Source organism: Streptomyces sp. 147326, assembly GCF_045000215.1.
Lineage (GTDB): Bacteria > Actinomycetota > Actinomycetes > Streptomycetales > Streptomycetaceae > Streptomyces.
The window spans coordinates 1,754,517-2,662,500 of record NZ_CP134201.1 but is presented as its reverse complement, the minus strand read 5'-3'; the positions used below and the strand labels follow the sequence as shown (position 1 = coordinate 2,662,500).

The 907,984-nt window shown below is 72.0% G+C and carries 692 protein-coding genes, 3 tRNA genes, 2 rRNA genes, 9 pseudogenes and 2 riboswitches (2 of these 708 only partly in view); of the genes and pseudogenes, 450 read left to right on the top strand and 256 right to left on the bottom strand.

Annotated features, from left to right (window positions below):
- The 4 genes from RIU97_RS11510 to RIU97_RS11495 form a co-directional block, all read left to right on the top strand.
- Positions 1-2,627 (top strand): 23S ribosomal RNA (locus RIU97_RS11510) (it extends 499 nt beyond the left edge of the window).
- A 76-nt stretch (positions 2,628-2,703) separates the two neighbouring features.
- A 5S ribosomal RNA gene (rrf, locus tag RIU97_RS11505) occupies positions 2,704-2,820 on the top strand.
- Positions 2,821-2,825: 5 nt separating this feature from the next.
- Positions 2,826-2,901: transfer RNA gene (locus RIU97_RS11500), tRNA-Thr, on the top strand.
- 146 nt (positions 2,902-3,047) lie between these two features.
- Entirely contained in the window at positions 3,048-3,479 is a 432-nt protein-coding gene (locus tag RIU97_RS11495; protein ID WP_404955870.1) for a hypothetical protein, read from the top strand.
- Positions 3,480-3,492: 13 nt separating this feature from the next.
- Here the strand turns inward: RIU97_RS11495 and RIU97_RS11490 are convergent, their stop codons facing one another.
- Positions 3,493-6,078, bottom strand: coding sequence for a SpoIIE family protein phosphatase (locus RIU97_RS11490; protein WP_404955868.1), 2,586 nt, complete (start codon positions 6,076-6,078; stop codon positions 3,493-3,495).
- A 166-nt stretch (positions 6,079-6,244) separates the two neighbouring features.
- Between RIU97_RS11490 and RIU97_RS11485 the strand changes: the two genes are divergently transcribed.
- From RIU97_RS11485 to RIU97_RS11445, 9 genes are all read left to right on the top strand, one after another.
- Positions 6,245-11,779, top strand: a complete 5,535-nt coding sequence (locus RIU97_RS11485; RefSeq protein WP_404955866.1) for a HAMP domain-containing protein — start codon at positions 6,245-6,247, stop codon at positions 11,777-11,779.
- 273 nt (positions 11,780-12,052) lie between these two features.
- A complete protein-coding gene (locus tag RIU97_RS11480) occupies positions 12,053-12,736 on the top strand; it encodes a response regulator (RefSeq protein ID WP_319729795.1) in 684 nt (227 codons plus the stop codon).
- A gap of 113 nt (positions 12,737-12,849) precedes the next feature.
- Positions 12,850-15,660 (top strand): DNA translocase FtsK, encoded by a 2,811-nt coding sequence (locus RIU97_RS11475; protein WP_404955863.1) that lies wholly within the window; start codon positions 12,850-12,852, stop codon positions 15,658-15,660.
- A 220-nt stretch (positions 15,661-15,880) separates the two neighbouring features.
- A complete protein-coding gene (locus tag RIU97_RS11470) occupies positions 15,881-16,777 on the top strand; it encodes a RodZ domain-containing protein (protein ID WP_404955861.1) in 897 nt (298 codons plus the stop codon).
- A 126-nt stretch (positions 16,778-16,903) separates the two neighbouring features.
- A complete protein-coding gene (gene rimO / locus RIU97_RS11465; protein WP_404955859.1) occupies positions 16,904-18,406 on the top strand; it encodes a 30S ribosomal protein S12 methylthiotransferase RimO in 1,503 nt (500 codons plus the stop codon).
- Complete coding sequence (pgsA, locus tag RIU97_RS11460; protein WP_404955857.1) at positions 18,403-19,059, top strand: CDP-diacylglycerol--glycerol-3-phosphate 3-phosphatidyltransferase; 657 nt, start codon at positions 18,403-18,405, stop codon at positions 19,057-19,059. The genes rimO and pgsA overlap by 4 nt, the downstream gene beginning before the upstream one ends.
- 85 nt (positions 19,060-19,144) lie before the next feature.
- Positions 19,145-19,654: a CinA family protein gene (locus RIU97_RS11455; RefSeq protein ID WP_404955855.1), complete on the top strand. Its 510-nt coding sequence runs from the start codon at positions 19,145-19,147 to the stop codon at positions 19,652-19,654.
- 109 nt (positions 19,655-19,763) lie between these two features.
- A complete protein-coding gene (locus tag RIU97_RS11450; protein ID WP_030012484.1) occupies positions 19,764-20,144 on the top strand; it encodes a helix-turn-helix domain-containing protein in 381 nt (126 codons plus the stop codon).
- 170 nt (positions 20,145-20,314) lie between these two features.
- Positions 20,315-20,629 (top strand): hypothetical protein, encoded by a 315-nt coding sequence (locus RIU97_RS11445; RefSeq protein ID WP_404955852.1) that lies wholly within the window; start codon positions 20,315-20,317, stop codon positions 20,627-20,629.
- Here RIU97_RS11445 and RIU97_RS11440 read toward each other — a convergent pair.
- From RIU97_RS11440 to RIU97_RS11425, 4 genes are all read right to left on the bottom strand, one after another.
- Positions 20,577-21,347 (bottom strand): SDR family NAD(P)-dependent oxidoreductase, encoded by a 771-nt coding sequence (locus tag RIU97_RS11440; RefSeq protein ID WP_404955850.1) that lies wholly within the window; start codon positions 21,345-21,347, stop codon positions 20,577-20,579. The two genes, RIU97_RS11445 and RIU97_RS11440, sit on opposite strands and share 53 nt — an antisense overlap.
- A 64-nt stretch (positions 21,348-21,411) precedes the next feature.
- Positions 21,412-22,206, bottom strand: coding sequence for an Fpg/Nei family DNA glycosylase (locus tag RIU97_RS11435; protein WP_404955848.1), 795 nt, complete (start codon positions 22,204-22,206; stop codon positions 21,412-21,414).
- A gap of 209 nt (positions 22,207-22,415) precedes the next feature.
- A complete protein-coding gene (locus RIU97_RS11430; protein WP_404955846.1) occupies positions 22,416-23,090 on the bottom strand; it encodes a hypothetical protein in 675 nt (224 codons plus the stop codon).
- 157 nt (positions 23,091-23,247) lie between these two features.
- Complete coding sequence (locus tag RIU97_RS11425) at positions 23,248-27,837, bottom strand: ATP-dependent helicase (protein WP_404955844.1); 4,590 nt, start codon at positions 27,835-27,837, stop codon at positions 23,248-23,250.
- Positions 27,838-27,917: 80 nt separating this feature from the next.
- Here RIU97_RS11425 and RIU97_RS11420 point away from each other — a divergent pair, with 80 nt between their 5' ends.
- The 3 genes from RIU97_RS11420 (at position 27,918) to RIU97_RS11410 (ending at position 29,875) form a co-directional block, all read left to right on the top strand.
- Positions 27,918-28,751, top strand: coding sequence for an AraC family transcriptional regulator (locus tag RIU97_RS11420; protein WP_404955842.1), 834 nt, complete (start codon positions 27,918-27,920; stop codon positions 28,749-28,751).
- A gap of 111 nt (positions 28,752-28,862) precedes the next feature.
- Positions 28,863-29,570: an AzlC family ABC transporter permease gene (locus RIU97_RS11415; protein ID WP_404962814.1), complete on the top strand. Its 708-nt coding sequence runs from the start codon at positions 28,863-28,865 to the stop codon at positions 29,568-29,570.
- Positions 29,567-29,875 (top strand): AzlD domain-containing protein, encoded by a 309-nt coding sequence (locus RIU97_RS11410; RefSeq protein ID WP_404955839.1) that lies wholly within the window; start codon positions 29,567-29,569, stop codon positions 29,873-29,875. Before RIU97_RS11415 ends, RIU97_RS11410 begins: the two co-directional genes overlap by 4 nt.
- Here RIU97_RS11410 and RIU97_RS11405 read toward each other — a convergent pair.
- Positions 29,844-30,845: a hypothetical protein gene (locus RIU97_RS11405; RefSeq protein ID WP_404955837.1), complete on the bottom strand. Its 1,002-nt coding sequence runs from the start codon at positions 30,843-30,845 to the stop codon at positions 29,844-29,846. The two genes, RIU97_RS11410 and RIU97_RS11405, sit on opposite strands and share 32 nt — an antisense overlap.
- A gap of 81 nt (positions 30,846-30,926) precedes the next feature.
- Between RIU97_RS11405 and RIU97_RS11400 the strand changes: the two genes are divergently transcribed.
- Both RIU97_RS11400 and RIU97_RS11395 read left to right on the top strand, forming a co-directional pair.
- Positions 30,927-31,121 carry a DUF3046 domain-containing protein gene (locus RIU97_RS11400; RefSeq protein ID WP_404955835.1) on the top strand — a complete coding sequence of 65 codons (195 nt, stop codon included), beginning with the start codon at positions 30,927-30,929 and terminating at the stop codon, positions 31,119-31,121.
- A 284-nt stretch (positions 31,122-31,405) separates the two neighbouring features.
- Positions 31,406-32,524, top strand: a complete 1,119-nt coding sequence (locus RIU97_RS11395) for an AI-2E family transporter (RefSeq protein WP_404962813.1) — start codon at positions 31,406-31,408, stop codon at positions 32,522-32,524.
- Here RIU97_RS11395 and RIU97_RS11390 read toward each other — a convergent pair.
- Entirely contained in the window at positions 32,475-33,233 is a 759-nt protein-coding gene (locus RIU97_RS11390; protein WP_404955833.1) for a Clp protease N-terminal domain-containing protein, read from the bottom strand. The two genes, RIU97_RS11395 and RIU97_RS11390, sit on opposite strands and share 50 nt — an antisense overlap.
- 161 nt (positions 33,234-33,394) lie before the next feature.
- On the opposite strand from RIU97_RS11390, the gene RIU97_RS11385 reads away from it, so the two are divergent.
- The 6 genes and pseudogenes from RIU97_RS11385 to RIU97_RS11360 form a co-directional block, all read left to right on the top strand.
- On the top strand, positions 33,395-33,853 hold the full coding sequence (locus RIU97_RS11385) for a hypothetical protein (RefSeq protein WP_404955831.1): 459 nt from the start codon (positions 33,395-33,397) through the stop codon (positions 33,851-33,853).
- Positions 33,854-34,041: 188 nt separating this feature from the next.
- A complete protein-coding gene (locus tag RIU97_RS11380; protein WP_404955828.1) occupies positions 34,042-34,494 on the top strand; it encodes an iron chaperone in 453 nt (150 codons plus the stop codon).
- An 81-nt stretch (positions 34,495-34,575) separates the two neighbouring features.
- Positions 34,576-34,968 (top strand): hypothetical protein, encoded by a 393-nt coding sequence (locus RIU97_RS11375; RefSeq protein WP_404955826.1) that lies wholly within the window; start codon positions 34,576-34,578, stop codon positions 34,966-34,968.
- A 183-nt stretch (positions 34,969-35,151) separates the two neighbouring features.
- Positions 35,152-36,261 (top strand): recombinase RecA, encoded by a 1,110-nt coding sequence (recA, locus tag RIU97_RS11370; protein WP_404955824.1) that lies wholly within the window; start codon positions 35,152-35,154, stop codon positions 36,259-36,261.
- 3 nt (positions 36,262-36,264) lie between these two features.
- Positions 36,265-36,831, top strand: coding sequence for a recombination regulator RecX (gene recX / locus RIU97_RS11365; protein WP_404955822.1), 567 nt, complete (start codon positions 36,265-36,267; stop codon positions 36,829-36,831).
- Between the two features lie 189 nt (positions 36,832-37,020).
- A pseudogene (locus RIU97_RS11360) lies at positions 37,021-37,920 on the top strand (ABC transporter permease); the annotation flags it as partial.
- Between the two features lie 189 nt (positions 37,921-38,109).
- On the opposite strand, the gene RIU97_RS11355 reads toward RIU97_RS11360, so the two are convergent.
- The 8 genes from RIU97_RS11355 to RIU97_RS11320 form a co-directional block, all read right to left on the bottom strand.
- Positions 38,110-38,499 carry a rhodanese-like domain-containing protein gene (locus RIU97_RS11355; protein ID WP_404955820.1) on the bottom strand — a complete coding sequence of 130 codons (390 nt, stop codon included), beginning with the start codon at positions 38,497-38,499 and terminating at the stop codon, positions 38,110-38,112.
- The gene (locus RIU97_RS11350; protein ID WP_404955817.1) at positions 38,496-39,044 is read right to left on the bottom strand and encodes a cysteine dioxygenase; all 549 of its coding nucleotides are present in this window, start codon (positions 39,042-39,044) and stop codon (positions 38,496-38,498) included. Before RIU97_RS11350 ends, RIU97_RS11355 begins: the two co-directional genes overlap by 4 nt.
- A gap of 78 nt (positions 39,045-39,122) precedes the next feature.
- Entirely contained in the window at positions 39,123-39,209 is an 87-nt protein-coding gene (locus RIU97_RS11345) for a putative leader peptide (protein WP_311318651.1), read from the bottom strand.
- Between the two features lie 32 nt (positions 39,210-39,241).
- Entirely contained in the window at positions 39,242-40,816 is a 1,575-nt protein-coding gene (locus RIU97_RS11340) for an FAD-dependent monooxygenase (protein ID WP_404955815.1), read from the bottom strand.
- 188 nt (positions 40,817-41,004) lie between these two features.
- Positions 41,005-41,898 (bottom strand): amino acid ABC transporter permease, encoded by an 894-nt coding sequence (locus RIU97_RS11335; protein WP_404955813.1) that lies wholly within the window; start codon positions 41,896-41,898, stop codon positions 41,005-41,007.
- The gene (locus RIU97_RS11330; protein WP_404955811.1) at positions 41,895-42,569 is read right to left on the bottom strand and encodes an amino acid ABC transporter permease; all 675 of its coding nucleotides are present in this window, start codon (positions 42,567-42,569) and stop codon (positions 41,895-41,897) included. The genes RIU97_RS11335 and RIU97_RS11330 overlap by 4 nt, the downstream gene beginning before the upstream one ends.
- A gap of 83 nt (positions 42,570-42,652) precedes the next feature.
- Positions 42,653-43,504, bottom strand: coding sequence for a glutamate ABC transporter substrate-binding protein (locus tag RIU97_RS11325; protein ID WP_404955809.1), 852 nt, complete (start codon positions 43,502-43,504; stop codon positions 42,653-42,655).
- Positions 43,505-43,621: 117 nt separating this feature from the next.
- Positions 43,622-44,407, bottom strand: coding sequence for an amino acid ABC transporter ATP-binding protein (locus RIU97_RS11320; protein WP_383568923.1), 786 nt, complete (start codon positions 44,405-44,407; stop codon positions 43,622-43,624).
- A gap of 297 nt (positions 44,408-44,704) precedes the next feature.
- On the opposite strand from RIU97_RS11320, the gene RIU97_RS11315 reads away from it, so the two are divergent.
- Together RIU97_RS11315 and RIU97_RS11310 are read left to right on the top strand one after the other, a co-directional pair.
- On the top strand, positions 44,705-45,439 hold the full coding sequence (locus RIU97_RS11315) for a response regulator transcription factor (protein ID WP_404955806.1): 735 nt from the start codon (positions 44,705-44,707) through the stop codon (positions 45,437-45,439).
- A 12-nt stretch (positions 45,440-45,451) separates the two neighbouring features.
- Entirely contained in the window at positions 45,452-46,864 is a 1,413-nt protein-coding gene (locus tag RIU97_RS11310; protein WP_404955804.1) for an ATP-binding protein, read from the top strand.
- A 4-nt stretch (positions 46,865-46,868) separates the two neighbouring features.
- Here RIU97_RS11310 and RIU97_RS11305 read toward each other — a convergent pair whose 3' ends face one another.
- Both RIU97_RS11305 and RIU97_RS11300 read right to left on the bottom strand, forming a co-directional pair.
- The gene (locus RIU97_RS11305; protein ID WP_404955801.1) at positions 46,869-49,136 is read right to left on the bottom strand and encodes an endo-beta-N-acetylglucosaminidase; all 2,268 of its coding nucleotides are present in this window, start codon (positions 49,134-49,136) and stop codon (positions 46,869-46,871) included.
- A 30-nt stretch (positions 49,137-49,166) separates the two neighbouring features.
- Positions 49,167-50,414, bottom strand: coding sequence for a glycosyl hydrolase (locus RIU97_RS11300; protein ID WP_404955799.1), 1,248 nt, complete (start codon positions 50,412-50,414; stop codon positions 49,167-49,169).
- 191 nt (positions 50,415-50,605) lie between these two features.
- On the opposite strand from RIU97_RS11300, the gene RIU97_RS11295 reads away from it, so the two are divergent.
- The 3 genes from RIU97_RS11295 to RIU97_RS11285 all read left to right on the top strand — a co-directional run bounded on the left by RIU97_RS11295 (position 50,606) and on the right by RIU97_RS11285 (position 57,015).
- Entirely contained in the window at positions 50,606-54,853 is a 4,248-nt protein-coding gene (locus RIU97_RS11295) for a glycoside hydrolase (RefSeq protein WP_404955797.1), read from the top strand.
- A gap of 8 nt (positions 54,854-54,861) precedes the next feature.
- A complete protein-coding gene (locus RIU97_RS11290) occupies positions 54,862-55,959 on the top strand; it encodes a LacI family DNA-binding transcriptional regulator (RefSeq protein WP_404955795.1) in 1,098 nt (365 codons plus the stop codon).
- An 84-nt stretch (positions 55,960-56,043) separates the two neighbouring features.
- Positions 56,044-57,015, top strand: coding sequence for an ROK family protein (locus RIU97_RS11285; RefSeq protein ID WP_404962812.1), 972 nt, complete (start codon positions 56,044-56,046; stop codon positions 57,013-57,015).
- A gap of 40 nt (positions 57,016-57,055) precedes the next feature.
- On the opposite strand, the gene RIU97_RS11280 is transcribed toward RIU97_RS11285, so the two are convergent.
- Positions 57,056-58,051: a TAXI family TRAP transporter solute-binding subunit gene (locus RIU97_RS11280; protein WP_404955792.1), complete on the bottom strand. Its 996-nt coding sequence runs from the start codon at positions 58,049-58,051 to the stop codon at positions 57,056-57,058.
- Positions 58,052-58,188: 137 nt separating this feature from the next.
- On the opposite strand from RIU97_RS11280, the gene miaB reads away from it, so the two are divergent.
- The gene (miaB, locus tag RIU97_RS11275; RefSeq protein ID WP_404955790.1) at positions 58,189-59,709 is read left to right on the top strand and encodes a tRNA (N6-isopentenyl adenosine(37)-C2)-methylthiotransferase MiaB; all 1,521 of its coding nucleotides are present in this window, start codon (positions 58,189-58,191) and stop codon (positions 59,707-59,709) included.
- Positions 59,710-59,867: 158 nt separating this feature from the next.
- Positions 59,868-60,575, top strand: coding sequence for a class III extradiol dioxygenase subunit B-like domain-containing protein (locus RIU97_RS11270; protein ID WP_404955788.1), 708 nt, complete (start codon positions 59,868-59,870; stop codon positions 60,573-60,575).
- A gap of 103 nt (positions 60,576-60,678) precedes the next feature.
- On the opposite strand, the gene RIU97_RS11265 is transcribed toward RIU97_RS11270, so the two are convergent.
- Positions 60,679-60,924, bottom strand: coding sequence for an antitoxin (locus RIU97_RS11265; protein ID WP_404955786.1), 246 nt, complete (start codon positions 60,922-60,924; stop codon positions 60,679-60,681).
- Positions 60,925-60,947: 23 nt separating this feature from the next.
- On the bottom strand, positions 60,948-61,163 hold the full coding sequence (locus RIU97_RS11260) for a gliding motility protein (RefSeq protein ID WP_404955784.1): 216 nt from the start codon (positions 61,161-61,163) through the stop codon (positions 60,948-60,950).
- 185 nt (positions 61,164-61,348) lie between these two features.
- On the opposite strand from RIU97_RS11260, the gene miaA reads away from it, so the two are divergent.
- The 6 genes from miaA (at position 61,349) to hflX (ending at position 69,283) form a co-directional block, all read left to right on the top strand.
- A complete protein-coding gene (gene miaA / locus RIU97_RS11255; protein ID WP_404955782.1) occupies positions 61,349-62,287 on the top strand; it encodes a tRNA (adenosine(37)-N6)-dimethylallyltransferase MiaA in 939 nt (312 codons plus the stop codon).
- 126 nt (positions 62,288-62,413) lie between these two features.
- Positions 62,414-62,932 carry a hypothetical protein gene (locus tag RIU97_RS11250; protein WP_404955780.1) on the top strand — a complete coding sequence of 173 codons (519 nt, stop codon included), beginning with the start codon at positions 62,414-62,416 and terminating at the stop codon, positions 62,930-62,932.
- Positions 62,933-63,004: 72 nt separating this feature from the next.
- Positions 63,005-63,880 carry a diaminopimelate epimerase gene (dapF, locus tag RIU97_RS11245; RefSeq protein ID WP_404955778.1) on the top strand — a complete coding sequence of 292 codons (876 nt, stop codon included), beginning with the start codon at positions 63,005-63,007 and terminating at the stop codon, positions 63,878-63,880.
- 140 nt (positions 63,881-64,020) lie between these two features.
- On the top strand, positions 64,021-66,102 hold the full coding sequence (locus tag RIU97_RS11240; protein ID WP_404955776.1) for a RelA/SpoT family protein: 2,082 nt from the start codon (positions 64,021-64,023) through the stop codon (positions 66,100-66,102).
- Between the two features lie 87 nt (positions 66,103-66,189).
- Entirely contained in the window at positions 66,190-67,638 is a 1,449-nt protein-coding gene (locus RIU97_RS11235; protein WP_404955774.1) for a M1 family metallopeptidase, read from the top strand.
- Positions 67,639-67,777: 139 nt separating this feature from the next.
- Positions 67,778-69,283, top strand: a complete 1,506-nt coding sequence (gene hflX, locus RIU97_RS11230) for a GTPase HflX (RefSeq protein ID WP_404955772.1) — start codon at positions 67,778-67,780, stop codon at positions 69,281-69,283.
- Between the two features lie 132 nt (positions 69,284-69,415).
- On the opposite strand, the gene RIU97_RS11225 is transcribed toward hflX, so the two are convergent.
- On the bottom strand, positions 69,416-70,585 hold the full coding sequence (locus RIU97_RS11225) for a trypsin-like serine peptidase (protein WP_404955769.1): 1,170 nt from the start codon (positions 70,583-70,585) through the stop codon (positions 69,416-69,418).
- A gap of 307 nt (positions 70,586-70,892) precedes the next feature.
- On the opposite strand from RIU97_RS11225, the gene RIU97_RS11220 reads away from it, so the two are divergent.
- Positions 70,893-72,236 carry a diaminobutyrate--2-oxoglutarate transaminase family protein gene (locus RIU97_RS11220; protein ID WP_404962811.1) on the top strand — a complete coding sequence of 448 codons (1,344 nt, stop codon included), beginning with the start codon at positions 70,893-70,895 and terminating at the stop codon, positions 72,234-72,236.
- A gap of 405 nt (positions 72,237-72,641) precedes the next feature.
- On the opposite strand, the gene RIU97_RS11215 is transcribed toward RIU97_RS11220, so the two are convergent.
- A complete protein-coding gene (locus RIU97_RS11215; protein ID WP_404963117.1) occupies positions 72,642-72,896 on the bottom strand; it encodes a hypothetical protein in 255 nt (84 codons plus the stop codon).
- On the opposite strand from RIU97_RS11215, the gene RIU97_RS11210 reads away from it, so the two are divergent.
- From RIU97_RS11210 to RIU97_RS11195, 4 genes are all read left to right on the top strand, one after another.
- Positions 72,826-74,970, top strand: coding sequence for an IucA/IucC family protein (locus RIU97_RS11210; protein ID WP_404962810.1), 2,145 nt, complete (start codon positions 72,826-72,828; stop codon positions 74,968-74,970). The two genes, RIU97_RS11215 and RIU97_RS11210, sit on opposite strands and share 71 nt — an antisense overlap.
- Before the next feature lie 32 nt (positions 74,971-75,002).
- Entirely contained in the window at positions 75,003-75,701 is a 699-nt protein-coding gene (locus RIU97_RS11205; RefSeq protein ID WP_404955767.1) for a GNAT family N-acetyltransferase, read from the top strand.
- Between the two features lie 98 nt (positions 75,702-75,799).
- Positions 75,800-77,728, top strand: a complete 1,929-nt coding sequence (locus tag RIU97_RS11200; RefSeq protein ID WP_404955765.1) for an IucA/IucC family protein — start codon at positions 75,800-75,802, stop codon at positions 77,726-77,728.
- Positions 77,729-77,780: 52 nt separating this feature from the next.
- Positions 77,781-79,751 carry an ATP-dependent DNA helicase gene (locus tag RIU97_RS11195; RefSeq protein WP_404955762.1) on the top strand — a complete coding sequence of 657 codons (1,971 nt, stop codon included), beginning with the start codon at positions 77,781-77,783 and terminating at the stop codon, positions 79,749-79,751.
- Between the two features lie 145 nt (positions 79,752-79,896).
- Here the strand turns inward: RIU97_RS11195 and lexA are convergent, their stop codons facing one another.
- Complete coding sequence (lexA, locus tag RIU97_RS11190; protein WP_030709636.1) at positions 79,897-80,691, bottom strand: transcriptional repressor LexA; 795 nt, start codon at positions 80,689-80,691, stop codon at positions 79,897-79,899.
- A 496-nt stretch (positions 80,692-81,187) separates the two neighbouring features.
- Between lexA and nrdR the strand changes: the two genes are divergently transcribed.
- The gene (gene nrdR / locus RIU97_RS11185; RefSeq protein WP_404955759.1) at positions 81,188-81,700 is read left to right on the top strand and encodes a transcriptional regulator NrdR; all 513 of its coding nucleotides are present in this window, start codon (positions 81,188-81,190) and stop codon (positions 81,698-81,700) included.
- A 171-nt stretch (positions 81,701-81,871) separates the two neighbouring features.
- Complete coding sequence (locus tag RIU97_RS11180) at positions 81,872-84,760, top strand: vitamin B12-dependent ribonucleotide reductase (RefSeq protein ID WP_404955757.1); 2,889 nt, start codon at positions 81,872-81,874, stop codon at positions 84,758-84,760.
- 149 nt (positions 84,761-84,909) lie between these two features.
- Here the strand turns inward: RIU97_RS11180 and RIU97_RS11175 are convergent, their stop codons facing one another.
- Positions 84,910-85,869, bottom strand: a complete 960-nt coding sequence (locus tag RIU97_RS11175) for a DUF1152 domain-containing protein (protein ID WP_404955754.1) — start codon at positions 85,867-85,869, stop codon at positions 84,910-84,912.
- Between the two features lie 93 nt (positions 85,870-85,962).
- Between RIU97_RS11175 and RIU97_RS11170 the strand changes: the two genes are divergently transcribed.
- From RIU97_RS11170 to RIU97_RS11150, 5 genes are all read left to right on the top strand, one after another.
- Positions 85,963-86,802: an arylamine N-acetyltransferase gene (locus tag RIU97_RS11170; RefSeq protein WP_404955752.1), complete on the top strand. Its 840-nt coding sequence runs from the start codon at positions 85,963-85,965 to the stop codon at positions 86,800-86,802.
- 32 nt (positions 86,803-86,834) lie between these two features.
- The gene (locus tag RIU97_RS11165) at positions 86,835-87,440 is read left to right on the top strand and encodes a YdbC family protein (RefSeq protein WP_404955750.1); all 606 of its coding nucleotides are present in this window, start codon (positions 86,835-86,837) and stop codon (positions 87,438-87,440) included.
- A gap of 72 nt (positions 87,441-87,512) precedes the next feature.
- The gene (locus RIU97_RS11160) at positions 87,513-88,172 is read left to right on the top strand and encodes a histidine phosphatase family protein (RefSeq protein ID WP_327416804.1); all 660 of its coding nucleotides are present in this window, start codon (positions 87,513-87,515) and stop codon (positions 88,170-88,172) included.
- 11 nt (positions 88,173-88,183) lie between these two features.
- A complete protein-coding gene (locus RIU97_RS11155; RefSeq protein ID WP_404955748.1) occupies positions 88,184-89,101 on the top strand; it encodes an ADP-ribosylglycohydrolase family protein in 918 nt (305 codons plus the stop codon).
- A 496-nt stretch (positions 89,102-89,597) separates the two neighbouring features.
- Positions 89,598-91,064 carry a DUF4153 domain-containing protein gene (locus RIU97_RS11150; RefSeq protein ID WP_404955746.1) on the top strand — a complete coding sequence of 489 codons (1,467 nt, stop codon included), beginning with the start codon at positions 89,598-89,600 and terminating at the stop codon, positions 91,062-91,064.
- 82 nt (positions 91,065-91,146) lie between these two features.
- Here RIU97_RS11150 and RIU97_RS11145 read toward each other — a convergent pair whose 3' ends face one another.
- Entirely contained in the window at positions 91,147-92,700 is a 1,554-nt protein-coding gene (locus RIU97_RS11145) for an MFS transporter (protein ID WP_404955744.1), read from the bottom strand.
- A gap of 141 nt (positions 92,701-92,841) precedes the next feature.
- Between RIU97_RS11145 and RIU97_RS11140 the strand changes: the two genes are divergently transcribed.
- The 3 genes from RIU97_RS11140 (at position 92,842) to RIU97_RS11130 (ending at position 95,006) form a co-directional block, all read left to right on the top strand.
- The gene (locus RIU97_RS11140; RefSeq protein ID WP_404962809.1) at positions 92,842-93,444 is read left to right on the top strand and encodes a TetR/AcrR family transcriptional regulator; all 603 of its coding nucleotides are present in this window, start codon (positions 92,842-92,844) and stop codon (positions 93,442-93,444) included.
- A gap of 114 nt (positions 93,445-93,558) precedes the next feature.
- Positions 93,559-94,269, top strand: coding sequence for a ribonuclease HII (locus RIU97_RS11135; RefSeq protein WP_404955742.1), 711 nt, complete (start codon positions 93,559-93,561; stop codon positions 94,267-94,269).
- Between the two features lie 59 nt (positions 94,270-94,328).
- Positions 94,329-95,006, top strand: a complete 678-nt coding sequence (locus RIU97_RS11130) for a hypothetical protein (RefSeq protein WP_361761104.1) — start codon at positions 94,329-94,331, stop codon at positions 95,004-95,006.
- A 298-nt stretch (positions 95,007-95,304) separates the two neighbouring features.
- Here RIU97_RS11130 and RIU97_RS11125 read toward each other — a convergent pair whose 3' ends face one another.
- Positions 95,305-95,934 carry a hypothetical protein gene (locus RIU97_RS11125; protein ID WP_404955739.1) on the bottom strand — a complete coding sequence of 210 codons (630 nt, stop codon included), beginning with the start codon at positions 95,932-95,934 and terminating at the stop codon, positions 95,305-95,307.
- 215 nt (positions 95,935-96,149) lie between these two features.
- Positions 96,150-98,309 carry a RecQ family ATP-dependent DNA helicase gene (locus RIU97_RS11120; protein ID WP_404955736.1) on the bottom strand — a complete coding sequence of 720 codons (2,160 nt, stop codon included), beginning with the start codon at positions 98,307-98,309 and terminating at the stop codon, positions 96,150-96,152.
- Positions 98,310-98,431: 122 nt separating this feature from the next.
- On the opposite strand from RIU97_RS11120, the gene RIU97_RS11115 reads away from it, so the two are divergent.
- From RIU97_RS11115 to RIU97_RS11085, 7 genes are all read left to right on the top strand, one after another.
- A complete protein-coding gene (locus RIU97_RS11115; RefSeq protein WP_404955734.1) occupies positions 98,432-99,697 on the top strand; it encodes a DUF4192 domain-containing protein in 1,266 nt (421 codons plus the stop codon).
- A 275-nt stretch (positions 99,698-99,972) separates the two neighbouring features.
- Entirely contained in the window at positions 99,973-101,961 is a 1,989-nt protein-coding gene (locus tag RIU97_RS11110) for a glycogen debranching N-terminal domain-containing protein (RefSeq protein WP_404955732.1), read from the top strand.
- A 117-nt stretch (positions 101,962-102,078) separates the two neighbouring features.
- Complete coding sequence (locus tag RIU97_RS11105) at positions 102,079-102,825, top strand: NUDIX domain-containing protein (RefSeq protein ID WP_327416817.1); 747 nt, start codon at positions 102,079-102,081, stop codon at positions 102,823-102,825.
- Positions 102,826-103,013: 188 nt separating this feature from the next.
- On the top strand, positions 103,014-104,798 hold the full coding sequence (locus tag RIU97_RS11100) for an ATP-binding cassette domain-containing protein (protein ID WP_404955730.1): 1,785 nt from the start codon (positions 103,014-103,016) through the stop codon (positions 104,796-104,798).
- A 137-nt stretch (positions 104,799-104,935) separates the two neighbouring features.
- Complete coding sequence (locus tag RIU97_RS11095; protein ID WP_404955728.1) at positions 104,936-105,877, top strand: FadR/GntR family transcriptional regulator; 942 nt, start codon at positions 104,936-104,938, stop codon at positions 105,875-105,877.
- 374 nt (positions 105,878-106,251) lie between these two features.
- On the top strand, positions 106,252-107,844 hold the full coding sequence (locus RIU97_RS11090; protein ID WP_404955726.1) for an RNA polymerase sigma factor: 1,593 nt from the start codon (positions 106,252-106,254) through the stop codon (positions 107,842-107,844).
- 112 nt (positions 107,845-107,956) lie between these two features.
- Positions 107,957-108,883, top strand: coding sequence for a S1 family peptidase (locus tag RIU97_RS11085; protein ID WP_404955724.1), 927 nt, complete (start codon positions 107,957-107,959; stop codon positions 108,881-108,883).
- Positions 108,884-109,021: 138 nt separating this feature from the next.
- On the opposite strand, the gene RIU97_RS11080 is transcribed toward RIU97_RS11085, so the two are convergent.
- Complete coding sequence (locus tag RIU97_RS11080) at positions 109,022-109,255, bottom strand: hypothetical protein (protein WP_030016583.1); 234 nt, start codon at positions 109,253-109,255, stop codon at positions 109,022-109,024.
- 448 nt (positions 109,256-109,703) lie between these two features.
- Between RIU97_RS11080 and RIU97_RS11075 the strand changes: the two genes are divergently transcribed.
- The 3 genes from RIU97_RS11075 (at position 109,704) to RIU97_RS11065 (ending at position 114,074) form a co-directional block, all read left to right on the top strand.
- Complete coding sequence (locus tag RIU97_RS11075) at positions 109,704-111,824, top strand: type IIA DNA topoisomerase subunit B (protein WP_404955721.1); 2,121 nt, start codon at positions 109,704-109,706, stop codon at positions 111,822-111,824.
- A gap of 175 nt (positions 111,825-111,999) precedes the next feature.
- Complete coding sequence (locus tag RIU97_RS11070) at positions 112,000-112,485, top strand: DUF485 domain-containing protein (protein ID WP_404955719.1); 486 nt, start codon at positions 112,000-112,002, stop codon at positions 112,483-112,485.
- Entirely contained in the window at positions 112,482-114,074 is a 1,593-nt protein-coding gene (locus tag RIU97_RS11065) for a cation acetate symporter (RefSeq protein ID WP_327416824.1), read from the top strand. Before RIU97_RS11070 ends, RIU97_RS11065 begins: the two co-directional genes overlap by 4 nt.
- Before the next feature lie 20 nt (positions 114,075-114,094).
- Here the strand turns inward: RIU97_RS11065 and RIU97_RS11060 are convergent, their stop codons facing one another.
- The 3 genes from RIU97_RS11060 to RIU97_RS11050 all read right to left on the bottom strand — a co-directional run bounded on the left by RIU97_RS11060 (position 114,095) and on the right by RIU97_RS11050 (position 117,791).
- Positions 114,095-114,796: a response regulator gene (locus RIU97_RS11060; protein ID WP_404955716.1), complete on the bottom strand. Its 702-nt coding sequence runs from the start codon at positions 114,794-114,796 to the stop codon at positions 114,095-114,097.
- Positions 114,793-116,394, bottom strand: a complete 1,602-nt coding sequence (locus RIU97_RS11055) for an ATP-binding protein (RefSeq protein WP_404955714.1) — start codon at positions 116,392-116,394, stop codon at positions 114,793-114,795. Before RIU97_RS11055 ends, RIU97_RS11060 begins: the two co-directional genes overlap by 4 nt.
- 161 nt (positions 116,395-116,555) lie before the next feature.
- Positions 116,556-117,791, bottom strand: coding sequence for a citrate/2-methylcitrate synthase (locus RIU97_RS11050; protein ID WP_404955712.1), 1,236 nt, complete (start codon positions 117,789-117,791; stop codon positions 116,556-116,558).
- A gap of 80 nt (positions 117,792-117,871) precedes the next feature.
- Between RIU97_RS11050 and RIU97_RS11045 the strand changes: the two genes are divergently transcribed.
- Both RIU97_RS11045 and RIU97_RS11040 read left to right on the top strand, forming a co-directional pair.
- Positions 117,872-119,032, top strand: coding sequence for a citrate synthase (locus RIU97_RS11045; protein WP_404955710.1), 1,161 nt, complete (start codon positions 117,872-117,874; stop codon positions 119,030-119,032).
- Between the two features lie 32 nt (positions 119,033-119,064).
- A complete protein-coding gene (locus tag RIU97_RS11040; RefSeq protein WP_404955708.1) occupies positions 119,065-120,183 on the top strand; it encodes a CobW family GTP-binding protein in 1,119 nt (372 codons plus the stop codon).
- A gap of 54 nt (positions 120,184-120,237) precedes the next feature.
- Here RIU97_RS11040 and RIU97_RS11035 read toward each other — a convergent pair whose 3' ends face one another.
- From RIU97_RS11035 to RIU97_RS11025, 3 genes are all read right to left on the bottom strand, one after another.
- Entirely contained in the window at positions 120,238-121,002 is a 765-nt protein-coding gene (locus RIU97_RS11035) for an alpha/beta fold hydrolase (protein WP_404955706.1), read from the bottom strand.
- A gap of 10 nt (positions 121,003-121,012) precedes the next feature.
- A complete protein-coding gene (locus RIU97_RS11030) occupies positions 121,013-123,055 on the bottom strand; it encodes a restriction endonuclease (RefSeq protein WP_404955704.1) in 2,043 nt (680 codons plus the stop codon).
- A gap of 107 nt (positions 123,056-123,162) precedes the next feature.
- Positions 123,163-125,619, bottom strand: a complete 2,457-nt coding sequence (locus RIU97_RS11025) for a DNA topoisomerase (ATP-hydrolyzing) subunit A (protein WP_404955702.1) — start codon at positions 125,617-125,619, stop codon at positions 123,163-123,165.
- A gap of 262 nt (positions 125,620-125,881) precedes the next feature.
- On the opposite strand from RIU97_RS11025, the gene RIU97_RS11020 reads away from it, so the two are divergent.
- From RIU97_RS11020 to RIU97_RS11005, 4 genes are all read left to right on the top strand, one after another.
- Entirely contained in the window at positions 125,882-127,231 is a 1,350-nt protein-coding gene (locus RIU97_RS11020; protein WP_361762468.1) for a pitrilysin family protein, read from the top strand.
- Between the two features lie 20 nt (positions 127,232-127,251).
- Complete coding sequence (locus RIU97_RS11015; RefSeq protein WP_404962808.1) at positions 127,252-128,619, top strand: M16 family metallopeptidase; 1,368 nt, start codon at positions 127,252-127,254, stop codon at positions 128,617-128,619.
- 217 nt (positions 128,620-128,836) lie between these two features.
- Positions 128,837-128,996: riboswitch (cyclic di-AMP (ydaO/yuaA leader) on the top strand.
- A 12-nt stretch (positions 128,997-129,008) separates the two neighbouring features.
- Positions 129,009-129,809 carry a M23 family metallopeptidase gene (locus RIU97_RS11010; protein WP_404955699.1) on the top strand — a complete coding sequence of 267 codons (801 nt, stop codon included), beginning with the start codon at positions 129,009-129,011 and terminating at the stop codon, positions 129,807-129,809.
- Between the two features lie 184 nt (positions 129,810-129,993).
- Entirely contained in the window at positions 129,994-130,671 is a 678-nt protein-coding gene (locus tag RIU97_RS11005; RefSeq protein WP_404955697.1) for a GntR family transcriptional regulator, read from the top strand.
- 311 nt (positions 130,672-130,982) lie between these two features.
- Here the strand turns inward: RIU97_RS11005 and RIU97_RS11000 are convergent, their stop codons facing one another.
- Positions 130,983-131,264, bottom strand: a complete 282-nt coding sequence (locus RIU97_RS11000; RefSeq protein WP_030026990.1) for an HPr family phosphocarrier protein — start codon at positions 131,262-131,264, stop codon at positions 130,983-130,985.
- A 184-nt stretch (positions 131,265-131,448) separates the two neighbouring features.
- On the opposite strand from RIU97_RS11000, the gene RIU97_RS10995 reads away from it, so the two are divergent.
- The 4 genes from RIU97_RS10995 to RIU97_RS10980 all read left to right on the top strand — a co-directional run bounded on the left by RIU97_RS10995 (position 131,449) and on the right by RIU97_RS10980 (position 136,869).
- The gene (locus RIU97_RS10995) at positions 131,449-134,301 is read left to right on the top strand and encodes a GNAT family N-acetyltransferase (RefSeq protein ID WP_404955694.1); all 2,853 of its coding nucleotides are present in this window, start codon (positions 131,449-131,451) and stop codon (positions 134,299-134,301) included.
- 50 nt (positions 134,302-134,351) lie between these two features.
- Positions 134,352-134,951, top strand: coding sequence for a DUF5998 family protein (locus RIU97_RS10990; RefSeq protein ID WP_030009684.1), 600 nt, complete (start codon positions 134,352-134,354; stop codon positions 134,949-134,951).
- Entirely contained in the window at positions 134,951-136,153 is a 1,203-nt protein-coding gene (locus tag RIU97_RS10985; protein WP_404955691.1) for an alkaline phosphatase family protein, read from the top strand. Before RIU97_RS10990 ends, RIU97_RS10985 begins: the two co-directional genes overlap by 1 nt.
- 65 nt (positions 136,154-136,218) lie before the next feature.
- Positions 136,219-136,869 (top strand): thymidine kinase, encoded by a 651-nt coding sequence (locus RIU97_RS10980; RefSeq protein WP_404955689.1) that lies wholly within the window; start codon positions 136,219-136,221, stop codon positions 136,867-136,869.
- 75 nt (positions 136,870-136,944) lie between these two features.
- Here the strand turns inward: RIU97_RS10980 and RIU97_RS10975 are convergent, their stop codons facing one another.
- The 3 genes from RIU97_RS10975 to RIU97_RS10965 all read right to left on the bottom strand — a co-directional run bounded on the left by RIU97_RS10975 (position 136,945) and on the right by RIU97_RS10965 (position 139,100).
- A complete protein-coding gene (locus tag RIU97_RS10975; RefSeq protein ID WP_404955687.1) occupies positions 136,945-137,379 on the bottom strand; it encodes a hypothetical protein in 435 nt (144 codons plus the stop codon).
- Positions 137,376-137,606: a hypothetical protein gene (locus RIU97_RS10970; protein ID WP_404955685.1), complete on the bottom strand. Its 231-nt coding sequence runs from the start codon at positions 137,604-137,606 to the stop codon at positions 137,376-137,378. The genes RIU97_RS10975 and RIU97_RS10970 overlap by 4 nt, the downstream gene beginning before the upstream one ends.
- A gap of 243 nt (positions 137,607-137,849) precedes the next feature.
- A complete protein-coding gene (locus RIU97_RS10965; protein WP_404962807.1) occupies positions 137,850-139,100 on the bottom strand; it encodes an MFS transporter in 1,251 nt (416 codons plus the stop codon).
- A 138-nt stretch (positions 139,101-139,238) separates the two neighbouring features.
- Here RIU97_RS10965 and RIU97_RS10960 point away from each other — a divergent pair, with 138 nt between their 5' ends.
- Complete coding sequence (locus RIU97_RS10960) at positions 139,239-140,171, top strand: LysR family transcriptional regulator (protein ID WP_404955683.1); 933 nt, start codon at positions 139,239-139,241, stop codon at positions 140,169-140,171.
- A gap of 88 nt (positions 140,172-140,259) precedes the next feature.
- Entirely contained in the window at positions 140,260-140,709 is a 450-nt protein-coding gene (locus RIU97_RS10955) for a hypothetical protein (RefSeq protein WP_404955680.1), read from the top strand.
- Positions 140,710-140,755: 46 nt separating this feature from the next.
- Here the strand turns inward: RIU97_RS10955 and RIU97_RS10950 are convergent, their stop codons facing one another.
- Positions 140,756-141,955 carry a serine hydrolase domain-containing protein gene (locus tag RIU97_RS10950; protein ID WP_404955678.1) on the bottom strand — a complete coding sequence of 400 codons (1,200 nt, stop codon included), beginning with the start codon at positions 141,953-141,955 and terminating at the stop codon, positions 140,756-140,758.
- Between the two features lie 188 nt (positions 141,956-142,143).
- On the bottom strand, positions 142,144-142,929 hold the full coding sequence (locus RIU97_RS10945; protein WP_404955676.1) for a VOC family protein: 786 nt from the start codon (positions 142,927-142,929) through the stop codon (positions 142,144-142,146).
- A 176-nt stretch (positions 142,930-143,105) separates the two neighbouring features.
- Here RIU97_RS10945 and RIU97_RS10940 point away from each other — a divergent pair, with 176 nt between their 5' ends.
- Complete coding sequence (locus RIU97_RS10940; protein WP_404955674.1) at positions 143,106-143,951, top strand: sulfurtransferase; 846 nt, start codon at positions 143,106-143,108, stop codon at positions 143,949-143,951.
- Positions 143,952-144,144: 193 nt separating this feature from the next.
- On the opposite strand, the gene sepH is transcribed toward RIU97_RS10940, so the two are convergent.
- The gene (gene sepH / locus RIU97_RS10935) at positions 144,145-145,203 is read right to left on the bottom strand and encodes a septation protein SepH (RefSeq protein WP_404955672.1); all 1,059 of its coding nucleotides are present in this window, start codon (positions 145,201-145,203) and stop codon (positions 144,145-144,147) included.
- A 488-nt stretch (positions 145,204-145,691) separates the two neighbouring features.
- Here sepH and RIU97_RS10930 point away from each other — a divergent pair, with 488 nt between their 5' ends.
- Positions 145,692-146,498 (top strand): hypothetical protein, encoded by an 807-nt coding sequence (locus tag RIU97_RS10930; protein ID WP_404955670.1) that lies wholly within the window; start codon positions 145,692-145,694, stop codon positions 146,496-146,498.
- A 23-nt stretch (positions 146,499-146,521) separates the two neighbouring features.
- Here the strand turns inward: RIU97_RS10930 and RIU97_RS10925 are convergent, their stop codons facing one another.
- Both RIU97_RS10925 and RIU97_RS10920 read right to left on the bottom strand, forming a co-directional pair.
- Positions 146,522-147,859, bottom strand: a complete 1,338-nt coding sequence (locus tag RIU97_RS10925) for a D-arabinono-1,4-lactone oxidase (RefSeq protein ID WP_404955667.1) — start codon at positions 147,857-147,859, stop codon at positions 146,522-146,524.
- Positions 147,801-149,066, bottom strand: coding sequence for an MFS transporter (locus RIU97_RS10920; RefSeq protein ID WP_404955665.1), 1,266 nt, complete (start codon positions 149,064-149,066; stop codon positions 147,801-147,803). The genes RIU97_RS10925 and RIU97_RS10920 overlap by 59 nt, the downstream gene beginning before the upstream one ends.
- Before the next feature lie 172 nt (positions 149,067-149,238).
- On the opposite strand from RIU97_RS10920, the gene RIU97_RS10915 reads away from it, so the two are divergent.
- Both RIU97_RS10915 and RIU97_RS10910 read left to right on the top strand, forming a co-directional pair.
- Positions 149,239-150,393 (top strand): ferrochelatase, encoded by a 1,155-nt coding sequence (locus RIU97_RS10915; protein WP_404955663.1) that lies wholly within the window; start codon positions 149,239-149,241, stop codon positions 150,391-150,393.
- A gap of 11 nt (positions 150,394-150,404) precedes the next feature.
- On the top strand, positions 150,405-151,208 hold the full coding sequence (locus RIU97_RS10910; RefSeq protein ID WP_404955660.1) for an inositol monophosphatase family protein: 804 nt from the start codon (positions 150,405-150,407) through the stop codon (positions 151,206-151,208).
- A gap of 165 nt (positions 151,209-151,373) precedes the next feature.
- Here the strand turns inward: RIU97_RS10910 and RIU97_RS10905 are convergent, their stop codons facing one another.
- Positions 151,374-151,553, bottom strand: coding sequence for a hypothetical protein (locus RIU97_RS10905; RefSeq protein WP_319728675.1), 180 nt, complete (start codon positions 151,551-151,553; stop codon positions 151,374-151,376).
- 245 nt (positions 151,554-151,798) lie between these two features.
- On the opposite strand from RIU97_RS10905, the gene RIU97_RS10900 reads away from it, so the two are divergent.
- The 4 genes from RIU97_RS10900 (at position 151,799) to RIU97_RS10885 (ending at position 155,323) form a co-directional block, all read left to right on the top strand.
- Positions 151,799-152,452: a response regulator transcription factor gene (locus RIU97_RS10900; RefSeq protein ID WP_030008767.1), complete on the top strand. Its 654-nt coding sequence runs from the start codon at positions 151,799-151,801 to the stop codon at positions 152,450-152,452.
- Between the two features lie 5 nt (positions 152,453-152,457).
- On the top strand, positions 152,458-153,699 hold the full coding sequence (locus tag RIU97_RS10895) for a sensor histidine kinase (RefSeq protein ID WP_404955657.1): 1,242 nt from the start codon (positions 152,458-152,460) through the stop codon (positions 153,697-153,699).
- Between the two features lie 382 nt (positions 153,700-154,081).
- Positions 154,082-154,378 carry a DUF4193 domain-containing protein gene (locus RIU97_RS10890; protein WP_030036261.1) on the top strand — a complete coding sequence of 99 codons (297 nt, stop codon included), beginning with the start codon at positions 154,082-154,084 and terminating at the stop codon, positions 154,376-154,378.
- Between the two features lie 12 nt (positions 154,379-154,390).
- The gene (locus RIU97_RS10885) at positions 154,391-155,323 is read left to right on the top strand and encodes a hypothetical protein (protein ID WP_404955654.1); all 933 of its coding nucleotides are present in this window, start codon (positions 154,391-154,393) and stop codon (positions 155,321-155,323) included.
- Between the two features lie 27 nt (positions 155,324-155,350).
- On the opposite strand, the gene RIU97_RS10880 is transcribed toward RIU97_RS10885, so the two are convergent.
- On the bottom strand, positions 155,351-155,824 hold the full coding sequence (locus RIU97_RS10880) for a DUF3093 domain-containing protein (protein ID WP_404955652.1): 474 nt from the start codon (positions 155,822-155,824) through the stop codon (positions 155,351-155,353).
- Between the two features lie 58 nt (positions 155,825-155,882).
- Between RIU97_RS10880 and RIU97_RS10875 the strand changes: the two genes are divergently transcribed.
- The 7 genes from RIU97_RS10875 (at position 155,883) to RIU97_RS10845 (ending at position 162,498) form a co-directional block, all read left to right on the top strand.
- Positions 155,883-156,467, top strand: coding sequence for a PaaI family thioesterase (locus tag RIU97_RS10875; RefSeq protein WP_327416855.1), 585 nt, complete (start codon positions 155,883-155,885; stop codon positions 156,465-156,467).
- Positions 156,467-157,012 carry a dUTP diphosphatase gene (dut, locus tag RIU97_RS10870; protein ID WP_030709520.1) on the top strand — a complete coding sequence of 182 codons (546 nt, stop codon included), beginning with the start codon at positions 156,467-156,469 and terminating at the stop codon, positions 157,010-157,012. The genes RIU97_RS10875 and dut overlap by 1 nt, the downstream gene beginning before the upstream one ends.
- Position 157,013: 1 nt before the next feature.
- Entirely contained in the window at positions 157,014-157,799 is a 786-nt protein-coding gene (locus RIU97_RS10865; RefSeq protein WP_361770640.1) for a DUF3710 domain-containing protein, read from the top strand.
- A 247-nt stretch (positions 157,800-158,046) separates the two neighbouring features.
- Positions 158,047-160,644, top strand: a complete 2,598-nt coding sequence (locus tag RIU97_RS10860) for an ATP-binding protein (RefSeq protein ID WP_404955649.1) — start codon at positions 158,047-158,049, stop codon at positions 160,642-160,644.
- Entirely contained in the window at positions 160,641-161,327 is a 687-nt protein-coding gene (locus RIU97_RS10855) for a response regulator (RefSeq protein WP_404955647.1), read from the top strand. The genes RIU97_RS10860 and RIU97_RS10855 overlap by 4 nt, the downstream gene beginning before the upstream one ends.
- A 25-nt stretch (positions 161,328-161,352) precedes the next feature.
- The gene (locus tag RIU97_RS10850; RefSeq protein ID WP_404955645.1) at positions 161,353-161,772 is read left to right on the top strand and encodes an OB-fold nucleic acid binding domain-containing protein; all 420 of its coding nucleotides are present in this window, start codon (positions 161,353-161,355) and stop codon (positions 161,770-161,772) included.
- A 3-nt stretch (positions 161,773-161,775) separates the two neighbouring features.
- Positions 161,776-162,498 carry a DUF3159 domain-containing protein gene (locus tag RIU97_RS10845; protein WP_404955643.1) on the top strand — a complete coding sequence of 241 codons (723 nt, stop codon included), beginning with the start codon at positions 161,776-161,778 and terminating at the stop codon, positions 162,496-162,498.
- A 367-nt stretch (positions 162,499-162,865) separates the two neighbouring features.
- Here RIU97_RS10845 and RIU97_RS10840 read toward each other — a convergent pair whose 3' ends face one another.
- Together RIU97_RS10840 and RIU97_RS10835 are read right to left on the bottom strand one after the other, a co-directional pair.
- Positions 162,866-163,528 (bottom strand): TrkA family potassium uptake protein, encoded by a 663-nt coding sequence (locus RIU97_RS10840; protein WP_030709508.1) that lies wholly within the window; start codon positions 163,526-163,528, stop codon positions 162,866-162,868.
- Positions 163,525-164,193 (bottom strand): TrkA family potassium uptake protein, encoded by a 669-nt coding sequence (locus RIU97_RS10835; protein WP_030385679.1) that lies wholly within the window; start codon positions 164,191-164,193, stop codon positions 163,525-163,527. The genes RIU97_RS10840 and RIU97_RS10835 overlap by 4 nt, the downstream gene beginning before the upstream one ends.
- Positions 164,194-164,412: 219 nt before the next feature.
- On the opposite strand from RIU97_RS10835, the gene RIU97_RS10830 reads away from it, so the two are divergent.
- Positions 164,413-166,467, top strand: coding sequence for an APC family permease (locus tag RIU97_RS10830; protein WP_404955641.1), 2,055 nt, complete (start codon positions 164,413-164,415; stop codon positions 166,465-166,467).
- 95 nt (positions 166,468-166,562) lie between these two features.
- Positions 166,563-167,900 (top strand): class I SAM-dependent RNA methyltransferase, encoded by a 1,338-nt coding sequence (locus RIU97_RS10825; protein ID WP_404955639.1) that lies wholly within the window; start codon positions 166,563-166,565, stop codon positions 167,898-167,900.
- 550 nt (positions 167,901-168,450) lie between these two features.
- Here the strand turns inward: RIU97_RS10825 and RIU97_RS10820 are convergent.
- A complete protein-coding gene (locus tag RIU97_RS10820) occupies positions 168,451-169,899 on the bottom strand; it encodes a nucleobase:cation symporter-2 family protein (RefSeq protein ID WP_404955637.1) in 1,449 nt (482 codons plus the stop codon).
- Positions 169,900-170,236: 337 nt separating this feature from the next.
- Positions 170,237-170,956 (bottom strand): helix-turn-helix domain-containing protein, encoded by a 720-nt coding sequence (locus tag RIU97_RS10815; protein ID WP_404955635.1) that lies wholly within the window; start codon positions 170,954-170,956, stop codon positions 170,237-170,239.
- A gap of 380 nt (positions 170,957-171,336) precedes the next feature.
- Between RIU97_RS10815 and RIU97_RS10810 the strand changes: the two genes are divergently transcribed.
- From RIU97_RS10810 to RIU97_RS10800, 3 genes are all read left to right on the top strand, one after another.
- A complete protein-coding gene (locus RIU97_RS10810) occupies positions 171,337-172,788 on the top strand; it encodes a nucleobase:cation symporter-2 family protein (protein ID WP_404955633.1) in 1,452 nt (483 codons plus the stop codon).
- Between the two features lie 562 nt (positions 172,789-173,350).
- Positions 173,351-173,827 carry an ATP-binding protein gene (locus RIU97_RS10805; RefSeq protein ID WP_404955631.1) on the top strand — a complete coding sequence of 159 codons (477 nt, stop codon included), beginning with the start codon at positions 173,351-173,353 and terminating at the stop codon, positions 173,825-173,827.
- 667 nt (positions 173,828-174,494) lie between these two features.
- Positions 174,495-174,568, top strand: a tRNA-Met gene (locus RIU97_RS10800).
- Positions 174,569-174,818: 250 nt separating this feature from the next.
- On the opposite strand, the gene RIU97_RS10795 is transcribed toward RIU97_RS10800, so the two are convergent.
- Both RIU97_RS10795 and RIU97_RS10790 read right to left on the bottom strand, forming a co-directional pair.
- Positions 174,819-176,117 carry an MFS transporter gene (locus RIU97_RS10795; protein ID WP_404955629.1) on the bottom strand — a complete coding sequence of 433 codons (1,299 nt, stop codon included), beginning with the start codon at positions 176,115-176,117 and terminating at the stop codon, positions 174,819-174,821.
- A 112-nt stretch (positions 176,118-176,229) separates the two neighbouring features.
- Positions 176,230-176,922, bottom strand: coding sequence for an HAD family hydrolase (locus RIU97_RS10790; protein ID WP_404955627.1), 693 nt, complete (start codon positions 176,920-176,922; stop codon positions 176,230-176,232).
- Between the two features lie 257 nt (positions 176,923-177,179).
- On the opposite strand from RIU97_RS10790, the gene RIU97_RS10785 reads away from it, so the two are divergent.
- The 12 genes from RIU97_RS10785 to RIU97_RS10730 all read left to right on the top strand — a co-directional run bounded on the left by RIU97_RS10785 (position 177,180) and on the right by RIU97_RS10730 (position 193,024).
- A complete protein-coding gene (locus RIU97_RS10785; RefSeq protein ID WP_404955625.1) occupies positions 177,180-179,081 on the top strand; it encodes an amino acid adenylation domain-containing protein in 1,902 nt (633 codons plus the stop codon).
- Between the two features lie 77 nt (positions 179,082-179,158).
- The gene (locus RIU97_RS10780; RefSeq protein WP_404955623.1) at positions 179,159-180,112 is read left to right on the top strand and encodes a radical SAM protein; all 954 of its coding nucleotides are present in this window, start codon (positions 179,159-179,161) and stop codon (positions 180,110-180,112) included.
- Positions 180,109-180,837 (top strand): deoxynucleoside kinase, encoded by a 729-nt coding sequence (locus RIU97_RS10775; protein ID WP_404955621.1) that lies wholly within the window; start codon positions 180,109-180,111, stop codon positions 180,835-180,837. Before RIU97_RS10780 ends, RIU97_RS10775 begins: the two co-directional genes overlap by 4 nt.
- Complete coding sequence (locus RIU97_RS10770; RefSeq protein WP_404955619.1) at positions 180,834-182,240, top strand: hypothetical protein; 1,407 nt, start codon at positions 180,834-180,836, stop codon at positions 182,238-182,240. The genes RIU97_RS10775 and RIU97_RS10770 overlap by 4 nt, the downstream gene beginning before the upstream one ends.
- Positions 182,237-183,934 carry a carbamoyltransferase gene (locus tag RIU97_RS10765; protein WP_404955617.1) on the top strand — a complete coding sequence of 566 codons (1,698 nt, stop codon included), beginning with the start codon at positions 182,237-182,239 and terminating at the stop codon, positions 183,932-183,934. Before RIU97_RS10770 ends, RIU97_RS10765 begins: the two co-directional genes overlap by 4 nt.
- A gap of 3 nt (positions 183,935-183,937) precedes the next feature.
- Complete coding sequence (locus tag RIU97_RS10760; protein ID WP_404955615.1) at positions 183,938-184,744, top strand: class I SAM-dependent methyltransferase; 807 nt, start codon at positions 183,938-183,940, stop codon at positions 184,742-184,744.
- Positions 184,741-185,934 carry a 1-aminocyclopropane-1-carboxylate deaminase/D-cysteine desulfhydrase gene (locus RIU97_RS10755; protein WP_404955613.1) on the top strand — a complete coding sequence of 398 codons (1,194 nt, stop codon included), beginning with the start codon at positions 184,741-184,743 and terminating at the stop codon, positions 185,932-185,934. Before RIU97_RS10760 ends, RIU97_RS10755 begins: the two co-directional genes overlap by 4 nt.
- A gap of 4 nt (positions 185,935-185,938) precedes the next feature.
- Entirely contained in the window at positions 185,939-186,958 is a 1,020-nt protein-coding gene (locus RIU97_RS10750) for a radical SAM protein (protein ID WP_404955611.1), read from the top strand.
- Positions 186,948-189,029 (top strand): hypothetical protein, encoded by a 2,082-nt coding sequence (locus RIU97_RS10745; RefSeq protein WP_404955609.1) that lies wholly within the window; start codon positions 186,948-186,950, stop codon positions 189,027-189,029. Before RIU97_RS10750 ends, RIU97_RS10745 begins: the two co-directional genes overlap by 11 nt.
- Before the next feature lie 85 nt (positions 189,030-189,114).
- On the top strand, positions 189,115-190,398 hold the full coding sequence (serS, locus tag RIU97_RS10740; RefSeq protein WP_404955607.1) for a serine--tRNA ligase: 1,284 nt from the start codon (positions 189,115-189,117) through the stop codon (positions 190,396-190,398).
- Between the two features lie 16 nt (positions 190,399-190,414).
- Positions 190,415-191,728 (top strand): hypothetical protein, encoded by a 1,314-nt coding sequence (locus RIU97_RS10735; protein ID WP_404955605.1) that lies wholly within the window; start codon positions 190,415-190,417, stop codon positions 191,726-191,728.
- 21 nt (positions 191,729-191,749) lie between these two features.
- A complete protein-coding gene (locus tag RIU97_RS10730; protein ID WP_404955603.1) occupies positions 191,750-193,024 on the top strand; it encodes an acetyl-CoA carboxylase biotin carboxylase subunit family protein in 1,275 nt (424 codons plus the stop codon).
- A 304-nt stretch (positions 193,025-193,328) separates the two neighbouring features.
- Here RIU97_RS10730 and RIU97_RS10725 read toward each other — a convergent pair whose 3' ends face one another.
- Complete coding sequence (locus RIU97_RS10725; protein WP_404955601.1) at positions 193,329-194,318, bottom strand: LysR family transcriptional regulator; 990 nt, start codon at positions 194,316-194,318, stop codon at positions 193,329-193,331.
- Between the two features lie 81 nt (positions 194,319-194,399).
- On the opposite strand from RIU97_RS10725, the gene RIU97_RS10720 reads away from it, so the two are divergent.
- Complete coding sequence (locus tag RIU97_RS10720) at positions 194,400-194,888, top strand: hypothetical protein (RefSeq protein ID WP_404955600.1); 489 nt, start codon at positions 194,400-194,402, stop codon at positions 194,886-194,888.
- Here RIU97_RS10720 and RIU97_RS10715 read toward each other — a convergent pair.
- Complete coding sequence (locus RIU97_RS10715) at positions 194,843-196,597, bottom strand: ABC transporter substrate-binding protein (RefSeq protein ID WP_404955598.1); 1,755 nt, start codon at positions 196,595-196,597, stop codon at positions 194,843-194,845. The genes RIU97_RS10720 and RIU97_RS10715 overlap by 46 nt on opposite strands.
- Positions 196,598-196,806: 209 nt before the next feature.
- Between RIU97_RS10715 and RIU97_RS10710 the strand changes: the two genes are divergently transcribed.
- The 5 genes from RIU97_RS10710 to RIU97_RS10690 all read left to right on the top strand — a co-directional run bounded on the left by RIU97_RS10710 (position 196,807) and on the right by RIU97_RS10690 (position 210,114).
- Entirely contained in the window at positions 196,807-198,072 is a 1,266-nt protein-coding gene (locus tag RIU97_RS10710) for an alpha/beta fold hydrolase (protein ID WP_404955596.1), read from the top strand.
- Positions 198,073-198,135: 63 nt separating this feature from the next.
- The gene (locus RIU97_RS10705) at positions 198,136-199,314 is read left to right on the top strand and encodes a M6 family metalloprotease domain-containing protein (RefSeq protein ID WP_404955594.1); all 1,179 of its coding nucleotides are present in this window, start codon (positions 198,136-198,138) and stop codon (positions 199,312-199,314) included.
- A gap of 852 nt (positions 199,315-200,166) precedes the next feature.
- On the top strand, positions 200,167-207,696 hold the full coding sequence (locus RIU97_RS10700; RefSeq protein WP_404955592.1) for an SDR family NAD(P)-dependent oxidoreductase: 7,530 nt from the start codon (positions 200,167-200,169) through the stop codon (positions 207,694-207,696).
- A 67-nt stretch (positions 207,697-207,763) separates the two neighbouring features.
- The gene (locus RIU97_RS10695; RefSeq protein ID WP_404955590.1) at positions 207,764-208,552 is read left to right on the top strand and encodes a thioesterase II family protein; all 789 of its coding nucleotides are present in this window, start codon (positions 207,764-207,766) and stop codon (positions 208,550-208,552) included.
- Between the two features lie 8 nt (positions 208,553-208,560).
- Positions 208,561-210,114, top strand: a complete 1,554-nt coding sequence (locus RIU97_RS10690; protein ID WP_404955588.1) for an MFS transporter — start codon at positions 208,561-208,563, stop codon at positions 210,112-210,114.
- A 387-nt stretch (positions 210,115-210,501) separates the two neighbouring features.
- Here RIU97_RS10690 and RIU97_RS10685 read toward each other — a convergent pair whose 3' ends face one another.
- Positions 210,502-211,749 (bottom strand): PP2C family protein-serine/threonine phosphatase, encoded by a 1,248-nt coding sequence (locus RIU97_RS10685; RefSeq protein WP_404955586.1) that lies wholly within the window; start codon positions 211,747-211,749, stop codon positions 210,502-210,504.
- A gap of 1,104 nt (positions 211,750-212,853) precedes the next feature.
- On the opposite strand from RIU97_RS10685, the gene RIU97_RS10680 reads away from it, so the two are divergent.
- From RIU97_RS10680 to RIU97_RS10645, 8 genes are all read left to right on the top strand, one after another.
- On the top strand, positions 212,854-213,039 hold the full coding sequence (locus RIU97_RS10680; RefSeq protein WP_404955584.1) for a hypothetical protein: 186 nt from the start codon (positions 212,854-212,856) through the stop codon (positions 213,037-213,039).
- A gap of 435 nt (positions 213,040-213,474) precedes the next feature.
- Entirely contained in the window at positions 213,475-213,888 is a 414-nt protein-coding gene (locus tag RIU97_RS10675; protein WP_404955582.1) for an ATP-binding protein, read from the top strand.
- Positions 213,889-214,210: 322 nt separating this feature from the next.
- On the top strand, positions 214,211-214,555 hold the full coding sequence (locus tag RIU97_RS10670; protein WP_404955580.1) for an STAS domain-containing protein: 345 nt from the start codon (positions 214,211-214,213) through the stop codon (positions 214,553-214,555).
- A gap of 239 nt (positions 214,556-214,794) precedes the next feature.
- On the top strand, positions 214,795-215,217 hold the full coding sequence (locus RIU97_RS10665) for a hypothetical protein (protein WP_404955579.1): 423 nt from the start codon (positions 214,795-214,797) through the stop codon (positions 215,215-215,217).
- 1,244 nt (positions 215,218-216,461) lie between these two features.
- Complete coding sequence (locus RIU97_RS10660; protein ID WP_404955577.1) at positions 216,462-216,755, top strand: hypothetical protein; 294 nt, start codon at positions 216,462-216,464, stop codon at positions 216,753-216,755.
- A gap of 221 nt (positions 216,756-216,976) precedes the next feature.
- Complete coding sequence (locus RIU97_RS10655) at positions 216,977-217,339, top strand: hypothetical protein (RefSeq protein WP_404955575.1); 363 nt, start codon at positions 216,977-216,979, stop codon at positions 217,337-217,339.
- 357 nt (positions 217,340-217,696) lie between these two features.
- Complete coding sequence (locus tag RIU97_RS10650) at positions 217,697-218,548, top strand: papain-like cysteine protease family protein (protein WP_404955573.1); 852 nt, start codon at positions 217,697-217,699, stop codon at positions 218,546-218,548.
- Between the two features lie 14 nt (positions 218,549-218,562).
- Positions 218,563-219,498 (top strand): hypothetical protein, encoded by a 936-nt coding sequence (locus RIU97_RS10645; protein WP_404955571.1) that lies wholly within the window; start codon positions 218,563-218,565, stop codon positions 219,496-219,498.
- A gap of 323 nt (positions 219,499-219,821) precedes the next feature.
- On the opposite strand, the gene RIU97_RS10640 is transcribed toward RIU97_RS10645, so the two are convergent.
- The 5 genes from RIU97_RS10640 to RIU97_RS10620 all read right to left on the bottom strand — a co-directional run bounded on the left by RIU97_RS10640 (position 219,822) and on the right by RIU97_RS10620 (position 224,558).
- On the bottom strand, positions 219,822-221,012 hold the full coding sequence (locus RIU97_RS10640) for a cytochrome P450 (RefSeq protein WP_404955569.1): 1,191 nt from the start codon (positions 221,010-221,012) through the stop codon (positions 219,822-219,824).
- A complete protein-coding gene (locus tag RIU97_RS10635; protein WP_404955567.1) occupies positions 221,009-222,199 on the bottom strand; it encodes an MAB_1171c family putative transporter in 1,191 nt (396 codons plus the stop codon). The genes RIU97_RS10640 and RIU97_RS10635 overlap by 4 nt, the downstream gene beginning before the upstream one ends.
- Entirely contained in the window at positions 222,196-222,717 is a 522-nt protein-coding gene (locus RIU97_RS10630; protein ID WP_404955565.1) for a regulator component, read from the bottom strand. The genes RIU97_RS10635 and RIU97_RS10630 overlap by 4 nt, the downstream gene beginning before the upstream one ends.
- A 250-nt stretch (positions 222,718-222,967) precedes the next feature.
- Entirely contained in the window at positions 222,968-223,423 is a 456-nt protein-coding gene (locus tag RIU97_RS10625) for a helix-turn-helix transcriptional regulator (protein ID WP_362458333.1), read from the bottom strand.
- 439 nt (positions 223,424-223,862) lie between these two features.
- Entirely contained in the window at positions 223,863-224,558 is a 696-nt protein-coding gene (locus tag RIU97_RS10620; protein ID WP_404962806.1) for a 4'-phosphopantetheinyl transferase family protein, read from the bottom strand.
- 6 nt (positions 224,559-224,564) lie between these two features.
- On the opposite strand from RIU97_RS10620, the gene RIU97_RS10615 reads away from it, so the two are divergent.
- Positions 224,565-224,690: a hypothetical protein gene (locus RIU97_RS10615; RefSeq protein WP_404955563.1), complete on the top strand. Its 126-nt coding sequence runs from the start codon at positions 224,565-224,567 to the stop codon at positions 224,688-224,690.
- A gap of 33 nt (positions 224,691-224,723) precedes the next feature.
- Here RIU97_RS10615 and RIU97_RS10610 read toward each other — a convergent pair whose 3' ends face one another.
- The 8 genes from RIU97_RS10610 to RIU97_RS10575 form a co-directional block, all read right to left on the bottom strand.
- A complete protein-coding gene (locus RIU97_RS10610; RefSeq protein WP_404955561.1) occupies positions 224,724-225,089 on the bottom strand; it encodes a hypothetical protein in 366 nt (121 codons plus the stop codon).
- 182 nt (positions 225,090-225,271) lie between these two features.
- The gene (locus tag RIU97_RS10605; protein WP_404955559.1) at positions 225,272-225,478 is read right to left on the bottom strand and encodes an MbtH family protein; all 207 of its coding nucleotides are present in this window, start codon (positions 225,476-225,478) and stop codon (positions 225,272-225,274) included.
- Positions 225,479-225,498: 20 nt separating this feature from the next.
- Positions 225,499-226,485 carry a 2,3-diaminopropionate biosynthesis protein SbnA gene (sbnA, locus tag RIU97_RS10600; protein ID WP_404955557.1) on the bottom strand — a complete coding sequence of 329 codons (987 nt, stop codon included), beginning with the start codon at positions 226,483-226,485 and terminating at the stop codon, positions 225,499-225,501.
- A gap of 4 nt (positions 226,486-226,489) precedes the next feature.
- Positions 226,490-226,744: a hypothetical protein gene (locus RIU97_RS10595; protein ID WP_404955555.1), complete on the bottom strand. Its 255-nt coding sequence runs from the start codon at positions 226,742-226,744 to the stop codon at positions 226,490-226,492.
- A 109-nt stretch (positions 226,745-226,853) separates the two neighbouring features.
- A complete protein-coding gene (locus RIU97_RS10590; protein WP_404955553.1) occupies positions 226,854-227,387 on the bottom strand; it encodes a hypothetical protein in 534 nt (177 codons plus the stop codon).
- Positions 227,388-227,473: 86 nt separating this feature from the next.
- The gene (locus tag RIU97_RS10585; RefSeq protein ID WP_404955551.1) at positions 227,474-227,746 is read right to left on the bottom strand and encodes an acyl-CoA carboxylase epsilon subunit; all 273 of its coding nucleotides are present in this window, start codon (positions 227,744-227,746) and stop codon (positions 227,474-227,476) included.
- Positions 227,743-229,299 carry an acyl-CoA carboxylase subunit beta gene (locus RIU97_RS10580; protein ID WP_404955549.1) on the bottom strand — a complete coding sequence of 519 codons (1,557 nt, stop codon included), beginning with the start codon at positions 229,297-229,299 and terminating at the stop codon, positions 227,743-227,745. The genes RIU97_RS10585 and RIU97_RS10580 overlap by 4 nt, the downstream gene beginning before the upstream one ends.
- A gap of 75 nt (positions 229,300-229,374) precedes the next feature.
- Complete coding sequence (locus RIU97_RS10575; protein WP_404955547.1) at positions 229,375-230,403, bottom strand: polyprenyl synthetase family protein; 1,029 nt, start codon at positions 230,401-230,403, stop codon at positions 229,375-229,377.
- Between the two features lie 403 nt (positions 230,404-230,806).
- Between RIU97_RS10575 and RIU97_RS10570 the strand changes: the two genes are divergently transcribed.
- From RIU97_RS10570 to RIU97_RS10555, 4 genes are all read left to right on the top strand, one after another.
- Entirely contained in the window at positions 230,807-232,975 is a 2,169-nt protein-coding gene (locus tag RIU97_RS10570) for an MMPL family transporter (RefSeq protein WP_404955545.1), read from the top strand.
- 246 nt (positions 232,976-233,221) lie between these two features.
- On the top strand, positions 233,222-234,055 hold the full coding sequence (locus RIU97_RS10565; protein WP_404955543.1) for a hypothetical protein: 834 nt from the start codon (positions 233,222-233,224) through the stop codon (positions 234,053-234,055).
- Positions 234,056-234,194: 139 nt separating this feature from the next.
- On the top strand, positions 234,195-234,971 hold the full coding sequence (locus RIU97_RS10560; RefSeq protein WP_404955541.1) for a LuxR family transcriptional regulator: 777 nt from the start codon (positions 234,195-234,197) through the stop codon (positions 234,969-234,971).
- 260 nt (positions 234,972-235,231) lie between these two features.
- Complete coding sequence (locus tag RIU97_RS10555; RefSeq protein WP_404955539.1) at positions 235,232-235,921, top strand: hypothetical protein; 690 nt, start codon at positions 235,232-235,234, stop codon at positions 235,919-235,921.
- Positions 235,922-235,928: 7 nt separating this feature from the next.
- Here RIU97_RS10555 and RIU97_RS10550 read toward each other — a convergent pair whose 3' ends face one another.
- Together RIU97_RS10550 and RIU97_RS10545 are read right to left on the bottom strand one after the other, a co-directional pair.
- Positions 235,929-236,732, bottom strand: coding sequence for a LuxR family transcriptional regulator (locus tag RIU97_RS10550; RefSeq protein WP_404955537.1), 804 nt, complete (start codon positions 236,730-236,732; stop codon positions 235,929-235,931).
- A gap of 81 nt (positions 236,733-236,813) precedes the next feature.
- Positions 236,814-237,566, bottom strand: coding sequence for a DNA-binding response regulator (locus RIU97_RS10545; protein ID WP_404955535.1), 753 nt, complete (start codon positions 237,564-237,566; stop codon positions 236,814-236,816).
- Between the two features lie 834 nt (positions 237,567-238,400).
- Between RIU97_RS10545 and RIU97_RS10540 the strand changes: the two genes are divergently transcribed.
- The 4 genes from RIU97_RS10540 to RIU97_RS10525 all read left to right on the top strand — a co-directional run bounded on the left by RIU97_RS10540 (position 238,401) and on the right by RIU97_RS10525 (position 243,195).
- Complete coding sequence (locus tag RIU97_RS10540; RefSeq protein WP_404955533.1) at positions 238,401-238,784, top strand: 4'-phosphopantetheinyl transferase family protein; 384 nt, start codon at positions 238,401-238,403, stop codon at positions 238,782-238,784.
- Between the two features lie 113 nt (positions 238,785-238,897).
- Positions 238,898-241,696, top strand: a complete 2,799-nt coding sequence (locus RIU97_RS10535; protein ID WP_404955531.1) for an AMP-binding protein — start codon at positions 238,898-238,900, stop codon at positions 241,694-241,696.
- Positions 241,697-241,781: 85 nt separating this feature from the next.
- Positions 241,782-242,717 carry an NAD-dependent epimerase/dehydratase family protein gene (locus RIU97_RS10530; RefSeq protein WP_404955529.1) on the top strand — a complete coding sequence of 312 codons (936 nt, stop codon included), beginning with the start codon at positions 241,782-241,784 and terminating at the stop codon, positions 242,715-242,717.
- A gap of 10 nt (positions 242,718-242,727) precedes the next feature.
- The gene (locus RIU97_RS10525; RefSeq protein ID WP_404955527.1) at positions 242,728-243,195 is read left to right on the top strand and encodes a nuclear transport factor 2 family protein; all 468 of its coding nucleotides are present in this window, start codon (positions 242,728-242,730) and stop codon (positions 243,193-243,195) included.
- A gap of 77 nt (positions 243,196-243,272) precedes the next feature.
- Here RIU97_RS10525 and RIU97_RS10520 read toward each other — a convergent pair whose 3' ends face one another.
- Genes RIU97_RS10520 through RIU97_RS10510 form a run of 3 tightly spaced genes read right to left on the bottom strand, consistent with a single transcriptional unit; the run spans position 243,273 to position 245,587 of the window.
- The gene (locus RIU97_RS10520; protein ID WP_404955525.1) at positions 243,273-243,818 is read right to left on the bottom strand and encodes a hypothetical protein; all 546 of its coding nucleotides are present in this window, start codon (positions 243,816-243,818) and stop codon (positions 243,273-243,275) included.
- Positions 243,819-244,607: an ABC transporter permease gene (locus RIU97_RS10515; protein WP_404955523.1), complete on the bottom strand. Its 789-nt coding sequence runs from the start codon at positions 244,605-244,607 to the stop codon at positions 243,819-243,821.
- A complete protein-coding gene (locus RIU97_RS10510) occupies positions 244,604-245,587 on the bottom strand; it encodes an ATP-binding cassette domain-containing protein (protein ID WP_404955521.1) in 984 nt (327 codons plus the stop codon). Before RIU97_RS10510 ends, RIU97_RS10515 begins: the two co-directional genes overlap by 4 nt.
- Before the next feature lie 437 nt (positions 245,588-246,024).
- Between RIU97_RS10510 and RIU97_RS10505 the strand changes: the two genes are divergently transcribed.
- From RIU97_RS10505 to RIU97_RS10340, 34 genes and pseudogenes are all read left to right on the top strand, one after another.
- Positions 246,025-246,279 carry a LysR family transcriptional regulator gene (locus RIU97_RS10505; RefSeq protein ID WP_404955519.1) on the top strand — a complete coding sequence of 85 codons (255 nt, stop codon included), beginning with the start codon at positions 246,025-246,027 and terminating at the stop codon, positions 246,277-246,279.
- Positions 246,280-246,834: 555 nt separating this feature from the next.
- Positions 246,835-247,602: a recombinase family protein gene (locus RIU97_RS10500; RefSeq protein WP_404955517.1), complete on the top strand. Its 768-nt coding sequence runs from the start codon at positions 246,835-246,837 to the stop codon at positions 247,600-247,602.
- Between the two features lie 223 nt (positions 247,603-247,825).
- Entirely contained in the window at positions 247,826-248,200 is a 375-nt protein-coding gene (locus RIU97_RS10495; protein ID WP_404955515.1) for a hypothetical protein, read from the top strand.
- Positions 248,201-248,247: 47 nt separating this feature from the next.
- Entirely contained in the window at positions 248,248-248,736 is a 489-nt protein-coding gene (locus RIU97_RS10490) for a 3-hydroxyacyl-ACP dehydratase FabZ family protein (protein WP_404955513.1), read from the top strand.
- A 227-nt stretch (positions 248,737-248,963) separates the two neighbouring features.
- Entirely contained in the window at positions 248,964-249,224 is a 261-nt protein-coding gene (locus tag RIU97_RS10485; protein WP_404955511.1) for an acyl carrier protein, read from the top strand.
- Positions 249,225-249,228: 4 nt separating this feature from the next.
- Positions 249,229-250,434 (top strand): beta-ketoacyl-[acyl-carrier-protein] synthase family protein, encoded by a 1,206-nt coding sequence (locus RIU97_RS10480; RefSeq protein WP_404955509.1) that lies wholly within the window; start codon positions 249,229-249,231, stop codon positions 250,432-250,434.
- Entirely contained in the window at positions 250,431-251,609 is a 1,179-nt protein-coding gene (locus tag RIU97_RS10475; RefSeq protein ID WP_404955507.1) for a beta-ketoacyl synthase N-terminal-like domain-containing protein, read from the top strand. The genes RIU97_RS10480 and RIU97_RS10475 overlap by 4 nt, the downstream gene beginning before the upstream one ends.
- Before the next feature lie 4 nt (positions 251,610-251,613).
- On the top strand, positions 251,614-252,726 hold the full coding sequence (locus tag RIU97_RS10470; RefSeq protein WP_404955505.1) for a beta-ketoacyl synthase N-terminal-like domain-containing protein: 1,113 nt from the start codon (positions 251,614-251,616) through the stop codon (positions 252,724-252,726).
- The gene (locus RIU97_RS10465) at positions 252,719-253,582 is read left to right on the top strand and encodes a beta-ketoacyl synthase N-terminal-like domain-containing protein (protein WP_404955502.1); all 864 of its coding nucleotides are present in this window, start codon (positions 252,719-252,721) and stop codon (positions 253,580-253,582) included. Before RIU97_RS10470 ends, RIU97_RS10465 begins: the two co-directional genes overlap by 8 nt.
- Positions 253,579-255,354 carry an alpha/beta fold hydrolase gene (locus RIU97_RS10460; protein WP_404955500.1) on the top strand — a complete coding sequence of 592 codons (1,776 nt, stop codon included), beginning with the start codon at positions 253,579-253,581 and terminating at the stop codon, positions 255,352-255,354. The genes RIU97_RS10465 and RIU97_RS10460 overlap by 4 nt, the downstream gene beginning before the upstream one ends.
- A complete protein-coding gene (locus RIU97_RS10455; protein ID WP_404955498.1) occupies positions 255,351-255,989 on the top strand; it encodes a 2-hydroxychromene-2-carboxylate isomerase in 639 nt (212 codons plus the stop codon). Before RIU97_RS10460 ends, RIU97_RS10455 begins: the two co-directional genes overlap by 4 nt.
- A gap of 3 nt (positions 255,990-255,992) precedes the next feature.
- The gene (locus tag RIU97_RS10450) at positions 255,993-256,154 is read left to right on the top strand and encodes a hypothetical protein (RefSeq protein WP_404955496.1); all 162 of its coding nucleotides are present in this window, start codon (positions 255,993-255,995) and stop codon (positions 256,152-256,154) included.
- 96 nt (positions 256,155-256,250) lie between these two features.
- Positions 256,251-256,991, top strand: coding sequence for a 3-oxoacyl-[acyl-carrier-protein] reductase (gene fabG, locus RIU97_RS10445; RefSeq protein WP_404955494.1), 741 nt, complete (start codon positions 256,251-256,253; stop codon positions 256,989-256,991).
- Positions 256,988-257,464 carry a hypothetical protein gene (locus RIU97_RS10440; protein ID WP_404955492.1) on the top strand — a complete coding sequence of 159 codons (477 nt, stop codon included), beginning with the start codon at positions 256,988-256,990 and terminating at the stop codon, positions 257,462-257,464. Before fabG ends, RIU97_RS10440 begins: the two co-directional genes overlap by 4 nt.
- Positions 257,457-257,924 (top strand): 3-hydroxyacyl-ACP dehydratase FabZ family protein, encoded by a 468-nt coding sequence (locus RIU97_RS10435; protein ID WP_404955490.1) that lies wholly within the window; start codon positions 257,457-257,459, stop codon positions 257,922-257,924. The genes RIU97_RS10440 and RIU97_RS10435 overlap by 8 nt, the downstream gene beginning before the upstream one ends.
- A 218-nt stretch (positions 257,925-258,142) precedes the next feature.
- On the top strand, positions 258,143-262,804 hold the full coding sequence (locus RIU97_RS10430; protein ID WP_404955488.1) for an amino acid adenylation domain-containing protein: 4,662 nt from the start codon (positions 258,143-258,145) through the stop codon (positions 262,802-262,804).
- A complete protein-coding gene (locus RIU97_RS10425; RefSeq protein ID WP_404955486.1) occupies positions 262,786-274,698 on the top strand; it encodes an amino acid adenylation domain-containing protein in 11,913 nt (3,970 codons plus the stop codon). Before RIU97_RS10430 ends, RIU97_RS10425 begins: the two co-directional genes overlap by 19 nt.
- Positions 274,699-274,992: 294 nt before the next feature.
- Positions 274,993-277,074: an ABC1 kinase family protein gene (locus RIU97_RS10420; protein WP_404955485.1), complete on the top strand. Its 2,082-nt coding sequence runs from the start codon at positions 274,993-274,995 to the stop codon at positions 277,072-277,074.
- Between the two features lie 487 nt (positions 277,075-277,561).
- Positions 277,562-281,005: a non-ribosomal peptide synthetase gene (locus RIU97_RS10415; RefSeq protein ID WP_404955484.1), complete on the top strand. Its 3,444-nt coding sequence runs from the start codon at positions 277,562-277,564 to the stop codon at positions 281,003-281,005.
- 144 nt (positions 281,006-281,149) lie between these two features.
- Complete coding sequence (gene sbnB / locus RIU97_RS10410; RefSeq protein WP_404955482.1) at positions 281,150-282,205, top strand: 2,3-diaminopropionate biosynthesis protein SbnB; 1,056 nt, start codon at positions 281,150-281,152, stop codon at positions 282,203-282,205.
- Positions 282,206-282,272: 67 nt separating this feature from the next.
- Entirely contained in the window at positions 282,273-283,856 is a 1,584-nt protein-coding gene (serA, locus tag RIU97_RS10405; RefSeq protein ID WP_404955480.1) for a phosphoglycerate dehydrogenase, read from the top strand.
- A 42-nt stretch (positions 283,857-283,898) separates the two neighbouring features.
- On the top strand, positions 283,899-284,654 hold the full coding sequence (locus tag RIU97_RS10400) for a thioesterase II family protein (protein WP_404955478.1): 756 nt from the start codon (positions 283,899-283,901) through the stop codon (positions 284,652-284,654).
- 109 nt (positions 284,655-284,763) lie between these two features.
- Positions 284,764-285,015, top strand: a complete 252-nt coding sequence (locus tag RIU97_RS10395) for a hypothetical protein (protein ID WP_404955476.1) — start codon at positions 284,764-284,766, stop codon at positions 285,013-285,015.
- Position 285,016: 1 nt separating this feature from the next.
- A complete protein-coding gene (locus RIU97_RS10390) occupies positions 285,017-286,069 on the top strand; it encodes a UbiA family prenyltransferase (protein WP_404955474.1) in 1,053 nt (350 codons plus the stop codon).
- A 7-nt stretch (positions 286,070-286,076) separates the two neighbouring features.
- Complete coding sequence (locus tag RIU97_RS10385) at positions 286,077-286,319, top strand: acyl carrier protein (protein WP_404955472.1); 243 nt, start codon at positions 286,077-286,079, stop codon at positions 286,317-286,319.
- Positions 286,309-287,526, top strand: a complete 1,218-nt coding sequence (locus RIU97_RS10380) for a beta-ketoacyl-[acyl-carrier-protein] synthase family protein (protein WP_404955470.1) — start codon at positions 286,309-286,311, stop codon at positions 287,524-287,526. The genes RIU97_RS10385 and RIU97_RS10380 overlap by 11 nt, the downstream gene beginning before the upstream one ends.
- 43 nt (positions 287,527-287,569) lie before the next feature.
- Complete coding sequence (locus tag RIU97_RS10375) at positions 287,570-288,784, top strand: beta-ketoacyl synthase N-terminal-like domain-containing protein (RefSeq protein ID WP_404955468.1); 1,215 nt, start codon at positions 287,570-287,572, stop codon at positions 288,782-288,784.
- An 11-nt stretch (positions 288,785-288,795) separates the two neighbouring features.
- On the top strand, positions 288,796-290,331 hold the full coding sequence (locus tag RIU97_RS10370) for a benzoate-CoA ligase family protein (protein WP_404955466.1): 1,536 nt from the start codon (positions 288,796-288,798) through the stop codon (positions 290,329-290,331).
- On the top strand, positions 290,328-291,065 hold the full coding sequence (locus RIU97_RS10365; protein WP_404955465.1) for a thioesterase II family protein: 738 nt from the start codon (positions 290,328-290,330) through the stop codon (positions 291,063-291,065). The genes RIU97_RS10370 and RIU97_RS10365 overlap by 4 nt, the downstream gene beginning before the upstream one ends.
- Before the next feature lie 70 nt (positions 291,066-291,135).
- A complete protein-coding gene (locus RIU97_RS10360; protein WP_404955463.1) occupies positions 291,136-292,140 on the top strand; it encodes a 4-hydroxy-3-methylbut-2-enyl diphosphate reductase in 1,005 nt (334 codons plus the stop codon).
- Positions 292,137-293,222 (top strand): polyprenyl synthetase family protein, encoded by a 1,086-nt coding sequence (locus RIU97_RS10355; protein WP_404955461.1) that lies wholly within the window; start codon positions 292,137-292,139, stop codon positions 293,220-293,222. The genes RIU97_RS10360 and RIU97_RS10355 overlap by 4 nt, the downstream gene beginning before the upstream one ends.
- A 52-nt stretch (positions 293,223-293,274) precedes the next feature.
- Positions 293,275-293,832, top strand: a pseudogene (locus RIU97_RS10350) (1-deoxy-D-xylulose-5-phosphate synthase N-terminal domain-containing protein); the annotation flags it as partial.
- A 94-nt stretch (positions 293,833-293,926) separates the two neighbouring features.
- Complete coding sequence (gene ispG, locus RIU97_RS10345; protein WP_404955459.1) at positions 293,927-295,075, top strand: flavodoxin-dependent (E)-4-hydroxy-3-methylbut-2-enyl-diphosphate synthase; 1,149 nt, start codon at positions 293,927-293,929, stop codon at positions 295,073-295,075.
- 138 nt (positions 295,076-295,213) lie between these two features.
- Positions 295,214-295,906: a VOC family protein gene (locus RIU97_RS10340; RefSeq protein WP_404955457.1), complete on the top strand. Its 693-nt coding sequence runs from the start codon at positions 295,214-295,216 to the stop codon at positions 295,904-295,906.
- A 66-nt stretch (positions 295,907-295,972) separates the two neighbouring features.
- On the opposite strand, the gene RIU97_RS10335 is transcribed toward RIU97_RS10340, so the two are convergent.
- The gene (locus RIU97_RS10335; RefSeq protein WP_404955455.1) at positions 295,973-296,449 is read right to left on the bottom strand and encodes a hypothetical protein; all 477 of its coding nucleotides are present in this window, start codon (positions 296,447-296,449) and stop codon (positions 295,973-295,975) included.
- A gap of 97 nt (positions 296,450-296,546) precedes the next feature.
- Here RIU97_RS10335 and RIU97_RS10330 point away from each other — a divergent pair.
- Positions 296,547-296,942 (top strand): annotated as a pseudogene (locus RIU97_RS10330) (ATP-dependent DNA helicase); the annotation flags it as partial.
- An 82-nt stretch (positions 296,943-297,024) separates the two neighbouring features.
- Here RIU97_RS10330 and RIU97_RS10325 read toward each other — a convergent pair.
- Positions 297,025-297,660 carry a hypothetical protein gene (locus RIU97_RS10325; RefSeq protein ID WP_404955453.1) on the bottom strand — a complete coding sequence of 212 codons (636 nt, stop codon included), beginning with the start codon at positions 297,658-297,660 and terminating at the stop codon, positions 297,025-297,027.
- Between the two features lie 143 nt (positions 297,661-297,803).
- Entirely contained in the window at positions 297,804-299,936 is a 2,133-nt protein-coding gene (locus RIU97_RS10320; RefSeq protein WP_404955451.1) for an N-6 DNA methylase, read from the bottom strand.
- A gap of 236 nt (positions 299,937-300,172) precedes the next feature.
- Between RIU97_RS10320 and RIU97_RS10315 the strand changes: the two genes are divergently transcribed.
- The 5 genes from RIU97_RS10315 to RIU97_RS10295 all read left to right on the top strand — a co-directional run bounded on the left by RIU97_RS10315 (position 300,173) and on the right by RIU97_RS10295 (position 311,043).
- Positions 300,173-301,801, top strand: coding sequence for a PD-(D/E)XK nuclease family protein (locus tag RIU97_RS10315; RefSeq protein ID WP_404955449.1), 1,629 nt, complete (start codon positions 300,173-300,175; stop codon positions 301,799-301,801).
- Positions 301,798-302,961, top strand: a complete 1,164-nt coding sequence (locus RIU97_RS10310) for a hypothetical protein (protein WP_404955447.1) — start codon at positions 301,798-301,800, stop codon at positions 302,959-302,961. The genes RIU97_RS10315 and RIU97_RS10310 overlap by 4 nt, the downstream gene beginning before the upstream one ends.
- Positions 302,954-306,382: a signal recognition particle gene (locus RIU97_RS10305; protein ID WP_404955445.1), complete on the top strand. Its 3,429-nt coding sequence runs from the start codon at positions 302,954-302,956 to the stop codon at positions 306,380-306,382. Before RIU97_RS10310 ends, RIU97_RS10305 begins: the two co-directional genes overlap by 8 nt.
- 56 nt (positions 306,383-306,438) lie before the next feature.
- Positions 306,439-309,285 (top strand): pPIWI_RE module domain-containing protein, encoded by a 2,847-nt coding sequence (locus tag RIU97_RS10300; protein WP_404955443.1) that lies wholly within the window; start codon positions 306,439-306,441, stop codon positions 309,283-309,285.
- A gap of 93 nt (positions 309,286-309,378) precedes the next feature.
- Entirely contained in the window at positions 309,379-311,043 is a 1,665-nt protein-coding gene (locus RIU97_RS10295) for an N-6 DNA methylase (protein ID WP_404955441.1), read from the top strand.
- Positions 311,044-311,078: 35 nt separating this feature from the next.
- Here RIU97_RS10295 and RIU97_RS10290 read toward each other — a convergent pair whose 3' ends face one another.
- The 5 genes from RIU97_RS10290 to RIU97_RS10270 all read right to left on the bottom strand — a co-directional run bounded on the left by RIU97_RS10290 (position 311,079) and on the right by RIU97_RS10270 (position 318,223).
- Positions 311,079-313,220 carry a UvrD-helicase domain-containing protein gene (locus RIU97_RS10290; protein ID WP_404955439.1) on the bottom strand — a complete coding sequence of 714 codons (2,142 nt, stop codon included), beginning with the start codon at positions 313,218-313,220 and terminating at the stop codon, positions 311,079-311,081.
- Positions 313,221-313,260: 40 nt separating this feature from the next.
- On the bottom strand, positions 313,261-314,475 hold the full coding sequence (locus RIU97_RS10285; protein WP_404955437.1) for an McrC family protein: 1,215 nt from the start codon (positions 314,473-314,475) through the stop codon (positions 313,261-313,263).
- Positions 314,472-316,316, bottom strand: a complete 1,845-nt coding sequence (locus tag RIU97_RS10280) for a DUF4357 domain-containing protein (protein WP_404955435.1) — start codon at positions 316,314-316,316, stop codon at positions 314,472-314,474. Before RIU97_RS10280 ends, RIU97_RS10285 begins: the two co-directional genes overlap by 4 nt.
- Before the next feature lie 85 nt (positions 316,317-316,401).
- Complete coding sequence (locus tag RIU97_RS10275; RefSeq protein WP_404955433.1) at positions 316,402-317,667, bottom strand: hypothetical protein; 1,266 nt, start codon at positions 317,665-317,667, stop codon at positions 316,402-316,404.
- 85 nt (positions 317,668-317,752) lie between these two features.
- Entirely contained in the window at positions 317,753-318,223 is a 471-nt protein-coding gene (locus RIU97_RS10270) for an ATP-binding protein (RefSeq protein WP_404955431.1), read from the bottom strand.
- 162 nt (positions 318,224-318,385) lie between these two features.
- On the opposite strand from RIU97_RS10270, the gene RIU97_RS10265 reads away from it, so the two are divergent.
- Complete coding sequence (locus tag RIU97_RS10265; protein ID WP_404955429.1) at positions 318,386-319,246, top strand: Scr1 family TA system antitoxin-like transcriptional regulator; 861 nt, start codon at positions 318,386-318,388, stop codon at positions 319,244-319,246.
- On the top strand, positions 319,243-319,431 hold the full coding sequence (locus RIU97_RS10260) for a DUF397 domain-containing protein (RefSeq protein WP_404955427.1): 189 nt from the start codon (positions 319,243-319,245) through the stop codon (positions 319,429-319,431). Before RIU97_RS10265 ends, RIU97_RS10260 begins: the two co-directional genes overlap by 4 nt.
- 35 nt (positions 319,432-319,466) lie before the next feature.
- Here the strand turns inward: RIU97_RS10260 and RIU97_RS10255 are convergent, their stop codons facing one another.
- From RIU97_RS10255 to RIU97_RS10245, 3 genes are read right to left on the bottom strand one after another with little or no spacing between them, the layout of a single operon-like run.
- Complete coding sequence (locus RIU97_RS10255) at positions 319,467-323,618, bottom strand: Eco57I restriction-modification methylase domain-containing protein (protein WP_404955425.1); 4,152 nt, start codon at positions 323,616-323,618, stop codon at positions 319,467-319,469.
- Positions 323,618-326,551: a helicase-related protein gene (locus RIU97_RS10250; protein ID WP_404955423.1), complete on the bottom strand. Its 2,934-nt coding sequence runs from the start codon at positions 326,549-326,551 to the stop codon at positions 323,618-323,620. Before RIU97_RS10250 ends, RIU97_RS10255 begins: the two co-directional genes overlap by 1 nt.
- 35 nt (positions 326,552-326,586) lie before the next feature.
- The gene (locus RIU97_RS10245) at positions 326,587-332,856 is read right to left on the bottom strand and encodes a protein kinase domain-containing protein (protein WP_404962805.1); all 6,270 of its coding nucleotides are present in this window, start codon (positions 332,854-332,856) and stop codon (positions 326,587-326,589) included.
- A 297-nt stretch (positions 332,857-333,153) separates the two neighbouring features.
- On the opposite strand from RIU97_RS10245, the gene RIU97_RS10240 reads away from it, so the two are divergent.
- The 18 genes from RIU97_RS10240 (at position 333,154) to RIU97_RS10155 (ending at position 382,954) form a co-directional block, all read left to right on the top strand.
- Positions 333,154-336,384 carry a sigma-70 family RNA polymerase sigma factor gene (locus RIU97_RS10240; protein WP_404955421.1) on the top strand — a complete coding sequence of 1,077 codons (3,231 nt, stop codon included), beginning with the start codon at positions 333,154-333,156 and terminating at the stop codon, positions 336,382-336,384.
- A gap of 48 nt (positions 336,385-336,432) precedes the next feature.
- Positions 336,433-339,552 carry a helicase-related protein gene (locus tag RIU97_RS10235; protein ID WP_404955419.1) on the top strand — a complete coding sequence of 1,040 codons (3,120 nt, stop codon included), beginning with the start codon at positions 336,433-336,435 and terminating at the stop codon, positions 339,550-339,552.
- On the top strand, positions 339,549-341,393 hold the full coding sequence (gene drmB / locus RIU97_RS10230; protein WP_404955417.1) for a DrmB family protein: 1,845 nt from the start codon (positions 339,549-339,551) through the stop codon (positions 341,391-341,393). Before RIU97_RS10235 ends, drmB begins: the two co-directional genes overlap by 4 nt.
- Positions 341,394-341,401: 8 nt before the next feature.
- Positions 341,402-342,490 (top strand): DNA helicase, encoded by a 1,089-nt coding sequence (locus RIU97_RS10225; protein WP_404955416.1) that lies wholly within the window; start codon positions 341,402-341,404, stop codon positions 342,488-342,490.
- Positions 342,491-342,823: 333 nt separating this feature from the next.
- Positions 342,824-344,824, top strand: a complete 2,001-nt coding sequence (locus RIU97_RS10220) for a UvrD-helicase domain-containing protein (protein WP_404955414.1) — start codon at positions 342,824-342,826, stop codon at positions 344,822-344,824.
- Positions 344,825-344,858: 34 nt separating this feature from the next.
- Positions 344,859-345,356 carry a hypothetical protein gene (locus RIU97_RS10215; protein WP_404955412.1) on the top strand — a complete coding sequence of 166 codons (498 nt, stop codon included), beginning with the start codon at positions 344,859-344,861 and terminating at the stop codon, positions 345,354-345,356.
- Between the two features lie 320 nt (positions 345,357-345,676).
- Positions 345,677-346,207 (top strand): toxin-antitoxin system HicB family antitoxin, encoded by a 531-nt coding sequence (locus tag RIU97_RS10210; protein ID WP_361754698.1) that lies wholly within the window; start codon positions 345,677-345,679, stop codon positions 346,205-346,207.
- Between the two features lie 106 nt (positions 346,208-346,313).
- A complete protein-coding gene (locus tag RIU97_RS10205) occupies positions 346,314-347,162 on the top strand; it encodes a DUF4097 family beta strand repeat-containing protein (RefSeq protein WP_404955410.1) in 849 nt (282 codons plus the stop codon).
- Between the two features lie 45 nt (positions 347,163-347,207).
- Positions 347,208-348,221, top strand: coding sequence for an ATP-binding cassette domain-containing protein (locus tag RIU97_RS10200; RefSeq protein WP_404955408.1), 1,014 nt, complete (start codon positions 347,208-347,210; stop codon positions 348,219-348,221).
- Positions 348,218-349,015: an ABC transporter permease gene (locus tag RIU97_RS10195; RefSeq protein WP_404955406.1), complete on the top strand. Its 798-nt coding sequence runs from the start codon at positions 348,218-348,220 to the stop codon at positions 349,013-349,015. Before RIU97_RS10200 ends, RIU97_RS10195 begins: the two co-directional genes overlap by 4 nt.
- Positions 349,016-349,361: 346 nt before the next feature.
- Positions 349,362-350,156, top strand: a complete 795-nt coding sequence (locus RIU97_RS10190; protein ID WP_404955404.1) for a thioesterase II family protein — start codon at positions 349,362-349,364, stop codon at positions 350,154-350,156.
- 208 nt (positions 350,157-350,364) lie between these two features.
- Positions 350,365-357,051, top strand: coding sequence for an amino acid adenylation domain-containing protein (locus tag RIU97_RS10185; protein WP_404955402.1), 6,687 nt, complete (start codon positions 350,365-350,367; stop codon positions 357,049-357,051).
- A gap of 10 nt (positions 357,052-357,061) precedes the next feature.
- Complete coding sequence (locus RIU97_RS10180) at positions 357,062-374,632, top strand: amino acid adenylation domain-containing protein (RefSeq protein WP_404955400.1); 17,571 nt, start codon at positions 357,062-357,064, stop codon at positions 374,630-374,632.
- Positions 374,633-374,634: 2 nt separating this feature from the next.
- On the top strand, positions 374,635-375,867 hold the full coding sequence (locus tag RIU97_RS10175; protein ID WP_404955398.1) for a cytochrome P450: 1,233 nt from the start codon (positions 374,635-374,637) through the stop codon (positions 375,865-375,867).
- A gap of 46 nt (positions 375,868-375,913) precedes the next feature.
- The gene (locus tag RIU97_RS10170) at positions 375,914-377,107 is read left to right on the top strand and encodes a cytochrome P450 (RefSeq protein ID WP_404955395.1); all 1,194 of its coding nucleotides are present in this window, start codon (positions 375,914-375,916) and stop codon (positions 377,105-377,107) included.
- Positions 377,108-377,238: 131 nt separating this feature from the next.
- Positions 377,239-378,447: an NAD(P)/FAD-dependent oxidoreductase gene (locus RIU97_RS10165; RefSeq protein ID WP_404955393.1), complete on the top strand. Its 1,209-nt coding sequence runs from the start codon at positions 377,239-377,241 to the stop codon at positions 378,445-378,447.
- Positions 378,444-381,605, top strand: coding sequence for a non-ribosomal peptide synthetase (locus RIU97_RS10160; RefSeq protein WP_404955391.1), 3,162 nt, complete (start codon positions 378,444-378,446; stop codon positions 381,603-381,605). The genes RIU97_RS10165 and RIU97_RS10160 overlap by 4 nt, the downstream gene beginning before the upstream one ends.
- Before the next feature lie 89 nt (positions 381,606-381,694).
- Positions 381,695-382,954, top strand: coding sequence for a cytochrome P450 (locus RIU97_RS10155; RefSeq protein WP_404955389.1), 1,260 nt, complete (start codon positions 381,695-381,697; stop codon positions 382,952-382,954).
- 159 nt (positions 382,955-383,113) lie between these two features.
- Here RIU97_RS10155 and RIU97_RS10150 read toward each other — a convergent pair whose 3' ends face one another.
- The 9 genes and pseudogenes from RIU97_RS10150 to RIU97_RS10110 all read right to left on the bottom strand — a co-directional run bounded on the left by RIU97_RS10150 (position 383,114) and on the right by RIU97_RS10110 (position 416,109).
- The gene (locus tag RIU97_RS10150) at positions 383,114-383,371 is read right to left on the bottom strand and encodes a hypothetical protein (protein ID WP_404955386.1); all 258 of its coding nucleotides are present in this window, start codon (positions 383,369-383,371) and stop codon (positions 383,114-383,116) included.
- A 494-nt stretch (positions 383,372-383,865) separates the two neighbouring features.
- On the bottom strand, positions 383,866-384,765 hold the full coding sequence (locus tag RIU97_RS10145) for a hypothetical protein (RefSeq protein WP_404955384.1): 900 nt from the start codon (positions 384,763-384,765) through the stop codon (positions 383,866-383,868).
- Positions 384,758-385,072 carry a hypothetical protein gene (locus RIU97_RS10140; RefSeq protein WP_404955382.1) on the bottom strand — a complete coding sequence of 105 codons (315 nt, stop codon included), beginning with the start codon at positions 385,070-385,072 and terminating at the stop codon, positions 384,758-384,760. Before RIU97_RS10140 ends, RIU97_RS10145 begins: the two co-directional genes overlap by 8 nt.
- 1,695 nt (positions 385,073-386,767) lie before the next feature.
- Positions 386,768-387,565: a thioesterase II family protein gene (locus RIU97_RS10135; RefSeq protein WP_404955379.1), complete on the bottom strand. Its 798-nt coding sequence runs from the start codon at positions 387,563-387,565 to the stop codon at positions 386,768-386,770.
- Positions 387,562-389,640 carry an alpha-hydroxy-acid oxidizing protein gene (locus RIU97_RS10130; protein ID WP_404962804.1) on the bottom strand — a complete coding sequence of 693 codons (2,079 nt, stop codon included), beginning with the start codon at positions 389,638-389,640 and terminating at the stop codon, positions 387,562-387,564. Before RIU97_RS10130 ends, RIU97_RS10135 begins: the two co-directional genes overlap by 4 nt.
- Positions 389,637-396,266: an SDR family NAD(P)-dependent oxidoreductase gene (locus tag RIU97_RS10125; protein WP_404955377.1), complete on the bottom strand. Its 6,630-nt coding sequence runs from the start codon at positions 396,264-396,266 to the stop codon at positions 389,637-389,639. The genes RIU97_RS10130 and RIU97_RS10125 overlap by 4 nt, the downstream gene beginning before the upstream one ends.
- A 109-nt stretch (positions 396,267-396,375) precedes the next feature.
- Positions 396,376-402,825: a type I polyketide synthase gene (locus RIU97_RS10120; protein ID WP_404962803.1), complete on the bottom strand. Its 6,450-nt coding sequence runs from the start codon at positions 402,823-402,825 to the stop codon at positions 396,376-396,378.
- Positions 402,826-402,925: 100 nt separating this feature from the next.
- Positions 402,926-414,808 (bottom strand): annotated as a pseudogene (locus RIU97_RS10115) (SDR family NAD(P)-dependent oxidoreductase); the annotation flags it as partial.
- A 110-nt stretch (positions 414,809-414,918) separates the two neighbouring features.
- Positions 414,919-416,109, bottom strand: a complete 1,191-nt coding sequence (locus RIU97_RS10110) for a cytochrome P450 (protein ID WP_404955374.1) — start codon at positions 416,107-416,109, stop codon at positions 414,919-414,921.
- Between the two features lie 464 nt (positions 416,110-416,573).
- Between RIU97_RS10110 and RIU97_RS10105 the strand changes: the two genes are divergently transcribed.
- Entirely contained in the window at positions 416,574-417,317 is a 744-nt protein-coding gene (locus RIU97_RS10105; protein WP_404955372.1) for an LmbU family transcriptional regulator, read from the top strand.
- A gap of 76 nt (positions 417,318-417,393) precedes the next feature.
- Here RIU97_RS10105 and RIU97_RS10100 read toward each other — a convergent pair whose 3' ends face one another.
- Positions 417,394-418,041, bottom strand: coding sequence for an FMN-binding negative transcriptional regulator (locus RIU97_RS10100; protein WP_404955369.1), 648 nt, complete (start codon positions 418,039-418,041; stop codon positions 417,394-417,396).
- Between the two features lie 235 nt (positions 418,042-418,276).
- On the opposite strand from RIU97_RS10100, the gene RIU97_RS10095 reads away from it, so the two are divergent.
- Positions 418,277-419,635 carry a lysine N(6)-hydroxylase/L-ornithine N(5)-oxygenase family protein gene (locus RIU97_RS10095; RefSeq protein ID WP_404955367.1) on the top strand — a complete coding sequence of 453 codons (1,359 nt, stop codon included), beginning with the start codon at positions 418,277-418,279 and terminating at the stop codon, positions 419,633-419,635.
- Between the two features lie 108 nt (positions 419,636-419,743).
- On the opposite strand, the gene RIU97_RS10090 is transcribed toward RIU97_RS10095, so the two are convergent.
- Positions 419,744-419,980, bottom strand: coding sequence for an MbtH family protein (locus tag RIU97_RS10090; RefSeq protein ID WP_404955365.1), 237 nt, complete (start codon positions 419,978-419,980; stop codon positions 419,744-419,746).
- A 421-nt stretch (positions 419,981-420,401) separates the two neighbouring features.
- Here RIU97_RS10090 and argB point away from each other — a divergent pair, with 421 nt between their 5' ends.
- From argB to RIU97_RS10075, 3 genes are all read left to right on the top strand, one after another.
- Positions 420,402-421,307: an acetylglutamate kinase gene (argB, locus tag RIU97_RS10085; protein WP_404955363.1), complete on the top strand. Its 906-nt coding sequence runs from the start codon at positions 420,402-420,404 to the stop codon at positions 421,305-421,307.
- 299 nt (positions 421,308-421,606) lie between these two features.
- Positions 421,607-421,735 (top strand): hypothetical protein, encoded by a 129-nt coding sequence (locus RIU97_RS10080; RefSeq protein ID WP_404955361.1) that lies wholly within the window; start codon positions 421,607-421,609, stop codon positions 421,733-421,735.
- 72 nt (positions 421,736-421,807) lie between these two features.
- The gene (locus tag RIU97_RS10075; RefSeq protein ID WP_404955359.1) at positions 421,808-424,057 is read left to right on the top strand and encodes an MMPL family transporter; all 2,250 of its coding nucleotides are present in this window, start codon (positions 421,808-421,810) and stop codon (positions 424,055-424,057) included.
- A gap of 74 nt (positions 424,058-424,131) precedes the next feature.
- On the opposite strand, the gene RIU97_RS10070 is transcribed toward RIU97_RS10075, so the two are convergent.
- From RIU97_RS10070 to RIU97_RS10055, 4 genes are all read right to left on the bottom strand, one after another.
- Positions 424,132-426,327 carry a protein kinase domain-containing protein gene (locus RIU97_RS10070; RefSeq protein WP_404955357.1) on the bottom strand — a complete coding sequence of 732 codons (2,196 nt, stop codon included), beginning with the start codon at positions 426,325-426,327 and terminating at the stop codon, positions 424,132-424,134.
- A gap of 4 nt (positions 426,328-426,331) precedes the next feature.
- Positions 426,332-427,267, bottom strand: coding sequence for a serine/threonine protein kinase (locus tag RIU97_RS10065; protein ID WP_404955355.1), 936 nt, complete (start codon positions 427,265-427,267; stop codon positions 426,332-426,334).
- A gap of 105 nt (positions 427,268-427,372) precedes the next feature.
- A complete protein-coding gene (locus RIU97_RS10060) occupies positions 427,373-429,502 on the bottom strand; it encodes a protein kinase domain-containing protein (RefSeq protein ID WP_404955353.1) in 2,130 nt (709 codons plus the stop codon).
- Between the two features lie 5 nt (positions 429,503-429,507).
- Entirely contained in the window at positions 429,508-429,966 is a 459-nt protein-coding gene (locus RIU97_RS10055) for an Lrp/AsnC family transcriptional regulator (RefSeq protein WP_404955351.1), read from the bottom strand.
- Between the two features lie 139 nt (positions 429,967-430,105).
- Between RIU97_RS10055 and RIU97_RS10050 the strand changes: the two genes are divergently transcribed.
- Positions 430,106-431,107 (top strand): asparaginase, encoded by a 1,002-nt coding sequence (locus RIU97_RS10050; protein WP_404955349.1) that lies wholly within the window; start codon positions 430,106-430,108, stop codon positions 431,105-431,107.
- A gap of 149 nt (positions 431,108-431,256) precedes the next feature.
- Here RIU97_RS10050 and meaB read toward each other — a convergent pair whose 3' ends face one another.
- The 4 genes from meaB to RIU97_RS10030 all read right to left on the bottom strand — a co-directional run bounded on the left by meaB (position 431,257) and on the right by RIU97_RS10030 (position 437,185).
- Positions 431,257-432,240 (bottom strand): methylmalonyl Co-A mutase-associated GTPase MeaB, encoded by a 984-nt coding sequence (meaB, locus tag RIU97_RS10045; RefSeq protein WP_404955346.1) that lies wholly within the window; start codon positions 432,238-432,240, stop codon positions 431,257-431,259.
- Between the two features lie 10 nt (positions 432,241-432,250).
- Positions 432,251-434,434 carry a methylmalonyl-CoA mutase gene (scpA, locus tag RIU97_RS10040; RefSeq protein ID WP_404955344.1) on the bottom strand — a complete coding sequence of 728 codons (2,184 nt, stop codon included), beginning with the start codon at positions 434,432-434,434 and terminating at the stop codon, positions 432,251-432,253.
- Entirely contained in the window at positions 434,431-436,296 is a 1,866-nt protein-coding gene (locus RIU97_RS10035; protein WP_404955341.1) for a methylmalonyl-CoA mutase family protein, read from the bottom strand. The genes scpA and RIU97_RS10035 overlap by 4 nt, the downstream gene beginning before the upstream one ends.
- Positions 436,297-436,597: 301 nt before the next feature.
- Positions 436,598-437,185, bottom strand: coding sequence for a hypothetical protein (locus RIU97_RS10030; RefSeq protein ID WP_404955338.1), 588 nt, complete (start codon positions 437,183-437,185; stop codon positions 436,598-436,600).
- Between the two features lie 226 nt (positions 437,186-437,411).
- On the opposite strand from RIU97_RS10030, the gene RIU97_RS10025 reads away from it, so the two are divergent.
- A complete protein-coding gene (locus RIU97_RS10025) occupies positions 437,412-437,909 on the top strand; it encodes a hypothetical protein (protein ID WP_404955336.1) in 498 nt (165 codons plus the stop codon).
- 14 nt (positions 437,910-437,923) lie between these two features.
- Here the strand turns inward: RIU97_RS10025 and RIU97_RS10020 are convergent, their stop codons facing one another.
- Positions 437,924-439,036, bottom strand: coding sequence for a MerR family transcriptional regulator (locus tag RIU97_RS10020; protein ID WP_404955333.1), 1,113 nt, complete (start codon positions 439,034-439,036; stop codon positions 437,924-437,926).
- Between the two features lie 1,159 nt (positions 439,037-440,195).
- Here RIU97_RS10020 and RIU97_RS10015 point away from each other — a divergent pair.
- From RIU97_RS10015 to RIU97_RS09980, 8 genes are all read left to right on the top strand, one after another.
- Positions 440,196-441,134 carry a TauD/TfdA dioxygenase family protein gene (locus RIU97_RS10015; protein WP_404955331.1) on the top strand — a complete coding sequence of 313 codons (939 nt, stop codon included), beginning with the start codon at positions 440,196-440,198 and terminating at the stop codon, positions 441,132-441,134.
- Between the two features lie 60 nt (positions 441,135-441,194).
- Positions 441,195-441,758 carry an NADPH-dependent FMN reductase gene (ssuE, locus tag RIU97_RS10010; protein WP_404955329.1) on the top strand — a complete coding sequence of 188 codons (564 nt, stop codon included), beginning with the start codon at positions 441,195-441,197 and terminating at the stop codon, positions 441,756-441,758.
- Between the two features lie 41 nt (positions 441,759-441,799).
- Positions 441,800-442,834 (top strand): ABC transporter substrate-binding protein, encoded by a 1,035-nt coding sequence (locus RIU97_RS10005; RefSeq protein ID WP_404955327.1) that lies wholly within the window; start codon positions 441,800-441,802, stop codon positions 442,832-442,834.
- An 8-nt stretch (positions 442,835-442,842) separates the two neighbouring features.
- On the top strand, positions 442,843-443,637 hold the full coding sequence (locus tag RIU97_RS10000; protein WP_404955325.1) for an ABC transporter ATP-binding protein: 795 nt from the start codon (positions 442,843-442,845) through the stop codon (positions 443,635-443,637).
- Entirely contained in the window at positions 443,634-444,638 is a 1,005-nt protein-coding gene (locus RIU97_RS09995; RefSeq protein WP_404955323.1) for an ABC transporter permease, read from the top strand. Before RIU97_RS10000 ends, RIU97_RS09995 begins: the two co-directional genes overlap by 4 nt.
- A gap of 73 nt (positions 444,639-444,711) precedes the next feature.
- Positions 444,712-446,046: an LLM class flavin-dependent oxidoreductase gene (locus tag RIU97_RS09990; RefSeq protein ID WP_404955320.1), complete on the top strand. Its 1,335-nt coding sequence runs from the start codon at positions 444,712-444,714 to the stop codon at positions 446,044-446,046.
- A complete protein-coding gene (locus RIU97_RS09985) occupies positions 446,043-447,632 on the top strand; it encodes an FAD-dependent oxidoreductase (RefSeq protein WP_404955318.1) in 1,590 nt (529 codons plus the stop codon). Before RIU97_RS09990 ends, RIU97_RS09985 begins: the two co-directional genes overlap by 4 nt.
- Complete coding sequence (locus RIU97_RS09980) at positions 447,629-447,982, top strand: 4Fe-4S binding protein (protein WP_404955316.1); 354 nt, start codon at positions 447,629-447,631, stop codon at positions 447,980-447,982. Before RIU97_RS09985 ends, RIU97_RS09980 begins: the two co-directional genes overlap by 4 nt.
- A gap of 56 nt (positions 447,983-448,038) precedes the next feature.
- Here the strand turns inward: RIU97_RS09980 and RIU97_RS09975 are convergent, their stop codons facing one another.
- On the bottom strand, positions 448,039-448,959 hold the full coding sequence (locus RIU97_RS09975; protein ID WP_404955314.1) for an NADP-dependent oxidoreductase: 921 nt from the start codon (positions 448,957-448,959) through the stop codon (positions 448,039-448,041).
- A 37-nt stretch (positions 448,960-448,996) separates the two neighbouring features.
- Positions 448,997-449,704, bottom strand: coding sequence for a DUF2470 domain-containing protein (locus RIU97_RS09970; RefSeq protein WP_404955312.1), 708 nt, complete (start codon positions 449,702-449,704; stop codon positions 448,997-448,999).
- Between the two features lie 157 nt (positions 449,705-449,861).
- Here RIU97_RS09970 and RIU97_RS09965 point away from each other — a divergent pair, with 157 nt between their 5' ends.
- From RIU97_RS09965 to RIU97_RS09950, 4 genes are all read left to right on the top strand, one after another.
- The gene (locus RIU97_RS09965) at positions 449,862-450,257 is read left to right on the top strand and encodes a cell division protein SepF (protein WP_030721444.1); all 396 of its coding nucleotides are present in this window, start codon (positions 449,862-449,864) and stop codon (positions 450,255-450,257) included.
- A gap of 67 nt (positions 450,258-450,324) precedes the next feature.
- Complete coding sequence (locus RIU97_RS09960; protein WP_404955309.1) at positions 450,325-451,785, top strand: AAA family ATPase; 1,461 nt, start codon at positions 450,325-450,327, stop codon at positions 451,783-451,785.
- Positions 451,782-452,219 (top strand): nucleotide pyrophosphohydrolase, encoded by a 438-nt coding sequence (locus tag RIU97_RS09955; RefSeq protein ID WP_404955307.1) that lies wholly within the window; start codon positions 451,782-451,784, stop codon positions 452,217-452,219. Before RIU97_RS09960 ends, RIU97_RS09955 begins: the two co-directional genes overlap by 4 nt.
- A gap of 123 nt (positions 452,220-452,342) precedes the next feature.
- Positions 452,343-452,828 carry a DUF6099 family protein gene (locus tag RIU97_RS09950; protein ID WP_404955306.1) on the top strand — a complete coding sequence of 162 codons (486 nt, stop codon included), beginning with the start codon at positions 452,343-452,345 and terminating at the stop codon, positions 452,826-452,828.
- A gap of 49 nt (positions 452,829-452,877) precedes the next feature.
- On the opposite strand, the gene RIU97_RS09945 is transcribed toward RIU97_RS09950, so the two are convergent.
- Complete coding sequence (locus RIU97_RS09945) at positions 452,878-453,117, bottom strand: hypothetical protein (protein ID WP_404962802.1); 240 nt, start codon at positions 453,115-453,117, stop codon at positions 452,878-452,880.
- A gap of 217 nt (positions 453,118-453,334) precedes the next feature.
- On the opposite strand from RIU97_RS09945, the gene RIU97_RS09940 reads away from it, so the two are divergent.
- The 9 genes from RIU97_RS09940 to RIU97_RS09900 all read left to right on the top strand — a co-directional run bounded on the left by RIU97_RS09940 (position 453,335) and on the right by RIU97_RS09900 (position 465,708).
- Entirely contained in the window at positions 453,335-454,261 is a 927-nt protein-coding gene (locus tag RIU97_RS09940; RefSeq protein ID WP_404955304.1) for an LLM class F420-dependent oxidoreductase, read from the top strand.
- A 10-nt stretch (positions 454,262-454,271) separates the two neighbouring features.
- Positions 454,272-455,213 carry a homocysteine S-methyltransferase gene (gene mmuM, locus RIU97_RS09935; protein WP_404955302.1) on the top strand — a complete coding sequence of 314 codons (942 nt, stop codon included), beginning with the start codon at positions 454,272-454,274 and terminating at the stop codon, positions 455,211-455,213.
- Between the two features lie 54 nt (positions 455,214-455,267).
- A complete protein-coding gene (locus RIU97_RS09930) occupies positions 455,268-456,770 on the top strand; it encodes a 3' terminal RNA ribose 2'-O-methyltransferase Hen1 (RefSeq protein ID WP_404955300.1) in 1,503 nt (500 codons plus the stop codon).
- Positions 456,767-459,331, top strand: a complete 2,565-nt coding sequence (locus tag RIU97_RS09925; protein ID WP_404955298.1) for a polynucleotide kinase-phosphatase — start codon at positions 456,767-456,769, stop codon at positions 459,329-459,331. The genes RIU97_RS09930 and RIU97_RS09925 overlap by 4 nt, the downstream gene beginning before the upstream one ends.
- A 207-nt stretch (positions 459,332-459,538) precedes the next feature.
- The gene (locus tag RIU97_RS09920) at positions 459,539-460,015 is read left to right on the top strand and encodes a hypothetical protein (protein WP_404955296.1); all 477 of its coding nucleotides are present in this window, start codon (positions 459,539-459,541) and stop codon (positions 460,013-460,015) included.
- Between the two features lie 46 nt (positions 460,016-460,061).
- Positions 460,062-461,288, top strand: a complete 1,227-nt coding sequence (locus RIU97_RS09915; protein ID WP_404955294.1) for an arginine deiminase — start codon at positions 460,062-460,064, stop codon at positions 461,286-461,288.
- Positions 461,289-461,428: 140 nt separating this feature from the next.
- Positions 461,429-462,448 (top strand): ornithine carbamoyltransferase, encoded by a 1,020-nt coding sequence (argF, locus tag RIU97_RS09910; protein ID WP_404955292.1) that lies wholly within the window; start codon positions 461,429-461,431, stop codon positions 462,446-462,448.
- A gap of 160 nt (positions 462,449-462,608) precedes the next feature.
- Positions 462,609-463,436 carry an enoyl-CoA hydratase family protein gene (locus tag RIU97_RS09905; protein ID WP_404955290.1) on the top strand — a complete coding sequence of 276 codons (828 nt, stop codon included), beginning with the start codon at positions 462,609-462,611 and terminating at the stop codon, positions 463,434-463,436.
- A 4-nt stretch (positions 463,437-463,440) separates the two neighbouring features.
- Positions 463,441-465,708, top strand: a complete 2,268-nt coding sequence (locus RIU97_RS09900; RefSeq protein ID WP_404955288.1) for a bifunctional salicylyl-CoA 5-hydroxylase/oxidoreductase — start codon at positions 463,441-463,443, stop codon at positions 465,706-465,708.
- Between the two features lie 31 nt (positions 465,709-465,739).
- On the opposite strand, the gene RIU97_RS09895 is transcribed toward RIU97_RS09900, so the two are convergent.
- From RIU97_RS09895 to RIU97_RS09880, 4 genes are all read right to left on the bottom strand, one after another.
- Positions 465,740-466,579, bottom strand: a complete 840-nt coding sequence (locus RIU97_RS09895) for a GNAT family N-acetyltransferase (protein ID WP_404955286.1) — start codon at positions 466,577-466,579, stop codon at positions 465,740-465,742.
- Between the two features lie 46 nt (positions 466,580-466,625).
- Positions 466,626-466,970, bottom strand: coding sequence for a hypothetical protein (locus RIU97_RS09890; RefSeq protein ID WP_404955284.1), 345 nt, complete (start codon positions 466,968-466,970; stop codon positions 466,626-466,628).
- 162 nt (positions 466,971-467,132) lie between these two features.
- Complete coding sequence (locus RIU97_RS09885) at positions 467,133-467,933, bottom strand: PaaX family transcriptional regulator C-terminal domain-containing protein (RefSeq protein WP_404955283.1); 801 nt, start codon at positions 467,931-467,933, stop codon at positions 467,133-467,135.
- Between the two features lie 4 nt (positions 467,934-467,937).
- Positions 467,938-469,605 carry an AMP-binding protein gene (locus RIU97_RS09880; protein WP_404955280.1) on the bottom strand — a complete coding sequence of 556 codons (1,668 nt, stop codon included), beginning with the start codon at positions 469,603-469,605 and terminating at the stop codon, positions 467,938-467,940.
- Positions 469,606-469,732: 127 nt separating this feature from the next.
- On the opposite strand from RIU97_RS09880, the gene RIU97_RS09875 reads away from it, so the two are divergent.
- Positions 469,733-470,878 carry an acyl-CoA dehydrogenase family protein gene (locus tag RIU97_RS09875; protein ID WP_404955279.1) on the top strand — a complete coding sequence of 382 codons (1,146 nt, stop codon included), beginning with the start codon at positions 469,733-469,735 and terminating at the stop codon, positions 470,876-470,878.
- On the top strand, positions 470,875-471,273 hold the full coding sequence (locus tag RIU97_RS09870; protein ID WP_404955277.1) for a RidA family protein: 399 nt from the start codon (positions 470,875-470,877) through the stop codon (positions 471,271-471,273). The genes RIU97_RS09875 and RIU97_RS09870 overlap by 4 nt, the downstream gene beginning before the upstream one ends.
- 35 nt (positions 471,274-471,308) lie before the next feature.
- Here the strand turns inward: RIU97_RS09870 and RIU97_RS09865 are convergent, their stop codons facing one another.
- Complete coding sequence (locus tag RIU97_RS09865) at positions 471,309-471,518, bottom strand: 4-oxalocrotonate tautomerase family protein (protein ID WP_401613793.1); 210 nt, start codon at positions 471,516-471,518, stop codon at positions 471,309-471,311.
- Positions 471,519-471,572: 54 nt separating this feature from the next.
- Positions 471,573-472,340: an SDR family NAD(P)-dependent oxidoreductase gene (locus tag RIU97_RS09860; protein WP_404955275.1), complete on the bottom strand. Its 768-nt coding sequence runs from the start codon at positions 472,338-472,340 to the stop codon at positions 471,573-471,575.
- 108 nt (positions 472,341-472,448) lie between these two features.
- Between RIU97_RS09860 and RIU97_RS09855 the strand changes: the two genes are divergently transcribed.
- Complete coding sequence (locus RIU97_RS09855) at positions 472,449-473,372, top strand: LysR family transcriptional regulator (RefSeq protein ID WP_404955273.1); 924 nt, start codon at positions 472,449-472,451, stop codon at positions 473,370-473,372.
- On the opposite strand, the gene RIU97_RS09850 is transcribed toward RIU97_RS09855, so the two are convergent.
- Positions 473,335-474,900, bottom strand: coding sequence for a flavin-containing monooxygenase (locus RIU97_RS09850; RefSeq protein WP_404955272.1), 1,566 nt, complete (start codon positions 474,898-474,900; stop codon positions 473,335-473,337). The genes RIU97_RS09855 and RIU97_RS09850 overlap by 38 nt on opposite strands.
- Positions 474,901-475,097: 197 nt before the next feature.
- Between RIU97_RS09850 and RIU97_RS09845 the strand changes: the two genes are divergently transcribed.
- The 3 genes from RIU97_RS09845 (at position 475,098) to RIU97_RS09835 (ending at position 477,111) form a co-directional block, all read left to right on the top strand.
- Entirely contained in the window at positions 475,098-476,123 is a 1,026-nt protein-coding gene (locus tag RIU97_RS09845) for an aromatic ring-hydroxylating dioxygenase subunit alpha (RefSeq protein WP_404955270.1), read from the top strand.
- A 137-nt stretch (positions 476,124-476,260) separates the two neighbouring features.
- The gene (locus tag RIU97_RS09840) at positions 476,261-476,896 is read left to right on the top strand and encodes a VOC family protein (RefSeq protein ID WP_404955269.1); all 636 of its coding nucleotides are present in this window, start codon (positions 476,261-476,263) and stop codon (positions 476,894-476,896) included.
- A 77-nt stretch (positions 476,897-476,973) separates the two neighbouring features.
- Positions 476,974-477,111, top strand: a complete 138-nt coding sequence (locus RIU97_RS09835; protein ID WP_404955268.1) for a hypothetical protein — start codon at positions 476,974-476,976, stop codon at positions 477,109-477,111.
- Positions 477,112-477,124: 13 nt separating this feature from the next.
- Here RIU97_RS09835 and RIU97_RS09830 read toward each other — a convergent pair.
- Positions 477,125-478,077, bottom strand: a pseudogene (locus tag RIU97_RS09830) (IS481 family transposase).
- Between the two features lie 123 nt (positions 478,078-478,200).
- Entirely contained in the window at positions 478,201-479,571 is a 1,371-nt protein-coding gene (locus tag RIU97_RS09825) for an aminopeptidase P family protein (protein WP_404955266.1), read from the bottom strand.
- Positions 479,572-479,773: 202 nt separating this feature from the next.
- Between RIU97_RS09825 and RIU97_RS09820 the strand changes: the two genes are divergently transcribed.
- The 14 genes from RIU97_RS09820 to RIU97_RS09755 all read left to right on the top strand — a co-directional run bounded on the left by RIU97_RS09820 (position 479,774) and on the right by RIU97_RS09755 (position 496,414).
- Positions 479,774-482,158 (top strand): collagenase, encoded by a 2,385-nt coding sequence (locus RIU97_RS09820; protein WP_404955265.1) that lies wholly within the window; start codon positions 479,774-479,776, stop codon positions 482,156-482,158.
- An 82-nt stretch (positions 482,159-482,240) separates the two neighbouring features.
- Positions 482,241-483,464, top strand: a complete 1,224-nt coding sequence (locus RIU97_RS09815) for an NAD(P)/FAD-dependent oxidoreductase (protein WP_404955264.1) — start codon at positions 482,241-482,243, stop codon at positions 483,462-483,464.
- Positions 483,464-483,775: a (2Fe-2S)-binding protein gene (locus RIU97_RS09810; RefSeq protein ID WP_404955262.1), complete on the top strand. Its 312-nt coding sequence runs from the start codon at positions 483,464-483,466 to the stop codon at positions 483,773-483,775. Before RIU97_RS09815 ends, RIU97_RS09810 begins: the two co-directional genes overlap by 1 nt.
- 373 nt (positions 483,776-484,148) lie before the next feature.
- Positions 484,149-485,582: an FAD-dependent oxidoreductase gene (locus RIU97_RS09805; protein WP_404962801.1), complete on the top strand. Its 1,434-nt coding sequence runs from the start codon at positions 484,149-484,151 to the stop codon at positions 485,580-485,582.
- A 74-nt stretch (positions 485,583-485,656) separates the two neighbouring features.
- Entirely contained in the window at positions 485,657-486,577 is a 921-nt protein-coding gene (locus RIU97_RS09800) for a dihydrodipicolinate synthase family protein (RefSeq protein WP_404955261.1), read from the top strand.
- 20 nt (positions 486,578-486,597) lie between these two features.
- A complete protein-coding gene (locus tag RIU97_RS09795; protein ID WP_404955259.1) occupies positions 486,598-487,602 on the top strand; it encodes a proline racemase family protein in 1,005 nt (334 codons plus the stop codon).
- Positions 487,599-488,615, top strand: coding sequence for a proline racemase family protein (locus RIU97_RS09790; protein ID WP_404955257.1), 1,017 nt, complete (start codon positions 487,599-487,601; stop codon positions 488,613-488,615). The genes RIU97_RS09795 and RIU97_RS09790 overlap by 4 nt, the downstream gene beginning before the upstream one ends.
- Before the next feature lie 44 nt (positions 488,616-488,659).
- Positions 488,660-489,568 carry an ornithine cyclodeaminase family protein gene (locus RIU97_RS09785; protein ID WP_404962800.1) on the top strand — a complete coding sequence of 303 codons (909 nt, stop codon included), beginning with the start codon at positions 488,660-488,662 and terminating at the stop codon, positions 489,566-489,568.
- Between the two features lie 66 nt (positions 489,569-489,634).
- Complete coding sequence (locus RIU97_RS09780; RefSeq protein ID WP_404955255.1) at positions 489,635-490,345, top strand: GntR family transcriptional regulator; 711 nt, start codon at positions 489,635-489,637, stop codon at positions 490,343-490,345.
- Positions 490,346-490,566: 221 nt separating this feature from the next.
- The gene (locus RIU97_RS09775) at positions 490,567-492,309 is read left to right on the top strand and encodes an ABC transporter substrate-binding protein (RefSeq protein WP_404955253.1); all 1,743 of its coding nucleotides are present in this window, start codon (positions 490,567-490,569) and stop codon (positions 492,307-492,309) included.
- A gap of 22 nt (positions 492,310-492,331) precedes the next feature.
- On the top strand, positions 492,332-493,405 hold the full coding sequence (locus RIU97_RS09770) for an ABC transporter permease (RefSeq protein ID WP_404955251.1): 1,074 nt from the start codon (positions 492,332-492,334) through the stop codon (positions 493,403-493,405).
- On the top strand, positions 493,402-494,388 hold the full coding sequence (locus RIU97_RS09765; protein ID WP_404955249.1) for an ABC transporter permease: 987 nt from the start codon (positions 493,402-493,404) through the stop codon (positions 494,386-494,388). The genes RIU97_RS09770 and RIU97_RS09765 overlap by 4 nt, the downstream gene beginning before the upstream one ends.
- On the top strand, positions 494,388-495,392 hold the full coding sequence (locus RIU97_RS09760) for an ABC transporter ATP-binding protein (RefSeq protein WP_404955247.1): 1,005 nt from the start codon (positions 494,388-494,390) through the stop codon (positions 495,390-495,392). The genes RIU97_RS09765 and RIU97_RS09760 overlap by 1 nt, the downstream gene beginning before the upstream one ends.
- Positions 495,389-496,414: an ABC transporter ATP-binding protein gene (locus RIU97_RS09755; protein ID WP_404955245.1), complete on the top strand. Its 1,026-nt coding sequence runs from the start codon at positions 495,389-495,391 to the stop codon at positions 496,412-496,414. Before RIU97_RS09760 ends, RIU97_RS09755 begins: the two co-directional genes overlap by 4 nt.
- Before the next feature lie 474 nt (positions 496,415-496,888).
- Here the strand turns inward: RIU97_RS09755 and RIU97_RS09750 are convergent, their stop codons facing one another.
- Positions 496,889-497,347, bottom strand: coding sequence for a winged helix-turn-helix transcriptional regulator (locus RIU97_RS09750; RefSeq protein WP_404955243.1), 459 nt, complete (start codon positions 497,345-497,347; stop codon positions 496,889-496,891).
- A gap of 92 nt (positions 497,348-497,439) precedes the next feature.
- Between RIU97_RS09750 and RIU97_RS09745 the strand changes: the two genes are divergently transcribed.
- A complete protein-coding gene (locus RIU97_RS09745; protein ID WP_404955241.1) occupies positions 497,440-498,279 on the top strand; it encodes an SDR family oxidoreductase in 840 nt (279 codons plus the stop codon).
- A gap of 438 nt (positions 498,280-498,717) precedes the next feature.
- A pseudogene (locus tag RIU97_RS09740) lies at positions 498,718-498,906 on the top strand (IS982 family transposase); the annotation flags it as partial.
- Between the two features lie 18 nt (positions 498,907-498,924).
- Here RIU97_RS09740 and RIU97_RS09735 read toward each other — a convergent pair.
- Positions 498,925-500,994, bottom strand: a complete 2,070-nt coding sequence (locus RIU97_RS09735) for a prolyl oligopeptidase family serine peptidase (RefSeq protein WP_404955238.1) — start codon at positions 500,992-500,994, stop codon at positions 498,925-498,927.
- Positions 500,995-501,077: 83 nt separating this feature from the next.
- Between RIU97_RS09735 and RIU97_RS09730 the strand changes: the two genes are divergently transcribed.
- Positions 501,078-502,631: an MFS transporter gene (locus RIU97_RS09730; RefSeq protein ID WP_404955236.1), complete on the top strand. Its 1,554-nt coding sequence runs from the start codon at positions 501,078-501,080 to the stop codon at positions 502,629-502,631.
- Positions 502,632-502,665: 34 nt separating this feature from the next.
- Here RIU97_RS09730 and RIU97_RS09725 read toward each other — a convergent pair whose 3' ends face one another.
- Genes RIU97_RS09725 through RIU97_RS09715 form a run of 3 tightly spaced genes read right to left on the bottom strand, consistent with a single transcriptional unit; the run spans position 502,666 to position 505,289 of the window.
- Positions 502,666-503,184, bottom strand: coding sequence for an FBP domain-containing protein (locus RIU97_RS09725; RefSeq protein WP_404955234.1), 519 nt, complete (start codon positions 503,182-503,184; stop codon positions 502,666-502,668).
- Positions 503,185-503,222: 38 nt separating this feature from the next.
- Positions 503,223-503,816 (bottom strand): hypothetical protein, encoded by a 594-nt coding sequence (locus RIU97_RS09720; protein WP_404955232.1) that lies wholly within the window; start codon positions 503,814-503,816, stop codon positions 503,223-503,225.
- Positions 503,817-503,840: 24 nt separating this feature from the next.
- The gene (locus RIU97_RS09715; RefSeq protein ID WP_404955231.1) at positions 503,841-505,289 is read right to left on the bottom strand and encodes a cytochrome P450; all 1,449 of its coding nucleotides are present in this window, start codon (positions 505,287-505,289) and stop codon (positions 503,841-503,843) included.
- 203 nt (positions 505,290-505,492) lie between these two features.
- On the opposite strand from RIU97_RS09715, the gene RIU97_RS09710 reads away from it, so the two are divergent.
- Both RIU97_RS09710 and RIU97_RS09705 read left to right on the top strand, forming a co-directional pair.
- Positions 505,493-505,798, top strand: a complete 306-nt coding sequence (locus tag RIU97_RS09710) for a putative quinol monooxygenase (protein WP_404955229.1) — start codon at positions 505,493-505,495, stop codon at positions 505,796-505,798.
- Positions 505,799-505,948: 150 nt separating this feature from the next.
- Positions 505,949-506,845, top strand: a complete 897-nt coding sequence (locus tag RIU97_RS09705) for an RNA polymerase sigma-70 factor (protein ID WP_404955227.1) — start codon at positions 505,949-505,951, stop codon at positions 506,843-506,845.
- 76 nt (positions 506,846-506,921) lie between these two features.
- Here RIU97_RS09705 and RIU97_RS09700 read toward each other — a convergent pair whose 3' ends face one another.
- Entirely contained in the window at positions 506,922-507,929 is a 1,008-nt protein-coding gene (locus tag RIU97_RS09700; protein WP_404955225.1) for an excalibur calcium-binding domain-containing protein, read from the bottom strand.
- A 159-nt stretch (positions 507,930-508,088) separates the two neighbouring features.
- Here RIU97_RS09700 and RIU97_RS09695 point away from each other — a divergent pair, with 159 nt between their 5' ends.
- Complete coding sequence (locus tag RIU97_RS09695; RefSeq protein WP_404955223.1) at positions 508,089-509,042, top strand: MerR family transcriptional regulator; 954 nt, start codon at positions 508,089-508,091, stop codon at positions 509,040-509,042.
- A gap of 96 nt (positions 509,043-509,138) precedes the next feature.
- Here RIU97_RS09695 and RIU97_RS09690 read toward each other — a convergent pair whose 3' ends face one another.
- The gene (locus RIU97_RS09690) at positions 509,139-510,017 is read right to left on the bottom strand and encodes a GNAT family N-acetyltransferase (RefSeq protein WP_404955221.1); all 879 of its coding nucleotides are present in this window, start codon (positions 510,015-510,017) and stop codon (positions 509,139-509,141) included.
- Positions 510,018-511,697: 1,680 nt separating this feature from the next.
- On the opposite strand from RIU97_RS09690, the gene RIU97_RS09685 reads away from it, so the two are divergent.
- Positions 511,698-512,123, top strand: a complete 426-nt coding sequence (locus tag RIU97_RS09685) for a hypothetical protein (RefSeq protein WP_404955219.1) — start codon at positions 511,698-511,700, stop codon at positions 512,121-512,123.
- Between the two features lie 72 nt (positions 512,124-512,195).
- On the opposite strand, the gene RIU97_RS09680 is transcribed toward RIU97_RS09685, so the two are convergent.
- The 9 genes from RIU97_RS09680 to RIU97_RS09640 all read right to left on the bottom strand — a co-directional run bounded on the left by RIU97_RS09680 (position 512,196) and on the right by RIU97_RS09640 (position 517,679).
- Positions 512,196-512,684, bottom strand: a complete 489-nt coding sequence (locus RIU97_RS09680; RefSeq protein WP_404955218.1) for a DUF6624 domain-containing protein — start codon at positions 512,682-512,684, stop codon at positions 512,196-512,198.
- A gap of 19 nt (positions 512,685-512,703) precedes the next feature.
- Complete coding sequence (locus RIU97_RS09675; protein ID WP_404955216.1) at positions 512,704-513,423, bottom strand: hypothetical protein; 720 nt, start codon at positions 513,421-513,423, stop codon at positions 512,704-512,706.
- Between the two features lie 16 nt (positions 513,424-513,439).
- On the bottom strand, positions 513,440-514,114 hold the full coding sequence (locus RIU97_RS09670) for a pentapeptide repeat-containing protein (protein ID WP_404955214.1): 675 nt from the start codon (positions 514,112-514,114) through the stop codon (positions 513,440-513,442).
- 73 nt (positions 514,115-514,187) lie between these two features.
- Positions 514,188-514,451 (bottom strand): multiple cyclophane-containing RiPP AmcA, encoded by a 264-nt coding sequence (gene amcA, locus RIU97_RS09665; RefSeq protein WP_404955212.1) that lies wholly within the window; start codon positions 514,449-514,451, stop codon positions 514,188-514,190.
- A complete protein-coding gene (locus tag RIU97_RS09660; RefSeq protein ID WP_404955210.1) occupies positions 514,429-515,352 on the bottom strand; it encodes a radical SAM protein in 924 nt (307 codons plus the stop codon). Before RIU97_RS09660 ends, amcA begins: the two co-directional genes overlap by 23 nt.
- Positions 515,353-515,637: 285 nt before the next feature.
- Entirely contained in the window at positions 515,638-515,805 is a 168-nt protein-coding gene (locus RIU97_RS09655; RefSeq protein WP_404955208.1) for a hypothetical protein, read from the bottom strand.
- On the bottom strand, positions 515,802-516,017 hold the full coding sequence (locus tag RIU97_RS09650) for a hypothetical protein (protein ID WP_404955206.1): 216 nt from the start codon (positions 516,015-516,017) through the stop codon (positions 515,802-515,804). Before RIU97_RS09650 ends, RIU97_RS09655 begins: the two co-directional genes overlap by 4 nt.
- Entirely contained in the window at positions 516,014-516,169 is a 156-nt protein-coding gene (locus tag RIU97_RS09645; RefSeq protein ID WP_404955204.1) for a hypothetical protein, read from the bottom strand. The genes RIU97_RS09650 and RIU97_RS09645 overlap by 4 nt, the downstream gene beginning before the upstream one ends.
- Before the next feature lie 274 nt (positions 516,170-516,443).
- Positions 516,444-517,679 carry a helix-turn-helix domain-containing protein gene (locus tag RIU97_RS09640; RefSeq protein ID WP_404955202.1) on the bottom strand — a complete coding sequence of 412 codons (1,236 nt, stop codon included), beginning with the start codon at positions 517,677-517,679 and terminating at the stop codon, positions 516,444-516,446.
- Positions 517,680-517,894: 215 nt separating this feature from the next.
- On the opposite strand from RIU97_RS09640, the gene RIU97_RS09635 reads away from it, so the two are divergent.
- Positions 517,895-518,443: a hypothetical protein gene (locus RIU97_RS09635; protein WP_404955200.1), complete on the top strand. Its 549-nt coding sequence runs from the start codon at positions 517,895-517,897 to the stop codon at positions 518,441-518,443.
- A 148-nt stretch (positions 518,444-518,591) separates the two neighbouring features.
- On the opposite strand, the gene RIU97_RS09630 is transcribed toward RIU97_RS09635, so the two are convergent.
- The 5 genes from RIU97_RS09630 to RIU97_RS09610 form a co-directional block, all read right to left on the bottom strand.
- Positions 518,592-518,837, bottom strand: coding sequence for a hypothetical protein (locus RIU97_RS09630; RefSeq protein ID WP_404955198.1), 246 nt, complete (start codon positions 518,835-518,837; stop codon positions 518,592-518,594).
- Between the two features lie 176 nt (positions 518,838-519,013).
- Positions 519,014-519,433 carry a hypothetical protein gene (locus RIU97_RS09625; protein WP_404955196.1) on the bottom strand — a complete coding sequence of 140 codons (420 nt, stop codon included), beginning with the start codon at positions 519,431-519,433 and terminating at the stop codon, positions 519,014-519,016.
- Between the two features lie 47 nt (positions 519,434-519,480).
- The gene (locus tag RIU97_RS09620; protein WP_404955194.1) at positions 519,481-519,933 is read right to left on the bottom strand and encodes a Panacea domain-containing protein; all 453 of its coding nucleotides are present in this window, start codon (positions 519,931-519,933) and stop codon (positions 519,481-519,483) included.
- 498 nt (positions 519,934-520,431) lie between these two features.
- The gene (locus RIU97_RS09615; protein ID WP_404955192.1) at positions 520,432-521,961 is read right to left on the bottom strand and encodes a helix-turn-helix domain-containing protein; all 1,530 of its coding nucleotides are present in this window, start codon (positions 521,959-521,961) and stop codon (positions 520,432-520,434) included.
- 282 nt (positions 521,962-522,243) lie between these two features.
- Positions 522,244-524,526 carry a DUF6585 family protein gene (locus RIU97_RS09610; protein ID WP_404955191.1) on the bottom strand — a complete coding sequence of 761 codons (2,283 nt, stop codon included), beginning with the start codon at positions 524,524-524,526 and terminating at the stop codon, positions 522,244-522,246.
- 473 nt (positions 524,527-524,999) lie between these two features.
- Here RIU97_RS09610 and acnA point away from each other — a divergent pair, with 473 nt between their 5' ends.
- From acnA to RIU97_RS09590, 4 genes are all read left to right on the top strand, one after another.
- Positions 525,000-527,717, top strand: coding sequence for an aconitate hydratase AcnA (acnA, locus tag RIU97_RS09605; RefSeq protein ID WP_404955189.1), 2,718 nt, complete (start codon positions 525,000-525,002; stop codon positions 527,715-527,717).
- 299 nt (positions 527,718-528,016) lie between these two features.
- Positions 528,017-529,444 carry an N-acetylglucosamine/diacetylchitobiose ABC transporter substrate-binding protein gene (ngcE, locus tag RIU97_RS09600; protein ID WP_404955187.1) on the top strand — a complete coding sequence of 476 codons (1,428 nt, stop codon included), beginning with the start codon at positions 528,017-528,019 and terminating at the stop codon, positions 529,442-529,444.
- 20 nt (positions 529,445-529,464) lie between these two features.
- Complete coding sequence (locus RIU97_RS09595; protein WP_030008674.1) at positions 529,465-530,409, top strand: carbohydrate ABC transporter permease; 945 nt, start codon at positions 529,465-529,467, stop codon at positions 530,407-530,409.
- Positions 530,410-530,422: 13 nt separating this feature from the next.
- Positions 530,423-531,358 carry a carbohydrate ABC transporter permease gene (locus RIU97_RS09590; RefSeq protein WP_404955185.1) on the top strand — a complete coding sequence of 312 codons (936 nt, stop codon included), beginning with the start codon at positions 530,423-530,425 and terminating at the stop codon, positions 531,356-531,358.
- A gap of 10 nt (positions 531,359-531,368) precedes the next feature.
- On the opposite strand, the gene RIU97_RS09585 is transcribed toward RIU97_RS09590, so the two are convergent.
- Together RIU97_RS09585 and mgtA are read right to left on the bottom strand one after the other, a co-directional pair.
- The gene (locus RIU97_RS09585; protein WP_404955182.1) at positions 531,369-532,262 is read right to left on the bottom strand and encodes a hypothetical protein; all 894 of its coding nucleotides are present in this window, start codon (positions 532,260-532,262) and stop codon (positions 531,369-531,371) included.
- Between the two features lie 176 nt (positions 532,263-532,438).
- Positions 532,439-535,165: a magnesium-translocating P-type ATPase gene (gene mgtA, locus RIU97_RS09580; RefSeq protein ID WP_404955180.1), complete on the bottom strand. Its 2,727-nt coding sequence runs from the start codon at positions 535,163-535,165 to the stop codon at positions 532,439-532,441.
- 624 nt (positions 535,166-535,789) lie between these two features.
- Between mgtA and RIU97_RS09575 the strand changes: the two genes are divergently transcribed.
- From RIU97_RS09575 to RIU97_RS09550, 6 genes are all read left to right on the top strand, one after another.
- The gene (locus RIU97_RS09575; RefSeq protein ID WP_404955178.1) at positions 535,790-537,004 is read left to right on the top strand and encodes an ROK family transcriptional regulator; all 1,215 of its coding nucleotides are present in this window, start codon (positions 535,790-535,792) and stop codon (positions 537,002-537,004) included.
- Positions 537,005-537,121: 117 nt separating this feature from the next.
- Positions 537,122-538,237, top strand: a complete 1,116-nt coding sequence (locus RIU97_RS09570; protein ID WP_404955176.1) for a sugar ABC transporter substrate-binding protein — start codon at positions 537,122-537,124, stop codon at positions 538,235-538,237.
- A 159-nt stretch (positions 538,238-538,396) separates the two neighbouring features.
- Positions 538,397-539,185: an ATP-binding cassette domain-containing protein gene (locus RIU97_RS09565; RefSeq protein WP_319730941.1), complete on the top strand. Its 789-nt coding sequence runs from the start codon at positions 538,397-538,399 to the stop codon at positions 539,183-539,185.
- A gap of 26 nt (positions 539,186-539,211) precedes the next feature.
- Positions 539,212-540,501: a sugar ABC transporter permease gene (locus RIU97_RS09560; RefSeq protein ID WP_404962799.1), complete on the top strand. Its 1,290-nt coding sequence runs from the start codon at positions 539,212-539,214 to the stop codon at positions 540,499-540,501.
- Positions 540,502-540,763: 262 nt separating this feature from the next.
- Positions 540,764-542,680, top strand: coding sequence for a 1-deoxy-D-xylulose-5-phosphate synthase (dxs, locus tag RIU97_RS09555; RefSeq protein ID WP_404955174.1), 1,917 nt, complete (start codon positions 540,764-540,766; stop codon positions 542,678-542,680).
- A gap of 132 nt (positions 542,681-542,812) precedes the next feature.
- A complete protein-coding gene (locus RIU97_RS09550) occupies positions 542,813-544,297 on the top strand; it encodes an amino acid permease (protein ID WP_404955171.1) in 1,485 nt (494 codons plus the stop codon).
- 66 nt (positions 544,298-544,363) lie between these two features.
- Here RIU97_RS09550 and RIU97_RS09545 read toward each other — a convergent pair whose 3' ends face one another.
- From RIU97_RS09545 to RIU97_RS09535, 3 genes are all read right to left on the bottom strand, one after another.
- Positions 544,364-545,404 (bottom strand): LCP family protein, encoded by a 1,041-nt coding sequence (locus RIU97_RS09545; RefSeq protein ID WP_404955169.1) that lies wholly within the window; start codon positions 545,402-545,404, stop codon positions 544,364-544,366.
- 91 nt (positions 545,405-545,495) lie between these two features.
- Positions 545,496-547,625, bottom strand: a complete 2,130-nt coding sequence (locus RIU97_RS09540) for a 3-hydroxyacyl-CoA dehydrogenase NAD-binding domain-containing protein (protein ID WP_404955167.1) — start codon at positions 547,623-547,625, stop codon at positions 545,496-545,498.
- Positions 547,622-548,848 (bottom strand): acetyl-CoA C-acyltransferase, encoded by a 1,227-nt coding sequence (locus tag RIU97_RS09535; protein ID WP_319730951.1) that lies wholly within the window; start codon positions 548,846-548,848, stop codon positions 547,622-547,624. Before RIU97_RS09535 ends, RIU97_RS09540 begins: the two co-directional genes overlap by 4 nt.
- 318 nt (positions 548,849-549,166) lie before the next feature.
- On the opposite strand from RIU97_RS09535, the gene RIU97_RS09530 reads away from it, so the two are divergent.
- On the top strand, positions 549,167-550,339 hold the full coding sequence (locus tag RIU97_RS09530) for an alpha/beta hydrolase (RefSeq protein ID WP_404955164.1): 1,173 nt from the start codon (positions 549,167-549,169) through the stop codon (positions 550,337-550,339).
- A 54-nt stretch (positions 550,340-550,393) separates the two neighbouring features.
- Here the strand turns inward: RIU97_RS09530 and RIU97_RS09525 are convergent, their stop codons facing one another.
- The 3 genes from RIU97_RS09525 to RIU97_RS09515 form a co-directional block, all read right to left on the bottom strand.
- Positions 550,394-551,677 (bottom strand): HRDC domain-containing protein, encoded by a 1,284-nt coding sequence (locus RIU97_RS09525; protein ID WP_404955162.1) that lies wholly within the window; start codon positions 551,675-551,677, stop codon positions 550,394-550,396.
- Between the two features lie 150 nt (positions 551,678-551,827).
- Entirely contained in the window at positions 551,828-552,490 is a 663-nt protein-coding gene (locus RIU97_RS09520) for a response regulator transcription factor (protein ID WP_007267191.1), read from the bottom strand.
- A gap of 251 nt (positions 552,491-552,741) precedes the next feature.
- On the bottom strand, positions 552,742-553,398 hold the full coding sequence (locus RIU97_RS09515) for a DUF3000 domain-containing protein (protein ID WP_404955158.1): 657 nt from the start codon (positions 553,396-553,398) through the stop codon (positions 552,742-552,744).
- Positions 553,399-553,489: 91 nt separating this feature from the next.
- Between RIU97_RS09515 and hemE the strand changes: the two genes are divergently transcribed.
- Positions 553,490-554,554 carry a uroporphyrinogen decarboxylase gene (hemE, locus tag RIU97_RS09510; protein ID WP_404955156.1) on the top strand — a complete coding sequence of 355 codons (1,065 nt, stop codon included), beginning with the start codon at positions 553,490-553,492 and terminating at the stop codon, positions 554,552-554,554.
- A gap of 36 nt (positions 554,555-554,590) precedes the next feature.
- On the top strand, positions 554,591-555,712 hold the full coding sequence (locus RIU97_RS09505) for an NADAR family protein (protein ID WP_404955154.1): 1,122 nt from the start codon (positions 554,591-554,593) through the stop codon (positions 555,710-555,712).
- On the opposite strand, the gene RIU97_RS09500 is transcribed toward RIU97_RS09505, so the two are convergent.
- Positions 555,709-557,100: an FAD-dependent oxidoreductase gene (locus tag RIU97_RS09500; protein WP_404955152.1), complete on the bottom strand. Its 1,392-nt coding sequence runs from the start codon at positions 557,098-557,100 to the stop codon at positions 555,709-555,711. The two genes, RIU97_RS09505 and RIU97_RS09500, sit on opposite strands and share 4 nt — an antisense overlap.
- A gap of 67 nt (positions 557,101-557,167) precedes the next feature.
- A complete protein-coding gene (locus tag RIU97_RS09495; RefSeq protein ID WP_404955150.1) occupies positions 557,168-558,196 on the bottom strand; it encodes a DUF4349 domain-containing protein in 1,029 nt (342 codons plus the stop codon).
- A gap of 138 nt (positions 558,197-558,334) precedes the next feature.
- On the opposite strand from RIU97_RS09495, the gene hemG reads away from it, so the two are divergent.
- Complete coding sequence (hemG, locus tag RIU97_RS09490; RefSeq protein WP_404955148.1) at positions 558,335-559,840, top strand: protoporphyrinogen oxidase; 1,506 nt, start codon at positions 558,335-558,337, stop codon at positions 559,838-559,840.
- A 4-nt stretch (positions 559,841-559,844) separates the two neighbouring features.
- Positions 559,845-560,558 (top strand): hydrogen peroxide-dependent heme synthase, encoded by a 714-nt coding sequence (hemQ, locus tag RIU97_RS09485; RefSeq protein WP_030713537.1) that lies wholly within the window; start codon positions 559,845-559,847, stop codon positions 560,556-560,558.
- Between the two features lie 113 nt (positions 560,559-560,671).
- Here hemQ and RIU97_RS09480 read toward each other — a convergent pair whose 3' ends face one another.
- From RIU97_RS09480 to RIU97_RS09465, 4 genes are all read right to left on the bottom strand, one after another.
- Positions 560,672-562,309 carry an alpha/beta fold hydrolase gene (locus RIU97_RS09480; protein ID WP_404955146.1) on the bottom strand — a complete coding sequence of 546 codons (1,638 nt, stop codon included), beginning with the start codon at positions 562,307-562,309 and terminating at the stop codon, positions 560,672-560,674.
- A 102-nt stretch (positions 562,310-562,411) separates the two neighbouring features.
- The gene (locus tag RIU97_RS09475) at positions 562,412-563,440 is read right to left on the bottom strand and encodes a TIGR04222 domain-containing membrane protein (RefSeq protein ID WP_404955143.1); all 1,029 of its coding nucleotides are present in this window, start codon (positions 563,438-563,440) and stop codon (positions 562,412-562,414) included.
- Positions 563,437-564,792 carry a DUF692 family multinuclear iron-containing protein gene (locus RIU97_RS09470; RefSeq protein WP_404955140.1) on the bottom strand — a complete coding sequence of 452 codons (1,356 nt, stop codon included), beginning with the start codon at positions 564,790-564,792 and terminating at the stop codon, positions 563,437-563,439. The genes RIU97_RS09475 and RIU97_RS09470 overlap by 4 nt, the downstream gene beginning before the upstream one ends.
- Before the next feature lie 132 nt (positions 564,793-564,924).
- On the bottom strand, positions 564,925-565,677 hold the full coding sequence (locus RIU97_RS09465) for an aminoacyl-tRNA hydrolase (protein ID WP_404955138.1): 753 nt from the start codon (positions 565,675-565,677) through the stop codon (positions 564,925-564,927).
- Positions 565,678-565,748: 71 nt separating this feature from the next.
- Here RIU97_RS09465 and RIU97_RS09460 point away from each other — a divergent pair, with 71 nt between their 5' ends.
- The 4 genes from RIU97_RS09460 to RIU97_RS09445 all read left to right on the top strand — a co-directional run bounded on the left by RIU97_RS09460 (position 565,749) and on the right by RIU97_RS09445 (position 568,621).
- Positions 565,749-566,423, top strand: coding sequence for an AIM24 family protein (locus RIU97_RS09460; protein ID WP_404955136.1), 675 nt, complete (start codon positions 565,749-565,751; stop codon positions 566,421-566,423).
- The gene (locus RIU97_RS09455; protein ID WP_404962798.1) at positions 566,420-567,235 is read left to right on the top strand and encodes an ATP-binding cassette domain-containing protein; all 816 of its coding nucleotides are present in this window, start codon (positions 566,420-566,422) and stop codon (positions 567,233-567,235) included. The genes RIU97_RS09460 and RIU97_RS09455 overlap by 4 nt, the downstream gene beginning before the upstream one ends.
- A complete protein-coding gene (locus tag RIU97_RS09450; protein ID WP_404955134.1) occupies positions 567,232-567,882 on the top strand; it encodes an ABC transporter in 651 nt (216 codons plus the stop codon). Before RIU97_RS09455 ends, RIU97_RS09450 begins: the two co-directional genes overlap by 4 nt.
- 241 nt (positions 567,883-568,123) lie before the next feature.
- Positions 568,124-568,621 (top strand): hypothetical protein, encoded by a 498-nt coding sequence (locus tag RIU97_RS09445; protein WP_404955132.1) that lies wholly within the window; start codon positions 568,124-568,126, stop codon positions 568,619-568,621.
- A 51-nt stretch (positions 568,622-568,672) separates the two neighbouring features.
- Here RIU97_RS09445 and RIU97_RS09440 read toward each other — a convergent pair whose 3' ends face one another.
- Genes RIU97_RS09440 through RIU97_RS09430 form a run of 3 tightly spaced genes read right to left on the bottom strand, consistent with a single transcriptional unit; the run spans position 568,673 to position 572,243 of the window.
- The gene (locus tag RIU97_RS09440; protein WP_404955130.1) at positions 568,673-569,659 is read right to left on the bottom strand and encodes a TolB family protein; all 987 of its coding nucleotides are present in this window, start codon (positions 569,657-569,659) and stop codon (positions 568,673-568,675) included.
- Positions 569,656-570,894: an MFS transporter gene (locus RIU97_RS09435; RefSeq protein WP_404955128.1), complete on the bottom strand. Its 1,239-nt coding sequence runs from the start codon at positions 570,892-570,894 to the stop codon at positions 569,656-569,658. Before RIU97_RS09435 ends, RIU97_RS09440 begins: the two co-directional genes overlap by 4 nt.
- The gene (locus tag RIU97_RS09430) at positions 570,894-572,243 is read right to left on the bottom strand and encodes a discoidin domain-containing protein (protein ID WP_404955126.1); all 1,350 of its coding nucleotides are present in this window, start codon (positions 572,241-572,243) and stop codon (positions 570,894-570,896) included. Before RIU97_RS09430 ends, RIU97_RS09435 begins: the two co-directional genes overlap by 1 nt.
- A 266-nt stretch (positions 572,244-572,509) precedes the next feature.
- Here RIU97_RS09430 and RIU97_RS09425 point away from each other — a divergent pair, with 266 nt between their 5' ends.
- Positions 572,510-572,701, top strand: coding sequence for a hypothetical protein (locus RIU97_RS09425; RefSeq protein ID WP_404955124.1), 192 nt, complete (start codon positions 572,510-572,512; stop codon positions 572,699-572,701).
- A 16-nt stretch (positions 572,702-572,717) separates the two neighbouring features.
- Here RIU97_RS09425 and RIU97_RS09420 read toward each other — a convergent pair whose 3' ends face one another.
- The 3 genes from RIU97_RS09420 to RIU97_RS09410 all read right to left on the bottom strand — a co-directional run bounded on the left by RIU97_RS09420 (position 572,718) and on the right by RIU97_RS09410 (position 575,710).
- On the bottom strand, positions 572,718-573,638 hold the full coding sequence (locus RIU97_RS09420) for a polysaccharide deacetylase family protein (RefSeq protein WP_404955122.1): 921 nt from the start codon (positions 573,636-573,638) through the stop codon (positions 572,718-572,720).
- A gap of 71 nt (positions 573,639-573,709) precedes the next feature.
- Entirely contained in the window at positions 573,710-575,068 is a 1,359-nt protein-coding gene (locus RIU97_RS09415; RefSeq protein WP_404955120.1) for an alkaline phosphatase PhoX, read from the bottom strand.
- Between the two features lie 66 nt (positions 575,069-575,134).
- Positions 575,135-575,710, bottom strand: a complete 576-nt coding sequence (locus tag RIU97_RS09410) for a hypothetical protein (RefSeq protein WP_404955118.1) — start codon at positions 575,708-575,710, stop codon at positions 575,135-575,137.
- Between the two features lie 255 nt (positions 575,711-575,965).
- Between RIU97_RS09410 and RIU97_RS09405 the strand changes: the two genes are divergently transcribed.
- Positions 575,966-577,279, top strand: a complete 1,314-nt coding sequence (locus tag RIU97_RS09405; protein ID WP_404955116.1) for a cytochrome P450 — start codon at positions 575,966-575,968, stop codon at positions 577,277-577,279.
- Between the two features lie 27 nt (positions 577,280-577,306).
- A complete protein-coding gene (locus tag RIU97_RS09400; RefSeq protein ID WP_404955114.1) occupies positions 577,307-578,401 on the top strand; it encodes an amidohydrolase family protein in 1,095 nt (364 codons plus the stop codon).
- Between the two features lie 65 nt (positions 578,402-578,466).
- Here the strand turns inward: RIU97_RS09400 and RIU97_RS09395 are convergent, their stop codons facing one another.
- Both RIU97_RS09395 and zapE read right to left on the bottom strand, forming a co-directional pair.
- Positions 578,467-578,895, bottom strand: a complete 429-nt coding sequence (locus tag RIU97_RS09395; protein WP_404955112.1) for an OsmC family protein — start codon at positions 578,893-578,895, stop codon at positions 578,467-578,469.
- A 62-nt stretch (positions 578,896-578,957) separates the two neighbouring features.
- Entirely contained in the window at positions 578,958-580,013 is a 1,056-nt protein-coding gene (gene zapE, locus RIU97_RS09390) for a cell division protein ZapE (protein ID WP_404962797.1), read from the bottom strand.
- 84 nt (positions 580,014-580,097) lie between these two features.
- On the opposite strand from zapE, the gene RIU97_RS09385 reads away from it, so the two are divergent.
- The 9 genes from RIU97_RS09385 (at position 580,098) to RIU97_RS09345 (ending at position 589,710) form a co-directional block, all read left to right on the top strand.
- Positions 580,098-580,880, top strand: a complete 783-nt coding sequence (locus RIU97_RS09385) for a pyrimidine reductase family protein (protein WP_404955110.1) — start codon at positions 580,098-580,100, stop codon at positions 580,878-580,880.
- Between the two features lie 148 nt (positions 580,881-581,028).
- Complete coding sequence (locus RIU97_RS09380) at positions 581,029-581,496, top strand: indole-3-glycerol phosphate synthase (protein WP_404955108.1); 468 nt, start codon at positions 581,029-581,031, stop codon at positions 581,494-581,496.
- Positions 581,497-581,548: 52 nt separating this feature from the next.
- A complete protein-coding gene (gene murC / locus RIU97_RS09375) occupies positions 581,549-582,943 on the top strand; it encodes a UDP-N-acetylmuramate--L-alanine ligase (protein WP_404955106.1) in 1,395 nt (464 codons plus the stop codon).
- 23 nt (positions 582,944-582,966) lie between these two features.
- Positions 582,967-583,380: a peptide-methionine (R)-S-oxide reductase MsrB gene (gene msrB / locus RIU97_RS09370; RefSeq protein WP_404955104.1), complete on the top strand. Its 414-nt coding sequence runs from the start codon at positions 582,967-582,969 to the stop codon at positions 583,378-583,380.
- A gap of 425 nt (positions 583,381-583,805) precedes the next feature.
- A complete protein-coding gene (locus tag RIU97_RS09365; protein WP_404955101.1) occupies positions 583,806-586,145 on the top strand; it encodes a nitrate- and nitrite sensing domain-containing protein in 2,340 nt (779 codons plus the stop codon).
- Positions 586,142-586,561, top strand: a complete 420-nt coding sequence (locus RIU97_RS09360) for a roadblock/LC7 domain-containing protein (RefSeq protein WP_361754152.1) — start codon at positions 586,142-586,144, stop codon at positions 586,559-586,561. Before RIU97_RS09365 ends, RIU97_RS09360 begins: the two co-directional genes overlap by 4 nt.
- Positions 586,561-586,929 (top strand): DUF742 domain-containing protein, encoded by a 369-nt coding sequence (locus RIU97_RS09355; protein ID WP_404955098.1) that lies wholly within the window; start codon positions 586,561-586,563, stop codon positions 586,927-586,929. Before RIU97_RS09360 ends, RIU97_RS09355 begins: the two co-directional genes overlap by 1 nt.
- Positions 586,916-587,515, top strand: a complete 600-nt coding sequence (locus RIU97_RS09350) for a GTP-binding protein (protein ID WP_404955096.1) — start codon at positions 586,916-586,918, stop codon at positions 587,513-587,515. The genes RIU97_RS09355 and RIU97_RS09350 overlap by 14 nt, the downstream gene beginning before the upstream one ends.
- A 134-nt stretch (positions 587,516-587,649) precedes the next feature.
- Complete coding sequence (locus RIU97_RS09345) at positions 587,650-589,710, top strand: phosphocholine-specific phospholipase C (RefSeq protein ID WP_404955093.1); 2,061 nt, start codon at positions 587,650-587,652, stop codon at positions 589,708-589,710.
- Here the strand turns inward: RIU97_RS09345 and RIU97_RS09340 are convergent.
- The gene (locus RIU97_RS09340; RefSeq protein WP_404955091.1) at positions 589,697-590,431 is read right to left on the bottom strand and encodes a hypothetical protein; all 735 of its coding nucleotides are present in this window, start codon (positions 590,429-590,431) and stop codon (positions 589,697-589,699) included. The genes RIU97_RS09345 and RIU97_RS09340 overlap by 14 nt on opposite strands.
- A gap of 72 nt (positions 590,432-590,503) precedes the next feature.
- Here RIU97_RS09340 and RIU97_RS09335 point away from each other — a divergent pair, with 72 nt between their 5' ends.
- On the top strand, positions 590,504-591,259 hold the full coding sequence (locus RIU97_RS09335; RefSeq protein ID WP_404955089.1) for an alpha/beta fold hydrolase: 756 nt from the start codon (positions 590,504-590,506) through the stop codon (positions 591,257-591,259).
- Here the strand turns inward: RIU97_RS09335 and RIU97_RS09330 are convergent.
- From RIU97_RS09330 to RIU97_RS09320, 3 genes are all read right to left on the bottom strand, one after another.
- Positions 591,256-592,209, bottom strand: coding sequence for an IS481 family transposase (locus RIU97_RS09330; protein ID WP_404954917.1), 954 nt, complete (start codon positions 592,207-592,209; stop codon positions 591,256-591,258). The genes RIU97_RS09335 and RIU97_RS09330 overlap by 4 nt on opposite strands.
- 362 nt (positions 592,210-592,571) lie before the next feature.
- Positions 592,572-592,644, bottom strand: a tRNA-His gene (locus RIU97_RS09325).
- A gap of 74 nt (positions 592,645-592,718) precedes the next feature.
- Positions 592,719-593,564 carry a glutamine amidotransferase-related protein gene (locus RIU97_RS09320; RefSeq protein WP_404955087.1) on the bottom strand — a complete coding sequence of 282 codons (846 nt, stop codon included), beginning with the start codon at positions 593,562-593,564 and terminating at the stop codon, positions 592,719-592,721.
- A gap of 77 nt (positions 593,565-593,641) precedes the next feature.
- Between RIU97_RS09320 and RIU97_RS09315 the strand changes: the two genes are divergently transcribed.
- Entirely contained in the window at positions 593,642-594,487 is an 846-nt protein-coding gene (locus RIU97_RS09315) for a LysR family transcriptional regulator (RefSeq protein WP_404962796.1), read from the top strand.
- Complete coding sequence (locus RIU97_RS09310) at positions 594,484-595,623, top strand: M24 family metallopeptidase (protein ID WP_404955085.1); 1,140 nt, start codon at positions 594,484-594,486, stop codon at positions 595,621-595,623. Before RIU97_RS09315 ends, RIU97_RS09310 begins: the two co-directional genes overlap by 4 nt.
- 31 nt (positions 595,624-595,654) lie before the next feature.
- Here the strand turns inward: RIU97_RS09310 and treZ are convergent, their stop codons facing one another.
- Entirely contained in the window at positions 595,655-597,412 is a 1,758-nt protein-coding gene (gene treZ, locus RIU97_RS09305; RefSeq protein WP_404955083.1) for a malto-oligosyltrehalose trehalohydrolase, read from the bottom strand.
- A gap of 111 nt (positions 597,413-597,523) precedes the next feature.
- On the opposite strand from treZ, the gene RIU97_RS09300 reads away from it, so the two are divergent.
- The gene (locus RIU97_RS09300; RefSeq protein ID WP_404955081.1) at positions 597,524-598,087 is read left to right on the top strand and encodes an FHA domain-containing protein; all 564 of its coding nucleotides are present in this window, start codon (positions 597,524-597,526) and stop codon (positions 598,085-598,087) included.
- Between the two features lie 136 nt (positions 598,088-598,223).
- On the opposite strand, the gene RIU97_RS09295 is transcribed toward RIU97_RS09300, so the two are convergent.
- Positions 598,224-598,475 carry a hypothetical protein gene (locus RIU97_RS09295; protein WP_404955079.1) on the bottom strand — a complete coding sequence of 84 codons (252 nt, stop codon included), beginning with the start codon at positions 598,473-598,475 and terminating at the stop codon, positions 598,224-598,226.
- A 154-nt stretch (positions 598,476-598,629) separates the two neighbouring features.
- Here RIU97_RS09295 and RIU97_RS09290 point away from each other — a divergent pair, with 154 nt between their 5' ends.
- Positions 598,630-600,045 carry a LuxR C-terminal-related transcriptional regulator gene (locus tag RIU97_RS09290; protein ID WP_404955078.1) on the top strand — a complete coding sequence of 472 codons (1,416 nt, stop codon included), beginning with the start codon at positions 598,630-598,632 and terminating at the stop codon, positions 600,043-600,045.
- Between the two features lie 80 nt (positions 600,046-600,125).
- On the opposite strand, the gene RIU97_RS09285 is transcribed toward RIU97_RS09290, so the two are convergent.
- The 3 genes from RIU97_RS09285 to RIU97_RS09275 all read right to left on the bottom strand — a co-directional run bounded on the left by RIU97_RS09285 (position 600,126) and on the right by RIU97_RS09275 (position 605,540).
- On the bottom strand, positions 600,126-603,083 hold the full coding sequence (locus RIU97_RS09285; RefSeq protein WP_404955076.1) for an AfsR/SARP family transcriptional regulator: 2,958 nt from the start codon (positions 603,081-603,083) through the stop codon (positions 600,126-600,128).
- A gap of 268 nt (positions 603,084-603,351) precedes the next feature.
- Positions 603,352-604,980 carry a BTAD domain-containing putative transcriptional regulator gene (locus tag RIU97_RS09280; protein WP_404955074.1) on the bottom strand — a complete coding sequence of 543 codons (1,629 nt, stop codon included), beginning with the start codon at positions 604,978-604,980 and terminating at the stop codon, positions 603,352-603,354.
- 95 nt (positions 604,981-605,075) lie between these two features.
- Positions 605,076-605,540 (bottom strand): hypothetical protein, encoded by a 465-nt coding sequence (locus RIU97_RS09275; RefSeq protein ID WP_404955072.1) that lies wholly within the window; start codon positions 605,538-605,540, stop codon positions 605,076-605,078.
- A 219-nt stretch (positions 605,541-605,759) separates the two neighbouring features.
- On the opposite strand from RIU97_RS09275, the gene lanKC reads away from it, so the two are divergent.
- Both lanKC and RIU97_RS09265 read left to right on the top strand, forming a co-directional pair.
- Positions 605,760-608,387: a class III lanthionine synthetase LanKC gene (gene lanKC, locus RIU97_RS09270; RefSeq protein ID WP_404955070.1), complete on the top strand. Its 2,628-nt coding sequence runs from the start codon at positions 605,760-605,762 to the stop codon at positions 608,385-608,387.
- A 584-nt stretch (positions 608,388-608,971) separates the two neighbouring features.
- A complete protein-coding gene (locus RIU97_RS09265; protein ID WP_404955068.1) occupies positions 608,972-609,442 on the top strand; it encodes a GNAT family N-acetyltransferase in 471 nt (156 codons plus the stop codon).
- A gap of 20 nt (positions 609,443-609,462) precedes the next feature.
- Here the strand turns inward: RIU97_RS09265 and RIU97_RS09260 are convergent, their stop codons facing one another.
- Both RIU97_RS09260 and lpdA read right to left on the bottom strand, forming a co-directional pair.
- On the bottom strand, positions 609,463-610,743 hold the full coding sequence (locus RIU97_RS09260; RefSeq protein WP_404955065.1) for a M14 family zinc carboxypeptidase: 1,281 nt from the start codon (positions 610,741-610,743) through the stop codon (positions 609,463-609,465).
- 160 nt (positions 610,744-610,903) lie between these two features.
- Positions 610,904-612,331: a dihydrolipoyl dehydrogenase gene (gene lpdA / locus RIU97_RS09255; protein ID WP_404955063.1), complete on the bottom strand. Its 1,428-nt coding sequence runs from the start codon at positions 612,329-612,331 to the stop codon at positions 610,904-610,906.
- Between the two features lie 83 nt (positions 612,332-612,414).
- On the opposite strand from lpdA, the gene RIU97_RS09250 reads away from it, so the two are divergent.
- On the top strand, positions 612,415-613,338 hold the full coding sequence (locus RIU97_RS09250) for a LysR family transcriptional regulator (protein WP_404955061.1): 924 nt from the start codon (positions 612,415-612,417) through the stop codon (positions 613,336-613,338).
- A gap of 72 nt (positions 613,339-613,410) precedes the next feature.
- Here RIU97_RS09250 and treY read toward each other — a convergent pair whose 3' ends face one another.
- Positions 613,411-615,681, bottom strand: a complete 2,271-nt coding sequence (treY, locus tag RIU97_RS09245) for a malto-oligosyltrehalose synthase (protein ID WP_404955059.1) — start codon at positions 615,679-615,681, stop codon at positions 613,411-613,413.
- 82 nt (positions 615,682-615,763) lie between these two features.
- On the opposite strand from treY, the gene RIU97_RS09240 reads away from it, so the two are divergent.
- Entirely contained in the window at positions 615,764-617,047 is a 1,284-nt protein-coding gene (locus RIU97_RS09240; RefSeq protein WP_404955057.1) for an MFS transporter, read from the top strand.
- On the opposite strand, the gene glgX is transcribed toward RIU97_RS09240, so the two are convergent.
- Positions 617,032-619,146: a glycogen debranching protein GlgX gene (gene glgX, locus RIU97_RS09235; RefSeq protein ID WP_404955055.1), complete on the bottom strand. Its 2,115-nt coding sequence runs from the start codon at positions 619,144-619,146 to the stop codon at positions 617,032-617,034. The two genes, RIU97_RS09240 and glgX, sit on opposite strands and share 16 nt — an antisense overlap.
- A gap of 284 nt (positions 619,147-619,430) precedes the next feature.
- On the opposite strand from glgX, the gene RIU97_RS09230 reads away from it, so the two are divergent.
- Positions 619,431-620,720 (top strand): SAV2148 family HEPN domain-containing protein, encoded by a 1,290-nt coding sequence (locus tag RIU97_RS09230; RefSeq protein WP_404955053.1) that lies wholly within the window; start codon positions 619,431-619,433, stop codon positions 620,718-620,720.
- A 162-nt stretch (positions 620,721-620,882) separates the two neighbouring features.
- On the top strand, positions 620,883-621,599 hold the full coding sequence (locus tag RIU97_RS09225; RefSeq protein ID WP_404955051.1) for an exonuclease domain-containing protein: 717 nt from the start codon (positions 620,883-620,885) through the stop codon (positions 621,597-621,599).
- 280 nt (positions 621,600-621,879) lie between these two features.
- On the opposite strand, the gene RIU97_RS09220 is transcribed toward RIU97_RS09225, so the two are convergent.
- Positions 621,880-622,752, bottom strand: a complete 873-nt coding sequence (locus RIU97_RS09220) for a phosphotransferase enzyme family protein (protein WP_404955049.1) — start codon at positions 622,750-622,752, stop codon at positions 621,880-621,882.
- A gap of 112 nt (positions 622,753-622,864) precedes the next feature.
- Between RIU97_RS09220 and RIU97_RS09215 the strand changes: the two genes are divergently transcribed.
- The 5 genes and pseudogenes from RIU97_RS09215 (at position 622,865) to RIU97_RS09195 (ending at position 628,256) form a co-directional block, all read left to right on the top strand.
- Positions 622,865-625,222 (top strand): FUSC family protein, encoded by a 2,358-nt coding sequence (locus tag RIU97_RS09215; RefSeq protein WP_404955047.1) that lies wholly within the window; start codon positions 622,865-622,867, stop codon positions 625,220-625,222.
- 6 nt (positions 625,223-625,228) lie between these two features.
- Positions 625,229-626,472: pseudogene (gene mgt / locus RIU97_RS09210) on the top strand (macrolide-inactivating glycosyltransferase).
- A gap of 121 nt (positions 626,473-626,593) precedes the next feature.
- The gene (locus tag RIU97_RS09205) at positions 626,594-627,223 is read left to right on the top strand and encodes a hypothetical protein (RefSeq protein WP_404955045.1); all 630 of its coding nucleotides are present in this window, start codon (positions 626,594-626,596) and stop codon (positions 627,221-627,223) included.
- Positions 627,220-627,633 carry a hypothetical protein gene (locus RIU97_RS09200; protein ID WP_404955043.1) on the top strand — a complete coding sequence of 138 codons (414 nt, stop codon included), beginning with the start codon at positions 627,220-627,222 and terminating at the stop codon, positions 627,631-627,633. Before RIU97_RS09205 ends, RIU97_RS09200 begins: the two co-directional genes overlap by 4 nt.
- A gap of 59 nt (positions 627,634-627,692) precedes the next feature.
- Complete coding sequence (locus RIU97_RS09195; protein ID WP_404955041.1) at positions 627,693-628,256, top strand: DUF1697 domain-containing protein; 564 nt, start codon at positions 627,693-627,695, stop codon at positions 628,254-628,256.
- Between the two features lie 65 nt (positions 628,257-628,321).
- Here RIU97_RS09195 and RIU97_RS09190 read toward each other — a convergent pair whose 3' ends face one another.
- On the bottom strand, positions 628,322-629,167 hold the full coding sequence (locus tag RIU97_RS09190; protein ID WP_404955039.1) for an aldo/keto reductase: 846 nt from the start codon (positions 629,165-629,167) through the stop codon (positions 628,322-628,324).
- Positions 629,168-629,211: 44 nt separating this feature from the next.
- Between RIU97_RS09190 and RIU97_RS09185 the strand changes: the two genes are divergently transcribed.
- Positions 629,212-630,213, top strand: a complete 1,002-nt coding sequence (locus tag RIU97_RS09185) for a ketopantoate reductase family protein (RefSeq protein ID WP_404955037.1) — start codon at positions 629,212-629,214, stop codon at positions 630,211-630,213.
- Positions 630,214-630,296: 83 nt separating this feature from the next.
- Here RIU97_RS09185 and RIU97_RS09180 read toward each other — a convergent pair whose 3' ends face one another.
- The 11 genes from RIU97_RS09180 to RIU97_RS09130 all read right to left on the bottom strand — a co-directional run bounded on the left by RIU97_RS09180 (position 630,297) and on the right by RIU97_RS09130 (position 639,962).
- Positions 630,297-631,073, bottom strand: a complete 777-nt coding sequence (locus RIU97_RS09180) for a sirohydrochlorin chelatase (protein WP_404955035.1) — start codon at positions 631,071-631,073, stop codon at positions 630,297-630,299.
- Between the two features lie 5 nt (positions 631,074-631,078).
- Positions 631,079-631,975, bottom strand: a complete 897-nt coding sequence (locus RIU97_RS09175; RefSeq protein ID WP_404955033.1) for an ABC transporter permease — start codon at positions 631,973-631,975, stop codon at positions 631,079-631,081.
- Positions 631,962-632,756 carry an ABC transporter ATP-binding protein gene (locus RIU97_RS09170; RefSeq protein WP_404955031.1) on the bottom strand — a complete coding sequence of 265 codons (795 nt, stop codon included), beginning with the start codon at positions 632,754-632,756 and terminating at the stop codon, positions 631,962-631,964. Before RIU97_RS09170 ends, RIU97_RS09175 begins: the two co-directional genes overlap by 14 nt.
- 34 nt (positions 632,757-632,790) lie before the next feature.
- On the bottom strand, positions 632,791-633,936 hold the full coding sequence (locus RIU97_RS09165) for an ABC transporter substrate-binding protein (protein ID WP_404955029.1): 1,146 nt from the start codon (positions 633,934-633,936) through the stop codon (positions 632,791-632,793).
- A 215-nt stretch (positions 633,937-634,151) separates the two neighbouring features.
- Positions 634,152-635,492: a sulfate adenylyltransferase subunit 1 gene (locus RIU97_RS09160; RefSeq protein ID WP_404955027.1), complete on the bottom strand. Its 1,341-nt coding sequence runs from the start codon at positions 635,490-635,492 to the stop codon at positions 634,152-634,154.
- Positions 635,493-635,494: 2 nt separating this feature from the next.
- Positions 635,495-636,433 (bottom strand): sulfate adenylyltransferase subunit CysD, encoded by a 939-nt coding sequence (gene cysD / locus RIU97_RS09155; protein WP_361770335.1) that lies wholly within the window; start codon positions 636,431-636,433, stop codon positions 635,495-635,497.
- Entirely contained in the window at positions 636,430-636,975 is a 546-nt protein-coding gene (gene cysC, locus RIU97_RS09150; protein WP_404955025.1) for an adenylyl-sulfate kinase, read from the bottom strand. The genes cysD and cysC overlap by 4 nt, the downstream gene beginning before the upstream one ends.
- Before the next feature lie 71 nt (positions 636,976-637,046).
- Complete coding sequence (locus RIU97_RS09145) at positions 637,047-637,775, bottom strand: phosphoadenylyl-sulfate reductase (RefSeq protein ID WP_404955023.1); 729 nt, start codon at positions 637,773-637,775, stop codon at positions 637,047-637,049.
- The gene (locus RIU97_RS09140; RefSeq protein WP_319724591.1) at positions 637,772-637,951 is read right to left on the bottom strand and encodes a hypothetical protein; all 180 of its coding nucleotides are present in this window, start codon (positions 637,949-637,951) and stop codon (positions 637,772-637,774) included. The genes RIU97_RS09145 and RIU97_RS09140 overlap by 4 nt, the downstream gene beginning before the upstream one ends.
- Entirely contained in the window at positions 637,948-639,654 is a 1,707-nt protein-coding gene (locus RIU97_RS09135) for a nitrite/sulfite reductase (RefSeq protein ID WP_404955020.1), read from the bottom strand. Before RIU97_RS09135 ends, RIU97_RS09140 begins: the two co-directional genes overlap by 4 nt.
- A gap of 224 nt (positions 639,655-639,878) precedes the next feature.
- Positions 639,879-639,962, bottom strand: a complete 84-nt coding sequence (locus tag RIU97_RS09130; protein ID WP_312847410.1) for a putative leader peptide — start codon at positions 639,960-639,962, stop codon at positions 639,879-639,881.
- Positions 639,963-640,168: 206 nt separating this feature from the next.
- On the opposite strand from RIU97_RS09130, the gene RIU97_RS09125 reads away from it, so the two are divergent.
- The gene (locus tag RIU97_RS09125) at positions 640,169-641,572 is read left to right on the top strand and encodes a hypothetical protein (RefSeq protein ID WP_404955018.1); all 1,404 of its coding nucleotides are present in this window, start codon (positions 640,169-640,171) and stop codon (positions 641,570-641,572) included.
- Positions 641,573-641,593: 21 nt separating this feature from the next.
- On the opposite strand, the gene RIU97_RS09120 is transcribed toward RIU97_RS09125, so the two are convergent.
- The 3 genes from RIU97_RS09120 to RIU97_RS09110 all read right to left on the bottom strand — a co-directional run bounded on the left by RIU97_RS09120 (position 641,594) and on the right by RIU97_RS09110 (position 645,444).
- Positions 641,594-642,157 carry a GNAT family N-acetyltransferase gene (locus RIU97_RS09120; protein WP_404955016.1) on the bottom strand — a complete coding sequence of 188 codons (564 nt, stop codon included), beginning with the start codon at positions 642,155-642,157 and terminating at the stop codon, positions 641,594-641,596.
- A 5-nt stretch (positions 642,158-642,162) separates the two neighbouring features.
- Complete coding sequence (locus RIU97_RS09115; RefSeq protein ID WP_404962795.1) at positions 642,163-643,425, bottom strand: GAF domain-containing protein; 1,263 nt, start codon at positions 643,423-643,425, stop codon at positions 642,163-642,165.
- Positions 643,426-643,800: 375 nt separating this feature from the next.
- Positions 643,801-645,444 (bottom strand): acyl-CoA dehydrogenase family protein, encoded by a 1,644-nt coding sequence (locus RIU97_RS09110; protein ID WP_404955014.1) that lies wholly within the window; start codon positions 645,442-645,444, stop codon positions 643,801-643,803.
- Between the two features lie 17 nt (positions 645,445-645,461).
- Here RIU97_RS09110 and RIU97_RS09105 point away from each other — a divergent pair, with 17 nt between their 5' ends.
- On the top strand, positions 645,462-646,586 hold the full coding sequence (locus tag RIU97_RS09105; protein ID WP_404955012.1) for a YihY/virulence factor BrkB family protein: 1,125 nt from the start codon (positions 645,462-645,464) through the stop codon (positions 646,584-646,586).
- A 44-nt stretch (positions 646,587-646,630) separates the two neighbouring features.
- On the top strand, positions 646,631-647,365 hold the full coding sequence (locus RIU97_RS09100) for a helix-turn-helix domain-containing protein (RefSeq protein WP_404955010.1): 735 nt from the start codon (positions 646,631-646,633) through the stop codon (positions 647,363-647,365).
- On the opposite strand, the gene RIU97_RS09095 is transcribed toward RIU97_RS09100, so the two are convergent.
- Together RIU97_RS09095 and RIU97_RS09090 are read right to left on the bottom strand one after the other, a co-directional pair.
- Positions 647,296-647,697 (bottom strand): VOC family protein, encoded by a 402-nt coding sequence (locus RIU97_RS09095; RefSeq protein WP_404955008.1) that lies wholly within the window; start codon positions 647,695-647,697, stop codon positions 647,296-647,298. The two genes, RIU97_RS09100 and RIU97_RS09095, sit on opposite strands and share 70 nt — an antisense overlap.
- Before the next feature lie 149 nt (positions 647,698-647,846).
- Positions 647,847-648,242 (bottom strand): hypothetical protein, encoded by a 396-nt coding sequence (locus RIU97_RS09090; RefSeq protein WP_404955006.1) that lies wholly within the window; start codon positions 648,240-648,242, stop codon positions 647,847-647,849.
- A gap of 177 nt (positions 648,243-648,419) precedes the next feature.
- On the opposite strand from RIU97_RS09090, the gene RIU97_RS09085 reads away from it, so the two are divergent.
- The 5 genes from RIU97_RS09085 (at position 648,420) to RIU97_RS09065 (ending at position 653,067) form a co-directional block, all read left to right on the top strand.
- Positions 648,420-649,694: a histidine kinase gene (locus tag RIU97_RS09085; protein WP_404955004.1), complete on the top strand. Its 1,275-nt coding sequence runs from the start codon at positions 648,420-648,422 to the stop codon at positions 649,692-649,694.
- Entirely contained in the window at positions 649,682-650,338 is a 657-nt protein-coding gene (locus RIU97_RS09080; RefSeq protein WP_404955002.1) for a response regulator, read from the top strand. Before RIU97_RS09085 ends, RIU97_RS09080 begins: the two co-directional genes overlap by 13 nt.
- Positions 650,335-651,213, top strand: a complete 879-nt coding sequence (locus RIU97_RS09075; protein WP_404955000.1) for a hypothetical protein — start codon at positions 650,335-650,337, stop codon at positions 651,211-651,213. The genes RIU97_RS09080 and RIU97_RS09075 overlap by 4 nt, the downstream gene beginning before the upstream one ends.
- Before the next feature lie 265 nt (positions 651,214-651,478).
- Positions 651,479-652,624, top strand: a complete 1,146-nt coding sequence (gene rsgA / locus RIU97_RS09070) for a ribosome small subunit-dependent GTPase A (protein WP_404954998.1) — start codon at positions 651,479-651,481, stop codon at positions 652,622-652,624.
- 104 nt (positions 652,625-652,728) lie between these two features.
- On the top strand, positions 652,729-653,067 hold the full coding sequence (locus tag RIU97_RS09065) for a nuclear transport factor 2 family protein (RefSeq protein WP_404954996.1): 339 nt from the start codon (positions 652,729-652,731) through the stop codon (positions 653,065-653,067).
- 202 nt (positions 653,068-653,269) lie between these two features.
- On the opposite strand, the gene RIU97_RS09060 is transcribed toward RIU97_RS09065, so the two are convergent.
- Both RIU97_RS09060 and RIU97_RS09055 read right to left on the bottom strand, forming a co-directional pair.
- Positions 653,270-653,755 (bottom strand): DUF456 domain-containing protein, encoded by a 486-nt coding sequence (locus tag RIU97_RS09060; RefSeq protein ID WP_404954994.1) that lies wholly within the window; start codon positions 653,753-653,755, stop codon positions 653,270-653,272.
- A gap of 24 nt (positions 653,756-653,779) precedes the next feature.
- On the bottom strand, positions 653,780-654,757 hold the full coding sequence (locus tag RIU97_RS09055) for a helix-turn-helix domain-containing protein (protein WP_404962794.1): 978 nt from the start codon (positions 654,755-654,757) through the stop codon (positions 653,780-653,782).
- Positions 654,758-654,955: 198 nt separating this feature from the next.
- Between RIU97_RS09055 and RIU97_RS09050 the strand changes: the two genes are divergently transcribed.
- The 4 genes from RIU97_RS09050 to RIU97_RS09035 all read left to right on the top strand — a co-directional run bounded on the left by RIU97_RS09050 (position 654,956) and on the right by RIU97_RS09035 (position 657,781).
- Positions 654,956-655,774 (top strand): hypothetical protein, encoded by an 819-nt coding sequence (locus RIU97_RS09050; RefSeq protein ID WP_404954992.1) that lies wholly within the window; start codon positions 654,956-654,958, stop codon positions 655,772-655,774.
- Between the two features lie 107 nt (positions 655,775-655,881).
- Positions 655,882-656,841, top strand: coding sequence for a hypothetical protein (locus tag RIU97_RS09045; RefSeq protein ID WP_404954990.1), 960 nt, complete (start codon positions 655,882-655,884; stop codon positions 656,839-656,841).
- Positions 656,842-657,014: 173 nt separating this feature from the next.
- A complete protein-coding gene (locus RIU97_RS09040; RefSeq protein WP_404954988.1) occupies positions 657,015-657,626 on the top strand; it encodes a hypothetical protein in 612 nt (203 codons plus the stop codon).
- Positions 657,627-657,652: 26 nt separating this feature from the next.
- A complete protein-coding gene (locus tag RIU97_RS09035; protein ID WP_404954986.1) occupies positions 657,653-657,781 on the top strand; it encodes a hypothetical protein in 129 nt (42 codons plus the stop codon).
- A gap of 100 nt (positions 657,782-657,881) precedes the next feature.
- On the opposite strand, the gene RIU97_RS09030 is transcribed toward RIU97_RS09035, so the two are convergent.
- Positions 657,882-658,826 (bottom strand): LysR family transcriptional regulator, encoded by a 945-nt coding sequence (locus RIU97_RS09030; protein ID WP_404954984.1) that lies wholly within the window; start codon positions 658,824-658,826, stop codon positions 657,882-657,884.
- An 88-nt stretch (positions 658,827-658,914) separates the two neighbouring features.
- Here RIU97_RS09030 and RIU97_RS09025 point away from each other — a divergent pair, with 88 nt between their 5' ends.
- From RIU97_RS09025 to RIU97_RS09000, 6 genes are all read left to right on the top strand, one after another.
- Complete coding sequence (locus RIU97_RS09025) at positions 658,915-659,835, top strand: zinc-binding dehydrogenase (protein ID WP_404954982.1); 921 nt, start codon at positions 658,915-658,917, stop codon at positions 659,833-659,835.
- A 5-nt stretch (positions 659,836-659,840) separates the two neighbouring features.
- A complete protein-coding gene (locus RIU97_RS09020; RefSeq protein WP_404962793.1) occupies positions 659,841-660,833 on the top strand; it encodes an alpha/beta hydrolase family protein in 993 nt (330 codons plus the stop codon).
- Entirely contained in the window at positions 660,830-661,084 is a 255-nt protein-coding gene (locus RIU97_RS09015) for a hypothetical protein (RefSeq protein WP_404954981.1), read from the top strand. The genes RIU97_RS09020 and RIU97_RS09015 overlap by 4 nt, the downstream gene beginning before the upstream one ends.
- A 1,181-nt stretch (positions 661,085-662,265) precedes the next feature.
- Entirely contained in the window at positions 662,266-663,264 is a 999-nt protein-coding gene (locus RIU97_RS09010; protein ID WP_404954979.1) for a protein phosphatase 2C domain-containing protein, read from the top strand.
- A gap of 94 nt (positions 663,265-663,358) precedes the next feature.
- Entirely contained in the window at positions 663,359-665,101 is a 1,743-nt protein-coding gene (locus RIU97_RS09005; RefSeq protein ID WP_404954977.1) for a pyruvate dehydrogenase, read from the top strand.
- Positions 665,102-665,298: 197 nt separating this feature from the next.
- Complete coding sequence (locus RIU97_RS09000) at positions 665,299-665,691, top strand: ATP-binding protein (RefSeq protein ID WP_404962792.1); 393 nt, start codon at positions 665,299-665,301, stop codon at positions 665,689-665,691.
- A gap of 39 nt (positions 665,692-665,730) precedes the next feature.
- Here RIU97_RS09000 and RIU97_RS08995 read toward each other — a convergent pair whose 3' ends face one another.
- Both RIU97_RS08995 and RIU97_RS08990 read right to left on the bottom strand, forming a co-directional pair.
- Complete coding sequence (locus RIU97_RS08995) at positions 665,731-666,789, bottom strand: DUF2637 domain-containing protein (RefSeq protein WP_404954975.1); 1,059 nt, start codon at positions 666,787-666,789, stop codon at positions 665,731-665,733.
- Positions 666,790-667,013: 224 nt separating this feature from the next.
- Positions 667,014-667,889, bottom strand: a complete 876-nt coding sequence (locus tag RIU97_RS08990; protein WP_404954973.1) for a (2Fe-2S)-binding protein — start codon at positions 667,887-667,889, stop codon at positions 667,014-667,016.
- Positions 667,890-667,993: 104 nt separating this feature from the next.
- Here RIU97_RS08990 and RIU97_RS08985 point away from each other — a divergent pair, with 104 nt between their 5' ends.
- Positions 667,994-668,656, top strand: a complete 663-nt coding sequence (locus RIU97_RS08985; RefSeq protein ID WP_404954971.1) for a GntR family transcriptional regulator — start codon at positions 667,994-667,996, stop codon at positions 668,654-668,656.
- A 178-nt stretch (positions 668,657-668,834) separates the two neighbouring features.
- On the opposite strand, the gene RIU97_RS08980 is transcribed toward RIU97_RS08985, so the two are convergent.
- Together RIU97_RS08980 and RIU97_RS08975 are read right to left on the bottom strand one after the other, a co-directional pair.
- Positions 668,835-669,623, bottom strand: coding sequence for a hypothetical protein (locus RIU97_RS08980; protein ID WP_404954969.1), 789 nt, complete (start codon positions 669,621-669,623; stop codon positions 668,835-668,837).
- A gap of 167 nt (positions 669,624-669,790) precedes the next feature.
- On the bottom strand, positions 669,791-671,470 hold the full coding sequence (locus RIU97_RS08975) for a PucR family transcriptional regulator (RefSeq protein WP_404954967.1): 1,680 nt from the start codon (positions 671,468-671,470) through the stop codon (positions 669,791-669,793).
- Between the two features lie 254 nt (positions 671,471-671,724).
- On the opposite strand from RIU97_RS08975, the gene RIU97_RS08970 reads away from it, so the two are divergent.
- The 6 genes from RIU97_RS08970 (at position 671,725) to RIU97_RS08945 (ending at position 680,059) form a co-directional block, all read left to right on the top strand.
- Positions 671,725-672,621 (top strand): FAD binding domain-containing protein, encoded by an 897-nt coding sequence (locus tag RIU97_RS08970; protein WP_404954965.1) that lies wholly within the window; start codon positions 671,725-671,727, stop codon positions 672,619-672,621.
- A 2-nt stretch (positions 672,622-672,623) separates the two neighbouring features.
- Positions 672,624-673,229 (top strand): (2Fe-2S)-binding protein, encoded by a 606-nt coding sequence (locus tag RIU97_RS08965; RefSeq protein WP_266573281.1) that lies wholly within the window; start codon positions 672,624-672,626, stop codon positions 673,227-673,229.
- 2 nt (positions 673,230-673,231) lie between these two features.
- Entirely contained in the window at positions 673,232-675,634 is a 2,403-nt protein-coding gene (gene pucD / locus RIU97_RS08960) for a xanthine dehydrogenase subunit D (RefSeq protein WP_404954962.1), read from the top strand.
- 324 nt (positions 675,635-675,958) lie between these two features.
- Positions 675,959-677,422: an NCS2 family permease gene (locus tag RIU97_RS08955; RefSeq protein ID WP_404954960.1), complete on the top strand. Its 1,464-nt coding sequence runs from the start codon at positions 675,959-675,961 to the stop codon at positions 677,420-677,422.
- A gap of 82 nt (positions 677,423-677,504) precedes the next feature.
- The gene (locus RIU97_RS08950; protein ID WP_404954958.1) at positions 677,505-678,656 is read left to right on the top strand and encodes an XdhC family protein; all 1,152 of its coding nucleotides are present in this window, start codon (positions 677,505-677,507) and stop codon (positions 678,654-678,656) included.
- 146 nt (positions 678,657-678,802) lie between these two features.
- A complete protein-coding gene (locus RIU97_RS08945) occupies positions 678,803-680,059 on the top strand; it encodes a YncE family protein (protein ID WP_404954956.1) in 1,257 nt (418 codons plus the stop codon).
- 43 nt (positions 680,060-680,102) lie between these two features.
- Here the strand turns inward: RIU97_RS08945 and RIU97_RS08940 are convergent, their stop codons facing one another.
- Positions 680,103-680,570 carry an OsmC family protein gene (locus tag RIU97_RS08940; RefSeq protein WP_404954954.1) on the bottom strand — a complete coding sequence of 156 codons (468 nt, stop codon included), beginning with the start codon at positions 680,568-680,570 and terminating at the stop codon, positions 680,103-680,105.
- A gap of 184 nt (positions 680,571-680,754) precedes the next feature.
- A complete protein-coding gene (locus RIU97_RS08935; RefSeq protein WP_404954952.1) occupies positions 680,755-681,297 on the bottom strand; it encodes a GNAT family N-acetyltransferase in 543 nt (180 codons plus the stop codon).
- Between the two features lie 207 nt (positions 681,298-681,504).
- Between RIU97_RS08935 and RIU97_RS08930 the strand changes: the two genes are divergently transcribed.
- A complete protein-coding gene (locus RIU97_RS08930) occupies positions 681,505-682,743 on the top strand; it encodes a GNAT family N-acetyltransferase (RefSeq protein WP_404954950.1) in 1,239 nt (412 codons plus the stop codon).
- Positions 682,744-682,786: 43 nt separating this feature from the next.
- Here RIU97_RS08930 and RIU97_RS08925 read toward each other — a convergent pair whose 3' ends face one another.
- The 3 genes from RIU97_RS08925 to RIU97_RS08915 all read right to left on the bottom strand — a co-directional run bounded on the left by RIU97_RS08925 (position 682,787) and on the right by RIU97_RS08915 (position 688,921).
- The gene (locus RIU97_RS08925) at positions 682,787-685,003 is read right to left on the bottom strand and encodes a germacradienol/geosmin synthase (RefSeq protein WP_404954948.1); all 2,217 of its coding nucleotides are present in this window, start codon (positions 685,001-685,003) and stop codon (positions 682,787-682,789) included.
- A 115-nt stretch (positions 685,004-685,118) separates the two neighbouring features.
- On the bottom strand, positions 685,119-687,224 hold the full coding sequence (locus RIU97_RS08920; RefSeq protein ID WP_404954946.1) for an ABC transporter ATP-binding protein: 2,106 nt from the start codon (positions 687,222-687,224) through the stop codon (positions 685,119-685,121).
- 308 nt (positions 687,225-687,532) lie between these two features.
- Positions 687,533-688,921 carry a ricin-type beta-trefoil lectin domain protein gene (locus RIU97_RS08915; RefSeq protein WP_404954944.1) on the bottom strand — a complete coding sequence of 463 codons (1,389 nt, stop codon included), beginning with the start codon at positions 688,919-688,921 and terminating at the stop codon, positions 687,533-687,535.
- On the opposite strand from RIU97_RS08915, the gene RIU97_RS08910 reads away from it, so the two are divergent.
- The 3 genes from RIU97_RS08910 to RIU97_RS08900 all read left to right on the top strand — a co-directional run bounded on the left by RIU97_RS08910 (position 688,839) and on the right by RIU97_RS08900 (position 695,438).
- Positions 688,839-693,935 (top strand): polymorphic toxin-type HINT domain-containing protein, encoded by a 5,097-nt coding sequence (locus RIU97_RS08910; RefSeq protein WP_404954942.1) that lies wholly within the window; start codon positions 688,839-688,841, stop codon positions 693,933-693,935. The genes RIU97_RS08915 and RIU97_RS08910 overlap by 83 nt on opposite strands.
- 40 nt (positions 693,936-693,975) lie before the next feature.
- Positions 693,976-694,374 (top strand): hypothetical protein, encoded by a 399-nt coding sequence (locus RIU97_RS08905; RefSeq protein ID WP_404954939.1) that lies wholly within the window; start codon positions 693,976-693,978, stop codon positions 694,372-694,374.
- Positions 694,375-695,156: 782 nt separating this feature from the next.
- On the top strand, positions 695,157-695,438 hold the full coding sequence (locus tag RIU97_RS08900; protein WP_051837378.1) for a hypothetical protein: 282 nt from the start codon (positions 695,157-695,159) through the stop codon (positions 695,436-695,438).
- A 67-nt stretch (positions 695,439-695,505) separates the two neighbouring features.
- Here the strand turns inward: RIU97_RS08900 and cobN are convergent, their stop codons facing one another.
- Positions 695,506-699,141 (bottom strand): cobaltochelatase subunit CobN, encoded by a 3,636-nt coding sequence (gene cobN, locus RIU97_RS08895; protein ID WP_404954937.1) that lies wholly within the window; start codon positions 699,139-699,141, stop codon positions 695,506-695,508.
- Between the two features lie 53 nt (positions 699,142-699,194).
- A riboswitch (cobalamin riboswitch) is annotated at positions 699,195-699,274 on the bottom strand.
- A gap of 530 nt (positions 699,275-699,804) precedes the next feature.
- Here cobN and cobG point away from each other — a divergent pair.
- The 3 genes from cobG to RIU97_RS08880 are packed head-to-tail and all read left to right on the top strand — an operon-like array spanning position 699,805 to position 703,285.
- A complete protein-coding gene (cobG, locus tag RIU97_RS08890) occupies positions 699,805-701,124 on the top strand; it encodes a precorrin-3B synthase (RefSeq protein ID WP_404954935.1) in 1,320 nt (439 codons plus the stop codon).
- Positions 701,121-701,768 (top strand): precorrin-8X methylmutase, encoded by a 648-nt coding sequence (locus RIU97_RS08885; RefSeq protein WP_078893060.1) that lies wholly within the window; start codon positions 701,121-701,123, stop codon positions 701,766-701,768. Before cobG ends, RIU97_RS08885 begins: the two co-directional genes overlap by 4 nt.
- The gene (locus tag RIU97_RS08880; protein WP_404954932.1) at positions 701,765-703,285 is read left to right on the top strand and encodes a precorrin-2 C(20)-methyltransferase; all 1,521 of its coding nucleotides are present in this window, start codon (positions 701,765-701,767) and stop codon (positions 703,283-703,285) included. The genes RIU97_RS08885 and RIU97_RS08880 overlap by 4 nt, the downstream gene beginning before the upstream one ends.
- A gap of 147 nt (positions 703,286-703,432) precedes the next feature.
- On the opposite strand, the gene RIU97_RS08875 is transcribed toward RIU97_RS08880, so the two are convergent.
- From RIU97_RS08875 to cbiE, 4 genes are all read right to left on the bottom strand, one after another.
- Positions 703,433-703,996 (bottom strand): GNAT family N-acetyltransferase, encoded by a 564-nt coding sequence (locus RIU97_RS08875; protein ID WP_404954930.1) that lies wholly within the window; start codon positions 703,994-703,996, stop codon positions 703,433-703,435.
- A gap of 117 nt (positions 703,997-704,113) precedes the next feature.
- Positions 704,114-704,881, bottom strand: coding sequence for a cobalt-precorrin-6A reductase (locus tag RIU97_RS08870; RefSeq protein ID WP_404954928.1), 768 nt, complete (start codon positions 704,879-704,881; stop codon positions 704,114-704,116).
- Entirely contained in the window at positions 704,871-705,620 is a 750-nt protein-coding gene (gene cobM, locus RIU97_RS08865; protein ID WP_362807590.1) for a precorrin-4 C(11)-methyltransferase, read from the bottom strand. The genes RIU97_RS08870 and cobM overlap by 11 nt, the downstream gene beginning before the upstream one ends.
- Positions 705,617-706,891 carry a precorrin-6y C5,15-methyltransferase (decarboxylating) subunit CbiE gene (gene cbiE / locus RIU97_RS08860; RefSeq protein WP_404954925.1) on the bottom strand — a complete coding sequence of 425 codons (1,275 nt, stop codon included), beginning with the start codon at positions 706,889-706,891 and terminating at the stop codon, positions 705,617-705,619. The genes cobM and cbiE overlap by 4 nt, the downstream gene beginning before the upstream one ends.
- A gap of 155 nt (positions 706,892-707,046) precedes the next feature.
- Here cbiE and RIU97_RS08855 point away from each other — a divergent pair, with 155 nt between their 5' ends.
- From RIU97_RS08855 to RIU97_RS08845, 3 genes are all read left to right on the top strand, one after another.
- Positions 707,047-707,994 carry an oxidoreductase gene (locus RIU97_RS08855; RefSeq protein WP_404954923.1) on the top strand — a complete coding sequence of 316 codons (948 nt, stop codon included), beginning with the start codon at positions 707,047-707,049 and terminating at the stop codon, positions 707,992-707,994.
- A 70-nt stretch (positions 707,995-708,064) separates the two neighbouring features.
- Positions 708,065-708,400 carry a hypothetical protein gene (locus RIU97_RS08850; RefSeq protein WP_404954921.1) on the top strand — a complete coding sequence of 112 codons (336 nt, stop codon included), beginning with the start codon at positions 708,065-708,067 and terminating at the stop codon, positions 708,398-708,400.
- 122 nt (positions 708,401-708,522) lie between these two features.
- The gene (locus RIU97_RS08845) at positions 708,523-709,938 is read left to right on the top strand and encodes an FAD-dependent oxidoreductase (RefSeq protein WP_404954919.1); all 1,416 of its coding nucleotides are present in this window, start codon (positions 708,523-708,525) and stop codon (positions 709,936-709,938) included.
- On the opposite strand, the gene RIU97_RS08840 is transcribed toward RIU97_RS08845, so the two are convergent.
- From RIU97_RS08840 to RIU97_RS08825, 4 genes are all read right to left on the bottom strand, one after another.
- On the bottom strand, positions 709,935-710,888 hold the full coding sequence (locus tag RIU97_RS08840; protein ID WP_404954917.1) for an IS481 family transposase: 954 nt from the start codon (positions 710,886-710,888) through the stop codon (positions 709,935-709,937). The two genes, RIU97_RS08845 and RIU97_RS08840, sit on opposite strands and share 4 nt — an antisense overlap.
- A gap of 121 nt (positions 710,889-711,009) precedes the next feature.
- Positions 711,010-711,270: a PQQ-binding-like beta-propeller repeat protein gene (locus tag RIU97_RS08835; RefSeq protein WP_404954915.1), complete on the bottom strand. Its 261-nt coding sequence runs from the start codon at positions 711,268-711,270 to the stop codon at positions 711,010-711,012.
- A 107-nt stretch (positions 711,271-711,377) separates the two neighbouring features.
- Positions 711,378-711,980, bottom strand: a complete 603-nt coding sequence (locus RIU97_RS08830) for a TetR/AcrR family transcriptional regulator (RefSeq protein ID WP_404954912.1) — start codon at positions 711,978-711,980, stop codon at positions 711,378-711,380.
- A 120-nt stretch (positions 711,981-712,100) separates the two neighbouring features.
- Complete coding sequence (locus tag RIU97_RS08825) at positions 712,101-713,078, bottom strand: trypsin-like serine peptidase (protein WP_404954910.1); 978 nt, start codon at positions 713,076-713,078, stop codon at positions 712,101-712,103.
- Positions 713,079-713,283: 205 nt separating this feature from the next.
- Here RIU97_RS08825 and RIU97_RS08820 point away from each other — a divergent pair, with 205 nt between their 5' ends.
- From RIU97_RS08820 to RIU97_RS08800, 5 genes are all read left to right on the top strand, one after another.
- Complete coding sequence (locus RIU97_RS08820) at positions 713,284-714,312, top strand: phosphatidylinositol-specific phospholipase C domain-containing protein (protein ID WP_404954908.1); 1,029 nt, start codon at positions 713,284-713,286, stop codon at positions 714,310-714,312.
- 111 nt (positions 714,313-714,423) lie between these two features.
- Positions 714,424-715,677, top strand: coding sequence for a hypothetical protein (locus RIU97_RS08815; protein WP_404954906.1), 1,254 nt, complete (start codon positions 714,424-714,426; stop codon positions 715,675-715,677).
- On the top strand, positions 715,674-717,782 hold the full coding sequence (locus RIU97_RS08810) for a hypothetical protein (protein WP_404954904.1): 2,109 nt from the start codon (positions 715,674-715,676) through the stop codon (positions 717,780-717,782). The genes RIU97_RS08815 and RIU97_RS08810 overlap by 4 nt, the downstream gene beginning before the upstream one ends.
- 32 nt (positions 717,783-717,814) lie before the next feature.
- The gene (locus RIU97_RS08805) at positions 717,815-718,939 is read left to right on the top strand and encodes an AAA family ATPase (RefSeq protein ID WP_404954902.1); all 1,125 of its coding nucleotides are present in this window, start codon (positions 717,815-717,817) and stop codon (positions 718,937-718,939) included.
- The gene (locus tag RIU97_RS08800; RefSeq protein WP_404954900.1) at positions 718,936-722,577 is read left to right on the top strand and encodes an SAV_2336 N-terminal domain-related protein; all 3,642 of its coding nucleotides are present in this window, start codon (positions 718,936-718,938) and stop codon (positions 722,575-722,577) included. Before RIU97_RS08805 ends, RIU97_RS08800 begins: the two co-directional genes overlap by 4 nt.
- A gap of 7 nt (positions 722,578-722,584) precedes the next feature.
- Here RIU97_RS08800 and RIU97_RS08795 read toward each other — a convergent pair whose 3' ends face one another.
- The 4 genes from RIU97_RS08795 to RIU97_RS08780 all read right to left on the bottom strand — a co-directional run bounded on the left by RIU97_RS08795 (position 722,585) and on the right by RIU97_RS08780 (position 726,297).
- Positions 722,585-723,484 (bottom strand): ion transporter, encoded by a 900-nt coding sequence (locus RIU97_RS08795; protein ID WP_404954898.1) that lies wholly within the window; start codon positions 723,482-723,484, stop codon positions 722,585-722,587.
- Positions 723,485-723,628: 144 nt separating this feature from the next.
- Positions 723,629-724,429, bottom strand: coding sequence for a thioesterase II family protein (locus RIU97_RS08790; protein ID WP_404954896.1), 801 nt, complete (start codon positions 724,427-724,429; stop codon positions 723,629-723,631).
- Complete coding sequence (locus tag RIU97_RS08785; RefSeq protein WP_404954894.1) at positions 724,426-724,665, bottom strand: acyl-CoA carboxylase epsilon subunit; 240 nt, start codon at positions 724,663-724,665, stop codon at positions 724,426-724,428. Before RIU97_RS08785 ends, RIU97_RS08790 begins: the two co-directional genes overlap by 4 nt.
- Before the next feature lie 72 nt (positions 724,666-724,737).
- On the bottom strand, positions 724,738-726,297 hold the full coding sequence (locus RIU97_RS08780) for an acyl-CoA carboxylase subunit beta (RefSeq protein ID WP_404954892.1): 1,560 nt from the start codon (positions 726,295-726,297) through the stop codon (positions 724,738-724,740).
- Between the two features lie 300 nt (positions 726,298-726,597).
- Between RIU97_RS08780 and RIU97_RS08775 the strand changes: the two genes are divergently transcribed.
- From RIU97_RS08775 to RIU97_RS08740, 8 genes are read left to right on the top strand one after another with little or no spacing between them, the layout of a single operon-like run.
- The gene (locus RIU97_RS08775) at positions 726,598-728,409 is read left to right on the top strand and encodes a fatty acyl-AMP ligase (RefSeq protein ID WP_404954890.1); all 1,812 of its coding nucleotides are present in this window, start codon (positions 726,598-726,600) and stop codon (positions 728,407-728,409) included.
- Positions 728,403-730,160, top strand: a complete 1,758-nt coding sequence (locus tag RIU97_RS08770) for an acyl-CoA dehydrogenase (protein WP_404954888.1) — start codon at positions 728,403-728,405, stop codon at positions 730,158-730,160. Before RIU97_RS08775 ends, RIU97_RS08770 begins: the two co-directional genes overlap by 7 nt.
- A 53-nt stretch (positions 730,161-730,213) precedes the next feature.
- On the top strand, positions 730,214-730,516 hold the full coding sequence (locus RIU97_RS08765) for an acyl carrier protein (protein ID WP_404954886.1): 303 nt from the start codon (positions 730,214-730,216) through the stop codon (positions 730,514-730,516).
- Positions 730,516-733,485: a type I polyketide synthase gene (locus RIU97_RS08760; RefSeq protein WP_404954883.1), complete on the top strand. Its 2,970-nt coding sequence runs from the start codon at positions 730,516-730,518 to the stop codon at positions 733,483-733,485. Before RIU97_RS08765 ends, RIU97_RS08760 begins: the two co-directional genes overlap by 1 nt.
- A complete protein-coding gene (locus RIU97_RS08755) occupies positions 733,482-734,522 on the top strand; it encodes a 3-oxoacyl-ACP synthase III family protein (protein ID WP_404954880.1) in 1,041 nt (346 codons plus the stop codon). Before RIU97_RS08760 ends, RIU97_RS08755 begins: the two co-directional genes overlap by 4 nt.
- A gap of 7 nt (positions 734,523-734,529) precedes the next feature.
- Positions 734,530-736,425, top strand: coding sequence for an HAD-IIIC family phosphatase (locus tag RIU97_RS08750; RefSeq protein ID WP_404954878.1), 1,896 nt, complete (start codon positions 734,530-734,532; stop codon positions 736,423-736,425).
- Positions 736,412-736,648, top strand: a complete 237-nt coding sequence (locus RIU97_RS08745) for a phosphopantetheine-binding protein (RefSeq protein ID WP_401253660.1) — start codon at positions 736,412-736,414, stop codon at positions 736,646-736,648. The genes RIU97_RS08750 and RIU97_RS08745 overlap by 14 nt, the downstream gene beginning before the upstream one ends.
- Entirely contained in the window at positions 736,645-737,514 is an 870-nt protein-coding gene (locus tag RIU97_RS08740; protein WP_404954875.1) for a 4'-phosphopantetheinyl transferase family protein, read from the top strand. Before RIU97_RS08745 ends, RIU97_RS08740 begins: the two co-directional genes overlap by 4 nt.
- A gap of 16 nt (positions 737,515-737,530) precedes the next feature.
- Here RIU97_RS08740 and RIU97_RS08735 read toward each other — a convergent pair whose 3' ends face one another.
- Together RIU97_RS08735 and RIU97_RS08730 are read right to left on the bottom strand one after the other, a co-directional pair.
- Entirely contained in the window at positions 737,531-738,568 is a 1,038-nt protein-coding gene (locus RIU97_RS08735; RefSeq protein ID WP_404954873.1) for a LuxR C-terminal-related transcriptional regulator, read from the bottom strand.
- A 399-nt stretch (positions 738,569-738,967) separates the two neighbouring features.
- A complete protein-coding gene (locus RIU97_RS08730) occupies positions 738,968-739,696 on the bottom strand; it encodes a 4'-phosphopantetheinyl transferase (protein WP_404954871.1) in 729 nt (242 codons plus the stop codon).
- A gap of 309 nt (positions 739,697-740,005) precedes the next feature.
- Between RIU97_RS08730 and RIU97_RS08725 the strand changes: the two genes are divergently transcribed.
- The 3 genes from RIU97_RS08725 to RIU97_RS08715 all read left to right on the top strand — a co-directional run bounded on the left by RIU97_RS08725 (position 740,006) and on the right by RIU97_RS08715 (position 744,797).
- Positions 740,006-740,833: a metallophosphoesterase family protein gene (locus tag RIU97_RS08725; RefSeq protein WP_404954869.1), complete on the top strand. Its 828-nt coding sequence runs from the start codon at positions 740,006-740,008 to the stop codon at positions 740,831-740,833.
- Positions 740,834-740,978: 145 nt separating this feature from the next.
- Complete coding sequence (locus RIU97_RS08720; RefSeq protein ID WP_404954867.1) at positions 740,979-743,681, top strand: AAA family ATPase; 2,703 nt, start codon at positions 740,979-740,981, stop codon at positions 743,679-743,681.
- Between the two features lie 165 nt (positions 743,682-743,846).
- Positions 743,847-744,797, top strand: a complete 951-nt coding sequence (locus tag RIU97_RS08715) for a polyprenyl synthetase family protein (protein WP_404954865.1) — start codon at positions 743,847-743,849, stop codon at positions 744,795-744,797.
- 690 nt (positions 744,798-745,487) lie between these two features.
- Here the strand turns inward: RIU97_RS08715 and RIU97_RS08710 are convergent.
- From RIU97_RS08710 to RIU97_RS08695, 4 genes are read right to left on the bottom strand one after another with little or no spacing between them, the layout of a single operon-like run.
- The gene (locus RIU97_RS08710; RefSeq protein WP_404954863.1) at positions 745,488-747,221 is read right to left on the bottom strand and encodes an AMP-binding protein; all 1,734 of its coding nucleotides are present in this window, start codon (positions 747,219-747,221) and stop codon (positions 745,488-745,490) included.
- Entirely contained in the window at positions 747,212-749,512 is a 2,301-nt protein-coding gene (locus RIU97_RS08705; protein WP_404954861.1) for an ATP-binding protein, read from the bottom strand. The genes RIU97_RS08710 and RIU97_RS08705 overlap by 10 nt, the downstream gene beginning before the upstream one ends.
- Positions 749,509-752,232 (bottom strand): BTAD domain-containing putative transcriptional regulator, encoded by a 2,724-nt coding sequence (locus tag RIU97_RS08700; RefSeq protein ID WP_404954859.1) that lies wholly within the window; start codon positions 752,230-752,232, stop codon positions 749,509-749,511. Before RIU97_RS08700 ends, RIU97_RS08705 begins: the two co-directional genes overlap by 4 nt.
- A 5-nt stretch (positions 752,233-752,237) precedes the next feature.
- Entirely contained in the window at positions 752,238-753,242 is a 1,005-nt protein-coding gene (locus tag RIU97_RS08695) for an AfsA-related hotdog domain-containing protein (RefSeq protein ID WP_404954857.1), read from the bottom strand.
- A gap of 248 nt (positions 753,243-753,490) precedes the next feature.
- Between RIU97_RS08695 and RIU97_RS08690 the strand changes: the two genes are divergently transcribed.
- From RIU97_RS08690 to RIU97_RS08615, 16 genes are all read left to right on the top strand, one after another.
- Positions 753,491-754,975, top strand: coding sequence for an MFS transporter (locus RIU97_RS08690; RefSeq protein WP_404954855.1), 1,485 nt, complete (start codon positions 753,491-753,493; stop codon positions 754,973-754,975).
- Between the two features lie 96 nt (positions 754,976-755,071).
- On the top strand, positions 755,072-756,022 hold the full coding sequence (locus RIU97_RS08685) for an AIR synthase-related protein (protein ID WP_404954853.1): 951 nt from the start codon (positions 755,072-755,074) through the stop codon (positions 756,020-756,022).
- Positions 756,023-756,198: 176 nt separating this feature from the next.
- On the top strand, positions 756,199-756,798 hold the full coding sequence (locus RIU97_RS08680) for an acyltransferase (protein WP_319722627.1): 600 nt from the start codon (positions 756,199-756,201) through the stop codon (positions 756,796-756,798).
- Between the two features lie 407 nt (positions 756,799-757,205).
- Positions 757,206-758,375: a hypothetical protein gene (locus RIU97_RS08675; protein ID WP_404954851.1), complete on the top strand. Its 1,170-nt coding sequence runs from the start codon at positions 757,206-757,208 to the stop codon at positions 758,373-758,375.
- Positions 758,372-759,142: a WecB/TagA/CpsF family glycosyltransferase gene (locus RIU97_RS08670; RefSeq protein ID WP_401612519.1), complete on the top strand. Its 771-nt coding sequence runs from the start codon at positions 758,372-758,374 to the stop codon at positions 759,140-759,142. The genes RIU97_RS08675 and RIU97_RS08670 overlap by 4 nt, the downstream gene beginning before the upstream one ends.
- Positions 759,142-760,398 (top strand): nucleotide sugar dehydrogenase, encoded by a 1,257-nt coding sequence (locus RIU97_RS08665; protein WP_404954848.1) that lies wholly within the window; start codon positions 759,142-759,144, stop codon positions 760,396-760,398. The genes RIU97_RS08670 and RIU97_RS08665 overlap by 1 nt, the downstream gene beginning before the upstream one ends.
- A gap of 4 nt (positions 760,399-760,402) precedes the next feature.
- The gene (wecB, locus tag RIU97_RS08660; protein ID WP_404954846.1) at positions 760,403-761,545 is read left to right on the top strand and encodes a non-hydrolyzing UDP-N-acetylglucosamine 2-epimerase; all 1,143 of its coding nucleotides are present in this window, start codon (positions 760,403-760,405) and stop codon (positions 761,543-761,545) included.
- 22 nt (positions 761,546-761,567) lie between these two features.
- Positions 761,568-762,326: a chain length determinant protein gene (locus RIU97_RS08655; RefSeq protein ID WP_404954844.1), complete on the top strand. Its 759-nt coding sequence runs from the start codon at positions 761,568-761,570 to the stop codon at positions 762,324-762,326.
- The gene (locus tag RIU97_RS08650) at positions 762,323-763,774 is read left to right on the top strand and encodes an oligosaccharide flippase family protein (protein WP_404954842.1); all 1,452 of its coding nucleotides are present in this window, start codon (positions 762,323-762,325) and stop codon (positions 763,772-763,774) included. Before RIU97_RS08655 ends, RIU97_RS08650 begins: the two co-directional genes overlap by 4 nt.
- 4 nt (positions 763,775-763,778) lie before the next feature.
- Positions 763,779-764,849 (top strand): hypothetical protein, encoded by a 1,071-nt coding sequence (locus RIU97_RS08645; RefSeq protein WP_404954840.1) that lies wholly within the window; start codon positions 763,779-763,781, stop codon positions 764,847-764,849.
- A gap of 13 nt (positions 764,850-764,862) precedes the next feature.
- Complete coding sequence (locus tag RIU97_RS08640; RefSeq protein ID WP_404954838.1) at positions 764,863-765,669, top strand: glycosyltransferase family 2 protein; 807 nt, start codon at positions 764,863-764,865, stop codon at positions 765,667-765,669.
- A 150-nt stretch (positions 765,670-765,819) separates the two neighbouring features.
- Positions 765,820-766,251: a hypothetical protein gene (locus RIU97_RS08635; RefSeq protein WP_404954835.1), complete on the top strand. Its 432-nt coding sequence runs from the start codon at positions 765,820-765,822 to the stop codon at positions 766,249-766,251.
- Positions 766,248-768,059, top strand: coding sequence for an alpha/beta hydrolase (locus RIU97_RS08630; protein ID WP_404954833.1), 1,812 nt, complete (start codon positions 766,248-766,250; stop codon positions 768,057-768,059). The genes RIU97_RS08635 and RIU97_RS08630 overlap by 4 nt, the downstream gene beginning before the upstream one ends.
- Positions 768,056-768,646: a hypothetical protein gene (locus RIU97_RS08625; protein WP_404954832.1), complete on the top strand. Its 591-nt coding sequence runs from the start codon at positions 768,056-768,058 to the stop codon at positions 768,644-768,646. Before RIU97_RS08630 ends, RIU97_RS08625 begins: the two co-directional genes overlap by 4 nt.
- A gap of 204 nt (positions 768,647-768,850) precedes the next feature.
- Positions 768,851-769,225: a hypothetical protein gene (locus RIU97_RS08620; protein WP_404954830.1), complete on the top strand. Its 375-nt coding sequence runs from the start codon at positions 768,851-768,853 to the stop codon at positions 769,223-769,225.
- Between the two features lie 127 nt (positions 769,226-769,352).
- Complete coding sequence (locus RIU97_RS08615) at positions 769,353-769,565, top strand: hypothetical protein (RefSeq protein WP_404954828.1); 213 nt, start codon at positions 769,353-769,355, stop codon at positions 769,563-769,565.
- 49 nt (positions 769,566-769,614) lie between these two features.
- Here RIU97_RS08615 and RIU97_RS08610 read toward each other — a convergent pair whose 3' ends face one another.
- Positions 769,615-770,598: a glycosyltransferase gene (locus RIU97_RS08610; protein WP_404954826.1), complete on the bottom strand. Its 984-nt coding sequence runs from the start codon at positions 770,596-770,598 to the stop codon at positions 769,615-769,617.
- On the bottom strand, positions 770,532-772,565 hold the full coding sequence (locus tag RIU97_RS08605) for an O-antigen ligase family protein (protein WP_404954824.1): 2,034 nt from the start codon (positions 772,563-772,565) through the stop codon (positions 770,532-770,534). Before RIU97_RS08605 ends, RIU97_RS08610 begins: the two co-directional genes overlap by 67 nt.
- 62 nt (positions 772,566-772,627) lie before the next feature.
- Between RIU97_RS08605 and RIU97_RS08600 the strand changes: the two genes are divergently transcribed.
- Positions 772,628-773,410, top strand: coding sequence for a hypothetical protein (locus RIU97_RS08600; protein WP_404954822.1), 783 nt, complete (start codon positions 772,628-772,630; stop codon positions 773,408-773,410).
- Here RIU97_RS08600 and RIU97_RS08595 read toward each other — a convergent pair.
- From RIU97_RS08595 to RIU97_RS08565, 7 genes are read right to left on the bottom strand one after another with little or no spacing between them, the layout of a single operon-like run.
- Positions 773,323-774,372 carry a glycosyltransferase family 2 protein gene (locus RIU97_RS08595; RefSeq protein ID WP_404954820.1) on the bottom strand — a complete coding sequence of 350 codons (1,050 nt, stop codon included), beginning with the start codon at positions 774,370-774,372 and terminating at the stop codon, positions 773,323-773,325. The two genes, RIU97_RS08600 and RIU97_RS08595, sit on opposite strands and share 88 nt — an antisense overlap.
- The gene (locus RIU97_RS08590; RefSeq protein WP_404954818.1) at positions 774,369-777,674 is read right to left on the bottom strand and encodes a DUF4082 domain-containing protein; all 3,306 of its coding nucleotides are present in this window, start codon (positions 777,672-777,674) and stop codon (positions 774,369-774,371) included. Before RIU97_RS08590 ends, RIU97_RS08595 begins: the two co-directional genes overlap by 4 nt.
- 34 nt (positions 777,675-777,708) lie before the next feature.
- A complete protein-coding gene (locus RIU97_RS08585) occupies positions 777,709-778,824 on the bottom strand; it encodes a DegT/DnrJ/EryC1/StrS family aminotransferase (RefSeq protein ID WP_404954816.1) in 1,116 nt (371 codons plus the stop codon).
- On the bottom strand, positions 778,821-779,588 hold the full coding sequence (locus RIU97_RS08580) for a NeuD/PglB/VioB family sugar acetyltransferase (RefSeq protein ID WP_404954814.1): 768 nt from the start codon (positions 779,586-779,588) through the stop codon (positions 778,821-778,823). The genes RIU97_RS08585 and RIU97_RS08580 overlap by 4 nt, the downstream gene beginning before the upstream one ends.
- Entirely contained in the window at positions 779,585-780,742 is a 1,158-nt protein-coding gene (locus RIU97_RS08575; protein ID WP_404954811.1) for a DegT/DnrJ/EryC1/StrS family aminotransferase, read from the bottom strand. Before RIU97_RS08575 ends, RIU97_RS08580 begins: the two co-directional genes overlap by 4 nt.
- Complete coding sequence (locus tag RIU97_RS08570) at positions 780,739-781,767, bottom strand: NAD-dependent epimerase/dehydratase family protein (RefSeq protein WP_404954809.1); 1,029 nt, start codon at positions 781,765-781,767, stop codon at positions 780,739-780,741. The genes RIU97_RS08575 and RIU97_RS08570 overlap by 4 nt, the downstream gene beginning before the upstream one ends.
- 55 nt (positions 781,768-781,822) lie before the next feature.
- Positions 781,823-782,914 (bottom strand): Gfo/Idh/MocA family protein, encoded by a 1,092-nt coding sequence (locus RIU97_RS08565; protein WP_404954807.1) that lies wholly within the window; start codon positions 782,912-782,914, stop codon positions 781,823-781,825.
- 328 nt (positions 782,915-783,242) lie between these two features.
- Here RIU97_RS08565 and RIU97_RS08560 point away from each other — a divergent pair, with 328 nt between their 5' ends.
- From RIU97_RS08560 to RIU97_RS08550, 3 genes are all read left to right on the top strand, one after another.
- A complete protein-coding gene (locus RIU97_RS08560; protein WP_404954805.1) occupies positions 783,243-784,121 on the top strand; it encodes a glycosyltransferase in 879 nt (292 codons plus the stop codon).
- Positions 784,122-784,243: 122 nt separating this feature from the next.
- On the top strand, positions 784,244-785,614 hold the full coding sequence (locus RIU97_RS08555) for an MFS transporter (protein ID WP_404954802.1): 1,371 nt from the start codon (positions 784,244-784,246) through the stop codon (positions 785,612-785,614).
- A gap of 16 nt (positions 785,615-785,630) precedes the next feature.
- The gene (locus RIU97_RS08550; protein WP_404962791.1) at positions 785,631-786,644 is read left to right on the top strand and encodes a TolB family protein; all 1,014 of its coding nucleotides are present in this window, start codon (positions 785,631-785,633) and stop codon (positions 786,642-786,644) included.
- Between the two features lie 34 nt (positions 786,645-786,678).
- On the opposite strand, the gene RIU97_RS08545 is transcribed toward RIU97_RS08550, so the two are convergent.
- Positions 786,679-787,539, bottom strand: coding sequence for an alpha/beta fold hydrolase (locus tag RIU97_RS08545; RefSeq protein WP_404954800.1), 861 nt, complete (start codon positions 787,537-787,539; stop codon positions 786,679-786,681).
- A 124-nt stretch (positions 787,540-787,663) separates the two neighbouring features.
- Between RIU97_RS08545 and RIU97_RS08540 the strand changes: the two genes are divergently transcribed.
- From RIU97_RS08540 to RIU97_RS08405, 28 genes and pseudogenes are all read left to right on the top strand, one after another.
- Positions 787,664-788,167, top strand: coding sequence for an SseB family protein (locus tag RIU97_RS08540; RefSeq protein ID WP_404954798.1), 504 nt, complete (start codon positions 787,664-787,666; stop codon positions 788,165-788,167).
- Positions 788,164-788,808 (top strand): hypothetical protein, encoded by a 645-nt coding sequence (locus tag RIU97_RS08535; protein WP_404954796.1) that lies wholly within the window; start codon positions 788,164-788,166, stop codon positions 788,806-788,808. The genes RIU97_RS08540 and RIU97_RS08535 overlap by 4 nt, the downstream gene beginning before the upstream one ends.
- Positions 788,809-793,539: a putative T7SS-secreted protein gene (locus RIU97_RS08530; RefSeq protein WP_404954794.1), complete on the top strand. Its 4,731-nt coding sequence runs from the start codon at positions 788,809-788,811 to the stop codon at positions 793,537-793,539.
- A 108-nt stretch (positions 793,540-793,647) separates the two neighbouring features.
- The gene (locus RIU97_RS08525; RefSeq protein WP_404954792.1) at positions 793,648-793,974 is read left to right on the top strand and encodes a hypothetical protein; all 327 of its coding nucleotides are present in this window, start codon (positions 793,648-793,650) and stop codon (positions 793,972-793,974) included.
- Positions 793,975-794,004: 30 nt separating this feature from the next.
- A complete protein-coding gene (locus RIU97_RS08520) occupies positions 794,005-794,508 on the top strand; it encodes a hypothetical protein (RefSeq protein ID WP_404954790.1) in 504 nt (167 codons plus the stop codon).
- A gap of 83 nt (positions 794,509-794,591) precedes the next feature.
- The gene (locus RIU97_RS08515) at positions 794,592-794,984 is read left to right on the top strand and encodes a hypothetical protein (RefSeq protein ID WP_404954789.1); all 393 of its coding nucleotides are present in this window, start codon (positions 794,592-794,594) and stop codon (positions 794,982-794,984) included.
- Positions 794,985-795,168: 184 nt separating this feature from the next.
- The gene (locus tag RIU97_RS08510) at positions 795,169-797,034 is read left to right on the top strand and encodes a hydrogenase maturation protein (protein ID WP_404954787.1); all 1,866 of its coding nucleotides are present in this window, start codon (positions 795,169-795,171) and stop codon (positions 797,032-797,034) included.
- Between the two features lie 73 nt (positions 797,035-797,107).
- On the top strand, positions 797,108-798,163 hold the full coding sequence (locus RIU97_RS08505; RefSeq protein ID WP_404954785.1) for a hydrogenase expression protein HypE: 1,056 nt from the start codon (positions 797,108-797,110) through the stop codon (positions 798,161-798,163).
- An 86-nt stretch (positions 798,164-798,249) separates the two neighbouring features.
- Positions 798,250-800,034, top strand: a complete 1,785-nt coding sequence (locus RIU97_RS08500; RefSeq protein WP_404962790.1) for a nickel-dependent hydrogenase large subunit — start codon at positions 798,250-798,252, stop codon at positions 800,032-800,034.
- Positions 800,031-800,552 (top strand): hypothetical protein, encoded by a 522-nt coding sequence (locus RIU97_RS08495; protein WP_404954783.1) that lies wholly within the window; start codon positions 800,031-800,033, stop codon positions 800,550-800,552. The genes RIU97_RS08500 and RIU97_RS08495 overlap by 4 nt, the downstream gene beginning before the upstream one ends.
- Positions 800,549-801,208, top strand: coding sequence for a DUF5947 family protein (locus RIU97_RS08490; RefSeq protein ID WP_404954781.1), 660 nt, complete (start codon positions 800,549-800,551; stop codon positions 801,206-801,208). The genes RIU97_RS08495 and RIU97_RS08490 overlap by 4 nt, the downstream gene beginning before the upstream one ends.
- Positions 801,205-801,909 carry a DUF6084 family protein gene (locus tag RIU97_RS08485; RefSeq protein ID WP_404954779.1) on the top strand — a complete coding sequence of 235 codons (705 nt, stop codon included), beginning with the start codon at positions 801,205-801,207 and terminating at the stop codon, positions 801,907-801,909. Before RIU97_RS08490 ends, RIU97_RS08485 begins: the two co-directional genes overlap by 4 nt.
- Positions 801,906-803,348 (top strand): hypothetical protein, encoded by a 1,443-nt coding sequence (locus RIU97_RS08480; RefSeq protein WP_404954777.1) that lies wholly within the window; start codon positions 801,906-801,908, stop codon positions 803,346-803,348. The genes RIU97_RS08485 and RIU97_RS08480 overlap by 4 nt, the downstream gene beginning before the upstream one ends.
- The gene (locus RIU97_RS08475) at positions 803,345-803,899 is read left to right on the top strand and encodes a hydrogenase maturation protease (protein ID WP_404954775.1); all 555 of its coding nucleotides are present in this window, start codon (positions 803,345-803,347) and stop codon (positions 803,897-803,899) included. The genes RIU97_RS08480 and RIU97_RS08475 overlap by 4 nt, the downstream gene beginning before the upstream one ends.
- Positions 803,896-804,000 carry a DUF6893 family small protein gene (locus RIU97_RS08470; RefSeq protein ID WP_404954773.1) on the top strand — a complete coding sequence of 35 codons (105 nt, stop codon included), beginning with the start codon at positions 803,896-803,898 and terminating at the stop codon, positions 803,998-804,000. Before RIU97_RS08475 ends, RIU97_RS08470 begins: the two co-directional genes overlap by 4 nt.
- A gap of 113 nt (positions 804,001-804,113) precedes the next feature.
- On the top strand, positions 804,114-804,509 hold the full coding sequence (locus RIU97_RS08465; protein WP_376613204.1) for a hydrogenase maturation nickel metallochaperone HypA: 396 nt from the start codon (positions 804,114-804,116) through the stop codon (positions 804,507-804,509).
- A gap of 3 nt (positions 804,510-804,512) precedes the next feature.
- A pseudogene (gene hypB / locus RIU97_RS08460) lies at positions 804,513-805,313 on the top strand (hydrogenase nickel incorporation protein HypB); the annotation flags it as partial.
- A gap of 206 nt (positions 805,314-805,519) precedes the next feature.
- Positions 805,520-807,931, top strand: coding sequence for a carbamoyltransferase HypF (hypF, locus tag RIU97_RS08455; RefSeq protein ID WP_404954771.1), 2,412 nt, complete (start codon positions 805,520-805,522; stop codon positions 807,929-807,931).
- A complete protein-coding gene (locus RIU97_RS08450; protein WP_404954769.1) occupies positions 807,900-808,250 on the top strand; it encodes a HypC/HybG/HupF family hydrogenase formation chaperone in 351 nt (116 codons plus the stop codon). The genes hypF and RIU97_RS08450 overlap by 32 nt, the downstream gene beginning before the upstream one ends.
- Complete coding sequence (gene hypD / locus RIU97_RS08445) at positions 808,247-809,389, top strand: hydrogenase formation protein HypD (protein ID WP_404954767.1); 1,143 nt, start codon at positions 808,247-808,249, stop codon at positions 809,387-809,389. Before RIU97_RS08450 ends, hypD begins: the two co-directional genes overlap by 4 nt.
- A complete protein-coding gene (hypE, locus tag RIU97_RS08440) occupies positions 809,382-810,443 on the top strand; it encodes a hydrogenase expression/formation protein HypE (RefSeq protein ID WP_404954765.1) in 1,062 nt (353 codons plus the stop codon). Before hypD ends, hypE begins: the two co-directional genes overlap by 8 nt.
- A 298-nt stretch (positions 810,444-810,741) precedes the next feature.
- The gene (locus RIU97_RS08435; protein WP_404954763.1) at positions 810,742-811,074 is read left to right on the top strand and encodes a hypothetical protein; all 333 of its coding nucleotides are present in this window, start codon (positions 810,742-810,744) and stop codon (positions 811,072-811,074) included.
- Between the two features lie 28 nt (positions 811,075-811,102).
- A complete protein-coding gene (locus RIU97_RS08430; protein WP_404954761.1) occupies positions 811,103-811,963 on the top strand; it encodes a helix-turn-helix domain-containing protein in 861 nt (286 codons plus the stop codon).
- An 81-nt stretch (positions 811,964-812,044) separates the two neighbouring features.
- The gene (locus RIU97_RS08425) at positions 812,045-812,251 is read left to right on the top strand and encodes a hypothetical protein (RefSeq protein WP_362809735.1); all 207 of its coding nucleotides are present in this window, start codon (positions 812,045-812,047) and stop codon (positions 812,249-812,251) included.
- An 80-nt stretch (positions 812,252-812,331) separates the two neighbouring features.
- Positions 812,332-812,901 (top strand): MauE/DoxX family redox-associated membrane protein, encoded by a 570-nt coding sequence (locus RIU97_RS08420; RefSeq protein WP_404954758.1) that lies wholly within the window; start codon positions 812,332-812,334, stop codon positions 812,899-812,901.
- A gap of 19 nt (positions 812,902-812,920) precedes the next feature.
- On the top strand, positions 812,921-813,454 hold the full coding sequence (locus tag RIU97_RS08415) for a TlpA family protein disulfide reductase (RefSeq protein WP_404954756.1): 534 nt from the start codon (positions 812,921-812,923) through the stop codon (positions 813,452-813,454).
- Positions 813,455-813,468: 14 nt separating this feature from the next.
- Positions 813,469-815,430 (top strand): ABC transporter ATP-binding protein, encoded by a 1,962-nt coding sequence (locus RIU97_RS08410; RefSeq protein WP_404954754.1) that lies wholly within the window; start codon positions 813,469-813,471, stop codon positions 815,428-815,430.
- Positions 815,427-815,978: a S26 family signal peptidase gene (locus RIU97_RS08405; protein ID WP_404954752.1), complete on the top strand. Its 552-nt coding sequence runs from the start codon at positions 815,427-815,429 to the stop codon at positions 815,976-815,978. The genes RIU97_RS08410 and RIU97_RS08405 overlap by 4 nt, the downstream gene beginning before the upstream one ends.
- A 255-nt stretch (positions 815,979-816,233) precedes the next feature.
- Here RIU97_RS08405 and RIU97_RS08400 read toward each other — a convergent pair whose 3' ends face one another.
- Positions 816,234-816,401, bottom strand: coding sequence for a hypothetical protein (locus RIU97_RS08400; RefSeq protein ID WP_327417293.1), 168 nt, complete (start codon positions 816,399-816,401; stop codon positions 816,234-816,236).
- A gap of 289 nt (positions 816,402-816,690) precedes the next feature.
- Here RIU97_RS08400 and RIU97_RS08395 point away from each other — a divergent pair, with 289 nt between their 5' ends.
- The 6 genes and pseudogenes from RIU97_RS08395 (at position 816,691) to RIU97_RS08370 (ending at position 826,556) form a co-directional block, all read left to right on the top strand.
- Positions 816,691-821,349 (top strand): HEAT repeat domain-containing protein, encoded by a 4,659-nt coding sequence (locus RIU97_RS08395; RefSeq protein WP_404954749.1) that lies wholly within the window; start codon positions 816,691-816,693, stop codon positions 821,347-821,349.
- Between the two features lie 24 nt (positions 821,350-821,373).
- A complete protein-coding gene (locus RIU97_RS08390; protein WP_404954746.1) occupies positions 821,374-821,556 on the top strand; it encodes a hypothetical protein in 183 nt (60 codons plus the stop codon).
- An 8-nt stretch (positions 821,557-821,564) separates the two neighbouring features.
- Positions 821,565-821,768: a hypothetical protein gene (locus RIU97_RS08385; RefSeq protein ID WP_404954744.1), complete on the top strand. Its 204-nt coding sequence runs from the start codon at positions 821,565-821,567 to the stop codon at positions 821,766-821,768.
- 522 nt (positions 821,769-822,290) lie between these two features.
- Positions 822,291-824,264: pseudogene (locus RIU97_RS08380) on the top strand (collagenase).
- A 216-nt stretch (positions 824,265-824,480) separates the two neighbouring features.
- Entirely contained in the window at positions 824,481-826,169 is a 1,689-nt protein-coding gene (locus tag RIU97_RS08375; RefSeq protein ID WP_404954742.1) for a serine/threonine-protein kinase, read from the top strand.
- Positions 826,170-826,196: 27 nt separating this feature from the next.
- Complete coding sequence (locus RIU97_RS08370; RefSeq protein WP_404954740.1) at positions 826,197-826,556, top strand: hypothetical protein; 360 nt, start codon at positions 826,197-826,199, stop codon at positions 826,554-826,556.
- A gap of 7 nt (positions 826,557-826,563) precedes the next feature.
- On the opposite strand, the gene RIU97_RS08365 is transcribed toward RIU97_RS08370, so the two are convergent.
- Positions 826,564-827,805, bottom strand: a complete 1,242-nt coding sequence (locus RIU97_RS08365; protein WP_404954738.1) for an erythromycin esterase family protein — start codon at positions 827,803-827,805, stop codon at positions 826,564-826,566.
- A gap of 193 nt (positions 827,806-827,998) precedes the next feature.
- Here RIU97_RS08365 and RIU97_RS08360 point away from each other — a divergent pair, with 193 nt between their 5' ends.
- Both RIU97_RS08360 and RIU97_RS08355 read left to right on the top strand, forming a co-directional pair.
- Positions 827,999-828,730, top strand: a complete 732-nt coding sequence (locus tag RIU97_RS08360; RefSeq protein ID WP_404962789.1) for an MAB_1171c family putative transporter — start codon at positions 827,999-828,001, stop codon at positions 828,728-828,730.
- Positions 828,731-828,743: 13 nt separating this feature from the next.
- Positions 828,744-829,925, top strand: coding sequence for an amidohydrolase family protein (locus RIU97_RS08355; protein WP_404954736.1), 1,182 nt, complete (start codon positions 828,744-828,746; stop codon positions 829,923-829,925).
- Positions 829,926-829,982: 57 nt separating this feature from the next.
- On the opposite strand, the gene RIU97_RS08350 is transcribed toward RIU97_RS08355, so the two are convergent.
- Positions 829,983-831,152 (bottom strand): magnesium and cobalt transport protein CorA, encoded by a 1,170-nt coding sequence (locus RIU97_RS08350; protein WP_404954734.1) that lies wholly within the window; start codon positions 831,150-831,152, stop codon positions 829,983-829,985.
- A 154-nt stretch (positions 831,153-831,306) separates the two neighbouring features.
- Between RIU97_RS08350 and RIU97_RS08345 the strand changes: the two genes are divergently transcribed.
- The 3 genes from RIU97_RS08345 (at position 831,307) to RIU97_RS08335 (ending at position 834,916) form a co-directional block, all read left to right on the top strand.
- Positions 831,307-832,440, top strand: a complete 1,134-nt coding sequence (locus tag RIU97_RS08345; RefSeq protein WP_404954732.1) for a winged helix DNA-binding domain-containing protein — start codon at positions 831,307-831,309, stop codon at positions 832,438-832,440.
- Between the two features lie 66 nt (positions 832,441-832,506).
- Positions 832,507-833,100 (top strand): O-methyltransferase, encoded by a 594-nt coding sequence (locus tag RIU97_RS08340; protein WP_404954730.1) that lies wholly within the window; start codon positions 832,507-832,509, stop codon positions 833,098-833,100.
- Positions 833,101-833,224: 124 nt separating this feature from the next.
- Positions 833,225-834,916: an AMP-binding protein gene (locus tag RIU97_RS08335; protein WP_404954728.1), complete on the top strand. Its 1,692-nt coding sequence runs from the start codon at positions 833,225-833,227 to the stop codon at positions 834,914-834,916.
- Positions 834,917-835,054: 138 nt separating this feature from the next.
- Here the strand turns inward: RIU97_RS08335 and RIU97_RS08330 are convergent, their stop codons facing one another.
- Both RIU97_RS08330 and RIU97_RS08325 read right to left on the bottom strand, forming a co-directional pair.
- A complete protein-coding gene (locus RIU97_RS08330) occupies positions 835,055-835,543 on the bottom strand; it encodes a glutathione peroxidase (RefSeq protein WP_404954726.1) in 489 nt (162 codons plus the stop codon).
- Between the two features lie 128 nt (positions 835,544-835,671).
- A complete protein-coding gene (locus tag RIU97_RS08325) occupies positions 835,672-836,667 on the bottom strand; it encodes a hypothetical protein (protein ID WP_404954724.1) in 996 nt (331 codons plus the stop codon).
- Positions 836,668-836,934: 267 nt separating this feature from the next.
- Between RIU97_RS08325 and gcl the strand changes: the two genes are divergently transcribed.
- From gcl to RIU97_RS08310, 3 genes are all read left to right on the top strand, one after another.
- Complete coding sequence (gcl, locus tag RIU97_RS08320) at positions 836,935-838,722, top strand: glyoxylate carboligase (RefSeq protein ID WP_404954722.1); 1,788 nt, start codon at positions 836,935-836,937, stop codon at positions 838,720-838,722.
- Between the two features lie 256 nt (positions 838,723-838,978).
- Positions 838,979-839,233, top strand: coding sequence for an agmatine deiminase family protein (locus RIU97_RS08315; RefSeq protein WP_404954719.1), 255 nt, complete (start codon positions 838,979-838,981; stop codon positions 839,231-839,233).
- Between the two features lie 31 nt (positions 839,234-839,264).
- The gene (locus RIU97_RS08310; protein ID WP_404954717.1) at positions 839,265-839,693 is read left to right on the top strand and encodes an agmatine deiminase family protein; all 429 of its coding nucleotides are present in this window, start codon (positions 839,265-839,267) and stop codon (positions 839,691-839,693) included.
- Between the two features lie 677 nt (positions 839,694-840,370).
- Here RIU97_RS08310 and RIU97_RS08305 read toward each other — a convergent pair.
- The 3 genes from RIU97_RS08305 to RIU97_RS08295 all read right to left on the bottom strand — a co-directional run bounded on the left by RIU97_RS08305 (position 840,371) and on the right by RIU97_RS08295 (position 843,855).
- Complete coding sequence (locus tag RIU97_RS08305; protein WP_404962788.1) at positions 840,371-841,828, bottom strand: catalase; 1,458 nt, start codon at positions 841,826-841,828, stop codon at positions 840,371-840,373.
- Between the two features lie 227 nt (positions 841,829-842,055).
- Complete coding sequence (locus RIU97_RS08300) at positions 842,056-842,946, bottom strand: 2-hydroxy-3-oxopropionate reductase (RefSeq protein ID WP_362813282.1); 891 nt, start codon at positions 842,944-842,946, stop codon at positions 842,056-842,058.
- A gap of 75 nt (positions 842,947-843,021) precedes the next feature.
- On the bottom strand, positions 843,022-843,855 hold the full coding sequence (locus tag RIU97_RS08295) for a TIM barrel protein (RefSeq protein WP_404954715.1): 834 nt from the start codon (positions 843,853-843,855) through the stop codon (positions 843,022-843,024).
- 125 nt (positions 843,856-843,980) lie between these two features.
- Here RIU97_RS08295 and RIU97_RS08290 point away from each other — a divergent pair, with 125 nt between their 5' ends.
- The 7 genes from RIU97_RS08290 to RIU97_RS08260 all read left to right on the top strand — a co-directional run bounded on the left by RIU97_RS08290 (position 843,981) and on the right by RIU97_RS08260 (position 850,003).
- Positions 843,981-844,232, top strand: a complete 252-nt coding sequence (locus tag RIU97_RS08290; RefSeq protein WP_326587156.1) for a thiamine-binding protein — start codon at positions 843,981-843,983, stop codon at positions 844,230-844,232.
- Positions 844,229-844,624 carry a helix-turn-helix domain-containing protein gene (locus tag RIU97_RS08285; RefSeq protein ID WP_030715200.1) on the top strand — a complete coding sequence of 132 codons (396 nt, stop codon included), beginning with the start codon at positions 844,229-844,231 and terminating at the stop codon, positions 844,622-844,624. Before RIU97_RS08290 ends, RIU97_RS08285 begins: the two co-directional genes overlap by 4 nt.
- 154 nt (positions 844,625-844,778) lie before the next feature.
- A complete protein-coding gene (gene uraD, locus RIU97_RS08280; protein WP_404954712.1) occupies positions 844,779-845,294 on the top strand; it encodes a 2-oxo-4-hydroxy-4-carboxy-5-ureidoimidazoline decarboxylase in 516 nt (171 codons plus the stop codon).
- Positions 845,295-845,302: 8 nt separating this feature from the next.
- Complete coding sequence (gene uraH / locus RIU97_RS08275) at positions 845,303-845,707, top strand: hydroxyisourate hydrolase (protein WP_404954710.1); 405 nt, start codon at positions 845,303-845,305, stop codon at positions 845,705-845,707.
- Position 845,708: 1 nt separating this feature from the next.
- Positions 845,709-846,632 carry a factor-independent urate hydroxylase gene (gene pucL / locus RIU97_RS08270; protein ID WP_254381168.1) on the top strand — a complete coding sequence of 308 codons (924 nt, stop codon included), beginning with the start codon at positions 845,709-845,711 and terminating at the stop codon, positions 846,630-846,632.
- 190 nt (positions 846,633-846,822) lie between these two features.
- The gene (locus RIU97_RS08265) at positions 846,823-848,226 is read left to right on the top strand and encodes an 8-oxoguanine deaminase (protein WP_404954707.1); all 1,404 of its coding nucleotides are present in this window, start codon (positions 846,823-846,825) and stop codon (positions 848,224-848,226) included.
- Between the two features lie 376 nt (positions 848,227-848,602).
- Positions 848,603-850,003 carry a nucleobase:cation symporter-2 family protein gene (locus tag RIU97_RS08260; protein ID WP_404954705.1) on the top strand — a complete coding sequence of 467 codons (1,401 nt, stop codon included), beginning with the start codon at positions 848,603-848,605 and terminating at the stop codon, positions 850,001-850,003.
- 79 nt (positions 850,004-850,082) lie between these two features.
- Here RIU97_RS08260 and RIU97_RS08255 read toward each other — a convergent pair whose 3' ends face one another.
- Complete coding sequence (locus tag RIU97_RS08255; protein ID WP_404954703.1) at positions 850,083-851,057, bottom strand: MTH938/NDUFAF3 family protein; 975 nt, start codon at positions 851,055-851,057, stop codon at positions 850,083-850,085.
- A gap of 162 nt (positions 851,058-851,219) precedes the next feature.
- Here RIU97_RS08255 and RIU97_RS08250 point away from each other — a divergent pair, with 162 nt between their 5' ends.
- Positions 851,220-851,606 carry a VOC family protein gene (locus tag RIU97_RS08250; protein WP_404954701.1) on the top strand — a complete coding sequence of 129 codons (387 nt, stop codon included), beginning with the start codon at positions 851,220-851,222 and terminating at the stop codon, positions 851,604-851,606.
- 14 nt (positions 851,607-851,620) lie between these two features.
- On the opposite strand, the gene RIU97_RS08245 is transcribed toward RIU97_RS08250, so the two are convergent.
- The 3 genes from RIU97_RS08245 to RIU97_RS08235 form a co-directional block, all read right to left on the bottom strand.
- Complete coding sequence (locus tag RIU97_RS08245) at positions 851,621-852,811, bottom strand: GDSL-type esterase/lipase family protein (RefSeq protein WP_404954699.1); 1,191 nt, start codon at positions 852,809-852,811, stop codon at positions 851,621-851,623.
- Positions 852,812-853,091: 280 nt separating this feature from the next.
- Positions 853,092-854,711 (bottom strand): malate synthase A, encoded by a 1,620-nt coding sequence (gene aceB / locus RIU97_RS08240; protein WP_404954697.1) that lies wholly within the window; start codon positions 854,709-854,711, stop codon positions 853,092-853,094.
- A 252-nt stretch (positions 854,712-854,963) separates the two neighbouring features.
- The gene (locus RIU97_RS08235; RefSeq protein ID WP_404954695.1) at positions 854,964-855,575 is read right to left on the bottom strand and encodes an NTP transferase domain-containing protein; all 612 of its coding nucleotides are present in this window, start codon (positions 855,573-855,575) and stop codon (positions 854,964-854,966) included.
- A 237-nt stretch (positions 855,576-855,812) separates the two neighbouring features.
- Here RIU97_RS08235 and RIU97_RS08230 point away from each other — a divergent pair, with 237 nt between their 5' ends.
- Positions 855,813-857,300 (top strand): PLP-dependent aminotransferase family protein, encoded by a 1,488-nt coding sequence (locus RIU97_RS08230; protein WP_404954693.1) that lies wholly within the window; start codon positions 855,813-855,815, stop codon positions 857,298-857,300.
- 37 nt (positions 857,301-857,337) lie between these two features.
- Here RIU97_RS08230 and RIU97_RS08225 read toward each other — a convergent pair whose 3' ends face one another.
- The 3 genes from RIU97_RS08225 to RIU97_RS08215 all read right to left on the bottom strand — a co-directional run bounded on the left by RIU97_RS08225 (position 857,338) and on the right by RIU97_RS08215 (position 859,635).
- Positions 857,338-857,709 carry a peptidoglycan-binding protein gene (locus RIU97_RS08225; protein WP_404954691.1) on the bottom strand — a complete coding sequence of 124 codons (372 nt, stop codon included), beginning with the start codon at positions 857,707-857,709 and terminating at the stop codon, positions 857,338-857,340.
- A gap of 85 nt (positions 857,710-857,794) precedes the next feature.
- Positions 857,795-858,430, bottom strand: a complete 636-nt coding sequence (locus RIU97_RS08220; protein WP_361762995.1) for a response regulator transcription factor — start codon at positions 858,428-858,430, stop codon at positions 857,795-857,797.
- A gap of 2 nt (positions 858,431-858,432) precedes the next feature.
- Entirely contained in the window at positions 858,433-859,635 is a 1,203-nt protein-coding gene (locus RIU97_RS08215) for a sensor histidine kinase (protein ID WP_404954688.1), read from the bottom strand.
- 134 nt (positions 859,636-859,769) lie between these two features.
- Here RIU97_RS08215 and RIU97_RS08210 point away from each other — a divergent pair, with 134 nt between their 5' ends.
- Together RIU97_RS08210 and RIU97_RS08205 are read left to right on the top strand one after the other, a co-directional pair.
- Entirely contained in the window at positions 859,770-860,855 is a 1,086-nt protein-coding gene (locus RIU97_RS08210; RefSeq protein WP_404954686.1) for an ABC transporter permease, read from the top strand.
- A complete protein-coding gene (locus RIU97_RS08205) occupies positions 860,852-861,571 on the top strand; it encodes an ABC transporter ATP-binding protein (protein ID WP_404954684.1) in 720 nt (239 codons plus the stop codon). Before RIU97_RS08210 ends, RIU97_RS08205 begins: the two co-directional genes overlap by 4 nt.
- Positions 861,572-861,667: 96 nt before the next feature.
- Here the strand turns inward: RIU97_RS08205 and RIU97_RS08200 are convergent, their stop codons facing one another.
- Positions 861,668-862,471, bottom strand: coding sequence for an IclR family transcriptional regulator (locus tag RIU97_RS08200; RefSeq protein ID WP_404954682.1), 804 nt, complete (start codon positions 862,469-862,471; stop codon positions 861,668-861,670).
- Between the two features lie 336 nt (positions 862,472-862,807).
- Between RIU97_RS08200 and allB the strand changes: the two genes are divergently transcribed.
- The 3 genes from allB (at position 862,808) to RIU97_RS08185 (ending at position 865,936) form a co-directional block, all read left to right on the top strand.
- The gene (allB, locus tag RIU97_RS08195) at positions 862,808-864,142 is read left to right on the top strand and encodes an allantoinase AllB (protein ID WP_404962787.1); all 1,335 of its coding nucleotides are present in this window, start codon (positions 862,808-862,810) and stop codon (positions 864,140-864,142) included.
- Between the two features lie 2 nt (positions 864,143-864,144).
- On the top strand, positions 864,145-865,272 hold the full coding sequence (gene alc / locus RIU97_RS08190) for an allantoicase (protein WP_404954680.1): 1,128 nt from the start codon (positions 864,145-864,147) through the stop codon (positions 865,270-865,272).
- A gap of 187 nt (positions 865,273-865,459) precedes the next feature.
- Positions 865,460-865,936, top strand: coding sequence for a pyridoxamine 5'-phosphate oxidase family protein (locus tag RIU97_RS08185; RefSeq protein ID WP_404954678.1), 477 nt, complete (start codon positions 865,460-865,462; stop codon positions 865,934-865,936).
- A 79-nt stretch (positions 865,937-866,015) separates the two neighbouring features.
- On the opposite strand, the gene RIU97_RS08180 is transcribed toward RIU97_RS08185, so the two are convergent.
- The gene (locus RIU97_RS08180; protein ID WP_404954676.1) at positions 866,016-866,747 is read right to left on the bottom strand and encodes an SDR family oxidoreductase; all 732 of its coding nucleotides are present in this window, start codon (positions 866,745-866,747) and stop codon (positions 866,016-866,018) included.
- 185 nt (positions 866,748-866,932) lie between these two features.
- Here RIU97_RS08180 and RIU97_RS08175 point away from each other — a divergent pair, with 185 nt between their 5' ends.
- Positions 866,933-867,547 carry a dihydrofolate reductase family protein gene (locus RIU97_RS08175; RefSeq protein WP_404954674.1) on the top strand — a complete coding sequence of 205 codons (615 nt, stop codon included), beginning with the start codon at positions 866,933-866,935 and terminating at the stop codon, positions 867,545-867,547.
- A gap of 13 nt (positions 867,548-867,560) precedes the next feature.
- Here RIU97_RS08175 and RIU97_RS08170 read toward each other — a convergent pair whose 3' ends face one another.
- Positions 867,561-867,932 carry a hypothetical protein gene (locus RIU97_RS08170; RefSeq protein WP_404954672.1) on the bottom strand — a complete coding sequence of 124 codons (372 nt, stop codon included), beginning with the start codon at positions 867,930-867,932 and terminating at the stop codon, positions 867,561-867,563.
- Between the two features lie 134 nt (positions 867,933-868,066).
- Here RIU97_RS08170 and RIU97_RS08165 point away from each other — a divergent pair, with 134 nt between their 5' ends.
- Entirely contained in the window at positions 868,067-868,987 is a 921-nt protein-coding gene (locus RIU97_RS08165) for a DMT family transporter (protein WP_404954670.1), read from the top strand.
- Positions 868,988-869,066: 79 nt separating this feature from the next.
- Here the strand turns inward: RIU97_RS08165 and RIU97_RS08160 are convergent, their stop codons facing one another.
- The gene (locus tag RIU97_RS08160; RefSeq protein ID WP_404954667.1) at positions 869,067-870,080 is read right to left on the bottom strand and encodes a Gfo/Idh/MocA family oxidoreductase; all 1,014 of its coding nucleotides are present in this window, start codon (positions 870,078-870,080) and stop codon (positions 869,067-869,069) included.
- Between the two features lie 225 nt (positions 870,081-870,305).
- On the opposite strand from RIU97_RS08160, the gene RIU97_RS08155 reads away from it, so the two are divergent.
- From RIU97_RS08155 to RIU97_RS08115, 9 genes are all read left to right on the top strand, one after another.
- The gene (locus RIU97_RS08155) at positions 870,306-871,286 is read left to right on the top strand and encodes a substrate-binding domain-containing protein (protein WP_404962786.1); all 981 of its coding nucleotides are present in this window, start codon (positions 870,306-870,308) and stop codon (positions 871,284-871,286) included.
- Complete coding sequence (locus tag RIU97_RS08150) at positions 871,283-872,317, top strand: ABC transporter permease (RefSeq protein WP_404954665.1); 1,035 nt, start codon at positions 871,283-871,285, stop codon at positions 872,315-872,317. Before RIU97_RS08155 ends, RIU97_RS08150 begins: the two co-directional genes overlap by 4 nt.
- Positions 872,284-873,174 (top strand): ATP-binding cassette domain-containing protein, encoded by an 891-nt coding sequence (locus tag RIU97_RS08145; RefSeq protein WP_404954661.1) that lies wholly within the window; start codon positions 872,284-872,286, stop codon positions 873,172-873,174. Before RIU97_RS08150 ends, RIU97_RS08145 begins: the two co-directional genes overlap by 34 nt.
- A complete protein-coding gene (locus tag RIU97_RS08140; protein ID WP_361763034.1) occupies positions 873,171-874,343 on the top strand; it encodes an ROK family glucokinase in 1,173 nt (390 codons plus the stop codon). The genes RIU97_RS08145 and RIU97_RS08140 overlap by 4 nt, the downstream gene beginning before the upstream one ends.
- Positions 874,340-874,933, top strand: coding sequence for a hypothetical protein (locus tag RIU97_RS08135; RefSeq protein ID WP_404954658.1), 594 nt, complete (start codon positions 874,340-874,342; stop codon positions 874,931-874,933). Before RIU97_RS08140 ends, RIU97_RS08135 begins: the two co-directional genes overlap by 4 nt.
- Positions 874,934-874,963: 30 nt before the next feature.
- Positions 874,964-875,596: an MBL fold metallo-hydrolase gene (locus RIU97_RS08130; RefSeq protein ID WP_404954656.1), complete on the top strand. Its 633-nt coding sequence runs from the start codon at positions 874,964-874,966 to the stop codon at positions 875,594-875,596.
- Between the two features lie 30 nt (positions 875,597-875,626).
- A complete protein-coding gene (locus RIU97_RS08125; RefSeq protein ID WP_404954653.1) occupies positions 875,627-876,412 on the top strand; it encodes an exodeoxyribonuclease III in 786 nt (261 codons plus the stop codon).
- Positions 876,413-876,507: 95 nt separating this feature from the next.
- The gene (locus tag RIU97_RS08120) at positions 876,508-876,948 is read left to right on the top strand and encodes a DUF6278 family protein (protein ID WP_383571740.1); all 441 of its coding nucleotides are present in this window, start codon (positions 876,508-876,510) and stop codon (positions 876,946-876,948) included.
- Positions 876,949-877,046: 98 nt separating this feature from the next.
- The gene (locus RIU97_RS08115; protein ID WP_404954651.1) at positions 877,047-877,790 is read left to right on the top strand and encodes an amino acid ABC transporter ATP-binding protein; all 744 of its coding nucleotides are present in this window, start codon (positions 877,047-877,049) and stop codon (positions 877,788-877,790) included.
- 21 nt (positions 877,791-877,811) lie between these two features.
- On the opposite strand, the gene RIU97_RS08110 is transcribed toward RIU97_RS08115, so the two are convergent.
- Together RIU97_RS08110 and RIU97_RS08105 are read right to left on the bottom strand one after the other, a co-directional pair.
- Positions 877,812-879,407, bottom strand: a complete 1,596-nt coding sequence (locus RIU97_RS08110; RefSeq protein WP_404954647.1) for a CocE/NonD family hydrolase — start codon at positions 879,405-879,407, stop codon at positions 877,812-877,814.
- Positions 879,408-879,540: 133 nt separating this feature from the next.
- Positions 879,541-880,710, bottom strand: coding sequence for an Ig-like domain-containing protein (locus tag RIU97_RS08105; protein ID WP_404962785.1), 1,170 nt, complete (start codon positions 880,708-880,710; stop codon positions 879,541-879,543).
- Between the two features lie 252 nt (positions 880,711-880,962).
- On the opposite strand from RIU97_RS08105, the gene RIU97_RS08100 reads away from it, so the two are divergent.
- From RIU97_RS08100 to RIU97_RS08075, 6 genes are all read left to right on the top strand, one after another.
- The gene (locus tag RIU97_RS08100; protein ID WP_404954644.1) at positions 880,963-882,129 is read left to right on the top strand and encodes a lipid II:glycine glycyltransferase FemX; all 1,167 of its coding nucleotides are present in this window, start codon (positions 880,963-880,965) and stop codon (positions 882,127-882,129) included.
- Positions 882,126-883,793 carry a murein biosynthesis integral membrane protein MurJ gene (gene murJ / locus RIU97_RS08095; RefSeq protein WP_404954642.1) on the top strand — a complete coding sequence of 556 codons (1,668 nt, stop codon included), beginning with the start codon at positions 882,126-882,128 and terminating at the stop codon, positions 883,791-883,793. The genes RIU97_RS08100 and murJ overlap by 4 nt, the downstream gene beginning before the upstream one ends.
- Before the next feature lie 40 nt (positions 883,794-883,833).
- On the top strand, positions 883,834-884,517 hold the full coding sequence (locus tag RIU97_RS08090; protein ID WP_404954640.1) for a response regulator: 684 nt from the start codon (positions 883,834-883,836) through the stop codon (positions 884,515-884,517).
- A gap of 6 nt (positions 884,518-884,523) precedes the next feature.
- Positions 884,524-885,969: an ATP-binding protein gene (locus tag RIU97_RS08085; protein WP_404954638.1), complete on the top strand. Its 1,446-nt coding sequence runs from the start codon at positions 884,524-884,526 to the stop codon at positions 885,967-885,969.
- Positions 885,966-886,499, top strand: coding sequence for a hypothetical protein (locus RIU97_RS08080; protein WP_404954635.1), 534 nt, complete (start codon positions 885,966-885,968; stop codon positions 886,497-886,499). The genes RIU97_RS08085 and RIU97_RS08080 overlap by 4 nt, the downstream gene beginning before the upstream one ends.
- Positions 886,500-886,567: 68 nt before the next feature.
- Complete coding sequence (locus RIU97_RS08075) at positions 886,568-887,860, top strand: cytochrome P450 (protein WP_404954633.1); 1,293 nt, start codon at positions 886,568-886,570, stop codon at positions 887,858-887,860.
- Here RIU97_RS08075 and RIU97_RS08070 read toward each other — a convergent pair.
- Positions 887,820-888,548, bottom strand: coding sequence for a hypothetical protein (locus tag RIU97_RS08070; protein ID WP_404954631.1), 729 nt, complete (start codon positions 888,546-888,548; stop codon positions 887,820-887,822). The genes RIU97_RS08075 and RIU97_RS08070 overlap by 41 nt on opposite strands.
- 165 nt (positions 888,549-888,713) lie before the next feature.
- Here RIU97_RS08070 and ggt point away from each other — a divergent pair, with 165 nt between their 5' ends.
- A complete protein-coding gene (ggt, locus tag RIU97_RS08065) occupies positions 888,714-890,519 on the top strand; it encodes a gamma-glutamyltransferase (protein ID WP_404954628.1) in 1,806 nt (601 codons plus the stop codon).
- A gap of 102 nt (positions 890,520-890,621) precedes the next feature.
- Here ggt and map read toward each other — a convergent pair whose 3' ends face one another.
- On the bottom strand, positions 890,622-891,389 hold the full coding sequence (gene map / locus RIU97_RS08060; protein WP_404954625.1) for a type I methionyl aminopeptidase: 768 nt from the start codon (positions 891,387-891,389) through the stop codon (positions 890,622-890,624).
- A 65-nt stretch (positions 891,390-891,454) separates the two neighbouring features.
- Between map and RIU97_RS08055 the strand changes: the two genes are divergently transcribed.
- The 9 genes from RIU97_RS08055 (at position 891,455) to RIU97_RS08015 (ending at position 900,812) form a co-directional block, all read left to right on the top strand.
- On the top strand, positions 891,455-891,706 hold the full coding sequence (locus RIU97_RS08055; protein WP_404954623.1) for a helix-turn-helix domain-containing protein: 252 nt from the start codon (positions 891,455-891,457) through the stop codon (positions 891,704-891,706).
- A gap of 112 nt (positions 891,707-891,818) precedes the next feature.
- Positions 891,819-892,025 carry a hypothetical protein gene (locus RIU97_RS08050; protein ID WP_404954621.1) on the top strand — a complete coding sequence of 69 codons (207 nt, stop codon included), beginning with the start codon at positions 891,819-891,821 and terminating at the stop codon, positions 892,023-892,025.
- A 9-nt stretch (positions 892,026-892,034) separates the two neighbouring features.
- Positions 892,035-892,415: a PPOX class F420-dependent oxidoreductase gene (locus RIU97_RS08045; protein ID WP_404954619.1), complete on the top strand. Its 381-nt coding sequence runs from the start codon at positions 892,035-892,037 to the stop codon at positions 892,413-892,415.
- Positions 892,416-892,514: 99 nt separating this feature from the next.
- The gene (locus tag RIU97_RS08040; RefSeq protein WP_404954616.1) at positions 892,515-894,485 is read left to right on the top strand and encodes a hypothetical protein; all 1,971 of its coding nucleotides are present in this window, start codon (positions 892,515-892,517) and stop codon (positions 894,483-894,485) included.
- A 751-nt stretch (positions 894,486-895,236) separates the two neighbouring features.
- Positions 895,237-896,079 (top strand): nitrilase-related carbon-nitrogen hydrolase, encoded by an 843-nt coding sequence (locus RIU97_RS08035; RefSeq protein WP_327417421.1) that lies wholly within the window; start codon positions 895,237-895,239, stop codon positions 896,077-896,079.
- Positions 896,076-897,371, top strand: coding sequence for an aspartate aminotransferase family protein (locus RIU97_RS08030; protein WP_404954611.1), 1,296 nt, complete (start codon positions 896,076-896,078; stop codon positions 897,369-897,371). Before RIU97_RS08035 ends, RIU97_RS08030 begins: the two co-directional genes overlap by 4 nt.
- 10 nt (positions 897,372-897,381) lie before the next feature.
- Positions 897,382-898,782 carry a dihydropyrimidinase gene (hydA, locus tag RIU97_RS08025; RefSeq protein WP_404954608.1) on the top strand — a complete coding sequence of 467 codons (1,401 nt, stop codon included), beginning with the start codon at positions 897,382-897,384 and terminating at the stop codon, positions 898,780-898,782.
- 18 nt (positions 898,783-898,800) lie between these two features.
- Positions 898,801-899,799, top strand: a complete 999-nt coding sequence (locus tag RIU97_RS08020) for a TIGR03842 family LLM class F420-dependent oxidoreductase (RefSeq protein WP_404954606.1) — start codon at positions 898,801-898,803, stop codon at positions 899,797-899,799.
- 239 nt (positions 899,800-900,038) lie between these two features.
- A complete protein-coding gene (locus tag RIU97_RS08015; protein WP_404954604.1) occupies positions 900,039-900,812 on the top strand; it encodes a phytanoyl-CoA dioxygenase family protein in 774 nt (257 codons plus the stop codon).
- 52 nt (positions 900,813-900,864) lie between these two features.
- On the opposite strand, the gene RIU97_RS08010 is transcribed toward RIU97_RS08015, so the two are convergent.
- Positions 900,865-902,115: an MFS transporter gene (locus RIU97_RS08010; protein WP_404954601.1), complete on the bottom strand. Its 1,251-nt coding sequence runs from the start codon at positions 902,113-902,115 to the stop codon at positions 900,865-900,867.
- A gap of 200 nt (positions 902,116-902,315) precedes the next feature.
- Here RIU97_RS08010 and lysS point away from each other — a divergent pair, with 200 nt between their 5' ends.
- Positions 902,316-903,734, top strand: coding sequence for a lysine--tRNA ligase (gene lysS / locus RIU97_RS08005; RefSeq protein ID WP_404954598.1), 1,419 nt, complete (start codon positions 902,316-902,318; stop codon positions 903,732-903,734).
- Positions 903,735-903,761: 27 nt separating this feature from the next.
- On the opposite strand, the gene RIU97_RS08000 is transcribed toward lysS, so the two are convergent.
- Together RIU97_RS08000 and RIU97_RS07995 are read right to left on the bottom strand one after the other, a co-directional pair.
- Positions 903,762-904,739, bottom strand: coding sequence for a hypothetical protein (locus RIU97_RS08000; RefSeq protein WP_404954596.1), 978 nt, complete (start codon positions 904,737-904,739; stop codon positions 903,762-903,764).
- A 43-nt stretch (positions 904,740-904,782) separates the two neighbouring features.
- The gene (locus RIU97_RS07995) at positions 904,783-906,138 is read right to left on the bottom strand and encodes an MFS transporter (protein WP_404954594.1); all 1,356 of its coding nucleotides are present in this window, start codon (positions 906,136-906,138) and stop codon (positions 904,783-904,785) included.
- A gap of 325 nt (positions 906,139-906,463) precedes the next feature.
- Between RIU97_RS07995 and RIU97_RS07990 the strand changes: the two genes are divergently transcribed.
- Together RIU97_RS07990 and RIU97_RS07985 are read left to right on the top strand one after the other, a co-directional pair.
- Positions 906,464-906,913, top strand: coding sequence for a DUF6027 family protein (locus RIU97_RS07990; protein WP_404954592.1), 450 nt, complete (start codon positions 906,464-906,466; stop codon positions 906,911-906,913).
- 293 nt (positions 906,914-907,206) lie between these two features.
- Positions 907,207-907,984: the 5' portion of a hypothetical protein gene (locus tag RIU97_RS07985; protein WP_404954590.1), read on the top strand. The gene runs 206 nt beyond the window's last position; only the first 778 of its 984 coding nucleotides appear in the window; its start codon is at positions 907,207-907,209; its stop codon lies beyond the right edge, outside the window.

Below are 907,984 nucleotides of genomic sequence, written 5' to 3'. Positions count from 1 at the left end.
ACCACCCGCTAAGCCTAAATATTCCCTGGTGACCGATAGCGGATAGTACCGTGAGGGAATGGTGAAAAGTACCGCGGGAGCGGAGTGAAATAGTACCTGAAACCGTGTGCCTACAAGCCGTGGGAGCGTCGCCGTTGTTCTTCGGAACAACGGTCGTGACTGCGTGCCTTTTGAAGAATGAGCCTGCGAGTTAGCGGTGTGTAGCGAGGTTAACCCGTGTGGGGAAGCCGTAGCGAAAGCGAGTCCGAATAGGGCGATTGAGTTGCACGCTCTAGACCCGAAGCGGAGTGATCTAGCCATGGGCAGGTTGAAGCGGAGGTAAGACTTCGTGGAGGACCGAACCCACCAGGGTTGAAAACCTGGGGGATGACCTGTGGTTAGGGGTGAAAGGCCAATCAAACTCCGTGATAGCTGGTTCTCCCCGAAATGCATTTAGGTGCAGCGTCGTGTGTTTCTTGCCGGAGGTAGAGCACTGGATAGGCGATGGGCCCTACCGGGTTACTGACCTTAGCCAAACTCCGAATGCCGGTAAGTGAGAGCACGGCAGTGAGACTGTGGGGGATAAGCTCCATGGTCGAGAGGGAAACAGCCCAGAGCATCGACTAAGGCCCCTAAGCGTACGCTAAGTGGGAAAGGATGTGGAGTCGCAGAGACAACCAGGAGGTTGGCTTAGAAGCAGCCACCCTTGAAAGAGTGCGTAATAGCTCACTGGTCAAGTGATTCCGCGCCGACAATGTAGCGGGGCTCAAGCGTACCGCCGAAGTCGTGTCATTGCAGCAATAGGGCCAACGCCCGCTGTGATGGGTAGGGGAGCGTCGTGTGCCGGGTGAAGCAGCAGCGGAAGCTAGTTGTGGACGGTTCACGAGTGAGAATGCAGGCATGAGTAGCGATACACACGTGAGAAACGTGTGCGCCGATTGACTAAGGGTTCCTGGGTCAAGCTGATCTGCCCAGGGTAAGTCGGGACCTAAGGCGAGGCCGACAGGCGTAGTCGATGGACAACCGGTTGATATTCCGGTACCCGCTTTGAAACGCCCAATATCGAATCAGGCGATGCTAAGTCCGTGAAGCCGTTCCGGACCCTTCGGGGAAAGGAAAGTGGTGGAGCCGACGAACCAGACTTGTAGTAGGTAAGCGATGGGGTGACGCAGGAAGGTAGTCCAGCCCGGGCGGTGGTTGTCCCGGGGTAAGGGTGTAGGCCGAGGGGTAGGCAAATCCGTCCCTCATTAAGGCTGAGACCTGATGCCGAGCCGATTGTGGTGAAGTGGATGATCCTATGCTGTCGAGAAAAGCCTCTAGCGAGTTTCATGGCGGCCCGTACCCTAAACCGACTCAGGTGGTCAGGTAGAGAATACCGAGGCGTTCGGGTGAACTATGGTTAAGGAACTCGGCAAAATGCCCCCGTAACTTCGGGAGAAGGGGGGCCATCACTGGTGATCGGATTTACTCCGTGAGCTGGGGGTGGCCGCAGAGACCAGCGAGAAGCGACTGTTTACTAAAAACACAGGTCCGTGCGAAGCCGTAAGGCGATGTATACGGACTGACGCCTGCCCGGTGCTGGAACGTTAAGGGGACCGGTTAGTGCGCTTTCGGGCGTGCGAAGCTGAGAACTTAAGCGCCAGTAAACGGCGGTGGTAACTATAACCATCCTAAGGTAGCGAAATTCCTTGTCCCGTGGTAAGTTCCGACCTGCACGAATGCGTAACGACTTCTCGACTGTCTCAACCATAGGCCCGGTGAAATTGCACTACGAGTAAAGATGCTCGTTTCGCGCAGCAGGACGGAAAGACCCCGGGACCTTTACTACAGTTTGATATTGGTGTTCGGTTCGGCTTGTGTAGGATAGGTGGGAGACTGTGAAACCTCAACGCCAGTTGGGGTGGAGTCATCGTTGAAATACCACTCTGGTCGTGCTGGATGTCTAACCTCGGTCCGTGATCCGGATCAGGGACAGTGTCTGATGGGTAGTTTAACTGGGGCGGTTGCCTCCCAAAGGGTAACGGAGGCGCCCAAAGGTTCCCTCAGCCTGGTTGGCAATCAGGTGTTGAGTGTAAGTGCACAAGGGAGCTTGACTGTGAGACCGACGGGTCGAGCAGGGACGAAAGTCGGGACTAGTGATCCGGCGGTGGCTTGTGGAAGCGCCGTCGCTCAACGGATAAAAGGTACCCCGGGGATAACAGGCTGATCTTCCCCAAGAGTCCATATCGACGGGATGGTTTGGCACCTCGATGTCGGCTCGTCGCATCCTGGGGCTGGAGTCGGTCCCAAGGGTTGGGCTGTTCGCCCATTAAAGCGGTACGCGAGCTGGGTTTAGAAACGTCGTGAGACAGTTCGGTCCCTATCCGCTGTGCGCGTAGGAATATTGAGAAGGGCTGTCCCTAGTACGAGAGGACCGGGACGGACGAACCTCTGGTGTGCCAGTTGTCCTGCCAAGGGCATGGCTGGTTGGCTACGTTCGGGAGGGATAACCGCTGAAAGCATCTAAGCGGGAAGCCTGCTTCAAGATGAGTATTCCCACCTCCTTGAGAGGGTAAGGCTCCCAGTAGACGACTGGGTTGATAGGCCAGATGTGGAAGCCCGGTAACGGGTGAAGCTGACTGGTACTAATAGGCCGAGGGCTTGTCCTCAGTTGCTCGCGTCCACTGTGTTAGTTCTGAAATAACGAACAGCTGTGTTCATGCCAGCGTTCAAATTTCATAGTGTTTCGGTGGTCATAGCGTTAGGGAAACGCCCGGTTACATTCCGAACCCGGAAGCTAAGCCTTTCAGCGCCGATGGTACTGCAGGGGGGACCCTGTGGGAGAGTAGGACGCCGCCGAACAACCCGCCCTTTTAGCTCAGTCGGTAGAGCGTCTCCATGGTAAGGAGAAGGTCAACGGTTCGATTCCGTTAAAGGGCTCCAACAAAGAAGGCCCCCGCTATTTGGCGGGGGCCTTTTTGCGTTTCCGGCCTTGTCAAGTCCCGACTTTCCGTGCCGTGACCCGGGAGGCCGTGCGGGGCGCAATGGAGTGGACAGCCGATCTCTCGAGTCGCTGAAGGACCTCTCTCATGACCATCGCAAGGATCCGACGCTTCGTTCTCGTCATCGTGATTGCTCTGGGCGCCGGCGGCGTCTCCCTGTGCTCCTCGGCGTCCGCCGCCCCGAGCACCGCGCCCGTGCGTGCCAGCGCAGACGCGGACGAACCCTTCGGCGGCTACAAGATCCTCAGGGGCATCAGCCGGGGCGGATTCGGCGGCGATACCGATTTCGGGGACGGGGGCAAGAACGGGGACGGAGGACGTGGTGGTTACACCGTTCCCCCGTCCGGTTCGGTCGGGGACGCGGCGCGCGGCGGTGACACCGTTCCCCCGTCCGGTTCGGTCGGGGACGCGGCGCGCGGCGGTGACACCGCTCCTCCGTCCTCAGGGAGCGTTCCGCCCAACGACATCGACTACGGCGGCTGGGTCGGCCCTCCCACCCGCGGTCCCGTCGTGAACTAGTGGACTCGCTGGACTAGTCGCCCGTGCGCTGTTCCGGGACGCGGAAGGCCAGGATGGCCATGTCGTCCGAGGCCGGCTCGGCCGCGAAGCGTTCCACGGCGCGCAGGACGCGGGAGGCGACCGCGCCCGCGGTGAGGCCCGTACAGGTGGTGAGGACCTCGGCGAGGCCGTCGTCGCCGAGCATGCGGGTTCCCTCGCGGCGCTCGGTCACGCCGTCGGTGACGCAGAGCAGGACATCGCCGGGGTCGAGGGTGAGGGTCTGCTCGTAGAGGTCCAGGTCCTCGATCACGCCCAGCAGGGGCTGCGGGTCCGCAGCCGCGTCGACCTGGCCGTTCGGGCGCAGGCGGAGCGGGAGCGGGTGGCCCGCGCAGACGACCTTCATGAGGGCGCCGCCGTCGGGCTGGGGGTGGAGCTCTCCGTAGAGGAGGGTGAGGAAGCGGCTGCGGGCGCCCTCGTCGAGGATGGCCGCGTTGAGACGTTCCAGGACGGCCGGGCCGCCGAGGCCCTCGCGGGCCAGCAGGCGCAGTGCGTGCCGGGCGAGGCCGGTGACGGCGGCCGCCTCAGGACCCGTGCCGCAGACGTCGCCGATGGCGAAGCCGTACGCGCCGTCGCGGATCGGGAAGACGTCGTAGAAGTCGCCGCCCACCTCGTTGCCCTCGCCGGCGGCGCGGTAGATGACCTCGACCTCCATGCCGGGGATGGCGGGCGAGCCGGGCGGCAGCAGGCTGCGCTGGAGGGAGCGGCTGATCGCGGTGCGCTCGGAGTAGAGGCGGGCGTTGTCCAGGGCGAGGGCGGCCCGGCGGGAGAGGTCCTCGGCGAGCTCGAGGATCTCCTGGCGGAAGTGCTCCTCGCGCGGCTTGCCGAGGGTGAGCATGCCGATCACGCGGTTGCGGGCCAGGAGGGGCAAGACCACCGTCTCCCCGCCGACCGCGAGGGTCGCCTCGGACCACGGGCGGGCGCCGGCCTCGCGGACCGGCTCGGGCGGGCTGACCCGGGACAGCAGGGCCTTGAGGCCGTCGATGCGCTCCTCGTCCTCGTGGAGGACGTAGGACAGGTACGGATCGGAGGACTGGTCGGCGATGGTGTAGACGGCGCACCAGGTAGCGAGGGTCGGGACGGTCATCTGGGCCATGAGCGCCAGGGTCTGGTCCCGGTCGAGGGTGCCGGCCAGCAGGTCGGAGGCCTCGACGAGGAAGGAGAGGGAGCCGCGGCGCAGCCGTTCCAGTTCGCCGAGGCGGGCCGATTCGACGGCGAGGGCGATGCGGTCGGCGGCGAACTGGAGGTGGAGCGCCTCTTCGTTGGAGTACCGGCCGGGGGTTTCGGCGGCGACGCCGAGGGAGCCGGTGAGCCGGCCCTCCACCTTGAGGGGCACGGTGACCGCGGAGCGCATGCCGGTGGCCTCCAGCAGCGGGACGGCTCCGGGGACCGCGGTGAGGTCGTCGTGGACGGCGGGCATGCGGGCGGAGCCGTAGCGGTTGGTGCCGGCCTCAACGGGGACCCGGGCGAAGCGCTGGCGGGTGGAGGGCAGGCCGGTGGTGGCGCGGACCTCCAGCTCGGTCTCGTCGTCGGTGGCGAGCAGCAGGAAGGCGGCGTCGGCGTCGAGGAGGTCGCGGGCGCGTTCGACGGTGCGCTGGAGGAGTCCGTCGAGGTCGTCGGGGGCGGGGGAGCCGATGAAGACCTCGAAGGGGTCCGCGGGGCGCGGCTCGGTGAAGTGGCCGCTGTCGGTGGCCGGGACCCGTACGGGGGTCTGCAGCAGGGCGCGCTCGTCGTCGTGGACGAGGAGGCAGACGATCGACGGCTCGCCGTGGGCGTCCCGGACGCGCAGGTGGGAGGCGTAGACGGGGATGACGCGGCCGTCCGAGCCGCGGACTCCGTAGCTGCCCTCCCAGCGGGACAGGCGCAGGGCCTCGGCGATGCCGGTACCGGTGCCCGGGGTCTGCGGCCAGGCGGCGAGCTCGGCGAGGGGGCGGCCAAGAGCTTTTTCGGCGGGGTAGCCGAAGATGTGCTCCGCGTCCTGGTTCCAGGCGGAGATGGCGTCGGATGCGTCGATCTGGAGCACGGCGACGCGGACCCGGCTGTCGGCGAGGGGGAGCATGCGGTCGGGGACGACCGGGCCGGCGGAGCGGGTACCGACCGGCCGGTCTGGCAGGTCGAGGCGGAACCACACGTGCTTGTGCGTGGCCGTGTACTCGACGCCCCAGCGGGTGGCGAGGGCGGCGCAGAGCATCAGGCCGCGGCCGTTCTCGCGGTCGGGGTCGGCGTACGGGCGCTCGTCGGGGTGCCGGAGCGGGAGCTCGCGCTCCGGATACCGGTCGGCGACCTCGACGCGTACGCCGCCCTCGGCGCGCAGGCACAGGACCTCGGCCCGGGTTCCGGCGTGGACCACGGCATTGGTGACGAGCTCGCTGGTGAGCACCACCGCATCGTCGACGATGTCCGCGAAACCCCAGCCCTGCAGGGTGTCGCGGACGAACGCGCGAGCGGCGGCGACCGAGCGCCCGAGGGGGTCGAAGCTGGCAGCCGCCCGTGCCGTGATCACGAATCTCCTTCGACGCGGTTGGACATCGGTTGCCAGGTTACTTACCTTCACGGTCGGCATGGTGCCGTCGTCCGGGAATCCACCCGCAGGGTACGGCGGGTGTGCGATGGTGCCGAAGTGTTATGGCCGGGTTCGGCCAGGGTGAAACACTGGGCAGGCTTGAAGAGCCGGGCAGCAGCACTCGAAGCCCGGCGGAACAGCGGTCGACCCTTTCGGGAGGGACACGGTGGAGTCTGGCGCAGCGGTGCGGCGTACGGGAACGCGCCCGAAGGGCGGACGTCCCCGGCGCAGTGGCACGACGGAGGTCGATACCGCCGCTCTGAACAGGCTGCTCACGGCCCTGGTGTCGATGCGGGACGGGAACTTCCGCAAGCGGCTGACGGTGTCCGGCGAGGGCGTGATGGCGGAGATCGCCGCCGTCTACAACGAGGTCGCCGACCGCAACCTCCACCTGACCGGTGAGCTGTCCCGGGTGCGGCGGATGGTGGGCCGCGAGGGCAAGCTGAGCGAACGGCTGGAAACGGGTGCCTGCGAGGGCTCCTGGGCGGCCGCGATCGACGCCTCGAACCAGTTGGTGGACGACCTGGCCCGGCCGGTGTCCGAAGTGGGCCGGGTGCTGTCGGCGGTGGCCGAGGGCGATCTGGACCAGCGGATGGACCTGCGGACGCAGGCCGCCGACGGGGTGGGGCATCCGCTGCGCGGGGAGTTCCTGAAGGTCGGGCGCACGGTCAACAACCTGGTCGACCAGCTGTCCGCGTTCACCGACGAGGTGACGCGCGTGGCGCTGGAGGTGGGCACCGAGGGCAAGCTCGGCGGTCAGGCCCAGGTGCGCGGAATGTCCGGTTCATGGAAGGACCTGACCGACTCCGTCAACACCATGGCGTACCGGCTCACCGCTCAGGTGCGTGATATCGCTCTCGTTACGACGGCGGTCGCGAAGGGCGATCTGTCGCGCAAGGTCACGGTGCACGTGGCCGGCGAGATGCTCCAGCTGAAGAACACCGTGAACACGATGGTGGACCAGCTGTCGTCCTTCTCCTCCGAGGTGACCCGCGTCGCCCGCGAGGTGGGTACGGAGGGCGAGCTGGGCGGCCAGGCGAAGGTGCCCGGGGTCGCGGGTGTGTGGAAGGACCTGACCGACTCGGTCAACACCATGGCCGGGAACCTGACGGCCCAGGTGCGCGGGATCGCGCAGGTGACGACGGCGGTCGCGAACGGTGACCTGTCGCAGAAGGTACGGGTGAGCGCGCGCGGCGAGGTGGCGCAGCTGGCCGAAACGATCAACCAGATGACGGAGACCCTGCGGACCTTCGCGGACGAGGTCACGCGCGTGGCCAGCGAGGTCGGGGCCAAGGGGACACTCGGCGGCCAGGCGCAGGTGCCGGGTGCCGCGGGGACGTGGAAGGACCTCACCGATTCGGTGAACACGGTCTTCCGCAACCTCACCACGCAGGTGCGGGACATCGCGACGGTGACGACGGCGGTGGCCAACGGCGACCTGTCGCAGAAGGTCACCGTCGATGTGGCCGGCGAGATGCTGGAGCTGAAGAACACCGTCAACACGATGGTGGACCAGCTCCAGTCCTTCGGTGCGGAAGTGACGCGAGTGGCCCGTGAGGTCGGCGTCGAGGGTGAGCTGGGCGGCCAGGCACAGGTGCCGGGTGCCGCGGGGACCTGGAAGGACCTCACCGATTCGGTGAACACCGCCTTCCGCAACCTCACGGGGCAGGTGCGCAACATCGCGCAGGTGACGACGGCGGTGGCCAACGGCGACCTGTCGCAGAAGGTCACGGTGGACGTCTCCGGCGAGATGCTCCAGCTGAAGAACACCGTGAACACCATGGTGGACCAGCTGTCCTCCTTCGCCGACCAGGTGACGCGGATGGCGCGGGACGTGGGTACGGAGGGCCGGCTCGGCGGTCAGGCCCGGGTGGAGGGGGTGTCCGGCACCTGGAAGGAGCTCACCGACTCCGTCAACTTCATGGCCGGGAACCTGACCTCGCAGGTGCGCCAGATCGCGCAGGTGACGACGGCGGTGGCGCGGGGCGACCTGTCGCAGAAGATCGACGTGGACGCCCGGGGCGAGATCCTGGAGCTGAAGAACACCATCAACACGATGGTCGACCAGCTCTCCGCCTTCGCGGAGCAGGTGACCCGGGTGGCCCGGGACGTGGGTACGGAGGGCCGGCTCGGCGGCCAGGCGCAGGTGCCCGGGGTGGCCGGCGTATGGCGTGACCTGACGGACTCGGTGAACGGCATGGCCGGGAACCTGACCTCGCAGGTGCGCAACATCGCGCAGGTGGCCACGGCGGTGGCGCGGGGCGACCTGTCGCAGAAGATCGACGTGGACGCCCGGGGCGAGATCCTGGAGCTGAAGAACACCCTCAACACGATGGTCGACCAGCTCTCGAACTTCGCCGAGCAGGTGACGCGGGTGGCCCGGGAGGTGGGCACCGAGGGCATCCTGGGCGGTCAGGCGGAGGTCAAGGGTGTCTCCGGCACCTGGAAGGACCTCACGCAGTCCGTCAACTTCATGGCGAACAACCTGACGTCGCAGGTGCGCAACATCGCCGAGGTGACCACGGCCGTGGCCATGGGCGACCTCTCCAAGAAGATCACCGTCGACGCCAAGGGCGAGATCCTCGAACTGGTCACCACCGTCAACACGATGGTGGACCAGCTGTCGTCGTTCGCGGAGCAGGTGACCCGGGTGGCCCGCGAGGTGGGCTCCGAGGGCATCCTGGGCGGTCAGGCCCGGGTGCGCGGGGTCACGGGCATCTGGAAGGACCTGACCGACAACGTCAACCTGATGGCCAACAACCTGACCTCGCAGGTGCGCAACATCTCCCAGGTCTCGGCGGCGGTCGCCAACGGCGACCTGACGAAGAAGGTCACGGTCGAGGCGCGCGGCGAGGTCGCGCAGCTCGCCGACACGGTCAACACGATGGTGAAGACCCTGTCCTCCTTCGCCGACGAGGTCACGCGCGTGGCCCGCGAGGTGGGTACGGAGGGACGCCTGGGCGGGCAGGCACACGTGCCCGGGGTCTCGGGGACGTGGAAGGACCTCACCGATTCGGTGAATTTCATGGCCTCCAACCTCACCGGCCAGGTGCGGCAGATCGCCATGGTCACGACCGCCATCGCCAAGGGCGACATGACCAAGAAGATCGACATCGATGCCCGGGGCGAGATCCTGGAGCTCAAGACCACCATCAACACGATGGTCGACCAGCTGTCCTCGTTCGCGGACCAGGTGACGCGGGTGGCCCGCGAGGTGGGCACCGAGGGCATCCTGGGCGGTCAGGCCCGGGTCCGGGACGTAGACGGCACCTGGCGGGACCTGACCGAGTCCGTGAACGAGATGGCCGGGAACCTCACCCGGCAGGTGCGCGCGATCGCGGCCGTCGCCACGGCGGTGACCCGCGGCGACCTGAGCCTGAAGGTCGACGTGGACGCGGCGGGCGAGATCCAGGTCCTCCAGGACAACATCAACACGATGATCGTCAACCTGCGCGACACCACCTTGGCCAACAAGGAGCAGGACTGGCTCAAGGGCAACCTCGCCCGGATCTCCGCCCTCATGCAGGGACGCCGGGAGCTCGACGACGTGGCCTCGCTGATCATGAGCGAGCTCACCCCGGTGGTCTCCGCGCAGCACGGCGCCTTCTTCCTGGCGCTGCCGACCGGCGGTAGCACGGAGATCGGGACGGACGGGGGCGCGGACGGTTCGTACGAGCTGCGGATGCGCGGGAGCTACGCGTACGCGGGCGGCCAGATGCCCATCGCCTTCCGGCCGGGGGAGGGGCTGATCGGGACCGTTGCCGAGGAGAAGCGGACGATCCTCGTCGAGAACACCCCGCCCGGCTACCTGAAGATCTCCTCGGGGCTGGGCGAGGCGCCGCCGGCGCACGTGATCGTGCTGCCGGTGCTCTTCGAGGGGAAGGTGCTCGGCGTCATCGAGCTGGCCTCCTTCACGCCGTTCACGCAGATCCAGAAGGACTTCCTCAGCCAGATCGCCGAGATGATCGGTACGAGCGTCAACACCATCAGCGTCAACTCCAAGACGGAGATGCTGCTGAAGCAGTCGCAGGAGATGACCGAGCAGCTGCGCGAGCGCTCGGACGAGCTGGAGAACCGGCAGAAGGCCCTGCAGGCCGCCAACGCGGAGCTGGAGGAGAAGGCCGAGCTGCTGGCCCAGCAGAACCGGGACATCGAGGTGAAGAACACCGAGATCGAGGAGGCCCGGCAGGTCCTGGAGGAGCGTGCCGAGCAGCTCGCGGTCTCGATGCGCTACAAGTCGGAGTTCCTGGCGAACATGTCGCACGAGCTGCGCACGCCGCTCAACTCGCTGCTGATCCTGGCCAAGCTGCTCGCCGACAACGCGGACGAGAACCTGTCGCCGAAGCAGGTGGAGTTCGCCGAGACCATCCACGGCGCGGGTTCGGACCTGCTGCAGCTGATCAACGACATCCTCGACCTGTCGAAGGTCGAGGCCGGGAAGATGGACGTCTCGCCGACCCGGATCGCGCTGGTCCAGCTCGTCGACTACGTGGAGGCCACCTTCCGGCCGCTGACGGCGGAGAAGGGCCTGGACTTCTCGGTGCGGGTCTCGCCGGAGCTGCCGGCCACTCTGCACACCGACGAGCAGCGGCTCCTCCAGGTGCTGCGCAACCTGCTGTCGAACGCGGTGAAGTTCACCGACACGGGGGCGGTGGAGCTGGTGATCCGGCCGGCCGGGGCCGATGTGCCGACGGCGATCCGCGAGCAGCTGCTGGAGGCCGGTTCGCTGCGGGAGGCGGACGCGGATCTCATCGCGTTCTCCGTCACCGACACGGGCATCGGGATCGCGGCGAGCAAGATGCTGGTGATCTTCGAGGCGTTCAAGCAGGCCGACGGGACGACGAGCCGCAAGTACGGCGGCACCGGACTGGGCCTGTCCATCAGCCGGGAGATCGCCCGGCTGCTGGGCGGAGAGATCCACGCGGCGAGCGAGCCCGGCCGCGGGTCCACCTTCACGCTGTACCTGCCCCTGCACCCGAGCGAGCTGCCTCCGCAGGGGTACGCGCCGCCCACGCCCGGCGGTGGCCGAGGCGAGCTGTACCGCAGGTCCCTGGACGGGGCGCGGCCGGTGCTGCCGGCGGCCCCGGCCGGGCCCGCGGCCGTGCCGGCGGCGCCGTCCCAGGCGGCGCGGCCGGCGCTGTCGGCCGCCGAGCGGGGCGGGCCGGGGCAGGGCGGCGGGGCCGCGCTGTTCCGGCGGCGGCGCAAGGCGCTGAGCGACCTGGAGCCGCGTACGGCGGTGCCGGGGCAGCCGAACGCGGTGGCGGCCGAGGACGGCTGGGGCAGCGCGGAGGACGAACTTCCGGTGGTGCCCCGGACGTACGACTTCCACGGCGAGAAGGTGCTCATCGTGGACGACGACGTACGCAACGTCTTCGCGCTCACCAGCGTGCTGGAGCAGCACGGGCTGGCCGTGCTGTACGCGGAGAACGGGCGGGAGGGCATCGAAGTCCTCGAACAGCACGACGATGTGACGGTCGTACTGATGGACATCATGATGCCCGAGATGGACGGATACGCCACGACCTCGGCGATCCGGCGGATGCCGCAGTTCGCGGGGCTGCCGATCATCGCGCTGACGGCGAAGGCGATGAAGGGCGACCGGGAGAAGGCGATCGACTCCGGAGCTTCCGACTATGTCACCAAGCCCGTCGACCCCGACTACCTTCTCTCGGTGATGGAGCAGTGGATGCGAGGAAAGTGATCGCCGGGAGAGCGCTGCATATCAATTGCTGACTCACTGTGGCCGGAGCGGTGTGGGACCCCGGTATACGGGGAACCTTCTGCTCTCCCACCACGTTTCTGCTTCGTGCACAGTGACATCCTGGTGACAGGGTGTGGCGATCTCGGGACTGGGGCTACGATGACCGGCACAAGGACGGACGGCGCAAGGATGCCGTCCTCTGGGGCGGGGCCCGGCGCACATGCCGGAGCCAGGAGCCGGGGAGGCCCCATGCCGGGGCGAGGAGGACAGGGCATGGTGCAGAAGGCCAAGATCCTCCTGGTCGACGACCGGCCGGAGAATCTGCTGGCGCTGGAGGCCATCCTCTCCGCGCTCGATCAGACACTGGTCCGGGCGTCGTCGGGGGAGGAAGCGCTCAAGGCGCTGCTGACGGACGATTTCGCGGTCATCCTGCTGGATGTCCAGATGCCAGGGATGGACGGATTCGAGACGGCCGCGCACATCAAGCGGCGCGAGCGGACCCGGGACATCCCGATCATCTTCCTCACCGCGATCAACCACGGTCCGCACCACACGTTCCGCGGTTACGCGGCGGGTGCGGTCGACTACATCTCGAAGCCGTTCGACCCGTGGGTGCTGCGGGCCAAGGTGTCGGTCTTCGTGGAGCTCTACACGAAGAACTGCCAACTGCGCGAGCAGGCGGCCCTGCTGCGGCTCCAGCTGGAGGGCGGCAGCTCGAACGGCGTGGACGCCAGCAAGGAGACGGCCGGACTGCTGGCCGAGCTCTCCGCGCGGCTCGCGGCGGTCGAGGAGCAGGCCGAGGCGCTGACCAAGCAGCTCGGCGAGGACTCGGCCGACGCGGGCGTGGTGGCGACCGCGGCCCACCTGGAGCGCAAGCTCACGGGGCTGCGGCGGGCGCTCGACGCGCTGGAGCCCGGCACCGCCGGAGGGGCTCCGGCCCTGCCCTCGCAGAACTGACCGCGGGCGTCGGCTCTGGCGGTGCGTCAAAGCACCTACGGAGCCGACGACACGAACGGGTGAAGGGGTGGGCACGCGTGTCCACCGGCGCGCGCACCGGTAACCTCGGGCGCATGGCCTCAAGTACGTCCGGCAAGGGTTCCCAGAGCACCGCGGGCACCGCGAAGGGCCGCACCGGCCGTACGACGGCGCCGGCCAAGAAGGCGGCCCCCGCGCGCAAGCCACCGGCGAAGAAGGCCGCGGCCGCCAAGCGCGCTCCGGCGAAGAAGGCCGCGGCCAAGCCCGCGCCTTCCCCGACGGGGGGCGTGGTGCGGCTGGTGCGCGCCGTGTGGCTCGGCTGCGCGCACGCCGTCGGCGCCGTCTTCCGCGGGATCGGCCAGGGGGCCAAGAACCTCGACCCCGCCCACCGCAAGGACGGCCTCGCGCTGCTGCTCCTCGCCCTCGCGCTGATCGTGGCCGCCGGTACCTGGTCGAACCTGAGCGGTCCGGTCGGGGATCTGGTGACCATGCTGGTCACCGGTGCCTTCGGACGACTGGATCTGCTCGTGCCGATCCTGCTCGGCGTCATGGCGGTACGTTTCATCCGCCATCCCGAGCAGACCGACGCCAACGGCCGCATCGGCATCGGGCTCTCGGCCCTCGTCATCGGGGTCCTGGGCCTGGTCCACATCGCCTGCGGGGCGCCCGGCCGGGACGAGGGCACCACGGCGATGCAGAACGCCGGCGGACTCGTCGGCTGGGGCGCCTCCAAGCCGCTGATCTTCACCATGGGCGCGCCGCTGGCCGTGCCCATGCTGGTGCTGCTCACGATCTTCGGGCTGCTGGTGGTCACCGCGACCCCGGTCAACGCGATCCCGCAGCGGCTGCGCCGGCTCGGCATCCGGCTCGGGATCATCGCCCCGAACGCGTACGACGAGGGCTACGGGGAGAGCGAGGGCGGCGCCGCCGAGCGGCGGGACCGGCACGACGCGGAGCAGTGGCGGGCCCGTACGGGCGCCGGCTCCGGCGACCCGGCGGACGCCGTCGAGGAGGAGGCGCTCGCCCGGCGTCGCCGGCCGCGCAGGAGCTCCGCCCGGCCGGCCATGGACCGGGAGATGGACGCCGTCGACGTGGCGGCGGCGGCCGCCGCCGCGCTGGACGGGGTGGTCTACGGCGGCCTGCCGCCCTCCCCGCTCGTCGCCGACCTCACGCACGGCATCACCGGCGAGCGGGAGGGCGCGGAGATCACCGCGCCCGTGCCGACCGCCCGCGGGGAGCGCACCGCGGCACCCGCCGCTCCCGAGACTCCGACCGCTCCCGAGCCCCCCACCGCTCCCGAAGCCCCCGCCGAGCGGCCGCACGCCACCACCGCCGCGGCCTCCGGGACGCTGTCGGTGCCCGACCTGACCAAGGCCCCGCCGCAGAGCCAGGCGCTGCCGCCGCGCGCCGAGCAGCTCCAGCTGCGCGGGGACATCACGTACGCCCTGCCCTCGCTGGACCTGCTGGAGAAGGGCGGGCCCGGCAAGACCCGCAGCGCCGCCAACGACGTGGTGGTGGCCTCGCTGCGCAACGTGTTCACCGAGTTCAAGGTCGACGCGGACGTCACCGGTTTCACCCGGGGGCCGACGGTCACCCGGTACGAGGTCACGCTGGGCGCCGCGGTCAAGGTCGAGCGGATCACCGCGCTGACCAAGAACATCGCCTACGCCGTGGCCTCGCCGGACGTGCGGATCATCAGCCCGATCCCGGGCAAGTCGGCGGTCGGCATCGAGATCCCGAACACCGACCGCGAAATGGTCAACCTGGGTGACGTCCTGCGCCTCGCGGACGCGGCCGAGGACGACCACCCGATGCTCGTCGCGCTCGGCAAGGACGTCGAGGGCGGCTACGTCATGGCCAACCTGGCCAAGATGCCGCACGTGCTCGTGGCCGGCGCCACCGGTTCCGGAAAGTCCTCCTGCATCAACTGCCTGATCACCTCCGTCATGGTCCGGGCGACCCCGGAGGACGTCCGGATGGTGCTCGTCGACCCCAAGCGGGTGGAGCTGACGGCGTACGAGGGCATCCCGCACCTGATCACGCCGATCATCACCAACCCCAAGCGGGCCGCCGAGGCCCTGCAGTGGGTCGTGCGCGAGATGGACCTGCGCTACGACGACCTGGCCGCCTTCGGCTACCGGCACATCGACGACTTCAACCAGGCCATCCGGGACGGCAAGATCAAACTGCCGCCGGGCAGCGAGCGGGAGCTCAGCCCCTACCCGTACCTGCTCGTGATCGTCGACGAGCTGGCCGACCTGATGATGGTGGCCCCGCGGGACGTCGAGGACTCGATCGTCCGGATCACCCAGCTGGCCCGCGCGGCCGGCATCCACCTGGTGCTCGCCACCCAGCGGCCCTCGGTGGACGTGGTCACCGGCCTGATCAAGGCGAACGTGCCCTCGCGCCTCGCCTTCGCCACCTCCTCGCTCGCCGACAGCCGGGTCATCCTCGACCAGCCGGGCGCCGAGAAGCTCATCGGCAAGGGTGACGGGCTGTTCCTGCCGATGGGGGCGAACAAGCCGGTCCGCCTCCAGGGGGCCTTCGTCACCGAGGACGAGATCGCCGGGATCGTCCAGCACTGCAAGGACCAGATGGCGCCCGTCTTCCGGGACGACGTCACCGTCGGGCAGAAGCAGAAGAAGGAGATCGACGAAGACATCGGCGACGACCTGGACCTGTTGTGCCAGGCGGCGGAGCTGGTGGTCACCACCCAGTTCGGCTCCACCTCGATGCTCCAGCGCAAGCTGCGGGTGGGCTTCGCCAAGGCCGGGCGGCTGATGGACCTCATGGAATCGCGGGGGATCGTCGGCCCGAGCGAGGGTTCGAAGGCGCGCGACGTCCTGCTGAAGGCCGACGAGCTGGACGACGTGCTCGCCGTCATCCGCGGCGAGGCCCATCCGTAACCAATTCGCGAGCAACCGTTTCCCTTGGGCCCACGTCCAGTTGAAGGGAGGTAGTGGCACCGCGCACGACCTCGCGTACGGCGTCGGTCCGCCACGCCGGAGCGGGCCTCCCTTCGCCATTCGTATGGCGTATGAAGTGCACCCTCCGGTTGCTCCACCCTTTCGTCACCCCCCTAGACTGGACATCCAGCAGGTGGCTACACGCTCGAAAGGCGCCCACGTGTCCATCGGCAACGCCAACTCCCCAGAAGAAGAGCGGCCTTCGACCGACGACCGGTCCGAGGACCGCATCGTCGAACGACCCGTCGAGACCCCGTCCATCGGGACCGCCCTCAAGAAGGCCCGCATCGCCGCCGGGCTCACCGTCGACGAGGTCAGTTCCATCACCCGCGTGCGCATTCCGATCGTGCACGCGATCGAAGAGGACGACTTCACGCGGTGCGGCGGCGACGTGTACGCCCGCGGTCACATCCGTACGCTCGCCCGCGCCGTCCACCTCGACCCGGTACCCCTGGTCGAGAGCTACGACGCGGCCCACGGCGGCCGGCCGGCTCCCACGCCCGCCGCGCCGATGTTCGATGCCGAGCGCATCCGCCCCGAACGGCAGCGGCCCAACTGGACCGCGGCCATGGTCGCCGCCATCGTCGCCGTGATCGGCTTCGTGGGCTTCACCGCCTTCAGCGGCGGCGACGAGAAGGACAAGCGGCCGGTGGCGGAAGGTTCCGCCACCCCGAAGCCCACAGCCACCAAGCAGACCGGGGGCAAGCCGGCCGCGCAGCCCCAGACCCCTGCCGCGCCCAAGCCGGAGCCCTCGGACAGTGCGATCGCCGCCGCGCCCAAGGACCTCGTCACCGTCGTCCTGACGGCCGACACGGGCGAGAGCTGGATCTCCGCCAAGGACTCCACCGGCCGGCTGCTCTTCGACGGCACCCTCACGCAGGGTGAGTCCAAGACCTTCACGGACAAGGAATCCGTCGACCTCGTGCTCGGCGACGCCGGGGCCGTGAAGCTCTTCGTGAACGGCAAGGAGATCAAGGACGACTTCCAGCCGGGTCAGGTGGAACGTCTCACATACACCAAGGCGGACCCTCTTGAGGATCAGCCCCAGGCGGGCTGAGCAGAGGCCGCCCCCGGGCGGAACAGGGAAATCCGGATCCCCGGGGTGCTGCGCCGCACCCCGGGGATCTTGCTGTACGGGGACTGGCGGCTGGGGCCGACGCCGGGACGAAGTAGTCTTGAGTCCATGCCCGAACGCCGTACCGTCGCCCTTGTCACTCTTGGCTGCGCCCGTAACGAGGTGGACTCGGAGGAGCTCGCAGGCCGCTTGGCGGCGGATGGCTGGGAGCTCGTCGAGGACGCCGCCGACGCGGACGTAGCCGTCGTCAACACCTGTGGCTTCGTCGAAGCCGCCAAGAAGGACTCCGTAGACGCCCTCCTGGAAGCCAACGATCTCAAGGATCACGGCAAGACCCAGGCGGTCGTCGCCGTCGGCTGCATGGCCGAGCGCTACGGCAAGGAGCTCGCCGAAGCCCTGCCGGAAGCCGACGGAGTCCTCGGTTTCGACGACTACGCCGACATCTCCAACCGCCTCCAGACCATCCTCAACGGTGGCAGCGTGGAGGCCCACACCCCGCGCGACCGGCGCAAGCTGCTGCCGATCAGCCCCGCGGAGCGCCAGAGCGCCGAGGTGGCCCTCCCCGGCCACGCCCAGGAGCCGGCCGAGGCCCCCGCCGACCTGCCCACCGGAGTCGCGCCCGCCTCCGGGCCGCGCGCGCCCCTGCGCCGCCGCCTGGACAAGAGCCCCGTGGCTTCGGTCAAGCTGGCCTCCGGCTGCGACCGGCGCTGCTCCTTCTGCGCCATCCCGTCCTTCCGCGGCTCCTTCATCTCCCGCCGCCCCAGCGACGTGCTGGGCGAGACCCGCTGGCTCGCCGAGCAGGGCGTCAAGGAGGTCATGCTGGTCTCCGAGAACAACACCTCGTACGGCAAGGACCTCGGTGACATCAGGCTGCTGGAGAGCCTGCTGCCGGAGCTGGCCGCGGTGGACGGCATCGAGCGCGTGCGCGTGAGCTATCTGCAGCCCGCCGAGATGCGGCCGGGCCTGATCGACGTACTCACCTCGACCCCCAAGGTCGTGCCGTACTTCGACCTGTCCTTCCAGCACTCGGCCCCCGACGTGCTGCGCGCCATGCGCCGCTTCGGTGACACCGACCGGTTCCTGGAACTGCTGGACACCATCCGCAGCAAGGCCCCGCAGGCCGGTGTGCGGTCCAACTTCATCGTCGGCTTCCCCGGCGAGAAGGAGTCGGACTTCGCCGAGCTGGAGCGTTTCCTCACCCACGCGCGCCTGGACGCCATCGGCGTCTTCGGCTACTCGGACGAGGACGGCACCGAGGCGGTCACCTACGACCACAAGCTGGACGAGGACACCATCGCCGAGCGGCTCGCGCACATGCAGCGGCTCGCCGAGGAGCTCACCTCGCAGCGCGCGGAGGAGCGGATCGGAGAGACCCTGGAGGTGCTCGTCGAGTCCGTGGAGGCGATCGGCGGAGCTGAAGACGAGGCGGACGGTGAGGGTGCCTACGGGCGCGCCGCCCACCAGGCCCCCGAGACCGACGGCCAGGTCGTCTTCACGGACAGCACGGGCCTGGTCCCCGGGCGTATCGTCACCGCCAAGGTGGTCGGCACCCTGGGCGTGGACCTGGTGGCGGAGCCCCTGGGCATGGATCTTGAGGAGGCGGCCGGATGACCGGAGTCCCGGCATCTGCGGCGGGCGGGACCGATCGCCGGCCCGTACCCGGCGCGAAGCTGGGGGCCGCGGCGGTCAATCAGGCCAGCCTGTGGAACATCGCCAACATCCTGACGATGATCCGGCTCCTCCTGGTGCCGGGATTCGTCTTCCTGCTGCTCGCCGAGGGCGGCTACGACCCGGCCTGGCGCGCCTGGGCATGGGCGGCGTTCGCCGTCGCCATGATCACGGACATCTTCGACGGGCACCTGGCCCGGACGTACAACCTGGTCACGGACTTCGGCAAGATCGCCGACCCCATCGCCGACAAGGCGATCATGGGGTCGGCGCTGATCTGTCTCTCCTGGCTCGGTGACCTCCCCTGGTGGGTGACCGGGGTGATCCTCGGGCGGGAGCTCGGGATCACGCTCCTGCGCTTCTGGGTCATCCGCTACGGAGTGATTCCGGCCAGCCGCGGCGGCAAGCTGAAGACCCTGGCCCAGGGCACGGCCGTGGGCATGTACGTACTCGCGCTGACCGGGGCGCTGGCGACCATGCGCTTCTGGGTGATGGCGATCGCCGTCGTGCTGACCGTCGTCACCGGTTTGGACTACATCCGGCAGGCGGTCGTGCTGCGCCGGCAGGGGATCGCGGCGGAGCGGGCCGCGCAGTGACCGACGGCGTGGGGGAATCCTTCCGGTGACCGGAGGCGGAGCGGCGGCCTCCGGCGGGGCCGGAGCGGGCGGAGCGATCGACCGTGTGTTCGATGCGGCCGCGGAGGTGCTGCGCCTGCTCACGGAAAGTGACCAGTCGCTCGCCGTCGCCGAATCGCTGACCGGTGGCATGGTGGCCGCCGAGCTCACGGCGGTTCCCGGCGCCTCGCAGTCCTTCCGCGGATCGGTCACGGCGTACGCCACGGAGATCAAACACCGGGTCCTCGGGGTGGACGCGGGACTGCTCGCGGCCGAAGGCGCGGTGAACGCGCAGGTCGCGGCCGAGATGGCGGCCGGTGTGCGGCGGGTGATGGGCGCTTCGTGGGGAATCGCGACCACCGGGGTGGCCGGTCCGCAGCCGCAGGACGGGCAGCCGGTGGGCACCGTTTTCGTCGCGGTGGACGGTCCGGGGAGCAGGAAAACGGTCCGGCTGAGGTTGAACGGCTCCCGTGCGGAAATTCGTAGGGAGAGTGCACGCACAGTGCTCGAGCTTCTCTCAGGCCAACTCCGTGAGAATGCGCGGAGGCAGGATACGGAACAGAACGGGGGGATTTGATGTTTGCAGCCCTGAGTGAACACGACATCGCTCCCCGCACGGCCGCGGCGCGAGGCGGTACGGTGGGGCGTGAAGGATGCGGCTACACGGTCAGAGGAGGGAGCCACCGATGATTCTGCTCCGTCGCCTGCTGGGTGACGTGCTGCGTCGGCAGCGCCAGCGCCAGGGCCGTACTCTGCGCGAAGTCTCCTCGTCGGCCCGAGTTTCGCTCGGCTATCTCTCCGAGGTGGAGCGGGGGCAGAAGGAGGCATCCTCCGAGCTGCTCTCCGCGATCTGCGACGCGTTGGACGTACGGATGTCCGAGCTGATGCGCGAAGTCAGTGACGAACTGTCGCTGGCCGAGCTGGCACAGTCGGCCGCGGCAAGCGAACCGGTGAGTGTGCCGGTCCGCCCGATGCTCAATTCGGTCTCCATGGCTTCGGTCACGGGTGGACCGGAGCGGGTGACCATCAAGGCGCCTGCGGAAGCGGTGAATGTCGTAGCCGCGTGAGCGAGCACGTGAGCGTTTGAGCGTGGCCGGAGCCCCGGCCGGTGCGTGAGCACCGGCCGGGGCTCCGAGCCGTTCTGGGTGCGGTGCCGGGGGTGGTGCGGGAGGATGGGGCAGTCCGGGTCCCGGCCCTCCCCCAGACTCCGTCTGGGGGGACCCCCAGGGAGGTAGCCGTGCGGCGGTTACTGCACATACCTGCGGCGTCGGCCCTCGCGCTGACGGTGGGGGTCCTGTGGTGGTGGGCCGTGCTGCGGCTGGTGCTGGTTCCCGAGGAGTCCGGGGCCGTGGAGGGCGCGGTGGCGGTGGGCGGCTGGGGGCTGGGGCTGCTGCCGGTGCACTGTGTGCCGGGCCCGGTGCGGAAGGCGCGGCGGTCGGTGGGTGCCGGCGTCGGCGGCGGGGGTGCGGACGGTGCCGGGACTGCCGGCGGTTCCGGGGTCACCAGGGCATCGACACTCCGCCGTTCGGGCGAAGGATCTGACCTGTCATGAACGACGAGGCGTCCGAGGCCAGGTAGAGCACCGCCTGGGCGATGTCCTCGGGCTCGCCGACCCGGCGCAGGGGGGACATGCGGACCATCGCCGCCTCGGTCTGTTCCTGGACCCCGGGGCTGTGGCGGCCGGTCATCGGGGTGCGGATCCAGCCGGGGGCGACGGCGTTGACCCGTATGCCGTGCGGGCCGGCCTCGGTGGCGAGGGTCTTGGTCAGCTGTACTACGGCGGCCTTGGCGGCGCTGTAGCAGAGCAGACCGGGCTGGGCGGCGTCCACGGCCCCGGAGGCCATGGTGACGATGGAGCCGGGCCGGCCCGCCGCGATCATGCTGCGGGCGGCTTCCTGGCAGGTGCGCAGCACCCCCTTGAAATTCACGTCCAGGACCCGGTCGAGGTCCTCGTCGGTCGTCTCCAGGACGCTGCTCGTGTGCATGACTCCGGCGATGGCGGCCGTGATGTCGAGCGGGCCCGCCGCGGCGACGGCCGCCCGGAGCGCCGCCCGGTCGGTGACGTCGAGGGGATGGGCGGTGGCGGCGCCGCCGGCCTTGGTGACGAGGGCGGCCGTCTCGGTGAGGCCCTGCTCGTCGCGGTCCGCGCAGTGGACGTGCGCGCCCGCTTCGGCGAGGAGGACGGCGGTGGCGCGGCCGATGCCGCTCGCGGCGCCGGTGACCAGGGCGGTGCGGCCGGTGAGGTCGTACGAGGCTGTGGGTGTGGGCATGCCGGGACGGTACGACCGGATCTGACGGAGCGTCAACCGGTGTGCCCTGTCGCCTGGACACCGCCTACGGCGTCGGCCCCGGCTGGCAGCGGGGGCACCAGTAGGTCGGGCGGTCGTCCTGGGGGGCCTCGCGGACGGGGGTGCCGCAGCGCAGGCACGGCCGGTGGGAGCGGCCGTAGACGAAGAGGTTCTGGCCCGGGCGGCGGCTGCCGGTGGTGTTGCGGGGGCCCGGCCGCTCGCCGGTGTTCGCGGACAGCAGCCGGTGGGCGGCGGCGGCCAGACGGGGCAGGGTCGCCTCGGGGAGCGCGCCGACCGGCGTCCACGGGGTGACCCCGGCCAGGAAGCAGAGCTCGGCCTTGTAGATGTTGCCGATACCGGCGAGGTTGCGCTGGTCGAGCAGGGCCTCGCCGAGGGGGCGCTCGGGGGCGGCGAGCAGATTGGCGGCGGCTCGTGCGGGATCCCAGTCCGGGCCGAGGAGATCGGGGCCGAGGTGGCCCACGGCCCGGTCCTCGTCGGCGGTGCGGAGCAGCTCCAGGATGGGGAGGCGGTAGCCGACGGCGGTGTGCTCGGCGGTGCCGAGGACGGCCCGGATCTCGTGGGCGGGGCCGCCGCGCCACTTCTCGCCGGTGGCGAAGACGTGCCAGGCGCCGTCCATGCGGAGGTGGCTGTGCAGGGTGAGGCCGCCCTCGATGCGGGTGAGGAGGTGCTTGCCGCGGGGGGTGACGTCGAGGGTGACGCGGCCGGTGAGGTCGGCGGTGGCGAAGCGGGGGACGCGGAGGTCGCTGCGGGTGAGTTCGCGGCCTGCGAGGGCGGCGTGGAGACGGGTCGCCGCGCGCCGGATGCTGTCGCCTTCGGGCATGGGGCCATTGTCGCCCGCAGCGGCCTGCGGGGCCCGGGTTCTGGGAGGTCCGGGGGCCCGGCGGGCCGGGCGAACGGCGCGAGCCCCTGCGGCGAGGTGCGGCCGCAGGGGCTCTTCGGGTCAGGAGGGGGCTGAGGGGCCGGAGGGGCTGGAGGTGCTGGAGTGGCCCGCGGGGCCGGAGGGGTCGACGGGGCCGGAGGGGCCGCTCATCACTTCCAGACGAGCCCCTTGTTCGGGTAGCTGTAGGGGTTGCCCCAGTACTCGGCCGCGCTGACCTTCGTCTGGGCCGACGGGGCGAGGGCCACCGCGCAGCTGGTCTGCGTCTGGCCGTTGACGAAGCCCTTCGGCAGCGACTCGTTCGGGCACTTCTCGAACTTGCCTATGACCGACACGCGCTGGGCCTCGGAGCCGTCTGCGAGCAGGCCCTTGACCTGGGTCACGGACGAGTGCGACAGGTCCGTGGTGCCGGTGTTCTTGACCGAGTAACGGATGTAGTACGGGATCATCCCCTTCACTTTGTCGCCGAGCTTGAGCGCGTCCAGGTCGGCGGGGTTGCCCTGCTCGATCGCGGTGACCGTGAGGGCGATCTGGCCGCCCTTGTTGCTCCCGTAGCTGAACGGGATCTCCGCGGCCTCGCCGATCTTGAAGGTCTGGCCGGACTTCGCCGTGCCGTTCGCCCCGGCGGGGGCCTCGCTGCCGCCCGTGGTGGGGTCGGCGGCGCTGGGGCTGGCCGATCCGGACGGGGTGGCGGCCGAGGCGGAACCGCTCGGCTGCGCGGGGGCCAGCTCCTCGTTGCCGTTCTTGCAGCCGGTCAGCGCCAGGGTGCCGGCGACCGCCAGAACGACCGTGCCGAGGGTGGTGGTACGCATGCTGATGGTGCTCACTCTTCTACTCCCCCATGACTGTGCATCGCCAATGCAATGCCTGTGATCATCTTGATAAAGGATGAGTAAGCGGCCGTGCCAGCCCAGGGGGCGGCCCACAACGGTTCTGTGACATGTCCAGGACGTAAGCGGAACAGTCGGTGACGATTTGCAGTCCTCAGGAACGCAAGCGCAAACCCCTCGGCGTGGCGTGGAATCCGGCCGCCTCCAGGGACCGGCCCAGGGCGGAGGTCAGGGCGGCGGCCGCGTTGATGCGTTCCACCGTGAGGGCCGGGAGGGTGCCCGAGCGCGAGGCCGCGGCCAGGGCGGCCGTGGCGGCCGCGAGACGGGGATCCTCCGGCGGCGGCCAGGCCAGCAGGGTCTTGCCGCCACGCTCCAGGTACAGGGTGAGCTCGCCGTCCACCAGGACCACCAGGGAGCCCGCCTTGCGGCCCGGTTTGTGGGTGGCCCCGGCCGGGGGCTCGGGCCACGGCAGGGCCGCGCCGTACGCGTTCGCCGGATCGGCGGCCGCCAGGACCACCGCCGCCAGCGGGGGCGGGGTCCGCTCCGCGGCCCGGAGGCGGTCCACCGCGCCGTCCATCGCGAACTGGGCCGCGCCCAGTCCCTCGACCACATAGCCCCGACGGGCCTGGCCGCTGTCCTCGAAGGCCGACAGGACGCGGTACACCGCGCTGAAGCCCCCTTCGACGCCCTCCGCCGCCACCGCGCCCCTGGTGACCACGCCGTGCCGGTCCAGCAGGGTGCGGGCCAGGGCGTGGGCCCGGTGGGTCGGGTCGGGGGCCTGGGACGGCAGCAGCGACCAGCGCCCGGAGACGGTGGGCGGGCCGGTGCGGGACACGGTCGCGCTGAGCGTGCCGTACCGGCCGCGGGGGACCGTGCGGCGGGCCCGGTGGGCGGTCGAGCCGGCCGTGCGGCCCGATCCCAGCAGCGAGCGCAGCGGGGCCAGGGTGTCGTTGGTGAGCCGGCCCGACCAGGCCAGGTCCCACACCGCCTCGGAGAGGGCGATGTCGGAGACCTCGGGGAACTCGGCGCGGATCGACTGCGCGATCTGGCGGAAGAACAGGCCGTACCCGCCGGTCAGGGCGGCCAGGACCGCCTGGTGCAGCGGGCTCGGATCCAGCGGGTGCGGCGGGGGCAGGAGCAGCGGGGCCGCGTCCGCCAGGTACAGGGAGATCCAGCCGTCCTTGCCCGGGAGGGCTCCCGCGCCCGCCCAGACCACCTCTCCGGCAGTGGTCAGCTCGTCCAGGAGGCCGGGGGAGTAGCCCGCCACCCGCGACGGGAGGATCAGCCGTTCCAGCGCCGAGGCCGGGACCGGGGCGCCCTGGAGCTGCTCGACCGCCCGGGCCAGTCCGTCGAGGCCGCGCAGGGCTCCGCCCAGGTGCTGCCACTGGGGCAGGAACGTGGCCAGCGAGGTCGGCGGCACGGGCTCCAGCTCCTGGCGGAGCGCGGCGAGGGAGCGGCGGCGGAGCCGGCGCAGCACCGTCGCGTCGCACCATTCCTGGCCGATGCCCGCCGGGTGGAACTCGCCCTGGACCACCCGGCCGGCCGCCGCGAGCCGGTGCAGCGCGCCCTCGGTCACCGCGGTGCCCAGGCCGAAGCGGGCGGCGACGGCGGCCGTGGTGAACGGCCCGTGGGTGCGGGCGTACCGGGCCAGCAGGTCCCCGAGCGGGTCCTTGACCGGCTCGGTGAAGGCCTCCGGAACGCCGACGGGCAGGGCCGTGCCCAGCGCGTCCCGCAGCCGGCCCGCGTCCTCGATCGCCGCCCAGTGGTCCTCGCCGCCGATCCGGACCCGGATGGCGCGGCGGGCCGCGGCGAGCTCCTGCGCCCACGCCGGCTCCGCCCCGCGCTCGGTCAGCTGGCCCTCCGTCAGCGGGCCCAGCATGCGCAGCAGGTCGGCCACCGACTCGGGATCCTTGGCCCGCCGGTCCTCGGTCAGCCACTGCAGCTCCCGCTCCAGCTCCTCCAGCACCTGTGCGTCGAGGAGCTCGCGCAGCTCCGCCTGGCCGAGCAGCTCGGCCAGCAGCCGGGAGTCCAGCGACAGCGCGGCCGCCCTGCGCTCGGCGAGCGGCGAGTCGCCCTCGTAGAGGAACTGGGCGACGTACCCGAAGAGGAGGGAACGGGCGAAGGGAGAGGGCTCCGGGGTGGTGACCTCGACCAGCCGCACACGGCGCGCCTCGATGTCCCCCATCAGCTCGGTCAGGCCGGGCACGTCGAAGACGTCCTGGAGACATTCGCGTACGGCCTCGAGCACGATCGGGAAGGAGCCGAACTCCGAGGCCACCTGGAGCAGCTGGGAGGCGCGCTGGCGCTGCTGCCACAGCGGGGTGCGCTTGCCCGGACTGCGCCGCGGCAGCAGCAGGGCGCGGGCCGCGCACTCGCGGAAGCGGGAGGCGAAGAGCGCGGAGCCGCCGACCTGGTCGGTGACGATCTGGTTGATGTCACCGTGGTCGAAGGCGACGTCGGCCGCGCCCAGCGGGGCCTGTTCGTCGTCGAACTCGAACGGCTGCGGAGCCGCGGGGTCGTGGTCCAGCAGGTCCATGGACAGCAGGTCCGCGTCCGGGAGGCGGAGCACGATGCCGTCGTCGGCGTGCATCACCTGCGCGTCCATGCCGTACTTCTCGGCGAGGCGGGCGCCCAGCGCGAGCGCCCACGGGGCGTGCACCTGGGCGCCGAAGGGGGAGTGGACCACGACACGCCAGTCGCCCAGCTCGTCGCGGAAGCGCTCCACCACGATGGTCCGGTCGTCCGGGACGTGACCGCAGGCCTCCCGCTGTTCCGCGAGGTAGGACAGCACGTTCTCCGCGGCCCAGGCGTCCAGGCCGGCGGCCAGCAGCCGCAGCCGGGCGTCCTCGTCGGTGAGGCCGCCGAGCTCGCGGAGGAACGCGCCGACCGCGCGGCCCAGTTCGAGCGGGCGGCCGAGCTGGTCGCCCTTCCAGAACGGCAGCCGGCCCGGCACCCCGGGGGCCGGGGTGACCAGGACGCGGTCGCGGGTGATGTCCTCGATCCGCCACGAGGTCGTGCCCAGCGTGAAGACGTCCCCGACGCGGGACTCGTAGACCATCTCCTCGTCGAGCTCGCCTACCCGGCCGCCGCCCTTCTTCGGGTCCGAGCCGGCCAGGAAGACGCCGAAGAGACCGCGGTCCGGGATGGTGCCGCCGGAGGTCACCGCGAGGCGCTGGGCCCCCGGCCGCCCGGTGATCGTCCCCGCCACCCGGTCCCAGACCACGCGCGGCCTCAGCTCGGCGAACGCGTCCGACGGATAGCGGCCCGCCAGCATGTCCAGCACCGCCGTGAACGCCGACTCCGGCAGCGCGGCGAAGGGCGCCGCCCGCCGCACCAGGGCGAGCAGGTCGTCCAGCTGCCAGGTGTCCATCGCGACCATCGCGACCAGCTGCTGAGCCAGTACGTCCAGGGGGTTGGAGGGGACGCGGAGGGACTCGATCGCCCCCGTGCGCATCCGCTCGGTGACCACGGCCGCCTGCACCAGGTCGCCGCGGTACTTCGGGAAGACCACCCCCGTGGAGACCGCGCCCACCTGGTGGCCGGCCCGGCCCACCCGCTGCAGCCCGGACGCCACCGAGGGCGGGGACTCCACCTGCACCACCAGGTCCACCGCGCCCATGTCGATGCCCAGCTCCAGGCTGGAGGTGGCGACCACGGCCGGCAGCCGGCCCGCCTTCAGGTCCTCCTCCACGATCGCCCGCTGCTCCTTGGACACCGAGCCGTGGTGCGCGCGGGCCAGCAGGGGCGGGGCGCCCAGGGCGGCGCCCGACTGGGCCATGATCTCGGCCGGGGGCGAACCCTCCGGCAGCCGCTCGCCCATCGCGCGCTCGTACGCGATCTCGTTGAGCCGGTTGCACAGACGCTCGGCGAGACGGCGGGAGTTGGCGAACACGATCGTCGAGCGGTGGGCCTGCACCAAGTCCGCGATCCGCTCCTCCACATGCGGCCAGATCGACGGCTTGTCCCCGCCCTCCCTGCCCTCGGTGGCCGGAGAGCCCCCCAACTCGCCCATGTCCTGCACCGGGACGACCACCGACAGGTCGAACTCCTTCGCGGAGGGCGGCTGGACGATCTCCACCTTGCCGCGCGGCGCGAGGTACCGGGCCACCTCGTCCACCGGCCGGACCGTCGCCGACAGCCCGATCCGGCGCGCCGGGCGCGGCAGCAGCTCGTCCAGCCGCTCCAGGGAGAGGGCGAGGTGGGCGCCGCGCTTGGTCCCGGCGACCGCGTGCACCTCGTCCAGGATCACGGTCTCGATCCCCGCGAGGGCGTCCCGGGCGGCCGAGGTCAGCATCAGGAACAGCGACTCGGGAGTGGTGATCAGGATGTCCGGCGGGCGGGTGGCCAGCGCCCGCCGCTCGGCGGGCGGGGTGTCTCCGGAGCGGATCCCGACCCGGATGTCCGGCTCGGGCAGGCCGAGGCGAACGGACTCCTGGCGGATCCCGGTCAGCGGGCTGCGGAGATTGCGCTCCACGTCGACGGCCAGGGCCTTCAGGGGCGACACGTACAGGACGCGGCAGCGCTTCTTCGACTCGGCGGGCGGCGGGGTCGAGGCGAGCCGGTCGAGGGCGGCGAGGAACGCGGCCAGCGTCTTGCCGGAGCCGGTCGGCGCCACGACCAGCACGTCCGAACCCTCCCCGATCGCCCGCCAGGCACCCTCCTGAGCGGTGGTGGGCGTACGGAAGGCCCCCGTGAACCACGAGCGGGTCGCGGGGGAGAACGAGTCGAGCGCAGCGCCTGCCATGCCCCCATCGTGCACCCGGCCACTGACAACGTCCCGGACCTGGGGAAACGTACGTCGCGGGGGCAGCGCAGAATGGGGGGATGGGGACGCAGGAGGGCGGGCGGGAGTGGGCACGGCACTGGCAGTACGCGGAACTGCCCGGGCTGGACCTGCTGCGCGCCCACTACGTACGCCACACCTTCCCGCGCCACGCGCACGACGGGTACGTCATCGCGGCCGTCACCGGCGGCGTCGAGGAGGTCGGCCTGCCCGGCCACGTGGTGCGCGCCGGACCGGGCAGCGTGGTCCTGATCAACCCCGAGGTGCCGCACACCGCGCGCGCCGGGGTCCCCGAGGGCTGGGCGTACGCCACCCTCTACCCGTCCCGCGAGCTGATCACCGAGGTCGCCGAAGAGATCGGCACCCTGCGCGGCACCCCCGGCTTCACGGCCGACGTGGTCACCGACCCGCACGGATCGCGGACCATCAGCGAGGTGCACCGGGCGGCCGAGGCCGGGAACGCGCTGGCCGCCGACACGCTGCTGCGGGGAGTCGTGGCACGGATGCTGACCCGTCACGCGGGCCCCCTGCCGGCCCGCGCGGTACGGCGCGCGGGCGCGGCCGACGCCGAACGGGCCCGGGCGGTGCTGGCGGAGCGGATGGCCGACCCGCCGTCGCTGGAGCAGCTGGCGGCCGACCTCGGAACCAGCCCCTTCGCGCTGCTGCGGGCCTTCCGCGAGCAGTACGGGATGCCGCCGCACACCTGGCTGACCGACGCCCGGGTCCGCCGGGCCCGCCGGCTGCTCGACGCGGGCACCCCGCCGGCGGAGGCGGCCGTCACCGTCGGCTTCACCGACCAGCCGCACCTGAACCGGCACTTCACCCGCATCGTGGGGGTCCCCCCGGGCGCGTACCGGCGCGGACGGGCCGTCTAGCCCCCTGATCCCGCCGCGCCGGGGCCGGCCAGGGCCCACGGGCGCGCGCAAGAACGTACAAGACCATCCGCACCGGCCCCGCGTAGTTTTCGGGGCGTGGGAGAGAAGCAGCTGGTCACAGAGCCAGAGATACGAGAGACCGCAGTGCCCGACGGGCGCCCGCGGGCCGCCGTCATCCGCGACGCGCTCGGCGTCGGGGTGGCCGTCGGGCTGTCCGGGTTCGCCTTCGGGGTGACCGCCGCCGGGGCCGGCATCAGCACCCTCCAGGCCTGCGTGCTGAGCCTGCTCGTCTTCACCGGCGCCTCGCAGTTCGCCCTGGTCGGAGCGCTCGCCGCGGGCGGCAATCCGTTCACCGCCGCCGCCGGGGCCTTCTTCCTCGGCACCCGCAACGCCTTCTACGGACTGCGCCTGTCGCAGCTGCTGGCGCTGCCCCGCGCCGTACGGCCCTTCGCCGCGCACTGGGTGATCGACGAGACCACCGCCGTCGCGCTGGCCCAGCCCGACCGGAAGTCGGCCCGGCTCGGCTTCACCGTCACCGGGCTCAGCCTCTACGCGCTGTGGAACCTGACCACCCTGCTCGGCGCGCTCGGCGCCGAGGCCATCGGGGACACGAAGGCGTGGGGGCTGGACGCCGCCGGGCCCGCCGTGTTCCTGGCCCTGCTCGCGCCGATGCTGAAGACCGGCACCGAGCGGGCCGTCGCCGCCCTCGCGCTCGTCCTCGGGCTCGGATTCCTGCCCGTGCTGCCCGCCGGGGTGCCCGTGCTGATCGCGGCCCTGGCCGCCCCCGTCGTGCTGTGGATGAAGGGACGCCGTCCGTGAACGTCTGGATCGCCATCGCACTGACCGTCGTCGGCTGCTACGCCGTCAAGCTCGCCGGGCTGCTCGTCCCCGCCGGGGCCCTGGAGCGGCCGCTGGTACGCCGGCTGGCCGCCCTGCTGCCGGTCGCGCTGCTCGCCGCGCTCACCGCCCAGCAGACCTTCAGCACCGGCTCCGCCCTCGTCGTCGACGCCCGCGCCGCCGGGCTCGCCGCCGCCGGCCTGGCGCTGCTGCTGCGGGCCCCGTTCCTCGTCGTGGTCGCGGCTGCCGTCGTCGTCACCGCGGGGGTACGGGCCCTGGGCGGCTGATCCCGGCAGGCAGGCGCCCGTACGCCCGCAGGGTCAGCAGGGCCTCCAGCGTCGCGATCGGCCGCCGCTCCAGCGAGCTCCCCGGCGCCCAGGCCTCGCGGCGGACCGGCCAGCCACCGTCCCCCTGCTGCGCGGCGGCCAGGTGGTCCAGCGAGCGGCGCATCTCGTCGTCCGTGAACCAGCCGCGGGCCAGCGATTCGGGCCGCCGCGCGAAGTCGTGCGGGAAGAGGAGCTCGCCCGGTGCGTAGCCCGGGGCGGGCGGATACTCCCCGCGCCGCCCCGGATCGAGCACCGCGAGCCTCTGCGCGCGCACCAGGCGGCCCAGCCGGTCCGCGGCCGCCGCCGCGCGCGCCCGGTCCGGGACGCCGTCGAGGAAGGCCACCGCGCTCTGGACCTCGTACGGATGCGAGTGACGCAGGCTCTCGACCCGGTCCCAGCAGAAGTCGGTGGCCCGGAAGAGCCAGGCGTGCCAGACCCGGTTGCGGTGCAGCAAGCCGACGACCGGGCCCGTGGTCAGCAGCTCGCCGGGCGGGGCGTCGTACATCGGGTGGTACGGGGCCGCCGGGTAGGCCCGCGGGGCCGGGGAGACCACCGGAAGGGCGCCGTCAGGGGTGGAGACCGAGGTCAGGTGGCGGCAGAGCCGCTCGATGCGCTGCCCGGCGCAGCGGCCCAGGCTGTCCAGCACGCGCAGCGCGTGGGCGGTGTGCAGGGGCTGGCTGAGCGGACCGCGCAGATCCGGATCGAGGGCGTGACCGTAGCCGCCGTCGCCGTTGAGGTACGAACCGAGGGCGGTGTCCACCGGGTCGGCGTCCCCGCCGAGGAAGTGGAACGCGAACCGCCGCTGCTCCAGCACACGGGCCGTGAGCCAGATGAACTGCTCGGCGCGGGCCAGCGGGGTCTGCGCGGGCTGTGAGGGCTGCGCGGCGTGCGGGGTCTGCGACGTCTGCGAGGAAGCTTCGTCTCCGGGCATGCGTGCAACCTAGGACGCGGCGGTGTGGCCAGGAGGGGCGAACGCGGCCGGTGCACTCTCCCGGGGCGGGATACTGGGGGCATGCGGTTGACGATTTTCTGGGAGCGGATGGCCGAGCACTTCGGCGCGGGCTACGCCGACTCCTTCGCACGGGACCACGTCATGACGGAGCTGGGCGGGCGGACCGTCCACCAGGCGCTGGACGCGGGCTGGGAGGCCAAGGACGTGTGGCGTGCGGTGTGTTCGGCGATGGACGTGCCGGCCTTCCTGCGCTGACACCGCCGGGCACCGCTTCGTGGTTCGGGCGGCCGTGGGACAGACTTGGCGGCGTGGCAGCCAGTGATGAGACGACGACCGACGACCAGACCGCCGACGTCCGGGGCGAGCGGCAGGGCAGCCGGTCGACGGACCCCGGTCCGGCCTCCGGTCCGGCCCGCGATCCGGCCTCCGATCGGGGCGCTGAAGGCCCCGGCGGCTCGCGGCGCCCGGTAGCCCCCGGCGGCCCCGTCCCCCAGGCCGGCTCCGGCGGCGCGGGGAGCCCCCCGGCCGGTGCGGCCCCCGTGCCCCCCGGCGGGGCAGAGGCGCGGATGCCGCGCTGGCTGCCGCGCGCCGTGATCCTCGTACTGGCGCTCGTCGCCTGCTTCCAGCTCGGCAGCTGGGCCTTCCACCAGCTCATCGGGCTGCTCGTCAACATCCTGATCGCGTTCTTCCTCGCGCTCGCGATCGAACCGGCGGTGTCCGGGATGGCGGCCCGCGGCATGCGCCGCGGGCTCGCCACCTTCGTGATGTTCCTTGCGGTGCTCGTCGTGACCGCCGGCTTCCTCGCGCTGCTCGGCTCGCTGCTCGCCGGGCAGATCGTCGCCATGGTCGAGGGTTTCCCGGGCTATCTCGACTCGGTGATCAAAGCGATCAACTCCACCTTCCACACCGAACTGTCCCGGCTGGAGATCCAGGAGAGCGTGCTGCGCTCCGACTGGCTGCGCAAGTACGTGCAGAACAGCGCGTCCGGCGTGCTCGACGTCTCCGCCACGGTGCTCGGCGGACTCTTCAAGCTGCTGACGATCGGGCTGTTCTCCTTCTACTTCGCCGCCGACGGACCGCGGCTGCGGCGCGCGCTGTGCTCCGTGCTGCCGCCCGCGAAGCAGGGCGAGGTGCTGCGCGCCTGGGAGATCGCCGTCGCCAAGACCGGCGGCTACCTCTACTCGCGCGGGCTGATGGCGCTGATCTCCGGTATCGCCACCTACATCATGCTGGCGATCCTCGGGGTGCCGTACGCGCCCGCTCTCGCGATGTGGGTGGGGCTGGTCTCGCAGTTCATCCCCACCATCGGCACCTACCTCGCGGGTGCGCTGCCGGTTCTGATCGCCTTCACCGTCGACCCCTGGTACGCGCTGTACGTCCTCGGCTTCGTGGTGGTCTACCAGCAGTTCGAGAACTACGTCCTGCAGCCCAAGCTGACCTCGAAGACCGTGGACATCCATCCGGCGGTCGCCTTCGGATCGGTCATCGCGGGCACCGCCCTGCTCGGCGCGGTCGGGGCGCTCGTCGCGATCCCGGCCATCGCCACGCTGCAGGCCTTCCTCGGCGCGTACGTGAAGCGCTACGCGCTGACGGAGGAGGCGGATTCCTCTACGGCGCGTCCCCGGCGCCGCCGAGTACGGCTGCCACGGCTTCGGTGACGGTCGCCTCGGCGGCGGCCTTGGTCACGCCGAGGCCGCTCAGCGGGCCCTCGCCGTTCTCCAGCTCCAGGAGCGCGAGCAGGACGTGCTCGGTGCCGACGTAGTCGTGCCCCAGGCGCAGGGCCTCGCGGAAGGTGAGCTCCAGGGCCTTCTTCGCGGACGCGTCGAAGGGGATGAGGTCGGGGACCTCCGCATGGGGCGGGGGCAGTACGGCGGTCACGGCGGCGCGCACGTCGTCCGCCGTGACCCCCTGGGCGCCCAGGGCGAGTCCGGCGAAACCCTCGGGCTCGGCCAGCAGGCCCAGGACCAGGTGGTCCGTGCGGATCTCGGTGCCGCCGGCGGCGCGGGCCTCGTTCTGCGCGGCGACGACGACGTTGCGGGCGCGGGGGGTGAACCGGCCGAAGCCCGCGTTCGGGTCGAGCGCGGCGGCACCCTCCTTGTCCGCCTTGGGGACGAAGCGCTTCTGGGCCGCCTGGCGGGTGACGCCCATGCTGCGGCCGATGTCGGTCCAGGAGGCGCCGGAGCGGCGGGCCTGGTCGACGAAGTGGCCGATGAGGTGGTCCGCGACGTCCCCGAGCGCCTCGGCGGCGACGACGGCGCCGCTGAGCTGCTCCAGGGGGTCGGTGTGAACCTTGTTGATGGCCTCGATCAGGTCGTCGAGGCGTACGGGATTGGTCATGCGAACGGGTTCCACGGATGGGTTCGTCATGAGTGCAACCGTAGGTTGACAGTCGCGGGAGCGTCAACCCTGGGTTGTCACTCGATGCGGAGGGGGGATGCCTTCGGTCGCGACCCGTCACGAAAGCGTCACGAGGCGTACGAGACCGGGCGGCCCCTGGCAGCATCGGCCGGACCGACTCAGGGGGTTCCATGTCGTTACGTGTGCGCGTCCTCGCGCCGGCCGCCGTCACCGTTGCCGTCGCGGCCGTTGCCGCGCTGCTCGCGGGCTGTTCCCGGACGCCGGCCGAGGAACTGGAGGACTGGTACTCCTCGGGGGGCGAGTCCCGGATCAAGAAGCTCAACGAGAGCGCGGGCCGCGTCAACGAGGTGAGCATGCGCACGATCGACGTCCAGGGGCCCGCCTGCCAGGACCTGCTGAAAGAGGTCGCCGCGGCCGAGAAGCTCGGCCCGATACCGCACGAAGCCGCCCAGGGCTACTGGAAGGAGTCCCTGGACGGATTCAGACGCGGCACGGACGAATGCGTCGCCGGCGCCGCGAAGGGGGACGAGCTCCAGACCTCCCGGGGCATCGTGGTGGTCCAGACCGAAGGCCTCCGCAAGCTGGTGAGCGCCGTGTCGATGATCAGGGCCGGCCTGTCGCAGAAGTGAGCGCCCCGTTCAGCGGGCCGAGCCGCTCGCGCCGTCGGCGAACGACCGCCGACAGGACACAACTAAGCCTTAGACAAACGCTGTTGAACGATCTCTACTTGTGACGCCTCGACAGGGGCCGTGTCGGTGGGCGGGGTTAGGTCCCTCTCAGGGCGCGCGCATCAAGAACCTCAAGGAGGAGATCCGGCATGAGCAAGACCGGTGGCAGCACGCACGAGGGATTCACGGCCGAGGAGCGGGCCGCGATGAAGGACCACGCCCAGGAGCTGAAGACGGCCGCGCGCCGCAGCTCGCGCGCGGACAAGGCGGCGGAGGCGGAGCGGGAGGTCCTCGCGAAGATCGCCGAGATGCAGGACTCGGACCGGATCATGGCCGAGCGCGTGCACGCCGTCATCACGGCCGCCGCCCCGGTCCTCGCGCCGAAGCTCTGGTACGGGATGCCCTCCTACGCCCTGGACGGCAAGGTCGTCTGTTTCTTCCAGAGCGCGGAGAAGTTCAAGGCGCGCTACGCGACCCTCGGCTTCAGTGACCTCGCCGCCCTGGACGAGGGCACGATGTGGGCGGCCGGCTTCGCCCTGACCGAGGTGACGGCCGAGGTGGAGGAGCGGATCGGCGCGCTCGTGAAGCAGGCCGTGAGCTGACCCCCTCGCCCCGACGGATCCCAGACCCGCGAAGCCCCCGCCCGCTCACCGGGCGGGGGCTTCGGCCTGCCCTCGCCGTGCATGGTCGCGTTGTGCTGCGGGGTGCACGTGGCCGTGTGGCTCGTCGCGTACCCGGCGGCCGGGCCGGTCCTGGGTGCTACGGCCCCTTCCTTCGTGGACTTCGCGGGATTCGCCTTGGTGGTGCTGGGCACGATCGGCGCCGTGACGGTGCTGCTGGCGGTCTGCGCGGGCCTGGCGCACGTACGGATGCCCGTGGACGAATTCCGGATCCGGCTGGGGCTGACGATGGCGGCGCTGACGCTGCCGCTGTGGGTCACGGTGATGCTCGGCCCGATCGCCTTCGTCGAGACCGCGGTCGCGGGCGCCTTCGCCGTGTTGATGCCGGCGCCGCTGATCCCCGAGAACGGGGAGGCCCCGCAGCGGCCGGCCCCCGTCCGCGAGGAGCCGGCGTAGGCGGGGCAACGGCGTCACGCCTGAGGATGGGGGGGGGGCGGGCGTGGCGCGCTTGACAGGGAAATCGAACATCCATTCTGATGAGTTATCCACAGCCGAACCGGTCGTGGAGGCGCATTGTCAGTGGCAGGCATTAGCGTCAATGGCGTGAAGCGATCGACTCAAGCAAACCGGGTGGAACCCATGGCAGGCACCGACCGCGAGAAGGCTCTCGACGCCGCTCTCGCACAGATTGAACGGCAATTCGGCAAGGGTGCGGTCATGCGCCTCGGCGACAAGCCGAACGACCCCATCGAGGTCATCCCCACCGGGTCGACCGCGCTGGACATCGCGCTCGGCGTCGGCGGGCTGCCCCGCGGCCGCGTGATCGAGGTGTACGGGCCGGAGTCCTCCGGTAAGACGACCCTGACCCTGCACGCCGTGGCCAACGCGCAGAAGGCCGGCGGCACCGTCGCCTTCGTGGACGCCGAGCACGCGCTCGACCCCGAGTACGCGAAGGCCCTCGGCGTGGACACCGACAACCTCATCCTGTCGCAGCCGGACACCGGCGAGCAGGCGCTGGAGATCGTGGACATGCTCGTCCGCTCCGGTGCCCTCGACCTGATCGTCATCGACTCCGTGGCGGCCCTCGTGCCGCGCGCGGAGATCGAGGGTGAGATGGGCGACTCTCACGTCGGTCTCCAGGCCCGTCTGATGAGCCAGGCGCTCCGGAAGATCACCGGTGCGCTCAACCAGTCCAAGACCACCGCGATCTTCATCAACCAGCTCCGCGAGAAGATCGGTGTGATGTTCGGCTCGCCGGAGACCACCACCGGTGGCCGCGCGCTGAAGTTCTACGCCTCCGTACGCCTCGACATCCGCCGCATCGAGACCCTGAAGGACGGCACGGACGCGGTCGGTAACCGCACCCGCGTCAAGGTGGTCAAGAACAAGGTCGCGCCCCCGTTCAAGCAGGCCGAGTTCGACATCCTCTACGGCCAGGGCATCAGCCGCGAGGGCGGACTGATCGACATGGGCGTGGAGCACGGCTTCGTGCGCAAGGCCGGTGCCTGGTACACGTACGAGGGCGACCAGCTCGGCCAGGGCAAGGAGAACGCCCGTAACTTCCTGAAGGACAACCCGGACCTCGCCAACGAGATCGAGCGGAAGATCAAGGAGAAGCTGGGCGTGGGTGTCCGCAAGGACGCCGCCGCCGATGACGCCGCCGCTGCCGCGCCCGCCGACGCCACGGCCGTGCCCGCGCCCGCGTCGAAGGCCAAGACGACGGCCAAGGCCGCCGTGGCCAAGAGCTGACCCGTGCAGGAGCAGGAAGGGGGCGGCAGGAGCAGGCGCGGTCGTGAGGACCGCCAGGAACTGCCGCCCCAGAGCCCCGAGGAGCAGGCGCGGGCGATCTGCCTGCGCCTGCTCACGGGGAGCCCGCGCACCCGGCGCCAGCTCGCGGACGCCCTGCACAAGCGGGGCATCCCCGAGGAGGTGTCGCAGCAGGTCCTCTCCCGGTACGAGGAGGTGGGCCTGATCGACGACGCCGCCTTCGCCGGAGCCTGGGTCGAGTCCCGGCACCGCGGCCGGGGCCTGGCCCGCCGGGCGCTCGCGCAGGAGCTCCGGACCAAGGGGGTGCACGCGACCCTCGTGGAAGAGGCCCTGGAGCTGCTCGACTCCGAGCAGGAGGAACAGACCGCCCGGGAGCTCGTCGAGCGCAAGCTCCGCGCCACCCGGGGCCTTGAGCGCGACAAGCGGATCCGGCGCCTCGCCGGGATGCTCGCCCGCAAGGGATACCCGGAGGGCATGGCCCTGCGGGTGGTCCGACGTGCGCTGGAGGCGGAGGGCGAGGAGGCCGACGGGCTCGGGTACCCGGGGGAGTGAGCCGCCGCCGGGCCCGGGGTGGGTTAGCCCCCGGGTACGGATGCAGGGGCACGCCAGTGCCAGGAGGCATGCCCGGCAGCAGAGTTGACGGCATGATGCTGCGCCACGCCCTTCAGACCCTCCGGGACCGCAAAGCCGGTTTCCTCGGCGCCTTCGTCGCGCTGCTGTGCGCGGCCGCCCTCGTCACCGGCCGCCGAGCGGATCCGGCGGACGCCGGGGGTCACGGCGGCCACCTAGATCGTGCACACGTCGGTACGGGTGGGGCTGGCGAAGTACGCCGCGCAGGGCGTGACCCCGGCCGGTCTGACCCGGACCTGGGACCCCGAGGTCACCGGCGGGAGCCTCGACGGGTTCGGGGAGGGCACGGCGGCGGTGAGCGAACTCGCGGCCGAACGGCTGGGGTTGAAGCCCGGGAGCCCGCTGAGCCTGGCGCTGGGGGGCGGGACGCCGGTCACGCTGACGGTCGCGGCCGTGTACGCGCGGGGGCTGGGCTTCGGGGATCTGACGCTGCCGCACGGGCTGGTTGCCGCGCACACGGACAATCCGCTGGCGAGCAGTGTGCTGGTGGCGGCGGAGCCGGGGCCTGGGCCGGCGGCCGGGCGGGAGCGGCTGACCGCGGCCGTACGGGGGTTCCCGGGGGTACGGGTGCTGTCCGCGGCACAAGCCGACGAGGCGCTGGCGCAGCGGCAGGACGCCGGGGCGGAGATCAACCTGCTGGCCATGGGGCTGGTCCTGGCCTTCGCTGCGATCGCCGTGGTGAACACGCTCGCGATGTCGACCGCGGAGCGGTTCCGGGAGTTCGCGATGCTGCGGCTGGCCGGGGCCAAGCGGCGGCAGGTGCTGCGGATGCTCCGGGCGGAGGCGCTGGCGGTGGTCCTGATCGGGGCGGTGCTCGGGTCGGGGATCGCGCTGGCCGTACTGACCGCGTTCAGCGTGGGCATGACGGGGGTGGCGGCGCCGGCGGTCCTGCCGGTCGCGTACGCGGTGGTGGTGGTGGTGGCCGGGCTGTTGGCTCTCGCGGCGACTTCCCTCCCGGGGAGGGTGGCGTTGAGGGTGGCTCCGGTGGAGGTGGCCACGGCCACGGCCTAGCCCCGCCCCGAAGCCCTGCCCGTGCGGCGCCGTTGCCGGGGGCGCTGCCCCCGGGCCCCCGCGCCTCAAACGCCGACGGGGGTGGATCCTTCAGCCTGTCCGGCGTTTGAGGACCGGGCCCGGGCGGAGCCCTGGGAACGGCGGGTAGGGGATCGGCTCCGCGCGGCGGCAGCACCCGCGCGGGGCGCGTCAGGCAGGCGTGAGGGGGAGGCCGGCCGACTTCCAGGCCTGGAAGCCGCCGGTCAGGTCCGTCGCGCGGTGGAGGCCCAAGGCGTGGAGGGAGGCCGCGGCGAGGCTGGAGGCGTAGCCCTCGTTGCAGATCACCACGACCTGGAGGTCGTGGCTCGTGGCCTCGGGCGCGCGGTGGCTCCCCGTGGGATCCAGGCGCCACTCCAGCTCGTTGCGCTCGACCACCAGCGCCCCCGGGATCAGGCCGTCGCGCTCGCGCAGGGCCTGGTAGCGGATGTCCACCAGCAGGGCGCCGGCGCGGGAGGCGGCGTACGCCTCCTCCGGGCCGACGCGGGTGTAGCCCGCGCGGACCTGCTCCAGCAGCTCGTCGATGCCGACCGGGGCGCTCACTGCCAGTCCGCCGGACGCTCGACGTGCTCGAGGTGGAGCACCGGGCCGCTGCGGCTGTAGCGGCGGATCAGCGGGAGCGGCGGGTAGTACGCGTGCACCGAGACCGCGTGCTCGGTGGGGGACTCGTTGAGGACCTCGTGCACGTGGTGCTCCAGGAAGGCCCGCCCGATGCCCGTGTCCAGCGTGCGGCGGCGGTCGACGTCGGGGGCCAGCTCCAGCGACCGCCAGCCCTCGGAGGGCAGCCGTACGGTCAGCGAGTGTTCGGTGAGCCGGCCGCGCGCGGTGGCGAACGCGCCCCGCGATTCGGCATGGTCGTGCCAGCCGGTGCCGGTGCCCGGAGGCCAGCCGATCAGCCAGGCCTCGCTGCCGCCCGGCCCGTCGAGGCGGACCCAGGTGCGGCCCTCGGGATCGAGCGGCAGCGAAGCCACGACCGCGGGGTCGGCGGCTGTGCGGAGGGCGAAGTCGAGGAGTTCGGCGGCCGTGGGGCCCCCGGCCGCCACGGGCTCAGGGGCGTACGGGCGTGCGGTGGACGCGGGTGCAGACATGAAGGGGGACCGTTCCTGGGTTCGCGGAGGTGCGCGCAGGCCGGTGGACGGCACGGGGCGCGCGGAGGGAAGGGCGAATCAACAGGAAGGGCGACACACGCAGCCCGCGTAGCGGAGCAGGTCCATATGGACCCTCCGCCACAGGCGTACGTCGTTGCCGGTCATTCGGCGAGTGAACCACGAGTCCGGGAGGACGGTCAATCGATCACCACGGTCGGTGTCGTCGAGGGCGCGGTCCGCCGGGGTGCGGGCGCGCCCGCCCGGACCGTGTCCGCCGCCTCGTACAGTTCCGCCGGGCGGACCCCCGCGAAGGTCGCCGCCAGGTGCCCGTCCGGCCGTACGAGCAGCACGGTGTGGGCCGGCGCCCCCGGGTAGGAGTCCGCGACGAGCAGGTCGGTGCGGACCGGCAGGGCGCTGACCGCTGCGGCGAGCCGGGGCATCAGCCCGGCACCGAGCCAGTGGCGCCGGTCCCAGACCCCGGTGCCCGGGGCGACCAGGACCACGAGCAGCCGGCCCTGCCCCAGCAGGTCCCGCAGCGGCACGGTCGCCCCGTCGGGCGCGGTCACCGGCACGTTCGCCACCGGACCGCCCGGTTCGGTCGCCGTCGGCACCTCGCGTACGGCGACCGGCGGGGCGTACGCCGGCTCCGCGCCCAGTGGTCCGCGCCCCAGGTGGCCGTCGGTGAGGAGGGATTCGGCGGAGCGCGAGGCCCCGGGCAGGTAGGTGCGCAGGGCGCCGCCGGCCCGCAGCGTCGGCATCGCCTGGTCGGCCGCGCGCAGCCGGGAGGCGACGGCGGTGCGCCGCTCGCCCTCGTAACTGTCGAGCAGCGCCTCGGACGCTCCCTGGTGCCAGGCCAGGGACAGCTTCCACGCGAGGTTCTCGGCGTCCCGGAGCCCCTCCTCGACCCCCTGGGTGCCGAGCGCGCCCAGCAGGTGTGCGGCCTCGCCGGCGAGGAAGGCGCGACCGTCGCGCCAGCGCCGGGCGAGGCGGTGGTGCAGGGTGTGGACCCCGGTGTCGATGAGGTCGTACGGGGGAGTGCTGCCCCCGCACCACACCGCGAGGGTGTCCCGGATCAGGGTCACCAACAGGTCGGGGGTCACCAGCTCCCCGCGGGCCGGGAGCAGCCAGTCCAGCCGCCACACCCCGTCGGGCAGCGGCCGGGAGGTGACCTCCTGCGGCGGACTGCGGTGCAGCAAGGCCTCGCCCGGCCAGGGGAGTTCGGTGCGCAGCGCGGCCACGGCGTGCCGTTCCACGGCGGTGCGGCCGGGGAAGCGGATGCCGAGCAGTTTGCGCACGGTGGAGCGGGCGCCGTCGCAGCCGACCAGGTAACTCCCGCGCCACCAAGTGGTCTCGGCGCCCCGGGTGTGGGCGGTGACCCCGTGGGCGTCCTGTTCTACGGAGTCCACACGGCTCTCGGTGACCAGCTGGACCAGCGGGTGGGCCGCGGCGGCGTCGCGCAGCCCGCGCGTCAGCGCGTGCTGTGGCACGTGCAGGGGGGCCGGGTGGTCCTCGAAGGCGATCCGCTGGGCGTCTCGGCCGCGCCGCATGGTGCGCCAGGCGGCGAAGTACGCCCCCTCGTCGCGCAGCGTCGTACAGCCCAGCCGGTGGGCCATGGCCGCGGTGTCGGCGTGCAGGACGACGGTACGGGCCGGCCGCGGTTCCTCCTTGCCGGGCCCTTCGTCGAGCACGACGGAGGGCACGCCCGCGCCCGCCAGGGCGAGGGACAGGGACAGTCCGACGGGCCCGGCGCCGACGACGATCACCGGGTCCATGATGTGGCTCCCGGTGTCCGGTATGTGATCACAGAACGTATGCAACCCACTGTAGGTGCCCGCGTCAAGTGACACCCGAGGGCGCAACGCAGTGTGGTGCGGCGGATGAGTTCCGCCGCACCACACTGGATACGCACTATGACTGACCGTATGTCAGACCCGGGGGCCGTCCGAAGGAGGCTCCGGCGTCAGGCTCCGGCCGCCGTGTTCGCGCCGGGGACCGCGTCGTCGATCTCTTCCGCACCGAGCACGGCGCCGGTGCTCTTCTTCGACTTCCGCAGCCGGCCTTCCAGCTGGGAGGCGAAGGTGGTGAGGGCGAAGTTCACCACGATGTAGATCAGGGCGATCACGAAGAGGGTGGCGATGGTGTTGCTGTAGTTGGCCGAGATCTGCCGGTTCATGGAGAGCAGTTCCGCGAAGCCGAGCAGGGCGCCACCGAGGGCGGTGTCCTTCAGGATCACCACGAGCTGGCTCACCAGGGCTGGCAGCATCGCGGTGACGGCCTGCGGGATCAGCACGTGGACCATGGTCTGGCCCTTGCGCATGCCGATGGCCTTGGCCGCGTCGGTCTGGCCGCGGGGCAGGGAGAGCACGCCGGCCCGGACGATCTCGGCGATGACGGCCGAGTTGTAGAGGACCAGGCCCGTGACGACGGCCCAGAACGGCCGGGTGTCGGAGGGGACGTCCATGAGCTGCGGTGCGTACAGCGCGTTGCTGAACAGCATCAGCATCAGTACCGGGATGGCGCGGAAGAACTCCACCCACGCACCGACCGCCGCCCGCACCCAGGCGTGGTCGGACAGCCGGCCGATGCCCAGCACCGCGCCGAGCGGGAGGGCGATCACCATGGCGAGCGCGCCGGCCTTGAGGGTCTCCATCAGGCCGGGGATCAGGTACGTGGTCCAGACCCGGCTGTCGGTGACGAAGGGGGACCACTTGTCGGCGTCGAGCTGGCCGTTCTCCGCCATGAGGGACAGAGCCCACCACATGAAGAGCCCGAACAGGACGATGAAGATCCCGCTGTAGATCCAGTTGCGCGCCTTGGCCTTGGGGCCGGGGACGTCGTACAGCACGGAGGTCATCGCTTCACCGCCACTCGCTTGGCGACCCAGCCCAGCAGAAGGCCGGTGGGCAGGGTCAGCAGGACGAAACCGAGGGCGAAGACCGCGAAGACCGCGAAGACCGCCTGCGCCTCGTTCTCGAGCATTTCCTTCATCAGCAGGGCCGCTTCGGCCACGCCGATGGTCGCCGCCACCGTGGTGTTCTTGGTGAGCGCGATCAGTACGTTGGCGAGCGGCGCCACGACCGCCCGGAAGGCCTGGGGGAGCACGATCAAGGTGAGCACCTGAAAGAAGCTCAGCCCCAGTGCGCGGGCCGCCTCGGCCTGCCCGACGGGCACGGTGTTGATACCGGAGCGCAGGGCCTCGCAGACGAAGGTGCCGGTGTAGGCGATCAGTCCGAGGACCGCGAGCCGGAAGCCGATCTCCTTGAAGCTGTCGCCGCCCAGGTTGATTTTGAGGGTCTGGCTGAGACCCAGTGAGCAGCCGATGACCAGCAAGGTCAACGGGGTGTTGCGCACCAGGTTGACGTACGCGGTACCGAAGCCCCGCAGCAGCGGGACCGGGCTGACCCGCATCCCGGCCAGGACGGTGCCCCAGATCAGGGATCCGGCCGCCGAGTAGAGGGTGAGCTGAACCGTCACCCAGAAGGCTCCGAGCACGTCGTACTGCCCGGAATCAAGAAAATCGAACACGATGCCCTGCGCTCTCCCCAGGATGGCCGGTGAGGTGCGCCGCCGCCCGCGGCAGGCGGGCGGCGACGCCCCTCACCGATGAATCAGCTGCCTTCGGTGATCTGCGGGGCAGGCTCGTTCTTGTAGTTGGCCGGGCCCAGGTTCTTGTCCACGGCCTTCTGCCAGCTGCCGTCCTCGACCATCTTCTTGAGCGCGGCGTTGATCTTGGTCTGGAGCTCCTTGTCGCCCTTCTTCAGACCGATGCCGTAGTTCTCGTTGCTCATGCTCAGGCCGACGAGCTTGAACTTGCCCTTGTTCTTCTCCTGCGCGGCGTAACCGGCCAGGATCGAGTTGTCCGTGGTCAGGGCGTCGACGGCCTTGCTCTCCAGGCCGGTCAGGCACTCGGAGTAGCCGCCCTGCTCCAGCAGGTCGGCCTCGGGGGCCAGGGTCTTCTTGATGTTCTGCGCCGACGTCGAGCCGGTGACCGAGCAGAGCTTCTTCTTGTTCAGGTCCTCGACCTTGGTGATGCTCGTGTCGTCGGCGCGGACCAGCAGGTCCTGGTGCGCGAGGAAGTACGGGCCGGCGAAGTCGACCTTCTCCTTGCGCTTGTCGTTGATCGAGTAGGTCGCGACGATGAACTTCACGTCGCCGTTGGCGAGCAGGTTCTCGCGCTCGGCGCTCACGGCCTGCTTGAACTCGATCTGGTTCGGCTCGTAGCCGAGCTCCTTGGCCACGTACGTGGCGACGTCGACGTCGAAGCCGGTGTACTTGCCGTCGGGGGTCTTCAGGCCGAGACCCGGCTGGTCGTACTTGATGCCGACGACGATCTTGTCCTTCGCGCCACCGGACGCACCGCCGTCACTGGCGGCGTCCTTCTCGCTGCCGCCACAGGCGGTCGCGGTCAGGGCAAGGGCGACGGCGACGGCCGCGGCCGCAGCGGCCTTGGAGATCTTCATGGTGAACTTCCCTCGGATGAGACGTTGTTGAACGACGAGCGACGCTTACGGCGTACGCGCGGCCGACAGGAACGATCCGGCGGCGATCCGCATACGGATGACTACCAGACGAGACCCTCAGTGGTGCAGGATCTTCGACAGGAAGTCCTTGGCGCGGTCACTGCGCGGGTTGCTGAAGAACTGCTCGGGGGTGGCCTCTTCGACGATCTTTCCGTCGGCCATGAAGACGACCCGGTTGGCGGCAGAGCGGGCGAAGCCCATCTCGTGCGTGACGACCACCATGGTCATCCCCTCACGGGCGAGCTGCTGCATGACCTCCAGCACCTCGTTGATCATCTCCGGGTCGAGAGCCGAGGTCGGCTCGTCGAACAGCATGACCTTCGGCTCCATGGCCAGCGCCCGGGCGATCGCCACGCGCTGCTGCTGGCCGCCGGAGAGCTGCGCCGGGTACTTGTCGGCCTGCGAGCCGACGCCCACCCGGTCCAGCAGGGCCACCGCCTTCTCGCGCGCCGCGGCCCCGTCGGTCTTGCGGACCTTGACCTGGCCCAGCATGACGTTCTCCAGCACCGTCTTGTGCGCGAAGAGATTGAACGACTGGAAGACCATGCCGACGTCGGCGCGCAGCCGGGCCAGTTCCTTGCCCTCCGAGGGCAGCTCCTTGCCGTCGAGCGTGATGGTGCCCGAGTCGATGGTCTCCAGACGGTTGATCGTCCGGCACAGCGTGGACTTGCCCGATCCCGAGGGACCGATCACGACGACTACCTCACCGCGGGCAATGCTCAGATCGATGTCCTGAAGCACGTGCAGCGCGCCGAAGTGCTTGTTGACGTTGCTCAGTACGACCAGGTCGTCCGCGGCACCGGCCGCGTCCTGCACGTCCTTGGTCACTGATACTCCGCTCATCGGCTTCTTGCTCCGTCCTCCTCGGTTGGGAGGACAGTAGTGACGTCACGTCCACAACGTCATCACATCTGAGGGAGAATTGAGCATAACGATCCGGCTTCCCCCGGATACGCTCCGTGCGCGGCACCGGCGTGGTCGAATGCGGCGCGTACCGGGTGCATAACGGAAGGCGCGCCGCGGCGGAACCCCCTTGACGTGGGACTCCGCATCGGCGTGTATGCATGATGGCCACCCTTTGGCCATCCGTGTGACCATCCCCGGGGAAGCCCGGGAGCGAGAAGAGGAGAGGGGGACGACATGAGACTGCTGCTCGTCGAGGACGACGATCACGTCGCCGCCGCCCTGTCCGCGATCCTCGCCCGGCACGGCTTCAAGGTCACCCACGCCCGCAGCGGCGAGGAAGCCCTGCAGGCGCTGCTGCCCGCCGGGGCCCTGCCCGGCGCGTCCCCCTACGGCGTGATCCTGCTCGACCTCGGCCTGCCCGACCAGGACGGCTACGAGGTGTGCGGCAAGATCCGCAAGCGCACCGCCACCCCCGTCATCATGGTGACCGCGCGCGCCGACGTACGCTCCCGCATCCACGGGCTGAACATGGGCGCCGACGACTACGTGGTCAAGCCCTACGACACCGGCGAGCTCCTCGCCCGCATCCACGCCGTCGCCCGGCGCACGGGTGCCTCCGAGGAGGCCGCGGCCACCGGGACCGGTACGCCCGCCACGGTCCGGCTCGGCCCCGTCAGCATCGAGCTGCCCAACCGCCGGGTCAGCGTGGACGGCGCCGACGTACCGCTCACCCGCAAGGAGTTCGACCTGCTGGCCCTGCTCGCGCAGCGGCCCGGCGTCGTCTTCCGCCGCGAGCAGATCATCAGTGAGGTGTGGCGCACCAGCTGGGAGGGGACCGGGCGCACCCTGGAGGTCCACGTCGCCTCCCTGCGCTCCAAGCTGCGCATGCCCGCCCTCATCGAAACCGTCCGCGGGGTGGGCTACCGGCTCGTCACGCCGTCCGCCCCGACCGCCCCGTCCGCCCCCTAGGGGTCCTCTGCCGTGCGCGCCCGATTGCTCCCGCTGCTCGTCATCCTGATGGCGGGCACGCTGCTCGCGCTGGGCTTCCCGCTCGCGGTGAGCCTGGCCGCCGGACAGCAGCAGCGGGTGGTGGTCGACCGCATCGACGACAGCGCCCGGTTCGCCGCCCTCGCCCAGCTCGTCATCGACGCCCAGGGCTCCGGATCCACCGGCGCCGACGAGCGCCACGAGACCCTCCAGCTCGAACTCGCCCGCTACCAGCAGCTGTACGGCATCCGCGTCGGCATCTTCTACCGCGACGACAACGACATGGCCCGCTCGCCCAGCTGGTGGCAGATCCCGGAGTCCGGCGAGGGCCGGGATGCCTTCGAGGAGGCCCTCGCCGGCCGGCGCAGCCACGATCCGCCGCAGGTGTGGCCCTGGCAGACCCACGGCCGACTGCTCGTCGTCTCCCCGGTCGTCCTCGACGGCGACGTGGTCGCGGTCGTCGCCACCGACTCGCCGACCGACCTGATGCGCGGCCGGATCCTGCAGGGCTGGCTGCTCATCGCGGGCGGCCTCGCCGCCGCCATGCTGGTCGCCTTCGGCGCCGCCCTGAGGCTCACCAGCTGGGTGCTCAAGCCCGTGCAGACCCTGGACGCGGCCGCCCACGGCATCGCCACCGGACGGATGAACTCGCGCGTCGCGGCCGCCGGCGGGCCTCCGGAACTCCAACGCCTGGCCCGTTCGTTCAACGAGATGGCCGACAACGTCGAAGAGGTACTCGAGCAGCAGCGGGCGTTCGTCGCCGACGCCTCCCACCAGCTGCGCAACCCCCTCGCGGCGCTGCTCCTGCGGATCGAGCTGCTCGCCCTCGAACTGCCCGAGGGGAACGAGGAGATCGCCTCCGTACGCACCGAGGGCAAACGCCTGACCCAGGTGCTGGACGACCTCCTGGACCTGGCGCTGGCCGAGCACGCCTCCGCCGAGATCAGCCTCACCGACATCGGGGCGCTGACGGCCGAGCGGGTCGCCGCGTGGCGCCCGTACGCGGAGGAGAAGGGGGTACGGCTCACCGAGACGGGCCGGACCGCGGTCACCGGCTGGGCCGACCCCATCGCCCTGTCCAGCGCGCTCGACGCCGTCATCGACAACGCCCTCAAGTTCACTCCTGAGGGTGAGGAGGTCGAGGTGTCGGTCGCCGCCGAGGGACGCGTCGCCCGCGTGGTCGTCGCCGACCGCGGACCCGGCCTCACCGAGGAGGAGCTGCTCCGCGTCGGCGACCGCTTCTGGCGCAGCGGCCGCCACCAGAACATCAAGGGCTCCGGGCTCGGCCTGTCGATCTCCCGCGCGCTGCTCGCCGCGGGCGGCGGGTCCCTCTCGTACGAGACGAACCCGCCGCACGGGCTGCGGGTGACCGTGTCCGTGCCGCGCACCGACCCCCACGGCGCCTGAGCCGCTACCAGGCCAGGGAGGTGCGGGCCGGGGCCGAGGCCCCGTACAGCTCGTCCACGGCCCGGACCTCGAAGGCGGCCGCCCGCTCCCGCCCGGCCCGCGGGACGGCCGGGAGGTAGAGGGCGGTGCCGCAGGTGCCGCCGAGGAAGCGGCGGGTCCCGTCGGGCAGGACGCGCGACACCTCGTAGAGGCGCGGCTGCGGGTGCCGGCCGGCCGCGCCGCGCCAGGAGAGGCGGAGCCAGGCCTTCCCGTCCCGCCGGGCCGAGGCGACGACGGCCGGCGCGGTGGGCGGGGCCGGGCGCCCGGGGCGGGGGGTGTCGTAGACCGACAGGGCGCCCAGCCGCCACACCACCGGCTCCCTCCCGAACGCGGTGATCCGTACGGCCAGCGCGTACGCGGTCCTCCCCGCCAGCGATCCGAGCCCGGCCCGCGCCGTGCGCCAGCCCCGCCCGCGGTCCGTTCTCCCGGCGGGCAGCCACGTGTACGGCACCGGCTCGCCGGGGGCGGCGGGCTCGCGGGTGGCCACGCCGACCTCCACCGCGACCGGCCCTGACCCCCCGGCGTGCACCAGCTCCAGGACGCTCCCGCGGGTCAGCGGCAGTCGCGTGGAGTGCAGCCCGATGACCGTCGGAGCGGTCAGGGCGCCCGCGACCAGCAGGCTGGAGCCGCCGCGCCAGGCGTCCGCGAAGTCCAGGGTGACGCAGGGGCGTTCGCCGGCCGTCTCCACCACCCAGCGGCGGCCCGGGAGCCGGTCCTGGAGCCCGAGGTGGTTCCACGGCGTGTCGGAGACGGCCTTGCCGTTCTCGTACCAGCGCAGCCCGTGCCCGGTGTTGAAGGAGCAGGCGAAGGGAAGCCCGGTGACCGTGGACCGGTCGGCGACCGCCGTGGCCGGGGCCCGCCAGCCGGACGCGGACCCGGACCCGGACGAGGACGAGGACCCGGACGAGGACCCGGACGAGGACCCGGACCCCGAGGCGGATTCGGGGGCGGGTCTCGCGGGGTCCAGGGACTCGCCCGTCCAGAACCGGTCGTCGGCGCGGTGGAACGCGCCGGGGGAGCGGTCGGCGAGGTGGTTGCGGGTCCACTCGGGCCGGTAGAAGCCGTAGCTGACCACGTGCTCGCGGTCGCGCGGGATGATCGCGTCCCAGGGGACGGCGGAGTCCCAGCCGCGGGACTCCGTGTCCACGGCCGCCCACAGCTCGTGGCGGGAACGCCCCAGCCGGTCGGCGAGCGCGCCCGACGCGGCCAGCGTCTGCGCGGTCCAGCGGAAGTCCACGAACATCGTGTCCGCGACCTTCCCGGCCCGGTCCTCGAAGAACTCCTGGTTGAGCTGGTTGAGGGCGCCCTGCCAGCCCACCCGGCCCGTGGCGTTCATGGCGTCGTACCAGGTGATGCGCAACCCGTGCGGCGCGCCCGCGGCCCGCAGCGCGCGCAGGAACTCCCGTATCCGGGCGGCCAGCGCACTGTCGCCGCCGTCCGTCTCGGCGTTCACGAACCAGCCGTCGAAGCCGTACGTCCGCGCCACCTGGACGAGCTTGTCCGCGAGCGGGAACCGGCCGAGGGCGTCCCGCTGCACCAGGTCGCGGGTCCACTGCAGGTCGCCGCCGTAGGCGACGGGCGGCAGGAACACGTTGCCCAGCACCCGGACCCCGTTGCGGTGGGCGGCGTCGACCACGGGCGCGTTCGGGGCGAGCACGATGCCCTCGCCGGCGGAGCCGCCCCAGAAGACCAGCTCGTCGATGTACGCCCAGTGCGTGAGCGCGTAGTAGTCGGCGGTCGGGGAGCCCTGGGAGGGGTTCCCGGCGGTGGGCCCGAAGGAGACGAGGGACGCGATGCGGGCCTGGCCGGCCCGGGCGTCCCGGTGCGCCGGGACCGGGGTGAATCGCTGCGCCAGGGGAACGGTCGCGGTGTTGTGGGCCAGGTCGGGGTCCCGCTCCGGGCTCCACCGGAGCAGCGAGCGCCACACGATCCCGGGGCCGGGGGTCCCCGCCGGGAGGGAGTCCGGGAACCAGTACGAGGCGTACGGGGCCAGGTCGGCCGGGGCCGGCGGGGCCGGCGGGGCCGGCGGGGCCGGCGGCATCGAGGCGGCGGGGGAGGCGTAGGCGTACGGGGCCTGGCCCGCCGCGCCCAGCAGTGCGGCGGCCCCGGCCCCGGCGGCCAGCACCGCGCGCCGGGACGGCCGTACGGGCCCGGCGGGCGGCGTACGCGGGTCGATGTGGCTGCCCGTCTCGCTGATCTTGCCGGTCTCGTCGCTCTCGTCGGTCTCGGCCATGCGGGGCTCCTCACGAGGGGATCGGTCAGGTCACGTCGTCACGCGCAGCACCTCGGTGATGCCGCGCGCCGCCAGGTGGGCCGGGTCCTCGGCCTGCTCCGCCAGGACCACCGCGGGGCGCACCCCCTGGGCCGTCAGCGCGGCCCACGCTTCGAAGAACGCGCCGCCCGGGGCGCACACCGACCGGCCCGGGGCCTCCTGCGCCCCGCCGGCGTCCACGGCGAGCGCGGTGGAGCGCACGGCCGGGCGGTGCGCACGGCCCCGCCACTCCTCGGCGATCCGGGCCACGGCGGCGCCGGCCGGCTTGGTCCGGCGGTCGTTGGTGAGCAGGCCGAGGCCGTACTCCAGCTCAGGGAAGTCCGCGAGCTCCCGGGACACATCGTGCGAGCACCACCAGGTCACGCCCCACAGGTCCGGGCAGTCCAGCGCGTTCGTGACGGTGGCTTCCGTGAACCGCGCCGCGTGCTCGGGCCGGATCAACGGCGCTGGGGCGCCGACCTCCTGGAGCCACACCGGGCGGTGCGGGTCGAGGGCCCAGGCCTTGGAGAGCTCGACGAGGTACGCGGCGTGGTGCTCGGTCGCGGTCCCGCGCCCGCCGTGGCGCTGCGCGGTGCCGTTGAACACCCAGGAGTGCACGGCGGTGGCCGCGCCCAGCCGGGCCGCCTGGGCCGGGGTGAAGGGGTGCCCGTCCTGGTACCAGGCGGCGTCGTACTCGGCGTGCAGGTGCATCCGCCCCGGCGCGCCCTGCTCGCAGGCGGCGAGCATCCGCTCCAGCCAGCGGGAGGCCTGGTCCCGGGTGATCCGGTCGGGGTCGGGGTGCGGGGCGTCGGAGAACTGGTTGATCTCGTTGCCGACGGTCATGCCCAGGAAGTTCGGCCGGTCGGCGAGCGCGGCGGCCAACGTGCGCAGGTACTCCTGCTGTCCGGCGACCACCTGCGGGTCGGTGAAGAGGTTGCGCCGGTGCCAGGTCCGGGTCCAGGCGGGCAGGAAGTCGAAGCTCGACAAGTGGCCCTGCAGCCCGTCCACGTTGACGTCGAGCCCGCGTTCGGCGGCCGCGTCCGCGAGCGCGACGAGCTGTTCGACGGCGCGCGGCCGGATCAGCGTCCGGTTCGGCTGGAAGACCGGCCACAGCGGGAACACGCGGACGTGGTCCAGGCCGAGCGCGGCGATCGAGTCGAGGTCGGCCCTGACCTCGTCGAGGTCGAAGTCCAGCCAGTGGTGGAACCAGCCGCGGGCCGGCGTGTAGTTGGCACCGAAGCGGAGCGCGTCATCGTGCACAGGGCGTCCTGGAGTTCTGGGGGAATTCGCCGGATGGGCCACAACCTGCCGGTGTGGATGAGGAAAGTCAACAGGGCCTCAGGTCGGGCTACTTATGCGCTTCAGTCCAGTTGACACAAGGGTTCTGTTCGCTGGAACCTGAGGGAACTAATGCGGTTTAGTCATGGCCGGCCACAGGGAAGCATGCGGAAATGGACAGCGGTATTTCGGTCACGGCGGTCGCCACTCAGGCCCTCTTTGCGGGGCCTCCGGAGACGCCGTCGCAGGTGGTCCGCGTGCGCATCCGCTGGGAGCGCCGGGCCGGCCCGCTGTACGTCACCGTGCACGGCGAGGGCCTCACCACCCCGCACCCGCGCATCCTGCGCGCGGACACGGACGCGGACGCGGACGCGGACACGGACACGGGCGAGACGGGCACGGGCGAGACGGGCACGGCCACCGTCGAGGTCGCCGTCCGCACCGGGACCGCCGCGCCCGGCGAGCTGCTGGCCGCCACCGCCCGGGTCGCCACCCCCGGCGGGCGCCCCCTCGCCGAGCTGCCGTTCGGGCTGACCGTCGCCGAGCCCGGCTGGACCGTCCGGCTCGTCCCGCACTTCCACTACGACCCGATGTGGTGGAACACCCAGGCCGCCTACACCGCCCTGTGGGACGCCCCGCCACGGCCCGGCGAGGCCGAGCGGGGCTGGGAGTACGCGGGCGTGCCCGCCTGCACCCTGGTCCCGCTCCACCTCCAACAGGCCCGCGAGGACCCGGCGTACCGCTTCGTGCTCTCCGAGGTCGACTACCTCAAGCCGTACTGGGACACCCACCCCGCCGACCGCGCCGAGCTGCGCGCGCTGATCGCCGAGGGGCGCGTCGAGATCGTCGGCGGCACCTACAACGAGCCGTCCACCACGCTCACTTCCGCCGAGACCACCGTCCGCGGCGCCCTCCACGGCCTCGCCCTGCACCGCGGCACCCTCGGCGCCGACCCCCGCACCGCCTGGCAGCTCGACGTCTTCAGCCACGACCCGTCCTTCCCCGCCCTGATGTCCGGCTGCGGACTCGACTCCGCCGTCCTCGCCCGCGGCCCGCACCACCAGTGGGGCCCGATGACGGACCGGTGGGGCGACCCGCTGCGGGCGCCCACCGCCATGCAGCTGCCCGCGGAGTTCGAGTGGATCGCGCCCGGGGACGACGGCGGGCAGGGGCTGCTGCTCCACTACCTGCCCGCCCACTACTCGGCCGGCTGGCCCTCCCACCGCGCGCCCGACGCCGGGAGCGCCGCCGAGCAGCTGCTGGACCTGTACGAACTGCTGCGCACCCGCGCCGCCACCCGCAACGTCCTGATCCCCATGGGCACGGACTTCTCCTGGCCCCACCGCTGGGGCCTGGACGTGCAGCACGCCTGGAACCGCCGCTACTGCTGGCCGCGCATGGAGCACTCCGGCCCGCGCGCCCACTTCGACGCCGTCCGGGCCGAGTTCGCCGCGCGCGGGGAGCGGCCGCTGCCGGTGACCCGGGAGATGGGACCCGTCTACACCGGCAAGGACGTCACCTACATCGACGTGAAGCAGGCCCACCGGGCCGCCGAGAACCTCCTCGAACAGGCCGAGACGTTCGCCGCACTGGCCTGTGCCGAGGGACTGCTCGACTATCCGGAGCGGACACTGGCCAAGGCCTGGCGCCACCTGCTCCACGCCGCCCACCACGACGCGGTGACCGGGACCTTCTCCGACCAGGTGTACCTGGACCTGCTCCCGGCCTGGCGGGAGGCGCGCGAACTGGCCGCCGCCGTACGGGAGGAGGCGCTCGCCGCGCTCACCGGCGCGGCCGATACCCGCGGGCCGTCGCCCCTCGCGGTGACCGTGCACAACCCGGTGTCCTGGACGCGGACCGACCTGGTCCGCACGCCGGTCGACCTGGCCGCGCTGGGGCTGACGGCCGCCGAGGCGCACCGGATCACCGTTCGCGACGCCGAGGGCCGGTACGCACCCGTCCACATCGAGGCGGCGGCCGGAGCCGTGGCCGAGGCGGTGTTCCTCGCCGTGGCGGTGCCCTCGCTCGGGCACCGCACCTGGTGGCTGGAGGCGGCCGGGCCGCCGCTCCCGCGGACGGCCGCCTCGGGCGGCTGGGAACCGGCGGACGGCCTCGTCGTGCAGAACGAGTTCTTCCGCGCCGAGGCCGATCCGGCGCGCGGCGGCGGCCTCGCCCGGCTGCTGGACCGGCGCACCGGGCAGGAACTCCTGCGCGCCGGGGAGGTGGACGAGCTGGTCGTGCAGGACGAGTACCCCCAGCACCCCTACTTCGAGGAGGGCCCCTGGCACCTGCTGCCGAAGGGGCCGGGCACCGGCTCGGGCTCCGCGCCCGCCGCCTCATGCCGGGTGGAGCGGGGGCCGCTCGGGGCGCGGATCGTGGCGACCGGGCGCACCGGGCCGGTCCGCTGGACCCGCACCACCACCCTGTGGGACGGCCTCGACCGGGTGGAACTGACGACGCGGATCGACGAGTTCGACGGCTCCGACCAGCTGGTGCGGCTGCGGATCCCGGCGGACGTGCCCGGGGCGGTCCCTGTCGCGGAGACGGCCGCCGCCGCCGTGGGGCGCGGCTTCGCCTTCCCGGAGGCGGATGCGGGAGCCGACCACGTCCGGGCCCCGTGGACCCTGGACAGTCCGTGCCTCAACTGGTTCGCGCTTTCGGCGCCGCTGGCCGGGCCGGACCGGGCGCTGGGCGCGGCCGAGATCGTGCTTCCGGACGCCGGAACTCCGGACGGCCTGCGGGAGTTGGTCACCGCCCTCGGCCGGTACGGGGTCACCGCCACCCCGACCCGGCCCGCCGGCCCGCGCTGGGGCGACCTGGCGGTGGACAGCAGCCTCCCGGACTTCCGGATCGCCCTCGGCGGCCCCGGGGCCAATGCCTTCACGGCGGCGGTGCTGGACGGGGCCGAGCCCGCGTACGCACAGGCCGTACGGGAACACGCCCGGACGTGGATCCCGGCCCGGGCCCCGCTCCGCGCCCTGTGGAGCCCCGGCTGCGCCCTGACCGGCATCCGGGACCTGCCGGTCCTGGTGGACACCGGGGCACCTGCGGAACTCGCCCGGACCGTCGCCGCCTCGGGCCGCCTGCCGGGCGCCGGGCGGCCGGCCGGGGAGGCGGCGCACGAAGTCCCGTACGCGAACCGGACCGTCGGGATCCTGGTCAGGGGCACGCCCGGCTTCGCCGTGGACACGGCGGGCCGGCTGCACAGCAGCCTGATGCGTTCGTGCACCGGCCGTCCCAGCGGCGCGTGGATGGACCCTCCCCGGCGCACCGCCCCGGACGGCAGCTCCTTCCAGCTCCAGCACTGGACGCACGTCTTCGAGCACGCGCTGGTGGCGGGGGAGGGGGACTGGCGGGAGGCGGACCTGGCGCGCCGGGGACGGGAGTTCAACAAGCCCCTCACCGCCGTGACGGGGGCGCCGACGGACGGCCCGCGCCCGCCTGCCCGTTCCCTCCTCGGCGTGGAACCGGCCGGCCGGGTGCTGATCGAGGCCGTGAAACGCGGCGAGGAGGGCGGCCTGGCGGTGCGGCTGCGCGAGACGCACGGCCGCCCGGCGGCGCCCGAGGTGCTCTGGCCCACCGGGGCGAGCGCCGAAGCGGACCTGCTGGACCGCCCGCTCGGCCCCTTCGGGGCGGGCATCGGCGGCGCGGCCACCACCACCGTGCTGCTGCGCACACCCTCCGGCATGCCGCTGCGGGAGGGCGAACGGGAGCCGCACCAGCCGGTGTTCAGCCGGTACTGGCTGCACAACACGGGGACGGCCCCGCTGGGGGACGCGGCGTACACGGTGACATGTGACGGCCCGGCGTCCGCCGCGACGGTGACGCTCGCCTCCCACGCCGGTGCGGGCGGCCCGGTCGCGCTGGAGGTCCGTGCCCCCGACGGCTGGCACGCCTCCTGGACCCGGCGGACCGTGGACCTCGAACCCGGCGGATACGAGCGGATCCCGCTGGGCGTGACGCCCACCGCCGCGGCCGGGCCCGGCGAACACCTGGTACGGATCCTCGCCGCCACCCCCGCGGGCGAGTTCGAGGACGTGCTGACCGTGACCGTCCCCGGCGGCCCCGTCCCCGCCGGGCTGTGGGTGGAGGCCCCCGACCGGGAGGTCGTCGTCGCCCCCGGCGCGCGGGGCCTCGTACGGGCCCGGATCGGCAGCACCGGCGTCCGCAGCGCGCTGACGGGCCGTGCCTACGCCGTCTCCCCGTACGGGACCTGGCAGTTGACGGGCCCCGCCGCCCTGCCCCTGCACGTGCCGGCGGACGGGCCGGCCGAGATGGAGTTCGAGGTGCGGCCACCGCTCGACACCCCTCCGGGGGAGTACTGGATCGCGGTCAAGGCCGCCTGCCAGGGCAGGATCGCGTACGGTCCGGCCATTGCCCTCCGTATTCCGCCACGCGTGACGCACCCGAAGGACGAATGAGACAGGTCATGGCCCGCAGACCCACGATCAAGGACATCGCCCGGCAGGCCGGGGTGTCGGAGAGCGCCGTGTCGTTCGCGCTCAACGACCGGCCCGGCGTCTCGCAGGACACCCGGGCCCGCATCCGCCGCGTCGCCGAGGAACTCGGCTGGCAGCCCAACAGCGCCGCCCGCGCCCTGTCCGGCGAACGGTCCGGAGCCGTCGGGCTGGTCCTCGCCCGGCCCGCGCACACGCTCGGCGTCGAGTCCTTCTTCCTCCAGCTCGTCTCCGGCATCCAGGAGGTCCTCTCCGCCGCCCGGACCGCGCTGCTGTTCCAGGTCGTCGAGGACATCGACGCCGAATGCGCGCTCTACCGGCGCTGGTGGGCCGAACGGCGGGTCGACGGGGTTCTCGTCGTCGACCCGCGCATGCGGGACCCGCGCCCGGCACTCCTCGGGGAGCTGGGTCTGCCCGCGGTCACCATCGGCGAGCCGGAGCCGGAGCCGGAGCCCGAGCCCGAGCCTGCCGGCGGATCCTCCCCGGCCCCGGAGGTCCCCGGGTCCGCGGTGGTCTCCTCGGTGCGGGCCGACGACGCCGGGGCCATGGCCCAGGTCCTGGACCACCTCCACGGGCTGGGCCACCGCCGGATCGTCCACATCGCCGGGCTCCCCGGCCTCGCCCACACCGTCCGCCGGATGGACTCCCTGCGGACCGAGGCCGCGCGGCGCGGACTCGGCCCGGACCAGGTGCGTTCGGTGGTCACCGACTACTCCGACGCCGAGGGGGCGGCCGCCACCCGCCGGGTCCTCGCCGAGCCCCAGCCCCCCACCGCACTCGTCTACGACAACGACGTGATGGCCGTCGCCGGGAGTGCGGTCGCCGCCGAACTGGGCATCCCCGTACCGGGCCGGCTCTCGGTCGTGGCCTGGGACGACTCCGCGCTCTGCCGGGTCACCCACCCCCGGCTCACCGCCCTCGTACGCGACACCGCCGGCTTCGGCCGGCTCGCCGCCGAGGAGCTCCTCGCCGTCCTCGCGGGCGGGCCGCCCGGGGTCCGGATCAGCGAGCAGCCGCGACTGGAGCCTCGCGAGAGCACGGCGCCGCCCCCGGCGCATACTGAATCCTGAACCCTTCCTGGAGCCGCCACCGTGATCACCCCCACCGCCCCCTTCCCCGCACCGCGCGCCGCCGCCGCGGCCGCCGGCCCGACGGTGGCGATCGACATCGGCGGTACGAAGATCGCCGGTGCGCTGGTGCACCCCGACGGCACGATGACCGCCACCACCCGCCGGGCGACCCCGCGCGGAGTGGACGCGGAGGGTGTCATGGCGGCGGTGACCGAGGTCGTCGCCGACCTGTCCGGCTCCCCGCTGTGGGCCTCGGCGGTCCGCTGCGGGATCGGCAGCGCCGGCCCGGTGGACACCTCCCGGGGCACGGTCAGCCCGGTGAACATCGGGGCGTGGCGGGAGTTCCCGGTCCAGGCCCGGGTGGCGGCGGAGCTCGCGGCGCGCGGGGCCGAGCTGCCGACCGTACTGGCCGGGGACGGCGTGGCCATGACCGCCGCCGAGCACTGGCTGGGCGCGGCCCGGGGGCACGAGAACGCGCTCTGCATGGTCGTCTCCACGGGCGTGGGCGGCGGCCTCATCCTGAACAACCAGCTACACCCCGGCCCCACGGGCAACGCCGGTCACATCGGCCACATCAGCGTGGCCTTCGACGGCGAACCGTGCGTCTGCGGCAGCCGCGGCTGCGTCGAGTCGATCGCCTCCGGCACGGCGATCGCCCGCTGGGCCCGGGACCAGGGCTGGACCCCGGCGGCAGGCGCGAGCAGCGGGAACGGCACGGGGAGCACGCGGGACGCCTCGGCCGCCGGGGTGGCCTCGGCCGCCGCCGCGGGCGATCCGATCGCCCTGGCCGCCTTCGACCGCGCGGGCCGTGCGCTGGCCGCCGCCATCGCCGCCACCGCGACCCTCGTCGAAACGGACATCGCCGTCATCGGCGGTGGCGTCGCCGCCTCCGGCGACATCCTCTTCGCCCCGATCCGCACCCACCTCGCGGCCTACGCCACGCTCTCCTTCGTCAAGGAGCTCCAGGTGGTCCCGGCGACTTTGGGCACCCACGCGGGCCTGATCGGCGCGGCCGCCGCGGCGACGATGCTGCTGCCGTCGCACCCGTCCCCGTAGGGCCCCGGCCGCACCGCTCCCGCCCTCGTGGAGGAGGACGTCAGGGCTTGACCGACCGGTAGTACCGGCCCGCGCCCTCGTGCAGCTTCAGGGGATCGGTGTAGATCGCCGTCCGCAGGTCCACCAGCTGCGCCGCGTGGACCTCGCGCCCGACCAGGTCGCGGCTGAGGATCACCGTCCGCGTCAGCTGCTCCGTCAGGGCGGGGTCCGTCTCCGCCGTGGTCACCAGCAGGTTCGGCACGGCCAGGGTCGTCACCGCGCTGGTGTTGCGCGCCCGCGCGTACGCGTCCTGCGGCATGACCGCCGTCCGGTAGTAGCGCGCCGGACTGCCGCTGCCCTGCAACTGCTCCACCAGGTCGCCGAGCTGCACGAGCCGGATCTGGTACCGCTCCGACAGCTCGCGCACCGCGTTCGTCGGCAGGCCGCCGGACCAGAAGAAGGCGTCGATCCGGCCGGCCTCCAGCTCGCCCGGCATGGTGTCGATGCCTATGGACACCGGTGTGATGTCCAGCACCGGGTCCAGCCCGGCCGCCTTGAGCAGCCGCTCCGAGACGAGCCGCACCCCGGACCCCGGCTGGCCGATCGCGACCCGCTTGCCCTTCAGGTCCCGGGCCGACTGCACCGCGGAGTCGGCCGGCACCACCAGCTGCACGTAGTCGTCGTAGAGCCGGGCGACCCCCCGCAGCAGGTCCGCGCGAGGCTTCCCGTCGAGCTGGTACTTGGCGACCGCGTCCGCCGTCGCCACGGTGAAGTCCGCCTCACCGGAGGCCACCCGCTTCAGGTTCTCCTGCGAGCCCTCGCTGGTCTCCAGCCGGACGTCCACCCCGGGCACGTCCCGTCCGAGCGCCTGCTGCAGCAGCTGCCCGTACCGGTGGTAGACGCCGGTCCGCGCGCCCGTGCTGAAGGTCAGCCCGCCCTGCGGTTCCGGCTCCCCGAAGGGCTTGAGCCACCAGGTCAGGACGCCGAGCACGGCCAGTACGGCCACCAGGACCCGCAGGGCGTGGCGCCTGCTGATCCGGGGCGGTACGAGAGGCATGTCCGCGATCCTGCCACCCGTCCGCCGTCCTGTCACGGCGCGGGCCGCCCGGGCACCCGCCCCGTCCCCCGGCCGCCTCCCCGCGGCCGGTCGCACGCGGGAGCGGAGGGCTGCCGGGTACCGCCTACCCTTGTTCCATGACCAGCAGCGACCGGAGCCAGGCAGTGGACGAGAAGCGAAGCTACGAGGTGCGCACCTACGGGTGCCAGATGAACGTGCACGACTCCGAGCGGCTCTCCGGTCTGCTGGAGGACGCCGGCTACGTCCGGGCACCCGAGGGCTCGGACGGCGACGCCGACGTCGTGGTCTTCAACACCTGCGCGGTCCGCGAGAACGCCGACAACAAGCTGTACGGCAACCTGGGCCGGCTGGCCCCGATGAAGACGAAGCGCCCCGGCATGCAGATCGCCGTCGGCGGCTGCCTCGCCCAGAAGGACCGCGACACGATCGTCAAGAGGGCCCCCTGGGTCGACGTCGTCTTCGGTACGCACAACATCGGCAAGCTCCCCGTGCTGCTGGAGCGCGCCCGCATCCAGGAAGAGGCGCAGGTCGAGATCGCCGAGTCGCTGGAGGCGTTCCCCTCCACGCTCCCGACCCGCCGCGAGTCCGCGTACGCCGCCTGGGTCTCGATCTCCGTCGGCTGCAACAACACCTGCACCTTCTGCATCGTCCCGGCGCTGCGCGGCAAGGAGGAGGACCGCCGGCCCGGCGACATCCTCGCCGAGGTGGAGGCCCTGGTCGCCGAGGGCGTCTCGGAGATCACCCTGCTCGGCCAGAACGTGAACGCGTACGGCTCCGACCTGGGCGACCGCGAGGCCTTCAGCAAGCTGCTGCGCGCCTGCGGCCAGATCGAGGGCCTGGAGCGGGTCCGCTTCACCTCCCCGCACCCGCGCGACTTCACCGACGACGTGATCGCGGCGATGGCCGAGACGCCGAACGTGATGCCGCAGCTGCACATGCCGCTGCAGTCCGGCTCGGACCCGATCCTCAAGGCGATGCGCCGCTCGTACCGGCAGGAGCGGTTCCTCGGCATCATCGAGAAGGTCCGCGCCGCGATCCCGCACGCCGCGATCTCCACCGACATCATCGTGGGCTTCCCCGGTGAGACGGAGGAGGACTTCCAGCAGACGATGCACACGGTGCGCGAGGCCCGCTTCGCGAACGCCTTCACCTTCCAGTACTCCAAGCGGCCCGGCACCCCCGCCGCCGACATGGAGGGGCAGATCCCCAAGGAGGTCGTGCAGGACCGCTACATGCGCCTGGTCGCCCTCCAGGAGGAGATCTCCTGGGAGGAGAACAAGAAGCAGGTCGGCCGCACGCTGGAGGTCATGGTCGCGGAGGGCGAGGGCCGCAAGGACGGCGCCACGCACCGTCTGTCGGGCCGCGCCCCCGACAACCGCCTGGTCCACTTCACGAAGCCGGAGGCGGAGGTCCGCCCGGGCGACGTGGTCACCGTGGACATCACCTACGCGGCTCCGCACCACCTGCTGGCCGAGGGCCCGACGCTGACCGTGCGCCGCACCCGCGCCGGCGACGCCTGGGAGAAGCGCAACGCAGCCCCGGCCCAGCCCGCGGGCGTCATGCTCGGCATCCCGACCCTGGGCGTCCCGTCCCCCCTCCCGGCCGCGACGTCGGGCTGCGCGGTACCGCAGGGCTGAGCCGAACCAGCTCGGCCGGAGCCGACTCCAGCCCCGCCGGCGTTTGAGGCGTGGGGTCCGGGGCGGAGCCCCAGGGCTTGAAGCCGCGGGGGCGGCGGCGCCCGAGCGGCACCGCACGGCCGCCCCGCCCGAGCCGCGCTGGCGTTAGGCTGCGGATCATGCTCGTAGCCGCTGCCGTCTGTCCCGCCCCGCCCCTGCTCGTGCCGGAGGTCGCCGCAGGGGCCGCCGCCGAACTCGGCGACGCCCGCACCGCCTGCTCCGACGCGCTGGCGGTGCTCGCCGCCTCCCGGCCCGACCTGCTGGTCGTGGTCGGCGCCGCCGACCAGGACCACCGCGGCCCCTACCCGCAGGGCGCCCGCGGCAGCTTCCGCGGCTTCGGCGTCGAGAGCGACGTACAGCTCGGGGAGGGCGACGAGGGGCCGCGCCTGCTGCCCCCGTCGCTCGCCGTCGGCGCCTGGCTGCTGCGGCACGCGCGGTGGGGCGCAGCCCCCGTCGAGGGGCTGGGCGTCGGGGAGCCGACGGACACCGCGCGCTGCCTGGAGACCGGCCGGGAGCTCGCCGCGCGCGACGCCCGGGTCGCACTGCTCGTCATGGGTGACGGCAGCGCGCGACGGACCCTCAAGGCCCCCGGCTACCTCGACGAGCGCGCCGCCGGCTTCGACGCGGCCGCCGCCCGGGCCCTGGGCGCCGCCGACACGGCCGCCCTCGCCGCGCTCGACGCCGAACTCGCGGCCGAACTCCAGGCCGCCGGCCGGGCCCCCTGGCAGGTGCTGGCGGGCGCCGCCGAGGGCGCGGGCCTCGAGGGCCGCCTGCTGTACGAGGACGCGCCGTACGGGGTGGGCTACTTCGTGGCCGCCTGGTCGTAGCGCCGGCTTCGGCCGTGGCCGGGGCTTCGCAGGCCTCCCGGAGACGCCGAAGGGGCGCGGGACCGGCGGCAGCCGTTGGTCCCGCGCCCCTTCCGGAAGCGCGTCAGGAGGTGGCCGGCGGCGTCGTACCGCCGGGGGCGTCCTTGTGCGCGATCTTGCCCAGGGCGTCCTTCGCCTTGCCCGTACCGCTCGTGATCCGGTCGCTGTACTTGCCGTGGGTCTTGGAGTCCACGGCCTTGGCCACCTTGTCCAGACCCTCGCCGATCTTGCCCTCGTGCTGTTGCGCGAGGCCCTCGACCTTCTCCTTCGCCGGAGCGAGCTTGGCCTTCAGATTGTCCAGCAGGCCCATGGGTCACCTTCCGTTGGCGGTCGCTACGTGCGGGCGCCCTCGCCGGCCTCGCTGTCCGCGGCCACCTCGGCCGACTGCTGCTTCGGGATCTCCACGGCTTCCGCCGCCGGGGCCTCCGCAACATCCGGCCCGGCCTCGGCCTCTTCGGCCGTACCGGACTCCGCCGTCAGGGCCTCGGCAGCGACCTCCTCGGCCGCAGCCTCTTCCTTACGACGAAAAAACCGATCAAAAACGCCCATGTCTACTCCCATAACGTTAATCGTGTGAGTGAAGTTCCGCCTTGGCCGGACCGGCCTCCGCCGGGCGGGCGCAGGGCGCACGCCGGGCCGGAACCTCGCCAGGGCAACGACCCCGCCCACGCCCCGTCACGTAACTCGATCGGGTACATGGCCGTGTCTTGACCGGGGGCTGCGAGACTGGGGCGGTGAGGAAAGCAGCCCCCGCCCCGCGGGTCATCGCCGTCGTCGGTCCCACCGCGGCGGGAAAGTCCGACCTGGGCGTCGCCCTGGCCCGCCAATTCGACGGCGAAGTCGTCAACGCCGACTCCATGCAGCTGTACCGGGGGATGGACATCGGCACCGCCAAGCTGACGACCGAGGAGCGCGGCGGAGTCCCGCACCACCTCCTCGACATCTGGGACGTCACCGACACCGCCAACGTGGCCGAGTACCAGCGCCTGGCCCGCCTGGAGATCGACAGGCTGCTCGCCGAGGGCCGCACGCCCGTCCTCGTCGGCGGCTCCGGCCTGTACGTCCGGGGCGCCCTGGACGTCATGGAGTTCCCCGGCACCGACCCCGAGGTCCGCGCCCGCCTGGAGGACGAGCTCACGCTGCGCGGCTCCGGCGCCCTGCACGCCCGCCTCGCCGCCGCCGACCCGGCCGCGGCCCGGGCCATCCTGCCCAGCAACGGCCGCCGCATCGTCCGCGCCCTGGAGGTCATCGAGATCACCGGACGCCCCTTCACCGCCAACCTGCCCGGCCACGAGTCTGTCTACGACACCGTGCAGATCGGCGTCGACGTCGCCCGGCCGGAGCTCGACGAGCGGATCGCGCTGCGCGTGGACCGGATGTGGGAGGCCGGGCTGGTGGACGAGGTCCGCGTGCTGGAAGCCCGCGGGCTGCGCGACGGAATCACCGCTTCCAGGGCGCTCGGCTACCAGCAGGTGCTCTCCGCGCTCGCCGGGGAGTGCACCGAGGACGAGGCCAGGGCGGAGACCGTACGGGCGACCAAGCGGTTCGCCCGCCGCCAGGACTCCTGGTTCCGCCGCGACCCGCGCGTGCACTGGCTCAGCGGAGCCGCCGCCGACCGGGGGGAACTCCCCGGACTCGCGCAGTCGTTGGTCGAACGAGCGGTCACAGCCTGATCACGTGATGGCATCGGGACGCCCCGTGCGCCCGTTGCGGGGCCGGGGGCGTGCCATCATCAAACTGCTGCGGGTGCGGTCACCTGCGGTGAATGGCGGCGCACTGAGTCCGAGTGGGGAGGGCGCGTGGCGATGGAGGCCGGCCCTCGCGACACCGGGCGGGACGACACCCGGCGGGAAGCGGATCCGACGCTTCTCGACGGTACGGACGGGCCCGCAGGCCTCGGGCTGCCCGCGGATCCCGCGCGGCTGACCCCCGACGGCCCGGACACCCCGGACACCGCCGAGGCGGAGGCGGCCGCAGGCCCCGCAGTCGAGGTCGAGCTGCGCCCGCAGCGCCGCCTGCGCCTGTGGCAGATCGCCCCCATCACCATGCTCGCCGCCGCCGGCTCCCTGATGTTCGCCTTCCCGCTCGCCTTCGAGTTCGGCGACGGCGGAGCCGTGGTCGCCATGCTCGGCTTCCTGATCAGCTGCTGCGCCGGAGGCTGGGGCATGATGGCCGCCCGACGGGTCGGCTACACGTGGCCCGGGCTCCCGGCCCGGGGGAGCGGCCGCCGCCCGGACTGGCGCATGGCCGCGCTGTACGCCGTGATCGCGCTCGCCGTCGTGAGCCTGGCCGTGTACCGGGTCGCCCGGCTGCGCTGACCGGCCCTCCCGCACAGGTCCGCGTACTGGACCGCGCGGCGGCGCTGAGCTGGGCCTCGGTACCATGGGCGGGTGACGCAGCGCACCCTCTCCTTCCTCAAGGGCCACGGCACCGAGAACGACTTCGTGATCGTTCCGGACCCGGACAACGCCATCGAACTGCCCGCGTCCGCCGTCGCGAAGCTGTGCGATCGGCGGGCCGGCATCGGCGCGGACGGCGTCCTGCACGTCGTCCGGTCCGCCGCGCACCCGGAGGCGGCACACCTCGCCGGCGAGGCGGAGTGGTTCATGGACTACCGCAACAGCGACGGCTCCATCGCCGAGATGTGCGGCAACGGCGTGCGCGTCTTCGCCCGCTACCTCCAGTTCGCCGGCCACGTCGAGCCCGGGGACTTGGCCGTCGCCACCCGCGGCGGGATCAAGCGGGTCCACCTGGACAAGACCGGCGACGTCACCGTCTCCATGGGCCGCGCCGAACTCCCCGAGGGCGAGGTCACGGTCAGCGTCGGCTCCCGGAGCTGGCCCGCGCGCAACGTGAACATGGGGAACCCGCACGCCGTGGCCTTCGTTGAAAGCCTCGACGACGCCGGGAACCTCTACACCGCCCCGCCCTTCAGCCCGGCGTCCGCCTACCCGACGGGTGTCAACGTCGAGTTCGTCGTCGACCGCGGCCCCCGGCACGTCGCCATGCGCGTCCACGAGCGCGGCTCCGGCGAGACCCGCTCCTGCGGCACCGGCGCCTGCGCCGTCGCCGTGGCCACCATCCGCCGCGACGGCGTCGACCCGGCCGTCACCGGCGCACCGGTCACGTACACCGTCGACCTCCCGGGCGGAACCCTGCGCATCACCGAACACCCCGACGGGCAGATCGACATGACCGGACCGGCCGTGATCGTGGCCGCGGGCGAGTTCGACGAGGCCTGGCTCACCGAAACGGCTTTCGCCTGAAGCTTCCCTCTAATGGGTGATCCGTTTCACGCTGAGCGAGAGGTGGACTGCGCCACGTGGTGGGGTCGGTAACATCAGGCACCGGCCCTGAGGGCTCACCCCATGCCCGCCACCGCCGGTCGAAGCCGCCGGAGGTGCCCATGAGTGCAGAGGCCACGAACCCCGAAGCACACCCCGAAGCGCGCCCTGAGCTCCGCAGACGGGGCCGGACCAGGCTCGATCTGCGCCGGCTCGGCCGCGCGGCCCTGCTCGGGCCCACGTCCCGGGACCGGCTCCCGGACGCCATCGGCCACGTCGCCGAGGCCCACCGCGCCCACCATCCGGACGCCGATCTGTCCCTTCTGCGAAGGGCGTACCTCCTCGCGGAGACCTCGCACCGCGGCCAGATGCGAAAAAGTGGTGAGCCGTACATCACACATCCGCTCGCCGTCACCCTGATCCTCGCCGAACTCGGCGCCGAGACCACCACCTTGACGGCCTCTCTGCTCCACGACACCGTCGAGGACACCGAGGTGACCCTCGATCAGGTCCGCGCGGAGTTCGGCGACGAGGTCTGCTTCATCGTCGACGGGGTCACCAAGGTCGAGAAGATCGACTACGGCGCCGCCGCCGAACCCGAGACCTTCCGCAAGATGCTCGTCGCCACCGGCAACGACGTCCGCGTCATGTCCATCAAACTCGCCGACCGGCTGCACAACATGCGCACCCTGGGCGTGATGCGCCCCGAGAAACAGGCCCGCATCGCCAAGGTCACCCGCGACGTCCTCATCCCGCTGGCCGAACGGCTCGGCGTCCAGGCCCTGAAGACCGAGCTGGAAGACCTCGTCTTCGCGATCCTGCACCCCGAGGAGTACGAGAGCACCCGCGCGCTCATCGCGGCCCACGCCGGGGAACGCGACCCGCTGCCCGCCATCGCCGACTCCGTACGGGCCGTCCTGCGCGACGCCGGCATCGCCGCCGAGGTACAGGTACGGCCGCGGCACTTCGTCTCCGTACACCGCATCGCCCGGACGCGAGGCGAGCTGCGCGGCTCCGACTTCGGCCGCATCCTCGTCCTCGTCGGCGAGAACGCCGACTGCTACGGGGTGCTCGGGGAGCTGCACACCTGCTTCACCCCGGTCGTCTCGGAGTTCAAGGACTTCATCGCCACCCCGAAGTTCAACCTCTACCAGTCGCTGCACACCGCCGTCGCCACCCCCGAGGGGTACGTGGCCGAGGTCATCGTGCGGACCCGGCAGATGCACCGCGTCGCGGAGGCCGGCGTGGTGGCGCTCGGCAACCCGTACGCCACCGCGACGCCCGACACCGCCACCGACCCCGACGAAGAGCGGGTGGACCCCACGCGGCCCGGCTGGCTGTCCCGGCTGCTCGACTGGCAGCAGTCCGCGCCCGACCCCGACACGTTCTGGAGCGTGCTCCGCGCGGAGCTGGCCCAGGACCGGGAGATCACCGTGTTCCGGGCCGACGGGGGCACCCTGGGCCTGCCCGCCGGGGCCAGCTGTATCGACGCCGCCTACGCCCAGCACGGCGAGGCGGCCCACGGCTGTATCGGCGCCCGGGTCAACGGGCGCCTCACCGCCCTGTCCACCCCGCTGTCCGACGGCGACACCGTGCAGCTGCTGCTCGCGCAGGACGCCTCCTCGGGACCGGCCGCCGAATGGCTGGACCACGCGCGGACCCCGGCCGCCCGGATCGCCATCAGCAGCTGGCTCGAATCCCATCCCGACCGGGCGATGTCCACCACCTCCGCCGCACGGGCTCCGCTGTCGGTGGTCGGCGCCCGCGGCGGCGGGGGCAACGCGGTCGCCGACCTGCCGGACGCCACCGTGCGGCTCGCCGGGTGCTGCACCCCGGTGCCGCCCGACGCCGTCGCCGGCTTCCTGGTCCGCGGCGGGGCCGTCACCGTCCACCGCATCCACTGCGCGGCGGTGGCGCAGATGCGTGCCGTGGGGCGCACCTCCGTCGCCGTGCACTGGCGGGCCACGGCCGACTGCCGGGTCACCCTGCTCGCCGAATCGTTCGGCCGCCCGCACCTGCTGGCCGACCTCACCGAGGCCATCGCCCGAGAAGGGGTCGAGGTGGTCTCCGCGACCGTGGAACCCCCGGTCGAGCAGCGGGTCCGGCACACCTACACCCTGCAGCTGCCGGACGCGGCCGGGCTGCCCGCGCTGATGCGTGCGATGCGGGACGTGCCGGGCGTGTACGACGTACGCCGGGCGTAGGCCGGGACGGCCCTGGAAGGTCCCGTTCGGGTGGAATCGTCGCGCGCCGTACGCGGCCGGGCGGCGAGCGCTGATAAGCGGTGGTGGATGCAGCTCTCCTCCCCCCGCCTGCGCGCCGCTCTGCTCGCCGCGGCCTCCCTGACCCTCGTCGCCGCCGTACTGCCCCCGCCGAAGCCGCTGGGCATCGGCGACCCGCTGTTCCCCGCGCTCGGGAACCCCGGGTACGACGTGCTCTCGTACGACTTGTCCTTCGCCTACAAGGACAACCGGAGCCCGCTCGACGCGGTCACCGTCATCGACGCCCGTGCGCTGGAGCCGCTGGAGCGGATCAACCTGGACTTCACCCACGGCAAGGTGGCGTCCGCCGAGGTCAACGGGGAGCCGGCCCGGTTCGAAAGCGTGGGGGAGGACCTCGTGCTGACCCCCGCGCGAGCGGTGGCGGACAACGGGCCGCTGCACATCACCGTCCGCCACACCAGTGACCCGCGCGGACGCGGGGACGGCGGCTGGGTGCCCACCGAGGACGGCCTGGCCATGGCCAACCAGGCGGACGCCGCCCACCGCGTGTTCCCCTGCAACGACCACCCCGCCGACAAGGCCCTCTTCACCTTCCGGATCACCGCCCCGCCCGGGCTCACGGCCGTCGCCAACGGCGAGCAGGTGATCCCCGCGATGCGCTTCGGCTCCTCGAAGACGTGGACGTACCGGACCCGGCACCCCATGGCCACCGAACTGGCCCAGGTCTCCGTGGGCCGGTCCGCCGTCGTGCACGGCACCGGCCCGCACGGGCTGCCGCTGCGCGACGTGGTCCCCGCGGCGGACCGGGAGCGGCTGGAGCCCTGGCTGAAGAAGACCGCGGGGCACATCGCGTGGATGGAGGAGCGGGTCGGCCGCTACCCCTTCGAGAACTACGGGGTCCTGATCGCACGGGCGACGACCGGCTTCGAGCTGGAGACCCAGACCCTCTCGCTCTTCGAGCACAGCCTGTTCGCGGGCGAGGGCTACCCCGAGTGGTACGTCGAGTCCGTGATGGTCCACGAGCTCGCCCACCAGTGGTTCGGCGACAGCGTCACCCCGCTGACCTGGTCCGACCTGTGGCTCAACGAGGGACACGCCACCTGGTACGAGGCCCTGTACGCGGACGGGCTCGGCAAGTACTCCCTGGAGCGGCGCATGCGCGAGGCGTACCAGCGCTCCGACCAGTGGCGGGCGGCGGGCGGCCCCCCGGCCGCCCCGAAGCCCGCCGCGCCCGGCGAGAAGATCGGGCTCTTCCGGCCGGTGGTCTACGACGGGTCCGCGCTGATCCTCTACGCGCTGCGGCAGGAGATCGGCACCGAGGCCTTCGACCGGCTGGAGCGGCGCTGGGTGTCGCAGTACCGGGACGGGGTCGCGGGCACGGCCGACTTCGTACGCCTGGCCTCGGAGGAGGCCGGCCGGGACCTCGGGGCCTTCCTGGAGCCCTGGCTGTACGGCAAGACCACCCCGGCGATGCCCGGGCACCCGGAGTGGAGCACCCCGGTCGCGTCCGGCAAATAAAGCGTGTGACCGGTGAGGAACGGGCATGTCACCATCGACGAGGCCGTTCGGGGAATCCCCCGGCGGTGTGACACGTTGGACGTGACAGTTAACGTGCCTGTTCACGTGCCAGTGCTATTCGAATCGACGTAAGGATCCAATGACCTCCTCTTCTTCCCCTTCCCAGGACGCGCGGGACGCACAGGACGTGCCGGACTCGCAGAGCTTCACCGAGAGCCTTCGGGCCGATGCCCTGATGGAAGAGGACGTCGCCTGGAGCCACGAGATCGACGGAGACCGGGACGGCGAGCAGTTCGAACGCTCCGAGCGCGCGGCCCTGCGCCGCGTGGCCGGCCTCTCCACCGAGCTCGAAGACGTCACCGAGGTCGAGTACCGGCAGCTGCGCCTCGAGCGCGTCGTTCTCGTCGGTGTCTGGACCTCCGGCACGGTGAACGACGCGGAGAACTCCCTCGCGGAGCTCGCCGCCCTCGCCGAGACCGCGGGCGCTCTCGTCCTCGACGGTGTGATCCAGCGCCGCGACAAGCCGGACCCGGCCACCTTCATCGGTTCGGGCAAGGCGCGCGAGCTGCGCGACATCGTCATGGAGAGCGGGGCCGACACCGTCGTCTGCGACGGCGAGCTCAGCCCCGGCCAGCTCATCGCCCTCGAGGACGTCGTCAAGGTGAAGGTGGTCGACCGGACCGCCCTCATCCTCGACATCTTCGCCCAGCACGCCAAGTCCCGAGAGGGCAAGGCACAGGTCGCCCTCGCGCAGATGCAGTACATGCTGCCGCGACTGCGCGGCTGGGGCGCCTCGCTGTCCCGGCAGATGGGTGGCGGCGGCGGTGGCGGCATGGCCACCCGAGGCCCCGGTGAGACCAAGATCGAGACCGACCGGCGACGGATTCGCGAGAAGATGGCGAAGATGCGCCGGGAGATCGCGGAGATGAAGACCGGCCGCGACATCAAGCGGCAGGAACGGCGCCGCAACAAGGTGCCCTCGGTCGCCATCGCCGGATACACCAACGCCGGCAAGTCCTCGCTGCTCAACCGCCTCACGGGCGCGGGCGTCCTGGTGGAGAACGCACTGTTCGCCACCCTCGACCCGACCGTGCGCCGGGCCGAGACGCCCAGCGGCCGGGTCTACACCCTGGCCGACACGGTCGGCTTCGTCCGGCACCTGCCGCACCACCTCGTCGAGGCGTTCCGCTCCACGATGGAGGAGGTCGGTGACTCCGACCTCATCCTGCACATCGTGGACGGCTCGCACCCGGCGCCGGAGGAGCAGCTGGCGGCGGTGCGCGAGGTGATCCGCGAGGTCGGCGCGGTCAACGTGCCCGAGATCGTGGTGATCAACAAGGCGGACGCCGCGGATCCGCTCGTCCTGCAGCGGCTGCTGCGGATTGAGCGGCACTCGATCGCCGTCTCCGCGCGGACGGGTCTGGGCATCGAGGAACTCCTCGCGCTCATCGACTCCGAGCTGCCGCGGCCCGAGGTCGAGGTGGAGGCCATGGTGCCGTACACGCGCGGCTCGCTGGTCGCCAAGGCGCACGCCGAGGGCGAGGTGATCTCCGAGGAGCACACCCCGGACGGCACCCTGCTCAGGGCTCGGGTCCACCAGGAGCTGGCGGCGGACCTGGCGCCGTACGCGCTCGCGAAGCAGTGAGCGGGCCGGACGGCTTGCAGCTTTGACGGCATGACGGCTTGACGGCTTGACGGGCGAGGGCCCCCTGCACTGCGCAGGGGGCCCTCGCCCGTTCGGTCCTGTCCGGCGGTGTCGGCAGGGCTGGAGCAGGAGCTACTTGAACTTGCGGCTGACGGCCTCGAAGACGCCCTTCGCCTCCGGACCCAGCCGGGGTCCGGCCAGCCAGCCCGCCTTGGCCGGGCCGATCGAGGTGTTCGACACCAGCGCCGGCTTGCCGTCGGCGCCCGCCGCGACCCAGCCGCCACCGGAGGCACCGCCGGTCATGGTGCAGCCGATGCGGTACATCGCCGGGTCGGTCGCGTTCAGGGACAGCCGGCCCGGCTTGTCCGTGCACTGGAAGGCCTTCTGGCCGTCGAACGGAGCCGCCGCCGGGTAGCCGGTCGCCGTGATGCTCGCGACCTTGGGCACGGAAGGCGCGGCGAACTCCACCGGGAGCGCGGAACCGACCGTCTCCTCCAGGGACTTGCCGCTGCCCTTCTCGGGCGTCACGTGCAGCACCGCGAAGTCGTAGGGGGCACCCGCGCCGCCGGTCGGTCCGCCGGTCGCGATCCACTGGTCCGAGGTCTGCGCCCAGTCGCTCCACCAGACGCCGTACGGGGCCACCTGCTCGCGGGGCGCGCCCTTGAGCTGCGCCGAGGGCTTGCCCGCGTTGTTGTAGGACGGGACGAAGGCGATGTTGCGGTACCAGCCGCCGGACTTGCCCGCGTGCACGCAGTGGCCCGCGGTCCAGACCATGTTCGACTTGCCGGGGTGAGCCGGGTCCTTGACCACGGTCGCGGAGCAGACCATCGAACCCTCGGGCCCGTCGAAGAAGACCTTGCCGGACTCCGGAACGCTCTGGTGGTAGGGCGGGTTCGCCGGCTTGGCCGCCACCGGGGCCGGGGTCGGGTCGGTAACGCCCTGGTCCTTGCCCGCGTCCGGGTCGACGGACGGGCGCTGCGGCTGCTCGGCGTCACGCATGCGGTCCGGGTCCCACAGGCCCTCGATGATCGGGTTGATGTAGTCGCCCGCCTCGCGGAGCCAGTCCTCCTTCTTCCAGTTCTTCCACTCACCCCCCTTCCACTTCTCCAGGTCGATGCCGCGCTCTTTGAGCTTCTCCTTGAGCTGGTCCGGGATCTTGATCCCGTCCGGGCCGGGAAGGCTCGCCGCCACGGTCGGCTTGGCGTCGCCGCCGGCCTCCTCGTCGCCGGGGCCGCAGGCAGCTGCGGTCAGCGCGAGCGCGGCCGCGCACAGGATCGCGGTGACCGGTCGGTTCGGTCGCATGTCGTTCGTCCCCCTGGTGGTTTCGAGGCGTGGAGTGCAGCCCCCCACTATGCCGCTGCCGCCCAGGACGACACAGCCCGGGGCCGTGGTTCCTGTTGCCGGCCCCTTGCACGGCAAGGATCTTGGGGCCACCCGTGATCCGTCGCCGTCACCGTCGTTGGTACGTACGGGGGATGGGGGAGCAGCGTTGGTGTTCGAGGCGCAATCCGGAAGAGCGTTCAGTGCGGGAGGACCGACACTCGTGGCTTTGACCGAGCCGGCCGCGGCGGCGGCCGCGACACACACCCCGCCGCAGGACGCGCCCCAAGTGCCGCCACAGGGCGGCCGGGTACCGGGCCGAGGCGAACGCGGCGGCTCCGTCGCCGCCGACGGGATCCTGCGCAGGCAGGCGCAGCGGGAGTCCGCCGCCCGGACGTACGCGCGCTCCCTGCCCATCGTCCCGGTGCGGGCCCGGGGGCTGACCATCGAGGGCGCCGACGGCCGCCGCTACCTCGACTGCCTCTCCGGCGCGGGAACCCTCGCCCTCGGGCACAACCACCCGGTGGTGCTCGAAGCCGTGCGGGGGGTCCTCGACTCGGGGGCCCCGCTGCACGTGCTCGACCTCGCGACGCCGGTCAAGGACGCCTTCACCACCGAGCTGTTCACCAACCTGCCTCCGGCGCTGGCAGCCGACGCGCGCATCCAGTTCTGCGGGCCGGCCGGTACGGACGCCGTGGAGGCCGCCCTCAAACTGGTGCGCACCGCGACCGGGAGGTCCGGGCTGCTCGCCTTCACCGGGGCCTACCACGGCATGACCGCAGGGGCGCTGGACGCCTCGGGCGGCGCCCCGGACGTACGGGTGACCCGGCTGCCGTACCCGCATGACTTCCGCTGCCCGTTCGGTGTCGGCGGCGCCGAGGGCGCCGAACTCGCCGCGCGCTGGACGGAGAACCTGCTGGACGACCCCAAGGGCGGGGTGCCCGCCCCGGCGGGCCTGATCGTCGAACCCGTCCAGGGCGAGGGCGGGGTCATTCCCGCCCCGGACGCCTGGCTGCGCCGGATGCGCGAGATCACCACGGCGAGGGCGATCCCGCTGATCGCCGACGAGGTGCAGACGGGCGTCGGCCGCACCGGTGCCTTCTGGGGCGTCGACCACGCCGGGGTGGTGCCGGACGTGATGGTCCTGTCCAAGGCGATCGGCGGCAGCCTGCCGCTCGCGGTGATCGTGTACCGGGCCGGCCTGGACGTCTGGGCCCCCGGAGCCCATGCCGGAACCTTTCGCGGCAACCAGCTCGCCATGGCTGCCGGAACCGCCACGCTCGCCTTCGTGCGCGAGAACCGCCTCGCCGAGCGCGCCGCCGTCCTCGGCGAGCGGATGCTGACGGCGCTGCGCGGTCTGGCCGCCGGCCATCCCTGCATGGGGGACGTCCGGGGCCGGGGCCTGATGATCGGCGTCGAACTCGTCGATCCCGAGAGCGGGGCCGCCGCACCGGCCCTCGCCGCGGCCGTCCGCCAGGAGTGCCTGGACCGCGGCCTGATCGTCGAACTCGGTGGCCGACACGGCGCCGTAGTCCGCCTGCTCCCCCCGCTGACCCTGACCGACGAGCAGGCCGCGGCGGTCCTGGACCGCCTGGCCGACGCCATCCCGGCCGCTGCCCGCCGGACCCACTGACCCGCGAGGACCCGCGATGCCAGAGCCGCACCAGTCCACCCCCACCACCCCGAACCCCCTCCCGGATTCCCCGCCCGCCCACCAACCACCCCTGGCTCCCGCCCACCAGCCGTCACCGCCGCCGGCCCCCGCCCCGGTACGCGACACCGCCGGCTCCACGACCCCCACGCCGCCGCCGGATCCCGCACCGACCCCCCATCCCCACCCACCCACCCCCGACTCCGCGACGAGCCCGTCACCCCACCCGATCGAGGACCGCCACCCGCAGCCGACCTCGGCCGCATCTCCCGACACCGCTGCCCCGGGCTCCGCGGTGGGTCAGTCGTGCAGCCCGATGGAGGACCGGCGCCCGTGGCCGCCTGCGGCTGTGTCTCCCGACACGGCCGCCCCGGGCTCCGTGGTGGGTCAGCCCGCCTTCCCGATGGGGGACAGGCCGCTGTCGCCGACCTCTGAGGTGTCTCCCGACACCGCCTCGGGCTCGGCGGTGAGCCCGTCGGCCCGCCCTGTCGAGGACCGGCCGCTGTCGCCGGCCGCCGAGGTGTCTCCCGGCACCGCCCAGGGCCCCGCGGTGAGCCCGTCGGCTCGTCCGATGGAAGGCCGGCAGCAGTGGCCGACCTCTGCAGCGTCTCCCGACGCCGCCACCGTCCCGGGTTCGGCCACGGCGCTGCCCGCTCCCGCCGACGACACTCCGGCAGCGCCCCCCGCGGCCCCGCGAGCCGCCGACGGCGGGCAGCCCCCCTTGGCCGCAAGACCGCACGGAACCTCCGCAGACCCGGCCACGGACTCCCGCCCCGGTACGTCGGCCCACCCCGGCGGTGCCACCCCGGAGCCCGAGGCAGAGGGCCCGGCGGGCACCACCGCCACCCCGCGAGGCGGCGAGGCCGGGCAGCTCGCCGCCGGCACCGGCGCACCGGTCACCGTGCCGCGCCAGAAGGACGGCACGCCCAGAGCCCGTTCCGGGTGGTCGGGCCCCGTCTGGCCGGAGCCGGCCGCGCTGCCCGACCTCCTGGACCATCCGGACCCGGCCGTCGCCGCCGAGGCCGCGGCGGTGGAGAACCTGCTCCGGTGCTGGGTCCGCGAAGCCGGTGTCGGCCGCCCCGACGGCCCCGCCGGAACCCCCCTTCGCATCCCCCTCCCCGCATCGGGCACCGCCGTACTCGTCGCCGTCCGCTACTGGTCCCAGGTCGGCTGGCACCGATTCGGCCCGGCCCGGCTCGAAGGCTCCCCCGCCGGCGCACCCTGCCTGGACGCCGTCACCTTCGCCTCCCTCATCGCCCGTGAGGGCACCAGAGGCGGCCGCGGCGGCGCCGATCTCGTCGGCCGGGTCGCCGACTCGGTGCGCCGTACCACCGAGTTCATCGCCGACCGACGCGAACGCCCCACCGCCCCGGCCCCCGTGGGCGGGGACCGCTTCCTCACCGCCGAACAGTCACTCCTCCTCGGTCACCCCCTCCAACCCGACCCGAAGAGCCGCGAAGGACTCTCCGAAGCCGAGGCGCGTCACTACTCGCCCGAACTCCACGGCTCCTTCCCCCTGCACTGGTTCGCGGTAGACCCCTCCGTCCTCGCCACCGCATCGGCCTGGACCGAGCGCGGACGCCCCGTCTCCGCGCCCCAGCTCCTCGGCCGACTCGCCCCCGGGCTCCCGCTGCCCGACGGCGCCACCCCCCTTCCCCTGCACCCCTGGCAGGCCCGAGACCTCCTCCAGCGCCCCGCTGTCACCGCCCTCCGCGACGCAGGGCTTCTGCACGATCTGGGCCCGCACGGCGAACCCTGGTACCCCACCTCCTCCGTCCGCACCGTCCACCGTCCTGGCGCCCCCGCGATGCTCAAGCTCTCCCTGGGCCTGCGCATCACCAACTCCCGCCGCGAGAACCTCCGCAAGGAACTGCACCGGGGCGTCGAGGTCCACCGGTTGCTCCGCACCGGCCTGGCCGAGCAGTGGCAGGCGGTCCACCCCGGCTTCGACATCGTCCGCGACCCCGCCTGGGTCGCCGTGGACGCCCCGGACGGCACCCCCGTTCCCGGACTCGACGCCCTGCTGCGCCACAACCCCTTCCGCTCGGGCGACGACGCCGTCTGCATCGCCGCGCTCACCGCTCCCCGCCCATGGCCCGGCCGGACCACCATGAACTCGCGCCTCGCCGAACTCATCTCCCGCCTCGCCGCCGCCACCGGACGCAGCACGTCCGCCGTCGCCGCCGAGTGGTTCCTGCGCTACCTCGACCACGTCGTCCTGCCGGTCCTCGCCTTCGACGCGCTCGCCGGCATCGCCCTCGAAGCGCACCAGCAGAACACCCTGGTCCTCCTCGACCCGGCCGGCTGGCCGAATGGCGGCCGCTACCGCGACAACCAGGGCTACTACTTCCGCGCATCCCGCCGCGCGGAACTGGAGCACCGGCTCCCCGGAATCGGAAGCGCCAGCGACACCTTCGTCTCCGACGCCGTCACCGACGAACGGTTCGCCTACTACCTGGGCATCAACAACGTGCTCGGCCTCATCGGCGCCTTCGGATCCCAGCGGCTCGCCGACGAACGCGTGCTCCTCGCCGCCTTCCGCCGCTTCCTCGCCAAGGCCGCGGGCCTCGGCCCGCTCCCCACGCGGCTCCTCGACTCGCCCACCCTGCGCTGCAAGGCGAATCTGCTCACCCGCCTGGGCGGTCTCGACGAGCTGGTCGGCCCCGTCGACACCCAGTCCGTCTACGTCACCATCACCAACCCCCTTCACGATTGACGCGTCGGCGCCGACGCGGAGAAGAGCCCCCGATGCGCTCCACCGACACACACGCCCACTCCGCCGGCTCCGCCACCGACGCCTTCGGCGCCGTCGAGCTGGTGGAGCACACCGTCGAACCACGGCTCAACGCCGACCTGTTGCCGCTGCTCGCCGAGGCCGACCTGCTCGATTCGCCGGCCCTCTGGGGCAGCACCGCCACACCCGCCGGAGCCTTCCGCCTCGAACCCGTACGGCCGGGCCGTGACCTCGAGCTCCTCACCGGCTGGATGAACGATCCCGAGGTGGCCGCCTACTGGGAACTCGCCGGCCCCGCCGCGGTCACCGCGGCCCACCTACGGGCACAGCTCGACGGCGACGGCCGCAGCATCCCCTGCCTCGGCCTCCTCGACGGCACGCCGATGAGCTACTGGGAGATCTACCGGGCCGACCTCGACCCGCTCTCCCGCCACTACCCGGCGCGCCCCCACGACACGGGTATCCACCTGCTCATCGGAGACGGCACGAACCGCGGCCGCGGCCTGGGCACGACCCTGCTGCGCGCCGTCGCCGACCTCGTCCTCGGCAACCGCCCCCGCTGCACTCGTGTCATCGCGGAACCGGACATCCGCAACACCCCCTCCGTATCTGCCTTCCTGAGCTCCGGTTTCCGCTGCTCCGCGGAAATCGACCTTCCCGAGAAGCGTGCCGCCCTGATGGTCCGGGAGCGGGCGCTGCGCAATCTCCTCTGAGTGCCGCCCCACAAGCCCTGACCGTCGTCGCCGCTTCGCACCTCTCCCTTAGAAAACTCTGCGTCACGCAGCAAAGTTCCCGATCTTCGAGGAGTCCCGTGCCGAACTTCCACGCAGCCCCCGACCCGACGGAACCCACCGTGCAGCCGTCGCCCCAGCACCCCTGCACTCCTCCCGAACTCAACCCTCCGACCTGGGACTTCGCCGCCCGCCGACTGCTCGCCAAGATGATCGCCGAGTTCGCCTACGAGGAGGTCATCAGTCCCGTCCCCGTCCCGGCCGCCGCCGGCGACGCGTGGACCCTGCCCCTCGACGACGGCAGCAGCCTCGGCTTCCGCGCCCGCCGCCGCTCGTACGGCAGCTGGCACGTCGCACCCGACACCATCACCCTCACGCCGCCGCCGGCCACCCCCCAGGCACCCACGGCCTCCGGTGGCCCGACCGCTTCCGCTCACCCGACCGCTTCCGCTCACCCGACCGCCGCCGATAGCCCGACCGCCTTCGGGGACCCCTACGCCTTCCTCATCCGCGCCCGCACCCTCCTCGGACTCGACGGCCCCACCCTCGGCCACCTCATCCGCGAGCTCAGCGCCACCCTCGCCGCCGACGCCTGGATCGACCACACCGCCCTCACCGCCGACGTCCTCGCCGACCTCGACTACGCCGCGCTCGAAGGGCACCAGACCGGCCACCCCTGGCTCGTCCTCAACAAGGGCCGCATCGGACTCTCCGCCTCCGACACCGCCGCCTGGGCCCCCGAGGCCCGCACCCGCCAGCGCCTGCCGTGGCTCGCCGCCCACACCTCGCTCGCCGCCTACCGCGGCACTGCCGGACTGGAGGACCCCGCCCGCCTCTACTCCGCCGAGCTCGACCCCGTCACCCGCGCCACCTACGACCAGGCCCTCCGGGACCGCGGCCTCGACCCGCTCCACTACCTCTACCTACCGGTCCACCCCTGGCAGTGGGACGAGGTCGTCCTCCCCCTCTTCGCCCCGGCGCTCTCCTCCGGCGCACTCGTGCCGCTCCCCGCCGATCCCGACCTGCGCCTGCCCCAGCAGTCGATCCGCACCTTCCTCAACCTCAGCCGCCCCGACCGGCACAGCGTCAAACTCCCGCTCTCCGTCTTCAACACCATGGTCTGGCGCGGTCTGCCCTCCGACCTGGCCCTCGCCGCCCCTGCCGTCACCGCCTGGATCCACTCCCTCCGCGACGCCGACCCCTTCCTGCGCGACGAGTGCCGGGTCGTCCTGCTCGGCGAGGTCGCCTCCGTCACCGTCCGCCACCCGGTCTACGAGGAGCTCCCGGAGGTCCCGTACCAGTACAAGGAGCTTCTCGGTGCGATCTGGCGCCAGCCCCTCACCGGGCTCCTCGCCCCCGGCGAGCGCGCCCGCACCCTCGCCTCCCTCCTCCACACCGACCCGCGCGGCCGGTCCTTCACCGCCGAGCTCGTGGCCCGGTCCGGGCTGACCCCCACCGTCTGGCTGCAGCGCCTCTTCGCCGCCCTCCTGCCGCCGCTGCTGCACTTCCTCTACCGCTACGGCACCGTCTTCTCCCCGCACGGCGAGAACGCCATCGTGATCTTCGACGAGCGTGACGTCCCGGTCCGGCTCGGGGTCAAGGACTTCGTGGACGACATCAACATCACGGACGAAGCGCTGCCCGAGCTGGCTTCCCTGCCCGACGAGGTCCGGGCCGCCCTGCTCACCGAGCCCGCCGACTACCTGCCGCAGTTCATCCACTCCGGGCTGTTCGTCGGCGTCTTCCGCTACCTGTCGGCCCTGTGCGAGGACCGCCTCGGCGTTCCGGAGGAAGCGTTCTGGTCCTTCGTGCGGGCGGAGATCCTGCGCCACCAGGCCCGCTTTCCGGAGCTCAAGGACCGCTACGAGCTCTTCGACCTGCTCGGCGAACGCATCGGGCGGCTCTGCCTCAATCGGAACCGGCTCTACGAGGACGGTTACCGCGACCGCCCCGACCGCCCGCACGCCGTGCAGCACGGCACCGTACCCAACCCTTTGTACCGGCCGTGATTCCTCGTCGGTGCACTCGCTGTCGGTGGGGCCCCGTAGGGTTGGCAGTGCTATGACGAAGCCCTCCCTCCCCGACCTGCTGCACGCCGCCGTCTCCGCCGTCGGCGGCACGGAGCGCCCCGGCCAGGTGGCCATGGCCGAAGCCGTCGCCGAAGCGATCGACGACAACTCCCACCGGCTCATCCAGGCCGGTACCGGCACCGGCAAGTCCTTGGGCTACCTGGTGCCGGCCCTCGCCCACGGCGAGCGCGTGGTCGTGGCCACCGCGACCCTCGCCCTCCAGCGCCAGCTCGTCGAGCGTGATCTGCCCCGGACGGTGGAGGCACTGCATCCGCAGCTGCGCCGCCGCCCGCAGTTCGCCATGCTCAAGGGCCGGTCGAACTATCTGTGCCTGCACCGTCTGCACGAGGGTGCTCCGCAGGACGAGGAGGAGGGCCTCTTCGACCAGTTCGAAGCGGCCACGCCCACCAGCAAGCTCGGCAAGGACCTGCTGCGCCTGCGCGACTGGGCGGACGAGACGGAGACCGGTGACCGCGACGACCTGACCCCGGGCGTCTCGGACAAGGCCTGGTCGCAGATCTCCGTCTCCTCGCGCGAATGCCTGGGTGCGACGAAGTGCGCGTACGGGGCCGAGTGCTTCGCGGAGGCCGCCCGCGAGCGGGCCAAGCTCGCGGACGTGGTCGTCACCAACCACGCGCTGCTCGCCATCGACGCCATCGAAGGCGCCCCGGTGCTGCCGCAGCATGAGGTGCTGATCGTGGACGAGGCCCACGAGCTGGTCTCCCGGGTCACCGGCGTCGCCACCGGCGAGCTCACGCCAGGGCAGGTCAACCGGGCCGTGAAGCGTGCGGCCAAGCTGGTCGACGAGAAGACCGCCGACTCCCTGCAGACCGCCTCGGAGTCCTTCGAGCGGGTCATGGAGCTTGCGCTCCCGGGCCGCCTGGAGCAGGTCCCCGAAGACCTCGGCTACGCGCTGATGTCGCTGCGCGACGCCGCGCGCAACGTGATCTCGGCGATCGGCTCGACCCGCGACAAGTCCGTCCAAGACGAGGACGCGGTGCGCAAGCAGGCCCTGGCCGCGGTGGAGAGCGTCCACGGGGTGGCGGAGCGGATCGCCAACGGCTCCGAGTACGACGTCGTCTGGTACGAGCGCCACGACCGCTTCGGCGCCACCCTCCGGGTCGCCCCGCTGTCGGTGTCCGGCCTGCTGCGGGAAAAGCTGTTCGAGGACCGCTCGGTGGTCCTGACCTCGGCCACCCTCAAGCTGGGCGGTGACTTCAACGGTGTCGCGGCCTCCCTGGGGCTGTCTCCCGAGGGTGTCGAGGGGGACGACGTCCCCGTCTGGCGCGGCCTCGACGTCGGCTCGCCCTTCGACTACCCCAAGCAGGGCATCCTCTACGTCGCCAAGCACCTGGCCACGCCGGGCCGCGAGGGGACCCGCGGCGACATGATGGACGAGCTCGCCGAGCTGATCGAGGCGGCCGGCGGCCGGACCCTCGGTCTCTTCTCCTCCATGCGCGGGGCCAAGGCGGCCGCCGAGGAGCTGCGCGGCCGGCTCGACAACCCGATCCTGCTCCAGGGCGAGGAGACGCTCGGCGAGCTGATCAAGGCCTTCGCCGCGGATCCGAAGACCTGCCTGTTCGGGACGTTGTCGCTCTGGCAGGGCGTGGACGTGCCCGGCCCCAGCTGCCAGCTGGTGGTCATGGACCGGATCCCCTTCCCGCGCCCCGACGACCCGCTCATGAGCGCCCGCCAGAAGTCGGTGGAGGAGCACGGCGGCAACGGCTTCATGGCCGTCGCGGCCACCCATGCCGCCCTGCTGATGGCGCAGGGCGCGGGTCGTCTCGTACGGGCCACGGGCGACCGGGGCGTCGTCGCGGTGCTGGACCCCCGGCTGGCCACGGCCCGGTACGGGAGCTTCCTGCGGGCCACACTGCCGGACTTCTGGTACACCACGGACCGCAACCAGGCCCGCCGCTCCCTCGCGGCGATCGACGCGAAGGCCAAGGCCGACGGTATGTAGCAGTCCGCCGGTCCCCGGTCCCGGGTCCCAGATCCCGGGTCGCAACAGTTCCGAGGCGCACCGGAGGCGAACGAATCCCGGGGGACACGAAAGCCCCCGGGACCGGCGCAGTGGGTCCCGGGGGCCGGATGGAGGCGGCGGGGGGTCAGACCCGACGCAGCACCGCGACGACCTTGCCGAGGATGGTCGCGTCGTCGCCGGGAATCGGCTGGTAGGCGGCGTTGTGCGGGAGGAGCCAGACGTGGCCGTCCTCGCGCTTGAAGCGCTTGACGGTGGCCTCACCGTCGAGCATGGCGGCGACGATGTCGCCGTTCTCCGCGACGGGCTGGCGGCGGACCGTGACCCAGTCGCCGTCGCAGATGGCGGCCTCGATCATCGAGTCGCCGACGACCTTGAGGACGAAGAGCTCGCCGTCGCCGACGAGCTGGCGGGGGAGCGGGAACACGTCCTCGACCGACTCCTCGGCGAGGATCGGGCCGCCGGCCGCGATCCGGCCGACCAGGGGAACGTAGGAGGCGGCGGGCTTGCCGGTGGTGTCCGTGGGCTGCGAGCTGGGCTGGTCGGAGCCGCGTACCTCGTAGGCGCGGGGGCGGTGCGGGTCGCGGCGCAGGAAGCCCTTCCGCTCGAGGGCCATCAGCTGGTGGGCGACCGACGAGGTGCTGGACAGGCCGACCGCCTGGCCGATCTCCCGCATGGACGGCGGGTATCCCCGACGCTGCACGGAGTCGCGAATGACCTCGATGACCCTCCGCTGCCGGTCCGTGAGCCCGGAGCTGTCGGCGCGGATGCCTGGAGGTCGACCTGGCAGCGAGCGTGCGGGGCGTACTACGGGCTCCGCATCCGGGTTCAGGTTTGCGTCGTTCATGGCATGCACCGGCTCGAGTCGGCTCTGGGAGCGGTTCTGGGCAGTGATGGTGGCACTGTCTGCGGTGGTGGTCACGTCGGCCCCTCTCGAAATGTTCTCCCTAGCTGGACAACGGTAGTAGCTTTCGAAAGGTTGCGCCAAACACACGTTCGAGTGAAAAATCGCGGATCGTCCGGCGTGGGCATATCGAGGGGTGTATGGACGATCGGCTCGCCGAACGCGGGTTCGATCTGACGTCCGCTGCTTACGCTACCCTTCCCGATCGGGTCGCCGGGGTCCGGGCCCGTGTCGGCCGTGTCGGGTGCGCCGGCCTGTGCCCAGTGTGGCATCGAGGGGCCTCGTGACCGCATGGCGGACTCCGCGACACGCAGAGCCACGAAAATCCACTCCAACCCAAGATCTAGTGGTTGGATGGGCGCGGCCACCCAGAAGTAGTGGTCCTCGGGTCTGTTGAGGCTCCTGGGATCGCATATGCTGGTGGCTGCTCCACGAGCCCCCGACAGAGTCCGCCTCTGTTGTTCAGGGGCCTGTGGGGTGATTCTGTCGTGCCAAGAGGGAGGGTGAGGGAACCGTGCACTGCCCCTTCTGCAGGCACCCCGACAGCCGTGTCGTCGACAGCCGCACCACGGACGACGGTACGTCGATCCGCAGGCGCCGTCAGTGCCCCGACTGCTCCCGTCGCTTCACGACGGTGGAGACGGCCTCGCTGATGGTGATCAAGCGCAGCGGGGTGACGGAACCCTTCAGCCGTACCAAGGTCATCTCCGGCGTGCGCAAGGCGTGCCAGGGGCGGCCGGTCACCGAGGACGCCCTCGCCAAGCTCGGCCAGCGGGTCGAGGAGGCGGTGCGCGCCACCGGGAGCGCCGAGCTGACCACCCACGACGTGGGTCTGGCCATTCTCGGCCCGTTGCAGGAGCTCGACCTGGTCGCCTACCTGCGCTTCGCGTCCGTCTACAAAGCGTTCGACACCCTCGAAGACTTCGAGACCGCCATCGCGGAACTGCGCGAGCCGCGGCCTCACCCCCATGAGAGCGAGCCCGGAGGGACCGCTTCGGTCCCCGTGCCCGCCTCCGCCTCCGACTGACCGGACGGCCCGCGCCGCGATGCGCACGCACCGTGGCGGGGCCGGTCGGTCCGGAGGCCCCTCCCGGCGGGAGCCGGGGGAGAAAAAACGTAGAAACAGACACACAGCACCGTGCCGCGGAATAGCGCTGGCACTTTAGGGCGTTTTTGCCCGCATATGGGAGGAAGCGGCATGACAGAGACGGCGAGCAGCTCGGCACGTGGTTCCCGCGCCAAGGGGACCAAGGCTGCCAAGGGCGGCCTGCGTATCGAGCGCATCCACACCACCCCCGGCGTGCACCCTTACGACGAGGTGAGCTGGGAGCGCCGTGACGTCGTCATGACCAACTGGCGCGATGGCTCGGTCAACTTCGAGCAGCGTGGCGTCGAGTTCCCCGACTTCTGGTCGGTGAACGCGGTCAACATCGTCACCAGCAAGTACTTCCGCGGCGCGGTAGGCACCCCGCAGCGCGAGACCGGTCTGAAGCAGCTGATCGACCGGATCGTGAAGACGTACACGAAGGCCGGCGAGGACTTCGACTACTTCTCGTCGCCCGCCGACGTGGAGATCTTCGAGCACGAGCTGACCTACGCCCTCCTGCACCAGATCTTCAGCTTCAACTCCCCGGTGTGGTTCAACGTCGGCACGCCCCAGCCGCAGCAGGTCTCCGCCTGCTTCATCCTGGCCGTCGACGACTCCATGGAGTCGATCCTCGACTGGTACAAGGAAGAGGGCATGATCTTCAAGGGCGGCTCCGGCGCCGGCCTGAACCTCTCCCGCATCCGCTCCTCCAAGGAGCTCCTCTCCTCCGGCGGCAACGCCTCCGGTCCGGTCTCCTTCATGCGCGGCGCCGACGCGTCCGCGGGAACGATCAAGTCGGGCGGCGCCACCCGCCGCGCCGCCAAGATGGTCGTCCTGGACGTGGACCACCCGGACGTCGAGGCCTTCATCGAGACCAAGGTGAAGGAGGAGGAGAAGATCCGCGCCCTGCGCGACGCGGGCTTCGACATGGACCTGGGCGGCGACGACATCACGTCCGTCCAGTACCAGAACGCCAACAACTCCGTCCGCGTGAACGACGAGTTCATGACGGCCGTCGAGAACGGCACCGAGTTCGGCCTGCGGGCCCGCATGACCGGCGAGGTCATCGAGAAGGTCGACGCCAAGGCGCTCTTCCGCAAGCTCGCCGAAGCCGCGTGGGCCTGTGCCGACCCGGGCATCCAGTACGACGGTGTGATCAACAACTGGCACACCTGCCCCGAGTCCGGCCGCATCACCGCGTCCAACCCCTGCAGCGAGTACATGCACCTGGACAACACGTCCTGTAACCTCGCCTCGCTGAACCTGATGAAGTTCCTGAACGACGACGGCAAGGGCGACCAGTCCTTCGACGCCGAGCGCTTCGCCAAGGTCGTCGAGCTCGTCATCACCGCTATGGACATCTCCATCTGCTTCGCGGACTTCCCGACGCAGAAGATCGGCGACAACACCCGCGCCTTCCGCCAGCTGGGCATCGGCTACGCCAACCTCGGCGCCCTGCTGATGGCCACCGGCCACGCGTACGACTCGGACGGCGGCCGCACCCTCGCCGCGTCGATCACCTCGCTGATGACCGGTACGGCGTACAAGCGCTCCGCCGAGCTGGCCGCCATCGTCGGCCCGTACGACGGCTACGCCCGCAACGCCGAGTCCCACAAGCGCGTCATGAAGCAGCACGCCGACGCCAACGCCCTCGCGCCGCGCACCGAGGACCTCGACAACGTCATCTGGGCCGCGGCCACCGAGGCCTGGCAGGACGTCCTGCGCCTCGGCGAGAAGAACGGCTTCCGCAACTCCCAGGCCTCCGTCCTCGCGCCGACCGGCACCATCGGCCTCGCGATGTCCTGCGACACCACCGGTGTCGAGCCGGACCTGGCCCTGGTCAAGTTCAAGAAGCTCGTCGGCGGCGGCTCGATGCAGATCGTCAACGGCACCGTCCCGCAGGCCCTGCGCCGCCTGGGTTACCAGGAGGAGCAGATCGAGGCGATCGTCTCCCACATCGCCGAGCACGGCGTGGTCGTCGACGCCCCGGGCCTGAAGACCGAGCACTACTCGGTGTTCGACTGCGCCATGGGCGAGCGCTCCATCTCCGCGATGGGCCACGTCCGCATGATGGCCGCGATCCAGCCCTGGATCTCCGGCGCGATCTCGAAGACGGTCAACATGCCGGAGACGGCGACCGTCGAGGAGATCGAGGAGATCTACTTCGAGGCGTGGAAGATGGGCGTCAAGGCGCTCGCGATCTACCGCGACAACTGCAAGGTCGGCCAGCCCCTCTCCGCGAAGAAGAAGGAAGAGGAGAAGGAGGAGGTCACCGCCAAGACGGAGGAGACCATCCGCGCGGCCGTCGAGAAGGTCATCGAGTACCGACCGGTCCGCAAGCGCCTCCCGAAGGGCCGCCCGGGCATCACCACCTCCTTCACGGTCGGTGGCGCCGAGGGCTACATGACCGCGAACTCCTACCCGGACGACGGTCTGGGCGAGGTCTTCCTGAAGATGTCCAAGCAGGGCTCGACCCTCGCCGGCATGATGGACGCCTTCTCGATCGCCGTCTCGGTCGGTCTGCAGTACGGCGTGCCGCTGGAGACCTACGTCTCGAAGTTCACCAACATGCGCTTCGAGCCGGCCGGCATGACGGACGACCCGGACGTGCGGATGGCGCAGTCGATCGTCGACTACATCTTCCGCCGCCTGGCGCTCGACTTCCTGCCCTTCGAGACCCGCTCGGCCCTCGGCATCCACACCGCCGAGGAGCGCCAGCGCCACCTCGACACCGGCTCCTACGAGCCCCTCGAGGACGAGCTGGACACCGAGTCCCTGACCCAGTCGGTCCCGCTGGCCGCGGTGCCGTCGGCACCGAAGCCGGCCGTGACCGTCCCGGTCCCGGCTCCGAAGACGGCGCACAGCAGCGCCGAACTGGTCGAGATGCAGCTCGGCGTCTCCGCCGACGCCCCGCTCTGCTTCTCCTGCGGTACGAAGATGCAGCGCGCCGGCTCCTGCTACATCTGCGAGGGCTGCGGCTCCACCAGCGGCTGTAGCTGACACCGGGCGGGGCCGCGGCGGACGCACCGTCCGACGTAGCCCGCGCAGGTAGCTGACCAGCAGGTCACGAAGGGGACCGGCCCGAGGCCGGTCCCCTTCGTCGTGTCCCTGCGGGCCCACCGCGGCGATGGGCCCGGCTGAGTTCCTTCTCAGTGGGGGATGCGGCGGGGCGGGCGTGTGACGAGGTCCTCGCGGAATTCCGCGATCCGGGAATGCACCTGGCGCATCAGGTGGGTGTCCTCGATGCGGTCCAGATAGAGGCAGCGCGCGGCCAGGCCCGGCAGGTCGAACGCGAAGCACAGCGACATCAGCGGGTTCACGAAGAGCTCGCTGCCCTGGGTGCGGGTGGTGAACTGCACGTCGCCGAAGGAACCCCGGACGGCCGCGGCGATCGAGCCGTTGACGATGCTGGGGTGGTCCGGCGTGTGGTCCTGGGCATGGGCCACCGCGTCCAGGAAGAGCGCGCCCTCGCGGGTGGCGCGCGGCACGGAGAACGCGCCGAGGTACGCTCCCGCGCGCTCCAGTGCCGCGATGTTCTCCAGCACCAGGGCGTGGCTGACCCCGTGGTACGCGTCCACGCCGAAGCCGACCGACACCACGAGCCGCTCCGGTACGTCGTCCAGCGCGGCCAGCGCCGCCACGCTGGTCAGGTCCTCCTCGGGGGTGCCGAGGCCCGCTTCGTCGCCCCGCATCAGGATGTCCGTGCCGCCGTCGACCAGGACGATCGCGTCGATGCGGTGGAGGTCCACCAGCTCGCGGTAGGCGGCGCGCAGCGGCTGCACGCCGGTCTGCGGGAAGGCGTACACGCGCGCCGGGTAGCCGTGCAGCCGGAGCCACTGGGCCAGCGTCCGCTCGGGGAAGTACGTCTGGTGGGGCGCGGAGTCGGGCGTGATGACGGCGAGGTCGGGGGCGGCCCATTCCTCGACGGGCAGTCCGGCGAGGGAGCTGAAGGAGAGGTTCGCCAGATGGACCTCCTTGCCCTGGTGCAGGAGGGAGAGGGCGATGGGCAGGCCGGCGTAGATGTCGAAGCCGCCGCCCGCGCCGGCGACCAGGATCCGTTCGGCGTCGGCGAGGCGGGCGAAAAGCGGGTTGGTGTGCAGGGCCGTCATGGCGATCATTGTGCGGGGTGCGGTGAAGCGGTGCCCCGGCTTTTCGCGGCGGCGCGATGCCGACGGCACGGGGGAACGGGGAAGCGGGGAGCCATGTGGAGCGGTGACGAGCTGGACCTGGACGCGTATCTGGCGCGGATCGGATATCAGGAGAATGCGGGGGAGAGCCGGGAACTCCAGCCGGACCTCGCCACGTTGTACGCAGTGCACCGGGCCCACACCGCGGCCATCCCCTTCGAGAGCCTGGACGTCCTGCTCGGCCGCCCCGTCGCGCTGGACGTCAAGTCGATCGAGGACAAGCTCGTGCACGCCCGCCGCGGCGGTTACTGCTACGAGCAGAATTCGCTGCTGGCCGCTGCCCTGGAGCGGATCGGCTTCGAGGTCTCCGGGCGCGGTGCCCGCAACCGCACCCGCGGGGACTCCCTGCTGGCCGTGACGCACGCCGTCCTCGTCGTCACGGTCGAGGGCGAACCGTGGCTGTGCGACGTGGGGTTCGGCCACCAGGGCCCTCGCGAGCCGGTTCCGCTGGGGCGCCCCGGCACGGCCGTCGAGCAGGGGGAGTGGACGTACCGCGTCCGCGAGGAGGAGGACGGCGTCCTCGTGTTGTGCCTCCTGCGCGGTGGGACCTGGCGGGACCTGTACGCCTTCTCCCCGCAGCGTTACCACCCCGTCGACTACGTCCTGCTCAGCCACTACAGCTCCACCCACCCCCACTCCTCCTTCGTGGGGCGGCTCGTCGTCCACTACCCGGGCGATTCCGTCCGCCGGGCGCTCGTCGGGCGGGAGCTCACCCTGCTGCATCCCGACGGGCGGGCCGAGCGGCGGGCCGTCGGACCGGACGAGCTGATCGCCGTGCTCGACCGGGAGTTCGGGCTTCGCCTGACCGAGCGGGATGCGGCGGAACTGGTGCGGATCCACCGCGCCGGGGACTGACCCGGGCCGCGCCTGGCCCGTACGATGGCGCAGTGCTGGTCAAGTGGATTCGCTGCACGGTGACGGACCGACGCGGGTTCGAGCGCGGGCAGCGAAAATGGGCGGGGCTGCCGGGCGAGCCGGGTTTCCGGGGGCAGGGCGGCGGCTGGAGCCGGGGCCGGCAGGGGGTCGCGCATGTCTTCGCGTTCTGGGAGAGCCGGTCTTTCTACGACTCCTTCATGGCCCGCTCGCACGACCGGCTGGCCGCCGCGCAGAACGGCACCTACACCGATCTGCGGGCCACCCTCTTCGATCACCGCTTCGACGTGAAGACCGGCTTCGAGCCGCGCTTCACCGACGCCGACGTGGTGCGGGTCGCGCACACCCGCGTCCGGGAGGGCCGGGTCGACCACTTCGCGCTGATGCAGGAGAAGGTGTGGAATCCGGCGATGGCGGGCTCGCCCGGCATGATCCGCGGTCTCTTCGGGGAGGCCCCGGGCCGGGAGTTCCTGGTGCTGTCGATGTGGCACGCGGCCGCCGAGCACGGCAAGTACCGGCAGGAGCGGGTCGAGCGGCTCTCCCTGCGCGCCCAGATCCAGGCCGATGTCGAGGCCCTCACCGGTGACGTCGTCGACCTCGAACCGTCCTGGACGGTATGACCGTACGACTGTCGCCAGGCCGTTCGGCGTGCCCGGTGCACCGGTCGGCCGATGGCCGAATAGGGTCGTGGGATGGCTCGACCACGGCGCATCGTCCTTGTCCGGCACGGGGAATCGGAGGGGAACGCCGACGACTCGGTGTACGAACGCGAGCCCGACCACGCCCTGCGGCTGACCCGCAACGGGCGCGAGCAGGCTGCGGCGGCCGGGGTACGGCTGCGCGAGCTCTTCGGCGAGGAGACCATCAGCGCGTACGTCTCCCCCTACCGTCGGACCCTGCAGACCTTCCGTGAGCTCCGGCTGGACCCGGCGCGGGTCCGGATGCGCGAGGAGCCGAGGCTGCGCGAGCAGGACTGGGGGAACTGGCAGGACCGGAACGACGTACGGCTGCAGAAGGCGTACCGGGACGCGTACGGACACTTCTTCTACCGGTTCGCGCAGGGCGAGTCCGGGGCCGACGTGTACGACCGGGTCGGCTCCTTCCTGGAAAGCCTCTACCGCAGCTTCGAGGCCCCGGACCACCCCGAGAACGTCCTGCTGGTGACGCACGGGCTGACGATGCGGCTGTTCTGCATGCGCTGGTTCCACTGGTCGGTCGCCGAATTCGAGGCCCTGTCCAATCCCGGCAACGGCGAATTCCGGGTGCTCCTGCGGGGCCCGGACGGCCGGTACCGGATGGACCGCCCGTTTGAGCGGTGGACCACACCCGAGCCTTATGACCTGGACGGCTAGAGTGAACCGCGATGACGCCTGACTCCACTCCCGAACGGCGCTACGCGCGCGCCATGTCCAGCCTCCGCGGGCTGGCACTGGGCGACGCCCTGGGCTCCCAGTACTTCGTCCCCGTGAACTACCCGCTGCTCAAGCGGCGCGAACTGCCCGCCGGCACCGAGACGTGGCAGTGGACCGACGACACCGAGATGGCCTGCTCTGTGGTGGCCGTGCTGGCCGGGCACGGACGGATAGACCAGGACGCGCTCGCGCTTTCCTTCGCCCACCACCACGATTTCGACCGGGGCTACGGGCCCGCGGTCAACCGGATGCTGCGGCTGGTGCGGGAGGGCGAGGACTGGCGCACCCTGGCCGCGGAGCTGTTCAACGGGCAGGGTTCGTGGGGCAACGGCGCCGCCATGCGGATCGCTCCGCTGGGCGCCTGGTACGCCGACGACCCGGAGCAGGCCACCCACCAGGCGGAGATCTCCGCGTACACCACCCACCAGCACCGTGAGGCGGTGTGCGGGGCGATGGCCGTCGCCGCGGCGGCCGCGCTGGCCGCCGCTCCGGACGGTCCGCCGAAGGCCTCCGACCTGCTGGACGGAGTCATCGCGCTGGTGCCGCGCAGCGCCGTGGGCGCCGGGCTGCGGCGGGCGCGGGACATGCTGGACTACGGCGACGCGACCACGGTCGCGGCCGTTCTGGGCTGCGGGCGGCGCACGAGCGCCCACGACACCGTGCCGTTCGCCCTGTGGTCCGCGGCGCGTGCGCTGGACGACTACGAGCGGGCGTTCTGGACCACCGCGCAGGTGGGCGGCGACGTCGACACGACCTGTGCGATCGTCGGCGGGGTGCTGGGGGCGCGCGGGGACGCGGTGCTGCCCGCCGCGTGGCTGGCGCGTACCGAGGCCTTGCCGGCCTGGCTGCCGGAGGCGGCGGCGCGCTGACGGATCCCCGCTCCGGGCGTCCGGAGCGGGGTGAAATGAGTCCTTCCGATTGTCACGGTCCTGCCACAGGGATCTTTTGATCCTGTTCAAAACCACCTGCCACCGGCCTACTCTGTCCGCTGCGCCGCCCCCACGGAACGATGGGGCGGCCGACAGGGGAGGGAACCCGATGCCAGAGAACACCGGCGGGGCCGAAGAAGCCCGGTCCAAGGGCCCGAAGGAACCGAAGGAACCAGTCAACGCAGGAGCCACGGCCGGGGATTCGCCCGCGAGTCCGGCTCCGGCGGCACCGGTCGCTCCGGCGGCACCGGTCGCCCCGGCAGCAACAGCGGCCCCCGCTGCACCGGCCGCAAGCGCACCCACCGGCCCGGCCGCCCCGCCAGCGGCGGGGCCCGCCGACGCCGCCGCGTGGCAGGCCTGGCAGGCGCACCAGCACCAGCAGCGCCAATGGCCCGGCGCACACGCGTCGTCCGCGACACCCTCGTGGGTCACGAGCGTGCGCCCCGCCGAGGCGGCCCCCATCGCGACCGCCACTCTCCTCGCCGCCCTCGCCACCGGCCTCGCCGCCGCACTGCTCCTCGGCGACGGCATGGGCCCCGGCCTCCTGCTCGCGGTGCTGCCCGCCGTCCTCGCCGCGTACGTCGCCGCCCGCACGGCCCGGCGTACGGCCCGGCCCTGGACCGTGGTCTGGGCGATCGGCTGCCTCGCCCTCCTCGCCGTACCCGCCCTGCGCGACTCCGCCTGGCCGTCCACGCTCGCGATCCTGTCCGCCGTCCTGCTCGGCGCGCTGGCCCTTCACGGCAGCCGCACCTGGCCGGGTGTCCTGCTCAGCCCGCTCGGCTTCTTCGATTCCGCCGTGTCAGGGCTCGCCTGGGCCCTGGTCGGACTGCGGTCGCGCGGCGGGGTCAGCAAGGACCGCTGGCTGCCCATCGTCAAGGCGACCGCCGTCGCGGTGGCCCTCCTGGTGGTCTTCGGCGCGCTGTTCGCCTCCGCCGACGCCGCCTTCGCCGACCTCCTGGGCGGCCTGATGCCCGAGGTGTCGACGGAGAACGGGCCCATCCGGTTCCTGCTCTTCCTCCTCGGGACGCTCATCGCGCTCGCCGCCGCCCGCACCGCCGCGGCCCCGCTGCGCTGGGACCGGATCAAGGTGGCCCCGGGCAAGCCGCGCTCCCGGGTCGAATGGGCCCTTCCGCTCGTCGTGCTCAACCTGCTCTTCGCCGCCTTCAACGCCGTCCAGCTGGCCGTCCTGTTCGGCGGCTACGACAAGGTTCTGGAGAGCACCGACCTGAGCTACGCCGAGTACGCCCGCCAGGGCTTCTGGCAGCTGCTCTGGGCCACCCTGTTCACCCTCGTCGTGATCGCGCTCGCCCTGCGCTGGGCCCCGCGCTCCGGAGCGGGCGACCGCCGCCTCGTCCGCATCGTCCTCGGCGTGCTGTGCGCGCTGACCCTCGTCGTCGTCGCCGCCGCGCTGCGCCGGATGGACCTCTACGTGGACGCGTACGGGCTGACCAGGCTGCGTGTGTCGGTGGCCGCCATGGAGCTGTGGCTCGGGCTGGTCATCGTACTGATCATGGCGGCCGGGGTGTTCGGCGCACGCTGGCTGCCGCGTGCGGTCGCGGGCAGTGCCGCGGCCGCCGTCCTGGCCTTCGGCCTGCTGTCCCCGGACGGGATGGTCGCCGAGCGGAACGTCACCCGCTTCGAGGTCGACAAGAAGATCGACCTGGCCTACTTCCAGTCCCTGTCGGCCGACGCCGCGCCCGCCCTGGACCGGCTGCCCGAGCCCCAGAGGTCCTGCGCCCTGCGCGGGATCAACGACGAGATGTCCAGGGCAGGGGACGTCCCCTGGCACGCCATGAGCCTGGGCGAGTACCGGGCCCGGCAGATCCTGCGCGAGCGCCCGGTGACGGCCTCGTACGAGGTCTGCTCGCGCCTGGGCACCTTCGGAAGCCGCCAGGAGTCCTAGGGGACGCGGCGCGGGGGAAGTCCGTACGAGAGCCCGGGCGCGGGGACCGTTCCCCGCGCCCGGGCTCCCGTACGGCAGGAGTTCAGGCGGCCGGGCCGCCCTGCGCGGCCGCTCCGGCCAGGGCGTCGAGGTCGCTCTTGCGCACCCGGATCACCAGCAGGGCGGTGGCCAGGGCCAGGCCCGCCATCGCCACGGCGGCGAAGAACGCGGTGGAGATGCCCTGGGCGAGGACGAGGTCCCCCCAGGGGTCGGGCAGCTGCCGGGTCTCCTTGAAGGCGGCCAGCTGGTCGGGATTCGCCTGCGCCATGAAGGCCGGGACCTGCTTCGCGGCCTCGTCGCGGCTGGCCGTGCCGAAGACGGTGACCAGGATGGACAGGCCCAGCGAGCCGCCCACCTGCTGGCTGGCGTTGAGCAGTCCGGAAGCCGCGCCGGCCTCCTTGGGTGCCACCCCGGAGACGGCGGTGAGGGTGAGGGTCACGAAGTTGAGGCCCATGCCGAAGCCGAAGAGCAGCATCGGGCCGAGCACTCCGGAGACGTACGAGCTGTCGGTGCGGAGGAAGGTCAGCCAGGCCAGGCCGGTCCCGGTGAGCGCGGACCCGATGACCATGAAGGGTTTGGGGCCGAAGCGCGGCAGGAACCGCTGCGAGAGGCCGGCGGCGGTGACGATGGCGACGGTCACGGGCAGGAAGCCGAGCCCGGACTGGATCGGGGAGAAGCCCAGCACGTTCTGCACGAACTGGACGATGAAGAAGAACATGCCGAACATCGCCGCCGCGAGGCCGAGCATGATCACGTAGGTGCCGGTGCGGTTGCGGTCGGCGAACATGCGCAGCGGGATGATCGGCTCGCGGGCCCGTGACTCGATGATGACGAAGAGCGCGAGCAGGACGAGGGCCGTGGCGAAGGAGCCGATGGTGAGCGAGTCGCGCCAGCCGTCCTCGGACGCGCGGATGAACCCGTAGACGAGCGAGGCCATGCCGCCGGTTGAGGTGAGGGCTCCGGCGATGTCGAAGCGGCCGGGGTGGCGCTCGGACTCGGTGATGTAGAGGGGGGTGAGGACCGCGATCAGCACGCCGATCGGGACGTTGACGAAGAGCACCCAGCGCCAGTCGAGCCACTCGGTCAGCATGCCGCCGGCCAGCAGGCCGATCGCGCCGCCGCCCGCGGAGACGGCGGCGAACACCCCGAACGCCCGGTTCCGTTCGGGGCCTTCGGGGAAGGTCGTGGTGATCAGGGCGAGTGAGGTCGGGGAGGCGATCGCGCCGCCCACCCCTTGCAGGGCGCGGGCCGCGAGCAGTTGCCAGGGCTCCTGGGCGAATCCGCCGAGGAGGGAGGCCAGGGTGAACAGCAGGATTCCGGACAGGAATACGCGGCGCCGGCCCAGGATGTCTCCGGCCCGGCCGCCGAGCAGCAGCAGGCCGCCGAAGGTGAGGGTGTAGGCGCTGAGCACCCAGGATAGGTCGGTGGTGCTGAAGCTGAGCGCGTCCTGGATGTGCGGGAGCGCGATGTTCACGATCGTCGCGTCGAGGACGACCATGAGCTGGCACGCGGCGATGACCGCGAGCGCCACTCCGGGACGCCCCTCGCGGCGGGCTGCCCCCGGTATCCGGGGTGTGGCGAGTTGAGAGCTTGTCACTGAGGATCCCCCCAAAGTGAAATAGTGAACGTATTCGTTCACTACGGGGCTACGGTAGGAGCCGAGCCTTAGGGAACGCAAGCGTTCTCTAAGGCTGAAAACGCGTACGTCGGGCACGGGGCCGGCCGGGAGGTGGAGATGGTGGCGGGTTCGCGCTGGTCGGTGGCGTCGCCGGGGCGCAGACGGGGTCCCGAACTCGAACGGGCGATTCTGGACGCCGCGTTGGAGCAGCTGAGCACGGTGGGCTGGAACGCGCTCACCATGGAGGGCGTCGCGGCCGGCGCGCATACCGGCAAGGCCTCCCTCTATCGGCGCTGGCCGTCGAAGGCTGAGCTCGTGGCCGATGCGCTGCGGACCGGTCTGCCGCAGATAGGAGAGATTCCCGACGGCGGGTCGATCCGTGAGGACCTCCACCTGCTGTGCGTGCGCACGCGGGACGTCATGCATTCCTGCGCCGGACAGGCGCTGCGGTCGGTGCTTCACGAATGCGATCACAAGCATGCCGACCGGTTCCGCGGGGTCATCTGGTCGGGCCTGCACGAGCCGGCCCAGCGGCTGATCAGGGAGCTTGTCCTGCGGGGAATCGCTCGGGGTGACGTACGGCCGGACGCAACGGGTCCGTTTGTTGTGGATGTGATTCCGGCGATGCTGATGTACCGCGCCAAGGTGTGCGGTAGCGAATGGGGGGACGCGGAGATCGCGGAGCTGATCGACGAGGTGATGGTGCCGTTGCTCAGGGCGTGAGACGCGGCGGGCGCGGCGCGGGGCGCGCGGAGCGGGATCCGTGCCGGATCGGGCGGGGTCGGACCCGGGCGGGGGTGTGCAGTCGGCTCGGGGCGGCGTAACCTTGCTGGCGCCATGCCGTACGAAGCACCCACCCACACCGTCGAACGCTCCCTCCGTGCAACCACCGGCGCCAAGGTCATCGCCGGGGTCGACGAAGTCGGACGAGGGGCCTGGGCCGGTCCCGTCACCGTGTGCGCGGCGATCACCGGCCTGCGCCGGCCGCCCGCCGGGCTGACCGATTCCAAACTGCTCACCGCCAAGCGGCGCGATGCCATGCTCGACGTCCTTGAGGGCTGGGTCACCGCGTACGCCCTCGGGCACGCCTCGCCCGAGGAGATCGACGAGCTCGGCATGACGGCCGCCCTGAGACTGGCGGCAGAGCGCGCCCTGGCGGCCCTGCCGGTGCGGCCCGACGCGGTGATTCTCGACGGCAAGCACGACTACCTCGGCGAACCCTGGCGGGTCCGAACGGTGATCAAGGGCGACCAGTCCTGCATCGCCGTCGCCGCGGCCTCGGTCATCGCGAAGGTCACGCGCGACCGGATGATGGCCGAGCTGGGTGAACAGGGCGGCGGAATCGAGGACTTCGCCTTCGCCGCCAACGCCGGATACCCCTCGCCCGTGCACCGGGCGGCGCTGGAGGAGCTGGGGCCCACCCCCTACCACCGGCTCTCGTGGTCGTACCTCGACGGGCTGCCCCGGTGGCGCCACCTGAAGAAGGTGCGCCGCAGCGAGGAATCGATGGAGCTGGAAAACGGAGGCCAACTCGGCTTCGATTTCTGATCGCACCCATGTGCCACCGGCCGGTACGTTTCGTACCGGTGTTTGATAGACATCAACTCATGCCTCTCACCCCCGCCATCGAGGAGCCTCAGATTCACGAGAGTGCCCAGGGTCCCCGCGTCACGCCGGCCGCGAGCCGCACCGCGCAGACCCCCCGCCCTGTACCTGGTCCGCGTCCCGCCGCCGTACCGCGGCCCGGACGCCCCGGTCCCTCCCCCGTAGCGGCAAGCCGCACGGGTGGTGCCCCCCGGCCCGCAGCGCCCGCGCAGCGTGCGCCGCAGGCCGCCTCCGGACCCGTTCCCGCAGCGCCCGCCGCTGCTCCCACCGCACCGTCCGTCTCCGCGGCGGTGCCGCAGATCCAGCTGATCCCGGCTTCCGTCGAGGGTGCGCTGGACGCGGCCGAAGAGGCCGTCGACCTGCTGCTCGACACCGGGCGCGCGCCCGGCGACATCCTGGTGCTCACCACCGGCGACCCGCACCCGTGGGCCGCGCACGAGCTGTCCTTCGGCGAGGCCGCGTACTGGGCCCTGCACGACGCCGGGGACGACGTCTTCTACGCGGACGCGGCGCAGGTCCAGCGTGCCGCAGGCCGTCCGGTCGTGGTCTTCGCGGTCAACGGCGGAGCGGTCGAGAGCGTTGCCGGCGCCCTGCCGGTCGCGCTCACCCGGGCCGGTGCGCTGCTGATCGTGTGCGGTGACGCGCAGCAGATCAACTCCGTGCTGGGTGCGGGCGTCTGACGCCCTGTACCCCGGCACGGGCGAGGGGCGGGGCGGGCTTTGAGCCGGCCCCGCTGAAGCCCGGGCCGAGGTCCGGGGCGCAGCCCGAGCCGCAGCCGATGTGAGGCCCGAGCCGAAGTCCGGGCTGCAATCCGAGGCCTGATCCGCCGTACGCCCGGTTCCGGGTGTACGGCCGTGAGGCCTGCCCGCGGACGCCCGGTTCCCGTAGGCCGGTACGTCGTTCGCCCGTCGCCCGTCACGCGTCGCGCGTACGTCCGCCCGGGGGAGCACCCGTGCGGCCAGGCCCGCCGTACGAGGGTTAGCGCGCGGCGGTCCGGCGCAGGGCCTCGACCGCGCCGCCGCCGGTGTGCAGGGCGAGCGGAGCGAACTCGGCCACCGTGTCGCCGAGCCGCTGGGGCCGCGAGTCCGAGCTGGGCTGACGGCCGCCACGGCCCTCACCCAGCACCTGCCAGCCGCCGCGGGTCAGCGTGATGTACGCGCCGCAGCGCAGCCCGTGCAGGGTGCAGGCGTCCCGCAGCCCCCACATCCACGCCCCGTCCTCCTCGGTCCACCGCTCGTCGCCCTCGCGGCAGTAGAGCAGGACCGCCGTGCGCACCGGGGTCCGCCGCCGCAGGTCGTGCGGGAGGACCCGGCGCAGCCGGGACAGCAGGGCGTTGCGGTACTCCCAGCCGTCCGCCGAGGCCGACCGCTGCACGAAGGAGGCGCTCGCCACGAGCCGCTCCTCCGGGCCGAGGACGGCGATCACCGCGGTCGACGGCACCGGGCTGTGTCGGGAGTGCAGGCCGCTGACGACCTCGCGGGGGTTGCGGAGGAGAGGAATGCCCGCCGCCGTCCATGCGGCCGGTTCCAGCAGCCTGCCGTGCCGGCTGGCGGCGCCGGTGGCCGTTGTCAGGGACGAGGTCGAAGGCGGCGCGAATCCGAAGGTCACGGTCCTCCCTTCGGGTACACGCCCGCGGACGGGCACGGCTGGAGTCAGGGCGCGCCGCGGCGCGGCCCAGGAGAGTGCCGAGGAGCCGAGCGGGAGCACTCCAATTCTCGCGTGGCTTCTGAGCGTGCGGCAACGAGCAATTGACGCCGCCGACCGGAATTCGCCGGTATGCCGTTCATATCCTTGCCCCGCCGCGCCGAGGATGACGCATTCGGCTACCCCTGGAGTGCCAGCACCAGCGGGAACACCTCCTTTGCGCCTGCCCGCCGAAGCAGTCGGGCGGCCACCGCGAGGGTCCACCCGCTCTCCGAGCGGTCGTCCACGAGGAGCACCGGGCCCGCCGCCTGCGCCAGCGCCTCGGCCAGCTCCGGGGACACGGTCAGGGCCTGGTGGAGCACCCGCACCCGCTGGGCGCTGTTCGAGGCCGCCGCTCCGAACTCCGGAGCCTGATCGGTGTAGGCGACCGTGCCGAGCAGGGGCATCCGGCCGACCTCCGCGATCCGCGCGGCCAGCGAACCGACCAGCCGGGGGCGGCTGCGCGAGGGCAGGGCGACCACACCCACCGGCCGGGCCGGGGCGTCCGGCGCCCCCGAGGCCCAGCCGCCGGGGCCCCGCGCCCAGTCGGCGAGCACCGCGACCACGGCCTGGGCGACGTCGTCCGGGATCGGCTGGTCCGGAGCTTGCGGGGCGAGCATGGGCCGCAGCCGGTTGCCCCAGCCGATGTCGGACAGCCGGCCCAGCGCCCGGCCCGTCGAGGCCTGCTCCCCGGCGGGGATGCGGCCCTTGAGGTCGACGCCGACCGCCGGGAGCCCGGTCGGCCACATCTTGCGCGGCTCCAGCTCCACCCCCGGGCGGCCGAGCTCGCCGCGGGCGCTGTCCAGCGCGGTGGTGGAGACCTCGGCGGTGAACCGGGCCCCGGCGCAGTTGTCGCAGCGGCCGCAGGGCGCGGCCTCCTCGTCGTCGAGCTGGCGGCGCAGGAACTCCATCCGACACTCGGTGGACGCCGCGTAGTCGCGCATGGCCTGCTGCTCGGCGGCCCGCTGCCGGGCCACCCAGGCGTAGCGCTCGGCGTCGTAGGCCCACGGCTCGCCCGTCGAAGTCCAGCCGCCCTTGACGCGGTGCACGGCGCCGTCGACGTCGAGGACCTTGAGCATGGTCTCCAGCCGGGTGCGACGCAGGTCCACCAGCGGTTCCAGGGCGGGCAGCGACAGCGGCCGGCCGGCCTGGGCCAGGACGTCCAGCGTGCGGCGCACCTGCTCCTCCGGGGGGAAGGCCACGGAGGCGAAGTACTGCCAGATCGCCTCGTCCTCGCGGCCGGGGAGCAACAGCACCTCCGCGTGCTCCACACCACGGCCGGCGCGGCCGACCTGCTGGTAGTAGGCGATGGGGGAGGAGGGCGAGCCGAGGTGCACCACGAAGCCCAGGTCCGGCTTGTCGAAGCCCATGCCGAGGGCGGAGGTGGCCACCAGCGCCTTGACCCGGTTCGCCTGGAGGTCGTCCTCGGCCTGCTGGCGGTCGGCGTTCTCCGTCTTGCCGGTGTACGAGGACACTGTGTGCCCGCGGTGGCGCAGGTACGCGGTGACCTCCTCGGCCGCGGCCACGGTCAGCGTGTAGATGATCCCGGAGCCGGGCAGATCGCCGAGCCGGTCGGCGAGCCAGGCCAGCCGGTGCGCCGCGTCGGGCAGGGTCAGCACGGCCAGGCTCAGGCTCTCGCGGTCCAGCGGGCCGCGCAGCACCAGGGCGTCCGTGCCGGCTCCGGTGCCCAGCTGTTCGGCGACGTCGGCGGTCACGCGGGCGTTGGCCGTGGCGGTCGTGGCGAGCACCGGGACGCCGGGCGGCAGGTCGGCCAGCATGGTGCGCAGCCGGCGGTAGTCGGGGCGGAAGTCGTGCCCCCAGTCGGAGATGCAGTGCGCCTCGTCCACCACGAGCAGACCCGTCGCGGCGGAGAGCTTGGGGAGGACCTGGTCGCGGAAGTCGGGGTTGTTCAGCCGCTCCGGGCTCACCAGCAGGACGTCGACCTCGCCGGCGGCGACCTCGGCCTGGATGCCCTCCCATTCCTCGGGGTTGGCGGAATTGATGGTGCGGGCGCGGATCCCGGCCCGGGCAGCGGCTTCGACCTGATTGCGCATCAGCGCGAGGAGCGGGGAGACGATCACGGTGGGGCCGGCGCCGCTCGCCCGCAGCAGCGAGGTGGCGACGAAGTACACCGCGGACTTGCCCCAGCCCGTGCGCTGGACCACCAGCGCACGTCGCTTGTGCGCGACGAGGGCCTCGATCGCACGCCACTGGTCCTCGCGCAGCCGGGCGGTGCCCGTGGGGTCACCCACGAGACGGGCGAGTACGGAGTCGGCCGAGGACCTCAGGTCTGCGTTCATGCCCCCATGCAACCCGATGCCTGTGACATCGCGCCAATGCCGCTCTGAACCTGTGGAAATTGAAGCGTCAACAGTTATCCACAGGGCTCGCGGGATCGGATCATGCACGGGACCTTCGTGCCATGACGAACAACCACGAATCACGCAGCCAGTCCGACCGGCCCTCCATCAGCCCGGCCGGAGCCGCCACCGGCCTCCAGATCACCTTGCGCAGCCCGGCCGAACTGGCCGACGCGCTGCCCTACATGCTCGGCTTCCACCCGAGCGACTCCCTCGTCCTGGTCGCCGTGCACGGCGAGGGCGGACGCTTCGGCGGCCGGCTCCGGGTCGGCATTCCCACCGAGCCCGCGGAATGGGAGGACACCGCCCGGCAGGTCGCCGACTGCCTGATCCGGGGCAGCGAACGCCGCGGCGGCAAGCCCGACGGCATCGTCGTGTACCTCTGCCAGGAGCCGCGAGGGGAGGAGAACGGCCAGCGGGTGATGACCCGGCTGCGGCCGTTCGCCCAGCGGATCCGGCTGGCCTGCGGAGCGCTGGACGTGCCGGTCCTGGAGGCCCTGTGCCTCTCCGAGGGCCGATTCTGGTCCTACGTCTGCCCCGACGAGCGGTGCTGCCCTGCCGAGGGCACCCGGCTGGCCGCGGTCGGCACCTCGGTGATGGCCGCGACGGCCACCTTCGCCGGGCTTCAGGTCCGGGGCTCCCTCAAGGAGATCGAGGGCCGGCTCGCACCACTGCGCGGAGCCGTGGCAGACGAGGCGGAACGGGCCCTGGACCGCGCGGCCGCGGCCCTGATGCCGAGGATCCTCGACGGGGCCACCCGGGAGGAGGTCGGGGCCGAGACCATCTCGCTCGCGCAGGCCCTGATGCGGCGCATGACCCTGGCCCCGCCGGTAGAGGGCGGCTCCCACGCCGACGACTGGGACGACGCCCTGCTGGGTCACGACGAGGCCGCCTCGCTGATCCTGGGCCTCCAGGACCGCGAGATCCGGGACATCGCGGCGGAGTGGATGGAAGACGAGGAGGCTGCCCCGGCCCTGCGGCTGTGGCGGGCCCTCGCCCGGCGCTGTGTCGGGGCCTACGGCGAGCACGCCGCGGCCCCGCTCACCCTCGCGGACTGGGTCTCGTGGTCCACCGGGGACGAGCCGACCGCCCGGATCGCCTTCGGCCTGGCCCTGCGGGCGGACGCCGAGTACCGCTTCGCCCAGCTGCTCCACCACGCGTGCAACGAGGGGATCGACCCCGAGGGGCTGCGGGAGTGCCTGCGGGAGGAGCGCCGCCGCCGCGAGCCGCGGCGGGGGCGCTCCTCGGCCGGTACCCGTCCTCCCGGGCGGCGGGGCCGGACGGCGCCCCGCCGCGGGTCCCGCCGCACCGCGGGGAGCGAGCAGTGAGGGCGCGCCCGCCCTGGCGCCGTGGTCCGGTGCGGCTGCTCCGGAGCGCCCTGTGCCGGACCCTGCGGCGCAGGCTCCGCCCCGCGTATGCGCGGCCGGGGCCCGTGACCCGCGCACGGCCGGGGCTCGTGACCCGGACGGGACCGGCGCTCGTGACCCGGGCGGGTCAGGAGACCGTGACCCGGGCGGGGGTGGGGGCGTTCAGATGTGGGGTGGTGGGGGCCCGGCCACGCCGCCGCCCAGCTGAACCGACCGGAGCGCAGACAAGGCGACACATGTCTCACCCCGCACCTCCCCGCCCATCCGGCGTGCCCGCCGCCCGCAGGTCCGAACTGCCGCCCGTGCACGGCGCCGTCATCTGCGTAGCCGCGCCCTGTCTGGTCATCTCGCCGGAGCACGGCCAGCTGACCGGGCGGGGAATCGACGGGATCTACCGGGCAGGTCGCAGGCTGCTGTCCCGTTGCATGCTGCGCGTCGGCGGCCGGGAACCGGTCGCCGTCCAAGGACGCAGCCTCGGCTCCGACAGGGCCGCCTTCACCGCGACCGTGCGCACCGGTGCCGAGCCCGGCCCCGACCCGGACATCGGTGTGGAACGGGTCAGGCACGCGGACGGCACCGAGCGGATCACCCTGCGCAGCTTCTCGGCCCGGCCGCTGCGCCTGCCCGTGGAGGTCCTGCTCGGGACCGACCTGGCGGAGCTGGCCGCCGTGGCCGCCGGCCGGGCCGGGCCGGAGCTGCCCGCCGGGGTGCATGCCGCCGGGCTGCGCTGGAGCACCGCCCAGGCGCAGACGGTCACCGCCGCAGAGCCGCCGCCGGACGATGCGCTGGCTTCGGCGGGGCTGCTGCGCTGGCAGCTCGAACTCGGCCCCGGCGAATCCCGCACCATCGAGCTGCGGACCACCCAGGACCGGGTCGTGCGGGCCTCCGCCGGGCAGGTGGCGAACCCACTGGCCGACGCCCGGGCCGAAGGGGACGATCCGAGGGTCGAGGCGTGGTTCCGCAGCAGCGTCGAGGACCTGGGCGCGCTGCTCCTGAGGGATCCCGAGGCACCGGGCGACGCCTTCGTGGCCGCCGGGGCGCCCTGGAGGCTGGGCCTGGCCCCGGCCGAGTCGTTGTGGGCCGCGCGGATGGCGCTGCCCCTCGGGACCGGTCTCGCCGCTGCCACCCTGCGCATCCTGGCCCGGACCCAGACCGACGGGAGCGGCCACGACGCCGGGAAGATCCCGGGGCCGCTGCGCGGAGCGGGCCCGCAGCTGCCGCCGGGGTGCACCGGCACGGAGGCGACCCTGGCCTTCCCGGCGGTGCTCGCCGAAGCCCGGCTCTGGGGCATGCCGGAAGAGGAGGTGGCCCGGCTGCTCCCGGCCGCCGAGCGGTGCCTCGACTGGCTGCGCGGCGCTCTGGGGGAGGACGGCCTCCTGGCCGATCCCGACCCGGGCCCGCGGCGCTGCGAGACCCAGGCCCACGCCCACCGGGCCGCCGTGCTCGGCGCGGACCTCCTCGCCGGATGCGGGCGGCCCGGAGCCGAGGAGTGGCGGGAGCGGGCCGCCGCGCTGCGGGAGCGGTTCCGGGCCGGGTTCTGGATCGACGGTCCGGACGGCGGGCGGCCCGCTTCGGCCCTGCATCCCGACGGGCGGCCGCTTCCCAGGCTGACGGGTGCCGCCGCCCACCTGCTCGACACCGGACTGATCGGTGGCGGCCGCACAGCCCCCGGGCTCCTTGACCGCGCGCGCTCGGAGCAGCTGGCCCGGCTGCTCGGAGCCCCTGCCATGGATTCCGGATGGGGGCTGCGAAGCATGGCGACCAGGGAGCCGGGGCACAACCCGTTCGGCCACCGCTCGGGCGCGGTCCGGGCGTACGAGAGCGCCGTGGCGGTGGCGGGCCTGGCCCAGGCGGGCTTCGAGAAGGAGGCCGCGGGTCTGCTGAGGGGCCTGCTGGACGCGGCCGAGGCCTTCGGGTACCGGCTGCCGGAGATGTTCGCGGCCGAGCAGCGCACCGCCGGCAGCGCGCCCGTCCCGCACCCGGCGGCCTGCCGCCCGGCCGCCGTGGCCGCGGCGGCCGGGGTCCACGCACTGACCGCCCTCGCCGGGATCCGCCCCGATGCCCCCTCGGGCACGGTCGCCCTCGCCCCGCTCTCCGGCGCCCCCCTCGGCGCGCTCCGGCTCGCGGGCCTGCGGGTGTCGGGGGAGCCCTTCGCCGTCCGGATCAGCCGGCTCGGCCTCGGCATGGTGGAGGAGGCCGCCGATGCGCTCCAACTGGGTGGCTAATGCCGTGGCCGGTCGTACCGGGCTGTCTGCCGGGCCGGCGGCCCCCCGGTTCCGGAACAGTGTCTTCAAGGTCACCAAAGAGCTGTTTATCGTCAGGCAGACGACTATGATCGCGGCATGTCGCCCTACGACCCGTCGGCCTTTCCGCCCTTTGCCGTCACCGTCGACCTGGTCGTGCTCACCGTGCGGCGCCACGCGCTCTGCGCGCTGGTCGTCCGACGGGGTGAGCAGCCGTTCCAGGGGCGCTGGGCGCTGCCCGGCGGATTCGTCCGCGGGGACGAGGACCTGGCCGGTGCCGCCGCGCGGGAGCTCTCCGAGGAGACCGGCCTGTGCGCCCACGATCCCGCCCTGCCCGGCGCGGGCAACGGGGCGCACCTCGAACAGCTGGCCACCTACGGCGATCCGAAGCGGGATCCGCGCATGCGCGTCGTCAGCGTGGCGCACCTGGTGCTGGCTCCGGACCTGCCGGCGCCGCGGGCCGGGGGTGACGCCAACAGCGCGCGCTGGGCCCCCGTGGACGAGCTGCTGGCCGCCCCGGACGAGGCCGCGACCGCGCTCGCCTTCGACCACGCCCGGATCCTCGCCGACGGTGTGGAGCGGGCCCGCTCGAAGATCGAGTACTCCTCGCTGGCCACCGCCTTCTGCCCGCCCGAGTTCACCGTCGGCGAGCTGCGCCGGGTCTACGAGGCCGTCTGGGGCGTGGCCCTCGACCCGCGCAACTTCCACCGCAAGGTCACCGGGACCCCCGGATTCCTGGTGCCGGCCGGAGGGACGACGACCCGTCAGGGCGGGCGTCCGGCCCAGCTGTTCCGCGCGGGAGGGGCCACCCTGCTCAACCCGCCGATGCTGCGCCCGGAAGTCTGACGCCGCGCCACAAGGGCCGGCCGGGGTGCGACCGGCGGCGCGGGGGCCGGGCCCGGCGGGCGCGCCGACTCTGACGGCAATACCGGCATCCCATCGGACCGGTTGCGCAGAAAATCGGACATATCGCGCTATCTTGCTTGCGGTACTCACCCTGCCGCAGAGCGGTCTCACCCCCCGCGAGAGAAGCGATGCTCCAGGCCATCGGACTCACCAGCAAACACCGAACCGACGCCCCGCCCCTCGTGGACGACCTCACCTTCGAGGCCCGCCCGGGGCACGTGACCGCCCTGCTCGGCGAGCCGGGATCGGGCAAGACGACCGCACTGCGGCTCATGCTCGAACTCGAACCGGGCCGCGGCGTCACCTACTTCCGCGGCCGTCCACTGCACCGGCTCCCGTACCCCGGCCGTGAGGTCGGCGTGGTGCTCGGGGACCTCCCCGGCAACCCCTCGCGGACCGTCCGCAACCAGCTGCGGATGCTCTGCGCCGCCGCCGGGGTGCCGGCGTCCCGGGCCGACACCATGCTGGAGGTCGTCGGCATCGCCGGCCTCCGGGACCAGCGGCTCGGCTCGCTCTCGCTCGGCATGGAGCGCCGGGTCGCACTGGCCTCGGCGCTGCTCGCCGATCCGTGCACCCTGCTCCTGGACGAGCCCAGCGCCGGACTCTCCCCCCGCGAGCGCGGCTGGCTGCACGGGCTGCTGCGCGGCCACGCCTCCCTCGGCGGGGTCGTGCTCTTCACCACCGACGACGCGAAGGAGGCCGCGCGCAGCGCCGACCGGGTCGTCAGCATCGAGGCGGGCCGACTCGTCGCCGACCAGGACGCGGCCGATTTCGCCCGCACCCGGCTGCGGCCGCGGGTCGCCGTGCGCACCCCGCACGCCGCCCGGCTGGCCGACGTACTGGGCCGGGAGGCCCGGGCCGCCCAGCGCTCGTTGGAGATCGTCGAGGAGAGCGGCAGCCGTCTGTCGGTGTACGGCAGCAACTGCGCCGAGGTCGGGGAGGCGGCGTTCCGGCACGGCGTGCTGGTCCACCAGCTCGCCGACGAGACGGGTGACGCCGGTTCGCCGACGGCGCCCGTCCCGCACGCCCGCGCCTCCGGGCCCGCGAGCCCGTCGGAGCCCGCAGAGGCCCGTGCCGAGGACTCCGGTCGCCGGCCGCGGCACGCCCGCTCCGGCCGGCCGGCCTCGGCCGTGCGCCGCGTGGGCGGGCCGCTGCGGCCACTGCGCTACGAGTTGCTGCGGGTCTTCGGCACCGCCACGCCCGTCCTCACCGCCGCCTTCGTCGTCGCCGTCTCCGTCCTCACCGCTCTGGTCCTGGCCCGAGCCGGTCAGACCCCGCAGAACCGGCTGCTCGCCGCCTGGCCCGAGCTGCTGCCGCTGCCGCCCGCCGCCGTGGGCGCGGGACTGCTCGGCGCGCTGGCCTTCGGCGAGGAGTATCGCTACCCCGCGCTCGCCGCCGACCGCGGCACCGTGCCCCGCCGGATGGGGCTGCTCATCGCCAAGCTCGGCGTCTGCGCCGCCCTCGCCCTGCTGCTGGGCGCCCTCGCCGTGGCGGCCGACGCCGCCGCCCTCGCGCTCGTCTTCGACAGCGGCCCGCTGCGCACCCCGGGGGAGTGGCTGTCCCCGGCGGTGAGTTGGGCCGGGCTGCTGGTCGGCTGCGCCTGGGCCGGCGTACTGGCCTCCGGCGTCTTCCGGTCGGCCACCGCCGGGCTGGCCGCGGTGCTCGCCGTACCGGTGATGGTGGTGCCGCTGGTGCGCAAGGCCCTGGAGGGCCCGTCCGCGTACCCGGTTACCGGGCTCGGGCCCCGGCTGCGGGGCCTGACCTGGGTGCAGTGGCCGCCGGAGGCGGACCGCCTGCTCGTGGGAGCCCTGCGGGTGATGGCCCAACCCGTCGGGACCGCACTGGTGTTGTCGCTGATGGTCCTGTTGTGCGCCTATGGGTTCACCGGACTGCGCAGCCGGGTCCGTTGGTGATCGTTCCGGTGCCGGAGAAGGCACGGACGGGACCGTTGCCGTCCGTGTCGCGTCAAGCAGACCGCAACTTCCCGCAAAAGGCCCGGTTCTTTACGATAAGTCGTCAATTGCGTAGGTGGCACCGATCACCCTTTCGTGTGCTTTTCACCAAAGACCTCAAGGCTCATGGAGGCACGGCCGACAAAGGATTCGTGAGTACCCTTGCGCACACCATGATGACCGCCGCCCGCCACGCCGACTCCGGCCTCGCCGGCCCGGGCGGACTCGACCGCTACCCCTACCCGGAGACCCCCGGGTCCGACCGCGTCGGAGCGCCCCACTGGGACGGCGCCGACGTCGAGTTGAGCCGGGTCGGCCGCCGCGCGGCAGGCAGCCGCGGCCGCGGACTGCACGGCCAACTCGTCCAGCAGCTCGGCCAGATGATCGTCTCCGGTGACCTCGGAGCGGACCGTCCCCTGGTCCCCGAGGAGATCGGCCAGCGCTTCGAGGTCTCCCGTACGGTCGTCCGCGAATCGCTGCGGGTCCTGGAGGCCAAGGGCCTCGTCAGCGCCCGCCCCAACGTCGGCACCCGGGTCCGCCCGGTCGCCGACTGGAACCTGCTCGACCCCGACATCATCGAGTGGCGCGCCTTCGGGCCACAGCGCGACGACCAGCGCCGCGAGCTGGGCGAGCTCCGCTGGACCATCGAACCGCTCGCCGCCCGCCTCGCCGCCGGCCACGGCCGGCCGGACATCCAGCAGCGCCTCGCCGACATGGTCGAGATCATGGGCCACGCCCTCGGGCAGGGTGACTCGATCACCTTCGCGCGCGCGGACAACGAGTTCCACGCGCTCCTCATCCAGGTCGCAGGCAACCGCATGCTGGAGCACCTCTCCAGCATCGTCTCCGCCGCCCTCCAGGTCTCCGGCAGCCCGATCACCGCCTGCGACCGGCCGAGCGAGACCTGCGTGGCCCACCACGCACGGATGGTCGAGGCCCTCGCCGCGGGTGACGCGACCGGCGCCGAGAACGCCATGCGTCAGCTCCTGACGGTTCATCCGGAGGTAGAGCGCGTGGTCCCCGCCCCGCGCGAGCACTGAGGGGCGGACGCGCGGGGGCGTGGGGGTTACAGGACGTGTCGCCGGGCCCGGTCGGGTCCGGCGACACCGGCGTGAGGCCCTCCGTCACGGGCGTCCGGCCACTGCCGGACCGCCGGTGCGACCGCCGGACCGGCGTCCGTGCGCACGGGGTGTGACTCGGGCCACGAAGATTGGGCGTAACACTCTGCGAGGTCACGCGATGACCTAAGAGGTGATGGCCGACGGAGGGAAGACAGCAGCCCTTGGGGGTGCTGTGCAGCTCCCCGGCCCCTGCCCGCGCCGCCGGCCCAACCCCGGTCGGTGGTCGTCGGCTCCGGTCCAGCACCACCAGGCCCGGCGTCGGAAGCCGTTCCCATCGTTCCGAGAGGTTGTTCGTGTCGGCCAGCACATCCCGTACGCTCCCGCCGGAGATCGCCGATTCCGAGTCTGTGATGGCGCTCATCGAGCGGGGCAAGGCCGAGGGGCAGATCGCCGGCGATGACGTGCGTCGGGCCTTCGAGGCTGACCAGATTCCTGCGACCCAGTGGAAGAATGTTCTGCGCAGCCTCAACCAGATCCTCGAGGAAGAGGGTGTGACGCTGATGGTCAGTGCCGCGGAGTCGCCCAAGCGCACCACCCGCAAGAGCGTCGCAGCGAAGAGCCCGGCCAAGCGGACGGCCACCGAGCCCGTCAGGAAGACGGCGGCCAGGACGACGGCAGCGCAGCCCGCAGCCACCGCGCCCGCCGCGGCCCCGGCAGCCGAAACGGCGGACCCGGAGACCGCGGACGCCCTCGCGGAGGAGCCCGGTACCGAGCCGGCCGCCAAGAAGACGGCGGCCAAGAAGACCGCCGCCAAGAAGGCCGCGCCCGCCAAGAAGACCGCCGCCAAGAAGACGGCGGCGAAGAAGACCGCCGCCAAGAAGGACGCCGACGAGGCAGGCGAGGACGAGACCTCCGACGAGGGCCCCGACGCCGCCAAGGCCGAGGCCGACGAAGAGGAGGAGGGCGGCGAGAACAAGGGCTTCGTCATCTCCGACGACGAGGACGACGCCCCCGCCCAGCAGGTCGTGGTCGCCGGCGCCACCGCCGACCCGGTCAAGGACTACCTCAAGCAGATCGGCAAGGTCCCCCTCCTCAACGCCGAGCAGGAGGTGGAGCTCGCCAAGCGCATCGAGGCCGGGCTGTTCGCCGAGGACAAGCTGGCGAACTCCGACAAGCTGGCGCCCAAGCTCAAGCGCGAGCTGGAGATCATCGCCGAGGACGGCCGCCGCGCCAAGAACCACCTGCTGGAGGCCAACCTCCGCCTCGTGGTCTCCCTCGCCAAGCGCTACACCGGCCGCGGCATGCTCTTCCTGGACCTGATCCAGGAGGGCAACCTGGGTCTCATCCGCGCGGTCGAGAAGTTCGACTACACCAAGGGCTACAAGTTCTCGACCTACGCCACGTGGTGGATCCGGCAGGCGATCACGCGCGCCATGGCCGACCAGGCCCGCACCATCCGCATCCCGGTGCACATGGTCGAGGTCATCAACAAGCTCGCCCGCGTGCAGCGCCAGATGCTCCAGGACCTGGGCCGCGAGCCCACCCCGGAGGAGCTGGCCAAGGAACTCGACATGACCCCGGAGAAGGTCATCGAGGTCCAGAAGTACGGCCGCGAGCCGATCTCCCTGCACACGCCGCTCGGCGAGGACGGCGACAGCGAGTTCGGTGACCTCATCGAGGACTCCGAAGCCGTGGTCCCGGCCGACGCCGTGAGCTTCACGCTCCTGCAGGAGCAGCTGCACTCGGTGCTCGACACCCTGAGCGAGCGCGAGGCCGGCGTGGTCTCGATGCGCTTCGGCCTCACGGACGGCCAGCCCAAGACCCTCGACGAGATCGGCAAGGTCTACGGGGTCACGCGTGAGCGGATCCGCCAGATCGAGTCGAAGACGATGTCGAAGCTGCGGCACCCGTCCCGCTCCCAGGTGCTCCGCGACTACCTGGACTGACCGGGCACGGCCACGGCCGGCGGGCGGCAGCGACGGTGGCCGCGCGGGTGCGCTCGGCCACCGGGCATCCCACTCTGGGTGGAGTCATGCACACTCGGAGTCAGGAGGCCTCATGCGTCGTCCCTTTGCCCGTGCTCTGGCGGGCGCGCTGACCCTGGCGGCGGGAGCGGCCGCGGCGCCGCTCGCCCAGATGCCGCAGGCGGCCGCGGACAGCGTGGTGATCGGCGGCAAGCCGGTCAAGGTGGCCGACAGCCCCTGGGTCGTGGCCCTGGCCAGCCGTGACCGGTTCGGGGGTACGCGGGGCGGGCAGTTCTGCGGGGGAGTCGTCGTCGCCCCGACCCGGGTGCTGACCGCGGCGCACTGCCTGGGCAGCCAGGTGCTGGGCGGCCCGGTCGAATCCGTGCCCGACTTCCGGGTGATCATCGGGCGTACGGAGCTCCAGGCGAGCGACGGCCGGGAGATCCCGGTGCGCGGGGCCCGGGTGAACCCGGCCTACGACCCGCAGAGCAACGCGGGGGACCTCGCCGTCCTGGAACTGGCCGAGGCCGTGCCGGCCCACCACGTCCTCCCCATGGCGGAGACGGGGCATCCCGCCTACGGGGCGGGGACCGAGGCGGCCGTCTACGGCTGGGGCGACACGAGCGGCTTCGGTGACTACGCGTACGCGCTCCGCGCCGCGCGGGTGACGGTGCTGGAGGACGAGGTGTGCGGGCGTGCCTACCCGGGGGACGCGGAGGGGCAGTACCGCGCTGAGTACATGGTGTGCGCGGGGGACGGCGGGGGCGGCAGGGATGCCTGCCAGGGCGACAGCGGCGGACCGCTGGTGGCCCAGGGGCGGCTCATCGGGCTCGTCTCGTGGGGCCGTGGCTGCGGGCGCGCCGACAGCCCGGGGGTATACACGCGCATCGCCCCGTTGGCCGACTTCGTGACGGCCCCGGAGACGGGCGCGCAGCCCGCCGGGGTCCAGGACGGCGCGTGGGAGGCCCGCAGGCGCTCCCTGCCGGGTGCAGGGCCCGCACAGGGGCATCGCACGCGCTAGGGACCCCGTACGGCCGCCCGCCCCCGAGTGCGGGCGGCCGTGGATGTGAGGACGGGCGGCACCCCTGGGTCTCAGGGGTGCCGCCCGTCGACCGGCATCGCCGGTCCTGGCTCGTCGGATGCGAGGTGCAGGCCTGTGTCAGCGGTCCTCGGGTTCGGCATTGGCAGCCGGAGCGGACGTAAGCCGCTCGGTCTCATCCTGTATTTCCGCGGCGATCTTCTTGAGTTCCGGCTCGAACTTGCGACCGTGGTGGGCGCAGAAGAGCAGTTCACCGCCGCTCAGCAGGACGACGCGCAGATATGCCTGGGCGCCGCAACGGTCGCATCGGTCAGCGGCCGTCAGCGGGGTCGCGGGTGTCAGAACAGTAGTCACGTCGCCTCTTCTCTAGCTCGACGAGCTGTCGTACCAGGGTCAACATCCAACCAGGCCGAAAACGTTCCCGCTCGCGGCTTTTCCTCGAAACTTCCTTCCGAAGCTGGCCGGCTGTTGCCGGTTGGCGGCGAAGGAGCCGTATTGCGTTGCTTTACGGTTTCGCGTTGTCAGTCGTGCGCTTGTTGCAGTTCCATCCTCCCCCGGCGTGAGTGCCAGGTTGTTCATGAGGACGTGCCCGAACCCTAAATGGTTCATGCGCGGAAGGGAACGTGATGTTTCCTTCACCCGCGCGGGGGATCGAACATCCGTGCGGATCTGGACTAGGGTGAGGAACGCACGAGGGTGGCGTTGCATCGGCTCTACCTGGCCTCGGTACCCTTCGACCGGCAGCCGAGCCACCTCTGCGCCCGACCGGGCCAGAAAAGAAATTCAGCGAGGAGCGAACTGCGTGACCGCCGACACGTCCGTGCCTTCCAGCGCGCTGCTGTCCGGAGCAGACCGGGACGGTTCCAACTACACCGCGCGGCACCTGCTCGTCCTCGAAGGGCTGGAGGCCGTCCGCAAGCGCCCCGGCATGTATATCGGCTCGACCGACAGCCGGGGCCTGATGCACTGCCTCTGGGAGATCATCGACAATTCCGTCGACGAGGCCCTGGGCGGCTACTGCGACCACATCGAGGTGATCCTCCACGAGGACGCCTCCGTCGAGGTCCGGGACAACGGCCGCGGCATCCCCGTGGACGTCGAGCCCAAGACCGGCCTGTCCGGCGTCGAGGTCGTCATGACCAAGCTGCACGCCGGCGGCAAGTTCGGCGGGGGCTCGTACGCGGCCTCCGGCGGCCTGCACGGCGTCGGCGCCTCCGTGGTCAACGCCCTCTCCGCCCGGCTGGACGTCGAGGTCGACCGGGGCAGCTCCACCCACGCCATCAGCTTCCGCCGCGGCGTCCCCGGGATGTTCATCGAGCAGGGCCCCGACAGCCCCTTCGACCCCGCCAACGGCCTGCGCAAGGTCAAGCGGATCGCCAAGGGCAAGACCGGCACCCGGGTCCGTTACTGGGCCGACCGCCAGATCTTCCTCAAGGACGCCCGGCTCAATCTGGAGACGCTCTACCAGCGCGCCCGCCAGACCGCCTTCCTCGTCCCGGGCCTGACCCTGGTCGTCCGGGACGAGCGCGGCATCGACGGCGCGGGCAAGACCGAGGAGATGTTCCGCTTCGACGGCGGCATCAGCGAGTTCTGCGAGTACCTCGCCCAGGACAAGGCCGTCTGCGACGTGCTGCGCCTGCACGGCACGGGCACCTTCAAGGAGACCGTCCCGGTTCTCGACGACCGCGGCCACATGACGCCCACCGAGGTCACGCGTGAGCTCGGCGTGGACATCGCCCTGCGCTGGGGCACGGGCTACGAGACCAACGTCAAGTCCTTCGTGAACATCATCGCCACCCCCAAGGGCGGCACCCACGTCTCCGGCTTCGAGCGCTCGGTCGCCAAGACCGTGAACGAGGTGCTGCGCTCGGCCAAGCTGCTGCGCGTGGCCGAGGACGACGTGGTCAAGGACGACGCGATGGAGGGCATGACGGCCGTCGTCACCGTCCGCCTCGCGGAGCCGCAGTTCGAGGGTCAGACCAAGGAGGTGCTCGGCACCTCGGCGGCCACCCGGATCGTCGCCGCCGTGGTCGCCAAGGAGCTCAAGGCCTTCCTGACCTCCACCAAGCGCGACGACAAGCAGCAGGCCCGCGCCGTGATGGAGAAGATCGTCGCGGCCGCCCGGACCCGGATCGCGGCCCGTCAGCACAAGGAGGCGCAGCGTCGCAAGACCGCGCTGGAGACCTCCTCGCTGCCCGCCAAGCTGGCCGACTGCCGCAGCGACGACGTGGACCGCAGCGAGCTCTTCATCGTCGAGGGCGACTCGGCCCTCGGTACGGCGAAGCTCGCCCGGAATTCGGAGTTCCAGGCGCTCCTGCCCATCCGCGGCAAGATCCTCAACGTCCAGAAGTCCTCGATCTCGGACATGCTCAAGAACGCCGAGTGCGGGGCGATCATCCAGGTCATAGGAGCGGGGTCGGGCCGGACCTTCGACATCGACGCCGCCCGCTACGGCAAGATCGTGCTGCTCGTCGACGCCGACGTGGACGGCGCTCACATCCGCTGCCTGCTGCTCACGCTCTTCCAGCGGTACATGCGGCCGATGGTCGAGGCCGGCCGGGTCTTCGCGGCCGTGCCGCCGCTGCACCGGATCGAGCTGGTCCAGCCGAAGAAGGGCCAGGACAAGTACGTCTACACGTATTCGGACAACGAGCTGCGCCAGACCCTGTTGGAGTACCAGCGCAAGAACATCCGGTACAAGGACTCGATCCAGCGTTACAAGGGCCTCGGCGAGATGGACGCGGACCAGCTGGCGGAGACCACCATGGACCCCCGCTTCCGCACCCTGCGCCGGATCAACATCGGCGACCTCGACTCGGCCGAGCAGGTCTTCGACCTGCTCATGGGCAATGAGGTGGCGCCGCGCAAGGAGTTCATCACGAGCTCCGCGGCGACCCTGGACCGCTCGCGCATCGACGCCTGACCCGGTCGGGGCCGGCGGCCGGCACGGACGGCGCCGACGGGCCTCACGGCACACCGGCGCTCTTCCCTCCATCACCTGTTGGAGTGAAGAGCGCCGGTACACCAGTCCGGAAAGCGACTATTGAGCACATCCTTGTGGGCACGCGGCCAATGCGGCGGCGGACAAGGAGAGTTCGGTGGACAAGCACGAAGGTCGTGATGCCGGAACGATCCGGCTGGACGACCCCTGGTACGACGCGCTGGCCGTCGGCTGGGGCGAGGGCGAGGATACGTCCCCACCGCGCCCGGCCCCGGGCGGCAGCCCCGCGCACGGCGCATCCGACATCTACCTAGAAGTGCAGCGCAGCGCCGCCTTCCAGGAGGTCCGCAGCCGCTACCGCAGGTTCGTCGTCCCCGCGACCGCCGGCTTCTTCCTCTGGTACGTCGCCTACGTGGTCGCCGCCACCGCCGCACCCGGCGTGATGGTCCGGCCCGTGGTCGGCGCGGTCAACGTGGCCATGCTGGCGGGGCTCGGGCAGTTCCTCACCACCTTCCTGCTGACCTGGGCCTACGCCCGGCACGCGCGGCTGCGCCGGGACCGGGCCGCGCTCGATCTGCGCTGGACCGTCTACGAGCAGGAACGAGACCAGGAGCGGACCCGGGCGAGGGGGGCCGGCCGGTGACCACCGAACACCAGACCCTCGCGCTGATCCTGTTCAGCGTCTTCATCGCGGTGACCCTGGGCATCACCACCTGGGTCAGCCGGAACCGGCACGGGTCGGCCGAGGAGTTCTATGCGGGCGGGCGGTTGTTCTCCCCGATGGAGAACGGTTTCGCCATCGCCGGCGACTACATGTCCGCCGCCTCCTTCCTCGGCATCTCCGGTCTGATCGCCCTCTTCGGCTACGACGGCATGCTCTACTCCGTGGGGTTCCTCGTCGCCTGGCTGGTGGTCCTGTTCCTGGTCGCCGAACTGGTCCGCAACTGCGGGCGCTTCACCCTCGCCGACGTGGTCGCCGCACGGATGAGCGAGCGTCCGGTGCGGATCGCGGCCGGCACCTCCTCGGTCGTCGTCTCCGTGCTCTACCTCGTCGCGCAGATGGTCGGCGCGGGCAGCCTGGTCGGCCTGCTGCTCGGCAGTTCGAGCGCAGCGGCCCGGACCCTGACCGTGATCGGGGTGGGCGCGCTGATGGTGGTCTACGTGTCCTTCGGCGGGATGCGGGCCACCACCTGGATCCAGATCGTCAAGGCCGTCCTGCTGATGGGCGGGGCGGTCACCCTGACCGTGCTCGTGCTGCTGCGCTTCCACGGCAACTTCGATCAGCTGCTCACCAGCGCCGCCGACCGCAGCGGGCACGGGTCCAAGTTCCTCGGCCCCGGCCTCAAGTACGGTGGCGACTGGACCTCCCGCGTCGACTTCATGAGCCTCGGCCTCGCGCTGGTCCTCGGGACCGCCGGCCTGCCGCACATCCTGTCGCGCTTCTACACGGTGCCCACGGCGCGTGCGGCGCGCCGGTCGGTGGTGTGGGCGATCGCGCTGATCGGCGGCTTCTACCTGATGACCATCGTGCTCGGCTTCGGGGCGGCGGCGCTGGTGGGCCCGGACGAGGTACGGGCCTCCAACGCCTCCGGGAACACGGCCGTTCCGCTGCTCGCGGCCTTCCTCGGCGGGGGCGCCGGATCCACCGGAGGCGCGGTGCTGTTCGCTTTCGTGGCCGCCATCGCCTTCGCCACCATCCTGGCCGTGGTGGCCGGCATCACCCTGGCCTCGTCGGCCTCCGTCGCGCACGACCTGTACGCATCCCTCAAGCGGCGCCGGGCCAAGCAGCGCAGCGAGGTCGCGGTGGCCCGGGTCGCGGCCGTCGGCATCGGGGCGGTGGCGATCGCCCTCGGGCTGCTCGCCCAGGACCTCAATGTGGCGTTCCTGGTGGGACTGGCCTTCGCCGTGGCGGCCTCGGCGAACCTTCCGGTGCTGCTGTACTCGCTCTTCTGGCGCGGCTTCACCACGCGGGGAGCCGTCTGGTCGGTGTACGGGGGCCTGGTTCCGGCGGTGCTGCTGGTGCTGGTCTCGCCGGTGGTGTCGGGCAGCGCGGAATCCCTCTTCCCGGGCGTGGACTTCCAGTACTTCCCGCTGCAGAACCCGGGCATCGTCTCGATCCCGCTCGGGTTCCTGGCGGGCTGGCTGGGCACGGTCACCTCGGGCGAGGAGCCGGACGAGGCGAAGCACGCTCAGACGGAGGTCCGCTCCCTGACCGGCGCCGGAGCGGTCTGACCGCCGTCAGGGCGGCCCCGTCAGGCGGGCCCCTCCGACGGGAGCCAGGTGTAGCGGTGCTCCGGGCGGCCGGTCTCGCCGTAGCGCAGGGCCAGGGTCACGCGGGCGGTGCGTTCGAGCAGCTTCACGTAGCGCTGGGCGGTCTGGCGGCTGATGCCCGCGCGGTCGGCTATCTGCTGGGTGGACAAGGGGCCCTCCGCGGAGCGCAGGACCCGGCGGACCAGTTCCGCGGTGGTGGGGGAGTGGCCCTTGGGGAGTTCGTTCGCGGGCCCTGCGGTGGCGAGGGCGCCGAAGATCCGGTCCACCTCGGCCTGTTCGGCCTCCCCGCCCGTCTCCAGGGTGCGGCGCAGGGCCCCGTACGCCTCCAGCCGAGTGCGCAGTCCGGCGAAGGTGAAGGGTTTGACCAGGTACTGGAGGGCCCCGAGGCGCATCGCGGCCTGCACGGTGGCGAGATCGCGGGCGGCCGTGACCATGATCACATCGGTGTGGTGGCCGAGCTGGCGCAGGCGCCGGACCAGGTCCAGGCCGTTCTCGTCGGGGAGGTAGTGGTCCAGGAGGACCAGGTCCACGGCCTGCGAGGTGAGCAACTCCAGGGCCTCGGCCGCCGAATGGGCCTGCGCCGTGACCCGGAAACCGGGAACCTTCGCCACGTACGCCGCGTTGATCCGGGCACCACGCATGTCGTCGTCGACGACCAATACGTGGATCGGGGTCTCGTTCATCTCAGGGCCTCCGGGAGTACGACGGAGAATTCCGCCCCTCCGTCCGCTGCTTCACCGGCCCGGGCGCTGCCGCCCTGCCGCTCCGCGAGGCGGCGTACGAGGGCGAGGCCCAGCCCGCGCTCGCGGTGGGCACTGGGCTGCTTGGTCGACCAGCCCTCGGTGAAGATCTCCTCGCGGCGCGCGGCGGGCACCCCGGGGCCGCTGTCGCGCACCCGCAGCACGGCGGTACGGCCCTCCGCGCGCAGCTCCACCTCGACCAGGGGCGCCGTCGAACCGGCGGCGGCGTCCAAGGCGTTGTCCACCAGGTTGCCCACGATCGTGACGAGGCCGCCCGGGTCCACCAGGCGGTCGGGGAGGAGGGTCGCCGCGGCCAGCCGCAGGGGGACGCCGCGTTCGGCCGCGACGGTCGCCTTGCCCACGAGAAGGGCGGCCAGCAGCGGGTCGTGGACCTTCTCGGTGACCTGTTCGGCGGTCGTGCGGTGCACGTCGGCGACCTCGGTGACGAACTCCACCGCCTCCTCGTGCAGGCCCAGTTCCAGCAGGCCGAGGAGGGTGTGGAGGCGGTTGGCGTGCTCGTGGTCCTGGGCGCGCAGGGCGTCGATGAGGCCCCGGGTGGAGTCGAGTTCGCGGCCGAGGCGTTCCAGTTCGGTACGGTCGCGCAGGGTGGCGACGGCGCCGCCGTCCTCGGTGGGCATGCGGTTGGCGACCAGGACCCGGGGGCCCTGGACGGTGAGCAGGTCCCGGCCGCTGACGCGGCCCGACAGCACGTCGGCGGTGCGGCCGGCGCCGAGTACGTCTTCCAGCGGGCGTCCCGCCAGGGTGCCGGTGGAGTCCGGGGCGAGGCCCAGCAGCCGGGCGGCCTCGTCGTTCACGAGCCGGACCCGGCCGTGCCGGTCGAGGGCGATGACTCCTTCGCGGATGGAGTGCAGCATCGCCTCGCGCTCGGCGAGCAGGCCGGAGATGTCGGAGAAGGCCAGGTCGCGGGTCTGGCGCTGGATCCGGCGGGAGAGCAGGTAGGCGGCCAGGGCGCCGGCGGCCAGCGCGCCGCCCGCGTAGGCGAGCAGGCCGGGTATGGCGCCGAGCAGCCGGTCACGGACGCTGTCGTAGGCGATGCCCACCGAGACGGCGCCGACGATCTCGCCGTCGGCCGCGACGAGCGGGACCTTGCCGCGGGCGGAGCGGCCCAGGGTGCCCTCGTCGATCTCCATGACCTCGCGGCCCGCCAGCGCGGCGCTCGGGTCGGTGGAGACCGGCAGCCCGATCCGGTCGGCGCTCGGGTGCGAGCGCCGGATGCCGTCCAGGTCGAGGACGACCACGTACTCGGCTCCGGTGGCCCGGCGGATCCGCTCGGCCGAGGACTGCACGGGGCTGTCGGGCGAGGCCCCGGAGTCCAGGAGGTCGGCGGCCAGCGAGGGGTCGGCCGCGGCGCTCTGCGCGATCGCGAGGGCGCGCCGCATGGCCTGGTCGTCGAGCTGCGTGCCCAGCGGTGCCAGGAACAGCCCGGTCGCCAGGACGGCGACCCCGGCGGCGATGGCCAGCTGGGTCAGCAGGATCTGGGAGACGGCCCGTCTGGGCAGCCCGAGGCGCCGAGCGCTCATGAGGGGGAACCGCATGGGCAGCAACGGTAGGTCGGCCCCGGCACGAGCGGAACGTCTGCGCCGAGCTTGTCGGCTTCGCCACTTCTGTCATGTTCGGGCCGTGTCGCACGCCTCACTGCGGGTGAGGAGGTGGCGTGGAGGTCGCAGGGACGGGCGGGGCGTTACGGCAGGGGCTGGGGCGGGCGGGGGCCGTGGTATTGCCCGCTCGGCCGCATCCGCAGCGGCCGTTCCTGGTACTCCTCCAGGGCGTGTGCCATCCAGCCCGCCGTACGGGCCACCGCGAAGACCGTCTCGCCGGCATCCGCGGCCATCCCGCACGACACGGTCAGCACGGCCAGCGCCAGGTCCACATTGGCGTGCAGTCCGCCCTGCCTGGCCATCACCGCGGCCACCTCGCGCGCCGCACCCAGGGCGGGAGCGGCCTGTTCCAGCCCCTCCAGCCGGGCGAACAGCGCCCGCGCACGCGGGTCCTCCCCCCGGTACAGGCGGTGTCCGAGCCCCGGGACACGGCGCCCGGCCCGAAGGTACTCCGCGACCACCGGCGCGGCCCCGCCCTGTTCCAGCACCTCCACCAGCATCCGGTGCGCGAGCCGTCCGGCCGCGCCGTGCAGGGGCCCTTCGAGCGCGCCGAGCCCGGCGGACACCGCCGCGTACGGATGGGCCCGCGCCGAGGCGGCCACCCGTACGGCCAGGGTCGAGGCGGCCAGGTCGTGGTCGACCAGCAGCGCCAGCGCCAGGTCCAGCACGGCCAGGGCGTCCGGGTCCGGCTCCCGGGCCGTCAGCCGCGACCACAGCTGCCGGGCGATCCGGCCGTCACCGGCCCACTGGGCCGCGCCCGCCGCGGGGAGTGCGCCGACCAGCGTGGGAATCAGACAGCGCGCGGAGCCGAGGACCGCCTCTTCGGACAGGTCGAAGCGCAGCGGGTCCGCCACCGCGGCGGCGGCCACCGCCACCCGCAGCCGGTCGATGGGGCCGCCGTGAGCCGGCAGTGCGGCCACGGCCCGCCGGGCCGCGGCCAGGGCCTCCGGGGGAGCGGTGAACCGTGCCCCCCGCAGGAGGGTCCCCGTCCAGAGCCACTCGGCGACCTCCTCGTAGCGGTACTCCGAGGCCAGCGCCACGGCGTCCACGCCCCGGAAGTAGTACCGGTCGGGCTCGATGAGGGTGAGCGCGGTGCGGACGGAAAGCTCTCCGGCGGGCGCCGCCGCCTCGCGCCGGCTCCGCCGGGCCAGCGCCTCCACCTCGGCCGCGTCGAAGGTGCTGCCCCGCCCGGCCGGGTCGCGGCGGCTGGTGAGCTGGCCCCGGCTGACGTACGCGTACACCGTCGCCGGTTTCACGCCGAGTACCCCCGCCGCCTCCTGTGTGCTGAGCCTGCGCCCGCCGTCCGTCTGCTCGCTCATGACGGACACCCTACAGATGGATTGGAATGTTGATACAATCAACATTGACACGGATTTAATCCATCATGGATGGTCGATCCATGAACACCACCGACAGCACCATCGAAGGACCGCGCGGCCTCGCGGGGGTCGTGGTCACCGAAACCCAGCTGGGGGACGTCCGAGGCCGTGAGGGCTTCTACCACTACCGCCAGTACTCGGCCGTCGAACTCGCCACTCGCCGCAGCTTCGAGGACGTCTGGCACCTGATGTTCCGCGGCACCCTGCCCGCCGACGCCGCCGAGCGGGCCGCCTTCGCCGCCGAGACCGCCCCGCTGCGCCACCTGCCCGTGGAGGTCCGGGACGCGCTGCCGGGCCTGGCCCGGGCCACCCGGCTCTCCGGCCCGCTCGCCGGGCTGCGCACCGCACTCTCGCTGCTCGGAGCCTCCGCCGGCTTCCGCCCGGTGTACGACCTCGACCCCGCCCGCCGGGCCGCCGACGCGCTGGCCGCGTGCGCCGCCGTACCGACCCTGCTGACCGCCCTGCACCGGCTGGGGCAGGGCCTGGAGCCCGTCGAGCCGCGCGACGACCTCCCGTACGCCGCCAACTACCTGTACATGCTCACCGGCCGGGAGCCCGGCCCGACCGAGACCCGCGCGGTCGAGCGCTATCTGATATCCACGGTCGACCACGGCTTCAACGCCTCGACCTTCACCGCCCGCGTGATCGCCTCCACCGGCGCCGACGTGGCCGCCTGCCTGACCGGCGCGATCGGCGCGCTCTCCGGGCCGCTGCACGGCGGCGCCCCCAGCCGCGCCCTGGACACCCTCGACGCCATCGGCACCGTGGACCGGATCGGGCCGTGGATCCGCGAACGGGTCCTGGCGGGCGACCGGATCATGGGCTTCGGCCACCCCGTCTACCGCACCGAGGACCCCCGCTCACGCATGCTGCGCGAGATCGCCCTCCAGTTCGGCGGGCCCCTCGTGGACTTCGCCGTCGAGGTCGAGCGCCAGGTCGAGGAGATCCTCGCCGAGCTCAAGCCCGGCCGGGAGCTGCACACCAACGTGGAGTTCTACGCCGGCGTGGTCATGGAGCTGTGCGGGCTGCCGCGCGAGATGTTCACCCCGACCTTCTGCGCGGCCCGTGTGGTCGGCTGGAGTGCGAACGTCCTCGAACAGGCCGCCGATTCGAAGATCATCCGCCCTGCCGCCCGGTACAGCGGCCCCACCCCGCCCCAGCCCGTGCCGCTGATCGACTGATCGACCGGCGGAGGCTGGCTACGATCGACCGGGTGAACAGCAGGCAGCCCATCCCCGTCGTCGTCCTCGCCGGTTTCCTCGGATCCGGCAAGACCACCGTTCTGAACCACCTCCTCGCCGGTCGCGGGGGCACCCGGATCGGGGTCGTCGTCAACGACTTCGGATCGATCGAGATCGACGCGATGTCGGTGGCCGGCCAGGTCGGGGACTCGATGGTCTCCCTCGGCGGCGGCTGCCTGTGCTGCGCCGTCGACGGCAGCGAGCTGGACGCGTATCTGGACAAGCTCTCCGCTCCCGTCCACCGCATCGACGTGATCGTCATCGAGGCGAGCGGGCTGGCCGAGCCCCAGGAGATGATCCGGATGCTGATGGCCAGCGAGAACCCCGCCATCCGCTACGGCGGGCTGGTGCAGGTCGTGGACGCGGCCGAATTCGACGCGACGCGGGCCCTGCACCCGGAGACCGACCGCCACCTCGCCGTCGCGGACCTGGTGGTGCTCAACAAGACCGACCGGGTCGACCCCGGCGAACGCGCCCGGATCGAGAAGGAACTCGCCGCGCTCTGCGCCTCCGGCACCCCCGTCGTGGGCGCCGACCACGGGCGGATCGACCCGGAACTGCTCTTCGACCGGCGCCCCTGGACCGAGACCCGGGGCCAGCTCTCCTTCGAGGACCTCCTCGCGGAGGCCGACGGCCACGACCACTGCACCCACGCGCACGCCGCCTACGAGAGCACGGAGTTCGCCTCCGACCAGGCCCTCTCCCCGCGCCGGTTCATCGACTTCCTCGACCGGCGGCCTGCCGGGCTCTACCGGATCAAGGGCTTCGTGTGGTTCGGGGTCCCCGGCCACGAGGAGAAGTACGAGGTCCACGCGGTCGGCCGGTTCCTCCGCTTCGCCCCGCAGCCCTGGGGGCGGGGCGAAGCGCGCTTGACCCAGCTCGTCCTGATCGGCTCCGGCACCGACGGCGAGGGGCTGGTGCGGGAGTTGGAGGCCTGCCGCGAGGAGGCCCCGCAGGACGCATCCCCCGAGAGCATGTGGGGCGTGCTGCGCTACGTCGCCGAGCCCCCGCCCGCGGCCCGCCCCGAAGCCGAAGCCGAAGCCGAAGCAGAGCCGGAGTCCGGACTCGGAGCCGGGGCCGAGACCGTCTGATGCACTGACCGGAACACCGGAACACCGGAACACCGGAACACCGGCCCATCCGGCTCAGCCGGCGGGAAGCGTCTCACGCAGGAAGCCGATCAGCAGGTCCGTCACAGCGGCAGGCCGCTCCAGGCTGGGGAGATGGCCGGCCCAAGGCAGTTCGACGTGCCGGGTGTCGGCGAGCAGCCCCGGCAGCCGGGCCGCGATCTCCCGGAAGTCCGCCAGGTCGAGGCCGCCCGAAAGCGCGAGACCGGGTGCCTTGACCGCCGACAGGTCGATGTCCACGTTCTTCCGCCCGGCCCCCTCGGGGGCGGCCAGCTGCACCTCGAAGGCACGCCGCTGCATCTCGCGCACCTCGTCCCGGACCGCCTCCCCGGCGTCCGGCCCCAGGAAGGTGTCCACGTTCAGTTCCACCGCCCCCGCGATGTCACCCGCCTCGATCAGCGCGTCCTCCCGCTCGCCGAACGCGCGCAACTCGTCGCTGGGTTCATGTCCGGGCAGCCCGGAACACAACAGCGCCAAGGCGGAGACCCGGTCCGGACGGCGAGCGGCGATCTCCACGGCAACGCGTCCGCCGTACGAGGAGGCGATCAGCGCCGCCTGCTCGATGCCGAGAGAGTCGAGCAGGTCCAGTACGTCCTCTGCGTCGTTGTGGCGCCGGGCCGGCAAGGGGCTCCGGCCGAAGCCCCGGAAGTCGCAACGCACCACCCGGTATCCGGCATCGACCAGGGCCGGCCACTGGGGGTCCCACATCCTTCGGTCGCACACCGCGGAGTGCAGCAGCACCAGCGCGGGGCCGTCGCCGGCCGCGTCGTAATCAAGAGTCATGCGGCAGACCCTAGGCGACCTCGACGCCGTACTCCCGCAGCAGATCCTCCAGGCCGCCCCGGTAGCCCTTGCCGCCGATCACGAAGTCCCAGTCGCCGTTCGGCCGACGCCGGAACGAGCCGAGCACCAGCGCCGTTTCGCCGGCCCGGCCGTCGGAGACCTCCAGCTGACCGGCCTCCGCGCCGGAGGCGTCGAGGAGCCGGATCCGGGCCTCGGTGAAGCCGGCCAGGTCGGCGTGCGGGTCGGCCTCGGGGTCGACGGCGGCCACGAGGACCAGCCGGTCGGCCTCGCGCGGCAGGGCGTCGAAGGAGACCTCGAGGGCGGCCTTGTCGGGCGCCGCGTGCGCGCGGGCCAGTACCGAACCGTCCGGGGTCCGCGGGTTGTTGAAGAAGACGAAGTGGTCCTCGCTCAGCACCCGGTTGCCCGTGCAGACGAGCGCGCACACGTCCAGCGCGACCCGGCCCGACCAGGACATGCCGAGCACGTTGTGGTCGGCCGGAGGGGCGGACTCCGGCGTCCGCTGCGCCGCCGGACCACCGCCGAGGCGGCCGCGGAGCCCGTACTGGTGCAGCAGCTCAACGAGCTGGACGCCGGAAACCAGCTCCAGCGGCTTGCCGCTGGCAAAGGTGTACGACCCGGGCCCGAAGGACGCGGTGGTGACCAGTACCCCCTTGTTCGCCCCCTTGTCCTGGACCGTTCCGTACAGGTCCCGTACCGCCGTGGGCGGCACGGTGTTCCGGTAACGCTTGACCTGCACCACGATCTGCCCGCCCCGGATCGGTGCCGGGTCCCTCGCCTCGACGTCCACCCCGCCGTCGCCCGACCGCTGGGTGGTCACCGCCTCCATGCCCATCGCCCGGAAGAGCTCCGCCACCAGGTTCTCGAAGGCGATCGGGTCCATCTCGAAGAGGTCGGGCTCGTCCCCGTCGCCACCCGCGTGCCCGCCGTGGCTGACGACACCGCCCACCTCGCCAGGCCGGCGCCCGGGACGCACCGCCGTCAGCTGGTCTGGCCGTGCCGAGAGCTGCCCCCGCAACCCCTCGACCAGGCAGTCCACCGCGCTGACCTGCTCGAGCCGCAGCCCGGCGAAGGTGGACCGCGCCGCCGACACTGCGGCGAGCACGATCCGCGCCTCCTGCCCCGTCACAGGGTCGTGGTCGTCCACGAAGCCGTTGACCACGACCGAGTCCAGTACGCCGAACTCGTCCGCCGCGTACAGATCGCGCACCACCAGCAGCACGCACTGCGCCAGCAGGTCCCGGTACAGAGCCCGTCGCTGTGTGACCGGGCGGGCGGTCTCCTTGTCCTGATCCGTACTTTGCACGTACCGAACCGACTTGGCCGCAGGGACCACCGCGTACCCCGGCACCTCCCAGTCCAGCACCAGCTGGCGCGCCTCCGGGTCGTACGCGGCCGACAGCTGCCTCGGCAGCGACTCGGGCCATGCCGTCGAGGCGTACAGGGCCGCCGAAAAGTACTCCACCACGGCCTCGGCGTCGCGCGCACGCAGTGCCCCGGCCAGCTCGGTGAGACCGCTGTTGTGTGCCCGGATCCCGGCGAGCTGTTCAGCCGCCCACCGGTCGTACTGCTGCCGGTACGCCGCGAGCTGCTGCTGTCGCTGTGCCTCGGCGGCGTGCGCGGCCTGCCAGGCCTGCGTGTACCGGGCGTGTGCCTCGCGCTCGGCCTGCGCCCGTCGGTTCGAGCCGAGCGTCCAGCCCGTGCTCTGCTGCTGGAACTGGTGCAGCTGCGGCATCGGCACGGGGTGAGCCAGCGTGCCCGGGTTGAAGGGTTCGAGCTGCTCGGATCGGACCAGTCCGGCCGTGCGGAACGCTGGTGCCCCACACCCCGCTGCCAGCAGGCCCTGCAGCGTGGCGACTTCCGCCTCGATGCGTTCCGTACGCCGCCGAGCCTCAGCCTCGCGGTACTGCCGGTCGGAGGTCTGCGGGCCCTGCCTCCGGCGTTCCGTCTCGCGCTGCTGGATCAGCTGCGTCTGCTGCATCCGGCGCTGGGCCTCGGCCCAGTCCCCGATCACTCCGCCCGACCGACGACTCATCAGCTCTGTGTCTCCCCGCCCCACCCGACAGTGCCAAGAGGGAAAACACTAGTCGCCATTCGGGTGGTACGTCCCCCGGACGTACCACCCGAATGACCTCGTACCTCCTACAGCGCGGCACCCGCCAGCGCCGCGACGGACGCGGGCAGCGCCGTGCCCGAGCCGTCCCGGCGCGGGTCCACGGCCGGCAGCTCCGCCGGAGTGCCGTTCGCCGCCGCCGCGCGGACGGGGGAGCCGCCCGCCCAGGCCAGCACCAGCACGTCCTCGCCCTTCAGGAACCGCTGGCAGCGCACACCACCGGTGGCCCGGCCCTTGCGCGGGTACTGGTCGAAGGGTGTCAGCTTCCCGGACAGCATCGAGTCGTCCAGCGTCCCGTGCGCGCCCGCCACCGTGAACACCACGGCGTCCCGTCCGGGATCCACGGCCGAGAAGTGGATCACCTTGGCGTTGTCGGAGAGCTTGATGCCCGCCATACCGCCCGCCGGGCGGCCCTGCGGGCGGACCTGGCCCGCCGGGTAGCGCAGCAGCTGGGCGTCGTCGGTGATGAAGACGAGGTCCTCCTCGCCCGTGCGCAGCTCCACCGCGCCGACGATCCGGTCACCGTCCTTGAGGGTGATGACCTCCAGCTCGTCCTTGTTGGCCGGGTAGTCCGGCACGACGCGCTTGACCACGCCCTGCTCGGTGCCCAGGGCCAGGCCCTGCGAGGACTCGTCCAGCGAGGTCAGGCAGATCACCTTCTCGTCCGCCTCCAGCCCGGACAGGAACTCCGAGACCGGGGCGGCGCCCGCCAGGTTCGGCGCGGCGTGCGTGTCCGGCAGCTGCGGCAGGTCGATCACCGACAGCCGCAGCAGCCGCCCGTACGAGGTGACCGCGCCGACGTCGGCGCGGGCCGTCGCCGCGACCTGCGAGACGATCAGGTCGTGCTTGGCGCGGGCGCCGCCCTCCTCCTCCGGCAGCGGATCGCCGTTCGCCGTGCGCGCCAGCAGGCCCGTCGAGGACAACAGCACGCGGCAGGGGTCGTCCGCGACCTCCAGCGGAACCGCCGCCACCGCGGTGCCCGCCGACTCCAGCAGCACCGTACGGCGCGCGGTGCCGAACTTCTTCGCGACCGCCGCCAGTTCCGTGGAGACGAGCTTGCGCAGCTCCGTGTCGGACTCCAGGATCCCGGTGAGCTCGTCGATCTCGCCGGTCAGCCGGTCGCGCTCGGACTCCAGCTCGATCCGGTCGAACCTGGTGAGCCGGCGCAGCGGGGTGTCCAGGATGTACTGGGTCTGGATCTCGCTCAGCGAGAACCGCTCCATCAGCCGGGCCTTGGCCTGCGCGGAGTTGTCGCTGTCCCGGATGAGCCGGATGACCTCGTCGATGTCGATGAGCGCCACCAGCAGGCCCTCGACCAGGTGCAGCCGGTCCCGGCGCTTGGTGCGGCGGAACTCGCTGCGCCGCCGGACGACCTCGAAGCGGTGGTCGAGGTAGACCTCCAGCAGCTCCTTGAGGCCCAGCGTCAGCGGCTGCCCGTCGACCAGCGCCACGTTGTTGATGCCGAAGGACTCCTCCATCGGCGTCAGCTTGTAGAGCTGCTCCAGGACGGCCTCCGGGTGGAAGCCGTTCTTGATCTCGATGACCAGGCGCAGACCGTGCGAGCGGTCGGTGAGGTCCTTGACGTCGGCAATGCCCTGGAGCTTCTTCGAGCCGACCAGGTCCTTGATCTTCGCGATGACCTTCTCGGGGCCGACCGTGAAGGGCAGTTCGGTGACGACCAGGCCCTTGCGGCGCGCCGTCACGTTCTCCACGGCCACCGTCGCACGGATCTTGAAGGTGCCGCGGCCGTTCTCGTAGGCGTCCTTGATCCCGGACAGGCCCACGATCCGGCCGCCGGTGGGCAGGTCGGGACCCGGCACGAAGCGCATCAGCGCCTCCAGGTCCGCCTGCGGGTGGCGGATCAGGTGCCGGGCGGCCGCGATGACCTCGCCGAGGTTGTGCGGGGGCATGTTGGTGGCCATGCCGACCGCGATCCCGGACGCGCCGTTGACCAGCAGGTTCGGGTAGGCGGCGGGCAGGGCGACCGGCTCCCGCTCCTGGCCGTCGTAGTTGGCGGTGAAGTCGACGGTGTCCTCGTCGATCGACTCCGTCATCAGCGACGTGGCATCGGCCATCTTGCACTCGGTGTAACGCATGGCGGCCGGCGGGTCGTCGTTGCCGAGCGATCCGAAGTTGCCGTGGCCGTCGACCAGCGGGAGCCGCATGGAGAAGGGCTGGGCCATGCGCACGAGGGCGTCGTAGATCGAGGCGTCGCCGTGCGGGTGGAGCTTGCCCATGACCTCGCCGACGACACGGGCGCACTTCACGTAGCCGCGGTCGGGGCGCAGCCCCATCTCGTTCATCTGGTAGACGATGCGGCGGTGCACCGGCTTCATGCCGTCCCGGGCGTCGGGCAGGGCGCGGGAGTAGATCACCGAGTACGCGTACTCGAGGAAGGAGCCCTGCATTTCGTCGACGACGTCGATGTCGAGGATCTTCTCCTCGAAATCCTCCGGCGGCGGGGTCTTCGTGCTGCGGCGGGCCATCGCTGCGCGGCTCCTTAACCAAGAATGGGGTGTGCTGGGTGTCTGGCTGGTCTGCTGGGTGTCTGGCTGGGTCTGGCCGGTCTTGCCGGGGGCGGGTGTCCGGACGGGGGTATGACGCGGACCATTGTGGCCCGAGGCACCGACAACGCCGACTCCGACCCCGGGGGAGTGACCCGGGAACTTATCCGGCGGCCGACGCGCTTGCATACAGTGGCAGGTCTGACGGAAATCTCTGCATCGCGATCGAAGGGACCACATGCCCATGGGTCACACGGCCACAGCCCAGGCCGGCTCCGGCGGCCTGACAGCGACCGAGCACCGGCTGGCCAACGGCCTGCGCGTGGTGCTCTCGGAGGACCACCTGACCCCGGTCGCCGCGGTCTGCCTCTGGTACGACGTCGGCTCGCGCCACGAAGTCAAGGGGCGTACCGGCCTTGCTCACCTCTTCGAGCACCTGATGTTCCAGGGTTCGGCGAGCGTTCCGGGCAACGGGCACTTCGAGCTGGTCCAGGGGGCCGGCGGCTCCCTCAACGGCACCACCAGTTTCGAGCGCACCAACTACTTCGAGACGATGCCGACCCACCAGCTGGAGCTCGCGCTCTGGCTGGAGGCGGACCGGATGGGGTCCCTGCTGGCCGCCCTGGACGACGAGTCCATGGAGAACCAGCGCGACGTCGTCAAGAACGAGCGCCGCCAGCGGTACGACAACGTCCCGTACGGCACGGCCTTCGAGAAGCTGACCGCCCTGGCGTACCCCGAGGGCCACCCGTACCACCACACCCCGATCGGCTCCATGGCCGACCTGGACGCCGCGTCCCTGGAGGACGCGCGCACCTTCTTCCGTACGTACTACGCGCCCAACAACGCGGTGCTCTCGGTCGTCGGGGACATCGACCCCGAGCAGACCCTCGCCTGGGTCGAGAAGTACTTCGGCACCATCCCCGCGCACGACGGCAAGCAGCCGCCCCGCGACGGCTCGCTGCCCGACGTCATCGGGGAGCAGCTGCGCGAGGAGATCGTCGAGGAGGTCCCGGCCCGCGCGCTGATGGCCGCCTACCGGCTGCCGCACGACGGCACCCGTGAGTGCGACGCCGCCGACGTGGCGCTGACGATCCTGGGCGGCGGCGAGTCCTCGCTGCTGCACAACCGGCTGGTACGCCGTGACCAGACGGCCGTCGCGGCGGGCTTCGGCATGCTGCGCCTGGCCGGCGCGCCCTCGCTGGGCTGGCTGGACGTCAAGACCTCCAGCGGCGTCGAGATCCCCGCCATCGAGGCGGCCGTGGACGAGGAGCTCGCGCGGTTCGCCGCCGAGGGCCCGACGGCCGAGGAGATGGAGCGCGCCCAGGCGCAGCTGGAGCGCGAATGGCTGGACCGGCTGAGCACGGTGGCCGGCCGCGCCGACGAACTGTGCCGCTTCGCGGTGCTGTTCGGCGACCCGCAGCTGGCGCTGACCGCCGTCCAGCGCGTCCTCGACATCACCGCCGAGGAGGTTCAGGCCGTGGCCGCGGCCCGACTGCGCCCGGACAACCGCGCGGTGCTCGTCTACGAGCCGATCGCGGCAGACGACGACGAGAACGATGAGTCCGACGAGAACGAGGGGGCGGAGCAGTGAGCGACACCGCAGCCGTCACGATGACCTTCCACCCGCGCCCGCAGGCCGGCGAGCCGCAGCCGTGGGCCTTCCCGGCCCCCGACCGCGGGGAGCTGTCCAACGGGCTGACCCTGCTGCGCTGCCACCGGCCGGGCCAGCAGGTGATCGCGGTCGAGGTCAATCTCGCCGCCCCGCTCGACGCCGAGCCCGAGGGCCTGGACGGCGTGGCGACCATCATGGCGCGCGCGCTCTCCGAGGGCACCGACAAGCACTCCGCCGAGGAGTTCGCGGCCGAGCTGGAGCGCTGCGGCGCCACTCTCGACGCGCACGCCGACCACCCGGGCATCCGGGTCTCCCTGGAGGTCCCGGCCTCCCGGCTGGCCAAGGCGCTGAGCCTGCTCGCCGAGGCGCTCCGCGCCCCCGCCTTCGCCGACGCCGAGGTGGACCGCCTGGTGCGCAACCGGCTCGACGAGATCCCGCACGAGCTGGCCAACCCCCAGCGCCGCGCCGCCAAGCAGCTCTCCAAGGAGCTGTTCCCGGCGTCCCTGCGGATGTCCCGGCCGCGCCAGGGCACCGAGGAGACCGTGGCCCGGATCGACTCCGCCGCGGTACGCGCCTTCTACGAGGCCCACGTACGCCCCGCCACCGCCACCGCGGTGGTCGTCGGCGACCTGACCGGCATCGACCTGGACGCCGTGCTGGCGGACACCCTGGGCGCGTGGACGGGCAACACCGCCGCGGCCCTTCCGGTGCCGCCGGTGACCGCCGACGACACCGGCCGCGTGGTCATCGTGGACCGGCCCGGCGCGGTCCAGACGCAGCTGCTGATCGGCCGGACCGGGCCGGACCGCCACGACCAGGTCTGGGCGGCCCAGGTGCTGGGCACGTACTGCCTGGGCGGCACCCTCACCTCCCGCCTGGACAAGGTGCTGCGCGAGGAGAAGGGGTACACCTACGGCGTGCGCGCCTTCGGCCAGGTGCTGCGCTCCACCGCCGACGGCAAGGGCGCCTCGATGCTCGCCATCAGCGGCTCGGTGGACACCCCCAACACCGGACCGGCGCTGGAGGACCTCTGGAAGGTACTGCGCACCCTCGCGGAGGGCGGTCTGACCGACGCCGAACGCGACGTGGCCGTACAGAACTTGGTGGGCGTGGCCCCGCTGAAGTTCGAGACGGCGGCCTCGGTCGCCGGCACCCTCGCCGACCAGGTCGAGCAGGAGCTGCCGGACGACTACCAGGCGCAGTTGTACGCGCGCCTCGCCGAAACCGGCACCGTGGAGGCGACCACGGCGGTCGTGAAGGCCTTCCCGGCGGACCGCCTGGTCACGGTCCTGGTGGGCGACGCGGCGGTGATCGAGGAGCCGGTGCGCGCCCTCGGGATCGGTGACGTCACGGTCGTCACCAACTGACCTGTCGGTGACGGCCGGCTGACGGTCGACGGACGGATCGCGCAGGGGCTCTGGCGGGCTTATCCGCCGGAGCCCCTTTTGTCCGTTTGGTGGCTAGGTTGCTTGTATGGGGTGTGGCGTACGCAACAAAAAGGCGCGTCTGTTTGGCGATTGACTGATGATCCGCCTAGCGTCGGGCGTGCTGTCCGTCAGTTGTGCCCGCCGCACCCGCGGCACCGGACAGCGATCGCCGAGTCCCCGTCAGGCGCGAGCCTGGGGAGCCGGGGACCCACATGAGTCCCTGGGGTGAATCGGACCCCCTCGCAAGAGGAGGCCCGTAGGAGACCTTCCTGCTCCGAACCCGTCAGCTAACCCGGTAGGCGAGAAGGAAGGAAAGGATCAAACCCTTCATGGCGTTTGGCAGTCGTCCCGCTGGTACCGGTAAGCACCGTGGCTCCAGCCGTCTGAGCAAGAAGACCGCCGGTTACGCCGGTATCGCCGCGATCGCCACCACGGGTGTCGTCGGCTCCCTCGCCGCCCCGGCCTTCGCCGCGGACAACCACAGCAGCTCCGCCCCGGAGAACGGGCTGGGTGCCGTGGTCGTCGCCGAGGACCTCGCGGGTGACATCGCCGACCAGGCCGATTCCCAGCACCGCGCCGCCGAGCACGCCGCCGCCAAGGCGCAGGCGGAGGCGGAGGCCAAGCAGAAGGCCGCCGAGTCCAAGCGCCTCGCCGAGGCCAAGGCGAAGGCCGAGCGCGACGCCGCCGAGCGTGCGGCCCGCGAGGAGGAGCGCAAGCGCCTCAACACCTTCGTCGCCCCGGTCGACGGCTCGTACGTCAGCACGCAGTACCACGCGGGCGGCGGCATGTGGTCCTCCGGCAGCCACACCGGCATCGACTTCCACGCGGCCTCCGGCACCTCGGTCCACGCGGTGGGCGTCGGCACCGTCGTCGAGGCCGGCTGGGGCGGCGCGTACGGCAACAACGTCGTCATCAAGCACAACGACGGTACGTACACCCAGTACGGGCACATGACCTCGCTGAACGTCTCCGTCGGCGAGCAGGTCACCCCCGGCCAGCAGATCGGCCTGTCGGGCTCCACCGGCAACTCCAGCGGCCCGCACCTGCACTTCGAGGCCCGCACGGGCTCGCAGTACGGCTCGGACATCGACCCGATCGCGTACCTGCGCTCGCACGGCGTCAGCCTCTGACCCCGTCCCGCACCGCTTCACCGAAGGCCCCGGCTCCCCGAGCCGGGGCCTTCGTGTTGCGTCTTTGTGCAAATGTTTCGCTTTTCCGGCCGCTCTCGGAAATTATCGTGTGTTGCAATAGAGTCGCAGCACGCGCATGTGCGTGCAATGAGGCTGGCAGTCGGAAATAGGCGGAGGTTCGGTCTTGCGTATTCCTGCGCACGCGGTATGCACAGCAATCCGCGACGACATCGTCTCCGGGGTGTTCGAGCCGGGCGGCCGGCTGACCGAGGAGGTGCTGGCCCGCCGGTACGGAGTCTCGCGCGTCCCGGTCCGCGAGGCACTGCGGACCCTGGAGTCCGAGGGCTTCGTGACCACGCGGCGCCATGCGGGGGCCTGTGTGGCCGAGCCGACCGAGCAGGAGGCCGCGGACCTCCTGGAGGTGCGGATGCTCCTGGAGCCGCTGGCGGCCGCCCGGGCCGCCCGGCGGCGCACCGAGGCGCACCTCAAGGTGCTGCGCGGGCTGGTCAGGCTGGGGCAGGAGCGGGCCAGGCGGGGTCAGGGGGAGGATCTGCGGTCCCTGGGCGGCTGGTTCCACGAGACGCTCGCGCAGGCCTCCGGCAGCCCCGGGCTGGTCGCGCTGCTTACGCAGATGCGGCACAAGGTGGCGTGGATGTACGTGGTGGAGGCGCCGGTGCGGCCCGTGGAGTCCTGGGCGGAGCACGGCGCGATCGTGGACGCGGTGGCCCGGGGGGACGCGGAGCGGGCGCGGGCGCTGACCATGGTCCACGCCGACCGGGCCGTGGGCGCGCACCGGCTGCGGCTCCGCCCGGCGGTGAGCACTTCGCAACCTGCCGTAAACATGTCGAGCGGCCGGCATTAACAGGAGACGTATACAAAGGATGGCGTCGGGCACTGCCGCCGGAATTCGCGGCCGGTGTGAATTCCGGCGTGAGTGGCGCGAGTGGCATGGGTGGATCGCGGCCGGAATTGATTTCCGGCTGCCGAATTTCCCGCGAAGCTGAATTCCGGTGGAGCCCGCCGTGCGCGCATTACCGGCTTCCCGACGGTCCGGCGCCCGGTCGGGCACCGCGGATCCAGGCGGGCGGCGAACGGCAGACGCCGAGGCCGCGGCCCCCTGGTGAGCGGGGGCCGCGGCCTCGGCGCGGTACGGCGTGGGTCGAACCCGAAGGGTCAGACGGTCTCGGGGAGCTCCTCGAGACCCTCGGCGACCAGCTTGGCGAGGCGGTCCAGTGCGGCTTCCGCGCCCTCGGCCTCGGAGGCGAGGACGATCTCCTCGCCGCCCTGGGCGCCCAGGCCCAGAACCGCCAGCATGGAGGCGGCGTTGACGGGGTCGCCGCCGGACTTCGCGATGGTCACCGGGACGCCGGAAGCGGTCGTCGCACGGACGAAGATCGAGGCGGGACGAGCGTGCAGGCCCTCGGCCCAGCCGACGTTGACGCGGCGCTCTGCCATGGTGATGCCCTTCAGGTTCTTACGGTTGTCTAGACCAGTCTCTCACGACGCCCGGAATGCTCCGACCGACCTTCGGCCCGAACCTGCCGCCGTTCGACCTTCCCCAGCTTGCACTTATTTGTCCTGTGTTGCCTCATGCGCCGCGCGGGGGCTGCCCGGCCCCTCCCGGCCTTAAGGTGGCCCCATGACCATCGAGTCGGACCCCTCGTACCCGGCCCACTGGGAAGCCGATGTCGTCCTCCGCGACGGCGGCACCGCCCGGATCAGGCCCATCACCACCGAGGACGCGGGCCGGCTCGTCAGCTTCTACGAGCAGGTCTCCGACGAGTCGAAGTACTACCGGTTCTTCGCCCCCTACCCCCGGCTCTCCGACCGCGACGTGCGCCGCTTCACGCACCACGACTACGTGGACCGGGTGGGCCTCGCGGCGACCATCGGCGGGGAGTTCATCGGCACCGTCCGCTACGACCGCATCGGCCCCGACGGCCGGCCCGCCTCGGAACCCGCCGACGAGGCCGAGGTCGCCTTCCTCGTCCAGGACGCCCACCAGGGCCGCGGGGTCGCCTCCGCCCTCCTCGAACACATCGGGGCGGTGGCCAGGGAGCGCGGCATCCGCCGGTTCGCCGCCGAGGTGCTGCCCGCCAACACCAAGATGATCAAAGTGTTCACGGACGTCGGCTACCAGCAGAAGCGCAGCTTCGAGGACGGCTCCGTCCACCTCACCCTCGACCTCGAACCCACAGCCGAGTCCCTCGCCGTGCAGCGCGCCCGCGAACAGCGCGCCGAGGCCCACTCGGTGCAGCGGCTGCTGGCCCCCGGCTCGGTCGCCGTCATCGGAGTCAGCCGCTCCGGCGCCGGCGTGGGCGCGGCCGCCCTCCGCAACCTCCGGGACAGCGGCTTCCACGGCCACCTCTACGCCGTCAACGAGGCCGTCACGCGCGATCTGCTCGACGGCGTACGGGCCTACCGCACGATCGGGGCCATCGGCGCCCCCGTCGACCTCGCGGTGATCGCCGTTCCTGCCGAGCGGGTCCCCGACGCGGTGGCCGCCTGCGGCGAGCACGGCGTGCAGGGGCTCGTCGTCCTGTCCGCCGGATACGGGGAGAGCGGTCAGGCCGGACTGGCCCGCCAGCGCGAACTGGTGCGGCAGGTGCGCTCGTACGGGATGCGGCTGATCGGACCGAACGCCTACGGGGTGATCAACACCGCGCCGGAGGTGGAGCTCAACGCCTCGCTGACGCCCGCGCCGATGCCGATGCGGGGCCGGATCGGCCTCTTCACGCAGTCCGGGGCGATCGGCATCGCCCTGCTCTCCGCGCTGCTGCGGCGCGGCGAGGGCCTGTCCTCCTTCGTCTCCGCGGGGAACCGGGCCGACGTCTCCGGCAACGACATCCTCCAGTACTGGTACGACGACGAGGCCACCGACGTCGCCCTGATGTACCTCGAAACCCTGGGCAACCCGCGGAAGTTCACCCGCCTTGCCCGCCGGACGGCCGCGGTCAAGCCGGTGGTCGTCGCCAAGGGCGGCCGGCACACCCCGGCCGGGCACGTCGTCCCCGGCACCAGGCTGCCGGAGGCCACCGTCTCCGCCCTGCTGCGGCAGGCCGGCGTCATCCGGGTCGACACGGTCACGGAGCTGGTGGACGTCGGCCTCCTGCTGGCCGCGCAGCCGCTGCCCGCCGGGCCCCGGATCGCGATCCTCGGCAACTCCGAGTCCCTGGGTGTCCTCACCTACGACGCCTGCCTGGCCCAGGGCCTGCGGCCGCTGCCGCCGCTCGACCTGACGACGGCGGCCGCGCCGGAGGACTTCCGGGCCGCCCTGGCCGCCGCGCTCGCCTCCGAGGACTGCGACGCGGTCGTGGTCACGGCCATTCCCTGGGTGAGCGAACACGCACTGGCCGACGACCTGGCCGACGCGCTGCGGGAGGCCGTGGCCGAGGTCCCGGGCAAGCCCGTGGCCGTGGTGCACGTGGAGCTCGGCGAGCTCGTCGAAGCCCTGTCCGCCACGCGGGGCCCTTCCCCCACCCCGCCCCCTCCCGACGCACCGGACATGCGGCTCCGCCGCGGGGGGACCCCGTCTCCGGCACCGTACGTGCCCTACCCGCCCGTGCCCTCGAACGCCGGGCGGGACGAATCGGGCGGCGCGGTGGAGAAGCCCCCGGCAGGTGACCGGATCCCCAGCTACCCCGCCGCCGAGCGGGCCGTCCGGGCCCTCGCCGAAGCCGTCCGGTACGGGCAGTGGCGCCGCGGCCTCGCCGAGGGCGGGCACGTCCCCGAGTTCGACGACGTGGACGAGGCCGGGGCGGCCGCCCAGCTGGCCGGGCTGCTGGCCGACGTCGACGGCGGAGCCGTGCTGACCCTGACGGAGTGGGACGCCCGCGAGCTGCTCGCCCGGTACGGGATCGGCGTCCGGTCCGCCCTGCCCGCGCCCAGCGCCGACGCGGCGGTCCGGGCCGCAGGGGTCCTGGGGTACCCGGTGGCGCTGAAGACCACCGCCCCGCACCTGCGCCACCGCGCCGACCTGGGCGGCGTACGGCTCGACCTCGCGAACGAGACCGAGCTGAGGCGCTCGTACGAGGAGCTCACCGAGGTGCTGGGCAAGCCGGCCGAGCTCCAGCCCGTGGTCCAGGCCATGGTGCCGCGCGGGGTCGACACCGTCGTCCGCTCCGTCATCGACCCGGCCGCGGGCGCCGTCCTCTCCTTCGGGCTCGCCGGCGTCGCCTCCGAACTGCTGGGCGACACCGCCCACCGGCTGGTTCCGGCCACCGACCGGGACGCCGCCGGACTGATCCGTTCCATCCGGGCCGCACCCCTCCTCTTCGGCTGGCGCGGCAGCGACCCCGTGGACACCCCCGCACTGGAGGAGCTGCTCCTGCGGCTGTCGCGCCTGGTGGACGACCACCCCGAGGTGATCGGGGTCTCCCTGGAGCCCGTCGTGGTCGCCGCCGAGGGGCTCTCCGTGCTCAGCGCCACCGTCCGCGTAGCGCACCCGCCCGCCCGCGGCGACCTCGGCCCGCGGACCCTCCCCAGTTACTGAGCGAGTACGACGCGGCCTAGGGGCCCCGTACGGGCCTTAGGATGGACCTCATGGCGAAATCCGGTACGACGACCCAGGGGCTGCGCACGGCGATCGAGCGCAGCGGCTACTACCCGGCCCTCGTGGCCGAGGCCGTGGAGGCCGCGGTGGGCGGCGAGCCGATTTCGTCGTACCTGGTCCACCAGGAGACGACCTTCGACTCCAACGAGGTGCGCCGCCACGTCACCGTGCTGGTCCTGACCGGCAACCGCTTCATCGTCAGCCACACCGACGAGCAGGCCGCCGACGCCGGGTCCCCGTCCCCGTACGCGACCACCTCCACCGAGTCGGTCAAGCTGTCCAGCATCTCCTCCGTGGTGCTGAGCCGTGTCGTCGCCAACCCGGAGTCCTACACGCCGGGCACCCTGCCCCGCGAGGTCGTCCTGACCATCGGCTGGGGCGCGGTCTCGCGGATCGACCTGGAGCCGGCCGCCTGCGGCGACCCGAACTGCGACTCCGACCACGGCTACACCGGCAACTCCACCGCCGACGACCTCAGCCTGCGGGTCAGCGAGGCCGGCGACGGACCCGAGGCGGTGCGCCAGACCCTGGTCTTCGCGCAGGCACTCTCCGAGGCCACTGCGGCGACGTCCTCCACCCCCGCCCGCTGATGGCGTACTCCGCGGCGCAGAACTGGCCCGAGCCTGAGCTGCTGGACCTGGCCGGTGCCCCCGTCCCGGAGTACGGCACCGGATCGCTCGCCGACCTGCTGCCCACGCTCGCGGCAGGCCAGGGCGTCCCGGGATTCACCGCCGCCATCGCCGAGCTGACCCCGGCCGACCGGAACTGCGTGTTCCTGGTCGACGGCATGGGCTGGGAGCAGATCAAGGACCACCCGGACGAGGCCCCCTACCTCACCTCCCTCCTCGGCAGCTCGCGCGGCGGCACCGGCCGCCCGATCACCGCGGGCTTCCCGGCCACCACGGCCACCTCGCTGGCCTCCGTCGGCACCGGCCTGCCGCCCGCCCGGCACGGCCTGCCCGGCTACGCCGTGCGGAACCCGGCCACCGGCGACCTGATGAACCAGCTCCGCTGGCACCCGTGGACCCAGCCGAAGCCCTGGCAGCCGTACCCGACGGTCTTCCAGCTGGCCGACAAGGCCGGCGTGGCGACCGCCCAGGTGTCCTCGCCCGCCTTCCAGACCACCCCGCTCACCAAGATCGCGCTGAGCGGCGGCACCTTCCACGGCCGGATGACCGGCGAGGAGCGGATGGACCTCGCGGCGATCCAGCTCGCGGCCGGCGACCGCTCGCTCGTCTACACGTACTTCAGCGAGCTCGACGGGGCCGGCCACCGCCACGGCGTGGACTCCGACGCCTGGCGCGGCCAGCTGATGCTGGTCGACCGGCTCGTGCAGCGGCTCGCCGAGCAGCTGCCGCCGCGCACCGCCCTGTACGTGACCGCGGACCACGGCATGGTCGACGTCCCCTTCGACGAGGACTCCCGGATCGACTTCGACGAGGACTGGGAGCTGAGCGCCGGCGTGGCCCTGCTGGGCGGCGAAGGCCGGGCCCGGCACGTGTACGCGGTGCCGGGCGCGCAGAACGACGTACTGACCGTGTGGCGCGAGGTCCTCGGCGACCGGTTCTGGGTCGCGAGCCGCGAAGAGGCCCTGGACCTGGGCTGGTTCGGCGCGCCGGGGGAGTGCGACGAGCGCGTGCTGGGACGCATCGGCGACGTGGTCGCCGCCGCCCAGGCCGACGTCGCGATCACCGCTTCGCGCAACGAGCCGAACGAGTCCGCGCTCGTCGGCATGCACGGCTCCATGACCGCGGCGGAGCAGCTGGTCCCGCTGCTCGAAATCCGCTCCTGACCCCGCTCCTGACCCTCCTCCCGTCCCGCACTCCGACCCACGAACCGAAAGGTCCCGTACTTCCCATGCCCGAGCTGGTGTTCTTCTCCGGAACGATGGACTGCGGAAAGAGCACGCTGGCTCTCCAGATCGCGCACAACCGCGACGCGCGGGGACTCCAGGGCGTGATCTTCACCCGTGACGACCGGGCGGGGGAGGGCAAGCTGTCCTCGCGCCTCGGCCTGGTGACGGAGGCGATCGAGGCGCCGGAGGGCATGGACCTGTACGCGTACCTGGTCGCCCAGCTGTCGAAGGGCGGCCGGGCGGACTACGTGATCGTGGACGAGGCGCAGTTCCTGGCCCCGGAGCAGATCGACCAGCTGGCACGCATCGTCGACGACCTGGACATGGACGTCTTCGCCTTCGGCATCACCACGGACTTCCGCACCAAGCTCTTCCCGGGCTCCCAGCGGCTGATCGAGCTGGCGGACCGGCTGGAGCAACTCCAGGTGGAGGCCCTGTGCTGGTGCGGCGCCCGCGCCACCCACAACGCCCGTACGGTGGGCGGGGAGATGGTCGTCGAGGGCGCCCAGGTCGTCGTCGGTGACGTGAACCGCCCGGCGGAGGAGATCGGCTACGAGGTCCTCTGCCGCCGCCACCACCGCAAGCGCATGACCTCGGCCTCCGCCCACGCCGGCGCCCTCTCCCCGGACGTCCTCCCGGTCAACCACGCCTGACGTAGACACCATAGGGGCCGGGCTTCGGATCCGCCCTCCTGGAGCCGGTGGCTCGGGAGGTCGACGGGGGCCGGATCAGCTGTGTTCCGGCAGGTAGAGGGCGGTTCTTCGCGCTGGGCTCCGGAGAACATCGGCCACGAACAGGCCGATGTCGAAGTCTTCGGGCTCTGCGAAGGGTGTCGGGTCCTGGGCAGGGTCGATCAGGACCGGCGGAGCGGGGTATTCGATGGACGTGCTGCCAATGGTCAGTCGGCAGTGGCCTTCGAAGCGTTCGTGCCGTGCCTCCGGGCTGCTCCCCACTTCAATGTGATGATCGCCGATGCGGAGGTACAGGGCCGCTTCGTATCGGTAGAACACCACCAGGAGGTCACCCAGCCTGCCGTAGTGCCCAGTTGGGCTCGGCGCGCACTGTGGTGCGGGTCCGTATCCGCGGTGGACATCCAGTGATCCTGTGGCTGGTTCGAAGCCGGCCCATTCGCCGTAGCGGTCGAACGACTGAACTGTGATCATTCCGCCTTCTTACCCAGGCCGAGATCTTGTCCGCCGGTGCGCGTCGCACTCTCGATGATCTGTTCCCAGGTCTTGCCACGTGCCCCGAGCCAATCGATCGTCGGACCCAGCTTGTCACCATACTTCTGCAGGTTTCGCTCGTAGATCTGGCTGCGCAGGGGCTCCGGGGTGATGTCCTTGTCGAAGAATGGGAGTGATCTTCCTCGGCCCGTTCTCAGACCTCTCACAGATGACCATATATGAGAGGTCTGGAGTGCTACTGGTGCAGGTCGGCGCTCATGCCGGCCAGTGGCTTCAGACGGAGGCCGAGCAGGGGCATTGACGGCGGGGCGGCTGCGGCTGTGATCAGAAAGTCCGGCAGTGCAGTTGGCACGCCGCCGAGTTACTCGCGGACAGCCAGTGATGGGACGGGACGCGCATCGGCGGACCGGCCGCATCCTGTTTTCGGGCGGGCTGCGGGTCGCGGTGTGTCACGTTTTGCTCCGGACCAGATCCCCCTCGTGGTGCGGCGCGTGGTCGTGCCGGGAAAGCAGGAAGGGGGTGATCAGGATGAGCAGACCGGCGATGGCGATCGCGGTGCGGGGGCCGGTGATGCCGGCCAGCAGACCCCACATCGCGGTGAGGGCTGCGATGGTGAGTTTGCTGGTGACCGACCACGCTGACAGGGTGCGGGCGATCCGGTCCGGCGGGACTTGCTCGAGCCGGTAGGTGGCGAACACCGGGTTGAACACGCCCATGCACGTGATCAGTCCGAACTCGACCGCGATGACGAGCACGAGCCCGGCCACGCCGGGCTGGATGAAGGTCAGCCCGAGCGTCCAGCACGCGCGCAGTGCCCCGGCGGTGAGCAAGACCTTGTGCCGTCCGAACCGTGCGACGAGTCGGCGGGCCAGCCGTGAGCCGATGATGCCGCCGACGCAGGGCAGGCCGAACGCGAGGCCGTACTGCCAGGGGGCGAACCGGAGGTCGCCGAGCATGAGGACGGCGAGCAGCGGCGAGGTTGCCAGGATCAGGCCGTTGACCAGGACCGTGTTGAAGAACAGGCGGCGCAGGGCCGGGTGGGTCAGGATGTGCCGCCACCCCTCGAGCAGGTCGCCGGGCCGGAGCCGCGCCCCGTCCACGCCGGTGCGCACGGGGCGCGGCTCACTGCCGCCGATCGCACGGATTCCCGTGGCTGAGAGCAGATGGCTGACCGCATTGGCCACCACGGTCATCGCCGGGCCGAACAGCCCGATCGCGGCCGTGCCGACCGGCGGTCCGAGCACGGTGGCGGTCCAGGTCGTGGACTCGAACCGCCCGTTCGCGACGAGCAGGTCCTCCGGCCGCACGAGCGCTTTCAGATACGCGCCACTGGCCGCGTTGAAGGCGATGTCGGCCGCACCGACGACGACGGACACAACCAAGAGCTGGACGAAACTAAGCAGACCGAGCGCGTACGCGGCGGGGACACTCATCAGTGCCACGAACCGGGTCAGGTCCATCGCGACCATCACCGGCCGCTTGCGACGAAACTCCACCCACGGCCCGAGCGGCACCGCCACCGCGGCCCCCACCGCCAGCCCCGCGGCTGCCAGCACCGACACCTCGGTCGGCCCGGCGTGCAGCACAAGGATCGCGATCAGAGCGAACGCGTCGAACGCGAGCCACGTGCCGAACGTACTGACCCCATACGCCGCCCACAGCCACCCGAACTGCCGGCCCAACCGTCTCCTGCCCATCACGCTCAGCGCACCCCACAATGTCCCACCCGAACAAACCGACGTTGACCAGTAAGAGCAAAGCCCGCATCACAACAGCAGGTCAAACAACCAATCTGCCAGCAATTCACAACCAAACGTTGTGCACTAAGGTGGATCGGCATGGACCTCGACACCGTCCGGACCTTCGTCGCCGCCGCCGACGCGGGGCAGTTCCAGGAAGCCGCCGCCGAGCTGGCGGTCACCCAGCAGGCGGTCTCCAAACGCATCGCCGCGCTCGAGCGCAACCTCGGCGCGCGGCTGTTCACTCGCACCGCGCGTGGCGCCGAGCTCACCATCGACGGGCAGGCGTTCCTGCCCCACGCGCGCGAGCTGCTGCGCGTCGCCGAGCGCGCGGTCGCGTCCGTACGCACCGGCAGCCGTCCGCTGCGCGTCGACGTGATCAACTCGCGCGGCGCGACGTCGGGCCTGATGCGCGGCTTCCACCGCGCGCACCCCGAGATCGAGCTCGACGTGGTGATGCTGTTCGACATCGAGACGGCCGTCGCCGCCATCCGGTCCGGTGCGATCGACGCATCCTTCCGCGCCGTCGCCGTGCCCGGCCGGCCCCTTCCCGAGGACATCGAGTCCGTCCGGGTGCTCGACGAACCGCTCCAGTTGCTCACCGGCCCCGCCCACGCACTGGCGGGCGCCCGGTCGGTACCCCTCGCTCAGCTCGCCGGGCACCGGATCTGGATGCCCGGCATCGTCCCCGGCACCGAGTGGGCCGCCTACTACGACGACCTCGTCGCCGAGTTCGGCCTCACCATCGAGGCCACCGGCCCCAACTTCGGCTCCGACGCGCTCCTCGACACCATCGCCGACACTCCTGCCCTGGCCACCTTCATGGGCGAGCAGACCCGCCTGGCCTGGCCCGCCGGTCACGGCCTGCGCCGCATCCCGGTGACCGACCCGACGCCCGTCTACCCGCACTCACTGATCTGGCGCCGCGACAACCCACACCCCGCACTCACCACGCTCCGCAACTACCTCGGCTCCACGCAGCCGGGCCGCCCCGACAGCGCGACTTGGACACCCGCATGGACACAGCGGTAAGCAGCACCGCCTCAACCATCGGCAACGGTCTCGTGAGCCGCCCACAGCACCACGGCGTTCAGGCTTCGGCTCTCCGAGAGCGTGAGCGGTGGCTGAGATGACGGACGAGCAGAGCGGCAGCGCGCCGGCTCCGCGCCTGGCGAAGGCCGGGCTGGAGGTCGTGGCCCGCGGCGTGGCCGAGGGGCTGCCCTCGTACGCGCGGGCCTTCAAGGCCGTCGTCAACGTCGAGGTGGTCCCGCGGGCCACCGTGGCGCGCACGGATCCGGGGGCGCCGCAGGAGGCCGACCGGCTGTGGCTGGAGCACGCGCGGACCGCTGCCGTCATCGATGACGAGGGCTGCTTCCTGGTCCGGGGGGCCGATCGCGACTGGGTCCGGGTGCGCCGCACCGCGGGCACCGCGCTCTCCGCCGCCCTCGTGGCCGGGGCCGGCTCCGCGGTCATCGCAATGTCCCCGGACGGCCGGCGGCTGTGCGCCCTCACCGAGGAGGACGACGCCTACTGGATCGTCGTGCACCACTTCGAGGACCGTCCCGTGTGACCCGGGGCCACAGCCGTTCGGCCGCGCGGCCTGGTGGGCCCGCAGGTCACTTCTGGCACAGGGCGGTGTCGAGGAGGGCGTCCGCGTGGGCGAGGGCCTCGGGGGGCGCCATGTTGGCGGTGACGACGACGGTGGCGGCGCGGCCGTCATCGGTGACGCCGGGGACCGAGTGGTAGCCGGGGGTGTCGCCGCCGTGGCCCCACATCAGGCCGCCGCAGCTCAGCGGGGTGCTGGAGACGCCGAGCCCGTACCGGGTGCCGGGCCGCCAGCCCGGGCTCTCGACCTTGACGGTGGTCCGCATCTCCGCGAGCTGTGCGGGAGCCAGGAGCCGGCCGCCGGTCAGCGCGGAGAAGAAGCGGTTCAGGTCGCCCGGAGTGGAGATCAGCTGTCCGGCGGACCAGCCCCAGGAGGGGTCGATCTCCGTGATGTCCTCCAGGGGCGCACCGGGCGCCGCCGCGTGGTAGCCCCGGGGGTGGGCCTCGCGGATGCCCTGCTCGCCCACGCCGGGGAAGTAGGTGTGGCGCAGTCCGGCACGGTCGATGACCCGCTCGGTGATCTGCTCGGCCAGCGGACGGCCGGTGACCTTCTCGATGAGCAGACCGGCGACGACGTAGTTGGTGTTGCTGTACGCCCAGCCGGTCCCGGGGGCGAACTGCGCCTCGTGGGCCAGCCCGATGTCGAGCAGCTCGCGCGGCTGGCGGTAGGTGTGGCGTTCCTCGCCGAGCACGGACTCCAGTATGTGGTCGGTGTAGTTGGGCAGTCCGCTGGTGTGCTGGAGCAGCTGGCGCACCGTGATGGAGCGGCCGTCGATGCCCTTGCCCCGCAGCAGGTTCGGCAGGTACTGCTCCACGGGGGCGTCGAGCACCACCCTGCCCTCACCGACCAGTTGCAGCACGACCGTGGCGGTGAAGGTCTTGGTGTTGCTGCCCGCCCGGACCTGGCCGTCGACCGGGACCTTCGCCCGGGTCTTCAAGTCCGCCACGCCCGCGGTGTAGTTGCGGACCCGGCCGGCGCGGTCGACGGTGGCGGCCAGCGCCGCGGGAAACCCGTCGTCGGCCACCAGCCGCTCCAGCCCCTTGCGTACGGCGTCCCGCGGGCCGTGGGGCTCCGCAGCGGCCGAGGGCAGGGTGGCGGCCACGGTCAGGGCGGCGGCCGCCACGGCCACCGCCGCGACGACCGCCCGCCGCCGCCCGGACGACGACGAGGCACGCACGGACCGGGCTCGGCGAGGACGAAGGTCTGCCATGGGAGGTGCTCCTTGTGTCGGAGAGATCGAGGGGCGGAGGAACGCACGGCATCGCGCACCGCAGGTGCGCTGCACCGTGTGTCCCTCCGCATGCCCCGACACTAGGAAGCGGGCCCGGTCCGCGGCGTCGCCCCTGGGCAGGAGGACCCGGGTACGCCCCCGCACCCCCGACCAGTACCCCGGTCCCGCTAGGGCCGTGAGCGGACGAGGGTGAAGACCGCGCCCTCCGGGTCCGCGACCGTGGCCTGGCGGCCGCGCAGGCCCTCGCGGGGCGGTTCGACGACGCGTCCGCCCAGTTCGGCGACCCGGGCCGTGGCCGCGTCGGTGTCCGCCACCTCGAAGTACGCCATCCAGTGCGGGCCGCGGTCGTGCGGCAGCGAGCGGCCCACGCCGTGCACCGCGGCCACGGGCCGGCCCTCCAGGTTGAGGGTCAGGTAGTCGAAGTCCTCGGAGGCCGTGCCGTGCGCCAGTGCCTCGTGGCCGAAGACGTGCTCGTAGAACTTGCCGACCGTCGAGGTGTCCTGGGTGACCAGCTCGTTCCAGACGGGCGTGCCCGGCCCGCCGGGCAGCCGGGTGCCCATGCGGCTCTGCGCCTGCCACAGCCCGAAGATCGCGCCGAGCGGGTCGGAGCAGATCGCCACCCGCCCCGCGATGCCCGCGTCCAGTGGGCCCACCGCGACCGTGCCGCCGCACGAACGCACCGATTCGGCGGTCGCGTCGGCGTCGTCCGTGGCGAGGTACGTCGTCCAGGCCACCGGAAGATGTCGGTCCGGCGGCATCTCGCCGATCCCGGCCACCTCCTGGCCGTCCAGCACGGCGCGCACGTACGGGCCGAGCTGTTCGGGTCCCGGTACGTACTCCCAGCCGAACAGATCGGCGTAGAAGTCCTCGGTGGTCCCGAGTCCGTGCACCATGAGGCTCACCCAGCACGGGGTACCGGGCGTGCGCCGCGTCGCTTCCGCTGCCTCGGTCATGTCAGCCGTCTCCTCCGTCGTACCGCTTACCGGTGCTGATGCTTCCACTCCGGAGGACCCCTCGCGCCCCGACCGCGCCGCATCGTGGGGTCCTGGCGCCGAGTTGACCGGATCGGTGCGCCCCGCCGATGACGGGCTTGTTACGCCGGTTCCGGGTGGGGAGGAAGATGACCGGCATGACTGCGAAACATGCGATCCTCTCCGCCGCCGAACTGAGGAACGAGCTGGCGGGTTCCCGGCCGCCGGTGCTGCTGGACGTCCGCTGGCAGCTCGGCGGCCCCGACCAGCGGCCCGCCTACGAGGAAGGACACCTGGCCGGCGCGGTGTACGTCGACCTCGACCGCGAACTGGCAGGTCCGCCGGGGGCGGGCGGCCGGCACCCGCTGCCGGACCCGGAGGCCTTCGGAGCGGTGATGCGCCGGGCCGGCGTCTCGGCGGACGCGCCCGTCGTCGTGTACGACGGCGGCCAGGGCTGGGCGGCCGCCCGGGCGTGGTGGCTGCTGCGCTGGACGGGTCACCCGAACGTGCGGGTGCTGGACGGCGGACTGGCCGCGTGGACGGCGGCAGGGGGCGGGGTGACGGCCGACCGGGTGACTCCCGAGGAGGGCGATTTCAAGCCAACTCCGGGTGCGGTCGGGCTGCTGGACGCGGACGCGGCGGCCGTACGGGCGCGCGAAGGGGTACTCCTCGACGCCCGGGCGGGGGAGCGGTACCGCGGCGAGGTCGAGCCGATCGACCCGGTCGGCGGCCACATTCCGGGCGCACTGTCGGCACCGACCACGGAGAACGTCGGGCCGGACGGGTGTTTCCTGCCCGCGCACGCACTGCGCGCCCGGTTCGAGGGGCTCGGCGCGTCCGGGGGCGGCCCGGTGGGCGTGTACTGCGGCTCGGGGGTCTCCGGAGCGCATGAGGTCCTCGCCCTGGAGGTGGCGGGCATCGCGTCCGACCTCTACGCGGGCAGCTGGTCGGAGTGGTCCTCGGACCCGGCCCGGCCGGTGGCCACGGGCCCGGACCCCCAGTAGTCGTGACGGGGCCGGGTGCGTGTCGGGGCGCGCCCCGCAGGGCGCCGAACGCCATGCCGCCCGGCCCTCCGGCCCCTCGCCGCGTTCGGCGTCCGAGGAGACGCCCCGGCGCGTGCCCGGCACCGGCGCAACCGGCCCGCTCGCCGATCCCGCCGTACCGTTCAGAGCGCCGCTTGAGGCGTCGGCGCCGGTGCTACTCCTGCTTCTTGCGGCGGGTGCCGAAGACGATCTCGTCCCAGCTCGGCACCGCGGCGCGCCGCCCGGGGCGGACCCCGTCGGCCTCGGCCTGGCGGTCGGTGGTGCCCGTCAGGCGGTCGCGGTGGCCCGCCACCGTGCGCGGCATCAGCACGTCGGCGTACGCGGAGCCCGCGCCCGCCGAGGCGGCCGGTGCCGGCGGCTCCTCCGCCTCCGGTTCCGTCGCCGGGGTCTCGGTGCGGTCGGGGACCACCATGTCGCCGCGGAAGCTCGGGACCGCCTCCAGCAGGCTCGTCAGGGTGTCCCGCTCCTCCTCCGGGTCCGGCGCGGGCGCCGGCCTGCTGTCCGGCCGCTCCAGCTGCCGGTCCAGGGCACGGTCCAGCGGCCGGTCGCGCGGCAGCCGCGCGATCCTCGGCACGAAGGGGAAGCTCGGCTCCGGCGTCGCCGGCAGGTCCTCCGACTCGCCGATCAGCGAACGGGCCTCGTCGTCCACGGCCACGACCAGCCGGCGCGGCGGGTCGTAGGTCCAGCTCGCCGAGTGCGGCTCGCCCGCGACCAGGTAGACGAGGAGGACCTCCCAGGTGCCGTCGTCGCGGCGCCAGGAGTCCCACTGCACGGATTCCTTCTCGGCCCCGCGCAGGGTCAGCCGCTCCTGCACGGCCTCGCCGAGCTGCGGCCCGGTGTTCTCGCCGGGACGGCGCACAGGGGTCTTGCGGGCCCGCTCGGCCATGAACGCGCGCTCGGCGAGCACGGGGCCCTCGAAGCGGCGTACGCGGTCGACGGGGATGCCGGCGAGTTGAGCGACCTCCTCCGCGGAGGCACCGGCCCGTATGCGGGCCTGGATGTCGCGGGGGCGGAGGTGGCTCTCCACCTCGATCTCGATCTGGTTCAGGCGCGCGCGGTCGTTGCGGACGGCAGCCCGCAGCCGCTCGTCGATCGGAAGCGTGTACTCCGTGCTGTCCCCAGCCTTGAGCACCAGTCGTGTGCCGTCATTTGAGACGGCCACGACACGCAGTTCGGGCATGGGGACCTCCCGGGTGGTGCCTGCCGACGTCACGTGCGTCGCTGCTTCCGCTAGTCGAGTGTGGCCTGCCCGGGTGCAGCCTGCCACAACCTTGCCGAGTTAAACCGGCGTGTCGGGCATGCGCCCTTGATCGCCGTTATGGCACGGTTACCTGTTGGGCACGCACAGTGACCGAACGGTTACTGTGCGCAGCAGGAGCCCGTGCAATACCGCGGCATCACCGGTCTTGAGTGCCGTTTTCCATCAGTCGGCCCCCTCTCCCGAGTCCGGACATCCGAAAGGAAGGACGGCCCCAGGGCTCGCCACAGTACTCCATTCGGGCCACCTGGGTGGACCGCCGCGCCGCCGAACTTCTCCCGGACGGCGGGAGTTGGTGTGCCCTCCGTCGGGTCCCACCTGCACCCGACGTCCTATTTCGGGTGTCTTGCTTCACAGAATCACCAGAAACGGAACTATCTGCTTCGCTCAGCTGTCAGTAACTCCTGGAAGAGGAGAAGCGTGAGAGGCGGGACACACACGGGATGCCGACGGGTCAGAAGACGACGCAGGACGCCGGGAACGCACCGGAGAAGAAGAAGCTCGACCTGAGCGCGGCCCAGGTCGCCGGCTCCTCCCTCGCCACCGTGGCGGCGGCCCTGCTCGCCTCGAAGATGGGCGTCTACGGGACCATCCTCGGGGCCGGTGTGGTCAGCGTCGTCGCCACCGCCGGCGGCCCAGTGATCCAGCACTTCTTCCGGCGTACCGGCGACCAGCTGCGCGAGAGCGCACGGACCGGGGCCCGTCAGGTGCCGCCGCCCCGCGAGGAGCGGAAGGCGGCCGGCGCCATGACGGCGCCGCACGCGGCCGCGCCCGCCGCCGAGTTCGGCGAGGAGTTCGGCGCGGCCACCGTGCACGGCACCCGGGTGCGGGGCTGGAAGCGCACCGCGGTGGCCTCCGGGGCGGCCTTCGCCCTCGCCATCGGCGGCCTCGGCACCTACGAGGCGATGGCCGGCACCTCCGTCAGCAGCGACGGCGGCACGCTCTTCTCCGGCGGTACCCGCACGGCGGGCCAGGACCGGCCGTCGACGCCCCGGGACGAGCCGGCGGGCGGCGGGAAGGGCGGGAGGACCCCCGGATCGGGGACCTCCCCGAGCTCCCCGCAGCCGCCCGGGAGCCCGAGCCCGGGCACGAGCCGGGGTCCGAGCCCCGACCCGAGCCCCTCCGGTTCCGGGGAACCGACGCCCGGCCCCTCCCCGTCGAAGCAGACGCCGACGCCGGCACCCGCTCCGCCGACCCCGCCGCCGAGCCCTGACGCGTCGACACCGGCGGCGCGCCAGAGCGCTCCCTGACCCCGCGTGACGTGGGCCGGACCTCAGGCGCCCAGGACCCGCCGCAGGTAGTCGTTGCCGAAGACCCGGTCCGGGTCGAGCTGGTCCCGCAGCGCGGTGAACTCACCGAACCGCGGATAGACCTGCGCGAGGTACTCCGCGTCCCGCGTGTGCACCTTGCCCCAGTGCGGCCGGCCGCCGTGCGCGGTGAAGATGCGCTCGGCCGCGGTGAAGTAGGCCTGGTACGGGGTGCCCTTGTACATGTGCACCGCGATGTACGCCGTCTCGCGCCCCGAGGCCGTCGACAGCGCGATGTCGTCCGCCGGAGCCGTCCGCACCTCCACCGGGAAGCTGATCCGCAGCCGCGAGCGGTCGACCATCGCGCGCAGCTCCCGCAGCGCCTCGACCACCCGCTCGCGGGGGAGGGCGTACTCCATCTCCACGAACCGCACCCGGCGCGGGCTGGTGAACACCTTGTACGGGATGTCCGTGTACGTACGCGCCGACAGGGCGCGGCTGGCCACGCGGGCGATGGAGGGGATGGTGGCGGGTACCGCGCGGCCCACCGAGTTCACCACCTGGAAGAGGCCGTTGGAGAGCAGCTCGTCCTCGACCCAGGCGCTCACCGGTCCGGGCGGGGCGGCGGGGCCCTGGCTGCGGTTGTTCCGCTTGGTGTTGCAGTTGCCGGTGTGCGGGAACCAGTAGAACTCGAAGTGCTCGTTCTCCGCGAAGTGCTCCTCGAACTCCGCCGTCACCCGGTCGAAGCCCATGGGCTCCTCACGGGCGGTCAGGAAGAAGAGCGGCTCCACGGCGAAGGTGATCGCGGTGACGATGCCGAGCGCGCCGATGCCGATCCGGGCGGCCGCGAAGACCTCGGGATTCTCCTTCTCGGAGCACGTCAGCAGGCGGCCGTCGGCGGTGACCAGTTCCAGACCGCGGATCTGGGCGGCGATGGAGGCCGAGTCGCGGCCGGTGCCGTGGGTGCCCGTGCTGGTCGCGCCGGAGACCGTCTGCTCCATGATGTCGCCCATGTTGGTCAGCGACAGGCCCTCCCGGGCCAGGGCCCGGTTCAGATCCCTGAGGACCGTGCCGGCCTCCACCGTGACGGTGCCGGCGGCCCGGTCGACGGCCCGGATCCCGGCCAGGGCCTGGGGGCGTACGAGCACCCCGTCGGTCGCGGCGGCCGCGGTGAAGGAGTGGCCGGTGCCGACCGCCTTCACCCGCAGCCCCTCTTCGGCGGCCCGGCGGACCGTCTCCTGGAGCTCGCCGACCGAGGCCGGCGTCACCACGCGGACGGGCGTGGCGGTGACGTTCCCCGCCCAGTTATGCCACGTGGTGGTCGGCCTGCTGTTCCCTGCTGTCCCCGCTGTCGCCGTCGCCATCGCTAGAGGGCTCCTCCCCTTGCGCCGGCCTCGTCAGCCGGCGGTATCCCGCGAACGCCACCGCCGCCGCGGCCACCCCCGCCGAGATGGAGACGACGTACCCGGTCCGCGCGCCGGCCGCGTCCACGACCCAGCCGGTCACGGAGGACCCGAGCGCGATGCCGACCGCGAGGCCGGTGCTGATCCAGGTCATGCCCTCGGTCAGCTTCGCGTGTGGTACGTGCGCCTCGATCAGGGCCATCGTGGTGATCATCGTGGGAGCGATGGCGAGGCCCGAGACGAAGAGCGCCACGGCCAGAATCGGAAGGTTCCCGGCCAGTAGGAGGGGGATCATACTCACGGCCATCGCACATACGCCCAGTACCCAACGGCGTTCTGTCCGGCCCTTGAGATGCAGAAGGCCGAAGACGATGCCGGCCAGACAGGATCCGAGTGCCCAGACGGCCAGGATGAAACTCGCCGAGGACTTGCTGCCCTGCTCCTCCGCGAAGGCCAGGGTGGCCACGTCGATGGAGCCGAAGATCGCGCCGGTCGCCACGAACGTGGCCGTCAGCACCTGCAGGCCCGGCGAGCGCAGGGCCGAGGTGCGTTCCACGGTCTTGTCGCGCGGGTGCGGTGCGGGTTCGGTGGAGGCCTGGGCGGTGAGCAGCCACACGCCGACCATCAGGCAGACGGCGGCGATCAGCGGCCCGGCCTCCGGGAACCAGGTGGTGGACAGGCCGATGGCGAGGATGGGGCCGAAGATGAAGCAGACCTCGTCCACCACGGACTCGAAGGAGTACGCGGTGTGCAGTTCGCGCGGGGAGTTCCGGTAGATGACGGTCCAGCGGGCACGGATCATCGAGCCGACGCTGGGCACACTGCCGGCGATCGCGGCGCAGACGAAGAGCGTCCAGTCCGGCAGGCCGTTCGCGGCCGCCAGCAGCAGTCCGGTGACCGCCGCCACGGAGATGAGGGTCGCGGGGCGCAGGACGCGGCGCTGGCCGTACTGGTCCACGAGCCGGGAGACCTGGGGTCCGATGACCGCGGCGGCGAGCGCCAGCGTGCCGGTGAGCGCGCTGGCCATGGCGTAGCGACCGGTGATCTCGGAGATCATCGTGAGGATGCCCACGCCGACCATGGAGATCGGCAGCCGGCCTATGAGGCCGGCGGCGCTGAACCCCTTGGTGCCGGGGGCCGCGAATATGGCTCGATAGGGACTGGGCAAGGGCCCTCCGTAAGGGACGTCGTGGGCCCATACAGGTTACGACCGCTTACAGGGCACCCGCACGGGGAAGGTTCCGGATTCAGGAAACTTAGGTTCACCTTACCCATGCCGCGGGGCGGGTCGTGGCCGGGCCGCTTCTCGCCGGAGGACGCCGGGTGGCAGGATTCGACGCATGTCAGACCAGCTCCTCCCGCCCGCCGGCGGGTCCGCCGCCCCGTACGACGCCCTCCTGCTGCTCTCCTTCGGCGGTCCCGAAGGGCCCGACGACGTCGTGCCGTTCCTGGAGAACGTCACGCGCGGGCGCGGCATCCCGCGCGAGCGGCTCAAGGAGGTCGGACAGCACTACTTCGGCTTCGGCGGGGTCAGCCCGATCAACGGGCAGAACCGCGAGCTGCTGGACGCGCTGCGCAAGGACTTCGCCGGGCACGGGCTGGACCTGCCGGTCTACTGGGGCAACCGGAACTGGGCCCCGTACCTGACCGACGTGATGCGGGAGATGGCCGCCGACGGGCGCCGCCGGATCGCGGTGCTCGCGACCAGCGCGTACGCCTCGTACTCGGGCTGCCGGCAGTACCGCGAGAACCTCGCCGACGCGCTGGCCACCCTGGCCGAGGAGGGCGTGGAGCTGCCGCGGGTCGACAAGCTGCGGCACTACTTCAACCACCCCGGCTTCGTGGAGCCCATGATCGACGGGGTGGTGGCCTCGCTCGCGGCGCTGCCCGAAGAGGTGCGCGCCGGCGCGCACCTCGCCTTCACCACCCACTCCATCCCGACCGCGGCGGCGGACACCTCCGGCCCGGTCGAGGACCACACCGAGGACGGCGAGGGCGGGGCGTACGTCAAGCAGCACCTCGACGTCGCCCGGGTGATCGCGGACGAGGTGGCCGCGCGGACCGGCGTCGCCCACTCCTGGCAGCTCGTCTACCAGTCCCGCAGCGGCGCCCCGCACATCCCGTGGCTGGAGCCGGACATCTGCGACCACCTGGAGGCCCTGCACGCCGAGGGCGCGCCCGCCGTGGTCATGGTGCCCATCGGCTTCGTCTCCGACCACATGGAGGTCCTGTACGACCTGGACACCGAGGCCACCGCCAAGGCGGCCGAACTGGGCCTGCCCGTGGCGCGCTCCGCGACGGTCGGCGCCGATCCTCGGTTCGCCGGGGCCGTGCGGGAACTGGTGCTGGAGCGTGCCGCCCGGGAGCGCGGGGAGCGTGCCGCGGAGTGCTGGGTGGGCACGCTGGGGCAGAGTCATGACCTGTGTGCGGTGGGCTGCTGCCCGGCGCGGGGCCCCCGGCCGGCGGCCGCGGGCGTGGACAGTCCGTACGCCTAGGAAGAGGGACCGTGATCTCCGAAGAGCTGAAGGCCGAACTGCTGGACGTGGGCCTGGAGGCCGCCCGGCAGGCCGGGGCTCTGCTGCGCGACGGCCGGCCGGCCGATCTCGCGGTGGCGGCGACGAAGAGCAGCCCGATCGACGTGGTGACCGAGATGGACATCGCCGCGGAGAAGCTGATCACCGGCATCCTCGCCGAACGGCGGCCCGAGGACGGGCTGCTGGGCGAGGAGGGCGCGGACACCCCGGGAACGAGCGGGGTGCGCTGGGTCGTCGACCCGCTGGACGGCACCGTGAACTACCTCTACGGGCTCCCGAGCTGGGGCGTGTCCATCGCCGCCGAGTACGGGGGCGAGACGGTGGTGGGCGTCGTGGCGGCGCCGATGCGCGGGGAGACGTACCACGCCGTGCTCGGCGGCGGGGCCTGGCTGGGCACGGCGCGCCTCGCGTGCCGGCCGGCGGCGCCGCTGGACCAGGCGCTGCTCGCGACGGGCTTCGCGTACGTCCAGACCCGGCGGGCCCACCAGGCCGGGATCGCGGCCCGGATCATCCCGCTGGTACGGGACATCCGGCGGGGCGGGTCGGCGGCGCTGGACCTGTGCGACGTGGCCGCCGGGCGGCTGGACGGGTACTACGAGCGGGGGCTCAACCCCTGGGACCTGGCCGCCGGCGAACTGATCGCGCGGGAGGCGGGGGCCGTGACGGGCGGCCGGCCGGGGGAGCGGGCCTCGGGGGAGCTGGCCCTGGCCGCCACACCCGCCGTGTTCGCCTCCCTGCAGCCACTGCTGGACGAGTCCGGGGCCTGGCACGACTGACGCCCTCCCGCACCGTCCCGCGCCCCTGCGGTCGCCGGAAGCACGCGAACCCCGGCTGCCCGTGGGGGCGGCCGGGGTTCGTGACGTGCGGGACCAGCCGGGTTCGTGACGTGCGGGATCAGCAGGTCGGCTGGGGTCGGGTCGGGTCGGGTCGGCAGGCCGGGGTCAGCAGGCGGGCACGGTGGCCGAGACGGGGACACCGTGCTCGGCGGCGAGCCGCTGGAGGTCTTCCAGCTCCGCCTGTTCCACTTCCGCGAGGAAGTCGTCGCCCGTCTCGCGGGCGTGCATGAGGTCCGACTGCGTGGACCTGATGCGCTGCAGGAGACCCGCGGTGAATGCGTCCATGATGGGTTCGCCCCCTCTTCGTGGGTCGGCGGCGGCACGTGGAAGTCCGCCGTCAGGGAGTGGATGGGGTGTGCTGTCGTCCTCCCCGACACCCTGGGCCCAGAAACCTCTCGAGGCGAGGGAATCCTCACTTCCGCCCCGAGAGCCCCTCCACGAGCCGCCTTACAGCCGGTTTACGGCCGAAACGTGCAGGATGGGCGACGCAATACACGTGTGCCCTTCTGGGCTCGGAGGAAGGAAACGACGTGCGCGTACTCGTCGTCGAGGACGAGCAGCTGCTCGCCGATGCGGTGGCCACCGGCCTGCGCCGGGAGGCCATGGCCGTGGACGTCGTGTACGACGGCGCCGCCGCCCTGGAGCGGGTCGGCGTGAACGACTACGACGTGGTGGTGCTCGACCGGGACCTCCCGCTCGTGCACGGCGACGACGTGTGCCGGAAGATCGTCGAGCTCGGCATGCCCACCCGCGTGCTCATGCTGACCGCATCCGGTGACGTCAGCGACCGGGTGGAGGGCCTGGAGCTCGGCGCGGACGACTACCTGCCCAAGCCCTTCGCCTTCACCGAGCTGACCGCCCGCGTGCGGGCGCTCGGCCGGCGCACCACCGTCGCCCTGCCGCCCGTACTGGAGCGGGCCGGGATCAAGCTGGACCCGAACCGGCGCGAGGTGTTCCGCGAGGGCAAGGAGGTGCAGCTGGCCCCGAAGGAGTTCGCGGTGCTGGAGGTCCTCATGCGCAGCGAGGGGACCGTCGTCTCCGCCGAGCAGCTGCTGGAGAAGGCCTGGGACGAGAACACCGACCCGTTCACCAACGTCGTACGGGTGACCGTCATGACCCTGCGGCGCAAGCTCGGTGAGCCGCCGGTCATCGTCACCGTGCCCGGTTCCGGATACCGGATCTGACCCGCGTGGCAACCACCCCGGCGCCACCGGCGGCGCCACCGAAACCGACCTGGGACCCCGGCCAGCCCGAGGGTCCCTTCCCGTGGCTGCGGCCGACCATCCGGATACGCCTCACGCTGCTCTACGGCGGGATGTTCCTGATCGCGGGCATCCTGCTGCTGTCGATCATCTACCTGCTGGCGGCGCAGGCCCTGCGGCAGGGCAACGCCCTCCCGTTCACCATCGTCGGCGGCCAGGTGAGGGTCACCAGCAGTTCCTGCCCGGGCCTGGTGGGCGAACTGACGCCCGACCAGTTCAACGTCGCGACGGGCCAGTGTCTGCTCGAACAGCGCAGGCACGCCCTGGACGACCTGCTGAGCCGCTCGCTGATGGCCCTGCTGGGGCTGAGCATCATCGCCTTCGCCTTCGGCTACGCGATGGCCGGCCGGGTGCTCTCGCCGCTCGGCAAGATCACCCGGACCGCCCGCCGGGTGGTCGGCTCCGACCTGACCCGGCGGATCGAGCTGGACGGGCCGGACGACGAGCTCAAGGAGCTCGCCGACACCTTCGACGAGATGCTCGACCGGCTGGAGCGGGCCTTCACGGCCCAGCAGCGGTTCGTGGCGAACGCCTCGCACGAGCTGCGGACTCCCCTCGCGATCAACCGGACCCTGCTGGAGGTCCACCTCTCCGATCCGGGGGCTCCGGTCGAGCTCCAGCAGCTCGGGAAGACCCTGCTCGCCACCAACGAGCGCAGCGAGCAGCTGGTCGAGGGCCTGCTGCTGCTGGCCCGCAGCGAGAACCAGATCGTCGAGCGCAAGCCCGTGGACCTGGCGGAGGTCGCCTCGCGCGCCGTCGACCAGGTGCGGGGCGAGGCCGAGGGCAAGGGCGTGGAGATCCGCGGCGAGCGCGCGCCGGCCGTGGTCCAGGGCAACGGCGTGCTGCTGGAGCGGATCGCCCTCAACCTGGTGCAGAACGCCGTCCGGTACAACGTGCCGGAGGACGGCTGGGTGGAGGTCACCACCGAGGCCCAGCACGGTCAGGCGGTCCTCCTGGTATCGAACACGGGTCCCGTTGTTCCCGCGTACGAGGTGGACAACCTCTTCGAGCCGTTCAGACGGCTGCGTACGGAGCGAACGGGCAGTGACAAGGGTGTCGGACTCGGTCTGTCGATCGCGCGCTCCGTGGCGCGCGCACACGGCGGAAGGATCCAGGCGATGCCCCGGGAAGGCGGTGGCCTCGTGATGCGTGTCACTCTTCCTTTGTGAGCAGTGCACCCCGTGTTCGCTGTTGGCTGAATGCTTGCCCTCTGAAAATAATTGCCGCTGTGTGATCGATCACAGTGGCGAGTGTCGGCGCATGTGCGTTCAGTGACCCCGGGGCGGCCGGAAAGCCCGGGAAGTCCGGGTTTCCGGCCCCCTGTATGGCGGGAAATACACGGGGTGGCGTTTGTGCAAGACGGCCCCCGGACCGTGTACGGTCCCGGTCGTCATCCCAGCCAATCGCCCCTTCAGGTGGGCGGCTGGGTGTCGATTGAGTAACAGACCTTGATGTGAGGCAAAATCTCCGCCTCAGGTCGGGCACAAGTCCGGCCTCTCGTGCGTTACGTGCGCTGAGACACCGCTAACACCCAGAGGGGGAGAGCGAACAATGGCAACGGACTACGACACCCCGCGCAAGACCGACGACGACGTCGACAACGACAGCATTGAAGAGCTGAAGGCCCGACGTAACGAGAAGTCGTCCTCGTCCGTGGACATGGACGAATTCGACTCGGCCGAGAGCCTGGAGCTTCCCGGTGCGGACCTCTCCAATGAGGAGCTGGCCGTCCGGGTCCTGCCCAAGCAGGCCGATGAGTTCACCTGCATGAGCTGCTTCCTGGTGCACCACCGCAGCCAGCTGGCGCGTGAGAAGAACGGCCAGCCGATCTGTCGCGACTGCGACTGAGAGGCGTCGGCCGTGGCTGGCTCGACACCCTTTCGGAAGCGGCGCTTCCGAAAGTCGGGTGATCCGGCGGAGGCGCAGGTGGCACCCCTGGACCCGGAAACGGGTTCCGGAGCCCCCGGCGACTCCGCCAGTGAAGTGATCGCCGTGCCCTCCGACACCGCCCCGGCGGTGCCGTCGGACACAGAGCCCGGTGAGGGGGCCCGGCACAGGTCCGGGGCCCGTCGGCTGCAAGCCGTCAAGAAGGGTGTACGCAAGGGCGGCGAAAGTGTCAGGGACGCCGTCCTGTACATCACCGAAAGAGTCATCGAGAACGCACCGCGCGTTCCGGTTCGGGACCTCGCGACCCTGCGCGCGCAGTTCCCGGGCCTCGGCCCCGATCAGCTTGCCGACAAGCTGATCTCGGGAGCCGCCAACGCCACCTCCACCGTGGGAGCGGGGATCGGCGCGGCGGCCATGCTGCCCGTCCCGCCCGCGATGCCCGCGGAGCTGGCGGCGGAGATCACCGGGGTCGCGGCGATCGAGCTGAAGCTCATCGCAGAGCTCCACGAGGTGTACGGGCTCCGCGCGCCCGGCACCCTCGGGCAGCGCAGCTACGCCTACCTGACCGCCTGGACGGAGGAGCGCGGAGTCGACCTGACCAAGCCGACGACGCTGAACGCGGCGCTCGGCGGGCAGATGAAGCGCGAACTGCGCCAGCAGATCATGAAGCGGATGTTCCGCAGCCTGCCGAACCTCATGCCGTTCATGGTGGGCGCCGCCGTCGGCGCGGTCATGAACCGCCGCGACACGCGCAAAGTCGCCGAGAAGGTCCGTGGCGACCTGCGGCGCCGGGCCGTGGCGTGGGATGCCCTTCCCGCCCTGCCGCCCCTGGAGCAGCCCGCACAGCCGCTTCCCGAGGCCACCAGGGCGGCACTCGAGGGCCGGGATCCCTTCCCGCCCGGCTGAGGCCGGACGCCGCCGTGAGCGCAGCCGCTATTCGGCCGGCACGGCCTGCGCCTTCGCCGCCCGGATCGCGGCGACCAGGGCCGCGGGCTCACGGGTGGAGACGTAGACGTACGGGGTGGGGTCGGCCGGGTCGGTGACCTCGACGCGCACCGCGGTAGGCACGTAGCTGCGCATCAGCATGAAGGCGCGGGTGTCCGCCTTGTACGTGCGCCAGGCGCGCGACTCCTCCGCGTCCAGGACCTCGGGCTCGCCCAGCGCGGCCACCGGGATCCGGGCGTCCCCGGCCGCCAGCGCCCCGTTCACCACGCGCACGCGCGCGGAACCGTACGAGCTCACCAGCAGCCCGGTCAGCGCGGTGCCCCCGACCAGGCCGGCCAGCAGCGGCATCGTGCCCAGCGGCAGCAGCATCAGCGCGCACGCGAGGCCGGTCATCACGGCGATGCCCCACCAGAAGCGGGGGGCGGTCAGTCGTTCGTCGTGGTGCGCGGGGGAGAGCTGCATGAGCTCAAGCCTGCCACGAGGCGACCGGTGGGTAGCCGCGCGGGTAAGGTCTGCGGCTGTGAGTGGACGAAACACAGCGTTGACGCCTCCGGCCGATGCCACCGCACCGGTCCGGCACCCCGATGCCCCGGCACCCGGCGAGCTCCTCGGTGCGCACTACGAGCACTGTTTCGGCTGCGGCGGGGGCCAGCCGCACGGACTCCACCTGGAGGCCCGCGCGGGCGAGGGCGTGCGCATCACCGCCGAGTTCACCGTCAAGCCCGCACACCAGGGCGCTCCCGGCCTCGCCCACGGCGGGGTGCTCGCCACCGCGCTCGACGAGACCCTGGGCTCCCTGAACTGGCTGCTGCGCGTCATCGCGGTGACGGGGCGGCTGGAGACCGACTTCGTACGGCCCGTGCCCGTGGACACCGTGCTGTACCTGGAGGCCGAGGTCACCGCCGTCGCCGGGCGCAAGATCTACTGCACCGCCGTCGGCCGGATAGGCGGTCCGCAGGGCCCGGTCGCCGTGCGCGCCGACGCCCTCTTCATCGAGGTGAAGGTCGACCACTTCATCGACAACGGACGGCCCGAGGAGATCCGGGCGGCGATGGCCGACCCGGACCAGGTCAGGCGCGCACGCGCCTTCGAGGTGAACCCCTGATGTCCCTGAACCACAACGGACCCCGCCATGAGGTCGACGTGCTGATCCGCCGCGTCGATCCGGAAGTCCCCATTCCCGCGTACGGTCACCCCGGCGACGCCGGCTGCGACCTGGTGACGACCCAGGCCGCGGAGCTGGCTCCCGGCGAGCGGACCGTGCTGCCCACCGGAGTGTCCATCGCCCTGCCCGACGGGTACGCGGCGTTCGTGCACCCCAGGTCCGGCCTGGCCGCACGCTGCGGGCTCGCCCTCGTGAATGCCCCGGGGACGGTGGATGCCGGGTACCGTGGGGAGATCAAGGTGATCGTGGTCAATCTCGACCCTCGCGAGAGCGTGCGGTTCGAGCGTTTCGACCGCATTGCCCAGCTGGTTGTCCAGCGGGTCGAGAAGGTGCGCTTCCACGAGGTGGCGGAACTTCCCGGCTCGGCCCGGGCCGAGGGGGGTTTCGGCTCCACCGGCGGTCATGCGGCCGTGGCCGGATCCGGGGCTGGTCAGCAGGGTGGGAATGGCTACGCTTCGGTCGTAACCGACCGGGAAGGACAGTGACGTGTTCGGACGTCGCAAGAAGAACGACTCCGCCCAGGACGGCGGCGCGGCCGAGCAGGTCGTAGACGGCGTCGGCTCCGGTGAGCCGGACGACGCGGGCGAGCAGGACGGCGCTGCCACGCCGCGCCGGGTGAACCTGCCTCCCGCCCCGCGGCCCGACGGCCCCTGGGACGTCTCCGAGGTACTCGGGAACCCGGCCGACGGCCGGGTCGACCTGGGCGGCATCCTCGTACCCGGTGTCGAGGGCATGGAACTGCGCGTCGAGGTCGCGGGTGACGCGATCGTGGCCGCGACCGTGGTCCTGGGCGACAGCGCCGTGCAGCTGCAGGCCTTCGCCGCGCCCAAGAAGGAAGGCATCTGGGGCGAGGTCCGCGAGGAGATCGCCGCGGGCATCACCCAGCAGGGCGGCATCATCGACGAGGCCCAGGGTTCGCTGGGCTGGGAGCTGCGCGCACAGGTGCCCGTACCGCTCCCGGACGGGCAGACCGGCGCGCAGCTGGTCCGCTTCGTCGGCGTCGACGGCCCGCGCTGGTTCCTGCGCGGCGTCATCTCCGGCCAGGGCGCGGTGCGCCCCGAGTCCGCGGGCGTGCTGGAGCAGATCTTCCGGGACACCGTCGTCGTCCGCGGCGACGGCCCCATGGCCCCCCGCGACCCGATCGTCCTGAAGCTGCCGAACGACGCCCAGATGGTGCCGGACGGCGTGCAGACGGAGGAGCAGGAAGGCTCCCGCTTCGGCGGCGGCATGGGCCAGCTGGAGCGCGGCCCGGAGATCACCGAGGTCCGCTGACCTCGGACGGCCCCGTGCGCACAGGGGGCCGTCGCATGTTTTCGGCCGGTGGGCCCCACTCCTTCGGGGTGGGGCCCACCGGCTTTTTCGCACGCCCGGCTCCGCGCTCGCTGCGCCCCGGCCCCCCGCTCCGCCCGGATCCGACGCCCCGCAGGGGATCCGCGCGGGGCGTCAGGGATCCGTCAGGGATCGGCGCCCGGGTGGCGATCGGTGCGTGGACGGTGCGGACGTCCTCGAGAATGAGCGCATGGGACGCGGCAAGCTCAGGATCTATCTCGGCGCGGCACCCGGTGTGGGCAAGACCTACGCGATGCTCTCCGAAGGCCACCGCAGGGTGGAGCGGGGCGCGGACCTCGTCGTCGGCTTCGTCGAGCACCACGGGAGGCCGCGCACGGAGGTCATGCTGCACGGTCTCGAACAGGTGGAGCGCAAGGACCTCTCGTACCGCGGAGCCTCCTTCACCGAGATGGACGTGGACGCGCTCCTCGCCCGCGGGCCCGCCATCGCGCTCGTGGACGAGCTCGCGCACACCAACGTGCCCGGCTCGCGCAACGCCAAGCGCTGGCAGGACGTAGAGGAGCTGCTGCGGGCCGGGATCGATGTCGTGTCCACCGTGAACATCCAGCACCTGGAGTCCCTGGGGGACGTGGTGGAGTCGATCACCGGGGTGCGGCAGCGGGAGACCGTGCCCGACGAGGTGGTCCGCCGGGCCGACCAGATCGAGCTGGTCGACATGTCCCCGCAGGCGCTGCGCCGGCGGATGGCGCACGGGAACATATACAAGCCGGAGAAGGTCGACGCGGCCCTGTCCAACTACTTCCGCCCGGGAAACCTCACGGCCCTGCGCGAGCTCGCGCTGCTGTGGGTGGCCGACCGGGCGGACGAGTACCTCCAGCAGTACCGGGGCGAGCACGGCATCCGCTCGACCTGGCAGGCGCGGGAGCGGATCGTTGTCGGGCTGACCGGCGGGCCGGAGGGGCGCACGCTGATCCGGCGCGCCTCACGGATGGCGGCCAAGGGCTCCGGCAGCGAGATCCTGGCCGTCTACATCGCCCGCAGCGATGGGCTCACCGCGGCCTCGCCGAAGGAGCTCGCGGTCCAGCGGACGCTGGTCGAGGATCTTGGCGGAACGTTTCACCATGTGATCGGCGACAACATCCCGGACGCGCTGCTGGAATTCGCGCGCGGGGTCAACGCCACCCAGATCGTGCTCGGCTCCAGCCGCCGCCGCTCGTGGCAGTACGTCTTCGGCCCCGGTGTCGGCGCGAGCGTGGCCCGCGACTCGGGGCCCGACCTCGACGTGCACATCGTCACGCACGAGGAGGCCGCCAAGGGGCGCGGCCTGCCCGTGGTCCGCTCGGCGGCCCGCCTCGGGCGGACCCGGATCCTCGCCGGCTGGGTGGTGGGCGTGGTCCTCCCGCCCCTGCTGTGCCTGCTGCTCACGCACGTCGCGTGGGACCCCGGGCTCGCCAACGACATGCTGCTCTTCCTGGCGCTGACGGTCGCGGCCGCCCTGCTCGGCGGCCTCTGGCCGGCCCTCGCCTCCGCCGCCGTCGGCTCGCTGCTGCTGAACTACTACTTCGCCCCACCACTGCACCGGTTCGCCATCTCCGACTCCCGGAACATCGTCGCCATCGCCGTCTTCGTCGGGGTGGCCGTCTCCGTGGCGTCCGTGGTGGGCCTCGCCGCGCGCCGCACCCACCAGGCGGCCCGGCTGCGCGCCGAGTCCGAGATCCTCTCCTTCCTGGCCGGCAGCGTGCTGCGCGGGGAGACCACGCTCGACGCGCTGCTGGAGCGGGTGCGCGAGACCTTCGCCATGGAGTCCGTGGCCCTCCTGGAGCGGGCGAGCGACGTGGAGTCCTGGAAGCCGGCCGGCAGCGTCGGCCCGAGCCCCGCCGACCGGCCCGAGGACGCCGATGTGGACATGCACATCGGCGACCACATGGCGCTGGCCCTGTCCGGGCGGGTCCTGCCCGCCGAGGACCGCCGGGTGCTGGGCGCCTTCGCGGCCCAGGCGGCGGTGGTCCTGGACCGCCAGCGGCTGGTCGGAGAGGCCGAGGAGGCCCGCCGCCTGGCCGAGGGCAACCGGATCCGGACCGCGCTGCTGGCCGCCGTGAGCCATGACCTCCGTACGCCGCTGGCCTCCATCAAGGCGTCCGTGAGCTCCTTGCGCTCCGACGACGTGGACTGGTCCGAGGAGGACCGGGCCGAGCTCCTGGGAGGCATCGAGGACGGCGCCGACCGCCTCGACCACCTGGTGGGCAACCTGCTCGACATGTCCCGGCTGCAGACCGGCACCGTCACCCCGCTCATCCGGGAGATCTACCTCGACGAGGTGGTCCCGATGGCGCTGGTCGGCGTACCGGAGGACAGCGTGCTGCTGGACGTGCCCGAGACGCTGCCGATGGTGGCGGTGGACCCGGGCCTGCTGGAGCGGTCCGTGGCCAACGTCGTGGAGAACGCCGTCAAGTACAGCCCGCCGGGGAAACCCGTGCTGGTGGCGGCCAGCTGTCTCGGCGACCGTGTCGAGGTACGGGTCGTCGACCGCGGGCCGGGGGTGCCCGAGGAGGCCCGGGACCGGATCTTCGCCCCCTTCCAGCGGTACGGTGACGCCCCACGGGGGTCGGGGGTGGGCCTCGGGCTCGCGGTCGCCCGCGGGTTCGCCGAGGCCATGGACGGCACCCTGGCGGCCGAGGACACCCCGGGCGGCGGGCTGACCATGGTGCTCACCCTGCGCGCGGTGCCTCCCGGCCCGCCGCCGGAAGGCCCGCCCGAACCGATGGAACACATGGAACGTGATCACAACGGTGATCGGATGACGCGACAGAAGGCAGGACCTCAATGACCCGGGTGCTCGTGGTGGAAGACGAGCCGCAGATCGTCCGAGCCCTTGTGATCAACCTGAAGGCACGCAAGTACGAGGTCGACGCCGCCGCCGACGGTGCCGGCGCGCTGGAGCTCGCGGCGGCCCGCCACCCCGACGTGGTCGTCCTCGACCTCGGGCTGCCCGACATGGACGGCATCGAAGTGATCAAGGGGCTGCGCGGCTGGACCCGGGTGCCGATCCTGGTCCTCTCCGCCCGGCACACCTCCGACGAGAAGGTCGAGGCGCTGGACGCGGGGGCCGACGACTACGTCACCAAGCCCTTCGGCATGGACGAGCTGCTGGCCCGGCTGCGGGCCGCCGTCCGCCGCGCCGAACCCTCGGCCGGTTCCGGCGAGGACGAGGTGATCGTGGAGACCGAGGGCTTCACGGTGGACCTGGCCGCGAAGAAGGCCGTGCGCGAGGGGCGCGACGTACGGCTGACGCCGACCGAGTGGCACCTGCTGGAGGTCCTGGTCCGCAACCGCGGCAAGCTGGTCAGCCAGAAGCAACTGCTCCAGGAGGTCTGGGGGCCCTCGTACGGCACCGAGACCAACTATCTGCGGGTCTACATGGCCCAACTGCGGCGCAAGCTGGAGGCGGACCCCTCGCACCCCCGGCACTTCATCACCGAACCGGGCATGGGATACCGCTTCGAGAGGTAGTGGGCACGCCGGTAGGCTTCCTTGTATGAGTGCTGAACCGCGTCCCGAGAAGCCCGTGAAGCCGGCCAGGCCGGCGGGCCGGTTCCGCCGGATGATTGAGCGGCTGTCCACCTCGCAGGAGGAGCTGCATTCGGCGGAGCTGCAGGAGGACGCAGAAGCCGCGGGGTGCACGCGGATCTGCGACTGCCACGACCGCCAGATAGTCAAGGTGACCGGAACCCTGCGTACCGTCACCCTGCGGCCGCGGGCGGGCGTCCCCGCGCTGGAAGCGGAGCTGTTCGACGGCTCCGCCGCCCTGGACGTGGTCTGGCTCGGGCGTCGCTCGATCGTGGGAATCGAGCCGGGGCGACGCATGATCGCCTCCGGACGCATCTCGATGAGTCATGGCCGTCGGGTGCTCTTCAACCCGAAGTACGAACTCCGACCGCTCGGACAGGAGCACTGACCGGTGACGTCATTCGACAAACCGACCACCCCGGAACCCGCCACGCCCTCCGAGGACCAGAGCGCGGTGACGCAGGCGGCGCTGTTCGACGCCTTCGGAGGCATCCGGGGCACCGTGGAGACGATGCTCCCCGGGCTGCTCTTCGTCATGATCTACACGATCAACAAGGACCTGAAGTGGTCCGCCTTCGCCGCGGGCGCCGTCGCGGTGCTCCTGGTGATCGTCCGGCTGCTGCGCAAGGACACGGTGAAGCACGCCTTCAGCGGGGTCTTCGGCGTGGGCGTGGGCGTGGCCTTCGCCCTGTTCACGGGCAGCCCGAAGGGCTTCTACCTGCCGGGCATGATCTACGGCGCCGGACTCGGGGTCGCCTTCACGCTCTCCGCGCTCGTGGGCTTCCCGCTGCTGGGCGTGATCCTGGGCCCGGTGTTCAAGGAGAACCTGTCCTGGCGCACGCGCAACCCGGGGCGCAAGAAGGCGTACACCAAGGCCAGCCTGGCCTGGGGCCTGATCTTCCTCGCCAAGTACGCGATCCTCTTCCCGCTGTACTGGTGGGGTGACGCGACGCAGCTGGGCTGGGTGCTCATCGCGCTGAAGCTGCCGCCGATGGTGCTCGCCGTGTACTTCACCTGGGTCTTCCTGGCGAAGGCGCCGCCGCCGATCGACGTGATCGCGGAGTGGGAGGCGAAGGAGGCCGCGGAGGCCGCCGCCAAGGGGCCGAAGGCCTGACGGCCCACAGCTGACGAAAGGGGCGGGACCGGCCCAGGTGGCCGGTCCCGCCCCTTCGTGCTGCCGGGCCGCCGCGCGCCGTGCGGCACCGCGTACGCAATCCCGGCGGCGGGAGCGCGTCTGCGGGCGCAGGGGTGAGTCCGTAGAGCCGGCGGCCCGTGGCGCGCTGCCGCCGGCCCCGTCCCCGGCCCGCGACGGGCCGGGGAGCGCGTGTCCGTGCCGGGCCGGGTGCCGGCGCCGCCGTGCACGGTCGGGACCCCGCACCCGCGCCGGTCGCCCCCGGGACGGCCCGCGGGCGGGAAGCCGAAGGGGGCGCGCCCCGCAGGGCGCGTCCCCTTCGTCGTCGAGCGATGCCCGCAGGGCAGGGCTAGCCGCGGGCCTGGAGGAGGTCCTCCAGCTGTTCCTCGCGGGCCTGGGCGGCCACGAACAGCAGTTCGTCGCCGGGCTCCAGGGTCTCCTCCCCGTGCGGGGTGAGAACCCGGTTGCCGCGGATGATCGTGACCAGCGAGGTGTCCTCGGGCCAGGTGATCTCGCTGATCTGGGTGCCCGCGACCGAGGAGTCGGCCGGCAGGGTCAGCTCGACGAGGTTGGCGTCGCCGTGGCTGAAGCGCAGCAGGCGCACCAGGTCGCCGACGCTGACGGCTTCCTCGACCAGGGCCGACATCAGGCGCGGCGTGGAGACCGCGACGTCGACGCCCCAGGACTCGTTGAAGAGCCACTCGTTCTTCGGGTTGTTCACACGGGCCACCACGCGCGGCACCCCGTACTCGGTCTTTGCGAGCAGCGACACGACGAGGTTGACCTTGTCGTCACCGGTCGCCGCGATGACCACGTTGCAGCGCTGGAGCGCCGCCTCGTCCAGCGAGGTGATCTCGCAGGCGTCGGCCAGCAGCCACTCGGCCTGCGGCACCCGCTCCACCGAGATGGCGGTCGGCGCCTTGTCGACCAGGAGCACCTCGTGGCCGTTCTCCAGCAGTTCGCCCGCGATGGAGCGGCCCACCGCGCCTGCCCCGGCGATCGCGACCCTCATGCGTGTGCCTCCTCAGGCCCTTCGGCGAACGCCGCCTCGACCTTGTCGATCTCGTCGGTACGCATCATCACGTGGACGAGGTCGCCCTCCTGCAGGACGGTCGCCGACGTGGGCAGCATGGCCTCGCCCAAGCGGGTGAGGAAGGCGACGCGGACGCCGGTCTCCTCCTGGAGCTTGCTGACCTTGTGCCCGATCCAGGCGGCGGAGGTGTGCACCTCGGCGAGCTGGACACCGCCGCTCGGGTCGCGCCACAGCGGTTCGGCGCCCGACGGCAGCAGCCGGCGCAGCATCTGGTCGGCGGTCCACCGCACGGTGGCGACGGTGGGGATGCCGAGACGCTGGTAGACCTCGGCGCGCTTGGGGTCGTAGATGCGGGCGGCGACGTTCTCGACGCCGAACATCTCCCGGGCCACGCGGGCGGCGATGATGTTGGAATTGTCACCACTGCTGACGGCGGCGAAGGCGCCCGCGTCCTCGATTCCCGCCTCCCTCAGGGTGTCCTGGTCGAAGCCGACCCCGGTGACGCGGCGGCCGCCGAATCCGGCGCCGAGCCGGCGGAATGCGGTGGGGTCCTGGTCGACGACGGCGACCGTATGTCCCTGCTGTTCCAGGGTTTGCGCGAGGGCGGAACCCACTCTTCCGCAGCCCATGATGACGATGTGCACGGCCGTCCTTCCGGCTGTCAGCGACTCGCTGGTTTCCAGCCTCATTGCATGCTCTGGTTTAACAGGGTCTCAGACCATGGCCCAAGCTACACACGGGCGGTCACCGGTGTGGTCTCTTGCGCCGCAGTCGTGGTGCAGCCGGGGAGGAATTGCGGCGGGATTGCGGTATGAGGGGGTGGGGGTTCGTCAGGCTGATTTCGAACGCTTACGATCCTCTGCGTGTCCAAACTGACCGACGTGCCCAAACGGATCCTGATCGGCCGGGCGCTACGCAGCGACCGCCTCGGAGAAACCCTCCTGCCCAAGCGGATCGCCCTTCCCGTCTTCGCCTCCGACCCGCTCTCCTCCGTGGCATATGCCCCCGGCGAGGTCCTGCTGGTCCTGTCGATCGCGGGCGTGTCGGCGTACCAGTACAGCCCCTGGATCGCACTCGCGGTCGTCGTACTGATGTTCACCGTCGTGGCCTCCTACCGCCAGAACGTCCACGCCTACCCGAGCGGTGGCGGCGACTACGAGGTGGCGAACACGAACCTCGGACCCAAAGCCGGTCTGACCGTCGCGAGCGCCCTGCTCGTCGACTACGTCCTGACGGTTGCCGTGTCGATCTCCTCCGGAGTCGAGAACCTCGGCTCCGCCGTGCATTTCGTCATCGAGCACAAGGTGCTCTCGGCGACCGTCATGATCCTTCTGCTCACGCTGATGAACCTGCGCGGCGTGAAGGAGTCCGGCAAGCTCTTCGCGATCCCGACCTATGTGTTCGTCGCCGCCGTCTTCGTCATGATCGCCTGGGGTGCCTGGAAGGGCATCGTCCTCGGCGAGACCCTGACGGCGCCGACCGCCGACCTCGAGATCAAACCCGAGCAACAGGGGCTGGCCGGCTTCGCGATGGTCTTCCTGCTGCTCCGGGCCTTCTCCTCCGGCTGCGCGGCCCTGACGGGCGTCGAGGCCATCAGCAACGGCGTACCCGCCTTCCGCAAGCCCAAGAGCAAGAACGCCGCGTCCACCCTCGCCTACATGGGCGGCCTGGCGGTCACCATGTTCTGCGGGATCATCGGCCTGGCCATGGCCAGCGACGTGAGGATGGCCGAGAACCCCGCCGAGGACCTGCTGGCGAACGGCGTCCCGGTCGGCCCCGAGTACATCCAGAACCCGGTGATCTCGCAGGTGGCCGAGGCCGTCTTCGGTGACGGCAGCTTCCTCTTCATCCTGCTGGCCGCGGCCACCGCGCTGGTGCTCTTCCTGGCGGCCAACACCGCGTACAACGGCTTCCCGCTGCTCGGCTCGATCCTCGCGCAGGACCGCTACCTGCCGCGCCAGCTGCACACCCGGGGCGACCGGCTCGCCTTCTCCAACGGCATCGTGCTCCTCGCCGGCGCCGCGATCCTGCTCGTCTGGATCTACGACGCGGACTCGACCAAGCTGATCCAGCTCTACATCGTCGGCGTGTTCGTCTCCTTCACACTGAGCCAGATCGGCATGGTCCGGCACTGGAACCGCCACCTGAAGTCGGAGCGCGACCAGGCCGCACGCCGCCGGATGCACCGCTCCCGGGCGATCAACGCCTTCGGCGCCTTCTTCACGGGCATGGTGCTGGTCATCGTCCTCGCCACGAAGTTCACTCATGGTGCGTGGGTCGCCCTGCTCGGCATGCTGATCTTCTACGGCACGATGAGCGCGATCCGGAAGCACTACGACCGCGTCTCCGCCGAGATCGCCGCCGCCGAGGGCCCCAGCGACGACAGCGTGCGGCCCTCCCGGGTCCACTCGATCGTCCTGGTCTCCAAGGTCCACAAGCCCACGCTGCGCGCCCTGGCCTTCGCCAAGCTGACCCGCTCGGACACCCTGGAGGCGCTCAGCATCAGCGTCGACCCGGCCGAGACCAAGGCGCTGCGCGACGAGTGGGACCGGCGCGGGATCAACGTCCCGCTCAAGATCCTCGACTCGCCGTACCGCGAGATCACCCGCCCGGTGGTCGAGTACGTGAAGGGCCTGCGCAGCGAGAACCCGCGCGACGCCGTCAGCGTCTACATCCCGGAGTACGTCGTCGGACGCTGGTACGAGCACCTGCTGCACAACCAGAGCGCGCTGCGCCTCAAGGGCCGGCTGCTCTTCACGCCCGGTGTGATGGTCACTTCGGTGCCCTACCAGCTGGAGTCCTCGGAGCTCGCCAAGAAGCGGGCGAAGAAGCGCCAGGACTGGAACGCCCCGGGCGCCGTGCGCCGCGGCCCGGTCGACACCCCGCGGCCCCCGAAGGAGCCAGCCTCGAAGGGCTGACCAGGTTGGTGAACGGCCGGACGAGATCCACGTAAACTGGTGGGTCGGTCGTCCGGCCGTTACCTTTTGAGCCACTTTCTTGGAGTCTCCCCACCATGACGAGCGCCGAGCAGAACGAGAAGCAGTCACTGGTCGGGGAGGAGTACGAGGTCGAGGTCGGCCCCGTCGCGCACGGCGGGCACTGCATCGCCCGGACCTCGGACGGCCGCGTCCTGTTCGTCCGCCACACCCTGCCCGGCGAGAAGGTCATCGCTCGCGTGACGGAGGGCGACGAGGACTCCCGCTACCTGCGCGCCGACGCCGTCACCGTGCTCGACGCCTCCAAGGACCGCGTCGAGGCCCCCTGCCCGTACGCCGGCCCCGGCAAGTGCGGCGGCTGCGACTGGCAGCACGCCAAGCCGGGCGCACAGCGCCGGCTCAAGGGCGAGGTCGTCGCCGAGCAGCTGAAGCGGCTCGCCGGGCTCACCCCGGAGGAAGCCGGCTGGGACGGCACCGTGATGCCCGCCGAGGGCGACAAGCTGCCGGCCGGTCAGGTGCCGCAGTGGCGCACCCGCGTGCAGTTCGCGATCGACGAGGACGGCCGGGTCGGTCTGCGCAAGCACCGCTCGCACGACATCGAGCTGATCGACCAGTGCATGATCGCGGCCCCGGGCGTCACCGAACTGGGCATCGAGCAGCAGGACTGGCCGCAGATGGCCTCGGTCGAGGCCATCGCCGCCTCGGGCTCGAACGACCGCCAGGTCGTCCTCACACCCCGCCCCGGCGGCCGCCTCCCGCTCGTCGAGCTGGACAAGCCCGTCTCGGTCCTGCGGGTCGAGGAGAAGGACGGCGGAGTGCACCGCGTCCACGGCCGCCCCTTCGTACGGGAGCGCGCGGACGGCCGTACCTACCGCGTGGGCATGGGCGGCTTCTGGCAGGTCCACCCGCAGGCCGCCGACACCCTGATCAAGGCCGTCATGCAGGGCCTGATGCCGCGCAAGGGCGAGATGGCCCTCGACCTCTACTGCGGCGTCGGCATCTTCGCGGGCGCGCTGGCCGAACGCCTCGGCGAGACCGGCGCGGTGCTCGGCATCGAGTCGACGAAGCGCGCGGTCGAGGACGCCCGGCACAACCTGGCGGACTTCCCCCGGGTCCGCATCGAGCAGGGCAAGGTCGACCAGATCCTCCCGAAGACCGGTATCACCGAGTGCGACCTGGTCGTCCTGGACCCGCCCCGCGCGGGCGCCGGCAAGGGCACGGTCCGCCACATCGCGGGCCTCTCGGCCCGCCGCATCGCCTACGTGGCCTGCGACCCGGCGGCCCTGGCCCGCGACCTGGGCTACTTCAAGGAGAACGGCTACAAGGTCCGCACCCTGCGCGTCTTCGACCTCTTCCCGATGACGCACCACGTGGAGTGCGTGGCGATCCTTGAGCCGGTCGCAAAGGGCGCCTGACCTGCAGGTATCCCGGTGGGCGTTGTGGGCGTTGTGGGCGTTGTGGGCGATATCTTGACGCTGAAATGACGCCCGTGACGCTCATTTGACGCTCGTTCTGATGGGTCGTCAGACCCTTGATCGAGCACGTCATGGGCGGTGTCAGCTCTGCCCTCTGAGGTCACCTTTGCGAAATCTTGGCTGTTCGCAGCCATGGGTGGCCTACGCCCATGGCAGCTGTGACGGCTGGCCTCGATCGAGTACTACCGCTGAAGTAGGCGCAGATGGCCACTGTCGGTAGCCGGGGCCGTCCCCAAGCGGGGATGTAGTCGTACCGAGGGATCCTGACCCAGGAGTGCTTCTTGGCTTCTGCAAGCTCTTTCTGGTGCTGTTCTACGCCGTCGTCCTGATGGGTCAGTACGCGGCCTCGGCCGCCTGGTTCTTGCTTCTACCACCCAGCTTCGGAGGGTGCGCCGGGCAGCTTGCGACGCTGCCCTCCCTGGCTGCACTCCACCTGGACGGGGTGGGGTGTGCGCCCCGAGGGAGCGAACACCCCACCCGCTGTCCGTGGTCAGTGCACGTGTGTGGCCGCAGCCGGCTCCGTTTGAGGGGCGGTGCCGTGCAGGGTGGCCGTGTCGGCGGTGTCGTTCTGGCTGCCGCGGCCGATGTGGTTGAAGGCGAGGTTGAGCAGTACGGCGACGATGCAGCCGGTGCTGATGCCGGAGTCGAGGACGATGCGCATGCTCTCGGGGAAGGCGTGGTAGAAGTTCGGCGCGGCCATGGGGATGACGCCGATGCCGAGGCTGATGGCCACGATGAGGATGTTGTCGCCGCGGTCGAGGCCGGCCTGGGTGAGGGTCTGGATTCCGCTGGCGGCCACGGTGCCGAACAGGGCGAGGCCGACGCCGCCGAGGACGGGCTGCGGGATCAGGGCGACGACCGAGGCGAGGAACGGGCACAGGCCCAGCAGGAGGAGGATGCCGCCGCCCGCGGCCACGACGTATCGGCTGCGGACCTTGGTGATGGCGACCAGGCCGACGTTCTGCGCGAAGGCGCTGGCGGCGAAGCCGTTGAAGAGCGGGCTCAGCGCGGTGCCCAGGCCGTCCGCGCGCAGCGCTGCGGCGAGGGTCTTCTCGTCCGCGGGCTTGTCGACGATCTGGCCGAGGGCGAGCACGTCGGCGGTGGTCTCGGTCATGGAGACGATCATCACGATGATCATGGAGACGATGGCGGCGGCGGCGAATTGCGGGGCGCCGAAGTGGAAGGGCGTGGGGAAGCCGATGATGTCGGCATCGGTGACGGCGCTGAAGTCCGCGAGGCCGAGGGGCAGGGCGATCAGGGTGCCGGCGACGAGTCCGAGCAGGATGGAGATCTGCTTGAGGAAGCCGCTCAGCACTCTGCGGAGCACCACGGTGATCAGGAGTGTCACGGCGGCGAGGCCGATGTACTTGATGTCTCCGTAGTCCGGGGCCTGCGGGTTGCCGCCCTGCGCCCAGTTGAAGGCGACGGGGAGCAGGGACACGCCGATGAGTGTGATGACGGTGCCGGTGACGACGGGCGGGAAGAACCGGATGAGTTTGCAGAACCAGGGGGCGAGCAGGAAGCCGAACACTCCGGCCACGATCACGGCGCCGTAGATGACGGGCAGTGCGTCGTCGGGGCCCTCGGCCTTGGCGATGGCGAGCATCGGGGCCACGCCGGCGAAGGAGACGCCGTTGACGAAGGGGAGACGCGCGCCGACCTTCCAGAAGCCGATGGTTTGCAGGAGGGTGGCGATGCCGGCGGTGAAGAGGCTGGCGCCCATCAGGAACGCGATGTCTGCCGTGCTCAGTCCCACGCCGATGCCGACGATCAGAGGCGGTGCGACGACGCCGGCGTACATGGCCGCCACGTGCTGGAGACCGGCGCCGAGGAGCTTTCCGAACGGAAGGGTCTGGTCGACGGGATGCTTCGCGGCGGGGTCCGTGGCCGGGTCCGGCGCGGGGGCCGGGGCGGGGCTGGGGGTGGCGCTGGGCGACATCGGAGGTACCTCCTGGGATGCTGCGGTACGGCGATCGCCGGGGAGGGGCGCGCTGGGGAGCGGCCGATGCCTCGGAGGCCGTGTGGACTGGTTCGATGACGCAGTCGAGCGGGCGGCGAGAGGGCCCGAGGGCATAGAAGTGCCCTGAGGAACGGGGAACGCGGGAGCTCCCCGAGCCGGGTGTCGCGGGGTGAGCGAGCCCCGATTGGCCCTGCCGAAGACTGCTTGAAACGAATCGTCCACGATGCGGAAAGCAGCTTCCGTTATTGCTGGGTGGCTCTATTGCCTCACCTGAAGTCGAGCATGTCAAGAGCTCCTCTCCGGGAGGCGGGTGGGGTCAGGCTTCCTGGGGGCGCAGCCGCCGCCACAGCTGTTCGTCGACCCGGTCGAGGAAGGCCAGGGCCTCGCGCTCGACCGCTTCGGCGCCGACTCCGGTCCGGCCGTGGTTGTCGATCCGCTGGTAGGCCATGTGGAGCTGTTCCAGGGCACCGCGGATCTCCGCCGGCGCCACGGGGACGATCTTCGCGACGGGCCGTACGTAGTTCGGCCACCACCCGGTGACCGCCTCGCGCAGCAGCACGCGCAGCTGCCCCGTCCTGCCGCATGCGCCGACGAAGCAGGCGGGCGGCGGCCGCAGGACCTCGAACAGCGCCTGGGTCTGCCCACCGGACCCACGCCAGCGGTTGCGCCGCTCCGCCTCGGCGTAGCGGTCGCGGGTCATGCCGACCATGGTGGCGACCTGCTCCACCGTCAGCCCGAGGAGCGTGCGGCACTGCAGGAGCGTGGCCGGCTCGCCCAGCAGATCACCCGGTGAACACCACAACGCGGCTGCCAGCGCGTTGATCTGGCGGGCCGTCGGCGCCTCGGTGCCCCGCTCCCAGGCCAGGAGCGCATCGGGGTGCAGGGGGTGCCCATGGAAGGCCGAGACGGCCCAGGCGACCTGGCCGTGAGTGAGTCCGAGCTGCTCGCGCACGCGGACGGCGAGGCGGGGATCGAACGGGGGATAGGCGGAGTTTTCGCCCTCGGAGAGGCTGTGGAGATCGTCTTGGGATGGCATAGCGGGACACCGTAGGGGCCGCGGCCGCCCCGGCCAAGACCTGCGGATTGCGCAGGCGCTCGGGGAGGCGGGTTGACGCGCGTTGATCGCCCCTACAGGTGGCGGTTGTGCGTACCTCCAAAGAATCCCAGGAATCAAATGGCCTGCCTGGAGGAGTTGACGGCCGGGGGGCCTGTTCATAAGGTCAAGGCCGTCCACAGTGGAAAGTGAATTCCGCAATAAGGAAATCGTGGCATTCTCCGTATCCCGGAATCCGGCGCGATTTCCGCATCCCTCCGGGCAGGTCCGTCCACCTGTCCGGCTCGTCCGGCCGTGCTTCGCTCTCAACCGTCCCCGCCGTGCGCCGGCCGGGCGGTCGGTCTCTCGGAGGGACTGTCCCCATGCGCGCCCCTAGGCCCTTCACGCACGACCGCTCCACCCCGCCCCTCCCCGTCCATCCCGCGGACGAAGTGCTGCCGATGAGGCGGATGTTCCCCGCGGCCCTGCAGCACGTGGCCAGCATGTACGCGGGCCTCGCGGCGCCTCCGCTGATCATCGGCGGCGCGCTCGGCCTGACCGCGGCGCAGCTCACCGTTCTGCTGGCCGCGAGCCTGGTCGTTGCGGGCCTAGCCACCGTCGCCCAGACACTGCGCTTCTGGGGGGTCGGGGCCGGGCTGCCCGTCACCAATGGCGTCTCGTTCGCCGTGATTTCCCCTGTCCTGGCCGCTTCCGTGTCACGGGGTCAGGACACCCTGCCGCTGGTGTTCGGCGCGACCCTCGTCGCCGGGGCCGTCTGCTTCCTCCTGGCGCCGGCCTTCTGCCGGCTCCTGCGCTTCTTCCCGCCCGTCGTCAGCGGTTCCGTCATCACGCTGGTCGGCCTCTCGCTGCTGCCGGTGGCCGGGCAGTGGGCCCGGGGCGGCGACCCCGCCTCCTCCGGCTTCGGCTCACCGTCCAACCTCGCCCTCGCCGCCGGAACCCTCGCCTTCACCCTCCTCCTCCACCGACTCCTCAGCGGACGTTTCCTGCAACGGGTGGCGATCCTGCTCGGGCTCATCGCCGGCACGGCCGCCGCGGTGCCGATGGGCAAGGTCGACTTCCACCCCCTCTCCCAGGCGCCGCTGTTCGCGCTCCCCGAGCCGTTCGCCTTCGGCGCCCCGCAGTTCGAGGCGCCGGTCATCGCCACCATGCTCGTCGTCACGCTCGTCTCCATGACGGAGTCCGCCGCGTCCCTGATCGCGGTGGGAACGGTCGTCGACAGGCCGGTCGACGACCGCGTCATCGCGGGCAGCCTGCGGGCCCAGGGGCTGGGCACCGCACTCGGCGGCGCCCTGGGAGCTTTCGTGAGCTGCTCCTACGCACAGAACGTCGGCCTGGTCGCGATCAGCCGCATCCGCAGCCGGTACGCGGTCACCCTGTGCGGAGCCATCCTGGTCCTCATGGGCCTCGTGCCGGCCCTGGGCTCGCTGGTCGCGCTCGTACCGCTGCCCGTACTCGGCGGCGCGGCAGTCGTCTTCTTCGGCTCGATCACCGTCGCCGGAATCCGCACCCTCGCCAAGGCCTCCCTCGCCACCGGGCACAACGGCATCATCGTGTCCGTCGCCCTCGCCTTCGGCCTCATCCCCGTCGCATCAGCCGACTTCTACGACCGCCTCCCCGCGCCCGTCACCTTGGTGCTGGGATCGGGCATCACGGCGGGATGCCTCGTCGCCGTCCTCCTCAACCTGCTCCTGAACCACTTCGGACGCGGCAGCGAGGCCAACGAGAGTCACATCCCCACCGCACACGTCAACGCCTTCGACGGCATCGACAGCCAGTTGCACGTCCCCCCGCGTTCAGTCCGACAGCGCCGATGAATCAGGGCATGCCGCGCGACCCGTCCCGCGGCATGCCCACAGGCGCGGGACCGCGCCGAGCCCGCTCTTCAACGGCTTCGCCGCGTTCTGCGGCCTGGCCGTCGGCCTGAGTCGGAAGCCACCAGGCGGGGCCTGAGTGGCTGACGGCGCGGCCAGTGGGGATCCGCGGGCCTTGTGCGCGACGGATGCGCTGCGCCGGAGCCTCTCGGGAGCGATGCCGGTGAAGACCTGCAGGCCGTCGGTCGGCCAGGTTCCGGGGCTGCATCCAGGCGCCCTGCGCTGAGCGGAATTGGAGGAACCTCCGGAATCCACCCCCATGCACGTCGATCGACTGATGGCTATTGACGAATCAAGCGGCGTTTTCTACCTTTGCAATACTCCGTGAATGGAATAGAGATTCCACATCATGGAATTATGGGCCGGATCCGCTCTCGCGGAGTCCGGCGGGTGGGCGACGGCTCCGCCGCCCGCCGGGGTCGTCCCAGCGTCACCGTGCTCGTCTTGCATCTCGGTCGTCGCTCCCGGACCCGAAGCCACCGGCAGGTGCGTGGAGGGCCCGCACATGAACCGTCAGACAGCGCTTTTGGAACCTGAGGCGTCACGACACGTCACGGCTTCGATCACCCAAGACCCCACAACGGTGTCAGCCGGCGTGGAGATCCCCAGCGACATGAAAGCCGCCAGTGCCGCCCGCCGCTTCGCCGCCGCCAAGCTCGACGAGTGGGGCTGCACCGAACTCGAGGACGACGCCCTCCTGATCTGCAGCGAGCTGGCCACCAACGCCGTCGTCCACGGCCGCACGAAACCCGAGGGTCACAACGAGCACATCCGCCTCGATCTGACATGGCGGCCGGGCAACGCCCTCATCATCCAGGTCGAGGACAACTCCACCGCCCAACCCACACCAAGCAACTCGGCGCCATCGGCCGAATCCGGCCGCGGACTTGGACTGGTGGCCTCACTCGCCGATCAATGGTCGTTCTGGCTGAACAGGGACGGAAGAGGCAAGAGGGTATGGGTCTGCCTCCGCCCTCAGTGATGCGACACGCACCGGCAACGCCGGGTGGCCCTGGTGTCGTTGTTGTCCGATCCCGTGCCCGATGACGTCAACTCGCCTGCCCGGTCGTGTGACTGCCTCGCGCACGATTACGACAACGCCGGCCGATCCTTCGGTCTGGATGAGCAGGGCCAGGAAGACACGGGTGCGAGTGGCCTCGGGAGTCGTCGCCGCGGTGCTCGGGCGGGTAAGAAGCGTCAGGCCGCTGCGCATAGTGCCCACTCTGCACGTAACGCGCACCGGCAGCCTGTCTGAATTGCGCTACACGGGCCTTTGACCTGTGGTTTCCTTTCACATGTTTTGGCTGGATCTTATTTCAGGGACGCACCACGTGGAGTGCGTGGCGATCCTGGAGCCGATGGCGAAGGGCGCCTGACCTGCAGGTCAGGGCAGTGGGCGCTATGGGTGTCAAGGGCGATGTCCTGACGCTGGTGACGCACGTTTGACGCACTTCTGACGGGTCGTCACCACAAAAAGCCGCCTCCCGTACCAGGGCTCGAACCCAGGTACGGCGGCGTGGACCGCAGCGGCTCTGGCCGAGCCGGTGCCGCTGCGGTGACTGCCGGCGGGTGGGTTGGGGCGGAGAACATCGTCCGCAGCCGACTTTGGTCCAGAACCCCGCACGGACCACGTAGAGTGGCACTACCGACGCGGGGTGGAGCAGCTCGGTAGCTCGCTGGGCTCATAACCCAGAGGTCGCAGGTTCAAATCCTGTCCCCGCTACGAAAATGATGGGGCCCGGCAGCAGCCGGGCCCCATCGGCTTTTTCCGCCATCCCCGGCTTGTCCGCTGCCCCCTCGCGGCCGCCGGGCGGTCTTTGGCGGCCTGCTGCTCGCGCCGTCCATCGGCCCATCGCGCGTGGTCACGTTGCTCGCCGACGGCCGGCTCCTCGCGCACTGATGAGTCGCCCACGACAGCAAGAACACGTGGTCGACGCCATCACCACGATGCACCACCCCGAAGCGGCTGTTCGTCATGTGGCCGGCTGCTCCTTCGGTGTTGGCGACGGATCGGGTGCATCCGGGGTTCGGACGCTGCGGACCGCGAGCAAGCCCAGCGAGGAACCGGCGACCAGGAAGGCAGCGGCGTAGAGCGTGGTGCCCGGGCCGACGGCGGCAGCGGCAACGCCGGCCAGTGCCATGCCCGCCGGGCTCATGGCCGTGGACAGCAGCCAGCCGAGAGAGTCGACCCGGGAGATCAGCTCCGGCGGGATGCGCTGCTGCACGGTGGCGTCCCACAAGGTCGAGCTCAGCCCCAGGGCGCTGTTCATCAGCGCTGTCGCCACGGCGATCACGATTGCGGGCGCGTGCATCGCGATGAGGGCCAGGGGCAGGCACCCGAGTGCCATGCAGACGTTGGCCACGACGAGCGGACGCGAGGTCCTGACCCGCAGTGCCACCAAGGCACCTGCCAGCGCCCCCACTGCCCCGGCCTGGGCGATCATGCCCCAGGCGAAGTCTCCCCCCAGCGAGTTCACCACCACCAGGGCGCCGACCGTGAAGAACACACAACGACCCAGGTTCCACAGTGCGTGGCCGATCAGGCTCGTCCAGTACCAGCGGTGGCGCCGCACCTCCCGCCAGCCCTGCGCCAACTCGGTGGCGAAGGACTGCCGAGCTCGCGTCACACGGCTCACCGGCAGCGCGGCCAGCGTGGCGGCGCTGATCAGGAAGGTGGCGGCGTCGACGACCAGCCCCCAGCCGGGGCCGATCACCAAGGTGAGCGCAGTGGCCGCGGCCGGCCCGGCGAGGGCGGCGACCCGCTGTGATATCCCCATGAGGGCGTTTGCCTGCTGGAGTTGCTCCCGCGGGACCAGGGATTGGAGCAGCCCGGCGGCGGCCGGTTGGAAGACGCCTGAAGCGGCGCCTGTACAGCCGGCCGCAACCAGCAGTACGGCGGTGCTCGGATGGCCGGAGATCAGTTGTACCGCGGCGGTCAGCTGTGCGCAGGCTCTGACCAATTCGGCGCCGATCATGAGCAGATTGCGCGGCAGACGGTCGGCCCACACGCCGCCCGGCAGCGCACTGACCACCTCGCAGAGGAACATGACGCCCAGGACCAGCCCCAGGTCAGAGGCCGTTCCACTGTCCTTCAGCACCGCCAGCGTCAGGGTGATCGGTGCGAGCCCGCTGCCAATCTGGGAACAGGACTGGCCCGCCCACACGATCAGGAAGCGCCGTTGGCGCAGTGGTTCGGGTAACGCCGGGCCCCAGTCCCGGCCCCGCCCCCGTCGGCCTCGGCCCGTTCCTCCTGCCCCGGACCGCTTCAGCATGCCGGGAAGGGCCGGCGGAGGCCCGGGGCACCGGATTCCGGTGCCCCGGCGGGCACGCGGGCACGGTGGCGAGGGGTACGCGGCTCGACGGCCCCACGGGTGTTGATGGTGATCAAAAGACCTCCATCAGATCGTGGAACCGCTGGACGGTCAGAAAGCGCTCACTGGGCCCGGGCGCGCGGTCGCCCTCCAGGGACCAGGTATGGGGGTGTGGCACCAGGACCGCGCCCAGGCCGACGGACAGCGCCGGATTGATGTCGGACCGAAGGGAGTTGCCGATCATCCAGGTCGCCTCGCGCGGCAGGTCGTGGCGGGCGGCGAAGGCGTGGTACGCACCGGCATTCTTCTCGGCCACCACGGACGCGGCGGTGAAGTGGTGTGCCAGCCCCGATCGTTCGATCTTGTCGCGCTGCTCGGGTTCGGAGCCCTTGGTCAGTAGGTAGAGGTGGTGTTTCGCACCCAGCTCGTCGAGGGTGGCCGCCACATCGTCGATGAGGACCATCTCCATGTCGTGGACGGCGCCGCACAACCGGGCGATCTCGGCGGCTTGTGCGGGCTTGGGTGAATCGACGCCGCGCAGCGCGCAGAAGCAGTCCAGCAGGCTCTGCTGGAAGATCGACGCCCCGTAGCCGTACCGCCCGATGTTCGCCAGTTCCGCCCGGTCGACCGCGGAGCGCACCTCGGCACGACCGAGTTCACCATGGTCGACGAAGTCGATGAAGGCTTCGATGACCGCCTCGTAGTAGACGTTGTTCTCCCAGAGGGTGTCGTCCGCGTCAAAGATCAGGTGCTGTGGCTCTTCCAACGGGTCACTCCTCAAAGGCTGTTCACGCCCTCGCCGGTCCGGGGCATCCGAGACGGTAGTGCCATTTCACATGTGACGCTACTACCATTGGGGCGCAAGATTAAACAGCTGTGCAATGTCACATGTGATGCTAATGTCCCGCCTCGGAAGCGAAACCGAACCACGGCTCCCTGCGCCTGCCCTGACGTGTAGTCGGTCCTGCGCAAGGGACCACTCCCCAGCGACAGTGAGCCGCCATCGCGCAAGGAGTCGCACGCTTGAACAGACCCTTAGGTACTCGGGCCGGTGAGGGCACCGAGAACCACCACGAGCACCACAAGCACCGCGCCGGTCCACGCGTACTCGGCGAACTGCTCCTTGAACAGGCCGAATCGACACCCGACCGCGTCGCCCTGGTCACCGCCTCGGGGACCTTGACGTATCGCGAGCTGAGCGGGCTCGCCCGCCGCATCGCCCTGGCGATCGACGATCGCACCCAACCCGGCCGACGCGTCGCGGTCCGGCTGCCCCGCGGGCAGGCCCAGGTCGTGGCACTGGTCGGCGTCGCCCTGTCGCAAGCGGTGCAACTCGCGGTCGACGTGGCCGATCCGGCCGACCGCACCGATGCGCTGCTGACCGACTTCGAAGCCGATCTCCTGGTGACGGACCGGGCGACCGACTCGGACTGCGCCGTGGCGCCGGGCGTGCGCCGGCTGCTGGTCGACGGGTACGGAGCCCTGGCGGGACCGCCTGCCACGGCCGAACGCGGGCAGCCGGGCACCACCGTCGTTCCCCCGGCCGGCCCGGCCGGCCGCGTCGGCCCCGAGGACGTGGCCTACTGCGTCTACACCTCCGGCACCACAGGCGAACCGAAGGCCGTCGAGATCACGCACCGGGGCATCACGGGGCGGCTGTCCTGGCTCCAGGAGGCGTTCCGACTGACGCCGGACGACCGGGTCCTCTACAGCAGCAGCTGCAGTTTCGACGCCAGCATCGGGGAGGTCTACTGGCCGCTGACGGCCGGCGCCCAGCTCGTCGTCCCGGAAGCCGGGACGCGGCGCGATCCGGACCGACTGGCCGCGGTGGTGGCGAACCGGCAAGTGACAGTGATGCAGATGGTGCCGTCCCTCCTCGACCTCTTCTTGCTCGGCCGGCTGCCGAACGAACGCTACGACGGGCTTCGGCTGGTCCTGGCCGGCGGCGAGCGACTGGCCCCCGACCTTGTCCGGCGCTTCCATGCCCGGTCCTCGGCCCGCCTGTTCAACTTGTACGGACCCAGTGAGTGCTCGATCTACGCGACGGCCTGGGAGTGCCCGCGGGATCCGGAGCCGGACGAGATCCTCATCGGCGAACCCGTCGCCGAAACCGACCTGTTCGTCGTCGGCCCCGACGGGGAGTTGGTCCCGGAGGGTGAACCGGGGGAGCTGTACATCGGCGGAGCGGGGGTCGGCCGCGGGTACTGGCGACGTCCCGAACTGACCGCGGCCGCCTTCCTGGACGGGCTCGGTCGGTACCGCGGCCGCGTCTACCGCACCGGTGACCTGGTGCGCCGGGAGCCGGACGGCGCGTACGCGTACGTGGGACGTGCCGACCGGCAGATCAAGATCCGGGGACATCGCATCGAGCCGGGTGAAGTGGAGCAGGTCATCGCCCGGGACCCGGCGGTGCGTCAGGTCGCAGTCGTGCCGCTGGACCGCGGGACGGCCACCGTGCTGGCCGCGGGACTGGTGATGAGCCCCGATGCCGACCCCCGAAAGGTCGTGGAGCGGGTGAGTGCCCTGCTGAGCGACACCCTCCCGGGCTACCTCCGCCCGGCGGTGCTGGCCCCGGTCACCGATCTGCCGCTGAACACGAGCGGAAAGCTCGACCAGAAAGCCCTCGCAGAGCGGCTGTCGGCCACCGTGGCCGAGCCGCGGGAAGAGGCCGCCGAGGGCACATCGGAACACGCTGGGGGCGCGCGTGCGACCGAGACCGTGGTCACCGCCATCTGGCAGTCGGCCCTGCGGGTCGACCTGATCGGCCCGGACGACGACTTCTTCGACCTCGGCGGCGACTCCTTTACCGCCCTGCGGACCATCCGCGCTCTCGAGCGGGAGCTCGGGCGCGACATCGAGGTGACCGTCCTGTACACGTACCCGACCGTCGCCAGTCTGGCGACGGCGCTCGACCGCGACGCCTGACCACACGAGCGTCCGACCACCGGCTGCCTGCCGTGGCGCCCTGAACCCATTCCAAGAACCCTCAAAGGAGCTCAAGCATGTCCGTGATGCTGGGTCAGTTGCACATACCGGGCCGCAGAGAGGACGTACTCGGGCAGATCAGGAACCGACTGCACGAGCAAGGGCAGACACTCCCGGACGCGATACGTGAGCGAGAGCTGTACTTCCGGGTCTCCGTCGTCGGCACCTGCAACCTCTCCTGCACCTTCTGCCACAACGAGGGTGCGCCGACCAGCGGCAAGCTCACCCTGGACACCGCGCGCGACGCCATCGCCGCCGCCACCCGGGCCGGTTTCACCCGGGTGCAGCTCACCGGCGGCGAGCCGCTGCTACGGGCGGACATCCCGGAGTTCGTACGGATGGCCCGTGAGTACGTGGACGACGTGGGCGTCACGACCAACGGCACGTACCTGCCGCAGCGGCTGGAGGGCCTGCTGGACGCGGGGCTCTCCCGCATGCACGTCTCGCTCCAGACCGAGCCCCTGGAGGAGGCGGGGAGCGCCGACCGCTGGGGGATCCCGCCGTGGCTGATGCCCACCGTGGATCGCGCCGCATCGGGCCTCTTCACCCTGCGGCTGAACCTGCCCGTACCGGCCGACGCGCTGGACCGGACGGAGGACTTCCTGTACCTGCTGACCCGCCGGGGCGTGGACATCAAGGTGTTCTCGGTCCTCCCGGAGGGCGAGGTGCGCGAGGACAGCTATCCGCTCACCGAGCTGGAAGCGCTGGTCGCCCGGGTGAACTCCGAGAACGAGGGCCGCAGCGCAGGCGAGGTGCTGCTGCGCGGATTCCGCCCGCCGTCCGGGATCCGCTGCGCGACCTGCAGCGATCTGGCACGGTGCAAGGAGCAGTCGCACTCGCTGCGGCTGGGCGCCGACCTGGTGCTCCGGCCGTGCCTGGCCACCCGGCAGTGGGATGCCCCGCTGGACCTGGAGAACATCGACACGGCGCTGACCGAAGCGGCCCTGCTCGCCCTGGACTACCAGTGGTGACCGCCGCGCCCGACGCCTACGACATCACCACGCCCGTGGCCAGGACGGGCCGTGGCCTGTACGTGGCCGTGTCCGGCAACACCTCCGGCGGGAAGTCGACACTCGTGGAGCAGCTGCGCCGGGAGCTCGACGCGGACGGTGTGCCGGCGATCGGCGTCTCAGAGCGGGCGTTCCACCACCGCTTCCTGCCGCTGATGTTCTCCCGCAGCAGCGAATTCGCCTTCCCCATCCAGCTCAGCTTCATGCTGGAACGCCACATGGTGCTGCTGCGGAACCTGGCTCTCGGCCGGACCGTCGTGATGGAGCGCTCGCACCTGGACGACATCCTCTTCGTCCGCGAGCACGCCGCAGCGGGGAACATTGCCGCGGACCAGTTCGCCGCCTACCGCGGGCTGGCCCACGTGCTGCACGCCCGCATCCCCGCCCCCGACGTACTCGTCCTCATGAACCCGCCCGCGGAGGTGTCGCTGAAGCGTCTGGCGGCGGCCGAAGAAGCCGGTGAGCGGCCTCGTGAGTTCCCCGACGAGGCAGCCAAGCGCGGCTGGGTCGAGCGCTGGCACGAGATGTACGAAGACCTGCACGCGCAATTCCGCGAGCGCCGCGCGAACGATCCCGAGTTCGCCAGGGTCTCGCTGCTGGAGGTGGACCCGGAGGCACCGGCCGGGTCGGCCGTGCCGGAGGTCCTCACCGCGATCCGCGAGAAGCGGGGTCTGCGCAGCCGATGAGCGCCACCCTCGCCACCGACTATCCCGCGGAGCCGTTCGTCAGGCGTCTGGCAGCGGCCGGGTCGGACCTCGGACAGCAATTGGCGGCTTCCCTGGACCTGCCCTTGCGGGCGTATCTGGGCACGCTGGTCCCGTCGGCGCCCGCGGCCGACGGGGGCAACCCGCACCGTCGGCGGTTCGCGACCACCGTGACCAGGTGGTTGCGGGGGCGGGGCGTCACCGATGCAGAGGCGGTGGGCGACCACCTGCTGCGCGTACCGGTGATGGAGGCCGCCAGCCACTCCAACCTGCTCCTCGACGTGGAGACGTTCCTCAACACCTTCCTCTTCCACGTGGCCCACCGGGAGGCGGGCCACCGGCTGATGGTGGTCACCCAGTGCTCCACCGTCAGCTGCCTGTCACGCAGGGTCCCGGTGAGCGGGCCAGTGTTCCTGCGCACCCGGGGGTCTCTGTACAAGGTCTTTCCGTTCTCCAAACGGCTGTTGAAAGACTCCTCCTTCTGCTCCCTGCCCGGTCCGTTGGAGATGACGCTGGAGCTGGTCCAGGGGCCGGGGCCGTGTGCCGAAGAGGACCCTGTGCTGCGCCGGCTGGTTGGGCGCACCTGGCAGGACGCGGCGGAGGCTTATCGGGTGTGCAACGAGGAGATCTGGTCGCAGCTGCCGCTGTCCGGACCGGTGCGGCGCATCGCGCTGGACGAGTCGACGGCAGCGGCCTGCGTCGCGGAACACCTGCTCGACCCGTCCAGCCCGGTCCGGCGGCTGGTGTTCGACCCGGCGGTGCGCAGCACCTTCCTGGCCGTGAAGCGCGAGCTGGTGGCGGACCGCAGCAACCTGGCCGTCAGCAGGGCAGCCCCGGACTTCTTCTGGGTCCGGCGCGGGTCCCGGTTGCAGCCCGTGCTGGTGCACGAGGGCGCCGGAGGAGCCGCGCGGGTACGTGAAGCCGGCGGTCGGCCGGTCCCCGTTCCGTTCGAGCCGGAACCGGTCGCGGCGGCGCTGCGGGCCGGACTGCTGCAGGCCGACCGCGTGCTGGCGTACCTGGTGCGCTGCATCCTGCCGGGCATCGTGGCGGTGGGCGGCACCAGCCAGCAGGACTACGTCCGGCTCTACGTGCGCATGCTGCTGGAGACCCACCGCCGACAGCCCTTCCTCGACCCCGCGGACGTGGCCACGATCAGCGCTCCCGGGCTGAGCCGGCTCGGTGGCATGCCACTGGTCGACATGACCGGAGAGGCCGCCGGTGCACTCTCCGCACTGTCGCCGCGCTCCGACCTGACCGCTCTCGAACGGGCCGTGCTGGATGAACCGCTGGGCCGCACGATCGGCGCCCTGCCCAGTGCGCGCTACCTGGAGAAGGCGCTCGACCGCTACGAGGGCCACGACGAGGAGAAGGAGGCGGTCGCGTGATCGTCCTGGGAGTCAACAGCTACTTCGAGCACCCTTCGGCAGCGCTGCTGCAGGACGGCCGGCTGCTCTTCGCCGCGGAGGACGAGCGGTTCACCGGTATCAAGCACGGTCGCCGGTACAGTCCGTACCGCAGCTACTTCCCGATCGACGCGGTCTACCGGGCCCTGGACCACGCGGACCTGCGGCTCTCAGACGTCGACGAGATCGCCTACTCGTACCATCGGTGGTCCCATCTGCGCAGTCTGCGGGGCTGTCTGACGGGGCGACGGCTGTCGTCGCTGCGAGAGGAACTGAACGCCTTCGCCAACCTCGCCAACCTCGCCGAGTCGTTGCGCTCGGGCTATGACGTGCCACAGCGCTACCGGCACCGGATTCGCCCGCAGGACGCTCGCCGCGTGCCCTTCCGGGAGTGGCCGCACCATCTGAGCCACGCCGCCTCCGCGTTCTTCTGCTCCGGCTGGGACGAGGCGCTGACGGTGGTGTGCGACGGAGCCGGGGAGAACGCATGCACCTCGGTCTTCGCGGGCCGCGGCCGGAGACTGGTCCCGGTTGCGCAGGAGACCGTCCCCGACTCACTCGGCATCTTCTACTCGTTGGTCACCCAACACCTCGGATTCGAGCCGTTCTCCGACGAGTTCAAGGTGATGGGACTGGCTGCCTACGGCGAACCACGCTTCAGCACGGAGTTCCGGCGCATCGTGGTGCTCCTGCCCGGGGGTCGCTACCGCGTCGACGTGCGCCGGCTGCGGGCGCTGGGCCGGCTCGTCACCGCCGCCCGGGTCCCCGGTGCACCCCTGGAGCAGGTCCACAAGGACCTCGCTGCCTCGGCCCAACGGCGCCTGGAGGAGGCGCTGGAGCACGTGATCGCGCATTACGCGAAGACCACCGGACTGCGCAAGCTGTGCCTGGCCGGCGGAACGTTCCTGAACTGCGTGGCCAACGGTCGGATCGCCCGGCTCGGACTCTTCGACGACATCTTCGTACAGCCGGCCGCCAGCGACGCCGGCACCGCGGTCGGTGCAGCGGCGCTCAGCACCATTCGGCGCGGCGGCAGCACGCAGGTGTCGGTGCCCTCCTACTTCCTGGGCACCGAGTACGACGACGACGCGGTGGAGGCCGCGTTCGCCATGGCAGGAGTGAAGCCCGAACGGCTACCGGAGCACGAGATGGCGGGACGGCTGGGCGACCGGCTCGCCAGGGGCCGCATCGCGGCCGTCTTCCGCGGCCGGATGGAGTTCGGCCCCCGGGCCCTGGGCAACCGCAGCCTGCTGGCCGACGCCGCCGTGCCCGACATGCGCGACCGCCTGAACAGGATCAAGGGCCGGGAGGACTTCCGTCCGGTGGCGCCGATCGTGCCGGAGAACGCCTTCGACGAGTTCTTCGACGGCCACCGCAATCCGTACATGCTCTTCACCAGCACCGTTCGGCCTGCGGCACGCGAGCGCATCCCCGCGGCCGTGCACGCCGACGGCACGGCGCGGGTACAGGTCGTCTCCGCGCAGAGCAGTCCCTTCCTCGACGTGCTGCTGCGGGAGTTCGGCGCCCGGACCGGCAGCCCGGTGCTGATCAACACCTCGTTCAACGTGCGGGGCAAGCCCATCGTGGAGAGCCCCCAGGAGGCCCTGGCCTGCTTCTTCACCTCCGGCATCGACTGCATCGCCATCGGCGGGTTCTTCCATGAGAAGGACGTGTGACCCGTGACCACCGAGAGCACTCCCATGGTGGTCAACCGGGCTGCCTGGGACCTGAGGACCTCCGTGCACCTGCGGTCGGACTTCTACCCGGTGGACCGACTGCGAGGCGGACAGTCCACCCTCAAACCGCCGGAACTCGCGCTCGCCGGCGACGTACGCGGGGTGCGGCTGCTGCATCTGCAGTGCCACTTTGGCCTCGACACCCTGTCCTGGGCCCGGCTGGGGGCGGATGCCACCGGCATCGACTTCTCCCCGGCCGCCGTCAGCGCGGCCCGCGCACTGGCCGCGGAGACAGGCCTGGAGGCCCGGTTCGAGTGCGCCGACGTGCTGGAGCTGGACGCGCCCCGCGAACCATACGACCTGGCCGTCACCACGTATGGGGTGCTGTGCTGGCTCGACGACCTCGACCGGTGGGCGCGCGCCGTGCACCGCACGCTGCGGCCGGGCGGTCGCCTCGTCCTGGTCGAGTTCCATCCCTTGCTGGAGGCGCTGCATCCGGGAAGGCTGAGCGGAGCGGGTGGCTACTTCCCCGGCGCGCCCCCGCAGGCGGTCTGGACCGAGGGCACCTACACCGACCCGTCGGCGCCCATCCGCTACCGCGAGTACCGCTGGCAGCATCCGGTGGGGTCGGTGGTCGAGGCGCTGGTCACGGCCGGCATGCGGGTGACCGCGCTGCGCGAGTACCCGTACTGCTCGTACCGGCTGTTCGACGAGCTGGACACCTGCGTCGACGGGCTGTGGTCGGACGGTTCCGCACCGGGCCGGCTGCCGTACATGTACGCGATCACCGCCACGAGGAAGACACCGTGACCCACCATCAGCTGGCCCGACTGCTGCCACACGTCGATCTGCCCCTGCCCCTGGGGGACGGACGGACACCCACACCCCTGGAGGTCCGGCCTGACATCTCGGCACGCCTGGGCCTTGAGGTGCTGCTCAAACGCGAGGACCTGCTGGACGATCTCGGCGGGGGCCACAAGGTCCGCAAGCTCGACTACGTGGTCGCCGACGCGCTGCGGCAGGGGGCCACCGCCCTGGTCACCGGAGGAAGCCTCCCCTCCGGGCAGTGCGTAGCCGTAGCCGCGGCCGCCCGGAGACACGGCCTGGAGTCGGTGCTGGTCTACAGCGGTGACGAGCAGCGCCGGCCGTCCCACCCGCAGGGCAGCTACCTGCTGGCTCTGATGCTCGCGAGCGAGGTGGTGTGGCACGAGCGGACACCGTGGTCCCGCAACGCCGAGCTGCTCGCCGACGCCTGCGACAAGGCGGCGGCCCGCGGCCTTCGGCCCTATGCGATCCCGCCGGGCATCACCACCTGGCCCGGGCTGCTCGGGAGCGTGGGCCTCGGCCTGGAGCTGGCCGGCCAGCTCGACACCGGCGATGGCGGCGCTACCGCGGGAGACGGCGTCCGGCGGCAGACCTCGGCCCGCGAGCAGCGCGAGGTGCATGTCGTCGCGCCGGCCGGGTCGGGGGCCACCTGTCTGGGCCTCGCCCTGGCTGCCCGGATGCTGGGACTGCGCTGGCAGGTGCACGGTGTGTGCATCGGCGGCGGCAAGGCGTCGGTGCAGGAGGAGATCGATGCGCTGCGGCAAGAGGCCGCACGCCGGTTGAACCGCCCGGACCTGGCAGACCCCGCCGCCACCCCCGTGCTGGTGCACGACCGGTGGCTCGCGGACGGGTACGACCGTCCGGCCGACCCCGAGTTGTCGGCCATGGCTGAAGCCGTGGGCGACTACGGGCTCCTGCTCGACCCCACCTACATGCTCAAGGCGTTCCTCGGCCTGCGCGGCCTCGTCGGAAGCGGGGGGATACCCCGCACTGCACAGGCCGTCCTCGTACACACCGGCGGTTCCCTGGGGCTGTTCGGCGCTTCGCCCGCCCTCCGGAGGTGGTGCCGGGAGCGGTTCTCCCCGTACCTGGCGCCGCCCGCATCGGCCACCGCCACCACTGCCCCCACCACCCCCGCCGCCGCGTTCGGCGACCACCGACAGACAGGAGTGTGATCACGTGGCCCCCCGCCGGACCCCGCCGCCGTCCGACTCGCCCGTCACCGCCCTGCACAGGCTCTTCCTGTGGATCAACAGCGGCTGCAACTCGCGCTGCCGGATGTGCGACATCTGGCGGGAGAAGCCCGGCCGCCACCTCACGGTCGAGGAGATCCGTGCCTGGGTCCCCCAATGGCAAGCGCTGTCCCTGTCGAAGGTGGTGGTGTGCGGCGAACCACTCATGCACCCCGATGTGTGGCGGATCACGGAGGTGATCCGCGAGCACGGCATCCAGGTCGAGCTGCTCAGCAACGGCCTGCTGCTGGAGCGGCACGCCGCCGCCGTGGCCGCGCAGTGCGACGCCTTCCGGGTCAGCCTGGACGGTCCGCAGCACGTGCACGACAAGGTGCGCGACGTCCCTGACGCCTACAAGCGGCTGCGCCGCGGTCTGCGGGCACTGCGCGAGATCCGCCCAGACCTGGCAGTGGACGGCCGCTGCGCAGTGCACCGCCACAACTTCCGCCACCTGAGGGAGACCGTCGAGGCGGCCCGGGATCTGGGACTGCACAGCATCAGTTTCTCCAGCACCGACCTGCACAACGAGGAGGCATTCCGGCGCTTCGGCGTGATCGACGACCCCTACGTGGAGTCGCTGGCGATAGTCGGTGAGGACCTGGCGGAGCTGGAACGGGAACTGGCGGCGCTCCGGCGCGATCACGCAGAAGACTTCGCCTCCGGTTTCATCAGCGACACCCCCGAGGAACTGGACCGACTGCTCCTGTCCTACAACCGCGCCGTGGCGGGGCAGGCCGAATTCCCCGAGGTGCGCTGCAACTCCCCGTGGAGTGCGGCGATCCTGGAGTACGACGGCACCGTCCGGCCCTGCTTCCCGATGCCGGCCTACGGCACCGTTCACGAGCACGGCGGGCTGGAGCAGGCCGTCAACTCGCCGCGGGCGCTGGAGTTCCGCCGTCAACTGGACGTGCTGACCGACACCACCTGCCGGTACTGCGTCTGTCCGACGGTCAACCATGTCGGCTGACCCCCCGCGCGCGAGCACGGCCACCGGCACGAGCACGAGCCCGTCCGCCGCCTCCGCAGGCGGGCCGCGGCCGGCGACCGGCAGTGACATCGTGCTGTGCACACCGGAAGGCGTCGCGGCGGCGGAACGCTTTCACGAGATGACCGGCCGGCCGCTCGTCCGGGCGGCAGACCTGGCCGACGCCGGACGCCTGCTGGCGGACCCCGCCGTCGCCACCGCGCTCCTGTCGGTCGGGCCGGCTCCGCTGGGCTTCGTCGCCTCCTCCGTCCACCGCGCCCATGGCCGGGGCCTGGGTCTGGGCTGGCTCATGGGCTGGCGCGGTGAGCAGACGGCGGTGGCGCACGCAGCGAAGACCGCGGCGTATCGCTACCGCGACGCCCGAGCGGGACTGGTGTGGTCCTCGGCTGTCCTCGGGTCGGTGCGCGAGGCCTCGGCAGACGGGCTGCGGCTCCTCTCGGGACCCGCTCCGGACCTGCCCGGGCACCTGAAGAGGCCGCACGCCTTCGTCGCGCTGAGCAGTCACGGCAAGGGCATCGACATGTGGCTCGGGGAGCGGCTGCTGTGCTCGGCGCCGGCCGCGGGCTCGCCGAGTCTGCGCGGCCACGCCGTCTATCCCTGTCTGCAAGGCGGCCCCTGCCTGCGGGCAGGAGGGATCGCCGGCACGTCGCAGGAGCCCGAGCGGATCGACGTCGCATCGGTCCGGGCGGACGTGCTGCTCCTGGACAGCTGCCGCAGCCTGCGTCTGGGGCTCGGTGCGCCGGGGGCATGTCTGGCCACGGCGGCGGTTCTCGGATCCTCCGCGGGAGCCGTACTGGCGACCGTCGGCGACGCCGAGGGCACGGCTGCCGCCCATCTGGACGCGTGGCGCCTCCTGCTCGGCGGGGCCCCACTGCACCGGGCCGCGGCCGCGGAGAACGCCGCGAACCTGGCCACTGCGGGCAGCACGCCGTGGGTGCTGCTGGGCGACCCGCTGACCCGGCTCCCGCATACGTGTGACCCGCTGGCACTGTCGGGGAACCAGGCGGAGATCGCCCTTGTCGACGTGCCTGATGACGCCGTCGCGGTCGTCGTGGGCGAGCCGGCCGGAACCTCGAACCCAGGAGTGTGGGTGCAGCCGCTGCGCGGGGCCGGCCGGGCTGCCGTGGCGGTCCGGGGCCTGTCGGCCGCCCGCATCGTGCCGGTGCCGCGATCGGAGGACGCGCCATCGCTCCTGCGGGAGGAACTGCTGGCCGCGGCGCCCGCGTTGGCCACCTCCCGGAAACTGGTCGCGGTCGCCGCCGAGCTGTTGAGGGGCCCGGATGCGCGCCGGACGCGGGAGGTAGCCGACGCCCTCGGCGAACAGCTCTCGCGCAACGCCCGCCTGCTCGCCGGCCGTCCGGCGGCGGTCGTGGACGGCGGTCGTGAGCACGAGCGGCTGACCTGGTACTCGGCGGAGCTGTCGCGCTGGCAGCGGCTTCACGAGGACCTCGCGGATGTGCTGGCCGCGTTCACCTCCGCCCTGGGGCCGATGCAGACGGCGCTGCACCTCGATGCCGACGTGACGCCGAACGAACCGGGCGAGCCCACCGAGCTGTGCCCCTATTGCGGTTCGCCCGCCACCTGGCGGCGATTCCGGCTGGACGCGCTGTCCCGGGCCCGTGATGCACTCGTGTGCTGGTCCTGCGACCTCGTCTACGACGGTCCTCCCGTCCACGCTGCGGGCGGGCCCGGATCCGCGCCACCGCAGGTGCCTGCACTGCTGGGTCCGCTGGCCGTGCCGGCCGGGCGGAGCGCGGAGTACCGGCTGCGCACGGCAGCGCCTGCGCCGAGCGGAGTCCGGGCCGTGCGGATCGCGGTGGAGGCGGTCCCCTGGCCGATGGCGGTCTCGGTCCGTCCCCTTCGGGGCGAGGCGGCCGATCCGGGCCGAGGGGCCGAGTCCGAGCCGCGCTTCGCCGTCACGATGCCCGACGGCCCGCCCGGGCTGTACTTCCTGGTTGCCTCCGTGGCCGTCCGCGGGGAGGCCGTCACCGTCAAGAGACCACTACAGATTCTTCCGTCCGATGGTCAGGAGCCACCCGGTGTAACGTCATGACACAACATCATCCGGGCGTCACCGAGGGTGAGTTGATTCCCTCCTGCCGCACCGTCCCACCGCAGCGCATCAGGAAGTCATCAGCATGATCGATATCGAACTCATCCGCACGGACGCCGAGAACGTGCGCAAGGCCCTCCTCAAGCGCATGGACGAGGTCGACCTGGACTCCGTGCTCGCCGCCGACCGGGAGCGCCGCGCACTCGTACAGGAAGTCGAGGCCGCACGGTCCGAGCGCAAGCGCCAGGCCAAGGAGATCGGCCGGCTGCGCGCCTCCGGCGCCGACACCGCCGAGGTCCAGCGCGCCGCCGCAGCCCTCGGCGACGACATCGCGCGGAGGCAGTCCGAGCTCGAAGCGGTCGAGCGGCGGCTCCAGGACCTGCTGATGGAGTTGCCCAACCTGCCCGACGAGCGCATCCCGGCCGGCGGCAAGGAGGCCAACCAGGTCGTACGCACCTGGGGCGAGCGGCCGGACCCCGCCGACAGCCCGCTGGACCACGTCGAGTTGTGCAACCGCCTCGGGCTGGTCGACTTCGCCCGCGGTGTCAAGCTGGGCGGCAACGGCTACTGGCTGTACACCGGGGCGGGCGCCGCCCTGGAGTGGGCGCTGATCGACTTCTTCAACCGCGAGCACTACGCGGCCGGCTATACGTTCATGCTGCCGCCGCACTTGCTCACCGAGGAGTCGGGCTTCGCCGCCGGACAGTTCCCCAAGTTCTACGACGACGTCTTCCACATCCAGGCGAACGACGACGGCCGCAAGTCCTTCCTGCTGCCCACGGCCGAGACGGCGATCCTCAACGTCTACCGCGACGAGATCCTGCCGACGGACATGCTGCCCTTCAAGGCGTTCGCTTACACGCCCAGCTACCGGCGCGAATCGGGAAGCCACCGCAGCTCGGAGCGCGGCACCATCCGCGGCCACCAGTTCAACAAGGTGGAGATGTTCCAGTTCGTCGCCCCCGAACAGGCGGAGGAGGCGTTCCGGGAACTGGTGCAGCGCACGGAGATGCTCGTCGAGAAGCTCGGCCTGCACTACCAGACCACGCTCCTGGCGGCCCGGGACGCGAGCGCCACGATGCGGATGACCTACGACGTCGAGGTCTGGATCCCGAGCATCGCCTCTTACAAGGAGGTGTCGTCGGCCTCGTGGGCCGGCGACTACCAGGCCCGCCGGGCAAAGATCCGCTACCGCCCGGCCTCCGGCGGTCCCACGGCCTACGTTCACACGCTCAATGCCTCGGGCCTCGCGACCAGCCGCCTGCTCCCCGCGATCCTGGAGCAGAACCAGCGCCCCGACGGTTCTGTCACCGTCCCGGAGCCGCTGCGGGCCTGGGTCGGCACCGACGTCATCCACCCGCCCCGCTGACATGAGGACTACGGCCTTGGACGATACGAGCGCGCGCATACTGGTGCGGGCCCTGGGCGACCACCAGACAAGGGCCCGCCGGTCACTCAACCTCACCCCCAGTGAGAACACGATGTCGCCGCTGGCCCGGTTGCCCCTCGCCCTCGACGTGTACTCGCGCTACTTCTTCGACCACATGCGGCTCTTCGGCTCCTGGAGCTTCTACGGCGGCCTGGAGCCCGGGCGGATCGAACTGGAGGTCCTCGCCCCGCTCCTGCGGGAGGCGGCCCAGGCCTCGTACGTCGACATACGCCCCATATCCGGGCTCAACTGCATGACCGTCGCGATGGCGGCCCTCTGCCCGCCGGGCGGCACGATGTACACGGTCCCCGTTGCCGGCGGCGGCCACATGAGCACCGTCGCGGTGGCCGCCCGCCTGGGGATCCGCACGGTGCCACTGCCGATGCGCGACCACCACGACCTGGATCTGGACCGCATGGAGGGGCTCCTGCGGTCCGACCCGCCGGACCTCATCTACGTCGACCAGTCCACCCAGCTCTTCCCGCTGGACCCCAAGCCGGTGCGCGACCTGGTCGACCGGCTGGCTCCTGCTGCCTTGATCCACTACGACTCCAGCCACACCAACGGCCTGATACTCGGTGGAGCGCTGGCCAATCCGCTGGAGCGCGGCGCCCACACCTTCGGTGGGTCGACCCACAAGACGCTGCCCGGCCCGCACAAGGGATTCCTCGCCACGAACGACCCCCGGCTCGCCGAGCGCATCGACGGCATCGCGGGCGACTTCGTCAGCCACCACCACCTGGGCGAGGTGGTGTCACTCGCGGTGACCCTCGTGGAGCTGCGGCAGTGCGGCGGCGCGGAGTACGCACGGGCGGTGCTGGACAACGCCCGGACCCTGGCACAGGACCTGCACCGCCGGGGACTGGAGGTGGCCGCGTCCGACCGCGCCTTTACCGACTGTCACCAGGTGTGGGTGCGGGCCCGCCGAGGCACCGACCCCGATCGGGCCGCCGACCGCATGTTCGAGCAGGGCCTCATGGTGAACAAGCTCAGCGGCCTTCCCGGACTGGACGGCACGGCGTTCCGCCTCTCCGTCGCGGAGGCGACCCGGCTGGGCGCGGGTGCTGCGGAGATGAGCACGCTCGCCGGCGCCTTGGACACCCTGTTGTCGGGTGATCCGCGGGACATCGCCGAGGAGGTGGCGGCGCTGCGGTCGGCGCTGTCCACACCGCGCTACTGCTACGGCGCCGCCGAGGTGGCCGCCATGGGTGCACCGCGCGAGATGGTGGACCTCATGCAGGCGATCGAGACCGCCAACGCGGCCGGCTGACCTGAGGACGGTGCCCACGCCATGAACCATCCCCCTGTTGCCGAGCGGCTTCCGGTGCTTCTCGCGGTCTACGGGCGCGGTGCGGCAACTGCGCTGGGCGTGCTGACCACCGCCCGGCGGCGCTGCACCGTGGTCTTCTTCGGTGACCGCAGCGATCCGAAGGTGGCTGCGGATCTCGCCCGCCTACCGGAGGGCACCGCCGTGGTGGACACGGCGGGGCTGTCCGAGGCACAACTGTGCGACCGGGCAGCTGAGTTCGAGCCCTCGGGCGTCATCACCTTCAATGACTCCCTGCTGCGCTCGGCCGCCGCCATTGCCGAGCGGTGCGGTCTGCCGTTCCACGACCGCAGGACCGTGGAGGTCCTGGTCGACAAGTTTCGCCAGCGTGCGGCGCTGGCAGCTGCCGGAGTCCAAACCACCGTCTGCCGGCGAATCCGATCCGCCGCCGACCTCGGGCCCGCGCTGGCCGCGACGGGTGTTCCCGCGGTCCTCAAGCCCTGCTCCGGCGCCGGCAGCGTGAACACCTGCATGGTCCGCAACTCCGAAGAACTGGCCCGATGGTACGCAGAGTTCACCGGCGCATCCCAGTTCCCCGACGATTACGTGCTGGAGGAGTACCTGGTCGGCGACCCCACCGTGATAGGGGAGTTCTGGGGCGACTACGTGTCGGTCGAGTCCCTGGTCACGGACGGGCGGATCCACACCGTCGCCGTCACGGGCAAGCTGCCGCTTGCCTTCCCGTTCCGGGAGACCGGCTACTTCATCCCGGCTCTGCTCCCGGACGGTCTGACGGAGCAGGTCCTCCGGCTGGAACAGCAGGCGTTGAGGGCTCTGGGCATCTGCGACGGCGTGACCCACACCGAGATCAAGTTCACCCCCCACGGGCCGCGGCTGATCGAGGTCAACGGCCGGCTGGGCGGCCACGTCGCAGACATCCTCAACCGCGCAGCCGGGGTCGATCTGCTGGACCTCACCATCGGGCTGGCGCTCGGCGACTGCGATCCACCGAAGGTGGTACTCGATCTGGGAGCCGATTGTCGAGGAGTGGCATTCCAGTACTTCCTCTCCCCGCCGTCCGACGGCCTTGCACCGGGCGGGGACGAGTTGATCGACGACCTCTACGGCATCCCCGGGGTCGACCTGGTGGACGCCCGGATCGACCGGTCCTGGCGTGCCGACTGGAAGGCGGGCACCGAGTGGCTGCTCGGCACGGTCTACGGCTCGGCGGACGGATTCGCCGAGCTCAGAGCTACGGTGGAGGCCGTCCACCGTCGGATGAAGACGTTCTGGTCGTGACCCGCTACGAGGAGCAGACCCGCTCGGTGACCGCCTCGTGCGCCAGCTCGTCCAAGAGGACGAACCTCAGCTCTTCGACGTCGGTTTCCGCGTTCCGCCCCGCCGACGCGGCCACCGCACCACCATCCCGGACCCCGCGGCAGCCACTCGCCCAGACCTGGTCCGACCTCAGGCCCTTGCAGTTCACTGCACCGTTCTGCTGGTGCCGGTAGAACGGGCGTACTCTTGCGACCAAGTCAGCAGGCCGGCTCGCGGCATAGGACCGGGTCGTGGCCGCCTTGTCCGCGGCGGTCCGTCCCGCCTGCTAAGGATCGGCGTACCGGGGTCGGGTCTGCGGGAGTTGGGCCGCGCCCGGGTGTCGGCGGCGCCAGTCCGCGTAGACCGGGCTGGCGGCACACGTGTCCAGGTATCCGGCCGCCACTGTTCGCAGGATGTCGTCGCCGTGGGAGGCCAGCGGGCCGTCACGGTGCCAGGCCATGACGTGGCGGTACCAGAGCGGGTTTCCCGCGAGGGGGCGGACGGCGACGCCGGGGGTCTCCGAGAAGGTGGCTTGGCAGAGGCTGACGGCCAGGCCCGCGCGGACGAGTTCGATCAGCTGGCGCCCCTCGGCCTCGTGCGGGGCGGCGGGGCGGCGGCCGGTCAGCGCGCACACCGAGGACCAGTACTCGCGGGTGCGGTCGCCATCGGGCCGGGGCATCGCCCAGTCGTGATCGGCGAGTTCGGTCAGGGACACGGCCTCCTGGCCGGCCAGCGGGTGGGCCGCGGGCAGCAGGGCGAAGACCGGTTCGGTGACCAGCGGGGTGAGGACCACCCCGTCGCGCGGCGGCAGGACCTGCTCGGGGTGGTCGCCAAGGACCGCCGCCTCCAGGCGGCCGGCGGCGAGGTCGTCCAGGAGTGTGACGGGGGAGTAGTGGCACCGTGACATCACCTCGGTCGCGGGCAGCAACTCCCTTACCGCCAGGATGAGATGGCCGAGCAGCGGTGCGCCGACCGATCCTATGCGGACGTGGTTCGGGGACGCCAAGTGGCGCGCCGCGCGCGCGGTGTCGGCGAGGAGCGCGTCGATGCCCGGCAGGACGGCGTGGGCCCGGGCCAGCACCAGCTCACCGAAGGCCGTGGGTGTGGCTCCGGCCCGCTGCCGGACGAAGAGGGCACCGCCCAGCATCGATTCGATACGGCGCAACTGCGTGCTGAGGCCCGGCTGGGTCATGGACAGCGCGGCGGCGGCCCGGGTGAGGCTGCCGGCCTCGGCGATCGCGCACACAACCCGCAGGTGCCGTACCTCCAGTTCCATGCCGCGCATGTTATGGAGCGGCGAGAGCTTTCGGACAGGAATGGGATCTCGCCAGACTATGTGAAATGTCACACACCATTCATGTGGAGGTTGCGTGTCCACGGCCAGGTCGTGTGCCGGGCCTCGAAGGGCAGCGACACCCTGTACCTCACGGCGGTCGAGTACGGCGGCGGCACCAAGATGGCGGTGGTCCGCACCGGCCCCACGTCCGCGTACGTCGTCAAGTCCAGGCGCGGGATCCAGGCGGACGCGGGCTCCTGTTCGACCGGCGCACCCATCTACCGGGTCGACGCCTCCGTGCGGACCGGACAGGGGCCGGTCAGGGTGATGGACGCCAAGCCGGCCGCCGCACCCGCCTGCGGCTGCCGCCCGCTGGACGACGCCCGTCCTGGGCCGGCGAGTGGATCACCGATGCGGCGGCCGGGGTACGGATCGACGTGCTCGCTGCTGACGGCTACGGCGAGACCGTACGCATCACGAAGTCGGCTCCACACCGAGGAGCCGGGGCGCTGCGCGGGGTGGGGTCAGTTGCCGCTCTTCGCCGGGTCCTTGAGCCCGATCGTGGCGTAGTCGAGCTGGCCGCCGAAGGACGTGTGGCCGAAGGCGCCGGCGATGTTGGTGCCGAGCAGCAGCGGCATGCGCTCGATGACGGCGGGCGCCGTCGGGGCCTTGGCGAGGATCTCCCCGTCCAGCTGCCGCCACGCCGAGTCGGCCTGCGCGGCGTCGGTCATGCCGGCGATCTCGTCCATCCGCTGCATCGTCGCCTCGTCGCGGAAGAGCGAGTGATTGCCGGAGTTCCCCTTCTCCTTGATGTAGCGGCCGTCGAAGAGGAAGGGCAGGAAGGTCGAGCCGGAGGGGTAGTCGGGGCACCAGCCGGTGTAGACGAGGTCGGTGCGGCTCTTGCTGTCGCCGATGGTGTCGTAGAAGGCCGACGGGTCGACGGCGTCGATGGTGACCTTGATCCCCGCCCGGCCCAGGGAGTGCTGTATCGCCTCGGCGACCCCCTTGTCCCCGCTGGAGACGGTGATACGGGTGGTGATCCCGTCCGGCTTGCCGGCTTCCTTCAGGAGCTGCTTCGCCCTCTCCACGTCGCCCGTGGCCGGGATCCCCAGCGTGTCGGGCTGCTTGCCGCCGAAGAGCGAGCCGGGCATGAGCGCGGTGGCGGGGTCGTTGAGGGCCGGGCCGCCCGAGGCGGTCAGCACCGCCTCGCGGTCCAGGGCGTACTGCACGGCCTGGCGGACCTTGACGTCGTCGAAGGGGGCGCGGCCCGTGTGCATCTGCACCATCTCCGTGCAGTTGGTGGACTCGGCCAGCAGCCGCGCCCTGACGTCGGCCTTGGTGAGCACCTTGGGGGTGCTCTCCGGGCGCAGTTTGCCCCAGGAGACGGCAGAGGCGTCCACCCCCTCCGAGGCGATGAGCCGGTCGTCGATCTGGTTGGCCCTCAGCCCCATCACCACGGCCAGCTTGTCCGGGTACGCCTTGCGCACGGCGTCCGTCGCCGGGTCCCAGTGGGGGTTGCGGACCAGCACCAGCCGCTTGTCCCGGTCGTACGACTCGATCTTGTAGGGGCCCGAGGAGAACGGGCGGCTGTCGTACTGGGGGCCCTTGTCCTGGGCCCTGGGCACCGGGGCGAAGGTGGGCAGGACGGTGGCGTTGGGGAACTCCGCGAAGGGCTTGCGGAGTTCGAAGACGATCGTGTGGTCGTCGGGGGTCTTGACCGAGTCGAGGTGCTGCCCCTGGGCGGGGCCCCGGTAGCCCTCGGCGCCGGCCAGGTAGCGGGCGGCGTAGTCCGGGCCGCCGGGCAGGTCGGGGGAGAAGGACCGCTCCACGTTGTACTTGACGTCCTGGGCGGTGATCGGGGTGCCGTCCTCGTACGTGAGGCCCTTCTTGAGCTTGAACGTCCAGGTCTTGGCGCCGTTGGAGGAGACTCCGAGGTCCTCGGCGAGGTCGGGCACCAGCTCCCCGCCCTTCGCGCCCGGTTCCGCCTTGTATGTCACCAGCGTGCGGTAGAGCAGCCGGGTGCCGAAGTCCATGTCGCCGATGACCCAGTTGCGGGCCGGGTCGAGGTGGGTGAAGTCCTGGTTGGACAGGACCGTCAGCGTGCCGCCCTTCTGCGGAGTGCCGCCGACCGTGGCCCCCGCGTTGGCGCGTGCGGGGTTCTTCGAGTCCTTGTCCTGCTGACTGCTGCCGGAGGGGCCGCCGTTGGAACAGCCGGCCATGCCGAGTGTGACGGTCGCCGCCAGGGCGGCGGCGACGGCGTGGAGAGTGCGCTTGTTCATCAGTGGTCACTCCGTGAACGGTCGGGCAGCCCGGGAAGGCGCTGGAATGTGACCGATAACATAGTTATGTGAAATGACACCCACAATTGTCGCGCCTCCATAGCGCGGAGTTATGGGTAAGTGGGGTCTCCACGGCCACCGTTGGCCGCGCCATGCTGTCGCGCAATGCCACAAGTCACTGTGCGGCCATGCGGCCGCGAAAGGGACCCATGAACCCTGCGTACGCGACCGTCGACCACGTCTTCACCGTTCCCCTGGACCACGCGGTCCCGCACGGTCCGACCATCCAGATCTTCGCCCGGGAGGTCGCCGATGCGCGCGAAGTAGGTCGGCAACTACCGTGGCTGCTCTATCTGCAGGGCGGGCCCGGCGGCAAGTCGCCCAGACCGTCGGCCGGTTCACCTGGCTGGCTGCGCCAGGCCCTCAAGACCCACCGGGTCCTCCTCCTCGATCAGCGCGGCACAGGTCGCTCCACCCCCGTCACCGCCCGGGCGGCCTCCCGCTTCGCCTCGCCGGCCCGGTTGGCCGACCATCTGGGCCACTTCCGCGCCGACTCGATCGTCGCGGACGCCGAACTGATCCGCCGGCAGCTGTGCGGCGACGAGCCCTGGGAGACCCTCGGCCAGAGCTACGGCGGCTTCATCACCCTCACGTATCTCTCCCAGGCTCCCGAAGGTCTGCGGGCGTGCTACGTGACCGGCGGCCTGCCCGGCCTCTCGGCCACCGCCGACGACGTCTACGCCCGCACCTACCCCCGGGTGCGGGACCGCGTCCTCGACTTCTACGCCCGCTACCCGGACGACGCCGCCCGGCTGCGCGAGATCGCCCGCTTTCTGGCTGCCACCGATGTGCGCCTGCCCGACGGAGACCGGCTCACCCCCCACCGCCTGCGCACGCTCGGCCTCGCCCTCGGCATGGGCGACGGCTTCGAGCGGATCCACTGGCTTCTCGACGAATCCCTCGACGAGGAAGCGAAGCCGACCGACACGTTCCTGCACCAAGTGATGACACTGACCGGATTCACCGACAACCCGCTCTTCACCGTCATGCAGGAGACCCTGTACGGCCAGGGCGCGGGGCCGACCGGCTGGGCGGCGTCCAGGGCCGCGGCGGCGTTCCCCGAGTTCGCCGAGGACGCCGACCCCCTCCTGCTCACCGGAGAAATGATCTACCCCTGGATGTTCCGCGAGATCAAGGGCCTGCGCCCCTTCGCCGACGCCGTCGATCTGCTCGCCGAACGCCCCGACTGGCCACCGCTGTACGACCCTCCCCGCCTCGCTGCCAACCGGGTCCCGCTCGCCGCACTGGTCTACCACGACGACATGTACGTGGACGCCGGGCTTTCCCTGTGCACCGTGCGCGAGGTCGGCGCCACCCGGGTATGGGTCACCAACGAATGGGAGCACGACGGCGTCACCGCCTCCGGCGGCCGCGTGCTGTCCCGCCTGATGGACCTGGCCGCGGGTCGCGCATAGGACCCCCGCAGCCCCCGCCCGCCCGCCCTCGTAACCCCTCAACCTGCCTCCGACGGGAGAGACATGACCACCCCGCTCCACCACCTGCGGCCGCTCGTCGCGGCCGTCGCACTCATCTCCTGCCTGTCCGCCCCCACCGCGGCAGCGGCCCCCGGCTCGCCGCCCCCCGCGGCCGGCTGCGCCCTCCCCGGCCGGACCGGCTGGACGGACGAGGGCCACGACACCGACCGGACCCAGTTCCAGCCCGCCACCGGAACCCGCCGCGTCCTGACGCTGTACGTGGACTTCCCCGATGCCCCGGCCACCGACTCCACCGAGCCGTACGCCGCTCACCTCGCCCCGGCAGCCGACTGGATGGGCCGCGCGAGCCACGGTCGTCTGCGACTGGACAACACCCCACTGCACCGCTGGATCCGGATGCCCGCCGAGTCCACCTCCTATGGATTCGCCCGCGGCATCACGTTCGAGTCCCACGAGACGTACCTCCGCGACGCGATCACGGCCGCCGACCCATACACGGACTTCTCCCGCTACGACATGGTCTACGTCGTCCCCACCAGGACGGCGACCGCCATCCCCTTCTCACCGACCTACCTGTACGACCCGGCGGCGCCCGGCATCACCGCCGACGGCACCCGCGTCAAGTGGGCCGTCACCTTCGGACAGGACATGTGGCGCTGGGGCCACAAGGTGGTGGCCCACGAGACCGCCCATACCTTCGGGCTGCCCGACCTGTACTCGTTCACCGGCGACACCCACCGGTACGTGGGCGGCTGGGACGTCATGGGCAACATCGCCGGCCACGCCCCGCAGTACCTCGGCTGGCACTCCTGGAAGCTCGGATGGACCCGCTACGACCAGGTCGCCTGCCTGCCCGCGTCCGGTCGCCGAACGGTACGGCTGACCCCGGTGGAACAGTCCGGTGGAACCAAGATCGCCGTGCTGCGGACCGGTGGGACGACGGCATACGTGGCGGAATCCCGCCGTGCCCAGGGCAACGACGCGGCCGCCTGCTCCACCGGCGTCCTCGTGTACAAGGTCGACTCCGCCGCGCCGACCGGCGAGGGCCCGGTGCGGATCATGAACGCGAACCCGACCACGACCCCGCCCACCGGCTGCACCCCGCTGGACCTGGCCGCGTACGCACCCGGACAGAGCTTCACCGACCCCGCGACCGGCGTGCGCATCGATGTCCTCGCGGGCGGACGGACGGGAGACACGGTGCGGCTGAGCAAGGAGTGACTCCGGTTCGGGCCGGCCGCCATCCATCTGATTCCCGATGACCCATCATGTCGAGTGCGTCGCGATCCTTGAACCGACCGCAAAGGGCGTCTGACCTGCGGTTTAGGGCAGTGTGCATGATGTGCGCTGTGCGCGTTAAGGGCGATATCTTGACGCTGGTTTGACGCTCGTGACGCACGTTTGACGCACGCCCGACGGATTTCCTGATGAATCGTCAGCACCAGAAAGCCGCCTCCCGTACCAGGGCTACAGCCCGGTACGGGAGGCGGCTTTCTCTGTTGTTGGCGGTCTAGGGGACCCCTGCTGTGTCCTCCATCGAAACCCGCCTGCCCGCCTCCAACGCCCTCCTCGCCCTCCAGCCGCTCACCTTGCGCCGACGCGCCGCGACCCTCACACCAGCGACGGCAAGCCCCGCCCGCAGGCCACCGTCCGCTTCACCGCTACCAACGGCGCCGCCTTGTGCAGCGCCACCACACGGGACGACGGCACCGCCACCTGCGGCTCCCGCCAACGTCGTTGGCGGGGCCGTCATGTTCTTCGCCTCTCTCGCGCAGGGCCGAAGGTGTGTGCGGGTCCAGTCGTTGGACGCGCGGCGCCCCTCGCTGCCGGTGACATGGGCCCGGACGAAGGCCGAGGAGGCGTCGTGCAGCGGGGCGAGGAGGCGGAAGCGGACGTGCGTCCCGCGGCCACAGGCCTGCTGCGCGAAACGGTCCTTCGCAGCTGACCAGGCAGATGGGACGCACAAGATCGTCGATCAAGCGCGACTTGTGCGGCTGTGGGCCGTTATACGGGCGGCCCCCTGCTTGCTTTCGGGGCGATCAGTCCGTTGCTGCTTTCCTCTGGAGCCATGCCATGACTGTGGAAATTCAAGCTGCCGAGCCGCTTCCAGGCTCGGTGTCCGGGGGTCTGCCCGGAGATGCGGTGGCTGTGGTGGGCGTCGGCCTGCGCCTTCCTGGTCGGATTCGTACCTTGGACGGTCTGTGGGCAGCCCTTGAAGGGGAACGGGATCTGGTGGGGGAGGTGCCCGCTGACCGGTTCGACACCGGGGCCTTCGTCGCGGCCGGCGCCGGGCGGGCGGGCAAGTCCTACACGGCCGCGGGCGGGTTCCTCGATGATGTGGGGTCGTTCGACGCCGGCTACTTCGGTATCGCTCCCAAGGAGGCCACCCGTATCGATCCTCAGCAGCGGCTCCTGCTGGAGTGCGCGGTCGAGGCGTTCGACGACGCCGCGATCGATCCGGCCACGCTGGCCGGCAGTGACACAGCCGTGGTGATCGGGGTCTCCTCGCACGACTATTCAGATCTGCAGGCGCGGCGGCTGCGCTCGTACAACCCCTACACCATGGGGGGTTCGGCAGCCTGCAATACCGCCAACCGCCTCTCGTACGTCTTTGACTTCCAGGGGCCCTCGAACGCGGTGGATACCGCCTGCTCTTCGGCTCTGACCGCGGTGCACCAGGCGTGCGAGGCGCTGCGCACGGGCCGAAGCCCGCTGGCGATCGCCGGCGGAGTGAACGTCCTGCTGAGCCCCGCAGGTTTCGCGGGGTTCTCAGCCGCCTCGATGCTGTCGCCGACAGGGCGGTGCCGGCCGTTCTCGGCGTCGGCGGACGGGTACGTGCGCTCGGAAGGCGCGGGGGTGCTGCTCCTGAAGCCGTTGTCCGCCGCGCTGGCGGACGGGGACCGGGTGCATGCGTTGATCCTCGCGAGCGGCATCAATGCTGATGGCCGGACTGCTGGTCTGGCATTGCCCAGTGCCCGTTCACAGGCGGCGTTGCTGGAGCGCGTGTATGGGAGCGCCGGAATCAGGCCGAGTGATGTGGCGTATGTGGAGGCGCACGGCACGGGGACTCAAGCGGGCGACCCGGTCGAGTGCGAGGCCCTGGGGCGGGCACTGGGCGCCGGCCGTACCGGCGGTCCCCTGCTGGTGGGATCCGTGAAGTCCAACATCGGACACATGGAGTCCGCCGCTGGGGTGGCGGGCCTGCTGAAGGGGCTGCTGGTGCTGCGGGAGGGCAGGATTCCGCCGACGCTGCACGGAGTGCCGCAGAACCCCGCGATCGATTTCGCCGCTCTGGGGCTGGAACCGGTCGTGGAAGCGCGGCCGCTGCCGGAAGCCGGTAGGGGTGTCGTGGGGGTCAACTCCTTCGGCTTCGGCGGCGCCAACGCCCATGTCGTCTTGGCCGCTCCCCCCGCCCCAGCCCAGTCGCCGGGCCGGAAGGTGGTCGGGCAGGGCACCCGTCTGCCGGTGGTGGTCTCCGCCCGCACCTCTCGGGCGCTTCGGGACGCCGCGCATGAGTGGGCCGCTCACTTCGAAGACCAGGCGCAGAAGCACGCCGAGGGCGCCGGCCGGCGTTTCTACGATGACGCGTTCACCGCCAGCCGCCGTAGGGCTGGGCGGGAGCAGCGCATCGCCGTACTCGCCGAAGGCGCCCTCGAGGCGGCGGCCGCGTTGCGCTCTGTCGATTCGAGCAGCCCGGCTGCGGCAGTCGCCGTGGAGGAAGCGGTCGTGCGTGGTCGCGTGGCGTTCGTCTTCAACGGAAACGGTGCCCAGTGGGTGGGAATGGGAGCCGAGTTGCTGGGCGGGGACGCGGTCTTCGCTGCCGAGGTGGCGGCGGTGGATCGCGAGTTGGCGCCTTTGCTGGGCTGGTCGGTGCAGGCGGAGCTTGCGACGTCGGCGGATCCCGGCCGCTGGGAGCGGACCGAGGTGACGCAGCCCCTGCTGTTCGCCGTGCAGGCTGGTGTGGTGGCAGCGCTCGCCGCGCGCGGGATCGAGCCGGTCGCGGCCATGGGACATAGCGTGGGCGAGGTCGCGGCAGCCTATTGCGCGGGAGCGCTGACTCGATCGCAGGCGTGCCGGGTGGTTGCCGAACGAAGCCGCGCCCAGGCGGCGACGGCGGGCGCGGGCCGGATGGCGGCGGTAGGTCTCGACGCGGAGGCGGCGCGGAAGCTGCTTGCCGACAACGGGTACGCCGAGCGCTTGGTGGTAGCCGCCGTCAACTCGGATCAGGATGTGACGATCGCGGGCGAGGCACATGCGTTGGAAGCGCTCGGCGCCCAACTGGATGCCGAGGGCGTCTTCTTCCGTGACCTGGGCCTGAACTACGCCTTCCACACCCCCGCGATGGACAGGATCCAGGAGCCGCTGGCCGAGGCGCTGGCCGACCTGCGTCCGGACAAGTGCCGTATCCCGCTGATCTCCACCGTGAAGGGGCGCTCGGTGGAGGGCACGGAGCTGGATGCGGCGTATTGGTGGCGCAATGTGCGCGAGCCGGTCCGCTTCGCTGAAGCCGTCGGCGTGCTGGTCGACGAAGAGCTGCAGTGCGACGTGCTGGTGGAAGTGGGCCCGCACCCCGTGCTCAGCGGATATCTGCGTCGTGTGGCGGCGAACAACGCGCAGACCGTCGCCGTCATTGCGACGCTGTCTCGCATCCAGCCGGGCCCGGCAGCCCTCGATGCGGCACTCACCCGTCTGCTGGCCGTCGGTGCGCAGGTCGACTGGAAGGTCTTCTTCCCGCAGCGGGGAGCGGTGACGGATCTGCCGGCCTACCCGTGGCAGCGCGAACGGCACTGGAACGGCCACTCGGACTGGTGGCTCGAAGAGTCCGGGCAGCAGCCCTCCACTCCGCTGCGACAGCCTCTCCTGGGAACTCGCCAACCGGTCGCAGCCCCCGTATGGCGACAGCAGATCAATCCGGATGCCCTGGCGTGGATGGTGGACCACACCGTCCAAGGAGCTGTCGTGTGGCCGGCGGCGGCCTACACCGACATGGCACTGGCCGCCGGCTTCGAGATGTTCGAAGCACCCGCCGAGATCACCGGCCTGACCTTCGACAGGGCCCTGACGCTGCCGTTCGACGACCCGGACATGGACGTTCATCTTTCAACAAGCCTGGGCGCTGATGGTGCCTTCGCAGTGAGCAGCCGCAGCGGCGAGCACCAGGACTGGAGCGAACACGCACGCGGACGCGTGCGGCGTCTGCTGCGCGCCCAGCCGCAAGCCCTCGACCTCGGCGACATCCGCTCCCGGTTGACTGGCCTGCTGTCCCCCCAGGAGCACTACGCCGCCTGTGCACGCGCCGGTCTGCCCTACGGCCCCGCTTTCCGGCCGTTGACCGCCTTGCATACCGGAGCGGGGGAGATTCTCGCGGAGTACGCGGCGATGATGGAGGCGGCCCCGGGCCACCAAGCCCACCCGACTGTTCTCGACGGTGCCTTGCAGGCGGGTATGCCCCTGCTCGCCGCCGTCAGCGACGACTCGTGCCCCTATCTGCCCTCTGGAATCGAGACGGTGCGCTGCTGGCGCCCGATGCCTGAAAGGGGGCTTGTTCACGTGCGGGCCCGGCTGGTGACCACGCAGGAAGCCGTCTGGGACATCACCGTCAGCGACCTCGACGGAACGGTCGCCCTGGAACTGCTGGGCTGTCATCTGCGCCGCTTCGAGGCGGGCGGCAGGACCCGGCCCCAGCAACTGACCGAAGTCCTGCGCGCCGCCCCCCTTGCGGGAGAGACCGCACGACCGGCGCCTTTGCCCGCGCCGGCGGACGTCTTCGCCACCTGTGCACAGGAGATGGCCACGCTCACCGAAGCGTGGACTGCGAGTCCCTACGACCAGTTCCGCACGAGGGTCATGGAGATGACCGGACACTTCGCCGGCGCCGCCGTACGCGAACTGCTTCCCGACGCCCAGACCGTAACGGTGGAGGCGCTCATCGCCACTGGCGTGGACGTCAAGTACACCCAGCTCCTGCGTACCCTCCTGGGCACGGCCACCGAGCACGGGGTGCTGCGAGGTGAGGGACCGGGCCGCTGGCGCCTGGTGGTGAAGCCCACCCCGGAGCCGCTGTTCGCAGCCCTGCTCGGTGACTTTCCCGGTGAGGCCGCGACGTCGCTGGCCTACGGGGCATGCGGACAGCACCTCGCGCGCGTTCTGCGAGGGCAGAGCGACCCTCTCGAACTGCTGTTTTCCGATGCGGATTCCATGGCCAACCGTTTCTACGACGGCGCGCCCATCCTGGCCTACCACGGCCGGCTCGCAGCGACGCTGGTGGCGAGCGCCATCGCTCGCTGGCCCAAGGACCGCCCCCTGCGCATCCTGGAAGTCGGCGCAGGCACCGGCGCCACCACGGCCGCCATGCTGCCTCACCTGCCGCGCGAGCGTGCCCACTACACGTTCACCGACATCTCCTCCGCCTTCTTCCCGCAGGCCAAGAACCGCTTCGCCGCGTACGACTTCGTCGACTACCGGGTCCTGGACCTCGAATCAGACCCCGTAGAACAGGGATTCACCCCTTCCTCCTTCGACCTCGTGGTGGCCTCCAACGTCCTGCACGCCACGACCGACCTTGCTGCCACGCTGCGCCGAGTTGCGGATCTGCTGGCCGACGGTGGACACCTGCTGGCAGTGGAGAGCCACAGTCACGAAGCTCTCGCACCGGTCTTCGGGCTGCTGGACACATTCTGGTCAGCGACCGATCGTGGCCTGCGGCCCGACGGGCCGCTGCTGGCACACGACCGGTGGAAGGACTTCCTGCACGAGTGCGGGTTCACCGGCACCGCCCAGACGGGAGACCCCACCTCGTTCGCGCTGAGCGACCACTCCGTCCTCCTTACTGCCCGGCGTCCTCGCTCCCACGTCCCCGCCACAGCGCCCCGCATCGAAGCGGTCCCCGCCCGCCGGTGGCTCGTAGGTGCCTTGCCCGGCCAGCGGGAGGACCCGAGCCCGGCCCAGAGCTCGGTGGTGGCCGCCCTGCGCGACCGCGTAGCCGCCGCTGCCGTCCAGACGACGTCTCTCGACGACACCACCGCGTCGTGGCAGGGTCTGCTGTGCCCGGAGCAGCCACCGACCGACCTGGTCCTTTTCACTGAGGAAGGCACCGCCGCGTCACCGGCCGAAGCGACCGACGCAGCGGTACGCCACCTGGCGGTCTTCCGAGCCCTCAGTGCCGCCTGCAAGCAGCGCACCGACACCCGTGACCTGACCGTGTGGCTGATCGCCACCAATTCCCAGACCAACGTGTCCGCGCCACCTGCGGCGGAGTATGGCGGTGCGTGGGGAGGAGCGCGCACTCTGGCGAACGAGCACCCAGAACTGACGGTCCGCAGGATCGCCCTCACGGGTGCGCGCGATGAAGGGCAGCACGAGGAGCTCGCTGAACGCGTGGTGACGGAGTTGCTGGCCCGGCCGGAGGAAGACGAGGTACTGCTCACCCCCGCCGGCCGGTTCGCCACCGTTGTGCGCCCCCTGTCCCCGCCGGTGACCGGGAGCGGTTCCAGCAGCTACACCCTCACCCTAAATGACCCCGGCCTTCATTACCGGCTGGCCTGGCGGCCCGCCGAGGTGCCCACACCCCACGCCGGCGAGATCGTGATCGCCGTCGCTGCGGCCGCCCTGAACTATCGCGACATCATGATCGCCACAGGCCGCGTCCCGGCCGTACCCTCCAGCCGGATGCCGCACACCGCCGACGTCGGCCTCGAATGCGCCGGAGTGGTCAGCGCCGTGGGACCGGGCGTCACCCACGTTGCCGTCGGAGACCGGGTGGCGGGGTTGGCGCGAGGGTGTTTCGGTACGCATGCGCTCGCACGTGCCGACCGCGTCATGCCGATGCCGACGGAGTTGAGTTTCGCCGCTGCCAGCACCCTGCCCGTGGCGTTCGCCACGGTGCACCACAGCCTGAACCACTTGGCCCGCCTGGCTCCCGGCGAGACGCTCCTGGTGCATGGAGCTGCCGGCGGGGTGGGGCTGGCCGCCCTGCAGTACGCGCGCCGCGCCGGAGCCCAGGTCATCGCGACCGCCGGCACACCGGCCAAGCGGGACCTGCTGCGTCTGCTGGGCGTCGAACACGTGCTGGACTCACGCCGACTCGACTTCGCCGAGCAGGTCAAGGACCTCACCGGCGGAGCGGGAGTCGACGTGGTCCTGAACTCGCTCGCCGGGGAAGCCCTGGTGCGCAGTGTGGGCCTGCTCAAGCCCCACGGCAGGTTCCTCGAACTCGGCAAGCGCGACTTCCTCCTAGACAGTTCGCTGCCACTGGCCCCCTTCCTGCACAACCTGACCTTCTTCGGGGTTGATCTCTCCCCCATGATGAGTGGGCCCTCGCCGCTGATGGACCAGCACCTGAGCACTCTCACCAAGGCCGTACACGAAGGCGATTACACGGCGCTGCCCTACCGCAGCTACCCCGCCCACCGCATCGACGAGGCGTTTACCAACCTCCAGCACTCCCGGCACACCGGCAAGATCGTGGTCACCTTCGACACTGAAGTACCCGTACACCGCCCCGCCGACCGGCCGGTACTGGACCCTGACGCCACCTATCTCGTCACCGGCGGCCTCAGCGGATTCGGCGCCGCGACCGCACGCCACCTGGCGGCCCGGGGCGCGCGCCATCTCACCCTGATCAGCCGCCGCGGCGAGAACGCACCGGAAGCCGCCCCGCTCCTCGCCCACCTGCGCGGCTGCGGCACCCACACGACCGTCCATGCGGCGGACATCAGTGACGAAGCCGCACTGCACCGGTTGCTGGACGACGTCGACACCTCCGGGCGCCGACTGGCGGGCATCATCCACGCCGCCATGGTCCTCGATGACGCACCCCTGGCCGAGCTGAGCGACGACCGCCTGCGCGCCGTCCTCGCACCCAAGATGACCGGCGGCCTGCTCCTGGACACCCTCACCCGCGAGCGCTCACTGGACTTCTTCGTCGTCTACAGCTCGGCTGCCGCCCTGGCGGGCAACATCGGGCAGGCGGCCTACGTCGCGGGCAACCTCGTCCTGGAGGGATTGGTCCGGGACCGCCGAAACGCAGGTCTTCCCGCCCTCGCTGTCCAGTGGGGAGCCATCACCGACACCGGATACGTACACCGCACCGGCCGCTCCGAGGAGATGACGGCGATCGGCCTCGGCCATCTCACCGCCGCCGACGCCCTCACCCGCCTGGACGAGCTGCTGAGCCACCCCGACGCCGCCACCGCGGCCGTCGGCTTCTTCGACTGGGACAGGCTCCAGCAACACGTGATGCCCACCCTGACCGCCCCCCGCACGGCCAGCCTCCTCAAGGGCCGGCGCGACAGTGACACCGCGGATCAGTGGCGGGACACGCTGGCCGCCACCAGCGCCGCCGAGACCGTGCGGTTGGTTGAAGACAAGCTCGCCGAACTCCTGGCCGTCGTCCTGCAGACGACCCCCGAGCACATCGACCGCTCCCGTCGGCTGGACCTGCTCGGCGTCGACTCTCTGATGGCCGTTGAGCTGTCCAGCGCGATCAGCACGAGCATCGGATGCGACCTGCCCGTGGTGGAGCTGACCGGGGCCGGCCATCTGACCGACCTCGCACTCCGTGTCCTGGCCCGCCTGGGCAACCGCACCCACACCGGCAACTGAACTCCCCCCGGGGCTGCACCAATCCGGTGCGGCCCCGGGCCCCACGCCTTCTGAAGGACACAGAACCGTGACATCGCACCGTCCCCAGCCCGGGCAGCCTTCCCTGGCCTCGCTCACCGATCGGCCCGCCGCTGCACTGCGACTGCTGTGCCTGCCGCCCGCAGGCTGCGGCCCCAGCTTCTACCGCCCCTGGGCAGAGCACCTGCCCGAATCCGTAGACCTGTGGGCCGTCCGGCTGCCCGGCCGCGGCGCTCTCGCCGACCAGGCCTCTCTTACCGACCCCCATCACACCACAACGGCCCTTGCAGACCTGATCCACCAGAGCGACGACGACCGGCCGTTCGCACTGTTCGGCCACAGCCTCGGCTCCCTGCTCGCCTATGAGACCACGCGCGCCCTGGTCCGCGCCCGCCAGCGCACGCCCGTACTGCTCGCACTCTCCGCCCTGCCCGCACCCCATCTGGACGCCTTCGTCACCGCCCTGTCCGCGGTCCTGCTGGACGGCAGGGAAGGCGCCGCCAGGCTCCTCGGCCCCATCCCCGACGAACTCCTGAACGAACCCCAGATCCTCGCCGCCGCCTACACCCCGATCCTCGCGGACCTGCTTCTCGCCCTGCAATACCGACACCAGCCCGAACCACTGCTGGACCTCCCCGTCGCCGTATACGGCGGCCAGGACGATCCGATCGCTCCCATGGAACGACTCCGCACCTGGGGCGACCTCACCACTCAGCCCGTTTCCCCACGGCTCTTCCCAGGAGCGCACAGCTACCCCGACCAACAGATCTGCGCCCTGACCGACCGGCTTTGCAAGGATCTGCACGCTGCCGCCCGCTACGCCGTGGCGACACCATGAGCGTTCAAGTGACACGCACGAGCGAGCTCCATCGCTGGGCGGCGACACTCACCGTGTGCCTGGGCTTGTTCCTTCTCGCCATCGACCTGACAGTCCTGAACGTCGCCGTCCCCGACCTCCACACCGATCTCCAGCCCTCGATGTCGCAGATCCAATGGATCATCGACGGCTACGCCCTCGTCCTGGGCGGCAGCGTGCTGGCCAGCGGGTCACTGACCGACCGCATCGGACGGCGCCGGGCCTTCACCACCGGGCTCCTGCTGTGCGCCACGGCGTCACTCCTCGGAGCCCTCGCGCAGGAACCGGAGCAAGTCATCGCGGCCCGCGGGGCCATGGGCGCCGGCGCCGCCCTGCTGATGCCCGCCACGCTGTCCATCATCCACCAGCTCTTCCCCGAGCCCGAGCTACGGCGCCGTGCGATCGCCCTGTGGACGGCAGTGATCGGCGTCGGGGGACTGACCGGACCGGTACTCGGCGGCTGGCTCGTCGAACACTTCTCCTGGCGCGCCGCGTTCTGGATCAACCTGCCCGTCGCGGCCATCGCCATCACGCTCGCCCTGATCCTCGTGCCGGAGTCGCGCGCACCGCACACCCCCATCGACTGGCCCAGCATCGTCCTGTCCGCAGCCGGGCTCCTCACACTCGTCTGGGCGTTCATCGAAAGCCCCACCCACGGCTGGACCAGCACGCCCGTCCTGACCGCCTTCGGCGCGGCAGCCCTCCTGCTCACAGGCTTAATCGCGCGCCAGCACCACGCCCGGTTCCCGATGCTTCCCATCCCCCTGCTGCGCATCCCATCGATCAGCATGGGTGCCGCGGCACTGGCACTGATGTCCTTCGCCTGCTTCGGAGCGCTGTTCGTCGTCACCCTCTACCTCCAGGGTGTACTCGGCTACACCCCCTGGCAGGCCGGGGTACGGACCCTGCCTCTTCCTGCCGGGCTCGTACTGGGAGCGGCTGCTGCCCTGCCGCTCGGGGCCCGGTGGGGAAACCGCCTGCCGATCGTCACGGGCCTGCTCATCACCACAGCCTCGTTCGCCGTTCTGGCGACCACAAGCGCCACCTCCGGTTACGGTCACCTGATCGTCTTCCAGGCCGTCGCCGGCGCAGGAGCCGGACTGACCGTCGCAGCGGCAACGGAAACAGTCATGGGTGCGACCCCCGGCGAGCAGGCCGGCCTTGGCTCAGCCATCAACGACGCCACGCGTCAAGTCGGCTCCGCCCTGGGCGTGGCCGTACAAGGCTCGCTCCTGGCCACCCTCTACAGCGACCGGCTGAGTGACCGGCTCACCGGTACTGATATGCCCCCGCATCTCGCCCGGGCCGCCACCGAAAACGTCCTCGCCCCGCTTACCCTCGCGCCCCCTCTGCCAAGTCCAACAGGCGAGCATCTCCTCACGGCAGCCCGTGAGTCCTTCACCGCAGGACTCACAGCCACCGCCCTTCTCGCCGGACTGGTCACCCTCCTCACTGCCGCAGCAGCCGCCTACTGGCTGCCCGGCCGCCCACCACACCCCCAACCAGCTGCCACCACCCAGCCGGCAGCCTTGACCAAACTGTGAGGCCCCGGGGCAAGGCGTCCTCAGCGCCATAAAGCTCCAATCTGCTCCTGGCCCAGCGAACACTTCACGCGAGCCTGGATGACCCGGCCTCGTTTGACCACGCCGTCAGCGGTGCCTGACGTTCATCGGCTAGGGAAGGGCGCCTCTCGCATCAGGTTGTGACCCTGCTGCGGAAGGCGACCTCATTGGCTGTGGCAACCGAAATGGCCCCTTCCCCCGACTGGCGCGTGGGACGTACGTCACCCGTCACCGCCAGCCCTGGACAGCACGCTGCGGCGGCGGCAGAGAGCCGGCTCCATCAGACGGCACGCGCTGGGCGGGGAGACGCTGGCGCGAGCCGGGACGGGCCCGGTTCCCAGACCGTGCCTCTGTCCTGGACGCCCGGAGTCACCGGGGTGTGGGCGGTCTCGTCCTTGAGGGTCGTGAGGCGTCGGTGAGGTCGGCGCCGTGGGCGGCGTTGCGCTCGGAGTTGTGGATGCCGTGCCAGTCCAGGCACATGACGGTCGCGTCGTCGTCGAGGTGGCCGTGGCCGGCGTCGACGATCGCTTTGATGAGGGTGCGTGCGGCTTCGCGGGGGTGCAGTGCGCGGGTGCGGATGATCAGGTCCGACAGGTCGAGGTTCTCGGCGTTGCGCTCCAGCATGCCGTCGGTCAGCATGACCAGCCGGTCACCCGGGCGGAGGTCCAGCCTCTGCACCCGGTAGGTGTTGGCGTGCGCTGCCTGGGCATTGAGGCCGAAGGGGAGATCGACTTTCGGAACGACCTCGTGGACTTCTCCGTCCCGCATGCGCAGTGGCCAGGGGTGCCCGGCGTTGACGAATTCCGTCTCGCCGTCGATCAGGCTGATGCGCAGCAGCTGGCCGGTGACGTAGCCGCTGCGGCCGTGATCGCGCATGGCCCGGTCGGCCTGGTGGGCCTGTTCGGCGAGGTCGGCACCCTCTCGCCGGGCCCGTCGCAGGGCGCCCACCACCAGGGTGGCGAGCAGCGCGGCGTCGACGTCGTGGCCCATGGCGTCGGTCACCGACAGCTGGACGGTGTCCCGGTCGATCACGTAGTCGAAGGTGTCGCCCCCGACGTGGTCGGCGGGTTCCAGTGCCCCGGCGACAGCGAACTGCGCCGCCTCGCACGCGAGCGACGCCGGGAGCAGCCGGTGCTGGATCTCGGCCGCCAGGTTCAGCGGCTTGGTGCGCCGCCCCCACTGGTACACATCGGTGTGGGACCGGTTCGCGATGACGATGTACGCCAGCGCGTGCGCGGTCTCGCCGATCTCCCGCATCACCTGGGCGTCCGGCGGCGCGGGCAGGAACAGCTCCAGGAGTCCGATGGCGTCCCCGCGGTTGGTCACCGGGGCGACGACCCGCACCAGTCGGCTCTCGCCCCGGTGCTCCACCTGTGGCTGCTGGCTGCGGATCACGTCGTCGTACAGGGTGCCGCCCAGCGGGATGCGCCGGGCCGGCTCGCCGGTCTCGACGCTGTCCGCCGCCCCCAGCCGTACGACCGAGCTGCCGGTGAAGTCGGTGATCAGGAACGACACCGACGCCGCCCCGAGGTGGTCCTTGAGCATGCGCGCGACCACGTCGAGCGACTCCACGGGCGCTGCGGCCTCCGCCGCCTCCAACGCTCCCGCCAACGTCATCGCCCTACCCCCGTAGCTTCCGCCCGCGGGCGGGCGAGGCTTCCGCCCGTCGTCTGACTCTCCTGCGGTCACAGGCTTCCCTTGCTGCTCGATGCCGCACCGGGACCTTCGACTCGGATGTGTGAAGGTCCGCGTCGAGGGCGGTGCCGGACAGGCCCATTGCACCATGAGGATCTGCGGCCCCGGAGGTTTCGGCCGACTCGTTGGCCTCTCTGAGGTCATGCGCGGATGGGGCTCACCGGTCGCTGGCTTGGTCAATCCGGATGGACATCGCCCCCGCGCCTATCGAATACCTCAAAGCCAGACGCCTGGAAATCTATGACGGCTGGAGTAGACATTGGGTGGCGGCGTGGATATGGTTTCTCTCGTAGCTAGAGAGACCGAAGGGCCTGGCAGAGACGTACTGCCGGGCAGCAGTACCCGCAGTACAGGTAGTTGCAGTCAGCAGGACGGTGCGGTGGTGGAGTTCCGGAGCCAGGGTTGTTGCAGGACGGCGACGGGGCTGACGACCGGACCGGGTGGCCCGCAGTCGTCAGGGGCCGCCGCAGGCAGTACCGCAGTTAACGCTGTGGTTGCAGTACCCAGCAGTGAAGTCAGTGAGCAGCACCCTCGGTGAAGGCGTCGGCTGCGGGCGCGCGCACCGGGAAGTTCGGCAGTGGGGTTCCAAGCCAGAGCAGATGCAGGATGGGCGACGGGGCTGGCTGCCGAAGCGTGGCGCTTGGTCAGGTCACGAGCAGTACGCAGTACCAGCAGTACCGAGTGGAGCAGTTCCCGCATTTCGCAGTATCAGCAGTGCAGCAGTTCCCTGCAGGTAGTAGTTGATCACCAGAGGGAAGAACGGAGGAGTTGGGACGCCATCAGGATCGCCCGGACGCCACGCGAGTCCGGGTACCGCAGGACATCGATAGTGAGGTGGTCTCCGGTCAAGCACCGCGATCCCCGCGCCACTCGTCCCCGTTCGGACGGGTAAGCGGACACAGAAGGCCGGCGCAGTATCAGGGTCGGCAGATGGTGTAGCAGTTCCTTCGGGGCCCTGGTGTCATACGCACCAGGGCCCCTCCCCGCGTTCTGACCCCTTTCCCCACCTGTTGCGCAGTGGGTGCGATGACAGCAGACGATTCGTCCGGCCGTCTCGACGACGCCTTCCCCGCCTCCAGCATGGGCCGGGCCGCCGAGATGCTCGGCACCACCCAGGGATTCCTCCGCGAGGACCAGCTGGAAGAGGCTCAGCGGATCAACGCCGAACACCGCGCTGCCGCGGGTTCGGCGAACCCGGCGTCCGCTGCCTGAGGCCGTACCCGGGCCCGCCGGGCCTCCGGCGAGCCCGGGGACCCGCGAGGGGAGCGGCCGGCGCGGTTGTTTCCTCTGGTGACAGGGTGTGCGGGCGTGTACCGTCTGGGTCAGCTGTCGTGGTTCGGACGTTCCCTTTGCCCACGCCTTCGGCGTGGGCGTTTTGCTGTGCCGCAGGAACCAGGGCGATCACCTCCGCGCCCGCGTGCGCGGGCGGCCCGACCAGCGGAGGCCGGACCGGCGTCCTGGCGGGAATGGAACGCATCCGGTTTGGGCCGCGCGCCTGCGCGCTGCCCTCACCCGTGGCGGTAGGGACATCGGCGTCGGCCGCACGGCCGCCCCGCGCAGGCCCGTGTGCGGTGGCATGCTGATCACTACTCAGCCGAACGGGCTAGGGCGGTATGACTCTCCCGACCGAGGGCAGGCGATAACCCTATGAACCCGCCCGCAGCCGACGGCACTCCCGGCTCCGGTCGCCCCGAAGGCGGCGACCAGCCGGGCGCTGTCACCCCGGCCGCTGCCCGCCGCAGTGTTGCCGAGCTGCTGGAGCGGGCGGGCATCAGCGTCGACAGCGTGATCGCCGCGGATGCGCTCATGGTCACGACGGAACTCGTCACCAACGCCCTGCGGCACGGAGGCGGCCTCACCGTCTTCCGCGTCGCCATCACGGAAGGCGCCCTGCACCTGTCCGTCGGCGACGCGAGCTCGCGCACACCTGTCGCCCACCCGCGCACCCGCGGCAGGCCGGGGGGATACGGATGGCCCCTCATTCAACAGCTGGCCGAACACATCGCCATCACCCCGCTTCCCGACGGGAAGATCATCAACGCTGTCCTGCGCCTGGCCTGATCCGCCCAGGCCGCCTCCTTATTACCCCCGAACAGGCAGGTTGGGCGGCCCTCCGGAAGACCGCAGGCTGACTCGTCCCGCCAGGCGGAGCCGGTTGCTGCGGCACCGCTGCCGGGTGCGGAACCGATCCTGCGGGACCTCGTTGACAGGGCGGGTACACGGCCCGCCCCAAGGTCACCCGGAGCCCTCGGGGCGGGCTCCCATAAGCTCCTGGCACGAGCCGGCTGTCCTCCGCCGGCCGCGCGTACGCCTTCATCTCGCGCTCGACAGCCTGGTGCGTAGCTCGCAAGTCGGGCAAGCTGGACGTCACGATCGGTGTCGTGTGCTGGAGGAGGCGTTGTTGGAGACGACAGTGACTGTCCTGCCCGACCGCGACGGGCTCCGGGTGGTGCAGTGTGCCGGCGAATTCGACCTGACCAACCTCGCCCCACTCCGCACCGCGTGCGAAACGGCTCTCGAGGCCGGCATCGATCGACTGGTCCTGGACGTCCGCGGTATCGCCTTCGGCGACTCCACGTTCTTGCACCTGCTCCTCACCTACAACGACAGATGCGACCTGCGACTGGCGGGCCCTCTGCCACGCCAACTGGCTCGTCTGCTCACCCTGACCGGCACGGACCAGGTGCTCACCATCGAAGATGACCTCGTCGGTGGGCCGGCCGAGTAGCGGGGAAGCGCATCCCGGCTCCGACACCGTCTCTACTTGCAGCCGGTCATCGAGTACGCCACCACAGCTCGAAGGGTGAAGGCACGCCGGTATCGGAGGCGCTGTCGAGCCCGCCCTCGCAATGCGGGGCTGCGCCGGACGCTGGAGCGGACTTCACGACGGCCGGCTTCGGGCAACTGCACCGTACCCGTAGTGACTGGTGCCCCTTGGACCACTCGGCACCACCCTTTCCTTCCGCCATGGAGGCCATCCGTATGTACGACAGGCGCGTCGCGATGCTGTTCGAGATCGGCATCGACACCTCGCACGTCACCGCCCAGGCCACCTTCCGCCAGCGGGACATGGACTCCCTGTCCCAGACCGAGTTGGCCGTCATGGCAGCCGAAGAATCCGGCACCCGCGCGGACGGCATGACCCTGAACACCATCCCGGCCGACGCCGCGCAACAGCTCACGCCCGCCGCGGGCAGTGCCGTGCGCACGCAGCACCCATGGCGCACATCACTTACGTCACGAAGTCAGCTCTGCATGGCTCTGACCTGCGATTGTCTTCCACCTGTTTTCGTTCCATCTGTTTCTGACAACCCACCCATCATGTCGAGTGCGTCGCGCTCCTTGAACCGACCACAAAGGGCTTCTGACCTGCGGTTCAGGGCAGTGTGATGCCGGGCGGTGCGGGCGACGGATCATGAGCACGGAAGAGCCGCCTCCCGCACCAGGGCTACGCCTGGCATGGGGGCGGCCTTCTCTGTCGGTCGGCGGTCCATGGTCCTCGCCCGCATCCCGGCTTCCCGCCTGAAGCTGTTCAACACGAAGGGCGGCGTGACCGAGGTCGTGCCACGTCTGACAGAGGTCGAGGCGGATGTGCAGGACCTCGTCGAGGCCCCCAGCGAAACGATGGCCGGGGTCGATCCCTGGCAAGCGAGGACAGCACTGGGCCGGTGCACGGCGGGCGTATCGACTCGGTACCGCTATCGGACCCAGACGACGACAGTCGGGCCCGGCGCGGGCTGCCGCGGCTACGGCACCCAATGGCAGTTCTCCCGACCACTACTCACGGGTGAACGTATCCGCGGCGGGCGACCAGTACTACAGCGCGATGGCGTCGAGCGGTTTGCCTCGGCGATCCGCCAACTCGTCCGCCAAGCCCCGGTCTCGTCATCGCGAAGGCGCTCGGCCACCACGACAAGACTGCCACCAGGCTGGTGACCGAAACTGGCGGAACCTGAGCCTCGCTTGCCCTCCATGAGTCAAGGGCGTCGTTGTGATGCCCGGTGACGACCCATCCCTCGGCGTCCTTGAGGTTCGCGACTCCTGAATACGCGGGCCTACCGGTCCCAAGGCCGAGCTAGGACTTCAGGGCCTTGACACACGGCCCGGCTCACGCCGATCACCCGTGCCGGGGGCGGGAGAGCGATGGGAGGTGAGGCGACGATCAGGGCATAGGGGGCAGTTCGGACCCGTGGCTGCGCGACCCGCCGACAGTCGGCCCCGTCGCGCATCAAGGCCTTCGCGCCGCCGAGTCGTCGCCCTCGGGCGGAGCGAGCGATTCCTTACCGCTCGTAACAGGGGGAATTCGTCCAGTAGTAATTAGGTGAATCGCTGACTGAATTTCCGTCAGCAAGCCTCACTCGATTATCTCGATTCCATAACGACACAACGGAGATGGCCTGGACCTTTTCGCGTCTACATGTGTAACTACCTTGATTCTGAAGTTAATTGATAGATCATCAGATGTAACCCCCAAGGTAACAGTCGGATATCTCGAAGCCAATTCCCGTTTGTCCGAATTCTCCATCGCACCCGTCTGGCAGGCTTCCGTGCACCCACTCCTCCGGCCAGGAATTGAGGTGCGCATGACGGGTTACCGTCGAAAGAAACGTGAACACCGGCGCAAACCGCGCCGGTTGATACTCCTCTCCGCCGCCACTGCGTCGGCCGCGGCATCAGCGGGTGGCGTCGCCTACTTCGGGCTCGGCGACAATGCCCAGGCGGGGACCGCCGCTCAGGCCGACGCCGCCGCGGACGTCCTCGCACCGGCCGCCGCGCCGAAGGCCGTGGTTTCCGATCCGGCCCGCCCGGCGAGCGGCGGATACGCCCTCACCGCGAGCAACCGCCCGTACTACGACACGCGGCTGCTCGACCTCCAGCGCGCCGACGGGCGCGCAACGCAGGTCTGGACGGTCCAGAAGGTCGGCTGACCTTCGACCGTCTGATCGACCGCCGGCGGACGGCCACCTTCCCCATGCGGCCGGCCGCCGGCTCCCTCACCGCCCCTCGCATCCCCACCGCACCAGGGAGCACCACAACGATGCGTACACGGCACAGCCCCCCCGGCACGTACCGGACTCGGGGTCCTGTTCCTCCTCCTCGCCAGGCCCTGGCCCTGGCGACCCAGGCCCACGGCGACACCGTCAAAGTCGTGATCACCGGGCAGCGGGAAGGCCACCTCACCACCGACATCACCGGGGAGAACGACGGGGACGCCATCGAGGAGGCGGTCGCCGCCACCGTGGACGCGACCAGCGCGGACGGCACCCGCACCGCGGGCCCCTGGAAGCTGGTCCGGGATTGCGGCACGCGCACCGGCTGGAGCACGGCAGAGGTCCTGCCTGCCGGCACCTGTAAGGTGCACGTCCACATCGGGTTCCCCTCCCGCGGACACGCCGAACGCGAGGTCTCCGTACCGGTCGCCGACCCGGCACCGCCCCAGCACTTCCGCCGCGCCCACCGCCCCCGTTCCTGTTCCTGCGAGCCTTTCGGCCGCAGCCGTGCCCTCGGCTGACGCATCCGCCCGGCCCGCCCCGGCCGGCGACGGGAGCACCTTCTCCTGGACAACGACGGGCTTGACCATGGCCGCCCTCGCCGGGGCCGCTTCCGGGATGCTGCTGGTCCGCCGGGCCCGAGCCCGCAGGCAGCCGTGGGGCGACGGGCGAAGCGGTCCGTAACCAGCACGTCGTGTGAGCCCAGACATCGGGGCGGCCGTGACGTTCCCACGCCGTTCCGTTCGGCGCCAACTGGCTGACTGCCCTTCATCCATCGGTGTGCCGCCGCCGAGCCAGGCGCCCTTCGACATCTGTCGCGCAGACCGGACGACCGGGCTGCCGGGCAGACAATTCCCGTATTTTTCAGATCAAGGAGCATGATGCACAAACGTCGCGCGTCCCGCCGCAAGAAAGCGCTGATAGCCGCGATCACCGCCGCACTCTCAGGCGGTCTGCTGTTCGGCTTCAATACCCTCGCCCAGGCCGATGTGGTCAGCGGCACGGTCATCGGCGGGCAGGGCAACTACAAGACCGTCAACCACCGGGCCAAGCCGTCCCTCTCGGCCCAGGTGAAGGGCTCCTCGAAGGTAGGCGCCAAGATCCAGATGGCCTGCCGGACCACCGGCGACACCGTTGAGAACAACCCGCGGTGGATCTACACCGGCTCGTACTACATCGCCGACGCCTTCATCAACGAGAACACCACCCCCCTGCCGGTGTGCGGTTCGAGCCCGAACCCGAAACCCACGACCGCGAAGACACTCGCGATCGACATGCAGAAGCAGGTCAGGACCCAGTGGTGCTGGGACGCCTCCGGCGTGACCATCGCCAAACACTGGGGCCGATCCGTCAGCCAGGAGCAGTTCTGCCAGCTCGCCGCCCAGGGAACCTGGGTGGACTGCAACAACCAGCCCGCGACGCTGGAGGACATGGCCAATGGCCTGGCCAGGCTGGGACTGAGGAACAGCGGCCGCAGCCTGTACCGCAACGCCTCGTTCGGCGAGTCCGCCGCCGAGATCGACGCAGGCCGGCCGTTCGCCGTCCGCTTCGGCTGGCGCACCGGCGGCGGTCACATGAACGTCATCTACGGCTACGACAGCGCCACCAACATGATCGCGGTCGGCGACCCGTGGCAGACCACCCAGACCTACACATGGTGGAACCACTCCACTTACGCGAACAACAACTCGTTCCAGTGGACCCACTCCCGCATCGGCATCCAGGGCTGAGGAGCAGACCGACCATGCAGACCACGCGACACCCCAAGCAGGTGGTAGTCCGGGCCGCCGTCCTCGCCACGACGGCACTCGCCGCCGCCCTGAGCGCAATCGTTTCCGCACAGGCCGCGGAGGGCGACGGCATCGCCGGCTACCAGTCCGCCCAGCAAGCCCTCCGGAGCGACCAACTCCACGACACCGTCTCCCGCTTCCTGGTCTCGGCCCGACAGCCCCGCACGGCCCCCGCCGCGGACGGCGGCGCCGTCGGTACCCCGGGCAACGCACCCGCGGCGGTCGCCGCGCCGCCCGGGTTCGATCTCAAGAAGGACCCGGTGCCGATGTTCGAGATCAGCCCCGAGTTCGTGACCGGCAAGACCCGGGCGACCCCGGAGACCGCGCTCCGGCTCTCCTACCTGGCCTCCCGGGTGACCGCCTCCGACGGCAAGCACGCCGCCGTACTGCTTGCGCCCAAGGGGAACCCCGCTACGCCGGGAAGCGGCCCGCAGACCGTCGGTGCCGAAGGCTGGCAGCTGGCCGGCATCCGTGACGGGGACGCCGAGGTCGGCTTCGCCGAGCGCGGTACTCCCCAGGCCCGTACCTTCACCGAGCCGCAGATCCGCGCCTGGTACCGGCTCACCGCCGACGGCATGGTCGAGCCGCTCAACGAGGAGGCGACCACCGGCCTCGGCGGGAAGCGCGGCATCACCCTCGCCGCGTACCAGAAGCTGGTCACCGCCCGCTACGGCGACAAGATGCCCGGCTCGGAGTACGACCGCAAGGGCCTGGCCGGCGGGTACGCCGGCCTCGCGGAGGATCAGCCGGAACAGGGCGCCGTCGCGTCCGGGACACCGGTCACCGACGAGTCCTGGCAGCCGATCTCCGTCACCGCGGCCGCAGCCCTGGCGGCGATCGGCGGTGCGGTGGTGTACGCGCGCCGCCGGGCGACGGCCGGCGTCCGCTGACCCGACCCCGTGAAGGCCGGGCCCCTCCGTGCGCAGCCTGACGACTTCCATCGTCGGATACGCATGAGCTCGGGAAGGAGGCCCGGTCGTGCGGTCCACGCCGGTAGCGACGTGGACCGCATGCGGTCGTGGACCGCCGCCGGCGCAGGCCCTGACCGGCGACTTCCTTTCACCTGCTTCGGCTTGCACTGTTCCTTGTGACCCACCACGTGGAGTGCGTGGCGATCCTGGAGCCGGTGGCGAAGAGCAACTGACCCACCCCGCTCCCACGCCCGTCGGCGGTCTCCCCGAACCGGGAGTCCGCCGGCGGTTGCGGTCGGGGGTCAGGCGAGGGTGAGGGGGAGGGTGGTCAGGCCGCGGGTGAGGCGGGTCTGGCGCCAGGTCAGGGATTCTGCGGGGACGGCCAGGCGGGTGTTCGGGAAGCGGGTCACCAGGGTGCGGAGGGCGATCTCCGCCTCGGCCCGGGCCAGGGGGGCGCCCGGGCAGCGGTGGATGCCGTGGCCGAAGGAGAGGTGGCCGCCGGCGTCGCGGTCGAGGTCGAGGCGGTCCGGGTCGGGGAACGCCGCCGGGTCGCGGTTCGCGGCCCCGGGGGCGATGAGCACCGGGAAGCCCGCCGGAATGTCGACGCCGCCGACGCGCAGGTCCTCCGTGCTGTGACGGAAGGTGGCCACGCTCACCGGGGAGTCGAAGCGGAGCAGTTCGTCGAGGGCGCCGGGGATCAAGTCCGGGTCCCGGCACAGCCGGTCGAAGGCCTCCGGGTGCCGGAGCAGGGCCAGGACGGCGTTGCCGATGAACTGGGTGGTGGTCTCGTGCCCGGCGACCACGAGGAGGGCGGCCAGGGAGACGGTCTCGTCCCGGTCGAGCCCGCCCTCGTCGCAGTCGCGCAGGAGGGAGTGGAGCGCGCCGTCGCCGGAGCTGGCGCGGGCCGTCTCGACGAGGCGGGTCAGGTACGCGCCGATCCTGTGCGAGGCGGCGTCGATACGATCGGTGTCGGTCGCGTCGAAGAGGTCGTGGGACCAGCCGGCGAGCGTGGAGCGGTCGGATTCCGGCACCCCCAGCAGCTCGCAGACCACGGTGACCGGCAGGGGTACCGCCAGTTCCGCCACCAGGTCGACCTCCGCGCCCGGTCGCCACGCGGCCACGAGGTCCTCGACGACCCGGGTGATGTACGGACGCAGAGCCCGGACGCGTCCGGTGGTGAACAGCGGCGTCGCCACCCGCCTGTGGCGGGTGTGCGCGGGAGGATCGCTCGCCAGCATGTTGCGGGAGATCGCCGGGTGCAGGTCGCGGTTCGAGGGACGATCGGCGAAGAAGCGGGCCGTGTCCTTGGACAGGCGGGGTTCGGTGAACGCCTCGCGGGCCTCGGGGTGGCCGGTGATCAGGTAGGCGTGGTGGCCGCCGGAGCCGGTGGGGATCCGCCGGACCGGGCAGCTTTCGCGCAGCCGGTCGTAGGTGGGGTAGGGGTCGCCGAAGAAGCGCGGGTCGCGCAGCGGGTCCTGCCGGGGGGCGGTCACGAGGCCGCGCCCGCGTGCGCCGGTGCCGACTGCCGCGCGTAGGCGTCCGCCACGAGCAGCAGCCAGGCGGTCTCCGCCTGGAGGCCGCCCTTGCGCGAGGCGGTGCCGGTGGCGGGTGGGGCCTCGTCGCCTTCGGGGGTGACTCCGGAGTGCTTCGCGGCGACGGCCGCGGCGATGACCGCCGCCTCCACCCCGGCGTCGCCCTCGGGGGTGTCGGCCGTGCCCCGGCGGGCGACCTCGGCGGCCGCGGCGTCCCGTACCGACGCCCGACGGTACCGGCGCAGGGCCAGCACGCAGTCGTTGATCTCGATGACCCGGCGGTGGAGGTGGAAGTCGAGGTCGTGGGTGTCGGCCCCGGTGTTCCCCGGGTCGAGCACGACCTCGGGGACCGCTGCGGTGACCTCCCGCCACAGCGGTTCCAGCGCGGTGAACGAGTTCCGCTCCCAGCGACGCCGGCGCAGCTGGCTGAGCGGCCACAACAGGGCGGGGAGGGTGAGTCCGAAGGTGATGAGGAGCACGGCGACGGCGGGCGCGGTCACGCTGAACGCGCAGCGGAAGGGGGTCAGCGGCGTCGAGCACCGGGCGCCGTCGGGAACGAGCCCCAGACCGAGGCCGATGGAGACCAGGGCGAAGAGCTTGTACGCGGCGTAGACGAGGGCGAAGCCACAGCCGACCGAGGTCGTGCGCAGGCCCCAGCGCTGACTGCGGCGGGTCGAGCGCTTGGACTGGGCCCAGGTCTGCAGCAGGAAGTCCTTGGCCGTGTACCCCAGGTAGGAGATGTAGACGAGCACGTAGCACGCGTACAACACCGGGTTCCGTCCAGTGAGTTGTTCGGCGACGAAGAAGGCGGTCATGCAGGCGACGGAGATCGCGAGGGCGATGACGCGCAGCCGGATCTGCCGGTGGGCCCGTTCGCGGTCCAGATTGAGCTGGAAGAGGAAGGCGAGGACCGAGGTGGCCGCCGTCAGGGTGAAGGTGTTGCTGAGGAGTCGGGCGACGTGGGGGACCGCCGATTCGACCGCGTGCTCCACGGCGGGGGCGTAGGAGGCGAAGGCGAGGGCGAACGAGGTCAGCAGCGCCGCCATCGCCCACGTGCCCGTGGGGCGGTGTCCGCCGCGTCCTCGCACCCAGTAGGCGGCGAAGCACAGCAGCACGACGGCCGTGCCCGTGAAGAGGATGTTGATCATTTCCGGTGGCGTTTCTTCCTGTGGGGCTTGGCGAACAGCGCGTCCCAGCTCTCGGCGCCGCTGGCGGGCCGGCTCGACGGGCCCTCGCGTCCCCGGTACATGAGTTGCCGGATCACGCTGGCCATCACCTCGGCCTCGCGTTCGTCCTCGCTGGTGTAGCTCGTCCGGCCGGACATGCGCTGCACGAGGGTGGGGTTGAACCCGATCGCGCGCAGGGTGTCCAGTTCCAGACTGCCGGGGTGGTCGCAGATGATGTGGCTGATCTCGTGGGCGAGGATGTGGTTCTGGTGGAGGGGGGAGGTGGCCTCCTCGTAGAACAACAGGTCGGCGTCCGGGGTCTCCAGGCGGATGCCGCACGGGGCGTCCATGGCGCCCAGGGTGCTCAGGGGGCGCAGGATGATGGGGCGCCCGCGTTGTTCGGCCACGGCGTCGCGGAGGTCGCGGGTGCTGAAGCGGTGCGGGAGTCGAAGCGCCTCGACGCGTGCCTCACAGGCGGCGCGAAGCTGCTCGAAGTCCATGTCCTCACTCTGGTGACGCCGGTCGGAATAGGTCGGCCGTTGCGAGCCTCTCCCTGGAGGCCCGGTAGGCGCGCCCCATGCTGACATGTTCGCGACTCCGCGGTGCGGGCGGGGTGTTGCCGCGGACGTGCCGTGCGGCCCGGGATGCCGGGCCGGTCCCGGGAAACGGCTGATGCCCCCTGCCGATGATCGGCCACAGGGGGTGTCGTTGTCGGGGCGGGGATCGCGCGATCGCTGCCCGGTGCGCGGCTCAGTCGTCCAGGTTGAGGTCCTGCGCGGGGTCGTCGGTGGTGAGCCCTTCGAGTTTCCGAGCCTGTTCGATCACGGTGGACAGCATCTTCAGGCTGTCGACGCTCAGGCCGTTGGCGCGCAGGGCCACCTTGCGGACGTCTTGATCGCGCATGGCGGCGAGAAGGCCGATCTCCGCCTTGGTGCGTTCGGCCGCCGCGCTGTCGACGAAGTAGCCCGCTGGTACGCCGAAGAAGTCGGCCAGGGCCTTGATGGTGTGTCGCGTCGGGTTCCGCTTGGCGCCGGTGCGCAGTTGCTGGATGGCGCTCGCCGTCACCCCGCGCCCCTCTCCGGTCGCAGCCCTGCGGATTCCCTCGGCGACCTCCGCGTAGGTGTAGGGCCCCCGGGAAGGGGGGTGCACCTCGCGGAAGAGGTGGTCCAGGAGTTGGGCGAAGGTGGGCGACTGGTCATCCTCCACGTACACGACCTCCTTGGCGCGATGGCGAGCCTTTGCCCACCACAGTGTTTCTCGAAGCCCCTCGGGCCGGCCCCGGCAACACTTTGGTTGACGCCGGGCAGTCACTCTGGTGTACGTTACCAATGCTTCGTCGCCACTGAAGTGTTGAGGGGGTGGCGGCGCCGGCCGGGTCGGGGTCGAGCTTCACGGGGGTGAGCTCGGCCGACGGCCCGGAGTGCCGTGGCCGCGTCGGACGGGCTCGCCCCCGCAGGCGCGCGGCGGCGCGGGCGACGCGGGGGGAGGCGCGAGCCCGAGGCCGTCCCGTTCGCGGACTGACGCGATGGGCCGGAGGTCGGGCCCGCGGGCACCGTGCCCGCATGCGTCGCCGGTTCAGGCCGTTGTGTCTGTGGCGGTCTGCGGTCTGCGGCCTGTGCCCCTGGCCTGCTTCCGCGCATCCGGGCTAGCCGCGCAGGGCGAGGGCCGCCGCGTAGCCGGTGGGGGCGGGGAGGTCCGTCAGGGTCCAGCCCGGGAGACGGGCCGGGTCGGGGGCGGAGCCGACGTACGGGTCGGCCACGCCGAGTGCGAGCCCGGTGCCCGTGGCCTTGAGGTACGCCTCCTTGCGGGACCACACCCGGGCCAGTGCCGTGCGGCGGTCCGGGTCGGGGAGGGCGGTCAGTTCGGCGGTCTCCGCCGCGTGCAGGCTGGTCAGTACGTCGGCCACCGAGGCCGCGCTCGGGATGGACTCCACGTCGACACCGACCGGCACTCGGGCGAAGGCGAAATAGGCCATGTCCTCGCTGTGCGAGAGGGAGAAGTGGAGAGCGCCCCCGGCCACGGCGGGACGTCCGTGCGGCCCGCCGCAGCACGGGCAGTCCTCACGGACCAGCGTGACCTTCTCCGGGGCCAGCCCCAGATGGGCGCCGAGCAGCACGCGCAGTCCCACGTGCGAGGCGATGTAGCGATGGCGGTCCGGACCCCGCAAAAGACGGCCGGCCCGGTCGCGTTCGGCCGCGTCCAGCATCGCCGACGCCCCGTCGAGCGGGTACCCGCCGACCATGTTCAGCGTGGTGTCCAGGGACCACACCGCCGCGGCCGTGCCCCTGGGGAGCGCACCCGTCCGCGGCGCGTCGCAGCCGAGCTGGTTCACGTGTTCCATCACCTGGTGAGCCTATTCGAGGGGGCTGCCGGGAGGATCTCCGTCGTCCGGGGCGCCTTCGCGCTCCCACTCGTCCTCGTCGCCGTCTGGGGCGGCGACGAGGACGAGCCGGCGGTCGGCCTGTCGGGCTAACCCGGCCAGGTCATCGCTGACGGATCAGCCGACTCAGCCTTCGACGTGGATGTGCCGGAGCGGGTGGAACCGACCCGTCAGGGTCTGGTACTTGCTGAAGGGCTGGACCTTCACGTCACCCGGGGTGGGCTCGTAGCTGAACCAGCCCGAGTGGTTGCCGGTGAGCACCACGTCGGCCTCGGTGTTCCACAGGGGCTTCACGTCGAGGTCGCCGACGCCCTTGAAACAGCGGGACCCGCCCACGAACTTCAGGAAGGCCATCTGGTCCTTGTTGTCCCTGCTGCACGTGACCTCGGTGAGCGCTGCCTGCTGGCTGGCGTTGGCCGGGGCGGCGACGGTCAGGGAGGCTGCGGCCAGGGCCGCGGCCACGGCGGCCTTTGCCGCGAATGATACGCGCATGTGAAATCCCTTTCAGGAGAGGAGAATGGGAAGACTTCATAATGCTTCGTGCGCCACTGATGGTGAGGGTCCGTGACCGTAACGTGCCAGCCTTCCGCAATGGGTGGCATTTACGTGACACCCATCAGCGGTCGATTCACGCCGGCATCACGCCCATGGAGCCGGTACGGAGGCTCCGCCTGCTATGCCGACGCGGCGATAAGGCTCTTCGGGCGCATGTCGGTCCAGTTCCGCTCGATGAAGTCCAGGCAGGACTGCCTCGCGTCCTGGCCGTAGGCGATGGTCCACCCGCGCGGGACGTCGATGAAGACGGGCCAGATGGAGTGCTGGCCCTCACCGTTCACCAGGACGTAGTAGCTGGCGTCGTTGTCCTCAAAGGGGTTCGTCATGGTCTCCTCTTCCTTCTCCGTCAGTGGGTGTACTGCTCGCGGGTGCTCAGCCCGTCCAAGACGTCCGGACCGTAGAATTCCCGCACCCAATTGGTGTGATAAAGCGTGTCGAGATATCGCTCGCCGAAATCGGGCGCGATAGCCACCGCGGTCACCTGGCCCGTCGGCCGGTGTTCCGCAAGCCACCGGCGCGCGCCGGCGATCACGGTGCCGGTGGAGCCGCCGAACATGAAACCGGTCCTGGCGAGCTGATGGCAGACCCGCACGGTCTCCGCCTCCGGCACGTGCACGACGTGGTCCACGAAGGACTCGTCGAGCAGCGCCGGACGCACACCGGCGCCCAGGCCCGGAATCATGCGCAGCCCCGCCGGTACGCCGAAGGTGACGGAACCGACGCTGTCGACCGCGACGATGGTCACGCCGGGGTGCGTCTGGCGGAAGTACCGGGCGCAGCCCATCAGAGTGCCCGTGGTGCCGGCTCCGACGAACAGCACGTCCAGCTTCGGGAACCGGCGCGCTATCGCGGGTGCGGTGACCCGGTAGTGGGCCTTCCAGTTGTTGGGATTGGCGTGCTGGTTCAGCCACACGTACCGGGGGTCGCTCTCGCAGCGTTCGCGTACGTAGTCGAGCCGCGCGCCGAGCAGGCCGCGCTCCGGATGCCCTTCGGTGATCACCTTGACCCGGCTGCCCATGCTCTCTATGAGCAGCCGCGTGGCCAGGTTGCACCGGGCGTCGGTGACGCACTCGAAGGCGTAGCCCCTGTTGGCGGCGATCATGCTGAGTGCCACGCCCAGGTTGCCGGACGAGGACTCGATCAGGATGGAGTCGGAGCTCAGCAGCCCCTGGCGCTCGGCGGCGTCCACCATTTCGGTGGCCGCCTTGAGCTTGATCGACCCCGCGAAATTGAAGCCCTCGCACTTGAGGTAGACGGGGAGGTCCATCGTGGAGTGAAGGTCGAGGTAAAGGTCTTCCTGATTGAACTGCTCAGGAGCATCGACGATCGGCAAGACCTCAGCCTCCCGACCCGTAGCGGCTGAGCTCGTGGAAGAAACCCGGCACGACCATAGGCTCCACCTGGGCGCCGGTAATCACCGCGAACGGCGGCACGTGTCCTTGCATGGATTCCACTCCATCCTCGCGGGGGCCGGTCCGTTCTTCGGACGACCCCCTCGACAGGCATTCGGACCAGGCCACTGCGGTGTGCGAAATCCGCGCGTTCCCCTCCTGGGGAATGGGGAGTTCGGCTCGGCGCAGTTCAGTCGACATGGGTTGAACCCTAGATATCAACCGGTCGTGGCGCATTCATCCATCGAATACCTCTATATGGAGCTTCACCCGTGGCATCGGATTGCCGTGGCGCCGCGGGTTTTGCCGCTCAGTGGTGCTCGAGCACGCGCTCCGGCAGGGGAGGCGCGGTCGTCCGCCGCCGGTAGTACGCGATCGCCGACACCGTCAGCAGCGGGGCCCAGGCCAGCAACGGGAGGTAGCAGGCGACGAGGAGAGCCTCTTGGGCGGCGGAATTCGTGAGGTCGCCCGAAGCCAGGCTGTGGGACTGGGTGACGCCGACCAGGATGCTCAGGACGAAGAGCGCGGCCGCACCCAGCAGTGCCGGAACCACCGCCGCGAGCGGGCGTACCGGACGGCCGCCGATCAGCGGGATCCAGCGCGGCACGACCTCACCCCATGGCTGCACCAGACCGAGCGTCAGCAGGGCGAGCGCCTCGGAGACCGCCGTCAGCGTCAGGACGTACAGCACGCCCCAGCCGGTGTGGACGGGCTCCGAGGCCACCGGGACCCCGGCGACCAGGGCGAGCCGCCACAAGCCCGACGGCAGAGTGGCCAGTGGTACGGCGTAGGCGGCGAGAACGGCCCAGCGCGGCACGTCAGGTACTACATTCCCTCTCAGCATGTGATCCATTCTCATCACGGGGGCGTCGCCGCACCTCAACCAACGGGGCGATCCGCCTCCCCCGAACGGGGGAGACGCATGCGCGGTCAAACCTGTCGCGCGCGGGGCGGCCCGCCCTCGGCCGGCCCACCCTGCCGGGTGACCCAGGAGCGGGGCGAACGGCTTCCGTGCCAGAGATCGGGCCATCGCGCACCGCGCGGGGAGCCGGAAGGTTCCTGTGCCGTAGGGGAGTTGCGCATGCCGACGGTGGCGGCGAGCACGGCGGCCACCGCGGCCAGCTCCTCGTCGGTCGGATGTCCCCGGACGACGTGGAGCACGGGGGACGGCCGGGAGAGCGAAGGGCCTTCGGTCTCCGTCATGCCGGCTGGTTTCCGTGCTTGCGCACCGGGAGGGGCGCGTGCTTCTCGCGGAGCATCGCGAGGGCGCTGATGAGCACGTCGCGGGTCTCGGCGGGGTCGATGACGTCGTCTATGAGGCCGCGTTCGGCCGCGTAGTACGGGTGCATCAGCTCGGCCTTGTACTCCTTGACCAGCTGGGTGCGCGTGCTCTCGGGATCGTCCGACGCGGCGATCTGACGGCGGAAGACCACGTTGGCGGCGCCTTCGGCGCCCATGACCGCGATCTCGTTGGTGGGCCACGCGTAGGACAGGTCGGCGCCGATCGAGCGGGAGTCCATGACGATGTACGCGCCACCGTAGGCCTTGCGCAGGATCAGCGAGATCCGCGGGACGCTGGCATTGCAGTACGCGTACAGCAGCTTGGCGCCGTGGCGGATGATGCCGCCGTGCTCCTGGTCGACACCCGGCAGGAAGCCGGGCACGTCCACGAGCGTGACCAGCGGGATGTTGAACGCGTCGCAGAACTGGACGAAGCGTGCGGCCTTTTCCGAGGAGTGGATGTCGAGCACGCCGGCCATCGACTGCGGCTGGTTGGCGACGATGCCCACCACCTGTCCGTCGAGCCGGGCCAGGGTGCAGATGACGGAGGCCGCCCAGCGCTCGTGTATCTCCATGTGCTCGCCGTCGTCGACGAGTTCCTCGATGACCCGGCGCATGTCGTAGGGCCGGCTGCCGTCGCTGGGTACCAGGCCGCGCAGCGTCTCCCCGGAGGGGTCGGCCGGGGCTCCGGCGGGTACCGCGGGCGGGACCTGCCGGTTGTTGTCCGGCAGCATCGACAGCAGGTAGCGGACTTCGGCGAGGCAGGTGTCCTCGTCGTCGTACGCGAAGTGCGCGACGCCCGAGACCTGGGCGTGCACGTCGGCGCCGCCCAGACCGTTCTGGGAGACCTGTTCGCCGGTCACGGCCTGGACCACGTCGGGCCCGGTGATGAACATCTGCGAGGTCTCGCGGACCATGAAGACGAAGTCGGTCAGCGCCGGTGAATAGGCGGCGCCGCCCGCGCAAGGCCCGAGCATCACGCTGATCTGCGGGATGACGCCCGACGCCTTGGTGTTCCGGGCGAAGATGCCGCCGTACCCGGCCAGCGCCGAGACGCCCTCCTGGATGCGCGCACCAGCACCGTCGTTGAGGCTCACCAGCGGAGCTCCGGCGGCGAGTGCCATGTCCATGATCTTGTGGATCTTGGTGGCATGGGCTTCGCCGAGTGAACCGCCGAAGATGCGGAAATCGTGGGCGTACGTGAAGACCGTGCGGCCGTGTACGGTGCCCCAGCCGGTCACCACGCCGTCGGTATAGGGCCGTTTGTCCTCCAGGCCGAATCCGACGGCCCGGTGCCGGCGCAGCGTCTCGACCTCCCGGAAGGAACCTTCGTCGAAGAGCAGCGCGATGCGCTCACGAACGGTCAGTTTCCCTTTCGCGTGCTGCTGCTCGGTGGCCCTGGCGCTGCCCTGTTCGGCCTCGTTCCGGATCCGTCGCAGCTCGGCCGCGCGCATCGTGCTGTCGTCCAGCTTCATGAGTCACTCCCTACATGCCGTGCGAGCGGGTCGCTGGGCGTTTGCCGCCGCCCCGGAAGGGGGTGCGGGTGCAGGCTATTTCGTGCGGGTGGCCACGACGTCGCACAGGGCGTCCAGGGCCCGCAGCGGCGGCCCGGCCGGAAGCCCGCGGAGTGCCGAGCGGGCCATGGCGAGCCGCTCGTCCCTGATCGCGCGGGCCTGCCCCATGGCCGCGGATTCCCGCAGGAGGTCCAGCGCCCTGCGGTGGTCCTCGCCCGCGAGCCCCGTGGGGGAGCTCAGCAGGGCGCGCAGTTCTTCGTCGCCGGCGTCCTCGCCGGTGAGGGCCAGCAGGACGGGGAGGCCGACCACGCCGACCGAGAGGTCCTTGCCGTGCTCTTTGCCGGTCAGCGCGGACGAGGAGGTGATGTCGAGCAGGTCGTCGGATATCTGGAACGCCACTCCGAGCTGTTCGCCGTACTCCGCGAGTGCGTCGCAGACGTCTGCGGACGCCCCGGACTGGAGCGCGCCGAGCCTGAGCGAGAGGGAGAGCAGAGCCGCCGTCTTGTGCGATATCACGCTGAAGTAGTGGGGCAGCGGGCCGTCATCCGCCGTTGGTCCGAGGAGCTCCAGCAGCTGGCCCCGCACCAGGCGCTCGGAGGTCTGCGCGTGCAGTGGCATGGCCGAGTGCACGAGTCCCGCGGAGAGCTGGGCGGACATGGCCAGGAGCCAGTTGCCCGCCATGACGGCGACGGAGTTGCCCCAGCGGGCGTTGACGCTGGGCACCCCGTGGCGGATGCGGGCCTGGTCCATGACGTCGTCGTGGTAGAGCGAGGCGACGTGGGTGAGCTCGGAGACCACGGCGGCATCGATGACGCCCAGGGCACCGGCATCTCCGAACTCGGCCGCCAAGAGGGTGAGCAGAGGCCGCAGCCGCTTGCCGCCTGCTGCGACGAGATAGCCGACCACGTCGGCCACGTACGGGTCGGAGGCCCGCCCGGCGCATTCCACGAGCCGCTTCTCCACCAGTTCCAGACTCCCGGACAGCCGGCTCTCCAGCTTGTCCTCCCGCACGACGATCCGGGAAACCAGCGAACGGACTCGGGCGCTTGCGGTCAGCGTTGACATCCACCCCTCCCCTCTTTCCGGGGCGCGTCCCCGTCGTCACGGCCCTCCACGCTCGACCGTAGGAGGGAGGTGTCGGCAGGGCACAGGAAAACCCGTACCACTGTCCGCAAGAGGACATGAGGCAAGGGGATCGGGCCGATTCCCGGGCGGAGTTCCGGTGCGGCTGTCAACAACCTGTCGGCAATCGCGTTCGGAGCCTTCGATTCCGTGCCGGCGCGCAAGACTTGGCGGACAGCGCTCGGGCCGCGGCCGCCGATCGGGCGGAGCTCCAGCCTGCCCGCCGGTACCGCCTGCCTTCTTGGCACCCGGCGTTGCGCTGCTGCCGTCCGGACACCGGGCGGCCAATGGTGCTGCCTGCCGCGAACCCGCGGTTCTGCACCGTATCCATTTCCAAAGGAGCGTCATGTTCGGACGGATAGGACGGTTCTCCGTCAACCGGCCTTGGCTGACCATAGTGTTCTGGATCGTCGCGTCGGTTGCGCTGGCCGGCCTGGCCCCCGAGCTGAAATCCAGTACCGACCAGGCCGACTTCCTGCCCTCCCGGTACGAGTCGGCACAGATAATGAAGATCCAGGAGGAGTCCTTCCCCCAGCAGGAGACCCCGGCGGCCGTCGTGGTCTTCCAGCGCAACGACGGCGCCGCACTGACGGATGCCGACAAGGCCGCCGTGGCGAAGGTCACCGAAAGCCTGCAGGCGAAGCGGTACGAAACCTTCAAGAGCGTCGTGACCTCGCCCGAGGCGGTGTCCAAGGACGGCAAGATGGCGCTCGCGAGCGTCGTCTCCGCCGAGAAGGACCCGGCGGCCGAGGCCGGCCTCGAGTCGATCCGCAAGCTGCGCACGGACGGCAAGGCCGAACTCCAGGGCAGTGAGCTGAAGATGGGCGTCACGGGTCCCGTGGCACTCATGGTCGATGCCAAGGAGGCGGCCGGCGACACCGACGCCATGATCATGATGGCCACCCTGGTCCTGATCATCGTGCTGCTCGGGGTCATCTTCCGCAGCCCGCTCATCGCTCTCCTGCCGGTGCTGATGATCGCGCTGATGTTCATCGCGGCCAACGGCCTGATCGCGACCGCGAGCGAGCTCTTCGGGCTCGAGGCCGACGCCAGCAACTCCGCCATCCTGATCGTGGTGCTGTTCGGCGTGGGATGCGACTACATCCTGTTCCTGCTGTTCCGGTACCGCGAGCACCTGCGGGCCGGGCAGGAGCCCAAGCAGGCCCTCATCGAGGCGGTTTCGCGAGTCGGCGAGACCATCGCCTCCGCCGCCGGCGCCGTGATCGTCGCCTTCCTGGCCCTGGTGTTCTCCACCATGGGCAACATGCGTGCCATGGGCCCCTCGCTGGCGATCTCCGTCGCCGTGACGCTCGTCGCCGCGCTGACGCTGGTGCCGGCGGTGTTCTCGCTCCTCGGCACGAAGGCGTTCTGGCCCTCCAAGGCCTGGAAGAGGGCCCCGAAGGACCGGCTGGCCGGCAAGGCCGGCGCCATCGCCTCGCGGCGCCCCGGCCTGGTGGCCGCCGTCGCCACGGGGCTCCTCGCCGTCCTCGCACTCGGCGCGTTCGGCTTCAAGCCCGGGTTCGACCAGGAGAGCTCGCTGCCCAAGACCCTGGAGTCGATCCAGGCCAACGCCGATCTGCAGAAGAGCTTCTCCGCCGGCGAGACCGAGCCGAGCCTGGTCTTCGTCAAGTCGAAGGAGGGCGCGCAGCTCGACAAGGCCGCCCTCGACACCTTCCGGCAGTCCATCGCCGCGGTGGAGAACGTCGGGGACGTCTCCCCGGCCGTGCTGAGCCCCAAGGGCGATGTCGCCCTGTACAACGTGGTGCTGAAGTTCCGGCCCTCTTCCGAGCAGGCCATCGAGCTGGTCGCAGGGGACCTGCGGGACGCGGTGCACAAGAACGCGCCCGAGGGCTCGAAGGCGCTGGTGGGCGGCAAGACGGCGGTCCTCGCCGACATCGAGGACGCCGTCAAGCACGACTACAGGCTGGTCTTCCCGATCGCAGCGCTGGCCATCATGCTCATCCTGGGCCTGCTGCTGCGCAGTGTCGTCGCCCCGCTCTACCTGATGCTCGCAGTCGGCCTCGGCTTCACCGCGACCCTCGGCTCGGCGGTCTGGCTGTTCCAGAACATCAAGGGCGAAGACGGACTGCTGTTCTCACTGCCGATCGTCGTGTACCTGTTCGTCGTCGCCATCGGCACCGACTACAACATCCTCATGGTGGCGCGACTGCGCGAGGAGGTGCGCAAGGGCCGGTCCACGGCTGAGGCCGTGCGCCTCGCCGTCTCCCAGTCGGCACCGACCATCGGCTCGGCGGCCGTCATCCTGTCCGGCACCTTCGGCGTTCTGATGCTGGCCGACAACTCCATGCTCCAGCAGATGGGCTTCGCGGTGGCGTTCGGCATCCTGCTGACGGCGTTCATCATGGCGCTGCTCCTGGTGCCGACGCTGACCGCGCTGATCGGCCCGAAGGCATGGTGGCCGGGCAGCGGGACCGGGAACCGTTCCGACGTCCACGAGGAGTTCACCGGGGGGACCCGGCAGGAAGAGCCGGCCACCACCGGCAGCCGCTCCTAGCCCGGGCGTCCGCAGAACGCGGACGGGCGGGCGGACGGACAACGGGCCGGGCGGGAACCTCGAAATGGTTGCCGCCCGGCCCTCGCGCATTCTCCGCTCAAGTGCGCAGCTTGCTGCCATACGAGGTCTCTTGTCCCGGTACGAAGGCTAGCCTCCCTCCCGAGCCTTGTCCCCCGGGGGCTGCCAGCGGGCAGTGGGCGTCGGGCAGTGGTCGGTGAGAGACAACGAAGGGAAGTGGTGAAAGCGGTGAACCGTCGGTGGGTGGCCTCCGGTCCCCGGCACAAGGGGGGCCTCGCAGAACGTGCGGCTCCCGGCCGCGGCGCGGCCGGGTCCGGCCTCGATGCCCTGGAAGGCGCCCTGCTCAAGGCGCACGGGATCATCGAGTCGGGTATGTACACCCAGCGCGGCGCACTCGCGCAGAGCCCGGCGCAGTGGACACCGCCGTCGCCGGGCGGTGGGGCGACGGACGCGGACCACAGAGTGGAGCGGTTGATCTCCCTCGCCCAGTGGTCCGTCGGCATGGTCCTGCCGGACGGCGGCGACCAGGTGCGGGCCATGATCGCGGCCGTGGAGAACCTCGGCGAGAAGCGCCGGCGGGGGCTCGTCATCCGGCTGCTGTGCACGTCGAATTCGCCGGATGGCGAAATGGCGTGCGCCCTGGCGGGCAGCGGGATGGCGTCCTCGATTCGGGTGGCGACGACCCGGTCCCAGGAGGCCGTGATCGTGGACGGAAGGGTGGTGTTCCTCCCCGGAGACAGAACTGGTCGCGGCCGCGCCACCCTACGGAGTCCCGCCGTGGTGCGGGTGCTGGAGTCCATGTTCGCCGGCGCCTGGGATACCGCCGTGCCCCTGGCCGACTACGACCGCCTGCGCCACCGTGCGCACAGCGAGACGGCGCGCAGGGTCCTGAGGCATCTCGGCGCGGGGCTCACGGACGACGCGGGCGCGCGGGCGATGCGGGTTTCGCTGCGCACCTACCGCCGTCATGTGGCCGAGCTCATGCGGGCCCTGGATGCCAGCACACGCTTCGAGGCAGGTGCCCGGGCCGTCGAGCTGGGGCTGATGCCCTGTCACGGGTGATGCGGCCGTGTACATCGCTGCATCAGGGCTGCGCACGGGACACGCGGGCCGTGACGGCCGTACGGATCCACGCGTCAGGGAATACGAGATCGGGTGGCCCCTCCTCGAGGTCAGTGCCCTGATAGAGGAAATGGTTGCCGTGCACCGAGACAGGGAGTCCGAAGCGTCATCTGTCGTTCCGGTGAAACCGGACGAGACGACGGTGATCGCCACGGCCGCGGAACTTATCGGCCGGGCGCGGCAGTCGGTGGACGTGTCCTTCGCCGAGCACACCACCCGCTCCCGGGACATCGACGAACTCCTGCGGGCGCTGGTGGCCGCGCGAGGCGATGCGGTCCGCGTACGTCTGCTGTTCGCCCGGTCCGCGCCCGGCCGTGACCGGCTCTGGGAACGCCTGGACCACCCCGCGGCGAGCGGGGGCTTCGATGTCCGGATCGCCCGCGTCCCCCTGGTCGACTCCCTCATCGTGGACGGCCGGAGCGCTCTGCTGATCGCCGATTCGCCCATCGGGCCGCAGGCGTCCGTCACCCGAGGGGCCGGGGTGGTAGGGGCACTGCGCGCCCTGTTCACTGCCGTGTGGAACGGCGCCGCCCCCGCACCCGGGCAGATCGACTGGGGCGACCGGGCCCGTTCGGAGTTCGCGGGACGGATCCTCGGGTGTCTGCACGCCGGGATGGCGGACGAGCTGGCGGCCCGTGAGTTGTCGGTGTCCATGCGGACGTACCGGCGCTACGTCGCGGAGATCATGACGGCCCTCGGAGCGAACTCCCGCTTCCAGGCCGGTCTTCACGCGGCCGAACTCGGCCTGCTGCCCGTCGTGGGAGCGCACGGGGCCGTGCCCGACGCCTCCCGGGGAGCCGGGACGGCGGACGGACGCGCGGACGGGCCCGGGGGGAGGAATGGCAGCTTCCTGTAAGGGTGGTTGCGGTGGGAAGGCCGGTGCTGTCCAGAATGGCCCTGGAGTTCGGCTCCGCCGGACCGCGGATCCGGTCCCTTACGGAGACCTCCTGACTCCGGTCGGCCACGCGTACCCCGAGTCGGCCGACCGGGTGCGAGACCGGGGGCCGTGCGCAAACTCCCGCCCGAAAGACTTCCGACGTCGAAACGGCCGCTGTGATCCAAGTGCAGCGTTCCGTCGACGACACGTACTCAATGCAGCGAAGGAATCAGCGAACAATGAACCGCCGAATCGCAATGACCGCGGCCGCCACCGCCGCACTGGTGTCCCTCACCGGGGGCGCCGCGATCGCGGCTCCCGCCCAGGACACGGGCCGGACCGGGCAGTCCTGCGAGGGCGTACGGCTCTCCGGCGAGCTCCCCGTACCGCCGGCCGGTCAGGCGGTTCGGCAGCAGGTCACCATCGGCCCCGACTGCAAGCCCGAGCTCGGGCCGGTCGAGTACGTCGAGGCCTCCGGTGCGGCGAAGCCGGGCAAGTCCCTCCAGGCGGCCCCGGCGGCCGGCGAGACCTCCAGCCGCCAGGTCCGCAGCTGGAACGAGATGTTCGACTGCTGCAACATCCGGATGACCGGCGTGTACACCGCCTCCACCTGGAACACGGCCGACAACCGGGTCACCACCGCCTCCACGGCGGCGACCCAGCAGTGGAACCGCGAGCCGTGGAACGCCGGCTGGTCGCTGAACGCGGCGAGCGGCAAGGACGACTGCACCACGCTCTGCCCCTCGGTGAACTCCGAGGCCCACGCCGACTTCACCTACCGTGGGATCTTCGACCCGACCGGAAAGTGGTACGCGAACGCCCACCACTCGTACATCCGGCTGAACGCCGATTTCACCGCGACCTGCACCTTCGACGTGGAGCTGAAGCACAGCTTCGTCGGGTGGAACTGGCAGCGCGGCTGCGAATGAGGAGTGCTCAGCGGTCCGGCTGCCCCGTCTGGGGCCGGGCCGCTGAGGACGCGGGGAGCGGGAGCAGACCCAGTTCGGCGGCCCGTACCCCGGCCTGGAAGCGGGAGCTCGCCCGGAGCAGGGACATGATTTCGGCCACGTAACGCCGGTAGGTCCGCACGGAGACGGCCTGCTCGCGCGCGGCGACCTCGTCGGTGACCCCGGCCTGCAGGGCGCCGAGTATGCGCTGGGCCAGTGCGGCCTGGTCGCGGTCGCCGAAGATGATGCTCTCGCCTGCGGGCACCGCATCGCTCCAGACGCTCTGGAAGAAGGTGCTGAGGGTGTGCAGCACCTCCGGCACCCGGATCACGGAGGACCGGCGCCCGACCGTGGACTCGGCCACCACGAAGGCGGCGCTGCCGTCGACGATGAGCGCCTGCAACGGGGGCATCCGCGCCACGCGGACCGCCACCGGTCTCTCCCTGCCGAACTGCTCGCGCACGAATTCCTCGTCGAGCAGGGGCGGGATGGTCAGCAGGCGTACGCAGACCCCCTCGGCCGCGCCGTAGAGCAGATCCCGCTCCGCCCGCTCCGATTGACGCGCGGCCTGGTCCGAGACGCTCGGACGCCGCGCATGGACGATCTCAATGCTGCGGGTGGCCCCGTTGATCAGCTCCCGGGCGGTGTCGAGCACGGTGCTGTAGTTGATGTCCACCGTGGTGATGAGCCGCTCCTGCACACTGCGGTCGCGGTGGATGGCGACGGACGACTCGATGAGCGACTGCACCTCGAGCAGAGCCTGTTCCAGTTCGTCCTCGCGTCGATCGGACACGTCTTCTCGCCCCCCGATTTCCTTCATGCGGGTGAGCCACCCTAGGTGCAGGGCGGCTCACCGACCCATGGTCCTACGTGGTCACGCAGACAGCAGACCGAACTCCACCGCACGAACCCCCGCCTGGAAGCGGGAGTTGGCGTCGAGCTCGCGCATGATCTCCGCGACGTACCGCCGATAGGTGCGCAACGACACATTGATCTCGCGTGCCGCCGCCTCGTCGGTCTGACCCGCGCGCAACCGCTCCAGGATGCTGCGGACGAGTTCGGTGCGCAGGCGGGGGCTGCGCTGCAGGTGGTCCGCGAGCTTGCGGCCGCCGGACCAGGCGCCGGCGAAGAGCAGCTCCAGAGCGCGGACCGCGGCCGCGTCGTTCACGACGGCAAATTGCCCGCCGGTCCCGGGACCATCCGCCGGGACGAGTGCCGCCACGCCGTCGACCACGAGGACGCCGCGCAGCTCACTGTCGGAGACCCGCACATCCAGCCGCGGTTCCGGGAGCCGGCGGAGCCGGTTCGCCGAGACCTCCGTGGCCTCGGCCGTGCACAGCACCCGAACCGTCGCCCTGGAAGGGCTCTTGCCCAGTAACCGCAGGACGGAGTCCGTGAATTCGCCCGGTCCGGTGAGTGCGATCGCGACGGAGTGACGCCCCCGGGCGATGAGCTGCTCCATGACATCACCCAGCTGGGCGGTGCTGTTGCGCGCGACCGGTGAAGGGACCACCAGGCGCTGACGGTGCATCGAGACAGTGGACTCGATCAGGGAGCGGGCCTGAAGCAGCGCGTGCTCCAGGTGGGCGGCGTGTTGCCCGGCCGCCCATCCCCCTGGGGTGTCCATTTCCAACCGATCAACTACGGCATCCATTCTGTATCCCCCGTTGAGTTTGCCATGGTCCAGTCTGCTGTCGCACCCGCGTTCTGCACCGGCCGGCCACCAGGGACGCGTGCCCCCGAGCCTCGTGTAATTGGTTGCAGATTAAAGGAGTCGGACTGTGGTGATCTTGGGCGAGCGGCAGTCAACTTGAACCGGTCAGACCCTAGATCGAATAGTCAGATTGAGTCAACTTGCGGGCGGCCCATCTCGCTTGGCGAATACCTCGAGCGGAACTTGAGTTCGCAGCGTGAGGGAGCCCTCCGGGCAGTGTCAGTAAGCTGCAGCGGCAACCCGGAAGCGGTAGCTCCGATTACTGTTTCGGTCATGTGCTGCTTGCCGCTCGTCACTCACTGTGGCGAGGGTGTCCTGTAGAGGTCAAAACGGCGTGCCCAAAGGCACCTTCCTGCCTACGGTGACGGGGTGATGACAAGCCGCACACAGACCTCACCCGTACGTCTCGCCGCAGCGTATGACATCGGGACCACCGGCGTTCGCGTGTGGTGGTGGCGAATTCCGGGCGACGCATTCAGTCAACTGGACCTCAAACTGCTCAGTAGTGCAGAGATTGGTCGTTTCGAGGGAATGAAATCAGCCACGGCCGCAGCGCAGTACGTCACTTGTCGGGCGAACGTGCGCCGCGTACTCGCCAGGGTTCTTCAGCTGCCGTTCAGCGATATTTCACTGGGGCGGAACCCGTGTCCGGGATGCGGATCCGCAGAGCACGGCCCGCCCGCCGTTCTCGCTCCGGACTCGGGCCGGCCGATCCACATCTCCCTCTCCCACAGCGCTGGGCTGGGCATGCTGGCGGTATCCCGCTTCCCCGTGGGGGTCGACGTCGAAGGGGACCGCGATCGGTGTTCCCCGGAGCTGGTCGACAAGGTGCTCAGTCCGCGCGAGCGCGAGACGGTGCTCGCCACGCCCGATCCCGTTCGCACGCGCGCATTCCTGCGTTGCTGGACCCGTAAGGAGGCCGTGCTCAAGGCCGTCGGGGTCGGCATCACCACCACGCTGTCCGAGCTGGAGACCCACGCGGGCGTCCCGGGCCCGGTCCAGGTGACCACCGACGCGCTGGGCTCCGTCTCGGCATGGCAGGTCATGGACGTGGATGTCCCCGGAGGCTGGACCGCGTCGGTCGCGCTGCCCGTCGGCGCGGACCGGGCCGTCACGGTCCATCCCGTCTGACCCCGTCCTCCCAGGGGGCTCCTGCGGCGTCGCGCAGGCCGGCCCGCCCGCGATGGCACGACGCACCTTCCCTTCATCCCACCCTTCGACGACGACCGCAACGGAGAGACCTCTTGAGTACCGCAGCACCGCGGACTGTCGCCGACCTGCTCCTGGACGCGGCCCAGCGCCATCCCGGCTCCGGCATCCGCTACTGTCCGCAGGGCCCGGGCGCAGGATTCCACGACCAGAGCCACACCGAGCTGCTGGACGACGCCTTGCGGCTGCTCACCACCCTGCGCAGCCAGGGACTACGGCCCCAGGACAAGGTCGTACTGATCCTCGAGCGGCCCCGGGAGTTCATCACCGCGTTCTGGGCGGCCGTACTGGGCGGTTTCGTACCGTGCCCCATGGCGCCGCTGCGCGGTGACCGCCAGCGCTGGGCCTCCCAGCTGGCCCACGTCGACACGCTGCTCGACCACCCGCTCGTCATCACCAGCACATCACTGGCAACCGAACTTCCGCCAGTGGAACGCCTCTTCACGCTCTGCCTCGACCAGCTGTCCGTGACGGAGCCCGCACGACCGCACAGGGCCGCACCGCAGGACACCGCTGTCCTCGTGCTGACCTCGGGTTCGACGGGACACTCCAAGGCCGTCATGCTCAGCCACGCCAATCTGGTGGCCTCGATGGCCGGCAAGAACACCCACCACCGACTCACCGCCGCTGACGCCACGTTGAACTGGGTCTCCTTCGACCACGTGGCCGCCCTCCTGGAGTGCCACCTGCTTCCGCTGTCAACCGGCAGCCGACAGCTCCACGTGGAGGCGCCGGTCGTTCTCGGGGAGCCGCTGGAGTTCCTGAGGCTCATATCGCGCCACGGCGTGACGATGACCTTCACGCCCAACTTCCTGCTGGGCCTCGTCAACTCCGCCGCCGGCCGGCTGAAGGAAACGGGCGAGGAACTCGATCTGTCCCGGCTGCGCCAGATCATCAGCGGCGGCGAGGCCGTGGTCTGCGCCACCGGGGAGGCTTTCCTCGACGCGTTCGCGCCCTACGGTCTCGCGCGCGACGCCCTGTGGCCCGCCTTCGGCATGACCGAGACCTGCGCGGGCAGCGTCTACTCCCGGGCCGCCTTTCCCGACATCGACCGGGGCCGGGAATTCGCCAGCCTCGGCACCCCGATCGAGGGCGTGCGCATCCGGATCGCGGACCCCGACGACCGTGAGGTCCCCGAGGGCGGGGTGGGCGAACTCCAGCTCACCGGCCCCGTACTCACCTGCGGCTACTACAACAACGAGCAAGCCACCCGTGCCGCGTTCACCGCCGACGGCTGGTTCCGCAGCGGCGACCTGGGGCGCATCGACGAAGGCCGGCTGACGCTCGTGGGCCGCAGCAAGGACAGCGTCATCGTAAACGGCGTCAACTACTTCAGCCACGAGATCGAGACCGTCCTGGAGACCCTGGACGGAGTGGCCGGGTCCTACGTCGCGGCCTTCCCCGTCCGCCCGGCGGGCACCGACACCGAGCAGGTGGTGATCGCCTTCCACCCGGAGGTCCCGGCGGACGACGACGCCGCGCTGTACCGGGTGCTGACCGCCGTCCGCGGCAGTGTGGTCGCCCACTGGGGATTCCGGCCCGCGCTCGTCCTGCCCCTGCCCGAGTCCGCCTTCCCCAAGACCAGCCTCGGCAAGATCCAGCGGTCCCTGATGCGTGACCGGCTCGAATCCGGCACGTACGACGCGCAGAAGAACGCCGTCGCCGAACTCACCGCCAGCATGCTCGGCGGCTACACCGCGCCTGAGGGCGCAACCGAGAAGGCCGTCGCGGAGGTCTACGCCGACCTGTTCGACATCGACCCCGGCTCCGTCGGCGCCACCGCCAACTTCTTCGAACTGGGCGGGACCTCGCTGGACATCCTGCGGCTGCGCAGCAAGCTGGCCCAGCGGCTCGGCGGCAGCGGTCCACAGATCATCACCGTGCTGAAGGCGCCGACGGTCCGCGCCCTGGCCGCCCGGCTCACCGAGCGGGAGCTGCCAGGCCCCAGGGAGTACGACCCGGTCGTGCCCCTGCAGACCAGCGGCACCAAGACCCCGCTGTTCTGTGTGCACCCGGGTGTCGGCGAGGTCCTGGTCTTCGTCAATCTCGCCAAGTACTTCGTGGGCGACCGGCCGTTCTACGCCCTGCGCGCCCGGGGCTTCAACGAGGGCGAGAAGCCCTTCGTGACCTTCGACCAGATGGTCGACTCCTACGTGGACGCCATCCGGGCACGGCAGCCGCACGGCCCCTACGCCGTCGCCGGCTACTCCTTCGGCGCCGCGGTCGCCTTCGAGATGGCCAAGGTGCTCCGCTCCCAGGGCGAACGGGTCGACTTCGTCGGCAGTTTCAACCTGCCGCCCCACATCAAGTACCGGATGGAAGAACTCGACTTCATCGAGACCGCCGCCAATCTGGCCTTCTTCCTGGGGCTGCTCGGCAAGCGGCAGGCACAGGAGCTGCCGGGCCTGCTGCGGGGCCTGCCCGTGGAGGAGCAGCTCCGGCGGCTGATGGACACGGCCTCGCCGGAGCGGATGGCCGCCCTCGACCTGGACCGCGAACGGTTCTGGGACTGGGCGGAGCTGGCCGACTCCCTTACCGACCTGGGCCGCAGCTACGAGCCGAGCGGCACGGTGCCCTCCGTCAGCGTCTTCTACGCGACCCCGCTGCGCGGCACCAAGGAGGACTGGCTGGCCAACGAACTGCGCCGGTGGGACGAGCACACCACCGGCCCGAACCGGTACATCGAGGTGCCCGGCGAGCACTACACCCTGATGGGCCCACGGCACGTCGCCTCCTTCCAGGCGATTCTGCGCGCGGAGCTCGACCGGGCCCTGGCCGACGCCGACCGGACCGCCGCGGAGGCGGCCACGGACTTGCGCCACGACGACCACTGACACACGCACACTTACCGAAGTACCGAACATGAAGCACACCACGGGGGAATCGATGTCCACACACCTGAAGGATCAGACACCGGCCATGAGAGGGAAGAAGATCCTCGTGACCGGAGGCACCGGCCAGGTGGCCCGGCCGGTGGCCGAGGCGCTGGCCGAACACAACGAGGTCTGGTGCCTGGGACGGTTCGGCGCGCCGGGCGTCGAGCGGGAGCTCAACGAGCAGTCCATCACGACCCGGTTCTGGGACATGGACGACCTGTCGGACACGGCGCTCGCCGATGTCCCGGACGACTTCACGCACGTCATCCATTCCGCCGTACGCCGTGGGGAGGACGGGGACTTCAACGCCGCCATGGAGGTCAACTCGGTGGCCGCCGGAAGGCTGATGACCCACTGCCGCAACGCCGAGGCCTTCCTCTTCGTGTCGACCGGCGCCGTGTACGCCCGGCAGTCCCTGGACCACCGCTACACGGAGACCGACCCGGTCGACGCGGTCGCCGACTGGCTGCCCGCCTACCCGGTGGCGAAGCTCGCGGCCGAGGGCGCGGTGCGCGCCTTCGCCCAGGTGCTGGACCTTCCCACCACCATCGCGCGGCTGAACATCGCCTACGGACCCGGCGGTTACGGCGGCGTGCCGATGCTGTACTTCAAGCGCATGCTCGCCGGCGAGCCCATCGCGGTCCCCCTCACCGGACAGAACTGGTGCTCGCTGCTGCACACCGATGACCTGGTGGCCCAGGTGCCCCGCCTGTGGGCGGCCGCCGAGGCCCCCGCGCGGCTTGTCAACTGGGGCGGCGACGAGCCGGTGGGCATCACCGACTGCATCCGCTTCATGGAGGAGCTGACCGGCGTCGAGGCGAACCTCGTACCGAGTCCGGTGACCCGCGAGACCTACCAGTTCGACCCGGCCCTGCGCCAGGCACTGACCGGCCCCTGCACGGTCGGCTGGCAGGACGGCATCCGCCGTACCCTCGAAGCCCACTTCCCCGCCCACACACGCCTGCGTGCCCATGTCTGAGGAGCGAGCGATGTCCCTGTACCTGTACCCCGCGCTCCACGAGCGGCACCCCGACGAGGCGGCGGCCCCCGTCGCCACCGGTCCTTCGGCCCATCTCGCGCTGATCCAGAAGGCGTACGAGGCGTTCCACAGCCGCGACGTCGCGGCCCTGCTGGACGTCCTCGCCCCGGACGTGCACTGGGTCCACCCCGACGGCATGTCCGACTACGGGCTGGGTGGCACCAAGTTCGGCCACGAGGGCGTCAAGGAGTTCCTGGCCCGGGTGCCCACCGTCCTGGGGGGCATGCGCCTGTATCCGCAGGAGTTCGTGGAGTCGGCCGACCGCGTCGTGGTCTTCGGGTTCCGTGACGTCACGTCGGCAAGCGGGCGGACCGAGCGGCTGAGGTTCGTACACTCCTGGACCCTGAGCGGCGGCCGCGCCACCCGGATGGAGGACATATTCGACACCGTCCTCTTCCGCCGGCTCATCGAGAGCTGAGGGCCTGTCCGCAGGAGCTGAGAACCGGCCGGCCCGCCGGGTCAGGAGCGCATTCCTGACCCGGCGGGCCGGCGCGGTCACGACTCGATCCTGCGGCGGACGGCATGCAGGATCTCCCGGCGGACGAGCCCGGCGGGAAGCCGGATCAGCGTCCAGTACCTGCGGAACTGCCGCCGGGCCGGTTCGTCGGCGCCGAACACCCGGGTCTCCGTACTCAGGACGCCGTCGGCGTACCGAAAGCTGAAGGCGACTTTGGTCGACTGCGGCTCCGCGTAGGCGAGGAACCAGTCCAGCCGCGCGTCGCCGCCCTGATCCCCGGGGAACGGCTCGCTCCCCGAGACCGCGCCCATCACCAGCTCCCGGTCGGTACGGCTCAGCACCACGAAGCCGCTGGACAGGAACTCGTCCAGCACCGACCTGTCCGGATCGCGGCGCACGCGGCCGAAGGACGCGACGCGCAGCAGCGAGCTGAACAGCGGCACCTCCGACCACGTGACCTGGATGACCGCCCGCAGGACGGCCTCACCGGATCCGTCGACGCGCACCTGGTGACGGCGCTTGCGGAAGTGCCATTGCGGCATCACCTCGTCCAGGCGCGTCGGAGCCTTCTCCTCGGCAGGCATTCAGCGGGCCGTGGCCTTGCTGAAACTGCGCACCGCGGCGGGGACGATCACCGCGAACAGCACGGCCAGGGCCACGAGGGCCACCACGCCGGGGTGCTCGGCGGCGAAGCCGTCACCCCTGGCAGTGGTTGAGTTGCCCCACAGGCGGCGGCACTCGTCGGTCACCGCGGTCAGCGGGTTCCACTGGGCGACCGCGCGGAGCCAGTCCGGCAGGCCGTTGAGGGGGATGAAGGCGCTCGAAAGGAACATGAACGGCATGACGATCACGAACCCGAGGGAATTGACCGCCTCGCCGCTGCGCAGCGCCAGACCGAGGAGCGCACCGCCCCAGATGGCGACGAATCCCAGCAGGAGGAGCAGGCCGAAGCCGGCCATGGCGTTCCAGAAGCCGCCGTGAATCCGCCAGCCGATCGCGTAACCGACCGCGGACATGACGACGCAGGCGATGGCGGACAGCAGCAGGTCGGAAACGGTCCGCCCGATGAGGACCGCGGACCGGGACATGGGGAGGGACCGGAAGCGGTCCATCAGCCCGTTGTTCAGGTCCTCGCAGATTCCCACACCGGTGGTCGTCATGCCGGCAATCATGACCTGGGAGAAAACACCCGCCATGAAGTATTCGCGATACTCGACCCCCGGAACCTGCATGGCGCTGCCGAGCACGTACCCGAAGGCCAGTACGAAGGCCACGGGCATGATGGTGACGGAGAGCAGTTTCTGCGGAACCCGGCGGATATGCCTGATGTGCCGTCCGATCAAGGCCCAGCCATCGACTATTACCTCACTCATGCCGCATTCTCCGATTCCAGGTCCGGCTCCGAATCCTGGGCGCGCGTGCCGTGCCCAGTCAGGCTTAGAAATACGTCGTCGAGGGAGGGCTTGCGCAGGCTGAAGTCGACGATCCGAGCGCCCTCGCCCTTGAGCGCCGAGACCGCGGCGGCGACCGTGTCGATACCGCCGTCGACGGGCACGGACACACGCCGTCCGCCCTCACCGATGACAGCCGGACCCATGCCCCACTCACCCAGTGCCAGTGCGACGCCCTGGGCGCGCGAGGGATCGTCGACGGTCACCTCCAGGCGTTCGCCGCCGACGCCGACCTTCAGCTCGTCGGGCGTGCCCTCGGCGATCGCCCTGCCGCCGTTGAGGACGACGATGCGGTCGGCTAGCTGGTCCGCTTCCTCGAGGTACTGCGTGGTCAGGAGGACGGTCGCTCCGCGGGCGGCCTGCTCGCGCACCAGCTCCCACATGGCGATGCGGTTGATCAGGTCCAGGCCGGTCGTGGGTTCGTCGAGGAACACCACCGGCGGATCGGCGAGCAGGCACGCCGCCAGGTCAAGCCGCCGGCGCATGCCGCCGGAGTACGTCTTGACCTGCCGGTCCGCCACGCCGGTCAGATTGAACCGGTCCAGCAGGTCGTCGACCCGGCTGCGGACGGTGCGGCGGCCCAGGTGGTAGAGGGTACCGATCAGCCGGAGATTCTCCAGGCCGGTCAGGCGCTCGTCGACCGCCGCGTACTGTCCCGCCAGGCCGATGTTGCGCCGGACCTCCTTGGCCTGCTTGACCACGTCCAGGCCCACGATCCGGCAGCTGCCGGAGTCGGGCCGCAGCAGGGTCGTCAGCAGTCGGACCGTGGTGGTCTTGCCGGAGCCGTTCGGCCCCAGCAGGCCCAGGATCGTTCCCTGGGGGACCGCGAGATTCAGCGCGTCCAGCGCCTTGTGGCGTTCGTAGCTCTTGGAAAGGTCGTGAGTCTCTATGGCGTACTCCACGCCGGCCTCCTAGCGCAGTTGGGGGACATGCGGCAACCGAAAGCGCGACGGAAAGCCCCATCCCGGTCTCCGGGTCCGCACGCGGTCGCGAGGCCGGCGGATCGACGCCGTCAGTGACGGTCACGCCTGGCCGGCAATCAGCCGGCATCGGCATGACGGTACGCAGTCCGGAGGGCGTTCTCGATCGCACTGTGAATACTTCGATATGGCGGGCAGTTCCGCCCTCGACGTGGAATGCCGCGCCGCCGGACCGAAGGCCCGTCGCGGGTCGCGAAGGACCTCTGGCCACTTATAACACCCCCGGCGACCGCCGATGACATCTCTACACCTTCCTGCACCGTTCTGTCTCAGTGATGCCAGCGGACGTGAAAATGGCAACGACACGGTGGAACGGAGTCTTTCTCGTCCACGGGCAGCAAAGTTGAGGAGAGTTGGTCATGCACGAGCGAGAGCTCCGCGCCTTCGTCTCGATCGCGGAGATCGGGAGAATGGATCAGGCCGCCAAGTACCTGGGCTATTCCCAGCCGGCCGTTAGTTACCAGATCAAGTGCCTGGAGCAGACGCTCGGCACCAGGCTGTTCGACCGGGACTCCACGGGCGCCCGGCTCACCCGTGAGGGCCGCATGATCCTGCCCTCGGCGCGGGCCATGCTCTCCCTCTTCGAGAGCATCAAGAGCGTCGTCGGCGTCTGACCCCGGCGCCGCCCAGGGCACCGGCCCGGGCGGGGCCGCGGGGCGCACTCGCCCCACCTGTGCTTTCAGGCTTTGAAACTGGAGTGGCCCAGGCCCTGCGAAGGCGGTCAGGCTTCGGGCAGCGGAGCGAGTGAGTCTCCGTCTCCGCAACCTTGTCACGGCCTCCCGAACGGGGGACCACCACCGTCCACGGACTCGCCCCCAACGGGGTCCACCCCGTGAATGGCACCTTGTGGACACGAAATCCGGCGGGCTCACCCACCCGGCCTAGCGTTGACGCGCTCGACGGGAGAGCGGGCAGCGCCAACGTGGACCCGCATCACATCCGGGCCGGGCACGGGCGTTCCCGCGCCCTCTTGAACGCACACAAGACGCTGCTTGCCCCTCGAGAGCGGCAAGCGGAGGGACGGTATGAGCATGTCGTCGGCACGTTCGACTCGGTCACCGGAGCTCCGTGCGTCCGGGGCGCAGGTGCCGGCCCCGCGCGCCCCGAGGCTGCGGGGCCGTCTTCCCTTCGGCTACCGCGCATCCCGCGGGCCCGGGGGGACGGAGCACGTGGTCGTCCCCGACGAGAGCGCCGCGGTGGTGGTCCGCCGGATATTCGACGAGTACCTCGACGGCCGGGGACTCCAGGACATCGCCGAAGGGCTGACGGCCGACGGCATTCCCAGCCCCAGTGCGCGCGGCTGCCGCGCGGGTGACCGTACACCGGCGTGGTCCAAGGGCACCGTACGGTCCATCCTGGTGAACCCGCGCTATGCGGCCGGCGTCGGCCAGCCGGCCGGGCTCGCGCCGATCGTGCGGGCCGAAGTGATGGACCGTGTCACCGCGTTGTTCGAGGCCCGGCGGACGGCCGCCGAATCCTCCGCGACGCCCGAGCGCACCTACGTCCTGCGGGGGCTGGTTCGCTGTACGTGGTGCAACCGGCTGATGCAGGGCACCCGCAACAACGGGGAGCACTACTACCGTTGCCGCTTCCCCGGCGGGTCCGCCCAGGCCGGACAGGTCGAGCATCCCCGCAACGTCTACATGCGTGAGCAGGCAGCCGTCGGTGCCCTGGTCTCCTGGCTGGGGCGGGTGTGGACGCCCGCCCGGGTGATGCGGCTGACCGGCCACGGCGTATCCGCGACCGAGGTGCGCCACGTGGTCCACCACGTCGGCGTCCGACTGCACGCGCTGCCCGATGTGCCGGGCGAGGAGCACGCCGCACTGTTCCGCTCCCTGGGGCTGCACATGGCTTACACCGACACCTCCCGCACCCTGAACGTGAAGGTCGCCATCGGCGGCGAGGGCACGTCGGTGAGCGGCGCGCTGCGCCTCTGAACCGCTGCGCCTCTGAACCGCCGCGCCTCTGAACCGCCGCGCCTCCGACCGCGCTGCGCCTGTGCCCACGACGCGTGCCCCGGGCCGCGCCGGGCCCGCGCCGCGTGTGGTACCGCGCCGCTTCCCCGACCGCGTGGCCCCTGAGCGCATGGCGTGCTCGACCGCGTGGCGCCTTCGACCGCGGCGCCCGCCCACCCGACACCCCCGAAGAGAAGGAGTAACGATGTCCGCTGTCACCCTGCTGCCAGGGGAGACCCTGCAGCGCCTGGACGACACCGGAATCACGCTGAGCGTGGCGGTCGAACCGCAGACGCCGGTGTTCGCCGGGCATTACCCCAACTTTCCTCTGCTGCCGGGGGTGTTCCTCCTCGATCTGGCCGAACGCGCCGTGGGGCGGTTCGCCGCCGGCCACGGGCGCAGGCTCGGACTGGAGGCCATCGTGTCGACACGTTTCCTCTCGCCGGTGCATCCCGGCGCCGAGGTCATCGTCGACTGCACGTACACGGCCGGGGAGGGAGCGCTCCGCACGGTGACCGCGCGCTGTACGGCCGACGGCGTCAAGGCGGCCACCTTCCGTCTGCGCTACCGGGAGCTCTAGAGGCTCCCGCACCTACAGATCAACCGCATTGGAAAGGCAGGCCGCATATGTCCGGCACATTCGGGCCCGGAACGGCGAAGTCGCTCATCCCGCACCGATACCCGATCCTGCTGGTGGACCGGGTCCTCGAGGTCGTGGCGGGCCGGAGTATCTCCACCGTCAAGGCCGTCACGTGCAATGAGCCCTGGTATCAGGATATTCCCGAGGAAGCGGCGGACGACAGCTACTCCTACCCCACCGCGCTGGTCATCGAGTCCTGGTGCCAGAGCGCCGCACTGCTCGGAGCGCACGGCGCTCCGGAAGGCACTGCGGACGGGGACGTCGTCCTGTTCGGCGGAATGTCCGAAGTGGAAGTCCACGGACACGCGTACCCCGGTGACGTGGTCCGCCACGAGGTGAAGCTGGTTCAGGAGACGGCGGGAGCGACGTTCTTCCAGGGCACCTCCTCGGTCGACGGCGAGCTGCTGCTGACCGTCGGCCAGGCGGTCACGCTGGTCAGGCCGGTCTCTTCGCTGGAAGTCGCGGCCCCTCACTGACCCGGCCGGTTCCACGTATCGATTCCGACGGCAAAGCGATTTGTCAATCGGACATCGAAAACTTTATGGGTGTGAATCAAGGGTCTCGGCTACGCGATCCATACCCCTTCGTAAATGGGGAACGGCTTAACTCTGAACCCCCATGCAGGCTGGATTCGCCGACGTGGGGCGTACTAATCTGAATTCGTAAAGGCGGGATTCGCCTTTCTGTAAGAGGGAGAAAAGGAATGTCAGCCACAATCAAGCAGGACCAGCTCGACGAGATCCGCGAGATCGTTGCCGAGGTTCTCGAGGTCGAGCCGGAGGAGATCACCGACACGAGCAGCTTCGCCGACGACCACGAGGCCGACTCCCTCCGCGCGATCGAGATCCTCGCCCGCCTGGAGAAGAAGTACAAGGTTGAGATCCCGCAGTCGGACCTGCCCAAGATGGTCAACCTGACCGCGGTCTACGAGATCCTCGCCGAGCGCGCCGGCTGGCTGGGCTGACCTCATGCGACGGGTAGTCATCACGGGCCTGGGGCCTGTCTCGAGCATCGGGATCGGAGCAGCCGCTTACGAGCAGGCGCTGCGGCAGGGTGTCAACGGCGTCTCGCCGATCGCGTGCTTCGACACCACTGGTTTCCCCTACTTCATGGCCGGAGAGGTTCACGATTTTCGGCCGGAGGACATGGTCCGTCGGCTGTCTGTCGAAGAGTGGGGCCGCACCAGTCTCTTCGCGGCGTCCGCCGCCCGTCTGGCGGTGGCGGACGCGGGGATCGACGAGGACGTGCTGGCGGCCTCGAGGGCCGGTTCGAGCATGGGGACCACCGGCGGCGAGTCGCAGATACTGGAGCGGCTCACCGCCGACGCCCTCGCCGGAGGGTACGACGGGCTGGACGCCGGCCTGGTGAAGCAGGTGTCCAGCGCCAGGCTGTCCCAGGCGGTCAACCGCGAACTGCGCCTCACCGGCGACGCGGTGACGCTGTCCACCGCTTGTTCGGCCAGCAACTACGCCCTCGGTTTCGCCAGCGACCTGATCCGCTCGGGCGAGATGGATTACATGATCGCCGGCGGTGCCGATTCGGTGCACCGCTGGTCGCACGCCGGGTTCTACCGACTCGGCGCGCTCACGGAGAAGGCCTGCTCTCCGTTCGACAAGGACCGCTCCGGCATCATCACCGGTGAGGGCGGGGCCGCGATGTTCCTGGAGAGCCTGGACTCCGCGCTCGCCCGCGGCGCGCGCATCCACGCCGAGGTCCTCGGCTACGGCCTGAACTGCGACGCCAGTCACATGGTGGCGCCCGACCGGGCCAGCATCGCCGCGTGCATGCGGCTCGCCCACAAGAACGCCGGCATCAAGGCCGAGGACGTCGACTACATCTGCGCCCACGGCACCGGCACGCCGGCGAACGACTTCACCGAGGCGAGTGCCGTGGTCGACGTCTTCGGCGACAACCCGCCGCCGATCAGCTCGACCAAGTCGATGCTGGGCCACGCCATGGGGGCTGCGAGCGGGCTCGGGGCCATCGCCTCGGTGCTCGGCATCACCGGGTCCTTCCTGCCGCCCACCATCAACTTCAACGCTCTGGACCCCGACATGCCCCCGATCGACCCGGTTCCCAATCACGCCCGTGACGCGGACGTCCGGATCGCCCAGGTGAACGGATTCGCCTTCGGCGGCAACAACGCCATCGTCATCCTCGGGAGGATGTCATGACGACCGCAACCAGCAGTACTGCGGCCGCCTCCGGGCCCGGGACGGCCGCCACCGGCACCCTGGCCATCACCGGCTTCGGCATCCTGTCGGGTGCGGGCCTCGGACCGGAGGCCCTCGCGGCCGCGGTCGCGAGCCCGCACCCGAGCCCGAGCGACGTCTCCGGAATGTATGAGGAACCCCTGCCGCGTCAGGAGGCACACGTGCTCATGGACTTCAACGTCCGTGACCACCTCGGCCGCAAGGGCACCTCGTTCTTCGACCGGGCCACCTCACTGGGCCTCGTCGCCTGCAAGGCCGCGCTCGCCGATTCCGACCTCGTCGTCGACGACGGCAACCGGGACCGGATCGGCATCACCCTCGGCACCACGGCGGGCAGTGCCAAGTCGACCAGCGACTACAGCCGGGACACCTTCATCCAGGACCGTCCCTACCTGGTCAACCCGCTGCTCTTCCCCAACGCCGTCATGAACTGCACGGCGGGGCAGGCCGGGATCCGGTTCGGGCTCAAGGGTCCCAACGCCACGGTGGCCGGCGGCAGCATGGCGATGCACAACGCCCTGCGCTACGGCCGCAACCTCATCAACTGCCACTACGCCGACGCGCTCCTGGTCGGCTCCGTGGAGGAGTTCAGCCCGCACTCGGCCTGGGCCGCGCACTTCGGGCAGTCCGTCGAGGGCGGGGACCTCCCCGCGGGCGAGGGCGCCGCGGTGTTCGTGCTCGAACGCGCCGACGACGTGCGTGCGGCAGGGCGTCCGATGGACGGCGAAGTGCTGGCCGTCGAGGTCGGCGTCTTCGACCCGCCCGGTCCTGACGGGGCCTTCGCCGCGGGCCTGGAAGCCTGCCTGCGGCGCGCCCTGAGCCGTGCCGGGGTGGCACCCGACGAGGTCGCCACCGTGGCAACGGCCTGGAGCGGCATGCCGCGTCTGGACGACGCCGAGGAAGCGGCCGTCACCTCCGTGCTCGGCACGGACGTACCCCGGCTGCGGGTCAAGGAGGCCACCGGCGAGGCGTTCAGCGCCACCGGGGCCTTCCAGGTCGCCGCGCTGCTCGCGCGACACCGTGGCGAACCGGCCCGCGACGGCGAGATCTCCGTGATCACGACCCGCTCCGCCGAGGGCGCCGCCGGCGCCGCGGTCATCAGGGGGTGGAGCCGTGCCGGCGGTCATCACGGGTAGCTCCATGATCACCTGCCTGGGTGATCTGGACGCCACCTACCAGGCCCTCCTGGAAGGGCGCAGCGGGGTCGCCCCGCTGCGCCTGGGTGACCCCGGCAAGCTCGCGGTCGCCCACGGTTACGAGATCCCGGACGAGCCGGGCACGGCGGATCCGGGCACGCGCCTGGCGGGCCGCTGGCTGGCCGACTGCGTGGCCGAAGCCCTTCGCGCCGCGCGGGTCGACCCCGCGCGGCGCCGGGTGGCCGTCGTCGTCGGCAGCGGCCTGCGCGAGCTGCGGGGCGTCGAGCAGTGGCACGCCGACGACGCCCGGCTGCGGCTGGAGCAGCTGCACTTCACCAGTGCCGTCCGGGCCGTCGTGCCCGCGGTCACCGAGGTGCACACGATCGCGAACGCGTGCGCGGCCTCCGGGTATGCGCTCGCGCTCGGCGCGGACATCCTCGAACTGGGCGAAGCCGACGTGGTGGTCGCCGCGGGCTGCGACACGATGACGGAGAGCATGCTGACCGTCATCGGCAAGGTCACCGACGGCACGTCGGACATGGTTCGCCCCTTCGACGAGAACCGTCCCGGCGTACTGCTCGGCGAGGGCGCCGCGGCCGTCGTCCTGGAACGCCCTGAGGACGCGGCAGACGGCCGGCCCACGCTCGGCACGCTCCGCGGCGTCGGGCTGACCTGCGACGCGTACCACGAGACGGCGCCCGACCGGGCCGGGATCACCGCGGCCATGCACCAGGCGCACGAGCGCGCCGGAGTGCGGGCGGAGGACATCGGCCTGGTCGTGGCGCACGGGACGTCCACCGGGCTCAACGACCCGACCGAGGCGGCGGCCCTGCTGGACGTGTTCGGCACCGACGGGCCGCCGGTCACCGCGATCAAGGGCGCGGTCGGCCACACCTCGGGCGGCGCGGCGCTGATGAGCGTGCTGATCGCGCTCACCGCGATGCGCGCCGGGACCGTTCCGCCGGTGGTGGGACTGCGCTCGCCGATGCCCGAGGCCGACAAGCTCAACCTCGTGCACGGCGCCCCGCTGGAGGCCGGTCCGCGTCTGGCTCAGGTCAATGCGTTCGGGTTCGGCGGGGTCAACGCGGTGGCGATTGTGGAGGCAAGTGATGGCTGAGGGCAACCCGCAGGTCGTACTCGCGGGCTGGGCCGTCCACGTGCCCGGCGTGGCGGCGTCCGAGCTCCCCGGCTCGCCGGAGGAGCCCGCCTGCTCCGCGGACGAGGCCAGACTCGTCCTCGGCCGCAAGGGGCTGCTCGGCAAGGAGCCGGCCACCCGGCTGGCGCTGTGCGCCGTCCACCGTGCCCTCGGCCTCCCCGCGGGCCTGCCCGCCGGGGTGGTGGACGGGGCGGCCGGAACCGCCGTCGTGGTCGCCTCCAACCTGGGCAACGTCCAGACCGTCTGCACGATGGTGTCGGACATGCGCAGGGAGGGCGGCTCCGCGGTGAGCGTGCTGGACGCGCCGAACGCCTCCAGCAACATCATCGCCAGCAGCATCGCGATCCGGTACGGCTTCACCGGACCGAACCTCGCGGTGTGCAGCGGCGCCACGGCCGGCCTCGACGCCGTGCTGCACGCCACCCGGCTGCTGCGCGCCGGCCGCGCCCGGCGGGCCGTCGTCGTGGGCGTCGAGCCCGCCGACCCGGTGGCCCTCGGCCTCGAGCAGCTGCGCGCCGACGGCGGCGGGCTGACCGAGGGGGCCGGCTGCGTTCTGCTGGGCGTACCCGGGGCCTGGCCCGGCCGCGCGGAGGTCCGTATCGGATCCGTCGCACGGCACGGCGAGCGGCCCGCAACCGCGGAACCCGCCACGGGCGGCTTCTACGGCGCCGAGGGCGTCATCGGCCTGGCGGTCGCGGCCGACCGGCTCGCCACCGGGCGGGCCGAAGGCCCCCTCGTGGTCGCGTGCGGTGACCGCGAGGACGCATGGGCCAGCGTGACGGCGTCCCGGCTCGAACCGATCGGCAGCGTGGCATGACCGGATGGGACACGGTGGGCCGGGCCGAAGGCCTGGAGGTGCGCCGAGGCCCGGGGCAGGGGCCCGCGCTGGTCGCGGTGCACGGCATAGAAGACTCCTGGGGCGTATGGCGCGCGCTGGCGGAGCAGCTGTCCGGCTACCGCCTCTACGCGCTCCAGCTGCCCTGGCACGGCGGCAACTCCTACGCCTGGCGCGGCGAGGGCTCGCCGGGCGAATGGCTGCGCCGGGCCCTGGAGCTGGTGCCCGAGCGGCCCGCCGCGCTCCTGGGCCACTCGTTCGGGGCCAACGCGGTGCTGGAGTACCTGGCCACCTGCGAGGGCGATCCCGGTATCGGGGCCGCGGTGCTCGCCGCACCGTTCTACTGCCCGGCCGACTTCCCCGTGTCCCCGTCGATCCGCACACGCTCCGAGGGCGCCCTGCGGAAGGTCATCAACCAGGGCGTCGGCATCGCGCTGGGCCCGCGCTCGGCCACCCTCGACCCGGACATCCTCGCCGTGATGAAACACAAGGCGTGCGAACGCACCGTCGCCAGCGGACTCCCGGTCTTCTACCGGGAGTTCGAGGCGTCCGGGAAGTTCGACCTGTCCCGGATCGAGGTACCCACACTCGTCCTCGCCGGGGTCGACGACGAATCGCTGACCCCGATGCGGGCCGCCGCACTCGATCGCGCCATGCCTGCGGCAACGGTGCGGCTGCGCGCCGCATACGGACATTTCTGCCATGTGATGCAGGCACAGGAGCTGGGTCGCGAAGCGGACGCCTTCCTGCGCCGCACCCTGCTCAACCCCCACGTTCCCGTCGAATTCCAAGGAGAAGGCACTGTGACGAATCTGCTGGACGGCGCCCCCACGACCTATGTGGGCATGCCGCGCTACGAGGGTGCCAACATCCGCACCTGGATCGGGTTCAAGCACTTCATGTACCTGGCCGAGGAGGCCGTGCTGGAGTACTTCCGCGAGCGCGGCGTCGGTGCCCGCGACATGTACCACCGCTTCGGGCTCGGCCTCGAGATCGTCGACTCCTCGGTGCAGCTGCCCGCGACGCTCTTCGTGGACGACCGCGTCTACGCCACCGTGGTCTCGGCCACGCCGAAGCCGGGCCAGGGCGCACCGTTCACCATCACGCTGACGGTGGAGCGGGACGGCGAGGCCGTCACCGTACTGAAGGGCAAGCTGCGGGTCGCGCTGATCGCCGTCAAGGACGGCTCGGGGACCGAGCCGGTGCCCGCGATCCTCGAGCCCTTCGTGGTGCCCGAGGTGGCCGCGCTGGTCAACGCCAAGTCCGCCAGCATGCCCATCGCTCCCGGTCAGGACGTCGCCGACGTCCTCGTCCCGGAGGGCTCCGGCGCGTACCTGTGGTCCTGGCGGGCCCCCTACCCGTACTGCCACTTCTCCGACCGGCTCCAGCACTCGGCCTACGTCCGCACCCTCGAGGAGGTCGTGGACCGCTTCCTGCACGACCGCGGCCTGGCCATCGGCAAGCTGCTGAACGAGCGCGCCTGGATCCCCGTCGTCTCCCGCGCCCGCGTGCAGATGCTGTCCGACATCTTCATGGAGGAGACCGTGCACACGGTCTTCACGATCGAGGACGTCATCAAGGACACCGTCTACACGGCGCGCATGGACTGCTATGTGCAGCGCGGCGACAGCCTGGAGCTGGCCGCGACGGCCACCATCATGCACGGCTACGCCATCAGCCGCGGTGAGAAGGCCGGCACCGTCGCGATCCTCGACGAGGACGTGAAGGCGGTACTGCTCGGGGGGCAGGCATGAGGAGGCCGCCCCGGCTGTACTTCTCGCTGCGCAGCCCGTTCAGCTGGATGGCCGTGAGGCAGCTGGAGGAGCGCCTGCCGAACGCCGAGGAGCTCATCGAGTACGTCCCGTTCACCGAGCCGGACGACGTGAGCATGGCCGAACTCGACTCCCGCGGCGGCGAGTTCCACTACATCGCCATGAGCAAGGCCAAGCACCTCTACATCCTGGCCGACACCAAGCGCCTCGCGGCGAAGTACGGCTACGCCATGAAGTGGCCGCTCGACACCGGCCACGAGTGGTGGGAACTGCCCCACCTCGGCTGGATCAAGGCCCGTGAGCTCGGTGTGCACCGCGAGTACTACCGGGCGGTGATGGCCGCCCGCTGGGAACGCGGCGAGAACATCTGCGAGCGCGAGGAGCTGCGCCGGATCCTGCTGGAGGCCGGGCTCGACGGCGACACCCTCGTGGCCGCGCCGGAGGACCCCGCCATCCGTGAGAAGGGTGTGCAGGCCCTGATGGACGTGTACGAGGACGACGTGTTCGGCGTCCCGTACTTCAAGCTCGGCCGGCACCGCTTCTGGGGTCTGGACCGTCTCGACGACTTCGTCGCGGCGCTCGAGGAGTCGCTGCTCACCACCGCGAAGAAGGGATGAGGAATGAACACCGGCACCACACGCGCGGCCGTAGCGCAAGAGGCGGCCCCCGGCTACCCGCTGGTGGACGAGGAGTGGGGCGAGAACCCGCTGGAGGGCATCCCGGCGGAACTCGTCGACCGCATCGGCGTCCTGGACCACGACACCGCGGGCGGCTGCGGCTGAACAGCCGCGCCCGCTGTCCGGCCTCCGGCCGCAGGCCACCCGGCAGGGCGCGCCGCGGCCGGGGCGGACAGCGCCGCACCAGCTAAGGAGAGAGCAGTGAACGAACAGGGATGCACCGTCGTCACCGGCGGATCCAGGGGCATCGGACGCGCCGTGGCGGTCCAGCTCGCCAAGGAAGGCCGCAACATCGCCTTCTGCTACCGCAGTGGCGTGGAGGCCGCCGAGGAGACCGAGAAGCTGATCCGTGAAGCGGGTGTGGAGGTCTACCACGCCCCGTGCGACGTGTCCGACTTCGACGCCGTGCAGCAGTTCATCAGCGACGCGGAGAAGGCGATCGGACCGGTCCGTGCGCTGGTCAACTCCGCGGGCATCGTCCGCGACAACCCCATGGTGCTGATGCCCCCGGAGGACTGGCGGGCCGTCATCGGGACCAACCTCGACGGAACGTTCAACTTCTGCCGCGCGGTGGTCTTCGGGTTCATGAAGCGCAAGGAGGGCGCGATCGTCAACATGTCCTCCGTCGCGGGACTGGACGGCAACGCCACCCAGACCAACTACTCCGCTTCCAAGGCCGGCATCCAGGGCATGAGCGTGTCCCTCGCCAAGGAGCTGGCCGGCTACGGCGTGCGCGTCAATGTCGTCGCTCCCGGGTTCATCGAGACGGACATGACCGAGGCACTCTCGGAGAAGGTGCGGGCCCAGGCGCTGAAGAGCATTCCGATGCGCCGCTACGGTGGTGCGGACGAGGTCGCCGATCTCGTCTCGTTCCTCCTCTCCGACAAGGCCGGCTACATCACCGGCGAGATCATCCGAGTGGACGGCGGAGTCGTGCTGTGACGGCCGCCCTCACCCCGCCGCCCGTGCCCGGCGCCGCCATCGAGGCCGGCCGCCGGGCACGGGCGGCCCCGCTCCCGGCCGTCGACTCCTGCACGGTCCTGTCGGCGACCGAGGTCACGGCGCGCAAGCTCGTCCGCGCCGACGACCCCTACATGGAGGGCCACTACCCCGACGTCACCATCTACCCGGGTGCGTTCCTCCTCGAGTCCGTCTACCAGGCCGTCCTGCACCTGGTGTGGGAAACCCGCGGAACGCAATCCTTCGCGGTCCCCACACGCATCAACTCCGTCCGCTTCCTGGCGGCGCTGGGCCCCGGCGACGTCCTCGACATCCGGTGCTCGTGCAAGCCCGCGGGGACGGACGGGCTGGACGTCACCGCCGACTGCCGCAAGGGAGAAGCCAAGGCGGCCAAGGTCTCGGTGAGCTTCCGAATCGTCCCCGCCGCAGGGAGTACGGAGGTGGCGGATGCTTGAGCACGGGGCGATCCGGGGCAGGATCCCGCACGCACATCCGATGCTGCACGTCGACCGGGTGCTGGAGATGGAGCCCCACGACCTCATCGTCACCAGCAAGGCGATCACGGGCAGCGAGACCTGCTACGCCCAGCTCGGGCCCGGCGTCGGGCAGCCGGCCCTGCGCTACCCACCGTCCCTCCTGATCGAGTCATGGGGTCAGGGCGGGGCACTGCTGTGGCTCGAACGGGAACGGGCCCAGGGCCGGACGGACGGCAACGCCCCCATCCTGGCCACCCTGCGCGACATCACGTTCCACCGGGGCGTCTACCCCGGTGACACGCTGCGGCACACCGTACGCATCGATCAGTACACGGCCGCCGGCGTCATCATGAGCGGCGAGACCCGGTGCGAGGGGGATCTGGTGGCCGAGGTCGGCTACGCCCTCGCCGTGCTCCGCCCCTCGGGAGAGCTGTTTTGAAGTATTGAAATCAAGCAGGACCTCCGCACGCGCAACACATAGTCTCGCTTTGATGCCGAATCGATGAGTTCCGGCGAAGCCTGAATGTGTTTCTGAACGCCGGAAATGGCGAACATCGCGTGCCCGAGGAAGCCTCCACCGCGGTTTCGGCCTGGCTGGGTCCATGAAGCAGAACACTTCGGGTGACTGTGGCTGGAAATCCAACGGAGGGAACAACAATGTCAGCAGTGCCTGCTGAAACCATTGATCTCACTGCGGCGCAGCGTGGCATGTGGTTCGCTCAGAGGTTGGACCCGGCCAATGCCATTTACAACATCGCCGAATACATTGATATTCGGGGGTCGATCGACCGCACCGCGTTCGCGGAAGCCCTGCACCGGGTTCTGGGCGAGGCGGAGGCCATGCGGACCACGTTCCACGACCGGGACGGCGAGCCGGTGCAGCGCGTGCACCCGGCACCGCCCGCGCACATCCAGTGGGTCGACGTCAGCACCGAGGCGGACCCGGAGGCGGTCGCCCTGGAGTGGATGCTCGCCGATGCGCGCAAGGCGGTGGATCCCGGTCGTGACCCGCTCTACCTGTTCGCGCTCATCGACCTCGGCAGCGACAGGCTCCAGTGGTACTACCGCACCCACCACATCGTCCTCGACGGCTTCAGCGGGGGCCTGGTCGCCACCCGGGTCGCGGAGATCTACCGCGAACTCACCGGCGGCCCGGCCCCCGACGCCCGCCGGGAATTCGCCGGCCTGGCAGAACTCGTCGAGGCGGACGCGGCGTACCGCGCCTCGGAGGCCTTCGAGGCCGACCGTGCGTACTGGCTGGACCTCTTCGCGGACCGCCCCGAGCCGGCCAGCCTCTCGGGGGGCCAGCCCTCGATGCCGTCCTCGTTCCTCCGGCGTACCGGCCACCTCCCCGATTCCGTCACCGACCGCCTCCACGGGCTGGCCCGGGAGACGAACTCGAGCTGGCCGGTGGTCACCGTGGCCGCCATCGCGCTGTACATGGCGAAGATGACCGGCGGCTCGGACATCGTCCTCGGACTGCCGGTCGCCGCACGCCGCGCGGGAGTCGCCAAGCGCACCCCGGGCATGGTCTCCAACGTCCTGCCGCTGCGCATACCCGTGCCGGCCACGAGCACCGTGGCCGAGCTGGTCAAGGCCGCGTCCGACGCGATGCACGGCGCGGTGCGCCATCAGCACTACCGCTACGAGGACATGCGCCGTGAGCTGAAGCTCGTCAGCGACGGCCGCCGGCTCGTCGGCCCGCAGGTCAACTTCCTGATGTTCGAAACGGACTTCTCGATAGCGGGCTGCGAAACGGTGTCGCACAGCCTCACCGTCGGACCCAACGACGACATCACCTTCGTCGTCGACGGCCGTCCCGGGCGCGACGGCCTCGCCATCGACCTGCACGCCAACGGTGACATCTACCAGCCCGGTGACGTGGACCGCCACGGCGCCCGCTTCGAGCACCTCCTGGCCCAGCTCGCCGCATCCTCGCCCGAGCGCCCCCTGGGCGAGATCGAGGTGGCGACCCCCGCCGAACGCCGGATCCTCCTCCAGGAGTGGAACGACACCGGCCGCGACCTCGACACCCTCACGGCCATGTTCGAGGCCCAGGTGAGCCGCACCCCGGAGGCCGAAGCCCTCGTCTTCGAGGAAGAGACGCTGACGTACCGGGAACTGGACGCCCGGGCGAACCGGCTCGCCCACCGGCTCATCGAACTGGGCGTTGGCCCGGAGGACCGGGTAGCCGTGGCGCTGGCCCGCTCGGTCGACCTGGTCGTGAGCCTGCTGGCCACCCTGAAGTCCGGCGCGGCCTACGTCCCCGTGGACCCCGGACACCCCCGCGACCGGATCGAGTACATGCTCGAGGACGCACGGCCGACGGCGGTCCTGACGACGGCCGCCCTCGCGCAGGCGCTGCCCGCCGGCGACCGCCCGCACCTCGTCCTCGACGACCCGCGGACGGTGGCGGAGCTCGCCCGGTGCGCCGGGACGGCCCCCACGGACCAGGACCGCACGACCGCGCTCCGCTCGAACCACCCGGCCTACCTCATCTACACCTCCGGCTCCACCGGCCGCCCGAAGGGCGTGGTGGTCCCGCACGCCGGGATCGTCAACAGGCTCCAGTGGATGCAGGGACAGTACGGCCTCACCGGCGAGGACCGGGTGCTCCAGAAGACCCCTTCGGGCTTCGACGTATCGGTCTGGGAGTTCTTCTGGCCGCTGGTCGAGGGCGCCACTCTGGTGGTGGCACGGCCGGACGGCCACAAGGACCCCGCCTACCTCGCGGAGATCATCCGGGCACAGCGGATCTCCACGCTCCACTTCGTCCCCTCCATGCTGCAGGCCTTCCTGGCACGGGCGCCCTTCACTCAGACCTTCCCCGCGCTGCGCCGGGTCGTCTGCAGCGGCGAGGCGCTGCCCCGCGAGACGCAGCGCCAGTTCTTCGCCGAGTTCCCCGACGTGGAGCTGCACAACCTGTACGGCCCCACCGAGGCCTCGGTCGACGTCACCGCCTGGCAGTGCGTCCCGGGCGTGGAGTACGACAGCGTGCCGATCGGCGCGCCCGTCTGGAACACCCGCACCTATGTCCTCGACGCCGCGCTGCGCCCCGTCCCCGCGGGCGTACCCGGCGAGCTCTACCTTTCCGGCATCCAACTGGCCCGCGGATACCTCAACCGCAGCGCACTGACCGGGGAGCGGTTCGTCGCCGATCCGTTCCACCTCGGCGAGCGGATGTACCGGACCGGCGACCTGGCCCGCTGGCGCGACGACGGAAACCTGACCTTCCTGGGACGCTCCGACGACCAGGTGAAGATCCGCGGGTTCCGCATCGAACTCGGGGAGATCGCTGCAGCCCTGTCCGAACTGGACGAGGTGACGCAGGCCGCGGTGATCGTGCGGGAGGACGGCCCGAGCGGCAAGCAGCTCGTCGGCTACGTGATCCTGCGGCCGGGCGTACGCACGGACTCCGCCGACCTGCGCCGCATGCTGGCCGACCGGCTGCCGGAGTACATGATCCCCGCTGCCGTGGTGGTCATGCCCGACCTGCCGACCACCGCGAACGGCAAGCTGGACCGGCGGGCGCTGCCCGCACCGGACTACGGAGGCCTCGCGACGGGGGCCGCGGCCCGCAATGAGGTCGAGGAGGTCCTGTGCCGGGCCTTCGCCGAAGTACTCGGCCTCGAGACGGTCGGCATCACCGACAACTTCTTCGACCTCGGCGGCGACAGTATCGTCGCCATGCGACTGATCTCCCGGGCGCGCCGCCACGGCCTCGTGCTGACGGCCGAGGACGTCTTCGCCCACAAGACGGTCGAAGCACTCGCCCCGCACACCACGGCCGCCGAACTCGACATCGAGGACGAAGTGGACCCGGTCGGTGACGTCCCGGCGACGCCGATCATGGAATGGCTCCGCGGCCGCGGCGAACTCATCGACCGATTCGGACAGTTCGCGCTGATCCAGACGCCCGTCGGCGTCCGCGCCGATCACCTCGACACCGCGGTACGAGCGCTGGCCGGCCACCACGACGTCCTGCGGGCCCGACTCGAACGCTCCCCGTCCTGGCGGCTCCACATCCCGGACGGATCCCCCGGCGTCCCGCCGGCCGGTGTCGTCGACGTCGTCGACGTGGCCGGACTGAACCAGGAGGCACTGGCCGCCGCCATCGCCACCCACCGCGAGAGCGCGGCCGGCCGGCTACGGCCGGACGACGGCGTGATGCTCCAGACGGTCTGGTTCGACGCCGGAACCACACAGCCCGGCAGGCTGCTGCTGATCCTGCACCACCTCGTGGTCGACGGAGTGTCCTGGCGGGTCCTGCTGGACGATCTCCAGACGGCCTACGCCGCGGCGGCGGCAGGCCTTCCCCCGGAGCTCGGAGTACGGGGCACCTCCTTCCGCAGTTGGGCCTGCCTGCTCGCGAGCGAAGCGCGCTCGTCGGAGCGGGTCGCGGAGCTGGCCGCCTGGAAGGACACGCTCGCCCGCCCCGCCCCACTGAAGCCGGACGGCCCCCGGCTCGACCCGGCCCGGGACACCGTGGCCGGACTCGTCTCGCTGGACACGGCACTGTCGCCCGCGACGACCGAACCGCTCCTGACGACGGTGCCCTCGAGGATCAACGGCGCCGTCACGGACATCCTGCTGACCGCCCTGATGATGGCCGTGCCCCAGTGGCGAGGCGCGGGCGAGCGTGAGGAAGGACGGCTCACCGTGGCCCTCGAAGGCCACGGCCGCGTACCGCTGCGCGCATCGCACGACCTGTCCAGGACCGTCGGCTGGTTCACCTCGCTGTACCCGGTGACCCTCAGCCTCGGCCCGGCGGACGCCCGGGCAGCGGCCCGCGGCGGCGACGGCGCGGACCACGCCCTCAAGCAGATCAAAGAGCAGCTGCGGACCGTACCGGGCGACGGAATCGGCTACGGCCTGCTGCGTCACCACAACCAGGACACGGCCGGCGAGCTGGCCTCGCGGCCCGGGCCCGACGTGGGCTTCAACTACCTCGGACGCTTCGACTCCGCCGCGCAGGACCCGCACAGCTGGGGGCTGGCCCCGGAAGAAGCCCTCGGCGAGATATCAGAGCCCGCCATGCCCGCCGCCTACCAGCTCGACATCAACGTCATCGTGCGGGACGCGGCTGACGGGCGCCGGCTGACCACCCGGTGGACATGGCCGAAGGCCCTGTTCACCGAGGCGGAGATCGGCCGCCTCGCGGACCACTGGCAGCGCTCCCTGGAAGCGCTCGTCGAGAGCTCGCAACAGTCGGACATCGCGGTCCAGACCCCGTCCGACCTCACCCTGAACACCCTCAGCCAGAACGAACTTGACGCGCTCGAAGACGAGTTGGCCCAAGAATGGGAGATCGCACAGTGAAGCAGTCACGGATCGAAGACGTCCTTCCGCTCTCGCCCCTGCAGGCCGGCCTGCTCTTCCACGCGCAGTACGACGAGAGTGACGCCCCCGATGTCTACACGGTGCAGTTCGCCCTCTCCCTGAGCGGTCGGCTCGACGTCCCGTCGCTCCGCGAGGCCGCGGCCAAGCTGCTCGAGCGCCACCCCAGCCTGAGGGCGAGCTTCCGGGCCCGCCGCGACGGCGACTCCGTCCAGGTGGTGCACCGCACCGTCCCGTTGCAGTTCTCCGAGCACGACCTGCGCACCCTGGACTCGGAGGACCGACCGCGGGAGCAGGCGAAGCTGGTCGCCGAGGACCGCGCCCGCCGCTTCGACCCGGCCGCGCCCCCGCTCCTGCGGTTCACGCTGATCCGGCTGGACGAGGACAGCCACGTCCTGCTGCTCACGAACCACCACATCCTGCTGGACGGGTGGTCGATGCCGCTGCTCATCGAGGACCTGTTCAGTCTGTACGCCGCCCCGGACGGCCGACAGCTCCCGGCCGTCGTCCCGCACCGGAACTACCTGTCCTGGCTGATGCGCGAGGACGCGGCAGCGCACCAGGCGGCCTGGAGCGAACTGCTCGAGGGCGTGGAAGAGGCGACCCTGCTCGCACCGGACGTCCCCGCCGACGCGGAGAAGACGCCGCTGAACCACGTCGTGGAGCTCTCGGCCGAACTCACCGAGGAACTCTCCGCGTTCGCCCGCTCGCACGGTCTCACCGCCAACACGGTGGTCCAGGGCGCCTGGTCGATCCTGCTGTCCCGGCACACCGGCCGCGACGACGTCCTCTTCGGCACCACCCTCGCCGGCAGGCCCGCCGAGGTTCCCGGCGCCGAGTCCATGGTCGGCCTGTTCATCAACACCGTCCCGGTACGGGCCCGCGTATCGCCCGAAGAGCCGGTACTGCCGATGCTGGAGCGCCTCCAGCAGCAGAGCCTGCGGATGTCCCGGCACCAGTACGTCGGCCTGGCCGACATCCAGCGGAGCGCCGGCATCGGCGAGCTGTTCGACTCCCTGGTCGTCTTCGAGAACTTCCCGCACGACCTCCAGTCCGCCATCCCCGGCACCGATCTGCACCTCGACGACGTGGTTCCGCACGACGCCACGCACTACCCCCTGGCACTGGTGATGGCTCCGGGGCCGCAGCTCTCCCTCCGCTTCAACTACCAGTCCGGAGCACTGGACCGTGCCGAGGTGGAGACGATCGCGGAGCGGCTGGTGCGGGTCATCACCTCGGTGATCCGCGACGCCGCCCAGCCGACCTCGGCGATCGATGTGCTGGGGGAGGTGGAGCGTCGGCGGGTTCTGGTGGAGTGGAACGAGACGGGTTCGGTGGTGGAGCCGTCGACGTTGCCGGCGTTGTTCGAGCGGCAGGTGGGTGCGTCGCCGGATGCGGTGGCGGTGGTTGCCGGTGGCGTGGAGCTGTCGTACGGGGAGCTGAATGCGCGGGCGAATCGTCTGGCGCGGTTCCTGGTGGGTCGGGGTGTGGGTCCGGAGTCGTTCGTGGCGGTGGTGATGCCGCGGTCGGTGGACCTGGTGGTGGCGTTGCTGGCGGTGGTGAAGGCCGGTGGCGCGTATGTGCCGGTGGATCCGAACTACCCGGCCGAGCGCATGGCGTTCATGATCGCCGATGCTGCGCCTGCAGTGGTTCTGACGCTGGCCGGTGCGGATGTGGGCGATGTCGGCGGGGCCGGAGTGGTCGTGGTGGATGATCCTGCGGTTGCCGAGGTGATCGGTTCGCACTCCGGTGCGGACGTGGTGGACGGTGAGCGGCGTGAGCCGCTGCGGGTGGAGCACCCGGCGTACGTCATCTACACCTCCGGTTCGACCGGCCGCCCCAAGGGCGTCGTCGTCTCGCACCACGGCATCGCCCACCTCACCAGGGCCGAGATCGACCGGTTCGACGTGGACACCACGAGCCGGATCCTCCAGTTCTCCTCGCCGAGCTTCGACGCCTCGGTCCTCGAGGTCTGCATGAGCCTGCTCGCGGGCGCGGCCCTCGTCGTCCCCACCTCCGGCGTGCTGGCGGGCGAAGAGCTCGGCGACCTTCTGGCCGAGGCCAGGATCACCCATGCCCTGATCTCGCCCGTGGCGCTGGCCAGTGTTCCCTCCGCCGAACTGCCCGACTTCCGCACGGTCATCGTCGGAGGCGAAGCCTCCGGCGCGGATCTGGTGGCGCGCTGGTCGGTGGGCCGTCGGATGGTCAACGCCTACGGTCCGACGGAGTCGACGGTCGTCGTATCGATAAGTGACCCCCTGGTCGGTGGGGGTGTGGTGCCGATCGGGCGTCCTGTGGTCGGGACGCAGGTGTTCGTGCTGGATGGTGCTCTGGCACCGGTGGCTCCGGGCGTGGTGGGTGAGCTGTATGTGGCTGGTGCCGGTCTGGCCCGCGGGTACTGGGGTCGGGCCGGTCTGACCGCGGAGCGGTTCGTGGCGTGCCCGTTCGGTGGTCCGGGGGAGCGGATGTACCGCACCGGGGACCTGGTGCGCTGGCTGCCCGACGGGAACCTGGTGTTCGTGGGCCGTGCCGATGACCAGGTGAAGGTGCGCGGCTTCCGCATCGAGTTGGGTGAGGTGGAGTCCGTCCTGGCGGCCTGCCCTGGCGTGGGTCAGGTTGTGGTGGTGGTGCGTGAGGACCGGCCGGGTGATCGGCGGCTGGTGGGATATGTGGTGGGGTCGGGTGTCGATGCGGGGGAGGTGCGTGCTCTCGCGGGCCGGTCGCTGCCGGGCTATATGGTGCCGGCGGCTGTTGTGGTGCTGGATTCGCTGCCTCTGACGCCGAACGGGAAGCTCGACCGCCGGGCCCTGCCGGTTCCGGACTTCGCCGGTGCGGAGGGCGGGCGCACCGCGCGGACCCCGCAGGAGGAGATCCTCAGTGGTCTCTTCGCGGAAGTCCTCGGTCTGCCCACTGTGGGTGTTGACGACAACTTCTTCGAGCTGGGCGGCCACTCGCTGCTGGCGACGCGCCTGGTCTCCAGGGTGCGTTCCTCCTTCGGTGCCGAGGTTCCGATCCGGGCGCTGTTCGAGGCGCCGACGGTGGCTGAGCTGGCGCTGCGTGTGTCGGGCTCTCCCGGTGCGCGGCTGGCCCTGGAGGCGGTGGAGCGTCCCGAGACCGTTCCGCTGTCGTTCGCGCAGCGCCGTCTGTGGTTCCTGAACCGGATGGAGCCGGAGTCCGCGGCCTACAACATCCCCGGTGCGCTGCGGCTTTCGGGCGCGGTGGATCCGGGGGTGGTCCGTGCTGCGCTGAACGATGTGGTGGGTCGGCACGAGAGCCTGCGGACGGTGTTCGCGGAGGCGGCCGACGGTGAGCCGTGCCAGGTCGTGGCCGACGTGGACATCGACGTTCCGGTCGTCCGGGTCAACGAGGGTTCGCTCGCGAAGGCGCTGTCTGCCGAGTCGGGTCGTGGCTTCGACCTGTCGGTGGACGCTCCGCTGCGGGCAGTGCTGTTCGACCTGCCGGGTGATGAGTTCGTGCTGCTGTTCGTGCTGCACCACATCGCTGCCGACGGCTGGTCCGTCGCCCCGCTGGCCGACGACTTCTCGGTGGCGTACGCGGCCCGGGCCGAGGGGCTGGCACCGGGTTGGGAGCCGCTGCCGGTGCAGTACGCGGACTACACCCTGTGGCAGCGTGAGGTTCTGGGCTCGGAAGAGGACCCGGACAGTGCCATCGCGGGTCAGCTGGCGTACTGGCGCGAGCGGCTGTCCGGTGCTCCGCAGGAGCTGGCGCTTCCGGCGGACCGGTCCCGGCCCGCAGTGTCCTCGTACCGCGGTGACGCGGTCACCTTCAGCATCGACACGGAGCTCTACAAGGGTGTGGCGGATCTTGCGCGCGGCTCGCAGGCCAGTGTGTTCATGGTCGTGCAGAGTGCTCTCGCGATGCTTCTGAGCCGGCTGGGTGCCGGTGAGGACATCGTCTTGGGTACCGCGGTTGCCGGTCGTACGGATGAGGCGCTGGACCGGCTGATCGGGTTCTTCATCAACACGCTCGTGCTGCGCACGGACGTGTCGGGTGACCCGAAGGTCTCGGAGCTGATCGCCCGGGTGCGGGAGGGCGACCTGGCGGCCTATGCCAACCAGGACGTGCCCTTCGAGCGGCTGGTGGAGGTCGTCAACCCCGACCGATCCCTCTCCCGCCATCCCCTCTTCCAGACGATGCTGGTCTTCCAGAACGTCCCCGAAGCCTCCATCGACCTGCCCGGCGTACGCAGCGTCATGGAAGCCGTCGAGTCCTCCTCGACCAAGTACGACCTGGCGTGGACCTTCTCCGAGACGCACGGCGGCGATGGCCCCGTCGCCCTGAACGGACATCTGCAGTTCAGCCTGGACCTGTTCGCCCGTTCGACGGTCGAGGCGTTGGGTCAGCGGCTGCTGCGGGTGCTTCAGGCGATGGTCGCCGATCCGACGGCACGTATGAGCAGCATCGATGTGCTGGGGGAGGTGGAGCGTCGGCGGGTTCTGGTGGAGTGGAACGAGACGGGTTCGGTGGTGGAGCCGTCGACGTTGCCGGCGTTGTTCGAGCGGCAGGTGGGTGCGTCGCCGGATGCGGTGGCGGTGGTTGCCGGTGGCGTGGAGCTGTCGTACGGGGAGCTGAATGCGCGGGCGAATCGTCTGGCGCGGTTCCTGGTGGGTCGGGGTGTGGGTCCGGAGTCGTTCGTGGCGGTGGTGATGCCGCGGTCGGTGGACCTGGTGGTGGCGTTGCTGGCGGTGGTGAAGGCCGGTGGCGCGTATGTGCCGGTGGATCCGAACTACCCGGCCGAGCGCATGGCGTTCATGATCGCCGATGCTGCGCCTGCGGTGGTTCTGACGCTGGCCGGTGCGGATGTGGGCGATGTCGGCGGGGCCGGAGTGGTCGTGGTGGATGATCCTGCGGTTGCCGAGGTGATCGGTTCGCACTCCGGTGCGGACGTGGTGGACGGTGAGCGGCGTGAGCCGCTGCGGGTGGAGCACCCGGCGTACGTCATCTACACCTCCGGTTCGACCGGCCGCCCCAAGGGCGTCGTCGTCGAGAACCGGAGCGTGGTGGACTACCTCTCCTATACCCGGCAGGCGTACCCCGCCGCCGAAGGCGTCGCACTGGTCCACTCCCCGGTCGCGTTCGACCTGACCGTGACCGCTCTCTACACCCCTCTGGTGTCCGGCGGCCGGATCGTCCTGGCAAGCGTGGAAGACGAGGACGAGCAGACGGCGGCCCTCCTCAGCGAGACGCCCACCACCTTCCTCAAGGCAACGCCCAGCCACCTGCCGTTGCTCGAGAGCCAGCCCGCGGGCTACTCGCCGACCGGCCACCTGCTGCTCGGAGGCGAGGCCCTGCGCAGCGAGACGCTGCGCGAATGGCGTGAGCAACACCCCGACGCGGTGGTCAGCAACGTGTACGGCCCGACGGAAGCCACGGTCAACTGCACGGAGTTCCGCATCGAACCCGGGCAGGTACTCCCGGACGGCATGGTGCCGATCGGCCGTCCGCAGGCCAATGCACGGGTGTTCGTGCTGGATGGTGCTCTGGCACCGGTGGCTCCGGGCGTGGTGGGCGAGCTGTATGTGGCTGGTGCCGGTCTGGCCCGCGGGTACTGGGGTCGGGCCGGTCTGACCGCGGAGCGGTTCGTGGCGTGCCCGTTCGGTGGTCCGGGGGAGCGGATGTACCGCACCGGGGACCTGGTGCGCTGGCTGCCCGACGGGAACCTGCTGTTCGTCGGCCGTGCCGATGACCAGGTCAAGATCCGTGGCTTCCGAGTCGAATTGGGTGAAGTCGAGTCGGCCCTGGCGGCCTGCCCCGGCGTGGGTCAGGTTGTGGTGGTGGTGCGTGAGGACCGGCCGGGTGATCAGCGGCTGGTCGGCTACGTGGTGGGGTCGGGTGTCGATGCGGAAGAGGTGCGTGCTCTCGCGGGCCGGTCGCTCCCTGCCTATATGGTGCCGGCGGCTGTTGTGGTGCTGGATTCGCTGCCTCTGACGCCGAACGGGAAGCTCGACCGCCGGGCCCTGCCGGTTCCGGACTTCGCCGGTGCGGAGGGCGGGCGCACCGCGCGGACCCCGCAGGAGGAGATCCTCAGTGGTCTCTTCGCGGAAGTCCTCGGTCTGCCCACTGTGGGTGTTGACGACAACTTCTTCGAGCTGGGCGGCCACTCGCTGCTGGCGACGCGCCTGGTCTCCAGGGTGCGTTCCTCCTTCGGTGCCGAGGTTCCGATCCGGGCGCTGTTCGAGGCGCCGACGGTGGCTGAGCTGGCGCTGCGTGTTTCCGGTTCCCCGGGTGCACGTCTGGCTTTGAGGGCGGTGGAGCGGCCCGAGACCGTTCCGCTGTCGTTCGCGCAGCGCCGACTGTGGTTCCTGAACCGCATGGAACCGGAATCGGCGGCCTACAACATTCCGGGTGCACTGCGTCTGACCGGTGCAGTGGATCCTGAGGTCGTGCGTACCGCACTGGATGACGTATTGGCCCGCCACGAGAGTCTGCGGACGGTGTTTGCGGAAGCCGGTGACGGCGAGCCGTACCAGGTCCTGGTGGACGTCCGGATGGCCGTGCCCGTCGTTCAGGTCGATGAGGTGGGTCTGTTGGGGGCGTTGTCGGCTGAGGCGGGTCGGGGCTTTGACCTGTCGGTGGATGCTCCGCTGCGTGCGGTGCTGTTCGACCTGCCGGGTGATGAGTTCGTGCTGCTGTTCGTGCTGCACCACATCGCGGGTGACGGCTGGTCGGTGGCTCCGCTGGCCGGTGACTTCTCGGTGGCGTACGCGGCGCGGGCCGAGGGCCGGGCTCCGCAGTGGGAACCCCTGGCCGTGCAGTACGCGGACTACACGCTGTGGCAGCGCGAGGTCCTGGGCTCGGAAGAGGACCCGGACAGCGCCATCGCCGGTCAGCTCGCCTACTGGCGCGAGCAGCTGTCGGATGCCCCGCAGGAGCTGATGCTGCCGGTGGACCGTTCCCGCCCGACGGTGTCCTCCTACCGTGGTGACGCGGTCACCTTCAGCATCGACACGGAGCTCTACAAGGGTGTGGCGGATCTTGCGCGCGGCTCGCAGGCCAGTGTGTTCATGGTCGTGCAGAGTGCTCTAGCGATGCTTCTGAGCCGGCTGGGTGCCGGTGAGGACATCGTCTTGGGTACCGCGGTTGCCGGTCGTACGGATGAGGCGCTGGACCGGCTGATCGGGTTCTTCATCAACACGCTCGTGCTGCGCACGGACGTGTCGGGTGACCCGAAGGTCTCGGAGCTGATCGCCCGGGTGCGGGAGGGCGACCTGGCGGCCTATGCCAACCAGGACGTGCCCTTCGAGCGGCTGGTGGAGGTCGTCAACCCCGACCGATCCCTCTCCCGCCATCCCCTCTTCCAGACGATGCTGGTCTTCCAGAACGTCCCCGAAGCCTCCATCGACCTGCCCGGCATCGAGGCCACCAACTTCGAGGTACCGGCGGACTCGTCGAAGTTCGACCTGTCCTTCGTCTTCGACGAGCGCGACCGTGAGACCGGCAGCACGCTGCACGGCACGGTGGAGTTCAGCCTGGACCTGTTCGACCGTTCGACGGTCGAGGCGTTGGGTCAGCGGCTGCTGCGGGTGCTTCAGGCGATGGTCGCCGATCCGACGGCACGTATGAGCAGCATCGATGTGCTGGGGGAGGTGGAGCGTCGGCGGGTTCTGGTGGAGTGGAACGAGACGGGTTCGGTGGTGGAGCCGTCGACGTTGCCGGCGTTGTTCGAGCGGCAGGTGGGTGCGTCGCCGGATGCGGTGGCGGTGGTTGCCGGTGGCGTGGAGCTGTCGTACGGGGAGCTGAATGCGCGGGCGAATCGTCTGGCGCGGTTCCTGGTGGGTCGGGGTGTGGGTCCGGAGTCGTTCGTGGCGGTGGTGATGCCGCGGTCGGTGGACCTGGTGGTGGCGTTGCTGGCGGTGGTGAAGGCCGGTGGCGCGTATGTGCCGGTGGATCCGAACTACCCGGCCGAGCGCATGGCGTTCATGATCGCCGATGCTGCGCCTGCGGTGGTTCTGACGCTGGCCGGTGCGGATGTGGGCGATGTCGGCGGGGCGGGTGTCGTGGTCGTGGACGACCCCGCGGTTGCCGGACTCGTTGCCGGGCACTCGGACGCGGATGTGGTCGACGCCGAGCGGCGTGAGCCGCTGCGGGTGGAGCACCCGGCGTACGTCATCTACACCTCCGGTTCGACCGGCCGCCCCAAGGGCGTCGTCGTCTCGCACCACGGCATCGCCCACATGACCAGTGGACAGGCCGCGGGGTACGGCGTCGACAGTGACAGCCGGCTCCTGCAGATGGCCTCGCCGAGTTTCGACGCCGCAGTCGCGGAAATCGGAATCGCGCTCACCAGCGGTGCGGCCATCGTCCTGGCCTCGGCCGAGGAACTCATGCCCGGCCCCAGCCTGGTCCGCGTGATCGCGGACCAGGGCGTCACCCACGCGATCCTCACCCCGGCAGCCCTCGCCGTCCTGTCCCCCGACACGATATCGACCTCCACCACCCTCATCGTCGCAGGTGAGGCCACGGGTACCGACCTGGTGGAGCGGTGGTCGGCGGGTCGGCGGATGGTGAATGCCTATGGGCCGACGGAGTCGACGGTGTGTGTGTCGATGAGTGATCCGCTGGTCGGTGGGGGTGTGGTGCCGATCGGTCGTCCTGTGGTCGGGACGCGGGTGTTCGTGCTGGACGGTGGTTTGGGGCCGGTGGCTCCGGGTGTCGTCGGTGAGCTGTACGTCGCAGGTGCCGGTCTGGCTCGCGGGTACTGGGGCCGCTCCGGTCTGACGGCGGAGCGTTTCGTCGCCTGTCCGTTCGGTGGTGCGGGCGAGCGCATGTATCGCACCGGGGACCTTGTGCGATGGCTGCCCGACGGAAACCTGCTCTTCGTGGGCCGGGTCGATGACCAGGTGAAGGTACGTGGCTTCCGTATCGAGCTGGGTGAGGTGGAATCCACCCTGGCGGCCTGCCCCGGAGTGGATCAGGTTGTGGTGATGGTCCGTGAGGACCGTCCGGGGGATCGGCGGCTGGTGGGTTATGTGGTGGGGTCGGGTGTCGATGCGGGGGAGGTCCGCGCTTTCGCAGGCCGGTCGTTGCCGGGTTACATGGTGCCGGCGGCTGTTGTGGTGCTGGATTCGCTGCCTCTGACGCCGAACGGGAAGCTCGACCGCCGGGCCCTGCCGGTTCCGGACTTCGCCGGTGCGGAGGGCGGGCGCACCGCGCGGACCCCGCAGGAGGAGATCCTCAGTGGTCTCTTCGCGGAAGTCCTCGGTCTGCCCACTGTGGGTGTTGACGACAACTTCTTCGAGCTGGGCGGCCACTCGCTGCTGGCGACGCGCCTGGTCTCCAGGGTGCGTTCCTCCTTCGGTGCCGAGGTTCCGATCCGGGCGCTGTTCGAGGCGCCGACGGTGGCTGAGCTGGCGCTGCGTGTGTCGGGCTCTCCCGGTGCACGTCTGACTTTGAGGGCGGTGGAGCGGCCCGAGACCGTTCCGCTGTCGTTCGCGCAGCGCCGTCTGTGGTTCCTGAACCGCATGGAGCCGGAGTCCGCGGCCTACAACATCCCCGGTGCGCTGCGGCTTTCGGGCGCGGTGGATCCGGGGGTGGTCCGTGCTGCGCTGAACGATGTGGCGGGCCGGCATGAAAGCCTGCGGACGGTGTTCGCGGACGCCGGTGACGGCGAGCCGTGCCAGGTCGTCGTCGACGTCGATATCGATGTCCCCGTCGTCCAGGTCGACGGGACCTCCCTCCTGGGGGCGTTGTCGGCTGAGGCGGGTCGGGGCTTTGACCTGTCGGTGGATGCTCCGCTGCGTGCGGTGCTGTTCGACCTGCCGGGTGATGAGTTCGTGCTGCTGTTCGTGCTGCACCACATCGCGGGTGACGGCTGGTCGGTGGCTCCGCTGGCCGGTGACTTCTCGGTGGCGTACGCGGCGCGGGCCGAGGGCCGGGCTCCGCAGTGGGAACCCCTGGCCGTGCAGTACGCGGACTACACGCTGTGGCAGCGCGAGGTCCTGGGCTCGGAAGAGGACCCGGACAGCGCCATCGCCGGTCAGCTCGCCTACTGGCGCGAGCAGCTGTCGGATGCCCCGCAGGAGCTGATGCTGCCGGTGGACCGTTCCCGCCCGACGGTGTCCTCCTACCGTGGTGACGCCGTCACCTTCAGCATCGACGCCGATCTCTACAAGGGCCTGGGGGATCTTGCGCGCGGCTCGCAGGCCAGTGTGTTCATGGTCGTGCAGAGTGCTCTCGCGATGCTTCTGAGCCGGCTCGGCGCCGGCGACGACATCGTTCTGGGCACCTCCGTCGCGGGCCGCACCGATGAGGCGCTCGATCCGCTGATCGGGTTCTTCATCAACACGCTCGTCCTGCGCACCGACCTGTCGGGTGCCCCGAAGGTCTCGGAGCTGATCGCCCGGGTGCGGGAGGGTGACCTGGCGGCCTATGCCAACCAGGACGTGCCCTTCGAGCGGTTGGTCGAGGTCGTCAACCCCGACCGATCCCTCTCCCGCCACCCCCTCTTCCAGGTCACCATGGAGTTCCAGAACGTCTCCGAGGCGACCATCGACCTGCCCGGCATCGAAGCCCGTCCCTTCCAGGTGCCGGTGGACGCCGCGAAGTTCGACCTGTCCTTCGTCTTCGACGAGCACGCCGGCGAGGACGAGGCCGGTGCCACACTGGCCGGCACCGTGGGCTTCAGCCTGGACCTGTTCGACCGGTCCACGGCGGAAGAGCTGGCCCAGCGGCTGCTGCGGGTGCTCGAAGCGATGGTGGCCGACCCGTCGGTCCCCGTGAGCAGCATCGACGTTCCGGAGATCGAAGGACGGCCCGCGCGGCTGGCTTCGACGGACCTCGACGCCCCGGTCACGCCGAGCGTCGCCGCCTCCGCGGGGAGCAGGCCGAGCCGCAACGCACGGGAAGAGCTGCTGTGCGCTCTGTTCGCGGAGGCGCTGGGCATACCGAGCGTGGGGGTGAACGACAACTTCTTCGACCTCGGCGGCCATTCCCTGATGATCGTCAAGATGCTGGCGACGGTGCGGTCCGTGTTCGGTGTGCGCCTGCCGATCCGAACGCTGTTCGAGGCCCCCACTGTGGCCGAATTGGCCCTGCAGCTCGACGGCGACGCCGAGGACGGTGTCTTCGACGTCCTCCTGCCGCTGCGCAAGGCGGGATCCCGGGCACCGCTGTTCTGCGTGCACCCGGTCAGCGGCCTCGGCTGGTCCTATGCCGGGCTGCTGCGCGAGGTGGCGGCCGAGCACCCGATCCACGTGCTCCAGGCCCGTGGGATGGGTTCCGACGAGCAGCTGCCGCAGACGCTGGAGGAGATGGCAGCCGAGTACGTGGCCCACGTGCGCGCGGTCCAGCCGTCGGGCCCCTATCACCTGCTCGGCTGGTCGTTCGGCGGCGTGGTCGCGCACGCCATGGCCGTGCAGCTGCAGAGGGCGGGCGAGGAGGTGGAGCTGCTGGCCATGCTCGACTCCTATCCCGCGAAGCACGGCGAGACACCGCCGGCTCCTTCGGACGAGCAACTGCTCGACGCGCTGCTGAAGTACGCCGGAGCCGAGCCCGACCCGGCCGACGGCCCGTTGACGCCGAGCGCTGCGATGGAGCTGCTGGGCGAGCAGGGAGGCCTGTTCGGCAACTTCGACGCCGACACCCTGGCGCGGGTGGGCCGGGTGACCCGGAACAACATGGTGATCGAAAGCGGTTACACGCCCGGGGCCTTCGACGGGGAGGTGTTGTTCTTCAGGGCGGTCAAGGGACGTCCTGATTCCGCTCCGGACGTGGAACTGTGGGCGTCCGGCCTCACCGAGAAGATGGACGTCCGGGAGCTGGACTGCACCCACGACGAGATGATGCTGCCCGAGTCCCTCAAGCTGATCGGGGAGGCACTCGGCGAAAGGATGGCGGGCCCTTCCACCGAGGGGTGACCGGTACGCGAGTCCGTTGATCTACGGGGCCCGCAGGGAGGTGGCACGTCGGCCGGGGCCGGCCGTACGCCGCGTCCCCGCGGGCCCTTCGCGTACCGGGCGGGCCCATGCGCGAGCCGGTGATTGTTGGCAGGAAGGTGGCGTGCCCGGGCACAGGAGGGTGCCCCCCTCCTGCCGAACCCCGGGTCCTGCCCACCCCTGCACGGGCCCGGCCCTGCATGTAGCTGACACGTCCGTCGGAACGCGCCCCCACCCGGCCTAGGGTGGCCCGCGACATACCGAGGGAGTCTCTTCATGACCGTACTGGCCGCCGTCGGAATCGATGGTCCCGCTCTGACGGTCGTCATTGTGCTGACGACCGCAGTCACCCTCGGGGGCCTCTTCCTCGGTGTCCGGTCGGCATCCAGAAAGCTGCTGGGGATCGCGATCGGTCCGCTGCGTGCCCTCTTCGCGGGCATGGTGGCGCTGGGAACGCTGTCCGTCTTCGGTCAGATGGTGCCGGAGGAGGGGAGCCGCGGGGTGCTCACCGCGGTCCAGATCGCGCTGTCCCTCTTCGCCGCGATGATCACGATCGTGCTCGCCGACGTCTTCCTTCCGCACGGCAGCTGGGCGCTTCCCCTGCAGTTGCTGCGCGGGGCGGGCGCACGATTCAGACGTGCCCGCCGCTACTCGCAGATCAGCCGGATCCTCATGCGCAACGGTCTGGGCCGGCTGCTGCGCAGCCGCACCCGCCTCGAGCGCGCGATGAGCCCAGGAGAGTTCGGCGAGCAGTCCGCCAGGTCGCTGCGGGCCGCGCTCGAGGAGTGCGGTGGGGTGCTCGTCAAGCTCGGCCAGGTCCTCTCCACGCGCCGCGACCTTCTGCCGCCCCATTTCGTCGACGAACTCAGCCGTCTGCAGAGCAGCGTGCCCCCGGCGCCATGGCCCGAGGTGGAGGCATTGCTCCGTCAGGAACTGGGCAAGCCGGTGGAGGAGGTCTTCGAGTGGTTCGAACACATACCGCTCGCCGCCGCATCCATAGCCCAGGTACACCGCGCGCGCCTGCACGGCGGTCCGACCGTCGTCGTCAAGGTGCAGCGCCCCGGCGTACGGGAGATGGTGGAGCGCGACCTCGACATCGTGCTCGCCATCACCCGCGGGCTCGAGGCCCGGGCCCGGTCCGCGCAGTCCCTGGGGCTGCGCGAGCTGGGCGACGGTTTCGCCCAATCCCTCCGCGAGGAACTCGACTTCCGCATCGAGGCCCGCAACTCGGGCGCGGTCGCCATGGCCTGCGGCGGGTTCGAGGCCGATGCGACGGTGCGCATCCCGCAGGTGCACCGCGCGTACACGTCGGCCCGGGTCCTGGTACAGGAGTGGCTGGAAGGGGTCACGCTCGACCGGGCCCCGGCCGTCGCCCAGAAGAAGAACCTGGACCGGGAAGCACTGGCCAAGAACATTCTGTCGACCATGCTCCATCAGATCCTGCGGTCAGGGGTCTTCCACGCCGACCCCCACCCGGGGAACATGCTGCTGCTCGAAGACGGCCGGATCGGCCTGATCGACTTCGGCTCGGTCGGCCGGATCGGGCCCCCCGTGCGCACCGCCATACAGGAACTGCTGGTGTCCATCGAACGCGGAGACCCGGCCAGGCTGCACGACGCGCTGCTCGCCCTGCTGGGCACCCGGGCCACGACCATCGAGGAGCTGATGCCCGATCCGCTGGTGCTGGAGCGGGAGCTCGGGCGGTTCATGGCCCAGCATCTGGGGGCGGGCGCGCAGCCGGACTCCGAGACCTTCACCGCCCTCTTCCGGATGCTGTCCCGGTTCGGGCTCGCGGTGCCGCCGGAGATCGCCGCGGTCTTCCGGGCCCTGGCCACTGTGGAGGGGACCCTCGCCCAGCTCGCTCCCGGGTTCAACCTGCTGGAGGAGGCACGTGCCTTCGCCGTCGAGATGGTCACCGAGGAACTGAGGTTCCGCAGGCCAAAACGGCCGGACGAGGACGGTGCGGGCGACGGATTCGAGCTGCCCGGCTTCCCGTCCTTCGTGCACAGTGCGGCGCACGAGTTCCTCTCCGTACTGCCGATGCTGCGCCGGCTGCCCCGGCGGGTCGAACGCATCAGCTCCGCCCTGGAGGAGGGGCGCCTGGGAGTACGGGTGCGCGTCCTCGCGGACGAGCGGGAGCGGCGCTTCGTCACTGGGCTCCTCCACCAGCTGACCGTCACCCTGCTGGCGGCCTGTACCGGCCTGATGGGGGTGATGCTCGTGGTGTTCGGCACCCGACGCGGACCGCACGTCACCGAACAGCTGGAGCTCTACCCGCTGATGGGCTACCACCTGCTGGCGGTGAGCGCCATCCTCATGCTGCGGGCGCTCTACACGGCGATGCGCCGCAGTCCGTAGCGAGAATTTCCTTATGCCCGCAAGAGGTCACCTGCGGGCACCGCTTCCGGGATACGGGGGCGGCGCGGGCCGCTGGTGGCAGTCGGCTGCCACCAGGCCTTCCGGAAACCCGTGTTCAGGCCGTGCGGCGGCCCGCCCGAGGGCCCGGCGGCCCGTGGTGCCGGGCCGTGCAACACGTCATTCCGTTTTTCATATTCAATTCCTCGAATTGCGGACCGGGTTACGCCCTGGGATCCCTTGTCGAATCCACTCCCCGGTGCTTAAAGTCGGTCCCGGATTGGGAGACGGCGAATGGAGAAGGAATTCGCCGTCAATATCGGGCAGCCGGGCCCGAAGAACTCGCCGGTCGACGGAGGCTGATATCCGTCGGCACCACGGACGGCGTCTTCTTCGGGCTCGGCCAGCTGGTGGCCGGTCGTGTGGCACGACCTCGGCGTCGCGCCCCCACCCTCCCGACCTCAGCCGACCGGCCATACAGGAGAGAGCGATGACGATCACTGGAACACCTCAGCGGCTGATTCCGCGGTGGGTCCCGCCGGGCGCTGTTCCCGCGGGGGAGGCCGAACAGGCCGCGCTGACCCGGCGGATCCCCGTACGCCTGGCCGCGCGGATCAAACTGCTGGCCCGGCGTTCCGCGACCGGGTGGGAGGCGGCCCTCGTCGCCGCCCACACCGCGGTGCTGTCCGCACTCAGCGGCGAGCGCGCCCTCGTGTCCGGGTACCTTCCGAAGGCCGCCGCCCCGGAGGCCGGACCGCAGCCCCGAGCCCTCGCCCTCCACGACGGGACCTGGCGCGAGCTGCTGACCGCCTCCGAGCGGGCGGCCGCCCGGCCCGCCGACGGTGCCTTCGAGACCGTGCTGGACCTCGCGCACATCGACGGCGCCTCCGCGGAGCCCGCGACGGGCACCGTACTGACAACCACCCTGCGGTACGGACCCGAGGGCCCGGCCGTACTCCTGCGCTACCGCACCGACGTGCTGGACGCCGAAGCAGCCGGCCGTATCGCCGGCTACTACGTGACGGCACTGGAGCAGATGGCGGCCGAGCCCGACGCCCCGGTCCGCGCCCGCGTGCTGCTGTCCGATGCCGAGTTCCAGCACCAGATCCACGGGCTCGCCGGTCCCGAGCGGCAGATACCGGACCGCCGGTTCCACGAGCTGTTCGAGGCACAGGCCGTCCTCAGGCCGGCGGAGGTCGCCGCGGTGCATGCCGGTGAGAGCCTGACGTACGCGCAGCTCAACGCCCGCGCCAACCGCATCGCCCACGCGCTGCTCGCCAGGGGCCTGGCAGCCGAGGCGGTGGTGGCGGTGGTCACCGAGCGCAACCTCGACTGGCTGGCCGCGGTCATCGGCATCTTCAAGGCCGGAGCGGCCTACCTGCCCATCGAGCCGCACGCTCCGGCCGACCGGATGGCCCGGACCCTGGAGCGCAGCGGCTGCGCGATCGTCCTGACCGAGCCCGGCGGCCCCGGGCACCTGGAGCGGGCAGCCGCACCGGACCTGGAGCTCCTCACCCTCGCAGACGCCTACGGCGAAGAGCGCTCCGAGGACAACCCCGGCGTGCCCGTCGCGGCGGACCAGCTCGCCTACCTGTACTTCACCTCGGGCTCCACCGGAGAGCCCAAGGGTGCGATGTGCGAGCACGCGGGCTTCGTCAACCACCTCTACGCGAAGATCGACGACCAGAGGATCGGCGAGGGACAGGTGGTGGCCCAGACTGCCCCGCAGTCCTTCGACATCTCGCTGTGGCAGCTCGTCGCGGCCCTGGTCGTCGGCGGGCGCACGCTGATCATCGAGCAGGACGCGATCCTCGACGTGGACCGGTACCTCGACGCCGTGGAGCGGGGCGGAGTCGCCGTACTGCAGGCCGTCCCCTCCTACCTCGAGGTCGTGCTCGCACGGCTGGAGACCAGCCCCAGGGAACTGCCCGCGCTGCGCTGCGTATCGGTCACCGGCGAGGCGCTGAAGAAGGAACTGACCGTGCGCTGGTTCGCGCGGTTCCCGGACATCGCCCTGATGAACGCCTACGGTCTCACCGAGACCTGCGACGACACCAATCACGAGGTGATGACCTCGGTGCCGGTGTGGGACTCGGTTCCTCTGGGCCCCGCGGTCGGCAACGTCACCGTCTACGTCGTCGACGACGAGCTGCGGCCGGTACCCCTCGGCGCGCCGGGGGAGATCGTCTTCTCTGGCGTGTGCGTGGGCCGCGGCTACGTCAACGATCCCGAGCGCACGGCCCAGGCGTTCTGTGAGGACCCGCACCGCCCCGGCCAGAGGCTCTACCGGTCCGGCGACTTCGGACGCCGGCTGCCCGGAGGTTCGCTCGAGTACCTCGGACGCCGCGACGCGCAGATCAAGATCCGGGGCTTCCGGATCGAGATCGGCGAGATCGAGAACCAGCTGCTGAAGCTGCCCGGGGTCCGCGACGGTGCCGTCGTGGTCGTGGAGAGCCCCGACCAGGGCCGCCATCTGGTCGGCTTCCAGACCGGCTCCGAGGAACCCGCCGGGGTACTGCGCGAACGCCTCGCGCAGGCGCTGCCCGCGTACATGGTGCCGGGCAGGCTGGAGCGCCTGGACGTCCTGCCGCTCACCCCCAACGGGAAGACCGACAAGCGGGCCCTCGCCGCCCTGGCCTCGGAACTGGCCGTGCAGGAGGCGGGCCAGGGCCACGAGGCGCCCCGTACGGACGCGGAGCGGCGGCTGGCCGCGGCTTGGGAGGGCGTACTGCGGCTGCCCGCGGGCAAGGTCGGACGCAACGACAACTTCTACGACCAGGGCGGCACCTCGCTCTCGGCGGTGCAGCTCGTCGTACGGATGGACCGGGCGTTCACCCTGCGCAATGTGATCGATCACCCCACGCTCCACGAGCTCGCCGGTTTCCTGGCGCCGGCCACTGCGCCGGCCCCCTCTCCCGTCGGCACCCCCGCCGCCTCCGCGACGGACGCGACAGCGGTCCCCCCGTTCGACGTGACCAGAATCGACGACCGCCCCGCCGTGCTCGAACTCGGCGGTCCTGCCCCGGCCGACCCGGCCGCCTGGGCCGCCGAGCACCGGGCGCGGCTGCGCGCCACCGTGGCCGAGCACGGGGCCGTGCTGGTCAGGGGACTCGGCCTGCGCGACGCGGACACCGTCGCCCGGTTCAGCCGGGCGTACCTGGACCGGATCATCACCGAACGCGAAGGCTTCGCCCCGCGGCACGTCCTGGCGGACGGCGTCTACTCGTCGTCCGAATGGCCCGCCGACCAGCCGATGTGCATGCACCACGAGCTGAGTTACGCCCGTGAGGTCCCCGGCACGCTCCTGTTCGCCGCTCTCAAGGCCCCCGCCTCCGGCGGTGTGACCGCGGTCGCCGACTCGCACCAGGTGCTGGAGGCGCTCCCCGCCGAACTCGTCGACCGCTTCGAGAAGGAAGGCTGGTCGCTCGTCCGCAACTACACGGAGGGCATCGGGGTCACCCTGGCCGACTCCTTCGGCACCACGGACCGCGCGGCCGTCGAGGAGTACTGCGACGCCCGGGGCATCGCGTACACCTGGCAGGGCGACGGCGGCCTGCGTACGCGGCAGCGGGCCGCCGCCGTGCTGCGCCACCCGGTCACGGGACGCCGCGGCTGGTTCAACCAGATCGCCTTCCTCAACGAGTGGACCCTGGACCCGGTGGTCAGGGAGTACCTGACCTTCGAGTTCGGAGAGGACGGGCTGCCCTTCAACAGCCTCTACGGCGAGGGCGCGTCCCTCGACGAGGACACGGTGCTCACCATCAACGGCGTGTACGAGAAGCACACGCTCCGCGAGCCCTGGCGCGATGGTGACCTGCTGATCGTCGACAACCTCCGGATGGCCCACAGCCGGGAGCCCTACGAAGGCGACCGCGAGATCGCGGTCGTCCTCGGCGACCCGGTCCCGCATCTCCCGGGCCCCGACGCCCGCTGACGGCTGTCGGCACGCCCTCCGGAGGGCGTGCCGAGGCACCCGTCTCCGTACGCGCACGCCCCGCCGACGGCCGGTTCCCCCGGCCGTCGGCGCCCCCGCGCCCGGCGCGGTCCACCACCCACCACCCAGCAGATGGAGTCCCTCATGTCCCCCCAGCCTGTCGTACCGCCCTTCGCCGTCATCAGCGGTGCCCAGGTCGCCGACGTGCTCACCGGCAGTGAGAAGCAGGTCGTGGGCCTGGTCGAGGACGTCTACCGGCTGCACGGCCGGGGCGACTCGGTCAACCCGCCCTCGTACTTCCTGCGCTTTCCCGACCTGCCCAGCTCCCGCATCATCGCGCTGCCCGCCGCCGTGGGCGGCGACCGGCCGACCGACGGCCTGAAGTGGATCTCCAGCTTCCCGGACAACGTCGCGGCGGGCATCCCGCGTGCATCGGCGGTGCTGATCCTCAACGACCATGCCACCGGCTACCCCTTCGCCTGTCTGGAAAGCTCCATCATCAGCGCCTCCAGGACCGCGGCGTCGGCGGCGCTCGCCGCCGACCGGCTCAGCCGGGGCGAGCGCCCCCGCAGGATCGGCTTCATCGGCACCGGGCTCATCGCCCGGTACATCCACCACTACCTCGAGGCCACCGGCTGGACCTTCGACGAACTCGGCGTCCACGACCTGTCGGAGCAGCACGCCGAGGCCTTCGCCGACTACCTCGGAAGCCGCCCCGGCACCGCGCCCGTCGTGGTGCACGGATCCGCGGAGGAGCTGATCCGGGAGAGCGACCTGGTGGTCTTCGCCACCGTCGCCGGCAGCCCGCACGTCCACGACCCGGCCTGGTTCGCTCACAACCCGCTCGTCCTGAACGTGTCGCTGCGGGACCTGTCCCCGGAGATCCTGCTGGCCTCGGCGAACATCGTGGACGACATCGAGCACTGCCTCAAGGCGGACACCTCCCCGCACCTCGTGGAACAGCTGACCGGGAACCGCGACTTCATCGACGGGACCCTCTTCGACGTCCTGGAAGGCAGGGTCGAGCTGCCCGCCGACCGCCCCGTGGTCTTCTCGCCCTTCGGCCTCGGAGTGCTGGACATCGCGCTCGGCCGGCACGTGCACGACCAGCTGCGGGACACGGGCCGGCTGGGCGTCATCGAGGGCTTCTTCCACGAGCTCGACCGCTACGGCAACAACGGCTCAGCGGCGCGTTCTTAGGCCGACGCGGTCGCCGTCACCGCCGCAGTCGCCCCAAGCCCCGCACCCGCGAGACAGGAGTCGCGTCATGGACAAGTCAGTCGTACTGATCGCCGAAGAACTCTCTCCGGCCACCGTCACCGCGCTGGGACCGGACATCGAGGTCCGGCACTGCGCGGGCGCTGGCCGGGAGGCGCTGCTCGCGGCGCTGCCCGAAGCGGACGCCGTCCTCGTACGCAGTGCCACTCGGATGGACGCGGAGGCGATCGCGGTGGCAACCCGGCTCAAGGTGATCGGCCGGGCGGGCGTGGGCCTCGACAACGTGGACGTGGCCGCCGCCACCCGGGCGGGCGTCATGGTGGTCAACGCCCCCACGTCCAACATCGTCAGCGCCGCCGAACTCACCGTCGGCCTCCTGCTCGCGGTGGCGCGGAACATCCCGCAGGCCGATGCGGCGCTCAAGGAAGGCCAGTGGCAGCGCAGCCGGTACACCGGGGTGGAGCTGTCCGGCAAGACGCTGGGCATCATCGGCCTGGGACGCATCGGGTCGCTGGTGGCGCGCCGCATGGAGGCCTTCGGCATGCGGCTGCTCGCCTACGACCCGTACGTTCAGCCGGAATACGCCGCCCAGAGCGGCGTACGCACCACCGGCCTCGACGAACTCCTTGCCGAAGCCGACTTCCTGACCGTCCACCTGCCCAGAACGAGCGAGACGACGGGCCTGATCGGATTCGACGCACTCCACAAGGTCAAGCCCGGCGTCCGCATCGTCAACGCGGCCAGGGGCGGCATCGTGGACGAGGCCGAGCTGTACGCCGCGCTCAAGGAGGGCCGTGTCGCGGGCGCGGCCGTCGACGTCTTCGCCACCGAACCCTGCACCGACTCCCCGCTCTTCGCGCTGGACAACGTGGTCGTCACCCCGCACCTGGGCGCCGGGACCGCCGAGGCGCAGGAGCGCGCCGGAGCGGTCGTCGCCGCATCCGTGCGGCAGGCACTGTCGGGGCGGTTCGTCCCTGAAGCGGTCAACGTACGGATGGGTGCGGTCGACGGCGAGCTGGATCCGTGGCTGGCCCTGACCGAGCAGCTGGGGCGGCTGTTCACCGCGACCGCCGGCAGCCTGCCACGGCAGCTGCGGGTGAGGGCCGACGGAGAGATCGCCGCCCACGACACCGCGGCGCTGGAGCTGGCCGCGGTCAGGGGCGCACTCGGCGGTGTGGCCGAAGGAGTCTCCTACGTCAACGCTCCGCTGATCGCCCAGGAGCGCGGCGTGGGCACCGAACTGGTCAGCGGGCCCGACAGCCCGGTGCACCGCAGCCTCGTCACGCTGTCTGGGGTGCTGCCCTCCGGCGAGGAGGTCTCCGTCGCGGGCACGCTCACCGGGTTGAACTCCGGCCGCAGGCTGGTGGAGGTGTGCGGATTCGCGGTGGACCTGCCCCTCACCGGGAACGTCGTCTTCTTCCGTACTTCCGACCGCCAGGGGCTGTTCGGTGCGGTCACCGATGCCCTGGACGGCATTCCCCTCACCGGGTTGCAGATCGCCCACGGCTCCCCGGCGGGGAACGAGGTCCTCCTCGCGCTGAGCGTGGGCCGGCCTGTCGCACAGGAGGTCCTGGACGACGTGGCCACCAGGATCGATGCGACCCGCGGCTGGTCTTTTGAGCAGTCTGCGTGACCACGGACAACCGACAGACCCGATGACGAGGTGCGCGAGAGCATGACGAGCGGTATGGACAACAACACGTGGTTCCGCAGGTACTGCGCGACGGCGACGCCGCGGCGGCGACTGGTGGTCCTGCCGCACGCGGGCGGCTCCGCCAGCTTCTTCCACCCCTGGGGTCGCTCTTTCGGCGACGACACGGAAGTCCTGGTGGCGAGGTACCCGGGCCGGCACGAGCGGTTTGCCGATCCGTGCATCGACAGCATGGACGTGCTAGCCGACCAGGTCACCGCGGCGCTGCTGCCGTTCGCGGACGTCCCCGTGACGCTCTTCGGCCACAGCATGGGGGCTTCGCTGGCCTACGAGGTGGCGCTGCGACTGGAGGAGCGGCACGCCGTCCGGCCCGCCGCGCTCCACGTGTCCAGCCGCAAGGCCCCGCACCGGCTGACCCCGCGCAATCTCCACCAGCAGGGGGACGCGGCGCTGATCGCCGAACTGCGCAGGCTCGGCGGGACCGACACCGCTCTCCTGGACGACCCCGACATCCAGGAGCTCGTGCTGCCCGCGGTCCGGGCGGACTTCACCATCGTGGGCACCTACGGACCGCGCAGCGCCACCCCGGTCGGCTGCCCCGTCCACGCCTGGATCGGCGATGAGGATCCGTCCACCTCGGCGCAGGAGATGGAGGCCTGGGGAGATGTCGCGCCCCTCGGATTCCGGCTGCGGGTGCTGCCCGGAGGCCACTTCTACCTGGTCGAACAGCACGACGCGCTGGTGCGCGAGGTCTCGGAGCAACTGGTCACCGTCGGCTGACGAGTGCGTCCGCGCGACGGGAGGCCTTCGCCCGCCTGTTTGTCCGACCCGCCGTGCCGGCCGGAATGGCGTCGGTGTTCGGCGGGATGCCGCTAGAGAGGTTTGTCGAATGACTGAAATCGAGAGTGAGCCCGTATCCGGGGCTGGGGGTGGTGAACGTGCATTCAATCCGGCTGCTCCGGCTCTCCAGGCGGATCCATATCCTGCCCGTCGCGTTCCGCGCGACGAATGCGCCGGCTCCGAGTTCTTCGAGCAGGTGATGGGCGAGGCCGGCGACGAGCCGCCGCCGTTCCCGGGCCCGGTCTTCCAGGCCTTCGCCCCGGCCCGGCTCCCCCTGGTGGCCGCGAAGCGGGCTGATTGAGATGGGCGCGTACACGACCGCTCGGCCGAGCGACGCGCAGACGCCCTCCATCGGACGGGCGGTACTGCTCCTGCTGCGCAGCTGCAGCATCCGGTTCGCCACCTACTACTGGGTGGGATTCGTGGCGGGGCTGTCGGCCAACGGCCGGCTCGACCTGAAATGGGCCCTGCTGGGCGTGCCGATGTGGCTCTCCTACGGCATAGCCGCCGAGGCCGTGAACCGGTTGGCCGACCGCGAGGTCGACGTGATCAACCGGCCCGAACGCACGGCCCTGTGCGAGGAGTTCGGATGGGCACGTCTGACGAGGGTCTGCGTGGGCGCCTGGGTGCTGTTCTTCCTCATCGCCGCAGCTCTGGTGTGGGAGCACCCCAGCGTCTCTCTGACGGTCCTCCTCCTGCTCAACACCGGTATAGCCATCGGCTACTCCATAGGGCCGGCCTTCAAGCGCCACCGGGTGCTGTCCCTGCTCTCGCTCACCGCGCCCATGGCCACACCGCTGCTCACCGGGTGGGCCATCCACGGAAACAACGACACGCTGCTCTCCCCCGTCGTGCCGATCGCCGTGGTCCTCGCGGTGTTCAGTCTGGGTCTGTCCGGAATCAAGGACATCACGGACGTCGAGGGGGACCGGGAACTGAACTACAACAGCCTGTGGCTGGGCATGGTCAGGCTTCGCCGGGGTGCCGCCGTCTACATGCTGATCGGCGCCCCCTTCCTGCTGGTGGCGCTCTTCGCCGCCTTGGGCAAGCTGCCGGTGATCTCGCTGGCGCTCTTCCCCCTCGTCGTACTCTCCGCGCTCGTGGTCTCCGCGGCTTCCCGGGCCGAGGTACCGGCGGACCGTGAGACCGCCCGCGAAGTGATGCACAACTACACGTTCTACTTCCTGGCGCTCGGCCTCCTGGTGGCCGTCCCCGAACCGGCCATGGTCGTCGCGTTCGCAGTGAGCATCGGCATCTGGCTCCTGGCTTCGAAGTTCCTGCACTGGTCCGGGGGACTGAGCTTCGCCCAACTCGTGCGCTGGGGAGCCCTGTCCGTCAAAACCGCTGGAAAGTAGGAACAGCATGAACGAGTCAGACATCAGATCCGGGGTGCGGGAGATCATCGCGGGCGTCCTGAGCCTGCCGGAGGAGCACGTCCCCCAGAGCGCCCACTTCTACGACGACCTCGGTGGCGATTCGCTGCAGAAGCTCGAAGTCATCGCGTATGTCGAGAGCCGGTTCAGCTGCCGGCTGACCAACGAGCAGGCCGCGACCAGCGACACGGTCGATGACCTCACCCGCCAGGTGGCGCTGAATGTTTCGTGACCAGCGGGGCCGGCCCCGTGTCGTGGTGACCGGCATGGGCTTGGCCTCCCCCCTGGGCACCGAAGTCGAAACCTTCTGGGAGAACCTCACCACCGGAAAGGTGGCGACCGGCCCCATCACCCGGTTCCCCACCGAGGGCTACCCCACCCACCGGGCCGCCGAGGTCGGCGACATCGGCCTGACGGCTGCGGAGGCGCCCGACGGGCGCAGCACCCCCCGCTCCGTCCGCTACGTCAGCCACTCGGCCGCCAAGGCGTTGGGCGTGGCCAAGCTCCTGCCCCACGTCGACCCCCGGCGGGTGGGCATAGTGGTGGGAACGGTGATGGGGACCCGCCCGCACCTGGAGGAGCTACGCCGGCAGGGGCGGGGGATCGAGGCGGACCGCTCCTGGGACACGCCCCAACTGCTGGCCGATTCCCCCGCACGCGAGTTCGGACTGCGGGGCCCCCGGCACGTGGTCGCAGCAGGGTGCGCCGCCGGCAACACCGCCATCGCGATGGCGGCTGACCACATCCGACGGGGCCAGGCCGACGCCATGGTCGCCGTCGGCGTGGACGAGCTGTCGCAGGCGGTCTTCCAGCTCTTCACCGCGCTGCGCGCGCTCGCCCCCGACCAGGTGCGCCCCTTCGACCGGGACCGCCGCGGAATGATGCCCTCAGAGGCGGGGGCCGTCGTGATCCTGGAGTTGCTGGAGCACGCGGTGGCCCGCGGCGCCACCGTCCTCGCGGAACTGCGGGGGTACGCGGTGGCAGCCGACGCCCACCACATGACCGCCCCCCACCCCCAGGGCCGGGGCATGCTCCGCTGCATGCGGGACAGCCTCGAACAGGCCGGGATCGCCCCGCAGGACGTGGATTATGTCAGCGCCCACGGGACGGGCACCCCGGCCAACGACTCCCTGGAGGCGGCCTGCCTCGCGGAGTACTTCGGCCGGCACGGCGGCCGGCCCGCGGTCTCCTCCATCAAGGGGATGCTCGGCCATTCCCAGGGCGGAGCCAGTCTGCTGGAAGCGATCGCCTGTGTCATGGCCATCCAGCGCGGCCTCGTACCGGGCAACCCCACGCTGCGGGAGGCCGACGAAAGCTGCGCGGACCTGGACATCGTCACCGGCGCGGCCCGGGACATGCCCGTGCGCGTCGCGCTGAGCAACGCCTTCGGTTTCGGCGGAAACACCTCGACCGTCGTCTTCAGCCGGTACCGCGGCTGAATCCCTTCCAGGCTGTGCCCCCTCTCACACTCCAAGGAATGATGTGCGTACCCCGAACCTGTCACCGCCGGCCACCGGCGTGGCCGTTACCGCAGTGGGCGCGGTGACGGCCTCCGGAACATCGGTAGCGGCACTCTTCGACGACATGCTGAGCGACCACCGGCCCTTCACCAGCAGGGAAATCCCGCTCGTCGCCAACACGGTGCCGGGACCGCCGGACAGGCAGGACCAGAGGTCCGGCCGCGAGGTGTTCGCAGCCCACGTACAGGTGCCGCTCGACCTCACCGACGTACTCGGGGCGCGGACGTACCGTTCCTTCGGCCGCGACAGCCGACTGCTGGCGTACGCCATGCACACCACCGGAGCCGCGCTCGCCGCGGAGGCCGACGCCGACCGCACGGGTGTGGTCCTGGGCACGCTGTACGCGGGCCGCAACGAATACATCGCGATCCACAATGCTTCCGGTGGCGAGGCCGTGGGACCGGTCAACCCCGTGTGGGGCCCGCAGTCCGGCCACAACGCCCCAGCCGCCCAGCTGTCCATCCACCTGGGTGCCAGCGGCCCGAACCTGACCCTGTCCTCCGGCGCGACCGCCGGCCTGGATGCGGTGGTCACCGGCGTCCAGCAGGTGGGCGCCGGCGTCTGCGACACCGTCATCGCCGCCGGTATGGACACCCTCTCCGTCGCGGACGCGGGAGTCTCCGGCGAACCAGGGCCCCGACTCGTCCCCAAGGGAGAGGCCGCGGCCGTACTCGTCCTTCAGGACGAGACGGACGGCGGGCGGGTACTGGCCCGGATCCTGGGCACCGGCCAGGCCGCCGCAGCCCCCGCTGCCGGACTCACCGCGCCGCAGCTGGCAGGTGAGCTGGCCGACGCCGCCGAGGAGGCGATGCGCGCGGCGCTGGGCGAGGCGGGCCGGGAAGCCGCCGAGGTGGGGCTGGCCGTCACCACGGGCTGTGACGAAGGGCCGGCCTCGCATGCCGAACGCGCCTCGCTGGAGGCCGTCTTCGGGCGGGAACTGCCGGTGTGCAATGCCACTGCCACGACGGGGCGCGCCGGCGGCGCCGACGGTGTCATCGCCGTCGCCGTTGCGGTCGAGGCGCTCGCGCGCGGAGTCGTGCCCCCGGCCGCAGGGCCGCGACCGCAGGCGGTGGCGCCGACCGGGCCGCTGGCCCTGTGTCTGAGCGTGGACCGGGGAGGCAAGGCCACGGCCGTTCTGGTGGGCGGCGTGGCGACGGAGCAGGCAGTGGCAGCATGAGAGGAGACAACGTGCAGACCAACGCCGCCTGGTGGTACCTGGACCGGCACCTGACCCTGGACACGGCCGATGCCCTCTGCATCGTCGGTGACGAAGGCGAACTGACGTATCGCCAGCTGCGCGAGCTGGTGTGCCGGACGGCCCGGACGCTCACGGAGGCCGGCATCGTCCCGGGCGATCGCATCGTGACCGTGCTGAACGACGGTGCCGACGCCGTCGCGATCATCCTCGCCGCCATGCGGGTGGGTGCCGTTCCCGTGCCGGTGAGCACCCTGCTGACCACCGACGAACAGCGGTACGTGATCGCCGACAGCGGTGCCCGCGCGCTTGTGGCGGAGACGATCGGGGGCGAGCCGGCACGCGACCTCGCCGAGCGCTTTCCCGGCACGGTCCTGTGGAGCCGCGGCCCCGCCGCCGCCCCGGTCCGCTGCCTGACCGAGGAGGTACGGCGGGCAGCGCCCCTGGAAGAGGTGGTGGGGCGCGCGGGGGAGGATCCCGCACTCATCCAGTACACGTCCGGCAGCACGGGCCGCCCCAAGGGGGTCGTCCACCTCCACCGCGGCCTGCTGGCATTCCCCCAGGGGCTGGGCAGCCGGCTGGGCATCACGCGGGAGGACCGCTTCCTGTCCACCGCCAAGCTGGCCTTCGGCTACGGCTTCGGCAATTCGCTGCTGCTGCCCTTCTCGGTCGGGGCCAGCGTGGTGCTGTTCGGCGGCCGGGCCGATCCGCCTGCCGTGGGCAACCTGCTGAGCAGGACCCGCCCGACGCTCCTGTTCGGCGTGCCGACGCTCTACGCCGCGCTGCTTGCCACGCCGGGCGCCGCCGAGCGGCTGGACTTCTCTTCCGTACGGCTGGCCGTCTCGGCCGGTGAACACCTGGGGGCGAACCTCGGCAACCGGCTGGCCGAGGAGTTCGGCCTGACGGTGATCAACGGCCTGGGGGCCACTGAGTGCCTGCACATCTTCATGGCGACCGAACCCGGAGTCTCCGCGCCCGGTACCACCGGCATTCCCGTGCCGGGCTTCGAGGCAGAAGTGGTCGACGACGAGGGCCGGGTACTCGGCGTCGGTGAGACCGGGCACCTCCGGGTACGCGGCGCCAGCGTGGGCGACCACTACTGGGGCCGGCCCGGGCTCAGCAGCGAGACCTTCCGCGACGGCTGGGTCTACACGAACGACACCATGGTGCTGGACGCCGAGCGGGGCTGGATCTACCTGGGACGCAACGACAGCATCCTCAACGTCGGTGGCATGAAGATCATCCCGACGGAGATCGAGGACGCGATCCACGCGGTGCCCGGCGTCGACCAGTGCACGGTGATCGGAGTGCCCGACGAGGACGACGTCACCCGCATCGTCGCCCACATCGTCCCCGCCGCCGGTGCGGGTGACGAGCTGCGGGGGCAGGTGCTGGCCGCGCTGAGGCAGGCGCTGCCCCCCTACAAACGACCGAGAACCGTCCGCCTGGTGGACCGGATTCCCACAACCTCCACGGGAAAGACGGCCCGCTACCTGAGCCGCGAGCGAGAAATGGAACGACAGCCATGAGGGCCGGACCCGAGCGAGTGGTGCTGAAAGAGGGCCATGCCTTCAACCTGATCTGTCTGCCGTTCGCGGGCGGTTCGGCGCGGTCCTTCGTCCGGCTGGCCAGGTACACCCCCGACTGGAACGTCATCGGCGTGCAGCCCCCTTCGGGCTTCGCCGGCGGCGAGCGCGGGCTCGACGCACTGGCGCACTTCTACCTCGGCCTGCTGGCGGCGGACCTGCGCGGCCCGGGAATCGTGTTCGGGCACAGTCTGGGCGCCGCTGTCGCGCACCGCATGGTCCAACTGCGCTCCAGGGAATGGCCCGAGGACCTGCACGTGGTGCTGTCCGCACCCCCCGTGCCGGAGACGGACACCGGCGAACTCCTCAGCCTGGACGACAGGGCGCTGCTCGCGGCAACGACCAGATCGGGCATCCTCCCCGATCTGGGGGCCTCCGACGACCTGGTCCTGCGGTTTCTGCTGCCCGATCTGCGCGAGGACCTCGCGGTCCTGGGCCGGCGGGGCTGGCAGCCCGCCTCCTCGGGCGTGCCGGTCCACCTGCTCGGCGGCACCGATGACCTGGCCTGCCCGCCCGCCGCTCTGGCGCAGTTGGCGGAACGCCTGGGTCCGTTGTCCACCCGGCTGGTGGAGGGCGGCCACATGTACGCGATCGAGCGGCCGGCGGACACCGCCGCCGCCCTGCGCGACATCAGCGCCGCGCTCACGGCCGGGAATGAGGTCGCACGGGCCATGTGAGTGTGCGAAACCGGCACTTCGTGCACGCCCCCGGCAGTCCCGGCAGGAGTTCTTGATGGGATCTAAGCAATTGCAGGCAACGCTTGAGCAAGAGACCCGGCCCAAACGGATCGTCCTGGCCGAGCCGCGAGGCTTCTGCGCCGGGGTACGCCGGGCCATCGGCATCGTGGAGCGGGCTCTGGACCTTTACGGTGCGCCCGTCTACGTGCGCAAGGAGATCGTGCACAACCACCATGTCGTCGGTGAACTGACCAAGCGCGGCGCGGTCTTCGTCGACACCGAGGAGGAGGTGCCCGAGGGAGCGGTGTGCGTGTTCTCCGCCCATGGTGTCTCACCTGCGGTACGCGGCGCGGCGGCGGTCCGCCGGCTGGAGGTGATCGACGCCACCTGCCCCCTGGTCGCCAAGGTGCACCAGGAAGCCGTGCGTTACGCCAGGGACGGCTTCACCATCCTGCTGGTCGGCCACCCCGACCACGAGGAGGTCGAGGGCACGTACGGCGAGGCTCCCGAGCGGACGCTGATCGTCGAGACCGCGGAGGACGTCGCCCTGCTGGAACTGGCGGACGACACCCCCGTGGCCTATCTGACCCAGACCACCCTGTCACTCGACGAGACCGCCCGGGTCGTGGACGCGCTCAAGCGCAGGTTCCCCCATATCGCCGGCCCGCACGGCGACGACATCTGCTACGCCAGCCAGAACCGTCAGAACGCGGTCAAGGAGCTGGCCCGCGCCAACGAACTGGTGCTGATCGTCGGCTCCCTCAACTCCAGCAATTCGATGCGCATGGTCGAGGTGGCCCGCCACCACGGCGCCCGGTCCCACCTCGTTCCCGACGTGAGGCACCTGGACGAGAGCTGGCTGGAGGGCATCTCGTCCGTCGGCCTCAGCTCCGGGGCCAGCGCACCCGAACTCCTCGTTCGCGACCTCGTGGAGAAGCTGGCGGAGCTGGGTTACGACAACGTCGAGGTGGCCCGCGGAGTCACCGAAGACGTCGTCTTCGCAATGCCCGCCCGGCTGGCGGACCCAGTCACCGGGCGGATTCCGAGCACCCCTTTGGCCGAGGAGACGCAATGACCACCACAGTTGGCACCTCACCGCGTACCGTCGAGGCGGTACCCACCCTGCGCGCGGCGCGCGACGCGGTCCTCAAGGACGTCGAGCAGGTCGTCACCACCCTGCTGGAGGACGAGCGGGCCCGCTGGAAGGGCGACGCCCCGCAGGCTCTTTCGCTCATCGACGGAATCGCCGACCTGGTCGCGGCGGGAGGCAAGCGGCTGCGGCCGGCCTTCTGCGTCTCCGGTTTCCTCGCCGGCGGCGGCAGCGCCGACGCGCCCGGACTCGCGGATCTGGCCGCCGCGCTGGAGATGCTGCACGTATTCGCCCTCATCCACGACGATGTCATCGACGCGGCCGACACCCGTCGTGGCCGTCCGGCGCTGCACGTCGCGCAGGCCCGCAAGCACAGTGCCGCCGGCTGGCGAGGTGCCTCCGAGCGCTTCGGGGAGAACGCCGCCATCCTCGCGGGCGACCTGGCCCTGGTCTACGCCGACCGACTGGTGGCCGGGGCCTGCGCACCGGTGCGCGAGGAGTGGGCCGTCCTCTGCTCCGAGATGATCGTGGGCCAGTTCCTGGACGTGTCGGTCGCGGCGGAGTACAACGCCGACCCCGAGATGTCCCGCTGGGTCGCGGTGTGCAAATCCGGCCGGTACTCCATCCACCGCCCGCTCCACATCGGGGCGCTGCTCGCGGGCCGCACGGACCTGGGAGCGAGCTTCGAGGCCTATGGGCGTGCCCTCGGCGAGGCCTTCCAGCTCCGCGACGACCTCATCGACGCCTTCGGTGACGGCGAGATGTCCGGCAAGCCCACCGGGCTGGACTTCGAACAGCACAAGATGACCCTGCTGCTGGCCCTCGCCATCCAGCGCGACGAGCGGGTACGTGCCCTGGTGCTGCCCAGGAGCGGCGGCATCGACCGGGCGGACGCCGACGAGCTGCGTTCCCTGCTGATCGACAGCGGGGTGCGGGCCGAAGTCGAGTCGCGCATAGACCGGCTGGTAGCTGAAGCGCTCGACGCGCTGGAGCGCGCACCCCTGGACGACGCTTGGCGGCAGGAGCTGTCGGCGATGGCGTACGAGGTCGCCTACCGGTCCCGGTGAACCCCGGCATCCGATGGACGCACACCACACGACGGAGAAGGACGCACCCCTCATGTCTTACCTCGACACCCTTCAGGGGCCCGGCGACGTGAGGTCCCTGTCCCCGGCCGAGGCGGAGCGGCTCGCCGGGGAGGCCAGGGAACTCCTGGTGGAGAAGGTCTCGCGAACCGGCGGCCACCTCGGGTCCAACCTCGGCGTGGTCGAGCTGTCGATCGCCCTGCACCGGGTCTTCGACTCCCCGCGCGACCGCATCCTGTGGGACACCGGTCACCAGACCTACGTCCACAAGATCCTCACCGGCCGGGCCGGCATGTTCGACACCCTGCGGCAGACCGGCGGCATGTCGGGCTACACCTCCCGTGCGGAGTCCGAGCACGACGTCATCGAGAACAGCCACGCCTCGACCGCCCTGTCCTACGCCGACGGCCTCGCCAAGGCGTACCGGATCCAGGGCAGGACCGACCGCGCCGTCGTCGCGGTGATCGGCGGCGGCGCGCTGACCGGAGGCATGGCGTGGGAGGCGCTGAACAACATCGCCGCGGCCACGGACCGACCATTGGGCTCACCGCCCAGCACGTCTCCCGCGTCCTCGTCGAAGACCTGGCCCGGATGGCCGAACAGCCGCCGCAGCCCCACCCCCTGGCGGCGGGGTCCGAGCCGCAGACCGACCGAACAGCGTAAGAGGAGCCTTGAGAGGAAACACGATGCCGGTCGCGCTCGGAATGCCCCAGGCGCCCGCCCCGACGCTCTCTGCGCGCCGCACAACCCGCCAACTGAAAGTCGGCAAGGTGGGTGTGGGCAGCGAGTCGCCGGTCGCCGTAGAGTCCATGACCACCACCTTGACCAGTGACGTCAACGCCACGCTCCAGCAGATAGCGCAGCTCACGGCCGCCGGGTGCGACATCGTGCGGGTGGCGTGCCCCTCCCAGGACGATGCCGACGCCCTGCCCGAGATCGCGCGTAAGTCGCAGATCCCGGTGATCGCCGACATCCACTTCCAGCCGCGGTACGTTTTCGCGGCCATCGAGGCCGGATGCGCCGCGGTCCGGGTGAATCCGGGCAACATCAGGAGGTTCGACGACAAGGTCAAGGACATCGCCGCGGCGGCCAAGGACCACGGCACGCCCATCCGCATCGGGGTCAACGCGGGTTCGCTGGACGCCCGGTTGTACGCCAAGTACGGCAAGGCCACGCCCGAGGCGCTGGTGGAGTCGGCGCTGTGGGAAGCGGGCCTGTTCGCCGAGCACGACTTCCACGACATCAAGATCTCGGTGAAGCACAACGACCCGGTCGTCATGGTGCGCGCCTACGAACTGCTCGCAGAGTCCTGCGACTACCCGCCGCATCTGGGCGTCACCGAGGCGGGCCCGGCGTTCCAGGGCACCATCAAGTCCGCCGTGGCCTTCGGCGCGCTGCTGCGGCAGGGCATCGGCGACACCATCCGGGTCTCGCTGTCGGCGCCGCCCACCGAGGAGGTCAAGGTCGGTACGCAGATCCTGCAGTCCCTGAACCTCCGCCCGCGCAAGCTGGACATCGTCTCCTGCCCGTCCTGCGGTCGTGCCCAGGTGGACGTGTACGAGCTCGCCGAGCAGGTGACCGCCGGCCTTGAGGGAATGGAGGTTCCGCTGCGGGTGGCGGTGATGGGCTGTGTCGTCAACGGTCCGGGTGAGGCCCGCGAAGCCGATCTCGGTGTGGCGTCCGGCAACGGCAAGGGCCAGATCTTCGTGAAGGGCCAGGTCATCAAGACCGTTCCCGAGTCGAAGATCGTGGAGACCCTGATCGAGGAGGCACTGCGCCTTGCCGAGGAGAACGACCTCGGCAGTGGGAAGCCGGAGGTGGTCGCTGCGGGCTGACCCCGCCTCCAGGCTCGGCGCTGCCGCGAGGGCACACTCCGGCGCGGTACGGCGAACGGGCCGGTGGACGGCAGTCCTCTGAGGCCCTGCACACGAGAGACCTTCCCTGCCCGCCCTTCCCCGCAGCGAGACGGACACATGACACAGCCGGCAGAAGATTTCCACGAGGACGAGAAGGCCCGTCGCCCCGTCCGCGTGGTGACGGCGATTCCGGAAGAACTCGACCACATCGTGTACGCGACGCCACGCCTCGAGGAGACCGTCGGCGGATTCACCGACCTGACGGGGGTGCGCCCGGTGGCAGGCGGCTCGCATCCCGGCCGTGGGACGCGCAACTGTCTGGTGGCCCTGGGAGACCGCTCCTACCTGGAATTCATCGGACCGGACCCCGAACAGCCCGCCCCGGCGCAGCCGCGCCCGTTCGGCATCGACCGCCTCACGACACCGGCGGTGGCGACCTGGGTGCTCCGCCCGGCTGACTTCGACGTGAGGGTGAAGGCGTTCTGCGAGCGCGGTTATGATCCGGGGAGGATCCTGACGATGAGCAGGGCGGCGGCGGACGGGACGCGGCTGACTTGGCGGCTGACGGACGTCGATGCCGGGCACCCCTCAGGGCTGGTGCCTTTCCTGATCGACTGGGGGAGTTCATGGCACCCCACCCGGGCCGCCCTGCCCGAGGTCACCCTGACCGGCCTCGTCATGAGAGCGCCCGATGCCCCGGAGGTCAGCTCGCGACTACGGGCGCTCGGCGTGAGGGCTGCCGTGACGACGGGCCCGCGCCGGCTGGCCTTCACCGTGGACGGCCCCACCGGCCCCGTCACCTTCGGCTGAACCACCCACCGTGGCGGCGCCCGGCAGGTCGCTGATCGTGGCGGCGCCGGGTCCGCGAGTCAATGATCACCGGATCCGGCTTCGCGAGGACGTGATGCCGACGTCCTGGATGAGTCGCACGGCAGGAGCGGCCGACCGGCTCTGTCTTCCAGTTCGCAGAGGGAATGCTTCAGAGGCAATGCTGCCGAGGCCGGCGGAAGCCATGCTTTCCGCCTGTCTGGCCGGCTTGAGGCCCGCAATCGCCATGTTGGCCGCACCTGGGCTAGCGCCGAGGTGCGCCCAAAAGCCGCCAATGCAGGCTGGCAGCCGGAGTGCGTTGACGCGGTTCTCGTACTCGCGGCGGGCCTTGCGCTGGGCCGGGAGCGCCGCGGTGCCGTCGAGGACCTGGCAGAGGTCGAGGAGTTGCAGGTGGACCGCGAGGACGGCAGTGACGCGCAGGGTGTAGCCCTGGCCGCGTCGTACGGTGATCCCCTGGTCGAGTGTGGCGCGCTCGGCGGGCTCCAGTTCGGCGGTGCGGAGGAAGTCGGCGACCTTGCCCGGCATGTCGAGGGGCGACCGCCAGTTCCGGGGCCGGGGCGCCCGGATCGACGGACGTGTACTCGGGCAGGAGGTCCGCGACGGCGGTACGGATGGCGCCGCGGAGAGCGTCCGGGACCTGCTCACGCGGATCGCTCCGGACCAGAAGCCCACACGGTCACTGCGAAGCGGTGAGAGCCCTCGCACCGTGTCCACACCTCCGGACGGGTTGGTCACCGCCGTCGTTCAGGAACTCCGCGCCCAGAGCACCGCGCACCCGGGCGAGCTTCTGGGAGTGCTCTGCGCGGACACCAGGGTGAGCGAGCTGACGGCCCAGGGCATCGCTCACCACGCACGCATCGTGCCGGCGTCCGAAGCACGCGGCCTGGAATTCGACGGGGTCGTCGTCATGCACCCCGAGGAAATCATCACGGGCCGCCCCGGCGGGGAAAGGGACTTGTACGTAGTCCTGACCCGGGTCACCAAGCGCCTCTGCACGATCACCGTCCAGCCCGCCTGACGACTCGGCGCCCGCGTCGCCGCCGCGGGCGCACCCGGCGCGGTACAGACACCGGCCCGCGCGCACGGGGCTGCTCGCCGCCTCACCGCTCGTGGCGTGCGCGTTGGCCGGGTCGGCGACGGCCTCGTTCAGCAGCGCGATAGAGAAGGGCCGGTTCTCCACGTACGACAGCTCGTGCCCGGACACCCCGGGAATGTGCTCGGCCGCCTCGTACGGGCCCATGTTGGTGCCCTTTGACGAAGGTGGTGAGCACGTAGCGGCCGAACGGATCGTCAAGTTTCGGGTCGTTGCCCGAGGGTGGGCCGAAGCGTCGCCACCATTCCACCCAGAACGCGGTGCGGGCCACGATCCCCATCAGGGCGTGCTCCGGCATCCGGGCCTTGGCCTCCTGCTCCAGCCGCTTCGCGGAGGGCCGCTGCCCCTCGGAGCGGTGTGCCTTGAGTGGGGGGATGCCGGTTTCCGGGTCGATGACCAGACCCTCGTTGTCGGGATACCCGGCGTCCGCCGCCGCGGCGGCGGACCGCAGCTTGTCCTCCAGCTGCCGGCGGAAGGACGCGGCATCGAAGCCGCCGGTCTCGCCCTCCTCGCACAGCCCGATTTCCACCAGGTAGTCGGCGAGCTTGTCCTGTAGGTCCTCCCACGCGAGCAACTGCTCTGCCCAGTCCGCGTACTCCTCCGAGACCACCGCGACGTCCCTGGTGCGCAGCTCCTCCACCACGTGGAGTGCGTGGCGATCCTGGAGCCGATCCGCGACGACGCCTGTCGGTCCTCGTGAAATGCCTCTGACCTGTCCTGCACGGACCAGCAGCAGCGCTTGCCTAGCGAGACTGGGGCCTTGGGTGTGGCCGCGGGCGCAGGTTCCTAGCGATGCGCGGCGGGCTGGCTGTCGGCCAATGACGCGCGCAGGTCTGCCGCGACGGTTTCTGTCAGGTCACGTGCCAGACCAATTCCAAGGTCGTGGACGGCGCGTACGGCTGTGGTGAATTCCGCGATGGAGCGGAAGGCATGGCCGTACGCGCGTTGCCGGTCGATCGGCGGCAGCGGAATCCGTACCCGACGCGGATCAACCCGGGTACGGGTGCTTTGGGTGCTTGTCACGGAGGCCGCCTGCCGGCCGCCCTCGGCGCTGGACAAGAAGCCGGCGAGATACCACGGGTCGAGCAGCTCGGGGTCGGTGACCCGAAGATGGTGAACACCGGGGCCCGCGTACGTCCCGATGTCCTCTCCTGTGGCGACCCGTGCGACGACCTCGCGCGCCAGCGTGGGGAGGAGGACGTCGCCCGCCCGGATGAGCGGGTACAGCAATGGCTCCTCCGGGGCTGGTCCGACGCCGGAAGCCGGGCGGCCCGAGGTGATGTCCCGGACCAGCAGGTAACGGGCTTCGCCCGGCTCGGAGGGTACCTCGTCGGAGCCGCTCGGCGGGCCCGGGCGATGGTGGACGATCGCGCCGCTCTTGATGAGGTCTGCGAGGGCGACCGTTCGCGCTGCCGGCTGCTCGTCCGTGGACAGCTCGGGGGCCAGCGGCAGCGGGGGCACGCGTGCGGGTAGAGCGGATGAGGCAACCTCGAACGCTGAACGGGTGGCTACCAGCGCCTCCTGGGGCATCCTGCCGGGCTCGGCCTGCGGAAGATGGCGGCGGGGAGTGACGTCAGCGTCGTGGAGCAGCTCGATCAGTGGGACCGTACGGGCCATGCCGGCGCGGGGGGCGAAGGACTCTGGAGCTGCCTGGTAGTCGGACCAGATCTCCGTCACCACGGGGAGGGGCTCGGTGACCTCGCTGGCGTCGACCACCAGCAAGTGGTCGATGCCAGCCCGTTCCCCGGGGGAAGGGGCAGAGGCCTCCGGACGGCGCAGCACCCAAATCTGCAGGGGGAGGGCGTAGTGGGCGGCGAAGCCCGGCGGCAGTGAGATGACGGCGCGCAGCGCGCCACGCTGGAGCAGCGCGGCGCGAATGCGGCGTCCGGAGGGGCGTACCGCAGCGGCCGGTGGCATGAGCAGGACGACTGGGGCGCCGGGCAGAGCGTGGGCCAGGGCCTGCTGGGCCCAGGCCAGTTCTGATTCGCCGCGGGGCGGCACGCCGTACTCCCACACAGGAGAGTCGGCCAAGTCCTCGTAGCCCCAAGCGCGGTCGGCGAAGGGCGGATTGCAGACGACGGCGGAGGCGCGGCGCGGATAGGCCGGATGCCGCAGGAAGTCCTCGGCGTGTACGTCGTACACGACCGTCGGGCCGCCGGACACCGCCGCACGGAAGGCCAGGCGTAGGGCGGCGAGCCTCGAGAGTGAGGGGTTCTGCTCTTGGCCGTGGAGGCGGGTGAAACCGGCATGAGCCGCGGCGAGCATGATCGTGCCGCTGCCGCAGGCGGGATCGAGCAACGTGCCGTGGGTAGGCCCGGCAAGGGCGACCATGAGGGAGGCCAGGGCCGGAGGGGTCGGGTTGAAACCGGCCCTGGGGCCGCCTGACAGGTACCGGGTGCAGAGCTCTTCGAACGCGGCTGCCGGACCGTCCGCGTCGGCGGCGTCGGCAGCGGCACCGAGCAACTGGATCTGGCGCGGGCCGAATTCGCGCCCGGGAGAGTGGGCCAGGAGAGCCGTGACACCGGCGCGGGCGCCGCGGGCGAGGGCCAGCGTTTGGTCGGCCGCCTGCATGAGTCGGCCGCAGCCGGAGGCGGTCGAGGGGACCGTGGTGCCGGGATGTTCATGGAGATGGAGGAGGAGCGTTCCTGCCATGCCCACGGCGTCGTCCAGGGGCATGGCGTCCCCCAGCGAGCCCAGAGCCTGCCACAGCCGCTGGGCGGGCGGGATCTCCGGCGTCTTCCCTTCCCGTCGCAGCCACGCTTCGACCTCCGCGAGGTCGAAGCGTGGGCTGCGTTCCGTGCCGCCGACGGGTTGGGGGAAGTCCTCGTGGCGGCGGCGCCAGTTACTGACAGCGGTGGGGCGAACACCTGTGATCCGGGCGATGTCCGCCGAAGTGACCTCCACGCGGTTGCTGGACATGGTGCCTCCCCTCCTCGAAGTTCTTGGCCGTCCGCCCTGTGAGGGGCACGACCTGTCCGTACGTGGGGGACTGTACGCATGCCTGCGCCTCAGCCGGACTCTACGCGGCAGGCGGTGAGCAGCCAAGTACACAGAAGCTTGTGACTGTGAACATCGAATTTGGTTGACTATATCCACAACACTTGTTTTCCTGGTTGATGTGCACGGATGTCTGGCGGATGCGCAGGGGAGGGCTCATGGGTGTGTGGCAGAAGCCGGCCTGGCTGACCGGGGATGACGGATTGCTGCGAATCGGACCGGGAACGGGTGGGGACGAAGAGCGCACCTGCCCGTCCCACGCGGCGGCGAAGGCGCGCCCGGCGCTCTTCCCTGCCCATCGGTCGCAGCTTCCCAAGCCCGCGCTGGAGACCTTCACCCTCGGCCCGGTCATGGAGGTCATCGACCGGGTCGAGTTCGAGGGGGACCCTCCCGAGGCAGCGCTCGCCGCGCTTGTCTCTCGCACTCCCGCGCTGCACCCTGGGCACCGTCGTTATGCCGAGCATGCGGTGCGCACGTACCTCGGTCATGGCGACTTGGGCGGTGAGTCGGCCAGGCTGCGGCCCGTGCGCCCCTATTGGGTGGTGCAACGTGAGAACGGCAAGTTCTGGGAGATGTATGCCTGGTGGCGCCGATACGAATCCGCCGACGGGCTCACCCGGGAGTTCCGGCGGCTGCGTCACGGCACCACGAAGGGCTCCACTCCCGGTGAGATCGCCATCGCGGCGTATGTAGCGGCGTGCGGCCGCAGCGCCCCCTGGCCGCGAAAGTGGAGGAATAAATTCCAGCCGTACGGTCCGGGAAGTGGACCGGCGCGTGTCCGAGTCGTCGAAGTGGGGCTGGACGACGGGCGGCACACCGTGGAGTTCGACGGCACCGTCCGGGAAGCAGAGGCCTACTACGCCGAACACGGCCACCCACACGTCACCCGTGTCGTGACGGGCGGAGACCCGGTGCCCGGCTCCTCGTGCATCGACTGCAAGCAGTTCACGGGGTGCGCCGCGGTGCCTCGCACCCCTGGCGTGCTGGGGCTGCCCTCACAGGCACGCCCGCAACGCAAGGTGTCCGTCAGTGATCTGCGATACCACCGGGAATGCCCGGCACAGGAGCTTCTGCGCGGGCTGCATCTGCCCAAGGACGACGAGTACAGCAGTGCGGCCAAGCTCGGCCAGGCAGTGCACACCTGGATCGAGCATCTGCACCAGCGGGACGGGTGGCCGGCCTGCGCGGTCGCCGACATGCCCGCCGAGGGCGAGAACTGGACGAGTGGCCGATGGCAGGTGTCCGACGAGGAGGCCGAGACCGGCCGGCTGATGCTGCTCCACCACGTGAGCGCCTGCCCGTTCCACGACGCCGCCCTCATCGATCAAGTCGAAACGGAACCGCTGCGGGTCGTACACGACACCGCCGCGCAGGCGGTCGTCATCGCCAAACCCGACCTGCTGTACCGGGAAGACGGCTCCTGGGTGTGGCACGAACTGAAGACCACCCGGAAGGCGCGTTGGTACCACGACGACCCTCTGGACGAGTACCCCCAGCTTGCGCTGGCCGTCGTGCTGCTTGCCCGCGGAGCCTTCGGTGGTGATCCCGCAGGCTCTCGGGTGGAGGTCGAGGTCCTGCGCCCGAGCGGCTCTCACCCGTACGTCATCGACCCCACTGACCCCGATCGGCAGGCAAAGGCCATGGCCGTACTGCGCAAGTACGCCGGTCCGTGGCGCGAGGACGAGACCTACGAGGCCCGCCCGGGCCGCCACTGTCAGTGGTGTCCGGTATCCCGGTGGTGTCCCAGCAACACCCTGGCACACGAGCCTGAGACGGGGGGCGAATGACAACCGCGAGCCTGTCCGAACGGTCTGGTGGTGCTTCCGCCGCGCCGGACGAGAACCTGCTGCGCCTGGTCGCCGGCGCGCTGCTCATGCTCTCGCGGCTGCGCACGGTCCCGAACCCGGTCTATCCGGCCAACGTGCAGAACGCCTACAACCGCTTGGTCCTGCACTGCCTTCGAGTGGGCGTGGAACCACCGGGGAGCGTGCCGGACATGGCTCGATGGGCTGCCGAACGCCCGCTGGGGCGGTGGCCACTCGCCCTCCCCGAGGAACTGCGCACCGGTGACACCCGGCTGGTCGACCCCGAGACGCGGCTGCCCCACCAGCTCTGCCTGGAATGGGAGGTCAGCGCGGCCGACCCCGCAGCGGAGTTGTTCGAAAACGATCGGATCCTGGAGGCACTGGCGGTCTGCCGCGCGGCGAACGCGCCTCATGCATACACCGCGTTCCGCAAGCTGCTCACCACCAAGCCCGTCCTGACGGGCGTCGAGCTCGCTCTGCTTGGCGGCGACCCCGCATGCGGGATGCTGCTTCAGCAGGTCATCAAGCGCTGCTACGAGCCGGCGCCCGCCTCCTATCTGCGGGAGGGTGCCTACAGCCAGTGCGAGCGGTGCGGCTGCCTGATGGTGCCACTTCTGCGGGGCGGGCACCGGTGCGAGCTCGACCGCTGCCGCCGGGACGGGCGGGCCAGTGGCCCCGGCAAGGCGCTCCGGGCGGAGCGGGGAGGCGTCTTCCAGCTCAGCCGCCCCTTGAGGATGTTCATCACCAGCCCGGGGCTCGCCGAGACCGAGCTGGAGTCAGCGCTGCTGGCGAAGTTCGGAATCCGAGCCGAGATGTGGCCCAACTACGACGCCTACGACCTCCGCGTGGCGTTGCCCGGCGGCCGGCACTGGGCAGTGGACGTCAAGGACTGGGCCAACCCGGTCCTGCTCGCCCGCACGCTCACCCCGTTCCGCACCGAACCGCCCTATGAGCGGGCCTTTCTCGTCGTACCGCGCTACCGCCTCCAGGAGAACGAGGCGTACGGGCGCCAGTTCCTGCGCAACCTTCCCGAGGACCTGGTCGAACGCGTGACCCTGCTGGACGACCGAACCTTCCTGCGGCGGGTCGCCGACGAACTGCCCGGAACGAAACACACACGCGATGGAGGCCGGCATGCGTGACCGCAGTGGATGGCACCGGCGCTGCTCACCTCGGCAGCTGGCTGAAGCCTGGCCCCAGACCCTGGGGGCCTTCCGGCCCGGAGATCTGCTCGACGTCGAGCTCGGCCTCTACCTGCTGGAGAGCGCCATGCCCAGCCGCACGGCCGCGGACACGTGGCCGCTGCTCGGCGGCTACCCGTACAGCGAGGCCTTTGGCGATGTCCACACTGACGAGCAGCGTTTGCGCATCCTCCGGGCCCGGCACTACCTGTGGGATCTGAGGCGGGGGCGGGCCTGGAGAGAGCAGGTCACCGCATACATGTCGGTGCCCCAGCAGCTTCGCGGATACGACCTGGACAGCCTGGAGAGCCGGCCACGCCGCCGCCCTCCGGCCCGGGCCGCCCAGCGATTCCAAATCTTCGAGGAACTGCTCACCAGCGCACCCGAGTTCGCGACCCAGGAAGTCGCGTCCGCCGCTGCCGGGGAGTACACCTTCCGGGTCCAGGACCGCATCCACTCCGTCGAGTTCACCGCGGACCTGCTGACGGACACCTTGCCCAGATCCCACGCACTCGACGCTCCCACGGCGGGAAGGGGCAGCCCCGTCGAGGTGACATGGGAGGACCTGGAGAAGGCGGCCATGGCCATGGACGCCATCGAAGCGCTCGCCCCGGACGGTCCGCGTAGCGGCTGGGCGCGGCGACTGCGCCGCGTCAGGCTGCTCGTACGCGACGACGATCTCGGGCGGTTCGTCGAACAGGGGAGGCTGCGGATCGACCGGCTGCTACACATGGTCGGCATGGTCGGCGCCGGCAAGTCGACCATCCGCGACATCCTCACGTTCCATGTGGTGAGCCAGCCGCCCGGTCTCCGGGTCACCATCGTCGTGGGGGACGTCGCCGAGACCCTGGCCGTGGTCGAGCAGTTCGACCGCCTGGGCATCAGAGCCGCTCCCGTACTCGGACACTCGACCCGGGAGCGGAACATCAGCCGCCTCCACCGCCGGACGGCCACCGCGGGGGCCGCCACCATGCTCGGACACGAACATTCCGGGTTCGCCCACCTCAGCAGCGCCTGCCCAGTGGACGTGCTGCGCGGACTGGAGGCGCGGCGGCCGCTCGGCATCCGGGAGGCGCCCTGTCTCGGCCTCTACACGGTTCCCGAACAGGCCGAGGACGAGGGAGACCCGTCACTTGACGGGGATCCGGGCCCGCGCCGGAGCCGGCCGACTCCGCAGCGGCGCTTGTGCCCACTGTGGAACCGATGCCCACGCCACCGGGCCGCCCGCGACCTGGTCGACGCCCAGGTCTGGGTCGCCACCCCTGCGGGGCTCGTACACAGCGCGGTACCCCGGCACCAGCATCAGGAGCAGCTGCGCTATCTCGAACTCGCCTGCCGACTGAGCGACCTGGTCATCGTCGACGAGGCGGACCGGGTCCAGATGCAGCTCGACACGGCCTTCGCGCCGGCCAGCACACTCGTGGGACGGTCACCGAACTCGTGGTTCGACGAGGTGGCCGTGCACAAGTTCCAGCAGATGGCACGCGACGGTCGGCTTCAGCTGTCCGCTCGGGACGTGGACGACTGGACCAACGCCGTCAACACGGTCAGCGCAGCTACGGACCGGATCTTCGCACTGCTGGTGCAGCATGCCGAGATCAGGAAGTGGATCAGCGTCGACTACTTCAGCGCCTTCACCTTGCACAACCTGCTACTCGACAGTTGGTTCCCCGCACGGCGCAAGGGCGAGGAACTCCCGGCGGCCGCCCGCGTCCTGGACACGGCCCTCCTCCGCTTCCGGGACGGCCCGTTGCACGAGCACCAGTCCAACGGCGAGCAGGACGAAATCACACCCGTGGTCAACACCTTCGTCCACCTGGCCCTGGAACTCCTCCATGCTCCCCAGGGTGCCCGGACCCGGGAACGTCTGCGGGAAACCCTCGCCGCCGTCGTCGACCGGGACTCCGGCGTACTGGACCAGCCGGACCTCCAGGTCAGGCGGTTCGAGTTCACCCTGCTGCTGGCCGCGCTGCACAGCCGGCTGGACTTCATGACCACGCTGTGGCCCCGGGTCGAAGCAGCCCTGAACCTGGACGTCACCTCCAATGTGCTGTCCCGCCGGCCGCCCAAGGACTACGAGGCCGTGATTCCCGAGTCGCCCATGGGCAATGTGCTCGGCTTCCAGTTCCGGCACGACGAGCGCGAGCGAGACGGCGACCGAAGCGGCGAGTTGCGCTTCTTCCGCTGCAACGGGGTGGGCCGGGAGCTGCTCATGCGGCTGGGCGACCTGTGCGCCGTCGACGGACGCCCCGGCCCGCACGTCCTGCTGATGTCTGCCACGAGCTGGGCCGGGACGTCCAGCCGCTACCACCTGCATGCCCCGGTCGGTGCGATCCTGCGCCCGCTCGACTCCGAGATTCGCGCGGTGCTCGACACCGAGTTCCGCAAGGAGTTCCTCTACTGGCCCGACAGCCCCCACCCCAAGCCCCTCCGCCTGTCCGGTTGCGACCCGGAAGAGCGTCCGCAGGCGCTGATCCACATGCTGCACCAGCTCGCCGTACCCGACCGCAGCCTGCCGGACGCCGTCAGCATGCTCGACACCGAGCTCGCTGAGATCGAAGACCCGGAGCGGCGCCGGATCCTGCTGCTCGTCGGCAGCTACGACGAGGCCCGGCGCGCCGCCGAGTACCTCAACCAGATCCCCGAGTGGAACGGGCGGGTGACCCAACTCGTCTCCGATGACGCCGACTCCGACACCGCCTGGACCCGGATGCCCGAGGATGGCGGGGTCCGCACCTTGCCCCGCGGCGACGTCCGGTCCTTCCCCGCGGTTGGTGGTGACCTGTTGGTGGCCCCTCTTCTCGCCGTGGAACGCGGGCACAACATCGTGCTCAGCGGGGGGAAGGCCGCCATCGGCAGCGTGTACTTCCTGGCCCGGCCGCACCCCAGGCCCGACGACATCTCTCTCGCCATTCAGGCGATCAACGACTGGGCGGTGCGCCAGCTCCGGGACACCGACGGGACGTTCAAACAGGCCGCGCTGGCCGCAGCCACCCCTGACCGGGCTGCGGTGGCCTTCCGCAGCCGCGCGCGCCGCCAGTGGAACCGCCTGCTGACCCGGCGCCTGGCCTGGTCCAGTCTGCGCGAGGACGAGAAGACCGCGTTCACCTGGGACCAACTGGTGGTCATCTGGCAGGTCATCGGCCGTCTGGTGCGCGGAGGTGTGCCTGCCCGTGTGGTCTTCGTCGATGCCGCGTTCTCGCCGCGTGAAGCCGGCTTCCAGGCGACCGACACCCCCGAAACCAGCCTGCTGGCGAGCATGCGTCAGGTGCTCGCCCCCTACTTCCTCGACGACCCCGACTCTGATCTGGCCGCCATCGACAAGTCGCTCGTGCAGGAGCTGTACGAGCCCTTCTACCAGGCGCTCGCCGACATGGGCTGACCAACGCCGAACCGACCTCTGTGCCCCACCCGCCCTCGTACAGGGAGAACCACTCCGTGGAATACCAGCACATCCGGACTGCGGCCTACACGGCCGACCCGTCGCGCGGCTCCTTCGCGGTCCCGATGCACACGCTCGTGCTGCCAGCCGAATGGGAGCAGCCGCTTCTGGAGCTGCGCCGTGCGGGCCTGACGGAGCGCGAAGCCGCCTGGCGCCGCACCGTGCCCACGCAGGCGGTCAACCAGCTGATGCGTGCGACCGCGCCCGACATCGTCACCGTCGACGGGACGGCGACCTTCGGCTCGCAGCGCCCTTGGCTGTACTGCGACCAGGAGTACCCGATGTCAGTCATGAACACCTACATCGCCGCGTGGCTCAGGAACCTCGGCAAGAACCCGGACGACCCCGCGACCGGTGCCCAGCTGATGGACACTTTCCGGGACCTGAGTCCGGCGCTCCCGCACTGGCAGCTCGGCATGGTGGACCTGCTCGAACAGGAGCTGTCTCCGGGGAAGACCGCCCTGCCCGCGAACCACGTGTACCGGCTGCTGCCGGAGGTCCTGGCCGGCCGGATCGAGCGGCAGGAACCCTACGAGCACAACGGCCAACGCCTGATGTTCCGACGGGTGGCCCAGCTCCCGGGCGCCCGGGGCCTCGGCAGCGGTGGTGCGGAGCTGATGTCCTGGCCGCCACGGAAGATCGAGTCGGGCAAGGCGCCCTCCTACTATGCGGCCAGTATCAGGATCACGGTGCGCACCTCACCCTTCTCGTCGGTCCCCCGAGTGCACCTGGCCACGGGCATCCGCCGCTTCGTCACCGGAAAGGTGTGGATGCCGTACCAAAAGGGCGTCTCCGTCTATCTGCTGCCCGACACCTCGCTCGTCCCGGACGGCCCGTCCTCGCCGGCCTTCTCCGTGGCGGCCATCCGCTGGCGCAACGGCACCACGGACTGGAGCCAGGGCGGAGCGCAGGGCATGCTCGGCTACGTCACCGCGCTCGACGCCCTGCCGTCCGTGGACCGACTGGTCAAGGAGGCCGACCACTGGATCGGTGGGAGGGACGGGCTGACTCTGGCCGTCGGCCACCAGGCGGCGATGGGGGCACACCCCGTCGGCACCGGTCTGATGCCGAGCGAGCGGCGGCGGCTCACGGAGTGGGCCGAGCAGGCGCTCGCCCCGGAGCTCGTACCGGTGCCGCTGCTCGGACGCAGCCAGTACGCCGGCCCGCCGAAGCGTCAGCTCCAGCCTCTGCCGTCCATCCCTAAGGTGGAGAAGAAGCCCGGGGACCTGGCCGCCGCACTCGGTAAGCGGGAACAGCGTGGCGCAGACAATGCGGTCAAGCGCAGGGTCCGCCTCGCCGAGGCCCTCGACGGCGCCGCGCTCGTCGGTCTGGTCCTCTACCAGACCGACGACCAACGGGACCGGGTGCTCGCGGCTGCGGAAGCGAGCCTCGGCCTGGACGGCCATCGGCAGGAAGGGACGGGCGAGATCTGGCGGTGGGACACACCGGAGCTCTCGGTCAAGCTCTGCGCGCTGCCGCTCGGTGACCTGGGCGCACCGCTCGGCGGAGAGCGGGTGCCCCGCCGGGGAAAGGAACACGAGCAGGCGATCGACGAGCGTCGCCGCAAGATCGTGGCGGCACTGGCGCCGGGCCGCCTGCCGGTGACCGGCGCGCAGGTCGCCTTCGTGGAACTCGAGGGGGAGGAGAGCTTCCGCAACGCCAAGCGGCGAGCCGACCCCAAGTACGCCATCCGCCTCGGCTGCGCCGAGGCCGGTCTGGTCACACAGTTCCTCCGCCCCTTGGACCAGGACCTGGAGCCGCAGAAGGCGGCCGAGGAGGCCGTGATCCGCGCCGAGGCGGCCTGGGCGGACGGCGTCCGGCAGACTGGTACGCGCTTCATCCCGCAGCACACCCTCGGTGACGAGCTGATTCCGCCCGGACTCAACCAGCTCGCCTTTCACCTTGTCGAGCAGCGCCGCGACGGTCCGACCGGAAGGCCGCAGTTCACCCCCATCGCCGTCCTCATCCGGCCCGGAACGAAGTGTGTGCTGGGCAAGACCGCCGACATGCACGAGTGGGTGCCGTACCCGGAGCTGCTGAAGTCCCTCACCGGACGGGTCAGGGACACGGATCTCAATTCGGCGGCGCAGCAGTCCGCGCACGTGGCCGCCTTCGTCAAGAAGACCGTGGCCGGCCTGCGCAGCGCCCCGACGCTGGTGTTCGTACACGCGCAGGACGTGCGCAAGCGCTGGCCGTGGCTGCGCAACGACGGACTGCAGCAGGACCGGCTCGGTCTGGACGGCGGGCCCGTCCAGCGGATCGGCCTCTACGGCAAGCAGCTCCGGGTCGTGCGGGTGGCCGACAGCGGGCGTGACGAGACCCCTCAATGGTGGGCGGAGGCGGAGGAGCTCGACGCGAAGCACAAGGGCCTGCAGCGGGCCGGTTTCGCCGGCGGCCTGTGGGTGTCTCGTCTACCCGACGACTCCGGCCGTGTCTTCTACAGCACGGCCGGCAAGGCCAGTACACAGACCAAACTCACCAACGAGGACGCGAAGCTCACCGCCCACACCAACGCCTCGGGCAAGAACGCCTTCCGGCCGAAGGCCAATGCGTGGAATCCGGAGCTCCTGGAACTGACGGTCGCCTGCCTTCAGGCGGGGGACGACGCGGAGGCATGGGCGGCGTTCGTCCACCAGCAGCGCATCTGTGACGACGACTACCGCGACGTGCTCGGACTGCCACTGGTCCTGCACCTCGCGCGGCTCGCCGACGAGTACGCCCTCCCGCACGAAGAGGACGACACGGTCGACACCGATTCCAAGGAGGAGCAGGCTGCTGACAGCCAGAGGTCCGTCGAGCAGCTGGCCTTCGACTTCGCCCTGGACGACTCCGACCAGGAGTAGCGGCCTCGTCATCAGTCTCAAATGACGCGACGTGTGTACGGTGTCAACGTGTTGTGAAAGTCACTCAACAAGGTGGTCGTGTACGCTGGCGTTATGGCTGATATGGAGGGTGCTTCGCCGGAACAGCTGGTGTCCGGGTCCGAGATCGCCCGCCTCGCAGGTGTGACGCGGGCGGCTGTCTCTAATTGGCGTCGTCGCTATGAAGACTTCCCCGCTCCCAGAGGTGGCGGTGTGAACAGTCCGCTCTTCGCCTTCACCGAGGTGCAGGTATGGCTGGACAGGCAGCACAAGGGACAGGACGTCTCGGACGAGGTCAGGCTCTGGCAGGCGGTGCGGGCCGCATACGGGGAGGACATGGTCGCCGGCGTCGCAGACGTCGCCCGTCGGCTGGCGCAGGCGGAACCCACTCCGGATCTTCCCGCTGACGCCGTACGGCTGTCCGAAGAGCTTGTCCGTTCCGGTTCCGCCGCCTCGGTCGTCGAAGGGCTGGCTACCCGGATCACCGACTCCGTCGGCCGCTCCGGCTCCGACCATGTCACCTCCGAGCGGATCCTCCGCGCCCTGTGTCATCTGGCCGGGACCCTGCCCGATGACGCCACCGTGCTGGACCCGGCCTGTGGCATCGGCACGCTGCTGCTCACCGTCGGACCAGAGCGCGGGCTGAAACGTTTCGGGCAGGAGCGGGAGCCGAACAGTGCGCGCCTGGCCCAGCTCCGGGCCGACCTGGGCGGGCAGGCGGATGTCTCCGTCACCGAAGGTGATTCGCTCTGCGGCGATCGGTGGCCTCAGGTGCGTGCCGATCTGGTGGTGTGCGACCCGCCCGTCGGTGTCACCGACTGGGGCCGGGAGGCCCTGCTGCTCGACTCGCGATGGGAATTCGGCACGCCGCCCAAGGCCGAGGGTGAACTGGCCTGGCTGCAACACGCATACGCCCATACCGCTCCAGGCGGCCGGGTCCTCATGGTCATGCCCGCGTCGGTCGCGTACCGCAAGGCAGGCCGCCGGATCCGGGCCGAGCTCGTGCGGCGCGGGGTACTCACGCAAGTCGTCGCCCTGCCCGGCGGAGTCGCGGCCTCGCATGCGCTCCCCGTCCATGTCTGGCAGCTCACCCGCCCCCTGAACGCCGGTGACGCGGCGACCGCTGTGCGGCTGATCGATCTGACCGCCAACCAGCCGGAGGGGCCGCTGGATCCGGCTCCACACCAAGTGGTGGAGGCCCCCTTGGTCGACCTGCTGGACGACGCCGTCGACCTCACCCCCGGCCGGCACATCCTGGCCTCGCACCGCGACTACCGTGCCGAGTACGAATCCCTGCGGGCCCGGCTGGAGCACCAGCTCGCCCAGCTCGCTGCACTCCTTCCGACCCTTGCCGAGGGGACCGGCCCCGGAACCCTGGATACCTCGACGGTGAGCGTCGCCGAACTCGCCCGAGCTGGTCTCGTCGAGTACGGAGATACCGAGCCGGCGTCGGTCAGCGACCAGCTGGACACCGACTACCTTCGGGGCTTCCTGCACAGCACGGCGAACACCCGGCGCTCGACCAGCGCCAGCGGCACCTATCGCTTCGACGCCCGAAGCGGCCGGGTCCCGAAGATGGAGATCGAGGCGCAGCGCCGCTATGGGCGGGCGTTCAACGCGGTCCAGGAGTTTGAGGAACGTGTCCGGGAGGCCGCGGACCTCGGCCGTCAGGCAGTGGAGCTGGCCCGCGACGGGCTGGGCAACGGGGCACTCATGCCGTCCCCCGACACGGACGCCTAGCCGGGAGAGTGCTCGCCCCGTTGCCGTAGTCGGGGTCAGCGATCGGCTGCCTGCGGAACGAACTCGCTCGCCGGCCCGGACCAGGAGACGTAGAGCGCCTCCCTGGCCCGGGTGCATGCGACGAACAGCAGGCAGCGCTCTCGCAGCAGGTCCGATTCGTGCTGAAGGGCATCGATCGAAGCCGGGGTGACCTCTCGGCCGAACGGCAGGGCGCCGGCGGTCACCCCGATCACCGCCACGCAGCGGAACTCCAGCCCCTTCATCGCGTGCATGGTGGCCAGGCGCACCCCCTCCACCTTCGGGCCCGGGTTGTCCCGTACCCGGGCCACCGGAATCCCGTCCGCTGCCAGCCGCTCGTACACCTTGTCGAGGAGCAGGTTGAAGCGGGCGCAGATGCCGATCTCGGACGGCCTCACACCCTGCGCGATCCACTCCCGCACCCGGTCCACCAGCGCCGCGACCTCTGCCGGCTCGGAACCGTGCCCTCCCACGCTCGGTCGGCGCCCGTGGAGGACGGAGCGGTAGCCGGCCAGGCTGTCCGAGCCCGCTCCACCGAGGTCTTCGACGGCCACCGGGGCCAGGATGCCCGTAGACCAGGCCAGGATCTCCTCCGTGCTGCGGTAGTTGATGCGCAGCCGGGTGGTGCGGCCGGTCACCGAGATCCCCAGCGAGCTGAGCGACACCCTCGAGTCGTAGATCCGCTGGTGCGGGTCACCGGTGATGAACAGGTCGTCGCTGCCCGGCGCGACCGCGCCGCGCAGCACCCGCCACTGGGCCGGATGGAGATCCTGCGCCTCGTCGATCACGACGTGGTTGTACGGGGGCGGGGCCTGCGCGAGCAGTCGGGCGGCCCGCGCGCATACCTGGAGGTGGGTGGTGGAGCCCTGTCCGCTCAGCATCGCCTCGAAGAGTTCGACGGCCGGCCACAGCTGTTCCCGCCGGGCGGCGGACAAGGCGTTGCCGCGGCCCCGCCGCAGAGCCGTGCGGTAGGTGTCGAGATCGCGGATGTCCTGGGCCAGGATGACGTGCCGGTACTCCTGCGCCAGGAATTGCTCGGACCAGGGCAGTTGCAGCTTCTTCAGCACGCGCTGCCAGACCTGCCGCTCCTCCCGGTCGTTGACGGGGGACGGCATCCGCGTGCCGCCGTCGGCGACGGTCCGGTGGGCGAAGGCGTTCACCGTGGTCACGTCGACCCGGGCCAGCTGTTCATCGTCGCCGTCGAGCAGTAGAGCGAGGTTCTCACGCAGGGCCTGCGCCAGGGCGTTCGTGTACGTGGTGAGCAGGACCCGGGTCTCGGGCGAGCGGGACAGCAGGTGCTTGACGCGGTGCAGGGCCACGACGGTCTTGCCAGTACCCGGCCCGCCGGTGACCTGGACCGGACCGCCGTACGACACCCGGTAGGCGACCCGGCGCTGCGAGGGGTGCAGGAACACCCGCCACGCGGCGAACGGCTTGTTCAGGATCTCGGTCAGCTCGTCCGCGCTGCTCACGAGCGTGATCCGGCTCGTGGTGTTGGCGATGGCCACCGCCAGGCTCTGGTCCGGGTCGGGCCCGGCGTCGGACGGGCGGCGTACCGTGACGACGTCCCGGTAGACCTCCTCGGGACTGAAACCTTCCGCGAGGTATTGCAACGCCTCGAACTGGTCCTCCGGCAGGAGTGTCCCGAAGGCTTCCAGCTGGGGCTTGTTGATGACCGTGCGTACCGCCCGCAGCACCTGTTCGTCGATGCCGAGATCGCGGAGCACGGTGTCGGAATACTGCCCGAACAGCAGGGTCGGGGCCTTTGCGGCAGCCTTCTCCAGGGCCGGGGTCAGCTGCTCGATCGCGACGACGTTGCGGACCTCCAGGCCTCGCGTGGCCTTGTTGGTCGTGTACAGGCGTTTGGCCGCCCAGGTGTACGCGTCGTCGTGCGGCACCACATTGACCAGCAGGAAGACGTCAGTGCCGTCGTCGGGGGAGAGGACCACACCGCGCCAGAAATCGTTGACGCGGATCGTCCGCATCCGGGGGTCGCGTGCCTTGTCGACGGACTCCAGGTGCAGTCCCTTGTCGGCGTACAGCTCGGCTACGGTCAGCTTCTGGAATTTCTCCATCGCCTTGCGCACGCCGGCTTTGATCGGCTTCTCCAGGACGTCGTAGCTCTCCCAGAAGCTGTTGGCGAACGCAAGCTGTGGCACGACGTGAACTCCCCACCCTGGACGGACACTCCGCCGCCGATCATACGGGCAGGTCAGCGGCCATATGCTGGGAAAGGGCGGCAATATCGGCCAGCAACGCGGCCGGTTCTCGGTCCAGGTCCAGGGCGTGCTGGTGGAGGACGATGCCCGCGTGCCGGACCCGGTGGGCGGCGTGCGGCGCATTGCCCTTCGCGTAGATCAGATGCCCCTCGGGCAGTCCGAGCGCGGTGCAGTAGGCGAGCATCTGGTAAAGGTCGGCGTCCGGATAGCCGTCCCGTTTCTCGGCCTTGTACTTGGCGTCGGCGACCGCGCGCGGGGTGCCGTCCGGCCCGTACACCACGAAGTCCGGCTTCATACGGATCGCATCCTCCTCGTCGAGGTGGTGCGGGTCCTGGAGGGCGCCGGTGAGATCCGAGCCGCGCAGCGCCTCGCGCAGGGCGACCGTCACGAAGTCCTCGAAGAGCCGGTTCATGTCGAACAGGAAACCGTCGATGCGCAGACCGCCGGGCGCGTGGTCGGGTGAGGACCCGTCGAGCACGGCGCGCGCGAGGTGCAGGGCGGGCTGGTAGCGGGTGTTCAGTCGCGACGGCTGCCAGGCTGGCAGCGGCTGTCCGGGAACCAGCGGGGTGGTGTCGGCGAGCCGGGCGCGCTGGTGCAGGAGGCGTCGGCGTACCTCGCGTGGCACGCCCGGCAGGCGCAGCAGCCGCTCGACGGCCGCCCGCAGCATGCGGTTCTCGGCGATGTCGGTGGTGAATTCGTCGTACGCCACCTCGACCGGCAGAGCGGCCCCGAAGCGGCGCCGTATCTGATCCGCCTCGCGGATCCGCCCACGGACCACCAGCGCGCTCTCCTCGGTCGCCCGGTACCCCTGGAGCAGCCCCTGGCGCAGGGCCCGGTCGATCTGCCGCTCCACGGCGTGCGCGAGCGCCGGCAGCACCTCGCGATGCTCAACCACGTCGACCTGACCGTCCCGCCAGGCGCCCTTCGGGTCGAGGCTGTAGCCGAGCAGGAAGAGCAGCCGCGCGATGGGCACCTTGGGCGTGACACGGACGGTGACGGGCCCGCTCCCGTCGCCCGGTACGTCGACGGACACCGCGCCGACCTTGCTGCCGGCCCGCAGCAGCCAGCGACCCGGCGTGTACGGGTCGGGGGAGGCGTCCACGATGCGGGCGGCGGCCAGTGCCCGGCCGACCGCGTCCGGCAGGGCGTGGCCGGTGGCCGGGGCGTGCTCGACGAGCTCGATGACCGGGGTCACGCGGGCGACACCGGATCGGGTTCCGGCGGCTGGGGGAGCGACCGCCGCAGCGCGGCGAGCCCGTACCGCTTCTCGATGTCGATGCCCTCGCCGTAGTGGTGCTCCTCCAGCAGCGGAAGGATCTTTGTCCGCCAGGTGCGCTCCAGCCCGCCGTCCCGGTACACGCCCTTCTTCATCAGGTACGACGGTCCGATGCGGAAGTCCGGGTCGTCGATACGGGCGTTGAGCGCGTTCAGCAGCTCGGCCGGCTCGGAGTCCTTCTTCTGGGATTCGAGCCAGCGCCGCAGCAGCCCGCTGGTGGGCTCGGTGCGCGGGGACAGCTCCACGAACGCGAACCGGCGCCGCATGGCCGCGTCCACGAGAGCGATCGAGCGGTCCGCGGTGTTCATGGTGCCGATCACGAACAGGTTCGGGGGCAGCGCGAAGTCGTCGCCGGAGTACGTAAGCCGGACGGACTTGTTCCGGTACTCCAGGAGGAAGTACAGCTCGCCGAAGACCTTGGCCAGGTTCGCCCGGTTGATCTCGTCGATGATCAGGAAGTGCGGCAGGTGCCGGTTGCCCTCCCGGGACGCCAGGTCGGCCAGCTCGCGCAGCGGGCCCGCGGTGAGCCGGAAGGCGACCTCCCGGGTCTCGGGGTCCTCCTGCGGCCGGAACCCCTCGAAGAAGTCCTCATAGGCGTAGGAGGGGTGGAACTGGACCAGCTTCACCTGTTCCGGCCCGCCGCCGAGGTACTCGGCCAGCTTCAGCGCCAGATAGGTCTTGCCGGTGCCGGGCGGCCCGTACAGGACGAGCTGACGATCGTCCCACAGCAGGTCCCGGACCTCGCGCAGCCAGTCCGTCTTGTGGACCAGCAGCTCGGCGGCCAGCTCGTCCGTCGGCTCCGGCAGCTCCAGCTCCCGCCGCGCGGCGAGCGCCGGGATCTCCACGCTCGGATCCCGCTCTATCGCCTCGGCCTCGTCGGCCAGCTCCTCGTCGGTGAGGCCGAGGCCGTCGATGACGGCCTGGACGCTGGTCAGCTCCACGACGTCGTGCTGGATGGACAGCTTCTGCTGCAGCTCCTCGGGCAGCTCGTCGTAGGCGTACCCCTCGTCCTGCCACGTCACCGGTCGGCGCAGGTTGGACCGGTGGTCCTCGGACTCGGTCTGCTCGACTTCCCCGGTGATCTCCCCGACGTACAGGCGACCGCCGGAGATGGTGCACACGGTGTCGCCCGGCTTCATCCGGGACAGGAACGCGTGAAGCTCCTCCACGAGGTCCTGCTTCTGGCTGTAGGTCGCCGTGGACTCGTAGTCCTCCTGGACGAGGGTGCGGACCTGCTCCTTGCTGATGCCCGTCTCCACTCCCTGGCGCAGCCGGGAGGCGGCCAGAGTTACCCGCCCCTCGGGCAGCCACATGCGCTGGACGAGGTCGAGCCCGGTGACGTTCGAGCCGCGGACGAGCCAGGCGCGGTTGGGGCCCCAGGACGCATCCGGCATGAAGTCGCCGAGCGGGCGGCCGTCCTCGGTCTTCCAGCCCGTCCATCCGTTGGTGCTGCTACCGGTGAGGACGGCGGCCGCTTCGGAGGAGGAGTTGAACGTGATGGTGTCGGCCGTCTCCAGGCAGTCGGGCCAGGTCGCCGTCTTCTTGATGCGCCCCTCGGAGATGAGCTGCTCCCGGAGCCGGTGCGCGGAGGGCACCCGCTTGGGGAAGGACGGCACGACGTCGGCCCGGACGGGCTGACCCGGACCCACGACGAACCGGCGGCTGCCGTTCGTCCCCATCTCGTCGGTCTGCCGCCCGCGCGCCTCCGGCCCGCCGTTCGGCAGCCGCAGGCGGAACTCCGGGTATGGGTCCGTTGCCATCGGGGCCTTCCTCTCCTCTTCCACGGGTGGGCGGATCACTTGCGGGCAGGCTAGTCGGAGCCACCGACAGTGGGACCGGTCTGCGTCACCAGGGGTCGAGGTCGTGGTCGCGCGGCGCGGTGTCAGGGAGCATGACCTGGCGCGTACGGGCGGTCAGAGGGGTCAGCCGTGCCGTCGAGCGGTCGATGTGGAAGACGAAGGCCTTGGCCTTGTCGGCGAACGCTGCGGCCGGCCGACTGATGCCCGCGCCGGTCACCAGGATCAGCCGCTTGGGGAGGTCCTCGCCGGCTGCCGCAGCCAGCCCGTTGAGCCGTTCCACCTCGGATAGCGAGAGATCCTTGGTGCCGCCGTCCCGGATCTGGACGTCAAAGCCGCCCGAATGGATCGGGGCCGCGAAGTCACCTGTGGCGACGGCGCCGAAGCCGAGCATGTTCAGCTGGTCGACGACGGCCCGCGGGATTCCCCTGCCTGCCGCCGTCACCGAGGTGGACGGATCTGGGGCGGCCTCGTCCTCGAAAAGCGCCAGGGCGTCGGGCTCCGGTTCCTCGGCGGGGAAGAGGGAGTCCTGTCGCATGGACGGGACACGCCCGCGGGTGGCGGAACGTCTGACGGGCTCCCAGGGGAAGCTGGTGCCCCAGTGCGCCGGCCCCTTCCCGATCACATCGGCGACCTCGTCGACGGACACTGTTGCGCGAGAGACACCTGGTGCGGCGCCCGACTGATCCCACAGACTGCGGGCGAGGTCGACCCGGCCCCAGGCGCCCCAGTCGCGGATGTACGCATCGACCATCCAGCCGAGGGCGGGCTTGACCGAGATCCGGACGAAGGCGTCGGCGAGTTCGGCGTCCACGTACGCCCCTGCGGCTTCACGCACCAGCACAAGCTCTGGGTCACTACGCGAGCCCCGGGCGAACCACCGGTTCTCCGCGACGACCCGACGCACGCGGACCCCGCGTGCGTCGAGGAGATCGGCCAGCTGGGTCATGTCCGAGGGTTCCCCCTCGTCCCAGCGCAAGGGCGACGGCACCGGCGTACCGAAGAGGTGGGCCGCCGCATGGGCGTACAGGGCATCGACGAGTACCTCGACGGATGTGTCGAGGGCCCACACGGACGGATCGCTGTGCAGGGACGGATCGACGATGGTCCAGGCGACCTGGTGTTGGTAGTTCACGCGGGCGAGCGCGACGGAGCGTCCGCCCGACAGGTTGACCTTCAGGAAGAAGGGGCCGGCAGCGTTGAACTCGACCCGGTCCGCCAACTCCGGATGGCGCTCAAGGAAGGTGCTTTCCAAGCTCTGGAAGTGCAGGAAGTTGCCGAACGCGGCGATCATGTCGCCAGTGGGGAAGGCCAAGTGAACACGCTCCAGGGGGCTTGTGCCGCCGGGCGGTGCAGGCTTGACCGCCGAAAGGAAGCGTAGAACGCCCCCCATTCCGTGATCAAAGGCGTTCTTCGGCCGATTGGCCGGAAGGAGCCGCATGCGCTGAGGGAATCTCTGCCTCCGCCCACACGGTCTTCCCGCTCGGCGGATATGGCACGACGCCCCAGCGGTCGGCGAGTGCGGCGACGATCAGCAGCCCGCGGCCGGTCTCGCCGTCGGCGGGCTGGGGGAGCACGGGCATCCGGTCGCGGCGGGCGTCGGTGACCTCGATGCGCAGCGTCCGGGGAGCGGGCGAGAGCGACAGGCCGAGCCTGAAGTCCCGGCCTTGCACCTGGCCGTGGAGCACGGCGTTCGCGGTCAGCTCGGCGACGATCTGCTCGGCGCGCTCCGTGACGCTCGGCGGTACGCCCCAGCTGCGGAGTTCGGTGACGGCGAGCAACCGGCCGAGGCGGGCCCCGCGCCGGGTGGGCGACAGCAGCAGGGAGAAGACACCCGGGATGGTGTCGAGTTGTGGGGAGGAGGGGTTCATAGGGGCCACGGTGACGGTGGTGGGGCGGGGTCCGCGAGGGGTACGCCCCGTACGCGGAGTCAGCGTACGGGCACGCGGAGTGGACGGTACGGGCTGATTGCCGTCACGCTGGGTCAGTCAGTCGCGGGGAGGACCCATGCACGCACTTGGAGGTGGCCGCGTATGACGATGGTGGGTGGCGAGGTCGACGGGGTGGCGGGCGACTGGGAGCGCGAACCCGACCCGTCGGACAGTCTGCGGACGTTCGGGGCCGTCGTTCAGGCCCTGCGGGAGCATGCGGGGCTGAGCCGGGTGGAGTTCGGGAGGCGGGTCCGGTTCTCCAAACACACGGTGGAGTCGGTGGAGTTGGGCCGCCGGATGCCGGACGAGGACTTCGTGGAACGGGCGGAGGAGGCGCTGGGCAACACGGGCGCCCTGCGGAAGGCGGCTCGGCACCTGACGCGGGGCGAGCCGGGGCTGGCGGCGTGGTTCCGGCGGTGGGCGTGGCTGGAGCGGGTGGCGGTGAGCCTGTGTACGTACGAGTGCCGGCTGGTTCCGGGGCTGTTGCAGTCGGAGGGGTACATGCGCGCTCTGTGTGAGAACGACATACCGCCGATGTCGGATGCCGAAGTGGAGGCCACGGTGAGCGCCCGACTGGAGCGTCAGCGGCTGCTCACGGACAGGCCGCACACGGCCTTCGACTTCATTGTCGAGGAGGGCGTGTTCACTCGCGGCCTCGGAGGCGTGGATGTCACGCGCGACCTGTTGGACCACGTCATCGAGGCCATCGCGCCCCGCAACGTCGTCCTTCAGATCATGCCGACGAAGAGCCAGCAGCATGCATGCTTGGCCGGGCCGATCCAGTTGCTTGAGACCCCTGATGGCCAATGGCGCGGATACTCGGAAGGGCAGGAGAACGGGCGGCTGGTCGCGGACCGGAAAGAGGTCAGCAGGCTGTACATGCGCTATGCGAGACTGCGCTCGCAGGCCCTCTCCCCGATGGCTTCCGTCGGCCTGCTTGAGCAGATGCGAGGAGCGCTATGAGCACCGTGACCGACCTCGACTGGTTCAAGTCCAGCTACAGCAGTGCCCAGGGGGACAGCTGTGTTGAGGTTGCCATGGCGGAACACGCCGTCCATGTACGCGACTCCAAGGACATGAACCGCTCGCATCTTGCCGTGGGGCGCGATGGCTGGGCGCGCTTCGTACGCTACGCCGCACGCGGCTGAGCCCCCTTTGGGACCCAGCCGCGCCGCGGCAAACCTCAGCCGGCCTCGGTCCGCGCCTCATGCCGGGGGCCGTGGCCCGGGGGCGGCGTGAGGGTCGAGGTGTAGTTCTCCCCGTCGACCAGCGGGTTCTCCATGCTGACGCCGGCGGCGGCCATCCGGTCGTACTCGGCAAGGACCAGGCGCTTGGTGCGGTACTCGCCGTACTTGGTGATCTCGTTGTTCTTCAGGCCGCCATCAGAGTCGGACTGGAAGGTTTCCAGGATGTAGGCGGTGTCCTCTCGGGAGATCTCGTAAAGGTGGAAGAAGTATGCGTCAAGCTCGGCGCGAAGCAAGGCTCGGCGCTCCTCGTTCCATGTGAAGGGCGCGTCGCTGTCTCCAAGGTCCAAGGCCAAAGGCTCCATGTCCCATGCGGTGTAGACGAGTTCGACGAGGCGGGGCACGAGGAAGGGTACGTGGGCGGTAAGTCGACCTGGGTGCGGGACTGGGAGCTGCTTCCACGCCATGAGCCCTAGATGGCGTCCGCTGATTTTCTGGCGGGCGACGAAGTCGAAGACCAGTGAGCTTTGGGCTGCTACGAGTGTCGCAGCCAACAGCGGCGAGCAACCAGCGAACATCAGAGGGAATGTGTTCCCAACGGCGGCTCGTGGTAGAAACGCGGGGACAGCGGTGCGCTCATTGACCGCCTTCGTGACGTCCCGCCAGCCCAGCAGCCAGTCGTGCTCCCATTTCAACTCGTCCAGTCGAACGTCCACGCCCGCGACATTGATCGCCTTACCGTTGCGTACGGCCGGGATGTGGCCTTTTGCTTGAATCCATTGACGAGGGTGCGTCACGCCGTAGGCGTCCTCCTTCTCTCGGAGCGGCACGCCCTCGTACTCCTCGTTGCCAAGGCCGTAGTAGCGGTTCCAGCGGTGATCGAAGATATGAGCCATCTTCGCGTCGTACAGCGGGAGCATCCGTTCACCCCCTCGCACGAAGATGTTCCCCTGCAGTTCCCAGCCTTCCGCCTCCAACGTAGCCCTATCGCGGAATACATCGGAGTCATCGGTCAAGTTGAAAAGGTGCTTGAAGGTGATGTTCCAGGGGTTGCCGTCCTTGCGTCCCTCTGCCACCAAGACCGGGAAGCGATGATGGATAGCAGCGGTGAGGTCAGCGTCTCTGCGCGTTCGGAATACAGGCAAGGTGCCTGTATTGGGGCTGATTAGTGAGATTTCTTCGGGGCTGAGGCGGAACACCCGAGTGTGGTCTTCGAGGTCGATTGTATCCAGTAGGAAGAATGCGAAACGCGTGGCCTGCTCGGTGGTTCCTCGGCCGGCAAGCGAGAGCAGGCAGAACGTGTAGGTTGCGTCGACGTCCGGGAAGATCTTCTTGCGGTTCTCGAAGTCGTATAGGTGCCTCACTGAGCCTCTCTTAGTGAGGTCCTGGAATAGGAACTGCGCGCCGGCTCCCGTGGCGATCTGAGTTGGGACAATCGTTCCGCATCGCCCTTCGGGTGCGGTGATCGACACGGACCGCTCGGTGAAGAGTTGATCTGTCTGAAGGGAGTTGACTCCCTTGACCGACAGGCCATTGCGCAACTGCGGATACGCTCCAGATGAGCCCAGAAACAGAAATGAAGACTTTACTCTGCGTCGAGAGGCGTGATATCTAGCACTCTCCTCCGGATGCTCGGCGGCCCACTTGGCGATTGCCGTGCGCCTTGCTGAGCCGGAGATCTTTGCGATGGACGGTTCGACCACGCTGAAGTACTCGCGGTCCATGAAGTCGACCTTGTCCCATGGTGGATTGGCCAGGACACAGTCGAAGCCGCCGGCCCACCCCGTCACAGGGTCCACCCCCAGCGCGGCCGGATTATCCGGCACGGCGAACACGTCGGGGAACTCCAGGTGCCAATGGAAGAAGCGGTACTCCTCGCTCAGGCGGCCGATCTCGTGGTGGGTTTCCTCCCGCGTGCCCGCCCCCTCGGGGGACTGGAGGGAGAGGAAGACGCGCTGGGTCACCGGGGCCGGCGCGTCGTCGGTCTTTTTCCACATGAACGCCGCGCACCACGCATCGGCGAGCTTGTGGGCATCGCGGTTCTTTTGGGAGTCCTCCCACGCGCGGTAGCGCTCGGCGAGTGCGCGGACCTGGTCGACGTCGTCGGTGGGGGCGTCGTCCATCAGCTCGCGCAGCTCGGCGGCGAAGGCGGCGTTGGTGACGCTGACCTGTTCGTCCATCGCCGCGTCGAGGGTCATGACGCCCTGGTGCTGCTCCTTGTTCTCGTGCTGCCAGCGCGTGGCCACCGACTTGTCGTCGCCCTCCACCGGCTTGAACGCCTCGTCCGGGATACCGCCCCGCATCAGCTTCGGCGTGGCGCCGATGAGGCCGTTGCCCTGCTTGATGTGGGCGTCGAGGAAGCCGAGGGCCTTGCCCGGCTCCAGGGCCTCCATCCACAGGGAGACCTTGGCCAGTTCCACCGCCATCGGGTTGAGGTCGACGCCGTAGACGCACTTGGCGATGACGTCGTGCAGGGCGTGCCGGATGCTCTCCGGGGTCGGCTCGGGCGTACGGTCGCGTACAGCCGCTACCCGCTTGGCGATGCGGCGGGCCGCTGCCACCAGGAAGTGGCCTGATCCGCAGGCAGGGTCGCAGACGGTCAGGGACAGCAGCTCCCGCTCGACGGCTTCCCGCGCGTTGATCTGTCCGGCCTCGACCGCCGTGGCCTCGCCCCGCTTCTGTGCCTTGTCGATGACCGGGTCGAGCGTGGAGTCCAGCAGGACCTCGACCAGGGAGCTCGGGGTGTAGTACGAGCCGGTCTTCTTGCGTTCGTTGCCCGCCCGGTTCACCAGCTCGAAGGTCTGTTCCGTGGCGCTGTACTGGGGGACCAGTTCGAGCAGGGATTCGTAGATCCCGCCGAGTTCCTCGGCGTCCAGGGTGCGGTAGTCCACGCTGCGCCACCGCTTGGCCACGCTGTCGAAGACGACCGACAGGTGGCGCACGCCACCCAGCAGATGCTGGTTCGACAGTGCCAGGCCCTTCAGCGGGGCGTCCGCGGCCGTCTCGTCGAAGAGGCCGCCGAGGCCCGGCAGGCCCAGTTCGGGGCGGCCTGCCTCGTCGCCGAGGGCGTCGAGGACGAGGCGCAGGGCCTCGTACCGGTCCGAGTGGGAGGTCCCCTGACGGCGGCGGGCCTGGTCGCGTAGACGCGCGGTGGAAAAGTAGTCGGCGTAGCGCTTGCGGGCCTCCGGACTCGACTCTGGGGCGTGCAGCGCCTCGCGGTCCTCCGCGACGAAGACGAACAGCAGGCGGTAGACCAGCCGGAGGAGAGCCGCGTGATAGGTCTCGCGGTCGAGGTTCGCGCGGAGGGCGGCATTGGCGGGGTGCTTGAGGAAGCCGGTGCCCAGCTCCCTGAGCGCGAGCCGGACGCCCTCGCCGATGTCGTCCAGGAATCGGGCGCCGAAGCGGATTGCGGCATCCCGCCACAGCTCCAGCCAGCAGCCGCGCTGCCCCGCCCCGCCCTCGGTCCCGGCCGGGGGCTCGAAGCGGGAGGCGTGCAGGATCCGGTACAGCAGGATGAACTCGTGGAACAGCTCGCCGTCGAAGATGGCTTCCAGGTCGAACTCGACGTACGACGTGGTGGCCAGTGCGTTCGAGTCGCGGAGCAGGCGCAGGCGCCGGCCGTTTGTGAGCAGGGCCCACAGGTGGGGTTCGGTGCGGTTCAGGGTCTCCTGGAGGAGCGACTGCGGGGCGGGGCTGCCGGCGCCCTGACGCTTGTCGAGGGACGCGTTCCACGGGGTGCGGTGGACCAGGGACTGGTCGCGGCGGTGGCTGATGGGGAACGTCTTCGTTCCGTCGGAGGCGGCGATGCCCTCGGCGCCCACGGCTGTGAGGTGCCCGAAACCCAGCGCCTCGAACAGGGGGTCCAGCCAGTTGGGCCCGGCGTAGCCGGTGGTGTCCGGGGGCGCCGAGGACTCGGGCGCGTACGGCAGCTTCTCGCGCAGCTCCAGCCAGAGGCCCTTGAGGTTGTCCCAGTGGCGCTCGGCCTCGTCCCGCACCGTGCGGGAGCCGGCGATCCGGTAGTCGGCCGGAGCCATGCCCTTGAGGTCCTTGGATGCCTTGCCCTCGGCGATGCGGAGCAGCATGTCGGCAGGCAACAGTGCGCCGACCGTCTGGACGGCGGTGAAGACCTGGTTGCGGGTGGTGGCAGACATCAGGCGGACACTCCGACGGCGACGGCGGGCAGGTAGACGTAGGCGCCGAGGATGTCGGCGGGCTTCTGGGCGGTGACCGTCAGGCCGCGGACGATCTCGCCGGACGCGGCGCGCACGCGGCGGTGCGAGGCGTCCAGCTCCGCGGCCAGCTGGTCGCCGTAATCGGCAAGGTGGTCCGACGCGTTCGGGAGCTGTTCGAGGATGCGGGTCATCGTGTTCTCGCCGAAGTGGGCATGGGTGTTCTCCGTGGCCGTGGCGTCCAGTAGCGCGATGGCCTGTTCCGGCGACAGCCACACCGCGTTCTTCGGGGAGCCCTGGAACGCCAGCAGGCGGGCGTCCTCCGCGACCAGCTGCTTGTCGCCCGTGCGGGACGGGAGCGTGAGGTGGAAGCGGTAGCGGACCAGGAGGAGCGTGGTGCGGGTGGTGACCGCGTCCGTCGTGATGACACCGCAGCGGCGGGCCGGGCGGGCGCCGTCGGCCTGGGTGTCCAGGGCGGCGTTCAGGACGTGGGCGGCGAGGGCGCCGACCACCGGGTCCGTGCGGACCAGGGCCGCCTCGCCGCGGCCGACCGCGGGATCGCTGAGGAAGGGGATGGGGCGGTCCTTCTCCACCACCTCCGCTCCCACGACCGGTGCGAGCGCATCGCGCAGGCCCGCCGGAGTGCCGCCGACCTGGGCGGTGAAGTCCTCACCGGCGCCCCGGATTACGGCGCCCAGCGCGTTCAGCGACTCGCGGACGAAGGTGTCGACCTCGCCCGTGCCGCCCAGGGCCTCGCGGACCGCCGCGACCTCCCGGGCCACCTCCTGCGGGTGGATCGAGCGCTGCGCGAACCGGGAACGCGACGCCTTCTCCCGCTCCGCGGCCGAGTTCCAGTCGCTGTCCAGCTTCGCCGTGCTCACCTTGAAGGCGTCCGCGCTGAACAGGGCGTCCTGGTCGTCACGGCCGCGCATCAGCAGCCATTCGACGATGGCGTCCGTGACGCCCGTCGACAGCTCGTCGGGTACCGAGACCGAGATGCCGAGGTCCTTCTTGATCTGCCGGTGCTTCTTGATGAGGACTTCGAGGACCTTGCCGTCGATGCCGTTGTCATCGCCGTACAGAGTGATGACGCGGACCTCGTCGCGCTTCTGCCCGTACCGGTCCACGCGGCCCTCGCGCTGGTCGTGGCGGGTCGGGTTCCAGGCCAGGTCGTAGTGGAGGACGGCGTCGAAGTAGTGCTGGAGGTTGACGCCCTCGGACAGGCAGTCGGTGGCGATCAGGACGCGGCGAGCGGCCTTGTCCGTACCGGCCTCCGTGGCCAGCTCCTCGATGCGCTGCACGCGCTGCTGCGGGGAGAGCGTGCCGGTGACGGCCTTGACGACCGTGTTGGCGCCGAGCGGGGAGCGCTTCTTCTTGCCGTCCTCGGTCTCGCCCGCGCCCAGCTCGGCCTCCAGGTACTCGGCCGTCGGGATGTAGCGGCAGAACACGATCGGGTGGTAGCCGTCCGCGAGCAGGGCTTTGAGGTGCTTGATCAGGGCCTTCAGCTTGAGGTCGTCGCCGACGCCCTCCAGCGCGGCTGCCCGCTCCGCGAGCTCGGACAGGCGGTCACCCGTGCCGTCCGTCTCCGCGCCGGGTGCCACGTCCATGCCTTCGAGCGCGTCGCTGTCGGCGGCGTCGCTGTTGAGCGGGGCGCCGAGCCGGTCGGCCTCCTCGGCGGAGGCGGCGATGGCCGCGGCCGAGCGGGTGCGCAGGGTCTGGGACGCGGCCCGCGGCGAGGAGACCAGCGAGCGCAGCAGGGCGATCGCCGACCACCAGGCGATGCGGGCTTCCCGCTTGCCCTGGCTGCCGGCCGCCTCGACGCGTTCGCTCGCGTACGCGATGGCGTCGTCCAGCAGGGCCCGGTAGGCGGGGGACAGCTTGTACGTCTCGTCCTTGAAGTACCGGTCCGAGGGGAAGGCGGTGCGCTCGGCGAGGCTGTCGTCGCCGAGGCCGTCCTCCTTGGTCAGGTACTGGCGTACGTCGGCCCGCTTGCGCGCCACGAAGTGCTGGGCGAGGAGCTTACGGCCCGCGTCCGATTCCAGGTTCACGTTCGCCAGTTCCGGCTTGACCAGGCCCAGCAGGTTGCGGAATGCCGATTCCTTGCCGCTGTGCGGAGTCGCCGTCACCAGGACCAGGTGGCGCTCGGTGTCCTCGGCGACGCGGCGCAGCAGCTCGTAGCGGAGCTGGTTCTGGGCACCGGAGGGAGAGTCCTCGGAGGCGACGCAGGTGTGGGCCTCGTCCACGATCACCAGATCGGGGCAGTGGCGGACGAAGTCGTCGCGGTGGCGAGGGGACTTGATGAAGTCCGTGGAGACGATGACGTGGGGGTAGCGGTCGAAGAGGGACTGGCCGAGGTCCAGACCGCGTTCGAGGCGGGAGACGGTCGAGGAGAGGACCAGCTCGGCGTCGATGCCGAACTTGGTCCGCAGCTCCTGCTGCCACTGCTCGGCGAGCGCCGGCGAGCAGAGTACGGCCAGGCCCGTCGCCTCGCCCTGGGCGAGGAGCTCACTGGCGATCAGGCCCGCCTCGACGGTCTTGCCGATGCCGACGTCGTCGGAGATCAGCATGCGGACGGTCTGCTGGCGCAGGGCCATGAGGAGAGGCACCAGCTGGTAGGCGCGCGGCTCCACCGCGATACCGGCGAGGGATCGGAACGGGCCCGCGCCCGACCGGAAGCCAATGCGCAGGGCAGTGCGCAGCAGGCCGGCCGCCCGCTGGTCGCCGAGGTCGGAGGGCTCGGGCGCCGCGAACTCGGCGCCCTTCACCTCCTCGAACGCCGGGAACACGGCGGCGATGTCGTCGTCCGAACCGCCGAGGGGGCGCAGGACGAGCAGGTCGGCCTCGCTCTCGGGCAACACCACCCACTCGCGGCCGCGGGCCGTCACGAGGGAACCCGCGGTGTACGTCAGTGCCATATGAGTCGTCTCGTCCTCGTGTCAGTTGGCGGAGATCAGTGAGCGGAAGGGGTGCCGAAGTAGCGGGCGTGCGGGGCGACGAGCTTGTCCCAGTCGGCGTCGTGCGGGAAGCGGAGAACGTCCCAGCGGGCGTCCAGGAGGCGCTCCTCGGCGTCCTCGTCGCGCAGCGCCGTCACCTCGGAGTCCGGCAGGTCGACGAAGACGGCCAGGTTCACGCCGGGCAGCCGGTACACGTAGTCGGCGAGGGCGTTCGCCTCGGTGATCAAGGTTTCGCTCTCGTCGGGGAGCCGCAGGCCGCGTGCCTTCAGCCAGGTGAGCAGGTTGTCCTGGGCGACGGCGACGGCCTCTTCGACCGCGACCTCCACCCACGTGCTGGCGGGGGCGTCCGGCGCCTGGTCGAGCAGGCGCCGGAACTGCTCCGAGCGGGATTCGCCGCGGGACTCGCGCGTGGCCGAGGCCGAGGCGAAGCGGACCAGCAGTTCCCGCGCCGCGTGCCGGTTGATCAGGGCGTGGTTGAGCTGGTTGCCGTAGGTCAGCAGGCACTCGTAGCAGCCCAGGGCGCAGGGGCGGTCGGGGTGCGGGCCGCCCTGGTCCGTGCCGTCCTCGGCGAAGTGGCAGATGGCGAGGGCCTGCCGGGCCGCCTTCGCCAGTGCGCCCTTCTCCGCCTGGAGGCGGCGCAGGACGCCCGCCCCGCCCTCGGCGGCCTCGGTGAAGAGGATGCGGCGGCGCGGGCCGTCGTCCGGCGGCAGCAGCTCGCTGGTCAGCTCGGCGTCCTCCAGCTCGAAGGCGGCCTCGATGCCCCGCTCCAGCGCGTACATCAGCGACAGCGCGATCGGCTCGGGCAGGGCCTCGTCGAGCGTGAGCACCAGGATGTTGCGGCGGTCCTCCACGAACGGGATGACCCGCTTCTTGCGGCGCCGCTCGTTGCCGTCCTCGTCGATCACCGGCAGTTCAGCGGAGTCGCCGGAGGCCTGGGAGGCGTCGCGGTCGTTCATCCAGCGGCCGTCGGCCAGGTCCAGCCAGTAACCGTTCGGCTCGTCGCTCTTGGCGCGCACCCGGCCGGTGTTGGTGATGCGGACCGTCGCCGAGTCCCCGTACGCCAGCTCGGCGACAGGAGCGCCCGCTGCGTCGGTGACGGACGCGTTCAGGCGGCCGCTGCGGGTGCCGTGGTCGTGGAAGCGGTAGGAGGTCTCCAGCCGGAAGCCGGCGCGGCGCCGCTCCTCCTCGTCGGAGGAGATGCGCTCACGGCGCGTGGTGTACACGGTGTGGAGGTGGAGGAGCCCGTACGTGGCCGAGCCGAGCGGCTCGTCGCACATGAGGCAGCGGTCGTTGCGCTCCTTGGGGTCGTGGTGGTAGCCGCACTGCGCGCAGCGGCGGGCCTCGCTGGTGGCCAGGTCGCCGGAGGAGTCCGGCGGCAGCTGGATCCGGGTGACCTGGTAGCGGGCGCCCTCGTGGTAGATCAGCGCACCGGGCCCGAACTCGCGGATGGCCAGGAAGCGGGGCCGCTGGAGGAAGTCGCCGTTGCCGCGGCGGTGGCCGACGGTCGGGATGTACGCGGCGAGCGGCAGCCGCGGGAAGCTGTAGCCGGGGAGGAAGCCCTCGGAGGCGAGATAGCGGTACGGGTTGAAGTCCGAGAGGACCGACTTGTTGTCGGCACTCTCGTTCATCAGCAGGTTCAGTTGCGTCTCGGCCTCACGGCGGCGGGAGTTCGCCCGGATCCGGTCACCCTCCGTCAGGCTGTAGTCGAGCCGGCGCCGGTTCTGGATGAACTGGTCGTCGAGCGCGGAGGTGAACAGCTTGCGCCAGCGGTCGAAGGCACGGTTGAAGCGCTCGGGCACGGTGCGGACCTGGTCCTGGATCCACTCGTCGTACCACCAGGTGGTGTCGGCGAAGTCGGGCAGCAGCGGGCCGAGGACGCGCAGGGACGCGTCGACGGTGCGGCGCTGTGCGTCCTTGTCGAGGGACGCGGCCAGGATCTCTGGGTGCAGGTTCAGGTCCGGGGCGGGCCGTTCGCCGGTGTCCGGGTAGGACACGTCGAGGACGTCCGGGATGGCGCGGCCCAGCTTCAGGCCCGCCTCCGCGATCCAGATCCCCTGGAGGTGGGAGCGGACCAGATCCTCGTTGGCGAGGTCCAGGCGGGGCGGGGCGACCGCGCCCGCCACCATCCGCTCGGAGCGGCGGAAGTAGTACTGGTCGTGGCTGTTGCCGGTGGCGCAGTACGTGGTGACCAGGGCGGGTTGGCCACTGCGGCCGGCCCGGCCCGAGCGCTGGGCGTAGTTTGCGGGCGTCGGCGGGACATTGCGCATCATCACCGCGTTGAGCGAAGAGATGTCGACGCCGAGCTCCATGGTCGGCGAGCAGTACAGCAGCTTCAGCTCGGCCTTGCGGAACGCCTCCTCCCGCTGCTCCCGCTCCTGCGGGGAGACCTGCGCCGTGTGCTCGCGAGCGAACAGGCCAGCCAGGGCGCCCGCCGCGTCCTTGTACAGCTCGCGGAAGAAGGTGTTCACCCGGGGGCCGTCGCCGCTCTGGTAAGTGCGGGTCAGCGGGTCGTGCGTACCGGTCTCACCCTTGCCGGCCCGCCAGACCAGGGACTGCGCGGCGACCCGGTAGCCGGTCGTGGCGGGGCCCGTCGGGCGGCGGAAGCGGCCGGCGCGCTGCGGGGCCTCGGAGACCTCCTTCACCAGCCCGGCCTTCGCCAGGACCTGCAGCAGCTGCTCGATGACCAGCTGGAGTTCGTCGGTGGACAGCTCCTTGAACGTCCGGTCGGCCCGGACCAGGTACTTGCCGAACTTGCCGCGGGCGGACAGGAACAGCGCCGAGCGGTCCATGCCCTTGCCCGAGGGATGCGGGTAGGCGGTGCCCACCTTGGGCCGGTCGGCGGCGGACAGGACCCACGGGTCCACGAGCCGTTCCTCGCTCGCCCGCTGGAGTGCGTCGAAGTCGTCCCGGAAGTAGGACACGTCGATGGCGAGGGACCGGCGCATCTCGTTGAGAAGCGCCTTCGTGATCTCGGCGCGCAGGGCCGAGTCGGCGGTGCGCAGCTTCTCGTGGGTGCCGTCCCACCGGTCCTGCTTGGCCGCGACCCAGTCCAGGTCCTCGTAGTCGATCTCCAGCAGGCCGGTCTGCTCCAGGTTCGGCATGGTGATGCGCCAGCCGCGCTCCAGGTCCAGGTAGAGCCGGAACGCGATGACGTCGCGGAGGGTCTTGGCGGCCGCGCGTGCGATCGACGGCGCGAGCTCGCTCTCGCCGGTGTAGTCGACGAGGCCGAGGGCGAGGGCCTCCCCGACGCGGGTGGCCAGTTCCTCGTGCGGGATCCCGTCCTCGCCCGCTTCGAGGGCGGCCCGGTAGAGCGCCCCGCGCAGCTGGGTGATCTGGACGAAGTCGTTGAAGTGGCCGGCCTGGAGCGAGGCGTCCTGGCGGTTGTCGACGAAGGTGAGGAGCTTGCGCGCCTCCTTGTCCAGGGCCTCCTCCGGCACCGCCTTCAGCGATTTCACCACGGAGGCCGAGATCAGGGAGGTCGCCGACGAGCGCCCCTCCTGGTCGAGGGTGGCCAGCTTCGCGAAGTCCTTGCCGCGGGTCTGCTCGTACGCCACACCGCAGTGGAGGCAGAACAGGAAGGGCGACGGGATGAAGGCGGCCTGCAGTTCGCCCTGCCCCTCGATGCCGCGCGGGTCCACGGTGATCGCGCGCGGGACCCGGTCGCGGTAGGTCTTCTTGACGACCTCCTGGCCCTTGTCGTCCAGCTCCAGCCAGGATTCGGGCAGTCGGCGGTCATCCACCGCGTACTGCGTGGTCGACGGCCAGGGCCGGTCGTGGTCTACGTACAGGTAGCCGTCGCCCTGCCGTCCGCCGGTCGCCATGGTGTCCCGGCGGGCTTCGTAACGGACCTCGCCGTCCTTCTCCGTACGCCACACCGTGAGGTACTCCTGGCCGCACTCCCGGCAGAACGCCAGCGGCATCAGCAGCTTGCCCCCGCTGCCCGGCTGTTCGAGCTGGTAGGAGCGCGTGCGGTGGCGGGTGAGCTTGTCCTCCAGGGTGACGTAGACCGTGTCGCCCTTGGAGAGGAACTGGTGCAGCCGGAATGCGAACAGGGGCCGCTCGGTCACCGGGTGGCGTGCCTCCGAGCCGGACTCCAAGGTGGCGCGGATCGCGTCCCGGCACTGCTCTGCATCCACGCCCGAGGCGTCGGCGAGCTCCTGGGCCGCGACCTCGATCTTGGCCGGCTGCCGACGCACCAGCCGTCCTTCGTCCACCGCCAGCCCGAACCGGGTCTCGATCCAGCGGGCCAGCGGGTCACGGACCAGGTCGCCGTAGGCGCGGGGGGCGGCGGGCGCGCGGAGCCGCTCGGCCGGGACGGTCTCGGGTGCCTCGTCGGTCGCCCGGATCAGGGTCTCGACGATGACGTTCCGGGGGTGGACGGCGGTACCGAAGAGGGTGCTCGCGGTGTCGGCGACCACCTTGCGCTGGTCGTCCATCGTGCCCTCGGTGGACATGGTGGCGGAGGTGCCGACGCATTGGAGCCGCTCGGCCTGGCAGGCCTCCCGTACCCGGCGGATGAGCAGGGCGACGTCGGCGCCCTGCCGGCCGCGGTAGGTGTGCAGCTCGTCGAAGACGAGGAACTCCAGGCCGCGGGCCATGCTGATCAGGCTGGCGCGGTCGGCCGGCCGGGTCAGCATCAGCTCCAGCATCACGTAGTTGGTGAGGAGGATGTCCGGCGGGTTGTCGCGGATCTCCTTGCGGCGCTGGTCGTCCTCCTGGCCGGTGTAGCGGGCGAAGGTGACCGGCTCGCGGCCCTGGCCGTATCCATCCCGCAGGTACTTCTCCAGCTCCTTCAGCTGGCTGTTGGCGAGGGCGTTCATCGGGTACACGACGATCGCCCGCACGCGCTTGGCGGAGCGCGGTCCCTCCGCTTCCCGCTCGCGCAGCACCCGGTCGACGATCGGGATGATGTACGACAGTGACTTGCCGGAGCCGGTACCGGTGGTCAGCACGTACGAGTCACCAGACGCGGCGGCGTCGATCGCCTCGCGCTGGTGCTGGTGGAGGGTGAGCGGGCGGCCGTCGCACACCGCGGCGCCCGGAGTCTTCCGAGCCTGGAAGATCTTCGCGCATTCGCGGTGCAGGACGCCCTGCCCGGCCAGCTCGACGACCGTGCCGCCGCCCGCGAAGAAAGGGTTGAGGGACAGCCACGGGTCCGGCCACTGCGACTTGGCGTTCAGGTCGTCCTCGACGAACGCGGCGATTCGGTCGTCCCGGATGACGGTGCCGCCCTCGGTGAAGGAGCGGTAGTCCTTGATCAGGGCGCTGTGTACGCCGAAGACATCCATCCCGGCGCCGCCGGGGCTTGAGGAGGGCCGCGTCTTGGAAACCGGTGCGGGTGTGGTGGCCGTCGCCGGAGTGGTGGTGTGCCGCAGGACGCGCACCGGGTCGAGGGCGCTCCAGTGGGGGAGCGCTGAGCCTTCGTCCCCGGGGTCGGTCCCGTCCGCCGTGAAGGCTTCGGGGAGCAGGGGCAGCAGAGCATCGCGGACGGCGACGGCGTCGGCGGGCCGCTCGGCGGGGTCCTTGGCCAGGAGCCGCTGCACCAAGCGGACCAGTCCGGCAGGCACGGCGGGCCGTACGACCCGCACCGACGTCGGCTCTTCCTCGACGTGTTTGCGGCCCAGATCGTAGGCCGATCCGCTGGTGAACGGTGGTACTCCGGCCAGCATTTCGTACAGGACGCAGCCGAGGGCGTAGAGATCCGCCGCCTGCGTGACCTGCTTGGCCTCGAACTGCTCCGGCGCCATGTAACGCGCCGTGCCGACGCTGACGCCGGTGCTGGTGAGCCGAGTCTCCTCCGGATCGTCGGCGATCCGGCCCATGCCGAAGTCGAGGACCTTCACGGTGCCGCCGGTGACCAGCATGGTGTTGGCCGGCTTGAGATCGCGGTGGACTACGCCCGCCGTGTGCGCTGCGGCCAGACCTGACGCGATCTGAGCGGCGATCGCGACAGCCCAGGCGACGGGGAGCTGGCGCTCCTCCTCGATCAGGTCACGCAGTGTCTCGCCGTCCAGGTATTCCATGACCAGGTACGGTCGCCCGCCGTCGGCGTCGTCGACACCGCCGTCGATGAGGCGGGTGAGGTTCGGGTGTTGCAGGCGGCGCATGATGCGGACCTCACGGGCGAACCGCTGGACGGCCTTGGCATCCGCACCGGTGTCGAGCACGGCTCCGGAGCGGCGGCGGAGCACGGTCTTCACGGCGACGGTACGGGTCGGGTCGCCCTCCGCGCGATGCAGGTCCTCGGCCCGGTGGACCTCGCCCATGTTCCCGGCTCCGATGACTCCCGTCACCCGGAACCGGCCCCCGATCAGCCGCTCGGTCACTGCCGCCCCTCTTCCTGTCGCTCGCTGCGACCCCCGCTGGTCCACCCCGTGTGTGCCTGCCCCCACGGGTGGCAGGTGCCCTGTTCATGGTCGCAGAGAAGGCGCTGCCCCTCCGTACCAGTCTTCACCGTTCGAAATGTACACAAGCAGGGGAGTCATTTCCAGCGTTCAGTCTGTTGACATTGTCAACGGGTCAGGCCTAGGGTCATCTCTTGAACGGGTAAGGGAGGGGTGGCCGTGGGTGACGAGGCTCGGGGCGAGCGAGATGCGGCCGGACTCCGGAACGCGCTCCGCGCGCTGTACGCCGAACTTGGCAAGGCTTCGGTGGGAGGTGTGGTCTCCGAGCAGGACTTCCGCGACCGCGTCGGGAGCCTCGGACTGGGACAAGCCGAGCAGGAGCGGTTGAGGGGCGAGCTGGCCCGCCTGGGGCTTCAGGTCCGACGGAAAGCGGAGCATACGGACCAGGACGAGCGTGACGCCCGAAAGGTTGTACTTCCGGCGATGACGGGCCGGGTGCTGGCGGCGCATGTGCTGCTGGGCCGGTACGCGGATGCACAGGGCCGGGTGAACGCCACCGTCGTGGAGGGGGTGGCCAGGCTCTCGGGGTTGACCCCGGCAGAGACACGCTCGCTTCGGGAAGCGGCCCGAACGCAGGAGGCGACGGAAACCTCCATGGGTCGGGTTGTGCGTGGGGAGGGCGTGCGAGCCGATGCGAAGGAGCAACCCCCCGCGACGGAACCCGAATTCGCCGAATGGGAGGAGTTCGACCCTGATCAGGACCCGGACTCGGGCTCGCCCACGCGGCCTCTCGGGGACGTCGGCCGAGCGGTCCGGGCCGCGCAGGCGGTGCTGAACGAGGACCGGTTCACCAGGCGTCCCGAGAAGCGCATGCTCACCGCCGAGGAGGAAGTGGGCCTCGCCGTACTGGTGCGGGGTGGCGCTGATCGGATCGAGAGCCGGCCGACCGATGCCGAGATCGCCGCGCTCGCGGCCACCGACCTCCGAGTCATGGCGCGCAACTGCTTCGTCGTGCACAACCAGGGGCTCGCGCACAGTATTGCCCTCCGCCACGGCGGACAGGGCCTCGACCACGAGGATCTGTTCCAGCACGGGGCCATCGGGCTGCTCAAGGCGGCGGTCAAGTTCGACCCCACCAAGGGCTACAAGTTCTCCACGTACGCAACGTGGTGGGTCCGGCAGTCGATCAGCCGGGCCATCGCGGACGAGGGGGCGGTCATCCGCATTCCGGTGCACTTCCACGAGCAGGTCCGCAAGGTTGCCGCAGCGGAGCGCAGACTCCAGTCGGAAGGCCGTCCGTGGAGCGCCGCCGATGTCGCGGTGGCCTGCGATCTGAGTGTGCAGCGGGTCGAGGAGATCCGAAGGGTCAGCCGACGTACGGATTCCCTGGACCGGGTCATCGGGGACGGTGTGCACCTGGGGGACCTGGTCGCGCTGGAACGACCGCTGCCGTCGGCGGAACGCCTGGCGCTGGAGGCGATCGGGCACGAGTACTTGCTTTCCCTGCTCGCCCGCTTCGACGCACGGGATGCGCGGATCCTGCTGCGCCGCACAGGCCTGGACGGCGGCGATCGGTCGACCCTGGACGACCTGGGGAAGGAGTTTGGTGTCACCCGGGAGCGGATCCGCCAGGTGGAGGTGAAGGCGTTCGCGGCCTTCCGCGAGATGCTGCTGGCTGACGGGATCGGCCCGGGGCACGCCGAACCGCCGGACCCGAAGCCCCGTATGCGCAAGGCGCCTCGTCGACTGCGGAAGCCTGTTGGCGTGCCGGCTCAGCGGGCACCCCTCAGCCCGCAGCCGCCGCGGGAGTCCGATGGGCGTGCCAGTGTCGAGGGCGGAGCCCAGGAGGCGGCGGACGTGCCCGCGCAGCCGTGCTTGTCCGAGGCCGCCGCATTCCGGCCTGCGGAGGCAGGCCCGGCGCGGGACTCGGAGCCGGATCCGCAGCCGGCCGCCGGTCCGAGCCCGGAGCCGGCGTTCGGGCCGCAGCCTCAGCAGACACCCGACGCCGGCCCGCAGCCGGCACCGAGGCCGGACTCTGAGCCAGAGGCGGGGGCGCGCTCAGCCGGGATGTATCCACCGGACTGGGAGCAGGCACTGGCCATCCCGGTCAGGTTCGCAGGAAGCGTGGCATGGCTCGCCGAATATGCGCTCGTGGCTCTCGGCGATGTCGAACTGGCTTCGCTGTTGGGGAAGTCCGCCGCCGATGACGTCGTGAAGGCGGTAAAGAGTCGGGGGACGCTGGACCGCGCGGCTGTCACGGCACTGGAGGTACTGCAGAAGGTCTTCGGAGCCCTCAAAAACACCGGAGGGTGTCCTGCGGACTTCCTCGACCGCTCCTTCGAGGCGCTGAACGGCTCGTCCCCGCGAACCTACCTCGCCGGGCGTCCCTTGGTGCGCAGGGAGTCGCGGCTTGCGGTTCGCGACGCTCTACGGGAGTTCATCTCCCAGCCGCCTGTGCGCGGCGAGACGACGGCGGTGTCCAGGCCGACCGAGACGGCCGGGCCGGGTGTGGTCGAGGAGGCCTCGACCTCGCTGCGCCCCAGGGTGGAGGTGGTGGCCGCCGCGGAACCTGCCCCGCAGACGGAGTATGCCGAGGCAGCCGAGCCGGCCGTGTCGGTGCCGGTCGAGGGTGCAGCTGCCGGGGATCCGGCGAGGGAGCGGGTGCCCGTGGCCGAGTCAGTGGCTGCCGAGAGGCCGATCGAGCCGGTCGGGACCTTCAGCACGGTCGCGGCCATCGAACCGCATGCCGAGGATGGCACGGCCGAGCGGCGCCGTGCAGAAGTCGTAGGCGAAAGCCAGGAGATGCGCGTCGCGGCTCTGAGGGCGGAGGCGGCGGCGTCCGAGCGCCGGCTCCGTGAGGAGCACGAGGATGCGCTGGCACATGAGCGGCAGCGCGCCCTTGGTGCTGCCGCCGACACCGAGCGGCAGCTCGACGAGCTGGAGTCCGCACTGCTCAAGCGCCTCGACCTTTCCCTGCAGCGTCAAGCGGCTTCGCTGCGTCGTGCGGCTGACGAACGCGTGGCTCGGCTGCGGGTGCAGGCCGAGGCGGACCTTCAGGCGGCGCGGCAGGCCGCGGAGCCCGCGGCCGACGCGCTGCGCGACCTCGCGGCAGCCCGACGCAGGGCGGACGAAGTCGAGGAGTTGCTCCGGCGTTCGGCCCAGGAACACGAGGCGCGCGTTTCCGCCCTGGCTGAGCGCCTGCGGTTGGCCGAGTCCGCACTTGCGCAGCGAGAGCGGGCGCTTCAGGACGCCGATACACACGCGGCCGCCAGGGTGGAGGTGGAACGGTGGGCCGCCCATCGCGTTGCCGAGGCGGAGTCCGCGGCGAACGGACGGGTGGCTCAGGCCGAGCACGATGCGTGGGTACGCATCGCCCAGCTCCAGGAAGAGCTGGCAGCCATGACCGCATCCGAACGCAGGCCCCTGCGTGACCGGTGGCGCCGCGGCTGAGCGCCCTTCCACCCCGGCCCGCATACCCGTACGTCTCCCGAGGACACCATGGACCCCCGACAAGAACTCGTCGACTATCTGACCCGCCAGCTGGTCGGACCGGCTCACGGCGAGGACGAAGTCCTCGACGCGCCGCCCGACCGCCAATACCTCATGGGCACGCTCTACCCCCAGGACGCCGATCTCCAGAGGCAGCTGACGCTGGCAGCCGACGACGCTGACGGCATCGGAACCGAAGGAGCGGCCCTCGACACGGACCCGGCGGACGACCCCGTACCGGAATCCAACGCCTGGCTGCCTTCCTCCCTCGGCCTCAGCTTCTACACGGACAGCGACACCATCGAGATCGGCTGCGGCGGCGCCCATTACCGCACTCTGCGCGCCCAGGGTGACCAGGGGCGCCGCTGGCAGCGGGTCGCGCTGCCGCCGGAGACCCACCGGGTCGGGCCGGACCGCGATGCCGTCGGCGTCCTTGACGGCCGGGCCGAACTCAGGATCCGTCGCCGCCCGCTCGGAGAAGGCCTGTTGGTCACGGTGGCGCTGGTGAACACGGCTCGCACCGAACCGGCACTGGGCCGGCCGGCGCAGTGGGACCGGATGCTGTTCCAGGTGGCGCTCGACGTCCGTCCCTGCGAGGGCCGGGTACTGGAGTACCCCAGCGTCCGGCTGGCCAGCCGGGACCCGGAAGAGCAGGAGCTGCGGCTCCAGTACCGGCACGTGCGGACCCATGCCGTTGGCCACGGCTGCGCGGTCGAGGAGAGCCGCGACGGCGAGGCCGTGACCGGACTGCGCGCGGTGGTCCTGCCGGAGGCTGAGGTGCCCGCGACCCGTGCGGCCGGCCTCAGCGGCACACCCGTACTCAACGTGCTGCACCTCGCCGACCCGGACCTGCCTCTCGCGCAGCTGCGACGGGAGCTGACGGAGTTCACCTCCGACTACCGCCGCTGGTACGAGAAACAGCGCGACACCGCGGTACCCGCCTGGGGCCGGGATGCCGCCGACCGGATCTTGGAGCGCATCGGCGCTGCTGTCGCCCGGATGGAGTCCGGCGTACGCACCCTGTGCGATCCCGGCTGCCCCGAAGTCCTGGAGGCCTTCCGCGCCGCCAACCTCGCCATGGCCCTGCAGATGCGTCACTCCGCACGCGACCAGGCGGGGGAGAGGCGATCCCGGCGCGACTCCGTGTCCGTCGACCCGGCACCTGACCCCGAGGCAGCCTGGCGCCCGTTCCAGCTGGCGTTCTTCCTGCTGGCCCTGGACGGTGTCGCCGACCCCCGCCACCCGGACCGGGGCATGACCGACCTGATCTGGTTCCCCACCGGCGGCGGCAAGACGGAGGCCTACTTGCTGCTCGCCGCCTTCGTGATGGTGCTGCGCCGCCGCGACCCCAAGGGCGGCGGCACCGCGGTACTCAGCCGTTACACCCTCAGTCTGCTGACCACCCAGCAGTTCCAGAGGGCCGCGACCACCGTGTGCGCCCTGGAGACCATGCGCCGAGGCGATCCCGAATGCTACGGCGAGGAGCCGTTCTCGATCGGTCTGTGGGTCGGCGAGGCGACCTCGCCCAACACGTATGAGGCCGCGGCGACGGCAGCCCAGGACGTGAGGTCCGCCGCCCGCCCCGAGGACGTCTTCATCCTCGACCGCTGCCCCTGGTGCGGCACCCGCATCGTGCCCGCCCACCGCTCGGCCGACCACGCCGACTACGGCATCCGGGCCGGTGCCGACTCCTTCGCGTTCTTCTGCCCGCGCGACGCATGTGCATTCCATGACGAGCTGCCGGTCGCCGTGGTCGACCAACAGCTGTACGACCGGCCGCCCACCTTCGTCCTCGGTACCGTCGACAAATTCGCGCGGCTCGCCTGGGAGCCGCGCGCGGGAAGCCTGTTCGGAGCAGGGAGCAGCAGCCTGCCGCCGTCCCTGGTCATCCAGGACGAGCTGCACCTGTTGACCGGTCCGCTCGGTACGACCGTCGGACTGTACGAGGCGGCGATCCTCGGCCTGTGTACGACGGCCGACGGGACGGGCCCCAAGGTAGTCGCCTCCACCGCGACGATCCGCCGCTCCGGCGAACAGGTTCGCGCTCTCTACGGAAGCGACGTACAGCTCTTCCCGCCCGCCGGGCTCGACGCCCGGCACTCCTACTTCGCCGAGCCCGACACTGCACGCCCCGGACGACGCTACCTGGGCATCATGGCTCAAGGACACACCGCCGGCCGTGCTGCAGTGGCCACCGCTGCGGCCATGCTCCAGGGAGCATGGGAACTGCCGGAAGAACACCGGGACTCCTACTGGACCCTCGTCGCCTACCATCACAGCCTTCGCGAACTCGGCCGTACCGTCACCGCAGCGGCCGACGACATTCCCGCCCAGCTCGCCGGCCTGGACGCCGGACCGGGTGCCCGGCAACTCGCCGACCACCAGGTACAGGAGTTGACCAGCAACCTGGCAAGGGCCGAACAGCCCGTGCTGCTGGACCGGCTGGAGAAGCCCTGGACGGATCCGGAAGCCGTATCCTTCCTGCCCTGCACCAACATGCTGTCGGTCGGGGTGGACGTCAAACGGCTCGCGTTGATGCTGATGCAGGGGCAGCCCAAGACCACGGCCGAGTACATCCAGGCCACCAGCAGGGTGGGCCGGCACGGAGTACCCGGACTGGTCGCCACCTTCTTCAATGCCACGCGTCCCAGGGACCGTTCACACTACGAGACCTTCGACCCCTATCACCGGGCCCTCTACCGACACGTCGAACCAACCAGCGTGACACCGTGGTCGGTGCCGGCGCGCCGGCGCGCCCTGCACGCAGCGCTCGTCATCCTCGTACGGCACCGGCTCGGCCTGAGCGCCGAGAACCAGGCGGGGGACCTGCCGGAGCACATCGGTGCGGCGCGGGCGCTGGCCGAACTTCTCGCACGGAAGGCAGGAGCCAGCGATCGGCGCGCGGCGCACGCGGTCCGTACCGAACTCGCAGAGCTGCTCGCCGCTTGGGAGGAGGCGGCCCGCAATGCCAGGCAGGAGGGCAAGGAGCTCTACTACCGCAGTCAGGGCAAGGGACAGCACAACCTGCTGAAGAACTTCGAACAGCACGGGGGGTTGTGGGAGACCCTTCACTCCATGCGCAGCGTGGACCGCGAATGCCAGGTGACGGTGAAGGGAGCCGACCAGTGAACCGCAAGCTGCGAGTCCGTCAGGCCCAAACGGTGCTCCCGTTCGGCGTCGGCTCGGTCTTCGACATCCAGGGCGAGTCCTTCGTCGCGACCGGAATCGGGGACTGGTCGCGACTGCGCCAGCCGGTGGAGTCCCCACGATTGGCCTCCCGGCTCGGCGTGAGCGGATTCTTCGCCGCGCCTGCAACCCTCAACGACCGTTTCGACCGCCCCGACGCGCCTGGCGCACCGTACATCCGTTTCCCGGCCTGGCTGTTCTGTGGGTCGTGCCGCCGCATGGTGCGCTGGCGGATCACAGACGAGAAGCCCGGGACACCTCCGAGCTGCCCGTCCTGCATGCCGGTGCGCCGACTCGCCCCGATGCGGTTCGTCCAGATCTGCGCCGGGGGTCACCTCGGCGACGTGGACTGGTGGTTCTGGGCGCATGCGCGGCTTGACGCCACACAGCGCCAGTCTTGCGGATCGCGCGAGCAGTTGCGCTTCCGTGTCTCGGACCGGGCGACCGGTCTGGAGGCGCTCTCCGTCTCCTGCGCGGCCTCCGGGTGCGGCGCGTCCCGGGACCTGCTGGACGTACTGGGCACTCATGGCATGCGGTGTTCCGGACGGAACCCCTGGCAGAGGGCGCGTGAAGCCGCCGACTGTGCCAAGCCGGTCCAGGTCGTGCAGCGCACCGCCGGCAACCTCTACTACCCGGTGGTCCACTCGGCCCTCTCCCTCCCCGAGGCCGAGGTGCCGGCCCTGGATGGAGCGGCTCTCGCCGTTCGCGTCCGCGAGAGCGACTACTGGGTAGCGCTGTGCAAGGCCGCCGGGACCCCCCGCGGCGAGATCTTCCGGGAGATGGTCAAAGAGGACACGGGGGTGGACGACGACTTGTTGGATGCGCTCGTCGCCGAGGAGACGGGGACGACCACGCCCGCCCAAGGCGGCGGTGCCACCACCGCCACGGCGTTTGCCGCGGGATCCGATCTGCGCCGTGAGGAATGGTCGGCGCTGACGGCCACCGAACCGCCGATGACGCGTGACTTCCTGGTCCGCACTTCCGGGCTCGGGCTGGACGGGGAGACCGTGGAGCCCTGGGCCGCACTGCACCGGCGCGTCGGGCGCATCATCCTCGCCGACCGGCTGCGGGAGGTACGCGCCCTGTCCGGCTTCAGCCGGGTCTCCCCGGATTCCGCGATCGTCCCCGCCGACACCTCTCGCAGGCTGCGCTGGCTGCCCGCGGTGGAGGTCTTCGGTGAAGGGGTTCTGATCGCCCTGGATCCGGCTGCGCTGACCGCTTGGGAGCAGCATGATGCCGTACGGGCCCGGGTGGCGGGTCTGCGAGCCGACTTGGACCGCTCGTTCCAGAAGGACCGGCTCCAGGCCTTGACGGGCTCGGAGCTCTCCCCTCGCTTCGTGCTCCTGCACACTCTCGGACATCTGTTGGTGCGCCAGCTGTCCTTCGAATCGGGCTACACCACGGCCAGCCTGCGCGAGCGCGTCTATGCCCGGCCCGAACACGACCAGTACGGGGTGCTCGTATACACCGCGGCAGGGGACGCCGAGGGCACGCTCGGGGGCCTGGTACAGCAGGGAGAGCAGCCCCGGCTCGCCGAGACGCTGCTGCGGATGGCCGAGGCCGCCGCCTGGTGTTCCGCGGACCCGCTGTGCTCGGAGCACACCGGTCAGGGCTTCGGCAATCTCAACCGCGCCGCCTGCCACGCCTGTGCACTGCTTCCGGAGACCAGCTGCGAGACCGGAAACACCTTGCTGGACCGAGCACTCGTCGTGGGCGGGGGTGGCATTCCCGGCTTCTTCGAGCCGATCGTGGCGGCCGCCCGGGCCGCGGCCACGCAGGAATGAGCGGAACCGTGACTCTGACCTACCTCGACCTCACACCCACTCAGCGCACGCTGCTCGACGGACTGCCCTTCGACGGAAATCACGTGATCGACGGGCCGCCGGGGAGTGGAAAGAGCGTGCTGGCCGTGCAGCGGGCCGTCATGCTAGCCCTCACCGGTACGCCGGCGGTGCTGCTGACTCGCTCCAACCTCCTGCGGCAGTCGCTGGCGCCGATGGTGTCCGCCCTGTGCGCCGGCAGTGCGACCGTCACCGTGGCGACCGCCCATTCCTGGCTCGCCCGGTGGTACGGCCCGGACGCCCCACGCTCCGATGACGGCTGGTACGACTGGCCGGCCTTCTACGAGCGGGCCGCGCTCGCGGAGCCCGGCGGTCCGTTGACGCTGGTGGTCGATGAGGGGCAGGATCTGCCCCCCGCCTTCTACCGCCTGTGCCGGATGCTGGAGGCCCGCACCACAGTCTTCGCCGACGAGTGCCAGAGGTTGACCGAGTCGCACTCGACCCTGTTGGAGATCGCGCAGGGCTTGGGCAAGTGCGCCCCCCACGTACTCGACGCCAACTACCGCAACACCCGGCAGACGGCCGAGCTGGGGGCCAGGTTCCATACAGGTCCCCGTCCACCCGCCCTTCCGGAGCGGGATGGCCCCGTACCCCGATTGCACTCGCTCTCGAACCAGGGAGCGGTGGCGGACCTGCTGATCGGTCTCGCCGCGAGGGGGCCTGGCCGCAGCATCGGCGTGGTGGTGCACTCCACCCAGGCCCAGTTCGAACTCCTCACCCGGCTGGAACGCAAAGCCCCGCGGCTGCGGCCGCAGATGTACACGGCGCAAGCGACAGCGGGCCGGTACCGCACACTCGACTTGTCGCGCCCCGGCATCGTCATCGTCCACCGAGCCAGTGCCAAGGGGCTCCAGTTCGACACGGTCGTGGTGCCTGACACGGAGACCGACGCAGGAACAGATCCCACCTCCGCGGAACTGCGTATGGCCTACTACGTGATGTCCACTCGGGCGCGCCATGACCTGCACTTCGTCTACGCAGGAGAGAGGGAACCGGGGCACCTGAAGGAGATCCCTCGCCACGTTTTGGCGCGCTCGTAAGCTGGCGCAGTTGCACGAGGCGGCCGCAGGCTCGTGCGTGAGTGGGTATGTGCGATCGGGTGGCGATGGCAAGCAGCGAGGGCTGCTCTCACCATGCAGTACTGGACTCGTGGCCTCGGCCAATGGTGGCCCCTTTCGCCCCTTGTGTGAATGGTTCACCACGATCTCCCGCGCAGGGGCCGCTCTCGAGCCGGCATGCGCTCTGCCGTTTTGGTTGCGTTTCGTCCTATGATCGTTACTCCGCGTACGAGGGGGGCTCGGCATGGGGGCAGGCGAGGCGGGATCGCAGCGGGTGCAGGAGGCGCGGCGGCAGGAGCGGTTGCTCCGGGAGCAGTGGCAGGCCGCCCGCCGGCAGGCCTGGAGTGGAAAGCGGTCGGGGAGGGCGAGCAGCGGGTTCTCGCCCAGCTGTTGGTGCTGACGGCGCGCGGGTGGCGGTTGCTCGTCGACCGGCAGTGGTCCGGAACGCCGACCGCGAACGCGGACATGCTGCTGGTGGGACCCGGTGGTGTCTTCGTCATCGACGTCAAAGCCGGAGGCGAGCCGCGGGACGAACACGCGGCCGGGCTGCTCGCCGCCACGAAGGCCGCCGAGAGCGCGGTGGCGTCCCTGGGAATGTCCCCCGTGGCAGTCCAGCCGCTCATGGTGTTCGCCGGGCGGCGCTTCGACGCGGGCCTCGGCCGGATACGGCTCCTGGGTGAACACGAGATCGGTCCCGTGCTGCTGTCGCAGCGGCACAGGCTGCGAGCGGAGTCGGTCCGCGCGATCGCCGATCATCTCGAGCGGGTGTTCCCGGGCCATGTGGGGTCGGCGGTCGAGCAGCAGGCGTCGTCCGTGCCCGAGCGTCACCGACAGAGCACTCCGGACGGGCTGTTCGATCTGGAAGGGCTGCGTGATGCCGCCCTGAAGAGCGCGATGGGGGCGCCGATCGAGCAGTGGATGACCTTCCTCCACCCGGATCAGGTCGCACTGGTGCGCCGCAACTGGTCGGGCCCGGCGCGCATCAGCGGACCGGCGGGTACCGGGAAGACGGTCGTCGCCCTGCACCGTGCGGCCCACCTGGCCAGGCGGACCACCGGCCGCATCCTGTACGTCACCTTCGCCAACAATCTGCCCCGTGTGCAGAGCACCTTCCTCAGGACCATGGCTCCGGCCGTCGCCGACCGAGTGGACTTCCGCAGCCTGCACTCCTGGGCACAGGAGTTCCTGCAGGAGCGGGGCATACCGGTGCGGCTGCACGGGGACAAGGCCGAGACCGCCTTCAGCCTCGCCTGGAAGAACGTCGGCCGTGAAAGCCGACTGGCCGAGCTCGATCCGGCCCCGGCCTACTGGCGCGAGGAGATCGACTACGTCATCAAGGGGCGGGGGCTCACCAGCTTCGAGGAGTACGCGACCGTCCACAGGAGGCGACGGAAGGCGAGCCTGCACCGAACACACCGGCAGTCGGTGTGGGAGCTGTACGAAGCCTACGAATCGCTGCGCGGCGAGCGCGGCGTCCACGACTTCAACGACGTCCTCTCCTTCGCCCTGGCCGAAGCGTCACGCGGGCGCGAACGGCCCCCTTACGCGGCCGTCATCGTGGACGAGGTCCAGGACCTCACCCTTGTCGGAGTGCGCCTCCTGCACGCACTCGTCGGTGACGTGCCCAACGGCCTGCTGCTCGTCGGCGACGGCCAGCAGACCGTGTACCCGGGGGGCTTCCGCCTCACCGACGCGGGCATCGACATCCGCGGTGATCGCGGACAGGTGCTGCGCACCAACTACCGCAACAGCAAGCAGATCCTGGACGCGGCGCTCACCGTCGTGGCCGACGACGCGTTCGAGGACATCGACGGCCTGCGCACTCCGGGCCGCCGCGATGTCGACCTCACCTACCACGAGGGGGACGTCGTACGCGTCACCAGGCCCACGGTGGACGCCCAGGACAGGGAACTCCTGGACGCCTTGCGCTCCCTGCCCGACGGTGCGCTGGCCGACACCGCCCTGCTGTGCCCCTCCATGCGTGCCATCGGGCACTACCAGCGGCTGCTCGCTCAGGCGGGCATCCCGGTGTGCCAGTTGGAGCACTACGACGGCCACGCGGTCGACGCGGTGAAGCTGGGCACCTATCGCCGGGCCAAGGGCCTGGAGTTCAAGAACGTCTTCCTGCCCCAGCACGATGCGGTCTTCGCGAACGGGACGGCGGCCGACACGGCAGGCGGTACGGAGACGTCGCAGACGGCCCGGGAGCGTGCGGAACTGCTGCGCAGCCAGCTCTTCGTGGCCATGACCAGGGCTCGTGACCTGCTCTGGCTCGGCAGCGTCACCCGTGTCTCCGAAGGCGGCACCCGGAGCTGAGAATGGGGGGATTCCCAGGAAAAAGGACCAGTTGATGCACCCGTTCTCGTATGTACCCGCCCAGGACCCGCTGTTCGGAGCGGTCGATGTCGAACTCGATCACGAGGGCGGGAGTCTCGTCGTGGACGGGGAGGGGATTTCGCGGGTCGAGGTGGGGCGGGCTGCCGGTGCGGCGGTGGAGAGCCATGTGCCGATCGGGACGCGGGACCCGGATTGCCTGTCGATGACCGTCGACGGGGCGCGGGTCTCGTTGCGGCCCGCCAAGGGGTTCCTGACGCGGAAGTCCTACCGGGTGGATGTCGGGGAGTACCGGCTGGTCCCCGACTCGCTCGACGGGAGCGGGCTGCTCCGGGGCGGAGCGGTCCTCGGGGTCTTCTCGTCGAGCGGGGACGGCCGGGTGTCCGTCGAGTGGAAGGGCGAACCGAGTGCCGAGGACGCGGCCGTCGGGTACGCGCTCGCCGCGGCGTTCGGGACGGGTGCCGAGCCGATGTGGAAGCTCACCCTGGACGCACTGCTGGAGCTGTGGCCGTAAGTCCCGCGTCGCACCGTTTTCGATCAATGCGCGGAGGCGGGTGTCTTTGTCCTGTCGACAGGACGGGACGGGCGACACCCGCGCCGGGGCCCGACGGGAGGGAGGCGCACCCGTCCGGTCCGGCTTGACCGTGCCCCTGTGCAGCTGCCCGCACGTGGTGCCGCGTGGTGCCGGAGTGGCGCGACCATCCGGGGATGGCGCCATGTGGCTCAGGTTGGCGCGACGATGATGCCAAGCCTGACCTGCGGTTTTGTCGGTGGTGGCAGATGTGGTGCCAGATTGGCTCGACATGGCGCCACGCGTGTGTCATGCTGTGGGACATGGACCTCACGCCCTATGTCGCCAGTCTTCGGCACGAGCTCGCGGTGGCCGCCGAAGCGGGTGGCGACGATGCTCGCGCTCTCGCCGAGCGCATCACCGCACCGCTAGAGTCGGCAGCCAGACTCACCCTCCTGAACGCCCTGTCGGACGCCATGGGTGAGGTCACCCGGGAGCTCGCCCCGGGCTCGGTGGACGTACGGCTGCGCGGGCTCGAGCCCGAGTTCGTCGTGACCGCGCCGCCGCGGGACGAGCCCTTCGCGGCGCAGGGTTTCGAGGAAGCGCACGCGCTGCCCGCCGTGCCGCCCGTGCCGGAAGGAGAGGACAGCAGTACCGCACGTATCAATCTCCGACTCCCCGGCCACGTCAAGACGCGTGCGGAGCAGGCGGCCGCGCGGGAGGGGCTGTCGCTCAACGCATGGCTCGTCAGGGCCGTTTCGGGTGCGCTCGAGCCCGGCGGCGGGCGGCAGGGTGACGGGCCGGCGCCCCAGCGGGGCAGTGGCAGGAAGAGCTTCACGGGCTGGGTGAGCTAGCCCCCCCGGACACCGTTTCGGCGTGCGAGAGGCCGACCACTCTCGCGTCACATCTTCACGTCCCCGGAGCGGGGGCGACCACCAGACTCACGAGGACGGGACAGCCATGCCTTCTTACGAGACCAAGGGACCCATCACCGCGAACATCCACGTCGAGGTCGGTGTCGCCCGGATCAGTGCCGGGGACCGCACCGACGCGGTGGTCGAGATCCACCCGCGCACCGCCGGGGACAAGGACGACCAGCGCGCCGCCGGCGAGACCAAGGTCGACTTCTCCGACGGCACGCTGACGATCCGTACGCCGAAGGCGCGCGGGCTGTTCTCCGCCCGCGGTTCGGTCCTGGTCGAGGTCTCGCTGCCGCAGGGCTCGCGGCTCCTCGGGACGCTGGAGATGGGTGACATCACCTGCAAGGGGACGCTGGGCGAGTGCGAGGTCCGCACCAGTGCCGGCGACATCCGGCTCGACCAGGCCGGTCCGGTGCGGCTGAAGACCCAGCACGGGGACGTGCAGCTCGACACGGCGACGGGGGACGTAGACGTGACGACCGGTTCGGGCGAGGTGCGGGTCCGCACGATCGGCGGGGACGCCGACATCAAGAACTCCAACGGCAACACGTGGCTGGACGACGTGGCGGGCGATCTGCGGCTGAAGGTCGCCAATGGAAACATCACCGTCGGCCGGGCGCAAGGGTCGGTGACGTCAAAGAGCTCGAATGGCAACGTACGCATCGAGGAAGTGGCGCGCGGCACGGTCGAGCTCCAGACTAAGGCCGGCAACCTCGAAGTCGGGATTCGCCAGGGGACTGCCGCCTGGCTCGACATCAACTCCCAGTCCGGGACGGTCTACAGCACCCTCGGATCCGCCGAAGGCCCCACGGAGGGCGCGGAGACCGTCAAGGTGCACGCGAGGACCAGCCTCGGGGACATCACCATCCAGCGTGCGCACGGCGCCTGACGTCAGAGCTCTGCCTCGCAACAGCTACGAAATGGAGGGGGCACGATGAGTGCCGCGACCGAACAGATGGCCCCGCCCAAGGGGATCAGCGCAGTCGGCCTGCGCAAGTCGTACGGCGAGAAGGTCGTACTCGACGGGATTGACCTCCAGGTCCGGGCGGGAACGATCTTCGCGCTGCTCGGCCCCAACGGAGCCGGGAAGACCACCACGGTCCAGATCCTCTCGACGCTCATCGCCGCCGATGCCGGCGAGGCGACCGTGGTGGGGCACTCGCTGCAGCGGGACGCGGAAGCGATCCGCGGCGAGATCGGTGTCACCGGTCAGTTCGCGGCGGTGGACGGCCTGCTGACCGCCGAGGAGAACATGCTCCTCATGGCGGACCTGCACCACCTGGACCGGGCGGAGGGCAAGCGCCGCACCGCCGACTTACTCCGGCAGTTCGAACTCACCGATGTGGCCGGCAAGATGGCCTCCACTTTCTCGGGAGGCATGCGCCGCAAGCTGGACCTGGCCATGACCCTGGTCGGGAACCCGAGCCTGATCTTCCTGGACGAGCCGACCACCGGCCTCGACCCCCGCAGCCGCCGCACCATGTGGGCGCTCATCCAGCAGCTCACCGCCCAGGGCGTCACCATCTTCCTCACCACGCAGTACCTGGAAGAGGCAGACCAGCTCGCCGACCGGATCGCCGTCCTCGACAAGGGCAAGATCGTCGCCGAGGGCACCGCGGACGAGCTCAAGCGCCGCATCCCCGGCGGGCACATCCGCCTTCAATTCTCCGACGTGCTCAGCCTGGACGCCGCCTCCCGCCGGCTCGACCTCGACGAGGGCGCCCGCGACGAGGAGAAGCTCACCCTGCAGATCCCGAGCGACGGCAGCATCCCCGCGCTGCGCGCCGTCCTCGACCTGCTGGAGGGCGCCGGTGTCACGGCGGACGCGCTGACCGTCCACACCCCCGACCTGGACGACGTCTTCCTCGCCCTCACCGGTGACGGGTCGCGCCACCACGCGACCACCGTTCCCAGCCCCGCCAACACGGCGCAGGAGGCCCGCCGATGAGCACCACGTACGCGATGCGCGACTCGATGACGATGCTGCGCCGCAACCTCAAGCACGCACAGCGCTACCCCTCGATGACGATCTCGATCGTCGCGATGCCGATCCTGATGCTCCTGCTGTTCGTCTACGTCTTCGGCGGGGCGCTCGGCGCCGGCATCGAACTGCCCGGCGGCGGTACGGGTGACCGCGGCGACTACACCAACTTCGTAGCCCCCGGCATCCTCCTGATGGCGGCCACCGCCGGCGCGGTATCGACCGCCGTGTCGGTCTGCACGGACATGACCGAAGGCATCATCAACCGCTTCCGGACCATGTCGATCTCACGCTCCTCGGTGCTGACCGGGCACGTGGTGGGCAATGTCATCCAGACCATGATCAGCCTGGTCCTGGTCATCGGTGTCGCGCTCCTGGTGGGCTTCCGGCCCAACGCCACCGTCGTCGAGTGGCTCGCCGCCCTCGGCATCCTGGCCCTGCTCGCCTTCGGCCTCAGCTGGCTGTCCGCGGCGATCGGTCTGGGCTCCAGCAGCGTGGAGGCGGCGAGCAACGCGCCCATGCCGCTGACCTTCCTGCCCTTCCTCGGCAGCGCCATCGTCCCGCCGGAGTCCATGCCGGTCGGACTGCGCTGGTTCGCCGAGTACCAGCCCTTCACCCCGATGACCGACACCCTCCGGGGCCTGCTCATGGGTACGGAGATCGGCAACAGCGCGTGGCTCGCGCTCGGTTGGGGCGTCGTCCTCAGCGTCCTCGGCTACCTGTGGGCCCGTTCCGCCTTCAGCCGCGAGGCGAAGAGCTAACCGCCCCACCGCACCACGCGAGAACCCGAACGGGGCTGCCCGGCCGAAAGGCCGGGCAGCCCCGTTCTTCGTGCTCCCGCTGTCCCGTCGACGGGACAGCGGGACGGCGGGAGCGCAAAGAACGGGGCGTGATGGCCGAAAACGCAAGGAAGAATCGCTCACCAGTACCCGTCCGGCAGGGCTGTGCGGGAATTCCTTGCCTCGCCGGAGGGCCACTCCTACGATCAATTGCGGAAGTGCGGGAAATAGGCCGTGACCGATCCGGCCCGCTGCACCAGCGCACCCGGTACTGCATTCCAATTCTTGCGTTCTGCTTTCCGCTTCCATCGAAATCTGCAGAGGGGTCATGGTCATACACACGCGCAGCCACGCAACGGAAACCGCCGCGGGACTGGTCGTCGAAAGTCCCTTCATATGGCGGGCGCGGCGGCCCGGACACCGCCATCAGTTGGTCTGCTTCCCGCAGGCGGGTGGCGGCGCGGGAGCCTTCGCCGGCTGGGTGCAGGAACTCCCGGCCGACATCGAGGTGGTCGCGGTGCAGCTGCCCGGCCGGCAGAACCGCATCATGGAGGACCCCGCCACCGAGGTCGGCCCGCTCGTCCGGGCCCTGGTGCAGGCCCTGCGCCCCGTCCTGGACGGCCCGTTCTCCTTCTTCGGCCACTCCTGCGGGGCCCTGCTGGCCTTCGAGCTGGCGCTGGCGCTCCAGTCGCGCGGCGGCCCCCGGCCGGCCCACCTGTTCCTCTCCGGCCAGGCCTCGCCCGAGCCCTTCCGCAACCGGCCCCAGCTGCACGGACTGTCCGACGAGGAGTTCCGCGCCGAGGTGCTGCGGCTCGGCGGCTTCGACGAGGAGCTCGCCGACGACGAGGACGCCCTGGAGGCCCTGCTGCCGTCCGTGATGGACGACTTCTCCCTCTGGGAGCAGCACGCCATGCCCGTCGACGCGCGGCTGGACGTGCCCATCACCGCACTGGTCGGCGAGTCCGACAGCCGGGCGCCGCTGAACGAGATGGAGACCTGGGGCGCGCACACGGACACCGCCTTCGACCTGCGTGTCTACCCCAGCGGGCATTTCTATCTCTTCGAGCCCGGACTGAGCGCCGAGCTCCTCGAATTCATCGCCGGTACGGTGCTGGAGCCCTAAGCTCCCCATCGGGTCGCATCACGGGCGGTGCGGTTATCCGCGGGCAATTCCTGTGTGGCAGCTTTTTCGGGCTTGCCGCACCGCCCGCCGGCTGAGATCAATGAGAAATCAAACCCACGAGATTCCGGTCTTCATGTCCAACCATTGGGGGATGGTCGCTTTGTGCTCGTTCCATGACACGGCGGTGCCGGTGGCGACGATTCCTGAGATGTTCGAGAAGCAGGTCGTCGCCGCGCCGGACGCCGTCGCGCTGGTCTTCGGCGAAACCTCGCTGACCTACCGCGAGGTCGACGCGCGGGCCAACCGCCTCGCCCGGGTCCTGGTCGGACGCGGAGTCGGACCGGAGTCGGTCGTGGGCGTGGCCGCGCAGCGGTCGCCGGAGCTGTGGGTGGCCGTCCTCGCGGTGCTCAAGGCGGGCGGCGCGTACCTGCCGATGGACGCCGCGTACCCCGCCGACCGCCTGGCGTACGTGGTCGAGGACTCCGGCGCCCGCCTGGTCCTGGCGGACACCGTCACCGGCGCCCTGCTGCCCGAACTACCCGCCCCCGTCCTGCTGCTGGACGCCCCCGAGACCGCGGCGGCGGTCTCCGCCGAAGGGGCAGGCCCGCTGACCGACGCGGACCGGATCCGCCCGCAGCGGGTGGCGCAGACCGCGTACGTCATCTACACCTCGGGCTCCACCGGCCGCCCCAAGGGCGTCGCCGTCACCCACAACGGCCTCGCCCCGCTGCTCGCCACGCACGTCGAGCGGCTCGGGGTGACCCCCGCGAGCAGGGTGCTGCAGTTCGCCTCGCCGAGCTTCGACGCCTCGGTGTGGGAGATGTGCATGGGCCTGCTGTCCGGCGCCGCCTTCGTGCTGGCCGACAAGGAGGCGCTGGCCCCCGGTGACCCCCTGGCCGACACCATCGCCCGGCACGGCGTGACCCATGTGACGCTGCCGCCCCCGGTGCTCGCCGCGCTCCCGGCCGGGGCCATGGCCTGCGTCGAGACCCTCGTCGTCGCCGGTGACGCCACCACCCCCGAGCTGGTCGCCACCTGGTCGGCCGGCCGCCGCATGATCAACGCGTACGGGCCCACGGAGACGACCGTGTGCGCCACGATGAGCGCGCCGCTGGCCGGCGACGGCCGCGTACCGCCGATCGGACGCTCGATCACCGACACCGGCGTGCACGTCCTGGACGACGTGCTCCGCCCGGTCGGCGCCGGCGTGATCGGCGAACTGTACGTCTCCGGCGCCTCGCTGGCCCGCGGCTACCTGGGCCGCCCCGACCTGTCCGCCCAGCGTTTCGTGGCCTGCCCCTTCGGCGGGCCCGGAGCCCGGATGTACCGCACCGGCGACCTCGTGGAGCGGACCCCGGAGGGCGAACTCGTCTTCCACGGGCGCGTCGACACCCAGGTCAAGATTCGCGGCATCCGGATCGAGCCGCTCGAGATCGAGGCGGTGCTCAGTGGCCACCCCGGCGTGGCGGACACCGCGGTCCTCCCGTACGAGCGGCGCGGCAGCCGCCAGCTGGTGGCGTACGTCGTCCCCGCGGCCTCCGGCCGTCCCGGCCAGGCGGGTCCGCAGGGCAGCGCCTACGGCAGCATCGCCCTCGACTCCGGCTTCGGCGCCGGCGAGCTGCGCGCCTTCGCCGCCGAGCACCTGCCCGACCACATGGTCCCCGCGGCCTTCGTGCTGCTGGACCGGCTGCCCCTGACCCCGAACGGCAAGCTCGACAAGGCCCGCCTGCCGGAACCCGAGTTCAAGGGCGAGGCCTACCGGGCCCCGGGCACCCCGCAGGAAGAGATCCTCGCCGACCTCTTCGCCAAGGCGCTGGGCGTGGGCCAGGTCGGCGTCGACGACGACTTCTTCACCATCGGCGGCGACAGCATCCAGTCGTTGCAGGTCGTGTCCTGGGCCCGGGCCCGCGGCCTGGTCGTCACCGCCCGCCAGGTCTTCGAGCGGCGGACCGTCGCCCGCCTCGCCGAGACCGCCGTCGCGAACGGGGAGGGCGCCCACACCGGCCCCGTCCTGGAGGAGTTCCAGGGCGGCGGCACCGGATGGATGCCGCTGCTGCCCGTCGCCCGCTGGATCCGCGAGTGGGGCCCCGGCTTCGACCGTTTCCTGCAGGCCATGGTGCTGGAGCTGCCCGAGGGCATCGACCGGGCCGGCCTGGCCGCCACCCTGACGGCCGTGGTCGACCGCCACGACCTGCTGCGCTCCCGCCTCGTCGCCGACGCCGAGGGCGAGGGCGATGGTGAGGCCGACGGACTGGTGGTCGCGCCCGCCGGTTCCGTGGACGTGGAACCGCTGCTGCACCGGGTCGCGTGCGACGGCCGCTGGGACGCCGAGTTCTGGCGGGGCCTGCTGCTCGGGGAGCTGGAGGAGGCCGCGCAGCGGCTGGACCCGGCGGCGGGCGTGGTCGCCCGGTTCGTCTGGTTCGACGCGTCCGGCAGCGAGGATGCCGAGGATGACGAGGGTGCCGAGAGCGCCGAGAGCGCCGAGAGCGCCGAGAGTGCCGTGGGCGCCGAGCGCGGTGGCACCGGACGGCTCCTGCTCGTCCTCCACCACCTGATCGTGGACGGCGTGTCCTGGCGCATCCTGCTGCCCGACCTCGCCTCCGCCTGGCAGCAGGTCCGCGAGGGCCGCACCCCCGAACTGCCGCCCGTGGCCACCTCGATGCGCCGGTGGGCGCACGCCATGGCCGACGAGGCCCTGCGCCCCGAACGGGTCGCGGAGCTGGACCTGTGGCGCTCGATCGTCGAGGGTCCCGACCCGCTGCTCGGCACCCGCCGCCTGGACCCGGCCGTCGACGTACGGTCCTCCGTCCGCGTCACCCACGTCCAGCTCCCGGTCCCCGTCACCGAGGCGGTGCTGAGCGACCTGCCCGCGGCCTTCCACGGCGGGGTCAACGACGGACTGCTGGCCGCGCTGGCCCTGGCGCTCGCGCAGTGGCGGCGTACCCGCTCCGTCGGCGAGACCTCCGCGCTGATCCGCCTCGAAGGACACGGCCGCGAGGAGGCCGCCGCCCCCGGCGCGAGCCTCGCCCGCACGCTTGGCTGGTTCACCAGCGCCTTCCCGGTGCGCCTCGACCTCGCCGGGGTGGACCTCGACGAGGCCTTCGCGGGCGGACCGGCCGCCGGCCTGGCCGTCAAGAAGGTCAAGGAGCAGCTCCTCTCCCTGCCCGACAAGGGCATCGGCTACGGCCTGCTGCGCCACCTGAACCCGCAGACCGCCGCCCAGCTGGCCGAACACCCCCTCGGGCAGGTGGGCTTCAACTACCTGGGCCGCTTCGCCGCCGGCGCCGACCGGCCCGGCGAACAGGGCGGGGCGGGCTTCACCCCGGCCCCCGAGGCGGCGGCCATCGCCGAACTGGCCGAGCTCGACGCCGCCCAGGACCCGCGGATGCCGGCCTCCGCAGAACTCGACATCAACGCCTCGGTCAGCGACCAGCCCGCCGGCCCGGTCCTGAACGCCGCCTTCAGCGCCCCCGAGGGAGTGCTCACCCCGGCGGAGGTACGGGAGATCGCCGACCTGTGGTGCGAGGCCCTCGAGGGCCTCGCGCGGCATGCGGCCCGGCCCGGCGCCGGCGGTCTGACCCCCTCGGACCTGCCGCTGGTGACCGCGAGCCAGCGCGACATCGACGGCTGGGAGCGGCGCTTCCCGGGCCTCACCGACGTCTGGCCCACCACCCCCCTCCAGTCGGGCCTGCTGTTCCACTCGATCTTCGAGGACTCCTCCTTCGACGCCTACCAGGTGCAGTACGCCCTGCACCTGTCCGGGAGGGTGGACGCCGGCCGGCTGCGCGCCGCCGGACAGTCGCTGCTGGAGCGGCACTCCAGTCTGCGGACCGCCTTCGTGCACAACGCGTACGGGGACCTGGTCCAGCTCGTCCTGGACTCCGTCACCCTGCCCTGGCAGGACCTCGACCTGTCCGGGCTCGGCGAGGCGGAGCGCACGGAGGCCTTCGAGCGGTTCCTCGCCGAGGACCTGACCAGGCACTTCGACCAGATCGCGCCGCCGATGCTGCGCATGACGCTGATCCGGACCGGCGAGGAGACGTACGAGCTCGTCCTGACCGCCCACCACGTGCTGTTCGACGGCTGGTCGGTGCCCCTGCTGATGCAGGACCTGCTCACCTTCTACGGATCGGCCGGGCAGGCCACCGGGCTGGAACCCGCCCGCGACTACCGGGACTTCCTGGCCTGGCTCTCCCGCCAGGACCCCGAGGAGTCCGCCCGCGTCTGGCGCGAGGAGCTCAGCGGACTGGGGGAGCCGACGCTGCTCGCCCCGGTGGTGTCCACCCCGGCCGCCGGGGCCGCCGAGTCGGCCGGGGCAGCCGGATCCGCCGCGTCCGCAGCGTCCGCCGAATCCGCCGAGGACATCGCCATGCGGCAGGCCGAGGTGCCGCTGCCCGTCGAGGCCTCCCGCGAGCTGTTCCGGCGCGCCTCCGATCTCGGCGTCACCCTGAACACGGTGGTCCAGGGCGCCTGGGCGATCCTGCTGGCCCAGCTCACGGGCCGCCAGGACGTGGTGTTCGCCTCCACGGTCGCCGGCCGTCCGCCCGCCGTGCCCGGCGCCGACTCCACCGTCGGCATGTTCCTCAACACCCTGCCCGTCCGGGTGCGGTGCGCCCCCGCGGACACCCTCGCCGAGCTGCTGACCACGGTGCAGGGCCGGCAGGCCGCGCTGATGGACCACCACCACTTCGGCCTGAGCGAGATCCAGCAGGCCGCCGGAATGGACGCCCTCTTCGACACGATCGTCGGCTTCGAGTCCTTCCCGATGGACCGGGCCGGCATCGTCGAAGCCAGCCGCGCGGCCGGGATCTCGATCACCGGCATCCGCTCCTTCACCGCCAGCCACTACCCGGTGACGGTGCTCGCCTTCATCGAGCCCGACCGGCTGCGCCTGGCGGTGCAGTACCAGCGCACCGTGCTCGACCCCGCCGTGGCCGAGTCCGTCGCCGCCCGGTTCGCCGCGATCCTGCGGCAGCTGGCCGAGGACACCGGCCGCCGGGTGGGAGCCGTGGACGTACTGGAGCCCGCCGAGCGGGACCGGCTGCTGAACGGGCTCGGCGCGGGCCCGCGGACCACCGGCGCGGACGCCGGCGGGACGACCGTGCCGGAGCTGTTCGAGCGGCAGGCGGCCGCCACCCCCGAGGCGGTCGCGGTGGTCTCGGGCACGGCGTCCCTGACCTACCGGGAGCTCGACGAGCGGGCGAACCGGCTGGCACACGGCCTGATCGCCCGCGGGGCCGGTCCGGAGACCCCGGTGGCCCTGGCCCTGCCCCGGTCGGCGGACCTGGTGGTCGCGCTGCTCGGCGTACTGAAGTCCGGCGCCGCCGCCCTGCCTCTCGACCCGCGCCACCCGGCCGGCCGCCTCGCGCGCGTCCTGGCCGACGCGCGGCCGCTGCTCGTGCTCACCGATCCGGACACGGCGGCCCCGGCGGACACCGCGGTCCCCACCGCGCACCTGGACGAACTGGGCTCCGGGGACGGCGCCTCCGCTCCGGCGGCCCCCCTCCGGCGGCCCGACGGGCTCGCGTACCTCTCGTACGCCTGCGGCGGTCCGGGCGGGCCGACCGGGGTGGAGACCACCCACCGGAACGTGGCCGACCGGGTGACGGGGCTGCTCGCGCGGCTCGGCTCCACGGCCGGCCCGCGGCTGCTCGCCGGGCTCCCCGGCGACACCGAACCGCCCCTCCTGGAGATCCTCGCCGCGCTCTGCGGCGGCGGGGGCGTCGAGGTGCTGCCCGATCCGATGGCCCTCGCCGGGCACCGCCTCCTCGGCCCCTCCGCCGCCGGGCGCGGGGCGCTCGCGACCACCCCCTCGGCCTTCGCCGACCTGCTCGACGAGGTGGCCGAGGACCTGCACGCGGACACGATCGTGTTCTCGGGCGAGCCGCTGCCGGCCGCACTGGCGCGGCGGGCGTCCGAGTCCGCCCCGGGGGCCCGGCTGGTCAACCTCCACGGGCACCCCGAGACCGGCTTCGCCACCGCCTTCTCACCGCCGGACGGCGAGGAGCCACCGGGCACCGCGGTCTTCCCCGCCGGGACGCCGCTCGCCGGAGTGCGGGCGTACGTCCTCGGCGCCGGTCTCACACCGGTGCCGCACGGCGCGGTGGGGGAGCTGTACCTCGCGGGCGGCGCGCCGGCCCGCGGCTACCGGGGGCACGGCGGACTGACGGCCGAGCGGTTCGTCGCCGACCCGTACGGGCCGGCCGGCTCGCGGATGTTCCGCACCGGCGACCTGGTCCGCTGGACCGGGGACGACCGGCTGGAGTTCCTCGGGCGCGGCGACACGGAGGCGGCCGTCCGCGGCACGAGGGTCGCGCCCGCCGAGGTCGAGGCCGTCCTGACCGGGCACCCCGGGGTGGCGCAGGCCGCCGTGGCCGTCCGCGGGGGCCACGGGCCGGGCGGGACCGCACAGCTGGTGGGCTACCTCGTACCCGCCGAGCCGTACGGCGCCGAGCCCGGGGCCCACGCCGACGAGGTACGGGCCCACGCCGCGCGGTACCTGCCCGCGGCCCTGGTCCCCGCGGTCCTCGTGACCCTGGAGCGGCTGCCGCTGACGCCCGACGGCCGCCTCGACCGGGCCGCGCTGCCCGAACCCGAACCGGCCGGCCGCCCCTACCGGGCCCCGCGCACTCCCGAGGAGGCGGCCCTCTGCGAGCTGCTGGCGGAGGTGCTCGGTGTGGAACGGGTCGGCATGAACGACGACTTCTTCGAACTGGGGGGCAACTCCCTGCTGGCAACACGGCTCACCAGCCGTATCCGGAAGGTGCTCGGGGTGAGCGTGCCTTTGCGGTCGATCTTCGAGTCTCACGCAATTTCAGAGCTTTCGCGCACGGTCAAGAACGCAGGCACGTCGAGCCGGCCTCGACTGCGCAAGATGGACAGGAGTGGACAGTAAAATGATCCCGTTGTCGTTCGCACAGCGTCGGTTGTGGTTCATCGACCGATTCGAGGGACCGTCGGCGACGTATAACGTCCCCTTCCTCGTGCGGTTGACCGGCGAGCTGGACCGGACCGCCCTGCAGTCCGCGGTGCGCGATGTCGTGGCACGGCACGAGAGCCTCCGCACGCTCATCGTGATGAACGAGCAGGGCGTGCCCTCGCAGCAGGTGCTGCCGGTGGCCGAGGCACTGCTCGACGTGCCGCTCGTGGAGGTGGCGCCCGACGCGGTGGACGAGGCCGTGTTCCAGGCGGCGCAGTACACCTTCGACCTGTCGGCGGAGATACCGGTCCGTGCCACCCTGCTGCGCTCCGGCGAGCGGGAGCACGTCCTGGTCCTGCTGGTCCACCACATCGCCAGCGACGGCGAGTCGATGGAGCCGCTCTCCCGCGACCTGGCCACCGCGTACACCGCGCGGCTGCGGGGCGGGGCTCCGCAGTGGGCGGACCTGCCGGTGCAGTACGTCGACTACACGCTGTGGCAGCGCGAGCTGCTCGGCGACGAGAACGACCCCGACAGCGTGGTCTCCACGCAGGTCGCCTACTGGCAGGACGAACTGCAGGGCGTGCCGACTCCGCTGCGCCTGCCCTCGGACCGCCCGCGCCCGCCGGTGGCCAGCCACCGCGGTGACACGGTCGGCTTCCCGATCGACGCCGAACTGCTGGCGGCCGTCGAGACCCTGGGCCGCGAGCGGGACATGACCGTCCCGATGGTGCTGCAGGCCGCCCTCGCCGTGGTGCTCCAGCACCTCGGCGCCGGCCAGGACATCGCCATCGGCTCCACCGTCGCGGGCCGCACCGACGACGAACTCGCCGACCTGGTCGGCTTCTTCGTGAACACCTGGGTGCTGCGCACGGACCTCTCCGGCGCGCCCACCTTCGACCGGGTGCTGGAGCAGGTCCGGCAGAAGGCGCTGACCGCGTACGACAACCAGGACGCTCCCTTCGAGCACCTGGTGGAGGTCCTGAACCCGGAGCGGTCCACCGCCTACCACCCGCTGTTCCAGGTCATGTTCACCTGGGAGAACGACGCCTGGATCGAGCTGGACCTGCCGGGTCTGGAGCGGGCCCGCTTCGAGGTGCTCGCCACCCCGACGGCCAAGTTCGACCTGGAGTTCAACTACTTCTCGGACCCCGCCGGTCCGGGCATGCTCTGCTACCTCGAATACGCGACCGACCTCTTCGACCGCTCCACGGCGCAGTCCGTCGTCGACCGCTACCTTCGGGTCATCCGCGAGGTCGTCGCCCGCCCGGACCGGCCGGTCGCCCTGGCGCCCGTGCTGGACGGCGCCGAACTGGACGCTGTGGTCCGGGAGTTCAACGACACGGAGGTGACCCGGCCCGAGCTGACGGTCGCCGAGCTCTTCGAGCGGCAGGCTGCCGCGACCCCGGACGCGGTCGCCCTGGAGGCCGGGGACGAGGTCCTCACCTACCGCGAACTCGACGCGCGGGCCTCCCGCGTGGCGGGGGAACTGGCCGCGCACGGCGTGGGCCCCGAGACGCTCGTGGGCGTGGCCCTGCCGCGTACGGCGGACCTGGTCGCCGGGCTGCTCGGCGTGCTCAAGGCCGGCGGCGCGTACCTGCCGATCGATCCGAGATATCCGAGCCGGCGGCTCGACTTCATCCTTGAGGACGCGGCCCCCGGGCTGATCCTGACCGACGAGCAGACCGCCGGGGTCCTGCCGAAGTCGCGGGTCCCGCAGCTGCTCCTGGGCGACATCGACTTCGGTGCGCCCCAGGACGCGGCCGGCGCCCCGGTCACCGCCCGCCCGGGCCAGGTCGCGTACGTCATGTACACCTCCGGCTCCACGGGCACGCCCAAGGGCGTGGCGATCACCCACGCCAACGTGGTGAACGACGTGCTGGGGCTGGCCCCGGCGATCGGCGTCGGCGCGGGGACGCGCGTGCTCGCCGGCACCTCGGTCAACTTCGACGTCTCCGTCTTCGAGCTCTTCGCCACCCTCTGCTCCGGCGGCACCGTCGAACTGGTGCGTGACGTACTGGTGATCGGCGAGCGCGGCGGCTGGAGCGGCGGCGTGATCAGCACCGTCCCGTCCGTCTTCGCGGAACTGCTCGGACAGGTCAGCGGGAACATCCGCGTCGACACCGTGGTCTTCGCCGGTGAGGCCCTGCCCGCCTCGCTGGTGCAGCGGGTCCGCGAAGCGATCCCCGGGGTCCGCGTCGTCAACGCCTACGGCCAGAGCGAGTCGTTCTACGCCACCACCTTCGCGCTGTCCGCCGACGAGGAGTGGGACGGCTCCGGCAGCGCCCCCATCGGCGCCCCGCTCGGCAACGTCCGCACCTACGTGCTCGGCCCCGGCCTGCGGCCGGTCCCGGTCGGCGTGGTGGGCGAGCTGTACGTCGCCGGAGAGATCGGCCGCGGCTACTTCGGCCGTACCGGGCTGACCGCCGACCGCTTCGTCGCGGACCCCTTCGGGCCGGCCGGTTCGCGCATGTACCGCACCGGCGACCTGGCGCGCTGGAACACCGCCGGACAGCTGGAGTACGCGGGCCGCGACGACGCGCAGATGAAGGTGCGCGGCTTCCGCATCGAGCCCGGCGAGATCGAGGCCGTCCTGACGGCCCACCCGGGCGTGGCCCAGGCCGTGGTCACCATCCGCGAGGGCCGCGGCAGCAAGCAGCTCGTCTGCCACGTGGTCCCGCTGGAGGCCGACCAGAGCGGCTTCGGCACCGTCGCCAGCCTCGGCGACCTCGACGTCGACCTGACCACCAGCGTGTCCGTGCGCGAGCTCCGCCGCTTCGCCGCGGGCCGGCTGCCCGAGTTCATGGTCCCGTCCGTCTTCGTCATGGTCGGCCGGCTGCCGCTGACCGCCAACGGCAAGCTCGACTTGGCGGCGCTGCCCGAGCCCGACTTCAGCGGCGGCGAGTACCGCGCCCCGCGCAACGCCGCGGAAGAGGTCCTCGCCGCGGTCTACGCCGAGGTGCTCGGCCTCGACCGGGTCGGCGTCGACGACGACTTCTTCGCCATCGGCGGCGACTCCATCCGCTCCATCCAGGTCGTCTCCCGTGCCCGCAGCGGCGGCGTGGAGGTCAGCCCGCGCCAGATATTCGACCACCGCACCGTCGCCGAACTGGCCGCGGTCGCGATCGTCGGAGTCGCGGCCGGCACCGGCTCGGTGCTGGCGGAGCTGGAGGGCGGCGGCGCCGGCTGGATGCCGCTGCTGCCCATCGGCGAGTACCTGCTGGAACTGGGCGAGGGAACCGACCGGTTCGCCATGTCCATGGCCGTCGAGCTGCCCGCGGGCATCGACCGGGCCGCTCTCGCCGCCACCCTCGGCGCGGTGCTGGACCGCCACGACGTCCTGCGCTCCCGCCTGGTCACCGGCGACGGCGGCGACGGCGCGGTCCGCGCGGGCCTGGAGGCCGGCGCGCCCGGCTCGGTCGACGCTGACACGCTGATCCACCGCGTCGAGTGCGACGGCAGCTGGGACGAGCAGTGGTTCGAGGCGGCCACCGCCGAACTGGACGCCGCCACCGGACGGCTGGACGCCGCGGCCGGTGTCATGGCGCAGTTCGTGTGGTTCGCCCCGCAGGAGGGCGCCGGCCGGCTGCTGCTGGTCCTCCACCACTTCGTCGTCGACGGCGTGTCCTGGCGCATCCTCCTTCCGGACCTCGCCGCCGCCTGGGAGCAGGTCCGCGAGGGCCGCACCCCCGAGCTGCCCGAGGTGGGCACCTCGGTCCGCCGCTGGGCCCACGCCCTGGCCGAGGAGGCGGCCTCGCCCGAGCGCGTCGCCGAACTCGCCCTGTGGCGCTCGGTCGTGGCCGGTCCCGATCCGCTCCTGGGATCGCGGGCCCTGGACCCCGCCGTCGACGTGATGTCCACGGTGGACCACACCTGGCTCAAGCTCTCCGTGCCGGTCACCGAGACCCTGCTCACCACCCTGCCGGCCCGCTTCCACGGCGGCGTCAACGACGGCCTGCTCGCGGCGCTGACGCTGGCCGTCGCCCGCTGGCGCCGGACCCGCGGCATCGACGAGTCCTCCGCCCTGATCCGGGTCGAGGGACACGGCCGCGAGGAGGACGTCGCCCCGGGCGCCGACCTGTCGCGCACGGTGGGCTGGTTCACCACGATGTTCCCCGTCCGCCTCGACCTCGCCGGGATCGACCTGGACGAGGCGTTCGCGGGCGGCTCCGCCGCCGGCTCCGCCGTCAAGGCGGTCAAGGAGCAGCTCCTGTCCCTCCCGGACAAGGGCGTGGGCTACGGCCTGCTGCGCCACCTGAACCCGCAGACCGCCGAGGTGCTGCGCCGGTACCCGACCGGCCAGATCGGCTTCAACTACCTGGGCCGCTTCTCGTCCTCCGCCGACGTGCCCGAGCACCTGCGCGGCCTGGGCTGGACCCTCGCCGAGGGCACCACCGAGCTGATCGCGCACCCCGACGAGCGGATGCCCGCCCTCTCGACGCTGGACGTCGGCGCGCTCGTCACCGACACCGAGCAGGGCCCGCAGCTCACCGCGCGGCTCGCCTTCCCCACGGGCCTGCTCAGGGCGGAGGACGTCGAGGAGCTCGCCGAGCTGTGGAGCACCGCCCTGCAGGCCCTGGCCCGGCACGCCGCCGAGCCCGCCGCGGGCGGTCTGACCCCCTCGGACGTGCCGCTGGTCCGGGTGACCCAGGGCGAGATCGAGGCATGGGAGGAGCACTACCCCGGCCTGGAGGACGTCTGGCCGCTGACCACGATGCAGGACGGTCTGCTCTTCCACGCCCAGCTGGCCGGCTCCACCTTCGACGCGTACCAGATGCAGCTGGTCTTCCACCTCGCCGGCGAGGTCGAGCCGGCCCGGATGCGGGCCGCCGGCCAGGCGCTGCTCGACCGGTACGCCAACCTCCGCGCCGCGTTCGTGTTCGACGCGGCGGGGGACCGGGTGCAGGTCGTACGCGACCGCGTGGAGCTGCCCTGGCAGTACCTCGACCTCAGCGGGTTCGGCGAGGAGGGCCGCGAGGAGGCGCTGAAGCGCTTCCTGGCCGAGGACCACGACTCCCACTTCGACCTGAGCCGGGCCCCGCTCGTGCGGATGTCCCTCGTCATGCTGGCCCCCGACCGCTGGGAGCTGGTCTTCACCGCCCACCACGTGCTCTTCGACGGCTGGTCGATCCCCGTCCTCATGCAGGACCTGCTGCGCCTCTACGGCTCCGGGGGCGACGCCTCCGCGCTGCCGCGCGTTCCCGGCTACCGCGACTTCCTGGTGTGGCAGGCGGGCCAGGACCGCGAGGCCTCGGCCCGCGCCTGGGCCGCGGAGCTCGCCGGAGTCGAGTCGCCGACCCTGATCGCCCCCGAGTCCGCCGCCGATGCCGACCCGGCCGGCATCGGCCAGATCGACATCCCGCTGTCCGCGGACGCCGCCCGCGACCTGGGCCGGCGCGCCGCCGAACTGGGCCTCACCCTCAACACCCTGGTCCAGGGAACCTGGGCGCTGGTGCTCGCCGGGCTGACCGGACGCCAGGACGTGGTGTTCGGCGCCACCGTCTCCGGCCGCCCGCCCGTCGTTCCCGGCGTGGACTCCATGGTCGGCCTGTTCATCAACACCCTGCCCGTCCGGGTGGAGTGCGGACCCGGCGCCACCCTGGGCGAGCTGCTGCGCGACCTGCAGAACCGGCAGAGCGCCCTGCTCGACCACCACCACCACGGGCTGCTGGACATCCACCGCTCGATCGGGCTGAACGTACTCTTCGACACCCTCGTGGGCTTCGAGTCGTACCCGATCGACGGCGTCGCCATCAACGAGGCGAACTCGGCCGCGGGCATCTCGATCACCGGCATCAGCCCGCTCAGCGGCGCGCACTACCCGCTGGTCGTGATGGCCTTCGCCGACCCGCACCTGCGGGTGGCGCTCCAGTACCAGCACCACCTCTTCGACCCGGAGACCGTCGAGGGCATCGCCGCCCGGTTCGCGCGGATCCTCCAGCAGCTCGTGTCGGACCCGGACGCCCGGGTCGGCGCGGTGCACGTCCTGGAGCCCGCCGAGCGCGAGCGGCTCCTGGGCGAGTTCAACGAGACCGCCGTGCCCGCCCCCGGGAAGACCGTCCCGGCCCTGTTCGAGGAGCAGGCCGCCGCGACGCCGGAGGCGACCGCCGTCGCCTTCGGCGGCCAGAGCCTGACCTACCGCGAACTCGACGCCCGGGCCAACCGGCTGGCCCACGCGCTCGCCGCGCGCGGCGTCGGCCAGGAGTCCGTCGTGGGCGTGGCCCTGCCGCGCTCGACGGAGCTGGTCGTGGCCCTCCTCGCCGTCCTCAAGGCCGGCGGCGCCTACCTGCCGGTGGACCCGGAGTACCCGGCCGAGCGCATCGGGTTCATGCTGAACGACGCCGCGCCGACCCTGCTCCTGACCGACTCCGAGATCGTCGCCGGTCTGCCGGCCGGCCCCTGCCCGTACGTGGTCCTGGACGACGCGGACACGGCACTGGCCGTCGCCGCGGCCCCCGCCGACGCCCTGCCGGCCGCCGCCCACGGGCGCGTCGACCAGCTCGCGTACGTCATGTACACCTCCGGCTCGACCGGCGTCCCCAAGGGCGTCGGCGTCACGCACCGGGCCGTGTCCGGCCTGGCGCTGGACCGCCAGTACCGGGGCGGCGCCCACGAGCGGGTCCTCGTACACTCCGCGCAGTCCTTCGACGCCTCCACCTACGAGCTGTGGGTCCCCCTGCTCGGCGGCGGCACCGCGGTCGTGGCGCCCGTCGGCAAGCTGGACGCCGGCGCGCTCGCCGCGGTCATCGCCGAGCAGCGGGTCACCGCGCTGTGGCTGACCGCCGGTCTGTTCAAGGTGATCGCCGACGAGAACCCGGAGTGCTTCACCGGGGTCCGCGAGGTGTGGACCGGCGGTGACGTCGTCTCCCCGGCCTCGGTCACCCGCGCCCTGCGGGCGTGCCCCGACCTCAAGGTCGTCGACGGCTACGGCCCGACCGAGACCACCACCTTCGCCACCACCCACCCGATGCCCGACCCGGAGCGGGTCGGCGAGCCGGTCCCGATCGGCCGCCCGATGGACAACATGCGGGTCTACGTCCTCGACGCGGGCCTGCGCCCCACGCTCCCCGGCGTGGCCGGCGAGCTCTACATCGCGGGTGCGGGCCTGGCCCGCGGCTACGCCCACCGGTCCGCCCTGACCTCCGAGCGCTTCGTGGCCTCGCCCTTCGGCGAGCCCGGCGAGCGGATGTACCGCACCGGTGACGTGGTGGCCTGGACCCCGGACGGCGAACTCGTCTTCCGGGGCCGCGTGGACACCCAGGTCAAGATCCGCGGCTTCCGCATCGAGCCCGCCGAGGTCGAGGCCGCCCTGGCCGCCCACCCCGGCGTCGCCCAGGCCGTGGTCACGTGGAACGAGGACCGGGCCGGCGAACGCCGTCTGGTCGGCTACGTGGTCCCGCGTGTGGAAGGCTCCGACACCTCCGGTGCCGCCGAGCAGGTCGACGAGTGGGAGGAGATCTACGACGACCTCTACGCCGTCTCCGACGCCGCCTGGGGCGAGGACTTCACCGGCTGGAACTCCAGCTACACCGGCGGACAGCCGATCGCGCTGGACGAGATGGCCGTGTGGCGCGACGCCGCGGTGGAGCAGATCACCAACTGGTCGCCGCGCCGCGTGATGGAGATCGGCGTCGGCACCGGCCTGCTGATGTCACAGACCCTCGGGCAGGTGGAGGAGTACTGGGGCACCGACATGTCGGCCGCGGTGATCGACCGCCTCCTCGTACAGGTGGAACAGACCGGCTTCGGCGACCGGGTGCACCTGCGGCACCAGAACGGCGACGACATCTCGGGCCTGCCGCGCGAGCACTTCGACCTCGTGGTCATCAACTCCGTCGTGCAGTACTTCCCCGACGCGGAGTACATGGACCTGGTCCTGGCGGGTGCCATGGAACTGCTGGCCCCCGGCGGCCGGATCCTCGTCGGTGACGTCCGCAACGCCGCCACCCTGCGGCTCTTCCGCTCCGGCGTGCAGCGCGCGCTGCACCCCGAGGCCTCCGCCCCGGTGAGCCGCGCCGCCGTCGCCCGCGCGATCCTGATGGAGAAGGAGCTCGTCCTCGACCCCGAGTGGTTCACCCGTTGGGCCGAGCGGCACGGCGCGGGCGGCGTGGACATCCGGCTGAAGGCCGGCCGTCCGCACAACGAGCTGACCCGCCACCGCTACGAGGTGCTGCTGCACAAGGCGCCCGTGGCCGCGCTCGCGCTGAGCGAGGTCCCGGCCCGCCAGTGGGGCCGCCAGGTCGACGACCTCTTCGGCCTGGAGGACTTCGTCCGCGCGGGCGGCGACCAGCCCGTACGCGTCACCCGCATCCCCAACGCGCGCCTCGCCGACGAGGTCGAGTCCGCCGCGGCCGTGGGCGTGATCTCCGCCCCCGCCGCCTCCGGCCCGGTGCTCGACCCGCAGGACCTGCGGGAGTGGGCCGCCGAGCGCGGCTGGGGCGTGCTGCTCACCTGGTCGGCCGCCGCGGCCGAGTGCTTCGACGCGGTCTTCTTCCCGGCCGGGCCCGTCACCGACCAGGTGCTGACCGGCGGCTTCACGCCGTCGGGCCGCGCCGACCGGACACTGGCCAACGAGCCGGCCGCCGCTGGCCGGATCGGCACCCTGGTGGGCGCCCTGCGCGGCTACCTGAAGGACCGGCTGCCCGACCACCTGGTGCCGTCCACCGTCGTCGCCATCGCCGAGGTGCCGCTGACCCCCAACGGGAAGCTGGACCAGCGGGCCCTGCCCGCCCCGGACTTCGCGGCGGCGGCCACCGGCCGGGCTCCGCGCACCCCGCAGGAAGAGGTCCTGTGCGGCCTGTTCGCCGCGGTGCTCGGCCTGGACCGGGTCGGCATCGACGACGACTTCTTCGCCCTGGGCGGTCACTCCCTGCTCGCCACCCGCCTGGTCAGCCGGATCCGCCAGGTCCTCGACGTCGAACTGCCCATCCGGGTCGTGTTCGAGGCGCCCACGGTCGTGGAGCTGGCCGGGCACCTCGCCGCCGGAGCGCCCGTGCGGCCGCCGCTGCGGCGCACCGCCGAGCGCCCGGACTCCGTACCGCTGTCGTTCGCCCAGCGCCGCCTGTGGTTCATCGACCGCTTCGAGGGCCCCTCGGCCACCTACAACGCGCCCTTCCCGCTCCGCCTGACCGGCGAGCTGGACCTGCCGGCGCTGGAGGCCGCGCTGCGCGACGTCGTGGCCCGCCACGAGAGCCTGCGCACGCTGATCGTCGAGGACGCCGACGGCGTCCCGGCCCAGCACGTGCTGCCGGCCGACGAGGCACGGCTGCAGGTCCCGCTCGTGGAGGTGGCGCAGGGCGGCCTGGCCGACGCCATGGCCGAGGCCTCGGCGTACCTCTTCGACCTGGCCACGGAGATCCCCGTCCGGGCCCCCGTGCTCCGGCTCGGCGCGCAGGAGCACGTCCTGGTCCTGCTGATCCACCACATCGCGAGCGACGGCTCCTCGATGGCCCCGCTGGCCCGCGACCTCGCCACCGCGTACGCGGCCCGCAAGGAGGGCGGCGCCCCGCAGTGGGCGGAGCTCCCGGTCCAGTACGTCGACTACACGCTGTGGCAGCGCGAGGTGCTCGGCGACGAGGAGGACCCGGCCAGCGCGCTCGCCGCCCAGGTGGGCTACTGGCGCGGGGAGCTGGCGGGCGTGCCGCAGCCGCTGCAGCTCGCCTCCGACCGCCCGCGCCCGGCCAAGGCCTCCCACCGCGGCGAGTCGGTCGAGTTCGCCCTCGCCCCCGAGGTCGCTGCCGCGGTCGAGGAGCTGGCGCGCCGGCACGGTGCGACCTCCTCGATGGTGCTCCAGTCCGCGCTGGCCGTGCTGCTGCACGGGCTCGGCGGCGGGGACGACCTGACGATCGGCTCCCCGATCGCCAACCGCACCGACGAGGCCCTCGCGGAACTCGTGGGCTTCTTCGTCAACACCTGGGTGCTGCGCGTCGACCTGTCGGGCAACCCGGCCTTCACGGAGCTGCTGCAGCGCGTCCGGGGCAAGTCCCTGGCCGCGTACGACAACCAGGACGTCCCCTTCGAGCGGCTGGTGGAGGTGCTGAACCCGGAGCGGTCCACCGCCTACTCCCCGCTCTTCCAGGTGATGTTCGCCTGGCAGAACTTCGCCCGGAAGGACTTCGCCCTGCCGGGTCTGCAGGTGGAGTTCGAGCGGGTCCGCACCGAGACCGCCAAGTTCGACCTGTTCTTCAACATGGCAGACCTGCCCGGCATGGGTGTGGTGGGTCTCCTGGAGTACGCCACCGACCTCTTCGACCGGGAGACGGCCCAGGCCGTCGCCGACCGCTTCGTACGGGTGGTGGGCCTGCTGGCCGCAGCCCCCGAGCAGCGGGTGTCCGCGGTCGAGCTGGTGCGGCCGGCCGAACGCGAGCTGGTGCTGCAGGGCTTCAACGCCACGCAGGAGCCGACCCCCGAGGTGACCGTGCCCGGGCTGTTCGAGCTCCAGGTGGCGGAGCGGCCCGACGCGGTCGCGCTGGTCTGCGGCGAGGAGTCGCTGACCTACCGCGAACTGGACGAGCGCGCGAACCGGCTGGCCCGCGAGCTGGCCGGACACGGCGTGGGCCCGGAGACGGTGGTGGGCGTCGCCCTGCCGCGGTCGGCGGACCTGGTCGCGGCCCTGCTGGGCGTACTGAAGGCGGGCGGCGCGTACCTGCCGATCGACCCGAAGTACCCGAGCCGGCGCCTGGAACACATCCTGTCCGACGCGCGGCCGGGGCTGCTGCTCACGGACGCGGCCACCGCCGGAGTCCTGCCGGAGTCCGGGATCACCCGCCTGTACCTCGGCGACCTGGCCCTCGGCGGCTCCGCGGCCGGCTCCGGCGCCACCGCGCCGCCGGCGGGCCTGCTGCCCGGCCACGCGGCGTACGTGATGTACACCTCCGGCTCGACGGGCGTGCCCAAGGGCGTGACCGTCACCCACGCCAACGTGGTCAACGGCGTGCTGCGGCTCGCCTCCACGATCGCGATGGACTCCGGCACCCGCACGCTCGCCGGCGCCTCCGTCAACTTCGACGTCTCCGTCTTCGAGGTCTTCACCACGCTGGCGGCGGGCGGCACGGTCGAGCTGGCCCGTGACGTCCTGGTCATCGGCGAGCAGGGCGGCTGGACCGGCGGCGTGATCAGCACCGTCCCCTCGGTCTTCGCCGAACTCCTCGACCAGGTCAACGGCAAGATCACCGCGGACGCCGTGGTGTTCGCCGGCGAGGCGCTGCCCGCGTCCCTGGTCCGCCGGGTCCGCGAGGCCGTCCCGGGCGTCCGGGTGGTCAACGCCTACGGCCAGACGGAGAGCTTCTACGCCACCACCTTCGCGCTGCCGGCCGACGAGGACTGGGACGCCGCGCACACCGCCCCGATCGGCGCGCCCCTGGGCAACATGCGCACGTACGTCCTGGGAGCCGGCCTGAAGCCGGTGCCCGTGGGCGCCGTGGGCGAGCTCTACGTGGCGGGCAACCTGTCCCGCGGCTACCACGGCCGCGCCGCACTGACCGCCGAGCGCTTCGTCGCCGACCCGTACGGTGCGGCCGGATCACGGATGTACCGCACCGGCGACCTGGCCCGCTGGCGGGCCAACGGGCAGCTGGAGTACGTCGGACGGGGCGACGCCCAGCTCAAGATCCGCGGGTTCCGCATCGAGCCCGGTGAGATCGAGGCGGCCCTGACGGCCCACCCCGGCGTGGAACACGCCGTGGTGACCGGCCAGAGCGCCCCCGACGGGGCCAAGCGCCTGGTCGGCTACGTGGTCAGTTCCCCGGACTCCGGCGGCCAGGTCGACGCGCAGGGCCGGTTCGAGGCCGACATGACCTCCGGCATCACCATGCGGGAGCTGCGCCGCTTCGTCACCGGCCGGCTGCCCGAGTTCATGGTCCCGGCGGTGCTCGTGCCGCTGGACCGGCTGCCGCTGGCCCCCAACGGCAAGCTGGACCGCGCGGCGCTGCCCGAGCCGGACTTCGCCGGCGAGAGCTACCGCCCCCCGCGGGGCCGCACGGAAGAGGTGCTGGCGGGGGTCTACTCCGAGGTGCTCGGCCTGGAACGGGTCGGCATCGACGACGACTTCTTCGCCATCGGCGGCGACAGCATCCGGTCCATCCAGATCGTCTCCCGCGCCAAGGCGCAGGGCGTGGTGGTCAACCCGCGGCAGATCTTCGAGCTGCGGACGGTCGCCGAGCTGGCCACGGCCGCCGGCAGCCACAACCCGGGCCCGGTCCTGGCCGAGCTGGAAGGCGGCGGCACCGGTGTCATGCCGCTGCCCCCGATCGCCAAGTACATGCTCGAACTGGGCAGCAGCTTCAACCGGTTCTCGATGTCCGCGGCGCTCGAACTGCCCCGGGACATCGACGAGGACGGGCTGACCGCGGTCCTGACCGCCGTGCTCGACCACCACGACGTCCTGCGCTCCCGCCTCGTCCTCGACGCCGGCGGCAGCCTGGAGATCGCCGCCCCCGGCACGGTCGACGCGGCCGCGCTGGTACGGCGGGTGGACTGCGCGGGCACCTGGGACGAGAAGTGGCTGGAGACGGCCAGAGCCGAACTCGACGCCGCCACCGGCCGCTTGGACCCGGCCGCCGGAACCATGGCCCAGTTCGTCTGGTTCGCCCCGGAGCGGGGCGCTGGCCGGCTGCTGCTGGTCCTGCACCACCTCGTCGTCGACGGCGTGTCCTGGCGCATCCTGCTCCCGGACCTCGCCACCGCCTGGGAGCAGATCGGCGCGGGCTCCGCCCCGAGCCTGCCCGCGGCCGGCACCTCGGCCCGCCGCTGGGCGCACGCGCTGCTCGACGAGGCGTCCGACCCGGACCGCATCGCCGAACTGGCGCAGTGGTCCGAGCTGCTGGACTGCAACGATCCGGTCCTCGGCTCGCGGGCCCTGAACCCGGCGGTGGACGTCATGTCCACCGTGGAGACGGTCTCCCTGGAGCTCCCGGAGCAGGTCACCGAGGCGCTCCTGACCACGGTCCCCACCGCCTTCCACGGCGGGGTCAACGACGGCCTCCTGGCCGCCCTCGCGCTCGCGGTGACGCAGTGGCGCGCGGACCGGGGCGTCGAGGAGTCCTCGACGCTGATCCGGCTCGAAGGACACGGCCGCGAGGAGCAGGTCGTGCCCGGCGCCGACCTCTCCCGCACGGTGGGCTGGTTCACCAGCATGTTCCCCGTACGGCTCGACCTCGGCGGGCACGACGTGCAGGAGGCGCTCGCCGGCGGCGCCGCCGCGGGCGGTGTGCTCAAGGCCGTCAAGGAACAGCTCCTGGCCATCCCCGACAAGGGCGTCGGCTTCGGCCTCCTGCGGTACCTCAACCCGTCCACCGCCGCCGAACTCGACTGGCGGGCCACCCCCCAGATCTCGTTCAACTACCTGGGACGGGTCGCCGCCGGCGACACCGCCGACGGGCAGCAGGGCGCCGGCTGGAACCTGGCCGCCGACGCGCTCGGCCTCGCCGCCGACCTGGACGCGGACATGCCCGCGCTCTCCACGGTCGAGATCAGCGCCTACGTCACCGACACCGACCGGGGCCCGCGCTTCCACGCCCGGGTCTCCTACCCGGCCGGTGTGCTCACGCAGGCCGAGGCCCAGGCACTCGCCGACCTGTGGGTCCGCGCGCTGGAGGGCTTCGCCCACCACGTCGCCACCCCCGGCGCCGGCGGCCTGACCCCCTCGGACGTGCCGCTGGTCCGCATGACCCAGGGCGAGATCGAGAACTGGGAGGGGCAGTACCCGGGTCTGGCCGACGTCTGGCCGCTGACCCCCCTCCAGTTCGGTCTGCTCTTCGAGACCATGCGCCTGGAGGAGGACGCGTTCGACCCGCACATCGTGCAGGTGGCCTTCCACGTCCAGGGCCAGGTCGACCCGGCCCGGATGCGGGTCGCGGCGCAGGCGCTCCTCGACCGGTACGCCAACCTGCGCACCGCCTTCGTCACCGACGCGAGCGGCGACCTCACCCAGCTCGTCCTCGGCGAGGTCGAACTGCCCTGGCGGGTCGCCGACCTCCGCGGGCTCGACGAAGCGGGCCGCGAGGAGGGGCTGGAGCGGATCCTCGCCGAGGACCACTACGCGCAGTTCGACCCGGCGAAGCCGCCGATGCTGCGGGCCTCGCTGGTCCAGCTGGCGGAGGAGACCTCCGAGCTGGTGCTGACGGTGCACCACGCGCTCTTCGACGGATGGTCGTTCCCGCTGCTCGTCCGGGACCTCGCGTACCTGTACGCGTCCGGGGGCGACGCCTCCGAGCAGCCGCGCGTGCCCGAGTACCGGGAGTTCCTGCGCTGGCTGTCCCGGCGGGACGACAAGGCGGCCGCCGCGGCCTGGGCCAAGGAGATGGAGGGGGTCGGCGAAGCCACCCTGCTCGCCGCCGAGACCCCGGAGGACGCCGGCGACGACGCCCGCGTCGGACAGGTCGACGTCCCGCTGCCGCTGGACGAGGCCCGTGCGCTCAAGAAGCGCGCCGCCGAACTGGGCGTGTCCATGGGCACCCTGGTCCAGGGCGTGTGGGCGCTGATGCTCGGCCAGCTCACCGGAAAGCGGGACGTGATCTTCGGAACCACGGTCTCCGGCCGCCCGGCGGAGGTGCCCGGCGTCGACCAGATGGTGGGTCTGTTCGTCAACTCCCTGCCCATCCGCGCCGAGTACGCGCCGAGCGACACCCTCGGCCAGGTGCTGAAGAACCTCCAGGAGCGCCAGACCGCGCTGCTGGACCACCACCACTTCGGGCTCCACCGCATCCAGCGGGAGGCCGGCCTGAAGGAGCTCTTCAACACGATCGTGCTGTTCCAGTCCTTCCCGGTCGACAAGGAGGCCCTGGGCGCGGCCAACACCGCGGCGGGCGTCTCGTTCACCGGCATCCGCCCGTCCGCCGGCGCCGCCTACCTGGTGGGTCTGGCGGCCGACGCCGAGCCGTACCTGCGCATGATCCTGCAGTATCAGCGGCAGGCCATCAGCGCGGAGACGGTGGAGCGGATCGCCGAGCGGGTGCTGCACATCCTGCGGCAGCTGATCGCCGACCCGGAGATCCCGGTGGGCGCGCTGGACGTGCTCCACGAGGCCGAGCGCGAGCGGATCCTCCTCGCCTTCAACCGGACGGCGACCGAGACCCCGGCCCTCACGCTCCCCGCCCTGTTCGAGCGGAAGGCCGCCGAGACGCCGGACGAGATCGCGGTGCTCTTCGAGGACGAGAAGGTGACCTACGGGGAACTGGACGCGCGGGCCAACCGGCTGGCGCGGGCCCTCGTCGAGCGCGGTGTCGGACCGGAGACGGTCGTGGGCGTGGCCCTGCGGCGCTCGCCGCAGTGGCCGGTCGCGGTCCTCGCCGTGACGAAGGCGGGCGGCGCCTACCTGCCGCTCGACCCGGCCTACCCGGCCGACCGGCTCACGTACATGGTCGAGGACTCGGCGATCGGGCTGATCCTGACCGACGCGGCCACGGCGGACCGGCTGCCCGACCTGCCTTCGCAACTGCTGGTCCTGGACGCCCCGGAGTTCGGCGAGGCCCTGGCCGGGACCGACGGCGCCGTACTGACCGACGCGCAGCGGCTGAGCCCGCTCGTGGTGGCCAACACCGCCTACGTCATCTACACCTCGGGATCCACGGGCCGGCCGAAGGGCGTGGCCGTCACGCACACCGGCTTCGCCAACATGGTCGCGGAGGTGACGGAGCTGCTCGGCATCACCGCCGGGAGCCGGGTCCTGCAGTTCGCCTCGCCGAGCTTCGACATCTCCGTCGCCGAGATGTGCATGTCCCTGTTCGCCGGGGGCGCCCTGGTCATGGCGGACCCGGACCGGCTCACACCGGGGGCCCCGCTCGCCGAGACCGCCGACACGTACGGGGTGACCCACGCGATCCTGACGCCCACGGTGCTGGCCGCCATGCCGGCGGGCTCGCTGTCCGGCGTCGCCTCGCTGATGGTCGCCGGCGAGGCCACCTCGCCGGAGCTGGTGGCCACCTGGTCCGCCGGACGCCGGATGTTCAACGGATACGGTCCGACCGAGACCACCATCGGAGCGACGGTGAGCGAGCTCACCGCCGAGGGCACCGTGTCGATCGGCCGCCCCATCCGCAACACCCGGGTGTACGTGCTGGACGCCGCACTGCGGCCGGTCCTGCCGGGCGTGCCCGGTGAGCTCTACATCGCCGGCGCGGGTCTGACCCGCGGCTACGTCGGACGGCCGGAACTGACCGCCCAGCGGTACGTGGCCTGCCCGTTCGGCGAGCCCGGCGAGCGGATGTACCGCACCGGCGACCTGGTCGAGTGGACCCGGGACGGCGAGCTGGTGTTCCGCGGACGCACGGACAACCAGATCAAGATCCGCGGCTTCCGCATCGAGCTCGGCGAGATCGAGTCCGCGCTGGCGGCCCACCCGACGGTGGACCACGGCGTGGTCACCGCCCGGGACAACCTGGCCGGCGACAAGCAGCTCGTCGCCTACGTCGTCCCCGCACCGGGCGAGAGCGTGGTGGCCGAGGCCCTGCGCAAGCACCTCACCAGCCGGATGCCGGAGTACATGGTCCCGTCGGCCTTCGTCACGCTGGAGCAGCTGCCGCTCACCCCGAACGGCAAGCTGGACCGGGAGGCCCTGCCCGACCCGGAGTTCACCGGCGGAGCGGACTACCGCGCCCCGCGCAACCCGCTGGAGACCACCCTGGCGAAGCTGTTCGCCGAGGCGCTGGAGCTGGAGAAGGTCGGCATCGACGACGACTTCTTCGACCTCGGCGGCCACTCGCTGCGCCTGACCCGCCTGATCAGCCGGATCCGCGCGGTCCTCGGGGCCAAGGTCCCGATCCGCGTGATGTTCGGCGCCACCACGGTGGCGAAGCTGGCCGAGTACCTGGAGTCCCAGGTCAAGACCGCCCGGGCGCCCGTCTTCGCCGACCCGTTCGCGGTCGTCCTGCCGATGCGCACCGAGGGCACGAAGCCGCCCCTGTGGTTCGTCCACCCGGGCGTCGGACTGTGCTGGTCCTACGTGGGCCTCGCCCAGCTCCTCGGCGACCGGCCGGTGTACGGCATCCAGGGCCGCGGCTTCGACGGCACGGGACGGGCCGAGTCCACCCGGGCGATGCTCGACGACTACCTGGAGCAGATCCTGGCGGTCCAGCCGGAGGGCCCGTACCACTTCGTCGGGCACTCCACGGGCGGCACCTACGCCCACGCCCTCGCCGCGGCACTGAAGCAGCGGGGACACGAGGTGGCGCTGCTGGCCCTCATGGACAGCCCGCCGAGCGGCTGGTTCCGGCACATCGAGGACCCGGTGAACATGCCGGAGGTCCGCGAGTTCTTCAAGGAGTTCTTCATCGGCTCCGGAGTGGACGAGGACCGCGAGGCGCTGGTGGAGAACGGCAGCCACCTCTTCAAGTCGCACGCCGAGATGCTGCTGGAGTGGGACTCGCCCGTCTACGACGGCGACGCGGTGTTCTTCAACGCCACGCAGAACCCGGACGAGTCCTACGCGGCGATCTGGGCCCCGCACATCGGCGGAACCATCCACGAACACGACATCGACGCCACGCACATGGGCATGCCGAAGGCCCGGCCCGCGGCCGAGATCGCCCGCATCATCAACCTCCACCTTGAGGGGAACTGACCATGACCGGGACATCCGCCGGCGCGGACGCGAAGGAAGCGGCGGCCTTCGTCGACCGCATGGGCATCAATCCGGAGTTCTTCTGGCTGCGCGGCCACAAGCCCGAGCAGCCGGTCGAGGTCAACGACTACGGCATCGTCAACGTGTACGGGTACAAGGAGGTGCTGGAGGTCGTCGGCAACCCGGGGACGTTCTCCAGCGACGTCGCCGAACTGATCGCGGGCGACGTGGAGATCGACCCCGAGTTCAGCGACGGCACCCTGCTGCAGTCCGACCCGCCGGACCACACCAAGCTGCGCAAGATCATCAGCAAGGCGTTCACCCGGGGGATGGTCGCGGCGCTGGAGCCGCGGATGGTCGAGATCACCCACGAACTGCTCGACGCGGTGGACGGCCAGGACAGCATCGAGATGGTCGACGACCTCGCCTACCCGATGCCGATCATCGTCATCTCCGAGCTGCTCGGCGTACCGCAGAGCGACCGCGACCTGTTCAAGACGTGGGTCGACCGGATGGCCCACAGCGCGGTCGCCCTCACCTCCGGCGACCGGGACCTGGACGAGGACGTCGACGCCCAGGCCGCCATGCGCGTGGTCCCGGAGATGTTCCAGTACCTGCGGGAGCACGCCGCCGAGCGCCGGCTCAAGCCGCGCGAGGACCTGCTGACCAAGCTGGTGGAGGCGGAGGTCGACGGGGAGCGGCTCAGCGACAACGCGGTGGTGAACTTCGCCAACGAGCTGCTCGTCGTCGGCCACGCCACCACCAGCGCACTGCTCGGCAACACCCTGCTGTGCCTGGACGCCTACCCGGAGCACCTGGCCGCCGTACGCGGGAACCCGGACCTCACCCCCGGTCTGATCGAGGAGTCGCTGCGCTACCTGAGCCCGATCGCGACGGCCTACAAGGCCTGCGTCGCCGAGGGCGAGCTCGCCGGCGTCAAGGTGCACCCGGGGCAGCTGGTCGCCATCTCGCTGTCGGCGGCCAACCGGGACGAGCGCCAGTTCACCCGCCCGCACCTGTTCGACCCGTACCGCGACCCCAATCCGCACATCGGCTTCGGCCGGGGCATCCACTTCTGCCTCGGCGCCCCGCTGGCCCGGATGGAGGGCCGGATCGCGACGGACATCCTGCTGGACCGCTTCCCGAAGATGCGGACGGACCCGGACAACCCGCCGACCTTCCTGCCGCTGCCCCACGTCATCTCGACCTCGGAGCTCCCGCTCCTCGTCCGATGAGGCGCCGACCCGCGGCCCGTGACCGGGCCACCGAAGGAGAAGTCCGATGACCAGCCCCCTCGACAAGTGGGAGATGCATCCACGGCATTTCTGGCTGCGCGGGATCCAGCCCGAGGCGCCGATCGAGTACGACCCCGAGGTCGGGATGTGGCACGTCTACGGGTACCCGGAGACGCTCGAGATCCTCAGCGATCCCGCGACGTACTCCTCCGAGGTGGCCGCGCGCTACGTCAGCCCCGAACAGGCCGAGGTCGCCTTCGACGGGAACCTGACCCAGGCGGACCCGCCGGAGCACCAGAAGCTGCGCAAGCTGGTGAGCCGCACCTTCACCCTGAAGATGGTGGCCGAGCTCGAATCGCGCATCACCGCGCTGACCCACGAGCTGCTCGACGAGGTCAAGGGCGACACCTTCGACCTCGCGGAGGCACTGGCCTACCCGCTGCCCGTGATCGTCATCTGCGACATGCTCGGCATCCCCCGCGAGGACCGCGAGCTCCTCAAGGAATGGGCCGACCAGTCGCTCATGGCGAGCACCCAGCTCACCACGCACCAGGGCGACAAGGCGCAGGAGGAGTCCCTCGACACCCAGGCCGAAGCGGCCATGGCGATGGGCTTCTACATCCTCGACCTGGTCACCCAGCGCCGCGCCGAGCCGCAGGAGGACCTCCTGTCCCGGCTCGTCGAGGCGGAGGTCGACGGGGAGCGGCTCACCGACCGGCAGATCGTCAACTTCGCCAATCTGCTGATCTCGGCCGGCCACATCACCACCACCATGCTGCTGGGCAACACCATCCTGTGCCTGGACGCCTTCCCGGACGTCGACGAACGGGTGCGGAAGGACCGGTCGCTGGTGCCCACCCTGCTGGAGGAGTCGCTGCGCTACCTGAGCCCGCTCGCCGCGGGCTACCGGGTCACCACGCGCGACGTGGAGATCGCCGGGGTCAAGGTGCCCGAGGGCGACGTCCTGGAGGTCTGGTTCTCGGCTGCCAACCGGGACGCCCGGGTGTTCGAGAACCCGGACGTCTTCGACCCGGCCCGCAATCCCAACCCGCAGATCGGCTTCGGCCGGGGCATCCACTTCTGCCTCGGCGCCCCGCTCGCGCGGCTGGAGGGCCGGATCGCCATGAACATCCTGTTCGACCGCTTCCCGAAGCTGCGGGTGGACCCGGACGACAAGCCGACGTTCCTCACGTCCCCGGAGTTCACCGGGGTCTGGAAGCTGCCGATCCGGGTGAACTAGCCCCCCCCGTACCCCCCCACTCCACCCCGTGAGGCATACGCCGGCAGCGCGCCGGCGTGTGCCTCACGGGCGGTCTCCACTGGGCACGACGACACCGGCCACCGCGGCCGGCGCAGGACAAGGAGCATCTCTTGACCCACTACGACGTGATTGTGGTCGGCGCCCGGTGCGCCGGGGCTCCGGCCGCGATGCTGCTCGCGCGCGCCGGCTACCGGGTGCTCATGGTCGAGCGCGGCACCTTCCCCAAGGACACCCTCTCCACGCTCTACATCCATCAGCCCGGCGTCGCCGCCCTCGCCCGGTGGGGCCTGCTGCCCGCGGTGGTGGCCACCGGCACCCCCGCCCTCGACCACGTCCGCTACACCCACGGCGACATCCGCCTCGACGGCTGCTCCTGGGCCGCCGACGGGCAGCGCGCCGCCTACGCGCCCCGCCGCTACCTGCTCGACCCGATCCTCGCGCAGGGCGCCGTCGACGCGGGCGTCGAATTCCGCGAGAACTGCTCGGTGAGCGACCTCGTCTTCGACGGCGACCGCGTCGTCGGCGTCCGGCTCGGCTCCACCGGCACCGTCGAGCGGGCCACCCTCGTCGTCGGCGCCGACGGCATGCGCTCCACCGTCGCGGCGAAGGCCGGCGCCCCGCTCGTCGTCGAGGACCCCACCTCGACGTGCGCCTACTACTCCTACTGGTCCGGCCTCCAGCCCGGATTCAGGCTGTACGACACCCCCGGGCACTGGGTCGGCACCGTGCCGACCAACGACGGGGCGACGCTCGTCGCCGGCTACCTCCCCCAGGAGCAGTTCCACAGCGTGCGCGGCGACGCGCTGAACGCCCTGCTCACCAACGTGGAGAAGACCGCCCCCGAACTGCGGGAGGAAATGGCGGGCGGCGCCCGCCTGGAACGCGTCTACGGCACCGGCGACCAGCGCAACTTCTTCCGGCGGGCCGCCGGGCCCGGCTGGGTGCTCGTCGGCGACGCCGCCCACCACAAGGACTCGATCACCGCGCGCGGCATCACCGACGGCTTCTACCAGGCCCAGCTGCTCGCGGACTGCATCGCCGACGGCCTCCACGACCCCGGCCGGCTGCGGACGGCCCTCGACACCTACGCCGAACAGCGGATGGAGGCCCTCACGCCCGAATACCGCGCCACCCTCAAGACGGCCCGGCTGGACCCGCCCGCCCACCACCTGGACCTGCTGCGCGCCATCGCCACCAGCCGCGAACTGACGGACCGGTACTTCTCCACACTGTCCGGTGTCTGCCCGATCGACGAATTCGTCACCCCCGAACTGCTCGACCTGATGGAAGAGATGGACATGGAAGGAATGAAGGGATGACCGACGGGACCACCGGGAACGACCGGCTGCCGCTCACCTTCGGGCAGGAGCTCATCCGGTCCGGACACCGGCAGGAGGGGGCGTACGGTCACCACCCGGTCATCGCGCTCCGGCTGACCGGCACCCTCGAGCGGGCCGAACTCACCGGGGCCCTGCGGCTCCTGGCGGCCCGGCACGAGCCGCTGCGCACCACGTTCACCGAGGCCGGCGGCCGGCCCGTGCAGAAGGTCTGGCCGGCCGGGCCGCTGGAGCTGGAGTCCGCCGACCTGGCGGCGCTGGCCGCACCGGAGCGCAGCCGCGGGCTCGACGCCCGCATCGCGGAACTGGCCGCCAGGCCGTACGACCTCGCCTCCGGCCCGCTGCTGCGCTCCCTCCTGGTCCGTCTCGGCGCCGACGAGCACGTACTGGTGCTGAGCGCCCACCGCATCGCCGTGGACGCCCGCTCCCGGGCGCTCGTCATCGCCGAGCTGACCGAGCTGTACGCGGCCGCCGTGTCCGGCGAGGCCGCCCGGCTGCCCGAACTCCCGGTCCGCTACGCGCAGTACGCGGCCGAGCAGCGCGCACGCGTCACCGAGGCCGGACTCGCCGCGCAGCTGGAGCACTGGCGCGGCCACCTCGCCGGCCTGCCCGCTCTGCGGCTGCCCACCGACCGGCCCCGCTCCCGGGCCCGCAGCGCGGCCGCCGCCCGCCACGAGTTCCGGATACCGGCCGGGGCCGCGAAGGGCCTCACCGCGGCGGCCGAGGCACACGGCGGCACGCTGTTCGCCGGCCTCTTCGCCGCCTGCCAGGTGCTGTTCTCCCGGCACACCGGCCAGGAGGACCTGGCCCTGGGCACCCTGGCGGACGGCCGCCCCCAGCCGGTGCTCGACGGCCTGGTCGGGGCGTTCGACAACACGCTCCTGCTGCGCGCCCGCGTACGCTCCGAGGCGCCGTTCACCGAGCTGCTGGCGCAGACCTGCGCCACCCTCGCCGAGGCAGCCGCCCACCAGGACGTGCCCTTCGAGCAGGTCCGCACCGCCCTGGGCGAGGGCAAGGACGCCGGCGACACCCCCGACGTACAGGTGATGGTGGTGCTGCGCGCCGCCGCAGGGGCGGCCGGGCCGGTGCAGGCGCCGGGACTCGCCGTACAGGCCTTCCCCGCGCCCGGCGTGCCCGCCGAGTACGACATCACCGTCGAGTTCACCGAGACCGGCACGGGCGAGCTGGCCGGCGCGCTGGAGTACGACGGTGCCCTCTTCGACGCGGTCACCGTCGAGGTGCTGGCCCGCCACCTCTCCGTGCTGCTCGGCGCCGCCGCGGCCGCCCCGGCCACCGCCGTGGACGGACTGCCGCTCGCCGACGAGGAGGAGCTGCGCCTCCTCACCACCGAATGGGCCGTCAACCGGGCCGAGTTCCCCTCCGAGAGCTGCGTCCACGAGCTCGTCGCCGAACAGGCGCGCCTGCGCCCCGACGCCGTGGCCGTCAGCGCCGGACTGGAGACGCTGACCTACGCCGAGCTGGACGCCCGCGCGAACCGGCTGGCCCGCCTGCTCGTCGCCGACGGGGTCCGGCCCGGCACGTTCATCGCCGTCTGCCTGCCCCGCGGCCCCGAGCTCATCACCGCGCTGCTCGGCGTCCTGAAGGCGGGCTGCGCCTACCTGCCGCTGAACCCCGACTACCCTGGGGACCGGCTGAGCTTCATGCTCTCCGACGCACAAGTGCCGCTGTGCCTCACCGAGTCCTGGCTGACCGGCAAGCTGCCGTCCGACGGAACGCGGATGATCTCCCTGGACGAGCAGGACGAGGCCCTCGCCGCCCAGCGGTCCGGGGCCCCGGCCGTCCTGGTCACCGCCGACGACCCCGCGTACATCATGTACACGTCGGGCTCCACCGGCGCGCCCAAGGGCGCCGTCATCGGACACCGCTCCGTCGTCCGGCTGTTCCGCAACGCCGACTGGGTGTCGCTGGGCCCGGACGACGTCATGGCCCAGGGCTCGGACGTCACCTTCGACGCGGCCACCCTCGAGATCTGGGGCCCCCTGCTGGCGGGCAGCCGGATGGTCGTCATCGACAAGGACACGCTGCTGGATCCGGCGGAGCTCACCGCCGCACTGCGCCGGGGCGGCGTCACGACCCTGTTCGTGACCACCGCCGTCTTCAACCAGATCGCCGCCGCCGACCCGTACGCCTTCGGGGCGCTGCGCCACGTGCTCTTCGGCGGCGAGGCGGCCAACTCCGTCCGCGTCGCCGAGGTGCTGGCGGCCGCGCCGCCGCAGCGGCTCGTGAACCTCTACGGACCCACCGAGACCGCCGTCCTCGGCACCTGGCACCTCATCCGCGAGGCCGACGAGAACATGCCCGTCCCGATCGGCCGCGCCGTCGCGAACACCACCGCGTACGTGCTCGACGAGCAGCTGCGGCCGGCTCCGATCGGGGTGGCCGGCGAACTGTTCATCGCCGGCCCGGGCGTCGCCCAGGGCTACCTCAACCGGCCCGGACTGACCGCGGACCGCTTCCTCGACAACCCGCACGGCGAGGCCCCGGACCACCGGATGTACCGCACCGGCGACCTGGTGCGCTGGACCAGCGCCGGCGTCATCGAGTACGTGGGCCGCGCCGACCACCAGGTCAAGGTCCGCGGCTACCGCATCGAGCCCGGCGAGATCGAACTCGTCCTGCAGCAGCACCCCGAGGTCGGGGTGGCGCTGGTCCTGGCCCTGGCCGACGGAGAGCACAAGCGCCTCGTCGGCTACGTGACCCCCGCCGCCGCGGGACACCGCCCGCAGCCGGCAGAGCTGCGGGAGTTCGTCTCCGCCCGGCTGCCCGTCCACATGGTGCCGTCCGCGCTCGTGTGCCTGGAACGGTTCCCGCTGACCCCGAGCGGCAAGGTCGACCGCAAGGCCCTGCCCGCACCGGAGCACGCCGCCGCCCCCGCGGGTGCCCGGGAGCCCCGTACGGGCACCGAGCGGCTGCTCGCCCAGATCTGGTCCGACGTGCTCGGCATCCCGGCCGTCGGCGTCACCGACAACTTCTACGAGCTGGGCGGGGACTCCATCCTCGGCATCAGGGTGGTCGCCCGGGCGAAGAAGGCGGGGCTGGTGATCTCCGCCAAGGACGTGTTCCGCAAGCAGACGATCGCCGAACTCGCCACCACCGCGGTGGCGGCGGAAGCCGCCTGAGGCCCTCCGCCCGCCCCCTGCCCACCTCCGTCGAAGACCTTTACCGTGCCGCGGACCTCCGGGTCCGCGGCCCTGGAGGAGACATACCGATGACTGCCCCCACCCTGCCGGCGGCCGACCTCGCCGACCCGGCGGCCCTGGCCGATCCGGCCGCCTACGACCTGACCGACCCGCAGACCTTCGAGGACAACGACCCGCACCAGCTGTGGCGGCCCTTCCGGGCGCACAACCCGGTCTTCTGGCACGCGGCCCGGGACGGCAAGCCCGGATTCTGGGTCCTCACCAAGTACGACGACATCATGACCGCCTACCGCGACAACAAGCGGTACACCTCCGAGCAGGGCAACGTGCTGAGCACCCTGCTGCTCGGCGAGGACTCCGCCGCGGGCAAGATGCTCGCCGTCACCGACGGCCCGCGCCACCGCGAGATCCGCAACCTGATGATGAAGTCCTTCTCGCCGCGCGTCCTGGCCCCGGTCGTGGAGAACGTCCAGAAGCTCACCGACCGCCTCGTCTCCGAGGCCGTCGAGCAGGGTGAGGTGGACTTCGTCACCGCCGTCGCCGACCGGATCCCCATCCACAGCATCGGCGACCTCATGGGCATCCCCGCCGAGGACCGCGAGCAGCTCGTGGACTGGAACGCCCAGACCCTGTCGCGGTACAGCGCCGACGACGGCGAAGAGGTCTCGCTGATGGCGCGCAACGAGATCGTGCTCTACATCTCCGGCCTGATGGCCGAGCGCCGCCGCAATCCCGGCGAGGACGTCCTCAGCACGCTGGCCACCGCCACGATCGACGGCGAGCCGCTCAGCGAGGAGGAGATCATCTACAACGCCTACAGCCTGATCCTGGGCGGCGACGAGTCGAGCCGGGCCACCGCCTCCGGCATCGTCCACGCCTTCAGCCAGTACGAGGACCAGTGGCGCCGGCTGAAGAACGCGGAGGTCACCCTGGAGAGCGCCACCGAGGAGGTCATGCGCTGGACCACGCCGACCATGCACTTCGGCCGGCACGCCCTGGTGGACATCCCGATCCGCGACCACGTCGTCAAGGCCGGTGAGATCGTCACCCTGTGGAACAGCTCGGCCAACTTCGACGAGGACGTCTTCGCCGACCCGTACACCTTCGACCTGGCGCGCACGCCCAACAAGCACGTCAGCTTCGGCCACGGACCGCACTTCTGCCTCGGCGCCTACCTGGGCCGTGTCCACATGATCTCCATGCTGGAGTCGCTGCGCACGCGGGTCGCCGACATCGAGCTGCTCGCCCCGCCCACCCGGCTCTTCTCCAACTTCGCCAACGGCCATGCCACCCTGAAGGTCCGCCTCACCGGCGAACGCTCGGCCTGATGGCCGTCCGGAACATCGCGGAACGGTGCTCCAACCGCTAGAAGCAGTGGCGGGGCACCGCCCCCGGCACGACAGGGCCCCGCCCTGCCGGGCAGCCGTCACCCTCGCACCGCTCCCGATGCGGGCGTGACACGTTGACGACGATTGCCGTGCGGCTGTTCACCGTTGGCACTGCAGAGCGTCGGCCCCTGCAGCGATGACCTCGGCGAGCCGGTTGGCGAAGTCCGCGTTGCAGCCTCCGAGCCGGACGAAGCCGTGGCCGGCCACCGGCCCGTCGTTGGACAGGGAGGGAAGGGTCAGGTCCGCGAGCGCGAGCGCCGCCTGGAGGTTGGTGACGGCCTCTTCGCCGGCCTGGTAGGCGGAATCCTGGTGCCGCTTGTACCTGGTTCGTTCGAGGTGGGACATTTCGTACGCCATGCTGGTGATCTCTCGTGGTAGACGTGGGAGGTGACGCGCCGGAGCGCGTCGTGGATCCGGTTCGGCCCGGTCCGGTCCGTCGAGGGGTGGCCCCGGCCCGGTGCGCAGCGCCCGGGCACACGGCTCCCGTGCGCGCCGCGGGCCCTGGCCGCGGTGCGAGGGGACAAGGACACGGACCGTCGGGCCGAGTCTGTGCACGGCCCGTGACTATCGGTTTCGATCTTCGTTTCAAAGGTGCAGGCGAGCACTTTTGTGACGCGTGGGGAAGGAGTGGGTTGTCAAGGAAGTTAGCGGCTGTCACCGCCCCCGCTCTTCGCGGTCGCCGCCCACGGAATGCTCGGCCCTCTCGCGTCGCGGTCCGTCGGCGCCCGTCTCGCGGGAGCTCACCGACCCGCGCCGAGCACACGACCCGGGAACCCCGCGACCCACTGTCCAAGCCGAGGACCGCAGCTCTGACCTGCGTTGCAGATGACACCGCCGCAGGCGTACGGCCGTCATGCGCCGTACCCCAATCCACGTCCGCTGGACGCAGAGCGGACGGCCTCCTCCGCCACGGAGTAGCGGGGAGGGACGCCCTCCTGGCCGCGCCCGGCCGTGGCCGCCTGCCCGAGCACCGAGGTGGGCGGGGTCCGGTGCCGTGGCGCAGCTTGGCGGGGCGGGCGCGTGAGGGTGATCTGGCGGACCAGCTGCTGGAAGCAGGCCAGCGCCGCCACCGCGGGAAGTGCGGACGAGGTCGCGGCAGCGATCGTTCTGGGCGCCTGGGCCACGCACAGAAGCGTGGCCAGGGTGGAGAACAGCAGCACGATGGACCACGAATGCAGCGCGCGGCGCTGGTGCAGCGCGGATCTGAGGATGGACAGGGAGGCGACCATCCAGGGGCCGTAGATCAGCAGGGGCCACCAGCCGACCACTTCGCGGGCCGTATGGAGTCCGGCGCTGTGGCGCAGGGCGTCACAGATGGCCAGCCCGCTGAGGATGCTCACCACGGCGGCGATGACGGCGACCAGCAAGGCGGTGAACAGGCTGCCCGTTCGCAGCAGGGTCACGACCGGCGACTTCGACGGGCTCCGGCGGTGCCCGCTGGAGGCCTGCTTGAGCGGCCGCTCGGCAGGCGTGTGCTTCAGCCCCGCTACGAGGCCGAGGGCGCTGACCGTGTCACCGGCGTCGTCGAAGCCGACGCGGCTGCAGGCCTCCGGCTGCCCGGGCAGCGCGCTCTCCTGGAGAAGGATGGCGAGCTCTTCCGCAGGGTCCCACGGCCGGGCCGGCTCACCGGGCCCGCCGAGCGGTTGCCCGGGGCAGTGCTGCTGTACGTGGTCCGGCCGGCGCCAGAACGCGGGGGTGTCCGGCTGAGGGTGGGGGCCGTGGATGTCTGGGTATCCGTACGGCTCAAACACAGGAGTTGCCGCCCGAGTGCTCGTCGACGGGCGCCGTGGACGGTGCGGTGCTTCCCGACCTCCGGTCGAACTCGACCTGGAGCACGCTCATCGTATGGAGGAAGTCCTCAAAGATCGAGGACGAGTAGCTCAGATCGATCTCCAGGCTCTCGTGTTCCAGGGTTGCGTTCCTGGCCTCGCTGCATCCGGTTGCGCGTGGGGTGAAAGTCCACTTTCCGATCCGGGTGGCCCCGGCGTGAAAGCTGCCTCCCTGTCCGTCTTCTTCCGCAGGCTTGCGGAAGAAGACGGGGAGCTTTGCTGTTGTCATATTCCATAAACGCTATCGGCGTTGGTCAGGGTGTGCGCCATCCGGGTGATGGTGGCAAATGAACAGGTGTTTCCTGCCGTTTATCGGTTCTGCAAACACAACAAGAGTTCGGTAGCGGCGCCCTGCCGCGCCGCCGCGCCGCAGCTCAAGGAGCGATGAGCGGCAGGCTGGAGCGGGTCCCGGGTCCCGGGTCCATCGGACCCTCACCCCTGACATCCGGTCCGCCGCGACGGCGGACGGGTCACACGTATCCACTCCCGCCACGGGCCGCCCTCCGGCATGTCCCTCTCGTCCGGCCGCCCCGGTCGCCGACTGATCATCAGTTGAAAGACTGAGATGCCAACGCTGGGCCGATTGGCTGCGCATGGCTGCAATCGGCAGGGAGGGCGCAACTCTGCATATGCCCCTGCGTTATGCCCGACGATCGCCGGGGCTCCGGTCGTGTGTGCCCCTTCCCTTGCATCATCAGCCTTCGAAAGGACCAGCCGTGGGAAACATCCTCCTGTGGATCGTGCTGATCTCTGCCACAGTAGGCACAGGTTGCACTGCGTTGACGTCATCGGGGACCGGCCGTCTGTGGCACGTGGACACCCTTGAACTGAAGCGCCATCAACGCTTCAAGCACGTCCTGTCCCGTCATGTGGATGCCATCCGGCTGTCTCGCCAGGAAGTCGCGGCACCGGTGCAACCGGGAGAGAGGCCCGCAGGCGTCTCGGCCTGCGTGGGCGAGGATCCGTTCCCGATCGTCCACGAGTCGTGCCGGCCACCCTTCCCGCGAGGCCTCTACGGCGGTGCCCCTCCCCGCCGCCGGCCGAGTCCACTCGCCGAATGACCGCAGATCCGAGGCCCCGCGGCTCCGAGGCGGGGCGTGTCATGCCGGCGCCCCGGGTGCTGAAGGCCCTGCACCGTGGCGCGGTCGCCGACCGGGCTCGCCAGGTGATCCCAGCCGCAGTGCCGCGCTTTGGCCAATATCGCTGAATATCTCAAAAACCCCGGCAATCCGCACGCGGCCGGTCGCATAAAACCCCGGCAATCCGTACATTGCTGGCTCTCGCCGCGATATGAAAGCACGCTAAATTGCCGCGGCCTGTCTAATTCCCGTTCGACGTACTTCCGTGCTACGTATTTGGAGGAATGGCGAGAAGTGTCAAGAATAAAAGAAATATCATCCTTCTTGTTCTGAGGGGGTCTCTGGTCGTCAATTCGCAAGGGGCTGCCACCCTTCCCTGGGGCGCCCCCCGACAGCAAGGTCTATCCGTCCCACCGCGTGCGGCTACGAGAAGGGCTGGGTGAGCATGGCCCCCTACGGTGACCGATCCGATCGAGGCCCCTGGGCAGCTGTCCGGCGCCGTGTCCGGCTGGCCGCAGTCCGGGTGGCGAGCGCAGTGCGGGCAGCGCTGATGCGGATGACGCGCCGCCTCGCCGAGGCGGGCACGGCCGGCACGGTCGGCTCGTCCCGGACGGAAATATGCTCGACCCAGGTGCTTCAGGACGAATACAGGGCGGGTTTCTCCCTGCCCTCGCCCCGTCCGACGAGGGCCGCGAGCGACCTCCACGAATGTCCGTGGTGCCTGTCCCTCAGGAATCCCGGCACTCCCGGCCCGCCCGACGCCGCCGAGCACTGACGGAAATGGATCCGAGCCGGCCGTCGTGATCAAAATGCCCAGCCGCCGGCCGTGGGTGCGGGCCGCCGGGTCAGCGGCCGCTGCCCACCAGCGAGGCGGCGGCGAAGGCGCGGAGGTCATCCGCGATGGCCCGGGCCACCTCGTGCTCGGAGGACTGGAGGTAGAAGTGGCCGCCCTCGAAGAAGCGCGCCGTGAAGGCGGCCGCCGTGTGCTCGCTCCACCGCAGCAGCCCCTCGCGCGGCACGTTGAAGTCCTGCGCCCCCGAATACGCGTGCAGGGGGCAGGCCAGCCGGGAGCCCACGCCGCCCCGATAGCCCTCCGCGGCCTTGAAATCGGCGCGCAGGGAGGGCAGGACCGCCGCCATCAGGTCCTTGTCGGCCAGCAGCTCCGGCGGGGTGCCGGCCAAGTCGGAGATCGACGAGGCGAGCTCCTCGTCCTCCATGCGGGACAGGCCCCGGCTCAGGTGGATGGCGGCCGCGGGCCGGCCCGAGACGATCACGCCGATCGGCGCGCGGTCCGGGTGCAGGCGCTCCAGCCGCAGGGCCACCTCGTACGCCACGATCGAGCCCAGGCTGTGCCCGAACAGGGCGAGCGGCCGGTGCGCGCGGGGGAGCAGGGCCTCGACGACCTGGTCGGCCATCTCCCCGATGTCCTCGATGCAGCGCTCGCCCAACCGGTCCTGGCGGCCCGGGTACTGCACGTTGAGCACCTCGGCGCTGTCCGACAGGGCCGCCGACAGGCTGTAGTAGCCCGTCGCCGAACCGCCCGCGTGCGGGAAGACGACCAGCGTCGGGGCTCCGGCCGGCGGCCGGTGGTAACCGCGCAGCCAGCCCGTCGGGTCGGAGCCCGAGCCGTAGGGTCGCTTCATCGCCGGTCTCCGTTCTCCGCGGGCCCGTGGGACCCGGAGGTGTCCGAGGGGGTGCCCGCGAGCAGGTGCGGCCCGGCGTCCGCGAGGGAGGCGCAGCCGGTGAGGGCCAGCGCCAGGCCGAGGTCGGTCAGCAGGCAGCGCAGGACGTGCTCGACGCCGGCCCGGCCGCCGAGCCCGAGCCCGTACACGTACGGCCTGCCGTAGAGGACGGCGTCCGCGCCCAGGGCCAGGGCCTTGACCACGTCACTGCCGGTCCGGACCCCGGAGTCCATCAGCACCGGTACGTCCGGGCCGACGGCCGCGCGCACCGCGGGCAGCGCGTCCAGGGCGGACACGCTGCCGTCGAGCTGGCGGCCGCCGTGCGTGGAGACGACCACGCCGTCCGCGCCGTGCTCCAGCGCCAGCCGGGCATCGTCCGGATGCAGGATGCCCTTGACGAGCAGCGGCAGCCGGGTCAGCCCGCGCAGCCAGGCCAGGTCCGCCCAGGTGAGGGTCGGGTCGGTGGAGATCTGCGCCCAGCGCAGCACGGCCGCGGTGGCGTCCGCCCCGGCCGGCAGCCCGGCCAGGAACGCGGGATCGCTCGTGAAGTTGGCGATGCCCGTCCCGCGCAGGAACGGCGAGTAGCCGCTGTCGAGTTCGGCCGGACGGAAACCGAGGTGGGTGGCGTCGACGGTGACCACGATCGCCGTGTAGCCGGCGGCCTCGGCGCGCCGCACCAGCGACTCGCCCACCGCCCGGTCCGAGGGCAGGTACAGCTGGAACCAGCGCCGGTGGTCACCCGCCTGCTCGGCCACCTCCTCCAGCGTGCGGGAGGCGAAGCTCGACAGCACCAGCGGCACTCCGGCCGCCGCGGCGGCCCGCGCCGTGGCCGACTCGCCCTCGGGATGGGCCACTTGCTGCGCGGCCAGCGGCGCGAGCAGCACCGGTACGGGCAGTTGCTGCCCGAACAGCGTCACCGAGGTGTCGGTCCGGCGGGTGCCGCGCAGCATCCGCGGCACCAGCTGCCGGCGGTCGAAGGCCGCGCGGTTGGCCCGGCCGGTCGCGCCGGAGCCGGCGGTGCCCGCCACGTACGCGTAGCCCTCGGGGGACATCACCGCACGGGCCGCGGCCTCCAGCGCGGTCGGGTCGGTGGGCAGCGCCGGGGTGCGTCCTTCGAGGCCGCCCAGCAGGATCTCCCGTACGAGGTCGGCGAGGGGCTCCCCGGCCGGGGCGGCGGGGACCTCCGGTTCCGCGGCGGGGGGAGCGGCGGCGAGCCGTGACAGGTCCTCGCGGACGCGGCGGGTGAGCAGCGGCCCGGTCTCCCCGGGCCGTTCGACGAGCGAGAAGTGCCCGCCGGACAGCGTCACGACCGTGTGCCCGTTCCTGCCGTGCCGGGCCCAGTCGCCCATCTGCTCCAGGGAGTTCTTCGGGTCGGACGCCGCCAGGAGCACGGTGAGGGGGGCCGCCACGGCTGCCCCGCCGGCGCAGCGGTAGCGCATCAGGGCCCGGTGGTCGGCGCGCAGCAGGCGCAGCACCTCGCCGACGATCTCCGGGTCCCGCAGCAGCGGTTCGGGGACGCCCCCGAGCCGCCGCAGCCCGGCGACCAGCTCCTCGTCGCCGACGCCGGTCAGGTCGGGCTCCTCCCAGTCCTGCGCGGGGGGCCGGGCCGCCGAGACGAACAGCCGGGCCACGGTGCCGCGTTCCTCCAGGAGCCGGGCCGTCTCGAAGGCCACGAGGGCCCCCATGCTGTGGCCGAGGAGGAAGAGCGGCAGGTCGGAGTGGGCGGCGAGGGACGCGGCCACGCCCGCGGCGAGCTCGCCGATGTCCTCGGAGCAGGGTTCGGCGCGCCGGTCCTGGCGGCCGGGGTACTGGACGGCGAGCAGCTCGATGTCCTCGGGCAGCGCGGCGGACAGCGCCGCGAAGGCGTTCGCGGCCCCGCCCGCGTGCGGGAAGCACACGAGGCGGGCGGTCGCGGACGGCCGGGCGTGGTAGGTACGGATCCACCGGGAGGGGTCGACGGGCCCGTTCGCGGGCCCGGTCGACCGGGTGGCACGGCCGGCCGGCGGAGCCGGCGCGGCCGTCGGGGTGTTGGTCATGCCCACGCGGAGTGATCCTCCTTCATAGAACCCAGTTCGGTCAGCAGCTCGCGCAGCCGCTCGCTGACGACGGCGCTCTGCGCCTCGCTCAGCGGCCGGTCGGCGACCGCGGCCTCCAGCCGGGCGATGTCGGCGAGCAGCGCCACGGTGACGCCGGCGCCGTTGCCGGCCGTGTCCGCCGGGGCCGCCGCGCCCACGGCCGGCTGAGCCGCCGGTGCGGCGGTGGCTTCCGCGGCCGTTTCGGCGGCCGTCTGCGGGAGCTGCTCCCGCAGGTGGACCACCAGTTCGGCCGGGGTCGGCCAGTCGTAGATGAACGTGGCGGGCAGCTTGACGCCCGTGGCGACGGCGAGCCGGTTGCGCAGCTCCACCGCCGTGAGCGAGTCGAAGCCCAGCCGGTCGAACGCCCCGTCCCGGTCCACCGCCGCGCCGGAGGTGTGCCCGAGGACGGCCGCGACCTCGTGGAGCACGGCGTCCAGCAGCCGGTCCCCGGTCAGCGAGGCCTCGGCGGCCTCCGCCCGCGCAGCCCCGGGCGCGGACCGCGCCCCAGCGGCGCCCGCCCGGGCGGGCACCAGGCTCCGCAGCAGGGCCGGCACCGCCGCGCCCTCCGCGATCCGGGCCCGCAGCCCGTCGAGGTTCCAGCGCGCCGCCACCGCCACAGGACGGTCGCGGCGCACCGCGGCGTCCAGCAGTTCGAGCCCGAGCTCCGAGGTGAGGGGAGCCACGCCCACCCGCGCCATGCGGGCGACGTCCGCGTCGGTGAGACCGGCGCCCATGCCGCCGGCCCCCTCCCACAGGCCCCACACGACGGAGACGCCGGGGCGGCCGACCGAACGCCGGTACTCCATCAGTCCGTCGAGGAACGCGTTGCCGGCCGCGTAGCCGGCCTGCCCCGGAGAGCTGAGCGTTCCCGCGAGGGAGGAGAAGACGACGAACGCGTCGAGGCCGAGGGGCTCGGTGAGCGCGTGCAGGTTGAGTGCCGCGTCCACCTTCGGACGCAGGGTCCGCTCCAGGCTCTCGGCGGTCATCGAGGTGAGCAGGCCGTCGTCCAGGACGCCCGCCGCGTGCACGACCCCGCCGAGGCGGACGCCGTCGCCGGCCAGCCCGTCGAGAGCCGCGGCGAGCGCGGTCCGGTCGGCCGCGTCGCAGGGCACCGTACGGACGTCCGCGCCCCGGGCGCGCAGCTCGGCGATGTCCCGGGCGGCGTCCTCGCCGGGCAGCCCGCGGCCCATCAGGACCAGCTGCCGTATCCCGTGCTCCGCCACCAGGTGGCGGGCGGCGAGCCGGCCCAGCCAGCCGAGACCGCCGGTGATCAGGACGGCCCGGGTGGTGTCCCAGCGCTCGTTCTCGTCGGCCAGGTCCAGCACCACCTTGCCGATGTGCCGGGCCTCGCTCAGGTAGCGGAAGGCATCGGGTGCCCGGCGCAGGTCCCAGGCCGCCACCGGCGGTGCCTGGAGCGCGCCCCGCTCGAACAGCCCGAGGAGGTCGGTGAAGATCTCCTGGATCCGGTCGGGACCGGGATCGCGGACGTCGTACGTCCGGTACGTCACCCCGGGGTGCGCGTCGGCCACCTCGGCGGCGTCGCGCCGGTCGGTCTTGCCCATCTCCAGGAACCGTCCGCCGCGCGGAAGCAGCCGCAGCGAGGCGTCCGCGAACTCCCCGGCGAGGGAGTTGAGGACCACGTCGACGCCGTCGCCCCCGGTGGCACCGAGGAAGGCCTCCTCGAAGTCCAGGGTGCGGGAGGAGGCGATGCGCCCGTCCGCGACCCCCGCGGCACGCAGCGCGTCCCACTTGGCGGGGCTCGCCGTGGAGTACACCTCGGCGCCGAGGTGGCGGGCGATCTGGATCGCCGCCGTGCCGACGCCGCCGGCGCCCGCGTGCACGAGCACCGATTCGCCCGCGCGCAGGCCGGCCAGGTCCACCAGGCCGTAGTAGGCGGTCAGGTAGGTGACGGGAACCGCCGCGGCCTGCCGGAAGGACCAGCCCTCCGGGATCCGGCACACGAACCGGCGGTCGGTGACCGAGGTCGGGCCGATGCCGTAGAACAGACCCATCACCCGGTCGCCGGGCTTCAGATCGGTGACTCCGGGGCCCACTTCGAGGACGGTGCCGGCGCCCTCGCCGCCCTGCCCCGAACCGCCCGCGTGCCCGTCCACGGACGGCGGGATCACCCCGAGGGAGAGCAGGACGTCGCGGAAGTTCAGGCCGGCGACCCGCATCCGGATCCGCACCTGGCCCTCCTCCAGCGGGGCCGCCGCCTCCGGCCAGGGCTTGAGGGCGAGGTTCGCGAAGGTCCCCTTGGCCACGTAGTCGAGGTGCCAGTGCGGGGTGTCGGCCGGCGGCCGCAGCACGGTGTCCGCGTCCTGCGCGGCGAGCGAGGGACGGTGGGCGGTGCCGCCGCGCAGGGCGAGCTGCGGCTCACCCGTGGCGAGCGCGGCCGCCACGGCCCGCCGGGAGGCGGGGGTGCCGTCCTCGTCGAGGACCGTGAACCGGTCGGGGTGCTCGGCCTGCGCGGAGCGCAGCAGGCCCCAGACCGCGCGGTGGGCGAGCTCGCCGGGGTGCTGCTCTCCGCCCAGCGTGACGGCGCCCCGGGTGAGGACCGCCAGCCGGGTGCCGGCCAGCCGCTCGTCCTCGACGAGGAGCCGGACCGTTTCGAGGACCTGGTGCAGGGCGGTGCGCACGGCCGCCCCGGTGTCCGGCGCGCCGCCGCCCGCGGAGGGCGGGCAGGGCAGGACGAGCAGCTCGGGGGCGCCGACCCCGGCGGAGAGCGAGTCGGTCAGGGCCGGCAGGCCGGACAGGGCTGAGCCGAGGCCCGGTTCGGAGGCGTCGTCGGAGCCGTCGCCGTCGGAGCCGTACGCGCCGAGCAGCGTCCAGCGGTGCGTCGCGGGCGCGGGCGGCAGTTCGGCCAGCTCCTCCCACGTCGGCAGCAGCAGTCCGTCGCGCGGTGCGTCGTGGGAGTCCACGGCCTCCGCCGGCAGCGGGCGCAGGGCCAGCGAGCCGATCGAGGCGACCGGGCGGCCCGAGCCGTCCGCGACGTCGATGCTCACCGCGTTCGCGCCGGACGGCGCGAGCCGGACCCGCACGACCGCGCCGGCGGGGCCGTGGGTGCGGACGCGGGACCAGGCGTACGGCAGGAAGGTCCGCTCGCCGCCGTCGCCCTCGTCGATCAGGCCGCCGAGCGCGATCGGGTGCAGGGCCGCGTCGAGCAGCGCCGGGTGTAGCCCGTAGGCGTCGGCCCGGCCCTCACCGGGGAGTGCCACCTCCGCGAAGAGTTCCGGCCCGCGCCGCCACACGGCGCGCACGCCGCGGAAGACGGGCCCGTAGGAGAGGCCCTTGGCGCCGAGGGCGGCGTAGAGCTCCGGGACCGGTACGGAGACCGGCTCGGCGCCCTCCGGCGGCCACACCGGGGCCGGGTCCGCGACCCGCTCCGGCGCCGGGCCGGAGGCTTCGGGGAGGACCGAGCCCCGGGCGTTGCGGGACCAGCCCTGCCCGTCGGCGTCGTCCTCGGGACGGGAGTGGACGGCGACGGCCCGGCTGCCGGAGCCGTCCGCGGCGGCCAGGGACACCCGCAGCCGGACCTCCCCCTCCTCCGGGATCAGCAGCGGTGTCTCCAGGAGGAGTTCCTCGACCAGGTCGCAGCCCGCCTCGCGGGCGGCGCAGGTCACCAGGTCCAGCAGCGCGGTGCCGGGCAGCAGCACCCGCCCGCCGACGCGGTGGTCGGCCAGCCACGGGTGGCGCGCCAGGGAGAGCCGGCCGGTCAGCAGCAGGCCGCCGCTGTCCGGCAGTTCGGCGGAGGCGGTCAGCAGCGGATGTCCGACGGCGGTGAGTCCGGCGGAGCTCACGTCGCCGGTCCCGGCCGGCAGGTCGATCCAGTACGGCCGGTGCTGGAAGGCGTACGTGGGCAGCTCCACCCGGCGCGCCCCGCGGCCCGCGAACACGGCGGCCCAGTCGACGTCACCGCCGCAGGCGTGCATCCGCGCGACCGCCGTGAACAGCGCGGTCACCTCCGGCAGGCGCCGCCGCAGCGACGGGATCAGCGTGTGGCCCGCGGAGCGGCCCCGGTCCACCTCCTCCAGGCAGTCGGCGGCCATCGAGGTCAGATCGGTGCCCGGCCCCACCTCCACGAAGCGGGCGCAGCCCAGCTCCGCGAGGGCGCCCACACCGTCCTGGAAGCGGACGGCGCGGCGCGCGTGCCGGACCCAGTACTCCGGATCCGCGAGCTCCTCCGCGCCCGCGGGCCGGCCCGTCAGGTCCGAGACGAAGGTGAGCTCTGGTTCCCCGAACGTCAGCCGCGTGACCACGGCCCGCAGCTCCGCCATCGCCGGTTCCATCAGCGGCGAGTGGAAGGCGTGGCTGACGCGCAGCCAGGTGGCCTTCCCGCCGGCCGCCTCGACGCCCGCGACCACGGCGGCCAGGGCCTCCCGGCCACCCGAGAGCACCGTGGCGGCCGGGCCGTTCACGGCCGCGAGGGAGACCAGCTCCTCGTGCCCCGCGAGCAGGGCCGTCGACTGCTCCTCGGAGGCGCGCAGGGCCACCATCGCCCCGCCCGACGGCAGTTCCTGCATGATCCGGCCGCGTACGGCCGTCAGCTCGGCGGCGTCCGCCAGCGAGAGGGCGCCCGAGGTGTGCACGGCCGCGAGGGCGCCGACGGAGTGCCCGAGGACGGCGTCGGGCCGGATGCCCCACGACTCCAGGAGGCGGAACAGGGCCACCTCGAAGGCGAAGAGCGCCGGCTGCGTGTACCGCGTCCGGTTCAGCAGCTCGCCCTCCGGGCTGTCCTCGGCCGCGAGGACCACCTCCCGCAGCGGCTGCTCCAGGTGCGGATCCAGGGCCGCGCACGCCTCGTCGAAGGCCGCCGCGAACACCGGGAAGGTCTCGTACAGTTCCCGGCCCATCCGGGCGCGCTGGGAGCCCTGACCGGCGAAGAGGAAGGCGGTGCGGCCCTCCCCGGCCGTCGCGCGGACCACGTCCGGCCCCGGTACGCCGTCGGCCAGCGCGCGCAGCCCGTCGAGCAGTTCGTCGCGGTCCTCGGAGAGCAGCACCGCCCGGTGCGGGAGGTGGCCGCGGGTGGTGGCCAGCGAGAAGCCCACGTCCAGCAGCTGGTCGCCGTCCGCCTCGGTCAGGTGCCGGTACAGCCGGTCGGCCTGCGCGCGCAGCGCGGACCCGCCGGCCGCCGACAGCACCACCGGTACGGTCGGCAGCGCGGCCGGCCGCCCGGCGGGGGCCGGCTCCTGCGCGGGCGCCTGCTCCAGGATGACGTGCGCGTTCGTACCGCTGATGCCGAAGGAGGACACCGCGGCCCGGCGCGGCCCGTCGCCCCGCTCGGGCCACGGGATCGTCTCGGTCAGCAGGGAGACGGCGCCGCTCGACCAGTCCACGTGCGGGGTGGGCTCGTCCACGTGCAGGGTCCGCGGCAGCAGCCCCTCGCGCAGCGCCATCGTCATCTTGATGACCCCGCCGACCCCGGCGGCGGCCTGGGTGTGCCCGATGTTCGACTTCAGGGAGCCCAGGTGGAGCGGCCGGTCCGCCGGACGGGCCCTGCCGTAGGTGGCCAGCAGCGCCTGCGCCTCGATCGGGTCGCCCAGCGCGGTGCCCGTACCGTGCGCCTCCACGGCGTCGACGTCGGCGGCGGTGAGACCGGCGCCGGCCAGCGCCTGGCGGATGAGCTGCTCCTGCGCGGGGCCGCTGGGCGCGGTCAGCCCGTTGCTCGCGCCGTCCTGGTTGATGGCCGAACCGCGGACCACCGCCAGCACGGGGTGCCCGTTGCGGCGGGCGTCGGAGAGCCGCTCGACCAGCAGCAGACCGGCACCCTCGGCCCAGCCGGTGCCGTCCGCGGCGGCCGAGAAGGCCTTGCAACGGCCGTCGGCGGCGAGCCCGCGCTGCCGGCTGAACTCCACGAACGGCATCGGCGTCGCCATCACCGTGGCACCGCCGGCCAGCGCCATCGAGGACTCCCCGCGCCGCAGCGAGGCGCAGGCCAGGTGGAGCGCCACCAGCGAGGAGGAACAGGCCGTGTCGACCGTGATGGCCGGGCCCTCCAGCCCGAAGGTGTAGGCCAGCCGCCCGGAGGCCACGCTGCCGGCGCCGCCGACGCTCAGGAAGCCCTCGTACTCCTCCGGGGCGGGGGAGAACCGGTTCATGTAGTCGGCGTACATGGTGCCCACGAACACACCGGTGCGGCTGCCGTGCAGCGTGGCCGGGTCGATGCCCGCGTGCTCGAAGGCCTCCCACGCGGTCTCCAGCAGCAGCCGCTGCTGCGGGTCGGTGCTGTGCGCCTCGCGCGGCGAGACACCGAAGAACTCGGCGTCGAACTGCGCGGCCTCGTAGAGGAAACCGCCCTCCCGGGTGTACGAGGTGTGCGGCCGGTCCGGGTCGGGGTCGTACAGGCCCGCCAGGTCCCAGCCGCGGTCGGCGGGGAACGGCCCGACGGCGTCCACCTCGGCGGTGGCCAGTCGCCACAGCTCCTGGGGGGAACGGACGCCACCCGGGTAGCGGCAGGCCATGCCCACGATCGCGATCGGTTCGTGCTCGCGTTCGGCGAGGTGGGCGTGGTCGGCCTTGAGCCGCTCGTTCTCCTTCAGCGCGGCCCGCAACGCCTCGACGACCTGCTGTTGGGTTGTGGAAGCCATCCTGTTCTCTCCGTACTTCCCTGTTGGGGGCCCCGTTGGGGGCTGGGGGTGGGTCGGGTGTCTGGGTCGGGTCCGGAACGGGTCCGGGGGCCGGGGCCCGGGCGGGGGGTCAGCCCTCGCCCAGGGCCAGGCGGACCAGGTCGTCGGCGCTCATGGTGTCGAGCGCGCTCTCGCCGTCCGGCAGGTCCGTGCCGTCGGGACCGGCGGCGCCGTTCACGGATTCCCCGGGGGTGTCCTGCGCCGGGACGTCCGGTACGAGCGCGGCCCGCAGCCGGTCCGCGAGGGCACCCGGGGTCGGGTGGTCGAAGATGAGGGTGGGCGGCAGCTTGACGCCGGTCGCGGCCGTCAGGCGGTTGCGCAGCTCGACCGCGGTCAGGGAGTCGAAGCCCAGGTCCTGGAACCGGCCGTCGGCCGGCACCCGGTCGCGGCTCGAATGGCCCAGTACGGCCGCCACTTCGGCCCGTACCGCTTCGAGCAAGAGGTGACGGTGCTCCCGCCGGGGCGCCCGGGCCAGCCGCTCGCGCAGGTCGGCCGCCGTGTCCGGGGCCGCCGGAGCACCGCCCGCGCGGCGGGCCGGAGCCAGCCCCCGCAGCAGGACCGCGACCGCCTCCGGATCCGCCGTCCGCAGGTCGAGGTGGGCGGCCGTCAGGACGGCGGCGCCGGAGTCCACGCCCGCGTCGAACAGGGCCAGGCCCTCCTCGGCGGTCAGCGCCCCGATCCCGGAGCGGGCCAGGCGCTTCAGGTCCGCCGCGCCCAGGTCGCCGGTCAGGGTGCTCTCCTGCGCCCACAGGCCCCAGGCCAGGGACAGGGCGGGCAGCCCCGCGGCCCGGCGCCGCTGGGCCAGGGCGTCCAGGAAGGCGTTGGCCGCCGCGTAGTTGCCCTGTCCCGCGGATCCCAGGGTGCCCGCCAGCGAGGAGAAGAGGACGAAGGCCGACAGCTCCAGGTCCCGGGTCAGCTCGTGCAGGTGGAGGGCGGCGTCGGCCTTGGGCCGCAGCACCCCTTCCATCCGCTCCGGGGTGAGCCCGGCGAGGACGGAGTCGTCGGTCACGCCCGCGGCGTGGACCACCGCGGTCAGCGGCCGGCCGGCCGGTACGGAGGCCAGCAGGGCGGCCACGGCGGCCCGGTCGCCGGTGTCGCAGGCCGCCACGGCCACCTCGGCGCCCAGCGCTGCCAGTTCGGCCGTGAACGCCTCCGCGCCCGCAGTCGCCGCACCGCGGCGGCCGGTCAGCAGCAGCCGCCGCACCCCGTGGTGCTTCACCAGGTGCCGGGCCAGCAGCCGGCCCAGCGTGCCCAGACCACCGGTGACCAGGACGTGGCTGTCGGCTCCGAAGGCCGCCGGGGCGTCCTCGGTGACGGCGGGCCGGTGACCGCGCAGGGCCGGTGCCGAGATCCGCCCGGCCCGTACCGCCAGCTGCGGCTCCCGCGCGGCCAGGGCCGGTACGAGAGCGCGTACGGACTCGGGCCGCCCGTCGGTGTCGACGAGCGCGAACCGGCCGGGCTGCTCCGACTGGGCGGAGCGGATCAGGCCCCAGACCGCCGCCGCGGCGGGATCCGGGTACTCGGTGTCCGCGACCGCGACCGCGCCCTCGGTGAGGAAGGCGAGCCGGGAGTCCGCGAACCGCTCGTCGGCCAGCCAGCGCTGGGCCGGCGCCAGGGCGGTGAGCACGGCCCGGCCCGACCCGGCCGGGACGGCGGGCACGCAGGCCACGACCACGGAGGGCACCGGAGCTCCCCCGTCGACCGCGCCCTGCAGCCCGTCGAGGCCGGGGTAGGCCCGGACCGCCACACCGGCGGCCCGTACGGCGTCCACGACCTCGGAGTCCGCGCCGCCCAGGACGGCCCACGGGCCGGCCGGAACGGGAGCGGTCCCGCGCAGCGGGGACCAGTGCAGGTCGAACAGCGCCGCCCCGTGCACCGGTCCGGCGGCGGCCGGGTCCGCCCGCAGCTCGCGCACGGCGAGCGCGTCGGCGGTGAACACCGGGGCACCGGACAGGTCCGCGATCAGCAGGGAGTAGCTGTCGCCCGCGCCCCGCCGCATGCGGACCAGCAGTTCCGTCGCGCCGGACGCCCGCAGGGTCACACCGCTCCACGCGAAGGGCACCAGCAGCCGGTCCCCGGCCCCGGCCCCGACGAGCGCGGTGTGCAGGGCCGCGTCCAGGGCGGCGGGGTGCAGACCGAAACCGTCTGCGTGCGGGCCGGTGGCGCTCGCGGGGAGCACCACCTCCGCGTAGAGGTCGCTCCCGTGGCTCCACACGGTCCGCAGGCCCTGGAAGGCGGGACCGTACGCGTATCCGCGCTCGGCGAGGCGGGCGTAGAGGTCGCCGACGGGTATCTCCGTGGCTCCCTGCGGCGGCCAGACGGCCGGCACGGCCGCGTCGTCGGGCGCGGAGGCCTCGTCGGCCAGCAGCCCGGAGGCGTGCCGCTCCCATGGCGCGTCCGGCAACCCCTCGGGACGCGAGTGGAGCGCGAGGGTGCGCGTCCCGTCGGGCCCGGGGGCGCCCACCATCAGCTGGACGGTGACGCGCTCGTCCAGTGGCAGCGGCTGTTCGAGGGTGAGCTCGGCGACCTGCGCCGCGCCCGCCCGCCGGGCCGCGTACAGGGCGAGCTCCACGACGGCCGCGCCCGGCAGCAGCGGCCGGCCCAGGATGGCGTGGTCCGCGAGCCACGGGTCGGCGTCGGCGTCGAGCGTGCCGGTGAACAACCAGCCCTGGCCCGCGGCGAGTTCGACCGTCTGGTCCAGCAAGGGGTGCCCGCCGGCCGGCCTCGGCGCCACAGGGGCGGCGGGAGCGCTCAGCCAGTAGCTGTCGCGCTGGTAGGGGTACGTCGGCAGGGCGACGGCCCGGCCGCCGGGCAGGAACCCGCCCCACGCGATGTCCGCGCCGCGGACGTAGGCCTGGGCGAGCGCGGCCGCGAGGGTCAGGGCCTCGGGGCGGCCCTTGCGCAGCAGCGAGGCCGTGGTGACCGGCTCCCGGGTCTCCGGTTCTCCGGAGGGCAGGATCGTACGGGTCATGGCGGTGAGGACGGGGTCGGGGCCGAGCTCCAGGTAGGTGGTGACGTTCTGGTCCTGAAGGAACCGGATGCCGTCGTGGAAGCGGACCGTGTGGCGGAGGTGTTGGACCCAGTAGTCGGGGTTGGTGAGTTGTTCGGTGGTGGCGGGTTGTCCGGTGAGGTTGGAGATGATGGGGATGGTGGGGGTGTGGTAGGTGAGGGTGGCGGCGGTGGCGCGGAACTGGTCGAGGATGCCGTCCATGTGGGGTGAGTGGAAGGCGTGGCTGACGTCGAGTTGTGAGGTGCGTCGGCCGTTGTTGCGCCAGGTGGTGGCGAGTTGGTGGGCTGCGTTGTGGTCGCCGGTGATGACGGTGGAGTGGGGGCCGTTGACGGCGGCGATGTCGAGGTGGCCGTGGTGAGTGGGGAGGGTGTTGAGGATTTCGGTTTCGGTGGCTTCGATGGCGATCATGGCGCCGCCGGTGGGGGCGGACTGCATCAGACGGCCACGCACGGCCACCAGGGTGCAGGCGTCGTCCAGGGAGAGGACACCCGCGACGTGTGCGGCGGCCAGCTCGCCCACCGAATGGCCGAGGAGGTAGTCGGGGGTCAGCCCGTAGTGCTCCACCAGCCGGAACAGGGCGACCTCGACGGCGAACAGCGCGGGCTGCGTGTACTGCGTCCGGTTGAGGAGAGCAGCCTGCTCGCTCCCCTCGCCGGCGAGGACCAGCTCCTTCAGCGACAGACCCAGGTGGGCGTCCATCCGCGTGCAGACGGCGTCGAGCGCCTCGGCGAACGCCGGGTGGGTCTCGTACAGTTCGCGGCCCATGCCGGGACGCTGACTGCCCTGCCCCGTGAACAGGAACGCGAGTCCGCCGGCTCCGTTCGTCCTGCCGGAGTCCCCGGTCACCAGCTGCGGTACGGACTCGCCCCGGGCCAGCGCGTCCAGGCCCGCCAGCAGACCCGCCGGGTCCTCGGCGAGGACGACCGCACGGTCCGGGAGCGCCGCCCGTGTGGTGGCCAGCGCGTGACCGATGTCCAGGTGCGCGAGGCCGAAGCCGCCCTCCGTGCCGGCCTCGGCGGCGAGCCGCCGCAGCTGGGCCGCCCGGGCGCGCAGGCCCTCCGTACCGCGGCCGGAGACCACCCAGGGCAGCTGGGCGGGGGTCACCGGGTCGCGGGACCCCGTGGCCTCCGCGGCGGGGGCCTGTTCGAGGACGACGTGGGCGTTGGTGCCGCTGATTCCGAAGGAGGAGACGGCGGAACGGCGGGGCCGGTCGGTCTCGGGCCACGCGGTCGCCTCGGTGAGGAGGGACACCGCACCGCTCGACCAGTCCACGTGCGGGCTCGGCGCGTCGACGTGCAGGGTGCGCGGGAGCGTGCCGTGGTGCATGGCCATGACCATCTTGATGACGCCGCCGACGCCGGCGGCGGCCTGGGAGTGGCCGATGTTCGACTTGAGCGAGCCGAGGTGCAGCGGACGCTCCGCGTCGCGGTCCTGGCCGTAGGTGGCGAGGATGGCCTGGGCTTCGATGGGGTCGCCGAGGGTGGTGCCGGTGCCGTGTGCCTCGACGGCGTCGACGTCGGCGGGTGAGAGTCCGGAGGCGGCGAGGGCCTCGCGGATCACGCGCTCCTGGGAGGGGCCGTTGGGGGCGGTGAGTCCGTTGCTGGCGCCGTCCTGGTTGACGGCGGATCCGCGGATGACGGCGAGGATCTCGTGGCCGTTGCGGCGGGCGTCGGAGAGCCGCTCCAGGAGCAGGACGCCGACGCCCTCGCTCCACGTCGTACCGTCCGCGGAAGCCGCGAACGACTTGACCCGCCCGTCGGGCGCCAGCCCGCGCTGGCGGCTGAACTCCACGAAGGGCCGCGGAGTGGCCATGACGGTGGCGCCGCCCGCCACGGCGAGTGTGCACTCGCCCTGGCGCAGGGCCTGCGAGGCCAGGTGCAGGGCGACGAGGGAGGAGGAGCAGGCCGTGTCGACGGTGATGGCCGGGCCCTCCAGCCCGAAGGTGTAGGACAGCCGCCCGGAGGCGACGCTGCCGGCACTGCCGGTGCTCAGATAGCCCTCGTACTCGACCGGAACCGCGGACAGGCGGGAAGCGTAGTCGTCGTACATCGTGCCGACGAACACGCCGGTGCGGCTGCCGCGCAGGGTGGCCGGGTCGATGCCCGCGTCCTCGAAGCTCTCCCAGGCGGTCTCCAGCAGCAGCCGCTGCTGCGGGTCGATCGCGAAGGCCTCCCGGGGAGAGACGCCGAAGAACTCGGCGTCGAACCGGTCGGCGTCGTAAAGGAACCCGCCGTGCCGGGTGTAGCTCTTGCCGGCCCGGGTGGGGTCCGGGTCGTAGAGGTCGTCGACGTCCCAGTCGCGGTTGGCGGGGAAGGGGCCGATGGCGTCGGTGCCGTCGGCGACGAGCCGCCACAGGTCCTCGGGGGAGCGGGCGTCACCGGGGTAGCGGCAGGCCATGCCGACGATCACGATCGGGTCGTCCTGGCCGACGCCCGCGCCGGCCGCGGCCTGCCGGACCGGCCGGGCGGCGGCCTCACCGGCGATCTTGGCGAGCTCGGCGACGACGAAGTCGGTGAGCGCACCGGGCGTGGGGTGGTCGAAGACGGCGGTCGCGGGGACCGCGACACCGCTGTCCGAGGCCAGCCTGCGGCGCAGCTCCATACCGGTGAGGGAGTCCATGCCCAGCTGGATGAAGGGCCCGCTGTCGTTGACGGCGGCGGGGCCCGCCAGACCGAGCACGGCGGCGACGGTGGTCCGTACGAGCTCACCGGCGGCCCGCCGGCGGTCGGCCGGGGGCAGTTCGGCGGTGCGCTCGGCCCAGGAGGAACCCGTGGCCGCGGCGGCGCGGCGGCGCGGGGCGCGGACCAGGGTGCGCAGCAGGGCGGGCGCGGACCGCTCCGGGGAGCGCAGCGCCTTGAGGTCCAGCTCGATCGGCACCAGCTCCGGCCGGCCGGCGGTGAGCGCGGCGTCGAAGAGCTCCATGCCGCGTTCCGGGCTCAGCGGAAGGATGCCCTTGGCGGCCCACCGCTTGATGTCGGCCTCCGAGAACTGCGCGGCCATGCTGCCGGTACTCGTGTCCCAGAGTCCCCAGGCGAGGCTGGTGGCGGGGAGGTTGTGGTGGTGGCGGTGGTGGGCGAGGGCGTCGAGGTAGGTGTTGGCGGCGGCGTAGTTGGCTTGGCCGGGGTTTCCGATGAGTCCGGCGATGGAGGAGAAGAGGATGAAGTGGGTGAGGGGGAGGTGGGAGGTGAGTTGGTGGAGGTTCCAGGCTGCGTCGGTTTTGGGGTGGAGGACTTGGGTGACGTGGTGGGGGGTGAGGTTGTCGAGGGTGGCGTCGTTGAGGGTGCCGGCGGCGTGGATGACGGCGGTGAGGGGGTGTTGGGTGGGGATGGTTTCGAGGAGTTGGGTGAGTGCGTCCCGGTCTGTGGTGTCGCAGGCGGTGATGGTGATGTGGGCGCCGGCTGTGGTGAGTTCGTTGTGGAGTTGGGTTGCGCCGGGGGCGTTGGGGCCGGTGCGGCTGGTGAGGTGGAGGTGTTTGGCGCCGTGGTGGGTGACGAGGTGGCGGGCGAGGATGTGGCCGAGTCCGCCGGTGCCGGGTGATGAGGATGGTGCCTTCGGGGTCGAGGGGTTTGGTCGGGGTGGGGTTGGTGGGGGTGTTTTCGAGGCGGGGGGTGTGGAGTTGGCCGTTGCGGAGGGTGAGTTGGGTGTCGGGGGTGGTGGCTGCGGTGTGTGCGGCGGCGGCGAGGTCGTGGGGGGTGTCGATGTCGAGGTGGGTGAGGCGGCCTGGGTATTCGTTCTGGGCGGTGCGGATGAGGCCGGTGAGGGCTGCGGCGGGGAGGTTGTGGATGTCCTCGTTGGTGGTGAGGGCGGTGGCGCCCTGGGTGAGTACGACGATTCGGGTGGAGTCGAGGGCGGAGTCGGCGAGTAGTTCCTGCAGGGTCGCCAGAGTGTCCTGAACCGCCGCGTGCACCTCCGAGCTCGGCTCGGTGAGCGCGATGACACCGGGGACCGGCCCGCCTGAGGCGAGAGCGGTCCGCAGTTCGGCGGCGTCGGCGTACGTGTCCCCGGACACGGCCGAGGCCAGACCGTACGGGTCCGAACCCAGTACCGCCCACGGCCCGGCGGCCGGCTCGGTGGCCTGAGGGACGGGCTTCCACACCAGGTGGTAGAGCCCGTCCAGGCGACCGCTGCTGCCCCGCAGGTCTCCGGCCGGGCGCAGGGCGATCTCGTCGACGGTGATGACGGGCCGGCCGTCGGCGTCCGTGGCCGTGAGCGAGGCGGCGCTCGTACCGCTCGGAACCAGGTGCACCCGCAGCGCGGTCGCACCGGCGGCGTGCAGAGTGACCCCGTTGAACGAGAACGGGATGGTCAGTTCGTCGGAATCCTCGATCAGCAGCGCGTGCAGGGCGGCGTCCAGAGCGGCGGGGTGGAGGGCGAAGCCGTCCCCGTCGATGCTCTCGGGGAGTGCGATCTCCGCGTACAGATCCGTGCCCCGTCTCCACGCGCTCCGCAGGCCCTGGAAGGTGGGGCCGTAGGCGTATCCGCGCTCGGCGAGGCGGGGGTAGAGGTCGCCGACGGGTATCTCGGTGGCTCCCTCCGGCGGCCAGACGGCCGAGCCGGCCGCGGGAACCGGTCCCGGGCCCGCCTCGGCGAGCACACCGGAGGCGTGCCGCGTCCATTCCTCGTCCGTCCGGCCCTCGGCGCGGGAGTGGACGGACACGGAGCGCGTACCGGACTCCTCGGCGCCGAGCGCCACCTGGAGGTGGACGCGCCCGTCCTCGGGGAGGACCAGCGGCGCCTCCAGGACGAGCTCCCGGAGCCGGTCGTAGCCGAAGCGCTCGCCCGCCGCCACGGCCATCTCGACCAGGGCGGTGCCGGGCAGCAGAACCGTCCCGGAGACCGCGTGGTCGGCGGTCCAAGGGTGGGTGCTCCGCGTGACGCGGCCCGTGAACACCAGTCCCTCGCCGCCGGCGAGGCTGGTCACCGCACCCAGCAGCGGGTGCTCCGCCGGCGTCAGACCCAGACTCGCCACGTCCTCGGGCGTGGCAGGGCTGTTCAGCCAGAACCGGGTCCCCTGGAAGGCGTACGTCGGAAGCAGTACCCGCCGCGCGCCGGGGAAGAGGCTCTCGACGTCCAGCGCCGCACCCCGCACGGCGGCGTGGCCGAGGGCGACCGCGAGGGTCTGCGCCTCGGGGCGGCCCTTGCGCAGGACGCCGACGGTCGACACCGCGCCCCGGGCGACCTCCTCGCCCAGGCAGCCTCGGGTCATGGCGGTGAGGACGGGGTCGGGGCCGAGCTCCAGGTAGGTGGTGACGTTGTGGTGGTGGAGGTACTGGATGCCGTCGTGGAAGCGGACGGTGTGGCGGAGGTGTTGGACCCAGTAGTCGGGGTTGGTGAGTTGTTCGGTGGTGGCGGGTTGTCCGGTGAGGTTGGAGATGAGGGGGATGGTGGGGGTGTGGTAGGTGAGGGTGGCGGCGGTGGTGCGGAACTGGTCGAGGATGCCGTCCATGTGGGGTGAGTGGAAGGCGTGGCTGACGTTGAGTTGTGAGGTGCGTCTGCCGTTGTTGCGCCAGGTGGTGGCGAGTTGGTGGGCTGCGTTGTGGTCGCCGGTGATGACGGTGGAGTGGGGGCCGTTTATGGCGGCGATGTCGAGGTGGCCGTGGTGGGTGGGGAGGGTGTTGAGGATTTCGGTTTCGGTGGCTTCGATGGCGATCATGGCGCCGCCGGTGGGGGCGGACTGCATCAGACGGCCACGCACGGCGACGAGGAGGGCCGCGTCGCTCAGGGAGAGGACGCCGGAGATGTGCGCGGCGGTGAGTTCGCCCAGGGAGTGGCCGATGAGGTAGTCGGGGGTGAGGCCGTGGTGTTCGAGGGTGCGGTAGAGGGCGACTTCCGTGGCGAAGAGCGCTGCCTGCGTCCACATGGTCTGGTGGAGCGGTGAGGTGGTGGGGTCCTCGTCGGAGAAGAGCAGGGACTTGAGGGTGACGTTCTGCTGGAGGTGCTCGTCGAGGTGGGCGCAGACCTCGTCGAGGGCGCGGGCGTAGACGGGGTGGGTCTCGTACAGCTCGCGGCCCATGCCGGGACGCTGACTGCCCTGACCCGTGAAGAGGAACGCTGTCTTGCCGCCGCCATGACCCGCCGGCGGACCCGCGATCAGCTCCGGCGCTTCCTCACCGGCGGCCAGCGCGGCGAGCGCCCGCAGAATGCCGTCCCGGTCCTCCGCGACGACGGCCGCGGAGTGCGCCAGCAGCGCCGGCACATCGGCCAGCGACCGGCCGATGTCGGGCAGTGAGACCTGCGGCCGATCAGCTGGATCCGGCTGCTCCGCGCGTGCGGAGACGAAGGACAGCAGCCGGTCCGCCTGGGCCCGCAGAGCGGCCTCGGTGTGGCCCGACAGCAGCCACGGCGCCATCGGCAGGGAAGCCGGGGCCTCGGTGACGGGCTTCGGCCCGGCGGCGGGGGCCTGTTCGAGGACGACGTGGGCGTTGGTGCCGCTGATTCCGAAGGAGGAGACGGCGGAACGGCGGGGCCGGTTGGTCTCGGGCCACGGGGTCGCCTCGGTGAGGAGGGACACCGCACCGCTCGACCAGTCCACGTGCGAGGTCGGCCGGTCGACGTGCAGGGTGCGCGGGAGCGTGCCGTGGTGCATGGCCATGACCATCTTGATGACGCCGCCGACGCCGGCGGCGGCCTGGGAGTGGCCGATGTTCGACTTGAGCGAGCCGAGGTGGAGGGGGCGGTTGGCGTCGCGGTCCTGGCCGTAGGTGGCGAGGATGGCTTGGGCCTCGATGGGGTCGCCGAGGGTGGTGCCGGTGCCGTGCGCCTCGACGGCGTCGACGTCCGCAGCCGACAGGCCGGAGGCCGCCAGGGCCTCGCGGATCACGCGCTCCTGGGAGGGGCCGTTGGGGGCGGTGAGTCCGTTGCTGGCGCCGTCCTGGTTGACGGCGGATCCGCGGATGACGGCGAGGATCTCGTGGCCGTTGCGGCGGGCGTCGGAGAGCCGCTCCAGGAGCAGGACGCCGACGCCCTCGCTCCAGGCGGTGCCGTCCGCCGCGTCCGCGAAGGACTTGCAGCGGCCGTCCGTAGCCAGCCCCCGCTGACGGCTGAACTCCACGAACAGATCGGGCACCGCCATCACGGTCACGCCGCCCGCGAGGGCGAGCGTGCACTCGCCCTGGCGCAGGGCCTGCGAAGCCAGGTGGAGGGCGACGAGGGAGGAGGAACAGGCCGTGTCGACGGTGAGGGCCGGGCCCTGGAGACCCAGCGTGTACGAGACCCGGCCGGAGGCCACGCTGAGCGTGTTGCCGGTCGTACGGTAGGCCTCCACGGCCTCCGGCGCGTTGCGCAGGTGGGAGGCGTACTCGCTGTACATGGCGCCGCTGAAGACACCGGTACGGGTGCCGCGCAGGGTGGCCGGGGCGATGCCCGCGTTCTCCACCGCCTCCCAGCTGGCCTCCAGCAGCAGTCGCTGCTGCGGGTCCATGGCCGCGGCCTCGCGCGGGCTGATCCCGAAGAACTCGGCGTCGAACCGGTCGGCGTCGTAGAGGAACCCGCCGTTGCGGGCGTACGAGTGGCCCGCGCGGTCCGGGTCGCCGTCGAAGAGCCGGTCCAGGGCCCAGCCGCGGTTCGTGGGGAAGGGGCCGATGGCGTCGGTGCCGTCGGCGACGAGCCGCCACAGGTCCTCGGGGGAGCGGGTCCCGCCCGGGTAGCGGCAGGCCATGCCGACGATCACGATCGGGTCCTCGTGATCGGAGGCGCTGCGCACCGCGATCGGCCGGCCGGGACGGACCACCTCGGTCTCGCCGGCCAGCTTGGACAGCTCGCCCGTCAGGAACTCGGCGAGCGCCGCCGGGGTGGGGTGGTCGAAGACGGCCGTCGCCGGCAGCGTGACGCCGGTGACCGCCACGACCCGGCGGCGCAGCTCCAGGCCGGTCAGCGAGTCCATGCCGAGGGTCTTGAACGCCGTGGCTTCGTCGACGGAGTCCGGGCCCGCGAGACCCAGTACGGCGGCGACGGTGGTCCGTACGAGCTCACCGACGGTACGCCGGCGGTCGGCGGCGGGGAGCGCGGCCGTGCGCTCGGCCCAGGAGGAACCGCCCGCGACGGACGCGGCGGCGGCCACGGCGCGGCGGCGCGGGGTACGGACCAGGGTGCGCAGCAGGGCGGGCGCGGACCGCTCCGGGGAGCGCAGGGTCGCCAGGTCCAGGTCGGCCGCGGCGAGCAACGGCTCCGGCGAGACGAGGGCCGCGTCGAAGATCTCCATGCCGCGCTCGGCGGAGATCGGCAGCACGCCCTTGCGTGCCCACCGCTTGACGTCGAGCTCGCTGAGCCCGCTGGTCATCGCACTGGCCGTGTCCCAGAGTCCCCAGGCGAGGCTGGTGGCGGGGAGGTTGTGGTGGTGGCGGTGGTGGGCGAGGGCGTCGAGGTAGGTGTTGGCGGCGGCGTAGTTGGCTTGGCCGGGGTTTCCGATGAGTCCGGCGATGGAGGAGAAGAGGATGAAGTGGGTGAGGGGGAGGTGGGAGGTGAGTTGGTGGAGGTGGTGGGCTGCGTCGGTTTTGGGGTGGAGGACTTGGGTGACGTGGTGGGGGGTGAGGTTGTCGAGGGTGGCGTCGTTGAGGGTGCCGGCGGCGTGGATGACGGCGGTGAGGGGGTGTTGGGTGGGGATGGTTTCGAGGAGTTGGGTGAGTGCGTCCCGGTCTGTGGTGTCGCAGGCGGTGATGGTGATGTGGGCGCCGGCTGTGGTGAGTTCGTTGTGGAGTTGGGTTGCGCCGGGGGCGTTGGGGCCGGTGCGGCTGGTGAGGTGGAGGTGTTTGGCGCCGTGGTGGGTGACGAGGTGGCGGGCGAGGATGTGGCCGAGTCCGCCGGTGCCGCCGGTGATGAGGATGGTGCCTTCGGGGTCGAGGGGTTTGGTCGGGGTGGGGTTGGTGGGGGTGTTTTCGAGGCGGGGGGTGTGGAGTTGGCCGTTGCGGAGGGTGAGTTGGGTGTCGGGGGTGGTGGCTGCGGTGTGTGCGGCGGCGGCGAGGTCGTGGGGGGTGTCGATGTCGAGGTGGGTGAGGCGGCCTGGGTATTCGTTCTGGGCGGTGCGGATGAGGCCGGTGAGGGCTGCGGCGGGGAGGTTGTGGATGTCCTCGTTGGTGGTGAGGGCGGTGGCGCCCTGGGTGAGTACGACGATTCGGGTGGAGTCGAGGGCGGAGTCGGCGAGTAGTTCCTGCAGGGTCGCCAGAGTGTCCTGAACCGCCGTGTGTACCTCGGTGGTCCCCTCTGACAGGCCTATGAAGGACGGTAGTTGTGCGCCGTCACCGAGCGCGGTTTGCAGTTCGGCGGCGTCGGCGTACGTGTCCCCGGACACGGCCGAGGCCAGACCGTACGGGTCCGAACCCAGTACCGCCCACGGCCCGGCCGCGGGCTCCACGGCCGTCTGCGGCAGGGGCTTCCAGCCCAGCCGGTGCAGGCCGGAGTGCTTGCCCGCGTTCGTGGCCGCGCGGAGGTCGCCGGCCGGGCGCAGGGTGATGGAGTCGACGGTGACGACGGGCTGTCCGTCGGGGTCGGTGGCCGTCAGCGAGGCGCTGTCGGGGCCGGAGGGAATCACGTGCACCCGCAGCGCGGTCGCGCCCGTGGCGTGCAGGGTGACCCCGTTGAACGAGAACGGGATGGTCAGCTCGGTTCCGTCACCGAGCAGCATGGCGTGCAGGGCCGCGTCGAGGAGTGCCGGGTGGAGGGCGAAGGCCGTGGCGTCGGCGTGCTGCTCCTCGGGGAGGGAGACCTCCGCGAACCGTTCCTCGCCCGACCGCCAGACCCGGCCGAGGCCCTGGAAGACCGGCCCGTACTCGTAACCGCGGTCGGCGAGCCGGTCGTAGGTGTCCTCACGGGTGACGGACCGCGCACCCTCCGGCGGCCAGGTCCGCGTGGCGGCGGGGACCGGGTGTTCGCCGGTGGCCAGCAGGCCGGAGGCGTGCCGGGTCCATTCCTCCTCCGCCGCGCCCTCGGGGCGCGAGTGGACGGTGACGGAGCGGGTTCCGGACTCCTCGGCGGGGCCGAGGGCGACCTGGAGGTGGATGCCGCCTTCCTCGGGGACGATCAGCGGTGCCTCCAGGACGAGTTCCCGGAGCTGGTCGCAGCCGAAGCGGTCGCCGGCAGAGACGGCCATGTCGACCAGGGCGGTGCCGGGCAGCAGGACCGTACCGACGACCGCGTGGTCGACGACCCACGGGTGGGTGCGCCGTGAGACGCGGCCCGTGAACAGCACGCCCTCGCGGTCGGCGAGGCTGGTCATCGCGCCGAGCAGCGGGTGCTCCGCGGAGGCGAGGCCGAGGCCCGACGGGTCCTCCGCCGTGACCGGGGTGTCGAGCCAGAACCGGCTCCGCTGGAAGGCGTACGTCGGCACCTGGACCCGCCGGGCACCCGTACCGTCGAACACGGCCGACCAGTCGACGCGCACGCCGTGGCAGTGGGCCTCGCCGAGCGAGAGCAGCAGGCGTCCGGCCTCGTTCTCGTCGCGGCGCAGGGTGCCCAGGGCGGCGCCCCGGGCGCCGGCCTCGTCGAGGGCCGCCTGCACGCCGATGGTGAGCACCGGGTGCGGGCTGACCTCGATGAAGGTGTGGTGGCCGGCGGCAAGCAGCTCGCCGACCGCCTGCTCGAACTGCACCGTCTCGCGCAGGTTCTGGTACCAGTACCCGGCGCCCATCAGGCCGGTGTCGGTCAGCAGCGCGCCGGTCAGCGAGGAGTACACCGGGACCTGGCCCGGGCGCGCCTCGATGCCGTCGAGGATCCGCGCCAACTCGACCTCGAGCTCCTCCACATGGGCCGAGTGGGAGGCGTAGTCCACGTCCACGAGGCGGGCCCGCGCCCCCTGCTCCTTGGCCTGGGCGAGGAACTCGGCGAGGGCCTCCGGGTCGCCGGACACCACGGTCTGGGAGGGTCCGTTGACCGCGGCGACCGAGATCCGGCCCTCCCAGGCGCCGATCCGCTCCCGTACCCACGCGACGGGCTGGGCCACGGACATCATGCCGCCCCGGCCCGACAGCACGGTCAGCGCGCGGCTGCGCAGCGCCACGACCCGGGCCGCGTCCTCGACGCTGAGCACGCCCGCCACGCAGGCCGCGGCGATCTCGCCCTGCGAGTGGCCGACGACCGCGGCCGGTTCGACGCCCAGCGAGCGCCAGACCTCGGCCAGGGACACCATCACCGACCACAGCACGGGCTGTACGACGTCCACCCGCTCGAAGCCCGGAGCCCCCTCGGCACCGCGTACGACGTCGAGGAGCGACCAGTCCACCAGCGGCTCCAGGGCCGCCGCGCACTCGGCCATCCGGCGGGCGAACACCGGGGAGGACTTCAGCAGGCCGGCCGCCATGCCCACCCACTGCGCGCCCTGACCGGGGAACACGAACACGGGACGGGCCGCGGGCCGGCTCTGCCCGGTGACCAGGCCGCGGTCCGTGGCGCCGTCGACCAGCGCCCGCAGGCCCTGCTCCAGGCCCGCGCGGTCCTCGGCGACCACGGTGGCCCGCCGGTCGAAGTGGGCCCGGCCGACGGCGAGGGAGTAGCCGATGTCCGCGAGGCGGCCGTCCGGCTGGTCCCGGAGCTGGTCGAGCAGCTTGCCGGCCTGCGCGCGCAACGCATGGTCGCTCTTGGCGGAGAGGAGGAAGGGGACGGCCGCGGGAGCCTCGGCCCCGGAAGGCGCCGGCTCGGCGGGCGCGGGCGCGGGTGTGGCTGTGGCTGCGGGTTCGGCGGGCGCGGGCTCGGCGGCCTGCTCCAGGACGAGGTGGGCGTTGGTGCCGCTGACGCCGAAGGAGGAGACGCCCGCCCGGCGGGGCCGGTCGGTCTCCGGCCACGGGGTGGCCTCGGTGAGCAGCGAGACCGCGCCGCCGGCCCAGTCCACGTGCGAGGTCGGGGTGTCCACGTGCAGGGTGCGGGGCAGCAGGCCGTTGCGGATCGCCATGACCATCTTGATGACGCCGCCCGCGCCGGCGGCGGCCTGGGTGTGCCCGATGTTCGACTTGAGGGAGCCCAGGAACAGCGGGCGGTCGGCCGCGCGGCCCTGACCGTAGGTGGCGAGCAGGGCCTGTGCCTCGATGGGGTCGCCGAGCCGGGTGCCCGTACCGTGCGCCTCGACGGCGTCGACATCCGTCGCCGACAGTCCGGAGGCGGCGAGGGCCTCGCGGATCACCCGCTCCTGCGAAGGGCCGTTGGGGGCGCTGAGCCCGTTGCTGGCGCCGTCCTGGTTGACTGCCGATCCCCGGATGACCGCGAGGACCTCGTGGCCGTTGCGGCGGGCGTCGGAGAGCCGCTCCAGGAGCAGCATGCCGACGCCCTCGCCCCAGCCGGTGCCGTCCGCCGCCTCCGCGAAGGACTTGCAGCGCCCGTCGACCGACAGGCCGCGCTGGCGGCTGAACTCCACGAACATGCCGGGGGTCGCCATCACCGTCACACCGCCGGCGAGGGCCAGTTCGCACTCGCCGGCCCGCAGCGCCTGCGCCGCCATGTGCAGGGCCACCAGCGAGGCCGAGCACGCGGTGTCGACCGTGACGGCGGGGCCCTCCAGGCCCAGGGTGTAGGAGGCGCGGCCGGAGACCACGCTCGTGTAGGTGCCGGTCAGCAGGTACCCGCCGACGCCCTCGCCCGCCTCGTGCAGGCGCGGGCCGTAGTCCTGCGCCATGGCGCCGACGTACACGCCGGTGCCGCTGCCGCGCAGGGCGGCGGGATCGATCCCGGCCCGCTCCACGGCCTCCCACACGGTCTCCAGCACCATGCGCTGCTGCGGGTCCATGGCGGTGGCCTCGCGCGGGCTGATCCCGAAGAACTCGGCGTCGAACTGGTCCACGTCGTGCAGGAACCCGCCCTGCCGGGTGTACGAGCGGCCCGCGCGGTCGGGGTCGCCGTCGAAGAGGGTCTCCAGCGCCCAGCCGCGGTTGCCGGGGAACTCGGTGACGGCGTCCCGCTCCTCCACGAGCAGTCGCCACAGGTCCTCCGGGGAGGCCACGCCGCCCGGGAAGCGGCAGGCCATGGAGACGATCGCGATGGGCTCGTCGGAGCCGGGGACCCGGCGGGCGACCGCGCGGGAGACGGGCTCGTGAGCGGAGACGACGCCCGAGAGCTCGGCGAGCCGGGCGACCAGCTTCTCGGGGGTGGGCCGGTCGAAGAGGAGGGTGGTCGGCAGCTTCAGCCCGGTGGCGGCGGAGAGCCGGTTGCGCAGTTCCACGGCGGTCGCCGAGTCGAATCCGAGCTCCTGGAAGGAGCGGTTGGGGTCGATGTCCCCGCCCTTTCCGCGGCCGAGGACGAGGGCCGCCTCGGAGCGCACCAGGTCCATGAGGAACCTGGCCGTGCGCTCCGGGTCCCCGCCGCTCCCGAAGGGGTCGGCGGCCGCACCGGGGGCGCTGCGCTGGAAGGCGTACGTGGGCAGGGCGACGACCGGGGCGTCCGCGGGGAAGACGGGACTCCAGTCCACCGGGGCGCCGTGCGCGTACGCCTCCGCCACGGAGGAAAGGAAGCGGTGCGGCCCGTCCGCGCCGCGGCGCAGCGAACCGACCGCGAGAGCCGTGGAGTCGGTGGTCTCCAGGATCTGCTCGACGGGCAGGGTCATCACCGGGTGGGGGCTGATCTCGACGAAGAGGTCGTGGTCGGTGAGGCACCGGATCGAGCTCTCGAACAGCACGGGCTCGCGCAGGCTGCGGAACCAGTACGAGGCGTCCAGCGAGCGGGTGTCCAGCAGGGCGCCGGTCAGAGCGGAGTAGAAGGGGATGTTCCCCTTCCGTGGCCGCAGCGGGGCCAGGACGGTGAGCAGCTCCTCGTGGATCTCGTCCATGTGCGCGCAGTGCGGCGCGTAGTCGATGGCGACCCGGCGGGCCCGTATTCCTTCGGCGGTGAACTCCTCCTGGAGGCGCTCGATCGCGTCGATGTCGCCGGCGACGGCGATCGACCGCGGCCCGTTGATGCCCGCGACGGCCAGCTTCCCGCCCCACGGCAGCAGGCGCGCCCGCACCTCGTCGAGGGGCAGCAGCACCGAGAGCATGGAACCCCGGCCCGCCAGCCGGGCCTGCGCCTTGCCCCACAGCGCGCTCGCGCGGGCGCCGTCCTCCAGGCTCAGCCCGCCCGCGACCACGGCCGCGGCGAGCTCGCCGATGCTGTGTCCGACGACCGCGGCGGGCTCGATGCCGAAGGAGCGCCAGAGGGCGGCGAGGCCGAGCGCGGTCGCGAACAGGGCGGGCTGGATGACGTCGATGCGGTCCAGCGCGGGCGCGCCGGGCGCCTCGCGCAGGACGTCCTCCAGGGACCAGTCGACGTACGGGGCGAGCGCCTCGGCGGTGGCCCGGACGCTGGCGAGGTAGACGTCCGAGGTGTCGAGCAGGTCGGCGGTCATGCCCGGCCACTGCGCGCCGTGGCCGGGGAAGACGAAGACGGCCCGGTCGCGTGCCGTGGCCGTGCCGCTCACGCGCCCGGAGCCGCGGCGGCCCTCGGCGAGCGCGGCCAGTTCCCCGGTGAACCCGGCCTCGGTGCCGGCCAGCAGGACCGAGCGGTGCGCGAACGCGGTGCGCGACACGGCGAGGGAGTGGCCGATGTCGGCGATGCCGGGGCGTGCGGCGCGCGCGGTGTCCGTGGTGCCCTCGGCGTCCGCGGCGCTCGCCGTGAGCCGGGCCAGGAGCCGCCCGGCCTGCGCACGCTCGGCGGCCGCGCTCGCTCCGGAGATCAGCCAGGGCAGTGTGCCGCCCCGGAAGGCGGCCGGGCCGGCGGAACGTTCCAGCTCGGTACGGGGCGCCTCGGCGACCTCCACCGACCAGGCCGTGCCGCCGGCGTCGACGGAGGAGACGACCACCGGCTGCCCGGGGGAGGCGGGGGAGCGCAGGGCCTCGACCAGCCCGGCGGCACCGGCGGCACCGGCGGGCCCGCCCTCGGCCTGCTCGGCGGCAGGCCCGGTGCGGAGCAGGACGCCGCGTACGCGGTCGCCGTCGGCCAGGGCCCGCGCCAGGGTCTTGAGTACGAGAACGGCCCCGCCCGCGGATCCGGCGTCGAGACCGCCCGCGAGCGCGATCCCGCTCTCGCCGGACCGCAGGCTCGCGCACGCCAGGTGCACCGCGGTCAGGGCGGACGGGGCGCCGCCGGTCACGGTCCGGCCCGGTCCGCTCAGACCGAGTACGGCGCGGACGCCCTCGGCGCGGTCCGCGTCCAGCGCGGTGTTCGCGCCGGCATCCGTGTTGAGGGCGGGAGCCGTGTTCAGGGCGGGAGCCGCGTCGGCGCCCGCGGCCCGGTCGTGGCCGGGCGCGCCGAGGAAGACACCCGTGCGGGCGCCGCGCAGGGCGGCCGGCACGATACCGGCCTCCTCCAGCGCCTCCCAGCCCAGTTCCAGCAGGAGCCGCTGCCCCGCGTCCATCGACGCGGCCGCGTCCGGCGCGAGGCCGAAGAGGCCCGAGTCGAAGCCCTCGAAGCCCTCGGAGCCGGCTGCCCCGTCGGAGTGCGCGCCCGGGTAGCGGCAGGACAGCCCGATGACGGCAACGGGCTCCCCGGCATTCCCGGCGTCCCCGACAAGCTCGGCATCGCGGCGGGTGGTCTCGACAGACATGCGGATCCTCACTCCAAGTCCAAAGGTGTTCCAGGGAGCAGCACTTGAACGGCGGACGCCCGGAACACCCGGGAGGCGACCCGCCTGTACGACCGGCCTGCGCGGAGCGGCTACCACTCCACCAGCAGCCGGGACAGCCCGCGCGTGCCGAGGCCGTCCTTCCAGACCACGGCGTCGGGGCCGGGAGCCAGGCGGAGGGTCGGGAACCGACGCAGCAGGCGCTCCAGGACGATCTGCAGCTGGAGCCTGGCCAGCGGCGCGCCGAGACAGCGGTGCACTCCGTGACCGAACGTCAGATGGGCGGCGTCGTGCCCCTGCGGGTCGAGCAGTTCGGGGTCCGCGAACGTCTTGCCGTCACGGTTTCCGTGCAGCAGGGAGACGATGACGCCTTCCCCGGCCTGGACCGTGACGCTGCCGAGCGGCACCGGCTCCACCGCGACGCGCGGGAAGCTGATCGGGGTGGAGGGGGTCAGGCGGAGGAGCTCCTCGACCGTGGGGGCCAGCCGGTCGGGCTGCTCGCGCAGCTCCTCGTACGCGGCGGGGTCGCGGAGCAGGGCGTGCGCCGACGTGCCGATCTGCCCGACGACGGTCTCGTAGCCGGCCATCAGGAGGGTGAGTCCCATGGTGAGCAGCTCGCCCATGGACAGGTCGCCCTGCTCGTGCGCCCCGATCATGGAGGTGAGCAGGTCGTCCTCGGGCCGGCGGCGCTTGCGGTCGATCAGGTCGGCCATGTAGTCGATGAGTTCGAGCCTGCGGCGGGCCTTCTCCTGTGGGGTGCTGGCGGAGATGTCGAACAGCACCTCGACCCAGTCCCGGAAGCGCGTGCCGTCCTCGGGCGGAACGCCCAGCAGAGAGCACAGGACGGCGAGCGGCAGCGGCGCCGCGAGCGCCTCGATCAGGTCGGTGCCCGGCCCCGACGCGGCCATGGCGTCGAGGTAGCGGTCGGCGAGCTCCTCCACGGCCGGGGCCATCGCGTTGGTCCGGCCGGTGGTGAACGCCCTGGTCACGACGCGCCGCAGCCTGGAGTGATCGGCTCCGTCCATGCTCATCATGGAACGGGGCACGGGCTGGGCGTCGTTGAGCTTCGGGGCGTGCGGCGTGACGGCCTCGGCGCGGCTGAACCGCTTGTCCGTCAGGACCTTGCGGGCCAGCGCGTAGTCGCACACCAGCCACATCTTGTCCCCGGCGGGTGTGAAGAACGGGACGACGTCGATGCCGTCCGGGACGTGCCCCTCCCCGGCCACGTACTGCCCAAGGAACTCCGGAAGCGGGCCCAGCGGGCCGGCGCTGCGGTGCTTCATGTGATTCCTCCCCGTTGTGTTCGGCGGTCAGGTGATCAGAAGCCGGTGCCCGGCTCCGCGCTGCGTCATTTCCGATCCTCCTGCTCCTGCTGAATTGACTGGACGAGCTGAATTGGGGAGGTCCGGTGCGGGCACATGAATATAGGACAAGGACCGCCGCGCTTTTACCTCTTATGCCTCGTGAACAAGCCGGGACGGCGGCGCCGGGAATTCTCGTGTGCCGCAGCGAAGAAACTCTGGCCGAGAATGAACATACCCTCCGCCCGGGAAGCGGAGAACAGAAAGGCGCGGACAACGGCCGGCGGCTGTTCAATTGTTCGATGAGCTCCGTGACGCTGTCCCGTCGACGGGACGGCCCGCAGGGCCCACGCCCGCGGGACGAGCCGGCGTCCGGCCGCTTTGGCCTGCCTTTAGCACGGGCTGGGAGCCTCCCCACCTGATCTGTGGACCCTTCACATGGAGGCATGATGGCGATTCAGGCCGGCGACATCGAGGGATCGAGAACCGGGCAGATCCGTACGAGCCCCGACCCGGCGCCGAGGCAGCGGCGCGCCATGGGTGAGGATCCGCGTCGTGGCCAGGTGCTGACCACGAAGGTGGGCCTGCAGATGCCGGCGGGGATGTCCTTCGACGACTGGGAGAAGGCCGGACGCCAGCTGTCCGGAATCGTCGACTCCTCTTCATGGTGGCTCGGCGACTGGCTCGTGTACGGCAAGGACCACTACACCGATCGCTATCAGCGCGGCATTCGCGCCGCCGGGCTGCAGTACCAGACCCTGCGCAACTACGCCTGGGTCTCCCGGCGGTTCGACTTCGGCCGGCGGCGGGGCGCCCTGAGCTTCCAGCACCACGCCGAGCTGGCCTCCCTTCCGCACGACGAGCAGGAGGCCTGGCTCGACCGGGCCGAGCAGCGGAGGTGGACCACCAAGCAGCTGCGCAGCGCGATCCGCGCCGCCCGCGAGGACGAGGCGCAGGTCAGGCTGCCCGCCGAGCCGACGCGGCGGCTGGAGGTGCCCGGCAGCCGGCTCCAGTGGTGGCACAAGGCCGCGGAGCAGGCGGGCGTCGACTTCGAGCGCTGGGTGCTGGTGACCCTGGACAGCGCGGCGAAGGAGGCCCTGGAGGAGCTCGAAAGGCTGGAGGACGACCATGGGCCCGACGGACCGGCGCAGGCGGCCGGCTCCGGGCCGCGGCTGGCCATCACCGCCTGACCGCTTCGGCGGTACGGGTCACAGGGCCCGCACTCTCGGGAGTGTGGGCCCTGAAGGCTGGCGCCGCCCTCGCGGATCAGGGCAGCTGGCGCATCAGGTCGGCCGTGTCCCGCTGCCGGGTGCACGGGCTGTGGGTGAACGAGTCCAGCACGCGGCCGCGGACCTCGGAGGGCTGCTCCTGGCTGAGCTTGAACATGCCCTCGGCCCCCGTGACCGTGACCCGGAACGCGCCCACGACGGGCACGATCTGCCGGAAGTAGCCGAGGGAATCGGACATGTCCCAGCCGGTGCCGAACTTCGACTCCTCGAAGGCGCGCACGGTCGACTGCACGACCCCCATCGTCGCCTCAATCGATTCGATCTTCTCCACCACGCCCCGCACGTGCACCGAGGTGAAATTCCACGTGGGGGCGGCCGGGGACTTCTCGTACACCGTCGGCGAGACATAGGAATGCGGTCCGGTGAAGGTCAGCAGGACGAGGCTTCCCGTTTCCAGTGCAGCCCAGTGCGGATTGGCCCTGTTCATGTGCCCGAGCAGAATGCCGCCGGACAGGTCTTCCGACCATTCGTCGTTCGCCTGCGGGTCCGCGATGACCGGCAGGTGCGTGGCGAAGGGTCCGTCTTCGGCGGTCCCGTTGGTCACCGCCATGGCCAGCGGATTGTCTCGTATCAGATCGGTCATCCACGAACCGTCCGGTTCGCGATAGTTACTGGGGACGAACATCCGGAATTCACCCTTTCGGTCGGCGCACATGCGCGAGGACATGGAAATCCGGACCGACCGTACCGCTGTCCTGTCGGCCGGACAGAGGCCTTCGCTATTCGGTCCGCATCGGGGTCGCCAGGATCGTCTTCTTGACGTGTTCAGGTTGGCGCCGGGAGGTTCTCCGGCGCAATACTGAATAGAGGTCTCCCGGATCACCGGTCGAGATTCCAAGACGCTAGCGGGAGAATTGTCTATGGGTACAACGGGTACGCATAACCACGAGATATACGACGTGGTCGGCATCGGCTTCGGCCCGTCCAACCTGTCGCTCGCGATCGCTCTGGAAGAGCACCGGGCCAATGTTCCGGAGCATCCGGTCAAGGCCGCATTCTTCGAGCGGCAGCCCGCCTTCGGCTGGCACCGCAACATGCTGCTGCCGTCGACGACCATGCAGATCTCGTTCCTGAAGGACCTGGCCACCTTCCGCAATCCGGTGTCCCGGTTCAGCTTCGTCTCGTATCTGCACGCCGCGGGCCGACTGGTCCAGTTCGTGAACAACCAGGACTTCTTCCCGACCCGGCAGGAATTCCACCAGTACCTGGAATGGGCGGCGTCGGGCCTCGCCGACCGCGTCTCCTACGGATCGGAGGTCACCGCGATCCGGCCCGCGCAGGACACCGGTTCAAAAACCCCCGAGCACCTCCGCCTCGAGGTCCGCGACGCGGCGGGCGGCGTCCGCCAGGTCCGCGCGCGCAACGTGACCATCTCGACGGGCCTGGTGCCGCGCATGCCGGCGGGGGTCGCGCGCGACGAGCGGGTGTGGCACAGCTCCGAGTTCCTGGAGAAGTTCCACGGCCTCGACCCCAACGAGCTGAAGAGCGTCGCGGTGGTCGGCGCCGGCCAGAGCGCGGCCGAGATCACCAGGTTCCTGTACGACAAGCTTCCGCACGCGCGCGTTTCGGCGGTCATCCCGTCCTACGGGTACTCCGTCGCGGACGACACGCCCTTCGCCAACCAGGTGTTCGACCCGGCCGCGGTCGACGAGTACTACTTCGGTACCGACCAGGCGCGGGAGGCCTTCTGGCACTACCACCGGAACACGAACTACTCGGTCGTCGACGACGAGGTGATCCGTGACCTGCACCAGCGCTCGTACGAGGAGGAGGTGCGCGGCAGCAAGCGGCTGTACTTCCTGAACCTCACCCGGGTCGCCGAGGTCACCCGGAACGGCGGTGACACGCGGCTCACCCTGAACTCGCTGCTCGACAGCGAGCCGCAGGAGCTGCACGTCGACGCGCTCGTCTTCGCCACCGGTTACGAGGGCATGGACCCGGCCCGCCTGCTCGGCGACTTCGACCGCCACTTCCTGCGGGACGTGAACGGCCGGCACCGGGTGGAGCGCGACTACCGGCTCGTCACCGCGACCGGACCGTCCTGCGGGATCTACCTCCAGGGCGGCACCGAGCACACCCACGGGCTGTCCTCGTCGCTGCTGTCGAACATCGCCGTGCGCAGCGGCGAGATCGCCGACTCCATCGTGCTGCGGCGCGCCGAACAGGAGCAGGGCGGGGCGCGCACCGTCGAGGTCGCGGGCGTGGCCGGCCGGGCCTGACACCGCGTTCTTCCCCCACGCCGAAGGGTGGGCCCCGGTGCTGTTCCTTCAGCACCGGGGCCCACCCTTCGTCCGTCTTCGGCCATTCCGTGGAATGCCGCATTCACCTCACGCGGCGCCGGCGGAAACCGAGTCGGCGGCCATCGCGTCACGCAGGCTCTTCGGACGGAGGTCGGTCCAGTTCGCCTCGACGTGCTCCAGGCACTGCTGGCGGCTGTCCTCGCCGAATACGATGCGCCAGCCGGCCGGAATCTCGGCGAACGAAGGCCACAGCGAGTGCTGTTCCTCGTCGTTCGCCAGGACGTAGAACCGGCCGTCAGCGTCGTCGAACGGGTTGCTGCTCATGAATGCACTCCAATTCAAGCCGTTCACGGTCCGCTTCCCGGCCGGGAAACGGACCGTCATCCGTTAGTGGGGATGGAGTTGGCGAGACCGCCATGCCCGATCATGGCATCTTTCGGGCGCCCCGTGGAGACCGGTGGGCCCATGAAGTGCTCCACCGGCCGTCGATGTTCTTTCCCCGCCGTCCTGTTGACGGGACAGCGGTAACACACTGCCCCGAATCTTCGCTGTTCTGCCCTGAGTTCCCGGGAATGGGCTTCCGGCGGGCCCTTCCCCCGCGCGATGCTGGACCGGTGACCGCGGCCTGTGCCCGCCCGCGGGAATTCACGTTTTCCGGGAGCCCTGAGTCCTCCACAGAAGGAGTTGTGCCGATGAACGTCACCAGCGCGGCCGGCGTTCTCTTCACCCTGCGCGCGAGGTTCTCATGACGATCCGTCAGCATCCGGCCCTGGCCAAGGCGCGGTCCGTCGGCGAGGCGCTGCCCTGGCTGACCCGTCGCCAGGACCGGACCGTCGTCATCAAGCTGGGCGGACACGCCATGGTCGACGAGGCGCTGACCGCCGCGTTCGCCCGCGACGTGGTCTTCCTGCGCTACGCCGGACTGAAGCCCGTGATCGTCCACGGAGGCGGTCCCCAGATCGGCGCCGAGCTCGAACGACGGGGACTGGCCAGCGAGTTCAAGGCAGGCCTCAGGGTCACCTCGACCCCCGCCATGAACGTGGTCCGGATGGTGCTCGCGGGACAGGTGCAGCGTGAACTGGTCGGGCTGATCAACGCGTACGGTCCGCTCGCCGTCGGCATCACCGGCGAGGACGCGGACACCCTCACCGCGACCCGGCACGTGCCGTGGATCGACGGCGAACCGGTGGACATCGGCAGGGTCGGCGACATATCCCGGGTGGACACCGGAGCCATCGAGGCGCTGCTGGCGGACGGCCGGATTCCGGTGATCTCCCCGGTCGCTCGCAGCGCCGAGGACGGTCACGTCTACAACGTCAACGCCGACACCGCGGCCGCGGCGCTCGCCACCGCGCTGCGCGCCCAGGAGCTGATCATGCTCACCGACGTCGAGGGCCTGTACGCGGGCTGGCCGCTCGGCGACGAGGTCATCGGCAGGCTCACCGCCCGCGAGCTGGAGAAGCTGCTGCCGGAGCTCGCCGACGGCATGGTCCCCAAGATGACCGGCTGCCTGCACGCGGTGCGGGGCGGCGTCGACATGGCGCGGGTGATCGACGGGCGGGTCCCGCACGCGATCCTGCTGGAGATGTTCGCGGACGAAGGGGTCGGCACGGTGATCGTGCCGGACCTGGAAGACGCGGTGCCGGCATGAGCGCACCCGGCCGGCGAGCCGGGGTGGCGTCACGGTGGCACCACGGTGGCCGGGCCGGGGCCGCCGAGACCGGCGGGAGGGTCTGATGGACACCGGCCGGAAGGCGATGGCCCGTGTGGCCGTGTCCGCACCCGGTTCCGAGGCCGTTCCGGGCCGTCGTGGCCCAGGTCGGCGCGGTGCTTCCGCTCGCGACGGAGGACCCGTATTCCGGCCGGACGAGCGGCGCCTTTCGGCCAGACTGCCGCTCTGGCTCAGATGTGGCGCGACAGTGGTGCCATATCTGTGCCACGATGGCGTCATTGACCCGACGTCGTAGGAAGCGTGCCAGCGGCGCCCCCTTCGCCTCCTTCGCCTCCTTCGCCTTCCTTGCCTTCTTCGCCTCGACCGGCCCGCTCCGGGTCGACCAGGCCTGCGGCCGGCCGTACTGACCGGCCGTCCGTCCCCACCGGAAACACCCGCCGCCGCTCGCGGTACCGATCCAAACAGGAGTTCTCTTCGCTATGGCCACCTTCCTTTACAAAGTGGGCCGATTCGCCTTCAGGCGACGAGGCCTGGTGACACTGCTGTGGCTCGCCGTCGTCGTCGGGGCCGGTTTCGCGGCCTCCGTCGCTCCGCCGCCGCCCACCGACACCTTCTCGATGCCGGGTACGGAGTCCCAGAAGGCCTTCGACCTGCTGAAGGAGAAGTTCCCGGCCATGAGCGTGGACGGTGCGACCGCCCGTGTGGTGGTCCGTGCCCCCGCCGGCGAGAAGCTCACCGATCCGGCTCAGAAGGCCAAGGTCGAGGGCCTGGTCGGCGCGCTCGCCAAGGCGCCGGACGTCGTCGTGGCCTCCGACCCCTTCAAGACCAACGCCGTCAGCCAGGACGGCACCACGGCCTACGCCGTGGCCACGTACAAGGTCTCGGCCCTCAAGGTGACCGACGAGGCGCACGACGGCCTCGACAAGGCGCTCGAGGACTCCCGGGCCACCGGCCTGACCGTCGAGGCGGGCGGCGACGCCGTGAAGGTGGACGGGGCTCCGGGCGGCGGTGCGGAAGGCATCGGCATCCTGGTCTCGGCCATCGTCCTGGTCCTCACCTTCGGCTCGATGATCGCAGCGGGCATGCCCCTGCTCACGGCCATCTTCGGCGTCGCCATCGGCGGCGCGGCCATCACCGCCCTCGGCACCACCTTCGGTCTCTCCAGCACCACGTCCACCCTGGCGCTGATGATCGGCCTTGCGGTCGGCATCGACTACGCCCTGTTCATCGTCTCCCGCTACCGCTCCGAGATGGCCGAGGGCCGGGAGCGCCAGGACGCCGCGGGACGGGCCGTCGGCACGGCCGGCTCCGCCGTCGTCTTCGCCGGTCTCACCGTCATCGTGGCCCTCGCCGGCCTCAGCGTGGTGAACATCCCGATGCTCACCAAGATGGGCCTCGCCGCGGCGGGCACGGTCGCCGTCGCCGTACTGATCGCGACCACCTTCGTCCCGGCGCTCCTCGGATTCGCGCCGATCAAGGTCATGCCCCGCAGGGAGCGCAGGAAGTACTACGGCAAGCCGCTCTCCGAGCGCCAGCAGCGCAAGGCCGACAAGCGGGCCGCCCGCCAGAAGCCGAACCTGGGCACCCGCTGGGCGCGGTTCGTCGTACGCCGTCCCCTGGTCGTCCTTCTCTTCGGTGTCGTGGGCCTCGGTGTCATCGCGGTGCCCGCCGCCAGCCTGCAGCTCGGCCTGCCCGGCGAGGGCACGATGGCGCCGGACACCACCCAGCGCAAGGCGTACGACATGCTGTCCGAGTCCTTCGGGGCCGGCTTCAACGGGCCGCTGATGGTCACCGTCCAGGCCAAGGACGCGGCGACCGCCGCCGCCGGCGTGGGCAAGGAGCTCGGCAAGGTCGAGGGCATCGCCACGGTGACCCCCGCGACGCCCAACGACACGGGCGACACCGCGGTCCTCACCGTCATCCCGAAGACCGGTCCCACCGAGACGGAGACCGAGGACCTGGTCGGGCACATCCGGGGCATCGCCGGCACCCTCGGGGCGGCCAACGGCGGCGCCGAGATCCTGGTGACCGGTCAGACCGCCCTGTTCATCGACTTCTCCCAGACCCTCGACGACGCGATGCTGCCCTACCTGGGCCTGGTCGTCGGCCTCGCCTTCCTGCTGCTGGTGCTCGTCTTCCGGTCGCTGCTCGTCCCGCTCAAGGCGGCGCTCGGCTTCCTGCTCTCCGTGAGCGCGGCCCTCGGCGCGGTCGTGGCCGTCTTCCAGTGGGGCTGGCTGGGCGACTTCTTCGGAGTCGAGCAGCCCGGCCCGATCATGAGCACGCTGCCGATCTTCATGATCGGTGTGGTGTTCGGTCTCGCGATGGACTACGAGGTCTTCCTCGTGACCCGCATGCGGGAGGCCTACGTCCACGGGGCGCAGCCCTCCGAAGCCGTGGTCACCGGATTCCGCTACGGCGGACGGGTGGTCGGCGCCGCCGCGATCATCATGGTCAGCGTCTTCTCCGGCTTCATCATGGAGGACAACGTCTTCGTCAAGATGGTCGGGTTCAGCCTCGCCATCGCCGTCCTCTTCGACGCCTTCGTCGTCCGCATGGCGCTCGTGCCCGCCCTGTTCGCCCTGCTCGGCCGCTCGGCCTGGTGGCTGCCCCGCTGGCTCGACCGGCTGCTGCCGAACATGGACGTCGAGGGCGAGAAGCTGAACCACGTGCTCGGCGCCCCGATCCCGGCCCAGCAGCGCCGGGAGCAGGAAGTCCACATCCCCGGCTGATCCTCCGCCGTACGGAACGCCCGTACGCCGACGGCCCCCAGAGCCGTCGGCGTACGGGCGTTCGCGCTGCGGCCCTACGGGAGCGGGAAGGCGATCAGCTTGCTCTCCTCGCGGAGGTAGAGCCGCTTGCCGTCCGGATCCGGCGTCAGGGCGTAGGCGCTCGTCTTGTAGTGCCAGACCGCGCTCTGGGTGCGGATGCGGACGGCCCGCAGGCCCGCCGCGTCCATGCTGTAGATGTGGCTCGGGGTGACTACAGGGGCGATGTCGCGATTCGGCTTCGTGCCCTCCGGCAGGACGTCCGTCCACTGCAACGTGCCGAAGACGGCGCTGATGGCGACGATGCCGCGCGTGCCCTCCACGGCGTAGACGATCCCGTCGCGGACGGCCGGCATGCCGTACCGGCGCCGGGCGCCCACCTCGCCCGCGTCGCGGTCCGCGCCGAAGACCCAGGCGGACCCGCCGTCGGTGAGCCGCAGCGCGTGCACCCTCTTGGCGCCGATGTACACGCGGTCGTCATCCGTGGCCAGCCGGCCCGGCGTGGCGCCGGGTGCTTCCAGCGACACGTTCCAGCGCTCGGCGCCGCTGCCGGCGTCGTGCACGGACACCCGCAAGGCGCCGCTCGTCTCGACGTGCTGCCACAGCAGTACGCCGCCGCGTACGGCCTTGACGCCGACGGGGGTCGGGCGCCCCAACTGCTCCTGCTCCTCGGTGGGTGCCTCCGTCGGCTGCCGCCACAGTTCCTTGCCGGTCTTCAGGCTCGCGGCCACCAGGGACCACTGGCCGCTCCCGGCCGCCTTGGCGTAGAGGAACACGGTGTCGCCGGCCACACCGAGGATCTGGTTGAGCGTGTTCGTGCCGTCGTACGCGGGAAGTTGGACGAGCGGCGCCTGCTCCTTGCCGTCCTCCAGGAGCAGGGGTACCACCGCGAGGGCCTTGTCCGCGGCGTCCGGCTTCCTGACCGCGTAAAGGGCCTTGCCGTCGGTGGCGACGCGCCAGGCGGACGCGAACCCCTGGATGTCCCTCACGTGCTTGCCGTCCTGCTGGAAGACCCCGCTGGTCGTGTTTCCGGTGGCCATGACGAGCATGCCGTTCACCGGCAGAGGGGCGCTGCCCACCAAGGGGCGCTCCAGGTCGGCCTGCCACAGCGCGTCGGGCGGCGGTTTCAGCGTGGGCTGCCCGGCGTCCGCGGCCCCGCTCCCGTCTTCGCCGCGGTTGCCGAGCCAGGCCCACATCCCGCCCCCCGCCGCGAGCGCGACGGCGCCGGCCGCGGCCCCGGAGACCGCGAACAGTCTGCGGCGTGACATGCCGGCGCCGTCGGCGACGACGGTGTCCGCTTCCCCGAGGGGCGCCGGCAGCCGGAGCGGCGGCTCCTGCCACACCGCCCCGCTGCGCCGGGCGATGTCCGCGAGCACAGGCTGCGGCAGCCCGTCCGCGAACGGGGCGCCGCCGGGCGCGAGCAGGTCCGCCAGCTCGGCCGTCGTGGGGCGCTGGGCCGGGTCCTTGGACAGGCAGCGGGCGAGCAGCGGAGTCAGCGCCGCCGGTACGCCGCCCAGGTCGGGTTCCGCGTACCGCACCCGGTAGAGCAGGTCCGCGGCCTGCCCGCCGCCGAAGGGACCGTGCCCGGACGCGGCGAACACCAGGACGCCGGCCAGCGCGAACACATCGCCGGCCGCGGAGTGTTCGAGACCGCCGGCCTGCTCAGGCGACATGTAGGCGGGGGTGCCCGCCGCTCTCCCGGTACTGGTCAGCCGCTCGTCGCCGAGGGCCCGCGCGATGCCGAAGTCGATGACCTTGGGGCCGGCGGCCGTGACCATGATGTTGGACGGCTTGAGGTCACGGTGCACCACGTCCGAGCGGTGCAGCTGCCCGAGCGCCAGGGCGAGCTCCGCGCCCAGGGCGCGGACGCACGACTCGGGCAGCGGACCGCAGAGCCGGACCGCCTCGTCGAGCTGCGGCCCGATGACGTACTCGGTGGCCAGCCAGGGCGTGGCGGCCAGTGCGTCGGAGGCGAAGACGCGGGCTCCGTACCGGTCGCCGATGACCCGGGCCGCGTCCGACTCCAGCCGGAACCGGGTGCGGAAGGTGGTGTCGGCGGCGATCCGGGCGTGCACGGTCTTCAGTGCGACCGTCCGCCCGCCCGCCGAGCGGGCCAGGTAGACCGTGCCCATGCCGCCGCTGCCGAGCCGGGCGAGCAGCCGGAAATCGCCGAGGTGCTGCGGATCGTCGTGCGTGAGCGGTGCGAGCGGGGCGCGGGGTGCCGGGACGGACATCGGGTCAGTGCACCTTCTGGGCCGAGACGAACGGCTGTTGCGGGGAAGGGAGTTCCGCGGAGAGCAGCGCGGCGGACTGGGCGGCGAGCGCGGCGACGACCCGGCCCGGCAGCGGTACGGCTCCATGGTCGAGGACCGTGCCGGCCTGCGCGTACGGGTCCTCGGACGGGGCGGGTCCCGCCCCGGGGGACACGAGTTCGCCCAGGACGTCCTGCGCGGACCGCGGCCGGATCGCCGGGTCGGACGACAGACAGGATCCGACCAGCGTCCGCAGACCCGGCGGCAGTTCGCTCTGCTCGGGCACGGTGTGGCCGGTCGAGGCGTACGCCAGGACGGCGCCCAGGGCGAAGACGTCCCCGAGCGGCCGCGGGCGGCCCCCCGACGCCTGCTCCACGGCAAGGCAGCCCGGATCGAGCCCGGGCAGCCCCGTCCGATGCGTCCCGTCGGGGGCTGCGGCCCGTACGGCACCGAAGCAGGTCAGTACCGGTCCGCCCGGGGTGACCAGCACCGCGGCCGGCGACAGCCCCGCGTGGGTCACCCCTTGGGCGTGCGCGGCGGTCAGCGCCTCCGCGAGCGCGGCTCCGAGCCGGCGGACGGTGTCCTCGGGCAGCGGGCCGCCGTACGCGGCGAGCACGGCCGGCAGCGGCAGCGCGGGCGTGTACGGGGCCGCGTACCAGGGGAAGCCGGCCGTGCCGCCCACCTCCGCGATGCGGAGGAACCGCGGCACGGACAGCCGCCGGGCGCCCTCGGCCTCGATCGCCCACCGGGACGGATCGGCGCCGACCCGGGGCACGCAGACGAGGACGGTGCGCTCCCCGTCGGCGGTGCGCCCGAGGTAGCGGCGTTCGGGAACGGTGCGCTCGGTGGACTCGGTGTCGAGCCGGGCCAGGATCACGTACGGCCCGACGTGCGACGGGTCGTCGTGACGAAGGCGTTCCATGTGCGCTCTCCCGGGTCGGTTGATCGGCCCCGAGCCTAAGCGGTCCCTGCCGGGGCGGCTGAACCGGGCGGGAACCGCGTGCGGGGAACAGGCCGGGAGTGCGCCTCACTTCTCGACGGTGGGCATGGCCGTGAGCCTCCCGTCGTTGACGAGGAAGACGCGGTTCCCCGCGCCGGACATGCCCCAGGGCCCCCGCGATTCGGCCGACCAGGTCCAGTACCGTTGGCCGCTCACGATGGAGTGGGCCGAGACGCCCTGACCGTCCCCCTGGACGACCCACAGCGTGCCGGCCTCCACGTGCGGGGGACTGTGCGGCGGCGGGCCCTTCGCGCTGCGGTCCAACGGCAGTGCCCCGCCGCGCTCGGTGAACACCTGGCACAGCGCCGTACCGTCCATCGCGAACACCCTGTCCTCCCACGAGGCCGCCGGCCCCCAGCCGCCGGCTCCCGACTGCGGGGCTTCGGTGGCCTTGGTCTCCCTGTCCTTCCACACCGCTGCGCCCGTCCTGATGTCCCGGGCCGTCAGGCTCCGACCGCCGAGGTAGACGACGTCCTTCATGACGAGCGGCTGCAGGGCGGACCTCGCCTGGCTGCCGACCCGCCAGACCGTCGCTCCGGAAGCGGTGTCGACGGCGATCACATCGCCGTCGGCGCCGAAGACGACGAGCCGCCCGGTTCCGACCGCGGCCCGCGGCCCGGGTGCCTTCACGGCTGCCTCGGGAAGCGGCACCGTCCAGCGGACCTTGCGCCCGGCGGTGTCCACGGCGCGCAGCTTCCCGCCGCGCGTCACCAGGTAGACCGCCGACTCGTCCGCGGTCAGGATGCGACCGGTGTCGGCGTCCCCGACCGACCACTCCTGCCTGCTGGTGGAGGCCTCGAAGCCGAGCAGTGCCCCACCGGGTCCCGCGGTCGCGAACCGGTTGCCGGGCAGTCCGACGAGTCCGGCGGCCGGCCGGACGTCGGGCAGCCGCCACTTCTCCTTGCCGTCGGTCGTCAGACGCGCCGCGAGGCCGCCGCCCGCGGCCGCGAAGACGACCACGTCGAGTACCGGCAGCGGGGTGGTGACCACGCCGTCGACCGGTCCTGCCGCCACGGGCAGCGGACCCCACAGCTCGCCCGGAGGCGTCCCGTGCTTCCGCACGCTGATCGACAGCGGCTCGGCATCCTTGGCCGGTCCGGCCGCGGGGATCTTGCGCGGCTCCACGCGCAGCATCCACCAGGCGCCCGTGGCCCCGCCGGAGGCGGCCAGTACGCCCCCCGCCGCCAGCGCGGTGCGCAGCAGCCGCCTGCGGGACGGCCCGGTCCCGGACCCCTGCCCGACGACCGTGGCCTGCCGGTCGGCCTCGGCTCCCCGGCGCTCGATGTCCTTGGCCAGGGCTCCGGTGCGCCAGATCCGGTCCGCTCCCGGCGGCGGGGCGAAGGCGCCCGCGATCTGCTCGGGGGCCGGGCGGTGCGCGGGGTCCTTGGCGAGGCAGGGCGCGATCAGCTGCCGCAACCCGGGCGGTACGGAGTCCAGTCGCGGCTCCCCGTGCACCACCTCGTACTGCACGGCGGCCACATGGGTCCCGTCGAAGGCGCGCTGTCCGGTGGCCGCGTACGCCAGCACCGCGCCCAGCGAGAAGACGTCCGCGGCCGGTCCGACGCGCTGACCGAGCACCTGCTCCGGAGCGCCGTACCCGGGGGTGACCGGCACCTGGCCCGTGGTGGTGAGCGTCAGTCCGTGCTCGGGGCGCGCGATGCCGAAGTCGATGACGCGCGGTCCCGTCGAAGTGAGCACGATGTTCGCCGGCTTCAGGTCGCGGTGCACCAGCCCCGCCGCGTGGATGTCCCGCAGGGTGGCGGCGAGCGAGGCGGCGAGCGCGCGGACGCCGTCGGGGCCGAAGGGCCCGTACTGGCGGACGGCGTCGTCGAGGGTGGGCCCGGACAGGAACTCGGTGGCGATCCAAGGCCGGTTCTCGGTCTCCTCGGTCCGCGCGTCCAGGACCCGGGCGACGCCGCCGCTGGTGACCGCCCGGGCGGTCTGCGCCTCGCGCAGGAACCGCTGGGCGAGGTGCGGGTCGTGCGCGAGCTCCGGCAGCAGCACCTTCACGGCCGCCGTGGCGCCGCCGTCGTCCCGGCCGAAGTACACCTTGCCCATGCCGCCCTCGCCGAGGACGCCCAGGACGCGGTAGGGGCCGAGCCGGATGGGGTCACCGGCACCGAGGGGTTTCATGGCGTACTGCTTCCTGTCGTTCACGGGTGTCAGCGGAAGTCGACGGGCAGGCCGGTCGGTTCCTTGATGCGCTTCATGATGATCTGCGAGTTGACCTCGGTGATGCCGGTGAGGGCCGTCAGCTTCTCGATCCACAGGCGCTCGTACGCGCGCAGGTCCGCGACGGCGATCCGCAGCAGGCAGCCGGGGCTGCCGAAGAGGCGGTAGGCCTCGATGACGTCGGGGATGTCCTGGAGGGCCGCTTCGAACGCCTCGACGGCCTCGCGGTCGCGGCGCACCTCGATCGAGACGAGCACCTCGAAGCCGCGGCCGACCGCCTCGGGGGAGATCACGGCGCGGTAGCCCTGGATGACCCCGTCCTGTTCCAGCTGGCGCACCCGCCGCATGCACGGGGACGGGGTCAGACCCACGCGCTGGGCGAGCTCCTGGTTGCTGAGGCGCCCGTCCGCCTGGAGCTCGCGCAAGATATCCCTGTCAATGGCGTCCATGACGCAATTATCACCCACGCTGTGTCACAGGTCGGGTGGAAGACGCAATCACATTGCGCGTAGATCGCTCTATCATTGCTGCTTTGAGCACATATGTGCGAGTGACCATGAGTGAGTACGAGAAGGGCGGCCACGGCCAATGGGACGGATCGTCGTCATCAGCACCGGCGGAACGATAGCCAGCCGCTGGCAGGGCTCCGGCTTCGCCGCGGACGCCGACGGGAGCGAGGTCATCGCGACCGCGCCGCTGCCCGAGGGCGTCACGGTCGGGGTGGTGGACCTGTTCAGCGTGAACAGCCCCCGGCTCACCACCGCCCACCAGCTCACCCTGCTGCGCACCGTGCACGAGGTGCTCGCCGACCCCGGCGTGGACGGCATCGTCGTCACCCACGGCACCGACACCCTGGAGGAGTCGGCGTTCCTCGTCGACCTCCACCACCACGACCCGCGCTCCGTCGTGTTCACCGGTTCGCAGCGGCCCATGGGCACCGCCGACGGGGACGGACCGGGCAACCTCTACGACGCGCTGCTCACCGCCGCGAACACCCGCGGGCTGGGCGTGCTGATCGCCTTCGCCGGGCGGGTGCACGCCGCGCGCGGCACCGTGAAGACGCAGGCCGTGGAACTGGACGCGTTCGCGGACCCCTCCAAGGAACTGCTCGGGAAGATCGGCTTCGGCAAGGTCACCGTCCTGCGCACCCCGCAGCGCCCGGCGCCGCTCCCGCTGCCCGCGATGCCGGAACTCCCGCCGCGCGTGGACGTGGTGGTGCACCACGCCGACGGCGACCCGCTCCTGCTCAACGCCGCCGTCGAGGCGGGCGCGCGCGGCATCGTCCTCGTCGGCACCGGTGCGGGCAACGCGACCCCGGAGATCGTGGACGCGGTCAAGGTCGCCGTCGGGCGGGGTGTGCTGGTCGCGCTGAGCACGCGGGTCATGGCCGGGCCGGTCACCGAGATCTACACGCACGGCGGCGCGGTGGACCTGGTCGCGGCCGGAGCCGTCCCGACGGGCACCCTGCGCGCCGGCCAGGCCCGCATCGCGGTCCTCTCCGCCCTCCTCGCCACCGAGAACCCGGTGGAACAGACCCGCATCCTCCGCCTCGCCCTGAACGCGACGAGCCCGATCCTGGCCAAGGTCTAATCGGCGGCCCGCCCGCGGCTCCGCCCCGGACCCCCGCGCCTCAAACGCCGGCGAGGCCATATTTCAGCCCCTCCGGCGTTTGAGGAGCGGGGGTCCGGGGGCAGGGTCCGGGGGCAGAGCCCCCGGAACGGCGCCGCGCACGCGAGGGGTCAGGCGCCGCCGAAGGCCGACAGGATGCGGTCCGCCGCAGAGGTCGGGGTGACGGAGCCCGCCCGCACCGCGGCCTCCAGCTCCGGCGCAAGCTCCCGCACCGCGGGATCCGCCCGCAACCGCTCCAGCAACTCCTCGCGGACCATCGACCACGTCCACTCCACCTGCTGCGCCGCCCGCTTCGCCGCCAGCCGGCCCCCCGCGTCCAGCAGGGTCCGGTGCTGTTCGAGGCGGTTCCACACCTCGTCCAGCCCGGCCGACTCCCGCGCACTGCACGTCAGGACCGGCGGAGTCCAGGCCGCGTCCACGGGGTGCATCAGCCGCAGCGCGCCCGACAGTTCCCGCGCCGCCGCCTTCGCGTCGCGCTCGTGCGGGCCGTCCGCCTTGTTCACGGCCAGTACGTCGGCCAGTTCCAGGACGCCCTTCTTGATGCCCTGCAGCTGGTCGCCCGTACGGGCCAGGGAGAGCAGCAGGAAGGAGTCGACCATCCCCGCCACCGTGGTCTCCGACTGGCCCACGCCGACCGTCTCGACGAGGACCACGTCGTAGCCCGCCGCCTCCATCACGATCATCGACTCGCGGGTCGCCTTGGCGACGCCGCCCAGCGTGCCCGCCGAGGGGGACGGCCGTACGAAGGCCGCCGGGTGCACGGACAGCCGCTCCATCCGGGTCTTGTCACCCAGGATGGAGCCGCCCGTGCGCGTGGACGACGGGTCCACCGCGAGGACCGCGACCCGGTGGCCCAGACCCGTCAGCATGGTGCCGAACGCGTCGATGAAGGTGGACTTGCCCACCCCCGGGACACCGCTGATGCCGATCCGGCGGGCCCGGCCCGCGTGCGGCAGCAGCTCCGTCAACAGCCCCTGCGCCAGGACCCGGTGAGCGGGCAGGGTGGACTCGACGAGGGTGATCGCGCGCGCGATGAACGCGCGCTTCCCGTCGAGCACCCCCTTCGCGTAGGCCTCGATGTCGATCTTCGGCACCGGCGGCCGCCTACAGCTCGTGGCCCAGGTCCGCGGCCAGCCGCGTCACCAGGTCGTGGGCCGCGTCCGGGATCACCGTGCCGGGCGGGAACACCGCCGTCGCGCCCATCTCCAGCAGCGTCGGGACATCGGCCGGCGGGATCACCCCGCCCACGACGATCATGATGTCCTCGCGGCCCTCCTCCGCCAGCTGCTCGCGCAGCGCCGGTACGAGGGTCAGGTGGCCGGCCGCCAGCGACGAGACGCCCACCACGTGGACGTCCGCCTCGACGGCCTGGCGGGCCACCTCCGCCGGGGTCTGGAACAGCGGGCCGACGTCCACGTCGAAGCCCAGGTCGGCGAAGGCCGACGCGATCACCTTCTGGCCGCGGTCGTGCCCGTCCTGGCCCATCTTGCAGACCAGGATGCGCGGACGGCGGCCCTCCGCCTCCTCGAACCGGTCGATGAGCGCACGGGTGCGCTCCAGGGACGGGGACTCGCCTGCCTCGGTGCGGTACACACCCGAGATCGTACGGATCTGGCTCGCGTGCCGCCCGTACACCTTCTCCAGTGCGTCCGAGATCTCACCCACCGTCGCCTTGGCGCGCGCCGCGTCCACCGCGAGGGCCAGCAGGTTCCCGTCCCCGCGCTCGGCGGCGTTGGTCAGCGCCCGCAGGGTGTCCTGCGTGACCGCCTCGTCGCGCTCCTCGCGCAGCCGCCGCAGCTTGGCGATCTGCTGGGAGCGCACCGAGGAGTTGTCGACCTTCAGGACGTCGATCGCCTCGTCGTTCTCCACGCGGTACTTGTTCACGCCGATCACCGGCTGCCGCCCGGAGTCGATCCGCGCCTGCGTGCGCGCCGCGGCCTCCTCCACGCGCAGCTTCGGGATGCCCGCGTCGATGGCCTGCGCCATGCCGCCGGCCGCCTCGACCTCCTCGATGTGCTGCCACGCGCGGCGCGCCAGGTCGTACGTCAGCTTCTCCACGTACGCGCTGCCGCCCCACGGGTCGATGGACCGGCAGGTCCCCGACTCCTGCTGCAGCAGCAGCTGGGTGTTGCGGGCGATGCGCGCCGAGAAGTCCGTCGGCAGCGCGAGGGCCTCGTCGAGGGCGTTGGTGTGCAGCGACTGGGTGTGGCCCTGGGTCGCCGCCATCGCCTCGATGCACGTGCGCGTCACGTTGTTGAAGACGTCCTGCGCGGTCAGCGACCAGCCGGAGGTCTGGGAATGCGTGCGCAGCGACAGCGACTTGGCGTTCTTCGGGTCGAACTGCTTGACCAGGCGCGCCCACAGCAGGCGGGCCGCGCGCAGCTTCGCGACCTCCATGAAGAAGTTCATGCCGATCGCCCAGAAGAACGACAGGCGCGGCGCGAACGCGTCCACGTCCAGCCCGACCGCCTGACCCGCCCGCAGGTACTCCACGCCGTCGGCGAGGGTGTACGCCAGCTCCAGGTCGGCCGTGGCCCCGGCCTCCTGGATGTGGTAGCCGGAGATGGAGATCGAGTTGTACCGCGGCATCTTCTGCGAGGTGAAGGAGAAGATGTCGGAGATGATCCGCATCGAGGGCTTGGGCGGGTAGATGTAGGTGTTGCGGACCATGAACTCCTTGAGGATGTCGTTCTGGATGGTCCCGGCCAGCTTGTCGGGGGAGACGCCCTGCTCCTCCGCCGCCACGATGTAGAGCGCGAGGACGGGCAGCACCGCGCCGTTCATCGTCATCGACACCGACATCTTGTCCAGCGGGATCCCGTCGAACAGCTGCCGCATGTCGTAGATCGAGTCGATCGCCACGCCCGCCATGCCGACGTCGCCCGTCACGCGCGGGTGGTCGCTGTCGTAGCCGCGGTGCGTCGGCAGGTCGAAGGCCACCGACAGGCCCTTCTGACCGGACGCCAGATTGCGCCGGTAGAAGGCGTTCGACTCCTCGGCCGTGGAGAAGCCGGCGTACTGCCGGATCGTCCAGGGCTGGTTCACGTACATCGTCGGGTACGGGCCGCGCAGGTACGGGGCCACGCCCGGGTACGTCTGCAGGAAGTCCAGGCCCTCCAGGTCCCGCCCGGTGTAGAGCGGCTTGACCCCGATGCCCTCGGGGGTCTCCCACAGCAGGTCGGCGGCCGCGGTGCCGGTGGACTCCTTCACCGAGGCGCGCCACTGCTCCTCGGAGACCCCGGCGGCGGAGGAGCCGAGCGCCAGCTCGGAGAAATCGGGGATGCTCAAGACGGCACTCCCATCCGGTCGAGTACGGAGGACAGCACGGCGACGGCGTCACAGCCGGCGAAGACGTACTCGTCCACGGAAGCCTCTGCGGTGCCCGGCTTGCCGGCGAGGAAGACGGTCGTGGCGCCCGCCGTGCGCAGGGCCCCGGCCACCGCCTCGGCCTGCTCCTCGTACAGCGCGTCGCTGGAACAGATCACGGCCATGCCGTCGGCGCCGCTCGCGGCGTAGGCCTCGGCGGCCGTCGCCGGATCCACGGACACCGGATCGTGCACCGGTTCGATGCCGCCCGCCTGGAACAGGTTCGAGGCGAAGGTGGCCCGCGCGGTGTGCGCGGCCGCCGGGCCCAGCGCGGCGAGGAAGATCCTCGGCCGCTTGCCGGTCGCCGCCAGGTGCGCGTCACTGCGGGCGCGCAGGGCCTCGTACGCCTCGTCGCGGCGCACGCGCGGCAGTCCGCCGGTGGGTCCGGCGGGCGCGGGCTCGCGTACGACCGGCTTCTCCGACAGCAGCGGGAACTCGCTGACGCCGGTGATCGGTTCGCGGCGCTTGGCCAGCTTCTTGGAGCGCTCGGCCCAGGTGGCGGCCAGCCGCTCGGCGACCAGACCGGAACGCAGGGCGGCGGCCTGGCCGCCGGCCTTCTCCACGGTCCGGAAGAACGCCCAGGCCGCGTGCGCCAGTTCGTCGGTGAGCCGCTCCACGTAGTACGAGCCGCCGGCCGGGTCGATCACCCGGGCCAGGTGCGACTCCTCCAGCAGGATGGTGGAGGTGTTGCGGGCGATCCGGCGCGCGAAGGCGTCCGGCAGGCCCAGCTCGTGGTCGAAGGGGAGCACGGTGACCGAATCCGCGCCGCCCACGCCCGCGGCCATGCAGGCCACGGTGGTGCGCAGCATGTTCACCCACGGGTCGCGGCGGGTCATCATCACCGGCGAGGTCACCGCGTGCTGCAGCTGGGCACCCGCCTCCGGGGCCCCCGAGGCCTCGGCGATACGGGACCACAGCCGGCGCGCGGCGCGCAGCTTGGCGATGGTGAGGAACTGGTCCGCGGTGGCGGCGTAGCGGAACTCCAGCTGACCGAGGGCCGCTTCGGTGCTCAGCCCGGCCTCGGTGAGAGTGCGGAGGTAGGCGACACCGGTGGCCAGGGACAGGCCCAGCTCCTCGGCGGCGCTGCCACCGGCCTCGTGGTAGGGCAGGGCGTCCACGGTCAGGGCGCGCACCCCGGGCCAGCCGGCGGCGGCCTCCCGGGCCAGCTCCACGGCGGCGGCCGGGTCAAGCGCCTCGCCGGTCCGGGCCTCGTGGCCCAGCGGGTCGGCGCCCAGAGAGGCCCGGGCGGCCTCGGGGGACACCGCGCTCTCGGTGAACAGGCGCAGCAACTCGCGCGCGGCTTCGGCGTATTGGGCGCCCGCGTCCAGGGAGACCGGGGCGAGGTCCAGGTAGACCCCCTCCAGCGCCCGCTCGAGGCCGTCGACCGGGAGGCCGGCGCGGCCCACGGTGAACCAGAGGGAGGTGACCCCGTTCTCCAGGTCGGCGAGGGCAGCTTCGTTCACGCGCACCGGATCGGTGCCCGCGAGGCGCTGGCGCACGTCCCAGCCGTTCGCGGTGGTGCCCTCCGGCCTGCCTCCGCGTACGAAGGGGGCGAAGCCGGGGAGACCGGTGTCGGGAGCCGCCCCGTCGGGCGGCGCGGTGTAGAGCGGGCGGGTGGTGAGCCCGTCCTCGAGTGGGGTGGACAACGCATCTTCTGCGGCCTCGCCGGAGGCTTCCTTGCCCGACTTGCGCAGTACGCCTTCTACAAGGCGCTGCCACTGCTCATGCGTCGCGTCAGGGAACTCGGCGGCCAGGGAGAGCCCGTCGTCAGGCAGGACCGTCATGGCTCGAATGCTAGGGGCGGGCGCTTGGGGCGCACCATACCGTCCGGTGTGATCTCGCCCTCTCATGAGATAGTGAAAGGATCTTGACTAGCGGGCTGAGCAGCACCGTTGCCGAGGTACTGGGGAGTACGTACGGACCCGCGCGCGTTACCACGATCCGTCGGGGATCTCCACGGACGGGCGAGAGGTCCGTCCTGGCGGTCCCGGTCCCCCGCGGACTTCTCCGGTGCGGGACCTCCGCCGGCGCGGTCACGACCCTGAGCGCCGGATTGAAGACTTCCGACAGAAGCGCCGAGCCCGGTCAGGGGATGCGGATGCTGTCGACGAGTCGCTCGTGCATCTCCTTCAGGGTCTTCTCGCCGTCCTCGGGACCCAGGGTCAGGGCCTGCACGAGGTGGTCGTCGTCGGCGATCACGCGCACCCATCCGACCAGGCGCTGGTCGTGTTCCACCGTGGAGAGGCGCGCGTCGATGACCCGGCGGCCGTCCACCGTCTTCTTCTTGACGTCGGTGCTGGTGAGGGGTGCGCCGCCGAGTTCCTCGTACTTGTCGGTGAGGCCCTGGACGGCCTCGTCGAGGGACAGCTGATCGCCCGGTATGTCGTGGACGGTGAATCCGATGGCTCCCTCGGGGACCTCCAGCCCGTACGAGCGGCCCTCGACGGTCCCGCCGCCGGCGGTGGGGATGGAGGCGTTCCGGACATGCGCCTTTCCGGGAAGCTCGGCCGTGATGCCACTGGGGGGATCGGTGGTCTTCACCCAATCCACGGCGGGCGCTGTGGTCTCGGCGCCGGCGTACGCCGCCGGCGGGGCGGAGAACGCGGGGGTGGAGGGCAGCACGCCCCCGGCCGCCAGGGCCGCCGAGGCGGAGAGCATCAGAAGGCGCTGCATCCGTGAACGGTCGGCCATGCGGATCACTTCCCGTGACGTGGGGGCGGCGCCGGGGGCGGACGATGACGCTCACGTGCGGATTCCCGGCCCACCCTCCCAGCGTCCGTCCCGGCGGGCGCGGATGCATCCGGACGGGCCCGGCTCCCGGCGTGTCTGCGGTGGTCCGTTCCGCCCGGGCGGTACGGGTGGTGGGCGGGGCCGGTGGCGCGAGTGGTGGGAGTCGGTTGTGGCGATGGTCGGGTTGTTCTGGGTCACTCCGGACGCGGTGTACGTGGGGTCGCCGCCGAGCGCCATCGGCGGCTGCGTGCGGCTGACCGGCGACGGGCTGGAAGCGGTGGACCCCGACGGCTCCCGGACGTGGACGTGGGAGGAGCTGCGCTCCGCGGTCGTCGAGGACGTGCCCGTCGAGGGCCCGTCGGGCCGCGCGGTGAAGCTCCTCGGGTCGGTGCTCTCGGCCGCGCTCGACGCCTTCCGCGGCGAGGGCCCGCCCGAGATGACCCTGCGGCTGGAGACGGAGAACGGGCCGGAAGAGGTGACGGCCCCCGCGGCGGTCGCCGGCTACGGCGCCGGGGAGACGGCCCTCTCCCAGGACCTGCTCGCCCGTTTCGTCGCGGGAACCGCGGACCCCCGGACCCTGGAGGCCTGGGGCCGCGACCACGCCCAGGAGGGCACGCCCAAGCCACCCGTACGGGAGTCCCTCCTCCGCACCTGGGCAGGGGCCTGAGCGCGCCGCGCCGGTCAGTCCTCCAGACGGACGGGCATCAGGAGCGAAAACGTGTCCTCGGTGTCGGTCCGGCGGATCGCCAGGGGCGCCGTGGGGGCGCCGAACTCCAGGACCAGCCGGTCGCGGGCGCCGGCGGCGGCGAGGGCGTGCAGAAGGAACTCGCGGTTGACGGCGACGCGGTGCCGGTCGTCGTCGCCGTCCTCGCAGACGGTCACCCCACCCTCGGCCGTCACCTTGAGCACGCTGAGGTCGCAGGAGACACCGTCCTGCTCGCGCACCTCACCCGCACGGACGGGGCCGGTCTCCAACGCCTCCCGGAAGGCCGCGACATCGACGAGGGCGCGGCGCCCTGCCGGCAGGCGGACGAGGCGACGGTAGTCGGGGAAGTCGTGATCGACGCACTGGCCGGCCGTCTGGCGGTCCCCCGCCTCCAGGGTCACGCGGCCACCGTCCACGGCGAGCCGGACCGGGGCGTCGTCGCTCAGCAGCGCCCGCATCGCGTCGGCGAGCGGGGACGGTACGACGACCTGTACGCGGGGCCCTTCGTGGCCGGCGGTACCGGCCCGTGCGACGGCCATCCGGTAGCGGTCGGTGGCCACGACGCGGAGCGCGTCGCCCTCGATGTCGAACAGGACACCGCCGAGCACCGGCAGGTCCGGATCGGTGCCGGCGGCGAAGCGGACCGCGTCCAGCGCGGCGGCCAGGTCGGGGGCGGAAACGGTCAGCCGCACGGTGGCGGTGGCGGTGGCGGCCGTGGCGGTGGTGGTGCGGAGCGCGGTCATGGGATTCTCCCTGCATTCGAGTAGCGCTCGGACGGCGGAGAACTCACTGCGCGCATCGGACAACCCCCGTTCAAGACGGCGCAGATGTGCCTCGAGCAGCTTGCGCACCAGGTCGGTGTCCGCACTGGACCAGCCGGCCAGCAACAGCCGGATGTCCGCCAACGGCATGCCCGCCCGCCGCAGCCGGGCCAGCAACCGGGACTCTTCGAGCTGCCCGGGGCCGTACCACCGGTACCCGCTCACCGGATCCACCCAGGCCGGGACCAGCACGCCCGCACCGTCGTAGAACCGCAGGGTGCTCACCGTCAGCCCGCTGTCCCGGGCCATCTCGCCAATGCTGCGCATCTCGCTCTCCACACCCGCAACTCTGGGCCCTCCACCAGGTCGAGGGTCAACCGCCGCCGCTGTCGTGGGGCGGCATGCGTGGCGGTGGCGTTGCGGGGTCGTGAAATCCAGCCATGAATTTTCGGCCGCCGCTGGCCCTGTGGATGATGTGCGGAACCGAAGGAAAGCCCAGATCAAAGCCGGTGTGCGAGGTCCGGTGGGGGGTCCGTTCCGGCCACCTCCGGGTGCTTCGGGCGGGGGTTGACCGGCGGCCGGGGCGCTGACAGTCTCCGAGCCATGTCCGCGACCGAACTTCTCGCCACGCGGCTCCACACCCCCGGCCTCTGTACCGAGCCGGGCGAGTGTCCGGGCCGCTGTCCGGCCCCCACGGCCTGACCCCCGCCCCGCCCTCCCGGCCCCGCCGCGTCACGCCGCCCCGGCCAGGACGACCCACCAGGAACGTCCATCCGGCTCGGCACCCCTGACCGGGCCCGCCGCCCCACCAGCGATGCCCTTCCCCGACCCGGCCCGCCGCCGACCGGGACCGCCGTTCCGGAACCGTGCCCCTCTACGGGGGCCCGGCCAGGACGGCGCCCCCACCCGGGTCGCCTCTCCGAGGGGTGACGCCGCCTCGCACCGGGGTTGCCCGGCTGGACGGTGCCCGACCAGGGGTGGCTCTCCGGGGTGAGGCCTCACCGGCGCGGCGTCGTCGCGGTACGCCCTGCCGGGGCGGCAACCGCCTTCGGAGCCCAGCCCGGGCGGCTCCCCGACGGCTCCCCCTACCGGGGGTGTCCGGCCGAGCCGAAGCCCCACCGGGATGTCCCGCCGGCCGGGGCCTCACCTGGGTGTCCCACTGGACGGCGCCCTGCCAGGGTGCCTCACGCACGGTGCCCCGTCGCGGGTTCCCACGGATGGCGCCCACCAGGCATGCCGCCCCGGGGACGGCCCTGGGGTGCCCGGGCGGGAAGGTGTCCGGCCCGGGGGCGTCTTCGGCTCGGTGCCCGCCGGGCGGAGAGGGCCGCCGTCGGGGCGGCGTGGGCGGGCCACCCGAGGGGCCCGCGCGGCCTCGGAGCCGGCACCCGCAGCCGTACCACCCGCACCACACACCGCTTCGCGCAACTCCGTCTCCTCCGCTGCGGATACGAACCTGCCCGCAGCCAGTCCTCAGCAGGGAGCTCCCATGGCCACCACCCTTCCCGCCCCCACCGTCACCGTCACCAAGATCGGCGGCCGCATCGGCGCCGAGATCGGCGGCGTACGGCTCGGCGGCGATCTGCCCGACGCCGCCGTCGCCGGGATCCGCGCCGCCCTCCTCGCGCACAAGGTCGTCTTCTTCCGCGGCCAGGACCACCTCGACGAGGCCGGCCACGAGGCCTTCGCACAGCTGCTCGGCGCGCCGGTCGCGCACCCCACCGTCCCCTCCGCGGACGGCCGTTACGCCCTCGGCATCGACTCCCACCACGGCGCCCGCGCCAACCAGTGGCACACCGACGTCACCTTCGTCCCCGCCTACCCCGCCTTCTCCATCCTCCGCGCCGTCACCATCCCCCCGTACGGCGGCAACACCCTCTGGGCCAACACGGCCACCGCCTACTCCCACCTCCCCGAGCCGCTCCGCGCCCTCGCCGACGGCCTGCGCGCCGTCCACTCCAACGAGTACGACTACGCCGCCCTCAAGCCCGACGCCCTCCCCGAGGCCCTGGCCCAGTACCGCGAGGTGTTCACCTCCACCAAGTTCCTCACCGAGCACCCGGTGGTCCGCGTCCACCCCGAGACCGGCGAACGCACCCTGCTGCTCGGCAACTTCGTCCAGCGGATCAACGGCCTCACCGGCCGCGACTCCCGCGTCCTCCAGGACCTGTTCCAGTCGCACATCGAGAGCCCCGAGAACACCGTCCGCTGGCAGTGGCAGGCGGGCGACGTCGCGATCTGGGACAACCGCGCCACCCAGCACTACGGCGTCGACGACTCCGACGGCCACGAGCGAACCTTGCGCCGCGTCACCGTCGACGGCGACGTCCCGGTCGGTCCCGACGGCGAGCCCTCCCGCCTGCTCAGCCCGGAGGCCGTCCCGGACCCCGCCTTCGGCATCCCGTCGGGCGCCTCCACCTCCGCCTGACCGACCGGCCCCGCCCAGCACCACCCCGCCCGCTCCCCGTACGTCACCCAAGGAGCCCCCGTGCCCCACCTGCTCGCCATCACCGGCAGCCCCTCCGCCCACTCCCGTACCGCCGTCGTCGCCGACCACGTGCTGCGCCGCCTGTCCCACTCCGGCTTCGGGACCGCACACCTGGCCGTGCGCGAGCTCCCCGCAGCCGACCTGCTCGCCGCCCGCCGAGGCGAGCTGGAGATCCGCCGGGCGCTCGAGGCCGTCGCCGAGGCCGACGGCCTGGTCATCGCGACCCCGGTCTACAAGGCCTCGTACACCGGCCTGCTCAAGGCCTTCCTCGACCTGCTCCCGCAGGACGGCCTCGCCGGCAAGACGATTCTGCCGCTGGCCACCGGCGGCAGCCTCGCCCACGTCCTGACCATCGACTACGCCCTGCGCCCCGTGCTCGCCGCCCTCGGCGCCCGGCACGTCACCGCCGGCCGTTTCGTCCTGGACTCCTCCGTCGAGCGCGGATCCGGCCCCGACCGGCTGCGGCCCGAGGCCGAGCTCGACCTCTTCCAGGCGGTCGACGAGTTCGCCGAGGCCCTGCGCACGGCGCCCGCCGCTGCCGCCGCGCTCACCACAGCCCCGTAACACCACGCCACCACGCAACCCGCACCGACAAGGACCCCGTCATGCCCGCAGCCTTCACCCCGACCCGCACCTCCCGGCGCCAGTTCCTCACCCTGCTCGGCATTTCGGCGGCCGCGGTGAGCTGCGGCACGGCCACCGCCAACGGAGGCGGCTCCGGCTCGCAGGTCACCTCGCTCAAGTACCAGGGGTCGGTCGGAGCCGTCACCCTCCCCGAACTCGCCGCCGACCTGGGCTACCTGGGCGACCTCAAGCTGGAGTGGGTCGGCAACACCATCAGCGGCCCGCAGGACATCCAGTCCGCCGCCACCGGCCAGACCCACTTCGGCAGCGCCTTCAACGGCGCGGTCATCAAGCTCGCCGCCGGCAAGGCGCCGATCAAGGCGGTCATCTCCTCCTACGGCTCGGACCAGCACTCCTACGCCGGCTACTTCGTCCTCGAGGACAGCCCGATCCGCTCCGCCCGGGACCTGATCGGCAAGAAGGTCGGCATGAACACCCTGGGTGCCCACTACCAGGCGCTGCTCGACACCTACCTCAGCCGCAACGGCCTCGCCAAGGCGGACGCGGCCAAGGTCGAGGCCCTGGTGATTCCGCCCGTCAACACCGAACAGGCGCTGCGCGCCAAGCAGATCGAGGTCGGGGTGCTCACCGGCATCCTGCGCGACAAGGCCCTCGCCGCAGGCGGCATCCGCCCGCTGTTCACCGACGTGGAACTGCTCGGCCCGTTCAGCGCGGGCACCTACATCATGACCGAGCGCTTCATCAAGCAGAACCCGGACACCGTACGGACCTTCGTGACGGGCGTGGCCAAGGCCATCGAGTGGTCCCGCACCACCCCGCGCGAGGAGGCCGTCGCCCGGATGACCGAGATCGTCAAGAAGCGCGGCCGCAACGAGGACACCACCGCCCTGCAGTACTGGCGCTCCTACGGGATCGCCGAGACGGGCGGCCGGATACCCGACCAGGAGTTCCAGCTCTGGCTCGACTGGCTCGGTGAGCGCGGCGAGATCAAGCAGGGGCAGTTCGAGCCGTCCGACCTCTACACCAACGAGTTCAACGCTTACGGAAAGGGGTGACGGCCGCCATGACGAAGATCGTGTTCGAGGGCGTGCGCAAGACCTTCGGGGACTTCACCGCCCTCGACGGAATCGACCTGGAGATCCGCAGCGGGGAGTTCCTCGTCGTCGTCGGCCCCAGCGGCTGCGGCAAGTCCACCCTCCTCGACCTCCTCGGCGGCCTGGCGGCCCCGACGGCCGGGCGGATCCTGCTCGACGGCAAGCCGGTCACCGGGCCCGGCCTGGACCGGGGCATCGTCTTCCAGCAGTACGCGCTGCTGCCGTGGCGGACCGCCCAGGGCAACGTCGAGTTCGGCCTGGAGGCCACCGGTGTGCCGCGCCGGCAACGCGCCGCCCGGGCGAAGGAGTTCCTGGACCTGGTCGGACTGACCGGTTTCGAGGACCGGCACCCGCACCAGCTCTCCGGAGGCATGCGCCAGCGCGTCGCCATCGCCCGCGCGCTGGCGTACGACCCGGACGTACTGCTGATGGACGAGCCGTTCGCCGCGCTCGACGCGCAGACGCGCGAGTCGCTCCAGGACGAGCTGCGCCGCATCTGGCAGAGCACCGGCAAGACCGTCGTCTTCATCACGCACGGCATCGAGGAGGCCGTCTACCTCGGGCAGCGGGTGGCCGTCATGACCTCCCGGCCCGGCCGGGTCAAGGAGGTCGTCCCGGTCTCCTTCGGCGACCGCGACGGACTGCTGGGGGAGGCCCTGCGGTCCAGCCCGGAGTTCGCCCGCTACCGGCACGAGATCTGGAACCTCCTCCACGACGAGGTGGCCCGCGCCCAGCAACTGGAGAAGGAGGCAGCAGCCGTATGACCACCCGAACCGACACCACCGCCCTGGCGGCCCCGGGCCGCCCCGCCCCGGCCGAGTCCGCCCCGGACGCGGGGACCGCCCCCGCCGCGGCCGGGACCGCCGCCCCGGACGGGGCCCCCGCCCTCAAGACCCGGGCCGGCAAGTCCCCGGCCGACGCCAACGCCGACCCCGGGCCGGCCCGGGTACCCGCCGCGCCTGCAGCCCCGGTCCCCGTCCGGACAAGGACCGCCGCGCTCGCCGTCGTACGCGTCCTGAAGGCCGTCGCCGTCCGGACCGCCGCGATCCTCGCCCTGGTCGCCCTCTGGGAGATCGCCCCGCGCGCCGGCCTGGTCGACGTCACCTTCCTGCCTCCCATCAGCGAGGTGGCCGTCGCCTGGTGGGAGCTGGCCGGCGACGGCCAGCTCGCCGACCACACCCAGGCCAGCCTGATCCGCTCCTTCGGCGGCTTCGGCATCGCCGTGGCCGTAGCGGTCCCGCTCGGCCTGCTCATCGGCTGGTACCGGCCCCTCGCCGACTTCCTCGGGCCGCTGCTGGAGGTCTTCCGCAACACCGCGGCCCTCGCGCTGCTCCCGGTCTTCGTGCTGCTCCTCGGCATCGGTGAGACGTCGAAGGTGTCGATCGTCGTCTACGCCTGCCTCTGGCCCGTCCTGCTCAACACCATCAGCGCCGTCCGGAACGCCGACCCCACCCTGATCAGGCTCGCCCGGTCGATGGACCTCTCCACGCCCCGCCTGTTCCAGAAGGTGATCCTGCCGGCCTCCGTACCGGCCATCTTCACCGGAATCCGGCTGGCCGGCGCCGTCTCCATCCTGGTCCTGGTGGCCGCCGAGATGATCGGCGCCAAGGCGGGCCTCGGCTATCTGATCAACGCCTCGCAGTTCAACTTCGCGATCCCGCAGATGTACGCGGGCATCGTCACCATCTCCGCCATCGGCGTGGCCTTCAACCAGCTGCTGGTCACGATCGAGCGCCGCCTCAGCACCTGGCGCGTCCCCGCCTGAGGCCCGGCGGCCGACCCCCGCCGCCCGACGGCCCCGCCCCCGCTCCGCGCCACCTGACACACGAGGAACAGCCATGACCACCGCCCCCCGGACCCTCCACCTCAACGCCTTCCTCATGAACGCAGGGCACCACGACGCCGCCTGGCGCCACCCCGACAGCACCCCCGAACGGGTCACCGACCTGCGCTACTTCCAGGAACTGGCCCGCACCGCCGAGCGCGCACGGCTCGACTCCATCTTCTTCGCGGACGGACTCGCCCTCTGGGGCAAGGCCCGCTACAACGCCCTCGGCGGCTTCGAGCCGCTCACCCTGCTGTCCGCCATCGCCGCCGTCACCGAGCACATCGGGCTGATCGCGACCGTCTCCACCACCTTCAACGAGCCCTTCAACACGGCCCGGAAGTTCGCCTCCCTCGACCACATCAGCGGCGGCCGCGCCGGCTGGAACATCGTCACCTCCGGCACCGTCGACGAGGCCCGCAACTTCAACCGCGACGAGCACCTGGCGCACAACCTCCGCTACGACCGCGCCCGCGAGTTCCTCGACGTCGCCACCAAGCTCTGGGACAGCTGGGAGGACGACGCGATCGTCCTCGACAAGGAGCGCGGCATCTACGCCGACACCGACAAGCTCCACCCCGCCGCCCACCGCGGCGAGTACTTCGGGGTCGCCGGACCGCTCAACGTCCCGCGCTCCCCCCAGGGCCACCCGCTCCTCGTGCAGGCCGGCTCCTCCGAGGACGGCAAGGAGTTCGCCGCCCAGTACGCCGAGGCCGTGTTCACCGCCCAGCAGACCCTCGCCGACGGCCAGACCTTCTACAAGGACCTCAAGTCCCGCCTCGCCAAGTACGGACGCACCGAGAGCGACCTGCTCGTCCTGCCCGGCATCGCCCCCGTCATCGGATCCACCGAGGCCGAGGCGAAGGCCCTGGAGCAGCAGCTCACCGACCTCCAGGTGCCGGAGTACGGCCTCGCCCAGCTCTCCGGGATGCTGAACGTGGACCTCACCGGGCTGCCCCTGGACGGCCCGCTGCCCGACCTGCCCGAAGAGCGGGACGTCAACGGCAACAAGAGCCGCTTCACCCTCGTCGCCGAGCTGGCCCGCCGCGACGGCCTTACCCTGCGCGAGCTGATCGCCCGCCTCGGCGCCGGCCGCGGCCACCGCACCTTCGCGGGCACCCCCGAGCAGATCGCCGACCAGCTGGAGGAGTGGTTCACGCAGGGCGCCGCCGACGGCTTCAACATCATGGCCCCCGTCCTGCCCACGGGCCTGACCGCCTTCGTCGACCACGTCGTGCCGATCCTGCAGCGGCGCGGGCTGTTCCGCACCGAGTACACCGGCCGCACCCTCCGCGAGAACTACGGCCTCGCCCGCCCGGCCAACCGCCACACACGGGAGGACGCATGAGCGACCACGTCACCGACGTGCTCGTCGTCGGCGGCGGACCGGCCGCCACCTGGGCCGCCCTCAAGGCGGCCCGGGCCGGGGCCCGGGTCGTCCTCGCGGACAAGGGCTACTGCGGTACGAGCGGCGCCACGGCCGCCGGCGGTACCGGCGTCTGGTACGTCCCGCCCGAGCCCGCCGCCCGCGAGGCGGCCATGGCCTCCCGCGAGGGCCTCGGCGGCTACCTGGCCGACCGGCGCTGGATGGCCCGGGTCCTCGACGAGACGTACGACCGGATGAACGAGCTGGCCACCGAGGGCCGCTACCCGTTCCCCACCGGGCCGGACGGCCGGCCGCTCCGGGGCGGCCTCCAAGGCCCCGAATACATGCGGCGGATGCGCATCCTGATCCGCCGCGCCGGGGTCCGCGTCCTCGACCACAGCCCGGTCACCGAACTGCTCACCGACGCGGACGGCGCCGTGGCGGGCGCCGCCGGCTACCGCCGCCAGGCCCGGGAGCACTACCGGGTCCGGGCGGGCGCCGTGGTCCTCGCCACCGGCGGCTGCGCCTTCCTCAGCGGGGCGCTCGGCACCAACACCAACACCGGCGACGGCGCGCTCTTCGCCGCAGAGGCCGGGGCGGAGCTCTCCGGCATGGAGTTCTCCAACGCCTACGGGATCGCACCCGAGGGCACCTCGGTCACCAAGACCGCCTTCTACTCCTTCGCCACCTTCTACCAGGAGGACGGCAGTGTGCTGGAGGGCGCGGCCAGCCAGGGCGGCCGGTCGGCGATCGCCCGCGAACTCCTCACGGGCGCCCGGGTGTACGCGCGCCTCGACCGCGCCGACGAGAGGGCCCGGGCCGCGATGCGCCTCGCGCAGCCCAACTTCTTCCTCACCTTCGACCGGCTCGGCATCGACCCCTTCACCGACCGCTTCGCCGTGACCCTGCTCGCCGAGGGCACGGTCCGCGGCACCGGCGGCATCCGGATCACCGGCGACGACTGCGCCACCGGTGTCCCGGGCCTCTACGCCGCCGGGGACGCGGCCACCCGGGAGGAGATCTGCGGCGGCTTCACGGGAGGCGGCAGCCACAACGCCGCCTGGGCCGTCTCCTCCGGCAGCTGGGCCGGCCGGGGCGCCGCCCGGCACGCCCTGTCCCTCGGTCCGGGACGGGCCGCCCGCCGCCCCGTCACCGGCGCCGGCGGAGCCGGACTGCGCCCGACGGGGCACCGGGCCGAGCCGGGCGGGCACCGGGCCGCCGTGGAGCTCGTACGGGCGGAGGTCCTCCCGTACGACAAGAACTACCTGCGCCGCGGGGAGGTCCTCGCCGCCTCGCTGCGGACCCTCGACACGGCCTGGTCGCAGCTGCGCGCCACGCTGCACGGCGAGGGCGCGGAGCTGGTCAGGGCCCGGCAGGCGGCCGCGATGACGGCGCACGCGCGGTGGATGTACGCGGCCGCGCTCGCCCGGCCGGAGACCCGGGGGATGGCCAAGCGCCTGGACCATCCGCACCAGGACCCGAAGCTGCACCACCGGATCCTGGTGGGCGGCCTGGACCGGGTGTGGACCCGGCCCGCGGCCCTGACGGGTACGGGGGCGGCGGCGTGATCGAACTGGTCTCGCGTGACCGGTGCATCACCTGCGACAAGTGCATCGAGGTGTGCCCGACGGACGTGTTCGAGCGGGGCCCCGGGGGGATCCCGCTGCTCGCCCGGCAGGAGGACTGCCCGACCTGCTTCCTGTGCGAGGCCAACTGCCCGGTGGACGCGCTGTTCGTCTCCCCGCTGACCCGCCCGGCGGCGGACGACCCTGCCGTACGGGACGAGGCGGGGCTGGCGGAGCGCGGCCTGCTCGGCAGCTACCGGCGCGAGATCGGCTGGGGCGAAGGCCGCAGGCCCGGGTCGCTCAGGGCGGTCGGGCCGCCGCTGGGCCCGGACCTGCTGCCGATCACGTCCTGAGGCGGGAGGGGCGGTCCGGGCGGACCGCCCCTCGCCGCCCCTCGCCGTTCGTCGCGTCAGACCGTCAGGACGATCTTGCCGCGCGTGCGGCCCGCGGCGCTCAGCTCCCAGGCCCTGGCAGCCTCGGCGAGCGGCAGCGCGTGCTCCACGTTGACGGTGAGGCGGCCCGCGTCGGCCAGTTCCGCGAGGAACGTCAGGTCGGCCGTGTCGGGGCGCACCCACAGCTGGTGGGCGCCCTTGGCGGCCGCCTGGTAGTCGGCGATGGAGGCGACCCGGTCGCGCTCCTTGACGAGGGACTGCAGGGTCTCCACCACGTCGTCCCCGTAGAAGTCCAGGGCCGCGTCGACTCCTTCGGGCGCCAGCTCGCGGATCCGGTCCGCCAGGCCCTCCCCGTACAGCACCGGTTCGGCGCCGAGCGCACGCAGGTAGTCGTGGTTGTGCGCGCCGGCCGTGCCGATGACCCGCAGGCCGAGCGCGACGGCGATCTGCACGCCGAAGGAGCCGGTGCCGCCCGCCGCGGAGTGGATGACGACGGTCTCGCCGGCCTTGGCGCCCACGCGGGTGAGGGACTGGTAGGCGGTGAGGCCGGCCAGCGGGATGCCCGCGGCCTGCTCGAAGCTCAGCGCGCGGGGCTTGCGGGCGAGGGTGCGGACGGGGGCGGTGACCAGTTCGGCGTAGGTGCCGAGCTCCACCCACTCCTTGCGGACGTAGCCGTACACCTCGTCGCCCACGGCGTAGTCGAAGGTGTCCGGGCCGACCTCCTCGACGATTCCGGCGACGTCCCAGCCGGGTATGACGGGGTAGCGGACTTCGAGGATCGGGTCGAGGTATCCGGCGGCGAGCTTCCAGTCGACCGGATTGACTCCGGCGGCCTTGACGCGGACGAGGACCTCGCCCGGTCCCACCTTCGGCTGCGGTACGTCAACGAGCGTGAGGTTCTGGGCAGTTCCGTATGCGCTGTACGTGATGGCCTTCATGATCGTTCCCAACAGGGCCCCGCGGAGCGCTATTCCCTCACGCGGGCAGGGTGTTGCGGTGCGAGCTGCGGCGGGCCGCGGCGAAGAGCGCCTGGAACTGCGTACCGGACTGCTCGACGTCGTCTAGGGGGGAGGGGAAGGGCAGCGTCACGTCCCGGTGGCCGCGCCGCTCCTCCAGCCGCAGGGTGATCCCGTACCGGTCCACGGCGACCGGCAGCGCGCGCACGACGGCGGCGGTGGGCAGCGGCCGGACCAGGCGCAGCAGCAGGGTGACGAGGTCGTGGTGGTCGTCGAGGAGGTGCGTGAGCATGCCCGCCTCGTACGGGGCGAGCGGGTCGGGGTGGGCCGCCTCCAGCTCTTCGAGGCCTGCGTACGCGAGGCCGTGCCCGGTCTCCAGGACGGCCTGGCCGAACTCCACGCAGGTGGATTCGGCGGCCTCGTCCGAGTAGGGGGTGAGCAGCCGGCCCAGCACGGTGACGCGGGCGCGCACCCGGTCGCGTACCGGGGTGGGGGCGACGTCGGTGAATTCCAGCCGGATCGTGGGCCGGTGCTCGGCGTCGCCGCCCGGCTCGGCGGGGTGCAGGTGCAACCGGCCCATCGGGTCGCTGCCGTCGAGGTGGCGGACCTCGGTGCGCCGTTCGTCGGTGATCAGGGTCATGGAGTGGGCGGCGGTCAGGATCGACCGGATTCGCTCGGCGTCGGTGGGCCGGGCGGCCGGGGTGGCGGGGGCACCGGACATGCGCATGCGGATCTCTCCATCGCCAGAGTAGGTTAGGTATGCCTAACCTAACTCATTCGGCGCTCCCGGAGTACCCGGCGTGGTTCGTGTCGCTGTTGGGCTGAACGGGTGAAACGCGAGAGGATGGGGGGATGCACAAGAAGCGCGCGGCCGAGGCGGCCCGGTGAGCAGGTACGACGTCACCGACGAACAGTGGGAGGGGCTCGCGCAGGTGGTCCCCCTGCGCAGTCGCAACGAGTGGCCCTCCCGGGTGGACCACCGCACGATTCCCAAGGCGCCCGGAGCGTCGGTGGCGGAGCAGCGGCGCTTCGTGGTGATCAGAGTTCAGATCTTCGCGGACGCGCGGGAGGTGGCGGAGTACCTGATCGCGCAGATCCCGGTGCTCCTCGACCTCACCGGCGCGGACAGCGAAGTGGCCAAGCGCATCCTGGACTTCAGCAGCGGCGTGGTCTTCGGGCTGGGCAGCGGCATGCACCGGGTGGACCGGAACGTCTTCCTGCTGGCCCCGGTGGGGACCGAGGTCGAGGGGATCGCGGCCGCGGCCGTCCCCCGATCGTAGGAAGGTCCCCACGAGGGAACGGTTCGCCGGGGCCACGGGGGGTCCGGCGGCCCGTACCGTCCCGCGCATGGACGCCACCCTGGACGCGGCGGTGGGCCCCGCCCCCGCCCCCGCCGCACTCGCCCCCGACTCCGGCCCCGCGTTAGCCGACGCCGAGCCGGCCGACACCCCCACCGTTCCCGCGCAGGCCGGGGCGGCCCCCGCCGGCCGCGCCGCCCCCGGCCGGGCCGGTGCCGCCGCGGCGGCCGAAGCCCCGGCCGGGCCTGACGCTTCCGCGGCACCGGCCGCCTCCGCGGACGAGGGCCCCGCCTCCGGCGCGCCGGCCGGGCCGACCGGCGGCCCGGCCGTGCCGCCGCAGGCCGGGCCCGGCGGCTCCGGGCCGCCCGCCGAGCCGGCGCAGCCGCACCGGCGGCCCGTGGTCACCGAGTTGAGGCTCTCCGCCTTCGGGCCGCACCGGTCGGCCGCCTTCCCGCTCGGGCCCGTCACCCTCTTCGCCGGGCCGAGCGGCAGCGGCAAGTCCCAGGCCCTGACCGCCTACGAGTCCCTGGCCGGGCTGGGATCCGGAGCCACGCTGGAGGAGGCCTTCCCGGACCCGCGCGCCCGCATCCCCGACCTGGCCGTCCCCGACGCCCAGCGGCGGCGCGGATTCCGCCTCGGCTGCACGGTCGACGGCCCTGCCGGTCCGGTCCGGCTCGACCTCGCCGTCCAGGCCGAGCCCACCCTGCGGATCGTCGGCGAACGGCTCACGCAGGACGGGCGGATCCTGCTCGCCACCGCCCTGCGCGACCCCGGCCGGCGCTCCGTGCAGGCCGCCTGGCTGACCGGCGGCGCCATCGGCGTCACCAGGGCCCCGCTGCCCGACGACCGGCTCGGCACGGCGCTGCTCCCGCTGCGCGTCGCCGGCTCCACCGCGGGCCAGCGGCAGGTCCTGGCCGCCGCCGAGCAGGTCGTGGTGGCCCTGCGCTCGGTGTTCCCGTGCGACCCCCGCCCGGACCGGATGCGCGCCGCCGTCCCGCCGGGGGAGGGCCGGCTGCTGGGCGACTGCGCCAACCTGGCCGACGTACTGCGCCGGACCCGCCACGAATGCGGCACGCGCCACGCGCTGCTGGCCGGTGCGGCCCGTACCGGCTGCGCCGGGCCCGTCGCCGGGCTCGACGTACGGGCCCGCGCGGGCGGCGGGCCCGTCACGGCGGTGCTGGACCGGGGCCCCGCCCGCCCCGCCACGGAGCTGGCCCGCCTCGGCGCGGGCGAACTGCGCTTCCTCGCGCTGGCGCTGGTCCTGCTGACCGGCCCCGGGGTGCTGGCCATGGACCCGGCCGCCGAACTGCTCTCCGCGCAGCAGGCCCTGACCGTGCTGGCCGACGGCTTCGACCGCGGCCTGGACCGGCGCCAGAGCGCCGAGCTGCTGCGCCTGGCCCTGCTGTCCGGCAGCCGCGGCCACATCCGGCTGGTGGCGGCGGTGGGGGAGGATACCGCGGAGACCGCCCGCCGACTCCCGGGCGTCGCGATGGTAGACCTGACGGCATGAACGAGACGCAGGAGCCGCCGCCCGAGCGGCGGCCGGACGAACGGCCGACCGACGGGCCCGGCGAACGCCCCGGTGGGCGGACCGATGAGCGGCTGGACCGACTGCAGCGCCGGCTCGCGGAGTTCGCGGCGGCGCGGGGCTGGGAGCCGTACCACACGCCCAAGAACCTGGCGGTGGCGCTGAGCGTGGAGGCGTCCGAGCTGGTCGAGATCTTCCAGTGGCTGACACCGGAACAGTCGGCGAAGGTCATGGAGAAGCCGGAAACCGCCCACCGCGTGGCCGATGAGGTGGCCGATGTGCTCGCGTATCTGCTGCAGTTCTGTGAGGTTCTCGGGGTGGATGTGCTGGATGCGCTCGCCGCGAAGATCGAGAGGAACGAATTCCGCTTCCCTGTGACCGGTACACCGACACCCAATCGTCACTCTTCGGAGTGATGGACTCATCCACAATCACGTTTGTGTCCACATTTTCCGAATACCCCTGGCTTTACTGGCCCGTTGCCCTCACTCTGGGTAGTGGTGAGGACGGCGGGATGTCGTGCGGACGGGGGACGGCATATGGATGCGGTACGGCTCATCGCGGTCGGCCGGCACGCGCTGGCACAGAGCGGGGCTGCGTGGGACATCGTGGGCGAGGCCTGGCAGGCCCAGGCGCTCGCGCAGGGGATCGGGAGCTGTCTGGCGGTCACCGGGCCGCCGGAGCTGAGATCGGAGGCACGGGGACTGGGGGAAGCGGGAGGCAGAGGGTGCGGGGTGCTCGACAGAGCCGCCCTGCGCGGCGAGGGCAGCGCGCCCGAGTATCCGCCGCGGGCGGCACAGCTGAGCGAGGTCTCGGATGTCCGCCAGGCACTGCTCGGGCTGCAGGCGCTGCTGGGCGAAGTGGGGATAGCCCTGGTCGGGGTGGCCTGCGGGACGGACGACGAGACCCTGTACTGGCAGTGCATAGAGTCGATCGACGCGGCCGACGAGTCGAGCGACCGGGTACGGGCGATCCTGCGCCGCATGGTGGTCCGCGAGCGGGGATCCGCCTCGGGCGTGGCCTGATGAGGGTGAATCGAGTGGGGTCCCGCCGTGCGCGGCGGGACCCGTACGGTCAGGACGACCGGTAGGACGGGCGCCCGCCCTCGGGGGTGCGGTCCGTGGAGGACTGGAGATCGGCGTCGAGCTGCGAGAGGTCGGCGTTCAGCGCCGCCATCAGCTCTTCCATCTGCTGCAGCAGGCCCTTCGGTGCGCCGCCGCCCTGAGCGGGTACCTCGGACTCCCGGGGTGCGTGCTCGTGTGCTGCCTGTCCGGTCGGTCCGGTCGGTCCGGTCTGTTGCGGGGTCTCCGGCACGGCCTCGTGGGACATGGCGGCCTCCTCGGCCCTGGCCCTTCCAAGGCGGAAGGGGGCGGTGGACGCACCGGCGCGGGTCCGCCGGCGCGCGGGCCGGGCGGTCCGGCTCCGTCCGAGGAAACGATCCCCATCCGGGCTGGTCACTGGCGGCCTCCCGGGTGGACCATCCGGTTGACGCAGATTCACCCTGCCGGGGCGGGAAGTGCAGGATGGGTTCATGGACCTGCGCATTTTCACCGAGCCCCAGCAGGGTGCGAGCTACGACACCCTCCTCAGCGTCGCCAAGGCCACCGAGGAACTGGGTTTTGACGCCTTCTTCCGCTCCGACCACTATCTGAAGATGGGATCCACCGACGGCCTGCCGGGGCCCACCGACGCCTGGATCACCCTCGCCGGCCTGGCCCGCGAGACCAAGCGGATCCGCCTGGGCACGCTGATGACGGCCGGCACCTTCCGGCTGCCCGGCGTCCTCGCCATCCAGGTGGCACAGGTGGACCAGATGTCCGGCGGCCGCGTCGAACTGGGCCTGGGCGCGGGCTGGTTCGAGGAGGAGCACAAGGCGTACGGGATCCCCTTCCCGGCGGACCGGATGTCCCGGCTGGAAGAACAGCTGGCCATCGTCACCGGCATGTGGGCCACCGAGGCCGGCGCCACCTTCGACTTCACCGGCCGCCACTACCAGGTGGAGAACTCGCCCGCACTCCCCAAGCCCGCCCAGGCCAGGGTCCCCGTCCTCATCGGCGGCCACGGAGCCAAGCGCACTCCGCGGCTCGCCGCGCGCTACGCGAGCGAGTTCAACGTGCCGTTCGCGTCGATCACCGACAGCGAGCGGCAGTTCGGCCGCGTCCGGGAGGCGGCCGAGGAGGCCGGCCGCAAGCCCGACGACCTGATCTACTCCAACGCCCTCGTGGTGTGCGTGGGCAAGGACGACGCCGAAGTGGCCCGCCGGGGCGCCGTCATCGGCCGGGACGTGGACGAGCTCAAGGCCAACGGCCTGGCCGGCTCCCCGGCCGAGGTCGTGGAGAAGATCGGCGCCTACGAGGCCGCCGGCTCCTCCCGCGTCTACCTCCAGCTGCTCGACCTCGACGACCTGGACCACCTGGAGCTGATCTCCGCCCAGGTGCTCTCCCAGCTCGGTCGGTAGGAGCCGCCCCGTGCCACGCGCGTCCGGCCCGCTCGCCGAGGCCCTCGGCCGCAGGACCGTGCTCCTGGACGGCGGTCTGAGCAACCAGCTCACCGCCCAGGGCTGCGACCTGACCGGCGGCCTCTGGTCGGGCCGTGTGCTCGCCGAGCGGCCGGACCAGGTGGAGGCCGCCCACACGGCGTACGCGCGGGCCGGCGCCGAGGTGCTGATCACCGCCAGCTACCAGGTCGGCTACGAGGCCTTCGCCGCGCACGGCCACGACCGCGCCGCGACCACCGCCCTGCTGCACCGCAGCGTCGACCTGGCGGCCCGCGCGGCCGGGGCCGCCGGCCACGAGGTGTGGGTGGCCGCCTCGGTGGGCCCGTACGGGGCGGTGCTCGCGGACGGCTCCGAGTACCGCGGCCGGTACGGCCTGAGCGTGCGCGAGCTCGCCGCCTTCCACCGCCCCCGCATCGAGGCCCTGCTCGACGCCGGCCCCGACGTCCTCGCCGTGGAGACCCTCCCCGACCCGGCCGAGGCCGAGGCCGTGCTCACCGTCCTGGCGGAAACGGGCGCCCGCGCCTGGCTCAGCTACACCGTGGCCGGCGGCCGTACCCGCTCCGGCGCGCCCCTCCCCGAGGCCTTCGCCCTCGCCGCGCAGGCCCCCGAGATCATCGCGCTCGGCGTCAACTGCTGCGACCCCGCCGAGGTCCTCCCCGCCCTCGAAGCGGCAGCCGCCACCACCCGCAAGCCGCTCCTGGCCTACCCCAACGACGGCTCCGTCTGGGACGCCGCCACCCATACCTGGCACACCCCCGGGACCCGGGCCCCCTGGCCCACCCGAGCCTGGCACCGCGCCGGCGCCCGCCTCATCGGCGGCTGCTGCCGCATCGGCCCCGCCCGGATCGCCGCCCTGGCCACCGCCGTCCACACCCCGGAAGGCCGGGGCGCCCCCGGCGGGGATCCGGTCTGACCCTCCCGGAAAACGAGAGGCGCTCAGCCGCGATGACCAGCAACAATCGGTCGTGTGTTCCTGACGATCTCCACCACCGGCTCCCCTGAACGACCCGCCACCGACCTGGGCTACCTGCTGCACAAGCATCCCGGGAAGACGCAGGCGTTCTCCACCTCCCACGGCACCGCCCACGTGTTCTACCCCGAGGCCACCGCCGAACGGTGCACGGCGGCCCTGCTGCTGGAGGTGGATCCCGTCGCACTCGTGCGGCGCGGCCAGGGCAAGGGCCGTGGCGGGGCGCCCGACGCCGCGCTCGCCCAGTACGTCAACGACCGCCCGTACGCCGCCTCCTCGCTGCTCGCCGTCGCGCTCAGCGGGGTGTTCCGCACCGCGCTCAAGGGCCAGTGCGCCCTCCGCCCGGAACTCCCGGAGCAGGCGCTGCCGCTGCGCATCGAGATCCCGGTGCTGCCCGCGCGCGGCGGGGCGGGACTCGTACACCGGCTGTTCGACCCGCTCGGCTGGGACCTCGTACAGGCCGAGGCCGTGCCGCTCGACGAGCAGTTCCCCGAGTGGGGGGACTCGCGGTACGTGCGGCTCGTCCTGGAGGGAGAGCTGCGCCTGGCGGACGCCCTGCGCCAGCTCTACGTGCTGCTGCCGGTGCTCGACGACGCCAAGCACTACTGGATCGCCCCCGACGAGGTCGACAAGCTGCTGCGCGCCGGAGACGGCTGGCTCGCCGCCCACCCCGAGAACGGGCTGATCAGCTCCCGCTACCTGGCCCGCCACAAGCGGCTGACCCAGGACGCCATCGAGCGCCTGGAGCTGGTCCGCCTCGCCGAGGCCGACGGCAGCGAGGTCGAGGAGCTCGACAACGCCGTGGACGAGACGCGCGACACCGAAGAGCGGCCCGTGCCGCTCGCCGTGCAGCGGCGCGAGGCGATCCTCGCCGCGCTGCGCGCCGCCGGCTCCCAGCGGGTGCTGGACCTCGGCTGCGGGCAGGGCCAGTTGGTGCAGGCCCTGCTCAAGGACCCGGCCTACACCGAGATCATCGGCATGGACGTGTCCGTACGGGCCCTCCACACGGCGGCCCGGCGGCTGCGCCTGGAGCGGCTGGGCGAGCGGCAGAGCTCGCGCGTCACGCTCCTGCAGGGCTCGCTCGCCTACACCGACAAGCGACTGGCCGGCTACGACGCGGCCGTGCTCAGCGAGGTCATCGAGCACCTGGACCTGGAGCGGCTGCCCGCCCTGGAGTACGTGGTGTTCGGCTCGGCCCGCCCCCGCACGGTCCTCGTGACCACCCCGAACGTCGAGTACAACGTCCGCTGGGAGACCCTGCCCGCCGGGCACGTCCGGCACGGTGACCACCGTTTCGAGTGGACCCGCGAGGAGTTCCGCGCCTGGGCCGGCGCCGTGGCGGCGCGCCACGGTTACGAGGTCGCGTACGTCCCCGTCGGCGACGACGACCCCGAGGTCGGGCCGCCGACCCAGATGGCCGTCTTCACCCAGACCGACACCACCACCGACACCACCACGACCACCACCACCGAGACCCCGAAGGAGGGCGAGGCAGCATGACCACCGAGACCGAGACCGAGACCCACCGCACCCGCGTACTTCCCGTCACCGACCTGTCCCTCGTCGTCCTGATCGGGGCCACCGGATCGGGCAAGTCCACCTTCGCCCGCAAGCACTTCAAGCCGACCGAGGTCATCTCCTCCGACTACTGCCGGGGCCTGGTCTCCGACGACGAGAACGACCAGAGCGCGAGCCGCGACGCCTTCGACGTCCTGCACTACATCGCGGGCAAGCGCCTCGCCGCCGGCCGCCTCACCGTCATCGACGCCACCAGCGTCCAGGCCGACGCCCGCCGTCAGCTGGTCCAGCTCGCCCGCGAGCACGACGTGCTGCCCATCGCCATCGTCCTGGACATGCCCGAACAGGTCTGCGCCGACCGCAACGCGGCCCGCCCCGACCGGGCCGGACTGCCCCGCGCCGTCATCCAGCGGCACCGCCGCGACCTGCGCCGCTCGCTGCGAGGCCTGGAGCGCGAGGGCTTCCGCAAGGTCCACGTCCTGCGCACCGTCGAGGAGGCCGAGACGGCCGAGGTGGTCCTGGAGAAGCGGTTCAACGACCTCACCCACCTCACCGGCCCCTTCGACATCGTCGGCGACATCCACGGCTGCGCCTCCGAGCTGGAGACCCTGCTCGCCAAGCTCGGCTACGAGGACGGAGCCCACCCCGAGGGCCGAACCGCCGTCTTCGTCGGCGACCTCGTCGACCGCGGCCCGGACAGCCCGGGCGTGCTGCGCCGCGTCATGGGCATGGTGAAGTCCGGCAACGCCCTGTGCGTGCCCGGCAACCACGAGAACAAGCTCGGCCGTTACCTCAAGGGCTCCAAGGTCCAGCGGACCCACGGCCTCGCCGAGACCATCGAGCAGCTGGAGGCCGAGCCGGAGGAGTTCGTCGAAGAGGTACGGGAGTTCGTCCGCGGCCTCGTCAGCCACTACGTCCTCGACGGCGGCAAGCTGGTGGTCTGCCACGCCGGGCTGCCCGAGAAGTACCACGGCCGCACCTCCGGCCGGGTCCGCTCGCACGCCCTGTACGGGGACACCACCGGCGAGACGGACGAGTTCGGCCTGCCCGTGCGCTACCCGTGGGCCGAGGACTACCGCGGCAAGGCCGTCGTGGTCTACGGCCACACCCCGGTCCCCGACACCGCCTGGATCAACAACACCATCTGCCTCGACACCGGAGCCGTCTTCGGCGGGAAGATGACCGCCCTGCGCTGGCCCGAGCGCGAACTGGTCGACGTACCGGCCGAGAAGGTCTGGTACGAGCCGGCGCGCCCGCTCGCCGCCGAGGCGCCGGGCGGCCACGACGGCCGCCCGCTCGACCTCGCCGACGTCCACGGCCGCCGGGTCGTGGAGACCCGGCACCTGGGCAACGTCAACGTGCGCGAGGAGAACGCGGCGGCGGCCCTGGAGGTCATGAGCCGCTTCGCGGTGGACCCGAGGCTGGTCCCGTACCTGCCGCCGACCATGGCGCCGACGGCGACCTCGCGGGAGGAGGGCTACCTGGAGCACCCCGCCGAGGCCTTCGCCCAGTACCGCAAGGACGGCATCGCCCAGGTCGTGTGCGAGGAGAAGCACATGGGCTCCCGCGCCACCGTCCTGGTCTGCAAGGACGCCGACGCGGCCCGCGAGCGCTTCGGCGTCGACGGCCCGACCGGCTCCGTCTACACCCGCACCGGGCGGCCGTTCTTCAAGGACCCGGAGGTCACCGAGGAGGTCCTCACCCGGCTCCGCTCGGCGGTCACCGACGCCGGCCTCTGGGAGGAGCTCGGCACGGACTGGCTGCTGATCGACGGGGAGCTGCTGCCCTGGTCCCTGAAGTCCGGCGGCCTGCTGCGCAACCAGTACGCCGCCGTGGGCGCGGCCTCGGGCGCCGTCTTCCCGGGCGCGATCGCCGCGCTGGAGGCGGCCGCCGCCCGGGGCGTCGACACCGGCGAGCTGCTGGAGCGGCAGCGCGGCCGGGCCACCGACGCGGCCGCCTTCACCGACGCGTACCGGCGCTACTGCTGGACCACCGACGGACTGGACGGCGTACGGTTCGCGCCCTTCCAGCTGCTGGCGGCGGCCGGACGGTCGCTGGCCGCCGTACCCCACGACGAGCAGCTGTTCTGGCTGGACCGCATGGTCGCCGCTGACGAGGCGGCCGGCACCGGGCTGCTGCGCCGCACCGGCCGGATCCTGGTGGACACCGCGGACGAGGACTCCGTACGGGCGGGCACCGACTGGTGGCTGGAGCTGACGGCCGCCGGCGGCGAGGGCATGGTCGTCAAGCCGCTCCAGGCCTACGCCCGGGACGGGAAGGGCCGCCCGGTCCAGCCCGGGGTGAAGGTGCGCGGACGCGAGTACCTGCGGATCATCTACGGCCCGGAGTACACCCGTCCGGACCACCTGGAGCGGCTGCGCGAGCGCTTCCTCGGGCACAAGCGCTCGCTCGCCCTGCGCGAGTACGCGCTCGGGCTGGAGGCGCTGGACCGGCTGGCGGACGGGGAGCCGCTGTGGCGGGTCCACGAGGCCGTCTTCGCGGTGCTCGCCCTGGAGTCGGAGCCGGTCGACCCCCGGCTCTGAGGGGTCCGGGCCCGGTCGCGTCAGCACGATCCGTAAAGGGGTGGCCCCCGTACGGCCGCTAATTAGGTCGTATGGGGGAACTTTCGTGGTGAACTCCGGGAAACGGACCGGCGGGATCGTTCAACCAGGGCAGCGGAATGTCCGCGACCCTGGAAGGACGGAACGTCACTTATGAAGATGACCGCGCGCGGAAGCATTGCGGCGCTCATGACCTGTATGGCCGCGGCCGCCGCGGCCACCCCGGCCGCGGCGAACTCGGTGCCGGTCGGTGTCCCGCTGGACGCCGTGAAGACCACGCTGGGCGTGGACACCCCGCGCGTGGGCACGGGCGTGCCGGTGCCGGTCGTGGGAGCGCCCGAGGCTCCCCGCTTCCACAAGGGGGACATGCTCCCCACCCCACTGCTCCCGGTGGTCCCGATCGGCACCGAGCTCGGCAGCACCCTCGTCACCTCCCCGGTGCCGAACCTGCTGGGCGAGCCGGAGACGGACGGCGAGGGTTCCGTGGAGGCTCCGGCCACCGACCTGCTCGCCCGGACCCCCGGGCTGGTCGCCGGCGGTCTGCTGAAGATGCCGGACGCCTCCAACTCCGGGATCCCGAACCTGGCCGCGCCCGAACTGGGCCTGACCGCCCCGGAACTCACCGGCGCCCCGTCGGCGCTTCTCGGCCTCGGCACCCCCCGCTGAGCGGACGCCACGTCAAAAGGCCGCCCGGTCTGGGAATGTGTACGGCATGGGATTCCATGTCGACTCCGAGACCGGGCGGCTTCGCCGCGTCATCCTCCACCGGCCCGACCTGGAGCTGAAGCGGCTCACACCGAGCAACAAGGACGCGCTCCTCTTCGACGACGTGCTGTGGGTGCGCCGGGCCCGCCAGGAGCACGACGGCTTCGCGGACGTGCTGCGGGACCGGGGCGTGGAGGTGCACCTCTTCGGGGACCTGCTGTGCGAGGCCCTCGAGATCCCGGAGGCGAGACACCTCGTACTGGACCGGGTGTTCGACGAGAAGGAGTACGGGCCGCTCGCCACCGACCACCTGCGGTCGGTGTTCGACGGGCTGCCCTCGGCCGAGCTGGCGGAGGCGCTGGTCGGCGGGATGACCAAGCGGGAGTTCCTGGAGCGGCACGCCGAGCCGGTGTCCGTGCGCTTCCACGCCCTGGACACCGACGGCTTCCTGCTGGGTCCGCTGCCGAACCACCTCTTCACCCGCGACACCTCCGCCTGGATCTACGACGGGGTGTCCATCAACGCGATGCGCTGGCCTGCCCGGCAGCGCGAGACCGTCCACTTCGAGGCGATCTACAAGCACCACCCGCTCTTCACCACCTCCGGCGCCTTCCACTACTGGTCGCAGGGCCAGGCGGACTACCCCTCGACCATCGAGGGCGGGGACGTGCTGGTCATCGGCAACGGCGCGGTGCTGATCGGGATGAGCGAGCGCACCACGCCGCAGGCGGTGGAGATGCTGGCGCGCGGCCTGTTCGCGGCCGGCTCGGCCACCACCATCGTGGCGCTGGACATGCCGAAGAGCCGGGCCTTCATGCACCTGGACACGGTGATGACGATGGTCGACGCAGATACGTTCACGCAGTACGCGGGGCTCGGCATGCTCCGCTCCTACACGATCGAGCCGGGCGCGGGACCGCAGGAGCTGAAGGTGACCGACCACCCGGCCGAGCACATGCACCGGGCCATCGCGGCGGCGCTCGGTCTGGACTCGATCCGGGTGCTGACCGCGACGCAGGACGTGCACTCGGCGGAACGCGAGCAGTGGGACGACGGGTGCAACGTGCTGGCCGTGGAGCCGGGGGTGGTGGTCGCGTACGAGCGGAACGTGACGACCAACACACACCTGCGCAAGCAGGGCATCGAGGTGATCGAGATCCCGGGCAGCGAGCTGGGCCGGGGCCGGGGCGGCCCGCGGTGCATGAGCTGTCCGGTCGAGCGGGACGCGGTCTGAAGCCGCCCCCGGGCGGCCACCGGCCCAGGGGGAGGGTGCGGGGGAGGGCGGGAGAGGGCAGGGAGAGGGCTCTGTATATCAATACAGAGGATCGTATAGACTTCCAGCATCCCCTGTCACCGTGACGCTGGAGCGACCCCATGGCCACCGACCTCGCAGGCCGCAGTTTTCTCAAGGAGCTCGACTTCACGGCCGCCGAGTTCCGCGGCCTGATCGAGCTCGCCGCCGAACTGAAGGCGGCCAAGAAGGCCGGGGTCGAGCAGCGCCTGCTCCAGGGCAGGAACATCGCGCTGATCTTCGAGAAGACCTCGACGCGGACCCGCTGCGCCTTCGAGGTCGCCGCCGCGGACCAGGGCGCCCACACCACCTACCTCGACCCCGCGGGCTCCCAGATGGGCCACAAGGAGTCGATCCGCGACACCGCGCGGGTGCTCGGCCGGATGTTCGACGGGATCGAGTACCGCGGTGACAGCCAGGAGGCCGTCGAGCAGCTCGCCGCCCACTCCGGCGTGCCCGTCTTCAACGGCCTCACCGACGACTGGCACCCCACCCAGATGCTGGCCGACGTCCTCACGATGACCGAGCACACGGCCAAGCCGCTGGACCGGATCGCCTTCGCCTACCTCGGCGACGCCCGCTTCAACATGGGCAACTCGTACCTGGTGACCGGTGCGCTGCTGGGCATGGACGTACGGATCGTGGCGCCCGGGGCCTACTGGCCGGCCGAGTCGGTGGTGGCCGCGGCGCGGGAGCTCGCGCAGGGGAGCGGCGCCCGGATCACCCTGACCGAGGAGGTCGCCGAGGGGGTCGCGGACGCGGACTTCGTGGTGACCGACATCTGGGTGTCCATGGGTGAGCCCAAGGAGGTCTGGGACGAGCGGATCGCGGCCCTGTCCCCGTATGCCGTGACCATGGACGTGCTGCGGGCCACCGGGAACCCGGACGTGAAGTTCATGCACTGCCTGCCGGCCTTCCACGACCTCGGCACCAAGGTGGCCCGGGAGATCCACGAGCGGCACGGGCTGGAATCCCTGGAGGTGACCGACGAGGTGTTCGAGTCGGCGCACTCCGTGGTCTTCGACGAGGCCGAGAACCGGCTGCACACCATCAAGGCCGTACTCGTCGCCACGCTCGGGCGGCCCGGCCGGAGTGACGCATAGTCATACGCGGCGGCCGAGCCGGCTCCCGGGCTCGTCCCGCGGGTAGGGAGGGCTCCCCGAGGAGCGGACTGCCCCCGGGTACCAGGGCGGCGGCCGCGAACGCCGACACGATCTCGCGCTTCTCTGACGGCAGTCACGATCTGGTGATACCGTCGATCGTGTGAGTCCCTTCACCGGTTCCACAGCAGCGACCGAACGGTGGCACCACCTCCGGGTCACCCGGCAGGACGGCGTAGCCACCGTCACCTTCGACCGCCCCGAGAAGCTGAACGCGCTCACCTTCGGTGCCTACGCCGACCTGCGCGATCTGCTCGCCGAACTGTCCCGCGAGCGTTCCGTGCGCGCCCTCGTCCTGGGCGGCGAGGGCCGCGGCTTCTGCTCCGGCGGGGACGTGGACGAGATCATCGGCGCCACCCTCGCCATGGACACCGCCCAGCTCCTCGACTTCAACCGGATGACCGGCCAGGTGGTGCGCGCCCTCCGCGAATGCCCCTTCCCGGTGATCGCCGCCATGCACGGGGTGGCCGCCGGGGCCGGCGCCGTCCTCGCGCTCGCCGCCGACTTCCGCATCGCCGACCCCACCGCCCGCTTCGCCTTCCTCTTCACCCGCGTCGGCCTCTCCGGCGGCGACATGGGCGCCGCCTACCTGCTGCCCCGGGTCGTCGGCCTCGGCCACGCCACCCGGCTGCTGATGCTCGGAGAGCCCGTACGCGCCCCCGAAGCCGAGCGGATCGGCCTGCTCAGCGAGCTCACCGAGGAGGGCAAGGCCCACGTACGGGCCGCCGAACTCGCCGCGCACCTGGCCTCGGGGCCCGCCCTCGCCTACGCGCAGACCAAGGCGCTGCTCACCTCCGAACTCGACATGCCGCTGGCCGCGTCGGTGGAGCTGGACGCCGCCACCCAGGCCCTGCTGATGAACGGCCAGGACTACGCGGAGTTCCACGCGGCCTTCACCGGGAAGCGGGCGCCCGCCTGGAAGGGCAGGTAGTCGGATGTCAGCGTGCCGCGTGTCTCCGGGCGCCATGCGGGTCGCCGTCGTCGGCGGGGGACCGGGCGGGCTGTACGCCGCCGCGCTCCTGGCCCGTCAGGGCCACGCCGTGGACGTCTGGGAGCGGGGCGCCGCCGACGACACCTTCGGCTTCGGCGTGGTCCTCTCCGACGAGACCCTCGGCGGCATCGAACGGGCCGACACCGTCGTCTACGCGGCCCTGAGCGCCGAGTTCGTGCGCTGGGACGACGTGGACATCGTGCACCGGGGCCGGCTGCTGACCTCCGGCGGCCACGGCTTCGCGGCCGTCGGGCGGCGCCGGCTGCTGCAGATCCTGCACGAACGCTGCGCCGGGCTCGGCGTCCGGCTCCGCTTCCGCACCGTTGCCCCGGACGTGCGGGACCTCGCCGCCGCGTACGACCTGGTGGTCGCGGCGGACGGGGTGCACAGCGCGATCCGGGAGGCCGGGGCCGCGCACTACGGGCCGACGCTGACCCCCGGGCGCTGCCGCTACATCTGGCTCGCCGCCGACTTCGCCTTCGAGGCCTTCCGCTTCGAGATCGCCGAGACCGAGCACGGGGTCATGCAACTGCACGCCTACCCCTACGCGGCGGACGCCTCCACGGTGATCGTCGAGATGCGGGAGGAGGTCTGGCGGGCGGCCGGCCTCGACCTGTGCGACGAGGACGAGTCCGCGGCCCGCTGCGCCAAGATCTTCAGCGAGGCCCTGCGCGGACGGCCGCTGCGCGGCAACCGCTCGGCCTGGACGCGCTTCGACACCCTCGTCAACGAGCGCTGGTCACACGGAAACGTGGCCCTGCTCGGCGACGCGGCCCACACCGCCCACTTCTCCATCGGGTCCGGCACCAAGCTGGCCGTCGAGGACGCGCTCGCCCTCGCCGAAGCGGTGGCCGGCGCGGACGGCGACGTACCGGCCGCCCTCGCCGCGTACGAGACGGCGCGCCGCCCGGCGGTCGCCAGCACCCAGCGGGCCGCGGCCGCGAGCCGGGCCTGGTTCGAGGAGATCGCCGGATACGTCGACCAGCCCGCACGGCAGTTCGCCTTCAACCTCCTCACCCGCAGCCGCCGGGTCACGCACGACAACCTGCGGCTGCGCGACGAGCGGTTCGCGCGCGCGGTGGAACGCGACTTCGGCTGCCCGGACGAGCACACCCCGCCGATGTTCACCCCCCTCACCCTGCGCGGCCTGACCCTGCGCAACCGGGTCGTCGTCTCCCCGATGGACATGTACTCGGCCGTGGACGGAGTCCCGGGCGACTTCCACCTCGTGCACCTCGGCGCCCGGGCCCTCGGCGGGGCCGCCCTGGTGATGACGGAGATGGTCTGCGTCTGCGCCGAGGGCCGGATCACCCCCGGCTGCGCCGGCCTCTACACCCAGGAACAGGCGGCGGCCTGGCGGCGGATCACCGACTTCGTCCACACCTCGGCACCCGGCACCGCGCTCGGCGTCCAGCTCGGGCACGCGGGCCGCAAGGGCTCGACGCGGGTGATGTGGGAGGGCATGGACGACCCCCTCCCGGAGGGCAACTGGCCGCTGGTGGCCGCCTCCGGACTGCCCTACCGGCCGGGCGTCTCGGCGCTCCCGCGCGCCCTCGGGCAGGCGGACCTGGTGGCCCTGCGCTCCGAGTTCGCGGCCGCCGCCGTGCGCGCCGCCGACTGCGGGTTCGACCTGCTGGAACTGCACTGCGCCCACGGCTACCTGCTGTCCGGGTTCCTCTCACCGCTGACCAACCACCGCACCGACGCCTACGGCGGCACCCTGGAGAACCGCCTGCGCTTCCCGCTGGAGGTCTTCGACGCGGTCCGCGCGGTCTGGCCCGGGGACCGCCCGATGACCGTCCGCCTCTCGGCCACCGACTGGGCCCCCGGCGGCACCACGCCCGAGGAGGCGGTGCGGATCGCCGCCGCCTTCGCCGCCCACGGCGCCGACGCCATCGACGTCTCGACCGGCCAGGTGGTGGCGGACGAGGCACCCGAGTACGGACGCTCGTACCAGACCCCGTACGCCGACCGGATCCGCAACGCGCTCGGCATCCCCGTCATCGCGGTCGGCGCCATCTCCTCCTGGGACGACGTGAACTCCCTGCTGCTGGCCGGCCGCGCCGACCTCTGCGCGCTCGGCCGCCCGCACCTCTACGACCCCCACTGGACCCTGCACGCGGCCGCCGACCAGTCCTACGAAGGCCCGGGCGCCCCCTGGCCGGCCCCGTACCGCGCGGGCAGCCGCAAACCGCCGACGGGACGCGGTTAGGCCGTCGCGGCGGCGGCCCGGTCCGGCGCGCTCACACCGGGACGACCTCGGCGCGGTCCTCGACCGGGGTGTAGCCCAGGCGCTGGTAGACGCCGTTGCTGGTGGGGTTGGCCAGGTCGGTGAAGAGGAGGACCTCCGAGGCGCCGGCCGCGTACGCCGCCGCGCTCGCCGCGTGGGTGGCTCCGGCGGCGTAGCCGCGGCCGCGGAGGGCGGGCGGGGTGTAGACCGGGCCGACGCGGGAGGCCGAGCCGATCGGGCGGGAGAAGCCCGCCAGGGAGACCGGCTCGCCCTCGTGCTCCCACAGCAGGGCTCCGCCGTACGAGATCCGGTCGCGCAGCGCGGCCTCGGAGGCGGCGCCCCTCACGCCCGCCTCCTTGTTGAAGGCGGTGATCCACTCCAGCAGCAGCGGGAGGTCCGCCGCGGTGGCGGTCCGCGGCCGCCCGGCCGGGGCGGGATCCGGGGCGACCAGGCCGGCCAGCCGGTACAGGCGGAGCTCCTCGGCGATCCGGGTGGGCCGCCCCCAGGCCTCGGCCAGCGCCTCCGCGTCCGGGCGGCGGGCGTTGAACCCGCGGATCACGGCGAGCAGCGGCTCGCCGCCGAGCGCGGACCCCAGGGCCCGGACCGCCTCGACGGGCACCACGCCGAGCACCATCGGGTGCGGCGGGGTGCACAGCAGCCCGCCGGCGACGGTCCGGTCGGCGCCGGTCCACCAGCCGAAGACGGGGGTGCCCTCACCGTAGGCGCCGGCACCGCGCCGCCGCAGCCCGTCGGTCACGGTCAGCAGAAGGGTGTTGGAGACGGGCTGCGCGGCCGCGGCCGGACCCGCCGCGGCCAGATAGGCCGTCAGGTCCGTGGTGAAGGTCCAGGTCATGGTCCATCCTGGCGGGACGGCGAGCCGCCGCGCACCCGGATTTCCGTCAGGTCGGCAGCCAACGCGGCCACCACGGCGGCACGTTGTCGGGCCCGCACCGCTCCAGGTTCCCGGGGTAGCCGTCCAGCGTCCCCTTCGTGGCGAAGAACACGAGCACCACCAGCGCGAGCACGAGCAGGAACGGCACGGGGCGCAACAGCAGGGGCAGCTCTCGGCTGAGGGAGGCGATCACCACTGCGAGGAAGGCGCATCCCGGCACCATCAGCATCAGCAGGAAGGCCATCTCGAACCGCCCGGCCGGCTCCCAGGCGGCGTCGCAGTACGCGCGGGCGCGGGAGGCGAGCGCGATGGCGGAGCACCCGGCCGCGGCTCCGACCAGCGCCGCCGCCACCAGCAGCAGGGCCGTGGCCCCTCGCCCGGGCGGCCTCGCGGGGCCCTGGTACGAGGGCTGCGGCTGGGACGGCGGCTGAGCCGAGGGCGGGGGCTGCGGCGGAGGGTACGGAGGAATATAGGAGTGATGCGTCACGCCACCTCGTGACGCGGCCTTCGCCGCCTACGGTTCCACGAACGCCGCCCCGCGATCGCGCAGCCGCTCGTGCAGCTCGGCGAAGACGGCCGCCGCCCGGTCGCCCGGCCAGCCCGCCGGGAGCAGCTCGCGCGGCAGGCCCGGGTCGGCGTACGGCAGGCGCCGCCAGGAGTCCAGCGCGAACAGGTAGCCGCGGTAGGCCTCCTCCGGCGTCGGCTCCGGGCCCGACTGGAGTGCGCGCACGGCCGGTTCGTGCAGGTCGAGGAATTCCTCGTGCTGTTTGGCCAGGGCCGTCAGGTCCCACCAGCGGGCCACCGCCTCGGCGCTCGGCGCGAAGCCGAGGTGGGCTCCGCGGAACAGCTCCACGTACGGCGTCAGGTGCAGCCGCTCCAGCGTGTGCGCGGTCTCCTCGGCCAGCCGGGCCGGGGCGATCCACACGCCCGGCGCCACCGCGCCGAACCCGAGCCGGGCCAGCCGGGAACGCAGCAGGTGCCGCTTGTTCCGTTCCTGCTCCGGGACGGAGAACACCGCCACCAGCCACTCGTCCGACAGCTGCGGACTGCCGTAGATCCGGCGGTCGCCGTCGTCCAGCAGCTGCTGCGCCTCCTCGGAGAGCCCGTACGCCGCCGAGCCGTCCGCGGCGCGCTCGGGCAGCAGGAAGCCGCGCCGCTTCAGCCGGGACACCGACGAGCGGACCGACGTGGCGTCCACGCCGACCGCGCCCAGCAGGCGGACCAGCGCGGACACCGGGACCGGGCCCTCGAAGGCCCGCCCGTAGGCTCCGTAGAACGTGACGATCAGAGATCGCGGGGTGTGCTGCTCGACCACGGTTTCACTCTAGGCCGTCGGGCCGGTGGGGCCGGTCGGGCCGGTCCGGCAGGGTGCCGAGGTCCCGCAGCCGGAAGCGCTGCAGCTTGCCCGTGGCCGTGCGCGGGAGCGCGGGGAGGAAGACGAAGGAGCGCGGGCACTTGTGCGGGGCCAGCTCCTCCCGCATGAAGGAGCGCAGGGCCTCCTCGGTGAGGACCACACCGTCACGTGCGACGGTGTACGCCACCACGATCTGCCCGCGTCGCTCGTCCGGGCGGCCCACCACCGCCGCCTCCACCACGTCCGGGTGGCGCAGCAGGGCCTCCTCCACCTCCGGGCCCGCGATGTTGTACCCCGCCGAGACGATCATGTCGTCGGCCCGGGCGACGTAGCGGAAGTAGCCCTCCGGATCGCGCACGTAGGTGTCACCGGTGAGGTTCCAGCCGTCCTGTACGTACTCACCCTGCCGGGGGTCCGCCAGGTAGCGGCAGCCCACCGGGCCGCGTACGGCCAGCAGCCCCGGTTCGTCGTCCGGGACCGGCCGGCCGGACCGGTCCACCACCCGGGCCTGCCAGCCCGGGACCACCCGGCCGGTCGTACCGGGCCGGATCTCCTCGTCGGCGGCGGAGATGAAGATGTGCAGCAGCTCGGTCGCCCCGATGCCGTTGATGATCCGCAGGCCGGTGCGTTCGTACCAGGCCTGCCAGGTGGCGGCGGGCAGGTTCTCCCCGGCCGAGACGCAGCGGCGCAGCGCGGACAGGTCGTACATGCCCACGTCGTACGGGCCCAGGGCGTCCAGCATCGTCCGGTACGCGGTGGGCGCGGTGAACAGCACCGTCACCCGGTGCTCCGCGAGCGCGGGCAGCAGCCGGCGCGGCACCGCCTCCTCCAGCAGCAGCGCGGACGCGCCCGCCCGCAGCGGGAAGACGACCAGCCCGCCGAGGCCGAAGGTGAACCCGAGCGGCGGGCTGCCCGCGAACACGTCGTCCGGCCGGGGGCGCAGCACGCTGCGGGAGAAGGTGTCGGCGACGGCGAGCAGGTCGCGGTGGAAGTGCATGCAGCCCTTGGGCCGGCCGGTGGTCCCGGAGGTGAAGGCGATCAGGGCGACGTCGTCGGCGGAGGTCGGGGCGGCCGGGAAGGCCCCTTCGTGTCTCTCGGCCAGCCGCAGCAGGTCGTCCCGGGCGCCGCCCCCGTACGCGGTGATCCGCAGCCCCGGCACCTCGGCCTTGACCAGGTCGTCCAGCACGTCGGCATGGCACAGGGCGTGCTGGACCCGGGCCATCGCGCACACCGTGGCCAGCTCCTTCGCGCGCTGCTGGGGCAGTACGGTCACCGCCACCGCGCCGGCCTTCATGACCGCCAGCCAGCAGGCGGCGAGCCAGGGACCGGTGGGTCCGCGCAGCAGCACCCGGTTGCCGGGGACGACGCCGAGGTCGACGGTGAGCACGTGGGCGAGACGGTCCACGCGCTCGCGCAGCCCGCCGTACGTCCACACCTCGCCCGCGCCGCTGCGGAAGGCCGGGCGGTCGGCGCCCTCGGGGCCGAACCGGGCGATGGTGGCGTCGAGCAGCTCCGCCCCGCAGTTCAGACGGTCGGGGTAGGCCAGTTCGGGCAGATCGAAGACCAGCTCCGGCCAGGTGTGGGCGGGTGGCAGATGGTCACGGGCGAAGGTGTCCGTGTGAGCGGAAGGCATGAGGTCCAAGGCGGGTCGCCCCCTGCAGCGGTCCGGAGTGGGGTGGGGCCGGCCGTGCTGTTGCCCTACGAGCGTATCGTGATGGTGACGGCAGTCAACAGGACGCGATAGATGCGGGGACATTCGGATGACCGGATTCGCGCTCGGGGTGGACCAGGAGGAGTGGTGCGGGCAGTTGCGCGCACTGGCGGCCGACCGGCTGAGGCCGCTGGCCGAGAAGGGGGAACCGGGAAGGGTCAACCGGCCGCTGCTGGCCGCGCTGGGTGAGCTGGGCCTGCTGGAGCGGGTGTTCGCCTCGGGCGCGCTGGAACTGTGCCTGCTGCGCGAGTCCCTCGCCTACGGCTGCACGGAGGCCGAGACGGCTCTCGCCCTCCAGGGGCTGGGGGCGTACCCGGTGCTCCGGGCCGGGAGCGAGGCGCAACGGGAGCGCTGGCTGCCGCAGGTGCGCGCCGGGCGGGCGGTCGCGGCCTTCGCGCTGAGCGAGCCGGGCGCCGGCTCGGACGCGGCGGCGCTGGCACTCGCGGCCGATGCCGACCCGGACGCGCGGGGCGGCTGGCGGCTCAGCGGGGAGAAGTGCTGGATCTCCAACGCCCCGGAAGCGGATTTCTACACGGTGTTCGCCCGGACGGGTGAAGGGCCGGGGGCGAAGGGGGTCTCGGCCTTCCTGGTCCCGGCCGACCGCCCCGGACTCTCCGGCGAACCGCTGGACATGCTGTCCCCCCACCCGATCGGCTCCCTCGCCTTCGACGGGGTCCCGGTCGGCCCGCGGGACCTGCTGGGCGAACCCGGGCGGGGCTTCCGTGTCGCGATGGACACCCTGAACCTCTTCCGGCCGAGCGTCGGCGCCTTCGCGGTGGGCATGGCCCGGGCCGCGCTCGACGCGACGCTGGCGTACACGGCGGGGCGGGCGGCCTTCGGCGGGACGCTGAGCGACCTCCAGGCGGTGGCGCACCGGGTGGCCGAGATGGCCACCCGCACGGAGGCGGCCCGGCTGCTGGTCTACGCGGCGGCCGGGGCCTACGACCGGGGCGCCGCGGACGTTCCGCGCCGGGCGGCCATGGCGAAACTGCTGGCCACCGAGACGGCCCAGTACGTGGTCGACCACGCGGTCCAGCTGCACGGCGCGGTCGCCCTGCGGCGGGGCCACCTGCTGGAGCACCTCTACCGGGAGGTGCGGGCGCCGAGGATCTACGAGGGGGCGAGCGAGGTGCAGCGCACGATCATCGCGAAGGAGCTGTACGGCACGCTGCCCGGGGAGGTGGCGGCCGGATGAGCCCGGACCGGATCAACCCGCCGGAACTGTCGCCGGCGACGGGCTTTTCGCACGCGGTCGCCGCCACCGGATCCCGGCTCGTCTTCCTGGCCGGCCAGACCGCCCTGGACGGCTCGGGCAAGGTGGTGGGGGAGACCCTGCCGGAGCAGTTCGAGGTGGCCCTGACCAACCTCCTGGCCGCCCTCGCGGCGGCGGGCGGCGCCGCGAGGGACCTGGCCAGGGTGACGGTGTACGCCGTGGACGTGGCGGCGTACCGCGAGTGCTCGGCCGAACTGGGCCGGATCTGGCGCCGGCTGGCGGGCCGCGACTACCCGGCGATGGCCGTCATCGGCGTGGTCCGCCTCTGGGACGAACAGGCCCGGGTCGAACTCGACGGGGTCGCGGTCCTGCCGTGACCGCTGAAGCCGGAGAGGAGCGGGGCCCGCGCCGCTCAGCTCCGCGCACGGGTCCGGCGGTACTCCCGCGTCGTGACGCCGCCGACGCCCCAGTCCTCCAGGTCGACCTCGTCGATGAGCACGAAGGTGGTGGCCGGGTCCTTGTCGAGGACCCTGACCAGCAGGTCGGTCACACCGGCGATGATCTCGGCCTTCTGGGCGGCGGTGGCGCCCTCACGGGTGATCTTGACGTTGACGTACGGCATGGCGGTGGATGTCCTTCCGGTGAAGAGGGGAGTGCGCGGGCGGGCAGGCGGGGCTCAGGCGGCGCGGCCGGTCACGTGACCGCCGTCCACGCGCAGGGCGTGGCCGGTGACGAACGTGGCGCCCGCGAGGTAGAGCACGGCGTCGGCGACCTCGGGGGCCTCGCCGACCCGGTTCAGCAGGGCGAGTCCGCCGAAGGAGTCCACGTCGGAGCCCGCGTGCAGCGGAGTGCGGATGATGCCGGGCGACACGAGGTTGACGCGGATCCCGTCGGCGGCGAGCTCGGCGGCCAGGCTGGTCGTCAGCGCGTGCACTCCGGCCTTGCTGACCACGGGTGCGGAGGCCGGGAAGCCGGCCAGCGCGTGGTCCACCAGGACGGTGCCGATGTTGACGATGCTGCCGCCGCGGCCCTGGGCGCGCAGTGCCCGCACCACGGCCTGGGTGGTGAGGTAGGTCCCCTTGAGGTTGCCCGTCAGGAATCCGTCGAGCTCGGCCTCGCTGACCTCGGTGAAGGGCTTGGAGGCGAAGGTGCCCGCGTTGTTCACCAGGACGTCGATTCCGCCGAACCGGTCGAGCGCGGTGCGGACGAGCGTCTCACCGGTCTCCGGTTCGGCGATGGCGCCCGAGACCCAGGCGGTCCGCTCCGGGTGTCCGAGACCGGCGGCGGCCTTGGCGAGGCGGTCGGAGTCCCGGCCGTTGAGGACGACGTTGGCGCCGCTCGCCAGGAAGGCGCGGGCGATGTCCAGCCCGATGCCGCTGGAGGAGCCGGTGACGAGGGCGGTGATGGTGGTGGTGTCGGAGTTGGCGTTGGCGTTGGCGGTCATGGTGTGTGCCTTCCGGGGCGAGGGGTCCGTCCTGCTGACACCGGAAACCTACGAACCATCAACCCATAACACCACGACGAAAATTGAAGCGTGTCATAATCCCGCGTTATGGATGTGGATCTGCGCGACCTGGAGCTCCTGGACGCCACCGCCGAGGCCGGCTCGCTGACCGCGGCCGCCGAGAGGCTCTACGTGAGCCAGCCGGCCCTCAGCCAGCGGCTCACCCGCCTGGAGGCCCGCCTGGGCATGCCCCTCTTCGACCGAAAGGGCCGCCGCATGGTCCCCACCGCCGCCGGCCGCCGGATGCTCGTGGCGGCCCGCCAGGTCCTCGGCGAACTGGCCTCGGCCTCCCGGGACCTGAGGGAGATCCGCGACGGACGCGACCGGCGGGTCCGCTTCACCGCGCAGTGCAGCACGACCTTCCCCTGGCTGCCGCCCGTACTGCGCGCCTTCCGCGAGCGCGAGCCGGACATCGACGTACGCCTGGAGACCGTCCCCGACGACGCGCCGATCCCGGCGCTGCTCGCCGACCTCGTCGACGTCGCGCTCGTCACCAAGCCGGACCTGCAGATGGACCGGGTGTCCCTGACCAGGCTGTTCGACGACGAGATGATGGCCGTGGTGCCGGCCGGACACCCGTGGGCCGCGCGGGCGCACCTGACCGCCCGTGACTTCGACGGCGTCGACATGGTCCTCTACGACGGCTACGACCAGAGCCGCATCCCCTCGATGCCGCTGCCGATCCCGCCGGGCTCCCGGCCCGGCCGGATCACCACCATGCCGGTGGTCACCGAACTGGTGGTCGAGATGGTCGCGGGCGGCCAGGGCGTGACGGTCCTGCCCAACTGGGTGGCCGCCCCGTACGTCGCCTCGCACGGCCTCGCCCTCGTGCGGATCGGCGCGGAGCCGCTGACCCGCACCTGGTTCTGCGCCACGCGGACCGGGCCGCGCCCGCCCCATCTGGAGGCCTTCGTCGAGGAGCTCACGACCTGCCTCACGGCCCCCCGGGCCGCGCTCCCGGGCGGCGGATGAGAGGCCCGTCGGAGAGCCGATCCCGCCCCTCGCGGGGCGCCGGCAGCGCCCCCGGCAGGGTCCAGACGTACGCGTCCGGGGAGAAGGCGTGCAGGCGCTTGACGAGCCTGGCGGTCGACCACGGCCAGGAGAAGGTGTTGACGCCCGGCAGGCCGAAGTAGTAGCCGGACCCCCCGACGGGGCTGTAGACGGTGGTGCGCAGCGCCTCGCGCAGGGCCCGCTGGTGGGCTGCCTCGGCTTCGGGCCTGACGTCCAGCGCGGCGGACCCGCTGCTCCGCAAGTGGGTGAGGGCGGTGGCGACGTAGCGGAGCTGGGCTTCGAGGACGGTGGGCACGGCGGTGGTGCCGGTGAGCAGGTTCGGCCCGACGAGGAGGAAGAGGTTGGGGTATCCGCTGACGCTGGTGCCCAGGTAGGCGCGGCGATCGTCCGCCCAGGTCCGGGCCAGCGGAACGCCGCCGGTGCCGTACAGCCGGCGGGCCAGGGGGATCTCGCCGACGTGGTAGCCGGTGGCGAGGACGATGACATCGGCGGGTGCGCGCCTGCCGTCGGCTCCGATGACGTGGGAGCCCTCCACGGCGGCCGCGCGGGTGGCGTGCAGGCGGACGTTGGGCCGGGTGAGGGTGGGGTAGTAGGCGTCGGAGGTGATCAGGCGGCGGCCCCCGAGGCGGTAGTCGGGAGTGAGCGCCTCCCGCAGGGCCCGGTCCGGCACGGAAGTGCGCAGGTGCAAGCGGGCCACGGCTTCCAGGGGCCGCAGCAGGCGGGGGTGGCGCAGGGGCAGGCCGACGGCCTCCTGGGTCCAGTGGTGCATGCCGCGCAGTGCGCGGCGTGCTGCCGGACGGCGCCCGAGGAAACCGTGCAGCCGGGCGGGCAGCGGGTAGTCGGGCTTCGGGAGCACCCAGTGGGGTGTGCTCTGGAAGACGTCGAGGTGAGCGGCCGCCGGCTGGATCTCGGGCAGGAACTGGACGGCGGACGCTCCGGTGCCGACCACCGCGACACGGCGCCCGGCCAGGTCGGCGTCGTGGTTCCAGCGGGCGGAGTGGAAGACGGGGCCGGGGAAGGCGTCGAGGCCGGGGATGCCGGGAAGGCGGGGCCGGTGCCAGGGGCCGGTGGCGACGATCACGGCCCGGGCCGTGTACGCACCTGCCGTGGTCTCCAGGCTCCAGCGGTGCGCCCCGGGCTCCCATCGGGCGTCCAGCACCTCGGTGCCGTAGCGGATGGCGTCGTCCGCGCCGTGCGTGGACGCGGTGAGCCGCAGGTAGTCGAGGATCTCGGACCGGTCGGCGAAACAGCGGCTCCAGGGGTGGGGAGCGAAGGAGTACTCGTACAGCATCGCGGGCACGTCGCACCCGCATCCCGGGTACGTGTTGTCCCGCCAGGTCCCGCCGAGGCGATCGGCCTTCTCCAGCACCACGACGTCGTCGAATCCGGCCCGGCGCAGGGCGATCACGGCGGCCACGCCCGACAGACCGGCCCCGATGACGACGACCTCCGCCGCCTGACGGTCACTGCCGGACGTTTCACCGGCCACGTCTGCTCCCTCCCCGCACCGTGAGCATCGCGGCCGGCGCCGGATCGCTCCCGACAGCGACTTGACGATCACTCAGGGCGACCGAGCCTAGGTCCTCCGGTCATCGGGCGGGGGGTCGTGCCGTGCGCTTGGCTCGTACGAGTGATCTTGTCCGGCAGGTGAAATCCCCTGCCCCTTTCTGTGGTTGGCTGCCGGTCATGACGACGAGGGACGCACCGTCCGGGGCCGGCGGCGGTCCGCAGCCTGCCGTCGAGGACCCGGGACGGCATCTCCCGTACCCCAGCGGGTGGTTCTGTCTGGCACGCTCGCGCGAACTCGCCCCCGGCAACGTCCTGACCCGCCGGTTCACGGGCGAGGACGTCGTCCTCTACCGCACCCGCGACGGCCGGGCCCGCGCGGTGCACCCGTACTGTCCCCACCTCGGCGCCCATCTCGGTGCGGGCGGCACCGTCGAGGGCCAGTACCTGGTGTGTCCCTTCCACCGCTTCGCCTTCGCCCCCGACGGCACCTGCGCCTCGACGCCCCACGGCCCGCCACCGCGCGCCCGCCTGCGGCACCACGCCGTCAGCGAGCGCAACGGCTTCCTCTTCGCCTGGTACGAACCGGACGGCGCGCCGCCCGCCTGGGAGGTGCCCGGCACCCTCCAGACGGGGGTCGTGCCGACGGCCGCCTGGAGCACGGAGGTGCGCACCCACCCCCAGGAGATCATCGAGAACACCCTCGACTACCGGCACCTGCCCGTCCTGCACCAGGTGGCCGTACGGGAACTGGAACCGCCGACGGTCCAGGGCGCCCTCCTGCGCATGCGGCTGCGCCTGGGGCCGGACAGGCCGGCGGCCCTGAAGCGGCGGATCCAGGCCGACCACTCGTTCCTCATGGCGGGGCTGGGACACCTCCGCGTCGAGCTCCCGCTGCCCTCGCTCGGTCTCGTCAGCTACCTGTGGGCCATGCACACGCCGACCGGGCCCCGGAACACCCGCATGCTCGTGGCGACGGCCTGTGCGGACCTCCACGCGCCGGACGCCGCGTCGGCTTCACTCCCGCGGCGCGGCCTGCACCGGGCCTTCGCCCACGCGATGCTGAGGACCGCGGTCGGCAAAGTCCGCCAGGACCTGAGGATCTGGAACACCAAACGCTACGAGCCGCACCCCCGCCTCGCCGCGAACGACGAGGCGATCGGCCTCTTCCGCCACTGGGCCCGCCAGTTCTACCCGTCGCCCTGAGGGGCGCGTACGGGGTGCCCGGCCGGGAGACGGTAGAGCCTGTCTCTTGGAATCCACGGCTGAATCCACGGCGGACGCGGCCGGGGCGACGGGCGTGTCGTCGGGATGTGTGCGGGTTGTCGGGTGATGATGGCGCAGTGCGACTTGATCACGTGTCCTATGCGGTGGCCCGCGACAGCTTCGTCTCGACCGTCCAGTGGATCGGATCGGCCCTCGGCGCCGGTTTCGTCGACGGGGGCGTGCACCCGCGATTCGGCACCCGCAATTTCATTCTCCCGCTGAGCGGCGGCACCTACGTCGAGGTCGTCACCACACTCGACCACCCCGCCGCCGACCGCGCACCCTTCGGCCAGGCGGTCGCGCGCCGCGCCGCCGAGGGCGGCGGCTGGCTCGGTTGGGTGGTCTCCGTCGACGACATCGCCCCGGTCGAGGCCCGCCTCGGCCGCACCTCGGCCGAGGGCCACCGTGTCCGCCCCGACGGGTTCGACCTGAGGTGGAAGCAGATCGGCCTGCTGGAACTGCTGGAGGACCCGCAACTGCCCTACTTCCTTCAGTGGTTGGTCCCCATCGAGGAGCGCCCGAGCGCCGAGCCGCGCACCTCCACCACCATCCACGGGGTCTCCATCGCCGGCGACGCCGCCTCCATCGCCGAATTCCTCGGCGAACCGGCCGACCACCCCCTCGACCGGATCGACGTCACCTGGGTCGAGGACGAGGAACCGGGCCTGGTCTCGGTCGAGTTCGCCACCGCCCACGGCCCGGTCACGATCTGACCAGGGCCCGACTGCCCCGCGGGAGCAGCCGGCTCCACCGGGGCGGCCTGGCGGGACTTGCCCGACCGGTACGGGCCGTGGAAGACGGCAGCGTCGAACGCTGCACCAACCGCCTCAAGCAGTGGCGCGGCCCGGCCGCACGATGCAACAAACTCGCCATCGCCTACCGGGCAGCACTCCACCTCGCCGCCATCCTCCTCTGGGCACGACGCTGACCAAAGAGACGGCCTAGCTGTATTGCCCTGTGAGGTTGGGGACGCGGCTGGCGGGTGGTTTGCCTGCGAGCGCGGTGTGTCCGCGGTGGTGATTGTAGGTGTGTAGCCACTGCGGGAACGCGTCGCGTCGTTCCTGCTCGCACTGGTAGGGACGGGCGTAGGCCCATTCCTCCAGGAGGGTGCGGTTGAGGCGTTCGACCTTGCCGTTGGTCTGGGGCCGGTAGGGCCGGGTTCGCTTGTGGGTGATCCCGGCCGCTGCCAGGGCGTCGCGCCAGGTGTGGGATTTGTAGCAGGCCCCGTTGTCGGTCAGGACCCGTTCCACGGTGATCCCGCACGAGGTGAAGAACGCCTGTGCCCGCTGCCAGAAGGCGGTCGCGGTCTCCTTCTTCTCGTCGGTCAGGATCTCGCTGTAGGCGAGGCGGGAGTGGTCGTCGACGGCGGTGTGGATGTAGCTGTAGCCCAGGCGGGGCGTTTCTTGCGGCCGGCCTGGCGGCCCAGGGTCTTGTGGCCGCCGCCGTCGGGGATGTTGCCGAGCTTCTTGATGTCCACGTGCACCAGTTCGCCGGGCTTCTCGCGTTCGTAGCGGCGTATGACACGGCCGGTGGCCCGGTCCAGATGGCTCAGGCGGGCCAGCCCGAAGCGGGTCAGGACGCGGTGCACGGTCGAGGGCACCAAATCCAGCAGGTGGGCGATGCGGGCCGGTCCCCAGCGGCGCAGGACACGGACCTTGATGATCCGGCGTTCGGTGCGGTTCGGGATCCGGCGTGGGCTGTGATGCGGGCGCGAGGACCTGTCACGCATGCCCGCCTCGCCGTGATCGCGGTAGCGGTCGGCCCACCGCTGGGCCGTGGTCGGCGAGACCCGGAAACGCTCGGCGGCCCGCCGCAGCGGCCAGCCGTCCACGACCACGCAGTGGGCCAGGCGCAGCCGTCCGGTCTCGGTCAGGGGTGCATTACGGTGGGGCATGAGGGCCTTCTGTCGTTCGGTGGAGATGTCGCAATCCACACCGAACCCGGAAGGCCCTCACCCGTTCAAGACGCCTCAGCCGAGACCTGCATCACCCGTCCACAACCTCCCGGGGCAATACACCTAGCCCTCCAGCAGGCGGCCCATCCACTCCTCGATCCCGGCGACCGTGCGCGGCAGCGCGCCCGACATCAGGCGGGCGCCGTCTGCCGTGATGACCAGGTCGTCCTCGATGCGGACCCCGATGCCCCGCAGCTCCGCCGGGAGGGTCTCGTCGTCGGGCTGGAGGTACAGGCCCGGCTCCACCGTGAGGACCTGGCCCTCCTCCAGGACGCCGTCCAGGTAGGTCTCCGCCCGCGCCTTCGCGCAGTCGTGCACGTCCAGTCCCAGCATGTGCCCGCTGCTGCACAGGGTGTACCGCCGGTGCAGGTCGCCCTCCGCGTCCTTCAGGACTCCCCACTCCGCCAGGCCCTCCGCGATCACCCGCATCCCGGCCCGGTGGAAGTCCCCGAAGCTCGCGCCCGGGCGCAGCGCCGCCATGCCCGCCTCCTGGGCGGCCAGGACCAGCTCGTAGACCTGCCGCTGGACGGGGGAGAAGCGGCCCGACAGCGGGAGGGTGCGGGTGATGTCGGCCGTGTAGAGGGTGTCCGTCTCCACGCCCGCGTCCAGCAGGAGCAGTTCGTCCCCGTTGAGCCGGCCGTCGTTGCGGATCCAGTGCAGCGTGCAGGCGTGGGCGCCCGAGGCCGCGATGGTCTCGTACCCGGTGCCGTTTCCCTCGGCCCGCGCGCGCAGGCCGAAGACCCCCTCGATCCACCGCTCCCCGCGCGGATGGGCCAGCGCGCGCGGCAGGGCCCGTACGACGTCCTCGAAGCCCGCCGTCGTGTGGTCGACGGCCAGCTGGAGCTGCTCGACCTCCCACGCGTCCTTCACCAGGCGCAACTCCGAGAGCACGGAGGCCAGTTCCGCGTCGGAGGCCGCGTCGCGGCCCGCCGGTGACCCCAGCTCGTCCAGGTGCGCGCAGCGGATGCCGGTGAGGCGCTGTGCCTCCGCCAGGTCCGGCCGGCGGCCCACCCAGAACTCCCCGTACCTGCGGTCCCGGAAGAACTCCTCGTTGCCGTCCGCCCGCGGCGAGCGCGGCCGCAGGTAGAGCACCGCCTCGTGCGCGTGCGGGCCCGAGGGCTCCAGGACCAGGACGTGACCGGCCTGGTCCTCGCCCGCGAGGCCCGTCAGCCAGGCGTACGCGCTGTGCGGGCGGAAGCGGTGGTCGCAGTCGTTGGAGCGGACCTTCAGTTCGCCGGCCGGGACGATCAGCCGCTCGCCGGGGAAGCGGGCCGAGAGCCGTGCCCGGCGGGCCGGGGTGACGGCGTGGGCCGGGACGCGTGTGGAGTCGGGGAGCGGGGAGGCGGCCCAGTCGCCCGCCATGAAGCGGGACAACTCCGGTGATACCGGGCGGTCGTGACTGCCCGTGTTGAGGAGGGCGGGGGTCTCGGTCACGAGGCTCCTTCAAGAAAGATGCGAACTGGTGGGCGCACAGGTCTTGTCAGTGCAATTTCACATTACTATGTTACAGCTCACACCGCGGCACGTTAACCCCCGTCAAACGCCGTGTGACCCAGGGCAGTTGGCCCAGAACTGACGAACTCAGGGCAGTTCCCGCACCACCCCCCACCTCACCCTCTCCAATCAGGAGTTCTCGGTGTTCCAGCACAGAGCAGTGCGCTCTTCCCTCCTCGCCTCCGCCGTGGCCGTGACCCTCCTCGCCACCGCGGGTCAGGCCACCACGCAGGCCGCCACGCCGCAGGCCCCTGCCCCGGCCGCCTTCGCCGGCGCCCAGGCCGCGCCCGCCCCCGGCCCCACGGGGAACCCGTTCGACGAGGTCGACCGCCTCGCCAACGCGAAGGACAACGCCCCCGCGCCCGCCCCCGCCCCCGGCGGGCAGGCCATCACCGGTCAGGTCCCCGGCGCGGCGACGGCCGCCTCCGCACCCGTCGACGACCTGCAGAAGCGCGGCAGGACCGCCAAGGCGGCCCCCACGGCCAAGAGCGTCGCCGCCGGCGTCCCCTGCACCCTCGACGGGATCGCGAACCTCACCCCGGAGCAGTTCGCCGACTTCCTCGGCGACCAGGCCGTCCTCGCCGACGGCTGCCTGCGCGGCCTCATCTGGACCTGGGACGCCCGCCTGGCCCCGGTGATGTCGGACGCGCACGTCCAGGCCGTCTCCCGCCGGATATCCGCCCTGGCCGCCGCCCACGACGGCCGCAACTCCTCCCACCTGGAGGAGATGTTCACCTACCTGCACGCGGTCGCCTACCACGACTACTCGCGCTCCGAGATCGACGTCACCGACGCCCCGACCGTCGACGCCATGCGCCGGGCCATCGCGGACTTCGGCAACGCCGCCCGCACCTTCGACGTGACGCCCGCCAACGCCCGCACCCTGCGCGAGGCCCTCTACGCGGCCAGCGCGCCCGGCCTGCGCCAGCACCAGCTCGGCCTCATCAAGAAGGTCCTGGCCACCATGGACCCGGCCCACCCGGCCACCCACCACGACGCGACCTGGGCGGGAGCGGCGCTCGCCGCCCTCTCCGTCAGCTACCTCGGCGTCTACCCCGGCAACCAGGACACCGCCTTCCACTCCGCCGTGGCGGGCGACGCCTCCTACCGCGCCGCCTTCAAGGCCTTCTCGGCGTACACGCACCTCAAGGGCACGGCCAACGCCTGGGTGGCGCGCGACGCGCTCAGCGAGTACGCCCGCTTCGGGCAGGTCGACGGCCTCCGGGACCAGGTCGTCGCCGACCTCGGCGCGCTGCTGGGGCCCGTCAAGGCCGGCTTCGGCGACGGCAGCGAGCAGTGGGCCAAGCTCGTCTCCTGGCTCAACTTCTACGAGGCCTGCAAGCCGTACGGGGTGTGCAAGGAGGACATCGAGAAGCAGCTCTTCCCCTACACCTACTCCTACGACAACGGCGCCATCAAGGTCCGCACCGCCCTGGACCGGGCCACCGTCGACCAGCTGTACTACGCGAGCAAGCAGGTCAAGTCCCAGTACCACCGGGTGCTCGGCACCGAGCAGCCGCTCGCGGGCGACCCCAACACCACGCTGAACATCGTGCTCTACGCCTCCCGCGCCGACTACGTGAACTACCACCCGATCCTGACCGGCTACGGCACCGAGAACGGCGGCATCTACATCGAGAACGGCGCCACCTTCTACACCTACCAGCGCCGTGTCCCGCAGGACTCCTCCCTCACCCTCGAGGAGCTCTTCCGCCACGAGTACACGCACTACCTCAACGGCCGCTACGCCGTCCCCGGCTTCTTCGGCGAGGGCCCCTGGTACGAGGGCGACCGCACGACCGCGATGGACGAGGGCACGGCCGAGTTCTTCGACGGCGCCACCCGCGACAACGGCATCGCCGTCCGCAAGTCCCTCGTGAAGAGCATCATCAGCGACACCTCCGGCGGCGGCCCGCGCATGAGCGTCGAGCAGCTGCTGAACGCCACCTACGACGGCGACGGCTTCCGCTTCTACAGCTACGCCGGCACCTTCTTCGAGTTCCTGTGGACCGAGAAGCCCTCCCTGCTGCGCGAGATGTACACCCACCTGCGGGCCGACGATGTCGCGGCGTACGACGCCTGGCGCCACCGGATGGGATCGGACACCTACCTCCAGCGCGACTACGACCGCTTCCTGGACGCGCAGATCGCCAAGGTCGACCAGCTCTACGTGCCGAACACCTCCTTCACCCCGAACGACCAGCTGCGCGACTCCGCGCTCGCGTCGGTGAAGTCGGCCTTCGCCACGGCCACGTACAACACCCCCGACTGCGTGGAGAACGGCGACGCCGGCAAGCGCCGGTTCACCTGTACCGGCCGGATCACCGCGAACCTGAAGAACTGGCGCAGCGACGACCAGAACTTCAAGGACGTGTCGGAGACGGTCGACTACTTCATCCTCGACCGGGCGGGCGCGGCCTCCAACAACCTCGCCGACATGAACTGCTCCTTCGGTCCGCTGGAGATCTGGAGCAACAAGAAGGCGGGAAGCTCGAGTTACAGCTGTGAGGGACCGCTCCGCAGCTGACCCGGCACCGGACCGGTCCCGCGCCCGAGGAGGGTGCGGGACCGGTCTGGGCAGGCACTAAAGAATGTGACATATTACTGCCGTGCTCAAGAGACATTCCCTGGACGCCGTGATCATCGGCGCCGGCGTCGTCGGGGCGGCCTGCGCGTACTACGCGACCCGCGCCGGGCTCTCCGTGGCCGTGGTCGACCGCGGCCCCGTCGCGGGCGGCACGACCGGCGCCGGCGAAGGCAACCTGCTCGTCTCCGACAAGGAGGCGGGACCGGAACTCGACCTCGCCCTCCTCTCCACCCGGCTCTGGACCGAACTCGCCGCGGTCCTCCCGCGCGCGATCGAGTACGAGCCCAAGGGCGGGCTCGTCGTCGCCCCGGACGACACCACCGTGCAGGCCCTGCGGAGCTTCGCCGAGGGCCAGCGCAAGGCCGGGGTCGACGCGGTCGAGGTGCCCGCGGACGCCCTGCACGAACTGGAGCCGCACCTGGCCCCGGGCCTGGCGGGCGGGTTCCACTACCCGCAGGACGCCCAGGTCCAGCCGGCCCAGGCGGCGGCGCGGCTGCTGGCCGCGTCCGGAGCCGAGGTGTACCTCGGCGAGGAGGTGACGGGCGTACTGCTGGACCGGGGTGCCGTACGAGGGGTCAGCACCCCGCGCCGCGAACTCCTGGCCCCGGCCGTGGTGAACGCGGCCGGCACCTGGGGCGGCCACATCGCCTCGCTGGCCGGGGTCTCCCTGCCCGTCCTCCCGCGCCGCGGCTTCGTCCTGGTGACCGAGCCGCTCCCGCGGGTGGTCCGGCACAAGGTCTACGCCGCCGACTACATCGCGGACGTCGCCAGCGGCTCCGCCGCCCTGCAGTCCTCGGCCGTGGTCGAGGGCACCCCGTCCGGCCCGGTCCTGATCGGCGCCACCCGGGAGCGGGTCGGCTTCGACCGCTCCCTCTCGACGGAGGCCCTGCGCCGCCTGGCCGCGCAGGCGGCGGCGCTCTTCCCGGTGCTGGCCGACGTCCGGGTCCTGCGCACCTACCACGGTTTCCGCCCTTACCTCCCGGACCACCTTCCGGCGATCGGCCAGGACGCCCGCCGCCCCGGGCTGCTGCACGCCTGCGGCCACGAGGGAGCGGGCATCGGCCTGGCCCCCGCCACCGGCCTGCTGATCGCCGCCGCCCTGACGGGGGCCGAACCACCACTGCCCGCGCACCCGTTCCGCCCGGACCGCTTCGGTACGGACGCGAGCCCTGCCGACACGCCCGCCGACACGCCCGCCGACACGCCCGCCGACACGCCCGCCGACACTCCCGAGGAGCCCTCCTGATGCGCAGCCCCCGCTCCCTGGTCGGCGGCACCCCGGCGGCCGCGCACGAGATCACCTTCGACGGCCGCGAACTGCCCGCCCTGCCAGGCCAGAGCATCGCCGCCGTGCTCTGGGGCGCCGGGATCCTGGCCTGGCGGACCACTCGCGAGGGCGGCGCCCCGCGCGGCGCGTTCTGCGGGATCGGCAGCTGCTACGACTGCCTCGTCACCGTCAACGGCCGCCCGAACCAGCGCGCCTGCCTGGTCCCGGCCCGGCCGGGGGACTCCGTCACCACCCAGGAGGGAACCGGCCATGCCGACCTCACCGTCTGAACCCGCCGGTCGCGCGGGCCGCGCGGATCCCGCAGGCCTGCCGGGTCCTGTCGCCGTGTCGACGCCGGCGCCCGCCGCCGCGCCCGTGCCGCTGCCTGCCGCCGTGCCGGCGCCTGCCGCCGTGCCGGCGCCTGCCGCCGTGCCGGCGCCTGCCGCCGTGCCGGCGCCCGCTGCGGTGTCCGCTTCCGGGCCCGCGCCGGCCCGTGCCGATCTCGCGATCGCCGGCGCCGGTCCGGCCGGGCTCGCCGCCGCCGTCACCGCTGCCGCCGACAGCCCTGCCGCTGCTCCTGCCGTGTGCCCGTCCGGTCCCGCCGCGAGTCCGGCTGCCGGCGCCGCCGCGAGCCCCGCCGCCGCTTCCGCCGCTGCTCCTGCCGTGAGTACCGGCGCCCCCGCCGTCGACCTCGCCGTCGTCGGGGCCGGGCCGGCCGGGCTGGCCGCGGCCGTCACGGCCGCCGGGCTCGGGCTGCGGGTCACCGTGCTCGACGCGGGCGACCGCCCCGGCGGGCAGTACTACCGCCACCCCGCCCCGGGCCTCGGCGCGGCCCGCCCCGAGGCCCTGCACCACGGCTGGTCCGACTTCGCCCGCCGCGAAGCCGCCCTGCGCGCCCACGAGTCGGCGGGCCGGATCACCTACCTCCCGCTGCACCACGTGTGGACGGTCGTCCCGGGCGGGGCGGCCGGGGCGCACCGCGGGCCTGCCGCGCCCGCCCCGGAGTGGGTCCTGCACGCCGTCGCCGGTCACGCCCCCGGGGAACGCGCCGCCGTCGTCACGGCCCGGGCCGTGCTCATCGCCACCGGCGCCTACGAGCGGCAACTGCCCTTCCCCGGCTGGACCCTGCCCGGGGTGGTCGGGGCCGGCGGAGCACAGGCCATGCTGAAGGCCGGGCTGGTCCTGCCGGGCAAGCGGGTGGTCGTCGCCGGGAGCGGGCCGCTGCTGCTCGCCGTGGCCGGCTCCCTCGCCGCCGCCGGAGCCACCGTGCCCGCCGTGGTGGAGGCCGCCGCCTACACCGCGTACGCCGGCCAGGTCCCCGCCCTGATGCGCAACCCCGGCAAGATCGTCGAGGCCGCCGGCTACGGCGGGGCGCTGGCCCGCCACCGCGTGCGGCTGCTGACCCGGCACGCCGTCACCGAGGCCCACGGCACCGGCCGGGTCGAAGCCGTCACCGTGGCCCGGCTCGACCGGGACTGGCGTCCGCTGCCCGGTACCGCCCGCCGGATCCCCTGCGACGCCCTCGCCGTCGGCCACGGGCTCGTGCCCCAGCTCGAACTCGCCACCGGCCTCGGCTGCGCCACCCGGCGCAGCCCCGACGGCACCGTCGCCCTCGTCCTCGACGCCGAACAGCGGACCTCCGTCCACGGCATCTGGTCGGCGGGCGAGACCGGCGGCATCGGCGGGGCCCAACTGGCCATGACCGAGGGCGAACTGGCCGCCCACTCCATCGCCGGCGTGCCGTGCGGCCCCCGGCTCGCCCGCCGCCGCGCACGGCTGCGCGCCTTCGCCGACGCGATGGCCGCCGCCCACCGCCCGGGCGGGGGCTGGACCGAATGGCTGCGCGACGACACCGTCGTGTGCCGCTGCGAGGAGGTCCCGGCCGGCCGGATCCGGGAGGCGGCCGAGGACCTCGGCGCGCGCGACGCCCGTACCGTCAAGCTCCTGACCCGGGCCGGCATGGGCTGGTGCCAGGGCCGGATGTGCGGCCCCGCCGTCGCCGCGCTCGCCGGGGAGGAGCAGCCGGCCGACCGGCGGCCGTTGTCCTGCCCGGTCCCGCTGCGCCAACTCGCCGAACTTCCGCCCGCGGACCGCTGATCGGGGCGCCCCGGCCCTTGTGGCCGTCCCGCACCCGCTAGTAAAATGTCACACACCACTCTAGGGAGCCTCTCATGACCCACGCGCACACCCCCGCGCCCCGCATCCGCACCCGCCCCTGGCACGGCATCATGGTCGCCACCACGCTCCCGCTGCGCCAGGACCTCGGCGTCGACTACGACGCCTACGCCGCACACGTGGCCTGGCTGATCGCCAACGGCTGCGACGGCGTGGTCCCCAACGGCTCCCTCGGGGAGTACCAGACCCTCACCGACGAGGAGCGCGCGCGGGTCGTGCGCACCGCCGTCGAGGCCGCCGGGGACGGCGCCCGCGTCATGCCCGGCGTCGCCGCCTACGGCAGCGCCGAGGCCCGCCGCTGGGCCGAACAGGCCGCCGAGGCCGGCGCCGGCTCCGTACTCCTCCTGCCGCCCAACGCCTTCCGGGCCGACGAGGAGACCGTACGCGCCCACTACGCCGAGGTCGCCCGCGCCGGGCTGCCCGTCGTCGCGTACAACAACCCGTACGACACCAAGGTGGACCTGACCCCGGCCCTCCTCGCCCGGCTGCACGCCGACGGTTCGATCGTCGCCGTCAAGGAGTTCAGCGGGGACGTGCGCCGCGCCTACGAGATCGCCGAGCTCGCCCCCGGTCTCGACCTGCTCATCGGCGCCGACGACGTCCTGCTCGAACTGGCCCTCGCGGGCGCCGTCGGCTGGATCGCCGGCTACCCCAACGCCCTGCCCCGGTCCTGCGCCACCCTCTACCGGGCCGCCGTCGAGGGCGACCTCACCACCGCCCTGCCGCTCTACAAGTCCCTGCACTCCCTGCTGCGCTGGGACTCCAAGACCGAGTTCGTCCAGGCCATCAAGCTCTCCATGGACCTGGCGGGCCGCCCCGGCGGCGCCACCCGCCCGCCGCGCTTCCCGCTCACCGGCGAGACCGAGGCCGCCGTCCGCGCCGCCACCGAGAAGGCCCTCGCCGAGGGCCTCAACTAACCAGCTGGAGGGGACGCCTGATGCGTACGCGCCACGTTTACCACGCGGTGGACTCGCACACCGAGGGGATGCCGACCCGGGTGATCACCGGGGGAGTCGGGGTGATCCCCGGTGCCACCATGGCCGAGAAGCGGCTCCACTTCATCGAGCACACGGACCACGTCCGCACCCTGCTCATGTACGAGCCGCGCGGCCACTCCGCGATGAGCGGCGCGATCCTGCAGCCCCCCACCCGCCCCGACGCCGACTACGGCGTCCTCTACATCGAGGTGTCGGGCCTGCTCCCCATGTGCGGGCACGGCACCATCGGTGTCGCCACCGTCCTCGTCGAAACGGGCATGGTGCCGGTCGTCGAGCCGGTCACCACCGTCCGGCTCGACACCCCCGCCGGACTGGTGAGCGTCGACGTCCGCGTCGAGGACGGTGCGGCCACCGCCGTCACCCTCACCAACGTCCCCTCCTTCAGCGTCGGCCTCGACCTGAAGGCCGAGGTCCCCGGCCACGGCACGGTCACCTACGACCTCGCCTACGGCGGCAACTTCTACGCCTTCGTCGAACTCGACGCCCTCGGCCTTCCCTTCGACCGCGCACGCAAGGACGACCTGCTCGCCGCCGGACTCGCGGTCATGGACGCGATCAACGAGGGCGACGACCGGCCCGTCCACCCCGAGAACCCCTCCATCGCCGGGGTCAAGCACGTCTACCTCGCCGCCCCCGGCTCCGACGCCCGCCGCTCCCGGCACGCCATGGCCATCCACCCCGGCTGGTTCGACCGCTCGCCCTGCGGTACGGGCACCAGCGCGCGGATGGCCCAGCTGCACGCCCGCGGACTCCTGGAGCTCGGCACGGACTTCGTCAACGAGTCCTTCATCGGCACCGAGTTCACGGGCCGGCTGGTCGCCGAGACCACCGTCGGCGGACTCCCGGCCGTGGTGCCCACGGTCACCGGACGGGCCTGGATCACCGGCACCGCCCAGTACTTCCTCGACCCGACCGACCCCTTCCCCGGAGGCTTCCTGCTGTGATCACCGTCCGAACGGTGGACTACCACACCGCCGGCGAGCCCTTCCGGATCGTCGACTGCGGCGCGGAGGGCCCGGCCGTGCCCGGTGACAGCGTCGCCGAGCGCTGCGCCACCGCCATCGGCCCGGGAGGCTCGGGGACCGCTCCGCGCCGGGGCGCGCTGGACGACGTACGGCGCCTGCTCGTGCAGGAGCCGCGCGGGCACGCCGGGATGTACGGGGGGTTCGTGGTCCCGGCCGACGACGACGGGGCCCACTTCGGCGTGCTGTTCTGGCACAAGGACGGCTACTCCACCGCGTGCGGCCACGGCACCATGGCCCTCGGGGCCTGGGCCGTGGACACCGGCCGGGTCGCCGCCCCGGACCACGGTGACGCCCAGGTGCGCATCGACGTACCGTCCGGGCGGGTCACCGCGACCGTGCACCGGGACGGCGGCCGCACCACCGGGGTCACCTTCCGCAACGTGCCGGCCCGGGTGGGGGCCCGCAAGGTCCCCGTCGCCACCACCCTCGGACTCGCCGAGGTGGACATCGCGCACGCCGGGGCCTGTTACGCCTCCGTCCGCGCCCGCGACCTCGGCCTGGACGTCTCCCGGGCTTCCCTGCCCGCCCTGGTGCGGGCCGGCCAGGAGATCCGGGCCGCCCTCGCCACGCACCCCGCCACCTGGCACCCCGACGGCCCGCTGCTGTCCGGGGTGTACGGGGTGATCCTCCACGAGGAGCTCCCCGACACTCCCTTCGGGCCGCACCAGCGCAACGTCACCGTGTTCGCCGACGGGCAGATCGACCGCTCGCCCTGCGGCTCCGGCACCTCGACGCGGCTCGCGCTGCTCGCGGAGGACGGGCGGCTCGGCCCCGGCGAGGACCTGCTGAACGAGTCGGTCACCGGCACCATGTTCACCGGGCGGATGCTGGACGGCGGTGTCACCGAGGTCACCGGCACCGCCTACCGCACCGGCGAACACGCCTTCGTGCTCGACCCGCACGACGCCCTCGGCAGCGGGTTCTCACTGTGAAGGGGCCCGCCGCGAGCGGCCTGCGCCACTTCGGCGCCGGGGAGATGGCCGCCCTGCTCACCCCGGCCGCGGCGACCGAGGCCCTGGCCGCCGCCCTGCGCGGCGGCCTCGACCCGGAGAGCTGCCCGCAGCGCACCGCGCTCGCGGTACCGGGCGGGGGAGAACTGCTGTTGATGCCGGCCGCGTCCGGCTCGTACGCGGGGGTGAAGATCGCCGGGGTGGCGCCGGGCAACCCGGCCCGCGGACTGCCCCGGATCACCGGCTCCTACCTGCTGCTGGCCGGGCCCACCCTGCGCCCGCTGGCCCTGCTCGACGGCGCGGCCCTCACCACCCTGCGCACGCCGGCCGTCTCCGCCCTCGCGCTGCGCCACCTGGCTCCGGCCGGCCGCCCGCTGCGGCTGGTGCTCTTCGGCTCGGGACCGCAGGCATACGGGCACCTGGAAGCGGCCCTCTCGGTGCGGGAGTTGGCCGAGGTGGTGGTGGTCGCACGCGACCCGGCGAGCGGCGAGCGGCTCGCCGCGCACGCCCGCGGGCTGGGGCTGCCCGCCCGGACCGGCACCCCGAAGGCGGTGGCCGACGCCGATCTGGTCATCTGCTGCACCACGGCCCGGGAACCGCTCTTCGACGGGCGCCTCGTCGGCCCGGGCGCCACCGTCGTCGCCGTGGGATCGCACGAGCCGACCGCCCGGGAGACGGACACGGCCCTCGTGCGACGCGCGGCCGTGTACGTGGAATCCCGTGCGGCGGCCCTGCGCGAGGCCGGCGACCTGCTGGTCCCGGAGGCGGAAGGGGCGATCGGGCCCGGACACATCACCGGTACGCTCGCCGACCTGGTCGCAGGGCGGATGCCGGCGGGCGGGGCGCAGAGTTGTCCACAGCTCTTCAAGAGCGTGGGCATGGCCTGGGAAGATCTCGCCGTGGCGGTCGCACTGTGCGAGGCCGCCGGAGTGTGAGCAGCGCAACGTGACATTGTACGCTGTTCCTCTGCGCGTCGGTGGTGGGGTCTCGGAGGAAATGCAATGGGTGACCTGAAGCAGCACAGTCTCATCAAGGCCCAGGAGCGGCTCCGCGACCAGGTCGGCCACGCACTCCGAGCCGCTCTGATAGCGGGTGAGCTGCGCCCCGGCAGCGTCTACTCGGCACCCGGCCTCGCGGCCGAACTCGGCGTCTCGGCCACCCCGGTCCGCGAGGCCATGCTCGACCTCGCCCGCGAGGGGCTGGTCGAGCCGGTCCGCAACAAGGGCTTCCGGATCACCGAGGTCAGCGAGCGCGACCTGGACCAGTTCACCGAACTGCGAACGATGATCGAGGTGCCGACCATCGGCCGGATCACGAAGATCGCCACGACCGAGCAGCTGGAGGCGCTGCGGCCGATCGCGGAGGAGATCGTCACCAGCGCGCGCGAGCACAACCTCATCGGCTACCTGGAGGCGGACCGCCGCTTCCACCTCACGCTGCTCGGGCTCGCCGGCAACGACCGGCTCGTCGAGACCGTCGGCGACCTGCGCAAGCGGTCCCGGCTGTACGGCCTGACCGGCCTGGACGAGGCCGGCAAGCTGGTCTCCTCGGCGGAGGAGCACATCGAGCTGCTCGACCTGATGATCAGCGGCGACGCCGCGGCGGCCGAGGCCTGCATGGTCCGCCACCTCGGCCACGTCCGCTCCCTCTGGGCCCAGGGCCGCGACGAACCGGTGGGCCGCACCCCGGGGGGCCTCGGCTCCGGCTTCTAGTCTCCGCCTTCGGACTCCGGCCCCTCGGCTCCGGACTCCGCCTCTCGGCTCCGACAGGGCCCGCCACGGCGGGCCCTGTCGCGTACCCGGCCCAACTGCCCTCCAGGTGACCGTATTTGGACACGGCTGGATAACGGGCTGCTCAACCCCTTGTCAGTACAATTTCACATTACTATGTTACCGGTCACATCCTAGAGCGCGGCCCTTCACTGGAGTGACCCATGACCAAGCGCACCCAACTCGCCCTCGCCACCGCCCTGGTGGCGGCTCTCGCACTCGGCGCCTCGGGCTGCTCCGACACCAAGAAGGGCTCCGCCGGCGCCGGCGCCTCCAACCCCGCCGCCGCCAACGACGGCAAGATCCTCGGCGGCAGCCCGGTCAAGGGCGGCACCCTCACCGTCCTGTCCAACCAGGACTTCGCGCACCTCGACCCCGCCCGCAACTGGGTCATGCCGACGATGGACTTCGCCACCCGGCTCCTCTACCGCACGCTCGTCACCTTCAAGGCCGAGCCCGGCAAGGCCGGCAGCGAGCTGGTCCCCGACCTGGCCACCGACCTCGGCACCCCGTCCAACGGCGGCCGCACCTGGACCTTCACCCTCAAGGAGGGCGTGAAGTACGAGGACGGGACGCCGGTCAGGGCCCAGGACGTCAAGTACAACGTCGAGCGCTCCTTCGCCCCCGACCTCACCGGCGGCCCCGACTACGCGGCCCAGTACCTGGCCGGGACCGAGGGCTACAAGGGCCCGCTCCAGGGGCAGCACCTCGACTCCGTGAAGACCCCCGACGACCGCACGATCGTCTTCGAACTCAAGCGCCCGGTAGCGGAGTTCTCCGCGACCGCCACCCTGCCCACCTTCTCGCCCGTACCCCAGTCCCAGGAGAAGGGCACCCAGTACGACGCCCGCCCGTTCTCCTCCGGCCCGTACAAGATCGAGTCGTACGACCGCGACAAGAAGCTGGTCCTGGTCCGCAACGAGCACTGGGACGCGAAGACCGACACCGTGCGCAAGGCCTACCCCGACAAGTTCGTCGTCGTCATGGGCCTCAAGGGCGGCCAGATCGACGACCGCATCATCGCCGGCGAGGGCGCCGACGCCTCCACCGTCCAGTACGCCGACATGCGCCCCGAGAGCGCCCCCAAGGTGCTGCCCAAGCCGGACGTCAAGGCGCGCCTGATCGCGGAGTCCAAGGGCTGTACCGAGATGCTCTTCCTGAACAACTCCCGCGCCCCCTTCGACGACCCCAAGGTCCGCGAGGCCATGCAGTACGCCGTCGACAAGGAGGCCGTGGTCACCGCGGGCGGCGGCCCGGCCCTCAACGAGATCGCCACCGCCTACCTGCCCCCGGCCCTGACCGGCGGCAAGCAGGCCGACACGCTGAAGATCGCCCCGGCCGGCGACCCGGCCAAGGCCAGAGAACTGCTGAAGGCCGCCGGGAAGGAGAAGCTCAAGGTCTCCCTGTCCGTCTCCACCGGTGACAAGGGCGCCGCCGAGGCCATCCAGCAGGGCCTGTCCCGCGCGGGCATCGAGGTCGTCATCGACACCGTCGACCCCGGCGCGTACTACGACGTCATCGGCGACCTCGCCACCACCCCCGACATGACCTTCACCGGCTGGTGCCCCGACTACCCGTCCGGCTCCACCTGGATCCCCTTCGTCTTCGACGGACGCACCATCAAGGACAAGGGCAACCAGGGCAACTACAGCCAGTTCCGCGACGAGGCGACCATCAAGCGGATCGACGAGATCAACAACATGGCCGACGCGAAGCAGGCCAATCAGGCCTGGATCGACCTGGACGCGGAGCTCATGAAGAAGTCCCCGTCCATCCCGGTCCTGCTGGAGCGCAAGCCGCTGCTCGTCGGCCCCAACATCGCCGGCGCGTTCGGCCACCCCGTGTGGACCGGCGAGATCGACTACGCGACGGTCGGCCTCAAGGACCCGTCGAAGAGCCAGGGCTGAGGAATCCGGAGCCACCGCCACCATGACCGCCACCACCCCGGTCCCCGACGACCGGGCAGCCCCGGGCGCCGACAACGCCACCGGCCTTGACGGCGCACCGGCCCCTGGCAGCACACCAGCCGCTGGCGCCGCCTCGGCTCCTGGCGCCACACCCGCCCCCGCCCCCGACTCCGCCGGAGCCGAGCCCGCGGCGGCGCCCGGCAGCAGCCCCTGGCAGCTCGCCCGGCGGGAACTCCGCGGCCGCCCCGCCGTCCGCGTCAGCCTCTGCGTCGTCCTGCTCTTCGTCCTCATGGCCGTGACCGCCCCCTGGCTGGGCGCGCTCGGCGGCTGGTCTCCGGAGCAGTTCGACAAGACCGCCATCGACCCCTACCTCGGCGGCCAGCCCCTCGGCTCCTTCGGCGGGATCAGCCCCGAGCACTGGCTCGGCGTCGAACCCGTCACCGGCCGCGACCTGTTCGCCCGCGTGGTCCACGGCGCACAGGTCTCCCTGCTCATCGCCTTCGCCGCCACCGCCATCGTGGTCGTCGCCGGCACCGCCGCCGGAATCGCCGCAGGCTACTTCGGCGGCCGCACCGACGCGGTCCTGTCCCGGCTCATGGACCTCACCATGTCCTTCCCCTCCCTGATCTTCATGATCGCGATGCTGTCCGTGGCCAAGGACGTCAACCGGATCGTCCTCATGACCTCCGTCATCGGAGTCTTCGGCTGGCCCGGCATCGCCCGCGTCGTCCGCGGCCAGACCCTCTCCCTCAAACACCGCGAGTACGTCGACGCCGCCCGCGTCGGCGGCTCCGGCCCCTGGCGGATCCTGACCCGCGACATCCTCCCCGGCGTCTCGGGCCCCGTCATCGCCTACACCACCCTGCTCATCCCCGGGATGATCAGCACCGAGGCCGCCCTGAGCTACCTCGGCGTCGGAGTCCGCCCGCCCACCCCCTCCTGGGGCCAGATGATCGCCGAGTCCGTCGCCTACTACGAGACCGACCCCATGTACTTCGTCATCCCCAGCGTCTTCCTCTTCCTCGCCGTCCTCGCCTTCACCCTGCTCGGCGACGCGCTGCGCGACATCCTCGACCCGAGGGGCGGCCGCACGTGATCGCCTACCTCGCCCGCCGGCTGCTCGCCCTCGCCGGCGTCCTCCTCGCCATCGCCGCCGTCACCTTCCTCATCTTCTACGTCCTGCCCGCCGACCCGGCCGCGGCCGCCTGCGGCAAGACCTGCAGCGCCGAGCGCCTGGCCGACGTACGGGCGTACCTGGGCCTCGACCAGCCCCTGTGGCGGCAGTTCGCCGACTTCCTGACCGGCATCTTCACCGGCCGCACCCTCGGCACCGGCCAGTACGCCGTCGCCTGCGACTTCCCGTGCCTGGGCTACTCGTACGAGAACTCCCTGCCCGTGTGGGACCTGCTCATGGACCGGCTCCCGGTCTCCGCCTCCCTCGCCCTCGGCGCCGCCGTACTGTGGCTGGTCCTGGGCCTGGGCGCCGGGGTCACCGCCGCCCTGCGCAAGGACACCGCCACCGACAAGGCCCTGATGGTCGGCGCGGTCGCCGCCGCCTCGCTGCCCGTGTACTTCACCTCCGTGATGCTCATCTACGGGGTCATCCGCATCGCCGGCCTCCTGCCCTACCCCACCTACCAGGCCTTCACCGACGACCCCCTCGCGTGGGCCTCGAACCTGCTCCTGCCCTGGACCGCGCTCGCGCTGCTGTACGCCGCCATGTACGCGCGCCAGAGCCGCGGTTCGATGATCGAGGCGATGGCCGAGCCCTACATCCGCACCGCCCGCGCCAAGGGCATGCCCGAGCGGACGGTCGTCGTCAAACACGGGCTGCGTTCCGGGATGACCCCGATCCTCACCATCTTCGGCATGGACCTCGGCGGCCTGCTCGCCGGCGCCGTCATCACCGAGTCCATCTTCGGACTCCCGGGCATAGGGAGGCTGTTCTACGGAGCCCTGGTCAACTCCGACCAGCCCGTGGTCCTCGGGGTGACCCTGCTCGCCGCCTTCTTCATCGTCGTCGCCAACCTCCTGGTCGACCTCCTGTACGCCGTCATCGACCCGAGAGTGAGGTACTGATGACCGCTCCGCTCCTCGAAGTACGCGACCTGCGCGTCACGTTCACCACCGCGCGCGGGACCGTACGGGCCGTCGACTCGATCGGCTTCACCGTCGAGTCCGGACGCACCCTCGGCATCGTCGGCGAATCCGGCTCGGGCAAGTCCGTCACCTCGCTCGCCGTCATGGGCCTGCACCGGGGCCCGGTGGAGGTCGGCGGCTCCGTCGCCCTCGCCGGACGGGAACTGACCACCCTGTCCGAGCGGGAGCTCTCCCGGGTCCGCGGCCGCCGCATCGCCATGATCTTCCAGGACCCGCTCTCCAGCCTGCACCCCTACTACACGGTCGGCGAGCAGATCGCCGAGCACTTCCGGGTGCACTTCAAGGCCGGCCGGGCCGCCGCGCGCAAACGGGCCGTCGACATGCTCGGCGAGGTCGGCATCCCGGAACCGGCCCGGCGCGCGGGGGAGTACCCGCACCAGTTCTCCGGCGGCATGCGGCAGCGCGCGATGATCGCCATGGCCCTCGCCTGCGAGCCCGAGCTGCTGATCGCCGACGAACCGACCACCGCCCTGGACGTCACCGTGCAGGCACAGATCCTGGAACTGATCGCCCGGCTCCAGCAGGAGCGCGGACTCGGCGTCCTGATGATCACCCACGACCTGGGCGTCGTCGCCCGCGTCGCCCACGAGGTGCTGGTCATGTACGGCGGCCGGGCCGCCGAACAGGCCCCGGCCGAAGAACTGTTCGCCGACCCCGCCCACCCCTACACCCGGGGCCTGCTCGACTCGCTGCCCCGCCTCGACAGCGCGGACGACCAGCCCCTGCCCTTCATCCCCGGCTCCCCGCCCTCCCTGCTCGCGCCGGCCCCCGGCTGCGCCTTCGCCCCGCGCTGTTCCCGGGCGGCCGCGCGCTGCACCGACGTACGGCCCGAGCCGGCGGCGTACGGGGACGGCCCGGACCGGACGGTGGCCTGCCACTTCGCCGGAGCCATGACCCGTACCGCCGAGGAGGCGGCCCGATGACCGAGACCGCCGCACGCGAGAGCACGGCACGCGAAGCCGCCGGACCCGGGAGCGCCCCTGCCCTGCTGTCCGTACAGGACCTCACCATGACCTTCCCCGGCAGACGATCCGTGACCGGGCGCCGGGGGGCGCCCGTGCACGCAGTCGACGGGGTGTCCTTCGACCTGGCGGCCGGGCAGACCCTCGGCCTGGTCGGGGAGTCGGGCTGCGGGAAGTCCACCACCGGACGGATGCTGGTGCGGCTGCTGGAACCCACCTCGGGCCGGGTCGTCTTCGAGGGCAAGGACATCAGCCGGCTGTCCCAGGGCGCCCTGCGCCCGCTGCGCAAGAGCATCCAGATGGTCTTCCAGGACCCGCACTCCTCGCTCAACCCGCGCCAGACCGTGGCCCGGATCATCTCCGACCCCCTGCTGGTGCAGGGCTGCAGCGCGACGGACGCCCGCCGCCGGGCCGCCGAGCTGATGGAGCTCGTCGGGCTGATCCCCGAGCACATCGACCGCTACCCGCACGAGTTCTCCGGCGGCCAGGCCCAGCGCATCGGCATCGCCCGCTCGCTCTCCACCAGCCCGCGGCTGATCGTCGCCGACGAACCGGTCTCCGCCCTGGACGTCTCCGTCCAGGCCCAGATCGTCAACCTGATGGAGCGGCTGCGCAGCGAACTGGGCCTCGCCTACGTGTTCATCGCCCACGACCTGTCCGTGGTCAAACGGGTCAGCGACCGGGTCGCCGTCATGTACCTCGGCCGGATCGTCGAGATCGGGGACAAGAAGTCCCTCTACGAGAACCCGCAGCACCCGTACACCCGGGCGCTGCTGTCCGCCGTCCCGCTGCCCGACCCGGCGGCGGAGCGGCGGCGGGAGCGGATCGTGCTGCTCGGCGACCCGCCGAGCCCGACCGCTCCGCCCCCCGGCTGCACCTTCCACCCCCGCTGCCCCAAGGCACAGGAGATCTGCCGCACCGAACGCCCCCTGCTCCAGCTCGCCGCCTCCCGCGAGGTGGCCTGTCACTTCCCCGGTGACTGACGGGGGTCCAGGGGGAAGAAGGCGGAGGACCCGGGGCCGGCACGACCGGCCCCGGGTCCTCCTGCCCCGCAGGCGCGGCAACCGCCCGGTACGACGGCCGCCCGGGCTGGCGTACGGACGATGCCCAGGCCTACGGTCGTGGTTTCGGCATGAACGTCGAGGACGCGAGGCGGGCGCTCCAGGACTGGTGGTGGAGCTCCTGGCCCTCGCGGGGACGGTGGCTGGCGTGACGACGGGGCGACTGCGACGCTGGTGGTACGCGCCGGCGGCAGCCCTGATCCTCACCGCCCTGGTCCGCATGGCGTTCGCCCCGCAGCCCTGACCGCCGGGCCGGCATCCGGCCCCGGCCGTGGCGCGCCCCGCCGGTGGTGGGCCGGCGGGGCGGAGGGGGCTGCCTAGATGATCGATCCCAAGGGATCGTGTGGGATCTCAGGTCCGTGCTGGGAGTACGCACGAACCCTTCTGCTGTCACGGTCAGTGTTCGTCGTCGAGATGATGAAGCTGTTGGGGGCCTGGGGTGGTCAGCTGCTTCGCTCGACCTGTTGCGCTCAGCCGCTCCGTGGCGGACGTCCCGCCGGCTGCCAGCCGCTGTGTGATCCGGTCGAACAAGTCCGTCAGCGGCGCACCGACGTCCTGCCCGAACTCAGTCAGTCCGTAGGTGACTTGGGGTGGCGTCGTCGGCTCGACCTGCCGCCAGACCAGGTCGTCCTGGACCAGTGCGCGCAGTGTCTGAGCGAGCATCTTCTCGCTGATGCCCTGGATGCTGTCGCGCAGCTCGTAAAACCGAAGGTTGGTGCTCCGCAAGGAGATCAGCACCCAGACACCCCACCTGCTGGTCACGTGGTCGACCACGTCGCGCGCAGGGCAGTCGGTGTGAAACACCTCATACCGATGGCCCGCCTCGGCCTGCGTCAGCTGCGCACCTTCCCTCATGTCCGGAGCTTACCTCTGGGTATGTCCTTACGAAAAGTAGGCCTGCCTCCTAGCGTCAATTGCCGCAGTGCACAACGGACTAGGAGCTGAACATGATCGTGGTGACCGGGGCTACCGGGAATGTGGGCCAGCCTTTGACGCAGGCCCTGGCCAAGGCGGGCGAGCGGGTGACGGCGGTGTCACGGCACGCTGCGGCAATGCCGGACGGGGTCCGGCACGTGCCGGCTGACTTGGCCGAGCCGCAGGGCCTCACCCCCGCTTTGGACGGGGCGAAGGCGCTCTTCCTCCTGCTGTCCGGCGATCTGCACGCCCCCGAAGCCAGGCCGACCGACCTTATCGACCTGGCTGCTGCCAGCGGGGTCCGCCGAGTCGTCCTGCTGTCTTCGCAGGGCGTGGCGACCAGGCCGCTCGGCCCGTCGCGGATCGCGATGCGCGCGGTGGAGGACGCGTTGAGAGAGTCCGGCCTGGACTGGGCCGTCCTACGACCGGGCGGCTTCGCCTCCAACGCCTTGGCGTGGGCGGAGTCCGTCCGCACGCAAGGGACGGTCGCCGCACCCTTCGGCGATGTCGGGGTTCCGATCGTCGACCCGGCGGACATCGCCGAGGTCGCGGCGGCCTGCCTGCTGGACGACCGGCACACCGGCGGAATCTTCGAGCTGACCGGGCCCGAGGTGATCACGCCCCGTCAGCAGTCGGAGGCCATCGCCGCCGCGCTCGGCTCGCCGGTGCGATTCCACGAACTCACCCGCGAGGAGGCCAAAGCCGCGATGACCCAGTTCGTGCCGCCGGAGCTCGCCGACGACACCCTGGACATCATCTCCGCCCCGACCCCCGCCGAACTGCGGATCAGCTCGGACGTGGAGCGAGTCCTCGGTCGCGCTCCGCGCCCCTTCAACAACTGGGTCGCCCGTAGCATCGCCGCTTTTCGCTGAGGCACAACTCGGCTGAAGCGCCCGGGCAGCCTCGTGCGACTACGGCCGCACGGGGCGGCCCCGTAGCGTCACCGCCCACCAACCATCCAAAACTCAAGAGCCGGAGCGACCTGGCAAGGTCCTACTGGTCTCCTGCGCCGGAGATCCGTTGGCAGGAGCGGGCGAGGGAGTCGAGGATCTCATCGGCTGTTTCGGTCCAGGTGAACGGGGTCGAGTTCTCGTTCCACCGGCTCGAAGACAGAGTTGGACTCCCTCGCGACCGCAATCTGCGTGCAGACCGACGACCTGCTGAAGGACTCGCCGCATCTCGCACCCTGGCGTCCGGCGGTCGGGATCACTGCGCAGTCGGCCGATGCCGAGCTGGTCACGCTCGCGGTGATGCAGGCCATGCTGGGCTTTACCTCCAAGGCCAGGTGGCTCCGTCACGCCCGCTCCCACCTGCGGCAGGTCATCGAGTCGGTCAACGAAACCTCCAGGGGCCAGCTCGGCCTCGAGCAGCACCGAGGGCGCACACCAGGCGGTGTCATCGCCCGCGTCATGCAGCGAATCCTCGCGCTGACCGCCGCGATCTGGCACAACGACCACACCGGCCAGCCCCTGCGCTCACTGACCGCCTACGATCACTGACCCCTTGGAATCGATCATCTAGGCGAGTTCGCGGCGGAAGAACTCCAGTTCCAGTGCCATCAGTTTCTCCCGGGTGCCGCCCGGGGTCATGTGGGTGACGCCCGGGAGTGCCAGCAGCTGGTGCGGGCGGCCCGCGTCCGTCAGGGCCTGCGAGAGGCGCAGGGTGTGCGACGGATGGACGTTGTCGTCGGCCAGGCCCGTGATCAGCAGCAGGGGGCGGGAGAGCCCGGGGGCGTCGGGGATGAGGGAGTCCCGCTCGTAGACGTCCGGGTGCTCCTGCGGGAGGCCCAGGTACCGCTCCGTGTACGCGGTGTCGTAGTGCCGGAAGTCGGTGGGCGCGGCCCCGGCCGCCGCCGCGTGGAAGACGTCCGGGCGGCGCAGCACCGCCATGGCCGCGAGGTAGCCGCCGTAGGACCAGCCGCGCACCCCGACCCGGCCGAGGTCGAGGTCGCCGTGGCGGGCGGCGAGTGCGTGGAGGGCCGCGACCTGGTCGTCGAGGGTGACCTCGGAGAAGCCGCGGTACATGGCGTGCGTGTAGGAAGGGGAGACGTACGGGGTCCCGCGGTTGTCGACGGTCACCACCGCGAAGCCCTGGTCGGCCCACCACTGGCGGAGCTGCCAGCGGCGCGGGTCGGCGGTGACGTCCTGCATGCCGGGGCCGCCGTAGCTGTCCATCAGGACGGGCAGCTTCCGGCCGGGCACGTGGTCGCGGGGCAGCACGAGCGCGGTGGGGATGCCACGCTCGGTGACCCGTTCCAGGAGGGGCTCCGTCCGGTAGGGCAGCGGCTGCGACAGGTCGGCGGGGGTGAACTCCCGCCCGTCGGGGGTGCGTACGGTGCGGCGGACCCCGTCGGCGTCGGCGGAGGTCAGCAGCAGGGTGCCGGCCGAGGCGGACACGGTGTGCACCCCGGGGCCGTCGGCCACAGGGGTCAGCTCCCCGGTGGTGGGGTCCAGCAGCAGCACCTGCTGTTCTGCGGGGTCGCGCAGACCGGCCACGATCAGCAGCCGGTCCTGGTGGACCCCGGCCACGCCGCGGACCTGGATGTCGTCCCCGGTGAGCAGCCGGCCGTCCACCGCGAGGGCCCGGGCGGCGCCGCCCCCGGTGTCGGCGGCGGTCAGCATCCGCCCGTCGGCGAGGCGGGCCGGGGTGCCGGGGAGGTCCGGGTCCACCCAGTGCGGGTGCGTGGTGCGGGAGAGTTCGGTGGTGCGGCCGGTGGCCGGGTCGGCGGAGAGCAGCAGCACGTTCTGCTGGAGCCGGTCCTGGACGGTCAGCAGGATCTCCCCGGCCGACTCCCAGCCCGCGTCGGAGACGTAGGGGTAGGTCTCGGCGTCCCAGTCGAGCCGGATCCGGGCCGGGCCCCCGGCCTCGTCCTCTCGGAGTACCCACAGCTGGACGTCGGCGTTGGGCCCGCCCGCCTCGGGGTAGGCGAAGTCCTCGGCGGGCAGCTCGGGGTGCGCCGGGTCGGCGAAGTACCTCCGCTGGAGGGCGGATTCGTCGACGCGGGCGGCCAGCAGGGTGACCCCGTCCGGGGACCACCAGTGGCCCCGTGAGCGGCCGAACTCCTCGGCGGCGGCGAACTCGGCGAGGCCCCAGCGGGCCCCGTCGCCGGGGCTGACCCGGCCGCCCGGAGCGATGTACAGGGCGTCGTCGCAGACGTACGCGGTGCGCGAGCCGTCGGCGTTGGGCCGCGGGTCCACGGCGGGTCCGGCGGCCGGGATCTCCTCGGGCTTCCCGTCGCCGGCCGCCGTGACTCCGTAGAGCCGCCCGTACAGCGCGAAGACGGCGCGCAGGCCGTCGCCGGAGAGGGCGTACGAGCCGATGCCGGCGGCGACGAGCCGGGTCCGCTCGCGCAGCCGGCGCTCGGCGTCCGGGAGGGCGCCCGGCTCGGGGCACAGCTCGCGGGGATCGGCAAGCCGGGTCTCGGCGCCGGTGGTGGTGTCGAGCACCCAGAGGCTGTCGAAGGCGTCGGTGGGGCCGGTGGAGCGGAGGAACCAGAGGAGCCGGCCGTCGTCCCCGAAGGAGAACGCGCGCGGGGCGCCGTAGGAGAAGCGGGCCGTGCTCGCGGAGAGCCTGAGGAAGTCATCCATGATCGTAGTGTGACATGTGCAATGTCACTACCACTAGGCCGTTCGAGTGGTGACCCCGGAGGTGCGGGCTTAGCGTCGAAAGGGTGGACCCGAACGTATCGCCGAGCAGCAGCGGGACCGATGGCAAGGTCCGAGAAAGCGGCCACGGACTCGCCCTGTTCGTCATCGCCTCCTGTCAGCTCATGGTGGTGCTCGACATCACGATCGTGAACATCGCGCTGCCACACATCCAGACCGCGCTCGACTTCTCCACCGAGAGCCTCTCCTGGGTCGTCAACGCCTACACCCTCGCCTTCGGCGGCCTGCTGCTCCTCGGCGGCCGCACCGGCGACATCCTCGGCCGCAAGCGCGTCTTCATCTTCGGTGTCCTGCTCTTCGGCCTGGCCTCCTTCCTCGGCGGACTCGCCCAGAACGAGGGTCAGTTGATGGCGGCCCGCGCCCTCCAGGGCGTCGGCGGAGCCATCGCGTCCCCGACCTCCCTCGCACTGATCACCACCACCTTCCGCGAAGGCCCCGCACGCAACCGGGCCTTCGGCGTGTTCGCCGGCGTCTCGGCGGCCGGCGGCGCGATCGGTCTGCTCGCGGGCGGCATCCTCGTCGAATGGCTCGACTGGCGCTGGGTGCTCTTCGTCAACGTCCCCATCGCCGTGGTGATCGCGATACTGGCCGCGAAGGTCCTGCGCGAATCCGAACGCCACCCCGGACACTTCGACTTCGCCGGCGCGCTGCTGTCCACCCTGGGCATGGTCGCGCTGGTCTACGGCTTCATCCGGGCCTCCCAGGAGGGCTGGCGCGACCCTGCGACCCTCGGCTCCTTCGGCGCCGCCGTGGTCCTGCTGACGCTGTTCATCCTCAACGAGCGGCGCTCGCCCCAGCCCATCACCCCGCTGCACATGTTCGCCGACCGCAACCGGGCCGGGACCTACGGGATCATGCTCATGCTCGCCTGCGCGATCTTCGGCATGTTCTTCTTCCTGACCCTCTTCGTGCAGATCGTGCTCGGCTTCAGCCCGATCCAGGCCGGCCTCGCCTTCCTCCCGGTCAGCGTGATGGTCGCGCTGGGCGCCGGGCTCACCTCGCAACTGCTCCCGAGGTTCGGTCCCAAGCCGTTCATGGTCGGCGGCGCCCTGTCCTCGGCGGCCGGGCTCGGCTGGCTGACGCAGACGGACGTCCACTCCACGTACCTCGGCAGCATCCTGGGCCCGATGCTGCTGTTCGCCCTCGGCATGGGTCTGCAATTCGTCTCGCTGACCCTGATGGCCCTGTCCAACGTCCCCGACCGGGAGTCGGGAGCCGCGTCCGGGCTGCTCAACACGATGCAGCAGGTGGGCGGCTCGCTCGGCCTGTCCATCCTGGTGACGGTCTTCGGCACGGCGAGCCGCAACGAGGCGAAGGACCAGGTGGCCGGCTTCCTCAGCACGGCCACCCCCGCACAGCTGGCCTCCTTCCGGCGCACCGGACAGGTCCCGAAGCCGTGGAGCGACCAGATCCTCACCTCGGGCATCAGCGCGGCCTTCATCGTGGCGGCCATGTTCACCCTGATCGGCGCGGTGATCGCACTGTTCGCCATCCAGGTCCGCCCCTCGGACCTCGAACGCCTCCAGGGCAACCACACCCCGGCGGCGGACCGCACCTAGTGCGGTGACCGCCGACGGCTCAGCCGAAGCGAGTTCAGGCCGCGGGGACCCCGGCCGCGGTGACCCGGGCCGCGAAGGCGTCCAGGTTGCCCCACATGCGGGCGAGGCGTTCGTCCAGGGTCAGGGACTCCTCGTAGCGGCCGGCGCGCAGCTTCGGCTGCCGCTTGCCGCGCAGGTACAGGGAGCAGGCCAGGTCCGCGCAGACGTAGGTGCCGACCGTGTTGCCCTCGCGGCCGCGGGCGCCCGCCAAGGGGGCGGCGAGGAGGGTGACCCCGGAGGACGCGTGACCCGTCAGACAGATCTGGCACAGGCTGGACTTCACCGCGCTGGTGCGGCCAGCCGACGGTACGCGCAGCGAGATCCCCAGCGGCCCCGTCTCCCGCGGCAGCACGAGGTGGGCCCGCAGCGGCGCTCCCGGATCCACCCATCCCAGGAAGTCCAGGTCGTCCCAGGGCAGTTCGGCGAAGTCGAGCGGCAGCCGCAGCCGCGCGGCCTCGCCCTTGGTGCAGTTCACGAAGGACGCACGGATCTGTTTCTCGCTGAGTGGTTCCACGGGCATCGACCTCATGGCCCGTTCTGACCGTTCGCACCTCAATATCCGGTCTCCGGCGCCTGCGCGAGCGCGGCGCGCAGCCGGGCGGCGTCGGCCCGGGTGTTCATCCGCAGGGCCAGCCAGGAGCCGTCCGGGAAGGCCAGGTCCACCCGGGCCCGCCGGCGGCGGAGCCGGGGGACGCGGCGCAGGGCGCAGGCCGCGGTGTGCGCCGCGCGGGCCGGGTCGCCGCGGCCCCACGGCGGCCGCGCGGTGACGGTTCCAGAGCACCGCGCATCCTCCGGGAGGCCGGGGTGCGCGGTGAACGTGCCGTACGGACCGCGGGTCTCGGCCTGCCAGCGCGTCCAGTGGAAGCCGTGCAGGGCCAGGGCGAAGCGGCCCGCCTCGCTCGCCCAGCCGCCCCGCAGCGCCGGGCCGTGGAAGAGCCGGCCGAACAGGCGGCCGATCCGTTCGAACGGATCCAGCAGTGCGGCCCCCGCCTCGGGCAGGTCGTCGGGCAGCGCGCTCAGGAACCCGAAGACGAAGAAGCCGCTGATCCGGCGCAGCAGCGGTTTCGGGGCGGGCGAGCCGGGCAGCATCGCGCGCGGCGGGCGGCGTACGTAAGGTGACAATCTGCCCGGAATCTCCTCGTCCATCCAGCCATGATGGCCGGACGGCCGCTACCCGTCCACGCGACGGACCCGGCAGCGCGCCGGACCGTCCGTCCGCAGGGTGATCCCGGCCCCGACCGGGATCTCGGTGTCCACGGCCTCGAACTCGTACGCCCGCAGGATCATCGCCAGCGCGACCACCGACTCCAGCATCGAGAAGTGCTGCCCGATGCAGGCGCGCGGGCCGCCGCCGAAGGGGAACCACGCGTAGCGCGGCCGCGCCGCCTCCGCCTCCGGGGTGAAGCGCTCCGGGTCGAAGCGGTCCGGGTCCGGCCAGTGCTCCGGATGGCGGTGCGTCACCCAGGGCGCCAGGATCACGTCCGCGCCCGCGGGGACGGTGTGCTCCCCGATCCGGGTGTCGGCGACGGCCTTGCGGCCGATGACCGGCGCGGCGGGGTACAGCCGCATGGCCTCCTTGAGCACCCGGGTGAGGTACGGGAGCCGGTCCATGTCGGCGGCCTCGGGCGTACGGTCGCCCAGGACGCGGGAGATCTCCTCGCGGGCCCGGCTCTGCTCCTCGGGATGGCGGGCGAGCAGGTGCAGGGCGAAGCAGAGGGAGGTGGCGGTCGTCTCGTGCCCGGCGAGCAGGAAGATCAGTACCTGGTCGCGCAGCTCGGAGGCGTCGAACTCCCCGTCGTCGGAACTCCTGGCGGCGGCCAGCAGCGTCAGCAGGTCCTCGCCGGTGCTGCCCCGGCCACCGGTGTCCGTACCGCCGGTGTCCGTACCGACAGGGTCCGCACCGACAGGGTCTGCACCGGCCCCGCGCCGCTCGGCGATGATCTTGTCGCACACCCCGTAGAGCTCGTCCATCGCGGCGGCCGCGCGCCTGTTGCCCGGGGTGGGCCAGTGCCGCGGGACGTTGGCGGGGGAGTAGCCGCGGCGCAGCACGTAGTCCGTGATGACCGGAAAGCACCGGGCCACGACTTCGGCGGTCGCCTCGACGTCGGTGCCGAAGAGGATCCGGGCGACGGCGCGCAGGGCGAGGTGCGTCATCTCGTCGGAGACGTCGACCACGCCGTCCACGGCCTTTTCCCAGGAAGCGATGACCGACGCGGTCTCGGCGGCGACGGCCCCGGCGTAGCCGTCCACCCGGCGCCGGGTGAAGAGCGGCTGGACGAGCCGGCGCTGGCGCAGGTAGTCCTCGTCCTGACTGGTCAGCAGACCGTTGCCGAAGGAGTCCCGGACCTCCTGGTAGAAGGCGTTGTCCTTGCGGAAGTTGGCCGCGTCGGAGGCGAGCACCTGCTGGGCGCCCTCGGGCGAGAAGACGCAGTACAGCTCGGCCCGCATGCCGGGCGGGCCGGCCGTGACCCGTACGAGGTCGCCGTGCCGGTGCTGCGCCCGCAGATAGGTGCCGAGGGAGTCCGACTTCAGGTCGAAGAGCGACCCGAGCAGCGGAACCCCGACGAGCCCGGGAACCTCCGCCCCCGCACCGGCCCCTGCGTCCGATCCACCTGCCATGCCCGCTCCCTCCCCCGTACCGGAGGCCCGATTCTGCCGGTCGCCCGGCCCGTCTGACCAGGGCCCACGCCCCATCCGTCCGAATACCGACGAGCCTCGGGGGCGTCGGACGGTCCACAGGGTGATCAAGAAACCGTGCGTGACGGGACATCACCTACCCTGGCCAACGCCGGTCAACGCCCGCCTCGTTGAAGGAGTTCCCGATGTCCGTCGTCGTCACCGCCGTGGTCCACCCCAAGCCGGGGCTGCTGGAGGAAGCGCTGGCCACGTACGCCCGCCACATCGAAGCCGTCCACGCCGAGCCCGGCTGCGAGCTCTACGCGCTGCACACCGACGGGACCTCGATCGTGATCATCGAGAAGTGGGCCGGCCAGGCCGACCTCGACGCACACGCGAGCGGCGAGGTGATGGCGAAGCTCGGGCCGGAGCTGAACGCCCTGCGCGACCAGCCCGCCGACGTCACGATCCTCCAGCCCCGCCCGGCGGGATCCGCACAGGGCGCCCTGTAGCCGGAGCCGGACGCGCCCCGCTCGTCGCGGCGGAGTGATCTGCCTCACGGCATGTCACAACGGCCGCTCGCGCGGTGTCCTGAGGGCGGACCCGCGCAGCGGGGGAGGCGCGCCACGACCGGGCGGGCCGCGAGTGAGAGGGATCGGGACATGAGCGACCAGGCCACCGACGCGGCGACCGAGACCTTCGTCGCCCACCGCAACCTGCTCTTCACCGTCGCCTACGAGATGCTCGGATCGGCGGCCGACGCCGAAGACGTCCTCCAGGAGACCTGGCTGCGGTGGATCAGGACGGACCTGCAGGAGGTGCGCGACCAGCGCGCCTACCTGGTCCGGATCACGACCCGGCAGTCGCTCAACCGGCTGCGGACGATGACCCGCCGCAAGGAGTCGTACGTGGGCCCCTGGCTGCCCGAGCCGCTGCTCACCGCGCCGGACGTGGCCGAGGACGCCGAGCTCGCCGAGAGCGTGTCGATGGCGCTCATGCTCGTCCTCGAAACGCTGTCGCCGACCGAGCGCGCCGTCTTCGTGCTGCGCGAGGTCTTCGACGTCGGCTACGAGGAGATCGCGGCCGCCGTCGACAAGAGCCCCGCGGCCGTCCGCCAGATCGCGCACCGCGCCCGCCGGCACGTGGACGCCCGCCGCCCGCGCGAGACGGGCTCCGCGAGCAGGACCCGGGCGGCTCTGGAGTCGTTCCAGCGCGCGCTCGAAACCGGCGACCTGCAGGGCCTCCTCGACGTCCTGGCCCCCGAGGTCGTCCTGATGAGCGACGGCGGCGGCATCAGGCAGGCCGCGGTGCGGCCGGTCATCGGCGCGGACAAGGTGACCCGCTTCATCCTGGGCGGCATCGGCAAGCACCGGAGCATGGTCACCGCCGACCCCACCGTGGCCAACGGCCACCCGGCACTGTTCGTGCGCGTGAACGGCGAGATCGACGGCATCATCACGGCCCGCGTGGAAGCCGGCCGCATCACCGGCCTCTACTACGTCCGCAACCCGGAAAAACTGACCCGCATCGCCTCGGAGACCCCGCTCACCCTGCGGTGAACACCGCGCGAGAGCGGGGCGGCTCGGGAATCCGGCACACCTTCGAGGCCGGCTCGTGCCGGCCCGTCACCCTGGCCTATTCACAGGCCACTCCGTCGCCATCCCGGTCGAGGTGGCGCCCGTATCCGGGGTCGTTCCGGCGGATCGGAGCGGCTCCCGCTGCGCGAACCGCCGTGCAGTTCTTGTAGTAGACGCTGCCGCCGCCGCCACCGCCACCGCCGCCGCCAGTGGACGATCCGGCTGAGGCGGAGGTGCCGGAGTCGTCATCGTTGCCCGGTGGGCGCGGCGCCGTTGTCGGGTCGGGGTGCAGTTTGCTGCCCTCCGCTGCCGGGCAGGCCGTGGCGGGTGCGACGACCTTGAGGCGGGCGCTCGACGTCTTCGGGTACTGGATTTCCTTGCCCTCGGCGGGGTCCTGGAAGCAGACGGTCCAGTCGTCGACGGCGGCCGGGAGGGTGACGTCGGTGTAGGCGCTCTGCGGTTCGATCGCCTTGAGCCCGATCGGCTTGAGGGTCTCGGACGCCTTGGAGAAGGTGAGACCGACCACCTTCGGCATCTTCGGATACGGGATCGGCTCGCCGTCCTTCGCAGGGCACGGCCACTCGTTGCGCACCACGCCGAAGTCGAGTGTGGATCTTCCGGCAGACTCCGCCGCCGCGCTCTGGAAGCAGATCTTCCAGTTGTCCTCGTCCAGCTGGCCGGCATCGTCCGGGCCGGCGTCGTGGGAGATCGAGTTGTAGCCGGCGGCGTAGGCGGCGGTCTTCGCCTGCTTGAGGTTCTGGCCGACGTAGCTGGGCGGCGCGGTCGGGCTCGGAGTCGTCGCGGGCGCCGTGCTCTGGACTGCGGCAGCCTTCGGTTTCGCGTCCGTCTCGGTCTTCTTCGGCGGATCGCCCAGGAACGGCGTCAGGAACCAGAGGCCGGCCAGAACCGTTGCGACGACCTTCTTCACCTGACTCCACGGACTCAGCCAGGCGAGGGCTATGCCGGCGGGCGGTATGAGGACCAGCAGGGAAATGATCAGTGCCGGGTGCTGCCACCAGCGCCGTGCGGGCGCTTGGGGGTAAGGGTGCGGCGCAGGGTATGTCACGTGGCGTCCTTCTGGCGGTACGTGAGGGGCCCGGCGAGCGTATAGAAGATTGAAACTTGTACCGGTCGGTACGCGAGATGAGTCGAGGGAGTCTCGGAGTCAGGCTCGGCTGGGAGGGGCCTTGAGTCTCCAGTGACTGGAGACAGCAGAGTGGGGGACATGGACGCCACGACCCTCTACTCGATCGGGGAGCTCTCCCGGCGCACGGGCCTGCCCGTGAGGACCATCCGGTTCTACTCCGATTCGGGGGTGGTGGCGCCGACCACCCGAAGCCCCGCCGGCTATCGGCTCTACGACCTCGACGCGCTGCGTCGTCTGGAACTCCTGCGCACCCTGCGCGAGCTGGGCATGGACCTGGCCACGATTCAGCGGGTGCTGGACCGCGAGCTCTCGGTGGCGGAAGTCGCCGCGGCGCACGCCGATGCCACGGACGTCCGGATCCGGGTGCTGCAACTGCGCCGGAGCGTTCTGCGGGCCGTGGCCAAGGGCGGGTCCAGTCCCGAGGAGACCCAGCTCATGCACAGGCTCACGCAGTTGTCCGGCGAGGAACGCCGGCGCTTGATCGACGATTTCCTGGAGGGCACCTTCGGCACCTTCGGCACCCTCGGCACAGCGGACGCGGACCCCGCCGCGGTGGCCATGGTGCGCGCCGCCACTCCCGACCTCCCCGGTGATCCGTCCAGCGAGCAGGTCGCCGCGTGGGTGGAACTCGCCGAGCTGGTCGGCGACGAGGACTTCCGGGCCCGGATGCGCCGGACGGCCGCGTGCCAGGCCGCCGGGCGCACGCTCGGCATCGAGAGCGAGGCCGGCGAGGAACTGATGGAGTTCACCCGTCAGAAGGTGGCCGAGGCCGTGGAGTCGGGCATCGACCCGCTGAGCGACAGGGGCGCGCCCGTCATCGACGACCTCGTGCACCGCTTCGCCGAGGCCTTCGCGCGCACCCCTGACACGGAGTTCCGGGACTGGATGGCCCGGCAGTTCGAAGAAGCACACGATCCCCGGGTGGACCGGTACTGGCGGCTGGTGTGGATCGTCAACGGCTGGCAGGTGGTACCGAACCTGGTCCCGGTGTACCCCTGGCTCGTCCAGGCCCTGCGCAACGGCCGCCCTTGAACGAGCCCTCCTGACCTGCGGGCCTGCTAGGGCCTGTTGGGAAGGTGCCGACGGGCCGGACGAGGTGATGCCCAGGTCCGGCCCGGCCGCTCGCCTCTACAGGTCGAGCTGGTACTGGAGTGTCGTGTGCGTGGGCACGTAGCCGAGGCTGTCGCTGATGTGTCTCATGTGCGTGTTGCTGTCGGCAGTGTCGGTCAGGAGGCCGCCGAGGTCTGGGTAGCGCCCGTGGGCTTGTCGGATCGACTCGGCCTTCATCCATCGGCCGAGGCCGTGTCCGCGGTGCTCGGGCAGCACACCGGTGCCGTAGTGCTGGCCATCACCCGTGCCATTGCCGGGGACGACGAGTTCGGTGAATCCGGCGATCGAGTCGTCGCAGGTGTCGATGGCGACGACCGTGTGCAACTGGTCGCCGCGCTCTTCGACGGCCTTCGCCGCAGCCCGAACCCGGTCCACGTCCCAGGCCACGGTGCCGTAGTCGGTGTCCTCCATGGGCATATCGTCCATGGCCCGGCGTGAGGCGGCGAACGTCTGGGCAAGGGCGTCGGGGACGGTTCCCTGCCATGACGCCAGCCGGTAGCCGGGATGCGGACGCTCGATGACCTCGGCGAGGGCGATGGCGTCCACGTCGGCCAGCGGCAAGCGGGCGAACCTCAAGGTGAGCACCTTGCGGAAGCCGCGGGCCCGCAGGAAGTGATCGCCGGGCGATCCGGCCTGGGCCTGCGCGCTGACGCAGCGCCGGGCGTTGTCCCGGGCGGCGGCCACGGCCGTGTCGAGGAGCCGGGAGCCGACGCCCTTGCGGCGCTCCACGGGATGGACGTGGAGGGTCAGTTCGGCCAGGTGCTCTTGTCCGCCATCGAACAGGCGCAGAAAGGCCGTCCCGACGGGGATGGAATCGGCGTCAGACTCCAGCCATGCAAGGCGTCGGCTGTGCGCCCCGTGAGCAGGGTCGGTCAGTGGGGTGATGCGAAACGACAAGGTGTCTCCGTCGTGAGGAGGTGGCAAAGGTCAGTACGCGGGCTCAACTGCTGGGCACTCCTGCGCATGTGCTCCACACCTCCTCGTCGACAGAGCCGGTCCCGATCAACATGGACGGCTGGGAGAACTTAGCTGGCCTGTCGGTTCCTCGGCAAAGGGTTGACTGAAGGCTGGTGCGGCCGTGTGGCCACAGCCACTCATTGATGGCCGCGACCAGCACGGTCGCTTCGTAGCGGACGGCGAGTTTGTCGTACCTCGTGGCCACGGCCCGGTGGCGCTTGAAGCGATTGATCCCGCATTCGACCGCGTGCCTCTCGCGGTAGTCGGTCTTGTCGAACGTCGGCGGCCGACCGCCGCGGGAGCCGAGCTTCTTACGTTGCGGATCTGGTCCTTCTTCTCCGGGATCGTGCACCGGATCCCGCAAGCGGCGGGCGCAGGACGAGCGGAACCGTGCTGCTGCCGCGTCCAGCCGTATGAGCTATCTCGATCTGCACGCCGTGCGGGAACAAGCACACCTCAACGCGGTGCGGGCGTAGCACGCCACCAGCCATCGGGGCGCCCGGGGTGACCTGAGCCGCGTCGAGCCCAACTCGGCCGACCTGGGGCAGGAGCTGAACCGGCCCCCCGCGTCGTTCTCGGACGTCTGGTAATGCGCGCCTCTCCGCCGGCTGAGTACGCGCCTGCCTATGCCTCGATGCAGAAGGAGTATCCGCCGCCGCCCGCCGTCGAGGTGCGCAGGGCGCCCGTAGGGGAGCGGATCTATAAGACCCCGCCCGCGGGCTGCTATTGGGCCTCCTCGCGATTGTTCTGGACCCCCGTGGCTGGCGATGCGCTGTTCTTCGTCCACGGGCTCGATGTGGCCAACAACGGCACAAGGAGATCGCCTCCGCGCTCGTGGACCTGCGCAAGGTTGGCCAGGAGCTGGACGGCGTCGCTCTCCCCTCGTCCACGCTCTCGCGAGACCTGTCGGTCTGAACAGGGCGGTGGGTTGCAGTACGGATCCGCCGCGATGGCCTGCGTCAGCCGTGGCGAGCGGTGCTCATCACCCACGGCATGTGGGTCGACCACGCGGACCGGCTGAACGAGGCTGCATGAGGAACGCATGGGCCCCACGGAGGGGGAGCACCGAGGCGGCGTGCGGCTGCCTTGTCCCGCCCGGCTTCGGGGGCCTTAGGGAGTTACTCGAACGGTCCGGGCTCGGCAAGCCGTGATTCCGCACACCACCGAAGTTCTTCCACCCCCACTGAGGGGCCTACGTCTTTTCGGGCCCCGGGGGGATCCATGAGATTGGAGCTGACGATGCCCCTCCCCGACTTCCTCCGGCGGCAGTGGCCGGAACCCGAACCGATCGTCGACTTGACCACCGACGAGGCCCGCGAGACCTACGCGGCCCTGCAGGAGAGGACCAAGCCGCAGCGCCCCGGTCCTTCGCCGACTTCGAGGGGCACCAGCCGGAGCCGCCGCCGCACCGCCCCCGTAAGCCGTGGGGGCCCGGCCTGGTCCCCGTGGCGCGGGCGTCGGATGGCGCGGTGTATCCCCTTGAGTAGGCGACGGCGCCGGGCGCTGCGGCACGTGCCTGTGATCGGCAAGGGGGCTGCGAGGGAGCACTGGGAGGAGATGCTCCGAGAGCCCCCGCCGGAGTCGCCGACGGTCCCGTGGAGCCCGGAGCCGCCGGATTGGATGATCAGCCCGGTACCGATTCTCGACACGCGTCAGCAGCCGGCGGAGTGGCTGGACGAGGCGCCGTATCAGGCATGGGCCGAGCGGCTCGGCAAGGCCAAGTACAAGCTGATGAAGCTGGACGGCATCGACCCTGACGAGGACGGGGAGGACGGGGAGGACGAGGAGACCCAGCAGGTGTGGGCGGCGATCCGCACCAGCGGGCGCACACCCCTGGCCTTCCTGAACCATCCAGCCGGGCGGATGACCGTGGCGGAGCGGGAGGCGACAGGGGCGACGGCGCCCTGGACGAGCCGTTCATGGGTCAACACCCGGCGGCGGCTGGGGCATCCGGTACTGCCGCCACCGCCCGGTCCGGAGGAGGACGAGCTGACGCGGGAATCGCGGGACATCACGTGCACGATCGCTCCCTGGTGGGACGAATAGGGGACAGCACTGCGCCCCGCTCTCCGGTGCTGCTGGAGGCGGGGCGCGGTGGTGCGGATCACTGCGTGGTGGTCAGAGCGCGTTCATCCGGCGGTCGCTTTCGGCGGCCGTGTCCAATTGCATGGCGGCGCGGCGTTCGTCGAGCCGCTCGGGGTCGGTGACAGGCTGGCGGCGCAGGGTCCCGCGGTCGCCTGTGTACTGGGTGCCGTAGAGCTGGGGCTGGCCCCGGGCGATCAGGACGCGGTCGGTGAGGTAGGCGAGGTTTTCCGGTAGGGCGTCGCCGGCCGTCACGGCGGTCTTCAGCAGCTCCAGCGCTTTCTCCTGGAACGTGGGGTCTCGGTCGGCGTGCTGCGCGAGCAGCCACGCCTCACGGGCGCCCTGTTCGCCGACGAGAGATATCCCCGGCCAGCCATGTTTGGCGATGACGCTCTTGAGCCACGCCGTGTTGTCCTCGTCGACTCCGGGGATGTTGCTGGTCTCGCGGGTTTCCTGCCAGTGCAGGCGGGCGGCCTGGTCGGCGTCGGCACGGCGGTGCAGTTCGTCGGCGAGGTCCTGGTTCACGGTGTCCTCTCGGGCGGGGTCAGATGAGGGACGGCAGGATGCCGCGGGGCCACCGGCCGAGCCAGAACGCGGCGGCCGAAGGCTGGTCCTGGCCCTCGGTCGAACCATCGTGAAGCAGGTACTCGGTGGGGGCCAGATAGCCGTCGCCGGGTTCGAGGCGTATGCGGAGGATGCGGATAGGCCGACCGTTGGCCGCGTAGGCGCGGTAGTCGTTGGTGTGGGGGTAGCGGTGCGCGTAGTCCTCGGGGTGTACGGACCGGCACACGGCCTGAGCGTCGATGGTGCCGAGGATGATGTACCGCGTCCCGGGACCGAGATTCAGGCACAGCCTGCGCCGGCCGGTGTGCTTGTCGGCGAACCTGAGCTTGTCCCAGTTGTCGAGGTGGAGCCCGAGCAGCCGACCCTCCTCGTAGTGGTCCGTGGTGGTGGTCATGTCGGGTTTGGAGAGGGCCTGCCCGAGGTACACCGGGTCCGGATCGCCCAGGGGGCGGGTGAGGTCGTCGAGCGGGAGCCCTTCCGGATGCGGTGGGCGGACGATCTCCGTCAGCGTGCTGTCCAGGGGCCTGCGCGGCGCGGAGACGGCCTTGACGTCCGCTTCGGTCATGGGGCGCCACTGCCCTGCGGGGACGACCGCGCCGGGTTCGTAGGCGGTTTCCTCGGGGCGGGTGGTCCGGACGGTGGCAATCTCGCAGCGGGCGCGGAGCGCGTCCGGGTGGCTGTAGGCGATGTGCAGGGGCACGGGGTTCTCTCCCGGTTCAGTCGTCTCCGAGGGTGATGTCCAGCTCGTTCACGAGGGCTTCGGCAAGATCGGCCTGCTGGCCGGGGTCGATGCGGACCTTGGCGAGGTTCGCGACACCGCGGATTCCCGACAGGTCGTTCTCGCGGAAGTCGGTGTCGCGGTAGCGGCCGGCGCCGAACTCGGTGAGGCGGAGCGTGCAGTCCGTGAACACGGCGTCGGACAAGTCGCAGTCGGTGAACGTGGCCTCGGTGAGGACGCAGCCGATGAAGGCGACGGGCCCGGTGACGCGGACCTTCTCGAAGGTGGCGAAGTCGAACTTGCAGCCCTCGAACAGGACGTCGTCGAGCACCAGGCCGTCGAAGGCGGCGCCCATGAGCTTGGAGTCGCGGACGTGGACCCGGGTCAGCTTGCCCCCAATCCAGCGCGCAGAGCCGAGGTCGCTGCCGGTGATCTCCACGCCGTGCAGGGTGACGCTCTCCAGCTCGACCCGCTTGGAGTGCAGGCCGGTGATGCGGCCGGTGATGAGCTGGGCGTCCGCGAGGTCGAGCGACCGCAGGTCGGCGTCTCTGTACGCGAAGTCCTGTACGGTGCCGCGCGGGTTGTCGAGCGTGTCGACGGTCGAGAGGTAGAGGCCGGGCTCGTCCAGGTCGGGCAGGGTGACGGTGACATGTCCGAACGCGCGGGTGGGCATGGTGCGCTCCTTCATCGTGGTGGCGGGGCGGCCCCGCGCGGCTGGCAGGACCGCCCCGACGTTGCGGCGGGTGCTACGACTTGTTCTTCCAGTTGTCCCACGTGGGCCGGTTGTCGAAGGCGGGGGTGGGGTTGTCCCAGGTCGGCCGGTTGTCGAACGCGGCGAGGGGTGCGGCGCCCACGGCCTTCGAGGTGGGCTGGTTGCTCCAGGTGGCGTTGGTCCAGGCGTTCTCCCAGCGGGCGACGGCCGTGGAGCCGGCGGCCTCCAGGAGGGACTCGAAGCCCTCCGCCGAGTCCATCACGAGCGCGGCGGCGTCAGTGGGCGTGTGCACGAGCATGTCGCGTAACTCCTTCGAGTAGGGCCATCTTCGAGGTGGTGCAGTACGAGGTACGGGTGCCGTCCATACGGCCTCCGTGCTCGAAGTACCGGTTCGCGGGGTGGGCTCCTCCGCAGAAGGCGAAGGTGGGGCAGGTCGCGCGGCAGGCGTCCACGCCGTCCCAGAACTCAGCAATCCAGGGGGTGCGTTCCTCGGCCTCGGCCACCAGCACGTCCAGGCCGATGCGGAGGACGTTGCCGGTGGTGAAGTCGCCGAACCGGTGGTCGGTGAACCCGGCCAGTTCCGGGGAGAGCATGACCACCCCGCCGTTGTAGGCGATGGTGGGCAGAGGGTCCCATGGGGCCGAGGTCGGCGTGGGTTCGGTGGGCTGGCCGCCGAGGACGGCGCCGGCGAAGTTGAGAACCCGCTGCACCTCGCGGAGTCGGATGACGGGGTTGGCCCGCCAAGCGTCCGCCAGGGCTCCCCAGAACTCCGTAGTCCGTACAGGATCGGCGGCCTTGGAGCCGGTGTTGACGCCCTCCTCCTCTTCGACGTTGACGCCGAGGGTGGTCACGCCCAGCTCGGCGAAGAAGTCGTAGAGGCGGGCAGCGTTTTCGGGGGCCGGGTCGGAGACGACCGCGATGGCGGAGTACAGGATGCCGCGACGGCGAAGGCGTTCGATGCCTCGCATGGTGCCGCGGAATCCGGGGTGGCCGGCGAGGGTTATCCGGTGGGTGTTCATGTCCTCGGGGCCGTCGATGCTGACGCCCACGTGCATGTCGTGTTCCAGTAGGAACTCGCACCACGCGTCATCAATGAGCGCGGCGTTCGTCTGCACAGAGTGCTTCACACCCTTGAAGGGGGCCATGAGGGCGGCCAGGTGCTCGCGGCCGGTGGCGAGCGGTTCCCCGCCGTGCCACACGACCTCGATCGCCGGGTCGTCGACCGCCCACGGATTGACGGACGCGGCGCGGCCACGGCCTCGGCGACGGTCACCGGCATGAGGTGGTCCATCTTCCGAAACGGCAGATAGCAGTACGTGCAGTCCATGGGGAGGCACTTCGTGGTCGGCTGCATGATCACGGACCGGGGGACGGTCGCGAGCCGTAATTCGCTGGGCATCGTTCTCCTCTCGATCGGGTTCGAGTGGTGCCCCGCCCAGGGCGGTGGCGCTGTAGGAGGTGGCGGGCGGGCAATCTGGGGCCGCCTACGCAGGCGGTTCGACGTCCGGCGCCGTGGCCGGAGGGGGCGTGCTCGCCTGGATCAGGTTGAGGGCGTGGCCGCTGAGGACAACGGCGGGACCGGTCAGACCGATGGCGAGGAGGGCGCTGACCATGCCCCAGCCCGGAGGGGGTAAGTGGCTCCGATCGGTCATCGGGGATCCGCCTGCCGCAGGGCCTGGTGGTCGGGGATGACCCACTCCCGGCCGCCGCCTTCGGGCCGAAGAAAGACGGCCTCGGGGATGATGCGCCGGGTGGCCGGGTCCTCCCACTCGCCGATGAACTGCACGATCGCCTCGGCGTCCCTGGCGGGATCGAGGACGCGGGCACCTTCGTGCAACCACGGGGGGAGGCTCTTCCGGCTCACCGCAGCTCACCCTCGCCGGCAGACCCGAGGAAGCGCGCCATACCCCGCTCGGCGCGGGCCTGGAGGGACGGACTCGGGTCCGGGCTGTCGGCCCAGGGCGCGTAGTCGGGCTGCTGTCCGGCCGCGCCGCTGGGGACATCCTTGGGGGGCATCAGCGTGTCGACGGAGGCGTTCCACCCCCCCCTCGCCGCCGCCTTCGGGCGTGAGTCGGTAGAAGGTGATCCCCGTGTCCTCGGGGACTTCTATGACCACGCCCGTACGGGAGGTGGCGGTGTCGTAGGCGAGGTCACCGCGCAGGGGCCAGCGGGGATCGGAGTCGTCCGCTGCTGTCGTACGCGGTCATGGTCAGTGCGACGCGTAGAGGTCATGTAGCGGAACGTATGCGCCGCGCTACATACGAATATGATTCCGTGGAATACCCGCAGATCAGTCCAGCGAAAAACGTCCGGTCATGCCCCGCAGCCGCTGGCGTGTGGCGACCCGCTCGGCGTAGACGATCTTCCGCAGAGTCGCCCGCGCGACGGGGTGATTGCGGACCAGTTGCGGGGCGATGCGCTCGGCGGTCTCCAGCTCGGTCAGGGCCTGGTCGCGGTTGCCGTCCCACAGCCACGCGCGGGCGAGGTCCATGTGGTGATGCCCGAGCCGGGAGTTTGGCAGGACCGCGATGTGCGCCGGGTCCGCCTCGCGGTTGAGCCGGAGGGCCTTCGTCTGGTCGCTCATCTCCAGGGCGGCGCTGACGCTGTGGATGATGACGTTGCCGAGGGAGAAGGTGACGGAGTGCCGGTCATGGATCTCGGGACCGACGTAGGCGTTGACCCGCTCACCCGCCGTACGGGCCAGGGCGAGGCGCTCGTCCGACGCCGCCGCGTTCCCGCTCCGCGCGCACGAGATCGCGGCCCGCAGGTGGAGGGCGCCCCACATGCGCAGTGCGAGGGGGTCCCCGGCTTCGTATTCCGTCTCGATGCCGGCGAGGGCCTTGTCCCCGAGGGCGAGTGCGTCGTCCCAGTCGGCGGAGGCCCATGTGTCCCACATCCGCATCCACAGCGCCATCGCAGGCATTACCGGATCGCCGGAGAGCTGCGCCGACCACGTGGCCCGCTCGCATGCCATGGCCACGAGTTCGGGATGTCCGAGGGCGTGGGCGGCTGTGTGGGCGAACTTGCACGCCACCGCGTAGATCGCGAACGCCTCTTCACGCTCGTGGCCGGTGGAGACCTCGGCGAGGGCACGGGCCTCCCGCAGCATGTCCGGCAGCTCACTCAACACGGCGCCGTTCGCCGCCGCATCGCGCAGTCGCAGCAGGCGCTTCATGTCGTGCCACAGAACCTCGGACGGGCGCGGCGTGCCGTCGAACACGGGGGCCAGGTCGTAGCGGCGCAGCTCTCGCAGGATGGAGGCCGCGGACACCTGCCACTTGCTTTCGGCGCCCCCGCCTGTATAGGGCCGCTCGATCAGCGTGTTCGGGTGGCAGTGCAGGGCGGCGGCCACGGCATTGATCAGCCCGGCCCGATCCAGCTCGATCCGGCCCTGCTCCAGCTTGGACACCCAACCCTGCGTCCGGCCGAGGGCGGCGGCGAGGTCGGCTTGGGTCATCCCGACGGAGAGCCGCTGTCGCCGGACCCGCTGCCCGATGCGCTCCTGCTCCTCGATGTACCCGCTCACACCCACCACCCCGATCCGTAACCGCTCCTGACGGGACGGTACCGCCGGGGAGCCGCTGGTGGAGGCCCTTGGCCAAGGGATCTCAGAACGCGGAAGACCCCGATGGTGGCGGCGAGGTCGTGTGCCGAGTGCAGGTAGAAGGGCTGTCTAACCGCGCAGAGGCGGTGGAGCGATACCCACTATCAGGCAAACTGACGCACCGTTAGTGTGCCGGGATGAGCAAACTTCACTTGCCTCCTGGCTACGAGGAACCTGACGAGAACGAGCAGGCGAAGACCATGTACGCGACGTACGGGGCAGCGGTCTACTTCTCGTCGTGCCTGGAATACGGGCTGATCAACGTCCTCGCCACGGCGGAGGTGCTGAAGGCGAAGAAGGCCGGCAAGGTCATCGCGGACGACCCGTGGGACCGGCGCGTCCAGGACAAGAAGCTCACCATGGGGCTGCTGATCAAGCAGGTGAAGGACGGCGGCCACCTGGCGCAGGCCGCGGGGTTGCAGTCGGAGCTGTACGACGCCTTGGCGGTCCGCAACTTCCTGGCGCACCACTTCTGGCGGGAGCGGTCGGACGAGGCGATGTCGGTCCGGGGACAGGGGAAGCTGATAGCTGAGCTGGAGGGGAACCGTCAGACGTTCGACAAGGCGAACAAGCGGGTGGACGCGGAGGTGATGGGCCCGATGATGGAGAAGCTGGGGATCACTCCGGACAGGCAGTCCGCGATGTACAATCAGATGCTACGCGAGGCGAAGGAGAAGCACGGCTGACCTGCCCCGCCATCAAACACCCTTGTGACCTAGGCGGCGGAGAAAAAAATGTCGTGTTCGCGGCCGCCGCGGTTGCCAAGGCCCGGAAACGACGAAGGGCCCCCGCTGACCGGTTCAGTGCCGGGGCGGGGGCCCGCTGCTGTTCCGGCTATCTCGCGTCGCAGATTCCGCGCCAGTCGACGGTTCCGTCGCCGACGTCCTTCCAGTCGTTGCGGCAGTCTTCGCGGCTGACGGTGCCGTTCTGTACGTCGTCAGGGCCGTGCCGGTAGTGGGGTTCGGGGTCTCCACTGAGTGCTCCGACGAGCATGATGATCAGGATGATGAAGAGGCAGCCGCCGCAGCATCCCTGTTCGAAGGTGGGGCCCTTCTGAGGGCCGAGGTTGGGGGTGGACATGGCGAAGAGGGCTCTCCTGGGCAGGGGTGAGAGCGCGGGGTGCGGCCACGCGGGGGTTTCGGCGGCGAAGGTACAGCGGATCTTGAAGGACCGGCAGGTGCTGCACACAAGGTGAGACGACGAAGCCCCCGCCGGGTCCGGACTGCTGCCGGGGCGGGGGCTGGGTCGCGTAGGGGTTAGGTGTTTCTCTTGGCCGACGGGTAGACCTGGTGTTCTGGGTCCCACCACACGACGTGGAAGGTGTTGCCGTCCAGGAACCCGTACAGGCGCTGTTTCCCCTGGAACCGCAGGCGGTGGATCGAGGGCATCAGCTCCCGGCCCATCGCTGACAGCCGGTCCAGGGCCTCTTTGCACAGCCCGCTCGGCAGCTCGTACTCCTTGAACAGGTCCGTCGAGCGGCGCAGCTCATTCAGGGTGAGCGACTCGCAGTCACGCAGCTTGCGCAGGATCTCGCCGAGGGTCTGCGGGGGGATCTGGTCGAACCCCCATGGGCCGTCGTGGTCGACGTGCGCGAACCGCCACGTGAGGCGCTCGTTCGAGGTGCTGGCGCCGGGCAACAGGCTGGTGCGGGGCTTTTCGAGCTTCCTGCCACCCAAGGAGCGAGACGGCGGAGCAGACAGCTTCTTCCGTGCTCCCTTCGCCATCACTCGCCGACGCTCACCAACGCACCGAAGTACTCCTGAATCTCTTCGTCGCGCAGTTCCTCGTTGCTGCGGTCCAAGCCGGTGGCGCCCGCACGCTCCCGGGCCTGCACCCAGGGGCCTTCCGCGTGGGTCATGGCGGACAGCTCCCGAGCGGAGTGGACCATGAAGTTCTCCAGCACCACGTCGACCGACTCGCGCTCGTCGTCCGCCAGTGAGGTCGGGTCGCCTTCGACATCGCCAGCCTTGAGCTGGAACTGGCCGCGGTGCTGCCCGTACAGATCAGGGGCCACCGGCCCGTTCGCCCATGCCTCGAACCGCTCCGGGAAGAGCTGCTGCTCCTCCCACGCCATGTGGTAGGCGTACGAGAAGTAAGAGAGCTTCTGGAGCTTCATGGCGGTCATAGGGCCGCCCTTGAGCAAGATGTACGCCGCTACGTCGTGCACGCTCGCCATGTCGGCTCTCCCTTCATCCTGGGAGTGTCCCCCCGTCCTGTGCACCGTACCGCTCGGCACTGACATGCGGGCCCTCTGGCTCACCGGCCGGTCTCCGAGTACCACGCACCGATGCATTACGGCTGGGCGCCGGGAGGCGCTCATGGACATGGCCCATCAGCTACCGGCGTGTTCGATGACGACCAGGAGTCGATCGGTCCCCCCGGCCGGTGCAAGAGCATCGGCACCGGGACAGGGGGCATGCCCCCTTTGGTTTGCGCTTTTATAGACAAATACCCTGAAATGACTGAGACCCCGTCACCCTCTGTTAGGGGGTGACGGGGTCTCACATTAAATGACACTGCGTCAGTCATTGGGTCATCCGTTGCACAGTTCCTGCACAAGGGAACGGAAACTGCTGGAAGGTATCGAGGGGTGTCGGAAGGCATCTCCGCAGGTCAGTGGCCACTTTTGAGGGGGTGTTCACAGTGCCCGCTTTGGCGCATTATGTCCGAATCTCTAGATGTCGCGGAAGATCTCGATCTGGGCGCCCACCGAGTTCAGGCGCTCGGCCAGTTCCTCGTAGCCGCGGTTGATCACGTAGACGTTGCGCAGGACCGACGTGCCCTCGGCGGCCATCATCGCGAGGAGGACGACCACCGCCGGGCGCAGGGCCGGCGGGCACATCATTTCCGCCGCGCGCCAGCGGGTGGGGCCCTCCACCAGGACGCGGTGGGGGTCCAGGAGCTGGAGGCGGCCGCCGAGGCGGTTCAGGTCCGTCAGGTAGATGGCCCGGTTGTCGTACACCCAGTCGTGGATCAGGGTCTGGCCCTGGGCGACGGCGGCGATGGCCGCGAAGAACGGGACGTTGTCGATGTTCAGCCCGGGGAACGGCATCGGGTGGATCTTGTCGATCGGGGCTTCGAGCTTGGACGGGCGGACGGTGAGGTCCACCAGGCGGGTGCGGCCGTTGTCCGCGACGTACTCCGCCGAGCGGTCGTGGTCGAGGCCCATCTCCTCCAGTACCGCGAGCTCGATCTCCATGAACTCGATCGGCACCCGGCGGATGGTCAGCTCCGACTCCGTGACGACCGCCGCGGCGAGCAGGCTCATCGCCTCGACCGGGTCCTCGGAGGGGGAGTAGTCCACGTCCACGTCGATGTTCGGAACGCCGTGGACGGTGAGCGTGGTGGTGCCGACGCCCTCGACCTTGACGCCCAGCTCCTCCAGGAAGAAACACAGGTCCTGGACCATGTAGTTGGAGGAGGCGTTGCGGATGACCGTGACGCCGTCGTGCCGGGCGGCGGCCAGCAGCGCGTTCTCGGTGACCGTGTCCCCGCGCTCGGTCAGCACGATCGGGCGGTCGGGGAAGACCCCGGCCTCCACCTTCGCGTGGTAGATGCCCTCGGTCGCGGTGATGTCCAGGCCGAAGCGGCGCAGGGCGATCATGTGCGGCTCGATGGTGCGGGTGCCGAGGTCGCAACCGCCCGCGTAGGGCAGGCGGAAGTGGTCCATCCGGTGCAGCAGGGGGCCCAGGAACATGATGATGCTCCGGGTCCGGCGCGCTGCGTCCGCGTCCATGGCCTCCAGGTCGAGGCGGGCCGGCGGGATCAGCTCCAGGTCCACGCCGTCGTTGATCCAGCGGGTGCGGACGCCGATGGAGTTCAGGACCTCCAGGAGGCGGTAGACCTCCTCGATGCGGGCCACCCGCCTCAGCACCGTACGGCCCTTGTTGAGCAGCGAGCCGCAGAGCAGGGCGACGCACGCGTTCTTGCTCGTCTTGACGTCGATGGCGCCCGACAGCCGGCGGCCACCGACCACGCGCAGGTGCATCGGGCCGGCGTAGCCCAGGGAGACGATCTCGCTGTCGAGCGCTTCACCGATCCGGGCGATCATCTCAAGGCTGATGTTCTGATTGCCGCGCTCGATCCGGTTCACGGCACTCTGGCTGGTGCCGAGTGCGTCGGCGAGCTGACTCTGTGTCCAGCCCCGGTGCTGACGGGCGTCACGGATGAGCTTGCCGATGCGTACGAGGTAGTCGTCTGCCATGGGGGCACGTTATCTCAGATATGAGATGAGTCCCGCTCCGGGTATGCCAGATGGGTGTGTCGGGTGGGCGTTTTGTGTGTTATTGACCGTCAGGTCCCATGGTGGGGTCCCCGTACGTGTGATGCGCGACGATCCGGCCGAGCGGACGGGTGAGCCGCTTTCGCTCCTGCGCGGACAGCGGGTCCGGGAGCTCCTCCCGGGCCGCGCCGAGGAGTTGCCCCAGCGGCGCGGCCGCCGCCTCAGCCGTGCGGGGGCTGCCGGTAACGGGCCCGGCAGCCGGACTCAGGGGCGGCCCGCTCGCAGGTGGTCGACCAGCGTCAGGAAGACGCGGAAGCCGTTCACCGCCCCCACCGACACGGTGGCCAGCGGCCGCCGCCGCCCCACGACCCTCAGCGAGGCCGTGCCGTTGCCGTACGAGACGGGCTCGATCCTGTCCCAGGGCACCGACGTGCCGCCCGCGGTGACCGCCTCCCTGCTCAGCGAGAACGGGCCGAAGACGACGCTGCCGCCCGCCCGGACCGTCGCGAGCGCGCCGGGCAGCTGCGCCCGGGCCGCCGCCTCCTCCACCACCGGACCCCAGCTCTGCGCGAACGGGAACTTCGTTCCGGGCAGCAGGAGCGAGCCGTCGCGCCGCGACAGGGTGCAGTAGTGCTGCGTACCGGTGTGGGCGCCGTTGAGGTAGTGGGCGACGCTGTGCCGCCGGACCTGCAGGCTGTCCCAGCGGCAGGCGCCGGTCCGGCCGTCGGCGTCGGAGACCACCACCCCCCGCTCGAAGAGGTCGAGCCGCGCGTACTTCCCGCGGGCGGCGCGGGAGAGCACGGCAGGCACCCCGAAGGACACCGCCGTCACGGCGCCCAGCACCGCCAGGACGGGTTGTGCCAGGAGGGCGCCGGCCGGGACGAGCGCCGCGCTGACGCCGGCCGCCGCGGCCAGTCCCGACCACGCCCGGGAGCCGGCCGAGGCGTAGCCCATGGTGTGCCCGCCCAGGCCCTCCTGTTCGGCCGCCAGCCGGGCGGGCGGCGGCGCGGTGGCCGCGCTCGGGCCCTTGCCCGCGTCCTTCGGATCGAGGGGTACGAGGGCGGGACCGGGCGGCGGCGCGCCGGTCCTGCCCCGGACCATGCGCCCGTTCCGTGTGCTGGAGGCGTCCCGTGCCACCACGTCGACGGAGCCGTCGCCCCCGATCTCGAAGGTGACCTCGATGCGCGGGGCGCCGCGGCCCCGGCGGGGCAGGCCGGTCAGTTCGACCGTGCCCAGCTGTTCGCAGCCCGCGACCGCGTCCTCGTCGCCCCGGTACACCCGGAAGGCCAGGGTGCCGGCCTCGGGCAGATCGGCGTCGGTGGTGAACTCCATCGACGCCCGCGTCGGCATCGTGGTGCCCCGGGCGACGACCGGGGTCATGACCCCGCCCGCGGTCTCCACGCCCAGGGCGGCGTGGGTGGCATCGACCAGCAGCAGCCTCCGGTGGGCCCCGGTGAGCACGGCGGCCTGCAGGGCCGCGCCGCGCACGCAGGCCTCCTCCACGCGTACGGTCGTGCGGGCCTGCGGCCCCTCGGCCAGCGCGTCGCGCACCAGGTCCGCGACGGCCGGCATCCTCGTTCCGCCGCCGGACAGGACGATCCGGGTGATCTCGCCGGGGGAGACGAAGGCGTCCTTCACCGCCCGGCGCAGCAGCGGCGCGCAGCGTTCGAGCAGACCACCGGTCAGCCGCTCCAGGTCCTCCCGGGTCAGCTGCTCGTCCAGGTGCAGCGGGCCGTGCTCCGACGTGGCGACGAACGGCACGCCGACGGTGGTCCGCGTGGACGAGGAGAGGTCGGCCTTGGCGCGCTCGGCCGCCTCGCGCAGCCGGAGCACGGCCGTGTCGTCCCGGGTGAGGTCCACTCCGTGCGCCGCGCGGAACCGGGCGGCCAGCCAGTCGGCCACGGCGCGGTCCCAGTCCTCGCCGCCGAGCAGATGATCGCCGGCCGTGGCCTTGACGTCGACGACGAAGAGGTCCCCGCCCCAGCCCAGGTTCAGCACGCCCACGTCGAAGGTGCCGCCGCCGAGCCGGCACACGAGCACCGTCTCGTCGTCCGTGTCGCGGTCCGTGCCGTAGGCCAGGCCGACGGCGCCGGGTTCGCTGATCAGGCGCAGCACGGTCAGGCCGGCGAGCTCGCCCGCCTCGCGGACGGCCTGCCGCCGCGCCTCGCCGAAGTCGGCCGGGACGGTGATCACCGCCTCGGTCACCGGTTCGCCGACCCACGCCTCGGCGTCCCGCCGGAGTCTGTCCAGCAGGAGGGCCGCGATCCGCTGCGCGCTGTACGCCGTCCCGTCGACCGACAGCGTCCAGTCGGTCCCCAGGCGGCGTTTGATGCCGTGGACGGTCCTGGCCGGGTTGGTGACGGCCTGGCGGGCGGCCGACTCGCCGACGAGGATCTCCCCGTCCGCGGTGAAGGCGACCACCGACGGCGTGGTCCGGGATCCCTCGGCGTTCGGGACGCTGGTGACCACCGGGCGGTCACCGCCCCCCTCGAACACGGCCACGGCCGAGTGCGTCGTCCCCAGGTCGATCCCCACCGCACGCGCCACAGCCGCCCCCTGACCCGGAAACCCCAGCCCCCACGCGCAGCAGGATAGGGACGAAGGGGGCCGCTGCGAAGGGCGCGCAAGGGGGGCGCTCGCCGGTGTGTGCGAGCCCTGCGGGGCCGGATGAGCCTGCCGCGCCGGAACGCTCCGTGATCATCGTCACGGCCGGGCGGCCGGACGCGGACGGGGCGATATCGGGTGTCGGTGCGGTCGCGGCGGCCGCGTCGAGGCCACGCCGGAGCATGCGGGAACCGCCGGCCGGCCGACCGGTCAGGCCTTCCCCGGGGTGCGCGCCTCGTCCCCGGACCCGGACATGTACTAGAGTTATCTCGACATCGAGATATCTGCCGAAGGCGTACCGCAGCCGCCCCCGCTGGTAAGGGTTACCTAACTTAGCCCTACCTTAGCGGATTGGCCAAGGGGCGTGGCGGCAGGATGCGGTTATACGCGCGAATTCATGCATGAAGGAGACTGTCGTGTCGGCGAACAGCTTCGACGCCCGCAGCACGCTGCAGGTGGGCGACGAGTCGTACGAGATCTTCAAGCTGGACAAGGTCGAGGGCTCCGCCCGCCTTCCCTACAGCCTGAAGGTCCTGCTGGAGAACCTGCTCCGTACCGAGGACGGCGCGAACATCACCGCCGACCACATCCGGTCGCTCGGCAACTGGGACTCGCAGGCCCAGCCCAGCGAGGAGATCCAGTTCACGCCGGCTCGCGTGATCATGCAGGACTTCACCGGCGTTCCCTGCGTCGTGGACCTCGCCACCATGCGTGAGGCCGTGAAGGCCCTCGGCGGCGACCCGTCGAAGATCAACCCGCTGGCCCCGGCCGAGCTGGTCATCGACCACTCGGTCATCGCCGACAAGTTCGGCACGCCGGACGCGTTCCTCCAGAACGTGGAGCTGGAGTACGGCCGCAACAAGGAGCGCTACCAGTTCCTGCGCTGGGGCCAGACCGCCTTCGACGAGTTCAAGGTCGTCCCCCCGGGCACCGGCATCGTCCACCAGGTCAACATCGAGCACCTGGCCCGTACGGTCATGGTGCGCAACGGCCAGGCGTACCCCGACACCCTCGTCGGCACCGACTCGCACACCACCATGGTCAACGGCCTCGGCGTGCTGGGCTGGGGCGTCGGCGGCATCGAGGCCGAGGCCGCGATGCTCGGCCAGCCGGTCTCCATGCTGATCCCGCGCGTCGTGGGCTTCAAGCTGACCGGCGAGCTGCCCACCGGCACCACCGCCACCGACCTGGTGCTGACCATCACCGAGATGCTGCGCAAGCACGGTGTCGTCGGCAAGTTCGTCGAGTTCTACGGTGAGGGCGTAGCCGCCACCTCCCTCGCGAACCGCGCCACCATCGGCAACATGTCGCCGGAGTTCGGCTCCACCGCCGCGATCTTCCCGATCGACGACGAGACGCTGAAGTACCTGCGCCTGACCGGCCGCGACGCCCAGCAGGTCGCGCTCGTCGAGGCGTACGCCAAGGAGCAGGGCCTGTGGCTGGACCCGGCCGCCGAGCCGGACTTCTCCGAGAAGCTGGAGCTCGACCTCTCCACGGTCGTCCCCTCCATCGCCGGCCCGAAGCGCCCGCAGGACCGCATCGTCCTCGCCAACGCCTCCCAGCAGTTCGCGCAGGACGTGCGCAACTACGTCGACGACGTGGACGAGGCGGGCAAGGAGTCCTTCCCGGCCTCCGACGCCCCGGCGAACCACCCGAACGGCGCCCCGTCCAAGCCCACTCTGGTCACCCTGGCCGACGGCTCCTCCTTCGAGATCGACCACGGCGCCGTCACCGTCGCCGCGATCACCTCCTGCACCAACACCTCGAACCCCTACGTCATGGTCGCCGCGGCGCTCGTGGCCAAGAAGGCGGTCGAGAAGGGCCTGTCCCGCAAGCCGTGGGTCAAGACCACCCTGGCCCCGGGCTCGAAGGTCGTCACCGACTACTTCGACAAGGCCGGCCTGACCCCGTACCTCGACAAGATGGGCTTCAACCTCGTCGGGTACGGCTGCACCACCTGCATCGGCAACTCCGGTCCGCTGGACGAGGAGATCTCGAAGGCGATCAACGAGCACGACCTCGCGGTCACCTCGGTGCTCTCCGGCAACCGCAACTTCGAGGGCCGGATCAACCCCGACGTCAAGATGAACTACCTGGCCTCCCCGCCGCTGGTCGTCGCGTACGCCATCGCGGGCTCCATGAAGGTGGACATCACCAAGGACGCCATCGGCACCGACACCGAGGGCAAGCCGGTCTTCCTCGCGGACATCTGGCCCTCCGAGGCCGAGGTCAACGACGTCGTGGCGAACGCCATCGGCGAGGACATGTTCAACAAGTCCTACAAGGACGTCTTCGCGGGCGACGCCCAGTGGCAGGCGCTGTCCATCCCCACCGGCAACACCTTCGAGTGGGACCCGCAGTCCACCTACGTCCGCAAGCCCCCCTACTTCGAGGGCATGACCATGGAGACCACCCCGGTCTCCGACATCGCCGGCGCCCGCGTGCTGGCGAAGCTGGGCGACTCGGTCACCACCGACCACATCTCCCCGGCCGGTGCGATCAAGGCCGACACCCCGGCCGGCAAGTACCTCACCGAGCACGGCGTCGAGCGCCGCGACTTCAACTCGTACGGTTCCCGCCGCGGCAACCACGAGGTCATGATCCGCGGTACGTTCGCCAACATCCGCCTGCGCAACCAGATCGCGCCGGGCACCGAGGGCGGCTTCACCCGCGACTTCACCGTCGAGGGCGCGCCGGTCTCCTTCATCTACGACGCCTCGCAGAACTACCAGGCCGCCGGCGTTCCGCTGGTCATCCTGGCGGGCAAGGAGTACGGCTCCGGCTCCTCCCGCGACTGGGCGGCCAAGGGCACCGCGCTGCTCGGCGTCAAGGCCGTCATCGCCGAGTCCTACGAGCGCATCCACCGCTCCAACCTGATCGGCATGGGCGTCCTGCCCCTGCAGTTCCCGGAGGGCGCCACCGCCGCCTCCCTGGGCCTCACCGGCGAGGAGACCTTCGCCTTCACCGGTGTGGAGGAGCTGAACAACGGCACCACCCCGCGCACCGTCAAGGTGACCACCGACACCGGTGTGGAGTTCGACGCGGTCGTGCGCATCGACACGCCGGGTGAGGCGGACTACTACCGCAACGGCGGCATCATGCAGTACGTGCTCCGGAACCTCATCCGCGGCTGAGCCACGGCATAGGCGCCGAAGGGCCGTATCCCCGTCACGGGGGTACGGCCCTTCCGTTCGTCCGGCGGCGTGTCCATGTGACGGACAGGTCTCAACTCGGAAAAACTGGCGGCCATAAGTGTGCATGATCTTGCTCACACGAGCGGAAGTGGACTATACCTGTGCCCGTCCGGATCACCGCGAGACGAGTGGCTCCGGGCCGGGGGACGGGCGGGGACCTGTGGTGATGTCCGCATGCACGGCAACCACCGTGAATCTCCGGCCTCCTTCACACTTCTGACGAAGGCGAGGACATGAGCATGGGATCCACTGGTGAGGGCCTCGGACGCCGCGACCTGATCAAGCGCTCCGCAGCACTCGGACTGATCACGGTGCCGACGATGAGCTTCCTGTCCGCCTGCGCCTCCGGCGGTGAGGAGAACTCCACGAAGGGCCCGGCCAAGGCGCCGGTGACCAAGGAGAACCCCTTCGGCGTCGCGAAGGGCGGCAAGCTGGACGTCGTCGTCTTCAAGGGCGGGTTCGGCGACGACTACGCGAAGGCCTGGGAGGCCGCCTTCGACAAGAAGTGGGGCACCACCAGCTCCCACCTGGGCACCCAGGAGATCACCGCCAAGCTGCAGCCCCGCTTCAACGGCGGGAACCCGCCGGACGTCGTCGACGACTCCGGTGCCCAGAAGATCCCTCTGGACGTGCTCGGCAAGGGCGGCCAGCTCGCCGACCTCAACGCCGTGCTCGACGCGCCCTCGCTCGACGACCCGAGCAAGAAGGTGCGCGACACCCTGGTGGACGGGGCCGTCGAACAGGGCATGCTGGGCGGCAAGTACGCCGTCCTGAAGTACGTGTACGCCGTGTCCGGCTTCTGGTACTCGGGCAAGCTCTTCAAGGAGAAGGGCTGGACGGCGCCCAAGACCTGGGACGAGTTCCTCGCCGTCTGCACCAAGGCCAAGGAGGCGGGCATCGGCGGTCTCGCCCACCAGGGCAAGTACCCGTACTACATCAACGTCGTCATCATGGACCTGATCGCCAAGAAGGGTGGTCTGGACGCGGTGAAGGCGATCGACAACCTCGAACCGAACGCCTTCGAGGGCAACGCGGCCGCCCTCGCCGCGGTCGAGGCGGTCTACGAGGTGGTCGAGAAGGGCCTGCTGATGCCGGGCACCAACGGCCTCACCCACACGGAGTCCCAGACGGCCTGGAACCAGTACAAGGCCGCCTTCATCCCCTCCGGCTCCTGGCTGGAGAACGAGCAGCTCAAGCAGACCCCGGAGGACTTCGACATGAAGTTCCTGCCGGTGCCCCTGCTCGCGGACAGCAAGATGCCCCTCGAGGCCATCCGGGCCGGCGTCGACGAGCCGTTCATCGTCCCGGAGAAGGCCGCCAACAAGGCCGCGGGCCTGGAGTTCCTCCGTTCGATGCTGTCCCGCGAATGGTCGACGATCTTCGCCCAGCAGGCCAACTCGCTCACGGTGGTCAAGGACGGCGTGGACCCGAGCGTCAAGCTGCGCCCGGGCACCCAGTCGGCGGTCGAGGCGCTCAAGGCCGCGGGCGGCAACACCTTCAGCTACCGCTACCCCGACTGGTACAGCGAGATGGACACGGAGATCCAGAACGCGTCCAATGAGCTCATGGCGCAGCGGATCCAGCCCAAGGAGTGGATCAAGCGGGCCCAGGCGGCGGTGAACAAGGCGGCCCAGGACCCGAACGCCAAGAACAACAAGCGCAGCTGACCACTGCAGGGACGGACACCATGAGCCATGTAGCCCAAGGGAGAGGAAAGTACGGCTTCATCGCCGGCTTCCTCTTCGCGCCCCTCGCGCTGTACCTGACCTTCGTCATCTGGCCGTACGTGCAGACGTTCGGCTACTCCTTCACCAACTGGACCGGGCAGTCACCGACGTTCGACTTCGTCGGCACGGACAACTACGCGGCCCTGCTGAAGGACGAGGTCTTCCGCGGCGCGCTCTGGCACAACCTGCTGCTCCTGGTGTTCGTCCCGCTCGTCACCATCCTGCTCGCCCTCTTCTTCGCCTTCATGGTGAACGCGGGCGGGCGCGGCGGGGCCGGCGGAGTGCAGGGAGTCGGCGGATCGCGCTTCTACAAGGTCGTCTACTTCTTCCCGCAGGTCCTCTCCCTCGCCATCCTCTCCGTCCTCTTCGGCGCGATCTACCGCAGCGACGAGGGGGGCCTGCTCAACGGCTTCCTGACCAAGCTCGGCCTGATCGACGCGAACCACCCCGTCGAATGGCTCAACGAGCCGAACCTCGTCCTGTGGTGCCTGCTCCTCGTCGTCGTCTGGCACGGCGTCGGCTTCTACCTCGTCCTGTTCTCCGCGGCCATGCAGTCCGTCCCCAAGGACATCTACGAGGCCGCGCTGCTCGACGGCGCCGGGCGCGCCCAGACCTTCTTCAAGGTCACGCTGCCCCTGCTGTGGGACTCTGTGCAGACCTCCGCGGTCTATCTGGGCATCGCCGCGATGGACATGTTCGTGCTGGTGTCGACCATGACCTCGGGCCAGTTCGGCGGCGGACCCGACCACCACAGCGAGGTCATGTCGACGGTGCTGATGCGCAACTTCCTCTACTTCGGCAAGAGCGGATACGCCTGCGCCATGGGCGTGGTCATGCTCGCCCTGACCATGATCCTCTCCGTCATCACGCTGCGCGCCACCCGCCGCGAGCGCATCGAGTTCTGAGAGGAGTGCCACGATGACCGCAGAGTCCACAGTGATCAAGGCTCCGGGCGAGAAGGCCGCGGAGCAGCCCGGCGGCGCCGGACGGACGGGGAAGCGGGAGGGGCGCCGCTCCGAGGGCATGGCCCTCAACGTCTTCTCGCACGGCTTCCTCGTCGTCTGGGCGATAATGATCGTGCTGCCCCTGATCTGGCTCGCGCTCGGTGCCTTCAAGACCGACGCGCAGATCGGCGGCTCGGCCCTGAGCTGGCCCTCCAACTGGCACTTCGACGCCTTCGGGCGGGCCTGGACGAAGGGCATCGGAGGCTACTTCGCCAACACCCTCATCGTGCTGGTGTTCTCGGTCCCGCTGACCATGCTGTTCGGCTCCATGGCCGCGTACGTGCTGGCCCGCTACCCCTTCACGGGCAACCGGCTCGTCTACTACTTCTTCGTCAGCGGGGCGATGTTCCCCGTGTTCCTGGCGCTCGTACCGCTCTTCTTCATGGTCAAGCGCTTCGACATGCTGAACACCTACCAGGGCCTGATCCTGGTGTACGTCGCCTACTCGATGCCCTTCACGGTCTTCTTCATGCACTCCTTCTTCCGGACGCTGCCGACGGCGATCCACGAGGCGGCGGTCATCGACGGGGCCTCCGACACCCGGATCTTCTTCCAGGTGATGCTGCCGATGGCCAAGCCCGGCCTGATCAGCGTCGGGATCTTCAACATCCTGGGCCAGTGGAACCAGTACATCCTGCCCGCCGTGCTGATGCAGCCGCAGACGAGCGCCGACCCCGAGCGGTACATGCTCACCCAGGGGCTCATCCAGCTCCAGTACCAGATGGGCTACGAGACGGACCTGCCGGTGCTGTTCGCCGGCGCCACCATCGCGATGGTCCCGATGCTGGTGGTCTACCTCTCCTTCCAGCGCCAGATCCAGGCGGGCCTCACCTCGGCGACGCTGAAGTAGCGCCCCGGCGTCAGGAGCCGTCGGTGGCCTTTTCCAGCTCGTACAGGTAGCCGGAATCCGGGCGGCCGATGTCCTGGTAGATCCGGGGCTCGCGCTCGGTGCCGCCGACGCTCCACGCCGGCCAGGAACACCCCGGGACCCGTATGCGGACCTTCTGGCTCCGGACGCCCCGCCCCGGCTCGTACGACCAGGTGCCGGAGCCCGAGCACTGCAGTGGCAGGACGTGGGGGTCGTCGCCGGGGCGGTGCTCGCCGACGCCGAAGGCCGTGACCCGGCCGTCCGACGTGAAGACCAGCCTTCCCTCCGTGTGGTCGCCCCAGGTTCCGGGCATGGCCGCCGGACCGATCGCCGGCGGCTCGTACGCGGGCAGCAGGCCGGCGGTGAGCCCGAGTGAGCCAAGGAGGCCGGTCCCCGTCACCAGCGCCGCGCCCCCCAGGGCCACTCGCCGGAGCAGTCCCGGGTGCCGGAGCCGGGCGATCAGGCCGCCCGCCGAGAGCGATGCCGTGGCGATCGCCCAGAAGACGAGCACGGGCCGCGTCTCCACGTCGTTGTACGACGCGAAGGCCCAGATCGGCGGTGCGACCAGGGCGGCCACCATCAGCGGCACCCACCACCACGCCTCGCGGCCGCCGATCAGGCGGCCGAGCAGGTCGGCCAGCGCCACCGACGGCAGCACGAAGATCAGGGTCAGCAGCACCGCGAGCACCGCGACGATCATGCCGAGGGAGAGCAGGGACCCCGCCAGGGCGGTGTGGTCGACCGGGGTGTCCGGCGGCGGCTGCGTCTCGACGTACAGGAAGATCACCACGACGGTGAGGGCGACCTCCAGACAGCCCACCAGCACCGAGACCAACAGCATCAGGCCGTACGACCGCTGCTCAGGCTCCTCAGGCTCCTCGTGCACGGCCAACCCCCTCGTGGCACGGCGAAATCAACGCGTCCGCCCGGCCGGCGGGGCGCGCGCCTCCATACTGCCAGCCGGGCTGAACGTGTTCAATTCATTCTTCGCGCGCGCCCCGGACGAAGTCCGGGGGAATGCCCGGCCGTGATCCACTCGCTGGTCATCGGCTCGTCCTCCGCTCAGAGCCAGGTGTTGAACTTGCGGATGTACCAGGTCTTCACGAGCTGGGTGAGCGTGCAGTACGCGAGCAGCACGCCGATCAGCCACGGGAAGTAGCTCGCCGGCAGGGCCACGAAACCGAGCGTGGGAGCCAGCGGGGAGAAGGGCAGCCAGAGCCCGGTCAGCACGGCGAGGACGGTCGTCACCATCACCGGCCAGGAGGCGCGGGACTGGATGAAGGGGATCTTCCGGGTACGGATCATGTGGACGATCAGGGTCTGCGAGAGCAGGCCCTCGATGAACCAGCCGGACTGGAAGAGGGACTGGTTCGCCTCGCTGTCGGCCCCGAAGACGTGCCACATGATCAGGAACATCGAGATGTCGAAGACCGAACTGACCGGGCCGATGGTGATCATGAAGCGGCCGATGCCCTTGGCGTCCCAGTTGCGGGGCTTGCGCAGGTACTCCTCGTCCATCCGGTCCCACGGCGTCGCCAGCTGCGAGATGTCGTAGACCAGGTTCTGGACCAGCAGCATGATCGCGAGCATCGGCTGGAAGGGGATGAAGGCGCTCGCCACCAGCACCGAGAAGACGTTGCCGAAGTTCGACGACGCCGTCATCTTGATGTACTTGATCGTGTTGCCGAAGGTGGTCCGGCCCTGGACGACGCCCTGCTCCAGGACGGTCAGGTCCTTCTCCAGCAGGATGATGTCCGCCGACTCCTTGGCGATGTCGACGGCGGTGTCCACGGAGATGCCGACATCGGCGTCGCGCAGCGCGGCCGCGTCGTTGATGCCGTCGCCGAGGAAGCCGACCGTGTGGCCGTCGGCCTGCAGGGCCCGGACGATGCGGGCCTTCTGGACCGGGTTGACCTTGGCGAAGACCGTCGTACGGGCGGCCAGCGCGCGCAGTTCCGCCTCGTCGAGCCCGTCGATCTCGCTGCCGAGCACCACGTGGCCGACCTCGATGCCGACGTCGGCGCAGACCCGGGCGGCCACGAGGTCGTTGTCGCCGGTGATCACCTTGACGGCGACGCCCTTGTCGGCCAGGCCCTGCAGGGCGCGTCCGGCTTCGGCCTTCGGCGGGTCGAGGAAGGCGAGGAAGCCGACCAGGGTCAGCCGGTCCTCGTCGGCGACCGTGTAGGTGTCGCGCGGAGTGCCGACGGTGCGGGTGGCGACGGCGAGGACCCGCAGGCCCCGGCGGTTGTTGTCCTCCGCTATCCGGGTGACGTGCCACCGCAGCTGCTCGGTCAGCTCGACCTCCGCGCCGCGGTCGGTCACGTGCGTGCAGAGGTCCAGGACCTCCTCCACGGCACCCTTGGTGATCATGACGTGCTCGGTGCGGCCGGGGTCGCCCACCCCGCTGTTCCGGTTGAGGATCACGGACATCCGGCGCCGGGCGAAGTCGAAGGGGATCTCGTCGACCATCGAGAACCGTGCGTCGACGACAACCTCCTCGGCCTCGTTGACGCGGTCGATGACCGCCTGGTCCATGAGGTTGCGCAGGCCCGTCTGGAAGTGCGCGTTGAGATAGCCGTACTCCAGGACCTCGTCGTCCTCGGCGCCGTGCACGTCCAGATAGCGGTCCAGGACGATCCGGTCCTCGGTGAGGGTGCCGGTCTTGTCCGTGCAGAGCACGTCCATCGCGCCCAGGTTCTGGATCGCGTTGAGCCGCTTGACGACCACCTTGCGCCTGGACAGGGCGACCGCGCCGCGCGCCAGGTTGGCGGAGACGACCATCGGCAGCATCTCGGGGGTCAGGCCGACGGCGACGGCGATGCCGAAGAGGAAGGCCTCGTCCCAGTCGCCCTTGGTGAAGCCGTTGATCATGAAGACGACCGGGACCATGACCAGCATGAAGCGGATCAGCAGGAAGCTGACCTTGCGCACGCCGGTGTCGAAGTTGGTCTGCGGGCGCTCGCCGACGAGCGAGCCGGCCATCGAGCCGAAGTAGGTGTCGGCGCCGGTGGCGACGACGACCCCGGTGGCGGTGCCGGAGGTGACCGAGGTCCCCGTCAGCACCAGGTTGTCGGCCTCGACCGGGTCGGTGGTCGTCTGCTGGCCGAGGTCCTCGCCGCGGGTGCCGGTGTCGGCCTTGGCGACCGGCAGGGACTCGCCGGAGAGGGCGGCCTGGCTGACCATCAGGTCCTTGGCGCCGATGAGCCGCAGGTCGGCCGGGACCAGGTCGCCGGCGGCCAGCTTGACCACATCGCCCGGGACCACCCGGTCCATGGGCACCTCGAAGGTGGTGGGCCCGGAGCCGCTGCCGGCCCGGCGCTGCACCGCGCAGGTGGTGGTGACGAGCTTCTTCAGTGCGTCGGCGGCGCGGCCCGAGCGGAACTCCTGCCAGAAGCGCAGCAGCCCGCTGATCCCCACCATCACCGAGAGGATGACGACGCCCGGGTCCGCGGGGTCCTGCCAGTACATGACCGCGGCCAGGAAGACCAGGACGGCGATGAAGGGGTTCCAGAAGGCCTTCGCCAGCTGGAGGTACCAGCGCGGGGCGCGCTCCCGGGCGACGACGTTGGGGCCGTGGCGTTCCAGGCGCAGCGCCGCCTCGGCGTGGGTGAGGCCGTTGCCGGAGGCGTCCACGGACTGCAGTACGCGGACGGCCGGGCGGGCGCTGGTCCCGGCGAGGCGCTCGCCGACGAGCCGGGTGCGGGACTCCAGCTCGGCGGCCTTGCGCTCGCGGCGGGACCGGCCCGGCGGTGCGAGCTTGGCCGGGGTACGGGGGGTGAGCATGGTCATGACGAATACCTCCCTCCACGGTGTCCGGGCAGCGCGGAGCCGCGCGGTCACGTGGAGTGATCACGGGTCGGCGCGGAGCGGCCGGGAGGGCCGCGGGACGCGCCGGCGGGCATGGGGGAGTGATCCCGGGGCGCGCCTCAGCGGCGGCTGGGGGGAGCCCGGGGGAGCGTGCACGGCGAAGCTGCCGGGGCACGCGGAAGGAAGAGAATGGAAAGAAACGCGACAACGCACGGGACAGCGGTGAACCGCGGCCGTGCGCACTCGGCAGGGGTCAGCTGATCAACAGGTCAGCCGATGAGAGCGCGGCGAGGACTTCGATCGGGACTCATCCCGAACACCTCCTCGCCTAGCGCTGTCATGACAGGCGCCCGATCCGGCCGGGAAAGGCCGCAGAGGACCGGCGCCTCAGCGACCGTAGCACGATCCAGGGGGCCGGTTCCCTCCCCCTTTCGGTCAGTAGTGGCCGTTTCGTGCCGTGTCAGCCTCTTGACGTGTGGAAGCGCAAAGGCTCGACTTAAGGTTCACAAGTTGGAGAGACGCCGGGGTCTCGGAGCGCGCAACCGCGACGTGTCCCGGCCGGGGGGCGACGGCTTGCCGTCGCTTATGGGCAGGAGTGGATGAGTCGTGCAGACTCCCGGATCGCAGTCCTCGCTGCATCGCGCGAATCTCGAACGGGTCGTGCGGGCGGTGCGGCTCGCGGGATCGCTGACCCAGGCGGAGATCGCCCGCACCACCGGACTGTCGGCGGCCACGGTCTCCAACATCGTCCGAGAACTGAAGGGCGGCGGGACCGTCGAGGTCACCGACACCTCGGCTGGCGGCCGGCGCGCACGCAGCGTCTCGCTCAGCGGTGACGCGGGCATCGTCATCGGCGTCGACTTCGGCCACACCCACCTGCGGGTGGCGGTGGGGAACCTGGCGCACCAGGTGCTGGCCGAGGAGTCCGAGCCGCTGGACGTCGACGCGTCCTGGGCGGACGGCTTCAACCGGGCGGAAGCCCTGGTCGGGCGGCTGATCGCGGACATCGGGGTGGGGCTGGAGAAGGTCATCGGCGTCGGCCTGGGCGTGCCCGGCCCGATCGACGTGGAGTCCGGGACCCTGGGCTCGACCGCGATCCTGCCGGGCTGGGCGGGCATCAACCCGCGCCAGGAGCTCTCGCAGCGCCTCGGCGTGCCGGTGTACGTGGACAACGACGCGAACCTCGGCGCCCTCGGCGAACTCGTTTGGGGGAGCGGGCGGGGAGTAAAGGACCTGGCCTACATCAAGGTGGCCAGCGGCGTCGGCGCGGGCCTGGTCATCAACGGTCAGATCTACCGCGGACCGGGCGGCACGGCGGGGGAGATCGGGCACATCACGCTGGACGAATCGGGTCCGGTCTGCCGCTGCGGCAACCGCGGCTGCCTGGAGACCTTCGCCGCCGCCCGGTACGTCCTGCCGCTGCTCCAGGGCACGCACGGGCCGGAGTTGACGATGGAACGGGTGGTCGAACTGGCCCGCGACGGAGACCCGGGCTGCCGCCGCGTGATCACGGACGTGGGCCGCCACATCGGCAGCGGCGTGGCCAGCCTGTGCAACCTCCTGAACCCCAGCCGGGTGGTGCTGGGCGGTTCGCTGGCGGAGGCCGGTGAACTCGTCCTGGCTCCCATCCGTGAATCGGTGGGGAGGTACGCGATTCCCAGCGCGGCCCGGCAGTTGTCGGTGCTGACGGGGTCCCTGGGCGGGCGTGCCGAGGTGCTGGGCGCACTGGCGCTCGTACTCAGCGAGATGGGCGATTCGACACTTTTGTCAGACCATGGAAGTGGAGTGCGAGCTCCCGCCGTCTTGCCTTCAGGTAGATAACGGATGGCACCGTTGTCATCTCGTTAAGGATTCACTCCTTGACGGCAAAACGCGGCCGGGGTTGACTCACATCCACCTCGGCCGCAGTGCTGCGGCCTCGTCAGGGAGGTTCAAGTAATGAACACGCGTATGCGCAGAGCCGCCGTAGCTGTTGCCGCCGGTGCCATGGCCGTTTCCCTCGCCGCTTGCGGCAGTGCGAAGGAGGCCGGCGACACGACGAAGGAGTCCTCCGGCGCTGCCAAGGGCGACGCGATCAAGGTCGGTCTGCTCCTGCCGGAGAACCAGACCGCGCGTTACGAGAAGTTCGACAAGCCGCTGATCGAGAAGAAGGTCGCGGAGCTCACCGGCGGCAAGGGCAAGGTCGTCTACGCCAACGCCAAGCAGGACGCGACCACGCAGAACTCCCAGGTCGACACGATGATCACCAACAAGGTGGACGTCCTGATCGTCGACGCGGTGGACTCCAAGGCCATCGCGGGCTCGGTCAAGAAGGCGAAGGACGCCGGCATCCCGGTCATCGCCTACGACCGTCTGGCCGAGGGCCCGATCGACGCCTACACCTCCTTCGACAACGAAGAGGTCGGCAAGGTCCAGGGCAAGGCGCTCCTCGAGGCGCTGGGCGACAAGGCCAAGGACGGCCAGATCGTCATGATGAACGGCTCGGTCACCGACCCGAACGCCAAGCTCTTCAAGTCCGGTGCGCACTCCGTCCTCGACGGCAAGGTGAACGTCGGCAAGGAGTACGACACGGTCGAGTGGAAGCCGGAGAACGCCAACACCAACATGGCGGCCGCGCTCTCCGCGCTCGGCAAGGACAAGGTCATCGGCGTCTACTCCGCCAACGACGGCATGGCGGGCGGCATCATCACCGCCCTCAAGGCGGCCGGCGTCACCCCCCTGCCCCCGGTCACCGGCCAGGACGCCGAACTCGCCGGTGTGCAGCGCATCGTCGCGGGCGAGCAGTTCATGAGCGTCTACAAGCCGTACGCCCCCGAGGCCGAGGCCGCCGCGAAGATGGCCGTCGCCCTCGCCAAGGGCGAGAAGCTCGACGGAGTCACCACCTCCACGGTCGACAGCCCGACCACCAAGGGTGTCGCGTCCGTGCTGATCCCGGTCGTCTCGCTCACCAAGGGCAACATCAACGACACCGTCGTCAAGGACGGCGTCTACTCGGTCGCGGAGATCTGCACCGACAAGTACGCGGCCGCCTGCGCCGCCCTCGGCCTGAAGTAGCGGCCCCCGTCGCCTCCTCGCGAGGCGGCCCCCGTGCCTGACCGGCGTCCCGCCCCCACTTCCCCCGCCACCCGGCGGGGCGCCGGGCAGAAACGTTCCCCCATTCGCCCCGCTCCTGCTCTTTTGCACGACATCCCCGCCGGTCAGGCGGCGAAGGAGATGGTTCATGTGTCCGCTGCGCCCGTGCTGGCGTTGCGAGGTGTCTCGAAGCGGTTCGGCGCCGTTCAGGCCCTGACCGACGTAGAACTCGAGATCCACTCCGGCGAGGTGGTCGCCCTGGTCGGCGACAACGGCGCCGGCAAGTCCACGCTGGTCAAGACGATTGCCGGCGTGCACCCCATCGATGACGGCGTCATCGAGTGGGAGGGCCGTCCGGTCTCCATCACCAAGCCCCACGAAGCCCAGAACCTGGGCATCGCGACGGTCTACCAGGACCTGGCGCTGTGCGACAACATCGACGTCGTCGGCAACCTCTTCCTCGGCCGTGAGCTCAAGAGCTTCGGCATCCTCGACGAGGTGGAGATGGAGCGCCGCGCCCGCGAGCTCCTGACCACCCTGTCCATCCGGATCCCCAGTGTCCGGATCCCCATCGCCTCGCTTTCCGGCGGTCAGCGCCAGACCGTGGCGATCGCCCGTTCCATGCTGGGCGAGCCCCAGCTCGTCATCCTCGACGAGCCCACCGCCGCCCTCGGCGTCGAGCAGACCGCACAGGTCCTCGACCTGGTGGAACGTCTGCGCGAGCGTGGCCACGCCGTCATCCTCATCAGCCACAACATGGCCGATGTGAAGGCCGTCGCCGACAAGGTGGCGGTCCTGCGGCTGGGCCGCAACAACGGTGTCTTCAACGTCGCCGACACCTCGCAGGAAGAGATCATCTCCGCCATCACCGGTGCCACGGACAACGCCGTGACCCGCCGGGCGGCCCGCACCGGGGAGGCCCGCAAGTGAGCACCCAGAACCCTGCCACCGGTCCACTGGGCAAGGGCCCCGTCGACCAGCAGGAGCACATCGACCCGGTCAACCCCGCGGCGGCTCACGACGCGATCCCGGCCGTGGACCCCCGCCTGCTCGTCCGGGAGGAGGGCCTCGCCGGGTACGTGGGCGAGTTCAAGCGCAAGATGAAGGCCGGCGACCTCGGCTCCCTGCCGGTCGTCATCGGTCTGATCATCATCTGGTCGATCTTCCAGGGGCTGAACTCGAACTTCCTCTCCCCGGAGAACCTCACCAACATCGCGATCACGATGACCGCCACCGGCATGATCGCCATCGGCATCATCTTCGTGCTGCTGCTCGGCGAGATCGACCTCTCGGTCGGTTCGGTCAGCGGCGTCTCGGGCGCGATCGTCGCCGTCCTCGCCGTCACCCACGGCGTGAACGAGTGGCTGGCGATCCTGGCGGCCGTGGCCGGAGGTGCCCTGATCGGCTGCATCCACGGCTTCTTCTTCGCCAGGATCGGCGCCCCGGCCTTCGCCGTCACCCTGTCGGGCCTGCTGTTCTGGCTGGGCGCGATGCTGCAGATCCTCGGCAGCAACGGCACGATCAACATCGACGCCGACGGCGTGGTCGGCCAGCTGACCACGTACTTCTTCTCGGACGTGGCCGTCGCCTACGGGCTGGCCGTGCTCGCGGTCGCCGGCTACTTCCTCGCCTGCTTCCTCGACGCGCGGCGCCGCGGCGCCGCCGGGATGCCCACCCGGCCGCTCGGCGAGATCCTGCTGCGCACCGGGCTGCTCGCGGTGTTCACCTTCGGCCCCGCCGTGGTGTTCAACCAGTACAAGGGTCTGCCGCTCGCGGTGGTGCTCTTCATGCTGGCCCTGGTCGTCACGGACTTCGTGCTGCGTCGCACGACCTTCGGGCGAAACGTTTTCGCACTGGGTGGCAGCGTCGAGGCCTCCCGCCGCGCGGGCATCAACGTCACGCGGATCCGGATCACGGTCTTCGCGATCTCCAGCACCTTCGCCGCCATCGGCGGCCTGTTCTGGGCCTCCAAGATCGCGGCGGCCAACCAGAGCGCCGGCGCCGGCGACCTGCTGATGAACGTGATCGCGGCGGCCGTCATCGGCGGCACCAGCCTCTTCGGCGGCCGGGGCCGGACCTGGAACGCCCTCCTCGGCGTCATGGTCATCGTCTCGATCCAGTACGGTCTGGCACTGGAAGGCATCGCGACGCCGATCCAGTACATGATCACCGGTGCGGTGCTGCTGACCACCGTGGTGATCGACTCGATCACCCGCAAGACCCAGAAGACGGCCGGACGCGCCTGACCGCGCGGCCGACTGCGCGCCGGAGCGGCATCCGGCGGTAAGACCGGTCACAGTGCCCGGCGCCACTTCACGTGGCGCCGGGCATCCGTGTGTACATGTGCAGGTACTCCTGTGCGGGTATACGCCCGTATGTGAGGTGTGGCCGCGTAGGCGTGCGTACATGTATGACAAAGGTGTGACTCCGCCGGGACGGCCCGATGACCGCGCCGCGCAGCGGAACATTAGACTCGACAGACCAGCCAGCAACTGCAAGGAGGCACGGGTGCTGCTGACCCGCATCAAGGGACCGCGCGATCTGGACCGGCTCAGCCAGGAGGAGCTCGACCAGCTCGCCGCAGAGATCAGGTCCTTCCTCGTCGACGCCGTCTCCAAGACCGGCGGGCACCTCGGCCCCAACCTCGGCGTGGTCGAACTGACGATCGCCCTGCACCGGGTCTTCGAATCGCCCAAGGACAAGGTCCTCTTCGACACCGGCCACCAGGCCTACGTCCACAAGCTGCTCACGGGCCGCCAGGACTTCGGCAGCCTGCGCTCCAAGGGGGGCCTGTCCGGCTACCCTTCGCGCGCCGAGTCCGACCACGACGTGATCGAGAACTCGCACGCCTCCACCGTGCTGGGCTGGGCCGACGGCCTCGCCAAGGCCAACGAGGTGCTCGGGCGCGAGGACCACCACGTCGCCGCCGTCATCGGCGACGGCGCGCTCACCGGCGGCATGGCCTGGGAGGCGCTGAACAACATCGCCGCCGCCAAGGACCGCCCGCTGGTCATCGTGGTCAACGACAACGAGCGCTCGTACGGCCCCACCATCGGCGGCCTTGCGAACCACCTGGCCACCCTGCGCACCACGGACGGCTACGAGCGCTTCCTGGCCCGCGGCAAGGAGATCCTGGAGCGCACCCCGGTCGTCGGGAAGCCGCTCTTCGAGACCCTGCACGGCGCCAAGAAGGGCCTCAAGGACTTCATCGCCCCGCAGGGCATGTTCGAGGACCTGGGCCTGAAGTACATCGGCCCGATCGACGGCCACGACATCGAGGCCCTGGAGTCAGCCCTGCAGCGCGCCAAGCGCTTCAGCGGCCCGGTCATCGTGCACTGCCTCACCCAGAAGGGCCGGGGCTACGAGCCGGCCGTCCAGGACGAGGCGGACCGTTTCCACGCCGTCGGTGTGATCCACCCGGACACCGGCCTGCCCGTCTCCACCGACGCCGCCAGCTGGACCTCCGTCTTCGCCGACGAGATGGTCAAGCTCGGCAAGGAGCGCAAGGACATCGTCGCGATCACCGCGGCCATGCTCCAGCCGGTCGGCCTGAAGAAGTTCGCGGACGCCTTCCCGGACCGGATCTACGACGTCGGCATCGCCGAGCAGCACGGCGCCACTTCGGCGGCGGGGCTGGCGACCGGCGGCGCCCACCCGGTCTTCGCGGTGTACGCCACCTTCCTCAACCGTGCCTTCGACCAGGTCCTGATGGACGTCGCCCTGCACAAGTGCGGGGTCACCTTCGTCCTGGACCGGGCCGGCGTCACCGGCACCGACGGCGCCTCCCACAACGGCATGTGGGACATGTCGATCATGCAGGTCGTGCCCGGTCTGCGACTGGCCGCCCCGCGTGACGCCGAGCAGCTGCGCGCCCAGCTGCGCGAGGCCGTCGAGGTCAAGGACGCGCCGACCGTCGTCCGTTACTCCAAGGGCGTCGTCGGCCCGGCCGTTCCGGCGGTCGGCAAGATCGGCGGCATGGACGTGCTGCGCGCCCCCGGCGCCGACGTCACCCGTCCGGACGTACTGCTCGTCTCGGTCGGTGCGCTCGCCCCGATGTGCCTGGAGATCGCCGACCTGCTCGACAAGCAGGGCATCACCTCGACCGTGGTCGACCCGCGCTGGGTCAAGCCCGTGGACGAGGCGCTGGCCCCGCTCGCCGACCGCCACCGCGTGGTCGTCACCGTCGAGGACAACGGCCGCACCGGCGGTGTGGGCTCCGCCGTCTCGCAGGCCCTGCGGGACGCGGGTGTCGACGTACCGCTGCGCGACTTCGGCATCCCGCAGCGCTTCCTCGACCACGCCTCCCGCAAGGAGGTCATGGCCGAGATCGGGCTGACCGCTCCGGACATCGCACGGCAGGTCACGGGCCTGGTGGCGAAGCTGGACGGGCGCTACGACAACGAGCCGGCCGCCGCCGTCGACTAGGACGGGTACCGGCCACTAGATCGCCGCGCGGTTGCACGTCACGGGCCGGGAGATCACCCTTGGAGGGGTGGGCCTCCCGGCCCGTTCGCGTGCGTCGACACCTGTTTCGGAGGTGCGTCGGTGAGTAGGGATATGAACAGCCCCTTCCGCACCAAGTCGGTGGAGCAGTCCATCCGTGACACGGAGGAGCCGGAACACGCGCTCCGGAAGTCGCTCTCCGCCTGGGACCTGACGGTTTTTGGTGTGGGTGTCATCATCGGCACCGGCATCTTCGTCCTCACGGGCATCGCGGCCCGGAACAACGCCGGACCCGCCACCGCCCTCGCCTTCGTGGCGGCGGGCATCGTCTGCGCCCTCGCGGCGCTCTGCTACGCCGAGTTCGCGTCCACCGTGCCGGTGGCCGGATCCGCATACACCTTCTCGTACGCCTCGATCGGTGAGCTGCCCGCCTGGATCATCGGCTGGGACCTGGTGCTGGAGTTCGCGCTCGGCACAGCCGTCGTGGCGGTCGGCTGGTCCGGCTACGTGCGCCACCTGATGCACACCAACCTGGGCTGGGACCTGCCCACCGCACTGTCCGGACCGGACGCGGGAGGAAGTTTCGACCTGCTGGCCTTCCTGCTGATCCTGGTGCTGACCGCGATCCTGGTCGTCGGGACGAAGCTCTCGGCGCGGATCACCGCGGTCGTGGTCGCCATCAAGGTCTTCGTGGTCCTGCTGGTCATCGTCGCGGGCCTGTTCTTCATCAAGGCCGACAACTACTCGCCGTTCATCCCCCCGGCCCAGCCTCAGGAGGCGGGCGGCGGCTGGCACGCGCCGCTGGTCCAGGTGCTCTTCGGCTACGCGCCCACCAACTTCGGCGTCATGGGCATCTTCACCGCGGCCTCCCTCATCTTCTTCGCCTTCATCGGCTTCGACGTCGTGGCCACGGCGGCGGAGGAGACCAAGAACCCCCAGCGGGACATGCCGCGCGGCATCCTCGGCTCGCTGCTGATCTGCACCGTGCTCTACGTCGCCGTGACACTGGTGGTCACCGGCATGCAGAAGTACACGGAGATGTCACCGACGGCGCCACTGGCCGAAGCCTTCAAATCGGTGAACCAGCCCTTCTTCTCCGGTGCCATCAGTCTCGGCGCGGCCGTGGGCCTGATCACCGTGAGCATGATCCTGCTGCTCGGCCAGACCCGCGTGTTCTTCGCGATGAGCCGTGACGGACTGCTGCCGCGCGTCTTCTCCGTCACCCACCCCAAGTACCGCACCCCCTACCGGGCGACCATCCTGCTCGGCTGCGTCATCGCCGTCGTCGCGGGCTTCACCAGCCTGGAGAAGCTCGCGGAACTGGTGAACATCGGCACGCTCTTCGCCTTCGTGCTCGTCGCCCTCGGCGTGATCATCCTGCGCCGGACCCGTCCCGACCTGCACCGGTCCTTCCGCACCCCGTGGGTGCCGGTGATCCCGATCCTGTCGATCGCGGCCTCGCTCTGGCTGATGCTCAACCTGCCGGTCGAGACCTGGGTCCGCTTCGGCATCTGGATGGCGATCGGCATCTTCGTCTACTTCGTCTACGGACGCTCGCACAGCCGCCTCGGCAAGGTCGGCGCCGACGCGAAGTTCTAGCGGTGGAACGACGGAAGCCGGCCGTACGGGTCACCCGTACGGCCGGCTTCCGTGTGCGCGGACCCGTCAGCCCTTGGCGGGGGAGTCCTTCGCCGAAGCGGGGACCTTCTCGTCCTTGCGCAGGGCGTCCCACAGCTGGGTGGCCTGCGGCTCGGCCACGACCACGCGGTTCGGGTCCACCTTGTCGTAGGCGACCGGCAGCATGATCGTCTCCATCGTGTCCGGGTTCACGCCCTTCATGCTCTGCGCGAAGTCGGACAGCGCGGTGAGCGAGGCGAGGTCGGAGTCGGTGGTCAGCGACTTGGTCCCGGCGTCCGCGAGCTTGTAGAGCCGCGCCGGGTTGCCGAGGGCGTCCTGCTTCTTGATCTCGGACAGCATCGCCAGCATGAACTGCTGCTGCAGGCCTATGCGCCCGAGGTCGCTGCCGTCGCCGTAGCCGTAGCGGGTACGCACGAACTTGAGCGAGTCGGTACCGTTCAGCCGGTGTGTGCCGGCGTCCAGCTTCAGGCCGCCCTTGGCGCCGCTCATCGGCTTGTCCAGGGTGACGGTGACCCCGCCCAGTGCGTCCACCAGGCCCTTGAAGCCGGCGAAGTCCACCTCGACGAAGTGGTCCACGCGGACCCCGGACAGCTGCTCCACCGTGTTGACCACACAGGCCGGACCGGCGAGCGAGTAGACGGAGTTGAACATGACCCGCTTCGCGGACGGCACGGTCTTGCCGCCCCGGTCCTTGCACTCGGGCCGGGTGATGAGGGTGTCGCGGGGGATGCTCACCGCGGTCGCCTTGGCCCGGCCCTCGGGTATGTGCACCAGCATCGCGGTGTCCGAACGGGCGCCGCTGACGTCGCCGTGGTCGAGATCGGCATTGGCGCCGGCCCGTGAGTCGGAGCCGAGCACCAGGATGTTCTGTGCGTTCGCGACCACCTTCGGGGGCCGGTTGTCCCCGATCGCCTGATCCAGGTCGACGCTGTCGATGTTGCCGTTGAGGTGGCTGTACGTCCACCAGCCGGCCCCGGCCGCGCCCAGGATCAGCACGGCGACCAGCAGCAGGGTGATCCGCAGAATGCGGCGTCGGCGGCGCCTGGGCCGCGCGTGCGTTTCCGTCATGGGGGTGAATCTTAGACAGATATTCGAATGGCCGAAGCCCGCCCCCCGAAGGGGGCGGGCCAAGCCGTGGAACGCCCGTCCGCGACCCGGACTAGGCCGGGACGCTCGCCAGGCCGGGAGCGAGGAACTTCTTGCCGTTCACGCGCTCCGAGACGCCTTCGCGGTCCAGGTACGGCGTGATGCCGCCCAGGTGGAAGGGCCAGCCGGCACCGGTGATGAGGCAGAGGTCGATGTCCTGGGCCTCGGCCACGACACCCTCCTCCAGCATCAGGCCGATCTCCTGCGCCACCGCGTCCAGGACGCGGTCGCGGACCTGCTCCTCGGTCAGGACGGAGTCGCCCTGCACCAGGAGGGCGGCGACCTCGGGGTCCAGCTCCGGCTTGCCGGAATCGTAGACGTAGAAGCCGCGCTTGCCGGCCTTGACGACAGCCGCCAGGTTCGGCGAGACGGTGAAGCGCTCCGGGAAGGCGCGGTTCAGGGTCTCGGAGACGTGCAGACCGATCGCCGGGCCGACGAGCTCCAGGAGCACCAGCGGGGACATCGGCAGGCCGAGCGGCTCGATGGCCTTCTCCGCCGTGACGACCGGGGTGCCCTCGTCGATGACGTTCTGGATCTCGCCCATGAAGCGGGTCAGGATGCGGTTCACGACGAACGCCGGGGCGTCCTTGGTGAGGACCGCGGTCTTCTTCAGCTTCTTGGCGACACCGAAGGCCGTGGCCAGCGAGGCGTCGTCGGTCTGCTCACCGCGGACGATCTCCAGCAGCGGGAGGATCGCGACCGGGTTGAAGAAGTGGAAGCCGACCACGCGCTCCGGGTGCTGGAGCTTGGAGGCCATCTCCGACACCGACAGCGAGGAGGTGTTGGTGGCGAGGATCGCGTGCGCCGGGGCGACCGCCTCGACCTCCGCGAACACCTTCTGCTTGACGGACATCTCCTCGAACACGGCCTCGATGATGAAGTCCGCGTCCGCGAAGCCCTCGGCCTTGTCCAGGACACCGGAGACCAGGCCGGTCAGGCGGTTGGCCTTGTCCTGGTTGATCCGGCCCTTGCCGAGCAGCTTCTGGATCTCGGCGTGGACGTAGCCCACGCCCTTGTCCACGCGCTCCTGGTCGATGTCGGTGAGGACCACCGGCACCTCCAGGCGGCGCAGGAAGAGCAGCGCCAGCTGCGAGGCCATCAGGCCCGCGCCGACGACGCCGACCTTGGTGACCGGACGGGCCAGGGACTTGTCCGGGGCGCCGGCCGGGCGCTTGGCGCGCTTCTGGACCAGGTTGAAGGCGTAGATGCCGGAGCGCAGCTCGCCGCCCATGATGAGGTCGGCCAGGGCCGTGTCCTCGGCGTCGAAGCCGGCCTGGAGGTCGCCGTTCTTGGCCGCCTCGATGATCTCCAGCGCGCGGTAGGCGGCGGGGGCCGCGCCGTGCACCTTGGAGTCCGCGATGGCGCGGCCGCGGGCGACCGCCGCGTCCCAGCCCTCGGCGCGGTCGATCTCGGCGCGTACGACCTCGGTCTCGCCCTTCAGGACCTTCGAGGTCCAGATGAGGGACTGCTCCAGGAAGTCCGCACCCTCGAACAGCGCGTCCGCGATGCCCAGGTCGAAGACCTGCTTGCCGCGCAGCTGCTTGTTCTGGTTGAGCGAGTTCTCGATGATCACCGAGACGGCGCGGTCCGCGCCGATCAGGTTCGGCAGGATGGCGCAGCCGCCCCAGCCCGGAACCAGGCCGAGGAAGACCTCGGGCAGCGAGAAGGCCGGGATGGCCTTCGAGACGGTGCGGTAGGTGCAGTGCAGGCCGACCTCGACGCCGCCGCCCATCGCCGCGCCGTTGTAGTAGGCGAAGGTCGGGACCGCGAGCGCGGAGAGACGCTTGAAGACGTCGTGGCCGCCCTTGCCGATGGCGAGCGCCTCGTCGTGCTTCTTCAGCAGCTCGACACCCTTGAGGTCGGCGCCGACCGCGAAGATGAACGGCTTGCCGGTGATGCCCGCGCCGACGATGGAGCCCGCGAGGGCCTCCTGCTCGACCTGGTCGATCGCCGTGTTCAGGTTGGCGAGGGACTGCGGACCGAAGGTGGTCGGCTTGGTGTGGTCGAAGCCGTTGTCCAGCGTGATGAGCGCGAAGCGCCCGGCGCCGAACGGCAGGTCCAGGTGGCGGACGTGCGCGGAGGTGACGACCTCGTCGGGGAACAGCTCGGCCGCCCCCTTCAGGAGCTCGGCGGTGGTGCTCACTTGGCGTCTCCCTCGGCGGTGAAGTGCGGGTTCTCCCAGATGACCGTGGCGCCCATGCCGAAGCCGACGCACATGGTGGTCAGGCCGTAGCGGACGTGCGGCTGCTCCTCGAACTGACGGGCCAGCTGCGTCATCAGGCGCACGCCCGAGGAGGCCAGCGGGTGACCGAAGGCGATGGCGCCGCCGTACTGGTTCACGCGGGCGTCGTCGTCGGCGATGCCGTAGTGCTCCAGGAAGGCCAGCACCTGCACGGCGAAGGCCTCGTTGACCTCGAACAGGCCTATGTCCTCGATGGACAGGCCGGCCTGGGCGAGGGCCTTCTCGGTGGCCGGGATCGGGCCGTAGCCCATGACCTCCGGCTCGACACCCGCGAAGGAGTACGAGACGAGGCGCATCTTGACCGGGAGGTTGTTCTCCCGGGCGAAGTCCTCGGACGCGATGATCGCGGCGGTGGCACCGTCGTTGAGACCGGCGGCGTTGCCCGCGGTGACCCGGCCGTGCGTACGGAACGGGGTCTTCAGGCCGGCCAGGTTCTCCAGCGTGGTGCCCGGGCGCATCGGCTCGTCGGTGGTGACCAGGCCCCAGCCCGTCTCACCGGCCGCCTCGTTGGTGTTGCGCACCGAGATCGGGACCAGGTCCTGCTGGATCTTGCCGTCGGCGTACGCCTTGGCGGCCTTCTCCTGCGAGCGCACGGCGTACTCGTCGGCGCGGAGCTTGGTGATCGTCGGGTACCGGTCGTGCAGGTTCTCGGCGGTCATGCCCATGAACAGGGCGGACTCGTCGACCAGCTTCTCGGAGACGAAGCGCGGGTTCGGGTCCACGCCCTCGCCCATGGGGTGGCGGCCCATGTGCTCGACACCGCCGGCGAGGGCGACGTCGTACGCACCGAAGGCCACACCGCCCGCGACGGCGGTCACGGCGGTCAGCGCGCCGGCGCACATGCGGTCGATGGAGTAGCCCGGGACGGACTGCGGGAGGCCCGCGAGGATGCCGGCCGTACGGCCCAGCGTGAGGCCCTGGTCGCCGATCTGCGTGGTCGCGGCGATGGCGACCTCGTCGATCTTCGCGGGGTCCAGGTCCGGGTTGCGGCGCAGCAGCTCCCGGATCGCCTTCACGACGAGGTCGTCGGCGCGGGTCTCGTGGTAGATGCCCTTCGGGCCCGCCTTGCCGAACGGGGTGCGGACGCCGTCGACGAAGACGACGTCCCTGACGGTACGAGGCACGTTGGCTCTCCTCCAGGTGCGGGTGTGCACTGCTGCGCGGGGGCGGCCCATCGCTGAGCGCCCGCTCACCCGGCCATGCTACTTGCCGGTAACCGACGTGCACACCCCCTCCCCGAACAGCGGTGAAGGTCACACTCCGCACCCCGCGCGCGCCCCCTCTTCGCGCCCGTCCGATCGGAGCGCCCCGGGCTACCCGAACGGGTCGAACACTCGGTCCGGGCGGCCCTGTCGATGGCACGGGGCGCACGCGCCTGCGGATTCTGGCCGGGTACGGGGCGCCCGCCCCGTACCCGGCCGACCTGAACGGAGACCCCCGCCATGCTGATCAAGGCGGTCGACCACGAGGTCAAGCACGCCTCCACACTCCCCGTCAACGAGGGCGAGGTGATCAAACTCTTCGTCCGGGAGCGCGACGGCACGAAGAATCCCACCCAGCGCAGTGCCGTCCTGATGCTGCACGGTCGCAGCGTCCCCGTGCTGCCCGGCGCGGACCTGGGCACCGGCGAGTACAACTGGATGCAGTTCCTCGCCAAGGCGGGCTTCGACGTCTTCGCCATGGACCTCCAGGGCCACGGCCGCTCGCCGCGCCCGTCGGTCATGAACGAGCCGTGCAACACCAGTGCCGTCCCGCAGGCGAAGCTCCTGCTCGACGGTCACCCGCTGGCGGCCCCCTGCACCCCGTCGTACGCCAAGCACCTCGGCGACTCCGCGAGCGACTGGGCCGAGGTCCACAGTGTCGTCGAATACATCAAGGCCGAGCGCGGTGTGGAGAAGGTCGCCCTCTTCGGCTGGTCCGCCGCCGCGGTGGCGCTGGGCCCGTACGCCATCCAGTACCCGGACAACGTCTCCAGCCTGTTCCTGCTGGCCCCGGTCTTCCGGCCGGACGGACCCACCAGCAAGCCCGGCACCAAGTGGGACCGGCCGGATGCGCTGCCCCCTCCGCCCTCCCTGTGGAGCTTCCCGATGAACATCGCCGGCCGGGACGGTTTCGAAGACGCCTGGGACAAGGAACTCGGCTGCGGCGACGAGCAGCGTGAGGAGGGCATGGTCGAGACGGTGTGGGCGGCGATCATGGAGAGTGACGTGGTGGGCCGGAACTGGGGGCCGCCGGTGTCCGGCGTGCCCTCGGGCGTGCTGCGCTTCCGCAACGCCTTCTGGTGGGGCTGGAACAAGGCCGGCGCCAAGGTGGACAACATCCTCGGCCACAAGGTGCCGGTGCTCATCGTCGTCGGCGAGCACGACAAGACGGTGAACAGCGCTCCGGGCACCAATCCCTTCCTCTCGGTCACCGAGCTCTACAAGGCCATCCCCGGTCAGAAGAAGATGCACTTCGAGGTCGCCTGCGCGGGTCACCAGATCCCCTGGGAGCGGGTGGTCAAGCACGTCCACCACCTGTCCCGGAAGTGGCTCAAGCACACCGAGATCGACGGCCACACGAAAGGGACCTTCTACATGGACACGGACGGCGACTACACCGAGCAACCACTCTGATCCGGCCGTGCCCCCGGTCCGCGCGTCGCGGACCGGGGGCACGGCGGCGACCTCCTACGCGGTCACGGCCAGGGCCGTGACCAGGACCGGCGTTACCTGTTCGATCTGCCAGGCGCGGGCGCCGTAGCCGGCCAGGGCCTGCGCCACCGAGTCCGCGTCGAGCCGCTGCGGCGGCTCCCAGCACAGCCGGCGGACCGTGTCCGGGGTGATCAGGTTCTCCTGGGGCAGGTTGAGCTCCTCCGCCAGTGCCGAGACGGCGGCACGGGCCGCCGACAGCCGGGCCGCGGCCGCCGGGTCCTTGTCCACCCAGGAGCGCGGCGGCGGCGGACCGGCCGGGGTCGCCCCCGGCTGCGGCAGCTCGTTCTCGGGCAGGGCCTTCGCCCGGTCCACGGCGGCCATCCACTGGTCCAGCTGGCGCCGGCCCATCCGCTGCCCGTAGCCGGGCAGCGCGGACAGGGTGTGCACGTTGGCGGGCAGGGCCAGGGCGGCCTCGACGATCGCGGCATCGCCCAGCACCTTGCCCGGCGACACGTCGCGCCGCTGCGCGATCCGGTCCCGCGACTCCCACAGCTCCCGTACGACCGCCATCTGACGGCGCCGGCGCACCTTGTGCATGCCGGACGTACGGCGCCACGGGTCCTTGCGGGGCGGAGCGGGCGGGGCGGAGGCGATGGCGTCGAACTCCTGGTGGGCCCAGTCCAGCTTGCCCTGCCGGTCCAGCTCCTTCTCCAGTGCGTCCCGCAGGTCCACCAGCAGCTCCACGTCCAGAGCTGCGTAGCGCAGCCACGGCTCGGGGAGCGGGCGGGTGGACCAGTCGACGGCGGAGTGGCCCTTCTCCAGGGCGTAGCCGAGCACGCTCTCGACCATCGCGCCGAGTCCGACCCGCGGGAAGCCGGCGAGGCGGCCGGCCAGCTCGGTGTCGAAGAGGGAGGTGGGCACCATGCCTATTTCGCGCAGGCACGGCAGGTCCTGGGTGGCGGCGTGCAGGATCCACTCGGTGCCGGACAGGGCATCGCCCAGCGAGGACAGGTCGGGGCAGCCCACCGGGTCGATCAGCGCGGACCCCGCACCCTCGCGGCGCAGCTGCACCAGGTAGGCGCGCTGGCCGTAGCGGTATCCGGAGGCTCGCTCGGCGTCGACGGCGACGGGGCCGGTGCCCGCGGCGAAGGCCGCGACCACTTCGGCGAGGGCGTCCGCGTCGGCGACCACCGGCGGGATGCCCTCACGGGGCTCCAGCAACGGAATCGGCACCCCACCGGGCGGAACAACGACGTCGTCCGGGGGGCCGCCCCCGGTGGTGGTGCGCAGGTCTGCTGCGGTCTCTTGGGCGTCGGTCACCGGTCAAGGGTATCCGTGTATACGACGCGCCCGTCGCCGGAACGTTCCGGCGACGGGCGCGGGCAGTATGCGGGGAGTTTTCCGGGGGTATCCCCGGAGGTTCCCCCGGACGGAGTCCGGGGGAGGTTATCCGGGAGCTCCGCCCCGCGCTCAGTGGATGATCCCGGTGCGCAGCGCCACGGCGACCATTCCGGCGCGGTCACCGGTGCCGAGCTTGCGGGCGATCCGGGCGAGGTGGGACTTGACGGTCAGGGCGGACAGGCCCATCGAGACGCCGATGGCCTTGTTGGACTGGCCCTCCGCGACGAGGCGCAGGACCTCGACCTCGCGGCCGGAGAGCTCTCGGTAGCCGCCCGGGTGGCTCGGGGCACCCGGGGGGCGGCGGTGCATACGGGCGGCCGCGGCGCCGATGGGGGCGGCGCCGGGGCGGGTGGGGAGCCCGATGTTGGTCCGCGTACCGGTGACGACGTAGCCCTTCACTCCGCCCGCGAGGGCGTTGCGTACGGCGCCGATGTCGTCGGCGGCGGACAGGGCCAGGCCGTTGGGCCAGCCGGCTGCGCGGGTCTCGGAGAGCAGGGTGAGACCGGAACCGTCGGGCAGGTGTACGTCGGCCACGCAGATGTCGCGCGGGCTGCCGACGCGGGGGCGGGCCTCCGCGATGGACGACGCCTCGATCACGTCACGTACTCCGAGGGCCCACAGATGGCGGGTCACGGTGGAGCGGACGCGCGGGTCGGCCACGACGACCATGGCCGTCGGCTTGTTCGGGCGGTAGGCGACCAGGCTTGCGGGCTGCTCGAGAAGAACGGACACCTAGGCCTCCTGGGGGAGTGGCGGGACGGCCGGCTCGGGGAAGGAAGCCGGTGCGAACCGTACGGATGGTCACTGACTCCTTCGGCACGTCACCCGCCCGGCTTTAGGGAATGATCACGATTTGGTGAGTAACAATTCGGGCAATTCGGACGCACGATCGATCATCGGGTGATCAGAAGCCCACAAGGGACGCCGCCTTCCGACACCCACCGCACGGGGTGGTTCGCGGGGGCGTCCGTACGGCCGTGCGGCTACGGGTGGTGCGGACCGCGCCGCTGTGGCAGGGAGACCACGCCCGTGACGGTGTCCGTCGGACCCACCGGCGGCAGACCCGCGATCTGGCACAGCAGCTCGCACCACGCCGACAGGTGCGCCGAGGTGTCCGGCACCCCGCCCACCCCCTCGCGGGGCGTCCACGAGGCTCTGATCTCGATCTGTGTGGCCGGGCGCCGCTCCGCGAGCCCGCCGAAGTAGTGCGAGCTCGCCATGGTCACGGTCCCGCTCGCCTCCCCGTACGTCAGCCCGCGCGCGTCGAGCGCCCCGGTCAGCCAGGACCAGCACACCTCGGGGAGGAGCGGGTCCGCCGCCATCTCCGGCTCCAGCTCCGCCCGTACGAGCGTCACCAGCCGGAAGGTCCCGTGCCAGGCGTCGTGCCCGGCCGGATCGTGGAGCAGGATCAGCCGGCCGTCGGCGAGGTCGTCCTCGCCGTCCACCACCGCGGCCTCCAGCGCGTAGGCGTGCGGGGCCAGTCTCTGGGGCGGTTTCGTCGGGTCGATCTCGATGCCCGGGCGCAGCCGCGCCTTCTTCAAGCCGTCGACCGCCCGGCGGAACGGGAGCGGGACGGAGCTCTCCTTCGCGCTGTCCACACCGTCAGCGCCATCTGAAAATCGTCCCTGAGCCGCAGCCATGCGGGGAAGACTAGGCGGTATGTGCGGCCGTACGGCGCAGGGACACCCGCGCCGGGTCGGGCACTTCTTCATACGTGCGAAGATTTGGGTCGTGAGTGCCAACGATCGCCCGACGGGCCAGCCGAGTCAGACGTACGATTCCGCCTTCCTGAAGGCGTGCCGGCGCGAGCCGGTGCCGCACACCCCGGTGTGGTTCATGCGGCAGGCCGGGCGCTCGCTCCCGGAGTACCGCAAGCTGCGCGAGGGCACGCAGATGCTGGAATCCTGCATGCGGCCCGACCTGGTCACCGAGATCACCCTGCAGCCGGTACGGCGCCACGACGTCGACGCGGCGATCTTCTTCTCCGACATCGTGGTCCCGCTCAAGGCCATCGGCGTCGACCTGGACATCAAGCCGGGCATCGGCCCGGTCGTGGCCCAGCCGATCCGCCGCCGCGAGGACCTCGCACAACTGCGCGACCTCACCCCCGAGGACGTCTCGTACGTCACCGAGGCGATCGGCATGCTCACGGGTGAACTGGGCTCCACGCCGTTGATCGGTTTCGCGGGCGCGCCTTTCACCCTCGCGAGCTACCTCGTCGAGGGCGGTCCCTCGAAGAACCACGAGCACACCAAGGCCCTCATGTACGGGGACCCGCAGCTGTGGGCCGACCTGCTGGACCGCCTCGCGGAGATCACCTCCGCCTTCCTCAAGGTCCAGATCGAGGCCGGAGCCTCCGCCGTCCAGCTCTTCGACTCCTGGGTCGGCGCGCTCGCCCCGGCGGACTACCGCCGCTCGGTGATGCCCGCGTCGGCGAAGGTCCTGGAGTCCGTCGCCTCGTACGGGGTCCCGCGCATCCACTTCGGCGTGGGCACGGGCGAGCTCCTCGGCCTGATGGGTGAGGCCGGCGCCGACGTCATGGGCGTCGACTACCGGGTCTCGCTGGACGAGGCCGTCCGCCGCGTGGGCCCCGGCAAGGCGCTCCAGGGCAACCTGGACCCCGCGGTGCTCTTCTCCACACCGGAGGCGGTCGAGGCCAAGACGGACGAGGTCCTCGCGGCCGCGGCCGGCCTGGAAGGCCACGTCTTCAACCTGGGCCACGGCGTCCTCCCGACGACCGACCCCGACGCGCTGACCCGCCTGGTGGAGTACGTCCACACCAAGACGGCCCGCTGAGCCGAGCAAGATCGAAACGTCGGTACTGTGCCGCGCATGACATGGCACGGGCCGACGTTTCGCATATCCGACGGAGAGACCATCGACGGGGCCTGGTGCCTCGTGTGGAGCAAGCACGACTGGCTGGACGAGCACCACACCGAGCACCTCTTCGTCTACGCGGACGGCAGGATCACCCGCGGGCGGTACGAGGCGACCGACCTCGCCGGGCTGGGGAGGCTGCTGGCCTCCGGGAAGCTCGCGCTGGACCGGCCGGGCGCCCGGGAGCGGCCCGCCGAGCCGTCGAAATGGCGGTCCCGCAGCCCGGAACGGCGGACGGACGAGAGCTTCCTCCTGGAAGTCGCCGACGAGATCGCCCGGCTGGCCGGCAGGCCGGCGGCGGCCGACCGGTGCCGGGACGCCATCCGCTCCTACGTGGCGGAGCCGACGCAGGAGCACCGGGCCCGGCTCCGGGACGCGTACCTCGCCGTCCCCGCGCACCTGCGGGTCTACGTCCTGGGCGACATGGACCGCCAGGACCGGCCGCTGCGGATCCTGGTGACCGACCCGGGGGAGGCGGTGGACGGAGACGGGCCGGTGGTGACGGAGGAGATGCACCGAGCGGCCCGCGCGTACTTCACCGACCAGGACGCGGGCGTCGAGCGGGAGGGGAAGCGGCAGGGCGTCCTGTACGCGGACGACCCGGCCGGCGTCCCGCAGCCCCCGGTGGTCCTGCACCAGACCGTGTATCCGCAGGGCTGGCCGGCCGAGCTCGGCGACTTCGTGCTGCGCAACGACTACGACGCCCCCTTCACGTACGAGGGGGAGACCTACCCCACCGTGCTCCACGGCTACTGGGCCCGCTCCGCCGCCGACCGGGACGACCACGACCGGATCCGCGCCGCCGCGACCGCGCACGAGGCGCAGGAGCTGGGCGGCCGGGCGGCGCGGCGCGCCGACTGGCCGGCCGTCCGGCTCGCGGTCATGGCCGGGCTGCTGCGCGCCAAGTTCGGGCAGCACCCCCGCCTCGCGGAACTCCTGATCGCCACCGGAGAAGCCGGAATCCTCTACACGGGCCACTCCGACGCCCCCTACTGGCGCGACGAGGGCCCCCGCGGCGGCCGCAACTGGACGGGCCGCCTGCTGGAACTCGTCCGCTCCGAACTGCGCGCGACCTAGACCCCCGCCGAGCGGACCGCGGAGACGGCCTTGCGGGCCGCCACCAGGATGGGGTCCCAGACCGGGGAGAAGGGTGGGGCGTAGCCCAGGTCGAGGGTGACCATCTGATCCACCGTCATGCCGGCCGTAAGGGCGACCGCCGCGATGTCCACCCGCTTCGCGGACCCCGCGCCGCCGACGATCTGGACCCCGAGCAGCCGGCCCGTTCGGCGTTCCGCCAGCATCTTGACCGTCATCTCCGCCGCGCCCGGGTAGTAGCCCGCCGTGGTCGTGGAGGTGATCGTGGCCGTCACGAAGCGCAGGCCCGCCTCCAGGGCGTCGCGCTCGCGCAGTCCCGTACGGGCGATCTCCAGGTCGCAGACCTTGCTGACCGCCGTGCCGACGACCCCGGGGAAGGTCGCGTAGCCGCCGCCCACGCCCGAGCCGATGACCTGCCCGTGCTTGTTGGCGTGCGTGCCCAGCGGGATGTGCCGGGTGCGGCCCGCGATCAGGTCCAGGACCTCCACGCAGTCGCCGCCCGACCAGATGTTCTCGTGGCCCCGGACGCGCATCGAGAGGTCCGTGAGGATGCCGCCCGACGGGCCGAGCGGCAGGCCCGCGGCGCGGGCGAGGGCCGTACGGGGCTCCACGCCGATGCCGAGCACGACCACGTCCGCCTCGTACTCCTCGCCCGCGGCCGTGGCCACCGCACGGGCCCGGCCCTGCTCGTCCGTGAGGATCTTCGTCACCTCCGCGCGGGAGACCGTACGGATCCCCATGCGGTTCATCGCGGTGTGCACCAGGCCGCCCATGTCCGGGTCCAGCGTGGCCATCGGCTGCGCGCCCCGGTGCAGGACGGTGACCTCGAAGCCCCGCCCCACCAGGGCCTCCGCCATCTCCACGCCGATGTAGCCCGCGCCGACGACGACCGCCCGCCGGCCCCCGGCGCCTTCGGTGCGCTCCAGTGAGTCCATCAGGCGCTGGCCGTCGTCCAGGGTCTGGATGCCGTGGACCCCGTGCGCGCCGATGCCGGGGAGCCGGGGGCGGACGGGGCGGGCTCCCGTGGCCAGGACGAGCTTGTCGTAGGCCGTCCAGGATTCGGATCCGCTGTCCAGATCGCGGGCGCGGACCCGGGATCCGGGCAGGTCCAGCTCCACGACCTCCGTGCGGGTGCGCAGGTCGATGCCGCGGGCGCGGTGTTCCTCGGGGGTGCGGGCGATCAGCTCGTCGCGCCCGGCGACCCGGCCGCCGACCCAGTACGGGATGCCGCACGCGGAGTACGAGGTGAAGTGCCCGCGCTCGAAGGCGACGATCTCCAGCTCCGCCGGGCCCTTGAGCCTGCGGGCCTGTGACGCGGCGGACATCCCCGCCGCGTCACCGCCGACCACCACCAGTCGTTCCGTCGCCATCGTCCGTACCGCCCCTTCACCCCGTCATCGGATGGTGAACACGCTACGGGCGAACGCGCGTTCAGTCCTACACGTCGGCCTCGGTGTCCGGAGCCGGCGTCCGGGGCGCGGGGACCTGGGCCGCGGGGACCTGGGCCGCGGTCCGCTGCGGGACCGGGGCCGTGACCTGGGCCGCCTTCGGGCGCGCCGGACGCCGCCGGCGGTACAGCCGGACCAGCGCCACCACCAGCGCCGCCGTCAGCGCGAACGGCAGCAGCGCGCCCACCGCCACCGTCAGGTACCGCACGACCGTGGTGAAGACCTCCCAGCCGCCGCGCAGGGCGTCCAGGAACGTGGGCTCCTTCTCCTTCTTCTCCGTGACCTCCGGCTTCGGGGCGGGCTCCGTGACCTCCAGCGTGATGGTGCCCATCGAGGTCTGGTCCTTCAGCGCCGTCTGCTGCGCCTGCAGCGATTCCAGGTCGGACTGGCGCCGGCTCAGCTCGCTCTCCAGCATCACCACGTCGCTCAGGGCCGTGGCCTTGCCCATCATCTCCCGCACCCGCGCCACGCTCGCCTGCTGCGACGCGACGCGGCTGCCGATGTCGGCGACCTTCTCGGTGACGTCCTGCGCGTCGACCTTGCGGTGCAGGAGCTTCCCGCTGCCCTCCATGGCGCTGAGCACCGAGTCGTAGCGCTCGCCGGGCACCCGCAGGGTCACCGTCGAGGTCATCCGGCCGTCCCCGCCGCGTTTGGTGGACTCGTTGCCGACGTAGCCGCCCGCCCCGTCGGCCGCGGCGCGGGCGGCGGCGAGGGCCTTCTGGGCGTCCGTCGTCTCGATGCCGAGCGTCGCCGTACGGATCACGTTCGGGCGGACCGAAGCCGCCGGCGGGGCGTTCTTGTCGGCCGGGGCGGCCGACGGGGCCGCCGCGGCGCCCCTGGCGCCCTCCGCACCCTGGGGTGCCTTGCCGTCCTGGGCGGGCGCCGGTGCGACCGCCGCCCGGTCGGCCGAGGACGTCTTGCCCCCGGCGTCCGCGCCGCAGCCGGTGAGCGCGAGCGCCCCGGCCAGGGAGAGGGCGGCCAGGGCCGCGGCGGAACGGTGTCGGTGCAGAGCACTCATCTTGCAAACCCCCGATGATCGGCTGGTGTTGCCGTTTCGACGTACAGAGTCCCGTCGCGGGTTTCGCTTCCACGGTCCCGGGCCGGTCCCGATGCGGTCACGGTCCGGCCTCGGAGATCGGTCTGAGACGATGTGTCCATGCACGAAGCGGACATGCGTACGGATCGGCCGGGCCCGGCGGGCTCCCCCGGCCACGTCGTCGTCATCGGCGGCGGCATCGCGGGCCTCGCGGCGGCCCACCGGCTGCTCGCCGAAGGCGCCCGCGTCACGCTGCTGGAGGCCGGACCGCGCCTCGGCGGCAAGCTGTACGCAGGCGAGCTCGCCGGGGCCCGCGTCGACCTGGGCGCCGAATCCATGCTGGCCCGCCGCCCCGAAGGCGTGGACCTCGCCCGGGCCGTGGGACTCGGCGAAGCCGTGCAGCCGCCCGCCACCGCCACCGCACACCTGTGGACCCGGGGAGCGCTGCGGCCGATGCCGCGCGGACACGTCATGGGGGTCCCGGGCGACCTGGGGCCGCTCGCCGCCTCCGGGGTGCTCTCCCCGGAGGGACTGGCCCGCATCGAGGCCGAGCGCACGCTCGCGCCCACCGAGATCGGCGAGGACGTCGCCGTCGGCGCGTACGTCGCCGCCCGGCTCGGCCACGAGGTCGTCGACCGGCTGGTGGAGCCGCTGCTCGGCGGGGTCTACGCGGGCAACGCCTACCGCATCTCCATGCGGGCCGCCGTGCCCCAGCTCTTCGAGGCCGCCCGGACGCACGCGCTGCTCTCCGACGGGGTACGGGAACTGCAGCGGAGGGCGGCGGCCGGTCCCCAGCAGGCCGGTCCGGTCTTCGCCGGGATCGACGGCGGCATCGGACGGCTCCCGCTCGCCGTGGCCGAGGCCTGCCGCGCGGCCGGCGCGCGGATCGTCACCGGCGCACCCGTCACCGAGGTCACGCGTACGCCCGCAGGCTGGCGGATCGTGGCCGGCGCCGGAACCGTCGGAACCGCCGGGACGATCGAAGCCGACGGCGTGATCCTGGCCACCCCGGCCGGGCCCGCCGCACGCCTGCTGGACGGGCTCGCGCCCACCGCCGCGGCCGAGCTGCGCGGGGTCGAATACGCCTCGATGGCCCTGGTCACCATGGCCTTCCGCCGCTCCGACCTGCCGGCCGCCGTCGCCGGCGGGGGCGCCAGCGGGTTCCTCGTACCGCCCGTCGACGGCCGGACCATCAAGGCCTCCACCTTCTCCAGCAACAAGTGGGCCTGGGTCGGGGCGGATCCCGAGCTCTTCCTGCTGCGCACCTCGGTGGGCCGGTACGCGGACGAGGCCGACCTGGGGCGCGAGGACGGCGAGCTGGTCGACGTCTCCCTCGCCGACCTCGGCGAGGCCGTGGGCCTCGCGGCCCGGCCGGTCGCCTCCACCGTCACCCGCTGGGACGGCGGGCTGCCCCAGTACCCGGTCGGCCACCTCGACCGGGTGGCCCGGATCCGCGGCGCCGTCGCCGCCCTGCCGGGTCTCGCCGTGTGCGGCGCGCTGTACGACGGAGTGGGCATCCCGGCCTGCATCGCCGGCGCCGGCCGGGCCGCGGAGGCGGTGCTCGCCTCGCTCGGTGCGCGTACGGCACCCCTGGCGCCGACCACTGATCAGCGCACGGGACAATAGGAACATGACTGCACCAGAGAAGATTCCCAACGCGGGGAAGAAGGCGAAGGACCTCAACGAGGTCATCCGCTACACCCTGTGGTCCGTCTTCAAGCTGAAGGACGTCCTGCCCGAGAACCGCGCCGGTTTCGCCGACGAGGTCCAGGAGCTGTTCGACCAGCTGGCCGCCAAGGACATCACCGTCCGCGGCACCTATGACGTCTCCGGCCTGCGCGCCGACGCCGACATCATGATCTGGTGGCACGCGGAGACCGCGGACGAGCTGCAGACCGCGTACAACCTGTTCCGCCGCACCAAGCTGGGCCGCGCGCTGGAGCCGGTGTGGTCGAACATGGCCCTGCACCGCCCGGCCGAGTTCAACAAGTCGCACATCCCGGCCTTCCTCGCCGACGAGGTCGCGCGCGACTACGTCAGCGTGTACCCCTTCGTGCGCAGTTACGACTGGTACCTGCTGCCGGACGAGGACCGCCGCCGCATGCTCGCCGACCACGGCAAGATGGCCCGCGGCTACCCCGACGTCCGCGCCAACACCGTCGCCTCCTTCTCGCTGGGCGACTACGAGTGGATGCTGGCCTTCGAGGCGGACGAGCTGTACCGCATCGTCGACCTCATGCGTCACCTGCGCGCCTCCGAGGCCCGCATGCACGTCCGGGAAGAGGTGCCCTTCTACACCGGACGCCGCAAGTCCGTCGCCGATCTGGTGGCCGGGCTCGCCTGATACCTCCCCTGGGGGGAAGGACCGGAGGACGACCACACCGTCAGGTGAGTTCCTCCGGTGGATCGGGAGGCCCTGCCCCCGAAACGACGCAGCCGGAGATCCCGCCCGGAAGTTCAGACGACTGGCGGCAGCAGCGCCCTGCGGGCGCTCGCTGCCCGGTCGTCCAGCGACACCGGTGCGGGCTCCGGATGCGGCGCACATGTGACACGCCACCCCGGGGTGGCGCCCGTCAGCAGATACCGCTCCACGTGACGGTCCACGCAGTCGTTGCGTCCGCCGACCACTCCGTGCGAGCCGGACCCCGCCTCCGTCACCAGCGCGGCCCCGGCGCCCAGCCGCCGCTGCAGCTCCAGCGCCCCCGGGTACGGGGTCGCCCCGTCCCGCTCCGCCGCGACCACCAGCGTCCGCGGCAACAGGGCCGGCCGTTCGACCGCCACCGGCCGCTGCCGCCCGGGCACCGGCCAGGAGGCGCACGGCAGGTTCAGGAAGGCATTGGCCCAGGTCTCGAAGGGGGCCGTGCGGGCCAGCTCGGTGTTGTCGCGGTCCCAGGTCTCCCAGTCCGCGGGCCAGGGGGCGTCGTTGCACAGCACCGCCGTGTAGACGGCCGTCGCGTTCTCCGCTTCGGCCGCCGCGGCCGGGTCCGGGGCGGCCTGGGCGGCCAGTTCCGCCGGATCGCCGCGGAGGAAGGCGGCCAGGGCCGACGCCCGCTCCGGCCATACGTCGTCGTAGTACGCGGCCTGGAGGTAGGCGGCCCGGAGTTCGCCGGTGCCGACCCTTCCGCCGGCGGGCGTACGGGCCACCGCGTCCCGGACCCGCTCGTAGCTCGCCTGCACGGCCGCCGGGGTGGCGCCCAGGCGGTACGTGCCGTGGTGCCGGGCGGCCCAGGCGCGGAAGTCGTACCAGCGGCGCTCGAAGCCGGCCGCCTGGGCGAGGTTGTTGCGGTACCAGACGCGGCGCGGGTCGGGATCGACCGCCGAGTCGAGGACCATCCGGCGGACGTGGCCGGGATGGAGGGCGGCGTAGACGGCGCCGAGGTAGGTGCCGTACGAGGCGCCCATGAAGGTCAGCTTCCGCTCGCCGAGCGCGGCACGCAGGACGTGCAGATCGCGGGCGTTGTTCAGGGTCGAGTAGTACGGCAGGGCCGCGCCGGCCCGCAGCGCGCAGCCGCGTGCGTAGGCCCGGGCGGCCTCGAGGCGCCGCCTCTTGTACGCGGGGGAGGGGTCGGCGGGCTCCTGGGTGGGGCCCGTGGTGCGGGCGGAGGGGTCCTGGCAGGACAGCGGGGCGGAGCGGCCGACGCCGCGCGGGGCGTAGCCGACGAGGTCGTAGGCGGCGGCGATGCGCTCCCATTCGGGCAGTCCGGCGACGAGCGGGAAGGACGTCCCGGAGGCTCCGGGGCCGCCGGGGTTGTGGACGAGCGCGCCCTGGCGGACCGCTCCGCGGGCGCGGGTGGCGGTGACCCGGCTGACGGTGAGGGAGATCTGCGGGCCGTCGGGGCGGGCGTAGTCGAGCGGTACGCGCAGGGTGGCGCAGCGGACCGCGGCGGGGAGCCCCTCGACGTCGGGGCAGGCGCGGAAGTCGAGCCCGGCGGTGGCGGCGCGGCGGGCGGCGAGCGCGGCGCCGGCCGACTCGGCCCCGGCGGCCCCGGCGGCCCCGGCGGCATCCGGGGCCGGTGCGGCGCCGGCGGTGGGGGTGCACAGGGCGAGGGTGAGCGCCGCCACGGCGGCTCCGTGGCGCGCGAGTCTCGTCCGCATGACAGGGCCTGCCTCTCATCGTATGAAGTGATGAGAGGCCGGACCGTGTTCGTTGTAAAGGATCACCGGCGGGTGTCGGCCGCCATGGCCCCTGCCGGCGTATCAGGAACTGCTGGAACAGCTCGAACTCGAACTGCTGGAACAGCTGGAACCCGAACTGCTCGAACAGCTGGAACCGGATGATCCGCCGCAGCTGGAGCTGCCGCCTCCGCAACTGCTGCCGGAGGAGCCGCAGCCGCCGCCCGAGGCACCGCAGCTCGAACCGCCGCCCCCACCCCCGTCGCTCATGGCGCACCAGACCACCGGCAGCACCTCGGCCGCGGATCCGTACGACGACGAGTGGGTGTGGTGGGAGTGCGCGCCCGACTGCGCCGCGGCCAGCCGGGTGCCGCGGGCGGCGGGCACCAGCTGCTGGAGCAGGTACGGGTCCCGCAGGCCGCGCAGCCCGAACAGGGCGGTCTGCACGTACGGGGTCCGGTCGTTCACGTACGCGGAGCGCAGCGCCCGCAGCGCACGCAGCCCCGCCCGCGTGACCCGGCTCCTGGCCCGGACCGCGCCGATCAGGCCCAGGACGATGCCGATCACCAGCACGGGCAGCACCTTCACGACGAACGGCACCTGGGCGCCGCGATCGAGGGCGAGTCCGACGAAGGTCAGCACCAGCGACACCGGGATCAGGAGCGCGCAGACGGCGGCCTGGACCAGCCCCCTGCGCCGCCAGGTCCGCCCGGATCCGGGCGGGGACACCAGCCCGCGGTCGGCCAGCACGTCGCCGATCTCCTGGACGGCCGGGTCGCACATGGCGGTGTAGCGCACCTGGTACAGCCAGCCCGAGGGAGCCCCGTGGTGGGCCTGGAGCACGGCGCGCTCGGCCGGGTCGGAGGCTCGCGCCCCGGGGCGCACCTGGACGATGCCCGGGCCGCCGACCACCAGGCGGCCGTCGCCGAGCATCGCGACGAGCGCGGCGTCCACGACGGTGCCGGGCCCGCCCACCACGAAGGCGGCCTCGGACAGGTCGTGGAGACCGGCGGCGGGCCCCGCCGAAACGGGACGCCCCCTGCGCACCCCGCGCAGGAGCAGGACGGAGGAGACGACGACGGCGATCCAGACCGCCACGGCGAGGAGGTTCATGCCGCCCTCCCCGCGAGCGCCCGGGCCCAGCGGACCACCCGTCGGGGCGGCCGCACCCCGGCCCGTTCCCGCCACCAGGCGGTGAGCCGGCGCCGGGCGGCCGGATCGGCCGGCAGGTCCCGGATCAGCAGGTGCTCGGCGAAGTCCAGCGCGTCCCGCCGGTACCCGGCGGTCATCGGGCGGCCCTTGGCGTACGCGAGGAACGCCTCGCGGTACGGGTCGCGGCCGCCCAGGATCCCGGGCAGCTCGGGAGCCAGCCTGGCCACCACGTCGGCCCGCTTGGCCGCCAGCGCCCGGGCCTGCACCCGGATGCGCCCGCGGTCGAAGCCCTCGGGTACGGGCGTCCCGGCGACCAGCGCAGACAGCAGAGCGGCCTGCCCGAGCGCGACCCGGGTCCGGGCGGGCTCGGGGGCGACGCGGCCCCCGGGCCCCTCGGCCGGTTCCGGCGCGCTCTCCGGCCCGTCGGCGGCCTCCCGCACGCTCTGCGGCCCTTCGGCGGCTTCCGGCGCGGTCTCCGTCCGGACCTGCCCCGCGGGGCCGGCCGTCACCACCGCCCGGATCGCCGCCAGTTCGCCCGCGAGCTCCGCCTCCGGCGGGAAGTCGTCGTCCCGCTCCAGCAGCACGCCCGGCGGGTCAACCCGGGAGCGGAGTGCGGCGAGGAGGTCGAGCACCACCGGCGGCACCGGGTGCGCGTGCGTGTCGTGCCAGACGTCGCCCCGCTCGACCCCGCCCGCCACGTGCACGTACGCCAGCGCCTCCAGCGGGATCGCGTCCAGCACGGCCGCGGGGTCCTCGCCCCGGTTGACCCGGTTGGTGTGCAGGTTGGCCACGTCGATGAGCAGCCGGACACCGGTCCGCTCGACCAGTTCCGTGAGGAACTGCCCCTCGGTCAGCTCCTCGCCCGGCCACGAGAACAGCGCCGCGATGTTCTCCAGCGCCAGCGGTACGGGCAGCGCGTCCTGCGCGATCCGTACGTTCTCGCACAGCACGTCCAGCGCGTCCCGCGTGCGCGGCACCGGCAGCAGGTGCCCGGCCTCCAGCACCGGCGAGGAGGTCCGTACGAAGGCGATGTGCTCGGTGACGAGCGGCGCCCCCAGCGCCACCGCCCGCTCGCCGAGCGCCGCCAGCTTCGCCGGGTCCGGCCGGTCGGCGCCGCCCAGGCCGAGCGAGACCCCGTGCGGCACGACGCGCGTGCCGCGCTCGCGCAGCCGCAGCAGTGCCTCGGGCAGGTGGCCCGGGCAGATGTTCTCGGCCACCACCTCGACCCAGTCGAGGCCGGGCAGCCGCTCGACGGCGTCCGCGATCTCCGGCCGCCAGCCGATGCCCACCCCCAGGTGTGCCATGGGCTTCATGTCCCCTCGCCCCCTCTCAACGCATCGTGTGCCGATGTCATGGCCCCGACGGAGTCGAGCCAACCGCAGCAGGGGACGTTCAGAGGAACATTTGAGGTTCCCGCGCACGCGGGGGGTGTCCGAGCGGCGCCGTCAGAGCCGGGCGCGCAGCGCCGGGTGGTCGGCGACCACCGTCGCACTGCCCGGCGCGATCTCGGTGAACCCGGCGTCGCGGACCACCGGCAGCCCGCTCCCGCTCAGCTCCGCCCACCGCTCGCGCGCGGCCGTCCGTACGGCCAGCCGGAAGCCGGATTCCCGCCAGGCGGCGCGCTCCGTGCCGGTCAGCTCCCACCACGCCAGCTGCGCCGCGTGCCCGGCCTGGGCCATCGCCTTGCCGGCCGACATGTCGAGGCCGGGGTTGAGCCACAGCACCGGCAGCTCCGCCTCCTCGACCGCGGCCACCGGCTCCGGGTCGTCCAGATCGGTTCCGGACACCTGGAGCTTCGCGAGCTCCTTGGGCCAGCCGTCCAGGGGCACCGGCGGGAAGACCCGTACCTCCGAGGTGTCACCGTGCACCGTGACACCCGGCAGGGTCTGCGCCTTGCGCCACTCCGCCCCGCGGGCCCGGCGGACCACCTTGCGGATCCGCGCGTCCTGCCAGTCGCGGACCGCCTCGGCCCACTCGCCCTCACCCTGCGCCCGCTCGTCGGTCAGCAGGACCAGCACGGCGCGGGCCGCCGTCTCCAAAGCGTCCGTCCGGGCCGGCGGCTCGGCCTTCTCGATCCGGACCACCAGCGGCAGGACGAACTGCGGGGCCTCGTCGCGCAGGGCGTGCTCCTGCCGGAAGGGGCTGTCCGCGCCGACCGCGGGCACGTCGGAGATGTCGTTCGTGTGCTGGCTGCTCATCCCGCCAAGGATGCCAGGCTCCACCTCAAGGAGGATGCCCCGGGTGCTCGCCGCGGGTGAGGATCGGCGGCATGAAGAGTGATCTTTTCGCGTCCGAGAACCTGGCCCAGGCCGCCGTCACCCCCGGCATGAGCCTGCAGAACGCCAAGTCCGTCAAGTACAACGTCAACGGTGAAATGCTGGCCCGTCAGGGCTCGATGGTCGCCTTCCGCGGCAACCTCCAGTTCGAGCGCAAGGGCCAGGGCATAGGCGGCATGCTCAAGCGCGCCGTGACGGGCGAGGGCCTGGCCCTCATGTCCGTACGGGGCCAGGGCGAGGCCTGGTTCGCCCACCAGGCGGCCAACTGCTTCATCATCGACTTCGAGCCGGGCGACGCCCTCACCGTCAACGGCCGCAACGTGCTCTGCTTCGACCCGACCCTGTCCTACGAGATCAAGATGGTGAAGGGCGCCGGCATGACCGGCGGCGGCCTCTTCAACAGCCTCTTCACCGGCACCGGCAAGCTCGCCGTGATGTGTGACGGCAACCCGATCATCATCCCGGTCACCGCCCAGGCCCCGGTCTACGTCGACACGGACGCGGTGGTCGGCTGGAGCGCCCAGCTGGAGACCGGCCTGCACCGCTCCCAGTCGGTCGGCTCGATGCTCCGCGGCGGCTCCGGCGAGGCCGTCCAGCTGATGCTGCGCGGCGAGGGCTTCGTCATCGTCCGCCCGAGCGAGGTCACCGAAACGGCGGCCGCGCACTGAACCTCACGGGTGTGGGCCGGCGTTACGGGCGACGCCGGCCCTGGGTGGTGCGCGGGGTCTCGCTGGAGCTGCCGCCCGGAGCCCTCGTACGGATCGAGGGCGGCAACGGCGGCGGCAAGTCCACCCTGCTGCGCCTCGTCGCCGGGATCGACACCCCGACCGAGGGGCGCGTCGACGGCCGCCCGCGCGGGACGGTCTACGTACCCGAGCGCTTCCCGGCGGCGCTGCCGCTCACAGCCCTTTCCTACCTGACCCACCTGGGCCGGGTGCACGGGCTCCCGCGCGCCGAGGCGGCCCGGCGGGCGGCCGACCGGCTGGAGCGGTTCGGAGCCGCGGGTCACGCCCGCACCCCGATGGCCGAACTGTCCAAGGGGACCAGCCAGAAGGTGGCCGTCGCCCAGGCCCTGCTCGCCGAACCGGGTCTGCTCGTCCTCGACGAAGCCTGGACCGGGCTGGACGCCGCGGCCCGCGCCGAGCTGGACCTCGCCGTCGCCGAACGCACGGCCGCAGGAGCCACCGTGGTGTTCGTCGACCACGACCCGAGCCGGCTCGCGGGCGCCCCCGACGCGCACTACCGGGTCGAGGGGGCCGCGCTGGTTCCCGTTCCCCGGTCCGGGCCGGCGGGGCCCCGCGTACGGATCCGCGCCGCCGGACCGCCCGGCGGCCCGCTGCCGCCGGGGCTCGACGGGCGCCCCGGCCCCGACGGCGCCGTGGTGCTGACCATGGACGGCGCGCGCTCCGACGAGGTCCTGCGCGTCCTGCTCACCGCCCGGCCGCCCTGGCACGTCCGCGCCGTGGAGGAACTGCCGTGACCGCTCTGCTCCGCTACCAGGGCGCCCTGCTGCTGCGCTCCCAGCGCTGGCTCGCCCCCTTCGCCCTGTACGCCGCCTTCGTGGCCGTCGGGATCCGGCCGGGCGACCCGGTACTGGACTCCCTCGGCTACGCGGCCGTGGGCCTGGTCCCGCTCACGGCCTGGCTGGTCCGGATCTGCGTCGGCAACGAGCCGGCCGCGGCCCGCGACGTCACGGCCGCCGCAGCCGGTCCGGTACGGGTGCACGCGGCGGCCCTGCTCACCGCCCTCGCCGGGGCGCTGCTCACCGGCGCGGCGGGCGCGGCCGTGGCGCTGCTGCTCGGTGACCGGGCCGGGCTCGACCCCGCCCGGACCGCCCTCGCGGGCGGCCTGGCGGTGGCGGTGTGCGCGCTGACCGGCGCCGCCGTGGGGGCGCTGTGCAGCAGGCCGCTGGTGCGGCGCCGCGGCTACGGGGTCCTCGCCGCGGCCCTCGGCTCCCTGCTGGCCCTGGTCCTCGCGCCCTCCCCGGCCCGCGGTGTGCTGTCAGCCCTGGCCACGGGGGCGCGCTCGGGCGCCGTACCACTGCCGTTCACGGCTCTCGCGGGGGCGCTGCTCCTGGCGGGCGCGGCGGGTGCGGCGGCCTGCCTCGCCGCCGCGCGGAACGGCTAGAACGGGTCCGCGAAAGCCCGCCCGGCCCGGCGCACCGTCGCCTCCCGGTGTCTTCGGAGCCGGCTCGGGCAGCCCCGGGCAGATGGGTGCCCGGCCGCCGCCATTCGAAGTGTCTCGCGGTTCCAAAGAGTGATGATGAATAACCTTCCGTGACCGCTCGGTCGGGTACGGGGATGCCCGGTCCCGTAGAAGTGGCCACTCCGCATGCGGCGGAGGGCCTCCCCTCCAGGAAAGGAAGCACATGAGGAAGCTGGCTTGGGCTGCGCGGGGCATGTCGGTCGTATCGGGAGCGGTACTGCTCGGGGCGCTCATGGTCCCGTCCGCGGTCGCCGACGACGGCCCGGGGAGCACCGCGGATCCCGGTAGCTCCATGGCGGCGGGCAAGAAGTGCGGCGCACGCGACGTCAGCTCCGCCGCTCCGGACTTCGTCAACTTCCCGAGCGGCGTGATCTTCCGTGTCGCGAGCGACGCGCAAGGGAACTCGTTCCTCAACGACAGCCGGAACCCGGGCGTGTGGATCAACCTCGGCACTCTCGCCAACGCGCCGACGTGCGTCATCGGCACCGCGACCTCGGTCACCGAGAGCAACCCGGGTCTCCTCTACATCACGCTGCTGACCCAGAACGGGGCACAGCACCAGGCCGTATGCACCACCAACAGCACGGCTTTCGCGCCGTCGAACATCGTGGGAGCTTGCGGCAGCGGGTTCTCGCCCCTCCCGAACACCCCCGTCGTCTGAGGTAAGCCAGGATCCTGAGGGGTGTCGTGCCGACAGGCGGCACGACGCCCCTCAGCCCATGCCAGCGGGTGACGAACCGCCCGGGACGAGGAGGTGGGGCTCGCCCGTGCCGTCCTCCCGGGCCGACCAGATGTCGCTCGCGCGACCGTCCTGTCCCGGCAGCGCGTAGGCGAGGGTCGAGCCGTCCAGCCAGGCGGCCTGGTCGTCGACGCTGCGGGGTTCGGCCGACGGGTGCTCGCGCATCGTCGCGAGGTCGAGGACGTACAGCCGCCAGGGCGACCGGGGGTCGTCGGAGACCTTCTTCTTGAAGGCGACGCGCCTGCCGTCCGGTGACAGCGACGGGCATTCGGCGTTCTCCCGCAGTGCCTTCGCCGACCAGGCGCGCAGGTCTCCCTCGACCAGGTGGGTGGTGCCCCGGGTGGAGACGGTGGCGTAGAAGCGGTTGTCGTCGGCGGCGAAGGTGACGCCCCAGTAGTTGACGTCGGAGTCGTGGTGGCGGACCCCGCCGAGGGTCAACGGGATCTGCTCCATCGACTTGACCAGGTAGCCGGTGCGCAGGTCCAGGATCGCCGTCCGGGTGGAGAACGCGGTGGTGGCGTAGGAGTCGCCGGTCGTGAAGGTCGTCCAGGACAGGAGCTGCCCCGAGGCGGAGACGCGGGCCCGGTTGGGGATGCCGGGCACGGTCACCCGGCGGATCTCGCGCAGCCGCCGGTCGAGTACGAGGGCATCGGTGCGGGGCGGGACCCCGGGCAGCTTGCGCAGGCACAGGGCGTGCTCGCCGGCGGCGTGGAAGCGGTCGCAGGAAGGGCCGCCCGTCACCCGCGGCAGGCCCGGGCCGCCCTGGCGCGCGACCCGTCCGCCGGCCGAGTCCCGGAAGTAGAGGCCGGGTTCCGCGAGGGTGAAGGAGGCGTCGGCCTGCTGCCCGGGCGGCCGCTCCCGGTGCCGCGCGTGCAGGACGTAGCCCAGCGAGCCTCCCGCCAGCAGCAGGACCGCGGCGATGACGAAGGTCAGGCGCAGCCGTCGGGACGGGGGGTTCACGATGCCTCCGGGGTGGTCGGGGGAGCGGCGGGCAGGATGCGCGAGGCGGCCACGAGCGCCCCGGTCAGCGCGAGGACGCCCGCCCACAGGGCGGGCCGCTGTCCCCAGAGGGTCCAGGCCGCCCCGAACCCGGCGGCGCCGAGCAGCCGGGCCAGTGCCTGGCCGGTCTGCAGCAGCGCGAGGACGCCCGCCCGGCCCTGCGCGGGCAGCGCCGGCGCGGCCAGTGCCATGAGGACGCCGTCCGTGCCGGCGTAGAAGATCCCCAGCAGGGCCAGGACGGCGACGACGGTCGGCCAGGAGACGGGCGCCAGCAGCACGGCGTACGCGCAGAGCAGGGCGCCGTGCCCGAGCAGGAAGGCCGGCCGTCGTCCGGACCGGTCGGCGAACCGGCCCGCGGGGACGGCGAGCAGGAGGTAGACGGCGGCGGCGCCGAGCGGCAGCAGCGCGAACAGGGCGGGCGGCAGGTCGAGACCGCGCAGGAGCAGCAGGTAGAGGAAGGCGTCGCCGATGGTGGTGGCGCCGAGCAGGGCCGCGGCGTACAGGACGCGGCGGAAGACGGGGTCGCGCAGGGCCGCGGTCCTGGGCGGGCGCGCGGGTCCGGGCACGGCCGTGGCCGCGGCCGGGACGTACAGGACGAGCAGGAGCACTCCGAGCAGGCCGGTGCAGAAGCTGACGGCGAACACCGCGTCGTAGGCGTCGGCGGTCGCCCACAGCACGGCGAACGCGGCGAGCGGCCCGAGGAGGGCGCCCGTGGTGTCCATGGCACGGTGCACGCCGAAGGACCGGCCGAGCGTCTCCGGGGGCCCGCTGAGCGAGATCAGGGCGTCGCGCGGGGCGGTGCGGATGCCCTTGCCGAGGCGGTCGGCGGCGAGCGCGGCGGCGATCCCGGCGGTGGCGCCCCCGGCGAGGAGCAGCCCGAGCCGGGACAGCGCGGAGAGCAGGTAGCCGACGCCGGCGACCCGCTTGTGATGGCCGCGACGGTCGGCGAGCCGCCCGCCGAGCAGCCGCACGAGGGCGGTCGCCCCGTTGAACATCCCGTCCAGGAAGCCGAACTGGAGGGGAGTCAGGCCCAGGTCCAGGACGAGGTAGAGCGGCAGCACCGCCGTGACCATCTCCGAGGAGACGTCGGTGACGAGGCTGACCGCGCCGAGCGCGAGGACGGCGGAGGGGACGCGCCGCCCGGCCATCGGTGTACGGGGCGGCGCGTCCGGGCGGCCGTTGGCGGCCAGGTACATCAGTGGCAGCTGTACTTCGGGCTGGTGTCCTTGACCTGGCCGTCGGTCGCGACGTAGGTCCATCCGTAACCGGAGTCGGTGAAGTCGAGCTTCACCACGCCGTACGGTCCGCTGATCCGCTTCTGGCTGTTGGGCTGGATCTCCTCGATCGGGTAGGGCTCGGCGCCGCCCATCCCGCCGACGATCTCCACGATCCCGTCGGCGGTCGCCCGGCCCTCCGGGTCCTGCGGGGCGAACCGCTCGTAGTGGTGGTCGTGGCCGCCCAGGACGAGGTCTGCCTTCGCGGCGTAAAGGATCTTCCAGACCGGCTTGGAGACCGGGTCGTTGCCGTGCCCGCCGGAGGAGAACAGCGGGTGGTGCCAGTAGGCGGCGACGCACCGCTTGGCGTTGGCGGCGAGATCGGCCTTGAGCCAGTCGATCTGGGCGGCCTGGTCGAAGGAGTTGGAGTCGAGGGCGATGAAGTGCCAGTTGCCCTCCTCGTAGCTGTACCAGCTCTTGCCCTGAGGGAAGGCGATGCTCCCGAAGTACGACTTGTACCCGGCGAGCGGGCCGGCCGGGTCGTAGGTCTCGTGGTTGCCCGGCACGGGGCGGGTCTTGGCCTTGAAGGCGCCCCAGCTCTTGTCGTAGTAGGCGCGGAAGTCGGAGAGCCTGGCGTCGTCGTACTGGTTGTCGCCCATCGTCAGATAGAACTTCGGGTCGATCTGCCGGGCGAGCGCGGCGGTCCTGGGGTGTGCGCATCCGCTGTCGGAGGACGTGCACTGCGCGGCGATGTCACCGGCGGCGACGACCGTGAAGGCGCCGCCCGGCGGCGGACCGCCCTCGACGGTGCCGTACACCTCGGCTTCGAAGAGCGAGTAGCCGTACGAGGTACCGCGAGCGGTGCCCTGGACGCGCAGGTACCGGCCCTTCCCGGACAGGCCGGTCCAGTCGTCGACGCCGCCGTTGCCCGCGGCCTCGGTGGCCAGCGGGGTCCAGGCGGCGCCGTCGGTGGAGACCTCGACGCGGTACGCCTTGGCGTAGGCGGCCTCCCAGGTGAGCCGTACCCGCGAGACGGTGGCCCCGGGGCCGAGGTCGACCCGGATCCACTGCGGGTCCTTGCCCTCGGTGCTGGCCCAGCGGGTGGCCGGGTCGCCGTCGAAGGCGTTCTTCGCGCCCAGCGACGAGGTCTCGGTGGAGGACGCGGTGGCGGGCTTCCCGCGGGATATGAGGGGGTCGGCGGCGGCCCCGGCACGGTCGGGCCAGGCCAGGAGGAGCCCGCAGACGAGCGCGAGTGCGGTGACGCCGGAGAGGAGGAGGGTGCGGAGTCCGCCACGTAACAGAGGCGGCCGGTCGGAGGTGTTCGGGCGCATGGCTGGAACTCCCTGCTTCGAGGGGGGCGAGAGCTGGGCACTGGCGCGGGCGGTGCCGTCCCCTGCCCGCGGGCGGGCAGGGGACTGCACCGCGGCGGCCGGGTCAGAGCTCTCGCTGAGCGCGTCATGCCCGTGGGGGTGGGCACCGCGCCTAGCCGCCGCCCGGGACCTTAACAGGAAGGAAAGTTTCCTACCAGTGTCCCGGCAGCAGTTCTCCGAAGGCTGTTCGCCGCCGGATCCCCCCCCCCGCCGGTAGGCTCGTACGCATGGACCAGCCGAACGGGACGCCGTCGAACTGCTCCGCCCCCGCCGCCCCGGCCGGGCGGATGGACGGGCCGCCCTACGCGGACTGCCTGGAGTGCGGCAAGCCCACCGAGTACGGGGTCGCGACACCGTGCGTGGTGCTGTGCCCGGTGTGCGAGTGGCAGGACGCGCAGCGCACCGCCTGTTCGGGCTGAAGGGCCCGGCCGCCGGTCACTTCCCGATGAGCTCGGAGACCTTCACGAACCGGTAGCCGCGCTTGCGCAGCTCAGGGACGATCTTCCGGACGGCCTCCTCGGTGACCGGGGCGGCGCTGCGCGTGCAGTGCATGACCACCACCGAGCCGGGCTTCACCCCTGCAAGGACCTGTTCGGCCACCGCGTCCGGGTCCTTCGCGAAGGCGTCCCCGCTGACCACGTCCCACTGGACGGCCGTGACCTTGGCCGTGGACAGGGCCCGCAGCGCCTGGTCGTCGTAGCAGCCGCCGGGGAAGCGGAAGTACGGCACGGTGTTGACGGCCCCCGCCTGCCGGAAGGCGGCGAAGGCGCGGTCCACGTCGGCGCGGGCGGCGGCGCCGTCGAGCGCGGGCAGCCCGTAGCAGGGGGACTTGAAGGCGTGGTGGCTGTACGAGTGGTTCGCGATCTCGAAGTTCGGGTCGGTGCCGATGGACTTCGTCTGGTCCGGGTACTCCTCGGCCCAGCGGCCCGTCATGAAGACCGTCGAGGGCACCTTGAGCGTGCGCAGGGCCGAGATCAGCTGCGGGTTGTCGAAGTGTTCCCCGTCCGCGGCGCGCGGCCCCTGGTCGGAGGTCATGTCGGCGTCGAAGGTCAGCGCCACGGTCTTGTCCGTCTGCTGCTTCGCGCGCTCGAAGACCGGGGTCAGGCCGTTCGGGCCGGGGGCCAGGGTCGGAGGCCTGGCGGGGGCACCGGCCTGCGGGGCGTTGGGGGAAGGGCTCTGGGAGGCGGCGCCGGCGCCGGGGGCGGAATCCGCGGGGGCGGACGCCGCCGGCGTGCCCAGGCGGGCTTCGCGGCCTGCGTCCGTGGTGCCGGAGGCGCCCCCGCATCCCGCGAGGGAAGCGGTGAGGGCGGCACTGAGAGCGGCCGAGGCCACCACGTTGCGCACAGAAATGGTCACGCACGCAAACTATATGACTATGTGACAAGTGACCGTGTGCGGCACTCCCAGTTACCCCTCGGGCCCCCCGGTCAGCGGCGCCAGGGGCCCGTCACCGCGAAGGTGGTGCCCGGCGTGTAGGCGTTGACGTACATCGTGCGTCCGTCGGGGGAGAAGGTGACCCCGGCGAACTCCCCCCACTCCGGGGCCCCCGGCCGTCCGATGTCCTCGGCGTTGCGGGCCACCGGATAGACCTCGCCGCCCTCCGTCACGCCGAAGACGTACTGGTACCCGCCGCCGTCCTCGCACACCATCAGGCCGCCGTCCGGGGCCAGGCAGATGTTGTCGGGGGAGTCCCCGGGCAGCGCGACGTCGGCGGCCGGGCCGAAGAGCACGTCCAGCCGGAGCCGGGCCCGGCGCGGATCGTAGAACCACACCTGCCCGTGGTGGTCGGCGGACGCGCCCTCGCCCGTGCGGGCGTAGCTGGAGACGAAGTGGACGCCCGAGCCGCCCCAGTAGCAGCCCTCCAGCTTCTGCGCGTGGGTGATCCCGCCCGGCCCGAAGTCCTGGAGCCGGATCGGGGTCCCGGCCGCGTAGGGGTCCGGTACGGGCACCCACTCCACCGGGAACTCCGCCCCCGGCTCGTCCACCAGGGCGAGGTCCGCGATCCCCGGCACGCGCAGGGCCTCCAGGGCGCCCCCCGCCCGCAGCGAGCCGAGCCCTCCGAGCGGCCGGGCCGGCAGGAAGCGGTAGAACAGCCCGAAGGGCTTGATGAAGGCGTCCTCCGTCTCGTAGACGACCCCGCGGTACGGGTCCACGGCGACGGCCTCGTGCGCGAAGCGGCCCATCGCGGTGAGCGGGACCGCCCCCGAGCGGTGCGGGTCGGCGGGGTCCACCTCGAAGACGTAGCCGTGGTCCTTGGTATGGCCCGAGGTGCCCGCGCGGTCCTCGGTCTCCTCGCAGCTCAGCCAGGTGTTCCAGGGGGTCCGGCCGCCCGCGCAGTTGACGGCGGTGCCGGCGAGGGCGACCCGCTCGCCGGTGACCTTCCCGGCCGCGTCGAGTTCCAGGGCCGTGCAGCCGCCCAGGGCCTCGGGGTCGTACGTCAGTCCCGGCACGGCGGGGACGCGCAGGGCCGCGGTGGCCCGGTTCTCGTGGTTGCGGACCAGCCGCACGCGGCCGCCGCCGGCGTCGAAGGCGGCCATGCCGTCGCAGTTCGCCGGGACGGCGCCCTCGCCGGAGCGCAGCGGACCGCCCGCGCGCGAGAGCACCCGGTAGCCGAACCCCGCGGGCAGGTCGAGCAGCCCGCGCGGGTCGGGGAGCAGCGGCCCGTACCCCCGCCCGGCCCCGGCGGCCCGGGCCGGGGCGGGGGCGCCGCCGGCGAACAGCGCGCCGAGCGTCCCGCTGAAGGCGATCGCGCCGGCGGCGAGCAGGCTGCGTCGGGTGACGGACATCGGCGGCTCCGGGCGGTGTCGGCAGCGGTGTTCGGCGCGGTGTTCAGGAAGGGCGTCGGGACGGTGTCAGGGGCGGGTGGTGCCCGGGAGGCAGGTCACCGCCGGGTTGAAGGTCTGGAACAGGCCGCCGGGGTTCTTCTTCCAGAGCCACAGCTGCAGGGCGTAGTGGACCGGCTGGCCGGGGAAGTTACCGGGCTTGGGGCCCTTGAAGGGGACGCCGAACAGCGTGGGGCGGTCGTCGTCCGTGGTCAGCTTCTGGTCGCGGTCGTAGACCAGCCACTGGACTCCGACGAGGCGTTTGCCGCCGCGCCCGTCGTCCTCGTAGTACAGCGCGGCGGGCTTCGCGGGATCGAGGGAGTTGTCGTAGGCGTGGTTGAAGTGCGGGTAGCCGAGCGCGCCCGTTCCCCCCGCCTTGTCGAAGACGCAGTACTTGTCAGGCTTGTAGCCGGCCGCCACCGCGTTGGCGTGCACCTGATACTTGGCGGTCGCCTTGTAGACGACGGCCCGGTCGGCCACGGCCCGGCCGACGCCCCGGTCGGCGTCGGGACGGGGCACGGCGGTGGACGAGGCGGCGGGAGCGGCGAGCGCCGCCACGGTGAGGGAGGCGGCGGCGGTGAGGGCCAGGGCGAGACTGCGGGCCATGCGCGGGCTCCTTGCGACGGGCTGGCAAGAGACCACCTACCCCTTCCCCGGGCCGCCGCGGCCGCCACCCACCGGGCCCCGGACGGCCGACCGCCGATCGGCTGAGGGGCGGCGGGGCCCGCACGCGGACGACCTCGTATCCGGGCCCGCCGCCTCACCCGAACGGGAGCGGCGCCGTTTCGCCGCGCACCCGCACGGGGAACCCGTGTGTCCGCAGGAGGCGAGTGCGGGCGAGTGCGACGGAGGGTGCGGAACATGGCGCAGCAGGATGCGGCACCGAACGGCGGCGGAGAGCTGCAGGACATCGTCTCGGCCGTGTCCAGGGGCGCGCCGGAGTACCGGCAGTGCCCGCACCCCATGTACGCCGTCCTGCGCGAGCAGGCCCCGGTGTGCCGGCTGACTCCGCCCCACGGGGTCGACACGTACCTCATCACCCGCCACGACGACGCCCGCGACGCCCTGTCGGACCCCCGCTTCAGCAAGAACATGCGCGGCGCCATCGACACCTACCACGCCGTGTACGGCAGCTTCTTCGACGCGCTCGACGACAACGTGCTCTTCTCCGACCCGCCCCGGCACACACGGCTGCGCCGCATCCTGCGCAGCGCCTTCACCCCCCGGCGGGTGGAGGAGATGCGCCCGAGGATCACCGAGATCGCCGAGGGCATCCTCGGCGCATGCCGGAAGGCCGGCACGGTCGACCTGATGGCCTCGTTCGCGTTCCCGCTGCCCATCGCGGTCCTGTGCGAACTGATGGGCATCCCGCAGGAGGACCGCCCGGAGATCCTGGAGCAGTTCGCCGTGGTGACGCGCTCCCGGTTCGATCCCAGCAAGAGGGCGGAGCTGAAGGCGGCCGAGGAGCGGCTGCAGCACCGGCTGGAGCGGCTGATCGCGGACACGCGCGAGCACCCGTCGGACTCCTTCCTCAGCGACCTCCTCCAGGCGGAGGAACGCCTGGAGGACCCCGAACTGGTCGCGTCGCTGTGGGTGCTGTTCTTCGCCGGCCACAAGACCACCGCCTACCAGATCGGGAACTCCGTCCTCAACCTGCTGCTCCGCCCCGACCAGGCGGCGAAGCTCCGCGAGGACCCCCGGCTGATCCCGCGGGCGGTCGAGGAGATGCTGCGCTTCGAGGGTTCGGTGGAGACGTCGACCTTCCGGTACGCGGCGCAGGACGCCCGGATCCGGGACACGCTGATCCCCGAGGGCGCCCTGGTGCAGATCGCGATCTCCTCGGCCAACCGGGACCCCGAGAAGTTCGACTCCCCGGACGACCTGGACGTGACGCGCGAGGGACTCCAGGGGACGCACCTGGGCTTCGGCCACGGGACCCACTACTGCCTGGGGGCGCCGCTGGCGCGGCTCGAACTCGAGATCGCGCTCGCCTGTCTCCTGCGGGAGTTCCCGGACATGGAGCTCGCGGACGCGGAGGAGACCAGGGGGGCGTGGCTCAAGGGACCGGTGGCGGCGTTCCGGGGGCTCGAACACCTCCGGCTCGTCCTGGAGCCCTCGCGCTCCGACGGGGAGCCCGGCGAGCCGACCCTGGCCTCCGTGGCCTCCGGAAAGTAACCCAGACCCGATGGGCGGTGGATCGGCATGACGGATTCCGTGAGTACCCCGGCGCTGCGTCTCCTGGGCACCCCGGCGGACGAACTGCGCATCGCCGCGGTGGGCACCAGTGAAGTCATCCGGGTCGGGCGGGGTCCCTCCGCACCCGGCCAGGACACGGCCCGCGCGGTCCATTCGAAGATCGACATGCATCATCACTACTGCGCGCCGCAGTGGCGCGAATGGGCCGTGCACCACGGGCTGATCACGCCGGAACAGCTGCCTCCGTGGACGCGGCTCGGCATCGAGGACGCGATCCGCTTCATGGACGGCGCGGGCATCACGACGGCCGTCCTCAAGCCGATGCTGCCGGCGCGCTACCGGTCGTCGGCGCAGCTGCGCGAAGCCGTCAACATCACGCTGCAGTCGATGACCGAGGTGGCGGCCTCGCATCCGGGCAGGTTCTCGTACTACGTGCCCCTGTTCCTGGACGACCAGGAGGCGTCGTCCTGGGCCGTGCGCCGCGGCCTCGGGCAGCTCGGCGCCGTCGGCGTGAACGTGACGGCCAACTACGGGGGCGTCTACCTCGGGGACCCCTCCTACGACCGGCTGTTCCACGAGCTGAACGAGTTCTCCGCCGTCGTGGACACCCACCCGCACAACCTGCCCGGGTGCCCGCCCGGCGCGTCGGCCGTTCCGGGCATTCCGAACTTCATGTGCGACTTCCTCCTGGACACCACGCGGGCCGCCGTGAACATGATCAGCAGGCGGACGCTGGACCGCTTCCCGGACCTCTCCGTCGTCCTGCCGCACGCCGGCGGCTTCCTCCCCTACATCGCCACGCGCCTGCAGGCCCTCGGACGGTTCTGCGAACCGCGGGTCGAACCGGCCGCCGTCCGCGACCACCTGAGCCGCTTCTACTACGACACGGCCGGCCCCATGGCGCCCGCGGCGACCCTGCTGGAGCACGTGCCGGCCGACCACGTCCTCTTCGGCACCGACTGGCCCGCCGCCCCCGCCGACACGGTCACGGAGCTGGCGCTTCCCGCTCTCGACGCGGACCCGGCCTTCACCCCCGAGCAGCTGCAGGGGATCTACCACGGCAACGCGTTGCGCCTGATCCCGCAGTTGGCGACCGCCTGACGGGGCGCCGGACGGGGGTGCGGGCCGCACGGCGCGGCCCGCGCCCCCCGCCGGAGGGGGAGCGATCAGACGAGCTTGGCGTCCAGGGTGATCGTCGTACCGGTCAGTGCCTGGCTGACCGGGCAGTTCTTCTTGGCGTCCTCGGCCGCGGCGGTGAACGCGTCGGCGTCCAGGCCCGGCACCTCGCCCTCGGTGGTGAGGTGGATGCCCGTGATGCCCTTGCCGGGAACGAAGGTGACGGCGGCCGAAGTGGTCAGCTTGGCCGGCGGGTTGCCCGACTTCGCCAGGACGTTCGAGAAGGCCATGTTGAAGCAGCTGGAGTGCGCGGCGGCGATGAGCTCCTCCGGGCTGGTCCGCCCGTTCGCCGCCTCGTCGGTGCGTGCGGGCCAGGAGACCGGGTAGCTGCCGAGGCCGGACGAGTCGAGGGTGACGACGCCCTTGCCTTGGAGCAGGTCGCCCTCCCAGACGGCGTGGGCGTTGCGTGTGGCGGCCATGGTGGATCCCTTCGTAGAAGCGGAAACGGCCGGGCGCCCGCAGGAGCCCGACGTCCCCAAACCTACTGGGACACCAGGGGTTTCGCGTCGCGCGCCAGCGCGGTGAGCCGCGATATGGCACGGAAGTACTTCTTCCGATAGCCGCCGTTCAGCATGTCGTCGCTGAAGAGCCTGTCGAAGGGGACCCCGGAGGCCAGGACCGGGACCTCTCGGTCGTACAGACGGTCGGCCAGCACCACGAGCCGCAGCGCCGTCGACTGGTCGGGCACCGGGCCCACATCGGTCAGGCAGACGGCCGTGATCCCGTCGGTGAGCGCGCCGTAGCGGCTCGGGTGCACCCGGGCCAGGTGTTCCAGCAGGCCGGGGAAGTCGTCCAGGCTCGCGCCCGGGGTCGCGTACGCGGCCTTGGCGACCTGCTCGTCGGAGAAGGGGGCCGGCGCCTCGGGCAGGCCGCGGTGGCGGTAATCCTGGCCGTCGATCCGCAGCGGCCGGAAGTGCGCCGACAGGCCCTGGATCTCCCGCAGGAAGTCGGCGGCGGCGAACCGGCCCTCGCCGAGCTTGCCGGGGAGCGTGTTGGAAGTGGCGGCCAGCGCCACGCCCTGCTCGACGAGGCGGCTGAGCAGCGAGGACACCAGCACGGTGTCGCCCGGGTCGTCCAGCTCGAACTCGTCGATGCACAGCAGCCGGTGCCCGCCCAGGGTCTGCACGGTCTGCTGGAAGCCGAGCGCGCCGACCAGGTTGGTCAGCTCCACGAAGGTGCCGAAGGCCTTGAGCGCGGGCTCGGCCGGGGTGGCGTGCCACAGGGAGGCGAGCAGGTGGGTCTTGCCGACGCCGTACCCGCCGTCGAGGTAGACCCCGCGCGGACCGGAGGGGGCCGCCGGCTTCTTGGAGAACCAGCGCCTCTTGCCGGCGCCGCTCGCGTGCGCCCCGCCCAGGCCGGCGGCGAAGCCGCTGAGCACGGTGACGGCCTCGGACTGGCTCGGCTGGGCCGGGTCAGGGTCGTACGTGTCGAAGCGGACCGAGTCGAACCGCGGCGGCGGCACCATCTCGGCCACCAGCCGTTCGGCGGGCACCCGCGGCTCGCGCGCGCACAGGGCCTGCGGCCCCGCGTCGGCTATCGGAGGCCGGCCGGAGGTGTAACCGGAGGTGGAGAGTGATGTCGACACAGCCCTTAACTCTACGGGGCGTGGCACACTGCCCGGATGCGACGCCTGTTCCCTGTGACCGATCAGACACCAGCCTCGCCCCGGGACCGGGCCGACCGGGAGTGGTCGCTCGACGAGCTCGCGGATGCCTACGCGTACCCCTCCCTGGGGCCGGACGGACACTGGCTGCGGGCGAACATGGTCTCCACCCTGGACGGCGCGGCCCAGCACGACGGCCGCTCGCAGCCGATCTCCGGCGAGACCGACATGAAGATCTTCGGCACCCTGCGGGCGCTGGCCGATGTGGTGGTCGTCGGGGCGGAAACGGTTCGCCAGGAGGGCTACCGCCCGGCCCGCGCCCGGGAGGCCTTCGCCGCCCGCCGCGAGGCCGCCGGACAGGGCCCGGCCCCCGCGATCGCCGTGGTCACCGCGCGCATGGACCTGGACTTCTCGCTGCCCCTGTTCACCTCACCGCTGGTGCCGACCCTGGTGGTCACCGGCGCCGCCGCGCCCGCCGACCGGGTGGCCGAGGCGGTCAAGGCCGGTGCCGAGGTCGTGGTGGCCGGGGACGGCGCGGCCGTGGACCCGGCGCGTGCGGTACGGGAGCTGGCGGATCGGGGGCTGCGCCGCCAGCTCACCGAGGGCGGGCCCCGGCTGCTGGGTCAGTTCGTGGCCGCCGACGCCCTGGACGAGCTGTGCCTGACGATCTCCCCGATGCTGGCCGCCGGTGACGCCCAGCGGATCGCCGGGGGACCCTCCGTCACGGTTCCGCACCGGCTCGCGCCCGCCTCCGTACTGGAAGAGGCCGGGTTCCTCTTCACGAGCTACCGTCGGATCTGACAAGGGGCGGAATTTGTCGTTCCGCTTTGCTTCCGCTGGGCACATAACTGGGCAGACATGTCTGCGCAGGGCCCCGTGCGACAGCGGGGCAGGATGGTTTCCGCAGGGGCCGGCCAGCCGGCCTCGGCCCATGAAGGAGAGGGCGTCCGTGTTCACGAGCGTATTGATGATCGAGCAGCCGCTGACCCCGGTGGACGTGGACTTCGTCACGACCCTGCACGGCGACGACCCGGTCTCCTTCGTCGTCCTCATGCAGCCCCGGGGCGACCAGGACCGACTGCTGCGCGCCATCGACGACGTCGCGCTCGGTGAGCTCCCCGAGGCCATCCGCGAGGGCGACGAGCCCGAGGGCGAAGCCGCCCGCGGCCCCGCGGCGCACGCCCTCGCGCACTCCCTGAACGCCCTGCGGCAGAAGGGCGCCAACGCCACCGGGCAGCTCATCGGGGACCACCCGCTCGACAAACTGAAGGCCGTCGTGGACGAGACCGGCGCCGACGAGGTGATCGTCCTGACCGCCCCGCACTTCGTGGAGGAGTTCTTCCACCGCGACTGGGCCTCCCGGGCCCGCCACAAGGTCGGCGTTCCGGTGCTCAAGCTCTTCGCCCACAACGAATAGGCTTGGCCCGTCAGAGCTCGAAGCACCACCCCTCGATCCTGGAGCGACCTGAATGAAGCCCGGCCTGCCGACCGCCATGGAACGGCCCCACTTCATCGGCATCGGCGGCGCCGGGATGTCCGGCATCGCGAAGATCCTGGCCCAGCGCGGAGCGCAGGTCGCCGGCAGCGACTCCCGTGACTCCGAGACCGCCCAGGCACTGCGCGCCCACGGCGCCACGGTCCACATCGGACACGCGGCCGGCCACCTCGCCGACGACTCCACCTGCGTGGTCGTCTCCAGCGCCATCCGCGCCGACAACCCCGAGCTGGCCCGCGCCGCCGAGCTCGGCATCCCCGTCGTGCACCGCTCCGACGCCCTCGCCGGCCTGATGGACGGGCTGCGTCCGATCGCCGTCGCCGGTACGCACGGCAAGACCACCACCACCTCCATGCTGGCGGTGTCCCTCTCGGCCCTGGGCCTGGACCCCTCGTACGCCATCGGCGGCGACCTGGACGCCCCCGGCTCCAACGCCCACCACGGCGAGGGCGACATCTTCGTGGCCGAGGCGGACGAAAGCGACCGCACCTTCCACAAGTACAGCCCGCAGGTCGCGATCATCCTCAACGCGGAGCTCGACCACCACGCGAACTACGCGTCGATCGAGGAGATCTACGAGTCCTTCGAGACCTTCGTCGGCAAGATCGTGCCCGGCGGCACCCTGGTCGTCGCCCACGGCCAGGAGGGCGCCGCCGAGATCGCCCGCCGCGTCGCGGGCCAGGAGGGCCTCACCGTCGTCACGTACGGCGAGGACGAGGACGCCGACGTCCGGATCACCAAGATCACCCCGCGCGGCCTGACCAGCGAGGTCACCGTGGTCCTGGACGGCCGGATGCTCACCTTCACCGTCTCCGTCCCCGGCCGCCACTACGCGCACAACGCCGTCGCGGCCCTCGCCGCCGGCGTGGCCCTCGGCATCCCGGCGCACAACCTGGCCTCCGCCCTCGGCAAGTACACCGGCGTCAAGCGCCGCCTCCAGCTCAAGGGCGAGGCCGCGGGCGTCCAGGTCATCGATTCCTACGCCCACCACCCCACCGAGATGACCGCCGACCTGGAGGCCATCCGGGGCGCCGCCGGGGACTCCCGGATCCTGGTGGTCTTCCAGCCCCACCTCTTCTCCCGCACCCAGGAACTGGGCAAGGAGATGGGCCAGGCGCTGGCCCTGGCCGACGCCTCCGTGGTCCTGGAGATCTACCCGGCCCGCGAGGACCCGATCCCCGGCATCACCAGCGAGCTGATCATCGCGGCCGCCCGGTCCGCGGGAGCCGACGTCACCGCCGAGCACGACAAGGCGGCCGTCGCCGACGTCATCGCGGGAATGGCCAAGCCCGGTGATCTCGTTCTCACCATGGGCGCCGGAGACGTCACGGACCTCGGTCCGGCCATCCTCGCCCGGCTGTCGAGCTGAAGGTACGAGGGAGCGGGAGAGACATGTCCTACGAGGTCGAGAAGACGGACGAGCAGTGGCAGGCGGAGCTGAGCCCGTCCGAGTACCAGGTGCTGCGCCTCGCGGGCACCGAGCCCGCCTTCCGCGGTGAGTACACCGACACCAAGACGGAGGGCGTCTACTCCTGCCGCGGCTGCGGGGCCGAGCTGTTCCGTTCCTCGGAGAAGTTCGAGTCGCACTGCGGCTGGCCGTCCTTCTTCGACCCGAAGGACACCGACGCGGTCGAGCTGATCGCCGACACCTCGCACGGCATGATCCGTACCGAGGTCCGCTGCGCGAAGTGCGGCTCCCACCTGGGCCACGTCTTCGAGGGCGAGGGCTACCCCACCCCCACCGACCAGCGGTACTGCATCAACAGCATCTCCCTGCGCCTGACCCCCTCCTCCGGCGAGGGCTGACACCGCGGGACCCGGCGGGCCCCCACCGGCCTGTTTAGCGGCCGGTGGGGGCCCGCGCGCGTTCCGGTTGCCGCTCAGCACGCGGCGGACGGGCGCTCGCGCCGCTGGCCGGAACGGGCCCGTCATGATGTCGAGGACATCGCGGTTCGATTCCGATCCGGTCTCTGGCCTGCGGTGATCCAGAGGTGGTAGCACGCTTGGCCGGTGAAGACACCTATCCGTTTTCTCCATGTGTCTGGTTATGATCGGCACCCTCACATCCCGCCGCAGCCGGACCGGTTGTGGCCGTCCCCTCCCCAGGACCGTGCCGTCCGGCTGCTCGGCAACCCCCGACATCCCCCTGCCGCCCCCGCTCCCGAGGACCGATGTCTCCCATAGAACCCGAAGGCGTACGAGGGCAGTCGACGACCCGTCGGTGGCGCACCGTGCGCCTGCGTACCCTGCTCATCTGGCTGGCGGTGCTCCCCACCCTGGCGATGGGCACTCAGGTCACGGTGTCCGCACAGCGGTTGCTGGCACAGTCGGAACAGCTGAGGGCCGACGTGGAGGCCGCCGAGCGGATCGGCGCCCCCCTCTACACGCTCATGGTCGACATGCAGGCGGAGCGGACGGCGACCGCCGCCCAGTGGGCGGGCAACGACGGCACCGAGGGTGAACTGCGCGCCCGGCGCGGGGCCACGGACCTGGCCGCGGCCGAGTTCCGCCGGCTGGCGGACGATCCCTCCAGGTCCTTCGCCGAGGTGACCCGGCAGCTCGACAGACTGGCCGCGTACCGCCAGCGCGCGGACACCCGCAGCGGCCCCGCCGACAGCACGCTGGCCTACTACTCCGAGGTGATCGGCAAGGTCATCCAGGTGTACCAGCAGGAGTTCAGCCACGCGGAGGACGCCGAACTCGCCCAGGCGAGCCGGCCCGTTGTGGCGATGCTCCAGGCCACCGAGATGGTGGCGCGCGAGGACACCGTCCTGGCCCTGGCCGGGCCCTCCGGGGAGCTGAGCTTCGCCGGCTACGACCAGTTCGTCAGTTCCCTGGGGGCCCAGCGGTACCTGCACGAGGCGCTGATCGTGCCGCACCTCGCGGAGGGGGACGAGCGGTTCTACGAGCGGGTCGTCGGCTCCGCGGACTGGCAGACGAAGACGCGCATCGAGAACGCGGTCCTCTCCGGGCACAAGGACACCGTCTCGGGCATCAGGGTGCCCGCCGAGGTCGCCGGCTGGTCGTCCGCGCACTCCAACTTCTCCGTGCAGATGACCACGCTCAACATCGACCTGGCGCGCTCGGTGCTCGCCCGCGGCGAGGCCAAGGCCGCGGAGCTGCAGACCGAGGTCGCCTGGCTGATCGGCGGAAGCGGCGGCGGGCTGCTGGCCGTTGTGATCGTGGTCGTCTTCACCACCCGGTCGGTGCTCCGCCGTCTGCACGACCTGCACGAACGCACGGTGACGGTGGCCGAGGAAACCCTTCCCGAGGTCGTCGACCGGCTCCAGCGCGGACAGACCGTGGACGCCGAGAGCCTGCCGGCCGTGAGCGGGGACCGGGACGAGGTCGGACGGATCAGCGACGCGTTCGCCCGTGCCGTCGCCGTGTCGGTCGACGGACACCGCCTGCTCGCCGCCGAGCGCCACGGGTTCGGCCTGTTCGCCTCGGGCATCGCCTCGCGCACCGGGAACCTGGTCAGCCGCCAGCTGAGCCTCACCGAGGACCTCCAGGACACCTTCGGCCACGACGAGGCGCTGCTCGCCCAGTTGATGCGGTCCGACCAGCTGACGGTCGGCATGCGGCGGCAGATCGAGAACCTCCTCATCCTGTCGGGCGGCGAGGTCCCCGACCCGCACACCGAGCCCATGCGCGTCGCCGACCTGCTGCGCGAAGCCGCCGCCGAGGTAGAGGACTTCCGGCGCATCGAGCGGCAGGCCCTGGACGAGACCAGCGTGGAACCGAGCGCGATCAGCCAGATCAGCCACCTGCTCGCGGAACTGCTGGACAACGCCACCCGGTTCTCCCCCCCGCGGTCGACGGTCGTCATCCGCGCCGAACTGGTCGCGGACGGGCTGTCGGTCGAGATCGAGGACCGCGGTCCGCGGGTGAGCCCCGAGCGCTACGAGGAGATGAACGGGCGCCTGCACCAGGCCCCGCCGTACTCCGTCCTGGCGCAGAACGCGCACCGGCTCGGGCTCTTCGTGGTCGGCCACCTCGCCGACCAGCTCCGGGCCACGGTCACCCTGCGCCGCTCGGTGTACGGAGGGACCTGCGCCGTGGTGGTCCTCCCCGGGAACCTGCTGGTGGCGACCGCACCGGACGCCCCGAGCCGGCCCGCGCCGTCCGTCCCGGCCCCGGCCTCGGCCACGGCGCCGGCCGCCACGGCGCCGGCCGCCACGGCGCCGGCCGCCACGGCGCCGGCGGTCTCCCCTCGGGACCTCCCCGAAGGGCTCGAGCCCGCGGCCGAGCACGAGCCCGCTGCCGAGCCCGAGCGCGAGCCCGAGCCGGCCCTGCTCACGGGCGCCGGTCTGCCCAGCCGCCGCGCGAAGACGCCCGCTCCCGTGCCCGCACTCGCGGTCCGGCCGGCACCTGCCGGCCCCGCCACGCGGCCGGCCCTCCCCGAGCGCGTCCCGCAATCCCACATCGCCGACCAGCTGCGCGCGCCCCGCGCGCCGGAAACGCCCGTCCGGCCGGACACCGCGACACCCGAAGAGGTGGCCGACGCCTGGGCGGACTACGAACAGGGGACCCAGACAGTGGAAGAAGAGCTCCGACGGGATCAGCCATGACCACCTCACCGAACACCGCCGCCGCCAACGACGCCATCTACAGCGTCCTCGACAACAACCTGAGCCGGATCGCGGGCATCCAGGGAGCCGTGCTCCTGTCCAACGACGGCATCCGGCTCAGCGCCTACCTGCTGGACCAGCCCCAGGCCGAGCGCATGGCGGCCGCCGCCTCCGGCATCGCCTCCACGATGAAGGCGATATCGCGGGAGATCGACGGCGGCAGCGTCATCCGCCAGCTCGTCGAGATGGACGACAGGTACCTCTGCATCGTCGGGTGCGGGGAGGGCAGCACCCTCATCGTGGTGACCTCCCGCAAGGCCCGCCTCGGCGAACTGGGCGGTGAGGCGGTACGCACCGCCCAGGCGCTCGGCGAGTGGCTGGGCACCCCCGAGCGCGGTCAGGTGCCGTCCGCGTAATGCCGCAGGACGAGTCGCAGCCCGCGAGCCGCCGCCGTACGCGGCTGTACGCCCTGACCGACGGACGTACAGCCGTGCCGCAGACCGTCCTCACCATAGACACCACGATCACGGCGGCGGCCACCGACGAAGCGCTCGGCGGGCTGCCCACCGAGTGGCAGGAGATCCTCGCCATGTGCGCGCCGCCGGGCGGCCGGGCGGTCGCCGAGATAGCGGCGCGGATGCACATCCGCCTCACCCCGATGACGCTGCTCCTCGGTGAACTCGCCGACCGCGGGCTGATCGACCACCGGCCGCCCCTGGCGGCCGCCGAGACCACCGACGTCCACCTGCTCATGAGAATCAGGGACAACCTTGCCCGGATATGACACGCCCGCCTCCCGGGAACCGGCCCCGGCGAAGATCCTCGTCGCCGGTGGGTTCGGGGTCGGCAAGACGACCCTGGTGGAGACGATCTCCGAGATCGAGCCGCTGCGCACGGAGGAACGGCTGACGGCCGCGGGCGTCGGCGTCGACGACCTCGAAGGCATCGAGTCCAAGACGGTCACCACGGTGGCGATGGACTTCGGCCGGATCACCCTCACCGACGCCGGAGTCGTCCTCTACCTCTTCGGAACGCCGGGCCAGGAACGCTTCTGGTTCATGTGGGACGACCTGCTGAACGGGGCGCTCGGGGCGATCGTGCTGGTCGACACGCGGCGCCTGGACCGCAGTTTCCCCGCCGTCGACTTCTTCGAGAGCCGCGGACTGCCGTTCGTGGTCGGCGCGAACTGCTTCCACGGCGAACAGCCGTACACCGCGGAGGAGATCGGAGCGGCGCTGCACCTGCGCGATCCGGACACGCCCGTCCTCATGCTCGACGCCCGCTCCCGCGAGGACGTGCGCGCGTCCCTGCTCTCCCTGCTCGACCGGCTCATCGTCAGGGCGCAGGCACCGGCGGCCGCCGGCGGCTGACCCCCGGCGGAGGAACGTCGTCCGTTCTCCAGGTGTACGGCGCGGCGTCATGAGGGTATCCCCGGCTGGTACCCCGGGGCCGCTGTCCTTGGGGCGCCCCTCGACTCGCCCTCACCCGCAGAGGTCCTCACGCCATGGCAGAACTCAACCGTCGCAGGTTCCTGCAGATCGCCGGCGGCACGGCCGCCCTCACGATGCTGAACGACAGCATCGCGCGGGCCGCCGCCATTCCGGCGCAGGGCACCACCGGAACGATCCAGGACATCGAGCACGTCGTCGTCCTGATGCAGGAGAACCGGTCCTTCGACCACTACTTCGGCGCGATGAAGGGGGTCCGGGGCTTCGGCGACCCGCGGCCCGTCCTCCAGGACAACGGCAAGTCGGTCTTCTTCCAGTCCAACGGGACCAAGGACGTCCTGCCCTTCAACCCGCAGGTCGCGGACCTCGGGATGCAGTTCCTGGAGGGGCTGAACCACGACTGGGCCGGCGGCCACCAGGCCTACAACAACGGCAAGTACGACAAGTGGATCCCGGCCAAGACGGCCACGACCATGTCGTACATGACCCGGAACGACATCCCGTTCCACTACGCCCTCGCCGACGCCTTCACGGTGTGCGACGCCTACTACTGCTCCTTCATCGGCGCCACGGACCCGAACCGCTACTACATGTGGACGGGTCACACGGGCAACGACGGGGTGGGCGGCGGGCCGGTCCTCGGCAACCAGGAGGCCGGGTACGGCTGGAAGACGTACCCCGAGCGCCTGGAGTCCGCCGGGGTCTCCTGGAAGGTCTACCAGGACATCGGCGACGGCCTGAACGCGGCCGGCTCCTGGGGCTGGATCAACGACGCCTTCCGCGGCAACTACGGCGACAACTCGCTGCTGTACTTCAACACCTACCGGGGCGCCCAGCCCGGCAGCGCCCTGTACGAGAAGGCGCGCACCGGCACCAACGTCAAGGCGGGCGACGGCTACTTCGACCGGCTGCGCGCGGACGTGGTGAACGGCACCCTGCCCTCCGTCTCCTGGATCGCCGCCCCCGAGGCCTTCAGCGAGCACGCCAACTGGCCGACGAACTTCGGCGCCTGGTACATCTCGCAGGTCCTGGACGCGCTGACGGCGAACCCGGCCGTGTGGGCGAAGACCGCCCTCTTCATCACCTACGACGAGAACGACGGCTTCTTCGACCACGTGGTCCCGCCGTACCCGCCCGCCTCCTCCGCCTGGGGACTGTCCACGGCCGACGTGTCCAAGGACCTGTACGCCGGAGGCGGCGGCTACGCGGCCGGACCGTACGGGCTCGGCCCGCGCGTTCCGATGATCGTGGTCTCCCCGTGGAGCAAGGGCGGCTACGTCTGCTCCGAGACCTTCGACCACACCTCGGTGATCCGCTTCATGGAGAAGCGCTTCGGGGTGCAGGAGCCCAACATCTCCCCGTGGCGCCGCGCCGTCTGCGGCGACCTGACCTCGGCCTTCGACTTCACCCGCGCCGACGCCGCGCCCGCCGCCCTGCCCTCCACGGCCGGGTACGTCCCGCCGGACAAGAACCGCCACCCGTCCTACCACCCGACCCCGCCGGCCACGGGCACCCTGCCCAAGCAGGAGGCCGGCTCCAAGCCGGCCCGCGCCCTGGGCTACAGCCCTTACGTGGACGGCGCGCGCACCATCTCCACCGGCAAGTTCACGCTCACCTTCGCCTCCGGCCCCACCCTCGGCGCCCACTTCCACAGCACCTCGGGCAACCGTACGGACGGACCCTGGCCCTACACGGTCGAGGCGGGCAAGACCCTCTCGGACACCTGGTCCACCAGCAGCTCCACGGGCAACCAGATCAACCTGACGGTGTGGGGCCCCAACGGGTTCCTGCGCACCTGGAAGGGCCCGGCGAAGAAGGCCGGCCCCGAGGCCACGGCCCGCCACGTCGCCGCCACCGGCCACCTGGCCCTGACCCTGACCAACTCCGGTACGGCGGCCGTCAACCTCACGGTGACCAACGCCTACGGCGGCGCGCCCCAGATCATCAGGGTCCCGGCCGGCGGCACCGTCGCCCACACGGTGGACCTCGGCGCCACGGGCCGCTGGTACGACGTGAACGTGGTCTCCGACGCCGACGCCACCTTCCTCCGCCGCTTCGCGGGCCACGTGGAGACGGGCGCCCCGGGCGTCTCCGACCCGGCGATCAAGACCGTCTGACGCGGTCCTCCGGCGTGCGCAGCAGCCGCCGTTCCAGGACCGGGAGGTCCTCGGGGCGGTGGCTGCGGGCGTACCGGAGCAGGAGGTCGCGGGCGGTGTCCGGGACCCGGCGCCGCTTCGGGTGGCGGGTGGTGAACACCTCGCTCGCGAAGAACCGCACGGCGCCCTCCAGCCCGGTGCGGTCCGTCTCCCTCACCGCCCAGGCGAGTTCCTCGGTGGACCTCCCGGCCAGCAGCAGGCCGGGGGCCCGTTCCGCGAGGCGCCACGCCGCGTCGCGCGGCTCCTCCCGTACGGCGCCCAGCCAGCCGAACACCACGCGGGGCGGCACCCCCTGCGGCGGGGGCGGCTCCTCCTCGCCCGCGGCCAGTGCCCGGGCGAACTCCCGCAGCCCCGCGGGCGCCGCCGCCGCCCACCGGCCCCGGTGCCGGGCCGGCAGCCCGGCGGGGTCCCGTGGATCGAACAGCGGCTGGAGCGGACCGGTCGGTGCGGCGGACCTGATGCGCTCACCGCCGGCCTCGTACAGCGAGACGCTGCCGTCCCCGAGGCACATGCACTCGAAGCCGTCGTGCGCTTCGCGCTGCGGCCACAGGGCGAGCACCTCCGCGATCTCGGCCCGGTCGAGGACCTCGTACTCGTTCGGGTGGTGCGGGTGGTGCGGGTGGTCGGTGCCGGCCCGGGAGACCGTGACGGCGATGCGCACCGTGCGCGATGTCGGTTTCACGGTGTGATCGTAGGCCCGGTGGGCAGAACGTACGGGTCCGTTTTCGTCGCCCCCGTCACCGAGGGAGAACGCATGGCCATCGCCCACCGCAGGATCGGCACCGGACCCGTTCGCGTCATCGTGCTGCACGACTGGTTCGGCACCTCTGCCAACTGGGGCTCCGTGCTGGACCACCTGGACCCCGTGGGGTTCTCGTACGCCTTCCTCGACTACCGCGGCTACGGCGACCGCCGGGACGTGACGGGCCGCCACACCCTCCCCGAGATCGCCGACGACGTCCTCGAACTCGCCGACCAGCTCGGCTGGGACACCTTCTCCCTGCTCGGCCACTCCATGGGCGGCAAGGCGGCCCAGCAGGTCCTGGTGCGCGCCCCCGAGCGGATCGAGAGGCTCGTCGGGATCAATCCGGTCCCGGCCGCGCCGTACGAGATGGACGCCGCCACCCGCGCCCTCTTCTTCGGCGCCGCCGGGAGCGCCGAGAACCGGCGCGCCATCCTCGACCTCGTCACCGGCAACCGGGCGAGCCGGCGCTGGATCGACCGGATGGTCGCCCACTCCCTCGAGGTCTCCCGCCCGGAGGCCTTCGCCGACTACCTCGCGAGCTGGCAGTCCCTCGACCTGTCCGACGCCGTCAAGGGCAACACGGTGCCCGTGCTCGTCCTGATCGGGGAGTACGACCTCGCGCTCACCGCCGACGTGATGCGCGCCACCTGGCAGGTCTGGTACCCGAACTGCCGCATCCGCACCCTCCCCGGCGCCGGGCACTACCCGCCGCAGGAGACCCCCGTGGCCTTCGCCACCGAGGTCGAGGCCTTCCTGCGGGACTAGGTGTATTGCCCTGTGAGGTTGGGGACGCGGCTGGCGGGTGGTTTGCCTGCGAGCGCGGTGTGTCCGCGGTGGTGATTGTAGGTGTGTAGCCACTGCGGGAACGCGTCGCGTCGTTCCTGCTCGCACTGGTAGGGACGGGCGTAGGCCCATTCCTCCAGGAGGGTGCGGTTGAGGCGTTCGACCTTGCCGTTGGTCTGGGGCCGGTAGGGCCGGGTTCGCTTGTGGGTGATCCCGGCCGCTGCCAGGGCGTCGCGCCAGGTGTGGGATTTGTAGCAGGCCCCGTTGTCGGTCAGGACCCGTTCCACGGTGATCCCGCACGAGGTGAAGAACGCCTGTGCCCGCTGCCAGAAGGCGGTCGCGGTCTCCTTCTTCTCGTCGGTCAGGATCTCGCTGTAGGCGAGGCGGGAGTGGTCGTCGACGGCGGTGTGGATGTAGCTGTAGCCCAGGCGGGGGCGTTTCTTGCGGCCGGCCTGGCGGCCCAGGGTCTTGTGGCCGCCGCCGTCGGGGATGTTGCCGAGCTTCTTGATGTCCACGTGCACCAGTTCGCCGGGCTTCTCGCGTTCGTAGCGGCGTATGACACGGCCGGTGGCCCGGTCCAGATGGCTCAGGCGGGCCAGCCCGAAGCGGGTCAGGACGCGGTGCACGGTCGAGGGCACCAAATCCAGCAGGTGGGCGATGCGGGCCGGTCCCCAGCGGCGCAGGACACGGACCTTGATGATCCGGCGTTCGGTGCGGTTCGGGATCCGGCGTGGGCTGTGATGCGGGCGCGAGGACCTGTCACGCATGCCCGCCTCGCCGTGATCGCGGTAGCGGTCGGCCCACCGCTGGGCCGTGGTCGGCGAGACCCGGAAACGCTCGGCGGCCCGCCGCAGCGGCCAGCCGTCCACGACCACGCAGTGGGCCAGGCGCAGCCGTCCGGTCTCGGTCAGGGGTGCATTACGGTGGGGCACGAGGGCCTTTCTGGTCGGTGTAGACGTCGCAATCCACACCGAACCCGGAAGGCCCTCACCCGTTCAAGACGCCTCAGCCGAGACCTGCATCACCCGTCCACAACCTCCCGGGGCAATACAACTAGGCCGTCTCTTTCGGATCTTGTCTGACCCGCGCCGCCTGGCACCGCACCTCGCCGCGTTGTCGGGGCACCCAAGTACGTCCAGTACTTGGGCGCCCCTCCGCCTTGCGATGCACGGCACCAGACGACGCGGGCTTAACCGACAAGATCCAAAAGAGACGACCTAGCCGCAGCCGCGGAGCGCGGGCCCGACGCAAAAAAGCCCCGGGGCACGAGGAGACCTCGTACCCCGGGGATCAGGGTGAGTGACGGGACTTGAACCCGCGGCCACCTGGACCACAACCAGGTGCTCTACCAACTGAGCTACACCCACCACGAAGGGCGGCGGACCACCCCTTCGATGTGCATGCACAGCATAGCCGATCTGCGGGGTGGTCCCGCGACGCGTTATCCCGCCGAGCGGCTGGCGGCCAGGGTGGCGGCGAGCCGGGCCGTCACCCCGTCCGGGCGGCCGCCGGCGTGCGCGACGGCCGCCGCGGCGAGGGCCCGGACGATCGGGTGCGGCCGCGACCCGTCCCCGTGCAGCTCCGGCTGGAACAGCGTGGCCAGGAAGAACGGGTGCCCGGGCAGCTCCGCGATGCGCACCTGGCCCCCCTCGTCGTGCCCCGACAGCCGCAGCCCGTGGGTGGTGAGCGCCGGCAGGTGGCGGGGCGCGGGTCCGTAGTTGCAGTGGTAGCGCTCCATCGACCGCTCCGCGCCGAGCGCGGCCTCGGCGAGCGAGCCGGGCTCGGTCCGTACGAGGCCCTCGTGCCCGACGAGCGAACAGGCGAGCGGCGCGATCAGCGGGTCCGCCGCCCCCGGGTCGTTCTCGGCGTGCGCGACGGCCGTCAGCCCGCAGACCGTCCGGGCGTACTCCAGCAGGGTGTGCTGGAAGCCGCCGCAGGTCCCGAGGAAGGGGATGCCCTCCTCGCGGGCCACCCGGATCGCGGCCAGCGCGCCGGCCTCGCTCGCGTACGGGCTCCCCGGCAGTACCCACACGGCGTCGAAGCGGGCCAGTGTCCCGGCGGCGGCCTCGGCCTCGGCGTCGCCGGTGGGGATCCAGTACGCGTCGAGGACGAGCCCGTCGCGGGAGGCCAGGGCGTCGAGGAGGAGCGGGATCCGGGTGTGGGACTTCACGTGCGGGGAGCGGTCGCCGACGAGCGCGATCCGCGCCGCCGGTGTGGTCCGGGTGCTCCGCGGGGTCTGTGCGATCTGGGCGATCTGGGCGGTCCGTGTGGTCTGTGCGGTGGTCATGTGGATCATCCTGCGACGGGGCGGGCGTTCAGCGCCAACGATTGTTCCTGCACCTTCCATCAGTGATCCTGATGACCATGGACCCGCACCTGCTCCGCACCTTCGTCGCCGTGGCCCGGCTCGCCTCCTTCTCCGCCGCCGCCCGCGAGCTGGGCTACACCCAGTCCGCCGTCTCCCAGCACATCGCCGCCCTCGAAGGGGACCTGCGGGCCGAGCTGCTCACCCGCCGGCCCGTCGCGCCGACCGCGGCCGGGGCGCGGCTGCTGGAGCACGCCGGGCCGCTGCTCCTGCGGCTCGACGCCGCACGGGCCGACGTACTGCGGCTGACCGCCGCCCCGCCCGGCCGGGTCACCCTCGCCGCGTCCCCGCTCGCCGTCGGGCCCCGGCTTCTCGCGGCCCTGCCCGCCACCGGCGTCACCCTGAAGGTGCTTCCCCCGGCCGAGGTGCCCGCCGCCGTCGCCACCGGGGGCTGCGACCTCGGCCTCGTCGACGGCCCCGCCGCGCCCAGCGACCCGCTGCGGCTGCCCGACGTGGCACCGCTCACCGTGACCGGAATCGGGGAGGAGGAGCTGGCCGTGCTCCTGCCCGCCGGGCACCCCTTCGCCGGGCGGACGGCTCTGCGGCTGGACGACCTCGCCGACGCGCGCTGGCTCGACGCCCCCGGCGTGGGCCTGCCGCTCACCGCCGCCCGCGCCTCCGTCCGCTACGACGGCACCGACCTGCACGCCCTCTGCGCCCTCGCCGCAGCCGGGCACGGCCTCGCGCTGCTGCCCCGCCGGGTCGCCGAGGCCGCCCGCGCGGGGGTCGCCGTACCGCTGTCCGCCCCGCGCCTGGTGCACCGTACGGAACTGCTCACGCCCGGCACCCCGACCGGCGCGGCCATCGCCGTCGCCGCCCGGCTCACGGCAGGATCACCCGTATGACACGTGACGCCGCATCCCAAGACCCGGCACCCTTCACGGCCGACGACTACGCCGCCCGGATGGCCGCGGCCACGCAGACCGCCGCCGACGCCGGACTGGCCGGACTGCTGATCGCCCCCGGGCCCGACCTCACGCACCTCACCGGATACCGGCCCACCGCCGAGACCGAGCGGCTCACCCTGCTCGTGCTGGCGGCCGGGCAGGAGCCGGTGCTCGTCGCCCCCGCACTGGAGGCCCCCGACGCGGCCAAGGCCCCGGGCGCCGCCGCGCTGACCCTGCGGGACTGGGCCGACGGCATGAACCCGTACGCCGTGACCGCGCCGCTGCTGGGGCCGACCGGGCGGTTCGGGGTGAGCGACAACACCTGGGCCCTGCATCTCCTCGGCCTCCAGCGGGAGTTGCCGCAGACCTCCTACGCTCCGCTCACCGACTGCCTGCCCATGCTGCGCGCCGTGAAGGACGAACGGGAACTGGGGCGCCTCGCCGCGGCGGGAGCAGCCGCCGACGCCGCCTACGCGCAGATCCTCCACCTCCCCTTCGCCGACCGCCGGGAGACGGACGTCGCCGCCGACCTGGCCGCCCTGCTGCGCGCCCACGGCCACTCCCAGGTCGACTTCACCGTCGTCGGCTCCGGCCCCAACGGGGCCAACCCGCACCACGAGGCCGGCGACCGGGTCATCCGCCGCGGCGACATGGTGGTCCTCGACTTCGGCGGCCTGCGGTTCGGCTACGGCTCCGACATCTCCCGCACCGTGCACGTGGGCGAGCCCACCGCCGAGGAACAGCGGGTCCACGACATCGTCCGCGAGGCCCAGCAGGCGGGCGTGGCGGCGGTCCGCCCCGGGGTCTCCTGCCAGGAGGTGGACCGGGCGGCCCGCGCGGTGATCACCGAGTTCGGGTACGGGGACCGCTTCATCCACCGCACCGGCCACGGCATCGGCGTCACCACCCACGAGCCCCCGTACATGGTCGAGGGCGAGGAGCAGCCCCTGGTCCCCGGCATGTGCTTCTCCGTGGAGCCGGGCATCTACCTGCCGGGCCGGTTCGGCGTCCGCATCGAGGACATCGTGACCGTCACCGAGGAGGGCGGGCGCCGCCTCAACAACGCCCCGCGCGAGCTGGCGGTCGTCGAGTAGGGCCGCCCGGCGAGCCAGGGCGACCGCGGCCTCACGGCCCCAGCACGACCGCCGATTCGCCGGGCACGTGGATCCGGCCGTCGGGGCCCGGGTGTTCGAGGGGCTCCCAGGAGGCCAGCACCCGCACCCCGTTGCGGCCCAGCGCGATCGTCACCGGTTCCGGGGAGAGGTTCACGGCCACCCGCACGTCCCCCCGCCGGAAGGTGATCCAGCGGCGCTCCTCGTCGTGGGCGACCCGGACCGACGCCAGGTCCGGGTCGCGCAGGTCCGGGTGGCCGCGGCGGAGCGAGACCAGGGTGCGGTACCACTCCAGCAGGCGGGTGTGGACGGCCTGTTCGGGCTCCGACCAGTCCAGGCAGGACCGGTCACGGGTCGCCGGGTCCTGCGGGTCGGGGACCTCTTCGGCCTTCCACCCGTGCGCCGCGAACTCCCGGCGCCTGCCGGTCCGTACGGCCTCGGCCAGCTCCGGGTCGGGGTGGTCGGTGAAGTACTGCCACGGGGTCCGCGCCCCCCACTCCTCGCCCATGAACAGCATCGGCACGAACGGCCCGGTCAGCGCCATCGTCGCGGCGCACGCCAGCAGACCGGGGGAGAGGGAGGCCGAGAGCCGGTCGCCCAGGGCCCGGTTGCCGATCTGGTCGTGGGTCTGGGTGTAGCCGAGGAAGCGGTGGGCGGGGGTCCGGCGGCGGTCCACCGGACGGCCGTGGGTGCGGCCGCGGAACGAGGACCAGGTTCCGTCGTGGAAGAAGGCCCGGGTCAGGGTCTTGGCGAGGGCGGCCAGCGGGGCCCCGGCGAAGTCGTCGTAGTACGCCTGGGATTCACCGGTCAGCGCACAGTGCAGGGCGTGGTGGAAGTCGTCGTTCCACTGGGCGTGCAGGCCCAGGCCGCCGGCGGAGCGCGGGGTGGTGGTGCGCGGGTCGCACCGGTCGGACTCGGCGATCAGGAACAAAGGCCGGCCGGTGTCCGCGGCCATCCCGTCGACGGCCTCGGACAGTTCCTCCAGGAAGGTCAGCGCCCGCCCGTCCGCGAGCGCGTGCACCGCGTCGAGCCGCAGTCCGTCGATCCCGTAGTCGCGCAGCCAGGCCAGCGCGCTTCCCACGAGGTACGCGCGCACCTCGTCGGAGCCGGGCGCGTCCAGGTTCACCGCCGCGCCCCAGGGCGTGTGGTGGGTGTCGGTGAAGTACGGGCCGAAGGCGGGCAGGTGGTTGCCGGAGGGGCCGAGGTGGTTGTGGACCACGTCCAGCACCACGCCCAGCCCGGCGCCGTGGGCCGCTTCCACGAACCGGACCAGCCCGGCCGGGCCGCCGTACGGCTCGTGCACGGCCCAGGGCGCCACCCCGTCGTACCCCCAGCCGTGCCGGCCGGGGAAGGAGCAGACCGGCATCAGCTCCACGTGCGTGACGCCGAGGGCGGTGAGGTGCCCGAGGCGGGCGGCGGCGGCGTCGAAGGTGCCCTCGGGCGTGAAGGTGCCGATGTGCAGCTCGTACAGGACCGCGTCCTGGAGCCGGGTGTGCGGCGGCGGGAGCGGCGGGGCCACGGCCTCGGCCAGGGCCACGAAGTCGACCACGGCCGACAGCCCGTCGGGGCCGTCGGGCAGCCGCCGCCCGCGCGGATCGGGCCGCGGGACCGTGTCGCCGTCCAGCAGGAAGCCGTAGCGGCTCCCTTCGCCGGCCGGGGCCTCCACGGTCCACCAGCCGGCCCGGTCCGGATCGCGCGCCATCGCGTACGTCACCCCGTCGAGTCGCATGGCGACACGACCTGTCTGCGGTGCCCACACCTCGAACTGCAACGGACGGTCCCCTCGTCAGCGGCGGTGGCCGGCATGCGTATCCTGCCCATCATTCCGGGCGTGGCGGGGGAGTTCTGGACACTCCGGCCCCGACGGGCCGACAATCACCCTGTGACGTCGAGTTTCGAGATCCCCGCCTACCCCGCGCCGCGGCTGTCCGACGCCGAGCGCGACCGGGCGCTGGGCCAGCTCAGAGAGGGCGCTGCCCTCGGCAAGCTGTCCCACGACACCTTTCTGCGCCGGATGGAACTCGCCCTGGTCGCCCGCCGTTCCGAGGACCTCGCCGTCCTCACGGCCGACCTCCAGGCCCGGGACGCCGCCGAAAGCCCGTGGACCCGTCGGCTGTTCGGCTGGGTCGGCCGGGCCTCGGCCGTCTCCGTCGGCATCCGGCAAGCCTGGGCCGCCGAGAAACTGCCCAAGCTGCTGCTCCCGCATCCGAGCGCGGCCGTCCTGCGGATCGGCCGCGACCCGGGCAACGGACTGCGGCTCAGCCACGAGACCGTCTCCCGGGCGCACGCGGAACTGAGCCTGCGCGACGGGATGTGGGTGCTCAAGGACCTCGGCTCCACCAACGGGACCTCGGTCAACGGGCGCCGGGTGACCGGCTCCGCGGTGGTCCGCGCCGGGGACCAGATCAGCTTCGGGAAGATGACCTTCCGGCTCTCGGCGAGCTAGGGGGTGTCGTGCCGATCAGGCAGGACACCCCCAGGCCGTGTCTTTCGGATCCTGCTGTGACCGGGTTCGGGCCCACGTCCACCCAACCGGCGGCGGATGGTGTCCGCCGCCCCCGCACCCGGTCCCCCGGGCGGTCCTAGGCGAGCGGTTTGCCGGGGCAGTACGCGTCGCCCCAGGCCGTCGTGGTGACGCAGGTGTCATCGCCCCGGCGGATCTCGCGGAGCCAGTCGCCCGCGTCCGGGAGCCCCGTGCCGGCCCTGACCGCCGTGGCCGCGGGGCCGGCGGGCGCGTCCGCCGCCGACGTCGCGGCGGCCGCGGTGCCGGTACCCGTCCAGATGGCACCCGCGACGGCCAGCGCGGCCACCCATGCTGCGTTCTTGCTGATCACGACAACTCCTCTGCGTATGTGGAACGTTGCCGGAGGGCGCGTTGGTCGGTCGCGCCGTATCCCCCGTTGCCCTCGACTCTGCCAGAGGCCGGCGTGACACCGGCAGGCACGTAAGGGATCATGTGTGTGCCATGCACTTTTAGGAGGCAAGCAGTTGCACACGGGCGCAGGCGCGGGCGCGGACGCCGGCTTACCCGAGGTCGACGACGCGGCGATCGTGCTGTACCGGTGGGCGCTCGTGCAGGGCGGGCTCGCCCCCGCGGCCCTGCCGAGGGCCGCGGCCGAGACCGGGTTGACCGAGGAGGAGTGCCGCGCGGCGGTCCGCTCGCTCACCGACACCTGCCTCCTGCGGCCGGCGGGCGAGGGCTGGCAGGCCGTCAGCCCTCAGGCGGCGGGGGCACACCTGCTGTCCGGGCCGGAGGCCGCGCTGCGCGCGCACGAGGAGCAGCTGCGGGCACGCAGGGAGGAACTCCAGAACCGGCGGGACGCCTTCACCGGGCTCATCCCCGTCTACCTCCAGGCACGACGGCACGTCTTCCCGCAGGGCACGATCGACCACCTGCCCGACCAGTTCGCGGTGCGCGCCCTCCTCACGGAGGTCATCGACGGCTGCCGCGCCGAGATACTGGTGTCCAAGCACGGCGGCTCGTTCCCGGAGCCGGCGCTGCGCGAGGCGCTGCCGCGTGACCTCGCGCTGCTGGAGCGGGGCGTGCGGATGCGCAGTCTGTACCAGCACGCCACCCGCTTCGACCCGGTGACACGGGCACACGCGGAGCGGCTGATCGGGGCGGGGGCGGAGATCCGCACGCTTCCCGAGGTGCTCCCGCAGATGATCGTCGTCGACGGGGAGCTGGCTTTCCTGCCGTCCCGGTCCGGCGGGGCGCTGCTGATCCGGGAGCCGGACCTGCTGGGCTACCTGCTGGACGTCTTCCACCGGGACTGGGAGTACGCGACGCCGTTCGCCACCGGCCCGCAGGCGGCCCACGACATCTCTGAAACGGTCAAGCAGAGCATCCTGGCGCTCCTGGCCAAGGGACTCAAGGACGACACGATCGCGCGACGCCTGGCGATATCGCTGCGGACCTGCCGTCGACACGTCTCGGAGCTGCTGCTCCAACTGGGCGCGAACAGCCGCTTCCAGGCCGGGGTGATCGCCGAACGGCAGGGCCTGACCCAGGGCCGCAGCCCGGCTCCGGAACAGGCACTGGCGCAGGCTCCGGAACAGGCGCTGGCGCAGGCTCCGGAACAGGCACTGGCGCAGGCTCCGGAACAGGCACCGGCCGCCGGGGCGGCGGAGCAGTCCCCGGCGCCCGGAGCGGCGCCGGCGGCAGCGCCTGCCCCATGCCCGGCCCCTGCCCCGGAGCCGGCGGCCACCCCGGCCCCGGACACGGGCGGCCCGGCCCGCCCGCCCGGCTGTCCCGGCTGCGGACGAGCACTGCCGGCGGCCGCCGGGAGCCACCCGGCCCCGGGCCGGCCCGCGAGGCACTGCTCGGCGTCCTGCCGGGCGCGGGCCTACCGGGCCCGCCGCAAGTCGCGGCCCGGGGGTGACGGGCCCACCGCGGGCGCGTGACGAAACGCGACGGCCCCCGTCACGAAACCCCCGTGCGCCGTGGGGAACCGGATCCGGACGGGTCCGCCTCGCGGCCCCGGTCAGGACGCACCCTCGGGTGCCAGTGGCGGATCGAGCGGGGGCCGGGACCGGCCGGAAGGGACGAGCACGTCCGCGGCCGATGCCGGCCGGGCCCCGGCCCGCTTCCGGTCGCCGGCAGCCGCCAGGGCACTGCCCAGGAGCCGAAGGGCCCGGACCTCGGCGGCGTGCCAGCCGATCCGGCGGGTCGCCGCCACCGCACGCTCGCCGCACTCCACGGCCTCCGGCACGCGGTTCCCGGCCAGCTGGGCGGTCGTTTCCGACACCAGGTTCATCGCCTCCACCGTGGGGCAGCCGTGCCGCGCGCTCAGTGCGGCGCTCTGCCGGTGCCGGGCGACCGCCTCGTCGGTGCGGCCGAGGTGCCGGGCGGTGAGCCCCAGGTTGTAGAGGGCGTACGCCTCGCCGCGATGGTCCCCCGCGTCGACGGCGGACACGAGGGTGGTCCGGCTGATCTCGGCGGCCTCGTCGCGGCGGCTGAGCCGGAGCAGCGTACTGACGCTGCTCGCACGGGCGTTGCGGCAGGCCCAGGCGCTGCCGTACGCCTCGCCGACGGCGACGGCCTCCCGGTGCAGGATGTCGGCCCGGCGCCAGTGCGCCCGGTACTGGCAGACGTGGGCCCGGCGGTTGAGGATTTCGGTGCGCACGGCGTCGTCCCGCACCGCCAGCGCCGCGTGTTCGGCGTCGTCCAGCGTCCGGTCCGCCTCGTCCAGCCGTCCCAGCTGGGCCAGTGCGCTGCCGAGCACGTAGCCGGCGCGGCCGGCCGCACGCAGGTGCCCCTGGTCCTGCGCGGTCCGCAGGATCCGGCGGACCGGGTCGAGGGACTGGGCCCACAGGTACGAGCCCTCCAGGAGCGGTTCGACGGCGAGCGCGAGATCGGCGGCCACCGCGACGGCCGACGGCACGGCCTCGAGGGTCTGCGCGGCGACGCCGAGCGCGCCGTCGTGCTCGGGGTCGACCAGCCGCCGCCGGCTGTCGGGGCGGCCGGGCCGGCCCTCCGGGGGCAGCAGGCCGGAGACGCGGTGCCCCGGGCGCTCGGCGGCGTGAACGGTGCGGGCCACCGCGAGCAGGTGGTCGAGGAACCGGGTGAAGGCCGCGGCCTGCTCGCCGGGGCGGTCGTCCTCGCGGGAGCGCTCGGCCGCGAACATCCGCAGCAGGGGGTACTGGCGGTAGACACCGGGGCAGGGCGACTCCAGCAGCCCGAGCCCGGTCATCCGCTCCAGGAACTGCCCGGCGCGCGACGGTGACAGCCCGCCGAGCGCCGCCGCCCCCGTGACGTCCGTGGTGCCCCGGCGGGTGAGCGCCAGCAGCCGGAACAGCCGGGCCTCCTCGTCGTCGAGCAGGTCGTAACTGGGCCGGACGCATGCCGTGATGCCGTCCTGGGATCCGGCCGACGAGGGAAACACGGAGAACGGGGGCAGCGCGGGGAAGGCCGGATGGTGGCCGTCGAGCAGCCGGACGAAGTCGGTCAACGACCACGCGGGCCGGGCCGCGAGCCGCGCGCCGGCCAGGCGCAGCGCCAGTGGCAGGCCGCCGCACCGCTCGGCCAGGGCCGCCGCCTGCTCGGGCTCGGCGGCGATCCGGTCCGGCCCGGCGACGGCGCCGAGCAGGGCCAGCGCCTCCGGGGCGGCCAGGGGCTCCAGGCGCACCCGCCGGACGGCCGGCAGCCGGTCCAGCGTGGCACGGCCGGTGACGAGCACCGCACAGGTCGGCGAGCCCGGAAGCAGCGCCTCGACCTGGGCGGTGTCCCGGGCGTCGTCCAGGACCAGCAGGATCCGCCGGTCGGCCACGGTCGTACGGAAGAGCGCGGCCCGCTCCTCCGGCCCGTCCGGGATCGCAGGTTCCTGCGCCCCGAGCGCCTGGAGGAAGCCGGCCAGGACCGTACCGGGGTCCGCGGGCTCCGCCGAGGTGCCGCGCAGGCTCGCGTACAACTGCCCGTCCGGGAAGCGGTCCCGCAGTCGCTGGGCGACGTGGACGGCGAGTGCGCTCTTCCCGACGCCGCCGGTGCCGGTGACCGCGGCGACCGCGACGGATCCGGCCCGAGGCGCCGTCAGGGCGTCGAGCAGGTCCCGTACCGCCTCGGTGCGGCCGATGAGGTCGCCCGGTGAGAAGGGGAGCTGGGCCGGGCGGGGCAGCGCGGTGGCGGCGTCCGCGCGGACGGACCGCTCGCGGGCCGCCGGGGGCGCCTCGCCGGCGGGCGGCGGCCCGGGCTGTGTGTCGGGCGGGGTCCCGGGCGGCGGGGTGCCGGGCTGTGTCCTGGGCCGGGTCCCGGGCGGCGGTCCGGGCGGGGTCCGGTGCGGGCGCCCGGCGGGTTCGCCCCCCGCCGGCCGGGCGGTGGGCCCGCTGCGTGCCAGGGCGATCCCCGCCAGTTCCCGCAGCCTCCCGTGCAGGGGGTGTTCCGCGCAGAGCCTGGTCAGCTCGGGAACGAGGCGGGCGTGGCGTCCCAGCCGCAGGTCCAGCTCGATGCGCTCCAGCAGCACCGACAGCCGGAGTTCCGACAGGCGTTCGCGGTGGATCGCGGCGTGCGGGCCCGGAAGCCCCGCGAGCGGAGCCCCCCGCCACAGCCCGAGCGCCCGGGCCAGCAGTTCGGCCGCCTCGCCGGTCTCCTCCGCCGCGGTGCACGTGCGGGCGTCGGCGACCAGCTGTTCGAACACGTCGAGGTCCAGTGCGCCGGGCCCGCTGTCCAGGAGGTACCCCTGGCCGTGGGTCGCGATGCAGGGCCCCAGCGCGCGCCGGAGCCGGTAGACGTGCGACCTGACCGTGCCCACCGCCGTGCGCGGCAACTCCTCGCCCCAGAGGCCGTCGATGATCTCGTCGAGATCGACGACGTCGTTGCGTCGCAGCAGGAGCATCGCCAGCAGCGCCCGCTGCTGCGGCGAGCCGAGGGGCAGCGGAGCGTCGCCCCGACGGGCTTGGACCGCTCCGAGCACGGAGAAGAACGGTTCGGGCGGGGCGCTGCTCACGGTGGACTCCGTTCCTGACTCTGCGGCGATCGTGCGCACGGCGTCAGCTCCCTTGCAGGGCGGACGGGTTCGCACGGCCCGGCGGACCGGCCGGGGGCGCCGGCCCGCCGGGCACGACACGACCTTGCCAGCCCGGTCGACGACATGACCGCACTGTCAAAGGATCATGTGAGTGCCATGCATCTTCAGGAGGTACGGGGAGCCGCGCGGCGTGACGAAACTCCGGGTCAGCGTCACGAAAACAGGCTGCCGGCCGGTCGCCGGCCCCTCAGGGCCGGTCCGGGGAGCGGTAGCTGCCCGCGGCGCGGGTGTCGAGAGCCCTCGCGTCCACCAGGGCCTCGGCGATGCGGGCCGCGTTCTCGCGGCCGGTGTCCAGCACCTCCGCGATGGCATCGACGGACAGGTCGGTTCCGTGGCGGGGGAGACGGCGGTCGAGCCGGTGGGCGGCACGGGCCAGTTCGGGCGGCAGGCCCTCCTGGCCGCAAGCGGCGGCGGCCGGTTCGCCGACGCCTTCGCCGGAGGACGGCTCCCCGGCGTACGGGCGGGCGGCGAGCTCGATGAGCGCCGCGCCGGGCAGGGCGAGGGCGCGGGACCGGGTGGTGACGAGGACGGCGCTGCCCGGTGCGCCGGGCAGCAGGGGGGTGACCTGGGCGGCGTCCCGGGCGCCGTCGAGGACGACGAGGACGCGCCGTCCCGCGAGGGCCGACCGGTAGAGCGCGGCCCGCTGATCCGGGTCGGCGGGAATCCTCGCCGGCGGGACCCCGAGGGCGTGCAGGAGGTGTGCCAGCAGCGGGCCGGGGCCCGCCGGGACGGGGCCGGAGGCCCGCAGGTCGACGAAGAGCGGGCCGTCGGGGAAGCGGCGGGCGACACGGTCGGCGATCCGCGCGGCCAGTTCCGTCTTGCCCGCCCCGGCCGGCCCGGTGATCGTCAGGACGGGGACGACACCGCGGTCGACCCCCTCGGCGAGGAGGCGCTCCGCCTGGGCGAGGGCATGGTGCGCCGCTTCCGGGAGCGCCTCTTGCCCTGGGGGCAGCGGCAGCGGCGGCGGGGCCGGGGCCGGCGCTCGGACAGGCGCGGGAGGCCGGTGGTCCGGGGCGACGGGCGGCGGATCGTGGGCGAGCAACCGGGCATGAAGGGCCGTCAGCTCGGCGCACGGGGCGACGCCCAGTTCCTCACCGAGGATCCGGTGCGTGTCGGCGAACACGGTGAACGCCTCCGCCTGCCGGCCGCAGCCGTGCAGGGCGCGCATGAGCAGCGCGCGCAGTTCCTCGTCGAGCGGGAACCCCCTGGTGAGGGCGGTCAGTTCGGGGATCACGGCGTGGTGCAGGCGGAGGCGCAGCGCGCACGCGAAGTACCGCTTGCGGGCGGCTGTGCGCAGGGCGCCGAGCCGGACGCGCTCCTCCTCCGCGAACGGGCCGGGCACGCCGGCCAGGGCCTCTCCGGTCCACAGTCCCAACGCGTCGGACAGGAGGGCGTGTTCGGCTGCGGTGTCGCCGCGTCCGCGCGCCTGCCGGGCGGCCTCGACCTGCCCCTCGAACCGCAGGACGTCGACCGAGTCCTCCGCGGTGTGCAGCGCGTACCCGCGCCCGTCGCCGAGCAGCACCCGGGCCGGCTCGCGGGCGCCGCGGCCGGGTTCGAGCAGGGTGCGCAGCCCCCACGCGTAGGTGCGCAGGTTGCCGGCCGCGCGGGCCGGGGCGTCGTCCCCCCAGACGGCGGCGACGAGTTCGTCCACCGTGACCGGCCGGCGGCGGCGCAGCAGCAGGACGGCCAGGACCGCCTGCTGTCGGGGCGGGCCGGGGCGGACCGCGGCGCCGCGCAGGACCATCCGGACCGGTCCCAGCAACCGGAAGCGGTGGCCGTCGCCGCCCCGGGGCACAGCCGGATTTCCTCCGCGCATCCGGTCTAACCTCCTCCGCGGTGCCGGGTGGTCCTACGGTGTCCGACGGTGTGGCGGCGGCCCGCCCGAACGCGATCCGGGCGGGCCGGCGGCCCCTACTTCTTCCACCAACCGGTGACGGCCGTCGACTGACGCGAGGCGCGGTCCCAGCCGACGACGACCACCAGCCGACCCCCGCCGCTCAGCTGCGCGTCGTAGTACCAGGTGCCCTCGTCGACCTGGCACCAGGCGTCGTCCGCGCCGATCCTGACGGCTTCCCGCGCCTGCTCCTCGGTGAAGGTCCGCTCGTTCATCCGGTCCCGCATGTGCTGCGACCACAAGTCGATCGTAGTCGGGGCGAACTTGCGGCCGCAGTCCGGCTTGGCCGGGAGGGGGCAGCCCTGGCCGTCGTCGCGGCAGCGCATCAGCGAGATCGGCGACTCGGCCTGGGTGGTGATCGACGCCTGGGTCCGGGTCGCGGCCGTGACGGTCCCCGCGGCCTGGGCGGGGGCTGCGGCGAGCGCCGCTCCGGAGGCGACGAGGGCGACGAGCGCGAGGCGGATGCGCTTCGAGTTGATCATGAGGGGCTCTTTCCTTGTTCCGTGACGGTGCGCGGCTATGCGGCCGCCGGGAAACAAGATCGTCGGTGGCCGTCCACGCGGGATGAGCGGCCGATCGACGCGGTGATCACCGGCGATCGCCGGCGATGGCAGCCCGTTCATCCCACGAAGACCGGCCCGCCGCACAGTTACGGCCATGACCGACGAACTGGCCCTCCACGAGTCCGGGAAGGGGACGCGATGAACCTGGCTCAGATGTACGCCTTCTGTCTGGCCGACCCGGTGTTCTACGACGTGCCGCAGCGCATCCGGGACGAGGACGACCGCTGGACACCGCCGCCGGTGGGCGACGCCACCGTGTCGCAGGACGACGCGGACGTGTGGGTACGGGTGTTCTTCGGCCGGCCGCTGCCGACGCAGGGCTGGAAGATCCACATATCGGCCGCGGCCCCAGCCGCCCAGGACATTCTGCACAGGACCGCCGCGGTCTGCACCTCACACCGCGTCGCCTTCAAGTACCTGCGCAGCGGCCGGCTGCTGTCGGCGTTCAACTCCAAGTACGCCCACCGGGGTTCCTCGGGAAAGTTCATCACCGTCTACCCGGCGGGCGACGAGGAGTTGAAGGCGCTGCTGGACGGCCTCACGGCCGCACTGGACGGGCAGCAGGGTCCCTACATCCTCTCCGACCTGCGCTGGAGCGACAGCAGCCCGGTGTTCGTGCGGTACGGGGCGTTCGCCGCGCGATGGGCCCACGACGGGGGCGATGCGCCCGTGCTGGCCATCGTCCGGCCGGACGGAACGCCGGTGCGCGATCCGCGTACCGCGGCGTTCACCCCTCCGGGGTGGGCTCCGATGCCGGACTTCATCCGCGACCGCATCGAACGGTTCAGCGCGATCAGCCGCGTCGACCTGCCGTACGAGATCGTGCGACCGCTGCACTTCTCCAACGGGGGCGGGGTCTACCTGGCCAAGGACCCGAAGACCGGGGACCTGGTCGTACTGAAGGAAGCACGGCCCCTGGCCGGGCTCGACGCGCAGGGACTCGACGCCGTCGGCCGACTGCGGAACGAGCACCGCATGCTCACCGCACTGGCCGGCACCGGCCTCGTACCGCGCGTACTGGGCTACGAGACCTACTGGGAGCACCACTTCCTCGTCCAGGAGCACATCGACGGCGACTCGCTGGCGAAGGCCGGCGTGCTGCGCCTGCCGCTGGTGCGTCCCGGCGCGACACCGGAGGCGTACGTGGAGTACACGCGCTGGTCGCTGGCGGTCCTCGACAAGGTCGCCGCGGCGACGGAGGCCGTCCACCGGGCCGGGATCGTCTTCGGCGATCTGCACCCGAACAACATCATCGTGCGCCCCGACGACACCGTCACCTTCATCGACCTCGAAGCCGCCCACCCGGTGGGCGAACGGCGCACCGGCCTTCTGGGCGCACCCGGGTTCGCCGCTCCCGCCCACGTCACCGGCACCGACGTCGACGCCTACGGCCTGGCCGCCGTGCGGCTCGGCCAGTTCATCCCGCTGGGAGCACTGTCCGCCCTGGACCCGGCCAAGCCCGACCAGCTCGCACGCTGGGCGCACGAACGCTTCCCCCTGCCAGTCGGCTACGCCCGCGACGCAGCCGTGGCCATGGCGACCATCGCCGGGACCACCACACCGGCGCTCGGCGGCCCCGGCCCCAGTCCCGCCGGCCCGGACTGGGAGGAGAACCGGGCGCGGCTCGTGGCCGCGCTCACCGCCTCCGCCACCCCCGACCGGAACGACAGGCTCTTCCCCAACGACCCCGAAGGAGCCCAGGAGGGCGGCGGAACCAGCCTGTCCCACGGCGCCGCGGGCGTCCTGTACGCCCTGCACGCCACGGGCCACGCCGTCGACCCCGCCTGGACCGACTGGCTCGCCGCCACGGCACTGCGGAACGTCACCACCGCACCGGTCGGCCTGTTCAACGGCTCCTGCGGCGTGGCCACCGTCCTCGACCTCCTCGGACGGCACGACGAGGCCGCCGACATCCTGGGCCGGGCCCTCGACCGCTCCGCCGAAACGACCAGCCTCGGCCTGCTGACCGGACTGCCCGGCACGGGTCTGGCCGCCCTCGGCTTCCACGCCCGCGGCGGCAACGGCCGCCACCTCGACCACGCCCGCCGCATCGCCGACCGCGTCGAAGCCGCCCTGGCCCGCCCGGCCGGTGCGGGCCCCGGTGTGGACCCGGGCGCGGACCCCGGTGCGGGCCTCACCACCGGGGCAGCCGGAGCCGCCCTGTTCCTCGTCCGCCTCCACGAACGCACCGGCGAGCCACGTCACCTCGACCTCGCCGAACAGGCGTTGCGGCGCGACCTCGAACGATGCGCGGACGTCGACGGCTCCCTGCAGGTCGACGACGGCTGGCGGTCCGTGATCTACCTCGGCACCGGATCCACCGGCATCGGACTCGCCCTGGCAGCCTTCCTGGAGCACCGCGCCGACCCGGGCTTCACCGACGCCCTCAGCGCGATCCGGAAGGCGGCACGCGGCCAGTTCACCGTCTTCCCCGGCCTGCTCGACGGCCGCGCCGGACTGCTGTACTTCCTGGCGGTTGCCGGCCGGGGCGCCGACGACCAGGCCGCTCTCCAGGGTCACCGGCGGGACGTGTGGCGGCACGCCGTCCCCCACGGCGACGGCCTCGCCTTCCCCGGCAAGCACCTGGTCCGGCTGTCGATGGACCTCGCCACCGGATCGGCCGGAGTGCTCCTGGCGATGGACGCCGCCCACCGCCGCACCGACCTCTTCCTCCCCCTGCTCGGCGGTCCGGCACCGACCACCGCCGCCCGAAGCCCGCTGCACCGCTCCCGGTCCAGCGAAACCCCCATACCCGAAAGGAGGTGACCGTCATGTCCATCCTCAACCTTCAGCAGCTCGAGATCGCCGAGGAAGAAGGCGTACTGCTGGCCAGCGCCATCAGCTACGCGTGCCACGGCACCCTCGCCTGAGCCCGCCGGGCCGCTCCCGGCCCGCGCAACCCCCGACACCCCGACACCCCGATGCCCGAAAGGAGGTGACGTTCATGTCCATCCTCAGCCTCCAGCAGCTCGAGATCGCCGAGGAAGAGGGCGGCGCGCTGCTCGGCAGCACCGCCAGCTTCCAGTGCCACAACACCAGCTTCCACTGAAGCCGGGTTGACCCTGCTCGCACGAACACGGAAAGGAGGTGAAGTCCATGTCCATCCTCAGCCTCCAGCAGCTCGAGATCGCCGAGGGGGAAGGTGACGTGCTGCTCGCCAGCTCCGCCAGCTTCCAGTGCCACAACACCAGCTTCCACTGAAGCCGGATGTGACCCACCTGCCCGGCAGGTGCGGTGAGGGTCCGTTCACGGACCAGGACGGTCTGCGGGGCAGCGCCCCGCAGACCGTCCCGTCCGTCCGCCGGGACCCGCCCGTCCGCGGGCGGGAGCCACCGCGCAGGATGGCGGGCATGGAACACACGCCTGTCATCCGCCGTGCACGCGTCGGGGACCTCCCCCGCCTGGTCGAGCTCGTCCACGAGCACGTCGCGTACGAGAAGTCGGCGCCGCGCCCGCCGGGCCTCGCCGAGCGGCTCGGCCCGCAGCTGTTCGCCGAGGAGGCCCGGCTGTGGGTGCTGCTCGCCGAGAACACGGACGGCACGGTCGCCGGATACGCCGCCTGCTCCGCCGAGTTCGCCTTCTGGGACGCCCGCCACTACCTGCACATGGACTGCCTCTACCTGGCGCAGGAGGCGCGCGGCCACGGTCTCGGCGCCGCCCTCATGGACGGGGTGCGCGAACTGGCCCGCGAGCTCGGCCTCGAACAGGTCCAGTGGCAGACCCCCGACTGGAACGAGGGCGCGATCCGCTTCTACGACCGGCTCGGCGCCACCGGCTTCCCCAAGCGCCGGTACGCCCTGCCCGTGGAGCCCACCGCCTGACGGCCCGACCGCCCGATGGTCTAGGGGGACCGGTCGGCCGCCAGGAGGCGCTCGTAGGTGGCCAGGACGGTCCGGGACTGGTGTTCCACCTGGGTGGCCACCGGGACCCAGCGGGCCCGGAAGCGGGCCGCGAAGTCCTCGCACCACCCGGTGACCAGCCGGTCCAGCCCGGGCGCCGCCGGATGCCCCTGCGCGCGCAGCACCCGCAGCAGCATCGCGGCGGCGCGCAGCGACAGCCGCCGCCCGAAGGCGTCGATGCTGGCGATGTACGCCGCTGTGGCCTCCGTGGGGGCCCCGGCGCCGGTCCACTCGACGGCGATCCGGGGGATCAGCGCGAGCGTCCAGTCCACGGCGCGCAGCAGCGGAGCCGTGGCCCGGTCCTCGTACGGCGGCGGACCCGGCCGGATCAGGTCCCGCACCCCGGAGACGAGAGCGGCGTCCGCCGTGAGCCGCCCGGCCAGCATCCGCAGGGCGCCGCGCGGATCGGGGTGCGGAGCCGGATCGTCCACCAGGTCGGAGGCCCACATGGGGACTTCGACGATCGCGGTGGTGCCGGCGTACCGGTGGGCGTGGTACCAGGTGCTGAGCCGGGTGTCCTCGGGGTGGAAGGCCCCGGCGGCCTCGCTCCCCGGCTGCGGGATCACGAAGATCCCGGGGCCGGGGGAGGGCCAGCCGGCGGCGTCCGAGGCCCCGTTCTCCACCGGGATGCGCAGCTCGGCGGCCGATTTCGCGAACGGCTCGGCGAGGCCGGGTATGTCCCGGGTGAGCTGGACCCAGGAGCCGCCGAGATCGGTGGCGTGCAGCGAGACCTGGAGCACGGGCCGCAGCTCGTCGATGAGCGCGGTCAGGGCCAGCGTCTCGGGCGGCAGCCGGTCCGGCGGCAGTAAAGACGGGGCCCACTCGGGCTGTTCGGGGCCGGGCGGCCGGAAGAAGCTCCGGTGGTAGTCCAGGAGCGAGTACGGGCGGGGCGTGCGGTGCAGGTCCGCGCCGTCCGGGTCCGCGCAGAGCAGGAAGTGCCAGCCGCAGCCGGCCCGCGGCGCGGGCTCGTGCAGGAGGCGGCGGGCGAGCGAGAGGGCGGTGGCGCCGCCGACCGGCTCGTTGGCGTGCGCCCCGGCGACGACGAGGACGTTGCGGGCGGGAGTGCGGGTGCGGGTGACCGGCCCGACGGCTGCGATGGACAGGACCCAGAGCGGCTGCCCGGCCCGGGAGGTTCCGGCCTGGCGGAGCCGGACCTCGCCGGGGTGTTCGTCCGCCAGTGCGCGGGCGGCCAGCCCGAGTTCGCGCGGCGTGGGGTAGCACATGTCACGGAGGAGAGTCACAAGTGATGCCATGCCCGCCGTGCCCGCCGCCTACTGCTCCGCAGGCCCCGCAGTTCCCCGGACCGGTCGGGCGCGGCGCCGTTGCGGGGGCGCCGCCCCCGACCCCCCGCTCCTCAAATGCCGGAGGGGCTGAAACGCGAGGCTACTGCTGGTGGAGGCCGCGGCCCGCCAGGGACAGGAAGGCCTCGCCCACGGCCTCCGACAGCGTCGGGTGGGCGTGGATGTGGCGGGCCACGTCGGACGGCTCGGCGTCCCAGGCCACGATCAGCTGGCTTTCCGCGATCATCTCCGACACGTGCGGTCCCACCAGGTGCACGCCGAGCACCCGCCCGCCCCGCTCCGCGACCACCTTCACCGTGCCGCCCTGCCCGTGCACCATCCCCTTCGCCACGGCGGTCAGCGGCATCGTGTTCACCACCACGTCGTACGCCGCCTCGCGCGCCTGCGCCTCCGTCAGCCCGACGGCGGCGGTCTGCGGCGCCGAGTACGTCACCCGCGGGACCGCCGCGTAGTCCACCGGTGCGCTCGCCACCCCGGCCAGGGTCTCGGCGACCAGCAGCCCCTCCGCGAAGGAGGCGTGCGCCAGCCCCAGCGAGGGCGGCGGCAGCAGGTCGCCCACCACGTGGATCCCCGGGACGGAGGTCTCCAGCCGGGACCAGTCGGCCGGCGCCACGAACCCCCGCTCGTCGGCGGCCAGTCCGGCCGCCGCGAGGTCCAGCCCGTCGGTGACCGGGACCCGCCCGACCGCCACCAGCAGCCGCTCGGCCGTCAGCTCGCGGAGCTCCCCGCGCGCGGTCCGCACCGTGGCCTTGACGGTCCCGCCCGCCACGGTGGCCCCCTCCAGCCGGGCCCCGGTCTGCACGTCGATGCCGCGCTTCTTCAGGCCCCGCGCCAGATGCCGGGAGACGTCCGCGTCCTCCAGCGGGACCAGCCGGTCCGCCGCCTCGACCAGGGTCACCTCGGCGCCCATGGAACGGTGGAAGGAGGCGTACTCCACCCCGATCGCCCCGCCGCCCAGCACCAGGACCGAAGCCGGCAGCCCGGGGGCGAACAGCGCGTCGTCGCTCGTGACCACCGTGGCCCCGTCGGGCTCCAGCCCCGGCAGGACCCGCGGCCGGGACCCGGTGGCCAGGACGATACCGCGGGTCGCGGTGAACTCCCGCCCGTCCTCGGTGCGGACGGTGCGCGGCCCGGTCAACCGCGCGCCGCTGCGCACCACGCGCACCCCGGCGTGCTCCAAATGTCCTTCCACGCCCTTGTGGTTGCGGGAGACGATGTCGTCCCGGGTGGCGGTCAGCGCCGACCAGTCGACCGACTCCACGCTCGCCCGGACCCCCCAGCGCTCGCGCGCCTCGGCTATGCCGTCGACGAGTTCGGCGGCGTGCAGCATCGCCTTGCTGGGGATGCAGCCGCGGTGCAGGCAGGTCCCGCCGACCTTGTCGCGTTCGGCGAGCAGGACGGTCAGGCCGAGGGCCGAGGCACGCAGGGCGGTGCTGTATCCGCCGGTGCCGCCACCGATCACGATCACGTCCGCGGTGCTGGTGCTGTCGTTGCTCACGTCGTTGGTCATGTGCCCAGCCTGGACGGCCCGTTGCGCCACGTCCAAGGAAATGATCTTCTGGGTGCCATGCACGCTCTTTATGCTTCCGGCTCATGAGCCTGCGCCAGATGGAGTACTTCCTCGCCGTCGTGGAGGAGTCCTCCTTCACCCGTGCCGCGGACGCCCTGCACGTCACCCAGCCCGCCCTGTCCCACCAGGTCAAGGCCTTGGAGCGGTCCGTCGGCGGCGCCCTGCTGGAGCGCCTGCCGCGCGGGGTCCGGCTCACCCCCATGGGCCGCGCCTTCCTTCCGCACGCGCAGCTCGCCGTCCGCAGCGCCCGCCAGGCCGAGCGGGCGGCCCGCGCCGCCGCCGGTGTGGCGGGCGGCGAACTGCACATCGCCACCGTGCACGCCGTGGCCGTCGGTCTGCTCCCGGGCATCGCCGCCCGCTGGCGGGCGCTGCACCCGGGGGTGTCGCTGGTGATGCGGGAGTACGGCTCCACCGATGAGCTGGAGGAGCAGCTGGAGCGGGGCGTCGCCGACCTCGCGGTGGGCCCGGAGCCCGCGGAGTGGATGGGCCCGCTGCTGCGGATCGGCAGGGAGGAGCTGGTCATCGTCGTCCCCTTCGACGATCCGCTGGCCGGGCGGGGAGCCGTCCGCCTCGCCGAGCTCGCCGACCGCGACTGGATCCGCTGTGCGATGGAACCGCTGGTCGACGGCGTCCTCGTACTGGACCGGGCGTGCGGCGCGGTCGGCTTCACCCCGCGCACGGTGCTGCGTACGGAGCACACCTCGACGGCCGTACGGATGGCGGCCGCCGGGGTGGGCGTCGTCATGGCCCCGGCCCACATGGTCCGGGGAGCCGTCGGCGAGGACTGCGTACTGCTCACCCTCGACCCGCCGTGGCACCGGTCGCTGGCGGTCTTCTCCAGGGTCCCGCTGACCGGTGCGGCGGAGGCCTTCGCGGAACTGTTCGGGGGCCGGGCAGCCACGGCGGCCGCCACGGCAGGTCCGGCCGCGAGCGCCCGGCCGGACTGAGCGGCCGGACCTGCCGTGGCCCGGTCCGGCCGGTACCGCTCCTGGAGCCCCCCGCCGGTCTTCGCCGAGGGATCACCGGCGGAGCCAGACGCCCACCGGGCGGCCGTCCAGCAGGTCGGTCACCTCGGCCGAACCGCTGTGCGAGACGGGGGAGTCCGGGCCGGGGTGCGGCGGGAGGACGGGGGTCCACGTGCCGGGAGGCAGGGGCAGCCGGGTGTCGCGCCAGCCACCGGACGCGGCCAGCCGGTGGGACAGCCGGGTGGCCGCCACCAGCAGGCCCGGGGCCCGGGTGAAGGCCACGAGATGGCCGGCCGCCGGGCCCAGCGCCGGGACGGGGGCGTAGCCCCGGAAGAGCTCCGGCCGGTCCCGGCGCAGCCGCAGCAGGGCGGCCGTGAGGGCCAGCTTCTCCTCGGCGGGGTCCTGCGCGGCGGCCCCCGCGTCCAGCCGGGCCAGTTCCCGGCGGGGGAAGTGGGCCGGACGCCGGTTGTCGGGGTCGACGAGGGCCCGGTACTCGGTCTCGGCGCCCTGGTAGACCTCCGGGACCCCCGGCATCGCCAGGTGCAGCAGGGCCATGCCGAGGAGGTTGGCCCGGGCGGCCTCCGCCAGCTCCTCCGGGAGGTCGTGGGGGGCCCGGACGTACCCGGCCACGTCCGCCTCGTAGTCCTCGTCCGGCTCGGTCCAGCTGGTGCGCAGGGCGGCCTCGCGGACCGCCTTGAGCAGCGCCTCGGACAGCCGGGGCACGGCATCGGGGACCGGGCCGAGCCCGAGTGCGGTCTGCCGGGCCACCCAGGCCAGCTGGGGGTCGGGGCCGGCGGGCCGGCCCATCAGCTCCGGCGCCTGCGACAGGGTCGCGATCCGGGCCCGGACGTCCGCGCTGCGTTTGGTGTCGTGCGTGGACAACACGGTCCCGCCCGCGGGCCACTCCCGGGCCTGGGCGGCGCAGTACGCGTGGAACTCCTCGGCCGTCACCGCCGGTTGCCCCGGCTCCCCGCCGACCTCGGTGGCCGACAGCAGCGGCGCGTACCGGTAGAAGGCCCGGTCCTCCAGGGACTTGGCGCGCAGCGCCGCCGAGGTCTGCGCGAAGCGGGCCGCGAACGCCGGATCGCGCAGCAGCAGTTCCCGTACGCCGGCCACCGGGCCGGCGCCGGCCACCGCGGCCGCCCGCTCCAGCGCCTGCGGCGGCAGTTCCGGCTCGCCGGGATAGGGCCGGTAGACGGGAAAGGCGATGAGCAGCTCCCGTACGGCTTCGGCCAGTTCCGGACCGGACCGGCGCTCCAGGGACCGCAGTTCGGCGGCCAGGTCGCCGGTCAGGACCTCCCGTGCGCACGCCTGGGACACCTCCGGCCACTGCGGCAGCCCGGTGGACCGCCCGTACCGGTCCGCCAGCTCCGCGGCCCCCGCCGGGTCGGTGAACACCCCGTCCACCCGGTGCAGGGCGTCGTACCCGGTGGTCCCCGCCACCGGCCACGAGGGCGGCAGCCGCTCGTGGCGGGCGAGGATCTTCTCGACGACCACCCAGCAGTCGTCCCCGGCCGCCGCCCGCAGCCGCCTCAGGTACTCCTCCGGGTCCGCCAGGCCGTCCACGTGGTCGATCCGCAGTCCCTGCGCGACCCCGTCCCGGAGCAGCTCCAGCACCTTGGCGTGGGTGGCGGTGAACACCTCCGGGTCCTCCACGCGGACCCCGATCAGGTCCGAAATGGTGAAGAAACGCCGGTAGTTGAGCGAGGTCCGGGCCTCCCGCCACCAGGCGGGCCGGTACCACTGGGCGGCGAGCAGCTCGGGCAGCGCCAGCCCCGCGGTGCCCGCCCGCAGCGGGAACTCCTGCTCGCCGTGGCGCAGTACGTCGCCGTCGGCCGTCAGCGCGCCGGACTCCACCGGCCCGGCGAGCACCGGCAGCAGCACCTGCCCGCCGCCGGCCTCCCAGTCGATGTCGAACCAGCGGGCGTAGGGCGAGTCGGGTCCGTCCCGCAGCACCTCCCACAGGGGGCGGTTCAGTCGCAGCGGCGTCGGCACCGCCATGTGGTTGGGCACGATGTCGAGGACCAGGCCGAGCCCGTGCGCCCGGGCGGCTCGGGCCAGGGCGCGCAGGCCCGGCTCGCCGCCGAGCTCGGCCCGTACACGGGAGTGGTCGGTGACGTCGTACCCGTGCGCGGAGCCGGGTACCGCCTCCAGGACGGGGGAGAGGTGCAGGTGTGACACGCCGAGCGAGGCGATGTACGGTACGGCTGCCTCGGCCGCCGGGAAGGGGAACTCCGGACGCAGCTGGAGACGGTAGGTCGACGCCGGAGGGACAGGTGTCGGAACGTCAGATTCCGATTCGATGACCGGTTGCGGCTGGCTCATGAGAACGTACGTACCCAACCTGCCGGATTCCGTGCCATTACCCAATGCATCCGAGTGACTGCACCGGGTTAATGTCGATCAAGTGGTTGGAACCGTCAACACCTATCGACAAGTCATCGCCCTGACCGGGCCCCTACTCCCGCTCGTCTCTTTCCTCGCCCGACTGCCCGTCGCGATGTCCCAGTTCGGGAGCTTCCTGCTGGTCGCCCAGACCAGCGGTTCGCTCGCGACCGCCGGCGTGGTCGGCGGCGCCCTCTCCCTCGGCCAGGTCCTCTTCGGGCCCGTCCTCGGCTGGCTCGCCGACCGGCACGGGCAGCGGTCCGTCGTCCTGACCGCCGCCGCCGTCAACGCGGTGGCCACCGCCGCCCTGGTCGCGGGCGCCCTCACCCACCTGGCCACCGTGCCGCTCGCCGCGATCGGCGCCCTCACCGGTGCCTCCGTACCGCTGATCGGGCCGCTCGCCCGGACCCGCTCCGTGGCCCTGGCCCGCCGGGACAAGTCCGACGAGAGCGTCGTGGGCGCCGTCCACGCCCTCGAAGGCACCCTGGACGAGGTCTCCTTCGTCTTCGGACCCGCCCTGGTCGGGCTCGCCGCGCTCCTCGCGCACCCGGCCGTCGCCCTCGGCGGCGCGGCCGGCCTCGTCGCCGTCTTCGGCACCGTCTACGCAATGCACCCGACCGCCGCCGTCACGGCCGGGGCCCCCGCGCGCGGCCGCGGTACGGCCGGCCGGGTCCGGCCGCCCGGCGTGGTCTACGCCGTACGCGGCTCCCTCGCCCTCCAGGGCGCGATGTTCGGCGCCTGCCAGGCCGGCATCACCGCACTGACCATCCGGCTGGGCGTCCCCGACCAGGCCGCCGTCGTCTACTCCGCGATGGGAGTGGTCAGCGCCGCCGTCGGCCTCTCGCTCGGCGCGCTGCCCGCCCGCTTCGGACTGCGGCTGCGCTGGCGGGTGGCGACCGGAGCGGCCCTGGTGCTCTCGGTGCCCCTGCTGTTCACCGACGGCCTGTGGCCGCTGTACGCCGTCGTCACCGTGCTCGGGGCGGCCTACGCGCCCCACCTGATCACCGCGTTCGCGCTCACCGAGCGGGCCGTGGAACCGGCCCGGCTCTCCACGTCGATGGCCTTCGCCGCCAGCTGCCTGGTGGCCGGGCAGGCCGCTGCGCTCGTCGCCTGCGGGCGCCTCGCCGAGCGGTACGGACCCACCGGGGCCTTCGCCGTGGCCGTCGGGGCCGCCGCGCTCTGCCTGACCCTCGCCCTCGTCACCCGGGTGCCCGCCGCCCGCACGCGCACCGCCGCCTTCGTTCCCGGCCTGCGGACCGCCTCGCCGGTGCCCGGCGAGAACGGCGCCGCCTACGCCGGGCGCTGAAGCACCACCAGGCACCGCCCCGCCAGCGCCACCCGGTCGCCGGCCGCGTACTGCGGCCCGGTGCCGGGTGGCAGCACGTCCGCCCGCGCCGTGTCCACCACCAGGTGCCACTGCGCGCCGTGCCCCGCCGGAATCGTGAAGTCCTGCGGATCAGCACCCGAGTTGAACATCAGCAGGAACGAGTCGTCGGTGATCCGCTCCCCGCGGGTGCCCGGCTCGGAGATCGCCTCCCCGTTGAGGAAGACGGTCAGGGACCGCGCGTGCTGCGCCTGCCAGTCGCGCGCCCGCATCACCTCTCCGTGCGGGGTGAACCAGGCGATGTCGGAGAGTTCGTCGTGCGCGCCCTCCACCGGCCGGCCGTGGAAGAACCGCCGCCGCCGGAAGACCGGGTGGTCGCGGCGCAGCCACACCATCCGCCGGGTGAACTCCAGCAGCGACGGCGGCGGTTTGCCCGGCTCCGGCCAGCGCACCCACGACAACTCGTTGTCCTGGCAGTACGCGTTGTTGTTGCCGCCCTGGGTGCGGCCGAACTCGTCGCCGTGGCTGAGCATCGGCACCCCCTGCGACAGCATCAGGGTGGCCGTGAAGTTGCGCATCTGGCGCTCGCGCAGCTCCACGATCTCCGGATCCTCGCTCGGTCCCTCCACCCCGCAGTTCCAGGACCGGTTGTGGGTCTCGCCGTCCCGATTGCCCTCCCTGTTGGCCTCGTTGTGCTTCTCGTTGTACGAGACCAGGTCGTTCAGGGTGAAACCGTCGTGGCAGGTGGTGAAGTTGATCGACGCCAGCGGCCGCCGCCCGTCGTCCTGGTACAGGTCCGAGGAGCCGGTCAGCCGCCCCGCGAACTCCGCGAGCGTGCGCGGCTGCCCGCGCCAGAGGTCCCGTACCGTGTCCCGGTACTTGCCGTTCCACTCGGTCCACAGCGGCGGGAAGTTGCCCACCTGGTAGCCGCCCTCGCCCAGGTCCCAGGGCTCCGCGATCAGCTTCACCTGGCTGACCACCGGATCCTGCTGGACCAGGTCGAAGAACGAGGACAGCCGGTCCACCTCGTGGAACTGGCGGGCCAGCGTCGCCGCCAGGTCGAAGCGGAAACCGTCCACGTGCATCTCGGTCACCCAGTAGCGCAGCGAGTCCATGATCAGCTGGAGCACGTGCGGGGAGCGCATCAGCAGCGAGTTCCCCGTGCCGGTGGTGTCCATGTAGTGCCGCGGATCGTCCGCCAGCCGGTAGTACGAGGCGTTGTCGAGCCCCCGGAAGGACAGCGTCGGGCCCAGGTGGTTGCCCTCCGCGGTGTGGTTGTAGACCACGTCGAGGATCACCTCGATCCCCGCCTCGTGCAGGGCCCGGACCGCCGACTTGAACTCCAGCACCTGCTGGCCGCGGTCGCCCGAGGCATAGCCGTTGTGCGGGGCGAAGAAGCCGATGGTGTTGTAGCCCCAGTAGTTGCTGAGGCCGTCGTTGACCAGCCGGTGGTCGTTGACGAACTGGTGCACCGGCATCAGCTCCAGCGCCGTCACGCCGAGCTTGGCGAGGTGACCGATGACCGCCGGGTGGGCGAGCGCCCCGTACGTGCCGCGCAGCTCCTCCGGCAGGTCCGGATGACGCATCGTCAAACCTTTGACGTGGGCCTCGTACAGCACGGTGTGGTGGTACTCGTGGCGCGGCGGCCGGTCGTTGGCCCAGTCGAAGTACGGGTTCACCACGACCGAGCTCATGGTGTGCGGGGCGGAGTCCAGGTCGTTGCGCGAGTCGGGCCGGCCGAAGTGGTAGCCGTACACCGCCTCGCCCCACGTCACGCGGCCGCTGATGGCCCGCGCGTACGGGTCCAGCAGCAGCTTCGCCGCGTTGCAGCGACGGCCGCGCTCGGGCTCGTACGGGCCGTGCACGCGGAAACCGTAGCGCTGGCCGGGCATGACGCCGGGCAGGTACGCGTGGCGGACGAAGGCGTCCGTCTCGCGCAGTTCCACGGCGGACTCCGAACCGTCGTCGTGGAGGAGGCACAGCTCGATCCGTCGGGCGGCCTCGGAGTAGACCGCGAAGTTGGTGCCGGCGCCGTCGTAAGTGGCGCCGAGCGGATACGCCTGTCCCGGCCAGACCTGCATAGATAACGACTCTTCCCGCGTTGTCGGATGTCCCGGCTGATCCGGCGTGGACCACGTCACAGTTCCGATCTTCCCCGAAAGAGGGCTCCCACGCGCGGACTTGGGAGGGGTCCTACCGGGTGACCCGCAGAGCTGATATGCGGGTCAGCGGACTGTCTGCGCATCAGATAATGGGTCAACGGACGACTGTTGCGGGGACCATCGGGCTGCACCGGGCCGCGCGCGCGGAGTACCCTTCCGTGATCACTGGAGACGGGCGTCCAGACGCAGAAGGCGGTGCACGGGTGAGCTCGGGAGGTCTGGAGCTGCCCCCTGGTGACAGCAGTCACGAGGGTGGCCCGGCGGACGCCCCAGGTGGTGTCCCCGGCGGGGCACCGGCGGGGATCGCGGCCGGAGCGGTCTCCCTGGCGGGCGGACCGGCGGAGGCCGGGAGCGCGGGTGGGCCGGGGTCCGCCGGCGCCGAACTGGACTGGAGCGCGGAGGCCTGGAGCGAGGTCCGCACCCGGGCCCAGCGGGCCGGCCGGGCATACATCTGGCTCAACCTGATCGAACAGCGGCTGCGCTCGGTCGTCGGGGCGGTGCTCCGGCCGATCTACGAGCCGGTGCACGGCGGGGACGACTGGGTGGTCGCGGCCGCGGGACCGGCCGGGCAGGAGTGGGTGCAGCGGGCCGTGGCCGTGCGCGAGGTCAGCCGGCGCAAGGGCTACCTGCTCGACTCGGCCGACGACAACGTGCTGAGCTTCCTGACCCTGCCCCAGCTGCGCGAGCTGATGGTCCAGCACTGGCCGTGCTTCGAAACGTACTTCGACGACCGGCGCGAGATCGAGCTGGCCCTGGACGAGCTGGAGGTCACCCGCAACGTCGTCTCCCGCAACCGGGCGCTGTCACGGCCCGTGCTGGAACAGGCGGAACGGGCCTCGGCGCGGCTCCTGGAGGTCCTGGGCGGCGGCGCCGGCAGCCCCTCGGCGGACCGGCTGCCGATCGACGCCGTCGAGGACCTGGTCGGCGACCGGTACGCGGACGTCATCTCGGTCCACCCGGACCGGGTGCGCCTGCAGCGGCAGCTCCCCGCCGAGGACCTCTTCGGGGGCGCGCGGCGGCTCGACGCCATCGGCATAGGCCTCAACCTGCTGGTCCAGAACTTCTCGGGCCGAAGACTCGTCCGGCTCACGGAGGCCGGCTGCCGGGTGCGGCTGCTGTTCCTGAACCCGGCGAGCAGCGCGGTCAAGCGGCGCGAGCGGGAACTGGGTCTGCGCAAGGGCGAACTGAGCCGTTCGGTGGAGATGAACATCCTGCACGTCCGCCGGGTCCGGGCGGGCCTGCGGGACCCCTCGCGCTTCGAGATCCACGTCTTCGACGAGACCCCGCGCTTCACCGCCTACCTGGTGGAGGGCAACTCCTCGGGCATCGCGGTGGTCCAGTCGTACCTGCGGCGGGCGCGCGGGATGGAATCCCCCGTCCTGGTCCTGCGGGGCGGAGGGCGCGGTGTGCCGAAGGACGCGGACCACGGGCTCTTCGCGACGTACCGCGAGGAGTTCGAGTCGATGTGGGAGGACTCCCGCCCCGTGTCGTGAGGACGGGACGCCGGACACCCCCTCGAGGGGGGTGTCGTCGGGCTTGTCAGTGCCCCGTGGCAGGCTGAAAGCCGTTGACCGAAGGCGTACGGGGGAGGGGCACGGCATGGGGGATCTGGAGAGGACCGGCGCGGGGCCGGGGGAATCACGGGGGGCCCGGCGATGAGCTGGATCAGCGGGCCGATGGTGGCCTTCGACCTGGAGACGACCGGGACCGACATCGAGTCGGACCGCATCGTCACCGCCGCGGTGGTGGCCATGGAGCCGGACGGCCGGGTCGCGCGGACCCGCACGTGGCTGGTCGACCCCGGCGTGGCCATCCCGGAGCAGGCGGCGGCGATCCACGGCATCTCCACGGAGCACGCCCGCACGGAGGGGGTGGCGGCGGCCCCGGCGATCGCGGAGATCACGCAGTCCCTCGCCGACGGGCTGAGCTCGGGCACCCCGCTCGTGGTGATGAACGCCCGCTACGACCTGTCGCTGCTGGACCGCGAGTGCCGCCGGCACGGGATCGCACCGCTGGCCGACCGGCTGCGGGGCCGGCCCGCGCACGTCATCGACCCCCTGGTCCTCGACAAGCACGCGGACCGGTACAGGAAGGGCAGGCGCACACTGCAGGCCCTCTGCGAGCACTACGGCGTGACGCTCGACGACGCGCACAACGCGGCCGCGGACGCCCTCGCGGCGGCGCGGGCAGCGCGCCGGGTGGGCGCGAAGCACGCGTCCATAGGCTCGATCGAGCTTGCGGACCTCCACGACCTCCAGATCCGCGCGGCCGCCCAGCAGGCGCAATCCCTGCAGAGCTACCTCCGCCGCACCTCGGACCCCGAGGCGATAGTCGAGCCGGCGTGGCCGGTGGTCCCGCGCAGGGAGAGCTAGACCGGCCGACGGCCCCGCCGAAGGCGAACCCGTTCACGCGGGTACGACCGGCCAGGACTCGGTGTACTCGATGTGGATCTCCCGTGTGCGGGCGTCGCCGGAATGGAGGCGGGCGCAGCAGTGGCCGCGGCGCGTGGTGTCGCGGACGTGGGCCGGGCCGTGCCGGGCGACCTCGCGGACGGGGCCGGCGGTCTCGCGGAATTGAACTCCCGCGGGCCGAGGCGGGCCTGATGGACGGTGACGGGTATGTGCACGTGCATGTTCACTTGCTATCCGGGTCCTAGAACGAGTGCCAGCGCATTTCGGGGTCGCCGTCCCTGAGGGAGGTCACGCGGCGGCGGAACTCGGCCCGCGCCCCCGGGTTGCTCGGGGCGTGCTGGGCGACCCAGGCACAGCTGGCCGTCTCCCGGGCCCCGCGCAGGACCGCGCAGCCCGCCCAGTCGCGGACGTCCCACCCGTACGCCGACACGAACGCCCCGTACTCCTCGGCGGGCATGCCGTACCGGTCGCGGGAGAGCGCCATCACCACCAGGTCGTGCTCGCGCAGATCGGCCGAGACGGTCTCCAGGTCGACCAGGGCCGGGCCGTCCGGGCCCACGTGGACGTTGCGGGGCAGGGCGTCGCCGTGGACCGGGCCCGGCGGGAGGTGCGGGGTCAGGGCCGCCACCTCATCGGCGTAGGCGTCCCGGCGGGCCCGCAGGTACGCCGCGTCCGCCGGGTCGATCGCGTCCCCCGCCAGCCGCAGCCAGCGCTCGACCCCGCCCAGCAGGTCCCGCGCGGGCAGGGCGAAAGGCGGCGCGGGCAGGGCGTGGACGGCGCGCAGCAGCACGGCCAGGTCCTCGGCGCCCGCGGGCCGGACCGCGTCCGGGAGCCGGTGCCACAGCGTCAGCGGGTGCCCGTCCACCAGCCGCGGTTCCGGTTCGGCCGCGCGGACCGCCGGGATCCCCGCCGCCGCGAACCAGCCGGCCACCGCGAGTTCCCGCTCGGCCCGCGCCAGCAGCGCCGCCTCCCGGCCCACCTTCACCACCAGGTCGCCGAGGGCGAAGACGGCGTTCTCGCCGAAGGCGAGGAGGGCCGGTTCGCGGGCCGCCCCCGGGGTCGCCCGGGTGAGGCCCGCCGCCTTCAGCGCCCGCCTGGCCTGCGCTTCGTCCATGCCCCTGCTCCCGCCCTCCGCCGGATCGCGGTGATCGTGATCACCGCGCATCCGAGTTCTATCACCGCCCGCGTGGGTGGTGGCTTCGGGAGGGCGGCCCGATGCTGGAGGCATGGGCGCCGACCGTGACGCAGGCGCCGCCCGCGGCCCCAGCGGCGTGGCGCGGCGCGCCATCCGCACCACGCTCGCCGCGTGTGCCGGGTTCTTCCTGTTCCTGTACGGGCTGGACCAGTCCGTCGCGGCGATGTACGCCCTGTTCGGGGTCGTGTCGATGGCGGCGCTCTCGCACATCCCCGGCACCGGGCGCCAGCGGGCGGCCGTCATCGCCCGGACGACGCCCGTGGCCTGGGTGCTCGTCACGATCGGCACCTACCTCGCGGTGCGCACCTGGAGCGCCGTGGCCGGCATGCTGGTCATCGGCTTCTTCCTCGCCTTCGTGGCCGTGGCCGGGCCCCGGGCATCGGGCGCCGCGCCCGGCCTGCAGCTGCTCTACATCCTGCCGTGCTTCCCGCCCTACGCCCCCGACACCCTCGGCGAGCGCCTGCTGGGCACGACGTGCGGCCTCGCGCTGCTGATCCTCGCCGAGCTCTTCGTGCTGCCCGAGCCGCGCGGCCCCTCCTACCGGCTGCTGGCCGCCGAGGCCGCCGACACCGCCGCCCGCTGCGCCGGGGAGCTGGGGCGCGCCCCGTACACGCTGTCCGCCGCCGGGGCGCAGGCGGCCCGGGCGGCCGGCGAGTCGCTGCGGCCCTTCCGGGTTCCCGAGGCCGACCGCCCCGCCGGGCCGGGCCTGCGGGACCGCGGGCTCGCGCATGCGGGCCTGGCCGCCCGCACGCTCCTGAACCGCATGGTGAACCTGCCCGCGCCTCCGCCGGAGCGCCCGCCGCCGGAGCAGGCGCCGGGGGTGCCGGCCGCGGTCGGCGCGGCCGCCGCCGAGTGCGCGGCCCTGCTGCGCGGCACCGGCGGATCCACCGGCGCGGCCGCCGCTCTGCGGGGCGTACGGGAACGGGCCGTGGCGGTGGACGAACAGCCGGCGAGCGAGGCGCTGGGCGTGCGGCGGGCCGCGCTGCTGGAGGTGGCGGACGCCGCCGTCGCCTTCACGACGGCGGCCGAACTGGCGGTACGGGGCCGGCACGCGCGGCTCCCGGCCGAGACCGATGCGGGCCGCTTCTGGTACGCGGGCCGGCGCGCGCCCCACCTGTGGTGGCACCGGCTGGCGGCACACGCGGGGCCGCGGTCCGTGCACTTCCAGAACGCCGTCCGGCTCAGCCTCGCGCTCGCGGCCGCCCGCACGATCGCGGGCGTCGACTCCCTGCCGCACGGCTTCTGGGCGATGCTCGCCGTGCTCAGCCTGACCCGGACCACGGTGTCCCAGACCCGGGCGACCGTACGCGCGGCACTCACCGGCACACTGCTCGGCGCCCTCGCGACCGGCTGTCTGCTGGCCCTGATCGGGGGGAACAGCACCGTCTACGCCATCGCCCTGCCGTTCGTCATGTTCGTGGCCTTCCGGGTCGGGCCGGTGCGGGGTGTGGGCTGGGCCCAGGGCATGTTCACCCTCGTCGTGTCCTTCGCCTTCGCGCAGCTGGCGCCGGTGACCTGGCGGCTCGCCGAGATCAGGATCCTGGACGTGGCCATCGGCAGCATGATCGGCGTCGTGTTCGGACTGCTGGCCTGGCCGCGGGGGGCGCAGGTGGAGCTGCACCGGGCGGTCGCCGTGCTGCTGGCGGAGGCGGCCGACACGGTCAAGAGCACCGCGGCCGCCGTTGCGGCGGGCGGGCCGGGACACCTCCCCGCCGACGAGCCGCTCCAGCGCGCGCTGGTGCTGGCGGAGTCGGCGTTCTCGCAGCGCCTGAGCGAGCCCCGGGCCCCCGTGGGCTTCCCCGAGGACTGGCAGGCGGCCCTGATGACGGGCCACCACGTGCTGTGGGGTTCGCGCCGCCTCCACGCCCGCGGAGGCCCACCCCTGGAGCCGTCCCAGCAGACACGCCTCCGTGCCAGGGCCGCGCAGGTGGCCACCGGCCTGCGCGCCGCCTCGTCCCTGGCCTCAACCACATCCCCACCACCACCCACACCCCTCCCGGCGGCCGCGGACCTGACGACGGCCGGGCACGGGCCGGCGGCCGCGAACCCGGCACCAGACGGAGCGCCCGCGCCCGGCTCGGCGCCCGCGCCCGGATCTGGGCCTGCATCCGGATCTGGGCCTGCATCCGGCCCGGGGCACGCGGCCGCACCCGGCGTGGCGCCCGCGCCCGGGCCCGTACCGGAGTCCGGGCCCGCGCCCGGTCCAGCACCCGCATCCGGCCCGGAGGCGGCGGCCGCGCCCGGCGCGGTTGCCGGTGGGGCGGGGGCCGGGGTTGCTCTGCCGCGGTTCTATGCGGCCCTTGCCTGGCTGGACTCGCTGACCACCGATGTCGAGCGCGTCACCGCACCCGCCGGGGGTTCCGGGGGGCCGGAGGGGGCGGCGGTCTGAAAGAAGTTGCACGAGACGTATCGTCTCGCTATGGTCTGGTCATGACCTCAGCCGAGTCGGCCACGCCCGCACACATCGCCATGTTCTCCATCGCCGCCCACGGCCACGTGAACCCGAGCATCGAAGTGATCCGGGAACTCGTCGCCCGCGGCCACCGCGTCAGCTACGCCATCCCCGCCGCCTTCGCCGAGAAGATCGCGGAGACCGGCGCCACACCCGTGATCTACACCTCCACCCTCCCCACCGACGACGAGCCGGAGGCCTGGGGCACCGAGCTCATCGACAACCTGGAGCCCTTCCTCAAGGACGCCGTCCAGGCGCTCCCGCAGCTCGCCGCCGCCTTCGAGGGCGACGAGCCGGACCTCGTCCTCCACGACATCACCTCCTACCCGGCGCCCGTGCTCGCCCACCGGTGGGGCGTCCCCGCCGTCTCCCTCTCCCCGAATCTCGTCGCCTGGGAGGGCTACGAGCAGGAGGTCGCCGAGCCGATGTTCGCCGAGCTCAAGGCCTCCGAGCGCGGCCAGGCGTACTACGCCCGATTCGCCGCCTGGCTCACCGAGAACGGCCTCGGGGACGACGTCGACCGCTTCCAGGGCCGGCCGCGCCGCAGCCTCGTCCTGATTCCCCGGGCGCTCCAGCCCCACGCCGACCGCGTCGACGAGTCCGCGTACACCTTCGTCGGCGCCTGTCAGGGCCACCGCGCGACACAGGGCAGCTGGCACAGGCCCGCGACCGCCGAGGGCAAGAAGGTCGTACTGGTCTCGCTCGGCTCCGCCTTCACCAAGCAGCCCGCCTTCTACCGCGCCTGCATCGACGCCTTCGCGGACCTGCCCGACTGGCACGCCGTCCTCCAGATCGGCAAGTTCACCGACGGGGCCGACCTCGGCGAGATCCCCGCCAACGTCGAGGTCCACCGCTGGGTTCCCCAGCTCGACATCCTGCGCCAGGCCGACGCCTTCATCACCCACGCGGGCGCCGGCGGCAGCCAGGAAGGTCTCGCCACCGCCACCCCGATGGTCGCCGTCCCCCAGGCCGTCGACCAGTTCGGCAACGCCGACATGCTGGTCTCGCTCGGCGTGGCCCGGCACGTGCCGATGGCGGACGCGGACGCCGCGACCCTCCGCGAAGCGGTCCTCGCCCTGGTCGCCGACCCCGAGGTCGCCGCCCGCGCCGAGGCCGTGCGCGCCGGGATGGCCGCCGAAGGAGGCACAAGGCAGGCCGCCGACCTCGTCGAGGCCGAACTGCCGTAGGCCCCCTGAGCTTGAGAGTCAACCTCCGGAGCCGATCCGAGGGCCTGACCGCGTGCGGGCCCTGTTAGGTCGCGACGGCCGCCCCCGCCGGAGCTTCGCCCTGGGCACTGCGGTGGAGTTCATGATGGCGGACCGTCGGCACAACCTCTGGAGCGCCTACTACGACGAAGGGGTCTACGCCGATCCCGTCAGCGCCGCCGTCCTGGCCCGATGGGACAGCGGGGGCAACCGCCTGTGGGAGTACTGGCCGCCCCAAGGCGTCGCGCACATCGACACGGTCGACGCCCTCAACGTCGCCGACTCAGCCGCCTGGGCCGTCTACTGGCCCGATTTCCCGCTTCTCGAAACGGAGGCCAACGGGCGCAGCCGCGCGCGGAAGAACCCTGTGCGGTTTCCTCTCGGCCTGGCGGTCCACGGAGACCAGATCCTGTTTCTCGGCGGTGGTCCGCGTGATTCCGGTCGAGGAGACCGACTGCACTACTGCAGCATCACCGACGATGAAGCCGTCGTGGTTGAGGAAGCCGTGCTCACGATGCCCAACGGAGCGCCACTTTCAGGGTACGGACGCCCCGTCGGCCGAGGACGGCACCTCTACCTGCACGGCCGGTCCGCAAAGCAGTGGTACGTGCTGCGCCTGCAGCCGGAATGCGAGTCAGCGGGTTGCCCTCCGCCGGGTGGGACTGGAAGCGCTCGTGCGCGGGATCCCGCCCGGGGAGCCGGTGTCCTGATCATGAGAGGGTTTCGACCATGACCGATTTCATCCGTGCGGGGAGGCTGTTCCGGGTCGTCGGGTTCAATCCGTCCCACCGGCAGCTCTTCCTGCAGAGCGAAGCAACGTTGGTCGACCAGACCACCACACGCATCGAGATCTACATCGGGCATGTGGAGCTGATGCTCCTCCAGCCCTTTTACAGCAACGGGATCCACATTCGGCGCGCCAGTCCTGACGAGTTCGCCGTGCTGAAGGAGCGGCACGGGCTGGAGTCGTCCGACGCCGAGTACACCTGGATGCTGGACCCTGACGGAGGCAGCTTTGTCGTCGGGGGCAACCCGAGCTGGCGCGAGGCGGAGTACGCCCTGATGGGCGACCGGGAGTCGTTGTACGACCTGTCCAAGTCCTGGCCGCCGGACTTCCCGGTGGAGTCGGGCCACGTCAACTGACTCGTCTTTCCGTACGAACGGACGGATACGCCATGAGAAACGGCGTCTAAGGTGCCGCCATGACGAAGAAGGCCACGACCACGAAGTACGCGGCGCTGCTGCGCGGCATCAACGTCGGCGGGAGCAAGAAGGTCCCGATGGCGGAGCTGCGCTCCGTGCTGGAGGAGCTCGGCCACGGCGACGTACAGACGTACCTGCAGAGCGGCAACGCCGTCTTCAGCAGCGAGAAGACGGACCCGCCGGCGCTCGCCCGGGAACTGGAGGCGGCCATCGAGGCCCGCTTCGGCTTCCGGGTGGCCTGCCTGGTGGTGGACGGCGCGTACCTGCGCGCCGTCGCCGACGCCTGCCCCTTCCCGGCCGCGGAGCTGGAGGGCAAGCAGCTCCACGCGACCTTCTTCTCCGAACAGCCGGGCGCGGAGCGCTTCGCCGCGCTCGACGAGGCCTCGTACCTCCCCGAGGAGTACCGGCTCGGCGACCGCGTCCTCTACCTCTACGCCCCCAACGGCCTGGGCCGCTCCAAACTGGCCGAGTCCCTCGCCAGGCCCGCCGTCGTCAAGGACATTGATGTGACCACCCGCAACTGGAACACCGTCGCCAAACTCGTGGAGCTGACCGAAGGCTGAGGCCGAGGCTGAGGCTGAGGCTGAGGCTGAGGCTGAGGCTGAGGTCGAGGCAGGGCAGGGGGCCCTCAGCCGAGCGCGTCCAGCAGCTCCAGCTCCCGCGCCGTGAGGTGGATCGTCGCCGCGTCCAGGTTCTCCGCCAGGTGTACGGGGGAACCGGTGCCCGGCGTGGGGCACAGGACGGGGGAGTGGTGCAGCAGCCACGCCAGGGCGATCTGGCCCGGGCCCGCGCCGTGGGCCGCGGCCACCGAGGTGACGGCGGCTGCGCTCTCGCGGGTCAGGGCGCCGCTGCCCAGCGGGTAGTAGGGGAGGAAGGCGATCCCGCGCGCCTCGCACAGCGCGAGCACCTCCGCCGAGCCCCGCTCCAGCAGGTTGTACGGGTTCTGGACGGACGCGATCGGGGCCGACTCCAGGGCCGTCCGCACCTGCTCCGCGGTCACGGTGTCCAGCCCGATGTGCCGGATCTTGCCCTCCGCCCGCAACTCGGCCAGCGCGCCCAGCTGTTCGGCCACCGGCACGGCCGGGTCGAAGCGGTGCAGCTGGTAGAGGCCGATCCGGTCCGCGCGCAGCCGCCGCAGACTCGCCTCGCACTGCCGGCGCAACTGCTCCGGGCGGCCCGCCACGTGCCACCGGTCGGGGCCGGTGCGCACCACCCCGCCCTTCGTGGCGACGACGAGCCGCTCCCCGTACGGGTACAGGGCTTCGGCGATCAGTTCCTCGGCCAGGTCGGGGCCGTAGTTGTCGGCGGTGTCGATGAGGGTGACCCCGCGCTCCACCGCCGTGCGCAGCAGGGCCCGGGCCTCGGCCCGCTCGCCGCGCGGGCCCCAGTAGCCGGGGCCGACGAGGCCGCCCGTACCGAAGCCGAGCCGCCGTACGGGCAGCTCCCCGCCGAGAACGATCCGCTCTTCCACCATGCCCCGACGGTAACGCAGGGGCCCGGATGTGCCAGGCTCGTGGCATGCGTTACATCATCATCGGCGCGGGCGCTGTGGGCGCCACCATCGGCGGACGGCTCGCGGAGGCGGGCGGCGAGGTCGTCCTCGTCGCACGCGGCGCGCACGCGGAGGCCCTGCGGGCCGACGGGCTGCGGCTCACCACGGCCGACGGGCAGCGGGTCCACCGGCTGCCCGTGGTCACCGGACCGGACGAGCTGGGCGAACTGCGCCCCGACGACGTGCTGTTGCTGGCGGTGAAGACCCAGCACGCGGTCGCCGCGCTCGACGCGTGGGGCGACGCGGAGGTGGCGGGCGGCGGCACGGCGGCGCAGCGGCTGCCGGTGCTGTGTGCGCAGAACGGAGTCGAGAGCGAGCGGCTGGCCCTACGGCGCTTCGCGCGCGTGTACGGGGTGTGCGTATGGCTGCCCGCGACCTTCCTGGAGCCGGGCGTGGTCTCGGCGCTGTGCACACCGCTGACCGGCATCCTGCACGTGGGACGGGCGGCCGGCGGCGCGGACGCCCTGTGCCGGGCCGTCGCGGCGGACCTCGGGAAGGCCGGCTTCGAGGCGCCGGTGGTCGAGGACGTGATGCGGTGGAAGTACGCGAAGCTGCTCGGCAACCTGGGCAACGCCCTCCAGGCGACGACCGGCCCGGACCCGGACCCGGCGAAGGCGGCGCTGCTGCTGCGGGCCGTGCGCGAGGCGAAGGCCGTCTTCGGGGCGGCGGGCATCGCGTACGCCTCGGACGCGGAGCAGTCACTGGCGCGGGACGGGAAGGTGAACCAGCCGCCGGGGGTCCGGGGCGGGTCGTCCTGGCAGAGCCTGGCGCGGGGGACGGGCTCGGTGGAAGCGGACTATCTCAACGGGGAGATCTCCCTGCTGGGCCGGCTGCACGGGATTGCGACCCCGGTCAACGACGTCCTGCGGCACGCCGCGAACATCTTCGCCCGTGAGGGCCTCCCGCCGGCCGCGATGTCCATCGAGGACCTCACCACCCTGGCCGACGAGGCCACCGCCCGCGCCTAGCGACTCGGCCGCCCAATCGCCGCTCCTCAAACGCCGGAGGGGCTGGGTGGGCGATTGAGGCGACGCGGGGGCGGAGGCCGGGGTCAGGCCGTCAGGGCCGGGAGCCTGGCCGGGGTGGCGGGGGCCGAGGCGTCGTAGCGGCGGAGCAGGAGGCGGGCCAGTTCGGGGGAGGCGCCCAGGACGCCGGCCACCACGTCCGCGCCCGCGGCCTCGGCGCCCGCCGCGATGCGGTCCGGGAGCCGGCCGGGGGCGATGACGTACGGGGCCACCGCCACCCGGGCGAAGCCCTCGGCGCGCAGGGCCCGTACGGCGTCCTCAGTACGGGAGAACCCCTCGGGAAAGGCTCCGGAGGCGAACGCAGGCCGCACGGCGCACCAACCGGTGTGCCGCCACTCCCGCGCGGTTTCAGCGATCGCTGCGATCGCCTCCGGGTCTGTGGAGCCGGCGGACGCGAGCACCACCGCGGTGGTGGCGCGGTCCGCCGGGGTGAGGCCGGCTTCGGCGAGCCGGCGTTCGAGGGCCGAGAGCAGGAGCGGGGAGGGGCCGAGGACATCGGCCACCCGCACCGACAGCCCCGGCAGGCGGGCCGAAGACTCGGCCAGTGCCGCCGGGATGTCGGACTTCGCGTGGAAGGCCCGGGTGAGGAGGAGCGGGAGGGTGACGACGTTCCGTACGCCCGAGAGGTAGAGCGAGGACAGGGCCTGGCCCACCGACGGGGTGTTGAAGTCCAGGAAGGCCGTCTCCACCCGCAGCCCGGGCCGCAGCGCCCGCGCCCGCCCGACGAGGGCGTGCACGGTCGCCGCGTGCCGCGGGTCGCGGCTGCCGTGGGCGATGACCAGGAGTGCGGGTGCGCGGGACATCGGACTCAGCTCTTGACCAGCAGGCCGCGGCTGCGCAGCACCCACCGCTCGACCGGGCTGAAGATCAGCAGGTCGATGGCGATGCCGACCACCAGGATCAGGATGATCGCGAGGAACACGCCGGGCAGGTCGATGTTGTTGCGGCCGTTCTCCAGGAGCTGGCCCAGGCCCAGGCCCAGGTCGGGCGAGGAGGCGATGATCTCGGCGGCCATCAGCGAGCGCCAGGAGAAGGCCCAGCCCTGCTTCAGACCGGCCAGATAGCCGGGCAGCGCGGCCGGCATCACGATGTGCCGGGCGCCCCTCAGACCGGTGGCGCCCAGGGTGCGGCCGGCCCGCAGGTAGAGCGGCGGGATCTGGTCGATGCCGGAGACCAGGCCGTTGGCGATGGACGGGACGGCGCCCAGCAGGATGACCGTGAACATCATCGCGTCGTTCAGGCCGAACCACAGGACGGCCGGCGGCACCCAGGCCACCGACGGCAGCGACTGCAGGCCCTGGAGGATCGGGCCGATCGCGGCGCGCACGAACTTCACCCGGGCGACCAGCAGGCCGAGCGGGGTGCCGATGGCCAGGGCCAGCAGGAAGCCGAGCAGGCCGCGGGAGACGCTGGTCCAGATCACCTCCAGGAGGGTGCCCTGGACCCACATGTCGGTCAGGCTGTCCCACACCGCGGACAGCGGGGGCAGCTTGGTCTCCTCGGTGACCTTCGTGGCGACGAGGATCTGCCAGACCAGGAGCACGAGGCTCACGGCCAGGAGGGGCGGGAGGACCTTCTTGACGAGGACCTCGCGGACCGGGGTGCGGTGGGTCTGGACCGCGTCGAGGGCGTCGAGGCCCGCCTCCAGGCCGGCCAGGTCGTCGTTCTTGCCCGTGGCCTTCGGAGTGGTGTCAGTGCTGGCCATGGCGGCGGATCTCCCCACGCAGGTGTTCAGTGATCTCGAGGGACAGTTCCGCGACGTCCGCGTCCTCGATGCGGCGCGGCTGCGGGATGTCCACGGTCCACTCCTTCGCGACCCGGCCGGGGCGCGAGGAGAGCAGGACCACGCGCTGGGCGAGGCGGACGGCCTCGCGCACGTTGTGGGTGACGAAGAGGACGGACAGGTTCGTCTCGGCCCAGATGCGGGTGAGCTCGCCGTGCAGCACGTCCCGCGTGATGGCGTCGAGCGCCGCGAACGGCTCGTCCATCAGCAGCAGCTGGCTGTCCTGGGCGAGCGCCCGGGCCAGGGCCACGCGCTGGCGCATGCCGCCCGACAGCTCGTGCACGCGCTTGCCGTACGAGCCGCTGAGGCGGACCAGCTCCAGCAGGCGCTCGGCCTCCGGCTTGCGGTCGGCCTTGGCCACCCCGCGCAGGCGCAGGGCGAGTTCGATGTTCTTGCCCGCGGTCAGCCACGGGAAGAGGGCGTGCTCCTGGAACATCAGGGCCGGACGGCCGCCGGGGGTCTCGATGGACCCCGCGGACGGCTTGTCGAGGCCCGCGACCAGGTTCAGCAGGGTGGACTTTCCACACCCCGAGGCCCCCAGGATGGTGACGAACTCTCCGGGAGCGACATCGAGGCTGATGTCGTCCAGGACGAGCTGCGATCCGGCCGGGCCGGAGAAGGACTTCGAGACGTGCTCGATGCGGGCAGCGTGGGTCTGCTCCGCTACGGAGCCCTCGGCAGCCTTGGCAAGCGTGGTGGCCATGGTCGTCACCTCCTGGGATAGCTGGACTACGGGATTACTTGGCGCCGAGACCGGCGTCGGAGACCTCGGGCTTGCCGGCGGCCTTGAGGACCTTGTTCAGGAGCGTCAGGTCGTAGATGCCGGCCAGGTCGGGCTGCTCGATGAGCTTGGCCTTGACCGCCCAGTCCGACTGGGTCTTCAGCGTCGAGGCCAGCGGGTCGTCCGTGACCGTGAAGCTCGGCCACGCGGGGTCGATGACCTTCGCGTCGAGCGGCTTGCCGCCCTCCGCCTCGAGCCTGGCGTTGGCGGAGGCCTTCGCCTTGTCCTGGTTGGCGTGGATCCACTCGTTGGTCTTCACCGTGCCGCGCAGTACGGCCTCGACCACGTCGGGGTGCTCCTTGAGGAACTTCTGCGACACGATGACGTTCGTGATCACGAACTTCTTGTCGGGCCACAGGGCGGTCTCGTCGAGGAGGACGCTGCCGCCGTCGGAGACGAGCTTGGAGGCCGTGGGCTCCGGCACCCAGGCGCCGTCGATCGAGCCCTGCTTGAAGGCATCCGGGGTGACCTTGTTGTCCGTGCGGACGACGGAGACGTCGCCCTTGCCGGACTCCGGGTCGACCTTCCAGCCCTTCTCGGAGATCCAGTTGAGGAACGCGACGTCCTGCGTGTTCCCCTTCTGCGGGGTGGCGATCTTCTTGCCCTTGAGGTCGTCCAGGGTTTTGATCTTGTCCGGGTTCACGACCAGCTTCACGCCGCCCGAGGCGGAGCCGGAGATGATCCGCAGGTTGGAGCCCTTGGACTTGACGTAGCCGTTGATGGACGGGGAGGGGCCGATGAAACCGATGTCGAGAGAGCCGCCGTTGAGGGCTTCGATCTCGGACGGACCGGCGTTGAAGGACTGCGGCTTGATCTTGGTGCCGCTCAGTTCCTTCTCGATCAGGCCCTCCTGCAGGCCGACCAGCGCGGTCGCGTGCGTCAGGTTCGGGAAGTAGCCGATCCGCACCTCGGACGCCGACAGCTTCTTGCCGTCGGTGGCCGCGACGTTGGCCTTGTCGCCCTCGTCCTTCTTGGCCTCGGAGCCGTAGCCGCACGAGGCGAGCGCGCCGATCAGCAGCGGCAGGGCGGCAGCGGCGACGACTCCGCGGCGCAGGGTGGTGCGGGTGGTACGAGTGCTACGGGTGGTGGCGGTGGCAGGCACGGGAGGACTTCCTCTCGTGACGCGGTCATCTCATGACGCACGTCTTCGTCTGTGGAGCAGGGGCAGGTACAGCTCGTGGGGGGTGTGGGCGCGCATGCGGTGCGCGTACGTCATCGCGCACATCGCGCCACCCCTCCCTGGCCGCTGCCGAGTTGGCCGCTGCCTACGCGGCCGCCCTCCTTGGCGAAGGTGGAGTAGATGTCGGCAGGCATGATCTAGAAGTCCCACCCTTCCTCGTCCGCCTGAATGGTGGTCTCCGCCTTGGAGGCGAAGGACTCGCCGGCCATGCCCGCCGCCAGGGTGGTTCCGTCGGCCGGGTCGATCAGCAGGAAGGATCCGGTGCGGCGGGAGTCGGCGTACGCGTCGAGCGCGAGCGGCTCGGCGGTACGGACGACCACGCGGCCGATGTCGTTGGCCACGAGCTGCCCGGGGTTCGGGTGCTGGGACAGGTCGTCCAGGGTCAGCCGCGAGGGGATCTCCTTGACGATCGCCTTGACCGTGCGCGTCGTGTGCTTGATCAGCACCCGGGCGCCGACGGAGAGGGGCTGGTCGGCCACGTGGCAGACGGTCGCCTCGACGTCCTGCGTGGTCGCCGGGGCGTTCGCGGACGGCGCGATCAGGTCGCCGCGCGAGATGTCGATGTCGTCCGCCAGACGGAGCGTCACCGACTGCGGGGCCCAGGCGATGTCGACGCTCTCGCCGAGCGCGTCGATGCCCGCGATCGTGCTCGTACGGCCCGAGGGCAGCACGGTCACGGCCTCGCCGACGCGCAGCACGCCGGAGGCGATCTGGCCCGCGTAGCCGCGGTAGTCGGGGTGCTCCGCGGACTGCGGGCGGATCACGTACTGCACCGGGAAACGCGCCGGGCAGGCGGTGAGGTCGTGGCTGACGGGCACGGTCTCCAGGTGCTCCAGCACCGTCGGGCCGCCGTACCAGTCCATGTTGGCGGAGGGGTCCACCACGTTGTCCCCGGCCAGGGCCGAGATCGGGATCGCGCTGATCTCCGGGACGCCCAGGTCCGAGGCGTACGCGGTGAACTCCTCGGCGATCTTCGCGAAGACCGACTCCTCGTAGCCCACCAGGTCCATCTTGTTGACGGCCAGGACCACGTGCGGGACGCGCAGCAGGGCGGCCACGGCCGCGTGCCGGCGGGTCTGCTCGATCACGCCGTTGCGGGCGTCGACGAGGACCACGGCCAGGTCGGCGGTGGAGGCCCCGGTGACCATGTTCCGGGTGTACTGCACGTGCCCCGGGGTGTCCGCGAGGATGAACCGGCGGCGCGCGGTGGCGAAGTAGCGGTACGCGACGTCGATGGTGATGCCCTGCTCCCGCTCGGCCCGCAGGCCGTCGGTGAGCAGCGCGAGGTCGGGGGCCTCCTGGCCGCGGGCCTGCGAGACCGCCTCGACGTGCTCCATCTGGTCGGTCAGGACCGACTTGGAGTCGTGCAGCAGCCGCCCGACCAAGGTGGACTTGCCGTCGTCGACGGAACCGGCGGTCGCGAAGCGCAGCAGCGTGGTCGCCGACAGATCGGCGAACTGCTCGGTGGTGGAGGTCATTTCTAGAAGTACCCTTCGCGCTTGCGGTCTTCCATCGCGGCCTCGGACATCTTGTCGTCGGCGCGGGTGGCACCCCGCTCGGTGAGGCGGGAGACGGCGATCTCGGCGATCACGGCGTCCAGCGTGGCGGCGTCGGAGTCGACGGCGCCGGTGCAGGACATGTCACCGACGGTGCGGTAGCGGATGAGACGCGTTTCGGGCGTCTCGCCCTCCTTCGCGCCGCCCCACTCGCCGGCCGTCAGCCACATGCCGTTGCGCAGGAACACCTCGCGCTCGTGGGCGAAGTAGATCTCCGGGAGCTCGATGCCCTCGCGGGCGATGTACTGCCAGACGTCCAGCTCGGTCCAGTTGGACAGCGGGAAGACGCGCACGTGCTCGCCGGGCGCGTGGCGGCCGTTGTAGAGCTGCCACAGCTCGGGGCGCTGGCGGCGCGGGTCCCACTGGGAGAACTCGTCACGGAGGCTGAACACCCGCTCCTTGGCGCGGGCCTTCTCCTCGTCGCGTCGGCCGCCGCCGAAGACGGCGTCGAACTTGAGGCTCTGGATCGCCTCGGTCAGCGGGACGGTCTGCAGCGGGTTGCGGGTGCCGTCCGGACGCTCGCGCAGCTTGCCCGCGTCGATGTAGTCCTGGACGGACGCCACGTGCAGACGCAGTCCGTGCTTCTCGACCGTGCGGTCGCGGTACTCCAGCACCTCGGGGAAGTTGTGGCCCGTGTCGACGTGCAGCAGCGTGAAGGGCACCGGCGCCGGCGCGAACGCCTTCAGCGCCAGGTGCAGCATGACGATGGAGTCCTTGCCGCCGGAGAACAGGATCACCGGCTTCTCGAACTCGCCCGCCACCTCGCGGAAGATGTGCACGGCCTCCGACTCGAGGGCGTCGAGGTGCGACAGCGCGTAGGGCGCGTCCGTCCCTTCGTGGACGTGTGCGACGGTGGCGGTCATGCCAGGCCCCTCTCGGTGAGCAGCGCGTGCAGGGCCGAAGCCGACTCCTGCACGGTCTGCGTGTGCGACTCGATACGGAGGTCCGGGGACTCCGGTGCCTCGTACGGGTCGTCGACCCCGGTCAGACCGGAGATCTCGCCCGCCGCCTGCTTGGCATACAGGCCCTTGACGTCACGCTCGGAGCACACCTCGACCGGAGTGGCCACGTGCACTTCGAGGTAGTCCGTCGCGGCGGCCGCGTGCCGCTCGCGGACGGCCTCACGGCTCTCCGCGAACGGTGCGATCACCGGCACCAGCGCCTTGACGCCGTTGCTCGCGAGGAGCTCGGCGACGAAGCCGATCCGCTGCACGTTGGTGTGCCGGTCCTCGCGGCTGAAACCGAGGCCGGCGGAGAGGAACTCACGGATCTCGTCACCGTCGAGGACCTCCACGCGGTGGCCCTCGGCGCGCAGCCGCTCGGCCAGCGCGTAGGCGATGGTGGTCTTGCCCGCGCTCGGCAGCCCGGTCAGCCACACGGTGGCGCCCTGGTCGCTCACGCTCATCTGCTCTGTCTCCGTAAGTTCTTCGCTCGTCGTCACGCTGGTCGTCACGCTGGTCGTCGCGCTGCTCGTCATCAGCCGTGCAGTCCGCACTCGGTCTTGCCCCGCCCGGCCCACCGGCCGGCCCGCGCGTCCTCGCCCTCCGCCACGCGCCGGGTGCAGGGGGCGCAGCCGACGGAGGTGTAACCGTCCATCAGCAGCGGGTTGGTGAGAACTCCATGATCGGCAACATATGCGTCCACGTCGTCCTGGGTCCACCGTGCGATCGGGGAGACCTTGACCTTCCGCCGCTTCTCGTCCCAGCCGACGACCGGGGTGTTCGCCCGGGTCGGGGACTCGTCGCGGCGCAGGCCCGTCGCCCACGCGTCGTACGCGGTCAGGCCCTCTTCCAGCGGCTTGACCTTGCGCAGTGCGCAGCACAGGTCGGGGTCGCGGTCGTGCAGCTTCGGGCCGTGCTCCGCGTCCTGTTCGGCCACCGTCCGGCGCGGGGTGAGCGTGATGACGTTGACGTCCATCACCGCCTCGACCGCGTCACGGGTGCCGATGGTCTCCTCGAAGTGGTAGCCCGTGTCGAGGAAGACCACGTCCACGCCGGGGAAGACGCGCGAGGCCAGGTGGGCGACGACCGCGTCCTCCATGGAGGAGGTCACGGCGAACTTGCCGCCGAAGGTCCCGGCCGCCCAGCGCAGGATGTCCAGCGCGGAGGCGTCCTCCAGGTCCCGGCCCGCCCGCTCGGCCAGTGCCTTCAGATCCGTGGCCTTGAGGTCCACGTTCGTGAGACTCGCGTCTTGAGTGGTGGTCATATCTCGTCCCCTCCAGCTGAATCGGATCGGACACCGCGGGCCAGCAGCCCGAGGTACTTCAGCTGGAAGGCTCGGTTGCAGGCCCTGCATTCCCACGCGCCGTGGCCCGCCTCGTGGGGAAACAGGTCCTCGTCGCCGCAGTACGGGCAGTAGAACGGTGCGGCGCGCTCGCTCACGAGAGGCTCTTCTCGTCCGCGCGGGCGACCCATGCCGCGAAGCGCTCGCCGTCCTCGCGCTGCTCCTCGTAGCTCTTGACGACCCGCTCGACGTAGTCGGGCAGACCGGCCGAGGTGACCTTGAGGCCGCGGACCTTGCGGCCGAAGCCGGCCTCCAGGCCGAGGGCGCCGCCCAGGTGGACCTGGTAGCCCTCCACCTGGTTGCCGTCGTCGTCCAGGACCAGCTGCCCCTTGAGACCGATGTCCGCCACCTGGATACGGGCGCAGGCGTTCGGGCAGCCGTTGATGTTGATCGTGAGCGGCTCGGCGAAGTCCGGCAGGCGGCGCTCCAGTTCGTCGATCAGCGAGGCGCCGCGCGCCTTCGTCTCGACGATGGCCAGCTTGCAGAACTCGATGCCGGTGCAGGCCATCGTGCCGCGGCGGAACGGGGACGGCTTGACCCGCAGGTCCAGCGCCTCCAGCGCCCCGACCACCGAGTCGACCCGGTCGGCCTCGATGTCGAGCACGATCATCTTCTGCTCGGCGGTGGTGCGCAGGCGGCCGGAGCCGTGCTGCTCGGCGATGTCCGCGATCTTGGTCAGGGTGGCGCCGTCCACGCGGCCCACGCGGGGGGCGAAGCCGACGTAGAACTTGCCGTCCTGCTGCTGGTGGACGCCCACGTGGTCGCGCCACTGGCCGGTCGGCTGCTCGGGAGCGGGGCCGTCGGTCAGCTTGCGCTGCAGGTACTCGTCCTCCAGGACCTGGCGGAACTTGGCCGGGCCCCAGTCGGCGACGAGGAACTTCAGGCGGGCGCGGGTGCGCAGCCGGCGGTAGCCGTAGTCGCGGAAGATCGAGATGACGCCCTCGTAGACGTCCGGGACCTCGTCGAGCGAGACCCAGGTGCCCAGGCGCACGCCCAGCTTGGGGTTGGTGGACAGACCGCCGCCGACCCAGACGTCGAAGCCCGGACCGTGCTCGGGGTGGTTCACGCCGACGAAGGCGATGTCGTTGATCTCGTGCGCCACGTCGAGCAGCGGCGAGCCGGAGACCGCGGACTTGAACTTGCGGGGCAGGTTGGAGAAGTCCTTGTTGCCCACGATGCGGCGGTAGATCTCGTCGATGGCGGGGGTGCCGTCGATGATCTCGTCCTGGGCGATGCCGGCGACGGGCGAACCGAGGATGACGCGGGGCGTGTCACCGCAGGCCTCGGTGGTGGAGAGGCCGACGGCCTCCAGGCGGCGCCAGATCTCCGGGACGTCCTCGATCCGGATCCAGTGGTACTGCACGTTCTGGCGGTCGGTGAGGTCGGCGGTGCCGCGCGCGAACTCCTGGGAGATCTCGCCGATGACGCGGAGCTGCTCGGTCGTCAGCCGGCCGCCGTCGATGCGGACGCGCAGCATGAAGAACTCGTCGTCCAGCTCCTCCGGCTCCAGGATCGCGGTCTTGCCGCCGTCGATCCCGGGCTTGCGCTGGGTGTAGAGGCCCCACCAGCGCATGCGGCCGCGCAGGTCGTTGGGGTCGATCGAGTCGAAGCCGCGCTTGGAGTAGATCGTCTCAATGCGTGTCCGCACGTTGAGACCGTCGTCGTCCTTCTTGAACTGCTCGTTGCCGTTGAGGGGCGTGTGGTGTCCGACGGCCCACTGGCCCTCACCGCGGTGACGGCCGGTCTTGCGGCGCGCGGCGGCTGCGGGTGCGGCTGCAGGCGTTTCGGGGGTGGCGGCCATGGCGGTACGTCCTTCTTCGGCGGCTCGAGGCAAGGGCAGGGGGAGGCAGAGCGGCGGCAGCGTGCCCCTGTCAGGTCTGCGACTCTGAGCGGGTGTGGCTGATTCCGCGCCGTTGCCGGGGTTGCCGGCGGGCAGGGCGGGACATCGGCCACAGGGGGCTAGCGGGTGATCGGCGCGTCCGCGGCGGCGGGGACGGCGACGATGTGCGGCGTGGCTGGTTCCGTTCAGCGCGCCGGACAGATGGCGCTGGACATGCGGCCGAGGTCGACGTGCCGCCGACTCACCAAGGCAATTCCAGCTCCATTCATAGGGGGAAGCGTGGCATGCGTGTCTTGGAGGAGTCCACTACTGTCCATGATTCGGACAGTTCTGTCTCGTATGGCGGGATGCTGTGTTCTGCGTCACCTCGGGGCCCTCCCGCCGGGCATCCGGAAGTCTACGTTCCGCTCTGCGGAGCCCTTCCGGTTCGCCTAGGTCCCCTGGTCTTGATCATCAGGAGATGGGGGAACGACGCATGCGCACGGGGAGAACGGCGGCCGCCGTCGCGGTCGTGGCCGCGGTGGGGCTGTCGGGCGGCTGCGGGGGCGGGGCGGACACCCCGCCGGACGCGGCGAAGGGCAGCGGGGGAGCGGCGCGGAGCCGCACGGCCGAACCGCTCGCGGCGTTCGGGGTGCCCGCCGCGTGGGACGCCGGCCGTGGCTGGGACCAGACCCTGCCCTGGGTGCCGGTGAACGCGCCCCAGCCCGTGGCCGTGGTGCCCGGCGCCGCCGCGGTCGCCGTCATGGACGTGGGCGCCGGCTACACCGTGCAGGTCCGGGCGGCCGCCGACGGGAAGGCCCGGTGGACCTCGGCGGACTGGCGCCCCCCGGTCCCGCTGCCCTCCGCGGACAAGCACGAGGTGGTGCCCCGGGTGCTCGCAGTGGAGCAGGACGGGCAGAAGTTCGTCGTCCTGGCGGGCCACGGCCTGACCGGCAAGGACGAGCTCCACGAGGGCACCGAGGTGGTGCGCCTCGCGCTGTACCCCGCGGACGCGAAGGGGCAGGGCGTCAAGCCGGTCCGGGAGATCGACGTACCGCTGAAGGCCGACCCCGGTGAGGTCAGGGTCCAGGCCGGGGGCGGCCGGCTGATCGTCGCCCACGGCGGCCCGGGCGCCTATCCGACGCACGCGTCCGCGGTCGACCTGGTCACCGGGACCGTCACCCCGTACGACGCCCCCGCCTCGCTGCTGCCCCAGTGCAAGGACTCGCCGGCCTGCAGGGCCGCCGTGATGGCGGTGGGCCCCGCAGGTCCGCTGGTCGACCTGGCCGGCGGGTTCGGCGTCCCGGGCCGCTGGTTCAGCGACTCGGTGCGGCCCGACGGGGTGCCCTCGAAGGCAGGGCCCTACACGGGCTGGAACGGGTGGGTGTACGGCGTGGCCGGCGGCAAGGCCCTGGTCCAGTGGGACAAGGACGAGAAGGCCGCCCCGGGGACGCTCCCCACCTGGTCGGTGCACGACATGGCGTCCGGCCGGGTGCTCGCCCGCATGAGTTGCGGCTACGAGGAGGGCCACAGCGGGTCCGGCCGCGGCTACCGCAACCACGAGGTGGTCACCTCGCCCGCCGGACGGTTCCTCGCCGCCGGTCCCGTCGCCTTCGACCTGGAGCGGGGGCAGGGCGTCTGCTTGAAGGGCGACGGCAACACCAAGGCGATCGCCGTGCGGTCGGTACGGGACGACGGAACGGCCTACGGCCTCGTGGAGGGCGACGCCGCGGACGGCCGGGTCGGCGCCCGGCTCGACCTCACCTCCGCCACGGGGAACGCCGAGGCGCTGGGCGCCGGGGTGGAGGTGCCGTACCACCCCGACCTGGGCGGCGCCGCCCTGTTCGTCGAGCGCGACCGGGACGAGAACCTGCGCGTCTCGGTCCGGCAGGGCAAGTGACGCCCCCGGACCCGGCAGGGCCTACGCGCCCGGCCAGGGGCCCGGGGTCGGGGTGTCCTCCTTGGACTCCGTCTCCGTCCTGAAGACCTTGAAGCCGCGCCGCTGGTAGTTCTCCATCGCCGTCGGGCCGTCCTGGCTGCAGGTGTGGAGCCAGACGCGGCGGGTCGGCTCGCGCTCCGGCCAGCGCTCCGCGAGGTCCCACGCCCGGGCGATGCCCACCGACAGCAGGTGCCCGCCGATGCGGCGGCCGCGGAAGTCCGGGAGGAGGCCGAAGTACATGATCTCCACCACACCGTCGTCCTGCGGGTCGAACTCCACGTACCCCGCCGGCGTGCCGCGGTCGTACGCCACCCACGTCTCCACCCCCGGCCGGCCCAGCTGCTCCACCCACTGCGCCCGCGTCAGCGACAGGCGGTCCGTCCAGTGGATGTCGCCGCCCACCGAGGCGTAGAGGAAGCGGCTGAACTCCGGGGACGGGACCTCCGCCCGCGAGATCGTGATCTCAGGGCCCGGTACGGACGCCGGGACGAGGTCCGACGGGGAGGTCATTTCCAGGGACCAGGTGGTGAGGGTGAGGGTGCTCATGCCCTTCAGGGAATCACGGCGGGCCCCCGGCGCCCCAGGCGGGCCCTGATCACCGCGGGGGCGGTGGAGTGCGGGAGCAGCGCGGCCGGGTCCTCGGGGCGGATCAGCTCCACCTCCACGTCCTCCGCGAAGCGGTACGGCCGGTGGGTCAGGACACCCGCGAAGTGGCGGCGGACGCGGGACAGCTCCGCGCGGACCGTCACCGTGCGCGCCGGGTCCCCGAACAGCTCCGCGGACAGTTCGGCCGCCGAGCGTCCCCGCGGGCTGTCCGCCAGCAGGAACAGCAGCTCCGCGTGGCGCGGGCTCAGCTCCTGCGACCAGCTCCCGGAGGACCCGTACACCGTCGCCGACCAGGATCCCGCCCGGCTGAGGTCCAGGACGATCCGGGTCGCCGCCGTGCTCGTACGCTCGTGCGCGACCCGCAGCAGCCAGCCGCCGGGCAGCGGCTCCACCACGCAGTCGCCGAGCCTCGGCACCCACACCCGGCCCGGTCCGAAGGTCTTCGGCAGCGGGATCCGGTCCGTGGGCGCCAGCCCCGTCACCGCCGCCGTCCAGCCGTCCGGGTCCACGGCCAGCGCCCGTCCCGGCAGCCGGGCCAGCAGAGGGGACGCCACCGTCCGCAGCCGCTCCAGCGACTCCAGGTGCCGGATCCGCAGCTCGCGCTCGGCGAGCCGGGCCACCGAGCTCACCCAGGCCAGCGTCGCCGGGTGCATGGTGGCCAGCGGCCCGCTGACGTCGACCACGCCCAGCAGCCGCCCGTCCCGCGGGTCCCGTACGGGCGCCCCGGCGCAGGTCCAGTCGTGGTGGCTGGAGACGAAGTGCTCCGCCGAGAACACCTGCACCGGCCGCCGGGCCACCAGCGCCGTGCCCACCCCGTTGGTGCCGACCACGGCCTCGTCCCAGTCGGCCCCTACCGAGAAGCCGAGCCGGTCGGCCTTGCGCAGGATCGAGGAGTGGCCCTCCCGCCACAGCAGCCGCCCGTCCGCGTCCGCGACGACCATGATGTGCAGGGCCTCGTCCAGCGCGGGCAGCAGGCCCTCCCGCAGCACGGGGAGGATCTCCCGCAGCGGCGACCCCTGCCGCCGCTCCTCCGTCTCGGCGGCCGACAGCATCCGCGAGCGCGCGTCCCGGTCCGGGTGCACGCCGCCCGCCAGCATCCGCCGCCAGGACTCGGCGATCTCCGGTCTCGGCGCGGCCGGGGGGCGGTCCCCGGCCAGCGCGGCCGCCCGTACCCCCTTGAGCAGACGCGCCGCCGCCCGCGCGTCCATGGCCGAGATGCGTGCCACATCGACCGTGCTGCCTGTGGTGTCGGCCACCGGAACCTCCCCGTGCGAACAGGACGTACGACGCGAGCCGCCCGGGCGGTCCGCGTTCCGCATCCCCGGCGCCCCGGCGGGCGGCTGCCGACTCAAAGGTTGCAACGGTATGCAACTCTCGCCAAGTCCCGGTCGCCCGACCGAAACTGTCCGGACGCCGCCGAGCGGCGTGACAGCTCCTCCTCGGGGCTTCGGAACAGAGGTGGTGCCGAGTCGGCGCGGCGCCACCTCTGAACCGGTCGACGGGCCCGGATCACGGCTCGGAGCGGTTTGGGGACCGCAGGGGAGCCCGACGGGGGCTCCTCCCCAGTCCGCGATCCGCGCCCGTCAGCCCGCGATCCGCGCCCGTTCCACCACCGCGCCGAGATCGAGGCTGTGCGGCAGCGTGCCGAAGGCCGTGCCCCAGTCGCCGCCCAGCCGGGAGGCGCAGAACGCGTCCGCGACCTCCGGCGGAGCCCAGCGCACCAGCAGCGATCCCTGCAGCACCAGCGCCATGCGCTCCACCACGCGGCGGGCCCGCGCCTCGATGCCCTCCAGGTCGGCGAGCTCCGTCAGCAGGTCCTTGATGGCCGAATCCAGCCGGTGGTCGGCGCCCCGCGCCAAGCCGACCTCCTGGAGGAAGGCGCCCAGCGCCTGGGGCTCGCGCTGCAGGGCACGGAGTACGTCCAGCGCCTGTACGTTGCCCGAGCCCTCCCAGATGGAGTTCAGCGGGGATTCGCGCAGCAGTCTCGGCAGCCCGGACTCCTCGACGTAGCCGTTGCCACCCAGACATTCCAGGGCCTCCGCGACCATCGGCGTACAGCGCTTGGTCACCCAGTACTTGGCGGCGGGCACGGCGAGGCGCAGGAAGGCCTTCTCCTGCTCCGTCCCGGTGTCGTAGGCGGCCGCCAGGCGCAGGGTCAAGGTCGTGGCGGCCTCCGACTCCAGGGCGAGGTCGGCGAGCACGTTGCGCATCAGCGGCTGGTCGATGAGGGGTGCTCCGAAAGCAGAGCGGTGCTCCGCGTGGTGCACGGCCTGCGTCAGCGCCTGCCGCATCAGCGAGGCCGAGCCGATGACGCAGTCCAGCCGGGTCGCCGCGACCATCTCGATGATGGTCCGCACCCCCCGGCCCTCCTCGCCCACCCGCCGCGCCCAGGTCCCGTCGAACTCCACCTCGCTCGACGCGTTCGACTTGTTGCCCAGCTTGTCCTTCAGCCTCTGGATCGCGAAGACGTTGCGCGTGCCGTCCGGCAGCACCCGCGGCACCAGGAAGCAGGTCAGTCCGCCCGGAGCCTGCGCCAGCACCAGGAATCCGTCGCACATCGGCGCCGAGCAGAACCACTTGTGCCCGGTCAGCAGGTACTCGCCGGACGCGTCCAGCGGCACCGCGGCCGTCGTGTTCGCCCGTACGTCGCTGCCGCCCTGCTTCTCCGTCATCCCCATGCCGAACAGCACGCCGGCCTTCTGCGCCGCCGGCCGCAGGCCCTGCTCGTACACGTGCGAGGTCAGCCGCGGCTCCCACTCGGCGGCGAGCGCCGGATCGGCCCGCAGCGCCGGTACGGCGGCGTGCGTCATCGAGACCGGGCAGCCGTGCCCCGCCTCGGCCTGCGACCACAGGAAGAACCCGGCGGCCCGGCGCAGATGCCCGGCCGGACGCCCCCAGGCGTCGGTGAGCCCGGAGGTCACGGCGTGCCCGAGCAGCCGGTGCCAGGCCGGGTGGAACTCCACCTCGTCGATCCGGTTCCCGTACCGGTCGTGCGTCCGCAGTTTCGGCGGGTTCTCGTTCGCCTGCACGCCCCATTCCTGGGCCTGCGCGGAACCGGCCGCCCGCCCGAGACCGGTGAGCTCCTCTCGTACCTCGCCGAGGAGTTCGGGTTCCGCGGATGCGAGGTGACGCTCGACGCCCTCGGTGAGGGCCCGATCGCCGCCGTAGACGTCGTAGCCCACCAGGGGCGGGGCCTGGTTGCTGACTGTGTGGGTGGTGGCTGCCATGCGGATACCGTAAGGACGTGCAGCCAGCAAAAGAAACACCCGAGCGGATCCCGGGACCCCCAGGACGGCTCCACCGGGCCCGCGCCCTCTACCGCAACGTCTCGAAGCGGAAGATGGGCTGGCTGCTGCTGAAGGACACCGTCAACTCGTGCATCGAGTACCGCATCCTCGGCCTGGCGGCCGAGGCGGCGTTCTTCACGCTGCTCTCGCTGCCCCCGCTCTTCCTCGGCCTGCTGGGCCTGCTCGGCTACGTGGACGGCTGGACGGGCGAGACGACGGTCGCCAGCATCGAGGAGAACATCCTGGGCGCGGTCGGCACGGTGCTGTCCGACCGGGGCGTGAACGACATCGCCAAACCGATGCTCGACGACGTGACGGGGCGCGGCCGCCCCGACCTGATCTCGCTCGGCTTCGCCTTCGCCCTGTGGTCGGGCTCGCGCGCCGTCAACGTCTTCATCGACACCATCACCGTGATGTACGGGCTCGACGGCCAGCGCGGCATCGTCAAGACCCGGCTGCTGGCCTTCGTGCTCTACATCATCGCCCTGGTGATCGGGGCGATCGTGCTGCCGCTGATGGTGGTGGGGCCGGACGCCGTGATCGAGCTGGTCCCCTGGGGCACCAGCGTGATCGCGGTGCTGTACTGGCCGACCGTCACCCTGCTGTCCATCGTCTTCCTGACGACGCTCTACCACGTGTCCGTACCGGTGCGTTCGCCGTGGATCGAGGACGTGCCGGGCGCGCTGGTGGCCCTCGCCATGTGGGTGCTGGGCTCGTTCCTGCTGCGCATCTACCTCACCAACACCGTGGAGGGGCCGACGATCTACGGATCGCTGGCGGCGCCCGTGGCGGTGCTGCTGTGGATCGGCATCTCGGCCTTCGCGGTGCTGGTCGGCGCGGCCGTCAACGCCGCCATCGACCGGGTCTGGCCGTCCGTGGCCACGGCGGCGGCGCGCGAGGCGAACGAGCGGGCCCGGGAGCTGGAGGCCGCGCAGCTGATCGCGCGGGCCGCGGCCTGGCGGGCCATGGCCGAGGGCGAGTCGGAGGACGACGAGGACGGCGGGATGCCGTCGGAGTTCCCGGAGCGGTGGTCGAAGTTCCTGCCGCCCGAGGACTACTCGTCGCGGCTGCGCAAACACTGACCGGTTCACGGGAGAGCCGTCGATCTTCGCCCTACGCTGGAGGGGTGTACGAGGAAGCGCCTTCGGCGGACGTACCCGGGGCCGTGCTGTGGCGGGCGCGGGGCCGCGGCCGGATGGTGCTGCCCGACGGGTGCATGGACCTGCTGTGGGCCGACGGGCGGCTGCTGGTGGCCGGGCCCGACACCGGGCCGCACCCCGCCGCAGAGGTCCCGGGCGACGCCGTCGCCGGGATCCGGCTGGCGCCCGGCACCGCGCCCGCGCTGCTCGGCGTACCGGCCCAGGCCCTGCGGGACCGGCGCGTGGAGCTCGCCGAGCTGTGGCCGGCCCGGGAGGTACGGCGCCTCGCGGGACGCGTGGCGGCGTACGGGGATCCGCGCGCCGGACTGGAGGCGCTGGCCGCGCGCCGTGCGGCCGGGGCGGGGCCGCCCGACCCGCTGGCCGCCGAGGTCGCGGCGCGGCTCCGGGCGGGGCAGGCGGTGGCCGGGATCGCCGAGGCGGTCGGCCTCGGCGAGCGTCAGCTGCGCCGCCGCTCCCTGGACGCCTTCGGGTACGGGCCGCGGACGCTCGGCCGGATCCTGCGGCTGCAGCGCGCCCTGGCGCTGGCCGGGGCGGGCATGCCGTACGCCGAGGTGGCCCAGGCCGCCGGGTACGCCGACCAGGCGCACCTCGCCCGCGAGGTGCGCGCGCTGGCCGGGACCACGCTGACCGCCTACGCGGCGGGCTCCGCCGGGGCGAACAGGGACACGCCGCAGCCGTCCGGGTCGAGCACGACGGCGTAGCGCTGCCCCCAGAAGGCGTCCCAGGGCTTCAGGTGGCCCTGGTACCCCGCGGCGGTCAGTTCCGCGTACAGGGAGTCCACCTCGGCGGGGGAGTCGCACAGGAAGGCCAGGTCCCGGCGGCCGTCGCCGGTGGGGCGGGTCCAGGACGGGTCGAAGGAGCGGACGGTCTCCTCGGTGTCCCACCCGATCCGCAGTCCGCCGGGAAGGGCGGCCTCCACGTGCGGCAGGCCGTCGGCGTCGGCCGGGACGTCCAGCCCGAGGCGGCGGTAGAAGGCGAGCGAGGCGGCCATGTCGGAGACGACCAGGCCGATCATGTCGAGTCGTGGAGTCATGACAGCAGGCTAGGCAGGCCGTGCGGCGCCCGTCTTGAACGAAACGGACACCGCTGCGGCCGGAGGCCTGCCGGTCGGGCCGCCGGTCGGTCCGCCGGTCGGTCTGCCGGGAGGGCCGCCCGGAGGACCGTCGGTCCAGTGGGACGGTCTCAGCCCCGGCGGCGGGCGGCCACCATCGCGCACGCCAGTGCCAGCGGCAGCTCCGCGCCCGCCGCCAGCAGCAGCGCCATGCCCTGCCCACCGGTCCCGGCCGAGGTCGTGACGTCGAACCAGGCGTCCATCACCAGCAGCGCGGCCGTCGCCGCCGCGACCGGCGACACCCGGGGGTCGCCCCTGCGCAGCAGCATCCCGGTCCCGGTCAGCCCGGCGGCCAGCATCAGGTCCAGGCCGATCCACGCCGTGGCCCAGTTCGAGACCTCGGTGGTCTGCGGCGTCGTCTTCGCCAGGACCAGCACCCACGGGAGCAGCGCCACCCCCGCGCAGGTGAACACGGTGGCCGGCCGGGGGGTGCGCCAGGTGCGGGCCTGCGGGGCGACAAGTGCCATGACAGCGGGTCTCCTTCCGGCCCGGCGGTCCGTCCCCCGGGCACACCACCAGCCTCGTCCGCCGCGCCGTCGAGATCACTGGCTCCACTGTCCGAACCGGAGGTGGCACCAGGTACACCCCCGGGCGGGTGCCAGCGTGATGGAAAGTCCCTGACCAGTGCGATTACCGTACGGGTCATGGCACTTCGCGGCGCGGTGGGGCGCACGTACACCTGGATCGCGGCGCACGCACCGTGGTCGGCGTGGTCCCGGCGCAACACGGTCTTCACCACGGCCGCGATCCCGCCGGCCCTGCCCGCGCTCCTCGGCTTCACCTACGTGTCCGTGGCGCCCGGCCTCAGCCCGGTCCCGCTGCTCGCGGTGCTGGGGCTCGGCCCGCTGCTCACCACGCTCCAGCGCAGCCGCTTCTGGGCGCTGCTCGGCCTCGACGTGCCGGAGGTCGTACGGGAGAACCGCTGGTCGAGCCTGCGCGGGCTGGTGGAACGGGTGCGCTCCGAGGCGACCTGGCGGCAGTACGGCTACCACCTGCTCGTCAGCCCGCTCGCCGCGGCCGCCGGCGCGCTGGTGGTGCTGGCCTGGGCCTTCGGCGTCGCGGCCGCTTCCGTCTACGGCTGGTTCTGGTTCCTGCCCGCGGACACCCGTACCCCCGGCTGGACCGGCGACTACGACCTCATCACCGTCGGCGGGATCCTGCTGCTGCTCGCCGCGCCCTGGCTCGCCGCCCTCTTCGCCCGGCTGGACGCCTTCGCGGCGGCCGCCCTCCTCGGCCCGAACCGCGCCCGGGAGCTGGAGCGTCGCGTCGAGGACCTCGCGGTGAGCCGGGCCGGGGTGCTGGACGCCGCCGACCTCGAACGACGCCGGATCGAACGGGACCTGCACGACGGAGCGCAGCAGCGGCTGGTCGCCCTCGCCATGAACCTCGGCATCGCCCGCGCCACCCTGCCCGATCTGCCGCCCGAGGCCAAGGCCGTCATCGACGAGGCGCACCGCCAGGCGAAGGAGGCCATCGAGGAGCTCAACAGCCTGGTACGGGGCCTGCATCCGGCCGTACTGGAGGACCGCGGGCTCGACGCGGCGCTCTCCGGGATCGCCGCCCGCGCCCCGTTCCCCGTGGAGCTGGCCGTGGACATCGCGACGCGGCCGGGCGCCACCGTGGAGGCCGTCGCCTACTTCGTGGTCTCCGAGACCCTGGCCAACGTGGCCAAGCACGCCCGGGCGCGCCGCTGTTCGGTGCGGGCCGTGCGCACGGCCGCACCCGGCGGGGCCGGCCGCAGCGGGGACCTGCTGCGGGTCACCGTCACCGACGACGGGGTGGGCGGGGCCGACCCGGCCCGCGGAACCGGCCTGGTCGGCCTGCGCAAACGCGTAGGGTCGGTCGACGGAACCATCATGATCAACAGCCCCCTCGGGGGCCCGACCGTCATCACCGTGGAGCTGCCGTGCGGGCTGTGATCGCCGAGGACTCCGTCCTGCTGCGGATAGGACTCGTCAAGGTCCTCGAAATGGCCGGCTTCGAGGTGGCCGCCGAGACCGGGGACGCCGAGGGCCTGCTCGCCGCCGTCGAGCAACACCGCCCCGAACTGGCGCTCGTGGACGTGCGGATGCCGCCCGGCTTCACCGACGAGGGGGTCCGGGCCGCCCTGATGATCCGCCGGCAGAGCCCCGGCACGGCGGTGCTGCTGCTCTCGCAGTACGTGGAGGAACGGTACGCCGCCGATCTGCTCGCCGCGCCGAGCGCCGCCGGCATCGGCTACCTCCTCAAGCAACGGGTCGCCGACGTCGAGGAGTTCATCGACGCACTGCGGCGCGTCGCGTCCGGTGGCACCGCACTCGACCCGCAGGTCGTCGCCCAGCTCCTGCTGCGCCGCGGCGGCGGACCGGACCCGCTGGAACGCCTCACCCCGCGCGAGCGCGAGGTGCTGGCCCTGATGGCCGAGGGCCGCTCCAACGCCGGGATCGCCGCCGAACTCGTCGTGAGCGAGAGCGCGGTGGCCAAGCACATCAACAGCATCTTCGCCAAACTCGACCTGCCGCCGGCCGACGGCGACCACCGCCGGGTCCTCGCGGTCCTGCGCTTCCTGGACGGCACGCCGTGACGCCGGCCGCCGCGCCGCCGCGAGCCCCGGGCCCCGCACGGGCCCCCACACCGGCCCGCGCGCCCTCTCCCGCCCGGGCCCCGGCCGGTCCGCGGCAGCGGCTCGCCTGGACGGTCGCCGCGCTGCTGAGCGCGCTCCTCGTCGTGGCGCCGGCCACCTGGCAGGCGTGGTCCTACGGGACCGCCCGCAGCGACACCCTGTTCGGCGGCAGTGGCGGCCGCCCGGTGACCGCGCTGGAGATCGTGGGCGGGGACGCGGACGTCACCGTGACCCCCCGCGCGGACCGGCAGGTCGGCTACCGCGCCACGGTCGGCTGGTCGTTCAAGGCGCCCACCATTGAGGAGAGCTGGCTCGGCGACACGCTGCGGCTGACCCCGCGCTGCCCCGGCGAGGAGTTCTGGCCCGCCGCCGGGCCCTGCTCGGTCCGGCTCGGGGTGACCGTCCCGGAGGGCATCCCCGTGAAGGTGACGGCCGGGTCCGGCCGGGTCTTCCTCAGCGGCCTGGGCGGCGCCGTCGACACCGAGGTCGACTCCGGCCGGGTCGAGCTCGTGGGGCTGCGCGGAGCGCTGCGCGCGAAGGTCGGCTCCGGCAGCCTGCGGGCCACCGGCCTCACCGGGCCCCAGGCGGAGTTCCGGGTCGGCTCCGGCCGGGCCGACGCCTCCTTCGTCACCCCGCCGGACCGGGTGACCGGCCGGATCGGCTCCGGCCGGCTCGAGCTCACCGTGCCCGCGGCCACCCGCTTCCGGGTCCGCTGCGCGACCGGCAGCGGCCGCTGCGAGGTCCCGGAGGCCCTGCACGACGCCGGCTCCTCCCGGAGCCTGGACCTCGAGGCCGGCGTCGGCCGCGCCCAGGCGACGTACCCGGCCGGTCCGTGAACGTCCGGCGACACCGCGAAAAAAGAAGTGGCCCCGGCGGGCGGGATCTTGTTACGGTGGGTCCGTTCCCGCCGACCGGTGGAGGACCTCAGTAACGTGCATGACCCGGAGGTGAGTTCGTTGATGACTGTCGTCGCGCAGGGCGCTGCCCGCACTCAGAAGACCATCAATGTCACTTCTGTGGTCTCCGGCTGACCTCACACCCCTTCGCGCGCCGCCACCGAGCGAGCGCCCGCGGCCGGGGCCACCCTGTGAAGGGTTCCCCTTGTCTCTCTCGTCTTTCTCCACCTCTTCCCTCTCCACCTCTTCCGTTTCCGCTTCTCCGCAGGCCTCGCTCGCGGACGCCCTCGCCCCCTTCGGCTGGGACGACGCGTGGGCGGCCGAGTTCGCCCCCTACGCCGAACAGGGCCTCGTGGCCGGCCGGGTCGTACGCGTCGACCGCGGCCAGTGCGACGTCATGACCGCGGACGGCATCGTCCGCGCCGACACCGCCTTCGTCACCCCGCACGACCCGATGCGGGTCATCTGCACCGGTGACTGGGCCGCCGTCGAGGCGGCGGGCCACCCGCGCTACGTGAAGGCGTACCTGCCGCGCCGCACCGCCTTCGTGCGCTCCACCTCCTCGCAGCGGTCCGAGGGGCAGATCCTCGCCGCCAACGTCGACCACGCGATCATCGCCGTCTCCCTCGCCGTCGAACTGGACCTGGGGCGCATCGAGCGTTTCCTGGCCCTGGCCTGGGAATCGGGGGCGCAGCCGCTGGTCGTCCTCACCAAGGCGGACCTCGTCCCCGACCCGGTGACGCTCGGACACCTGGTCCAGGACGTGGAGGCCACCGCGCCGGGCGTCCAGGTCCTGACCGTCTCCTCCGTCACCGGAGAGGGCACGGACGTCCTCGCCGCCGTCGTCGCGGGCGGTACCAGCGTGCTGCTCGGCGTCTCCGGCGCCGGCAAGTCCACCCTGGCCAACGCGCTGCTCGGCGCCGAGGTCATGGAGGTCCAGGAGGCCCGCGAGGTCGACGGCAAGGGCCGCCACACCACGACGACCCGCAACCTGCTCGCCCTGCCGGGCGGCGGCGTCCTGATCGACACGCCGGGGCTGCGCGGCGTCGGGCTCTGGGACGCCGAGATTGGGGTCGGCCAGGTCTTCTCGGAGATCGAGGAGTACGCGGAGCACTGCCGCTTCCACGACTGCGCGCACGAGGCGGAGCCGGGGTGCGCGGTGCTGGCCGCGCTGGACTCGGGGGAGCTGGCGGAACGCCGCCTGGACAGCTACCGCAAGCTGCTGCGGGAGAACCAGCGGATCGTCGCGAAGACGGACGCGCGGCTCCGGTCGGAGATCCGCCGCGACTGGCGCCTCAAGTCGGCGGAGGGCCGCGCCAACTACGCGGCCAAGCGCGGCAACCGCTCCTGACCGGGTGCACGTGGCCGGCGGACCGCACTGGCGGGCGCGCTGCTCGTCATCCGTACACGTTCCCGCCGCACCCTGCCGGCGGGATGAGGAAAGGAACTCGCCGGATGTCTCCGGAGGAGATCGTCGATGGCCAGCTCGCCGCCTACAACGCGCGTGACCTGGAGGGTTTTCTCGCCTTCTACGTGAAGGACGTGCCGGTGCACGCCTTCCCGTCGGGTGAGGTGATGGCCGACCGCTCGGGTCCGGCGTTCGCGGAGCGCTACGCCGCCCTCTTCGCGTCGAGCCCGGACCTGCACGCGGAACTCGTGTCCCGCGTCACCCGCGGCCGCATCGTGATCGACCAGGAACGCGTCACCGGTTTCATGGGCGGCGAGGTCCGACCGGCCGTCGCGATGTACGAGGTCGGCCCGGAGCGCATCGAGAAGGTGTGGTTCGTGGTCTGACGACCGGTCCGGCGGGGCCGTCGGTGATCTGGCCCGCGCCGCCGCGGCGGCTCCGGCAGGCGTCGGGGAGAGCGGGATCGAAGCTCTCTCCGACGCCTTCGGGCACTCCGCGTCCTCCGCGTCCTCCGCGTCCTCCGCGTCCTCCGCGTCCTCCGCGTCCTCCGCGTCCTCCGCGTCCTCCGAAGGGGGGCCTCCCGCGGCACTACGACCCCGCCACCACCGCCCCCACCCACGCCCCCGCCACCAGCAGGCACGCGAACAGCTCCACCAGCACGCTCGTCCCCACCGCCCGCATCACCGCCCGTACCGACGCCCACGCCTCGCCGTGCGTCCCCAGGCGCAGCCGCTCGCAGAGGTAGATGCCGCCCACGAAGCCCGGGACCGCCCCCAGTACGGGGATCAGGACGAAGCCCAGAACCGCGCCGGCCCCTGCGAACACCGCCATCCGGGGGGTGATCCCCAGCCCCCGCACCCGCCGCGGCGGCAGCTGCCACTTCACCACCTGGACCACGAGCAGCAGGGCGGTCGCGGAGACGAGCAGGGACCACGCCAGCGCCGACCGCACGTGCAGCGCCCACCACAGCAGCCCCGCCCACACCAGCCAGGTGCCCGGCACGCCCGGGACCAGCACCCCCAGTACCCCGAGCAGCAGCACCAGCCCCACCAGGAGCAGCTGAGGCAGATCCATCTGCTCAGCGTGACCGACCAGGGCCTATCGGGCCACCCAGCCCCGTTCGTAGGCGTGCCAGCCCAGCTGCAGGCGTGTCGTCACCCCGGACAGTTCCATCAGGCCCTTGACGCGCCGCTGCACCGTCCGCAGGCCCAGCTCCAGGTGCTTCGCCACGCTCGCGTCCGTCATGCCCGCCAGGAGGAGGGACAGGATCTCCAGGTCCGTGGAGTCCGGGCAGCCGTCGGACTCCTCCGCCGAGCCGGCCGACCCCAGCCGCAGCGGCAGCGACTCCCGCCACACCGCCTCGAACAGGCCCGTCAGGGATTCCAGCAGCCCCGACGCGTGCACCACCAGCGCCGCCGGCTCCGCGCCGCGGGCCGTCAGCGGGACCATCGCGAGCGTCCGGTCCGCGATCACCAGTTTCGTCGGGACCTGCCCGGTCACCCGGACCTGCTCGCCCCGGCCCAGGGCCGTGGAGGCTTCGCGGATCCCGCTCGGCAGGGTCAGCACCTCCCGCTCGATCACCACCCGGTAGTCGACACCGCGTACGGAGGCCCGGTCCTCGGCCTCGTTGTCCGTCCCGGTCACCACCTGCGGCCGGCCGCTGACCAGCGCGCACACTTCCTTCTCGGCTCCCAGCTGGATCTGGTGGAAGCGGTGCGCCACCGCGCTTGCACCCTGCACCACCTCCACGAGGTCGTGCACCGCCGGCTCGGCCGCCTCCGCCCGGTACTCCTCCGCCAGCAGCGCCGCCGCCAGCTCCGCCTGCTCCAGCTCGTGCCGCTGCTGGGTCAGCAGGGCCCCGAGCGCGACCCCGGGCGGGGCCGCCACCCAGCGCCCGGGCCGGGCCGAGGACTGCGCCGCGAGCCCGTGCCGCTCCAGATGGCGCAGGGCCCGTTCGGTCTGCGGGACCGGCAGAGTCAGCCGGTGCGCGAGGTCGGGCACCTCCGCCGCACCCAGCGCCACCAGCACGCGGTACGCCGACTCCTGCCCCTCGTCGAGGCCTATGGCACCCAGCAACCCGTCCACCACCTTTCGACACAGCTCCTGGCGGGAAGCGGCCACGGCGCAAACCCGCCGCGGACATCATCGCCGCACCCCCCGCCCCTCTGCCAAGGTGGCGCCACCGCAGCACCAACATCCGCTGGCCAGAAGCCATTTACGCGGCAGCTTTGCCGTGCAATGCAGTAGTTGGCCGGAATTCACCTGGGGAGAGCGATGCGCCCGATATCGCGTACGGCACTCGGGGCGGCCACCGCGGCCGTCCTTGCCGTCACCGCCGTCGGCCCGTCGACGGCGCAGCCGGTCGACGGAGCACCTGGAGCGGGAAAGAGACCACTCGTCGGGAGCGAGGCGGCCGGAAGGCAGCCCACGGCCCCGGTCACCGTCACCCTCGTCACGGGTGACCGGATCCTGGTCTCCACGGACGCGGCCGGCCGGACGGCCGCCACCGCGATGCCGCGCGAGGACGGCTCGCAGCCGCTCGTGCAGACGAGACAGTCCGGCACGGACCTGTACGTGTACCCCGAGAGCGCGGTCAAGGCGCTCGCCGCGGGCCGGGTCGACCACGAGCTCTTCAACGTCACCGGCCTCGTCCGGCAGGGCTACGACGACGCGCACACCAAGAAGCTCCCGCTCATCGCGGTCTACGACGGTTCCGTGAACGTGGCGCGCAGCGCCCCGCCCGCACCCCGCGGCGCGGACCGCTCGCTCGTCCTCGGCTCCATCGGCGCCGTCGCGCTCGCCGCCGACAAGCAGCAGGCCGCCGCCTTCTGGGCCGACGTCACCGGTACGGACGCCCGCGCGCGCTCCTTCTCGGGCGGGCTGAAGAAGCTGTGGCTGGACGGCAAGGTCCGGGCGAACCTGGAGCGCTCCACGAAGCAGGTGGCCGCCACCGCCGCCTGGGCCGCCGGATACGACGGCAAGGGCACCAAGGTGGCCGTCCTCGACACCGGCACCGACCTGGACCACCCCGACCTCAAGGGCCGCGTCGGCGCGTCGAGGCCGCCGAGGGGCAGGCGCTGCTGGCCAGGCTGAAGACGGGCAAGGTCACGCTGTCCTGGAAGGCCACCGCGAAGAGCCCGTACGTCTACTCCCTCGCCTTCCCCGAGACGGGGGAGGTCAAGGGCAGCCGCACCTACCGCGTGCGCGACCGCGACCTCGGCCAGGTCGAGTCCGCCTACAACTCCATGGGCGTGGCAGCCGACTTCATCGACCTGGCCGGCGCCTACCGGCCGATCGGCAGCGCGGTGTACTTCGGCGGGATCGAGACCGTCGCGGCGCCGGGCACGCGGACGGACTACTACTCCGCCGGGGACACCGCCTGGGACCAGATGCTCTCCAGCAGCTTCCCCTGGGGCGAGTTCATGGTCGGCGAGCAACGGACCTACACCAAGGGCCAGAAGACCAAGGTGATTTGGTACGACGGGATCACCGGGCCGGTCGCGCCGCGCGACCTCTCGGGCAGGGAGACCCTCGCCGCCGTGCGGCAGGGCAACCTGATCGGCTTCGCCCCCGCCATGTGGGGCGACGGCGCCCACGCCGCGCAGCCGGGCTCCTTCGGTGACATCGGCGGGCTCCAGCTCAAGCGCAACGGCGAGGTCATCGGGGACAGTTGGTACCCGTTCGGCGTCTTCGAGGTCCCGGCCGAGGAGAGCCGCTACGAACTGACCCAGAACATCGAGAAGATCGGCCCGCCCGCCCGGGTCTGGCAGCGGTCCACCTCCGTCCAGACGACCTGGGGCTTCACCTCGAAGCTGGACGCGTCGGCGTACTCGCAGGGCCTGCCGGTCCTCTTCCCGCGGTACGCGGCACCGCTCGACGGCATGAAGACGGTGGCGGCGGCGAACGGCCAGAGCATCGGGCTGGACGTCACCGGGCACGCGGGCCACGTGCCGGGCGCCCTGAAGTCCGCGAAGCTGTCGTACTCCTACGACGGTGAGAACTGGATCCAGGCGAAGGTGAGCGAGCACGGCGGCCGCTTTACCGCGGTCGTGGACCACGCCGGAGCCTCCGGCAAGCCGGTGTCCCTGAAGGCCGAACTGACCGACGCGAAGGGCGCCTCGGTCACCCAGACGGTCGTGCGGGCGTACGACGTGCGCTAGTCCGCAGGGGCGGAGCGGAAAGGGTCCACCGGGCGGCGGCCCGGTGGACCTTTCGTGCCGGCCCCGGCGGTGTCATCCTGTGGTCGCCCGTCGGCTCAACCCGGCGGCGGATGCCGAGTCCCCACCCCGCACGCGAGGATTGACAACTTCGGATCGCGTCGGGAAGGGCACACATGACCGCGCATGCCAGGGCCGCAGCAGCAACGGCCGCCGAGACGTCGGTCGGCGCACCAGCCGGCCGCAAGCCCGTCGAGCCCGTTCCACGCTGGGCGGTCCGGGTGGCCCATGCCATCCCGCTGTGTGTCCTCCCGTCCGGGTTATGGCGTATCGCGCTGGTGCTGGGCCTGGCCGGCTACGGAGCGGACCACCACTGGGAGGCATGGGAACGCCCGTACGTGATCGGGCTGTCCGTCGTCTCCGAAGGACTCGCGCTGCTCGCCCTCGGGCTGGTGCGGCCCTGGGGCGAAGTCGTCCCGCGCTGGGTGCCGGGGCTGCACGGCAAACGGATCCCGATCCCGGCGGTGGTCGTTCCGGCCGCACTCGGGGCAGCGCTGATCATGATGTTCTGCGCGTACGCCCTGCTGAACCAGATCTTCGGTTTCGTGGAGCCGATGAACGAGAACGGCGACGGTGGCCCTACCAGCGGTCCGGCCGCCTGGGCGCTGTGGACGACGTACGCCCCGCTCCTCGCCTGGGGCCCGCTCCTGGCGATCCTCACCGTCGCGTACCACCGACGCCGCCGAGCGAACGACGCACCGGCTTCCGCCCGGCCCGAAGCCGCATAGCCCGTCCGGGCGTCAGACGGACCCCTGTGGGCCGGCCGGGCCGCCAGGTTGATCGGCTCCCCTTCGCCGGCGGCGTGGCCATCGGCTACACGATCGAGGTGCCCGACGGCGTCGACGTCAGCGAGATCGTCGTCCGGCCCACCGTGCAGGCCTGAACACTTGCAACGACGCGCCCGTCACCCGGCGTTGGGACGAGGGCCGCCCATGAAACGCGGCGGCTCTGCAGGCGGGCCGGCGCTGCCTGCTTCGACGAGGTCATTCCCGTCCGGGACCGGGACCGCTCGTGGGTGGTTCAGGCAGCCAGTCGCGGGTCGGGTCGTACTCCAGCCATCGGCTTCGCCCTGCTTCCTCGGCGCAGGCGGCGGCGAGGCCGTTCAGCCCTGGGTGTCCGTTGCCGGTGCGCCACAGCAGCGACCAGGCGTACAGCGGCGTGGGATCGACCAGGGGGACGGAGCGCAATCCGGGGACCTCCGGCAGTGGCACATCGGCGGGCACCAGCGAGAAGCGTCGCGCCTCTTCCACCACCTCGGCGAGGAAGTGGGCGAGCCCCAGGTTGACGCTCGTGGCCGTGTTCCGGATGCCGAACCGGTCGGCGAACCGGTGGAGGAAGTCGAGCCGGTCGAGCGCACCGGGTGCCCACAGCATGCTGCCGCGCAACTGGTCCGGCCGCAGCACCGGTTCGGCCGCGAGCGGATGGTCCGCGCTCAGCACGGCGTCCACGGGTTCGAGGCGGACGAGGCGGTGTGCCAGCCCGGCGGGCAGCGGAGGGTGGACTCGGCCGAAAGCCGCGTCGATGTCGCCGTGCAGCAGTGCCGTCGTCACCGACGGCAGATCGCGACCGTGCCCCAGCGCCAGCTCCCCGGCCCGTCCGGCAATCTGGGCCAGCGTCCGCATCGGCGCGTAGAGGTGCCCCCAGACGTCCACGCGCAGCGGACGTTCCTTCCCGACCGCCGCCGCGACCGCGGCGTCGGCGGCGGCCACGGTCTGCCGGGCCGGCGCGAGGAAACGCTGTCCGGCCTCGCTGAGGCGTACCCCGTTGCCGCCGCGCCGGAACAGCTCGGTGCCGAGCAGGGATTCCAGCCGCGCGATCCTCTTGGACAGCGCTTGCTGGGAGATCGCGAGTGTCCCGGCGGCCCGGCCGAAGTGCAGTTCCTCGGCGGTGCGCACAAAGGCACGTACCTGCGCCACGTCGAGATCCATGGCTCCCACCCTAGGTGACAACCGAAAGTTGTCGGCTGTGCTTGTTCGTTGTTGGATCGCGGGGCGGCCGTGGGGTTGCATCCTCTCCATGCAAAGACTGATTCCCACGGGAGAAGCGGCGCGCCCGGTCGCCTTCGCCGAGGTCCCCCAGCCCGTGCCGGAGCCCGGTGAGGCACTGATCAAAGTCGAGGCGTTCGCCCCGAACCGGGGCGAGACGTTCCTTCTCGAACGCCCCCGGCCGGAGCTGCTGCCCGGCAAGGACATCGCAGGGCTCGTCGTACAGGCGGCAGCCGACGGCTCCGGCCCCGGCATCGGCACCCGCGTGGTCGGGCACCCGGCGCAGGGCGGTTGGGCCGAGTACGCCGCCGTGCCCACGCACTCGCTCGCGCTGCTCCCGGACAGCGTCGACAGCGCACGGGCGGCGGCTCTTCCCCTGGCCGGGATCACTGCCCTGCGGCTGCTGCGTACGGCCGGTTCTCTGGCCGGCCGACGGGTGCTGCTGACCGGCGCCTCGGGCGGCGTCGGCCACTACGTCACCGAGCTCGCCGTTGGAGCCGGAGCCGAGCTGACCGCGGTGACGGCCACGCCGGCGCGCGGCGAGCGGCTCGCGGAACTGGGTGCGAAGGTGGTGCACGAAGTGGCGGCGGCTCAGGGACCGTTCGATGTCGTGCTGGAGTCCACGGGTGGGCCGGATCTGGCACGCGCCCTGTCGAAGGTGCGCCCGGGCGGCCTGCTCGTCTGGTTCGGCCAGGCGAGCCGCACCCCGGTGTCCCTCGACTTCTTCCAACTCCTCGGCGGGCCCGAGCGCGTCACGATCCAGCATTTCCACTACGCCGGCGCCCCGTACGGCTCCGATCTCTCGGCCCTGGTGAGCCTCGTGGAACAGGGCCGGCTGCATCCGGAGATCGGCCGCATCGCCGACTGGGCGCAGACCGCCGACACCCTGGTCGACCTCAGAGAGCGCCGGATACGCGGCAAGGCCGTCCTGCTGACCGGAGGAGCGCGATGAGCACGATGAGCACCACCGAGTTCGCCGCCGCCCAGTGGACCCGTGCCACCGGTGCGGGCGTGGACCCGCACGAGTACCGGCGCGTCACCGATGGCCTCACCTCCGTCGCCGACTGGGGGCCGGCCTTCCTTCGCACGGGACACCGCTACCTCCACCGCGCGCAGGACGCGGGATCATCCCGCTCGGCGGGCGAGTACCTGCTGATGGCGGCCCGGTGGTTCCACCTGGCCACCCTGGCGCCGTACGCGGAAGCACATCGTGCTGCCGTCGAGGCGGATGACGCCGTGAGCAGAGCGCTCACCGTGCTGGAGCCCGGTGCGAGGCGGGTGAGCGGCGAGGGATTCACCGGCTGGCTGCGCGGCCCCTCCGACGCCCCGGGGACCGTGGTCGTTGTCCCCGGCCTGGACTCGGCCAAGGAGGAGTTCCTCGATCTGGTGTCCGCGCTGCTGGCCAGGGGGCTGGCGGTGTTCGCGATGGACGGTCCCGGACAGGGCGTTCTCGCGGCCACCACGACCTTCGTGGCGGACTACGAGCGGGTCGTGGGCCGGGTCGTCGATGCCCTCGGCGCCGCACGCATCGGGCTCGTCGGCCTGAGTCTGGGCGGCTATTTCGCGGCCCGGGCCGCGGCGCTCGAGCCGCGCGTGGCGGCCGTCGCCACCGTCAGCGGTCCCTTCCGCCTCGACTGGGAGGAACTACCCCCGCCGGTACGGGACATCATGGCCCGGCGGACCGGAGGAGCCGATGCCGCCCACGAGTTCGCACGACACGTGGACCTTGCCGCCCTGGCCCCGCGGATCGCGGCCCCGCTGCTGGTCGTGGACGGCGACCAGGACGTCATCCCCGGCGTGACGAACGGCGAGCCCCTGGCCCGTCTGGCACCGCACGGCACCTACCTGTCCGTCCCGCACGGCGACCACCTTCTCGGTAACGCGCGGCCGGACTGGCTGCCCCACCTCAGCGACCACATCACGCACACCCTGACGGGAACGCCGGTATGAACCGCTTCACCGGGAAGACCGACGCCGTGCGACGCACGGCGGAGCCGGGCGGACGGCTCCTCGCCGCCCCGGCCCGCGAGCACGGCGCCAGCCGGGGCGCCGTCCACACGGTGGTCGCCGGCCACGAGGATGCCCCGGCCCCGGAGTTGCCGGTCGCCCTCGACATGCCGGGCGCGGTCGCCGGCCTCCTCCGCACGGCCGGCCCGAGCCCGTCGAACGGGCCGAACAGGCCGCGCTCGCCCGCAGCGTGACCGTACGACGCGGCAGGGCCACGCCCTGCGCGTCTGCTCCGCGCCCGGGGTCCGCTGCCGGCCCGGCGATCCCGGCCCGGCGCAAGTCCCGCCGTGCGTACGAGAACCCGCGTTGACCGCCGGACCGATTTTCCCCCAGGCCGATTTCGTGCGTTCCGCGTTTTCCGCCCGTGCGGGAGGCCGAGAATGAGGGCATGAGTCAGCAGGGCGCGGACGACTGGTGGCAGAAGCTCTACGAGGATCCGGACGCTGGGCCGGAAGCCGACCCGGGGGACACCCTGGACAACCGGTTCCGCTCGGCGGCGGGAGTGACGGCGGACCCGGCCGTACCCGCGTCACCGGCTCCGCCGGAGCGGGAGTGGGAGCGGGGGCCGGAGCAGGCGCCGGAGCGGGGACCGCTGCCGGGACCGCGACAGGCCGCGGCCCCGGACACGGGCCTGCCCGCCCGGCCGCCCGTGGCGGACGCGTTCCGGCAGGACGCCGGCCCGCCGGGGCCGGCTCCGGTGCGGGACGACGGGCCCGGTGACGCGGGACGGACACAGCCGCTGCTGCCGGGCCCGCGCCCGGCTCCGGAGCCGCCGCCCGCGCCGGAAGTGCCGTCGCCCCGCGAGCGGTACGTCCCGCCTCCGCCCCCGCCAGGGCTTCCGGGCCCGCGCCCGGCTCCGGAGTACCCGCCCGCAGCGGAACTGCCGTCCCCCGCCGAGCGATACGCCCCGCCACCCCCACTTCCGCCTATGCCCCCGCCTACACCTGCGCCCCCGGCCCCGCCTACACCTGCGCCCCCGGCCCCGCCTACACCTGCGGGTCCGCCGGCGAGCCCGGCCCCGCCTTCGGTTCCGTCGACGGCCTCCGGCCCGCCTTCGTCCACGGCCTCGCCACAGCCTTCGTCCACGGCCTCGCCACAGCCTTCGCCTGCGGCCTCGGCCCAGCCGCCTTGGGCCTCCGTCCCGCCTTCGGCGCCGTCACAGCCTTCACCCTCGGCTCCGGCGCCGGCACCCCCTCCGGTCCCGGTCCCGCCGGCGCCCCCGGCCCCGCCTGCGGCTCCGTCGACGGCCTCGGCGCTGCCTTTGGCCCCGGCCCCGCCTGCGCCCCCGGCCCCGCCCCCGCCCCCGGCGGGATTCGGCGGGCCGCGGGATCCCCGTGCGGGTGGGGTCACCGGGTACGCGCTCGGGGGTGTCGACGTGCCGCCGGTGGCCGGGCCCGAGCTGCCGGTCCGGCGTGCGCGGGCGCCGCGCCACGAGGACCGGACCGAGGAGGTGCCGCAGCCCGCGGCCGCGCCCGTACCCGGACCCGTACCCGTACCCGTAGCGGAGGATCCCGCCGAGCGGCGGCCCGAGGTGCACCACCTCGGCGACCGCGCGCCCACCTACGCCGCCGAACCGGGCGCGCTCCCGCCCGCCGACCCGGCCGCCCTCGACGGGCTGACCCCGGACACCGTGCTGGAGGGGGCCCGCTACGGCACCTACACCCTGCGCGCCGCCTCCCTGCGCGGGGACTCCGCCCGTTTCCGCGGCGAGGCCCGCCGGGACTTCCTGCTCACCGCCCGCTTCGGCGGCGGCGACGACGCCCTGGTCCTGGTGGCCCTGGCCGGCGGGGACCGGGCCGCGCCCGGGGCCGCGGAGGCCGCCGCCGAGCTGTGCCGCACGGTCGCGGCGGCCGTCGGGCGGAGCCAGGGCCGGCTCGCCGAAGACATCCGCGCCGGGCGCCGCGACGCCCTGCGCTCGGGCCTCCAGCGGCTCACCGACCGGGGCTACGGCCGGCTCCGGGCCCGCGCCGCCGATCTGGGGCTCGCCGAGGCGGCGTACACCGCCGGGCTGCGCGGGCTGCTGCTACCGGTGGACCCGGAGTGCCGCACGCGGGTCTGTTTCGGCGCCGGCGCGGGCGGGCTGTTCCGGCTCCGTTCGGGCCAGTGGCAGGACCTGGAACCCGCCGGGCAGGCCGAGGACACCGAGGGCGGATTCCGGTTCCGCGCGGCCGTCGCCCGGCCGGGGGACACCCTGCTGCTGTGCTCCGGCGGCCTGGCGGAGCCGATGCGGGAGGAGGCCGCCCTCACGGCGGAGCTCGCCGCCCGCTGGAGCGAAGGGGAACCGCCCGGCCTGGCGGCCTTCCTCGCGGACACCCAGCTCCGCCTCAAGGGGTACGCCGACGACCGCACGGCCGCCGCGGTCTGGGAGGCGTAACCGGCGCATCCGTGGCTGGATGGGAGGCACACGCAACGGAGAACCGGGCCGGACGGGACCGGACCGGACCGGCAACCGGGAAGGGTGCCTCCCCATGGCCAAGCAGAACGTGGCGGAGCAGTTCGTCGACATCCTCGTGCGCGCCGGCGTGCGGCGGATGTACGGAGTCGTCGGCGACAGCCTCAACCCCGTCGTGGACGCGATCCGCCGGACGGGTGACATCGACTGGATCCAGGTGCGCCACGAGGAGACGGCAGCCTTCGCCGCGGGGGCCGAGGCCCAGATCACCGGCCGCCTCGCCGCCTGCGCGGGCTCCTGCGGCCCCGGGAACCTGCACCTGATCAACGGGCTGTACGACGCCCAGCGTTCGATGGCGCCGGTGCTCGCGCTCGCCTCGCACATCCCCTCCAGCGAGATCGGCCTCGGCTACTTCCAGGAGACCCACCCCGACCAGCTCTTCCGCGAGTGCAGCCACTACAGCGAGCTGATCTCGAACCCCGCGCAGATGCCCCGGCTGCTCCAGACCGCCGTGCAGCACGCCGTCGGCCGCAGCGGGGTCAGCGTCGTCGCCCTGCCCGGGGACGTCGCCGCCCTGCCCGCCCCGGAGAAGGCGGTGGAGCACGCGCTCGTCACCGCCCGCCCCACGGTGCGGCCCGGCGACGGCGAGATCGAGAAGCTGGTCCGGCTCGTCGACGAGGCGGACAAGGTCACGCTCTTCTGCGGCAGCGGCACGGCCGGGGCGCACGCCGAGGTGATGGAGTTCGCCGGCCGGGTCAAGGCGCCCGTCGGGCACGCCCTGCGCGGCAAGGAGTGGATCCAGTACGAGAACCCGTACGACGTCGGTATGAGCGGGCTGCTGGGCTACGGCGCGGCCTACGAGGCCACCCACGAGTGCGATCTGCTGATCCTGCTCGGCACGGACTTCCCGTACAACGCCTTCCTCCCCGATGACGTGAAGATCGTCCAGGTGGACATCCGCCCCGAACACCTCGGGCGACGCTCCCAGTTGGACCTCGCGGTCTGGGGAGACGCACGGGAGACCTTGCGCGCGCTGAACACGAGGGTGAAGACCAAGACGGACCGCCGCTTCCTGGACCGGATGCTGAAGAAGCACGCGGACGCCCTGGAAGGGGTGGTGAAGGCCTACACGCGCAAGGTCGAGAAGCACACCCCGATCCACCCCGAATACGTGGCCGCGGTCCTCGACGAACTGGCCGACGAGGACGCCGTTTTCACCGTCGACACCGGCATGTGCAATGTGTGGGCGGCGCGCTATCTTTCCCCGAACGGCAAACGGCGCATCATCGGCTCCTTCAGCCACGGCTCCATGGCCAACGCCCTCCCGCAGGCCATCGGGGCACAGTTCACCGACCGGAACCGTCAAGTGGTGTCGATGTCGGGCGACGGCGGTTTCTCGATGCTGATGGGAGATTTCCTCACCCTGGTGCAGTACGACCTCCCCGTCAAAGTGGTCCTCTTCAACAACTCATCCCTCGGAATGGTCGAGTTGGAGATGCTGGTTTCCGGCCTGCCCTCCTACGGGACGACCAACAAGAACCCCGACTTCGCCGCGATCGCCCGCGCGGCCGGCGCGTACGGGGTCCGCGTCGAGAAGCCCAAGCAGCTCACAGGGGCTTTGAAGGACGCTTTCCGGCACAAGGGACCCGCTCTGGTGGATGTGGTGACGGACCCCAACGCCCTGTCGATTCCGCCGAGGATCAGCGCCGAGATGGTGACCGGATTCGCACTGTCCGCCAGCAAGATCGTGTTGGACGGCGGGGTGGGCCGCATGATCCAGATGGCTCGATCCAACCTCCGCAACGTGCCCCGCCCGTAAGCCCGCAGGAGTGCGGACCCCCCCGGGGGGCATGCATCCCGTAGACCTGTTCGAGAGCATGGACGCGGGGGAGGGACATCGCCGTGCGGGTGGGGGCGAAGAACGGGAAGCAGTGGCGGAGAGGCAGGCCGGTGCCGCGCGAACCGTCCGCCGGTGAGGACGGGGGAGCGGTGGACACGCTGCGGATCACCCGGAGCGTGCGCCGGGCCGACCTGAAGGCGGTGGGAGAAGTCCGCCGGGCCTTACGGGAGTTGATGCACCACCGGTGCCGGACCGATGCGGCCGAGGTGGCCGAGCTGCTGATCACCGAGCTCGTCACCAACGCCCTCGTCCACACCGACCGGGGCGCGGAGGTGTCCGCGAGTCTCGCCGCCACGCGGTTACGGGTGGAGGTCCGGGACTACGCCGCACGCAGGCCCCGGCCGTACGTACCGACCGCCGACGACGGTACGCACGGCCGGGGACTCGTGCTGGTGCAGGTGCTCGCCGACGACTGGGGCGTGGACGCGCTGGCCCTGGGCAGCGGCAAGGTGGTGTGGTTCGAGCTGGACGGGCGCCGCGACGCGCCGTACGAGGGAGGACCCGCCTGAGCGGGCGGGCCCTCCGGGGTCTTCCCCGATCGGGACCGGTCAGCCGAACTGCTGCTCCAGGTCCTTCAGTTTGCGCTCCAGCGAGTCCAGCCGGGGAATGGTCTGGGTGTCGTCCTCGGCGGTGAGGTCCACCGTCCGGGTGCCGGTCACGTCAAGGGATTCGGTTCCGTTCACGGCCTGCAGGGAGGGCCGGCGGCGCGGGGGCAGTTGTCCCGTTTCCGGTATGGCCGGCTCCGCGCCGACCGGCGCGGAGCCCGCTCCCTGCGTCAGTTCGGGCAGCTCGACCTGACGGCCGCGGGCGCGGCCGAAGGCCCGGTGCTGACGGCCGAGCGCCCTGATGTGCGCGCGGTCCAGGCGGTGCTGCTCCCGCCTGCGGTGCCGGTCCTGCTCCTTCTCCTTCTTGTCCTCGCGCACCTCGTCCACGGCCTCGTCGAGGGTGCGGACCCCCTCCAGCAGCATGAGCGACCAGGCACCGAAGGTCTCCCGGGGCGCGCGCAGCCAGCGCACCATCCGGATCTGCGGCAACGGCCGCGGGATCAGGCCCTGTTCGCGCAGCGCCGCCCGGCGGGTCTGCTTGAGGGCACGGTCGAAGAGCACGGCCGCCGAGAGCGACATCCCGGCGAAGAACTGCGGGGCCCCGTCGTGGCCCAGGCCGCGCGGGGCGTGCACCCAGTTGAACCACGCGGCCGCGCCCGCGAACAGCCAGACCAGCATGCGGGAACCGAGGGCCGCGTCGCCGTGGCTGGCCTCGCGCACGGCGAGCACCGAGCAGAACATGGCGGCGCCGTCGAGGCCGAAGGGAACCAGGTACTCCCAGCCCCCGGAGAGGTTGAGGTTCTGCCGGCCGAAGCCGACGAGACCGTGGAAGGAGAGCGCGGCGGCGACGGCCGCGCAGCAGAAGAGCAGGACGTACGAGGCCGTCCCGTAGACGGCTTCCTTGCGCCGCCGCCGCTCCTCGCTGCGCTCCCAGCTGTCGTCGGCCGCGGCCTTCTCGCTCTCGCGCTTGCCACGGGCCAGTACCGCAACTGCCGCAAGTACGCCCAGGATCAGCAGGCTGCCGGGCAGCAGCCAGTCCAGCGATATGTCGGTCAGTCTCATGCGGATGTCCCTTGCCTCGCGTATGCGTCCATGCGGCTGTGCGGCTTTCCGGGCGCCATAGTGGCGTAGCCGGTGAGCCGTGCACGCGGGTTTCGGGGCAAGTGGACGCCATCGGGGGGCGGGGCCCGCCGGATAGGGTGTTGTGGCTCGAACTGGCGCTCGTGCGAGCCGAGTTGCGTTCGATTACGGCCACCCCTACGGGTGGGTTAGTGCCGGGATCACGCTCAGTAGTCGACGGCGTCGGCCGTGAGCCGGGCGACACGGTCCGCGTCGCAGGTCCGCGGGCACGTGACGCAGGTGTCCTCGGGCCGGATCGTGTAGAAGAAGCAGCAGCTGGCCCGGTCCCGGGTGGGCAGCCCGCGGCCGTCGGGACCCGTGAGCGTGCGGAATCCCGCGCCACCGGTGTACGGGGCGGTGGAGCCGGGCAGCAGCGCCTCCAGCTCGGCCATCGCCCGGCGCTCCTCGCCGAACAGCTCGCCGACGTACCAGAGGCTCTCGACGACCTCGTCGGTCACCATGCCCCACAGGGCGCGGCGGCCGCGCCGCATGCGCGGGCCGAAACTTTCCAGCACGGGCCCGAGGTGCTGGGCCACCGCAGCCCGCACCTCACCGCGCAGCGCCTCCTCGTCGGGCACGACACGGGCCCCGGGGAGTGCGGCCGCCGGATCGTCCGGCAGGCAGGCGAAGTTCTCGACGCGCACGGCCATCCGGCCGAGGGTCCGGTGGAAGGCCACCCCGGCGACCGGGAGGTACGGGACCCGCCGGTGCAGGAACCACGGGAGGGTGATCAGCAGGCAGGCCGGCCACGCGTACCGGTGCAGCCCGAAGCTCGCGATCACGTCGGGGCGGGCCTGGGTCCCGTAGTCCCTGAGCACCTGGGCGTTGTCCCAGGCGAGGAAGGCGTCCAGGGCCGGTCCGCCCGCCGCGAGCTCGTCCGCGCCGACCCATCCCACACCGCGGGGGACGGGTTCGTGCGCGGCTCGCTCGTCGACCCTCAGTCCGCCGTAGACCTCGGCCAGGCGTGCGTACGCGTCCGCCACCGGAGAGCCGGACGGGGCGGACGGGACGTGCTGGGCAGGGGTCACGACAGTGACGGCCATGGGATGGACCACCGATTCGCACGATCGTTAGCAGGTTAGCCTTACCTTACTCGATCTCGGAGAGGCCGTATCCTCAGGTCAGGTCGAGACCGGAGGAGGACCGAGTGCACGACACGGACCGAGCCCGGGTACCCGCACAGAAGACACGGAAGGTACTGCGCCATTCGGTGCGCGGGCAGATCCTCGACGCCCTGCGCGCGGCGCTGATCGACGGCGAGCTGGTGCCCGGGGAGATCTACTCGGGCCCCGTCCTCGGAGAGCGCTTCGGGGTCTCCGCGACCCCCGTGCGCGAGGCGATGCAGCAGCTGGCGGTCGAGGGCGCGGTGGAATGCCTGCCGAACCGGGGCTTCCGCGTCCTGTCGCGCACCCCGCGGGAGCTCGCCGAGCTGGCCGAGGTCCGGGCGCTGCTCGAAGTCCCCGTCATGCTCCGGCTCGCCCGCACGGTGCCCGCGCAGACCTGGGAGGCCCTGCGCCCCGAAGCCGCCGCCACGGCGGAGGCGGCCGCGGCGGGCGACCTGCCGGGCTACGCGGAGGCGGACCGGGCCTTCCACCGGGCGGTGCTGAGACTGGCCGGCAACACGCAGCTGGTGCAGGTGGCGGAGGAGCTCCACCGGCGGGCGCAGTGGCCCCTGCCGGGCGCTCCGCGGGTTCGGCGGGCGGATCTCGTCGCCGACGCGGCGGAGCACTCCGCGCTGCTGGAGGCGCTGATCGCGCGCGACCTCCCGGTGGTCGAGTCCCTCGTCCGCGAACACTTCGCGGGCTCCTGACCCCGGGGCTCCGCCCCGGACCCCTTACGGCGCTCCGCGCCCGCGCCTCAAACGCCGGCGGGGCTGAAAGACCGGGGCTCCGCCCCGCACCCCGCTCCTCAATCGCCGGCGGGGCTGAATTGCGCTCCGCGCACTCCAGCCCCGCCGGCGATTGAGGCGACTGCAAAGGCTGGAACGGCTACGCCGCAGGCGACGGGGTCGGGGTGGGCTGGAGTTGGTCCGCCAGCCAGGTGGGGATGCCGCCCAGGAGGTGGAACAGGCGGCGGGCCTCCGCGCGCAGGCGGGCGGCCTCCGGTTCCGGCTCCGCCTCGGCCAGCGCGGCCAGCGCGGGGGCCGTGCCGATCAGGAAGCCCAGGTCCTCCCGGATCCGCAAGGACTCCGCGAAGCCCTTGCGGGCCTCGGCCACCTCGCCGTCCCGCAGGGAGAGCGCGGCCAGGTGCCGCCACGTGAAGGACAGCAGCAGCGTGTCCCCGTGCGCCTCCGCGCCCGCGTGCGCCCGGTGGTACGCCGGCCGGGCCGACTGCGGGGCATCCGCCAGGTGCTCGGCGACCAGGCCGCGGCGGAAGTCCAGCAGCGGGCGGGTCCGGGACCCCGGGGACAGCAGGGCCGCCGCCCGGCCCAGCGCGGAGCGGGCCTCGTCGGCCCGGTCGCGCACGCCGAGCACGGTGGCGGCGTACGCCAGCTGGCCCCGTTCGCACGCGGCCGCGCCCCGGTCGTCGTCGTCCTGCGCCACCGCCTCGGCGACCCGCAGGGCGTCCTCGGCCTCGGCCCAGCCCTGGCCGGTGAACAGGCACCGCTCGACCAGCAGCGCGGTGCGCTGGACCGCGGCACCCGCATCGGCGAGGTGCGGCGTCAGCAGCGCCGCCGCGTCGGTCCAACAGCCGCGCGAGCGCAGCCGCCATATCGCCCGCTGGAGGGGGTCGTCCCCTCCGGTTGTTCCGGCACCCGACATGGCGGTATCCGCCACATTGCCCTCCCCAAAGCAACCAAGCAGCACATCGTTGAGCCCTGGGGCGAAATGAGAGCACGGATCGACGGCATCGGCCAAGAGGTCGGGTGAACTCTTTCACAAAGTCCGGACGGATCATCAGCCGTCCCGCAGGCCGGACCCCTCCGGCCGCGGGACGGATCTTCTCAGCTCATCCGCAGTGCCAGGAAGAAGTCGAGCTTGTCCTCCAGCCGGGACAGGTCCCGTCCCGTCAACTGCTCGATTCGCCCGACCCGGTAGCGCAGCGTGTTGACGTGCAGGTGCAGCCGCGTGGCGCAGCGGGTCCACGAACCGTCGCAGTCCAGGAAGGCTTCCAGGGTCGGGATGAGCTCCGCGCGGTGGCGCCGGTCGTAGTCCCGCAGCGGGTCCAGCAGCCGGGCCGTGAAGGCGCGGCGGACGTCGTCCGGGACGAACGGCAGCAGCAGCACGTGCGAGGCCAGCTCGTGGTGGCCGGCCGCGCAGACCCGGCCGGGGCGCGCCGCGGCCACCCGGCGGGCGTGCCGGGCCTCCTCCAGCGCCCCGCGCAGCCCCTCGGCGGAGTGCACGGCCGCGCTGACGCCCAGCGTGACCCGGCCGTCGTCGGCCAGACCGGCCGCCAGGGGGTCCCGTACGGCCGAGAGCAGCTCGTCGGCGTGCAGGGCCGAGTCCGGGCCCTTGTCCTCCCCGGCGTCCCCGGACAGCGAGGGCAGCGGCACGAGCGCGATGGCCTCGTCGCCCGCATGGGCCACCGCGATCCGGTCGGAGGGCTCCGGCCCCGAGACCGACGGGTCGACGAGGATCTCCTCCAGCAGCGACTGGGCCACCGGGCCGCCGGGGATGTCCCCGCCGTCCCAGTCCACCCGGGCCACGACGACCTGCCAGTGCGGGGCGGCGCCCAGCCCGGGCAGCAGCACCGGGGCGGCCACCCGCAGACGGGCGGCGATCTCGGCGGGCGCGGCACCCGTCTGGACCAGCTCCAGGACTTCCTGCGCGAGGCGGCGGCGCACCGTACGGGCCGCGTCGCGCCGGTCCCGCTCCACGGCGATCAGCTGGGTGACGCCCTGGAGCAGGTCCAGCCGCTCGGCGGGCCAGTCGCCGGCGTCCGCCTCGACGGCCAGCAGCCAGTCCGACAGCACGGTCTCGCGCACGTCCCGGGCCGCCGGGCCGGCCGCGCCGCGGCCGTGTCCCCTGATCGGGAAGAGCGAGTAGGTAATACCCTGGATGGAGATCCGGTGCGGTCCCCTACGGCCCGTCCGGACCGCCGCAAGGTGCTCGCTCGCCAGTGCTGCGCACACGCCCGGCGCCAGCGGCTCGCCCGCCCCGGCGATCTGCCGGCCCGTGGGGGACAGCACCCAGGCCCGGAGATCGAGGTCGGTGGTGAGCAGATCCAGCACCACGTCGGGGCCGCCGCCGGCCGGCCCCGAGGTCATGAGCCGGCGGTGGCGGTCCACGACGGCCGCGAGATCACCGGCCCGCTCGCCCGAGACCTGCCGTACGACGTACTCGGTGATCGTGGCGAATGCAACGTCCTCGTTCACGGCGAACAGCGGCAGCCGGTTGCGCACACAGGCCGAAACGAGATCGTCCGGGATGGCGCCCAGCTCCGCCTCGCCCGCCGCGAGCCCGGCGACGCCGGCGCTCGCGAGGATTCGTACGAACGGCTCGGAGTCGGCTGAATTTCGTCTCCAGGCCAGGCCAGTGAGGACGAGTTCACCCCCCGAGAGGTACCGGCTGGGATCACGCAGGTCGGTCGTCATGACCCCGCGGACCGTCCGGTCGAGTTCTTCCTCGCCGCCGAGCAGCCGCAGCCCCAGCGCCTCGGTTTCCAGCAGTGCGCGCAGCCGCATGATGTCGCCGCCGATCTGTCTCGAATGTTGCCGTTGGAAATCGGGCAGGTCGTCGCATCCTGCCTTTCATACGAATCTACAAGACGAGGGAGGCCGTCAGCCAACTCCTTCATGGTTTCGGTGACTGCACCCGGGGGACAGGCGGCCGGTGTACTGAGTCCACACCGCGTTAACAGCACGTGAACGACCAGTCGAGGGCCCGTAGGCCTCCTGGCTTGAAGTGAACGACACGATGAAGAAGAAGAGAGCCGCACATGGACTTCCTTCGCCCCGCCAGCTGGGAGGAGGCGCTCGCCGCTAAGGCCGAGTTCCCCACAGCTGTGCCGATTGCGGGTGGCACCGATGTGATGGTCGAGATCAACTTCGACCACCGTCGGCCGGAGTACCTCCTGGACCTGAACCGCATCGGTCTCCTGCGGGAGTGGGAGGTCGGCGAGGACGTGGTCCGTCTGGGCGCCTCCGTCCCGTACACGCAGATCATGGAGAACCTCCGGAGGGAGCTTCCGGGGCTCGCGCTCGCCTCGCACACGGTCGCGTCCCCGCAGATCCGCAACCGCGGCGGCGTCGGCGGCAACCTCGGTTGTGCCTCGCCCGCCGGTGACTCCCACCCCGCGCTGCTCGCGGCGGGCGCCGAGGTCGAGGTGGAGTCCGTACGCGGCTCTCGCCTGATCCCGATCGACGAGTTCTACACCGGCGTGAAGCGCAACGCGCTCGCCGCCGACGAGCTCATCAAGACCGTCCACGTGAAGAAGGCGGACGGCCCCCAGCAGTACTCCAAGGTCGGCTCCCGCAATGCGATGGTCATCGCGGTCTGCGCGTTCGGTCTGGCGCTGCACCCGGAGACCCGCACGGTCCGCACCGGCATCGGTTCGGCCGCGCCGACCCCGATCCGGGCGAAGGCCGCCGAGGAGTTCCTGAACGTCGCGCTCGAAGAGGGCGGCTTCTGGGAGTCCGGCAAGGTCATCACCCCGTCGATCGCCAAGCAGTTCGGTGACCTCGCCTCCGGCGCGGCCAACCCGATCGACGACGTCCGCGGCACGGCGAAGTACCGCCGTCACGCGGTTGGCATCATGGCTCGCCGCCAGCTCGTCTGGACCTGGGAGCAGTACCGCGGTACCGGCAACGGCCGCTCGCTTGAAGGGGCTGCGTAGTCATGCGCGTCAATTTCACTGTCAACGGCCGTCAGCAGGAAGCCGACGACGTGTGGGAGGGCGAGTCCCTCCTCTACGTCCTGCGCGAGCGCCTGGGCCTGCCGGGTTCGAAGAACGCCTGTGAGCAGGGCGAGTGCGGTTCCTGCACCGTCCGCCTCGACGGCGTCCCGGTCTGTTCCTGTCTCGTGGCCGCCGGCCAGGTCGAGGGTCGCGACGTCGTGACCGTCGAGGGCCTGGCGGAGTTCTCCAAGCAGCGTGACGAGCACGGCCACGGCGGTGCCTGCGGCACCGGCGGCGGCTGCGGCGGCAAGGGCGTGTCCCTGGACGCGGCCAAGCAGTGGCAGGCCAAGCCCGGCGACTCGCAGACCGGTGAGGGCGTCGAGCTCTCGAACATCCAGCAGGCGTTCATCGACGCCGGTGCCGTGCAGTGCGGCTTCTGCACCCCGGGTCTGCTCATCCAGGCGGACGCGCTCCTGGAGGAGAACTCCTCCCCGTCCGACCAGGACATCCGTGAGGCCCTGTCCGGCAACCTCTGCCGCTGCACGGGTTACGAGAAGATCCTCGACGCGGTCCGCCTCGCGGCCGCCCGTCAGGGAGAGGCGGTCTGACCATGGCTCAGAACACCCGCACCGTGCCCGCCGGTACGCCGACGAACGTCACCCAGAAGCACAACAAGGGCGGCATCGGCGAATCGATTCTCCGCCCGGACGGCACCCTCAAGGTCACCGGCGAGTTCGCGTACTCCTCGGACATGTGGCACGAGGACATGCTGTGGGGCCAGACCCTGCGCAGCACCGTCGCCCACGCCGAGATCGTCTCCATCGACATCTCCGAGGCGCTCGCCATGCCCGGCGTCTACTCGGTGCTGACGTACGACGACCTGCCCGCCGAGATGAAGAACTACGGCCTGGAGATCCAGGACACCCCGGTTCTCGCCAACGGCCGGGTGCGTCACCACGGTGAGCCGGTCGCCCTCGTGGCCGCCGACCACCCGGAGACCGCCCGCCGCGCGGCCGCCAAGATCAAGATCGACTACCGCGAGCTGCCGCTCGTCACGGACGAGGCCTCCGCCCTCGCCCCCGACGCGCCGCTGATCCACGAGGGCCGCGACGACCACCACATCGGTCACGTCCCGCACCCGAACATCGTGCACCGCCAGCCGATCATCCGCGGCAACGTGGAAGAGGCCCGCAAGCGCGCCGACGTCATCGTCGAGGGCGAGTACACCTTCGGCATGCAGGACCAGGCCTTCCTCGGCCCGGAGTCCGGTCTGGCCGTGCCGTCCGAGGACGGTGGCGTCGAGCTGTACGTGGCCACCCAGTGGCTGCACTCGGACCTCCAGCAGATCGCCCCGGTCCTGGGTCTGCCGCCGGAGAAGGTGCGCATGACGCTCTCGGGCGTCGGCGGTGCCTTCGGCGGCCGCGAGGACATCTCGATGCAGATCCACGCCTGCCTCCTGGCCCTGGCCACGAACAAGCCGGTCAAGATCGTCTACAACCGGTTCGAGTCCTTCTTCGGCCACGTGCACCGTCACCCGGCGAAGCTCTACTACGAGCACGGCGCCACCAAGGACGGCAAGCTCACGCACATGAAGTGCAAGATCGTCCTGGACGGCGGCGCCTACGCGTCCGCCTCCCCGGCGGTCGTGGGCAACGCCTCCTCCCTCTCGGTCGGTCCGTACGTCCTGGAGGACGTGGACATCGAGGCGATCGCGCTCTACACGAACAACCCGCCCTGTGGCGCGATGCGCGGCTTCGGCGCCGTGCAGGCCTGCTTCGCGTACGAGGCCCAGATGGACAAGCTCGCGGCGAAGCTGGGCATGGACCCGGTCGAGTTCCGCCAGCTGAACGCCATGGAGATGGGCACGGTCATGCCCACCGGCCAGGTCGTGGACGCCCCGGCGCCCGTCGCCGAGCTGCTGCGCCGGGTCAAGGCCCGCCCGCTGCCGCCGGAGCGCCAGTGGGAGACCGCCGGCGAGAACGCGGACGTCCGCGCGCTGCCCGGCGGCCTCTCCAACACCACCCACGGTGAGGGCGTCGTCCGCGGTGTCGGCTACGCGGTCGGCATCAAGAACGTCGGCTTCTCCGAAGGCTTCGACGACTACTCGACCGCCCGCGTGCGCCTGGAGGTCATCAACGGCGAGCCCGTCGCGATGGTCCACACGGCCATGGCGGAGGTCGGCCAGGGCGGAATCACCGTCCACACGCAGATCGCCCGTACGGAGCTGGGCGTCACGCAGGTGACCATCCACCCGGCCGACACGCAGGTCGGCTCCGCCGGTTCCACGTCCGCCTCCCGGCAGACGTACATGACCGGTGGCGCCGTGAAGAACACCTGTGAGGCGGTACGCGAGGCCCTGCTGGAGATCGGCCGCCGCAAGAACGGCTCCTACCACCCGGCGTGGGCCACCGCCGAGCTGCTGCTCGAAGGCGGCAAGGTCGTCACCGACGGCGGCGAGGTCCTGGCGGACATCGCCGACATCCTCGAGGGCGAGGCCATCGACCTCGAGCTCGAATTCCGCCACGCCGCGACCGAGCCCTTCGACCTGGTCACCGGCCAGGGCAACGGCCACGTCCAGTACACCTTCGCCGCGCACCGCGCGGTCGTCGAGGTGGACACCGAGCTCGGCCTGGTCAAGGTCGTCGAGCTGGCGACCGCCCAGGACGTCGGCAAGGCGCTCAACATGCTTTCCGTGGTGGGCCAGATCCAGGGTGGTACCACCCAGGGCCTCGGCGTGGCGATCATGGAAGAGATCATCGTGGACCCGAAGACCGCGAAGGTGCGCAACCCCTCCTTCACGGACTACCTGATCCCGACCATCCTGGACACCCCGACCATCCCGGTCGACGTCCTGGAGCTCGCCGACCCGAAGGCGCCGTACGGCCTCCGCGGTATGGGCGAGGCCCCGACCCTCTCGTCGACCCCGGCCGTCATCGCGGCGATCCGGCAGGCGACGGGTCTGGAGATCAACAAGACGCCGATCCGTCCGGAAGCCCTCACCGGGACCCTCTAGGACGGCGTGGTCCGGGGGCCGAGAGGCCCCCGGACCCCCTCAGACTCTCCGGGCGGTGCGACTTGGGAACGTCACACTTCACAAAGCACCGTCCGGAGTACATACGAAGCACCGCACCGCTCGCGGTCCCTTCAGCTGGCAGTACCCCTGCGAAACCCCCACGTAGTACCAGCGGTCACCCCCGCACTACCCGCAGTACACGCAGTGCACCTTCGCGTCGCCTCGGGCCGTCACCCCGGGTCGTGCAGCCAAACGCAGCATCCCAAATCCCGCAATCTCCAATCCCCACGCGGGTGCCCCTTTGAACCTTGGGAGTTAGGCACCATGACCCAATCGTCTGTGGAGACCAAGACCGCCGCGGAAGAGGCCGGCGACGGCTCTCGCAATCCCGCCGGGCGTTCTTGGCTCGACCGCTACTTTCACATAACGCACAGAGGCTCCAACGTCGGCAACGAGGTCCGTGGCGGTATCACGACCTTCATGGCCATGGCGTACATCCTCCTGCTCAACCCCCTGCTCCTGTCGGGCAAGGACGTCGCGGGCACCGTGATGGACGGATCGGCGATCATCACCGCCACCGCCTTCGCCGCGGCCGTCACCACGCTCCTCATGGGCTTCGTCGGCAAGGTGCCGCTGGCCCTCGCCGCCGGCCTGTCCGTGTCCGGCGTGCTCGCTTCGCAGGTCGCCCCGCAGATGACCTGGCCGCAGGCCATGGGCATGTGCGTGGTGTACGGCGTCGTGATCTGTCTCCTGGTCGTCACCGGCCTCCGCGAGATGATCATGAACGCGATCCCCCTCGCGCTCAAGCACGCCATCACCATGGGCATCGGCCTCTTCGTGGCCCTCATCGGCTTCTTCAAGGCCGGTTTCGTCGGCAAGGGTCCGGAGTTCGGTCCCCCCGTCCAGCTCGGTGCGGTCGGTGAGCTCTCCGGCTGGCCCGTCATGCTCTTCTGCATCACCCTGATCGCGATCTTCATGCTCCAGGCCCGCAAGGTGCCCGGCGCGATCCTGATCGGCATCGTCGGCGGCACCATCCTCGCCGCGATCCTCAACGCCGTCGTCGACATCGACCCGAAGGCCTGGAAGAACGGTCCGCCGGAGCTCGACGGCTCCGCGGTCTCGATGCCGAACTTCTCGCTCTTCGGTGACGTCTCCTTCGGCGGCTGGGGCGACGTCGGCTACATGACGGTCGGCATGATCGTCTTCACCCTGGTGCTCGCCGGCTTCTTCGACGCCATGGCCACCATCATCGGTGTCGGCACCGAGGCCAAGCTGGCCGATGACAAGGGCCGCATGCCGGGCCTGTCCAAGGCCCTGTTCATCGACGGCGCCGGTGGCGCCATCGGTGGCGTCGCGGGCGGCTCCGGCCAGACCGTGTTCGTCGAGTCCGCGACCGGCGTCGGCGAGGGTGCCCGCACGGGCTTCGCCTCCGTGGTCACCGGCCTGTTCTTCGCCGCCTGCCTCTTCTTCACCCCGATCACGCAGATCGTCCCGGGTGAGGTCGCCTCCGCGGCCCTGGTCGTCATCGGCGCGATGATGATGCAGAACGCCCGCCACGTGGACTGGTCCGACAGCGCGACCTCGATCCCGGTCTTCCTGACCGTCGTGATCATGCCGTTCACCTACTCGATCACCGCCGGTGTCGCCGCGGGTGTCATCTCCTACGTCGCCATCAAGATCGCTCAGGGCAAGGCCCGTGAGATCGGCGGCTTCATGTGGGCGCTGACCGGAATCTTCCTGGTCTTCTTCGCGCTCCACCCGATCGAGGGCTGGCTCGGCGTCGGCTGACCCGGACCCGCCTGATCCGTACGAAGTACCGCACGCTCCACGCATCCGATACTGGAAAACGAACCTCTCCGAGGAGGCCCCCATGCTGGACATCGCCGAAGAGCTGAACCGGTGGGTCGAGCAGGGACGTGACTTCGCCGTCGCCACGGTCGTGGCGGTCGGCGGCAGCGCGCCCCGGCAGCCCGGGGCGGCTCTCGCCGTCGACAGCGAGGGCACGGCCATCGGCTCGGTTTCCGGCGGATGCGTGGAGGGTGCGGTGTACGAGCTGTGCCAGCAGGCGCTGGAGGACGGCGAGACCGTCCGGGAGCGCTTCGGGTACAGCGACGACGATGCCTTCGCCGTGGGCCTGACCTGCGGTGGGATCATCGACATCCTCGTCACCCCGGTCCCGGTGGGCTCGCCCGTACGGGAGGTGTTCGCGGCCGGCCTGGCCGCCGCGGCCCGCGGTGAGGCCGCGGCCGTGGCCCGGATAGCCGAGGGTCCGGCCGAGCTCATGGGCCGCGCCGTCCTCGTCCGTACGGAGGGCGCCCACGAGGGCGGCTTCGGCGGACACCCCGAGCTGGACCGCACCATCGCCGAAGAGGCCCGCGCCCTGCTCGACGCCGGCAAGACCGGGGTGCTGGAGATCGGCGCCGACGGCAGGCTCTGCGGAGAGCCGCTGAAGGTGCTGGTCGAGTCCAGCGTCCCGCCCCCGCGGATGATCGTCTTCGGTGCCATCGACTTCGCCTCCGCCCTCGTGCGGATCGGCAAGTTCCTCGGCTACCGGGTGACGGTGTGCGACGCACGGCCCGTCTTCGCGACGAAGACCCGTTTCCCCGAGGCGGACGAGATCGTCGTCGACTGGCCGCACCGCTATCTCGAGCGCACGGAAGTGGACGGCCGGACCGTCCTGTGCGTGCTCACCCACGACGCCAAGTTCGACGTCCCGCTCCTCGAACTGGCCCTCAGGCTCCCCGTCGCCTACGTCGGCGCCATGGGCTCCCGCCGCACCCACGAGGACCGCAACAAGCGGCTCCGCGACGTCGGCGTCACCGAGCTCGAACTGGCCCGGCTGCGCTCCCCGATCGGCCTGGACCTCGGCGCCCGCTCCCCGGAGGAGACCGCGCTGTCCATCGCCGCCGAGATCGTCGCGAACCGCCGCGGCGGCAGCGGCGCGGCCCTCACCGGCGCGCACGTCCCGATCCACCCGGACGTCGCGAACACCGTCATCAGCAGGATCGGTTCCGTCGCTTGAAGGAGTGAGTGACGGCCGAAGGTGAGAAAAGGGCGCCACCCGTAGGGGTTGCGCCCTTTTGGCGTTCCCCCTATCTTACCGGCCGGTAATAGGGGGCCCTCGCCGAGGCGCCCTCTCCGTCCCTTGCCCACACCGGAGTTGAGCGGATGTTGCGTACCGTGCGAACCCTGGGCGTCCTGGCGGCCGCCGCCCTGCTCACCGCCGTCACACCGGCCCCGGCCCCCGCGGCCCCGGGCCCCGCCGCTCCAGCGGCCGGCCTGCGCGAGGTGCTCTTCGTCGGGAACAACTGGGAGGGGACCGCCGACGTCCTCGCCTCCACCGGCGATCTCGCCAGGGTCGGCCGGATCAACGTGATCCCCGACAAGGCGGAGCGGCTCCGCGAGATCTACCTCAACCCCGTGAAACTCGCCTTCTTCCTCGGCATCCGGGAGAGCGCCGGCGAGGGCCACGACCAGTTCGTCGACGACATGTTCACCACCCCGGACGGCTCCGCGGTCGTCGTCTCCCGCCCCAGCTTCGCCGACGTCGTGTCCATCGACGTGACCTCGGGGCGCATCAACTGGCGCTTCCCGGTCTCCGGCCACCGCTCCGACCACATGGCGGTCTCCCCGGACGGCACCCGCATCGCCGTCTCGGCCTCCACCTCCAACACCGTGCACGTCCTGGACATCGCCACCGGACGCCAGGCCGGCTCCTTCGGCACCGGGGACAAGCCGCACGAGAACACCTTCACCCGTGACGGCCGCTTCCTGTGGAACAGCTCCATCGGCGAGGTGAACACCGCGCTCGACGCGCCCTGGCTGGACTGGACGAAGGGCGACCGGAAGATCACCGTGGTCGACGCGCAGACCTTCCGGACCGTACGGGTGATCGACATGCGGGAGCGGCTGAACGCCTTCGGCCGCCGCGACCTGTCCGACGCCGTGCGCCCCGTGTCCTTCAGCCCCGACGAGTCGAAGCTCTACTTCCAGGTGTCGTTCTTCAACGGCTTCCTGGAGTACGACGTGGCATCCGACCGGATCACCCGGCTCAAAACCCTCCCCGAGAACCCCGCCACCAGCACCGACCGCACCACCTGGGTCAACGACTCCCGCCACCACGGCATGTCCATGAGCCCCGACGGGTCCAAGCTGTGCATCGCCGGAACCATGGACGACTACGCGACCGTCGTGGACCGCGCCACCCTCACCGAGGGGCCCCTCGTGCCCGCAGCCAAGCCGTACTGGGCCACCGTCGACGGTGACGGGACGGCCTGCGTGATCTCCGAGAGCGGCGCCGACCGGGTCACGGCCATCGACTTCGCCACCGGCGCCAAACGTGTCTCCGTCCCCGTCGGCGACCACCCCCAGCGGGTCCGGATCGGCCGCGTCCCCGCCTCCTGGACCGGTCCCGCCGGCCGCTAGGTCCTGTCGCCGGACAACGCCGTGACCGGTCCTGCCCGGACGCTCAGCCCACCGTCACGGTCGGCTCGTGCCGGACGGGGAAGTTCACCGAGTTGGCGATGAAGCAGGCCCGGTGGGCCTCCTCGTGCAGTTCGATCGCCGCAGCCACCATCGACTCCTCGCTGACGGTGATCCGGGGGTGCACCACGGCCTCCGTGAACCGCCCGCTGTCCCCGGCGGTGGCCATCGTCCCGGTCGCCTCATCGACGTACGAGGTGACCACCACGCCGTTGATCGTACAGAAGTGCAGGTAGGAGAGCATGTGGCACTGGGACAGTGCGGCGAGCAGCAGTTGCTCGGGGTTCCAGCGGGAGGCATCGCCGCGGAAGGTCGGGTCGGAGCTGCCGAGGATCGCCGGCAGCTCTCCGGCGGCCACCTCGTGCGCCCGCGAGTAGGCGCGGTAGTGGCTGGTGCCGGTGCCGAGGTTTCCGGTCCAGGTGACGCGGGTGGCGTAGGAGTGCAGTCGGGCCATGGCGGCTACTCCGTCTCTCGGGTACGGGACCGGGCGGCGCAGATGTCCGGGATGTGGAGGCGGCGGCGTCGGGCGGTGCCGGGCGTCGACCTGGATCGTACGGCCGTCGCGACGGCCGCGCCCGCTTCCTCCGCGAGGCGATCGACGGCGCCGTCGGCGCCCGAGGGGCGCGCCATCGGCGGGGTCAGGCCCGCCACTCCTCCCGGAGCATCCCGAACAGCACCTCGTCGTACCGCTCACCCGCCAGCAACACGGCGGCCCGCCGCCGCCCCTCCTCCCGGAAGCCGAGCCGGGTGAACGCCCGGACGGCCCGCTCGTTCCCGCTCCAGGTGTCGAGCTGGAGCCGGGTGAGCGGGAAGGTGCCGAAGAGGTGGTCGACCAGCAGCCGCATCGCCTCGGAGCCGTGCCCCTGGCCCCAGAACTCCCGCTCGCCGATGGTGATCCCGAGCGTGGCCGCTCCGGCCCAGGGGTCCAGGTCGCGGTAGTCGGCCGTGCCGATCACCCGACGGTCCGGCAAGGTCTCCACCGTGAACACCGCCGACTCCCGGGGCGAAAGCATCAGCATCCGCTCGAAGAACATCCCCAGCGCCTCCCGTGTGACCGGGCCGAAGCACGGGTCACCGGCGGACGCCCAACGGACCACCTCGGGGTCGTTGCGCCAGCGCAGGTGGTGCTCCGCGTCCTCCGCGCGCAGTGCGCGCAGTGCGACGAGCTCTCCCTCGATCACGCCCTGATCCTCTCCCCGTGACGGCCGACGGCACACCGTACCCACAGGTGATCACCGAGGCCACGGAGTTTCGGAGCCGGAGAGGCGTCACACCTCGGCGGCCGGCCGCCGGCCGCCGGCAGCCGGCCGCCCGGAACGGCTGAAAGCCATAGCCTCTCCGACCCTTATGGGATGACCGGTCTGCGATGACCGATTAGTCTCGCGATCATGGTGGACATCCACGAGGTACCCGAGGCCGACATCGACCGCGCTCTGGAACTCGCGTACCTCGTCTTCCACGACCGGCCCGAGAAGGAGGCCCGCGCCAGACACCACGCGCTGCTGGTGCGGTGCCTGCGGATCGGCGCCTACGACGGGGACGCCCTCGTCGGCTTCATGGCCGCGCACGACTTCCGGCTCTCGGTGCCCGGGGCGGACCTGCCCTGCCCCGGGCTCACCTTCGTCTGCGTCGCCCCCACCCACCGCCGCCGCGGCGTGCTCACCGGGCTGATGACCGAGATGCTGGAGCGCGCCGCGGGCACCGGCAGCCCGGTCGCGGCCCTGTGGGCCTCCGAGGCCGCCATCTACGGCCGCTTCGGCTACGGCGGCGCGACCACCGGCGTCACCATCGAGATCGACTCCACCCGGCCGCTGGCCCTGCGCATCGACCCGGACCGGCGCCCGCTGCGGCTCGTCGACCCGGAGGAGGCGCTCGCCGTGATCGGGCCCTTCCACGAGTCCGCCCGCGCCCGGCGGGCCGGCCGCCCCAGCCGCAGCGCTCCGCGCTGGCGCGAGGAGTGGCTGGCCGAACAGGACGAGCAGGACGAGGAGCTGAGCCCGCCGCGGATCATCGTCCTCGGCGAGCCCGGCGAGCCGATCGCCGGCTACGTGCTCTACCGCACGAAGCCCGAGGCCGACGGCGGGCCCGCCCGCACACCCCAGGGCCTGGTCCGGGTCGATGAACTGGAGGCCGGCACCCCGGCGGTGGCCGCCGCCCTGTGGGAGTGCCTGGCCGCCCTCGACCTCACCGGCCGGGTCCGCGCGTGGGGGCGCCCGCCCGACGACCCGCTGCTGCACTTCGCCGCCGACCGGGACCAGGTGCGGGTCACCGCCCAGTTCCCGGCGCTCTGGCTGCGCCTGGTCGACGTACGCGCGGCGCTGACCGCGCGGTCCTGGGCCGCGCCGGTGGACGTGGTGCTGGAGGTGCACGACGTACGGCTGCCCGGCAACACCGGGCGGTTCCGGCTCGATGCGGGACCGGGCGGCCGGGCGGCGTACGAGCACACGGACGCCGCCGCCGACCTGGCCCTGGACGTACGGGAGCTGGCCGCCTGCTACCTGGGCGGGACCCGGGTCGCCGAACTCGTCGCGGCCGGGCTGGTACGGGAGCACGCGCCCGGCGCGGCCGCCGCGCTGGACGCGGCCCTGTGCACGCCCGTACTGCCGCACACGAGCGACGAGTTCTGAGGGCCGTCGCGGTTCAGGCCGGCGTCGTTCAGGCCGGCGTCGTTCAGGCCGGCAGGGAGATCCGGGCGGCCGACATGCCGAAGCCGGCGCTCCAGACGCCGGTTGACAGGCCGGTGCCCGGCCGGTGCAGATCCTCCTCGCGGTAACGGCGGCACTTGCGATGCCAGTTGAGGATTCCGGAGAGCCAGTCCTGGAGCTCGCGCACGTACGCGTCGAGCCCGGCCCGGGCCTCGGCGTCCAGTTTCCAGTCGTCGTAGAGCAGCGGCAGCTGGTTCGCGACGATGTGCTCGAACTCCTCCGTGCGCTGCGTCATCAGCGAGTGGCAGATGTGCAGCGCCTCCGGGTAGCCGATGTCGAAGAAGTTCCGGGTGACCAGGACGTGGTTGTGGACCTCGCCCTCGAACTCCACCTCCTTCTGGTAGGAGAAGATGTCGTTCATCAGGCACGCGGTGTCGGCCGCCGCGTTCTCCAGGGACCGGATCGTCCCGGAGGCGTAGATCTCCTCGGGGATGCCGCGGCCCGCCTGACCGAGCCGGCACAGGTACATCGTGAGGTTCGAGCCGAAGGTGTGCCGGCGCATCTCGGCGTAGTCCACCGGGTCCGGGATGCGGTTCTGGATCTGGTTCTCCATCTCCCACACCCAGCTCTCCAGCATGCTGACGAGCGTCGCCCGGAACTCGGCGCGGACGGACCGGGTCATGCTACGGCTCGTGCGGACCCACAGGTCGGCGAGCGCGCGCTCCATCGCCGTGACCGGCGGCGGCTGTTCGGCGTGGTCGACCGGGATCATCGCGACCAGCCGCGCGGTCGCCGCCTTGGCGGCCGTGAGGTTCTTGGCCTGGCCGAAGACCACCGGGTAGTAGTCGTCCCCGTACGTTCCCCAGGTCAGCCAGCACGCGTTGAGGAGCAGCGCCCCGGGCTCGGCGTCCGGGTCGATGCCGGCCGAGCAGAGCGCGAAGTCGTAGCCGCGCAGCTTCTGTTCGGTCCAGATGGCGGAACCGGGGTCGCCGGGCTGCGGTTCGAGCAGGCCCATGCGCCGCGCCCAGTCGACCGATCCCTCGCGCGCGTGGTCCAGGTGCGGGCTGAGGGAGAGCGTGAACGGCATGTAGACCTCCGGGATCACGGACGGTCCGGTGCGCTCGAAGGGGACGTGGGTGAAGGAGCGGCGGCGCAGGTCGGCCGAGCGCTGCGTGAAGACGGACCTCAGGTCGAGCGCGGTGGTGCCGAGCCCGGAGGGGAGGAAGGGCAGCGTGACCGGGGCGGTGGCCCTGGCCTCCTTGTTCATGTAGCGGCTGGAGACCATGTGCCATTCGTGGCCGCCGGACTGCCAGTCCTGCAGGCCCTTGGCGTAGGCGAGGACAGCCGCGATCTCCGCCGGGGTCATCGCGTGGTCGGCGAAGAGCTGGGGGAGTTCGGCGAGCGCGGTCTGCTCGAACTGGTGCAGGCGGGAGGTGAGCAGATCGTTGGAGACCTCGGCGGCCTCCTGGGTGGTGCAGCCGAGGAAGGTCTCCAACACGAGTACGGCGTTGGACAGTTCGCCCTCGTCGGAGACCTCGCGCTGGTAGGAGAAGAGGTCGTTGCGGATGTGGACGGCGTCGGAGAAGGCGTCGCGCAGGACGCCGAGCGCGCGCGAGTGCGCGACGCGCGCCGGGACTTCGGCGGCGACGTATTCGATCAGGCCGGCCGACCAGGGGGCGCCGCCCACCTTGCGGCGCATCTCGATGTATTCGAGGGGGTTCGCCACCCGCCCGATGTTGATGTTGGCGAGCTCCCACATCGACTCGTCGAGGAGGTTCTTCGTGGACAAGGAGAACCGTTCCCGCCAGGCCTTGGACATCGCGGGGACGGTCCGTGCCCACAGGTCCGCGAGGCCCGCCTCGACCGGGTTGGTCGGCGCGGGGAACCCGTCGGCCAGGTCCATCGGCATGAAGGCGGCCAGCCCGTCGAGGTACTCCTTGGCGCCGGCCCGGTCCTGCGAGCGCTTGAACATCTCCAGGAAGTGGTCGTCGAAGAAGAACACCCACACGTACCAGTCGGTGACGAGGGACAGCGCCTCGCTGTCGCAGTCGGGGTGGGTGTACGAGCAGAGCAGCGCGTAGTCGTGCGAGTCGAGATCGCTCTCCTCCCAGACGCCGGAACCCTCCAGCATCCCGAGGCCGCGCGCCCACCGTTTGGTGTGGATCCGCGCGTCCTCCAGGTGGGGGTTCAGTCGCGCCGGATAGGGCACATAGAAATCCGGCAGTTGAAACGGCTGCGTCACGACGGGTTGGGCCTTTCGTCCATGGGTGCGGAGGGCCCGGTCGTCCCGGGCCCCCCGCACGAGATCAGCAGTGCCCTACCCGTGGTGCCACCGGGATAAGGGGGAGTTCACCGCTTCAGGTGACGGACCTGCCGTTCCGAGGCGCGGGGGCCTGCCGGGGGATAGAAGGGGGCGGTGCCGCGGCCGTGCCGTCCGAGGTGCCGTCCGCAATACCGCCCGCAATACCGCCCGCGATACCGCCTGCCGTACCGCCCGTCATGCCGCCTGCCGTACCGCCTGCCGCGCCGTCGAACTGCTCGGCCTGCATCCGGAACATCGCCGCGTACCGCCCGCCCAGGGCGAGCAGTTCCTCGTGGCCGCCCCGTTCGACGAGCCGGCCCTCGTGCAGCACGTAGATGACGTCGGCGAAGCGCACGCCGGACATCCGGTGCGTGACGAGGACCACCGCCCGCTGCGGCCCGGCGAGGCCCCGGATGCTCTCGAAGGCGGCGATCTCCGCCTCCGGGTCGAGCGCCGAGGTCGGCTCGTCCACGACGAGGACGCGGGCGTCGCGGAAGTGGGTGCGGGCCAGACCGAACTTCTGCCACTGCCCGCCGGAGAGCTCCGAGGCACCCCGGAACACCCGGGCCAGCAGGGTCTCGTAGCCGTGCGGCAGCTTCTCGACGACCCGGTCCGCCCCCGCGTACCGGGCGGCGGCGACCACCTCGGCGGCCGGGCCGGCGGTGCGGTCCGGGTCCTCGGCGCCGGGCCGGCCGATGGCGATGTTGGTACGGGCGGTCACCGGCCAGCGCTCGAAGTCCTGGGTCAGCAGGGCGACGCGGTCGAAGACCTGCTCCCGGTCGGCCTCCCGGAGCTCCACGCCGTCCCAGGTCAGCGACCCCGAGTCGGGCAGGTGCAGGCCCGCGAGCAGTTTGACGAGGGTGCTCTTGCCGGAGCCGTTCTCGCCGACGAGGGCGACGACGGTGCCCGCCTCGATGGTGAGGGTGATCCCGCTGAGGGCGGGCTCCTCCCGGTCCGGGTAGCTGAAGTCCACGTCGTCGAGCCGTACGACGGCGAGCCGGGCGGGCAGCGGCAGCCCGCCGGAGGGGATGGCGCGGCGGGCCGCCTCGGCGACGAACCGCTCCAGGTCCCGGACGTACAGGGACTCCTCGTGCAGGGTGTTGGTGGTGGAGACGAGCGCGCCCAGGCTCGCCGACCCGGTGCGCACCGCGATCACGGCGGTGCCGGCGACGGCGAGGTCCATCCGGCCGGAGACGATGAGCGCGCCCATCGCCCCGTACGTGATCAGGGCCGCGAGGCCGGAGAGCGCGGCGGCGAGCAGCTCGGTGGCGGCCTTGTCCTTGGCGAGGCGGGTGGCCTCGCCCTCGGCGACCTCGGCCATGTTGCGGTAGTGGCCGAGGAGATAGCGGCCGACGCCGTGCACCCGTACCTCGGGGGCCGACGTACGGGAGATCAGCAGCTGGCCGATGAGCCGGGCGGCCCGTACGTGCTCCACCCAGGTGATCATGGACAGGTAGCGGCGCTGGGCCACCCGCATCGCACCCCAGCCGCGCGGGGCGGCGATGAGCAGCAGCATGGGCAGCAGCAACGGGTGCAGCACGGTGAGCACCCCGGCGGTGGCGACCAGCGAGATGACCCCGCCGAGGGTGGCCACGCAGGCCCCCACCGTCCGGCGGGCGGAGGGCGGCCCCCACTGGGCGCTGTCCAGCAGCCGCCGGAACTCCCCGTCCTCGATGGCCTCCAGCTCCACCGCGACGGCGGCGCTCAGGTACTGCTCGTGCGCGGCCCGCTCGACCTTGGGCTCCAGCCGTCCGGCGGCCGCCGTGGACCGCGAGGCCAGTACGGCTCCCAGTACGGCGACCAGCGCGCCGGCGGCGAGCGCGGGCACGGCCGCGTGCAGCCGGTCGGCGGCGCTGCCCGCGCCGAGCAGCGTACGGAGCACGTCGCTGATGACGAGCAGCCCGACGGCGGAGGTGATCCCCTGCCCGGCCTCGGCGGCGGCGACGGTGAGCAGGGCCGGCCGGTCGGTGTCCCAGGCGAGGCGCAGGGTGCCGCCGACCATGCGGGGCATGGAGCGCAGGGTGCTGATCAGCCGGCCTTCCAGGCGGGCGTAGTCGTGGTTGGACCAGCCGGCGTCGTAGCGCAGGGGCCCTCCGAAGAGACGGCGCTCGCTCTCGGAGACGGCGGGCTCGGCGGCCGCGGGCCGCTTGAGGAGCCTCACGCGCGTCCACCCCCGCCCGGTGCCGGGTCGAACACCACATGAACGTGCACGGATCGCAAGATTCCTCCCGAGGCGCTGCGGCTGCGAACTGACGCCGGAAGAACGTGGCTGCTCAGAACGGCGTCACGGCCGCCGGGGAACGAACGCCCGCACACAGTTGCGACGCGCTTGCGAACCCCAAGGCGCGCCCGGTGACCCGGCGTTCGAACCACCCGGAGGTGTCGATGCCCCCCTTCGAGGGATTGCGCCCGGAACCGGCGGAGGCCGCCTCCCCGGGGCGGGGAGACGGCCTCCGTGCGGCGTGGCCGTTACGGGCCGGGGAACGGCAGGGGTGCCGTGCCCAGTGTGGGGATGGTCCACCTCTGGGCGGGGGAGCTATTGCAGTCGTAGAGCCAGAGCTGGGTTCCCGGGGTGGTGTTGAAGCTGCCGAGGTCGAGGCAGCGGCCGGAGGCGGGGTGGTGGACACCGCCGTCGGCGCGGGGGAGGAACTGCTGGCTCGGTGCGCTGCTGTCGCAGGTGCGGAGCTCGATGAGTGTGGCGTTGGCGGTGCCGGCGGCGGTGGCGTTGAGGCACTTGCCGTGGGTCCGGATGGTGCCGTCGTTGCGGACCTGGAACTTCTGGGCGTCGGTGCCGTTGCAGCCGGCGATCTGGATCTTGTTGCCGTCGTCGGGGCTGTTCCCGTCGTTGTCGACGCAGTTGCCGGCGGCCGCGCTCAGGTTGATGGGGCCGACGGCTTCCGTGGCGGTGACGGAGGCGGCGTAGGGGTAGACCGCCAGACTGCTGATACCGCCGGTGAGGCCGGAGGGGGCGTAGGCCCCGGCATCCTTGAAGCGGCCCAGCGTGAGGGGGCCGACCGGGGCCGGGCTGGTGGAAGCGCTGTGACGACCGGTGGCGGCGAGGGTGCCGTTGACGTACAGGCGCATGTGCCCGGTGGTGTGGTCGTAGACGGCGGTGAGCTGGGTCCAGGCGCCGGGGACGAGCCTGGCGGTGCTGTTGGACTCGTCGGTCAGGTCGTACGGCCAGACGCCGGTATCGGTGGCGGTGGCGGTGTCGGCGTTGGCGAGGCCGAAGCGCCAGACGTTCAGATGGTGGTCGGGGTACAGGAGCAGAGAGCTGTTGCGGTTCAGATCCTGGCTGAGGACGACTCCTCCGGCCTGATCGGCCTTTGCCATGGTGCTGATGGTGAAGCTCTTGCGGGTGTCGATCACCGGGCCGGATGTGGTGATGACGGACGAGGGGCCGTTGAAGGCGGCATAGCTGGTGTTGCGTCCACCGATGACGCCGGTGGGCCAGGTGACTCCGGCCGGGGTGGCGGGGAAGTTCCCGACCGTGCTGGGGATGGTGCCGTTCTTCTCTCCGGTGAGCGGCCACTGGGCTTTGGGCGTGTTGAGGTTGCCCAGAGTGACCGGGACGGAGTCGAAGCCGGTGACGGTGGGGTGCGAACCGCTCTCCCCGTTGGGGCGCGTGCCGACGCCGTTGAAGGCGACGAGTTGTTGGTTGGCGTCGACGGCCCACAGATCCGGGATGCCGTCGCCGCTGAGATCACCGTCGGACCCGATCCGGGGGTAGGCCTTCGGGTCGATGTTCCCGATGGCCGGGCCCGCCGCCGGATCGGTGAACCCGCTGAGTGGGCGCGGCCGGGAGTGGCACGATGCCCGCTGCCCTGGACACGAACACCATGGCCTGCATGCGGTCAAGTGGTACCTGCCCGGCCAGTCCTTCCCCGACCCCGTCGACGACTGGTTCCACAAGGTCGTGGTCCAGTCCGTCACCCAGCAGGACAAGGTCGCCGGCCAGGTCAGCCAGGTCACCGACTACGAGTACGGCGGCGGCATCGCCTGGCACCGCAACGACTCCGAGTTCACCGACCCCAAGACCCGTACGTGGGACCAGTTCCGCGGCTTCGCCACCGTCACCACCCGTACCGGCAACGGCAACGGCGCCGAAGCCCCGCGCACCAAGTCCGTCGCCACGTTCCTGCGCGGCATGGACGGCGATGTACTCGCCAACGGCGGCAAGCGCAGCGTCAACGTCCCCGATGCACACGGCGGCACGATCAAGGACGAGGAGGTCCTCTCCGGGTTCGTCCGCCAGACCGAGACCTACGACCGCGACGGTGGCACCGTCATCGCAGACGAGGTCACCACCCCCCTGATCAAGCCGAACGCAACGGCGACCCGCGCCCAGTCCGGCGGCATGCCGCCCATCACGGCCCGTGTGATGAACACCGGCAAGGTGACCGGCCGCGCCAAACTCGCCGACGGCACCTGGCGCACAAGCGAACGCACCTCCACCTACGACGACACCCTCTTCTCCCGGCCCCTCCAGGTCGACGACAAGAGCGACGTGTCCCGCCCCGACCATCGGCTGTGCACCACCTTCACGTACGCCTCCGGCCCCGGCGGCGCGCTCACCCAGCTCGCCTCCCGCACCCTGGTCCTCAAGGGCGCCGGCGGCTGCAGCCAGACGCCGACCGCGGCGAACACCGTCGGCGACACCCGCTCCTACTTCGACGGCAAGCCCCTCGGCGAAGCCGGTGCCGTCGCGGATCAGACCGGGAACGAGATCCTGGAGAAGTACGACGCCGCGGGCGAGCCCGTGTACCGCCTCAACGTCACCTCCACCTACGACGACTACGGCCGTCTCGCGACGACGACCAACAAGGTTCGGAAGGACGCCGCCCACCCGGACGGCGCGGTCACCAAGACCGAGTACAAGGCTCTCCCCAACGCGCTGCCCTACGAGGTCACCCACACCAACCCGCTGGGCTGGAAGACCACGACCACGCTCGACACCGGCCGTGCGCTACCCATGAAGACCAGCGACGAGAACGGTCACGTCGCCGAGCGTGGCTACGACGCCCTGGGGCGGGTCACGGCCGTCTGGCAGCCCGGCCAGGACCGGACCACGGACCCGCCCGTCCGCAAGTTCTCGTACGCGATGAACGGCACGAAGGCGCCGACCACCGTTCTGAGCCAGACGCTCATGGCCAACAAGCAGACGTACGTCTCCAGTTACACCATCTACGACGGCCTCGGCCGCATCCGGCAGACCCAGGCACACACTCCCTCCGGCGCGTCGGGCCGGATGATCACCGACGCTCTCTTCGACTCGCACGGCCGGCAGGTCAAGACCAGCGCCCCCTACTACAACGACGAGAGGGAACCGTCGGGCGCACTCTTCCTGCCCAACGGCGGGGTGAACCCCGACAGCCAGATCCCGGCACAGACCGTCTCCGTCTTCGACGGCCTCGGACGTACCACTGCCTCCGTCTTCCAGTCCTACGGCATCGAGCAGTGGCGCTCGAAGACCGAGTACCCGGGAGCGGACGAGGTCCGCACCATCCCGCCGAACGGCGGCTACGCCACGGCGAGCATCACCAACGGCACCACCTCCGTCCTGCGTCAGTACAAGGGCAACACCCCCAACGGCGCCTATGACGAAACGACTTACGAGACGAACACCCAGGGCCAGGAGCTCCGCCGCAAGGACTCCGCAGGCAACGAGTGGACCTTCGCGTACGACCTCCTCGGCCGCACGGTGAAGACCACCGACCCGGACTCGGGCACCGCCACCACGATCTACGACGACAGCAAGAACCTCGTCACCGTCACCGACGCCCGCAACAAGAGCGCCACCACCGTCACCGACCTCCTCGGCCGCACCGTCGCCACGTATGAGGGGACGGCTGTCGACCCTGCCAAGAAGGTCGGAGCCTTCACCTACGACACCAAGGCCTTGGGCAAGCCGGACACCACCACCCGCTACATCGGGGGCCGCGCCTACATCACCGAGATCACCGGCTACGACAGCGGCTACCGGCCCCTCGGCACCAAGGTCACCATCCCCGAGTTCGAGAAGCAGCTGGCCGGCACCTACGAGACCAAGAACACCTACGACAAGCACGGGCAGCTCAGAGCCACCGCCCTGCCCGCCATCGCCGCTGCCGGTCTGGGGGCGGAGCAGCTCGCCTTCGGCATTGACGACGTCGGCAAGCTGTCGTCGGTCGGCGGCACCATCGCCGGTGTCCGCACGCCTTACATCGTGGACGTCTTCCACGATCCGTACGGTCGTGCCATCCGCACCACGGTCGGCGAGACGGGCATGCAAGTGGTCTCGACCGTCGACTACGACCAGGCCACCGGCCGGCCGGTCCGCTCCACCCTGGACAAGCAGACCGCGACCACCGCCAGCGTTGACGTCCTCGACTACACCTACAACCGGGTCGGCCAGCTGACCTCGATCAGCAACACGCAGGACGGCGCCGCCCGCGATCTTCAGTGCTTCACCACCGACTACCTCGGCCGCCTCACCCAGGCCTGGACCGACACGGGCACCACCACCACGGCACCCCAGCCCAGCGTCCGCGGCATCGGCGGCTGCTCCAACAGCACCGGCCCCGCGGTCGACGGTGCCGGCAAGCCCAGCGTGGGCGGCCCGGCCCCGTACTGGCAGCAGTACGAGTACGACAAGATCGGCAACCGCACCAAGCTGGTCAAGAAGGACGTCGGCGGCAACGCGGCCAAGGACACGACGGTCACCCAGACCTTCGGCGCCGGCCCGAACACGCGGTCCTCCGACCCGAAGACGGGTGGCGGCACGGGCGGCCCGCACGCCCTGATGACCTCGACCGAGACCAGCAGCAGCGGCACGAAGGTCACCTCGTACACGTACGACGAGACCGGGAACACCGCCTCCATCACCAGCACGCCGGGCACCAAGACCCTGACCTGGAACGACCAGGGCAAGCTCGACAAGATCACCGGCACCGGCGAGAGCGCCGGCACCAGCTACCTGTACGACACCGGCGGCAACCAGCTCATCCGCCGCGACCCGGGCAAGACCACGCTCAACCTCGGCCCGGACCAGATCACCCTGGACACCGCCACCGGCAAGGTGTCCAACGTCCGCACGTACGGTGCCCCCGGCGGCCTCTCCATCACCCGCACCACCACCGCCGGCGCCTCCACTCTCACCTACCAGGCCTCGGACCACCACGGCACCAACGGCGTCCAGTTCAACGCGGCCGACCTGGCCCAAGTCCGCCGCCCTGCCGACCCCTTCGGCAACGAGCGAGGCGCTCAGCCAGCCCCGGGCGCCTGGGCCGGCGACAAGGGCTTCATCGGCGGCACCAAGGAGAAGGCCACCGGCTTCACCCTCCTCGGCGCCCGCGAATACGACCCCACCACCGGCCGCTTCATCAGCCCCGACCCGATCATCGACCCGGGCGACCCGCAGCAGTGGAACGCGTACGCCTACTCCAACAACGACCCCATCAACAAAGCAGACCCCAGTGGCCTCCGCTACATCGGTGACACCGAGGCCGACAGCACCCACTACCTGAGGAACACGACTCAGGAAGGCGAGACGCTTGCGACCCCCGAGAGGGTCGCCCTGAACGAGTCCAATGGGGAACTCACCAAGGCGAAGAAGCGGCGGGATGAGCTGAAGCACGCCGTCATCGACCTGGTCATGGACCTGATCGGCTACAACGACGCCCGTGACTGCTTCACCAAGGGTGACGTCATGGCCTGCATCAACACCGCCCTCAACGCCGTCCCCTGGGGCAAGCTCTTCAAGGCCATCAAGATCGGCATCAAGGCTTTTAAGATCTACAAGGAACTCAACAAGGCCTACGACGCCGTCAGCGCAGCTGAACGCAGATCCAGCCGGGCCATGGCGGCTTTCACCAAGGCCAAGAAGGCCGTAGACGAAGCATCTGCGGCTGCAGCCAAGGCGGCCAAGTCGGGTGACGCGAAAGCCTCGAAGGAATCAGCCAGCGACAGTGCCGGCACGGAGTCCAAATCACGCAACAGCGAGGCCGACGCCGAAGCCCAGGGCGGAGGCTCCGACGCCAGGACGAAGTCGGAATCCTGCGAGGTCGACAGGAACAGCTTCCCCACGGGTACCAAGGTCCAGATGGCTGATGGCACCACCAAAGCCATCGAAGACGTCCGCGTCGGCGACACCGTGATGGCGACCGACCCGCAGACCGGTGAAACCCGCCCGAAGAAGGTCACCGACACCATCACCACCCCGGACGACAAGGACTTCACCGACCTCACCCTCACTGACGACGCAAACCCCCGCGGCCCGCCGGCCAACATCACCTCCACGTTCCACCACCCCTACTGGAGCGAAACCCGCCGCCAGTGGACCAACGCGGGCGACCTCACCCCCGGCGAACAACTCCGCCAGCCCAACGGCACCACCCTCACCGTCCAGACCACCCACAACTACCCCTACGCCGTCACCACTTACAACCTCACGGTCGACGACTTCCACACGTACTATGTGCTGGCGGGTGCCGCTCCGGTCCTTGTTCATAACTGTGATGGTGTGGCAACGGTTCACCTGGATCCGGAGAAGAAGCACGCTTTGATTACCGTGCAAGCGCACGATGGTGAGGTTATGCACACTGAGCAATGGGGTGGTGTTGACGTGGCCACCAACGGAGTTAGGGCATTTGACCCTGCAATCCTTTCGCCTTTCACCATCAACGTTCGGGTCGAGCTGCCGCGCGTGCAAGGAGCTTTGGCCTACATCGAAAGGCAGATAGGTCGGTCGGCCGAAGGAACTTACCCGCCGTACAGTCTCGGCAGGCAGAGTTGTGTGACCTACTGCATGAACGTACTCGAGGCTGGCGGAATCGAAGAGCTCCCCAAGACCACGAAGCGCGCGACAGACTGGCTCCGCGAACATCACGGATGATGAAAGGAACGGAGTGTCCCAACCGCCGAGCTGGGGATGGTTGGATGAGGTTCCGGATGAATGGGATCCTCCTGAGGAACTGCTGACCCCATCCAACTCCATCGAGCACAACCTGGCCATCAAGATCCTTTCGTGTGAACTCGTCGGAGTGAAGATCTCAGAATGGACAGGCCGCTTCGTCGTGGAGCAGTCACTCCTCTCGGCGTGGCTCTACGAGCTCAAGCAGAGCGATGTGGAGAAGGCTATGCGCCTTTCAGGGGCGGCTCTTGAGCAGACACGTCTCGTCTTCGAGTCATGGAAGTCACTCGAAGTGATTCTGCCTCCGCGTGGGGCGCGCCCTGGAAGTCGTGACGAGATCCAGCAGCAGGCTGCTAGGTTGGTGGACACGTTTCGGAAATCTGTTAGTGCGCTAAGGGCTATGCGTGGTGTTGCCTCTTAATTTCGGCAAACACTGCGAAGGCACTTTAAGAGAGCGCCGTTTGTTGACGGCAGTCCTGACGGCAACACCGATGGACGCTGCAGCCCCCTGGGTGGCGGGAGAGTGGCCCGCACCCAGGCGGGCTGAGCCAGTAGAGCAGCCGCATCCGCTGGCGCGCCGACGGGCATGGGCTGCCGCCAAGGCCGTGTGCGTCCAAACTTTCTCTACGTCTTCAAGGCGACCCGCTGACGCGGGTCGCGCGCGGCACGGCCGCCCACCCGGCCCGCTCTCGGCTCCGCCACCGCGGGCCGGCCAGCGACCATGCCGCGCAGAAACAGCGGGCGAACGAACTGAAGCGCGTAGAAGCTCGGATGTTCCCACACGGCGAGCATCCAACCGACGGCGAGGCAGCGACAGGGCATTGGCCGGTGCGCAGCTCGCCGGTGGGGCCGGTCAGCTTCGTGGGCCTTACCCACCTGTTCGGGCTGGGGTCGGGCGGGTATCTGCTGGATAGCCCTCGGTTGACTAGTCGGACCGGCCTACCGTGGCGCTGGAGGTGGTCAGCTGATGACTACGGAACTGGCGGACAACGTCCGTAAACACGAGTGTGGTGGTGGTCCCGTCCTTTTGCGGTGCCCGCCGCCGCTGTGTCCGCCTCGCCCGCTACGTACGCTCCGGTCGCGCCGTCGGAGCAGGGCCGGGTGATTCCACTGCGAGCACCTGAGTGAACCTCGCCGAACAGGGGCGGGGAAGTGGCGCGCCTGTGCGCGAGGGCACCGTGCGGGTGTCGGAGCTTGGGGGGAATGTCTGGTTCGGTTAGATTTGCCACGGTATTTGGTTTCGGCGTTCCGGGAGGGACACTCGTGGCTATTGATCTGGACAAGGTGCTCGACAAGGCGTGGGCCGACAAGCCGCTCGCCGAGGTGCTCGCGGCTCCCGTGGCCGCCCTCAAGGGGGTCAGCGACAAGGACGGCGAGCTGCTGCACGAGGCGTTCGGGGTCAAGACCGTCGCCGACTTCGGGCAGCTGAAGTACGTGCGGTGGGCGCAGGCGCTCGTCGCGCTGAACCAGACCGTCAAGGTCTAGTCGGGCAACGCGAGAGGCCGCCCTCCCCGCCCTGGAAGGGTGGGGAGGACGGCCTCTTTCTGCGGTCCTACTCGCCTTCGCCCTCGAGGTTGCCCTCGGTGTCCAGGTAGACCTGGCGGAGGGATTCGAGGATCTGGGGGTCCGGCTTCTCCCACATGCCGCGGGACTCGGCTTCGAGGAGGCGTTCCGCGATGCCGTGCAGGGCCCAGGGGTTGGCCTCCTCCAGGAAGGCGCGGTTGGTCGGGTCCAGGACGTACGTCTCGGTGAGCTTGTCGTACATCCAGTCCGCGACCACGCCCGTCGTGGCGTCGTAGCCGAAGAGGTAGTCGACCGTCGCGGCGAGTTCGAAGGCGCCCTTGTAGCCGTGGCGGCGCATCGCCTCGATCCACTTGGGGTTGACCACGCGGGCGCGGAAGACCCGGCTGGTCTCCTCGACCAGGGTGCGGGTCTTCACGGTCTCGGGACGCGTGGAGTCCCCGATGTACGCCTCCGGGGCCGTGCCGCGCAGGGCGCGGACCGTGGCCACCATGCCGCCGTGGTACTGGAAGTAGTCGTCCGAGTCCGCGATGTCGTGCTCGCGGGTGTCCGTGTTCTTGGCGGCGACCGTGATGCGCTTGTAGGCCGTCTCCATCTCGTCGCGCGCCGGGCGGCCCTCCAGGCCGCGGCCGTACGCGTAGCCGCCCCACACCGTGTAGACCTCCGCGAGGTCGGCGTCCGTGCGCCAGTCGCGGGAGTCGATCAGCTGGAGGATGCCGGCTCCGTACGTACCCGGGCGCGAGCCGAAGATTCGGGTCGTGGCCTTGCGCTCGTCGCCGTGCACGGCGAGGTCCGCCTGGGCGTGGGCGCGGATGAAGTTCGACTCCGCCGGCTCCTCCAGGGAGGCCGCGAGCCGGACCGCGTCGTCCAGGAGGCCGATGACGTGGGGGAAGGCGTCGCGGAAGAAGCCCGAGATGCGCAGGGTCACGTCGATGCGGGGGCGGCCGAGCTCGTCGAGCGGGATCGCCTCCAGGCCCGTGACGCGGCGCGAGGCCTCGTCCCAGACCGGGCGGACGCCGAGGAGGGAGAGGGCCTCCGCCACGTCGTCGCCCGAGGTGCGCATCGCGCTCGTGCCCCACAGCGAGAGGCCTACGGAGGCGGGCCATTCGCCGTTGTCCGTGCGGTAGCGGGTCAGGAGGGACTCGGCCAGGGCCTGGCCCGTCTCCCACGCGAGGCGGGAGGGGACGGCCTTCGGGTCGACCGAGTAGAAGTTGCGGCCCGTCGGCAGCACGTTGACCAGGCCGCGGAGCGGGGAGCCGGAGGGGCCCGCCGGGACGAAGCGGCCGTCCAGGGCCGCGACGACGTGGGTGATCTCGTCCGTCGTGCCGGCCAGCCGCGGGACCACCTCGCGGGCCGCGAAGGACAGGACCGCCACGACCTCCGGCGACTGGTCCGCGGCGACCGAGGACACGGCGTCGGGGGACCAGTTCGCGTCCTCCATCGCCTGGACCAGGGCGCGGGCCTGCGCCTCGACCTCGTCCGCCGAGGTACGGGTGGCCTTGGACTCGTCGAGGCCGAGCGCCTCGCGCAGGCCCGGCAGGGCCGTCGTACCGCCCCAGATCTGACGGGCGCGCAGGATGGCGAGGACCAGGTTGACCCGGGCCTCACCGGTCGGGGCGCCGCCGAGCACGTGCAGGCCGTCGCGGATCTGGGCGTCCTTGACCTCGCACAGCCAGCCGTCGACGTGGAGCAGGAAGTCGTCGAAGCCGTCGTCGTCCGGGCGCTCTTCGAGGCCGAGGTCGTGGTGGAGCTTCGCCGCCTGGATCAGGGTCCAGATCTGGGCGCGGATGGCCGGCAGCTTCGCCGGGTCCATCGCGGAGATCTGGGCGTACTCGTCCAGGTGCTGTTCGAGGCGGGCGATGTCGCCGTAGGACTCGGCCCGGGCCATCGGCGGGACCAGGTGGTCGACCAGGGTCGCGTGCACGCGGCGCTTGGCCTGGGTGCCCTCGCCCGGGTCGTTCACCAGGAAGGGGTAGATGAGGGGGAGGTCGCCGAGCGCGGCGTCCGGCGCGCAGGCCGCGGACAGGCCGGCGTTCTTGCCCGGCAGCCACTCCAGGTTGCCGTGCTTGCCCAGGTGGATCATCGCGTCGGCGCCGAAGCCGCCGTCCTCCGCGCGCGCCTGGATCCAGCGGTACGCGGCCAGGTAGTGGTGCGAGGGCGGCAGGTCCGGGTCGTGGTAGATCGCGATCGGGTTCTCGCCGAAGCCGCGCGGCGGCTGGATGAGGATGAGCAGGTTCCCGCGGCGCAGGGCCGCCAGGACGATGTCGCCCTCGGGGTTCGCCGAGCGGTCCACGAACATGTTGCCCGGGGCCTCGCCCCAGTGCTGCTCGACGCTGCCCCGCAGCTCGGCCGGGAGCTCGGCGAACCAGCGCTTGTAGTCGGCGGCCGGGATGCGGACCGGGTTGCGGGCCAGCTGCTCCTCGGTCAGCCAGTCCTGGTCGTGGCCGCCGGCCTCGATCAGGGCGCGGATCAGCTCGTCGCCGTCGCCGGACACCAGACCGGGGATGTCCTCGGTGGGTCCGAAGTCGTATCCGCCGGCGATCAGCGTGCGCAGCAGCTCGACGGCGCTGGCCGGGGTGTCGAGGCCGACCGCGTTGCCGATGCGGGAGTGCTTGGTCGGGTACGCGGACAGGACCAGCGCGACCTTCTTGTCGCGGCGGTCGATGTGGCGCAGGCGGGCGTGGCGTACGGCGATCCCCGCGACGCGGGCGGCCCGCTCGGGGTCGGCCACGTAGGCGGGCAGGCCGTCCTCGTCGAGCTCCTTGAAGGAGAACGGGACGGTGATCAGGCGGCCGTCGAACTCGGGCACGGCGACCTGGGTGGCGGCGTCGAGGGGGGACAGGCCCTCGTCGTTCTCCTCCCAGGCGGAACGCGAACCGGTCAGGCACAGCGCCTGGAGGATCGGCACGCCGAGCGCGGCGAGGGCGCCGGCGTCCCAGGACTCGTCGTCACCGCCGGCGGAGGCGGTGGCGGGGCGGGTGCCGCCCGCCGCGAGGACGGTGGTGATGATCGCGTCCACGGACTCCAGGGCCTGGAGGAGCTCCGGCTCGGGGGTGCGCAGGGAGGAGACGTAGAGGGGGAGGGGCTGGGCGCCCTTCGCCTCGATGGCCTCGCAGAGGGTGTGGACGAAGGCGGTGTTGCCGCTCATCTGGTGGGCGCGGTAGTAGAGCACGGCGACCTTGGGGGCCGCGTCGGTGGTGGTACCGGTGCTCCGCTGCGCGTCGCGCTCCAGAGGGCCCCAGGTGGGGGCGGCGGCGGGCGGCTCGAAGCCGTGACCGGTCAGGAGGACCGTGTCGGAGAGGAACCGGGCCAGCTGGTCGAGGTTGGCCGGTCCGCCGTGCGCGAGGTAGCCGTGCGCCTCGGCCGCGATGCCGATCGGGACCGTGGAGGCCTCCATCAGCTGGGCGTCCGGAGCCTGTTCGCCGGTCAGGACCACGACCGGGCGGGTCTGGCCGGGGGCGAGGAGCAGGTCGAGGCCGTCCTGCCAGGCGCGGAGGCCGCCGAGGAGGCGTACGACGACCAGGTCGACTCCGTCGAGGAGGCCGGGGAGGTCGTCGAGGGGAAGGCGGGAGGGATTCGCGAACCGGTACGGGACGGGGCCGTCCGCCGTGTTCGCTGCGCGGGCGCTGAGCAGATCGGTGTCGGACGTCGACAGCAGCAGGATCATGCGGCGGCAGGCCTTCCTCGGGGTTTCCGCGCCCCGGGCAGTGAGGACAGCGGGAGTTCCTGACTTGCCCGGCGGTGTGGCTCTGCCGGGTTCACAGTGGCGGGACCGCGCCGGAATCGCACCGGGCTTCCTCCCATGTCGCCGTCCTCGGCGACGGCGGGCCGTGTGGTCCGCCGGAAGGTCATCTTAGGGGTGGGCGGGGCGGGGCGCTGCGCTGGGCCGGGTCGCTGCGCTGGGCCGGGGCGGGTGGTGGGTGGGTGCGGCGCCGTTGCGGGGGCTCTGCCCCCGGGCCCCCGCGCCTCAAACGCCGGCGGGGCTGGATTGGTCGGGCCCCCGTGCCTCAAACGCCGGTGGGGCTGGATTGGCCGGGCCCCGTGCCTCAATGGCCGGCGGGGCTGGATTGGCTGAGCTGCCGTGCCTCAAAGGCTGGTGGGGCTGGATTGGCCGGGTTCCCGTGCCTCGAGCGTCGGATTGGCCGGACTGCCGTGCCTCAATGGCCGGTGGGGCTGGATTGGTCGGGCTGCCGTGTCTCAAAGGCCGGTGGGGCTGGATTGGCTGGGCTGCCGTGTCTCAAGGGCCGGCGGGGCTGGATTGGTGGAGTGGCTGGTGGGGGTGGTGACGGACACAGGTCGGGGGAGGGGAATCGTGGGTATGCTCGCCGCCATGCCCCAGTCCCCTTCCGCCGCATCGCGGGACGAACCCGTCATACGGGACCGCGGTGACGCCTGCCCCGGCGCGCTGCGGCTGCATGCGGCGGACGACGGGTTCCTGGCGCGGGTGCGGATTCCCGGCGGGATGCTCGGCGGCGCCGCCGCGCTGCTGCTGGCCGACGCCGCCGACCGGCTCGGCGACGGCCACCTCGACCTCACCTCGCGCGGCAACGTGCAGCTGCGCGGCCTCGGCGAGAGCTGCGGCGGGGAACTCGCCGGGCTGCTGGCGGGCGCCGGGCTGCTGCCCGCGCCCACGCACGAGCGGGTCCGCAACATCGTTTCCTCGCCGCTCGCCGGCCTCGACCGGCTGGGCCTGCCCGATGTGTCCCCCTGGGTGGCGGAGCTGGACGCGCTGCTGTGCGCGAGCGACGCGGCGGCCGGACTGTCCGGACGGTTCCTCTTCGCCCTCGACGACGGCCGCGGTGACGTGACCTCGCTCGCGGCGGACGTGAACCTCGTCCCGGACGGTGATGACCGGGCTCGGCTGTGGGCGGGAGACCCGCGGGAAGCCGTGCTCGTCTCCTCGCAGGATGCGCCGAGGGCCGCGCTGGCGGCCGCCGAGTACTTCCTCGACGCCGTCCGGGAGGCCGGTACCCGGGCCTGGCGGGTGGCCGAGCTGCCTCCCGAACACGCCCTGTCCGGTGCCCGGTTGGCGCAGCGGCTGGCCGATGCCGGTGTCTGCGCCGCCGTGGCGGCGACGGACCCGTCCGCCCGGTCCGTCAGGACGCCCGAGCCCGGCATCGTGCCCGGCCCGGACGGCACCGTCTCGCTGTCCGTTCTCGCGCCGCTCGGGCGGCTCGGCACCGCGCAGTGGCGTCGGCTCGCCGCCCTCACGGGCCGGGTCCGGCTGACTCCCTGGCGCGGGATCGTGGTCCCCGGAGTGCCCGGCCACGTGGCCGCCGCCGCGCTCGCCGGCCTCGCGGAAGCAGGGCTCGTCACGGCTCCCGACAGTCCCTGGCGGTCCGTCACCGCCTGTACGGGGAAGCCCGGTTGCGCGAAGGCGCTGGCCGACGTGCGCGCCGACGCGCGGGCCGTCACCGAACGGGCCCGCGGACCGCTGGCCGTGCACTGGTCCGGCTGCGAGCGGCGGTGCGGGCATCCGCGCGGCTCCGCCTGGGTGGACCTGGTCGCCACCCCCGCCGGATACGACCTCCACGTCGAAGGCCGCGCACCGCGGCGCGGCGTACCGGAGCACGAGCTCGCCGCCGCCCTCGCGGACGCCCGACACGCAGATCACGTACGTCACAACCTCCCCGACTCAGTGCAGAAATGAGCGAGTACACCGTGTTCGAGTACGAGAAGGACGGCGCCGCGATCTACCGCCAGTCCTTTGCCACGATCCGCGCCGAGGCGGACCTCTCCGGCCTGCCCGCCTCGGTCGCCCAGGTCGCGGTGCGCATGATCCACGCCTGCGGAATGACCGACCTTCCGCAGGACCTCGGGTACACCCCCGAGGTGGTGCTGCGCGCCCGGGCGGCCCTTGAGGCCGGTGCGCCGATCCTGTGCGACGTCCAGATGGTCGCCAGCGGGGTCACCCGCAAGCGGCTGCCCGCCGGCAACGACGTGATCTGCACCCTCTCCGACCCGGCGGTGCCGGACCTCGCGGCGAAGATGGGCACCACGCGCAGCGCCGCGGCCCTCGAAGTCTGGCGCGACCGCGGCCTGTTGGAGGGCTCGGTGATCGCGGTCGGCAACGCGCCGACGGCGCTGTTCCGGCTGCTGGAGATGATCGAGGAGGGCGCTCCCCGCCCGGCCGCCGTCATCGGGGTGCCCGTCGGCTTCATCGGCGCCGCCGAGTCCAAGGACGCCCTCGCCGCCCACCCCTCGGGTCTCGACCACCTGATCGTGCGCGGCCGCCGGGGCGGCAGCGCCATCGCCGCGGCCGCCGTCAACGCCATTGCGAGCGTGGCCGAATGAGCGCCGTCAGCGCCAACAGCGCAGGCCGGGCCGTCAAGGGGCGCCTGTACGGGGTCGGGCTCGGGCCCGGCGATCCGAACCTGATGACGCTGCGGGCCGTCCAGGTGATCGGCGAGGCCGATGTCGTCGCCTATCACAGCGCCCGGCACGGGCGGTCCATCGCCCGCTCGATCGCCGCGGCGCACCTGCGCGAGACGCACATCGAGGAGCCGCTGGTCTACCCGGTCACCACCGAGACCACCGACCACCCCGGCGGCTACCAGGGTGCGATGGAGGAGTTCTACGGGGCGGCCGCCGCCCGGCTGGCCGCGCACCTGGACGCCGGCCGGACCGTCGCCGTGCTCGCGGAGGGCGACCCGCTCTTCTACAGCTCGTACATGCACATGCACAAGCGGCTCGCGGACCGGTACGAGACCGAGGTCATCCCCGGCGTCACCTCGGTGAGCGCCGCCGCCGCCCGCCTCGGCACCCCGCTCGTGGAGGGCGAGGAGATCCTGACCATCCTCCCCGGCACGCTCTCCGAGGAGGAGCTCACCGCCCGTCTCGCCGCCACCGACTCGGCGGTCGTGATGAAGCTCGGCCGGACCTTCCCCGCCGTTCGGGGCGCGATGGAGAACAGCGGCCGGCTCGCCGAGGCCCGCTACGTCGAGCGCGCCACCATGGAGGGGGAACGGACCGGCCGCCTCGCCGACACCGACGCGGCGAGCGTGCCGTACTTCGCCGTCGCCGTGGTGCCCAGCCGGATCGGCAACCCGGGCAGCGTGCCGTCCGGGCCCGGCGAGGTCGTGGTCGTCGGCACCGGCCCGGCGGGCCCCCTGTGGCTCACCCCGCAGACCCGGCGCGCGCTGGCCGACGCGGAGGTGCTGGTCGGCTACACCACGTACCTGGACCGGGTTCCCGTCAAGCCGGGCCAGATCCGGCACGGCTCCGACAACAAGGTGGAGTCGGAGCGCGCCGAGTTCGCGCTCGACCTGGCCCGGCGCGGGCAGCGGGTGGCCGTGGTCTCGGGGGGAGACCCTGGTGTCTTCGCCATGGCCACGGCGGTCCTGGAGGTGGCCGGGCAGGTGGAGTACGAGGACGTGCCCGTACGGGTCCTGCCGGGCGTGACCGCGGCCAACGCGGCGGCCGCCGCGGCCGGCGCCCCGCTCGGCCACGACTACGCCACCGTCTCCCTCTCGGACCGGCTCAAGCCGTGGGAGGTCATCGCGGAGCGGCTGCGCGCGGCCGCCGCGGCCGACCTCGTGCTCGCCCTCTACAACCCCGGCTCGCGCAGCCGCACGTGGCAGGTGGCCCAGGCCCGCGAGCTGCTGCTGGAACTGCGGGCACCCGAGACCCCGGTGGTCGTCGCGCGCGACGTGGGCGGGCCGGAGCAGTCGGTGCGGATCGTCACGCTCGCCGAACTGGAGCCGTCCGAGGTCGACATGAGGACGATCCTGCTGATCGGCTCCTCGCAGACGCAGGTCACGGAGCGGCCCGACGGGTCGCGGATCACATGGACCCCGCGCCGATACCCGTGACCGGGTGAGGCGGAGCGGTTCGTGAGGAAGGCCCGGTGCGACGACCGCACCGGGCCTTCGTCCGTCCGGCGCCGGAACGCCTCCGGAGCGCCTCCGGGCCGTCTCCGCAACGCTTTTGGAAGCCTCCGGGCCGTCTCCGGCGGCGCCTCAGCCGGCTCCGGGCGCGCCGCCTCCCGCGGCCGCGCCACGGGCCAGGCGGAACAGCACGTTCGGACGCAGCGGTCCCTCGGGCGCGTCGGGGTCGTCGAAGTCGTCGGCCGGGTCCCGGGTCATCCCGATCCTCTCCATCACCGCCTGGGAGCGGAAGTTGCCTGCCGTCGTCACAGCGAGGATCTCGGCCAGCCCGAGCGTGTCGAAGCCGTGCGCCAGGACCGCCCGCGCGGCCTCGGTGGCGTAGCCCTGTCCCCAGGCCGCCCGGGCCAGCCGCCAGCCGATCTCCACTCCGGTGAACGGCATGCCGTCGTCCACGTGGTCCATGCCCGCGAAGCCGATGAACTCACCCGTGGCCCGGACCTCTACGGCCCACCAGCCGTAGCCCCGCCGGTCGAACGCGGCCCGGAACCGCACCATGGAGGCCTCGCTCTGCTCACGGGTGAGCAGGTCGCCCAGGTGCCGGCGCACCTCGGGATCGGCGTTCATCGCCGCCCAGGGGTCGAGGTCGGAGTCACGCCATCGGCGCAGGACGAGGCGGTCGGTGTGCAGTTCGGTCATGCCGCCCACCCCACGTGACCTCTCCCACCGGGGCAATCCCTTTTTCCCGGGGGAGGGTCAGCGGCCCCGGGCCCGGACGGTTCCCCTGCCCGGACTGCTTTCACGGCCCGGACCGTTTCACTCCACCGCCCCGAGCCACCGCAGGGCCGCGGCCACCGAATCCGCCTCCGCCACACCCTGCGGCACCGCGGGGCGGCGTACGACCAGGACCGGGATGCCGGCCTCGCGGGCGGCGGCCAGTTTCGGCGCGGTGGCGGAGCCGCCGCTGTCCTTCGTCACCAGGAGGTCGATCCGGTGCCGGGCCAGCAGCTCCCGCTCGTCGTCGAGGGTGAACGGGCCCCGGGCGAGCAGCACTTCGAGCCGCGGCGGCGCCGGTGCGTCCGGAGGGTCCACCGAACGCACCAGGAACCAGGTGTCGGTGAGGTGCGCGAACGCGTGCAGGCCCATCCGGCCGGTGGTGAGGAAGGCGCGGGTGCCGAGCCCGGGCAGCAGCGCGGCCGCATCGGCGAGGGAGTCCGCGAAGGTCCAGTCGTCGGCGGGCTCCGGCGTCCAGCCGGGGCGCCGCAGAGCCAGCAGCGGGACGCCCGTGAGCGCCTCCGCCTCGGAGGCGTGGAAGCTCATCCGCTCCGCGAACGGGTGGGTGGCGTCGATGACGCGCGTGACGTCGTGGGCGACGATCCAGGCCGCGAGGCCCGCGATGCCGCCGAAGCCGCCGATGCGGGTGTCACCGGGCGGGAGCACCGGCGAGGCGACCCGGCCCGCGAGCGAGGTGGTCACATGGACCGAGGGGTCGGGTGCCAGCGCCTCCGCGAGCTGCCTGGCCTCCGTCGTACCGCCGAGGATCAGCACGTGGTGGGGAGGGAAGAAGTGCGGCTCAGCAGACATGCCGGTCGCGCTCGGGCGAGTACAGGTGGCTGTCCCGGAACTGCTCCGCCCCCAGGGTGCGGCCCACCAAGATCACGGCGGTGCGGACCAGGCCCGCCTCCTTCACCTGGGCGGCGATGTCGGCCAGGGTGCCGCGCAGGATCAGCTCGTCGGGGCGGCTGGCCATCGCCACCACCGCCACCGGGCACTCGGCCCCGTAGTGCGGCAGCAGCTCGTCGACGACCCGGTCCACGTAACGGGTGGCCAGGTGCAGGACCAGCAGCGCGCCGCTGCGGCCCAGCGTGGCCAGGTCCTCGCCGGGCGGCATCGGGGTGGCCTGCTGGGCGATGCGGGTCAGGATCACCGTCTGGCCGACGGTGGGCACCGTCAGCTCCCGCTTGAGGGCGGCGGCCGCCGCGGCGAAGGCCGGTACGCCCGGGACGACCTCGTAGGGGATGCCGGCCGCGTCGAGCCGGCGCATCTGCTCCGCGACGGCGCTGAAGACGGAGGGGTCGCCGGAGTGCAGCCGGGCCACGTCCTGGCCCGCGGCGTGGGCCCGTACGCATTCGGCGATGATCTCGTCGAGGTTCAGCTGCGAGGTGTCGACGAGGCGGGCGTCCGCCGGGCACTCGGCGAGCAGCTCGCGCGGTACGAGGCTGCCCGCGTAGAGGCAGACCGGGGCGGCGGCCAGGGTCCGGGCACCGCGCACCGTGATCAGGTCGGCGGCGCCGGGGCCCGCGCCGATGAAGTACACGGTCATGTTCGATCCTTCTCCTTGGATGCGGTGGCCGGCTCGGCAGGCTTCGTCACCGACCACTGGGTGACCGGCATCGCCTGCCGCCAGCCCGTGAAACCGCCGACCGGCACGGCGTGCGCGACCGCGAGCTTCACCAGTTCGCCGCCGTGGCGGCGGTAGCGGTCGGTGAGGACCGCCTCCGATTCGAGGGTGACGGTGTTGACGACGAGGCGGCCGCCGGGGGCCAGCGCCGCCCAGGCCGCGTCCAGGAGGCCCGGCGCGGTGAGCCCGCCGCCGATGAACACCGCGTCGGGGGCCGGGAGTCCGTCGAGGGCCTCGGGTGCGGCGCCGACGACCACGCGCAGGCCCGGTACACCGAGCGCCGCCGCGTTACGGGCGATCCGCGTGGCCCGCTCCGGTACGCGTTCCACCGCCACCGCCCGGCACGAGGGGTGCGTGCGCATCCACTCGATGCCGATGGAGCCGGAGCCGCCGCCGATGTCCCACAGCAGCTCGCCGGGGGCCGGCGCGAGCGCGCACAGGGTCGCGGCCCGGACGTGGCGCTTGGTGAGCTGCCCGTCGTGTTCGTACGCGGCGTCCGGGAGGCCGGGGGTCGCGCCGAGGCGCGGTGCGGCGTGGGCCGGGTCGCGACGGCAGTCGAGGGCCACCACGTTCAGGGGGTCGCCGGGAGGGCGGTCCCAGCTGTCGGCGCGGCCCTCGTACGCGTCCTCGCGCTCGGACCCGAGCTGCTCCAGCACCCGCATCCGGCTCGGGCCGAAGCCCCGCTCTCGAAGCAGAGCAGCGATCTCGTTCGGGGACGCCGCTCCGGCGCTGAGGACCAGCACCCGGCGCCCTTCGTGCAGCGCGGCCGCGAGGCGGGCCACCGGGCGGCCCACCACCGTGATCACCTCGGTGTCCTCCACCGGCCAGCCCAGGCGGGCGCAGGCGTACGACACGGACGACGGGTGCGGGTGGACCCGCAGCGACTGCGGCCCGAGCTCCTCGGCGAGGGCGCGGCCGATCCCGTAGAACATCGGATCGCCGCTGGCCAGCACCGCGATCCGGCGCCCCGCGTGCTCGGCCATCAGCTTCGGCACGGCGGGCCGCAGCGGGCTCGGCCACGCCACCCGCTCACCGGCGCACTCCACGGCCGGCAGCAGGTCCAGCTGGCGCGGCCCGCCGATCAGCACCTGGGCCGAGGACAGCGCGGACCGCGCGGCGGCGGTGAGCCCGGCCCAGCCGTCGGCGCCGAGGCCGACGACCGTCACGGTTCTGGGGGGTGGTGCGGAGCTCACTGCGCGGTACCTCGGGGAGGGGAGGGGAAAGACGGCGGACCCGCAGCCTACTGGCCTGCGGATCCGAGGCCCGCGCCCACCCTCGCGACGCCCGGTGACACCTCCATGCCGTCTGGGGCTACCCTCAGTAACCCGCGCGACATGAGGGAGCCGCCATGCCCGGCTGGAACGCCAGCAAGATCCCCGGCCAGAGTGGCCGGAGCGCCGTCGTCACGGGGGCGAACAGCGGGATCGGCTACGTCACCGCCCGCGAGCTCGCGCGGCGCGGCGCCTCCGTCGTGCTGGCCTGCCGCAGCGCCGCGCGCGGGCGGGCCGCGGCGGTCCGGCTGCGCGCCGAAGTGCCGGGAGCCGAGGTGGAGTTCATGCCGCTGGACCTCGCCGACCTGGCCTCCGTACGGGAGTTCGCCACCGCGTACGGGCAGCGGCACCGCTCGCTGGACCTGCTGGTCAACAACGCCGGTGTGATGGCGCTCCCGTACGGGCGGACCGCCGACGGGTTCGAGACCCAGTTCGGGGTCAACCACCTCGGGCACTTCGCCCTCACCGGGCTGCTGCTGCCCAGGCTACGGGCGGCCGCCCCCGGGGCCCGGATCGTCAACGTCTCCAGCGGCTTCCACGCACTGGGGAGGATCGACGTCGAGGACGGCGGCCCGGATGCGCTCTCCAGCGAGCACGGCTACCGCCGCTGGATCGCCTACGGCCGCTCCAAGACCGCCAACCTGCTCTTCACTCACGAGCTGGCCCGCCGCTTCACGGCCGCCGGCTCCACGATCACCGCCGCCGCGGCCCACCCCGGCTACGCCTCCAGCAACCTGCACTCCGGAGCGTCGAAGCTGGAGGGCCCGACCCTCAACTCGCGCGTGGCGGCCTTCGGCAACGCGGTCGTCGCCCAGCCCACCGCCGCGGGCGCGCTGCCCACCCTCTACGCGGCCACCGCGCCCGGGGTCGGGCAGGACGCGTTCATCGGCCCGCGGTTCGGCTGGCGCGGAGCGCCGGCGCCGTCCTGGCGGGCGAAGTGGACCCTCGACGACAAGTCCGGCGAACTGCTCTGGGCGGCCTCCGAGAAGCTCACAGGAGTCTCGTACGCATCCCTGCCGCGCTGATCCTGCCGGGGCCAACTTGCTACCCGCGGGTCACCTCGCGCCGCGGGTCGCAGCCACCCCCAGGAGAGCCATGCGCCGAGCCGCTCCGCCCCGGCACGCGCCGTCCGCACCGCTCCTCGCGCCCGCCGCCGTCCCCGCGCCGCTCCTCGGGCCGGCGGCCGCCGCGGTGGCCGCCGTAGTGGCCGCCCTGGTGCTCGACCTGGTGCTCGCCCTCGTGCTCGCCCTCGTGCTCGCCCTCGTGCTCGCGCTGCTCGGCGCCCCGGTGGCGCGGGCCACCGGGCGCGCGGAGCGGCGTACGCCCGTCGTCCTCGTGCACGGCTTCGGGGACACCGCCGCCCGTACCAGCGACTTCCACGGGGACGACGGTGGACACGTGCAGGTCACCTGGACCGTCCTGTGCCCCTGACGGGTCTCCCGGTACGCTCCCGCGCGGGCGCCCCCGCCATGAGTCCGTCCGCCCCCGAGGCGCCTCCGGGCGCCCCGGTCCGGGTCTGACCCGGGCGCCCCGCGCGCTGGAGACTCGGCGGCATGAGCGACGACGATATGGACAACCACCCAGAAGCCCACGACCATGCGGTGGTCCTCGGGGCGGGCGTGGCCGGCCTGCTGGCGGCGCGGGTGCTCGCGGAGCGGTTCGGGCGCGTGACCCTGGTCGAGCGGGACGAACTGCCGCAGGAGTCACCGGCGTTCAGGCCCGGGTTGCCGCAGTCCCGGCACGCTCACGTGCTGTGGTCGCGGGGCGTGGAACTGATCGAGGACCTGCTGCCCGGGGTCACGGAGCGGCTGCTGGCGGGCGGGGCGTTCCTGCTGGACAGCCCCGGGGACTTCCTCTGGCTGAGCCCGGCCGACTGGTTCCACCAGGTGCCGGGGGCGAAAGTGCTCCTGGCGAGCCGTGAGCTGCTCGACTGGACGGTGCGCCGGGAGGTGCTGCGGGACGAGCGGATCCGGCTGCGGTCCGGCAGCCCGGCCACGGGTCTCGTTGGCGCGCCGGACGGCCGTTCGGTGACCGGCGTGGAATTCCGCGAGGGTGACCCGCTGGCCGCGCGGTTCGTGGTCGACGCCACCGGACGGACCTCCAAGGCGCCGGCCTGGCTCGCGGCCCTCGGGCACGCGGCCCCGCAGGTGACCCGGTACGACTCCCGTCTCGGCTACTCCAGCCGGTACTTCGAGGTTCCGGAGGATCCCGCGCGGCGCTGGCGCGGAATGTACGTACAGGGCCGCCCGGACGTCCCGCGCGGGGCGGTGCTCGTCCCGCAGGACGGCGGCCGGTGGCTGGTGACGCTCATCGGCAACGGCGAACACGCCCCGCCGACCGACGACGACGGGTTCCTCGGCTTCACCCGGAGCCTGCGCAGCCCGGCGCTCTACGACGCGATCCGCGACGCGACCCCGCTCTCCTCGGCCACCGGGTTCCGCTCCACGGCGAACGAGTGGCGCCACTACGAGCGCATGGACCGCTGGCCCGCGGGCTTCGTCGTGCTCGGCGACGCGGCCTGCCGGTTCAACCCCGTGTACGGCCACGGGATGACGGTGGCGGCACTGGCGGCGGACGTCCTGCGCAAGGAGATCCGCGACCTGGCGCCCCGGGACGTCCCGGCGGCCGCCCGGCGGATCCAGCGCCGGACGGTGGCCGCGGCGGAGGTGGCCTGGCAGATCGCCACCAGCGAGGACCTGCGGTACGCGGAGACGGAAGGCCCGCCGGCGGACCGGGCCACCCGGATCCTGCAGCGCTACATGTCCCGCGTGATGGTGGGCGCCAACACGGACCCCGCCGTCTCCAGCCGCTTCTTCGGCGTGCTGTCGCTGTCCACCTCGCCGAACACCCTGCTCAGCCCGGGCACGGTGGTCCGCGTCCTGTCCAAGTGGCGCCTGCCGGCCACGCCGACGCCCACCGCCTACCCGCCCCACCACGACCCGCCCCAGGTCCGGACCCCACAGGCCTAGGTGTATTGCCCTGTGAGGTTGGGGACGCGGCTGGCGGGTGGTTTGCCTGCGAGCGCGGTGTGTCCGCGGTGGTGATTGTAGGTGTGTAGCCACTGCGGGAACGCGTCGCGTCGTTCCTGCTCGCACTGGTAGGGACGGGCGTAGGCCCATTCCTCCAGGAGGGTGCGGTTGAGGCGTTCGACCTTGCCGTTGGTCTGGGGCCGGTAGGGCCGGGTTCGCTTGTGGGTGATCCCGGCCGCTGCCAGTGCGTCGCGCCAGGTGTGGGATTTGTAGCAGGCCCCGTTGTCGGTCAGGACCCGTTCCACGGTGATCCCGCACGAGGTGAAGAACGCCTGTGCCCGCTGCCAGAAGGCGGTCGCGGTCTCCTTCTTCTCGTCGGTCAGGATCTCGCTGTAGGCGAGGCGGGAGTGGTCGTCGACGGCGGTGTGGATGTAGCTGTAGCCCAGGCGGGGGCGTTTCTTGCGGCCGGCCTGGCGGCCCAGGGTCTTGTGGCCGCCGCCGTCGGGGATGTTGCCGAGCTTCTTGATGTCCACGTGCACCAGTTCGCCGGGCTTCTCGCGTTCGTAGCGGCGTATGACACGGCCGGTGGCCCGGTCCAGATGGCTCAGGCGGGCCAGCCCGAAGCGGGTCAGGACGCGGTGCACGGTCGAGGGCACCAAATCCAGCAGGTGGGCGATGCGGGCCGGTCCCCAGCGGCGCAGGACACGGACCTTGATGATCCGGCGTTCGGTGCGGTTCGGGATCCGGCGCGGGCTGTGATGCGGGCGCGAGGACCTGTCACGCATGCCCGCCTCGCCGTGATCGCGGTAGCGGTCGGCCCACCGCTGGGCCGTGGTCGGCGAGACCCGGAAACGCTCGGCGGCCCGCCGCAGCGGCCAGCCGTCCACGACCACGCAGTGGGCCAGGCGCAGCCGTCCGGTCTCGGTCAGGGGTGCATTACGGTGGGGCACGAGGGCCTTTCTGGTCGGTGTAGACGTCGCAATCCACACCGAACCCGGAAGGCCCTCACCCGTTCAAGACGCCTCAGCCGAGACCTGCATCACCCGTCCACAACCTCCCGGGGCAATACACCTAGGGACCCGGGTCAGGGTGGACCGAGCACTCCAGGACGCGGCCGTCGACGGTCCCGGCGAGCAAGTGGCCTCCGGGCGCCACGGCAAGGGACAGGGCAGCGGTGGGTGCACCGCCGACCCTGAGGTCCGTGTGCCGTCGCAGGGAGCCGTCCTCGGCGTCCAGCGCCACCAGGGCTCCCGTGTGGTACGCCACGTAGACCGTGTCGCCGTCGGTGTCGAGGGCCGTGGCGGGACGATCGGTGCGGTACTGCCGCTGCACCGCCCCGTTCAGGCACCGTCGGACCTGCGGGCTCAGGGTCTTTCGGGCGGCGCCGCGCACCGACGTAAATCCGGGGCCGGGCCCTGCCCGGCCCGTCGCGCGGACGGTCAGGCCGGGTCGGGGCGGAGGGAGCGCCAGATGTGGTCCGGGAGGTAGCGGGCGGCTTCGGCGAGGTCGATCTCGTAGGTGCTGGACAGCCAGCGGCGGGCGGCCTCGGCGAGGGGGCCCATGACCAGGACCTCGATCACCGGGGCCGGCAGGGGGGCGATCTCGCCGCGCTCCATGCGCACCCCCAGCCACTGCATGATGGCCGCGAACTTCTCCGCCTTGGCCGCGCCGATCTCCTCGGCGCGGGCCACCAGGTAGCCGGAGTAGGCGGAGGCGTGCAGGAACAGCGCCACGTCCCGGTGCTCCTGGGTGAAGTCCAGGTACGCCGACACCCAGGAGCGCACCCCGGTGCGGGCGGTGCGGCACCGCGTGAGTGCGGCGACCATGTCGTCGCACAGCATGTCCATGCACCGGATGTAGAGCGCGGCGGCCAGGCCGTCGAAGCTGCCGAAGTGGTGGTAGAGGCTGCCGAGGCTGACCCCGCTGGCCGAGACGACCGCGTTCACCGTGAAGCCCTGCTGCCCGGACTCGGCGAACACCCGCAGCGCGGTGGTCAGGAGGAGGTCGACAGTGGCTTCGCCGCGCTGTTGCTTGGGAGACATGCTGCGGTCCCGTCGGTGTGCGTGGTGCTGTCCGGAATCTGCGCCACCGAGCGTAGCAAGATCGCGGAACTGGAAGACCTTTCTAGAAAGATCCTTCGGGTTTCCTCGTGGCGACGGGGGTCAGGGCGTGGTGGAGCGCTCGTACAGGGTCTTGGTGTCGTCGCCGAAGTAGATGCTGTACGAGGTCCTGTCGTCGCCGCCCCCGTCGCGGCCGCCGATCACCCCGATCAGCGTGCGGCCGTCGGTCAGCACCGGGCCGCCGCTGGTTCCGTTCGGTACGTCCGCGCAGTCCAGCCGCAGCTGCGTGGGCCCGGCGGCGACGGCGGTGTTGCGGCACTCCAGCGGCTGCTCGGAGAAGTTCGGGTAGCCCACGAGCCGGGCGGGCGCGGGCAGCCGGGGCCGGAAGGCGATGGTCTCGGCGCCGGTGACGTCCTCCAGCCGCTGGCCGGGGTAGCCGGGCCGGCGCAGCCGGAGGAAGGCGATGTCGTGGTCGGGGTCCTGGTCCTCGGTCCAGCGCGGGTCGACGTCGATCCGGGTGGGCACCCAGACGCCGTACGGGGCCACGCCGTCCCGGTAGCCGGGGGCGAAGGCGAGGTTGGTGCGGAACCCGCCGCCGTACGCGCAGTGGGCGGCGGTCGCGATGAGGTCGCCGCCGGGGGAGTGGACCACGACGGCCGAGCAGTGGTGGTCGGGGTCGCCGTCGGAGCCGGGGGAGAAGAGCGCGCCGATCGCGGGCTCGGCGGGGGCGGGCCGGGCCTCCAGCGGATCGGAGGGCCGCCATCCGGCGGTCCGCCAGTTCACCGGGCCGGCGCCGTCGGTGAAGGCCTTGCCGTCCGTCGGCGGCTCCGGGGCCTCCCGGACGATCCCGTCCAGCACGGCGGCCGCCGTCTTGTCGGCGCGCTCGGGGTCCTGCTGGTAGGTGCCCCGGGCGGGATCCCCGTCGGCGCGGTTGGCGGCGATGCCGCGCAGCTCCCAGGCGGTGTACCCGAGGCCCGCGAGGGCCAGGGTGCAGAGCAGGCCGACGAGGACGGAGCCCCGTACGCCCCGCCCTCGCCCCCGCTCCCGTCCCCGGCTGCGCCCGTGAACCCTGCTGACCATCTGGCACTCCCACCCCACCGAGACACTTCTGACCCTTCGTTCGATGGAGGGACGGCGGCCCGGGTTCCGGGAACCGGACGTGTCCGTGCTCACAGCCGACCGCATTGTCGTGTGCGTGTCATTCTCGGGTCTTCTGTTGTCCACACAACCGCCCTACGCTCCAGGCGACTTGAGCAGCCCCACCTTGATCGACAGGAGCCAGGGTATGAGATTGCTGAAGCGGGCGGCCGCGGCGACCGCCCTGCTGGCGGTCGTGGCCCTCGCGTCCCCGGCGGGGGCCGCCGAGGACCTCCCGTACGCGGGATCGACCGGGGTGGGCGTCCACAACGCCTACGACAAGGCCAAGTACCCCTACTTCGCGGACGCGCTCGACTCCGGCGCCGCCATGCTCGAACTCGACGTGTGGACCAACTTCTTCGGCAGCTCGTGGCGGGTCTCGCACGACAACCCCTTCGGCAACGACAACAACTGCGAGAACGCCACCACCCCCGCCCAGCTGCGCACCAAGACCCGCAACCAGAACCTCGCCGGCTGCCTCGCCGACATCCGCAGCTGGCACGACGCCCACCCCGGCCACCGCCCGGTCGTCCTCAAACTGGAGCTCAAGGACGGCTTCGCCGCCAACCTCGGGCGCGGCCCGGCCGACCTCGACGCGCTGCTGACCGGCAAACTCGGCGACGCCGTCTACCGCCCGGGCCAGCTCGCGGCCGGACACCCCGACCTCGACACCGCCGCCCGCGCCGGAGCCTGGCCCGGTCGCGCCGCCCTGGCCGGGAAGTTCATCGTGGAACTGATCCCCGGCACCGTGGAGGAGGGCAACGCCTCCGACACCCTGTGGACCGACCGCGAGTACGCCACCCACCTGCGCTCCCTCGCCGCACAGGGCCGGCTCGGCCGGGCCGCGGCCTTCCCCGCCGTGCACCGGGCCGAGGCGGGCGACCCGCGCGCCCGCTACGCCGACGCGTCGCTGCGTCCCTGGTTCGTGATCTTCGACGGGGACGCGGGCGCGTACGCCGGGGGGTCCGTCGACACCGGCTGGTACGACCGCAACCACTACCTCCTGATCGCCACCGACGCCCACAACGTCGCCCCCGCCATCGACTCCACCCGTCCGACCGAGGTGCAGGCCCGCGACCGCCTCGCGCTCCTCGCCGGCCACCACGCCTCGATCGTCTCCGCCGACTGGTACCCGCTGCCCCAGGTCCTGGCGACGGTGGTACCGCGCGGCCGCTGAGCCGCGGCCGAGCCGCGAGCGCGCCCCGAACTCCCCTTTCCACGCCCCTTGTCACCCGCACGGCGCTAGGGTGCGGACGGGGGTCGACTGCACGAGGGGGGCGGGGCGGCGATGCGTTTTCTGTTTGTCCACGGCACGGGGGTACGGCGCGAGCGGCACGACCGGCTCTTCGGCCTGGTCCGGGAGCGGCTGACGGCGAGATTCCCCGACGCGGCCGTCGAATCCTGCTACTGGGGCGACCGGTTCGGTGCGACCCTCGGCGCGGGCGGCCGGTCCGTGCCCGGACTGTGGCGGCCGGGGCCGGACGCCGAGCCCGACCCCGTGGACGCGGAGACGGCCGAGTGGGCGCTCCTGCTCGCCGACCCGCTGTGCGAGCTGTGCGTCCTGGCCGAGGCCGGCTGGGAGGGCCCGGACGGCGGGAACGCCGAGGACGACGGCTTCGCGATGCCCGGCGTCCGGTCCGCCGGGGCCCGGGTGCTCGGGCTGCTGGCCGCGTTACCGCCCGCGCCGCCCCGGGCCGGGGACGAACTCGGCGCCCTGCTGCACGGCACCGGGCTCGCCGAGGGCTTCGCCGCCGCCCTGGAATCCACCGCCCGCTCCGCCGAGGCCGCCCGGGCCGGGGAACGCGCCGCCGGCGAGCCACAGGCCCGGGAGCTGGCCACCGCCCTCGCCCGGGCCGTGACCGCCGCCGCGCTGGCCCGCGCCGGAGCCGAGGCCGACTGCACCGGCGCCGAACGCGACCGCCTCGTCGAACTGCTCACCACCCGCCTCGGCGGCGACGCCCGGGTGCCCGGAGCCCGCGCCGCCGCCGTCCTGGGCCGGCTCGCCCTGCGCGTCACCACCCAGCCCCTGCTCAACGCCTGGCGCGGCTCCCTCACCGTCGGCGCCACCCCCGCGCTCGGCGACATCCTGCGCTACCAGGCCCGCGGCCACGACCTGCGCAGGTTCCTGCACGCCCGGATCGCCGCCGACCCGGGGCCGACCGTACTCATCGGCCACAGCCTGGGCGGGATCGCCCTGGTGGACCTCCTCGCCCTCGCCTCCGCCCGCGGCGAGGCCGTCCCCGGGGCGGAACTGCTCGTCACCGTGGGCTCCCAGGCCCCCTTCCTCTACGAGCTCGGCGCGCTGACCGCGCTCGAACCGGGCGCGAAGCTCCCGTACGGCTTCCCGCGCTGGCTCAACGTCTACGACCGCCAGGACGTGCTCTCCTACCTCGCCGGGCCGGTCTTCCCCGGCGACCCGCGCGTCACCGACCACGAGGTCGGCAGCCGCCAGCCCTTCCCGGCCTGCCACAGCGCCTACTGGAAACAGGACTCCCTCTACGAGCGGATCGAACAGGCGGTGGCCGAGGCGGAGATCGGGTGATCCCCGTCGACTTCCTGCCCCCGGCCCTCGGGCCGCGGCGCACCTTCGCGCTCGTCGCCGGGGTCGAGCGCTACGACATCAGCCACCACTGGAACCTGCGCGGTCCGGCCCGCGACGCCCTGCGCTTCGCCCGCTGGCTGACCGGCCCCGCCGAGGTGCCGCCCGGCAACGTCCGGCTGCTGCTGTCCCCGCTCGACGCGCCGGACGCCCTCGACTGGCCGGACACCCCGGCCATGGCAGCCCTGCGGACGGCGCACCGCCCGGCGACCGAGGAGAACGTCAAAGCGGTGCTCCTCGACGAACTCCCGCAGTGCGACGGCGACCTGCTGTGGATCTTCTGGGCCGGACACGGCTACCTCGGACCGCGCCAGGAGCTGATGCTGCCCTGCGCCGACGCCCGCCGCGGCCAGATCAGGCACCTCAACCTGGACTCGGCGCTGCGCTGGTGGCGGACCGACCTGGTCAAACCCCGCCGCTTCCCGCTCCAGGCCGCACTCGTGGACTCCTGCCGGGTCGACGCGCCCCGCGACGCCCGGTGGAACTTCGGCACCACCGACTACGGCGGCGGCAGTTCGGTGCCGGGCCGCCGGCAGTTCCGCCTCTACGCCTCCCGGGAGGGCGAGGCCGCGCAGAACGACGCCGAGCGCGGCTCCGGCCGGTTCACCGAGGCCCTGCTCGGCGAACTCGGGCAGCGCTCCGTGCGCGAGAGCGTCAGCGGGCTGCCCGGCGCCGCCCTCAGCATCCACCGCGCCTTCCAGGAGCTGCGCGAACGCGGCGAGGGCTGGCAGCTGCCGCAGTTCCTCGTCGACCGCGACTGGGACGCCTGCTCCTTCCTCGACGACGACCTGCCCGGACCCCGGCTGCCCCGGGCCGCCCGGCTCGACCAGCAGGCCTGGGACGGGCTCGGTGAACTCTTCGAGGGCCGCGAGCTGCCGCGCTGCTCCCACGAGGCCTACGCGTGGGCGTTCAAGGTGGCCGGCTGCACCACCCCGGTGCGCGGCGGCCTGCCGGGGGACAGCCTCCTGGAGGTGGTCCAGGACCTGGACGAGCGCCAGGGCGGACGCGGCGGGATGCCGCTGGCCGTGCCCTTCGTACGGTTCCTCGCGGACCGGGCCGCCGCGGCGGGCGACGCGGACTGGGCGGCCCGGCTGCGGGACTGGGTGCACGCCACCCGCGAGCGCCTCGCCCTGCCCGCGCTGCCCCCGCCCCCGCCTCCGCCGCGCCGGACGGTCGTGCACGTCCGGCTGGAGGCACCGCCGGACGGCAGGCCCGGCCACCTGGCCCGGATGTGGCTGCACGGCGAACGGGCCGAGCACATATGGGAGTCGGAGGGCGCGCCCGTCCGGCTGGACGCCGTACGGGAGGAGCTCGTACGCCAACTGGCCCTCATCGGAGGGGCTCCGGCAGACGGCGGGGAGGCCGGGCGGCGGACGTACGGCGCGGTGGACCGCATCGAGTTCCACGTGCCGTACGAGCTGCTGGACGCCGAATTCGACCAGTGGCCGGTGCCCCGCGGCCCCGCCGGCCGCACCCGCGCCCTCGGCCTGCTCCACCAGGTGGTGGTGCGCTGTCCGCAGGAGCGGACGGACACCCGGGCCGCATGGCACGCCTCCTGGCGCTGGCTGTGCGCCCAGGGCGGACGGCACCGCGACGCCGTCCGGGTGGTCGAGGACTCCGGGGTCACGGACGCGCTCGGGATGGAACTGGCCGAGGGCCCGGCTCCCGCCTGCGTCCTGGCGCACACCACGGGCGCGCCGCACGCCGGACTGCTGGAAGCCGTACTCGAAGGCGGCGTCCCGGTGGCGGTGTGGCGGCGCGGGGGCGGCGCACCGGCGCCCGCGCTCCTCGACCTGCTCGCGCCGGCCGGGCCGGACGGCCGGCCCGACCCCGGCGCGCTCGACGTACTGGCCCTGCCCGCGCGCGTGCGCGAGGTGCGCCGGGCGGCCGCGAGCGCCGCATCAGGAGCCGCGAGCGCCGCCGCGAGCGCCCCGGACGCTCCCGCGGGAGCCGTCCGCGCCGCCCGCCAACCACCCACAGGGGGAGACCAGTTGGTGCTCCTGTGGGACGATCCCGACGATATGCCGGGCCTCCGGTCCCTGGCCTGACCCCCGACCACTGACAGACCGCGACACCGACGATGGAGGCAGAGGCAGTGGTGAAGGACTGGTGGCTGTACCACGGGAGCGGCCCGGGCGGGGACCGGCGCACCCGCCTGGAGGCCGGATCCCCGCCGCCCTGGCGGGACTTCACCGGCACCCCCGACCCGGGCTACGTGCCACCCGGGTGCGAGGGACCGTCCTGGGAACGCACCTGGCGGCGCGGTGCGGACTACGTACCCGACGAGCCGGAGAAGGACGTGGTCAACACGGCCCTCTACCTGCGCCGGCCGCTGCTGATCACCGGGAAGCCGGGCGTCGGCAAGTCCACGCTCGCCTACAGCATCGCCGCAGACCTGGGCCTGGGTCCCGTACTGCACTGGCCGATCACCAGCCGGACCGTGCTGCGGGACGGGCTGTACCTGTACGACGCCATCGGGCGCCTCCAGGAGGCCGGCCTGGAGCAGCTGCGCACGCCGGGCGCGCGGCCCGCGACCGCCGCCGCCGACGTACCGCCCCCACCGGGCCCGGCCGTTGACCCCGCCGGCGCGCCGGCCGCCGCCCCCACCGCTGCCCCGTCGATCTCCCGCTACCTGCGCCTCGGCCCGCTCGGCACCGCGCTGCTGCCGCAGGACCGCCCGCGCGTCCTGCTCGTCGACGAGATCGACAAGAGCGACATCGACCTGCCTGGCGACCTCCTCACCGTCTTCGAGGACGGCGGCTTCCTCATCCCCGAACTCGCCCGCCTCGCCCAGGAGGACCCCACCGTCGCCATCGGCACCGACGACGACCCCGACGCCGCCGTGCGGATCACGCAGGGCCTCGTCCAGTGCCGCTACTTCCCCGTCGTGGTCCTCACCAGCAACGGCGAACGCGACTTCCCGCCCGCCTTCCTGCGGCGCTGCGTCCGCCTCCACCTGGAGCCGCCCGGCCCGGAGAAGCTCGCCCGCATCGTGCGCCGCCGGCTGGGCGTCGACATCGCGGACGGCGAGGAGTACCAGGAACTCGTCCAGAGCTTCCTCGACCGCGGCGAGGACGGGGACCTGGCCACCGACCAGCTCCTCAACGCCATCCAACTGCGCCTCGCCGGCGCCTGGTCCGCTCCCGGGGACCGCGACCGCTTCCTCGCCACCGTCATGCAGCACCTGACCGGGCCGACGGCGTGATCGAGAGGCTGCTCGCCGCCTTCGCCGAGGGCGCCGACGACGACGGCGGCCCGCGCACCGGCGTGGGGGCGGAGGAGATCGCCGAGATCCTGTGGCTGGCGGCCCGGGTGGACCAGGCCGGGGCCCGCCCGCCCGGCGCGCCCGCCACCGACCCCACGGGCGAGCAGCCGCCGGCCCCCGGACCCCCCGCGCCGGAGCCCGGTCCGGACACCCCTTCCGCACCCGTGCCCGGCGCCCGGGACGCGGGCGAGCCCACCGTCCAGTTCTTCCCGGCCCCGCGCGAGCCCGCCGGAACGCCGCCCGACGTCCCCGGAAAGCCGGCCGCCGCCGCCGCGGGCCGCCGGGGCTCGCCCGTACGGCTGCCGCGGGCCGCCTCGCTCGACGATCCGCTCGCCCTGATGCGCTCCCTGCGCCCGGTCGGCCGGCGCTCCATCGGCGGGCCCGGGGAGGAACTGGACGAGCAGCTCACCGTCGAGCGCAGCATCGAGCGGATGGTGCCGACCCCGGTCCTGCGGCCCGCCGAGAGCCGCTGGCTGGACCTGGCGCTGGTCGTCGACACGCACCACTCGATGCTGCTGTGGTCGGACCTCGTCGACGAGCTCCGCCGCGTCCTGACCCGCAGCGGGGTCTTCCGCGACGTACGCACCTGGCAGCTCACCGGCACCGGATCCGGCGCCATCCCGATGGTCACGCGCGGCCGCGGCGGCCCGCCCCGCAACCCGCTCGAACTGGCCGACCCCGCCGGCCGCCGGCTGATCCTCGTGCTCTCCGACACCGTGGCGGGCGGCTGGCGGGAGGCCCCCGTCCAGGGCGTGCTCCGGCACTGGTGCGCGCACAACGCCGTGGCCGTCCTGAACGTCCTGCCCGAACGGCTCTGGACGCGCGGCGCCGTCCGGCCCGTCCCCTTCGCCGTCCGCGCGGACCGGCCGGCGGCCGCCACCGGCTCCTGGCAGCAGGTACCGGCCGCCCGGCGGGCCGGCGCCGGGCGCCGCCGCGCGGCCGCTGCCGCCGCCGCGGACGTCGTGCCGGTGGTCGGCGTCGCCTCGGGAAGCCTGGCCCGGCTGGTGCGCGTGGTCTCCGGGGACGGCCGGTGGCGGCGGCTGGCCTGCCTGCGCCTGGACGCGGAGCCGGGGGCCACGAGCCCCCCGGAGGTTCCCGCCCCCGCCGGCGGCCGCAGCGCGCTGGAGGTGGTGGAACGCTTCCGGGCGAGTGCCTCCCCGACCGCGCAGCAGCTCGCCGCCCACCTGGCCGCCGTACCGCTGACCCTGCCGGTCATGACGCTCGTCCGGCGCTCCCTGCTGCGCGACTCGGAGCACGGCCACCTCGCCGAGGTCGCCCTCGGCGGGCTCTTCGCCCCCTGGGGCGCCGAACAGGACGCCGAGGAGGTGGAGTTCGAGTTCCTGCCCGGCGTACGCGAAGCCCTGCTCGGCTCGCAGCTGCGCGGGGACGTGGCCGCCGTACGGGAACTGGTGCGCCGCCGCGTCTGGGAGTTCATGTCCCGCAACCGGAGCTCCGGCCCGGACTTCTCCGCGGTCCGGGTCGCCGCGGGCCGGGCCGGCCGCCGCCGCGTGGCCGACGGGGCCCTGCCCTTCGCGGCCGGGCCGCCGCCGGATCAGGGCCTGCGGGACCGGGTCGTCCGCGTCCGCTACGACGCCATGCCGGAGCCCCAGGAGGTCGGCACCCTCCTGACGCCCCGGCTGGTGCTCACGGTCGGCGACGCCCCGCTCTCCCGGGGCGCGGTCGCCTGGGTGCGGACGGGCGCCAGGGAGGTCCCCTGCCGCCCGGTGTGGTGGGACGACGCACCGCCGCGGGTGTTCCTGCTGCTGGCCGACGAGGACCTGACGGATCCGGCCGCCTGGCCTGAGCCCACGCCGCTGCCCTGGGCCCAGGCGGATCCTCGGGCCGCCCGGGTCCGGGTCGACGGCGTCACGGACCAGGGCCACCCGATCACGCTGACGGGCGAGGTGGTCCGGTACGAGGGGGACCGCAACGGCGAACTCGTACGGCTCTCCGCCGAGCCGGAGACGTGGATGCACTACCGCGGTGGACCGGTCTCCTACGACGGCGAGCTGATCGGCATCGTCCACGGAGTCTGGCCGGACCGCATGGTGTTCCTGTCGGGCCGGGCCCTGCTGGACCAGTCGGGCTTGAGAGCCGTCATGACCGCCCACGGGGATACCCGCGCGGCAGACCGCTCCATCGTGTGCCTGGCGGTGCAGCCCGGTAACGACGGCGTGCACCCGATCGGAAGCTCGCCGAACGCGGAGGCGAGAGACCTCATGATGCAGCTGATGGGGGACGCGGACGTGACCGGGAGGCTGGTCGATGGCGAGGAGGGGGCGCCGATGCTCGTGCTGCTGGACCCGCCGGGCGCCCTCGGCAAGGCTGGCCGGCTCCTGTCCGAACTGCCCAGGGCCATGGCCCTGTTCGGTGATCGGAAGTCGGACGGCACGCACCCTTCTGTCCGTGTGGCAGTGGCCTTGGGGCCGGCGGAGACCATCGCTGCGGGGAGCCGCGGGCAGATCGTGTCCGAGGCGCGCCGAATCGCCCGGCACCCCGGGATGAACAGGCGCCGACGGCCGTCGGAGGACATCGCCCTGGCTCTGTCCCACCGCCTGTACGAGGACCTTGCTGAGCTGCTCGGACCTACGGTGCTGCGCCCGCTCGCGCCGCTCGGTCGCGAGGCGGAAGGCTGGGTGTGCACCGGCGACCCCGTCGAACTGGGCTACGCCCTGATGGAGGCCGATGAGCTCCAGGACGAAGGCATCGGCTGGCCGACCTGCGGCCTCGGTGCCTCCAAGGCCCTCCCGGCAGGGTGCGCCGGGATCCGGCTGCCCGGGTACGACAGGTGCCTGGCTCATCTGGAGCCCCAGGAGGAGCACGTCTACCTGGGGACCCTCGGGCCTGGATCACCGGTGGACTTCAGGGGCACCACCTTCGATCAGGGCCTGCTCCGGCGACTCCTGGCCGCGCTTCGGGAACCCGGTCCGCACCCCGCCAGGCTTGGCCCGGCCGACTTCGACCGCGCGGCCTTCGTGGACGACTGGGATGAAGAAGGAGCCGAGTTCCTGGACCGGGCCTCATTCGTCCGGGCTCAGTTCGTGGGGCGGGCCAGGCTCGGGGGCTCCACTTTCGCCGGACCGGTCTCGTTCGACGGAGCGGTGTTCCTCGGCGTCGGCGACTTCGACCGCTGCCGCTTCCACCGCGCGACCAGGTTCCGCCGCACGGTCTTCCGCGGCCTGGCGGGATTCGCGGGCAGCGCTTTCCGGGACGAGGTCTCCTTCGCCCGGGCCGTGCTGGAGGCCTCCGCCGACCTGAACGGGATGCAAGTGACGGGGAAGGCCGATTTCTCCCGCACCGTGTTCCGCGGCCTGACCGGGCTGAGCAGAGCAGGTTTCGCCGGACCCGTCTCCTTCGCGTCCGCGGCATGGGAGCAGGGACTGGTGTCCACCGGTGCCGTGTTCGAAGGACCGGTGGACTTCGGGAAGGCCACATTCCGGGGCCGGGTCCGTTTCGAGGGACTGAGCCTCCAGACGAGCCCGCACGACGGTCTCACCGACCAGCACGGCCGGTGGGACACCCACCGGCGGCCGGACGGCACGTGGGACATCCGCCTGCTCGACGACGGGGCCGGGTGACCGCTCCTCAGGGCCCGCTGTGCGAGGCCTCCAGCTGCCGCGGCGGGTGGCCGTCCGCCGTGGTGAGGGTCGCCTCGATCTCGTCCAGGGCGCGGCGGGCCGTCGCGATGCGGTCCCGTACGTCCGTGTCGGCAGGCGGCGGCCCCGGCTGCTTCCGGTCACGGTTGGCCGCGTCCTCGATCTCGCGCGCCTCGTCGAGGGAGTTGAGGACGACCCCGATGAGGACGTTCACCAGCACGAAGGAGGCGAGCAGCGCGTAGGAGGCGTAGTAGATGATGCTGAGCCGGGAGATCTGCAGCCCGGCCCGGACGGCGTCGGTCAGGCCGTCGAGCGTGGTCAGCAGGAACAGCGTGAGCATCGCCCGGCCCACCGAACCGTAGTGTCCGGGGTCGGACTCGGCGAAGCAGACCCAGCCGACCATGGCGTACACGTACAGCACCAGCGCGCCGACGAACAGGAAGCTGGCGGTGCCCGGCAGGCTGCGGCCGACCGCGATCAGCAGGATGCGCAGGTGCGGCAGGAAGCGGGCGGTGCGCAGCACGCGGGCCAGCCGCAGCAGCCGCAGCAGGGTGGTGTTCTCGCGGACGAGCGGGACGAAGGCGGAGGCCACGACCGCGAGGTCGAAGAGGTTCCACGGGTCGCGGAAGAATGCTTTCGGCCGGTCGGCGAACGCGCCCGCGCGCAGCAGCATCTCCACGCTGAACAGGGCCAGGCAGCAGTTCTCCGCGCCCTGCAGGGCGAGCCGGTGCTCCGCGGCGAGCCCGCTGTACGTCTCCACCCCCATCAGCGCGGCGTTGAACAGGATCGCGAAGAAGACGACCATTCCGAAGGCGGGGGCCTCCGTGGCCACCCGGCACCGGGCTGCCAGTTTCATCCGACCGCGTCCGGCCGGCTTCGGGTCTGTCATCGTGCTCCTCGTACTCTCGTCTGCGCCGCGGGCGAACGGCGGCCCACCTCTCTAACGCCCCACAGCCGATCGGGTTTCATCACTTTCCGCACGCCAACGCGCCGACTCGTGCGAGTTGTCCGCCGAACCGGTCCCGAGTACGGGCTACGCGAGCTCGCCGCGGATGAGGGCGATCACCTCGGAGACGTGTTCGTTGAGGTAGAAGTGGCCGCCGGGGAAGCGGCGGAGGGCGAAGGGGCCCACGGTGTGGTCGGCCCAGGCCGCGGCCTCCTCGGCGGTGACCTCGGGGTCGCTGTCCCCGGTGAGCACCGTGATCGGGGAGGTCAGGGCGGGGCCCGGTCGGCAGCGGTAGGTCTCGGCGGCCTTGTAGTCGCCGCGGATCGCCGGGAGCACCGACCGCAGCAGCTCGTCATCGGCCAGGACCGACGGGTCCGTGCCGTTCATCCCCTTGATCCTGGCCAGCAGCTGCGCGTCGGGGGCGAGGTGGACCAGCTGGTTCTCGCGCGGGCGCGAGGGCGCCCGGCGCCCCGAGGCGAACAGCGCCACCGGCACGGCATCGCCGGCCGCCTCCATCCGCCGCGTCACCTCGAAGGCCAGGGAGGCGCCCAGGCTGTGCCCGAACAGGGCCACCGGCCGGTCGCACCAGGGCCGCAGCTCCGCGAGGACCCGGTCCGCGAGCTCGTGCAGATCGTCGACGCACCGCTCGTGGCGGCGGTCCTGGCGGCCCGGATACTGCACGGCGAGCACGTCGGCGTCCGGGGACAGGGCCCGTGACACCGGGAAGTAGTAACTGGCCGAGCCGCCCGCGTGCGGGAAGCAGAACAGCCGTACCGGGGCGTCCTCGGCGGGGTGGAAGCGGCGCAGCCAGACGCTGGTCGCCGTCGGGGTCGAACGGGTCGGGGTCGAACGGGTCGGGGTCGAGGGGGTCAGGGTCGTACGGGTCATCGTCGGTCGGTGTCCTTTCGGTGGGGGCCGGCCCGGTTCACGGGGGCGGTCCAGGCGCCCGGCGGACGCCAGCCGCGCGCGGGACCCCAGTCGGCCCGGGCCGCAGGCGCGGCCTCCGCGCCGTCGTCGCCCGGCTGCCGGGCGGCGGAGAGCAGCGCGAGGAGGACGGCGGCCAGTTCGGTGCCGTCGGGTGCGCCGCGCACGATCTTCACGTCTGGTTCGCCCCGCTCGCTCATCGGGCGGCTTCCTCGGTCATCGGGTCGGGTCGGGTCGGGTCGGAGTGGGGGATGGGGGATGGGGGACGGGGGTCAGAACGGCGGGTTGCCGTGCTTGCGTTCGGGCAGCGGCACGTGCTTCGCCCGCAGCACGTCGAGCGCGTCCGCCAGCACCCGCCGGGTGACGGCCGGGTCGATGACGTCGTCGACGAGGCCGCGCTCGGCGGCGTAGTAGGGATGCATGAGTTCCTGCCGGTACTGCTTGACGCGCTGCGCGCGCGCCGCCTCCGGGTCGTCCGAGGCGGCGATCTCCCGGCGGAACACGACGTTGGCCGCGCCCTCGGCGCCCATGACGGCGATCTCGTTGGTGGGCCACGCGAACGACAGGTCCGCGCCGATCGAGCGGGAGTCCATGACGATGTAGGCACCGCCGTACGCCTTGCGCAGGATCACCTGCACCCGGGGCACCGTGGCCGCGCAGTACGCGTACAGCAGTTTCGCGCCGTGCCGGATGACACCGCCGTGCTCCTGGTCGCTGCCCGGCAGGAAACCCGGCACGTCCACCAGCGTCACGAGCGGGATGCTGAAGGCGTCGCAGGTCTGCACGAAGCGGGCGGCCTTCTCCGAGGCGTGGATGTCCAGCACTCCGGCGAGCGAGGCGGGCTGGTTGGCGACGATGCCCACCACGTGGCCGTCCAGCCGGGCCAGACCGCAGATGATGTTGGTCGCCCAGTGGGCGTGCACCTCGAAGAGATCGCCGTCGTCGACGATCTCCTCGATCACCGCGCGCATGTCGTACGAGCGCGCCGGGTCGGCCGGGACCAGCTCGGACAGCGCCTCCGTCCGGCGGCCGGCCGGGTCCCCGGCGGGCACGGCGGGCGGCATCTCACGGTTGTTGGAGGGCAGGAGCGACAGCAGGTGCCGTACCTCCTCCAGGCACTCCTCCTCGGTGTCGTGGAGGAAGGCGCTCGCGCCCGAGACGGAGGAGTGGACCTGCGCGCCGCCGAGGTCGTTGTGGCTGATCCGCTCGCCGGTCACCGCCTGCACCACGTCGGGGCCGGTGATGTACATCTGCGCGATGTCGCGCACCATGAACACGTAGTCCGTCAGCGCGGGGGAGTACGCGGCCCCGCCGGCGCACGGCCCGAGCATCACGCTGATCTGCGGAATCACCCCGGACGCCGCCACGTTGCGGCGGAAGATGCCGCCGTACCCGGCGAGCGCGGTGACCCCCTCCTGGATCCGGGCCCCCGCGCCGTCGCTGAGCGAGACCAGCGGGGCGCCCGCCGCCAGCGCGAGGTCCATCACCTTGTGGATCTTCTGCGCGTGGGCCTCGCCGAGCGAGCCGCCGAAGATGCGGAAGTCGTGCGCGTACACGAACACCCGGCGGCCCCCGACCTTGCCCCAGCCGGTCACGACGCCGTCGGTGTGCGGTCTGCGGTCCTCCAGGCCGAAACCCGTGGCCCGGTGCCGGCGCAACTGCTCGATCTCCCGGAAGGTGCCCGGATCGAAGAGGAGGTCCAGGCGCTCGCGCACGGTCAGCTTGCCGCGGGCGTGCTGCGCCTCGGAGGCCCTCGGGGACGGACCCAGCTCGGCGGACTCCTTGATCGCTCCCAGTTCGGCCACTCGGACACCGACATCGGCAACTGTCATGCTCCACCCGTTTCCTCGACCGGCGGGGCGCGCCGATGGCGGCCCCGGGCAGTGCCCGCCATTGAAGGCGGCCGGGGCGCGCGCGGAGAACAGCGACCACCCCCCTGACCGGGATAGGGGTGCCGTCCGCGGGCCCCCGGAGCCGGCGGGCGCACGCGCCGGGGCCCCGGATCCGGCGGACGCACGCGCCGGGGCCCCGGAGCCGGCGGGCGCAAGCGCCCCTTAAGGAGGTGCGCGCAGGATCCGGGGGAATCGAGGTCCGCCATTCCACGGGCCCGCTGACCCGAGGGGATGCCGCGGATGTCACCGTCACGCTTCGCCACCTTCACCGAACTCCTGCGGGTTCGGGCGGCTGAACTCGCCGACGAGGACGCGCACATCTTCCTGCGCGACACGGCCGGCGGAGTCGAAGCCGACCACCTCACCTACGGCGAACTGGACCGCGAGGGGAGACGCATCGCGTCCTGCCTCCGGGAACAGGGGGCGACCGGTCAGCCGGTGCTGCTCGTCTACTCCTCCACCGTCGAGTTCCTCAAGGCGTTCGCCGGCTGCCTCTACGCCGGCGCCATCGCGGTCCCCGTACCGATGCCCGGCGAGGCCGGCCGCGACAAGCGGCTCAACCGCACCACCGCCGTGCTCAAGGACACCGCCGCAAAGGTGGTCCTCACCGAGAAGGACGCCGCCCCCGAGGTCGCGCTCTGGCTCGCCCGCAATGCCGGCCCCGACGCGGTGTGCGTGGTCAGCGACGTGCCGGGCATCGGCGACGCCGACGCCTTCCAGCCCGTCAGTGCCCGTCCGGACGACCTGGTGTTCCTCCAGTACACCTCGGGCTCCGTCTGTGAACCGCGCGGCGTGACCGTCTCGCACCGCAACCTCCTGGCCAACCAGGCCGCCCTGCAGAAGGTGCTGCGGACCACCCGCGAGGACGTCTTCGGAAGCTGGCTGCCCTACTTCCACGACATGGGACTGGTCGCCCACCTCCTGCACCCCGTCTGGCTCGGCGGCCACAGCGTGCAGGTCACTCCGCTGTCCTTCGTCAAGCGCCCGCTGCGCTGGCTCCAGGCCATCGACGAGTACGGCGTCACCGTCGGCGGCGGCCCCAACTTCTCCTACGACCTGTGCGTACGCCGCGTGAAGGACGAGCAGATCGCCGCGCTGGACCTGTCCCGCTGGCGCCTGGCCCTCAACGGCGCGGAACCCGTACGCCCCGAGAGCCTCGACGAGTTCGCCGAGCGGTTCGCCCCGGCCGGATTCCGCCCCGAGGCCCTCTACCCCTGCTACGGACTGGCCGAGGCGACCCTGGTCGTCTCCGGCGGGGTCCCCGGCACCCGGCACGTCCGCAGGGACTTCGACAGGACGGCCCTGCAGCGCGACCAGGTGCTCCGTGCCGGATCCGCAGGGGACGTCAAGACCCTGATCGGCTGCGGCACCCCCGTCGACGTGGAGGTCCGCATCGTCGACCCGCTGACCCACCGCGAACTGCCGGCCGGCGCCGTCGGCGAGATCTGGCTGCGCGGCTACGGCGTGGCCCGCGGCTACTGGCGGCGGCCCACCGAGACCGCGCACACCTTCCTCGCGAGCCTCAACGGCGAGGAGAGCAACTTCCTGCGCACCGGCGACCTGGGCATGCTCGAAGAGGGCGAACTGTTCGTCACCGGGCGGCTCAAGGAAGTCATCATCATCAACGGCCGCAACGTGTACCCGCAGGACATCGAATGGGCCGCCCGGACCGTCAGCCCCGCGCTGACCTTCGGCGCCGGCGCCGCGTTCTCCGTCGACGCCGGCGGCGAGCAGCTCGTCCTCGTCCAGGAGGTGCGCGGCGCCGGCAGCGCCGAACTGCGCACGGTCGCGCAGCGGATCCAGGCCCTGATCGGCAAGGAGTTCGAGATCCCGGCCGGCAACGTGCTGCTCGTACGCCCCGGCACCGTACGCCGCACCAGCAGCGGCAAGGTCCAGCGCACCCTGATGCGCAAGCTCTTCCTCGACGGGGTGATGCGCGGCGAGTACGAGGTGCTGACCCCGGACGTGTTCGCGCTGGCCCGCGCCGAGGACGTGCTGTTCGGGGAAGACCTGCTGCGGCCGGAAGGAGCCGACGGAGGAAGACGGTGGTGACGTCGCTCCTCGGCGACCAGGCGGTGGCCCAGCAGCGCGAGAAGACCGTCCGGGCCCGGGTGGCCGAGCTGGAGGCGCTGTTCGGCGACCCCTCGGACCCGGCCAACCCGGTCGGCTACACCGCGCTGCTGGAGGCCGACCGGGCCGCGGTGCCCTTCGCCGCGGGCGAGGCGCTGCTCGACGGCTTCGGCATCACCGACGAGTACATACCGCGCGCCCTCGGCGGGCGGCTCGACGGGATGGACACCCTGGTCAGGATCATGCGCCCGGTCTTCCGCCGGGACGTGGGCCTGGCCATGGGCCACGGCATGACCACTTTCATGGCGGCCTCCGACGTCTGGACCGCCGGGAACTCCCGGCAGCGGCACTGGCTGGCCGGACTGCTGCGCGACGGTGGCAAGGCGGCCATCGCACAGCACGAGACCGCCCACAGCAACGACTACGTGCGCAGCCAGGTCACCGCCCGCCGCAGCGGCGACGGCTACCTGATCAGCGGCGGCAAGCCCATGGTCAACGACCTGGAACGGGCCGGGGCGCTGGTGCTGTTCTGCCGTACCGACCCCGCCCCGGGCAGCCGCAGCCACTCGGTGCTCCTGCTGGAACCCGGGCAGCTGACGGACGCACGGGCGGCCGTGACGGCCCGCCGGACCCCGGTCGGGCTGCGCGGCTGCCGGTTCGCCGGGATCGAGTTCGACGACTGTCCGGTGCCCCGGTCCGCCCTGCTGGGCCCGGAGGGCAGCGGGATCACCACCGCCCTGCGCTCGTTCCAGATCAGCCGGACCGTGATCGCCGCGACGGCCGTCGCGGCCCTCGACACCAGCCTGCGCACCGCCGTCCGCTTCGACCGGGAGCGCTCCGGCGGCTGGCAGGCGGGCGGCCGCGGTGACGGCGGCCGTACGGGCGCGGCGCTCACCAACGCCTTCGTCAACCTGCTGCTGTACGACGCCCTCGCCGTCGTCGCCACCCGGGCCCTGCACCTGCTGCCCGCCGAGACGAGCGTCTACTCGGCCGCGCTCAAGTACCTGCTGCCCCGCGTGCTCACGGAGACCATGTACGACCTGTCCATCGTGCTGGGCTCCGGCTTCTACACCCGCGAGGGCACGCTCGGCATCTTCCAGAAGCACGTCAGGGACGTCCCGGTGCTCAGCCTCGGCCACGCCGGGACCGTCGCCTGCCAGGCCACCGTCATCCCGCAGATGCCGCGGCTGGCGCGGGCCTCCTGGTTCGTCGAGGACGAAGCGCCCGCCGGGCTGTTCCGGCTGCAGGGCGACCTGCCGCCGCTGCGGACCGACCGGCTCAGCCTCGCGTGCGGCCGGGACTCGCTCAGCGCGACCATGCTTGCCGTCAGCGCGGGCATCGACGGCACCGGCCCCGTCGAGAGCGCCCTGCGCACGCTCGCCGGGCAGCTCGTCGAGGAGTTCCGCGACGTACGGGCCCGGGTGCTCCGGCTGGAGGCGGCCGGTGCGGCGGCCACCGCGCAGCCCGCGAAGTTCGCCCTCATGGACCGGTACGCGCTGCTGCTGGCCGCGGCGGCCGTACTGGGCCTGTGGGACCAGGGCCGCTACGGCCCCGACCCCTTCCTCGCCGACCCGTCCTGGGCCGCCGCCGCACTGCACCGCATCGCCCGGCGGCTGGGCACGCGCGTCGCCGACCTGCCGGCGGAGTGCGAGACCCGGATCCGGCACGAGGTCCAGCTCCGCTTCAGCACCCAGATCAGCTACGACCTCTACTCCACGCCCATCCCCGGCTGACCGGTTCCCCCGGCCGCCGGCGGATGCGCCGTACGCACTGAAGGAGTCCCACGATGACCGTTCCCACCGCTCGGCCCGCCGCGGCCATCGACGGCGTGCCGCCGCACGAGTGGCTGTACGCCCGGCTCTCGCTCTACCTGCGGCGCGCACCCGAGACCATCGACCCGAGCGTGCCGCTCGCCGAGTACGGCATGGACTCGGTGGCGGCCCTGAGCCTGTGCGGCGACCTGGAGGACGAGTTCGGCCTCGAGGTGGAGCCCACCCTGCTCTGGGACCACCCGACCGTGACCAGCCTGGTCGGCTACCTGTCGACGGTGCTCCCGGCCGCCTCGCCGGACGCGCGGGGCCGGCGCTGATGGGGGACATCGCCATCGTCGGGATCGACTGCGCGTTCCCCGGGGCGGCGGGCGTGCGGGCGTACTGGGACCTGCTGATGCGCGGCGGGGACGGGATCGGCCCCGTCCCCGCGCAGCGCTGGGAAGCCCGGGACTTCCCCGCCGTCAGCGGCAGCGGCGGTTTCATCGACGACGCCGATGTCTTCGACAGCGACTTCTTCTCCGTCACCCCGCGCGAGGCCGCCGCCATGGACCCGCACCACCGGCTGCTGCTGCCCTGCGCCTGGCGGGCCCTGGAGGACTCGGGCCGGGCCCCCGGCGACCTCGCGGGCACCGAGACCGGGGTGTTCGTCGGCGTGATGGGCGGCGAATGGGGCCGCCTCACCATGAGCGACCTCGCCCGCGTCACCCCGCTGCTCGGCGCGGGCAGCAGCGCCGGCATGGCCGCCAACCGAATCTCCTACCACTTCAACTTCACCGGACCGAGCCTGGCCGTCGACACCGCCTGCTCGTCCTCGCTCGTCGCCGTCCACCTCGCCGCGGGCTCCCTGCTGGCCGGGGAGTGCGACACCGCCCTGGCCGGCGGGGTCAACATCGTGCTCTCGCCCTCCCTGGGCATGGTCTACGGCCAGCTCGGCCTGGCCGCCTCAGACGGACGCTGCAAGCCCTTCAGCGCCGACGCCGACGGGATCGGGCGCAGCGACGGAGTGGGCCTGGTGGTGCTGCGCCGCCTCGAGGACGCGCTCGCCGACGGACAGCGGATCTACGCCGTCCTGCGCGGCAGCGCCGTCAACCAGGACGGCCGCAGCAACGGGGTGATCGCCCCCAACCGCTGGTCCCAGCAACGGGTGCTGACCTCCGCGTACCGGCGCGCCGGGGTCACCCCCGACCGGGTCGCCTTCGTGGAGGCGCACGGCACCGGGACCGTGCTCGGCGACGCCATCGAGTGCGCGGCGCTCGGCGCGGTGCACGGGATCCCGCGCGAGACCCCCTGCGCGATCGGCTCCGTCAAGGGCAACCTGGGCCACACCGAGGGCGCGGCGGGCATCGCCGGCCTCATCAAGACCGTGCTGGCCCTGCACCACCGGATCGTCCCCGCCAGCCTCTTCGCCGACCGCGAGAACCCGCAGCTGCGGCTCGGCGAACGCGGCATGAGGCTGCTGAAGTCCCCGATGCGGCTGCCCCGCGGGGAGAGCCTCGCCGGGGTCAGCAGCTTCGGCATGGGCGGTACGAACGCCCACGCCGTCCTGGGCTCGGCGCCCCGGATCCCGGTCGCCGCGGGAGCCCGTACGGGCGCGGCCCGGGACGCCGTCGGCGTCTTCACCGTCAGCGGCGACACCCCCGAGGCGCTGCGCCGCAACCTCGCCGCCCAGGCCGACGCGGTCGCCAGGCGGCCGCGCGGCGGGGCGGCGGCGCTGTGCTGGAGCAGCAACCGGATCAAGACCGGCCTGCCGTACCGGTTCGCGGCCCCCGTGCGCGACACCGACGAGCTCGTGGCCGAACTGCGCCGCGCGGCCGCTCCCCAGGACGCGGCCGGGAGCGCCGGGCGCCCGTGGGGCAGGCCCGTCGTGGCCTTCCTCTTCACCGGCCAGGGCAGCGAGTACCCCGGCATGACGGCCGGGCTCCACCGCGACTCCCCGGCCTACCGGCGCCATCTCGCCGAGGCCGACGAGGCACTCGCCGGACACCTCGGCACGTCGGTGCGCGAGCTGATCCTCAGCGGCGACGAACGGGTGCTCCGGCCCGAGTTCGCGCAGCCGGCGCTGTTCGCCGTCGGCTGGGCGCTGGCCCGTACGCTCACCTCGCTCGGCATCACCCCGGCGGCCGTCCTCGGCCACAGCCTGGGCGAGTACGCCGCCGCCGTGACCGCCGGGGCCCTCCCCCTCGGCGAAGCCGCCCGCCTGGTCGTCCGGCGCGGCGCGCTGATGAGCGAACTGCCCGCCGGCGGCGCCGTGATCGCCGCGGCCACCGGCCCCGAGGAGCTCGCCGAGCTCCTGGCGGGGGAGCCGGGCATGGTCGTGGCGGCACTCAACGGACCCGCGGACACGGTCCTGTCCGGACCGCTGGAGGCACTGGAACGGACCGGGCGGGAGCTCGCGGGGCGCGGCGTACGGGTCAGGCGGCTGCCGGTCTCCCACGCCTTCCACTCGCCCCTGATGGCCCCGGCCGCCGCGGGCCTGCGCACCGAGCAGGTGCGCTGCGCGCCGCCCACCGTGCCGGTGGCCTCGACCCGGCACGGCCGGATGCTGCGCCACGACCTCATGGACGCCGGCTACTGGGCCGACCAGATCGAGGAGCCCGTGCTCATGGACACCGCGCTCGGCGCGCTCGTCGCCGACGTCGCCCCCACCCACCTGATCGAGATCGGCCCGCGCGGGACGCTCCTGCAGATCGCCGCCCGGGGCGGGCGCGCGGCGGCGGCGGAGCTCCTGCACCCGGCCCCGGGCGCCGAGGCCACGGGGAGGGAGCTCGCGGCGACCGTCGCCGCCCTGTACCGCGGCGGGCTGGACCCGCTCTGGGAGGAGCTGTACGAACCGGGGCACCGGGTCGTCGAAGCGCTGAACCCGTACGTCTTCTCGTCGGCGCAGCGCCACTGGGACCGGCAGGCGTTCGTGCACACCGCCCAGCCCCACAGGGCCCAGCCCCACACGCCCCAGCCCCACCCCGCCGGGCCCGGCACCGTCCCGCCCGTCGCGGCCCCGCCGGCTGCCGCGCCTGCCGGGACCGACGCCGACGATCCGGTGCTGCTCGCGGTCGTCCAGGCCGTCACCGAGGTCGGCGGCTATCCGCCGGAACGCGTCGTGCGCGAGGCCCGCTTCTACGAGGACCTCGGCTTCGACTCGGTGATGATCATGCAGCTGAAGAACCAGGTGGAGGCCAGGCTGCCACGGGTCGGCGAGGTCTCCGTGCAGCAGATGCTGCCCGCCCTGCGCTCGGTGGGCTCGCTGGCCGCCTTCCTCGACGACATGCTCCTGGCGAGGTCGGCATGACGCGGGCCACGAACACCACGGACCCCGCCGCGGTGTACCTCGCGGGGACCGGTACGGCGCTGCCCGGCGCCCCGGTGGACAACACCGCGCTCGGCGCGCTGCTGGGCGTGAGCGAGGAGTGGATCGACATCTTCGTCGGCACCAGGACCCGGCACTTCGGCTGGGACCCGGTCACCGGGGAGGTCCGCGGCTCGCTCGCCGACCTGTGCGCCGAGGCCGGCGCCCAGGCCATGAGCGCCGCGGGACTCGGCCCCGCCGACATCGAGTTCGTGGTGCTCGCGACCGCGACCCCGGACCTGCTCCTGCCGACCACCGCGAGCGAGGTCGCCGACCGGCTGGGCCTCGACCACCTGCCGGTCTACCAGATCCAGGCGGGCTGCTCCGGCGCCGTCCAGGCCCTCGACCTGGGCCGCACCCTGATCCTCGGCGGCCGCCGGGCCGGCCTGATCCTCGGCGGGGACGTCACGCACCGGTTCCTGTCGCCGCGGCGGGACGCCGCCCGGATGCCCACCGAGGAACTGGTCAACTACGTCCTCTTCGGGGACGGGGCCGGCGCCGCGGTCCTCACGGACGAGCCCGAGGGCGAGCGGGTCGCCGTACGGGCGGTGCTGAACTCCTGGACCGGGCGGGGCCGTCCGCCCGGCCAGCTCCTGGACTGGTACGGCACCACCGACCGCGACTCGGAGCGGCGGATGCTGGCCGAGGACTACAAGGCGATCGAGGAGCACGTCCCGAAGATCTCCGTGGAGATCCTCTGGGAGCTGCTCGGGGGGCTCGGGTGGAGCCTCGACGACGTCGGCTTCCTGCTGCCGCCCCAGCTGTCCGAGCGGATGACCGCGCGCATCGTGGAGCGGCTGCCGGCCGGCCCCGCACGGGAGGTCTCCTGCGTGTCCGAGACCGGCAACACGGGCAATGCCCTGCCCTTCCTGCAACTCGAGCGGCTGCTCCCGCAGTTCGCCGTCGGGGACCGGGCGCTGGCCCTGTGCGTGGAGTCCAGCAGATGGATCAGGGCGGGGTTCGCCCTGGAGAAGGTGTGAGGGGTCGATGACGACGGGACTGGACCGGCTGCGCGAACTGCGCGCACAGGGTCTGCTGGAGAAGGCGTACGACCAGGTACCCGGACTGCTCGCGCAGGAGGGCGGGCCGGGCGGCCCGACCGGAGCGGCCGCGGTCGGCCGGCTGCTCGGCGGACTCGACGCCGACGCCGTGCTGGCGCACCACCCGCGGACCCCCGTCGTGACGGTGGCGGTCACCGGCCAGTCCACCGTCGGCCACGTCGTCGACCCGCTCCGGGGTGAACTGGCCCGCCACGGCCTGCTGCTGAAGCCCGTGCTCGGCGAACACGGCACGTACCTGCGCGACCTGACCGACCCCGGCGGCGAGCTGTGGACGGCCCGGCCGGACCTCACCCTGTGCCTGCTGGACGCCGAGACCGTCTTCGCACAGGTTCCCGCGGTGTGGCGGCCCGAGGACGTGGAACGCGCGGCCGAGGAGGTCCTGAGCCGGTGCGCCGCGCTGGCCGGGGCGGCCCCGGGGACCCTGGTGCTCAACACCCTCCCCCTGCCGCGCGGCTACAGCCACCAGCTGATCGACCACCGCTCACGGGCCCTCCTGGGGGCCGTGTGGCGGGAGTTCAACGCCCGCCTGCTGCGGCTCGCCGCATCCGCCGCCGGGCTCGTGGTGATCGACGTGGAACCGCTGGTCGGCGAGGGCGGGCCGGTCACCGACCCCCGGCTGGCCCGCCACGCCAGGGTCCAGCTCGGCGCGGAACTCCTCGCCGCCTACGCCCGCGAGGTCGGCCACCTGGCCCGCGCGCTGGCGGGCCGGGTCCGCAAGTGCCTGGTGCTCGACCTCGACAACACCCTGTGGGACGGGGTGCTCGGCGAGGAGGGGCCCGAGGGCATCGCGGCGGCCGGCACCCTGCGCGGGGAGGCCTTCGGGGCCTTCCAGAAGTGCGTCAAACAGCTCGGCTCCCAGGGCGTGCTCCTCGCGGTCAGCAGCAAGAACGACGAGGGTCCGGTCCTCGGGGCCCTGAGCACCCACCCCGATCTGGTGCTGCGCGAGGCCGACTTCGTACGGATCAACGCCAACTGGGAGCCCAAGGACGCCAATCTGGCCGACATCGCGCGAGCGCTGGACCTCGCCGCCGACGCCCTCGTCTTCGCCGACGACTCACCCGCCGAGCGGGCGCTGGTCCGGCACGGGGCGCCCGAGGTGGCCGTCGTGGCGCTCGACGGGGAACCCGCGCTGCACGTGACCCGGCTGCTGGCCGACGGCTGGTTCGACACCCTGCGGCTGACCGGCGAGGACCGGGCCAGGACCGGCGAGTACCACCGCCAGCGCGAGCGCCGGTCACTGCAGGCGGGTTCGGGCTCGCACGAGGAGTTCCTGCGGGCACTGGAGGTCCGGGTCGGGCTCGGCCCGCCCCGCCCCCACGAGTTCGCCCGGATGTCCCAGCTGACCCTGCGCACCAACCAGTTCAACCTGGCCGGCGGGGGCCGCACGGAGTCCGAACTGGCCGCCCTGGCCGCCGACCCGGCGCGGCTGCTGCTCGCCGCCCGCAGTGCGGACCGGTTCGGCGACAACGGCCTGGTCGGCGCTGTGCTCGGAACCGTGACGGAGGGGGTCCTGCTGCTGGACAACATGTGGCTCAGCTGCCGGGTGCTCGCCCGCGGCGTCGAACACGCCTGTATCGCAGTGCTGTTGGAGCAGGCCCGCTCGCTCGGACTGACCGGGGTGACCGCCCGGTACGTCCCCACCCCGCGCAACCACCGCGCCCGCGACTTCTACCCGTCCTGCGGCTTCACGCGGGCGGGTACCGGCGGGCGGGTGGACGCGGCGCTGGAGTTCCACCACGACCTGGCACGGGTGCCGGAAGTCCCGGCACACGTGCGCATCACCGAAACCCCAGGGGGAAGCCGGATGGATGAGCCTCGATAGCCTCGACGTGTTCCTGCGGACGGTCCGGGACGACCTCGGCCTGGACATCGCGATTCCCGAGGGCGCGGACACCGCACTGGCGGACCTGCCCGGCTGGGACTCGTTGAACCTGCTTCGTCTGGTGGCCCTCCTGGAGGAGTCGGGCCACCGGGTACCGGTACACCGTCTGCTGGAGGCGCACCGCCTCCGGGAGATCCACACCCTCGTGAAGGAGTACGGATGACTGCCCCGGGCAGCCCCTCGCTCGGCCCGCCGCTCGGTGAGCCCGTCGCCGTGGTGCCGGGAGGCGACTCGTGGGACCGGGTCAGGGACGACCTCGCCGCCCACGGGACGGCGCTGGTCTACGCGTGGCTGAGGGACCTGGAGCCGCGCGTGCCGTCCGGTGACGGGCTGCGCGAGCTGCTCGGCCGGGACTGGACGCGCTACCTCGACCTGACGCACGCGGACGTACGCGACCGCTACATCGCCTCCCGGATGCTCCTGAAGTACGCGGCGGGCGCGGTGCTCGACAGCGATCCCGCGGACCTGGAACTGGCCTACGGGCCGACCGGCCGCCCGTACCTGCGCGGCTGCGACCAGATCGACATCAGCCTCAGCCACACCGAGGACCTGCTGCTCGTCGGGCTGACGACCACCGGCCTCATCGGGGTGGACGCGGAGCGGGCCGACCGCGAGATGCACGCGGGCGGCCTGGGCCGGCACATCTGCACGCCGTACGAGTCGGTGCTGCTGTCCGGGATGCCGGTGGCGGAGCGCAACGACGCGCTGGTGCGGCTGTGGACCCTCAAGGAGGCCTACAGCAAGGCCATCGGCCAGGGCATGCAGTTCCGGTTCACGGAGTTCGGTTTCGGTCCGGACGGCAGGGCCGTGCGGGTCCAGCGGCCGGACGGGACCCCGGGGACCGGGGACGAGTGGATCTTCCGTACGTTCCCGGTCGCCGACGGCTACGTCGTCAGTGCCGCGGTGTACGACGCGGGCTTCGGCCGGCTCCAGGACGCCCACGTCACCACGATGCTCGACCAGGACTGCGTGGACGCGATCACGGAGGCACTCGACGGGACGGCGTACGGCGAGGGCGCCGGCCGCTGAGAGCACATCGCCGGGATCACGACAAGGAGGGCACCGACCCCCCGGTGAGCATCTCCTGCCGGGCGGCGTTGTAGCCGGCCTGGAAGCGGCTGGTGGCCTCCAGCTCCTCGGTGATCTCGGCGATGTGGCGACGGCAGGTCCGCACGGACATGCCGAGCCGGCGCGCGACCATCTCGTCCTTGTACCCCTTGGTCATCAGCCGGATGATCGACCACTTGAGCTCGTCCGAGGAAGCCGGGGAGCGCTGGGAGTCGACGACGTACGGCGACGCCCCGTCCCACAGGTACTCGAAGACGGAGCACAGGAACGCCACGAGCGTGGGCTCGCGGACGATGGCGGCCCCGGGCGTGCCGTCGCCGCCGGAGCGTTCCGGAAGGAAGGCCACTTCCCGGTCGTAGATGATCAGCCGGTCGATGACTTCGTCCGCGGTGCGGATCTCCGCGCCCTGTTCGCTGACCTCGCGGACGTAGGAGCGGGTGGGCAGGTCATTGCGCGCGGTGTGCTGGTAGATGGTCCGGATCCGGACTCCGCGGGCGAGGGTGGTCAGCGCCGACTCGCGGGCCGACACGAGCGCGTACGCGGGGCGGGCGCCACCGGGCTGGACGGTGAGCAGCTCGCTTTTGCAGTTCTGGGTGAGGTGGTTGAGCATCGACTGGATCCGCGAGACGTCGGTGATGACGTCGAAGGCCTCCAGACGGTTGCGCAGCCGGCGCCCCTCGAAGTACAGGGGGGTCAGGGACAACAGCTTCGCCCGCACGTCGGTGACCGCCTGCTGCAGGTCGCGTATGTGCCGCTCGGCGGGTCCCACCAGGGACGCGGCCGCCACGTCCGGTGTGACGGGGGTCAGTTCGGAGGGGTTTCCCGGCATCGACTGCAGCAGGCGGACTCCGCGGAGGACCTGCTCCACCCGGGTGATCTCCTCGGGCGTCAGTGACAGCTGCTCGGCAATCCGCTCGCGTGCGAAGCGGCCGCACTCCACCGCGAGACCGTACGCGGTGGCGCTGATGTCGTCCAGCTCGGCGAACCCCGAATCCGAGCCCTCCCCTGTAAACATGTCAGCCCCCGCTGGTCGGTGTAATTGCTGCCACGTAACTTTACGCCAACGTGCCGCCCTTGGCGTGGCTGATCGAGATCGAGCACTCTGTTCGCATCACCCGGAGCCACTGAGTCGGAAGTGTCCGGCGGTGCGGGTGGAGTGGAACTCGATCTTCGACTGGGGGAAGTCGTGAGAACTATTTCCGTTAAGGTATCTTCGATTTGCTTGACTGTAGTGACGAGTGTGGTATTAGCGCTGGGAGTTCAGGCCGTGTCGGGCCCGACGGTGTCCACCGCGTCCGCCCAGACCGTAGCCGCCACCGTCGCGGACGGGGGCGAGGACGGAGTGCCGGCCACGCCCGAGGACGACCAGTGGACGTGACCCGGCGCCGCGGCTAGGACCGGTCGCCCGTACGGCTCAGAAGGCGCTCCCCGCACGGCAGATGCGGGGAGCGCCTCGCCGTACCGGAGCGCCCACGGCGGCGAGCCGGGCAGCCGGCACCGCTATGGCGCTCAGCAGTACGCCGTTCTCCGCCGACCAGCGGCCGCTGAACGCGGTCGGCCCGGCCGGGGAGAGTGTTGAGGGATCCGGCAGGAGCCGGGCGTGGAAGGTCTCCTGTCCCGGATCGACGCTCACCAGGGCGTCGGTGAAGTCGAGTTCCTGCCCCGTGAGCGGGAACCAGGTCTTGTAGACGGCCTCCTTGATGCTGAAGAGCAGCCGGTCCCACGCCACCTCGGGCGCCGCCCGCCCCAGCTCCCGTACGAGACGGAGCTCATCGGGCAGTGCGATCGAGTCGAGCACTCCTTCCGGCATGGGGGCGTTGGGCTCCGCGTCGACTCCCACGGAGGCGAACTCGGTGCTGCGGGCGAGTGCCGCGCCCCGGAAACCGGCGCAGTGGGTCATGGATCCCACGACCGAAGGCGCCCACTGCGGGACACCGCGCCGGCCCGGCACCACGGGAGCGGGCGGCAGGCCCAGCTGTCCCATGGCGCGACGGGCGCACCACCTGACGGTGCCGAACTCCAGCCGCCGCTTGGGTACGGCGTTGCGGATCAGGTGCTCCTCCTCGGGGTAGAGGAAGACGTCGGCAGGGTCGGTGGTGGCTTCGGCGGTCGCGACGTTCGCGGGCAGGAGCTTTGTGAGCACGGCATTCCCTCGGGTCGCTGTTTCGGTCTGACAGCTCCCACACTCACGCCGTCGCTCCGCCTCGACCAGGAACGAAGTCCCAGGTCAACCGGACTGACCCGGAGTAACACCGGTTCTCTCCCAGGCTGCTGCCATCCACCGGTCCGTCCGCCCGCCGCCTGCGGGCAGACTGGTAGTCGGCCGCGCGGCATTGTCATCTCCCTGCCATGCGACCGAACAGGGGTTCGTTCTCGTCAATTGAGGGGTAGGGAAGGGGTGTTCATGCCGCAGTCGGCCGTCCACACTCACGGAATGCCGCACGGAAACCTCATGGGTATCAGCGACCTCCATGTCGGATTCCCGGAGAACCGCCGGATCGTCGAGGAGCTCTATCCCGACAGTCCCGCCGACTGGCTCATCGTGGCGGGCGACGTGAGCGAGTCGCTCGACGACCTCCGGTGGGTGCTCGACCTGCTCACCCGGCGCTACGCCACCGTGGTGTGGGCGCCCGGGAACCACGAACTGTGGACCGTACGGGACGATCCGCACCCCCTGCGCGGGGAGGCGCGCTACCGGCGGCTGGTCGAGATCTGCCGCTCCTTCGGCGTGCACACGCCCGAGGACCCCTACCCCGTCTGGTCGGGGCCGGGCGGCCCGCTCATCGTGGCCCCCCTCTTCCTGCTGTACGACTACAGCTTCCGCACCCCCACCGCCGCCACCAAGGAAGAGGCCCTTGAGCAGGCGTACGAGGCCGGAGTGGTGTGCACGGACGAGTTCATGCTGCACCCCGACCCCTACGCCTCCCGGGAAGCCTGGTGCCGGGCCCGGGTCGCCGCGACCGAACAGCGGCTGGCCGCCTGCGACCCCGACCTCCGCACCGTGCTCGTCAACCACTTCCCGCTCGTGCGAACCCCCACCCGGATCCTGCGGCACCCGGAGTTCGCCCAGTGGTGCGGCACCGAGCTCACCGCCGACTGGCACACCCGGTTCCGGGCCGCCGCGGTCGTCTACGGCCACCTGCACATCCCGCGCACCACCTGGTACGACGGCGTGCGGTTCGAGGAGGTGTCCGTCGGCTATCCGCGGGAGTGGCAGACCCCCGGCCACCCGCGGGACACCCCGCGCCGGATCTTCCCCGCCACCGGCCCCGGCAATTGATGCCTGGCAACTTCCGGACAGTGTGCGGCCGGCAATCCCCGCCTAGACTGCTCGTGAATTCTTGCTCGCTCCACGCTCGAACATCCCTTTTCCGCGCTCGCGCTCTCCTGCCGAAAATGCGGAACCGGGACACTGGGGGACTCTTATGCTTTTGTTCCGGCGCGCCGAGGAAATCTCTCTATTAGATGCACTGCTTTCGGGATGCGCATCCGGTAATTCCGGACTGCTGCTCGTCGAAGGCGCGGTCGGCTGCGGAAAGAGTGAATTCCTCGAAACGGCCGCCGGACAGGCCGAGATCCGCGGCGGAACCGTATTGCGCGCCATCGGCACCGCGGCCGAACGAGGGCATCCGCTGGGCGTCCTGCGCCAGCTGGCCGCCGACGCCCCGGCCCGTGCGCTGCCCGCGCCGCCGGCGCCGGACGAGGCGGACCGGGTCGAGTCCATGCGGGCCTTCGCCGGGGCCGTCCGCGAACTGGGCACCGCCGCACCGGTGGTCATCCTCGTCGACGACCTGCACCACGTCGACGAGCTCTCCCGCCGCTACCTGCTGCACCTCGCGCGCGGCACCCGGCAGGCCGGGATCCTGCTGGTCCTCGCCGAATCCGCGCACGAACACGGCGACGACCCGCTGCTGAGCACCGAGCTGATCCGGCTGCCCCACTTCGCGAGGCTGCGCCTGCAGCGGCTCGCCCCCGAGGCCGTCCGCGCGATGACGGCGGACCGCACCGAGGCGGAGGCCGACCGGCTGTACGAGGTCAGCGGCGGGAACCCGCTGCTGCTGCGGGCCCTGCTCCAGGACCCGCAGGCCCAGCCCGGCGACTGCTACGCCCGGGCCGTCATCGCCTGCCTCCACCGCAGCGGTCCCGCCACGGCCGAACTGGCCGGGGCGATCGCCGTACTCGACGACCTCGCGACGCCCGCCCGCCTCGCACGGCTGGCCGGCGCCGCCGAGGGCACCGCGGCCCGGGCGCTCACCGCACTGGAGGACGCGGGCCTGCTCGCCCCCGGGGGCGGGTTCCGCCACCCGGCCGCGCGGGCCGCCGTACTCGACCGGACGGACCCGGCCGACCGGCCGTCCCTGCACCGGGAAGCCGCCCTGCTGGCCCGCGCGTCGGGCGCGCCCGACACCGCGGTCGCCGCGCAGCTCCTCGCCGCACGGCACACCCGTGAGGAGTGGGCCCTGCCCGTCCTGCGCTCCGCCGCCGACCAGCACATCGCGGACGGGGAGCTGGACCTGGCTGTGGCCCTCCTGCGGCTCGCCCACGAGGCGTGCCCGGACGACGCGCTGCGCGCCGAAGTGAGCGTCAGGCTCAGCACCGTCGCCGGCCGCACCGATCCGGCCGCCGCCGAACACCACCTCGCCGCCCCCCTGGCCGCCGTGGCCGGGGGCAGGCTGGACCCGCACGCGCTCGGCTCGCTGGCCCGGGCACTCGCCGCCCAGGGCCGCATCGACGCGGCGGCCGACGTACTGGAACGGCTCGCGCCCGCCGGCGGGCGCCGCGCCGGCGTCCCGGGGGAGGACCCGCTGGACGGCCTCTCGGCGTTCCCCCAGTGGGCGGCCTCCGCCCGCCGCGGCGCACCCGCCGAGGGCGGGCCGCACCCGGCGGCCCGTCCCGCCCGGACGGCCGTCCACCCGGCCGCCCTGTGGACCCTCCCGGGGGAGGCGGAGGAGGGCACGGCCGTCCGGGCCGCCGAACTGTTCCTGCGCGGTGCCACCCTCGCCGAGGGAACGGTGGAACCGGTGGCGCAGGCCCTGCGCACCCTGCTGTACCTGGACGGCCCGGCCCGTGCGCTGCCCTGGTGCGAGGAGTTCGTCCGGCAGGCGACGCGGCGCGGAGCCACCGGCTGGCGGGCCGTGTTCGCGGGTCTGCTCGCCGAGGCGCGGCTGCGTACGGGCGATCTGACGGGCGCGGCGGACACCGCCGAGGAGGTCCTGCGGTCGGCGCCGGGGCGGCGCGGCAGCACCCTGCTGAGCGCGGTGGCGGGGACGCTGGCCCGGGCCCGCATCGCCATGGGCCGGACCGAGGAGGCGGCGGCCGTCCTGAGCCGGCCCGTCCCCGCCGAACTGGCGGGAAGCGTCCACGTCCTGGGCCACCTGCGCGCCCGGGGCCAGTACGCGCTGGCGACGAGCCGGTTCCACGCCGCCCTGGGCGACTTCCTGGACATCGGCCGCCACATGAAGCGGTGGGGCCTGGACCGGCCCCGGGTCCTGCCCTGGCGCACCGACGCGGCGGAGGCCCTGCTCCGGCTCGGCGAGGCCCACCAGGCGGAGCGGTTCCTCGCGGACCAGCTGACCACGCGGGACGCCGCCGACCCGTGGGTGCGCGGCACGTCGCTGCGGCTGCGTGCCTCCCTGCGCGAGCCGAGGGAGCGGCAGGCGATGCTCGCCCGGGCCGTCGACGAACTGCAGCGCTCCGGGGACCAGTACGAACTGGCCCGCGCCATGGGCGATTTCGGCCAGGTGCTGCGCGAGGTGGGCGAACCGGCACGGGCGGCCATGGTCGACCGCAGGGCCTGGCACCTGGCCAAGGAGAGCGGGGCCGAAGCCCTGTGCGTGAAGATCCTGCCCGGCCACACCGGTGAGGAGGAGGCGCAGGAGGCGGCCGGGGCGCCGGACGCCGGACTGGTGGCGAGCCTGAGCGAGTCGGAGCGGCGGGTGGCCCTGCTCGCGGTGCACGGCCACACCAACCGGGAGATCGCGAAGAGGCTCTTCATCACCGTGAGTACGGTGGAACAGCACCTGACCCGGGTCTACCGCAAGCTGAACATCCCCGGCCGGCAGGCGCTCCCGGCCGACCTCCGACCGGGCGTCGCGGAGCTCGTCCGAGGCGGCGGGGGTCCGGTATGACAAGGTGATGGCAAGCCAATCCCCTTCCGCCCGTGCGTGGCAGACATCAGGGACTCCCGGCCCCGCCGCGCACGCCGGAACCTGCCGGTGCACGCTCTTCGGTGGCTTCCGCGCCCGGTGTGCGGGAAAGTCGGTCATGAGGACGTAGCCCGCAGGGAGGGCACCATGACCACACCGACACACGACCAGCCGTGGCGCACCGCGTCGCCCGGACAGGTCCGCGACGCCATGATCGACCGGGTCGAGGAGCGACTCGCCGGACTGCTCGCCGAGGAGCACCGCAACCGGCGTACCTCCGACCCGCGCAGCGCCGTCCTGGTGATGGGCGTGGCCGAGCTCGTCCAGGCCGGCGGGGAGCGGGCCCGCCCCGCGATCTGCCTCACCGGGTACCTCGCCGCGGGCGGCGACCCGGAGGGGGAGGACGCGGTGACGGCCGCGGCCGCACTCGAACTGCTCGACACCTGCCTGGTGATCCGCGCGGACGTACGGGACAACGCGCCGCTGCGCCGGGGCATCCCGACCCTGCACATCAGCCATGCCGCCGAGCACGAGCGCAACGGCTGGCGGGGCGAACCACGCCGGTTCGGCGAGGGCACCGCCGTCCTCGCCGGGGACCTGGCCCTCGCCTACGGGGACCGGCTGGCGGTCCCGCTGCCGCACGAGGCCCGGCGGTTGTGGGACGACCTGCGCGCCGAGCGGGCGATCGGCGCGCACATGGAGGCCGCCGCGGCGACCGAGTACCTCGACGACGCCTGGCCGGGTCAGTGCCTGGAGGGCTGCGGCAGCGGCTGCGGCGCGGGCTGGTACGGGCTGCGCCACGCGCTGCTGATCGGCGCCGCGCTCGCCGGCCGCGAGGACCTGGGCGAGGCGTACGAGGAGTACGCCCGGGCCGTGCACGCCGCCTGGCGGATCCGCGGATTCCTCAGCGGCGGCCCGGGCTTCGACGGCGACGCCCAGTTCCTGCGCGACGTGTTCTTCGACGCGCAGGCGCGGGAACGGGCCGAGGAGACGATCGCCGCCCTCGTGGTCCGCGCGGACGAGGCCGTGGCCGCCGCCCGTATCCCCCGCGCCTGGCACACCGAACTGGGCGCACTGGCCCGCGAGATCGCCGGCTAGCCCGTCTCCTGGGGCTCCGCCCCCAGACGCCGGCGGGGCTGGAGGATGCGGCGGGGTGGGACGGCGCGGCTCAAAGATCGGGGCTCCGCCCCGGACCCCGCTCCTCAAACGCCGGAGGGGCTGGATGGTGCGGCGAGGCTGGATGGTGCGGCGAAGCCGAAAGGTCGCAGGGGCTGACGTAACAGCCGCCGGTCGGGACGGGGCCGGGTGTGTGTCGGGGCGCTCCCCGCAGGGCGCCGAACGCAATTCCCTCGGCCCTCCGACCCCCCGCCACGTTCGGCGCCCGAGGAGACGCCCCGGCGCGCGCCCGGCCCAGGCCGCACCGGCGAAGCCTGCCGCCCCGGCCCTGGGACCCGAGCAAGCCGTTGGGCCCGCCGGTCAGTCCCGGGCGGAGCGGGTGGCCTCGCCGGCCGGGACATAGCAGCCACGGAGGCGGCAGCGCCGGACATCGGCCCGCGCACCGCTCCCGCCCGGGCCGGGTGTGTGTCGGGGCGCTCCCCGCAGGGCGCCGAACGCAAGGTGCCCCGGCCCGCCGACCCCCCGCCACGTTCGGCGTCCGAGGAGACGTCCCGGCGCGCGCCAGGCCCCACCCGCACCGGCGAAGCCTGCCGCCCCGGTCCCGCCCGAGCGGCGCAGCCAACCGGCGCCCGGCACAACCACCCCTGCCGAGCGGCGCAGCCAACCGGCCGGTCAGTCCGGGGCCGGGCGGGGGCCGCCCGGGCGGAGGCGGGCCAGCCAGTTCCGCAGGGCGCCCCGGCGGACCCGGCCCCCCTCGTCGCGCGGCAGCGCGCCTACGATCTCCAGCCGCGTGGGCAGGAAGGCCTCCGCGACGCCCAGGGAGACGAGGTGCTCGCGCAGTTCGGCCGGCCCCGGCGGCCGGTCCAGGGCCGTCGGGACCACGACGGCGCAGGGCAGTTCCCCGTGCTCGGGGTCGGTGTAGGCGACGACCGCCGCCTCCCGCACCCGGGGATGGGCCAGCAGCCGCTCCTCCACCTCGGCGACCGGGACCATGAAGATCGCGCCGGTCCGCGTACCGGCCCGGGCCAGGACCCGTATCCCGCCGTGCCGGTCGGCCGTCGCCAGGTCCCCCGTGCCGAGCCAGCCGTCCCCCTGCTCCCAGGTGGCCACCGGCGCCGGAGCGCCGTGGCGCCAGGTGGCCAGGCAGACCGACGGGCCGCGCACCTCCAGCGGCGACGTCGCGTCCGCGGCCGACACCTCCAGCCCCCTCAGCGGGCGGACACCGGCATCGCCCTGCGCGGTGTCCCCGGAGAGCGCGCCCATGCCGAGTTCCGGCGCCCCCCACACGGAGAGCACCGGTACGCCGAACACCTCGCGGAGTTCGGCCGCGAGCGGCGCCGGGGTGCTGGTGCGGCCCCCCGACAGCAGCAGCCGCAGCCGGTCCGTCTCCCGGGGGCGCCGGCGCTGCGCGGTGACCAGTTCGGCCAGGTAGGCCGGCTCCGCGTACACCTGGTCGACCCCGGCCGCGGCCATCAGGTCCAGGCACCGGCCCGGATCCCACACGTCCTGGTAGACCCCCGTCCCGCCGACCGCCAGCGGCCAGCACACGGTGTAGATCAGCGAGGCCAGCGAGGTGAGCGGCAGCGTGCTCAGGAAGACCTCGCCCGGCCGCCGCCCCGGGCCCGGGCCGTCGGGCCCGCTCTGGGCCGAGATGTTGGCGTACAGGGTGTTGGGGGAGTGCAGCACCGAGGTGTACGCGTCCCGCAGCCCCATGACGCTGATCAGCAGCGCGGGCCGGTCGGCCCGCCCGCCGCGCGGCCGGCTGCGCAGGCCCGCCTCGGTGCGCTCGTGGGCGGTGCGCCGGAAGTACGCGCCGAAATCGACCGCTCCGGTCGCCGCGGCGTCCCCCAGGACGACCCGGTGGCGCAGCCACGGCAGCCGCCCGGCGAGGTCCGCCAGGGCCTCCGCGTGCGCGAAGCCCTCCCAGACGTCGGGCACCACGCAGATCCGGGCCCGGGTGCCGTCCAGGATCCGGTGGAGCCCGTGGGCCCGTACCGTCGGCAGTACAGGCACGGCGACCGCGCCGACCCGCAGACAGGCGAGGGTGAGCGCCGCGGTCTCCCACCAGTCGGGCAGCTGGAAGGCGACCGGGTCGTCCGGGGCGACCCCGAGCGAGGTCAGGGCGCCGGCGAACCGGTCGACGTACCGGGCGAGCTGGGCGTAGGTGAGGGTGACCCGGCGATGGCCGGCGGGCCGGTGGGCGCGCTCCGAGACGATCGCGGGGCGCTCGGGCGCGCGGGCGGCCGTACGGTACAGGTCGTCGATGAAGGTCTGCGGACGCCACCAACCGGCGGCCCGGAACCGGTCCGCGACCTCGGCGGGCGGAACCAGGTCCAGCGGGCGGGCGGGCGTCCGCCCCGGGCGTGCGTCCGCCGTACCGTACGCGGCGGAGCCGGTCAGGCCCATCGGCCCACCGCCCCGGCGACCTGTACGCGCGAACTGCACCCGAGGCGGCGCATCACGTGGCGGACGTGGTTGACGACGGTCCACTCGGAGATGTCCAGCTTGGCCGCTATCTGACGGTTCGTCATGCCTTCGGAGACCAGCAGGGCCACCTGGACCTGCCGCGGGGTGAGCGACTGAGCCTCGGGGGCCGTCCCGGCCGCCGCGCGCCGCGAGGGTGCGGGCGCCGAAAGGGCCTCCGCCACCGCCGCGGGCACGGGCATCCGGACGCCCTCCGCCCAGGCCACGGCGAAGTCGGTCCAGCCGAGGCGGGCGCTCAACTCCGTACGGGCCCGCTCGGCCGCGGACCGCCACTCGTCCGGCACCTCCGCCCCCGTCTCGCCGCGCAGGGTGTCGGCCGCCGCCAGCAGCCGTACCGCACGCGGCCGCTGGGCGGGTGCGGTACGGAGCAGCAGCAGGGAGAACTCCTCCAGCGCGCCCGGCAGTTCGGTCCGCTCGCCGAAGGCCCCGTACAGCCGCACGCTCTCCCGCAGCGCCCGGTCGGCCCGGTCCGGCTCGTCGCCCTCCAGGGCGAGCGCGGCCTCGGTCCGCAGGGCGCCCGCGAGCCCCCGCCCGTCGCGGATCCGTCGGAACGTCTCCACGGACCGGTCCAGCAGCTCCTGCGCCTTGCGCCGGTCACCCTCGGCGCGCAGGACGGCGGCGAGCGAGCCGGCCGCCTCGGCCGCGCCCCCGGTGACGCCCATCGACTCCAGCGCGTTGAGGGCGGTCACCAGGACGGCCCGCGCGCCCGCCGGATCACCGGCCCGCAACAGGGCCGCGCCGAGCCGGGCGGAGGCGAGCGCGTTCTGCCGGCGGTCGCCTACGGACTTGCCCAGGGCCAGTGCGTGCCGGTGGCGGCGGACGGCCTCCTGCGGATCGCCGAGGGCGAGCGCGAAGACGCCGGACATGTCCGCGAGCCGGGCCCGTACGGCCTCCGGCAGCGCCGCCCCGCCCGCCTCGACGGTCTCGTCGCACCACTGCAGTCCCTCCCGCAGCCGCCCCTGCGCCAGCCAGGGGAGGCGGCAGCCGAGCACGAGGGCGGCCGCCGTCTCGCTGTCGTCGCGCTCGCGCAGCCGCCGCAGGGCGCCGCTCACGTTCGCCCCCTCGGCCGCCAACTCCCGCAGCAGCCGCTCCTGTCCGGTGCCCCGCAGGCCCGGCAGCGAGGTGGTCACCAGCAGCCGGTAGCGCTCCGCGTGCGCGTCCAGCACCGCACCCTCACGGCCCGAATCCGCCAACTCGGCCCGGCAGTGGGACCGTACGGGCTCCGGCACGGCCAGCCGCAGCTCCCCCTGCTCCTCGCCCACCACGGCGAGCAGCCCGCGGTCCAGCAGGGTCTCGACGGCCGCCTCGGCCGACAGCCCGGCCGCCGACAGGCCGAAGCCGGGCTCGTACACCGAGAGCCGGCCCAGCAGGGCGCGGGCGCCGTCGTCCAGGCCGCGGCAGCTCCACTCGGCGAGCGCGGCGAGCGAGCGGTGCCGCTCGGGAGCGTTCGCAGGGCCGCCCGCCAGGATGGTCGTACGGCCGCGCAGGCGCGCCGCCAACAGGTGCGGAGGGAACAACCGCAGCCGCCGCGCCGCGAGTTCGACGGCCAGCGGCAGGCCGCCCAGCCGCGTGCAGATCTCGGCGACGGCCCCGGCGTTCTCCTCGGTGAGCGCGAAGGAGGGGTCGGCGTCCCGGGCCCGGCGCACGAACAGCGCGACCGAGGCCGCCTGCCGCACCTCGTGCGGATCGGCGGCGCCGCCGGCCGGCCCGCGCCGCGGCCCCGGCACGGGCAGCGGCGCCAGCGGCAGCAGCTGCTCCCCGTACACGCCGAGCGGCTCCACGGCGGTGGCGAGCACCACCACGCGCGGATCAGCGGAGAGGGCCTCCGCGGCCGTGGCGGCGGCCGGGCGCGCCTCGTGGTCGCAGCCGTCGAGCACCACCAGCATCCGGCCGGACGGGCCGGACGGGCCGGACGGTCCAGGTGCCTCCGGCGGCTCGGGCAATCCGGGGAGATCCGGAAGCTCCGTGCCGCCTGCCGCGGGGTCCAGGGCCGTCACCCGGGCGAACTCCCCGCCGATCTCCCGTACGACCTCCACGGCCAGCCGGCTCTTGCCCACACCGGCCCGCCCCGTCACCGTCACCAGCCGCACCGACGGGTCCCGCAGCCGCTCCCGCAGCGCGGCGGCTTCGAGCTCGCGTCCCACGAGCTCGGTCACCGGGCCGGGGGACACCGCCGTGGTTCCCCCTGCGCCGGGGGCCCGCCTCGCGTTCATGTGCGGACACCGGCCGGATGGATCCGCCAGAGCCCCGGACGGATCTCCACGGCGCGCGCCGCCGCGGGACCGTGACCGGAACCGGCGCCCGGGCCGGCCGGGGTGCTCAGCGCGCGCAGCGAGCGCAGCGCGTACACCTCCAGCCGGTGGTCGCGCAGCGCGCCCGCCAGCTCCAGGCACTCGCCGAACCAGGCCCGCGCGGTCTCCGGCCCCTCCTGCGCCAGCGCCAGCAGCGCCCGCGCCCGGCTCGCCTCGTACCGGCCCCGCGTGCGGCCGGGCGCCGACAGGGCGGCGAGGGCGGGCTCCAGCAGGGCGGCGGCCTGCGCCGACTCCCCGGCGTCCAGCCGCAGTTCGGCCAGCCCCACCAGGGCGCGCGCCGCCTCCTCCTCGTCGTCCGCCGCCCGGGCGAGCGCCAGCGCCCCGGAGAACAGCTCGTGGGCCCGCTCCACGCGCCGGTACTGCCAGGCGAGATCGCCGAGCGAGCGCAGCATCCGCGCCCGGGCCGACCGGTCCCCGCACCGCTCGGCGGCGTCCAGGGCCAGCGTGTAGGCGGCCTCGCCCTCGTCCTGCACCGACCCGCCGGCCAGGGCGTCCGTCAGCTGCACGGTCAGCTCCCAGAGCCCGGCGTCGTAGGCGGTCCTGGCCAGGCGTACGAGCCCGCGCGCCCCCTGCTCCGGTACGTGACCGGGCTCGGCGGCGGCAGCCGCGTACGCCCGGCACACGCGCTCGGCCCCGGCACGCGCCGCCCCGGGCCGCTCCTCCAGGGCCAGCCGCTCCACCGCCAGCAGCCGCAGCAGCTCCGGGAGGTGCCAGCCGTCCCGGTCCACCGCCACCAGCCGCTCGTCGGCCAGGGCCTCCAGAGCCGCCGAGGCCCGCGGCCCGCTCACGTCCAGCGCGGCCGCGGCCTCCCGGGGGCCGAACCGGCCGGGCGGCAGCAGAGAGAGCAGCCGGAAGGCCCGCCGCCGGTCGTCGGGGCAGGCCGCGTACGCCTCCAGGAGGCGGGCCCGTACGTCCACGTCGCCGGTCCGCAGCGCGTCCAGGCGGCCGCTCTCCTCCCGCAGCCGGTCCGCCAGGGTGGCGGCCGTCCAGTGCGGCCGGGCCGCGAGCTGCGCCGCGGCGGTCCGCACGGCGAGCGGAAGCCGCCCGCACAGTTCGGCGATCTCGGCGACCGTGCCCGGATCGGGAGCCGGGCCCGGATCGAGGACGGGAGCGCCGCCGCGCGTCACCGCGCGGGTCCCCGCCCGCCCGGTGAACAGGCCGGCGAGCCGCCTGGCCTCCTCGGGGCGCCACGGTCCGAGCACCACGGACCGCAGCCCGGGGAGCCCGGCGGGCACGCGGCGCGCGGTGAGCAGCACCACGGCGCCCCGCAGCGCGGGCAGCAGGGGCCGCACCTGGGCCTCGGAGGTGACGCCGTCCAGGATCAGCAGCACCCGGGGGGCGGTCGAAGGGCCGTCCGCCGGCCCGCCGGGCCCGCCGGCCCGGTGCAGCAGCCGGTCCAGGGCCTGCGCCGCCTCCGCCCCGTCCGCCGGCGCGCCGGCCCCGTCCCGCAGGTCCAGGAAGATCCGCCCGTCGGGGAAGGCGTCCGCCACCCGGTGTGCGGCCTCGACCGCAAGGGCGGTCTTGCCGACGCCCGGCATGCCCGTCACGGCGACGCAGCCGCCCCCCGGGGCGCTGCGCAGCATCCGCTCCAGTTCGGTGAGTTCGTCCGCCCGGGCGGTGAAACAGGGGTCGGCGGCGGGCAGCGGCGCCGCGGGCGCCCCGGACCGGCCGCCCGCGGAAGCCCCGGCGCCGGCGCCCCCGCCGGTGACCTCGCCCTCGCCTGCCGCGCGCTCGCCGTACGCGCCTTCGGCCCCGCCCGGCGCCTCGCCCGCGCCCCGCGCCCCGGCCGCCGGCCCCGTCGCGGTCACCGTCCCGGCTCTGGTCCCGGCCCCGGACCGCGACAGCGCCGGGTCGCCCTCCAGGATGCGCCGCTGGAGCCGGCTCGACGCCGGACCCGGCTCGATCCCCAGCTCCTCGACGAGGGTCTCGCGCAGCAGCGCGAACACCCGTAGGGCCTCGGCCTGCCGGCCGCACCGGTACAGCGCCACCATCAGATGGGTGTGGAACTCCTCGTGCATGCGGTGCTCGGCGACCAGCTCCTGGAGTTCGGCGACCAGTTCACGGTGGAGCCCGAGGTGGAGCTCGGCCCGGATGCGCTCGTCGAGCGCGGTGGTGCGCGCCTCGGCCAGGCGGACGGCCGCGCCCTCCAGCACGGGTCCGTGCGGGGTGTCCGACAGCACCGGCCCCCGCCACAGCGCGAGCGCCCGCCGCTGCAGATCGGCCGCGGCGGCGAAGTCGCCCGCCTGCAGGGCCTGGTGGCCGCGCCGGGACAGGTCCTCGAAGGCCGTGCCGTCGACCGCGTCCGCACCGACCCGCAGCAGGTAGCCCGGCCGGCGGGTGACCAGCGCCTCCCGCCCGTGCTCCGGGTCGGCGCTCTGCAGGGTCTTGCGCAGGTGGGAGACGTACACCTGGAGCGTCGTCGTCGCCGTACGCGGCGGCGCGTCCGGCCAGAGCTCGTCGATGAGGCTCTCCACCGACACGACCTCGTTCGCCCGGACCAGCAACGTACCGAGGACGACCCGCAGTTTGGCGGCCTGCGGGGCGTACGACGTCACCTGGCCGGTGTCCGTGGGGCCCGTACCGCCGGTGACCTCAAGCGGGCCCAGAATCCCGAAGCGCATGGTGCTCAGTAGTCCTGCACCACGGAGGTACGGGCCTCGGCGACGGCCCGGCGGCGCTGCGTCAGGGTGAGCGTGACGGGAACGGTCGGCCGCCCCGCGCCGTCCCGCCCCAGCGGCCCGGCCACCGCCACGCAGCGCAGCGGCAGATCCCGCTCCGCCGGTCCGCGGAAGTGCACCTGGCAGGCGCCCAGCGTGCTGCGCGCGGGGTTGAGTCCGTGCGCGCGGCCCGAGGCGAGCAGCGAGGTCTGGCGCAGTGCCTCCATCAGGTGCAGACCGGAGTACTGGCCGTCCTCGCCGGTGAACACGGGGCTGACCCGGGTGGAGAGCAGCCAGGTGCTGAGCCGGCCGCGCGAGACGTCGGTCGGCTCGCTGATCACGATGTTCTCGGGGGCGTAGCGGCCCGCCTCGGCGGAGTCGACCGGGCGCAGCGGGCCGTCCGGGGCGTCGTCGAGCTCGGGCGCGGCCTGCAGGGCCCGCCGGGAGTGCTCCACGTGCTTGCGGTACAGCTTCGGCATGAGGAAGACCAGGCCCGCGGCTCCCGTCGCGCACGGGCGGCCGTCGATGGTGACCTGGAGGTGGAAGTCGAGCCCGCGCGGCACCTCGGCCACCACGTTCGCCGGGCGGGCCGTGATGTGGGTCGCCAGGGGGACGGGGCCGGCGGCGCCCGCGTCCGTGCGCCAGGCGGAGAGGTCGGTGAAGTCGAGGGTGAAGCGGTAGAAGAGGCCGGGCCGGTCGTCCGGCACGCCGAAGTAGCGGTGCCCGACGAACTCGCCGATCTCGCGCACCGTCTCGGTGGCGATCTGCAGGTCGTGGAAGTACCCCGAGCCGTCGTTGAAGAGCGGGTGGGTGACGGGAGTCGCGCCGACGAGGGTGAAGTGCTCCTCCCCCAGGCTGGGAGCGTCCAGGGCGTAGTACGCCCGCGTGGGCGGACGGTGGATCAGGTGCTGGGTGCCCGCGGTCGCGTGTCCATGGATGGTGGGGGGCGAGGTCGTGCCGTTGTCGACTGTCATGTCCCTCTCCTTCTCTGCAGCCATGGTGGAGCGGTGGCGGAGCGGGCAGCCACCTGGCGCCGGTGTCAGCAACGTGCATGGCAGGAACTCGTCCGGCCCGGCCGGCCCCCTCCGGGCCCCCGGGCTTTAGTGACGTCCATGCGGCGGGACGCACGGTGTGTACCGAGGCCCCGCCCCCGGGACGTCCCCCACCCTTCGGGCGGGGCCTTCGAACCACTGCTCTCCCCGATCCCGGAAGGGAGCCTCCGATGGCCACCACAGGGTCCGCGCGCACCCCCCGCGCCGTACCGGACCATGCGCAGCCGGCGGGAGCACCGACGGGACCGGGAGCACCGGCCCCGCCGGGACCGCCGCGCCGGGCGCCGGGCGCTCTGACCGCCCGGCTCCGCTTCGGCTACGCCTCGGGATCGCTCGTCACCGGTACCTTCACCACCCTCCCCGGCCTGCTCCTGCTCCCGTACCTCACGGACACCCTGGGCGTGGGCGCCGCGCTGGCCGGCGCGATCGTCTTCGTCCCCAAGGCGTGGGACGCACTGCTCAACCCGCTGGTCGGGCGGGCCAGCGACCGCACCCGCACCCGCTGGGGCGCCCGCCGCCCGTACGTCCTGGGCGGTGGCCTCGCGATGGCCCTGGCCTTCGCGCTGACCTTCGCGGGCCCGCTGCCGGGCACCGCCGGCGCCTGGTTCACCGCGGCCGGGTACCTGCTCACCGCCACCGCGTTCGCCTTCTTCCAAGTGCCGTACGTCGCCATGCCCGCCGAGCTCGCCGACCGCGACGAGGACCGGATGCGGCTGGTCGGCGGGCGGGTCGCCGTCATCGGGGTGGCGGCCCTCGTCACCGGCGCCGCCGCTCCCGCCCTCGTCGACGCCGGAGGCGGCGGCCTCGCCGGGCACCGCTGGGTCGGCGTGTTCGGCGCGGCGGTCATCGCCCTGGGCGCGCTCTGGGTCTTCGCCGGCACCTCCGGCGCCGGCCGCAGCAGCCGGGTCCTGGAGAGCGAGCCCGGGTCGTGTCGTCGAAGTCCCGCCGGCCCCGCCCTGCGGGCGGGCGACGCTGCTTCGACGGCATTCCCCAGCCTGCGCCGCCAGTTCGCGGCCGCCCGCGGCAACCCCTCCTTCATGGCACTGCTGCGCTGCGTGGTCGTCCAGTCCGTCGCGACCGGGGTCCTCCTCGCCGGCGCGCCGTACTTCGCCGACCACGTGCTGCACGACTCCGCCGGGGTCGGCCCCATGGTGGCCGCGTTCGTCGCCCCCAACCTGCTGACGCTCCCGCTCTGGTTGCGGCTGCGCGGCCGCCGCGGCCACGCCTTCGCCTCCGCGCTCTTCGCCGCCGGCTGCCTGCTCTTCCTCGCGGCGCCCGTGCTGCCCCCGGCGGCGGTGCTCGCCACCATGGCGCTCGCGGGCACCGGCCACGCGGGCCAGCTGCTCTTCCTGTACGCGATGCTGCCGGAGTGCATCGCCGATGACACGGCCCGCACCGAGCGCCGCCAGGCGGGCGTCCTGTCCGGCCTGTTCACCACCGGCGAGGGACTCGGCGTCGCCCTCGGCCCCTTCCTCTACGGCCTCGTGCTCCAGCTCTCCGGCTACGTCTCCTCCGGCACCGGCCGCGCCGCCGAGCAGAGCGCGACCGCCGAACTGGGCATGCTGGCCGGCTTCGCCCTCCTCCCGGCCCTGGCCACCGCGGGCGCCGTCGTCCTGCTGCGCGGCTACGGACGTACGGGCCGCCGCCCCTACTGACCCCTCATCCGTCGCCGTTCGGGTGACACGGGTATGCGGGACCCCGTAGGCGCAGGATGATGGGACGATCATGGCTCGCGGGCATCGGGGGATGGCGTGACGTACACACAGGGGTGGGAAGCGGCCCAGGTCGGTTTCGGTCCGGGGGTGCGGGCCCTGATCGAGGAAGAGCTCCTCCCGGACCGGAGCGTCATCGTCCGGACCGGCACGTACGTCGTCGACCCGCCCTTCTTCGGCAACGGCGACATCGGGCGGGTCGCCGTCTGCGGAGCCGTCAACGAACTGGCCGTCACCGGCGCCGAACCCCGGCACATCGCCCTCGGCATCGTGCTGGAGGCCGGGCTCGCGATGGAGCTGGTGCACAGGCTGACCGCCTCGGTGCGCTCCGCCGCCGCCGAGGCCGGCGTCACGATCGCGGCGGTCGACACCCAGGTCGTCCGCGCGGGCGAGGCCGACCGCGTCTTCGTCACCGCCACCGCCTTCGGGGTGCCGGTCCCCGGCGCACCGGCCCTGGACCTCGACTCGGTCCGGCCGGGCGACCGCATCCTGGTGACCGGGCCGCTGGGCAGCCACGCCGCCCACCTGGTCTCGCTGCGCGACGGCCTCGGGTACGAGCACCACGTGCCCAGCGACTGCGCCCCGCTCGGCGGCCTGCTGCGGGCGGTGGGCGCCGACATCCACCACGCCCGCACGGTGGTCGCGGGAGGCCTGGCGGAGGTGCTGCGCCAGTGTGCCGCGGGCCGCGGCCTCACCCTGTGCGTCGAGGAGGCCTCCCTGCCCGTACGGTACGAGGCCCGGGTGGCCCTCGGGGCGCGCGGCCTGGCCCCCCTGGACGCGGCCTGCGCGGGCTGTCTCTGTCTGTTCGTCCCGCCGGAGCACACCGCCCGGGTCCTGGCGGCGCTGCGCGCCCACCCCTACGGCCGTCAGGCCGCCGTCGTCGGAGAGGTCACGGCCGACCCGATGGGCGACGTGGAGTTCCTGGCCCCCTACGGCCGCCGACACGCGCGCACCGTCCCGGCCGGCTCCCTCCCCGAACGCCTCCTCTGACCGGTCCGGTGCGGAGGGGCCGCGGCAGGCCTCGGCAGGGCGTGAAACCGGCCAAATCCGGTTTCTGGACGGTTGGTTGATCAACCGGTGGGGTGTCCCGACGGCGCATATGCTCGGCCCGTACGGACGTACGTCCGTACCTCCGAATGCCTTGCGAACCGTAAGGGGACCGCGCCGTGAGCGTCCGCATCCAACCCTCCTCCCAGGTCGACGAGAGCGCCGAGCTCGGTGAGGGGACCACGATCTGGGATCTGGCGCAGATACGGGAGGAGGCCCGGCTCGGGCGCGGGTGCATCGTGGGGCGCGGGGCGTACGTCGGGCCCGGCGTACGGATCGGGGACCACGTGAAGCTCCAGAACTACGCGCTCGTGTACGAGCCGGCCGAGCTCGGCGACGGGGTGTTCATCGGTCCGGCGGCCGTCCTCACCAACGACTTCTACCCCCGTGCGGTCGAACCCGACGGCCGGCTCAAGCGCGACGGCGACTGGGAGCCCGCCGGGGTCGTGGTCGCCGAGGGGGCCTCGCTGGGAGCCCGTTCGGTGTGCGTGGCCGGGGTGCGGGTCGGACGCTGGGCGCTGGTCGCGGCCGGCGCGGTCGTGTCGAAGGACGTACCGGACTTCGCGCTCGTGGCGGGTGTGCCGGCGCGGCGGATCGGCTGGGTGGGCCGGGCCGGGGTCCGTCTGGTGGAGCGCGCGGGCGAGCCCGGCGTATGGGAGTGCCCGCGCACCGGCGCGCTGCACGACGAGAAGGACGGCACGCTTCTCGAGCGCACCTGACGGAACGTCGGTAAACTACGTCATCGGCATTTCCTCAAAACCGCAATCAACGAACATCCGTGGGCATACCTTGTCCCTGTATACGGGATCTGAGCACGCAACAGGCCGTGCTCAGTGGGGGGTTGTAAACACGACGAGGGCATCGCGGGCAGTGCGGGCAACGGCGCGGACACACGCGCCTGCCGGCACTGCCGATCACGCATGCTCCAGTCCGAGGCATCGCTGGGGGGTCCAGACGCAGCCTTCGGACGGCTCGTGCCACCGGTGGGACGACACCGGCGGCGCGGGCGCCGTCGTCACGCGCAATCCCCCTCCGAGGAGCGATCAGAGGGGGTAGGTGTCTTGGTGCCGTACGGCTCGGACATACGGAGTGCGCGGAGCACCCGGGGAGTCGGGGTGGGGACCCGATGACCAGCACACGATTAGGAGCACTGGCCGGCGAGGACCTGCCGCTGCACGCCCTCGCCGAGCGGCTGCTCGCGCTGGCCGAGGCGGGACTTCCCGCGATGTACCTGCCGGACGCCGAGACCTTCGTGTTCACCAGGGCGGGGACCGTCCCGCCCGACGGCACCCGCCGCCTGGAGCAGCGGGGGACCAGTACCCGGTACGCGGCCATCACCGCGCTGGGCGCCCGCTTCCTGCCCGAGGACCGCCAGCGCGCCCTGTTCGGCGGACGCTCCGCCGAGGAGTTCGCGGGCCTGCTCGTGGAGCGGCTGCCGGGGGTGGTGAACCTCGGCGACGCGGCACTCATCGCCTGGGCCGCCGCCGAGACCGGCCACCCGAAGCTGTCCGACGCCCTCGACCGGGTGGCGGCGCTGGACGTGCCCGGGCGGCCGCAGTACACCGTCGAGGCGGCCTGGGTGCTCTCCGCCCTCACCGCCGCGCGCGGCACGGTGGACGTGGAGGACCGCCTCGCGGCCGCCCGCACCCGCCTGCTGGCGGCCAGGACGGACGACGGCCCGCTCTTCCCGCACGCCACCGGGCCGGGGCTGGTACCCGGATACCGCTCCCACGTGGCCTGCTTCGCCGACCAGACCTATCCGCTCCAGGCACTGGCCCGGCTGCACGCGAGCGGCGACGACCCGGAGGCCCTCGCGGCCGCCGACGCCTGCGCCGCCCGCATCTGCGCCCTGCAGGGCGACGGCGGCCAGTGGTGGTGGCACTACGACGCCCGCCGCGGCGGCGTGATCGAGGGCTACCCGGTCTACAGCGTGCACCAGCACGCCATGGCCCCCACCGCCCTGCTCGACCTGGCCGACGCGGGCGGCACCGACTACGGCGCGGCCGTCCGCAAGGGCCTGCGCTGGATGACCGACGTGCCCGAACTCGCCGGACCCACCGGGACCCCGCGGGAGCCGATGATCCGCGAGGACCTCGGCGTCACCTGGCGCAAGGTCTACCGCGGCGACCCGAAGAAGGCCGTCCGCGCCGCCCGCGGACTCACCACCCGGGTGGCGCCCGGCGCCCGGCTCGCCCCGCTGGACCGGATCTTCCGGCCCCTCGCGGTGGACCGGGAATGCCGCCCGTACGAGTTCGGCTGGATGCTCTTCGCCTGGCTCGGAGGGCTGCCGAGATGACCCGACGGCCCACCCTCTTCGGGATCGCGCTCGATCCCCTGACCATGGACGAGACCGTGCAGCGCTGCCTCGACGCGGTGCGGCGCGGTGAACAGATCGAGATCGGCATGGTCAACGCCGCCAAGCTGGTCAACATGCGGCGCGACCCCCGTCTCGCCGAGGCGGTCGCCGGCTGCGACCTCGTCCTGGCCGACGGCCAGGCGGTGGTCTGGGCCGGCCGCGTCCTGGGCGTCCGGCTGCCCGAACGGGTCGCGGGCATCGACCTGTTCATGCGGCTGCTCGCGGCGGCCGAGGTGGCGGACATCCCCGTCTACCTGCTCGGCGCCGAACAGTCCGTCCTGGAACTGATGCTCCGGCAGATCTCCGAACGCTTCCCCGGACTGCGGGTGGCCGGCAGCCGCAACGGCTACTTCGCCGACTCCGACCAGGAGCCGATCGCCGACGGCGTCGCGGACAGCGGCGCCCGGATGCTGTTCCTCGGGATGACCTCGCCCAAGAAGGAGATCTTCACCGCGGGCTACGGCAAGCGCACCGGCGCCCACGTCGTCCACGGCGTCGGCGGCTCCTTCGACATCCTCGCCGGCATCACCAAGAGGGCCCCGCTGGTCTGGCAGCGGATGGGACTCGAATGGTTCTACCGCACCCTCCAGGAGCCGCGCCGTCTCGGCAAGCGCTACCTCACCACCAACGCCGCCTTCCTGGCCATGACGGTCCGGGAGCTCATCCACCGCACACCGTCTGCCGGTTCCGCGAACAGGAGTCACTGATGCGCGTCGTCGTCGTGGGACAGGGATACGTCGGACTGCCGCTGGCCATCCGGGCCGCCGAGGTCGGACACCAGGTGATCGGGTACGACGTGGACGCGCGGCGGGTCAAGAGCCTCGCCGCCGGCGAATCGTACGTGGAGGACGTCTCCTCCGACCGGCTGAACCGGGCGCTCGCCAACGGCTCCTACCGCCCGAGCGAACTGGCCCGGGACTGCGGCGGCTTCGACGTCGCCGTCGTCACCGTGCCGACCCCCTTACAGGACGGAGCCCCCGACCTGCGCTACATCGAGGAGTCGGCGCACACCCTGGCCCGCTTCCTGCGCCCGGGCGCCACCGTCGTCCTGGAGTCCACCACCTACCCGGGCACCACCGAGGAGCTCTTCGCGCCGATCCTGGAGGACGGCTCCGGACTCACCGCGGGAGAGGACTTCCACCTCGGCTACAGCCCCGAGCGCATCGACCCCGGCAACACCGTCTGGGGCTTCCAGCAGACCCCCAAGGTGGTCTCCGGAGTCGACGCCCGCTCCCTCAAGGCCGTCGAGGCCTTCTACGGGGAGCTCGTCGACACCACGGTCCCGGTCCGCTCGCCCAAGGAGGCCGAGCTGGCGAAACTGCTGGAGAACACCTTCCGGCACGTGAACATCGCGCTGGTCAACGAGATCGCGATGTTCGCCCGCCACCTCGACATCGACGTCTGGCAGGCAATCGAAGCGGCCTCCAGCAAGCCCTTCGGCTTCATGAAGTTCACCCCCGGCCCGGGCGTCGGCGGCCACTGCCTGCCGATCGACCCCTCGTACCTGAACTGGCGGGTGCAGCGCGAACTCGGCCAGAACTTCCGCTTCGTCGAACTCGCCAACGACATCAACAACCACATGCCCGAGTACGTGACCCGCCGCGTGATCGACGCGCTCAACGCCAAGCGCCGCTCGGTCAACGGCTCCAAGGTCCTGCTGCTGGGCCTCGCGTACAAGAAGAACACCGGCGACGCGCGGGAGTCGCCCGCCGTCCGCATCGCCGAACTGCTCCTCGACATGGGGGCCAAGGTCCGCGCCGTCGACCCCCACGTCGTGGAGAGCATCAAGGTCGACGCCCGGCTCGTCCGGGTCGAGCCGACCCGCAAGGAAGTGGCGGCCGCCGACGTGGTCGTCCTGCTCACCGACCACGACTCCTTCGACTACCAGATGATCGCGGAGCACGCGTCCTTCGTCCTCGACACCCGCAACCGCATGACCGGACCGAAGGTGGAGGTGCTCTGACCCCATGACCAGGATCGTCTGCGTGGCCGGGGCCCGGCCCAACTACATGAAGATCAAACCGGTGATGGACGCACTGGAGCGCCGCGGCGCCGAGGTGATCCTCGTCCACACCGGACAGCACTACGACGAGTCCATGAACGACGTGTTCTTCCGCGACCTCGGCATCCGCCCGCCCGACCGGTACCTGGGCGCCGGATCCGGCACCCACGCCCAGCAGACCGGGCGGGTGATGGCCGCCTTCGAGCCGCTGCTCGACGAACTGGCCCCGGACGCGGTGGTGGTGGTCGGCGACATCAACTCCACCCTCGCCTGCGCCCTGGTCACCGCGAAGGCCGGCCCGCTGCTGGCCCACGTGGAGTCCGGTTTGCGCAGCCGGGACTGGAGCATGCCGGAGGAGGTCAACCGGGTCGCCACCGACCGGCTCAGCGACTTCCTGCTGGCCCCCTCGCCCGACGCGGCCGCGAACCTGCGGGCGGAGGGCTACCGGGAGGACCAGATCCACGTCGTGGGCAACGTCATGATCGACACCCTCCTCGCCAATCTGGACCGGGCCAGGAAGTCGGACGTACTGGACCGGTACGGACTCACCCGCGGCGGATACGGCCTGGTCACCCTGCACCGGCCGGCCAACGTCGACGACCCCGCCGCCCTGCGCGGCCTGCTCAAGGCGCTGGGCGAGATCGCCGACCGCTGCCCGCTGCTGCTGCCCGTGCACCCGCGGGCCGCCGAACGGCTCGCCGAACTGGGCGTGCCCGGCGGGATCAGGCTCGTACCGGCCGCCGGATACCTCGACTTCATCGCCCTGCAGGACTCCGCGCGCCTGGTGCTCACCGACTCCGGGGGCGTCCAGGAGGAGACCACCGCCCTGGGCGTGCCCTGCGTGACCCTCCGGGAGAACACCGAGCGCCCCATCACCGTCGAGGAGGGCACCAACGTCCTCGCGGGCACGGACCCGGACCGCATCACGGCCACCGTGAACCGGGTGCTCGACCATCCGCCCGCGCCGCGCTGCCCCGGACTATGGGACGGCCGGGCGAGCGAGCGCATCGCCGCGGTCCTGCTCGACGGCCCGCCCGCGCACACCCGGCCGCGCCCGACCGACCTCGTCCCGCGCGGGGCGGCCACCGATCAACAGCACGTGCTGTAAACGCAATTCGAAGGGGAAGACCATGGATCTCGCGGAGATCTGGCGGGTCATGCGCAGACGCTGGTACGTGCTGCTGCCCGGACTGCTGATCACGGCGGCGCTCACCGCCGCCGTGTACCTGCTGGTCCCGGTGGAGTACCGGTCGCAGAGCACGGTGACGCTGCTGAACTCGGAGAAGGCCACGGTGGCCTTCGACGGCAACCCCTTCCTGAGCACCCAGGCCTCGCTCACCGGGATGGCCGACGGTCTGGCCCGCAACCTCAACTCCGACGGCGCCAAGGCCGACCTCAAGTCCCTGGGCGTCACCGGCGTGCACGAGGCGAAGATCGCCGACAACGCGCTCGGCCCCTACATGTGGCTGAGCGTCGTCGGGACCGACCCGGCCGCCGTGCTGAAGTCGGACGAGATCCTCACCACCTACGCGGAGAAGCGGCTGCAGGAGTTCCAGAGCCAGCAGTCGGTGGCACCCGACGCCATGATCCGGATGTCGACGATCGTGCCTCCGCAGAAGCCGGAGGCACAGACCAAGGCCAGGCTCCAGTTGCTGGTCATGGCGGGCGCGCTGGGCTTCGTACTCAGCCTGGTGGCCACCTTCTTCGTGGAGGCCCGCAAGCGGCAGCGGTCGTCACCCCGCAAGCACCGGCCCGCGCCCGGCGAGGGCGGCGCGGCCGGCGGACCGGCCGCGGACGACGCCGGTGACCCGACGGCCACCCTGCGCATGACCGTCGCCCACCCGGCCGGCTCCGGCGCCGCCGGCTCCCGTCCGGCCGGATCGCCGTGACCGCCGCCGGAACGGACACCGGGACCGCCCCGGCGGCGGCGCCGTCGCTCGGGCGGAAGGTCGGCTCAGCCGCGCGGTGGAGCCTGATCAACACCGTGGTCATGCGCCTCGGCAACTTCGCGACCGGGATCATCCTGGCCCGCTACTTCCTCGGGCCCGAAGCCTGGGGCGTGTACGGGATCGCGCAGACGGTGCTGCTGGTCCTGCTCTCCGCGAACGAACTCGGCGTCTCGCTCGCGATCATCCGCTGGGAGGGCGACCCGCGCCGCTTCGCCCCGACCGTCCTCACCCTGAGCGCCCTGTCCAGCTGCCTCCTGTACGCGGTGCTGTTCGCGACGGCCCCCGCCGTGGCCGGCGTCCTCGGCTCACCCGAGGCCTCCGGCGTCCTGCGGGTCATGTGCCTGGTGGTGGTCCTCGACGGCCTGTCCCAGGTGCCCGCGGGCTTCCTCACCCGCGCGTTCGCGCAGGGCCGGCGGATGGCCGTCGACGCGGTCAACTTCGTGCTCAGCACCACGGTGACCCTGCTGCTGGCCGTCCAGGGCTGGGGCGCGATGAGCTTCGCCTGGGGCGCCGTCGTCGGCAGCGCCGGCGCGCTCATCGGCTGCTGCCTCGCGGCCCCCGGCACCCTGCGGTTCGGCTGGGACCGGAAACAGGCCCGGGCCCTGCTCCGCTTCGGGCTGCCGCTCGCCGGGGCCAGCCTGCTCGCCCTCGGCGTCGCCAACGTGCCGCCCATGGTGGTGGGTTCGACCCTGGACCAGCTGGCCCTCGGCTTCTACGTGCTCGCGTTCAACATCTCCGGCTGGCCCGTACGGATCGTCTCCGAGGCGGCCCGCCGGGTCTCCTTCGCCGGATTCTCCCGGCTGGCCGAGTCCCCGAAGGCACTGGCCGACGGATTCGGCCGCGCCCTCGCCGTCCTGGTGACCGTCACCGTCCCGCTCTGCGTGCTGCTGGCCGGCCTCGCCGCACCGATCGTGGAGCTCGTCTACGGCGAACGCTGGGGGCCCGCCGCCCGCGCACTGCCCTGGCTCATGGCGCTCGGCCTGATCCGGATCGGCTGCGAACTCGCCTACGACTGCCTGGTGGCCATCGGCCGGCGCCGCTCACTGATCGCCGTCCAGGGAATCTGGCTCCTCCTCCTGATCCCGGTCCTCGTGGCCGGTGCGCGCACCGGCGGGATCGCGGGGGTGGCACAGGGCCAGGTCCTGGTCGCCGCGGTCGTCGTGGTGCCCGTGTACCTGGTCGCCCTGCACCGCGGCGGCATCCGGTTCGCCGTCGTCGCCCGGGCCTGCGCCTGGCCCTTGCTCGGCGGGGCGGTGATGGCCGCGGTGGTCCTCGGCCTGGAGCGGTACCTCGGCGACGGGGTGCTCGCGCTCCTCGCGACCGCGACCGCCGCCACGCTCGTCTACGGGCTGTGCGTCCTGCCCAGCCGCTCGTTGCTCCGGGGGTAGCGCCGTGACACAGCACCGAAGGCGGCTGGGGGCGTGGCTGCTCGCCGGCGTCGTGCTGGCCGTCGTACTGACCCTCTACCAGGCGGACCGCACCGGCGTGGGCGAGCACGCGTCCGCGCCCTCCGCGACACCGACCGCGGCCCCCTCCGGTACGGACGCGCCCGCGCCCACCGCCACCCCGAGCCCCTCGGCCACACCCTCCCCGACGCCCTCACCGGGCACGGCCGAACCCCCGCCCTCGCCCTCAGCCTCCGCGTGCGCCTCGCCCGGCGCCTGCGGATTCCCCGACGCGAGCAGCACCGGCCCGCGGATCGCCCTGGAGCGGCACGACACGGGGAACATGTCGGTCAAGAAGGACGGCACGGTCATCAAGGGCTGGGACATCCACGGCTCGCTCGACATCTACGCCAACGACGTCACCGTCATCGACAGCAGGATCACCTCCACCAACTGGTGGGGGATCAACCTGCGCCCCGGCTTCAGCGGACTGAAGGTCCTGCACACCACCATCACCGCCGTGCCGGGCAAGGGCCCCGACAACGGCGGGGTGAACTACGCCGTCTCCAACATGGGCGGCAGCTCCATCGAGGTCGGCTGGTGCGACATCTCGGTCTTCGGCAACGCCCTGTCCATGGGCCAGGGGGACCTGCACGACAACTACGTGCACGACCTCGTCGCGTTCCGCAACCAGGGCGGCGAATGGCAGCACACCGACGCCGTCATCAGCGGGGGCGGCAACAAGGGCCGGCTCACCCTGCGCCACAACACCCTGCTCAACTCCACCCCGGTGGACCGGGGAGCCACCGCGGCCGTCGGCCTGTTCGCCGACACCGGGGTCGTCTCCTCCGTCGTCGTCGACGGCAACTGGCTGGCCGGGGGAGCGTACGCGCTCTACGGCGGCGGACCGGGCGCCACCGGCATCCAGGTCACCGACAACGTGTTCTCCACCCAGTACCACCCGGGCGCCGGAGCCTACGGCCCGGTCGCCGCCTGGAACGCGGGCGGCGCCGGGAACGTGTGGAAGGGCAACCGCATGTCCGACGGCCGGCCCGTCACCCCCGAACCCAACAGCTGACGACGGAGAGTTCATGATGCGCCGGATCGCACGGGCCCCCTGGGAACTGCTCAAGCGGGCCTTCGGCTGGCTGGTGCTCTTCGAGGCCCGCAACAAGCTCCTGCTCTTCCCCTCCGCCGTGCGGCTGCGGCGCTTCGAGGACACCGAGGCCGCCCGCCTCGCCGCCCTCCTGGGCCGGCCCCCGGCCGCGCTCGTCGCCACCGTCATCCCCACCCACCGGCGGCCCGCGGGACTGGGCGCGGCGGTCCGCTCGGCGCTGGCGCAGACCGTCACCGACCAGGTGGTCATCGTCGTCGACGACGGCGCCGGACTGCCCGAACTGCCCGCAGACCCGCGGCTGTTCGCGGTCTCCCTGGCCCGCAACACCGCCACCGCCGGCATCGTCCGCAACGTGGGCATCCGGCTCACCCGCTCCCGGTACGTGGCCTTCCTGGACGACGACAACCTCTGGGAGCCCGACCACCTCGAGCAGGCCCTGGCGGTACTGGAGCCCTCCGGCGGCCCCGACGCCGTCTACACCGCGCTGCGCAGGGTGCTGCCCGACGGCACCGAACGGGACGTCCTGTCGGTGCCCTTCGATCGCCGCCGCGCCGCCCACGAGGCCTTCCTGGACACCAACGCCTTCGTGGCGCGGCGCAACCGGTCCCTGTACTTCAGCCGGCTGCGCCGCACCCCAGAGGTGCTGCCCCGCGAGGACTGGGAGCTCGTCCGGCGCTACGCCCGCCGCCACGAGGTCCGCCACCTGCCCCGCCCCACCGTCCGCTACCTGGTCAACCCGGACAGCTTCTGGACCCGTTGGGACGACGAAGCGGCCGGCTAGTCCGTCTCCTCCTACGCGATGCCGTGCCGCCCGGCGATCCGGTTCCGCCGGGCCGGATCCGGAACCCGCTTTCCCGATCGCACACACGTGCGTGACCTGCGTTAGTCTCTCGGGGCGCGGAAGCGGAACGCAAAGGTATACGGGGGAGCAGTGTCCTATTCGGAGCGCTGGCAGGAGCTGTTTGGACCGACCGACGGCGGGCCCGCGATGAGGCTCGCCTCGGCGGCCCCTGACCCCGGGACCGGCGGGGGTGGGACCGGAGGCCTCAATCACAGCAACGGCCCCTGGACCAGCGCCTCCGGCACCGCCGGCGACCTGCGCACCAGCACGGAGACGAGCCGGTCGGCGCTCGGCCCCGGCCACGAGGGCGTCGAGGCGGGAGCCGCCGGTCTCAGCTCCGTCGCGGCCCTCAAGAGCGTGCTGACGTCCTGGGAGGAACGCCTTCAGGCGGTGCGGGACGAGTGCGAGCAGCTCAAGGGGACCCTACTGACGGTCGCCAAGGAGATGGGCGAGACGGAGACCGCGATCGAGACGTCCTTCAAGGGCGTCGACGGCGGCGGCAAGGCGGATGAGAAGCGATGACCGGAACCCTCACCTGGCAGTTGCTGCGCGACCTCAAGACCTCCGAGTTCACGGAGGCGGGCGACAAGTGGCACGAGGTCTCGGACCGCTCGGACTCCGACCGCGTACGGGTCGACCGTGCGATGTCCGCGAAGCTCCGCGAGACCCAGGAGAGCGAGTCGGCGGAGGCGGCCCTCGGCAGGCTCCAGCGCCTCAGCCGCAACTTCCAGTACCTGCACACCGAGTGCGGGCTCGTCCGTACAGCGCTCAACGGGCTCGCCGGCGATCTCGCCGAGCCCCAGAACCAGTTGAAGCAGGCCCTCGCGGACGCCGCCGCCCTGAACTTCACCGTCCACGAGGACGGTTCCGTCAGCTACCCGGCCACCGAGGTCCAGGACCTGACCGGGGCGAAGAAGGAGGCCCCGGGCAGTAAGGTCCAGGGCAGCTCCCGCCTCCCGCTGGAACCGCCCGGCCTCGGCTCGCAGGGGCAGTCGCCGCTGTACCCCGGCTACTCGGGCTTCAAGCCGCTGAACCCGAACGCGGCGAAAGCGCAGGACGTGGCCGACCGTGTCGCCCGGGCCGTACGGTCCGCGCAGGAGATAGACGCCCGGTACGCGAAGACCCTCAGCGGTCTGAAGGCGGAGAAGGGCCTCGACGTCACCGAGGCCACGCTGAAGGACGTCTTCCGGGACACCTCCGACGTCCGCTCCACCGCCGGCATGTACCTCGGCGAAGGCGTCCCGGAGGACAAGAGCCCCGCCGAGCGCAAGAAGTGGTGGGACGGCCTGACCGACGAACAGCGCCAGGAGTACCTGGAGATCGCACCGGACCTGATCGGCGGCCTGGACGGCATCCCGGCGGTCTCCCGCGACGAGGCGAACCGCAACTACCTGCCGGTCCTCATCGACGACCTGACGCGCCGAGGCGGCGACGACGCGGAGACCAAGCTCGACGCCCTCCACATGATCCAGGACAAACTGAACGAGCCGAGCCGCCCGCCCATGTTCCTCCTGGGCATCGGGGACGAGGGCAACGGACGCGCGATCGTCTCGTACGGCAACCCCGACACCTCCAAGAACGTCTCGGCGTACGTCCCCGGTCTCATGACGAAGCTCGACGGCGAGTTCGTCGATGACACGATGAAGCGGGCCCAGGACACGGCCCTCGGTGCCCAGCGCCTGGACCCGTCCAGTGCCTCGATCATCTGGCTGGGCTACGACGCCCCGCAGCACGTGGACGTGATGACGAGGGGCGACGCGCAGCGGGGCGCCCCGGCGTACAACCAGTTCATGGCAGGACTCTCGGCAACGAACGAGAACACGGACCCGCACGTGACGGCGATCGGGCATTCCTACGGCTCGCTCACCGTGGGCACGGCCGCCAAGGAGTCCGGCGGGATCCCGGGCGTCGACGATGTGATCCTGCTTGGCAGCCCCGGCGTGGACGCGCAGAAGGCGACGGAGCTCGGCGTGGGCAAGGAACACGTGTTCGTCGGCGCCGCCGACAACGACCCGGTCACCCACCTGCCCACGAAGGGCGAGGCGGCGCTCGGCTGGGTGCTGGGAGGCCCGGTGGTGGGGGTTGCGGTCGGACGTGACCTCTTCGACATCGGCAACGACGACGTGTACTTCGGCAAGGACCCGGCGAGCAAGGCCTTCGGGGCACAGCGCTTCCTGGTCGACGACGGGCCCAGGATGATCCGCGACGTCGGACTGTTCGACGCCCACTCGCAGTACTTCACTCCGGAGAAGGACCAGACGTCGGCGAACAACATCGCCAGGATCGTCGCCGGACACCCTGAGAAAATCGTGAGGGAAGAATATCGATGAGGCGCATCACACGGACCATTCGCCTGACCTGTGCGCTGGCCGTGGCCGGCGCGCTGCTCGCCGGGTGCGGGCTGCTGGGCGGCACCAAGGACGGACGAGGGGCAGTGGCAGGCATGGACATGCAGGGAGCGGCGGAGCGCGCCGACGCGATGTTCTACGAGACGGTCGGGGCGATCAAGCCGGAGATCGAATGGGTCCATTACACGACGACGACCGGCAGCTGCGACGTGACGCGCTACTGGAACGTCATGACGGTCGTCTCCCCTCAGCGCCGCGGCAATTTCCTCGGTGTGGTGGAGAATTCCTGGAAGGCGCGCGGCTACCGGATCAAGACGGTGAATCCGGACAAGGACATGCCTGAGATCATCGCCACGTCCCCGGACGGCTTCGGAATCAGCGTCCTCTTCGGCCACGAGGGGCAGGCCTTCTTCGAAGTCACCAGCCCCTGCGTGGACGAGTCGAAGGTGGCAGCGCCCACGAAGGTGGCGAACGGCCGCACGTACGAAGGCGACATCCCCACCCCCAACGTCCGCTCCGACTTCTGGTCCGCCGAAACCCCGGCGCCGGGCCCCACCCCCTCGTCCTGACCGCAGGTGGGACGAGGGCCCCATGGCCACACATGTGATCACAGGGGCCTCGAGCGTCTCGGCGAGGTGTGCGTCGGCCGGCTGTCGGCGCTGGTGGCTGAAGGCAACGAGGACGGCACCGCCCTGCTCGCCTCACTGAAGCGGGACCCGGGTGCGGTAGCGATGACGAAGGTCGGCTTGATTCCCATGCCATAGGGTCAGGCAGTGACCAACTCCCTGCCCACTTCCGAATGCGTGTTTGCCGAGGAGTTGCTGCTCGAGGGATATGGCGGCCCGAGCGCGCTCTATGTGCGCGACCAAGCGCGCGGCGTCGTCAGGGCGGTGCACGCCGGAGCGGCGATCGCCCCCGATGACACCAACAAGCTGGTCGACCTGCTCGGCGACCCGCAGGCATTCATCAACGAGCCGACCGAGCCCGCCCATCTGCGCGGGGCAAACCGCCACGACATCACCGCCAGGCCGGGCCGCGCCCGCCTGGGCATCGCCCTGGGCGTGGCCGACCTCGTGGTCCTCGCCCGTCTCGTCACCGCCGACCACACGTGGTCCTGGAGCCTGACCCGAGCCGAACCGGTCACCTGATCCGCGTACGTCGCCTCCTCGTCGTCCACGAACTCCTCGCACTCGACGTGACGCTCGGACGGACGGCGGCGGCAAGGGCCCGGCGGTCGGTCTGCACTCCGTCCACGGCCGCCACCGCGTCGCCGCCGTGTTCACGGCCGTTGCGTGTGCTCTGCCCGCGACGGGCGTCGACCTCCTCCACCGCCGAGTGGCCGGCGACCCCGGCGCACTCGTCTTCGCCGACGGCAGTCCGCTCGCCGTCGTGGCCATCGACCTGGCCCCCGAAGGGGACCGGATCACCGGCGTCCTCTCGGTCACCAACCCCCACAAGCTCGCCGCAATCCGTCCGCCCCGCCCCTGAGGCACCGAGGAGCCGGCCGGACGCCCGGCGACGCGGACGGGGACGACCGTCACGGCCCGGGGGTGGCGCGCAGTGCGGACGGGCTGGCCAGGGCGCGGGCGGCCGCCAGGCTGGCGGGGCGGCCGAGGACGGCCCGGGAGGTCTCCCGCAGCAGGACCGCCGCCCGGAAGGCGGCCGTCGCCGCCGCCCCGTGCCGGCGCCCGTAGAGCCTCACCCGGTTGAGCGTCAGCAGGGTCCACAGGCGCGGCGAGACCTGAGAGTCCCCGCCGAGATGGGTGGCCGCGGCCGCCGGCTCCAGCCGGGTGACGAAACCGCGGTCCCGGGCCCGCAGGCAGTACTCGGTCTCCTCCGAGTACAGGAAGAAGGACTCGTCCCAGGTCCCGCAGGCGTCCAGGCACTCCGGGGACAGGGCCATCAGCGCGCCGGTGGCCCAGTCGGCGACCGTCGCCCGCTCGTACGCGGCCGGGTCGGTGACCAGTTCGCTCCAGCGCGGGAACCGCCCGGCCCGGCGGTTGCCGATCACCGCCTCGCCGAGCGCCCGGGTCACGCGCGACTCGCGGCGCAGGGAGTGCAGGAGCGTTCGGCCGTCCTCCTCGTACAGCAGCGGGACGCTGATCCCGACCCGGCCGCCGCCGGGCGCCGCGGCGCCGAGCGCGTCCAGGAGCAGCGCGGCGCAGCCCCGCCGCATCCGGACGTCCGGATTGCACACCAGGGCCGCCCGGAAGCCGCCCTCCCACTCGGCGGCGGCGCCGAGAGCGGCGTTCACCCCGGCCGCGTACCCGGCGTTGCGGCCGGTCTGGACGACCGTCGCCTCCGGGGCCAGGGAGCGGATCAGGTCCACGGTGTCGTCGGCCGAGTCGTTGTCGGCGACGACCAGGCGCCAGTCGAGCCCGGCCATCCCCTCCGGCAGCGCGGCGAGGAACGCGGGGAGCACCGCAGCGCTGTTCCAGGTGACGACGAGGACGGCTACCGGGCCGGAGCCGGAGCCGGAGCCGGGGAGGGGCTGGGGGGAGGCTGGTCGGCGGGAAGACATGGGAACTCCACGGATCGGGGCTTCGGCGCCGCGCGCCGGATGAAGCCGAGGTAGCTGCCTCCGGCGGCGATCGTCAGGAAGAACATCCCGGCGAACATCGGGAAGCTGAGTGCGTCGAAGGTGGCGCTGACGACCAGGGCGACGACGGCGGAGGCGAAGAACGCCTGCCCGAGCTCCCGGTCGGACTCGCCGACGGCCAGCCGGCGGATCGCCCCGCCCTGGTGGATGCCGGTGAGGAAGAGGAACAGGAGCGCGAACAGCCCCAGGAACCCCATCTCGGCGAGGGTCAGCATGTACTGGTTGTCGGTGAAGAAGTACAGCTCGGGAATGAAGGTGCCCAGCCCCCGCCCGGCGAACGGGCGCTCCTCCAGGTAGGGGACGATCGCGCTGTACTTGACCGTACGGGCCTGGGTACTGCTGTCGGAGTTCGTCAGGAAGGACGCGAACAGCGCGGTGATGGTGCCGATCAGCCCCGGGATGATCACCTTGAAGCAGGCCACCGCGCCCAGCAGCACACCGATCGCGCTCCACCTGCGCTGCGGCTTCCAGCGCGGCACCATCACCAGGATCACGAGCAGTGCCCCGATGATCGAGGTGCGCGACACGGTCAGCGGCAGCGCCCCGCCCATCAGCACCACCGGCCCCCAGCGGCGCCACGCCCGCAGGTGCTTGCGTACCGGATCGAAGGCCTGCTGCACGGCGAAGGGCAGCAGCAGCGCCAGCATCCCGCCGAACTCCAGCGGCTGCGCCGTGGTGGACCGGGGCCGGGTGAACGCCCCGCGGTCCAGGGTCGCGATCTGCGGGACGCTCGACTGCAGCCCGGGGATGCTGATGCTGTCGGCGATGTTCGTCGCGGTGAAGAAGTCGTAGAACCCGACGGCGGCCACGATCGTCCCCATCACCACGGCCCGTCGCAGCAGTACGTCCAGGCGCGAGCGGTCCTGGATGCCGGCGGAGACCAGCACCACCAGCGACACCCACACCAGCAGGGCGATCAGACCGCGGTCCGCGCCGAGCAGCTCCTTGCGCACGCTCCCGCGGCCCGCGTTCGCGATGTAGGAGGCCAGCACCGACACGGCCAGCAGCCACATGGCGACCCGGGGCAGCCGGGTCCCGGGAGCCGGCCGGATCCGGCCGGTGAGCCAGGTCGCGAGGTACCAGAACAGGGCCAGCAGGGCGAACACGTTGGCCGGGGTGCCCACCCCGCCCAAGCCCGGCAGCGTCAGGTTCGACGGGATGAAGAAGGCCAGTGCCATATACGCGGTGAGCAGCGCGGTGGCGTCCACGTGGCGGCCCCGGGACCTGCGCCGGGAGTCGCGCCCCCGCGCGGTGGCCTCGGCGGAGCTCTCGCGCCTGCGGCGGCGCGCCGCCAGCAGGGCGTCCGCCACGAAGGAGAGGGTGAACCCGCTGCTGACGCCGAGGATGAGGACCCCCAGCACCTGCTGGTAGCGGCTCTTGAGCTGCGGTACCGGGGTCTGCGGCAGCACCACCGGCGTGCTCTGCACGAAGTAGGCGGGCTGCACCTTGGCCGCCGCCTGGAGCGCGTTGAGCTGCTCACCGGCGAAGGCCGTCAGCGTGTTCGTCTCCTCGAGCACCTTCCCCCGGTCGGTGCCCGTGACCGTCAGCGTCAGCAGCGGACCCGAGGTGTTCGCGGCGAATCCGACGGTGTACGGATCGGTCACGCCCAGGCTGTGCAGGTCGCGGGCGGCGTCGGCCCCGGACAGCGTCCTGATCAGCACGTCCGCCGTCACGACCAGGGTGCCGCCCGCGTTGGATATGGGATTGCCGAAGGCGGGCGGCAGCTGGGAGGCCGCGTTGGAGTCGAGCAGCGCCACCGAGCTCTGCGACTGGTACGCCACCGGCACCGACCGGTACAGGTGCAGCGCCGCCAGCAGGCTGAGCAGGATCGCCGGCACGATCACGTACCAGCGCCGGCGCAGCACCGCGCCCATTTCACGAATGCTCACGAACACCCCTGCCGGGTAGCGGATTTGATGGCGGACCTACCCGGGTCCTGCAAAGATCGGTCATGAAGGAAGGGATCCCCGTGTCGCCTGGTGAGTTGGTCCGTGCGCTGCGCCGGCGCTGGTACGTCCTGGTCGTGGCGGTGCTCCTCGCGGCCGCCGGCGCGGCGGCGGTGCTGCGGCCCGAACCGGTCTACCTCAGCTCCGCGATTGTGGTGCTCAAACCGCCGGTGACCAGCACCCAGCCGAACCAGCTCGCGAACCTCCAGCCGCCGCTCGCCGCCGTCTCGTACGGCGTGGTGCAGCAGCTCGGCTCGTCCGCCGGAGCGGACGAGCTCAAGGCCGCGGGAGTCACCGGCACCTACCGGATGACACCGCGCAACAGCGGAACCAGCGTCACCCCGCGCCACCTGATCCCCTCGCTGCAGATCCAGGTAGAGCACTCCGACCCGGCCGCGGCCGACGCCTCCGTACGGAAGATCATCGAGGCCTACACCCGGCACCTGACCGAGCTCCAGACGCAGCAGGGCATCCCGGCCGGGGCACGGATGAGCGTGGACCTCCTGGTGCAGCCGCACGCGGTCGCGCGGACCGGCGACCGGGTGCGCGCCCTGGCCGGAGTGGCCCTGCTGACCGCGGTCGGCGGGATGGCGGCGGCCCTGTGGACCGACCGGCTCCTGACACGCCGGAACCGGCGCCGGCGCGAGAGCGCCGACGCCGGTCCTCAGGACCCGCCGGTGGAACCGGTGGAGACGGGGCATCAGATCCCTCGGCGCTTCCAGGACCGCCACCACAGCCACTCGCGCCCCCGGTCGGCGACGGCCGACAGCACCAGCGGCTGGAGGTAGGGCATCACGCGCGCACCGATCCGCCGGCGCCTGCGCAGCGCCCGGTACTCGGCCAGCGACGTGTAGCCGCCGGGCAGGCACTCGGCGGCGAACTCCACGAGCTCGTCGACCGGTACCACCGCCGTGCGTCCCCGGTCGTAGGCCCGGTAGGCGCGCCGCAGCGCGTACCGGGCGAGCCGGGTGCGCGCCGCCAGCGCCAGCCGGTCGGCGCCGGGCAGCAGGCCGCCGCACTTGTCGAGCACCGAGTCGAAGGCGACCAGGCGCTGGCGCAGGTCGTCGAGCTGCCCACCGAAGTCCGTGGTGGACATGTTGTTGCCGTGCACCCGGTAGAAGGCCTGGTCGGCCCCCTGGACGTAGCCCACGTCGGCGTGGGCCGCGAGCCGCATCCACATCTCGATGTCACCGGCGTGCGGCAGCTCGGGATCGTAGCCGCCGACCTTGCGCTGGAGGCTGGTACGGACGACCACCTCGGGCGAGGTGATGCATCCGGTGCCCTCCCGGAACCGCCGCTCCAGCCACCACTGCCCGGGGTAGACGACCGACCCCGTGCTGTGGGTGCGGGCCGCGGGGAGCGGGCCGCCGTGCTGGAAGCGCAGCGGCCGGCCGTAGGCGAAACCGGCCTCGGGATGCGCGTCGAGCAGGGCGGCGGCGCGCACCAGCGCCCCGGGGACCAGCCGGTCGTCGGCCGAGAGCAGGGCGACGTAGTCCCCGTCGGCCCACTCCAGCAGGCCCTCGTTGTAGGTGGCGATGTGCCCCCGGTTCTGCTCGTGGACCCGGACCTCGATCCGCGGGTCGGCGGCCGCCAGGGCGCGCGCGACCTCCGCCGAGTCGTCGGGGGACGCGTCGTCGATGATCAGCACCCGGACGTCGACGCCCTCCTGCTCGTCCAGGACGCTCTTGACGCAGTCGGCCAGGAAGTGGCCGTACTTGTAGCAGGGGATCACCACGCTGACCGTGCTCACTGGCCGGCCACCTCCGTGGAGCCGTCCGACTGGATGCCGTTCGGCAGGGTGGCGGAGAAGATCGGCCCGACCCAGTAGTTCACCGAGCCGAAGGTGTTCGTGGGGAACGTGGTGGTCGCGCCGTACTTGTAGAGGCCGTTGGCGCCGCCCGATCCGTCGGCCGGTGCGACCAGCGGGTAGGAGCGGTGCGCTCCGCTGAAGTAGCCGCCGTCCACGGAGTAGTTGCCGTTCGGCGCGTGGTAGGAGGCCACGTACGAGGTGCCGGCGGTGACGGGCACCGGGGTGGTGAACTTGAGCTGCTGCCAGCCGGTCAGGGTCTCGCTGCCGAAGGTTCCGGTGGCGAGCAGGGTGCCGTCGGCGGCCCAGAGGCTGCCGGTGTGGGTACCGGTGTTGCCGGGGCCCTTGTAGAAGGTGACACCGGTGACGTAGCCGTTCACCGCGGACTGGAAGCGGGTGCCCAGCTCCACGGAGTTGGCGTCGTCCACCACGTTGGCGGTGGTCGGCGTGGCGGTGTTCGGCCAGAGGGCGCAGGGGCAGTTCACGGTGGGCGGGTTGGGGCTGGTGGTGAAGTTCCACGTGACCGGTGCGGTCATCGCGTTGCCCCACAGGTCGCTCGCCTGGACCGACAGGGTGTAGGTCGAGTTCAGAGCGAGTTCGCTGGAAGGCGTGAAGGTCGCGCTGTTGGCCGCGCCCATCACCTTCGAACCCGGGATGTTTGCTCCTCCCGAGTCCTTCAGGGTGAACACGAGGGTGTCGGAGTCGATGGCGGTGGAGAAGGTCGCCGACGCCGAGGCCGTGATCTGTGTGCCGGTCGCCGCGGACTGCGGCGAGGTGGAGGTGACGGTGGGCGGTGTGGTGCTCGCGGCCGAGGTGTCCAGGACCGCGTCGACCCAGTAGTTGCTGCCGCTCGCGGCCGTGTTCGGGAAGCCGCCGGTCGCGCTGTAGCGGTAGACGCCGTTGCCGCCGTCGGTACCGCTCTTGAGTGCGGTGAGCGGGGCGAGACCCGCGGAGCCGGAGGCGAAGGTGTTGTCGAAGGAGTACCCGCCGTGCGGCGCGAAGTAGGAGGCGACGTACGTGGTGTTCGCCTTGACCGGCACCGGAGTGGCGAAGTTCAGCTGCTGCCAGCCCGAAGCCGTCTCGTTGGTGAACGTGCCCGTGGCCAGGCGCTGACCGCTGGAGCTCCACAGGCTGCCGGTGTGCGTGCCCGTGTTGGCCGGGGACTTGTAGAAGCGGACCCCCGTGATCGAACCGGCCGCCGTGGTGCGGATCTTCACGCCGAGCTCCACCGAGCTGCCGTCACCCGCGTTGACGGTCCCCGGTACCGCGGCCGCGGGCCAGACGGTGCAGGGGCACTGCTGAGGGCCGACGGTCAGCGGCACCGTGGTGACGGCGCCGATGTTGACGCTGTCGTCCACCGCACGGACCTTGATCTGCACGGAGCCGGGAGCGGTCGGCGTCCAGGTGTAGCTCCAGCTTCCGACGCCGGTGGTCGCCTTCCAGGTGGTTCCGCCGTCCGTGGAGACCTCCACGCGGGCCACCACGCCGCCACCGCTGTCGGCCGCCGTACCGGTGACGGTCACGGGCCGCAGGGCCGGCACGGTGGCGCCGGACGCGGGGCTCGTCACGCTGACGGCCGGCCCGGTGGTGTCGGTGGACGCGGTGGCCGGGACCAGGTTGCCCTGCAGGCTCTTGGGCTGCACCCCCATGTCCGCGAAGACGTTGACGGTGGCCTGCTGCATCCGCTTGTCCTCGGTGACCACCGCGTCGTCCGGGTTGCCCGTCGGCATGTTGGTCAGGCCCCACGACCACTGCACGGTGCCCGTGCCGAAGACCAGTGCGTGCGAGGTCGGGTCGCGGAAGGCGACCAGGCTGTGCGTCGCGGTGCCGTTCCCGTAGGTGTTGCCGTAGTCCAGCCGGTACTTGCCGTCCTCGATGTCCACGGTGGTGGAGGACATCTTGATCTGCCCCGGCGGCCGCGCCGCGTCCTCGATGTCGGAGTCCCACTCGTAGCCGAGCGTTCCGGTCGGGAAGGTCGCGGTCTGCGAGGGGGTCAGGTTCGCGACGGTGGTGTTGCGCCACAGTCGCATCTTGGCGAAGGCGCCCGGCACGGTGATCGCGTCCGCCCGGTAGCCGTTCACCGTGAACAGCGTTCCGGTCAGCTGGTTCTGGGGCTGGTACGGACGCCCGTTGGCGGCGCTGGCCGGGTCCATGAAGGTGCCCGTCCAGGTGCCGCTGGGGTCGGGAACGCCGTTGGGCACCGGGAAGGACAGCTTGGTCTCCTTGTAGCAGACCAGTGTCCGGTTGGCGGTGTTGGCACCGTCGATGCTCGGCGCCAGCCGGGTCTTCCAGAAGATCTCGTTCCCGGCGAAGTACGTCTGGTGCTGACCGGCGCGCCGGGCGTTCAGGGCGTTGGTGAACTGCTCCTGCGTCCAGTACTCGTCGTGCCCCGAGGACATGAACACCTTGTGGTTCTGCATCAGGGAGGCGCCGCGCACCGACATGTCGATCCCGGACATGTAGCTGACGTCGTAGCCGTTGCGCTCCAGCCACGAGATCATCTGGTACTCGGAGCCGTAGATCCCGTTCTCCCCGCCGATGTCCATCGGCCGGTTGTAACTCACCTCGTACGCACGCCCGTCCGGTGCGGGACCGCCGCCGTCGTAGAGGTCCTGGCCGCCGTAGTTGTTGTACGCCTGCCAGGTCTGGTCGCTCGTCTGCACCAGGATGTCGGAGTGGCTGGAGTCGTTGCGGACGACGAACGGGTACGGCATCAGGCCGTTGCCGTCCGCCTGGTCGAAGTTGGCGATGTACAGGCCGGAGACGGCGTCGGACGGCACGCTCCACGTCGCCGTCACGGGCCAGTTGCCGCAGTCGACCAGACCGGTCGACGCCTTGGTCGTGCAGTTCTTCGGATTCCCGCCCTGGGCGTAGTTGGCCGGGTGGGTCTGGGCGGCCTGGGCCTCCGTCGACAGCAGCCGGGCGCCGTTGCCCCCGTAGTGGCCCAGCCGGTAGACCGAGACGCGGTAGGGGGAGGGGGACTGGACCTTGAACTGCACGGTGTCGCCGGCCTGGACGCTCATCTGGGCGCTGAAGCCCTTGATGTCGCCCCAGGCGCTGGGCGCGAACCAGTCCTCCATCGGTGTGCCCGGCTTGGAGTTCTCGCAGACGACGGCGTTCGACGTCGGACCGCAGGGATCGGCGGCGCCGGCCACCGAGGCCGGTGAGAGAACCGTGGCCACCAGGGTGGCGACCACGGTGAAAAGACCGTACCGAAACCGGAGCAGCCTTCTCCGCTTGTTCATCTGTACCTCATTTGTTTGCGTGAACCGGGAGGCGTCAGCGCAGGGCGTCGCTGAGCGTGTCCACGACCCGCTGCTGCTGGGCGGCGGTGATCTGCGGGAAGAGGGGGAGGGAGAGCATCCGGTCCGCGGCCTCCTCGGCGTGCGGGAAGGCGCCTTGGCCGTGCCCGAGGTGGGCGAAGGCCGGGGTGAGGTGGACCGGGGCCGGATAGTGCACGCCCGCTCCGATGCCCTCCGCGTTGAGCTTGCCGACGACGGCGTCGCGGTCCGCTCCGGCGACCCGTACGACGTACAGGTGCCACACGTGGACGTTGCCCTCCGCCGTGACCGGAAGGGTGACCCGGCCGGCCGCCGCGAGCTCGCCGAGCAGGCCGTCGTAGCGGGCGGCCGCGGCCCGGCGGGCCGCGTTCCCCTCCGCGAGCCGGGCCAGCTTCGCCCGCAGGACCACGGCCTGCAGCCCGTCCAGCCGGCTGTTGAAACCGGCCACGTCGTGCCGGTACTTGGCGACGCCGCCGTGGTTGGCCAGGGCCCGGACCAGGTCCGCGCTCTCCTCGTCGTCGGTCACCACCGCGCCCGCGTCGCCGTACGCGCCCAGGTTCTTGCCCGGGTAGAAGCTGGTCGCGGCGATCCCGCCGCTGCCGGGGGAGCGGCCGTCGCGTGTCGCGCCCTGGCTCTGCGCGGCGTCCTCGACGATCCGTACGTGCGCCGGCAGCTGCGCGGTCAGCTCCGCGGTGGCGGCGCACTGCCCGTACAGGTGGACCGGGACCACCGCGCGGGTGGCCTTCCCGACCGCTTCCAGGGCGGCCCGCGGGTCCATCAGCAGCGTGTCGGGGAGACAGTCGACCAGCACCGGCCGTGCGCCGATCCGGGCGACGGCGCCCGCGGTGGCGATGAAGGTGTTGGCGGGCAGCACCACCTCGTCGCCCACCCCGACCCCACTGGCCCGCAGCGCCAGTTCGAGGGCGTCGGTGCCGTTGGCGACGCCCACGCAGTGACCGACCCCGGCGAAGTCGGCGTACTCGCGCTCGAACGCGCGGACCTCCTCACCGCCGATGAAGGCGGTGTTCGCGAGGACACGGTCGAATCCGGCCCGTAACTCCCCGGCGACCTCGGCGTGCGCCGCCTTCAGGTCCACGAGCGGTATCTGGTTCATGCGACTGGGCTCTCCATCCGTGTCCCCGGCCACCGGCCGGTCATCTCCCCATCGGTCCGCAGCTCGTCGAGCGCCGGAGCGTCCGCCGCGCGCAGCCGGCGGGCCGGGCTCCCGGCCCACACCTCGCCGGGCGGCACATCGGCCAGGACCGTGCTTCCCATACCGGTCAGCGACCAGGCGCCGACCGTCGTGCACTCGCGGACCAGCGAGCCCGCACCCACATAGGCCCCCCGCCCCAGCCGCACCCCGCCGCCGAGGCGCACCCCCGAGGCGAGCGTGGCGAAGTCCCCGACCGCGTCGTCGTGGGTGAGGACCACCTGTGGCATCACCGCCACGTGCGACCCCACCCGGACGGCGGCGGTCAGCACGCAGTGCGCGAGCAGGACCGAGCCCGCGCCGAGCATCGAGGACCCCGACACCACCGCCGTGGGGTGGACCACGGTCGCGTAGCGGTTCACGGGCAGCCCCAGGCGCCGCACCACGCGGGCGCGTACGGCGTAGTCGCGCGGGCTGCCCACGCAGACCACCACCCGGGCGGCCCACAGCTCGTGCACCCGCTCGCTGCCGCCCAGCACCGGCACCCCGTCCACGTCCCGGCCCTCCAGGGCCGGGTCGTCGTCGAGGTGCCCGACCAGCCGCCACCTCGGCGGGAGGCCCCGTTCCACGTCGGCGGCGGCCACGTCCCGGACCGCCTGGGCGGTCTCCCGGGCGAACCCGCCCGCGCCGACGATCAGCAGGTCCTCGGTGCCCCGCGGCCCGTTCATCCGCCGGCCTGTTCCCGCAGCACCGTCACCACCCGGTCCTGCTGGTCGTCCGTCATGGTGTGGAACAGCGGCAGGATCAGGGAGTCGCGGCTGATCCGCTCGGTGACCGGCAGCGGCGCCGCCCCGTGGCCCGCGTACGCCGGCTCCAGGTGCGAGGCCATGATCCCGCGCCGGGCCGAGATCCCCGCCTCGGAGAGCACCGCGAGCAGCTCGTCCCGGCCGACCGGGAAGTCCTCGGCCAGCAGCACCCAGTACGACTGGAAATTGCCCTGGCCGTGACCGGGGTCCCGGACCGGGGTGAGCCCCGGCACGCCGCGCAGCAGCTGCGCGTACCGGGCGGCCAGCGACCGGCGCCGGGCCACGATCTCGTCCAGCCTGCCGAGCTGCACCAGGCCGACCGCGGCCTGGATGTCCGTCATCCGGTAGTTGTAGCCGACCTCCAGATAGCTCTCGACGATCGGCTTGCTGCTCGCGTGGCGCTGTGCGGCGGACACGTTCATCCCGTGCTCGCGCAGCCGCCGCAGTCGCTCCGCCCACTGCGCGTCGTCCGTGGTCAGCATGCCGCCCTCGCCGGTGGTGATCACCTTGCGGGGGTGGAAGGACCAGGCGGCGAGCAGCGCGCCGTGGCCGACGGACTTGCCGCCGACCGTCGCGCCGATGCCGCACGCGGCGTCCTCCACCAGGGCGACGTCCCAGTCGGCGCACGCTGCGCGCAGCGCGTGCACGTCCGCGGGCACCCCGCCCTGGTGGACGGCGAGCACCGCCCTGGTGCGGGGCGTGCGGACCGCGTCCACGGTGGCCGGGGTCAGGTTGCCGGTGGCCTCCTCGACGTCCGCGAACACCGGGTGCGCGCCGACGTAGCGGACCGCGTTGGCCGTGGCGATGAAGGACAGGGAGGGGACGATCACCTCGTCGCCGGGGCCCAGGTCCAGCGCGATGAGGGCCAGGTGCAGGGCGGTGGTGCACGAGCTCACCGCGATGCCGTGCCCGGCGCCCACCCGCTCCGCGAAGGCCCGCTCGAACTCGGCGACCCGCGGGCCCTGCGCCACCCAGCCGGAGAGCACCGCGTCGGCCGCCGCCTTCGCCTCCTCCTCGCCCAGCCACGGCACCATGACCGGGACGCGGGCGGGCAGTACGGGCTCCTGCGCGCTCATCGGCCGGCCTCCCCGGCCGCGGTGTCCGCCGCTGCCGCCGCCGATGCCGCCGCGGCGTCGGCGGCGCGCTCGGCCCGCCACCAGTCCACCAGGTCCCGCAGCCCGCTGCGCAGGTCGATCCCGGCGGTGAAGCCGAGCCGCTCCGCGGCCCGCGCGGTGTCCGCGAGCCGGCGGGTCACGCCGTTCACGGCACGGGCCGGGCCGTGCTCCGGCACCAGGGCGTCCGCGCCCATCGCCTCCAGCAGGCCGTTCGCCAGCTCCAGGAGGCTGGTCTCGGTCCCGCTCGCGATGTTGAACACCTCGTCGGTCAGGTCCGATTCGGCGGCCAGCAGGTTGGCGCGCGCGATGTCCCGCACGTCGACGAAGTCCATGGTCTGGAGACCGTCCCCGAGGATCAGCGGCGGCTCGCCCGAGGCGATCCGCTCCATCCAGCGGATCAGCACCTCGGTGTAGAGCCCGTGGATGTCCATCCGCGGCCCGTACACGTTGAAGTAGCGCAGGGCGACGTAGTCCAGCCCGTACATGGAGTGGAAGCTGCGCAGCATCCCCTCGTTGAAGGCCTTCGCGGCGCCGTAGAAGGTGTCGTTGTTGTACGGGTGGTGGCGCTCGGTCGTCGGGAACTGCTCGGCCAGTCCGTAGACCGAGGCCGAGGACGAGGCGATCACCTTGCCCACGCCGGCGGCGGCCGCCGACTCCAGCACGTTGAACGTGCCGTCCACCATCACCTCGTTCGCCAGCCGCGGCTCCTCCGCGCACTGGGTGATCCGGATGGCCGCCAGGTGGAACACCAGCTCGGCGCCCTCCGTCACCTTGCGCACCGCGGCCAGGTCGCGGATGTCCCCCTCGACGACCTCCACCACACCGCTCGGCAGGGCGCGGGCCAGGTTGGCGGTCCGCCCCCGCACGAAGTTGTCGAGCACCACGACCTCGCGCGCCCCGTTGTCCACCAGCAGGTCCACCAGGTGCGAGCCGATGGTGCCCGCTCCGCCGGTGACCAGAATCCTCTTGCCTCGTACGCTGCTCAACGCCCTGCCCCCACTGAGTCGTTCATGGTCTTTCGTGTCACGGATCGGCGAACGGTCAGCGTTCGGTGCGCAGTCCGACGACCGCGCCCTTGAACTCCAGGCTCCGGGAGGCCGCTTCCAGAATGTCGAGCACCTTCAGGCCCGCCCGCCCGTCGGTCAGGGCCGGCCGCCCCGATCCGATCGCCGCGGCGAACTCCTCGACCATGCTGCGCAGCGCCTCCTTCTCACCGATCGCGGGCGCCACCATGTCGCCGGTCCGGTAGGAGACGAGCATGTCGCGGCGCTCGTCCGCGCCGATCTCCTGCGGGGCGCTCAGCTCCACGCCGCGGTCGAACACGGCCACGCGCTGGGAGGGGTTGAGGTCGTCCCACACCAGGGTGCGCTTGGACCCGCCGACCATGGTGGTGCGCACCTTCGTCGGGGACAGCCAGTTGACGTGCACGTGGGCGATGGCGCCGGTGCTCAGCTGGAGCGTCAGATAGGCCACGCAGGACTGCCCGGCCCCGATCGGATCGGCTCCGTGCGCGGCGACGGCAACGGGCCGGACGTGGTCCGGGAGGATGAAGTCGAGGACCGACAGGTCGTGGGGGGCCAGGTCCCACAGGACGTCGATGTCCTTCTGGACGAGCCCCAGGTTGATCCGTACCGAGTCGACGAAGTGGATCTCGCCGAGCTCGCCGGAGCGGACCATCTCCCGGATGCGGCCCACCGCCGGGGTGTAGCAGTACGTGTGGTCGCACATCAGCGTGAGGCCGCGTTCCTCGGCCTCGTTGACCAGCCGCAGCCCGTCCTCGTACGTGGCGGCGAGGGGCTTCTCCACCAGGACGTGCTTGCCGGCGCGCAGGGCGGCCAGCGCGACGTCCAGGTGGGTTCCGGCCGGGGTGGCCACGGCGACCGCGTCGACGTCCGGATCGGCGAGGACCGCCTCGTAGTCCGAGGTCGCCTGGACGGTGGAGTACCCGCCGAGCACCTGCCGGGCGCGGTCGACGTTCAGATCACAGAGCCAGCGCAGCCGGAACTGCGGACTGGACTGGAAGTTGCGGACCAGATTGGGGCCCCAGTAGCCCGCACCGACCACGGCGACGCCTAACGGCTCCGCCCGCCCGGCGGCCTTCGAGCCACCGTCCTTCACAGCGTTGGGCTTCACAGCGTTCCCCTTCCTTCCGCGCACGCCCGACCGGCGTGCCGACAACTCATGGCCGGGGCGCGTGGGATGAAGGGGAGAGCCGTCGAGGGCAGGCCGGACGCCTGCGCGACCCGGGCATGACCTGCTCAACGGTGATGGCCCCCCACAACCGATGCTTTGCGTGATTCCGCGTACTACCCCCCGGCCGGCCGCATGTTCCCCCAAGCAGCCGAACCCGTACCTCCTGCCGAAACCGCTCGGCGCCGCTCAATCTAGTCCACCGGGCGTACCCCCGGGCAGAGTTGACGGAATCGCCTGGCGCGGGTGTTCGACCGTGCATACTGCCCGGGTGACCAGCATCGTGATACCGGCCCACAACGAGGGCCGGGTCATCGGCCGGCTCCTCGACGCGCTCCTGGCCGACGCCGACGGCAACACCGGCACACCGGCGGACGGGCCCGACATCGTCGTGGTGTGCAACGGCTGTACGGACGACACCGCCCGGGTGGCGGGTGCGCGCGGTTCCCGCGTACGGGTGGTGGAGATCCCGACTCCCTCCAAACACACGGCACTCCGGGTCGGGGACGAGCACGCGCGGGGCTTCCCCCGTCTCTACGTGGACGCCGACGTCGTCGTCGGGGCCGCCGACGTACGGGCCCTGACGGGCGCGCTCGCCGGAAGTCCGGCCCTGCTCGCCGCCGCCCCCGGCCGGGACATCCCGCTGGCCGGCTGCGCCTGGCCGGTCCGGGCGTACTACCGCGTGTGGCAGCGGCTCCCGGCCGTCCGCGAGGGCCTGTTCGGGCGGGGGGTCATCGCGGTGACCGAGCCGGGGCACGCGCGGATCGCCGCGCTGCCCCCGCTGATGGCCGACGACCTGGCCGCGTCCCTCGCCTTCGGGCCGGGGGAGCGGCGCGTGGTCGAGGCGGCCCGGGTCGTCGTGCACCCGCCGCGCACCTGGTCCGACCTCGTCCGGCGGCGGATCCGCGCGGCGACCTCCTCCGCCGAGTTCGAGCGCTTCCAGGCCACGCAAGGGGCCGGTGCGGCCGCGCCGTCCGCCCGTACGGGCACGGCCGACCTGCGCGCCCTCCTGCGGGCCCAGCCGCGGCTGCTCCCCGGTGTGATGGTCTTCGTCCTGGCCGCGCTCGCCGCCCGCAGGGGTTCCCGCAAGGCCATCCGGAACCAGGACTTCTCCACCTGGCTGCGGGACGAGAGCAGCCGGCAGGGGTGAGCGCGGCGACCGGGGGCGTGCGGCCGAATCGGGCCGTACGCCCCACCGTTGGCCCGTACAACCTCTAGGGTTTCATTCGCACGTTCGAGGAATCAGACCGTCGGCACCGGGAGCTCCAGCGCATGTACCTCGCGGACCGCTCCGCGCCCTCGGCCCCGCCCGCGGACACGCAAGCCCCGCCGGACCGGGGATCGTTACGGACCCCCGCCGTCACTTCGGCCGTCCTGGCCCTGGGCACGGTCAGCCTGATCACCGACGTCTCCTCCGAGATGGTCACGGCCGTCCTGCCCCTGTACCTGATCGCCGGTCTGGGCCTGAGCCCGCTCGGTTTCGGCGCGCTCGACGGCCTCTACAACGGAGTCAGCGCCCTGGTGCAGCTGACCGGCGGCCATCTCGCCGACCGGGTCCGCAACCACAAGCTGATCGCCGGCATCGGCTACGGGCTGTCCGCCCTGTGCAAGCCGCTGCTGCTGTTCGCCCACGGCCTCGGCCCGATCAGCGTGATCCTCGCGCTGGAACGCACCGGCAAGGGCCTGCGCACCGCCCCGCGCGACGCGATGATCTCCCTCTCCACACCGGCCGAGTTACAGGGCCGCGCCTTCGGCGTGCACCGGGCCATGGACACCACCGGGGCGCTGCTCGGCCCGCTCGCCGCGTTCCTCGTGCTGAGCGTGGCGGTCGACGGGTACGACGCCGTCTTCGGCGTCAGCGCGTGCGTCGCGGTGCTCGGCGTGGTGGTGCTCATGCTGTTCGTCCCGTCCGGCGGCGGCGCGGCGGTCCCGGCCGGGGCGGCCGGTGGCGGCGGCACGGCGGTCCCGGCCCGGGCGGCCGGCGGCGGCGCGGCCCGCCCGGACCCCGTACGGCTGCGCGACGCGATGGCCCTGCTGCGGCTGCCGAGGCTGCGCGCCCTGGCGCTCTGCGCCGTCCTGCTGGGCCTGACCACGGTCAGCGACGCCTTCGTCTACCTGCTGCTGCAGCGCCGTACCGGCATCGGCGAGCAGTGGTTCCCGCTCCTGCCGCTGGGCACCGCCGCCGTGTTCCTGCTGTTGGCCGTCCCCGCGGGCGCCCTCGCCGACCGGATCGGCCGGCGCACCGTGTTCCTCACCGGGCACGCCCTCCTGCTGGCCGGGTACGGGCTGCTGCTGTGGGCCCCGGACTGGCCGCCGCTGCCCTACCTCGTCCTCGCGCTGCACGGCATGTTCTACGCCGCCACCGACGGCGTGCTGCCCGCCGCCGTGGCCGCCACCGTCCCCGGGCGGCTGCGCGCCACCGGCCTGGCCCTGGTCGGCACCGGCCAGGCGCTGGCCCGCTTCGGCTGCTCGCTGGCCTTCGGCGCGGCGTGGAGCCTCTGGGGCACGGGCCCGGCACTCGCCGCCGCCGCGGCCGGACTGCTGTGCTGCGCGGCCGTCGCCGGCCTCGTCCTGCGCCCGGCGGCCCCCGACGCGGCCCCCTCCGGCACGCCCGCCCTCCCCGACCCGACCCGAAGCCCGTGAGGCCCCCCGTATGACGCTGTCGTTGTCACGCCGCCTGCTCGTCCTCGCGGTGGCGGTGCTGCTGCTCGGAGGCCTCGCCGCCGCGCTGGTGGTACGCGCCGCCGACCGCGCCGACCGGCCGCGTACGGGCGGCCCGGAGATCGCCGCGGGCGGCGTCACCCTCACTCGGCAGGGGGAACTGGCCTTCCTCAACAGCGGACAGGGCCCCCACCGCGGAGCCCTCGCCTCGGTCCCCGCCGATGCCCCCCGGTCCGCGCGCACCGCCTCCGGCCTCGACTGCCAGCGCTTCTACGCGGCCGCGGGCACCGGAGTGTGCCTGCGCTCCTCGCCGGGCGCGCTCGCCCAGGACAACAAGGCCCTGATCGTCGACGCCGACCTGCGCACCGTGCGCAGTCTCCCCCTGGCGGGCACCCCCAGCCGTGCCCGCGTCTCGCCCAGCGGCCGGTTCGCCGCCTGGACCGTCTTCGTCTCCGGCGAGTCCTACGGCTCCGCGTTCTTCTCCACGCGCACCGCGATACTGGACACCCGCACCGGGAAGCTCGAATCCAGCCTGGAGGAGTTCGCCATCACCATGGACGGCCGGGACCACCGCGCCCAGGACGTGAACTTCTGGGGCGTCACCTTCTCCAAGGACGACGACACCTTCTACGCCACGCTCGCCACCGCCGGCCAGACCCATCTGGTCAGGGGATCGATCTCCCGGCGTACCGTCACCACCCTCGCGCAGAACGTCGAATGCCCGTCCCTGTCGCCGGACGAGACCCGCATCGCGTACAAGAAGCGGGTGCGGCCCGGAGCCTCGCTGTGGCGCGAACACGTCATGGACCTGGGCACCCTCCGCGAGCACGCGCTCGCCGAGAAGCGGAGCGTGGACGACCAGGCCGCCTGGCTCGACGACCGGACCCTCGCCTACGCCCTGCCCGCCGACGGGGCCGCCGACAGCACCGACCTGTGGACCGTGCCCGCCGACGGCACCGGCACCCCCCGGCTGCTGACCCCCGGCGCCTCCTCCCCGTCCCGTCTGGGCTGACGCACCCGCGCAGGGGCCCGTGGCCGCAAGCCGGTCAGGCCTGGTCCACGAAGGTCCTCACCCGGTCGACGAGCGAGGCGTGGTCGCGGATCCACCCGTAGTGGCGGCTGCCCCGCACCCCGTCGCCGAGGACCAGCTCCCAGTGCGTCACCCGCGCGCTCGTGAGCTTGTCGCTGAGCCCCCGCACCCCTGCGGGCGGGGCCATGCCGTCGCCCCTGACGGTCACCGCGAGCACCGGAAGGTCCAGCTCGGCCAGCCAGGGCTCGAAGTCCACGGGGGAGGACGGCACGTGGTAGCGGCCCGTCCGGACCTGGGCGGCCATGTCCCGCAGGATCTGCGCGGAGTCGTTCCCCAGTACGCCGATGCGCCGGCCGGGGAAGTACCCGTACGCCGAGGAGAACGCGGCCGCGAGCTGGAACCCCGCGAGCATCCCGAGGCGCTGCGGGAACGGCCAGCCCCGGTAGTGGCAGGAGGGGGCGCCCACCAGGATCGCGCCCGCGGCCATGTGCGGCTCCTGGCTGAGGTAGAGCGTGCCGAGCTGCCCGCCGAGGCTGTGCCCCAGGAGGTGGCGCGGCGCCTCGGGGAAGGCGGCCGCGACCGCCCGGAACAGCGCGGGGTAGTCGTACGTCACCATCTCGTGGTAGCCGTAGCGCACCCCGCGCCGCACGCGTACGGAGCTCGTCCCCTGCCCCCGCAGCTCGCCGAGGACCACCTGGAACCCGGCGCGGGCGAGGGCCTCCGCCAGCGGGGTGTAGGAGACGGCCCTGGTGCCCATGGCGGGCATGCACACCAGCACGGGGGCCGACGGATCACCGGGCCTTCGGTGGAACCGGACTTGGGCCGTGGCGCCGTCCTCGGCGCGCACCGTTTGCGTGGTCACTTCGGTGGATGGCATGAATGGACCTCCCTCGCTCGTGGCCATCCTGCGCAGGTCGCGGACCGCGTTCAACGGTTTCCGGCTCAGGTCCGTCGGTGACCGGACTCCGGATCGAAATTGCAATCGAAAAAGTGAACATGTGATGATCCCTGTCGTGACGATAGACGGGGAGAGTCAAGGCGTAAGCCCGCAGCCCCACCAGGTAGTTCGGCTGGCCGACCTGGTGGGCGAGGGGCCGCCACCGACCGTGAAGAAAGTAAAACCGACCGTTCCGGCCGAAGGCTGGGAAGCTGCGGCGCGCCGGGAGTTCGCGGTGCTGCTGGGCGAGTTCCGCCGTACGGCCGTGCTGGTGCCGATCGATCCGTACGGCAGTCTGTGGACGGCCGAGCAGGGCGGGGTCCGGTGGATCTGTGCGTTCTCGGACGAGGAGGCGCTGGCGAGGTTTGCGGTCGCGCAGGGTGACGCGGGGCGGGAGTGGGAGTACCACTCGGTGTACGGAGCACGGCTGCTGGACGTGATGGTGCCGAAGCTGGGGGTGCCCGCGGGAGTGGCGCTCGACGCCGGCAGCCCTGACGGGATGCTGTTCCCGCCGGTCGCGGGCGTGGTGCCGGACTCGGCAGTGGTGGACCTCGGGGGTGAACGGTGAGCGGTTCCGATTCGGATCTGGACGTACCCCCGGAAGCGCTGAAGCTGATAGCGAGCGGCATCGACAAGGCGCATGGCGAGCTGAAGGACCTCGGCATGATCGGCCAGGCGTCCACCGGGCGCGGATTCTCGGATCTGTCGCTGTCCGGGATGCAGTTGGGTCACGAAGGCCTGGCGTCGGGGTTCAAGACGTTCTGCGAGCGCTGGGAGTGGGGCGTGCGCGGGCTGATGATGCGCGGTAACGGCTTCGCGAAGGCCGTCGGCCTCTCGGCGGGCGCGATCAGCGAGCAGGAGCAGTACGTCAAGGACACCTTCAAGATCGCGGTGAACGGGATCAACGGCAACCCGCACCTGTCGGAGGAAGAGGTCAAGGCCAAGGACTGGGACGAGATCCGCGACCAGCACGCGTGGGACGGGGCGGACTGGAGCCCCGAGTCGTTCTCCGAGGCCCAGGAAGAGGTCGAGCAGACCTGGCGCGACACCGCCTACGACGTCGAGGACGGACTGCTCGACTCGATGCAGAACCAGGGCGTGTTCGGCGAGAAGGAGCGTGCGCTGATGGACGAGAAGCTGCGCGAGACGCTCGAGCCCACGCAGGGCGCGGTGGACCGGGCGAAGCAGCCGACGTGGGGGAGCGAGTAAGTGGTGGACTTCGGGGGCTGGGTCGACAAGGGCCTCGGCAAGCTCGAAGACGGCTGGGACGCCGGCAAGAAGCTGGTCGGTGAGGGCGTCGACAAGGCCACGGACGTCGTCGGCGACGGTCTGGAGTACGTCGGCGCCGAGGACTGGGCGGACGCGGTCGAGGACTGGGGTGACAGTACGGCGTCCTCGCTGGGCGCCACGGTCGGCGAACAGCAGCTCGGGCAGACCGAGGAGGCCAACGAGCTGATCCACGGCAAGGTCTCCGACATCAACGCGAGCGTCAAGAACCTGCGGGACTTCAAGAGCGCCTTCGACTCGGTGGGCCAGGGCATGAAGGGCCTGGACTCCAGCCGCTGGAAGGGCGCGGCGGCCGACACCTTCCGGGAGAAGTTCCAGACGCTGCCCACCGACTGGCTGCACGCGGCGGACGCCTTCGAGGGCGCGGCGAAGGCCCTGGAGGCGTACGCCACGACGGTGACGTGGGCGCAGGGCCGGGCGAAGGAGGCCATCGACCTCTACAAGCAGGGCCAGGAGGCCAGCAAGAACGCGGCCGCCGACTACAAGAAGAAGGTCGCCGCCTACGAGGACGCGCGCACCGGCGACAACCCGCTGCCCAGGCCCGAGTGCCCCGCCGATCCTGGCAGCGCGGTGCGGGACCGGGCGCAGGAGATCCTGAACGACGCCCGCCGCCAGCGCAACGAGGCGGCCGACACGGCGAACAAGGCGGTGACCGCCGCACTGGCGCACGCGCCGGCGATGCCGTCGGCCACCGACCGGGCCAAGCTCAACTTCGTCGACTGGGGTGTCGGCCAGGGCGTGGAGATGCTGCACCTGAGCGGCGGTGTCGTCAAGGGCGTCGTGGGCATCACCAACTTCGTCCGTTCGGTGAACCCGCTCGACCTGTACAACATCACCCACCCCGCCGACTACTACAAGAACCTGAACATGACCCTGGCCGGGCTGGCGTCCACCGCGGCGCATCCGGACCGGGCACTGAAGAGCGCGTGGGAAGCGGCCAAGGGCGACCCGAGCGAGTTCATCGGCCGGCTCATCCCCGAACTCATCGGCACCAAGGGCGCCGGCGGCCTCAAGACCATCGCCACCGCCGGTGTGAAGAACAGCGTCAAGCACGGCGCGGACGACGCCGCCCGGAGCGCCGCTCGTCAGGGCACGGACGGACCGGCCGGCGTCTCACGTACGGAAGACGCGGTCGAGAACGGGCCGACCGACCCGGTCGACCTCGCGACCGGTGTGATGTACCTGCCGCAGCGCGACATCGTGCTTCCCGGCGTCCTGCCGCTGGTCTTCCGCCGCCGGGTGGCGTCCGACTACCGGGCCGGCCGCTGGTTCGGCCCGTCCTGGTCGTCCACCGCCGATCAGCGCTTGGAGATCGACTCCGAAGGAGTCGTCTTCGTGTGCGACGACGGTCTCCTTCTCGCCTACCCGCACCCGGCCCCGGGTGTCCCCGTCATGCCGAGCCACGGCCCGCGCTGGCCGCTGGACCGTGCCGGAGACGACTACAGCATCAGCGACCCCGACACCGGCCGGGTGTGGCACTTCACGGTCGGCAGCACGGGTCTCGCCCCCCTGGCCCAGATCGACGACCGGCACGGGAACTGGATCACCTTCGAGTACGACACCGAAGGCAGCCCCACGGGCATCGTCCACAGTGCCGGATACCGCCTTGAGCTGACGACGAGTGCGGGCCGAATCACCGCCCTGCACCTGGCCGGTGCCGCACCGGACGGCAGCGACCAGGAGATACGTCGATACGGCTACGACGGCGGAAACCTGACCGAGGTGATCAGCTCCTCCGGCAAGCCGCTCTGTTTCACCTACGACGAACGAGCCCGGGTCACCTCGTGGACCGACACCAACGGCAGTCGCTACGACTACGTGTACGACGAGCACGACCGCTGCGTGGCCGAAGGCGGCGCGGAAGGGCACGTCGCACTGCGCATCGACTACGACGCCGCTGACGCGACGACCGGCCTGCGGGCGACGACCACCACCCTCGCGAACGGCGCCGTCCATCGCTACCTGATCAACGACGCTCACCAAGTGGTCGCGGAGATCGACCCGCTGGGTGGAGTCACCCGCTTCGAGCGCGACCGGTACAACCGCCTCCTCTCCCGCACGAACCCCCTCGGGCGCACCAGCCGCTTCATGTATGATGAAAGCGGCCGGCTGACATCCGCCGTCCGGCCCGACGGACACGAGATGACCGTCCAGTACGACGATCGCGGGCTGCCGGTCAAGGTGGTTCATCCCGACCTCACCACGACGGTGCGGGAGTACGACGAACGCGGCAACCGGACATCGGTCACCGATCCGACGGGCGTGACCACCCGCTACACATACAACGAGACGGGCCACTGCACGGGAGTGACGGATGCCCTGGGCCGTACGACCCACATCCGCACCAACGCCGCCGGTCTGAGCGTCGAGGTCACCGACCCGACGGGCGCGACGACGCGCGTGGAACGCGACGTGTTCGGGCGGCCGGTCTCGCTGGTGGACCCGCTCGGGGCCACCACCAGGTTCCGGTGGACGCCTGAGGGGAAGCTCACCCACCGGACGGGCCCCGACGGCACCGAGGAGTCATGGACCTACGACGGTGAAGGCAACTGCCTCACCCACACCAACGCCGTCGGCGGGGTGACGCGCTTCACCTACACCCACTTCGACCTCCTGGCGACCCGGACAGGTCCCGACGGAGTGCGCTACGAGTTCCACCACGACGCGGAGCTCCGCCTCACCCAGGTCATCAACCCCTTCGGCCAGAGCTGGGACTACGGGTACGACGCCGTAGGACACCTCATATCCGAGACGGACTTCGACGACCGCACACTGACCTACACCCACGACGCGGCGGGCGGACTCGCCAGCCGCACCGATGCCGCTGGCCGGACGATCCGCTACGAACGCGACGAGCTGGGCCGAGTGGTCGCGAAGGACGTGCAGGGAACGGTCACCACTTTCACCTACTACCTCTCCGGGCAGCTCGCCGAAGCGGTCGGCCCGGAGTCGACGGTCACACACCTGCGTGACCGGTACGGACGCCTCCGGGCCGAGACGGTGAACGGTCGCACCACGGCCTACACCCACGACGGGCTCGGCCGCCGTACCTCCCGCACGACACCCTCCGGGGCCGTGAGCTCCTGGGCATACGACGCGATGGGCCGACGGACGGAGCTGACGACCGCGGGCCGGACGCTGACCTTCGAGAGGGATGCCGCAGGCCGCGAGACCACCCGTCGTATCGGGGACGGTCTTACCTTTTCCTCCACGTACGACGAACACGGCCGTCTTACGGACCACCTGGTGTCGAGTGCGCAGCGCAGCCTCCAGCACCGCGCCTACAGTTATCGCGACGACGGCAAGCTCGTCGCGATGGACGACCGGCTTTCCGGCAGCCGCCGCTTCGAGCTGGACGCGGTGGGCCGCGTCACCGGCGTGTCCGCACCGGAATGGACCGAGCGCTACGTCTATGACGCCGACGGCAACCAGACCGAAGCCTTCTGGCCCGCCACGCATCCCGGCCAGGAGGCCACAGGGCAGAGGGAGTACGCGGGCACGGTCCTCACCCGGGCGGGCAGCGTCCGGTACGAGCACGACGAGCTCGGCCGAGTCGTCCTGCGCCAGAAGACCCGGCTCTCCAGGAAACCGGACACCTGGCGCTACGAGTGGGATGCCGAGGACCGTCTGACGCGGGTGACCACGCCCGACGGCACGGTGTGGCGCTACTCCTACGACCCGCTGGGCCGCCGTACCGCCAAGCAGCGCCTGGCGCCGGACGGCGTCGAAGTCCTTGAGCAGATCTCTTTCACCTGGGACGGCACGCTCCTGTGTGAACAGATCACGACGCTGGACGGGGCCCGCACCCCATCGGTCGTCCTCACCTGGGACCACGAAGGCCTGCAGCCCCTCGCCCAGACGGAACGCGTCCTATCCGCCGGAGCGGCTCAGGAGGTGGTCGACGAACGGTTCTTCGCGATCGTCACTGACCTCATCGGCACCCCTACGGAGCTGATCGACGAAGAGGACAACATCTGCTGGCGAACCCGGGCGACACTCTGGGGAGCCACGGCTTGGAACAGCGATGCGTCCGCCTACACGCCCCTCCGATTCGCCGGCCAGTACTTCGACCCGGAAACCGGAATTCATTACAACTGCCAGCGCTACTACGACCCTCAAATCGGCCGGTACCTCAGTGCCGACCCTCTCGGGATCGCGCCGGCGCCGAACCCGTTGGCGTATGTACCCAACCCCCTCCACGCCACCGACCATCTGGGGCTGGCGCCTGACTACCATGAGTTCCACACCGTGCAGGACCCTGCCAACGCCACACGGCTCAGGGGCGACGGAAATCCCTGGCCCGAGGCAGACACCCGAGGGCAGTGGGGTGAGGGAGTGTACTCATGGGGCACGTTGGGCGAGGCGGTCAGCTACGCGCAGCGCATTCGCGGACGAGCCGAGGAAGGGGAGGTCATCGAGGTGGAGGTGCTCACCTTCAAGGTGTCGGCGGAAGACTTCGCCAACATGAACAAGGCGGACATCACCAAGATGACGACTGACAAGATGGACGAGTTCTTCGAGAAACACAGCCGCCTCTACAGTGAGGCCGGAGCACAGCCGCACAACTTCGACTACGTCCGAGGCCCCACCGGCATGGGAGTCGAGAACTATTTCAGCCGGGGCGTGTTCCACCTTCTCAAGTTTGTGAATTGAGTGACAGTGATTCGAAAGTTCAGATATCGGTTCAGGAGCCCGCTCGGCGGACTGGCGGCGGACCTCTCGGCGCGGACCGTGCCACCGGGCGAAGCGACGGCTCCTTCCGTGGGCATCTACCGGGGAGTCCGCCTGCTGCTTCCGGGCGCGGGCATGTACTGGGAGGACCTGGCCTGGCTCTCCTTCGTCGTCGCGCTCCGTGCCGAGGAGCTGTGCGCCAGGTTTCCGGAGGGCGTGTACCTCGAGATCGTCTCTCTCGACTTCCCGCTGACCGACTACCGGCCGGAGGTTGCCGCCCTCGCCATGGACGGGTGGCTCCGAGAGGAATTCGACCTGCCCGATACCGGAATCACGTGTGCGTACTCGGGCGGCGCAGACCCCTATGTCTTCGCATGGGGCGGTGCGGAGCCGCCGCTGCGGAGCCCGCGACTCTAGATGGCGAGGCGGGACACGGGAGAACCGACCGTGACCGGCATCGAATTCCTCGTCTCGTTCCTCAGGACCGGACGCCTGCACGGGATCGGCATCGGCTCCACCCTCGACGAGGTCGACCGGGCCGTCCGCCACCGCTTCGTCGACGTCGTCGACGAGGGCGGCGAGTCGCTGCGCCGCGACTACGGATTCGTCGAGTTCTCCTTCAACCCCGGTGACGAGTGGGTGATGTCCGGTGGGTCCATCGAGCTGCACCGGCTCGCGTCCGGCCCCGACATGGCCGGGGAATGGGCCCGGACCATGGGGGTCGAGTTCCCCCGCCACGTCTCCTGGGAAGCCGTGCGGGAGGAGCTCGCCCACGTCCCCGGAGCCCCGGAACTCACGGTCGGCGACCAGGGCGGTTTCCTCGAATACCGGGCGGCGGCGTCCAACGTCTCCGTGACCGTCGTGGACGACGAGGAGGAGGAGCGGGGCTACCACGCGGGGCACGGGGACGTGTGGAGCGTCAGCCTGTGGGCGCCCGTACGGGCGAGGTGACCGTCCGGAGCCGGCAGCGGCTCCGGACCACGCCGGCATGGACCGGCCGGGTGCTTGACCGGGCCCAGGGGATTGGGCGCGGCGTGATCGGGCACCTGCAGACCATGGCCCTCGAACATCCCTCGGAGAAGGGCGACGACGGGCGGCTCGGCCGCTTCGAGAAGCTGGCGGAGCTGGCTTCGAACTTCACCAGCTCCGCTGCCTTCTCCCTGTTCTGCGTCCTGCTGGTCGCGGGCTTCGTGGCGGTCCACCTGGCTCACCTGGACGCGAGCTGGCGGCACCTGCTCGGCGACGCGATGGGCGCGGTCGCCCTGCTGCTCCTGGCCCTGCTGAAGAACTCCGAGCGCAGGGCCGAGCACGCGATCCAGCTCAAGCTCGACGTCATCGCCGCCGCCCTCCTGGAGCAGCATCAGGGCGAGCCGGGCCCCGCGCACCGGGACCTGGCCGAGGTCATCGGGATCGAGGGCGGCGAGTAGCGGCCCGCCCTTGGGCCGAGCGGACGCCGTAACGGGCGCTTTCGAGTGACGGCCCGCGCGGCCTCGGCCGCGGGCGCCCCGATCTCCCCGACCATCTCAGGCGGCCGGTCATGTTCCGGACACGCACGGCCGGTCGGGCCGGGCACCGCCGTACCGCGGCTCCGGGCCGCCGCTGGGAGATCACGTGTACGTCCTGCTCGTCGCGAGCGCGTTCAACAGCCTCACGCAGCGAGTCCACGCCGAGCTGCGCGACCACGGCCACCACGTCGCGGTCGAACTCGCCCTGCCCGACACCTCCCTGGCCGAGGCCGTACGCGGGCACCGGCCCGACCTCGTGATCGCGCCGATGCTGCGCACGGCCGTCCCCGAGGAGGTGTGGTCCGCCCACACCTGTCTGATCGTCCACCCCGGACCGGTCGGCGACCGCGGCCCCTCCTCCCTCGACCGCGCGATCCAGGACCGGGAGACCCGATGGGGGGTCACGGTCCTGCAGGCCAACGCGGAGATGGACGCCGGCGACGTGTGGGCGAGTGTCGAGTGCCCGGTGCCGCCGGTCGGCAAGAGCGACCTCTACCGCGGGGAGATCGCCGACGCCGCCCTGGAGGCCGTCCTCCTCGCGGTGGAACGCTTCGCCTCCGGCACCTACGTCCCGCGGCCGCAGACCGGCGGCCGGGCCCGGCCGCTCCTGCGCCAGGAGGAGCGCCGCATCGACTGGGAGGCGGACGGCACCGAGCAGGTCCTGCGCGCGCTGCGCGCCGCCGACTCGCAGCCCGGCGTACGGGACGACCTGCTCGGCGGCGAGTGGTTCCTGCACGGAGGCCACCGCGAGGAACAGCTGCGCGGCCGCCCCGGCGAACTGCTGGCCACCCGGGCCGGCGCGGTCTGCCGGGCCACCGCCGACGGCGCCGTATGGATCCCGGAACTGCGCGCCCGCCGCCTGCCGGGCCGGCCGGCCGGACCCAAACTGCCCGCGACGGTGGCCCTGGCGGACCGGCTGCCCCCGCTGCCCGAGGTGCCCGCACCCCCGGACGCCGGCCCGCACCGCCGCACCTGGTCCGACATCGGCTACCACGAGGAGGGGCAGGCCGGCTTCCTGACGTTCTCCTTCCCCGGCGGCGCGATGAGCACCGGGCACTGCCGGCGCCTGCTGGACGCGTACCGGACCGCCTGCACCCGCCCCACCTCCGTGCTGGTCCTGGGCGGCGGCCGCGACTTCTTCTCCAACGGCATCCACCTGGGCGTCATCGAGGCCGCCGCCGACCCGGCCGAGGAGTCCTGGGCCAACATCAACGCCATGGACGACCTCGTCGAGGCGGTGCTGACCACCACCGACCGGCTCGTGGTCAGTGCGCTGGGCGGCAACGCCGCCGCCGGCGGGGCCGTGCTCGCCCTCGCGGCGGACGAGGTCTGGTGCCGCTCGGGCGTCGTCCTGAACCCGCACTACCGCCTGATGGGGCTGTACGGCTCCGAGTACTGGACGTACACCCTGCCGCGCCGCGTCGGCCCCGCCCTCGCGGAGCGCCTCACCACCGAGGCCCTGCCGCTGAGCGCCGCCGCCGCGCAGCGGCTGGGCCTGGTCGACCGTACGGTGCCCTGCGCGCCCCAGGAGTTCACCGGCGAGACGGAACGCCTCGCGGCCCGTCTCGCCGCGCTGCCCGCCACCGCTGCCCGGATCGCCGCCAAGAAGGCGGCCCGCGAGCGCGACGAGGCGGTCCGGCCGCTGGCCTCCCACCGCGAGGCCGAGCTGGCCCGGATGCGGCGGACCTTCTTCGACCCGGACGCCCCCTACCACGCCCTGCGCCGCGCCTTCGTACGCAAGGAGCGCGCGGTCGCCACCCCGCCGCACCTCACCCGTGCCACGACGGACCGGGTCCCCGCGGCCGCCCTCGCGCCGCAGGCCACCCGGAAGGCCGAGCCCCGGGCCGTCCCGCAGGCCGCCGATCCGGCCGTCACCGCGCCGCTCGCCGCCACGCCCCGCTCGGCCGTCCGGCCGCGCGATGTCACTGGACTGGCCGCACCTGACGCGGCGCCCGGACCGGCCTGCTGTTAGCAAGAAGGGTGAGGACGAGACAGGCCGCCTCTCCGCACCCCCTTTCCCGACCCCCTCCCCGAGGAGGCATCCCATGGCCGCAGTGACGAAGGACCCGGTCGAAGACCCGCCGATCCACATCCTCTGGATCAACGCGGGCCTCAGCTGCGACGGCGACTCCGTGTCCTTGACGGCCGCGATGCAGCCGAGCATCGAGGAGATCGTGACCGGCGTGCTGCCCGGTCTGCCCAAGATCGCCGTGCACTGGCCGCTGATCGACTTCGAATGCGGACCGGTCGGCGGCGCCGACACGTTCATCGAGTGGTTCTTCAAGGGCGAGCGGGGCGAGATCGATCCGTTCGTCCTGGTCGTCGAGGGGTCGATCCCCAACGAGAAGATCAAGCCCGAGGGCTACTGGTGCGGCTTCGGCGACGATCCGGAGACCGGACAGCCCATCACCACCAGCGAGTGGATCGACCGGCTGGCCCCCAAGGCCCTCGCGGTCGTCGCCATCGGCACCTGTGCCACGTACGGCGGCATCCACGCCATGGAGGGCAATCCGACCGGTGCCATGGGCGTGCCCGACTACCTGGGCTGGGACTGGACCTCGAAGGCCGGCATCCCGATCGTGTGCGTGCCGGGCTGCCCGATCCAGCCGGACAACTTCTCCGAGACCCTGACCTACCTGCTCTACCAGGCGGCCGGCTCCGCCCCGATGATCCCCCTCGACGACAAGCTGCGCCCCACCTGGCTGTTCGGCGCCACCGTCCACGAGGGCTGCGACCGCGCCGGCTACTACGAGCAGGGCCAGTTCGCCCACACCTACGACTCGCCCAAGTGCCTGGTCAAGCTCGGCTGCTGGGGCCCCGTCGTCAAGTGCAACGTCCCCAAGCGCGGCTGGATGAACGGCATCGGCGGCTGCCCCAACGTCGGCGGCATCTGCATCGCCTGCACGATGCCCGGCTTCCCCGACAAGTTCATGCCGTTCATGGACGAGCCCCCCGGCGCCAAGGTCTCCACGAAGGCCAGCGGCGCGTACGGCGCCCTGGTCCGCAAGCTCCGGGCGGTCACCGCCCACACCGTGGACGAGGAACCGAAGTGGAGGCACGGCGGCCGCAGCCTGACCACGGGCTACCGGCCGCCCTGGTGACGGCCCGCTCCTCCCCCTCCCCGCAGCGCAAGCGCACCCGCAGCAACTCCCGCTCCCCGCACCGAAGAAGGGTCACGGCAGACACGATGACACCGAAGACGAAGGCGGCCGGCGACGGCAGCGGCCTGGTGGAGATGGCCTGGGATCCGATCACCCGGATCGTGGGCAGTCTCGGCATCCACACGAAGATCGACTTCAAGCAGAAGCGGGTGGCGGAGTGCTACAGCACCTCGTCGGTCTTCCGCGGCTACAGCGTCTTCATGCGCGGCAAGGACCCCCGCGACGCGCACTTCATCACCAGCCGCATCTGCGGGATCTGCGGTGACAACCACGCCACCTGTTCCGTGTACGCGCAGAACATGGCCTACGGGGTGAAGCCGCCCCACCTCGCCGAGTGGATCATCAACCTCGGCGAGTCGGCGGAGTACATGTTCGACCACAACATCTTCCAGGAGAACCTGGTCGGGGTCGACTACTGCGAGAAGATGGTCCGCGAGACCAACCCCGGTGTCCTGGAGCTCGCCGAGCGCACGCCGTCCCCGCACGCCGGGGAACACGGCTACAAGACCATCGCCGACATCATGCGCTCCCTCAACCCCATCGAGGGCGATTTCTACCGCGAGGCCCTCCAGGTCAGCCGCTACACGCGCGAGATGTTCTGCCTGATGGAGGGGCGCCACGTGCACCCCTCCACGCTCTACCCGGGCGGCGTCGGCACCATCGCCTCCGTCCAGCTCTTCACGGACTACATGAGCCGCCTCATGCGGTACTGCGAGTTCATGAAGAAGGTCGTCCCCCTCCACGACGACCTCTTCGACTTCTTCTACGAGGCCCTGCCCGGGTACGAGGAGGTCGGCCGCCGGCGCGTCCTGCTCGGCTGCTGGGGCGCCCTCAACGACCCCGAGTACTGCGACTTCACCTACGCCAACATGACCGACTGGGGACGGAAGATGTTCGTCACCCCGGGCGTGATCGTCGACGGCAAACTGGTCACCAACGACCTCACCGAGATCAACCTCGGCATCCGCATCCTGCTCGGCAGCTCGTACTACGACGACTGGCAGGGCCAGGAGCAGTTCGTCACCCACGACCCGCTCGGCAACCCGGTCGACCCCCGCCACCCGTGGAACCAGCACACCATCCCCGCCCCGCAGAAGCGGAACTTCGACGACAAGTACAGCTGGGTGATGTCGCCCCGCTGGTTCGACGGCAAGGACCACCTCGCGCTCGACACCGGCGGCGGCCCCATCGCCCGCCTGTGGTCCACCGCCCTGTCCGGGCTGGTCCACACCGACTACGTCCAGGCCACCGGGAACAGCGTCGTCATCACCCTGCCGCGCACGATGACCAAGCCCGAGACCCGCTTCGAGTGGAAGATCCCGAAGTGGAGCAACGCGCTGGAGCGCAACCGCGCCCGCACCTACTTCCAGGCGTACGCGGCCGCCATCGCCCTGCACTGCGCCGAGAAGGGCCTCGCCGAGGTGCGCGCGGGACGCACGCAGACCTGGGAGAAGTTCGAGGTGCCGGACGAGTCCATCGGCGTGGGCTTCACCGAGGCCGTACGGGGCGTCCTGTCGCACCACATGGTGATCCGCGACGGGAAGATCGCCAACTACCACCCGTACCCGCCGACGCCCTGGAACGCCAGCGTCCGTGACAGCTACGGCACGCCGGGACCGTACGAGGACGCCGTCCAGAACACCCCGATCTTCGAGGAGAACAGCCCGGAGAACTTCAAGGGCATCGACATCATGCGCGCGGTGCGCAGCTTCGACCCCTGCCTGCCCTGCGGCGTCCACATGTACGTCGGCGGCGGCAAGACGGTGAAGACCATGCACGTGCCCACCGGCCTGAGCGGACTGGGCGGATGAGCGCGGTGCTCGACGCCGCCCAGGCGGGGCGCAGGGTCGAGGAGGTGCTCGACCGGATCGCCGCCACGGGCGACCGGGCGGCGTGCGCGGCCGCCGAGGAACTGGTGCGCGTCCTCATGGACTTCTACGGGGCCGGGCTCGCCCGGATCGTCGAGGGGCTGGGACACGGCCCGCTCGGCGCGGTGCTCGACGACGAACTCGTCGCGAGCCTGCTCTCCCTGCACGGCCTGCACCCCGAGGACGCGCGCACCCGGATCGCGCGCGCCCTGGACTCGGTGGACGACCCGGTGGAGCTGGTCGGCTTCGACGAGACCACCGGCGTCCTGCGGCTGCGCCCCGGGCCCGCGACCGGCGGCTGCGGCTGCGGCGGTCAGGACGACGCCCGGCGGACCCTCGAGGACACCCTCGCCTGCTTCGCGCCCGAGGTGACGAGCGTGGAGATGGAACCCGCCGCGGCCCCGCCGCCCGCCCTCCTCCAGATCGGCACCCGGCCCCCCAGCCCGGCGCGGGTCTCGTGACCGGCGCCGGAATCCGTACGGACGGCCCGCGCGTCGCGCCGCGCGGGCTGCGCAGGTTCGCGGGCCCGCGCCCGCCCCGGCCCGAGACCTGCGAACTGTGCGGGGTGATCGTGCCCGGGGAGTCCCACCGCCACCTGGTGGAGACCGAGAAGCGGACGCTGGTCTGCGCCTGCACCGCCTGCGCCCTGCTGTTCGACCGGCCGGGCGCGGCCACCGGACGGCTTCGGGCCGTCCCCGACCGCTACCTCACCGACCCGGGCCACCGTCTCGACGAGGGCGCGTGGGAACTCCTCCAGATCCCGGTCGGGGTCGCGTTCTTCTTCCGCAACGCCGCCCTCGACCGGCTCGTCGCCCTCTACCCGAGCCCGGCCGGAGCCACCGAGAGCGAACTCGCCCCGGAGACCTGGCAGACCGTACTGGGCACGGGCCGGCTCGCCGCGCTGCTCGAACCGGACGTGGAGGCGCTGCTGCTGCGCCGCTCGGAGGGCCGCACCGAGTGCTACCTGGTGCCCATCGACATCTGCTACGAGCTGGTGGGGCGCATGCGGCTGCTGTGGCAGGGCTTCGACGGCGGGGCGGAGGCCCGGGAGGCGCTGCGCGCGTTCTTCGCGCAGGTGGAGCGCCGGGCCAGGGTCCTGGCGGAGGACGTCCGATGACGGAGTTCTCCTTCACCTGCACCGGGGTGCGCGCCGACCCGTACGCCGCCGGCCCCACCCTCGTCTTCCGGCTGCGCATCACCGCAGCCGGGGGAGCCCGGGTGCACGCCCTCGCCCTGCGCTGCCAGATCCGCATCGAACCGGCCCGGCGCGGCTACGGCCCGGCCGAGGCCGAGGGCCTGGCCGACCTGTTCGGGGAGCGTGCCCGCTGGGGCACCTCGCTCAAGCCCGTGCAGTTCGCCCAGGTCCAGGCCATGGTCCCGAGCTTCACCGGGGAGACCGAGACCGACCTGGTCGTTCCGTGCACCTACGACATGGACATCGCCGCGACCCGCTACTTCGAAGCCCTGGAGGACGGGGAGGTACCGCTGCTCATGCTGTTCTCCGGCACCGCCTTCACCGGTGACGGCGGCTTCCGGGTCGAGCCGGTGCCCTGGGACCGCGAAGCCGCCTACCGGATGCCCGTGGCCGTGTGGCGCGAGATGGTCGAGCAGCACTTCCCCGGCTGCGGCTGGCTCCGGCTGCCCCGCGACACCATGGACGAGCTGCTCGCCTTCCGCTCCCGCCACGCGCTCGCCTCGTGGGAGGCGACCGTACGGGCCCTGCTGGACGCGGCCGCCCCGCCCCCGCAGCCGCCCCCGCCGGGGGCCCTCCGGCTGGGTGCGGTCCTGCCCCGCCGCACCGAGAGGACGGCCCCGTGACCGGCTCCCCGACCACGACGACCGCCGCCGGGGAGTCCCGCTTCGCCGTCGCCCGGCAGGTGGCCGACGCCGTCCTCCTCGAGGGGTACGTGCTCTACCCCTACCGGGCCTCGGCGGCCAAGAACCGGCTGCGCTGGCAGTTCGGCGTGCTCGTCCCCCCGGCGTGGGGCCGCGCGCACGACGAGCACGCCTTCCAGCAGACCGAGATCCTGATGGAGCCGCGGGGTGGGGCGACGCTCGCCCTGGAGCTGCGGTTCCTGCGGGCGCAGCGGCGCACGGTCCAACAGGCCCTGGAGGACGGCCGCTTCGCGGAGGTCGCCGAGCTGCACCTGGCCGACCGCGTCCTGGTCCCCTGGGACGAGGGCGTGGAGGAGCGGGTCGAACTGACCGTCCCCGTCGCCGAGCTGGCGGCCGGGGAAGTGACCGTTCCCTTCCGCCGCCCCGCCCGGGACGACATCGAGACCGTCCTCGACGCCGACGGGCGGACGGTGGGCCGCATGGTGCGGCGTACCGAGGAGGTCGACGGCCGCCTCCGGCTCCGGGCCACCGAACTCGACGGCGCATACCGGGTGTTCAGGCTCCGGGCGGTGGTGGAGAACACCAGCCCGTGGGCCCCGGCGGCCGGTTCCGGGAACGGGGCCGCCGACCGCGAGGCCGCCCTGCCGCACGCGCTGGTCGCCGCCCACCTCCTGCTGGGCCTCGACTCCGGCTCCTTCCTGTCCATGACCGACCCGCCCGAATGGGCCCGGGAGGCGGTGGCGGCGTGCGTCAACCGCCACACCTGGCCGGTGCTCGCGGGCGAACCCGGCCGCGCCGACGTGGTCCTGTCCTCCCCGATCATCCTGGAGGACCACGCGGCCATCGCCCCCGAGAGCGCGGGCGCGATGTACGACTCCACCGAGATCGACGAGATCCTCGCCCTGCGCACGGCGGCCCTGACCGACCGGGAGAAGCGCGAGGCGCGCGGTACGGACGCGCGCGCGGCCGCCGTGATCGACCTCGCCGACTCCATGCCCCCCGAGGTACTGGAACGCCTCCACGGCGCGGTGCGCGGCCTGCGGGAGATCGCCGGCCCGGACCAGCCGCCCCTGCTGACGGAACTCCCCGACGTGGACGCGGTGTTCACCCCGGACACCCCCTGGTGGGACCCGGCCCGGGCGGAGACCGCGGACCCGGCCCGCGACCGGATCACGATCGGGGGCGCCTCGGTGGGCCCGGGCAGCCGCGTCCTGCTGCGCCCCGGACTGCGGCGCACCGACGCCCAGGACCTGTTCCTCCAGGGCCGTGCCGCGCTCGTCGAGGCGGTCCTGCACGACGTCGACGGCGGGGTCCACCTCGCCGTCACCGTCGAGGAGGACCCGGGCGCGGACATCCGCCGGGAGCAGGGAAGGTTCCTCTACTTCCAGCCCGACGAGGTCACCCCCCTGGAGGACGCGTGAGCGACAGGGTCCTGATCGCCGGCATCGGCAACGTCTTCCTCGGTGACGACGGCTTCGGCGTCGAGACCGTGCGGGCACTGTCCTCGCACCCGCTGCCCGAAGGGGTCGAGGTGGTGGACTTCGGCGTACGCGGGGTCCACCTCGCCTACCAGCTCCTCGACGGCTACGACACGCTCCTGCTGATCGACGCCACCGCACGGGGCGGCGAGCCGGGCACGCTCTACCTCATCGAGGCCGACGGCAGCGAGGATCCGGGCAGCCCGGGCCCCGTGGGCGCCGCGCCCGGCGGTCCCGTCCTCGACGGCCACCACATGTCACCCGACACCGTCCTCGCGCTGCTCGGCACCCTGTGCGCCGGCACCGGCGCCACCCCTCCGCGGCGCACGCTGGTCCTCGGCTGCGAACCGGCCTGCGTCGAAGAAGGCATCGGCCTCAGCGCACCCGTGACCGCCGCCGTCCCGGAAGCCGTACGCATGGCCCTGGACCTGATCCGTGGTCCGGACCCCGACGAAACCGGCGGCCTCCGCCGCGAACTGAGGAGAACCCCATGAAGAACGCCGTCATCGGCGGGGCCGCGGCCGCCGCCCTCGCCGCGGTCCTGGCCGTGGTCCTCCCCGACCTCAGGCGCTACCTGCGCATGCGCAGGATGTGACGCCGCTGCCCCTGCCGCGCCCGAATGGCGTACGGGGCACGCCGCGCACCGGCGTGCCCGACCGCGACGACCCCGTCCCGCCGGTGTAATGAGCCCCGGCAGGACGGAGTCCCATGCACGAAATGTCCATCGCCATGGCCGTAGTGGGCCAGGTGGAAGAGGCGGCCCGGGCGGGCGGCGCGCGCGCCGTCACCTCCGTACGGCTGCGGGTCGGCGAGCTGGCGGGCGTGGTCCCCGACGCGCTGGCCTTCTGTTTCGAACTGGCCTGTGCCGGAACGGTCCTCGACGGCGCCGAGCTCGTCACCGAGTCCGTGCCGGCCCGCGCCCGCTGCGCCTCCTGCCCCGGAACCTGGGCCGTGGGGATGCCCCCCGAACTGTGCTGCCCCGGATGCGGCAGGGCCACGGACGTGGAACTGCTGTCGGGCCGTGAGCTGGAGATCCTCAGCGTGCGCTGGGAGGACGGCCCCGCCGGTGCCCGTACCCGCGAACCGATTCCCGAGGAGGCCTGAACCATGTGCCGAGTGGTCGATCTGCGGCAGGCGGTACTCGCCAAGAACGACATGGCGGCCCAGGTCCTGCGCGCCGAACTCACCGCCCGCGGAACGGCGGTGGTCAATCTGCTCTCCAGCCCCGGCAGCGGCAAGACGGCGCTGCTGGAGCGCGAACTGCTCCTCGCCCGTGAGCGGGGCGTGGCCGTGGCCGCGCTGACCGCGGACCTGGCCACCGAGAACGACGCGACGCGGCTGGCCCGTTCGGGCGTACCGGTCAAGCAGGTGCTCACCGACGGGCTGTGCCACCTGGAGGCCGGGATGCTCGGCCGGCACCTGGACGGCTGGCTGCCCGAGGACACGCGGCTGCTCTTCGTGGAGAACGTGGGCAACCTGGTCTGCCCGGCCTCGTACGACCTCGGGGAATCGCTGCGCGTCGTCCTGGCGTCGGTGACGGAGGGCGAGGACAAGCCGCTGAAGTATCCGACCGCCTTCGGACTGGCCCAGCTGGTGGTGGTCACCAAGACCGACATCGCGCGGGCCGTCGAATTCGACGAGGCCGCCTTCCGCGCCCACGTCGAGCAGGTCAATCCCGGTGTGGAGGTGGTCCTCACCTCGGCCCGCGCGGGTGAGGGGCTGGGCCTCCTGCTCGACCGGGCGCTGGCGGCGGGGGCGGGCGCCGCGGCGCACACTCCGGTCATGGCCGGCCGGCAGCAGTCGCACGGCCACGACCACGACCACGGAGACGGGCACGCCCACGGCCACGGCCACGAGGACGACCACGACCACGAGGACGGCCACGGGGACGGGCACGTGCACGGCCACGAGGACGGGCACGTGCACGGCCACGAGGACGGGCACGTGCACGGCCACGGCCACGGCGATGGCCACGGCCACGGCGATGGCCACGGCCACGGCGATGGCCACGGCCACGGCGATGGCCACGGCCACGGCCACGGTCATGGGGACGATCACGGGGACGGCCACCACCACGGTCACCCGCACGTGCGTTCCGCCGCACAGACCCGCTGATGGAGGCCGTGCAGCGCCGCCGGGTCACCGTCCGCGGCGTGGTCCAGGGCGTCGGCTTCCGGCCCTACGTCTACACCCGCGCGACCGGGCTCGGCCTCGCCGGGCACGTCACCAACACCCCCGAGGGCGTCGTCGCCGAGGTCGAGGGCGCCCCCGCGGCGGTGCACCGGTTCTGCGAGCACCTCGCCGCGGACGCGCCCCCGCTGGCCGTCGTGGACGCCGTCGACCACTGCGAGGTCCCGGTCTCGGGCGGCGCCGGATTCACCATCATCGCCTCCCGGACCGGCGGCCCCGCCCGCACCCTGGTCTCCCCGGACGTGGCCACCTGCGCCGACTGCCGCACCGAACTGGCGGACCCCGCCGACCGGCGTCACCGGCACCCCTTCATCACCTGCACCCACTGCGGGCCGCGGTTCACCATCGTCACCGGGCTGCCGTACGACCGCACCCACACCACCATGGCCCGCTTCCCCATGTGCCCCGACTGCGCCCGCGAGTACGGCGACCCCGCCGACCGCCGCTTCCACGCCCAGCCGGTCGCCTGCCCGGCCTGCGGCCCCCGGCTCAGGCTGCTCACGGGGCAGCCGCCCCGCGAGAGCGCCGGCGCCGGCCCGGACGGCCCCGACCCGGTCGCCGAGGCCCGGCGGCTGCTGGCGGCCGGGGCGATCCTCGCCGTGAAGGGATTGGGCGGCTACCACCTGGCCTGCGACGCCACCCACCCCGGCGCCGTGGCCGAGCTGCGCCGCCGCAAGAACCGCGGTGACAAGCCCTTCGCCCTGATGGCCCGGGACCTCTCCGACGCCGAGCGGTTCGCGCACATCGGCCCCGAGGAGCGGAAGCTGCTGGAGGGAGGCGTACGGCCCATCGTGCTGCTGCGCCGCCGCGCGGGCGGCACGACCGGAGCGGGCGCCCTGGGCGCCCTGGCTGACGGGGTGGCCCCGCGCTGTCCCGACCTCGGCGTGATGCTCCCGTACACCCCCGTCCACCACCTGCTGCTCGGCCTGCCCGGCGATCCTCCGGGCCCCCGCCTGCTCGTCATGACCAGCGGGAACCTCGCCGGCGAGCCCATCGTCACCGACGACGACGAGGCCCTGGACCGGCTCGCCGGCCTCGCCGACGCCTGGCTCACCCACGACCGCCCCATCCACGTGCCCTGCGACGACTCCGTGGTGCGGGTCTGCGACGGCGAGACGCTGACCCTGCGGCGCTCCCGCGGATACGCCCCGCTCCCGCTGACGCTGCCGCTGCCGGTCCCCCCGACCCTCGCCGTGGGCGGGGACCTGAAGAACGCCTTCTGCCTCGGCGAAGGGCGCCGGGCCTGGCTGTCCGCCCACGTCGGCGACATGGACGACCTCGCCACCCAGTACGCCTTCGAACGCGCCGAGCGCCAGCTGGAGTCCATCACCGGCGTCGGCCCCCTGCGCCTCGCCGCCGACCGGCACCCCGGCTACCGCTCCACCCGCTGGGCGCGCCGCGCCGCGGGCGCCCGGCCGCTCGTGCGCGTCCAGCACCACCACGCGCACATCGCCTCCGCCATGGCGGAGCACGGCCTGGACGGCGGCCGGCCGGTCATCGGCATCGCCTTCGACGGCACCGGCTACGGCGACGACGGGGCCGTGTGGGGCGGCGAGGTCCTCCTCGCCGACTACGCCGGATACACCCGCTTCGCCCACCTCGGGTACGTCCCGCTGCCGGGCGGCGACACGGCCGTACAGCGTCCGTACCGCATGGCACTGTCCCACCTGCGGGCCGCGGGCATCGGATGGAGCCCGGACCTGCCCTGCACCGCCGCCTGCCCGCCCGACGAACTCCTCGTTCTGGAACGTCAGTTGGAACGCGGCCTGAACTGCGTGCCGACCTCCAGCATGGGCCGGCTCTTCGACGCCGTCTCCTCCCTGGCCGGCGTCTGCCACCAGGCCGGGTACGAGGCGCAGGCCGCCATCGAGCTGGAGGGTGCGGCGCTCGGCGGGGGCGAGCCCGGCCCCGGCTACGCCTTCGGCCTGCGGATCCCGCCCGGCCCGGCCGGCGCTCCGGTCACCGCCGATCCCGCGCCCGTCCTGGCCGCGGTGGTGGCCGACGTACGCGCGGGCACACCCCCGGGGCTGATCGCCGCACGCTTCCACGCGGCCGTCGGCGCCCTCGTCGGCACGCTCTGCGAACTCGCGCGCGAGCGGCACGGCCTGGAGACCGTCGCCCTGACCGGCGGGGTCTTCGCCAACACCCTGCTGTCGTCCGCGTGTGCCCGGACCCTGCGCGCGAGCGGTTTCACCGTCCTGCGTCACGGCCGGGTCCCCCCGAACGACGGCGGGTTGTCCCTCGGCCAGCTCGTGGTGGCGGCCGCCGCCGACACCGCGCACCACCCACAGCAAGGAGAAGCCCATGTGCCTGGCGGTACCCGGCAGAGTGCTTGACATCGGGGAGAAGGACGGCACCCGCATGGCTACCGTCGACTTCGGCGGCGTGCAGAAGGAGGTGTGCCTGGAGTACCTGCCGGACCTCCAGGTGGGCGAGTACGCCATCGTCCACGTGGGCTTCGCCCTCCAGCGCCTCGACGAGGAATCGGCGCGCCAGACCCTCGAACTCTTCGCGGAACTCGGCATGCTCCAGGAGGAGTTCGGCGATCCGTGGGAACAGGCCGCCGAAGCCGGCGGCGAACCCTGGCCCTTCACCGACGAACCGGCCGCCGCCGCACCGGCCGCCGCCGCACCGCAGGAGGAGGTCGCGCCGTGAAGTACATCGACGAGTTCCAGGACCCCGAGCTCGCCCGCCGGCTGCTCGACGACATCCACGCCACCGTGACCCGCCCCTGGGCGCTGATGGAGGTCTGCGGCGGCCAGACCCACACCATCATCCGGCACGGCATCGACCAACTGCTTCCGGAACAAGTGGAGTTGATCCACGGTCCGGGCTGTCCGGTGTGCGTCACCCCGCTGGAGGTCATCGACAAGGCGCTGGAGATCGCCTCCCGCTCCGACGTGATCTTCTGCTCGTTCGGGGACATGCTCCGGGTGCCCGGGACCGGCCGGGACCTGTTCCGGGTGCGGAGCGAGGGGGGCGACGTACGCGTGGTCTACTCCCCGCTCGACGCCCTGCGGATCGCCCAGGAGAACCCGGACCGGCAGGTGGTGTTCTTCGGCATCGGCTTCGAGACCACCGCGCCGCCCAACGCCATGACGGTCCACCAGGCGAAGAAGCTGGGCATCCGCAACTTCAGCCTGCTGGTGTCCCACGTCCGGGTGCCCCCGGCGATCGAGGCGATCATGCAGTCGCCGAGCTGCCGGGTCCAGGGCTTCCTCGCCGCCGGACACGTGTGCAGCGTGATGGGCGTGGGCGAGTACCCCGAGCTGGCCGCGCGCCACCGCGTGCCGATCGTGGTGACGGGATTCGAGCCGCTGGACATCCTGGAGGGCGTACGGCGGGCGGTGCGGCAGCTGGAACGCGGCGAGCACACCGTCGACAACGCGTACGCGCGGGCCGTCCGCCCGGAGGGCAACGCGGCCGCCCTCGCCATGCTGGACGACGTCTTCGAAGTCACCGACCGGGCCTGGCGCGGCATCGGCGTCATCCCCGGCAGCGGCTGGCGACTGTCCGAGCGCTACCGGGAGTTCGACGCCGAGCACCGCTTCTCGGTGACCGGCATCGACACCCGCGAGCCGGCCGCGTGCCGCAGCGGCGAGGTGCTCCAGGGGCTCCTCAAACCGCACGAGTGCGAGGCCTTCGGCACGCTGTGCACCCCGCGCAGCCCGCTCGGCGCCACCATGGTGTCCAGCGAGGGAGCCTGCGCCGCGTACTACCTCTACCGGCGGCTGGAACTGAAGACCGTGCCCGCCGCCCCGACCGCCCCGCTGGAGGCGAGCCCCGTTGTCTGACACCGCACTCGACATCACGGGCTGGACCTGCCCGGCCCCGCTGCGCGACCACCCCCGCGTGGTGATGGGCCACGGCGGCGGGGGAGCACTCTCCGCCGAACTGGTCCAGCACCTCTTCGCCCCCGCCTTCGGAGGCGAGGCGCTGGCCCGGCTCGGGGACTCCGCGGCCGTCTCCCTCGGAGGAGTCCGGCTGGCCTTCTCCACCGACTCGTACGTGGTGCGGCCGCTCTTCTTCCCCGGCGGCACCATCGGCGACCTCGCGGTCAACGGCACGGTGAACGACCTGGCCATGAGCGGGGCCCGGGCGGCCTACCTCTCCTGCGGATACATCCTCGAGGAGGGCGTCGAGATGTCCGCCGTGGCCCGTGTGGCCGAGGCCATGGGCGCCGCCGCGCGGGCGGCGGGCGTGGAGGTGGTCACGGGCGACACCAAGGTGGTCGAAGTGGGCCACGGGGACGGCGTCTACATCAACACCGCGGGCATCGGGATCATCCCCGACGGGGTGGACCTGCGCCCGCAGCGCGTGGTGCCCGGCGACGTCGTCATCGTGAGCGGCGAAATCGGCCTCCACGGGGTGGCGATCATGAGCGTCCGCGAGGGGCTGCAATTCGGCGTGGACATCGAGAGCGACTGCGCGGCCCTGGGCGGCCTCGTGCAGAGCATGCTCGCCGTCACCCCGGACCTGCACGTCCTGCGCGACCCCACGCGCGGCGGGCTGGCGGCCGCGCTCAACGAGATCGCGGCCGCCTCGGGCACCGGTGTCGTGATCAGCGAGAGCCGTGTCCCGGTCCCGCCGGCCGTCGCGAACGCCTGCTCGATCCTCGGCCTCGACCCGCTCTACGTGGCCAACGAGGGCAAGCTGGTCGCCTTCGTCCCGCGCGAACACGCCGACGCCGTGCTCGACGCCATGCGCGCCCACCCTCTGGGCCGCCACGCCACGGTGATCGGCGAGGCCGTCGACGCCCACCCCGGCATGGTCGTCTCCCGTACCGCCCTCGGCGGCACCCGCGTGGTCGACCTGCCGCTCGGGGAGCAGCTGCCGCGCATCTGCTAGCTCCGGCCGGAGTCCGCACCGTACGACGAAGCCCCTGGTGGGACGGGTTCTCTACCGAGAATCCCCGTCTCCGCCAGGGGCTTCGCGCGTGACACCAACCGCTCCGGAGCGGTTGCTGTCACCCGGTCTCCCTTCCGTGCGCCGCGGCCGGTCGCAAGACTCGTCACCAGGAACAAGGCGGGCCCGCCTCCCTGCACAGCGTCCGAGTGATCTCCGATCGCTCCCTCCCTCGACCGTCAGAAACGAGGCATGCCGTGTTCTTCGTCTTCTTCGGCCTGATCTGGGACTGACCGGGGTCGTGCACCTCGTCATGACCCTGCTGTTCCTGTCGGCGCCGCCGGACCATCCCGTCCGGCTCGTCGACCGCCATCTCGTCACCGATGTCATCTGGGCCGTCGCGGTCCCCGCCGACCGGCTCGAGCACGTCTACACCCGCTCCGCCGAAGGGCGCCTGGACATCGCGCTGTTCCTCTTGGCCGCCGGCGCGGAGGAAGCCGACTCGGTCGGCGACCGGATCATGCGCAGAGCCCTCACCGGCGCGCCCGTACTGGCCGGCTGGCGAGCGGACCCCGTCCCCTTCGAGGGGATCCACCGGGAAGGAGAGAATCCTGTTACAGACGGCCATCCGTAGTGAGGACGACGCCGCGCACGTCACGAACGTGCCCGCGCTGACCTTCCGCTCGCTGCAGGTGCTCCGCACCCCGCACCTGATCCGCAGGGCCGATCCCGAACTGTTCCACCTGGCGCTCCCGTTGCACGGCCGGCCACGGCTGACCCGTGCCGGCCGGGAGAGCGTGCTCGGAGCCGGGGAGATGGTCTTCTACGACGGCGCGAAGCCGTTCCGCTCGGTGGTGACGGGGCACGGGGATCCCGCCGAGCTCGTCCAGATCCACTTCCCCGGGGCCCTTCTGCCCCTGCCTCCCGCCGGCCTGGACCGCCTCGCGGGCGAGCGGCTGTCCGGCCGTGAGGGGATCGGCCCGCTCCTGACGGACTTCCTCGTCCGCCTGGTCAGGGATGCCCGGCACTACCGGCCGGCCGACACCGCCCGGCTGGGCGGCATCCTCCTCGACCTGCTGACGGCCCTGCTCGCGCACGAGCTGGACACCGCGGCCTGCGTACCGGCCGAGTCGTGCCGGCGCTCGCTGATGCTCCGCGTGCAGGGCTTCGTCGAGCGGCACCTGGGGGACGCCCGCCTCTCGCCCCAGGCCGTCGCGGCGGCCCACCAGATCTCCGTCAGCTACCTCTACAAACTCTTCCAGGAGGAGGGGCTGACCGTCGCGGCATGGATCAGGGAACGGCGCCTGGAGAGCTGCCGCCGCGATCTGTCCGACCCGCGCCTGGACTCCCACCCCGTCCACGCGATCGCCGCGCGCTGGGGCTTCCTCAGCAACGCCCACTTCAGCCGTGCCTTCCGAGCCGCCTACGGGATGTCGCCGAAGGAGTACCGGCTCACGGCCGCGCCCCTGCGCGGCGTACAAGAACCGTCAACAAGCGTGCTCCTGCAGTCAACGACATGCTGACCCCCTCCGACATGCTCATGACATGTCACCGCAGGCACCACACCGGAGCGGTGGACACACCACGACAGAAAAGAGACCGACATGTTCGCCAAGATCGAAGCCATGGGCGCCGCCCTGCTGGAGCGCGTCGTCCCCACCGTCACCGCGGACGCCGCCGCCGCGCCCGGCTGGTACCACTACGCCCAGTGCTGGCAGTGCAACAACGGCCCGTGGGGCCACTTCGGCTACAACGCCCCCTGCGAGGCGTACTGGAACGGCGCCAAGTTCACGCGCGGCATCTGCGGCTGACCCCGGAGCACCCACGGGTGAAACACCGCCCCGCTGCCGGAACGAACCGGTAGCGGGGCCCACCGCCGAAGGGAAAGCCGATGTCCTCGTTCGAGATCGCCGCGCGCAGCCTCATCGGCACGGTCTTCCTGGTCTCGTCCCTCAGCAAGGCGCGCAACCGTGCGGCGTACCGGGGGTTCGTACGGTCCTTGGCCCACATGCGCGTAGGACCCCCGGCCCTGGACGAACCGGCCGCCCGGGCCGTCCTGACCGCGGAGTTCGCGACCTGGACGCTCCTGGCGGTGCCGACGCGGACGGCCGGCCGGCTGGGGCTGCTCCTCGCGGCGCTGCTGCTCGCCGCCTTCACGTTCGGGATCGCGCGGACCCTGCGCCGGCGCTCTCCCGTGGCGTGCAACTGTTTCGGGCTCTCCGTCACGCCCGTCGGCACGCGGCACGTCGTACGCAACGTCCTGCTCGCGGCCACCGCCGTCGGCTGCCTGCTGGCGCCCGCGGCGCGCGGCCCGGCCGGCGCGGGCCACGTGCTGGTGGCGGCGCTCGCGGGCCTGGCCGCCGGCCTGGTGACCACGGCCCTCGACGAGATCACCGCGCTCTTCCGGCCCCTACCGGACGTCGGCACGTCCCGGGCGCCCGTACGCCCCTTCGCCCCATGACCGAACCCCAGGAGTCCCGATGTATGTCCTGACAGCCGCCGTCGTGCTGCTCTCAGCGCTCTGTCTGCTGAACCTGCTGCTGACCGTCGGCGTGGTCAAACGGCTGCGCGAGCACACCGAGATCCTCGCCCCCATCCGGCAGCAGGCCGGAATCCGTACGGGAGACGAGGTCGCGGACTTCCAGGCCGTCACCGTCGACGGCCGGCCGCTGGACCGCGCCTGCCTGGCCGACGACAGCGTCGTCGCGTTCTTCGCCCCCGACTGCCAGCCCTGCAAGGCGGTGCTCCCCGATTTCATCCGGCTCGCCGAAGCCGACGAGCACGGCCGGGACCGCCGGATAGCCGTCGTGATCGGCACCGCGGAGGCTTCCCAGGACCTCGTGGCACTGCTCAGCCCCCTCGCGCACGTCGTCGTGGAGGAGCCCCTGGGCCCCGTCGGAACGGCCTTCCGCACCTCCGGCACGCCGACCGTGCTCCGGATCGGCACCGCCGGCGGCCGGACCGTGGTGACCTCCGACCGGGTACTGGCCATGCCCGCCGCGACAGCGGTATGACCAGGGGCGATCGCATGCGCGCCGCACCGTCCGGACTCCTGCGGACCGTCCGCCTCGCGGCCGCGGCCCTGCTGCTCGTGGGGAGGACGGCCCCCTGGCACCTGTCGGCCTTCGCCGTGGTCACCCTCTGCCGGGGCGCGTTCCCGCTGGCCACCGCATGGCTCATGAAGACGCTGATCGACGACCTCGTCCGCGGCGCCGAACTGTCCGGCCTGGTGGGACTTGCGACCGCCCTCGCCGTCGTCGGTGTCGCGACGGCGGTCACCCCCCTGGTGTCGCAGTTCCTGCACGCCGAACTGGACCGCAGGACCGGCGTGGTCGCCATGGACCGGCTGTTCGCCGCCGTCGACCGGTCCATCGGCATCAGCCGGTTCGAGGATCCCCGCTTCCTCGACGAACTGAGGCTCGCCCAGACGGCGAGCCGGAGCGCACCGGTCCAGATCGTCAGCGGGGGACTGGACATCGCCGGCCAGGTGCTCCCCGTCCTCGGATTCGCGGCGTCCCTGTTCGCGCTCAGCCCGGTCATGGCCCTCGTCGTCCTGGCGGCCGCCGTCCCCGCGGTGATCGCGGAATGGCTGCTCTCGCGACGCCGTGCCCAGCTGGTCATGGACGTGAGCCCCGTCGAACGCAAGGAGTTCTTCTACAACCAGCTCCTGAGCACGGTCGAGGGGGCGAAGGAGGTACGGCTCTTCGGGCTCGGCGGGTTCTTCAGGACGTCGATGCGCCGTGAGCGCCTGGCCAACAACGCGGCCCGCAAGCGGATGGACCGCAAGGAACTGTCCGTGCAGTTCTGCCTGGAGGGACTGGCCGCGGCCGTGTCCGGCGGCGGCCTGCTGTGGGCGGTGGGCGCCGCGCGCGACGGCGGCATGACGGTCGGCGGGATCGCCCTGTTCGTCGCCGCCGTCACCGCCGTGCAGAGCGCGCTCGGCGCGCTGGCCACACAGATGGCGTCGACGGCCGAGGCCCTGCTCCTCTTCCAGCGCTACCGGACCGTCACCGCCCTCGGATCGGACCTCCCCGTGGCCGACCGGCCCAGGCCGCTGCCCTCGATGCGGCTCGGGATCGAGTTCCGGGACGTGTGGTTCCGGTATGCGGATCAACTGCCGTGGGTACTGCGGGGCGTGAACGTCTTCATCCCGCACGGCCGGGCCCTGGCGCTGATCGGCCTGAACGGCGCGGGCAAGTCCACCTTCGTGAAACTGCTGTGCCGGCTCTACGACCCCACGCGGGGCGCGGTCCTGTGGGACGGGGTCGACATCCGGGAGATCGACCCGGCCGAGCTGCGGTCCCGGATCGGCGCGGTCTTCCAGGACTCCATGCACTACGACCTCACCGCGGCCGAGAACATCGGGCTGGGCGACCTGGACGCAGTGGCCGATCGCCCGCGCATCCAGGAGGCGGCCCGCCGCGCCGGGATCGACGGGGTGCTGGCCTCGCTGCCCCAGGGGTACGACACCCTGCTGTCGAGGAAGTTCATGACGGCACCGGACGCATCCGACCCGTCCGTGGGCGTCCTCCTGTCCGGGGGGCAGCACCAGCGGGTCGCCCTGGCCCGTGCCCTGATGCGGCACGACCGGGAACTGATGATCCTCGACGAACCCTCCTCCGGCCTCGACGCCGAGGCCGAGCACGAGATCCACGCCTCCCTGCGGAGCTTCCGCGCCGGGCGGACCAGCGTGCTGATCTCCCACCGGCTCGGCACGGTGCGGGAGGCGGACGTCATCGTGGTGCTCCAGAACGGAAGGATCGTCGAGCAGGGCGGCCACGAGGAACTGCTGGCGGCGGGCGGAACGTACGCCGACCTGTTCCGCCTGCAGGCCAAGGACTACCGGGACGGGCCCGAGGACCCGGCCCCGGCCGTCCCTGACGCGGTGGTTCCCGACGCGGCCGGAGCTGATGCGGCCGTCCCTCACGCAGCCGTCCCTCACGCAGCCGTCCCTCACGCGGCCGTCCCTCACGCGGCGGTCCCGCGGTGAGGCACCGTCCGGCGCGCGCCGCGTCCCGCCCCGGCTCCGGGCGGGGCCCCTCCTACGATCCGGCGGCCGGGGTGATGCCGAGCCGGGAGGAGCTCGACGCCCTCGCGGTGTCCTGGCCCTCCCCGCGCCCGCCCGAAGCGCACGGGTCCCGGCTCGCACGGCTCGCGGGGGCCCTCGCCGCACTGCCGGGGCGCCGGCTGGTCCTGGTGACGGTACGGGGCCGCAGCATGGAGCCCACCTACCACGAGCGGGACCGCGTCCTGGTGGTCCGCGGAACCGGGGCCCGCCGGGGCCGGGTGGTCGTGGTCGCCAACCCGCGGGAGGAAGGCGCCCACTTGATCAAGCGGGTGCTCGCCGTGCCCGGCGACCCCGTGCCGAGGGACCTCGCTCCGGCCCTGGCCGGCGTACCGGAACCGCGCGTGCCCTCCGGCAGGCTCGTGCTCATCGGCGACAACCCCGAACAGAGCCTGGATTCAAGGCAGTTGGGCTACTTCCCGGCCTCGGCCGTCCTGGGCCGGCTCCTTCGGGACCTCTGGCGCCGTCCCTGACCCCGCCTGCGCCCGCCGGCCGGCCCCGGCCGGCCCCGGCCGCGACACCACGCTCGGCCTCGCCCTCTGCCGTCGGGTCCACCCTCGGCGAGGCCGACGCGGCGGTCCAGGGGGCCGAGCCCGCGGATGGGCGGCAGCTTCACGATGGACTACGCCACGGTGGCGATCTCCGCGGTGCGCACCGGCGCCCGCGCCTGACGTTCGAAGACCACGGCCGCGCCGGGCTGAGGGGGGCGGCCCGGCGCGGCCGTGCGATCACTTGGCGCCGCTCCGCTTGACTTCATCGCGCACCGCGCGAACAGAACGAATCGCCGTGATCATCTTCTGGGACAGCGCCGGTACCTGGTCGAAGAGATGCCCCACGACGGCGACACCTCCCGCTACCGAGGTCACGGCAACAGTCACCCAACCTGCCAGTTCCATAGAGCGCCTTTCGAAGAGGGTGATGCGCGGACCGGGGAGGCCCCCCGGGTCCCCCTCGCCTCTGCGGCGCCCTCCTGGTTCGGGCCCTCCGCAACCCCTCACGTCCGATCGACAACTACGCAACCAGCGGTTGGAGTTGAGCGTACCCAGTCAGACGCCGGATGTCCTGAGGACCGCGGAGGCGAGACCCGTCCCCGCCCGCTCCTCCGGGGACCGTCTCGGCGCGGTGCGGCACACGTCGGGCGAATCCTGCTGGTGGCGCCGGGAACGTCCCGGTTAGCATCCGACGATGACGACGCCCACGGACAGGCCCTTCGACGATGCGGTGCGCCGAGCGGACGTCGCCTGGCCGGCCGGCCGTCTCGACGCGCGGCTCTGCCCGCCGGCCGTCTTCGGACGTCTCATCCGGCACGAGGATCCCCGCCTGCGGTACCTGGGGTTGGTCCAACTGACCGAGCGCGTCGCGTCGGGCCGGACGGGCGACGAGCCGGAGATGGCCGAGCTCGCGGGGCTGCTGCCGGCGTCGGTGGAGGGACCGCCGGAAACGGTGCTCGTCCTGGCGCGGCTCTACGAACGACTGGCGCCGTACCTACCGGGACTCCGCTGGCCGTCGTGGCGTACGGCCGAGCTGCCCGTCCGCGTACGGATCGCCTGGCTGCGCGCCGAGCTCCTGAACGAGCCGACGGTGATCCGGAAGGAGCCTCCGGGCGAACTGCTGTACCAGGCCGTGGAGGAGACGCCCGTCACCTGTGCGCACCGGCCCGAGCGGCTCGTCGACGAGCTGGTGGGCAGCGGCGACCCGGTGTTGCAGGCCGCGGCCCTGCGGCTGGCACGGCAGGGGCTGCACGCCGGTCTGCTGGCCCCCGCACTGGTTCGCGCACACCTGACGAGCCTGCTCGGTGCCGGCAGCGCGGACGTGGTCGCCGCCGCTCTGGGTGAACTGGCCGAACCGTGGACGGCGTTGGATCCCCTGCGGCCGGAACGCCTGTCTCCCTTTCTCACCGCCGAGTCCGTGACCGCACGCCCCGAGGCGGCCGATGCCGCACTCACGGCCGCGGCCCGGCACGGGCACGGTGGTCTGCTGCGGCAGGTCGTCGACGACCCGGATCTGCCGCCGGGTCTTCGCCGGCGGGGGATGGAACTGCTCGGAGACCTGGCGGACCGTGGTGACATCGGCGCGTTGACGGCCGTCGCCGCACGAGACCCGCTGCTGTTCGGCGGGCCGGCGGTGACGTGCCTGCGGGGGCTCCACCGGCGCGGGCACTTCCCGGACGGTACGCACGTCCCGTCCATCATCGGCCTGGCGCTGGCCGATCACACGATCGCGCCGCACGAGGTCGCGACCATCCTGTTCACCTGCCGGCAGGTGATGTTCCGTGAGCTGGTGGACTCTGCTGCCGACTCCGACTCCGACTCCGACTCCGACTCCGACTCCGACTCCGACTCCGACGCCGCTGCCGCCGGTGATCCGAGCTGGCCGCGGCGGCTCGCGCTGCTGGTCGCCCTGGCCGGACAGGGGGCGGGGGAGCTTCCGATCGGGGACGCGATCACGCGGCTGCTGCCCTCGGTTCCCGTCCCGGGGCCGTTCCTCGACGCGATCCGTGCGTTGCGCCATGCGCCGGCCGAGGAAGCCGTGATCGCCCTCCTGTCATCGGCGCCCGCAGCGGCCCTGGAGGCTCTGGAGGCCATCGGCGGGCACCGGACGGTGACCGTGCTGAGGGAAGGGCTCGGCCTCGCCGCGGAGGAGGGCGCGGGCCTGATCGCGCCGCATCTCCGCGCGGTGCGGAACCGCGCGCTGGAGGTGCTGTGGCATCTGACCGACGATCCGTCACAGCGGCGTGCCCTCCTCGTCCGACTCGATCCCTCCGATCTGCCGGCTCCCATCGCGGCGGATCTCGGGGGCCCGGACGAGCGGGAACTGGCCCTCCTCGGTTCCCATCTGGACCCGGACGAGCCGGTGGCGGCCCTGCGCAGACTGGCCACCCACGGCAGCGCCGGCACACTGCCGGCCATCGCGGACCTGCTCCTGCGCGTCGTGGCCGAGCTGGCGGCGTCCTCGGAGCCGGGCGCGGTCCCCCCGCAGCCCGCGAACGGACGGCAGGCCGGGGAGCCCGTGGTGCCCCAGGAGATCCTGGACGCCGTACACGGTCTGGGCCGCCGTCTCCACGAGCGGCGACGGATCAGACCCTCCTGCCTGCTCGACGCGGCAACCGCACAAGAGGCCGGACACGCACTCGTCGCGTCCATGGCGCTGGATCTGCTGGACCGGTCCGGACTGTCGAACGGCGAGCAGGCGATCCTGCTCGAACTCCTGCTCCGAGCCCCCTCTCCCCGCACCCGCGCACGGACGCACCGCCTGCTGCGGCACCGCGACCGGCACGTGCGCAAGCACGTGATCGCGCTGCTCGCACGCGACGCCACGGGGGACGACGCGCAGGCGTTGTCGGCGACCCTGATCGCGCTGACCGCCGCCCAGGACATCCAGACCGTTCGGCAGGCGCTCCTCGCCCTCGGTCACGCGCGCGCCCGCTGGGCCTCCACCGCGATCGCCGCCTGCCTCGGCCATCCGAACATGAACATCAAGAAGACCGCCGCCGAAGTACTCGTCCACGCGGGCACGCCCACGGCGGTACCGGCACTGCTCCTCTGGCTCGGCCGTCACGACAACCCGGGCCTGCGCGCCGGGCTCGTCGAGGCGCTGCGGGCCATCCTCGGCGGTGCGTACCTGGCGACCGTCCTCGCCGCCGCCGAACACGGCGAAGACGCCCGCACTTGCGAACTGCTGCTGCAGGGCCTCGACCGCACCCTGCCGGCCCGCTCGGTCCTCGCCCTCGACGAGCAGGCATCACGGGTCGCGCCGGCCCTGCTCGCCCTGGTGGCGAGCGGCCGGGTCGGCCTCGCTTCCGGGACGGCCGAAGACCTGTCGACGGCCATGGCCCGGCACGGGATCACCACGCCCGCCGCGCCGCGGTCGGCGGACTGGACCGGAGCGGACCCCGACATCGGCTCACTGACGGCCGGGGCCTGGAACCCGACGGTCGCCCTGCGCATCGCCGGCCGGCACGAGCTGCCGCACCCCACCCGGCTGAGGGCCCTACGGCCCATGCTGGCGGACTGGCTCCGCCTGGCCGGCTCCGACCCCACCGCCCGGGGCCGCGTCCTGCGGCTCACGCTCCGCCTCTGCCCCGCACCGTGGACGACCGAGGAACTGACGGCCTTCTCCCGGTCCACCACGCTCCTCCTCGACGCCCTCGCCGAGGCCGCGACCGAAGACCGCCCCGCCCTCATCGCCGTACTCGAAGCCGTCGCACCGACCCTGCCGCCGGTGGAGAAGTCGACCGCCGCCGAAGCGGTGCGCGCGCTGCCCCCCGTACCCGCGGGAAACCGGTCCACACTGCAGCTGCTCCGCAGCCTCGACGCGGTGCTCGTCCGCGCCGACCTCGAACAGGCCCTCGCCTCGGCCCGACTGGACGCCAACCCCCGGCAGGCCGAAACCGCCGTCCTGCGGGACGCGTTCGCCGCCCCGCCCTCCACGCCGGCCGAGGCCGAGGGGTGGCGTACGGCACTGGACGCCGCAGCACGCACACCGAGTGCCCTACGGGCATTCCGCAGGCACCCCCTCCCACACGACTCCAGGAGCTGCCTGACCGCACTGGTCGATGTCCACGCCTCCGCCGGCCCCGAGGTCCGCGCCGCCCTCATCGACTGGATGACGGACGTCCAGCCCCTCGACGTACCCCCCTGGACCCTCGCCGAGACCGCCCGCGCGGCGGCGCCGCGGCCGCGGACCGTGCACGTCGACGACCTCGACCAGCCCCGCTCGACCGCACTGCGGGAGCGCCTGCTGGCCATGCTGCGGGCGTCCGCCCCGGACCGCCGGCACGCCGCCGCCCTGGCGCTCCTCGCGTGGCCCGAGCCCGAGGCCGCGGTTCCCGTGCTCCGAGCGTTCCTGCGCGGCCGCATCGACGTACCCGTCGGTGCCGGCCTCGCCCGCAGCCTGAGCGCCATCGGCGAGGCCGGACTCCGCGCGGACGGCATCCTGCACGACAGGGTCGCGCTCGCGGCAGGCCGGCTCGAACCGTGGGAGCTGGAACCCCTGGTCCCGCTGCTGCTGGGATGGTGGGAACACGACCCGCCGTCCAGCAGCTCCGCAGCAGGCCGGGCGCTGCTCCGGTACCCCGCCGACGCGCTGGCGGACCACCTCGCCGACCGCCTCGAGGCCGGCGCCTGGGGGTTCCTCGACCTGCTCCGCGGCCGTTCCCTGCTGCGCACCCCGGCACTGATACGGACCTGCCGGCGGCTGCGCGCCGAAGGACGCGACGACCTCGCGGACGGACTGCTCCTCGTGGATGGTCCGCTGCGCCGCCCGGACTCCGCGGAGCAGGACGCCGCCGCCCTGGCAGCACTCCGCGACCGCACCCCGCCCGCCCCGCCGGGCACCTCACGACCCCCGTCCCGCCAGGAGCTGTTGACCGTGGCCCGCACCGGCGACCCGGCGCGCATCCACCAGACACTGAGGCAACTCACCGAAGGACACACCGGCCCGACCGCGGACCAGGACCCCGACCTGCGCGACCTGATCGCCGAGTTGCTGCACCACCCCAAGCCCAGGATCCGCCTGCACGCCCACCGCACCTCGCGGGTCCTGCTGGACCGTCAGACCTACCTGCACCACACGTCGCTCTTGCTGTCCGACCCCCAGCCGGACCTCGTACGGACGGCGATCCGCACCCTCTGCCACGCCGGCTGGCCACCCGCCGTCCCCGCGGTCACCGCGATGCTGGAGCACCCCCACCCCACCGTCCGCAAAACCGCGACCGAGGCCCTCATCACCATGGGCAGACCGGCGATCCCCGCCCTCAAACACGCCGCCACCCATACCCGCCCCGACAAACGCCCCCTCTACACAGAGGTCCTCGACCAGATCACGGCCACCGAGGCCGAGTAGGGTGCGGCCGGCGCGCGGTCAGCGGTGTCCACCGGCGCCCGGTACCTCGGCGCGGCGGTCTCCCGCACGGTCATCCGGCGCTTGCGGCTGGGCCTTGTCCATCTCGTCGCCCAGTCGGCCCTCCTCATCGGGCCGACGCTGATCGTCCTGGCCACCGGCCACCGGCCACCGGCCATCGGCCACCGGCCACCGGCCCCCGGCCGGTGATGGTGGGGATGTCCGTCCTCTCCTGCTTCACCACCTACCTCGGACTCGGCGTCGCCGGCGTCATCGTCGTCAGCCTGCGCCAGGCCAGTACCCCGCAGTCGATGACGGGCCGGATGACGGCGGCCCTCCGCACCCTGCTGTTCGGCGGCGGCGCACTCGGCGGCCTGTTCGCGGGCCTGCTGTCCGGCCGGATCGGCGCCCGGGGGCATTGACCGTGCCGGCGATCGGCTCCGCCGCCGTGCTGATCGCGCTCGTCCTGTCCCCGGTGAGCCGGCTGCGTGGCCTGCCGTCGGCAGCGGAAGAACCCGTCACGGCGACAGCGGACGGGCAGCCGGCCGGCCGAAACGGAGAATGTCGAAGGGCCCCACCGCAAACGGTGGGGCCCTTCGCCAACGTGCCTGACGGGGCACGCCACTTCGCGTTCCAGGGGTCGGTGGGCCCGGAGTCGTGGTGGTCCCGGGCCTCACGGCGGTACTGCTCGACCCTGCCGACCTGGAGATGGCCGAAGCCGACCGCACGCTCAAGTTCCCTGACAAGAACAATCTCTGATGTCCCATCACTTTGTCCTGATGCTGCAACCCTCTTTCACTGCCATGTGAACTGTGAAATTGTACGGTCACACTTTCCGCGGCTATGCCAGCTCCGGGAGTGCTCAACTTCCGTAGCCATCACGGTCCGCACCCCCCACCGCCGTGCCCCACGCACGGCTGCCGACCGGCCTGGAGGCCATCGCCATGCGCAAACCCCCCACCCTCCGCAAACTCACCCAACTGCTGATACCCACCGTGGCCGTCGCCGGCCTGGGGCTCGCCGTGCTCGCCCCCAATGGCGCGGCGACCCCGGCCGGCGCTGGGACACCCAAGTCCGCACCGAGGTCGGCCCCCGCCCCACAGCCCGCCTCCGCCACCGTGCTTGCCGCCGATCTCGCACCCGGACACGCCGCCGACCCCGCGCGATCGGCCATGAAGGCCTCGAACCCCGTGCAACGCCCTCCGCTCCCCGCGGCCCAGAACGCCGCGGAGCGCAAGCAGACCCGCTCTGCGGCGAAGGCCGCGGCGGACTGCAACGTCAGCGACTTCACCTCGAAGACCGGCGCTGCCCTGGTCGAGCAGATCAAGAAGTCGGAAACCACCTGCATCAACACCCTGTTCGGCGTGACCGGTGAAGACTCCAAGGCCCTCTTCCGCGAGGAACAGATGGTCACGGTGGCGAACGCACTCAAGGACGTCGCGACCAACTACCCGGGGGACAACAGCACTTTCACCACCCAGGTGGTGCTGTACCTGCGCGCCGGCTACTACATCCAGTACAACCAGCCGGAGAACGTCGGTGAATACGGCCCGACGCTGAAGAGCGCCATTCAGGGCGCCCTGGATGCCTTCTTCGGCTCGTCCCACGCCTTCGACGTCACCGAGGCCAACGGAGAAACCCTGGGCGAGACGGTCACCCTGATCGACAGCTCCGGAGAGAACGCCCGCCACCTCGACGTGGTCAAGCGTCTGCAGAAGGACTACGACTCGTCGTACGACCCGTTCTACGGGATGCTCGCGGCGGTCAACAACACCTACACCGTGCTCTTCCGCGGCCACCAGCTGCCGGAGTTCGTGGAAGCCGTGAAGGCGGACCCGAGCGTACTCACCGGACTGCGTGACTTCGCCGTCGCCCACGACGATCTCCTCGGCACCGACAAGTCCTACCTGGCCAGCAACGCCGGACGCGAACTCGGCCGCTTCCTGCGGCACGCCGACCTCAAGGACACCGTCAAGCCGCTGGTCAAGGAGCTGCTCGGCCGCAGCGAGATCACCGGACGCACCGCCCCGCTCTGGGTCGGCCTCGCCGAGATGACGGATGAGTTCGACAAGGAGAACTGCGCCGAGTACGACACCTGTGACCTGCAGAACCGCGTGCGCGACGCCGTGCTGACGGTCGAGCACGCATGCGGTCCGAGCGCGAAGGTCCTCGCACAGGAGCTGACCGCGTCCGAACTCTCGGCCACGTGCGACAGCGTCCTCGAGCAGGACCCGGTCTTCCACGACATCGTCAAGGACAACGGCCCGGTCAAGGACGACAACAACACCAGCATCGAGATCGTCGCCTTCAACTCCAGTACCGACTACAAGACCTACGCCGGTGTCGTCTTCGGCATCGACACCAACAACGGCGGCATGTACCTGGAGGGCGACCCGGCCGCTGAGGGCAATCAGCCGCGCTTCATCGCCTACGAGCAGCCGGCCCAGGACGGCGCCTTCCAGATCTGGAACCTCAACCACGAGTACACCCACTACCTCGACGGCCGCCACGACATGTACGGCGACTTCGCAGCCGGGCAGACCACCCCGACCGTGATGTGGGTCGAGGGTTTCGCCGAGTAGGTCTCCTACTCGTACCGCGGCATCACCTACGACAGGGCGATCGAGGAGGCGGGCAAGAACACCTACAAGCTCAGCCAGCTCTTCGGGACCACCTACGACAACGCCGACACCACCCGCATCTACCAGTGGGGCTATCTGGGCGTCCGTTACATGCTCCAGTCGCACCCCGCGGACGTGGCAACCCTGCTCGGCCACTACCGCGCAGGCGAGTACGAGGCGGCCCGCAGCCTGCTCCGCGACACCATCGGCACCAAGTACGACGCCGACTTCGCCGACTGGCTGAGCAGGTGCGCCGGCGGCGACTGCGGCCAACTGCCGGCCCGGAGCGGCCGGTGACCGGGGCCCCGGTCACCGACAAGAACTGAGGCAGGAGAGCCTGGTGTCCCGCGCATCGTCCGTGCGCGGGGCACCAGGCGGAGGCGGCCGGCGGCAGGGTGGATCGCTCGATCTGCAGTCCGGCCGCCGCGATCCCCCCACGCTCCTGCCCCTACCCTTGAGGCCGCCGGTTGATGGACGACGAACAGCGATGGAAGCGATGGAACGGGGCGTGCGGTGAAGGCGGGGGAAGCGAATGACGGAGACCTGATAGGCAAGGTACTCGGGGGGCGTTACCGGGTGACCTCCGTGGTCGGGCGCGGCGGCATGGGAGTGGTCGCCCGGGCGGTGGACGAACTGCTGAACCGAGAGGTCGCCGTCAAGGTCCTGCGCGCCTTCACCGACGCCTCCACGTCCGAACTCGCCGATCTGCGGACCCGGATGCAGCGGGAGGCGCAGGCCGCCGCCCGTATCCGGCACAGCGGCGTGGTCACCGTGCACGACGTGACCGAGGAGCAGGGGCTGCCGGTCATCGTCATGGAATTCGTCGACGGGCCCTCGCTCGACGAGGTGTTGACGGAGCGCGGCCCGCTGGAGCCGCACGAGGCCGCGGCGATCGGCGCCAAGCTGATGGAAGCGCTCGACGCCGCGCACCGGGTCGGCGTACTGCATCGGGACGTCAAGCCCGCCAACGTGCTGATGGAGCACGGCGGGAGGGTCGTACTCACCGATTTCGGCATCGCCACCATGGAAGCCTCCGACGACGACGCCATGGCCAAGCTGACCCGCAGCGGTGACATCATCGGCTCTCTCGACTACCTGCCACCGGAGCGCGCGCAGGGCAGGGAGCCCGGTCCCGCGTCGGACATCTGGTCGCTCGGCATGACGCTGTACGCGGCCGTGGAGGGCACTTCGCCGTTCCGCCGCGCTTCCGCGTGGTCCACGTTGTCGGCCATCGTCACCGAGCCACTGCCGCAGCCCCGCCGGGCTGGACCACTCGCGCCGGTGCTCCAGGCGCTGATGGCGAAGGAACCGGATGACCGGCCCACCGCAGACCAGGCGCGCGGCATGCTGGAGCGCGTCGCCGCGGGCCGGACGGCGTCCGAGGGCCCGACTCCCGCTCCCGCGGTGGTTCCCGGGGCTGCGGCCGCCGTCGTACCGCCCCCCGGGTTCGGCCCCCCGATGTTCCCCCAGCCCACCCCGCAGCCTCAGCCTCCGCATGCCGGCTACCCGCAGCCCAACCTCCCGTCGCTGCTTCCACAGCCCGGCGCGCCGGTCGCGGGCCCCGCTGGAGTCCCCACTCCCGAAACGAGCCGCACCGCAGCCCGTGGCGCACGGGGCCGCAGCCACACCCTCATCGCATCAGCGGCCGCCGTCGTACTCCTCGCCGCAGGCGGCGGAATCACCTACGCCCTGACCGGCCAAGAGGGCGGCACGACCGCGCACGGCGCGCAGGCGACGCAGCCCGCCGTCAGTTCCCCGGCGGGCAGCGGCCCGTCGTCCTCCGTTGCTCCGGGCGCCTCCTCGAAGCCGTCTCCCTCGGCGAACAAGACGGGTCCCACGACGACGCCCGGCAACAACGGTGCCAAGCCGTCCGCGAGCCCGTCCGCCTCTCCGGAGACCAAGCCCGGTTCCACGGTGAAGGAGCCCACCCCGGTATCGACGGCCTGCACCGGGTGGAGTCACGAGAACCGCAGCAACGGCTACGGCTACCTGCGCGACAACTCCCACCTCTACACCGGGCCGTACGCGGAGTGCAGCTACGTGTCCGTGGTCAAAACCGGCGTGAAGGTCTACTACCACTGCTACGTCACCAACGCCCATGGCAACAAGTGGATCTACGCCCGCGCCGAGGGCACGAACACCGAAGGCTGGATGTCCAGCACCCACCTCACCCGGGAGAGCGGCACACTGGCCCGCTGCTAGCGGTGTGATGAACGGGTGGCATAGCAGATGCTGTGCCATCCGTTTTCGTTACACTCCGCAGGCGCGCGCTGTCGAAAACGGTTTACGGCACGGGAGGCTCCGCGCTACCGGGTCGAGGTTTTCTCCGGTGCGCGGGAGTGCCGCTACCTGCTGGTTCCGGACTCCCTCGGCACCAGCCGGCTGCTGCGGGACGAGCGGCTGCTCGGCGTCTTCACATCGAGCGGCGACGGGCGCGTGTCGGCCGACTGGGAGGCGGCGGGCGAGTCCGAGCGTGCCCGGGACCCGTATGACGGGTCCGTGGGGTACGGGCTCGCCGCGGCATTCGGCACCGGTGCCGAACCGATGTGGCAGCTCACTCTGAACGCCGCGCTCGACCTGTGGCCGTGAGAGAACCTCAGTCTTCCGCCGGGGGCAGCAGGTGGGAGCAGGTCGAGCGGGCTACGAACGCGATGCCGTCGTAGTCCTCGGCCGGGACGAGCGGGGCGGTGTTCAAGCGGTAGAAGAAGCGTTGGACGTTGGCGCCGAAGCTGCGCTGCGCGTGGGGGGCGTGCAGCCAGGGCGCGGCGTCGGCGGGGGAACCCGCGGCGCGGAGGTCCGCGTAGTAGTCGCCGGGTACGGCGTGCGTGAGTCTGGCCTCCAGGGAGCGGAGGCCGGTGCCGATGCGGTGGCGGGCCGGCGGGCGCCGAAGATCATTGCCGCGGCGGGCCAGAAAGGAGCCCTTGCCGAAGAGGAGGGCCAACGCGTAGTAGGCGTCGCCGTACCGTTCGCGGAGTCTGCTGCCGAGGGCCGGCACCTGGTCCCCGTACGTGCCCTTCGCGATGTGCCCGTTGTGTGCCCAGACCATGACGCGCGCCTCGGGGTCGTCGTCCACGAGCCGTGCGACGGCCTCGGCCATGTAGCGGTCACGCGCGGCGTACACGCCGTCCTCGCCGGCCGAGGCCGCGAAGGGCCGGGTCACCAGGTCGGCGGCGCGGACCAGGATGCGCGCGTGTTCCAGAGCCTCGTCGGCGTCGTCGCCTGGACCCGACCGTTCGACGTGGTCCGCGACGAGGCGGGCGATCTCCTCGGCGCGCCGCATCAGGGCCTTGTCCGGGTCCGGAAGCGAGCCCGGGCGGGCCCGGGCCAGTACGTCCAAGGCGCCCATGCGCCCGGCCTGATCGGGCGCCGTCCGGCGCAGGAAGGCGGTGACGGCCTCGACCGAGTCGGCGCAGAGCTGGGGGTCCGTTCCCACGAAGCGGACCCGGCGCTCTTCGGGCAGGTCGCGGTTGTGGGCGCGCAGCCACTCGACGAGGTCGACCATCTCGCGGGTGCGCCAGGTCCAGAAACCCAGCCGGACGACGAGCCGTTCGGGGGCGCCCGTGCCGTACCGGACGTACGCGTCGAGCGCGCGGGCGGCGGACTGGCTGGCCTCCATGGCGAGGGTGGTGAACCCCTCCTCACGGACCAGGAACTCCACGATGCGGTGCTTCAGCCGGAAGAACTCGCCCGTGCCGTGGGTGGATTCGCCCAGACCGACGATCCGTGTCCCCCGCAGGGCCTCGCCCAGGGGCTTCAGATCCTCCACGGGCGCGCCGGGGGTCAGGGTGCTCAAGGGGTTGGCGTGCTCGTTCAGCCATAGGGCGATGTCGTCGGGCACCGTCTTGCCTCTCCTTCCCGCGTGCGGCAGGACGGCACGTGGGCGTGCCCCGGCCTCTCGCACCCGTTCACGGGTCAGTTACTTGCCTCCCGGCAGGCCTCGAGGATCTCCTGGAGGTCCCGTACGGCGTCCGGTCGGCCATGCTCGGAATACACTCCCGCGACGTTGACGACAACTTCGTCCACCCCGCCCGATCGTATTCGGCCAGCTGTGCGGCGATGTTCCCGGGCGTGCCGTAGAGGAAGACTCCGGAGTCGACGAGGGCGCGCGGCTGGCGAGCCGGCCGTTGGCGACCGGGCTGCGGATGGTGGCCGCCGCGCTGGCGGGCATGGTGCTGGCCTCGGCGGTACGGGAGTGCGTGACGCTCGTGCGCCTGCTCGGCGGCGGTGTGCCCCACCCGGTGGTCACCGACGCGAAGCTTCTGCTCGACCTCGCGATCCCCCTCTTCGTGGCGGGCGTGGTCTACCCGGGGCTGGTGACGCGCTGGGCCAGCATCCGTCTGTGGTGGCACCACGGCCGCGTTTACCACAGGCCGGCCCCTCTCTGGGAGGCTCTGCACCTGGCGTTCCCGGAGGACGCACTCAAACGCACCGGGGGTGGTCGCCGCTGGGACGTGCTGAGTCCGCGGGGCGTGCACCGGCGCTACTACCGGCGTGTCATCGAGTGCCGGGACGGGCTCGTCCGGATCAGTCCCTATCTGGCGCTGGAGGCGGCCACGGCCGACGCCGAGGCACCGCTCACGCCCGAGGTCGCGGCGCGCCAGCTAAGGACCGCGCTGCGGGGGTACGCCTCCGGAGAGGATGCGCCCTCCCAGGCCGTTCCGGTCGCCCTGCCCGGCGAGGGCGAGGGCGAGGGCGAGGACAGACTGGAGAGCGATGTACGGCAAGTGATCCGGCTCTCCGAAGCTCTGACAGCGCAATGCTGAACGAGGAGTGGTGATGGACACCCTGATCTCGGCCCGGCGCGTGGTGATCGGACCGCACGGCCAGGTCCTGGCGGACGGTGCCGTGCTGGTGCGAAACGGCGTCATCGCGGACACCGGACCGCGCCACGAGGTGGAGTCCCGTGCCCCCGCGGGCATTCTCCGTCACGACTACCCCGACGGCACGCTGCTGCCGGGGCTCGTCGACGCGCACGTCCACCTCGTTCTGAACGCGGGGCCCGATCCGGTCGCGGCGCTGCGGGAGGCGGACGATGCGACGGTGGCCAAAGGCATTGCGGAGCGGGCGCTCGGTCTGCTGAACGCCGGAGTCACCACAGTGCGGGACCTCGGCGACCGGAACGGACTGGTGACGGAGTTCCGCGACGCCGTCAGGGCGGGACGGTTGGCCGGACCCCGTGTCCTGGCGGCCGGCACTCCTGTGACGGGACCCGGCGGACACTGCTGGTTCCTGGGCGGAGAGGTGTCCGGCGAGGACGCCGCCAGGGCGCTGGTCCGCCGCAACGTGGAGCGGGGCACGGACCTCGTCAAGGTGATGGCCACGGGCGGGGGCATCACCAAGGGCGGGCCGCCGATCTGGGCGCCCCAGTTCACGGCCGAGGAGCTCCGGATCATCGTGCAGGAGGCGGCGAGTGCCGGCCTCCCGGTGGCGGCGCATGCGCACGGCACCGCAGGCATCGTCGCGGCGGTGGAGGCCGGGGTGAGCACGATCGAGCACTGCACGTGGATCGACCAGGATGGCTTCCGGCTCCTCGACGACGTCGTCGACGAGATCGCCGCCCGGGGAATCGGGGTCTGTCCGGCGGCCAGCCCCGACTGGCGCGGCTTCGCCGAGCGCTTCGGACACCAGCGCGCGGAGGAGATGTTCGGCGGGATCCGCCGCATGCGCGAGCGCGGGGTGCGGCTGCTCACCGGCACGGACGCGGGCGTGAGCCGGGCGGTCTTCGATGACTTCGTGTCCAGTCTCGAGTTCTTCGCCCATCTGGGCTGCACCTCGGAGGAGATCGTCGACCTGGCCACCTGCGAGGCGGCGGAGGCACTCGGGCTGGGGGAGGTCACGGGGCGCCTGCTCCCCGGCCTCCGCGCGGACCTCCTGGTCGTCGAGGGTGATCCCCTGGGCGATCTCCAGGCGCTGCGCCGCGTTCGGCTGGTGATGGCGGATGGCCGCGTGCATGCCTGACGGGCTACCGTGCCGCTGCCGGTGACCCCCGTTGGTGCGTGAGGGGTCGGCTGACTTCTACAGCCAGTCGCGCTTCTTGAAGATGACGTACAGGCTGACGCAGACCACTGCCATCAGCAGGATTGCGAAGGGGTAGCCGCCGGCCCACTTCAGCTCCGGCATGTCCTCGAAGTTCATGCCGTAGATGGTGCCGACCAGGGTGGGGGCGAAGAGGATGGCGGCCCACGAGGAGATCTTCTTGATCTCCTCGTTCTGTTCGAAGCCGGCTTCGGCGAGGGCGCGCATTTCGGCGTTCTGTTGTTGGGAGACCAGGGTGGCGTTGACCGTCAGGATGTCGGTGAGGGCCTGGCGGAAGCCGTCCACGCGTTCGCTGGTGTGCGTGACGTGGTCGGCGACGTCGCGCAGGTAGCGCTGGAGTTCCTCGTCCGTGCCGTACTTCGCGAAGCCGGCCATCAGGTTGTGGAGCATGCCGACCAGGGGGCGGGTGGCGCGCTGGAACTCGACCATTTCGCGGGAGAGTTCGTAGATGCGGCGGGAGACCGCCGGGTCGCCGCGGAAGACCTCCGTCTCGATTTCGTCGATGTCGGTCTGGACACCCTCGACGACCGGGGCGTAGCCGTCGACCACCGCGTCGAGGATGGCGTACAGGGCGGCCTCCGGGCCGAGCGAGAGGAGTTCCGGGTTCTCCTCCATGCGGCGGCGGACGGAGGAGAGGTCCGGGGCGCCCCCGTGGCGGACCGTGATCAGGAAGTCCGGGCCGACGAAGATGTGGAGCTCGCTGAAGTCGACCTCCTCCTGGGCGTCGAGGTAGCGGGCGGCGCGCAGGACGACGAAGAGGGTGTCGCCGTATCGCTCCAGCTTGGGGCGCTGGTGGGCTTCCAGGGCGTCCTCGACGGCGAGTTCGTGAAGGTTGAACTCGGCGGCGAGGGAGTGGAGTTCGGGCTCCGTGGGCCGGTGGAGGCCGATCCAGGCCATCCCGTCGGGCTCCTCGCGCAGCTGCCGGAAGGTGTCGGCCAGCGTCGTGGGGGAGGCGACCCGGAGGCCGTCGCGGTAGACGGCCGAGTCGATCACGCTGCGGTGGTTCGCGGGAGTGGGAGTCGGCGGTGCGGGCTGCGGGGCGGCCGGTGGACCCGCCGGGGGCGCGGCGGCCGGTGCGGCGGTGCGGCGCCAGGGCGGGCGCTTCCCGGCGGGTGGCGGCGAGGGGCGGCGGTCTGGGCGCTCCGGCATCGCAGGTCAGCTCCCGTGACGGGTGTTCATTGCGGGCAAGGGGCAGGGTATCGGGGGAAACCGGCGGCACGGGGGCGAGGGGCGGGATCTGAGGTGGGTTTCGGCCCGGGAGTTGCGGACAGGAACCGTCCGCAAGGAGGGTTAGTTTGTTGTCATGGCCTCCACGACGACGCATCCCGTACTCGGCACCCGCGCCCTGAACCGTGCCACGCTCGCCCGCCAGCTGCTGCTCAGCCGCGCCGAGATGTCCGCGGAGGGCGCCGTCACCCACCTGCTCGGACTGCAGGCCCAGAACGTCAAGCCGCCCTACTTCCAGCTCCACGCCCGGCTCGCCGGCTTCAAGCCCGCCGAACTGGCCGGGCTCATGGAGTCCCGCGAGGTGGTCCGGATGGTCACCATGCGCTCCACCATCCACACCCACACCGCGGACGACGCCCTGACCCTGCGCCCCCTCGTCCAGCCCGCCCGCGACCGGGAGATCAACTACTTCCGGAAGGGGCTCGTGGGAGTGGATCTGGACCGGCTGGCGGAACGGGCCCGAGGCTTCGTCGAGAGCGCGCCGCGCACCATGGGCGAGATCCGCGAGGAGCTGCTGCGCGAGTGGCCCGACGCCGACCCGCAGTCCCTGTCCGTCGCCGCGCGCTGCCGGCTGCCGCTGGTCCAGGTCACCCCGCGCGGGGTGTGGGGGCGCAGCGGGCAGGTCCGGCTCACCACCGCCGAGAACTGGCTCGGCCGGCCCGCCGGGGAGGCGCAGCCCGTCGACGACGTCGTACTGCGCTACCTCGCCGCCTTCGGGCCCGCCTCCGTCAAGGACATGCAGATCTGGGCCGGACTGACCCGGCTGCGCGAGGCCTTCGAGCGGCTGCGGCCGGGCCTGGTCGTCTTCCGGGACGAGAGCGGCGTCGAGCTCTTCGACCTCCCCGACGCGCCCCGGCCCGACCCGGACACCCCGGCGCCGCCCCGCTTCCTCCCGGAGTTCGACAACCTCCTCCTCTCGCACGCCGACCGCACCCGCGTGGTCGCCTCCGAGATCAAGGGACGTACCTGGACCGGGAACCAGGCCCACTGCACCCTGCTCGTCGACGGGTTCGTCGCCGGCCTGTGGAAGCTGGAGGGGACGGTGCTCACCGTCGAGCTGTTCGGCCGGGTCTCGAAGGAGCAGAAGGAGGAGATCGTCGCCGAAGGGGAGCGGGTGGTCCTTGAAATGGGGGCGGGGGAGGGGGCCGGGGAGGGAGCCGGGTCCGCCGCTGGGGCATCCGTTCGTTTCGGAGTGACCCGTCGAGAGTGAACCCGGGTAAACGGGCGCAGTTCAAAAGGAGTTGTACGGTGGGCGCGCCGGCCGCATGATCCCGGGATGGACGACATGCCGAGACGGATCCCGGATGCCCTGCCGGCCCTGCGCGCCGCGGCGCGCCGAGCGGGCTTCACCCTGTCCTGCGAGGAGCGCACCGGCAGCCTGCTGGCCCTGCTCGCGGCCACCCGCCCCGGCGGCCGCATCCTCGAACTCGGTACGGGTGTGGGCGCGGGAACCGCCTGGCTCCTCAGCGGGATGGACGCGGCCTCCCGCCTGGTCACGGTCGAACTGGACGAGGCCGTGCAGAAGGTCGCCCGCGAGCAGTTCCGTTCCGATCCGCGGGCGGCCTTCGTGGCGGGGGACGGGGGCGCGTGGCTGGAGGAGTACGAGGGGGAACCGTTCGACCTGGTCTTCGCGGACACCTGGCCCGGCAAGTTCACCCACCTGGAACGGACCCTGGCGCTCGTGGCCCCCGGCGGGACGTACCTGATCGACGACCTCCTCCCGCAGCCCGGCTGGCCGGAGGGTCACGGCGCCTCGGTCCATCGCCTGCTGACCGAGCTCGAAGAGCGGGCGGACTTCCGTACCGTCCGCATGGCCTGGGCGAGCGGCCTCCTCATGGCCGTGCGCACGGCACCGAGCCACAGGTGGTGATCCGGCCGGCGCCGACCGGTGCCGACCGGTTCCCGCCGGCGTCCGGCCGTACAGCCGTCGGCGGTCAACTCCTCGCGGGCGTCGCACTGGTGGTCCGTGCGGCGGACGCGGCACGATACCTGCCATGACGACCGAAGGTACGCAGAACAGCGCCACCGCCCAGTTCCTCGCCGCGCGGGACTTCCTGCTGGAGCGCCGCGGTGACTACGAGGCCGCCCACACCGGATTCACCTGGCCCCGCCCCCGCCGCTTCAACTGGGCCCTGGACTGGTTCGACCAGATCGCCGCCGGGAACGGCGCCGACGCCCTGCGCATCGTCGAGGAGGACGGCACCAGCGAGGCGCTCACCTTCGCCGAGCTGGCCGCACGCTCCGGCGCGGCCGCCAACTGGCTGCGCGAGCAGGGCATCGCGCCGGGCGACCGGATCCTCGTCATGCTCGGCAACCAGCGCGAACTGTGGGAGGTGATGCTCGGCGCGATGAAGCTGCGCGCCGTCGTCATCCCCGCCACCCCCCTGCTCGGCCCGGCCGACCTGCGCGACCGGGTCGAGCGCGGCCTCGTACGCCACGTGATCGCGCGCGCCGAGGACACGGCCAAGTTCGACGAGGTGCCGGGCGGCTACACCCGGATCGCCGCCGGGCAGCAGATCCCGGCGGGCTGGCGCCGGCTCGCGGACATGGAGGCCGCGGACACCGCCTTCACCCCCGGAGGGGAGACCCTCGCCACCGACCCGCTGATGCTGTACTTCACCTCCGGCACCACCGACCGCCCCAAGCTCGTCGAGCACACGCACGCCTCGTACCCCATCGGGCACCTCTCCACCATGTACTGGCTCGGCCTGCGCCCCGGCGACGTGCACCTCAACATCGCCTCGCCCGGCTGGGCCAAGCACGCCTGGTCCAATCTGTTCGCCCCCTGGAACGCCGGCGCCACCGTCTTCGTCCACAACTACACCCGCTTCGACCCGCAGCGGCTGATGGCCGAGATGGACCGGCACGGCGTGACCACCTTCTGCGCCCCGCCCACCGTGTGGCGCATGCTGATCCAGTCCGACCTCACCAAGCTGGCCAGGCCCCCGCGCGAGGCCGTCGCCGCAGGTGAGCCGCTCAACCCTGAGGTCATCGAGAAGGTCCGCGAGGCCTGGGGCGTCACCATCCGCGACGGCTTCGGCCAGACCGAGACCACCCTCCAGGTCGGCAACTTCCCCGGGGTGCCCGTCAAGCCCGGCTCCATGGGCCGCCCGGCGCCCGGCTACGAGATCGTCCTGGTGGACCCCGTCACCGGAAAGGAGTCCCCGGACGAGGGCGAAATCTGCGTGAACCTGCGCGCCCGGCCCGCCGGCGTGACGACCGGCTACCGCGACGACCCGGAGCGCACCGCCGAGGCCATGGCGGACGGGCTCTACCGCACCGGCGACATCGCCGCGCGCGACGCCGACGGGTACCTCACCTACGTCGGGCGCTCCGACGACGTCTTCAAGGCCTCCGACTACAAGATCAGCCCGTTCGAGCTGGAGAGCGCCCTGCTGGAGCACGAGGCGGTCGCCGAGGCCGCCGTCGTACCGGCCCCCGACGCGCTGCGGCTCGCGGTCCCGAAGGCGTACGTCACGCTCGCGGACGGCTGGGAACCCGGGCCGGAGACGGCCCGGGTGCTGTTCGAGCACTCCCGCGCGGTGCTGTCCCCGTACAAGCGGATCCGCCGCATCGAGTTCGGCGAGCTCCCGAAGACCGTGTCCGGCAAGATCCGCCGGGTCGAGCTGCGGGAGCTCACCGCGGCCGGCTCTACGGGGGAGTACGACGAGGCCGACCTGGGCTGAGCCGAGCCGGTACGGGCTGCCGCGCGGCCCGCGCGGCAGCCCGTACGGGAACCCGACCGCGTACGGGAACCCGACCGCGTACGGGAACCCGACCGCGTACGGGAACCCGACCGCGTACGGGAACCCGCGGCCGGGGCCCTACGCCGGGAGGTGCGCCTCGATCGCGGCGACGACCTCGGGGGCCTCGGGCTCGGTACGCGGGCGGAAGCGCGCGACGACCTCGCCGTCCGGGGAGATCAGGAACTTCTCGAAGTTCCACTGGATGTCCCCCGCCTCGCCGTCCGCGTCCTGGGTCTTCACCAGCTCCTGGTACAGCGGGTGCCGGTTCTCGCCGTTGACCTCGGACTTCTCCAGGATCGGGAAGGTGACGCCGAAACCGGCCGCGCAGAAGGTCTGGATGTCCTCGGCGTTGCCGGGCTCCTGCTCGCCGAACTGGTTGCAGGGCACGCCGATGACGGTGAAGCCCTTCTCCTCGTACTTGAACTGCAGACGGGCCAGCCCCGAGTACTGAGGGGTGAGCCCGCACTGGGAGGCCGTGTTCACCAGGAGGATCGCCCTGCCCTTGTACGCCGCCAGGCTCGTGGGCTCGTCGGACAGGGTGGTCAGCGGGATGTCGTACAGGCTCATCGGGCTCTCCTCGGCAGGAAGGGCGGCGGCCGGCGGCAGGCGGCCGGCAGGCGGTAAGGAAGCAAGCAAGTAACGCCCACGAGCTTAAGCGCCTCTCCTGCGGATCACGCCGACGCCCCGGACAGGGCCTAGGCGCCCGATCCGACCAGCTCGTCCGCCGGGTCGTTGACCGGCTGCGGCATGCCGGTGAGGTCCATCACGAACAGCGGTATCCCGAGATCGTCCGCGCGGGTGCGGGCGTCCTCCGTGTATCCGGCGAGGGCGAAGTAGACGCTGGTCGCGGAAGCTGTGAGTCCGTTCAGCCAGACGCACTCCACCGCCCGCAGCCCGGCCGGCGCGGTGGTCGGGTCCACCTGGGCGACCAGCCCCGGAGCCCGGAGGTCCACGGCCGCCGAGGGGATCGGGCGCGCGTCGGGCTGCCGTACGTCCTGGAAACCGAGCCAGCGCAGGTAGAGCGCGGCCGTGGCCACCGCGTCGCGGGCCGTACGGATGGTCACCGGCCGGAACGCGGGCCGCGGCAGCGGAGCCGTGGGCGGCGGCAGCGGCGCGTGAGCCGGCTGCCCGCCGGCGGGGCGGTCGGGGGACCCCTTGCCGTGCGGCTCGGGCCCGGGTCCCGCGTCGTGCGGATCCGGCCGGGCGCCGGACCGGCGGCGGTCGTCCGGGTGCCCCTGGCCCGCGCCCCGCCCCGTACCTGCGGCCGGTCCCGTACCCGCGCCCCGTCCCGTACCCGCGCCCCGTCCCGTACCCGCGGCGGCCGGCCCCGTACCCGCGCCCGCGCCGTCCCTCCGTACCCCGCCGCCGGCCTGCCCCGGCCCGGGCTCGTCACTCACACCGGCCCCGTCCCCGGGGTCCGCCCGCTCCAGCGGGTGCACCGGGATCCGCACCACCGTCCCGCAGGAGCCGCATCCCAGCTCGGGCTGCGGCCACTCGCTCTCCCGTCCGCAGGCCGTGCACCGCACCGCCACCCAGCTGTCCGACCAGGTGCGATGGGTCAGCGGCACCGGCGGCGCCGCCAGGTCCAGCGGAGGATTCACCGGGCTTCCGCAGGCGCAGGGAAAGACCGGCGCCGTGTAGCCGTTGTCGCGCAGGCACGCCGGGCAGCGCACCGGTACCGCTTCCGCCATGAGACCTGGACCCCCTCCGTCGCTGTGCGTAGGTCCATGCTCCACCACCGGCGACCGCGGGGGCGAGAGCGCGCGCCATTTCCGGGGGATCCGGGCCGCCTGATCGGTCATTTGTACAACTCACCGAGCAAGACGCGGCTTTTGGTGGGTTCCGGGGTCCCTTATCGCCTTGACGCCGACGGAGCCGCCGCTTAGCTTGTTCCGTATAGCAGAACAAAACTTCCGGATGACGGAAAAGCCTGACCGCCAGACCCGCAGGAGAACCTGATGCCTCGTATGACAGCCGCCGCCGCTGCAGTTGAGATCCTCAAGCTCGAGGGTGTCGAACAAGCGTTCGGCGTGCCCGGTGCTGCGATCAACCCGTTCTACCGCGAGCTCAAGAACGTGGGCGGTATCGCGCACACGCTGGCCCGTCACGTCGAGGGCGCCTCGCACATGGCCGAGGGCTACACGCGGGCCAAGGCGGGCAACATCGGTGTCTGCATCGGTACCTCGGGCCCGGCCGGCACCGACATGATCACCGGCCTGTACTCCGCGATCGCGGACTCGATCCCGATCCTGTGCATCACCGGTCAGGCTCCGGTCTCGAAGCTCCACAAGGAGGACTTCCAGGCCGTCGACATCGCCTCGATCGCCAAGCCCGTCACCAAGAAGGCCACGACCGTCCTGGAGGCCGCACAGGTCCCGGGCGTGTTCCAGGAGGCCTTCCACCTGATGCGCTCCGGCCGCCCCGGCCCGGTCCTCATCGACCTGCCGATCGACGTCCAGCTGACCGAGATCGAGTTCGACCCCGAGACCTACACGCCGCTGCCGGTCTACAAGCCGCAGGCCAGCCGCGCCCAGGCCGAGAAGGCCATCCGGTTCCTGCTGGAGTCCGAGCGCCCGCTGATCGTCGCCGGTGGCGGCATCATCAACGCCGACGCCTCCGACCTGTTGGTCGAGTTCGCCGAGCTCGTCAACGTCCCGGTCATCTCCACCCTGATGGGCTGGGGCATCATCCCGGACGACCACGAGCTGGCCGCCGGCATGGTCGGTGTGCAGACCGCGCACCGCTACGGCAACGCCACGTTCCTCGAGTCGGACTTCGTCTTCGGCATCGGCAACCGCTGGGCCAACCGTCACACCGGTTACAACCTCGACGCGTACACCAAGGGCCGCAAGTTCGTCCACGTCGACATCGAGCCCACCCAGCTCGGCAAGATCTTCGCCCCGGACTTCGGCATCGCCTCGGACGCCAAGGTCGCGCTGGAGCTCTTCATCGAGGTCGCCAAGGAGCTCAAGGCCGAGGGCAAGCTGCCCGACTTCTCCGCCTGGACCGCCTCGGCGCAGGAGCGCAAGGCCACCCTGCAGCGCCGTACGCACTTCGACAACATTCCCCTGAAGCCGCAGCGCGTCTACGAGGAGATGAACAAGGCCTTCGGCCCGGAGACCCGCTACGTCACGACGATCGGTCTCTCCCAGATCGCCGCCGCGCAGTTCCTGCACGTCTACCGGCCGCGCCACTGGATCAACTGCGGCCAGGCCGGCCCGCTGGGCTGGACCATCCCGGCCGCCATCGGTGCCGCCACCGCGGACCCGGAGACCCCGATCGTCGCGCTCTCGGGCGACTACGACTTCCAGTTCATGATCGAGGAGCTCGCGGTCGCCGCGCAGCACAAGGTCCCCTACGTCCACGTCCTCGTGAACAACGCCTACCTGGGTCTGATCCGTCAGGCGCAGGGCGGCCTGGGCATCAACTTCGAGGTCAACCTCGAGTTCGAGAACATCAACACCCCCGAGCTGGGTGTCTACGGCGTCGACCACGTCAAGGTCGCCGAGGGCCTGGGCGTCAAGGCCATCCGCGTCACCGACCCGGACAAGCTGGGCGAGGCCTTCGAGGAGGCCAAGAAGCTGGCCCAGGAGTTCCAGGTTCCGGTCGTCGTCGAGGCGATCCTGGAGCGCATCACCAACATCGCGATGAGCAAGACGGTCGACATGAGCGACGTCACCGAGTTCGAGGAGCTCGCGACCGAGCCGGGCCACGCCCCGACCGCGATCAAGGCCCTCAAGGTCTGATCAAGGCCCTCAAGGTCTGATCGGCAACTCGCGCAGTACACGGCGACCCCCGCCCCTCCGCCAGGAGGAGCGGGGGTCGTTCCGCGTCCGGTGTCGTTCCGGGTCCGAGGGCCCGACCGCTACGCGGGTGCGGGGCCGAGTTCCGCGTCCACCGCGCCCGTCAGCAGCTCGCGGGCCCGCTCCAGGGTCAGGGAGCCGCTCAGCCAGCGCTCGCTGAGGCCCTGCCCGCGCCATCGCCGGCTTCGAGCGCGTGATCATGATCGCCGCGCCGGGCCTGGCCGACGAGGCCCGCGCCGCGTGCGGCGGAACCGCCCCGGGCGACACCACCGGCGGCCACGGCATCGAGGTCCTCGAACTGCAGGCCGACGACTCCTGGCTGCGCGACTCCGGCCCGATCTTCGCCTACGACGAGCACGGCGACCGGGTCGGCGTCGACTTCCGCTTCAACGCCTTGGGGCGAGAAGCACTACCCCTGGACCGCCGACGACAGGCTCGCGTCGCTCTTCCCTGACCGGCTCCGCACCCCCCGCGTCCACTCCTCCATGACCCTCGAAGGCGGTGCCCTCACCGTCGACGGCGAGGGCACCCTCATCACCACCGAGCAGTGCCTGCTGCACACCAACCGCAACCCGCGCATGAGCCGCGCCGACATCGAGGACGAGCTGAAGCGCCGCCTCGGCGTCGAGAAGGTCATCTGGCTGCCCTACGGCGGACTTGAGGACACCGAGACCGACGGCCACGTGGACGGGGTCGCCGCCTACGTCGCCCCCGCCAAGGTGGTCGTCTCCCTCCCCGAGGACCCCGCCCACCCCGACTGCGCCCGGATGCGCGCCAACCTCGCCGTCCTCGCCTCCGCACTCCCCGGCCGCACGGTGGTCGGCGTACCGACCCCGGCCCTCGCGTACGGCGGCGGCGGTATCCACTGCATCACCCAGCAACTCCACCCGGAGCGCGAGGACCTGACGGCATGAGCTACGCGCTCCTCACCTCCTACGGCTCCGCGCTCGGCTCCCCGGCCCGCACCGAGCCCGCCGAGCGCGTCCCCCTGCGCGTCGGCCTCGTCCAGATGCGCTGGTACGCCGATGAGAACGAGCACGACGCCCGGCTCCGCGAGGGCGTGGCCCTGGCCGCCGCCGAGGGAGCCACCGTGGTCTGCCTCCCCGAGCTCACCCGCAGCCCGTACTTCTGCACGGTCCGGGCGATCAGTAGCCGGGAGGCCGTACGACCGCAAGGCCACAAGGCCACAAGGCCGGAAGGCGGGAACGGCAAAGCGCCGGGTCACGGGACCGTCCGTGACTCGGCGCTCTGGTTTGTTACCGCCCGACGGTACGAGGCTGGCGCGACAGGACGTTCGCACCGCCGGGCGGGGTATGGGGGGAGGTGGGTTCCTCCGCGTGCAGGGGGCTCTGTGCGCAGCCCCTGTACGAAGAGGATGGCTGGGACCGTGGCGGTCGGCGACGAGAACTCCGGCTTCGTCTCCCTCAGGTCAAGAGACGGGCCTCGGAACCCATTACCACCGCACTGGCTCGCACGCCCGCCACGGTCCTCGTCCTGCCCTCGCCGCGTACCACCCCTCATCCGGGTCCACGGGTCGGGCTCAGCACCCGGGGCCTGACCTCCCGTCAGGCCCCCGGTGCAGCTGTGCGGCTCAGGCGTCGCGCAGGGCGCGCACGGCCTCCTCGACGCGACGGCCGTAGTCGGCGTCTGCGGCGTGGAAGTGAGCCAGGTTCTTCTCGATGACGTCCTCGAGGGTGACCTGAGACAGGCCGCCGGCGATGTTCGCCACCAGACGCTGCTTCTCGGCCTCCGACATCAGGCGGTAGAGCTCACCGGCCTGGAAGAAGTCGTCGTCCTTGGTGTGGGCCGGGGCCTCGTGGGTGCCCGTGTAGCCGGAGACGGCCTTCGGGGCGCCAAGCGCCAGACCGGTCTCGGCCGGACCCTGGTACGAGTTGGGCTCGTAGTTCTTGTCGTGGCGCGAGCCGTTGCGCAGCGCCATGACACCGTCGCGGCCGTAGTTGTCGGCCTTCGTCGCCTTCGGGGCGTTGACCGGCAGCACGGTGTGGTTCACACCGAGGCGGTAGCGCTGGGCGTCGGCGTACGCGAAGAGGCGGCCCTGGAGCATCTTGTCCGGCGAGGCGGTGATGCCCGGGACGAAGTTGTTCGGGGAGAAGGCGGACTGCTCGACCTCGGCGAAGACGTTGTCCGGGTTGCGGTCGAGGACCAGACGGCCCACGCGCTGCAGCGGGTAGTCGCTGTGCGGCCACACCTTGGTGAGGTCGAACGGGTTGAAGCGGTAGTCCGCGGCCTCGGCGGCGGGCATGATCTGGACGTAGAGGGTCCAGCTCGGGTTCACACCGCGCTCGATCGCCTGGAGCAGGTCGGTCTGGTGCGAGTTCGCGTCCTTGCCGACGAGCTCGGCGGCCTGCTCGCCCGAGAGGCAGCGGATGCCCTGGTTCGTCTTGAAGTGGTACTTGACGAAGAAGGCCTCGCCCTGCTCGTTCGTCCACTGGTACGTGTGGGAGCCGTAGCCGTTCATGTGACGGTACGACGCCGGGATGCCGCGGTCACCCATGAGCCAGGTGATCTGGTGCGTCGCCTCGGGGGTGTGCGCCCAGAAGTCCCAGACGTTGTCCGGCTCCTGCTTGCCCGTGAAGGGGTCGCGCTTCTGGGAGTGGATGAAGTCGGGGAACTTGATCGGGTCCTTGATGAAGAACACCGGGGTGTTGTTGCCGACGAGGTCGTAGTTGCCCTCTTCGGTGTAGAACTTCAGCGCGAAGCCGCGCGGGTCGCGGACCGCGTCCGCGCCACCCAGCGAGTCGGCGACGGTGGAGAACCGCAGGAAGGTCTCGGTCTTCTTGCCGACCGTGTTCAGGAACGCGGCGCTCGTGTACGCGGTGACGTCGTCGGTCACCTCGAAGTAGCCGTACGCGGCCGAGCCGCGGGCGTGCACCACGCGCTCCGGGATGCGCTCGCGGTTGAATCGGGCGAGCTTCTCGAGGAGCTGCTGGTCCTGGACTAGGAGCGGGCCACCGACGCCGGCGGTGGCGGAGTTCTGATTGTCGGCGACCGGGGCGCCGGACTCGGTCGTCAGCGTGCGCTTCGACATGGTGACCTTCCGTACGGGTAACTGCTGACGGAAAGCGTCTTCCGTCATGCGGAACAGCCTAATTTCGGCGAGAACTAAACGTCAACAGTTTGTTGAACGAAGTTGGAGAGAGATGATCCGGACGGCGCCGGCGCTTGGGCGCGACAGGACAGGTGTCAGCGCCGGCGCCATCCGGAGACTCAGGCCCCCGTCAGGGGGAGGTGCGGCCCGGGATGCGGGCCGCGGGCTCAGATCTGAGCGCCGGAGAGACGCTCGACCGCACGGAGCAGGGCGGAGTGGTCCAGGCCGCCGTCACCCTGGGCGCGCAGCGAGGCGACCAGCTGGGCGACGACCGCGCCGACCGGAAGCGCCGCACCGACGTTGCGGGCGGCGTCGGTGACGATGCCCATGTCCTTGTGGTGCAGGTCGATCCGGAAACCGGGCTTGAAGTCGCGGTTCAGGAAGTTGTCCTTCTTGCGGGTCAGGACCGTGGAGCCGGCCAGACCGCCGTTGAGGACGTCCAGGGCGGCCTGGAGGTTCACGCCGGACTTCTCGAGGAAGACGACGGCCTCGGCGCACGCCTGGATGTTCACCGCGACGATGAGCTGGTTGGCGGCCTTCACCGTCTGGCCGGAGCCGTGCGGACCGCACAGGACGATGACCTTGCCGAGGGCCTCGAGGATCGGCAGGGCGGCGTCGAAGTCGGCCTGCTCGCCACCCACCATGATCGACAGGACGGCCTCGATGGCGCCGGCCTCGCCGCCGGACACCGGGGCGTCGATAACGCGGATGCCCTTGGCGGCGGCGTTCTTCGCGAGGTCGACCGAGGTCTGCGGGGTGATCGACGACATGTCGATGATCAGCGCACCGGACTTCGCGTTCTCGAGGATGCCGTTCTCACCGTAGGAGATGGCCTCGACCTGCGGGGAGGCGGGCACCATCGTGATGATGACGTCCGCGTCCTTGACGGCCTCGGCGATCGAGCCGGCCGCGGCGCCGCCGGCGGCGGCCAGGCGGTCCAGCTTGTCCTGCTCCAGGGTGAAGCCGGTGACCGAGTAGCCGGCCTTCAGGAGGTTCTCGGCCATGGGGGAGCCCATGATTCCGAGGCCGATCCACGCGATCTTGGGGAGGTTGCTCATGATGAGGGTCCTTCTCTTAATGCTTCGTACGAAAAGTTCGTGACGTGCCTGGCTGATCGCCTGGACTTGGTCCGCCTACTTCGCGGCGCGGGCCTCGGCCGGCAGCCAGGCGAAGGAGGCGGCAGCGTCGGCGGCCTTGTACTCCAGGCCTACGTAGCCCTCGTATCCGGCCTTCTTCAGCTGGTCGAGCAGCTCCTCGAGGGGCAGCTCGCCGGTGCCGGGGGCACCCCGTCCGGGCTTGTCCGCGATCTGGACGTGCCCGGTCTTGGCGGCGTACTTTTCGATGACCTCGGAGAGGTCCTCATCGTTCATCGCCAGGTGGTACAGGTCGAGCAGGAACTTGGCGTTGCCGAGGCCGGTGGCCTCGTTCACCTTGTCCACTACCTCGATGCCGGCCGGGGCGCTCACCAGCGGGTAGAGCGGCGACTCGGGCTTGTTGAGGGTCTCGATCAGGAGGATCGCGCCGACGCGGTCCGCGGCCTGGGCTGCCACGACCAGGTTCTTCAGGGCGAGCTCGTCCTGCACGGCCGGGTCCACGCCTTCGACGCGGTTGCCGTACAGGGCGTTCAGCGCCTTGCAGCCGACCGAGGCCGCGAAGTCGGCGGCCACGTTGATGTTGGCGTTGAAGCGCTCCGACTCCTCGCCGGGTACCGAGACCGCACCGCGGTCCGGACCCGGCAGCCGGCCGGCGTAGAAGTTCAGGCCCACCAGCTGGGTGCCGACGTCCTCAAGAGCCTTCTTGAGGGCGTCGAGCTCCTCCTGTGCGGGGGTGGGGGTCTCGATCCAGGGCCACCACAGCTCGACCGCCGTGAAGCCCGCCGCGGCGGCAGCCGCAGGACGCTCCAGGAGCGGGAGTTCCGTGAAGAGGATCGAAAGGTTTACATCGAAGCGCTGGTCCGTGTATCCCATGAGGGGTGTGCGCTCCTTCCGTATTGCGGAAGTTAGTTTCTGCTTGATGGAAGACTGCATCGGGCTTGTCCCGGATGTCAAGTACGGACTGCCGGAAAATCGTGACCGCGGGGTAGCTTGACCGCGTGCGATTGAGAGTGGAGTTCACGACCGAGCCCTTCGACCTCGAAGAGGCTCCTGCCCATGCCGTGGCCGCGCGTGAGGTCATCCAGAAGGCCCAGCTGGACGCGGTGGACGTCGGTCCGTTCGGCAACACCGCCGAGGGTGAGGCCGACCGGGTGCTGGCGGCGGTGGGCGCGCTGCTGCGCGATTCCCTGGAGGCCGGAGCCACGCGCGTCTCGCTCCAGGTCAACGTGATCGGGGAGGACACCCCATGACCGAGCCCCGTGACCACCCCTTCGTCACCGCGGTCAAGCCGCTGGTGGACGCCATGGGTGGCGAGCTGATGGACCCGGCCCTGGCGCAGCCCGACGACGTCGTGCTCAGCTGGGAGGGTCAGGACCTGCTGGCCGTGCGCCTGCCGCAGCTCTCGGATTCGCTGGACCACATCCTGGCGGCCCTGGAGCGCCGGCACGGCGTACCGTTGTCGCAGCTCGACCGGAAGTCCAAGCAGGACGTGGTGCGGATACTGGAGGCGCGGGGCGCCTTCTCCGTGCGGCACGGTGTGGAAACGGTCGCGGGCGCCCTGGGTGTAAGCCGCTTCACGGTCTACAACTACCTGAACCGGGATTCCGGCCCCAAAGGCAGCGCCAAGAGCAGCCAAGAGTGAAAGGCTGCTGACCCGCAGTGACGAGCCGCCGCCCAATTCACCCGGGCGGCGGCTTTTGTGTACGGGAAGTTTCAACAAAGTGTTGACGCCGTGTTGTCGAGGGCGTTAGCTATGCGCAGCCCGTCAAAGCAACAACAGGCCACGGAGGCCTACCGTGACTTCGAGTCCGACCCCGGGTCTCACCCGGTTCAACACCTTGGACGACAGCGCGGCCACGGCCGAGCTGCACGAGGTGTGCGCCAGTTCGGCGTGGGGGAGCAAGCTGCTCGCCCAGCGCCCCTTCGCCACCGCAGAGTCCCTGTTCGCCGCGAACGAAGCCGCCATGGCGGAGCTCACCGCGGAGGACCTGGGCGAAGCGATGGGAGGCCACGCGCCGATCGGCCGGCCGAAGCCGGGAGACCCGACCTCCGCCCGCGAGCAGCGCGGCATGGCCGGTGCCTCGGAGGAGCTCAAGAACGAGCTCCTCGAACTGAACCTGGCGTACCAGGAGAAGTTCGGCCACGTCTTCCTCATCTGCGCCACCGGTGCGACCGGTGAGTTCATGCGGGACGCGGTCAGGGTCCGGATCGACAACTCGCCGGAGCGGGAGCGGGAAATCGCCCGCGGCGAGCTCGTCAAGATCAACAAGATCCGCCTGACCCGCCTCGTCGAACTCGTTGAAGGAGAGTGAGACCGATCATGAGCACCGAGACCACCGCGTCGGTGTCCACGCACATCCTGGACACCAGCATCGGCAAGCCCGCCGAGGGCGTCGCCATCTCCCTGTCGGCCCGTACGGGTCTGGACGGAGAGTGGGCGGCCCTGGGCGGCTCCGCCACCGATGCGGACGGGCGCTGCAAGGACCTGCCGGCGCTGCCGGAGGGCACCACCCACGTACGTCTCGACTTCGAGACCGAGACGTACTTCTTTAGTAAGCACCGTTCCAAGAAGCAAGCCGAGGCGCAGCAGGACGCCCCCCGCGTAAGGGACAGCGGTGCGTTTTTCCCGGAAGTGACGATCACGTTCGCGGTCACTCCCGGCGAGCACTACCACGTACCGCTGCTGCTCAACCCGTTCGGCTACTCCGTTTACCGAGGGAGCTAGCATGGCCACGATTCTGGGCCAGAACCAGTACGGCAAAGCAGAGAACCGCGTCGTCAAGATCACGCGGGACGGCGACACGCACCACATCAAGGACCTGAACGTCTCGGTCGCCCTCTCCGGCGACATGGACGACGTCCACTACTCCGGCTCGAACGCCAACGTCCTGCCGACGGACACCACCAAGAACACGGTGTACGCGTTCGCCAAGGAGTACGGCATCGAGTCCGCCGAGCAGTTCGGCATCCACCTGGCGCGCTGGTTCGTCAACAGCCAGGAGCCGATCCAGAAGGCGCGCATCCGGATCGAGGAGTACTCCTGGTCCCGGATCGCCACCTCGGACGCCAACTCCAAGTTCATCGGCTCCGACGAGGTGAACCACTCCTTCGTCCGCAACGGCGGCGAGACCCGGGTCACCCAGATCACGTACGACGGCAAGAACTGGGAGGTCATCTCCGGCCTCAAGGACCTCGTCGTCATGAACTCCACGAACTCCGAGTTCTGGGGCTACGTGAAGGACAAGTACACGACCCTGAAGGAAGCGTACGACCGCATCCTCGCCACCCAGGTGTCGGCCCGTTGGCGCTTCAGCTGGTCCGACGACGACCAGCGGATGCCCAACTGGGAGAAGTCCTACGCCGAGACCCGGAAGCACATGCTCCAGGCCTTCGCGGAGACCTACTCCCTGTCGCTGCAGCAGACCCTGTACCAGATGGGTTCGCGCATCATCAACCACCGTTCGGAGATCGACGAGGTCCGCTTCTCGCTCCCGAACAAGCACCACTTCCTCGTGGACCTTGAGCCCTTCGGCCTCAAGAACGACAACGAGGTCTACTTCGCCGCGGACCGCCCCTACGGTCTGATCGAGGCCACTGTTCTCCGGGACGGCGTTGACGCCCGTATCCCCGTGGACATGACCAACCTCTGATGCGGCACGCGCGTCCCGGGGCTCCGCAGTGGCCCCGGGACCGCGCGACACTCTTCAGCTTCGTGAATCGGCACCCGGACGCTTCACTCGGGGCGGCAGTACTGTCAGCTGTCAAGGCCCCCGGCTCCGGCACTCAAATCTCCTGGGCCTTGCCGTGCCCATACCGCCACTGAAAGCACGAGGAAGTCCCATGGCAGCATCGGCAACCCCTGACAGCGCGGTCGAGCGCATCGTCATCGAGAACTGTGCGATCGCGACGGTCGACGCGAACGACACCGAGTACGCCTCGGGTCACATCGTCGTTGCCGGCAACAAGATCGAGTCGATCGGTGCGGGCAAAGCCCCCGAGAACCTCGAGAACGTCGTACGTCGCATCGACGGCACCGGGCACCTCGTGACCCCCGGTCTGGTCAACACGCACCACCACTTCTACCAGTGGATCACGCGTGGTCTGGCCACCGACCACAACCTCTTCAACTGGCTCGTCGCGCTGTACCCGACGTGGGCGCGCATCGACGAGCAGATGACGTACACGGCCGCGCAGGGCTCCCTCGCCGCGATGGCCAAGGGTGGCGTCACCACCGCGATGGACCACCACTACGTCTACCCCAAGGGCTCCGGCGACCTCTCCGGCTCGATCATCCGCGCCGCGTCCGAGATGGGCGTACGGTTCACCCTCGCGCGCGGCTCGATGGACCGCAGCGAGAAGGACGGCGGCCTGCCGCCGGACCACGCCGTCGAGACCCTCGAGGGTGCGCTCGCCGACACCGAGGCGACCGTGAAGAAGTACCACGACGCCTCCTTCGACGCGATGACCCAGGTCGCCGTGGCCCCGTGCTCCCCCTTCTCGGTCTCCACCGAGCTGCTGAAGCAGGGCGCCGAGCTGGCCCGCCGCCTGGGCGTGCGCATGCACACGCACGGCTCCGAGACCGTCGAGGAGGAGCAGTTCTGCAAGGAACTGTTCGGCATGGGCCCGACCGACTACTTCGAGTCGACCGGCTGGCTCGGCGAGGACGTGTGGATGGCGCACAGCGTCCACATGAACGACTCCGACATCGCCGCGTTCGCCCGGACCAAGACCGGTGTCGCGCACTGCCCGTCCTCCAACGCCCGTCTGGCCGCCGGCATCGCCCGCGTCCCGGACATGCTCGCCGCCGGTGTCCCGGTCGGCCTCGGTGTGGACGGCACCGCCTCCAACGAGTCCGGTGAGCTGCACACCGAGCTGCGCAACGCGCTCCTCATCAACCGCCTGAACCCGGTCCACCGCGAGCGTGCCCTGAACGCGCGCCAGGCCCTGCGCCTCGGTACCTACGGCGGCGCCCAGGTCCTCGGCCGCGCCGACAACATCGGCTCGCTGGAGGCCGGCAAGTGCGCCGACCTGGTGCTGTGGAACCTGAGCACCTTCCTGCACTCCTCGATCGCCGACCCGGTCACCGCCCTGGTCTTCGGTGCGGCCGCCCCGGTGACCGCGTCGTTCGTCAACGGCAAGCAGATCGTCGAGAACAACCGCCTCCTCTTCGCGGACGAGGACGCCATCGCGGTGTCCACCCGGGAAGAGGCCCAGCGCCTCGCGCGGATCTCCGCGCAGGCCTGACCCTCCCCCAGCCACCGCTGGGAGGTACCCCAGAAGTCCGGCCGGGGGGGACGGCCCCCGGCCGGCGGCCGCGGACCCGAGCGGGGTCCGTGGCAGCCGTTCCCGGGTAGCGCCTGAGGAAATCCGAGGGCGCCCCCGGGGGCGGTGACTCGTGCCACATGCGCTGCCGCGCGCGCTTCGCGCCATGGCCACGGCACCTCCAGCCCCGCGGCTGGAACCACAGCGCGGAACCGGTTTTTGGGCGAATCGTTTCTGCACCCCTTGGAACACGTAGTCGCACCACCCACAACTCCATACAGGCTCGACTCGCACTCCTTTCGCACCACCTCCATGACACCCACGTCCCTGCCGACGTGTTACCCGACCGGAGGAAGCCGTGGCCGCAATGCCCAGGTTTCGCAAAGACGCAGTCGCAGTACCGCAGGTCTCCGGGGAGAAACACCCGGTCGACGAGACCCTGCCTCCGCTGAAAATGTTCACGAGCGGTCTCCAGCACGTGGCCGCCATGTACGCGGGTGTCGTCGCCCCGCCCATGATCGTCGGCCCCGCCGTGGGGCTGTCCGCCACCGAGACCGCCTTCCTGATGGGCGCCTCGCTCTTCACCGCCGGCCTCGCCACCCTCCTCCAGACCCTCGGGTTCTGGAAGATCGGCGCCAAACTCCCCTTCGTCAACGGCGTTTCCTTCGCCGGTGTGACCCCGATGATCGCGATCGGCAAGGGGGAGGGGGACGACGCCATCCCCGTCATCTTCGGCGCGATCGTCGTCGCCGGAGTCCTCGGCTTCTTCGCCGCCCCCTACTTCGGCAAACTCGTCCGCTTCTTCCCGCCGGTCGTGACGGGTACGGTCATCACCCTCATCGGCGTCTCGCTCCTGCCCGTGGCCTTCAACTGGTCGCAGGGTGGGAACAGCACCGCCACCGACTACGGCTCGATGAAGAACATCGGCATGGCCGCCGTCACCCTGGTCATCGTCCTGCTGATGCGCAAGTTCCTGCGCGGCTTCCTCCAGCAGATCTCCATCCTGCTCGGCCTGGTCGCGGGCACGCTCATCGCCCTGCCGCTCGGCATGACCAGCTTCGACGCCGTCAGGAACGCGTCCGTGGTGGGCTTCCCGACCCCGTTCCACTTCGGCGCCCCGCAGTTCCAGGTAGCCGCGATCATCTCGATGTGCATCGTCATGCTCGTCTGCATGACCGAGTCCACCGCCGACATCCTGGCCCTCGGCAAGATCGTCGGCCGCCCGGCGGACGCGAAGACCATCGAGGGCGGCCTGCGCGCCGACACCCTCGGCAGCGCGATCAGCCCGCTGTTCAACGGCTTCATGTGCAGCGCCTTCGCCCAGAACATCGGGCTGGTCGCCATGACCAAGGTCCGCAGCCGGTTCGTGGTCGCCGCGGGCGGCGGCATCCTGATCCTGCTGGGCCTGTGCCCGATGGCCGCCTCCGTCATCGGCGTGGTCCCGCTGCCGGTCCTCGGCGGCGCCGGCATCGTCCTCTTCGGGTCGGTCGCGGCCAGCGGCATCCAGACCCTGGCCGGCGCGGCCATGGAGAAGGGCGAGAACGCCCTGATCGTCGCCGCCTCCGTGGGCATCGGCCTGATCCCCATCGCCGCCCCGGAGTTCTACCACGCCTTCCCGAAGGACCTGCTGGTCGTCCTCGACTCCGGCATCAGCACCGGCTGCGTCGTGGCCATCCTGCTGAACCTGGCCTTCAACCACCTCGGCGCCAGGAAGGGCGCGGCCTCGGAGGCCGCGCCGGATCCGGTACCGGTGCACTGACCGGCGCTGCCGGACCGCCCGGCGGTGCGCACGTCACCCACTGCGGGCGTGACGTGCGCACCGCCGTTCGCGTGCCCGGTCAGCAGGTCGAGTGGAAGAGGCCGGCGACCCGCCCGGTGGCGGCCAGCCGGTTGTAGACCTCCACGGCCGCGGTCGTCTCCGCCACGTGCACCTCGACGCCGGCCGCCCGGAGCACCTCCAGCGTCTGCGCGGCGACCCCGAGGCGCTTGTCCATGCCCTGGCTGAGCACCACCGCCGTCACCCCCAGGTCGAGGAACTCGCGCACCTCCTGCGGCTGGATGCCGGGCTCGTGCCGCGTGCCGTGCTCGGACCAGTCCCAGGGGCGGCCGCCGCCCGGGTAGAGCCTGAAGTCCTTGCCCGGGGCGAGCCCTTCGGCCTCGATCCGGCCCCACGAGAGGTGCGTGATGCGCGGGGAGCGCTCCGCGTCCGGGTCCGGCACCGGGGGAGTCCACAGCATCAGGTTGCTCATCAGCTCGGCCTGTTCGATCGCGTCGTCCAGGGCGTGGTGGGTGTGGCGGCGTCGCGACAGCAGTTCGCGGGGCATCCGGCCCTTGACCGCGGCGCGCAGCGGTACCCGGGCCTTCGTCGCGTAGAGGGTCTTCATGTCCAGGCAGCCCGAGTGGCCGAAGGGGCTGTCCCCGCCGAAGCGCATCAGGTACCAGTACAGGAAGGTCCAGTCGAAGGAGGCCGGGTAGCCGCACATCACCGGCTGCGCCCCGGCCTCGGCGGACACCTCCCGCACCCAGGTGCGGAACTCGTCCATGGCCGCAGCCGGGTCGGCGCCCTCCCGGACCAGCCGGTCGCGGTCCAGCCCGCTGACGGCGAGCGCCTCGGGCACGTACTCCTCGCTGACCGGCCGCAGCTCGCGGTAGAAGGTCTGCCGTTCCGGATCCGCGGCCGTATACGAGGCGCCGTCCTGCCGGCCGGCGACCGCGGCTCCGAAACTGATCATCGAGTAGAGCCCCGGGATGGGTCCGTCGGCCTCGATGTCGACGGAGATGTAGAGGCTGGGACGTGCGGTGCGGGCTGCCATGCGCGAGAGCATGCCAGCCCGCGCCGCGCCGTTCACCCCGATTTACCGGGGGCCACGCGCGGTGACCGGTCGTGGACGGTCCGTACGCCGGCCCGCCGGTCGACGGCCGCCCCCGCCGGAGGGAGGATGGAGAGCGGGGAGCCCCGGATCGAAGGAACGGTCATGTTCGCAGACACCAAGGCATTCAGCGGATTCTCCGTCGACGACCTCGGCAGGGCCAAGGAGTTCTACGAAGGCACCCTCGGCCTGCGCGTCTCGGAGAACAAGGACATGGGCCTGCTGTCGCTGCACCTGGCGGGCGACAACACGGTCATGGTCTACCAGAAGGACAACCACGAGCCCGCGAGCTTCACGATCCTCAACTTCCCCGTCGACGACGTCGACCGGACCGTCGACGAACTCACGGGACGCGGCGTCCGGTTCGAGCGCTACGAGGGCTTCGACACGGATGCCAAGGGCATCGTCCGGGAGGCGGAGGGCGGGCCCACCATCGCCTGGTTCAAGGACCCGGCGGGCAACGTCCTCTCCGTGCTGGACGCCTCCTTCTAGCCCCTTGCCAGCCCTTAGGGGGCCGGCGTCAGGAACATCCCGGTCTGGTCCCCGCCCGCGGTGTTCTTGCAGCTGAAGCCGGAGCTCGCGGGCTGGGCGACGACCAGCGCGAGGCAGCGTCCGGCCGCCAGCTGGCCGAAGTAGTTCGGGTGCATGGACTCCTGGATCAGGCCCTGCGACTCGTTGTTGTCGATCCAGCGCGCCCACTCGCTCGTCTTCGCCGAGGCCGGCACGGTGGAGCTCACCTGCTTGCTCGCCTTCGCGCACACCTCACGGCCCTGCATCATGTCCCGCAGGTCCAGGAACTGCACGCCCTTGGCCGCCGCGACCGCCTTGATCCGGTTGGCTATCTGCGGCACGAGCGAGTCCCGCGCCCAGTCCGAGTCGCGGTTCCAGAAGGGGCAGCCGCCCGTGTTGAGCCGGCTCCAGTCGCTCTGCGTGTACCGGTTCTCCGCGCCCCGCGGGATCGGCGACGGGTAGGACTGCAGCACGATCCGGTACGAGGAGTCGGCGTACCCGGCCGCGCGCATCACGGCCCGCACCTCGTCCACGGACTTGCCGACCTTGCCCATCACCGCGTCGATCTTCTGGTCGACCCCGTACTGCTGGTCGTCGTAGCAGTACGAGTTCCAGATGACGAAGTCGAGCGCGCAGTCCTTGATGATGTCGGCGAAGCCGAGGTCGTTCCCGCCGATGGACAGCGCGATGACCTTGACGTTGTGGCTCGCGGCCACCGCGGCGAGCTGATCCGCCTGCGGGGCCTCGCCCTTGAAGGCCACGCCGCCGTTGGAGGCGCGGAACACGTTGTCGGAAGTCGCCCCGGAACAGGCCAGGTTCACGGCGACGTCGGCGATCGCCCCGGCGCTGTGCACCTCGGCGGAGTCGGAGCGGTGACACCCGCCCGCGGTGGTTCCGTAGACCTTGCCGGGATCGTAGGTGCTGCCGCTGACCCAGCCCCGATCGGTCCCGTTCCTGCTCCCGGTGTTGGTGAGGGTGTTGCCCTTCCAGCGCCCGGCCTCGCCGGAGATGTAGCTGTCGCCCATGGACACCACGGCGGTGGGTCCGGTCCCGGGACTGGCCGCGGAGGTCCCGGCGCCGCCGGCCACCAGCGCGCCGACGGCGAGCGGCAGAACCAATCCGGCCCCGGCCAGTCGTCGCACCCGACTGCGGTCCCGGTCCTTGCTGACGTTGCGGAATCCGATCACTGCGGAACTCCTGCGTTTTCGGCCATGCCGAAGTCGGCAACGACTCCGTCGCGTGGCTGGGAAAGTGGGGGTACCGCCGGCCGGTGGCATCGGAAAGGTGACACGGGCCCACTTGTTACCGCTAGGTACAGGCAAGTTACGAACAAGTAACGACCGACCGGTCGTTCGGGAGTCCGCTCCTCCTGTTGTGGAACGCAAACGGCTCCGCCCCCGTGCCGTGAAGGCGACGGGGGCGGAGCCGGCGGGTTCGGCTGCTGTGCGTTTCAGCCGGATCCGGGGATCAGCCGACCAGCTGGTCGTACGCGGGGAGCGTGAGGAAGTCCGCGTAGTCCGCGTCCAGGGAGACCTGGAGGAGGAGGTCGTGGGCCTGCTGCCACTTGCCGGCCGCGAAGGCCTCCTCGCCGAGCTCGGCGCGGATGGCGGTCAGTTCCTCGGCCGCGATCTTGCGCGTCAGGTCGGCCGTGGCCGTCTCGCCGTTCTCGAACACGACGCCGGCGTTGATCCACTGCCAGATCTGCGAGCGGGAGATCTCGGCGGTGGCCGCGTCCTCCATCAGGCCGAAGATGCCGACGGCGCCGAGGCCGCGCAGCCACGCCTCGATGTAGCGGATGCCGACCTGGACCGCGTTGCGCAGGCCCTCGTACGTCGGCTTCGCGTCCAGGGAGTCGATCGCGATGAGCTCGCCCGGGGCCACCGAGACGTCCTCGCGCAGCCGGTCCTTCTGGTTCGGCTTCTCGCCGAGCACCGCGTCGAAGGAGGCCATCGCGATCGGCACCAGGTCGGGGTGGGCGACCCAGGAGCCGTCGAAGCCGTCGCCGGCCTCGCGGTCCTTGTCGGCCTTGACCTTCTCGAAGGCGACCTTGTTGACCTCGGCGTCCTTGCGGGACGGGATGAAGGCCGCCATGCCGCCGATGGCGTGCGCGCCGCGCTTGTGGCAGGTGCGGACGAGCAGTTCGGTGTACGCCCGCATGAACGGGGCGGTCATCGTCACCGCGTTGCGGTCCGGCAGGACGAACTTCTCGCCGCCGTCGCGGAAGTTCTTCACGATGGAGAAGAGGTAGTCCCAGCGGCCCGCGTTCAGGCCCGCCGCGTGGTCCTTCAGCTCGAAGAGGATCTCCTCCATCTCGTACGCGGCGGTGATCGTCTCGATGAGGACGGTGGCGCGGACGGTGCCCTGCGGGATGCCGACGTAGTCCTGGGCGAAGACGAAGATCTCGTTCCAGAGGCGCGCCTCCAGGTGCGACTCCGTCTTCGGCAGGTAGAAGTACGGGCCCTTGCCGAGGTCGATCAGGCGCTTCGCGTTGTGGAAGAAGTACAGGCCGAAGTCCACGAGCGAGCCGGAGGCCGGGCCGCCCTCGAACCGCAGGTGGCGCTCCTCCAGGTGCCAGCCGCGCGGCCGCATCACGACGGTGGCGAGCTGGTCGGCGGGCTTCAGGGCGTACGCCTTGCCCGTGCGCGGGTCGGTGAAGTCGATGCGGCGCTCGTAGGCGTCGATGAGGTTGAGCTGGCCGAGGACGACGTTCTCCCAGGTGGGAGCGGAGGCGTCCTCGAAGTCGGCGAGCCAGACCCTGGCGCCCGAGTTCAGGGCGTTGATGGTCATCTTGCGGTCCGTCGGACCGGTGATCTCCACACGACGGTCGTTCAGCGCGGCCGGGGCCGGCGCCACCTTCCAGTCGCCCTCGCGGACCTGTGCGGTGTCCGGGAGGAAGTCGAGGGTGGAGGTCCGGGCGATCTCGGCACGGCGCTCGGCGCGGCGGGCGAGGAGCTCGGCACGGCGGGGGGCGAACCGCCGGTGGAGCTCGGCCACGAAGGCGAGAGCCGCTTCGGTGAGGACTTCGTCCTGCCGGGGCAGGGGCTCGGCGTCGACGATGGCCAGCGGGGACGGCGCTGGTGCGGACATATCTGTCACTCCTTCAGCGGCGGTGCCTGGCGGCCGCGGGGGAATGCTCGCGCGAGACGGCACGCAGTGCCGTCGGGTGTGGAGAGTTCCGGAATACGGTCGCGGGCGCCGTCTGGGGGTTCAGGGCGCTTCTGACCAGTGGATAGTAATTTCCTCATGGTGGAAGTTCAATGGTTTGTTGATATCGAGATTCTCTGAGTCGACAGATTCCACTTCCCGGTGGCCCTCAGTGCCATCGCCGTCACGCCGTGCTCAGAGGAGACGCACCAGGTCGGGCGGCGTGTCGATGTCGAAGGCCTCCGCGATGTCCGAGCACTCCACCAGCATGAGCTCTCCGGCGTGTCGCGCGAGGTGCACCCGCGCGCCCTTGTCGCCCGTCGCCGTCGCCGCGATGTCCGCCCAGCGGTCCGCCCCGAACAGCACCGGGTGGCCGCGCTCCCCGTCGTAGGCCGCCGCCACCAGGCTCGCGGGGGAGCGGTAGGCCTCCCGGACCCGGGCCACGGCCGCCGGGCCGATGCCCGGCTGGTCCACCAGCGAGACCAGGGCCGCGCGGGCGCCGGTACCGGCCAGCGAGGCGAGGCCGACCCGCAGGGAGGAGCCCATCCCCTCCGCCCAGTCCGGGTTGTCCACGACCACGCAGCCGGCCAGGTCGGCCCGCTCGCGGACCTCGGACGCCGAGGCGCCGAGCACCACGTGCACCGGGCCGCAGCCGGCCTCGCGCAGGACCCGTACGGCGTTCTCGACCAGCGGGCGGCCGCGGTAGGGGAGAAGGGCCTTGGGCCGCCCGCCGAGCCGGCGGCCGCCGCCGGCCGCCAGGAGAAGGCCCGCGATCATGGGTGAACCGGAGGGGGAGTTGGCTGACATGCCACCGATTCTCGCTCCTGTACGGAATCCCGTGAGTGCCGCGCCAGCGTGCGGCGTACGGAGTCCAGTACGGCCCCGAAGCGCAGCGGCCGGGAGATCCGGTTCTCGGCGGCGGCCAGAAGAGCACGTTCGTCACGGTCGGTCAGCATCTGGGCTTCTCCTTGCCAATCGGGGGCCAATACGGCGAGTCTGGTCCTCGATTGGCCTGGCCGTCAGAGCCAATCAGGGGAGGTTGGCATGGCAAACGGGCGAGTGGTCCAGACAGCGGACAGAACGATCGGCAGCCGGCAGCTCGCCGCACTGCTGCCCGCGGAGGTCCTGGCCCGCCCCGGCTACCGGGCGCTCGCCGACGCCGTCCGCACGCTGATCCTCGACGGCCGGATCGCCCTGCACGTCCGGCTGCCCGCCGAACGCGAGCTCGCCGAGGCCGTCGGCGCCAGCCGGGCCACCGTCACCGGCGCCTACGACCTGCTGCGCGAGAGCGGCTACGTCCGCAGCCGGCGCGGCTCCGGCACCTGGACCGAACTCCCCGACGGCCACCGCCCGGTCGGCGCGCACGCCATCGTCGGGGGGATCGGCGGCCGCGCGGACGGCGAACCGGGCATCGACCTCGCCATCGCCGCCATGGGCGCCCCCGAGGGCAGCCTCGCCGAGGCCTTCGCCTGGGCCGCCCCGCGCCTGCCCCAGCTCGCCCGCAGCCCCGGCTACCACCCCTTCGGCCTGCCCGACCTGCGCACGGCCGTCGCCGAGCGGTTCAGCCGGCGCGGTCTGCCCACGCGCCCCGAGCAGATCCTGCTCACGTCCGGCGCCCAGCAGGCCTTCAGCGTGGTCGTCAGCCTGCTCTGCCGGGCCGGGGACCGGGTCGTGACCGAGAACCCCACCTACGCCAACGCCCTCGACGCGCTGCGCCACGCACGGCTGCGCACCGGTTCCATCGCCGTCTCCGACGAGGGCTGGGACATGGAGATCGCCGAGTCCACGCTGCGCCAGACCGTGCCGAGGATGGCGTACGCGATCCCCGACTTCCACAACCCGACGGGCGCGCTGATGCCGCCGGAGCAGCGGCTGCGGCTGCTCGCGGCGACCCGTGCGACCGGGACCTGGCTGGTGGTCGACGAGACCATCGCGGACATCGCGCTGGACGTGCCCGCGCCCGCGCCGCTGGCCTCCCTCGCGCCCCGCGGCGGCGCGGACCACGTCATCACCATCGGCTCGCTCAGCAAGACGCACTGGGGCGGCCTGCGCGTGGGCTGGATCCGGGCCACCGCGAAGATGATCGCCGAGCTGACGGCCGTACGGGTCTCGGCCGACATGACCGGCTCGGTCCTCGACCAGCTGGTCGCGCTCCCGCTGATGGACGACATGGACCGGGCCCTGCCCGCACGGCTCGCGCAGCTGCGGATCCAGCGCGAGGCCCTGGTGCAGGCGCTCCAGCGACACACGCCGGAATGGTCCTGGCGCATCCCGCCGGGCGGGCTCTCGCTCTGGGTCGACCTGGGCGAGGCGGTCAGCTCCGCCCTGGCGGAGCGGGCCGCGGCCGCCGGCGTGCACATCGGCCGGGGCGCCCGTTTCGGCGTGGACCCGGGCACCTTCGAACACCGCCTCCGGATCCCGTACACGCTCTGCGCCGACCGCCTGGACGAGGGCGTCCGCCGCCTCGCGAGCGCCTTCCACGACGGGGTCCCGCTGCAGTCGGCGGTGGACCGCCCGCACTGGGTGGCTTGAGCCGCGCGGTCCGGCGGGACGGCCGGGCCGCCCCGTGTCAGCTGTGCCGCAACTCGCCCCAGGTCGCGGCGTCCACCACACCGCTCACGGCGAGCCCCCGCGCACCCTGGAAGTGCCGCGCGGCCGACGCGGAGTCCGGACCGAAGACGCCCTCGGGCCCCTCCTCCGTCGTCTGCAGCCCCGTCCAGAAGTTCAGCAGGCACTGTGCCTCGCGCACCGTCCCGCCCTTGCTGCCGACCTGAACCGTGGGCGGCGGCGTGCGATTGTCGAAGCCGCAGCTCAGGCCGGTGACGTCGGGCTCGTCGCCGGCGGCCGCCGAGGCCGGGCCGGCCGTGAGGGCGCTGCCGCCGGGGAGGAGGGAGGCGATCAGCGCGGCCCGGGCCGCGGCGCGTGTCAGTAAGGAGTTCATGGTCCAGACCTTAATGATCACTACGGCGCGGCAGAACCGGTATTCGGGCCACGCCGGAGCGGAGAACCCGTGCGCACGGGCTGTCTCACGGCGTGCGGATCAGCCGGCGGGTGGCGGCCGCCGCGACCGCCGAGGTGCGGGAGTCGACGCCGAGCTTGGCGTAGACGTGCACCAGGTGGGACTTGACCGTGGCCTGGCTGAGGAAGAGCTTCTTCGAGATCTGCTGGTTGGACAGGCCGTCCGCGACCAGCTGCAGCACCTCCAGCTCCCGCTTCGTCAGCGCCTCCGCCGGGGTCCGCATCCGGTCCATCAGCCGCAGCGCCACCGCCGGGGCCAGCGCCGACTGGCCCGCGGCGGCCGTGCGCACCGCCGCCGCCAGTTCCTCGGGCGGGGCGTCCTTGAGCAGGTAGCCCGAGGCTCCCGCCTCCACCGCCGCCAGGATGTCCGCGTCCGTGTCGTACGTCGTCAGGACCAGCACCCGGGGGGAGCCCGGGCGGGCCGTGATCAGGGCCGTCGCCTCGGAGCCGTGCATGCCGGGGCCGGGCCCGAACTGGAGGTCCATCAGCACCACGTCCACCGGCTCGGACGCGGCCAGCTCCACCGCCCGCTCGGCGGTCGCGGCCTCGGCGACCACCGCGAAGTCCGCCTCGGTGTCCAGGACCGCGCGCAGCCCCGCCCGGACCACCGGATGGTCGTCGGCGAGCAGCAGCCGGATCGTCATCGTCAGGCCTCCAGGGGCAGCGGCAGGGTGACGGCCACGGCGGTGCCCTGGCCCGGGTCGGACTCCACGGTGAACAGCCCGCCCAGCGTCTCGGCGCGCGAGCGCATCGCGGGCAGCCCGAAGCCGCCGTCACCGGAGCCCGACGCCGCCGAGGAGGGGTCGAAGCCGTGCCCGTCGTCGACGATGTCCAGCGTGACCGAGGCGTCCATGAAGGTCAGGGTGATCTCGGCGCGCCCGGCCCGCGCGTGCCGCACCACATTGGCCAGCGCCGACTGCGCGACCCGCAGCAGGGCGACCTCGTACGGGGTGGGCAGCACCCGCGGACTGCCGCTCAGCGAGAACCGCACCCGCGGCCCCGGCACGCCCGCGCACAGCCGCTCCAGCGCGGCGGCGAGCGACCCGTGCTCCAGGTCCGGCGGGGTGAGGGCCCGTACGAAGCGGCGCGCCTCGGCGAGGTTCTCCTGGGCGGCCTCCCGGGCCCGGGCGATGTGTTCCAGCGCCGGGGCCTCCTCCGGCAGCGCCCGCTCGGCGGCCCGCAGCAGCAGCTGGATGGAGGACAGGCCCTGGGCGAGGGTGTCGTGGATCTCCCGGGCGAGCCGCTCCCGCTCGGCCAGGATCCCGGCGCCCCGTTCGGCCGCGGCCAGCTCGGCCCGGGTGGTGACGAGCTCCTCGATCAGCTCGCGGCGGCGCTCGCTCTCGCGGTACAGCGCCTGGTAGCCCAGTACGGTCGCCACCGCCACCGCCCCGCCCAGCAGCGGCCCCAGGAAGGCCCCGGGGGTCGCCGTGCTGCTGTGCGCGAGGAACCCGCCGATGGCCGCGCAGGCGGTCACCGCGACGGCCGTGACGCCCCAGCGCAGCCGCAGCAGGTGCAGCTCCAGGAAGTACAGCGGGAAGGCGATCCACAGCCCGTCGGGGGAGACCGCCAGCAGCGCCGCCCAGGCCGCGCCGAGCCCGGCCAGCCACACCGCCCCGGCGCGCGGGGAGCTGTGCACGGCGGGGGCCCGTACGCCGGCCGCGTAGACGGCGGCCAGTACCGCGCAGGCGGCGATCACCCAGCCGGCCCGGGGCGCGGAGTCGGCCACGGCCCGGCCGGCGGCGAGCGCGAGCAGCCCGAAGAGCAGCGCGTGCAGGCACAGCCGCAGCACTTTCGACACGGGGGTGAGGGCGCGGGAAACGGGGAGAAGGGGGGCGGCGGGAGCAGTCATGGCCGGACCAGCGTAAGTCGGGCGCGGCCGGCCCCGGTCAACCGAAAGTTTGATGTACCGGTGCGCCCTTCGATACGAGGATCACGACTGTGGCGCGATGTCTTGTGTCCACGCGGAACACCAAGGTGGGGAACATGTTCGTCGCATGGAGAGATCTACGGTTCGCCAAGGGACGCTTCGCCCTGATGGGCTCGGTCGTCCTGCTGATCACGCTGCTGGTCGGCCTGCTGTCCGGGCTCACCTCAGGCCTGGCCCGGGAGAACATCTCGGCCATCACCGGCCTGCCCGTCTCGCACCTGGCCTTCGCCGCGCCCACCGGGGACCAGAAGGTGTCCTTCACCAACTCCCAGGTCCCCGAGTCCGCCTGGCTGGCCTGGCGGAAACAGCCCGGGGTGACGTCGGCGGAGCCGCTCGGCATCCGCACCACCAACGCCGTCTCGGGTGAGCGCACCGCCGCCGTCTCGGTCTTCGGCGTGGACCCCGCCGGCCGGCTCGGACCGCGGCGGACCGGCCTCACGCAGGGCCAGGTGGTCCTCGCCGAGAAGGCCGCGAAGGAGCTCGGCGGCCTCACCGCCGGCGCCAAGCTCAAGATCGGCCCGCTCGAACTGACCGTGGCCGCCGTCTCCGGAACCGCCGCCTACAGCCACACCCCGGTCGTCTGGATGGACCTCAACGACTGGCAGCGCATCGGCAACCCCGGCACCTCCGTCGACACCCTCGCCACCGTCGTCGCCGTCTCCGGCAGCGGCCTCGACCTCGCCGCCGCGGACGGGGCCGCCGCCACCCGGGCCCAGACCGTCGACGAGGCCCTGGGCGCCATAGGCTCCTACCAGGCCGAGAACGGTTCGCTCCAGCTGATGCGCGGCTTCCTCTTCGTCATCTCCGCCCTGGTGATAGGGGCCTTCTTCACGGTGTGGACGATCCAGCGCAGTGGCGACATCGCCGTCCTGAAGGCACTGGGTGCCTCCACCCCGTACCTGCTGAAGGACGCCCTCGGGCAGGCCGTGGTGATGCTCGCCATCGGCACCGGGCTGGGCACCGCGCTGGCCGCCGGCTTCGGCGCGCTGATCAGCGGCGGGAACGTGCCCTTCGTGCTCGACGCCGCCACGGTCCTCGTCCCCGCCGCGATCATGATCGTGCTCGGCGCGCTGGGCGCGGCCCTGTCCATCCGGCGGATCACCGCCGTCGACCCGCTGACCGCCCTCGGGAGCGCCCGATGACCCTGCTCGTCCATGACGTCACGCTCACCTACCCCGACGGCGAGAGCCGGCTGACCGCCCTCGACGCGGTCCGTCTGGAGGTGCCCGCCGGCACGCTGACCGCCGTGATCGGACCCTCCGGATCCGGCAAGTCCAGCCTGCTCGCGGTCGCCGCCACCCTGGTCACCCCGGACTCCGGCCGGGTCGTCGTGGCCGGCCGGGACACGGCGGGGCTCAGCGCCGCCGAGAAGTCGGCCCTGCGCCGGGAGAAGATCGGCATCGTCTTCCAGCAGCCGAACCTGCTGGCCTCGCTGACCGCCGCCGAACAGCTCCAGGTCATGGCGCACCTCTCCGGCCGGCCCTGCAAGGCCCTGCGCCGCCGCGCGCTGGAGCTGCTGGACGCGGTCGGCCTGGCGGACAAGGCCGACAAGCGGCCGCACCAGCTCTCCGGCGGCCAGCGCCAGCGGATCAACATCGCCCGCGCCCTGATGAACGAGCCCGCCGTGCTGCTGGTCGACGAGCCCACCAGCGCCCTGGACCACGAGCGCGGCGCCGCCGTGCTCGACCTGCTGGTCACCCTGACCCGCGAGCGCTCCACCGCCACGGTGGTGGTCACCCACGACCACGCCCACCTGGAGCGGATGGACCGTACGGCGACGATGGCCGACGGTCGCCTGACGCAGAGCCCGCAGCCCGGCACCGACCCCGGATTCCTGAGGGGCGCACGGGCCTCCTGAGCGGCGTACGAGGGCACGCCCGCCCGCCCGCGAAGGCCCCGGCCGTTCCTCACTCCGAGGGACGGCCGGGGCCTTCGTACGACGGTGTACGGCTGCTCAGGCGGGGTTCTGGTTGGACAGGGCCACCGACAGCTCGGCGGCGACGCCCTGCAGGATCGGCACGAAGGACTCGGCCACGGCCTCGGTGACCCGGCCCGCCGGGCCCGAGATGGAGATCGCGGCGGCGGTCGGCGAGTTCGGTACGGAGACGGCGAGGCAGCGGACTCCTATCTCCTGCTCGTTGTCGTCGACCGCGTAGCCCGTCTTGCGGACCTGCTCCAGCGCGTCGAGGAAGCCCTCGGGCGTGGTGATGGTCTTCTCGGTCGCCGCCGGCATGCCGGTGCGCGCGAGGAGGGCCCGTACCTCGTCGGCGGGGGTGTAGGCCAGGAGCGCCTTGCCCACGCCGGTGGAGTGCGGCAGCACCCGGCGGCCGACCTCGGTGAACATGCGCATGGAGTGCTTGGACGGCACCTGGGCGACATAGACGATCTCGTCCCCGTCGAGCAGGGCCATGTTCGCCGTCTCCCCGGTCTCCTCGACCAGGCGGGCGAGGTAGGGGCGGGCCCAGGTGCCCAGCAGCCGCGACGCGGACTCGCCGAGGCGGATCAGACGCGGGCCGAGGGAGTACCGTCGGTTGGGCTGCTGGCGGACGTAACCGCACGCCACCAGGGTGCGCATCAGGCGGTGGATCGTGGGCAGGGGCAGACCGCTGGCGGCGGAGAGCTCGCTCAGGCCGACCTCACCCCCGGCATCGGCCATACGTTCGAGCAGATCGAAGGCGCGCTCAAGGGACTGGACGCCACCGCTGGCGGCAGGGGTCTTTGAGGAAGCGTCGGTGGTGCTGGCGCTGGACGTCGGCACGGCGCGGTCCTTTCGGTGCTGGCAGGCAAGGGAGCAGCCTACCCGGCGGTCGGCGTCGGTCCCAGTGCTGGGTCGGGGCCGTCGCCGCCGGTCAGAGGCGGTTTGTCCTGGTGGCAAACGTCCTCGGGAAGTTACCTGCCCAGTTCCCGGTGGTGGTAGCTACATTCTGGATAGTGAAATCTTAATTCCATCCTGTGGAAACATCCAATTGCGGTCCTGGTGCGTCGGTGGTCCGTCCGGGCGCTCTTGACTGCTCCGGGATCGCCGGGAAGACTCCGTCAACAGAACGTTGAATTTCGCTCTGTGGAAGTAGATGGGGAGGTTCCGGTGGCCGACGTGGCTGTGGAACTGGTACTGCGCTCGACGCGCGTCATCACCCCCGAGGGGACGCGCGCCGCTTCGGTGGCCGTCGCCGGCGGGAAGATCACGGCCGTGCTGGCGTACGAGGCCGAGGTACCGGCCGGAGCCCGGCTGGAGGACTTCGGCGACGACGTCCTGCTCCCCGGCCTGGTCGACACCCACGTCCACGTGAACGACCCGGGCCGCACCGAGTGGGAGGGCTTCTGGACGGCCACCCGCGCCGCGGCGGCCGGCGGCATCACCACGATCCTCGACATGCCGCTGAACTCCCTGCCGCCGACCACCACGACCGACAACCTGCGCGTCAAGCAGGAGGTCGCCCGCGCCAAGGCGCACGTGGACGTGGGCTTCTGGGGCGGCGCCCTGCCCGACAACGTCAAGGACCTGCGCCCGCTGCACGACGCCGGCGTCTACGGCTTCAAGTGCTTCCTGTCGCCCTCGGGCGTGGACGAGTTCCCCGAGCTCGACCAGGAGCAGCTGGCCACCTCCCTCGCCGAGATCACCGGCTTCGGCGGCCTGCTGATCGTGCACGCCGAGGACCCGCACCACCTCGACGCCGCCCCGGTCGTCCCCGGCCCCAAGTACGCCGACTTCCTCGCCTCCCGTCCGCGCGACGCCGAGAACACCGCGATCGGCAACCTGATCGCCCAGGCGAAGCGGCTGAACGCGCGGGTCCACGTACTGCACCTGTCGTCCTCCGACGCGCTGCCGCTGATCGCCGCCGCCAAGGCCGAGGGCGTCAAGATCACCGTCGAGTCCTGCCCGCACTACCTCACCCTCACGGCCGAGGAAGTGCCCGACGGTGCCAGCGAGTTCAAGTGCTGCCCGCCCATCCGCGAGGCCGCCAACCAGGACCTCCTGTGGGACGCGCTCGCCGACGGCACCATCGACTGCATCGTCTCCGACCACTCGCCCTCCACCGCGGACCTGAAGACCAGCGACTTCTCCACCGCATGGGGCGGCATCTCCTCCCTCCAGCTCGGGCTGCCCGCCATCTGGACCGAGGCGCGCCGCCGCGGCCGGACCCTGGAGGACGTCGTGCGCTGGATGTCCGCGGCCCCTGCCGCACTGGCCGGGCTGGCGCAGAAGGGCGCGATCGAGGCCGGCCGCGACGCCGACTTCGCCGTTCTCGCCCCCGAAGAAACGTTCACTGTGGACCCGGCCGAGCTCCACCACCGCAACCAGGTCACGGCGTACGCGGGCAAGACCCTGCACGGCGTCGTGAAGTCCACCTGGCTGCGCGGTACGCAGATCGCCGACCACGGCACCCCGACCGAGCCCACGGGCCTCCTCCTCGAAAGGCAGAACTGACAGTGGCACAGCGTTCGACCCCTTTGGCTTCCTTCACCGGCAACGCGAACCCGTACGGAGGCGGCGACCCGTACGCGGACTACCGCACCGCGGACTTCCCGTTCACCCAGTACGCGAACCTCGCCGCCCGTGAGCTGGGCGCCGGCGTCATCGCTGCCAACGACGAGTTCTTCGCCCAGCGCGAGAACCTCCTCATCGCCGAGGCCGCGCACTTCGACCCCGAGCACTTCGGCCACAAGGGCAAGATCATGGACGGCTGGGAGACCCGCCGCCGCCGCGGTGTCTCCGCCACCCAGCCCTGGCCGACCGCCGAGGACCACGACTGGGCGCTCGTCCGCCTGGGCGCCCCCGGCGTCATCCGAGGCATCGTCGTCGACACCGCCCACTTCCGCGGCAACATGCCGCAGGCCGTATCCATCGAGGGCACCTCGGTCGACGGCGCGCCGACCCCCGAGGAGCTCCTCGGCGACGAAGTGAAGTGGACCACCCTCGTCCCGCGCACCGCGGTCGGCGGCCACGCGGCCAACGGCTTCGAGGTGAGCACCGAGCAGCGCTTCACGCACCTGCGCGTCAACCAGCACCCGGACGGCGGCATCGCCCGCCTGCGCGTCTACGGCGAGGTCCTGCCCGACCCGAAGTGGCTCGCCGCGCTCGGCTCCTTCGACGTGGTGGCCCTGGAGAACGGCGGCTCCGTCCAGGACGCCTCCAACCGCTTCTACTCCCCGCCGGCCAACACCATCAACCCGGGCCGCTCCCGCAAGATGGACGACGGCTGGGAGACCGCGCGCCGCCGCGACAACGGCAACGACTGGATCCGCTACCAGCTCGTCACCGAGTCCGAGATCCGCGCCGTCGAGATCGACACCGCGTACCTCAAGGGCAACTCGGCCGGCTGGGCCTCCCTCTCCATCAAGACGGGCGAGGAGGGCGAGTGGACGGAGTTCCTGCCGCGCACCCGCCTGCAGCCCGACACCAACCACCGCTTCGTGCTGGACGCCCCGGCGGTCGGCACGCACGTCCGGATCGACATCTTCCCGGACGGCGGATTCTCCCGCCTGCGCCTGTACGGCTCCCTGACGGAGGCCGGCGAGGCCGCGCTGAGCGCCCGCCACCAGGAGCTGGGCGGCTGACGCCACCCCGTTCGACCGCCCCGGGAGCCGACACTCCCGGGGTCACGCCCGGCCCGAGGGGGCGCACCGCGACGCGGTGCGCCCCCTCGGCATACGCCCTGCCGTACGAACTCCCTTACGGCTGGGGCACAGTGGGGCCCGGCGGCTCCGCCCGGGGGCCGGCCGGTACGGACAGGAGCAGGCCCGTATGACGGAGCAGACCATCCAGACCATCCCCGCGCAGCCGCGCACGCACGAGGAGCGCCTCAAGGACACCCTGGCCCGCTTCGAGAACGACGTGGACGTGTGGGTCGCCACCGCCGACGCGGACGGCGTCCCCTGCATGGTCCCGCTCTCCTTCCTCCGGGACGGCGAGACCTTCCTCGTCTCGACCCAGCGCACCAACCCCACCGCCCGCAACCTGATCGCGAACGGCCGCGCCCGCCTGGCCTTCGGCGTCACCCGGGACGTGGTCCTGGTGGAGGGCACCGCGAAGACGGTGGACGCGGCCGACCTCGCGCCGGCCGTACGGGAGGCGTTCGCGGCCCACACGGGCTTCGACCCGAGCGCCTTCGCCACGCCCTACCCGTACTTCCGGATCACGCCGGTGTGGATCCAGGCGTGGCGCGAGGTCAACGAGATGGCGGGCCGTCAGCTGATGACGGACGGCCGCTGGCTCCCCTGACCGGGCACCGCGCCCGCGGCCGGGCCGCGCGCCCGCCGGGCGGGCCGCGTGCCTGCCGGCCGAGCCGCGCGCCCGTCGGCTAGGCGGCGTGGCCGCCGTCGACGGCGAACTCCGCCCCGGTGACGTACGCCGCCCCGGGCCCGGCCAGGAAGGCCACCATGGCGGCCACCTCTCCCGCCGCCGCGAAGCGCCCCAGGGCGGTCATCTCGGCCTGGGGCCCCGCGTAGGGCCCGTCCGCCGGGTTCATGTCGGTGTCCACCGGCCCCGGGTGAACGACGTTCGCGTTGATCCCGCGCCCGCCCAGCTCCCGGGCGAGGGCCTTCGTCAGCCCGGTCAGCGCCGACTTGCTCATCGCGTAGAGCGTTCCGCCGGGGCCGGGGACCCGCTGGGTGATGCAGCTGCCGATGGTGATGATCCGCCCGCCCTGCCCCAGTTCGGCGGCCGCGGCCTGGGTGGTGGTGAACACCCCGCGGACGTTGACCGCGAGCACCCGATCCACATCGGCCGCGGTCAGCCCCTCCAGCGGCCCGAGCACGCCCACGCCCGCGTTGTTGACCAGCACGTCGAGCCGCCCGAACTCCCGCACGGTCCGCCCCACCGCGTCGGCGCCGGCCCCCGGATCCCCGGCGTCGGCCCGCACCGCGAGCGCCCGCCGCCCGAGCGCCTCGACCTTCCCGACCACCTCGGCCGCGGCCTCCTCGCTGCTCGCATAGGTGAACACGACATCCGCGCCCTCCTCGGCCAGCCGCAACACCGTCGCGGCCCCGATCCCCCTGCTGCCACCGGTCACCAGTGCCACCTTGCCGTCCATGACGTTCCTCCCTCGATCGTCCACCAGTTGGTTGCGAGTTCAATCAAATCCCCGGGGGGGCCGATGGCGCTGGCAGGAATCCGACCTCGCGTTTCCTGCGGGGTCGTGCGTGGCGTCGCGATGAGATTTCGGGGGTCCGGGAGTCTGCACTCGTGTAGGGACGACCGAGCTAGGAGCGCAGAGCCATGGGAAAGCTGACCCTGACCACCTTCGTGACCCTCGACGGCGTGATGCAGGCACCCGGGGCGCCGGAGGAGGATCGCAGCGGCGGGTTCGAGTACGGCGGGTGGCTGGCGCAGTTCGCCGACGAGGGGATGCTGGAGTTCGTCAAGGAGGTCTTCGGGCGGACCGGGGCGTTCCTGCTCGGGCGGCGGACGTACGAGATCTTCGCCGGGTACTGGCCGCACCACGACGATCCGGCCGACCCCATCGCGGGCAACCTGAACCGGCTGCCGAAGTACGTGGCCTCCACCACGCTCAAGGAGCCGGCCTGGGGCCCGGCCACCGTGCTCGACGGGGAGCACCTGCAGAGCGAGATCGTCCGGGTCAAGGACGTGCTGGAGGGGGAGCTGCAGGTGCACGGCAGCGGGCAGCTCGCGCAGTGGCTGCTGGCCCGGGACCTCGTGGACGAGCTGAACCTGCTGGTCTTCCCCGTGTTCCTGGGCGCGGGCCGGAAGCTGTTCTCGACCGGTGGGCTGCCGACCGCCTTCGAGGTGACGGACTCCCGCACCACGCCGGCCGGAACGGCCATCCACACCTACCGGCCGACCGGGCGGGCCACCTTCGGCACGGTCGGCTGAGCGCGGCCTACGCCTAGCGCGGGTCCAGGGCGAGCTGGACCACGCGGCCCTCGCGCAGGACCAGCAGGTCCGGGGCCTCGTGCTCGTAGTGGCGGATGCGGCCGACCGGGCCCGGCGGGCGGATGTGGGGGGCCACCTGCAGCAGGAAGTCCTCCAGGTCCGGGAGCTGTTCCGCGTGGATCTCCTGGCGGGCCGTCAGCGCCCAGCCGCCGTGTTCGGTCCGGGCCAATTCCCCGACGAGCACGCCCCGGACGCGCCACGCGGGGCCCCGGGCGCCAAGGAGACCGGTGTCCGGTGCCAGTTGGCGCCGGACTTCCGCGAGTACGGTGTCCGGCGTGCTGTCGAGCAGGTCGAACGCCAGGTCCAGGGCGTAGAGATCAGCCATGCACCCGATGCTACGGGTCCCGTGCGGGCGGTCCGGAAACGGGTCGCCCGGCATGATCGGCTCCGGTAGCGTGCCCCCTGCACCTGTGCGAGCCGCCGAAGTCTCCACCTCTTCCGTGACGTTGGAGACCTCCGATGACCGTGATCTCGCCGGCCCTCGAAGCCGCCCCCCGCCGGGCCCGGCTCGCCGACCTGCCGGTCCTGGCCGTCGCCGTCGTCTGGGGCGGCAGCTACCTCGCAGCCAAGGGCATCACCACCTCGCACACCGTCATCGCCGTGCTCGTGCTGCGGTTCGCCCTGGTCCTGCCCGTCCTGGCCGTCGCCGGGTGGTCGCGGCTGCGCGCCCTCAGCGCCGTACAGCTGCGCTCCGCCGGGCTGCTGGGACTCGTACTCGGCGGGATCTTCCTCCTGGAGACCTACGGGGTCGTCCACACCTCCGCCACCAACGCCGGGCTGATCATCAGCCTGACCATGATCTTCACCCCGCTGGCCGAGGCCGCGGTGAGGCGGCAGGCGCCCTCCGCCGGATTCCTCGGGGCCGCGGCCGTCTCCGTGGCCGGTGTCGTGCTGCTCACCCAGGGAGCCGGATTCACCGCGCCCGGGCTCGGTGACCTGCTCATCCTCGGCGCCGCCCTCGCCCGGACCCTGCACGTCCTGCTCATGGCCCGGATCGAGGCCGTCCAGGACGCCGACGCGCTGTCCCTGACCACCGTGCAGCTCGGCGGGGCCGTGCTCGTCTTCGCGCTGCTCGCCGCCGTGCCCGGCACCGGGGCGAGCCCCTGGGCCGCCGCCGCCGATTTCGGGGCCGCGGAGTGGGCGGGGCTGGCCTTCCTCTCCGTCTTCTGCACCCTCTTCGCCTTCTTCGTGCAGATGTGGGCCGTGCGCCGCACCTCGCCCTCCCGGGTCAGCCTGCTGCTCGGCACCGAACCCCTGTGGGCGGCCGTCGCCGGCATCGCCATCGGCGGCGAGCACCTCGGCCCCTTCGGCTACGCGGGCGCCGCCCTGGTGCTCGCCGGCACCGCGTGGGGCCGCCGCGCCATCGCCCCGGCCGCCTAGCGGGCGTCCGAGCACGTGTCCGGAAAACGACGCAGCCACGGGTGAGCGCCCGCCATAGGGTGGCCCAATGCCCGTGCGCTTACAGAACCGGCAGGTCCGGGAGTTCCTCCAGGCGGACCCGGCGCCGCTCCCGGCGCGAGAGTTCGCAGGCCTCCGCGATCCGGAACGCCGCCAGTGCCTCCCGGCCGTCGCACGCGTTGGGCCCGTCGCCCCGCACCAGGTGGACGAAGGCCGCCAGCTCGGCCTCGTACGCCGGGGCGAAACGTTCCAGGAAGCCGGTCCACGGCTTGCTCGCCGGGGGCGGGCCGTGCGGCTCGGTGGAGGCGATCGGAGTCCGGTCGTCCAGCCCCACCGAGACCTGGTCCAGCTCCCCGGCCAGCTCCATCCGCACGTCGTACCCGGCGCCGTTGCACCGCGTGCCGGTGGCCGTGACCAGGGTTCCGTCGTCCAGCGTCAGCACGGCCGCCGCCGTGTCGATGTCGCCCGCCTCCCGGAACAGGGCAGGTCCCGCGTCCGACCCGGCCGCGTAGACCTCGACCACCTCGTGCCCGGTCACCCAGCGGACCATGTCGAAGTCGTGCACCAGGCAGTCCCGGTAGAGCCCGCCGGAGGCCGCCAGGTACGCGGCCGCCGGCGGCGCCGGATCGGCCGTCATCGTCCGGACGGTGTGCAGCCGCCCGAGGGTGCCCGAACGGACCAGCTCGCGGGCCGTGCCGTAGCCCGCGTCGAAGCGGCGCATGAAGCCCACCTGGAGCAGCCCGCCCGCGGCCGTGACCTCCCGCAGTGCCGCCAGGGTCCGGTTCAGGTCCGGGGCCAGCGGCTTCTCGCAGAACACCGGCAGCCCGCCGCGCACCGCCCGTACGACAAGGTCCGCGTGCGCCTCGGTCGCGGACGCGACCACCACGGCGTCGACCCCCCAGGTGAAGACCTGCTCCACCGAGGGCGCGGCGGTGGCCCCGAGCCGGTCGGCGAGGCGCGCCGCCCGCGCGGGATCGGCGTCCGCGAGCAGGAGCGAGCCGGCTTCCGGGTGGCGGGCCAGTGCCGCGGCGTGGAAGGACCCGATCCGGCCCGTTCCGATAAGCCCGATGCGCATGCACTCAACCTGACCCTGTCGGCGGAACCTGTCAATCCGCCCGCGCATGTCAACCTGCCCGTGCGTGCCCCGATGACCCTGCATGGTCGACTGTGGCGGATACTGAGCGGCTGGACCGGAATGGAGCCGGAATGACCGGATTGGTGAACGGCTCGACGACGGACCGAATCGATGACGAGGGAAGGGCGCGGCGACGTGGCTAGGGTTGGGACAGGGGTGCGCGTCGTGGGCGCGGTGCTCGCGGCGGTACTGGGGGCCTCGCTCGCGGGCTGCAGCAGTACGGGTGGCAAGCGCGCCGAGGAGCGGGCGAAGGCCGCCGAGGCGGGCCGGCCCGCAGTCTCCACCCCGCGCTGGACCTTCGCGATGGTCACGCACGCGGGTGACGGCGACACCTTCTGGGACATCGTCCAGAAGGGCGCCAAGGAGGCCGCGGCGAAGGACAACATCAACTTCGTCTACGCCCACGACGACCAGGCTCAGCAGCAGGCGCAGTTCGTGCAGAACGCCATCGACCAGAAGGTCGACGGGATCGTCGTCAGCCTCGCCAAGCCGGAGGCCCTCAAGGACGTCATCGCCAAGGCCGTGAAGGCCGGCATCCCGGTGATCACGGTCAATTCCGGCTCCGCCCAGTCCGCCGAGTACGGCGCGCTGACCCACATCGGCCAGGACGAGGAGATCGCCGGCGAGGCGGTCGGCACCGAGCTGGGCCAGCGCGGCCGCAAGAAGGCCGTCTGCGTCCTGCACGAGCAGGGCAACGTGGGCCACGAGCAGCGCTGCGCCGGGGCCAAGAAGACCTTCAGCGGCACGATGGAGAACCTGTACGTCGAGGGCACCAACATGCCCTCCGTCCAGGCGTCCATCCAGGCGAAGCTCCAGGCCGACCCGTCCGTCGACGCGATCGTCACCCTCGGCGCCCCCTTCGCCCCGACCGCGATCAAGGCGAAGGAGGCTGCGGCCAGCAAGGCCGAGGTCGACACCTTCGACCTCAACGCGTCCGTGGCCCGCGACCTCAAGTCCGGCGCCCTCGGCTTCGCCGTCGACCAGCAGCCCTACCTCCAGGGCTACGAGGCCATCGACCTGCTCTGGCTGTACCGCTACAACGCGAACGTGCTCGGCGGCGGCCGCCCGGTGCTCACCGGACCGCAGATCGTCACCGCCGCCGAGGCGTCCAAGCTGGAGGAGTTCATCAAGCGGGGCAGCCGATGAGCACGCACACCGCCGTCGACGAACGGCTCGCGCCGACCTCCACCGTGCGCAAGCTGCTCGCCCGCCCGGAACTGGGCTCGGTGGTCGGCGCCGCCGCCGTCTTCGTCTTCTTCTCCATCGCCGCGCCCAGCTTCCTGCAGGCCTCCAGCCTCAGCACGGTCCTGTACTCGGCCTCCACCATCGGGATCATGGCCGCTCCGGTGGCCCTGCTGATGATCGGCGGCGAGTTCGACCTCTCCGCCGGTGTCATGGTCACGACGTCCGCGCTGGTGAGCTCGATGTTCAGCTACCAGATGACGGCCAACGTCTGGGTCGGCGTCGCGGTGTCCCTGCTGGTCACGCTGGCCATCGGCTTCTTCAACGGCTTCATGCTGACCCGTACCAGGCTGCCCAGCTTCATCATCACGCTCGGCACCTTCCTGATGCTGACCGGCCTGAACCTCGGCTTCACCAAGCTGATCAGCGGTTCGGTCTCCACCAAGACGATCGCCGACATGGAGGGCTTCTCCTCCGCGCGGGCCCTGTTCGCCTCGCAGTGGAACATCGGCTCGGTCACCCTCAAGGTCACCATCCTGTGGTGGCTCGCCATCGTCGCCGTGGCCACCTGGATCCTGCTGCGCACCCGCGCCGGGAACTGGATCTTCGCCGTGGGCGGCGGCGCCGACGCGGCCCGCGCCACCGGCGTGCCCGTCGTGAAGACCCGTATCGGCCTCTACATGGGGGTCGCCCTGTGCGCCTGGATCTCCGGGCAGCACATCCTCTTCTCGTTCGACGTGGTCCAGTCGGGCGAGGGCGTAGGCAACGAGTTCCTCTACATCATCGCGGCCGTCATCGGCGGCTGCCTGATGACCGGCGGCTACGGTTCCGCCATCGGCTCGGCGGTCGGCGCCTTCATCTTCGGCATGACCAGCAACGGCATCGTCTACGCCCAGTGGAACCCGGACTGGTTCAAGTTCTTCCTCGGCGCGATGCTCCTGCTCGCCACGCTGCTCAACGCATGGGTCCGCAAGCGGGCGGAGGCACGGGCATGACCACGGCACTCGTGAAGCTGACCGGCGTCAGCAAGTACTACGGCAACATCCGCGCCCTCCAGGGGGTCTCCCTGGAGGTCTCGGCGGGCGAGATCACCTGCGTCCTCGGCGACAACGGTGCCGGCAAGTCCACCCTCATCAAGATCATCGCAGGGCTGCACCGGCACGACGCCGGCACCTTCGAGATCGAGGGCGAGGAGACCGTGCTCGCCAACCCGCGCGCGGCCCTGGACCTCGGCATCGCCACCGTCTACCAGGACCTGGCCGTCGTCCCGCTCATGCCCGTCTGGCGCAACTTCTTCCTCGGCTCCGAGCCCACCAGGGGCCGCGGCCCCCTCCGCCGCCTCGACGTGGACCTCATGCGCGAGACCACCCGCGCCGAGCTGCTGCGCATGGGCATCGACCTGCGCGACGTGGACCAGCCCATCGGCACCCTGTCCGGCGGTGAGCGCCAGTGCGTGGCCATCGCCCGCGCCGTGTACTTCGGCGCCAAGGTCCTCGTGCTCGACGAGCCCACCGCGGCCCTCGGCGTGAAGCAGTCCGGCGTGGTCCTCAAGTACGTCGCCGCCGCCCGCGACGCGGGCCTCGGCGTGGTCCTCATCACCCACAACCCGCACCACGCGTACCTGGTGGGGGACCGTTTCGTGCTCCTCAAGCGCGGCACCATGGCGGGCAGTCACACCCGCGACTCGATCACGCTCGACGAGCTCACCCGGCAGATGGCGGGCGGCTCCGAGCTGGACGAACTGAGCCACGAACTGGAGCGAGTGGCAGAATCAGGGGCAGACGCCCCACCCGGCGCAGCCGACCCGGCTCCCCGCCCCACCCCACCGAAGAGGGACGACACGACTCGATGAGCACGTACCGGGACTTCACGCTCTCCCACCGGGGGTCGGCGCGAGGCACCGTCCTGCGGACCATCGGCACCCGTGAGCGCCGGTCGCACCTGACCGCCCCGCGCGTCCCGACCGTCGGCATCGACATCGGCGGCACCAAGGTGATGGCGGGCGTCGTCGACGCCGACGGGATCATCCTGGAGAAGATCCGCGCGGAGACCCCCGACAAGTCCAAGAGCGCCAAGGTCGTCGAGGACACCATCGTCGAGCTGGTGCTGGACCTCTCCGACCGGCACGACGTGCACGCGGTCGGCATCGGGGCCGCCGGCTGGGTGGACGCCGACCGCTCCCGGGTCCTGTTCGCACCCCACCTGGCCTGGCGCGACGAGCCGCTGCGCGACGCGCTCCAGTCCCGGCTCGCCGTCCCCGTCATGGTCGACAACGACGCCAACACCGCCGCCTGGGCCGAGTGGCGCTTCGGCGCCGGACGCGGCGAGGACCACCTCGTCATGATCACGCTCGGCACCGGCATCGGCGGGGCCATCCTCGAAGGCGGCCAGGTCAAGCGCGGCCGCTACGGGGTCGCCGGCGAATTCGGCCACATGCAGGTCGTCCCCGGCGGCCACCGCTGCCCCTGCGGCAACCGCGGCTGCTGGGAGCAGTACAGCTCCGGCAACGCCCTGGTCCGCGAGGCCCGCGAGCTGGCCGCCGCCGACTCCCCGGTCGCGTACAACATCATCGCCAGGGTCGGCGGCAACGTCCACGAGATCACCGGGCCGCTCATCACCGAGCTGGCCCGCGAGGGCGACGCCATGTGCGTCGAGCTCCTCCAGGACATCGGCCAGTGGCTCGGCGTCGGCATCGCCAACCTCGCCGCCGCCCTCGACCCCTCCTGCTTCGTCATCGGCGGCGGCGTCAGCGCCGCCGACGACCTGCTGATCGGCCCCGCCCGGGACGCCTTCCGCCGCCACCTCACCGGCCGCGGCTACCGGCCGGAGGCCCGCATCGCCAAGGCCCAGCTCGGCCCCGAGGCCGGCATGGTCGGCGCCGCCGACCTCGCCCGGCTCGTCGCCCGGCGCTTCCGCCGCGCCACCCGCCGCCGGGTCGAGCGCTACGAACGGTACGAGCGCTACGCGCAGCAGCTGGGCCGGCGCGACCCCGCCGGACCCGAGGACCAGGAAAAACAGTGACCCCGCCCTCCCTGCCCCACCAGGCCTCCGCCCCCGACGCGGACGCCACGCCGCCGCCGACCGCCGAGGACCGCCGGCACGTCGTCAAGCGCCGCTGGATCACCGCGATCATCATCCTGCTGCTGGTCGGCGTACCCGCGGGCTACCTCGCCATCTCCACCCAGCAGAGCCGCGAGAGCGGCCGCGACAAGGCCGCCAGGGTCGGCGCGTCCGAGGTGCGCCCCGGCTGGCCCTCCAAGGTGCAGCGGAGCATCTACGAGATCCCGATCCCGCCGAAGGCCTGGCGGGTCGGGTTCCTGGAGACCAACAACTGGCGCACCAGCCGGCTGTTCACCCAGTTCGCGGTGACCCCGGAGGACCTGGACGCCTTCCTCGCCGCCGTCGGCACCAGCCGGGCCGGGCTGAAGCAGGGCGAGGTATCGATCTCCCCGCACGACTCCGAGGTCGCCGGCTGGAGCTGGAGCCCGGAGGCCACCTGGTACGGGACCACCGTGGAACAGCCGGACCCGCGCCCCAGCCGGGACATCACGGTGGACCTCACCGACCCCGGGAAGCCCAAGGTCTACGTGGTCTCCACGACCACCCCCTGACCGGGCCCCCTCCACCGCTAGCCTGGGATCATGAAGCTCACCAAGCGGCTGCACTCCTGCGTCCAGTTGGAGAAGGACGGGCGCACGCTCGTCATCGACCCGGGCGCCTTCAGCGAACCGGACGCGGGCCTGGGCGCGGACGCCCTGCTGGTCACGCACGAACACCCCGACCACTTCGAGGAGGGCCGGCTGCGGGCCGCCCTCGACGCGAACCCGGCCGCCGGGCTGTGGACCCTGCGCAGCGTCGCGGAGAAGCTGGCCCCCGCCTATCCGGGCCGGGTGCACACCGTCGGCCACGGCGACGCCTTCACCGCCGCGGGGTTCGAGGTCCAGGTGCACGGGGAGCTGCACGCCGAGATCCACCCGGACATCCCGCGGGTCACGAACGTCGGCTACCTCGTGGAGGGTTCCCTCTTCCATCCCGGGGACGCCCTGACCGTGCCCGGGGTGCCGGTGGAGACCCTGATGGTCCCGGTGCACGCTCCCTGGAACAAGGTCGCGGAAGTGATCGACTACCTCCGCGAGGTCAAGCCGCGCCGGGCCCTCGACATCCACGACGCCTACCTCTCCGACATCGCCCGGCCGATCTACGACTTCGCCCTGGACGCCCTGGGCGGCACCGACCACGGCCGACTCACCGCGGGGGACAGCACCGATCTGTGAGTGTCGGTGCCTGGAGGTAGGTTGGAACGCATGCGTATCGCCACCTTCAACGTCAACTCCATCACCGCCAGGCTGCCGCGCCTGCTGGCCTGGCTGGAGAGCTCCGGCACCGATGTCCTGTGCATCCAGGAGACCAAGTGCTCGGCGGAGCAGTTCCCGCACGCCGAGCTGCGCGAGCTGGGCTACGAATCGGCCGTCAACGCCACCGGCCGGTGGAACGGCGTGGCCCTGCTCTCCAAGGTGGGCCTGGACGACGTGGTCCTCGGGCTGCCCGGCGGGCCAGACTACGAAGGCGTCCAGGAGCCCCGCGCGATCTCCGCGACCTGCGGCGGGGTCCGGGTCTGGTCGGTGTACGTGCCCAACGGCCGCGAGGTCGAGCACGACCACTACGGCTACAAGCTGGAGTGGTTCCGCACCCTGGCCACGGCCGTCGCGCAGGACGCGGCCGGCCCGCGCCCCTTTGCGGTGCTCGGCGACTTCAACGTGGCCCCGACCGACGAGGACGTCTACGACCCGGCCGTCTTCGCGGGCCTCACCCACGTCACCCCCGCCGAGCGGGCCGCCCTGGAGGCACTGCGGGCCGCCGGGCTCTCCGACGTGCTGCCGCGCCCCCTCAAGTACGACCGCCCGTACACGTACTGGGACTACCGGCAGCTCGCCTTCCCCAAGAACCGCGGCATGCGCATCGACCTCGTGTACGGGAACGAGCCCTTCACCAAGGCCGTCACCGACGCCTACGTCGACCGCGAGGAGCGCAAGGGCAAGGGCGCGTCCGACCACGCGCCGGTCGTCGTGGACCTGGACCTCGACCGGTAGGCCCTGCCGGAAGCCCCTCGCCGGCCGTCATCCGGGCCGGCCGATCCAGGCGCGCCCTGTGGCCAGCGGCGGATCCTGGTGCGACGCTGGGCGGTATGAACATCCCTTTCCTGGACAACTGGCTGAACCGGCGTGAAACGGAACAGGGTGCGGGACTCGCCGCCGCCCTCGCGGACGATCCCGAGGGCGTCGCCGAGCTGTTCTCGGAGTGCGAGATGCTGCGCGTCCAGGCACGGGCGGCCGGCCTCGAACTCGACGGGAGCCAGGGCTCCTTGGAGGCCCTGGACCAGCTGATGCCCCGCTGGCGGCGGGACCCCGAGGCGGTGCCCTGGCTCGGCAACGACGCGGGCTTCTACCTCGGGACCGTGATCGTCCGGACCATCCCGGGGGCCGGCTGGCAGGTGTGGCCCAACGGTCAGCCGGTGATCCGGCTGGCCTCGGGCCGCGAGCTGAACGTGATCGAGTCGGGGGTGTCCTGGGCGATGACCGGATCCCCCGAACTCAGCCAGGCGTACGCCGAGGCCTCCGAGGGCTGATGCCCCGGCGCCCCGGCGTGTCGGAGCGAAGTGCCCTTCCGCGGCTGGATAGTTTGCGCTGACCTCGACACACCGACACCGAGTGGGCAGGGCAGCGCATGACCGTCGATCCGTTGATCGAGCTGCGGGACGTCAACAAGCACTTCGGACAGCTGCACGTCCTGCGGGACATCAACCTCACCGTCGGCCGCGGCGAGGTGGTGGTGGTCATCGGCCCCTCCGGCTCCGGGAAGTCCACCCTGTGCCGGGCGATCAACCGGCTGGAGACCGTCGAGTCGGGCACGATCCTGCTGGACGGGGAGCCGCTGCCCGCCGAGGGCAAGGAGCTGGCCCGGCTGCGCGCCGAGGTCGGGATGGTCTTCCAGTCCTTCAACCTCTTCGCGCACAAGACCGTCCTCGCCAACGTCTCGCTCGCGCAGGTCAAGGTCCGCGGGCGCAAGAAGGGCGAGGCGGACCAGCGCTCCCGGCAGCTCCTGGACCGCGTCGGCCTCGCCGACCAGGCGGAGAAGTTCCCCGCCCAGCTCTCCGGCGGCCAGCAGCAGCGCGTGGCCATCGCCCGGGCCCTGGCCATGGACCCCAAGGCCCTGCTGTTCGACGAGCCCACCTCCGCGCTCGACCCGGAGATGATCAACGAGGTGCTGGAGGTCATGCAGCAGCTCGCGCGGGAGGGCATGACCATGGTCGTGGTCACCCACGAGATGGGCTTCGCCCGCTCCGCCGCGAACCGGGTGGTCTTCATGGCCGACGGGCGGATCGTCGAGGACCGCACCCCGGAGCAGTTCTTCACCGCTCCGGAGAGCGACCGGGCCAAGGACTTCCTCTCCAAGATCCTCAAGCACTGAGGGACGGGCGGCAGCCGTCGATCACTGCTCGCGCAGCGGTACCGAGACGTACGACGGATCGGAGGGCGGCGAGGAGAAGGTCAGCTGCGCCCCGGCGGGGTTGTGCTCGATGTAGAGCGGGTCGACGGTGTCGATGACGAGGGCGAGCCGGTGGCCCGCGGGCACGTCGTAGGCGGTGGAGAAGAGCTCCAGGTCCACCCCGAACGCCCGGCCCGGCGTACGGTCGCGGAAGGTGTACGGGGCGTTGCTGACGAGCTTGCCGATGCCGAGCGGGCCGACGTCGTAGAGGTACGCGACGAAGGTGCCGTCGGCCCTGGTGGGCGTGACGGTGGTGTGCAGGCCGACGGTGCCGCGGACCCGGCGCGCGGTGTCGTAGCGCTCCGACTGCCAGACGGCGGCGAAGGCGCGGGGGAGCAGCGGTATCGAGGCCGTCGGGGGCGCCTTGACGAACTGGTCGAGGATGCTGGAGAGCAGGATGATGCCGCCGTTGGCGCCGGAGTCGACATTGGCGAAGAGGTGCTCGCTGTCGGAGAGCGCGAGTCTCTGGGTGCCGCCCGAGCCGACCGACTTCCAGTCGGCGTAGCCCTCGTAGCCGTCGTTGCTGCGGGACTTGATCTGCACCGGGGCCTCGGTGTCGATGCCGTTGCGCTCGCCCTTGAGGTAGCGGTCGAACCAGCGGTGGGCGTTGGTCCAGGTGTCGTTGGGCAGGCCGAGCAGGCCGGTGCCCTCGGCGGTGGCGTGGTCCCCGGGCCGGAACTCCAGGCGCTTGGGGCCGGTCAGCCGCTCGTAGAACTTCGCGTACTGGTTGGGCGGGAAGATCGTGTCGCCCCAGGCGTTGCCGAGCATGATCGCGGCGCCGTTGGCGTTGATCCGGTCCACCTGCTCGGAAGCCGATCGCTTCCTGCCCCACTCGATCATCTGCTGCTCCCGGTCCAGCCGGGAGCCGAAGAAGTCGCCCAGGAGCGACTGGAGTTCGGGTCCGGGGCGGCCGGTGAGGTAGCCGGCGGCGCCGAGCATCGCGGCGGCCTGGCGGTGCTGGGTGCGGCCGGAGTAGATGGACTCGGTGAGGTCGGCCCAGCCGCTCATCGCGACCACGGCCTTGATGCGCGGGTCGTGGGCGGAGGCCAGCAGGGTGATGCCGGCGGCGTACGAGACCCCGCCGAGGCCGATGCGGTCCGCGTCGGCGGGGGAGTTGGCGAGGGCCCAGTCGATGACGGCGCTGACGTCGGCGATGTCCGGCGGGCCGGCCACCTCGATCTGCCCGCCGGAGAGCCAGAAGCCGCGGGAGGTGTAACTGACCACGACGTAGCCGGCGTCGGCGAGCTTCCTGGCCTGGGCGATGTATTCGATCTGCGGCAGGCCCCAGCTGGTGGGCAGCACGATCAGCGGGTACTTCCGGCCGCTCACGGCCCCGGCCGGGGTGAAGACGTTGCCCTTGAGGGTGATGCCGCCGGAGCCGGGGATGTCGTGGAAACGCAGTTCCGGCGAGGCCGCCGGGGCGTCGGCGGCGACTGCCGCGGCGGGGGCGGGAGCCGCCTGGGCCTGGTGGGGGGCCAGGCCCAGGGCGGCTGCCGCCAGCAGGGCTGCCACGGCTGCGGCGGTGGTGGCGCGTTCCATCAATCGCTCCTCGCGTACGCCGGGGTTGTCAAAGTGACCCGACGGTAACGGGAGGGGATTACTGGAGGTAACCCGTCAGTAAGTTACGTGGTGGTAACAATTGAACGAGAGTCAGCGGCCGGACGGTCGTCGCTCAGCCGTTCTGCGGGGTCCCGTTCGCGGCGCTCTTGGCCTTCCAGGCGTCCCAGGTCAGGTTCCACTCGCCGTAGCCGTTGCCGATGTCGGCGTTGCCCTTGGAGCCCGAGCCCACGACCTCGAAGGGGTCGCCGATCTGGGACTGCGCGAAGAGGCCCTTGGCGTCGGCGTCGCTCATCCCCACGCAGCCGGAACTGCTGTTGGCGCGCCCGAAGTTGCCGGAGTTCCACGGTGCGGCGTGCGCGTACATGCCGGACCAGGTGAGCCGCATCGAGTAGTCGACCATCTTGTCGTAGGCGTCGTCCAGGCCCACCGTCTGGGAGTCCATCCGGATGGTGCCCTCCTTCGTCATGATCACCATCTTCCCGGACCAGGACGCCTTCTTGCCGCCCGGGGTGCCGGCCGAGATCGGGATCGTCTTCTGCTCCTGGCCGTCCTCGGTCACCGACATCTTCTTGGTGTCGAGGCTGACCTCGATCCGGCGGTCCTTGCCGATCTTGAACTCGGTGTTGTAGTCCTTGGCGAAGAGGCCGCCGCCCTTGCCGGAGTCCACGCCGTTCAGGCTCATCTCGACCTTCACGTCCGTGCCGGACTTCCAGTACTCCTTGGGCCGCCAGTCGACGCGGTCGTTGCCCGAGTAGTCCTTGATCCAGCCCCAGGAGCCCTCGGTGTTGTTCGAGGTGGTGACCTTGAGCTGCTTCTCCACCTCGGCCTTGTTCGCCACCGGGTTGTCGAAGACGATCGACACCGGCATCGCCACGCCCACCGTGCTGCCCTTGGGTATGTTGATCGAGACCTTGTTCACCTTGTCGGCGGGGCTGGTCTTGAACTGCGTGGAGGCGCTCTGGCTCTCGGTGTTCTGGGCCTCGACCTTGTACTCCGCGCCGGGGGCGGCGTTGCGCTCCGAGGTCCAGGTCCTGCCGTCGTCGGCTATCTTCCCCGGCAGCTCCGCGCCCTTGGCGTCGGTCACCTTCACCTGCGCCAGCTTGCCTTCGGCGACGGTCACCGTGACCGGCTGGCCGGCCTTGACCTGATCGCCCGTGAGGTTCACCGAGACGGCCATGTCGGCCTTCGGCTTCAGCTCGGCGTTGCCGGTCGCACCGCTCCCGCCATCGCTTCCGCCCGAGCAGGCGGTGAGCGCGGCGGCCAGAAGTGCGGTACCGGCCATGGCGGTGCGGCGTGTGCGGCTCAACGTAAACCCCTCCCAAGAATTAACCGTTCGCAAACCTAGATGCGAACGGGACGACTCTAGGTTGCGCAATCCGCGGAAAATGTCGTCCCTCCGGTTGTGACATGGACCGCAGCGAAACGGTCACCGTCCGGTCACAATCGCCGCGCCGTCCGGTCATGGGCGGCTGTGAGAGTCCTGTGCATCCCGGTCCCCGGCCCCGCCACCGACGTACAGGAAGGCCGATCAGCCATGTGTGCACTGCTCGTGACCCCCGCACAGCAACACGACCAGGACCGGAAGCTGACGGTGCGCACCCTGTCCGACCCGGAATACCAGGCGTTCCTATCCCGGCACGGGCGCGCGAGTTTCCTCCAGTACCCGTCCTGGGCCGCGGTAAAGGACCTCTGGCGGTCGGAAAAGGTCGGATGGCACTATCCCGGCGGCGAAATAGAGGGTGCCGGACTCGTTCTCTACCGCCAATTCCCCGGCACCCGTAAATATTTCGCCTACCTTCCCGAGGGCCCCGTCGCGGACTGGTCCGACCCGCGCATCGACCGCTGGCTGGGCCCCCTCATGCGCCACATGCGGGCCTCCGGTGCCTTCGCCGTCCGCATCGGCCCCACCCCCGCCTACCGCCGCTGGGACGCGGCCACCGTCAAGTCCGGGACCAGGACCGGCCGCCAGATATCCGACGTGATCGCCACCGAGGTCGACCCGGTGGGCGCCGCCCTCGCCGACCGGCTGCGCACCCGCGGCTGGAAGCGCTGCGGCGGTGAGGACGACGGCGACGCCCAGCCCCGCCACGTCTTCCGCGTGCCGCTGGCCGGCCGCTCCCTGGACGACCTGTGGTCGGGACTGAACCAGGAGTGGCGCCGCAACGTCCGCAAGGCCGCGAAGGCCGGTGTGGAGACGGTCCTCGGCACCTCCGCCGACCTGCCCGAGTTCTACCGGCTGTTGCGCATCACCGAGGAGCGCGACGGCTTCCGGCTCGGCCGCTCCCTCGCGTACTACGAGCAGCAGTACCGGGTCCTGAACGCGGAGCAGCCCGGCCGCATGCGCCTCTACCTGGGCATCCACCGGGGCGAGATCCTCGCCGCGCACACGATGATCGTCGCCGGGAAGCGGGTCTGGTACCAGACCGGCGCCTCCGCCGACCACCGGCGCGAGGTGCGGCCCAGCAACGCCCTGCAGTGGCGCATGATGTGCGACGCACACGCCCTCGGGGCGGAGGAGTACGACATGCGCGGGGTACCCTCCACCCTTGACCCCGACGAACGTTCTTTCGGGCTGCTGCGCTGGAAGCTCGGCACCGGCGGGCAGGTCGTCGAAACGCTCGGTGAATGGGAGACCCCGATGGACGGAGTGGCCAACACGGCGCTCTACAAGGCGTTCCAGGCCTACCTGGCCCGCCGGTGACGGCCACCGACGCCAGGCTTACCGCCGCCGCGGCAGGCGGCGGCCCGGCAGCGGGCAAGACCTCGGTGCTGCGCAGCGGCGCGCTCATGGCGGCCGGTTCGATCGTCTCCCGTGCCACCGGCTTCATCCGCTCCGCCGTCGTCGTCGCCGCCCTGGGCATCGGCATGCTCGGCGACGGATACGCGGTGGCCAACACGGTCCCGAACATCATCTACATGCTGCTCGTCGGCGGCGCGCTCAACGCCGTCTTCGTACCCGAGCTGGTCCGGGCCGCCAAGGAACACGCCGACGGCGGCGCCGCCTACACCGACCGGCTGCTGACCGCCTGCACGGCGGCGCTCGTCGCGCTCACCGCCGCGGCCGTCCTCGCCGCCCCGCTGATCATCTCGACGTACACCGGCTACAGCGGGGCCCAGGAGAGCACCACCGTCGCGCTCGCCCGCTACTGCCTGCCGCAGATCCTCTTCTACGGGCTCTTCACCCTGCTCGGCCAGGTGCTGAACGCGCGCGGCCGGTTCGGCGCGATGATGTGGACCCCCGTCCTCAACAACATCGTGATCATCGGCGTCTTCGGGCTCTTCCTCTACGTCTCGCACGACGCTTCGGACGGCCTGACCGCCGCCGAGACCCGGCTCCTGGGCCTCGGCACCACCGCCGGCATCGTCCTCCAGGCCCTCGCCCTGGTCCCGTCGCTCCGCGCCGCCGGCTTCCGCTGGCGCCCCCGCTTCGACTGGCGCGGCAGCGGCCTCGGCCGCCCGCTGCGCAACGCGGGCTGGCTGGTCATGCTCGTCCTCACCAACCAGATCGCGTACTGGGTCGTCACCCGGCTCTCCACCACCGCCGGCGCCGAGGCGGACCTGGCCGGCCTCCCCGGCGCCGGCTACACCGCCTACAGCAACGCCTACCAGCTGTGGATCGTCCCGCAGGGCATCATCACCGTCTCCCTCGTGACCGCCCTGATGCCCCGGATGAGCGCGGCCGCCTCCGACGGCGAACTCGCCGCCCTGCGCGGGGACATCTCCTACGCGCTGCGCTCCAGCGCCGCCCTCGTCGTCCCCGCCGCCGCTCTCTTCGCCGCCCTCGCCCCCTGGGTGATGGGCAGCGTCTTCGAGTACGGCGTCACCGACGCCGCGGACATCGAGGTCATGGCGGGCATGCTCATGGCCTTCGCGCCCGGCCTGATCGCCTTCTCCGCGCAGTACGTGCTGTCGCGCGGCTTCTACGCCCTCTCCGACACCCGGACCCCCTTCTTCCTGAACCTGGTCATCTCCGCGCTGAACGCCGGGCTGTCCGCCGCCGCCTACTTCCTGCTGTCCCCCCGCTGGGCGGTCACCGGCATGGCCGCGGCCACCTCCCTCGCCTTCCTCGCGGGCGCCGCCGTGACCGCGTACACCCTCTCCCGCCGGCTCGGCCCGCGCGCGGGCACCCGTACGGAACGGCGCGCCACGGCCGTACGGACCCACCTGCGGCTCCTGGCCGCCTGCGTCCCGGCGGCCGCCGCGGCGTACGCGGCCGCCCGGACCGTCGAACGCTTCGGCGACTTCGCGGCGGTCGGGGCGGGAACCGCGGCCCTCGCTCTCGTCGTCGTCCTCCTTGCCGTGCCGCTGCGCCTGACGGAGATCACCGGCCTGCTGGACTCCGTGCGGCGCAAAGTCGGCCGATAGCAGGAGGAACCGCAACAGAACGACTTGGCATACTGGCCGGATGCCACGTGTACTGCTGATCGAGGACGACCCGTCCGTCCGGGAGGGCGTGGGTCTGGGCCTGCGCCGCCGCGGCCACGAAGTGTGCTCCGCCGAGACCGGCGAGGAGGGGCTCGCCCTGATGGCGGGCTTCCGCCCCGAACTCGTCCTCCTCGACCTGATGCTGCCCGGCATGAACGGTGTGCAGGTCTGCCATCGCATACGCGAGAACAGCGAGGTGCCGATCATCATGCTCACCGCGCGCGGCGACGACTTCGACATAGTCATCGGCCTGGAGGCCGGCGCCGACGACTACATCGTGAAACCCGCCCGTACCGAGGTCATAGAAGCCCGCATCAAGGCCGTACTGCGCCGGCTCAGCGACCCCGTGGGCGGCCGCCCCGAGATCGCGATCCACGGCGAACTCTCCATCGACCGCGCCGGGCTGACCGTCGCCAAGAACGGCGAGCGCGTCGCCCTCGCCCCCAGCGAGATCAAGCTCCTGCTGCACCTCTCCGCCTCGCCCGAGCAGGTCTTCTCCCGCCAGCAGCTCCTCGAGTACGTCTGGGACCACAGCTACCACGCCGACTCCCGGCTCGTGGACGCCTGCGTCCGCCGCCTGCGTCACAAGATCGAGGACCCCGCCGGCAGCCCCCGCTACATACAGACCGTGCGGGGCTTCGGCTACCGCTTCGGCCCCCTGTAGGCCCGGGTGCGACGCATAGCACCGCTCGGACTGCGCACCCGGCTGATAGCGGCCTTCCTGCTGGTCGCCGCGATCAGCGCGGTCAGTACGGCCGCCCTCACCTACCAGCAGGCGCGCAACGCCATCCTCAAGCAGACCCAGGACACCGCCGTCAACACCCTGCGGGACCAGTTGGAACAGCAGGAGATCCGCCTTCCCCTGAGCCAGCAGGAACTCCAGCGCATCGTCATCGAGCTCGGCAAGCGCGGCAAACCCCACCCGTGGATCATCTTCGGCGAGTACGGCGGGCTGCGGGTCTCCACCAACCCCGGCACGCCCACCTCCAGCGTGATCACGGACGGCCTGCGCGACAAGGTCCGCAACAACCAGTACGCCGCCTTCCAGCGCGCCGAGGACCAGCGCGGCAACCCCTGGCTCACGATCGGCGTCCCCGCCGTCTTCGAGCACAACGGCTACACCGAAGCCACCGGGGTCGTCTTCTACGCCAGCGTCCCGCTCTCCGCCGAGAAGCAGACCGTCGAAGCCATGGTCGAGGCCGCCCAGCAGGGCGCCGTCCCGGGGCTGGCCATCGCCATCATCCCCGCGCTGCTGGCCGCCCGCAGCGTGCTGCGGCCGGTCCGCGACATGCGGCGCGCCGCCCAGCGGCTGGGCCGGGGCCGCCTCGACACCCGCATCGAGGTCCGGGGCGCCGACGAACTCGCCGGACTCGCCCGTACCTTCAACGAGACCGCCCGCGCCCTGGAGCAGTCCGTGCGCGAGCTGCAGGACGCGGAGACCCGCGCCCGCCGCTTCGCCTCCGACGTCTCCCACGAACTGCGCACCCCGCTCGCCGGGATGCTCGCCGTGACCGAGGTCCTCGACGAGGACGCCGCGCGCCTCGACGCCGACACGGCCAAGGCCCTGCGCCTGGTGAGCGCCGAGACCGGCAAACTCGCCGTCCTCGTCGAGGACCTGATGGAGATCTCCCGCTTCGACGCCCGGGCCGCCGAGCTCAACCTCGACGACGTGGACATCGCCGAAGCCGTGCGCAAGACCCTCGAACGACGCCACTGGGACGACGAGCGCGTCGTCACCCGGCTGCCGGACCGGGTACGCGCCCGGCTCGACCCGCGCCGCTTCGACGTGATCCTCGCCAACCTCGTCGGCAACGCCCTGCGGCACGGCGGCGCCCCCGTACACGTCACCGTACGGACCGCACCGGGCCAGGACGGCGAGCGGCTGCTCATCGACGTCGCCGACAGCGGGCCCGGCATCGCCCCCGAGGTGCTGCCGCACATCTTCGACCGCTTCTTCAAGGCCGACGCGGCCAGGACCCGCTCCGCCGGCAGCGGCCTCGGCCTCGCCATCACCCTGGAGAACGTCCGCCTGCACGGCGGCACCCTCCGGGCGGGCAACGGGCCCTCCGGGGGAGCCCTCTTCACCCTCGACATGCCGCTGGAGGCCCGCGAATGACAGGGCGCAAGACGAGAGTCCGGGCCACGGCGGCCACGGCCGCGCTGGCGGGCTGCGCCCTGCTGCTCACCGGATGCGGGATCAAACGCACCGGGGTGATCGACAGCGGCCACGCCGCCACCGTCAAGGTCCCCGGCGCCAAGACCGCCGCCGTCCTCTACTTCGTCTCCAAGGAGGGCGACCGGCTCATCCCGGTCCCGTTCGCCATCAGCGCCGACTACACCCTCGCGCCCGTGCCGCTCCTGCGGCTGCTGATGAACGGCCCCAGCGGTCCGGCCCAGGAGGCCGGTCTCACCACGGCGCTGCCCCGGCTGCCCGACGGGGCGGAGACGATGATCGTGAGCGCGCCCGCGCCGGACAAGGGACTGACGGTCCGATTGCCGTTCGCCGTGGGCACCCTGTCGGATCTGGCCCGCGACCAGCTGGTGTGCACCGTCGGCGTCTCCGCCGTGCCGGACGTCATCAGCCCGGTCACCCTGCAGGGCACCGACACCACCCTCCCGGCCGCGGAGTGCGAGCCGCGGCGCTGACGGGCGCGGCCGGCCCGCTGACGGCCGCGCCCTTGCGGGCGGGGCCGCGCACCCGTCACGGTGGCCCCATGGATCACCCCGCGGACGTCCCGGACGTCTTCGACCCCCGGATCTACGCCGGGGGCGTTCCGCACGACAGCTACCGGCTGCTGCGCGAGCACCATCCCGTCGCCTGGCAGCCGGAGCCGCAGATCCAGGGCTGGCCCGCCGGGCCCGGCTTCTGGGCCGTCACCCGGCACGCCGACGTCGTCCGCGTCCTGCGCGATCACCGCACGTACTCCTCGTGGATCGGCGCCACCCAGATCCGCGACCCCGACCCGGCCGACCTGCCGTTCCTGCGGCGCACCATGCTCAACCAGGACCCCTCCCCGAGGCCCTGCGGGCCGGGGGAGACCCCCGCCGCACACGGCCGCCTGCGCCGGCTCGTCTCCCGCGCCTTCACCCCGGCCCGCGTCGACGCCTTCGCCGGCCGGGCACGGGAACGCGCCCGCACCCTGCTGGCCGCCGCGCGGGAGGGAGCCGAGGACGGCGCCGCCGACCTCGTGCGCACCGTCACCGACGAATACGCGCTGCTGAACCTCACCGACCTGCTGGGCGTCCCGGCCGCCGACCGCGCCCTGCTGCTGGAGTGGACCGTACGGATCATCGGCTACCAGGACCCCGACGACGCCCCGGCGCCGGTCCCCGGCCCGGACGGCACACCGCTCAACCCGCGCTCACCGGCCCTCCTCGGCGAGATGTTCGCGTACGCCCGCGAACTGGCCGCTCACAAGCGCACCCACCCCGGCGACGACGTGATGACCGCCCTCGCCGAGGCCGGGCTGGACCCGGCCGAACTGGAGATGTTCTTCTTCCTGCTCACCGTCGCGGGCAACGACACCGTGCGCAGCGCCGCCCCCGGCGGCGTGCTCGCACTCGCCCACGCCCCGGAGGCCTACCGGAGGCTCGCGGACGGACGGGTCCCCGTGGACCGGGCCGTCGACGAACTCCTGCGCGTCCACCCGCCGGTGCTCAGCTTCCGCCGCACCGCCGCCGTCGACACCGAACTGGCCGGGCAGCACATCCGGGCCGGGGACAAGGTCGTGGTCTTCCACGCCTCCGCCAACCACGACGAGCGGGTCTTCACCGACCCCGGCCGCCTCGACCTCGGCCGGACGCCCAATCCGCACGTCTCCTTCGGGGACGGCCCGCACGTCTGCCTCGGCGCCCACTTCGCCCGGCTCCAGCTGCGCACTCTCTACGAGGAGTGGTGCGCGACCATGCCCGTGCCGGAACTCGCCGGCCCGCCGAGGCGGTTGGTGTCGAACTTCATCAACGGGATCACGCGGCTGCCGGTGCGGGTGTCCGGGCCGGCCCGGTGACGTCCGCCAACAGCTCCGTGACGTCGGGACCGTAGGCATCGGAGTTGATCACTTTCAGCATCAGGCAGAACGACCCGTTGCCGTACTTGCGGGCCAGCCGCTCGTGGTGCCTGGCCAGGTACCGGGCCGCGGCCTGGTTGCTGATGGCGGTCTGGCCCGACACCAGGAACACCGGCCGGGTGCCCTGACCGGTCGTCAGGCGCGCCAGCAGGACGTGCTCGACCTCGCCCTTCTCCCAGCGGTACGCCTCCCCTCCGATCCGGATGGCCCCGCGGTCCGGATGCCCCGACGCGAGCCCGACGTCGGTCTGCACCCCCGGCAGCATGGAGGCCAGGTGCGCGGTCGTCCGGGCGTTGGAAGCCGGCCCGCCCACGCAGAACTCGGCGCGCTCGCCGAAGCCCTGCCGGGCCGTGTCGTGGGTGACGATCTGGACGGTCGCCCCGCAGTCCTTGATCAGGGAGGAGATCTCCAGCAGGGCGAAGGCGTCGTTGCGGTGCAGGGACGAATCGGTGCCGCCCATCTGCCGGTTGACCACGAACAGACAGTCGGAGCCGGTCGGCAGGCCGAAAAAGGCCTGCTTGCGGCGGAGCGCGCGCCGCCAGAGGTAGGTGCGGGCGAACCAGCCGAGCCCGCCGCTGAGAGCGGTGGCTATCACCCCGAGGAGGATGTTGCGCACGTCGTCGTTCATGCGCGGGATGCTAGCGCCGTGACCGCGGCACCGGGATACCCGGTGCGGAAGAGCCCCGGCCCCGGCCCCGGCCCGGCTCAGGGCAACGACGCGCGCCACGAGGCGTCCTGACGGGGCGGGGGGCTCGGCGCTAGGCTCGGCGCCACGCTGCCACTGGAGGTCCGGATGCACCGTCCCGTCGCCCGCACGTTACCGCTGCTGGCCGTCGTCGCCGCACTCGTCACGACGGGCGCCGCACCGCCGTCCGCCGTAGGGTCCCCGGCCCCGCCGGCGAAGGTCCCGGTCGCCGCGGGCTACGGCGGGGCCGTCGCCAGTGTCGACGCCGACGCCTCGGCGGTGGGGATCGGCGTCCTGCGCTCCGGCGGCAACGCCGTGGACGCCGCCGTGGCCACCGCCGCCGCGCTCGGCGTCACCGAGCCCTACTCGGCGGGCATCGGCGGAGGCGGCTACTTCGTCTACTACGACGCCACGTCGCGGCGCGTGCACACCATCGACGGCCGGGAAACCGCGCCGGCCTCGGCCACCGCCACCCTCTTCCAGGAGAACGGCGTCCCCATCCCCTTCGCCGAGGGTCAGACCAGCGGCCTCGGCGTCGGAGTCCCCGGCACCCCCGCCACCTGGACGAGCGCCCTCGACGCCTGGGGCACCCGCCGGCTGCCCCAGCTCCTCAAGCCCGCCGAGAAGCTGGCCCGCGACGGCTTCACGGTGGACAGCACCTTCCGGGCGCAGACCGAGCTCAACGAGGCCCGGTTCAGGGACTTCCCCGACACCTCGAAGCTCTTCCTGCCCGGCGGCGCCCTGCCGGTGGTCGGCTCCACCTTCAAGAACCCGGACCTGGCCGCCACCTACGCCGAACTGGCCCGCAAGGGCACGGGCGCGCTCTACCGGGGCCCGATCGCCGAGGAGATCGTCCGGACCGTCCGCAAGCCCCCGGTGGACCCGGCCGCGACGCGGACCGTCCGCTCCGGCGACCTGACCACCCGCGACCTGCGCGCGTACGCGACCAAGCGGCAGGACCCGACCCGGGTGGGCTACCGCGGCCTGGACGTCTACGGCATGGCGCCCTCCTCCTCCGGCGGCACCACGGTCGGCGAGGCCCTGAACATCCTGGAGCGCACCGACCTGTCGAAGCTCTCCGAGACGCAGTACCTGCACCACTTCATCGAGGCCTCGCGGATCTCCTTCGCCGACCGGGGCCGCTGGGTCGGCGACCCGGCCGCCGTCAGCGTGCCGACGCGTGAGCTGCTCTCGCAGCGGTTCGCCGACTCGCGCGCCTGCCTGATCAAGCCGGACCGTACGCTGACCAGCCCGCTCGCCCCCGGTGACCCGCGCAGCCCGGTGCCGTGCGCCACCACCGGCCAGGCCGCCCCCACCACGTACGAGGGGGAGAACACCACCCACCTGACGGTCGCCGACCGCTGGGGCAACGTGGTCTCCTACACCCTGACCATCGAGTCCACCGGCGGCAGCGCGATCACGGTGCCGGGCCGCGGGTTCCTGCTCAACAACGAGCTGACCGACTTCTCCTTCGCCCCGGCCGCGCCCGGAGTCCCGGACCCGAACCTGCCCGGTCCGGGCAAACGGCCGCGCTCCTCCATGTCCCCGACGATCGTGCTGGAGGACGGCCGTCCCGTGCTCGCCGTGGGCTCCCCGGGCGGCGCCACCATCATCACCACCGTCCTGCAGACCCTCACCGGGCACCTGGACCGGGGCCTGCCGCTGGTCGACGCGATCGCCGCGCCGCGCGCCAGCCAGCGCAACCAGGCCACCACCGAGCTGGAGCCGGGCCTGTGGAACAGTCCGCTCCGCGCCTCTTTGGAGGCGCTCGGCCAGGGCTTCCGCCAGAACCCGGAAATCGGCGCCGCCACCGGTGTCCAGCGGCTGCCCGACGGCCGCTGGCTGGCGGCGGCCGAGACCACCCGCCGCGGCGGGGGCTCGGCCATGGTCGTCCACCCGCACGGCAGGCCGTAGCGCCGCGCGGCGGGCCGAGGGAGTGCGCGGCGGGGGCGGGGGCGTGCGCGGCGGGGCCCGCGCTCCGGCTCCCCTGCCCGCCGGGCCCCGGCGGCGGGGCCGCTACGGCGCGGTGAGGATCCTCGGGCCCTCGGCGGTGATCGCGACCGTGTGCTCCGAGTGCGCGGCGCGGCTGCCGTCGACGGTGCGCAGGGTCCAGCCGTCCCCGTCGCACCGGTAGTCGTCCGTACCGCCCGCGATCAGCATCGGCTCGATGGCGAGGACCATGCCGGGGCGCAGCTTCACGCCGCGTCCCGGCGGGCCCTCGTTGGGCACGCCCGGGTCCTCGTGCATGCTGCGGCCGACGCCGTGACCACCGAAGCCGTCCGGGACGCCGTACCCGGCGGCGCGGCAGACCGTGCCGACGGCGTGGGCGATGTCCCCGATCCTGTTGCCGGGCACGGCGGCGGCGATCCCGGCCGCGAGGGCCGCCTGGGAGGTCTCGATCAGCCGCAGGTCGGCCGGGCGGGCCCGGCCGACGGTGAAGCTCACCGCCGCGTCCCCGACCCAGCCGCCGAGCTTCGCCCCGCAGTCCATGCTGACCAGGTCTCCGTCACGCAGCCGGTACCCGTCGGGGATGCCGTGCACGATCGCGTCGTTGACCGAGGCGCACACCACGCCTGGGAAGGGCACCGGCGCGAACTGCGGCCGGTAGCCCAGGAAGGGCGAGGTCGCGCCGGCCTCGCGGAGCACCCCGCGGGCCACCCGGTCCAGGTCCAGCAGGGACACCCCGACGCGCGCCGCCTCCCGTACGGCGGCCAGGGCGCGGGCGACCACGCGGCCCGCCGCACGCATTTCGTCGATCTCTCGGTCCGTCTTCAGTTCCACCATGCCAATAACTATACCGGTATAACAATGACGGGATAGTTATTGGCGTCCGGGGGTAGGATGAGCGCATGGTCCGTACCCCCCTCACCCCTGAAGAGCGCGAGCGCGGCGAGCGGCTCGGCGCGCTGTTGCGCGAGGCCCGCGGCGGCCGCAGCATGGTCGAGGTCGCGGCCGGCGCGGGGCTCTCCGCCGAAACCCTCCGCAAGATCGAGACCGGCCGGGCGCCCACCCCCGCCTTCTTCACGGTCGCCGCGCTCGCCGGGGCGCTCGGGCTCTCACTGGACGATCTGCTGACGCGCTGCGCCGCCGTTCCCGTCTGAGACCGGTCGGTCCGCGCGGGTCCGTCCCCGGCCGGTCCGTCCGGGCGGGTCCGGCGGGCCGAACGGCCCAATCGGCGGTGCGAGCGCCGGGGCGCGGGGCAAGCGTGAAGGCGTGTCAGCCACGAACGCATCCCAGCGACTCGGTTTCGGAATCCTCGGCGCCCTCCTCGCGGGCGGCCTGCTGCTCGCGGCGTGCGCCGCCCCCGACGGCCGGACACGCGCCGACGAGGAGGGCCGCGCCCCCTCGAAGACGGCCCGCGGTCCTGCCGTGGCGAACGGAAGGACGCCCCCGCCCCCGCCGGACGGCCCCCGGGACTAGGGTCGCGTCATGGATCTCGAGGAACTCGGCAGAGCGCGCTACGTCAGTCTCACCACCTTCCGCAAGGACGGCACGCCCGTGGCGACGCCGGTCTGGGCGGTGGCCGACGGGGGTGAGCTGTACGTGTGGACGCGTACCGAAACGTGGAAGGTCAAGCGGATCCGCAACAACGGGCGGGTCGCCGTCACCGCGTGCGACGTGCGCGGGCGCGTCCAGGAGGGGGCGCCGGTGCGCGAGGGCGAGGCCCGGCTCCTCGACGAGGCGGGGCTGCGGCGGGTGCGGAAGCTGATGTCGCGCAAGTACACGTGGCAGTACTGGGTGGTGGACGTGCCCGCCACCTTGGCGCGGCGCGGGAAGCGGCCGCACACCGCGATCGCCGTCAAGCTTTGAGACTCCCGTAGCCCGCCCGTAACACGGGTGGGATCCAATGCGGTCATGGAGACCGCGACTTCGCTGGCGATCAGTCAACTCTCGGGATACTTGCGAGGGTTGACCCAGAGGCTGAATCCCGGGGCAGGCTGGTACGGGGAGTTCCTGCGCCGGGATCCGGAGGGCATGCGGGCCTGTCTGGAGGGCGCCGCGATGCCGCCGTGGGACGTGGTGGAGTCACTGCTGCGCGACCTGGAGGGGGCGCGCGGTGCGGAGTTCGCGGCGCGGGAGACCGTATACGCGGCGCAGCTGCGGGCGGCGGCCGTCACCGCGTGGGACCGGCTGCCGGGCGGCGAGGAGGAGCTGCGGACCCTGCTCGCGGCGTCGGCCGCCCAGCGGGCCGAGGCGGAGACGGCCCTGCGGAACCTGACGGCACGGCTCGGCGGGGCCGCCGGCCCGGCGGAGACGGACGCCCTGACCCGCGAACTCTCCTGGACCCAGGACGACGTGGCCCGCGCCGCGGCCCGCCACGAGGACCTCGCGGCCCGCCTGACGTCCCTGAGGACCACCCCCTTACCCTCCGTCCCCCGCCAGCGCACCCAGCCGGCCGCCTGGACCCAGGCTCACCAACCGGCCGACGGGGCCGCAGCCCCACCCGAACACCCGGCCACCTGGACCGAGGCACCGGCCGACTGGACCGAAGTTCCGCCCGAGCGGTCCCGCGAGTCGGCCGAGGCGCCGGCCGCGCCGCCGTCCGAGGCGCCGGACGGGCAGTTCCGCCACCCGGCCGGCTGGGAGGCGTCGGAGGGCCGGCCGGGAGCGTCGCCCGGTTGGACGCCGCAAGGGGCGGACGGGGCTCAGCCGTCGAACGAACGGGCTGAAACGCCGGACGCGTGGACCGGAGCTCCGCCCGTACGGGGCAGCGAGTCGGCCGGAGCGTTGCCCGAGCAGCCCCGCCACCCGGCCACCTGGACCGAAGCGCCCGCCGACTGGTCCGAAACGCCGGCCGAGCGGTCCCGCCACTCATCCGGCTGGGGCCAGGTTCCCGCGGAGCGGTCCCGGCTGTCGGCCGAGGGGGCCGAGGCGCCATCCGGGCCGTTCCGCCACCCGGCCGGCTGGGCCGAGGCGGCGGACGGCCGGACGGGAGCGTCGGCGGGGTGGACGCCGGAACGGGCCGAGGGGGCCCAGCCGTCGAACGAACGGGCCGAAACCCCGGACGGGTGGACCGGGGCTCCGCCCGCGCCGGGCAGCCAGTCGGCCGACGGGCTCGGGGCGCCGGTGGGGCGGGCCGAGGGGCGGTGGCTGCGTGGGGGGCGACGTTCCGGGGGTGCCCGGTACGCCGGGTCGGCGGCTCCCGACGCGCCGGCCTTCACCCCGCCGCCGGGGCAGCCGGCCGGCACGGGGCTGCCGGGGTCCGACGGCCTCGGCCCGGAGCACGGCCGGCCCGCCCCGCGCGGAGCGCGTTTCGGCCTCCCGCAGGATCCGCTGCCCCGTGGCGTCCGGTTCGGCCGGCCCCGGCCGGAGCCCGTGACGTCCCGTGAGGCGGCTCCGCCGGCCGGTGGCGAAGCCGCGCCCACGCGGGCCGTCGCCGCCGAACTGCTCGCGCTGCGCGCACAGGGCCGCAGCGGTGAGGCGCACGCGCTGCTGTGCGAGGCCGCGGCCGGGCCCGCCGAACGGCTGCCCGGGCTGGCCGCCGAGCTGGCCCGCGCCGGGCTCGCCGCCGACTGGGCCACCCTGCTGTGGGAGGCGGGCTCGCTCCCGCCCGGACAGCTCGCGGCGGCCGCGGCCGCCCTCGGCGACGCCGGCCGGGAGGCCGACTGCGACGCCCTGCTGCGCCAGGGCGTGGCCCGCCCCGCCGCGGAGGTCGCGGACGCCGCGCTCGCCCTCGGTGACGCCGGCCGCCTCCGCGAGGCCGACGCCCTGCTCGGCGCGTTCGTCCGGGTCCGTACCGCCGAGGAGACGGCCGGGCTGGCCCGGCGCGACCCGCAGTGGTTCGCCCCGCGCCTGCTCCAGGCGGCCCGCGCCCTGCCCGGCTCCCGGCACCGCGACCTCGTCCACGCCCTGCGGGTGGCCGGCATCGGAGCGGGCTAGGGCTTTGCCTTCGGGCCAGGCCGGGCGCCGGTTGGCTGCGCCGCTCGGGCGGGGCCGGGGCGGCGGGCTTCGCCGGTTGGGGTGGGGCCGGGCGCCGGTTGGCTGCGCCGCTCGGGCGGAACCGGGGGCGCCAGGCTTCGCCGGTGCGGGTGGGCCGGGCGCGCCGCTGGCCTTGCCGGCCGGGTTGCGGGAGCCGGCGGATCGGCGCGGGTGGGGCCGGGCGCGCGCCGGGGCGTCTCCTCGGGCGCCGAACGTGGCGGGGGGTCGGAGGGCCGGGGCACCTTGCGTTCGACGCCCTGCGGGGAGCGCCCCGGCACACACCCGGCCCCTGCGGAAGCGGCGGGCGCGGGGTCGCGTCGGGTACCGCCGGCTCCGGGCGGCCGGCCAGGCCGAGGGCGCCCTGGGGGGAGCGCCCCGGCGCACACCCGGCCTCGGTGGAACCGGTGGGTGCGGGGTCGCGTCGGGTACCGCCGGCTCCGGGCTGCTGCGTTCTGGCCGGCCAGGCCATGGGCGCCCCGGCACGTGCCCGGCCTCCATGGAACCGTCCCGGCCCGCGCTGCGGAGATCCGACAAGCTCCCCCTAACCCGCCCGTCTGCTGACCGCAATCGACCGCGGGGCGACGTAACCTGATCGACTACTCCAACAGCGCACGGCGGTCTTGCCCCACGCTGTGACGGGGCCTACGTTCTACTCCCTACGGACATCATCTACGTGCGTAGAACCCGGCGTTCCCGTCGCGAGGAGCAGCTCATGGCCCAAGTCGTCCGCGCCGCGCTGGTCCAGGCCACCTGGACCGGAGACACCGAATCGATGATCGCCAAACACGAGGCGCACGCCCGCAGGGCCGCCGCGCAGGGGGCGAAGATCATCGGCTTCCAGGAGGTGTTCAACGCCCCCTACTTCTGCCAGGTCCAGGAGCCCGAGCACTACCGCTGGGCCGAGGCGGTCCCGGACGGCCCGACCGTCCGCCGCATGCAGGAACTCGCCCGCGAGACCGGAATGGTCATCGTCGTCCCGGTCTTCGAGCTGGAGAACGAGGGCTTCTACTACAACACCGCCGCCGTCATCGACGCGGACGGCAGCTACCTGGGCAAGTACCGCAAGCACCACATCCCCCAGGTCAAGGGCTTCTGGGAGAAGTACTACTTCCGCCCGGGCAACCTCGGCTGGCCCGTCTTCGACACCGCCGTCGGGAAGGTCGGGGTCTACATCTGCTATGACCGCCACTTCCCCGAGGGCTGGCGCGCCCTGGGCCTGGCCGGGGCCCAGCTGGTCTACAACCCCTCCGCCACCCACCGGGGCCTGTCCTCCTACCTGTGGCAGCTGGAGCAGCCCGCCTCCGCCGTCGCCAACGAGTACTTCATCGCCGCCATCAACCGGGTCGGCCAGGAGGAGTACGGCGACAACGACTTCTACGGCACCAGCTACTTCGTCGACCCGCGCGGCCAGTTCGTCGGCGAGGTCGCCAGCGACAAGGAGGAGGAACTCCTCGTCCGCGACCTCGACTTCGACCTGATCAAGGAGGTCCGCGACCAGTGGGCCTTCTACCGCGACCGCCGCCCCGACGCCTACGGAGGGCTCGTACAGCCGTGACCAACCCGATCCCCCTGCACAGCCGCCACGCCGCCGTCCTGCCCGACTGGCTCGCGCTCTACTACAAGCACCCCATCGAGCTCACCCACGGCGAGGGCCGCCACGTCTGGGACGCCGACGGCAAGCGCTACCTCGACTTCTTCGGCGGCATCCTCACCACGATGACCGCCCACGCCCTGCCCGAGGTCACCAAGGCCGTCTCCGAACAGGCCGGGCGGATCATCCACTCCTCCACCCTCTACCTGAACCGGCCGATGATCGAGCTGGCCGAGCGGGTCGCCGCACTGTCCGGCATCCCCGACGCCCGGGTCTTCTTCACCACGTCCGGCACCGAGGCCAACGACACCGCCCTGCTGCTCGCGACGACGTACCGCCGCTCCAACCAGATCCTGGCGATGCGCAACAGCTACCACGGCCGGTCCTTCTCCACCGTTTCCATCACCGGCAACCGCGGCTGGTCCCCGACCAGCCTGTCGCCGCTCCAGACGTACTACGTGCACGGCGCGGTCCGCTCCCGCGGCCCCTTCGCCCACCTCGACGACGCCGCCTTCACCGCCGCCGCCGTCGCCGACCTGGACGACGTACTGGGCCAGGCCCGCGGGGGAGTGGCCGCCCTCATCGCCGAGCCGATCCAGGGCGTCGGCGGGTTCACCTCCCCGCCCGACGGCCTCTACGGGGCCTTCCGCGAGGTCCTGAACCGCCACGGCATCCTGTGGATCAGCGACGAGGTGCAGACCGGCTGGGGCCGCACCGGCGAGCACTTCTGGGGCTGGCAGGCGCACGCCCAGAACGGCCCGCCCGACATCCTCACCTTCGCCAAGGGCATCGGCAACGGCATGTCCATCGGCGGCGTGGTCGCCCGCGCCGAGGTGATGAACTGCATCGACTCCAACTCCATCTCCACCTTCGGCGGCTCCCCGATCACCATGGCGGCGGGCGTCGCCAACCTCGGGTACCTGCTGGAGCACGACCTCCAGGGCAACGCCCGCCGCGTCGGCGGCCTGCTCCTGGAGCGGCTGCGCGGCATCGCCGCACACGCGCCGGCCGTACGGGAGGTCCGCGGCCGCGGTCTGATGGCCGGGCTGGAGCTGACGAAGCCGGGCACCGACGAGGCCGACCCGGACGCGGCCGCCGCCGTCCTGGAGGCGGCCCGCGAAGGCGGCCTGCTGCTCGGCAAGGGCGGCGGGTACAACACCAGCGTGCTGCGCATCGCGCCGCCCCTGTCCCTCACCGTCGCCGAGGCGGAAGAGGGCGCCGAGATCCTCGAACAGGCCTTGCGCAGCATCGAGTAGGGGGACTCCCATGAGCATCCGCACCCTGATCCGCGGCGGCCTCGTCATCACCGCCGCCGACGAACTGCACGCGGACGTCCTGATCGAGGACGGCCGCGTGGCGGCCCTCGCCGCACACGGTTCGGCGGCCGCCGACGCCTGGACGGCCGACCGCACGATCGACGCGAGCGGGAAGTACGTGATCCCGGGCGGGGTCGACGCGCACACCCACATGGAGCTCCCCTTCGGCGGCACCTCCGCCTCGGACACCTTCGAGACCGGAACCCGGGCCGCCGCCTGGGGCGGCACCACCACCATCGTCGACTTCGCCGTGCAGAGCGTGGGCCACTCCCTGCGCGAGGGACTCGACACCTGGTACGCCAAGGCCGACGGCAACTGCGCCGTCGACTACGCCTTCCACATGATCCTCTCGGACGTCAACGAGCGGACCCTGAAGGAGATGGACCTCCTCGTCGGGGAGGGCGTCACCTCCTTCAAGCTGTTCATGGCCTACCCCGGCGTCTTCTACAGCGACGACGGGCAGATCCTGCGCGCCATGCAGCGGGGTGCCTCGAACGGCGGGCTGATCATGATGCACGCCGAGAACGGCATCGCGATCGACGTCCTCGTCGAACAGGCCCTGGCCCGCGGCGAGACCGACCCCCGCCACCACGGCGAGGTCCGCAAGGTGCTCCTCGAAGCCGAGGCCACCCACCGCGCGATCCAGCTCGCGCGGGTCGCCGGGGCTCCGCTGTACGTGGTCCACGTCTCGGCCGAGGAGGCGGTGGCCGAGCTGGCCGCCGCCCGCGACAAGGGCCTGCCCGTCTTCGGGGAGACCTGCCCGCAGTACCTGTTCCTGTCCACCGACAACCTCGCCGAGCCCGACTTCCAGGGCGCCAAGTACGTCTGCTCCACGCCGCTGCGGCCGAAGGAGCACCAGGCGGCGCTGTGGCGGGGGCTGCGGACCAACGACCTCCAGGTGGTCTCCACCGACCACTGCCCCTTCTGCTTCCGCGGCCAGAAGGAGCTCGGCCGCGGGGACTTCTCCAAGATCCCCAACGGGCTGCCGGGCGTGGAGAACCGCATGGACCTCCTCCACCAGGCCGTCCTGGACGGGCACATCAGCCGCCGCCGCTGGATCGAGATCGCCTGCGCGACCCCGGCCCGGATGTTCGGCCTCTACCCCCAGAAGGGCACCATCGCGCCGGGCTCCGACGCCGACATCGTCCTCTACGATCCGCACGCCGAGCAGGTCATCTCCGCCGAGACGCACCACATGAACGTGGACTACTCGGCGTACGAGGGCAGGCGGATCACCGGACGCGTCGACACCGTGCTGTCGCGCGGCGAACTCGTCATCGACCAGCGCGAATTCACCGGCCGGGCCGGCCACGGGGCCTTCGTTCCCCGCGCCACCTGCCAGTACCTGTAAGCGTCAAGGAGCCGCCCCATGGACTTCGGCCTCGTCCTGCAAACCGACCCGCCCGCCTCGCAGGTGATCAGCCTCATGCGCCGTGCCGAGCGCAACGGCTTCCGCTACGGCTGGACCTTCGACTCCGCGGTGCTGTGGCAGGAGCCGTTCGTCATCTACAGCCAGATCCTGGAACACACCCGCAAGCTGCACGTGGGCCCCATGGTCACCAACCCGGGCACCCGCACCTGGGAGGTCACCGCCTCCACCTTCGCCACCCTCAACGACATGTTCGGCAACCGCACCGTCTGCGGGATCGGCCGCGGTGACTCGGCGATGCGGGTCGCCGGGCGCAAGCCCAACACCCTGGCCCGGCTCGGCGAGGCCATCGACGTCATCCGGGACCTCGCCGAGGGCCGCGAGGCGGAGGTCGACGGCAACCCGATCCGGCTGCCGTGGGTCCGCGAGGGCCGGCTGCCGGTGTGGATGGCGGCGTACGGCCCGAAGGCCCTCGCGCTCGCCGGGCAGAAGGCGGACGGGTTCATCCTCCAGCTGGCGGACCCGTACCTCACCGAGTGGATGGTCAAGTCGGTCCGCGATGCGGCCGCCGAGGCCGGCCGCGACCCGGCCGCGATCACCGTCTGCGTCGCCGCCCCCGCGTACGTGAGCGAGGACCTCGCGCACGCCCGCGACCAGTGCCGCTGGTTCGGCGGGATGGTCGGCAACCACGTGGCCGACCTCGTCACCCGGTACGGCGAGCACTCCTCGATGGTGCCCGACGAGCTCACCGAGTACATCAAGGCCCGCCAGGGCTACGACTACAGCCACCACGGCCGCGCCGGGAACCCGTCCGCGGACTTCGTCCCCGACGAGATCGTCGACCGCTTCTGCCTGCTGGGCCCGGCCGAGGCCCACATCGAGAAGCTGCGGACCCTGCGCGACCTCGGCGTCGACCAGTTCGCCGTCTACGACATGCACGACGCGAAGGAGGCCACGATCGACGCCTACGGGCAGCACGTCATCCCGGCGTTCAGCTGACTCTCGCGCGTGGTGCGGGGCCGGCCAGGAGGTCGGCCCCGCACCCGCTTTCCGGCGGCTCCGGCATTTGCGGCGGGTCCGGAAGCGGGGGAACCGCTGTCCGTCCCCTCACCTCATCTCGACCTGAGGACAGGCGAGTTGCCGGGATGCGGGACATTGCTGCGGGGTGATAGGCCTGGCATCATGTGGGCGTCGAAAGGTGATCTACCAAGCGATGGGGCGGTGGGGATACCGTGGATATGGTGCGTGCCCTGGCAGAACTCGGCGTGGACGATGTGGAATTCGATACCGAGCTGATCCGACAGCTTGACGAGGACGGTTTTGTATTCCTGCCAGGCGTCATGCCGCGGGCACTGCTGGAGGCCTTCCGTACGCGGCTCGACGAATTGCTGGCCGAAGAGGGCGACCGCGCCGGAACCGAAGTGGGGCAGGAAGAGGGCTGTGACCGCGTCTCGGATCTCGTCAACAAGGGGGACATGTTCGACGTCTGCTACACGCACCCCTTGCTGCTGAGAGCGGTCCGGCAGGTGTTGGGCGAGGACTTCAAGCTCTCGTCGGTGAGCAGTCGCGCGGTGCTGCCCGGCGGCGGGCACCAGGACCTCCATGCGGACTGGCTGCCGGGCACCCGGGACCCGGAGGGTCCGGTCCTGCCCGGGCGCTATCAGGTGTGCAACAGCCAGTGGTTCCTGGACGACTTCACACTGGAGAACGGTCCCACCCGGGTGATTCCCGGCTCGCACCGCTGGGGCCGGACGGCCGCCGAGACGATGCGCGATCCGGCCGAGCGGCACCCCGACGAGAAACTGATCCTCGCTGAGGCCGGCTCCGTCATGGTCTTCAACGCGCATCTGTGGCACAGCGGCACATTGAACCGCAGTGACCGCCCGCGACGGGTGATGCACGCGTACTTCACCCGTCGGGCCAACACCCAGCAGCTGGACCAGGCGGCGTTCGTCCGAGGCGCGACACTGGACCGCATCAGTCCGGCAGCGCGCTTCATCCTCGACGTCTGACCTCTGACGTCAGATGCACCCGCACCCGGCAGCGTGCCGGACGTGTCCCCGGCTAGGCGGCCTCGGGAGCGCTTTCGCTGCGCGTCACCCGCGTCCCCGCGAGCGGTAGCGAGCGCTGCATCGGCAGGCAGAAGACCGCGCCGGTCAGCGCGATCGCCGCGAGCGTCCCCCAGGTCGCGAGGCTGCCGCGGCTCAGCAGCCATGCGTACAGGCCCGGCGCGATCGTGTAGGCGATGGCCCAGGACAGTTGGTAGACGGCGACATAGCGTCCGCGCAGCCCGGAGGGCGGCGCGCCCACCGAGAGAGCCTCGAGCACGGGGTCCGCCGTCATCTCGCCCAGGGTGTAGACGACGACGGCCGCGAGGATGGCGGCCGCGGCTGCCCAGGGGGCCATCAGGCCGGCGCCCCACAGGGCGAGATACGAGAAGGCTGACAGTGCTGCCGCGAACACGATGATCCGTGAGCGGACCGATCCTGTCATCGAGTTGATGGCGATGCCCTGACCCAGACTGACCATGACGGTGTTGATGACGAAGGCTGCGCCGGAAATCCAGCCCGGCAGGTCCAGGACTTCCACCACATACACCGGGACGGCCACGCTGAGGACCATGGTGGACATCGCATAACAGAATCCAGAACCGATCAGCCAACGGTATCCGCGGTCGAGAAGTACTGTTCGCCAGCCGCCGGTGCCGAGATCCGTGTCGTCCTCCGACGGCTGCCCTTCGGCTACTTCGATGCCCGCCATGATGACGAATGCGGCCAGAAAGGTCAGTGCGTTGACCAGAACGGCCGCCTGATAGGCCAAGGGGCTGTCCATGGTGGTGACGACGCCCCCGAGCAGGCCGCCGACGGCGAAGCCGGCATTGCGAATGGCCCCGAGCAGGCCGAACCACCTCTCGCGCTCATTCGGGGGGCAAGCAGTCGTGATGAGGGGACCGTAAGTGCCCCAGAACGCGGAGCGTCCCAGGGCCGTGAGCCCGATGACCAGGGTGACCGCGAAGAACGAATTCGCGAAGGGGTGAGCTGCGAACCCCACTAACTGAAGGAGGTTTCCCGCCTGCATGACGCGCTTGGAGCCGTAACGGTCCACTGCCTGACCGACGAGAACCGTTGCGGGCAGTCCGACGGCGGAGGCGATGGAGATGGCGAGGCCCACTTGGACCAGATCCAGCGGTGTGACACGCAGAAAGTAGAGCAACGACACCGGGAGCCACGTCCCCGTGCCGAGGGTGTCGATTCCGATGGCGATGACGAGGCGCCGATGGCGGCCGACCTTGGGGAATCCGAGTACGGAAAGCATGCCCAGCATCGTCGTCCACGGGTCTGTGGGGCTGTCAAGGGGCGCCGGCCGTCAACGCCGGTACGGGGACGGAGCCGATCGTTGCCTCGGCGAACTAGCAACAGGCCTATAATGTCGTGGCGTTGGGCACGTCGGCTCCCTCGTCGCGGCCCAGCGGTGCGCAGCCGACCGGGCCTTCCTGCAAGGAGCTGAGCTTCTCGATGATCACGCCATCGCCCGTGCCGTTCACACCCGCGCCCGGTTACAGGACGGACAGCGTCGCCGCCGTCGTGAAACAGTCTGCCGACGGCACCGAAGCGCGTATCGCCGGACGTGTGGTGCTCTGGCGGAACCTCGGGGGTCTCGTCTTCGGGCACATCCTGGACCGCAGTGGCCGGGTCCAGATCTCCCTGCGCCGTGACGATCTGGGCGTCGACCAGTTCAACGCCTGGTCGCGTGGGGTGAAGGTGGGCGACTTCATCGGCGTGTCCGGAAAAAGGTACAGCACGAACAAGGGCGAGCCCACGCTCGCGGTGTCCGAACTGGCGGTGCTCAATCAGGCCCGCCGGCCGCTGCCGGACAAGTGGGCCGGGGTGACGCACGCAGAGGTCCGATACCGGCGTCGCTACCTCGACCTGATCTCCGATCCGGCCTCTCGGGAGCGGTTCCGTATCCGGTCACGCCTCATCACGGCCATCCGCCGGCATCTGGACGGCCTCGATTTCCTGGAGGTCGAGACTCCGATTCTGCAGGAAGCCGCCTCCGGCGCCGCGGCGCGGCCGTTCGTCACCCATCACAACGCTCTCGACGAGGATTTCTACCTCAGGATCGCTCCGGAGACCTTCCTCAAGCGCGTGGTAGCCGGGGGGATGGAGCGTGTCTATGAGATGGGGAAGCTCTTCCGGAACGAAGGGTCGGATCCTTCCCACCTGCAGGAGTTCACGAGTCTGGAGTGGTACGCCGGCTACTGGGACTACCGGGACAACATGCGGGTGGTGCGCGAGCTCGTCGTGACGGCCATGGAGGAGGTGTTGGGTACCACGGTCGTCACCTACCAGGGTGTGGAGCTGGACTTCGGTGCCGAATGGCCGGAGATCGACTACCGCGAAGTGCTCCTGGAGCGCACCGGGATCGACCTCACCGTGGTCCAAGACCTCCCCGCGCTGCGCGACCGGGTCAAGACCGCCTACCCCGATTCGGACATGGCCGAGGCGCCCTCCTACGCCTCGATGGTCGACGTGCTCTACAAGCGGACCGTACGTCCGCAACTCATCCAGCCGTGCTTCCTGCTCCACCATCCGGTCGAGCTCGCGCCCCTCGCCCGCCGCAGTGACTGCGATCCCAGGCGCCTCGACATGTTCCAAGTGGTGGTCCACGGCTGGGAGCTGGCCAAGGCCTACTCGGAACTGGTCGACCCGGTGGACCAGCGCGAACGACTGGTCGAGCAACTGGCCATGCGGGATGCGGGTGACGACGAGACCATGATGCTCGAGGAGGACTTCCTCGAGGCCATGGAGTACGGCATGCCACCCATGTCCGGGCTCGGACTCGGCATCGACCGGTTCATCGCCCTGCTCACCGACGCACCCAATCTCCGTGACGTGGTGCTGTTCCCCGCGATGCGCAAGGACAACGGCTGAGCCTGCACCGGAGGGCAGGGGCCGGCATCACGAGGCCGGCCCCGTCCTGCGGTGCTGCTCCGGCGTGCCGAAGAAGGTCATGAAGAGTTCGGTGCCCATGCCGCCCGTCATGAGACGGTCCCCGCGGCGGTGGGTGAGCCTGCTCAGCCAGTCGTTGGTGCCGATGTCCACCAGCTCATAGGTCTTCTGGCCGATGGTGCGGCTCGATATCTTCACGCAGAGGTCCTGGTAGTAGCCCATTCCCGCATGCCGGTCCAGATCGAGTACCACCTCGACGGAGTCCAGGGGGCGACGCTTCCCCAACTCCGCGATCGCTTGACCGAAGATCCGGCCCGCGTAGACGAGCGGCCGTTCCAGATGGGCCAGGGCGTTCGGCAGTCTCGCCACGAGCGCGTCCAGGTCGGCGAGCGGCACCCTCTTGGGCAGAGCCACGCCCACCGCGTCGAACACGCTGAATCCCACGGTGCGCGCATGCCGCCGCACGACTTGGCGGTCGAAACCGGCTGCCTTGATGGCGAGTTCGACAAGGCGGAGGTTGGAGACGTTGACCGTCACCTGGTCCATCGCGTACCCGAGGCTCCGTCCCTGATCGATGACATCGAGGTAGATGCCGATCTGATCGGCGAGATTCCGCACCTTGAAGTCGTCGAAATCCGTGGTGTGCTCCGCGCGGACCAGGCTCATCGCGTGGTAGTGAGGCTTGTACTGGGGTTCCTTGTAGGCCTGGGTGCGCAGCTCCCGGTGGAAGGTTCCCAGCGTGGCTCCCGTCCAGGTGCCGGCATGGGCGTTGCGCTGTCTCGCCGCTTCCAGAGCGAGCACCGACACGGCATCGGACACGACTTCGGTGTTGCGGATCGTACTCAGGACGGTCTTCTGGCTGATGCCTGAAAGTGCGCTGTTGGATCCCAAGGCGGCCACGGGGGAGATCTCCAGCATCTGGACGCTCTCCGGGATCACCCCCATGACCGAAGACTGGAAGCGGGTCACTTCGCGCTGGTCGAGCACGGACGGCGTGGTGAAGAGGTTCTCGACGTGCTGCCGGTACACGTCACGGGCCGCCAGTCCCTCGGCCCGCCTCGCGTACAGATCGATGAGTGTCGACTGCAGTTCCCTGGGAGTGAGGGAGGGGGCCGGGGCGGTGCTGGTTGAGAGGTGCACTCCTGGTAGTCCCTTCTACGGCGTGGGAGTCCGAACGGGTGGTGGCCACGGCGATCCCCGCCACCAGGAGGGTGGCCAGGAGGAGGTACTGCCCGGGTGCTGCCGTGCGATCGCCCCCGGCGAGGGCGCCGGCCACCAGAGGCCCGAAGCTCGCGAGCGTAGCGCCGAGTTGATAGGTGAGGGCCAGCGCCGAGTAACGGTGCCGGGTGGGGAACTGCTCCACGAGGAAGGCAGCGAAGCCGCCGTATACGGCCGCGTGGCCGATGCCCATGGCCAGCAGGAAGGTGAGCGCGGTCAGGGAGCTGTTCCCCGAGGTCAGCCAGTGTGGTGCGGGCAGCACCACGATGGCGCACACGGTATACCCGAAGAGGATGATCCGCCTGCGTCCGAGCCGGTCGGACAGGAGGCCGAACACCGGGAGGAGGACTGCCTCCAGGAGGGCTCCGGCCATCAGACCGTTGAGGAGTTCGGACCGGGCGCCGGGCCGGCCGGAGGCGTAAGCCGGCAGGTAGACCGAGTACGTGCTGACGATCATCGCCAGGCCGAGTGCGGCCAGTGCTCCTTTCAGCAGCTGTCGGGGTCGCTCCTTGAGCACACCGGTGATCGGCACTCTGGACAGCCTGCCGCCGCTGCGTTCCCGGACGAACTCGGGGCTCTCGGCCACTTTGAGGCGTACGGCGATGCCGACGGCCACCAGGACGGACGAGGCCAGGAACGGCAGTCGCCACCCCCAGGAGAGGAGCTCCCGGTCGGGCAGCAGCGCGACGAGCGAGATCACCCCGGTGCTCGCCGCGAGGCCGAGCGGAAAGCCGGCTGCCGGGAAGCTGCTGAACAGACCACGCCGGTGCGGGCGGGCGTGTTCGGTGGTCATCAGTACCCCGCCGCCCCATTCGCCGCCGATCCCGATTCCCTGGATCAGGCGGAGAGTGACGAGAAGGACGGGAGCCCAGATGCCCACCTGCTCATAGGTGGGAAGAACACCCACGAGAAACGTTGCCCCGCCCATCACCAGCAGGGTCAGTACGAGCATCGACTTGCGGCCGATGCGGTCGCCGAAGTGCCCGATCACGGCTCCACCCAGCGGCCGCGCGATGAATCCGGCGGCGTAAGTGGCGAATGAGGCCAACGTGGCGGTCGTGGGGGACTGCTGAGGAAAGAACAGGGGCCCCAGTACCAAGGTCGATGCGGTGGAGTAGAGGTAGAAGTCGTACCACTCGATGGCGCTGCCGATGGTGCTGGCAAGCACGGCTCTGCGCGCCTCTCTCCCGGAGCCGGTGGCATCGCTTCTGATCGGGACGGTGACGCTTTTCAACGTGCTGTTCCCATCTGTCAGTGGGGTGCCGGCACCGGCAACGCGAGGGGCGTTCGGGGGGCGCGGAGAGGGGTGCGTGGTGCGAACCGGCGCCCGAGACCGATCTCGGTCGTGCAGCCAGAGAACCACTGGTGTACCCGTCCGCCTGCCCTGTGTCCAGCGGGACCGGGCCGTGCCGGCCGGGCCCGCAGCCGTGCTTGCGTGGCCCGGGCGATGACGCGAGGATTGCGCGGACCTGGCGTACCGGAGAGGAGTACCGGTGGGTGATGAACCAGCCCTGCACGACCTCTGGACCGATGAGGAGGGTCACGACGTCGTGCGCCTCCGGCGGTGGAAGGGCACCTGGGAGAAGGACGACCCCCACGCCAACTTCAAGTCGGACGTGGTCGGTTACGGGCTGCTCGATCCGCTCGAGACCGTGCGGGGGATGTCCCGCAACCTCGATCTTCCCGTAGGAGCGATCGCCCGGTACGTGCTGGCCAAGTGGGCGACCGGAGGCAGTGGCGGGTTGCTTGAGCTGGGACCGGTCATGGTCCACCGGCTCTGGGCCCCTGTTGAGGAGGCCGAGCGGGTGGGCACCGACGAGCAGCGACTCCTCGCTTACCACCAACTGAGGCAGATGCTGTCGTGGCTCAAGCTTCCGCTGGACGACCCGAGCATCTATCCGCCGCAGGCGGGGGACGAGGACTTCGACCCCCCGCAGGGCTGAAGCCCCCTGTCAGACAGGGATGTTCAACCGTGGACACTCCCCGGTTGAACGCCCGTAGGTGAATCGTCACTGAAATGGCGGAGGCCACCATGCACACGTCCGGTCACTATGACCATGTCGTACTGGTGTCGATCGACGGACTGGGCAGCGAGGAGCTCCCGGGTGACGGCCGGTCCCCGCGTGGGCCCGCAGACCGCGCAGGGGCACGGTCGCCCGGAATGGCGGCCTTGGCCGGACTCGCCGACCGTGGTGCTTGCTTCACGAACGTGATAAGCGCCGCTCCGGATTCGACCGTGTCCCACGGTGCGCTCTTCACCGGCCGGTACCCCCTGCACAACGGACTCCACGACGTGATGAGGGGCACGCTTCGCGCGCCCTCGGTGTTCACCCATGCTCGTCGCTACGGCCGCCGCACCGTGCTGATGACCGACTCTCCTGTCGTGCTGAACCCCGGACAGGGCTTCACCCGGGAGGTCGACACCTATCTGATCGGGCAGGACGACGCATTCGTGGACGCGGTTGTGGGTGCGGATTCCACGCTCGCCTGGGCGTACCTCGGCCCGGTCGAACCGGCGGGTGCTGTCGCGGGAGCTGGCGGCGACGAGGGTCGGAGCACGTATCCGGTGGCTGTGGAGCAGTTCATGGCCCTGCGATTCGCTCCCTTCGTGGAGCGTCTGACCGACCGGGTCGCCGCGTTGGGGAGGCGGCTGCTGCTGGTCGTGGTCGCGGGCCACGGGCGGCGGTGGACCGGACCACAGGACGCCGTAACGGGCGCGCCCGGGGAGGGGGTGCTCACAGAGGCGGTACTTCGGGTCCCCCTGATCATTGCCGGGGACGGGGTCGTCCCGGGCCGGCACTGCAGGCGGATCCGCACGGTCGATGTGGCCCCGACCGTGCTGGAACTGGCGGGCCTCCCCGTCTCCGTCACCGGTTTGTTCGACGGGCAGTCCCGCGCATCGGTGGTGCTGGGAAGGCAGGACCTCGGCGATGACGCCCCGGCTCTGGCGGGTTCGTACGAGCAGGACCGGGTGGGGGAGGTCGGGTACCTTGACGACCTGCGGGTGGTGCGGT

Coding starts and splice junctions, on each gene's coding strand:
- RIU97_RS11495 (WP_404955870.1), top strand. CDS start 3,048: ATGACCATCGCAAGGATCCGACGCTTCGTTCTCGTCATCGTGATTGCT.
- RIU97_RS11490 (WP_404955868.1), bottom strand. CDS start 6,078: ATGCCGACCGTGAAGGTAAGTAACCTGGCAACCGATGTCCAACCGCGT.
- RIU97_RS11480 (WP_319729795.1), top strand. CDS start 12,053: ATGGTGCAGAAGGCCAAGATCCTCCTGGTCGACGACCGGCCGGAGAAT.
- RIU97_RS11475 (WP_404955863.1), top strand. CDS start 12,850: ATGGCCTCAAGTACGTCCGGCAAGGGTTCCCAGAGCACCGCGGGCACC.
- rimO (WP_404955859.1), top strand. CDS start 16,904: ATGCCCGAACGCCGTACCGTCGCCCTTGTCACTCTTGGCTGCGCCCGT.
- pgsA (WP_404955857.1), top strand. CDS start 18,403: ATGACCGGAGTCCCGGCATCTGCGGCGGGCGGGACCGATCGCCGGCCC.
- RIU97_RS11450 (WP_030012484.1), top strand. CDS start 19,764: ATGATTCTGCTCCGTCGCCTGCTGGGTGACGTGCTGCGTCGGCAGCGC.
- RIU97_RS11440 (WP_404955850.1), bottom strand. CDS start 21,347: ATGCCCACACCCACAGCCTCGTACGACCTCACCGGCCGCACCGCCCTG.
- RIU97_RS11435 (WP_404955848.1), bottom strand. CDS start 22,206: ATGCCCGAAGGCGACAGCATCCGGCGCGCGGCGACCCGTCTCCACGCC.
- RIU97_RS11425 (WP_404955844.1), bottom strand. CDS start 27,837: ATGGCAGGCGCTGCGCTCGACTCGTTCTCCCCCGCGACCCGCTCGTGG.
- RIU97_RS11420 (WP_404955842.1), top strand. CDS start 27,918: ATGGGGACGCAGGAGGGCGGGCGGGAGTGGGCACGGCACTGGCAGTAC.
- RIU97_RS11405 (WP_404955837.1), bottom strand. CDS start 30,845: ATGCCCGGAGACGAAGCTTCCTCGCAGACGTCGCAGACCCCGCACGCC.
- RIU97_RS11400 (WP_404955835.1), top strand. CDS start 30,927: ATGCGGTTGACGATTTTCTGGGAGCGGATGGCCGAGCACTTCGGCGCG.
- RIU97_RS11390 (WP_404955833.1), bottom strand. CDS start 33,233: ATGACGAACCCATCCGTGGAACCCGTTCGCATGACCAATCCCGTACGC.
- RIU97_RS11385 (WP_404955831.1), top strand. CDS start 33,395: ATGTCGTTACGTGTGCGCGTCCTCGCGCCGGCCGCCGTCACCGTTGCC.
- RIU97_RS11380 (WP_404955828.1), top strand. CDS start 34,042: ATGAGCAAGACCGGTGGCAGCACGCACGAGGGATTCACGGCCGAGGAG.
- RIU97_RS11375 (WP_404955826.1), top strand. CDS start 34,576: ATGGTCGCGTTGTGCTGCGGGGTGCACGTGGCCGTGTGGCTCGTCGCG.
- recA (WP_404955824.1), top strand. CDS start 35,152: ATGGCAGGCACCGACCGCGAGAAGGCTCTCGACGCCGCTCTCGCACAG.
- RIU97_RS11350 (WP_404955817.1), bottom strand. CDS start 39,044: ATGTCTGCACCCGCGTCCACCGCACGCCCGTACGCCCCTGAGCCCGTG.
- RIU97_RS11345 (WP_311318651.1), bottom strand. CDS start 39,209: ATGACCGGCAACGACGTACGCCTGTGGCGGAGGGTCCATATGGACCTG.
- RIU97_RS11340 (WP_404955815.1), bottom strand. CDS start 40,816: ATGGACCCGGTGATCGTCGTCGGCGCCGGGCCCGTCGGACTGTCCCTG.
- RIU97_RS11335 (WP_404955813.1), bottom strand. CDS start 41,898: ATGACCTCCGTGCTGTACGACGTCCCCGGCCCCAAGGCCAAGGCGCGC.
- RIU97_RS11325 (WP_404955809.1), bottom strand. CDS start 43,504: ATGAAGATCTCCAAGGCCGCTGCGGCCGCGGCCGTCGCCGTCGCCCTT.
- RIU97_RS11320 (WP_383568923.1), bottom strand. CDS start 44,407: ATGAGCGGAGTATCAGTGACCAAGGACGTGCAGGACGCGGCCGGTGCC.
- RIU97_RS11315 (WP_404955806.1), top strand. CDS start 44,705: ATGAGACTGCTGCTCGTCGAGGACGACGATCACGTCGCCGCCGCCCTG.
- RIU97_RS11305 (WP_404955801.1), bottom strand. CDS start 49,136: ATGGCCGAGACCGACGAGAGCGACGAGACCGGCAAGATCAGCGAGACG.
- RIU97_RS11295 (WP_404955797.1), top strand. CDS start 50,606: ATGGACAGCGGTATTTCGGTCACGGCGGTCGCCACTCAGGCCCTCTTT.
- RIU97_RS11290 (WP_404955795.1), top strand. CDS start 54,862: ATGGCCCGCAGACCCACGATCAAGGACATCGCCCGGCAGGCCGGGGTG.
- RIU97_RS11280 (WP_404955792.1), bottom strand. CDS start 58,051: ATGCCTCTCGTACCGCCCCGGATCAGCAGGCGCCACGCCCTGCGGGTC.
- miaB (WP_404955790.1), top strand. CDS start 58,189: ATGACCAGCAGCGACCGGAGCCAGGCAGTGGACGAGAAGCGAAGCTAC.
- RIU97_RS11270 (WP_404955788.1), top strand. CDS start 59,868: ATGCTCGTAGCCGCTGCCGTCTGTCCCGCCCCGCCCCTGCTCGTGCCG.
- RIU97_RS11265 (WP_404955786.1), bottom strand. CDS start 60,924: ATGGGCCTGCTGGACAATCTGAAGGCCAAGCTCGCTCCGGCGAAGGAG.
- RIU97_RS11260 (WP_404955784.1), bottom strand. CDS start 61,163: ATGGGCGTTTTTGATCGGTTTTTTCGTCGTAAGGAAGAGGCTGCGGCC.
- RIU97_RS11240 (WP_404955776.1), top strand. CDS start 64,021: ATGAGTGCAGAGGCCACGAACCCCGAAGCACACCCCGAAGCGCGCCCT.
- RIU97_RS11235 (WP_404955774.1), top strand. CDS start 66,190: ATGCAGCTCTCCTCCCCCCGCCTGCGCGCCGCTCTGCTCGCCGCGGCC.
- hflX (WP_404955772.1), top strand. CDS start 67,778: ATGACCTCCTCTTCTTCCCCTTCCCAGGACGCGCGGGACGCACAGGAC.
- RIU97_RS11225 (WP_404955769.1), bottom strand. CDS start 70,585: ATGCGACCGAACCGACCGGTCACCGCGATCCTGTGCGCGGCCGCGCTC.
- RIU97_RS11210 (WP_404962810.1), top strand. CDS start 72,826: ATGGAAGGCCGGCAGCAGTGGCCGACCTCTGCAGCGTCTCCCGACGCC.
- RIU97_RS11205 (WP_404955767.1), top strand. CDS start 75,003: ATGCGCTCCACCGACACACACGCCCACTCCGCCGGCTCCGCCACCGAC.
- RIU97_RS11195 (WP_404955762.1), top strand. CDS start 77,781: ATGACGAAGCCCTCCCTCCCCGACCTGCTGCACGCCGCCGTCTCCGCC.
- RIU97_RS11180 (WP_404955757.1), top strand. CDS start 81,872: ATGACAGAGACGGCGAGCAGCTCGGCACGTGGTTCCCGCGCCAAGGGG.
- RIU97_RS11175 (WP_404955754.1), bottom strand. CDS start 85,869: ATGACGGCCCTGCACACCAACCCGCTTTTCGCCCGCCTCGCCGACGCC.
- RIU97_RS11170 (WP_404955752.1), top strand. CDS start 85,963: ATGTGGAGCGGTGACGAGCTGGACCTGGACGCGTATCTGGCGCGGATC.
- RIU97_RS11160 (WP_327416804.1), top strand. CDS start 87,513: ATGGCTCGACCACGGCGCATCGTCCTTGTCCGGCACGGGGAATCGGAG.
- RIU97_RS11155 (WP_404955748.1), top strand. CDS start 88,184: ATGACGCCTGACTCCACTCCCGAACGGCGCTACGCGCGCGCCATGTCC.
- RIU97_RS11135 (WP_404955742.1), top strand. CDS start 93,559: ATGCCGTACGAAGCACCCACCCACACCGTCGAACGCTCCCTCCGTGCA.
- RIU97_RS11130 (WP_361761104.1), top strand. CDS start 94,329: ATGCCTCTCACCCCCGCCATCGAGGAGCCTCAGATTCACGAGAGTGCC.
- RIU97_RS11120 (WP_404955736.1), bottom strand. CDS start 98,309: ATGAACGCAGACCTGAGGTCCTCGGCCGACTCCGTACTCGCCCGTCTC.
- RIU97_RS11115 (WP_404955734.1), top strand. CDS start 98,432: ATGACGAACAACCACGAATCACGCAGCCAGTCCGACCGGCCCTCCATC.
- RIU97_RS11110 (WP_404955732.1), top strand. CDS start 99,973: ATGTCTCACCCCGCACCTCCCCGCCCATCCGGCGTGCCCGCCGCCCGC.
- RIU97_RS11105 (WP_327416817.1), top strand. CDS start 102,079: ATGTCGCCCTACGACCCGTCGGCCTTTCCGCCCTTTGCCGTCACCGTC.
- RIU97_RS11100 (WP_404955730.1), top strand. CDS start 103,014: ATGCTCCAGGCCATCGGACTCACCAGCAAACACCGAACCGACGCCCCG.
- RIU97_RS11085 (WP_404955724.1), top strand. CDS start 107,957: ATGCGTCGTCCCTTTGCCCGTGCTCTGGCGGGCGCGCTGACCCTGGCG.
- RIU97_RS11060 (WP_404955716.1), bottom strand. CDS start 114,796: ATGAACGAGACCCCGATCCACGTATTGGTCGTCGACGACGACATGCGT.
- RIU97_RS11055 (WP_404955714.1), bottom strand. CDS start 116,394: ATGAGCGCTCGGCGCCTCGGGCTGCCCAGACGGGCCGTCTCCCAGATC.
- RIU97_RS11050 (WP_404955712.1), bottom strand. CDS start 117,791: ATGAGCGAGCAGACGGACGGCGGGCGCAGGCTCAGCACACAGGAGGCG.
- RIU97_RS11045 (WP_404955710.1), top strand. CDS start 117,872: ATGAACACCACCGACAGCACCATCGAAGGACCGCGCGGCCTCGCGGGG.
- RIU97_RS11035 (WP_404955706.1), bottom strand. CDS start 121,002: ATGACTCTTGATTACGACGCGGCCGGCGACGGCCCCGCGCTGGTGCTG.
- RIU97_RS11030 (WP_404955704.1), bottom strand. CDS start 123,055: ATGAGTCGTCGGTCGGGCGGAGTGATCGGGGACTGGGCCGAGGCCCAG.
- RIU97_RS11025 (WP_404955702.1), bottom strand. CDS start 125,619: ATGGCCCGCCGCAGCACGAAGACCCCGCCGCCGGAGGATTTCGAGGAG.
- RIU97_RS11020 (WP_361762468.1), top strand. CDS start 125,882: ATGGGTCACACGGCCACAGCCCAGGCCGGCTCCGGCGGCCTGACAGCG.
- RIU97_RS11015 (WP_404962808.1), top strand. CDS start 127,252: ATGACCTTCCACCCGCGCCCGCAGGCCGGCGAGCCGCAGCCGTGGGCC.
- RIU97_RS11010 (WP_404955699.1), top strand. CDS start 129,009: ATGGCGTTTGGCAGTCGTCCCGCTGGTACCGGTAAGCACCGTGGCTCC.
- RIU97_RS11000 (WP_030026990.1), bottom strand. CDS start 131,264: ATGGCAGAGCGCCGCGTCAACGTCGGCTGGGCCGAGGGCCTGCACGCT.
- RIU97_RS10995 (WP_404955694.1), top strand. CDS start 131,449: ATGACCATCGAGTCGGACCCCTCGTACCCGGCCCACTGGGAAGCCGAT.
- RIU97_RS10990 (WP_030009684.1), top strand. CDS start 134,352: ATGGCGAAATCCGGTACGACGACCCAGGGGCTGCGCACGGCGATCGAG.
- RIU97_RS10985 (WP_404955691.1), top strand. CDS start 134,951: ATGGCGTACTCCGCGGCGCAGAACTGGCCCGAGCCTGAGCTGCTGGAC.
- RIU97_RS10980 (WP_404955689.1), top strand. CDS start 136,219: ATGCCCGAGCTGGTGTTCTTCTCCGGAACGATGGACTGCGGAAAGAGC.
- RIU97_RS10975 (WP_404955687.1), bottom strand. CDS start 137,379: ATGATCACAGTTCAGTCGTTCGACCGCTACGGCGAATGGGCCGGCTTC.
- RIU97_RS10960 (WP_404955683.1), top strand. CDS start 139,239: ATGGACCTCGACACCGTCCGGACCTTCGTCGCCGCCGCCGACGCGGGG.
- RIU97_RS10950 (WP_404955678.1), bottom strand. CDS start 141,955: ATGGCAGACCTTCGTCCTCGCCGAGCCCGGTCCGTGCGTGCCTCGTCG.
- RIU97_RS10945 (WP_404955676.1), bottom strand. CDS start 142,929: ATGACCGAGGCAGCGGAAGCGACGCGGCGCACGCCCGGTACCCCGTGC.
- RIU97_RS10940 (WP_404955674.1), top strand. CDS start 143,106: ATGACTGCGAAACATGCGATCCTCTCCGCCGCCGAACTGAGGAACGAG.
- RIU97_RS10930 (WP_404955670.1), top strand. CDS start 145,692: ATGCCGACGGGTCAGAAGACGACGCAGGACGCCGGGAACGCACCGGAG.
- RIU97_RS10925 (WP_404955667.1), bottom strand. CDS start 147,859: ATGGCGACGGCGACAGCGGGGACAGCAGGGAACAGCAGGCCGACCACC.
- RIU97_RS10915 (WP_404955663.1), top strand. CDS start 149,239: ATGTCAGACCAGCTCCTCCCGCCCGCCGGCGGGTCCGCCGCCCCGTAC.
- RIU97_RS10905 (WP_319728675.1), bottom strand. CDS start 151,553: ATGGACGCATTCACCGCGGGTCTCCTGCAGCGCATCAGGTCCACGCAG.
- RIU97_RS10890 (WP_030036261.1), top strand. CDS start 154,082: ATGGCAACGGACTACGACACCCCGCGCAAGACCGACGACGACGTCGAC.
- RIU97_RS10880 (WP_404955652.1), bottom strand. CDS start 155,824: ATGCAGCTCTCCCCCGCGCACCACGACGAACGACTGACCGCCCCCCGC.
- dut (WP_030709520.1), top strand. CDS start 156,467: ATGTCCCTGAACCACAACGGACCCCGCCATGAGGTCGACGTGCTGATC.
- RIU97_RS10860 (WP_404955649.1), top strand. CDS start 158,047: ATGGGACGCGGCAAGCTCAGGATCTATCTCGGCGCGGCACCCGGTGTG.
- RIU97_RS10855 (WP_404955647.1), top strand. CDS start 160,641: ATGACCCGGGTGCTCGTGGTGGAAGACGAGCCGCAGATCGTCCGAGCC.
- RIU97_RS10850 (WP_404955645.1), top strand. CDS start 161,353: ATGAGTGCTGAACCGCGTCCCGAGAAGCCCGTGAAGCCGGCCAGGCCG.
- RIU97_RS10840 (WP_030709508.1), bottom strand. CDS start 163,528: ATGAGGGTCGCGATCGCCGGGGCAGGCGCGGTGGGCCGCTCCATCGCG.
- RIU97_RS10825 (WP_404955639.1), top strand. CDS start 166,563: ATGACGAGCGCCGAGCAGAACGAGAAGCAGTCACTGGTCGGGGAGGAG.
- RIU97_RS10820 (WP_404955637.1), bottom strand. CDS start 169,899: ATGTCGCCCAGCGCCACCCCCAGCCCCGCCCCGGCCCCCGCGCCGGAC.
- RIU97_RS10815 (WP_404955635.1), bottom strand. CDS start 170,956: ATGCCATCCCAAGACGATCTCCACAGCCTCTCCGAGGGCGAAAACTCC.
- RIU97_RS10810 (WP_404955633.1), top strand. CDS start 171,337: ATGCGCGCCCCTAGGCCCTTCACGCACGACCGCTCCACCCCGCCCCTC.
- RIU97_RS10805 (WP_404955631.1), top strand. CDS start 173,351: ATGAACCGTCAGACAGCGCTTTTGGAACCTGAGGCGTCACGACACGTC.
- RIU97_RS10795 (WP_404955629.1), bottom strand. CDS start 176,117: ATGCTGAAGCGGTCCGGGGCAGGAGGAACGGGCCGAGGCCGACGGGGG.
- RIU97_RS10780 (WP_404955623.1), top strand. CDS start 179,159: ATGTCCGTGATGCTGGGTCAGTTGCACATACCGGGCCGCAGAGAGGAC.
- RIU97_RS10770 (WP_404955619.1), top strand. CDS start 180,834: ATGAGCGCCACCCTCGCCACCGACTATCCCGCGGAGCCGTTCGTCAGG.
- RIU97_RS10745 (WP_404955609.1), top strand. CDS start 186,948: ATGTCGGCTGACCCCCCGCGCGCGAGCACGGCCACCGGCACGAGCACG.
- serS (WP_404955607.1), top strand. CDS start 189,115: ATGATCGATATCGAACTCATCCGCACGGACGCCGAGAACGTGCGCAAG.
- RIU97_RS10730 (WP_404955603.1), top strand. CDS start 191,750: ATGAACCATCCCCCTGTTGCCGAGCGGCTTCCGGTGCTTCTCGCGGTC.
- RIU97_RS10725 (WP_404955601.1), bottom strand. CDS start 194,318: ATGGAACTGGAGGTACGGCACCTGCGGGTTGTGTGCGCGATCGCCGAG.
- RIU97_RS10720 (WP_404955600.1), top strand. CDS start 194,400: ATGTGGAGGTTGCGTGTCCACGGCCAGGTCGTGTGCCGGGCCTCGAAG.
- RIU97_RS10715 (WP_404955598.1), bottom strand. CDS start 196,597: ATGAACAAGCGCACTCTCCACGCCGTCGCCGCCGCCCTGGCGGCGACC.
- RIU97_RS10710 (WP_404955596.1), top strand. CDS start 196,807: ATGAACCCTGCGTACGCGACCGTCGACCACGTCTTCACCGTTCCCCTG.
- RIU97_RS10705 (WP_404955594.1), top strand. CDS start 198,136: ATGACCACCCCGCTCCACCACCTGCGGCCGCTCGTCGCGGCCGTCGCA.
- RIU97_RS10700 (WP_404955592.1), top strand. CDS start 200,167: ATGACTGTGGAAATTCAAGCTGCCGAGCCGCTTCCAGGCTCGGTGTCC.
- RIU97_RS10685 (WP_404955586.1), bottom strand. CDS start 211,749: ATGACGTTGGCGGGAGCGTTGGAGGCGGCGGAGGCCGCAGCGCCCGTG.
- RIU97_RS10680 (WP_404955584.1), top strand. CDS start 212,854: ATGACAGCAGACGATTCGTCCGGCCGTCTCGACGACGCCTTCCCCGCC.
- RIU97_RS10675 (WP_404955582.1), top strand. CDS start 213,475: ATGAACCCGCCCGCAGCCGACGGCACTCCCGGCTCCGGTCGCCCCGAA.
- RIU97_RS10665 (WP_404955579.1), top strand. CDS start 214,795: ATGGAGGCCATCCGTATGTACGACAGGCGCGTCGCGATGCTGTTCGAG.
- RIU97_RS10650 (WP_404955573.1), top strand. CDS start 217,697: ATGATGCACAAACGTCGCGCGTCCCGCCGCAAGAAAGCGCTGATAGCC.
- RIU97_RS10645 (WP_404955571.1), top strand. CDS start 218,563: ATGCAGACCACGCGACACCCCAAGCAGGTGGTAGTCCGGGCCGCCGTC.
- RIU97_RS10635 (WP_404955567.1), bottom strand. CDS start 222,199: ATGATCAACATCCTCTTCACGGGCACGGCCGTCGTGCTGCTGTGCTTC.
- RIU97_RS10630 (WP_404955565.1), bottom strand. CDS start 222,717: ATGGACTTCGAGCAGCTTCGCGCCGCCTGTGAGGCACGCGTCGAGGCG.
- RIU97_RS10620 (WP_404962806.1), bottom strand. CDS start 224,558: ATGGAACACGTGAACCAGCTCGGCTGCGACGCGCCGCGGACGGGTGCG.
- RIU97_RS10610 (WP_404955561.1), bottom strand. CDS start 225,089: ATGCGCGTATCATTCGCGGCAAAGGCCGCCGTGGCCGCGGCCCTGGCC.
- RIU97_RS10605 (WP_404955559.1), bottom strand. CDS start 225,478: ATGACGAACCCCTTTGAGGACAACGACGCCAGCTACTACGTCCTGGTG.
- RIU97_RS10595 (WP_404955555.1), bottom strand. CDS start 226,744: ATGTCGACTGAACTGCGCCGAGCCGAACTCCCCATTCCCCAGGAGGGG.
- RIU97_RS10590 (WP_404955553.1), bottom strand. CDS start 227,387: ATGCTGAGAGGGAATGTAGTACCTGACGTGCCGCGCTGGGCCGTTCTC.
- RIU97_RS10585 (WP_404955551.1), bottom strand. CDS start 227,746: ATGACGGAGACCGAAGGCCCTTCGCTCTCCCGGCCGTCCCCCGTGCTC.
- RIU97_RS10580 (WP_404955549.1), bottom strand. CDS start 229,299: ATGAAGCTGGACGACAGCACGATGCGCGCGGCCGAGCTGCGACGGATC.
- RIU97_RS10575 (WP_404955547.1), bottom strand. CDS start 230,403: ATGTCAACGCTGACCGCAAGCGCCCGAGTCCGTTCGCTGGTTTCCCGG.
- RIU97_RS10570 (WP_404955545.1), top strand. CDS start 230,807: ATGTTCGGACGGATAGGACGGTTCTCCGTCAACCGGCCTTGGCTGACC.
- RIU97_RS10555 (WP_404955539.1), top strand. CDS start 235,232: ATGAACCGCCGAATCGCAATGACCGCGGCCGCCACCGCCGCACTGGTG.
- RIU97_RS10545 (WP_404955535.1), bottom strand. CDS start 237,566: ATGGACACCCCAGGGGGATGGGCGGCCGGGCAACACGCCGCCCACCTG.
- RIU97_RS10540 (WP_404955533.1), top strand. CDS start 238,401: ATGCTGGCGGTATCCCGCTTCCCCGTGGGGGTCGACGTCGAAGGGGAC.
- RIU97_RS10530 (WP_404955529.1), top strand. CDS start 241,782: ATGAGAGGGAAGAAGATCCTCGTGACCGGAGGCACCGGCCAGGTGGCC.
- RIU97_RS10525 (WP_404955527.1), top strand. CDS start 242,728: ATGTCCCTGTACCTGTACCCCGCGCTCCACGAGCGGCACCCCGACGAG.
- RIU97_RS10520 (WP_404955525.1), bottom strand. CDS start 243,818: ATGCCTGCCGAGGAGAAGGCTCCGACGCGCCTGGACGAGGTGATGCCG.
- RIU97_RS10515 (WP_404955523.1), bottom strand. CDS start 244,607: ATGAGTGAGGTAATAGTCGATGGCTGGGCCTTGATCGGACGGCACATC.
- RIU97_RS10505 (WP_404955519.1), top strand. CDS start 246,025: ATGCACGAGCGAGAGCTCCGCGCCTTCGTCTCGATCGCGGAGATCGGG.
- RIU97_RS10495 (WP_404955515.1), top strand. CDS start 247,826: ATGTCCGCTGTCACCCTGCTGCCAGGGGAGACCCTGCAGCGCCTGGAC.
- RIU97_RS10490 (WP_404955513.1), top strand. CDS start 248,248: ATGTCCGGCACATTCGGGCCCGGAACGGCGAAGTCGCTCATCCCGCAC.
- RIU97_RS10485 (WP_404955511.1), top strand. CDS start 248,964: ATGTCAGCCACAATCAAGCAGGACCAGCTCGACGAGATCCGCGAGATC.
- RIU97_RS10480 (WP_404955509.1), top strand. CDS start 249,229: ATGCGACGGGTAGTCATCACGGGCCTGGGGCCTGTCTCGAGCATCGGG.
- RIU97_RS10475 (WP_404955507.1), top strand. CDS start 250,431: ATGACGACCGCAACCAGCAGTACTGCGGCCGCCTCCGGGCCCGGGACG.
- RIU97_RS10470 (WP_404955505.1), top strand. CDS start 251,614: ATGATCACCTGCCTGGGTGATCTGGACGCCACCTACCAGGCCCTCCTG.
- RIU97_RS10465 (WP_404955502.1), top strand. CDS start 252,719: ATGGCTGAGGGCAACCCGCAGGTCGTACTCGCGGGCTGGGCCGTCCAC.
- RIU97_RS10460 (WP_404955500.1), top strand. CDS start 253,579: ATGACCGGATGGGACACGGTGGGCCGGGCCGAAGGCCTGGAGGTGCGC.
- RIU97_RS10455 (WP_404955498.1), top strand. CDS start 255,351: ATGAGGAGGCCGCCCCGGCTGTACTTCTCGCTGCGCAGCCCGTTCAGC.
- RIU97_RS10450 (WP_404955496.1), top strand. CDS start 255,993: ATGAACACCGGCACCACACGCGCGGCCGTAGCGCAAGAGGCGGCCCCC.
- RIU97_RS10435 (WP_404955490.1), top strand. CDS start 257,457: ATGCTTGAGCACGGGGCGATCCGGGGCAGGATCCCGCACGCACATCCG.
- RIU97_RS10430 (WP_404955488.1), top strand. CDS start 258,143: ATGTCAGCAGTGCCTGCTGAAACCATTGATCTCACTGCGGCGCAGCGT.
- RIU97_RS10425 (WP_404955486.1), top strand. CDS start 262,786: ATGGGAGATCGCACAGTGAAGCAGTCACGGATCGAAGACGTCCTTCCG.
- RIU97_RS10420 (WP_404955485.1), top strand. CDS start 274,993: ATGACCGTACTGGCCGCCGTCGGAATCGATGGTCCCGCTCTGACGGTC.
- RIU97_RS10415 (WP_404955484.1), top strand. CDS start 277,562: ATGACGATCACTGGAACACCTCAGCGGCTGATTCCGCGGTGGGTCCCG.
- sbnB (WP_404955482.1), top strand. CDS start 281,150: ATGTCCCCCCAGCCTGTCGTACCGCCCTTCGCCGTCATCAGCGGTGCC.
- serA (WP_404955480.1), top strand. CDS start 282,273: ATGGACAAGTCAGTCGTACTGATCGCCGAAGAACTCTCTCCGGCCACC.
- RIU97_RS10400 (WP_404955478.1), top strand. CDS start 283,899: ATGACGAGCGGTATGGACAACAACACGTGGTTCCGCAGGTACTGCGCG.
- RIU97_RS10395 (WP_404955476.1), top strand. CDS start 284,764: ATGACTGAAATCGAGAGTGAGCCCGTATCCGGGGCTGGGGGTGGTGAA.
- RIU97_RS10390 (WP_404955474.1), top strand. CDS start 285,017: ATGGGCGCGTACACGACCGCTCGGCCGAGCGACGCGCAGACGCCCTCC.
- RIU97_RS10385 (WP_404955472.1), top strand. CDS start 286,077: ATGAACGAGTCAGACATCAGATCCGGGGTGCGGGAGATCATCGCGGGC.
- RIU97_RS10380 (WP_404955470.1), top strand. CDS start 286,309: ATGTTTCGTGACCAGCGGGGCCGGCCCCGTGTCGTGGTGACCGGCATG.
- RIU97_RS10365 (WP_404955465.1), top strand. CDS start 290,328: ATGAGGGCCGGACCCGAGCGAGTGGTGCTGAAAGAGGGCCATGCCTTC.
- RIU97_RS10355 (WP_404955461.1), top strand. CDS start 292,137: ATGACCACCACAGTTGGCACCTCACCGCGTACCGTCGAGGCGGTACCC.
- ispG (WP_404955459.1), top strand. CDS start 293,927: ATGCCGGTCGCGCTCGGAATGCCCCAGGCGCCCGCCCCGACGCTCTCT.
- RIU97_RS10340 (WP_404955457.1), top strand. CDS start 295,214: ATGACACAGCCGGCAGAAGATTTCCACGAGGACGAGAAGGCCCGTCGC.
- RIU97_RS10335 (WP_404955455.1), bottom strand. CDS start 296,449: ATGCCGGGCAAGGTCGCCGACTTCCTCCGCACCGCCGAACTGGAGCCC.
- RIU97_RS10320 (WP_404955451.1), bottom strand. CDS start 299,936: ATGTCCAGCAACCGCGTGGAGGTCACTTCGGCGGACATCGCCCGGATC.
- RIU97_RS10315 (WP_404955449.1), top strand. CDS start 300,173: ATGGGTGTGTGGCAGAAGCCGGCCTGGCTGACCGGGGATGACGGATTG.
- RIU97_RS10310 (WP_404955447.1), top strand. CDS start 301,798: ATGACAACCGCGAGCCTGTCCGAACGGTCTGGTGGTGCTTCCGCCGCG.
- RIU97_RS10305 (WP_404955445.1), top strand. CDS start 302,954: ATGCGTGACCGCAGTGGATGGCACCGGCGCTGCTCACCTCGGCAGCTG.
- RIU97_RS10295 (WP_404955441.1), top strand. CDS start 309,379: ATGGCTGATATGGAGGGTGCTTCGCCGGAACAGCTGGTGTCCGGGTCC.
- RIU97_RS10280 (WP_404955435.1), bottom strand. CDS start 316,316: ATGGCAACGGACCCATACCCGGAGTTCCGCCTGCGGCTGCCGAACGGC.
- RIU97_RS10270 (WP_404955431.1), bottom strand. CDS start 318,223: ATGAACCCCTCCTCCCCACAACTCGACACCATCCCGGGTGTCTTCTCC.
- RIU97_RS10265 (WP_404955429.1), top strand. CDS start 318,386: ATGACGATGGTGGGTGGCGAGGTCGACGGGGTGGCGGGCGACTGGGAG.
- RIU97_RS10260 (WP_404955427.1), top strand. CDS start 319,243: ATGAGCACCGTGACCGACCTCGACTGGTTCAAGTCCAGCTACAGCAGT.
- RIU97_RS10255 (WP_404955425.1), bottom strand. CDS start 323,618: ATGTCTGCCACCACCCGCAACCAGGTCTTCACCGCCGTCCAGACGGTC.
- RIU97_RS10250 (WP_404955423.1), bottom strand. CDS start 326,551: ATGGCACTGACGTACACCGCGGGTTCCCTCGTGACGGCCCGCGGCCGC.
- RIU97_RS10245 (WP_404962805.1), bottom strand. CDS start 332,856: ATGGGCGAGGTCCACCGGGCCGAGGACCTGCATCGCGCGGAGGGCGAC.
- RIU97_RS10235 (WP_404955419.1), top strand. CDS start 336,433: ATGGACCCCCGACAAGAACTCGTCGACTATCTGACCCGCCAGCTGGTC.
- RIU97_RS10215 (WP_404955412.1), top strand. CDS start 344,859: ATGCACCCGTTCTCGTATGTACCCGCCCAGGACCCGCTGTTCGGAGCG.
- RIU97_RS10210 (WP_361754698.1), top strand. CDS start 345,677: ATGGACCTCACGCCCTATGTCGCCAGTCTTCGGCACGAGCTCGCGGTG.
- RIU97_RS10205 (WP_404955410.1), top strand. CDS start 346,314: ATGCCTTCTTACGAGACCAAGGGACCCATCACCGCGAACATCCACGTC.
- RIU97_RS10200 (WP_404955408.1), top strand. CDS start 347,208: ATGAGTGCCGCGACCGAACAGATGGCCCCGCCCAAGGGGATCAGCGCA.
- RIU97_RS10195 (WP_404955406.1), top strand. CDS start 348,218: ATGAGCACCACGTACGCGATGCGCGACTCGATGACGATGCTGCGCCGC.
- RIU97_RS10190 (WP_404955404.1), top strand. CDS start 349,362: ATGGTCATACACACGCGCAGCCACGCAACGGAAACCGCCGCGGGACTG.
- RIU97_RS10185 (WP_404955402.1), top strand. CDS start 350,365: ATGTTCGAGAAGCAGGTCGTCGCCGCGCCGGACGCCGTCGCGCTGGTC.
- RIU97_RS10175 (WP_404955398.1), top strand. CDS start 374,635: ATGACCGGGACATCCGCCGGCGCGGACGCGAAGGAAGCGGCGGCCTTC.
- RIU97_RS10170 (WP_404955395.1), top strand. CDS start 375,914: ATGACCAGCCCCCTCGACAAGTGGGAGATGCATCCACGGCATTTCTGG.
- RIU97_RS10160 (WP_404955391.1), top strand. CDS start 378,444: ATGACCGACGGGACCACCGGGAACGACCGGCTGCCGCTCACCTTCGGG.
- RIU97_RS10155 (WP_404955389.1), top strand. CDS start 381,695: ATGACTGCCCCCACCCTGCCGGCGGCCGACCTCGCCGACCCGGCGGCC.
- RIU97_RS10150 (WP_404955386.1), bottom strand. CDS start 383,371: ATGGCGTACGAAATGTCCCACCTCGAACGAACCAGGTACAAGCGGCAC.
- RIU97_RS10140 (WP_404955382.1), bottom strand. CDS start 385,072: ATGACAACAGCAAAGCTCCCCGTCTTCTTCCGCAAGCCTGCGGAAGAA.
- RIU97_RS10135 (WP_404955379.1), bottom strand. CDS start 387,565: ATGAAGCGACCCTACGGCTCGGGCTCCGACCCGACGGGCTGGCTGCGC.
- RIU97_RS10130 (WP_404962804.1), bottom strand. CDS start 389,640: ATGACCAACACCCCGACGGCCGCGCCGGCTCCGCCGGCCGGCCGTGCC.
- RIU97_RS10125 (WP_404955377.1), bottom strand. CDS start 396,266: ATGGCTTCCACAACCCAACAGCAGGTCGTCGAGGCGTTGCGGGCCGCG.
- RIU97_RS10110 (WP_404955374.1), bottom strand. CDS start 416,109: ATGAAGCACCGCAGCGCCGGCCCGCTGGGCCCGCTTCCGGAGTTCCTT.
- RIU97_RS10105 (WP_404955372.1), top strand. CDS start 416,574: ATGATGGCGATTCAGGCCGGCGACATCGAGGGATCGAGAACCGGGCAG.
- RIU97_RS10100 (WP_404955369.1), bottom strand. CDS start 418,041: ATGTTCGTCCCCAGTAACTATCGCGAACCGGACGGTTCGTGGATGACC.
- RIU97_RS10095 (WP_404955367.1), top strand. CDS start 418,277: ATGGGTACAACGGGTACGCATAACCACGAGATATACGACGTGGTCGGC.
- RIU97_RS10090 (WP_404955365.1), bottom strand. CDS start 419,980: ATGAGCAGCAACCCGTTCGACGACGCTGACGGCCGGTTCTACGTCCTG.
- argB (WP_404955363.1), top strand. CDS start 420,402: ATGACGATCCGTCAGCATCCGGCCCTGGCCAAGGCGCGGTCCGTCGGC.
- RIU97_RS10075 (WP_404955359.1), top strand. CDS start 421,808: ATGGCCACCTTCCTTTACAAAGTGGGCCGATTCGCCTTCAGGCGACGA.
- RIU97_RS10070 (WP_404955357.1), bottom strand. CDS start 426,327: ATGTCCGTCCCGGCACCCCGCGCCCCGCTCGCACCGCTCACGCACGAC.
- RIU97_RS10065 (WP_404955355.1), bottom strand. CDS start 427,267: ATGGAACGCCTTCGTCACGACGACCCGTCGCACGTCGGGCCGTACGTG.
- RIU97_RS10055 (WP_404955351.1), bottom strand. CDS start 429,966: ATGGACGCCATTGACAGGGATATCTTGCGCGAGCTCCAGGCGGACGGG.
- RIU97_RS10050 (WP_404955349.1), top strand. CDS start 430,106: ATGGGACGGATCGTCGTCATCAGCACCGGCGGAACGATAGCCAGCCGC.
- RIU97_RS10035 (WP_404955341.1), bottom strand. CDS start 436,296: ATGACGGTCCTGCCTGACGACGGGCTCTCCCTGGCCGCCGAGTTCCCT.
- RIU97_RS10030 (WP_404955338.1), bottom strand. CDS start 437,185: ATGCAGCGCCTTCTGATGCTCTCCGCCTCGGCGGCCCTGGCGGCCGGG.
- RIU97_RS10020 (WP_404955333.1), bottom strand. CDS start 439,036: ATGCGCAGCATTGGCGAGATGGCCCGGGACAGCGGGCTGACGGTGAGC.
- RIU97_RS10015 (WP_404955331.1), top strand. CDS start 440,196: ATGGCCACCACCCTTCCCGCCCCCACCGTCACCGTCACCAAGATCGGC.
- RIU97_RS10005 (WP_404955327.1), top strand. CDS start 441,800: ATGCCCGCAGCCTTCACCCCGACCCGCACCTCCCGGCGCCAGTTCCTC.
- RIU97_RS10000 (WP_404955325.1), top strand. CDS start 442,843: ATGACGAAGATCGTGTTCGAGGGCGTGCGCAAGACCTTCGGGGACTTC.
- RIU97_RS09995 (WP_404955323.1), top strand. CDS start 443,634: ATGACCACCCGAACCGACACCACCGCCCTGGCGGCCCCGGGCCGCCCC.
- RIU97_RS09990 (WP_404955320.1), top strand. CDS start 444,712: ATGACCACCGCCCCCCGGACCCTCCACCTCAACGCCTTCCTCATGAAC.
- RIU97_RS09985 (WP_404955318.1), top strand. CDS start 446,043: ATGAGCGACCACGTCACCGACGTGCTCGTCGTCGGCGGCGGACCGGCC.
- RIU97_RS09975 (WP_404955314.1), bottom strand. CDS start 448,959: ATGAAGGCCATCACGTACAGCGCATACGGAACTGCCCAGAACCTCACG.
- RIU97_RS09970 (WP_404955312.1), bottom strand. CDS start 449,704: ATGCGCATGTCCGGTGCCCCCGCCACCCCGGCCGCCCGGCCCACCGAC.
- RIU97_RS09960 (WP_404955309.1), top strand. CDS start 450,325: ATGGACGCCACCCTGGACGCGGCGGTGGGCCCCGCCCCCGCCCCCGCC.
- RIU97_RS09955 (WP_404955307.1), top strand. CDS start 451,782: ATGAACGAGACGCAGGAGCCGCCGCCCGAGCGGCGGCCGGACGAACGG.
- RIU97_RS09950 (WP_404955306.1), top strand. CDS start 452,343: ATGGATGCGGTACGGCTCATCGCGGTCGGCCGGCACGCGCTGGCACAG.
- RIU97_RS09940 (WP_404955304.1), top strand. CDS start 453,335: ATGGACCTGCGCATTTTCACCGAGCCCCAGCAGGGTGCGAGCTACGAC.
- RIU97_RS09925 (WP_404955298.1), top strand. CDS start 456,767: ATGACCACCGAGACCGAGACCGAGACCCACCGCACCCGCGTACTTCCC.
- RIU97_RS09920 (WP_404955296.1), top strand. CDS start 459,539: ATGACCTGTATGGCCGCGGCCGCCGCGGCCACCCCGGCCGCGGCGAAC.
- RIU97_RS09915 (WP_404955294.1), top strand. CDS start 460,062: ATGGGATTCCATGTCGACTCCGAGACCGGGCGGCTTCGCCGCGTCATC.
- argF (WP_404955292.1), top strand. CDS start 461,429: ATGGCCACCGACCTCGCAGGCCGCAGTTTTCTCAAGGAGCTCGACTTC.
- RIU97_RS09900 (WP_404955288.1), top strand. CDS start 463,441: ATGTCAGCGTGCCGCGTGTCTCCGGGCGCCATGCGGGTCGCCGTCGTC.
- RIU97_RS09895 (WP_404955286.1), bottom strand. CDS start 466,579: ATGACCTGGACCTTCACCACGGACCTGACGGCCTATCTGGCCGCGGCG.
- RIU97_RS09880 (WP_404955280.1), bottom strand. CDS start 469,605: ATGCCTTCCGCTCACACGGACACCTTCGCCCGTGACCATCTGCCACCC.
- RIU97_RS09875 (WP_404955279.1), top strand. CDS start 469,733: ATGACCGGATTCGCGCTCGGGGTGGACCAGGAGGAGTGGTGCGGGCAG.
- RIU97_RS09870 (WP_404955277.1), top strand. CDS start 470,875: ATGAGCCCGGACCGGATCAACCCGCCGGAACTGTCGCCGGCGACGGGC.
- RIU97_RS09865 (WP_401613793.1), bottom strand. CDS start 471,518: ATGCCGTACGTCAACGTCAAGATCACCCGTGAGGGCGCCACCGCCGCC.
- RIU97_RS09860 (WP_404955275.1), bottom strand. CDS start 472,340: ATGACCGCCAACGCCAACGCCAACTCCGACACCACCACCATCACCGCC.
- RIU97_RS09855 (WP_404955273.1), top strand. CDS start 472,449: ATGGATGTGGATCTGCGCGACCTGGAGCTCCTGGACGCCACCGCCGAG.
- RIU97_RS09845 (WP_404955270.1), top strand. CDS start 475,098: ATGACGACGAGGGACGCACCGTCCGGGGCCGGCGGCGGTCCGCAGCCT.
- RIU97_RS09810 (WP_404955262.1), top strand. CDS start 483,464: ATGCGCAGCCCCCGCTCCCTGGTCGGCGGCACCCCGGCGGCCGCGCAC.
- RIU97_RS09800 (WP_404955261.1), top strand. CDS start 485,657: ATGACCCACGCGCACACCCCCGCGCCCCGCATCCGCACCCGCCCCTGG.
- RIU97_RS09795 (WP_404955259.1), top strand. CDS start 486,598: ATGCGTACGCGCCACGTTTACCACGCGGTGGACTCGCACACCGAGGGG.
- RIU97_RS09785 (WP_404962800.1), top strand. CDS start 488,660: ATGGCCGCCCTGCTCACCCCGGCCGCGGCGACCGAGGCCCTGGCCGCC.
- RIU97_RS09780 (WP_404955255.1), top strand. CDS start 489,635: ATGGGTGACCTGAAGCAGCACAGTCTCATCAAGGCCCAGGAGCGGCTC.
- RIU97_RS09775 (WP_404955253.1), top strand. CDS start 490,567: ATGACCAAGCGCACCCAACTCGCCCTCGCCACCGCCCTGGTGGCGGCT.
- RIU97_RS09770 (WP_404955251.1), top strand. CDS start 492,332: ATGACCGCCACCACCCCGGTCCCCGACGACCGGGCAGCCCCGGGCGCC.
- RIU97_RS09760 (WP_404955247.1), top strand. CDS start 494,388: ATGACCGCTCCGCTCCTCGAAGTACGCGACCTGCGCGTCACGTTCACC.
- RIU97_RS09755 (WP_404955245.1), top strand. CDS start 495,389: ATGACCGAGACCGCCGCACGCGAGAGCACGGCACGCGAAGCCGCCGGA.
- RIU97_RS09750 (WP_404955243.1), bottom strand. CDS start 497,347: ATGAGGGAAGGTGCGCAGCTGACGCAGGCCGAGGCGGGCCATCGGTAT.
- RIU97_RS09745 (WP_404955241.1), top strand. CDS start 497,440: ATGATCGTGGTGACCGGGGCTACCGGGAATGTGGGCCAGCCTTTGACG.
- RIU97_RS09735 (WP_404955238.1), bottom strand. CDS start 500,994: ATGGATGACTTCCTCAGGCTCTCCGCGAGCACGGCCCGCTTCTCCTAC.
- RIU97_RS09720 (WP_404955232.1), bottom strand. CDS start 503,816: ATGGACGAGGAGATTCCGGGCAGATTGTCACCTTACGTACGCCGCCCG.
- RIU97_RS09715 (WP_404955231.1), bottom strand. CDS start 505,289: ATGGCAGGTGGATCGGACGCAGGGGCCGGTGCGGGGGCGGAGGTTCCC.
- RIU97_RS09710 (WP_404955229.1), top strand. CDS start 505,493: ATGTCCGTCGTCGTCACCGCCGTGGTCCACCCCAAGCCGGGGCTGCTG.
- RIU97_RS09705 (WP_404955227.1), top strand. CDS start 505,949: ATGAGCGACCAGGCCACCGACGCGGCGACCGAGACCTTCGTCGCCCAC.
- RIU97_RS09695 (WP_404955223.1), top strand. CDS start 508,089: ATGGACGCCACGACCCTCTACTCGATCGGGGAGCTCTCCCGGCGCACG.
- RIU97_RS09685 (WP_404955219.1), top strand. CDS start 511,698: ATGATCAGCCCGGTACCGATTCTCGACACGCGTCAGCAGCCGGCGGAG.
- RIU97_RS09670 (WP_404955214.1), bottom strand. CDS start 514,114: ATGCCCACCCGCGCGTTCGGACATGTCACCGTCACCCTGCCCGACCTG.
- amcA (WP_404955212.1), bottom strand. CDS start 514,451: ATGCTCGTGCACACGCCCACTGACGCCGCCGCGCTCGTGATGGACTCG.
- RIU97_RS09655 (WP_404955208.1), bottom strand. CDS start 515,805: ATGACCGATCGGAGCCACTTACCCCCTCCGGGCTGGGGCATGGTCAGC.
- RIU97_RS09645 (WP_404955204.1), bottom strand. CDS start 516,169: ATGCCCCCCAAGGATGTCCCCAGCGGCGCGGCCGGACAGCAGCCCGAC.
- RIU97_RS09635 (WP_404955200.1), top strand. CDS start 517,895: ATGAGCAAACTTCACTTGCCTCCTGGCTACGAGGAACCTGACGAGAAC.
- RIU97_RS09630 (WP_404955198.1), bottom strand. CDS start 518,837: ATGTCCACCCCCAACCTCGGCCCTCAGAAGGGCCCCACCTTCGAACAG.
- RIU97_RS09620 (WP_404955194.1), bottom strand. CDS start 519,933: ATGGCGAGCGTGCACGACGTAGCGGCGTACATCTTGCTCAAGGGCGGC.
- RIU97_RS09615 (WP_404955192.1), bottom strand. CDS start 521,961: ATGGCAGACGACTACCTCGTACGCATCGGCAAGCTCATCCGTGACGCC.
- ngcE (WP_404955187.1), top strand. CDS start 528,017: ATGGGATCCACTGGTGAGGGCCTCGGACGCCGCGACCTGATCAAGCGC.
- RIU97_RS09595 (WP_030008674.1), top strand. CDS start 529,465: ATGAGCCATGTAGCCCAAGGGAGAGGAAAGTACGGCTTCATCGCCGGC.
- RIU97_RS09590 (WP_404955185.1), top strand. CDS start 530,423: ATGACCGCAGAGTCCACAGTGATCAAGGCTCCGGGCGAGAAGGCCGCG.
- mgtA (WP_404955180.1), bottom strand. CDS start 535,165: ATGACCATGCTCACCCCCCGTACCCCGGCCAAGCTCGCACCGCCGGGC.
- RIU97_RS09570 (WP_404955176.1), top strand. CDS start 537,122: ATGAACACGCGTATGCGCAGAGCCGCCGTAGCTGTTGCCGCCGGTGCC.
- RIU97_RS09565 (WP_319730941.1), top strand. CDS start 538,397: ATGGTTCATGTGTCCGCTGCGCCCGTGCTGGCGTTGCGAGGTGTCTCG.
- RIU97_RS09550 (WP_404955171.1), top strand. CDS start 542,813: ATGAACAGCCCCTTCCGCACCAAGTCGGTGGAGCAGTCCATCCGTGAC.
- RIU97_RS09545 (WP_404955169.1), bottom strand. CDS start 545,404: ATGACGGAAACGCACGCGCGGCCCAGGCGCCGCCGACGCCGCATTCTG.
- RIU97_RS09530 (WP_404955164.1), top strand. CDS start 549,167: ATGCTGATCAAGGCGGTCGACCACGAGGTCAAGCACGCCTCCACACTC.
- RIU97_RS09515 (WP_404955158.1), bottom strand. CDS start 553,398: ATGGCTGCGGCTCAGGGACGATTTTCAGATGGCGCTGACGGTGTGGAC.
- RIU97_RS09505 (WP_404955154.1), top strand. CDS start 554,591: ATGACATGGCACGGGCCGACGTTTCGCATATCCGACGGAGAGACCATC.
- RIU97_RS09500 (WP_404955152.1), bottom strand. CDS start 557,100: ATGGCGACGGAACGACTGGTGGTGGTCGGCGGTGACGCGGCGGGGATG.
- RIU97_RS09495 (WP_404955150.1), bottom strand. CDS start 558,196: ATGAGTGCTCTGCACCGACACCGTTCCGCCGCGGCCCTGGCCGCCCTC.
- hemG (WP_404955148.1), top strand. CDS start 558,335: ATGCACGAAGCGGACATGCGTACGGATCGGCCGGGCCCGGCGGGCTCC.
- hemQ (WP_030713537.1), top strand. CDS start 559,845: ATGACTGCACCAGAGAAGATTCCCAACGCGGGGAAGAAGGCGAAGGAC.
- RIU97_RS09480 (WP_404955146.1), bottom strand. CDS start 562,309: ATGCGGACGAGACTCGCGCGCCACGGAGCCGCCGTGGCGGCGCTCACC.
- RIU97_RS09475 (WP_404955143.1), bottom strand. CDS start 563,440: ATGAACCTCCTCGCCGTGGCGGTCTGGATCGCCGTCGTCGTCTCCTCC.
- RIU97_RS09470 (WP_404955140.1), bottom strand. CDS start 564,792: ATGAAGCCCATGGCACACCTGGGGGTGGGCATCGGCTGGCGGCCGGAG.
- RIU97_RS09465 (WP_404955138.1), bottom strand. CDS start 565,677: ATGAGCAGCCAGCACACGAACGACATCTCCGACGTGCCCGCGGTCGGC.
- RIU97_RS09460 (WP_404955136.1), top strand. CDS start 565,749: ATGAAGAGTGATCTTTTCGCGTCCGAGAACCTGGCCCAGGCCGCCGTC.
- RIU97_RS09445 (WP_404955132.1), top strand. CDS start 568,124: ATGAGGAAGCTGGCTTGGGCTGCGCGGGGCATGTCGGTCGTATCGGGA.
- RIU97_RS09435 (WP_404955128.1), bottom strand. CDS start 570,894: ATGTACCTGGCCGCCAACGGCCGCCCGGACGCGCCGCCCCGTACACCG.
- RIU97_RS09430 (WP_404955126.1), bottom strand. CDS start 572,243: ATGCGCCCGAACACCTCCGACCGGCCGCCTCTGTTACGTGGCGGACTC.
- RIU97_RS09425 (WP_404955124.1), top strand. CDS start 572,510: ATGGACCAGCCGAACGGGACGCCGTCGAACTGCTCCGCCCCCGCCGCC.
- RIU97_RS09415 (WP_404955120.1), bottom strand. CDS start 575,068: ATGTCCGTCACCCGACGCAGCCTGCTCGCCGCCGGCGCGATCGCCTTC.
- RIU97_RS09410 (WP_404955118.1), bottom strand. CDS start 575,710: ATGGCCCGCAGTCTCGCCCTGGCCCTCACCGCCGCCGCCTCCCTCACC.
- RIU97_RS09405 (WP_404955116.1), top strand. CDS start 575,966: ATGGCGCAGCAGGATGCGGCACCGAACGGCGGCGGAGAGCTGCAGGAC.
- RIU97_RS09400 (WP_404955114.1), top strand. CDS start 577,307: ATGACGGATTCCGTGAGTACCCCGGCGCTGCGTCTCCTGGGCACCCCG.
- RIU97_RS09395 (WP_404955112.1), bottom strand. CDS start 578,895: ATGGCCGCCACACGCAACGCCCACGCCGTCTGGGAGGGCGACCTGCTC.
- RIU97_RS09385 (WP_404955110.1), top strand. CDS start 580,098: ATGCGACGCCTGTTCCCTGTGACCGATCAGACACCAGCCTCGCCCCGG.
- murC (WP_404955106.1), top strand. CDS start 581,549: ATGAAGCCCGGCCTGCCGACCGCCATGGAACGGCCCCACTTCATCGGC.
- msrB (WP_404955104.1), top strand. CDS start 582,967: ATGTCCTACGAGGTCGAGAAGACGGACGAGCAGTGGCAGGCGGAGCTG.
- RIU97_RS09360 (WP_361754152.1), top strand. CDS start 586,142: ATGACCACCTCACCGAACACCGCCGCCGCCAACGACGCCATCTACAGC.
- RIU97_RS09355 (WP_404955098.1), top strand. CDS start 586,561: ATGCCGCAGGACGAGTCGCAGCCCGCGAGCCGCCGCCGTACGCGGCTG.
- RIU97_RS09345 (WP_404955093.1), top strand. CDS start 587,650: ATGGCAGAACTCAACCGTCGCAGGTTCCTGCAGATCGCCGGCGGCACG.
- RIU97_RS09335 (WP_404955089.1), top strand. CDS start 590,504: ATGGCCATCGCCCACCGCAGGATCGGCACCGGACCCGTTCGCGTCATC.
- RIU97_RS09320 (WP_404955087.1), bottom strand. CDS start 593,564: ATGACCACCGCACAGACCACACGGACCGCCCAGATCGCCCAGATCGCA.
- RIU97_RS09315 (WP_404962796.1), top strand. CDS start 593,642: ATGGACCCGCACCTGCTCCGCACCTTCGTCGCCGTGGCCCGGCTCGCC.
- RIU97_RS09310 (WP_404955085.1), top strand. CDS start 594,484: ATGACACGTGACGCCGCATCCCAAGACCCGGCACCCTTCACGGCCGAC.
- RIU97_RS09280 (WP_404955074.1), bottom strand. CDS start 604,980: ATGCGCGGAGGAAATCCGGCTGTGCCCCGGGGCGGCGACGGCCACCGC.
- RIU97_RS09275 (WP_404955072.1), bottom strand. CDS start 605,540: ATGATCAACTCGAAGCGCATCCGCCTCGCGCTCGTCGCCCTCGTCGCC.
- lanKC (WP_404955070.1), top strand. CDS start 605,760: ATGAACCTGGCTCAGATGTACGCCTTCTGTCTGGCCGACCCGGTGTTC.
- RIU97_RS09265 (WP_404955068.1), top strand. CDS start 608,972: ATGGAACACACGCCTGTCATCCGCCGTGCACGCGTCGGGGACCTCCCC.
- RIU97_RS09260 (WP_404955065.1), bottom strand. CDS start 610,743: ATGTGCTACCCCACGCCGCGCGAACTCGGGCTGGCCGCCCGCGCACTG.
- lpdA (WP_404955063.1), bottom strand. CDS start 612,331: ATGACCAACGACGTGAGCAACGACAGCACCAGCACCGCGGACGTGATC.
- RIU97_RS09250 (WP_404955061.1), top strand. CDS start 612,415: ATGAGCCTGCGCCAGATGGAGTACTTCCTCGCCGTCGTGGAGGAGTCC.
- treY (WP_404955059.1), bottom strand. CDS start 615,681: ATGAGCCAGCCGCAACCGGTCATCGAATCGGAATCTGACGTTCCGACA.
- glgX (WP_404955055.1), bottom strand. CDS start 619,146: ATGCAGGTCTGGCCGGGACAGGCGTATCCGCTCGGCGCCACTTACGAC.
- RIU97_RS09225 (WP_404955051.1), top strand. CDS start 620,883: ATGAGCTGGATCAGCGGGCCGATGGTGGCCTTCGACCTGGAGACGACC.
- RIU97_RS09220 (WP_404955049.1), bottom strand. CDS start 622,752: ATGGACGAAGCGCAGGCCAGGCGGGCGCTGAAGGCGGCGGGCCTCACC.
- RIU97_RS09215 (WP_404955047.1), top strand. CDS start 622,865: ATGGGCGCCGACCGTGACGCAGGCGCCGCCCGCGGCCCCAGCGGCGTG.
- RIU97_RS09205 (WP_404955045.1), top strand. CDS start 626,594: ATGATGGCGGACCGTCGGCACAACCTCTGGAGCGCCTACTACGACGAA.
- RIU97_RS09200 (WP_404955043.1), top strand. CDS start 627,220: ATGACCGATTTCATCCGTGCGGGGAGGCTGTTCCGGGTCGTCGGGTTC.
- RIU97_RS09195 (WP_404955041.1), top strand. CDS start 627,693: ATGACGAAGAAGGCCACGACCACGAAGTACGCGGCGCTGCTGCGCGGC.
- RIU97_RS09190 (WP_404955039.1), bottom strand. CDS start 629,167: ATGGTGGAAGAGCGGATCGTTCTCGGCGGGGAGCTGCCCGTACGGCGG.
- RIU97_RS09185 (WP_404955037.1), top strand. CDS start 629,212: ATGCGTTACATCATCATCGGCGCGGGCGCTGTGGGCGCCACCATCGGC.
- RIU97_RS09180 (WP_404955035.1), bottom strand. CDS start 631,073: ATGTCCCGCGCACCCGCACTCCTGGTCATCGCCCACGGCAGCCGCGAC.
- RIU97_RS09175 (WP_404955033.1), bottom strand. CDS start 631,975: ATGGCCAGCACTGACACCACTCCGAAGGCCACGGGCAAGAACGACGAC.
- RIU97_RS09170 (WP_404955031.1), bottom strand. CDS start 632,756: ATGGCCACCACGCTTGCCAAGGCTGCCGAGGGCTCCGTAGCGGAGCAG.
- RIU97_RS09160 (WP_404955027.1), bottom strand. CDS start 635,492: ATGACCTCCACCACCGAGCAGTTCGCCGATCTGTCGGCGACCACGCTG.
- cysD (WP_361770335.1), bottom strand. CDS start 636,433: ATGACCGCCACCGTCGCACACGTCCACGAAGGGACGGACGCGCCCTAC.
- cysC (WP_404955025.1), bottom strand. CDS start 636,975: ATGAGCGTGAGCGACCAGGGCGCCACCGTGTGGCTGACCGGGCTGCCG.
- RIU97_RS09145 (WP_404955023.1), bottom strand. CDS start 637,775: ATGACCACCACTCAAGACGCGAGTCTCACGAACGTGGACCTCAAGGCC.
- RIU97_RS09135 (WP_404955020.1), bottom strand. CDS start 639,654: ATGGCCGCCACCCCCGAAACGCCTGCAGCCGCACCCGCAGCCGCCGCG.
- RIU97_RS09130 (WP_312847410.1), bottom strand. CDS start 639,962: ATGAATGGAGCTGGAATTGCCTTGGTGAGTCGGCGGCACGTCGACCTC.
- RIU97_RS09125 (WP_404955018.1), top strand. CDS start 640,169: ATGCGCACGGGGAGAACGGCGGCCGCCGTCGCGGTCGTGGCCGCGGTG.
- RIU97_RS09120 (WP_404955016.1), bottom strand. CDS start 642,157: ATGAGCACCCTCACCCTCACCACCTGGTCCCTGGAAATGACCTCCCCG.
- RIU97_RS09115 (WP_404962795.1), bottom strand. CDS start 643,425: ATGGACGCGCGGGCGGCGGCGCGTCTGCTCAAGGGGGTACGGGCGGCC.
- RIU97_RS09110 (WP_404955014.1), bottom strand. CDS start 645,444: ATGGCAGCCACCACCCACACAGTCAGCAACCAGGCCCCGCCCCTGGTG.
- RIU97_RS09095 (WP_404955008.1), bottom strand. CDS start 647,697: ATGACTCCACGACTCGACATGATCGGCCTGGTCGTCTCCGACATGGCC.
- RIU97_RS09090 (WP_404955006.1), bottom strand. CDS start 648,242: ATGGCACTTGTCGCCCCGCAGGCCCGCACCTGGCGCACCCCCCGGCCG.
- RIU97_RS09085 (WP_404955004.1), top strand. CDS start 648,420: ATGGCACTTCGCGGCGCGGTGGGGCGCACGTACACCTGGATCGCGGCG.
- RIU97_RS09065 (WP_404954996.1), top strand. CDS start 652,729: ATGTCTCCGGAGGAGATCGTCGATGGCCAGCTCGCCGCCTACAACGCG.
- RIU97_RS09060 (WP_404954994.1), bottom strand. CDS start 653,755: ATGGATCTGCCTCAGCTGCTCCTGGTGGGGCTGGTGCTGCTGCTCGGG.
- RIU97_RS09050 (WP_404954992.1), top strand. CDS start 654,956: ATGCGCCCGATATCGCGTACGGCACTCGGGGCGGCCACCGCGGCCGTC.
- RIU97_RS09040 (WP_404954988.1), top strand. CDS start 657,015: ATGACCGCGCATGCCAGGGCCGCAGCAGCAACGGCCGCCGAGACGTCG.
- RIU97_RS09030 (WP_404954984.1), bottom strand. CDS start 658,826: ATGGATCTCGACGTGGCGCAGGTACGTGCCTTTGTGCGCACCGCCGAG.
- RIU97_RS09025 (WP_404954982.1), top strand. CDS start 658,915: ATGCAAAGACTGATTCCCACGGGAGAAGCGGCGCGCCCGGTCGCCTTC.
- RIU97_RS09020 (WP_404962793.1), top strand. CDS start 659,841: ATGAGCACCACCGAGTTCGCCGCCGCCCAGTGGACCCGTGCCACCGGT.
- RIU97_RS09015 (WP_404954981.1), top strand. CDS start 660,830: ATGAACCGCTTCACCGGGAAGACCGACGCCGTGCGACGCACGGCGGAG.
- RIU97_RS09005 (WP_404954977.1), top strand. CDS start 663,359: ATGGCCAAGCAGAACGTGGCGGAGCAGTTCGTCGACATCCTCGTGCGC.
- RIU97_RS08995 (WP_404954975.1), bottom strand. CDS start 666,789: ATGAGACTGACCGACATATCGCTGGACTGGCTGCTGCCCGGCAGCCTG.
- RIU97_RS08990 (WP_404954973.1), bottom strand. CDS start 667,889: ATGGCCGTCACTGTCGTGACCCCTGCCCAGCACGTCCCGTCCGCCCCG.
- RIU97_RS08975 (WP_404954967.1), bottom strand. CDS start 671,470: ATGCGGCTGCGCGCACTGCTGGAAACCGAGGCGCTGGGGCTGCGGCTG.
- RIU97_RS08970 (WP_404954965.1), top strand. CDS start 671,725: ATGGACTTCCTTCGCCCCGCCAGCTGGGAGGAGGCGCTCGCCGCTAAG.
- RIU97_RS08965 (WP_266573281.1), top strand. CDS start 672,624: ATGCGCGTCAATTTCACTGTCAACGGCCGTCAGCAGGAAGCCGACGAC.
- pucD (WP_404954962.1), top strand. CDS start 673,232: ATGGCTCAGAACACCCGCACCGTGCCCGCCGGTACGCCGACGAACGTC.
- RIU97_RS08955 (WP_404954960.1), top strand. CDS start 675,959: ATGACCCAATCGTCTGTGGAGACCAAGACCGCCGCGGAAGAGGCCGGC.
- RIU97_RS08950 (WP_404954958.1), top strand. CDS start 677,505: ATGCTGGACATCGCCGAAGAGCTGAACCGGTGGGTCGAGCAGGGACGT.
- RIU97_RS08945 (WP_404954956.1), top strand. CDS start 678,803: ATGTTGCGTACCGTGCGAACCCTGGGCGTCCTGGCGGCCGCCGCCCTG.
- RIU97_RS08940 (WP_404954954.1), bottom strand. CDS start 680,570: ATGGCCCGACTGCACTCCTACGCCACCCGCGTCACCTGGACCGGAAAC.
- RIU97_RS08930 (WP_404954950.1), top strand. CDS start 681,505: ATGGTGGACATCCACGAGGTACCCGAGGCCGACATCGACCGCGCTCTG.
- RIU97_RS08900 (WP_051837378.1), top strand. CDS start 695,157: ATGTCTGGTTCGGTTAGATTTGCCACGGTATTTGGTTTCGGCGTTCCG.
- cobN (WP_404954937.1), bottom strand. CDS start 699,141: ATGATCCTGCTGCTGTCGACGTCCGACACCGATCTGCTCAGCGCCCGC.
- cobG (WP_404954935.1), top strand. CDS start 699,805: ATGCCCCAGTCCCCTTCCGCCGCATCGCGGGACGAACCCGTCATACGG.
- RIU97_RS08885 (WP_078893060.1), top strand. CDS start 701,121: ATGAGCGAGTACACCGTGTTCGAGTACGAGAAGGACGGCGCCGCGATC.
- RIU97_RS08880 (WP_404954932.1), top strand. CDS start 701,765: ATGAGCGCCGTCAGCGCCAACAGCGCAGGCCGGGCCGTCAAGGGGCGC.
- RIU97_RS08875 (WP_404954930.1), bottom strand. CDS start 703,996: ATGACCGAACTGCACACCGACCGCCTCGTCCTGCGCCGATGGCGTGAC.
- RIU97_RS08870 (WP_404954928.1), bottom strand. CDS start 704,881: ATGTCTGCTGAGCCGCACTTCTTCCCTCCCCACCACGTGCTGATCCTC.
- cobM (WP_362807590.1), bottom strand. CDS start 705,620: ATGACCGTGTACTTCATCGGCGCGGGCCCCGGCGCCGCCGACCTGATC.
- RIU97_RS08855 (WP_404954923.1), top strand. CDS start 707,047: ATGCCCGGCTGGAACGCCAGCAAGATCCCCGGCCAGAGTGGCCGGAGC.
- RIU97_RS08850 (WP_404954921.1), top strand. CDS start 708,065: ATGCGCCGAGCCGCTCCGCCCCGGCACGCGCCGTCCGCACCGCTCCTC.
- RIU97_RS08845 (WP_404954919.1), top strand. CDS start 708,523: ATGAGCGACGACGATATGGACAACCACCCAGAAGCCCACGACCATGCG.
- RIU97_RS08830 (WP_404954912.1), bottom strand. CDS start 711,980: ATGTCTCCCAAGCAACAGCGCGGCGAAGCCACTGTCGACCTCCTCCTG.
- RIU97_RS08825 (WP_404954910.1), bottom strand. CDS start 713,078: ATGGTCAGCAGGGTTCACGGGCGCAGCCGGGGACGGGAGCGGGGGCGA.
- RIU97_RS08820 (WP_404954908.1), top strand. CDS start 713,284: ATGAGATTGCTGAAGCGGGCGGCCGCGGCGACCGCCCTGCTGGCGGTC.
- RIU97_RS08815 (WP_404954906.1), top strand. CDS start 714,424: ATGCGTTTTCTGTTTGTCCACGGCACGGGGGTACGGCGCGAGCGGCAC.
- RIU97_RS08805 (WP_404954902.1), top strand. CDS start 717,815: ATGGAGGCAGAGGCAGTGGTGAAGGACTGGTGGCTGTACCACGGGAGC.
- RIU97_RS08795 (WP_404954898.1), bottom strand. CDS start 723,484: ATGACAGACCCGAAGCCGGCCGGACGCGGTCGGATGAAACTGGCAGCC.
- RIU97_RS08790 (WP_404954896.1), bottom strand. CDS start 724,429: ATGACCCGTACGACCCTGACCCCCTCGACCCCGACCCGTTCGACCCCG.
- RIU97_RS08785 (WP_404954894.1), bottom strand. CDS start 724,665: ATGAGCGAGCGGGGCGAACCAGACGTGAAGATCGTGCGCGGCGCACCC.
- RIU97_RS08780 (WP_404954892.1), bottom strand. CDS start 726,297: ATGACAGTTGCCGATGTCGGTGTCCGAGTGGCCGAACTGGGAGCGATC.
- RIU97_RS08775 (WP_404954890.1), top strand. CDS start 726,598: ATGTCACCGTCACGCTTCGCCACCTTCACCGAACTCCTGCGGGTTCGG.
- RIU97_RS08765 (WP_404954886.1), top strand. CDS start 730,214: ATGACCGTTCCCACCGCTCGGCCCGCCGCGGCCATCGACGGCGTGCCG.
- RIU97_RS08760 (WP_404954883.1), top strand. CDS start 730,516: ATGGGGGACATCGCCATCGTCGGGATCGACTGCGCGTTCCCCGGGGCG.
- RIU97_RS08755 (WP_404954880.1), top strand. CDS start 733,482: ATGACGCGGGCCACGAACACCACGGACCCCGCCGCGGTGTACCTCGCG.
- RIU97_RS08750 (WP_404954878.1), top strand. CDS start 734,530: ATGACGACGGGACTGGACCGGCTGCGCGAACTGCGCGCACAGGGTCTG.
- RIU97_RS08745 (WP_401253660.1), top strand. CDS start 736,412: ATGAGCCTCGATAGCCTCGACGTGTTCCTGCGGACGGTCCGGGACGAC.
- RIU97_RS08740 (WP_404954875.1), top strand. CDS start 736,645: ATGACTGCCCCGGGCAGCCCCTCGCTCGGCCCGCCGCTCGGTGAGCCC.
- RIU97_RS08735 (WP_404954873.1), bottom strand. CDS start 738,568: ATGTTTACAGGGGAGGGCTCGGATTCGGGGTTCGCCGAGCTGGACGAC.
- RIU97_RS08725 (WP_404954869.1), top strand. CDS start 740,006: ATGGGTATCAGCGACCTCCATGTCGGATTCCCGGAGAACCGCCGGATC.
- RIU97_RS08720 (WP_404954867.1), top strand. CDS start 740,979: ATGCTTTTGTTCCGGCGCGCCGAGGAAATCTCTCTATTAGATGCACTG.
- RIU97_RS08715 (WP_404954865.1), top strand. CDS start 743,847: ATGACCACACCGACACACGACCAGCCGTGGCGCACCGCGTCGCCCGGA.
- RIU97_RS08710 (WP_404954863.1), bottom strand. CDS start 747,221: ATGGGCCTGACCGGCTCCGCCGCGTACGGTACGGCGGACGCACGCCCG.
- RIU97_RS08705 (WP_404954861.1), bottom strand. CDS start 749,512: ATGAACGCGAGGCGGGCCCCCGGCGCAGGGGGAACCACGGCGGTGTCC.
- RIU97_RS08700 (WP_404954859.1), bottom strand. CDS start 752,232: ATGCGCTTCGGGATTCTGGGCCCGCTTGAGGTCACCGGCGGTACGGGC.
- RIU97_RS08695 (WP_404954857.1), bottom strand. CDS start 753,242: ATGACAGTCGACAACGGCACGACCTCGCCCCCCACCATCCATGGACAC.
- RIU97_RS08690 (WP_404954855.1), top strand. CDS start 753,491: ATGGCCACCACAGGGTCCGCGCGCACCCCCCGCGCCGTACCGGACCAT.
- RIU97_RS08675 (WP_404954851.1), top strand. CDS start 757,206: ATGACCAGCACACGATTAGGAGCACTGGCCGGCGAGGACCTGCCGCTG.
- RIU97_RS08670 (WP_401612519.1), top strand. CDS start 758,372: ATGACCCGACGGCCCACCCTCTTCGGGATCGCGCTCGATCCCCTGACC.
- RIU97_RS08665 (WP_404954848.1), top strand. CDS start 759,142: ATGCGCGTCGTCGTCGTGGGACAGGGATACGTCGGACTGCCGCTGGCC.
- wecB (WP_404954846.1), top strand. CDS start 760,403: ATGACCAGGATCGTCTGCGTGGCCGGGGCCCGGCCCAACTACATGAAG.
- RIU97_RS08655 (WP_404954844.1), top strand. CDS start 761,568: ATGGATCTCGCGGAGATCTGGCGGGTCATGCGCAGACGCTGGTACGTG.
- RIU97_RS08640 (WP_404954838.1), top strand. CDS start 764,863: ATGATGCGCCGGATCGCACGGGCCCCCTGGGAACTGCTCAAGCGGGCC.
- RIU97_RS08630 (WP_404954833.1), top strand. CDS start 766,248: ATGACCGGAACCCTCACCTGGCAGTTGCTGCGCGACCTCAAGACCTCC.
- RIU97_RS08625 (WP_404954832.1), top strand. CDS start 768,056: ATGAGGCGCATCACACGGACCATTCGCCTGACCTGTGCGCTGGCCGTG.
- RIU97_RS08610 (WP_404954826.1), bottom strand. CDS start 770,598: ATGTCTTCCCGCCGACCAGCCTCCCCCCAGCCCCTCCCCGGCTCCGGC.
- RIU97_RS08600 (WP_404954822.1), top strand. CDS start 772,628: ATGAAGGAAGGGATCCCCGTGTCGCCTGGTGAGTTGGTCCGTGCGCTG.
- RIU97_RS08590 (WP_404954818.1), bottom strand. CDS start 777,674: ATGAACAAGCGGAGAAGGCTGCTCCGGTTTCGGTACGGTCTTTTCACC.
- RIU97_RS08585 (WP_404954816.1), bottom strand. CDS start 778,824: ATGAACCAGATACCGCTCGTGGACCTGAAGGCGGCGCACGCCGAGGTC.
- RIU97_RS08580 (WP_404954814.1), bottom strand. CDS start 779,588: ATGAACGGGCCGCGGGGCACCGAGGACCTGCTGATCGTCGGCGCGGGC.
- RIU97_RS08575 (WP_404954811.1), bottom strand. CDS start 780,742: ATGAGCGCGCAGGAGCCCGTACTGCCCGCCCGCGTCCCGGTCATGGTG.
- RIU97_RS08555 (WP_404954802.1), top strand. CDS start 784,244: ATGTACCTCGCGGACCGCTCCGCGCCCTCGGCCCCGCCCGCGGACACG.
- RIU97_RS08545 (WP_404954800.1), bottom strand. CDS start 787,539: ATGCCATCCACCGAAGTGACCACGCAAACGGTGCGCGCCGAGGACGGC.
- RIU97_RS08540 (WP_404954798.1), top strand. CDS start 787,664: ATGATCCCTGTCGTGACGATAGACGGGGAGAGTCAAGGCGTAAGCCCG.
- RIU97_RS08505 (WP_404954785.1), top strand. CDS start 797,108: ATGGCCGCAGTGACGAAGGACCCGGTCGAAGACCCGCCGATCCACATC.
- RIU97_RS08500 (WP_404962790.1), top strand. CDS start 798,250: ATGACACCGAAGACGAAGGCGGCCGGCGACGGCAGCGGCCTGGTGGAG.
- RIU97_RS08495 (WP_404954783.1), top strand. CDS start 800,031: ATGAGCGCGGTGCTCGACGCCGCCCAGGCGGGGCGCAGGGTCGAGGAG.
- RIU97_RS08485 (WP_404954779.1), top strand. CDS start 801,205: ATGACGGAGTTCTCCTTCACCTGCACCGGGGTGCGCGCCGACCCGTAC.
- RIU97_RS08470 (WP_404954773.1), top strand. CDS start 803,896: ATGAAGAACGCCGTCATCGGCGGGGCCGCGGCCGCCGCCCTCGCCGCG.
- RIU97_RS08465 (WP_376613204.1), top strand. CDS start 804,114: ATGCACGAAATGTCCATCGCCATGGCCGTAGTGGGCCAGGTGGAAGAG.
- hypF (WP_404954771.1), top strand. CDS start 805,520: ATGGAGGCCGTGCAGCGCCGCCGGGTCACCGTCCGCGGCGTGGTCCAG.
- RIU97_RS08450 (WP_404954769.1), top strand. CDS start 807,900: ATGTGCCTGGCGGTACCCGGCAGAGTGCTTGACATCGGGGAGAAGGAC.
- RIU97_RS08425 (WP_362809735.1), top strand. CDS start 812,045: ATGTTCGCCAAGATCGAAGCCATGGGCGCCGCCCTGCTGGAGCGCGTC.
- RIU97_RS08420 (WP_404954758.1), top strand. CDS start 812,332: ATGTCCTCGTTCGAGATCGCCGCGCGCAGCCTCATCGGCACGGTCTTC.
- RIU97_RS08415 (WP_404954756.1), top strand. CDS start 812,921: ATGTATGTCCTGACAGCCGCCGTCGTGCTGCTCTCAGCGCTCTGTCTG.
- RIU97_RS08410 (WP_404954754.1), top strand. CDS start 813,469: ATGCGCGCCGCACCGTCCGGACTCCTGCGGACCGTCCGCCTCGCGGCC.
- RIU97_RS08400 (WP_327417293.1), bottom strand. CDS start 816,401: ATGGAACTGGCAGGTTGGGTGACTGTTGCCGTGACCTCGGTAGCGGGA.
- RIU97_RS08395 (WP_404954749.1), top strand. CDS start 816,691: ATGACGACGCCCACGGACAGGCCCTTCGACGATGCGGTGCGCCGAGCG.
- RIU97_RS08385 (WP_404954744.1), top strand. CDS start 821,565: ATGTCCGTCCTCTCCTGCTTCACCACCTACCTCGGACTCGGCGTCGCC.
- RIU97_RS08370 (WP_404954740.1), top strand. CDS start 826,197: ATGCTGTGCCATCCGTTTTCGTTACACTCCGCAGGCGCGCGCTGTCGA.
- RIU97_RS08355 (WP_404954736.1), top strand. CDS start 828,744: ATGGACACCCTGATCTCGGCCCGGCGCGTGGTGATCGGACCGCACGGC.
- RIU97_RS08350 (WP_404954734.1), bottom strand. CDS start 831,152: ATGCCGGAGCGCCCAGACCGCCGCCCCTCGCCGCCACCCGCCGGGAAG.
- RIU97_RS08345 (WP_404954732.1), top strand. CDS start 831,307: ATGGCCTCCACGACGACGCATCCCGTACTCGGCACCCGCGCCCTGAAC.
- RIU97_RS08340 (WP_404954730.1), top strand. CDS start 832,507: ATGGACGACATGCCGAGACGGATCCCGGATGCCCTGCCGGCCCTGCGC.
- RIU97_RS08335 (WP_404954728.1), top strand. CDS start 833,225: ATGACGACCGAAGGTACGCAGAACAGCGCCACCGCCCAGTTCCTCGCC.
- RIU97_RS08330 (WP_404954726.1), bottom strand. CDS start 835,543: ATGAGCCTGTACGACATCCCGCTGACCACCCTGTCCGACGAGCCCACG.
- RIU97_RS08325 (WP_404954724.1), bottom strand. CDS start 836,667: ATGGCGGAAGCGGTACCGGTGCGCTGCCCGGCGTGCCTGCGCGACAAC.
- gcl (WP_404954722.1), top strand. CDS start 836,935: ATGCCTCGTATGACAGCCGCCGCCGCTGCAGTTGAGATCCTCAAGCTC.
- RIU97_RS08315 (WP_404954719.1), top strand. CDS start 838,979: ATGATCGCCGCGCCGGGCCTGGCCGACGAGGCCCGCGCCGCGTGCGGC.
- RIU97_RS08310 (WP_404954717.1), top strand. CDS start 839,265: ATGACCCTCGAAGGCGGTGCCCTCACCGTCGACGGCGAGGGCACCCTC.
- RIU97_RS08305 (WP_404962788.1), bottom strand. CDS start 841,828: ATGTCGAAGCGCACGCTGACGACCGAGTCCGGCGCCCCGGTCGCCGAC.
- RIU97_RS08300 (WP_362813282.1), bottom strand. CDS start 842,946: ATGAGCAACCTCCCCAAGATCGCGTGGATCGGCCTCGGAATCATGGGC.
- RIU97_RS08295 (WP_404954715.1), bottom strand. CDS start 843,855: ATGGGATACACGGACCAGCGCTTCGATGTAAACCTTTCGATCCTCTTC.
- RIU97_RS08285 (WP_030715200.1), top strand. CDS start 844,229: ATGACCGAGCCCCGTGACCACCCCTTCGTCACCGCGGTCAAGCCGCTG.
- uraH (WP_404954710.1), top strand. CDS start 845,303: ATGAGCACCGAGACCACCGCGTCGGTGTCCACGCACATCCTGGACACC.
- pucL (WP_254381168.1), top strand. CDS start 845,709: ATGGCCACGATTCTGGGCCAGAACCAGTACGGCAAAGCAGAGAACCGC.
- RIU97_RS08265 (WP_404954707.1), top strand. CDS start 846,823: ATGGCAGCATCGGCAACCCCTGACAGCGCGGTCGAGCGCATCGTCATC.
- RIU97_RS08255 (WP_404954703.1), bottom strand. CDS start 851,057: ATGGCAGCCCGCACCGCACGTCCCAGCCTCTACATCTCCGTCGACATC.
- RIU97_RS08250 (WP_404954701.1), top strand. CDS start 851,220: ATGTTCGCAGACACCAAGGCATTCAGCGGATTCTCCGTCGACGACCTC.
- aceB (WP_404954697.1), bottom strand. CDS start 854,711: ATGTCCGCACCAGCGCCGTCCCCGCTGGCCATCGTCGACGCCGAGCCC.
- RIU97_RS08235 (WP_404954695.1), bottom strand. CDS start 855,575: ATGTCAGCCAACTCCCCCTCCGGTTCACCCATGATCGCGGGCCTTCTC.
- RIU97_RS08230 (WP_404954693.1), top strand. CDS start 855,813: ATGGCAAACGGGCGAGTGGTCCAGACAGCGGACAGAACGATCGGCAGC.
- RIU97_RS08225 (WP_404954691.1), bottom strand. CDS start 857,709: ATGAACTCCTTACTGACACGCGCCGCGGCCCGGGCCGCGCTGATCGCC.
- RIU97_RS08220 (WP_361762995.1), bottom strand. CDS start 858,430: ATGACGATCCGGCTGCTGCTCGCCGACGACCATCCGGTGGTCCGGGCG.
- RIU97_RS08215 (WP_404954688.1), bottom strand. CDS start 859,635: ATGACTGCTCCCGCCGCCCCCCTTCTCCCCGTTTCCCGCGCCCTCACC.
- RIU97_RS08210 (WP_404954686.1), top strand. CDS start 859,770: ATGTTCGTCGCATGGAGAGATCTACGGTTCGCCAAGGGACGCTTCGCC.
- RIU97_RS08205 (WP_404954684.1), top strand. CDS start 860,852: ATGACCCTGCTCGTCCATGACGTCACGCTCACCTACCCCGACGGCGAG.
- RIU97_RS08185 (WP_404954678.1), top strand. CDS start 865,460: ATGACGGAGCAGACCATCCAGACCATCCCCGCGCAGCCGCGCACGCAC.
- RIU97_RS08180 (WP_404954676.1), bottom strand. CDS start 866,747: ATGGACGGCAAGGTGGCACTGGTGACCGGTGGCAGCAGGGGGATCGGG.
- RIU97_RS08175 (WP_404954674.1), top strand. CDS start 866,933: ATGGGAAAGCTGACCCTGACCACCTTCGTGACCCTCGACGGCGTGATG.
- RIU97_RS08170 (WP_404954672.1), bottom strand. CDS start 867,932: ATGGCTGATCTCTACGCCCTGGACCTGGCGTTCGACCTGCTCGACAGC.
- RIU97_RS08165 (WP_404954670.1), top strand. CDS start 868,067: ATGACCGTGATCTCGCCGGCCCTCGAAGCCGCCCCCCGCCGGGCCCGG.
- RIU97_RS08160 (WP_404954667.1), bottom strand. CDS start 870,080: ATGCGCATCGGGCTTATCGGAACGGGCCGGATCGGGTCCTTCCACGCC.
- RIU97_RS08150 (WP_404954665.1), top strand. CDS start 871,283: ATGAGCACGCACACCGCCGTCGACGAACGGCTCGCGCCGACCTCCACC.
- RIU97_RS08145 (WP_404954661.1), top strand. CDS start 872,284: ATGGGTCCGCAAGCGGGCGGAGGCACGGGCATGACCACGGCACTCGTG.
- RIU97_RS08140 (WP_361763034.1), top strand. CDS start 873,171: ATGAGCACGTACCGGGACTTCACGCTCTCCCACCGGGGGTCGGCGCGA.
- RIU97_RS08130 (WP_404954656.1), top strand. CDS start 874,964: ATGAAGCTCACCAAGCGGCTGCACTCCTGCGTCCAGTTGGAGAAGGAC.
- RIU97_RS08125 (WP_404954653.1), top strand. CDS start 875,627: ATGCGTATCGCCACCTTCAACGTCAACTCCATCACCGCCAGGCTGCCG.
- RIU97_RS08120 (WP_383571740.1), top strand. CDS start 876,508: ATGAACATCCCTTTCCTGGACAACTGGCTGAACCGGCGTGAAACGGAA.
- RIU97_RS08115 (WP_404954651.1), top strand. CDS start 877,047: ATGACCGTCGATCCGTTGATCGAGCTGCGGGACGTCAACAAGCACTTC.
- RIU97_RS08110 (WP_404954647.1), bottom strand. CDS start 879,407: ATGGAACGCGCCACCACCGCCGCAGCCGTGGCAGCCCTGCTGGCGGCA.
- RIU97_RS08105 (WP_404962785.1), bottom strand. CDS start 880,710: ATGGCCGGTACCGCACTTCTGGCCGCCGCGCTCACCGCCTGCTCGGGC.
- RIU97_RS08100 (WP_404954644.1), top strand. CDS start 880,963: ATGTGTGCACTGCTCGTGACCCCCGCACAGCAACACGACCAGGACCGG.
- RIU97_RS08090 (WP_404954640.1), top strand. CDS start 883,834: ATGCCACGTGTACTGCTGATCGAGGACGACCCGTCCGTCCGGGAGGGC.
- RIU97_RS08080 (WP_404954635.1), top strand. CDS start 885,966: ATGACAGGGCGCAAGACGAGAGTCCGGGCCACGGCGGCCACGGCCGCG.
- RIU97_RS08075 (WP_404954633.1), top strand. CDS start 886,568: ATGGATCACCCCGCGGACGTCCCGGACGTCTTCGACCCCCGGATCTAC.
- RIU97_RS08070 (WP_404954631.1), bottom strand. CDS start 888,548: ATGAACGACGACGTGCGCAACATCCTCCTCGGGGTGATAGCCACCGCT.
- ggt (WP_404954628.1), top strand. CDS start 888,714: ATGCACCGTCCCGTCGCCCGCACGTTACCGCTGCTGGCCGTCGTCGCC.
- map (WP_404954625.1), bottom strand. CDS start 891,389: ATGGTGGAACTGAAGACGGACCGAGAGATCGACGAAATGCGTGCGGCG.
- RIU97_RS08055 (WP_404954623.1), top strand. CDS start 891,455: ATGGTCCGTACCCCCCTCACCCCTGAAGAGCGCGAGCGCGGCGAGCGG.
- RIU97_RS08045 (WP_404954619.1), top strand. CDS start 892,035: ATGGATCTCGAGGAACTCGGCAGAGCGCGCTACGTCAGTCTCACCACC.
- RIU97_RS08035 (WP_327417421.1), top strand. CDS start 895,237: ATGGCCCAAGTCGTCCGCGCCGCGCTGGTCCAGGCCACCTGGACCGGA.
- hydA (WP_404954608.1), top strand. CDS start 897,382: ATGAGCATCCGCACCCTGATCCGCGGCGGCCTCGTCATCACCGCCGCC.
- RIU97_RS08020 (WP_404954606.1), top strand. CDS start 898,801: ATGGACTTCGGCCTCGTCCTGCAAACCGACCCGCCCGCCTCGCAGGTG.
- RIU97_RS08015 (WP_404954604.1), top strand. CDS start 900,039: ATGGTGCGTGCCCTGGCAGAACTCGGCGTGGACGATGTGGAATTCGAT.
- RIU97_RS08010 (WP_404954601.1), bottom strand. CDS start 902,115: ATGCTTTCCGTACTCGGATTCCCCAAGGTCGGCCGCCATCGGCGCCTC.
- lysS (WP_404954598.1), top strand. CDS start 902,316: ATGATCACGCCATCGCCCGTGCCGTTCACACCCGCGCCCGGTTACAGG.